Origin of the sequence: Mycobacterium sp. smrl_JER01, from assembly GCF_048513595.2 — a bacterium.
Lineage (GTDB): Bacteria > Actinomycetota > Actinomycetes > Mycobacteriales > Mycobacteriaceae > Mycobacterium.
In genome coordinates this window covers 2,683,534-3,606,279 of record NZ_JBLXXK020000001.1, presented here as the reverse complement: position 1 = coordinate 3,606,279, position 922,746 = coordinate 2,683,534, and the positions used below count along the sequence as shown (strand labels likewise).

The window sequence follows — 922,746 nt, the reverse complement described above, 5'->3', positions numbered from 1 at the left end:
GGAGAAGGCATCCGACCTGATTCGCCGAGGCTGACCGCTGATATACGATACGTTGCATGCCAGTTCCGGTGGAGCGGGGAAAGCACCGCCGATCGTTGTTGCGCGACCAGGCTTACCTGTCCATTCGCGATGCGATCATCAACGGAACCCTGGCTCCGGGCGAGAAGCTGCGTGACCCCGACCTCGAAGAGTGGTTGGGCATCAGCCGAACTCCGATCCGCGAAGCGCTGGCCCGCTTGGAGGCAGCGGGATTGGTGCACACCATCCCCGGCCGTTCGACCGTGGTGTCCGAGATCGAACCGCAGTCGGTGCGCAACGCCCAGGACGTGGCCGCGGCGATGCACGCACTGGCGGTGCGAACGGCGGTGCCGCTGATGGGCCGCAAGGAATTCGACGCGATGACGCGGGCGAACAAAGAGTTCGCCGAGGCCGTCTCGTCCGGGGATGCCGACGCGGCGATCAGCAGCGATGACGATTTCCACCAGGTTGCCGTGCAGGCAAGTGGTAACACGGTGATCGCCCAGGTCCTTGAGCAGGTTACGCCGGTGCTGAGACGGTGCGAGTATCTGCGGTTTTCCTCGTTGTCCGGCCGGGAGTCCATCGGCCAGCACAAACAGATCATCGCCTTGTGCCGCAAGGGACAGGCGGAGGAGGCCGCCGCGGCCGCCGAACGCAATTGGCAGACGTTGTCGCGGCTGACCGGTCAGCCGGAGCCGTGAGCGGTCAGTAGCCGTTGTCGAATGCGATCGGAAGTGATGCGGGCCCGCTGATGCCGGTGATCGGCTTCCACGTCGCCGGACCGTCACGCCGCATCCGTGGCATCCGTCGCGCCATCATGGTCAGCGCCTCGGCGAGCTCGATCCGTGCCAGGTGTGAACCGAGACAGTAGTGGACACCTCCACCGAAGGTCAGCATCGCGGGCGCGCCCTGCCGGGTGATGTCGAAGCGGTCGGGTTCGGCGAAGACGGCCGGATCGCGGTTGGCCGAAGCGGTGTTCGCGATCACCAGGGTGCCGGCCGGCACCAGGTACCCGGCGAGTTCGACGTCCTCGACCGCGACGCGCAAGGTGGTGAAGATGACGGGGGAGTACCGCATGACCTCTTCGACCGCCGCGGGTACCAGCTCAGGGCGCGCTGCGAGTAGCCGCCATTGCTCGGGGTGATCGCAGAAGACCTCGACCGCTGCGGCGAGCTGATTGCGTGTGGTGTCGGTACCCGCCATGAGTAGGGTCGCGGCCAGCGTGAGCAGCTCCTCATGCGTCAACCGGTCTCCCTCGACCTCGGCCCGCATCATGTCGGACAGCAGATCCTTGGTGAGCGACTCTCGTCGACTGGCCACCATGTCCTCGAGGTAGGCCTCCAGTGCCCGCCAGGCGCGAACGATGACGGGGCCATCCTCGACGACGTTCCAGTCGAAAACCTTGAAGATGTCATCAGCCCACGCCGACAACAGATCCCAATCTTCGCGCCGGGTGCCGAGCAACGCGCAGATGACCGGCACCGGGTACGGCCTGGTGAGGGCAGAGACCGCGTCGCATCGGCGGTCGGCGGCGACTCGATAGACGAGCTCGGCGATGACGTCGGCGCAGGTGTTGCGGAGACGACCGGCCGCCCGCGGGGTGAATGCTCTGGCCACCAGCCGTCGTTGGCGATGATGTTCCTCACCGCTGAGGCTCAGTAGCCCCGTGACGACGATGTCCCACAGCTCACCCGAGGTCACTCCCTGCGCGGTGAGAGCAACACCCTTGGGAATCTCGAACCTGTCGTCGCGCAGCACCGTGCGGACAGCGTCGTAGGTCAGTGCCTCGGGACCGTGTGGCCCAAGAGCAATGGGTGCCCGCTCGCGCGCAGCACCGATGAGGCGATGTGCTGCCGCGGGTCCCTCGGCGTGCTCGTAGGCGATGGTCGGCAGATCCGCGCCGAAAACGGTCGTGGCGGTGGCGTCCACGGTCATAGTCGCTCTCCTCACGCTCGGTGTGATACCGGTGGTGACGAGTTTTCGCTGCGAGGCCCTGGGCGGACAGCGTGGTCGACTACCTAACTTCACGCCGTCCGCCCGGCGACTACTGAGGTGCCATGTCTCCGGACAACGAACGCCTGCGCAGCGGACCGAAGCTGTCTTGTCCGCTCAGCGGACGTCGACGTAGTAGACGCTGGCGCCGGTCTTGGTGTTCTGATACGTCCGGTCGTAGCGGAAATCGCGGATGGTGGAGCGGATATCGCCGCCCTTGTTGACCCCGACCACGGACGCCTCGCTCAGCGGGGTGTCGGAGAGCCGGTTGACCACCACGCGGTGGCCCTGGGCCTCCAGCTCGGCGATGGTGGCATCGGCGCCCCCGGCGGTCGGCGCTGCCAACGCCGGAGCGGCCAACCCGAGAGCGACAGCCGACAGTCCGGCAGCAGCAGCGGTGGCAACGGTGAGATTCTTCATGGTGGTGTCCTTGTCAGTGGTATTTCTCCGGGTGGTCTGACTGGTAGAACCAGCCGCCCCGCACAAACCATGTCGTTTGGCAGAAATTCGACCCCGAGCTGGCAGAACAGTCACGCCCGCGGCTCATGAGAACGTCGCCGACCGGGTGGACCCACCCCAACTCATTCAACGATTTGTTGAGACGACTTCAACATTTTGTTGTAGCTTTGCGGACATCACACCGGGAGGACATATGCGATCACGTTCGTCACACCGCCATCGGATCAGTGCGCTGTGCACAGGGGTTCTGCTCATCGGACTCACCGCGTGCGGAGGGGGTACGCCTACGCCCGGCGGCAGCGAACCCGATGCTGCGGGCGGCCGGTCCGCGATCCCGGACAACGCCGCACTCATCGCCGAGATCGAACCGGATCCGGCGTTGTCGGCGGGTCTCCCGTCGGCCATCGCGGAGTCAAAAACGGTGAACCTCGGTTCCAACATCCAGTCCGCACCGAACAACTTCTATGCCGGGGACGGCACCACGCCGATCGGATACGAAGTGGATCTGGCCAAAGCCATCGGGTCCAAACTCGGAGTCGAGATGGCCTATCAGGACATGGCGTTCGGATCGCTGATCACCAGCCTGCAGTCGGGTCGCATCGACATGACGATGGCCGCGATGAACGACACCAAGGAGCGGCAGCAGCAGATCGACTTCGTCGACTACTTCTCTTCCGGCATCACGATCATGGTGCAGAAGGGCAACCCCGAAGGGATCACCGGTCCAGAAGCGCTGTGCGGAAAGAACGTTGCGCTGGTCCAGGGAACCAGCCATCAGAGGTTCGCCACCGCGCAGAGCGAGAAATGTGTGCAGGAGGGCCAGCCGGCGATCAACATCACCGCCACCGACAGCGACACCCAGAACCAGAATCAGCTCCGCACCGGCCGCGTCGCTGCGATCCTCAACGATCTGCCCAGCGCGGTCTACATCTCCCGAACCGCCAATGACGGCAACGCGTTCGAAGTTGTTCCCGGGCCCCCGATCGAGGGCGGACCGTACGGTATCGGGTTCGCCAAAACCAACACCGCGCTTCGTGATTCGGTCAACGAAGCGCTGAGCGCACTGATGGCGGACGGTACCTACACCCAGATCCTGGAAAGCTGGGGCGTCGAACAGGGAGCACTGACGGAGACGGCTGTCAATGGGGGTTAGGCCCATGATGGGGCCGGGCATCGATCCGCTGCCCATCGTCCGTCTCCGACATTGGGGTAGATGGGTCAGTGCAGGCGTCATCGCCGCTGTGCTCGTGGTGGTCGGCATCACTCTCATGCGCGCACAGATTCAGTGGGCGTCGGTGCCGGACTTCGTCGTCTACCGCGTGATGCTCGTCGGTCTGGTGAACACGGTGCTGCTGGCGGTGATCGCGCACGCGATCGCCATCGTGATCGGTGTGGTCATCGCTCTGATGCGGCGCAGTGCGAACCCGGTCTCCCGATGGTTCGCCACCGCCTACATCTGGCTTTTCCGCGGCCTACCGGTGCTGTTGCAGATATTGATCTGGTACAACCTTGCGCTGGTGATCCCGACCGTCTCGATTCCGCTGCCGTTCGGCGGTTACCTGGTCGACGAACCCACCAATGTCCTGGTCAGCGCTTTCACCGCCGCGCTGCTCGGGCTGGCGCTCAACGAGAGCGCGTACATGGCCGAGATCGTGCGCGCCGGGCTGAACAGTGTGGACACCGGGCAGGTCGAGGCTGCCAAGTCGATCGGTATGGGTCCGGCCATCACCCTGCGTCGGGTCGTTCTGCCCCAGGCGATGCGGGTGATCATCCCGCCAACCGGCAACGACTTCGTCGACATGCTCAAGGGCACATCGATCGCGTCGGTGATCGGCGTGACCGAACTGCTGCACGCGGCGAACAACATCTCGTCGCACAACCTGCTGGTGATGGAGACACTGTTCGCCGCCGCGGTCTGGTACATGGTGGTGGTGACGATCGCCAGTGTCGGCCAGCACTATCTGGAGCAGAGATTCGCCGGGAGCGAGCGCAGCGTGGCAGTTCAGGCCGGGAGAGCGTTACGCGCCATCCCCCTGATGAGGAGCTCCCGTGTCTGATCCGCTGTTGAAGGCCGTCGGGGTACGAAAAAGCTACGGTCACCACGAAGTTCTCAAGGGCGTCGATCTCGAGGTACGACGCGGTCAGGTGGTGTGCCTGCTCGGTCCGTCGGGAGCCGGTAAGAGCACTTTTCTGCGTTGCCTCAATCATCTCGAAACGATCGATGCCGGTGAGGTCTGGGTCGACGGCAGACCGATCGGTTTCGAGCTGCGCAACGGCAGACTCTACGAGCTTCGCGAACGTGATGTCGCCAAACAACGCCGCGACATCGGGATGGTGTTCCAGCGGTTCAATCTGTTCGGCCATCGCACCGCGTTGGAGAACGTCACCGAAGGTCCGGTCCGGGTGCTCGGTGTCGCACCGAACGTCGCCCGTGAAGAGGGTCTCGCGCTGCTCGACCGGGTCGGCCTGGGCGATCGCGGCGACGCCTATCCGGCCCAACTGTCGGGAGGCCAGCAACAACGCGTGGCGATCGCGCGCTCGCTGGCGATGAAACCCAAACTGATGCTGTTCGACGAGCCCACTTCCGCGCTGGATCCCGAGCTCGTCGGGGAGGTGCTGGCGGTGATGAACACGCTGGTCGACGACGGGATGACGATGGTGGTCGTGACACACGAGATCGGGTTCGCCGCCGAAGCCGCCGACGAGATCGTCTTCATGGCCGACGGTTCGGTGGTGGAAACCGGTGCACCGGAACGCATTCTGAAGACGCCCGAACATGATCGCACGCGACAGTTCCTGGCTCGGGTACTTGCGTGAAGCCGATCTCGCCGCGTTACCGGCTGCAGTTCTCCGAGTCCGAGGGTTATCTGGACTTCGCCCGCTTCGGCCCACCCTCGCACGCGGTGCTCGACACCACCGCCCGGCTACTGGAAAAAGCCACCCACGCCGGTGCGGCCACCGTCGACGAGTTGATGCGGGAAGAGACCAGGGTCAAAGCTGCCGCAGCTCGACTGTGCCGCAGCGACATCGACCACATCGTGCTGGCGCCGCACACCAGTCTCGGACTGATGCAGGCGGCGTTCAACGCCCCGGGCGGAACCGCGTTGGTCTCCGCCGCCGAGTTTCCGGCGAATACCTATCCATGGGCGCGCGCCGAGCAGGCGGGGCGGTTGACCGCACGCTACCTTCCGGAGGGTCACGTCACCGCCGAGCGGCTGGCCGCAGCATTGACCGACGACGTCACCATCGTGTCGGTGAGCGCGGTCGACTTCCGCACCGGCTACCGCGCGGACCTGGCGGCGCTCCGCGACGTGGTGGGTGACCGCCTCCTCGTCGTCGACGGCATCCAGGGATTCGGGGTGATCGACGAGCCCTGGGAGGTTGCCGACATTCTGGTTGTCGGCGGACAGAAATGGTTGCGGGCCGGCTGGGGCACGGGATTCGCGATGCTGTCGGACCGCGCCTTGGAACGGATGGATCCGGTGCTGTCGGGGTGGACCGGGGCCCGCGACCCCGGGCTGTTCGACAACACCATCCATCCACCCGAACGCACCGCCGCGGCCTGGTCGATCTCCAATCTGAGCCCGGTGACATCCGGGGCATTCGCCGCTGCCCTGGAACTGGTCGAAGAGGCCGGGGTCGGCGAGATCGCCGCGCACATCGCCGAGCGCGTCGGGGCGTTGGAAGAGGTCCTGGTCGCCTGCGGGGCCGACATCGTCTCCGAGCGCCAGCGGCGAGCCGGGATCCTTGCCTTCGCGCTACCGGACTGTCCGGCCGAGCAGGTCGGTGCGGCACTGAACGCCGCCGGCATCGCGGCCACCGTGCGGCCCGACCACATTCGGCTTTCGCCGCACGCCTCGACTACGCTGGACGTGCTCGAACAGCTCAGGGCGGCACTGGGATCGTTGACCCCCCAGCAGCGGTCGGCGCCGGTGCTGACTCCGGCTCCCGTGGGTGCCGCCACACATGACGTGCTGACCTCCTTGATTCCCGCGGTGCACGGTTTGGCCACGATGCTGGGCCCGGGTAACGAGGTGCTTCTGCATGATCTCTCCCGTCTTCCCGACTCGATCGTCGCCATTGCCGGGGATCTGACCCACCGTGCCGTCGGCGGACCGATGACCGATCTTCTGCTGGGCCTGATCCGCCGGGGCACCACCCAGGATCTCATCAACTATCGCACCAACAACCCCGACGGGCGGCCCATCCGGTCCTCGACGTTGTTCCTGCGCGACGCCGCCGGCGCCGCCATCGGCTGTCTGTGCGTCAACAGTGAACTGCCCGAGACGGTTTCGGATACGGTCCGGCCCCGAGACGAGAGTTTCCCTCCCGACGTGGACAGTCTGCAGAGGTTCCTCGTCGACACCGCGATCGCCAAGGTGGGTTGTCAACCGTCGGAGATGAAGAAGCAGCAGAAGGCAGCCGTGGTCCGTGAGCTCGATGAGGCCGGCTTCTTCCTCATCCGAGATTCCGTCGATCACGTGGCCGGACGGTTGGATGTGACCCGCTACACGATCTACAACTATCTCAACGAGATTCGGGGCTGACCCGCCCGGGTTGCGGCATGGGCTGGGTCAGGCGAGGACGAGTCTGCTGATCAGCTGCGGTCAGTGGGCACTGCCGCCGCGGCCGATCTGATCGATGCTGTCGACGACAGTGACTCGCCCGCCGTCGCCCGGGTCGGGGGCGGGCAGGACGGACTCCGGGTCGATCAGGTACACCTCGTGACCGTCGAGGGTGAGGCGGCGGACGATCTCCAACAGGATGCGACGGGCGACGTCGTCGATCGAGTACACCATGGTGATATCCAGCGCCACTTTGGCTTCCGCCGGTGTGGCCGCTGTGACCTCGCGGACAACTCTTTCCGCGCCGGCGAAGCGGATCCCGCCTTGCAGTCGGAGGACCCGGACCGCGTTCGGTCCCGTGCCGACGACCTGATCGGACCGCACGACCGCGCGCGCCGCGGCCGGAACCTCCATCACGTGCAGACCCATGTCGGAAGAGAATCGTTCGAACAGCGCCACTCCGCGCACGCTGTTTCCGTGCGAGTCCAGTCGCGGTGAGAACGTGGCGATCCCGATCTGGCCGGGAAGGGCGCCGATCAGGCCCCCGGCCACACCGCTCTTGGCCGGGATGCCGACCTGAGTCGCCCAGTCGCCGGCTGCGTCATACATTCCGCAGGTGAACATGACACTCAACACCTGACGAACCACCGGCTCGGGCACCACCCGCTCACCGGAGAGCGGATTGACTCCGTGGTTGGCCAACGTCGCGGCCATCACGGCCAGATCGCGGGCGGTGACGAGCAGGGAGCACTGCCGGGTGTAGCCGTCGACGACGGTGGCCGCGTCCTCGGTGAGAATGTGGTGGCTGCGCAGCATGTGGGCGATCGCCAGGTTGCGGTGCGCGTGCTCGATCTCCGATGCGCACACCGATTCGTCGATCGTCAACCGCCGGCCGGCGAACGCCGAAAGGCCGTCGACCACCCGCTCCAACCGCTCCGTCGCCGGCAATGGCCGGGCCCCGACAAGCGAATGCGTGGTGATGGCACCGGCATTGATCATCGGGTTGAGTGGACGCCCGGAACCGCCCTCCAGTGAGATCTCGTTGAACGCTTCGCCGGACGGTTCGACACCGACCTTGGCAAGCACCGCGTCGAAGCCGCGATCGGCGAGGGCCAGCGCGTAGGCGAACGGCTTGGAGATCGACTGGATCGTGAACTCGACATCGATGTCGCCGGCGCCGTAGACCGCGCCGTCGACCATGGCGAAGACCGCACCGAGGCGCTCGGGATCGGCGACGGCCAGTTCGGGAATGTAGTCCGCCGGCGCGCCGGAGGTCTGCGGTGCAACAGCCGAGAGCTTCTCGGTCAGATAGTCAGGAATCGGTGACAGCATGCCACTCCTTGCGCGCAACGCGGGCCGGCAAGAAGACCGTCCCGTTCCGGTCGGTCAACGTTGCAGTTCCGCGTCATCGACCGGACCCCACATGTTGATGGTGGCGATGTCGACCTCCCAGGTCCGCGGGTACTGCGGGCACTGCTCGTGCCAGGGCCGGGGTTCGAAGTATCCCTTGGACTCGTCGTGAATGACGTCGAGCTGGGTGAACAGCTCGACGGTGTTGCCGTCAGGGTCCCTGTGATAGGTGAACAGGTTGTGGCCCGGGCCATGCCGGCCGGGGCCCCAGTGCAGTCGAAAATCGTTCTTCGCCAGATGATCGAGCATGGTGATCAGATGATTCGGATCCCGCATCTCGTAGGCGACGTGATGCATCCCCGTCCTGGCGGTGCTGCGCAGGAAGTTGGCTGCGTGGTGGTCGGCGTTGCAGCGCAGGAACACGAAGAAATCGCCGATGGTGTCCGACCATCGGAAACCCAGGAGATCCTGATAGAAGCCCTGAAGCTGTTCGAGTTCGGTGGTGAACGCGGCGACGTGACCGAGCTTGGTCGGCCGCAGCAACGCCCGTCCGTCGGCGCCGCTGGATGCCTGACCCTCGAACAGATGGAGCTCGGCATCGGTGCAGGGTTCGCTCATCACGAGCACGTCGGGGGTTCCCGGCGCGAAATCGGATCGGCGCTTGGCCTGGTAGCCGGAGTCCTGCAAACGCCGGTGGGCATCGGTGAGCGAGCCCCACACCTCGTAGCCGACCGCGGAGCGCGAGCGGGACTGCTCGGCCCTTCGGATGACGACGCAATGGTGGTCGGAACCGGTCGTCAGATAGGCGTACTCCTCGCCCTGTTCGACGATCGTGAAATCGAGGACCTCGCTGTAGTACCACGCCATTCGCGCGACATCCGGTGTGTCGAAGGTGACGTAGCCGAGCTTGGATACCGCAGCTGCCGGTTCGGCTGTGGGCCTTCCCGGCGGTGGTGTTGCAACGCCCATTCGGGTGCCTTTCGAGGACGGAGGGGTCACGCGAGGGGTCACGACATGGTTCCGGTGAGCAGGGCAACCCGACCGACACCGGCGCCGGACTCGACGTACTCGTGCGCACGGGACGCCTCGGTCAGGGCGAAAGTGCGGTCCACGACGCTGCGGAAACCCGTGGCCGCCTCCTTCCACATGCGCTGGGCGGCGGCCATGTTTCCGGTGCGCACGCCGATGACCCGTTGCCCCAGGGTGTAGAGCCGTTGCACGTCCACGGTGACGGTGCTGCCGACGAACGCGCCCGATGACACCACGGTGCCGCCGACGGCCAGTGCGCGCATACCGTTGGACCACAGGCGCTGATCGCCGAGGTTGTCGACCACGACGTCGGCGCCGTGGCCGTCGAAGACGGCGCGGGCATCGTCGGCGAAAGTCGAGGAGGTTCCGTCGAGCACGGCGTCGAAACCGAATGCTTGTAGCGTGGCCCGCTTGTCCTTTCGGCGTGACGTGACGATCACGCGTGCACCGAGGTGTCGGGCCAGCAAGGCGGTGGTCGATCCCAAAGCCGAGGAGGCTCCTTGCACGATCACCCGCTGGCCCGGTGTGAGCCCGGTCCGGAAGAACTGGTTCATTGCCACCGCTCCGGCGAGCGCAAGCGCGACTGCGTCGGCCGGGGTGATGTCGGCGGGTACGACCGACACGTTGGTGGCGGGTACGGCGATGTAGTCGCAGTAGGCACCGGGTAGGTGCGTGCCGATGATCCGGGCCGTGGGCGACAACTCCGGGTAGCCCGCCGCGACGTACGGGCAGCTGGGTTCGGTCAGCAGCGGGAACGTCGCAACCCGGTCGCCGACGGCGAATCCGGTCACGGTGTCTCCCACCGCGGCAATGACTCCCGCGTGCTCGGCGCCCAGCACGTGCGGGAATGTGTACTTGGCGTACGGGTGGTGACCGGACCGCGCCACGACATCGAGCAGTCGACCGACGCTCACGGCGGCGATGTGGATGAGAACTTCACCGGGACCGGGCCGGGGAGTGGGGATCTCTTCGACGCGCAGCACTTCGGGACCGCCGAACCGGTGCAGGGTGACCGCACGCATCGTCGCGGGTATCGGGGTCGGGGGAGTAGGCCATGCCGGGGTTGCCGTGTCTGCCGGTGGCTTCACCTGGCCGCGACTTTGTTCGAGATGCGTCCGACGCCTTCGATTTCCACTGTGACGATGTCCTCGGGACGCAGGAATTCCCCGCGCGGCGAACCGACACCGGCTGGCGTACCGGTGAGAACGACGTCACCGGGTTCGAGGGTCATGACTCGGCTGGCCGCAGCGACAAGGCCGTTGACCGGCACCGCCATCTGCGCGGTGCTGGAGCGTTGTTTGACGCTGCCGTTGACGGTGAGTCGGATCCGGAGCGACTGGGGATCGGGGACGAGCCAGGCGGGGACCATTCCCGGACCGAGTGGGCAGAATCCGTCCTGGCTCTTGTGCCTGAGCCAGTCCCAATCGAACGGGGCCGCGACCGAGTCGTTCCGGTGGAAGGCGCTGCGGTCGGAGATGTCGTTGGCTACCGTGTAACCGGCGACGACGTCCGACGCTTCGGCGGTGTCGATGTCGCTGCAGCGGGTGCCGATCACCACGGCCAGCTCAGCCTCCCAATCGACCTGCGAGTGCGCGTCGTCGCGGATCGCGATGGTTGCGTTCGGGCCGATGATCGTGGTGGTCGGTGCCGTGAGGAAGAAGAACGGTTCGGCCGCCGGGTCCGGTCGAGCGACCCCCATCTCGTCGGCGTGATCGTAGTAGTTCGCGCCTGCGCAGATCACCTTACCGGGATACGTCAGCGGCGGCATGAGATCGGCATCAACGGGTGCCAGGGTTCCCAGATCGATGTCGCGCAGGGTCTGCGACCAACGGGCCCAGTCCTGGAGCAGTTCCATGACGGTGCGCTCGCCGAGAACGGCCGGCGCGCTCAAAATGCGGTCCTCGTGCAGGATGCCGGTCGCGACGCGGCGTGCGGTGCGGTACTGGGCGAGAGCCCATGGGGCGCCGGACATCCTCGGCTCTACCCGCATCGTCGGCCTCGTCGGCCGATGCCAGCCTTTTCGAGCGTTCGCCGCGACACGTGGCGAACATTACCGACAAAATCGCGAGAGAACAATAAATATCGATAAAAGGTTGACAAATCGACGATCTGCTGTTTGGCTGGCCGCACCGACGTCGGTAGTGGAAGCTCTCTCGACCCGCTCGGTGACCGCAGGGCGGCGCCCCGTCAACACCGGTACTTGCCGGTGGCCCTGACCATGTCGGCCCGATCGCCGGCGCCTCGCTCGTCATCTGACCACAAGGAGAATCGCCATGCCCAAGACCGGACTCGATGCACTGCTGCGGCCACAGGACAGCATCGTGGTGCTGATCGACCACCAGCCGTACCAGTTTGCCAACCTGAACAGCCACGAGCCCTCACAGATCGTCAACAACGTGGTGGGTCTGGCCAAGGGAGCGAAAGCCTTTGAGGTGCCTACGATTCTGACCACGGTCCTCGAGGAGCGGGGCGGGTACCTGATCAAGCAGCTGCAGGATGTCTTTCCCGACCAGAAGCCGATCGACCGGACGCTCATCAACACCTGGGAGGACGAAAAGGTTGTCGACGTCGTCAACGCCTCCGGCCGTAAGCAGCTGATCCTCGCCGCGCTGTGGTCCGAGGTCTGCCTGACGATGCCGGCGATCCAGGCCCTCTCCGAGGGGTATGACGTCTTCGTCGTCACCGACGCCTCCGGCGGCGTATCGGCCGAATCCCACGACATGGCGGTGCGGCGCGTCGTTGCTGCCGGCGCGGTCCCCATCACCTGGCTTGCGGTGTTGTCCGAATGGCAGCGGGACTGGGCGCGTGAGGAGACGGCGGTCGCGTTCACCGACGTGGTGTTGGAGCACGCCGGCGGCAGTGGGATCGCATACGCATGGGAGACACAACTTCTCAAATCCCGTGGCGGTGTCTAGATGTCCGCGGTACCGGGCCCGATCCGCATCGGGTACTGCATGTCGCTGACCGGTCCGGTTGCCGGTAACACCGCGTCGGCACGACTCGCCCACGACATCTGGTGCGAGGACGTCAACAGCCGTGGTGGCCTACTGGGACGGCCGGTGGAGTTGCTCTGCTACGACGACCACGCCGACGCGTCGCAGGTCCCCGGGCTCTACCAGCAGTTGCTCGATGACGACCGTGTCGATCTGGTCGTCGGCGGCTACGGCACCAACTCGCTACTTCCCGCGATGCCGCTGATCGCAGAGCGGCAGCGCTTCTTCGTGGGGTTGATGGGGCTGGGTGTCAACAACGTGCTGGGGTATCCGAACTACTTCGCGATGATCCCTACCGGACCGGACCCCAACGCCGCGCTGACCGAAGGGTTCTTCGCGCTCGCCTCCGCGCAGCAACCGCGTCCGGCATCGGCCGCTCTGCTGTCGGCGGACGCCGAGTTCTCCCGTAATCCCGTCCTCGGGGCCAAGGCCAACGCCGAGAAGTACAACATCGAGATCGGCTACGAGGCGACCTATCCGCTGGACACGAAGGACTTCGTGCCGGTCATCGACGCTGTCGCCGACAGCAACTGCGATGTGCTCTTTCTGTGCTCCTACCTGGACGACTCGGTCAGCCTCGTACGCACGATCAGTGCCCACCGGTATCGTCCGAAGTTGGTCGGTGGCGCCATGATCGGCCCTCAGAACACCGCGGTGAAAACGGTGCTCGGGCCGCTGCTCAACGGATTCGTGAACTACGAATACTGGGCGCCGGTCGCCACGATGGCGTTTCCGGGTGTTCAGGAGCTGCTCGCCACCTACCAGGGGCGGGCCGCCGACGCCGGCGTCGATCTTTTGGGGCACTACATGGCGCCGCTGGCCTACGCTCAGCTGCAGGTCGTTGCCCAAGCCATCGAAGCCACCGGCGGTGTCGATGACGCCGGCCTCTCCGAATACGCCCGAAGCGCAACGTTTCACACCGTGATGGGCGATGTCCGGTTCGGGGTCAACGGCGAGTGGCGGCATCCGCGGGTCCTGCAGGTCCAGTTTCAGGGCATATCCGGTCACGATGTGGCCCAGTTCCGCGACGGGTCCAGACAGATCGTGGTGGCACCGGCGAATGTCGCCTCCGGTCACCTCGAGTTCCCCTACGGTGGGACTGTGCCTGCCGGACGAGCGAGATAGTCGATGGCGGGACAGATGATGCAGATCCGCGGTTGCCTGAGCGTCGTGTTCCGTCCGGCCCACCGATCGAGAGGTTGACATGACCCGTTCTCTGTCCGACGGCGGCTGGCCGTCCCTGCGTGTCGACGATTGGGAACCGACGCGCCGATCCTTACATATGTGGACCCAGATCGTCGGCAAGGTGCGGTTGGCCTACGCCCCGATGCTCAATCACTGGTGGCAGGTGCCGCTGTACGTCACAGCCCGGGGGCTGACGACGTCGGCGATCCCAGTGGGCACACGTGTTTTCGACATGGAGTTCGACTTCGTCGACCACGCACTGGCGGTCCGGGTGAGCGACGGTGGTGCCGACTCAAGGGATTTGCGGGAGATGTCGGTGGCCCAGTTCCACGACGACCTGATGGCAACGCTCGACCGGCTCGGTATCCCGGTGCGGATCTCGGCCGGACCCAACGAGGTGGACCCCGCCATTCCGTTCGCCGAGGACGACCATGTGGGCTACGACCCCGCTGCGGCCGGCGCATTCTGGCGACAGTTGGTGCAGGCCGACCGAGTGATCAATCAGTTCCGTTCCCGATTCATCGGCAAGGTCAGTCCGGTCCATTTCTTCTGGGGCTCATTCGATTTGGCCTGCAGCCGATTCTCCGGTCGCCTGGCGCCCCCGCATCCCGGGGGTGCGCCGAACTGTGGTGACTGGGTGATGGTGGAAGGTTACTCACACGAGCTGAGCAGCTGCGGATTCTGGCCCGGTGGTGCAGACGAAGGCGCGTTCTACTCGTACGCTTACCCTGAGCCCGAGGGCTATGCCGACTTCGCCGGCCGTCCTGAGGGAGTCTTCTACCATCCCGAACTACGCCAGTACCTTCTTCCCTACGAGACGGCGCGCACATCGCAGGATCCGGATCAGTGCGTGTTGGACTTCCTCGAGTTCACCTACCGTGCGGCCGCCGACCTGGCCGGCTGGGACCGCGATGTGCTGGAGATCGATCCGAACCGATGGTCGTCACGGTAAGAGGGTCGTCCAATCGTCTGCGGTAATCGTCAGTCCCCGAAGCTGTCGATGCCGTGTTCGGTTGCGTGCGCGATCAATTCGCGGGGCGCCCGCTCGATGTGTTCGGTGAGCAGCGCGACCGCGGCATCGGCGTCTCGGGCGAGTGCGAGATCTTTGAGCTGGTCGTGTTCGATCGCGAAGTTGTGCGGCCGGCCGTCGGCCAACACCAGATACCAGCGTCGGTAGAGCTCGGCGTTGTCACGCATGGCCTGCGCGATCCTGTCCAGCCAGGGGTTGTTGCACCCGGCCAGTAAGGCGCGGTGGAACTCACGGTGTCGCGCGTTCCACTCTTCGTTGACGGTACGGTCCGCATTGAAGAATGGGGTCTGACCCAGCAGATGATGAGTGGTGAGAACGCCTGCCTCCCAGTGCACGTCGCCGCGCGCGATCGCCAGCCGCAGCGCGGCCGTCTCGGTCTGTACCCGAGCTTCGGTCAGGCACTCGATGTCCTCGACGGACAGTTCCCGTACCCTGAAACCGCGCTGCGGCGTCGCGACAACGAAGCCTTGTTCGGCAAGTCGGGTCAGCGCCTCGCGAATGACGGACTGACTGACTCCGAAGCGCGCGGCGATCGCGACCAACGGGAGCTTTTGCCCCGGGGCGAGCTGTCCGTCGAGCAGTTCGGCGAGGATCACGTCGTACACCTCTGCGGTCCGAGTCACAGCGACCAACTCCTGCCTCAGATCGTGGATGACGCGGGTAGCATATCGAAATTCTCAGTGCTTAACGCTATTGACCAGCCGTGCGTCGCGTCGGCGGCGCCTTCGTGAACACTGCGTCGGTAGCGCGGTTGCACCACAACGCCCGCGACGGCGTGCGCGCGCAGATTACGGCAGCACCACGATCTTGCCGCTGAGGTGGGCCGCCATGCTGGTCTGCAGGGCTGCGGCGGTCTGCTCCAACGGGAAAGCGCGCCAGATCGGGACGGTGAGCGATCCGTTCTCGATCAGCGCGACGATCTCGCGCAGGGCAGGACCGCGATCATCGCCGGTTCCGCCGACGAAGATCTGGATCCCGCTGTCGGCGGCATCGAACGCCACCAGGGTCAGCACTCGCTCGGGCCCCCCGGCGAGTTCGATCGAGAGCGGGATCTCCCCACGGCCGGAGGCATCCAGTACCGCGTCCACTCCCTCCGGTGCAGCGGCGCGGACACGCTCGAGAAGTCCGTCGCCGTAGCGGACCGGTTCGGCGCCGAGGGATCTCAGGTATTCGAAGTTGCTTTCGCTGGCCGTACCGATCACCCGCGCTCCGCGCGCGACGGCGAGTTGAACCGCGAACGTGCCCACCCCGCCGGCCGCGGCGTGGACGAGCAGGGTTTCGCCCGCGCGGATCTGGAGACGCTCGAGTACCGACCATGCGGTGCCCCCCGCACCGGCGACGCTACCGGCCACGTCCCAACCGATGTCGGCAGGTTTGATGATCAGATTGGCCGAATCCGCCAGTGCGTACTCGGATATCGCGGGTGGCAGCGAACTCCCCATCACCTCATCGCCGATATGGAATGCGGTGACGCCCGCGCCGACCTGTTTGACGACTCCGGCCACATCCGATCCGAGCCCGGCGGGCAGGGTCAGTGGCATCACCTCGCGCATGAAACCCTGCATGATCTTCGCATCGATGGGGTTGACGCCGGCCGCCCGCACCGCCACCTGCACCTGGCCGGGCCCGGCGTCCGGGATCGGTGCATCGACCACGCGGAGCACTTCGGGGCCGCCGTATCCGGAGAACTCGATCGTCCGCGCCATCTGTTGCTCCCGTGTCTCACTCGAAGTGTCCGTAGGTGTTCGGCTGTCGTCGTGGTGTTCTGTCGCGCGGGTTCATGCGGCAGGAGCGGTGTCGAACCGGCCGCCCTGACAGTCCTCGCAGACTCAGCCGACCCTCTCGTTGCTCAGCACAAGCGAATTCGGTCTGGCCGCGCTTCGTGGCCACGTATCGCCGCTTCTCGTCAACCTAACACTATGCGGCGATATCCGTCAGCTATATCGATATTTTGCGCAGGTGATCGTCTCCACCGCACCTGCCCGACGGTGTTTCATGCTGCGCGCCGCATGCGACCTAACCGGCGATCCGGTACCGGCGTTCGGGTCTGCCCACGCCGTACTGCAGGCGTAGCTCCAGAACGCCTTCGCTGAGATAGTGCTCAAGGTAGCGACGGGCGCTGACCCGCGATATCCCCACAGCGTCCGCACATTCGGCTGCCGAGACCTCGCCGGCGCCGTGCACGGCGGCCAGCACCAGCTCACCGGTCTCGGCTCCCAGGCCCTTGGGCAGCACCTTGGCGGGGGTCACCGAGGGCCCGCCGAACAAGGTGTCGACCAGACTCTGGTCGACGCCGCCGCCCGCCTGCAGTGCGTCGGCGCGGGCGGCGTAGGCCTGCAGTTTGGCCTCCAGGTGCGCAAACTCGAAGGGTTTGATCAGATAGTCGGCGGCCCCGCCGTCGAGTGCGCCCCGCACCGTGTCGAGTTCGCGCGCGGCGGTGATCATGATGACGTCGACACGGTCACCTTCGGAGCGCAGGCGTTGCAGGACATCCAAACCGGTCATATCCGGCAGATAGACGTCGAGCAGGATCAACTGCGGCCGTAGATCGCGTACTGCGGCCAGCGCCTCCGCTCCGGTGCGCGCGACCCCGACGGCCCGGAACCCGTCCACCCGGTCCACGAATCGACGGTGGATCTCGGCGACCATGAAATCGTCGTCGACGACGAGCACTTCACGCATGATGCGACGCCCCCGTCAGTCGCACCTCGAACCGGGCGCCGCCGCCCGGGGCGTCACTGACCTCGATGGTGCCGCCGTGCTGTGCGGTCACCAGCCGCACCAACGCCAGCCCGATGCCGCGTCCACCCGGCACATCAGGTTTGGACGTCACCCCGCGGGCGAAGATGGCCTCCCGAAGATGTTCGGGCACACCGGGTCCGGAGTCCAGTACCGAGATGGTCAGCCCGTCACGGTCCTCGATGTACACGGTGACGCGTGCATCCGGGGCGCCGACCGACACGTCGACGGCATTGTCGATCAGGTTGCCCAGCAGCGTGATCACATCGGTCGCCATCGCAGGTGGCAGCGCGGCCAGGTTGGACCCCTGGTGCAGCCGCAGCGACACACCGCTCTCGGCCGCCAACGAGGTCTTGGCGATCAACAACGCCGCCACCGCAGGGTCGGCGATCCGCTGGGTCACCGCATCGCTGATCTCGGCGCGCCGACGCGTCAACGTGCCCACCAGGTCACGCACCGCATCGTACTCACCGAGCTGCACCAGCCCGGAGATCGTGTGCAGCTGATTGGCGAATTCGTGCGTCTGGGCCCGCAGAGTGTCGGTCACGCTCTTGTGGGACGACAACTGTCCCTGCAGTGCCGCCAATTCCGTGCTGTCGCGCATGGTGGTGACAGTGCCGAACCGCCGGCCCTGACTCGTCGCGGCGCGGCGGCTGAGCGCCAGCACCCGCGTTCTCGTCGCCACCACGGCGTCATGGGCGGCGTCATGGGCGGCGTCATGGGCGGCGTCGTGGGTACTGTCGCGACCGTCCTCGCCGGAGGTGAGGAACGCCACCACCGCCGGGTCGATCCCGACACTGTCGACTCGGCGCCCGACCGCATCGTCGGGGACCCCGAGCAGATCCTGGGCGCTGTCGTTGAGCAGGGTGATCTCTCCCTCGTTGTTCACCGCGATCACGCCTTCCCGGATGCTGTGCAACAGGGCCTCCCGATGGTCGGCCAGGGTAGCGATCTCGGCGACCTCGAGTCCGCGGGTGTGTCGCTTGATGCGGCGGGAGAGCAGCCAGGAGGCGACCAGACCCAGCGCGGCGCCCAACCCCAGGTACACCAACAGGCTCTCACCGGCTCTGCCGAGTAAGGCCCACATCGACGGGTAGACCTCGCTGACCGATGCCACGGCCAGTACGTCGCCGTCGGTCGACAGGATGGGAACCTGGCCGACCAGGCTGTGTGTGCCGTCGATGTCGATGTCTCCGAACCAGGCACGTCCCTCGTCGGCACGGCTGGCGCCGAGGTCCACCCGCACGCCGACCCGTGACGGGTCCGACGATGCGCGCACCGTGCCGTCCGGGTTCAGAATCTCGGCGAGGCTGGCACCCGACAAGGCGACGGCGCGGTCGACTTCCGGTGCCAAGGTGCGGGCGAGGAACGGGTCGGGCGGGGATTGTTCGGTCCGCTCGCGCACGATCGGGGTGGACGCCATGTTCTCGGCGACGGTGATCATCCGCTGGCCGCGGATCTCACGGAACTCACCTTCGGACTGTGCCACCGACACCGCCGCCACCGCGACGAGCACCACGGCGACCACCACCAGTTGGAAGGCCAGGAACTGGGCGGCCAGGCTGCGCCCCCGCAGCACACTCACCAGGGCAGAGCGCGTGTTCTTAATGACCAATACTTCCTTTGCGTCCACATCGGTGACGTGGGTCACTGTGGGGTCCAGTATTACTCAGCATCACAATCAACCGATCGGGGACGACATGTTCGCATCCAGCCGGCGCGGCACGGTCATCGGCCTGACCCTCACCGTGATCGTCGCGCTGCTGCTGTCCGGCTGCGGGGTCACCCGCGGTGAGCAGACCGGCCTGCACCGTCTGCGGATGATGGTGCCCAACAGTCCCGGCGGTGGCTACGACCTCACCGCGCGCACCGCGGTCAAGATCATGGAGGACGACGACATCACCGGGCGCGTGGAGGTGTTCAACGTCATCGGCGCCGGGGGAACGGTCGCGATGGCCCGGCTGATGAACGAGCACGGCAACGGCGACCTGATGATGATGATGGGTCTGGGCGTGGTGGGGGCCACCTACACCAACGGATCCAAGGATCGCGCCTCCGATGCGACCGCGCTGGCCAAGGTCGTCGAGGAGCAGGAGGGCATCCTGGTCCCGGCCGACTCGCCGTTCCAGACGGTGGGGGATTTCGTCGCGGCATGGAAAGCCGACCCGGCCCAGGTGACCATCGGCGGCGGCTCCAGTCCGGGTGGTCCCGACCACCTGTTCCCGATGGAAACCGCCAAAGCCGTCGGCGTGGACCCGACACAGGTCAACTTCGTGTCCTACGACGGCGGTGGTGACCTGCTCACCGCCCTGCTGGGGAACAAAATCGCCGCCGGGACGTCCGGGCTGGGGGAGTACGTCGACCAGATCGAGTCCGGGCAGGTGCGAGTGCTGGCGGTATCCGGAGACACACGGGTCGAAGGGGTGGACGCGCCGACGCTGACCGAGGCCGGTATCGACCTGACCTTCACCAACTGGCGTGGAGTGCTTGCGCCGCCGGGGATTTCAGATGAGGACCGGAGTCGACTCGTCAAGGTCCTTGAAGAGTTGCATGCCACGGACGCCTGGAAAGAGGCGTTGGTGAAGAACGGATGGAGTGATGCGTTCATGACAGGTCAGCAGTTCGAGGAGTTTCTCACCGAACAGGACCAGCGCGTCGAGACGACGCTGAGCGATCTGGGGTTGCTGTGAGCACCGCAACCGACGCGTCGGATGTCCGGGCGCAGCGCCCCGACTATGCGCAGTATGTCGTCTGCGCGGTGATGGTCGCCGTCGGGGCATTCCTGATCGTCGACGCGGCATCGCTACCGGGCGGTTACGCCAAGGTCGATCCCGTTGGGCCGCAGCTGTTCCCGATTGCCATTGGGGTCGGACTGCTCGTCATGGCGGTGGTCCTGGCGATCGCCATCCCGCGCGGATCGCGCGGTGAGGCCGACGCCGGTGAGGACATCGACCCCGACATGCCCAGCGACTGGCGGACGGTCGGCCTGCTGATCGGACTGTTCGTCATGCTGATCGTGCTGGTCGAACCGCTGGGTTGGGCCATCGCCGGGGCATTGTTCTTCGCCGGCTGCGCCACCGTGCTGGGGAGCAGGCACTACGTCCGCAACATCGTGATCGGCGCCGTGCTGGCGGTCGGCAGCTTTTACGCGTTCTACTCCGGGCTCGGAATCCCGCTGCCCGCAGGCATTCTGGATGGGATTCTGTAGATGGAGAATTTCGACTGGCTGATGCAGGGGTTCGCCGAGGCGGCCACCCCGATGAACCTGCTGTACGCCGTCATCGGAGTGCTGCTGGGCACCGCCGTCGGCGTGCTGCCCGGTATCGGGCCCGCCATGACCGTCGCGCTGCTGTTGCCCATCACCTACAACGTCAGCCCCAGCGCGGCGTTCATCATGTTCGCCGGGATCTTCTACGGCGGCATGTACGGCGGCTCCACCACCTCGATCCTGCTCAACACACCCGGTGAGTCGTCATCGGTGATCACCGCGATCGAAGGCAACAAGATGGCCAAGGCGGGCCGGGCCGCCCAAGCGCTGGCCACCGCGGCGATCGGTTCCTTCGTGGCGGGCTCGATCGGCACCACCCTGCTGGCGGCGTTCGCACCGATGATCTCGCGCTTCGCCGTCACCCTCGGCGCTCCGTCGTATCTGGCGATCATGGTGTTCGCACTGGTCGCGGTCACCGCGGTGCTCGGCTCGTCGAAGATGCGCGGGCTCATCGCTTTGCTGCTCGGCCTCGGTATCGGCATCGTCGGTATCGACTCGCTGACCGGTCAGCCACGGGCCACCTTCGGTATCCCGCTGTTGTCCGACGGCATCGACATCGTCGTCATCGCGGTTGCGGTGTTCGCCGTCGGCGAGGCGCTATGGGTTGCGGCGCACCTGCGACGTCGTCCGGCCGACGTGATCCCGGTCGGCCGGCCGTGGATGAGCAGGCAGGACTGGGGCAGGTCGTGGCGGCCATGGCTGCGCGGCACCGCCTTCGGCTTTCCGTTCGGCGCGTTACCCGCAGGCGGCGCAGAGCTGCCCACGTTCCTGAGCTACATCACCGAGAAGAAGCTGTCCAAGCATCCCGAGGAGTTCGGCAAGGGCGCCATCGAGGGTGTGGCAGGACCGGAGGCGGCCAACAACGCCTCGGCGGCAGGCACTCTGGTGCCCATGTTGTCACTGGGGTTGCCGACCAACGCGACCGCGGCGGTCATCCTGACCGCGTTCGTGTCTTACGGCATCCAGCCCGGGCCCACGCTCTTCGACAAGGAGCCGCTGCTGATCTGGACGCTGATCGCGAGCCTGTTCATCGGCAACTTCCTGCTGCTGGTGCTGAACCTGCCGCTGGCACCGCTGTGGGCCAAACTGCTGCGCACCCCGCGGCCGTACCTGTACGCGGGCATCCTGTTCTTCGCCACTCTCGGTGCGTTCGCGGTCAACCTGCAGCCGCTCGACCTGGCGCTGCTGTTGATCTTCGGCCTGATGGGCCTCATGATGCGACGCTTCGGACTCCCGGTGTTGCCGTTGATCATCGGTGTCATCCTCGGTCCGCGCATCGAACGTCAACTCCGGCAGAGCCTGCAGCTCGGCGGGGGAGACTGGGGCAGCCTGTTCACCGAGCCCGTCGCGATCGTCACCTATGTACTGATGGCGGTGCTGCTCGCGGCGCCGTTGGTGCTGCGGCTGATGAATCGCAGCGAGGAGACGCTGCTGGTGGTCGAGGCCGACAAGGACCAGAAAGAGAAGGCGGGGCAGGCATGATCGTCATCGGATACACCGCAGATCCGTTCGGCCACGCCGCCCTGGAGCACGGCATCGCCGAGGCCAAGCTGCGGGGGACCGATCTGCTGGTGGTCAACGCCACCTCCGGGGAGTCCTACGTCGACACCCGGTTCGCCGGGGCAGACGAAGTCCAGGACGTGCAGGCCCGCCTCGCCGAATGCGGTGTGGCCTATGAGCTCGTCCAGCCGGTGGGTGTCGACGCGGCCGACGAGTTGCTCGCCGCGATGGACCGTCCGGGCGCGCAGCTGCTCGTCGTCGGGATCCGGCATCGCAATCCGGTCGGCAAGCTGCTGCTGGGCAGCGTCGCGCAGAAGGTCATCCTGGAGTGCCCGAAACCGGTGCTGGCGGTCAAACCCGACTGATCGATCCGGACGTGTCAGCCTGGCTCACACCGATGTCGGTTGAGTGGGTCCCGGTGCGGAGGCGGTGGTCAGACCGCGCTCCCGCTGAATCGTGTGGACGGCGTGCTGGGTGGCGCGTCGGTAGTTCAGCGTGTAGATGTCTGCCGGCGCCGAAACTTCAAAAGCCTGTCCCGCCAGCGGTACCTCTTTGGGATCCAGACCCTCCAGAATCGGGTTGTCCTCGAGAAACACGGTCGACTCGATCCCGGCGATCTCGTCGAGGCCGGGGCCGTGGAAGTCGCGGTCCACGGCCACCGCCCAGTAGATCACGCAGCGGTCATAGCTGACCGGCGACGGCAGATCCATCAGATATCGTTTACCGACCTGCGGGCCGTAGTCGTACAGAATGGTCGCTATCCCGGGAGCATAGGTACGGTAGTTCATCCATGCGTCGCCGGTGCCGGAGAACGTGGAATCCCGCACCTGACGGTAGAAGTACGATGCAGTGACTTCGTGTCCGTCACGATTGACCTCGAACTGCGACACCACAGGATCGACGGCGCCCATGGACGGTGCGTGGACGAACGGAAAATGGGACATATCCCGAAAGTTCTCGGTGGCGGCCATGAATCCGCACCTGACCTCCATCGGATCCCCGGCTCGCCACTGCAGGTCCAGACCGGCGATCTCGGGTGGCTGCGGCAGATCGAAGACGGGATCGCCGAGACACGTCCAGACGTGCTCAAAACGCTCTATCACAGGGTAGGAGCGGACGGCAGCACGTGGTGGGATGCGACCGCCTTCGGTGAGCGAGGGTACGTGCATGCACCGTCCGGTCTTTCCGTTGAACTGCCAACCGTGGTATGGGCATTGAATTGCGTCGCCGATCACCACTCCGTTGGACAGGTTGCCGCCGCGGTGGATGCACCGCTGATCAGTCACGCGCGCGGTGCCCTCGGCATCGCGGAACACCGTGAGCTTGTGGTCCAGTAGCTGTGCGCCACGCGGGGTGCTGATGTCGTGCGATCGTGCCACGATGAACCAGACGTGCCGGTATGCCTCGTGAAGTTTGTCAGGGGTCAATGAGTCATGTGCCATGGCAGGTCCTCTCGTGATCGATGGGCGTAAGGTTCCTGGAATGCGTGAACCGGTCGGGTCGCGATGTCAGGCCCGCACTTCGAAGAGATCGCGGGGAGTCGAATGCAGAATCTCACCACCGGTCTCGGTGACGAGGATGTTGTATCCATAGATCATCGACACACCGTTGTAATGGGCGATTGATGGTTCCATCGAGAACACCATGCCCGGCTCCAACACATGCTCGTCACCATCGAGGATGTCGGGGTAGCCAACCCACACCGGTGGATATGCGAGCCCCATACCAAACCCGGTCCTGGCCGGGATGTAGCGCTCGTACTCGGCTCGCGCTCTGCGACTCTCGCGGTCCAGTTCAGCGACGGGTGTACCGGGTTTGACCATCTCGAATGGCCGCCAAAACGCCTCCAGGACGACTTCCCACAGCGTCGTGAGTTGTGGGGAGGCCACCCCTGCCACCAGGGTGCGCACAATGTTGCTGTTGTACCGGGCGGCCACTCCCGTGATCTCGAACATCACCGGCTCACCGTCACCGACGATCCGCGCGCTGGGGGCGGCATGGAAGAGCCCACTGCGTTCACCGCTGCCGATGATCATCGGCAGCGCGGCGTACTCGGATCCGGCTTCGGCCATGGCGGCCAGGACTTTCGCGTTGAGTTCGCGCTCGGACACTCCTGGTCGCAGCGCCGTGATCGCCGTGCTCAGGCCTAGGTCCGCGAACGCCGCAGCCTGACGAATCAGCTCGATCTCCGCCGGTGACTTGATCATTCGCACACGCTGCCCGATGTCAGTACCGTCGACGAACACCGCCGTGGGGAGCGTCATGCGCAACTGTTGATACCACGCCGCATGTAGGTACCAGTTTGCCATCTCCATCGCCACCCTTGCGCCGGCGGCGAGGCCGATCTCGCGCAGGACTTGTGCGGTGAACTCGATCGGATCCTGTCCGTGTGCCCAGATGCGAATGTCGCGAATCCAGCACTGGCTGTAGGCAAGTCCCTTCTCGCACTTGTGGGTGATGAGTACCGGCTCCGCAGCGTCTTGGCTCACAATGACCGCAGAGTAGAGGTATATCCCGAGGGGGTCGAAGCCGGTCAGATAGTTCAGGTGTTCCGGCATGGTGACCACCAGAACATCGATGTCGGCACGCAGCATCGCCTTCTGGAACTCGGCGAGGCGGCGCCGGTACTCCTCAGCGGTGAACGGTCGCGGATCTTCGCTGAATCCGTGCCGATCGATCCTGCCCTCCGTCGACGGGGTCACAGTGCTGGTCATATGGATGCCCTTCTGGTGATTGTGTCGATCGCAGGCGCGAGCGCAAGGCTGCCGTCGAGACCTTCGTCAAGGACGAGAGCCTTGAACGAATGCCCTCGAATCGAGGCCGGTTCGGGGAACAACGCCAAAAGCACGGCGTAGGCGATACCGGCGACGGCGCCGGACAACAGGAATGACAGATCGATGCCTCCGGCCAGTTGCGCGAACGGACCACTGAATGCAGTGGTGGTGGTGAACATCAGTCCGACAACCACTCCGGGCGCCCAGGCGCAGACCGCGCGGTAGTTCACTCCTGCGGTGAACCAGTACCGTCCACCACGCAAGCCCTGGTTGAAGACCTGGAGATCGGCCGGATGGAACAGGCCACGGCGGTAGACGTGGCCCTCGATCATGATCACCATCCACGGTGTCGTGATGACCAGGAGGATCACCACGAACGCGTTGATCATCGCCACCGCATCGAAGGCGAACGTGCCGAGGTATACCAGTGCACTCGCCACGGCCGCGATGGTCAGGGTGGCTGGAACCCGGCCCACCCGAGGTACCAGCGAGGAGAAGTCGAGTCCGGTGCCGTAGAGCCCGATGGCTCCCTGTCCGCAGCCGCCGACGAGACCTATGATCAGTATTGGCACGACATACCACATCGGCGCGATGTCGGTGAGACCGAGAACGTAGTCGGTGGTGGGATCATTGAACATCGACGCGGTGAACGCTCCGAAGAGACACACCGTTGTCATGCCGATGAAAGCGCCGAATCCTGTTGTCAGCAAGAGGGTTCGATTGGACCGCCGCACTGAGATGTATCTGCTCCAGTCGCCGAGGAATGGACCGTACGAGATCGGTACGGAGGCAACCGTGATAGTCGAGAGCACCCAGGTAGGCCAGAAGCCGCCGAGAAGGTAGTCGGAGCTGGTCCCACCGTCGAAGCGGGGCGCCAGGACGATAACACCGAGAAGCATCAGTAGACCGACTGTGGGCACCATGAACTTGTTGGCGGCCACCAGGTTCGCGTGGCCCAGGACGGCGATCAGGATCACCACGGCAGTGATGACGCCGTAGCTCCCCGCCAGCATCCAGGTCTGCACCTCGGCCCCGGCCAACTTCGCCATACCGCCCGCCATTGCCTGACCGCCGGTCCATACGGCTAGTGCGATGAACCCCAGTGCCGAGAACAGCGCCAGGGCAGAGCCGATGATCCGTCCAACCACACCGAACACTGCGCCGCTGCTGACTGAATTGTTGGTGCCGGTTCGGGGGCCGAACAACGCCATTGGCGCCAACATCATCGCGCCGACCGCGTTTCCTACCGCGATGGCGTAGGCCGCCTCCTCGAAGTTCAGCCCGAAACTGATGGGTAGCCATCCGAAGATTATGAGGCTGAACGCGAAGTTGCCGCCGATGAGGATCCAGAACATATTCCAGGGGGAGGCGTGACGCTCAGCCTCCGGGATGTAATCGATTCCGCGCGTTTCGATCCTGCCAACGGCATCTGTGGCTGATTGCATACGAGGTTCCACTTCCTACGGTGTCATTCAGCGTCGTAGCGGATGGTCATCCCGCCGTCGACTACCAGGTTCGCTCCGGTGATGAACTGTGCCCGTGAGGAACACAGATAAACGACTGCCTCGGCGAGGTCGTCGGGCTGTGCGATACGGCCGAGAACCGACAGCTTGGCATGGAAATCCATGACCTCCTGAGGGTTTCGACCTTCGGAAGAATACAGATCGTGCAAGCCCGGCGTCTCGGTCACACCCGGAGTGACGATGTTCGAGCGAATCCCTAGTCCTCCGAAGTCGACGGCGATGGAGCGGGCAATCCCGATCACCGCGTGTTTGGTGGAGAGATAGGCGGGGCAAGCTCGGCTGGTCCGCAAAGCGGTGTCCGATCCGGTGAAGCACAACGATCCGCGGGTGCCGGTAACCACCATGTTGCGCAGCACCGCGCGGGCAGTCATGAACGCGCCGCGACAGTTGATGGCGAAAGTCCGGTCCCAATGCTCTACGGGGATCGCCAGCGCGTCACCGCCGGGAATCATGATCGAGGCGTTGACATGCGCCGCGCTGATCGGACCAAGGCGTTCAGCCACTGCGGCCACCGCACGTTCGACGGAATCGTCATCAGCGACATCGCACTCGAATGCGTGGGCGCGGTAACCCTGTGCAGTGAGCTCTGCGGAAACAGATTGCGCCCCTTGCAAATCGACGTCGAGAATAGCGACCGTCGCACCGGCTGCCGCGAAGCGGCGCGCGCTGGCCGCGCCGATTCCCGATGCCGCGCCTGTCACCAACGTGACGGTGCCGGCGAATTCCTGGGAAGGCGCGGGTGCAGTCATGGTGTGCACTCTATCGCCGGGATTTTCCGATTCGTGCGCTGAATGCGGCCCGGGCGGCTGATGTGTAAATCTCAGCCGCGCAGATCCGTAGGATAGGCTCGCTGGTGACACTGTATGCCGTCGATTCGTGCGGAAAGTTGCATGAAGCAAAAGGTGCAAGCTGAGGGGCCATGGACGAGATCGATCGGGCGATTTTGCGAGAGTTGCACTGTGATGCGCGAATGACCACCGAAGAACTCGCGCGCCGGCTGCACGTGTCCCGCCCGACGGCGTCGCGGCATCTGAACCGCCTGTTGGCCGGCGGTGGGGTCAAGGTGGTGGGAGTCGCACATCCGACCGTGCAAGGGACCACGGCCATGGGCCACACCGCCGTCGTCACCGACGGCCGCGCCGAACAACTCGCGGGCGAGCTGGCCGAGTTCCGTGACGCCGTCTTTGTGAGCGTCACCCTGGGAACTATGTCGCTGATCGCTGAGATCAGAGCGCGGACCGGTGACGATTTCCAGAACGCGCTCGACCGGATCCGAGCCCATCCCGGCACCGTGTCGACCAATACCGTTCTCTACAGCGAGATCCTTCGCGATGTCTTGCAGCCGGCGCCGCTGCTGGCGGCATCCGTCGACCAGATCGACCTCGACTTGATCGAGGCGTTGCGCCGCGACGGCCGTTCCTCGTATGCCGATCTCGCGACGGGTGCTGGAATTTCGGTGACCACGGCGCGAACACGGGTGCGCCGGTTGATCAGCGGCCGACTGATCAACATCGGCATCATCCAGGAGAGACCTAGCGAAGACAACCTGCTCAGGTTCGGTGTCGGTATCCGAATTCGAGGTGTCGCAAGGGCGGTGGACGCATTACTAGACATGCCGGAGTTGCACTTCATCACGACGGCGGTCGGGCGTTTCGACCTCATCGTCACGGTGGACGGCGTGACACGAAGCGAGGCAAAGGATGTCCTCGCCCGAATTGCCGCGCTGCCGCAGGTTTTGTCGACCGAGAGCTGGCTTCACCTGCAAGTCATCAAGGAACAGTACTGAGTCAGCGCGGGTGGATAGCTCGATGACTTCGACGCAGACTCCATGGTGATCCGCCAGGGGGTCGCCGATCAGCCGCGGTGTTGACTCACCGACCGACAGTTCCTGGCGATACCAACGGGTAGTGCACCTCGCCCCGGAGTTCTTCAAAGGCAGCCGCCACGGAGATCACCGTAGAGTCCCTGGCGTAGGGGCCTGCAATTTGCAGTCCGACCGGCAGGGTGCCATCGGCAACCGCGCACGGCACCGAGATCGCCGGCCCGCCGGTGATGTTGAACGGCCACGTGAACGGGGTCCAGGTTGCCCAGTCCTCGCTGTACCACCCGTCCGGCACGTCTCGCTGCACGGCAAAGGGCAGAATCGGTACGGTCGGTGTGATGACCACGTCATAATCTTCGAAGGTTTCGTTCATCGCCCTGATAAAGGACTCACGCGCCAGGATTGCGCGGTGGTACTCGACGGCTGTAGTCCGTTGGCCGATGTCGACGATTCGGCGTAAGCCGGGATCCAACCGCTCGAGCGATGCGCCTGACTCAGTGGCCGCAGCGGCCCCGACGTACCACAAGGTGGTGAAGACCTCGCTCAGGCCAGACAGCGGCAATCTCAACTCGGCGAGTCGGGCGCCGGCGTCTTCGAATGCCGCCAGTGCGCCGGATACTGCCGTCCTGACCTCAGAGGCTGTGGCCAGGTCCGGGTGGTCGATCAAGTAACCGACACGCAGGTCGGCGATCTCGGCCGCTTTGACGATCGGTGCCATGGTTCCGTGCGTCCGATGGTCGAACGACATGTCGCGGTGGTCGGGGCCGCCGACGATGTTCATCGACAGCGCAATATCGGGCACTGTGCGGGCAAGGGGCCCGACATGAGACAGCAACCCGAAGGGACTGGCCGGCCACAGCGGTACCCGGCCGCGTGTCGGTTTGAGTCCGACCACGCCGGTGAACGCCGCCGGAATCCGGATCGAACCGCCGCCGTCGCTGCCGATCGCAATCGGAGCCATACCGGTGGCAACGGCCGCTGATGCGCCTCCGCTGGATCCTCCCGGGGTGAGGTCGCTGTCCCACGGATTCCGGGTGATCCCGTCCAACGGACTATCGGTCACAGCCTTCCAGCCCAGCTCCGGTGTTGTGGTCTTGCCGACTACCACCGCGCCGGATCTTGCCAGAGCCGCCGATACCGGCGCATCAACGCCTGTTGGTTCTGCAGGAGCGAAAGCAGCCGAACCTCGTCGGGTGGGCCAACGGCTCGTGAGCACGACGTCTTTTATGGAGACCGGAATCCCGTCGAGCAGTCCGATCGCAGTGTCGGTGTCGAATCGCGACGTGGCCGCTGCGGCCGCCTCGCGGGCAGCGTCGTGGTCAACCGTCACATAAGCGTTGATGGTGGGATCGACGGCGGCGATCGTTGCCAGGACGGATTCGGTCACCTCGGACGGGGTGAACCGCCGATCGCGGAAACCTCGGGCCATCTCGGTCGCGCTGAGCGATGACAAGGACATGGGACGTAGACCTGCTTCTTGGGTAACGGGCGTGGATGCGGCTGGGTACGCGCTGTGCGTCGGCGTTACATCACCGCGAGTAGGCGGTCGCGTACACCTTCGATATGAACGGTGAGCAATTCCTGGACGCGAATCTTGTCGCCGGTTCTGATCCGATCAAAGATCGCGCGATGTTCAGAAATCAGTTCCTCAGGCTTGAAGCTGTAGCTGAGCTCGTCGACGTGCAGTAGAACTGTCACGGTCTTGGCCTGGGTGGTGAACACCGAATACAGCACCTGATTGCCGCTGGCGGCGCATATCGCATCGTGAAAAGCCAAGTCGCGGTCACCGATCGCGCGCAGATCTCCGGAGCCGATTGCGGTGATCAGAGCATCGAGTGCGCGCTCGATCGCCTGCAACGCAGTCGAATCCCCCCGCTCGATGACCAAGTGAGCGGCGCGCACCTCCAGAGCCAACCGAAGATCCAGCGCGTCGCGGACATCTTTGGGAGCAGGGCGTCGCACAAATGTCCCCCGCCGAGGTTCGTCGAATACGAGACCTTCAGCTTTCAGCTGGTTGAGAGCTTCGCGCACCGGCCCGCGGCTCACTCCCAGCGACCGCGCCAACTCGGCCTGCACCAGCTGATCACCCGATTGGAAATGGCCGCTGAGGATATGCGAGCGCAACACTGACACGACTTCGTCGGTCAACGATTTCGGGGCGCTGAGTGGGGGGAGCGATGTTGCCGGGCTTGCTGCGTCACGCGTGGACATCGATACCGCTCCTGCTCGCTCATCGAGGGCCTTCACGTGCGCACCACTTCGAAGATCGTGGTGGGCGCTTGCTGCAGCACCTCGTGCCCGGTTTCGGTCACAAGGACATTCTTGCCATAGATCACTGAAATACCGCGGTATTGCGCAATGGAGGGTTCGAGTGACACCACCATGCCGGGTACGAAAACATGTTCATCGCCTTCAAGTAGGTCCGGTAAGCCCAGCCATACCGGCGGATAGGCCAACCCCATGCCGAAGCCGCAGCGTGACGGGATGTAGTCTTCGTAGCCCGCCCGCACCCGACGCGTGACTGCGTCGACAGTGCCCACCGGTTCGCCGGGGCGGATAGCTTCGCACCCCCGCTCGAAAGCCTCGGTCACGATGCGGTACAGATCGTGGAGTTCGGCCGAGGCTCTGCCTGCGACGACGGTGCGCACGATATTGCAGTTGTACCGGGCTTTTACGCCCGCGAACTCGAGCATCACCGGATCATCCGCACCGATGACATTGTCGGTCGGCACACCGTGGAACAATCCGCTGCGGGCACCGGCGCCGATGATGAAGGGCAATGCCGGGTACTCGCTGCCTGCGCGCGCCAGCGCGATCTGCACGGCCGCGAGCACCTCATTCTCTGTGGTGCCCGGTGCTATCGCGTCCACAGCGGCCTCGAACGCGATATCGGACATGTGTGCAGCTGCGCGCATGTACTCGATTTCCGCGGGGGACTTGACCATCCGCTGTTCCAGGCCGAGCTTGGTGACATCGACGAATTCGGTGTCTGGTAGACGGTGCCGCAGAGCTGCCACCGTCGCGGCTTTGAGGTACCAGCTGTCCATGTCGAGGCCCACGACGCTGCCCGGTGCGACGCCGGCCTCGGCGAGCAGTGCGAGGGTGCGCTCAATGGGGTCCTCACCGTGCTGCCAGAGCCTGATGTCATTGATCCAGCAACCGGTGCGTGCCAACTCGGCCTCGCACTTGTGGGTCAGTAGTGTCGGTTGCTCGTCGCCGGCCCGCAGTACCACTACCTGAAAGAAGTACAAGCCGAGCGGGTCGAAGCCGGTGAGGTAGTTCATGTGTTCAGGGCTGGAACCAAGGTAGACATCGACCCCGTGCTCGCCGAGCAGTCGGGAGTAGCCGGCAACTCTGGCCTGGTACTCGACGACGTCGAACCGCAGTGTCCCCGCAGTGGCGATGGTCTGCATCTACACCTCTCATGGTGAGTCGAAGGCTGAGTCAAATCGAGCTGCAATCTGTCGACAGTAAGCATGTGGTCTCGACACGGTTTTTGCAACCGCCTGCGCCGCGCGGGCTGTAACGAGCTTTTTACACGGCGACTAAGCCCCTGATCAGGGACAAGATGTGCGGTACGCGGAGCTGTGATGTTTCATCGGAAATCACTTGTTGACGGTACGCAGTGGTGGATGCTGTGGTTTCATGGGCTTCTGCCAGATGCCAACTGCCAACTGTTAACAGGAGACGTGAGTGTCAAACCTGAGCGGTCGATCCGTCCTAGTCACCGGCGCCGGCCACGGCATGGGACGGGCCCACTGTATTGAGCTCGCCCGCCGGGGTGCGATCGTCGGAATCAACGACCTCGATGAGCAGGCCGCCGAGGACACCGCCGAGGCGGTACGTGCCGAAGGCGGTACCGCCATTTCTGTAGTCGGAGACGTGTCGGACCGTGCCGTCGTCGAGGGCTTCGTGCAGTCATTCGCGGACTTCGCTGATGGCATCGACTGCCTGGTCAGCAACGCTGGGACCATCCATTCCAATACCGGTCTGGCCGACACCGATGACGCAGACTGGTGGAGGACCTTTCATGTGCACGTCGGTGGTGCACTGAACACCTCACGCGCCTGCCTGCCCTGGTTGCAGCGCAGCGAGGCCGGACGCATCGTCATCATCTCGTCGATGTGGGGCCAGACCGGCTTCCGTCACTCCCACGCCTACGGCGCGGCCAAAGGCGCCCTGATCGCTTTCAGCAAGGGATTGGCCAAAGAGCTTGGGCAGTACGGGATCTGCGTCAACAACATCGCACCCGGTGGGGTTTACACCCGGATGACCGCACCGCCGGCCGTGAGTCAGGAAGAGATAGACGACGAGTGCGCTCGCGAGATACCACTCGGGCGATATGCACAGCCCGAGGAAATCTCGCACATGTTGGCGTTCCTGGCTTCCACGGAATCCGGCTTCGTGACCGGACAGACCCTGGCGGTCAACGGGGGACAGGCCATCGGCGGCTTCTGATCCCGTCCCACTCTTCGAAAGGACTTTCATGAGCGTCGTCAACTCTGATGGCGGTGTCGATGCCGTCGGACACTTCGAGACCCGCGGTGTTGAAACAATTCCCGAATCGGAGCGCCATTCCAGCCCGTCAAAAATCTTCCGGATGCTGATCGGGGCCCAATTCGCCTTCAGCATAATATTGTTCGGCTGGCTGCCGATCGCATTCGGCCTGGGCTTCTGGCAGGCGGCCAGTGCGATCGCGGTCGGGGCCGCCATCGGCTGCCTGGTGCTCGCCCCCATGGGCCTGTTTGGGCAACGCGCAGGAACGAACAACGCCGTCGTCAGCGGAGCGCATTTCGGCGTGCGAGGCCGACTCCTGGGTTCGCTACTCGGGTTGTTTTCTGCGTTGGGCTTCACCGCGCTCACAGTGTGGACCAGCGGTGACGCGGTCGTCGCAGCTGCCCACGAGCTGTTTGGATTGCCGGTCACCGGAATGACGCGGGGCATCGCATACGCGATCGTCAGCGCGGTGCTGATCACGGTGGCTGCGCTGGGCCACGCAAACATGATGGCGATGCAGCGCTTGATGATTCCGACAATCGGGATCGTCATGGTGATCGGACTCGTCGCCCTGGCCCCCGACATGGACCTGTCCTACGCCGGGGGTGAATACATTCTGGGTTCGTTCTGGCCGACGTGGGCACTGGCCGCGATCACCTGTGCATCGGTACCTGTATCTTACGGTCCGTTCGCCAGTGACTGGGGACGCTATGTACCGTCGACAGGGTGTTCGGCGAGGTCGATGATGGTGGCCTACGCGTCAGGATCGTACATCGGTCTGGTGTTCGCCTACCTCTTCGGCGCCTTGGTCGCCACCGCCTTTGCGGATCCTACCGGGGATCTCGTGCTCGGGTTGGCTGAAGCCTCGCCGACCTGGTTCGTGATCGGGGTGATGCTCATCGGGCTTGGTGGCGGCTTTGCCCAAGGGGCTCTGGGGCTCTACGGCATGGGCCTGGATTTCTCATCGGTGTTCCCCGTGCTGAAGAGAATTCCGGCGACGCTGATACTCGGGGTGATCTCGGTCGTCATCGTCTATCTCGGCACATTTGTGTTCAACGCAGTGGACAGCATCAACGCGTTCGCGACCATCCTGATCGTGATCACCACACCGTGGATCGCGATCATGATCGTAGGCTTTGTGTACCGTCGTGGCTTCTATCTGAGCGACGACCTGCAGGTGTGGAACCGCAGACAGACCGGCGGCGCGTACTGGTTCACCGCCGGCATCAACGTGCGGCCGTTCATCGCTTGGGTCCCGGCGGTGGTGCTGGGAATGATGTTCATCGCTACCAGCATCTATACCGGGCCGCTGGCTGGGGCTGTCGGCGGAATCGACGTGTCCTTCTTGATCGCGGGCGCCAGTGGCGCGCTCATCTATGTCTTGACGCTCGTGATCGCTCCAGAGCCCGACTCCCTCCGTGGGGGTACTTCACAACCGAGGTCAGACCTGGCGAGCACGCCGGTAGGAGGAATGTGATGACCGCGCACGACGGATCGATCTGGCCCGCGGGTTACGTCGCTGCCGCATCACTGACATTCGACGTCGATGCTGAATCAGCGATCCTGAACATCGACCCGAAGTCGGCCGATCGCATGACGGTGATGTCCCATCAAGCGTACGGGCCCACGATCGGAGTGCCCCGACTCCTCGAGTTACTCAAGCGCCGACAGATCAGGGCCACGTTCTTCGTTCCCGGCTATACCGCTGAACGCTATCCCGATGTGGTGAAACAGATCGTTGACGGAGGTCACGACGTTGGTCACCATGGTTACCTGCATGAGAACGTTGCCGGGTTCTCCCGCGACCGCGAAGCCGAGGTGCTCGACCGCGGGCTCGAAGCGCTGGACCGCGTAGCCGGAATCCGGCCGGTGGGCTACCGGGCACCGATGTGCGAGTTGAACTTTCACTCTCCGCAGCTCCTGCATGAGAAGGGGTTCCTCTATGACAGCAGCTTGATGGATGCCGACACGCCGTACGAGCTTGCTGTGACGCCGGGTTCGGAAGACTCCATTGTCGAGATCCCGGTCAGTTGGTCGGCAGACGACTGGGGACAGTTCTGTTATCTCCCGGAGCTCAGCGGTACCGGTGTCGTTGAGAGCCCGATGAAGACACTCGAGATGTGGACGGGTGAAGCGTCGGCGCTACACGAGGTCGGTGGCTGCTTCGTGCTTGTCAATCACCCTTTCCTGTCCGGTCGCCCGGCTCGCGCCGCCGGGATCGGAGAGCTGATCAGCCGGTTGAACGATCTGCCCGGCTTGTGGCTGACCAGTTTGGCCGACATTGCACAGCATGTCCGCTCACTCGGACTGCCGCCGCGAACGGTGACGCGTCCCCAAACGAGTGGATGAGCGGGGCGCTCGATCGGGATCGATAGACAAAGGGAGGGAAGATCTGTTGATACAGATCAACGACGACCATAATTCGTTCGTAGACGAAGGCGGTCTGACCGCGACGTTCGTGAGCATGAGCGACGAGGAGGCCGCCGAACTTCTGGAGCAGCAGTACGGCCGCATCGGACGACTGACGCGGGTCGCTACCGAAAAGGATGACACTTTCCTCATCGATACCGACGATCACGAGCCGTTGGTGCTCAAAGTCGCCAACCCGTCGGAGAGCATTGAGGAGATCGACTTCCAGACCAAGCTCATTCAGCATGTTGGACAGCGGGATTCGAAGATCCCGGTACCGAACGTCCTTCTCGACTGGCACGGAGAGTCGATCCCGCAGGTTGTGGATCGTGCCGGACAACTGCGCACGGTGCGACTGCTTTCACGCATGCCGGGAGTTCCGTTGGATCGTAGTACCAGCTCGCCGAAGCAACGGGAGAAGATTGGCGCCGTGCTGGCCCGCCTACGTCTGGCAACGGCCGATTTTCGCCATCCGAGCGACTCGCGTCTGCTGGCATGGGATGTGCGGCACGCCCCGAGACTGGCCGGACTGATGGAGTACATCGACGACAGCAGGCGCCGTGAACGATTGGCTGCCGGGATGGCTCGCATCGCTGAACTGCAGCCCCGGGTCGATCGGCTTCGCACCCAGGTTCTGCACAACGATTTCTCCAAGTCCAATATCATCGTCGACCACTTGAACCCTGAATTCGTCACGGGGATCATTGATTTCGGCGACGCGGTGCGGACCGCGGTCGCTGTCGATGTCGCCACAGCCCTGTTGAACCAGCTGCCCAGTGACGTCGGCGAACGGAATGTCGAAGATCTGTTCGCCGAAGGTCGCGACATTCTCCGCGGGTACCTGCAAGTCGCCGAACTGACCGACGAAGAACTGGCAATACTGCCGCATCTTGTGATGGCGCGCATTGTGGTCCGAGCACTGATAACGCATCGTCGAGCGGTGTTGTTCCCCGCCAACACTGAGTACATCATGCGTAACACCGAGCAAGGTTGGGGGCAATTGGAGTGGTTCCTCAGCCGATCACCAGAGGAATTGTTTGCGATCCTGCGCCTCGATTCCTGCCGGTCTTTGCAGTCAGGAGCCCGACACACAGGTAAGGAGACCACTATGGACGTCACTCCGCGTGGAAAGATGAACAACGCCTTCGACCCTTCACGCACAGACGGTGTGAATGAAGAGAGTCGGCAGATGATCAAGCGCAGAACCGAGCTACTCGGCCCCGCTTATCGCTTGTTCTACCAGAATCCGGTGCAGGTCAGTCGCGGCCAGGGAACCAAGCTCTACGACCGGAGCGGAAACGAGTATCTGGACGCCTATAACAATGTCGTCTCGGTCGGCCACGCGCATCCACGGGTGGTGGCCGCAGTGCATCAGCAGATGGAAACCCTGTGCACACATACCAGGTATCTGCAGGACGGCATCCTCGATTACGCCGACGACTTGTTGTCGACAATCTCGGGGCCGCTCGCCGCCCGAGGTCACACGATGTTCACCTGCACGGGCTCGGAGTCCAACGACCTTGCGATTCGGATCGCACGGCATCACACCGGCAAGACCGGAGTAATCGTCACCTCGGAGGCCTACCACGGTAATTCACATTTGACGGCCGGCTTCTCACCCGCGCTCGGCCGACATTCGCCGTTGGGTCCCATGGTGCGGACTGTGCTCACACCCGACTCGTATCGAATAGCTCCTACTCAACTGGTGCAGATGTTCACCCAAGCCGTTGAGCGTCAGATCGAAGACCTCGAGAGGCACGGCGACGGGCTGGCCGCGTTCGTGGTCGATTCGTTGTTCAGTTCCGACGGCATCTTCGCCCAGCCGACAGACCTACTGCGACCGGTGATCGACATGGTGCACGCGGCCGGTGGCGTCTTTGTCGCAGACGAAGTCCAGAGCGGGTTCGGTAGATCCGGCGATGAGTTCTGGGGATATCAACGCCACGGCATCGATCCCGACATTGTGACGATGGGCAAACCAATGGGGAACGGTTTCCCAGTAGCCGGAATCGTGGTTCTCGACGAACTGGTGAGTCGATTCGGTTACGATACAAGATATTTCAATACTTTTGGGGGAAACTCCGTTGCCATGGCCGCGGCGCAGGCAACTCTGGACGTGATCCGCGACGAGAAGTTGCTGCAGAATGCGCGGTCGGTGGGCGCAGAGCTTCGCCGGGGACTGGAGCAAATGGCGGCCCGGCGTCCGCAGATCGGCGACGTCCGGGGCGCCGGACTGTACATCGGCGTCGAGATTGTCGCCGATAGCGAGACCCGAAAGCCCGACTCTGACTTCGCGACCATGGTGGTCAACGGTATGCGTGAACGTCGCGTGCTCATATCCAGCACAGGACCCCACGGCAATGTGTTGAAAATTCGTCCTCCGCTGGTTTTTTCGAGTGCCGACGCGGACAGATTCCTCACGGAGTTGGAGATCGTGCTGGATCGTTGCTAGCGGCACCCGGTAGGAAGGCGTGCGCGAAAGCGCCTCCGTCGTCCACACAGGATCATTACGTTGAAGGCGAGTTGTTCAGGCCGGCAGCTGAGCGCTGAATCATCCGGCTTGTCCGATTGCCGAGTAGGTCGGGTCGTCGGCTGATCCCCATGTGGCAGCCTGGAGGCATGGGACGGTACGCCAACGCATTCGGTCCGCACACCCCGGACGCCACTTATGTGCCTCACAGCTATCGCGAGCGACTGTTCGACACCGGTGAAGTGCGGCTCAAGTACGCCGTCGCCGGACACGACACGCATCCGCCGCTGCTGTTGATCCCCGGACAGTCCGAATCGTGGTGGGGCTACCAGGAGGCGATGGGACCGTTGAGCGAGCACTTCCACGTGCACGCGGTGGATCTGCGCGGACAGGGCCGCTCGACCCGGACGCCCCGCCGGTACACCCTCGACAACATCGGCAACGACCTCGTCCGCTTCATCGACGGCGTGATCGGTCGGCCCACCGTGGTCAGCGGGCTGTCGTCCGGTGGTCTGGTCAGCGCGTGGTTGTCGGCCTTCGCCAAACCCGGGCAGGTCATCGCGGCCTGCTGGGAAGATCCGCCGTTCTTCAGTTCGGAGCCCGCGCCGACCGTCGGCCCTGGACTCGGTGACACCGTCGGACCGGTGTTCGCACTGTGGTCCACCTACCTCGGTGACCAGTGGAGCAGGGGCGACTGGGACGGACTGGTCGCCGCAGCGCCGCGCGAGATCGGCGGCTGGCGCGCTCTCGTCGCGGTCGCCGGCGGCGCCGGTGAACCGCCCCAAGGCATGCGCGAGTACGACCCGGAGTGGGGTAAGGCCTTCGTGTCGGGCTCGTTCGCGGCGAGTTGCCCCCACCAGCTCATGCTCAGCCAGGTCAAAGTCCCGGTGTTGTTCACTCATCACGTCCGGATGCCCGACGAGGAGAGCGGCGGGCTCATCGGGGCCTGTGCCGACGAGCAGGCCGGGCAGGTGGTCGACCTGGTCCGAGGCTGCGGTCAGGACATCACCTACCTGTCCTTCCCGGACATGGGTCACTCGATGCACGGGCAGGATCCCGCCTTGTTCGCCGAAACCCTCATCCAATGGTCGGCGGCGGTGTTGCGCTGACGTTCAGAGCCTGACGCGGATCACGCCTTCGACGGCCTCCACCGGGTAGCTGCGCACCGCCATCTCCGCCCCGGAAACCTCACGGCCGGTGCTCATGTCGAAGGTGTGCCCGTGCAGGGGGCACACCACGACACATCCGTCGGCCAGACCGTCGGCCAGCGGCCCACCCCGGTGTGGGCACACCGCGTCGATGGCGCGCAGCGAGCCGTCGCGCAGCCGGAACACCGCGATCTGGGCTCCGTCGATCGCGAACGTCCGCCCCTCACCGACCGGGACCTCGTGCACCTGCCCGATGTCGACGCCACCGAGGTCACCCACCGGTACCTCCCCGTGTGGGCCGCTCATTGAGACTGCGGCCACGGCGGGGTTTTGGCCAAAAGTGCCGCCGTGAGCGCAGTCTCAACGTGATCTGAGCGCTCATCGCTGCCCTCGGCTCTTCGCGCGAGCGCTCATCGCTGCCGCCGGCTCTTCGCGCGAGCGCTCATCGCACGGGCACCTTGGGCAACGGCAGCAGCGGCAGCGACGACCGGAACTGGCCCTCCGACACCGGTTCACGGCCGTCCCGCCACGGATCACGGTAGGCGTCCACCGACTTCTGCATCCGTGCGTCCAAACCGGCAGCGAGCCCTTCGGAGTCGTCGACGATCACCGCCCGCAGCTGCTCGATACCCATCCTGGGCACCCATTTGTAGGTCCGCTCAAGCCAATTGGCGCTTTCCCGGTAGTATTGCAGGAACCGGCCGGTCAGCGTGATCGCGGTCTCTGGATCGTCGACGGTGGCCAACAGATCGCCCTTGCGGATATGCGCCCCAGCGGCTCCTCCGACGTAGATCTCCCACCGGCCCCCGTCTATCGCGACGATCCCCAGGTCCTTACACAACGCCTCGGCGCAGTTGCGTGGGCATCCGGTGACGGCCAGTTTCATCTTGGCCGGGCTGGCCAGACCCTGATAGCGTTCCTCGATCGCGATCCCCAGTGCCGTGGAGTCGCCCACGCCGTAGCGGCAGAAGTCGCTGCCCACACAGGTTTTCACGGTCCGGAAACTCTTGCCGTAGGCGTAACCGGACGGCATGTCGAGATCGGCCCAGACCGCGGGCAGGTCTTCTTTGCGCACCCCCAGCAGATCGATGCGTTGCCCGCCGGTGAGCTTGATCATCGGAACCTCGTACTTCTCTGCCACATCGGCGATCCTGCGCAGCTGCGCGGCGTTGGTCACCCCACCCTTCATCTGCGGAACCACCGAGAAGGTACCGTCGCGCTGAATGTTGGCGTGGACTCGATCGTTGATGAAACGCGCATCGCGCTCGTCGACGAACTCGTCGGCCCACATGGTCTCCAGCAGCGACGCCAGCGCCATCTTCGAGCCGGCATCCTCCCTACCGTCCGGGGCGAGGGCGGCAAACACCGAAGACACCGAATGCAGTTCGAGGTCACGGATGTGCTGCATCAGCGTAGGTTTGTCGTAGGGAATGCCGGGCACATACCACGACGCCGACGGATCCTCGGCGACCGAACCGCCGGCCGCCCACTCCACCACCTGACAGACCAGCTCCTTACACGAGCCGCAGCCCTTGCCGGCCTTCGTCTTCGCCATCACCGCCGCCACGGAAGTTTCGCCACCCTGTACGCAACCGACCAGCGCACCCTTGGACACCCCGTTGCAGTTGCATACCTGCGCGTCGTCGGCGAGCTCGGCAACCCCGATGCTCACCTCCGGAGTGCCGATGTCGAACATCAACGACACCCGGTCCTCGGGCAACGGTAGTCCGCTGTCGAAGGCCTGGGTCAGAAACGACACCTTCGACACATCACCGACGAGAGTTGCTCCCACCAGCTTGCCGTCCCGGATCACCACCGTCTTGTACACACCGTGCTTGGGCTCGCAGTACTGCACGAACTCGTCATCGGGGTGCTCGGGGGCTTTGACCCCCATTGCGGCGACGTCGACGCCTGCCACCTTCAGTTTCGTCGCCACCCGGGAACCGTGGTAGGCCGAAGCCGGGTCGGAACCTGTGAGGTGGTCAGCCAACACCCTGGCCTGCTCCCACAGCGGCGCGACCAGTCCGTAAACCTGTCCGCGGTGCTGGGCGCACTCACCGACGACGTACACATCGTCGTCGTCGATCGAGCGCATGTGGTCGTCGGTGACGATCGCGCGCTCGACGGTCAGCCCGGCCCGTTGCGCCAGACCGACATTGGGACGGATACCGGCCGCGACGACCAGCATGTCGCAATCCGCCCGGGTGCCGTCGCCGAACAGTATCCCGCGCAACCTGCCGCTGTCGTCGGTGATCACCTCGGTGGTGCGCTTGTCGGTGTGCACGCCGATGCCCAGATCTTCGACCGACTTGCGCAGGATGGCGCCGGCCGGATCGTCGAGTTGGGCATTCATCAACGTCGGTCCGGCATGCACCACGTCGACAGCCAGCCCACGGTTCTGCAGTCCGCGCGCGGCCTCCAGGCCCAGCAATCCGCCGCCGATCACGACCGCCTTGGTCCGGTTGGCGGCCTCGGCGATCATCGTCGCGGTGTCATCCAGGGTGCGGAAGCCGAAGACCCCGTCGGCCAACGTCTTGTCATCGGACCACAATCCCGACATCGGTGGAAAGAAGGATCGGCTGCCGGTGGCCAGGATCAGTTTGTCGTATCGCAGGGTGGTGCCGTCGTCGGCATGGACCAGATGCGCGAACGTGTCAAGCCGGACCACCCGAACCCCGGCTCGCAGATCGATCCCGTTGTCGGAGTACCAGTCCAGGGCGTTGAGATAGATCGCAGTTGGATCATCTACTCCGGCAAGCACGTTCGAAAGCAGGATGCGATTGTAGTTGCCGTAGGGCTCGTCGCCGAACACGGTGATCTCGAAGTGGTCACCGCCGCCGCGGGCGAGCACCTCCTCGATGGCACGGATTCCGGCCATCCCGTTGCCGACCACCACCAGGCGCTGCGTCACCCCTAGACCTCCACCAGACCGAGGTCGACGATCACCGTGCCCCGGACCCCGGCCGGGGCGGCGACACGCAGTTCCAGCTCCGTGTCGGCGAGCAAGTCCTCGACCACCCGCAACGCCACGTGGGTGGCACCTTTGGCGGCGATCGGGAAGTACCGCATCGGAGCGCCGTCGCGGTACAGCACGACGGTGATCATCTGCTTGGAAGAGTGGTCAAGTCCACGGACGTGGTGTACGACGTCGTCGTGTGATTCTTCGAGGTGATGGTTCAGGCGGTCAGTGCCGCCGGGTTGGCCTCCTGTTCTTTTGGGGTGTCGTTGACGGTACGTGATTTGCTGAGAACGTCGAGGCCGAGGTAGCGGCGGGATTCGGCCCATTCGTCGTGTTGTTCGGCCAGCACGGCCCCGACGAGGCGAATGAGGGCGTTGCGGTCGGGGAAGATGCCCACGACGTCGGTCCGGCGGCGGATTTCCCGATTGAGCCGTTCCTGGGGGTTGTTCGACCAGATTTGGCGCCAGATCTGCTTGGGGAACGCGGTGAACGCCAACAGATCTGGCCGCGCCTCCTCCAGGTGATCGGCGACCGTGGGTAGCTTATCGGAAAGTGCATCGACGATCCGATCATATTGCGCCGCAACTGATTCCGCATCGGGCTGGTCGAACACCGAGTGCAACAAGGTGCGGACCCACGGCCACGACGATTTCGGGGTGATCGCCATCAGGTTCGTCGTGTAGTGGGTGCGGCAGCGCTGCCAGGCTGCCCCGGGCAGCGTGGCGCCGATCGCGGCCACCAGCCCGGCATGAGCGTCGCTGGTGACCAGTTTGACCCCGGAGAGGCCTCGGGCGGTCAGCGACCGCCAGAACGTCAGCCAGCCGGCCCCGTCCTCGGCGGTGGTGACGTCGATGCCCAGGATCTCGCGGTGGCCCTCGGCGTTGACGCCGGTCGCGATCAGGGCGTGCACGTTGACCACTCGGCCGCCTTCTCGGACCTTGAGGACCAGCGCGTCAGCGGCGACGAACGTGTACGGGCCGGCATCGAGCGGGCGGGTCCGGAAGGCCTCGACGGCGGTGTCGAGTTCCTTGGCCATCACCGACACCTGCGACTTCGACAAGCTGGTGATGCCCAGGGTCTCCACCAGCTTGTCCATCCGCCGCGTCGAGACCCCGAGCAAGTAACACGTCGCCACCACCGTGGTCAGGGCCCGCTCGGCGCGTTTACGGCGTTCCAGCAGCCAATCCGGGAAGTACGAGCCCTGCCGAAGCTTGGGAATCGCCAGATCCAATGTGCCTGCACGGGTGTCGAACTCGCGGTGACGATACCCGTTGCGCGAGTTCGTCCGGTCGGAGCTGCGCTGGCCGTAGCCGGCACCGCACAGTGCGTCGGCTTCGGCACCCATCAGGGTGTGGATGAACGTGGCCAGCAGCTCACGCAGCACGTCGGGATGGGCGGTGGTGAGTCGTTCGGCCAGCACGGCAGGCAGGTCGATATTGTGGGCAGTGGTCATCGCGTTGATTCCTTTGCTCGAGTGACTTTGGACGGTCCCTCGAAGAATCACGCGATGACCCTCAATCATTCGGCTACGACACGCCGGTACCGCTGATCAGGTCCGACTCGTACACCACGCTGCTGGACGCAACCGGAAGAGTTCCCGCCCCGGAAGTAGACCGGTTGCGCGGTGGCCCCCGCCGGTACGACATAGCGCGACAGATCGGACAGCGGCACCGGTGTGCCATATCCGCTTCCGTCGAACTCGAACGCGCCCTGCAGGAAACGGGGACTGCTGCCGTCGCTCATTTCGGCTCCTCGCGCAAGCGCTCGTCGGTCATGTCGGCTCCTCGCGCAAGCGCTCGTCGGTCATACCTCGAAGCTAGGAGCAGCGTGTTTCCGGCCCGTTTCGTCCGCAAGTCACCCGTGCATCCCACCCATCACATCCGGTTGGCCTCACGGTGAGCCGCCCGGCGATGTGAGGGTGAGTTTTCACCCAGGTCATCGATGCGCAACCGATGCGGAATGACCTGAGCCTTCACTGAGCCCATGGCAAAAACCGCGGCCCGCAGCCGGGACATCGACCACTGGGATCCCGAAGACGTCGACGCCTGGGAAGGCGCCGACGGCGCACCGGCCGGCAAAGACGTGGCGAAGCGCAATCTGATCTGGTCCATCGTGGCCGAGCACGTCGGCTTCTCCATCTGGTCGATCTGGTCGGTGATGGTGCTGTTCATGCCCCAGGATGTCTACGGAATCGACGCGGCGGGCAAGTTCTACCTTGTCGCGGTGCCGACCCTGGTCGGTGCGTTCATGCGCATTCCCTACACGATCGCCCCGGCCAAGTTCGGGGGTCGCAACTGGACGATCGTCAGTGCACTGTTACTGCTCATCCCCACGGTGCTCACGCTCTATTACATGAAAAACCCGGCGTCCTACACCACCTACCTGGTGGTCGCGGCGTTCGCGGGCTTCGGTGGCGGCAACTTCGCATCGTCGATGACAAACATCAACGCCTTCTACCCGCAGCGGCTCAAGGGCTGGGCGCTGGGCCTCAACGCCGGGGGCGGCAACATCGGGGTTCCGGTGATCCAGTTGATCGGTCTGCTGGTGATCGCGACCGCCGGCAACACCCGCCCCGAGATCGTCTGTGCCATCTATCTCGTCGCGATCAGCGCGGCCGCGGTGGGTGCCGCGGTGTACATGGACAACCTTCGCAATCAGAAGTCGAACTTCGGCGCGCTCGTCGAGGCGATGCGGTTCAGGCACTCCTGGGTGATGAGTTTCCTCTACATCGGCACGTTCGGATCGTTCATCGGCTTCTCGTTCGCCTTCGGCCAGGTGCTGCAGATCAACTTCCTCGCCGGGGGCGACAGCCCCGCGCAGGCGTCGTTGCACGCCGCCCAGATCGCGTTCCTGGGACCGCTGCTCGGCTCGATCTCGCGGCCTTTCGGCGGCAAGCTCGCCGACCGTGTCGGCGGTGGCAGGGTGACGCTCTACGTCTTCGTCGCGATGATGTTCGCCGCGGGGATCCTGGTGGCGACCGGGGTGCTCGACGACAGCGCCGCGGGCGCGCCGACGAGTGCCCAAATGATAGGATACGTCGCCGGTTTCATCCTGCTGTTCATCCTGTCGGGACTCGGCAACGGATCGACCTACAAGATGATCCCGTCGATCTTCGAGGCCAAGGCGCAAGGCCGTGATGACCTCGATCGGGACGAGAAGGCCGCGTGGTCACGCGCCATGTCGGGCGCCCTGATCGGCTTCGCCGGGGCGGTCGGAGCACTGGGAGGCGTGTTCATCAACGTCGTCCTGCGCGCGTCCTATGTCAGTGATGCCAAATCGGCCACCATGGCCTTCTGGGTGTTCCTGGCCTTCTATGTGGTGTGCGCATTCGTGACGTGGTTCGTGTTCCTGCGCCTTCAGGAACATCGCACCCACAGTGGCGAGCACATCGGGCGGACGTCCGCGCCGCCGGTACCCGTCAGCTAGGCAGCATGATTCGCAGCGCGTGCTCGTATTGCGGTGTCGGGTGCGGGGTGTCGGTCGAAACCCGTACCGACAGCGCGACGGGTGCACCGGTGATCGCCCGGGTGTCCGGAGACAAACTGCACCCCAGCAACTTCGGACGCCTGTGCACCAAGGGCGCCACGCACGCCGAGCTGATGGCGTCCGCCGACGGGCGGCTCGCGACGGCATTGTTGCGACCGTCCCGCGACGCCGAACCGGTCGCGATCGACGTCGACGACGCGCTGGCCCAGGCCGGTGAGCGGCTGCGAGCGATCGTCGACGAGCACGGCCCCGACGCCGTCGCGCTCTACGTGTCGGGTCAGATGTCGATCGAGTCGCAGTACCTGGCAACCAAGCTGGCCAAGGGCTTCCTGCGTACCGTGCACATCGAATCCAACTCGCGGTTGTGCATGGCCAGTGCCGGCACCGGCTTCAAGCAGTCGCTGGGCGCCGACGGTCCACCGGGGTCCTACACCGACTTCGACTGCACCGACTTGTTCTTCGTCATCGGATCGAACATGGCCGACTGCCATCCGATCCTGTATCTACGGATGGCCGACCGCCTCAAGGCCGGCGCCAAGCTGATCGTCGTCGACCCACGCCGAACCGCCACCGCCGAGAAGGCCGACCTGTATCTGCCCATCCGGCCCGGCACGGATCTGGCTCTGCTCAACGGGATTCTGCACCTGCTGGTCGAGAACGAGGCCATCGACGAGGAGTTCATCGCCGAGCACACCGAGGGCTGGGAGGCGATGCCGGAGTTCCTCGCCGACTACCCGCCGGCCCGGGTGGCCGCCCTGACCGGGGTCGACGAGGCCGACATCCGCGCCGCCGCCGATATGATCGCCGCGGCGGGGGAGTGGATGTCGTGCTGGACGATGGGTCTCAACCAGAGCACCCATGGCACCTGGAACACCAATGCGATCTGCAACCTGCATCTGGCCACCGGCGCCATCTGCCGTCCCGGCAGTGGCCCGATGTCACTGACCGGACAGCCCAACGCCATGGGCGGACGCGAAATGGGCTATATGGGGCCCGGTCTGCCAGGTCAGCGGACCGTGCTGTCGGCCGCGGACCGCGCGTTCGTCGAAGACCAGTGGGGACTGGAACCCGGCACCGTCCGCACCGACGTCGGTCCCGGAACCGTCGAGCTGTTCCGGCAGTTGGCCACCGGTGACATCAAGGCAGTGTGGATCATCTGTACGAATCCTGTTGCCAGTGTGGCGAACCGAGATACCGTGATCGCCGGGCTACGGGCCGCTGAGGTGGTGATCACCCAGGACGCCTATGCCGACACCGCAACCAACCGCTACGCCGACATCATGCTGCCTGCCGCGCTGTGGGCTGAAGCCGACGCGGTGATGGTCAACTCCGACCGGAACCTGACCCTGCTCCAGCAGTCGGTCCCGGCCTTCGCCGACGCGCGGCCCGACTGGGAACTGATCTGCGGTGTGGCCCGGTATCTCGGCTTCGGCGATGCCTTCGACTACAAGTCCAGCGAACAGATCTTCGACGAGATCCGACGCTTCCACAATCCCCGCACCGGTTACGACCTGCGCGGCATCAGCTACGAACGACTGCGCGAGACGCCGGTGCAGTGGCCGTGCGCATCGGAGGACGCGTCCGACCGCAATCCGGTCCGGTACCGCAACGACGGCGTCTCCCAGGAGCTCTTCGTCGACGTCGACGGTCACCGCCCACAACTGGCCTTCCCGACCCCGTCCCGGCGCGCGACCTTCCATCCGCGACCACATCTGGATGCCGCCGAACTGCCCGACGACGACTATCCGCTGGTGCTCAACACCGGCCGGCTGCAGCATCAGTGGCACACCATGACCAAGACCGGAAGGGTAGCCAAGCTCAACAAACTCAACCCTGCTCCGTTCGTCGAGGTCCATCCCGATGACGCCGCCGTCTCGGGCATCACCGACGGGGGTGAGGTGGAACTGACGACCCGCCGGGGTCGCGCTGTGCTGCCCGCGCTGATCACCGACCGGGTCCGGCCGGGCACCACGTGGGTGCCGTTCCACTGGAACGACGAGCAGGGCGAGAACCTGGCGGTCAACGCATTGACCAATGACGCGGTCGATCCGGATTCGCTGCAGCCGGAGTTCAAGGTGTGCGCGGTCCGGCTGACCCCGCTGCCGGTCGCCAGCGGCGCTCCCGAGTTCACCGCCGACGAAAAGCTCTACCTGGATGGTTTTCTGGCCGGTGTCGATGCGGGCCTGCCCGGCGTCCCGGTACTACCGGCGAGCGCACCGGTCGGGGCTCGGGCGCGGCTGTGGGTGAACGGGCTGCTGGCCGGACGCTACTCCCGACACGCGGCACCAGCACCGGCCCACACCGTCGACAAGCCGACGACCGGTCCGCTCGTGCTGTGGGCCTCCCAGACCGGAAACGCCGAAGAGTTCGCCGGCCACCTGGGCGAGCGGCTGCCCGGTGCCCGGCTGCGAGCCATGGACGACGTGGAGCTCGACGAACTGCCCGGGGCCGGCGAGGTGCTGATTGTCACCAGCACCTTCGGCGACGGCGGACCGCCCGACAACGGAGCGATCTTCTGGGAACGTCTGCAATCTCCACACGCGCCGAAACTGGACGGGCTGCGGTACACGGTGCTCGGCATCGGGGACCGGTCCTACGACGACTTCTGCGGTCACGCCAGATCCCTCGACATCCGCCTGGCCGACCTGGGCGCCACCAGAATGCTCGACCGTGCCGAATGTGAAGCCTACGAGAATGAACCGCGGGCCCTATGGGCGGACTCGGTGGCGCAGTTGGTCGGCGCACCCGGCGTCCCGCCCGGTCCTGCGACTCGCGCGCCGATCCCGTTCTCCCGCGCCGATCCGATCGCTGTTCCGTTGTGCCGCAACCTGCGGCTGACCCCCGAAGGCACTGCCAAAGAGGTGCGCCAGATCGGTTTCGACATCAGCGCCCACGACGTGAGCTACTCGGTCGGCGACTCGCTCGGGGTTTGTGTCGTCAACTCCGATTTCGTGGTCGACACCTGGCTGGCGGCAGCGGGTTTGCGTGGTGACGAAGCGGTGGTCGTCGACGGTGTGCAGCAGGGGTTGCGGGATGCACTGCGATCGCACTACGACATCTGCAAGGTGACGTCGGATCTGGTGCGTTTCGTCGCCGAGCACCACCCGGACACGGCGACGACCAAACGGCTGCGCAGTGATCGTGGCGAGCTCCGCAGGTGGCTGGTGAATCGCAACGGCCTCGACCTGGTCCGCGAGTTCCCGGTGCGCGCCGAACCGCACCTGTGGCAGGAAGTACTGGTACGGCTGACCCCGCGGCAGTACTCGATTTCGTCCAGTCCGCTGGCGAGCCCGCACGAGGTGCAGTTGACCGTCTCGGTGGTGCGCTACCAGGGCGTCGACGGCGGCCCGCGCGGCGGTGTCGCGTCAACCCACCTGGCCGACCAGCCGGGCGGCACGCCGGTACCGGTGTTTCTGCAGAGCTCTCCGCATTTTCGTCCGCCCCAGGACGCGGGTACTCCGATGATCATGGTCGGACCCGGCACCGGTATCGCCCCGTTCCGCGGCTTTCTGCAGGAACGTCGCGCGCTGGGGCATCGCGGCCGCAACTGGCTGTTCTTCGGCGACCGGCATCGCGCCGAGAACTTCTACTACCGCGAGGAGTTGCAGGGCATGGTCGACGACGGTCTGCTCAACCGGTTGGACCTGGCGTTCTCCCGTGACCAGCGCGAGCGGGTCTATGTGCAGCACAAGATGCTCGACTACGGCGCCGACGTGTGGCGCTGGCTCGAGGAGGGTGCGCACGTCTATGTCTGCGGTGACGCCACCCGGATGGCCGCCGATGTCGACGACGCGCTGAGCGCCATCATCCGCACTCACGGCCGGATGAGCGCGGATACCGCCCGCGACTACAAGCGGGCGATGGTCGCCGACAAACGCTATGTGCGGGACGTGTACTAATCCCGACGGGGCGCCGAGGTGACCGGCAACGTACGGGGCTGTGCCGCGACGAGTAGTGCGCCCCCGGCGAACAGCGCCGCCGCCACCCCCGGCAACCGGCCGTCGGGCGCGAATCCGTTGGCCGACAACAACGCGAGGGCGAGCGCGCACGCCGCCGTCCCGGCGTAGAGGATCGCTTCACCCGCGGGCCGTGGCAGCGGCACCGCGACAATCGGGAGCGGCGCGGCGAAGATCTGGCGCTGCCAGAACAGCAGGCACAACAGGGCCGCGGTGACCACGGCCAACACCAGCTCCCACTGCAGACGCGCCAGCCACCAGGCACCGGAGCCGAGTTCGGGTTGGGGCAGCAGACCGGTGGGATAGCCGATCAGCGTCACGATGACCACCGGCAGCATGTGCCACAGATAGAGGGCCATCACGTTGTCGTTCGCGATGGCGATGATCCGTGGCCACCGGCCGCTGACGAGTGCCCTGTTGAGGACCGGCACCAGCGTGAACAGCACCCCGATCTGCACGGTCGCCAACGCCAACAACACCACCGACGGTGGTGCGGAGTTCTCCACCTGCACCCCCGGCACCCCGATCATCGCGACGGGGTACGGTCCCCAGGTCACCAGCAGTGGCAACGCGACCGCCGCGACCAGGGCCATCGCCGCCAGCACTCGCCTGCGCAGAAGTGCGCCGTGCCAGGCGATTCCGAGCTGATAGATCGCAGCCCAGCAGAAGAAGTAGTTCAGGGTCCGGATCTCGGGATGACCGGTGCCGATGCCGATCACGTCGACGACGACCAGCCCGGCGGCCAGTGCGGCGGGGGCGGCCAGACCGAAGCGGCGGTGCGCGGCGACCGCCACCGGCGTCAGCGCCACCACCATCAGATACACGGCCAGGAACCACAGGTGCATGGCCACCGCCCAGCCACCCAGTGCGAGCACCGTCCCGTCGATGCCCGCGAGCATCAACGCCGCCATCACGGCGAGCACGAAACCGACATAGACAGCCGTGGGCCCGAGAGTGCGCGCGACGCGCCGGCGGATCCACTCCTGGCGGGTGGTGCCGGTGTCGCGCCGGGCCCACGACACCGCGCTGGCGTAGCCGGCGACCGCGAAGAACACCGGGACCACCTGGAAACCCCACGTGATCCACTGCGTCCACGGCATCAGGACCAGCGGATTGTCGCGGCCGAACGCACCGTCGCGGTAGGTCATCACCGACAACAGCCAGTGGCCGATGACCACCAGCATGACCGCGCAGGACCGGTACAGATCGAGCGCGAGCTCGCGTGCGGGTGCTGAGGCTCTGGTGTCGTCCATCCCTGCCCTTCCGCTCCTGGCTCTCAAAGGCACGGTAGCGGAGGCCGGCATCAGATCTGCCGGGGTAGGCCTCGCGGCAGCCAGTGGATCAGGTCGGACACCGGCTGCAACGACCGGCGCAACGCATCCTCGCGTTCGCTGAAGTGCGACCAACCCTCGTAGTGCACCGGGACGGCTACCCGCGGACCGACTGTGGCGATCAGCTCCGCGGCGTCGCGGCCCGACATCGAGTAGCGGATCGGGCCCGTGCGGCCGAACCGCACCGCTCCGCAGTGCACCAGCACCACCTCGATGTCCATCTGCGCAGCAACCGAACGGACGCCGTCGTAGAGCACGGTGTCACCGGTCATCCACAGGGCCACCCGCTGCTGAGCGCCGACGCGCACCGCGAAACCGTTGACCGTGCCGGTCACGGGTCCGCTGAAGCGCGGGCCGTGACGGCACGGCGTCGCGGTCACTCTGAGCGGGGGTCGTGCGTCGCCGGTGACGACGGTAGTCTCCCAGTTCTTCAGTCCCACAGCGTTCGGTGACGAGAGGCGTTGAGCTGCAGGAGTTGTCGTCACCACAGTGGCGGCACGGTTCAGAACGGATCGTCCGCTGTCGTCGAGGTTGTCGGCATGGTGATCGTGGCTGAGCAGAATAAGGTCCACCGGCCCGATGTCATCGGCCCCCAGCGCCGGACCGGTGACCTTCCGTGACGACGTGCCCCACCCGAACCGGTACGTGCGGCCCGCATCGTCGAACGTCGGATCGGTGAGTATGCGCCAGCCGGCTATCTCGATGAGCACGGTGGGCCCACCGATGAGTGTCAACCGCACGGTCTATCGCTGATGCTCACCGCGCGGGGCGAGGTCGGCGTAGCCCACCGCCCAGTTCAGGGCGTGATCGGCCACCTCCTCCCACCCCGGCGCACCGCAGGTCCAGTGATCGCGGCCGGCGAACTCGACGTATTCGGTGACCGCCGGCGAGTGCCGGTAGTGCCGGGCGTTGGACTGGTTCACCGACGGGGGCATGATGTGGTCCTTCTCGCCGGCGATGAACAGCAGTGGGGCGCGGTCGGCTGAGTAGTCGACCCAGGTGTCCTGGTGGCCGGGTGTCCAGTTCGCGAGCAGACCGTAATGCCAGATCCAGCTGCCCGGCGCTGCGATCGCATACCGCTCCCACACCCGGTCGGATTCTTCACGGGTCAGCGTGTTGGTGAATGCGTAATGGAATTCGGCCTGGGTGAAACCCACCGCCTTGTGGATGTTCGCCGGGTTCTTCAGCGCCGGGAACAGCGATCTGGCCTGTGACAACGGGGTCACCCGGACTCCTTCGGTCGGAGCGGAATCCACCACCACGGCCGCTGCGCCGAGCCCACGGGCGAGCAGCAACTGGGTGAGCGTGCCACCGAAAGAATGTCCGATGATGATCGGCGGACTCTCAAGCGATTCGATGACGCCGGCGAGGTGATCCACGGTTCGCGGCACTGTGAGGTCCGCGATCACGTCGGGATTCTCGCGAAGCGCCTCGACCTCGATCTCGAAACCGGGGTATGCCGGGGTCAGCACCCGGTAGCCCAGGGACTCATAGCGGGCTTTCCAATCCTCCCAGCTTCGCGGGGTCACCCACAGTCCGTGGATCAAAACGATGGTGTCACAGCGCGTTTCAGTCATCTCAGTGGTGTCTTTCGGTCGGTTGTCGTAAGGAAGGACAGGATGTCGGAGTGCAGGCGATTCCGGTCGGTGTCCGGGAGACCGTGGCCGCGATTCGGGTAGACGATCAGGTCGGCACCGGCGATGAGCTGCGCGGAGCGTTCCCCACCCACTCGCAGGGGAACGATCTGATCGTCGTCGCCGTGGATGATCAGCGTCGGCACGTCGACCTTGGCGAGGTCGGGCCGGAAGTCGGTCGCTGAGAACGCGGCGACGCACTCGTAAGCGGCGCGGTGGCCGCACGCCATGCTCTGCAGCCAGAATGCGTCGCGAATTCCTTGGGACACATCACCGGAGCGGTTGTGGCCGAAGAACGGTCCGTCGGCGAGGTCCCGGTACGCCTGTGCACGGTCGGTGCGTTCACCGTCACGGATGGCGTCGAACGTCGCCATGGGCAGGCCGGCGGGATTGTCCTCGGTGTGCACCATCAGAGGAGGAACCGCAGAGACCAGGACAAGTTTGGCGACTCGGCCACTGCTGTGTCGTCCAAGGTAGCGGACGACTTCACCGCCGCCGGTGGAGTGGCCGATCAGGACGACATCGTGGAGGTCGAGCACGTCGATCAGGGTGGCCAGGTCGTCGGCATAGGTGTCCATCTCGTTGCCGTGCCAGGTTTGGTTGGACCGGCCGTGGCCACGGCGATCGTGGGCGATCGCGCGGAACCCGTTGCCGGCAAGGAACAGCGCTGCGGCGTCCCAGGCGTCGGCGTTGAGCGGCCAGCCGTGGCTGAGGATCACCGGCGGTCCGCTGCCCCAGTCTTTGTAGAAGATCTGAGCGCCGTCTTCGGTGGTGATGAAGGGCATGGGGCCAGTGTGTCGCCCGGTGTCGGTGGTCCGGACCACGTGCGGCACGTAGTGATGACACTCAGCGCGGGGTGGCGAACCGTTCCGCGAGCTGGCGGCGGGAGGAGACGCCGAGCTTGCCGAACACTTTTCTCAGGTGGTAATCAACGGTGTTGGTGCTGATGAACAACGTGGCGGCGATCTCGGCGTTGGTGGACCCTTCCGCCGCCATCCGGGCGACAGCGGCCTCCTGCGGTGACATCTCCACACCGCCGACCACCGCGTGTTCACCGGGCTTCTCGCCGGTCGCCGACAGTTCCGCCTGGGCCCGGTCACGGAACGCTCGCGCATCGACGCGCTCGAAGATCTCGATGGCCGACCGGAGTTGTTCTCGCGCGTCGCGCCGGCGTTTTTGCCGCCGCAGCCACTCGCCGTAGAGCAGATGTGCCCGGCCGAGCTCGCCCGGGACGTCGACCATGGCGAGATGCTCGATGGCGCGGCGGAAATAGCTTTCGGCGTCGGCATTTCCGGCGAGCAGCGCGCGACAGCGCGCGTCGAGGCCCACAATCCACGGAGCGCCGGTGGCCTCAGCGAGATAGGTGATCCGCTCGCCCGCGGCCCGTGCGTCTTCATGATGGCCGCTGCGCGCCGCAGCCTCAAGATAATCGGCCAGCATGTGGTCGGTCACCTGCAGGAAGGGCTGTGCCACCCAGGGTTTGAGTCGGTGGTGAGCATCGAGATAGTTGCCTTCGGCGATCTCGCGGATCGCGAGCGCCAACTGTGCGGCAGACTCGACACCGCCGAACCCGGTGCGTCCGATCATGTCGCTGATCGCCTCGACCTGCTCGGTGGGAAGCCCCGTCCACACCAGATAGGACATGTTGACCACGTTCTCTGCGTCATACCCGCTCGCCCGACGCAATTCTCGCACCTGGTCTACGAAAACACCTGCTGCCGAGGGATTTCCGCAGTATATCTCGAACAGCGAGCGCACCCAGAGCGCGGAGTCGAGTACGCGCATTGCGCCGCGGTCCCGTGTGGCGACGGTCAGTTGCGCGAGGTACCGCTTCGCCGATTCCACATCGAACAGGGCCGCGGCGAAGACGATCCCGATGACGCCGCACTCGATGAGGTCCTCGTCGTCGAGGGCCGACAGCGTGTCCAGCGCGGTCCGCATGACGGGTGCGGCCTCGTCGAATGGGAGCAGGATCAACGCAGCCAGGCCGCGTAGCAGATCTCCTCGGAACCCGGTGCCCGCACCGTCGCGGAGGCGGTTGCCCATGTCGGTCAGCGTCGTACCCTCGGTGCGACCCTCGGAGACCAACATGATCTCGAAGGCCTGGAGCAACGCCCGCTGCTCGCTGTCGGGGTCGAGACCCCGGAAGTGGCTCGCGGCGCGCAACGTTTCGCTGGCAGCGTGGACCAGCAGGTCCGGGTCGGCGAGAAACAACGCCAACGACGACCGGACCCGCGTCAGCCTGCCCTGCTGGACCGAATCGAGATGACCCGGATCGACACGATCGAGGTACTGGAGGGCCAACTGCGCCGCGCCCGCATCCTCGGCCGCCTCCGCGGCGGACAGCAGGCGGCCGTTACGAAACGAACCCGATGCAGTCAGCTCCGCGGCCCGGGCCAGCAACCGGGCCGCCGATAGTCGGCCACCACGGCGGCTGGCTCGGCTCGCCGATCGGTCCAGACGGTCGGCCACGTCGTCGTCCAGGCCCGTCGTGGCTTCGGCGCTGTGCCAGGCTGCCAGATCGTCGGATCCCAGCGCGGCCGATGCGCGGGCCAGCTCAGTATGGATGCGGCGTCGTTGGTCGCCGGGAGTGGCCGCGTAGACCACCGAACGCACCAGCGGGTGCCGGAACTGCACGGTCTCGCCAACGCTGACAAGGCCGGCCCGTGAGGCTTCGGCCGGGCATCCGGCGGGCAGCCCTTCGGCTTCGGCAGCCAGCGCGATCAGTCGCAGGTCCGGGCTTGCTGCTGCGGCGGCGATGGCGAGCCAGTACTGCACCGACGTGTCGGTGGCGCGGATCTCGCGCAGGTAGTGGGTCTCCAACCGTCGTCCGACCGGAATGAGATCCTGCACCGACGGGTCGGCGTGTCGTCGGATGTCGAGTTCTTTCGCCAGATCGACCAACGCCAGCGGATTTCCGCCGGTGGCTTCGACGATGTGAGTGGCCACCACCGGGTCGACGATGTCGGGTGCCGACCGGCGCAGCAGCGCCACCGCGGCAAGCTTGTCCAGCCCGGACAGGACCATCCGGTCGATCCCGGCGAACTGCATATCGGTCTCCGGCGACTCACGGCTGGCCAGTACCAAGCCGGTGGACTCCGCCTGCAACCGGCGTGCGACGAACGCGAGCACGGCAAGTGACTCGGGGTCGAGCCAGTGCGCATCGTCGACCATGCAAAAGATCGGCCTCTCAGCCCCGGCGGCTGCGAGCAGCGAAAGCGTCGCCATGCCGACCAGAAACCGGTCCGGCGGCGGGCCGTCGTCGACACCCCAGGCGACCCGCAGTGCCTGTTGGTGCCGTGGTGACAACGCCTCCAGATGACTGCTCAGATGCAGGCCCAATCGTTGCAACGCCGCGTAGGGGATGGTGGATTCGGCCTGATATCCGTCGGTGCGCAGCACCTGCACCCCCGCGGCATCCATGGCGACAGAATTCAGCAGCTCGGTTTTTCCGATGCCGGGCTCGCCGAGGATGGCCACAGCGCCACCGGCACCGTTGCGTGCACTCGTGAGCAGCGCGCCAAGTCGTCGCATCTCGGTCCGGCGACCGAGGAGCGCTGAGGTGTTGTCGCAGATGCGAGGAGCTTAAGCCACGTACGGGTCCTGAGCAGCGGAGCAGACCCCGGCGGCGGGGGAAAGAGTGTCCGAGGGGGGACTTGTCCGTCTACGACACGGATCGTGGTCCTGCGATTGGGGCGCTGACCGCTTCGGTCAAGCATCGCTCCACGTTTTCGCTCAATCGCCACGCCGAGGAGCTCGCCCATCGGGCGGCCAGCCGTCGGTTCCGGACTCAAGCGGAATATTCAGGGATCGAAGCAGGATCGAAAAGAGCCGCCAATTGGCGATTGCTCCGACAAGTTCGACCAACACCGCGTGATCGCTATTGAATGCCTTCTGGCACCCAGCCCAGTTTTCCTCGGAGATGACCCCGTCGCGCACCACATCATCGGTCGCTGCGAGGACCGCAGGCACGCCGAGCAGTGTGGCGATTCGCCAATGTTGAGTCCATTCGTATTCGGAGCCAGTGATCCAGCCGAGTCGCATGATGATCAGCTCGCGTAGCCGCGCGTCAAGGGAACCGCGGAAGAGTAACGCGTCCAGCAGCCCATACAGCGCAACCGCCACACGCGGCTGATGAAGTGCCACGCGGAATACCGACAGCTCTGCCAACTCTTCGGGCAACCCACATTCGGCAGCTCGCAGCTGGGCCTGCTCACGGTCTAGCATCGGTACGCGTTCCGCCATGGTCACGGGTGGCCCTCTCTGTGGAACCTCTGCACGCCGTTAGGGCGTGGGCAAAAAGACGTTGTGCAGGGCCCCACTTGATCGGGCACTTTCATCTGCAAGCGAAGTGAGCAGCTGCGCGAGCCCAGCGAATCCGGTTGATTCTCTGGTGATCCGGTCGAACGGCCAGCGGCCCATGGCTAGAATCTCGAGGGCTGCCCGGTAGGCGGGATACTCCACGCCGAGTGCACCTACGACGTGTAATTCTTTATAGACCAACAAGTCTGGTTCAAACCAGGGCGCGCCGCCTCCTCCGCGGGTGCCGGCCACCACAACTGTGCCGCCGGGCCTGGCAAGGCCGACGGCATCGGCGAATGCGGAGGGTGCTTTCGCGGTGACGTCGACGACCACGTCGGCAAGCCGTCCGCCTGTCTCACGCTGGAGCGCGGTCGCTGCATCGTCCTTCGATACATCGATGGGCAGGTCGACACCGAATGATCTGGCTATCGCCAGTCGTTGTTCGTCGCGTGGGCCGACGCCGGTCATCGCGACGAACGCGGCTCCCGCCTCTTTGGCCGCCACGGCCGCACAGATTCCACGGATGCCGGGTCCCAGGATCGCTACGACGTCCCCCGCCTTGGTGTCGGGAAGACTCGCCCCCCATTGGATACCGGCCCCGAGAGGGTTGAACAACGTGGCGAGAACGGGGTCCATGTCTTCGGCAATCGGCAGTAGCATCGCGTCCCAGGGAAGCTCCACATGGGTGGCGTATCCGCCCCATAACCCCGCACCGATCTCCACGTCGACGAAGCCGAACATGGTGGCGATGCCGTTGACCGCACACCGCCGGTATTCGCCGCGGCGGCACTCGGGGCAGTCTCGGCAGGACCGGAACACCTCGACGGCCACGCGCTGGCCCGCCTGCACCCCCCAGCGTTCGCCGGCCGCGGCGCCGACCCGCTCGACGATGCCGACGATTTCATGCCCTGGAACGAATGAAAAGCCGGCAGGCAGGTGTCCGGTGAATTGTTCGTGATCCGTACCGCACAGACCACACGCTTCAACTCGCAGTATCGCACCCCGGTCACCGACGTCGGGAATGGTCATCCGGCGTCGCTCCAGATTCCGCGGTCCGGTCAGCACCATCGCCTCGGCGATCATGGAAGCTCAAACCCGCTGAACGATCCTCTTGTTCGGAGGCTGACCGTTCTGCCGACGTACATCTCACTCGCCATCGCCTCGGCGATCTGCGGATCGTCGCTGCGTGCGACAACTCTTCGCCCGTCAGACAGGTGCGCGATGATCGGAGTCCATCGAGGTTGCCCGTCTCGGTCGTAGACGACGGTGTATCCGTCCACTGTCGCGCAACCGGTCGACTCGTCGACGCCTGCGACACCCAACCTCAATGAATCGATCTGAGCTTGTTCGACCGCCGTGTCGAGCAGTCGCCACCCGGTTGGTGGCGGGGTGGCCGACCACAGACCGACCGAATGCTTCGTGGAATACCACCCGAGGCCGGTGACGAGTCCGACATCGGTTGGGTCGCGTCTACACCGTCGGACCATCTCAACGATCGAGTGGCTGACGTAATTGTTTCCGGGACCGCCGTGATAAGGCAGGCCGCCGGTTACTGTGAGGCCTCTGTCGTCGAGCGGGTCCACGTCGAGAGCCTCGGCGGCCATCTCAACTGCCGACGGGAAGCAGGAGTAGAGGTCGAACCACCGAATGTCGTCGGTGGTCAACCGGCCCGCATCGAGAGCCTTCCGTGCCGCTACCTCGATACCCGATGAGCGACTGAGGTCCGGCCGTTCCACGGGGAAGTACACGTCGTTGCAAGTCGCTGCTGACCAGGGAAAGACCCAACGATCGCGCGCGACGCCCAATTCGTCGGCCACCTCGGCCGCCATGAGAATGAAGGCGGCAGCCATGTCGACGGACATGATGCTGTCGAGCAGCTGGGGATAGGGCAAGCAGACCATGCGGTTTTCCGCGGTGACTTCGCTGAGTTCGGTGGCACTTCGTGCGCGCGGGAACCAGGCCTGCTCGGGATGGCGTGCCGCCTCGGCTGTCAACGGTGCCATCAGCGTTCCCAGCCACTCCCGCTGGGCAGCGAAGTCACGGCCGTGGCGCGCGGCGATCGCGGACTCGAAGATGGGATACACCTCGTGCGGCCAACTCAGACCCACCGACAGCTCGGCTTGACTCAACCCTGGGCGGGCGTCCCCCAGGGATTCGTCGCCGGAGCGGGGCGGGGGCGGCGAGTTGAGAAGTGCCCCGCCCTGGAATTTGCGCGCGGAATGCCCGCTCTCCGCACCGACGACCAGGACGACATCTGCTCGGGCCTTGGCTATTTCGCCACTCAACACCTCGACGAGATACTGCGGGGTGTTTCCGCCGACTGGACAGCTGATGCGGCGGGCGGGACCGATGCGCAACGCTTCGCCGATCCTGCTGGCGGGATTGTCCCGCGGGATGACCAGGATGCCGGGAGTCGCGACGGTGTCGATGCGCCGCTCGACCGCGCGACCTGCGTCTTTAACCGCACGGCGTGCGGCCTCCACCGCCAAGTTGATCGGGTCCACGAAGTCGTCCCCGCGATGGGTGACTTCGCCCACGCCGACGACAACCGGGGTACGCGTTTCTACCGGCATCGGCACCCGCTCAGGGCCACGGGGCTGACTTGAGACATAACTGCGATGGTGTCATGTCCGTGGGCGAGTCACAATGGTGCGCGATCGCGGCATACTGGCTGTGTGTCGACGAAGTTGTTGCGATGGGGCGCCGCCGCGCCGACAGATCCTGGGTCCGCTCGCGACCGGTTGCTCGATGCTGCCGAGCGGTGCCTCGAGGGTGGGGGTGTGGTGGGCACGACCATGGAGGACATCGGCAGGACAGCGGGTGTGTCCAGGGCAACGGTGTATCGCTACTTCCCCAGTCGGGAGGCGGTGATGTCGGGCGTCATCATTCGCGCCGCCGAGCGTTATCTTGACCGCATCAGCCCGCGGATCGCGGCGCACGCCGACCTGGGATCCGCGCTCGTCGATTTCGTGGATTACACAGTTGACGCCGCGCGCCGCGAAGAGATCATCGGATTGTTGTTCGGCAGCGACGAGGAACTCGCCGGCGTGGGTCTCGCAGCGGGGACCTCGACGTCCCTCTTCGAAATCGTCACCGAATTTCTGCGTCCCATCTTCACCAGACACTGGAGTTGCGTGGAACCGGGCGTCTCCGTCGACGACGCCGCCGAGTGGGTTGTACGCACGATACTGAGCCTGCTGACTGTTCGAGGGCCGCGGGATCGCAGTCGTGACGGACTCCGGGCGTTTCTGTCGAGGTTCCTCCTTCCCGCGATCTTGGCGGGTGACCACCGTCGACCGGTGTGACAAGTATAGCGTAATGTCTCAACCGCAGCTGAGGTAGGAGGCCGGAAGTGTCTGTGCAATTCACCATGTTCAACGGACAGGTCGCTGAGCAACTGAAGAGTGCAGCAGAAACCACGGGCGGGTTGGCCGGTTACCTCGGCTTCCGGCACACGGAATTCACTGCGGGACGGCTCGTTGCGGAGATGGACGCACGCGACGACCTGAAGACGCCTTTCGGCAACTTGCATGGGGGCTGCTTATCGGCCATGGTCGACCACTGTCTCGGAGTGGTGTTTTATCCCGTGATTCCGATGGGATCCTGGGTCGCGACGACGGAGTTCAAACTGAATTTACTTCGTCCTGTCTCCAGTGGCACCTGTGTAGCCACGGCGGAGATCATCTCGCTGGGCAGAACTAGCGGTGTGGCGCGGATCGACATCTGCAACGGCGGCAGAGCCGTGTGTGCGGCCCAGGGCACCGTCACCGTCGTCGCACCGAAGACGAACTCCTGATGTCTGCACACAGAGCAGGTGATTCGTCGGCCCCTGTCGTCGGGCGCGTGCCCACGGCGGATGGACTGTCGCTAGCGGTCGACCTCTACCGGTGTGACGCGCCGCGGGCGGTCGTGTTGCTCCTTCACGGCGGTGGTCAGAGCCGACAGGCCTGGGATGTCACCGCCCAACGCCTGCACCAGCGGGGCTACACGGTTGCCGCGTACGACACCAGGGGACATGGGGACAGCGACTGGGATCCGGAGGGATGCTATGACATGGACCGACTCGGGTCCGACCTGCTGGCCGTGCGCTCATACGCCGATTCTGGCCGCCCAGTCGCCGCGATCGGGGCTTCGTTGGGCGGTTTGACCATTCTCGGCACACACTTGCTCGCCTCGCCGGAGCTATGGCGGGCCGTCGTGCTGGTTGACGTCACTCCGCGAATGGAGATGCAGGGCGCCCGACGAGTCGTGGCGTTCATGGCGGCACATCCCGAAGGCTTCGACAGCCTGGAGTCGGCCGCTGACGTGATCGCCGCCTACAACCCGCACCGTCCTCGCCCCGAGAACCTCGACGGCCTCCAAAAAGTTCTCCGGCTACGGACAGACGGTCGCTGGGTCTGGCGATGGGACCCTGCGTTTGTGACGTCGAATTTCCAGTTCCTCCAGGGTGATCCAGACGAAGGCGCTAGAGACTTCGAAATGATGAGCGCGTTCCTTCTCGATGGTGCGCGGCAGGTGTCCGCGCCGACGCTGCTGGTCCGCGGCCTGCTATCCGACATCGTCTCCGAAGAGACAGTGAAGGACTTCCTCACCTTGGTTCCCCACGCGCAAACCGTCGACGTTTCGGGCGCAGGCCACATGGTTGCTGGCGACAACAACGACGCGTTCTCGACGGCGGTCGTCGAATTCCTCGACAGGACCATATGAACCCTGCAGTCGGTTTACTGCCCTTTCAGGGCTGGCGCCTATCCTGCTTCTATGCCAACTGAACCAGTTCGGATGTCTTTCCGCCGGCATGTGCGCGAACAGGTTCTGAGGGCGACACGAGAACTCACCATTGAGAAGGGCTGGGATCAGGTCCGGATGAGCGAGGTTGCCGAATCGGTCGGCGTCTCCCGCCCGACGTTGTACAAAGAGTTCGGCGACAAAAAGGGGCTCGGTGACGCGCTTGTGGTGTCAGAGGGCCAGCGCTTTTTGGAGGGCATTCGTGCCGTGCTTGCCGAACATGTGGGCGATGTGCAGGGCGGCATCACCGCAGCGGTGCAGTTCACCCTCTGTGAAGCAGAAGACAGCCCGCTCCTCAAGGCAGTTCTGACGTCCAACCCCTCGGGGAATGATGACGGTGGCTCGTCGTCTACGGGGGTCCTTCCTCTTCTGCCGACCTCGGCTTCCCTGCTTGCGCTCTGCTCTGGGGCTCTGACCACGTGGTTTAACGACCACTTCGCCGATCTCGACCCCGAAGACGTCGAGGACGTCGCAGATGTTCTGGTGCGACTGACCGTGAGTCATGTTGTACTCCCAGCCGCGGACATCGCCACCACTGGTGAGCGGATCTCCCGCGTAGCACTCCGGTACCTGGAAGTTGTCCACAGTTTGTGACCAGCAAGCTTTCGCGACCTATGCATCTGACCAGACGGCAGAGTCTGCGGAGCTTCGAGCGCATGGTTTTGCCGTCGCAGGATGTCAGATCGAGCGGGCGAGGAGGTCTGAGCGGTCAACCCGAAGTTGCTGGGTGATGGCCCGCTTACTGGACATGAAATCGCGAGGACGATTGACGCAGTCGGCGGCGATGAGTTCGCCCTCGCGGAAGTAGAAGCAGCTGAAGTCACGGTCGCGCGACGGGTCACCACTGAGCAACACTTCGTCGTATCCGGCGTTGAGACCGGCAATTTGGAGTTTGAGATCGTACTGGTCGGACCAGAACCACGGAAGCGCAGCGATCGCGCTGTGTTTTCCGCAGATTGTCGCCGCAGCGATCTTGGCCTGCTCGCCGGCGCTCGGTACGGATTCCAAACGAATGCGCGAGCCGTATCGAGCCATGGCGTGGCTGGTGCAGTCGCCGGCGGCCACGATGTCGGGGTCGCTGGTGCGGGCCTGGTCGTCAATCACGATGCCGTTGTCGACGGATAATGCTGCGGCTGCGGCGAGTTCGGTGTTCGGCACCACGCCGACGCCGACGATGACCAGGTCGGCGGGGATCGATTCGCCGTCAGCCAGCACGACCTCCTGCACCCCACCGTTACCGGAGAAGGCGTCGACGAGAGCGTGTGTCCGGATGTCCACTCCCTCGCCGCGGTGGATTCGCGTGTAAAACGCGGAAACCTCCGGCGCGGTGACCCTTTGGAGTACACGCTCGGTTGCCTCGAGGACAGTGACGTTCATGCCGAGCGAACACAGCGAGGCCGCCGTTTCCAGGCCGATGTAACCGCCGCCCACGATCACAACCCTCCGACCCGGTGTAGCGGCGGCACGGATCAACTCGACGTCTGCAGCGGTACGCAGGTAGCGAATTCCGGGAAGATCCACCCCTGGTGTGGGGAGTTGTCTGGGCCTTGCGCCGGTGCACAACGCGAGCTTGGTGTAGGCCAGCGTGTCGCCGGTGCTCAGAGACACACGCTTGGCACTCCGGTGGACCGCCTCCACGGTCGCATTCAAGAGTCGAATGTTCTGCTTTTCGTAGAAATCAGCGCCGCGAATCAGGAGGTCCTCGAGGCCGTTCTTGCCGGCCAGGTAGGCCTTCGACAACGGAGGCCGGTGGTAGGGCAGTCCCTCCTCGTCGCCGATGAGCACGACCTCCCCAGCCCACCCCTCCCTCCGAAGATTGGCTGCCAACTGCGCGCCGGCGTGGCTCGCGCCGACGATCACCGCTCGTTCGGGAGTCATGCACTCTGCTTGGGAGTGAGGCGAACCATCAGCTTGCTGATACCCCTGACGAAATTCGATTGCACATACTCGGGTTCGCCGACTACCTCGATGTTCTCAAAGCGAGGGAGCAATTCCTCCCACAGGATTCGAAGCTGCAACTCAGCAAGTCGGTTTCCCATACACCTGTGCACGCCGAACCCGAACGAGATGTGATTGCGGGCGTTGCTCCTATCGATGATCAACTCATCGGCCCGCTCGAAGACACGCTCATCGCGGTTACCGGAGGCGTACCACATCACGACCTTGTCGCCCTTGCGGATGAATTGCCCGTTCAACATGATGTCTTTTTTCGCGACTCGGCGCATGTACGCCAACGGGGTCTGCCAGCGAATGATCTCGGATACCATATTGGGAATCAGGTCAGGGTTCGCCTTCAACTTCTCGAACTGATCGGGGAACTGGTTCAAGGCGAGAACCCCTCCGCTCATCGAGTTGCGAGTCGTGTCGTTTCCGCCGACGATCAGCAATACCAAATTGCCAAGGAATTCCATCGGGCGGTTGATGAGATCCTTGGTGTCCTCGTTGGCCTGCAGCATCGTGATCAGATCGAAGCCCGGTCGCTCCCCGTTGGCGGTACGGGCCGCCTTGTCATGCCAGAGAGCGCTGAGCCCCTTCGCCATGTCGACCATGCCACGAAACACTCTGTCGTTGTCGGAGGGGCCACCATTGGCTTGCTCCATGGAGGTGGCGAGGTCCGACCATTCCACGAGCTTGTGCCGCTGCTCGTACGGGAAGTCCAGCAGGGTCGCGAGCATGCGCGCTGTCAGTTCGATGGAGACGTGGTGCACCCAATTGAACGGCTGATCCACCGGTAGATCGTCCAGCACTTCCTGGACACGCGAGCGGATCAGCCCCTCCATCTCGCGCAGGTTCTTCGGCGCGACAACCCCTTGGACGGAAGCGCGCTGCAGGTCGTGTTGTGGCGGGTCCATCGCGATGAACATGGCGATGTCCATAAAGCGGGGCGGTCTCCCGATGATGATGAACGGCTCTGCGGAGAAGGCCTCGTGGTTTTTGTCGACGGCGATGATGTCCGCGTGGCGGGTCACCGACCAGAACGGGCCGAACGGACTGTGAGCCTGGTAATGCACCGGCGCCTCGTTGCGCACGCGTTCGAAGTAGGACTTCCAGCGGCCTTGGCGGTAGAGGAACGGGTTGCTGAGATCGATGTCGGCGATATCGACGTCCTCGACCGGAGGAATGGGCGTCTCGGTGAAGATCTTCTTACCATTGGTTCCGGTTACCCACCGGCGTGTCTTGTCGTACACGTGCGCGCCGCGGATTTGCAGCTCCAGAGGCACGGCAGACTGGGCTTTGGCGGCCACTGCCGCGGGAATACTCATTATTGTTTTCTCCAAATCGACGACGTTGTTTCAGAGCTGGAACTCAGGTAGCTCGACCGTCAAGCCATCCCATGCCTCGGAGGCGGCCATCTGGCAGGACAGCCTCGACGTCCGCTGACGCTCGGGATTCATCGCGAGCATTTCCTCTTCGTTGGCGCCGCAGAGTCCCACCGTGTCCGACCACTCGGGAGCGACGATCACGTGGCACGTTCCGCATGCGGCTTCCCCTCCGCAATCGCCGTCGATGCCGGGCACCGCGTTATTTACCGCGATCTGCATCAAAGACTGCCCTTCGGTCAAGGGGGCTTCGTACTTCTCGCCGTCGTGAGAGACGAAGGTGACGACTGCCATGGTTAACTCTCCTCAATTTGGAACTTCGCTTCACTAGTGTTGTCGCGTGTGACCAGCGTCGCTAGGCTCGCAGGAGTCAAAGAGTTGTGTTATTAGCTCACACGCAGGGAGGCACGTGAAACTCGACGACTCGGGTATGCCAGCGTTGGCTTTCCTGCAAATGCTGGACAGTGAGGCGCTGGGGCATGACGCCAGCACTGCGCTCCGCAGCATCATGGTTCGCGAGCACGTCACCGAGTCGATGCTGGTGGGCCGCGACGCGCAGGTCCCCTTACGGTGGTTCAGGGAGATATATTCCGATTTCGATTATGACCAGGGAACCCGTCTGGGTTTCGCGTTCGCCGAACACGCCAAACTGACGTCCTTTGGGGCACTCAGCGTTCCCTTGGTCAGCGCGGGCTCGGTAGCCGAGGTTGTCGAGTTGCTTGCTTATCTGCCGGTGATCACCACCGCCCTCAGCCCGTCGTTCCATTCGACGGAACGCGGCCTCACGATCGGGCTGACCGGTCGCACCGGTGACGCGGGCCTGAACTGCCTGGCCGTCACCTACGGTGGGCTGGCGCTGCTGCGTCTGCTCGACATGCTCGCGGGTGCCGTACCCAATATTGAACTGCATCTGAGTCATTCAGCGCCGGAGTCGTGGGGTGTTCATGACGAAGTGTTGGCGGGTCGGATCTTCTTCGACGCCCCTAGCTCGTTCGTCTACGTTCCCGCGGCTACGCTCGAGGAGGTTTGTCGATTCTCCGATCCTGTTGCGTATCGGATTGCTGTCACCGATTTGCAGCGAACTCTCGATCAACGACGTGACACGTCGTTCTCCGAAAAAGTGACAGACCTGCTGGAGAAAGATCCCGGAGAAACGAACATTAGCCGGACAGCGGGCGAGCTCTCGATATCCCCGAGCACGTTGAAGCGACGCCTCAGCGAAGAGGGGACCACCTTTCGCGAATTACGTCAGTCGTTCTTGCAGGAGCGAGCGATTCTGCGACTTCTCGACAGCTCGGTGTCTGTAAGCGAGATCGCGGCAGAACTCGGATACACAGACCTCACGAACTTCACACATGCCTTCAAACGGTGGACCGGCCGTTCACCGCGCCACTTCAGAAAAACGCGCGACTGAGCGCGCATCGATCCACTCCGGCGCGCCGGGCGCCCGCCGGAACCAGCGGGCTTCACGATTCGGCCGCATCTGCCACCTGGACAGCGTCGAGAAACGACAATTGCGGCGCGGGAATCGGTCATCCCGGCGCCCTCTTGGGAAGAGGCGCAACGGAATTCCAGATTATTCATCCCGCGCCAGCGGCGAGTGCGGCAGGGGGGTGACCCGGGCCGCTGGGCACGCTATGATAACCGTCGTTCACATCGGGACCGGCGCTGAACGCGCGGTCGAGAGGAGCGTGGATGCCACACGACCAGCCGGCCATCATCGGTGCCGCCGAACTCACTCCCGGAAAAAACGTTCCGTACACCTCCACTGAATTGCATGTGCGCGCCGCGGTCGCGGCTCTCGCCGACGCAGGGGTGGCCCCAGACGAGGTCGACGGTCTCGTGTGTGCCGGGCCGATGACGAACGAGGGCTCGGTCTTCCTGTCCGAGGACCTCATGGACTACCTCGGGCTGCACAACCTGAAACTTCAGATGACCTGTCAGCTTGGCGGCGGGACCCATCTGGCCATGACGCGCATGGCGAGTAACGTCATCGCCCGAGGCGAGGCCGATACGGTGCTGGTCGTGTCGGCGGGCAAGTTTCCACCGATCCGCGATGGCGGGCGCGAACTGATGGCGCTGGTATGTGACCATGCGTTCGAGATGCCCTACGGACCGTCCGTGCCGGCGCTGTACGGCTTGATCGCGCAGGCCTGGATGTACGAGACAGGACAGGGCAAGGCGGACATCGCCGAGGTCACCGCGTCGCAGGACCGGTGGGCCGCGCTGAATCCCGCGGCGATCGCGCACCGCTCACAACGCCTGAGTGTGGAGGACGTGCTGGCGTCCCGCCCGATCGCCGGGCCGTTCCACTTCTACCACTGCTCGATTCCCTGCGAGGGCGGTGGCGCGCTCGTGCTGGGCTCTTCCCGCCGGGCTCGCGCGGGCAAGCACCGACCGGTCCACCTGCTCGGCTTCGGAGAGGGTCACACCCACGGCTTCCTGACCTCGCTGGCCCGGCCGGGTCGTACCGGGGCCGCCCGTTCGGGTCCGATGGCCTTCGAGCGCTCCGGACGGGCGCCGGCCGACATCGACATCGCCTTGCTCTACGACGCCTTCGCCTCCAACCCCGCGATGATCCTTGAGGAGGCGGGTTTCGTGAAGCCCGGCGGGGCAGGCGATTTCTACCGTGACGGCCGCGCCGATCCGGGCGGCGACCTTCCGGTGAACACCGACGGCGGCCTGATCCGGTTCGGGCACACCGGGACCTCCTCTGGCATTTCGCAGATCCTTGAGGGTTACTGGCAGCTGTCCGGTCGCGCCGAGGGCCGTCAGGTCTTAGCGGCGGACACCGCGTTCGTGCACAGCTACGGCTCGATGCTGTGCAGTCACGTCAGCATGGTGATGGAGGGAGCGTCATGACCGCAGCTTCGAGTTCCCTCGACGGTCTGCACGATCCTGAGGCGCTGCCGCCGCTGACCGATGTCAACGGTCCCTACTTCGCAGCAGCGGCCCGCGGCGTACTCGTCTTCCAGCGGTGCGCGAACGGCCACCCGTTCCTCTACCCGCGGCTGGTGTGTCCCGTCTGCCATGACGGTGAGTTGGCCTGGGAGACCGCGGCGGGTACTGGTGAGATTGTCAGTTTCGCGCCGGTGTACCGCGCCCCGTGGGACTCGTTCCCGCGCAGCGCGCCGTACGTCGTCGTGCTCGTTCGTCTGGACGAGGGGCCGCAGTTGTTGGCCAGTCTCGAGGGCGTAGCCCCCGATGACGTCGTCATCGGCGCGCGAGTGCGCGCAGTGTTCGAGCGGGTGAACGAGGACCTTGGGCTGGTCCGATTCGGGCCGGCGGCGTCGTGAGCACGTACGGCGTCTCGGTGCTCGGCGGGGACTTGGCCACCCTTGTCGATACGGCCGAGGCTGCCGACCTCGCCGGCTTCGACGCCGCCTGGGCCTCGGAGTTCTACTCACGCTCCGGCTCGATCTCGATGGCCGCGATGGCCGCGCGCACAAAGCGCTGCCGCATCGGGTCGTCGATCCTGTATGGCGTCGGGCGCAGCCCGCTCGTGCTCGCCACAGAGGCGCGTGACCTCGACGAGCTTTCCGGCGGGCGCGTCGTGCTCGGGCTCGGCAACGGCACACGCCGCATGATGAGCGACTGGCACGGCGTGGAGGACACCTCCGCTCCCGCTCTGCGCATGGAGGAGCTGGTCCCGCTCGTGCGTCGGATCTGGAACCTGCACGAGGGCCCCGTGCACCACGAGGGGCGCTTCTACCGGATGAATCTCGTCCCGACCGGCGACGTCGCGCCGCCGAAGCGAGCGATCCCGATCATCACCGCGGGCGTGCGTCCGCGGATGTGCGAGGTGGCCGGGCGCGTGGCCGACGGGTTGGCTGGTCATCCGCTTTTCACCACGGCTTACGTCGAGGAGGTCGCCCGCCCAGCCGTCGTGCGCGGTGCGGAGCGAGCCGGACGCGATCCCGCCGACGTTGAGATCGTCTCGATGGTCATCTGCGCGGTGCACGACGACCCGCAGATCGCGCGTCGTGAGGCCGCGCAGCAGATCGCGTTCTACTCCTCGGTGAAGACCTACGAGCACGTTCTCGATGTGAGCGGCTTCGCCAGGCAGGGGGCGGCGATTCGCGAGGCGTTCGCACGGCGCGACCTGCCGGCCATGTTCGCAGCCGTCACCGACGACATGATCGACTCGATGGCCGTGGCCGGTACCGCCGCCGAGGTCCGCGACGGGCTGCGCCGCTACGAGGGCGTGCTGGATCACATCATTCTCTACTCGCCCTCGATAGGGGTCGCACCCGAACGCATCGCCGAGAACCTCGGCGACCTCATCCGCGATTGTGCGCCGGCTCTCGCCAGCGGGAAAGGTGACCAGAGTGGCTGACGCCTCGCTTATCGGGACGCAACTCGGGAGCACCACATTTCCCGTCGACCGGTCCAAAGTGCGCGAGTTCGCGATTTCCCTCGACGACCACGACCCGATCTACCAGGACGCCGCAGCCGCCCGGGCCGCCGGCTTCAGCGCGATCCCCGCTCCGCCGACCTTCGTCGTCTCCTCGGCTCACTGGCGCGCAGACGACGACATGTTCGGCGGCCTCGGCCTCGACCTGCGCCGCGTACTGCATGGCGAGTGCGGCTGGGAGTATTTCGCGCCGGTGTTCGTCGGTGACGAGCTCACCGAGACGCGCCGGGTGTCGAACGTGACCAGCCGTGAGGGCAAGCGCGGCGGCACCATGACAATGGTCACGATCGAGACCGACTTCACCAATCAGCGCGACGAGCTCGTCGTGCGCCAGACCGACGTCTTGATCGAAACCGGAGGCTCCACCCAATGACGACATCCTCCGCACCGGTGGCGTTGGCCGCTGGCGACGAGATGCCGACCTCACAGTTCGGCCCGCTGACGCGCTCGCACATCGTCCGCTACGCCGGCGCCGGCGGCGACTTCAACCCGATCCACCACGACGAAGAGTTCGCCCGCGCGGCCGGCATGCCCGGTGTGTTCGGCATGGGACTGCTGCACGGCGGCTTGCTCGCCCAGCGGCTGACCGCCTGGGTAGGCCTGGCCTACATCCGCTCGTTCCGCATCCGTTTCACCGGTCAGGTATGGCCTGGTGACCTGCTCAGCTTCGCCGGCACGGTCACCGGCGTGCGCGAGGCCGGAGGGCAGCAGGTGGCCGACCTCGAACTTGTGGTCACGCGCCAGACCGGCGAACCCGCGATAAAGGGGAGCGCCGTCGTGCAGGTGGCCCGGTGAGCGCGCCAACGAGCGACGTCACCGGCCTGGGCATGACGTTCGGGACCTTCGACGAAGGCCAAGCGTGGGTCGGTCATCGCTCCGAACCGCGGCGTGCGTGGTTCCCGATCGACCGCTCGATGGTGTTGTACTACTGCTCGCTCGTCGAGGACGCGAACCCCCGCTACTGGGAGGGTGAGGACTGCCCGCCCGGACTGCTGATGACCCTCGGCTTCGCGCCGCAGTGGGTGCCCGAGTACCTAGCGCGTGCCGACATGATGTTCGCGCTCAGCGTCCCGTTGCCCGGCCACCACATCATCAACGCCTCAACGACGACCGAGTTCGAACGCCGGCCCCGGGTAGGCGATCACGTGTCGATCGTGGAGGAGATCGCCTCGATCTCCGAGCCGAAGACGACGCGGGTGGGCACCGGCGTGTTCATCACCACGGTGAGCACCTTCTCCGACCAGCACGGTGAGGTCATCGGCCGCAACACCAACGTGCTCTTCCGATACGACACCGCCGATAGTGAAGGCGCATCATGAACGAATCCACCGAGCACAGCATGGTCCGCTTCCCCGTGCGGTTCGAGGACATCGCCGTCGGCGACACCATGACGTCCCTCTCGATCGAGATCAGCTACAAGCGCATCTGCATGAACGCGGCTTCGACATGGGACTGGTTCCCCGGTCACCACGACCCCGACTATGCGCGCAGCCAGGGCCAGCGCACGATCTACCTGTCAACCCTCTTCTTCCATGGCTTCATCGACCGCGGCCTCAACGAATGGGCCGGACCCGACGCGCTCATCCGACGCCGCAAAATCTCAATGATCCGGTCGATCTACCCGGGCCAGACCGCGACCCTGAGCGGCAATGTCGTGGCCAAACGCGACGATGGCGGACGGCGCCTCGTCGACCTTGAACTGCTCGTCTCGAGCGAGGACGGTCCCTGCGTACCGAGTGAAGCCACCGTTGAGCTGGCCGACCCGTTGGTCGAGGTGCCCGGGTGAACTGCCACTCACATGCGAGGCGACGGTGAGGGACGGAGGCTCGGTGGCCGAGCAACCGATTCGCTACGAGGTCGTCGACAGCGTCGCGTGGCTCACGATCAACCGGCCCGAGGCGCGCAACGCGCTCAACAACGCTGTGCGCACGGGGCTTTTCGACGCGGTACGCCGCTTCAACGACGACGACGCGGCGAAGGTGCTCGTCCTCACCGGCGCGGGCGATAAGGCGTTCTGCGCCGGCGGGGACTTGAAGGAGATGGCGCAGAACGCGCTCAAGGTGCCCCCGAAGGACTTCGCTCCGCAGTTCGGCCGCAACATCGACGTCGCGAAGCCGACGATCGCGGCCGTCAACGGTGTCGCGTTCGCCGGGGGCTTCCTGCTCGCGCAGCAGTGCGACCTGGTCGTGGCTGCCGAACACGCGACCTTCGCCGTCAGCGAGGTCAAGGTCGGCCGCGGTTCGCCGTGGGCAACACCGCTGTCGTGGCTGGTGCCCCCACGCGTTGCCATGCAGATCCTGCTTACCGGCGACCCGATCACCGCCGAGCGCGCCCACCAGGTCGGCTTGGTCAACGAGGTGGTGCCGGCCGATCAGTTGCGCGAGCGTACCCAGCGGTTGGCGCTCAGCATCGCCGCGAACGCTCCGCTATCGGTGCTCGCGTCCAAGCGCACCGTGCACCTCTCGGCACAGCACCACCTCGCCGCCGCGTACGACCTGGCCGACGAGATCTGGGAGCCGGTCTATCTGAGCGACGACGCGCAGGAAGGCCCGAGGGCGTTCCGCGAGAAGCGCGCGCCGCAGTGGAAGGGATGTTGACGTGGCGGTGAGCATGCAGCCGGTCATCGCCGACATCGAAGCGGAGACGGCAGCCCTACGCGGATTGGTCGCGCCGCTGACCGAAGGTCCGCGCGGCTGGGACGCGCCGACGCCGGCCGTGGGCTGGACGATCCGCGACCAGATCAGCCATCTGGCGTTCTTCGACGACGTGGCGGTGCGCTCGACCACCGACCCCGACGGGTTCAGCAGCGACTACCTGCCGATGATGGCCGACGGAAGCATCTCACCCGACGTCATCGCCGAGCGCTACCGTCAAATGCCGGCTGCCGACCTGCTCGCGTGGTTCGACACGTCGCGTGCAGCCCTCGTTGCGGCGTTCGCGGACATTGACCCGGCGACCCGCCTGCCGTGGTTCGGGCCGCCGATGAGCGCGGTCTCGTCGCTGACAGCGCGACTCATGGAGACCTGGGCGCACGGCCAGGACGTCGTCGACGCGCTCGGCGGGACCCGCGCGGCCACGGCACGGCTGCGTCACGTAGCCCACATCGGGGTGGGTGCGCGCGCGTTCAGCTACCTGGCCAACGGTCTGGACCTGCCCGCGGACCCGGTACGCGTTGAGCTGACCGCTCCGGACGGCAGCGTCTGGACGTGGGGGCCAGCCGACGCCACCAACCACGTGAGCGGGCCGGCGCTCGACTTTTGCCTGTTGGTCACCCAACGCCGCCACCGCGACGACACCGCTTTGGTCGCCGACGGCCCGCTGGCCGACCAGTGGCTCGCGATCGCCCAGGCCTTCGCGGGGCCCCCTGGCGGCGGACGCGTGGCGGGCCAGTTCGCAGGGGGTCAGCGGTGAGCGTCCCGGTCCGCATCGGCAACTGTTCCGGCTTTTACGGCGACCGCATCGCCGCAGCCCGCGAGATGGTCGAGGGCGGACCGATCGACGTCCTGTGCGGTGACTATCTGGCCGAGCTGACCATGCTCATCCTGGCCAAGGCCCAGGCTAAAGACCCGTCCGGCGGGTACGCGCGGACTTTCCTCACCCAAATGGAACAGGTGCTGGGCACCTGTCTCGATCGTGGCATCAAGGTCGTCGCGAACGCGGGCGGGCTGAGTCCCGCCGGCTTGGCCGCCGCGTTGCGCGAGCTGTCCGCACGTCTCGGCCTCACCGCGCGCGTCGCGCACGTCGAGGGCGACGACCTACGTGGCGACCTCCACGCAATCACGCCGCCCGTCGGCGACATCAAACCGGTATCGGCCAACGCCTACCTCGGCGCCTGGGGCATCACCGAGGCGCTGCGTTCGGGCGCCGACGTCGTCGTGACCGGCCGGGTCACCGACGCATCCCTGGTCGTCGGTCCAGCCGTCTGGTGGCACGCTTGGGCACCCGCCGACTGGGATCGGCTCGCGGGCGCGGTCGTCGCCGGGCACGTGATCGAGTGCGGCCCTCAGGCGACGGGCGGCAACTACGCGTTCCTCGACGAGATCACCGACCGCCGCTACCCGGGGTTTCCGATCGCCGAGGTCGCCGAGGACGGCTCTTCGGTGATCACGAAGCATCCCGGCACCGGGGGACTGGTCTCAGTCGGCACGGTCACCGCCCAGCTGCTCTACGAGATCGCTGAACCTGCCTACCTCGGCCCCGACGTCGTCGCCCACTTCGACACCATCCGGCTGGCTCAACAGGGTGAGCACCGCGTCGCGATCAGCGGTACGAAAGGCAGTCCGCCGCCGGACACGTTGAAGGTGGCGCTGAATGAGGTGGGCGGCTTCCGTAACACGATGACCATGGTGCTCACCGGCCTCGACATCGAGGCCAAGGCGGCTTTCGCCGAACAGCAGCTCTTCGACGTTCTCGGCGGACGCGACGCCTTCGACGAAGTCGACGTGAGGCTGTTGCGTTTCGACTTCTCCGACGCACCGACGAACGAGCAAGCCTGCGCGCACCTGCGTGTGACGGTGAAGGACGCCGACCCGCGCAAGGTGGGCCGAGCCTTCTCCGGGGGGGTCATGGAGATCGCCCTGGCTGGTTTCGCCGGCTTCCACACCACCACGCCACCGTCCTCGGAGACCGCCTTCGGCGTCTACCGGCCGGCCTACGTAGCGCGCTCGGCTCTCACGCACGTACTCGTCGACGCCGACGGCACACGGCACGAGATCCCCGACCCGCCGACCGGTGCCGTCCCGCCGGCTGGGATCGCCCCGCCCGCGAAGCTGCCGGTGCCGTCCGGGCCGACACGTCGCGCGCCGCTCGGGTCGGTACTCGGCGCGCGGTCCGGAGACAAGGGCGGCAACGCTAACCTCGGCCTGTGGGCACGGGATGACCCTGGGTACGCGTGGGCGCGCGACTACCTCAGCGTCGAGCGGCTGCGCACACTGCTCGGGCCGGAGACGGCGCACCTGCGCATCGAACGCTTCGAACTGCCGAACCTGCGCGCCCTCAACGTGGTGGTGCACGGCTTGCTCGGTGACGGGGTGGCCTCCTCGACCCGGCTGGACGCGCAGGCCAAGGGGCTCGGGGAATACGTGCGGTCCCGCATGGTGGATATTCCCCAGTCGCTGCTCGACACACACTGAATCCGGTGCGGGGCGCCGTCTACCTTGCTGTGTAACCCCGAATCGACTACGTCAGCGGATAGGTCGTGCAATGCTGGGGCGGCTTCAACTCCTGAAGGGACTCGACTCAGCCGACCGCCACGCGAATCCGGTCACGGCGCGCCGCTGAACAGTGCCGCAACGGCCGCGGCGACCAGCATCGCCTCAATCGTCGCGTCGTCCAGCGACGCCGGCATGTGCGCGGACGCGTTGAGCAATGACAGCACGGCGGCGACCAGGCCCTGTGCGCGCTCACGGTCCAGATCGCCCCGTGCTCGTACGAGCGCGTCGACCCAGAAAGACTCGTAGCTGTGCTGTCGGCGTCGCAGGGCACGGGTCGCCAGCGGCGACAGCGAGCGGTGCTCGCGGGCGTAGACGGCCAACAGGCCGCGTCGTCGCGCGCCGAAGGCCGCATGTAGGTCGACAAGGGCGTGCAGGACCTCCGTCGGTGTGCCGGCGGTGGTGGCACGCCGGGCGCCGGCCAGCAGCTCAGTCATGGCGGCGTCGCATAACTCGCGCAGGATCGCGTCCTTGTTCTGAAAGTGCCGGTAGACGGCCGGCCCGCTCACCCCTGCTGCGGCACCGATGTCGTCGATGCCCACGGCGTGAAAGCCTTGCCGCGCGAACAGGTCGGCGGCGGCCTCGAGGAGCAGTTTGCGGCGCAAACCGGCCACTTTCTGTCCTCCTGTCAATTTGTGGTTGACGTTGTTCGCCGTCCGACCCGCTGGGCTGGGATCCTGCCGACGCTGACGTTGCCTGTGTCGGCGCCCGCGCACCACATCGAGGGAGGTGAACGAAACCGCTAGCCCCCCCGATGCTGTCGCATCCTCTTCTCAGTTCATGATTTAGGGGCTCTGCTTCGAACCCGCGATTGCAGCGGCACGACTCAGCGCAAAACGACTCCGCCCTCGATGCCCGTGAACTGCGCGCGCAGCTCGGTCTTGAGCAGCTTGCCAGTGGCGTTGCGCGGCAGTTCGGCGACGAAGTGCACGTCACGCGGACACTTGAAGTGCGCCAGCCGCTCCCGGCACCACGCCACGATCTCCTCGGCGCTCGGTGCCTGTGTTGCCGGGTCGGCGACGACGATCGCGACGACGCGTTCGCCCCACTTTGAGTCCTTGCCGCCGATCACGGCGGCGTCGAGTACCGCCGGGTGGCGGAAGAGAACTTGCTCGACCTCGATCGGGTAGACGTTCTCGCCGCCGGAGATGATCATGTCCTTCTTGCGGTCGACGAGGGTGATGAAGCCCTCGGCGTCCATGCGCCCGAGGTCGCCCGTGTGGAACCAGCCCCCGCGTAACGCCTCGGCGCTCGCCTCGGCCTTCATCCAGTAGCCAGTGAACACATTCGGGCCGCGCACGATCAGTTCGCCCACGGTGTCGGTCGCGACGTCGCGGTCGTCGTCGTCGACGATGCGGGCGTCGACATGCATTGCGACGCGGCCGATCGACCCGGCCCGCGTGCTGATGTTGTCGGCGTCGAGGACGGTCACCAGGGGAGCGGTCTCGGTCATGCCGAAGCCCTCGGTGAAGGGCACGCCTCGCTGGCGCATGAAGTCGATGACCGTGAGGGGGACGGGCGACCCGCCGCCCATGGCGAAACGCAGCGCAGACAGGTTGAAGGAGTCGAAGTCGGACACCTGTGTGAGAGCGGTCCACATGGCCGGCACCATGAACTGAACCGTGACGTGGTGGTCGGCCATCGCCTGCAGCGTAGCTCGCGGCTCGAAGGACGGCATGATGACGCTGGTGCCGCCCACGTAGAGCAGCGGCAGGGTGTGTACTCCCAGCCCGCCGATGTGGAACATCGGCGCCACCGCGACGGTGACGTCCTCGCCCCGCAGGCCGATGTCGGTGCCGAGGACGTTGATCGCGTTCCATAGCAGGTTGTCGTGGGTGAGGATCGCGCCCTTGGGTCGTCCCGTCGTCCCCGACGTGTACATGATGAACGCGGGGTCGCGGCCGTCGACGTCACCGTTGAGCGGTTCGGGCGCGGCGCCCGAGACGACGTCTTCGTAGCCGAGCTCGCCCGGCGCCGGCACCCCACCGGCGCGCACGACATGGCGCACGCGGACTCCGGACTCGGTGACGGCGCTCCTGGCCTGCGCGGCCAACGGCTCATAAAAGACCAGAACATCGGCGCCTGAGTCGGCCAGGATGTAGCCGATCTCGGGTCCGGCAAGGCGCACGTTGAGCGGAACTGCAAGTGCGCCGATTTTGGCGCAGCCCAGCAGCACCTCGATGAACTCGGTCGAATTGACCAGCTGCATCGCGACCCGATCGCCCCTGCGCACGCCGAGGGCGATGAGTGCGGCGGCGACCTGGTTGGTGCGCCGATCGAGGTCGGCGTAGGTGATGTGCGCGCCGTTGCTGATCAACGCGGTGCGCCCGCCGTTGAGGAAGGCGCGCCGGGTCACCCACTGACCGATGCCGAGTTGCATGCGATTCCCTTTCATTCCGCGGCGACTCAGTAGGACGCGGGCAGTTTCAGGCTGTGCTGCGCCACGAAGTTGAGGATCATTTCGCGGCTGATCGGCGCGGTGCGCATGAGCCGGGCCGGACCCCACAACGTGGCGAGGCCGTACTCGGTGGCCATGCCGTTGCCGCCGTGGGTCTGAATCGCCTGGTCGAGCGCCAGGATGCCCGCCTCGGCTGCGGCGTATTTCGCCATGTTCGACGCCTCACCCGACCCCGGATCGCCGGCGTCGTGCAGGGAGGCGGCACGCTGAGTCATCAACCGGGCCAGCTCAACCTGGATCTTGGCGTGGGCGAGCGGGTGCGATACGCCCTGGTGCGAGCCGATCGGCGCTCCCCACACGTGGCGCTTGCGGGCGTAATCGGCGGCTTTATCCAGCGCGTAGCGACCGATGCCGTTGCCGAGCGCCGCCCCCATGATTCGCTCCGGGTTCAGGCCCATGAAGACCTGGCGCAGGCCCTCGTTCTCCGTGCCGACAAGGTTGGCGGCCGGCACGCGGACGTCATCGAAGAATAGAGTGAACTGCTTCTCTGGAGTGACCGCCTGCACCGGGATGAGTGACTTGGTCAGCCCGGGGACATCGGTGGGCACGACGAGCAGGCTGAGTAGTCCGCGACCACTGTCGTTGGTAGACGTTCGGGTGACCACCAGGATCGCTTCGGCTTCATCGACGCCAGAAATGTAGTACTTGGTGCCGTTGATGACCCAGTCGTCACCGTCGCGTTTCGCGGTCGTGGAGATGTTGTGCGAGTTCGAGCCCGCGTCCGGCTCGGTGATCGCGAAGGCCATGATCGTCTCGCCGCTGGCGATGCCCGGCAGCCACTGCTGCTTGAGTTCCTCACTGCCGAATGCCTGGATGATCGTGCCGCAGATGGTCGGCGAGACGACGGTCATCAGCAGCGGGCAGCCCGCCGCGGCGAGCTCCTCACCGACGATCTGCATGTCGTAGATGCCGCCGCCGCCGCCGCCGTACTGCTCGGAAAGGTTCACCCCGAGGAAGCCCTGTTTGCCCACGGCCTGCCACAGCTCGGTGCTCTTCCCGCCGGCCAGCGACTTTTCCAGGTAGTACTCGTGTCCGAAGTCCTTGGCGATCTCGGCGACCGCCTTGCGCAGGTCCTGACGTTCCTCTGTCTCGTGCAATTCCATGACACTCCTCACATCGGTATCGACGCGCCACCGATCGGGAGCGCGCCGGCTTCATTAGAGCTCCGTGGCGTCCGACGCCACTTCACCGCCGTCCACCGCCTCGACCACGGCGAGGACGTCACCGCTCGAGACCTGATGGCCGACCTGGACCGGCAGGGCGCTCAGCACCCCGTCAATCGGGCTCGCGACGGTGTGCTCCATCTTCATCGCCTCCAGGACGACTAGGGTTTGGCCCGCCGAGACCGTCTCGCCCTCGGCGACCGGCAGTCGGACCACTGAACCCGGCATCGGCGCGGTGAGCGACCCGGGCGGGTGCAGAGCGCTCGGGTCGACGAAGCGTGGCGCCAGCCGCAGGGCGGAGTAGCCGGCGACCGAGTCGACGTGGGCGATATCGCGGTCGAGGACTATGTCGTAGGCGCGGCGCACGCCGTTCACGCGCAGCACAACACGCTCGCTGCTGCCGGCGACAAGCTCGACGTCGGCCAACGCCTCGTCATCGACGCGCAGGCAGGTGTCCGTCAGACGCAACGTGTACCCGACGCGCACTTCGCGCCCGTCCTGGGTCTGCCATGTCGTGATCTGCGATTGCGATGGGTTGTTGCGCCATCCAGCGGGCAACGTGGCCTGGACCGTCGCCGCGGCACGCCGCGCGGCCACGCTGGCCACGGTCGCCGCGACGGCGTGCAGGCGCTCTGCCTGCGTGTCAAGGAGGGCAGCGCCGAGTTCGGCGACGTCGTGTCGGTCAAGGAAACCAGTGTCGGTGCCCCGCCCGGCGAACTCGTCATGGCGCAGGACGCGCACAAGCAGGTTGCGATTGGTGGTCACGCCGTGAATACGGGCGCCGGCCAGCGCCGCCGAGAGGCTGGCAAGTGCCTCGTCGCGCGTTGGTGCCCACGCGATGACCTTGGCCAGCAGCGAATCGTAGTAATGACTGATGACCGAACCGGCACGAAAACCCGAGTCAACCCGCACGCCGGCGAGCGCCGGGACATCCATGGTGCGCAGGGTGCCGGTGTGGGGCCGGTAGTCGTCGGCCGGATCCTCGGCGCACAGACGGGCCTCGACCGCGTGACCGCGAATTCGCGGGTTGTGCATCTCCTCGGGCAGCGGGCGGCCCATGGCTACGAGCAGCTGGGCACGCACCAGGTCGAGGCCGGTGATCAGCTCGGTAACCGGGTGCTCGACCTGCAGCCGGGTGTTCATCTCGAGGAAGGCAAAGGAGCCGCCCTTGCCGTCCTGGTCGGCGTCGTAGACGAACTCGACCGTCCCGGCGCCCACGTAACCGACGGCGCGTGCGGCGGCGATGGCGGCCTCGCTCATCCGAGCGCGCAACGCGTCGTCGACGACCGGTGACGGCGCCTCCTCGATCACCTTCTGGTGTCGACGCTGCACGGAGCACTCGCGCTCGAACAGAGACACGACGTTTCCGTGCGTGTCGGCCATGACCTGGATCTCGACGTGGCGCGGGCGGTGGACGTAACGCTCGAGGAAGACGGTGCCGTCGGCGAACGCGGCCGCGGCCTCACGCGAAGCGGAGGCGACCGCCTCGTCGAGCTCGTCCGGCGACGCGACAACGCGCATGCCTCGGCCACCGCCGCCGGCGCTGGCCTTGACCAGCACCGGGTAGCCGACGTCGGCGGCCAGCTTCGCCAGCTGCTCGGCCGACAGCCCCGTCGTGTCGCCACCGGGCAGCACAGGCACCCCCGCGTCGGACATCATCTTCTTGGCCTGCAGCTTCGAGCCCATCGCGTCGATCGCCCCGGGCGGCGGACCGATGAAGACGAGGTCGGCGGCGACACAGGCACGCGCGAACCCGGCGTCTTCCGAAAGGAAGCCGTAGCCGGGGTGTACTGCGTCCGCGCCGGTGAGCGAGGCAGCGGCGATGATCCGGTGGATGTCGAGGTACGTCTCGGCGGCAGACGAGCCGGGAAGGTGCACGGCCTCGTCGGCGTCGGCGACGTGCCACGCGTCGGCGTCGGCGTCGGAATAGACCGCCACGGTGGCGATCCCGAGGTCGCGGCAAGTGCGGAACACCCGCCGCGCGATCTCGCCACGGTTGGCGACCAGGACCTTGCGGATCTTGGGCATCGCCATCACATCCGGAACACGCCGTAGCCACGCTGGCCACGGACCTCGCCGTTGTGGATCACAGACAGGCAGAACCCGAGAACGGTCCGCGTGTCGCGGGGATCAATGATCCCGTCGTCGTAAAGGCGGCCGCTGTTGGCCAGTGCGACGGATTCGCGCTCGATCTGTTCCTCGACAGCGGCGCGCATCTGGACGTCGGCCTCCTCGTCGAAGGGCAGCCCGCGGTCGGCGGCGGACTCGCGCGCCACGATGGACAACACTCCGGCCAGTTGCGCCGGACCCATCACGGCCGACTTCGAGTTAGGCCAAGCGAATAGGAAACGCGGTGAGTACGACCGCCCGCACATGCCGTAGTTCCCGGCACCGTAGGACGCACCCATGGTGATGGTCACGTGCGGGACTGTGCTGTTTGATACGGCGTTGATCATCTTGGCGCCGTCCTTGATGATGCCGCCCTGCTCGTACTCGGCACCGACCATGAAACCGGTGGTGTTCTGAAGGAAGATGAGGGGGGTGTCGATCTGATTTGCCAGTTGGATGAACTGCGAACCCTTCTCGGCCTCCTCACTGAACAGGATGCCGCGTGCGTTTGCGAGGATGCCGACCGGGAAGCCGTGGATCGAGGCCCAGCCAGTGACGAGTGAGGTGCCGTAGAGAGGTTTGAACTCGTCGAAGGCCGACCCGTCGACCACTCGGGCGATCACGTCGCGGGGGTCGAAGGGCACCTTCGGATCGACGGAGGCGATGCCGAGTAGCTGATCGGGGTCGTGCACCGGCGGGTGCGGCGGCGTGGTGGGTCCGGGGCCGTTCTTCCGCCAGTTGAGCCGCGCCATGATGCGACGGCCGATTCGGATCGCGTCCTGCTCGTCCTCGGCCATGTAATCGGCCAGCCCCGAGGTGCGGGCGTGCATGTCGGCGCCGCCGAGCGATTCGTCATCGGAGACCTCCCCCGTGGCCATCTTGACCAATGGCGGACCGCCGAGGAACACCTTGGAACGGTTGCGCACCATCACGACGTAGTCGCACATGCCCGGGACGTACGCACCTCCCGCGGTCGAGTTGCCGAAGACCAAGGCCAGTGTCGGCAGCCCCGCTGCGCTGTGCTGTGTCAAGTCGTGGAACAGCTGCCCGCCGGGCACGAAGATCTCTGCCTGTGTGGGCAGGTCGGCGCCGCCAGACTCGACGATGTTGATGATGGGCAGTCGGTTCTCCCGCGCGATGGCCATGCCGCGGAACACCTTGCGGAAGGTATAGGGGTTCGATGCGCCGCCGCGGACGGTGGGGTCGTGGGCGATGATCATCGACTCGATGCCCTCGACCACGCCGATGCCTACCACCACGCTACCGCCGACGGGGAACTTATTGCCCCAGGCGGCGAAGGGGCATAGTTCGAGGAACGCTGTGTCGGAGTCGAGCATCAGCTCGATGCGCTCGCGGACGAGTAGCTTGCCCCGCTTGCGGTGGCGCGCAACGTATTTTGCGCCGCCGCCGCCGTTGACCAGCGCCAGTTGCTCCGCGATGGTGTCGAGTTGCGCGCTCAGTCCTTCGCGGTTCTTGAGATAGCTGGGCGCGGTGTCGTCGACCCGATCGGACAGGACCTGTACCAAAGTTTTCCCTCCGGGCGAGCATCGACGTCGATCTGCTAGGCGCTGATGTTAGCCGCAATTAACATCAGGTGACAACGGCGCGGCGTGCCTCACCTATTTTGAGCGCGTATCGCGGATGGCTTGCCCGGTGTGGAGGGCAAGGTCGAGATGGCTGCAAGACGGCAGGTGACGAACAAACTGCGTGGTCAGTACCGCAAAGCGTCAAAGGCGGGTAAGGGCGAGATTCTGGATCGGGTGGTGACCCTCACGGGGATGGGCCGTTCGACGGCCCGGCGGATGCTGGGCGGCCCGCAGCTGCCCGACCCGGCCACTGGGGTCGATGGGCGCACGCTGCGGGCGCGGGGCTTCAGCGACGATGCCACTGCTCCTTGTCGTTTGGTTTCGCGGGCATATCTTCCTAAGTGGTCTGGCTCGTAAGTTCGTCGGGGGTCAGATCCAGGCGGTTGGGTCGCCGAGGTAGAGGCCGCATGCGGTGTCGAGGGCGTCTTCGGGTGCGCCGGCGAATTGGCCGGTCTGCAGGACTGAGTCTCGGTAGCCGTTCTTGCTGGCCAGCTACATTGCGAAGCCCCAGCGGGCGGCGGATCCGCCGTAGCGCAGCCGCATCAGCGGGATGTTTTCGCCGGCGGGTAGACGTCCGCTGACATAGGCGAACGCGCCGCGGAAGCGCACGTCGATGCCGTCGAGTTGGGGCCATCGTTGGCGGGCGCGGGCGCTGAGCCGTTGCTGCAGGGACGTTTTCGTCGATGCTGGAGGTGCGGCCATGGTCTTTGATCGTGCCTCACGGCGTGTCGTTGAGCAATGAGACATCCGTGATGGGTGAGGCTGAAGTGACCAGTGTGAACTTCGCCTCGTGGAGCAGACGCCGTGGCACCCGCCGACCGGATCATGTTGACCGGGGCGCAGCGCCGCGAACTGCGGCGTCTGGTCCGGTCCGGGCGCACCGAGCAACGCCTGGTTACGCGAGCGAAGATCGTGCTCGCCGCGGCCGAGGGCGAGCCGAACGCGCAGATCGCGGCGTCGCTGCGGGTGTGTGAGGACACCGTGCGCAAGTGGCGGAACCGCTGGTGCGCGGCGCCGGGTATCGCGTCGCTGTCGGATGCGAAACGTTCCGGACGGCCACCGGAATTCAGCCCGGTGCAGGTCGCCCAGGTCAAAGCGGCGGCGTGTACACCACCGGCGGACAGCGGGCTGCCGCTGGCGCGGTGGCCGTGCCCGGAGCTGGCCCGCTACGCCGTCGCGGAAGGGTTTTGCGAGTCGATCTCGCCCGCCACAGTGCGCCGCTGGTTGTGCGAAGACGCGCTCAAACCCTGGCAGTACCGGTCGATCTTCGTCACCGACCCCGACTTCGCGCTCAAAGCGGGCCGGGTGCTCGACCTCTACGACCGGAAATGGGAGGGAGAACCGCTGGGGCCGCGAACGACTTTGTAATCTCCGCCGACGAGAAGACCTCCCCATCCAGGCCCGTTGCCGCTGCCACCCCACGCTGCCGCCCGGCGTCGCCCGGGCGATGCGGGTCAACCACGACTACGACCGCGGCGGCGCGGTGGCCTACCTAGCCGCCTACGACGTGCACCGCGCGCAGGTGTTCGGCCGCTGCGAGGACACCACCGGCATCGAACCGTTTCACCGGCTCGTCGAACAGGTGATGGCCCAGGTACCCTACAAATCCGCCAACCGGGTGTTCTGGATCGTCGACAACGGCTCCTCCCACCGCGGGCAGGCCGCGATCATGGTGCACACCCCGGTGCACGCGTCCTGGTTGAACCAGATCGAGATCTACTTCTCCATAGTGCAGCGGAAAGCGCTGGCGCCCAACGACTTCACCAACATCGACGAGGTCATCGACCGGCTCAACGACTTCGAGACCCGCTACAACCAGACCGCGCGGCCGTTCAAGTGGAAGTTCACCACCACCGACCTGAACGCACTGCTGACCAGGCTCGACGCCCGCGACTCCGAGCACAATCCGATCCAGCCTCGGGCTGCCTGAACGCGACCCCCGACGAACTTACGAGCCAGACCACTAAGCTAGGGCATTACGGATCGCCAAAGATCATCGTTCGGTGGCCTTTAGACCGCGCGTCCTTTACAGTCGGTTTGCTGCCTTTCCGTTTTGGGAGTGCAGCCACAGCAGTACGGCGAAACAGGCAAGGAGTGTGCGTGGCGCAAGAGTTCCTGTTACATCGCGACATAGAGGGTACCGTCAGGGAAATACGCCGGTGAGCACGGCATCCAGCGGTCTCACTGCTTACGTAACGGATCAGGTGAGGCCGGTTCTGGAAGCCGTCGGCGGCTTCGTTCGGATGTGCGTTCTAACCGCGAGGGCTCTATCGCGTCCATTCCAATGGCGCGAGTTCATCCTCCAGAGTTGGTTCCTTATGCGTGTGGCGTTCCTGCCCACCATCGCGGTCGCGATCCCGCTGACCGTGCTCATCATCTTCACGCTCAACATCCTGCTCGCCGAGTTCGGTGCCGCGGACGTCTCCGGGGCCGGCGCGGCGCTCGGCGCCGTTACTCAGCTCGGCCCGTTGGTGACAGTGCTGGTGGTCGCGGGCGCGGGATCGACGGCCATCTGCGCCGACATCGGTGCCCGGACGATTCGCGAGGAGATCGACGCCCTCGAGGTGCTGGGGATCGACCCGATCCACCGGCTGGTGGCGCCGCGAGTCGTCGCCTCCACGTTCGTGGCCTTCCTACTCAATGGCGCGGTCATCACCATCGGCTTGGTCGGCGGGTTCATCTTTGGCGTGTACATCCAGAACATTTCCGCCGGCGCATACGTGTCGACGCTGACGCTGGTGACCGGGTTGCCCGAGGTGCTCATCTCGGTTGTCAAGGCACTCGCGTTCGGTTTGATAGCCGGGTTGATCGGCTGCTATCGAGGTCTCACGGTGTCCGGCGGCGCCAAGGGCGTCGGAACTGGCGTGAACGAGACGCTGGTGCTCTGCGTGATCGCACTGTTCGCCGTCAACGTTGTGATGACCACGATCGGCGTCCGCTTCGGAACGGGGCGCTGATATGGCGACAAAGCCGGGTACCGGCACGGTTCTCCGGCAACGCTTTCCGCGGGGCTATGCCCGCGGGGAGCGCCTCGTCGGCGCCCCCGCGCGCGGTTTGGACAGCGTGGGTCACGTCGCGTGGTTCGTGGTTACCGCGATCGGGTCGATCGGTCACGCGCTGCGTTTCTACCGCAAGGAGGTGCTGCGCCTGATCGCCGAGATCGGTATGGGCACCGGGGCGATGGCGGTCATCGGTGGCACCGTCGCGATCGTCGGCTTCGTCACGCTCTCGGGCGGTTCACTGATCGCGATCCAGGGCTTCTCCTCCCTGGGCAACATCGGTGTGGAGGCGTTCACGGGCTTCTTCGCCGCCCTGGTCAACGTGCGCATCGCGGCACCCGTGGTGGCCGGTGTGGCGCTGGCGGCGACGGTCGGCGCGGGTGCGACGGCCGAGCTGGGCGCCATGCGCATCAGCGAGGAGATTGACGCCCTCGAGGTGATGGGGATCAAGTCGATCTCGTATCTGGTGTCGACGCGCATCGTGGCCGGGTTCATCGTGATCATTCCGCTTTATGCGATGGCGATCATCATGAGCTTCCTGTCCGCGCAGGTCACCACGACGTTGTTCTACGGTCAGTCGATCGGCACCTACGATCACTACTTCCGGACGTTCCTGCGGCCCGACGACGTGGCCTGGTCGTTCGTGCAGGCGATCATTATCTCGCTGATCATCATGCTGAACCACTGCTACTACGGCTTCTTCGCCAGCGGCGGTCCGGTGGGCGTCGGTGAGGCCGTCGGCCGGTCGATGCGGGCATCGCTGATCGCGACCGTGCTGGTTGTCCTATTCGCTTCGTTGGCGCTGTACGGCACCGACCCGAACTTCAACCTGACGGTGTAGTCATGACGTCGCCTCAAGCACCGGTGAACAGCCCGAAGCGGCCGCCGTACAAGCTGGCCGGTCTCGTACTGCTGTTGGTACTGGCCGTCGTCGTCGCCCTAGTGTGGTTCCAGTTCCGCGGCGAATTCTTGCCGCGCGAGGAGCTGACTATGAAGACAGCGCGCGCCGGCCTCGTGATGGACCCAGGGTCTAAAGTTACCTACAACGGCGTCGAGATCGGCAAGGTCTCCCAGATCGAATCGGTCACCGTCGGCGACGAGCCGCAGGCGCTGATCAGGCTCGAAGTGAATCCGAAGTACATCGACCTGATTCCGCGAAACGTCGATGCCGAGATCAAGGCAACCACGGTGTTCGGCAACAAGTACGTGTCGTTCTCGTCGCCGGAGAACCCGACCGAACAGCGCATCACGAGCTCTGACGTGATCGACGTGACCAGCGTGACCACGGAGTTCAACACGCTATTCCAGACCGTGGTGTCGCTGGCGGAGAAGGTGGACCCGGTTAAGTTGAACCAGACCCTGACCGCGACCGCACAGGCCCTCGACGGGTTCGGTGACCGGTTCGGCGAATCGCTGGTCAACGGGAACACGATCCTTGCCGACCTCAACCCGCAGATGCCCCAGCTCCGCCGGGACGTACGGGCACTGGCCGACCTCGGCGAGGTGTACTCCAACGCCGCACCCGACCTGTTCGACGGTCTGGAGAACGCGGTGACCACCGCCCGCACGCTCAACGAACAACGCGGAAACCTCGATCAGGCGCTGATCGCGGCGGTCGGCTTTGGCAACACCGGCGGTGAGGTGTTCGAGCGCGGTGGCCCGTATCTGGTGCGCGGCGCCGAGGACCTCATTCCGACGAGCGAACTGCTTGACGAGTACAGCCCGGCGCTGTTCTGCACCGTCCGCAACTTCCACGACGTCGCCCCCGAGGTCGCGGCCGCAGTCGGCGGCAACGGTTACTCGCTCGACACGAACTCCACCATCAACGGCGCCGAGAACCCGTACGTCTACCCGGACAACTTGCCTCGGCTGAACGCCAAGGGTGGCCCGGAGGGGCGGCCCGGCTGCTGGCAGCCGATCACGCGTGACCTGTGGCCGGCGCCGTACCTGGTGATGGACACCGGTGCGTCGATCGCGCCGTACAACCATTTCGAACTCGGTCAACCGCTCGCCCTCGAGTACATCTGGGGTCGCCAGGTAGGGGAGAACACGATCAACCCATGAGAATCACCGGTACCGCCATCAAGCTGGGCGCCTTCTCGTTGGTGCTGCTGCTGTTCACCGCGGTCATCGTCGTGGTGTTCGGCCAGATGCGGTTCGACCGCACCACCGGCTATTCGGCGATCTTCAGCAACTCCAGTGGCCTGCGGCCCGGACAGTTCGTCCGCGCCTCCGGCGTCGAGGTCGGCAAGGTCAAGGACGTGAAGCTGATCGAGGGCGGCTCCAAGGCGCGCGTCGATTTCGATGTCGAGCGGTCCCTGGAGCTGTTCGAGGAGTCCACCGCTTCGGTGCGCTACCTCAACCTCATCGGCGACCGCTATCTGGAGCTCAAGCGCGGTGACAGTGATCGCCGGATGCCCTCGGGCGGCACCATCCCGGTCGAGCGCACCGAACCCGCGCTGGACCTCGACGCACTGATCGGCGGCTTCCGGCCGCTGTTCCGGGCGCTCGATCCGGAGAAGGTCAACAACATCGCACAGTCGATCATCACGGTGTTCCAGGGGCAGGGCGGCACCATCAACGACATCCTGGACCAGACCGCGTCGCTGACGTCAACGCTGGCCGATCGCGACCAGGCGATCGGCGAGGTGATCCGCAACCTCAACACCGTGCTCGACACCACCGTCAGGCACCAGGAGCAGTTCGACGAGACGCTGGTGAACTTCGAGAGGCTGATCACCGGGTTGAAGAACCGCGCCGACCCGATCGCCTCCTCGGTCGCCGACATCAGCGACGCCGCGGGCACGGTGGCCGATCTGCTCACCGACAATCGGCCGGTTCTGCAAGACACCGTCGGCTACCTCGACGCCGTACAGCAGCCGCTGGTTGACCAGAAGGACCAGCTCAATGACATCCTCGTCCGGTTGCCGGACGCGTTGAAGATCATCGGCCGCGCCGGCGGCGTGTACGGCGATTTTTTCAACTTCTACCTGTGCGACATCTCGCTGAAGCTGAACGGTCTGCAGCCAGGTGGTCCGGTACGCACGGTGAGGGTCACCTCGCAGCCCTCGGGTAGGTGCACGCCGAAATGAGAGTCCTTGAGGGATCAAACCGGGTCCGCGTCGGGCTGATGGGCATCATCCTGCTCGTCATCGTGATCGGGGTGGGTCAGAGCTTCGCCAGCGTGCCGATGCTGTTCGCCAAGCCGAAGTATTACGCACAGTTCGGCGATACCGGCGGCATCACTCCCGGGGACAAGGTGCGCATCGCCGGCGTCGACATCGGCGAGGTGCTCAAGACCGAGATCGAGGGCGATAGGGTCGTCGTCGGCTTCACGCTGGGCGGTACGCAGATCGGCACTGACAGCCGCGCGGCGATCCGCACGGACACGATCCTCGGCCGCAGGAACATCGAGATCGAGCCGCGCGGGTCGGAGGAGCTGCAGGCCAACGGTGTGCTGCCGCTGGGCCAGACGACCACGCCGTACCAGATCTACGACGCCTTCTTCGATGTCACGAAGTCGGCGTCCGGCTGGGACACCACATCGGTGCGCGAATCGCTCAACGTGCTGTCGGAGACGATCGACCAGACGTATCCGCACCTGAGCTCCGCCCTCGACGGGGTGGCCCGATTCTCCGACACCATCGGCAAGCGCGACGAGCAGATCAAACAGCTGCTTGGCAACGCCAACAACATCGCCGGCGTCCTCGGTGAGCGCAGCGGTCAGGTGAATGCGCTGCTGGTCAATGCGCAGACGCTGCTGTCGGCGATCAACGAGCGCAGCTACGCCGTTGGTCAGCTGCTGGAGCGGGTGTCAGTGTTCTCCGAACAGCTCAAGGGCTTCATCGACGACAACCCGAACCTAAACCGGGTACTCGAGCAGCTGCGCACGATCAGCAACATCCTGGTAGAGCGCAAGTTCGACCTGGTCGACGTGCTGAGCACGCTTAGCAAGTTCCTCACCGCGCTGAGCGAGTCCGTCGCCTCGGGCCCCTATTTCAAAGTGCTCCTGTCCAACTTGCTGCCGTACCAGATCCTGCAGCCGTTCGTCGATGCCGCGTTCAAGAAGCGCGGGATCAACCCGGAGGAGTTCTGGCGCAACGCCGGCCTGCCCGCCTTCCGGTTCCCGGACCCCAACGGCACCGGCTTCCCGAATGGCGCCCCGCCGCCGTCGCCGACGCCGCTGGAAGGCACGCCGGAAAATCCCGGTCCGGCCGTCGTCCCTGGCTCTCCGTGCTCGTACACCCCGCCCGCCGACGGACTGCCCCGGCCGGGGAACCCGCTGCCCTGTGCGGGCCTGTCGGTCGGCCCCTACGGCGACAACCCGTACGGCCCGAACTACGAGGGGCAGAGTCCCAAAGTCGCGACGTCGGCGCCGAACCCCAACGGGCCGCAGCCCGCACCGGGCGTGCCCGCTGCTGCGATCCCGGGCCAACTCTCGCCAAACGTGCCGGGCGCGATGCCGCCGTTGCCGCCCGCCCCGCCCGGTGCGCGGACGGTTCCGCTGGAGCCGCAGCCCTCGGCGCCCGACTTCACTCCCGGCATCGCGCCTCTGCCGCCGGCCCTCAACGGTCCGCCGCCGCCGCCCGGACCGGGTCCGCAGCTGCCACCTGCCGATTCGGCTCCGCTGACGGGCAATCCACCGTTCCTCCCGCCGGGTTCACAAGGTTAAGGGGAGAGCTAGATGTCGACGATCTTCAACGTGCGAAACCTCAAGCTGCCGGGCGTGTCCCGGGCGGCCCTGGTGGTCGGCACGAGCGTGCTGATCGGTGCGATAGTGGCCGCGTTCGTGGGCTGGACGGCCTATCAGCGGCTGACCACCAACACCGTCACCGCCTACTTCACCCAGACCCTGGCGCTGTACCCCGGGGACAAGGTGCAGATCATGGGCGTGCAGGTCGGCAAGATCGAGAAGATCGAACCCGACGGCGACAAGATGAAGGTGACCTTCAACTACGACAAGAAGTTCAAGGTCCCGGCCAACGCCACCGCCTCCATCCTGAACCCGAGCCTGGTCGCGTCGCGCACCATCCAGCTGGCCCCGCCCTACACCGGCGGCCCGCTCATGGAGAACGACGCGGTCATCCCGATCGACCGCACCCAGGTGCCGGTCGAGTACGACGACCTGCGTGACTCGCTCAACCGGATCCTCACCGACCTCGGACCGACGCCGCAACAGCCCAAGGGTCCGTTCGGTGACGTGATCGAGTCGTTCGGCGACGGGCTAGCCGGCAAGGGCAAGCAGATCAACACGACGCTGAACAGCCTGTCGGAGGCGCTGACCACCCTCAACGAGGGCCGTGGAGACTTTTTCAGCGTCGTCAAGAGCCTCGCGCTGTTCGTCAACGCGCTCTACCGCAGCGATCAGCAGTTCGTCGCCCTCAATGACGACCTGGCGCAGTTCACCAACTCGTTCACCAACACCGACCGCGAGCTGGCGACCGCGCTGCAGGACCTCAACGAGCTGCTCACCACCACACGCGGGTTCCTCGACGAGAACAGTGAGGTCTTGACCGCCGACGTCAACAACCTGGCCGACGTGACAAACGCGATCCTGCAGCCCGAACCGCTCGACGGTCTGGAAACGGCCCTGCACGTGCTTCCACACTTCGGTGCCAACGTGGTGAACATCTACGAACCGACACGCGGCAATCTTTCAGCCGCACCGGCGATTGCATCGTTCGCCAATCCGATGCAGTTCATCTGCAGCGCGATTCAGGCAGGCAGCCGGCTCGGCTACCAGGACTCGGCGGAGCTATGCGCACAGTATCTAGCACCGATTATGGATGCGATCAAGTTCAACTTCCTGCCGTTCGGCGTGAATCCGATCAACACAGCGAGCACGTTGCCGAAGCACATTGCGTACTCCGAACCGCGGCTGCAGCCGCCGCCGGGCTATAAGGACACCACCGTGCCTGGCATCTTCGCCCGGGACACGTTGTTCTCCCACGGCAACCATGAGCCGGGCTGGGTCACCGCGCCGGGGATGCAGGGCGTTGACGTGCAGCCGTTCACCGCCAACATGCTCACCCCGGAGTCGCTGGCTGCCCTGCTGGGTGGGCCGGATGCACCGATCCCGTCCGCGCCGCCAGCGTTCGGGACTACGCGTGGCGGGAACCTGCCGGGGCCGCCGAACGCCTTCGACGAACGCAATCCGTTGCCGCCGCCGTGGTATCCGCAGCCCGGTCCGCCGCCGGTGCCCGCGCCGGGTGTTGTTCCTGGTGATCCGGGAACGCCACTGACGGCTCCGACACCCGGGCCCGGCGCGGCGCCTGCCCCACCGGCACCGGCCGCACCGCCTCTGCCCGCCGAAGCCGGAGCACCGCGATGAGCCGGATGCGCAAAGAACAGCAGGTAGGGATGAGTCGCAGATTCTCCAAGATCGCACGCCGCGCGTCCGCGCTGGCCGTAAGCGCGGTCGTGCTCACGTCCTGCGGCAGCTGGAAGGGCATCGCGAACGTCCCGCTGCCCGGCGGTCCGGGCACCGGTGGCGACGCGATGACCATCTACGTGCAGATCCCGGACACGTTGGCGCTCAACGTCAACAGCCGGGTCCGGGTAGCCGATGTGTTTGTCGGCACCGTGCGGGCGATCGAGCTGAAGAACTGGGTCGCGACGCTCACGCTGGGGATCCAGCCCGGCATCGATCTGCCGTCGAACGCCCTGGCCCGCATCGGGCAGACGAGCCTGCTGGGCTCCCAGCACGTCGAACTGGAGGCTCCACCGGACCCGTCACCGCAGCAGCTGCGCGACGGCGATACGATCCCACTGAAGAACGCCTCGGCGTTCCCGACCACCGAGCGAGTGCTGGCGAGCATCGCCACCATCCTCACCGGCGGCGGCATCCCGAACCTCGAGGTGATTCAGACTGAGGTCAACAACCTGCTGACGGGACGGGCCGAGCAAATCCGCGACTTCCTCGGTCGGCTCGACGTCTTCACCGACGAGCTCAACCAGCAGCGCCAGGACCTGACGCGCGCCATCGATTCGACTAATCGGCTGCTCAACATCGTGGTGGATCGCAACGACACGCTCGACCGGGTGCTTACCGAATTTCCGCCCCTGATCGAGCATTTCGCCGAGACTCGGGATTTATTCGCCGACGCGGTGGTGGCCCTGGGGCGCATCAGCACCTCGGCGGACGAAACGCTTTCGGCCGCCGATGCGGACCTGCAGGCCAACCTGAACAACCTCCAGCGGCCGCTCAAGCAGCTCGCGAAGGCGTCGCCATACCTGACCGGTGCACTAAAACTTATGTTGACAGTCCCGTTCAATATCGACACCGTCCCCAATCTGATCAGAGGCGACTACATCAACGTGTCGGCAACAATCGATTTGACGTTGAGTATGGTTGACAACGCAATTCTTACCGGTACCGGACTGTCTGGTTCGCTGCGGGCGCTGGAGCAGGCTTGGGGCCGCGATCCCGCGACGATGATCCCAGATGTGCGGTTCACCCCGAACCCACACGATGCACCGAACGGGCCGCTGGTCGAAAGGGGTGAGTGAACGGTGCTGACTCGCTTCATCAAAATCCAGCTGATCATCTTCACGATCCTGACGCTGATCGCGCTCGTCGCGCTTGGCTGGTACTTCCTGCGGCTGCCCAGTCTGGTGGGCATCGGGCAGTACACCCTCAACGCCGAGCTGCCCCGCTCGGCCGGGTTGTACACGACGGCCAACGTCACCTACCGCGGCACCACAATCGGCAAGGTGACCGCCGTCGAACCGACAGAGACCGGCGCCACGGCCACGATCAGCATTGACAGCCGCTACAAGATTCCCGTCGATGCCAGCGCCAACGTTCACTCGGTCTCCGCGATCGGTGAGCAGTATCTCGACCTGGTGTCGACGGGCAATCCAAAGCAATACTTCCGTGACGGCCAGACCATCACAAAGAGCACGGTGCCCACCGAGGTCGGCCCGGCGCTCGACGCCGCAAACAACGGTCTCGCGGTCCTGCCCAAAGAGAAGATCGACACGCTGCTGACCGAGACCTCCGAGGCGGTCGGCGGCCTCGGGCCGGCGTTACAGCGACTTGTCGATTCGACCACCAACATCGCGCAGGACTTCAAGGACAACATCGACCCTGTCAACGACATCATTGCGAACTCCGCGCCGATCCTGGAGAGCCAGGTGACCTCGGGCGACAACGTCGCGCAGTGGTCGCGCAATCTGAATATCCTCGCCGCGCAGTCGGCCGAGCAGGACGGCGCGCTGCGCAGCGGTCTGCAGCAGGCCGCGCCCACCGCCGACCAACTCAACACGGTGTTCAGCGACGTGCGCGACACGCTGCCCCAGACGCTGGCCAACGTGACGGTGGTCGCCGACATGCTCAAGCGCTACCACAAAGGCCTCGAACAGACCCTTGTCATCCTCCCTCAGGGGGCCTCGGTCGCTCAAGCCGTAGTGGCACCGTTCGACAACGCCAGAATCGATTTCAATCTGACGCTCAACCAGCCGCCGCCGTGCCTCACCGGCTTCCTACCCGCGTCGGAATGGCGGGCGTTTGCCGACACCAGCGCGGCGCCGGTGCCGTCGAACCTTTACTGCAAGATCCCTCAGGACTTCCAAGGCAACGTGGTTCGCGGTGCGCGCAACCTCACTTGCGTCGACGCGCCGGGTAAGCGTGCGGCCAGTCCGCGCGAGTGCCGTAGCGATGAGCCGTACGTTCCGCTAGGCACCAACCCGTGGTACGGCGACCCGAACCAGATCCTGTCCTGCCCTGCGCCCGGCGCCCGGTGTGACCAGGGCGTCGATCCCGGCCGGGTCATTCCGGCGCCGTCGGTCAACAATGGTATGAACCCGTTGCCGGCCGACCAGCTGCCACAGCCGCCCTCGCCGATCAGCGATCCGCTGAGCCCGCCCGGGCAGGGCCGCGTCCAGTGCAGTGGACAACAACCCAACCCATGCATCTACACTCCGGCATCGGGGCCACCCGGCACTGCGGTGTACAGCCCAGGCAGCGGCGAGGTGGTCGGACCTGACGGCGTCAAGTACAACGTCAGCAACTCGAGCAACCCAGGAGACGACGAATGGAAGGAGATGCTGGCACCAGCCAGCTGAACCCCACCGATGCTGAGGACACGCCGGACAAACCGGTAGCAGTATCCCCGGACGACACAACCGAATTCCACGACGAGACCACGCCGGGGCCGGACTCTGTCGAGGAGTCCGCCACGACGGCCGTCGGAGCCCGCCCATCACGGCTCGGCCGAGGCTGCTGGCTCACGATTTGCACCGTCCTTTTGCTGCTGACCGCGGGCGCCACGGTGGGCAGCTACCTGGCATTGCGAGCCCATTCCGAGAGCGCCGCGACCGAGGTCGAGGAGGCCAGGGCGCTGCAAGCGGCCAAGGAGTGCGTCACCGCCACCCAGGCGCCGGACACGTCGGCGATGACGACGGGGCAGGCGAAGATCATCGAGTGTTCGACCGGTGACTTCGGTGCCCAGGCGGCGCTCTACAGCGGCATGCTAGTCGACGCCTATCGCTCTGCCAACGTCCAGGTGAAGGTCTCCGAGATGCGGGCCGCCGTCGAGCGCCACAACGACGACGGCTCGATCGACGTCCTGGTCGCGGTGCGGGTGAAGGTCACCAACTCCGAGGCCGTCGACCAGGAGCAGGGCTACCGGTTGCGGGTTAAGATGGCGCCAGCCGACGGTACCTACAAGGTCGCCAAACTCGACCAGGTCACCTCGTGACCGCGATGCTTGACTTGACTCCGGACACCCCCGTCCTCGACAACCCCGCCGAACCCGTCGCGGCGTGGCACACCCGCGCGGTCGCGTTCGCGGTCGACGTGCTCCCCGGGGTGGCGGTGCTTGCCACGACCGCGCCGTGGCTGCTGGCCGGACCCGAACTCGGGTGGGTGTGGTGGACGTTCGTCGTGGTCACCGGACTGGTGGTCGTCGTGCTGGCGGGCAACCGCTGGTTGTTGCCGTCTATGCACGACTGGACTTTGGGGCGGGCACTCGTCGGCATCCGGATCGTGCGCCGCGACGGGCGACCACCCGGATTCGGGCGACTGCTCCTGCGTGACCTCGCGCACCTGCTGGACACCGCCGCCCTGTTCGTCGGGTGGCTTTGGCCTCTGTGGGACCGCCGGCGGCGCACCTTCGCTGATCTGGTGCTGCGCACCGAGGTGCGTCTCGCCACGCGGCCCGACCGGGACATGCGCCGATTCACCGCGAAGGTGTTGGTGGCGGCGGTTGTGGTGAGCGCGCTGTCGGTCGGGCTGAGCTATCTATTGATCTACCGCCACGAGCAGGTGGTCGACGAGGCGCGCGCTCAGGTCACCGAAGAGGGCCCGCGGACTGTCGAGCAGATGCTCAGCTACGGCGTCGACACGCTCAACGACGACTTCACCAGAGCGCAGTCGCTGGCGACCGACAACTACCGGCCCCAGCTAGTGGCCCAACAGGAGGCCGTCCGCAAGTCCGGCGCGTCCACCAACGAGTACTGGGCGGTCAGCAGCGCCGTTCTGTATGTGTCGAAGGACAAGGCGGCAATGCTGCTCGCGATGCAGGGCCAGCGCGGCACCAAGGTCGAGGAACTCAAGTTCATCACCGCGACCGTCCGCGTGGACTTTGACAAGGTCGGCGACAACTGGAGGGTCAACAACCTGACGGTGCTAAAGGCGCCCCTGATGAAGGCGGCCGGCCCGTGAGCCCGCGCCGCAGGACCTACGCCGACGAACGCGACTACTTCACCTTCGAGCCCACACCGCCGCGTCGGTGGGGACTAGCGATCGTCTCGTCCGTGTCCGGTCTCCTGCTCCCTGCCACCATCACGGCCAGCGCTCTGATGCTGGTGTCCCACGAAACCGACCGCCGCGCCGAACTCCGCGCCGCCGCCGCGTTGAACTATGTGCACGGATTCATGACCGCCTACACCACGTTGGATCCGTTCAACGCGAACGCGTACGCCGACCGGGTGCTGGCGCAGGGGACCGGCGACTTCGCGAAGATGTTCCGCGAGAAGATGAACGAGATCGTCATTCAGGTCGCGCGGGCGGAACCCACTCAGGGCACCGTGGTCGAGGCAGGCGTGCAGCGCTGGAACGACAACGGCAGCGCCGACGTCCTAGTCGCGACGAAGACGACCGCCAAGACCCCTGATGGCAAGTCGACGATCGAGAGCGGAAACCGTTGGGTGGCAACGGCGATTCAGGAAGGACAGCAGTGGAAGATCAGCCAGCTGATTCAGGTGATCTGACCACGGAGACCTCTGTCGGCTCGACCGCGCAGCAGGCAGCAGGCCGTCGCGGCCGGCTTGCGTTGACGCGGAAGCGCGTTGAAGATCCGGTCACCGAGCCGGGGGCCAAGGCCGAAGAAGTGCCTGCTAAAGGGGCGACCGGCGAGGTCACAGCCGAACTGGTGGGTCAGGAGAGCGAGGAGCCGGACGCAATCGGTGCACTGGCGTCTCGGCGTCACTGGCGGCGGCCATGGCGCCGGTTGAAGCCCGGTGTGTCTGAAGCGGGCGCTACCGATGACAGCGTCGCGGAGGATCCGGTGGAGGCTCCGCCAGAGCGCCGCGTCCCGACCGGGAAGACGCGCCGAACAACGAAGGATCTGGACGTTGCCGCCGCCCGGCCGCGGGCGGAGGACGAACGACTCACCGGGCTGGCCAAGGCGCCCGGGGTTCCGGAACTTCAACCTGACGGCTCGGCGCAACTGGACGACCGAGCGCATCAGGACGACCGAGCGCATCAGGACGACTCGGCGCAACGTAACGGTGAAGCCGAACCGGATGTCGAACCCGAGCCGGTCGTGCTCGTCTCGGACCGGTACGCGGGCAAGTACCTGCTGATCACTGCGTCGGTCGCATCGACGTTGTTCGTCGCCGCCGGTGCGTTCGCCGGGGCCACGCTGCAGCCATATTTGTCGGACCGTGCCGCGGTGGTCACCAAGCTGGACGTTGCGCGGACTGCCGCGGACGCGATCACAACGCTGTGGACATACACCCCGGACGACATAGCGTCGCTGCCGGACCGCTCGTCGCAGTACCTCGCCGGTGAGTTCGCCAGGGAATACCGCCGCTTCATCGACGCGATCGTTGAACCGAACAGGCAGGCGCAGGTCACCAACACCACGCAGGTGATGGGCACCGCCGTCGAATCAATAGGTCCGTCTGAGGCGACGGCACTGGTGTACACAAACTCGGTGTCTACGAGTCCGGTTAGCAAGAACATTCCTTCGCTTCGTTATCTGTCGTATCGCCTTACGATGGAGCGTCACAACGCCGACTGGTTGATCACGGGCATGAACGCCACGACCAAGCTGGACCTCACACCGCAGCAATGAGAACGCTCGCCAAGTGAACAGGGCTGTAGACCAAGTTCAGATCCGCCGGTTTTCCGAAACTCGCCGCGCGGGTGGTGGGTAAACCGGGATGATCTTATCTGTTCATGGCGCCGCTGCGGATGGGTGGGGCGGCATGCGATCCACCCTCTCACCTTCGCGCCGCGACCGCAGGCCGAAAGTTGTCATAGCACATGTAGCTACGTCGAATACTCGACTGACACACGTTTCAGGACCGAGTGACCTGTGTGAAACAGCCCGTCTTTCAGCGGGAACTTGACACTATTCAACGCTTGAGGGCTTTGACTGGCCGCTCAAATTTGTGCACTATATCGCTATGGGCGAACCCATAGGTCTTGGTCAACTCCGCAGCGACACGTGCGGTTTCATTGAGCGGGTAACGTCCGGGGAGGCGCTTGAGGTAGTTCGTCGTGGTCAGTTGGTGGCTCGGATCGAGCCAGTTTCAGCGGTTCCAGATGGACAGCCCGACGACAGACCGGTCGGGGTAGATTGGGCTTCTGTGCGACCAGTTTCGCTCGATGATCTGCGTACTCGCGCAGGTCGCTGCTTCGATCGCGTTGCGGCAGGTCAGTTGGTCACGATCGTATGGCGCGGCCGGTCGGTGGCCAGGATCGTGTCAGTGACGGCCTCTGCTGAGGCCAGTTGTGGTCCGACGAAATGCGAGTCACGCGACGCTGGCGGCCGGATCGGTCTCACCGAACTGCGAACCCACGGAGGGTATTACTTTAAACGGGTTGCGGCAGGTGAAACGGTTGAGGTTTCCCGTCGCGGCAGGTTGGTAGCTCGAATCATTACCGCAACGGACGACCCCTTCGAGCCGTCGTAGTTGCACGTCCCACCCTGGAGAGCCTATCGTAAGCACCCCTGGCCGGGTGGAGACCTCGGTTAGCGAGGTCGTATCGAGTTCTTCGTCCGGCGCGCGTGGAGTCTAGGGTACGCGACCTCGGGTGAACACCCGCAGTGATTGTCGTGTCGCGCCATGCCCTTCAGTCAACCGAGTAATGTATGACGCCGGGCCGGCCAGGGTCTATCGGGTCTCCTGAGCTTTGGCCAGTCACGGACGGCCCTGATCAGGCGCCTGTCCGAGAGTATATAGGCCGAGACTGCCGAGAAAACCCGCACCGTGCTCGATAAGCATTTCAGTCGAGTGGTTCAGTTGTCCGTCTATCCAGCGACGGAGTATCTCGAACAGGCCCCCGACACCGTAGGTAGCGGCGAGATCTGCGACTTGGAGCACATCGCTGGGTATTTCGAGGTGCAAACGGGCCTCTCTGAGGACCAGCTCCGCAAAATCGGTCATCAGTTCGCTTCGCAGTTGCCGAAGGAGGGGTTCTGCGCCCGATTCGACAAACAGTATGCGGGCCATGCTGGGATCGTTCTCGATCACCTGAACCAGGGCCTTGATCGGAGCATAGGCGAGTTCTTGAGGAGCAACCGTGTCGTCCGGAATGGCGCTGGTTATCACCGCCTGGTGTTGGCCGTCTTTCGGGATGACGACCATGGGGTAGTGGATCGTCGTTGAGGTTGCCGATCTGGAGGCCCGGATTGTTGCGGAGTTGCTGGTGTTGGTGTGCACCGTCAGGGTGAGGACGTACTGATGGGTCGCGCGGCACCCCGCTGAAGTCTTGGCGGGCTCGCAGGGTGCCGCGCTGTAGTGCACGGAGGCACTCATGGTGACGGTAGAGGCTGATCTCGTTCACGTCGAGTCCCGGCTGGCGTCCGGGCAGATGGACTGCCCGTCCTGCCCCGACGGCGTATTGGCCTGCTGGGGTTTCGCCCGTGTCCGCCGTGTCCACGGCGTCACCGGCCCGGTGCGTCCGCGGCGGGCTCGATGCCGGTCATGCCGAGTCACACACGTGTTGCTGCCAGTGATGGCACTGTTGCGCAGGGGGTATGGCGCACAGACTATTTGGAACGCGCTGGTCTTGCGGTCCCGTGGTTGGGGGCATCGCCGAATCGCAGAGAACCTGGGGGTGCCGGCGAGCACGGTGCGGGGATGGCTGCGCCGGGTGACCGGGCGTGTCGAGTCGATGCGGGCGTGGTTCCTCCAGGTCGCGGTGGGCACCGGGATCGACGTGGCAATCCCAGATGGGTCTGGCTGCGGCTGGAGTGACCTGGTGGCCGCGATCGCCACCGCCGCCGCGGCGATCGGTGCGCGGTTCGGCCCGGCTGGGGTGCTGGGCGTGATGACGCCACCGCTGGTGATGGTGGCGGTCAGCGGCGGCAGGTTGTTGGCGCCGTGCTGGCCGCCGGCTGCCCGGCGCATCTGAGCAACACCAGTTGCCCCTGACGTGGGGCTCACGTGATCGGTGATCCTCGCCAAGGCACCTGCCCGACAATCGGTTTCGGGCCGGGCCGTCAACAGTGTGAGGAGAACGTGGCGGTGTCGTTGGAGGACCACAAACGTCGGGAACGGGCCCAGGCGATCGGGCTGTTTCGGTATCAGCTGATCTGCCCCGCCCTCGAGCAAGGGCTGTCGACCAAGCAGCGCGGGAAACTGGTCCGCGAGATCGCTGATCGCCGGCATATCGATCCGTTCGGCGCCCAGGTGCAGGTGGCGCGGGCGACGCTGGACCGTTGGATCCGCCGCTACCGGACGGGCGGGTTCGAAGCGCTGGTGCCTGAGCCGCGGCGGCTGGGCACCCGCACCGACACCCAGGTGTTGGAGCTGGCGGTCTCACTGAAGCGGGAGAACCCGGCCCGCACCGTGGCTCAGGTGGCCCGGATCCTGCGGACCGCGACGGGGTGGGCGCCCTCGGAGTCGACGCTGCTGCGCCACTTCCACCGGTGTGAGTTGATGGGCCCGACCGCCGGTCAGCCAGGCGAGGTGTTCGGCCGATTCGAAGCCGCTGATCCCAACGAACTGTGGGTCGGCGATGCCCTGCACGGCCCGCGGGTCGGAGACCGCAAAACCTACTTGTTCGCCTTCCTCGACGACCACTCTCGGCTGGTGGTCGGGCACCGCTTCGGGTTCGCTGAAGACACTGTGCGCCTGGCCGCCGCCCTGAAGCCGGCGTTGGCGGCCCGCGGCGTTCCCGCCTCGATCTATGTCGACAACGGTTCAGCCTTTGTGGATGCGTGGCTGTTGCGGGCATGCGCGAAACTCGGGATCCGATTGGTGCATTCAGCACCCGGGCGCCCGCAGGGCCGCGGCAAGATCGAGCGGTTCTTCCGCACCGTGCGCGACCAGTTCCTCGTTGAAGTCACCGACACCAGCGCCGAGGACCTTACCGCCGCGGGGGTGGACCACCGTGGGGCTCTGTTGGAGCTCAACCGACTGTTCATGGCCTGGACCGAAACCGAGTATCACCGCCGCACCCACTCCGAAACTGGACAGTCCCCGCTGGATCGGTGGGAGGACGGCTGGGACCGCCTCGGCGGGTCGCCGGCATTGCCGACCGCGGCGGATCTGACCGAGGCGTTCTTGTGGTCGGAGTTTCGGGTGGTCACCAAGACCGCCACGGTCTCGCTGCATTCCAACACCTACCGAGTTGATCCCGCCTTGGCCGGGCGCAGGGTGGAGCTGGTGTTCAGTCCCTTCGATCTGGAGTCCATCGAGGTCCGCTACCGCGACCAGAGTTTCGGTGCCGCGGTCGCTCACACCATCACCCGCCACGCCCACCCGAAAGCCCGACCTGAAACCCGTGACGATCCGACACCGGCGACGGGGATTGACTACCTTGCGCTGACCGCCGCGGCCCATCATGAGCAGCTGCGCCATGACGAACGTATCGGCTACCACGCCCTCTACGGAGCGGACGGTCAGACCACGATCGGCACAGCTGAACAAGACGGTCAGATTCCCGGCCAGCTCTCCATCACCGACCTCGGCTCCGACAGCGCTGCCCATGAAGATGGGATGTCGGCATGAGTATTGAACGGCTGCAGTCACATTGGGGGTTCAGTCGGATGCCGTTCGGGCGCAACCTGGCTCCGTCGATGCTGCACCGCCACCCCGGCCACAGTGAAGCCATCGCCCGGATCAGCTGGTGTGTCAATCAGTGCGCCATCGGGGTCATCACCGGCGAAGTCGGCGCCGGCAAGACGGTGGCCATCCGCGCCGCCGCCACCGCCCTGGACCCGGCTCGCCACGTCATCATCTACCTGGCCAACCCCACCATCGGCGTTCGCGGCATGCTCACCCACATCGTGGCCGCCCTTGGGCACACCCCGGTCTTTCACACCGCCCGCCTCGCTCCTCAGGCCGCCGAGGCCCTGGCCGCTGAACACGCCGAACGGGGCCGCAACCCAGTGCTGGTGGTCGATGAAGCACACCTGCTCGACAACCATCAACTCGAAGCGATCCGACTTCTCACTAACCACGACATGGACTCCGGATCCCCGTTCGCGGTCGTGCTGGTCGGCCAACCGACCCTGCGGCATCGGCTGCGCCTGGGTGTCTTGGCCGCCCTGGATCAGCGCATCGCGGTGCGCTACGCCCTGCCTGGGATGAGCCCGGCCGACACCGCTGACTACATCAGCCACCACACCAAGATCGCCGGCCGCTCCGACACCCTGTTCGCCGACGACGCCGTCACACTGATTCACAACGCCTCGCGCGGGCACCCCCGCGCGGTCAACAACCTCGCCTTGCACGCGTTGACGGCCGCGTTCGCTGCCGGTCATTCCATCGTCGGGGAGAAAGCTGCCCGCATCGCGATCAGCGAAACAGCTTCAGACTGAACGAAACTCCCACCACCACGACCACAACTGCATCACCGCGGCGACGATTCCGTCACCGAGACCACCACGGCCCCGCTCACCACACCGAGCGGGGCCGTTCTCATCACAGCATCATCACCACCATCGGTGACGCCGACATGGTCACCGTCGACGACGCACAACAGCCTGGAAGGTGGCGGAGATCTTGGCGAATACCGCGCGCAAGAGCGCGTCTCGGTCGCGAAACTGCTGGTAGAAGTACCGGCTCGTCACGCCTGACTTCGCACACACGGAGGTCACGGTGCACGCCGCAGCTCCGTGGGTGCCCACAATTGAGATTGCGGCATCAATCAACATCACACGGCGCTGCGCATCGCGTTGAGCTGCGGACAGCCCGCCATAAACACGTGCTGGACTCATGTCCTACAGTCTGGCAGTCTTATCTGACAAGGCATAAAGTCAGATGCAACTTCGAGGAAGGACCTCACATGTCGGAAGATCAAGCCCGGACCAGGACCCGCGTGCTGCCAAAGCCCAGGCGTGTTCGTTTTCCGATGCCGACCTCCACGAAGCGGCAGCACTTCGTGGATGGCGACCTGGTGATGAGCCATTTCATCTCGGTGCTTTCTGCGACGTTCCCGGAAGGCGAGGATTTCTTCATTCGCTCGGTCAGGAACTTCCAGAGCTCCATCGACGATCCCCAATTAGATACAGCGGTTAAGGGTTTCATCGGACAAGAGGCCACACATCGACACCAGCATCGTCTCCTCAACGAGCGACTCCAGGTCATGGGGTATCCGACCGCGCGAATCGACCGTCATATCGCACGCCTGATCAAGCGATTGGAACGGCGCTTTTCGCCGGAAATGCGGCTGTCCATGACTTCGGCGTTGGAGCACTACACCGCTACGCTGGCAGAAATCATTCTTACCAGCGAAGACGCCCAGAAGCTCATCGGACAGTCAGAGGTTCGGCCGATTCTGCTGTGGCATGCCTTCGAGGAGTCGGAGCACAAAGCGGTTGCCTTCGACGTCTATCGGCTCGTGGGAGGAACCGAGCGCGCCCGTGTACGGGGCATGCGGATCGCTTCAGTAATTCTGTTCGGCGAACTCATTCTGCAGACTGCCCTGTCCATGGCCGCTGATAGAGCCTCGTATAACCCGGTCACGTTGGTGCGCAGTCTGTACCGCTTCAGCCGCACCCCGATGTTCACCGCCGATGCGCTGCGGCGATTCCGTTCCTACAACCGCCCGGGTTTCCATCCTGATGATTGGGACAGCGCCGCGGTCCTGGAGCGTTGGAGCAAAGAACTGTTCGACCAAGACGGTTCACAGAACGTTATCGCTCAGCCGGGATAGCGAAGGTACGGAAGTTCGGCGACGCAGGAGCGCCGTTCCTGCGTCGCTCCTTCCGAACAGGGTGTGACGCGCCGGTCAACTCACGGATTCGGTGCTCGGTAGCCGGGCGAGACGGCGGTCGGACCCGCAAAATGCGGTTCGCAGCGATCGCCACGGGGCTGGCTGCCCCTGTTGTGAGCCTCGATCAGTCGCTGACGACATAGCGTTGAGCCAAGGTTTCAGCAAGTCTGCTGGTGTGCGCGACCACTTCCTTCTCGGTCACCTCAAGCAGACCCGAGTGCCAGGCGGTGATGACTTCGACGAACCCCCCGACTGCGATGAGAGTGTCCATGCGAAGGGCCATCTCGTCGGCATCTTGTCGGAGGTGTGGTCGGCTTGCCTCAACGACTAACTGCGTTGCTTCCTGTAGTGCCACGGCGCGGCGGTCTTGCAGCGGTGAGCTACCGACGTGCTGAGCGAGGAGGATGTGTGCTCGGCCGGGATCGCGTGCGATCCCATCGACCACGATGGTGATCGCTGCGGTAATGGTTTCGATCGGCGGCCGATTCGCACGCTCGGTGAAGAGCGCAGCGACCTCGCCGAGCATGTCGTTGCGGACGCCATCCCACGCGGCAACGAGCAGCTCATCGCGCGTCTTGAAGTCCTCGTAGAAGTATCGATCGTTGAGCCCTGTGCGGGCGCACACTCCGCGCATAGTGACTGCGGCCCAACCGCTCTCACTCCAAATCTCGGTTGCGGCCTCGATCAATTGCTGCCGTCGCTCGGCACGACGCTCGGCCCCAGTCCGACCACCCCAGCGCTTATTTCTCGACCGCACCTCTCCATCTTGACAAAGCGCTCGGTCCACGACAAACTGGTGGCATGCGACACCAATGGTGGCTGGCGCCCCCAATTGAGAGTTTCCCCATAGCAGACGTCAATGTCGCGACCCGAAAAGCAGACAGATGAGATTGCTGCCGTTCGGCGGCGCACCGGGCAGAACGCACCGAGCCGATGCAGTCGTTACGGGCGCAGGAAGCGGTATCGGCCGCGCATTCGCCGTGGAGCTTGCGCGCCGAGGCGGACGCGTGGTGTGCGCCGACAGAGATCCCGTCACTGCAAAAGAGTCGGCAGAGTTGGTGAGGCAGGCTGGCGGCGAGGGTTTCGACATCGCATGCGATGTCACCGATCTCGAGCAGATCCGCAACCTGGCTGATGTGAGCGAAGACTGGTTCGGGAAGGCTGCGAGCCTCGTCATCAACAACGCCGGAATCGGCGCGGGCGGCAACCGTATCGGTGCGACGTCGATCGAGGACTGGAAGGCGGCGATTGCTGTCAACCTCTGGGGCGTTATCTACGGCTGCGAGACTTTCGTGCCTCGGCTCCGCAGCAATGGGCATGGCGGAGTCATCAATGTGGCGTCCGCAGCGAGCTTTGGCTCGGCCCCTCGGATGGCGGCTTACAACGTGAGCAAGGCCGGAGTGCTCGCTCTGTCGGAGACATTGGCGGCCGAACTGAGCGGTACTGACGTCAAGGTCACAGTGCTTTGCCCCACCTTCGTGAAGACGAACATCGCCAACAATCCTCAAATCGACGAGGCGGCTGCAAGGCTCGCGACCAACCTGATGAAATGGACCGGCATTTCGCCACAGCACGTTGCTCGCACGACGTTGAACGCGCACGATCGCGGACAAATTTATGTAGTACCCCAACTCGATGCCAAACTCTTGTGGCAACTCAAGAGAGCCCTACCCGGTCCCTTTACACGCACGCTGGGCCTCGTGGAGCGCATGGCCTCGTGGAACGATTCAGCCGAGTAGAGGAGCAAGGGAAATGGCTTTCGCATACAGCGACATGCTCGAGACGATCAAAAATAAGCAATGGGCTCTCGCCGATATCGATTGGAACGCCCCTGGCGCGGAACTGATCACCGATGAACAGCGTCCCACACTCAAGCAATTCATGTCCGACGTGGTGTGGATTGAGCATGTTGGAGCACGTGCCTTCGCCGCAATGGCTCCAAAGGCGCCATTCGAAGCGCTCGGAGACATTTACCGGTACTTTCACGCCGAGGAGCAGCGTCACGCCAATGCCGAACTTGCCCTGATGCGCCGCTGGGGCATGCTCGAGGAAGGCGAGAAACCGGTCCCGAACAAGAATATCCGGCTGGTCATCGAATGGCTGGACCGTTATGCTGAAGCCCTTCCCCTGACCGTCATCGGGGCCGCGATCCCGGCACTGGAGACTGCGCTCGATGGAGCGCTGCTGAAGTTTCTCCTCGATGAGGTTGACGACCCCGTGTGCGGGGAGGTGTTCAATAAGGTCAACAGCGACGAATCAAGGCATCTCGCGGTTGGCTTCCAGGTTTTGAACGACCTGGGCGCCAGCCCGATGCGAATCCACGCCATTCAAACTGCGGGCGCTCTGGTCGACCCGCGTATTCTCACCGGCGCGTTGCTGTATATCCCGCTGTTGACGCGCATGTTGATGAATCTCAACGCTATGGGTCTGTCCGAGGAGAAGTTATACAACGCAGTGACGCGGTACGCCAATGTCGGCGATCGCAGTGAGCACACGCGTAGGGTGCCCGGCTATCACATCTTGAAGGCGCACATGTCGTCTTCCATCAAGCGGTCCCAGCCTCTGCACTTCGTGTCTCAGCGCCTTGGCAGTGCGATCGATGTTTTCCCTGTTCAGATCTTCGGCCGGCCGCCATCGTGGACGGACGAACTGACCTACGAACCGGTTGCCAAATGACAGGCACCACGACGACGTTGATTGTCGGCGCCGGGTTCGCAGGTATCGGTACGGCGATCAGACTGCTTCAGGAGGGCACGGATGACTTCGTCATTCTGGAACGGTCAGACCGCGTCGGAGGCACCTGGCGAGACAACACCTATCCCGGAGCGGCCTGCGATATTCCCTCGCTTCTCTACTCCTACTCGTTCGAGCCGAATCCGGGCTGGACTCAAACCTACTCGGGAAGCGCTGAGATCCTCGGGTACATCGACGATATGGTCGCCAAGTACGACCTTGCCCGGTTCATCCGGTTCGATACCGACGTGACTTGCTTGGAATTCGACGAGGATGCCGGCATCTGGGTGGCCGACACAGCAGAGGGAAAGCGGTATCAAGCCCGGTCAGTTGTAATGGCCGGTGGACCACTTGCCAACGCCAGCTTTCCCGATGTTCGAGGAATTGATTCGTACGAGGGAAAGAAAATTCACAGTGCTCGATGGGATCACGGCTATGACCTCAGCGATAAGAGGGTTGCGGTCATCGGAACCGGCGCGAGCGCGGTGCAGATCATTCCTGAGCTCGTGAAGTCGGCTGCGTCGGTCAAAGTTTTCCAAAGAACGCCCGGCTGGGTGCTACCGCGGGTGAACTTCAAGCATCCGGCCTGGGCGCGTTCGACCTTCAAACGACTGCCGATGAGCGAACAAGCGCTCCGCGACGCCTGGTTCTGGACCCACGAAGTGATGGCCGTGGGTATGGTCTGGAATACCGCCGCGACATCGGCGATACAGCTGGCGGCGAAGGCTCATCTGCGTCGGCAGGTGAAAGACCCCTGGTTGAGACGTCAGTTGACGCCCCATTTCAGACCCGGCTGCAAACGTATGCTCATGACCAGCGATTATTACCCGGCGTTACAGGCGGATAACTGCAAGCTGATCAGCTGGCCGATCGCCACATTGTCACCCAACGGGATCCGAACCGCCGACGGTGTCGAGCACGAGGTGGACTGCATCGTGTTTGCCACCGGCTTCGATGTGTGCAAACGCGGCACCCCGTTCCCGATCAGCGGCCTCGGCGGTCGGAAGCTCGGCGATGAATGGTCTCAGGGGACATTCGCGTTCAAGAGCGTGAGCGTGGCCGGCTATCCGAACTTGTTCTTCACTTTCGGACCGAATTCCGGGCCAGGCCACAACTCGGCGCTCGTATATATGGAGGCCGCAATCGACTACATCGTCAAGGCGATCAAGCTCCTTCAGCAAAATGACATCAGCACTTTGGATGTGAGAGAGGATCGCCAGGACCGCTATCACTCCAGTATTCAGCGACGCCTTCGACGAACGACCTGGAATTCGGGGTGCAGCAGTTGGTATTTGACCGAAGACGGCTACAACGGCACGATGTACCCAGGTTTCGCGACCCAGTTTACGAGAGAACTTTCCCGCTTGAATCCTCATGATTACGTGATAACTCGGCGCGACGATACACACCAGCTGACGCAATCACTCTGAATTCTAATTTGCACGGCTGACCGTCAGAACGGTGACATACAAAGCAATGGATCGCAAGTCCGACCGTAATTACGAGATAATCATCATAGGAGCTGGATTTTCCGGCATCGGGTCTGGCATCAGCTTGATGAAGGCGGGATTTACCGACTTCTCGATGATTGATGACGCCGATGGCGTAGGTGGTACGTGGCACTGGAACACCTACCCGGGTATCGCTGTCGACATACCGTCGTACAGTTATCAATTCTCATACGAAATGCGGCCCTCTTGGTCGCGCACGTACGCCCACGGCAATGAGCTCAAAGCCTATGCCGAGCGGTGTGTTGAAAAGTATGGGCTCCGGGACCATATTCGTTTCAACACAACCATTACCGAGGCTTGTTTCGACGAGAACGCAACACGGTGGCGTTTGACCAGCGCCAATGGTGAGGAGTTCACGGCACGCTTCGTGATAAATTGCTCCGGCGTTCTCAGTCGGCCAAAGTGGCCTGAAATCAAGGGGGTGCGAGATTTCGCCGGCGTTACACTCCACACGGCGAGATGGGACGATACCAAAGATCTCAGCGGGAAGAGGGTCGCAGTAATCGGTACCGGTGCGTCGGCGGTGCAACTGATACCCGAAGTCGCAAAGAAAGCAGAGAGTCTGACGGTCTTTCAGCGAACTCCAATTTATTGTCTGCCGAAGCCAGACTTCCCCATACCGACGTGGGGTGGAAGGCTTCTACGTTTCCTGCCGGGGGCGCAATTGGCGACCCGGGCCGCGAGCCAGGCGTTCGTGGAAATCACTTTCCCAATCGCCGCTCACTTTCATACGGTGATGCCGTTCGCCGATGTCATGGAGAGCGCCGCAAAGCGGTACATGCGGCGTGAGGTCCATGACCCGACGACGAGAGAACAACTCATTCCGCGCTACTCGTTGGGCTGTAAACGACCCAGCTTCCACAATTCCTATCTCACAACGTACAACCGGTCCAACGTATCGCTCGAGACGAGCGGCATAACCCATATCGACCATGCATCCGTCCATACTCGAGACGGCAAAGCTCATCCCATTGACGTCTTGATCCTGGCCACCGGCTTCAAAGTGATGGAGTCGGGCAACATGCCCACTTACGTGCTGAAAGGACGCGGCGGGCTGGAGCAGGCTACATGGTGGGACGAGCACCGACTGCAGGCCTTCGAAGGGGTGAGCGTCCCGGGATTCCCGAATCATTTCAACATCTTCGGCCCGTACGGCTACAACGGTTCCTCGTACTTCACGCTCATCGAGGCGCAGAGTCGGCACATCGTCCGGTGTCTCCGCCGCGCGCGGGCGCTGGGTGCTAACTGCGTGGAGGTCAAGAAGGAGGCGAACGACCGTTATTTCGCCGAAGTGCTACGGCGGCGTCACAGGCAGGTTTTCTGGCAGCCGAGCTGTTCCAATGCCAACAGCTACTACTTCGACAAGCACGGTGACGTTCCACTCCGTCCATCAACGACTCTGGAGACCTATTGGCGGAGCCGCACCTTTCGCCTCTCGGACTACCGATTCGAGAATCGGCCCGGGGAGGTGTGTCCCCAATGACCAGAATGGATGCCCCTGACTGGCAGCCCAGTCTTGCCAGTCATCTCGTCGCGATGTCCTCGCGAACTACGCTGCGGCCACTGGCGCAGCTGATGCCATCAAACGCCTACGGACTTGCGGTGATGGATCGCGCGCTACGAACAGCGCTCGTCGCATCGCGGCCCCGGCGCGGCGTCACAGTGCGCAAGGTTGACACGGTATTCGCCGGAGGCCCGGTTCGTGGGGACTGGATCACCACACCTGTCATTAATCCGCATGCCAACCCATTGCTCTATATACACGGTGGCGCATATTCAATGTGCTCTCCGGATACGCACCGCGGTCTTCTCGGCGAACTCGCCTCTGCAAGCGGACGCCCAATCTTCGCCGTCAAGTACCGACTTGCGCCACGATATCCCTATCCCGCGGCCGCGGACGATGCACTGAACGCGTATCGCTGGCTTACCAGCGGAGGGTCCCCGGGTTCTTGCCAGCGCACCGTCGCGGTTGCCGGAGATTCGGCGGGCGGTCAGCTCACGATGGCCACGGCCTTGGGCGCACGTGCGGCTGGATTGCCGCTCCCTGATGCGATGCTGCTGATGTCTCCCGTCCTGGATCTCAGGTGCGAACTCGCCAGGGCGCGTGAACTTCGCCGCCGGGATCCTTTTGCCTCCGCTCAATCAGCGGCGCGCGCTCTTGACCTCTACGTAGGGGGTGCAGATCGCGACGATCCGCGCCTCAGTGTCCTTGACGCGGACCTGACCGCGATGCCGTCGATCCTCATTCAGGTGGGCGGGAGGGAAATGTTGATCGATGACTCGCGGCGTCTCGCCGAGCGACTTCAATCGGCTGGATGCCACGTCGAGATCCAGATATATCGGGGACAGATCCATGTATTCCAGGCTATGTTCCGGATCCTTCCCGAAGCCCGCGACGCGATTCATCGAGCGGGACGCTTCCTTGAAGCCTCGGGAGTCAGGTGAAAGTGTTCGAACAGGCGATGCCCCTGCAGTCCCGCAGCGTCAAGTCAGCCTTCTCTGTCTCATGAGCAGCGACTTCGCGACAGCCCGTCGCGCGTACGATCCGTCGATCGTGATCATCGGGGCCGGCTTTGCTGGGGTTGCGATGGCTCACCGGCTGATGAAGGACGGTTTCACGAACTTCGTCATACTGGAGAAGGATGCAGACATCGGGGGTGTTTGGCGTGACAACACCTACCCGGGAGCGGCCTGTGACGTGCCGTCTGCGTTGTACTCGCTCTCCTACCAGCCCAATGCCCGCTGGTCACGGCGATATGCCGAGCAACCCGAGATACTCGAGTACCTCCAACGACTCGTGAAGAGTGGCGGACTGGACGCACATCTACGCACAGAGACCGAAGTTGTCGACCTGAGCTTCGATGAGCAGTTCGGGCGTTGGACCCTGGCTACGAACTCGAACGAGACAATAACCTGCGATGTCGTCGTGTCGGCTGTGGGTCAGCTCTCCTTGCCCTACATACCCGATATTGCCGACGCAGACTCCTTCCAGGGGCCGCGCTTTCATTCGGCACGTTGGGACCGATCGGTGTCGCTTCGCGGCAAGCGAGTCGCCGTCATCGGCACAGGAGCAAGTGCCATCCAATTCGTGCCACACATCGCCCGGGAGGCGGAGCATGTCACGCTGTACCAGCGTACGGCTCCGTGGATTCTCCCGAAATGGGACAGCACATATCGAGGCCGTCACCACAGGGTGAGCGAATTATTGCCGATGGCGCTGCGCCTCGAGCGTTTCGCGGTATGGCTCATTTTCGAGTTGCTCGCTGTGACGCTAGTCGACGCGAAGCCCCTCTCACGGGTCCTCGGTGTGATCGCGCGCCACCACCTACATCGGCAGGTCGCCAGCCGCTCTCTGCGCGAGCAATTAACGCCTTCCGACGCGCCAGGGTGCAAGCGAGTGCTGTTCTCGAATGACTACTATCCAGCAGTCGCGAGTGATCGCGTGTCGTTGGTGCCGAACGCGATTGCAAAACTCTGCGACAAGGGTGTCACGACCGAGGACGGCGAATTTCGTCCTACAGATGTCGTGATCTACGGAACCGGGTTTCGCGCCACCGATTTCCTCGCCCCGATGTCCGTGCGCGGCTCCCACGGAGTCTCCTTGGCCGAGGTGTGGAAGGCCCAGGCGTACGCATATCTGGGCATCGCTGTCCCCATGTTCCCGAACCTGTTCCTGCTTTATGGTCCTAACACGAATGTGGGCTCGGGGTCGATCCTCTACATGATCGAGTCACAAGTTCGTCACATCGCAACGCTCATCAAGGTCGTGGCTGCCCATCCAGGTCATGCGATCGATGTGAAGTCAGAGATTGCGCAGCGTTACAACACGCGCTTGAAACGGCGACTAGGGAGGTCGGTGTGGGCGCTCTGTGCGAGCTGGTATCGGACCTCGAGTGGGGAAATCCCGACGAACTGGCCGGGCCCTACCTTCATCTACCGACTCCTCACCCGTAATCCGCGAAGCAGCGATTACGTCTTGAGAAAGGTTGGGCCCCTAGCGGTAAAAGGCAGTTCCGAATGGAAGCTGTTGCGTCGCCGCAGCGCTCAGGGCCCCGAGGCGCAAACTTGACCACTTAGATCGAGATTGTCCAGATCTTGACATTAATCGAACACTTGTAAAGACTAGTGGCAACGCCTGTCAGAGCGGCCAAGTGTCCAGGAGGAGCAACCATGACGAATCATCTTCTCGCGCCTGCGCGCCACACGAAGGAGCGGTTGTCCTCTGTGATCATGGTTCCCGCGCCTGACGCCGTCGACGACAGATGGCGTCGATGGAGCCGTGGTTGGCCGGTTCGTGAACTGTCACCAGTACCCGCGGGAAGTGGGTTGAAAGCTATCCGGGGGGACGCGGGACTGCCCTTGGTGGGTCACACACTCGACTACATCCGATTCGGCTCGGATTTCAGTCGGGAGCGTTACGACCGTCTGGGTTCGGTGTCGTGGATGGGCGCGTTCGGCACCAAGATGGTGGTCATCGCCGGCCCGGACGCTACTCGCGAGGCATTCACGAGCGAATCCAAGGCATTCTCTCAGGACGGCTGGTCCTTCCTGATCGACGCCTTCTTCCATCGCGGTTTGATGCTCATGAGCTTCGACGAGCACCTGATGCACCGGCGCATCATGCAAGAGGCGTTTACGCGTCCCCGCCTGACCGGATATGTCGAACAGGTGACCCCACGCGTTCGCACGGCAGTGCCCGCGTGGCCGGTGGGTCCGTCGGTTCGCATCTACCCACTGCTGAAGGAACTCACCCTCGACATAGCCACTGACGTCTTCATGGGCGGCCGCGGTAAGGACGAGAGCGATGCTGTCAACAAGGCGTTCGTCGCCACGGTCCGGGCGGCGAGTTCCCTTGTGCGTGTTCCCCTTCCGGGAACCAGATTCCGCGCTGGTGTGCGAGGCCGGCGCGTCTTGGAGGACTACTTCTTCCGGCATCTGCCGGCCGCGCGAGCCGGCGAGACGAACGATCTGTTCGCTGCTCTATGTCAAGCCACCACCGAGGACGGGGAGCGGTTTTCCGACGAGGACGTGGTGAATCACATGATCTTCCTGATGATGGCGGCCCACGACACATCGACGATCACCACCACTGCGGTTGCCTATTTCCTTGCCAAGTATCCGGAGTGGCAGGAGGCAGCGGCTGCGGAAGCCGAGGCCGTCGGTGACGGGTTGCCAGACATCGAAGCCCTGGAGAAGATGACGGTTATCGACCTTGTGCTCAAGGAAGCGCTCAGACTGCTTGCACCTGTTCCGCTGGTGATGCGCAAGACGGTTCGAGATGTCGCCATCGACGGATATCACATCCCCGCGAACACGTTGTGCGCCATAACGCCCGCCGTGAATCACTTCGATCGGAAGATCTGGAGTGATCCGGACCGGTTCGATCCCTCACGTTTTGGCGAGCCTCGGCGTGAGGACCAACACCACCGATTCGCCTGGGTACCGTTCGGTGGTGGAGCGCACAAGTGCATTGGCATGCAGTTCGGGACCCTCGAGGTCAAAGCAATCCTGCACAGGATGCTGCGTTCGTTCACCTGGACGGTTCCGCAGAACTACCACATCCGGTGGGACAACACCTCGCTGCCCATTCCGGTGGACGGACTTCCGTTGGAGATGAAGCGCCGATGACCTTTGGCCACAGGCGCTACCTCGATCCCACGGAGTTCCTTGACTGGCAACACGATTCGGTGCGTGACTTCACATCATCGGCCATCCGTGGTGCCTGCGGCGACACCGAGAAGGCGATGGCCATCTTCACCGCGGTCCGTGACTCCATTTGGTACGACCCGTACACGGTGACCGACAACCCGCACGCCTATCGCGCCAGCACCGTCGCAACCGCAGAACGAGCCTACTGCATCCCGAAGGCCGTGCTCCTGACTGCAGCGTGCCGAGCGGCGGGAATCCCGGCGCGGCTGGGGTTCGCCGATGTCCGAAACCACTTCCAGACCAAGACATTGCGCGAGCGTATGGGTGGTACCGACGTTTTCGTCTATCACGGTTACAGTCTCATGCTTCTCAACGGTGCATGGGTCAAGGCGACCCCGGCGTTCAATCGGGAGTTGTGCGCACGGTTCGGTGTCTCGCCCATCGACTTCGACGGGCGTAGCGACGCGCTGCTGCACGGGTTCACCGGGGACGGCACCCAGCACATGGAATATCTCCGTGACCGTGGAGCCTACGACGATCTACCCCTAGCGGACATCGTGCAGGCTTTGAGAACGCACTACGGAACATTCATCGACCAGCCGAACAGCCGTCCCGACCTCTTCGCCTGAAAGGGCCCTTCACCATGCAAAGCACCATGCAAAATGTTCCTCTCACGGTGTCGGCGATTGTGCAGCATGCGGCAGCCATACACGGTGACAGCGAGGTCATCACTCCGACCGGAGATGGGTATCGCAGAACGCCCTACCGTAGTCTGCTGGCGCGAGTGGCTCGCCTTGCCAATGCGCTGCGCAGCCTTGGCATCACGGCAGACCAACGCGTGGCCACCTTCCAGTGGAGCAACCAAGAGCATCTGGAGGCCTACTGTGCGATTCCGTCCATGGGAGCGGTCCTGCACACGCTCAACATTCGTTTGGCCCCGGAGCAACTCGCGTACATCGCCAACCACGCGTGCGATCAGATCGTCCTCGTCGACGCTTCGGTTGCCCCGTTGTTGGCGCGCGCGCTCCCAGCGATGGCGTCGGTGCACACCGTCATCGTTACCGGAGAGGGCGACCTTGCCCCGCTACAGGGATGCGGGAAGACGGTTCTGCGTTACGAGGAAGTGCTTGCCAGTCAGGAAGAGTCATTTGACTGGCCTGAGCTCGACGAGCTGTCGGCCGCGGCCATGTGTTACACGAGCGGCACCACCGGAGATCCCAAGGGCGTCGTCTACAGCCACCGTTCGACGTACCTTCACTCCCTGGCCGCCTGCACAGCTAACGCGTTGTCAGTCAGCGAGGCCGACCGTGTGCTGGCCATCGTCCCGATGTTTCACGCCAATGCCTGGGGGCTTATCTACGCCGCGTTGATGTCCGGCGCGGATTTGGTGCTTCCCGACCGGTTTCTCCAGGCCGAGCCGTTGGTGTCGATCATCGAAGACACCAGGCCGACCGTAGCCGGTGCAGTGCCGACGATCTGGAACGATGTCGACCGATATCTGGATTCGCACCCTGGGCGGGACATTTCTTCGCTACGGCTGGTGGCGTGCGGGGGATCTGCTGTTCCGCTTTCCTTGATGCGGGCGTTCGAAGAGAAGTACAACGTGCCCATTGTGCAGGCATGGGGGATGACCGAAACCTCTCCGCTGGCGACCGTTGCACGTCCGGCTCGCGGAGCCGACACGCGACGATGGGAGATGCGCGCATCCCAGGGCCGGCCGATCTGCGGTGTCGAAATCCGGTTGCGGGACGACGACGGGAAACCCGTGCCGTGGGACGGTCGGTCAGTTGGGGAAATTCAGGCGCGCGGCCCTTGGATCACCGGTTCTTATTTCGGAGACAACGATACGGAGAAGTTCGACGACGGATGGTTGCGTACCGGTGATGTGGGCAGGATCGACGCCGAGGGCTATCTGACCCTGACCGACCGCTCGAAAGACGTCATCAAGTCAGGTGGCGAATGGATCTCCTCGGTCGAGCTGGAGAACGCGCTGATCGGGCACCCTGCCGTGTACGAAGCGGCGGTGGTCGGCGTCGCGGACGATAGGTGGCAGGAACGGCCGTTGGCGCTTGTCGTCATCCACCCAGGAACCGACGTTGACATTGACCAACTCCGATCGTTCCTTTCGGGCAAAGTCGCCAAATGGTGGGTTCCTGAGCGATGGAGCTTCGTGTCCGATATTCCGCGGACGAGCGTCGGAAAGTACGACAAAAAGGCCATCCGTGCGCGCCACGCTGCCGGCGAATACCTCATCAAAATCGAAACGCAATAACGTCGAATCCCTGGAATTTCAACAGTCGGAAGGTAATCATGTCGTCCCCAATCTCTCCCTGGATGAATGCAGAATTACTCGAGCTTCGTGATCTCGCTTCGAAGTTCTTCTCGGCCGAATTGGCGCCGCATGCGCAACGCTTTGCCGACCAGCACCACGTCGACCGAGAACTGTGGAACCGAGCGGGCGAGCTGGGATTGCTCTGCATGTCCGTACCCGAGGAATACGGCGGAGGGGGCGGAACTTTCGCGCACGAAGCGGTCGTGCTCGAAGAGCAGGCCCGCATCGGTGACAGCTCATGGGGTGCGGGACTGCACAGCGGAATCGTCGCCCACTATATCCTGCATTACGCGACTGAAGAGCTGCGCGCGCAGTGGCTTCCCAAGATGGCGTCCGGTGAAATGATCGGGGCGATAGCCATGACGGAACCGGGGACTGGGTCCGATCTGCAGAGCGTCAAGACAAAAGCCATCCTGGACGGTGACGAGTACGTAGTCACCGGCTCCAAGACTTTCATCACCAACGGCCAACAGGCCGACCTCATCATCGTTGTTGCCAAGACAGATCCGAGCCAGGGCGCTGCGGGCATCTCTTTGATCGCCGTCGAGGCTGACCGGCCCGGATTCCGGCGGGGCAAGGTTCTCGACAAGATCGGCCAACGCGGCCAGGACACCTCCGAGTTGTTCTTCGACGACGTGAGAGTTCCGCGCTCGCATCTACTGGGCCAGGCTGAGGGACAGGGCTTCATTCAGCTGATGACGCAGCTGCCACAAGAGCGACTCATCGTCGCGGTGGGAGCTGTCGCATCGATGGAACTCGCCCTGGAGCAGACGCTCAAATACACGCGTGAGCGGGAGGCGTTTGGTCGGCCCGTCTTCGGCTTCCAGAACACCAAATTCACCTTGGCGGAAGCTGCGACTGAAACGCGCATCGCGCGAGTATTCCTCGACTACTGCATCGACCTGCACCTTGCGGGTCAACTCGACGTGCAGACCGTCGCCATGGCGAAGTGGTGGACCACGGAGCGAGCGATGAAGGTGCTCGATGACTGTATGCAGCTTCACGGCGGATATGGCTACATGACCGAGTACCCCATCTCCAGATTGTGGGTGGATCAGCGCGTGCAAAAAATTTATGCCGGCACGAACGAGGTGATGAAGGAAATCATCTCGCGTTCCCTATGACTCAGATAAGTTGCCGTCTGCACGTTAGTCACTTGGAGGAGGATTGATGGCATCGATAGTGGTGCCGTATCGCCACGACATGGGCGGCCATTGCGGATCGGGCGCTCTTCGGGATTTGACCGAATGGGCGGGGGTCCGTTGGGGTGGACACACCCCGGACGAAGGTACCGTGTTTGCGCTCGGCGGGGCCCTCGACTTCTCGTATGTTCGCTCGGCGCACCTAAATCCACCGATCTACCTCGTTGGACGCAGCGCGGACCTCGAAGACGAATACTTGACCCGGTTGGGTGCGCGCTTCGAGTGCCGCTCGACAGACGACCCCGATCTCGGTTGGAAATGGGTGACCGAACAGATCGATGCCGGTACCCCGGTCATGGTGTGGACTGACATCGCCGAATTGCCCTATCTGAGAACGCGTCTGAGTATGAGCCGACACGATGTCGTGATCGTCGGGTACGACGACGACGAGGAACTCGCGTTCGTAGTCGATAACGATCGCGATGTACCTCAAGCCGTGCCTTATGAGAATTTGCGAAAGGCACGCGCATCGACGGGATTTCCCGTCCCCACGCGGCACACCACCTACGTGGTCGAGTGGCCCAGCGCGGCACCAGATCTCGGCAATGCTGCCCGGTCGGCCTTCCGTAGGTCTGCGGACGCGATGCAGGGTTCGTTTGTGAGCGCGCCGATTACCGAGGGCTCCGATTGTGAATCTCAGGCGCGTGGATTATCAGGTGTGTCGACGTTTGTGGAGGACCTCAAGGGGTGGCCGGAGATCTTTGACGACGACACCCTCGACGGTGCCTTGTTTGCGCTGAGCGCCTTCATCGAAAAGGCCGGAACCGGAGGCGGTCTTTTCCGAGATCTGCAGGCACGCGGATGTCGGCGCGTCGCTGAAGAGTTGGGTTTCGAACCTGCGTTCCGAGCAGCGGAGGCTGCGAAGACCGCATCTAAGCTGTGGACCGCTGTCGCGCGAACGGCTTACGAACGCGGTGCACATCCGCGCCGGCGAGCGAGTGGCGCGGCCTGTCTCGCTGCGCAGTTGCCGCAAGCCGAACGTCGACTCGCGCAGGCGCTGAGGGAGGCAGGAAATCTACTCCTATGAATGCAGGTTACCTGCGGTGGAAATCAAACTGGGTGCGACCCAACGGAATTTTTCTTGAGTGCTTGGACTGCGTCAACCAGAATGGAGATTCACGATGGCTGTCTTCGCTGATGCGGAAGAGGTTTACCGCTACCTCGCCGGAATCTTTCGACGAGGGTTGGAGAACGAAGACCTTGCGAACAGACTTGCCGGGTCCGGGGTGGTGTTGCGGATTCATTACACCGATCCAGATGCGGTAGTAACCGTGGATATGCCGAAGAGGGTGATAGAGACCGGCGCGGACAGCGGCGTTACACCGAATGTCGAATTGTTCATGTCCGCGGATACCGGTAACAGGTTCTGGTTGGGGAAGGTGAACTTGACCATGGCGATGGCCAAAGGAACGGTACGAGCGAAAGGTCCTGTCACGAAACTGATCAAGCTAATTCCGCAGGCGAAAAACCTTTTTCCAGAATATCGGGCAATCCTCGAAGCCGACAAGCGTCACGACCTGCTCGATGTGTGATGCCAGTCCGGTACGAGCCCGGGTGCGGGCGAGTGGTCGCCGCGGCCTACGGCGACATGTCGGGAGACATACAGGACGAGTTCTTGTGACCGTGCGCAGTCGGGATAACTACTTCAGAAGCGTCATTAGATAGAAGGGACTTCAGCATGAAGACACGTGCCGCTGTTTTGTGGGGCTTGGAGCAGAAGTGGGAGGTCGAAGAAGTCGAGTTGGATCCGCCAGGTCCCGGGGAGGTCCTCGTGCGGCTGGCGGCCACCGGCTTGTGTCATTCCGACGAACATCTGGTCACCGGCGACCTCCCGATCCCATTGCCGGTAGTAGGGGGCCATGAGGGTGCTGGCACAGTCGCGGAGTGCGGCGAAGGGGTTGAGGATCTGTCCGAAGGTGATCCTGTCATCTTGACCTTCCTCCCCTCGTGTGGGCGCTGCTCCTACTGCGCGCGCGGCATGGGCAATCTCTGTGATCTGGGAGCGGCGCTGATGATGGGACCGCAGGTCGACGGCACCTATCGCTTTCACGCACGAGGCGAGGACGTCGGGCAGATGTGTTTGCTCGGAACGTTTTCCGAGTACACAGTGGTGCCGCAGGCATCCGTGGTCAAGATTGACGGCGGAATCCCTCTCGATCGGGCAGCGTTGATCGGTTGCGGCGTCACGACCGGCTACGGATCTGCGGTGCGGACTGGGGAGGTGCGCGCCGGGGACACCGTCGTGGTAGTGGGAGCAGGCGGAATCGGAATGAATGCGATTCAGGGCGCGCGAATCGCGGGGGCGCTGGCAATTGTGGCGGTCGATCCGGTGGAGTTCAAACGAGAGCAAGCGAGCGGGTTCGGCGCGACGCATACCGCCGCCTCGATGGATGAAGCTTGGTCGCTAGTCAGCGATATGACGCTGGGCAAGCTGGCCGATGTCTGCATCCTCACCACTGATGTGGCTGAGGCCTCTTATACCGCCGAAGCGCTGGCCTTGGTCGGAAAGCGCGGACGCGTCGTGGTTACGGCCATCGGGCATCCCGACGAGTCGTCGATCTCAGGGTCACTGCTGGAGATGACGCTTTACGAAAAGCAGATTCGTGGCGCCTTATATGGCTCATCTAATGCGCCACACGATATTCCGCGGCTGGTCGAGCTTTACTCGGCCGGGCGGTTGAAGCTCGACGAGTTGGTCACCCGCGAATACTCCCTCGACCAAATCAATGAGGGCTACCAGGATATGCGTTCAGGAAAAAACATCCGAGGGCTCGTCCGGTTCTGAAGAGAACCATGCTTCACTTCTCATGTTCACGTCCTTGCGCCGCTGCAGATTACACGCCGCCGGACCGCTTAGGCTGCTGCGCGTCGCGTCCTCCTTGCCCATCCTGAGGACGGCAAGCATCAGCCACCTTGTAATCAATCCATCAAATTCTCGCGGAGGCTGAGATGACGGACGCAGGCACGACCACGGCATGCGAGGATGGGGCAGCTCGTTTCGTTGTCGCCCCGAAGGTGTGGACTACGCCGGAGCGACGAGCGCTGAGTCAAATGGCGCGGTCTTTCGTCGAACGTGAAATCGCGCCGAAGCTAGCGGAATGGGAGCGGGTGGGTGAGATCCCGCGCGACCTGCACCTCAACGCTGCCGAGGTCGGGCTTCTCGGAATCGGGTTCCCGGAAGAAGTCGGCGGCAGCGGCGGCAACGCGATTGACTCTGCACTGGTCACTGAGGCCATCCTGGCCGCAGGTGGGTCCACTGGCGTCTGCGCCGCCTTGTTCACCCATGGCATTGCCCTTCCCCACATTGCCGCCAATGGCTCCGAAGTCCTGATTGAACGATATGTCCGTCCGACGCTCGCAGGAAAGATGATCGGCTCGCTGGGCGTTACCGAGCCTGGGGCAGGCTCAGATGTCGCGAATTTGCGCACACGCGCAGTGCGCGATGGCGACACCTACGTGGTCAACGGAGCAAAGACGTTCATCACCAGCGGAGTTCGGGCGGACTTCGTTACTACGGCGGTACGCACCGGCGGACCGGGTTACGGGGGAGTTTCATTGCTCGTGATCGACAAGAATTCGTCTGGATTTGAAGTGTCCCGCCGGTTGGACAAGATGGGGTGGCGATGTAGCGACACCGCCGAGTTGTCTTTCGTCGACGTTCGCGTACCGGCTGAGAACCTGGTGGGGGCAGAGAACAGCGGGTTTTTGCAGATCATGCAGCAATTTCAGGCTGAACGGCTCGGCATCGCTGTCCAGGCGTACGCGACGGCGGATAGGGCTCTCGATCTCGCCAAGAGTTGGGCGCGGGAGCGTGAAACGTTCGGTAGACCGTTGACGGGGCGCCAGGTCATTCGCCATAAGCTTGCCGAGATGGCTCGACAGGTCGACGTGGCGTGCACCTACACCCGTGCTGTCATGCAGAGGTGGCTAGCAGGGGAGGATGTCGTTGCCGAGGTGTCGATGGCCAAGAACACCGCTGTGTATGCGTGCGACTACGTGGTCAACGAGGCGGTTCAGATCTTCGGTGGGATGGGCTACATGCGTGAGTCTGAGATCGAGAGACACTATCGAGACTGCCGGATTCTCGGAATAGGCGGCGGCACCAACGAAATCATGAACGAGATCATCGCCAAGCGTATCGGACTCTAGTTACTTGATCTCAGTAAAGAAAGTTCTCACATCGCTGGCAGTGAGCGGTCTGCTGTTCCGGCCGGGGAGGCGCGAGCGCCGGCATGGTCGAGGCTAGACCTGACTCGTTTGCCCACGGTGAGGTCATCGATTGTGTACGAGTGGGCCAGCAAGTCAGCGCCGGCCGCGACGGTCGATCGTATGTGTGGCCTGGACTTCTTGGGGGCGGCGGACGGGAGCGCCAGCGGACGGTAGCCGTCCCCGGTTGATGTCGCGGAAACGCATTTGGCGGCTTGACCGTCGATTTGACTCGCGCTCCACCGCTTCGTCAGTCGACTCGTAGGCTGATGGTATGAGCGTCGCAATGGTGGAACGTGCGCGGTCGTTGGCCGAGGAGCAGATTGCCGGCCTTGGGCGGCGCTGGGAGCATGTGCAGGCTGTCGCGGCGACAGCGGAGAGGATACGGCCGCATCTGGACGCGGAGGCCGGTGATTGTCTCGTGGCCGCGGCATGGACACATGACATCGGTTACGGGCCGGATGTGCGGGCAACGGGATTTCACCCGCTGGACGGAGCACGGTTTCTGCGCTCGCAGGGCTTCCCGGAACTGGTGGTGTCGTTGGTGGCGTTCCATTCCGGCGCTGCAGTGGAAGCAGTGATGCGAGGCATTGATGGGCTGGCTGAGTTCACTGAGCCAGCGGCCGAGGTGCTGGATGCGTTGACGTTCTGCGATTTGACGAGCGGACCCGACGGTTCGCCGGTGTCCGCTGCTGTACGTCTAGACGAGGTGGTCAATCGCTACGGACCCGATGATCCGGTGCACCGTGCGGTCAGTTTGTCGCGTGAGGACTTGCTGGCCGCGGTGCGTCGCGTGCAATCGTGGCAGTGAAACCGGCCTGTCTACCCGAGGTAGGGCGTGGGCCGCTGGTCCAGATAATGGGTGATGCGTAGCCGCATCGAGGGGTGCATGTCCAAAGCCGCGATATCGACGGGGTCGGTCCAGGCGATGTCAATGCTTTCGTGGTCGATGGCGAGCTGGCCACCTAGTACGGTCGTAGTGAAGCACAGCGAGAACTGTTGACGTACTTCACCATCGGTGAACGCAACGACGTGCGCAGGGTCGGTGTAGATACCGCTCAAGCCGGCGACGGCCACGTCCAGACCGGTCTCCTCTTTGACTTCACGTACTGCGGTCTGCTCGATCGTTTCACCGATGTCATGGCCACCTCCGGGCAGTGCCCACAACGTGTTGTCACGTCGCTTAACCAGCAGGATGCGGCCCTGTTCGTCGGTGACGATCGCGGACGCTGACGGAACGACGCTGTTGGGGGTCGGTGCGTCGGGATCGTTGTAGTAGTCGGTGCGCGCCATCAGCAGTCCTTTCTTCTTACGACGTGGGTAGTGGCTCTGCCTGGTCCCAGACTCGGGTGAATGCGTCCTCAAATGTTGTCCAGAGTCGTGGTTCGTCGGAGCGGGAGAAGACCATAACCGGGTTGTTGCGCCCCGGTGAGTGAACCGTCCCGGGTTTCATGCACCCTCAGGTTTCTGTGATCCGGCCGGTCTACCGGTCACGAGTTGGGAATAGTAGCGGGCTTCGGCTTCGGCCGGCGGAATGCGTCCGAGGCGGTGCATCAGGCGCTGCTGGTTGTACCAGGCGACGTAGTCGGCGGTGATGTATTCGACGTCGCCCACGGTGTTCAGTGGGCCGCGGCGAAACGGGGAATCCGCCCGGACACATTCGTTCTTGTACAGGCCGATGGTCGTCTCAGCCAGCGCGTTGTCGAAGGCATCCCCAACACTGCCCACAGACGGGCGAATTCCCGAAAGGCTCAGTGTCTCACCGAATCTCACACTCGTGTACTGCGAGCCGGCGTCGCTGTGATGGATTGCGCCGTCGACGGGATGGCCTTGGCGGGCACGCAGTGCAGCGGCCTGACGCAGCGCGGATTCGACGAAGCGGGTGTGCTTGGACGCCGAGGCTTCCCAGCCCACGATCGACCCGGCGTAGACGTCGATGACGAACGCGACGTAGACGAACACGCCGGTGACGAGCTTGACGTAGGTGAAGTCGGCCACGAGCAGCACGTTGGGTGCGGCCACCCCGAACTGGCGGTCCACCAGGTCCGGCGGTCGCACCGCCTCCGGGTCGGGGATCGTGGTGCGGACCCTCTTCTGGCGGCGCACGCCTTGCCAGCCGTTCTTGCGCATCAGGCGTTCCACGGTGGACTTGGCCACCGGGATGCCCTCACGCTGCAGATGGGCCCACATCTTCAGCGACCCGTACAGCGACTCGGGCCTGCGGCGTCCGTGCTCATCAGGCTCGTAGTAGCCGGCTAGGATCTCGGTGATCGTGGCGTCCCACAGGGCCCGTTTCGAGGGCGCCCGCACCGCCCAGGCATGAAATGTCCGCGGGGCGATCGGCACGGCGTGCTCGGTGAGCACGCGGCAGATCGGAGCGACCCCGAAACGGTCCCGGTGGGCGGCGATGAACTCGCAGACCGTAGCGGTCAGCGGCGGTTGCGCGAGTCGCTCTCCCGCACGAAGAAAGACGTTGCCGCCTTGAGGATTTCGATAGTCTGCTCCAGCTCGGCGTTACGCCGTTTCAACGCCCGGATCTCCGCAGCCGCCTCCGAAGAGACCCCGTCTCGATCACCGTCATCGACCTGTTGCTGGCGAATCCAATTACGCAGCGTCTCGGCGTTCATCCCCAACCGTTTGGACACCGCGGTAATCGCCGCCCACTCGCTCGGATAGTCCTCCCGGTGCTCGCGCACCAGACGGACCGCCTTCGCTCGGGTCTCCGGGTCGTACTTGCTCGGCATGACATGCACCTTCCCAAGGAAGGAGGTGCGCATCAAACGCGGGATGGTTCAGAGCCGTAGACGTGGAAGTTGACGATCATGTCGTCATCGACCCGGAAGATCGACGTATAGAGGGTCGTTTGATGCGTTCGCACCTGCAGACCCGACGTCTGCAGGTGCGGTGTGAGCAACTCGACAGAGTTGCGGCTCCGAGCGATCACGGAGTTACCGATTCCTTCCTCTTGACCCCGGAGGACCATGTTTTCCCCTCTCGGGTCACCTACCAGAAAGCGCACCTGTGCGCCGCGCTTCGCGGCGTCGACCAAGGTGGTCGTGAATCCGTCGAGGGTGTCGAACAAGAATGTGGCCGCGAAGACGAGGATATCGATTGACGTCCTGGCGCTGGCAAAGTGATTCTGCCACAGGGTAATTGGTACTTGCGTGCGAGTGGCGTAGAACGTCGGCCTGAAGGTGATCGCAGTCGCCGAGGCAGAGCGACCACCAGTCAGGTCGGCCGGGAATTGCGTTGGCCACAGCTCGTGTGGCGTGCATTCCAACACGTCAGCGGCAGCCTGTGCATTGACGCGTTGAACTTTCCAGTCAGCATCGGCCAGCCAGCGTCCCACCGTCTTCTCGGTGACGTCGATCAGTCCGGCGAGTTTGCGTGCATTGATGCCTTTGACACGTATCGCTCGTTCCAACGCGATATTCCGCACCGTGGTGGCTGCGGCGTCGCCGTCATCTGCGTGCACCACCCGATTCCCCTCCCTGTGCTGGTCAACTGGTCGGTTGAGCCTGCATGGACACGATTTTTGCATAAGGCCATGTCAGAGGTCGGCGCAACCGATGCAGACATGGACCGGTCACGAACGTGCCCGTCGATGTCCGAGGCCGTGTCCGACATGTCTGAGGTGTCCCGCGGTGGCCCTGTCGGTGTCCGTCGTGTCCGCGTGTAGTGGTGCTAGCGCTCACCTGGGCGCGACTCAACCACAGGAAAAGGACTGAGAATCAATGAAACTCAAGATTGACACCGCGGCGGTGTCATGGATGTGCACGAAAACCGCTGAAGCACGTACAGATTTCGAGACCGGTCAACCCAAGGTCGATAAGACTACCGGGTTGGTGCTCTGGCAGGTCCAGTTGATGGCCCTGGATTCGGACGGTGCAGAGGTGTTGACGGTGACCGTCCCGGGTGAACCGAAAGTCACTGTGGGACAGCAGGTCACGGTCGTCAACCTTGTGGCGACACCGTGGAATCAGAACGGTCGGGCGGGTGTCGCGTATCGGGCTGATGCGATCACCGTCTCTGAGGGCAAGTCCGCTGGACCGCGCCAGTAAATCTCCGCCGTGCCCGCCCGGCCATCCGTGCCGATTGGTTGAACCGCTCTCGGAATGAGATGGCCGGTCGGGTTTCCCGCTCCCCGTATTACTTTTCGTGAGAGTCAGGACACGATGTCGAACACTTCAAATAGTAAGAACAGCAACAAAAATGATGGATCAGACGACTGGATCGGCGAACTGCTGGTCGACATCGTCACCGGTATCGCGCATCTGCTGGGCTGGGGACTGCGTTTCCCATTGCTCGGCGTACCGGTCGTGATCACGTGTGGTGTTGGCATCTGGCAGGGCCTGAACATCGCGATGTTCACCTTGGCCGGATTCATCGCCGCCAACATGGTCTGGGCGGTCCTGGATGAGACGACGTTTGAGCAGTACGTGATCAACCCGCCGTATCACTATTTCCAGCGCTGGTCTCGCTACGAACGGTCCTGGTCGCGGGTCTGCGCCATGCACGGACTTACCGCGAAACATGGTGACCGCGAGCATGTCCCGGCGCTGCGGACCATCGGCATCGGCCACGACGTCGACGTTCTCGATGTCACGATCGTGACCGGCCAGTCAATCACCCACTGGCACAAGCAAACCGAAGCCCTCGCTGCAGCCTGGCGCGCACAACGGGTAACAATCACCGCTACCACACCCGGTCAGATTCGGGTCACAGTGATGCGTGCCGATGTGCTGGCCGAGCCGATCGCACTGCCGCTGCCCACACCGACCACACCCGTGGAATTGGCGGCAATCGGTGCAGGTGCCACCGAAAGCGGCGACCTGTGGCAGGTGCCTGTACTCGGTCATCACGTCCTGATCGCGGGAGCCTCCGGAGCCGGCAAAGGGTCGGTGCTGTGGTCGCTGATCGCCGGCCTGGCCCCCGACGTGCGGACCGGCAAAGTGCGGCTGTGCGTGATCGACCCCAAAGGGGGCATGGAACTAAGTGCGGGGGCACCCATGTTCACCGCCTTCACCCACGATGCCACCGGCACCACCGTGGAGCTGCTGCGCACCCTGGTCGACGTGATGAACGAACGAGCGCACCGCCTCCGCGGTCGCACCCGCCTGCACACACCGACTGTGGCGGAGCCGTTGTTCGCGGTGGTGATTGACGAACTGGCCGCTCTCACCGCCTACGTCACTGACCGAAAAATCCGGATCGAGATCGAGCACCTCCTCGGACTGCTGCTGTCACAGGGCCGGGCCGTCGGCATCTCGGTGATCGCGGCGATCCAAGACCCCGCCAAAGACACCCTGCCGGTACGCCAGCTCTTCACTGTCCGGGTCGGCTTGCGGCTGACCGAGGCCACCCAAACAACCATGGTCTTGGGCCAGGGCGCGCGTGACGGCGGGGCGGTATGCGAGGACATCGACGACCGCACACCCGGCGTGGGCTACGTGATGATCGACGGCACCGCACAACCCACACGGGTGCGGGCCTTCTACGTCACTGATCCTGACATCGCCGCTCTGGTCCGCACCTTTCATGCACCCCGGCCGCGTCGACGCAACGCGACGGGCAACGACAGCACCGGCACCGAGGACCAGGGGTAAACGATGGCCACCCCAGATGCTCTATCGAATGGACAGGATTGGTACCCGGCCATCACGCTGCCGGGTATCCCGACAACGCCCGGCATCGCCATCGACGTCGATGCGGTGATCAGTCAGATGGTGCGGCGCGCTTCCACGGCAGGGTTCGATCAGTGGTGGCGGCGCGCCGAATCGGTCGGGTTCTGCGCCCACCCCATCCAACTGGCCGGCGTTGACCGCTTCGGGCGTGCGCAGGTGGTGTGGACCCGCTGCAACAACCGCCGCGCCCACATCTGCCCATCGTGTTCGGACCTCTATGCCCGGGACACCTGGCAGCTGGTGCATGCCGGCGCCGCCGGTGGCCACCACCACGTCCCCGCCAGTGTCAGTGCCCGTCCGCAGGTGTTCCTGACCTTGACCGCGCCGAGCTTCGGGCCGGTGCATGGCGCTACCGGCACCGTCTGCCGCGAGTACCGCAACGCCGGCCAATCCGAACGGTGCGCGCATGGGAACCTGTTGTGGTGCAATCACATTCACGACCGCACTGATTCACTTGTCGGGCAGCCCCTGTGCGGACCCTGCTACGATTACCTGTCCCACGTGCTGTTCAGCTGGCACCTGCCCGAACTGTGGCGACGCTTCACCATCTCCCTGCGCCGCGCGGTTCGGCAGGAACTAAATGCCCGAGGTCTTGATCCGGATTCGGTGCGAGTCAGTTTCGTCAAAGTCGTCGAAATGCAAGCCCGCGCTGTCCCGCACATCCACGCCCTCATTCGCCTCGACCCCTCCGACGACGACACGACGTCATCGGGTGAGCCGAAGAGTTACGGCCGCGCCGCCTCCGGTGGTGCGGAGCCCCGTCATCTGACCGGACCCCGATGGCAGTCACCGATCACGGCCACGGCATTGGCGGGCATCATTCATCGCGCCGCCGGCGGCATCGCGATCACCGTCCCAGACCCGCACCGCGCGGTTGCTGGTCACATCATTCACACTTCCTGCGATGAGGACACCGCCGGGGTCGCCGTGCGGTTCGGCAGTCAGATCGACACTCAATCGCTGGCCGCCGAATCATCCGTCATCCATGATGATTCAGATGCCGGCCCGGCCAGCGGGTTGTCTGCGCGCCGCGTGGCCCGCTACCTCGCCAAATACGTCACCAAAAGCCTGCAGGACTTCGGGATCGCCGCCCGCCGCCTGTCTACCGAAGCCATTGCCGCCCTTGATGTTACCGAGCACATCCGGTCCATACTGTTCGCGATCGCCGCTCTCGATCACCACGCCGCCACCAATACCACGCGCGAGTCGCCGTGGACCGGGATAGGCCGCTGGCTACACACCCTGGGCTACCGCGGCCACATCACCACCAAATCCCGCCACTACTCGACCACCATGACAGCACTACGTATCCACCGTGCCGAATGGACCCGCGCCCAAAACGCCAAACCCGCAGCAGCGCAACATGATCAGACGGACATCGCAGACCAGATTGGATGGGAATTCGATCGTGCTGGTCATGCTACGACGGGCGACCGAGTCCTGGCTGTTTCAGCGAGCCTGCGACATATCGAGAGCAGACGCACCGGATTGGTGGAGGTCCGCGACCAGCAATCGGATCGACGGAGGCGCCGTGATGATTGACAGCTCCACCACCGGGCACCCTCATTCTGAAGGCGGCGACCAAGTCAGTGCTCGGATTTTGTCAGAGGGAGGTGCTGAAATTGTGGTGCCCGAAGACTATGCCCTCCCGTGCGAAGCCAACCGCGCCCTGATCCGCGTAATACTGGCCGTACGGGACCGGACGCTCGGAGGAGACAGGGGAGTCGCGTGACCATCAGGTTCGCCTTTTATGGCCGAGTAAGCACCGAGGACGCTCAAGATCCGGAGGCGAGCCGTAGTTGGCAAAAGCGACGGGCAGTCGATCTGATCGCTCCGCACGGGGGAGTTGTCGTTGCTGATTACTTCGATGTGGGCCAGAGCCGTTCTCTCCCGTGGAAGCGCAGGCCTGAGGCCTCGCGACTCCTCTCTGATGTCACGACCAGAGACCGTGGCTTCGATGCCGTGGTGATCGGGGAACCGGCCCGTGCCTTCTATGGGCCGCAGTTCGCGCTCACTTTCCCGGTGCTCACGCACTACGGCGTGGGCCTATGGGTGCCGGAGGTCGGCGGCGCGGTTGATCCCGGCTCCGAAGCGCACGACTTGGTGATGACGCTTTTCGGCGGGATGAGCAAGGGCGAGCGTGCACGAATCCAGGTGCGCGTCCGTACGGCGATGTCCGCTCTCGCGCAGGACACGTCCCGATATCTCGGTGGTCGACCACCGTATGGTTACCGGCTCGTCGACGCTGGCCCGCACCCGAACCCTGCAAAAGCGAATCTTGGCCAGCGCCTTCACCGCCTCGAACCCGATCCGGTGACCGCTCCGATCGTCGAGCGGATCTACCGCACATATGCCGATGGCGCTGGCCTGCGGTACATCGCGCAGCAGCTCACCGACGATTGCGTACCGTCGCCGAGCCAGTATGACCCGGCCCGGAATAGTCACCGCGATCCGCGCGGATGGTCCCATTCGGCGATCCGCGCGATTCTCGACAACCCTGCCTATCGTGGTGTCCGCGTGTGGGGCAAGCAGGAGAAGTACGAGGTCCTGGTCGACCCCGATGACGTCGCCGCGGGGTATGACACGCGAATGCGATGGCGGAACGAGGGGGACTGGATCACCCCGGACCGGCGGACGCACGAGGCCTTGGTTTCCGATGAACTGGCGGAGGCGGTTCGACTTCGGATGCAGAGCCGGCGGGGTCCGGGACTTGTATGCAGCAGGGAATCGACTGTGCCGTACGCGCTGCGTGGGCTGCTCTACTGCGCCGCGTGCGGAAGGCGTATGCAGGGCGCAGCCCGTCCAGGGAAGCAAACAACGCGCATTCTCTATCGCTGCGAGTTCGGTAAGTCGCGTTCGGTACCTGTCGATCTGAGCGATCACCCGCGCACTGTCTACCTTCGTGAGGACGCGTTGACGCCTCGGCTCGACAGCTGGATTGCCAGTCTTGCAAATCCCGATGACCTGGCGCGGGGGCAGGACATGCATCCGACTGCAGGGGCCGGCTACGCGGCTCTGCAGCGCCAACTAGGCGAGGTGAATCGCAAGATCGCCGCCTTGGTCAGCGCGGTGGAATCTGGTGTGGCGGTTGAGGATTTGAGTGCGGCGTTGCAACGGCGCACCGCTGAACGTGACGAGTTGAGGGCCAGTCTTGAGCGAGCAGAGCGGCCGAGTGTTATGTCGGCAACACAGATCAGCGAGCTGGTCGAACAGCTGGGTGGGTTATCGGCTGTGCTTGGCGAGGCTACCGGGGCCGAACGCGCCGAGGTGTACGCGAGCCTGGGGCTCCGCCTTGATTACGATCCGCATCTGCGACAAGTCAAGGCGACGGCCGATCTGAGTCGTGTCGCCGGATGTGTCCGAGGGGGGACTTGAACCCCCACGCCCGTTAATAGGGCACTAGCACCTCAAGCTAGCGCGTCTGCCATTCCGCCACTCGGACCTGCTGTGGGCAGCTAAGGCTAACGGATGAGCCGCCCCGGGCCCAAACCAGGAAAGCCGGGCAGTGTTAGAAAGGGACTTGTGACTGGACTGGGGAGTGCTGCGACGCCGAGTGACGAAGTGGTCGATCTGGTCAGCACGCTGATCCGGTTCGATACGTCCAACACCGGGGATCCCGCCACCACCAAAGGTGAGGCCGAATGCGCCCGCTGGGTTGCCGACCAACTCGCCGAGGTGGGTTACGTCACCGAGCACATCGAAGCCGGTGCGCCGGGCCGAGCCAATGTCTTCGCCCGGCTCGAGGGCGCCGACCGCTCGCGGGGTGCGCTCATGCTGCACGGACACCTCGACGTGGTGCCCGCCGAAGCCGCCGACTGGAGCGTGCACCCGTTCTCGGGCGCCGTCGAGGACGGCTATGTGTGGGGGCGCGGTGCGGTCGACATGAAAGACATGGTCGGCATGATGATCGCCGTCGCGCGGCATTTCAAACGTGCCGGCATCGTGCCACCCCGCGACCTGGTGTTCGCGTTCGTCTCCGACGAGGAGGCCGGCGGTAACTTCGGCTGCAAGTGGCTCGTCGACAACCGCCCCGACCTGTTCGACGGTGTGACCGAGGCCGTCGGTGAGGTCGGCGGGTTCTCGCTGACCGTGCCGCGCCGCGACGGTGGGGAACGCAGGCTGTACCTGATCGAGACCGCCGAGAAGGCGATGTTGTGGATGCGCCTGACCGCGCGCGGCCGTGCCGGACACGGGTCGATGGTGCACGACGACAACGCCGTCACCGCCGTCGCCGAGGCGGTCGCCAAGCTGGGCAAGCACCGCTTCCCGATCGTGCTGACCGAATCGGTCGAGCAGTTCCTCACCGCCGTCGGGGAGGAGACCGGATACACCTTCGACCCCGCCGCACCCGACATCGAAGGCACGGTGGCCAAACTGGGCGGGATCGCGCGCATCGTGGGGGCCACGTTGCGCGACACCGCCAACCCGACGATGCTCAAGGCCGGGTACAAGGCCAACGTCATCCCGGCCACGGCCGAGGCCGTCGTCGACTGCCGGGTGCTGCCGGGTCGGCTCGCGGACTTCGAGCGCGAGGTCGACGAGATCATCGGCCCGGACGTCAAACGCGAGTGGATCACCAACCTGCCCTCCTACGAGACCCCGTTCGACGGCGAGTTGCTCGCGGCGATGAACGCCGCGATCGTGGCCACCGACCCCGAGGCGCGCACGGTGCCCTACATGTTGTCCGGTGGCACCGATGCAAAGCACTTCGCACGCTTGGGAATTCGCTGCTTCGGTTTCGCCCCGTTGCGGCTGCCGCCGGATCTGGACTTCGCCGCGCTGTTCCACGGCGTCGACGAACGGGTACCCGTGGATGCATTGAAGTTCGGTGCGCAGGTCCTCGAGCACTTCCTGCTGCACAGTTAGAAATCCGACACGAGAAGGAGTGGCGCAGTGCCCTTTCCCTACAACCCGTACGACTTCCTGCCCGAGCTGCCCAGCTTCACGGTGACGTCGCAGTCGTTCAAGGACGGTGAGCCGTGGGGTAACGACCAGGTCAGCGGCATCATGGGCGCCGGAGGATCGGACATCTCACCGCAGTTGAGCTGGTCGGGGTTCCCCGAACAGACCCGCAGCTTCGCAGTGACGGTGTTCGATCCCGACGCCCCCACGGCGTCCGGGTTCTGGCACTGGGCGGTGTTCAATCTGCCCGCCACGGTCACCGACCTGCCCGCCGGAGTCGGTGACGGCAGCGCGAGTGGGTTTCCCGGCGACGCCGTCACACTGGCCAACGACGCCGGGCTCAAGCGGTTCATCGGTGCGGCACCTCCGGCCGGACACGGGGCGCACCGCTACATCGTCGCCGTGCACGCCGTCGACGTGGAGAAGCTCGACATCCCTGCCGAGGGCACCCCGGCATACCTGGGCTTCAACCTGTTCAGCCACGCGATCGCGCGCGCGTTGATCACCGGGACCTACGAGCAGAGCTAACGCGCCGCCGACCCGACCGCCGCCGCGAGGCTGGAGAACCCGTTCGCGCGGAGGTGGGCGGCGACACCGTCGTTGATCGTCTTGGCCCACAACCCGCCGCCGTAGACGAACCCGGTGTAGCCCTGCACCAGCGAGGCGCCCGAGACGATGCGCTCCCATGCGTCCTCGGGTGTCTCGATGCCGCCGACACTGATCAGGACCAGCCGGTCGCCGACCCGGGCGTAGAGGCGGCGCAGCACTTCCAGCGCGCGCCGGGCAACCGGGGGACCGGAGATGCCGCCGGCGCCGAGCTCGGCCACGGCCGCGGTGGTCAGACCGGCACGGGAGATCGTGGTGTTCGTCGCCACGATCCCGGCCAACCCCAACTCGGTTGCGAGATCCGCGATCTGGTCGATGTCCTCGTCGGCGAGGTCGGGGGCGATCTTGACCAACACCGGTGTGGTGGTTTCGGCCAGGACGGCGGTCAGGATCGGACGCAACGATTCGACGGACTGCAGATCACGCAGGCCGGGGGTGTTGGGCGAGCTGACGTTCACGACCAGGTAGGCGGCGAGAGGCCCGAGCAGGCGGGCACTTTCGGCGTAATCCTCGGGCGCCTGCTGCGGCGGTGTCACCTTCGTCTTGCCGATGTTGACGCCGATCGGTATGTCCGGCACCTGACCCGCCAGACGGGCGGCCAGCGCCGCCGCGCCGTGATTGTTGAAACCCATACGGTTGAGCAGGGCTCGGTCGGCGGGCAGCCGGAACATCCGCGGTGTCGGATTGCCCGGCTGCGGCTGCGCGGTCACGGTGCCGATCTCGGCGAATCCGAAACCCAGTGCGCCCCAGGTGTGTACGCCGAGGCCGTCCTTGTCGAAGCCGGCCGCCAGACCCAGTGGGCCGGGGAAGCGCACGCCGAATACGGTGCTGGCCAGGATCGGATCGTGCGGAGCGAGCCGACGCGCCAGGCGGGTGCGCAGCACCTCGGGTTTGGTGACAGCCCGCAACCCGGTGAACACCCAGGTGTGGATCCGCTCGGGCGGCACCAGGAACAGGGCCTTGCGCAATGCGGCGTACATCTACAGTCCCGGCTGTTCGGGATCGGGCACGGCGCCGGGGCGCCTCTTGCGCCGCAACAGCACCCGCCTCGATCCGTCGGTGTAGAGCCGCACCCGGGTCAGCTCCCAGCCGCGGTACTCGGCTTCGATGGACAACCGGATCGAGGCGTTGAGGCGGGTGACCTCGGGGGGCAGCCGAAGTGGAATCCACTCGTACTCACCCGCATCCTCGGCGACGACCGCGTCCCAGGCGGCCGGCATCCGGCCGCGCGCACCCCTCACCTGGCAGCCTCCGGGATCACCTGCACGCCCGCACCGGCCCCGGACACCACGTAGAGGGTGCCCGACGTGTCGTCGTATGCCAGCGAGTTCGGTTGCTGCACGGTTCTGTATCGCACCTTCTCGACGGGGGTCCCGGTCGCCAGATCGTAACCAACCACGGTGTTGGTCGCCGTCTGTGCCACCCAGGCCAGCCCGTCGGGTGCCGCGGAGCCCGCCACGCCGTACGGAGCGTCCGGCACCGGGTAGCGCTGGCGCAGGATGAGCGGGTTGACCCCGTACACCAGCAGCTCGCCGCCACGGGTATCGGTGACGAGCACCCGGCCCGCACCGTCGGTGGCCATCGTGGTGGCGCCCTTGCCGGCGCGCAACGCGTGTTCGGATTTGGTGCCTTCGGCGTTGAGGCTGGTCACCGAGGTCTGACCGCGGTCCAGCACGACCACGGTGTCACCTTGTGCGACAAGGCTGTCCACGCGAGCGAAGATCTTCAGCTGGGCGCCTACCTCGGTCTCGGTGGCCAGCGTGTACACCGTGCCGTCGGCGCTGCCGAGGACCAGCCGGCCGTCCGCGCGCCGGGTGATCGCGGTGAAATCCACCTCGTCCTGGTTCTCGACGAGCACCTTGGTCGGGTTGCCGGACGCGATGTCGAAGCGGTAGTAACCCCCTCGGGTGGACAGGTACGCCACGCCGCCGCCGTCGCCGGCCATCGCCGTCACGGGGTCGGCGAGGGGTACCTGTGTCTGCGCCCCGGCTGCCCCGACCACGGTGAGCGCCGCGCCCGCAGCCGAGGGAGCGAGCACCAGCAGCGACTGCGTCGCCGTGTCGTACACCGCTGCCTGGGCGTCGCCGCCGAGAGGCCACACCATGCCGTCCGGCGGTGTGGCGGCCGGAGGGGAGTCCGCGGCGCGCGCGGCTTCGATGGTCGGTGGCGGCGCGTCCACCGGACTCGACGAACACCCGGCGATCAGCGTCAACACCAGCGCCGCGACTCCGACACGGACCAGCTGAGCCGGCGGGTTTATGTGCTGCGACAACGGGTAGCTCTCGGTTTCCAGTTCGGCGGGAATCGATCGGAGAGCCAGTGTATGCAACGTCGTCACGGTGGCCCGGCCGCGTCTGGGCAGCCCGATGCTCGAGGCGGAGGTATGGTACATACCATGACCCTCACGGCTGACAGCGAAGTCGCAGGTCGAGGCTTCACCATGGAGGACATCACCACCGGGGTGCATGCCAGCGGTTTCGGCGAACTCGGCGACGGCCGGAGCTTCTCCTTCCATGTGGAGCGCCAGGCGTTGCACGTGGAGGTCTACCGGCCGCGGCTGCGCGGTCCGGTGCCGCAGGCCGAAGATGTGGTGGCCACGGCCACCCGCAGCCTCACCGATATCGACATCTCCGATGAGCGCAGCGTGACCGCCGCCGTGCGCGATGCGGTCGCCGACGCCCAGCCGGTTTCCCGCAGCGGGCGCTAACCGCCGCCCGGGCCCTCTCGCGGTACGGTCTTCGTCGTGACCGGGCTGCCTGAGATGTCGTGGTTGCAGGTCGTCGTTCTCTCGGTGCTGCAGGGGTTGACCGAATTCCTGCCGGTGTCCTCGTCGGGCCACCTGGCGATCGCATCCAAAGTGTTCTTCGACGGCGATGCCGGTGCGTCGTTCACCGCCGTGAGTCAGCTCGGCACCGAGGTCGCGGTCCTGGTGTATTTCGCGCGTGACATCGTGCGGATCGTGCAGGCCTGGTTCGCCGGGCTGTTCCGGTCCGGCCGACGCAACGCCGACTACTGGCTGGGGTGGTGGGTGATCATCGGCACCATCCCGATCAGTGTGATGGGACTGCTGTTCAAGGACGAGATCCGCACGGGCGCACGCAATCTCTGGCTGGTGGCCTCGGCATTGATCGTGTTCTCGTTCGTCATCGCCGCGGCGGAGTATTTCGGGCGACAGCGCAGACGGGTTGAACAGCTCACCTGGAAGGACAGCATCATCGTCGGTCTCGCGCAGTGCCTGGCGCTGGTGCCGGGCGTCTCGCGTTCCGGTGCGACGATCAGCGCCGGCTTGTTCCTGGGGATGGAACGCGAGCTCGCTGCGCGGTTCGGCTTCCTGCTCGCGATCCCGGCGGTCTTCGCCTCCGGGCTGTTCTCCTTGCCCGATGCGTTCAATCCGGTCGGCGAGGGCATGAGCGCCAGCGGCGCCCAGCTGTTGGTCTCCACGGTCATCGCCTTCGTGGTCGGTTACGCCGCGGTCGCCTGGTTCCTGCGGTTCCTGGTGCGCCACAGCATGTACTGGTTCGTCGGTTACCGGATAGTGCTGGGCATCGTGGTGCTGATTCTGCTGTCGACCGGAGTGGTGGCAGCATCGTGACCGACCGGGGGGTACCGCACGGCCGAAGGCGAAAGGGAGCGGGTTCATGACCGTTCTGTTGGTGCGGCACGGCCGCTCGACGTCGAACACCGCCCACACGCTGGCGGGCCGATCCGACGGTGTCGATCTCGACGACCGGGGCCGCGAGCAGGCCGCGGCTCTGGTCGACCGCCTCGGCGAGCTGCCGGTCCGGGCAATCGTGCGGTCGCCGCTGCTGCGGTGCGAACGCACCGTGGCACCGCTGGCCGCCGCGCTGGGCGTAGAGCCCGTCGTCGATGACCGGATCACCGAGGTCGACTACGGGGCCTGGACCGGCCGTGCGCTCGGCGAGCTGGTCAAGGAGCCGTTGTGGGCGGTGGTCCAGCAGCAACCCAGCGCAGCGGTGTTCCCCGAGGGGGAGGGCCTGGCCGCGGTGCAGGCACGCGCCGTCGCCGCGGTGCGCGAGCACGACCGACGACTCGCCGACGAGCACGGCGCGGACACGCTGTGGATCGCATGCACCCACGGCGACGTCATCAAATCCGTCCTGGCTGATGCGCTCGGCACGCACCTGGACAGTTTCCAACGCATCAACGCCGACCCGGCCTCGGTGTCGGTCGTCCGCTACACCCCGCTTCGTCCCTTCGTCATCCACGTCAACCACACCGGTGTGGCCCTCAATGCCGCGCTGTCGGCCCCGCCGCCCGCCCCGAATGCCGAGTCGGGCGATGTCCCCGGCGGCGACGCGGTCGTCGGCGGTTCGACCGGCTGACGCCACCGGGTGCGTTGACGGTATTTTGGAAGCTGCCATGTCCCGCGAAATCCACGTCTTCCGTACACCCGACCGCTTCGTGGCCGGGACGGTCGGCCAACCGGGAAATCGGACGTTTTATCTGCAGGCCGTCCACGACAAACGGGTCGTCTCGGTGGTGTTGGAGAAGCAGCAGGTGGCCGTGCTGGCCGAGCGGATCGCCGCACTGCTGTTGGAGATCAACCGGCGCTTCGGCACCCCGATCCCGCCCGAAACCGGAGACGTGGACGATCTCAGTCCGCTGGTCACCCCGGTCGACGCCGAGTTCCGGGTCGGCACCATGGGCCTGGGCTGGGATTCGGAGGCTCAGACCGTGGTGGTGGAGTTGCTGGCGGTGTCGGAGACCGAATTCGATGCCTCGGTGGTGCTCGACGACGCCGAGGAGGGCCCCGATGCGGTGCGGGTGTTCCTGACGCCCGAATCGGCACGTCAGTTCGCGGCCCGGTCCAACCGGGTCATCTCGGCCGGCCGGCCGCCCTGCCCGCTGTGTGACGAGCCGCTCGACCCCGAGGGCCATATCTGCGTCCGGACCAACGGTTACCGGCGCGGCGCGTTCTCCGGGTCCGACGATGACGAGATCTGAGGTCCTCCAGCGCGGCGACCTGACCGTGATCGGGCGGATCCGGTCGGCGAGCAACGCCACCTTTCTGTGTGAGGCGACGCTGGGTGAGACCGTGCAGCACTGCGTCTACAAACCGGTGCGCGGAGAGGCTCCGCTGTGGGACTTCCCGGACGGGACCCTCGCCGGACGTGAGCTCGCCTCGTATCTGGTGTCGGCCGGGTTGGGCTGGGATGTGGTGCCCTACACCATTGTTCGGGACGGTCCGGCCGGTCCGGGCATGGTGCAGCGCTGGGTCGACCAGCCAGGGGACGACGATGCCACCGAGGCCGCTGCCGGCCCCGACCTGATCGATCTGCTGCCCGTCGGCCGCGTTCCGCCCGGCTTCCTGCCGGTGCTGCAGGCCTACGATTACGCGGGCAACGAGGTCACGTTGGTGCACGCCGACGACGACCGCCTGCGCCGCATCGCGGTGCTCGACGTCCTGATCAACAACGCCGACCGTAAAGGCGGGCATGTGCTGCAGGCGGTCGACGGCGGCGTGTACGGGGTTGATCACGGTGTGACCCTGCACGTCGAGGACAAGTTGCGCACGGTGCTGTGGGGTTGGGCGGGTAAACCGGTCGACGACGACACCCTGGCCGACGTCGCGAAGCTCGGCGACGCGCTGGACGCCGACCTGGGGGCCGAACTGTGCGGGCTCATCACGCCCCGCGAGGTGGCCGCGCTGCGGGCCAGAGTGGTTGGCCTGCTGCGCAATCCGGTGATGCCGACGCCGGACCGGCATCGGCCGATCCCGTGGCCGGCATTCTGACGTGATCTACTTGCCGAGTGACCCTCAGCGATGCAGCACTGGCCGCCGCGGTGGCCGAGGAGGCTGGTGAGCTGCTGCTCGCGATGCGCCGGCAGCTCGGGCACGCCGATTTCTACGATCCTTACTCCCTCGGCGACGCCGGTGACAAACGCGCGAACACCCTGATCCTGGATCGGTTGCACCGTGAACGTCCGCACGACGCAGTGCTGTCCGAGGAGGCCGTCGACGACGGTTCGCGGGTGGACGCCGACCGAGTCTGGATCGTCGACCCCGTCGACGGCACCCATGAGTACTCGATGCCGGGCCGGGCGGACTGGGCGGTGCACATCGCGCTGTGGCAACGTGCGCCCGGCGGTGCGGCCCCGACGATCACCGACGCCGCTGTCGCGTTACCCGCCCGCGGCGAGGTCTACCGCACCGACACCGTCACCGCGCCGCCGTCCCGCGCCGACGGGCCGATCCGGGTGACCGCCAGCTCCAACCGGCCCCCGGCGGTGCTGTGGCGGTTGCGCGAGCATCTCGACATCGAGCTGGTCCGGATCGGCTCTGCGGGTGCCAAGGCGATGGCGGTGGTGCGCGGTGACGTCGATGCCTATCTGCACGCCGGCGGCCAGTGGGAGTGGGATTCGGCGGCGCCGGCAGGGGTGCTGTGGGCCGCCGGGATGCATGCGTCCCGCATCGACGGCTCCCCATTGATCTACAACCGCCGGGACCCTTATCTGCCGGATCTGCTGATGTGCCGGCCCGAGTTCGCCGGGGTGCTGTTGGAGGGCATCTGGTCCGCATACCGTTAGCACCGGCCGAACCGGCTGCGAGCGGGAATGAAACGGCCGTCGAAGTTGTCGCACACGTCGATGTCTAGAGTCGAGGCTATGCAGTCGTGGTCCGCGCCGAACGTGCCGGCGGTGCCTGGGCGGGGTCCGCAGTTGCGGCTCTACGACAGTGCAGATCGCCAGGTGCGGCCGGTGTCGGCCGGGGCCACCGCCACCATGTACGTGTGTGGCATCACGCCCTACGACGCCACCCATCTCGGTCATGCGGCCACCTATCTGACGTTCGACCTGGTGCACCGACAGTGGCTGGATGCCGGCCATGACGTGCACTACGTGCAGAACGTCACCGATGTCGACGACCCGCTGTTCGAGCGCGCGCACCGTGACGGCATCGGCTGGCGCGAACTCGGAAACCGTGAGACCGACCTGTTCCGCGAGGACATGGCCGCCCTGCGGGTGCTGCCGCCGCGCGACTACGTGGCCGCCACCGAAGCCATCGCCGAGGTCATCGAGCTGGTGGAGAAGATGCTGGCCTCCGGTGCGGCCTACGTCGTCGACGACGCCCAGTTCCCGGACGTGTACTTCCGTGCCGACGCGACGGTGCAGTGCGGTTACGAGTCGGGCTATGACCGCGACACCATGCTCGCGCTGTTCGGCGAACGCGGCGGCGACCCCGACCGGCCCGGCAAGAGTGATCCGTTGGACGCCCTGTTGTGGCGCGCCGAACGGTCGGGGGAGCCGAGCTGGCCGTCGCCGTTCGGTCCGGGGCGTCCCGGGTGGCATGTCGAATGCGCCGCGATCGCGCTCAGCCGCATCGGGACCGGACTGGACATCCAGGGCGGCGGCAGCGACCTGATCTTCCCGCACCACGAGTTTTCGGCGGCACACGCCGAATGTGTTTCCGGTGAGCGGCGATTCGCCCGCCATTACGTCCACTCGGGCATGATCGGCTGGGACGGCCACAAGATGTCGAAGAGCCGCGGAAACCTGGTCCTGGTGTCTCAGCTGCGCCGCGACGGGGTCGATCCGGCGGTGATCCGGCTCGGGCTGTTCGCCGGGCACTATCGGCAGGACCGTTTCTGGAGCGCGGAGGTGCTCGACGAAGCGCTGGCGCGGTTGCACCGGTGGCGCAGCGCGACTTCGCTTGCCGGGGCACCCCATGCCGGCGATGTCGTGGCCCGGGTGCGGCGCTACCTCGCCGACGACCTCGACACGCCCATGGCGCTTGCCGCGCTGGACGGTTGGGCCACCGACGCGTTGTCCTACGGCGGTCACGACGAGACCGCCGGGGCGACGGTCGCCACGGCCGTCGATGCCCTTCTGGGCATCCGGCTCTAGCCCCTCCACCCGGGCCCCACCCCTCCTCGGCGCAGGCCCCCTCAGCGCAGGCCCCCCCAGCGCGAGCGTGCGTGTCTGCGGGCGACACGCCGACAGAATGCCGAACTTTTCGCACGGTCGTCGCGAGTGTGGCTCCGGGATCGACGCACACTCCCACGTTCCGCGGTAATGCGGTCTTCGTGGAGTAGGTTTCGGCCATGAATTCGGCCATGGAGTCGGCCATAAGGCCGAACAGGCAATCGACGTCCGGACAGAGAGTCGGGGACCACTGATGCGGTCGTTGCGTCGCTTAGTGGCCGCAGCCACGGCGCTGTCGTTGTGCGCAGGCTGCAGCAACGGTGGGCCCGCGCCGGTGGACACGTCGACCTCAGCGGCGCCGGACACCGCCGCCGTGGTCACCCCCGAGGAGGCTCGCGCCGTCGCCAAGGAGGCCTACATCTACGGCTTCCCGTTGGTCGACAACTACCGCGTGCAGTACACGTACTTCGTCGACAAGCAGAATCCTCAGTACAAAGGCGGCTGGAACGAGGTGCACAACTCCGCTCGGGTGTTCACCCCGGCGGACACCACGATCCAGACGCCGAATTCTGACACGCCGTATTCGACGGTCGGTGCCGATCTTCGTACCGAACCGCTGGTGCTCACGGTGCCGCCGATCCAGCAGGACCGCTACTATTCGCTGCAGTTCGTCGACGGCTACACCTACAACTTTGCCTACGTCGGCAGCCGTACGACCGGCAACGGTGGCGGCAGGTATCTGCTGGCGGGACCAGGCTGGCAGGGCGACAAACCCGAGGGTGTCGATGAGGTGATCCGTTCGGACACCGACCTGGCCCTGGTGCTCTACCGCACCCAGTTGTTCGGTCCGTCCGACATCGAGGAGGTCCGCAGGATCCAGGCGGGCTACCAGGTCGCACCGCTGTCGGTGTATCTCAACCAGCCGTCGCCCGCGCCGGCTCCCGCGATCGATTTCGTCCCGCCGCTCACTCCGGAACAGCAGCGCACGTCGCCGCAGTTCTTCGAGATCCTCAACTTCGTCCTGCGGTTTGCCCCGGTGTTACCCGAGGAGACGCAGCTTCGGGAGCGATTCGCCCGGATCGGCGTCGGTCCCGACGGTGATTTCGACGTCGATGCGCTGAGCCCGCAGATGCGTGAGGCGATCGAGGCGGGGATGGCCGACGGCAACGCCGAATTCGAGGCGTTCAAGAAGGACGAGATCGACACCGGGAAGGTGACCTCGGCGCAGCTGTTCGGCAGCAGGCAGGAACTCGGGGACAACTACCTGTTCCGGATGGCGGGCGCGGCGCTGGGGATCTACGGAAACACCGCAGCCGAAGCCATCTATCCGAACTTCACCAACGACGCGGCCGGTCAGCCGCTCACCGGCGCCAACCGCTACGTCTTCCGCTTCCCGCCCGGGCAGCTGCCGCCGGTCAATGCGTTCTGGTCGTTGACCATGTACGAGCTACCCGCCAGCCTGTTGGTGGAGAACCCGATCAATCGCTACCTGATCAATTCGCCGATGCTGCCCAGCTTGGTGCCGGACCCTGACGGCGGATACACGTTCTACGTTCAGAACGAATCTCCCGGCATCGACAAGGAGTCCAACTGGCTGCCGGCGCCCGAGGGTCCCTTCGCGATGGTCCTCCGGTTGTACTGGCCTAAGCCGGACGCGCTCAACGGCACCTGGAAGTCTCCACAGCCCGAGCGCGTCTAGACACCCGCGGAACCCCCTCCACTTCAGTCGCGAGCGAGCGTGTCTGCGGCCGACACGCCGTGCAGAAACCCAACATCATGCACGCTCGCGCGGGGTTGGACGGTCTCGAGCGGGTGGTTGGACAGGCTCGTTCAGGCTGGGCACGGCCGCGGTGCGCACCAACCGTCGTCAACATCGGTGCGGCCGCTGCGCCGCGAGCGTGCGTGGACTTCCTGTTTACGCCGGCGTGTCCGCCGCAGACACGCACGCTCGCGCAGATGGGGAGGCGCACTAGCCGCGGTAGCCGGGTCCTCGCCTGCGCAGATATCGCTCGAACTCCGCGGCCAGCGCGTCACCGTCGATCTTGCCCAGGGCGTCGGTCATGTCGACCTCGGCGTCGCCACGCTCCTCCAGCGACTGCACGTACTCGGCGATCTCGTCGTCCTCAGAGGTCATCTCGGTGACCGCCTGCTCCCACTCCTCGGCTTGAGCGGGCAGATCGGCCAGCGGCACCTCGACGTCGAGTACATCCTCGACGCGGCGTAGCAGGGCCACCGTGGCCTTCGGGTTCGGCGGCTGCGACACATAGTGCGGCACGGCGGCCCAGAACGTCACCGCCGGGATTCCGGCCTGGACACACGCGTCCTGGAACACTCCGGCGATGCCGGTCGGCCCCTCGTAGCGGGTCTCTTCCAGGCCGAACGTCTTGGCCGAGTCGGCGGAGTAGGCCGCGCCCGACACCGGGACGGGCCGGGTGTGCGGGGTGTCGGCCAGCAACGCGCCGAGGATCACCACGGTCTGCACATTGAGCTTCTCGGCGATGGCCAACAATTCCGCGCAAAAGGTACGCCAGCGCATGTTCGGCTCTACACCGTGCATCAACACGATGTCGCGGTCGCTGCCCGGCGGGCGACAGTGCGAGATCCGCATCGAGGGCCACACCAGCTCGCGGGTGACCCCGTCGATCTGGCGGATCACCGGCCGGTTCACCTGGTAGTCGTAATAGGCCTCGTCGTCGATGTCGACGATGGTCTCCGCCTCCCAGATCGCATCCAGGTGCTCGAGCGCATCGCTGGCCGCGTCGCCGGCGTCATTCCAGCCCTCGAACGCCGCGACGACGATCGTGTCGTGCAGATCGGGCAGGTCGGATCGCTTCGGACCGCTGAAATCCGAGGGGGTCACCAGGCCAGCGTAAGCCCTGCCTGGACTCGATGGCGGGCATCGACCCGCCACCGAGTTTGTGCACCCGACTTACCCTGGCTGTGTGAATGGCGCACACCACCGTGATAACGGCAGCGACGTGTCCGACCCACCGTTGACGCGGGCCATGGTCGCGAGCGGCGCGATGGGAACCCAGCTGCCGCCGTTCGCCGCGCGCGGGACGAAATACGCACGGCGGCAATCTGGTTAACCGTGGTGACGACGACATTGCCGGCAAGATGCGGGTCAGGGTCGATCGCAGCGACAAGACGGGCGTCCAGACGTCGATCGGGTGACGACGTAGACTTTTCTGGTCGAGAGGCGTTGCAACGGTCTCCGGGGTGGTCTGAGTCCCCCGGTATCCGCCACGCTCGGCAGAGTCAAGGACGCCTTCCGCTGAGGAAGGAATGCACGTGAACGCCTCTGAACAGAAGGCCCCTGCACCGATCAGTCCTGGTGAGCGCACGTTTGAGCCGAACATCCGCCCTGACTGCACCGACGAGCTGAAAGGTGCGCTGAGCCGGCGCATCATGGTCATCGACGGCGCGATGGGCACGGCGATCCAGCGGGACCGCCCGGACGAGGCCGGCTACCGCGGTGAGCGCTTCAAGGACTGGCCGAGTGATCTGGTGGGCAACAACGATCTGCTCAACCTCACACAGCCGCAGATCATCGAGGGGATCCACCGCGAGTACCTTGAGTCCGGCGCCGACATTCTGGAGACCAACACCTTCAACGCGAACGCGGTCTCACTTTCCGACTACGGTATGGCCGAGTTCGCCTACGAGCTCAACTACGCCGGCGCGGCCCTGGCCAGGGCGGCCTGCGACGAGTTCACCACTCCGGAGAAGCCCCGCTACGTCGCCGGCGCGCTGGGCCCGACGACGCGGACCGCGTCGATCTCTCCCGACGTCAACGACCCGGGTGCGCGCAACGTCTCTTACGACCAGCTGGTCGCCGCGTATCTGGAGGCCGCCAACGGACTGGTCGACGGCGGCTCCGATCTCATCATCGTCGAGACGATCTTCGATTCGCTGAACGCCAAGGCAGCGGTGTTCGCCATCGAGACGTTGTTCGAGGAACGCGGACGCCGGTGGCCGGTGATCATCTCGGGCACCATCACCGATGCGTCCGGGCGGACGCTGTCGGGGCAGGTCACCGAGGCGTTCTGGAACGCGATCCGGCATGCCAAGCCGCTCGCGGTCGGGCTGAACTGCGCTTTGGGCGCGCCGGAGATGAGGCCCTACATCGCCGAGATGGCGCGGATCGCCGACACCTACGTCTCCTGCTATCCCAACGCCGGACTACCCAACGCCTTCGGCGAGTACGACGAGTCGCCTGAGCGCCAGGCGAGCTACATCGCCGAGTTCGCCGAGGCCGGCCTGGTCAACCTGGTCGGGGGCTGCTGCGGAACGGCTCCGCCGCATATCGCCGAGATCGCCAAGGTGGTCGAGGGCAAATCGCCGCGCGAGCTGCCGCAGATCGAGGTGGCCACCCGCTTGTCGGGCCTGGAACCGCTCAACATCACCTCCGACTCCCTGTTCGTCAACATCGGCGAGCGCACCAACATCACCGGCTCCGCCCGGTTCCGCAACCTGATCAAAGCCGAGGACTACGACACCGCGTTGTCGGTGGCGCTGCAGCAGGTGGAGGTCGGTGCGCAGGTCATCGACATCAACATGGACGAGGGCATGATCGACGGCATCGGCGCGATGGACCGCTTCACCAAGCTGATCGCGGCCGAACCCGACATCAGTCGCGTCCCGGTGATGATCGACTCCTCCAAATGGGACGTCATCGAAGCGGGCCTGAAGAACGTGCAGGGCAAGCCGATCGTCAACTCGATCTCGCTCAAGGAGGGCGAGGAGAAGTTCGTCCGTGAGGCTCAGCTGTGCCGCAAGTACGGCGCCGCCGTCGTGGTGATGGCCTTCGACGAGCAAGGACAGGCCGACAACCTGGAACGGCGCAAGGAGATCTGCGGGCGTGCCTACCGGATCCTGACCGAACAGGTCGGTTTCCCGGCCGAGGACATCATCTTCGACCCGAACTGCTTCGCGCTGGCTACCGGGATAGAAGAGCATGCGACGTACGGGATCGATTTCATCGAAGCCTGCGCGTGGATCAAGGAGAACCTGCCCGGGGTGCACATCTCCGGCGGAATCTCCAACGTGTCGTTCTCGTTCCGCGGCAACAACCCGGTCCGCGAGGCGATCCACGCGGTGTTCCTGTTCCACGCCATCAAGGCCGGTCTGGACATGGGCATCGTCAACGCCGGCGCACTGGTGCCCTACGACTCGATCGACCCCGAGCTGCGAGACCGGATCGAGGACGTCGTGCTCAACCGTCGCGAGGACGCGGCGGAACGACTGCTGGAGATCGCGGAGCGGTTCAACAGCAAGGGCGATACCGGAAACGATGATGCCGCGGCGGCCGAATGGCGCAGCCTGCCGGTCCGGGAACGGATCACCCACGCCCTGGTCAAGGGCATCGACGCGCACGTCGATGACGACACCGAGGAGTTGCGTGCCGAGATCGATGCCGCCGGCGGGCGGCCGATCGAGGTGATCGAGGGCCCGCTCATGGACGGGATGAACGTCGTCGGCGATCTGTTCGGCTCCGGGAAGATGTTCCTGCCCCAGGTGGTGAAATCGGCGCGGGTGATGAAGAAGGCGGTGGCGTATCTGCTCCCCTTCATCGAGGCGGAGAAAGAACAGAACGCCGACACCCCTGGCGCGTCCAAAGCCAAGGACACCAACGGCACCATCATCATGGCGACCGTCAAGGGCGACGTTCACGATATCGGCAAGAACATCGTGGGGGTCGTCTTGCAGTGCAACAACTTCGAGGTGATCGACCTCGGAGTGATGGTGCCGGCGGCCAAGATCCTGGACGCGGCAAAAGAACACGACGCCGACATCATCGGGTTGTCCGGTCTGATCACCCCGTCCCTGGACGAGATGGTCAATTTCGCCGTCGAGATGGAACGCGAGGGCTTGCAGATTCCGCTGCTGATCGGCGGCGCGACCACCTCGCGCGCCCATACGGCGGTCAAGGTGGCGCCGCGCCGCTCGGGTCCGGTGGTCTGGGTCAAGGACGCGTCCCGCTCGGTGCCTGTCGCGGCGGCACTACTGGACGACAGGCAGCGGCCTGCGCTGCTGGAGGCTACCGAGGCCGACTATGCGTCGCTGCGGGAACGGCACGCCCAGAAGAACGAACGTCCTATGCTGACGCTGGAGAAGGCCCGCGCGAACCGGACGCCGATCGAGTGGGACGGGTATCGGCCCCCGGTGCCCGCCCAGGGTCTGGGGGTCCGGGATTTTCGTGATTACGACCTGGCAGAACTGCGCGAATACATCGACTGGCAACCGTTTTTCAACGCCTGGGAGATGAAGGGCCGATTCCCCGACATCCTGAACAACCCGGCATCGGGGGAGACCGCCCGCAAGCTCTATGACGACGCCCAGGAAATGCTCGACACACTCATCAAGGAGAAGTGGCTGACGGCCAACGGCGTGATCGGGTTTTTCTGCGCCAACGCCGTCGGTGACGACGTCGAGGTCTACACCGACGAGACCCGCAGCGAGGTGCTCACCACATTGCACAACCTGCGCCAGCAGGGTGAGCACCGGCCCGGCATCCCGAACCGGTCGCTGGGGGACTTCGTCGCGCCCAAGGAGTCCGGGATTCCCGACTTCATCGGGGGGTTCGCCGTCACCGCCGGGTTGGGCAGCGCGGACAAGATCGCCGAGTTCAAGGCGGCCCACGACGACTACAACGCGATCCTGCTGGAGTCGCTTGCCGATCGGCTGGCCGAGGCTTTCGCCGAGCGGATGCACGAGCGGGTCCGAACCGAGTTCTGGGGATACCAGCCCGACGAACAGCTGGACAACGAAGCACTCATCGGCGAGAAGTACGTGGGAATCCGCCCGGCGCCCGGGTATCCGGCCTGCCCCGAGCACACCGAGAAGACCACGCTGTTCGAATTGTTGGACGTGCAGAAACGCACCGGCATCGAGCTGACGGAGTCCATGGCGATGTGGCCCGGTGCTGCCGTCAGCGGTTGGTACTTCTCGCATCCGCAGTCGCAGTACTTCGTGGTCGGTCGGCTGGCACAGGATCAGGTCGCCGACTACGCCAAGCGCAAGGGTTGGACTCTCAAGGAGGCCGAGCGGTGGCTCGCTCCGAACCTCGGCTACAACCCTGAGGACTGAGGGCAACCCTGAGGACTGAGGGCAACCCTGAGGACTGAGGGCAACCCTGAGGACTGACGGCAGACCCGGTCGGCCCAAGGTCCCTCACCAGCGCCGTTCGCACGTGGTCCGATTAGCGTCATGTCGCGAGCTCGTGACAGAATGGGCTGCGTGCGAGCGGTGCTGTGGGACATGGACGGTACGCTCGTCGACTCCGAAAAGCTGTGGGATGTGTCACTTTCCGCGCTGTATGAGAGTTTCGGCGGAGCGATGAGTAGCGAGACCCGGACAGCCCTGGTGGGCGCCTCGGCCGAGGAGACCATGGTGACCGTCTACTCGGAGCTGGGTCTGGAGCTCGATCCGGGAGCGATGGCCGAGTCCATCCGCTGGCTGCACGATCACACCGCCGAGCTCTTCGACGAAGGTCTGCCGTGGTGTGCCGGAGCCCGCGAAATGCTGGAAGCTCTTGCCGCGGAACGTACTCCCACCGCTCTGGTGACGAACACGAAACGCGAACTCGCTGATCGTGCGCTCAATACCATTGGCCGCCACTACTTTTCGTTTACGGTCTGCGGCGATGAGGTGCCCAACGGCAAACCGGCGCCCGATCCCTATCTGCGTGCGGCGGAGCTACTGGGGCTCGACCCTGCGGACTGCCTGGCCGTTGAGGACTCGGTGACCGGAACCGCCGCCGCGGAGCGGGCGGGCTGCGCGGTCCTCGTCGTCCCCAACGATGTGCCGGTGCCGGGTGGGCTGCGCAGGCGCCACGTCGAGTCGCTGGCCGATCTGGACGTCGCCGATCTGCGCCGCATCTACGGCGAGATCGATCGCGAGCTGCGCGACCGCACCGCCTGAGAACCCTGATCGGGTCACCCCGGGCGCCAGGCGTGCGCCGGGGTTTGTCGCCCTTGTCACCGTCGAAGACGAGTAGTGAGCTTCGCGGGTGGGAATAGCTCCGGCCGGAAGTGGTTGGTGCTTGAATGTGATTCTCATCACGCAACGGGGCGGAAAGGTCGTGACATGGCCGGTCAGGGTGGTCCAGTCGGGGAGGGCCCGGAGATCTTTGACGAAGACCAGGACTTCTCGTCCGGTAAGACCGCGGTTCGGATCGCGTCGGTAGCCGCCCTCGGGGGTCTGCTGTTCGGCTACGACAGCGCGGTCATCAACGGTGCCGTGGACTCCATCCAGGAGGACTTCGGGATCGGTAACGCCGAGCTCGGCTTTGCCGTGGCCTCTGCCTTGTTGGGGGCGGCGGTCGGCGCGATGACGGCCGGGCGCATCGCCGACAAGATCGGCCGCATTGCCGTGATGAAGATCGCTGCGGTGCTGTTCCTGATCAGCGCGTTCGGCACCGGGTTCGCTCACGAAGTGTGGACCGTGGTGCTGTTCCGGATCGTCGGCGGCGTCGGGGTGGGGGTCGCATCGGTGATCGCGCCCGCATACATCGCCGAGACCTCACCGCCGGGCATCCGCGGCCGGCTGGGGTCGCTGCAGCAACTGGCCATCGTCAGCGGAATCTTTCTGTCCTTCGCGGTCAACTGGGTACTGCAGTGGTTGGCCGGCGGCGCGAACGAGCCGCTGTGGCTGGGCATGGACGCCTGGCGCTGGATGTTCTTGGCCATGGCGGTGCCCGCGGTGCTGTACGGCATGCTGGCCTTCACCATCCCCGAGTCGCCGCGCTATCTCGTTGCCAGCCATAAGATCCCAGAAGCCCGCCGGGTGCTGAGCATGCTGCTCGGGCAGAAGAACCTGGAAATCACCATCACCCGGATCAAGGAGACGCTGGAACGCGAGGACAAGCCGTCCTGGCGGGACCTGCGCAAGCCCACCGGCGGCATCTACGGCATCGTGTGGGTCGGCCTGGGCCTGTCGATCTTCCAGCAGTTCGTCGGGATCAACGTGATCTTCTACTACAGCAATGTGCTGTGGCAGGCGGTGGGGTTCAGCGCCGATGAATCGGCGATCTACACGGTGATCACCTCGGTCATCAATGTCCTGACCACCCTGATCGCCATTGCCCTGATCGACAAGATCGGGCGCAAACCGTTGCTGCTCATCGGCTCGTCGGGTATGGCCGTCACGTTGATCACGATGGCGGTGATCTTCGCCAACGCCACGGTCAACGCCGACGGCACCCCGAGCCTGCCGGGTGCCTCCGGCGTGATCGCGCTCATCGCTGCCAATCTGTTTGTCGTCGCATTCGGCATGTCGTGGGGTCCGGTGGTGTGGGTGCTGCTGGGCGAAATGTTCCCCAACCGGATCCGCGCGGCCGCGCTCGGCCTGGCCGCCGCCGGTCAGTGGGCGGCCAACTGGCTGATCACGGTCACATTCCCGGGCCTGCGTGACCACCTCGGCCTGGCTTACGGTTTCTACGGGCTGTGTGCCGTGCTGTCGGGTCTGTTCGTGTGGCGATGGGTGATGGAGACCAAGGGAGTCTCGCTGGAGGACATGCACGGTGACATCCTGCGCGAGCACAAGACGGCCTCCCGCTGATACGAGTGGCGCTGTGTCGTCGCGGCCCGGCCGATCAACGCGGTGCAGGCCTGACGTGACAGAATCGCCAAACGTGAAGACCTTCGATGCGCTGTTCGCCGAACTGAGCGAACGAGCCCGCACCCGGCCGGCAGGCAGCGGCACCGTCGCCGCACTCGACGGCGGTGTGCACGGCATCGGCAAGAAGATCCTCGAAGAAGCCGGCGAGGTGTGGTTGGCCGCCGAACACGAGAGCGACGACGCTCTGGCCGAGGAGATCAGTCAGTTGTTGTACTGGACCCAGGTGCTGATGCTCTCGCGCGGGCTCTCGCTCGACGACGTGTACGGAAAGCTGTGATGAAGGCTCCTGCGGTCGACGGTTCGACGCGCGACATGCTGCGCGTTGCCGTGCCCAACAAGGGAACGCTGAGCGAGCCCGCTGCCGAGATCCTGTCGGAGGCTGGATACCGCCGTCGCACCGACTCGAAGGATCTGACCGTCGTCGACCCGGTCAATCAGGTCGAGTTCTTCTTCCTGCGTCCGAAAGACATCGCCATCTACGTCGGCTCCGGGCAACTGGATTTCGGGATCACCGGCCGTGATCTGGCCCGAGAGTCCGATGCGCCCGTGCGGGAGCGGCTGGCGTTGGGCTTCGGCAGTTCGACGTTCCGCTACGCCGCACCTGCCGACCGCAGCTGGCGGGTCGAGGACCTGCACGGCAAACGCATCGCCACCGCGTTTCCCAATCTGGTTCGAAAAGATCTAGCCGCCAGGGGAATCGAGGCGACGGTGATTCGCCTCGACGGAGCGGTGGAGATCTCGGTGCAACTCGGGGTGGCGGATGCGATCGCCGATGTCGTCGGGTCCGGGCGCACCCTGGGCCTGCACCGACTGGCAGCCTTCGGTGAGCCGCTGTGTGATTCTGAGGCGGTGCTGATCGAGCGCGACGACAGCGGCCGGTCCGACGGCGAAAAGGCTGCAGCGCGAGAACAGTTGGCGGCTCGGGTGCAGGGCGTGGTTTTCGGCCAGCAGTACCTGATGCTGGATTACGACTGCCCCCGTTCGGTGCTGGAACAGGCCACCGAGGTCACCCCGGGGCTCGAATCGCCGACGATCGCCCCCCTCGCCGATCCCGCGTGGGTTGCGGTGCGCGCGCTCGTGCCGCGGCGTGACGTCAACGCCATCATGGACGAGATTTCGGCGATCGGCGCCAAAGCGATTCTGGCTTCGGACATCCGCTTCTGCCGCTTCTGATCCACACCTCTCACCGGCCCGCGGGTCGTGTTAGCGTCCGGATGTCCATCCATGGCGGGAGGTCCGGTGACCCAGGTACTCGTTCTCGTTCTGGCCCTGTTCATCGGCGTCATAGCCGGTGCGCGAGCGATGACGGCCCCGGCCGTGGTGGCGTGGGGGGCGATGTTGGGTTGGATCGACGTCGCCGACAAGTGGTCGGAGTGGATATCCCACCCGATCACCGTCACGGTGCTGACCATCTTCCTGGTCGGTGAACTGGTCACCGACCAGCTTCCCAGGACACCGAGTCGCAAGGTGCCCGCACAGTTCATCGCCCGATTGATCACCGGCGGGTTCTCCGGCGCCGTGATCGGCAGCGCTTTCTTCCACACGTTCAGCGCCACCGGCGCCGGCGTGGTCGGCGCCGTCCTGGGTACCCTCGCCGGTGCCGAACTGCGTAGCAGACTGGCCAAGGCCAACAACGGCAATGACAGGCCCGGCGCGTTCATCGAAGACGCCATCGCCGTCGGCGGCGGACTCCTCGTGGCTTTCCTCGTCAGCCTGGTCTCGTAGGCCGGGCCGTCATGACCACGTCAACCCCGCAGCGCTTCGACGCGATCATCGTGGGTGCCGGTCAGGCCGGGCCGCCGTTGGCCGGGCGGCTGACCGGGGCCGGGCAGACCGTCGCGGTGATCGAACGCAAACTGGTCGGCGGGACCTGTGTGAACTACGGCTGCATCCCGACCAAGACCCTGGTCGCCAGCGCGCACGCCGCCCACCTGGCCCGCCGGGCCGGTGACTTCGGCATCGGCACCGGCGCCGTGACCGTCGACATGGCTGCGGTCAAGGCGCGCAAGGACCGCATCAGCATCGGGGACCGCGAAGGTGTCGAGTCCTGGCTGGAAGGTATGCCGGGGTGCACGCTGATCCGCGGGCACGCCCGGTTCGAGAGCCCGCGCACCATTCGGGTAGACGGCCAGCTGCTGGAAGCCGACCGGTTCTTCCTCAATGTCGGCGGCCGTGCCGTGGTGTCCGACATGCCGGGTCTGGCCGACATCGATTACCTGACCAACGTCGGCATCCTCGATCTCGAGGTGGTGCCCGAGCATCTGGTCGTCATCGGGGGCAGCTACATCGCGCTGGAGTTCGCCCAGATGTACCGGCGGTTCGGGGCGGCGGTGACTGTCATCGAGCGGGGGTCGCGCCTGACCGGCCGTGAGGACGAGGACGTCTCGGCAGCGATCAAGGGGATTCTGGAAGCCGAGGGCATCGACGTCGTCCTCGACGCCGACGCGATCAGTTTCGCCAGGCAGGGCGACGGCTTCACTGTCACTCCACGCCGCGGTGCGCAACCCATCGCCGGAAGCCATCTGCTCGTCGCCGTGGGTCGGCTGCCCAATACCGACGACCTCGGACTGGAAACGGCCGGGGTGCAGACCGACAGCCGCGGCTATGTCGTCGTCGATGATCAGCTTCGCACCACCGCCGACAACATCTGGGCGATGGGGGACTGCAACGGGCGCGGCGCATTCACCCACACCTCCTACAACGACTTCGAGATCGTGGCGGCCAATCTGCTCGACGACGATCCGCGCCGGGTCAGCGACCGCGTCACCACCTACGGCCTCTACATCGACCCGCCGCTGGGGCGGGCCGGGATGACCGTTGACGAGGTCCGCCGATCCGGTCGAAAAGCTCTGGTGGGCAAGCGCCCGATGACCCGGGTCGGCCGTGCGGTGGAGAAGGGCGAAACGCAGGGGTTCATGAAGGTGGTCGTGGACGCCGAGACCGAGGAGATCCTCGGCGCGGCGATCCTCGGTGTCGGCGGTGACGAGGTCGTACATCTGATTCTCGACGTGATGACCGCGAAGCTGCCCTACACCGCCATCTCGCGGACCATGCACATCCACCCGACGGTCAGCGAACTCGTCCCGACCTTGCTGCAGGACCTCAAGCCACTGGACTAACCGGCGGAGCGCCACGCCTCTTGACTGTGGCTTGGGTCACAGTAATATGACCACTGGTCACATCAAGCGTTGGAGGCGCGATGCCGACAGTGACGTGGTCTCGACTCGGTGCCGAGCGTCGGGCAGCGGTGGTATCCGCCGCGGAGGCGGAGTTCGCCGCACACGGATTCTCCGGCGGCAGCCTCAATACCATTGCGCGCCGGGCCGGGGTGGCCAAAGGAAGCCTGTTCCAGTACTTCGCCGACAAGCGCGACCTATACGCCCATATCACCGAGGTGGGCAGCCTACGGGTGCGGTCCTACATGGAGCATCAGATTCGGCTGCTCGATTCCCGCCGGCCGTTCTTCGAGTTCCTCACCGACCTGCTCGACGTGTGGGTCGCCTATTTCGCCGAGCATCCCCGGGAACGTGCGCTGCACGCGGCGGCCAGTTTCGAGGTCGACACCGATGCTCGGGTCAGCGTGCGGGCGGTCGTGCATCGGCACTATCTGGAGGTGCTGCGACCTCTGGTGCACGACGCGCGGGACCGCGGCGATCTGCGCTCCGACTCCGACATCGACGCGCTGCTGTCACTACTGCTGATGTTGCTGCCCCATTTGGCGCTGGCGCCCTACGTGCGCGGGATGGACCCGGTTCTCGGACTCGACGAACTCTCACCTGATCAGCCGGCGCTCGTGGTCCGCCGGTACGTCGCCGTGCTGGCCGCGGCCTTCGCGCCCCAGCCTCTTACAACCGCAACCCCCGGAGGAGCACAGTCACATGGCTAGAACACGTTCGGACTCGCTGGCCGCAGGCGGCCTCAACTGGGACAGCTTGCCTCTGCGCCTGTTCGCAGGCGGCAACGCCAAATTTTGGGACCCGGCCGACATCGACTTCTCCCAGGACCGGGCCGACTGGGAGTCGCTGACCGATCTGGAACGCGACTGGGCCGCCCGACTGTGCGCGGAGTTCATCGCCGGCGAGGAAGCGGTCACCCAGGACATCCAGCCGTTCATGGCGGCGATGCGGGCCGAGGGCCGGCTCGGCGACGAAATGTATCTGACGCAGTTCGCCTTCGAAGAGGCCAAGCACACCCAGGTGTTCCGGATGTGGCTCGACGCGGTCGGGATCACCGAGGATCTGCAGGGGTACCTCGACGAGCTTCCCGCCTACTGTCAGATGTTCTACGAAGAGCTGCCCGCCTCGCTCGACGCGCTGGCCACCGACCCGTCGCCGGCAGCTCAGGTCCGCGCCTCGGTCACCTACAACCACGTCATCGAGGGCATGATGGCACTCACCGGATACTATGCGTGGCACCGCATTTGCGTGGACCGCGGAATTCTGCCCGGCATGCAGGAGCTGGTGCGCCGAATCGGCGACGACGAACGGCGCCACATGGCGTGGGGCACCTTCACCTGCAGGCGCCACGTCGCCGCCGACGACGCGAACTGGGCGGTGTTCGAGTCGCGGATGAACGAGCTGATCCCGTTGGCGCTGCGCAACACCGAGGACGGGTTCGCCCTGTACGACGAGGTTCCGTTCAACCTGAAGATGGAGGAGTTCCAGCAGTACGCCGCGGACAAGGGGATGCGTCGCTTCGGAACCATCAGCAGCGCCCGCGGGCGACCGCTGGGCGAGATCGACGTGGACTACTCGCCGCTGCATCTGGAGGACACCTTCGCCGACGAGGACAGGAAGTCCCTGGCCCACTCGGGGTGATGACGCCGGCGGGTCAGGCCCCGGCGGCGCGTAGCAGCCGCAACTGGCCGATCTCCGCGGCGTTTTTGGTCAGTTCGACGGTCACCCACAGCACCGAGTCGCCGACCGTACGGTCCTCGGCCATGCCCCACGGAAAGCCAGCCGGTTCGGCCAGGCGCTCAACAGTGGTGGCCGCCAACACCTCTCGCCATTGGGCTGAAAGCTCGTGCAGGCGTGCCACCGCGGCGGGCCCGTTTCCCGGCCAGAGCACCTCGGTCGGGGCGGGAAGCGGCCGCGCGTGCATCGAGGCGAGCGCAGCGCTCCACCAGTAGTCCATGTGCCATGTCAGCCACGCGATCGTCGGCACCGGAACGGGATCGGGTTCGACCTCGGCGAAATCCGCGCGCCACTGCCCGCCGGGGTCAGGCCGCACCGTCCAACACAATTCGGCAGGCTCCCAGAGGAAGTCGGCCTCGACCAGAGACGCCAGGTGCAGTGCGGTCAGCGCCCAGCCGAGCTCGAACTGGCGGCGGATCTCGTCGATCATCCGCGCCGCTGCACCAGCAGCGTCTGGGCGCTCGTCCCGATGAAGCCGGCGCGGTCGAAGATCTCGGCCGTCGTGACGCCGACCCCGTCCGGGCCGATCGACCCGCGGGCGCGCAGCGCGAAGTCGTTGCCTTCGGGCAGTCGGTGCAGGTGCACCACCGTGTCGGTGTTCATGAACACGAACCGCCCAGGATCGACCGCGGCGCCGATGCCGTTCGCCGAATCGACCACCATCGCCAAACGCTGCAGCGGCGTCGTCGGCTCCGCATCCACCAGCGGCACCAGCGGGGAGAGCCACGAGACGGCGGCGTCACCGTCCGCGCTGAACTGTCTGCGCCAACTGACCGTCTCCAGATAGCCCGGCGCACCCTCCCACGGGTGCGCGACCGTCATCGCCTCGCCTTCCACCAGCGGCGGGTACCGGTCGGTCGCGGCGTCGCTGGTGTCGCTGGGCGCCAACAACCAGGCCGTGACGCGGGCGACGGCGCGGCGGGTGCCGTCCGGACGGTCGGCGAGCATCTCAGCAATCATCATCGAGATGCGCGCGCCGGGACGCTCCACCCAGGCCCGGACCCGGACCGTCGAAACCGGTATCGCGCCCAGGATGTCGAGGGCGAGCCGTCCGACACGCAACCCACTGCCGGCGGCGAGTTCCTCGACGGCCCTGGTCAACAGTGCCAGCGGCGGCGAGCCGTGCTGAATCTGCGGATCCCAGTTGCTGCGGGTGCCGTCGGTCGACCCGAAGACGGTGAAGCCGTCCTCGAGTGCCGCGCCGGACAGCCGGCGGAACAGGCATTCGATCACGCGGCCGGGTCCACTCTGAGCACCGCGTCAGGGTCCCCGTCATCGAAGATCTCGGGCCAGCCGGGGTAGGGCGGGGGAGTGCCGCCAAACGCCGGGCAGTGCGCTCGGTGCGCGCACCAGTCGCACAGCCGGGACGGATTCGGCCGGAAGTCGCCGGTGGCGCCCGCGGATTGAATCGCCTTCCACATTGCCATCAATGTCTTTTCGAAGCGCAGCAGCTCTTCGAGCCCCGGGGAGTAATCCAGCACCTGGCTGTCGGCGAGGTAGAGCAGCCGCAGCCGGGTCGGCAGCACACCGCGCGACCGCAGCAGCGCCACCGCATAGAACTTCATCTGGAACAGGGCCTTGAACTCGGCCAGGGCGCGGGCCGCCGGCGGAGCCACGCCGGTCTTGTAGTCGACGACCCGCACCTCGCCGGTCGGTGCGACGTCGATGCGGTCGACGAACCCGCGCAGCAGGGTGCCGTCGGACAGCTGCACCTCGATGCGCTGTTCGCAGCTTTGCGGGTCGAAGCGGGTCGGATCCTCCAACCGGTAGTAGCCCGACAGCAGCGCCCGCGCCTGCTCCAGCAGCTCGGCCCGTAGGCCGGGCTCGATGTCGTCGGCCAGCCCCGGGCGCTCGGCCAGCACCCGCTCCCACGCCGGAGTGACCAGCGACGCCGCCGTCTCCGGTACCCGGTCGGCGGCGGGCAGCCGGTAGAGATCTTCCAGCGCGGCGTGGACGAGCGTGCCGCGCACCTGAGCGGCCGACGAGGGCTCCGGCAGCCGATCGATGGCGCGGAAGCGGTACAGCAGCGGGCACTGCTTGAAGTCACTGGCGCGCGACGGCGAGAGTGCGGGGCGGCGCACCGGTGTCGACGGCTCGGTCATGCAATCGAGACTAGGGCTGCGGTCGGACAATTGCGGGCAACCCGGACGTCGGCGGCGGCGCGTCTGCTGGCAGGCTGATCAGCTGTGCGCAACACCGGCCCGTTCGACGTAGGCGATCGAGTCCAACTCACCGACGCCAAGGGCAGGCGCTACACCATGCTGCTCACACCCGGTGGCGAGTTCCACACACACCGCGGGATCATTGCGTTCGACGACGTCATCGGGCTGCCCGAGGGCAGCGTCGTGAAGTCCACCAACGGTGACCAGTTCCTGGTCTTGCGGCCGCTGCTGGTCGACTATGTGTTGTCCATGCCGCGCGGCGCCCAGGTGATCTACCCCAAGGACGCTGCACAGATCGTGCACGAGGGCGACATCTTCCCGGGTGCACACGTCCTGGAAGCCGGCGCCGGTTCGGGCGCGCTGACCTGCTCGCTGCTGCGCGCTGTGGGTCCCACCGGGCGGGTGACCTCCTATGAGGTGCGCGACGACCATGCCGTACACGCCGAGCGCAACGTCAGCACGTTCTTCGGGGAGCGCCCCGACAACTGGGACCTGGTGATCGCGGACCTGAACGTATGCACCGAGCTGCAGGTCGACCGGGTGGTGCTCGACATGCTGGCGCCGTGGGAGGTGCTGGGCACGGTCGCCACCGCGCTCATCCCCGGCGGGGTGCTGATGATCTATGTGGCCACAGTCACGCAGCTGTCGAAAACCGTCGAGGCGCTGCGGGAGCAGCAATGCTGGACCGAGCCGCGTTCCTGGGAGACGCTGCAACGCGGCTGGAACGTCGTAGGCCTGGCGGTCCGTCCCGAACACAACATGCGGGGACACACTGCGTTCCTGATCTCGGCGCGACGGCTGGCGCCGGGCACCATCACCCCGACCCCGCTCAAACGCCGCAAACAGCAGGTCTGATCCAGTCGGCAAGCAGCCGCGCTCAGTCGTCGCTGCGCGATAGTCCGCGGCGCACCGACAACAGTTCGATCTCCGGTCGCGCCGCCACAGACCGTTCGGCGGCGTCGAGGATCTCGACCACGTGGGCCCGGTCCCCGGCGACGGCCGCGCACCCGATGCCGGCCCGCCGGTGCAGATCGGTGTTGCCCACTTCGGCAGCCGAAACGCTGAACCGGCGGCGCAGCTCGGAGACGATGGGGCGAACCACCGAACGCTTCTGCTTGAGCGAGTGCACGTCGCCGAGCAGGATGTCGAACTCGAGCCAGCCGACCCACATGGTCAACGCGGTGGTGCCGGCCGGGCGGTGTCGTCGGGTTCCAGCAGCAGACCGGCGGTGTCTCGGGTGAGCTGCCAGCCTCCGGCCGCCGGTGCGAACTCCATCGGGAACGTGAACTGGCCGCGCCCCGGTTGAGCAGGGGTGATGATCACGGTGGCGACGACATTGCCCGGGGCGGACGGTGACCACGCGAGGTCGCGGGCCTCGAAGGCCAGCGGTAGCGAACCGTTGTCCCGCAGCGCCGCCACGAAGCGATCCAGTCCGGCGGCTTCGCCGGGGCCGGCATTTTCGATCAGTGTGATCTTCTGGTCACCCGGGACGGCCGGGTCGGACAACCGGGCCATCACCTCGATCAGCGCGCCCGGCGCGGGCAGCGGAGGTCCGCCGGGGGAATCGGGGATCGGGACCGCCGGCGCAGACGTCGCCTCGGCCACCGTGGGCGGCGGCTGGGTGGCGGTGACAGCCGGATGCTCGGCCTGATTGCACCCACCAAGCCCGAGCGCCGCCACGATCGTGGCGGCGCTGCGGGTCAGGAGAGGTCTGGGAATCAACCCACCGCGGACATCAGCGCCAGCGCGGACTGCTTGGACAGCTGCCATCCGGTCGGGCTCGGGCCGGCGATGAACGTCAACGGCTGGGTTGCCACCGCGCCCGTCGGAGCCGCCGCGGTGACGTTGGCGGTCACCACCGGTCCGTTCTGGTCGATATCGGCGACGGTGAAGCTCAGCGGAAAGTAGCCCTTCGCGGCGGCGTTGTTGTAGCCGCTGTCGGCCACTCGGGCCTCGATCCGGCCCAGACCTCCCTGGACGTAGGTGGCCTTACCGCCGGCGAAGGAACCTGGTCCGGACAACGCGCTCAACGTCGACACCAGCGCACCTTGCAGTTCGGGCGCCGGTGCGGCAGGCAGCGGGGCGCCCAAGCCGGCCGGCGACGCCGCGGCGACTCCGGAACCGACTGCAATCGAGGTCACACCCACGGCGGCAGCGCCGAGTGTGGCGGCCGCTGCTGCCCCAGCGGTGAGGCTGGTGACGAGGGTTTTCAGGGTCACGGCTGTCCTTCCGTTCGGCCGACTGATCTCCAGAGGCTAACAGTGTTGCTGGTGTGTCGAATTCCTACAGCGCACACAATGACTGAATCGCCGGTAGCGTTGAAGTTGTTACCGCACCAACATCCGGTGTGGGAGAGGAGCGCAACATGAGTGAGTCCGAGCGTTCTGAAGCCTCTGAAGTCTTTGGGACATCCCCCGAGAGCAGACTGTCCAGAGAAGATGCGGCAGAGCTCGAACAACTTCGCCGGGAGGCGGCGGTCCTGCGCGAGCAGCTGGCGAATGCGGCCGGCTCGACGGGCGCTGCGCGCAGTGTTCGCGACGTGCACCAGCTGGAGGCGCGGATCGACTCGCTGGCCGCCCGCAACGCGAAACTCATGGACACCCTCAAGGAAGCGCGTCAGCAGCTGCTGGCCCTGCGCGAAGAGGTGGACCGGCTCGGACAGCCGCCCAGCGGCTACGGGGTGCTGCTCTCCGTGCAGGACGACGAGACCGTCGATGTGTTCACCTCCGGCCGCAAGATGCGCCTCACCTGCTCGCCCAACATCGACACCAAGGAACTAAAGCAGGGTCAGACGGTCCGTCTGAACGAGGCCCTCACCGTGGTCGAGGCGGGTCATTTCGAGGCGGTCGGCGAAATCAGCACGCTGCGCGAGATCCTGTCCGACGGGCACCGCGCGCTTGTCGTCGGCCATGCCGACGAGGAGCGCATCGTGTGGCTGGCCGAGCCGCTGGTGGCCGCTGAGCATCTGCCCGAGGGGTCCTACGCCGACGACGACGATGCGAATGACGACCGGCCCCGCAAGCTGCGCCCCGGGGACTCGCTGCTGGTCGACACCAAGGCCGGCTATGCGTTCGAACGCATTCCCAAGGCCGAGGTCGAGGATCTGGTGCTCGAGGAGGTGCCCGACGTCAGCTACAACGACATCGGCGGCCTGGGTCGTCAGATCGAGCAGATCCGGGACGCGGTCGAGCTTCCGTTCCTGCACAAGGAGCTCTACCGGGAGTATTCGTTGCGCCCGCCCAAGGGGGTGCTGCTCTACGGCCCGCCCGGATGCGGCAAGACGTTGATCGCCAAGGCCGTGGCCAACTCGCTGGCCAAGAAGATGGCCGAGGTTCGCGGCGACGACGCCCGCGAGGCGAAGAGCTACTTCTTGAATATCAAGGGTCCGGAGCTGCTGAACAAGTTCGTCGGTGAGACCGAACGGCACATCAGGCTGATCTTCCAGCGGGCCCGAGAGAAGGCCTCCGAAGGTACCCCGGTGATCGTGTTCTTCGACGAAATGGACTCGATCTTCCGCACCCGCGGGACCGGCGTCAGCTCGGACGTCGAAACCACGGTGGTGCCACAGCTTCTCAGTGAGATCGACGGTGTGGAGGGGTTGGAGAACGTCATCGTGATCGGCGCCTCCAACCGTGAGGACATGATCGATCCGGCGATCCTGCGACCCGGCCGGCTGGACGTCAAGATCAAGATCGAGCGGCCGGATGCCGAGTCGGCGCAGGACATCTTCAGCAAGTACCTCACCGAGGATCTGCCGATCCACGACGACGATCTCGCGGAATTCTCCGGTGACCGCAGCCTGACGATCAAGGCGATGATCGAGAAGGTCGTCGACCGGATGTACGCCGAGATCGACGACAACAGATTCCTGGAGGTCACCTACGCCAACGGTGACAAAGAGGTCATGTACTTCAAGGACTTCAACTCCGGCGCGATGATCCAGAACGTGGTGGACCGAGCCAAGAAGAACGCCATCAAGTCGGTGCTGGAAACCGGGCAACCGGGTCTGCGCATCCAGCACCTGCTGGACTCGATCGTCGACGAGTTCGCCGAGAACGAGGATCTGCCCAACACGACCAACCCCGACGACTGGGCCCGGATCTCGGGCAAGAAGGGCGAGCGGATCGTCTACATCCGCACGCTGGTCACCGGCAAGTCCTCGAGTGCCAGCAGGGCCATCGACACCGAGTCGAACCTGGGTCAGTACCTGTAGCGAGGAGCGCTCACACGTCGAGAACATCGACGATATGCACCCGTACGCCGTACTGCGCGATGCGTTCCAGTTCGTCCGGGTCGGCGGTGGAGTCGGTGACAAGATGATCCACTCGATCCAGGGTGGCCATCTTCGCCAGCGTGACCTTGCCGATCTTCGAGCCGTCTACCGCGACGACAACCCGTTGGGCGTTGGCGGCCATGGCGATGGCGGTGCGCGCCTCCGCTTCGTCGAACGTGGTCGCGCCCACACCGGCGGACATGCCATCGGCGCCCAGAATCGCGGTGCCGACCGTGATGACCTGAAAGGCGTGTTCGGACATCGGGCCCACCGCCTCCAGGGAGTTGGCGCGCACCAGACCGCCGGTCATGATGACCTTGATATGGGCGTCGACCGCGCAGTCTGCTGCAATCGTGAGCGAGTTGGTCACGATGGTGATATTCGGTCTGCCTTTCAACGACCGCGCCGCCTCGCCGGTGGTCACCCCTCCGGTCAGCGCAACGGACTGAGGGCCGGGAGGTACCAAAGCCGCGGCATGTTGGGCGATGCGCCGCTTGATGGCAACCGTCCGGTGATCGCGTAAGCGGACCGGGATTTCACTGCTGCCCGGGTGGCGAGCGCGGGCCCCGCCATGGGTCCGCACCAGCAGTCCCTGCTCTTCGAGCTCGGTCAGATCGCGCCGTAACGTCGCCAGCGAGACGTGGAGATCGTCGCGCAGTTCGTTCAGCGCGACTTCGCCGCGATCCCGCAGGATGGACAGCACTTCCCGCATGCGGTCAGTGCGCTTGATCGACGACATCTCACTCCTCTGACTCCGCAAAAACGATCAGTTTTGATGATCGCTTCGGGCGCTTCTGTTGCGCGGTATGAGCGATCTTCCCATGATCGACGAATGCCGGATGTGACCACCGTCGCTCGAGCGACACGATGACCGTCGCCAGCACAGCCGATCTCGTCGCCCAGGCTGCTGCGGACCGAACCGCGACCTTGGCGTTCAACGTCATTACGCTCGAACACGCCGAAGGTGTCGCCGAAGGTGTCGAACAGGCAGCTGCGGCAGCGGTTTTGCAGATCAGCGAGAACACCGTGCGGTTCCACGGAGGCCGGATCGCGCCGCTGGTCACCGCATGCGCCCAGATCGCTGCCGCTTCGTCGGCGCCCCTGGCGATCCACCTGGATCACTTCCAGGACGTTGCTCTGCTTCATGAGGCGATCAACACAGCGGCCGGGCTGGGCGCGAGCTCGATCATGATCGATGCGGCCCACCTGCCTTACCGGGGCAATGTCGAGCGAACCCGCGAGCTCACCGCCGCCGCACACGGCGCCGGGTTGTGGGTGGAGGCCGAACTCGGAGAAATCGGTGGCAAGGCCAACGCCCACGACCTCGGTACCCGAACCGATCCCGACGAGGCCGCCTCGTTCGTCGCGGCCACCGGCGTGGACGCGCTGGCGGTGGCTGTGGGCAGCTCCCACGCGATGACAACCCGAGCCGCCCGCCTGGATCACCAGTTGATCGGCCGACTGGCCTCGAAAGTGCCTGTGCCGCTTGTGCTGCACGGCTCATCCGGGGTGTCCGACGATCAATTGTGCGCAGCCGCCGAAGCGGGTATCCGCAAGCTCAACGTCGGTACCGCACTCAACATCGCATACACCGGGGCGATCCGAGAGGTTCTCTGCGGCGCCGAACCCTCGGTCGATCCGCGACCGTATCTGAGCGCAGCCCGGCACGCGATCGGTGGTGCGGTCGAGGCGCTCTGCCGAACGGTCTCCCGATCGCCGGAACCGACGTCGAGGACGGGCGCATGATGCGGGCGTCGGCGTACCCCGAGGCCCGGTCGGGGCACGAGTTTCCTGCCGCGAATCCGCTGCTGCGGACCATCCAACGACATAAGTCCGGAGAGCCTGTCGGAATCTATTCGGTGTGCTCGGCCCACCCCACCGTGGTCCGAGCTGCCATCGAACAAGCCGACGCGGATGGCACCGCCGTCCTGATCGAGGCGACGTCCAATCAGGTCGACCAGTTCGGTGGATATACCGGGATGCGTCCGGGTGATTTCCGCGATCACGTTCTCGCGATCGCCGACCAATGCGAATTCCCCAGGGACGGCGTGGTACTCGGCGGCGACCATCTCGGACCCAACCGGTGGCAGAGCCGGCCGGCCGAAGAGGCGATGGCACACGCCGAGGTGCTCGTTGCCGCCTACGTCGAGGCCGGTTTTGCCAAGATCCATCTCGACTGCAGTATGCCCTGTGCCGACGACCCACCGAGGCTGTCCGACGAAGTGGTGGCGCACCGGTCGGCGAGACTCCTGCGTGTCGCCGAGGACTCCGCGCGGCGCGCCGGTGCCGGCGGTCCGGTTTATGTGATCGGTACCGAGGTGCCCGTCCCCGGTGGCGCACACGAGACGCTGAGCTCATTGACTCCGACTTCGGCCGATCACGCGCGAAGGACCTTGGGCGCGCACCGATCGGCGTTCGCCGCACTCGGACTCGACCGTGTCTGGCCGCGGATCATCGCCCTCGTCGTACAACCCGGGGTGGAGTTCGACCACCTCTCGGTCTTCGACTATGACCACGGCGCAACCGTCGACCTCAGGCGAGTTCTCGACGACGAGGAAAACCTCGTCTTCGAAGCGCATTCGACCGACTACCAGCGCCCGGCTCAGCTCGCCGAACTCGTCGAAGGTCACTGGGCGATCCTGAAGGTCGGACCGGGACTGACCTTCGCGATGCGGGAGGCGCTGTTCGCCCTGGCCGCGATCGAAGCCGAGATCGTCGCACCATCTGCTCGCTCAGAACTACCCGATGTCATCGAACGCCGGATGCTCGCCGAACCCGCCCACTGGGAGTCTCACTACCGGGTCGACGGGGAACCGCAGGCCACACGCACCGCCCGGCGGTACAGCTATAGCGATCGACTCCGCTACTACTGGCCCGATCCCGAGGTCGAAGCGGCCCGGGTTGCGTTGCTGACCAACCTTCGACGGACCGGTATCCCGATGCCCCTGCTCAGTCAGCACCTTCCCGTTCAGTACCAGCGGGTGCGTGCCGGCCGGCTCGACGCCGACCCGCATGGACTTGTGATCGACCGGGTCCGCGATGCCCTCCGCCCCTACGCCCGAGCTTGTCTGAACAATGAAGAGGCCCGATGACCACCTCCATTCCCGCCCAAGACCGTGGCGGCGCAACGATTCACGAGATCGCGCAGCAACCCGACGCGTGGCGTGAGATCGCCGCCGGGGAAGACAACGAGACCACCCGGTTCTTGCAGGGCATTCTGGAACAGCCGGATCTCAGGGTCATTCTCACCGGGGCCGGCAGCTCGGCCTTCGCAGGCAGCATCGTAGCGCCGGCACTGCGTCGGCACCTCAAGCGTCGAGTGGAGGCCATCCCCACTACCAGCATCGTCGCCGGCCCGCTCGATCATCTGGAGCGCCGAACGCCGACGTTGCTGATTTCATTCGGCCGCTCGGGCAACAGCCCGGAGAGCACCGCGACAACCGAACTCGCCGACGAACTCATCGATAGCGTGTGGCATCTGGTCTTTACGTGTGACCGGGACGGCCGGCTCGCCCGCGCGCACACCGGCCGGGGGCAATCGCGTGTCGTGTGCATGCCGGAGCGCACCAACGACGCCGGGTTTGCGATGACGTCGAGCCTGACATCGATGATGCTGTCCTGCCTTCTGTTGCTCGGTGACACCGAAACCTGCGACGCCGAGGCGCTCGCGCAGGCGGCGCAGAGCGTCATCGACGGCCAGGATGCCATTCGATCTCTGGCGCAGGCGAAGAAGCAGCGCATCGTCTATCTCGGCAGCGGTCCCCTGACCGGTCTGGCGCGCGAATCCGCCCTCAAACTTCTCGAGCTGACCGCGGGGGAGGTGGTCACCTACTTCGACTCCCCACTGGGCTTCCGGCACGGACCCAAATCCGTACTCGACGCTGACACCCTCGCTGTGGTGTTCCTGTCCGCCGATCCCTACACCCGCCGCTACGACCTCGACATCGTCGCCGAGATCCGCGCACAGCTGGGCACCGAAAGCGTCGTGGTGCTGGGTGTCGAGCCGGCGCCCGGAGACCATGGCCCCGCTATTGTGCTGCCAGGCCTGACCGGCCTCGACGACTCGACGGTGGCTCTGGCCTACCTGGTATTCGCCCAGTATCTGGCGTTGTTCACCGCGCTGGAGTATGGCAAAGCGCCGGACAACCCGTTTCCGGCAGGCGAAGTGAGTCGAGTCGTGCGCGGTGTGACGATCTACCCGATGGGCAGGTGAGTTGAGATGGCCGTATATCTGGGAGTAGACGGCGGGGGATCCAAAACCGCGTTCGCGCTGATCGATCATCACGGCGCAGTTCTGGCGCGGGCCACAGGAGCGAGTAGCTACTACTTCGGGCACGGCATCGATGTCGTGGAAGACGTTATACAGCAAGGCATTGCCCAGGTCTGCGGCGAGGGCGGCTTAGCTGCTCGCGACATCGACTTCGCCTTCATCGGGCTTCCCGGGTATGGCGAAGCCAGCGCCGATCTCGAGCAGTTGGATGCGGTGCCCAGCCACGCGCTCGGCCACGAGCGGTACCTCTGCGCCAACGACATGGTATGCGGATGGGCGGGTTCGCTGGCCGGTGAGGACGGCATCAACGTCATCTGCGGTACGGGATCGATGACCTACGGCGAACTGCGCGGCACGGGTCGGCGCGTCGGCGGCTGGGGCGAGCTGTTCGGTGACGAGGGTTCGGCGTACTGGGTTGCCACGCAAGGCCTCAACGCGTTCAGCCGGATGAGTGACGGCAGGCTACCGCGCAGTCCCCTGTATGCGCTGGTCAGAGACCGCCTGTCGGTGACAAGCGATCTGGACGCGGTGGGCTTGGTCATCGAACAGTGGGGCGGCAACCGGGGCTCCATCGCGGCGCTGGCGACAACGGTGTGTGCCGCCGCTGCCCACGGAGATCGCGTTGCGCAGGGCATCGTCGCAGCCGCCTGCGACGAGCTGGCGTTGCTCGTCGACACGACGCGCGTGTCGATCGGCTACGACGAGAACGACCGCGTCCCGGTGTCCTACTCCGGCGGCATGTTCTGCGATCCCGGATTCCTCCAGATGTTCCGGCGAGCTCTGGAGCAACTGCCCGCCACATTCGACCTGCAGTCGCCGCTTCTGGATCCGGCTGTCGGCGCAGCCCTATATGCCGCAAAGCGCAGCGGCAGTCCACTGCCCACCACTGCTGTTGCACGACTCATATCCTGCGAGGCGATGTCATGACGACCGATCCCAGCGTGAAGACCAGCCGTAGCTGGATCTTCTACGCCGCTCTGCTGATCCTGTTCTGGGGCGTGTGGGGAGCGTTCTCCGCACTGCCGGCGACCAAGTACGGCTATCCCGACGAGATGATCTACAGCGTCTGGGCGCTGACCATGATCATTCCGGCGCTGTTCGCGCTACGCGGTCAGCGATTCGACCGCCGACCGCAGGCAACGATCTACGGACTGCTGATCGGTCTGACCGGCGCAGGCGGTCAACTCCTGTTGTTCCAGGCGCTGACCTTGGGTCCGGCCTACCTGATCTTCCCGATCGTGTCGATCTCGCCGGCGATCACCGTCATCATGGCCATGGTGCTGCTGCGCGAACGTGTTTCGAGGCTCGCCGGCGTCGGCCTGGTCGCCGCGCTGGCGGCCATAATCCTGTTCAGTGTCACCGACGCATCCCCCGACGGGTCCACCGGTCCGTGGTTGCCGCTGGCGATCCTGATCTGCTTCGCCTGGGGAGTGCAGGCGTACTTCATGCGAAAGACCGCCACCATAGGGGTCAACGAAGCGACCACGTTCGGATGGATGGCGATCAGCGCGATCGCCCTGATCCCGGTCGCGCTGTGGTCGCTCGGCGGCATCCCGTTGGACTTTCCTTGGCAGGCACCGGTATTGACCGCGGGTACGCAACTGCTCAATGCCGTCGGCGCTCTGTTCCTGGTCATGGCGCTGAGCCGGGGCAAGGCCAGCGTTGTCGCGCCGACCACCAACGCGCTGGCACCCGCGCTGACGATCGTCGTATCCCTGGCGGCCTATCAGACGTTACCGTCGCCCTACGGTGCGGTCGGGATCGTGCTGGCGCTGGCCGGGTCAACGCTCATGGTCTACAGCGACGAGAAGTGTGGAGAGGCCCCTACACCCGCGGTCGGCGCCCCTTCGGCGTCGGTCGGGATGGAGGCGAAGTGAAACCGACCATCGTCATCATCGGCGCCGGAAGCGTCGAGTTCACCCGCGAGCTTCTCGGTGACATCTTGTCGTTCCCCGAGCTCGGGTCGGTGCGCGTGGTGTTGCATGACATCGACGCCGAACGCCTCCGGACCGCGGAGGCGATCGCCCACGCCACGGCGCGCCAGACCGGGACCAACCCCCGGGTGGAAGCCTCGCTGGACCGGCGCCGGGCTCTCGAAGGCGCAACATACGTCATCAACGTGATTCAGGTCGGTATGCATGAGGCCACGGTGCGGGATTTCGCCATCCCCGCGACGTACGGGCTGAACCAGACCATCGGCGACACCATCGGCATCGGCGGGATCTTTCGCGGGCTCAGGACATTTCCGGTGCTCGAGGCGATAGCTCGTGACATGCAGGACGTCTGCCCGGATGCGTGGCTGCTGAACTACACCAATCCGATGGCCATGAATGTCACCTATCTTCACCGAATTGCCCCGGACATCAAGGTGCTCGGACTGTGCCATTCGGTGTACTGGACCATGGTGGGCCTGTGCGAGATCATCGGTGTCCCCTATGACGAGGTGTCCTACTGGTCGGCCGGCGTCAATCATCAGGCGTGGGTGCTGAGGTGGGAGCGTGGTGGACAGGATCTGTACCCGCTGTTGGATGAACGGATCGCTGCCGACCCGGAGTTGCGCCGGCGCGTCCGGGTCGACATGTACCGGCGGCTGGGCTACTACCCGACGGAGACCAGCGAGCACAGCAGCGAGTACCTGCCCTGGTACCTGCATCATCGCGACGAGATCGAACGGCTCCGGATCAATATCGGTGAATACGTCGCGATCAGCGAAGCCAACCTGGCCGAGTACGAACGAGTGCGATCGGCGCTGACACACACCCAGGAGTTGGCAATCGACACCGGATCCACCGAATACGCACCCCAGGTGATCCATTCGTTGGAAACCGGCACCCCCCGCGTGATCGCAGCCAACATCGTCAACAACGGCCACATCACCAACCTGCCTGACGGGCTTGCGGTCGAGGTCCCCACACTGCTCGACGCGTTGGGGGCGCACCCGATGCTGGTCGGGGATCTGCCGCCGCAGTGCGCGGCGCTCAACCGCAACTTCTTGGGGCCGGTGGATCTGACGGTGCGGGCTGCGGTCGACGGAGCGCCGCGACTCGTACGGGCGGCAGCCATGGTCGACCCCAACACCGCGGCGACGCTGACCGTGGACCAGATCTGGCAATTGTGCGACGAGTTGACCGCCGCGCACGGAGGTTTGTTGCCCGAAACCCTGCGTACCCCGTCCACGAAGGAGAATCAGCCATGACGAGACCCCGCCTGATCGTTGTCTTGGGGGCCATCCTTGCCCTCGTTCTCACAGCATGCGGCGGTGGTGATTCCGCATCGTCGGGTCCGACCGAAATCGCGGTCTGGCATGGCTTCCAGGACACCGAGGGGGAGGTCTTCACGTCGCTGATCGCGCAGTACAACACCGACCACCCCGACGTCAGGGTCAAAGAGCTCTATTCCAGTAACGATCTGGTGTTGCAAAAGGTACTGACCGCCGTCCGCGGCGACAGCGCACCCGATGTCGCGTACATGTTCGGGTCGTGGTCACCGAACATCGCCCAGATACCGCAGCTGGTCGACATGTCGCCGTACGTCTCCGATCCGGCATGGCAGTGGGAGGACTTCTATCCCGGCGAGCGTGCGGCGGCCACGGTCGACGGCAAAGTGGTCGGGGTGCCGGCGCTGGTGGACAATCTCGCCATCGTGTACAACAAGCAGCTCTTCGCCGAGGCAGGCGTCGAGCCTCCGACACCTGACTGGACGTGGGACGACTTCCGTTCCGCAGCAGCCAAGCTCACCGATCCCGGCAAAGGCCAGTACGGTTGGCTGATTCCCGCTGACGGCAGCGAGGACACCGTGTGGCACTACGTTCCGATGCTGTGGGAGGCCGGCGGTGACCTGCTCTCGCAGGACAACGAGCAGGCGGTGTTCAATTCCGAAGCCGGCGTGAACGCGCTCACCCTACTGCAGCGGATGGCTGTCGACGACAAGTCGCTGTACCTGGACACCACGAACGAGAACGGCACCAAGCTGATGAACAGCGGCAAGATCGGCATGCTGGTCACCGGTCCCTGGGACCTGAGCTCGCTGCCGGACATCGATTACGGCGTGCAGGTGATGCCCACCTTTGCCGGCTCCCCAGGCGGACACCAGACGATATCCGGTCCTGACAATTGGGTGGTGTTCGACAACGGCGACGAGCGCAAACAGGCAGCCGTCGACTTCGTGCAGTGGCTCACCGCCCCCGAACAGGTCAAAGCGTTCTCCCTCGGCACCGGCGACCTGCCCACGCGAATGTCCGTCGGTGACGATCCGGCCTTCGTGGCCCAACTGGACGAAAAGCTGCCCGGAGTCGGTGTTTTCGTGGAGAATCTCGCCAATGTCGAGAAGGCGCGACCGACGGTGGAGCAATACCCGGTGATCTCCGAAGCATTGGGACACGCCATCGTGTCGGTGATGCTCGGCGGGGAGCAGCCGAAAGCGGCACTCGACACCGCGGCGAGGACAGCGGACGACGCGCTCGCGGGCAAGTAGGGAAGTTCCGATGCCGAACCTCGTCGACCGGCTCGGCCGATCGGAGAGCATCAGCGGCTGGACGTTGGTGAGTCCTGCGGCGGTGCTGATCGGGATTTTCGGACTGCTGCCGGTTCTGATGTCACTGCAGTTGTCCTTTCAGGACTCCGATCTGCTCACCGACAAGACCCCGTGGGTCGGATTCGCGAACTACCAGAAGCTGGCCGAGGATCCGATGTTTCGGGAGTCGGTCAAACACACCATCGTCTACACCGCGCTGTTCGTACCGGGCACCATGGTCGTCGGTATGTTCATCGCCGCCGCGATGAACCGGTCGCTGCGGTTCATCTCCCTGTACCGGACTGCCGCTTACATCACCATGGCGGTGTCGACGATCTCGCAGGGCATCATCTTCCTGTGGTTGACCGACCGTGATTACGGACTCGTCAACGCAGCGCTGAATGCCCTCGGGGTGCCCTCGCAACCCTTTCTCGCCTCGCCGTCGCAGGCCCTTTTCGTCATCGTCGCGATGACGATCTGGGGGTGGACGGGGTTTTCGGTGATCGTCTATCTGGCTGCGCTGCAGGGGGTCCCGGCGGAGTTGCACGAGGCGGCCGCCATCGACGGCGCCTCGGCCGGCACCCGGTTCCGCACCATCACAGTGCCGCTGCTGGGTCCGGCCAACCTCTTCCTGCTGGTGTGGCTGACCATCAACGCCTTACAGCTTTTCGACGAGGTGTACGCCACCACCCGCGGAGGCCCGCTGAGGGCCACCACCGTCATCGTCTACTACCTCTGGGACCGGGCCTTCGTCCAGTTCGACGCCGGCTACGCCGCCGCCATGGCCTATGCGCTGTTCGTGGTGATCCTGGTGATCACCGCAGTCCAATTCCGCCTCGCACGCAGATATGTGCATTACTCATGACAAATCAGAAACTCTCCGAAGTCCCGCCGCTGGTCTCGGTGCCGCCCTCGATGCCCGCGGCCGTGCGGCACCGCCGGCCGCCCCGGATTCGTCTCGGGTTCAGCCCATGGCACTTGGTTCTCATCCCGGTGTCGTTTCTGTTGATCGTTCCGCTGCTGTGGATGGTGGTGACGTCTCTGCAGACCGAGGGGGAGGCCAACCGATTCCCGCCGGTCGTCGTCCCGAACAGTCCGCGCTTCGAGAACTATTCCGAAGCCTGGGCAGCGGCCCCGTTCGGTCACTTCTTCCTCAACAGCCTCACCGTGACCGGTGTGGTGTTGGTCAGCAACCTCGTTGTGTGCAGTCTGGCCGGTTACGCGTTCGCCCGCATCAGGTTCCTGGGCCGCGGCGCGCTGTTCGTGACGCTGATGGCGACCTTGATGGTGCCGTTCCAGGTCACCATGATCCCGGTGTTTCTCATTGTGAAATGGTTCGGCGACAACGTCTGGGAAGGACTGGGCATCGACCATATCGGAGCCTTGATGTTGCCCAATCTTGCCACGGCGTTCGGAATCTTCTTTCTCCGGCAGTTCTTCATGACCGTTCCTGTGGAGCTTGAGGAGGCTGCACGGGTCGACGGCACCTCACGCTTGGGCGTTCTGGTGAAGATGGTTCTGCCGTTGTCGCTGCCCGCACTGTCGACGCTGGCCGCACTGACCGTACTCACCTCCTGGAACGACTTTTTGTGGCCGCTGATCGTGATCACCTCGCAGGACCAGATGACCGTTCCGTTGGGGCTGAGCTATTTCCAAGGTGCGCATCGTGTCAATTGGCCGCTGTTGATGGCGGCCAACGTGATGAGCCTGCTGCCCATGCTGCTGGTGTTCATCGGTGCCCAGAGGTACTTCGTCCAATCGGTGGCCAGTGCCGGAATCAAGGGTTGAGGGGGGTCAAATTGGCTGAGGTCGAATTCCGTGACATCACGCGACGCTATGCCGACGACGTGGTCGCATTGGAGAATCTCAATTTGACCGTGGCTGATGGGGAGTTCCTCATCCTCGTCGGGCCCAGCGGATGCGGGAAGAGCACCGCGCTGCGCTTGTTGGCCGGCCTGGACAAGCCGTCCTCGGGCGAGATCCGGATCGGCGGCGCGGTCGTCAACGCCCTGTCGCCCGGTCAACGTGACATCGCGATGGTGTTCCAGAACTATGCGCTTTACCCGCACATGTCGGTGTACCGGAACCTCGCCTACGGTCTTCGTCAGCGCCGGACCCCACGCAAGGAGGTCGATCGGCGGGTGCACGCCACCGCGGAGTTGCTGCAGATCAGTGCCCTGCTCGACCGCAAGCCGGGCCAGCTCTCCGGCGGACAGCGGCAACGGGTCGCCATGGGTCGAGCCCTGGTGCGTCAACCGCAGGCATTCCTGTTGGACGAACCGCTGTCCAACCTGGACGCGAAGCTGCGAAACCAGGTCCGTGGTGACCTCAAGCGGCTGCACCGCGAGCTGCCGGTCACCTCGATCTACGTCACCCACGACCAGGTCGAGGCGATGACGCTGGGTGACCGGTTGTGTGTCATGTCGGAGGGCAAGGTGCAACAGATCGGAACCACCGACGACATCTACAACCGCCCCGCCAACACCTTCGTTGCCGCGTTCATGGGGAGCCCGCCGATGAATCTGATTCCCGCCGACGTCCGCGACGGTGTGCTCACCGTCGATGGTGGCGCGGTGGCGGCCGTGTCCGAACCCGACGGCCCGGTGATCGTCGGGGCGCGGCCGGAACACCTACAGCTGTGCTCGGTCACTGAAAACGATGCGCTTCGCGCCCGTGTCGATTTCGTGGAACCGCTCGGAAGCCACTGCCTGGTCACTGCCCTCGTGGGTGAGACACGGGTCGTCGCCCATTCCCAGCCCGGGCTCGCGCTGGACAGCGGCACGCGAATAGGCCTTCGGTTGCCACCGGCACATCGCTACTTTTTCGACCCCGTCACCGGGGATGCTCGGCGCAGCTGTCGGCGTGTGACGGTCTGAACACGAGGCGGGCTCAGTTCACCAGCGAATAACTGTTGGCCAGATCGTCTTGCAGCACACTGGCTTTGCGCTGCGACGTGTCGATGGTCAACGGCTCGTCGAGCCTGCGTGTGCGATAGGCCCAACCGGGCGGCAGACGCAGCCGTGCCTCCAGGTCGGGAAGGTCGTCGAGGGCCAAGGTGGGATCGACCATCTGACTGTAGGTCTGCATCACCCATCGGCGCCCCTGGTCGTCGACCAACTCGAAGATCGGGTTCACCGGATCGAAGACGAAGACCGCGCGCCGATCGACCTCGTTGACGGAGTAGGGCGCCGGGTTCATCGACGAGAGCGCGACGGTGGCCTGCCGCAGCATTTCCAGGCCGCCGAACGTCTCCCGCTCGGTCTGGGTCGCGCCCTCCTTCTCGATGGCGCTCATCAGCCAGTACCGGGGACCGTTCAGTACGGCGGCGGCGGCCCGGTGTTCGGCGGCGATCGCCTGCGCATCGAGCCCCGACCACAACTCGGCGGGGCAATCGTTGAGTGGAAACGTGTTGTACACGGTCGCCTGCGGACCGGAATCGGTGACGTGCACAAGAAGCACCTCGCCGTAGCGTTTGCCGAAGATGTTGGCCACGGCACGAACCTAGCCCTTGGGCACGCCGGCGCGCATTGTTTGGGTGAACCCCGGGTCCGGTCAGGCGCGGGTGTGCTCCGCGTGGAGGTAGGCGTCGCGGCCGGCGAGGCTGACCGCGACGTCGGCGATCAACGGTTCGAAGAACCGCTGCCGGTACAGCGGGTCGACGCTGGTGCTGACCGTGAAATAGAGACCGGACAGCACCGCCACGAACAGGGAGGTGTGCACCACGGTCTGCGGCACCGGGACGTTCACGCCGAACCATGTTCCCGCGCAAGGAGGTTGGCCCGCCGTGCAGCCCTTCTCTGCCGACCAGAGCACCGTCACATCGTCGGGTATCGCGATGACGCCCAGCGCCAGGAAAAACGCGAACAGTCCGGCGGTGAACAACACCACCTGGATCGCCTGCGCGACCACCATCACCGCCACCACGTTGACCTGTTCGGCGGTCGACAGGGAGGTGCGTTCGGCGGGACCGGCCAGGTTCTCCAGCGGTGTGCCGGCGAGCATCGTCGACGGATCCTGCTGTGCCGAGCGGTCTCGTCGCAGTGCGCTGACCTCGTCGCGGATTGTCGCAACCATGAACACCAACGCCACCAGGCTGAGGAAACCGATTGTCTGCCAGAGCCTTTCGCGGGACATGCGGGCCGCCAGCTGCCACAGCTCGCCGGTGAAGTACACGACGACGGTCAGCATCAGCAGTGGGAGCGCACGGCTCATCAGGGTGCCCAACGCCCCCAACTGCGTCCAGGCGAACCGGAACGCCCACAAGGCGATGGACCCGAATCCCAGATAGGTCATCCAGATCGCCGTCAGCGAGATCAGAATGAACACCGGTGCCTCCGCGGCCGCTGCGGCGGACCAGCCACTGACCGTCAGAGGCATGACGATGACGAAGATCGCCATCACCAGGACGGCGGCCCACCGGCGCAGCGCTTCTCCGACCCGGGTGCCGAGCCGGTGTAGGAGCTCCAGCGCGATCGGTGCAGCCACCAGCACCGCGGCGATCGCGGCCAGTCGCGCCGCATAGCCGTAATCAGGGGCGTCTCCCGTCACGTCGGCGAGCAGCATGGTGACCGCGGTGAGGGCACCGACCGCGCTCACCATCGGCGCCGAGCGTGCCACCAGCTTGCGCGCACGGACCCGCCGGGTCAGCACCAGCGGCAATCCGCGGTGCAGGAACCAGTCGTGAACCCGCCGCATGTCGGACACGGGCACATTGTGCTCGATCGACGGGCCTCGATCGGGTCAGCGCGCCGTGGGCGCCGGCGGCGCCAACGGAATCAGCGTGAGCGCCGGACTGCGGGCGAGGTCGGTCACCGTATAACGGTCGAGTTCGGCGTAGAAGGCCTCCTTGGCGGTGTGCAGAGCCCGGCGCAGCCGACAGCCGGCCAGCAACGGGCACGGCGAATCGCCCTCGCAGGTGATGACCTCCCGGTCGCCTTCCAGCTGCCGCACCAGCCGGCCGACCGAGGCGGTCCGTCCTGCCTCGGTCAGCGACAGCCCGCCGACCCGGCCGCGGCGAGCCTGCACCAGGCCGAGCTCGACGAGCCGGGACACCGCTTTGGCGATGTGGTTCTCGGATGCTCCCGCGCCGGCCGCAATCTGGCGGGTGGTGACGCGATGATCGTCGAATTCGCCGGCGCTGAGCAACATCATGGTCCGCAGTCCCAGATCGGTGAACCGGGTCAGTTGCATGCCACCACGCTACTGACGCGGCACCATCTCACCCGGGAGCAGGCGTGAATTTTCTCCGTGGGCGATCGGCGGTCACGGTGCGGTACCGGTCGCGGGCCACCAGCGTCAACCGCAGGTCCTCGATCAGCGGGTCGAGGAACTGAGCCCGATACTCTTTGTCGGCCACGGTCCGCGCGGCCAGGTACATGAACGTCAACGCGATCAGGAACATGGTGATCTGAATCAAGGCCTGGGGGACAGGCAGGGTCATGCCGAGCAACTGACCGTCGGGAGACCCGTTCCTGGTCAACGCCGCCAGCAGTTCCGGGCTGATCAGGATCAGCCCCAGGACGAAGAACAGCAAGCCGGTGACGATGGAAACCATCAGCACCTGGACGATCTGCGACATCGCGAGCACGAACACCACGTTGAGCCGTTCTGGCTTCGACAGAGCCACCCGGCGCGGTCGGTCCGGCATGGCTTCGAACGGTGTGCCGGTCAACTGTGCGGCATCCTCGGGCCGTTTGGCGTCCGGTGCCAGGATGGGCCGAACCCGGGCGAGGGTGTTCGACACCATGAAGGTGACCGCGATGAACATCAGGAAGAGCAGGCCGGCCCACAGCCGGGGTCGGCTGATCGTGGATGCCATGGTCCACACCGGACCGTTGAAGAACACCAGCACCGTCAGCAGCATCACCGGGAGCGCACCCAGCAGCAGGTTGCCCACCGACGCCAGATTGGCCAGCATCATCCGGACCGCCCAGCCGAGGATGGCGCCGACTCCCGTTGCGGTGCCGACGAAGATCAGCACGACCAACACGATCTCGGTGACGACGTCGACGAAGACCCGGGCGCTCGGTCCGCCGAAGATCCCCCCGAGCGTGGCGATGGCCAGCGATGCGGCCGACACGACGCCGCGCAACCGCTGATCATCGGTCCGCGACACCAGCCATCCCACCGTTCCCGCCGTCGGCAGCACCAGCACCACGACGCCGAGGATGAACCACTCGGTCCGGGTCGGAACGCCGTCGATGTCGATGGTGTGCTCACCGGTCACCCCGACGATGATGATCGAGTACGTCATCAGCACGGCCAGCCCGGCCAGTGCCGGGGCCGAGCGCGTCCACACCCGCCGCGCCAGCACACCGGGCCGCAGCACCGCGGGCAGGCCGTGCTGGAGGAACCACCGTTCGGCGGCTCGTCGCTGCTCGGTATCAGAAGGCATCGAGGATAAATCTCACCACGGACCCGGATGTGGCGCGGCCGATCGCCACAGGCAGTGGGCTTGCCCCGATCGTCGACCTCTACGCTGGTCGGTATGCAACGGATCATCGGAACGGAGGTCGAGTACGGCATTTCGTCGCCGTCCGATCCGAGCGCGAATCCGATCCTGACGTCAACCCAAGCGGTGCTCGCGTACGCGGCGGCCGCCGGGATCCAGCGCGCCAAGCGCACCCGGTGGGATTACGAGGTGGAGTCCCCGCTGCGGGACGCCCGCGGATTCGACTTGAGCCGGACGTCGGGGCCGCCGCCGGTCGTCGACGCCGATGAGGTCGGCGCGGCCAACATGATCCTGACCAACGGTGCCCGGCTCTATGTCGACCACGCCCACCCGGAATATTCGGCGCCGGAGTGCACCGATCCGATGGACGCGGTGATCTGGGACAAAGCCGGCGAGCGGGTCATGGAGGCGGCCGCCCGCCACGTCGCCAGCGTGCCCGGCGCGGCGAAGCTGCAGCTGTACAAGAACAATGTGGACGGCAAGGGCGCGTCCTACGGGTCGCACGAGAACTACCTGATGAGCCGACAGACCCCGTTCTCGGCGGTGATCGCCGGGTTGACACCGTTCCTGGTGTCCCGGCAGGTGGTCACCGGATCGGGCCGGGTCGGCATCGGCCCGTCCGGCGACGAACCCGGGTTCCAGCTGTCGCAACGCGCCGACTACATCGAGGTCGAGGTCGGCCTGGAAACCACCCTCAAACGGGGCATCATCAACACCCGCGATGAACCCCACGCCGACGCCGACAAGTACCGCAGGCTGCACGTCATCATCGGCGATGCCAACCTCGCGGAGACCTCGACCTACCTGAAGCTGGGAACCACCTCGCTGGTGCTCGACCTGATCGAGGAGGGTCCTCAGATCGGAGCGGACCTGTCCGATCTCGCGCTGGCGCGGCCGGTCCACGCCGTGCACGTGCTCTCCCGGGATCCGTCGCTGCGCGCCACCGTCGCACTGGCCGACGGCCGGGAGCTCACCGGTCTGGCGCTGCAACGGATCTACCTCGACCGGGTCGCCAAGTTGGTCGACAGCCGCGATCCCGATCCGCGTGCCACCCATGTGCTCGAAACCTGGGCGCACGTGCTCGACCTGCTCGAGCGTGACCCGATGGAGTGTGCCGATCTGTTGGACTGGCCGGCCAAGCTGCGTCTGCTTGAGGGTTTCCGCAATCGCGAGAACCTCGGATGGAATGCGCCGCGGCTGCACCTGGTCGACCTTCAGTACTCCGATGTGCGGTTGGACAAAGGTCTGTACAACAGGCTGGTTGCCCGGGGGTCGATGCAGCGCCTGGTCACCGAGCAACAGGTGCTCGATGCCGTCGACAATCCGCCGACCGACACCCGCGCCTACTTCCGTGGCGAATGTCTGCGGCGTTTCGGCGCGGACATCGCCGCCGCGAGCTGGGATTCGGTGATCTTCGATCTCGGTGGCGACTCGCTGGTGCGCATCCCCACCCTCGAACCGTTGCGCGGTAGCAAGGCACATGTCGGCGCCCTGCTGGACTCGGTGGACAGTGCCGTGGAACTGGTCGAACAGCTGACGACCTGAGAGGGCTATGCCCGGCATTCCGGCAGCCGACCGGTACTGTGGAGAGACCGACGGGCAGCAGGTCGGGTGCCCGCACTGGGTGGGAGAACTTACGCAGGAGGCAGCGATGGCTCAGGAGCAGACCAAGCGTGGCGGCGGAGGCGGCGAAGACGACGACCTCACCGGCAGCACTGCCGCCGGGCAGGAGCGCCGCGAGAAACTGACCGACGAGACCGACGACCTGCTGGACGAGATCGACGACGTCCTGGAGGAGAACGCCGAAGACTTCGTGCGTGCGTACGTACAGAAGGGTGGACAGTGACCTGGCCGGACCGCGATAACTCGGCGTTTCCGACCCCTCAACCCGGCGCGTTCCGTGATTTCTCTGCCATGCCGCGCGGACTGTCCCACGGTGGCGTGAACCTGTCGTCGTTCTCGGACTTCCTGCGTCAGCAGGCCCCGCAGCTGCTGCCGGGTGGCGGTCCCATCCCCTCTGATGCGGTACCGCATGGGACGACGATTGTGGCGCTGAAGTACCCGGGTGGGGTGGTGATGGCCGGCGACCGTCGCGCTACCCAGGGTCACATGATCGCCAGCAGGGATGTCCAGAAGGTCTACATCACCGACGACTACACGGTGACCGGCATCGCCGGCACCGCGGCGATCGCGGTGGAGTTCGCCCGGCTCTACGCCGTCGAACTCGAGCACTACGAGAAGCTCGAAGGTGTGGCCCTGACGTTCCCCGGCAAGGTGAACAGGCTGGCGACCATGGTGCGCGGCAATCTCGGTGCCGCGCTGCAGGGCTTTGTGGCGCTGCCGCTGCTGGCCGGCTACGACCTCGACGATCCGAACCCCGAGGGCGCAGGACGCATCGTGTCCTTCGACGCCGCGGGCGGCTGGAACTTCGAGGAGGAGGGCTACCAGTCGGTCGGCTCTGGATCGATTTTCGCGAAATCGTCGATGAAGAAGTTGTACGCACAGGTCGCCGACGCCGAGTCCGCGCTGCGGGTGGCCGTCGAGTCGCTCTATGACGCCGCCGATGACGATTCGGCGACCGGCGGTCCGGACCTGGTGCGCGGCATCTATCCGACCGCGGTGATCATCGGTGCCGACGGCGCTCACGAGGTGCCGGAGGAGAGGATGGCCGCGGTGTGCCGCGAGATCATCGAGAACCGTTCGCGGACAGATACCTTCGGCCCCGACGCCCGGCCGACACGAGGTGACGAGCTGTGAGCTTCCCGTATTTCATCTCGCCCGAACAGGCGATGCGCGAGCGGTCGGAGCTCGCGCGCAAGGGCATCGCCCGCGGGCGTAGCGTGATCGCGTTGGCCTATGCCGACGGAGTGCTGTTCGTCGCCGAAAACCCGTCGCGGTCCTTGCAGAAGGTCAGCGAACTCTACGACCGGGTCGGGTTCGCCGCGGTAGGCCGCTTCAACGAGTTCAACAACCTCCGCAGCGGCGGGATCCGATTCGCCGACACTCAAGGCTATGCCTACTCGCGCCGCGATGTGACCGGCCGCCAGTTGGCCAATGTGTACGCCCAGACCCTCGGCACCATTTTCACCGAGCAGGCCAAGCCCTACGAGGTGGAGCTCTGTGTGGCCGAGGTCGCGCACTACGGCGAGACCAAAGCCCCTGAGCTGTACCGCATCACCTATGACGGCTCCATCGCCGACGAACCGCATTTCGTGGTGATGGGCGGGACCACCGAGCCCATCTCGGCCGCGCTCAACGAGTCCTACACCGAGAACGCGAGCCTGGCCGACGCCGTGTCGGTCGCGGTGAAGGCACTGGGTGCCGCTGGTAACGGAGCTGAACCCCGCACCCTCGGGCCGGCCACGCTGGAGGTGGCGATCCTCGACGTGAACCGCCCGCGGCGCGCATTCCGCCGTATCACCGGTCCCGCACTGGAGGCGATGCTGCCCCAGTCGGAATCGGGCAGCGACGAGAAGACGGCCGAGGCGCCCGAACCCGGCGCCTGATCTGGGTGATGCCCCCTGGGGCCGGTTCGGTGCCGGGCCCGGTTCTGCCGTCTCGTGCCACGGTGTGAGCGTGCGGTGACCTGCGCGTCGACTGCGCCCGCATTCACAGCAATTCCGAAGGTGTGTTCACCTTGCGCGGCCCCGGCACAGGGTGGATGATTTGTTGCGTATAACGCATCACGTTGCGCAATAGGCAACACTTAGTCATCAGCAGCACTGTGTCGGGGGGCGGTCCGGGTATGCCGAAAGTCGTCGTGATCGGAGCCGGCATCGTGGGGACGTCGCTCGCCGACGAGCTGACTTCGCGGGGCTGGACCGACGTCACCGTGGTCGACCGCGGGCCGCTGTTCACCACCGGCGGTTCCACCTCCCACGCACCGGGTCTGGTCTTCCAGACCAACCCGTCGAAGACGATGACTGCTTTCGCCCGATACACGGTGGGCAAGTTCGGCGCGCTGACCCACCCCGGCGGCTGGGCCTTCAATCCGGTCGGCGGGCTTGAAGTGGCCACCACCCCTCAGCGGTGGGCCGACCTGCACCGCAAGGCGGGCTGGGCGCAGTCCTGGGGTGTCGAGGGACGGCTGCTGAGTCCGGCCGAATGCATACGACTGCACCCGTTGGTCGATCGCGGGCGCATCCTGGGCGGTTTCCACACGCCGGACGACGGGCTGGCCAAGGCACTGCGGGCCGCCGAAGCACAGGCCCGCCGGGCCGAAACCCGGGGCGCGGTAATGCGGCCCCACACCGAGGTGCTCGGTGTCGTCGACGACGGACGGCGGGTCACCGGTGTCCGTACCGCCGACGGTGTACTTCCCGCCGACGTGGTGGTCTGTGCCGCAGGGTTCTGGGGTGCGGAGTTCGCTCGACAGGTCGGACTCGTGCTGCCGCTCGTCCCGATGGCGCACCAATACGCGCGTACCGGTCAGATCGCCGAACTGGTCGGGCGCAACACTGAACTCGCCGAAGCGGGACTGCCCATCCTGCGCCACCAGGATCAAGACCTCTACTTCCGTGAGCATGGAGACCGCCTCGGCATCGGCTCCTACAGTCATCGCCCGATGCCGGTCGACATCTCCACGCTGATGGCAGACACCGCTGGGGAACCGATGCCGTCGATGCTGCCGTTCACCGACGAGGACTTCGCCCCGGCATGGGCCGCCGCAGGCGAACTTCTTCCCGCACTGCGAGATTCGAAGGTCGAGGAAGCCTTCAACGGCATCTTCTCGTTCACTCCCGACGGTTTTCCCCTCATCGGCGAGCACCGTGAACTGGCCGGATTCTGGGTGGCCGAAGCGGTGTGGGTCACCCACTCGGCGGGCGTGGCGAAGGCCACCGCCGAGTGGATCATCGACGGCACCTCCTCGACCGATACCCACGAATGCGATCTGTACCGCTTCGAGGCGGTCGCGCGCAGCCCGAAGTTCGTCCAGCAAACCAGCTCGCAGGCGTTCGTCGAGGTCTACGACATCATCCATCCGCATCAGTACCGCACCGCGCTGCGGGGACTGCGAACCAGTCCTTTTCACGCCCGGCACACAGCACTGGATGCATACTTCTACGAGGGCGGCGGTTGGGAGCGCCCCGCCTGGTTCGGATCCAACGCCGCGCTGGCACAACAACTTTTCGCCGCAGGCTTGAAGGTCCCACAGCGCGACGAATGGGCGGCGAAGTTCTGGTCACCCATTTCGATCGCCGAAGCGCACTGGACCCGCGAGCACGTCGCCATGTACGACATGACCCCGTTGACCCGGTACGAGGTGTCCGGGCCCGGTGCCGCGACGTTCTTGCAGCGCATGACCACCAACAACATCGACAAGACGGTGGGTTCGATCACCTACACCCTGCTTCTCGACCAAACCGGCGGAATTCGAAGCGATCTCACCGTCGCCCGACTCAAGCCGGAGGTCTTCCAGGTCGGGGCGAATTCACCACTGGATTTCGACTGGTTGGTTCGACACCGACCCGCCGACGTGACGGTCCGCGACATCACCGGCGGGACATGTTGTCTCGGAGTCTGGGGGCCATCGGCGCGAAAGGTGGTCGCGCCGCTGTGTCCCGACGACCTGTCGCATCGCGGGATGGGATACTTCCGCGCCCTCGACACCTACCTGGGAGCCATTCCGGTCACCCTGATGCGAGTCTCCTACGTCGGCGAACTCGGATGGGAGATTTACACCAGCGCCGAATACGGGGCCGCGCTGTGGGATCTGGTCGCCGATGCCGGTAGCTCGCATCACATCATCGCGGCCGGGCGTATCGCCTTCAACAGTTTGCGCATCGAGAAGGGCTATCGCAGCTGGGGTGCCGACATGACCACCGAACACCTACCCGCCGCAGCCGGACTGGATTTCGCGGTGCGGATGGACAAGCCCGTCGCATTCGTGGGCAGGACGGCCCTGCAGCACGCGGCCGTTCCGAACATTCTGCTGCGCAGCATCGTGTTCGACGATCCCGACGCGGCCGTGCTGGGGAAGGAGCCGGTGTCGGTCCGTGGCGCCCCGGTAGGTCATGTGACCAGCGCCGGATACTCGGCGACCATCGGCCGCACCATCGCCTATGCGTGGCTGCCCGCCGAGATCCAGGTGGGCGACCGAGTCACCGTCGCCTACCGGGGTATCACGCACTGCGCGACGGTGCACGCCGAACCGGTCGTGGACCCCGAGATGGCCCGGATCAAGAGGTAGCCATGGCCTACGACGTCATCGTGATCGGTCTCGGCGGTATGGGCAGCGCCGCGGCCTACCACCTCGCAGCACGCGGACAGCGGGTGCTCGGACTGGAGAAGTTCACCCCGGCGCACGACCGGGGATCGAGTCACGGCGGGTCCCGGATCATCCGCCAGTCCTACTTCGAAGACCCGGCCTATGTCCCGCTGCTGTTGCGGGCTTACCAGCTGTGGGATCAACTGGCCCGAGACAGCGGCCGTGACGTGTACCGCATGACCGGCGGTCTGTTCCTCGGACCACCGGACTGTCTCACCGTCGCGGGCAGCCTGCGGGCCAGCCGACAGTGGGACCTTCCGCACGACGTGCTCGACGAGCATGAGATCCGATCGCGGTTCCCGAACTTCAGTCCGCAGCCGGGTGACATCGCGCTGTTCGAGGCCAAGGCCGGCTTCGCCCGTCCGGAGTTGACCGTGCAGGCTCATCTCGATCTTGCCGAGAAGGCCGGCGCCACCTTGCGGTTCGGGACGGAAGTGCTCGACTGGACGGAAACCGCGGGCGGCGTGACCGTGCGCACCGCCGACGGAGTCCACCGCGCGGGACAGTTGGTGATCTGCCCGGGTGCCTGGGCCCCGCAACTGCTCGCCGAATTCGGTATCCCGATCACTGTCGAACGGCAGGTGCTGTACTGGCTCGATCCGCTCGGTGGCACCGCGCCGTTCGTCGACCAGCCGATCTTCATCGACGAGAACGCCTCGGGCATGCAGATCTACGGTTTTCCCGCCATCGACGGCCCCGGCGGAGGTGTCAAGGTCGCGTTCTTCCGCAAGGGGGTGGAATGCACGCCGGAAACCCTCGACCGCACCGTGCACGACCACGAAATCGGTGAGATGCGGCAACGGGTGAGCGAGCTGCTGCCTGCCCTCGACGGACCTTGCCTGCGCTCGGCTACCTGCATGTACTCCAACACCCCCGACCAGCACTTCGTGATCGCACGCCACCCCGAGAGCATGAATGTGACGGTGGCATGCGGCTTTTCGGGACACGGATTCAAGTTCGTGCCCGTGGTGGGGGAGATCCTCGCCGACCTTGCCACCTCCGGTGCGACGGCGCACCCGATCTCGCTGTTCGACCCCCGCAGATTGGTGCCCGCATGACCGGAAATCTTCCGCCCGCGTTCCCGCCCGCACTCGAACGGCCCTCGGCGCCGGCATTGCTGGCCACTCTGGGCGGCCATTACTACACCAGCGCCGAAGTGTTCGCGGCCGAACAGGAACGGATCTTCGAGGCCACCTGGTTCTGCGCCGCGCGGTCCTCCGACCTCGCGACACCGGGTAGATTCAAGAAGGTCCAGGTGGGCCGGGAGAGCGTGCTGTTGGTCCGGGGACGCGACGGGCTGTTGCGGGCGTTCCTCAACGTCTGTCGACACCGCGGAGCCCAGTTGTGCACCGAACCCGAGGGTGAGATCACACGTACGCTGCGCTGCCCCTACCACTGGTGGACCTATGCGCTGGACGGCAAGCTGGTGGCCGCGCCCAACATCGCCGCGCTCACCGACGACGCCGGCGCACCCATCGACCGCTACCGGTTCGGACTGATTCCGGTGGCGCTGACCGAATGGCTCGGCTACGCCTGGGTGTGTCTGGCAGATACTCCACCCCCATTCGAAGGCGTGGTCGCCGAGGCGACGCGAACGCTGGGTGACCCCGATGCCGTCAATCGTTACGGTATCGGCGGCCTCGACGTGGGCCACCGTGTGGTCTACGACGTCAACGCCAACTGGAAGCTGATCGTCGAGAACTTCATGGAGTGCTACCACTGCAGTTCGATCCACCCCGAACTCGTCGGCGTCATCCCCGAGTTCGCCCGTGGCGTCGCAGCTCAGGCCAACATCGGTGCCGGCGCCCGGTTCGGCGACGAGGTAGCGGGATTCACCATCGGCGGCGGCGCCGGTTTCGACCGCCTCCCCGGCATCACCGACGAACAGGATCGCCGCTATTACGCGATCACGGTCAAACCGACGGTGTTCATCAACCTGGTGCCCGACCACGTCATCTTCCACCGCATGTACCCGCTGGCACCGGATCGCACAGTGGTGGAATGCGATTGGCTCTACGCCGGTGACGTAGTCGGTTCCGCACCGGACCTGGCACGCTCGGCCGAACTGTTCCACCGGGTGAACCTGCAGGATTTCGAGGCCTGCGAACGGACCCAGCCCGCGATGTCCTCGCGTGCCTATCGCGGTGGCGGGGTACTCGTTCCTGCCGAACACCACATCGCGGAGTTCCATTCGTGGGTAGTGTCCCGCCTGGCGGATACGGCGTAGACGACGCGAGGGGGCCGGACGGTCGTGAACGGCGAACCCGATCTCTACATCAACGGCGACTGGCGTCATGCCTCCGACGGCGGCACCCGTGAGATCGTCAACCCGGCCAACGGCGAGACCGCTGCCGTGGTCGACGAAGCCACTCCCGATGACGCGCGCGCTGCCGTCGCCGCTGCCAGGGCGGCCTTCGACGATGGTTCCTGGCGTGCCACCGCGGTGACCGAACGCGCTGCGCTCCTCGAGCGGGTCGCCGAGCTGCTGCAACGCGACAAAGAAGAGTTGGCGAGGCTGGAGACCGTCGACACCGGCAAGACGCTGGCCGAGAGCCGGATCGACATCGACGACGTCACGGCGGTCTTCCGCTACTACGCCCATCTGGCGGCCGCCCAGGCAGACCGGGTGATCGACGTCGGCGATGCTGCGGTGATCAGCCGAGTGGTGCACGAGGCAATCGGAGTGTGCGTACTGATCACCCCATGGAACTACCCGTTGCTGCAGATGTCCTGGAAAGTGGCCCCGGCGCTGGCCGCGGGTTGCACGATGGTCGCCAAACCCAGCGAGGTGACCCCGCTGACCACGATCGCCTTCGTCCGGTTGCTGGTCGAGGCCGGGGTTCCACCGGGTGTGATGAACCTGGTGCAGGGTGGCGGCGCCTCTGTGGGCCCCGCCCTGACCGACAACCCGGCCGTCGACTTCATATCGTTCACCGGTGGGCTGGCCACCGGGCGCGCGATTGCCGGCGCCGCGGCCGCCCACGTGACCAAAGTTGCGCTCGAACTGGGCGGAAAGAACCCGCACATCGTGTTCGCCGATGTGGCCGACTCGGACTGGGAGGCCGCGGTGGACCATGTCCTGACCGGGGTGTTCCTGCACTCCGGTCAGGTCTGTTCAGCCGGGACCCGGCTGATCGTCGAGGAGCCCATCGCCGCCGACTTCGTCGCCGACCTGGCCGCCCGCGCCGCGAAGATCACCCTCGGCGACGGTCTGGATCCGGCCAGCGAAACCGGGCCGCTGGTGTCCGGAGCGCACCGCGCGAAGGTCGAGGCGTATGTGCAGCTGGGCATTTCCGAAGGCGCGCAGCTGATTTGTGGTGGCCGCCGGCCGGAGCGGCCGGCGGCGGGATACTTCTATCTTCCGACGATCTTCGATCGGTGTGAGCGGTCGATGCGAATCGTGCAGGAGGAGACCTTCGGCCCGATCCTGACCGTCGAGCGATTCACCGCCGAAGCCGAGGCGATCGGGCTCGGCAACGACACGGCCTACGGTCTGGCCGCCGGGGTGCGTACCTCCGATGCGGCGCGAGGCGAACGGGTGGTGCGGGCGCTCCGGCACGGCACGGTGTGGCTCAACGATTTCGGTTACTACACCGTGGCCGCGGAGTGGGGTGGATTCGGCAGCTCCGGCAACGGACGCGAACTGGGGCCCACGGGTCTCACGGAATACCAGGAGATCAAACACATCTGGCACAACACCGCCCCCGCCGCCGCGGGCTGGTTCAGAGTTTAGGCCGGCCGGGCGAGGACAGGCGCTGCACACCGTGAGCGAAGATCCCGCGGCATCACCGCGGTGCGGTGCCGGGTCGGCAGCGCCGGGCGTATAGGCTGACTGACCGATGGGCGGGCGCGACGATCACACAGCGAAAGATCCGCGGGCTGCCGTGCAATCTGTCGATCGGGCGTTGCGGGTGCTGGAGATCGTCGCCGACCTCGGGCAGGCCGGGGTCACCGAAATCGCCGTCGCGCTGGGTGTGCACAAATCAACGGTGTCGCGGCTGGTCGCAGTGCTTGAGTCACGCGGATACGTCGAACAGGTCTCCGATCGCGGTAAATACCGACTGGGTTTCGCGATAGCACGCCTGGCGCACGCCGCCGGGGGGCAGATCGATCTGGTGAAGGTCGGTCAGGAAGCCTGCGACGCGCTCAGTGTGGAGGTCGGGGAGACCGCCAATCTCGCGGTGCTCGACCAGGATCGCATCGTCAACATCGTCGAGGCCATCGGCCCCGCCGAGATCACGTTGCGGACCTGGGTGGGGCAGAGCTGCCCCGCGTATGCCACATCCAGCGGAAAGGTTTTGCTCGCGGGTCTGGATCCCGCCGAGCTCCGCTCGCGGTTGCGGCCTCCGCTGACGGCGTTCACCGACGCCACCGTCGGCGACGTGGATGAACTGCGCACCCAGTTGGCCGCAGTGCGGCAACGAGGATGGGCCAGTGTCTGTGAGGAACTCGAGGTCGGGCTGAACGCAATAGCCGCACCGGTTTACGATGCGCATTCGCAAGTCGTTGCGGCGCTCAGCGTTTCGGGTCCGTCGTACCGACTCGCGGCAGATCGCTTCGACGAAGTGGCCAAACAGACCGTCGCAGCGGCCGACCAGATCAGTCACCGACTGGGGTGGACAGTGCGCGACCGAGAACCAGCCGGGCGAACTGCTCAGGACACTCCAGCGGAGTGAAATGTCCCGCTCGGTCGGCGAAATGCAGGCGGAAATCGGTGAAATAGTGCTCAAGCCGGTCTGCCCACCCAGGTGGGAACAGCGGATCCTGGCGCGGCCACAACACCTCGGTGGGTGCGTGGATCTTGATCGCCCGCTCGGGCGGCAGCTCGCTCAACGACTGGGCCACGGTCCCGGCTCCGGCCCGATACCAGGCAATCGAAGCCGAAAACGCGCCGGGAAGGCCGTAATCGGACACCAATGCTTCCAGATCGTCCTCACCGACCTGAAAGTCAGGTCCTGACCAATGATTCCAGAAATGCCGCAGGTACTCGCGGACGGCATCGGGGTCGCCGTCGACCAGATGGGCGGCCAGCGGGAGTTGATGGAATGCCTGGTACCAGAACTCGCCCTGAGCCTGCGCGGTCAGCACCCGGTCACCCGCGCCCGGCAGTGGCGGCGAGAGCACCAACGCACGGACCAGCTCGGCGTGCATCCGCGCCACGCTCTGCGCCACCCGGCTTCCCACGTCGTAACCGGCCACCAGCACCGGACCCAGTTCGAGTTCCTTGACCAGCCCGATGATGCTGGCCGCCTGCGCCGAAGCGCTGTAGAAGTGGCTGACCGACACGTCGTGTTTGTCCGAGCCGCCGAAGCCCCGCAGGTCAGGGACGATGAGGTCGAGATGCTCGGCGAGCAGTGGGACCATCCGGCGGTAGTCGTGGCGCGAACCGGGCCAGCCGTGCAGCAGCACTGCGGGCGCAGCGCCGGGCGTGCCGAATCGGTCGTAGGTCAGCCGAAACCCGTCGACGGGCGCGCTGCGGGAGGCCCGTGAAACCATGGCCTCATTGTGACGCGTCGACGACGGCGCGACGCACCGTTTGACGATCCCCTGTGATGATCGCCAGGATCGTCCGCCACGCATCCGAGGGTCGATTGAGCATTCCGCTGTGGGCCTCCCAGCCGACTACCGGGCGCCCGTCGTCGTAATTACCTGTGCCCAAACGGATTACGCCGGGCATGTGGTCAGGGTCGGCGCCGTGAGGTCCACCGGGTATGCCCTGCACGAGCTCGATGAAGTCGCCCGGCGCAGTCATCGAGTAGCGCTGCACGGCGGTGTTGCGATTGTGCCAGTCGCCGGGGTCGTCGACGCCCACGCCCGCGCCCGCCGCTGCCAGAAACACCGTGCGGTCCGACGTCAGCCCGAGCGTTTCGGCGGTCCCGACGATCGAACCGCCGTAGGAATGGCCCAGCACGGTCACCAGCACCCCGTCGGGCACCTGACGGTCGACGTCTTCGCTGAACGCCACCAGCCGCGGCGCCATATCGAGAGCGAAGCGGGGAGCCGTCGCGTCGAACAGCACATCGGCGGGGTTGTGCACCTGAGGGAACGGTCCGCCCAGATAGGTGATCATCGCGACGTCCCCGCCGGTTGCCGAGACGAACCGCCGCGCGGTCGCGGTGTTGGCGGCCGAGCCCTCCATGGTGGTGTTGACACCCGGCACCAGGACCGCGACGCTGCGGGCGGTCGCGAGGTCACCGTTGAGCTCGACCAGTGCGCCCCGACCGGGGTCGAAGGCCACGATGGTGCGCTGGATCCGACCGCCACCGGCCGGATCGTCGACCTCGGCGAGCAGAGTGCGATAGAACGCGATCCGACGCTGCGAGGTGTCGTCGGAGCCGCTCTCGGCCAGGATCGCCGCCGCGATATTGAGCCGATTGGCCGCGGCGCGCATGTTCCACGGCACCCCGTCGGTATTGCCCACCTGCGCAGGGAAGTCCGCGACGAGTTGGGCCTGCTGGTGCGGAGCCATCGCCGCGATCTGCGCGGCGATGCGGTCCTGGCTCATGTTCGGCCACGCGTCGACCACGTCGGCGGCCCGCACCGGCCAGGCGCCGGCCGGCACCGTCGCGGGCGGCCCGGGTCGCAGCGGGGCGCCGGCGTCCAACGCCGCTGCGATGTCCGCGGCGGCGTCGGCATCGGCATGGCCGAGCCGCCGCAATGCGGCACCGATGCGGTCACTCAACGCGGCGGCCCGCAGCTGCAACATGTCAGCGGCGAGGGTGTCCTGGCCGCCGGCCAGCAGCACCAACAGCGCCGACGGATCGGCGCCGACGCTCACCGCGCCATCGTCGGCGACGACGAAGCCGTCCCGCCCGGCCTGTTCGACCTGCGCCAGCACATCGTCGCGGGCGCCGGCCAATTGGGCGGCGCCGTCCCGGGCCGCGACCGCGGCCGTCACGAGGCGGCGGGCCACCTCGGCGGCGCCGGCGGCAATCACGTGGGCCCGGTCGCGCGCCGCCTCGGCCGCCGCCCCGTCCCAGTACTCCCTGCTGGCGTCGGCCTCGTCGACGGTGCTGTCGGTGTGCGCGGTGAGCCCCCGGGCGGTCTCCTCCCAGCCGGCGGCCGTACCGAGCAGAGCCTCCGGGCGCCACCGCAGGGCCGCGGCGACAGTCGGCAGGATCACCGCAGCGGGAACCTTTCACCGTTGACGGTGTCGGTCTGCCGGAACATCTCCGCGCTCGCGCGGGCGGCTGCAGCCCACCCGGTCAGGCCGCCGACCACGGCCTGAATCTGAGTACCGATCAGTTCGGCCACCGGCGTCGCCGACACTGCCGAACCCGGCAGCGCGCCGGGGTCGACCCCGGCGCGGTCCAGCGCGGCGACGTCGCCGGCGATGCTCTCGAAGCGGCCCGCGAGAGCGTGCAGACGGTCCACGTCGACGTGTGCGATTTCCCCCATGGCTCATGCTGACAGACCGCGGGGGACACCCGACCTGGTTATCCACAGGGGCTCGGCTCGAGTGTCCGGCCGCCACGGAAGCCGCCAGCTTGTAGTCTCGATGAGGTGCAGCGACGAATCATGGGCATCGAGACCGAATTCGGTGTCACCTGCACGTTCCACGGCCATCGCCGGCTGAGTCCGGACGAGGTCGCCCGCTATCTGTTCCGTCGGGTGGTGTCGTGGGGCCGCAGCAGCAACGTCTTCCTCCGAAACGGCGCGCGACTGTATCTCGACGTGGGCAGCCACCCCGAGTACGCGACGGCCGAATGTGACAGCCTCACCCAGCTGGTCACCCACGATCGGGCCGGTGAGCGCGTCCTGGAGGACCTGCTCATCGACGCCGAACAACGCCTGGCCGACGAGGGGATCGGCGGCGACATCTATCTGTTCAAGAACAACACCGACTCTGCGGGGAACTCCTACGGCTGCCACGAGAACTACCTCATCGTGCGCGCCGGCGAGTTCTCTCGTATCTCCGATGTGTTGCTGCCGTTCCTGGTCACCCGCCAGCTCATCTGCGGTGCGGGCAAGGTGCTGCAGACGCCCAAGGCGGCGACGTTCTGCCTGAGCCAGCGCGCCGAACACATCTGGGAAGGCGTGTCGAGCGCGACCACCCGGTCCCGGCCCATCATCAACACCCGCGACGAACCCCACGCCGACGCCGAGAAGTACCGGCGTCTGCACGTCATCGTCGGTGACTCCAACATGTGCGAATCGACCACCATGCTCAAGGTCGGTTCGGCATCGCTGGTGCTGGAGATGATCGAGGCGGGGGTCGCGTTCCGGGATTTCTCGCTGGACAACCCGATCCGCGCCATCCGCGAAGTCAGCCACGACCTGACCGGCCGGCGACCGGTGCGGCTCGCAGGCGGCAGGCAGGCCAGCGCGCTCGACATCCAGCGCGAGTATTACGCCAGAGCCGTCGAATATCTGCAGACCCGGGAGCCCAACACCCAGATCGAGCAGGTCGTCGACCTGTGGGGGCGTCAGCTCGACGCGGTTGAGAGCCAGGACTTCGCCAAGGTCGACACCGAGATCGACTGGGTGATCAAGCGCAAGCTGTTCCAGCGGTATCAGGACCGCTACAGCATGGAGCTCTCGGATCCGAAGATCAGTCAGCTCGACCTCGCCTATCACGACATCAAGCGTGGTCGTGGCGTGTTCGACCTGCTTCAGCGTAAGGGACTCGCGGCGCGCATCACGACCGACGAGGAGATCGACGCCGCGGTCAACACCCCGCCGCAGACCACCCGCGCCAAATTGCGCGGAGAGTTCATCAGCGCCGCCCAGGAGGCGGGACGCGATTTCACCGTCGACTGGGTGCACCTCAAACTCAACGATCAGGCGCAGCGCACGGTGCTGTGCAAGGACCCGTTCCGTTCGGTGGACGAGAGAGTCAAGCGGCTTATCGCGTCGATGTGACGACACCTTCACGCTCGCGCCCGAGGGTGACGACACCTTCACGCTCGCGCCCGAAGTCACACTCGCGCCCGAGGGTGACGACACCTTCACACTCGCGCCCGACGGTGACGACACCTTCACACTCGCGCCCGGAGTCACCCGCTCGCGCCCGATGTGACGACACCTTCACACTCGCGCCCGACGGTGACGATAACTTCACGCCGGCGGGATTTGCGGCGCGCCGCGGACGGCCGTCCGGGGCGATCGGCGACGCGCCTTAAGCTCTAAGCCGTGGGGATCTCGAAAGTCGAACGCTTGATGAACCTTGTCATCGCGTTGCTGTCCACGCGGTCCTTCATCACTGCAGACCGGATACGTGAGACGGTCTACGGCTACTCCGACGGCGCCAGCGACGAAGCGTTCTCGCGAATGTTCGAGCGCGACAAGAACGAACTTCGTGACCTCGGCATCCCGCTGGAGACCGGGCGAGTGTCGCCCAGTGATCCCACCGAGGGATATCGCATCAACCGCGAGTCGTACGCGCTTCCAGCTGTGGAACTGACCCCCGACGAGGCGGCCGCCGTCGCCGTCGCGACCCAACTCTGGGAGTCGCCGGAGCTCATCACCGCGACCCAGAGCGCGCTGCTGAAGCTGCGCGCCGCAGGTGTGGACATCGAGGCCGCCGACGACGATGTCGCGATCACCTCGACGGCTGCCCTGCCCGGCCTGCGGGGATCCGAGGAGGTTCTGGGCGTCTTGCTGTCAGCCGTCGATTCCGGCCGTGCCGTCCAGTTCCGGCACCGGCCGTCGCGCAGCGAACCCTATGTGACCCGCACGGTCGAACCCTGGGGCGTGGTCACCGACCGGGGACGGTGGTACCTGGTCGGACACGACCGCGACCGGGACGCCGTCCGGACCTTCCGGCTGTCCCGCATCGGCGCGGATGTCACACCGATCGGACCAGCGGATGCCGTCAGCAGACCCGCCGGGACCGATCTGCGCGAGATCGTCAGCCGGGTGGTGGGGGACTGGCCGGCAGCCGGGCAGGCCAGGGTCTGGGTGGCGCAGGGGCGAGCGACCGCGCTGCGCCGGCGGGGCACCCTGCAGGGGCCGATGGCCGTCGGTGGCCGTTCCGGCGACGTGATCACCGTCGACATCGGGATGTTCGACCGGCTGGCTCGAGAGGTGGCCAGTTACGGCGCCGACGCGCTCGCGCTGGATCCGCCGTCGCTGCGCGACGACGTCATCCAGCGGCTGCAGGCTCAACTGGTTCCGGTGGACGGTATCCCCGGGCACGTCACAGAGCAGGGTGCACGGTGACAGCGGTCAGTGCACGGCTGGTGCGACTGTTGAACATGGTGCCGTACTTCCAGGCCAACCCGAGGATCACCTATACCGAGGCCGCTTCTGATCTCGGCGTCAGTGTGGAACAACTGCGCGAGGACCTCAACCAGTTGTGGATGTGCGGGCTTCCGGGTTACGGACCGGGTGACCTGATCGATTTCGAGTTCTCCGGGGACACCATCGAGGTCACCTTCTCCGCCGGCATCGATCACCCGCTGCGGCTGACCTCTCCCGAGGCGACCGGGGTGTTGGTGGCGCTGCGGGCGCTGGTGGACGTCCCCGGGATGGTCGATCCAGAGGCCGCCCGCAGCGCCATCGCGAAGATCGAGTCCGCCGCCGGGACGGTCGGCCACGGGGTGGAGGGCGCCGCAGTCGAGGAGCCCGCACCGGTCGAGAGCGACGCCGCGGCGGCGGTGCGTACCGCGGTGCGTGACGACCGCGCGCTGGCGATCGAGTACTACGCGGCCTCCCATGACACCCTGTCGAGCCGCGTCGTCGATCCGATCCGGGTGGTCCTGGTCGCCGACCACAGCTACGTGGAAGCCTGGTGCCGCACCGCGGAGGCGGTACGGCTGTTCCGCTTCGACCGCATCGTCGACGCCCGCGTGCTCGACGAGCCGTCCGCGCCGCCGCCGCCGGCGGTGCAGGCCGGCCCCGACACCTCGCTGTTCGATCCCGACACCGCCGATCCGGCCCTGCCGACCGCGACTCTGCTCATCGATCGGTCGGCGTCCTGGATGTTCGACTACTACCCGCTGCGCGTGCTGCGTGAGTTCGACGACGGCTCCTGCGAGGCGGCGATGACCTACGCGTCCGACCAGTGGATGGCGCGATTCGTGCTGGGGTTCGGATCGGCAGTGCGGGTGCTGACGCCGCCGCAGTTGGCTGACCGGGTCCGCGACTCCGCGGCGGCGGCGCTGGAGGCCTATCGGGTCGGCATCCGCCCGCCCGGCGGGTAAACTCGGCGCAGACGTCTGGAGGTAACCAAATTGGGTGGTCTACAACCCTGGCACTGGGTCATCGTCATCGCCGTGTTCGTTCTGCTCTTCGGTGCCAAGAAGCTCCCGGACGCTGCGCGTTCGCTGGGCAAGTCGATGCGGATCTTCAAGTCCGAGATCAAGGAGATGCAGGCAGAGTCGAAGTCGGACAAGCCAGAGACGCCGACACAGATCACGTCCGAGCGGGTCTCGGAATCCGAGCCGTCGCCTGAACCTGACAAGCGCTCGGCCTGATCGACCAACTCGTGATGCGCGGCGCCCGCCGCGCTCGTGACCTCGCGCCTGCGCGCAGCATCTAGGCAATCACCTCGTGCAGATTCCCGGCTTTTTCCACAAGCTCGATCCCCGTCGGCGGCGGGCCCGGGTCAACCCTGACGGCACGATGTCGTTGGTCGACCACCTCACGGAGTTACGCAGCCGCCTGCTGATTTCGGTGCTGGCTGTGCTTCTGACGACTGTGCTCGGCTTCCTCTGGTACAGCCACGGCGCGTTCGGGCTGCCGAGCCTCGGTGACTGGCTGCGCGGACCGTACTGCTCGCTGCCGGACTCGGCGCGCGCGACGATCGCGCCGGACGGGGAGTGCCGGCTGCTGGCCACCGCGCCCTTCGACCAGTTCATGCTGCGGCTCAAGGTGGCGATGACCGCGGGCATCGTGATGGCCTGCCCGGTCTGGCTGTATCAGGTGTGGGCCTTCATCACGCCCGGGCTGTACGCCAAGGAGCGCCGTTTCGCGGTCGCGTTCGTGACGGTGGGTGCGGCGCTGTTCGTCGCCGGCGCGATCCTGGCCTACGTGGTGCTGTCCAAGGCGTTGGGATTCCTGCTGACCGTGGGCAGCGACGTGCAGGTGACCGCGCTCTCGGGTGACCAGTATTTCGGGTTCTTGATCAACCTGCTGCTGGTGTTCGGCATCAGCTTCGAGTTCCCGCTGCTGATCATCATGCTCAACCTCGTCGGGGTGCTCACCTACGAGCGGCTCAAGGCCTGGCGACGGGGCCTCATCATGGGCGTCTTCGTGTTCTGCGCGTTCGTCACGCCGGGGTCGGATCCGTTCTCGATGTTGGCGCTTGCGCTGGCGATGACGTTGTTGTTGGAGGTGGCCATTCAGGTCGCGCGGCTCAGCGACAAACGTAAGGCCCGTCGCGCTGCGGTCGATGCGGTCGATGACGACGAGGCGGCGCCCATCGGATCCGTCGAGACCATCGAGGCGCCGTCCGCGGTACCTGCACCGTCGCGGCTCGTGGTCGATGACGACGCAACCTGAGCCGGGTCCGGCAGCTGACAGCGTGGCGGCGTTCACCGCGCTGCTGCCGTTCGAACTCGATGATTTTCAGCGCCGCGCCTGTGCCGCGCTGGCCCAGGGGCACGGCGTGCTGGTGTGCGCCCCCACCGGTGCGGGCAAAACCGTCGTGGGTGAATTCGCCGTGCACCTGGCGTTGGCGGCGGGCCGTAAGTGCTTCTACACCACCCCGATCAAGGCGCTGAGCAATCAGAAGCACAACGATCTGGTGCGCCGGTACGGACCCGAGCGGATCGGCCTGCTCACCGGTGATCAGGCCGTCAACGGGGACGCCGACGTGGTGGTGATGACCACCGAAGTGCTGCGCAACATGCTCTACGCGGATTCGCGTGCACTGCAGGGTCTTTCTTATGTCGTGATGGATGAGGTGCACTTCCTGGCCGACCGGATGCGCGGCGCGGTGTGGGAAGAGGTGATCCTGCATCTGCCCGAGGATGTCCGGTTGGTCAGCCTGTCGGCGACGGTCAGCAACGCCGAGGAGTTCGGTGGTTGGATCAAGGCCGTTCGTGGCGACACCACGGTGGTGGTCGACGAGCACCGCCCGGTGCCGCTGTGGCAGCACGTCATGGTCGGCAAACGGCTCATGGACCTGTTCGACTACCACGCCTCCGCTCCGGGGACGCGACGCGATCTTCTCGTCGATCCCGAACTGCTGCGGCACATCGCGCACCGGCGGGAGGCGGAGCGGCTCGTCGACTGGCAACCGCGCGGGCGCGGCCGGGGAGGGCGCCCGCCGGGCCTGTACCGCACCCCGGGACGCGCCGAGGTGATCGGTGTTCTTGAGAACGCCGAGCTGTTGCCCGCCATCACCTTCATCTTCTCCCGCGCCGGCTGCGATGCGGCTGTCAAGCAGTGTCTGCGGTCCTCACTTCGGTTGACCACCAACGAGGAGCGGGCGCGCATCGCGGAGATCGTGGAGCGGCGCACCGCCGAGCTCAACGATTCGGACCTGATCGTGCTCGACTTCCACGAGTGGCGAGAGGGGCTGTTGCGGGGCATCGCGGCCCACCACGCGGGAATGTTGCCGACGTTCCGCCACACGGTCGAGGAGCTGTTCACCGCAGGGCTGGTGAAGGCCGTATTCGCCACCGAGACACTGGCGTTGGGGATCAACATGCCCGCCCGGACCGTGGTGTTGGAGCGGTTGGTCAAGTACAACGGTGAGCAGCACATGCCGCTGACGCCGGGGGAGTACACCCAGCTCACCGGCAGGGCGGGACGTCGGGGAATCGATGTCGAAGGTCACGCAGTGGTGCTGTGGAATCCCGACGTGGACCCGGCCGAAGTGGCGGGTTTGGCGTCCACCCGCACGTTCCCGCTGCGCAGTTCGTTCGCGCCCACCTACAACATGACGATCAACCTCGTTCATCAGATGGGCCCCGCTCAGGCGCATCAGCTGCTGGAACGGTCCTTCGCCCAGTATCAAGCCGACCGCTCGGTGGTCGGCTTGGTGCGCGGGGTGCAGCGGGGCGAGCGGATGCTGGACGAGCTGGCGGCCGAGATGGGCGGCCACAGTGCTGCGATCCTCGATTACGTCCGCTTGCGTGCGCAGGTCTCCGAACGGGAACGGGCGCAATCGCGGGCGTCGCGGTTGGAGCGCCGCCAGGCCTCCAACGATGCGCTGACCGCCTTACGGCGCGGCGACATCATCACGATCACGGCGGGACGGCACGGCGGGTTGGCGGTGGTGCTCGAACCCGCGCGCGATGAGGACGATCCGCGGCCGCTGGTGCTCTCCGAGCATCGTTGGGCCGGCAGGATCTCGTCGGCGGACTACAGCGGGGCCCCCGGCCCGATCGGGAAGATGTCGCTACCGAAACGGGTCGAGCATCGCAATCCGCGGGCCCGCCGGGATCTGGCGTCGGCGCTGCGGTCGGTGGCTGCCGGCCTCGACGTCCCGTCGTCCCGACCCCGCAGAAGCGGACCCCATCAGGTGCGCGACGTGGACCCGGAACTGGTTGCGCTGCAGGACCGGATCCGGTCCCACCGCGCGCACGGCCTGCCCGACCGGGAGGAGCGGGCGCGGGTCGCCGAGCGGTATCTGCGGATCGAACGTGACAATGAGGCGCTGCGCAAAAAGATCGCCGCGGCGACGAACTCGTTGGCGCACACGTTCGACCGGATCGTGCTGCTGCTCACCGAGCGCGGGTACATCACCGTCGACGGGGGTGCAGAAGTCGACGGGGGTGCAGAAGTCGACGGAGTCGACGGGGGTGCAGAGGTCGAGGGAGCAGCGCCCGTGGTCACCGAGGCCGGTCGCCTGCTGGCCCGCATCTACAGCGAGAGCGATCTGCTGGTGGCCGAATGCCTGCGCGCGGGTGTCTGGGAGGACCTCGATTCCGCCGAGTTGGCCGCGGCGTTGTCTGCGGTGCTCTATGAATCGCGCCGCGACGCGGGCAATCGGGGCGGTTCGGGCGACGGGCCGGACATCCCGACCGGGAGACTGCGCCGGGCCCTCAACCAGACCCGTCGGCTGTGGAGTGAGCTGCGGGCCGACGAGCAGCGGCACCGCATCGCGCCGAGCCGCGAACCCGACGAGGGGTTCGCCGGCGCGGTACACCGGTGGGCGAGCACCGGTGACCTTGCCGCGGCGCTCACCGCATCGGACACCGGGGGCACCGGGGTGTCGATGTCGGCCGGCGATTTCGTGCGCTGGTGCAGGCAGGTGCTCGATCTCGCCGACCAGGTGCGCGCAGCTGCCCCGTCACCGGCTTTGCGGGCGACGGCGAAACGCGCCATCCGAGACGTTCGGCGCGGCGTCGTAGCTGTTGATGCCGGGTAGTGTGTTGAGCCAGCAGAGCCCCCACCGACAGGCGCAGGAGCCGGCACATCAGCCGCGGAACGACCGAGGAGAGAAATGAGCGGACCGCAGGGATCCGACCCGACGCAGCCGTGGCCGGGTCAGCAGCCTGAGCAGGGTACGGACCAGCCGGCGGGCGATTCGGCGGCCAATCAGGGCTGGCAGCCGCCGACACCGGGGGCGGGTCAGCAACCCGAGCAGCAGTCGTGGCAGCCGCCGGCCTACACGCCCCAGCAGTATCCGCAGTACCAGCAGCCGACCCAGCCTCCGACGTACACGCCGCAGCAGTACCCGGGTGGTGACCAGTACGGGCAGCAGCCCTCCGAATACAACCCTGCCGGTTACCCACCGCCGGGCCAGTACGGTCAGCCGGCCGGCTACGGCCAGCAGTACGGTCAGCCGCCCGCGTACGGTCAGCCGGGCCAATACGGCCAGCAGCCCGGCCAGTACGGCCAGTATCCGGGTGCCCCCGGTTATCCGGGGCAGGGCCCGGAAGACGGGTCCAAGCGTTCGATGGCGGTGATCGGTGGCGTGGTCGGTGTGCTCGCCGCGGTCATCATCGCCGCGGTGCTCGTGCTGGGCTTCTGGAAGCCGGGGTTCTTCGTCACCACGAAACTCGACGTCAATGCCGCCCAGGCCGGCGTCGAGCAGATTCTGACCGATGAGACCAACGGCTACGGCGCCACCAATGTCAACGACGTGAAGTGCAACGACGGGGTCAGCCCGGTGGTCAGAAGAGGCGACACCTTCAACTGTGAGGTGAGTATCGACGGCACCAAGCGCCAGGTCACCGTGACATTCCAGGACGACAACGGCACCTACGAGGTCGGTCGCCCTAGGTAGTTCGGGGCCAGGTAGTTCGGGGCCAGGTCGTTCGGACCCCGGTAGTTCGGACCCAGGTCAGGGCAGCGCGTCCAGTGCGCTCTGCAGCCGTCCGATCGACGACGACACGCCGTAGCGTTCGGCCAGTTCGGCGACTTTGCGTGGATGCCGGGCGGCCAGCGGCAGTTCGTCACCGTCGGTGGAGAAGTCGACCTCGGCGTCGGTGGCCACCCGGACGACGGGACCGGCTTTGTCGATGTAGTCCGAAGCCGCCAGCAGTTTGGTGCGATGTGCCTTCGCCAGCCTCGACCCGGGGTCGTGAGCCGCGGCGATGATCCGTTCCAGCGACCCGTGCTGTGCCAGCAGCGTGGCCGCTGTCTTCTCCCCGATGCCGGGGACGCCGGGCAGGCCGTCGGACGGATCGCCACGCAGCAAGGCAAGCTCGGCGTAGGCGGGTCCGGCCCGTTCGACGGGCACGTGGTAGGTCTCGGCCACTTCCCGTGGACCGAGTTTGGTCGCCTTGGCCAGTCCGCGGCCCAGGTAGAGCACCCGTACCGGAACCGGTTCGTCGCGGACCAGTTGGAGCAGATCGCGGTCCCCGCTGACGACGACCACCGGGTCCCGGTTCTCGCGTTCGGCGAGTGTCCCCAGGACGTCGTCGGCTTCGCACTGTTGGGCGCCGGCGGTCGCGATACCGAACGCGTCGAGAATCTCCATGATCATCTCGACCTGCGGCGTCAGCTCATCGGGCACTTCCTCGATGTCGGGTTCGGCGCCCGGATTCTCCTCGACGACGCGATGTGACTTGTACGACGGAATCAGGTCCACCCGCCATTGCGGCCGCCAGTCGTCGTCCCGGCACACCACCAGCCGGTGGGGTTGTTCGCGGCTGATCACCGTGGCCACGGCGTCGAGGAACCCCCGCAGCGCGTTGACCTGACGGCCGTCCGGCGCGGTGATCGACGACGGGACACCGAAATACGAACGGAACCACATGCTCGCACCGTCGAGCAGAACCAGCGGAGGCGTGTTCATGCGCGTCATCCTGCCAGGTCGCTGCGTGGTCCCGGCCCGCACTAGCCTGGGTGACATGAGCGATGGTCGTTGCAGTGCCCGATTCGATACCGACGTCTACGCCCGGCGACTGCGCGCGGCAGCTGCCGCCGCCGATGCCGCGGGCCTGGCGGGCCTGGTCGTCACACCGGGCTACGACCTGCGCTACCTCGTCGGTTCCCGCGCCCAGACCTTCGAGCGGTTGACCGCTCTGGTGCTACCGGCGACCGGGGATCCCACCATCGTCGTGCCGCGGCTGGAGCTTGCTGCGCTGAGGGATTCGGCTGTCCCCGAACTCGTTGTGGCCGTGCGTGATTGGGTGGACGGCGATGACCCGTACCGCCTCGTCGCCGATGCCATGCCCGGAGGCGTCCCGCTCGACGTCGCGGTGACCGACTCGATGCCGGCGTTGCATCTGCTGCCGCTGGCCGATGTCCTGGGCGCGGTACCGGTGCTGGCCACCGATGTGCTCCGCACGTTGCGGATGATCAAAGACCCGGCGGAGGTCGACGCGCTTCGAAAGGCCGGCGCGGCGATCGATCGGGTACACGCACGGGTCCCGCAATTCCTGGTACCCGGCCGCACCGAGGCCGACGTCGCGGCCGACATCGCCGAAGCGATTGTCGCCGAAGGGCATTCGGAGGTTGCGTTCATCATCGTCGGATCGGGTCCGCACGGGGCGGATCCGCATCACGAGTGCTCGGACCGCGAACTGCGCGCCGGGGATGTCGTCGTGGTCGACATCGGCGGACCCTACGATCCGGGTTACAACTCCGACTCGACCCGCACGTACAGCATCGGCGAACCCGACGCGGAGGTGGCACGCCGGTACGCGGTGCTGCAGCGCGCGCAGCGCGCAGCGGTCGAGATCGTGCGCCCGGGCGTGACCGCCGAGCAGGTCGACGCCGCGGCCCGTGCGGTGCTTGCCGCCGAAGGCCTGGCCGAGGCGTTCGTGCACCGGACCGGACACGGAATCGGGTTGTCGGTGCATGAGGAGCCCTACATCGTCGCGGGCAATTCGCTGCCGTTGCAGGAGGGGATGGCGTTCTCCGTGGAGCCGGGCATCTATTTTCCCGGCCAGTGGGGGGCGCGCATCGAGGACATCGTCATCGTGACCGCCGATGGCGCCGAGTCGGTCAACAACCGGCCACATGACCTCGTTGTCGTTCCGGTGCGTTGAGCGCGGACTACTGCTGTCCGCGGTCGAGCAGGCTCGACGAGCCCAGCACCCTGGCGATACGGACCTCGATCACCACACGTTTGGGGTTGGGCCGGGGAGTGCGGTACCGCTGGGCGTATCGCAGCTCGGCGTCGCGGACGGCGTCGATGTCGGTGTGCACCGTCGACTTGCCCTCCAACGACAGCCAGCGGGCACCGTCGACCTGGCTCAGCACGGCGACGCCGCGCTGTTCGGCGTTGACGGCCTTCTGCGAACCACCCGAGGTGATGACACGCGCGATGTGGGTGGTGGGATCGAAGGTGAACCCGACCGCCACCACGTGCGGCGAACCGTCCGCCCGCAGTGTGGTCAGCATCGCCAGGTGGCGTTCGGAGAGGAACGTCAGTGCGTCGTCGGTCAGTCGGGTCGTTGCCTTGGCCATCGGGTCCACGCTAGCGCAGGCGATAATCGGCCCCGTGGAGGACACGAATGCAGGCCCGGTGGTGATCTTCGGTGGTCGCAGCGAGATCGGTCTCCAAGTGGCGTGCCGGCTCGCGCCGGGTGCGACGGTGGTGCTGGCGGCGCGCAGGCCGGATGAGCTGCACGACGAGGTGGCTGCGCTGCGCCGGGCGGGTGCGGCCGCGGTGCACACCGTCGACTTCGACGCCGACGACCTGGCCTCGCACCGGGCGCTCGTCGACGGTATCCGCGCCGAGCACGGATCGATCGGCACCGCGGTACTGGCCTTCGGCATCTTGGGCGATCAGGCCCGCGCCGAGCACGACGAGGCACATGCCGCCGCGATAGCCCACACCGACTACGTGGCGCAGGTGAGCCTGCTCACGGTGCTGGCGGCCGCCATGCGCGAGGCCGGGTCGGGGACTCTGGTGGTGTTCTCGTCGGTGGCCGGTGTACGGGTGCGCCGGGCGAACTACGTCTACGGGTCGGCGAAGGCAGGTCTGGACGGCTTCTGCAATGGGTTGTCCGACGCCCTGCACGGCACCGGAGTGCGGCTGCTGCTGGTGCGGCCGGGTTTCGTGATCGGCCGGATGACGCAGGGGATGGCGCCTGCGCCGCTGTCGAGCACCCCGGCGCAGGTTGCCGATGCGACGGTGCGGGCGTTAGGCAGGCGACGGGACACCGTGTGGATCCCGGGGTTGCTGGCGGTGCTGGCCTTTGCCTTCCGGCTGATGCCGCGGAGGGTGTGGCGTAGGTTGCCGCGATGAGCGCTTGCGCGAAGAGCAGAGGGCACCAGTGAGCGCTTGCGCGAAGAGCAGAGGGCACCAGTGAGCGCTTGCGCGAAGAGCAGAGGGCACCAGTGATCGTCGTGGTGGGCATCGGAGCCGACGGGATGGCCGGATTGGCGCCCCCGTCGAGGGCCGAATTGGCGAGGGCAACAGTTATTTACGGCTCCAGGAGGCAACTCGAGCTGTTGGATGGAACCGTGACTGCGACGCGGCGGGTATGGCCGAGCCCGCTGCTGCCCGCCCTGCGAACCCTGCCCGACGACAGTGCCGGCGACGTGCACGTGGTGGCCAGCGGCGACCCCCTGCTGCACGGAATCGGCGGAACGTTGATCCGGCTGCACGGCGCGGACCGGGTTGCGGTGTTGCCGCATGTCTCGTCGGTGACGCTGGCCTGCTCGCGGCTGGGATGGACTGTCCAGGACACCGAGATCATCAGCCTGGTCTGGCACGAGCCGCACACCGCTGTCCGGCGTGGCGGACAGGCCGTCGTCTTGTCGCGTGACGGGTCGACCCCGGCGGAGCTGGCCCGGTTGCTCACCGACACCGGGCGCGGCGATTCGGAGCTCACCGTCCTCGAACAGCTGGGTGGACCGAAGGAACTGCGGCGCACATCGACGGCCAGGGAGTGGGCGGCGCGCCCCCCTGGGGACGTGGACGACCTCAACGTGATGGCGGTGCGGTATCTGCCCGACGACCGCCGGTTCGGCGCGCTGCCCGACGAGGCATTGGCCCATGACGGGCAGATCACCAAGCAGATGATCCGCGCGGCCACGCTGGCTGCGCTGGCGCCTCGGCCTGGGGAACTGCTGTGGGATGTCGGAGCCGGCTCCGGAAGCGTCTCGGTCGAGTGGTGCTTGAGCGGGCCCGGTTGCCGGGCGGTCGCGTTCGAACGCGATGAGGTTCGCCGCGCCCGGATCGCCGAGAACGCGGTCGCCTACGGGGTTGGGGTGGAGGTCACATTCGACGCACCGGCGTCATTCGACTTCTCGCCACCGCCGTCGGCGGTCTTCGTCGGCGGGGGCGTCAGTCAGCCAGGGTTGATCGACGCATGCTGGGAGACGTTGCGACCGGGTGGCCGTCTGGTCGCCAATGCCGTCACTGTGGAGTCAGAAGCGATTCTCGCGCAGTGGTATTCGCGTGTCGGTGGCGAGCTGCGTCGGTTCCAGCACTACCGCGGTGATGCGGTGGGGGCGTTCACCGGGTGGCGTCCGGCGATGCCGGTCACCCAGTGGGCGGTGACGAAGCCTGATACGACCTGACCAGATCGATCGCCGCGAGCTCGCGGACGGCCCGGCAGCCACGGTGCAGCATGGTCAGGATCATCTCGTCGCCACGCTCGGTGGACGCCGCGAACGCATAGCCGAGGGTGGTGATCAGCGGCGCCTGCAGCACCCCCAGCCGGTAGTCGTGCCAGCAGGTCTCGAGGTGATAGCCGGTGACGCCGTGCTTGAGCAGCGCAGCGTGGTAGTGCTCGACGAGTCCGCGTTCAGCGGCTGAGCGGATCTCGGGCAACAGGCTGGTCGCGGCGAAGTAGGCCAGGTCGCGCGTCGGCAGACCGATTCCGATGGTCTGCCAATCGACGACGGTGACCTTGGTGCGCTCGGGGTCGTAGAGCAGATTGTCGAGGCGGTAGTCACCGTGCATCAACGAAAAGCGGTCGGGTACCGCGAGCAGCCAGGGCGTGACGAGGCTCATCGCGGTCAGGAGGGTGTCGCGGTCCTGCTCGGTGACCGACGCTCCCAGCTTGTCCAGCGTGATCTCGGCCGCCATCACCGCAACATCGCCCAGTCCCTTGGCGGCGGCCTCGTCGCCCGGCTTGGGCATCACGATGCAGGCAAGGTCGAAGAACCGCCGGTCGTTCCAACTCGGCCCGTGTAGACCGGCCAGGGCCTCGGCGGCCAGTTCGGCTTCGGCGGGAGTGCAGCCGCGGATCTGGTCACCCTGCACAGCAGGTGCCATGTCCGCCAAGAGGAGGACGAAATCCTTCCCGTCCGAGGAGATCTCGCTGTGGTAGCAGTCGGGAACAGGGATTGCGACTTCCGTGGTGACCGCGGTGTAGAACTCCGCTTCGGACAGATAGGCCAAAGCCACCCGGTCCCGCACCGCGTCGTCCTGAGCGGGCAACTTCAAGGCGAAAGTCGAAGGCGCCGGGGGGTTCTCGGCGTCGACATAGGTAGCCGCCACCCGGTAGGTGGCCCCGGTCTGACCCGTGCCGATCGCGCTGACGGCCACCGTGCTGACGTCGGTGCCCAGCACTGACCCCAGCCAGGCCGGCGTGATGTCCTCGGGGCTGCGGGGGGTGGTCACGCGCGACCCTAACCGTCCATTCCGAGCACTGTCAACGAAATCGGCCGGGCGCCGACAGGCCGTCAGTCCTCGGGATAGCGGCGCGGCGTGAAGACCCGATCGGCACTCTCAGCGCCCGCGGTGCTCCACCGGGTCTGGCTGGAACCGATGATCAGCAGGCAGCGCATGTCGACGTCGGCGGGTTCCAACTCGCCCAACGGCACGACCCGCACCGATTCGTCGGGCCCGGCCACGTCACGGCCGATGACCACCGGTGTGCCGGGATGGCGGTGTTCCAGCAGGAGGTCCCGCATCGCGGCGACCTGCCAGGTTCGTGATTTGGACGCCGGGTTGTACACGGCCAGCACCATGTCCGCGCCGGCCGCCGCGGACAGGCGCCGTGCGATGATCTCCCACGGTTTGAGCCGGTCGGACAGCGAGATCACCGCGTAGTCGTGCCCGAGCGGCGCCCCGACCCGGCTGGCCACCGCCTGAGCGGCGGTCATGGCGGGCACCACCCGGACCTCGACGCCCGGCCACCGCTCGGCCTCTTCGAGCACTGCGGTCGCCATCGCGAACACCCCGGGGTCTCCCGAGGACACCACCGCGACCGCGCGGCCCCGTTCGGCGAGTTCACATGCCAGCTTCGCCCGCGCGGGTTCGTCGGTGTTGTCACTGGGGTGCCGGCATTGCCCGTCGCGCAGCGGTACCCGATCCAGGTAGGGCCCGTAGCCGATGAGATCGGTCGCCGCCTCCAACTCGCGCCGACTCTGCGGTGTGATCCACGCGGCGTCCCCGGGGCCGAGTCCGACTACGGCGACCGATCCCGGTCGCAGGGCCTTGCGTCTGCTGCCGGGAAGTATCGTGAGCGAGAAGTAGGGCACCGATCGGTCATCGACGTCGCCGGCGGGCAGCACGCGCTGCTTCTCGGTACTGGCACGCTCCACGTAAAACGCGTCGTCGATCCGTCCTGCTGCTGAAAGGGCCTGCCGCACCGCCGGATACGATCGCCCCAGTTTCAGGATGACGGCGGCGTCGGTGTCGGTCAGTCGCCGCTGCAGCTCGTCGGCCGGCAAGGTGCCGGGCAGGATCGTGAGTACCTGGTCGCCTTGGACCAGTGGCGTCGACACGGCGGCCGAGGCTGCGCTGACCGAGGTCACCCCGGGCACGATGACCGCGTCGAAACGCTCCGTCAGTCGGGTGTGCATGTGCATATACGAGCTGTAGAACAGCGGATCGCCCTCGGCGAGCAACGCCACGTCACGTCCGGCGTCCAGGTGCGCGGCGATGCGGTCGGCCGATTCGCGATAGAAGTCCTCCATGGCTCCGGCGTATCCGCCGGGGTGATCGGAGGCCTCGGTGGTGACCGGGTAGACCAGATGTTCCTCGAGTTGGCCGGCGCGCAGGTATGGCTCGGCGATCGTACGAGCGATGCTCTGCCCGTGCCGGGCGCTGTGGTAGGCGACGACGTCGGCGGCTCCGATCACCCGGGCCGCCTTCACAGTGACCAGTTCGGGATCACCCGGGCCCAGCCCAACCCCCCACAGGATTCCCTGTTTCGGCCTCATTCTTGCTCTGTCGCAATCGAATTCACTGCAGCGGCGGCCATCGCGCTGCCGCCGCGCCTACCGGTCACCACCAGATACGCCATACCGCGAGGGCGGTCGATGAGCTCCTGCTTGGACTGCGCTGACCCGACGAAGCCGACCGGGCCGCCCAGCACCGCCGCCGGGGGAGCAAGCCCGTCGTCGACGAGTTCGAGGAGCCGGAACAAGGCGGTCGGGGCATTGCCGATGGCGACGACCGCGCCCGGGATCTGCTCCGCCCACAGTTCGACGGCGGCCGCCGAGCGGGTGGTGCCCTGTTTGGCGGCCAGCTCGGGCGCGCGTGGATCGGCCACCAGTGACACCACCTGATTTCCGGCGGGAAGGCGAGCACGGGTGATCCCCGCGGCGACCATCGAGGAATCGCACAGGATCGGTGCGCCCGCGGCCAGCGCGGCATGCGTGCGGGCCGCGACATCGGGGGTGAACGCGACATGTTCGGCGACGTCGACCTGGCCGCAGGTGTGGATCAGCCGCACCACCACTCGGGCGACGTCCTCGGGGAACCCGGACAAGTCGGCCTCGGCGCGGATGGTTGCGAACGACTGGCGGTAGATCTCGGTGGCGTCGCGGATGTAGTCGAGCACCCGATCACCCTACGGGTGGGGTCGGCGGAGCCGGTAGCCGTCTCCGGTCGCGATCAGCACCGCACCCTCGGCCGGGCTGCCGCACGCCCGCTCGCACCCGACGAAATGCCGATGATCAGCGGCGACCTCACCCCCCACGGCGGCGGTGAGAGCGGCCGCGGCATCGGCGCGCACGTCGGCCAGGGAGCGTGCGCACCCCGGGCTGCCGGTGCAGGCCGACACCGACAGCCACGGCGAGTTCTCATCGAAGACCAGCCCGAGCGGCGCGAGGACCCTCAGGGCCACGTCGGCGACCCCTTCGTCCAGATCGAACACCAGCACCGAACGCCAGGGGGTGACCGCCAGCGGCGCATCGACGGCGGCGAGGTATCGCGCGACCTGGGCGTCGAGGACGCCAAGTGGCACGGCGGCGCCGAGCGCGATGCGCCCGTCCTCCTGCTCGATCCAGCCGACCGGCGGGCGGATCTGCGCCGGCCACCTCGCACCGCCTGGTTCGGTCGGAGCCAGATCGCCCAGAAGCAGCGCAGGCTCATCGAGTTCATCGACCCGCCAAGCGGTTTGCCGTGTGTCGACGAAACGTTGTGCCACCGAGAGCAGCTCGTCGACCGCATTCGGGAGTGGTAGGCGAACACCGGTGTCTGTGCCGGCGAGAAGCAGTGCTGCGCAACGACTGTCGATGATGTGTAGGCCCACGTCGGCGCCCAGGCCGGAGATGTCGCCACGACCGTCGTCGATCCCGAACAGAAACCGGCCCGGCAATCGAGCCAGTCCGGGGTCGCTCTGCAGAGCCGAGTCCAGGGATCGGACCAGATCTCGAATGTCGTGGCCACCGCCGCGACGTCCCGACAGCGGTGAGGCGACGATATTGCGGACGCGCTCGTGGCTGGTGGAGGGCAGCAGTCCGGTCCGTCGCAGCAACTCGGCGACGGTACCCGGGTCGCGTAGTCCGCGGATCTGGACGTTGGCTCGCGATGTCAGCTCGAGTGCCGAGTTGCCGAAATCGAGGGCGGCCTGCGCGAGCGCCTCCAGCTGCGCAGCCGTCAGCACGCCACCCGGCAACCGGATCCGGGCCAACTCACCGTCGGCGGCCTGGTGGGTCTGCAGAGCCCCGGGGCACGCGTCGTCATCTCTGACCCTGGCCACCCGACCACGGTACCCGGCCGGCGGCGGGCGCCAACCGGGCTGCGGGTCCGCCGCTCAGCTCGCCAGGCGCACCCGCGGTGTCACCACCTCGGAGTAGGACGAGGCGTCGCCGGCGACGACCCGACTGCGTTCACCGTGGACATCGACCGGGATGTCTCCGGCGAGGGTGACCCGGCTCAACCGGCGGAAGTGGTCGTCATAGTCGGCCACGGCATAGTGCTGGGTGGCCCGGTTGTCCCAGATTGCCAGGTCGCCGAGTTCCCAGTTCCAGCGGATGGTGTTCTCCAACTTGGTGATCCGATTCTGGATCAGGTGAAACAGTGCTGCGGACTCGGTGTGCCCCAGGCCCACGAACTGCTTGACGAAATGGCCGAGCAGCAACGTTCTGCGGCCGGTCTCCGGGTGCACCCGTACGACGGGGTGCTCTGTCTCGTAGTAGTCCGAGACGAACTCGGCTCGGTACTGACGTTCGGTGTCGGCCAACTGCTCGCGCCGTGCGTCGACGTCACCGGCGTAGTCGTAGGCGTTGGTGTGCACTGCCCACAGGTTCTCGACCAGCGCGCGCAGCGCAGCCGGTAGCTGATCGTAGGCGGCCTCGGTCGAGGCCCAGGTGGTGGTTCCGCCATACGGGGGCAAGGTGACCGCTCGCAGCAGCGAGGCCTTGGGGATGCGATCGACGAAGGTAACATCGGTGTGCCAACTATTGGCTTTGTCGTAGCGCGAATCGATGGGCAGTACGGCCGCGCCGCGGGAGGTGACGGTCGGATGCGCGGTGGTCGGCGTACCCAGGGTGCGGGCGAACTGCAGTTGGCCTGCATCGTCGAGATCACGCTGCCCGCGGAAGAACACCACTTTGTGCTCCAGGAGCGCGGCATTGATGCGGTCGGCAGTGTCGGTGTCCACCCCGTCGGAGATCTGCACGCCGTCGATGCGTGCGCCGATCACGGCTCCGAGCTTGACCACCCGTAGTGCTGCTGGCGACATCCGAACCCTTCCGCGACGTGGTGAGGTGAGTCTGTCGCCGTCGGCGGCGGAAGCCGATCCTTAGGTTCACCGCGAATCAAAAGGGTGCCTCGGTGCCTCGGGCGACCGCCGATGTCGCGTTCGCCACCCCGTTGTGTGATCGGCATCACTTCGCTGACTGGACAGTTCGCTCCGGCACAGCAGGGCCTGCCGCGGCGCTACCGGCGGTACCGTCTGGCTTACTGAACCCGTGTCTAACAAGCGGGCAGGAGGAAAGGAACGACGATGTTGACATTCCTCGTTTTTGTGGCGGTCCTCGTCCTGCTCGTCGCGGCCGTCGGGTCGCCGTACGGTCAGACCTGGTTCAAGCGCTGGCACGGCTGAGCCGACATCGTCGGCGCGACAGGGGGCTGCACCGGCGGAGCCGACGATCCGGTACGAATGTGGGGTGAGTGAACCCCTCGCCGCGCCGACCGTGCTCCTGCTGTCGACGTCGGATACCGACCTCATCACGGCGCGCGCCAGCGGAGCGCGGTACCGGTGGGCCAATCCGGCCCGGCTGGCCGACGGTGAGCTCGACGAACTGCTGCGCGACGTCGACATCGCGATAGTCCGGATCCTGGGCGGTTACCGCGCTTGGGAGGAGGGCATCGACACCGTCGTGGCCAGCGGTATCCCGGCGGTGGTGGTCAGCGGGGAGCAGGCCGCCGACGCCGACCTGATGAACTACTCGACGACGCCCGCGGGTGTGGCGCTACAGGCGCACATCTACCTGGCGCATGGCGGCACGGAGAACCTGGCGAATCTGCACGCCTTTCTGTCCGACACCCTGCTGATGACCGGATTCGGCTTCGCAGAACCGGTGGCGACCCCGAACTGGGGAATCCTGGAGCGTCGTCACCGCCGTGTGGCCGGCGGTCCCACCGTGGCGGTGCTGTACTACCGGGCTCAGCACCTGGCCGGCAACACCGCTTATGTCGAGGCACTGTGCGACGCGATCGACGCCGCGGGTGGCGTCGCACTGCCGGTGTTCTGCGCGTCGCTGCGGACCGCCGACGATGCGTTGATCGAACTGCTCGGCACCGCCGACGCTCTGGTCACCACCGTCTTGGCTGCCGGGGGTGCCGTGCCGGCAGCTGTCGGTGCCGGGGGGGAGGACGACACCTGGAACGTGGCCCACCTCGCCGCCCTGGACGTTCCGATCCTGCAGGGTCTGTGCCTGACGAGTTCGCGCTCCCAATGGGACGCCAACGACGACGGCCTGTCACCGCTCGATGTCGCCACCCAGGTGGCTGTTCCGGAATTCGACGGTCGGATCGTCACGGTGCCGTTCTCCTTCAAGGAGATCGACGACGAGGGCCTGATCTCCTATGTCGCCGACCCGGAACGATGCGCTCGGGTGGCCGGGCTCGCAGTCCGGCACGCCCGACTGCGTGCGATTCAGCCGGCCGAGAAGCGCATCGCGCTGGTCTTCTCCGCATATCCGACCAAACATGCCCGAATCGGCAACGCGGTCGGGCTGGACACCCCGGCCAGCGCCATCGCCGTGCTCAGGGCCCTGAGCGAACGCGGTTACGACCTGGGCGATCCGGGGCAGATACCCGGCCTAGCAGCCGGCGACGGGGATGCGCTGATCCACGCGATGATCGAACGCGGCGGTCAAGACCCCGACTGGCTCACCGAGGGGCAGCTGGCCGGTAACCCGGTCCGGGTGCCGGCCAAGGACTACCGGGCGTGGTTCGAGACGCTGCCCGCTGAGCTCACTGACGCCGTCGTCGAGCACTGGGGCCCGCCACCGGGGGAGTTGTTCGTCGATCGCAGTGCCGATCCCGATGGTGAGATCGTGATCGCCGCCATGCAATTGGGCAATATCGTAGTGATGGTGCAACCGCCGCGCGGGTTCGGGGAGAACCCGGTGGCGATCTACCACGACCCGGATCTGCCGCCCAGCCACCACTACCTGGCGGCCTATCGCTGGCTGGACAACGGTTTCGAGGGCTCGTTCCGTGCCGACGCCGTGGTCCATCTCGGCAAGCACGGCAATCTCGAATGGCTACCCGGCAAGACGCTGGGGATGTCGGCGGCCTGCGGAACCGACGCCGCACTCGGCGACGTACCGCTGATCTATCCGTTCCTGGTCAATGATCCCGGAGAGGGTACGCAGGCCAAGCGGCGCGCACACGCCACCCTCGTCGATCACCTCATCCCTCCGATGGCCAGGGCGGAGACCTACGGTGACATCGCACGGTTGGAACAACTGCTCGACGAGCACGCCAACATCTCTGCCCTCGATCCGGGCAAGCTGCCCGCCATCCGCCAACAGATCTGGACGCTGATGCGTGCGGCGAAGATGGATCACGATCTCGGTTTGCAGGACCGTCCCGACGAGGACTCCTTCGACGACATGTTGCTCCACGTCGACGGCTGGCTCTGTGAGATCAAAGACGTCCAGATTCGAGACGGTCTGCACATCCTGGGTGAAACCCCTACCGGCGAGGCGCAACTCGATCTTGTGCTGGCGATCCTGCGGGCCCGCCAGTTGTTCGGCGGCGAGCAGACGGTCCCCGGTCTGCGCCAGGCGCTGGGTCTGGCCGAAGACGGGAAGGACGACCGCATCACCGTGGACGCCGCCGAGGCCCGCGCCCGGGAGCTGGTCACCGGGCTGCGGGACAGCGGCTGGGACGAGGGTGCCGTCGCCGGTCTCACCGACGACGCCGACATCGCCGCGATCCTGCGGTTCGCTGCGACCGAGGTGGTTCCGCGGCTGGCGGGCACCGCCGGCGAGATCGACCAGATCATGCGCGCGCTGGAGGGGAGGTTCATCGCCGCGGGACCGTCCGGATCGCCGCTGCGGGGACTGATCAACGTCCTGCCCACCGGGCGCAACTTCTACTCGGTCGATCCCAAGGCCGTTCCGTCCCGGCTGGCCTGGGAAACCGGTGTGGCACTGGCGGATTCGTTGCTCGAACGGTACCGGAGCGATCACGGACGGTGGCCGGAGTCGGTGGGTCTGTCGGTGTGGGGCACCTCGGCGATGCGCACCTCCGGCGATGACATCGCCGAGGTCCTCGCGCTGCTGGGGACCCGGCCGATCTGGGACGACGCGTCGCGCCGGGTCGTCGACCTGGAAGTGATCCCGCTCGCCGAACTGGGCCGGCCGCGCATCGATGTCACCGTGCGGATCTCCGGCTTCTTCCGGGACGCCTTCCCGCATGTGGTCGCGATGCTCGATGATGCGGTGCAACTCGTCGCCGGTCTCGACGAGCCGGACGAGGACAATTACGTGCGGGCGCACGCACAGGCGGACTTCGACGAACACGGCGACCGACGCCGCGCCACCACCAGGATCTTCGGATCCAAACCGGGCAGCTACGGCGCGGGTCTGCTGCAGCTGATCGACAGCCGCAACTGGCGTGACGACGAAGATCTGGCGGCGGTCTACACCGCCTGGGGCGGCTTCGCCTACGGTCGCGGCCTGGATGGCGCACCGGCGAGCGAGGAGATGACCCGCGCCTACCGTCGGATCGCGGTGGCGGCCAAGAACACCGACACCCGCGAGCACGACATCGCGGACTCCGACGACTACTTCCAGTACCACGGGGGCATGGTTGCCACGGTGCGCGCGCTGACCGGAAAGGACCCGGCCGCCTACATCGGTGACAACACCCGCCCGGAGGCGGTGCGCACCCGCACGTTATCCGAGGAGACGACCAGGGTGTTCCGGGCCCGGGTGGTCAACCCCCGTTGGATGACCGCGATGCGCAGGCACGGCTACAAGGGCGCCTTCGAGATGGCCGCGACCGTGGACTACCTCTTCGGCTATGACGCCACCGCCGGTGTGATGGCCGACTGGATGTACGAGCAGCTCTCGCACAACTACGTTCTCGATGACGAGAACCGCAAGTTCATGGCCGAGTCCAACCCGTGGGCCTTGCACGGAATGGCCGAACGGCTCCTCGAGGCGGCCGGCCGCGGCATGTGGGCGGCGCCGGAACAGGCGACGCTGGACGGGCTGCGCCAGGTGCTGCTGGAGACCGAGGGCGACCTGGAAGGCTGAATCTGATTAACCTGTCACCCATGACCGTGACGTTCGCCGATGTGGCAAAGTCCGAGTACATCCTGCTGACCACATTCACCAAGGACGGCAGACCCAAGCCGACCGCGATCTGGGCCGCTCCCGCCGGCGAAGCGTTGATCGCGATCACCCAGGAGAAGTCCTGGAAGGTCAAGCGCATTCGCAACACCCCGAGGGTGACCATCGCCGAATGCGATCGCCGCGGCAACCCCAAAGGTGACGCCGTCGAGGCGACCGCTGCAATCCTGCCCAAGGCACTCAACGCCAAGACCTACGACGCTCTCGGCAAACGCTACGGTCTGCTGGGCAAGACGTTCAATTTCTTCTCCAAGCTGCGTGGAGGCCTGGAGAAGAACGTTTCGATCGAGATCAAATCGGTCAACTAGACGGTTCATGGCGAACTCCGCGACTGCGCAACCGACGTTCGAGGACGTCTATTGCGAGAAGTATCTGCTGCTGACGACTTTCACCAGGGACGGCCGTCCCAAACCCACCCCGGTGTGGGGTGTGCCCCATGAGGGCAAGCTGCTGATCAGCACCGACGACGGTTCCTGGAAGACGAAGCGGATCACCAACACCCCGCGTGTGACCATCCAGAAGTGCGGAGTACTGGGCAAGGTCAAGGGCGAACCCGTCGAGGCGGTGGCCCGCAATCTGCCCAAATCCGAGACTCGGCGGGTGTTCGACATGGTGACCAGGCGCTACTGGTGGCATGCCTGGTGGTGGATTCCGCAGGCCTTCATCCGGGGTGGAGTGGACAAAGTGCACGCCGCGATCGAGGTCGAGCCCGGGCCGTCACCGTAGACACCGCGGTTCGGGCGGATACGGTGCCCGAGGTCCCCGGCAGTTGTGGAACCGGCGGCGCGTCCCGCGCGTTGACACACCATGGCGATGAGGCTGTTCCTGATCTACGCGGTCGTCGAACTGGCGGTACTGGTCGCGCTGGCATCGACGATCGGGTTCGGCTGGACGGTGCTGCTACTGGCCGGCACGTTCCTGCTCGGACTCGTGTTGGCAGGCTCTCAGCTGCGCCGCCACATCCGTCGGCTGCGGTCCGGACTGACCGTCGCCGACGCCCAGGGGGCGGTCACCGACAGTGTCCTGGTCGCGCTCGGTACGGTGCTCGTCGTGATTCCCGGTCCTGCCAGCTCGGTTCTCGGTGCGTTGCTGCTACTGCCGCCGACGCGCGCGGCGGCGCGTCCCGTCCTCACCGCAATGGCGGCGCGGCGCGCGCCCCTCATCGTCGGTGTGAGCACTGTCGGCTCCACCGCGGCGCGCCGCGCCCGCCACGGTGACTACATCGACGGGGAAGTGATCGACATCGACGCGGACGTGATCGACGCCGACGCGGACGTGGTCGACGGCGACGCGGACGTGATCGACGGCGAGGGGCGCACGGCACGCCGCACCGACGATGTGCCCCCGACGCGCGTTCAGCTGCCCCGCCTGCCGGAGTGACGACCGCCCTCCTGCTCAACGGCCGCGTCCACAGCCCCGCGTTGCCCGACGCGACCGCGCTCGCGGTGCGTGACGGGGTCGTCGCATGGCTGGGCAGCGATGACGTCGGCCGGGCCCAGTTTCCCGATGCGACCGTCACCGACCTCGAGGGTGGCTTCGTCGCGCCGGCGTTCGTCGACAGCCACGTCCACACCACCGCGACCGGGCTGGCGCTGACCGGCCTGGACCTGCGGCCCGCGACCTCGCTGAGGCACTGCCTCGACATGCTCGTCCAGTTCGTTCGAACCCATTGCGACGACGTCGTGTGGGGTCACGGCTGGGACGAATCACGCTGGCCGGAACGCCGCCCGCTGACCTCGGCCGACATCGACGCCGTCGTCGGTGACCGGCTCGCGTATCTGGCGAGAGTCGACGTGCACTCGGCAGCCGTGTCGACGCGTCTGCGCCGGGCAGCGGGGATCGAGGCCCAGGAACCGGTGACGGGAGCTGCGCACCATCGCGTGCGGCGGCTGGCGCGCGAGCAGTTGAGCGCGGCGCAACGTGACGAGGCCCGTCGGGCGGCCCTCGACGCCGCGGCAGCGCACGGGATCGCGGCCGTGCACGAGTGCGCCGGCCCCGACATCGGCGGTCTGGACGACTGGCAGGAGTTGCAGGCCCACCAGCACGGCGTGGAGGTCGTGGGCTACTGGGGCGAACCCGTCGAGACCGTCGAACAGGCTCGTGCGCTCATGGCGTCGACTCGGGCCCGCGGTCTGGCCGGTGATCTGTTCGTCGACGGCGCCCTCGGATCACGCACCGCGTGGCTGCACGAGCCTTACGCCGATGCGCCCGCCGACTGTGCGACGCCCACGGGCAACAGTTACCTCGGCGTGGACGAGGTGTCGGCACATCTGGCCGCCTGCACCGAGGCAGGGGTGACGGCCGGCTTCCACGTCATCGGAGATGCCGCGGTCGCGGCGGTGGTCACCGCGCTGCGCACCGTCGTCGACCGGTTCGGCGTCGCGGCGGTGGCGCGCTGCGGGCACCGGTTGGAGCACCTGGAAATGGTCAGCGAAGAACAGGCGGCGCAGCTGGGTAGCTGGGGTGTGATCGCGAGCATGCAACCGAACTTCGACGCGCTGTGGGGCGGTGCACACGGTATGTACGCCCAACGCCTCGGCGTCGAGCGGGCCGCACAGCTGAACCGGTTCGCGCTGTTAGCATCCCGAGGCGTGCCACTCGCCTTCGGCTCCGATTCACCGGTGACCGGCGTGAATCCGTGGGCCACCATCCGTGCGGCAACGATGCACCACACTCCGGGCAGCGCCATCTCCGCGCGCGCCGCGTTCGCCGCGGCCACTCGCGGGGCCTGGCGGGCCGGCGGGGTCCGAGACGGGGTCACCGGCACACTCGTGCCGGGCGCCCCCGCCACCTACGCAGTGTGGGACGCCGAGGACTTCGACATCGCTGCGCCCGCCGACGCGGTGCAGCGGTGGTCCACCGATCCGCGGGCCCGGGTGCCGGTGCTGCCCCGCCTTGACGGCGAGCTTCCGCGGTGTCGGCAGACGGTGCACCGAGGTCGCGTCCTGTATGGCTGAGACGATCCCGGCGAGGGCGAGCACGCCCCGGATCGCCCGACTCGTGCGCGCTGTCGTCGACCGCTGGCACCTGGTGACAACTGCGATCGCGGCGGGCCTGGCGCTGTGTGTCAGCTTTCCACCCTTCGGATGGTGGTTCGCCGCGATCCTGGCATTCGCGCTGTTCGGATGGGTACTGTCCCGTGGCGCCACCACTGTTGCCGGTGGAGCCGGCTACGGATTGCTGTTCGGCCTGGCGTTCTACGTGCCTCTGTTGCCGTGGATCAGCGGCCTGGTCGGCGCCGTGCCCTGGTTGGCGCTCAGCGTGGCGCAGGCGCTGTTCCCGGCCTTGTTCGGATCGGTCGCGGTGGCCGTCCGAAAGTTGCCGGGCTGGCCGTTGTGGTTCGCCGGGCTGTGGTCGGCCCAGGAATGGCTGAAGTCGACGGTGCCGTTCGGTGGCTTTCCGTGGGGAGTCGTGGGCTTCTCGCAGACCGACAGTCCGCTGTTGCCGCTGGCATCCCTGGGTGGCGCACCGCTGGTGTCCTTCGCCACCGTGCTGCTCGGTTTCGGTGTCGCGGGGTTGCTGCAGGAAATCGCCGGCTGGTGGCGCCGGGACGCCGCGGCCCGCGCCGCCGCCCCGCCGGCCGTGGTGTTTCCCGGTGTGTGCGTCACGCTGGTGTTGCTGGCCGCGACGCTGGCGTGGCCGAACGTCCGGACGGCCGGACTGGAGGCCGGGGACGAACCGGCCGTCACCGTCGCGGCGGTGCAGGGCAATGTGCCGCGACTCGGCCTGGACTTCAACGCCCAGCGCCGCGCCGTGCTGGACAACCATGTGCGGGAAACCCTGCGCCTGGCCGAGGACGTTCGGGCCGGACGAGCGCCCCAGCCCATGTTCGTGGTGTGGCCCGAGAACTCCTCGGACATCGATCCGCTGGCCAACCCCGACGCGGCGCAGCAGATCTCGACGGCTGCGGCAGCCATCGGCGCCCCGATCCTGGTCGGCGGCGTCGTCGCCGCGCCGGGGTTCAGCCGGGACAACCCGGTGTCGAACAACACCGTGCTGGTGTGGAACCCGGACACCGGTCCGGCGGATCGGCACGACAAGCGCATCGTGCAGCCGTTCGGTGAATATCTGCCGTGGCGCGACTTCTTCCGGCGGTTGTCGTCCTACGCCGATCGTGCCGGCTACTTCGTCCCCGGGGACGGCGACGGTGTGGTGCAGGCGGCCGGCGTGCCGGTCGGTGTCGCCACGTGCTGGGAGGTCATCTTCGACCGTGCACCGCGGGAGTCGGTGCGGGCCGGGGCGCAGTTGCTCACCGTGCCCAGCAACAACGCCACCTTCGACCAGGCGATGAGTGAACAACAGTTGGCGTTCGGGCGGTTGCGGGCCGTCGAGCACAACCGGTTCGTCGTGGTCGCGGGCACCACCGGCATCAGCGCCGTGATCGCACCGGACGGTCGCGAGATCGCCCGCACCGGATGGTTCGAACCGGCCTACCTGGACCAGCAGATCAGACTCAAGACCGCCCTGACGCCGGCCACGAGGTTCGGGCCCTACCTGGAGGGGGTGCTGGTGGCTGTCGGCGTTTCGGGAGTTCTCGGGTCCATGCTGCACAATGGATCATTCGTGCCCGCAAGATTGAGGCGTCGGCGATCGACCGCAGACGACGGTAAAGGAACCACATGAGCGTCCCCGGTGGCATGGCTGACGGCCCCGAACCCGGCGTGCGTCCCAGCGACCGCACCCTGGTGATCATCCCCACCTACAACGAGCGGCAGAACCTCGGGTTGATCGTCGGGCGGGTCCACGCGGCGCAGCCCGACGTCGACATCCTGATCGTCGACGACGACAGCCCGGACGGTACCGGTCAGCTGGCCGATGAGCTGGCGGTGGCCGACCCTGACCGCATCCACGTCATGCACCGCACCGCGAAGGAGGGGCTCGGCGCGGCATACCTGGCCGGCTTCGCGTGGGGTCTGGGACGGCAGTACGCCGTACTGGTCGAGATGGACGCCGACGGCAGCCATCCGCCCGAGCAGCTCGACCGGCTCCTCGATGCGGTCGACGCCGGCGCCGACGTGGTCATCGGGTCGCGGTACGTCGACGGGGGAGAAGTGGTGAACTGGCCCCGTCGCCGACTCGTGCTCTCGCGCACGGCAAACGGCTATTCGCGCATCCTGCTCGGGGTGGGCATCCATGACATCACCGCCGGATACCGCGCCTACCGCCGGGAGGTGCTGGAGAAGATCGATCTCGCCGCGGTCGACACCAAGGGCTACGGGTTTCAGGTGGACCTGACGTGGCGGTCGATCAACGCGGGATTCACCGTCGTCGAGGTACCCATCACCTTCACCGAGCGTGAGCACGGTGTCTCCAAGATGGATGGCTCCACGATCCGGGAGGCGATCGTCAAGGTCGCCCAGTGGGGTTTGCGCGCCCGGCTGGACCGGGCCCGGGGAGTCGCCCGCTGACGCGGGCGAACCGTCAGTTGCCGCGGCGGCGGGTCTTGACGATCTCCAGCCGCTCTTTGAGCAGCTCCTCGAGCTCCTCCACCGAGCGCCGCTCCAGCAGCATGTCCCAGTGGGTGCGGGGCGGCTTGACCTTCTTGGGTTCCGGGACGTCGCCCTCGATCAGGGTGCCTTCCAGGCCGTTGCGGCACAGCCAGGTGCCGGGGATCTCGGCGTCGTCGGCGAACGGGACGTCGAATTCCTCGCCGTTGTCGGTGCGGTAACGGGCGACCTGACGTGGCGCCAGGTCGTGATTGCGGTCCGTCTCGTAGCTCACAGCTCCGAGGCGGCTGCCCCTCAAGACACGATCAGCCATCGTCAACTCCTCTTTCCGTACATCTGGTCTCGGGCTTGGCCGGGAGGCGAGCCGAATGTCATCTCACCCAGCGAGCCGAGCCGAGCACCACTGTCAACGCCTGTACAGACCGTAGAGTTCCCGACTCGACCGGAAATGATACCGGGATATCGTCGGGTGCCGGTCTACAGTCGGGCTCGTGACCTCGCTGACCGTCCCCACCAGCACCCGCCGGCGCCCGCAGAGCTGCCGTTGGTGCGGACGTGAGGTCGCCGACGCCGGGCTGGGACGGCGCCGCCAATACTGCCGCCAGTCGTGCCGGCAGCGCGCCTACGAGCAGCGCGCCATGGTCAAAGGCACATCTGTGCCCGCGGATGCGGTGGTGTTGTCCGCCGAAGAGGCCTCCGAGCTGTCCGACCGGGTCTATCAAGTCCGCTGCGCCGCCGAGGACATGGCCACCGCGCTGGCAGAGGGAGCGGGACCCGAGGAGTTGCGCGAGCTGTGCGAGTCGGTGCTCCAAGCCGCCCGGGCCGCCGACGGCTGGCGCTGATCAACCGCCCCGGGCACCACATCTAGGCCAAGCTGTCGGGCGTGGACGGATGGTTCGAGCGCAGCCCATTCATCGGTTTCATCCCCTGGATCATCTACTGGGTGGTGGCCGACGGTCCGAGCACCTGGATGTTCGGAGCGATCTGCGCGGTGATCGCGACACTGATCCTGGGTATGTCGGCTGGGTTCGCCGGCCTGAGGATGCTCGACGTGGTCACCGTCGTGTTCTTCACCGGCGTGACGATTGCCGGGCTGGTCCTGGGCGCCGCCGACCGCGACTGGATGGACATCTACGCGACCACCCTCTCCAGTGGGGTGTTGGCGGTGATGGCGCTGGCTTCCCTGGCATTCGAGCCGTTCACCGCGCAGTACGCCCCCTCGGGCGCGGCTCGCGATCACGCGGAACAGGCCGCCTTCCGGCGCGCCAACCAGGTGTTGACGCTGATGTGGGCGCTGGTCTTCGCCCTGATCGCCGTGCTGGGTTTCCTGGCGGCGACGGCTCCGTCGACCGTCCACCTGACGAAGGCCGTGATCCCGGTCGTCGTCATCGTCGGCGCCGTGGGGATGACGCGGATCTACCCGGACAGAGCCAGGGACCGGGCCCGTCGCCAAGCCGGTTGATGTTCTCAGCAGCGGTATGAAACCGCCGACTGCGGTGGCGCCGGCACCTCGGCCAGACATCCGAATGCCACCACGCCCTCGGCGGCGAGGCGCACCGCCGACCGGTGGGCGTAGTTGACGCAGAACAGCCCCGCCATATCGCTGCGGCAGCGATTGTCGCCGAACATCAGTGACTGCCCGGCGGCCAATTCGGCGCCGGCGCCGGTCGCGAACGGTCCGGGATCGCCGCGCAACGAGCCGACGGACAACTCCGTGCCGGAGAAGTCCACCCAGCCAGGCTTCCACATGCCTTCGGCCTGCGCCGGGCGCGGCGGCGGTGCGGCGAGCTCGAGCAGGCATGTCAATTCGCCGTCGGACGCGGCGTCGGTCATGCACTGCGTGCTCGAGTGCGGCGCCCCCGACGCTGCCGTGAACGCGATGTCGTCACCGAGGCGCGTGGTGACGCCGTCGCGGAAGGCGACGTGAAATCCGGCCGGATCCACTGGGACACCCGCCTCGATCCAGCCGATGACCTCGTCGATCGCGGCGCCGGGTCCGGGCACGTCCGATGTGTTCGGCGGGGACGGTGACGGGCTCTGGACGGCCGAGGTGGTGGAAGGTGGCCCCGCAGGCGGCGAGGTGAGCGGGGGCTGCGCCTCACCGCCCACCGACTGGGAGCAGGCCGCCACCAGGGCGCTCAACGCGATCACGGCGGCTATGCGCATTCGGCCAGGCTAGCGACCCGACACGCTGGTTCCGGCGAGGCAGGCCGTGTGCGAGTTCGCTACCGTCGAAAGAATGCACGAGCATCCGGTCCGGCGCACGGTCGCCGCGGGAACCGTGGAGGGCTTCGCTCGCGACGGTGTGAACCGCTGGCGGTCGATTCCCTACGCGCGTCCCCCGGTCGGTCGACTGCGCTACCGCGCGCCGCAACCGGTGCAACCGTGGCCGGGGGTGCGGTACTGCCACGGGTTCGGGTCGTGTGCGCCCCAACAGCGGATGTACACCATGCTGGCGCCGGGAAGGTACCAACCGACCAGCGAGGACTGCCTGACGCTGAACGTGGTCACGCCCAGGCGCGCCGAACCCGGAGACGCCCTGCCGGTGATGGTGTTCATCCACGGCGGCGGCTACCTGCTGGGCAGCTCGGCAACCCCGATCTACGACGGCGCCTCGCTGGCCCGGAAGGGCTGTGTCTACATCTCGGTCAACTACCGGCTCGGGGCGCTCGGCTGTCTGGAGTTGTCGTCGCTGTCCAGTGACGACGTCATCATCGACGACAACCTGTTCCTGCGCGATCTGGTGATGGCATTGCGGTGGGTGCGTGAGAACGTCGAGGTGTTCGGTGGCGACCCGGACAACGTGACCATCTTTGGTGAGAGCGCAGGAGCCCACGCCGTCGCGACGCTCATGGCCACTCCCGATGCCGAAGGGCTTTTTGCACAAGCGATTTCACAAAGTCCGGGCAGCGGCATGATCAGCGGCGCCGACGTCGCGGCGGACTATGCGGCGCGCTTCGCCCGCCAACTCGGCTCCACCGAAGCCGACGCCGCCCGCGTCCTGATGTCGACGCGTCCAGCCGAACTCGTCGAAGCCCTCGACCGGCTCGTCGTCGAAGGGCAACGAGAGATGCTCGGGGCGTTCGCGATCGGACCGACCTACGGGACGCCCTATCTGCCCGAAGATCCCGTCGAGGCGATGCGCGGCGGAAAAGCCCACCGGGTCCCGCTCATCGTGGGCACCAACGCAGACGAGGGGCGCCTGTTCACCCGCTTCCTGAAGTTGCTGCCCACCGACGAGCGGGCTATCGAACGGATGCTCGCGCATGTGAAACCGCATGCGCGGGAACGTATTCTGGCTGCATATCCGGAGTATCCGCGCGCTGATGCCTGTGTCCGCTTCGGCGGTGACTTCATCTTCGGATCCGCGGTGTGGCAGATCGCTCAGGCGCACTCGGCGCACGCCCCGACCCATGTGTATCGCTACGATTACGCGACGCGGGCTCTGCGCTGGTCGGGTATGGGCGCCACCCACGCGACCGAGCTGCTGGCGGTTTTCGACGTGTACCGGTCCCGATTCGGCCGGCTCCTGGCGGCCGGCATCGACTCGCGGGCGGCTCAGAAGGTGTCCGACGACGTCCAGCGGCGTTGGTTGGGTTTCGCCGCAGAGGGTGTGCCCGGCTCGGACTGGCCCCGCTACAGTCGTGACGAACGGGCGGTCCTGGTACTTGACCATCGCCGCCGCGTGGAACTCGACCCGCACTCCGAACGCCGCATGGCCTGGGAAGATTTTTTCGAGGCTGCCCGCTAGAACGCCCCGTTTTGACTCGATTCGGCTGCCGGCCGGCGGTGAATATGGTTGCGTTGACGGGTGTCGCAGCCCAGTGATCCGCCCTCGGCGGGTGCATTTCCCCTCGACCCGCTCAGCGCTGACGAGTTCACCGCAGTCACCGAGATCCTCCGTCGCGACCGCGGCGTCGAACCACGACCGGGATCCGGGGACGCGACCGCGAGCCGGGGCTGGCGCTTCGCCTCGATCGAGTTGGCCGAACCGGGTAAGCCGGAGATCGTCGCGTTCGAGAACACCGGTTCTCGGCCCGCGCGCCGAGCCGAGGTGATCTGTTTCAACCGGGTCGACAACGCCACCTACAAGAGTGTGGTGTCGCTGACCGAGAACCGCGTGGAATCGTTCGAGCACATTCCCGGCGTGCAGGCGAACTTCACCGTCGATGAGTTCGTCGAGTGCGATGAGCTCCTGCGCACGCATCCCGATGTCGTCGAGGCCCTGCGCGGACGCGGCATCACCGATATGAACCTCGTCTTCTTCGACACCTGGACCTACGGGGACGCCGTCGCGCCCCCGGAGTACCGCGACCGGCGGATCGGCTGGTCCGACAGCTGGGTCAAGGCAGCCCCGGGTGCCAACCCCTACGCGCGACTGGTCAGCGGGCTGCACTGCGTCGTGGATCTCAACGCGATGGAGCTGCTTCGCGTCGAGGATGAAGGGCCCTTCGCGGCGGGAGAGCCCGCCCCCGATGTGATGGGGGAGTACGTTCCCGCGCACATTCCCCAACGCATCCTGGCCTCCGCGCGCCGCGAACCGCTCACGCCGCTGCACATCACCCAGCCGCAGGGGCCGTCCTTCAGCATCGAGGGCACTCTGCTGCGCTGGCAGAACTGGTCGCTGCGGGTGGGTTTCAACCATCGCGAAGGGATGACGCTTCACACCGTGCGTTACCGCGACGCCGGTCGCGATCGCTCTGTCGCGCACCGGATGTCGTTCGCCGAGATGATTGTGCCTTACCGCGATCCGTCTGCCGACCATTACCGGCGTACCGCATTCGACATCGGCGAGTGGGGCCTTGGGTTCATGACGACGTCGCTGGAACTGGGTTGCGACTGCCTGGGCGAGATCCGTTACCTGGACGCCGTTCTGCACAACAGCAGAGGGGAGCCGTACACCATCACCAATGCGATCTGCATCCACGAAGAGGACAACGCGGTGCTCTGGAAGCACGTCGACCACGAGATCGGCGCCGAAGTGCGCCGCATGCGCAGGCTCACGATCTCATTCCACGTCACCGTGGCCAACTACGAGTACCTGGTCTACTGGCGGCTCTATCAGGACGGCAACATCGAATGTGAGGTGCGCGCGACCGGCATCATGGTCACCACCCCGCTGCCCGCCGGGGCGTCGAATCCCAACGGCACGCTCGTCGACGAGCGCACGTATGCCCCTTTCCACCAACACTTCCTGGTCGCCCGCCTCGACATGGACATAGACGGCCCGGACAACACCGTGGTGGTTTCGGAGTCTTTCGCCGAGCCCATCGGCCCGGATAATCCGCACGGTCTGTCCTTGGTGGTGCGCAACACCCCGTTGCGCACCGAGGGTGAGGCCAGGCAGGACGTGAACTTCGCCACCCAGCGGGCGTGGAAGGTGGTCAATCCCAACGTCGTGACCGGCCTGGGCACCCACCCGGCGTACAAACTGGTTCCCACCGGTGCGATCCCGTCGATGTTCGAGCCGGGCTCGCCGGTGCTGGAACGGGCCGGGGTCATCGCCCATACTCTCTGGGTCACGCCCAACCGGCCCGATGAGCGCTGGCCGGCAGGAGAATTCGTCAATCAGTCGGTACGTGACACCGGTCTGGCCCGCTGGACTGCGGCTGACCGTTCGATCGAGAATACCGATGTGGTGTTGTGGTACGTCTTCGGTATCCACCACATCACCCGCCCGGAGGACTGGCCGGTGATGCCGGTCGATATCGTCTCGTTCTGGCTCAAGCCATTCGGATTCTTCGATCGCAACCCGGCCCTCGACGTGGTCGGCACCCCGCCGGACGCCTGTCACACCGAGGCGACAAGCGCGCATCACTGATGGCACGCTGTGACGCGTGGTCGTCAAATCCGTGCTGCTGTTCGTCCTGGCCGCGATCCTGGAGATCGGCGGTGCCTGGCTGGTGTGGCAGGGCGTCCGTGAGCACCGCGGTCTGCTGTGGGTGGGCGCCGGGGTGCTCGCACTCGGAGCCTACGGTTTCGTCGCGGCCTTTCAGCCTGACGCCAACTTCGGCCGGGTGCTCGCCGCCTACGGCGGGGTGTTCGTCGCCGGTTCGCTCATCTGGGGCATGGTCGCCGACGGTTTCCGGCCGGACCGGTGGGATGTCACCGGCGCGGCGGTGTGCCTGGCCGGCGTCGGCCTGATCATGTACGCGCCGCGGTGAGTCCGCTCAGTTCACATACGCGCCGGCATCGTCGAGATCGTCACGGTTCAAGCCCATCGGAGTCGCCGCCGGGACATCCCCGGCCGCGATCACCGTCCGCGCGATAGGGGTGAGAGCCCGGAACAAAGACTCGATCTCGTCGTCGTCGAGGGCGTCGAGGATGGTCAGCGCCGCCGCGTCGGTGCGGTCTTCGATGCGCTGCTTGAGTTCACGTCCGCGGCCGGTCAACTCACCGGCATCGTCGAGCAGTCCACGGCCCCGCAGTGCGTCCTGATGAAGCGCCCACTGTTCGTCGTCGTAGTCACGGGCCCGCCTGATCATGTCCTCGGGAACCCCGCCGGCGGCGGCGTGCAGAATGTTGCATTCCCGCCCGGAAACCCGCTCGGCGACGAGCACGGCGACGTGCCCGTCGCCGCGGTATTCGCGCAGCAGGGTGCTCGCGTGCCACAGCCGCGCCAACGGCTCGTCGGGCCAGGGGAGTGCCTGGTTGGCCGCGAACAACGGACGGCCGCCGACGTCGGCGGCGGCCGCTGCCTTGGCGGTCAGGTCGGCCACGACCGCCGCAGCGTCTTCGCCGACCCCGCAGCGCCGCAGCGCCGCCACCGCCGCCTGCTGCCGGGCCGCCAGCGCGGCGGTCGGTGACGCGACCTCCCACGCGGCCGGCAACGCCCTGGCGACCCGCGCGGGCGCGAAGTTGTAGAACATGGCGCTGACCACCTGGGCGGGGACCGGACCCAGCGGTGCCGAACGCGCCGCGAAATATCCCATCCAGAATCCGCGGTAGCCGAGGTCGTCGAGCGCGGATCTGGCTTCTGGGGCGAAGTAGGTGACCGCGTGCACCGGCTCGGCGCGGTCGTGCAGGCGGCGGGCGAGGGTGTGGTCTCGAGGCATCCCCGCAGTCAACCACTGCCGTGCTGAACGTCTGCTAGGGTCCGCTGCAAACGTGCCACGGGACGGGACGGCACGCCCGGGCACCGTGACGGTACGGCGCCCCTTGGGGCACCGTGACGGCACGCCCGGCGCGCCGTGACAGGACAACAGATATGAAGCAGCCGATCGGTCGACTGGTCGGCCCCTTCGCGGGCGCGGTGGTGGCTTTCGCGGCGGTCGCTTGCAGTGTGGACGCCGGCGATGGCGTTCCGGTCGTCGCGCCCGAGGATCTGCAGGCCGACATCACCACCCAGCTCGAGGCGGCGGGGGCGCAACCGCAATCGGTGTCGTGTCAGGGCCCCCTGGTCGGTGAGATCGGCCAGAGTACCCGTTGTGATGTCGTCCTCAGTCCGACGAACAGCTTCGAGCCGATCGTCACCGTCACGGCCGTCAGCGGCGGGACCATCGATTACGAGTTGATCCCCGCCCTGTCGGCGCAACAGCTGCAGCGCGCTGTCGCTCGACTGGCCGGCGACGACACCGGATCCGACGTGCAGGTGAACTGCCAGGCAGGGTTGCTCGGGCGGCTCGGCGAGGAGACGCGCTGCGACGTCACCGCCGAGGGTGTCACCCTGGCCCGTACCGCGCAGGTAACCAGCGTCGAGGGTCTGATGATGAACTTCGACCTGGTGCCCGTGCTGACCAAGGACGAGGTCGAGGCGTCGCTACTCGATGAGGTCGCGCGTCACCTCGGCCGACGCCCGGATTCCGCCCTGTGCACCGGCGAGCTGGAGGGACGCCTGGGTAACACCGTCGACTGCGCCGTCGCCGACGGTGACGAGCGTGCCGTGTTCATCCTCACCGTGACCTCGGTGGATGGGGACAACATCGACTACAGCTACGCACCGCGGGGCTGATCCGGCCCGCGGTCAGCGCAGCCGGCGCTTCTGCTTCTTGGCCTCGGCGCCGGCGACATCGGCCAGTGCGGCGGCCCGGCTGCGGGCCACCTCGGCGCGGTCGCGGGCGGCATCGGCCAGTTCTGGGGCGCGGTCGCGCGCCGCGTGGGCCAACTCCTCGCCGCGTTCGCGCGTCAGGTGGGCGAGTTCCTCGCCGCGCTCACGGGCCACATGGGCCAGTCCGGACGCCCGCCCGCGGGCGGCTTCGGCGAGCTCCGGCGCTCGGTCGCGCGCCGCTTCTGCCCACACCTCGCCGCGCTCTCGGGCCACTTCGGCCAGCTCCCCGCCCCGCTCACGGGCCACATGAGCCAGTTCGCGTCCGCGCTCTGCCCCGACGTGCAGGCCGTGGCCCAGCTTCTCGGCGAGCGCGCTGTCGGACAGAGATCCGCCCGCGGCCGCTCCCGCCGGCATAGCAGACGCGACGGCGCCGGACACCTTGCGGGCGGCGCGGCGACCGCGCCAGCCCAGCGACGGCCTGCCCTCGGTGTCGACGGCGGCGATGATCAACCCGCCGATCAGGCTGACGTCGGTGACGAACGCGCGCCGCTCGTCGGCTTTGCGCTCGGGATCCGTTTCGTTCCAGAATGCGTGACCGCCAAGGGAACTCGGGACCACGCTGAGTGCCAGCGCAGCCGACGCGACCCGCGGGAGGCGACCGGTCGCCAGCAGCAGCCCGCCGCCGATCTGGACGGCGGCGGTCACCTTGGCCACGGTCTCGGCGTTGGAGGGCACGTTGGTGCCGACCGGGTCGGGCAGCTTGCTCAAACCTTCCAAGGTCTGCCGGGTCGCATCGGTGGCGGGTTTCGGGCTACGCAGTGCTTCGATCCCGCGCGAGATGAACACTGCGGACAGCATGGGGCGCGCTACACGTCGGATCAACATGCGGGCTGTGTTCCCCGGCCGATGGGGCGGCAAACCCGCCCGCAGAGACCCGTTGTGCGGCCCCGCAAGACCCCCGGACATGGTCAGCTGCCGGGCTGCGGGCGGGGCCACCGCGGCTGGGCCAGGACACCGTCGGGCGGGCACATCCGATCCAGGATGGCCCGCAGCGGCGACCAGGCGGCACGGCCCCTGCGTGTCACCGCGTACGCGGTGAGCGTGACGGCAGGATCGTGGAGCGGAAGCACCGCCACGCCGCTCGCGGTCGGTCTGTCCAGGGGCAGCAATCCGACGCCGAACCCTCCCTCGATCAGGTCCTCGACCAGATCGAGGCTGTCGACCTGATGTGCGATCCTGGGTGCGAATCCCGCCAGTGCGGCCAGCGTGCGGACCGCGGTCTCGTCTGCGGTGTTGCGCGAGTTGACGATCCAGGTCGCGTCGGCGAAGGCCGACAGACCGGTTCCGGCGGTTCCGGCAGTCCGCCTCGACGGCACGCCGAGTCCCCACCCGGCCGACCACAGCGGTGTGGCCTGGAGATGGGCGCCGGGCGAGGCCGGGGCGAGGTTGTAGTCATAGGTGAGGGCGAGATCCAGATCATCGCCGGTCAGCAGTGAGAACGCCTCGATCGGCTCGTGCTCGCTGATGACGACGCGCACCTCGGGGTAGCGGCGGGCCAGGCCGGCGATCATGGGCAGCAGCGACACCCGGATACCGGTGGCGAAGCCGCCGACGCGCACGGTGCCCGCCGGTTCGGCGTCGGGGTCCAGGTCGAGCCGTGCGCTGTCGACCGCCGCCAGGATCGTCACCGCATGGTCGGCCAGCCGGCGGCCTGCCGGAGTCAGGCGCACGCGACGACCCTCAGGTTCGATCAGCTGCGCACCGGTGTCGCGAGCCAGGGCGGCGATCTGTTGGGACACCGTCGAGGTGGTCAGATGGTGCTCCTCGGCGACGGCCCGCATCGAACCGAGCCGGGACAGGGCCAGCAGCAGTTCCAATCGCCGTGTGTCCATATCTGGATTGTCTCCGGCGGACCGACGCAAGGTCGGTAGGTTTGCCTCATGACCGACCTGACCGTCAGTGTCGGGGACGGTGTCGCGGTGCTCACCCTGAATCGTCCCGATCGCCGCAACGCCTATACCGAACAGATGGGGGAGTTGCTCAGCGCCGCCTACCGGCGGTGTGACGACGCCGACGACGTCCGCGCCATCGTGCTCACCGGTGCCGGCGACGCTTTCTGTGTCGGCGCGGACCTCGGTTCGCAGACCGGGCCGTTCGGGTCCACCACCGACGGGTTCACCGCTTCGCCGATCGAGCCGGCAGCATTCGAACTCCGCACTCCGGTGATCGCCGCGGTCAACGGTCACGCCATCGGCATCGGGTTGACCCTGGCGTTGCAGGCCGACATCCGGGTGATGGCTTCCGACGCCAAATATGCTGTGGCACAAGCACGCCGCGGCGTCATTGGTGACTGCATGTCGCATTGGACCCTGCCGCATCTGGTCGGCGGCGCGGTTGCGGCGGATCTGCTGCTGACCGGTCGCACATTCGACGGCGTCGAGGCGGCGGCCATGCGTGTCGCCACGCGGTCGCTACCCGGGGCCGAGGTGCTCGACGCAGCGATGGCGATCGCCCGCGACATCGCTGTCAATGTCGCACCGATGTCTGCCGCGCTGAGCAAGAGGCTGCTGTGGGACACCCAGATTCACGGCTACCCGGCCCGGCATGTCGCCGAGTTGGAGACCGCGCTACATCATCGGGTGATGGGCAGTGCAGACGCGCGCGAGGGGGTCAGCGCATTCATGCACCGCCGCCCGCCGCGGTGGAGCGCATCCGTCTCGCGGGAGTGGGAGCCGTTGCCCGACCGCTGAGTGGACCGGTTGAGCAGACAGATCAGGGAGCAGCCGACCCGAGACCTCGTTTACGCAGCCGCCGGGGCCGGCTGCGAGCCGCGTCGGAGTCGCCCATCCGGCGGGTAACCGTCCGTAATTCGTGAACGATGTGTCGTGAAAAATCACGTGGACCGCAATGGTCGGGATCCCGTTGAATGCCCCTCATGGGGACGGATCAGGCGCGCGCCGGAGCTCTCATGGCACTGGGATCGATGGTGTGCATACAGCTCGGCCTGGCAATCGCCGTCACGCTGATCGAGCAGATCGGGGTCGAAGGCGCCGCGTGGTTGCGGTTGGCGTGGGCGGGTGTTCTCTTCCTGCTCATCCTCCGTCCACGCCGGGAGGCGTTCACCCGTACCAGTTTCCTGATGTGCGTGCTGCTGGGCATCGTCACCGCGGCGATCACGCTGCTGTTCATGGCGGCGTTGGCCCACATCCCGCTGGGGACCGCGAGCGCCCTGGAGTTCCTCGGTCCGTTGGGCGTGGCGGTGGCACGTGGTCGCGGCCGCGCGCGCTTTGTCTGGCCGGGGTTGGCCGCAGTCGGCGTCCTGCTATTGACTCAGCCGTGGAGTGGGGAGGTGGACCCCGTCGGAGTGGGATTCGCGCTCGGGGCTGCGGTGTGCTGGGCGGGCTACATCCTGCTCACCCAGAAGGTGGGGGACCAGGTCGCCGGCATCAACGGGTTGGCGGTGTCGATGCCCGTTGCCGGATTGGTGGCCACGCTGACGGTGGGGCCCGCCGTCTTCGACCGGATGACACCACAGATCCTGTTGATCGGGATCGGACTGGCCGTCCTGCTTCCGGTGGTCCCGTTCGCATTGGAGCTGGTGGCCCTGCGACGTCTCACCGCGGCGGCGTTCGGCACTCTGATGGCTCTGGAGCCGGCCTTCGCGATGCTGCTCGGATTGCTGATCCTGCACCAGGTGCCGGGACTGCCGGGGGTGGTCGGTATCGCTTTTGTGGTCGCGGCCGGGGCGGGCGCCGCCCGCACCGGTGCCCGCACCCCGCCGGTGCCACTCGAAGTCGGTTGAATCCGGATAGCGTGAAACGTATGGGCAGAGGCATCTTCGATTCACCCGTGGTGGGAATGGTCAACGCGGGCGCGGCACGGTTGATCAACGCACCCGTCATCGGTCCGCTGATCCGGCGGAACACGGTACTGATCCGTTACACCGGCAGACGTTCCGGACAGCGGTTCCAGACCCCGGTGAGTTACCGCAGAGCCGGTGACACCGTGGCGATCCGGGTGATGGCGCCGGACAAGAAGACGTGGTGGCGCAACTTCACCGGTGCCGGTGGTGCGATCACGCTGATGAACCTCGACGGTGCCGACCGTACCGGCCACGCGGTCGCCGAACGCGACGAGCGCGGCCGGGTCACGGTGACCGTGACACTCGACGGCTGACCCGGCGTCGCGCTCTCAGCCGACGAACTTCTTGCGCCGGTACAGGGTGCTTCCCGCGAGCAGGATGAGGCTCACCAGCAGGATCGCCGTGGCCAGCACGTTGATCTGCGGCGGCACCGCGGCCTTGACCGCCGCGTTGACATAGAGCGGGTAGGTGACCTCGGCGCCGCTGACGAAGTACGTGATGATGAAGTCGTCGAGCGAGAGTGCAAACGACAGCATGGCCGCGGCAACAATGCCGGGGACTATCAGTGGCAGCGTGACTTTGAAGAAGGTACGCACCGGCCCGGCGCCGAGATCCAGTGACGCGTCCTCCAACGTCCAATCGAATCCGCGAACCCGGGCCCGCACCGTCATCGCGATGAAACTCACCTCGAACGCGATGTGCGACAGCACGATCGTCAGGTAGCCCGCGGCGGTGTTGAAGTCCAGGAACAGGGTCAGCAATGCCGCGCCCATCACGACCTCCGGGGCGGTCAGCGGCAGCACCAGAAAGGTGTCCACTGCGCGTTGCCCGCGCCACCGCTGACGGACCAGCGCAATCGCCACCAGCGTGCCGAGCACCAGTGCGATCGCGGTGGACACCGCGGCAACGTTGAGGCTGAGCTTGAGTGCTGCGGTCAGCGGCGGATACTTGAACGGGTCCAACCAGTTCTCCAGCGTGAAACCCTGCCAGGTGTAGTTGAACTTGCCCACGGGTTTGTTGAAGGAGAACAGCACGATCACGAAGATGGGCAGAAACAGGTAGAGCAGAACCAGGCCGGCCGCCAGTCGCAGCAGCGCGTCACCCCAATTGCGGCGGGCGCGAACCTTTTTGGGTCGCGGATCCTGCCCCGCCGCGGTTGCTATCGCCGCCCCGGCCTGGACCGTCATACCAGGTCCTCCGAGCCCAGGGCGCGCGTGTACAACAGCACGCCGATCAGTATCAGCAGCATCAACCCCAGGCTGAGAGCCGCCGCCGCCGGATAGTCCTTGACCACGAGGAATTGTTTCTGGATGACGTTGCCGATCATCGTGGTCTGCGTACTGCCCAGGTAGTCGGCGTTGATGAAGTCGCCGACAGCCGGGATGAACACCAACATGCTCCCGGCCAACACACCCGGAATCGACAGTGGCAGGATCACTTTGCCGAAGCTGCGCGGTGCCGAGGAGTACAGATCTTTGGAGGCCTCCAACAGCCGCGGGTCGATTTTCTCCAGGCTGACGTACAGCGGCAGGATCATGAAGATGATCCAGTTGTAGGTGAGCCCGCCGATCACCGCCCAGCTGGTGGACAGCAGCCGTCCCTCGCTGGGCAGCAGACCGATCGCGCCGAGCGCACTGACCACCCAGCCCTCGTCGGCCAGGATGGTCTTCCACGCAATCGTCCGGATCAGGAACGTGACGAAGAACGGCAGGATCACCAGTCCAAGGATCAGGTTCTTGAACCGTCCCGCTTTGAACGCGATGACGTAGGCGAGCGGAAAGGCCAGGAGCAGGCATAGCACCGTCGCGACGAACGCGTAGCCGAACGACCTGAAGATCTGATCGCGGTACAGGGTGAACGCGTCGACATAGTTGCCGAAGTCCCACGCGAACGTCAGCGTCGGCATGAACACCGACCCCGCGGTCTCCGACAACGACGTGCGTGCCAGCGAGAAGAACGGCACCACGAAGAAGATCGCGAGGTACGCGAGTGCAGGCAAGACCATCAGATACGGGGCGATCTTGCTCCGTTGCCGGCTACTGGTCGCGACACCTGCCATCTACGTTCCCCGCGTCGCAGGTCGGATAGACGCGTCCCGCGTCGCAGATTGGATCGACGCCACCGCGTCAGCCGCCGGTCACAGCGGCGTACGCGGTGTTGTATTCCTGCGTCTGCTCGTCGGTCAATGCGGCCCAGCCCTTGGACTTCTCCAGGACCTCGGCCGGCGGGTTGATCAGCGGATTGGCCGCGGCGGCCGGATCCACCTTCTCCAGTTCCTCGGTCATGTCGGACAACACGGGGACGAACTGGGTGTAGGCCACCAGCTTGGCGTAGTTGGGCCGGTCATAGACGTAGTTGATCCACGCCTCGGCCGCCTTCTGATTCTGAGTGGTGTAAGGGATCACCATCGTGTCGACGAACGTGGTGGCGCCGGACTCCGGGACGACGAACTGCAGATCGGGATTGTCGGCCTGCAACTGGACCACATCGCCCGAATACGCCTGCGCCACGGCGATGTTGCCCGCGGCCAGATCGTCGGCGTAGTCATTGCCGGTGAACCTGCGGATCTGGCCCATGTCGTTCTGCTGCCGTACCAGGTCGATGGCCTGCTGGACCGATTCGGTGCTGGGGTCCTCCGGCGAGTTGCCCTGCGAGAGCATGATCATTCCGAGTCCGTCCTGGGCGTCGGAGAACAAGCTGACCCGGCCCTTGAACGCCGGATCCCAGAGGTCGTCGATCGTCCTGATCTCGCGCCCGGTGGCCGCTCTGTTGTACGCGAGACCGACCAGGCCGGACATGTACGGGGCACTGAACTTGCGTCCCGGGTCGACACTGGCCTCGATGAGGTCGGGCCGGATGTTCGATTTGTTCGGCACCCCTTCGTCGCTGATGTCGTTGAGCCAGCCGAGCTGGTGCAGACGCACCGCGAGGAACGTGGTCGGGATCGCCATGTCGGCGCCGATGTCCTGCTTGCGCGACAGCGGCTCCTTGACCTTGGCGAACCACTGCTCGTTGTCGTTGAGGTCCTCCTTGTAGTCCACCGTGATGCCCGACGCCGTCTGGAACGCGGCGATGAAACCGTCGGCCATGTACAGCGGCCAGTTGGAGATCCGCAACGTGCCGCTGGCAGGGCCACCGTCCTCGGCAGTGGTGCTCGATGTGCCGCTGTCGGACCCGCAGGCCGCCAGGAACGACGAGCCGAGCGTCAGGCCGGCTGCCGCGGCCGCGCCACCACCGATGAAGCGGCGGCGGGACGTCCGGCGTGCGGTCAACCGGGCCAGCAATTGGGGATCGATGTCACGGGACATGGCGTGGCGTGCCTTTCGTCGGCTGCGGGGAAGGGGAGGGGGTCGATTGGGGCAGGATGTCTGCCCGCGACGGACGCGCGTCAGGAATCGTCGAGCATCTCCTCGAGATCTTCGGTGGTCGGTATGTCGTCACCGGGCAGCACCAGCGACGCAGCGGGCGACCAGCTGACGTACACCTGATCGCCGGGGCGCAGCATCGGCAGGTCCTGCTCCGGTCCCACATGCGCGATCACCGTCGACTCGTCGGGAGCCGCGAGGGACAACCGCACCACCGGGCCCTGAAAGGTCAGATCCGAAACCGTGGTCCGCACAGCGGCGACGTCGCCGGTGGGTTCGTCCATCGACACCTGGATGCGTTCGGGGCGCACCATCAGGGTGGCGTGACCGCCGGGTTCGATCGTGGTCTCGCCCGGGCGGGCCTTCAACGTCGACCCCAGAACGTCGACCTCGACGAAGTCGCGATTGGCCCGGCCGGTCTGGCGCCCGGACCACAGGTTGGCCTGCCCGATGAAGCTGGCGACGAAGACCGTCGACGGACGGTCGTAGATCTCGGTGGGGGTGCCGATCTGTTCGACGTTGCCGGCGTTCATGACCGCGATGCGATCACTCATCGTCAGCGCTTCCTCCTGGTCGTGGGTCACGTAGATGAACGTGATGCCGACCTCACGTTGGATGCGTTTGAGCTCGAACTGCATGACGTGCCGGAGTTTGAGGTCCAGCGCACCCAAGGGCTCGTCGAGGAGCAGGGCGCTGGGGTAGTTCACCAGCGCTCGGGCCAGTGCGACGCGTTGCTGTTGTCCACCGGAAAGCTGCGCCGGACGGCGTTCGGCGAAATCGGTGAGCCGCACGATCTCCAGCAATTCATCGACGCGCTTGCGGATCTCACCCTTGTCCAGCTTCTTGCTGCGTGGGCCGTACGCGACGTTGTCCCACACCGTCATGTGCGGGAACAACGCGTAGTGCTGGAACACCGTGTTGACGTTGCGCTTGTTCGGCGGCGTCTTCGAGACATCGGCGCCTTCAAGCCGGATCGCTCCCTCGGTGGGCGTCTCGAAACCCGCGATCATCCGCAAGGTGGTGGTTTTGCCACATCCGGACGGCCCGAGCATGGAGAAGAACTCGCCCTGAGCAATGGAGAAGTCCGCGTCGGCAACAGCGATGTAGTCGCCGAAACGCTTCGTGACATGGTCGATCTCGATGACCGGACCGCCCTTGGCGTGGGCGCCCGGTCCCGCCGTCTGTTCTGCAGCGGTCAAATGTGTGCCGGTCAGGGCAGGTCCTCCTCTGGTCAGCCGTCGTGGCTGTGGGTAAACCATCGCGGATCGCGCCGACCTTCGCAAGCGATTCCGCAACGAATTTACATTTCCACAATGGAATCCCTCGTCTGTCGCGGGCTCGACTGCGTAAACCCGCGGCGAAGGGCGCGCTGCACCGATGCCTGACCAGTGCCGGCCGGCAGCGTCGCGTTGCGGATCGAGTCGAGTTTGGCAGCTCGACATCACGAAATGGCACCGTTTACCGCCATGTCGGGGCGGGGTAGTGAACAGCCATGGCGAGAGTCGATGTGTCCGTAACCTCCGATCTGAGCCCCGAAAACGCTTGGGCGCTGGCGTCGGACCTGAAACGGTTCGACGAGTGGTTGACGATCTTCGGCGGATGGAAGAGCCCCGTGCCGTCGCAGATTGATGTCGACACGCAGGTTGCGTCCCTGATCAAGGTCAAGGGCTTCCGCAACGTCATCAACTGGCGGGTGACGCGGTACGACGAGCCCAAGGAGATCGAACTGGTCGGAACCGGTCGGGGCGGGGTCCGCATTGCGCTCTCGCTGCAGGTGGAACCGGCTCGCCGGGACGGTTCGGCGTTCGGGGTGACCGCAGACCTGTCCGGCGGTCTGCTCTCCACACCGGTCGGAAATGTGGTTGCGAAGGTCATCAAGGGGGATGTGCACCGGTCGGTGTGCAACCTGGCGGAATTGCGCTGACCGCCGAGGCCCGCCCGGGTCGGGTCAGCCCCACTCATGATTCATGGCGCGGGATTGGTAGCGGGCCTCGTCGGAGGCTTCGGCGCCCCACGGTGTGTCGGTCGTGGTCGCTCGGGGGCGTGAGAGCGCGATCAGCAGCATCGCCATCAGGGCCGTCACCGCGCCGCCGAGGAAGATGAGGGTGAAGCTGCTTTCCGCGGGCGTGCCCGCCGCAGTGGTACGTCCGAGAAGCACGGCGACCAGCGCGGCCGCGGTCGAGCTGCCGATCGTGCGGGCGATGGCGTTCATGCTGGTTGCCACCCCGGTTTCGGCGGCATCGCTGTCGGCGACGACCAAAGCCGGCAGGGCGCCGTAGCCGAGGCTGATGTAGGCGTTGGCAAGGATGCTCGCGGTGATCACCTGCCACGGCGAGGAATGCGCGAACGCGATGAACAGGAAGCCGGCGATACCCGCGCACGCGGCGACGATGAGCACCGGCCGCGCGCCGAACCGGTCGATGAAACGCCCGCTGACCAGCGCGACGAGGAACCCGGTGACGGCGCCGGGCAGCAGATACACCACGCTCGCCTCCAGCACGGTGGCCCCGAACCCGTACCCCGCGGCGTCGCGGTCGACCTGGACGAATTGGGTCAGACCCAGGAAAGCGAAGTACAGGCCCATACCGACGAAGACGGTGGCCAGGTTGGTGAACAGCATCGACCGCCGGGCCAGCATCCGTGTCGACACCAGCGGGCGTTTGGCCCGGCGCTCCCAGAACCACCAGGCGATCAGGACAGCGATCCCGCCGCCGGCACACCCCACGGTGCGCGGGGAGTGCCAACCCCAGGCATTGGCCTGGGTGACCGCCAGCAACAGTGATGACAGGCCCACCGCGAGCCCGACCGCGCCCAGCCAGTCGATCGACCCGGTCGCCGTGCGGCGCCGGTCGGGCACCAGGGTGACGACGATGACGATCACGAGGACCGTGAACGCGGTGGTCAGCCAGAACACCCGGTGATAGCCGGCGTCTCCGCTCATCAGCAGGCCGACCACGACCAGCCCGGCGCCGCCGCCGAAACCCAGCGTGCCCGACAGCACCGCCATCGCTCGCACCATTCGATCGGGGCTGAGTTCTTCGCGCAGGATCGCGATGCTGATGGGGTACAGCGCGAAGGACGCAGCCTGCAGGACGCGCGCCAGGATCAGCAGCGCCAGCGACGACGTGACGGCCGCCAGCACCGATCCGGCCAGCACGACCGCGAGCACCCAGAGCAGAACCCGCTTCTTGCGGTGCAGGTCGGCCAGCCGGCCGATCAGCGGCGTCGCGGCGGCCGCGGCGAGGAGATTGGCGGTGACGGCCCAGCTGACGGCCACCAAAGAGGCGTCGAGTTGGTCGGCGATGACGCCGAGCACCGGGACCACGGCGGTCTGGAGCACCGCGACCGTGAGTACCACGACGCTGAGTCCGACGACGAGAAGACGGGGACGCGCCACGGGAGCATCGGCGGCAGCGCCCGGTACTGCGATGCCCGTCCGCCGCACATCCGCTCCGTTCGTTAGCTGATCTTCAGTTCTTTCCGATTATGGTGCCCCACCCAGCAGAACCGGCAAGCGGTCGATGGGCAGCCGGGGTGACCGATGTCCGTCCCGTCCGGTCATCTCGGAGTTGACCACCAGGGCATTGAGCACGGCTTCCTCGACGCACTGAACGACCGCGGTGAACAGCTCGTCCATCCGGCCCCACGGCAGGAAGGTGATCGATCCGAATTCGTCCTCTCCGACCGGGCCGAGCGGAAAGGTGCTGGCCAGGTCCGGAACGTCCGCGGTCGAGAAGGCCAGGAAGATGTCACCGGAGAAGTGGCTGCCCGCGGTACCGGTGCGGGCCAGTCCCAACGGCACCCGGCGGGCCAGTGCCTTGCACTGTCCCGGCAGCAGGGGCGCGTCCGTCGCCACCACGGCGATGACCGATCCGGCGCCGGGCGGCGGCGCACCCGACAGGTCGCGGGCGAACCAGTCACCGTCGAGCGGGTTGTCGGCCAACAGGTGCGGCCCGACGTGACGTCCGGCGATGGTCAGCTCCTGCCGCGAGCCGAAGTTGGCCTGGACGAAGGCAGCCACGGTGTAGGTGTGCGAGCCGTAGGGCACCAGCCGTGATGCGGTGCCGTTTCCGCCCTTGAAGTCATAACAATTCATGCCGGTGCCGCCGCCGACCGACCCCTCGGGGACCGGGCCGCCGGTGGCGTTGTCGAGCGCCGCTTCGACATGCTCAACGCGGACGTGCCCACCGTTGATGTCGTTGAGATAGCCGTCCCAGGTCTCGGTGCACACGGGCAGCAGCCACTGACGGCCCAGTCGCGGTACGACGCGGTTGGCCCACTGCACCACCCCGGTGTGGCATACGCCGATGGCGTGCGTATTCGACAGCACCACAGGAAGATTGAAGGAGCCCACCTCATCGATCCAGGTGGTGCCGGTCATCTCGCCGTTCCCGTTGAGCGAGTACCAACCCGCCGCACACGGCCGCCCGACTCCCGACCGCCCCCGCGGCAGGATCGCGGTTACGCCGGTCCGCACCGGTCCCCGCCCAGGTACCAGCGGGCCGTCCCCCTCGACGAGCGTCGTGACCCCGATCTGTACGCCGGCGACGTCGGTCAGCGCGTTGAAGGGACCCGGTGTGCCCGGGAGTTCGATACCTGCGCCGCGGGCACGGGGCCGGCCGTCGGCGGCATGGGTGGTCGGATTTATCGCAGTCACGTGACGATCATGGCGGAAGAGTCCTCGCCGATCGCCTGGTGCGACCTGGCCGCGGTCGCGGTGATCTACCGTGGTGATCGCGTCCTGCGACGTGCTCGGCCCGCGCCGGGTTCGGTTGGGTGTCTTTGGATCGGGTACTGACCGGGATGCGCGGCGCACGGTGCGCCGCAAACCACCGGAAGGGTACCTATGCGTCCATTGACTCTCGCCAAGACCGCAGGCGCGGCGTTCGCCGCGGCCGCAGTCGGAGCGCTGGCCACCCGCCCCGCCGTCGAGTCCAGCTGGTACCGGCGGCTGAACAAGCCGGCTTTCCAGCCGCCCAGGGCGGCGTTCCCCATCGCGTGGAATCTGTTGTACAGCGACATCGCCGCCGTGTCGGCGTCGACGATCGACACCCTCAACGAGCGGGGTGACACCGAACAGGCCCGCGCGTACTCGCGGGCTCTGGCCGTGAACCTGGTGCTGAATGCGGGGTGGAGCTGGGTCTTCTTCAACCGCCGCATGTTGGGTCCCGCAGCTGTGGGCGCGGCGGTCCTCACCGCCAGCAGCGCCGATCTGGCCCGACGGGCCGGCACGGTGAACGGCGTCGCCGGGGCGGCGCTCGCGGCGTATCCGTTGTGGACCGGGTTCGCGACGGTTCTGAACACGCGGATCTGGCAGCTCAACCGCTGACCGAACGACGTCGCATCGCACTGCGGCCACCCCGGTGCCGCGGACGGGTCGAGGCCGGGGTCTACTGAATGCGTGCAGCACACCACCGACGTCCACCCCGCGGCACACTTCGTCACCGTCGACGGGGCGTTTCTGCCCACCAGGTATGCGCAGAGCCACTGGGGTGACGATCACCTGAACGGTCCGGCGATCGTGGGGTTGGTCGCCCGCGGACTCGAAAATGAATGCGGTGGTACCGAATTCCATCCGACCCGATTGACGGTTGACCTGTTCCGGGCCGCCCGCAATGCTCCTACCACCCTCGATATTCGGGTGGTGCGGGACGGTCGCAGGGTCCGCAGTGCCGAATGTGACGTGGTGCAGGACGGTCGGAACGTGGCCCGCGCGACACTGATCCAGTATCGGCCGTCCGCGCCACCGCCGGGAACGCTGTGGCAACGGGCCGGGAAACCGCCGCAGTGGCCGGAGCCGGACAGCTCGGTGCAGCCGTTTGTCGGAAGCGATGATGGGGGCTGGACGCGTTCTCCCGCCGGGCATCAGGACGCTTCCCGGAAGCGGTTCTTCAACGACGGCATCCGAGTGGTGACCGGTGAGAGCAACTCACCGTTCGTGCGTTCGGCGATGGTCGCCGAAGCGACGAGCCTGGTGACCAACCTCGGTACTGCCGGAGTGGGCTACATCAACGGCGACCTGACCGTAGCGCTGGCACGGTTGCCGGTGGACGACTGGATCGGCCTGGAGGCCGACGCGCACCACGCCGCAGCCGGACTCGCGGTGGGCACCGCGACCCTCTACGACAGCCTCGGGGCGTTCGGCGCCGGACTCACCACGGCCATCGCCAACCCCGCTGCCCAGATCGACTTCTCGACCCGAAGTTTCAACCCCGGTGACATCAGCTACGAGTAGGGGTTCCTCGGCGAAATGGCGCCCAGCGACGGGATTTGCGCGTGAGGCTGCATCACCGGCGGTGGTGTCGAGTCATCGCGATCGCCACAGTGGATCGGCAGACCTACGATCGGCTGTCCCAGATCGCCCCGACTGTCATTCAGTCCGATGACTATGCCGACGAGCAGACCCCGTGGGACGTTCAGCTGCTCACCACCGGTAAGGCGCTCGGCAAACAGGACGAGGCCGAGAAGCTGGTCGCCATCGTGCAGAGGCGCATTGATCAAGCACGACAGGCGAATCCGGAGTTCGAAGGAAAGACGCTCGTCGTCGACTTCGGGCCGCAGGACGGCGGGCACCACCTGCTTGCGGCCAACGATCCGCGCCGCTCGCTGTTCACCGCGCTCGGCTTCCGGGCCCAAGAGGTCGACGGAGACGTCAGCGAGGAGAACCTCGATCTGCTCGATGGAGACCTGTTGTTCGTCAACGGCGCCACCCAGGAGCAGATGTCGGCCTCACCCGCATTCACGCGGTTGGGGGTGGTTCGCCATGAGCGCACGCTGTACACGACGTTCGAGTCGAATCTCAGCGGGGCGCTCACCTACGGCGGCCCCGACGCACTGCTCTACGCGCTGGATGTGCTGACCCCACAGCTGGCCAACGCGCTCAACGGCAGACCCGTGGCCGATCTCGCGACCGCCTGACGTGTCGATCGTCCCGGTCGCTCGCCGGTACCCGGTGTTGTCGCGCCGGGTTTCATCATCGGCTGCGTTCGACGGCTTCACGCTGTATTCGATCGAACTGTGCGCCCATGGCCTCGGCCAGCGCTGTGGCGCCGGAGAGTGGCCGCACCATCACCATGAAGTCGTCGATCAATCCGTCATCGCCGATGTGCATGAAGTCGCATCCGGTCACCTGTTTGCCGGCGACGGTGGCCTCGAAAATCAGGGCGTGGTCGCGGCCGTTGCGGTCGGCGATCTCGCGTACATACCGGAAGTCTTCGAACACCCGCATCACCCCCCGGATGATCGCGGCGGTGATGGGCTTCCCGACATACGGCTTGTGCGCAATGGGGCTGGTGAACACCACGTCGTCGGCCAACAATGCCTCGATGGCGGCCTCGTCACGGGCCTCGACGGCCTGCCGGAATGGATGCATCGAACACCTCGTCGCCTCGGGTCGGCACCGTTGCCCACCGACTGCTCAAGACGTTAGCGCCTGACCCTCGGCCCGGCGCAATCCGGGGCGGCAGTACGACGCGACGCGCGTGCTGTCGGCCGCCCCTGCTCGCCGGAACCGGAACCCGGTCCAACGCCAAACAGGTTGTGCTGTGCTGTTTCTTCGGGCTTCGCCGGTTCCGGTCGGCGACCTGCAGGCGCCGGAGGTAGCGCCCTACGGATCCGCAGTAGCGCTTAACGTGACGGCATGACACGCAAGCTCGATGCGGCCCTGGGGCTGTTCATCTTCCGGATCGTGGTCGGTTTTCTGTTCGCTGTGCACGGCACGGTGAAGCTCTTCGGGTGGCCTGCCGGGGCGGGCAGCGCTGCGGCGGTGGCCGCATGGCCGTCGTGGTGGGCAGGGCTCATCGAGCTGGTCACGGGTCTGCTCGTGATGTCGGGACTGTTCACGCGGGCAGCCGCTTTCTTGGCATCCGGCACGATGGCCGTCGCCTACTTCTGGAAGCATCAGCCAGACGGCCTGATGCCGATTCACAACAACGGCGAATCGGCGGCTCTGTACAGCTTTGCCTTCCTGCTGCTGGTCTTCACCGGAGCGGGTGCGTGGGCAATCGACAACGTCAGGCGGAGAGCGTCCGCGCCGATCGACCGAGCCGACACCCTCTCGCTCGGCCGCCGAACCGCGGTCTGACCCGGCACGGGCCAGATGTCGAATTCCGCAGAGGACGGTCACGGAGGTTCGGAGTAGAGCCCGAAGACAGGTGGTCGGAAAGAGGTGGTCGGAACGAGGTTGTCGGAAGTGGTTTAGGCCGTCGCTCCCGGGTATCTCGGTCAGTGCCGCTGGCTGAGCAGATGCCCCCGGTTCCACAATCCGCGCCTGCCTTTCTGGAGATGTGAATGTTCCGCCATACCGATTACATGCAGTTCGACGTGAAACCCGAGAAGCCAGACCCCGTCTATGCACGCAAACTCCAGGAGTTGCTCGGAGGAGCATTCGGCGAGATGACGGTGACCATGCAGTACCTGATGCAGGGCTGGAACTGTCGCATGAAAGGCAAGTACAAGGACCTCATCATGGACGTGGCCACCGAGGAGATGGGCCACGTCGAGATGATCGCCACCATGTGTGCCCGGCTCTTGGAGGGTGCGCCGGCCACCGACGCCACCCAGAACGCTCTCGGGGACCCGGTCGTCGCGGCCGTGATGGGCGGGATGGACCCGCAGCAGGCCATCATGTCCGGTGGAGCGCCCACACTGTCCGACAGCCAGGGTTCGCCGTGGAACGGCAAGTTCGTGGTGGCATCGGGCAATCTGCTGGCCGACTTCTACGCCAACGTCGCTGCCGAAGCCCAGGGTCGGGTGCAGACCGCGCGACTGTGGCACATGACCGACGACCCCGGCGTCAAAGCGATGCTCAAGTTCAACCTGGCTCGCGACACCTATCACCAGAACATGTGGCTGGCAGCGATCGAGGAACTGCAGGCCGATGGGCTCGAAGGTGTGATCGCGCCCAACGACCTGTTCGACGAGGAGTTCGACGAGCACGCCAGCACGTTGTGGCACCTGTCCGACGGCGTCGACTCCGACAAGGGACGGTGGGCCAACGGGCCGCTTCCGGACGGCCGCCACACCGGCCGGTTTTTGGCCGACCCGCAGCCACTCGGGGATCTGCAGTCCGGACCGCCGCCGGATCCGAAGCTGTACTGCACGTATGACGGCGCCATGGGTGAGCCGCGTACGCCGGCATTCGGCACCGAGAAGGGCCTCGTCGGCAAGCTCAAGGACGCTGTCGACCCCGACAAGACCTGACCGTCCGGCGTCCGCGCGGGGCGGGGCGTCGTCGCAGCGGCGGCGCCGCGCCTCGCGGGTCGGTGGTCACGGTGTGAAAGTCGCCGTGCGAAAGGAAGCTGCCCATGAAGGCGATGACCTATCGGGGTCCGTACCGAATCCGGGTCGAACACAAGGACATCCCGCAGATCGAGCACCCCAACGACGCGATCGTCCAGGTCCGGCGCGCCGCGATATGTGGTTCGGATCTGCACCTGTATCACGGTCTGATGCCTGACACCAGGGTCGGCCACACCTTCGGCCACGAGTTCATCGGTGTGGTGCACGAGGTGGGTCCGTCGGTGCAGGACGTGAGTGTCGGTGATCGGGTGATGGTGCCGTTCAACATCTTTTGCGGATCGTGCTACTTCTGTGCGCGCGGGTTGTACTCCAACTGCCACAACGTCAATCCCAACGCGACCGCGGTCGGCGGGATCTACGGCTACTCCCACACGTGTGGCGGCTACGACGGGGGACAGGCGGAGTTCGTTCGGGTTCCGTTTGCAGACGTCGGACCGGTGCAGATTCCGGACTGGCTCGGTGACGACGACGCGGTCATGCTCACCGACGCACTGCCGACTGGCTACTTCGGTGCCCAACTGGGCGACATCGCCGACGGAGACACCGTCGTGGTCTTCGGGGCGGGTCCTGTCGGTCTGTTCGCCGCGAAGTCAGCGTGGCTGATGGGCGCCGGCCGCGTCATCGTGGTGGACCATCTGGACTTTCGGCTGGACAAGGCCGCCACCTTCGCCCACGCGGAGACGTTCAATTTCGTCGAGTACGACGACATCGTGGTCGAGATGAAGAAGGCGACCGGCTACCTGGGGGCCGATGTCGTGATCGACGCGGTCGGCGCCGAGGCCGACGGCAATCTGCTGATGCACGTGACCTCGGCCAAGCTCAAGCTGCAGGGCGGGTCGCCCGTCGCGCTGAACTGGGCCATCGATTCCGCGCGCAAAGGCGGAACGATCTCGGTGGTGGGCGCTTACGGCCCGATGTTCAGCGCGGTGAAATTCGGGGATGCCATGAACAAGGGGCTCACGATCAACACCAACCAGTGTCCGGTCAAACGGCAATGGCCGCGTCTGCTCTCCCATATTCAGCAGGGCTATCTGAACCCCAGTGACATCGTCACCCATCACATTCCGCTGGAGGACATCGCCGAGGGCTATCACATGTTCTCCGCCAAGCTCGACAACTGCATCAAACCGATAGTCGTCGTCAACCCGACTGAATGACCGGAGTTTTCATGGCCACCCCCTCCGACAACGTGCCTGTCTATACCGCTGCCCATCCGCCCACACCCGACAGCGCTGTGCTGCGCTCCCGAATCCCTGGATGGGGCGCTGATCTGGACCCTAGCGACCGCCCGTCGGGCCGAAAGCTGCGTCACGACCTGGAATCCGGAGCCCACTGGGACTTTCCGGAACGTCAGCGCGAGCTCGCAGCACGCGAGCGATCGCTCGAACATCGCATGCTCACACCGGTTTTCGGGACCGCGCAGCCGTTGCGCGGGCTGTCGGGAGCGCTGCGGCGGGTGGCGTACCACCGGTTCAGTGAAGGGCGGGCCGCGCATTGGCTGATCCTGTTGTACGCCGATCGCATCGATGTTGTCGAGCACCGCGTCGCGGGGCTGCTGTCGCTGAAACCGGACAGGCCGATCGCCGAGACCGGTGTGCGTGCTGAATGGACGCGCAGCGGACCGGCTTCGCGGTTCGGGCGCGGCCGCACCGACACCAAGCACATGTGGATGGACCCGCTCATCGCGATGGGACCGTCGCTGCTGCTCGGTGTCGTGTTGATGCGCGCGGTGATCCGACGTCGCAGGGCAAGCGCGCCCATGTCGCGCTGACCGGTCGGCGCCGCGCCGGGCTCAGACCGCGCCGGGGACGTCTGACCCCAGAATCTCTGCGGTGCGGCGACCGGTCCATGCTCGCGCTTGACTGTGCCGCAGCGTCCGAGTGTGTCCTTGACGGCATGGCAGCACCGACACGCATCCCCGTCGAAGACTTCTTCCGACCGCCCACCCGCGCCTCCGCGACGATCTCACCCGACGGCGCCAGGATCGCCTACCTGGCACCGTGGCGCAACCGCCTGAACGTCTGGGTCGAGGATCTGGACGATCAGCATCGATCCGCCGGCGAACCGCGTTGCGTCACCGCCGACGGCATCCGCAGCGTCATCAACTATGAGTGGACCGACGATCCGCGCTGGTTGCTCTACACCCAGGACCGCGGCGGCGACGAGAACTGGCACATCTATCGCGTCGATCTGGACGACCCGTCGGCGCCGGCCGCCGACCTCACGCCTTTTCCCGGGGTCAGAACCTATTTCGAGCTACTGGGTGACCGACCCGGCAAGGCCATGGTCGCCATGAACAAGCGGACGCCCGAACTGGCGGACGCCTACGAACTCGACATCGCCACCGGGGAACTGACCTTGCTCGCCGAAAACCCCGGAAAGGTCGCCGGCTGGTTCTCCAGCCGTGCCGGGGATCTGTTCGCCTATTCGTTGACGGGCGACGGCGACGTCGAGTTGTCGGTGTGGGAGCCAGGGCAACAGGCGCTGCGTTCGATCGCGGTGTATGACGGTGCCGACTACACCCTGAGCATGTGGCCGATGTCGGTCACGCCCGACGGCAAGGGTTTATGGCTCGGTTCGAACCGTCACCCGGACCGGACGACGCTGGTACGGCTGGACGTCGCCACCGCCGAGGAGACCGACGTCGACGACCACCCGACCCTGAGCATCGACCCGAGGGGCGGCGCCGACCCGACGTTACCCCAGCCGCTGATCCTGAGCCGGCGGACCGGAGAACTGCTCGGCGTGCGTTATCTGGGTGAGCGGCAGGTCATTCAAGCAGTGGATCCGCATTTCGCCGCGGTGCTGGAGAACGTGGAGAAGCTGTCCGACGGCGACCTCGCGAAGATCTCCTCTGACGACACCGGGCTGCGGTGGATCGTCGGCTTCGACCACGATCGGGAGCCCGGGGTGACCTACTTCTACGATCACAGCACCGGGCAGAGCCGGGAACTGTTCCGGCCGCTACCGCATCTGGACCCCGAGCAGCTGGCGCCCATGACGCCGGTCACCGTCCCGTCCCGCGACGGGCTGAAACTGCACTCCTATCTGACTTTGCCGGTGGGCATGACGGACCTGGCACCGCTGGTGCTGCTGGTGCACGGCGGCCCATGGTTTCGTGACAGCTGGGGATTCCAACCCGACGTGCAACTTCTGGCCAACCGCGGCTATGCGGTACTGCAGGTCAACTTCCGCGGGTCCACCGGTTACGGCCAGGCGTTCGTCAAAGCGGCGATCGGCGAGTTCGCCGGCACGATGCACCACGACCTGATCGACGGGGTGAACTGGGCTGTTGAGCAGGGCTACGCCGATCCCGATCGCGTCGCGATCTTCGGCGGCTCCTACGGCGGGTATGCCGCGCTGGTCGGGGTGACCTTCACCCCGGACGTCTTCGCCGCGGCCATCGACTACGTCGGGGTCTCCAGTTTGGCGAACTTCATGCGGACCCTGCCGGTCATTGCGCGGCCGCATCTGGCCAACAACTGGCACCTGTTCGTCGGTGACCCTGCCGACCCGGAGCAGGAAGCCGACATGCTGGCGCGGTCTCCGATCACGCGGGTGGACCAGATCCGCACTCCGCTGCTGGTGGTCCAGGGCGCGAACGACTCTCGGGTCGTGCAAGCCGAATCCGACAATCTGGTGGAGGCGCTGCGGGCCCGCGGCGTCGAGGTCGAGTACATGGTCAAGCCCGACGAGGGGCATGGGTTTCTCAATCCCGACAACGTGATCGACATGTACCACGCCGTCGACCGGTTCCTCGCCGAGCACCTCGGCGAGGCGCGTGACGAGAGTCGGTAGACCGCAACGCCGACGCCACGACCTGCGCGGGTTTAGGCCGCGCCCCGACGGCTATGGGTTGGTCAGGGCGTCATGCCGCGGGTATGGCTTCTGAAGAGATCGCCTGGCGAAGGGAGACGACCGTGAGTACCGATGACGTGGGCGCCACCACGGCCAATGACCTCGGCGGGGCCGACGACATGCTCAGTCCGATGGAGGCCACCGACTCCGATGAACTGCGTAACTCCGACGGCGACGAGGTCGTGGACCCGCCGGAGAGTTGGAGCGCAGCCGACAGGTACGGAGTGTCTTCGGAGGAAGAGCGCCTGGGCGAGACTCTTGACCAGCGTCTTGCCGAGGAGGTTCCCGATGTGGCACCGGCGGACATCGATCCGAAGCCACGAGAAAGGCCGTACCAGTGACGAACCCCGCGGACCTGCCGATACCCGACTTCGACCAGCTGACCCTGGGCGATCTTGCGCACCGCATCCGGTCCCTCGACAAGGCCGAGTTGCAGACAGTGCTCAACCACGAAGCCGGTCACGCCGCACGGGTTCCGGTCCTCGAGATTCTGGAAGCCCGAGCGCGCGAACTCGATGACGGTGCGCTGCCGTCTCCAGGCGATCCGCGCCGTGCGCCGCGGGTGCAGTCGACGCCGGGAGGCTCTCCGGTGCAGGAATCGACAGCCGCCGAGGCCAACAGCCCCCTGCGTCACGGAGTGGCAGACCAGACCCCCAAGAGAGGTCGTCCTTGAGCCACTCCGGGATCGCCGGTCCCGGTTGCCCCAACCAGATCGACCCTGTCGGATCGGTAGCCTGCAGGTCAGTCGCCGAGTTCCGCGACGCGGCGTTCGGCCATCGCGGCCAGCCGCCACGTGGTTTCGCGATTGCGGGGAAAAGCAATGGCCAGCGCAACAGAGTGGGGCAGCCAGCTCAATGGCGGCGACACCGGCACCTCGGCCATCTCGATCAGGCATCCGCCCTGTGGAAGATCATATCCGCCGTGTGGAAGATCATATAGCCGCAAGGTGATCCGGGCTTTTCCGAAAGGCCGGCCGTTGGCGACCAACACGAGCTCATGCTCGGGAACCCAGGATTCGACCAGGGTGCTGTCGTCGATGACGGCAGGCCACACGCCGATCGAATGGTGAATGGTGCTGCCGGGTTGCGGCCACTGCGGATCCACCGCGCGCATGCGGCTGTTACCGACAACCCACTGTGAGTAGGTCCAGCCGTCGGCGAGCACGGCCCACACCCGCTGCCGCGACGCCGAGGTCTCACGCCGCACCAACGGCGAACTGGTGATCTCATCAGGTTCTGACGCCACCCTCAGCGACTACCCCGGACGCACGGGGACAAACGTTCCGGCCGGCCTTTCGATCCAGCCGGGGCGTCCTAATCTGGAAGCAGACTTCCTTCATGAACGTGTGGCTGTCGGAAAGGTGTCATCCATGCCGCAGACCGCCGGCTGGCGTGGAGACCCGCTCTGGCTGCCTGACGTGCTACGAGCCGAGGGCATCGACGTCGCCGAGTTCCCTGGTTGGCGCGAGCGCGGGCACGGCGATTTCAAGGACATCAGGGGGGTGATGGTGCACCACACCGGTTCTGACAGTGCGTCGGCAGCATCGATCGCCTTCGGCCGTCCCGATCTGGCAGGTCCGTTGTCCCAGTTGCACATCGCACGAGGGGGCACGGTGACCGTGGTCGCGGCGGGGGTGGCCTGGCATGCCGGTGTCGGGATGTATCCGTGGCTGCCGGTCAATATGGGCAACTGGCACACCATCGGCATCGAATGCGCCAACTCGGGGACCAGCCCGACTGCCCCGCATCGGCGGAACTGGCCTGACGCACAATATTTCGCGTTGGTCGCCAGCTGCGCGGCGATCAACCGGCGGCTCGGCCAAACCGCCACCCGCACGATCGGTCACAAAGAGTACGCCGGCCGCGCCCAGGGCAAATGGGATCCGGGCGCGATCGACATGGATCGGTTGCGCCACGACATCGCCGCGCGCATCGGCGCTGTGCAGGGTGGCTCGAACCCGAGACCCCCCGTTCCGGTCGGCGAGTACGCCGATGTCCTGCTCTACCCCGGGTCTTCGGGCCCCCAGGTCGCAGAACTGCAACGGCGTCTGAAGCGCGCGTATGCGGCGTATGCCGGGGAGCTGGCCATCGATGGCTTTTTCGGTCCCGAAACGGAGTCCGCAGTAAGGGAATTCCAACGGAGAACGCCGGGACTGAAGGTCGACGGGGTGGTTGGTCCGGCAACCGCGGCTGCGCTGCGACTACGTCGGGTCGACCCCTGATCGATCAGCTGCGCTGACGGTGACCGGTATGCCGTTGAGGGCGCCGTTACCTGACGGTTGGTCGAGGAAATCCGGTGGGGACAGCACATTGATGTTCACGCCGGGAGACTTGTTGGCCACCGAGAGTCGCGTTCCCGCCATGCCATGACCCCAACCGTGCGGCAGCGACACCACCCCAGGCTTGATCGCATCGGTCACCTCGACCGCAACCTCCAGCTGTCCGGACACCGAGCGCACTCGCACCCTCTGCCCGTCCGATAGGCCCCTGCGACGCGCATCATCGGTATGCATCAGCAGGGTGCAGCGGTCTCGCCCCTTCATCAGCGGACCGACGTTGTGCAGCCACGAGTTGTTGGAGCGCAGGTGTCGTCGACTGACCAACACCAGGTCCCGGGGTTCGCGGGTGAGGCGGCGCGCCAGCCTGGGCAGGTCATCGAGCAGATAGTCCGGTGCCATCCGAATCTTGTGATCGGTCGTCCCGAGGACCTCGGGCACCCGGGGCACCATCGGGCCGAAGTTGACCCCGTTGGGCAGCGTTTTGAGCTTGTCCAGCGTCAACCCGTCGGGCTTTTGCCCGTACCGGTCACCGAAGGGGCCGGTTCGCAGTGTGAGATCCAGGATGCGTTCGGGACCGCCGTGGTCGTAAAGTGCGCGGATCTCGGCGCCGTCGAGGCCCTGGGTGAAGCACAGGTAGTCGAAGAAGCCGTCGTCGAGCGCGGTGACGTCGACGTCCTCGGCCGGCGTGCCGGTGCACAGTCCGGTCAGGCGGATGAGGATCTCCCATTCTTCGGGGGCGCCGGGATCGGCCCTGGTGAATACCGGCGGGGAGTAGTTCGCGATGCTGTTGACGGCGAAGTTGAGGATCAGATCGTCGTGATGCGGCTGTTCCAGCGGGGATGGGCCCGGCAGGATGACGTCGGCGTGTCTGGTGGTTTCGTTGAGCCACAGATCGATCGAGATCATGGCCTCCAGCCCCGGCAACACCCGGTCGAGTTCGTGGCCGGCCGGGGTGGACAGCACCGGGTTGCCCGCAACGGTGATCAACGCCTTGATCTGGCCCTCGCCCGGGGTGGCGATCTCCTCGGCCAGACACGACGCCGGGACCTGGCCGAGTACCTCCTTGGCGCCGCGCACCCGCGTGCGGTAGCGGCCGAACACCGGGGCGCCATCTTCCAGGCCCGGGATCGGCTGGGTGGTGATGGTCCACGCGGCGGGGGTGGGGAACATCGATCCGCCCGGGACGTCGAGGTGGCCGGTGAGGATGTTGACAACATCGACGAGCCAGCTGGCCAGACTGCCGAACTCCTGATTGCAGGTTCCGATGCGGCCGTACACGACAGCCCTCGATGTTCCGGCGAGCTCGCGGGCCAGTCGCCGGATCCGCTCGGCGGGGATTGCGGTGACGTCGGCCACCCGCTCGGGTGGCCAGTCGGTGGCCACGGCGCCCACGATGTCCAGGCCGTCCAGGTACGGTCCCACCGCGCCTGGATTCACCAAACCCTCATCGAACAGTGTGTGCGCGACGCCCAGCAACAGGGCGGCGTCGGTTCCCGGGGTGATCGGCAGCCATTCGTCGGAGCGATCAGCAGTGGCCGTCCTGACCGGATCCACCACGATGACCTTGCCGCGCGTGCGGATCGCGCCGATCAAGGACATCACGTCGGGGGCGGCAAGCAGCGATCCCTGCGAGGCGGCCGGATTGGCGCCCATGATCACGAGCAGATCGGTTCGTTCGATGTCGGGGACCGGGAAACTCCACCAGCCGCCGTACATCAGGTGTGACGACAGGTTCTTCGGCCACTGGTCGACGGTGCCGGGGGAGTAGCTCAGCGGTATCCCGGACAACCCCAACAGAACGCCGCTGTAGCGGGCCAGCGAGAACGAGTGGGCCAACGGGTTGCCCGTGTAGGCCGTCACCGCCTCGATCCCGTAGTGCTCGATGACGGGAGTGAGCAGTTCGGTGCAGCGCCGAAATGCCGTCGCCCAGTCCACCTCGCGCCACTGGCCGTCGACTTTGATCATCGGGTGGCGGATGCGATCCGGATCTTCGTGAAGCGCCCCCAGCGAGGCGCCCTTCGGACAGATGTGGCCGCGACTCCACACGTCGTCCTTATTGGGACGAACCGAGCTCACCCGGCCGTCCCGGACCTGAATCGCGAGCCCGCACATCGCCTCACACAGTGGGCAGGTATAGAGGTGCACCCCGTCCGCTCCGGTCGGTGCCGGTGTACTGGTCGTTTGCGTCATCGGGGGTGGGCCACCTTCCGCCGGAGCCATTTGTCGTGCGGCAATGTAACGACAACTCGACGTGACACACTGTAACGACAGATCGCGTCGGAGGGAATGACATCGATGAAGGACGCTGCGCCCCGCCCGCGCCGGCACCACGGGTCCCGTCGCGACCCGGCGATCGATGACGCCGTGCTGGCGGCCACCCGCACGCTTCTGGTGACCCATGGCTATTCGGCCACGTCGATCGACTTGATCGCAGCCACCGCGAAGGTGAGCCGCCCGGCCATCTACCGCCGCTGGCGTTCGAAAGCCCACCTGGTCCACGAGGCGGCGTTTCCCGACCTGGGGCCAGCGCGCCGCGAGGACGACGTCGCCACGGAGATCGTCCGACTGTGTCGTGGCGCCCTGGCGATGTACGCCGACCCGGTTGTGAGCGAGGCGGTTCCGGGCCTTCTGCACGACCTTCGGCTTCAGCCGGCGATGCGCAGGCTGATCAACGACAGGCTGGAAGCGGTGGCTCGGCGTCAGCTTGCCGACCAGCTCACCGAGGGGATCGCCACCGGGACGGTTCGTGCGACCGCGGACGCCGACACCGTCATGGATGTGGTCGCCGGCGCGGCCTGGTACGCCGTGTGCGTGCGCCGGGTCACCGATATCGACTCTGCCGCAGCCAGACTGGCAGACCTGGTGTTACGGGGTGTCCTCGCGTCAGGCCAAGGTGACTAGAGGCGGCCGACCTGCCGGAGTCCCTCGACGGTGTCGGCAATGGTCTCGGCGGGTTCGCGCTGAGTGACACCGAGGTCACGACGCGCCGGCTCGTCGTCGGATTCGGGCATCTGGGTGTAGTACTGCATCGCCGCGGAGTTGATCGGTGTCTCGAACGGCAGGAAGGGCCCGACCACGTCGAGCAGCCTACCGGCGGTACGTAGCGCCACGTCGGGAACCGGATAGACCACCAGCGACTGTCCGGCCGCCGTGCCGATCATCGATGCCAGCTTGTCGACCGGAACACGTTGCCCGCCTGCCATATAACGCCGCGGACCACGGCCGGGCTCGAGCAGCGCCACATGAAGGTCGGCGAGGTCACGGACGTCGATGACGATCCAGCCGGCGCTGCGCCCGGGGACTCCGCGCATCTTCACCGACGCCTCGACGCCTTCGGCGGCCTCCCCGAACTGATTGCCCGCGGGCGGGCCGAGCACCATGCCGGGATAGGTGATGGTCACCGAGGCGCCGCCGTCCTGGAGGCCGCGGGCGTACGCCTCGACCGCCGCCTTGGATCTGCCGTAACCGTCGCTGCCACCGACCACCGGAAGGTCCGCGTGCAGCAGCTTCAGGTCCGGCCGGAACAGCGCGGTGAAACTCGATACGTGGACGATGGGATCGATGCCGGCGTGCGCGGCGCCGCCCAGAACGTTGCGTGCCCCCTCCAGGTTGGTGTGCAGCATCTCGTCGGCGCGGTCCGGGTCGGTGGAGACCATTGCGGCGCAGTGAATAACCGCGTCACAACCGCTCAGCGCGGCCTTGGTGGCTTCGGAATCGGCGATATCGCCGACCACGTGGTCGCTGACGTCGACGCCGATCCTCTCGGCACTGGTGGTGAGCCGCTTCGGGTTGCGGACCAGGAAGCGCACGTCGTGACCGGCTGTTTGGGCGGCTTTTGCAGTCCATGCTCCGACGAATCCGGTGCCACCCGTGACAAGTACTTTCATATGCCCCTCCGCGCGTCGCTTGGGCGGACGCTACCGTCCGGCCCCGCCCACAGTACGGACGGTCCGGTCCGGGCGACGCAGTCGTGTCGGGTGACATCGGTGTCCGCGGTCGGCGCACCGCCGCTGATGACACCTGGTTGACATCCGTCAAGAGATTTCGTCGATCTGCCCGTCGGGCTGTCGACGCTGCTATACGTTGGCGCGGTGCACTCCTCGTTGCATCCACAACTGATCGAAGGTCCCGCCGACCTGACCCCCGAATGGCTCACCGGCGCGATCGGTCGGGGCACCGTCAGCGATTTCACCGCCGAGCGCATCGGCACCGGTCAGATGAGCGAGTGCTACCGCGTGGCACTGCGGTACGCCGACGGTGAGGGCTGCGGCCCGTCGTCGGTGGTGCTCAAGGTAGCCGCGGCGGACCCCGCCAGTCGGCAGACCGGGCTGGCGATGGGTCTCTACGAGCGCGAGGTGCGGTTCTACTCCGATATCGCACCGGGCCTGGACGGCCCGGTGGCGCCGTGCCTTCACGCGGCGTATGACCCCCGGACCGGTGCCTTCGACCTGCTGCTCGCCGACGCTGCTCCCGCGACGGTGGGTGACGAGATCTCGGGTGCCACAATCGATCAGGCGAGGTTGGCGTTGACGCAACTGGGTCTGGTGCACGGGCCGCTGATGGGCAATGAGGCCCTGGCGGGCGCCGATTGGCTCAACCGTCAGTCGCCGGTGAACCAGGGGCTGATCACCACATTGTTCGCCGGCTATCGTGAGCGCTACCGCGACCACATCGCACCCGAGCACCGCGGTGTGTGCGAGCAGTTTGTCGGATCGTTCGACGCGTACCTGGCCGCTGAGAACGACGCCGGTGGACCTCGCGGACTCATCCACGGTGACTACCGGCTCGACAACATGCTCTTTGGTGCGCCGGGCGCGGACCGACCGCTGACCGTGGTCGACTGGCAGACCGTCACGTGGGGTGCCGCTTTCACCGATGTCGCGTACTTCTTGGGCTGCGCGCTGCCCGTCGAGCGCCGTCGCGAGAACTACGACTCGCTGCTCGCGGCGTATCACACCGCGCTCGGCCCGGGGCCAGCGGTGACCATCGGCGAGGTGCGCGAGGGTGTGCGTCACCAAAGCTTTTTCGGCGTGTTGATGGCGATCGTGTCCCCGATGCTGGTCGAGCGGACCGAACGCGGTGACGAGATGTTCATGGCCATGATCGCCCGGCACTGCCAGCATGTGCTCGACACCGAGGCGCTGTCCCTACTGCCTGCGCCGAGCGTGCCGGAACCGTTGCAGCCCAACGTCGACGATGAGGGCAGGCATACGCCGACCGACGAGGCGCTGTGGAGCGAGAGCTGGTATTTTGACTTCGCGGATCCGCACCAGCAGGCCGGGGGGTGGGTACGGCTGGGTCTGATCCCCAATCAACGCCGTGCCTGGATCAACGGTCTGGTGTGCGCGCCGGGCGCGCCGACCATCGCGCTGCTCGACTTCGACGCCGCCCTTCCCGACGACCACACCCGGGTGCGTGCCGACCACGCGGAACTCGACATCGACGTTACGGAGCCGCTGCGCATCTGCCGGGTGGCTGTGCGGGGCCGAGGAGAAGCCCACGACGATCCCTCGGCCTTGCTGCGCGCAGAATCGGGGCGGCCCGTCGAGGTGTCGATGGACCTCACCTGGACCACGGTGGGTCAGCCCTACCGGTACCGAGTATCCCCTCGATACGAGATCCCCTGCACTGTATCGGGTTCCGTGACCGCCGACGGGCGCACCTATGAGATCACCGATGCCCCCGGACAGCGGGACCATTCCTGGGCGGCGCGGGACTGGTGGAGTATGGACTGGGTGTGGAGTGCGCTGCACCTCGACGACGGGACGCATCTCCACGCGGTGGAACTGCGCATTCCCGGTGCGGCCCCGCTGGCCATCGGGTACGTCCAAAAGGACGACCGGCCGCTGGTCGAGCTGAGCGCGGTCACCGCCGGCACGACGTTTGCGGACAACGGTTTACCCCTATCGGCAGAGGTAGATTACGGCCCTGCGGGCGTCACCGCCGCCATCGAGGTCCGCGGGCACGCACCGGTGTTGCTGACATCTCCGGACGGCCGGTTGAGCCGATTCCCGCGAGCGTGGGGATCTGTGCAGACTGCCGACGGCCGTACCGGGGTGGGCTGGATCGAGTGGAACCGTAGTCAGTCCTGACGATTTTCGGGTTCTCGGCTCGTCGAGAAGTTCGCAGCGCGGGGCCCAAAGAGGCCTTCGCCATGTCGCTCTCGATCCCGACGATGGCCAAGCAACGGTGGCCACGCGATCACGTGCATGTCATACCCGGCGGCGGGCGCCGCGGGTGCTCCGGTGTGCGACACCGCGGTCCCGACCCGGTCAGCGCGGGCCGGAAACGTTGACGACAGATTAAATGTGTGATGCCGACGCAAAAGCCCATAGTTAGCTGGAAACGCGGAAGTGCGGATTGGCGAGACCAGCGGTAGCGCTACCGCGTTCCTGCCACCGTCTGATGGCGCCATTCCGATACAGCCAGTATTTCGCCGCCAAAGTAATGTCGAATTCAATAGATGCCATCGCAGAATGGGCGCAAAAGACCACCATGGTTACGCCTATGTATCTAATTACAAGATCATATTCTGCGATCATCGCCATTTCTGGTTAGCGACGGCACAGTGTTTAGCTGAGCTTTATGTTAATTGTTCAAGCGATGCGCCATTCACAATTGCGGGTTAGCCACGGCGCTGGTAGCGTTCGGCGCCGTAAGGCTTCGGAATGGGGGCCGAACAGTTCCATCAGAAACGCAGACTCTTTGCCAAAGTTGCGTCTATCCGCACGATGAACCGATTGCAGCGCTTCGGGGGGAACGCCAATCCACGGCATCCGGCCGGTATCAGGACGGTGTCAAGAACAGCGGAAACGGGGGATCAACAATGAGGAATTCGTCGACCGACGGCACCGGTGGTGCCGACCTCGGCCAAGCTCCGGCCATCATGTTGGCCGATGATGCGGGTCGCGCACACATCACCGCTGCCGGCGCGCGCATCCAGAACACATCCACGGTCAGCCTGGTGATTCCGGTGCGCAACGAGGCGCGCAATGTTGCCTGGGTGCTCGAGCAGATCACCGACGACGTCGACGAGATCATTCTGGTCGACGGGGCGTCCACGGATGCGACGCTGATCACCGCACTGCGATACCGTCCCGACATCACGGTGGTGCCGCAGGAGGGTGTCGGCAAAGGGAGCGCGCTGCGCACCGGTTTCCTCGCAGCCACCGGAGACATCATCGTGATGATGGATGCCGACGGCAGCATGGCGCCGCAGGAGATTCGGCACTATGTCCACTTCCTGCGTAACGGCTATGACTTCGTGAAGGGTTCCCGATTCATCGGCGGCGGTGGATCACTGGACATCACGCCCTTCCGCAAGCTCGGCAACCGCTTCCTGCTCGCGGTCTTCAACTCGCTCTACGACTCCGATCTGACCGACCTGTGCTACGGGTTCTGCGCGTTCCACCGTCGCTATCTGGAGTTACTGCAACTCTCCGCGACAGGTTTCGAGATCGAGGCCGAGATGACCGTCCAGGCGATGCAGGCAGGTCTCCGCATCGCCGAAGTGCCGTCTCTCGAAATGCCCCGCCGCTCAGGCAAGTCCAATCTGCGTGCGGTCCGTGACGGAACCCGGGTGCTGCGGACGGTGCTACGCGGCCATCGCTCCGGGGTCTCCGGTCACCTTCTAGAGGCGATCGCCAATCGGCGCGGGGTCGGCCGACCCAGCCCTGCTGCCGTCAAAGCCGGCTGACGAGCACGTACCCGGCGTCGACCACCGTCGGCGCCCTCAACTCCGGTCGGTGCCGCCCACGGCGCCAACGACGAGCTCTTCCGGCTACATCCGGATAGCGCCCCATTCATCCCATCGCCGGTGCCTTGCGTTCACCGGAAATCGAAACCACCCAGGAGCCATAGTGAAAGCTGTCATCCTCGCCGGCGGGCGAGGCACCCGCATCAGCGAAGAGTCCGAAAGCCGTCCCAAACCGATGGTCGAGATCGGCGGACGTCCGATTCTCTGGCACATCATGAAGATCTACGAGAGCGCGGGCATCACCGACTTCATCGTCCTTCTCGGTTACAAGGGCTACATGATCAAGGAGTATTTCACGAACTACTTCCTGCACACCTCCGATGTCACGATCGACCTTGCCACCGACAGTGTTGCGACGGTCCGCTCATCCACCGAGCCCTGGACCGTGACGCTACTGGACACCGGCAAACAGACGATGACCGGCGGACGGCTGCTGCGCGCCCGGCGGCACATCGGTGATGACACGTTCTCATTCACCTACGGCGACGGTGTCACCGATCTCGACGTGCGCAAGGTGATCGACCATCACCGCGGTTCCGGATCGATCGCAACTGTCACCGCCGTTCAGCCGCCCGCCCGCTACGGCACGCTCGAGTTCGACCGCGACCGGGTCTCGTTCCAGGAGAAGCCCATTGGCGACGGAGGTTGGGTCAACGGCGGCTTCTTCGTCGCACAACCGTCGCTGCTGGACTACATCGAGGGCGACGAGACCGTCTTCGAACAGGCGCCGATGCAACGTCTCGCGAAAGACGGTGAGCTTTCGGCCTACCGGCACAACGGATTCTGGCGTGGAATGGACACGCTCTGGGACAAGATCTATCTCAACGATCTGTGGGAGCGCGGAGTGGCCCCCTGGAAGATCTGGGCCGATCAGTTGGTGTAGCGCAGCGTCTGGCCGTTCACACTCCATCACGACCGAAAGAAGAACACCATGAAGTGTCGCCTGTGCGATTCGGACCGCCTGATCTCCGTGCTGGACCTCGGTGCGAGCCCACCGTCGCAGAGCTTTCTGACCGCCGATCGGCTCGACCTGCCGGAACCCACATACCCGCTGCATCTGCGGTTGTGCCAGACGTGCCTGCTGCTACAGATCCCTGCCATGATCACCTCGCAGGACACCTTCACCGAGTACGCGTACTTCTCGTCGTACTCGGACAGCTGGGTTCAGCATGCCCGCAGGTTCGTCGACCACGTCGTCAATCGGCTTCGGCTGAACCAGGATTCGCTCGTCGTCGAGGTCGCCAGCAACGATGGGTATCTGCTTCAGCATGTTCAGCAGCGCCGGATCCCGTGCCTGGGAATCGAACCGTCGGTGAATGTCGGAGCGGCAGCGCGCAAACGGGGGGTGCCCACCCAGACGGCGTTTCTCGATGAAGGTGTGGCGGCCGCCGTGCGCGCCAAACACGGGCCCGCCGACCTGGTCGTCGCCAACAACGTGTACGCGCACATCCCCGACCTGCGCGGGTTCACCCGGGCCCTGCGCGGGCTGATGAATGACAACGGCTGGCTCAGCATCGAGGTGCATTACGCGCTGAACCTGTTGATGCGCGGCCAGTTCGACACCATCTATCACGAGCACTTCCAGTACTACACGGTGCTCTCTGCGATGCGGGCACTGGCGGCCGGGGGGCTCTCACTGGTTGACGTCGAGATGCTGAGCACGCACGGCGGGTCGCTGCGGCTGTGGGCGCGTCCCGACGGCGTCGCCGCACAGCCCAGCGAACGGGTGACCGAGGCACTGTGTGTCGAGCGGGCAGCAGGCCTGCACAGCGTCGACGGTTACCTGCAGCTGCGGGACCGCACGGAGGCGATCCGCCATGAGCTACTACGGTTTCTGCTGGACTGCCGGCGGGACGGCAGGCGGGTCGCCGGATACGGGGCGCCGGCGAAAGGCAACACGCTGCTCAACTACTGCGGTATCCGCAGCGATCTGCTGGAGTACACCGTGGACCGAAATCCCTACAAACATGGGTGTTTCACCCCAGGCACCCGGATTCCCATCCACGACGTCGGCTACCTCGACGACGACAGGCCCGACGTCGTGCTGGTGCTGCCGTGGAACCTGGAAGACGAGATCACCCGGCAGCTACGCCATATCGCCCGATGGGGTGGCGAGCTGGTCTACCCGTTGCCCACCCTGCACGTCGCCGAACTGCCCGCAACGACACTGTCGACTCGGGTGGGTTAGCGCCATGAAGGTTCTCGTCACGGGCCATCAAGGCTACCTCGGCACGGTGATGGTGCCCGTCTTGCAGGCGGCTGGGCACCAGGTCACCGGCCTGGACGCCGGGCTGTTCTCCCAATGCGTGTTGGGGCCGGCCCCGCAGGATCCGCCTGGGCTGCGCGTAGATCTGCGCGATGTCTGCGTGGACCATCTCACCGGGTTCGACGCGGTCGTGCATCTGGCAGCGTTGTCGAACGACCCCCTGGGTGCGCTGGCGCCAACGATCACCTACGACGTCAATCACCATGCGTCGGTGCGGTTGGCGCAGCTGGCGAAAGAGGCCGGTGTTCGAAGGTTCCTGTATGCCTCGACCTGTTCGGTGTACGGTGCAGCCGGTGATGCGCCGGTCACCGAGGACGCCCCGCTGCGGCCGCTGACCCCGTACGCCGAGAGCAAGGTGAGGGTGGAGGACGACCTCGCGGCGATCGCCGACGAATCGTTCTCACCGGTGTTCCTCAGGAATGCGACGGCTTTCGGTTTCTCGCCGCGACTGCGCGCCGACATCGTGGTCAACAACCTCGTCGGTCACGCGATGCTGCACGGTGTCGTACGGGTTCTCTCCGATGGCACCCCGTGGCGTCCGTTGGTGCATGTCAGAGATATCGCCGGTGCGTTCCAGAGCGCACTGGAGGCGCCGGTCGAGACGATTCACTGCGCCGCCTTCAATGTCGGCACGGAGTCGAACAATTTGACGGTGGCCCAGATCGCCGCCGCTGTCGTGGAGGTGGTGCCGTACTCGCATGTGGAGATCACCGGCGAGAGCGGTGCCGACCCGCGCTCCTACCGGGTCGACTTCTCGAAGTTCCGGCAGGGGCTGGGGTTCGAGGCGGCCTGGCCGGTCCGGGTGGGGGCCGCCGAGCTCTACGCCGCATACCTCTCGCATGGGCTGACCGATGCCGGCTTCGCAACGAAGTTCGTCCGGCTTCGGCATCTGGAGGCACTGCAGTCCGGCGGGCTGCTCGATGAGTCGCTGCGGTGGGTCAGGGCAGCCGCGTGAGCGCCTCGGACCAGCGCGGTGCCGCCGCATCCTGGGCAGACACCATGGTGACCGCAAGCGGCCAACCGATGGCCAGATCCGGGTCGTCGTATGCGACCGAGAGGTTCTCGGAGGGGTCATGCGCACGGTCGATGCGGTAGCACACGTCGGCGGTAGGGGTCAGTGCCTGAAAGCCGTGCAGGAATCCCGGGGGGACGAAGAGATGGCGAAAGTGCTTGTCGTCGAGCAGAAAGGACTGCGTGCGGCCGAACGTGGGGGACCCGCGCCGGGTATCGACCAGCACATCGTGGACGGCGCCGTGCGCGCACCGGACCAGTTTGGCTTCACCGCGGCCCAGCCGTCCGTGCATGCCACGTACCACACCCTTGACCGTACGGGACTGCGAATCCTGGATGAACCCGGCGGCGGCGCCCGGCGATCCGAGATAGTCGTCGAAGATCTCCGCGTCGAAGGTTCGCGTGAAGAATCCGCGCTCGTCACGGAACGGCGTCGGGGTGAGCACCAGAACGTCGGCCAGCTCGGCGGTTTCGATTCGCATGAGGGAATGGTGCCATGAAACTGTGCCGCGGATGTGGCCGAGAAGAGCCGGTGTCAGTACTCGACTTCGGCAATGTCCCTGCACCCGACCAGTTCCCGGCGGCGCACCGCCCGGTAGAAGCCGACGAGGCGTGTCATCGATTGGCCATCGACCTGTGCACCCGGTGTGGCCTGGTGCAGCTCGGTGAGGACGACACCGGTGAGGAAGAGGCGCACGGTGTGGAGCCCCGCGCGCTGCGGGACCAGGCTCGCGCCGCCCTCGAGCGGGTAGCTGCGGCCGGGTGGCTGCGCGGTGAAACCGTCGCGGAGTTCGACAGTCCGCACAGCGGCAGCTGGATTCCCTACGTCGACGCGTACGGTCTGCAACCGACCGACGGAGCGGATGCCGACGTAGTGCTGGACTGCTTCGGCATCATGCACGAACCTGATCAGCGGAGCTCCTTCGCGCTGCGTGCCCAGCGCACCCGGCCCGACGGCGTTCTGCTGCTCCAGTACCAGTCGATCGGCACCATCGTCGAACTGGGTCAGTGGAACGCGCTGCGACACGGTCATTTCGCGTACTACTCGCTGACGTCGCTGACGCATCTGCTCGCCGATGTGGGGATGAGTGTCGCCACGCTGTGGGAGTTCGACCTCTATGGCGGCACGGTCCTGGTCGCGGCCGTGCACGGACAGGTCGCACCCGATGACGCGGTGCGCCGGCTGTTGGCCAAAGAGCAGCGGCTCGGCCTCACGACTCCGGCGGGCCTGTCGGTTCTGCAGCGCTGCGCCGACAGCGATGTGCGCACGCTGCGAATCTGGCTCGAAGAACAGGCGACGGCCGGGCGTGCGGTGTACGCCTACGCCGCCGCGTCCAAGGCGGTGTCCCTCTTCAGCCGGGCCGGGATCACCACCGAACTGGTCAGGGGTGTGGCCGACGCGTCAGCCGCAAAGCAGGGCAGACGCATGCCGGGAACCAACGTACCGATCATCAGTCCGGAGCAACTGCTCGCCGCCGACCCGGACCTGGTGCTGCTCACCCTGGAGGACCTGATGCCCGAGGTATCGGCGCGGTACCCGCAGCTGGCCGGACGCTGGAAGGCGCACAGCTGATGACGATCACACCCGCTCGCGGTGACTGCCGGTCGATCGACGCCGACGCACCGGCACCCAAGGTCTCGGTGTGTATACCGGCGTATCAGGCGCAGGGATATATTGCCCGGCTGCTCGACACCGTCCTCGGCCAGACGTTTCAGGATTTCGAGGTTGTGGTCGTCGACAACAACAGTTCGGATGACACCGCGGGCGTCCTGGAGACAGTCGACGATCACCGGCTGCGGGTCATCAGGAATGCCGTCACCCTCCCGTTCACCGAGAACTTCAACTTCGCGGTGGGCCAGGCTCGGGGTCGATACGTGAAGTTGATCTGCGTCGACGACCTGCTCAAACCGGACTGCCTCGCGGTACAGGCCGCCGTACTGGACAGCCGTCCCGATGTCGCCCTGGTCTCGGTCAAGTGCGACTTCGTCGACGAGCACGGTGCGCTGATTGCCAGTGCCCGTGGGCTGCAGGGGATAGCTGGACACGTCCCCGCCCGTCAGGCCGTGCGCACGATCGTCCGCAGCGGGGGAAACCCTGTCGGCGCACCGGTGGCCGGAATGTTCCGCCGTGATGATTTCGACCGGGTGGGCGGTTTCACCGATTCCTTCCCGTTCGTCAGCGACCTGGATCTGTGGGTGCGCCTGCTCGACTGTGGCGACTTCTACGGGGTGCCGCAGGCGCACGCGGCCTTCCGGGTCCGTCCCGGATCGCTGAGCGGGTTGGCGTCGTCGCGCGCCCAGCTCCGTCAATCCCTGGCATTCGAGCGGACCGTCAGCCGCGACCCCCGATGGCACATCCCACCGGTGGACCGGGCTCGCGGCGCGCTGCGGTGCCACGAGCACACCCTCCGCCGGATGGTGCTGTTCGGGCTGGCCAACCGGCGCGTGGATCACCGAGACCATGCGACCGCGGCCATGGCCTCGGAGCGATCAGACATCGATGTCCACCATCTGCCGCACCCCGAGCCGGGCACCCTCACCACGGTCATCTGCGCCTACACCACGCAACGGTGGGTCGACCTGTGCGGTGCGGTGGAGTCTGCTCTGGACCAGGATTTCGCCGCCCACGACGTCGTCGTCGTCATCGACCACTGCTCGCAGCTCCTCGCGCTGGCCGAGGAACGTTTCGGTTCACACGACCGGGTGCGGGTGGTGGAAAACGACCGAGAGCCGGGCCTGTCCGGGGCCAGAAACGCCGGGGTGGCCGCCGCACGAGGCGACGTCGTGGCCTTCCTGGACGACGATGCAATCGCACAGCCCGGTTGGGCCCGGGCCCTGATGCGCCACTATCGCGATCCGCTGGTGGCCGGGGTGGGCGGTCATGCCGCGCCGGTTTGGCCGGCCGACTGTCGGCCGGCGTGGTTGCCGACCGAGTTCGACTGGGTGGTCGGTTGCAGCTATCGAGGACAGCCGACATCGCTGGCACCGGTGCGAAATCCGTTGGGCTGCAATATGTCGATTCGCAGGGCAGTCCTGGAGCGGGTCGGTGCATTCCGTTCGGAGGTGGGACGCGTGGGCGCGCATCCGGTCGGCGGTGAGGAGACCGAGCTGTGCATCCGCATCAGCGCCGACGATCCGTCGGCGCGCATCCTCTATGACCCGGACGCCCGCGTCCGGCACCGCGTCACACCCGACCGCGCGACGCTGCGCTACTTCCGCCGCCGCTGCTACCACGAAGGGATGTCCAAGGCGGTCGTCACCGAACTCGCGACCGTTGCGCAACCGCTGAGCGCCGAACGCTCGTACACGCTGCGGGTGCTGCCGGGGGGCATTCTGCGCGAGTCCGTGTCGGGGGGAACCGCGGGTCTGGCCCGCGCCGGTGTCATCGTCTTCGGGCTCGGTATGACCACCGCCGGATATCTGCACGCCAAGGCGCGGCGACGGGTGCAGGCCCGGCGCGCGCGGCGCAGCCGGTACGGCCGGACATGAACCCCGGCGGCAGGCTGTTGCACCGACCGGGCCCGCGCCGGGACCTCGCCGCCGAGGCGAATCTCAGTATCAACACCATCTCGCTGATCCTGTCGAACGCGGTGACGTGCGTCCTCGGTCTGTGTTTCTGGGGTGTGGCGGCCCGGATTTTCCCGGCCGGCGACGTCGGTGTGGCTGCCGCACTGATCAACTCGGCCTTGATGCTGTCCACCCTGTCGATCCTCAGTATCGACAGCGTCTACGAGCGTTTCCTGCCGCTCGCCGGACTCCGGGCCGGCGCACTGCTCAAACGCGGCTTCCTCATCGTCGGAGCCGTGGCGATGGCGGGAGGAGTCGGGCTCATCCTTGTCGGACCACGGGATGCGTTGTTCACCTCGGCGTGGGTGATGGCGGCCTACCCGGTCTTCGTCGCCGTGACGGCGGTGTTCATCCTCCAAGACAAGGCGCTGGCGGGGCTGGGGGTGGCGCGCTGGGCAGCGGCGAAGAACTCCGTCCTGGCAGCCTCGAAGTTGCTGGTGCTGCTGGTGATCGCACTGGTGGCCGGTGCGGGTGGCCTGTCAGGCACCGCCGCGGCGTCGACCGCGATCGTGGCGGCCTGGGGCGGTACGGCGGGGCTGATCGCCGTCTGGGTCTTCGTCGTACTGGCCCGCCGGTGCCGTCACCACCCGAGATTCCTGCTTGCACCGGAGCTGCCGGCGTGGCGCGAGATCCGCTCGTACTTCGGTTCGTCCTTCGCGATCACCATGATGCTGTCGACGGGCGCACTGATGGTTCCGCTCATCGTCGTCGCGGAGGTCGGTCCTGCGGCGAACGCACACTTCCAGATCGCCTGGCAGTTCGTGACGGCCCTTTACCTGACGATTCACCTCGTGGTGAGTCCCTACGTCGCGGAAGCGGCCGCACATCCCGACAAGATCCCCGCGCTGTCGTGGCGGATGGTTCGAATGCTCCTCGCCGTCGCGGGTGTCGGAAGCGCAGGCCTTCTCCTGGTGGGCCCGTCGATGCTCAGCTTGGTGGGCACCGAATACCGCACCGGCGGCGAGGAACTGCTCCGCCTGGCGGCTGCCTTCATTCCGCTGTCGGTGATCAGCGCCGCCTATGAGGGCTTCGCCCGGGTGCGGCGTCGGTTGCGGTTGCAGGTGACGATGACGCTCATCTCGACGGCGATCATCATCGTGGGCTCGGTGCTGGCGACCCGGCAAGTCGGGCTCACTGGTGTCGGCTGGGCCTATCTCACAGCCGAATCGGTGTGTGCCGCAGTCCTGATCGGCCCTTCGGCGCTCTGGCTTGGCCGCCGCATGTACACCACGAGGCGACCGGAACCGTTGCCTGCCGACACTGTGGGGACAGTCGATGCGTGAGCCGGTACGGATTCGTGGCGCGGTCCTCGGCGGCGTCCTATGCCTGGCGATGTGTGCCTGTCCGGCACCGACTTCCGCACAGCAATCGCAGTGCCCGACAACCGCTGCCGACACCCTGCGCTGGGGCGCACCCATCCGCGAGGACGATTTCCAGAATCCGTCGTCGCTGTCGGAATGGACGGTGTACGACGGACTCGGCCACGCCGGTAACGGGCGGCGCACGCCCGGCGCGGTGTCGGTTGCAGACGGGATGCTGACGATCGCCGCCGACGGCGCCGGTAACTCCGGTGGGATGGGCTGGCTACCGGGGCGCATGCACGGCCGCTGGGAGGTTTGCGTGAAGTCGTCGACCGCTCCGGCGGCCTACCACTCGCTGGCGCTGCTGTGGCCGGACGCCGAGGACTGGCCGGCCGGCGGGGAAGTCGACTTCATGGAGATCGTCGACCCTACCCGCCAGGTGGTGGAGTTCTGGCTGCACTGGGGCGCCGGCGGAGCCAAGGAGACTACCTCGACACCGGTCGACGCCACCCAGTGGCACAGCTACGCCGTCGAATGGACCGCGTCACATCTCACCTATTTCGTCGACGGTGTCGCGAAATGGACGATCACCGATCCGTCCAGGCTACCGCCGCGGCCGATGCACCTGTGTCTGCAGCTGGACTACTTCGGCGGTGACCCCGGAGCAGGAGCGCACCAATGGGTCGATTGGGTCCGCGAGTACCAACTGGAGGGGGATACCACATGATGGCGGTCGGTCGTCTGCGCCCGGTTGCGCTGCGTGCACGTGCCGTCGCCGTGACGGCAGCGATCTCGGGTGGCTGTGGACTGCTGTCCGTGGTGCCGGTGCTGCCGGCGCTGCAGGCGGTGCTCTTACTGGTCTTCATCCTTTCCGGTGTCGGCAGCGCGGTGATGTGCTGGGTCGAGTTGCCCCCCGCGGCAACCATTGCCGCGGTGGTCGGCCTGAGCATCGCTGCCATGATGGCCGTGGCAGTCACGATGGCGTGGCTGCAGGTCTGGTACCCGGTGCCGTCGTGCCTGGTGATCGGCGCGCTGGTGTCAGCCAGCGGGGCGGCCCGGCTGAGATTGCTGCACAACCTGATCTCCGATGGGGCACGCTGATGGTGGCCGTAGACAGCCTGGCCACCGACACCGAGACGGTCCGGACACCGCGGGTCGGTGACACACGCTCACGCGACAGACGTCTCATGTGTGCGCTGTTGATCGTCGCCGCTGTGGCGCTCTGGGTCGGTGCGCTGGACCTGCTGGGCGACGTGCCAGCCGGCCAGTACGGTTTGCTCGCAAGTCGGGGTGGTGTTCTGCTGCTGGCAAGCGCCGCGGCAGCGAGCCTCGCGGTCATCTGGGCCGTCGCGGACGACCTCACCACCTGGGCGGTGTGCGGTATCGGGGTGATAGTCCTGGTGTCACGGATGACGGCCACGCTGTTGACCGAGATGCCCATCTACGTGTGGACCTACAAGCACATCGGGATCGCCGACTACATGATCGAAGGACATGCGTCACCGAATGTGCAGATCTACGGCGATTGGCCGAGCTTCTTCGCGCTGATGGCCTGGTTCAGCTCGGTGTCCGGACTGGATCCGTTGATCGTGGCGCACTGGTTCGCGCCCGCCGCGTCGGCGCTGATCGCACTACTGACCGCCACCCTGGTCGTCTGCGCCGGGTACGGCCGCCGACCGGCTCTGATCGCCGCGATGCTGGCGGTGATCGTGAATTGGACTGGGCAGGAATACTATTCGCCGCAAGCTGCGGCGCTGATCCTGGCTCTGGCGATTTTGAGCCTGGTCCTGCATTCCAAGCTGGAGCCGCTGTCCGGGTATATCGCGCTGCCGCTGTTGGCGGTGCTGGCCGCGACCCACCAGCTGACCCCGTTCTGGTTGGTCTTCGTGTTGGCCGGGATGGCGCTGTTCAGGCAGCTGCGGCCGAGATGGCTGCCCGTGATGTATGTCGCCATCCTGGCGGTATACGTGGTACCGCGTCTCAACCGCGCGGCGAAGTTCGACTTCTTCAGCGGTTTCAACCCGCTGCAGAACAGCACCACCGTCGCGGAGCCCCGCGGATCGGACGGTCGCGAGTTCACCATCCTGGTGGAGCGGGGCCTGTTCGTCGCGCTCTGGTTATTGGCCGCCGTGTGTTTTGTCGTCATCTGGCGCCGGCACCGCCCTCCATGGGGTCTGGGCGTGATGGCGTTCTCACCGGTGTTGATCCTCGCGGGTCAAGATTATGGGGGCGAAGCGATCATCCGGGTCTTCCTCTACTGCATCGCCGGGTGTGCCGCCCTGGTGGGCGTGGTGACGGTATGGGTGATGGACTTGAGCACGCCGTGGTTGCGCAGAATCAGCTGTCTGGCATCGACTCTGGTGATACTCGCGTTCGGGGCAGTCGGACTGCACGGCTACTACGCAGGCTGGAGTTATGTGACCGTCAGCCGCACCCAGGTCGAACACAGCCGGCAGTTGTTGGCGTCGACGGAAGGCAAGTACGTCATCGGTACGCTCGCGCAGAACGTCGGATGGCCCGAGGGCTCCACAGCCGCCGCCGTTCGCGTTCGACTTCAGGACCCCGCCTACGATTCGGTCTTTGACGGGGTGAAACCGTCACTGTTACATCGGGACTTCGCGACTCCGCAGGATGTCACCGCCATCGAGGCGACACTGCCGCGCAACGGGCGCGCGCGGGCCCTCTACGTCGTCATACCCCGCCAGTTGGAGGCCTACGGCGAGTATCTCGGGTGGTTTCCGCCGACCTACGTGCCGAGCCTGGTCGACCTACTTTCCCACACCCCTCAGTGGACCACGGTCGTCGACGACGACGACACCGTGATCTTCGAGTACAAACCCCCGAAGAGGTGACCATGAGTAGATCAGCAAGACGACACCGCACCCGGGGGCCCCGCCGCTGGCGGCTTGTTCTCGCCATCGCCGTGCCCACCGTCATGTTCGTCGCCATCGGGCTGCAGGGCGGAATCAGTACGGGTAGCAACCGTCCTTTGCCGATCCCGACTCTGGCCGTCAGCGAGAACTCGCGATACTTCGTCGACGCCGCGGACGACCCGCTTTTCTGGATAGCCGACACCGCGTGGAGCCTGCCGCTGAACCTCACCAGGGACGAAGTATCGGCCTATCTCGACAAGCGGAAGGCGCAGCGGTTCAATGTGGTTCAGATCGTTGCCGTCTTCAATCAGGCCGGTGGACCGGGCCCGAACAGATACGGTGACTGGCCGTTCGACCGATCATTGCCCAATCTGTCGCTCACCGATGGCGCAGACCCCGACAACGCCGCGCAGTACGACTACTGGGATCACCTCGATTTCGTCATCGACCAAGCCAACGTCCGTGGTATCCGGGTGGCGTTGGTTCCGATATGGGCGCACGGTCAGGTCGATGGACTGCTCAACCAGGACAATGCGGCCCCGTTCGGACAGTTCATCGCCGAGCGCTACCGGGACAGACAGGTTATCTGGGTTCTCGGTGGAGACTCGGGCGCCGACGGCGACGAGAACATCTGGCGGGCCATGGCGCTCGGCATCGCCAAAGGGGTTGCAGGTCGCGAGAACTATCAGGCGGTGATGATGACCTATCACCCGATTGGGGGTGCGAGCAGCACACACTGGTTCCGCAGTGACCCGTGGCTGACCTTCGACATGATCCAGGGCGGGCATTGCCTGCGCTACAGCGAGCGCCGCGACCTGCTCCGCGCGGCATACGAGTCGGCGCCCACGCGGCCTTTCCTTGATGGTGAACCCATCTACTCGGGGCACCCCTACTGTTGGGACCAGCCTCCGGAGGGTTACTCCGCACCGATCGACATCCGACGGGACGCTTACTGGGCGGTGTTCGCGGGTGCTGCCGGACACACCTACGGCGACCACGCCGTCTGGCAGTTCGCAGGTGCCACGGACCGGCCAAGCGAACTCGGCGCCCTCGGAGACTGGCGTAGCGCGATGGAGGACGAGGCTGCCTGGCAGATGGGTCATCTGGTGGACCTCATGGAGACCTATCCGTGGTGGAAGGGGGAGCCGGACACGGGCAGGATCGTCGGCCCCGCACGCGGGGGACCGGCCAGGCTTCAGGCCCTGAACGCCACCGATGGCTCCTACGCGCTGGTCTACAGCCCCGACGGTGCGGGCTTCTCGGCAGATCTGTCGGCGGCGGTGCGACCCGGCTCCCCGCTGTCCTGGTTCGACCCGCGTACCGGCGAGACGACCACTGCCGGCATCCTGCAGCAGGGGCCCGTCGACTACATTCCGCCTACCTTGCAGGACTGGGTACTGGTGGCCGCAACAACCGCCGTCCGGGCGACACCGCCCTAGCGCAGATGGGCGATGACACGCGCTGCGGCTTCGGTGTTCTGGCCGAGGTGCCAGTAGTCGAACCCAAACCGATGACTGTGATCGCGCAGTCGTTCTGCGCACTCGGCTGCGGTACCCACGAGCACAGCAGGAGAGTCTCCGAGCGTGTCCATGTGTGCCTCGACCGGGTCCGTCCACGTCGACCGGCCCCCGGTCTGGGTGTCCGCATCGGTGACCTTCAAGTATGGGACGCTGAACTGCAGGCGCGGTGTGTCACGACCCGCGCGCTCGGCCGCTTCGCGAACGCGGGTGACCTTCGCGCGCAGGGCGGTAGCCGCCAGGTCTGCGACTGCGCCGCCGTCGATGCGGCCGCGTGCCATCCTCGGCTGGATACCCACGATATCGGCGTGCTGGCCGGCGAGATCGAGCATCCGGGGCCCGGCAGCGCCGACCAGGACCGGTGGGCCGGGCCGCTGGACGCACGTGGGCAAGCCCTCAAGGCCGCTGATCTGATAATGCTCGCCGCGGAAATCGACGCAGCTCTGCGTGAAGAAGGAGCGGATGATCTGCAACGCCTCGGCGAACTGGGCAACCCTGACGGGTCCGGCATCCAGCGTAAGCCCCAGCGCCGCATAGTCTTCGGTCAACCACCCAGCACCGATGCCGAGTTCCACGCGTCCGCCGGACAGACGGTCGATGGTGGCGATGTCCTTGGCCAGCAACGCGGGATGTTGCAACGGGCTCTGCACGACCAGGGAAAGTACCCGCAACCGGGTGGTACAGGCCGCTGCGAATGCCATCGCCGGTATCGGTCCGAGCTGCCAACCGCCGGTGACGTGGTGGGAGATCGCGGCCGAGTCGAAACCCAGATCCTCCAGGCGGCGCAGTTCCCCCATCCACGAGGCACCGTCGCCGCGCAGGATCGGCATCGGAGCGATGAAGCGGAGCTGTCCGTCAGCGGGCACGGGCGTCCTCTCGGCGGGATATGGCGGGAAAACGGGATATGTTGTCGATGGCGCTATGTCGATGCTATTCCACACCGGACGGATCACGAAGGGGCGATGATCAATTATGGCCAATCGTCGAGTTGCCGTGGTGGGCGGCGGAATCATCGGCCTTGCGGTCGCCAGAGAGCTGTCGCGCTCGATCGACGCCGTCGATGTCGTTGTCTTCGAAAAGGAGTCCACCGTCGGGCTGCATCAGACCGGACGCAACAGCGGTGTGGTGCATGCGGGTCTCTATTACGCGCCCGGAAGCCTGAAAGCAAGGCTGTGCCGGCGGGGGGTCCTTCTGCTACGGGATTACGTGGCGCAACACGATATCGGGTTTTCGGAGTGTGGCAAGCTCGTGGTGGCACTGACCGAGGAGGACGTGCAGCGGCTCAACGGAATCCACTCCCGTGCCGTTGCCAATGGAGTGCCGGGTATCCGGCTGCTCGGTGCAGAGGAGATCACCGAGATCGAGCCCAATGCGCGCGGCCTGCGTGCACTGTATTCACCGTCGACGGCTATCGTCGACTATCCGGCCGTGGCGCAGGCATTGGCGGCCGACGTCAGGATCGCGGGAGGCAGTCTGCGGATGGATCACGACGTCGTGAGGGTTTCCCGGCGCAGGAACGAGGTGACGGTGTCGACCGCGCAGGCGACCGAAGCCTTCGACATCGTGATCACTTGTGCGGGACTGCAGTCCGACCGGTTGGCGCGCAGCTCCGGTGACGACCGGTCGCCGCGCATAGTGCCGTTCTTCGGGGACTACTATCTGCTGAACCGGCGCGAGTCGGGGCTGGTGAACGGGTTGATCTATCCGGTGCCCGATCCGCGGTACCCGTTCCTCGGTGTGCACCTGACCAAACAGCTCGACGGCCGAGTGACTTTGGGGCCGAACGCCTTTCTCTCACCGGGTCGCGAGGCGTACCGGCTCGGCCGGATTTCGGTGCCAGATGTGGTCGACGCCGTCGGCTTCCCTGGATTCTGGCGGTTCGCCGCACGCAACGTGGCCGCCGGGGTCCGGGAGGTGCGCACTGTGCTCAGCACCGGCGCCTTCGTCAGGGAGGCCCAGAAGTATGTACCGGCGGTTTGTCGCGAGGAGGTGGAACGCGGCCCACGTGGCATCCGCGCGCAGGCGATGAACACCGACGGCAGCTTGGTGGACGACTTCGTGATCACCGGCGGCGGGGGGATCGTGCACATCCGTAACGCGCCGTCGCCGGGAGCTACCTCCTCCCTGGCGATCGCCGAACACATCGTGCACGAGGTGCTGCCCGAGCGGCTCGGAATCTGAGTTGCCCTGGGCAATCCAGGCGGAGGTCCGTCGGCGGGCCTGCGGATTGTTCCCCCGGTCGCTGCGCTCGCCCCGCGCTCAGTCGACGTGGTTCCAGGGCGAGTCCGCCAGCGCTGGTTCTGGAAGCGTCGGTTTAGGCAGCGGCGCGACGTGTTTGAGTATCGGGTTACGGTCGCGCAGCGTGCCGGCGGTGCGGCCTCGACCCCATCCGATCAGCTCGCGGTAGCCTCCGAACAGACCGTGCTGCTTGAGGGCGTCCTCATCGGCGTGTGGACTACCGGCATCGACGGGGGTGGAGACCGGAGAGACGTACAGCGCGTCTACGGGGCAGTACGCCTCGCACATGAAGCAGGTCTGACAATCGGCTTGGCGGGCGATCACCGGGATGCCGTCGTCGCCGCGCTCGAACACATCGGTGGGGCAGACCTTGATGCAGACATCGCAGGCGATGCACGCCGACGAACTGACGATCTCGATCATCCCACTGCTACCGAGGCGATGAGGCGCGGCGGAACGGGGTCCGAGGCCGTCCAGATCTCGTCGAGCCCGCCGACAAGCATCCGGTTGTTGAGGCGGTCGTCGACGTCGGGCAGATCCTCGCGGCGGTGCAGTCCCCGGCTCTCGGCGCGTGCCAGCGATGCGGCGGTGATCCACCTCGCCGCGGCTACCAGTGCGACCGCTTGCCGTTGTTTGTACGCCTCCCGAGCCGGCACCGGTGCCAGTCCGTCACCGATGTCACGCCACAACACGGCAAGTGCGCGGGCGGAATCGAGGAGCCGATGACGGGACTTGAGGTGACTGCGCCGCGGAGGGAGAACGTGGTCCTGGACGGCGTGAACGACTTCGTCGACGGTCGGAGCGTCCCGCGTTCCCGGTCGCGAGCCCGGAGTGTCGATTCCGGCCGGGCTGCCGGGTGTGCGTCGACGGCTGAATCGCGCCGCCCCGCGCCCGGCGAACACGCCCGAGGCGATCGCCCACGACCCGTTGTGGCTTCCGCCGCCGCTGATCGACCCCGTGATCAGTTCCCGGGTGGCGGCATCCCCGGCGGCGTAGAGCCCGGTGACGGTGGTGGCGCACTCCGGTCCCGTCAGCCGAAGACCGCCGGTACCGCGCACCGACCCCTCGTAGACCATGCGGATCGGATAGGCGGTGACGAACGGGTCGATGCCTGCCTTGTCGAGCGGAAGAAAGTAGTTCGGCTGCGCGTCGCGCATGATCTGGTGCATCGATTCGGGGGCTCGATCGAGGCGGGCGAACACCCGCTGTCCCCGGGCGAGTGCCCGTTGGGCGTCGACGCGTCCGCCCAGGCCGCGTTCGGTCGCGAGCCGTCGGCCGTGCTCGTCGTAGAAGCTGGCCCACTGCAGCATGCGGCCTTTGGTGTGGGTGCCCCACTCCGGTGACAGCGCGTATGCGGAGCAGAACTCCATGCCGGAGAGGTCCGCGCCGACCTCGGCCGCCATCAGCAACCCGTCGCCGGTGTTGACGTTGGTGCCGAACGTCCCGGACAGAAACGCGGTTCCGCCGGTTGCGAGGACCACCGCGGCCGCCGAGATGTGCCAGGGCCGCCCGCCGTCCTGTCGGGCGATTCCGTTCGCCCCGTTGACGATTCCGTCGGAGTCGGCGGTGAGCGCGGTGGCCGGGTGGTGGTCGAGGATCCGCACGCCGCTGCGATGGGCCTTGCGGCGCATCCGGCGCATATACTCCGGACCCTGCAGGCTGCTACGCAGTGGCCGTCCGTCGTCGCCGACCGGGAACGGATAGCCCCAGTCTGCGAGCTGCTCGATCCGGTCCCACGATTCCGAAAGCACGCGCAGCATCCAATCGGCGTCGGTCAGGCCGCCCGCGGCGGACTCGCGTTCCAGAACCGCCTCTTTCCGCCGGTGGCCGGGTGGGATCAACCAGAGGTTGTTGCCGCCGGCCGCGGTGGCTCCGCTGGTGCCGCAGTATCCTTTGTCCACCAGGGTCACTCGGCGGCCCATTTCGGCGGCCGAGATCGCAGCCCAGGTAGCCGCCGGGCCACCGCCGATCACCAGGACGTCGGTGGCGTGCGTGTCGACCTCACCGGTTGCGGTCATGTCCGACCTCTTCGGTGACGCCGAGTTCGGCGAGCAGTTCCCAGCGCAGGTCGTCGAATCCGTCGTCACCGCGGCTCCGCGGGAACGGCAACGCCACCCGCCGGCTCAACGACACCCGGCCCGCCGCGAGCACGACGACCCGGTCGGCGAGCAGGATGGCCTCGTCGACATCGTGGGTGACGTGCAGGACGGCCATGTTTCGGCGCGCCCACAGGTCGTGCAGCAGGCGATACATCTTGAGCCGCGTCAAAGCGTCCAGTGCGCCGAAGGGTTCGTCGAGCAGCAGCAGATCGGGCTCCCGCACCAGCGCTCTTGCCAGCGAAACCCGTTGGGCCTCACCCCCGGACAGGGACAGCGGCCACGACCGGTCCTTGTCCGCAAGGCCCACCTCCTCCAGCGCGGCCCGAGCGCGCGCGCTGGCGCCGGGGGTGTCAGCGCCGCCAGTGGGCAAGGCGAAGGTGACGTTGGCCAGCGCCCGGCGCCAGGGCAGCAGACGAGGATTCTGAAACACCACGGCGCGCGATCGCGGGACGATGACCGAGCCCTCCGCACGGCCGTCGAGTCCGGCGAGGATGCGCAGCAGCGTGCTCTTGCCCGATCCCGAGCGGCCCAGCATCGCCACGAACTCACCGTCGGCGATGTCCAGATCGAGGCCGGCGAGTACCTGCTGGGTGCCGAAGCCGCGACGCAGGTTACGGACGGTGACGACCGGGACGCTCATGCGGCGCCGTTGAATCCGGTGTCGAATCCGGTGAAGCCGTTGCGCCAGGACAGCAGGACACGCTCCAGCACGCGCACCAGCGCGTAGGAGGCCAGGCCCGCCACCGCGTAGATCACGATCACCAGCAACGAGACGTCGAACTGCAGGTTCGTCTGCGCGCGCGACATCAGGAAGCCGATGCCCTCGGTGGTGTTGATCATCTCGGCGAAGATGAGACTCAGCCATGCGCTGGAAAGCCCCAGGCGCAGTCCGACAAGGAAATTCGGCATCGCTCCGGGAAGGATCACGTGGGTAATCAGGGTACGACGGCGCGCTCCCAACGTCTGGGCCATCTCGACCAGTTGCTGGTCGACGCCGCGGATACCGGAGTAGGTGTTGATGTAGATCGCGATCGCCACACCCAGGGTGATCAGGACGATCTTCGGGCCCTCGCCGATACCCATCCAGATGATCAGCAGCGGGGTGAGCGCGAAATTGGGGACCGCTTTGAGGATCTGCATCGTCCAGTCGAGCAGATCCTCGCCGGTGCGGGTCAGCCCGGCCAGCACGGCGAGCAGCACACCGAGAGCGATGCCCAGGATGGTGCCGGTCAGCACTCGGGTGGCCGAAGCCCCGACATGCAGGGCGAGCTGACCGTCGCCGAGCAGTCGCCACGCGGTGGTGGCCACAGCGGATGGCGGGGGAAACAGGTCGGGATTGAGTGAGCCGGTCGCCGATCCCACGGCCCATACGGCCACGATCAGTGCCGGTCCCATCATCCGGCGCACCGGCCGCGGGATACGCGCCCACACGCTGCGCCGGTGGCGGTGTCCGGCGGCGACGTCGACCAGCTCCGGAGCCGGCGGATCGGTGCGCACCGCTGGGACCGCGATGGTCACGACTGCGCTCCAGCCCATTCGGTCACCGAATACTCACCCTGCAGGGATCCGTCGGCCGCGAGGAAGGAGTAGGCGTCCTGGAGCTGTTCGACGCCCTGCCTCGGGAAGGGTTCGGTGTTGAACTCGTCGGGCTTCGTCGAATCTTTGACGAACTCGACGTCGGTGCCGTCGGTGTGCGCGACCCACGTCGCGTACTCGTCGAAGTTGTGCCGGATGTCGCGGTTGACCGCGGTGACGGCCCGGCGCCACGCGTCGGCGAATCCGGGATGCTCATCGGTGAACGTGGTCAGCGCGATATTGGTCCCGGTGCTGCCCAGTCCATGTCTGGACAGGCTGTCGATGATCGGGAATCCGTTGTCCTGCAGTTCGATCGCGCTCGCGCCGGTGACCACGGTGGCGTCGATCCGGCCAGAGCTGAGGCCGGCGATCGATTCCGGTGTCGGGACGTCGCGGACCTCGATGTGACCGTTGAGTCCCGCGGCTGCGATCAGTTGTCGGGCGGCGCGGTCCCGGATGGTGCCCTGGGGGGCGGTGACGGATCTGCCGACCAGTCCCCGGATGTCGGTCGGTCCGCCCTTGGCTCCGACCAGCCAGGCATCGCCGTTGATCGAGTCAAGGCTCAGCAGAACGACTTTCGGGTCACGGCTGCGGGCGCGCAGTGCGGGGTTGTCGCCGATCGCGGCGACGTCGACAGCCCCGGCGAACAGGGCCGAGGCGACGTCAGTGCCGGATTGGAAGTACGCATACTCGATCCTTTCCACACCGGCGTCCCTGAGTTTCTCGGCGAGGATGCCTTGCTTGTCGCCCCAACCCAGCGATCCGGCGGGGGTTCCGGTCGGCGAGGTTGCGCCGATGCGCAGTGTGTAACCGGCGGAGCCGTCGGTGTTGCCGCCGGAGTCGGCACTGCCGCACGCGACAGCCGAACCGAGCACGGTGAGGGTCAGTGCGGTGCGCACGAGATGGCGAAGCAAAAGATGGCCTCCGGGTTTTTCGCGGTGGTGGATCGCAAATCCCACCCAGTAGACGTCAATCGCGCCCAGGGAGGCGATCGTTGCGATCAGGCTGACCCGAAGACCACGCCGGACACCGGTGACCGGTTCGGGACTCCGGTCAGCGCCCCCGCCACTGTGGCTTACGCTTGTCCCGCCACGCCCGTATTCCCTCGGTGACGTCCTCGGTCGCCGCGACGACCTTGCGCATGGTTTCCCCGAACCGGACCGACTCCACCCAGCCCATGTCGGCGCTTCGCCACGCCACCTCTTTGGTCGCTCGTTGGGCCAGCGGAGCGGCGTGTGTGAGCGTGGTGGCCCAGGCGCGTGCCGACGCCTGTAGGTCGGCGGGCTCGACCACCTTCCACACCAGCCCCACCTCCTCGGCGCGCTCGGCGCTCATCGGCTGCCCGGTCAGCAACAGTTCCATGGCGTCGGCCCAGCGCAGCCGTTGCGGGAGCCGGATGGCGCCCACGATGGTCGGGGTTCCCAGCGTCACCTCCGGGAAGGCGAAAGTGGCTTCGGTGCTGGCGATCACGAAGTCGCAGAACAACACCCCGGTGAGGCCGTAGCCGATGCACGGACCCTGCACGGCAGCGATGGTCGGCTTGAAAAGCTCCATCCCGGATTCGAAGGAGTTGATCGTTGGCTTCTCCCAGAACGTGCCCTTGAACGTGCCCACGGCGCCTTCGCCGTCCCGCAGGTCCGCCCCGGCGCAGAATGCGCTGCCGTTGGCGGTCAGGATCGCCACCCACGCGTCCTCTTCGTCGCGGAACCGCTCCCAGGCGTGGTTCAGCTCGTCGCGCACGGCGCCGTTGATGGCGTTGCGCGCCTCGGGCCGGTTCAGGGTGATCGTCGCGATGTGGTCGCGCAGTTCGTAGGTGACGAGGCTCATCGCTGCACTGTAGTGAGCCGTCCGGGGCCGGCTTTGGTGGGCCGGTCAGAGCATTACTTGGGCGGCATCCGGATTCCGCCGTCGACGCGGACGACTTCGGCGTTCATATAAGAGTTGGTGATCAGTTCGACCACCATCGACGCCAGCTCCTCGGGTTTGCCCAGCCGACGCGGGTAGAGCACCGATTCACCGAGCTTTGCTTTGAAGGCCTCCGACTCCGGTCCTTCGCCGTAGATCGGGGTATCGATCAGGCCCGGGGCCACCGTGTTCACCCGGATGCCGACGGCCGCCAGGTCACGGGCGACCGGCAGGGTCAATCCGACGACGCCGCCCTTCGACGACGAGTAGGCGGCCTGGCCGATCTGTCCGTCGAAGGCCGCCACGCTGGTCATGTTGACGATCGCGCCGCGTTCGCCGGAGTCGGTGAGGTCAAGTCGGCTCATCGCGGTCGCGGCGAGCCGGATGCAGTCGAACGTGCCGACCAGGTTGATGGCCAGCACCTTCTTGTAGGCGTCGAGGTTGTGGGCTGACGCGAACTCGCCGTCCTTGCCGATCGTCCGTTGGGCCCACCCGATCCCCGCCGAGTTGACGAGCACGCGCAGCGGGCCGAGGTCGATGGCGGTGTTGACCGCGTCCTCGATCTGCGCGGTGTCGGTGACGTCGACGCTGACGAACACACCACCGATCTCGTGTGCGAGTTCCTGTCCGCGTTCTGCCTGCAGGTCGGCCACGACGACGCGGGCCCCCTTCGCGGCCAGGAGTCGGGAGGTCGCGGCGCCGATGCCCGATGCTCCGCCGGTGACGATTGCGCTGGTTCCTGTGACGTCCACAGCGTGAGTCTAGAGCAGGGGTGGATCACCTGGTCCCGGCCCACTCAACCGGTCGCCGCGCAGGTCGGCGCACCTGTTCAGGATGCGCCGCGGCTGAGTCGTAGGGTTGTGTCGTGGACTTGCTGCTCGGAATCGACATGGGCACGGGAAGCACCAAGGGCGTCCTCGTCGACACGAGAGGCACGGTGATCGCATCCCAGACCATTCCGCACAAGATCGATCTGCCCCGCCCGGGGTGGGCCGAGGTGGATCCCGAAGCGGTCTGGTGGCGGGAGGTGTGCGCCCTCAGCTCCGCGCTGGTGGCGCAGGTGCCCGCGAACGCGAGGCTGGCCGGGATGTGTGTGAGCGGTGTGGGGCCGTGTCTGGTGCTGTGCGACACGGATCTGCGTCCGTTGCGCCCGGCCATCCTGTACGGCATCGATACCCGGGCGCACGCCGAGATCGAATCCCTGACAAGAGAACTGGGCGAGCAGGCGATCCTCGACCGGGCCGGAACACTGCTGTCGAGCCAGGCTGTCGGACCCAAGATCGAGTGGGTGCGCACTCACGAGCCGCAGGTATTCGAGGCGGCGGCCGGGTGGTACGGCTCCAACTCCTATATCGCGGCCAAGTTGACCGGTGAATACGTGATGGACCATCACACCGCCAGCCAGTGCGACCCTCTCTATGCCATCCGGGACTTCGACTGGAACAACGAGTGGGTCGCGCGGATCTGCGGCCACCTGCCGCTTCCGCGGCTGGTGTGGCCCAGCGAGATCGTCGGGCAGGTCTCGGGTGCGGCCGCCCGCCAAACAGGGCTGCCGGCGGGCTTGCCGGTGGCCGCGGGCACGGTCGACGCCTATTCCGAGGCCTTCTCGGTGGGTGTGCGCCGGCCAGGCGATCAGATGTTGATGTACGGCTCCACCATGTTCCTGGTACAGGTGATCGACGAGTACCACAGCGACCCGACGCTGTGGACGACCGCGGGTGTGGAACCCCGCAGCCTGGCCCTGGCTGCCGGCACCTCGACCGCGGGAAGTCTGATCGGCTGGATGCAGAGCTTGACCGGCGACACCTCCTTCGACGACCTCACCGAGGAAGCCCTGCAGGTTCCCGCGGGCAGCGAAGGTCTGCTGATGCTTCCCTACCTGGCCGGCGAGCGCACCCCGGTGTTCGATCCCCAGGCCCGCGGCCTGCTGGCCGGATTGACTCTGCGGCACGGCCGGGGGCACCTGTTCCGAGCGGCGTACGAAGGGATTGCGTTCGGGATCCGGCAGATCCTGGAACGCTTCGACGACGCCCATTCGGGCACCCGCACCGTCGCCGTCGGTGGGGGACTCAAGAGTCCGGTCTGGGCACAGGCGGTCAGCGATGTGACGGGGCGCTCGCAGTTGGTGCCCGAGCAGGCGATCGGGGCGAGCTACGGCAACGCGCTGCTGGCAGCCATCGGTGTCGGTCTGGTGCCTGCCGACACGGACTGGGCCAGGATCGCGCGCGAGATCAGACCCGATCCGCGTAACCAGGAGAGGTACGAGCAGCTGTACGACACGTGGGCGCAGCTATATCCGGCGACCCGTGACCAGATGCACCGCCTGGCCGGCATCGATCCGCGCTGACCGGTCAACCCATGGTGTAGCCACCGTCGACGGCGATCTCGACGCCATTGATCATGCTGGCTGCATCCGAAGCCAGGAATACCACGGCGTCGGAAACCTCGTGCGGAACCGCGAAGCGTCCCAGGGGAATTCGATTGATCATCGGCGCAGCCTTGGCCGGTTCGCCCCAAACCCGCTGTCCCATCTCGGTGAGTACGACCGTCGGGCACACCGAGTTGGCCCGGATACCGTGTGGGCCGAGTTCACGAGCCAGCACCTTGGTCGCCATCACCAGGCCCGCTTTGGAGGCGCAGTACGCGTAGTGGTCGGGCAGCGGCGCGAGTGCGGCCGCCGACGCCACGGTGACGATCGCCCCGCCGGTGCCCTGGTCGACCATCTGCGCCCCCACCCGTGCCGCCAGAAGCGCCGGAGCCCGAAGATTGACCGCGAGAGTGGCGTCGAAGAGCTCCGGATCGGTGTCGACGACCGGTTGAGGGTAGGAGACGCCCGCGTTGTTGACCAGGATGTCCAGGCCCCCGAATGCGTCGGTGGCCCTCCTGGCGAGGGTATCGGGGCCTTGTGCCTCGGCCAGATCGACTGCGGCGGTGTGGGTCTGGATGCCGAACTCGTCGCGCAGCTGCGCACCCGCGCAGTCGAGTTCGATCTCGTCTCGGCCGCCGAGCACCAGGTTCGCGCCCGCCGACGCGAACGCGCGGGCGATGTCGGCACCGATTCCCTTGCTCGCGCCGGTGATCAGCGCCCGCTTGCCGTCCAGTCGTTGCGCGCCGGCATATCTGGCTTGCGCAGCAGTCGTCACGGAGCCTCCTTGGCAGAGTCGATGTCGTTGACCAGCGCCTCAGCGGTGGCGGGATCGGTCACCAGTCGGTTGAAGTAACCACCGCGCGCACCTGCGGTGATGGAATCGAGCTTGTCACGTCCGATGGCCACCGCGATGGTCACCGGAATGTGCCGTAGAACGTCGAGTTCCAGCGCGATGAGGCGTTCGGCACCGTCGAACTCGACCGGATCGCCGTTGCGGTCGTAGAAGCGTGAGCACACGTCGCCTACGGCGGCGCGCAACGACGACGACGCGGTGGGGACGAACTGCGGCACGTCGGAGCGGGTGAGGGGAGGGGCGCCGACCCCCATCAGCGCGCACCTGGCGTGCGGCCACTGGTGGACGACGCGCTGGATGCTCGGATCCTCGAGCAGGGATCGGTACAGCGCGGGGCCGGGGAGCGCCGGCGCGAACAGGTAGTTCGCCCGGCCACCCACACGATTGGCGACCAGCCGGGTGATCTCGTTGGTCTGATACCACTCATACGGTTGGTCGTTGCCGCCGACGGTGGGTGCCACCACGACACCGGGCAGCGGGGTGAGTTCATGTTGGGCCAGTTCGTAAACGGTGCGACCGGAGGACACCAACAACACGTCCCCCGGAAGCAGGCCCGCTTCGCTGAGGGCACGACCCGTGACGGGCGCCAATGCGCGGCCCATCACGTCGATGGTGGTGCGTCCCGGCCCCGGCGCCGGCAAAGGTGCCGACAGATACACGGTATGCAGGTTGAGGGCGCGCGCAAGCCGGTCGGCCAACTCCGTGGGCCGCGCCTGGGTAGGCGGCACGACTTCGATCCGGACGATCCCCAGCCGCTTGGCCTCCGACAGCAGTCGGCTCACCGTGGCCCGGCTCGTCCCCAGCTGTTCGGCGATCTCGGCCTGTGTCGCGTCGTCCTCGTAGTACAGCCGAGAAGCTGTGTACAGCAACGACGGTGGGAAATGGCTGCCTTCCGAGTCGGCCGCGGCAGCACCGTCCGCACTGGCTGTGGTGGGGGTGGGCGGGGCCTGCCGGGGCATGCACAGAGTATGGCACTGAACATCTGTTCTGGAAAGAATTCTGCTGAACATCCGTTCTGGACAGATGTGCACACGCTCCGCTACTGTGACTGCGACCACAGATGGAGGTATGCGCATGACCGCTGGTGTTCCCGAGAAGATGCAGGCTGTCGTCTGTCACGGGCCCCATGACTACCGGCTGGAGGAGGTGGCCGTCCCGCGACGCGGCCCCGGGGAGGCACTCGTCAAGGTCGAGGCGGTCGGCATCTGCGCGAGCGATCTCAAGTGCTATCACGGGGCGGCGAAGTTCTGGGGTGACGAGAGCCGGCCGGCCTGGGCCGAGACCATGGTCATCCCGGGACACGAATTCGTGGGTAGGGTCGTCGAACTCGACGACGAGGCGGCGGCCCGCTGGAAGATCGCCGTCGGTGACCGGGTGGTCTCCGAGCAGATCGTGCCGTGCTGGGAATGCCGGTTCTGTAAGCGCGGCCAGTACCACATGTGCCAGCCGCACGACCTGTACGGTTTCAAGCGCCGCACCCCGGGCGCAATGGCCAGCTACATGGTGTACCCGGCAGAAGCTCTGGTGCACAAAGTTTCCGGCGATGTGGCGCCACAGCACGCGGCCTTCGCCGAACCGTTGTCGTGTTCGTTGCATGCCGTCGAGCGCGCCCAGATCACCTTCGAGGACACCGTGGTGGTCGCCGGATGCGGTCCGATCGGGTTGGGCATGGTGGCCGGCGCCCGCGCCAAGAACCCCATGCACGTCATCGCGCTGGACATGGCGCCGGAGAAGTTGCAGCTGGCCAAGGGATGCGGCGCCGACATCACCATCAACATCGCCGAGCAGGACGCGGTCGCGATCGTCAAGGACCTGACCGGCGGCTACGGTGCCGACGTGTACCTGGAAGGCACTGGGCATCCCTCGGCGGTGCCGCAGGGACTCAATCTGTTACGCAAGCTGGGTCGCTACGTCGAGTACGGGGTGTTCGGCAGCGACGTCACGGTGGACTGGAGCATCATCAGCGATGACAAAGAGCTCGACGTCCTCGGTGCCCATCTCGGGCCGTACTGCTGGCCGGCCGCGATCAAGATGATCGAATCCGGGGTGCTGCCCATGGATCAGATCTGCACCCATCAGCTTCCGCTTGCCGAGTTCCAGAAGGGGCTGGACCTGGTGGCCAGCGGCAAGGAATCGGTCAAGGTCTCACTTATCCCCGCGTGAACGAAGGGCGGCAGATGAATTTCTCGAACGCAACACGCGGGCAACAGCTCTCGCGCAGGAAGATGCTCGCGGCGCTGGGGGTGGCCGGGGCTGCCGCGGCCGGCGTGCCAATGCTGAGCTCATGCGGGGTCGGTGGCGGTAAGAGCGCCCCCAACGGCGCGGACGCGGTCACCGGTGGCTTCGACTGGCGCAAGGCTGCCGGATCGACGATCAACATCCTGCAGACACCACATCCCTATCAGCTCTCGTATCAACCGCTGCTGCAGGAGTTCACCGAACTCACCGGCATCAACGTCAACATCGACCTGGTGCCCGAGGCCGACTACTTCACCAAGCTGAACACCGAGTTGGCCGGCGGATCGGGTAAGCACGACGCATTCATGCTCGGCGCGTACTTCATCTGGCAGTACGGTCCGCCGGGGTGGATCGAAGATCTCGACCCGTGGCTGCGCAACAGCTCGGCGACGAGTGCGGAGTACGACTTCGAGGACATCTTCGAAGGGCTGCGCACATCCACCCGGTGGGATTTCACGTTGGGCAACCCGCTCGGGACGGGCGGACAGTGGGCCATCCCCTGGGGCTTCGAGAACAACGTCGTCGCCTACAACAAGCGGATCTTCGACGAGAAGGGCATCACCCGGCTGCCGGACAATCTCGACGACTTCATCCAGCTGGCCGTTGATCTGACCGACCGCTCGGCCAACCGCTACGGTATCTCCACCCGCGGGTCGAAATCCTGGGCCACCATCCATCCCGGCTTCATGACGCAGTACACCCGCCAGGGCGCGGTCGACTACAGCTGGAACGGCTCGGAACTGGTCGCCGAGATGGACAGTGACGAAGCCATCGATTTCACCAAGAAGTGGATCGAGATGCAGCACCAGGCTGGTCCGACATCGTGGACGACCTACGACTACCCCAATGCCACCGGCGATCTCGGTGACGGCACGGCGATGATGGTCTTCGACGCCGACAGTGCCACCTACCCGAAGAACAAGCCCGGAGCGAGCAAGGAGGCCGGCAATCTGGCGTGGTACGCCGGCCCGGCCGGGCCGGACGGCAACTACAAAACCAACCTGTGGACGTGGAGTTGGGCGATGAGCGCCAACTCGCGCAACAAGCTGCCGGCGTGGTTGTTCATCCAATGGGCCACCGGCAAAGAGTCGATGAACAAGGCCGTCGAGGGCGGCACCTACGCCGATCCGGTGCGGCAGTCGGTGTTCGACACCACGTTCAAGCGGGTCGCCGCCGACCAGTTCGGCTATCTCGAAGCGTTCGAGACCGTCATCGGCGAATCCAAGATCCAGTTCACGCCGCAGAAGAAGTTCTTCGACACCACCCAGAACTGGGCGGTCGCGCTGCAGGACATCTACGGCGGAGACGATGCCGCGACACGCTTGCGCAGCCTCGCCAAGACCAACACGTCCAAGGTCAATCTCTAGGAGCCGCGGAACTCATGACAACTCAGACCTCCAAGGCCCCGTCGACGTCGCCGGACCGGCCGCCTGCAACGCGCCGGGCCGACCTGCCCGAGGTTCCGACCTGGCGGCGCAGACTGCGTCCGTACCTGCTGTCGGTTCCGGCCGTCGTGATCGTCATCGGCATCCTCTACCCGTTCGCGGTCGGTGCCTACTACGCCTTCCTGAACTACGCCGCTGTCAACCCCGATCCACACCTGGTGTGGTTCGACAACTTCGCCTCGGTGCTCGGCGATCAGGTGTTCTGGAAGAGCGTCCAGGTGACGACGACCTTTGCCGTGGCGGCCACCTTCATCGAGACCGTGCTCGGTGTCGGGCTGGCACTGCTGCTCAACCGGTCGTCGATCATCGGCAAGATCTTCGAGAAGGTGCTGATCCTGCCGCTGATGATCGCGCCGGTCATTGCCGGTGTGATCTGGAAGCTGATGTTCAACCCACAATTCGGGGTCCTCAACCACGTTCTGGGACTGGGCAACACATTCGACTGGCTGTCGGCGCGCAACGCGCTATTCTCGGTGATCCTGGTCGACATCTGGATCTTCACACCGTTCGTCGCGATCCTGGTGCTCGCCGGTATCCGTTCGTTGCCACGCGAGCCGTTCGAAGCGTCCGAAGTCGATGGGGCCTCGTGGTTCTACATGTTCCGTAAGCTGATGCTGCCGATGCTGTGGCCCTACATCCTGGTCGCGGTGATCTTCCGATTCATGGACAACCTCAAGGTCTTCGACCACATCTATGTGCTGACCGCGGGCGGACCGGGTGTGGCCACCCGGACATTGCAGATCGGCGCCTTCGAGGACTCCATCATCAACCTGGACTACTCACGCGGCAGCACCTACATGCTGCTGCTGTGGGTCATTGTGTTCATCACCGCGCGCTACCTGGTCAGCGTGCTCGGAAAAGCGCAGCGCCGCGCTGCCGGAGCGGAGTCGTAACATCATGGCACTCAAGCTTTCCCGCCCTGAGCTCCAGCCGGGGCAGAAGCGGTGGTCCATCGGCGCGGTCGCCGCCGACGTCGGGCTGGTCTTCTGGTTCGTGTTCTCCTTGTTCCCGATCTTCTGGATGCTGATGCTGGCCCTGAAGAACGCCGAGCAACAGACCACCACCTACTTCTCGTTCAGCCCCACCTGGTCGAACTTCGCGACGGTGCTCTCCGACCGCGGCACCCAGATGACCAGCGTCGACTTCAAGGCTTCGCTGCTGACCAGCCTGCTCAACTGTGGGGGCGCAGTGCTTGTGTCGCTGCTGATCGGTATCCCGGCCGCCTACGCCGCCGGTCGCTGGCAATACAAGGGCTCCAACGACCTGATGTTCACCATGCTCTCGTTCCGGTTCGCCCCGGAGCTCATGGTCATCGTGCCGTTGTTCGTGATCTACAACCAGATCGGGCTGTTCGACACCAAGGTCGGGATGATCTGGGTTCTGCAGCTGGTGACCATGCCACTGGTGGTGTGGATCCTACGGTCCTACTTCCAGGATCTGCCGGAGGATCTCGAACAGGCGGCCTTGCTCGACGGGTACACCCGCCGACGGGCGTTCCTGATGGTTGCCTTGCCGATCGTGCGGCCCGGAATCGCCGCCGCGGCGCTGCTGGCGTTCATCTTCGCCTGGAACAACTACGTGTTCCCGCTCATCCTGGCCGACAGCAACGCCGGCACGGTCACCGTCGCCATCACCAAGTTCCTCGGCGGCGGCGGGCAGGCGTACTACAACCTCACGGCCGCCGCCGCGCTGATCGCGGCGCTGCCACCACTCGTCCTCGCGCTGACCATCCAACGGTATCTGGTGCGGGGCCTGTCATTCGGGGCGGTGAAGGCCTGATGGCCACGGTAACGATTGAAAACGTCACCAAGACCTACGGTACGGCGTCGAAGAAGGTCACCGCGGTCGACGATCTCTCGCTGGAGATCGCCGACGGCGAGTTCTTCGTCATCCTCGGTCCCAGCGGCGCCGGCAAGACCACCACGCTGAAGTCCATCGCCGGACTGGTCGACGTCGACTCGGGGACGGTGTCGATCGGTGGCACCGACATGACGGCGGTCGAGCCCTACCACCGTAACGTCGCGATGGCGTTCGAGAGTTATGCGCTCTACCCGCAGAAGACCGTGGCCGAGAACCTCGCCTCACCCCTCAAATCCGGTCGCACCGGCAGGTACTCGGCCGCCGAGCAGGCCGAGAGGATCGATCAGGTCACCACCACCCTCGGCATCAACCCGCTCAAGAACCGACTGCCGCGGGAGCTGTCCAACGGGCAGCGCCAGCGGGTGGCGCTGGGTCGGGTGCTGGTCCGGCCTGCCGATGTGTACCTGCTCGACGAACCGCTGAGCCATCTCGACGCCAAGCTGCGTGCATCGATGCGTGCCGAGCTCAAGCAACTCGGCGCCATGTCGAACACCACCACCGTCTACGTGACCCACGACTACCAGGAGGCACTGGCCCTCGGCGACCGCATCGCAGTGCTGCGGGAGGGTCGGCTGATGCAGATCGGCACACCAGAGGAGATCTGGCGCCGGCCGGCCGACACCTTCGTCGCACGCTCGCTCGGCCAGCCCGAGATCAACCTGCTCGACGGGGTGGTCGACGACGGCCGGATCCGGCTCGGTGACGGCTCGCTGGACGTTCCGGTGCCGGCCGGGGTGCAGTGCACCCGGGGGGATCGGGTTCGAGTGGGTTTGCGTCCCAGCGACATCCACGTCACCAGCGGACAGGGATCATTGCGCGGGCGGGTCGTGCTCGCCGAACGTCTGGGCCGCAACATCGAGTTGACCGTCGACGTCGGTGGTGCGCAGCTGATCGCGCTGACCTCGGGGCGCCACGGCGTCGGCGAGGGCGACAACGTGACGATGCGCATCGCCGAATCCGATGTGCACGTGTTCACGCCGGGTGACGGGGACACCGCCAGGCTCGGCGAACCGACTTTGGAGGCAGTGCAGTGAGCGTCGTGACCGAGAAGAAAACCCAGCAGACCGCGCAGAGTCTGACGCTGAGCGACCTGGTCAAGACCTACGCGTCACGCAGCCGGGACAGCGTGACGGCGGTCAAAGGCATCAACCTGGCGATCGAGCCGGGCGAGCTGGTGGCCCTGCTTGGGCCTTCGGGGTGCGGTAAGACCACCACGCTGCGGATGATCGCCGGCCTGGAGACCGTGACCAGCGGTTCGATCAAGATCGGTGATCGGGAGGTCTCCCAGCTCCCCGCGGCCAAACGCGGGATCGGTGTGGGTTTCGAGAGCTACGCGCTGTACCCGCCGATGTCCGTCCGGGACAATTTGCTCTACGGGCTGAAAGCCCGCAAGGTCAAAGGCGCCGAGAAGATGGTCGATTCGATCTGCGAGCGTTTGGAGATGAACGACCTGCTCGGTCTGCGTCCGGCGGGACTGTCGAGCGGTCAGAAGCAGCGGGTCGCGCTGGCGCGGGCGTTGGTCCGCAATCCACCGGTGCTGTTGCTGGACGAGCCGCTCAGCCATTTGGACGCTTCGGCGCGTAACCGGGTGCGCCGCGAGCTCAAGGTGCTGCAGCGAGAGTTCGGCTACACCACCATCGTGGTCACCCACGACCAGGTCGAAGCGCTGTCGCTGGCCGATCGGCTCGCCGTGATGGACGGCGGTGTGGTGCAGCAGTTCGGCACTCCTGACGAGGTTTTCGACGATCCGGCGAACCTGTTCGTCGCCGAGTTCGTCGGTGAACCCGCGATCAACGTGCTGCCCGGCACGGTGCGCGTCCACGGTGGCCGGGCACGGGTCGAGATCGGTTCCGGGGCCGGGGCGCTGGAGACCACCGTCACCGGTGTGCCCGATGCCACGCGGGTCACCGTCGGGATCCGACCGCAGGATTGCGCACTGTCGGCGCACGGCGGCGACGGCATCGCCGCGACGGTGGCCTATTTCGAGCATCTGCTGGAGTTCGGTCTGGCGACCAGCACCGTGCCCGGGATCGAGGCGGGTGTCGTGGTTCAGACTCCCGCAGAACAGGACTATCAGCCCGAGCAGCAGGTGGTGGTGACTGCGCCGGCCGAGCGGGTGTATCTGTTCGACGCCGACACCGGAGAGCGTCTGCGATGACCAAGCTCTACAACGATCCCGCCCGATTCACCGAGGACATGCTGACCGGGTTCCTGGATGCCAACGCCCGCTATGTGGTCGGGGTGCCCGGAGGTGTCGTCCGTGCCCACCGCACCCGACCCGGCAAGGTGGCCGTCGTCATCGGCGGCGGGTCGGGACACTACCCCGCCTTCTGCGGCACGGTCGGCTTCGGATTCGCCGACGGAGCGGTGGTCGGCAACATCTTCACCTCACCCTCGGCAGAGGAGGCGGCCTCGGTGGCCAGGGCCGCGCACGGCGACGCCGGGGTGTTGCTCACCACCGGCAACTACGCCGGCGACGTGATGAACTTCGGCCTGGCGGTGACCCAACTGCGCGGTGAGGGTATCGAGGCGCACTATTTCGCGGTCACCGACGACATCGCCAGCGCGCCCCGCGGCGAGGAGACGAAGAGGCGCGGTATCGCCGGTGATTTCACGGTGTTCAAGTGCGCGAGCGCCGCGGCCGAGGACGGTCTCGACCTCGCCGGGGTGGTCCGGGTCGCCGAATCGGCGAATGCCGCGACCCGCACGCTGGGCGTTGCGTTCGACGGCTGCACGATGCCCGGGGCGGACCACCCGTTGTTCACCGTTGCCGAAGGCATGATGGGGGTCGGTCTCGGCATCCATGGCGAGCCCGGGGTTGCCGACGAGCCGATGCCGTCGGCGGCCTCGCTGGCGCACAAGCTGGTCGACGGGGTGCTCGCGGACCGTCCGGCAACGGAGTCGACGCGGATCGCGGTCATCCTGAACGGATTGGGCCGCACCAAGTACGAGGAATTGTTCGTGGTGTGGGGGACGGTCGCGGCACTGCTGCGGGAGCACGGCTACGAGCTCGTCGAGCCAGAGGTGGGTGAGCTGGTCACCAGCTTGGACATGGCTGGTTGCTCGCTGACGGTGATGTGGCTCGACGACGAGTTGGAACGGTACTGGACCGCTCCCGCCGACACACCGGCCTATCGCAAGGGGGCTGCGGCGCCGGCACGTGACGACAGTGTGGTCGAACTGCGAACGGCCGACGAGTTACGCACCGGCACAACATCTCCGGCGCTGGCCGAGCTCTCCGACGAGGACGGGCGGCGCGGCGGCCGACTGGTGGCGCGGATGCTGGCTGCGATGGCCGCGATGCTCGCCGACGCCGAGGCCGAACTCGGCCGCATCGATGCCGTCGCCGGGGACGGCGACCACGGCAGAGGCATGGTCAAGGGATCCGCCGCGGCATCCGAGGCCGCCGCAAAGGCGGTCGAGGCGGGCGGGGGACAGGGTTCGGTGCTCGCCGAGTCGGGTAAGGCGTGGGCGGCCAAGGCCGGCGGCACCTCCGGGGTGCTCTGGGGTGCGTTGCTGTCGGCGATCGGTGCACGGCTCGGCGATACCGGACAACCCGACTCGGGCGCCGTTGCCGCCGGAATGCGGGACGGCTATGACGCGTTGATCACTCTCGGCGGGGCGAGTCCGGGCGACAAAACCATGCTCGACGCGTGTCTGCCGTTCGTCGAGGACCTGCAGCGGCGGGTCGCCGACGGGCAGCAGTGGCAAGACGCGTGGCAGGCCGCGGCCGACGTCGCGGCCGAGGCGGCACGGGCCACCGCCGAACTGCGACCCAAGGTGGGTCGGGCGCGACCGCTCGCCGAGCGCAGCGTCGGGACCCCGGATGCCGGTGCGACCTCGCTGGCGATGTGCCTACGAACGGTCGCCGAGACCTTCGCGGCGACCCCGAACACAGCGAAAGGGAAGTGACACATGCCTTCTGGGCTGCGGATCGTCGTCGGATCCGACGACGCCGGTTACGAGTACAAGGAAGCACTCAAAGGCGACCTGCGCGCCGACGATCGGGTCGCCGATGTGATCGATGTCGGGGTCGGGGCCGATGACGACACCGCCTACCCGCACGTCGCGGTCGCCGCGGCGCGCATGGTCGCCGAGGGTAAGGCCGACCGCGCATTGCTGGTGTGCGGTACCGGGCTCGGGGTTGCGATCAGCGCCAACAAGGTGCCCGGAATCCGCGCGGTGACCGCGCACGACGGCTTCTCCGTCGAACGTTCGGTGCTGTCCAACAACGCGCAGGTGCTGTGCTTCGGGCAACGCGTGATCGGGCTGGAGTTGGCACGCCGTCTTGCGCGCGAGTGGCTGCGCTACGAGTTCGATCCGCAGAGCGCCTCGGCGAGCAAGGTCGATGCCATCGACGAATACGAGTCTGCCTCGGCCGCTGGGTAACTGGCGCCGACGATTTGCGGCCCTGGTCGCGGGCAGCGCGGATCAGGGTTCGAGCGCCCGGACTGCACGGTACCTCGACCCGGATTGCTGGTGCAGTGTTCGACAGCGTCTCATCAGGCGCGGCGGGCGGTTCCGCGGCAGCAGCCAGGGGCGGCACACCAGGACCAGAAGCGCTATCTCTATCGGTGCCCCGACGTAGTACATGAACTGCGCACCTGCTTGGGCCTGCTCCACAGGTACACCCTCGGGCGGGTCGGCGTAAATCGTCTTCGCCAAGACGTTGTGTGCGGCGATGGCCAGCACCAGGGCTGTGACGCGCCACGGTGGTGAGGGGCGGTGGGGTGCCGGGTCCGGTCCGCCGAGAACCGCGAACGTGAAAAGGTAGCCGGCGGCAACGACGTGCACGTGGACCAGTGCGTGCAACAGGGGCTCGGTGTGCATGGCGGCGTAAAGCCCGGACCGGTACAGAATCCATAGGCTTCCGATGTTCAGCACGCCCGCGACGAACGGGTTGGTCAGCACCGCCACCGGCGCCGATGCGAGCACCCGTGCCACATGCCGTGCCGCGGCGACCGGGAGCACCCGCAGAGCCAGTCGCCCGGGGGCTGCCAGCACCAGCAGCAGCGGGCCGAGCATGCCCAACAGGACGTGGCCGGCCATGTGCGCGACGAAGTCGTCGTGGGCGCGGATGGCCAACGGGCCGACGAGCGCCAGACCCACGGACAGGCATCCGAGCGTCCATGCCGTCATGCGAAGCTTCGGCCATCCGACATCGCGACGGTGCAGGCGGAATACGGCGTAGGTGTAGGTGGCCACTGCGCCGAGGAGCAGCAGCGCTGTCGTCCAATCACCCGGCCCGAGGAGCACCACACCCGTCTCGTGGTGCTCGCCGTGGTCGTGGTGGGTCATCGTCAGGTGTGGACTTGGTGACGCTCACGGTGGTGTCGCGCAGTGCGTGCGGTCACCGCCGACAACACCAGGCCCGCGATGAGCAGACCGGCGGCGACAATGTTCCACGTCAGGTCATAGGGGAGCAGGTCGACTCCGTAGCGGATCTGGTGAATGCCCAAGACCTTGTGCTGGAAGAGTCCGTCATAGAGCTGGAAGAAGCCCGCCCCGGTGAGCCACCCGGCAGCGAATGCCAAGCCCCAGAAGGCTTTGTCGCGAACCAGTCTGACCACCATCAGCAAGGCGGCGACGGTGGCGAACCAGCTGAACGCGTGGAAGAGTCCGTCCGAGATCAAACCCACCTCGGTGGTGGACAGATCGTAGAAGTGGTGCCAGTGCAACAGCTGATGAAACACCACCTCGTCGACGAAGGCCACGGTGCCCAGTCCGAGCAGGATTCCGGCGACCAGGTTGCCGCCGTGCCGTGACCGGCGCGCTGGCCGAGTATCCATCAAACCCCCGCACCTCCTGTCCGGCCGCGGCCGGTGCCGCGTCGATGCGGCGGCGATACCCCGAAGCGTTTCGCCTAAACGGCGGGTCTGGTCCGACGCCGTCGGCGGGTAAGGAGTCCGTGGCTGGGGCTCACGAGGTAGGCCAAAGCGAATGCCGTGCCGTTGGCGAGGACGACCATGGGACCGGATGAGGTGTCGAGATAGTAGCTGGCATACAGACCTGCCAACGCGCACGCGGTGGCGATGGTGGGTGCGATGAGCAGCATGCGGCCGAATCGATCGGTGAGCAGGTAGGCCGTCGCGCCCGGGGTGATGAGCAGTGCGACGACCAGGACGACCCCGACAGCCTGCAGCGCCACGACGGCGGTCATGGCGAGCAGACCGAGCAGTGCGGCGCCGAGTATGCGCGGGTTGAGCCCGATCGCCTGGGCATGATCGGGATCGAATGCGTAGAGGGTGAAGTCGCGGCGCTTGTAGATCAGGACCGCCGAGACGATGGCGCCGAGTATCACGACCTGAACCATGTCGGATCGAGAGACACCGAGCAGATTGCCGAACAGAATGTGGTTGAGGTCCACCTGGCTGGGCGTGACGGAGATCAGCACCAGGCCGAGGGCGAACAGGGTGGTGAACACGACGCCGATCGCGGCGTCCTCCTTGGTTCGGCTGGTGTCGCGGACGATGCCGATCAGCGCCACCGCGGCGAACCCGAACAGGATGGCGCCCAACGCGAATGGTGCACCCACGATGTAGGCCAGGACGACTCCGGGCAGCACGGCATGCGAGACGGCGTCCCCCATCAGCGACCAGCCGATCAGCACGAGCCAGCAGGACAGTATCGCGCACACCACGGACGCGATCAATGTCGTGATGGTGGCGCGGACCATGAACTCCAGCCGCAGCGGTTCGAGGAGAAACTCGAGGATGCTCACCGCTGTCCCGGGGTGTCATCGAGGACGTCGAGACCGAAGGCGCGGGCCAGGTTCTGCGGTTGCAGGACGGTGGCGGGCTCATCGTGGAGGAGCACGGTCCGCATGATCAGAATCGCTTCGTCGGCGAGGGTGGGCAGGGCGGTCAGGTCGTGGGTGGATACCAGGATCGTCGAGCCGCCGTCGGCGAGGTCGCGCAGCAGTCCGGCAATGGTGGCTTCGCTGCGCTTGTCGACCCCGGCGAAAGGTTCGTCGAGCAGCAACAGGTCGGCCCCTTGGGCGATGCACCGGGCCATGAACGCGCGCTTGCGTTGACCACCCGACAGCGCTCCGATCTGACGGTGCTGGTAGTCGACGAGATCGACACGCCTCAGCGCGTCGTCGACGGCGCTGTGGTCGGCAGCGCGGGCCCGCCGGGCGGGTCCCATCTGTCCGTAGCGACCGGTGAGCACGACATCGCGCACCGACAGCGGGAACGCCCAGTCGATGGCTTCGCTCTGAGGCATATACGCGACACGTCCCGCCTTGCGGGCTGCCGCCGGGTCCGAGCCGTGGATGCGCACGGTTCCGGTGTCGGGACGCACCAACCCCATGACGGCCTTGAACAGGGTGGATTTGCCGGAGCCGTTCATGCCGACCATCCCGCAGACTCGTCCCGGTTGCAGGGTCAGTGTCGCGTCGTGCAGGGCAAGTACGCGGCCGTAGTGCACGGTGACCGAGTCGACCTGCAGCGCAGGATCGGTCATCGGGAGCGGCCTGCCGTCAACGCCGTTGCGATGGTGGTGGCGTCGTGGCGGATGAGGTCGAGGTACGTCGGCACCGGACCGTCGGCTTCAGAGAGCGAATCGACGAACAGCACCCCGCCGAAACGGGCGCCGGTGGCTTCCACGACGCGCTGCATCGGCGCATCGGAGACGGTGGATTCACAGAAGACCGCGGGCACGTCGTTGGTGTTGACGAACTCGATGACCGACGCGATCTGCTGGGGGGTGGCTTGCTGTTCGGCGTTGACCGCCCAGATGTACTTCTCGGTCAGCCCGGCGTCGCGCGCCAGATAGGAGAAGGCGCCTTCGCAGGTCACCAACGCGCGGTGGTTCGAAGGTAGGGCTTGGAGTTCGGCAACCAGGTCGTCGTGAACCTGCTGGAGCCGACCACGGTAGGCCGCGGCGTTGTCGCGGTAAGCCTGCGCGTGGGCGGGGTCGAGTTCGGCGAATGCGCCGGCCATGTTGTCGGCGTAGACCTGCACGTTCAGCGGTGACATCCATGCGTGCGGATTCGGCGCGCCGCCGGAGCTGTCCCCGGTGATGTTCAGGGGCGCCACGCCCTCACTGACCACGACGTGGGGAACGTCAAGGCCGTCGACGAACTGGGCGAACCACGCTTCCAGGCCCAGGCCGTTGTCGAGGATGAGATCAGCCGTGGCGGCCTTTCTGATATCACCGGGGGTGGGTTCGTAGCCGTGGATCTCGGCTCCCGGTTTGGTGATCGATTCGACCAACAGGTGTTCACCGGCGACGTTGGCGGCGATGTCGGCGAGCACCGTGAAAGTGGTCAACACGGTGGGTTGTTCGGCCCCTCGGTCACCGCCCTCGGAGGTGCAGGCCACCACGATCGCCGCGACACCGACGATCGCGACGGATTTGGCCACCGGCCAACGCCCGCCTCGTCTCATTCGTGTCTCCCGCCGATTGTCGACAAGCGCCCCCGATTTTCGGGTTGCCGAAACCATAGTATCGACGGTCCGAATCAGCAACGGTGCATATCGTTGCCGCTGGTCGGTGTCATCCGAGCCGGCGTTCGATCCGGTACACCGAGGCGGGCGGGAGGTTGCGTGGCGTCCAGCCGATCCGCGTGGCGCTCAAGCGCAGTGTCCCAAGCAGAGTGGCGCGAACAGGGCAGGTGGGGCCGTAGGTGAACTGGTAAAAGCCTCCTTGCGGATGAAGTACTGAGAGCGCCGTGGAAAGCACTCCTGCGACCGAGTCGATGGGCATGGACAACAGTGGCAACCCACTGACCACGGCATCGATCTCGGTGTGCTCGGACAGCTGCCAGGAGTCGGTGGCGGCGTCGGCGCACACCACGTGGACGTCCGGGAATCGTGTGCTGAGCAAGTCGGCGAACTCTGGGTTGGCTTCGACGACCGTCAAGCGGGAAGACGGCACGCCGCGGTCAACCAGTGCTTGAGTGAACACGCCGGTGCCGGGCCCGAGCTCCACCACGCGATCAGAGGCGGCGATGTCTTTGGTCATCAGTCGAGCCAGGGCCAGGCTGGACGGCGCAATCGCCGCTGTGCGCAGTGGGTGTCGCAACCACGCCCGAAACAGGGTGATCGCGTCACCGCGGCGGGTCCTGCCAACCGAATCCGCCGGGCGGGGCGATCCGCCATCCGGCCCTGGGTCGAGAATGGTTGCACCACAATCAATCGCGCGATTCTCCCTGAGGTGAGCAGACGTGGTTTCATACAGTGTCATGTCGCTCATGGAACCTGCCTCGTGCGGGGGCTACCAGGACCGGTGAGTCCGGGGATATCGTCTCCCCGTCCGATCCGGCCGCCGTGTGATAGTGACCACGTCGCAGGCGGGGACTGAAGCGAGGGCGTTACATCGCCTGCTCTTCGACGGCTTGGTAAATGGTGCGTATACCCGGGCGAAAGCCGATCCGCCGCGCCAACGCTCCGTCCATCTGCAGGTGCCAAGGGTGCTCCAGCGCTTTCGATGTCGGCTCGACGGTGCCGCCGGCGAATTTGACAAGCTCATACAGTGAGGTGGGGGCTTCATCGGTGATGTTCACGATGCGTCCGTCCATCACACCGGAGAGTGCCAGTCGCGTGGCAACCGCGATGTCGCGGTGATGAATGAGGCTCATTCGCTGCGCGGGATGGAATCCGGCACTTGTGACGAGCTCGGGCAGTGATTCGACATGACCGTCGCCGTCGCCGTAGACAAAGCCGTAACGTTGGATGGTCCAGGTGAGAGTGCTTTGCCGCAACGCATTTTCGGCTGCGAGCTTACTCGCTGGATACGCGTGCCCCGGCTCGGCCGGGTCATCCTCGCAACTCGGGCGGGTGGCGTCGGGGTTGTAAATGTGCGCGGTGCTCGCCATGATGAACCGCGCATCCGGTGCATGACGCTGTGCCGCCGAGATGAGGTTGCGGGTTCCGTCGAGGTTCGCCTTCCAGATCGTGTCGGTGTCGGTTGTACGGAACACCGCGGCGAGATGAACGATCGCTTCGACGCCGGTGACGGCTGATGCAAGCGAATCGCCGTCGGCGAGGTCGCCTATCACCTCCGTCACCCCGGAAGGCGCCGCTCCCGCTCGGCGCACCACGGCGCGGCAATCGTGGCCGTCGTCGACGAGGCGCGGCAACAGTCGTGCTCCTACCAGTCCGGTCGCCCCCGTCATGAGGATCTTCATCGGTCTTCCTTTCTCAGGTGACTTTCGAGTCGCTCCGTCGCGGCTTGTAGCACCCGTAGGGTTATCTCGAGGTCGTTGGCGTCGATGTCGCCGAACGCAACGGCGTGTATTCGAGTCAGGTCTGGCAGGTCGTGCCACAGCGCATCCCCGAAGGCGGTGAGCCTCAGCAGTTTCTGTCGCTGGTCGGTGGTGTCGGGTATCTGTTCGATCAGCTGTTTGCGGACCAAGGCCCCGACGACCGAACTCAGGGTCGCGCGTTCGACGTGCAGGGTGCGTTGCAGTTCGCGCTGCCGCGTCGGCCCCGTGTGCGCGAGTTGATAGAGCACGTACCACTGCGTGGCACCGAGGTCGTAAGGTCGCAGCGCGTCGTCCATGACCGCGCGGGCGGCCAGGTAGCACCTTTTGGTCCACGCGCCGACCGTGTCGTGTCCGGGCGGCTTTTTGTCAGGCACCAGACAATAATGTCTGCTAGCAGACTAAAAGTCAATCGCGGGGATGCCGAGTGTGCGAAATCCGCGGCATGCGAGGCGGGGGTCCGGCTGTGAACGAGATCGCATCGCGGTCTCAACCATCGCAGAGGGCAACGAGATTCGCCAGGAAACCCAGGATGGACACGTTCGATGATCCGGGGTCTGCGAGTCCCTGGATGTTCGTCCCTATCGCGGTGAGGATGGGCGAATGGATCAACCTCAGCTCGCCGAATTCCTCCGTAACCGGCGCATGGCGCTGACTCCTGAAGACGTCGGGATTCCCGGAGGACCACGGCGCCGAACCAGTGGCCTGCGCCGCGAGGAAGTCGCGTCGCTGGCAATGATCTCCACTGACTACTACTGCCGGATGGAGCAGCAACGCGCCTCGCAACCTTCGGTCGACGTCGTGGCTTCGTTGGCGAAGGCACTGCGCATGTCGCCGGACGAGCGTGATCACCTGTTCCGACTGGCCGGACACAATGCCCCTGCGCGTACCCCGGTCGGCATCGAGGTCAGCTCCGCGATGATGCGCATACTGGATCGCCTAAAAGACACACCCGCGCAGGTGATGTCGGCGCTGGGGGAGACTTTGGTTCAAACGCCGCCTGCGCGCGCACTCCTGGGCGACGAGACCAGCTTCGAAGGACTCTCCCGCAGCGTCCTGTACCGGTGGTTCACCGACGAGCAGGCGCAGCGCACGTATCCGGTCGAGGATCATCCCAAGGTCGGACGTTCGTTTGTTGCCGGCGCTCGTGTCGCATACGTGCGCGATGGGGCGACTTCGCGTGCAGCCCAGGTGATCGACTCGCTATTGGAACTCAGCCCGGAATTCGCGCAGCAGTGGGCGCAACACCATGTCGACCAGCCTCACGAACTGGATAAGCGAATTGTGCACCCCCGGTTGGGCGTTCTCGATGTTCAGTGTCAAGTTCTGCACGACGTGACGCGACTTCACACATTGCTCGTGTTCACCGCGGACCCCGCGACCGAAAGTCACGCCAAGTTGGCAGCACTGTGCACCGCGCCCCACGAATACCAGCGCGACGCTCCTGTCGACATCAGTCCCGCCCAGGCGCCGGTCATACGGCCGGATCTGCACAGGTGCTAGGCATTTTGGGCGTCAGCTGTTGAATCGATGCTGGCCGATGACCGACAACAGCTGCATGGTTGTGTCGTCGGTTGTACCTGGAATCGCGTGGTAGACCACGACCCGCTGGCTGCGGTCGGCCGCCGTGAGAACCTCGCGCTGCAACTGCAGTGGACCCAGAGACGGATGGATGAAGGTGCGCGGCTCAATGGTGAACGGCTCTTCTCTCAGGTCCTGGCTTTCCCACAGTGCAGCGAACTCCTCACTTCGACTCAGCAGTATCCCGACGAGATCTCTCACTGTGCGACCGGCTCGCGTGCGCGATAGCGTGTGCCGCAGGTCCGCGGTGATCTCCGCGCTGATAGCGCGGTGATCGGTAGGCGCGTAGCGTTGCCGCTCGCAGGAGTCGATGAACCACCGGTAGTAACCGCTGCGCGCCCGCCCGGTGTGTCGGCTCAGGTCGCCGATCAGCGACTTGGAAGCTCTTGTCTGCCAAAGCGCCTCGCCCAGCAGACCGACTGAATGAGCAGGGGTGTCGGCGAGCCTGTCGAGCAGCAGCATCACTCCCGGATCAACGTGCGTGTACCCCTCATCGTCCCCCGCGGCATAGCCGGCAGCCGCGAACAGCGTGTCGCGCCCCGCGCGGGTGAGTCGAAGCCCCCGTGCGATGCCGGCCAGAGTGGCGGGCGACGGACGAGGTCCGGTCGCTTCGGCGCCTCGGGTCCGCTCCAAGCGGCTGTAATAGGCGGTCGATATCGAACAGAGCGCCGCGACTTCTTCGCGACGAAGCCCGGGCGTTCGCCGACGCCTGCCACGGGCGAACCCGACGTCCTCGGGCTGCAGTGCTCGGCGCCGAGTTCGTAGCAGCTCCGCTACGCGGCCGAGATCGAGTTCTGGGGAGACCACGTCTCGATGATGCGTGTCCACTGCGGCCGGTGGAAGGACGTGGGCATCCGCGGACCCGTGATCCGCGGACGCGAACCGGGGACTGCCGGTCAAGCGCCACGTCGTATCCGTTCACCACTGCGAGTACACACCGATCACGACGACAGTTGCGGCGACGAAAGGCGCGAGCAGCGAAGCCAGGCGCAGTACCGCGGAACTACCGTGCCGAAGTGCCCGCAGATACATCTCCGCGATGACGAGGTTCGACAGGTTCGGCACCGAGCAACGGTCCCAGATATCTCAGGGCGATGTAGAGACAGAACTGAAGGCCGCTCAGGCACAGCAACACCGTGATCCCGAGGGCGAGCCACCAGTTCATCGAGCCGAGCAACCCGGATGTGCTTCTCGGGTTCCTATCTCCATCGTCTCGATGCGGGTTCTGGTCATGCCCGCCGTCGAGGTGGGGTACCAATGTCTTTGTGCGCGTGTCATCATCCGCGCAGCCGACCTGCGGCGAAGTCGGCCGCCTGGGATGCCATACCGTTACCGACATAGGCACTATGAGCCAGCCGGTCCAGTCCGCCGGCCGCGCATATTGGGTCCCGCTCAGCACAGAGGTCCAGCGTTCTGCCCCGGTAGGTGGGGCCGATGACCATGGGCGGAGCGTCTTTGACGGCGAGGTTCGTCACGAAGTCGGATGGACGTCCGAACAGGACGACCGCGGACACGCGGTCGGCGACCGCGCCGGTGAGCGGACTGGGCATGGGCAATGGGGGCGTGTAGCCGGCGGGCATTGTCTCGCTGGTGGCGTAGGCGGTCACGGCTGCACCTTGTGAGTAGCCACCCAGGATGATGTCGGTGGTGGCGCAGCGTTCGGATATCGCGCGGACCCGGTTGACGACGTCGACGACGCCGTCTGCGGCACGGGGGAAATCGAGTGATGCCGGGTAGTCGACGGCGTGCACGGTGAGGCTTTGATCGGGGAGGCGGGCGCGAAGAGCGTCGATGAATCCCTGGCCTGTCGCACCGATTCCCGGTGGCTCGAAAGTACCGCGGGCGAAGATCACCTCGACGTCGGCGCACTCGTCGACCGCGGCGGCAGCACCGGGAACGGTCAGAACGACCACTACCGAGCACAGTATTGCGACCAGAGTTGCAGCGCCCAGCGCTCGTACGATCCAGCGCAGGGCCGTACGCGTGCGTTTGTTGCCGGCCGGTGTCGGCGACTCGCGGTCCGCAGCGGTGAACAGCAGGGTGACGTCGGGGGTGGTCCGTGCCGTCACGGCGCCTCCTCGGTTTCGGATCGTTGGGATGCATCTGTCATGCGGCGCGGGTTCTGTGGAACACCGGCGCCCTCACTGGTCGAAAGGTTCAGCGCAGCAGGGTTTCTGGATGAATCGGTAGATCACGGATCCGGATGCCGGTGGCGTTGAACACAGCATTGCCGATCGCCGCGGCTGATCCGACCGTTCCCAGTTCGCCGACACCGCGGGCCCCGACCTCGCTGAAGTCGGGGTCGTCGCCGTCGAGACAGACGGCGTCGATGAACGGCACATCGGCGTTGACCGGAACGACGTAGTCGGCCAGATTGGCAGCCGCCAGCCGGCCGGAGGGTTCGATCGGATCGGCTTCCAGCAACGCGTGTCCGATGCCGAAAATGACGCCGCCGACGACCTGGCTTCTGGCGGCCTTGGCGTTGATCACCCGACCGATGTCGACGACGGTCGTGAACCTGGAAACGCGAGTTTCACCCGTGAACGAGTTGACCCGCACCTCGCAGAAGTGTGCCCCGAACCCGTGTGCCGCGAACTGCGGAGAAATGGTGTCCTCGCTGCTGTGGACGGCGACGATCTCCGGGACTCGCATCACACGCAACAGGTCGGCGAATCCGATGCGCTCGTTGCCCGTTCGCAACGTACCGGCAGCGTAGGACACCGGTGCCTCCGAACCGGCCAGCGGCGAGGCCGGGTTCGTCGAAGCGGCCCTGGTGAGGTTGTCGATCGCGGCCCGTGCGGCGGTCCGGGCGGTCGGCGCCATGCTGCCAGTGGCGCGGGAGCCGACGGCGCCAGGCCCGGGCGGCAGGATGGTGTCACCTACTTCGGTGACGATTCGGTCCATCGGCAGGCCCACTGCGTCGGCGACCACGATCGCCAGCGCGGTGGCAGCACCTGTGCCGATGTCCATGACGCCGGTCGATGCCAGCACGGTGCCGTCGTCGCGGAAGCGCACCTCGACCGCATTGCCGGACCGGCCGGCGGCCGGGTAGATCGCGGTAGCCATCCCCACGCCGATCATCCAATGGCCGTCGCGGTTCGTCGCCGGGGTTGCCGTGCGGCGTTCCCAGCCGAATCGGTCGGCACCAACTCGGTAACATTCGTCGAGTCTCTTGCTGGTCCACCGGCGATTGGTGCCGGGCAACGTCGTCGCGTAGTTGCGCAGCCGCACCTCCACCGGGTCGACGCCGGAGGCCACCGCCAGTTCATCCATCGCCGTTTCGATGGCGAACGCTCCGGGCGCCTCATTGGGCGCACGCATCGCCCAGGTGGGCGGGGTGTCCAGAATGACTTGGCGCTGGTCTACATGCAGATTCGGGGTGCGGTACAGCGCTGCGGTGGTCTCGGCGGCGGTGCGCATCGGCCATCCACCCACGGCAGGAGCTTCGGCGTCGGACTCGTGGCTGACAGCGGTGAGTGTTCCGTCGGCGCGGGCGCCCAGCCGCACTCGTTGCCGCACCGCAGAGCGGTGCCCGACGATGCTGAAAACCTGGCTGCGGTTCAAGATCAGTTTGACCGGACGGTTTAGTTCACGGGCCGCTGCTGCGCCCAGAATGACGTCCGACCAGGGCAGTACGCGACTACCGAATCCGCCTCCGACATATGTCGAGACGATTCGCACCTCTTCGGGTGCCAACCCGAGCGCGCCGGTGATACCGACGATCGCCCGGCCGGGAAACTGTGTCCCGCTGTACAGAGTCAGCTGGTTGCCGTGCCACACCGCCACGGACGCATGCGGTTCCATCGCCGCGGCATGCTGTGCCAGTTGAGTGACCGTGGTCTCGATGGTGATCTCGCTGTCGCGCAGCGCGTCGTCGATCGAGGAAACCCCGGGCGCCAGTAGGGTCCTGTTGCCCGATTCCGGCATCGCAATGCTGGTGCCCTCCCCGGCATCAGCAAGAGCGGTCCTCGGAGTGCGGCTCTGGTAGTCCGTGGTGATCATGGCTGCCGCATCGCGGGCGTGTTCGAAGGTGTCGGCGACCACCACTGCGATGGCTTGGCCGAAGAATCGCACCTCGCGGTCCTGCAGCGGACGGTAGTTCTCTCCGAGGGCATCCTCGGCGACGGGCTGGAGCCGCAGCGGTGCGAACGGCGTGTAGACCGCTTGAACACCAGGTGCACGCTCCGCGGCGTCGGTGTCCATCGCGTTGATTCGGCCCAACCCGATCGTGGCCGACACCAGGACGGCGTGGACGAGAGCCGGTTCCCGGTAGTCCGCAGAGTAGCGGGCGGCACCCGTCGTCTTGGCGCGACCGTCGACGCGGGAGATGTCGCCGCCCAGCGGTGACGGATTCATGCGATGTCCGTAACGTCGGTCAGGGCGCGCACGATCGCTCTGCGTAGCAGATGAGGCTTGAAACTGTTGTGCCGCAGCGGCCGGGCATCGGTGGCCGCCGCGGCGGCAGCTGCGTCAAAGGTGGCAGCGGTGGCAGGTCGGCCGGCCAGTAGGGATTCCACTTCAGCTAACCGCCAGGGCACGGTGCCCACTCCACCGGCGGCCAGTCGTGCCCGGGCGATGACCCCGCCGCGCAGTGTGACCGCGACAGCGACAGAGGTGAGCGCGAACTCGTAGGATTGACGGTCGCGGACTTTGAGATAACCCGTTCGGGTTCCTGCAGGGAACCGGGGTGCGGTGATAGCGGTGATCAGTTCGCCGGGCCTCAACTCGTTCTCCACATCCGGTGTCGATCCGGGCCTCCGGTAGAACTGCTCGAGGGCGACACTGCGGTCGCCTGCCGAACTGCTCAGTTCCACCGCTGCCTCGGCGGCCACGAGTGCGACGGCGACATCACTTGCGTGGGTGGCCACACAATCGTCGCTGGTGCCAAGCACTGCGTGGGCTCGGTTGTAGCCGTCGATGGCCGAGCAGCCGGTACCGGCGCTGCGCTTGTTGCACGGCATCGCCGAATCACGGAAATAGCTGCATCGGGTGCGCTGCAACAGGTTTCCTCCCATGCTCGCCATGTTGCGCAGTTGAGGGGAGGCGCTCAGTTCCAACGCTTGGCTGACCAGAGCGAAGTCGCTACGGACCGTGGGGTTGTCTGCGACATCGCTCATGCGTTCCAGCGCGCCGACGCGCAAGCCTGCGGCTCCGACGCTGATGCCGGTCAGTGGCAAACCGTTGATGTCGATGACGTGCTCGGGGGTCAGCACGTCCAATTTCATGAGGTCGACCAGAGTCGTGCCACCGGCGAGGTACGCGTCGGCGGAACCGGTGTGGGCGGTGGCCGCGGACACCGAGTCGGCCACAGTGTAGGTATAGGGTCGCATATCAGGACATCCGATCACGGGCCGCCTTGACGGCCTCGACAATGAACGGGTAAGCGCTGCAACGGCAGATGTTGCCTGACATGTTCTCGCGAATTTGCTCGTCGGTGCGGGTGCGACCGCCTTCGATGACCGCCACGGCGGACATGATCTGGCCGGGTGTGCAGAAACCGCATTGCAGCGCGTCGTTGTCGATGAATGCCTGTTGTACAGGATGTAACTCATCGCCGTCCGCGAGGCCCTCGATGGTCATGACGGCGCGGCTGTGTACGGTCGGGGCCAATGTCAGGCACGAGAGCACCCGTCGGCCGTCGACGTGCACGGTGCAGGCGCCGCATTGACCGTGGTCGCATCCCTTCTTGGTGCCGGTCAGGCCGATCTGATCGCGCAGTGCGTCCAGTAGGGTGGTTCGCGGGTCGAGGTCGAGTGTGTGCTCAGTGCCGTTCACGAGCAACACGACCGGAATCGCGCTCGCAGAGGTATCGGAGTCCGCGTCGCGGTCGGCCAACCGTGAGATCACGATGGTGCCGCCGACCGATACCGCGACAGCGGTGCCGGTCCATCCGATGAAGCTGCGGCGCGACACCCCGGATTGGCCAGCCGTGGCCGATGATTCGGGTCCAGCTTCAGTCGGCATGTCAAAGGGGTTGTCTGGCATACTTTCTCCGTCGTCGGCTGCGGCTGGTCAGTGCATGATTCACGATTCCAGTCTCATGTGCTGTCGTACAGGGACCGGTTGTCCCTGGATGGCCGGTCCTGCGATGGGGCTCGGACGGTGCGAGTGTTTCTCCGATCGTGCGGGCCAGTGCCCCCTCGCTGTCTGAACGTTAAACGGAGCTGAGTTGGGTCGGGCGGGATGCATAGGAACCTCATATCTAATCCCGCGCGATAACGCCAAGACGCAGCGTCGTGCCACCACGTGCGGAGCCGAGCGACGTTCGCACGAAGCGCGTTAATCCGTGGCCCACCACATGCGGTCGTCGCCTGAGGGGCGGGCCCGACAGGGAAGGTCGGGTGCGCGTCGGATGATGCCGGACTGGTCCACCCAGCTGCGCGTCTGGCCGACTAGTTGTTCGTGACGCGTTCGAAGACGATCTGGATCGCCGTTCCATCGGGGCGGGTGAAGTTCTCGGTCATACGATCGCCGTCGACCGTGATGCGGAGATCCTCTGTTGTCCGTACGTCTCCCACCCAATTGGGAAACGTCGCCCCTTCCACCCGGTTCCCGCTGAATTCCCCGTTTTCGTCGACGGTGTATGTGCCGAACATGCCGATGCCGCCCGCCATAGCGGCCCGGTTTTCGGCATCGGTGCCCTCGCCTCGCACGTCAGAAGTGAAAGGGGCCACCGTGGAGTCGGTGAGGACTTCGACGTAGCGCATCTCCGGGGTGAATGTGAGTAGCCCGCTGGGCCTTTCACCGTATGCGGGAACGGAGGTCCCGTCTCGCTCGATCGTCGCGGAGACCATCCGCCAAGTACCGACCACCTGATTGGGCGGTGCCGCGGGAGCCGAACAACTCGACAACAGCACTGCCGAGGACACAGCGAGGATGGCTGCACGCCCGATCATTGGTGGTTCTCCTTCGGTATCGATGTTGGGGGAGAGCATGTTTGACGGTCAGGCAAGGAAGAGTTCCGTCGGCATGAGGTTGTCATCGATCGTACGCGGGCGTTCTTGACGCATTGCCGGTCCAAGCGCGCTCGACGCGTTCGGTAGCCGGGCGATGCGGATCTTCCCCTGTCGGATGACTCAACGCAGTCCGCAGGGTCTGCGTTCGCTCCCGGTGTGCACTGCGCTCAGGCGGGGCGGACCGCGAGGCGCTGCAGAGCGTGCCATCGACCGTGGTCGACGTCGCGCTACGCCACTGGCCGGCTCGCTGAGGTTTCTCACAAGGCCGGTGTCGTCGGTTGCAGCACCGCGGTGGTAACCGCCCCGGCGCGTAGATGTTCGAATTCCTGGTAGTCCGGGTCATTGATCATGGCGACGAAGTGTTGACGGCTCGGGTAGCGAAACAGCCCCACCATGTCCCAGTCACCGCCCTCGGCCGCAACGAGTGAAGGGTGACCGGCACCGACGTAGAGAACCGTCACGCCGTAGCGCTGGTCAACCCCGGAGGAGCGGAAACGCTCGAGGTATTGGCGGTAGATTTCCGCTCCACCGGGGGCGAACCGGATGAGGTTCAACATCACCACCGGACCCTGGGGGTCGTCGGCGACGAACTGGTCGAGCTCAGAGGTGCTGAAGACTGGCATCAGTGCTCCTGTAACTTAGTTGTTGGACAACACGCAAGTTACATCGGCCCACCGACAAGTCCATCCGAGACGACAATGAGCGCATGACTTCGGCCCGCGCGACCCGGCGTACGCAGGCCGAGCGCCGCGCCCAGACCAGGCGCCGGGTGCTGGAGGCGGCCACCTCCCTGGTGGCGGCGCACGGATCGCGCGCGGTGTCGCTGGCAGCCGTCGGCGAGGCAGCCGGCTACAGCCGCGGCATCGTCACCCACCACTTCGGCAGCCGGGCTGCACTGCTGGAGGAGCTGATCAAACACACCCAACAGTTCGACGTGCCGTCCACCGCGTCGACGGGTCTTGGCCGCCTCGCTGAGTTCGTCGAGACGTACCTGGGTGGGATGCGTGACCGTTCACCACGTTCAGAGGCGTTCTTGAGGCTGTGGGCAGAGTCGGCGGGATCGGAGCCGTCACTGGCACCGCTGTTCGCCGAGCGCGACGCCCGGTTCCGGGACCACATCAGTGAGCAGGTGCATGACGGTATTCGCGACGGCTCGATCGACGCCGCAGTCGACGCACAGGTGGCCGCCGTGGCCATCATCGGTCTTCTGCGAGGAACGGCGATGATGGCGTTCTCCACGGCCCGCGAGGTCACCGTCGGTGAGCTCGCCGCCGAGGTGACGCGCGGCCTCACACGAAGCCTTGCGGCACCGTGACGCGCGCCGTCGGGCACCGGTGCACCGACGGTCCGCCGGCGTGCCCAGCGGTGCAGTCAAGTCTCCGAGATGCCGAAGTCCTTCGCAGCAGTCTCCTCCTACGGTTCACGCGCCATGTTGCGATACTGGCTAGGTGAGCAGCCGATTTCACGCCGAAAGGCTGTGCTGAAGGCGCTTTCGGACTCATAACCTATTGCAGCTGCCACCTCGGAGTTAGACAAATTGCTGCCGCGCACAGCCTCGCGAGCCAAGGTCATCCGCCAATTGATCAAGTAGGTCAACGGAGCTGTGCCCACGATGGCCTTGAACGCTGCCGCGAACGCCGAACGTGACATTTGGGCGATCTCAGAGAGGTCGGCGAGGGTCCATCGGCGGCTTACGTCGGCGTGCATCGCCCGCAACGCCGCCCCCACGCCATTGTCGGCCAGCGCTGCGAGCCAGCCGCTGGGTCGTCCGGTATTGCCGGAATGCGCTCGCAGCATGTAAACGAGGATGATCTGCGCGAGGTGCTCCAGCACGAGAGATGTCCCTGCACTGGGTGATTCGATCTCGCAGACCAGTAGGCTGGCGAGGTGCATAAAGACCCGTCCGCACGGGTCGTGAGCACGGATGACGAGCACTGGGGGGAGCACCTCGAGCAACGTCAAGGCCTCGCTGGAGTCGAATGTGAAGTCGATGCTGCACGTGTAGGAGTCCTCGTCTGCCTCGGTTCCGATGCGAAACCCTCGGCCGATCGCGTTGTGGGGCAACGTGTTGGCCGGACGCGCAAGAATACCGTCGAGCGAGCTGCCCAGTACGTAGGGTGGAGGGTTACCGAGCAGGTAAAAGTCGCCTTCGTGTAGCAGCACCGGCTCAAGACCGTCGAGGCTCAACCAGCATTGGCCCTCGACAACAACGCCGAGCTTTACGTGGGGGAAGGGATCGAACCGCACCGCCCACGGACTGGCGGCGTGCAGCGGTGCTGGAACAGCCGTACGTGGACGCAGAAGTGCGATGACGTCTGCGATCGGGTCTTGCGACCCGACGACGGTGGGTGTCGTAGACGATATGTAAAGAACTTCGGACTCCACATTATGGACCGTATCGGATGAGTCCCGCATCGTGAATATCGATGCAGTGCTCGTACGTCTGCTTGTGATGGGGCGCTCGGCGCTGACAGGACATCCCCGATTCAAGGAGCGAACTGTGCGTTATCGATATCTGGGCCGATCAGGATTGCGTGTCGCAACGATCTCTCTGGGAACTGGGAACTTCGGAGGCGGTTGGGGACACGGCGCGAGTGTTACTGAGGCGCAGGCCATTTATGATCAATATCGTTCAGCCGGCGGGAATCTCGTCGATTCTTCCAGCAACTATCAGTTCGGCGATGCCGAAGTCTATCTCGCAGACATGATCGCTTCCGACCGCGACGAAATCGTACTGGCCACCAAGTACTCGACGGGCACGACGATGGATAGCGGCCTCCAGATGACCGGTAACGGCAGAAAACCGATGATCCAATCGCTGGAGGCAAGTCTTCGGCGACTGAAAACAGAACGGGTGGACCTGCTCTGGGCGCACGCCCCAGACAACGCGACGCCGATCGACGAAATCATGCGCGCATTCGATGACGTTGTTCGCTCCGGCAAGGCGCTCTACGTCGGCCTTTCCAGCTTCCCTGCCTGGCGGGTAGCGACAGGCGCGACGCTCGCCGCGGCGCGGGGCTGGGCACCCTTGGCCGCCATCCAAGTGGAGTACAGCTTGGTCGAACGGGCAGCCGAACGTGATCTTCTGCCGATGGCGAAAGCCTTCGGGCTGGGTGTGCTGGGCTATTCGCCCCTCGGCGGAGGCCTGCTTACGGGAAAGTACCGTCGAGGAGAAAGTGGCCGCGCGCAGAGCTCGATCAGCCAGTTCCTGCACCGTGAAGAAGACGGGAACAAGTCCTCCACACTGGATATTGTCGAAGCGGTGGCCCAGGAAGCCAATGCCACTGCCGAGGCAGTTGCGCTCCGCTGGTCGATGACCAAGGGCGTCATCCCGATCGTCGGCCCGCGAACCACAGAGCAGTTGAGCACCAATCTTGCGGCGGAACAGCTTCATCTGACCCGTGCACAGATCGACAGACTCGACGCCGTCGGCGCAATAGAACTGGGATATCCGCACAACATGAGGACCGATCTGGGCGCTTTGAACGCCGCTACAGGCGGCCGGGCGGACTTACTCGACGCACCAACCTCCCCGATCTTCTAGGTAGGCGTTCCACACGCTTCCGTTCGCGGGCGAAGCAGCTCCGGGGGTGGTCATCGACAAGTGAGTGGACATCGTCGAACCCGTTGTGCCGGTTGGCGTCCAGCCGGTGCCGCCACGTCCGCTCGCGCGCTACCCGCCCATCGGCGATGTGACCGAGCTCTTGTGACCTCCAGGTAGACTCAATCGCCTGACCCGAATCGGTTTCATAACGAGCGGCGGTGGCCGTGGGGCGCGGATGACATGCCTGGTTCTCGGGTCGCAGTCCCTCCAATAAGGGACGTCGGGCCGAGGCAAGCCACCCCCTACCTGGGGCCTCCTCGCATCACACCAACACACCTGCTACCAGCGATCTGTCCCCGTACATCTACGACCACGCCGCGAAAGACATGACGCGGACGCCACTGCACTGTGCGTTTCGCAACCCGACCTACACATCAGTTATGGGGCCGGGTCGAGAACAACTACCGGAATGAGCCGACTGGAGTTTGCGGCGATGTCGTCTATCTCCGGCATCACTGCCCTTTGGGCATCCCAAATACTTTGTCGTTCAACCATGTCCGCCACCCGGGCGAGAGCTCTGTGGGTCGCGCTACCGACTTCGATCTCGACATGGGGATTGGCGATGATGTTGTGGTACCACGCCGGGTGGGTCGAGGCTCCGCCGTTGGAGGCGAAAACCGCCCAGCTCCCGCCCAGGTCTTGATAGATCAACAGCGAGACCCGCTTGCGTCCACTCTTGGCTCCGGTGGTGTGCAGCACCAGCAGGGGCATCTCGCCGTTGCCGAAACTGGCGACTTTGCCGTCGTTAGCGCGGAATTCCTGGATCAGTTGCGTGTTCATGTCTTCCGGATCAGTCATGTCCTGCCTCTTCTCTCGGAGGGGCGGCGGTTTGCCGCAGGGTCATGTTTCGATGACGATCTTGCCGATGGTGCTGTGGCTTTCGAGCAACGTGTGCGCGATCTTCATGTTGTGCACGGTCAGACCGTCGAGTTGTGTCGTAACGATCGGACGCACCTGGCCGCTGAGAACATAGTCAGCGACGGTTCGCAGAATTTCTCCTTGGCTGCTCGGGTCCGTGCCGACCGTTGTCTGGCTGAACACCGTTTCGGTGTGTAGCGAAGCGGACTTCTGAACCAGTGGAGCGAGGTCGAGCGGGGCTCCGGGATCGGTGGTCGATACGTGACCGAAGGGTCGTATGAGCGCGCCGACCCAGGCGAGGTTGCTCGCGGTCCCCGCGGTCGACAGCACCATGTCGACCTGATGGATACCAGCCTGTTCCAGTTGCCCGCAGACATCTGCAGTGTGGTCGACCACGAGATCGGCGCCCATCTCGCGACACCACTCCTGCGACTGCGGACGGGAGGCGGTGGCGATGACAAACGCTGAGGTTCTCGCCTTGAGCAGCTGCGTCGCCATTGATCCGACTCCGCCGGCGCCGCCGACGACGAGCACCCGTTCCACTCCTGGCGGGAGGTTCGGCTGATCGCGGAACATCGCCTCCCAACTGGTCAACGTACCGATTGGCAGCGATGCAGCAGAGGCGAAGGAGAGCTGGTCCGGGATCTTCGTGACCACTCGGTGGTCGACTGCAAGCCGTTGCGCCCAGCAACCGTCGCGTGTGACGTCGCCGGTACCCATCACCCGATCACCGGTTGTGAATCCGTTGGCCGCGGTGCCGGTCTCGATGACGACACCTGCGAACTCCCAGCCCAGGATCACCCGCCCGCCCGGCTTAGCGCTGCGTATGGAACGGATGAATGCCTCTCCAGGGTTGACCGCGATGGCGCGGATCTCAACCAACAAATCGCCGGCACGAAGCCGAGGCTCGCCGACGTCGACCAAATCCAAGGCGAATGCGTCCAGCGAATGAGCCCGCTCGTAAGCGAGTGCTTTCATTGCGCCCCCACTAGTTTCTGTCCTGATTGGCTCGTGGGGTTGGTCAGCCAGGTAGTGCACCGGACTGCACGATGGTCAGTCCTGTCTGAGCACATGTAGGGCCGAGAGTGGGCCGCCGCCGACCTGCATCAGTCGGCCGCCGTCTCGCAAGCCTCCGATGTCGACCGGGGCAAAGCCGAAACCGTCGACCACGTTGCGAAAGGTTGCCTTTGCGGCGGCGTCGTCGCCGGCGTAGAACAACACTTGGCGCCCGGCAGGGTGGCGCGGGTTGGGTGCAATGTAGCGGGCGTGAAGCGTGTTGAATGCCTTGATCACACGAGCATCCGGCGCGAGGGCAGCAACCCATTCGCTTCCCGTCTGATCACCGAGGTCGGCGACCTCGACCGGGTCCAGTCGCGCGAACTGGTTGGTGGTGTCGACCAGGATGCGGCCGTTCCACGGCGGCAGGTCAGCCAAGGCGGCCGAGATATCCGGCCACATCACTGCGAGAAACACCATGTCCGCCTGTGCGGCTTGCGCGACCGTACCCGCCGAGGCCGACGGCCCCAAGTTGGCTACCACCTCGCGAAGAGTGGACGGACCGCGACTGTTGCTCAACGTCACGGGGTGCCCAGCGGTCACCAGATGATTCGTGAGGGCGCGGGCGATGGTGCCGGCGCCAATGATTCCGAAGTTCATGGGCTCCCGGTCCTTTCGGGTGGTTTGATGACGATCCACATCATTAAATTAATGCTGTCATGCGTCATCGATAGTCGTCAAGCGGACCCAGGTTGCACGAGATGGTTGCAAGTTGTCGGCGCCGGTCAGCCAGCCGAGCTATCATGATTTTTGATGACGGACGACATCGATGGTCGGGCCAGAGACGGCTCACATGCACGTCGGGGAGGAGTGTCTGATGCCCCGTGTTTCACGGCAGCAGAAAGAACGTAATCGCGAGCGCATCGTGGCCGCTGCGGGCCAGGGCTTCAGGGCACGCGGAATCGACGGGGTGGGCATCGACGAGCTGATGAAGGCGGCCGGGATGACCCACGGCGGGTTCTACAACCACTTCTCGTCCAAGGAAGACCTCGCCCTGGAAGTCCTCAACCAGGGCTTCACCACCTCTCTGGGTCACGTCGATTCCCTGATCAGGGCCCATCCCCGCTCCAGTCGGGCGGCTCTGAATGCCCTCATCGACAGCTACCTGAGTACCGACCACCGCGATCACCCTGAAGATGGATGTGCCTCCGCAGCGTTAGCGGCCGACGCCGGACGGCACGGTCTGCCGGCTCAGAAGGAGTACTGCCGGGGCCTGCACGGTTACCTCGCTGCGATCACCGAGCTACTCCAGGGCGGCGCGAAGCAGACCGACACCCGACTCGATGCACGCAGGGCGCGGGAGCAGGCCATCGCTCTGTTCAGCCAGTTGGTCGGCGCACAGCTCATCGCCCGCGCCATCGCCCAGGCCGACCCCGAAATGTCCGATGAAGTGCTGGCCGCCAACAACAAAGACCTCAAACGGCGTTGACCCCGCTCCTGATACCAGCCGCCCATCAAGTCGTTGTGCCAGCGGGGAGGCCTGGGGCCATGCTCGCGGCCTATCAGGGGGGTTGCTCCTGGCCGCTGTGAACAAAGACGTGCGTCCGCTACGGCGCGCGCCGCGCGTCGTGACTGCTGGAGTACTGAGCGTTCGCACGACGGAAGCGTCGGCCGGAGAGCGGGACAGTTGCCGGTCAGGTCATTGTGGGGCCGCCGCACCGGTCTCGGCGCGGAAATGGCGGATAATCGAGTGGAAATCCGGATCCGCTGTCAAACCCAGTCTTTCGGCGCGTCGACTGCCGATCTTGGCGGGCCAGCTCTCCACAATCGCTGCGATGGCCGGATCGTGATCCCAGTCGATCAGATTGCTGGTACCCGCGCCCGCAACCGCATCGAGCGCGGCTGCCATGTCGCGGGGAGTGGTGGTCAAGGCGGGCAGGTTCACGGCCGTGGTGCTGCCCCAGTCTTCGTCGGATGCGCGGGCTGCCGTCATGATGCCCGCGACGGTGCGAATGGGGGAGGACAACGCGATGGGTGTGTCGGGATCCACGGGGCACCGAGCACGCGATCCGGCCAGCGGTTCACGGATGATGCTCGACAGGAAGCTGGAGGCGGCGGCGTTCGGCTTTCCGGGTCGCACGGAGACCGTCATGAGTCGAACTGACCGGCCGCGCAGAAATCCTCTTCGGGTGTAGTCGGCAATGAGCTGTTCGCCGATGAATTTCTGTATGCCGTAACTGGATTGAGGACGAGGTAACGTGTCATCGTCGACCCCGTCGAGCGGAGGGAAGGCAGGGTCGTTCCCGAAGACGGCGAGCGAGCTCGTGAACACCACCACCGGCGGCCGGTCCATTCGTCTCGCGTACTCGAGCAGCGCGCGGGTGCCGTCGACGTTGGTGCGCATGCCGAGGTCGAAGTCCTGCTCAGCTGCCGAGCTGACAACTCCGGCAAGGTGAAAGATTACGTCGGGATCGTCGAGCTGATCGACGCTCGCCTCGAGCTCGCCGACCAACAGCCGCACTCGAGGATGCTCTGCCAGATCCTCGGCGGGAGCGACCAGGTCGAGCAGGGTCAATCGGGTGACATCGGTAGGCGGACGGCCGGCAAGGGAGACCGGCTCGGACAACAGCCGATGCGCAAGGCGGGTGCCGAGGAAGCCGGCGCCGCCGGTGACGGCCACGTGCAGTGTCATTGACTTTCCAATCTCAGAACGACTTCGGCGAGGACGGTGTCGTCACCGACATTGCCCGGGAAGACGGTGTAGACGGGTTGGTTGGGTTGGTCTGCCGGTTCCCAGAGCGACACGATGCCGTCGAGTACGGTCCCACGGACCCAGGCCCGGGTGATCCCCAAGCCCTCGGTCGCGACATCGGACGAGGTGATCTCACCTTTGGCGACGACGATCGTGTTGAGGCTGAGGCTGAGGCTGAGGCTGAGGCTGAGGCTGAGGCTGAGGCTGAGGCTGTTATCGCTCGGACCATGGCGGTCAAGGTAGCGCTGTTCGCGCGTGCAATCGCCAGGCTCGACGCCTCGTCGGCACCTTTTCGCAGGGTCCGTGTCGTGCTCAGCACTACGGTGCTGCGCTCCAGCGCGGCCGCCGCGGCGGCGGCGACGTCTCGGATGTGCTCACCAGAGGACTTTTCGGCGAGGATGGTGTCGACATCGAGCTCCACCGACGCGCACTCACGAGAGTGGGTCAGCACAGCGAGCTGCCGCGTGGTCAGACCGACATGGGACCCCACGACGACGAGGCCGTTGGTCTGGGTAAAGAAGCCGGGAGTGTCTTGGCCGAGCGCCCACGACACGTCTCCGTGCGTCCAGCGCGTGAGGACCGGCGGGTCGCGAGCGGTTTGAGTGCCGGTCGGACCGTCATCGAGGAACACGACCTTCGGCGCGCCGGTCAACGCGTCGCGCACGGCTTGGGCCGGGATTGTCACCGCCTCCGAAAACGAACCCAGAGAGGCGTTCACAGCGCACCGTCATCGAACATGAGAAGGGGGTAGCCGAGATGTTCGGCGGTGTAAACAGCTGGACCGACACTCCGCCGATCGATTCCGGTGGTGGCTGCACAGGGGTGCCGGTTTTATCTGCAGGCGGAGCACGTCGACCTCGTCGGCGGCGCGCAGCGCGAGCCCGGTACAGCGGCCCTGCCGCCCACGCCGAACGATGACGCAGTGTGCACCGGTCTTGGTCCCTCGTAGGTGCAATTCCTGCGGGTCGCGCAGCGCGATCCCGAACCCGAATGCCCAGGCGAACGCTTCCGCGCGCACGAGGTCGGGCTTGTCGAACTTCAGCCACGCGATGTCGTCCACCCGAATAATCGGATCTTTCGACCGACCGGGGTGGTCACCACGCAGGGCGCCGAAGGCCAACGTCAGCCTAAGAGGTCCGGCGGTTCATCCGGTCGATCACGTCACCCGCCCACAACCCCACCAGCAATGCCGGCACCGCAGTGGCCGTCGATAACGACATCACGGCCGAGTCAAGCCTTGACTGTGCCGCGGCGGCACAGTGTTGCATACAGACATGACGTCCGACGACACGATCTTGCCTCTGACGGACGCCGACTACCCCCGCGCTGAGCAGATGCTCCTGCTGAACAGGGCGCGCCTGGTGCCGGGCGCAGCCGTGCGCCAGCACTGGCTCTCGGCCGGCAAGCGGTTCTGGTACCAGACGGGCACGCGGTTCACCGTGGTGGATCCCGCCAACAAGAGCCGCGAAGACGCCTTCGACCACTATCGGCTGGCCTCGGCGCTCTCACTGGCCTCGGGCCACGCGGTCACGGGCGACGATTTGCCGCTCGCCGCTGTCGACATCAGCGACGACGGAACCGTCCGGTTCAGCGCCGTCGATGCGCGCTGGGAGTGGTCGGACAGCGCGGGCACGTGCGTCAGCAGCGACAGCACGCCGTCGCTGCCGTGGGAGGTCGAGTCGCCGGACAGGGCCTGGGTCGCCTTTCGCCGTGACGGCAACGTCTGGGTCCGCTCCCGTAACGGCGAACAGGAGTCCGCGCTGACCGATGACGCCGAACCGCAGTTGGAGTACGGCGGCTTGGCAGACGCGACCGGTGCGCGTGCCCTGATGCGGGCGGTAGGGCTGCCGCCGCCGTTCGTCGTGCAGTGGTCACCGGACTCGACGCGCCTGCTGGTGCAGAAGATCGATCAGCGGAACCTGCCCGAACTTGTCCTTGTCGAATCGTCGCCCGCAGACGGCGGCCGCCCGGTCGAGTACCGGACCCGCTACACCATGCCCGGTGAAGAGGCTCAGGCCATGATGACGTGGAACGTCCTGCATGTCGCCGACCGCACAGTGGTGCGTCAGCAGGGCGAACCCGCCCCGATCATGCACGCGACCGCCGTCGTCTACGCCTGGTGGACAGGCGAATCCGGCCACAGCGTGCATTTCCTGCACCATGAGCGCTACGCTCGGACGCTGGAGTTGCGCCACCTCGACCCGGGCACCGGCGCGGTCACCACCCTGATCAGCGAGACCGGCGAGACGCGGGTGGACCCAACCGCGCAGCTGGGTGACCCGCCGATGGCGCGGGTACTGGAGACCGGCGAGATGCTGTGGTGGTCACAGCGCGACGGGTGGGGGCACCTGTATCTGTATCCGGCTGATGGTAAGCAGGCCACTCAACTGACCCGCGGGCAGTGGCAGGTGCGCAAGGTGCTTTGGCTGGACGAGGACTCGCGGCAAGTGTGGTTCGTGGCCGCCGGACTGGTCTCCGACGATCCCTACGTTCGGCAGATCTGCCGCGCCAATCTGGACGGCTCTGGCTTCACGCGGCTCACCGACGACGATCTGGACCACGACGGCATCAGCCCCCCACAGGGCGGCTACTTCATCGACCGGGCGTCGTCGCCGTCGCTGCCGCCGCAATCTGTGGTCCGCGATGGTGCCGGACAGGTGCTCACCGAGCTGGAGGCACCGGACACCGCCGCGCTGATGGCGGCCGGCTGGAGCCCTCCCGAACGGTTCTGCACCCTGGCCGCAGACGGCAGGACACCGATCTACGGATTACTCTGGCGTCCGTACGGTTTCGACCCGCAGCGGCGGTACCCGGCGATCGAGCACATCTACCCCGGACCGCAGAACTACAACGCCGGGGCCGCGTTCGACTCGCCGCACGTCGGGCATCCGGAGCCGCTCGCCGCGCTGGGATTCGCGGTGGTGGTCATCGACGGACGCGGAACGGCGGTTCGCAGCAAGGCCTTTCACGACCATTCGTATCGAGCCATGGGTAACGCCGGCGCCTTGGACGACCACGTCGCCGCGATCCGCGAACTGGGCCGCCGCCATCCCTGGCTGGACACCGCGCGGGTGGGCATCACCGGGCTGTCCGCGGGCGCTTTCGCCGCCGCCCGCGCCATCTTGACCTATCCCGATTTTTATCGGGTGGCCGTCGCGGTCTCTGGAAACCACGACAACAACGTCAATCTGGCGATGTGGGCCGAAAACTACCACGGCGACCTCAGCGACGAAGGCCGTGCGTCCATCTCGAATATTCCACTGGCCGCCAACCTCACGGGCAAACTCCTGCTCATCCACGGCGAGCTCGACGACAACGCCCATCCGTACATGACTATGCGACTGGCCCATGCGCTCATCCAGGCCGACAAAGATTTCGACATGATCCTCATTCCCGGGGCCGAGCACGCTCTGCTTGGCTACACCCACTATTCCTACCGTCGAACGTGGGACTATTTCGTCAGGCACCTGCACGGCACCGAGCCGCCTACCTATCGTCTGGCGCCGATGCCGCTTCCTGCTCTCGGGCTCTGAGGACGAGCTCCCGATTGAGGCGCAACGTGTCCGGATGCGCCTCGTTGTGGGTTCGGTGAATGCCAGACGGTCGAGGAGCCGCGAACCAACGCGAGTCCGACCTGACGTCAACGAGAGGTGGGGCTACTCGGCGCCTATCGGCCGAGGTAAAGATGCTGCTGCACGGTGGGACGACCATGCACGCCGTCAATCGAGGTTCTGATCGACGTCCATGCTCTGGTGGAGCACGCGGACCACCACGATGAGATCCGAGGCCCCGACTCGGTAGTACAGGGTCTGTGAGCCCACTCGGTGTCTGCGATACCCAGGGCGGACTTCCTCGCAGGAGCGTCCGATGAGCGGATTGTCGGCCACGAGCTCGATCCCACGTTGGATCTCGCGGATGTAACTCTCGGCCTGATCGTCATTCCACAGGTCGCAGGTGTAATCCCAGATCTGCTCGAGGTCGGCCTGAGCAGCCGGCGACAGTACGAACCGGTTCACTGAAAGCGTGGTTCCGCCCGTTTGCGTCCGATAAAAGCATCGAAGTCGAATGACGTTGCCTGACCGCTATTTTCGCCGTGAAGTAACGATTGACGCAGGGCATTCAGTCGCGTTTCCCGGTCCTCGAGGAGTCGCAGTGCAGCACGCACCACCTCGCTGGCGGAACCGTACCGCCCAGAGGCGACCTCGCCTTCGATGAAGGCGTTGAAATGCTCGTCCAGGCTGAACGATGTGTTCCTACCCATGCAACCAAAAGTACCAATTATTGGTACTATGCGGTAGGGGTCATCCTGAGGTGCAGCGGCACATGATGCTGAGGTCCGCCCGGCGTGGCGGAGGGCGCCCCGCACAGTAAGTGGAGGACCCCAAGTTCCGCTAAGAGGCTTCGCGAGCCCGGTGCCGAAGCGCCCGACTCGACATTAGGCAACAAATATTGCGGGCTCCTTGGCGGCCTACGAGCGCGCCGCTTGCGGCCACGCACACAGCATCGCCGACGGCATAAAGGCGGGTCTAGCGGCGCGCGAATGCGGATGGGTCGTTCGTTCATGCGCGAAGGCTTCGCCGGCACACTCCGAGCCGTGGAAGGTGCCCATACCAGCAACCAACGGCCAAAGAAAGCCCACCGGATATTCGTCACAGTGACATAATGTGTTGAAAGGCAACTAATCTCACGTCCGCGCCGAGAGTCGCAAGGGCACATGATCGCTTCGTTCTCAGCTGGTCCCATCGTCTTCCCGCTGTTCGGTCAGTAGGGAGTAAAGCTGATTTTGCGCTGCTGCACTTCGTGTTTCAATCCCCGCCGCCGTAACGTACCGCTGCGATGTCGTCATCGACTCATGTCCGAGGAGTTTCATCAGTGTGTAGACGCTGACATTCGAGGTCGCGAGCTCAGTTGCATAGGTATGGCGAAGTCCGTGCACCAGGGCGCCGGGTACGGGGCGCGCGTCCGGTCCTGCGCGTTTGAACGCGCGCTTGATACGTGACTGTAGGGTGCCCCGCGTCATCCGTTCACCGTCCCGACCGACGAATAGCGGGGCGGAATGCGGCCAGCCCGACAATGGTCTACTCGTCGGCGACGATGTGCGCTTCTTGCTCTGAGGAAACCGTCCGGCACGACTATCCAAATAGGTTCCGATCATCTCCAGCAGGGGTGCCTCGATGGGGACGTTGCGTTCCTTGCCGCCTTTGCCTTTCACGTTGATCACTGCGGAGCCGTCGTCGAGCGTTCGTATGTCGCCAACATCGACCAGGCGCAGTTCTTCGGCCCGCAGTCCCGCGAGGAGTGCAGTGAGGATGAGCGCGAGATCTCTTTCTTTCCAATCTGTTCGGCGAGTATCGGACTCCTGCGTGACAGCAGAGAGCAGTGCTTCCACAGCGGTTCGGGGGAGCGCTTTCGGCAGCGGCTTCTTCAGCTTCGGTCGTCCAACGAGCTGCATGGGGTTGGCCGCCAAAAGTTCGTTGGTATAGAGGAAGGTGCACAACACATTCCAGGTTGACCAACAGCGTCGGATCGATGCCGCCTCGTGGTCGGCTGCAAACGCCGCGAACGCAGCCCGCATCGAATCGCGAGTTATGTCAGCTGGACTGAGACGGGCCGGCTCACCACCGGTAAGCAGATTGGCAATGGCGACGAAGTCGCGGCGATAGGCCTTCATGGTGTGCGCCGAGGGTTTACTTGCCTGCCGGTGATCCAAGAACTGCTGGAACCACTCGGGGATCTCATCGACGGCCGGCGCGACGGCACCAGCTTCAACAACGCCTTCGATGACGGAGTAGCCGGGATCGGTTTCATGCGACACACGGTCAGCCTCGCAGATACAAGATGGATAATCAACGTTATCCATTTTATTGGGTGTTGCCCGGCTCTAGCCTGCGCAAACAGGGGACGCCGCATCGCGGACATAACGTCACAGTGACGAATTAAACGGTTCACGCTGGACTTCGAGGGCGCGGAGTGTCCGCCACTGTCAGGTAGATCTGGACTGCCAGTCGTCCCGTCCTGCGCTGTCAGATAGTCGTGGATTCAGACTCAGCGCCATGATTGCGCTGGCCGAAGATTCGCAGGTGCATGGGCAGGACCCGGGCGGGAGTCACTCTCAGATAGTTCTGGAACGGAGGGCGGGAAATCGGACAGCTGCCAGGTCTTCCCGGATTACTCCCAACTAGTTCCGGATCGGATGTCAGTTTGCAAAGGACTAAGGCCATGGGAGGGCGCTGAACTGAACCATCCCGCGTTTGATGCGCACCTCCTTCCTTGGGAAGGTGCATGTCATGCCGAGCAAGTACGACCCGGAGACCCGAGCGAAGGCGGTCCGTCTGGTGCGCGAGCACCGGGAGGACTATCCGAGCGAGTGGGCGGCGATTACCGCGGTGTCCAAACGGTTGGGGATGAACGCCGAGACGCTGCGTAATTGGATTCGCCAGCAACAGGTCGATGACGGTGATCGAGACGGGGTCTCTTCGGAGGCGGCTGCGGAGATCCGGGCGTTGAAACGGCGTAACGCCGAGCTGGAGCAGACTATCGAAATCCTCAAGGCGGCAACGTCTTTCTTCGTGCGGGAGAGCGACTCGCGCAACCGCCGCTGACCGCTACGGTCTGCGAGTTCATCGCCGCCCACCGGGACCGTTTCGGGGTCGCTCCGATCTGCCGCGTGCTCACCGAGCACGCCGTGCCGATCGCCCCGCGGACATTTCATGCCTGGGCGGTGCGGGCGCCCTCGAAACGGGCCCTGTGGGACGCCACGATCACCGAGATCCTAGCCGGCTACTACGAGCCTGATGAGCACGGACGCCGCAGGCCCGAGTCGCTGTACGGGTCGCTGAAGATGTGGGCCCATCTGCAGCGTGAGGGCATCCCGGTGGCCAAGTCCACCGTGGAACGCCTGATGCGCAAGAACGGCTGGCAAGGCGTGCGCCGCCAGAAGAGGGTCCGCACCACGATCCCCGACCCGGAGGCGGTGCGACCGCCGGACCTGGTGGACCGCCAGTTCGGGGTGGCCGCACCCAACGTGCTGCTCGTGGCCGACTTCACCTACGTCAAGCTCGTCACCGGCGTGTTCGTCTACGTCGCGTTCGTCATCGACGTCTACGCCGGGTCGATCGTGGGCTGGGAAGCCTCGGCGTCCAAGCACACCCGCTTCGTCGAATCCGCGCTGCGTCAGGCCGCTGCACTGCGTGCCCGCCAAGGCCATCCCGTCGACGGCGCAATCCATCACAGCGACGCCGGCTCGCAGTACACGAGTGTGAGATTCGGTGAGACACTGAGCCTTTCGGGAATTCGCCCGTCTGTGGGCAGTGTTGGGGATGCCTTCGACAACGCGCTGGCTGAGACGACCATCGGCCTGTACAAGAACGAATGTGTCCGGGCGGATTCCCCGTTTCGCCGCGGCCCACTGAACACCGTGGGCGACGTCGAATACATCACCGCCGACTACGTCGCCTGGTACAACCAGCAGCGCCTGATGCACCGCCTCGGACGCATTCCGCCGGCCGAAGCCGAAGCCCGCTACTATTCCCAACTCGTGACCGGTAGACCGGCCGGATCACAGAAACCTGAGGGTGCATGAAACCCGGGACGGTTCAAACTGCCGCGCAGCGATCAACTGAAAAGGTGCATCGCCGCCAATTTCGGTTTACCTCCGTCGACGAGCCGTCTTGATCTCAGGACTATGTCTCGACGGTTACAGAATCAGATAGATCACGCAGCACCCTACGAATCCCTCGCGGTGGGTCGCCACGACGGTAGAGTTGCCAACGAACTGGTCCGAAAAAATGCTCGGGGAGCGGGGTGCCTACGTTCGAGTTTGACGTTCCGGCCGAGCCGAACGAAGTGACCTACGCCGAGGGGCGATTGACAACGCGTACGTATGCGACTCGGAGCTTCCTCGCACAGTTTGGGCGGGATGCTGGCCATCCATCCCGCTACATATACCGCGTGTTTGACGAGGTGCAGCAAGCTGACGACGAACATTGTGAATGGACAAGGGAAGTGGTGTACGAAACGCCCGGTGGGCGAAAGCAACTACAACTTCAAATTGCTCGTGAACAGGGCGCGGTTCGAAAGCTGCGCGTCCAAAAGGTTCCGACAAGCGGCGATGCCACGCGGTTGGAAACCGTGCTCGAACTCGATCGGGATCAAGCCACTCGTCTCATCGACATGCTGCGTGCGATCGAGATGGTCCCCGTTGAGGGTGACAGTTCGGTATACGTCGACGACCAACTTCTTCGTGACCTCTTCGACGACCCGACTGCCTTCCACAACCTATATTCACGAGACCCAGAGCGGTTCCGCGCGCTCATCGAAACCGATGCCGAAGCCGACGATGTTATTGCTCTTCAGCGTCGAAAGCACGTGGCCGAAACAATGCGGCGCTGGTTAAGCGACGATGCCGCTTTCGATTCGGCGGCAGAGGCAGCCGGCGGCCCCGAACGCGCGTGGCAGAGCCTTCTCGAGGAAAATCCTTGGGTTCTCGGGATCGGGTTGGGCGGCCAACTTCTGACTTCATGGGACAACGACCGACTGGAACAAACCGTAGTCGGCCGGAGCGTCAGTGGCGTCGGTAAGAGGGTTGACGCATTGCTCCGCACGGCCGGCGTCATCCGGTCGCTGGCGTTTGCTGAGATTAAACACCATCGCACTCCGTTACTTGAAGGCGAGTACCGATCCGGATGTTGGTCTCCCGCAAAAGAACTTGCAGGTGCTGTCGTGCAAGTTCAACAGTCTGTACACCTGGCGTGCCGCGATATAGGTGAATACCTTCGGGACACATCAGCCGACGGTGAGCTACTGCCCACGGGCACCTTCCTTCTCCGCCCGCGATCATTCGTGATCGCAGGAACGCTCGAGCAACTCACTGGTGCTGCGGGAGGGCCGGTTCCCGACCAATTTCGGAGTTTCGAGCTATTCCGGCGAAACCTTCATGACCCTGAAATCATCACGTTCGACGAACTCGTCGCTCGCGCGGAATGGCACGTCGAGGTTGCAGTTCGCTCAGCGGGAGACGTCACTTAATCGTCTAGACCGAATTTGCTCGAATAGCTGCGCGGCTGCTGACAAGCCCGGCACCCCCAGCCGTCGTGAGCGCGAGAGGATAGTCCACATGGCAAAGCGATTTGGGCGATGGGAGACAGTCGAGACCTTGGGAGAGGGTGGCCAGGCGCATACATTCCTGGTCCGTAATACCGACGACGGGTCTACAGGGTGGGTACTCAAGCGACTCAAAAACCCCAAGCGGATCGACCGGTTCAAACGCGAGATCGAAATGTTGACCCGGTTGCAATCGCCTCATATCCCCGCCGTCGTGGACGCCGACATCGGTGAGAAGGACTCTTACCTCGTGACGGCCTACGTAGGTGAGAATCTCACCGCGCTTCCGGATCTTGTTGAACCCCGGGCCATCTTCGAACGCTTCCGAGGAGTGGTAACCGCCGTCCATGATGCGCATGCGCAGGGGGTGGTACACCGCGATATAAAGCCCGACAACATCGTTGTCGATCAGAACGGCAAGCCGTACTTGATCGACTTCGGGATCTGCGCGGATATGGGGTCTGGCGTGATGCTCACGACAGTGGAAGGGTTCGGCAATGCGGCGTTCGCAGCGCCAGAGTGCGGTGCGGGAAGTCTCGATGCGGCTCAGGAAGCGAGTGACGTTTACAGCCTCGGAAAAGTTCTCCACTGGATGACAAGCAGGAGAACGGTTTTCGTGAGAGAACGGTTCGAACACGGTTCGTTAGCCGTCGCAGATCCTCACGTCGCACAATACATTTCAGCTATCATTGACCGCACCGTTCGAGAGGATCCAGGCTCACGCTGGACGTCAACGGATCTATTGCAGGGCGTCGAATGGGTGCTGGCGAAGATTGGTGAGCATTCCGCCTTTAAATCGAGTGGCATAGAAGTAATCACTGACGGCTTCGGACCCCGCGACGAGTGCGATCCGGGTGGATCACGCTCTGCGACGGGAGCCAAGCGTGGCAACCCGCCCGCGGAACACCACGTCGCCCAATCCTTCTTTGTCCGCGACCCAGTCGACCTTGATGAGATCGGCGTCGGCTTGAGACTGCGGAATGGCAGCACCGGTATGGCCGAGGTGCGTCTGACGAAGGGTGACCTTGCGACTCCTTCCGACCATGACAGTGATGTGCTCGAACGCTGGCCCGTCAGTGTTTGCGACTCGGACACCGTGGAGGTGCTTCGGCTGCAATCAGCTGGCACGCCGACGCTGGGACCGCACGAGATCTACTGGGTCATCCTCTCGGCGACAGATGAAAATAGCGACGTCGAGTGGATCTCCGCAGCGCCGCAACTCCGTCCCCGCGCCGTTTGGATCGCAGAACGACACGGCGCCGAGGACTGGGAGGGTGTTGAGTCCGTCGGCGGACCCGGCATGGCATTTCGCGTTTTGGCCAGACCCACCAAGTTGGGCCATTAGGTCGAGGTTCGTCCACGCAGTCGCTCCTCGAACTCGCCGGTCAGCAGTGTTTAGGGTTTCCCACCCGATCGGATCCGAGCCCATGGCCCGCTGGAGGCGAAGGCCGCATCGACGTCAGTACCCAGATGCATACTGGATGCGTGCTGAAAATCACCGCGGTATGTGGCGACATCACCCAGCAAGAGGTCGATGCCGTTGTCAATCCAGCGAACACTGGTATGCGCGGGGGTGGCGGCGCAGATGGCGCGATTCATCGCGCGGGAGGCCCCGCCATCCTGCGCGACTGCATTGAGCGCTTCCCCAACGGGCTGCCCACAGGTGATGCCGGCTGGACGACAGCAGGCGACCTACCTGCCCAGTGGGTCATCCACACGGTGGGACCGAACTACAACGCCGGCCAGCGAGACCGTTCGCTCTTGGAGTCCTGCTATCGGCGAGCCATGGAAGTTGCTGACGAACTCGGTGCTCGAGTCGTTGCCTCTCCGCTTATCAGCACCGGCGCCTTCGGCTGGCCGCGCAAAGATGCAATAGCCGCCGCGATCGAGAGCATTGCCGCGGCCAATTCTCGTGTCGAGGAGGTGCGCCTGGTGGCTTTCGACTCCGAGATGCACGAGCAAGTGAGCGCAGAGTTGGCGTCGTCGACACCGATCCGGATCTTGCAAGGCGTCCGCGTGCTGCATCAACGCGGCTACCATCGGCTGCGCATCCTGCCGGGAGTAAGCCCTTCAGGGATGTATTGGCGAGTTGCAATCACACTCAGCGACAATCTGATTGACGATGCGGCTTACCCGGACGTCACCGACTGGGACATCGCACTTCGGTACTCGACAGGCGGGCTCACCGAGTTCGCCGGCGGAGAGGTGACGGTGACGACGACACCCGAGAGGGTCGCTGATCTGATTTTGAGCGCGTTGCCCGAAGTCACTCCTACCCACGACGACCCCGCATACATGGCCTGGTTCGCCGAGCTCCTTCGTGTTGTTGAGCGAACCAAGGCGCTACCTGTCGCGTACGCCGACTATTTCGACGCCGGCGAGGGGTGGGAGGTCGGTTGGGGCAGTGGCGTAAAGCATCCGCGACCACCGCGGCCGCCGGCTTTTGCCCAAAAGGGATCCAGTTCGATGCCATCGACGTTAGATACCGGTGACACTCTAATCGTCCTCGACCGACTCGGTACGGTCCTGCAGTGGGCGACAGGGCTTTCACCGAAAGCCAGCGCGGTGGAAGGAACCCTTGCTCCGCGCGGGGACACGCTGTCGCCTGGCGTCACAATCAAATTCGCTGCCAAGGATGTTCGTGGTGCCGACCGCGCTGCACTCTTTGCCGATGGCCAGTTCGTTCATTTGGGTGTCTGGCCGGCGGAGCTCCAACCCCAGTACACGTATCTCTACTCAGATCGGGGCAGAGTCGATACGCTGCTTGAACTCGACGCTCACGCCGGTTTCACGGTCGAGCCCAACTTCCAGCTTGCCCATCGGTTCGCCCAACCGCTTCAACGCTGGATTCCGACCAGACTGCTGTCGGCGGAAGAATACCTAGGCCAGTGGATCGACGACTTCCAGAGCGGTCGCGCCGGCGGTCGAACCCGCGATGAGATAGCTGATCCGGATTTCTTCGGCTGGCTGGTAGACCGCCGCTACGCTCGTGCCGCGGAGCAGGAAAGCCTTCACCACTGGTTAGACGGCAAGAAGGCTGGCATACAGATTCATATACGCCCCGGCGTCCAGATCCGCAGAACCTGGTCGTACGCAGAAGCATTCGCGGTTGACAACCAGCATGAGTTCGCCGCGCAGGTGCGGAAAGCAGCGGATCAGGTATTGATCGCACTCGGCCAGACGAACCCGAGCTCCGCACGTTGAACTGCGCCTTCCCCCGCGGGTGTTTCAGCTGAATGTTCGCACGCTCCGGGGCCGGCATTCAATCGAGACTTCGTGGTCACCACGCAGGACCACGACTGCTACTCTGCGATTGGCGACGTCGCGGCGCAACGCGCGCAATAGGTCGTTCTGGGAGTGGATGTCGCGATCCCCGACAGCAACGATCGCATCGCCGGGCTCAAAGGGGCCTGCTGAGTTATCGCGAACAGCCGTCACCACAAGGGCATGCCCTCCCGGTGCTCTATCGACGGATCGGCGTGCGACGCTGACGCCCAGTGACGCGCGTTCAACAGCTCCGTAGGTGATGAGTTCCTGGACTACCTCCGCGACGGTGTCGGCCGGGACCGCGAAGCCAATACCGTCGGCCTCAGGGATAGCTGCCGTATTCACTCCTATGACAAGGCCATCGACGTTCACCAATGGTCCGCCGGAGTTTCCGGGGTTGATCGCCGCATCCGTTTGGATCACGTCGAAGATCGCTTGCTTGTCCCCAGCAGGAAGGCTTCGCTTCAATCCGCTTACGATGCCAATGCTGATGCTCTCCGGAAACTCACCCAGGGGGCTGCCGAATGCAAAGCAGATTTCTCCGAGCCGTGCCCCGCGAGCCGAAATCAAAAGCGGTTCAGCGGGTTGTGGATCAACTCGCAGGACGGCGAGGTCGGTCAAGGGATCCCGCCCCACGACCCGTGCCTCGGTCTGCCGAGCGGCGGGCAGCTGGACGTGGATAGGGTCGACCATTCCTTCGACCACATGATTGTTCGTGACAAGGTGTTCGACATCGTAAAGAAACGCTGACCCGCTACCTTCGTCGAAGTCACGCGTCTGCCCTTTGACAATGGCAGTAGAGAGCACAACGCGCTCGGCCAGCTCGATAATCTCGTCGCTGAACTGCCGAAGCAACCGTCCCGATGTGTTAGACATCGAATTCGTCGCCTTCATCATCATCGAGCATGGTCTGTCCGCCGAATCGCTTCTGCAGCCGAGTGTCATAGTGGTCCGCGCGGTCTGCAATGAGATCAATGGTGGCCATGAGCTGCTCGGGCGAAAGACCATCGAAAATGTGGAGCTCCGCCGATAGCACAATTTGTGGACCATCCGGATCGACGGTCGCTTTCGCGAACGGCGTGTTCCGATTGATCGCATTCACCGCCTCGGGGCCCTGACCCCAGGTGTTGGACACGCTGAATCCCGCAAGATTGGCGGGGGAAGCGAGATGATCGACACCGATGGCAAGGAAAAATTATCCCGAAGAGTTCAAACGAGACGCGGTAGCGCTGTACCGGGATACCGAGGGCGCGACGGTCACCGAGATTGCCGCCGAGCTCGGTATCAGTGGGGTGACGTTATCGGCGTGGTGCAAAGCGGCCGGGGTGCCGATCCGGCACCGCAACCTGACTCCGGCAGGACAGCCGGCGCCGGGTGCGGAAACCCCTGATCAGGAGCTGGCCCGGCTCCGAGCCGAGGTGCAGCAGCTGCGTGCCACACAGACTCGGTTGTCGACCGAGCGTGACATTCTGCGGTCGGCGGCCAAATATTTCGCCGGGGAGACGAACTGGTGAGCCGCTTTCAGTTCGTCGCCGACCACCTCGACGCCTATCCGGTGAAGTGGCTGTGCGCGGTCGTCGAGGTCGCGCGTTCCTCGTTTTATGCCTGGTTGGCCGGCGCTGGCGGCCGTGCTGCGCGTCAGGCCGCGGACGAGGCACTCGAGGCGCGTATCCGCACTGTGCACGATGCGGATAGCACCTATGGTGCGCCGCGGATCACCGCTGAGCTCAACGACGGTGTCCCCGACCAGGAGCGGGTCAACCACAAGCGGGTGGCACGGGTGATGCGCACCGCCGGGATTGCCGGCTACCGCCGCCGACGACGGGTGAAGACCACGACGCCGGATCCGGCGAACCAGAAGGTTCCGGACCTGCTCGGCCGGGATTTCACCGCAGCGACACCGAATGAAAAGTATGTCGGAGACATCACCTACCTACCGTTGGCGACCGGGTCGAATCTGTATCTGGCGACGGTGATCGACTGCTTCTCCGGCCGAGTCGCCGGGTGGGCGATCGCTGAGCATATGCGCACCGAACTGGTCGAAGATGCACTCAAAGCCGCCGAGGCGCTGCGCGGCTCGCTGGCCGGTGCAGTGTTCCATTCCGATCACGGAAGTCAGTACACCTCAACCGATTTCGCCGAACTCTGCGCAGATCTGGGCGTCGTCCAGTCTATGGGCGGGGTGGGGTCAAGTGCCGACAACGCACTCGCTGAGTCGTTCAACGCCTCCCTCAAACGCGAGATCCTGCAGGACCGCAGCAACTGGCCCGACGCGCCCACCTGCCGCCGCGAAGTGTTCTGCTGGCTGGTCCGCTACAACCTGAAACGGAGGCACTCCCGCTGCGCCTATTCCAGCCCGGCCAGCTACGAAAACACCCACACATCCACTACGCTGCCACAAGCCGCGTAACCACAAATCCCGTGTCCACTACACGGGGGCAAGGCCCTCGTACACCTCAGGCCGCATGGCGAAGTCCTCAAGCAGCGGAGAGAAAACTCCGATCCATGGCGTTCCGTCGTCCCTCGTGCTGACGTACACGACGGCGCTGCCTGATACGAGCACGATGTCGCCGTCATCGTCACGTTCGATCGAGTCGAGCTTAAGCTCACGCTTCAGCGTGCTCTCCAACCACTCATCAAGGTCGCGGCCACCATTATCCACAGTGGAGCCGAAACCTTTTTTGAAGAACGAGGTCGACTGCGGTCGTGGAACGAATCGCGACACTTCTACAGCTTCTCTTCTAGGGCTTGGCTGCAGTCGATCATTCCGACTCAAACCCCGACTGATCGAACTTCAACGTTTTTGCGTTCTCCGAGACGGTACGAATTTTGTTCTCGTCAAAGCCATCTGAGTCCACCGCTTCGATCTCGATCTTCACGACGAGGTTGATGCCTTGTTCACGGAGATTCGCGATTACCTCATCTGCGATGTTCTTGAAGTCCATCGCAATCTTGTCCGAGCTGAGCGTTTTCACGCCGTAGAAGCGCGTGAACGCGATATCGATCGGACCAGGTCTCGGCCCGGGCGCAGGACCAGGGACGGGTCCGGGCTCCGGACCGGGACCAGGAGAAGGTTCAGGGGGTGCTTCGTGGCTCCGTTGTTCTACCGCGACGTCAGGGCGCACCAAGAGCAGCGAGTCCGCTGGCGTGGGAGCTGAATTGGTGTCCCCGGGGATCCAGAGTCCGACGTATCGCCCAACGTCATCCAGCCCGGATGCAAGAGCAAACGCGTCGGTTTCCCAGATGAGCGGTAGGTCGAGGACGCCCTCGTCCAGCACTCGCCGTTCTTGCAGCCGCGGCATGTACGGGTACTGGCAGTACAGACCCCATAGGGTCCCCAACGAGACGTGGCCGTCCTTCCAGATCTGCGGCACTTTATTGATGGCGAGCCGAACTGTGACGGCCGCCTGCCGATTCGACAGCTCACCGTCGCTACCCAGCCTTCGAGAGGCCCGTTCGGCAAGCGATTCCGACTGGCCCTCAACCTTCGTCTCGCGGACAATGAATGGTGCGCTCGCATTCGGCTGCGACGGCACAAGCGCCCACGTAAATGTTTGCAACAGACGAGACTTCACGGTCTGGTCGGCCTGCGCCTGCCGTTGGGCCGCTTGTTTCTTCTGATTGTCGGTGAGGTCGAGCGCAGCTTCGCTGGCAAGTACTAAAGTCCACCCCAGATAGTCACGCGTGGCAATGTCTAGTTCTTCCAGTCGTGCCTCGTCAGCAGCCAGATACACCAGCATGTTCCTGTTTGTACGGTTCGCGGTGCCGCGCTGCTCGGTGGCCTTATGCGCGAATGCTTTGGCCGGCGAGTCGGTTCCACGTTTGTGCGCGACTTTGGGGTGCAGGATCACCAACCGCGCTTCGTCAGTATCAGGAATATCGGCATTCGACTCGGGGCAGACGTGGACGCCAGCGAAATCCCCGCGCGTACGGGCTTGGACCTGAAGTCGGCGAACGATCTCGGCCCAGACATCCTCCTTATGGAGACGCTCCGCCTGGTCCTTCGCCGTGCGCGTGATGTTGGCCTGCAGGTCGTACCAGTACTTGCCAGAGCCGGAGTAGAAGTACGTCGCACGATCGCCGAGCTGGGTCAGCGCGGAGTGGAAGTTCCCCGGGACATCACCCGGGACGGCGGTCCCGATAAATACCCGTTGGGTTTCGAGGCCCTTGTGGGCGGACCCTATGGTGGGTGCGGCACCGAAGAAAACCGTGCGGGCAAGGCGTTTGGTGAGCGAGCGCTGTCCGAAAAGCGGCTTCTCCTTATCGATCCGCGCTGGCTCGGAGTTGGGTCCGTCGACATCAGCGTCGATGATCGCCTTCCACGAGTCCTGAAGGTACTGAGTGAGTTCAGCATTCACGTTCGCGGTAGCCAACGGGATCGACCCTGGCATGATCAACGGTGAAGCGTCCTCACCGGTCCAGAGTGCGTGGATCACCGTGCTCATCAACCGCAGCACACCGCGGGTGCGCTGGAATCGCTCTAATGACGACCACTCTTCGTAAAGTCGGTCAAACAGCTCTGGGTGGATGGGGTAGGTACGTTTGATGCGGTCTTCGTATGCGGTGTCGCGGGATTCGCGGGGGAAGTCGTCGGTGTACTTGCGGTACATGTCGACGTAGGCCCGCGCAGTAGCGCCGATCGAGGCTAGTGCGGCCCCGCGAGCCGGATGCCGACATCGAACGGCGTGGTGTCGATCTGCATCCACTCACCGGGACGGCTCGCGACGACCTTACCGAACACACCCTCCGGCTGATGGCTCTTCGTCTGCCGGGTTCGAGCGGATCCGGTGGCGTGACGCGCCTGGGGGAGCTGCTTCATCAGCCGATGAAACGTGGTGTGAGAAGGCAGTTTCACGCCGTCGCCGAACTTGTCAACCACTCGCCGGTCCACGTGCCATTTCAAGGCGATCTCTGTGCGCGTCGACTGCAGTTCGTTTTCGTTCAGCACCTCCACCAGCACGCCCACGTAGCGACTATCGACCCTCCGGTTTGGCGAGCGCCGACGGTGAAGACGGCCGTCAACCAGCCCGGCAACGCCGGATCGTTCGTAACGGCGACGGAGTTCTTGAAGGTACTTCAGGCCCAATGGGGTTCCAGCGGCATCAAGTTCGGAGCATTTGTTGCGTTCTCGCTGTCCGAGTGATGTCGATCGAATGTCGTATCCGTTGCGCGGAGTGGTCTGAGGCGGAGACCCGACAGGCATCCCGTCGACCACTTCGGAGATGTGGTGCTCTAGCCAGAGAACACGCTCCTGGACCGGGCTCGGCAGCGCGGAGAAGTAGTCGGGTGGGATTGGGCGGCGACGAACGCTGGGGGACAGGACGTCGAATGAACTGTCCGCGAACAAGTCCGCAATCTTGACTGCTGCGAGCTGACCGTCCTCGCGACGTAGCTTCGCTATCATTCCGTCGATCGCCACCAGCTCGCAGAACTTGCCGTCGTAGCGACAAAAGTCGCCGATGGCGATTTTGGCGGGCTCAGCAGTCATCGTGTGGCCAATCGGATCAGCGTATGTTCACCGATCGGCGCCGAGTCGACATCGACGTCGATCACGTGGGTCCAGAGCAGGTGATAGAGAGTGGGTAGTACCAATATCGGTTCGCCCGCCGCGAGGGCGGTTGCGCCGATTGTCGTCGGGTTGTGGGCCAGTAGCGAGGTCAAGTTGGTAACGACGTCCTGCCGTCGATTTCGCGGGTTCCGGTAGCCGGCGAGCCAACGCAAGTTCGCGGCTCGGATCGGCGGCTGATCTCCAACACAGCGGTAGGTCCACCCGGCACGGTCGCATAGCGCAACGGTCGATTCGAATGCCTCGCGAGCGTCACCGTCCACGAGTCGGTCTGGTCGAACATCCACGACGATGCCGTCGCCGGATCTGGTTCGGAGGAACACATCAGGTGTGTGCTGCCGCTGTTTGCCTGCGGTCGAAACGAAGCGAAAAGCGAAGGGCTGTACTGATATTCCAATTATGTCTGGATCGAAGTCGGCTGCGATCAGAAAATCACGTTCAACCCACGATTCGAATGAGATGTGCGACTCTGTGGTCGAGCACCACTACTCGCCGGTGAAGTTTTTCTGACCCTTGTACGTCGAGGCTTTGCGGACCGGCGCACATCTCTCGAACGGCACCGACCACAGCTCGTCGACCGGAATTTGAGCGACAGATTCACCCTCAGCGGGCCGGTAATCAATCAGCTCGCTGTTTCGAATCTGCGCCGCCGCGCGCCCATGGGTGGGCACGTCTCTGATGGTATGGCCGCCGACCGGGATGACCCTGCCGGACACGCCCGGTGTGGTCCCGTGCAATGACGGTGGCGTAGCGAGGAACCTGGAGACTGGATACGCGCTGATGCCGACACGGACCGCCGAGCTGAGGCGTGAGCGCAGCATCTTGACCAGCACGGCCTATCCCATGTCGGTGGCGATGTACGTGCCGCGTCAGTGTCGGCGTGCATTCCGGGTCCCGTCGATCGGGCAGCAAAGGCTTCGTGGCGGCGTGCCGGCGGGCACTCGCGGGCGAACGCGCCCTCGTCCTGAGCGCCCGATGTTGTCGGACCGCACAGTTACCCTGATCCGTCACTGGCAAGCAGGGGAGGGACCGCCATGAACAAGGCCGAGCGGCTGTGGAATCTACGGGACGGCGTGCTGGCGTGGCTATACGAGCTGCGGCTCGAAGGAGCCACCATTGCAGAGGCGAAACCGGCTGACTTCATGGAGGCAACTTCTTGGTCTGGCTCTGAAGTCACTCGCGAGGAGGTGAACGCCGCGCTGGAGTGGCTAATGGAGGAGGGCTACGTCGGCGGCACCGGCACAATGCAGAGGATCGTCCTTAGGCCGAAGCTGACCCCCTATGGAGAGAGGTACGCGGCGTCGGGCAAGTCGGTGCGGGACCTTCCCGGCGTCGCCGAGGTGCAGAGCCCGTACCTGCACATCGAGGGCAGCAGCGGTGTCGCCGTCGCGTTCAACAGTCCCGGCGCCACGCAGACTGTCAACGTCCGACAGAAGGTGGAACAAGCGCGAACCCTCGCCGATGCGATCGAACAGGTCCTTCCCGCGGTCACAGATGAACAGGCCCGCGCCGCCGCCGAAGAGCTAGTGTCGGACATCCGCGGTGAATCGAACTCTGATTCCCCGTCCCCGGGTCGGCTCAAGACGTTGGCTACCGCTGCGATGACTTCGATCGCGACCGCGGCCGGCACCGAAGTCGGGAAGGTGATCATCGAGGCAGCGCTTCCCCTGATTTCCTGACACCAGATGCATGCGGCTGCCGCTGCGGGAGCGCCGCGAGCAGCCGTGGATCCTTCCTTCGGCTTGATGCCGCACAGACTTATTCGGCCAGGTATCGGCTTTGCACCCAGCGTCAGACCGTACGATCTACGCTACGCAGCACATTCCGCCAGAAGGGAGGCGTCATGGCTGGCCTCGGCGAGCACATCACGGCGATGGTTCGCAACCACGCTGCCGGCGACGACGCCGCCTTCTATTCCGTCGCACTGCAGATCGCGGCACGCGAAGCCCGGCAAGGGCACCACGTCCTGGCCGACAACATAAAGAAAGCAGTCGACGCGTCGCGTGAACGCGCCCCCCTTGCAAACGTCACCGCACTTCCACGAGTTCGTGGCGAGTTGGCCGAGCTTGTCGAAGCATCGCATCCCCAGGTTCACCTGCGTGAACTGGTGGCGCCGTCGGAACGGACTGCTCAGATCAAGCAGTTGCTCGCCGAGCAGCGTCAGCGGAAGAATCTCCTTGAGCATGGGTTCGCGCCATCGCACCGCCTACTCTTGGTCGGGCCGCCGGGAACCGGAAAGACGATGACCGCATCGGTCCTCGCCACCGAGCTGTCCCTGCCGATGTACACCGTCCGTTTGGATGCCCTGCTCAGCAAGTTCATGGGTGAGACTGCGGCGAAACTGCGCATCGTATTTGATGCCGTTGCTGCGGAACGTGCCGTCTACCTCTTCGATGAGTTCGATGCGCTCGGCGCGGACCGCTCAGGAAACGACGTCGGCGAGGCCCGACGAATACTGAACTCGTTCCTTGTGTTCCTCGAGAACTCCAGCCCCGAATCGATCGTAATCGCAGCGACGAACCACCGATCGATCCTTGACAAGGCGCTGTTCCGGCGCTTCGACGCGGTGCTGGATTACACACTCCCTGACGCTCGGCAAGCCACTGCGGTGATGCGTGCCCGGCTGGGCTCGCTGGTTGAGCGCGCAAGCCTAGCCAAGCTTGGCGAGTACACGGATGGACTAAGCCATGCAGACCTGGTGAAGGCTGCGGAATCGGCGGCCAAGGCGGTGCTAATGCGAGGTGATGCGATGGTGGAGCGTGACGATCTCGTCGCAGCGTTGAACGCGCGGCGATCGGCCACTATTGCCTGACCAGGACCAGGCACTCGACCACCTCTATGTCCAGGGGTACGCCACTGCCGAGAGTTTCGACCGCTACTCCGGAGACAGCGGCGGTGGCGGATTCAAACGCCGAACAGTTAACCGCGGTACTCATGGAGCTGCGCGTAACCAGGAGCTATCCGATGCGTTCGGTGAACTTGATGGCGAACGTGGGGACTTTCAGCTCGCTGACGATGAGCTCGCAGCGCAGGGGACGATTATCGTCCTCGAAGGCGAGGGCGCGTCGTATCCCCTGAAACTCGAGTCGCTGAACCGAATGACTGCCCACCGGAAACAGCCGAAGCAGCCCCGCTGGCTCCTGCTGTCGGTCCGGCCAGCGACAGAGACCGATCCAGAACGGGCGACGGTGTGGGTTGCAGACGCGCACCGCGCCGCGTTCATGAAGCTGTTCGAGGACTACCTCAGTGGCCTCACCACGACAGGGCAGCCGCCGAACCAAGACCTCGTCGCCAACATCTCCCGGATCCGCAAAGCCGTTCTCGCTGATCTCTGGACGTCTGACGGTCACCCACCGCAGCGGGGACAGCACTGGTGGGAACTCTGGCTGGACACCTCGGGTGGCGATCTTGGCGCCCTCAATGGGTTCGTGGACGCTTACCAGCTTCGGATGCTGCCTCGGTCGATCCAGTTCCGCGATCGCTTCGTGGTGTGGGTCGAGGCTACCTGGAGCGAACTCGAACCGCTGCCGTTCACTCTCGTGCCGTTGGCGGAGATCCGCAGGCCAGAGTTCATCGAGACGATCGAGGACCTTCCTCCCGCTGAACAGGACGAATACGTCCAAGACTTGGCCGAACGCTTGATTTTCGCCGACGGTAGCGCACCAGCAGTGTGCCACTTGGACACAGGCGTGCTGCGTAGCCACGTCCTGATCGAGGCATCCCTCGCGCCAGAGGACCTACACACCATCGTCGGTGCTTCGGGAGCGGACATGGATCCGCGCGGGCACGGTACCTCGATGGCCGGCCTCGCGCTATTCGGTGATCGGTTAGACGCGGACCTGCAGAGCAATGACCCCGTTCAGCTCCGGCATCGCCTGGAGTCCGTGCGCATGAAGCCGGGTCCCGACGAGGCGCCGATCGATCCTTTGGACTACGGAAGCGCCACGATCCAGGCGGTGGCACTCCCGGAAATCACTGCTGCACGTCGGCGCGTATTCGCCCTCACGTTGAGCACCAAGCCTGACAACCCTGGGGACCCCACGCTGTGGTCCGCTGCCATCGATGCCCTTGCTGTCGGCACGGAAATTACTCGCGACGGTGACCAATTCCGACTGATCTCGGAGCCGGATCCCGATGTCGCACGCCTCATCGTCGTCGCTGCGGGCAACGTCGACTCCTACATGTTGGAACACGCCGACAACTCCGACCTTGCTGCGATCGAGGATCCCGCTCAATCATGGAACGCGTTGACGGTTGGCGCGTTCACCAACTTGACTGAAGCGCCGCAGCATCCTCAGTACACAGGCTGGACACCACTCGCAGAGCCTGGTGATCTGTCGCCCCACAGCCGAACTTCGATGTTGTTTCGACACCGTAGCGCGCCCATCAAGCCTGACATCTGCATGGAGGGCGGCAACGTCCTCACCGACGGCGCCCAAATGTTCGAACCCAAGCTCCCCAGCCTGTCTCTGCGGTCGACTGGGAACAGCAACAACGTCGCACTGGCCTCCGCCAACGCCACGAGCGCCGCGACGGCTCAAGCGGCACGTCTGGCGGCACTGGCCATGGAGCGATATCCCGATTACTGGCCGGAGTCGATCCGTGGCCTACTGACCCATGAGGCGGAATGGACTCCGGCGATGGCTCATAAAGTCCAATCTGACCAGAAGAAAGCCATTCGCCTCGAACAGCTCCGGCGCTACGGGTGGGGCGTCCCGGCAGAGGACTCCGTTCTTAATTCATCGCGGCGCGCAGTCACCCTGGTCACTCAGGATCAGTTCGTGCCGTTCGATGGCAGCAACTACTCGATGCGGCGCTTCCGACTGCACACGCTTCCGTGGCCTACAGAAGCACTTGAAGAACTTGGGTCTGCGCCGGTTCGGCTACGAATCACGTTGTCGTACTTCATCGAGCCGTCTGCGTCGCGACGCGGGTGGCGGCAGCGGTATGCCTACGCGTCTCACATGCTCCGGTTCGACTTGCAAGGGGAGTTGGAGACGCGTCAGCAGTTCGTCGCTCGAATCAACCGAAATGCTCAACTTCAGGAGGACGGCAGGTCGGGTGCGGCAACAACCTCCGCGAGATGGCTCCTCGGGGAACGTCAGCGCCATCTCGGATCGCTGCACCAAGATGAGTGGCACGGCACCGGAAGTGAACTCGCGCACTGTAATTTAGTGGCCGTCTACCCCGCGGGCGGGTGGTGGAAGAACAATAGGCGGCAGGATCGGATTGATGTGCCTGTGCGCTACTCGCTGATCTTGTCGCTCAGAACCCCCGAGCAGGGTGTCGACCTATACACGCCGATCGCGACCCAACTGCGGATTCCCATCGAGACCGAGATCACCACCGAGTGAGAATGGCGCACGCGTTGAGAAACAGGAGCACGAACCACGAGAGCACGTCACAGAGCCTAAAGTGTCACAGTGACAAAAGGATTACGCTGGGCCCCGTCGAACGTAACACGGAAGAATTTCGGATTTCTCAGGATGTGTAACCAACCGCCGGCAACGAACCACGATTTCTCGGATCCTTCCGAACAGAAGGGGGTGGCAGCGGGGCAGGCCAGCGATGAACCGGCTACAGCCTCAAAGCCGCCGGTGCGAACATTTGGACAGCTCCCAGGTATCTGCTTCTCAGACGAGTTCGATGAACCGCTACCAGATGCAGAAGTCGCTCTCTGGGAAGCTGATTCAACAGACTGACTCGACTCGAACGCGCGCGAACTATTGAGGGCCAAGCAGGGTCATGCAATCGCCAATATGTCACAGTGACGAAATAGGTCGGCAGCGGGGAGGGTTGGGCAAGTGCGCCGAAAATGAGCGTGCTGTCGGACTCGGCACGAAAGCCGGTTACGCCACGAGCGCGGAAGCGTCACGAGACGCGCAAGTTGGTAGGCGAAAGACTGGAAAGCTCCATGAGATGGTTGGCGGACTGGTGAAAAAGTCGGCGATCAACTGCAAAACGACATCGGACAATCGGACAGGCATCGCGCACTTGTTAATCAGCAGGGGTAAACAGTACTGGCATGTATACCGATAAGCCACATTATGTCAAGTAAACGACTGCATATTGCACAGGCGATAAACACGCCGTATTGTCCTGCTGCCCAACCATTCTCGTTACCGCGCGAGGCCGAGAAATGCCATCATCGCTCGCTCGACTTCGACGACTTGTTCCGCAGTCAGTCGACCGACTCGAGCGTGGACGTTCGATCTCCTGACAGTTGTGAGCTTGTCGATCATCACGTCACTGTCGTCGTCGAGTCCGGATAATCGACCGTCTCCGCCGGCTATCCGAATGCGCATTAGCGGAGCGTCCAGTAACGCGCTGGTGATCGGCGCAACCGTCACCGACATGGTGGCATCGAACAGGTCATCCTGGACAATCACCGCGGGACGCGGTTTCGTCGCGTACACACCCCCCGCTACGGTCCAGATCTCTCCTCGGTTCACTCCTCGTCCCATGGCGTCGAAACGGCCTCGATGAAGTCCTGGTCATCGCTGCCTTCATCCGCCCGCGCCACCAGCGAGGACTGGCGGTGAGCCTCGGCGGCAAAGCTCTCGGTGCGGACGTCAGGCACCCAGACCTGCAGCGGGCGCAGGCCCCGCTCCCGCATGCGCCGTCGGTACTCGCTGACTCTTTCTCTCACCGCCATGGCCACATGTTACATGTAACACTGGATCGAGGTAGCCGGATGGGCAGATTGGCCGGGATGGCAACCAGAATACTGACTGGCTGTTAATACATTGCATTGCAGGGCACTTCAATCTTGGCAACCAGTCCCCTGTGGTCGCAGGCGTCCGACTCTCGCGACAATCAAGCACACCGATGGCCTGCTCCCCCGCCTGGTGGCTTGGGATTACGACGCAATAGATATGGCTGGTCACCAGGAACCTATTGCATATCGCAATTCCGCTCAGCGGAAATAAGGTTCCACCGTGCCGCTGAGCTTGACGACCATGGGATTTCCGCGACGATCCTTCGCGGTAGGGACTTCAACACGCACCCAACCCTCGGCCACGTCATATTCGTGAACATTGGTTTTCTCAACGCCGTTGAAGCGAACACCCACGTCGCGGCGAAGCACCTCTTCGTCATAGAAAGCGCTGCGCGGATCGATGGAGAGGTGATCCGGTGGAACGTCTGTGCTCTGATCGTCGGACATGCTGGCCTTCGTTAAATGCTGCGTCAAGTGCTCGGACTGTTCTCAAGGAATCTACGTCACCCAGGAGTAGCCCGGCGCGCAGGCCTTTGCAGGCTGGCCGTACGGCGAGTTCGTCAAGCGCGCCCGGACCGCGTGGCGGTGACCTGTCGAAACTGTCAGACGGCGCGATGGTTCCGGTCGCGCCGTAGGCTTACTGCGTGACCTTCGCCAGCGCCGGCGCAGCGGCGGCCCTAACGGTGGGGCTGGCAGGCTATGCAGCGTTGATCTTGGCCGGCATTGCGGTGGCGATCTACGACGTGCGCCGGCGTCGCCGGGGCCGGGCGATCGCCGCCTCGGTAGTGGTCGGGGTGCTGACCCTGATCGGGCTAATCACTGCGATCGTCAGCAGTGTCGCGTGAACAGACACAACGCGGTGGGCATGACCACCGGATGGTTGGGCGGCGTCCGGCAAAGTTGCTCCCTGCCGTCGTTTCGGCTGCGGTGCACGACGTTCCCCCACGACCCGGTGGCCGCTGCGATGTCCGCGCCAAGCTCGTGTCGGCTGGTGCGCCAGCTACGCGCGTCGCTCACGCGGGAGCTAACGTGAACCGCGTCTCGCCCACCGGGCCGCTGGTTCCGCAGGGATTGGGACCGTTGAGCGTGTAGAGCCCGTTCGTACCGTCGAGGTTGAAGGTGGAGCGCGTGACCACATCGACCGGACGGCCGTCGGGGCAGAACGCGCCACTGGGAACGAACTGGTCGAGCACGTACTGGTTGCCCTGAATGTGCGCCTGGCCCTGGTCGGTGTTGGACGTGAGGTTGAAGATCGTGATGCAGCCGGGGCCACAGCTCGTCACCCGCACCAGGTTGTCCGTGACGGTCCCGTCGGCCATGATGCTGCGGTAGTGGTAGTCGCCCGGAGCGAGATCCGCATTCGCCGGTCCCGCCAGGCCGAGGCCGGCCGCGGCGAAGCCTGTCGCGATCGCGCCGACGATGATGAGGTTCTTCATGGCTTCAAGTGAACACCGTCACGGCGCCAACCGGTCCCACTTCGCAGTACCGATCCGCGTTGATCAGCGGGCGCGCTGACGGCCTCGGCTGCCTTGCGGTCGGGAAGTTGGTGCATCCCGGACGAGTAGACAAGTTGTTCTTCCTCCGATGCCCTCGGCGTAGCTATCGGCATGATCCGTCCCGCCAGCGTTGAGGAACATGCAGGGATAGACCACGCAGAGGTGCCGGTAAACTACGCCGTGACCATCAGCTGAATCACTCTGCGCCCGAAGTGTCCGCGCCTACTGCCTCAGCTGGATAGGACCAAAGCGCCTTAACGCCAACGGCTTACGGCAGGTTTATGCCCCGGCGGCTGACCTGCCTACTGGCCGTCGGTGCTGAACAGGTACCACCCGCCGTCGCCGGGGCCGCAGAACCAATACGGGAAGGCCCGGTCAAAGCTCGGATCGTTCCAGACAAGCGGGGCATCCGATTGACATTCGGCCTCGGAGGCCCAGAACCACGGGACCCCGTTGGAATCGGTCTCCAGGTAATCAGTGGCATTGGCTGTGCCCGCTGCGCCCATCAGGCCCGCGAATGCCAGTGCAGCGGCCGCAATTGCCCTCTTCATGTTCCCCACCCCGTCCAGCCGATTGAATTGTTGAGCGGATGCTAACACCGCACGGCCCACTGATCCATGCGGATGCAAAGAAAGATGGTCACGAACGTTGTGTGGGTCGGCATTCCCTCAACTGCCCGGTTCGCGCGCCGCCCACCAGGAACAGGGGAACGGCCTCCACCTGGCTTAGATCCTAAAAGCATTGGGCTGCTGGTGATGTGGCTGCCGTCCGCGACGCTTCGAATGGTCATCAGCGGTGGACGCCATTTCGATGGTGGCCGAGAGCTTTGAGGGTCCGTCCCCCATCCTCGTAGCTGGCCTCCGTCAGAATCGACGGAATGGATCCCGGCCATTCCAGGCGACCAGTTGCTCGATGGCGGGCGCATCGTCGGGTATGGGGACAACCTCGGCGAACGGCACGGCGACCTCGCCGAAACCCCTCGCCGCCGAGATCTCCTCGTAAAGTGCTCGGCGGTTCTCGGCCGGTAGCATCTGGCGGGCTGCGTGGAATGCCGCGGCCACGACGGTGTCGTCCCAGTGCGGCTGCTGACCGGTCGCCGTCGCAAGGTCCCAGGTGTGGACGGTCAGCTCGGAGAAGTAGGACGCCAGCACCTCGGCTCCGCTGCCTTCGATCCACGGCAGTGCCATAGGTCGTTCGAGCACGCCGTCATCGCTCCAGGCATCGGTGGCACGTCTCCCCGATTCCCACCACGCATCGATCCAGCGATCGTCGGCGACAGGGGTTTCGTTGACCGCGAAGGGGTTATCGCCGTTGCCGAGCGCGGCAACTCGGTCAAGCACGCCGATGAGGTGGGCCAGCAGTGCCCGCACGTCCATGTCGGTGCATGGCGTCGGGTCGCTGAGTTGCTCGGACCGAATCCCGGCAATGACGACCCCGGCGATGGTGATGGCGCGGTCGAGGATTGGCCGGGGATCCTTGCGGTGGTCCGGGGTCGCGTTGGTCGATGTGATCATGGCGCCATAGTGCCCACCTAAACCGGTCACCTTGTGACCGGTTTAGGTGGCAGTGTGGGTGCATGCGAGCCGACCGGCTGATCGCCATCCTGCTGCTGCTGCAACATCGTCAGCAGGTGACAGCATCGGAGGTAGCCCTGGAGTTGGAGGTGTCTGAGCGCACCGCCCGCCGCGACCTCGAAGCGCTCAGCAACGCAGGGGTGCCCGTGTACGCCGTGCCCGGCCGAGGAGGCGGGTGGCGCCTCTTGGGCGGCGCGCGCACCGACCTGTCCGGGCTGACTGCGAGCGAGGCTCGCGCGCTGTTTCTGGTAGCCGGGCCAGCCTCGACGGCCACGCCGAGCGTGAAGGCCGCTCTGCGCAAGCTCCTACGCGCGCTGCCCGCGCCCTTCCGGGAGCAGGCCGAGGCTGCCGCGTCATCGGTCGTCGTCGATCCACGACACTGGGGATCCAACCTGCCCGAACCCCGACCACCCCGGTTTCTCGACGAACTTCACGACGCGGTGATCCGCGGTGTCCAGGTACGGCTCGACTACGTCGACCGTTGGGGGCGCCGAGACCGAGCGGATCGTGCACCCACTGGGCATCGTCGCCAAGAGGCCCACGTGGTACCTGCTCTCCCACACCGACGCTGGACGACGGACCTTCCGGATCGACCGCGTGTCCTCAGTCGAGTTGACCGGCGACGCCGTCGAACGACCCCAGGGATTCGACCTTGCCGCGAGTTGGCGCGAGATCGCCGACGAGGTCGATCGACAGCGCACTCCTCTGGAGGCCGAGGCCACCTGCGCTCCCGACGGACTCGGCCTGCTCCGGAGGGTATTCGGGGGTCGTCTCGACGTTGGCGGTTCCCGGCCGGACGGGCGAATCGAGATCGTGATCCGCGGCCGCGACGAGTTCGCCCTCGCAGGCGAACTGGCGTGGCTCATCGATTGGGTCGAAGTCACCGGCCCGCAGGGCGTGCGCGACCATCTCGCGTCGATCGGCGGGGCGCTTGTGGCGCGGTACAGCTGATTGTGCAGTGGGCGCCCGGCCGTCCTCGTCCCCCGGCATCGAGATCGCCGTGCCGAATCGCGCGTATGCTATTAATGAATTCACATTAACTACGATGTCTTCGTGGAATCGAGGGGTTGGGAATGGGCACATCCGACGTAGCCGCGCGTCTGGGAGGCCCGAACGTGGTCATGATCGTGCTGGACGATCTCGGCTACGCTCAGTTCGGCTGCTACGGATCGGATATCCAGACCCCAGCCATCGATCGTCTCGCTCGAAACGGGCTCAGATACAGCCGCTTTCACGTCACCGGACTGTGTTCACCGACGCGAGCCGCATTGCTCACCGGTCGAAACCACCACGCGGTGGGAATGGGCTTCCTCGCCGACATCCCGACGGCCCATCCGGGCTACACCGGGAAGATCCCCGCCTCGATGCCGCGCGTACTGCGGGATTCCGGCTGGAGCAACCCGAGTGGAAGCGGTCATCGACGACATCGTCGGCTGCTCTGCGGTTGCCCCGGTGACGCTGCCCCACGTCTGGCAGCACGGCGGGACATCGCTGCTCCTGGGTCGAGACCGAGGGCTGCCGGTGTGCGACGATTATCGACCACCGTTCTCGTGGAACGGTCACTTGCATTCGGTGACAGTAGAATCCGATCTGGACTCGCTACCAGATCAGGAACTACTCAGGGCCGCGCTCAAGTCTGACTGATCGGACTCCGTCACGCGCGCAACGCGTCAAGGGTTTCGGCTGACGCCGGCGCGCGAATGACCGCAATCAGCGAATCGATGAGGTCCGACACGAACACCGCCGTGGGCGGCGCGTCGGAGGCGGTTGCCCGTTGCCGCTGGTGGTCGGCCATCGCATTCAGGCAACTACCGTAGACGAAGCGAAGCCGCGCCGTGGCGACGGCATCAGGGAGATGCGAAAGATGCTCCCAGATCAGCTGATTGAGCCTTTGCCCGTGCCCGGTCAACGGGGGATCGGCCAAGACCCACGCGTGCCCGCCTGGTTCGCCGTATCCCTGAAACAGCAGCTGAGCGACCAGCTCGACGTGTCGCTCCCCCCGTTCGATGCTGCTCACCTGAGGAAGGATCAAGGCCGCAAGAAGGCGTCTGAGCTCCACCGGGTCACCGCCCGACAGCGCCTGGTCGAGAATCCGTTCTCGATCTTCATCGATGCGTTCGAGACGATCTTCCAGTATGGCCTTGATCAGGTCCTCTTTGGATCCGAAGTGGTAGTTCACCACCGCGGCGTTGCTTTGTCCGGCGGCAAGTCTGATTTCGTTGAGGCTGACGGCGGCGATCCCCCGGTCGGCGAACATCGTCTCCGCGACGGAGATGAGCTTGATACGTGTCGCTTCTCCGCTGCTGTTGCGGCCGCGTGTGCGCGCCTGTTCCCGAATGCGATCCGACTCCGAGGGCATCGCCTGATCGTACGCATTTCCGCCAATCAGTATATAATGAAGCCTCATTATTTATATCGACGGTGACGAGAAAGCTGGGTGCGCGATGTGGGTGGAGCTGGCGTCCCTGGCGCTGGTGATCGCCGTATCCGGCCAGTTGCCTGACGCCGGCGGTCCCCCGCCGCAATGGATTCGACCCGCGACGATGGCACTGGCAGTGCTCCTGATCTTCGCCGCCCTCCTCACCTGGCTGCGCCGGGGACGCAGCCAACGTGCGCCGGTATGGCTGCAGGCGCTGGACTCCGTCACTCCACGGCGGGCGCCGGCAGTCGCGCCGGTTCTGGCGGCCGTGAACCCCAAGGTGCTCTCGGCCTGTGCTGCAGCAGGTTTCAGTGTCGGCGCCACCGTGCCGACCAGCCTGGCCCAGTGGGTTGATGTCACCGGTTTTGCCCTGCTCGCCAGCGCGACAGTGATGCTGCCGGTGCTGAGCTATGCCATCTGGCGCGAGCGCATGAACGAACCCCTGCGACGGCTCAAGGTCGCGCTGGATCGCCAAATTCGGCGATCCTCACGGTCGTTCTCCTTGCCGTGGGGCTGATGTTGTTGTTGCACACAGCGTGAGGGCGCTGCCCGCGATGTGAAGGAGAAGGTCGTGTCTGTACCTGATTCTCACCGTCCGAGTCGGCGGCTGCTCGCTCTCCAGAAGCTCATGCTGTTGGCGGCATCGCGATCAGCGGGCGTTCAGGATGTGGGCGCGACGCGCACAATCACCCGAGCAATGGAGTCGTGCCAGCGGCGGGTACGGGGAGTCGAGGTATCCACGGCCATGGTGGCCGGGGTGCCGGTTCGGTGGTTCCGCCCGGCCCGGACGGACGCAGGGTTGATCTTTCACGTACATGGCGGGGCGTTCGTAGCCGGTAGTTCGCTGGCCGCCCGTGCCCCACAGCGGGCTGGCCCGGCGCCATGGCGCCGAACTGGTGAGTGTCGATTACCGACTTGCGCCCGAGCATCCGTTCCCCGCGGCGCTGGATGATGTGTGGGCGGTCTACCTCGTGACAATGCTCCCCTGGGCAGACCTCACCAACAGTTCCGACAGCTTCAGGCGGAATGAACATCGAGATCTGCTCTCCCGCGCGGGTCTGTCGCGCAGTGCGGCGGCCTATGCCGGTGACTGCGATCTGAGGACGCCGCTGCTGTCGCCGCTCCACGGCTCGTTCGCCGGCTTTCCGCCCACATTGATCACCGTGGGTACTCACGACTGTCTGCTCGATGACTCCCGCAACGTCTCGGCCCGCTTGCGCGCCGCCGGCGTAGACACGACACTTGTCGAAATAGCCGGCGGATTCCACGGTTTCAGCCTGTTACCGGCTCCGGAATCGAAAGAGGTCAGGCGGCAGATGTCGTGCTTCGTCGGTGCCGTCCTCAACGATCGGTGAGGTCTCCCGGTCTCCACCGCCGGTGTTGTCCACCGGGATACCCCTTCTGTCCTGTCCTCCGGCGCGGGACGCTGTCACCAGGCTGAATCTGAAGGGTAAGTGCGAAGGGGCTTCACGACACGCCGCGCCGGAATAAACCTCGCACTCGGTGAACTTGGCTCAAGAGTCGCCCGTTCCCCCGACTCAGGAGATTCCATGACCCGTCCCATCCGCGTCGCCGTGCAGATCCAGCCCGGCGGCGCGCCCGACTACCGATCATGGCGCGACGCCGTCCTGGCTGCCGACGACCTCGGAGTCGACGTGATCTTCGGCTACGACCACTTCCACCGCCCGGCGGTGGAGGCCCTGGTCGACGGCAAGCCCATCATGGCAGCCGAGCAGCTCGACGTTTCCAACTTCGAGGGCTGGACTGCGCTCGCGTCGTGGGGTGAGATCACGTCACACGCCGAGATCGGGCTGCTCGTCACCGGCGTCGGTTACCGCAACGCAGACCTTCTCGCCGACATGGCGCGTACCGTCGATCACATCAGCGGCGGCCGTCTCATTCTCGGCCTCGGCGCGGGCTGGTACGAAAAGGATTACACCACTTACGGGTATGACTTCGGCACCTTCGGCTCCCGCTTCGACCTGTTCGACGAGAGCCTGATCCGTATCGAGAACCGGCTCGCGGCACTCATTCCGCCGCCCGTGCGCAAGCTGCCGATCCTCATCGGCGGCACGGGGCCCAAGCGCTCATTGCCCGCGGTGGCCCGGCACGCCGACATCTGGCACGCGTTCCAGGAACTCGACGCGTTCCGCAGGTCCAGTGACCGCGTCGACGAGCTCGCAGCGACGTTCGGCCGCAACGGCGCCGATATCGAGCGCTCGACGTTGTGGCAGAACGCCGACAGCGCCGACGACTTCCGCGAGGCCGGGGTCACCCTGTTCCAGACCGAACTCACCGCCGACAACGATTACGATCTCGCATCTCTCAAACAGGTGCTCACCTGGCGGGACAACGGATGACCACGCTCGGCCCCGCGGTGTCCGCGCTGGCCGACGGAACGGACCCATCCACTCCCCCTCGGGTGGAGACAGTCTGGGACCGGTAACCGATGTCGTGTTGATCTGATGGGTGATCTGCCCGCCCGTGGGCCTTCGTCAGGATCTGCTCTTGATCAATACTAGAACGTGTTCTAATTCGTTGTATGTTCAGTTCAGCGGCGGGGCACGCTGACCCCGCGTTCGCCGGAGTGAAGGCGGTCTTTGAAGCAGGTTTAGCCGACGGTGACGACCTCGGCGCGGCGGTGGCGGTGTTCGTCGACGGTCGTGCGGTGGTGGACCTATGGGGAGGTATTGCGGACCGGCGGACCGGACGCCCGTGGACGCGCGACACCGTGTGTCCGACCTTTTCTTGCACCAAGGGTGTGACGGCGACCGCGGCCCTCATGGCCGGTGAGCAACGCGGCCGCGGCGTCGACGAACGGGTGAGCGCGTGGTGGCCGGAGTTCGCGCACCACGACAAACACGAGATCACATTGAGCGACCTGATGACCCACCAGGCCGGCTTGCCCATCTTGGAGTGCCCGGTGTCGGTGGCACAAGCCGCCGATCCCGCGGCGATGGCCGACCTGTTGGCGCGCCAACGCCCGCTGTGGCGGCCGGGAACCGAACACGGCTATCACGCTTTGACTTTCGGATGGCTGGTCGGTGAATTCGTGCGCCGCCAGACCGGTATGACAGTCGGCGAGTTCACCCGGCGTCGCGTGGGCGATGGGCTGCTCATCGGCGTTTCTGGTGCGGCGGTGGGTGAGGCTGCCCGGATCAGTTCGCCCGCGCCCGAGCAGCGGGTCTGGAGTGCTGAGAACGCACCGCCGATACCGGACGACACCGTCGCGGAGATGGTGGCCGCGCTCGCCGATCCAGAATCGCTGTTCATCAGGGCATCATCGAATCCCATTGCAAACTACAATGATCCAGAAGTACTGGCGGCCGGCTGGCCCGCGGCCGGCCTGGTCACCACCGCTCGCGATCTGGCCAGTTTCTACGATGACCTGATCGGCGGGACCCTAGTGTCACCGGGGCATCTGCGGGAAGCGATCACAGAACGCGTACGCGGCCGCGACCGGGTGCTGCGGCTGGAAAGCGCATTCGGCCTCGGCTACATGCTGCCGTCGCAGAACTTTGTGGTGCCCGAGCCTGCGCACCAGACAGTATTCGGTCATCCGGGGGCCGGAGGCTCGGTGGGATTGGCAGACCTCGAGCACAAGGTCGCGTTCGCCTTCGTGCCCAATCTGCGCCGTGACTGGCTGGCCGGCGACCGCCGTGCCTACCGGCTCATCGCTGCGGTGTACGACGCGCTGTGACGTCGCGGCGCATCTGGTGCGCGCGGGCGCTTTATCCCGTGCGCCGGGTCCGTACATGGTTGGTCGCGATCAACCGATGGGTCCGCTCGCTCCCCCACTGCGACGCTCCCATTCCTGGCACGCTGGTGTCCGCCCGGTAGCACCGGCATTCTTTTTGATGCGGTTGTTGCGGGCTAAAGGAAGACGTCACGGTTGTTGATTGCCCAATCGCGGTAGCTGGTTGGCTCACGGCCAGTGATCTCACGAACCGCCGGTGTGACGACGGCTTGCTCGGTCGTCTCGAACTCCCATTGGCCCATGAGGAGGTCGAGATACTCCGGTGGCAGCACCTGCCCGTACAGTTCGCGCGCTTGCGAGGCCGAAAGCAGGGTGATGCCGATGGGATCAGCGATGGCTTTGCTGATGAGGCTAATCTGCTCCCGCATCGTCAAGGAGTCCGGCCCGGTGAGGACGATCCTGTCGCCGTCGAGTTGAGGGCTGGTGATCGCACGTACGGCGACAGCAGCGATGTCCTCGTCGGCTATCGGGGCCTGCTGGGATTCCGGGAAGGGTAGGCCAACATTGCGATGTTCGCGGATCTGTTTGCCCCAGAATCGGACGGCATTACGGGCGAATGCGCCTGGACGCAAGGACACACTGGTGAATCCGGCGGTGGTGACCGCGTTTTCGACGGCGAGGTGACGCTGCTTGTTGTAATCGACGAATGGTTCCTGGCGCGTGGTGTCGATCGTGGACAACGTGACCACCTTTTCAACATGGGCAGCTTTCATCTCGTCCACCAGCTCCGGCAAGGTGTCTGGTTGGGCAAAGCTGTAAAGGAAGACGGTGTCGACGCCTTCAAGGGCCGACCGCATTGTGTGTGGCTGGCTGAGATCGCTTTCAAACGTCTGCAACCATGGCCACCGCTGTGGATCGGGCCGGCGGCATGTCGCGCATACCTCGATCCCGGTGTCGGTCAGCTGGCTGATGATGTTCGAGCCGATCCCCCCCGTGGCCCCAGTGATCAGTACCCGCATCGTCGTGTCCTTTCTCGGGCATCGGACTCGACTGTAGGAACCCACCTAGTATCAGCGCCAATCATGATCCACTATGTGCAACATTCATGACGTGAATCTTGTCGGGGTCGACCTCAACCTCCTCGTTGTCTTGCACGCAGTTCTGCAGGAACGCAGCGCTACGCAGGCAGCAGCACGGCTGCACCTGACTCAGCCTGCGGTCTCGAATGCGCTGGCCCGTCTGCGCGTGCTGTTGGGCGATCCGCTTGTCGTGCGCGCCGGGAGGGGCCTGAGTCCCACGCCTGCCGCGCTGACCATCGAGCCTCGCCTCGACGCGGCACTGCGCCTCCTCGAGGGCATCGTGCGGGATCTCGACGACTTCGATCTGGCGACGACGACCCGCGAGTGGGTCATCGCCTTCGCCGATCTGTACGGCCCACTCGTTCTGCCCGGTCTTGACCTCCGGCTACAGCAGAGAGCCCCTCGGTGCAGCTTTCGCGTGCAAGCGCTGGACCGCATCAGTGTTGTCGATGCTCTGGCCACCGGCGAGATCGATCTGTACCTGGGCATCCCCACCACAGTCCCGTCAGCGTGGCACTCGGAACCCGCATTCAGCGACGACCTCGTCGGTGTCATCGCTGTCCACCATCCTGACGCCAACGGCGTCATGACACTCGACCGTTTCGTCGAACTGCCCCACGCCCACGTCCAGATCAGCCCGGGGCGGGGCCGCGAGGTCGACGATGCTTTAGCCCGCCTCGGGCACACCCGACGCATCTATCTCACCGTGTCGCACCACAGCTCGTTGTTCCCGGTCGTCGAGAACGGACACTGCATCGCCGTTGCACCCCGCCGCCTTGCCGAATACCACGCACGCAACTCGGGGATCACCCTCTTTGAGCTACCGCTTGATCTACCGGCATACGACGTCCGACTGTTCTGGCACGAGCGGGTCGACAACGACCCAGGGAATGCAGCCTTGCGTGAGCTTGTGCGGGACGTCCTTGTCGCCGGGCCTTCCGAGCCGAGACCCCGCACCGGCTCGATTGATTGGAAGTGATGTCAGCACCTCATCTCGGGGCCACGACCGTGTCGTTGTTGGCGTGGTGAGATACCGCCACTCTCAGATCACGCCTCCAAAAGAGTAGGGACGGAGGTCTGTTCACCATCGAGCGGTCCACGATCTGAGGCTCAGAATGTGAAGGGCTGCGGCGGCCCGGTGAGTGTGGCCTTGGCCCGTAGCCCGATCGCATCGACGATCTCGGTATCGCCCGCCTCGAGCCCGTCGAGGGCCAGTTCGACGAGTGCGGCCGGTTCGGTCACCGCGCCCTCGGGAAACTCGATCCCAGCCCTGTCGGCGAAATCGAAGAGCGTCTGGGTGCCGACGAGCCCGGGCATGAGACCGACGACATGTGTTCCCTGGCCGGCCAATTCAATTCGCACCCCGTTGGTGAGCCCCCACTCGGCCGACTTCGCGGCAGCGTAGGCGGTGTTGCCGTCCACCGTGAGCCACGCGGCTGCCGACAACACGTTGACGATGGCGCCGCCACCGTTGCGTGCGAGGACCGGCGCGAAGGCCCGGATGACATTCAGCGTGCCGAAGTAATTGGACTCCATCACCCGCCGGATGGCGTCCAGCTCGCCGGTCACCAGGCTGCCACCGGCGGTGTCGGCGGCGTTGTTGATCACGATGTCGACGTCATCGGCGATCTCGGCAGCGACCCGTGCCGAGTCCGGATCGAGGATGTCCAGGCGCAGCACCTCGGCCCCTGGGATGTCGACGAGCTCGGGTCGTCGCGCCGTCGCGTACACCTTGGCCCCGCGACGCAGCAGTTCGGACGCAAAGTGGGTGCCGATACCGCGGTTGGAGCCGGTGACCAAAGCCGTCGCGCCTGCCAATTTCATCTGTCCTCCACAGTGTTCCGGACGAGCCATAAAAGATGACCGTGTGGTCATCTTGACTCCGCCACTGTAAGTGGAAGATGACCGTGCGGTCAACTTGGTAGTGTGCGCAGGTGACGTCCTCTCCTCGTGCCCTGCGTGCCGACGCCGCACGCAACCGCGAGTCATTGCTGGCTGCGGCCGAGGAGGTGTTCGCCGAGCGCGGTGTCGAGGCCTCGGTCGCGGATATCGCGCGACGCGCAGGAGTGGCCAAAGGCACGGTGTTTCGGCACTTCGCCTCCAAAGACGATCTGATCGCGTCCCTTGTCTGTGAGCACCTCGTCACCCTCACCGACGCCCTACGGCGGCTGGCGGATGCTCGTGACCCCGGTGCGGCCCTGCTGGAATTCCTGACCATCGCCGCCGACCAGCGACGTCAGCACGACATGACCTATCTGCAGACGTACAGCGCCAGTGACGCCAGGGTGGTGGCGATCCGCGATGAGGTGCACGCCGGCGTCGAGACGCTGGTGGCCAACGCCCGCGCCGCCGGTGCGATCCGCCCCGATGTCACCGGGACCGACGTCTTCTTGCTGATGTGCGCACCGGTGCACGTGATGGACGGTCTCTCTGATCCGCCACCGGACTTGTGGCGGCGCTACCTGGCGATCATCTTCGACGGGTTACGCCCCCAGGGTGCGAACCCGTTACCCCGGCCCGCACCCGAATTGTCCTGAGCCGCGCCGGCCCGACTGTTCTTCTGCCGGGCCGTCGTCGCGCACACTAGGACGCGCATCCGATGGCAAGGGAGGAACGGTGCCGGAAACGAGCCCTGTGGCCGAGTTCGATTTCATCATCGTGGGCGCAGGCAGCGCGGGCTGCCTGCTCGCCAATCGGCTCAGCGCCAACCCGGATCACCGGGTGCTCCTGATCGAAGCCGGCGGCAAAGACGACTGGTTCTGGATCAAGGTGCCGGTGGGCTACCTGTACACCATCGCCAACCCTCGCACCGACTGGTGCTTCACGACCGAGGCTGATCCGGGGCTGGCCGGACGCAGCATCATCTACGCGCGGGGTCGTGTGATCGGCGGCTGCTCGTCGATCAATGCCATGATCCACATGCGCGGGCAGGCCAGCGATTACGAGCTCTGGGCGCAGGCCACCGGCGACCAGCGGTGGCTGTGGGGTGGCCCGGACCGTCCGGGCGAGACGCTGGCGATCTACAAGGAGCTGGAAGACTACTTCGGCGGAGCCGACCACTGGCACGGCGCCGGCGGTGAGATCCGAGTCGAGCGGCCGCGGGTGCGCTGGAAGATACTGGACGCCTGGCAGGCCGCCGCCGCCGAGTTGGGCATTGCGCCGATCGATGAGTTCAACCGCGGCGACAACTCCGGCAGTGCCTATTTCCATGTCAATCAACGACGTGGTCGGCGCTGGTCGATGGCCGACGCCTTCCTGCACCCGGTCACCCGCCGCAACAATCTCACCGTCTACACACAGACTCAAGCGTTGCGGCTGCTGATGGACCATCAGGTCGGTGAGGACCAGCGCCGCGGCGCCTGGACCACCGCGCAGCACCGCGTCGCCGGCCTTCAGGTACTCAAGGACGGTCAGATCCTCGACATCCGGGCCCGCCGGGAGGTGATCCTCAGCGCCGGAGCCATCGGGTCACCGCATCTGATGCAGGTCTCGGGTCTGGGCCCGGCCGCGCTCCTCACCCGACATCAGGTGCCGGTGGCTGTCGATATACCCGGCGTCGGCGAAAACCTTCAGGACCATCTCCAGCTTCGGACGGTCTACCGCGTCCGGGGCGCGCGAACCGTCAACACGCTGTACCGGAACTGGATCACCCGTGTGGGCATGGGAATTCAGTATCTGGCGCTGCGCTCGGGGCCCCTGACGATGCCGCCGTCCACGCTGGGTGCTTTCGCCAGAAGCGATCCGGCGCTGGCCAGCCCCGATCTGGAATGGCATGTGCAGCCCTTGTCGTTGCCGAAATTCGGCGAACCGCTGCACCCCTACGCCGCCATCACTCCCTCGGTCTGCAATCTGCGCCCCACCTCACGCGGGCATGTGCGGATGGCCGATGCGGATCCGCTGACCCACCCGAAGATCCTGTGCAACTACCTGTCCACTGACTCCGATCGTGAAGTCGCCGTGCGGGGCCTGCGGATGACCCGGCAGATCATGGCCGCGCCGGTCCTGGCCCGCCACCGCCCGGAAGAGTTGCTTCCCGGCCCGCAACTGGTGAGCGATGAAGACCTGCAGGCGGCGGCTCGTGAACTGGGGACCACCATCTTCCATCCGGTGGGCACTTGCGCGATGGGTGCCTTCGACGACCGTGGGCTACCGCGGTCGAGCGGCACGGTACTCGACACCGACTGTCGGGTGTTCCGCGTTGCCGGACTGCGGGTCGCCGATGCTTCGGCGATGCCCACCATCACGTCCGGGAACACCAACGCACCGGTCATGCTGATCGCGGAGCGCGCGGCGCGGGCCATCCTGGAATGAGTCGGTGCGCCGAATCGCCGATGCCTGGTTTCCGCAGAGCCGTCAGCCGCTGTCCTACCGCCTGGTCCTGGTCCGTGGACGTCTGGTGGGAGTGCGTCCGCGGTTGATCAAGCGCAGAATCATGGTGACGGCCTCGTCCGTCTGAACCTGTGGGGTAAGAACCTTCTGCAGCAGCAGGCCCCGAATCGCGGCAACGGCGACGGTCGCCATGCTCAGCGCCTCCTCGGTGCCGTGCCCTTCGCGTTCGGCCAGTGCGGCCAGCGTCGTGGTGAGGTCGCCGAGCGAGTCGATGAACTCACCGAAGTCGTCCGGGCTGTACGCGGCGAGTCCCACGACGTGGAAGAAGCCGCGGATGCGCGACAGCTGCTCGGGCCGGGTGTAGGCCCGCCAGATCGCCACGACGAAGTCGTCGAAGGTGCCGTTGCGGGCGAACTGTGAAAGTGCCTCGTTGTCGCGGGCCCGCTGCACCGTCAACATGGCTGCCAGCACCCCCGTGAGTGACCCGAAGTGATACCGCAGCAGCGCGTGGCTGGTTCCGGCTCGGGCGGCGACCTCACGCAGCGACACTTCCGGCGAGGGTAGCTCCTCCGCGAAGGCGTCGAAAAGCCGAGCCAGCAGACGCTCGCGTGCGTTGCTGCTACCCGCCGCGCGTGACACGACCATTCACCTATCCTATCCATTGGATAATAGTTTTCCAATGGACAATACCGTCAAGGGCGTCGTGCTGCGGCGTCCGTCGAGTTGTGAAGGACCGTTCCGATGAACTCCATGTGGCAAGGCTGTCTCGCCGACACCGATTATTTCGAGATGCGTTCGCGCGGCGGGTACGACTACGGCGTCTGGGTCACCACACCGCCGGGGTTCGACCGGATCGCGACACCGGCGCCTGTCGTGTATGTGCTCGACGCGAACTTCGCCGTGGGCCTGACGGCTCCGCTGATCGTCACCCAGATGGACCCCATGCAGAAGATCCAGCCCTACATCCAAGTCAGCGTTGGTTACGCGGGCGAGGAAGCGCTGGACTGGGATCGGCTGCGCAACAGAGATTTCGTGCCGCCGGGCGAACCCATCGCCGAGGAGCTCATCGATGCCGTGGAGATGGGGTTGGAAGCGGGTGCGAGAACACGCGAAGAAGCAGACGCCTACCTCGCCGAACTATGCGACACCCACGCCGACGTGTTCCTGAGCTTTCTCACTGCAGAACTCCATCCGCGGATCGAACACGAATATCGAACGGCCACAAGCGGTCACGGTCTATTCGGCTACTCCTACGGCGGACTCTTCAGTCTCTACGCCTGGCTCTCGGGCAGCGCGTTGTTCGAAAGTATCGGTGCGGGCAGCCCCGGCGTCATCGCCCAGGACAGTCAGATCTTCACCGAGCTCCAGCAGATGGGTGGCAGCCGGCGCGCCGCCAGACTTCATGTGACCATCAACGACCGAGAGCTTTTCGGGGACCTGGCCGTCTACCGAAACCTCGCGAAGAACGCGGCTACGGTCGTTCATCACCTCTCGTCGCGCGGCGAAGCGGTCACCAGTGAGATCCTGCGCGAAACACACGTGACCGGCCTGCAGGCCTCGTTCCTCAGTTACCTGCGAACCTGCCGCCCACGGTGAACGCGGATGTCGTGCGCGCCCTGCGCCCCGCTGCGCTCGACCGCCTCAACCCCGCTGCGACCACCCATCCCGGCAGGTCCTTTCTGAAACTGGGAGCCGCACTTATCCGGCTTTCGCCCCCGAAGGCTGACCGGAGGCGGAGGATCGATCCATGTCCACCGTGCTCTGGATCGTCATCGCAGTGCTCGCCGTCGGCACAACGGCCGGTGGGCTGTTACGGATGCGAGCGTGGTTGCGGAAGCCGGCTCCGCCGGAGGTGATCGAGGCGGCGCGCCGCCGGAACGACGAAGAGGCACGCCAGGACGGCGAGAACGACTGACCGACGTCCAGATGGGCCGTGCAGATGGGCCGTCCAGATGGGTCGTCGCACGGCCGGTGCACGGACGCTCAGCGTGCGGTGCAGGTGTGGGTCACGGGGTCGGTCACTGTTGCCGGCGATGGGCCGTGCAATTGCGGCCCATCGCCTTGGCATCATAGAGCGCACGGTCGGCGGCATCCATCAGCTCGGGCAACGAGACAGGCTCTGTCGCGGTCGCGACGCCGAAGCTCGCGGTCAGTGACACGTAGACGCCACCATATGAGATCGTCGTCGCGGCGAGCCGGGCACGTAGGGACTCCGCGAAGGTGAACGCCTCACGTGAGCCGGCATTCGGTGCCAGGACGGCGAACTCCTCTCCCCCGACTCGACCGGTCACCTGCCCGATATCGGGTGCGCTGCGAAGCACCTCGGCGAAGGTTGCCAGCGCGAAATCGCCGCCGGCGTGGCCGAGTTCGTCGTTGACGTCCTTGAAGAAGTCGAGATCTGCCAGGATCAACGCCCCCGAGGCCGCACTGCGCAAGGTGAGGTCGGCTTGTTCGGTGAAACCGCGTCTGTTCAGCAGGCCGGTGAGCTCGTCGCAGTCGCGCTCGCGACGGAGGTCGGCCACCATGTCGACAGCGATCGCAGCGAGCAGGGCCGCCATGGTGATCGGAATGATCGCCACGCTCACCATGGTGATCCCGAGCCCGACCGGGGAGGCGGCGAACTGGTCCATCGCGGTATCGGTGGTGAGCTCACTGGGCAGGCCGGAGACCAGAGCAAGGACGACGTTGACGACCAGGCCGGTCGCCAACAACAGAATGGTGCTCACCATGAGTCGGTCGAAGGGTCGCCGCCGACAGGCCTTCCACACCCGGGCCGCCGTGACAAGCAGCAACAAGCCGAGGCAGAGGTTCTGGATGACCACACGCCCGACCAGCGCCGGCGCCACATACGCGAAGTACCACGTCCCGACCGACAGTGCGCCGACGACCGTGATCGCGGCCAAGCACCCGAGCCGCTCACCGGCTTGACGCAGCATTCCGTCGGCGAGCAACACGAACCCGGTCGAGACCAGGATCGCGTGTATCGACGATGCGAGGGCGATGTCGGCGCCCAGCGTCAGAACCCAGTTCGAGGCGAAAAGGAGCACGATCGTCGCCGCGTAAAGCAAGGCGTGGATGCGACCGCGATCGATCACCCAGAGCACGACGAATCCGAGTGCGAGTCCGATCAGGGTGAATGATGCGAGGTCGATCAAGCCGAACAACCCCCTGCTCATCGCCGGCGCCCCGAGAACGGATTCGAGCGCATCACGTTCGGCGACCTCTGCCGATCGGGCGACGGGTGCCACGCGACGCAACGGTCCAGGTCGGGACGAATTTCGCGGGCACGACCATAAGCCTTGCACAGACCTCGAGGTCGGTGCCGAGCAAACTGAACGACTCGGGCATTGCAGGGTGGACCGAACAGTTCTCCGGCCGAGCGGCGGGGTCCGCGGCGTGCCCAACACCACAGCGGTTAATGTCAGGCTCATCGCACCGCCATGCGCGTGAATGCCACGACGGTGTGAACCTCACCGCCACCTCGATGGCACCTCGATGGCGTCTCGATGCGATGACGGCTCCGGATGTCAATCGCACAACTGAAAGTCACGAGAAGACCGACCCATGGCCGACACGAACATCGACCTACCGCTGGCCGCACCGGGACAGACCCCGCGCCGAGTGATGACGATCGCCGGCTCGGACTCCGGTGGCAGCGCCGGTCTGCAGGCCGACATGCGTGCCTTCGCGATGCTCGGCGTGCACGGGTCTGCCGCGATCACCGCCGTCACCGTGCAGAACTCGTTGGGTGTCAGAGCATTTCATGAGGTGTCGGTCGACGTTGTCGCCGGTCAGATCAGCGCGGTGGCCGCTGACATCGGGATCGAGGCGGCCAAGACCGGGATGTTGGCGTCCACCGAGATCATCAGAGCCGTGGTGATGAGCTGGCGCGACGAAGGGCTCGCGGGCAGTGTCCCGCTGGTCGTCGACCCGGTATGCGCGTCGAACGCCGGCGAGCCGCTGCTGCGTGCCAGCGCACTCGACGCCATGCGTGAGGATTTGATCCCGCTGGCGACACTCGTGACGCCCAACCTCGACGAAGTACGACTGCTGGTCGGCATCGACGTCGTCGACGATGAGACCCAGCGCGACGCCGCTCGGGCACTGCACGCCCTCGGGCCCCGATGGGCACTGGTCAAGGGTGGTCATCTGCGCACCTCACGGACCAGTGCCGACCTGCTCTTCGACGGCTCCGAGTTTCACCAGTTCGCCGCGACTCGGGTGGATACCCGGCACGATCACGGCGCCGGTGACACCCTGGCCGCGGCGATCACCGCCGCGCTGGCACACGGGCGCCCGGTCCCCGATGCGGTGGCATTCGGCAAGCGCTGGGTGACCGAATGCATCCGGGCCGCCTATCCGTTGGGGCGCGGACTCGGGACCGTCAACGGGATTGCCGGCCTACACGGCTGAGCTCAGTGTCGAAGGCTCGCGCGGTCGATTTCCGTCGGCAAAGGAACCATCTTCGCGGAGTCAACACGACGCCGCCGGGTGACGATCTGCGCCTTCTGCGCCGAGATCCCATGCCCGGCCCCAGATCCGGGGCGCCGCGAGCCGCCGCGTCTACTTCAGGTGCGTGTTTGTCGGCGTCGAACCGGCGGTCGCTGTTATCTTGCATAGGTCCCGCCCCGGGCCGGAGTGAGCGCAACGCGTGCTGCAGGACCACTCATGGTGGCCACTCCGCAGTAGGTGCCGTCGCCGACGACCCTCATCCGGGGTGACGCTGGTGTGGGGGTGACGCGCGATGCTTGGCGGTGGCCGATCTCGATCCAGGTCGTGCCGCGGCATGTCTGGCAGCTGAGTTCTGCGGCGCATCGTGCAGAACCTCATCACCGCCGTCAACGCCTCGATCGATCCTGCGGCGATGATGCACAGGATCGCCGAGCAGATGTGCCTGCTGACTCCGAAGGCCGACGGGGCAGCCGTCAGCATCCTCACCCCGGAGGACACCTTCGTCGTCGTCTCGGCCCACGGCCTGGTCGAATCCCTGCTCGGTCTCACGCTGCCCAGGGAAGGCACATTTCAAGGGCGCGCGATCGCCACCGGTCGGCCCCAGGTCAGCGGGAACGCCCTGTCCGACCCGACGCTGACCGACACCGTTCGCGCCGTCGGCGCGCAACTGGGGATCCAGTCGCTGGTGGTGATCCCCTTGCTGCACCGGGGCGTCGCGATCGGAGCGCTGTCCCTGACGGCCGTCGACCGTGACAAATTCGCCGACCGGGACATCGCCGCGATGGAGGCCACCAGCCGGTTTCTGTCCGCGTTGATCAGCTCTCACACCGAACTCTCGATGCTGCTCGACGATTTTCTGCACGACCCACGTCATGAGGGCCGCGACGCCGCCGCACAGTTTCTCGCCTCGGTGCTGCTGCCGGACATGGCGCGCCAACGCGAACTCCATCTGCGCTTGACCGAATTGCTGGCCGCGCCTTCGACGCTGACGGCGGTGTTTCAACCCGTGGTCGATCTGGAGACGGAGGCCGTTGTCGGCTTCGAAGGGTTATGCCGTTTTCCGGTCGATCTGCAACGTTCGCCCGCCTACTGGTTCGACGTCGCGCGTCGTCTCGGTCGTGGCGTTCCGCTCGAGCTGGCGGCGCTGCGCCGGGTGCTGTCCCACGTCGATGACATTCCGGAAGACTGCTTCACGGCGGTCAATCTCAGTCCGTCCTCCGCCGTGGACCCTGGTGTCCGCGATGAATTGTTGGCAGCACCGCAACCGCTGGTGCTCGAGATCACCGAACACGAACCCTTTCCGGACGACCTCGCGGAATGCCTGCAACCACTGCGTGAGGGCGGTGTCCGACTGGCCATCGACGACGCCGGTGCTGGATACGCCAGCTTCGACCAGATCCTCAGGCTCCGGCCCGACCTCATCAAGATCGACGGCAACCTCATCTCCGGCATCGACACCGATCCAGCCAAACGCGCACTGGTCGCCGGCATCGTCCGACTTGCCGCCGAGATCGGAGCCGTCACCGTCGCCGAGGCGGTGGAAACCGCCGCTCAGCGGCGAACGCTGCGACAACTGGAAATCGTTCTGGGTCAGGGCTACCTCTTCGGACGGCCGGGCCCACTTCCTCAGGCGAAGTAATGCCCCGCGTGCAGGTCGTCGAGCAGGGTCGGCTGCCCGGGGGTCCAGCCCAACAGCTGCCGGGTGCGGACACTCGACGTCGGATTGTCCAACGAGGCAACCCAACCGATGAACCCCAGCTGTGCCGAGGCCTCCTGCGGTGACACGCTGACCGCGGGAACGTCGAGACGCTCGCCGATGGTTTCGGCGATGTTGCGGAACGGGATCCCCTCCTCGGCGACACCGTGCAGCCGGGAGCCGGCCGGTGCGGACTCCAGCGCCAAGCGGTACAACCGTGCCGCGTCGAGGTTGTGGACCGCGGGCCAGCGGTTGGTTCCGTCGCCGACATAGATGGCCTGCCCAGTCTTTCGGGCGTTCTCGATGAGCGCCGGGATGAATCCGCGTCGATCCGTGGGGCCGTGCACTGTAGGCGCCAGGCGGATGACGGCGGAGCGCACTCCCTCGTGAGCCAGGGCGAGGGTAACGTCCTCCGACGGCACGCGAGCGCCGCGAGGGTCCGGTGCGGTCTCCTCGGTGCCCAGCTCGCTGCGCGAGCCGGTGGCCAGCATCGCGGTGCCGGAGGTGTTCAGAAACGGCTTGCCGGAACCCGCGAGCGCCGACCCGATGGCTTTGACCGCGGTGAGATCGGTTTCGGCGGCGCCGGCGTAGTCGCCGAAGTCGTGCTTGAACGCCAGATGGACGACGCCGTCGGCCGCTGCGGCGGCACCGGCCAAGACGTCGGAATCGTCCAACGTGCCCAGGATCGGCCGACCCCCGGCCTGTGTGATCGCTTCCGCGGAGGCATCGGAACGAGCCAGGCCGGAGACATGATGACCGTGGTCGAGAAGCTCACGGACCACCAAAGTTCCGATGTGTCCAGAGGCGCCGGTGACGAAGATGTGCATTGCGGGTTCCTTCCGTGTGCATGTCAGCGAGTGACATCGCTCTTTCCGTGTGATGTCAGCACCTGACATCCCCGTAGTATTCCCCCATGGGCCGATGGGAGCCGGATGCGCGGGGCCGCCTGGAGCGTGCCGCGCTGGAGCTCTACGCCGAACGCGGCTTCGACCGCACCACCGTCGCCGAGATCGCCCAACGGGCCGGCGTCACGGAACGGACGTTTTTCCGCCACTTCACCGACAAACGGGAAGTCCTCTTCCGCGGCGACGAACTCGCCCGAAGCATCGTCGATGCACTCAAGGCCGTGCCGGAGTCTGTGGCACCGTTGGAGGCCGTCGTTGCCGCATTCGAATCGACCGCAGAGTTCTTCGACGAGCGCAGGCCGTACTCGATCAAACGTCAATCAGTCATCGACGCCAATCCTGCCCTGCAGGAACGAGAATCGATCAAGCTGGCCTCGATGGCGGCCCTGGTCGGCGATGCGCTTCGTCGTCGTGGCGTCCCCGAACCCGCGGCCAGCCTGACCGCGGAAGCCGGAACCGCGATATTCAAAGTCGCGTTCGAGCGATGGCTGACCGACCCCGCCGATCGCAGCATCGCGCTGCACATTCGCGAATCGCTGGCTCTGCTCAGATCAGTGGCGACCCGCTAGCGACGGGACGTCGACGTGCCCGCTGCCACGGCCACGTCATCAACGCCCACACGACGAGGACCAGCGCGGCGGCGGCGAAGATGTACACCGGCCAGGGGCCGAGCACATCCAGCAGCGTCGCGGTGGACGGCTTCTCGTTGAGGAAACCGTAATTCGCGCCGGTCATCGTGTTGGCCAGAAAAGTCAGCAGAGCCCACGCCATGGTGACGCCGACCACCAGCCGGTAGCTGCGCCACGTCGGGCGCATCCCACGCCCCCAGGTGAGGTAGACGGCAGCCCACACCACCAGCAGGTGAATAGCCCAGAACGCCAGATATTCGACACTGGGAAAATCGGGCCCGTGCAGCACCGGTGAGACCAGCGCCTGTGCGCTGAGCACCAGGCCCCAGTAGTAGGTGATCGCAAACGCCCAGTGCCGCTGTGACCACCAGGCGACGGCGGCGACAACCGTGGCGATATCGGTCAGGCGCAGCGGAATCGCGTCGGTGACTTCGGGGTCGAGCACCATGTAGACCAGCACCGCGGCGTAGATCAAACCTGTCAGCGCCCCGACGACCCGGCCGAACGTCCGGGCCTGGTGTTCGTTCTGACGGCGGCCGAGCCAAATCAGCCCGGCTGAACCGGCAACAAACAGGGCGATCATCGCCCAGTGCGACGGCCCGTACAACGTGAACTCCTGGTGCGCGGGCATCATGCCGTGTTCCCCGCCGGGTCCACTCGAAACCGGTGCGCAGGGGCTTGCCGTCGGAAAATCGACGAAAAGCTCCGCGATCAGGATGCGGTGGGGTCAGGACGCGGTCTCGGCGGCGAGTCGCGCAAGCGTGTCCGCCAGCTGATCCTCCGTCACGAGCGGGAACTTCACCTTCTCCAACAACTTCTTGTCGGTCACCTTCGACCAGTCGTAGGTGTGGCGGACCAGCGTCTCGTTGGGGCTCTGAGGTTCCAGCTCCCACAACCACTCCCAACCCGGCGGCTCGGTTCCCGCGGGCGCGGTCTTCCACGCCAACAGCTTGTCTTTCACATACCCGGAGACGTGGTTGTCGGTTTTGTATTCACCGCCCATGTGCTCGCCCTGCATATTCATCGTGAATACCTCGCCGACCTTCTGAATCCGGTCGGCGTGGTCCACACTGCGGACAAACCCGGAACCGTCGAGCGCCGGATGTCGCGCGGGATTGGACAGGACATTGAACACTGCGTCAGCGGACGCGTCGATGGTCCGCTCGACGGTGACCTTGTTGTCGTGGACCTTGTTGTCGTGGCTCATACCGTGTCATTGCCCGCACCGACCCGCGGCCCAAACCTGTGTGATCGGCACAACCGAACGCGCCGACTCCCCCACCGCCGCTCGGTTCACGGGCAGCACCGACTCGACCGCAGGGCGCCAAGCAGGGATGTTTGCACTGACAGCGACTCTTCAGGAACATCGCAGTAATGACCCGGATGGCACTGGCTGCGGCGCTCGCCACGGCGATCGCGCTGACCGGGTGCGCGACACCTCAGCGACAGGACGCCCCCGCAGACTCGGGGGCGGCGGCGGCCGAAGGTCTGCCGGAGTACACCCGGGCGCCCGGTGTCATCACGCAGGAGGATCTGGAGGAGAGCGCGGACCCGTTGGCCGCCTGGTTCGACCAGACCGACGTCGAGCAGATCAGCGTCGTGTCCACACTCGACGGTGCCGAGCAACCTGCGCTGTTCGCCCCACCTGCGGAGCCCGGCGGAGCGCTGCTGGTCGAAGTGCATTCGTGGAGCGACGACTACACCCAGGAGTACGGCATCCCGCCGGCGCAATGGGCTGCGCAGGTCGGCTGGGGCTTCTTGCATCCGGACTTCCGCGGCCGCAACGACAACCCGGACGCGACCGGCTCTGAGCTCGCCGTCCGCGACGTCGTCGACGCGGTCGACTACGCGATCGAGACCGCCGGGGTCGACCCCGACCGGGTCTATGTGATGGGTTTCTCCGGCGGTGGGATGATGTCGCTGCTGCTGGCCGGGCATTACGGGGACCGGTTCGCCGGCGCGGTGTCCTGGGTGCCGATCCATGACCTGGCGCAGTGGTACGCCTACAACCGCGACGAGCAACCCGACCGGGCCTATGCGGGCGAGATCGAGGCATCCTGCGGGGGCGACCCGACCGTCGCCGGCCCCGCGGCAGAGTCCTGCGCCGCCCGTAGTCCGTCGTCGGTCCTCGGAGAAGCCGCCGATGCCGGAATCCCGGTGTATATCGGCGCCGGGATCGATGACGACATCGTCCCGGCCTCCCACGCCCTGCAGTCGTTCAACGCGCTGGCCGCCGAGGCTGATCGGCTGCCTCCGGAAGCAGTCGAGGCGGCACGGTCCGCGCGCCTTCCCGAGGAAGCCGCGCACTCCGAGGTCGACACCTTCTTCACCGACGCCGAGCCGGAAGTGCTGTGGGCACGCACATCCGGCCCGGTCACCCTCGCGCTGTTCGACGGGGGCCATGACTACGTCTTCTATCCCGGTCTGGACTGGTTGGCCCGACTCGACGCCAACCGCTGACCACACTTGCAGGACCGACCGCCCACTGGATGACCCATGACTTCTGCGCGCTTTCTGAATCGGCGAACAGCCCTGATCGCCGGGGCCGGCTGTCTCCTGGCCGCCTGCGGTGCCCGACCGTCACCGGCGGTCAGCGGAACCGCCGTGCCGCCGCCGGCGCCGGAGTCGGTGCGTCCGCCCGAGCCGGCCCCTCTGCTCGCCGATCCGCCGCCCTACGTGCTGCGGACGGGGGAAGTCGAACCGGCCTGTAAGGCTGCGGCGGTGGCCTACGTCAGCACTGCGCTGACCGTCGGCACCGCGTCCGCCCGGACCAGCCCCGGACAGCGCCTACAACAGGCCGGCCACGACCCGTCCGCGGCCAGTGCCCTCGCGCCGTTGCTGCCGCCTTCCGGCGCCTCCACTGTCGAGGTGGTGTATCCGCAGTACGGCGGCCTGGTCACCGGCCGCAATGCGTGCGTGATGCTGGTGGCCGAGCAGAGCACGGTGACCGCGCCGGGTGCACCCGTCGCCCGGCGCACGCTGACCCTCGATGTACGACTGGTCGCCGACCGTGGTGCCTGGCGCGTCATCGAGGTCATCCCCGCGGTCGACCCGGTTCCGGCGTCGGCCCTGTCGGCGTCGGTGCTGGCAGTCCTCGCCGACGACCGCATCGTGTTGCCCGATGCGGCACGAGCGGATCTGCGCGGCGGCACCATCAGCGATGCGGTCGCCGAGTCGCTGCTCGCGGCGGCCGACCGCTGGCAGGTGCACGTCCTGGTACTCACCGGTGGTCATCCGCCGAATGTATGGAACACCAATCGGGTGTCCAATCACACCGGAGGCCGCGCGGTGGACATCTGGGCGCTCGACGACATCCCGGTGATCGACGGGGATCGGTGCCCGTGGCAGGAACTGGCGCGGGTCGGCGCGGCCTCGGGTGCCCGAGAGATCGGCACCCCGTATTCGGTCGGCGTCCGCGGCGGGTTCAGCGATCGCGTGCATCAGGATCACATTCATCTCGGTTTCTGACCTCCGACCTGCGATGGTCCGGGGCGGCTGCCTTGACTGTGCGCGAAATGGCAGGCGCGCAGCGACATTCGGCTCCGGACCGATCTCCGATGACAGATCCTCAGTCGTAGATGACATCGAGTCCGCGCTGCGCCAAGCGGGCTATCGCGTTCCGCATGGCGCTCAGTTGCTCGGGCGTGTGCCCCACCCAGTCGACGACTTCCCCGATGATCCGTACCGGTTCGCGGGTGCGGTAGGAGCGGGTCGGATTCCCGGGGTACTTCGTGTCGGTCACGTTGGGGTCGTCCTCGAGCGGACCCAACGCCTCGACCAGGTAGACGCGACCCGGCGCGTCGCCTGAGGCCAACTCGGCCCCCCATACCGCGGCGTCGAGGGTACGGGTCACGTACACGTGGTTGGCGATGCGCTTCTCGTCGTAGTTCATCGGTCGACCTGGTAGCAGCAGATCGCCCACCGCGAGATCAGCCTTGGTGCCGTGCAGCAGCGCACCGGAGACGTGCACTTCACAAGGCTTCGGAACACTCATATTTCTCCCCCTTCGGTATCCCCGACCGCGTCTCCGGTCGGGGCGGCCGAAAGATTGTGCGGCACCCTCGGGGGCTTGCCGCAAGGCCCCCCGCTGCACGTATGGTGAGGACGGGATGCGGTGACGGTAGCGTGGCGACGGTGAACTCCCTGCGCCTGCGATCCTCCGTCGTTCTCGCCGCGGCCGCCGTCATGGCATTGACGGCCTGCAGCTCATCTGTGCTTCCGTCGTCTGTCGCCCAGACGCCGGGGTGCCCGACGGCCCTTCCCGACAGCGGCGGCACGCCTGAGTGGACACTGCCCGGCGCCACCGGCAGTGTCGCGGTGACGGGATCCACCGACACCACAGCACCGCTGGTCAGCGTCGCGCCGCCGTTCAGCGTGACCGAGACGCAGGTGCAGACCCTGCAGCCGGGCGCCGGTCCGGTCGTCACGGACACGGCCACGGTGTCCGTCTGCTACATGGGGGTCAACGGGCGGGATGGCACCGTGTTCGACAGCAGCTACCAGCGGGGTGCGCCGGTGGAGTTCCCGCTCGACGGCGTGGTGCCGGGATTCCAGAAGGCCATCGCCGGCCAGAATGTCGGATCCACCGTCGCGGTGGCGATGACGTCGGCCGACGGGTACCCCAACGGGCAGCCCGCCGCGGGCATCCTTCCGGGTGATTCGCTCGTCTTCGCCATCAAGGTCCTCGACGTCACCGGCTGACACCCCGGCGGGGCTGCCCCGGGGAGGGCCGCGCCTGCGGTGTGACTCGGCCGGCCGGGCCGTGGCGCTTCGCCACAGGAGCAGACAGCGCGGGTACCGATCCCGTCAAATGCTGAGGTGAGTGCAGCTCTCGCCCGCCCGGGCGTCATGATGGCCATCACCGCGCAGGTTTCCATCCAGTTGGGCATGGTCGTCGCCGTCGGGCTGATCGACCGGATCGGGTCCGATGGCACGGCCTGGCTGCGGCTCTCGCTGGCAGGTGTGCTGCTGCTGGTGGCGGTCCGGCCCCGCCCCTCGGCGTTCACCTGGCACACCTTCGGGATGTGCGTTGTCTTGGGCTGCGTGACGGCAGCGATCACGCTGTTCTTCATGGCGTCGCTGGATCGGCTGGCGCTGGGCACTGCCACGGCACTGGAGTTTCTGGGTCCGTTGGCCTTGGCGGTGACGCATGGCCGCGGCCGTAACCGGCTGCTCTGGCCGGGACTTGCCGGCGTCGGCGTGGTCTTGCTGAGCGAGCCGTTCACCGGCGGCATCGATCCGAAAGGCGCGCTGCTCGCGGTTGCCGCGGGCGTGTGTTGGGCGGCCTACATTCTGCTCACCCAGCGTGTCGGAGATCAGGTCGCCGGGGTGAACGGGCTTGCGGTGTCGATGCCGATCGCCGGCGTGGTCTCGACGTTCTTCGTCGACAGTGCCGCGTTCTCGAAGATCACCCCGCAGCTGCTGTTGATCGGATTGGGCATGGCGTTGCTGCTGCCTGTGGTGCCCTACGTGCTGGAACTGTTGGCTCTGCGCCGGTTGACCACCGCCGCATTCGGCATCCTGATGAGCCTGGAACCGGCTTTTGCGTTGTTGATCGGATTTCTGTTCCTCGGCCAGGATCCCGGACCGGTCGGCATCCTGGGCATCATCGCGGTGGTCGCCGCCGGCGCCGGCGCCGCGCGTGCCGGCGGCCGGGAGATGGCCGTCCCGGTCGAAGTGGGCTGAAAAGGCCGGCCCGGTCGGGGCCGAGCAGGGTCGGGAAACCGGGTGTGACGAGCGACCGGGGATCGCCGATGATGGTGGCATGGAATCGACCCGGGTCGACCGCTGGCTGTGGGCGGTGCGCCTGACAAAGACCCGACCGGACGCCGCGTCGGCGTGCCGTGGTGGTCAGGTCCGGGTCAACGGCCGTGCTGCCAAACCGTCGACGTTGGTGTCTCCCGGCGACGAGGTGCGGGCCCGCATCGGTGAGACCACCCGCGTCGTCCAGGTGGCCCGGATCATCGCCAAACGTGTCGGGGCCGCCGACGCGGTCACCTGCTACCTGGACCGCACACCACCGACGCCGGCCGTGTCCATCCCGGTCGCGGTCCGCGATCGCGGCGCCGGCCGTCCGACCAAACGGGACCGTCGGATGCTGGACAAGTGGCGCGCCCGCCAGCAGGGTTGAGCAGAATCCTCGGCGGCGCGAAAACCGGCCGTCGCGAACACGAGGAACGGCATGACCGACGTCGGTTTGGTCGACACACGTGCTAGATGGGCGGCTGGTCGCAACTCGACCAGGTGTAGCGCTGTTCGGGAGCGCTGACACTTCCGAGCATGAACGTCCGGTGGTAGCGGCTGGCACGGGCGATGGTGGCCAGCCACGTCGTCACGGTGCTGACGCGGTTGCGCACACCGGTCAGGAACGCGATGTGGAGCAGTCCCCACGCCAGCCACCCCGAGAACCCGGCGAGCCGGACCGGTCCGACCTGCAGCAGCGCGTTGCCGCGGCTTATGTAGGCCGCAGCGCCCAGATCCCGGTACCGGTAGTCGCGGCGGCGACGTCCGGCAAGGTCGCGGCGGATACAACGTGCAGCATGCAGACCGCCCTGCATGGCGTTCTCGGCGACGCCGGGCAGATCGGCACGGCCGACGAGGTCACCGATGACGAAAACCTCCGGATGGCCCGGCACGGACAGATCGGGTTCGACCACCAGCCGTCCCGCGTGGTCGGTTCGGGTTCCGAGGACCTCGGCCAGATGCCTGGCGAACGGCACCGCCTCGACGCCGGCGGTCCACAACGCGGTGCGTGCCGGGTACTGCTGCGGTGCACCGCCGGCCTTCGGTGTGACGGTCACCCCCTCCCGGTCCACCTCGGTGACATGAACTCCGAGGTGGATCTCGACGCCGAGTTTCTGCAGCGTTTGCGTCGCCTTCTCGGACAGGCCCGGCGCGAAGCTCTTGAGAACGCGGTCCCCCCCGTCGAAGAGCAGCACCCGGGCGTCCTGCGGTTCGATGCTGTGGAACTCGTTGGCCAGCGTGCGGGTCGCCATCTCGCGGATCTGACCGGCCAGCTCCACCCCCGTCGGGCCGCCTCCGGCCACCGCGAATGTGAGCCAACCGTCCCGCTCGGGTCCGGCAGGCACGGTCTCGGCGATCTCGAACGCCGTGAACACCCGCTGTCGAATGCTCAGCGCATCGTCGAGGGTCTTCATCCCCGGGGCCCACTGCGCGAAGTGCGGCTTCCCGAAGTACGACTGCTGCATCCCAGCGGCGACGACCAGGACGTCGTAGTCCAGGGTGAACGTCGTCGCGTCGGGCCGCAGCGCCGTCAGCGTCCGGGCTTCCGGATCGAGTTCGACCGCCTCGCCGAGCAGTGTGGTGATGTTGCGGTGGCGGGCGAACTCCTCGCGCAACGGGCGACTGATGTGGGCGATGCTCAACGTTCCCGTCGCGCACTGATACAGCAACGGCTGGAACAGGTGGCCGGCCGACCGGTCCAGCAGCGTTACGTCCACGTCTGCTGCGGCGAGTCTGCGGGCGCAGAACATTCCGCCGAATCCGCCTCCGATGATCAGCACCCGGGGACGATGACGGCTCACCCCGTCGAGGCTAGTGCCTGCGCCGGGTAGGCCGGAGACCGCCACAGGTAACGACGAATCGTCACATGACGAAGTAACGGGTGCGGCACGGCGGCGGATGCGAAGCAACGGCTTCCGTTCCCGTGCGTATCCAGGCACGCGCGTCCGGTGGGCGCGCCGAGAGGACGGCGGTAAAGAATGCAATCGATACGGAGCGCGACCCGACGGCTGTCGGTCAGCGCTGTGGTCACACTTGTCTTGTCAGGCCTCATCGCGGTGGCCGGCGGGTCGGCGACGGCAGCGGCGTACTCGCGGCCAGGACTTCCGGTGGAGACCTTGATGGTGCCGTCGGCGGCGATGGGCCGTGACATCCCCGTCAAGTTCCAGGGCGGCGGTCCGCGGGCGGTGTACCTCCTCGACGGCCTACGCGCCCGCGATGACAACAGTGGTTGGGACATCGAAACGGCAGCCTTCGAAACGTTCTTCGAGTCGGGTCTGTCGGTGGTGATGCCGGTCGGCGGAATGTCGAGCTTCTACACCAACTGGCAGGGTCCGGCGGTCGGTAACGGCAGCACCTACAACTACCAGTGGGAGACCTTCCTGACCTCCGAGCTGCCCGCCTACCTCGCCGCCAACAAAGGCATCTCCCCCAGCGGCAACGCCGTCGTCGGGCTGTCGATGTCAGGCAGTGCGGCGCTGATCCTGGCGGCCTACCACCCCGGTCAATTCAGCTACGCGGGCTCCTTGTCGGGCTACCTGAACCTCTCGCAGGGTGTCTGGCCGTTGCTGGTCAGCATCGCGATGCGCGACGCCGGTGGTTTCAGCTCCACGGCGATGTGGGGACTCGGCGGCGGCCCGACATGGCAGCGCAACGATCCGACGGTCAACGTGGGCCGTCTGGTCGCCAACGGCACACGCATCTGGGTGTACTGCGGAACCGGTCGGCCAGGTGAACTCGGCGGTGGAGGCGACGTCCCCGGACAGGTTCTCGAGGCCATCACCTTGGACAGCAACAAGAACTTCCAGCGCCAATACCAGGCGGCCGGCGGAAGCAACGGGGTGTTCAACTTCCCGGCCAACGGCACCCACGGTTGGGGCTACTGGGGTTCCCAGCTCAACGCGATGAAGCCCGACATCCAGCGGGTGCTGGGCGCCTGAGCTCGAGCGGGCGGTGACGCCGACGGCCGCCGCGGACTTCGATGTCCGCGGCGGCCGTTGGCGTCTGCTGCCTCTGTTGTCAAGTGCCTCTGTTGTCAGGTGCCTCTGTTGTCAGGGCGACCGCTCGGCAATCAGGGGGTCAGTAGGTGGGGACGAACACGCCGTTCAGCCAGACGCCCCAGTGCTGCCAACCTTCGTCCCAGACCTGCGGCTGACCGGCTGCCCACAACGGATCGACCGGCTTCGGCGGGGCCCAGGCCGGCGGCGTGCCCTCATTGGGCCCGGCCGGCGGCGCGGGCGGCGGGGTCCAGCCAGGCTGGGCTCCAGCGGTCGCGGCGACTCCCATCGCGCCGGCCGTGAGCCCGCCCAAAACGGCTGCACTTGCGAGAACGTGGTTCAACTTCATCGTGAGAACTCCAATCCCGGGTGGCGACCCGCATTCGTTTGGGAACAGCTGTCAACTATCCGCATACCGTGCGTGGTAAACGCATCGGCCGTTCGAAATTTCGCGGGCTTACCGATCCGTCCTGTTCAGCCGCTACGGCTGTGGTCTAGGGCACACTGAGCGGATGTCCGAGCAACGGCGCGCAGAGCTCGACCGGATCGCCGAGGGCGGTGGTGCGGGGGCCGCCCAGGCGCGCACCGCCCTCGGCGAGGGGCCGACCAGACAGCGGCTCGGTGCAGCCATACGGGCGTTCGCCACGCACCGGGGCCCCGCCAGCAGCACCTGCCCGTCGGACGCCGCCCGGGTGGTCGGCGGCACCGAGTGGCGACACCTCATGGACGATGCGCGTGAGATTGCGCGCGAGCTGGCGCGCTCCGGTGAAGTCGAGATCACCCAGCGCGGGACGGTAGTCGATCCGGACGTGGATTGGCGCGGCCCGATCCGCATCCGGGCACGCCCGTGACCCGCGACGACCGGGACCGCTGGGACCGGCGCTACGCCGAACGCGGGCCGCTGCCAGTCGAGGCCGCAGCATTGCCGCCACGCCTGCAGCACTGTGCCGACGTCTTCCCGACCGCCGGCCACGCGCTCGACCTCGCGTGCGGCGCCGGCGCGGGGAGCGTCTGGCTGGCCCAGCGCGGACTGAACGTGCGGGGCTGCGACGCGTCGCCGGTGGCGATCCAGCAGGCGAGGGACCTCGCGCGGCGCTGCGGGCAGATCCGGCGCTGCCGGTTCGACGTCCACGATCTCGACGCCGGACTGCCTTCCGGCCGACCGGTGGACGTGGTGCTGTGCCACAAGTTCCGCGACGCCCGACTCGATTACGCGGTCGTCGACCGGCTCACCGCCGGTGGCGTGCTGGCGATCTGCGTGCTCAGCGAAGTCGGAGCCGCACCCGGACCATTCCGTGCCGCACGCGGTGAGCTGGCCGCAGCCTTCGCAGCGCTGCAGATCGTCGACCACGGCGAGCGCGACGGGGAAGCCTGGTTGGTGGCTCGGCGCCGCTGAGGCGCCGAGACCGTGTTACCCGGTGGGTCCGGAGGACGAGCGGGGCGACCGGACCGCACCCCACAGCCCGACGCCGATCCCGACGACGGCACCGCCGAGTCCGATCAGCTTCTGCGACCGTCTCATCTGATCGTGCACACTCATTCCGCCCAGCAGATCCGAGGCGTCCGCGCCGCCGGAGGCCAGAAACCACCATCGGGTGTCCTGCCCGCGCAGTGCGGTGGCCAGCAGCATCCCCCCGATCAGCGCGTCGCGGTACCCCATGGACCGCAGCAGCAGACGGGCGGAGGGTGGCGGCTCGTCGGGATCGCCCCACCACTTGTTGGCACGGAGGGGGTCGACGAGAAATGAAACCCCCGACGCCAGGCGGATGCCGCCGGCTACCAGGGCTGCGCGGTCTGCGGCCATGACGTCAGTGTGGCATCAAACACCCGTCACGCCGTCGATTCGCTCGCGGATCAGGTCGGCATGTCCGTTGTGGCGGGCGTACTCCCCGATCATGTGAATGTAGATCCACCGCACCGACACCTCGGATCCCACGAACGGTCTGGTCTCGTGCAGATCGCAGGTGCGGCAGACCGTGCGGGCGGCGTCGACCTCGGCCTGCCAGATGGATACCGCCTTGTCGAACGGAATGTCATCGGTGACCTCGAAACCGCCATCGTGGCCGTCGGTGTCGGTGTCGGTGTCGGTGGCCGGGTCGAAGATGGGCGCAGCGACCTGGCGGCCCACGATGCGGCGGAACCAGTTCCGTTCGACTTCGGCAAGATGCTGAACAAGACCCTGCAGCGTCAACGCAGACGGCGGTACCGCCGCGAAACGCACTGCGGCCTCGTCCAATCCGTCGCATTTGAGCAGCAAGGTCTGGCGCTGGAAGTCCAGCCAGGATTCCAACATCGTGCGTTCGTCACTGGCCATCGGTGGTGTCGCGCGCTGCATACCCGTCATGGCCGCAATCCTGCCATCGCCGACACCTACTTGCCTCATCGTCAATTCTGGCGCGGCAGAAGCTCTTTGACAAAAGTATCGATGAAGGCGGTCATGTCGGCCTCACCCGCCGGTCTGATCACAAACTTCGTCAGGCCGGCGCCGGTGTACTCGTCTATCTGACGGTGCAGCCGCGACCAGTCCGAGGCCACCACATCGGCGGGATCGAGGTCGGGACGTCGCCTGCGGATCGCGGCAATAACCGGTTGGGGGAGTGTGCCCTCGCCAACCGCCAGATTGATCCCGAAGTGATCCTCGGGAACCACCCTGCCGGCGCGGTCGGCAGCTTCGGCGATCGCCGACCGGGCCGCCCCGGCCTCTGCCGGGGTCACGAAGCTGCCGAGCCAGCCGTCGGCGAGTTCGCCGATGCGCCGATAGCCGGACTGAGATGACCCACCGAGCCAGATATCCACGCGCGACGTCGGTTTGGGCTGCACATTCACCTGTCGAACCGCAAAATGTTCGCCGCTGAAACTGCCTCCCTCCTGTTCGAGCGCGACCCGTAACAGGCGCAACGACTCATCGAATACGGCAGCGCGCCGGCCCTCGGGTACTACGAAGGCGTCCCGTTCGGCCGGCAGCGCCGAACGCAGGCCGAACACCGGAAGGACTCGTTTCGGTGCCAGCGCGGCCAACGAGGCCAGTTGCTTGGCCACCAGCACCGGATGTCTGCCGGGCAGCACCGCCACCGACGTGCCCACCTTCAACTGCGTGGTCCTGGCCAATGCGTATGCCATACCGACGAACGGCTCCACCGCGGGCGAGTACACCAGTTCGGAAAACCACAGCGAATCGACGGAGTCTGCCTCCAGCCGGTCGACGATATCGCCCAATTGCCCAGGCGCCACGCCGGCGCCCAGACTCACTCCGAATCGAATTTTCATCCTCGCCCTTCGCTCGATCGACACCCTCGCTGGATCACCCGGATCACCCGGATCACCGGAACGCCGCCGGGGCCCTCTTTGTGCCCGCCGGTTCAGGGTCCCGGGTGACAGGATGGGCCGGTGGCAGAACGCGTCAGGTTCCCCAGCAGTAGCGGACCCGAACTCGCCGGACTCATCGACATACCCGAAGAGCCCGTTCGCGGGTGGGGGGTCTTCGCCCACGGATTCACCCTCGGCAAGGACAGCCCGGCGGCGAGCAGGATCTGCAAACACCTTGCCGGCGAGGGGATCGGCATGCTCAGATTCGACAATCTCGGACTCGGCGACTCCGACGGCGACTGGGGCGACGGGTCGTTCTCCCACAAGGTCGCCGACACCGTCCGCGCCGTGGAGTTCATGAACGGCACCGACCGCCAGGTTCGACTTCTGGTCGGCCATTCCTTCGGTGGGGCCGCGGTGATCGCGGCGGCACACGACTGTCCCTCGGTGGCCGCACTGGCCAGCATCGGGGCCCCGTTCCAGCCCGCTCACGTCGAACACAACTACGACGCGCTGGTGACCTGCATCGAAGCCGACGGTGAGGCGCCGTTCCTGATCGGCGGAAAGGCCCTCACCCTGAGGCGGCACTTCATCGAAGATGTCCGGGCCGCCGACCTTCGGGAACGGATCACGACGCTGCGTCGCGCACTGCTGGTGATGCACTCGCCCACCGACAACACGGTCGGCATCGAGAACGCGAGTGACATCTTCCGCACCGCGCGCCATCCGCGCAGCTTCGTCTCCCTCGAAGGTGCCGACCATCTGCTGACGGGAAAGAACCAGGCGGCGCGCGCGGCGCGCATCATCAGCGCCTGGGCCGACCCGTACCTGTGAGCCGGGCGGCAGAGCATCCGGCACGTCATCGGCGAGGTCGAGCGAGGATCAGCCCCCCTCGCTCGCCTCACCTCCCACCTCGGCGGGCAGCGGCGGCGGCAACGGGGTGGGACTGGTGGTCGGTGTCGGGCTCGGCGTGGACGGAGTCGGAGAGGCCGGCGCCGGGCTTGAGGTGCTCGACGAGGCCCCGCGGTGGAAGTCCAGCATCGGTTCCTCGCGCAGCACGCGCTGCCCTGCGCTGATCACCAGCGCGGCCGATGTCACCCGGTACTCGATTCCGTCGTTGTCGGCGGTGAACGAGCCGTCGGACGAGCGTGTCGCGGACACGATGAGCCTGGCCCCGTCACGGACCCGCACGCCGCGATACTCGTAGTCGCCGTCCGAGTCCCGGCAGATCGCGACCCGCGAGCCGGCAGTGCTGCCGAACACCACCATGGTCGCGGGAGCGGCGCAGCGGGCCGTCGAGTCGATGTAGCCACGATCGTCGGATGGAGGCGCGCCGGAGGCGGCCGGGGCCGCCGCGATCGTCAGCGGTACCCAGGTGAGCGCGACCGCGGCGAACAGGGCCACGCGACGAGACGGAAAGCGTTGGGATGCCATCACCTTCCACCAGACCACGAGACAGCAGAACATGCGAACACCGACCGCGGGTGAGCATGCATCGTTGGCGATTCGAGACCGCACCGTAATGACTTCGCCCGCCCCGGCGATGAACCCGATGATGACTCAACGACCTATGCAGGCGCTCGGAGTTCCGGCGGCCCGATTGAGCGCCGTGATCGGCGCCCTGGTGCTGGCGGTCGCCCTGCTCGGCGGCACCCCCGCCGCGGGCACCGCCGCCGCGGCTCCGCCTTTCGTGGTCAAGGACTTCTCCAAGCCGGCCATCGTCATCCTGGGTTACGGACTCAAACCCAACGGCACGATGCGCACGATCCTGCACACGCGCGTCCTGGCGGGCATGGCTGTGGGGCACATGTTCCCGCAGTCGCCCATCATCGTGACCGGCGGTAATCCCCGCAACGGCAACACCGAAGCCGGGCAGATGCGCAAGATGCTGCGGCTCTACGGCATTCCCGAAGAACGGATCATCGTCGAGGACAGGGCCAACAGCACGGTGCAGAACGCGGCGTTCTCCGTGCCGCTGGCGAAAAAGGCAGGCACCTCGGGCATCATCCTGGTGACATCGTCCTCGCACCAGGACCGCGCCGACGGAAACTTCGCCGACGCGGGCGGCAATGTGCTGGCAACGGTCAGCTTCCCCGACGCGAATCCATCGATCAACGTCACCCAGTTCGTGCGCGACGTGCTCAGCCCGTTCATGACCATCACCTGAGCGGTCAACTAGCGTTTGGCTGTGGTTGTCGCACAGCAGACCTCCCCCCGCCATCGCTGGGGCCTGGGCGCCTTCGTCCTCGTTCAGGCGGTCTACCTGGCAATCTCTGTGCTGCTGGCCTTCGCTCTCGGCGGTTCGGGGACGACGCATGTGTCGACGATCCTGGTGGCCGTCGGTGTGCCGAGCGCATGCGCAGCCGTGCTGGCGATCGTGATCACCCGCATCCGCGGCAACGGGCCGCGCGTCGACCTGTGCCTGCAGTGGTCCTGGCGGGCGGCGGCCACCGGACTGCTCTTCGGTGTCGTCGGTCTGTTCGTCACCATCCCCGCGGCACTGCTGTGGCTTCAGATCGTCGGCGCGGACGCCAACTCGGCGGCCGGTGAGGTGTTCGGCGGGGTCCGCGCGGGCTGGGCCTGGGCGATCGCGGTATTTGTGCTGATCGCCATTCTGGCACCGATCTTCGAGGAGGTCGTCTACCGCGGCCTGCTGTGGGGCGCCCTGGAGCAGCGCTGGGGACGGTGGGCGGCGTTCGCGGTCAGCACCGTGGTGTTCTCCGTGGCCCACCTGGAGTGGAGTCGGACGCCGCTGCTACTGGTCGTGGCGATCCCCATCGGGCTCGCCCGGCTCTACACCGCCAACCTCACCGCCAGCATCGTTGCGCATCAGGTCACCAACCTGCTCCCCGGCTTGGTACTGATGTTCACCGTTGCCGGGGCGCTCCCCCAGGTCTGAAGCAGGTCAGTCGAAGGCGCCGCCGAGGTACTCCTCGCGGCATGCGCGTCGCGCGAGTTTACCGCTGGTCGTCCGCGGAATCGCACCGGCGGGAACGACACGGACGTCGGCGACGGTTATCCCGTGCCGCTCACGCACCGCCGCCGTGATCGCCGCAGCGGCGGGCGCCGGATCGACTCGGGCGGTTCCTGCCGCGCGTTCGGCAACGACCACGGTCTGGCCGTCGGTGGTGAAGGCGGCGACATATCCGCGCCGTACGATCGTCGAGGCGTCGGCCACGGTGGCTTCGACATCCTGCGGATAGAGACTGCGCCCGTCGATCGACAACTGGTCGGCGATACGGCCGGTGACATACAGCTCGCCATCCAGATAGAACCCGAGATCGCCGGTGCGCAGCCAGCTTCGGTCCGTTGCGGCGCCCAGCGCGTGGCTTCCTGCCGCGAGCGTGCGGCCCATCCTGGCTCCGAAGGCGTGCCTGGACAGCGCGGGCTGGTTCCAATACCCGCGGCCGATGTTGTCGCCTTGCAGCCAGATCTCTCCGACGCAACCGTCGGGCGACTCGTCGCCGTTGTCGTCGACGATCACGCACCACTGGCTGCGGGCGACCTGACCGCACGAGACGTGCGGGACCGCCTGCGGATGATCCGCCGTCACCGGCACCGCGCGGCCCTCGGAAAGCTCCCGTCGGTCGAGGTGGAGCACGTGCGCCTCGGCAGCGGGCCGGATGGTCGATACGAACAGCGTGGCCTCGGCCAGACCGTAGGACGGCTTGAAGGCGGTGCCGGGCAGGCCGAACGGCGCGAACGCGGCATCGAACGCGCGCATCGCACCGATGCTCACGGGTTCGGAGCCGATGATCATCACCACATTGCGCAGGTCGATGTCGGAGTCCGCAGGCGGGACTCCCCGCTGTGCGGCCCACTCGTAGGCGAAATTGGGTGCGGCGGTGACCACCCGGCCGGTTCGTGAACCGGCCGACAGTGCCTCGATCCACCGCAGCGGTCTGCGGACGAACGCCGTCGGCGACATCAGCGTGGAATGACCGCCGTACACCGCGGGAAAGCCGATCATCGACAACCCCATGTCGTGATACAGCGGTAACCAGCTGACACCGTGGGTGTTCCGGTCGAGAAGATCGATGGACAGGATCATCTGCAGCAGATTGGTGCCGACGGCGCGGTGGGTGATCTCGACGCCGACCGGCGGGCGGGTCGCGCCGCCGGTGTACTGCAGGTGGGAGACGTCATCGACATCGATGTCGACCGCGGCGAAGTCGGTGGCCGCGGCATCGGCGATCTCGTCGACGCTGATGACCGCCGGCCGCTCGATCGTCGTCATCGCGGACAGGAACTCCTCGACCGGACCGCGTGCCGCCGAGGTGGTCAGTACCGCGGTCGGCCGGGCATCGCGCAGCGCGACGTCCAGGCGTTCAGCGTGACCGGGCAGCTCCGGCGCGAACAGCGGTACCGCGACGGTGCCCGCTTTGACCGCGCCGAAGAATCCCGTGACGTACTCCAGGCCCTGGGGCGCCAGGATGGCCACCCGGTCACCGCGGCTGGTCACCCGCTGCAGGTGCGTCCCGATCGCCTGCATCCGGACACCGAGGCGGTTCCAGGTCATCTCGACGGGGTGGCCGTCGGCGCCGCCGGAGAAGTCCAGATATCGGTAGGCGATGGCCTCACCGACGTTGGCGATGTTGCGTTCGATCAAAGAGATCAACGTCACGCCCGGAGGCAGGACGATCCCGCCGTCCGCGTCGAGGCAGTCCTCGATCTGCAGCAGACCCTCGTGGATCTCGACCTCCCGGCCCCGGTCGCGGTGCATGCCGTAAGTGTAGGCAGCGCCGCGACAAGATGGTCAATCACCCTGCGCGGCAACGCATGTCGATGGCTGGAAACTACTCGGACGAACTCTTGGAGTCGCTGTTGGTTTCCGGATCGCCATCGGAGTCGGTCCCGTGATCGGATCCGGCGCGGTCGGTGGCGGTGGCGGGTTCACGCTGCTTGTCCTCATCGGGGTCCGACTGGGTCGCCTCGCCTCGGTCGTCCGCCTCGTCCGCGTCGTCTGCGTGGTCCGCGTCGTCTGCGTGGTCCGCGTCGTCCGCCTCGTCCGCGCCGTCTGGGTGGTCCGCGCCGTCTGCGTCGGTGCGTGTGTCATCCGGCGCCTCCGCGGCGTCGGCGTTCGGCTTGTCGTCGCTCTGCCCCAGGTCGATTCCGGCGTCGGTCGCACCGGGATCGACTGTCACCGCCTCGTCCTCGGCGGCCGCTGTGGTCTCCGGTGCGCCGAGCCCCTCCGCGGCCGTCGTGGTGGACGTGTCGCGCAGCCCCGCGGGCTCCCGTTGGCTGTCGTCTGCGGTATCACCGGTCCGGCCCCAAGTGTCATCCGGAGTCGCCCGGGCAGTGGTATCGATCAGGCCGGGATAGTCGCGGTCGTAGGCGCTGTCGATGATCTCCTTGAGCGGTCCGTTGAGTTGGTCGGCCAGCTCGTCGAATCCGAGGCGGCGCAACGGTTCGAGCAGCGGGATGTTCTCCCGCCGGATCAACACGTAGGTGGTGTTGCCGTCACGCCAGACGAGTTTCTCGTCGTGCTCGAGGTCCACGTCGGCGTAGCCGAAGATGTGCACATACTGAAACCCGGCGACGGCGTTGGCGACCGCGAGGAGATTGAAAGGGTTGTCGGGAAAATCGGCCACCCCGTCGTACTCGATCGCGATGTCGGTGACGGGATAGTCGGTGTCCGGCGTCGCGGAGTCCATGCCCGAGGCGGCACGCACGCCACCGTACCTGCGCAACGGATTGGCCGCGAGAACAAACGAGAGGTTCTGGGGTGCAACAGCATCGACGGTGTCGACCTGCTCCCGGAGCCAGTACGTCGCTATCGTCGCGCCCTGCGAGAAGGCGACCACCGTGGTCGGTGCGGCACTGGCCGCGATGGCGGACCGCAGCGCCCGTAGACCGTTGGGTTCGGCGATCTCCCCCGGCCACCCGGACAGGTATTCGACCGGGGAGCACGTGTTGCCCGACGCGGAGTCGCAGTAACTTCCTAAGAAGATCTGGCTCATGTCCCATTCGAGCAGTCCGCCCGCGGTGTAACCGGTGACTGTCAACACGTTTGCTGACAAGGTGTACGACGGAACCGGTGTGATGCTCATTACAGCAACTGATACGGCGCCGGCTGCGGCGAGGATTCCGCGCACGTGGGGTCCTTCGTGTGGGGTGTTCCGAGGATTCCGGACGGTGACCGATCCGACCAGACGAGGTTAAACGACACCCGTCAACCCCACAATTTGAAAACAGAACTCGGCGTTGGTCGCCGCAACGGCCAGGCGTCCGCGATGGCGAGGCGGTGCACCCGCGCGCTGGGATGGGCGGGGTGGCCACGCTGTCGTCCAGCGGCCCGGTGTTCCCGTCGCCAGCGAAAGGTCCACCCCCCGGATCCGGTGCCGTTAACCCGTCGGCAATCTGTTTGCTACACAGGGGTGGCCCCGGTGTCGTCCGGCCATTGAACGCTTCAGGCGATGATGCGTACCAGATACGGGGTCATGCCATTGGTACGCACCGGAGACACCGCGACACCGGTATCGGTGGTCTCGACCATCTGTCCGTTGCCGGTGAACAGCGCGACACTCTGCGTTCCCTCGGGGCCGTAGAAGATCAAGTCGCCGGGCAACGCCTGTGCCGGCGCCACCTTCTGTCCCACTTTGTACATCTCGCCCGACGAACGCGGAAGTTTCACCCCGACACCGGCGTAGGCGTACACCATCAGGCCTGAGGCGTCGAAGCCCACCACCTCGATGCGCGGCGCCGGGGCCGGGGCGGGTACGGCGACGTTCGGGGTGACGCCGGGCAGATTCAGGCCCGGCGCCAAGTCCAGGGACTGGGCATCGATCTCGGCCTCGTCCGGGCCCGCAGCCGCGGGTTCGGGGAGAGCGACGGTGCCCTTGCTCGGGCCGGAGGCGCCGCCACCGCCGTAGGCGAACGGCACCCCGCGCTGCGACAGCGCCCGCGCGATCACGACGTCGACTGCTTTCTGGTTGGTCGCCGAACGCGCGGGCTGCGCCGACGCGAGGCCCGGTGTCGCCAGCACCAGGGCGAGACCGATCACGAAGACGAAGACGCGTCGCATTGCACTTTCACCGCTTTCCCGTGCAGCACCACATCGGCGCTGATTTCAATTCACAACAGTCACTATGACCACTTCTACACCACGTGACGTGGCGATTTGACGTCGTCGCAGGACAGTGAACCAACCAGATGCGGTACCGGAACCGAACAGTGACCTATGCCGACGCAGCGCCCTCTATGGTGTGGCGCGCGTCACGGCGGCTAGGACGAGAGTGCGGCCAAAGCGGTGTCGTAATCCGGTTCCTGCCCGATCTCGGGCACCAGCTCGGTGTAGGCGACGTTGCCGTCGGCGCCGACCACCACGACGGCGCGGGCCAACAGACCGGCCATCGGTCCATCGGCGATGGTGACGCCGAAGTCGTCGCCGAAGCCGTCGCGGAACGCCGACGCCGTGGTCACGTTCTCGATGCCCTCGGCGCCGCAGAACCGCTTCTGTGCGAACGGCAGGTCCTTGGAGACACACAGCACCGAGACGCCGCCGGCGGCGGCACTCTCGTTGAACTTGCGGACGCTGGCCGCACACACCGGGGTGTCCACCGACGGGAAGATGTTGAGCAGCAGGGGCTTGCCGCGGAACTGATCGGCGCCGACCGTGCCGAGATCGGTTCCCGTGAGGGTGAAGCCCGGCGCCGGGGACCCGACTGCGGGCAGCTCACCAACGGTGTTGATCGGATTTCCACGCAACGTTATCTGTGCCATGGCCACAGTCTGCCAAGCGGCACCCCGTCCGGCGCGCTCGGGTTACTCGCCGTAGAGGCGCGCGATGTCCGGGGAATCCAGCCAACCCGAGTAGGTCGGTCGCTTGGGCCACCCCGCCGGCGAGTCCTGCCACTGCTCCTGGCGGCCCCACGGCAGCACATCGAGCAGCGGGAAGACGTGGCTGAGCTGCTCGGTTCCCCGACCGTTGGTGTGCCAGGTGCGGTACACCGTGTCACCGTGTCGCAGGAAGACGTTCACCGCGAAGCCGGTGTTGGGGGCGGCGTCGACGTCTGCGGCGAACGGGCTCCCCGAGGACGAATACCAGTCCATCGCGTTGCCGACCTTTCTGCGGTAGGCGAGTGCCTCTTCGATCGGCCCTGAGGTGACGATGACGAACCGCGCGTCGTAGTTGTCGAGGAACTCCAGCCGGGTGAACTGCGAAGTGAACCCGGTGCAACCACCGCACTGCCACTCGGCGCCGTCGGACCACATGTGGTTGTAGACGATTAACTGCGAGCGTCCCTCGAAGATGTCGGCGAGTCGGACCGGGCCCTCGGCGCCGGTCAAGGTGTACTCAGGCAGCTCCACCATCGGCAGGCGGCGGCGCTGCGCGGCTATCGCATCGAGCTCACGCGTGGCCGCCTTCTCTCGTGCGCGCAGCTCGTCGAGAGCGTGCCGCCAGGTGTCGTTGTCGACCACAGGCGGCATGGCGGTGGTTTCGGTCATTACAGTCAGCCTCCGGACGGTCAGTCGATGTCGGATCGAGGTCGGATCGGGTTCGGTATCGGATCGGATTCGGTCGTCTGACGGTGTTGACCGGCCGGCCGCAAAGAACTCATCGCTGAAAGGACTTCCGGTTTTGATGATGTCCCCCACGTCACCCCCGAGCATCGGACCCAACGAACCCGGGTCGTGGACCACGAGCCTGTGGACCGACATCGCGCCGACCTTCGAGGCCATCCTCGCCCACCCGTTCATCACCGGCCTGACCGACGGCAGCCTGGACCCCGATGCGTTCGCGGGGTATGTCGCGCAGGATGTGCACTACCTGCGGACCTATGCCAGGGCGTTGGCAGTGGTGGGCGCCAAGGCACCGGGGCTGGCCGACACCGCGATGTTCGCCCGGCATGCCGCTGAGGTCTTCGACGTCGAACTCTCGCTGCACGGCGAGCTGTTGCCCGCGCTCGGCCTGTCGGTCGACGCCGTCGACTCTGCCCCGGTGTCGCCGACAACGCAGGCCTACAACAGCTATCTGCTCGCGACTGTCTACGACGGAACCTTTGCCGACGGTCTGGCAGCGGTCCTGCCTTGCTACTGGATCTACGCCGAGGTCGGCGCGCAACTGCTGCGCCGCGGTTCCACCGATCCCCGCTACCAGCGGTGGATCGACAGCTACGGCGGTGACGAGTTCGCCGCCACCGTCACCGAGGTGCTGACGCTGGCCGACCGGACCGGCCCGGCGCTGACCGCGGCTGACGAGGCGAGCGCCCGCGCGCACTTCGTCACCACCGCACGCTACGAATGGATGTTCTTCGACGCGGCCTACCGGCGCGAGCGGTGGCCGGTCTGATCGTGGCGGACGGCGCCGCGGGCGTCCACTGACTATGCTGGCGGCTTCCTGTTGAGCGAGCAGTTCGCCGAGGAGGACGATGTCCGCCGATGCCGCGCCACCACCCGCCAAGTCCACCGGCGGTCACATCCGGCTGACCTCGCACAGCGGCGGAGGTGAGGCACCGGAACTGCACTGGGGCGCTCCCGGTGCCGCGCAGCGCGGACCGGTCGTCGGCACCACCACCAGCCGGGCGCACCGAAACGTCATCGGAACCCACAGCGGCGCCTACGGTGTGTACCGGGCATTGGCCGTCGCGGCAGGCCAGCTCTCCCGTGCGCACCGCGCCGATCTGACCGACACCGCGCCGACCGATGTCATCGGGCCGCATCCACAGTGGGCTGACCCGGCGGCGATCGTCAGCCTCGACCCGTGGGGGGCGACGGTCGCCGATGTCTTCGCCCGCGAGCTCGCCGACGGTATCGACATCCGTCCGACCATCGCTGTGACCAAGGCGCAGGTGGTCCTGCCCGAGGTGCACGACGCCATCCTCAGGGGCCGGCTCAGTCCCGACGGGCGGGTGCTGCTGGCAACCGGTGCGGCGCAGGTGACCAAGGCTGCGATCGAGCCCGTCTGGCATCTGCCCGGGGTGGCCCAACGGTTCGGTTGCAGCGAAACAGATTTGCGCCGAGCGCTTTTCGAAGAGACCGGAGGCATGTACCCGGAACTGGTCACGCGCTCGGACCTTGAGGTGTTCCTGCCGCCGATCGGCGGGCAGACGATCTACATTTTCGGTGACCCCGGCGCACTGGCCGATCCCACGGTCGAGCTGACGGCCAGGGTCCACGACGAATGCAACGGGTCCGACGTGTTCGGGTCCGACATCTGCACCTGCCGGCCGTACCTGACCCACGCGATCGAGGAGTGCATCCGGGGGGCCCAGCGTGGCGGCGTGGGGCTGGTCGCGTATTCGCGCAAGGAGGGCCGCGCACTGGGCGAGGTGACCAAGTTCCTGGTCTACAACGCCCGGAAACGGCAGGCGGGTGGGGACACTGCCGATCAGTACTTCGCGCGCACCGAATGTGTGGCCGGTGTGCAGGACATGCGTTTCCAGGAACTGATGCCCGACGTCCTGCACTGGCTGGGGATACGCCGGATTCACCGACTGGTGTCGATGAGCAACATGAAGTACGACGCCATCACCGGCTCGGGAATCGAAGTGGGAGAACGGGTATCGATCCCCGACGAGCTGGTCCCCGCTGACGCCCGGGTCGAGATCGACGCGAAGACAGCCGCCGGCTACTACACACCCGGAGCGGTTCCCGACGCCGCAGAACTGAAGAAGGCCAAGGGCAGAGAGCTGCATCGATGACCGGCCAGACGCACGCCGCTGTGGACGCTCGACGTCCTGCCGACGCCGCGGCGCTGCTGCGGACCACTCAGGCGGTGCGGGCCCGTGCCGCCCAGCTGTTGGACCGGGCCCGCTGCGGGCAGTCGCGATGGTTCAGCGTCGACGACGACGCGCTCGACAGCGCGGCCCACGAGGTCGCGTCCGTCACCCGGCAGCGGTTCCCGGATCTACAGATCCCGTTCCACAGCAGGTGGCGTCACTTCGAGGCCGGGGGTGTCGACCGGCGCGCCGAGCTGGACGCGCTGCTGGACGCCGCGGACGGAAGCGAACGCGCGCGGGCCATGATCGACCTGACCGTGGTGAGCGTGCTCCTCGACGCGGGGGCCGGTGCGGACTGGGGCTACGTGGAGGTTCGCGACGGCATCCCGACGCGGTTCACCCGCTCCGAGGGGTTGGGTGTGGCGAGCTGGCACGGCTTCGTCTCCGGCGCCTTCTCCGGTGACCCGACGCGCCCGTTGCAGGTGGACGCCATCGGCCTGCGTGCCCTCACCGCGGCGAACCTGCGCGAGATGTTCCAGGTCGCGCCCGGCAACCAGCTGGTGGGGTTGACGGGCCGCGTCGCGTTGATGCACCGCCTCGGAGCGGCGCTGGCCGCCCACCCCGAGGTATTCGGTGAGCAGGGCCGGCCCGGCGTCGTGTTCGACCACCTGGCCGCCTCCGGACAGGTGCACGCACACGACATCCTGACCCGGCTGCTCGCCGTTTTCGCCCCGATCTGGCCGTCGGGCAACGTGATCGGTGACGAACCGCTCGGTGATTGTTGGCACCACCGCGCGGTGACCGGGCCGGGGCTCACCGACGGCTGGTTGCCGCTGCACAAACTGTCGCAGTGGCTGACCTATTCGCTGCTCGAACCGTTCAGCTGGGCCGGTGTCGAGGTGGTGGGTGTCGACTCCTTGACCGGATTGCCGGAATACCGCAACGGCGGTCTGCTGCTCGACACCGGAGTGCTGCGCCTCCGTGATCCCGGCTTCGCCGCGCGTACCTGGGAGCCGGCCGACGAGCTGGTGGTGGAGTGGCGCGCACTCACGGTGGCCCTGCTCGACGAACTCGCTCCGCTGGTGCGCGCCCGCCTCGATATGGACGCGGCCGCGATGCCGCTGGCCTGCGTGCTGGAGGGTGGGACGTGGGCGGCGGGCCGCGCATCGGCCCGCCGCCTGCGCGGCGGTCTGCCACCGCTGTCGGTGGCCAGTGACGGGACGGTGTTCTGATGACCGCCAGACCGGACCGGCTGCACCTCGTCGACCATCCGCTGGTGCAGCACAAGATCACGTTGATGCGCCGAAAGGAGAACTCCACAAACAGCTTTCGTCGTCTGGTGCACGAGGTTTCGGCGCTGATGGCCTACGAGGTGTTGCGTGACATCGCATTGCACGAGGTGCAGGTGGAAACACCGATGGAGACCACCACCGGAAACGTGATCGACGGCAAGAAACTGGTGTTCGTGTCGATTCTACGGGCCGGCACCGGCATCCTCGACGGGTTGCTCGAGGTGGTGCCATCGGCGCGGGTCGGGCATATCGGTCTGTACCGAGACCCGAAAACGCTTGTCGCGGTGGAGTATTACTTCAAGATGCCGGGTGACTTGCAGGAGCGGGATGTCATCGTGCTCGACCCGCTGCTCGCGACGGGAAACTCGGCGATCGCCGCGGTCGACAGGTTGCGCGAACACCATCCCAAGTCGATCAAGTTCATGTGCCTGCTCACCTGCCCGGAGGGCGTCGCGGCGATGACCGCGGCCCACCCCGAGGTACCGATCTACGCGGCAGCGCTCGACCGCGAACTCGACGCCCACGGCTACATCCTGCCGGGCCTCGGCGACGTCGCAGACCGCATCTTCGGCACCAAGTAGCCCGACCATTCCACCGCCGGCGGTAGTGCCCACCGCCGGTGATGGAATCGACCCACCGTCGGGCGTCGACGCCTTAGGGTGGGTCATGGCCATCATCGAAGCTGACGCCCTCCAGCCCCACACAACCGGCGAGCCCTTCGAGCGCGATGTCGCCGAGACGCAGCGCTATTTCGACAGCCCCCGCTTCGACGGGATCATCCGCCTGTACACCGCGCGGCAGGTCGCCGAGCAGCGGGGCACCATCCCCGCCGACTATCCGGTGGCGCGGGAGGCCGCGACCGCGTTCTACCCCCACCTGCGGGAGCTGTTCGCCAACGGCCGCAGCATCACCACCTTCGGCCCGTACTCCCCCGGTCAGGCCGTGGTGATGAAACGAATGGGCATCGAGGGCATCTACCTCGGCGGCTGGGCGACTTCGGCGAAGGGCTCCATCTCCGAGGATCCGGGACCCGACCTGGCGAGCTATCCCCTCAGCCAGGTGCCGGAGGAAGCCGCCGGTATCGTGCGCGCTCTGCTGACCGCCGACCGCAACCAGCAGTACTTGCGTCTGCAAATGTCAGAAGAGCAGCGTGCCGTGCAGCCTCCGGTCGACTACCGCCCGTTCATCATCGCCGACGCGGACACCGGCCACGGCGGGGATCCACACGTGCGCAACCTGATCCGGCGTTTCGTCGAGAACGGGGTGCCGGGCTACCACATCGAGGATCAGCGTCCCGGCACCAAGAAATGCGGCCATCAGGGCGGCAAGGTGCTGGTGCCGTCCGACGAGCAGATCAAACGTCTCAACACCGCCCGGTTCCAGCTCGACATCATGCGGGTGCCGGGCATCATCGTCGCGCGCACCGACGCCGAGGCCGCCAACCTCATCGACAGCCGTGCCGACGAACGGGACCAACCGTTCCTGCTCGGGGCCACGAACCTGAAGATCCCGTCGTACAAATCGTGTTACCTCGCGATGATGCGGCGCTTTTACGACAAAGGGGTCACCGAGCTCAACGGACACCTGCTGTATGCGCTGCCCGACGGGGAGTACGCGACCGCCGAGGCGTGGCTGCAACGGCAGGGGCTGCTCACGGTGATCGACGAGACGGCCACGGCGTGGCAGGACGGGACCGAGACCTCGATCGACGCGGCGTTCGACAGGGTCGAGTCGACGTTCGTCGACGCCTGGCAGGACGACGCGGGTCTGAACACCTACGGGGAAGCGGTCGCCGAACTGCTGGAGTTCCGGGAGCGCGAGGGTGAGCCGTCGTCGATGAGCGTCGCCGAATGGCGAGCATTCGCCGAACGTGCGCCGCTGTACACCGCCCGAGAGAAGGCCAAGCAGCTCGGCGCGGACGTGGCGTGGGATTGCGAGCGGGTCAAGACCCCGGAGGGTTACTACCAGGTGCGTGGCGGTATCCCGTACGCGATCGCCAAGTCGCTGGCCGCCGCACCGTTCGCCGACATCCTGTGGATGGAGACCAAGACGGCAGACCTGGCTGACGCCAAGCAGTTCGCCGACGCGATCCACGCCGTCTACCCGGACAAGATGTTGGCCTACAACCTGTCTCCCTCGTTCAACTGGGACACCACCGGAATGTCCGACGAGGAGATGCGGGCCTTCCCCGAGGAGATCGGCAAGATGGGGTTCGTCTTCAACTTCATCACCTACGGCGGCCATCAGGTCGACGGCGTCGCATCCGAGGAGTTCGCGACCTCGCTGCGCCAGGAAGGCATGCTGGCGCTGGCCCGGTTGCAGCGCAAGATGCGGCTGGTCGAATCTCCCTACCGCACCCCGCAGACCCTGGTCGGCGGGCCGCGCAGCGACGCCGCGCTGGCGGCGTCGTCCGGCCGGACCGCGACGACGAAGTCGATGGGCAAGGGCTCGACCCAGCATCAGCACCTGGTCCAGACCGAAGTGCCCAAGAAGCTGCTGGAGGAATGGCTGGCGTTGTGGAGTGAGCACTACCAGCTGCCGGAGAAACTGCACGTGCAGCTGCGCCCCCGCCGCGCCGGATCCGATGTGTTGGATCTGCAGATCCTCGGAGACAGCGAGGATCCGCTGGCCAACGTGGTGGTCGACCCGATCAAGGACCGCCACGGTCGCAGCATCCTGACCGTCCGCGACCAGAACACCTTCGCCGAACAACTGCGGCAGAAGCGGCTGATGGATCTGATCCACCTGTGGCTGATCCACCGGTTCAAGGCCGAGATCGTCTACTACGTGACGCCGACCGAGGACAACATCTATCAGACCGAGAAGATGAAATCGCACGGCATCTTCAGCGATGTCTACCAGGAGGTCGGTGAGATCATCGTCGCCGACGTCAACCAGGCGCGCATCGACGAGCTGCTCGCGCCCGACCGGGAGGCCTTGATCCGCCTGATCAACAAGCAGGACTGAGTCCGCGCGGCGCAGGCGGTTCGGTTGTTCCCGCGCGCCACCACGACAGGCCGGCCGTCACAGTAATGCCGCCGCCCGGCGCAGCAGAGCGCGCCAATGACCCACCGTCACGGCGTCGGCGACCGCGAACCGGGCCAGCTGGGATGAGTCCGGTGCCGCAGGCATGGGTGCCGCGGGCAGGTGGCCGTCCGCGGGTACCAGGGATCGGGACTCCGAGACCACATCGGACCGACACAACCACTCAGGCACCGGGCCACACGCGAACGGCAGCGCGGGCAGCGCGGCGGCAAGAGCGACATCGGCAGCCAGTCCGATGCTGGTTGCCCCGGTGAAGGCCACCACTGCGGGCAGATCCAACCGCTCCGCGCGGCGCAGCGCGCGACGCACTCCCCCGAGCGGGCCGCAGCGCAACACCGCGACGTCGGCGCACGCGGGATCGACCGACGCCAGTTCCGCATCCACGGCGACCGGGACGTCGACCCGGCGCCGCACGCCGGCCGCGTCAGCGGCGTTGCGGCAGACCAGCTCCACCAGCTCGATACCGACCGGCAGACGCGCGATTTCGGCGACGGCCGCGTCGACATCGACGACCTCGACCACAGCACGTGATGCACCGGTGGCGACCGGCACCCGACCCCGGACGGGGTCGGGCCAGCCGACGGTGCTCGGTTCCATGGCCGCGGTCAGCCAGCGGGCGGCGAGTACGTCGTCGGCGTCGGCGGGCGGGCTGAACTCCCCCCAGCCCTGCGGTCCGTCGAGCAGCACCCCGGCGCGAACGCCGACGGCGGTCGGCAGGGCGAACACCGCAGTGTCGTCGAGGTCGATGAGTGTCTTCACTGTCCGACAAGCTAGCCCGTCGCTAATCTGACGCGGTGGCCGACGCTCCTTTTCTGTTGTTGTCGATACGCGGCGAGGACGAGGCCGCCGACGACGAATACGCGGCGATGATGCGGTTCGGCGGGCTCGACGAGACCGGGTTGCACCGAATCCGGCTGACCGAGCGCCCGCTCGGGCGCGTCGACCTGTCGGACTGGTCCGGCATCGTCCTGGGCGGCGGACCGTACAACGTCAGTGACGATCCGGCGGCCAAGTCGCCGGTTCAGATCCGGGTCGAGAGTGAACTTTCCGGACTGCTCGACGACGTCATCGCCCGTGACTTCCCGTTTCTGGGTTGCTGTTACGGCGTGGGTACGGTCGGCACCGCCGTCGGTGCGGTGATCGACCGTTCCTACAGCGAGCCTGTCGGTGGGGTCACCGTGCAGCTGACCGACGACGGGCGCAGGGATCCGTTGTTCGCCGGACTGCCGGCGACGTTCGACGCCTTCGGCGGACACAAGGAGGCGGCGTCACAGCTGCCCCGGCACGTGGTCAGGCTCGCCGGCTCCGCCGATTGCCCGGTGCAGGCTTTCCGGGTGGGTGCCAACGTATACGCCACGCAGTTCCACCCGGAGCTCGATGTCGAGGGCATCTGCACCCGGATCGACGTCTACAAGCACCACGGCTACTTCGCCCCCGAGACCGCCGAGGCCTTGAAAGACGATGCCCGCCAACGCAATGTGCGGCATCCGACCGCGCTACTGCGCGGCTTCGTCGAGCGTTACCGCGCCTGATCCGGGGCGCCTCAGGCCGAGGCGATCTCGAACTGCGCGCGCGCGATCTGCTCGATGAACGGTGCCAGCCGGGCCCTCAGCTCGTTGTGCCCGGGGTCGGCGTCGTAGCCGCGGTAGGAATCGACGTCTGCGAAGTCCGCCACGATCACGAAGTCCCAATTGCCGTCCCGCAATCCGGCGTCGCTGCCGACCGTGTACCGCACAGTGCCCGGACAGTTCAACCCGCGAAGCCCGTCCTGGATGCGCTCCACCTCGGCGACGTCGAAGCCCGTCTTCAACTTGGCCAGAACCACGTTTCGGATCACGCCGGAACCCTAACAGGGCTTGACCGGCGCCGGGACGCTCAGAACGGGTGCAGTGTGGCGCTGATCAGCGGTGCGATCTTGGCGGCCATGTAGGTGTGTCCGGCGTCGGTGGGGTGCACACCGTCCTTCCCGATCAACTCGGGCCGTCCGACGAACCACCGTGCCGCTATCGGGTCGACGAAGGTGGCGCCGGCGAGGTCGGCCTGGTACTTCAGCACGTCACGGATGCGCAGGATCTCCGCCGGCGGATCCGCCGTCGGCCAGGGCGGTCCGATCACCAGCAGATCGGCCGACCGGGCGATCCGGCGCGCCAGGCTGAACGTGCCGTACATCGCGATGGACAGCCGCGTCGGGTCGACGTTCATGTCGTTGCGGGATCCGAAGAACACCACCAGTACGTCGCTGGGCTTGACTGCCCGCACCGTCAGGTCCTCGAACACACTGCCCCGGTTGCCGCGGGTGCAGTAGCCCGCGCCGCCCTCGGCGGCAACCGTGGGGGTCACCGCGATCCCGTGGTCGGTCAGCGCCGCCCATACCTGTGGCGTCCAGGAGTTCGGCCCGTTACCGCCCTGATCGCTTCCGGTGGTGTAGGAGTCGCCGATCACCGTGATGCGGTTCACGGCGAAATCCAGGTGACGCACTTCCCGATGCTGCCGCTGTGGAACGGGGGCGTACGCGGAGGCGAACAGCACGGTGAGGGAAAGCACCACTGTCAGAAGGCGACTCACTGCATCAGCCTAGATTCGCCGGCGTGCGGGTGCCGGTCGACGCGCCGTGTCCGCCGCCGAACCGGCCGTCACCCCGCTCGTACCGCTACCGGCCGCGGCCGGCTCGCCGGTGGGTCCGCAGGCCGGGCGCTGCGCGGATGCCCTGGTTCCACCATGCGCCGCATCCAACGCCGCGCGGGCTCCTCGACCAGGTGATACAGCAGGGCCGCCGCGATCCCGGCGACCACGATCAGGCCCAGCACCGCCGATTTGGACCACCAGCTGACCGTCAGCTGGATGTCGAACTGCAGGATGGCCCAGTTCCAGACGGTGTGGACGATCTCGTGGACCATGTAGAGGCCGAACGAGATGTGGCCGAGGTACACCATGACCGGCGTCGACAACAGAGCCGGGAGGGTGCCGGTGCCGATGGACAGCGCGATCACCAACGGCACGAACAGGACGTCGACCAGACCTCCGGCATCGAGCATGTCACCGGGTGGGTAGGTGTCGAGCGCGTACAGCGCGCCCACGATCACGGCACCCAGGACAAGCGACGCCACGCCGGCGGCAGCCCTGGTGCGGTCGGTGAGCACCAGTTTTCGGACCGCGGCACAGGCCAGAGCGCCCGCGGTGAACTGCATGATGATGCGGGGCAACCAGCTCCACGGGGTGTAGAAAACGCCGTGGGCCAGCAGCAGCAGTGTCGGCGCCAGCGCGGCGGCCACCGCCAGCCATATGAGGCCGCGCGCCCGAGTGGCCGACGCGATCCGGAAGATGATCAACACCAGCCCGCCGAACAGGAGGTAGGCCAGCCATTCGGCGCTGATGGACCAGGCCGGCCCGTTCCAGCTCGATCCGTCGAAATACGGCTGGAACCACAGCTGGGTCAGGGTGACCTGCTTGAGCCAACTCAGCGCGTTGAGCGACTCGATCACCGGTGGCGGCAGCGGAAAGCCGCCGACGTACAGGGTGAACACGGCGAACGCCGCAGCGAGATGCATCGTCACCAGGTACACCGGCCAGACCCGGGCCAGCCGGAGCCACAGGAAACGCAGTGTCGATCGGGTCGACCAACTCTCGCCCATCCGGTCGAGATAGTTCCAGGCCAGGACGAAACCGCTGAGGATGAAGAAGAGGTCCACCCCCTGTGCACCGGCGTTGAGAAGCGGAGCCAGTGCGGTGCTGAATGCGGGCGAGGCTTCGGCGATCAGCGGACGAAAGTGGAACAGCACCACCCACAGTGCGGCGACGATACGCAGGCCCGACAAGGCTCTGATCTCACCGGTGCGCACGCGACTCATTTCGTCAAGATTCCCAGCGGTTTCATGCGGTTTGCGGGCAGTGTCGGCACTGACGGTCGGCGCCGATCCCCCGGATCCGGATCGTCTCGGTGCGACCTGTTCGGATCCGATGCCGCACAGGACGGCGACACCGCCGGGATCGCCCCCGGGTGCGGACAACCGACGACCGGTCGCAGATTACCAGCGGCCGCGGCAGCGGGCGGCGCGCAACGCCGCGGCCCTGGACGGCGCAGGGCCCTGGCCCGGGTATCCTCCAGGAATTGTCAATCGAACAGATCGGCGTGCGCGTTCCGCGCCTGCCAACGGGGGTGCCGGGTCACATGCTTGCCCCGAGTGACGGCGACGCGTTGTCGTTGCTCCTGGTGGAGGACGATCGCGCCGACGCGATCCTGGTGGAAGAGATGATCGCGGACGCGGGTCTCGACATCCAGGTGCTCTGGGCCGAATCGATGGCCAAGGCCGAACATGAGATCGCGATTGCGCGTCCGGACTGCATCCTGCTGGACCTGCACCTGCACGACACTGACGGCATCAACGGTGTCAACCGGATCGCCAGCCACGACGGGACCGTCCCTATCGTGGTGCTGACGGGTCTCAACGACGAACACGTCGGGGTGGCGGCGGTGTCGGCCGGTGCTCAGGACTATCTCGTCAAGGACCGGGTGGATCCCGAGGTGTTGCGCCGGGCGGTGCTCTATGCGATCGAGCGTAAACGTGCCGAACTGACCGCGGTCGATCTGCAGGCGAGTCAGCTTCGGGCGCGGGAGAACGCGCGACTGGAGCGGGGTCTGCTCCCGTCGCCGCTGTTGCTCGACGATCCGGGCGTCGAGATCGTCACCCAGTACCGCCCCAGCCGCGAGAACGCCTTGCTCGGCGGCGACTTCTACGACTTCGTGCAGACGCCGGACCGAACCGTACACGTGATGATCGGCGATGTGGCGGGACACGGTCCTGACGAGGCGGCGCTCGGTGTGGCGCTGCGCATCGCGTGGCGCGCTCTGACCTTCGCCGGGTTGCGGGGATCGGAACGGATGAACCAACTCGAACGGGTGCTGCGTGCCGAACGGGCGGGCCGGGGCATCTTCGCGACGGTGCTCAGCCTCGCGATCCCCCCGGAAGGGCCGCTGATCACCGCGGTCCGGGCCGGGCATCCCGGGATGCTGTTGCACGGTGGTGGGACGGTGGACTGGGTGGAACCCCCCGGGGGGCCCGCGCTGGGATTGCACGGGCGGGACTGGGAGCCACAGCCGGTCGAGCTGCCGGAGGGCAAAGGGCTGGTGTTGCTGACCGACGGCCTGTTCGAGGGCCATGTCGGGCGCGGCAACGAGCGCCTGGGCGAGCAGGGTCTGCTCGAGCTGGCACGGTCGCTGGCCGCGCTGCCGGGCCCGGCATTCGTCGATGCCCTCATCGACGCCGTCGAGGAGCGGGCCGCATCGCAGGGCGGGATCAGCGATGACATCGCCGTGGTGCGGGTCGAGCGGACGGGAAATCGATGACCGAAGGGCAGCGGCGCCGCGACGTGGCGGCCGGGCTGACGGTGCAGGGTTGGCAGTATGTCGTGCTGACCGTCATGGGTGTCGCCGTCCTCGTCGGTGGGGTCACGGTGGCGGTGCTGCTGCACCGAACCGACCAGGTGTCCGGCCAGCTCATCGAGAACATCCAGCCGGCGCGGGTCGCGGCGTATCAACTGCAGGCCGCGCTGCGGGACCAGGAGACCGCGGTCCGCGGCTATCTGATCGCCGCGGACCGCCAGTTTCTCCTGCCCTATGACCAGGGACGTGAGGTCGAGCAGGAGGCTGCCGCGGCGATTCGTCAGCTTGAGCAGGACCGACCCGATCTGCTGCAGGATCTCGACGCGATAGAAGAGGCTTCCGGAGCGTGGCGGACCGGCTACGCCGAACCCATCATCGCCGATGTGCTTCCGGGCAACCCGGCCGCGGTCGATCCGGCGTTGACCGAGCAGGGCAAAGCCGCCTTCGACCGGCTGCGTGGACTGTTCGACACCCAGAACGAGCACCTGTCCCAAGCTCGCAACGACGGTCTGGCCGAACTGGATCGCTTCCGCGCCCTGCGTAACGTCGTGCTGGTCACGATGGCGGGCATCTTCGTGGTGACGATCGTGCTGCTGGCGCTCATGCTGCGCGCTGCGCTGGTCCGCCCGCTGGGGGCGCTCGCGCAGGCGTGCCGACGCGTCGCGGAGGGCAGCTTCGGTGAGCGCATCGTCGCGCGGGGGCCCAGGGACATCCGGGGGATCGCCGTCGACGTGGAGAACATGCGGCAGCGCATCGTCGAGGAACTCGACGCGTCCCGCGCGGCCACCGAAGCGCTCGACGTCCATGCCGAGGAACTCCGCCGATCCAACGCCGAGCTGGAGCAGTTCGCCTACGTGGCCTCTCACGACCTGCAGGAGCCGTTGCGCAAGGTGGCCTCGTTCTGTCAGCTGCTGGAAAAGCGCTACGGCGACAAGCTCGACGAACGCGGCGTGGAGTACATCGGGTTCGCCGTCGACGGCGCCAAGCGGATGCAGATCCTGATCAACGATCTGCTGACCTTCTCGCGGGTCGGACGCTTGAATACCACCGAAAGCGACGTCGACCTGGACTCGGTACTCGACATCGCGTTGTCCAATCTGGCGACTGCGGTCGAGGAGTCCGCCGCGGTGATCGACCGCCCCGCCGATGGTCTGCCGACGGTCAAGGGGGACCCGACCCTGCTGACCATGCTGTGGCAGAACCTGATCGGCAACGCGGTGAAGTTCCGGGGTGAGGGCGAGGCGCCCAGGGTGGTGATCGACGTGGTACGGGGATCAGGGGACGACGCCCACAGTTGGTCGTTCTCGTTGACCGACAACGGGATCGGGATCGCGCCGGAGTTCGCGGAGAAGGTCTTCGTCATCTTCCAGCGCCTGCACGGTCGCGACGCGTACACCGGCACCGGCATCGGGCTCGCGCTGTGCAAGAAGATCGTCGAGCATCACGGCGGCATGATCTGGATCGACACCTCCTACACCGGTGGTACCCGCTTCCGGTTCACGCTGCCGGTGTCGGTGGATGACACGGCCGGCACTCTCCTGGAAGGATCGGCCTCATGACACCGGCTGAACGCGCCATCGACGTACTGCTCATCGAGGATGATCCCGGGGATGAGTTGATCACGCGGGAAGCATTCGAGCACAACAAGATCAAGAACACCCTGCACGTGGCCCATGACGGTGAGGAGGGCCTGGACTTCCTCTATCGGCGCGGCCCGTACACCGATGCGCCGCGGCCCGACCTGGTGTTACTGGACCTGAACCTGCCCAAATACGATGGACGGCAGCTCCTCGAGCAGATCAAGTCCGACCCCGAGCTCAGCCACATCCCGGTGGTCGTGCTGACCACGTCGTCGGCCGAAGAGGACATTCTGCGCAGCTACAAGCTGCACGCCAACGCCTACGTGACCAAGCCGGTCGATCTCGACCAGTTCATGAACGCCGTCCGGCAGATCGACGAGTTCTTCGTCCAGGTGGTCCGGCTCCCGCAGTTCTGAGGTGGAACTCCCCCGCCCCGATCCCGCACTGCCCCACCTGGCCGATGTGGCCCCCTCGGTGCTGGCGGCGATGGGCGTCCCCGGTTTCACACCGACGATCGAGCTGCCCCACGACGTGGCCGGTGCGTGTGTCCTGCTCATCGACGGTCTGGGCGCCGAACTGCTGGACGCACACGCTGCCGACGCTCCGGTGCTCGCCGGGTTACGCGGCCGGACCCTGCAGGTCGGCTTTCCCGCAACCACCGCCGCCGGCCTCGCCGCGGTGGGTACCGGGTGCCGCTCCGGGGAGCACGGGATGGTGGGGATGTCCTTTCGCCTTCCCGACGTCGGGGTGATCAACGCGCTGCGGTGGAGCCCGCACCCGTTCGGCGCGGACCTGCGCGACATCGCGATTCCGGAGTCGGTACAGCCGCGGCCGACGGTGTTCGAACGGGCTGCCTCGGTCGGCGTCGCGGTCAGCGTGATCTCCGCGGCCCAGTTCGCGGGTTCGGGCTTGACGCGCGCGGTGCTGCGCGGCGGATCCTATGTCGGGGTGCACGCCATGGGAGACCTGGCGGCCACCATCGGGTCCGCGGTGGGGCGAGGCTTCTGTTACGGCTACCACGCCGATCTGGACCTGGTGGGCCATCTGCACGGGCCCGGGTCGCGGGCATGGCGGCTGCAGCTGCGCCAGGTCGACACCATGGTGGGATCGATCATCGAGGGACTACCGTCCGGCACTCTGTTGGCTGTGGTCGCCGACCACGGCATGGTGGCCCTCGACGACAGCGCCATCGACATCGACACGGTCGGTGCGCTCGCCGACGGCGCTGAGGCGGTCGGCGGGGAGGTGCGGGCCCGGCACATCTACACCCGCGCCGGCGCCACCCCCGATGTGCTTGCGGCGTGGCGCGGCGTCCTCGGTGAGCGGGCGTGGGTGGTCACCGGTGAGGAGGCGATTTCGGCCGGCTGGTTCGGCGAACACGTCACCGACGATGTCCGGGCGCGAATCGGCGACGTGGTGGCCGCCGCGCGGGGCGCCTCGGGCATGCTCCGGCGGGCAGCCGAACCGATCGAATCTTCGCTGGTAGGCCAGCACGGGTCGGTGACCGACGCCGAGCAGCGCATCCCGCTGCTGCTGGCCTACGGCTGAGCGATCGGCAGGCCGCCACCGACACCCGAGCGGCAAACCTGTCGTGGCACCATCCCGCCGGTCGTCCGGAGCCGTCGGTGTCGCCGTATAACTCTGGAAAGTCTTTAAAAACAAGGGATTTCGCCACCTCGCAGAGGTGATGAGTGTCAGTTCTCAAACGGTAGTGCGCACAACGTTTTTGGTGATCTCAGTCAGTTCCGGTCGCGTATTGTGCCTGCCGTCACAGATTTTGGTCGTTTTAGAGACCCTCTGTTAACGTCCGGCCGCATGTTTGCTATCGCTACTCTCTTGACGCTTGTCAACCAAGTGTCGGGGACTCCGTACGTGGTGGGCGGTGACTCGCCCGCCGGCACGGACTGCTCCGGCCTGGTGTCCTGGGTGACCAACGCCGCGACCGGCAGGCCGATCTACGGCGACAGGTTCCACACCGGGAACATCGAGAGCGCGCTGCTCGCCCGCGGGTTCAAGCACGGCACCCAGCCCGGCGCATTGGTGGTGGGCTGGAACAGCGGCCATACCGCGGTCACCCTGCCCGACGGCACTGCGGTGTCCTCCGGTGAGGGCGGTGGCGTCAAAGTCGGTGGCGGTGGCGCCTACCAGGACCAATTCACCAAGCACATGTTCCTGCCCGCACCCGCCGACGTTCCGCCCGCCCCCGACCCGATGCTCGCGCCGCCGATGGAGGCCTTCCCGCCCCCGCCTCCGCCGCCCGGTGCGCTGCCTCCGCCGGGAGACCTGCCGCCTCCGCCGGGTGACCTGCCTCCTCCGCCCGGTGTGCTGCCTCCTCCACCGGGTGACCTGCCGCCTCCGGGTGCCGAGCCGATGGCGCCGGCCGGCCCGGTCGCGTTGATGGGCCAGGACGCGCCCCTCGCACCGTGAATCGGTCCCGGCTACGCGGGCGGCTAGCCTCTACGCGGTGATCGTGCTGCTGCCGCCCTCGGAGACCAAGCGAACCGGCGGCGATGGTCCTGCCCTGATGCTGGATGCCCTGAGCTCGCCGGAACTGCGCGGCCTGCGCGTCGAGCTCGTCGGCGAACTGATCGAGCTGGCTGCCGACCGGCCCGCCAGCCGCAAGGCGCTGGGCCTCTCCGCGGGCCAGGACACCGAGATCGACCTCAACGCGGTGCTGGGCACCTCCCCCACCCTGCCTGCAATCCGCCGATACACCGGCGTGCTCTACGACGCGCTGGACGTGGCGTCGCTCACCGGTGCGGCCGCACACCGCGCGGCGGCGCGATTGTCGGTGGTTTCGGCCTTGTTCGGGCTGCTACGGGCCGAAGACCGCATCCCGGCATACCGTCTCTCGGCAGGTTCCAAACTGCCGGGGCGTCCCACGCTGGCGGCGCGGTGGAAACCGGTTCTGGAGCCCGTGCTGGCCGACCTCGCCCGACATCAGCTGGTGGTCGACCTGCGATCGGGTTCCTATGCGGCGCTGGGCAAGGTGCCGGGCGCGGTGACGGTCGAGGTGGTCGCCGAACGACCCGACGGTCGGCGCCACACCGTCAGTCACTTCAACAAGGCCCACAAGGGCCGGCTGGCCCGGGCTCTGGCGGTGACCCGGTCCGATCCCGCCGACGCGACAGCCGTCGCAGCCGTGGCCCGGCGGGCCGGTATGCAGGTTGAACGCCGCGCCGACCGGCTGACCGTGGTGGTGCCCGCGTGATCCGGGCCGGCGACGGGCCCAGCGGTCAGAACGCGACGACCAGGTCGGTGGTGTAGAACTCCGCGGGTGTCTGTGAGTACGCGCTGGGCCGCGTCACCGCTGCCCACACGCCCGTGGCTCCGGAAACGATCGGACCCCGTACCGTAGTGGCCCCCGCACCTGCGGCGTCGGTGAACAAGACCGTCCCGGACACGCCGGGATCGCCGATAGTGCAGCTCGCGGCCGAGGATCGGGGTACCTGGATCAGTCGCACGTCGTAGCGCGTGTTGGGCACGGCCGTGGCTATCTGGATGTCGGCCACCATTTCCCGGCCGTCGATGCGCACCGTGCCGGTCGGTCGGGCGTACCCGCTGCCGCCCACATAATTGAACTCGGTGAAGTCGCATCGGCGCAGGGTCTGGGCGAAGGGCAGCGTCACGGTCCGCGCAGACGCCGCCGGTTCGGCGGTAGCCGCGCCCCCGCCGAGGACGCCGGTACCGGACGCGGCGAGGACGGCAAGTGCCGTCAGGGCGATTCGGGCCATTCGATGCATCAGCGTCGGTTCCTGTCCGTTGAGCGGTGCGGGCTGCAGTGATTGTGACGTCCCCGGCAAGGTTAGGAGGGCTCACCAAACGGGACGCCACGGCCCCCGGCGCCCGGGTCGTTGACGACCTGACCGGGACCGGGAAGACTTCGGCCCGATGTCAACACCGAGCCCGATGTCAACACTGTGGCTGTACGCGCGCATCCAGCTCATGACATTCGTCTTCGGCATCATCGGACCCATCTTCCTCATCATCTACTTCGGCTCCCAGCCCGATCCGGAGCTGCGCTGGATGTACTGGTGGGGGCTTTTCATCACAGCCGCCGACATTCTCATCGCACTGTCGCTGACCGATTCGATAGCGAGCAGGGGCCGGGGGCATGGCGCCGCGAGCGCTGCTGTGCGCCTGCGCCGGGACGGCTGACCACGATGACTTATCCGGTCCGACCGGTGCCATCCCCACCGCGATGTTCCGGTGCCGACGTGGGGGTCTCACTGGCGCTGCTGGCTCTCACTGTGCTGTTCGGCGCTGTCGCCGCGACCTTCGGCGTGTTGTCGCTGGCCTTCCTCGACCACTGTCCGCCCGCGACCTGCAGCGTGGACGGTGCCGTCAACGCCGTGTTCACCGCACTGCTCGCCGCGGCCGGTATCGGCCTGACCGGACTGGTGCTGACCATCGTCCAGCTGGCCCGCCGCAAGACCGCTTGGCCGTTCGCGCTCGGCACCTTCGTGCTCTGTGTTTTCGCGGTGCTGCTCGGCCTCGTCGCCTATTCCGCCGCAGTGAGCTGATCGCCGCTGATCGGGCACCTGTCGGCCGGAGCCGGCCAACGCCGCGGAGTCCGCGTGCGACACTTTCGGCCATGGCTGTCGACATCGCACGTCCCAAGCTCGAAGGCAAGGTCCTGGTCGGTGCGCACCGCCGGCTCGGATTCGCCGAATTCGGCGATCCCCAGGGCCGCGCGATGTTCTGGCTGCACGGCACGCCCGGCGCCCGTCGGCAGATTCCGGTCGAGGCGCGGGTCTATGCAGAACAGCACAGTATCCGGTTGATCGGTGTCGACCGGCCCGGCATCGGATCGTCGACCCCGCACGAGTATTCGAAGGTCATCGACTTCGCCGAGGACCTGCGCACTGTCGCCGACACGCTCGGTATCGACCGGATGCAGGTCATCGGCCTCTCGGGCGGCGGCCCTTACACGTTGGGCTGCGCTGCGGCGATGCCGGAGCGGGTGGTCGCGGTCGGAGTCCTCGGCGGAGTCGCCCCGACGCGCGGATCCGACGCCATCGCCGGTGGAGTCATGGGCAATGTCGGTCTACCGGTCGCCCCGGTCCTCGAACGCGTGGGGACACCGCTGAGTGCGGTCGCCGCCGGGTTGATCCGGCTGGTCAGGCCGGTCGCCGAACCGGCCCTTCATCTGTACGCGAGCATCTCCCCCGAAGGTGACCGGCGGCTGCTGGTGCGTCCGGAGTTCAAGGCCATGTTTCTCGACGATCTGCTCAACGGCAGTCGCCGGCAGCTGGCAGCGCCGTTCGCCGATGTGGTGGTTTTCGCCCGCGACTGGGGTTTCCGGCTCGACGAGGTCAAGGTGCCGGTCCGCTGGTGGCATGGCGACTGCGACCACATCGTGCCGTTCGCGCACGGCAAGCACGTGGTGGCGCTGCTACCGGATGCGGAGTTCCATGCGTTGCCCGGGGAGAGTCACCTCGGCGGTCTGGGCGAGGCGGAGGCGATCCTGCGCGCGATGAGCGACCTGTGGGACGCGCACGACAAGCGTTGAGCGGGGCTCAGCGCTTCAGCCAGCCCCGCACCGTGCCCAGGTCCTTGCTGTAGGTCTGCATCAGGTCGTCGTGGTAGAGGGTGCCGCCGGTGATCACGGCATCGCCCTGCCACACCACGTGGATACGGACCACACCTTTGTCGAAATAGTCGCTGCGATCGGCGACGCGGTGATGCCAGCCGGCCTCCTCGGCCAGCTCCGAGACCGCCTGCCGCTCGTCGGTGTCAACCATCGGTGAGTTCTCCAAAGTCTTTGCGGGTGAGTGCCGGGGGCGCCGGTGTCCTGGATGCTGTCGCGACCCACCCTAGCTGGCTGCAGACAGCACCCGGCGGAGCAGATGCAACGCCACCGTCGTGGATCTCTCCCGGATGTCGGAGCGCTCGCCCGGCAGCAGGATCGTCCTCGTGACGGTGGCACCGTCGGCAGTCGCCACGGCGAAGCACACCGTACCCACGGGTTTGGCCGGTGTTGCGCCCCCGGGACCGGCGATACCGGTGATCGCGACCGCGACGTCGGCGCGGAACCGCCGCAGCGCTCCGCCGGCCATCGCGTCGGCGACCGGCTCGGACACCGCGCCGTGTTCGTCGATCAGCGCGGCGTCGACATCGAGCAGGTCGGTCTTCGCCGCGTTCGAGTAGGCCACCACGCCGCCGGCCACATACTCCGAGGATCCGGGCCGCTCGGTGAGCCGGGCCGTCAGCAGACCCGCGGTGCAGGACTCCGCGGTCGCGACGGTACGCCCGGCCAACAGTCCGACGATCTGCTCGTCGACGAAAGCGCCGTCCTCGGAGAACATCTCGCGAGCGTGACGCTGACGCAGCACCCCCACCAGATCGGAGTACGCCGGGGCATCCTGCGGCTCGAAACGTGTCACGATCTCCAGTTCGCCGCGCCGCAGGCAGGTGGTGATCTCGAGCCGATCGAACCCGGCGACCAGTCGTTCGGCCTCGCGCAGCGTGTCGGCCAGCCCGGATTCGGGCAGTCCGAACATGCGGATCGTCTCCTGCCGGTACTCGGTGCGCCCGGCGATCGCGGCCTGCACCGCATCGGTGGCAACCGCCGCGCGCCACATCGGTTGCAGCTCGCGGGGCGGACCAGGCAGCACGACCACGGTCGGGGTCCCGGCGATCACGACACCCGGTGCGGTGCCGACGGGGTCGAGGATCACCGCGCCGGCGGGGACGAGGGCCTGCTTGCGGTTGGCCGCCAGCACCGCCTCGGCGTCGACTCCGGGGAACCTGGCCGTCATCCTGTTGACGATCGCCCCGATGGTGGCTTCCAGCCCGGCGTCGAGGACCAGTTCCCGGCCGCAGAAGCGCGCCACGATCTCGACCGTCATATCGTCGGCCGTCGGACCGAGTCCGCCACTGGTGATGATCAGATCGACCCGTTGATCGGCCAGGAACTGCAGCTGCGCCTCGATATCGGCGGCGCGGTCACCGCACAGGGTGATGTGCCCGAGCTCCACACCGAGTTCCAGCAGACGGTCGGCGAGCCAGGGACCGTTGCGATCCTGGACGCGTCCGGTGAGGACTTCGGTTCCCGTCACCACGATCCCGGCTCGCGCGCTCACGAGATCTGACCTTACGCACCGGCCGTCGAGCCGGGCGGGGCGGCTACTTGTGCGGGACGTCGTTGACCAGGCCACCGTCCATGACGAATTCGGCGCCGGTGGAATACCGTGACTCGTCACTGGCCAGGAACACCACGAACGTGGCGACCTCTTCGGGCTGGCCCGGCCGACCCAGCGGGATACGCAGCATGTTGTCCGGGAAGTGCTTGGTCATCGGCGTGCGGATGAAGCCCGGATGCACCGAGTTGACCCGGATGTTGTGCGCCCCGAGCTCCAGGGCGGCGGACTTGGTCAGGCCGCGAACCGCCCACTTGGACGCCACGTACGGGTGCACCATGACGGCGCCGCGCAGACCCTCGATGGACGAGATGTTGATGATCGAGCCGCCCCCGGCGGCCTTCATCGCCTCCACGCTGGCCTGCATGCCCAGAAACGTGCCGGTCAGATTGACGTCGATGACCTTCTGCCACTTCGCCATATCGAATTGGCCGATCTGGCCCAACGCGACCGTGCCGGCGTTGTTGACCAGTACGTTGAGCTTGCCGAATGCGTCGACCGCGGTGGCCACGGCGGCCTCCCACTGGTCGGCCTGGGTCACGTCGAGATGCACATAGCGGATCGAGTCCGGGGTCTCGGCGTTGATCTGGTCGGCCAGCGCCTGGCCCTTCTCATCGAGGATGTCTCCGATGACGACCTTGGCGCCCTCGGCGATCAACGCCCGGGCATCCTCGGCGCCCATCCCCTGCGCGCCGCCGCTGATGAGTGCCACTTTTCCGTCCACGCGTCCCATGGGGCGTCAGGTTACCGCACCCGGCGAACACGAATTAGAACCTGTTCCAATTTTTGCCGCTTGCCCGCATACTGCTGGCCATGGGTATTCGGGTGGCGCTCATCGGAACCGGGAACTGTGGCAGCCTGGCGTTACGTCAGCTCGTCGAGGACAACAGATTCGAGCTCACCGGCGTCTGGGTCTCCACGGCGGCCAAGGTCGGCAAGGATGCCGGCGAACTGGCCCACCTCGATGTGCACACCGGCGTCACCGCAACCGACGACATGGCGGAGATCATCGCCGCGGCGCCCGACTGTGCGGTCTACTGCGCGATGGGCGACATCCGCCCCAAGGAGGCGCTGGCCGATGTCCGCGGTCTGCTCGAGGCCGGGATCAACGTCGTCGGGTCCTCCCCGGGGTTTCTGGCCTACCCGTGGGGCGTCATTCCTGATCGCGCTGTCGAGCGGGTGGAAGTTGCTGCGCGCCAGGGGAATGCGAGCGTCTTCATCACCGGCGTGGATCCCGGCTTCGTCACCGATCTGTTGCCGCTGGCCCTGGCCGCAACGTGTCAGAGCATCAGCCAGATCCGGACCATGGAGATCGCCGACTACGCCACCTACGACGGTGCGACCGTCATGTTCGACGTGATGGGATTCGGCAACGCAGTCGGTGACCTGCCGTTTCTGTACCAGCCGGGCATGCTCAGTGCCGCCTGGGGCGTCGGGATCCGCCAGCTCGCCGCCGGGCTGGGCGTCCAGGTCGACGAGATCCGGGATTCGGTCGAGCAGGAGCCCGCGCCCGAGGACTTCGACGTCGCGGTGGGAACCATCAAGAAGGGCACCGTGGCGGCGGTGCGGTTCCTCATCGAGGGCATGGTCGACGGCGTACCCGTCGTCGTGGTCGAGCACATCACCCGCCTGCGCGGCGACCTTCGTCCCGACTGGGCCCAGCCGGCCCAGGAGGGCGGCTCCTACCGGGTCGAGATCGCCGGAGAACCGTCCTATGTGATGGACATCTGCCCCACCAGCGACAACGGTGACCACAACTACGCCGCGATCCTGGCCGCTGCCGGACGTATCGTCAACGCGATCCCCGACGTCATCGCCGCGCCGGCCGGCATTCGCAGCACTCTGGACCTGCCGCTGGTCACCGGTGGCGGCACCTACCGGCCCGCCTAGTTGCGGACGACGCCACGCCACTGCAGCCGGACAGTGGTCCCGCCCGCCGACGGCTCGATCATCGCCTCGTCCGACAGCGTCTCCATCAACGGGATGCCGCGACCGCGGGTGCGCGGCGCGGGTTCGGTCTGCCGCTGGCGCCACCTTCCACGATCCTCGACGCACACCGTCAACGTCTGCGCGTTCACCTCGTAGATCGCCTGGATGTCGATGGTGCCGGGTCGGTCGGCCAGTAGATAGGCGAATTCGGCGGCGTTGGCCAGGGCCTCGTTAATGGCGAGCACCATATCGCTACGGCGCACGTCGTCGATGGCGAAAAACCGCGTCAACCAAGCGGTGAAGTCCTGTCGCACCCGGGCGACCGCGCCGGCGTCGGCATCGAGGCCGAAGCGTCCGAAGCACTCGGCGTTGTCTACCTCGGCCGGAGGCATGGAATCGATCATGGCAGTCGCTGGCTACCCCTCAAAGCAGGTTCCTAAGCGGTCTTCCTAGGTGTCGCGGGCGGCGAGCGCTTCGTCCAGGCTCGGGTACAGCGTCACTATGTCGGCGATCCCGACGAGCTTGAGGGGACGGCTGGTCGCAGGGCCGTCCGCCACCACGCTGATGGTGACGCCTTCACCGGCCTTGTCGTGCGCGGCGACCAGTACGCCCATACCGGCCGAGGCGAGGAACTCCACGTCGGTGAAATCGATCACCACCGCCGCGGGCTGTTCCTTGAGGGCGGCGTCGATCGCGGTCTCCAGTTGCGGTGAGGTGAGCATGTCGACGACCCCGGACACCCCGACGACGGCCGTCCGATCAACCCATCGCTGTGTGACCACACACGTTGAGGAGGATGCCGCCCCGCCGGCTCCCGTGCCTTCGGCTGCTTGCTCGTCCAAGGTTCACCTTCCATGTCAGGCCGCTCATCGCATCTGCGAGGGCACGCAACAGTGCTACTCACGCAGGCTGCATCCTGAACCCGGCAAGACCAAACTACCCAAACCGCCCGGCCGTCTGCTGCGACCAGGCCACAGATTAAACCAGGAGTCGTGGCCGCACCCGTAGCATGGCTAGTCAGTGCCGTCTCAGTGCCGTCCTGGCCCTTGATGAGGAGCGGAATAAGTGACCGCCGACGCCCAGGCTCCGGTGGACCCGGTGTCCGATATCGACGCCAGCCCGCCGGGACCCACGGTGGGCGCGTTCTTCGACCTGGACGGAACACTCGTCGACGGTTTTACCGCGACCGCGCACGCCGGTGACCGGATCCGCCGCCGGCAAGCCCGCATCGGTGAGGTCACCGGGGTGATCGAAGCCGCCATGCGCTACCGGTTCGGCCGGGTGCAGTTCGCGAAGCTGCTGGAGCGCGCCGCGGGTTACCTGCGCGGAGAATCCCTGGCCGAACTCGACGTGGTCGGTGAGCGGTTGTTCGCCGAACGCGTGCGGTCGCGGCTGTTCCCGGTCATGCACGATGTCGTGCTGGCGCATCAGAGGCGCGGACACACCGTCGTGATGAGCTCGTCGGCGCTGACCATCCATGCCGAGCCGGTGGCCCGGTACCTCGGGATCGACCACGTGCTGTGCAACCACTTTGACGTCGACGAGGTGGGCCGTCTCACCGGACGGATCGCCCGGCCGGTGATCTGGGGTGAGCGCAAGGCAGCGGCGGTGCAGGCGTTCTGCGGCGACCGGGGTGTCATCCTGCAGAAGAGTTACTTCTACGCCGACGGCAACGAGGACATCGCGCTGATGAGGCTGGTGGGCCACCCTCGCCCGGTGAATCCGCGCCGGGAGCTGGCGGCGGTGGCCGTCGCACAGGGGTGGCCGGTACTTCGGGTCAGCACGCCGGGAAAGGGCAACGCGGGCGGCCTGCGCGGTGTACTAAAGTAGAACACGTTTCAGTTTTGACCCCTTGCGCCCCCGTGGCCATATCAGGAGCGGACTATGCATACTCCCCTGTGCGACCAGCTCGGCATCGAGTTTCCGATCTTCGCGTTCACCCACTGTCGTGACGTCGTCGTGGCGGTGAGCAAGGCCGGCGGCTTCGGCGTGCTCGGCGCCGTGGGCTTCACCCCCGAGCAGCTCGAGATCGAGCTGAACTGGATCGACGAGAACATCGGCGACCATCCGTACGGCGTCGACATCGTGATCCCCAACAAGTACGAGGGCATGGACGCCACCGATATGGATCCCGAGGTCCTCAAGAAGACCCTCAACGAACTGGTTCCCGACGAGCACATCGAGTTCGCCAAGAAGATCCTGGCCGATCATGGGGTTCCGGTCGACCACAGCGACGACGACGCGCTACAGCTGCTCGGTTGGACCGAGGCGACCGCCACCCCACAGGTCGAGGTGGCGTTGCAGCACCCGAAGGTCACGATGATCGCCAACGCGCTGGGCACGCCGCCCGCCGACATGATCACACACATCCATGAGCAGGGCCGGGTGGTGGCGGCTCTGTGCGGTTCGCCGTATCAGGCGCGCAAGCACGCCGACGCCGGCGTGGACATCATCATCGCCCAGGGTGGGGAGGCCGGCGGGCACTGCGGCGATGTCGGCTCCATCGTGCTGTGGCCTCAGGTGGTCAAGGAGGTCGCTCCGGTGCCGGTGCTGGCCGCCGGAGGCATCGGTAGCGGCCAGCAGATCGCCGCGGCCCTCGCGCTCGGCGCCCAGGGGGCATGGACGGGTTCGCAATGGGTGATGGTCGAGGAGTCCGAGCACACCCCGGTGCAGCACGCCGCCTACGCGAAGGCCACCAGCCGCGACACCGTGCGCAGCCGATCGTTCACCGGCAAGCCGGCCCGGATGCTCAAGAACGACTGGACCGAGGCTTGGGAGAACCCCGAGAACCCGAAGCCGCTCGGCATGCCGCTGCAGTACATGGTTTCCGGAATGGCGGTGGCGGCGACGCACAAGTACCCGAACGAATCCGTCGACGTTGCGTTCAACCCCGTCGGCCAGGTGGTCGGGCAGTTCACCAAGGTCGAGAAGACGGCGACGGTCATCGAGCGGTGGGTGCGCGAGTACCTGGAAGCGACCGGTCGGCTCAACGAACTCAACGAGGCTGCCAGCGTGTGATCACGACGTCGCCGGTCGCGCGCAGCATGGCCGGCGACACGTCGAGGTCGCCAGGCCGGACTCAGGTGAGCTGCTGGATCCGCACCGTGTTTCCTGCGGGGTCGCGGAACGCGCAGTCGCGCGCACCCCACGGCTGGTCGGTGGGCTCCTGCATGACCTCGGCGCCACTGGCCTGCACGCGCTCGAAGACGGCGTCCAGTTGGCGGGTGGCCAACATGATGCTGGCGTAGGTGCCCTTGGCCATCATTTCGGCGATGACCCGACGTTCCTCGTCGGTGACGCCGGGGTCGGCGGCCGGCGGGGCCAGCACGATGTTCGTATCGGGCCGGTCCGCCGGACCGACGGTGATCCACCGCATGTCGCCGTGGCCTACGTCGTTGCGGACTTCGAGTCCCAGGGCGTTGCGATAGAAAGCCAGCGAGGCCTCCGGGTCGGTGTGGGGCAGGAAGCTGGAGTGGATCGTGATGTCCATGGCTGTCACGGTAGCGACGGATTAATGGCCGGCGCTTCTCGATTCCTGACCGGTCTGGTGACCTGTTTGACCATGCAGGACGGGATCCCGGGTGCCGGTTCCGGGGCTTGATCGCGGTAAACGCTGGGTGGAACGCCGACCAGTTCGGTGAACCGGGTGCTGAAGGTTCCCAGCGAGGAGCATCCGACGGCGAAACACACCTGCGTGACGTTCGCATCGCCGCGGCGCAACAGCGCCATCGCACGCTCGATGCGCCGCGTCATCAGGTAGGAGTACGGCGACTCGCCGTAGGCCTGCCGGAACCGCCGGGACAGGTGCCCGGCCGACATGTTCACGCCGCGGGCCAGGAGTTCGACGTTGAGCGGCTGCGCGTATTCGCGGTCGATCCGGTCTTTCACGCGTCGAAGCAACGCCAGGTCGCGCAGACGTTGCTCGGAGGGCAATTCGGCCGGCACCGCGCGAATTCTACGGTCTCCGTCTGGGTCGGGGTCGGAATTATGTAGAGTCACATACATAGTCCGGATGCCGTCGAGAGGAGTTGCCGTGCCCACTCCGCGTGAGCGGATGGTCATCTCCGCCGCCTTGCTGATCCGGGAGCGTGGGGCGCATCCGACCGCGATCGCCGACGTTCTCGAGCACAGCGGGGCGCCACGCGGGTCGGCCTACCACTACTTCCCCGGCGGTCGCGCGCAACTGCTCCGCGAGGCGGTCGACTACGCAGGCAGTTACATGGCCGACCGGCTCGCCGAGGCTCGCAGCGGCCTCGGTGCGCTGGACGATCTTTTCGAGGGATATCGGGACCAGTTGCGCGACAGTGACTTTCGTGCCGGATGTCCGGTGGTGGCGGTGGCGATCGAGTCCGGTGATCCCGATAAGCGAGAGCAGTCGACCGGTGTGCGTGAGCGTGCCGCGGTGGCCTTCGCCCGCTGGCTCGAGGTGATCACACAGCGGTTGACCGACGACGGCGTCGCAGAGGCCGATGCCGCCGCACTGGCGATGCTCATCCTCACCTCTTTCGAGGGCGCCGTCGTCGTGGCGCGCGCGTCGCGCAGCGTGGAGGCCCTCGACCTGGTCCACACCCAACTACGGGAGCTGATCCGATCCCGAGTCGGCCCCGCCCGATGAAAGCGAGGCCCCGATGATCGAGCACGGCGACGATGGCTGGCAGCCCACCGCCTGCATCCTGTGTGAGTGCAACTGCGGCATCGTGGTTCAGGTCCGGGACCGCACACTGGCGCGGATCCGCGGCGACCGGAACCACCCGGCGTCGCGCGGATACACCTGTAACAAGGCGCTGCGTCTGGACCACTACCAGAACGACCGGAACCGCCTGAGCGCGCCGATGAGACGGCGTTCCGATGGCAGCTACGAGCAAATCGACTGGGACACTGCGATATCGGAGATTGCCGCCGGGTTCGTCGAACTGGCCGGCACCTACGGTGGTGACAAGATCCTGTACTACGGTGGCGGTGGACAGGGTAATCATCTCGGCGGCGCATACAGCGGCGCGTTCCTCAAGGCGCTCGGTTCGCACCACCGGTCCAACGCACTGGCCCAGGAGAAGACCGGGGAGCACTGGGTCGACGCGCAGCTCTACGGCAACCACACCCGGGGTGAGTTCGAGCATGCCGAGGTTGCGGTGTTCGTCGGCAAGAACCCGTGGATGTCGCAGAGCTTCCCGCGCGCCCGGGTGGTGCTCAACGAGATGGCCAAGGACCCGACCCGTTCGATGATCGTCATCGACCCTGTCGTGACCGAGACGGCCAAGCTGGCCGATTTCCATCTGCGGGTGCGGCCGGGGACGGACGCCTGGTGCCTGGCCGCGTTGGCAGGTGTGCTCGTCGGGGAAAACCTCTGCGACGAGGCGTTTCTGGCCGATCACGTTGTCGGGGCCGACGCGGTGCGCGACGTACTGGCCGGGGTTCCGGTGACCGAGTACGCGCTGCGCTGCGGCGTCGACCCCGAACTGGTGCGGGCGGCCGCGCGCCGGATCGGAACCGCGGGCAGCGTGGCAGTCTTCGAGGATCTCGGCGTCCAGCAGGCCCCCAACAGCACCCTGTGCTCGTACCTGAACAAGATGTTGTGGATCCTGACCGGCAACTTCGCCAAACGCGGTGGACAGCATCTGCATTCCTCGTTCGCGCCGCTGTTCCGGCCCGGCGGGGTCGGACGCACCCCGGTGACGGGGGCACCGATCATCGGTGGGCTGATGCCGAGCAACGTCATCCCGGAGGAGATCCTGACCGATCATCCCGACCGCTTCCGCGCCATGATCGTCGAGAGCAGCAACCCGGCACACTCGGTGGCGGACTCGGATGCGGTGCGGCGAGCGCTCGCTGAACTCGACCTGCTGGTCGTCATCGACGTGGCCATGACCGAGACCGCGCGACTGGCGCACTACGTGCTGCCTGCGGCCACCCAGTTCGAGAAGGTCGAGGCGACATTCTTCAATCTCGAATTCCCCCACAACACGTTTCATCTCCGTCACCGGCTGATGGAACCACTGCCGGGCACGTTGCCCGAACCCGAGATTTGGGCACGGTTGACGCGCGCGCTCGGCGTCGTGGACGACGCCGAACTCGCACCGCTGAGGCGGGCGGCGCGGCAAGGCTATGTGTCCTTCACCGAAGCGTTCCTCACGGCGGTCGGCGCCCACCCCAGCTGGGGGAAGGTGCTGCCGTTCGTGCTTTACGAGACCCTCGGACCGGCACTGCCCGACGGCCTCGCCGGAGCCGCTGCGCTGTGGGGGCTGGCCCACAAGGCCGCATCGACATACCCGGACGCAGTACGGCGTGCCGGTCATGCCGACGGCAACGCGCTGTTCGAGGCCATTCTGGAGGGTCGGTCGGGGGTGAAGTTCACCGTTCACGAGTACGAAGAGGACTTCTCCCTGATCACCAACCAGGACCGAAAGATCGCGGTGGAGATCCCAGAGTTGCTCGCCGAGATCCGCGCGCTGCGCACGGCGCAGCCCGATTTCACCTCGGTGGACTATCCGATCGTGTTGTCCGCCGGCGAACGTCGCGCCTACACCGCCAACGACATCATGCGCGACCCGGCGTGGCGCAAACGGGACGCCGAGGGCGCGCTGCGGGTCAGTGTCGAGGACGCTGCCGCACTCGGTCTGCGCGACGGCGGCCGGGCCCGCATCGTCACCGCGGCGGGCAGCGCGGTGGCCGTCGTGCAGATCAGCGCCGCGATGCAGGCCGGCCACGCATCGCTACCCAATGGTTACGGCCTGGATTTCGCCGTCGAGTCCGGGGGTACGGGGGTGGCCGGCGTCGCGCCCAACACGCTGACGTCCAGCAGATGGCGCGACGCGTACGCCGGGACCCCCTGGCACAAGCACGTACCCGCGCGGATCGAGAACCTCGTGGTCGCCGACGGCCCGGTGCTACCTGCCGTCTAAGGCGTGACCGGGGCGGGCGCGGGCTGTGCAGGCGGCGCCGGCTGTGGCCCCGCAGGCATTCCGGCCGACGGCGTGGCGCTCAGCGGTCGCTGCGTCAGCAGCAGCAGGGCATTGCTTCCGCTGACCTCCTGGGTCTGCATCGCGTGCCAGAGGTCACGCAGATAGCCCAGCCGCGTCTGCTGCGCGGGTGTGGCGGATGTGCCCGGTGGCAGATTCTCCGGGCTGGCCAGGTGCGGCACCTCGGCGGCGGCCGCCCCGGCGGCGAGCGGCTGCAGGGCAGCCTCTCCCGGCGCGGGTGCAGGCGGTGCCGCATCGGGAGCGGGCGCGGAGAGTGGCACGCCAGGCGCGGAGAGCGGAAGCGGCGCGGGGGCCGGCACGGGAGCGGGGGTCGGCACCGGGAGCGGGTCGGCGGCTGCCGAAGGGGCGGCCGCGAACAGCGTCGCGAACGCCGCCGCGCCGGCGATGGTGGCGGCGGTCCTGGCACGAAAACCGAACTTCACGATGCAGCCTCCCGGATTCTTGATGGTCCCGGTTTATTGATGGTCACAGGATCCATCACTGTTCGCGGCGATTTCGTTACAGCAGATCTCAAGGGCTCGGCTTTTCGGCCCACTTCGCCGAACTCGGCTCGCCGAGGGCGTGCGTGGTGTAGCAATGCAGGAGGGCCGTTTGACGTTTAGGAGCCACCGTCGTTTAGGAGCCACCGTATGGCCATCCCGACCCTCCCTCCCGGATTCGACTTCACCGATCCCGACCTCAACTGCGAGCGATTACCGGTCGAGGAGCTGGCCGCGCTGCGCCGCAGTGCACCGGTCTGGTGGAACGAGCAGCCCGTCGGCAACGGCGGGTTCGACGATGGTGGCTTCTGGGTGGTGACCAAACACCGTGATGTCAAGGAGATCTCCAAGCGCAGCGACGTGTTCTCCAGCCTGGAGAACACCGCACTGCCCCGCTACCCGGCGGGCTCCACCCAGGAGCAGCGCGAGACCGGCAAGTTCGTCCTGCTCAACATGGACGCCCCGCACCACACCCATCTTCGCAAGATCGTCTCGCGCGGGTTCACCCCGCGTGCCGTGGAGCGGTTACGCGAGGACCTTGCCGAGAGGGCCCAGAACATCGCCAAGAGCGCGGCCTCGCAGGGGTCCGGCGACTTCGTCGAACAGGTGTCCTGTGAACTGCCCCTGCAGGCCATCGCCGGGCTGCTCGGCGTCCCGATCGAGGACCGCAAGAAGTTGTTCGACTGGTCCAACCAGATGGTCAGCGACGATGATCCCGAGTTCGCGCACTACGACAACCGCAATGCGGCAACCGAACTGATCATGTACGCGATGCAGCTGGCGGCGATCCGGGCCGAGCACCCCGGCGAGGACATCGTCACCAAGCTGGTCGAGGCCGATGTGGAGGGGCACAAGCTCTCCGACGACGAGTTCGGCTTCTTCATGGTGTTGCTGGCCGTGGCAGGCAACGAAACGACCCGCAACTCGATCACCCACGGGATGATCGCCTTCACCGAGCACTCCGATCAGTGGGAGCTCTACAAGCGGGAACGTCCGCTGACCGCGGTCGACGAGATCGTGCGCTGGGCGACACCGGTCACGTCGTTCCAGCGCACCGCCCTTCAGGACTACGAGCTCTCGGGTGTGCCCATCAAGAAGGGGCAGCGGGTCGTGATGTCCTACCGATCAGCCAATTTCGATGAAGACGTCTTCGACGACCCGTTCACCTTCAACATCCTGCGCGATCCCAACCCGCACGTCGGCTTCGGCGGCACCGGAGCGCACTATTGCATCGGCGCCAATCTGGCCCGGATGACCATCGAGCTGATGTTCAACGCCATCGCCGACCACATGCCAGACCTCACCTCCGTCGGCACCCCGGACCGGCTCAGATCAGGTTGGCTCAATGGCATCAAGCACTGGCAGGTCGACTACACGGGCACCTCGGGTTGCCCGGTGGCGCACGAAGGGGCTCCGCTCAACGGTTGACGCCCGGATAGTCGAGCAAAGACCGCCAGTAGTGCTCCGGTATCTCGGTGTTCGCGCGCAATGCGAGTGCCAGGCCGGTTGCCATCGCGACCCCGAGCAGGCCCAGCCACAGGCCGGCGAGGGCGATGAGCATCCACAGCGCCGCGGTCAGCGTCGGCCACGGCGACACCAAGGCGAGCACCGGCGCGAAGAAGAACCCGGTCCCGATGTACCACGATGACCCGGCCCGATCGCAGATCAGGACGGTGCGCAACCATCGCGGGATCGGCGCACCGGGGTTCGACGTCTGATTTGTCATGTCGCTGCCTTTCTCGTCCAGCTGTCTTCACGGTGCGCCGTCGAGGTAATCCTGGCAATTACCCGTGAGGTAATGGCTCGACGCCGAGTCGACGGTCAGACTGGGGTCGTGACGAACACCGCGCCGCCGACCATCGCCTTCGGCGAGATGATGCGGGGCTGGCGCCGGCGTCGCGGACTCAGCCAGCTCGATCTGGCGCTGGCCGCCCGGGTGTCGGCGCGTCACGTCAGTTTCATCGAGACCGGCCGGTCGGCGCCCAGTCGGGCGATGGTGCTCCGGCTGGCGACGGCTCTCGGTGTGCCACAACGGGATCGGAACCGGTTGCTGGTCGCCGCGGGGCTCGCCCCGGCCTATGCCGAACGAGCGCTGGACGCGCCGGACATGGCCGCCGTGCGTGACGGCATGCAGATGGTGTTGACGGCCTACCACCCCTACCCCTGTGTGGTGCTCGATCGCACCTGGCGGATCGTGCAGGCCAACCCGGGGGTGGCGGTCCTGCTCGACGGCGTGGCTGCGCATCTGCTCGACGAGCCCAACGCGCTGCGCCTCACCCTGCACCCCGACGGGCTGGCTCCGCGGATCCGCAACCTCGCGCAGTGGCGAACCCATCTTGTGGAGCGGGTCCGCCGCGAAGTGGCCTGGTCAGGTTCGGCTGAGCTGGATCGATTGTTGTCCGAAATTGAGTCCTATCCAGGCGGATTCGAGGAAGCCCCCGATCTCGGCGGGGTCGCGGTGCCGCTGGAGCTGGAGATGTGCGACGGTCGGCTGCTGCGATTCCTGAGCATGGTCACCACCTTCGGTACCGCGCTGGACCTCACCGCGGCCGAGCTCAGCATCGAAGCATTCCTGCCCGCCGACGAGTCGACCGCCAAAGCACTGCGCTGACACCCCGGAGAACGTGTCGGGACGTGCGGTCGGCGATAACCCCGGCATTTCGGCCGGGAGGAGGGGTCGACCGCATAGAGTCGGGGCCCATGGGGACACGACACTTCGCGGCCGTCGTCGGCGCGATCGCCGTTTTCGGCCTGGCCGGCTGCTCGACGCCCGAACCTGCGCTCGGTGGCACCACCGCCACCGTGTCGATCGACGGCGACGACGCCGGCGGGACGCATGCGGTGCAGTGCCGGCAGTCGGGTTGGTCGTGGTACATCCAGACCCCGGACCAGGAACCAGGATTCACCGCCGTGCTGTCGACCGGCGACGGGGTCAGCGCGGAATCCGTCGATTTCCGGGGGTTGGGGGGATTCACCGGATCGTACTGGGCCGACAACATCGGCGAGGCCGAGGTGACCGGGGCCAACGGCAGCTACACGATCACCGGAAGTGCCGATGGCGCCTTCGACGACAATCCCAGCGACGCGGTCACCGCCGAGTTCCGTATCCAGGCCAACTGCTGAGCCCTCCTGGAAACGTCAGGCCTGCACGATGATCGGATCGCCGACGCGTACGGTATCGAAGTACCATGCCGCGTTGTCGGGGCTGAGGTTGATGCAGCCGTGGCTGACATTGGCGTAGCCCTGCGATCCGACCGACCACGGGGCGGAGTGCACGTAAACGCCACCCCAGGTCACCCGCACCCCGTACTCCCCCTTGATCAGGTAACCCTCGGGATCATCGAGCGGGATGCCGATGGTGCGGGAGTCGAACGTGACGTTGCGTTGTTTCTCCAGTGCGGTGAACCGGCCGATCGGCGTGGGGAACTTCGCCTTGCCCATCGACGCCGGCATCTGGCGGGCGACTTCACCGTCGATGCTGACGGTGAAGGTGTAGGCGCTCAGATCGGCGACGCTCACCACTGCCGAGCCGGTCTGGAATCCGGTGGCAAACCCACCCACCTCCACGCTGACCGGTGTGTGCGCGGGGAAGAACTGTGCCGGCGTCCACTCCACGACCCGGTTGTCCAGCCAGGTGAAGGAACCGGCCGCCGGCGCGGGCGCGCCCGCAGGAACGACCGAGATGGATCGCTCGGCGGCCGGTCGATTCGGCACGTCGGCGACGAAGGTCACGGTCACCGGGTGCGCGACACCGACGGTCTGGCCGGTCCCGGGCGACACGCCCGCGACGGCGGGTCCGACGGTCGATCCGGCGGCTCCCACCGGCAGCGGCGCACTCAGGACATGGCCGGTGAACAGAGCGGCGCAGCCGATCACGGCCACCAGTAGTCGGGCCCTCGCAGGTGCGGAACGTCTTTGCTGCCGACTCCGTCTCAGCACGTTGCCATCCTAGTTCGTGGTGGACAGTCCGTAATGGCTATCGACCTTCGGTGCGGGATCGTTTCGGGGCCGCATTCATCCGGTGCCGCATTCTTCCGGTGCCGTCCTCTTGAGGTGCCGCATTCTTGAGGTGCCGCGTTCCTCAGGCGCCGGAATGTTCCACGCGGCTGGGATGCGTCACCGGCGGGGCACCGACGACGGCCTGCGCCCCCCGATGGGCCGCCAGCAGGATGTAGCCCAGTGCCAGCACACAGGCCGCCAGCGCCCCCACATTCATCGCGACGGTGGCAGCGCCGACGATGTCAGGATCGAGGAAGTAGTACGGCGCCCGCCTGCCGGCATTGTTGAGGACGAGAAGGGCCAGCACCAGGTATGCCGCCGGGTAGCCCAGCCATGCCACCGGTTGCCACCACGGCACCCGCACCGCGCCGCGGCCGACCAGCAGCCAGTCGCCGAGCGCAAGCAGCGGAACGGCGACGTGCAGAAGGAGATTCGCCGGTGTGTAGCCCATGCTGTGGTCGGTGAGGAACACGTTCCACACCACGCCGGCCATCACCACGTAGAGAACCATCGCACCCCGCACGCCGGCCCGACTGTCCGCGCGCGGCGACACCAGAGTCCACACGTAGTACCCGGCGGCGAGCAGGTTGGCCTGATAGGTGAACGTGATCAGGCGCCATGCCGCGCCCCGGCTGGAGGTGAGTTCGACCAGCAGCACCGCGGCCACCACACAGGCGACGATCGCGATCCGCAATCCGAAACGCAGGTAGGTCCGTGACGACGGGCTGGTGGGCGGGCTCACCCCAGCGAGGGTATGCGTTACGGCTGCGGTCCGACGGCAGGCGGCGGAGCAACCGGCTGCACATCGTCGCCGTCGGCATTCGACAGGCGGTCGCGGATCCGCTGCAGGATGCCCGGGCGCTCCTGCGGTACGGGCGGCGCCTGGTCCGGGCCCGCCACCGGTTCGACCGGTAGGGCAAGGTCGGGCGGTACGTCGGTGTGCGGCGGGAGTGCGAGCTCGGGCGCCACGCCGGGCACGCCGGGGTCGGGCATGCCGGGGTCGGGCATGCCGGCTTCGGTTAGGGAAGGCTCGATCGCGGAGACCGGCTCGGGCGCCATGACGTCGGCGACCGCGGGCGGCGGCGCCGACGGCGGGGTCGGCTCGGCAACGACGACCTCGGCGGCCGGCTGCGGATCGGCGCTCGGTGCGGCGGGCGGTGGGGCCGGGCGCGGTGCGGCCGGCGCCACTGCTGCGGTGTCGGCCGAGGGCCGCGGTGGCGCCGGCTGTTCGGGAGTCAGCGCCACCGCCACCGCAGCCGATACCGAGGCCACGAAGGTGAGCACACCGGCAGCCAGCAGTGCGGCGGGTCCGACTCGCGCCACCTGCTTTGTCGCCGTGGAAGTTTCCCGCGCGTCGGCGGGTTCCGGTCCGAGGTCCAGGTCGCCGGTACGTGCACAGGCAAGTGCGGCTCCACGGGCCAACGCCAACTGCGCGGCGGCGGGCGAGACCACCGGGACCGCGAGGGCGTCCTCGAGAATCGGTGCCAGCCCATCAAGGTCCTCGGCGGAGCCGACGAGCACCAGTGCCTCGGGCTCCCAGTCGGCGCGAGCGAAGACAGCGGACAGCCAGCCCACCAGATCCTGTTCGGTCACCACCGAATGGTTCACCGCGGTCTGTACGGCTCCGGCTTCGGTGGCCACGAGTGCGATGAGCTGTCCGGGTTCCACGACGCACACCGCGGTGGTGCGCAAGCCCATCACCTGCGCGATCCGCCGCGCCAGCGCGTCGGTGGCTTCGGAGAGCCGGACCGCGACGATGTTGTCGAAGCCGGCCGCGCTGAGCGACTTCAGCAGCAGCGTGGCCTCGGCGTCGGCCTCGTCGCTCCATGTCACGCCGATGGAATGCACCCGGCGGCCCAGATCGGCGGCCACCGCCTCACTGCGGCGGACGGCGGCGGTGGCCTGCTCGGAGGTCCGTGCGGCATCTGCCGCGCCGTTCCCGCCGACGGCGAAGCCGGCGCCGTCGAGCGTGGCGCCGTCGACGTCGTGGCCTTCCACCAGCACCACACCGACGGCTGACGGTGTCACCGACAAGCCCAGAACCGCGTCCACTCACACTCCTTCGCAAATCCCCGGTGGACCCTACTCCTGCCCACCCGGTCATTGCACAACTGTCTAATGAGCGCACACGGTGACCGTGGCCTCAGCCGGTGAGAATCTGCTGGAGCAGGCCCGGTTCCACATTGCCGCCGGACAGAATCAGCACCGTGTCTCCCGGCGGCGTGGCGCCCAGCCGGTAGGCGGCCAGGGTCACCGCCCCACTCGGTTCACTGACCAGGTGGGCCCGGTGCGCGAGCTCGCGCACGGCCGAGCGGATTTGGTCCTCGGACACGGTGATGACGCCGTCGAGTACATGTTGCAGGTGGGTGAAGGTCAGTTCCGAGGGCTGCGAGCGCAGACCGTCGGCGATGGTGCGGTTACGGTCCGCGATCGGCCAGTCGACGCGGTGGCCCCGGCGTAGCGCCTCGGCGGTGTCGGCGGCCAGTTCGGGTTCCACGCCGAAGACCCGCACGTCCGGGCGCAGCGCTCGGATCGCGGTGCCGATACCCGAGGCCAGGCCGCCGCCGCTGACCGGGACCAGCACGTTGCGCACCGATGGCAGGTCCTCTGCGATCTCGAGGCCTATCGTGCCCTGCCCGGCGATCACAGCGGGATGGTCGAACGGCGGGATCAGCACCGCGCCGGTTTCGGTTCGCACCTGCTCGGCGACCGCTTCGCGCTGCCCGGCCGCACACAGCACCACGCGTGCGCCGAGGTCCCGCGTTGCCTGCACCTTGACCGTCGGCGTCTCCTGCGGCATCACGATGTGGGCGCGCAGGCCGAACACCGCCGCGGCATAGGCCACCGCTTGTGCATGGTTACCGCTCGAATACGTGACGACATCGCTCACCGTCGCTCCCCCGGCTTCGGTGAGCGTCGCCATCGCGTTGAACGCTCCACGCACCTTGAACGCGCCGATGGGTTGCAGGCTTTCCGGCTTGATCCACAGCGGACGCGCCCGGTCGCCCCAGCGTGCGGACAGCAAGGGGGTGCGCACCACGTGGGGGCGGATCCGTTCAGCCGCCGCCCGAACGTCGTCGATCGTCACCATCTTCATGCGGCCAAGTCTGGCCCAGGGACCCCGGACCGACACGACCGCACCGTGTCTAGGGTGATGCGGGTGACCGAGTTCTCGATGGCCGTCGTGCCGCGGTATGCCGAGATCGATCAGCAGGGCGTGGTGTTCAACGGCCACTACCTGACGTGGTTCGACGAAGCGTGCACCGGTCTGCTCGACTCGCTGGGCACCGAGTATCCGACGCTGATCGGCCGCGGGTACGACTTTCAGGTGGTGCATTCGGAGATCGATTTCGCGGCCCCGGTGCGCTGGCGCGACGAGGTCCGCGTGACCGCGCGCTGCAGCCGGGTCGGGACAACGAGTTTCACCGTGGCTTTCGGCGTGCAGGCCCGAAGCGGCGCGGGCCAGAAGCGGCTCGCGGTGCGCGCACACAACGTCTACGTGGTGGTGTCGACCGCCGACTGGGCCAAGCGGCCGATTCCCGACGGGCTGCGCTCAGCGTTGGGCCGTTCAGCGGCCGGCTGAGCGGTACCGTCAAGCCCATGGGCGAGGACCAGGACGATCTCCGCGGGGGTCGGCACCACGGGGGCGATCACCGGCACCTTCCACCGGGCATGGCCGAACAGCTGGACCTGGCCTACGCCGGGGTGGCCTCGTTCGGTCACCGACCCTTCCTCACCGAGGTCGAGCAGCTCGACACCTGGAAACCCGATGCGGCCGTCGTCGGGGCGCCGTTCGACATCGCCACCACCAACCGGCCGGGCGCACGGTTCGGGCCACGCGCGATCCGTGCCACCGCCTACGAGCCCGGCACCTACCACATGGACCTCGGCCTGGAGATCTTCGACTGGCTCGAGGTGGTGGACTTCGGCGACGCCTACTGTCCGCACGGGCAGACCGAGGTGTCGCACCGCAACATCCGGGAACGCGTGCACGCCGTCGCCAGCCGCGGCATCGTGCCGATCGTGTTGGGAGGCGACCACTCGATCACCTGGCCGGCGGCGACCGCGGTGGCCGACGTGCACGGCTACGGCAAAGTCGGAATCGTCCACTTCGACGCGCACGCCGACACCGCCGACGAGATCGAGGGCAATCTCGCCAGTCACGGCACCCCGATGCGCCGGCTGATCGAATCCGGCGCCGTGCCCGGATCGCACTTCGTCCAGGTCGGCCTGCGCGGGTACTGGCCGCCGCGGGACACCTTCGAGTGGATGCTCGAACAGCGCATGACGTGGCACACCATGCAGGAAATCTGGGAACGCGGCTTCAAAGCGGTGATGGCCGACGCCGTCGGCGAGGCGCTGGCCAAGGCCGACAAACTGTACGTGTCGGTGGACATCGACGTGCTCGACCCGGCGCACGCCCCCGGAACCGGAACACCGGAGCCCGGCGGCATCACCAGCGCCGACCTGCTGCGCATGGTGCGGCAGCTCTGTAGAGAGCACGACGTCGTGGGGGTGGACGTGGTGGAAGTGGCGCCCGCCTACGACCACGCCGAACTGACCGTCAACGCCGCCCACCGGGTGGTGTTCGAATCGCTCGCCGGGATGGCGGCGCGCCGTCGCGACGCCGCCGACGGCGCGGTGGGACAGCCGGCCCGGTCCTACCGGGACCGGGACGTCACTTCTGCAGAGTGAACTGGCAGATGTCGGTGTAGCCGCCGCGGAACAGGTCCGCGCAGCCGGTGAGGTACTTCATGTATCGGTCGTATACCTCGCGGGACTGGATCTGCACAGCGTCGGCCTCACGCTTCTGCAGCGCTTCGGCCCAGATGTCGAGGGTCTTGGCGTAGTGCTCGCGCAGCCGTTGCTCGCGGGTGAGCCGGAAACCCGCCTTGGCCGCATGGTCGGCGACCGTGGTGGGCTTGGGCAAGTCCCCGCCCGGGAAGATCTCGTCCATGATGAACTTCGAGAACCGCACCAGGCTCATGGTCAGCTTCAGGCCTCGGTCGGCGAACTCCTCGTCGGTGGGCTTGATGATGGTGTGCAGCAGCATCACGCCGTCGGCGGGCAGGATCTCGTAGGCCTTCTTGAAGAATTCGTCGTAGCGGTCGCGGCCGAAGTGCTCGAAGGCGCCGATCGACACGATGCGATCGACGGGCTCGTCGAACTGCTCCCACCCGGCGAGCAGTACCCGCTTGGTCCGCGGACTGTCGTCGGCGTCCATCCGCTGCTGCACATGAGCCTGCTGGTTGCGGCTGAGCGTCAGCCCGATGACGTTGACGTCGTACTTCTCCAGTGCGCGCAGCAAAGTCGCGCCCCAGCCGCAGCCGATGTCGAGCAGGGTCATCCCGGGTTCGAGACCGAGTTTGCCCAGTGACAGGTCGATCTTGGCGATCTGCGCTTCTTCGAGGGACATGTCGTCACGCTCGAAGTAGGCGCAGCTGTAGGTCTGCGTCGGATCGAGGAACAGTCGATAGAAGTCGTCTGACAGGTCGTAATGCGACTGAACGTCCTCGAAGTGAGGCTGCAGATCCGCAGAGCCGCTCGTGGTTTCTGGCAAAGTACAAGCCTTTGAGAATCGAAGAAACAGTTCGGTTGGCGAGGCCCCACCGGGCTTGAGGGCCTATCCCGTTTTCGCGGAGTGCACGCAGCCTACCCGAGGGTCCCCGGAACCAGTGAATCACCAGCGCGTACTCGACAGCAACGACACACCCCGGCCATGACCGCGGCGCCCACCGATGCGTGCCGTACCGGGGAATGGGTACCCGGACGCGTCAACCGGACCGCGCCTATCGTAGAAACTGCTGTCCGCACGCCACCGACCTTCGGAGGAAACGCCGATGACGACCCCCGACCGCGACCCGCTCGGAGACGCCGCCGAAGCCGACGTGGCTGAACAGCTTCAGCCGGTCGCCGACGCCGACGAGGACACCTGGCGTGACGCCGAGCGCGTCAGTGGAGACCGCGACTGGCAGGCCAGCGAGGCCGATCTGATCGAACAGGCGATCGAGGTTCCCGACGACGAATCCGAGTTCGATCGCTGACCCGATCGGCGATCTGCACCTCCGGGTGTCGGACGTGACCCGGAGGTGCCGGTGCCGCGAATACGCTGGCGCGATGACCGCCCGGCTGGTACTCGTGCTGCTCGTCGTGGTTCTCGCCGCATCGGCGTGTGCCCAACCGAGCGTGGACAGCACCCGCACCGCAGAGCCGACCGGCCCTACCGCACCCGCGGCGACGATGGCCGCCGAGGTGACCGGCCGACTTGACGGGGCCATCGAACGGGTGATGGCCCAGGGCGGCATCCCGGGCGCCGTCATCGGGATCTGGGGCCCCGACGGGGACTATGTCCGCGCCGTGGGCGTGGCCGACACCAAGACCCGCGCCCCGATGAAGACGGATTTCTACAGCCGCATCGGGAGCCAGACGAAGACGTTCACCGTCACCGCGGTTCTCCGACTCGCCGAACAGGGCAGGCTCGGCCTGGATGACCCGGTCTCGTCCTACGTCGACGGTGTACCCGGCGGTGACGGCATCACCCTGCGTCAGCTTGCGCGGATGCAGAGCGGGCTGCCCAACTACTCGGCCAACCCCGAGTTCGTGAAAGCTCTCTACGCCGATCCCCGCCGAGACTTCACGCCCCGGGAGTTGCTCGACTTCGCGTTCGCCGAGCCGGCGACGTTCGCCCCCGGTGCCGGATTCGAGTACTGCAACACCAACACGGTGCTGTTGGGGCTGGTGGTGGAGAAGGTCAGCGGCGCTCCGCTGCCGGACTACATCCGCGATCACATCAGTGTGCCGCTGGGCATGGCCGACACCAGCTTTCCGACCGGTGCCGCCTTCCCCAGGCCGCACGCCACCGGATACACCGAGCAGACCGCCGACGGCCGCAACGCCACCGCCACGGACTGGAACCCGTCCTGGGCGTGGGCCGCAGGCAGCATGATCTCCACCCTGCACGACATGCGCATCTGGACGCACGCGCTGGCCACCGGCTCCCTGCTGACCCGACCGATGCAGGATCAACGGCTGCAGACCGTCGACCGGTCCGGACGGCCCGCCCCACACGGCTACGGTTTGGGGCTTTTCAACCTGGCCGGCTGGATCGGCCACAACGGCAGCCTGCCCGGCTATCAGACCGTCGCCGTGTATCTGCCGCAGCGGCAGATCGCGATGGTCATCTTCGTCAACACCGACATCCCGGTGCGTGGCGCCGATCCGGGCACACTGCTCGCCACCGCCCTGACCACCGAGCTGACACCCGACCACGTGTACCAGCTCGCCTGACCTCGACCGTCGGAGCCCGAACCGGGTGCGATTGCCGGTGCCGTCCGGCGGGTATCTGAGCAGGGTGACTGACGCGAGTGACGCCACCGTGGAGGCGGTCGGCAAGGTGAGCGAGGCCCTGGAGTTCGTCGAGCGGGCCAGAGGGCAGCTGTATTCGTTTCACCAACTGATGGGTCATGCCGATCTGCTGCTCGGCGAAGCGTGCGAAGCGCTACGGGAAGCGGGTCACGACGCCGTGGCCGAACGGCTGGAGACCGACATGGTGGGCCGCAATGTGCTGCACGGGCGGTGGACATTCCAAGTGGTCGAGGAGTTCGACGACGGCTACTGGTCGGTGTTCCGTGACCACGAGCGCCGCGTCCGGGATGAGCTGGTCGGCGGCGAGCGTCACCTCCACGAAGCGCGGATGAAGGAAGATCGCCGGACCCACGGCAGAACGGGGCACGAGCACCGCCCCTAGGGCTACGCTTGGACTGCATGAGCCTGGGCGTCGACAAGTCACCCGTCACGCGCACCAACGGCGTCGCTCCCCCCGACGTGCCGCTGGCAGATGTCGATCTCGGATCGTGGGACTTCTGGGGTCGCGACGACGACTTCCGGGACGCGGCGTTCGCGACTCTGCGCCGGGAGGCGCCGATTTCGTTTCACGCCGCCTACGTCGCCGACCCGGATACCGAGATCGCCGGCCATTGGGCGCTCACCCGCTACGACGACGTGTTTTTCGCGAGCAGACATCCCGAGATCTTCAGCTCGGCGCTCGGCATCACCGTGGGCGACCAAACCCCCGAGCTCGCAGAGTACTTCGGCTCGATGATCGCGATGGACGACCCGCGGCACACCCGGCTGCGCAACATCGTCCGTAGCGCCTTCACCCCGAGAGTGCTGGCGCTGATCGAGGATTCGGTGCGTGCGCGAGCCCGCGGCTTGGTCCGAGACATGGTCGCCGCGCACCCCGACGGTCATGGCGAGCTGGTCTCCGAGCTCGCCGGACCGTTGCCGCTGCAGATCATCTGCGACATGATGGGCATCCCCGAGCGGGACCACCAGAAGATCTTCCATTGGACCAACGTGATCCTCGGCTTCGGGGATCCCGATATCGCCACCGACTTCGACGAGTTCCTTTCCGTTGCAATGGGTATCGGTGCCTATGCGACCGAGCTCGCCGACAGTCGCCGCGACCACCCGGGCGAGGATCTGACGACCAGCCTGGTACAGGCCCAGTTGGACGGAGAACGCCTGACCTCCGCCGAGGTCGCGTCCTTTTTCATCCTGCTGGTGGTCGCAGGCAACGAGACCACCCGCAATGCGATCAGCCACGGGGTGCTGGCGTTGAGTCGTTACCCCGACCAGCGCCTACGGTGGTGGTCGGACTATGCCGAGCTGGCCCCCACCGCCGTGGAGGAGATCGTGCGATGGGCTTCCCCTGTAGCGTACATGCGCCGCACCGCGACGCGCGACATCGAGCTCAGCGGTGTCGAAATCGCTGCCGGAGACAAGGTTTCGCTGTGGTACGGATCCGCCAACCGGGACGAGTCGAAATTCGCCGACCCCTGGATGTTCGACATCGGCCGGCATCCGAATCCCCATGTCGGTTTCGGCGGCGGTGGCGCGCACTTCTGCCTGGGTGCCAACCTTGCCCGCCGCGAAATCACGGTGGCCTTCGAGGAGCTGCACCGGCTGGTGCCCGACATCCAGGCCGTCGAGGAACCTGATCGACTGCACTCCGCCTTCATCCACGGGATCAAGCGGTTGCCGGTGTCCTGGAAGCCATCCCGCTGACGGGTCCGCGTTCAGCGGGACCGGACGTCCGGACGCATCCCTTCGGCGGGTCCGTCGCGCCGGTCGCGATCGGTCACCGGACCGGGGTCCGCGGCACGCGTGGGAGTCCCCGTGGCACGCGTGGGAGTCACTGTGGCGGGGCTGTTTCCGGAGACGTTCTCGGGGGCGTAGGCGACGTTGTCGGCGGGGTGGCGCTCAGCCTCCCGCCCGCCGCGCGGATCCAGCTTGTCGGCGTGCTCGCGACGCGCCTCGATGTGCTCCTGCGAGCTGGTCAGCGCATCCCGCCGGCTGGCCGCGGTGTCGGCCAGCCGGGCAGCTTCGGCGGCCTTGGCGTCTGCTTCGGCCTGGGCGGCCCGGGCTTTGGCCTCGGTCTCCTCGACGATCGAGGCCTGCCGCTGCACGCGCTGTCGGTCGTGCTGCACTTCCTCGCGGATGCGGTCGGCCTCCTCGGCGCGCCGACGGGCCCGGTTCCTACGCGCCAGGAACACGACCGCGCCGATGGCGACGATCGCGACGACGGCGATCACGATCCAGACCATGTTGTTGCTGTCCATGCCGGCTCCTTCGTTCGCGGGGGCGGTCACGGCTGACGACCCCGTTGATTCGGCGGATGCCCGGCCGGAAGTTACGCTAAACCGCGGGGGTTCGGTGCGGCCGACGGCCTGTCACAGGACCGAGCTGTACGGCCCGCTCTCCTGGCAGTACTTCTGCGGCGGGTTGCCCTTGGCTGCGCAGCCGCGACCGGTCGAGGTGTAGGTGGCGCCGGCACGGTAGGGCTGGAAGAACACCTGGGCGGGCAGGATGCCGCGGCCCTGCGAGCACTGACCCGGTCCGCCGGCACCGTCCATCTGGATGCATGCGGTCGTCGAGTAGGTGACCGCCCCGTCGCAGGCCCGGGTGGTCACGGTGGCGGTGACCATGTCGGTACCCGACACATTCACGACCCGCGGCGCGGTGAGTTCATAGCTGCATGCGGTCGCGGGAGCGGGTTGCGCCCCGGCAGTCGCCACGGTGGACACGACAGTGGATCCCAGCAGCGAGGCAGTGGCGGTGAGCACGGCGAACGTCCGGAACATCACTGGATGGTAAGCCACCGCTGAGGTTGCCGACCGGCGATGGGCAGCATTGGCCGCTCGCCGTTCAGTCAACGCCGAGCGCGGAGAGCATTCCGGTCGCCGAACGGTGCCAGGTGAACTGCTCGGCGCGCCGGCGCGCGTCGTGCCGGCGCTGCTGCTCGGGACGGGTCAGCACCGTGCTGACAGCGCTTGCGATGGCGCGTGGGTCGTTGTCGGCGGCAGCGCCGCTGTCGTGCGTGAGGATCTCGGCGAGCGCCGACGTGCGTGACACCACCGCCGGGGTGCCGCAGGCGAGGGCTTCCAGCGCAGCCAGCCCGAAGGTCTCGTGCGGACCCGGAGCCAGCGCGACGTCGGCGCTGGCCAAAATCGCCGCGACGGTGTCACGGCAGCCGATGTATCCGGTGAAGTCGACCGGTAACCGGACCGCCTGGCGCTGCAGCCGGGCTCGCAGCGGCCCCTCCCCGACCACCACCAGCCGGGCGTCGATGCCCGAACTCCGAAGGGCGGCAACGGTGTCGATGCTGCGATGCGGTTGTTTCTCCACCGAGAGCCGTCCGCAATGGACCAGCAGCAGCTGGTCGGGACCTGCCCAGCGGCGACGCACTTCGGCCGACCGATGGCGTGGGTGGAACTGGTCGAGGTCCACGCCCAGCGGCACGGTCGCCACATTGCGGGCGCCGATCCGGTCGAACTCCGCACGGGCGAACGCCGTGGTGCACACCACCGCGTCGTAGTTCGCCGCGGTTCGGCGGTTGGCGAAGTCGGCCACCGCTCGCGCGATGGGCACCGGAAGAATCTGCCCGACCAGGCGGTCCAGGCGCTCGTGGGAGATCATCACCGTCGACACACCGTTGCGGCGCCCCCAGGGGCCCAGTGAGCGCAGGGTCAGCCGGTCCGACACCTCCAGTGCGTCGGGCTGTAGTTCTTCCAGTTGGGCGATCACCGGACGAGGATGCACGGCGCGATACCCGCCGGTGCACGGTATCAGCCTGGCGGGCAGGCAGATACGGATGACCCCGGAGGCGAGTGTGGTCCACTCGGGTCGCGGCCCCGGCACGATGAGGAACACGGTGTGCCCGGCAGCGCAGTATTCGGCGCCGAGCCGGTCCACGGCGGTGCGCAGACCGCCGGAGCGCGGGCCGTAGAAGTTCGCCACCTGCACCACCCGCATGGCTGCATCAGAACCTGCGGGCGTGTGCGAAGCGCAACGACTGGTCGGCCGGATGTCGAACAGCAGGTGTCGTGTCGGTGCCCGTTACCCGACGTGGACGGCCAGCCAGTCGAGCATGCGGGTCCACGCGTCCGCCGCCGCGGCCGGGTCGTAGCGATCGCCGGTGTCGTTGAAGAAGGCATGGTTGGCACCGGGTTCGGTGACGAGTTCGTGCACCAGACCGGCGTCCTGCAGGGCGGCAGCGGCGACCGGTTCGGTGGCGTTGACCCGCTGGTCGAGTTCGCCGTAGAAGCCGAGTACCGCAACGTCGCGCGACCCGGTGAAGTCCGGGTCGTCCGGCGCGGGTCCGTAGAAGGGGAATGCGGCCGCCAGTTCGGGCGCGCCCGCGGCGAGCAACTGCCACACCAGACCGCCGCCCATGCAGAAGCCCACCGCGGCGACGGTGCGCCCCGGGGTGCGCCGCTGCACTTCGGCGATACCGGATCTGAGGTCGGCGACCATGTCTTCGGGTGTGCGCGTGCCCAGCGCCGCTGTCGCCTGCGCGGGATCGTCGAACGTCGCGGTGCCGCCTTGCGCGGAGAGCAGATCGATGGCCAGGCTGGAGTACCCTGCTCCGGCGAGTCTGGCGGCCACCGAACGCACCCAGTCGTTGAGTCCCTTGTTCTCGTGGATCACCAGGATGCCGCCGCGGGCCTCGGTGGACGGCGCATCCGCGTTCCCGGGTCCCGCGCCGTCGGCCCATGCGCCCTGCAGCTCACCGGCAGGACCCGGCCACGTGATGGGCACGGTGGGCCGCGCTGAATCCATGCCGGGCGGCGGTGACGCGGACTCGGGGCCGGACGGCGACGGGTCCCCGGCGTTCTCGGCAGAACTCCCGGGCTGCTGGGTGTTCTGGCCGCAGGCGGCGATCAGGGCGGTGGCGGCTGCGGTTCCGACCCCCAGCAGCGCCAGTCGGCGCAGCGCTTCCCGCCGGGACAGCAGACCGTCCACGTGGTCGGTGGCGATCTCCTCGGCGATGTATCGCTGCAGCGGCGTCACAGCCACCGATTATGCGCGTCGGACCGGTACGCCGGTCCGAGTAGACACTCAACAGAATCTGTTCACCATTTTCGTTGACACTCGCGTCGGCGCGCTGTTCGATGAGCACTGTGACCGATGCTGTGACCTACGACACGATCATCCGCAACGGCCGCTGGTTCGACGGCACCGGCGCGCCCTCTGCGGTGCGCACTATCGGCATCCGGGACGGGCACATTGCAGCCATCATCGACGGCGACCTCGACGACGCCGGATGTTCGCAGGTGATCGACGCCTCCGGGCAGTGGGTGCTGCCCGGCATGCTCGACATCCACACCCACTACGACATCGAGGTGCTCGACGGGCCCGCGCTCGCGGAATCGTTGCGGCACGGCGTCACGACGGTGCTGCTCGGATCGTGCTCGTTGTCGACCGTGTACGTCGACGGTAGCGATGCCGGCGACATCTTCGGCAGGGTCGAGGCCATCCCCCGGGAGCACGTCATCGCCGCGGTGGACCGTCACAAGAGCTGGTCGGACGCAGAGCAGTACATCGCTGCGCTGGAGGCGCGACCGCTGGGCCCCAACGTCGCGGCGTTCCTCGGCCACTCCGACATGCGGGCGGCGGTGCTCGGTCTCGACCGCGCCACCCGCAAAGATGTGCGACCGACGAAGCACGAGCAGGCCCAGATGGAGCAGATGCTGGCCGCGGCGCTACGCGCCGGATTCGTCGGAATGTCGTCCCAGCAGTTGCTCTTCGACAAGCTCGACGGGGAGGTCTGCCGCTCCCGTACGCTGCCGTCGACCTATGCCAGGCCCCGGGAGCTGCGCAGGCTGAAATCCCTGCTCCGCCGTAGTGGGCGGGTCCTGCAGTCGGGCCCGGACATCACCAACCCCGTCAACGTCGGCTCCCAGCTTGCGCAGTCGCTGGGTGTCATACGTAACCCGCTCAAGACCAGCCTGCTCTCGGCCGCCGACGTCAAGTCCAACCCGGCAGCCGTCACACTGCTGGGCCCGCTGGCGCGGCTGGTCAACCGGCTCGGCGGCAACTTCCGATGGCAGCACCTGCCGGTGCCCTTCGAGGTTTATGCCGACGGGATCGACCTGGTCATCTTCGAGGAGTTCGGTTCGGGCGCCGCGGCGCTGCACCTGGCCGACGAAGTCAAGCGCAATGTGTTGTTGCGCGACGAGACCTACCGGCGCCGGTTCCGCAAGGACTACGACGCCAGCTTCGGGATGCGGGTGTGGCACCGCGATTTCTTCGACGCCGAGATCGTGGCCTGCCCCGACGCCTCCACCGTCGGCAAGTCGTTCGGCGAGGTGGGCCGGGATCGCGGCGGTCTGCATCCGGTGGACGCATTCCTCGACCTGGTCGTCGAGTACGGCGCCCAGTTGCGCTGGCGCACCACGATCTCCAACCACCGTCCTGAGGTGCTCAAGAAGCTCGCCGCCGACTCCGGGATCCAGATGGGGTTCTCGGACGCGGGGGCGCACCTGCGCAACATGGCGTTCTACAACATGGGGTTGCGCTTGCTGCGCCACGTTCGGGACGAGGCACGAGCCGGGCGGCCTTTCATGACCGTCGAACATGCCGTGCACCGGCTCACCGGTGAACTCGCCGACTGGTACCGCATCGACGCCGGACACCTGCGGCTCGGGGACCGCGCCGACGTGGTGGTCATCGATCCCGAGCGTCTCGACGACTCGTTGGACCGCTACGCCGAGGACCCGGTGACGCACTACGGCGGGCTTTCGCGCATGGTCAACCGCAACGACGAGACCGTCACCGCCGTGTTCGTCGGTGGCCGTGCGGTGTTCCTTCAGGGCCGGCCCACCGCGCTCGTCGGCGCCGAACGCACCGGTCGTTTCCTGCGCGCCGCGCACCGGTCCCCCGCCGTCGCGACAGCAAAAAGCGAGTTGGCACATGCCGGTTGATCAGCGAGCCGACCCAGGTCAGGCCGAGGCCACCGTGGAGGCCATGTGGGCGGCGCTGTCGGCCCGCGACTGGGACGCGGTGGCGGGTTTGCTGTCCGCAGGCTGCATCTATCTGGACATGCCGGTCGGTCCCACGGCCGCCGCCCGGGGGCCGGCGGACATCGTCAAGCGTTTGAAGATCGGTCTTGAACCGCTGGCCGGTTACCGGAACTTCCCTGGCCTGATGGTCAGCAACGGCACCGATGTGATGTACGAACACAGCGAGGAATGGCTCTGGGGCAGCGGCGAATCCGCACTGCTGAAGTTCGTCACCGTGCACCGGGTCGAGGGCGGCTTGATCACCTTGTGGAAGGACTACTGGGACATGGGCGCGCTGACCGCTCATGCCCCGCCGACCTGGATGGATGACTTCGCCAACGCCGACATGTCGTGGGTGTTCGACGCGACCGGCCTGGTCTGAGGAGCGACTCATGCTGGATCTGAAGATCACCGGCGGCACGGTCGTCGACGGGACGGGCGCCGAGCGGTTCCGGGCCGACGTCGGCATCCGGGACGGCCGCATCGTCGAGGTGCGGCGCCGCGACGGCGACGATGCGGGATTGCAGACCGAGGCCGCCGAGGAGATCGACGCCACCGGCCGGATCGTCGCGCCGGGGTTCGTCGACGTGCACACCCACTACGACGGTCAGGTCAGCTGGGACGAGACCTTGGAACCGTCGAGTCTGCACGGCGTCACGACCGTGGTGAGCGGCAATTGTGGTGTCGGTTTCGCCCCGGTGCGGCCGGGCCGCGAGCAGTGGCTGATCGAGCTGATGGAAGGTGTGGAGGACATCCCCGGCTCCGCACTCGCCGAGGGCATCACCTGGCAGTGGGAGAGCTTCCCGGAGTACCTGGACGCGATCGAGAAGCGCAGCTTGGCAGTCGATTACGGGACCCAGATCGCCCACGGCGCGGTCCGTGGCTATGCCATGGGCGAGCGCGGGGCCGACAACGAGGAAGCCACCGCCGATGACATCGCGGCGATGGCGCGCATCGTCCGGGAAGCGATCGAGGCGGGCGCGTTGGGCTTCTCGACCTCGCGCACCGAGGCGCACCGCGCAATCGACGGGCAGGCGGTGCCGGGTACCTATGCCGCCGAAGCCGAGCTGTTCGGGCTGGGTCGTGCGATGGCGGCCGGAGGCCGGGCGGTTTTCGAGGTGGCTCCCCAGGGCACGGCCGGCGAGAGCCCGGCCGAGGCGTGCATGCGTGAGATGGAGTGGATGGCGAAACTCTCCGACGACATCGCCCGGCCGGTCTCGTTCACGTTGATCCAGGCCTCGCATGCCCCCGACCTGTGGCGCCGCCAGCTCGACCGCGCCGAGAAGGCGCACGAGAACGGTATCGAGCTCTATGCGCAGTTTGCGGCTCGCCCGTTCGGCATGTTGCTGGGCTTCCCGGGATATCACGCGTTCACCCATCGACCGACGTTTCGTTCGGTGTCGGCCGCTGCCGCCGGTGACGGGCTCGCAGCTCAACTGGCCGACCCGGCGGTCAGGGCGGCGATCCTCGCCGAAGAGGATCTGGCGCCGAGGCCGGGTGCCCTCCTCGATGGTCTGTTCGCCTTGGCGCAGTACAGCACCGACCGCATCTACGCCATCGGTGACCCTCCGGACTATGAGCCCACCCCAGACAAGACGGTGGCCGCCATCGCCGCGGACCGCGGCCAGAACCCGCTGGAGACGATGTACGACCTGATGCTGGAGGACGACGCCGGCGCCATGCTGATGTTGCCGTTCTTCAATTACGCCGAGGGCGATCACAGCGCGATCTACGAGATGATGCAGAGCCCTGCGGCGGTGTCCGGGCTCTCCGACGGCGGGGCTCACTGCGGCCTGATCTGCGACGCCTCCTACCCCACGTTCCTGCTGACGCACTGGGCCCGCGACCGCCACCGCGGCCCGAAGTTCTCGCTGGAGTACGTGGTGCGCAAGCAGACACTGGACACGGCAACGCTTTTCGGGTTGTCTGACCGCGGCGTCATCGAGGCCGGTAAGAAGGCCGACATCAACGTGATCGACATGGCCACGCTGCGGTTGGGTGTGCCGCGGATGGTCCATGACCTACCCGCCGGCGGGCGTCGGCTACTGCAAGGGGCTTCGGGGTACGACGCCACGGTGGTCAGCGGCGTGGTGACCCGGCGTCACGGCGCCGACACCGGCGCCAGACCGGGCCGGCTGCTGCGTGGTGCGCGCTGACCTGCTGTACCGAGATTGTGTGCCGCGCGGCCATTTCGGCCAACGGCCGCGCGGCCCGTTGTCGGCGTCAGTCGGCGAGCAGGCCGTCGATCTGGTTGATCGCCGAAGACGCACCCTCGACCACACCCATGTCGAGCACCTGCTGCAGGGCCTCGGCGGACTGGTAGGTACTGACGAACGTCGACCGGGTGCGACCGTCCTGCTCGGTGAACGTGAAGACGTTCTTGGAGACGGGCAGGTTCGGGTCCGGGTTGAAGTCCAGGTCGGCGAAGCCGTCGTCGAAGGAGAAGCTGCTCGGTTCATCGACGGCGGTCACCCGCCAGTACCCGGCGTACTTCTCGCCGTCCGGACCGGTCATGAAGTAGGTCACGCGCCCGCCGGGCCGTAGGTCGTGGTCGACCACTGTCGCAGGGCATCCCGGTGGGCCCCAGATCTTTTCCAGCTGACGAGGATCGGCGTAGACCTGCCAGACTCGTTCGACCGGGGCGGCGAACTCGGCGACGATCGTCAACGTCCGATTCTCCAGGTCCTGCTGGACATCGGTCACGGGCATGGTCACTCCTTGAGGTCGTGGTTCTGATTGTTCGGATCTGTACTGATGAGCTCGTCGATACGCGACACCCGGCCACGCCAGATCTGCTCGAGTTCGGTGAGCATGGATGCCACCGACCGCACTGCTGCCACGTCGCCGCTGGCCAGCTGCTCACGGCCGTTGCGCCGCTTGGTGATCAGACCGGCCTTGTCGAGTACCGCGACGTGTTTCTGGACCGCGGCGAAGCTCATGTCGTACTTGGCCGCGAGCGTGGAGACCGAGTGCTCCCCGGCGAGCACCCGGCGCATGATGTCGCGCCGGGTCCGGTCGGCGAGGGCGTGGAACAGCGCGTCAGCCCTGTCCTCGTCCTGTTCGATCACCACCTAAACATACAACCAAACGGTTGTATGTTGTCAAGGGTTTTTGGTCCACGGGTCGGTGGGTCAGTCCAATTCGTAGACGCGCCTGGCATTTTTGTGGGCGATCAGATCGACCACGCGGACCGCGTCGGCTTCGCTCCACTGGCCGTCGTCGACGAATCGTTGCAACGTGGTCGCCATGCCGCGGCGCCACAGGCGGGCGCCGAGGTGGTGCAACTCGGACGGGCCGAATCCGTCGGACGAGTACAGGATCTTGCGGAACGGGGCAAGCTCGAGCAGGCGTGCGATGAACGCGCTGGAGCGTGCGCCCAGATGGTTGATCGCCAGCCCGCCGTCGAGGTAGACGTTGTTGAACGCCTGCGCCAGGTAGCCGGCTTCACGTTCGTAGGGATAGCAGTGCAGCAGCATCACCGGTGTCTGGCCGCTCATTCGCAGAAAGTCCAGCAGATGAACGGGATTGGTGGTGTGCAGGTCGCAGTCGCGATCGCCGAAGCCGGTGTGCAACTGCAGCGGTTTGCCGATCCGCAGGGCCCGGTGCAGACCGAAGCGCAGCAGCACACGATCGGTCAGCCGGGTTGCGCCCGCGTCACGCCAGCGGGCGGCTGCCTCGGCGACCTCGGCCGCAGACGGTAGGCTCAGATCTCCGATGAACCCGCCCCGGTAGGCCAGAACAGACTTGGTGCCCACCGCGGTGCGGGTCTGCTCCTCGAGCAGTTCGTCGAACGCCGCGGCGTAGTCCCCCGGCACCGCGGCGGCCTGCTCGGCGACCGACTCCAGCCGCACGATCTCGTGAACCCGCCCTGCGCCGAGGTCGGCCAGCTCGTCGAGATCGGCGACCCCGGCGGCGAAGCCGGTGTCCACCAGCCAGTCCGACACGCCGGCGGCACTCAAGAACTGCTGCGCCACCACGGATTCGGCGATGCTCGAACGGGCGGACCAGTAATGGTCCGGATCGGCGTGTGGCTGAAGGCCGAGCAGCTCGGCGCAATGTGCGCGCACGGCGAATCCCAGTTGGGAGTCGAAGCCGGAGTCGAACTCGGCGAGCGGTTCGGTGTTGGCCTCGTTGAGCGCGTTCTCGAACCGCACCCGATCACCGCTGGTGAGCCAGCAACCGTGGACGTGGTGGTCGACGAGCCGGACGGCCTCGGCGTGCTCGCGCAGCGCCGTCATTCACACGCTCCAGGCGAGCCGGAACTTCTCAGTGAGTTCCTCGGCGCCCAGTTGTCCGTAATGCTGTTGTTCGTAGCGCCGCACCGCGACGACGGCGTCCACCACCGCGTCACCGAGGATCTCGCGCATCCGTACCGAACCGTCGAGCGCGTCGAGAATTGCCGACTGATCGGTGTCGAGCACCGTCACCCCGGCCTGGGCGCGGACCTCGTCGGAGAGGGTGGACGGATCCACGGTGACCTCGCCGGGCAGGGTGAGATCCCGTTCGATGCCGTCGAGGGCCAGTCCCAGGATCGCCGCCGACGCGAGATAGGTGTTCGCGGCGGGATCGATCACCTTGACCTCGACGTTGGCGCCGTGCGGATTCGCTTCCCCGCCGGGCAGATAACGTATTGCGGCTTCCCGGTTCTCGGTGCCCCAGCAGGCGAAGGCGCCCGACCAGTGTCCCGGCTGCATCCGCAGTCCGGACAGGATCGATCCACTGAGCAGGCCCTGGGACTCCGGTAGTCCGGCGAGCAGACCTGCGATCGCCGATGCCCCCTGGGTGGTCATGCCGGCCGGCCCGTCGCCACCGGAGAACAGCGGGGCGCCCTCGCGGCGCAGCGAGAAATGTTGGTGGGCACCCGATCCCACACTACCCGCGAAGGGCACCGGGGACAGGCTGGCCCGCATCCCGTACTTGCGCGCGACGCGGCCGACGATGATACGCATCAGCGTGGCGTGGTCGGCGGCCGCGACGGGTGGTTGCGGCGCCAGCGAGATCTCGAATTGGTTGGCCCCGTACTCGGGATGGAACTGTTCGATCGCGACGCTGGAGGCGTTTGCCGCCGAGGTCACGTCCCGCACGAAACCCTCGTATTCCAGTACCCCCGCCAACCCGTACTGGGCCCACAGGTGGGTGGGCAGTGCCGAACCGTCGGCGCCGACCAGGACGAACTCGAGCTCGTGGCCGACCAGCGCGTCGATACCGGCTTCGGTCAGCCGGTCCTGCACCCGGCGCAGGGCGCCGCGCGTGCAGTAGGGGTCGGGGGCGCCGTCCTGGCCGAAGAACGACCCCGGCGCCCACGCGAATCCGTCACCCAGGATGCGCAGCGCGCCGAGGTCGATACGGATTCGCTGATCGCCGACCACACCGGTGGCATCGCCGAACACGATGCCCGTCTGGTCGACGGCGAAGACGTGCCAGACGGGGCTGGCGCCCAGGCCGGGATCGGCGAACGAACCCATCCGGCGCAGCGGAACAGTCTTGGCGTGGATCAGTCCGGCCGGGTTGACGACGGTGCCGATGAGGGTCGCGACGCCGTCGGCCTCCAGTTGTGCGATGGCCGCGGCGGCGAGCGGTTTGGCTGCCATGTCAGCCATTCTGCCGTCACCGTCGGCCGCTCACAGCGTGATCTTGCAGGCCTGACCGATGTCGAGGGTGCGCAGTACCCGTCCCATGCCCACCCACATCGCGCAGGAGATCGCCAGATCGGTGAGCAGTTCGTCGTCGAAGTGCGCTGCGGCGCGTTCCCAGAAGTCCTCGTCGTCGCGCAGTCCGGTGTGATCGGTGGCGAACCGGTGCGCGAACTCCATCGCGATGCGCTCGGCGTCGCTGTAGCCGGGCCAGGTCCGCCACTGTGCGGCGTAGTCGTAGAACTCCTCGTCGATGCCGTTCGCCGGACCCTCGGAGTCCCGGGTGTTCTGGCAGGTGACACATTCGTTGGCCGCGGCGATCACGATGCGCGCCGCCTCCCGGACCCGCATCGGCAGCCGGTTCTTGGTGTAGACGGCATTGCTGAACTTCGCCATCGCCGCTCCCAGTTCGGGTGACGTGACCGCGAAGCCGGTCACGTCGTCGTCGGCGAAATCTCCGATTCGGCTCATGGCCGGATTGTAACGTGTTTCAGTTTTGGGTCGTGGCGAGTTGGGACGGCTCGTCGTCCCAATCCCGCTGCACCAACAGCCGTTGTGCGATGCGCTCCAACGCCGCCTCGACCTCCGCGCGGTCGGGGCTGCCCTCGAACGTCGGTGAGTTGGCCAGCTTGTCCACGATCCGGCTCACCAGAGCCGCGGATGCGGCGTCGACCTGGCGGGCGCCGGACTGGGTCAGCCAGAGCTGATCGCCGGTGCGCAGCGCGTGGCCGCGCTCCACCAGGCGCAGGAACGTCGGTTCCAGTACCTCGGTGGGCACCCGCAGCCGCTCGGCCATCTCGGTCAGCCGCGCCGAGCCGAACACCTGACTGTGGCGGTAGATCTGGATCACGGCCCACAGCAGCGCGACGTCGGATTCGCAGCCCCGGGTTCCGGCGATGCTGCGCAGCCGGATCTCCGGGGACTGGCGGATCAGCCGGCCCACCGCCGTCTCCAGCATCTGCTCCGGTGTGTCGGTGGAGGGCATGCCGAATCCCTCCCCCAGGTCCAGCACGCCGGTCGCCTCGAGCTCCTGCAGCGGTACCTGTTTGAGCGTCAGCGCGACCAGGAAACCGATCGCCGCGACCGGGGCCGCGCACAGGAACACCAGGCCAAGGGAACTCGAGTACGCCTCGACGATCGGAGCGGCGACGGCATCGGGGAGCCGGTGCAGCGCCTGCGGGGACGCTGCCGCCTCCGGCGGCGCGCCACCGGAGGCCAGCGCGGAGACGATGCGGGCGTTGAGAAAATTGGCGAACAGCGAACCGAAAATCGCTGCGCCGAAGGAACTTCCGATGGTGCGGAAGAAGGTCACCCCCGATGTCGCCACGCCGAGGTCGGAGAACTTCGCGGTGCTCTGCACAATCAGGATCAGCACCTGCATGCACATGCCGATGCCGGTGCCGAGGATGAACAGGTAAAGGCTCTGCTGCAGCATCGGCGTGGTCTGGTCCATCCGCGACAGCAGCAGGAATCCCACGGTCATCACCGCGGTGCCGGCCACCGGGAAGACCTTGTAGCGTCCCGTGCGGCTGACCAGCACGCCGCTGCCCATCGAGGTCAACAGCAGGCCGCCGACCATCGGCAGCGTGCGCAACCCGGACTCGGTCGCCGATACGCCGTCCACGAACTGCATGAACGTGGGTAGGAAGGTCAGCGCCCCGAGCATCGCGAAACCCACGATGAACGACAGGACGCAGCACACCGTGAACACCGGGCTGGCGAACAGCCGGATGGGTAGCACCGGTTCTGCGGCCCGCATCTCCACGCGCACGAACAGGATCAGCGCCACCACCGACCCGCCGAACAGGCCGATGATCACCGGCGAGGACCAGGGGTAGGTGCTCCCGCCCCAGCTGGTGGCCAGGGTGAGCCCGGAGGCCCCGAGGCCGATCAGTGCGATGCCCGCATAGTCGATGACCGGTCGGGCTCGGCGGCCCAGTGCGGGGATCGTCATCAGCGCGACAAGGAGCACGATGATGCCGATGGGCACGTTGATCCAGAACGCCCAGCGCCAGGTCAGGTGATCGGTGAAGTAGCCGCCCAGCAGCGGGCCGACCACGGTCGTGACTCCGAAGACCGCGCCGAGGGCGCCCTGGTAGCGCCCCCGGTCACGCAACGGGATCACCTCGCCGATCAGCGCGGTCGCGGTGACCATCAACGCACCGCCGCCGACGCCCTGCAACGCGCGGGATGCGACCAGCATCTCCATCGACCACGAGATGCCGCACAGCACCGACCCGGCGAGGAAGAACAGGATGGCCACCGCGAAGACCGCCTTGCGGCCGAACAGGTCGCCGAGCTTGCCCACGACAGCTGTCGCGATCGTCGACGCGAGCAGGTAGCTGGTGACGACCCACGCCTGGTGACCGGCCCCGCCGAGGTCGGCCACCACGGTCGGCAGGGCTGTCGCGACGATGGTCTGGTCCAGCGCCGCCAGCAGCATGCCCAGCACCACCGCGACGAAGATCAGGTTGCGGCGGCTGACGCTGACCGGCGCCGGTTGTGCCGGTGCGGTCGTCTCGGCGTGCGCTGAGGCCGGCGACGTCATATCTGCCTCCCTGGTCGATCGTGCACTCACCACAGCACATCGTTAGATAAGCTATGAAAGTTACACGCTCCGGGAGGCTTCATTCCCGCGGGTGCGGGTCCGGAACCCTCAGTGCGGCGGCCTGGCCACGCATTGGGCCAGGTACAGCTCCTCGCCGAGGCGGTTCATCAACTCCAGCTGCGTCTCCAGGTAGTCGATGTGCTGCTCCTCGTCGGCCAGGATCTTCTCGAACAGGTTCGCCGACGTCGCGTCGCCCTTCTCCCGGCACAGCACGATCCCCGGTTTGAGCCGGGCCACCACCTCGTACTCGATCGCCAGGTCGGCCTCGAACTGCTCGCGCACCGTCTGGCCGACCCGCAGCGAGAACAGCCGCTGGTAGTTCGGCAGGCCGTCGAGAAGCAGGATGCGATCGGTGATCTCCTCGGCGTGAACCATTTCTTCGAATGATTCTTTCCGGGTGTGCTCGGCCAATTCGGTGAAGCCCCAATTGTCCTGCATCTTGGAATGCAGGAAATACTGATTGATCGCCGTCAATTCGCTCGTCAACTGCTCGTTGAGCAATTTCAGAACTTCGGGATCGCCTTGCATGACTGGCTCCTCAACGACTAGGGGGCTGATGGCGTGCGATATGTGCACGGGTCGTGCGCATACACGTCCGTTGTGGGTGCGAGCACTTTCCAATCTAGTCGACTCGGGGTGCGGAGTGGGTTGTGCGCCGCACCCTTTTCGTGCCGATTGATCGAGTCCCGCCCCAGATCAACGCCATAGTCTGGACTGCCTAGGCTAAGTAAGGTTAGACTGCGCTAACCAAAATGGCGGTTCGATAGGTAAGGGTAACCATATGGGTGGGTACGATCTGCACTCATTCATCCTCGCCTGTGATTTCCGCGTCGACGACGTCGATCGGATGTGGAAATGGCTGACCGGCCATCGGGATGAGCTCTCCGCGATCGGTGCCCATCATGTAGTTCTGTACGAATCGATCTGGGAATCGCGTCGGATATTGGTCACCATCGGCATACGGAATCCGCATTCCATTCGTGAGGTATTGCGGTCACCGGCGCTCTTCGAATGGTTCGACATTTCCGGTGCCGACGATATCCCCCCGATTTTCGGCGGCGAGGTCGTCGAAAAGATCGATCTGGACGGAACGGCGCCCGGCGCTCACGTCGGACGGGTGGTCGTCGGCGTCATGTCCGCGGTCGCCGATGTCCCGGAATTGATGGTCAAGCTCCACGACGGCCTGGACCGATTCCGGCGCGGCGGAGTGAACAAGATCTGGGTCTACCGTGCCCTCGACGACGGTCAGGAGGTCCTCATCCTGCAGGAGATCGCCGACGAGGCCAGCGCCCGGCAGTGGATCGAGCACCCCGACGCCGCGGCTGAATGGATGAGCCATGCGGGCATGGGCGCCTACCCCACCCGGTTCGTCGGTCGCTTCGCCCATCTGATGACCGTCGGCGAACCGGTGTAGGGGGCCGTCATGTTCGTCTGCCTGTGCACCGGCGCCACCAGCCACGCCGTCACCGAGATCGTGGCCAACGGCGCCCGCACATCCAAGGAGATCGCCGAAGCCTGTGGTGCCGGCGGGGACTGTGGACGGTGCCGACGCACGCTGCGCGCGATCATCGAAGACCACTACGCCTGCAGGCCCGAGCGGGTGTCGAGCTGAGCCGTACCGCCGATTCGCCTCAGCTACCGCGCTGACCGGTGAACTCCGCCAGGGCCGCGGCGTTCGCCACCCCGCCGAGCAGTTCCTGGAAGTGCGCGTTCTCGAATCGGGTGGCGGCGGCGATGCCGGCGCGATAGGGCTCGACGATCGTCTTCTTGACCGCCACCAGACTGGGGATCGACCGCGAGGCCAGGATGGCGGCGTGCCGGCGCGCCTCCGGCAGCAACTCGTCGGGATCGCACACCTTCCACGCGATGCCCATCCGTTGCGCCTCGGCAGCATCGATCCACTCCGAGGACAGCAGCAGCCAGGCCGCGTTCTGACGGCCGATCAACTGTGGCAGCAGATACGACGAGGCGGCTTCGGGTGCGACGCCGAGGCTGGTGAACGGGCACTTCAGGCGCGCGGCCGTCGACATGAAGACCAAGTCGGCGTAGCCGAGGATGGTCGTACCGATGCCGAGGCCGACGCCGTTGACAGCACAGATGAGCGGCTTGGGCAATTCGGTGAGGGCGTCGATCATCGTGGTGAAGTGGCTGCCCTGCGTGGTCAGTGAACCGTCGGCGATACCCGCCTGCATCTCCTTGAGGTCGTTGCCTGCGCTGAACGCCCGGCCGGCGCCGGTGATCATGACGACCGCGATGTCAGGGTCGTCGGCGGCCTCCCGTAACGCGGTGGCGGTGGCCAGGTAGAGCTCCTGATTGAACGCGTTGAGCGCTTCGGGCCGGTTCAGAACCAGGGTGCGCACCCGGTTCTCGTCGCTGATCTGCAGAGTCACCCGGGCAGCGTATCGGTCGCGGGGAACGGGTTTCGCAGCACGTAGCGGCTGGTCGGGACCGTGTCGACATTCTGGTTCGCGCCGAACGCGGTGGTACTGGCCAGCATCCGGTCCATCCGAGAAGCGAGCTCGTCATCGTCGGCGGCGCCGAAGAACGCGTGCAGATCCGATGTCGCCTCGATCGGGAACAGCTCTTCGACGATCGCCGAGATCGCCGGGGCGCCCGCGGTGAGGGGGCGCACCACGGTGTTCTGGGTGTACCCGAACGTCGACTGGGTCGCGATTGCGACCGGGGTGTGATCGTGATGCCAGCGATGCAGCCAGGTGGCCTCGTCCATGTCCGCCGGCCTGCGCAGCAGCGCGATGTTGGCGAAACCCGGTGTGCGTTCCCCGGGCGCGGTGTCCGGCGCGGCAAGTGGCACCGATTCGGTCACCAGATATGCGGCCAGCTGCTCGCAGTGCTCGCTCAACGTCGCTGTGGCGGTTCGGATCTGATCACCGTAGTACTGCGGGGTCCAGATGCTGACCAGGCCGATCACCGGTGGCGCCAGCGTGGTCAGGGTCATCAACGAGTCCCGCACCGGCGCATCGCGCACGTGCACTGTCAATCCCGCTACTCCGGTAGCCAGCAACGCCGCGGCCGCGTCGGTCCGCAACCTCGTGCACCAGGCCTCGTCCCCGGGCTCGCCACGCAGGGCGACGATGACTTTCTCCACCGGCCGAACATAGCGGGTCAGAATGGATGCGTGATCAAGAGTCTGGCGCAGCGGTGGGCGGTGCCGGATGTCGCCGCCGTGTTGCGCAGTCTCGTCGGGGTGGCGGTGGTGGCCGTGCCGGCCGTGCAGTTCGGGCCGGCGGGTTCGGTGACCGGTGTGGTCGGTGCGTCTGCCGTCGCAGCGGCCGCGGCACTGCAGGATCGGCCACGGGGCCGGGTGACGGCGGTGGTCCTGGTCACCGCGGTGACCGCATCGGCGGTACTGCTCGGTGCGTTGACGTGCGGATTCTCCCCCGTGTTCGTGGCCGTCTCGGTGCTGTGGTGCTTCGGCGCGGCGATGTTGTGGGCCCTGGGCGCCAACGCCGGACTGGTCGGCGCGGCCTCGGCGGCGCTGCTGGTCGCGGCGCCACCGGTCGCCTGCTCGCCCCTTGCGGCGGTCGGGGCGGCGGCGCTGGCTGCCCTCGGAGGGCTGCTGCAGGTCTGGATGATCGCGTTGTGGCCGCCGGTGCGTTGGCGCAACCAGCGCGACGCGCTCGTCGGCGCCTACCGGTCGTTGGCTGCCGATGTCCGCAAGCTCAAGGACGGCCCGACCGCGGACGGGTGGGCGGTCGATCTCGAACCGCTGGCCGCGCTGCGCGAGGCGTTCACGGCCACCGACGCCAGAAGTCGCCACCGGCCCACGTCCTATCGCGGCTGGTATGCGTTGCCGGAACGGATCGCCGCCACGCTCACCGACCTGGCCGGTGCGCCCACCCGGTCCGGCGAGCTGACGCTGGCCCTTGAGGAAGCAGCCGACACGCTGGCCGCCGTCGCCGACACCAGCAGGTCCGGGCGAGTGCGATCCGATGTGGCGATCAGCCGATTCGACAGCGTGGCCGCCACCGTGAGCGGCGAGGAATCCGCTGCGGTGCAACAGCTGTCGGCGCTGCTGCACGAGGCGGTCGCGCTGCGGCTCGGCGATTTCGCTCCGTCGGCCCCCGATGTGGTGCGGTTGCGACGTCCCGAGTTACGTACCTCGGTGGGTTCGGCCGTCGCCGTCATCCGCAGACATCTCGATCGGCGCTCGCCGGTGCTGCGGCACGCCGTGCGACTGGCCGTCGCTGTCGCCATCGGCTGCGTCGTCGACCGCTACACAGACGCCGAGTACGGCTTCTGGATTCCCTTGGCCGTGTTGATGGTGCTGCGCCCGGAAACCGCGCATACCTACACCCGCTGTGCCGGGCGGCTGGCCGGCGCGTTGGCCGGTATGGTCGCGGCCTCGACCGTCCTGGTGGTGCTCGACCCCGGTGCGGCGGTGTCGGTCGTGTTCGCGCTCGTCGCGATCGGGGTCGCGTGTGTGGTGTCCGGCCTCGGATACGTCGCGATGGCCGCCGCGGTCACGGCGGTGGCGGTGTTCGTCGTCGACCTCGGGCGACCCGAGGTGCCTTCGGCGATCGCAGACCCGTTGCTCGCGGTGCTGGCCGGCGGCGCGTTGGCGATGATCGCGCACGTGGTGCTGCCCGATGACGCCCTGACCCGGCTGTCTCAACGCGCGGGCGAACTGCTCAAGACCGAGGTCGACTACGCAGCGACCGTGATCAGGGCCTACGTGCATCAGGTGGACAACCCCCGGGAGGCGCTGACGTCCGCCTGGCAACGGGCTTTTCGCGCGCGGGCGGCATTCGAGGCCACCACCGGGGCGATGCGGATGGACGCCCGGGAACTGCGTCACTGGTTGCGGTCCTACCGGACGGCGCTGAACTCGGTGACCGGTGCGTGCGCCACGCTCGAGGACCACCTTCGGATGCAGTCCGAGGTCGCCGTGGACCGGGAGTTCGTGATCGCCGTGGACGAGTACGTCGAGGCGTTGTGCGGCGACCCGCCGACAGCCGCCTCGCCGTGGTCGGTCGACGGACCGGAGCTGGCCGCAGCCGAGCAGCGGTTGCGCGACGCCGTTCCGCGGCACGGCGACGACGAACGCCGCGCACGCGTCCTCGCCGCCGAGATCAGCGCGATCACCCGAAGCGTATCGGCGATCAGCGTGAGGCCCGGGCCCACCGCGGTTCGATGAAGACCGCCTCGGCTTCCACGGTCACCCCGGTGCTGTCGGCGATGTGCCCCACCGCGTAGGTCTTGAACCCGTCGGTGTGGGTGACCCGCGCTTCGGAGTGCAATCGCCCCAACGGGGTGAGCCGCCGGTAGCGCACCGTGATGGTGCCGGTGAGCCGGTGCGCGTCGGGCTTGCTGGCGGCATCGCCCAGGATGTGGTCGAGGATCTTGGCCGACACCCCGCCGTGCACGTGTCCGGGCGGGCCCTCGAATGCCGCTCCCAGGTAGAACTCGCTACGCGCCGTGCCATCGGCGTCCTTGTGGATGACCAGGGGCGGGGCGGTCGGGTTGCGAACCCCGATCACCGCGTTGCCCCACGGCATCGAGTCGCCTTCGGCGCCGAACTGCACGCCGAAGGATCCGTCGCGTTGCGCCACCTGCAACCGGGCCGTCGCGGAGTCGATCTCGGCCTTGGCGGCGGCGACGGCCGCTGCGTCGGCCTCGGTGCGGATCGTCGCGTCGATCAGCGCGCGCACCGATTCGGTCAACGGTTCGTAGACGGCTCGCAGGCGGGCGACGTCGGCGGCGCTCAGACCGTCGACATGGGTGTAGTCAAGCACCCCTCGACTAGAACATGTGTCAGGCGCCTCGTCACGTCGGGGGTGGCCCGACGAGCAGTTCACGGATCAGCGGTCGCGTCCACCGGATGAGTTCGTCATGACTCAGGGCGGCGGCGGCCGGGGCCTGCAGGACGTAGCGCGTGGTGGCCATGCCGAGGACCAGCGAACCGATCAGCACGGCCCGCGGCGCCGGATGGTCGGGGGCGACGGCAGCCAACGTGGGCGCCACCTGGGTGGCGAACACGTCGCGCATGGCCTCGGCTGCCGCCGCACTCGTCATCGCCGCGCGCAGCAGTGCGACGAACGTGGTGTCGCGTTCCCACACGGCGAAGAAGCGTTCGATCAACGCCTGGGCCATCGCATCGGGTGCCAGTCCGCGCAGGTCGGGAAGGTCGAGCCGGAACTCGGCGGCGGCGGTGAAGAGTTGCTGCTTGTTGCCGAAGTAGCGGATGACCAGCGCGGCGTCCACGCCCACGTCGGCGGCGACCGCGCGCAGGGTGGTCCGCTCGTATCCGTCGGCGCCGAAGCGCCGGCGCGCGGCGGCAAGGATCTCCGCGCGGGTGCCCTCGGCGTTGCGTGTGCGCTTGTCGGCCATGATCCGAGCATAAGTCACCAACCGTTGACAAAGCGGCCATGGGGGCTATCGTCTAAGTCAACGGATGTTGACTTGATCGGAGATCGCCATGGATGTACTGATCGTCGGTGCGGGCCCCACCGGTCTGAGCGCGGCGCTCGAGCTCTCCCGACTCGGCGTGGCGGTGCGGATCGTCGACCGCGCGGCAGCGCCGTCGACCGAGTCGCGGGCGCTGGCGGTGCAGTCGCGCACCTTGGAGCTGCTTCGCGTGCGTGCAGTGGGCGATCAGCTGTGCGCCCTCGGCAACCGGGTGGGTCGCGCGGCGCTCCATGCCGGTGGCACGCGCCTGGCCGAAGTCGAATTACACCGGATGTCAAGTCAATTCAACTACATACTGATGCTGGCCCAGGCCGAGACCGAGCGGCTGCTGACCGAGCAGTTGCACCGGCAGGGGGTGAAGATCGAACGCGGCGTGGAAGTCACCTCCGTGCGCAACACCGCTTCAGCCGTGCAGGTCAGGTTGCGGTGCGGCGACACCGAAGAGGTGGTGCGCGCCCCGTATCTGATCGCGGCGGACGGTGCGCGCAGTACGGTGCGCACGCAGCTGGGGTTGACCTTCCCCGGGCGCACGCTCCCCCATCACTACGTGCTCGCCGACCTGCACATCGACGGGGACCTCCCCGAGGATCAGGTGTCGATCTTCCTGGCCGCCGAGGGGTTCGTCGCAGTGTTCCCGATGGGAGGCCGCCGCTTTCGGATGATGGCGACCGATCCGGACACGATCAGCGGTGCGACCGGTGAACCCTCCGTGCGCCATATCCAGCGGCTCTTCGACCGCGTGGTGCACGTCCCGGTACGGTTGCACTCCCAGAACTGGAGTTCACGTTTCCGCATCAACAGTCGGCATATGCACGAGCTACGTTGCGGGAGAGTATTTTTCGGTGGGGACGCCGCCCACGTGCACAGCCCGGCGGGTGGTCAGGGAATGAACGTCGGAATCCAGGACATGATCAACCTGTCGTGGAAGCTTGCGATGGTACTCGACGGCCGCGCGCGGCCGGAACTGCTCGAGACCTATTCGTCGGAGCGTCTGCCGGTGATCCGGACGGTCATTCGGGTCACCGAGATCGGCACCCGGGTCTTCAACTCGACGAATGCACTCGTGCACGCGCTACGTATCCGGGTAGCCCCGAAAGCTCTGGCACGCAGGCGTGTCCAGGATGCGGCGGCGGCGATGTTCGGCCAGCTGTCGGCAGGCTACCGAGGCTGCGGCATGAATCCGCTCGCCGGTGAGCGGGTGCCGGACGTGGACGGTCTGTACGACGAGCTGGATCTGGCGCGGTTGACGGTGTTCGCCGGTGATGCTGCGGTGGTGGCCGCCGCGGCCGGGTGGGCCGATGTCGTCACGGTGCGTGACGCCCGATCCGACGGGTGGATGCTGGTCCGTCCGGATGGCTACCTGGCGGCGGCGGGTGCCGATGTCGACGAGTTGGAACAGTTCTTGAAGCGTTGGTTCCTCACACCGTAGGACACACCGTAGGACACACCGTAGGGCTCGGCGGGCTCGGTGCGCGTCGACCGTGCACCCATGTCGGTAGCCGGCGGTATCCCTCACGAAGTGGAGCTCGGTGCGGGATCGCTCGGCGAGTGTCGGGGGTGGCGTCGCTGCGCTGCCCCGGGTTAGTTCCTACCATGGTGTGCCATGGCAGCCCCCAGCGGAGAGTCCACTCGGCTGGTGCTGCCCGCAACGCTTGTCGAAGTCACCGGGGCGCGGCTGCGTGAGGCGATCCTGTCCGGCGAACTGGCCCCCGGCACGAAGATCGTCGAGGAGCAGCTGTGCGCGGACTTCGGCATCAGTCGGGCGCCGCTGCGTGAAGCACTTCGACTGCTCGCCCAACAGGGCCTCGTCGAACATCTGCCGCGACGGGGCTCACGGGTGGCCGAGTGGTCCCCCACCGACATCCTCCAGCTTTTCGCACTGCGAAATGTGCTCGAGCGCCATGCCGTCGAAACCGCGCTGCCGCTGCGGGATCCCGCCGTCGACCTGGAGCCGGTGCGCGTCGCGCTCCAGCGGATGGACGCGGCCAAGGATGCGCTCGAGCGCGACGACGCCCACCGCGCCTTCCATGCCGCGGTCGTCGGCCTTGCAGGCAACCGCCAGCTCGACATCGCGCTGGCGCCGATCCTGCTCAAACTGCAGGTACCGATGGCCAGGAACCTGCGCGAAGAAGCGCGGCAGCGGGCCTGTCCGAAAGCCGCCCGCGCGGGCGCGACCGGCGACGACGGCGCCGCGCGACACCGAGCTGTCCTGAAGGCTCTGGAAACCAACGACGCCGCCGTCGTCGTCGCCGCCATCCGGGACCACGGGCACCTGGACTACCTGGGCCTGGAACCGGATCACCTGGACGCTGAACCGCGGTTCTGACACAGCGGTTCTGACACAGCGGTTCTGACACAGCGGCGCCCGGCACGGCCGCGCTAACACAATCGACACACGGTTGACCCGTGGTTGCCATCATTCTGTCGACAATCGACAGACATGGCCGATTTACCCGGACCGTCCATCGGACCCTCGGTGGCTGAGATCCTCGCCTCGCATGCGAGCGGGACCGGCTCGCCGACCAAGACCGCGGCGCGCGTCGCCGACGCGATCGCCGCCCGCGGTGACGACGGGACGTGGTTGTCCACCGTCGCGCGGGATGAGCTGATCTCCGCCGCCGAGGCCATCGAGCGGCGACCCGACGCCCGCACGCTGCCGCTCTACGGAGTGCCGTTCGGCGTAAAGGACAGCATCGACGTCGCCGGTCACCCGACCACACTGGCATGCCCGGACTACGCCTATGTCGCGTCGTCGACCGCGCCCGCGGTGCAGCGACTTCTCGATGCAGGTGCGCTCTATGTCGGCAAGACCAGCCTCGATCAGTTCGCCACCGGACTCAACGGCACCCGTACCCCCCACCCGATCCCCCGCAGTGTCTACGCAGACCAGATGATCTCCGGCGGATCGAGTTCGGGCTCCGCGCGCGCGGTGGCACTCGGACAGGTACCGTTCGCCGTCGCCACCGACACCGCCGGGTCCGGGCGGGTACCCGCCGCGCTGAACGGAATCGTCGGCTTCAAACCCTCCCGCGGGCTCATCAGCACCGTCGGTCTGGTCCCGGCCTGCAGGTCCCTGGATTGCCTCAGCGTCATGGCCGGCTGCGTGCAGGACGTCGACCGGGTGCTCGACATCATGGTCGGCCGCGACGATGCCGACCCCTGGTCCCGCGACCGCGGGCCGCGATACTCCGGTGCTCCGATCCGCATCGGACTGCCGCCCGACTCCGAGCTGGAGTTCTTCGGCGACGACGAGATGCGGCTGGCGCACAGCGCTCTTCGTGGGCAATTGGTGCGCACCCACACCGTCGTCGAGGTCTCGCTGCAGCCGTTTCTGGCTGCCGGCGAGCTGCTCTACCAGGGCCCGTGGGTGGCCGAGCGACTCGTCGAATTCGACGACTTCCTGACGGCCCAACCTGATTCGATCCACCCTGTCGTGCGCGAGATCCTCGAAGGCGGCCGCCGCTACACCGCCGTCGACGCGTTCTCCGCGCTGCAACGGCTGCAGGAACTCAGGTCGCTGGTCGCCCGCTTGTGGCGCCAGATGGACGTCCTGGTGGTGCCCACCATCGCAACGACGTTCACCGTCGACGAGGTGCTGGCCGCGCCGATCGGCTGCAACACCCAACTGGGCCATTACACCCATTTCGGCAACCTGCTCGATCTGGTGGGTGCGGCGATTCCACTCGGCGTCACCACGGACGGGCGCCCCCACAGCGCCATGCTGCTCGGCAGAGCCCTCAGCGACGAGACCGTGTTGCAGCTGGCCGCACAGATTCTCGACGAGCCTCGTGCTTGTTCTCCCCGACCCACTGTCCTGATCACCGCCGAGGAGCACCTGTGAACCCCACCATCGCCATACCCGCAGAGCCGACCGACTTTCCGCTCGTCGCCGACCGGACCGCGCTGATCGTCATCGACATGCAGCGCGACTTCCTGTTGCCCGGTGGCTTCGGGGAGAGCCTGGGCAACGACGTCAGCCGGCTGCAGGACGTTGTCACTCCCCTGGCCGCCCTGATCGACGCCGCACGTTCGGCCGGTGTGATGGTGATCCACACCCGTGAGGGTCACCAGCCCGATCTGTCGGATTGCCCGCCCGCCAAGCTGCGCCGCGGGGCGCCGTCACAACGCATCGGCGACCCGGGCAGGTACGGGCGGATCCTCATCCGCGGCGAGTACGGCCACGACATCGTCGACGAACTCGCCCCGATCGCCGGCGAGGTGGTCATCGACAAACCGGGCAAGGGCGCGTTCTACGCCACCGAACTGTCCGAGGTGCTCACCGCGGCCGGTATCACCACGCTGGTGGTCACCGGCGTGACCACCGAGGTGTGTGTGCACACCACAACCCGCGAAGCCAACGACCGCGGATACGAGTGCCTGGTCGTATCCGACTGTGTCGGATCGTATTTCCCGGAGTTCCACCGCGTCGGTCTCGACATGATCACCGCGCAGGGCGGGATCTTCGGTTGGGTCGCCGACAGCGCCGCGGTGATCTCGGCGCTCCGTCAACTCGCCGCCACGGCAGCCTGAAACGAGGACCGATGAGCACCGACCTCACCAATCCGTCCGCCGACCCGATGCAACCGCCGGCCGAGGCGCCGACCTCGCCGCCCTGGTGGACGCGCGGAGACACCAACGCCTTCTTCGGGCTGGGCTTCAACATTCTCGTCAACGTGCTCACCCTGACCGGGCTGATGATCGGCGTCGTCGCCGTCCCTGCCGGCGACGTCCTCGGCACCGTGCTGCCCGCACTCGGGGTGGCCCTGATCCTGGGAAATCTGTACTACACCTTCCTCGCCCGGCGGCTGGCGCGCCGTGAACAGCGGACCGATGTCACGGCGCTGCCCTACGGACCGAGCGTGCCGCACATGTTCATCGTCGTCTTCGTGGTGATGCTGCCTGTCTATCTGGCCACCGACGACCCGATGCAGGCGTGGCAGGCCGGGCTGGCGTGGGCCTTCCTGATCGGTGTCATCGTGATGATCGGCGCCTTCGTCGGTCCCTACATCCGCAAGCTGACACCGCGCGCCGCGATGCTCGGCACCCTCGCCGGTATCTCGATCACGTTCATCTCCATGCGTCCGGCCGCGCAGATGTGGGAGGTGGCCTGGATCGGCCTGCCGGTACTGGCGATCATCCTGATCGGATTCTTCACCGATGTCCGGCTTCCCGGCGGAATCCCGGTGGGGCTGGTGGCGCTGCTGGTCGGCACGGCGATCGGGTGGGCCGGTGGTTACATGTCGGCGCCCGACGTCGGACAGGCCTTCCACGACATCGCCGTCGGCGTCCCCGATCTACGGATCGGCATGCTGCTCAACGGGCTTGCCGACCTCGCGCCACTGTTGGGGACCGCGATTCCGCTCGGTGTCTACAACTTCACCGAGGCGATGAGCAATGTCGAGAGCGCGGCAGCCGCCGGCGACAACTACAACCTGCGCAGTGTGCTGCTCGCCGACGGTGCGGGTGCGGTGGTCGGATCGGCGTTCGGCTCGCCGTTTCCGCCTGCGGTCTACATCGGTCACCCCGGATGGAAGGACGCCGGCGGGCGGGCGGGTTACTCGCTGGCCAGCGGTGCGGTGATCGGGGTCTTCTGCTTCGTCGGGCTTTTCGGTGTCCTGGCCGCGCTGCTGCCGGTTCCCGCGATCGTGCCGATCCTGCTCTACATCGGTCTGCTGATCGGCGCGCAGGCGTTTCAGGCCGTCCCGCGGCTGCACGCGGTCGCGGTGGTCGCGGCACTGCTGCCGAACCTGGCCGAGTGGGGACGCGGCATGATCGACAACGCGCTCAGTGCGGCCGGGACGTCGGCGGCCGAGGTGACCGCGGAGGCGCTCAACGGCGCGGGAGTGGTCTACGACGGCCTCAAGACACTGGGCGAAGGGGCGGTGCTCGTCGGCCTGATTCTGGGCACGATGGTCACCTACATCCTGGAGAAGAAGTTCCTCTACGCCGCGATCGCGTCGGCGGTGGGTGCGCTGCTGTCCTTCATCGGGCTGATCCACGCCCCCGAGGTTGCCTGGGCGGCCGCCCCCCAGGTGGCGTTGGGCTACCTGCTCTTCGGCGGGGTGTGCGTGGTGTTCTGGTTCCTGCCGGGCGGCAGGCAACCCGCGCCGCTCGAGGAACCGGACGTGGTCGCCGGCCACTGATTTGCTGGGCAGTGCGCGACCGCGGTCACAGCCGCCCCGACGCGGTGTCTTAGATTACCTAATATTTTGTGGACAAGTGTCTACAAAGTTTCCTACTGTTGTGTCGTGAATGCCCGTGGCCGCAGCGCCGACCCCCGCGCCGAGCGGGTTCGAACCCTCTTGGTGGAGGCGGCGTTCGCGATGGCCGGCGAGCGCCGGGTCGACGAGATCACCGTCGGTGACCTGGTGGCCCGGGCCGGGGTCAGCCGCCAGGTGTTCTACCGGCATTTCCGGGACCGCGACGACGCCGTCGCGCTGGCCGTCACCGGTGCTTTCGCCGCAGCGGTCGGACCGGGCCCGGAAAAGCCGCGACCGGCGGCCTCTGCGGCCACGGGCCACGGCAATGACCCGGCCACCGTCGAGGACATCGACGCCCGCTCCCGCGTCCTGGAGCTGTTCGAGTTCGCCGCCCGGCACGGTTCGATGTGCCACAACATCGTTCCCAGCACGGTGAACCAGCAGCTGTTGACCGCCTACCGCGAGGCGCTGCTGGTCCCCTGCCGGCGGATCGCCACGCAGGGTATGGCCGTACTCGACACCGTGGCACCCCTGCCCGCCGAAGCGGTGACCCGATTCCTGGTCGGCGGCTTCTTGGAGGTGTTGCGGTCCTGGATGGAGGATCCGGACGCCACCGACCTTGCCGCCCGGGTCGGCGCCGCCCTCGACACCGTCGACGCGCTGCTGGGCATCTCCTGCGCATCGAAAGGACCCCACCATGGGTAGACACCACATCCCGGACACGCTCGGGCTCGGTAACCGCTCCGCGGTCCGCACCACGCTGCTGGCACTCGGGGCGCTGACGGCCTTCGTGCTGGCGATGGTCGCCAGCTACTCCGGGGCGTTCGCCAAACCGACATTGCACCACCTCACGGTTGCGGTGTCGGCCCCGGCACCCATCGTCGACGGTCTGCGCGAACAGGAAGCGTTGTCCGTCAACGAAGTCGGCGACTCCGCGTCGGCCGGCGCCCAGGTTTTCGAACGCGCCGCCGACGCCGCCCTGGCGGTCACCGCCGACCGCCAGATGACGATCTACGTGGCCGGGGGCGGGGGTCGCAGCGTCGCGGCCGCCGCCGAGGCCGTGGGACGCGCCGCGGCCGAACGTGCCGGTCTGACTCCGGTGGTCGAGGACGTCGCGCCGACATCGGCCGGCGACCCCTCGGGCACTGTCGAGTTCTACGCGGTCATCTTCCTGTCCATCGGCGCCTCACTGGGCGCGGCGCTGCTGAGTCGGCTGATGGGAACTGTGCGCAGTCCCGCCACCCTGGCGCTGCGCACCGCGTCGCTGAGTGCGTTCTCCGCCGTGCTCGCCGGTGCGGTCACCGGGTACGTCGGTCCGGTCCTCGGGGCGCTGACAGGGCACACCTGGCAGGTGTTCGGTGTGCTGTGGCTCTACGCCATGGCGGTCGGCGGCGCGATCACCGGTGTCGCCGCCGCTTTCGGCACCGCGACGTCGGTGGCGCTGGGACTCTTCCTCGTCGTCGTCGGCAACGCGGCCGCCGCCGGCCCGGTCGGTCGACCGTTGCTCTCCGGTTTCTACTCGACGCTCACCGGCGTCGTCCCACAGGGCTCAGGGGTTTCGCTGTTGCGCAGCGTCTCCTACTTCGACGGCCATGGAGCCACGACTCCATTGGTGACACTGGGGATCTGGGCGGCCGCCGGGTGTTTCCTCGCCGTCGCCGCCACCGCCGCCCGGGTGGATTATCGTGCCGTATATGAACGCGGCCTCGAGCGTGCCCGGCGTCACCGAACCGTATTACGATCTCGGCTCGTTCCATCGACCGACTGACACACCGTCGCCGGCCGCGCAGATCTGGTTCGACCGGGGCATGGTCTGGGCCTACGCGTTCAACCACGAAGAAGCGATCAGGTGTTTCGAACGCGCGCTGACCCATGACCCCGACTTCGCGATGGCGCGGTGGGGGATCGCGTATGCGGTCGGCCCGAACTACAACAAGGGCTGGGAGGCGTTCGACCCGCGCGATCTCGCGTCCTCGCTGGCGCGGGCGCGCGGAGAGCTCGCGCTGGCCGCGGCGGGCCCCGCATCGCCGTTGGAACTGGGCCTCATCCAGGCTCTGACCGCGCGGTTCGGCGCCGAGCACCCCGCAGATGCCGAAGCGCTGCAGGCCGGCCACTGCGCATACGCCGATGCCATGTGGTCGCTGAGTCAGGCCTATCCGGACGATGTGGACGTGGCGGCGCTGGCCGCCGACGCCCTCGTCAACGTCACGGCGTGGGCGTTGTGGGACAGCCGCTCCGGCGAGCCGGCACCCGGTTCGAGGGTGCTGCAGGCCAAGGGGATTCTCGAAGCCGCACTGGCCACCCCGGCCGGGCGGGCCCACCCCGGCATCCTGCACCTCTACCTGCACACCATGGAGATGTCGGCAACCCCGCAGGCGGCGCTGCCCGCTGCCGATCTGTTGCGCGGCCTGGTGCCCGACGCGGGTCACCTGCAGCACATGCCCAGCCACATCGATGTGCTGTGCGGCAACTATCACGACTCGATCCAAGCGAATCTCGTTGCTGCCCAAGTGGATCGACGGTTCGCAGCAGACCAGGGGGCGTTGAATTTCTACTCCCTGTATCGGGCGCACAACCTGCACTTCGTGGTCTACTCGGCGCTGTTCGAGGGGAACTCCGCGACTGCGCTGCAGGCCGCCGATGAACTCACCGCACAGCTGACCCCGGAGCTGCTGACCATCGAATCCCCGCCGATGGCGGACTGGCTGGAGGCATTCGTGCCGTTACGGGTGCACGTTCTGGTGCGATTCGGGCGCTGGGCCGAGCTGATCGAGACACCGCTGCCCGACGATCGGGAGCTCTACTGCACCACCACCGCCACCATCCACTACGGCCGCGGGGTGGCCCACGCGGCCTGTGGGAACCTGCAACAGGCTGCCGCGGAACGGGAACTGTTCGCTGCCGCCTATCAGCGCATCCCCGACAGTCGGTACCTGTTCAACAACACCAGTCGTGACATCCTGGCAGTGGCCGCTGCCCTGCTCGACGGTGAGATCGATTACCGCGCAGAGCGTTTCGACAGTGCATTTGCTCACCTTCGGCGTGCGGTCGAGTTGGACGACGGCCTGCCCTACGACGAGCCCTGGGGGTGGATGCAGCCCACCCGGCATGCACTCGGCGCGCTGCTGCTCGAGCGGGGGCAGGTCGAGGAGGCTGCGCGGGTGTACGCCGCCGACCTCGGACTCGATCCGACGCTGAGTCGTGCGTGTCAGCATCCGGGCAACGTATGGAGTTTGCACGGGTATCGCGAATGCCTTCAGCGGCTGGGCCGTGACGCCGAAGCCGTCATCATCGGCAAACAGTTCGAGTTGGCCGCCGCGCGGGCCGATGTGCCGATCGAGTCGTCCTGCGCGTGCAGACTGCAACCGCACTGCTGTGGTTGAGCGTTCCGCGCCGGCCGATCGGCGGCATCGACGACGCCCCGTAGACTCCGGCTGTGGCTGTCACCGACGACGACCTGAAGCACCTGCGCCGATGCGTGAGCCTGGCCCGCGAGGCGGTGGCCGGCGGCGATGAGCCGTTCGGCTCGCTGCTGGTCGACGACCGTGGATCGGTCCGATTCGCCGATCACAATCGAGTCAAAGACGGCGACGCCACCCGGCATCCGGAGTTCGCGATCGCCCGCTGGGCGGTCGAGCACCTGACCCCCGACGAACGCAAGCGAGCGACCGTCTATACCTCCGGTGAGCACTGTCCGATGTGTGCCGCCGCCCATGCCTGGGTAGGCCTGGGACGCGTCGTCTACGCCGCGTCGTCAGCGCAGCTGACCCAATGGTTGCTCGAATGGGCCGCGCCTGCGCCTCCGGTCGCGGCGTTGCCCATCACGGCGGTGGCGCCCGGTGTGGATGTGGACGGACCGGCCGACGAGCTGACCGAGGAGATGAAGGCGTTGTATGCGAAAGCGTTTCAGCCGAGATGACCGAGCGCGAGGAGCCGAGATGACCGACGAGCGCTTGCGCGAGGAGCCGAGATGACAGCGCCCGACTGGGTCCAGCACGTCATCTGGTGGCAGGTCTACCCGCTGGGCTTCGTGGGCGCCTACCCTGCCGACCCGGTGCCGGGCGCCGACCAGCACAGGTTGCGTCGGATCGTCGACTGGCTGGACTACGCGGTGGAGCTCGGTGCCTCGGGTCTGGCGCTCGGGCCGGTGTTCGCCTCCCGTTCCCACGGTTACGACACCACCGACCATTACCGGATCGACCCGAGGCTCGGCGAGGACGCCGACTTCGACCTGTTGGTCGCCGCGGCCCGCGACCGCGGGCTGCGTATCCTGCTCGACGGCGTGTTCAACCACGTGGGCACCGATTTCCCGCGCTACCGGGAGGCCGACGCCGGGGGCGACGCGTCGTGGTTCCGCCGCCGCGGCGGCGATTTCGTCACGTTCGAGGGCCACGGTGGACTGATCGCGCTCAACCACGCCAACGCCGAGGTCGTCGACTACACCGTCGAGGTGATGAGCCACTGGCTCGATCGTGGAGCCGACGGGTGGCGACTCGACGCCGCCTATGCCGTCCCCGACCGGTTCTGGGCTCAAGTGCTGCCCCGAGTGCGGGAACGTCATCCACAGGCCTGGTTCGTCGGCGAGGTCATTCACGGCGACTACCCGACGCGGGTGCGTGACTCCGGTTTCGACTCGGTGACCCAGTACGAACTGTGGAAGGCGATCTGGAGCAGCCTCAACGACGCGAACTTCCATGAATTGGACTGGGCGCTGACACGGCACAACGAGTTCCTCGACACCTTCGTGCCGCTGACGTTCATCGGCAACCACGACGTCACCCGCATCGCCAGCCAGTTGACCGACCCTAAGCACGTCGAACACGCGTTGGTGCTGCTACTGACCACGGGTGGAACCCCGAGCATCTACGCCGGCGACGAGGTCGCCTACCGCGGGGTCAAAGAGGAACGATTCGGCGGAGACGACGCGGTGCGGCCCGAGTTCGGCGCACCCTTCGACGGTGTCGGCGAGCACGGGCATCAGCTGTTCCGCTCCCACCAGCACCTGATCGGCCTGCGGCGCCGGCATCCGTGGTTGCACACCGCCAGGACCACCCCGTTGGGTGTCACCAACACCGGATACGTCTACTCGAGCCGCAGTGGTGACGATGCACTGGTGGTCGCGCTCAACGTCGACGACGCGACACTGCCGGTGACGCTCACCGAGTTCGGGCTCACCCGCGCCGAGGTGGTCGCCGGTTCGGGTGCCCCACCCGCTGAGGTCGTCACCGAAACCGCGGTCCCGCCGAACGGTTGGCTGGTGCTGGCGCCGCGCTGACGCTCACTGGAGCAGGGCTACGGTGGCCGGGTCCTCCTGCCCGCCGTAGAAGGCGTCCAGTACCGCACGGAACACCTCGTCGTCTCCGGCGCGGCCGAACAGCGTCATCGAGGACCGCACTTTCATGTCGTCGGGATGGCCCAGAATTGCTGTGGCGGAACGCTCTTGGTGTGTCATCAGCAGATCGGCGCATTCCTGCAGCCTGGGTCCGAGCACCGGGTGGCGCAGGTAGGCCCTCGCCTCGTCGAGGGAAGCCACGCCGTACCGGTGAGCGGTCGAGCTTCGGCCCAGTCCGCGCAGCTGCGGGAAGATGAACCAGATCCAGTGGGTCCGCTTGGCTCCGGCGCGCAGTTCGTCACACACCGTGGCGTAGACGCGCTGCTGTGCGGCCACGAACCGGTGGAGGTCATGGGGGTCGTCATCGACGGTCATCGTGTCGTCGAGCGTGACAGGCCGGGGCGGCAGGCTCAACCCGTCCGGGGATTCGGCTTCACGCTGGTCACTATTTTTCACACTGGTCACACTGGTCACACCCCGTCCACGGTCGGCGGTGAGTCCGGCCCGAGTCGCAATCGTTAGCCAACCGCGATATGGATCCACCGTGTCGGGTCGGTAAGTCTGCAGCCCCAACGTGATCCACTACGACTGCAAAGCGACGGCAATTTTGCGAGCAGTACAAGACTTTGACGAGAAAGGTGGGTTGGTTGCCGTTATGAAGTTCACAGAGAAGTGGCGTGGTACCGCGAGGGCAGCGATGCGTCGGGCGGCGGTCGCCGCCTTGGCTGCCGTTGCGCTGCCCGGGCTGATCGGCTTCGCCGGGGGTTCGGCAACGGCTGGGGCATTTTCCCGACCCGGTCTTCCCGTCGAGTACCTGGACGTGTTCTCCCCGTCGATGAACCGCGACATACGCATCCAGTTCCAGGGCGGTGGACCGCACGCGGTCTACCTGCTCGACGGTCTGCGCGCCCAGGACGACTACAACGGCTGGGACATCAACACGCCGGCGTTCGAGTGGTTCTACCAGTCCGGCCTGTCGACGATCATGCCGGTCGGCGGGCAGTCCAGTTTCTACAGCGACTGGTACCAGCCGTCGCGGGGCAACGGACAGAACTACACCTACAAGTGGGAGACGTTCCTGACCCAGGAACTGCCCGCGTGGCTGGAGGCCAACCGGGGTGTCTCGCGCACGGGCAACGCCGTGGTCGGCCTGTCGATGGCCGGCAGCGCGGCGCTGACCTACGCGATCTACCACCCGCAGCAGTTCATCTACGCCGCATCGCTTTCGGGCTTCCTGAACCCGTCGGAGGGTTGGTGGCCGATGCTGATCGGGCTGGCGATGAACGACGCGGGCGGCTTCAACGCCGAAAGCATGTGGGGCCCGTCCTCGGACCCGGCGTGGAAGCGCAACGACCCGATGGTCAACATCAACCAGCTGGTGGCCAACAACACCCGGGTCTGGATCTACTGCGGCACCGGCACCCCGTCGGACCTGGACTCCGGAACCCCGGGCCAGAACCTGATGGCCGCGCAGTTCCTGGAAGGATTCACGTTGCGCACCAACATCGCCTTCCGCGACAACTACATCGCGGCCGGCGGCACCAACGGCGTCTTCAACTTCCCGCCGTCGGGAACGCACAGCTGGGGCTACTGGGGTCAGCAGCTGCAGCAGATGAAGCCGGACATCCAACGGGTTCTGGGGGCTCAGGCAACCGTCTAGCCACCCACCCACGCTCAGAGAGCCTGCCGTTTCCCCCGAGCGGCAGGCTCTCTGCCGTGCGGGTCACAACCGGGTCCGCACCTCGATGTCCTCGCTGAACTCGTCGAGCATCGCGTCGGTCAGGGTCGGTCTGGTCTCGGCGATGGCGGACAGGTAGTCGTCGGTGCACGCCGGCTCGCCGCGTCGGTGTTCGATCTCGCGCTCGAAGGCGCACTGGGCGCCCTTGCGGGCCGCGAACTCGATGTCGGCGGGGGTGAACATATGGGTTGCCTCGACCAGCTTGTCGACCTCGACGGTGTCGGCGCTGCCACCCAGGTAGCGATTCCAGATCGCTTTGCGCGCAACGTCATCGGGCGGTCCCACGGGAATGATGTAGTCGAAGCGGCCGGGGCGCAGGAACGCCGAATCCAGCGAGCGCACCGAGTTCGTCGCGCAGATCAGCAACCGTTCGTCGTGCTGGCGGAACGGCGGGATCAGTTTGAGCAGCTCGTTGGTGACCCCGTGGGCGGGGTCGGACGGGATGCCCGAACGCGATCCCGCGATCTCCTCGACCTCGTCGATGAAGACCACAGCGGCGTCGAGCTCGTTGAGGTTGGTGAACACCTCGCGCAGCGCGGTGGGCATCGCGACATCCGGGGTAGCCAGCCGCGACGGAAAGATCTCGACGAAGGGCCAGCCCAGACGGCCGGCGACGGCCTTGGCGAAGCTGGTCTTCCCGGTGCCGGGAGGGCCGAACAGGATGACGGCCTTGGGGGGCGAGACGCCGTAGCGTGCCGCCAGATCCGGTTTGGCCAGCGGTAACACGATGCGGCGTTCGATCATCCGTTTCTCGGTTTCCATACCGGCCATGCCCTCCCACAGACCGGGACTCATCAGCTGGCCGCCCAGCGCGGTCAACAGGCTGGTATCGGAAGCTCCGACGTGATCGACCTTCTCGAAGTAGTGCAGGTCGCAGCGCTCGGCGTAACCCGAATTGCGCAGCGCCGCCGTGCCGGTGGCCTCGGCGGGCAGCAGGCCGCTGATGCGCCGCGCCCCCAGGGTGCGCAGCCGCAGTTCCAGCTCGGCGAGCAGGGCGCTGCCGATGCCGCGACCCCGCCAACGATCGCTGAGCGCCATCATCGAGATCCAGGCCCGGTCGCCGGTGATCTGCGCGACCGCCATTCCGACCAGCTGATCACCGACCACCGCGACGACGGCGGGCTGACCGGAGCGGGCGGCCGAAACCACCTCGGAGACCGGGAACGCCGGTGGCGGTTCGCCGGGTTCACGGCTCTGATCCCAGACCGAGATCGCCTGATCGAGGTCATCGTCGTGGAAATCGCGTAAGCGCCAGGGGGGCATGCGCCACACATCTACCGGCGTGCGGGTGCGCCGGGCATCACCCGTGCGGGTGGTGCGGCAGGGGGCCGCCCTCTCCCCCGTGCGGCGTCAGCCCTGCATGGTCGGGCGGATCGTCAGGTCGCCGATCTCCACCTCGGGTGGCTGCTCGATCGCGAACGCGATCGCACGGGCCACCGCATCCGGTGCCAGGCCGAACGCGTCCATGTCGGCCCGGATCGCGTTCCGCAGGGCGATGTCGGTGATCGACCCGTCGAGTTCGGTGTTGACGAATCCGGGCGAGATGGAGGTGGTGCGGATGACCCCGTCGGTCGATTCCTGCCGCATTGCCTCCATCAGGGTGCGGACGGCGTTCTTGGTCGCCGCGTACACGCCCATCGTGGGCGAGATCTTCAGGCCGGCAGTCGACACCGTGGTGACGAAATGCCCGCGCTGCTGCTGCCGGAACACCGGCATCGCGGCCGCGACACCGTGCAGTACCCCGCGCAGGTTCACGTCGATCATCGCGTCCCAGCCCGCGACGTCGGCGTCGGCCAGCGGTCCGATCGCACTGATCCCGGCGTTCGACACCAGGACGTCGAGCCTGCCGAAGTCGGCGACGGCGGCACCCACCAGTCGTACGAGGTCTTCGGCCGAGGTGACGTCCGTGGTGATGAGGGATACCTCGGCGCCGGCGGCACTCAACTCGTCGCCCAGACTTTGCAGGCGTGCGGTGCGCCGGGCGCCCAGGACGAGTCGCGCTCCGCGCGTCGCGAGCAGACGTGCCGTCGCTTCCCCGATGCCGCTGCTGGCGCCGGTGATCGCGACCACCATGCCGCTGATCGGATCGATGGCCTCTTGCGGTTGAGCATCGTTGTCGAGCGTGTTGCGCATTCTCGGAACGACGATCTGCAGGCCGGAGCTATTCCGCTGTGAGCCGAATCGGCGCAGGGAACAAACACCCCCTCATCAAGGTTGAGCGCAGCAGGTTCAACTTTGGGTTGGATTGAACACTGGAGGTTTGATGCCTGAAGCACTGCAAGTGCCGATGCTGTTTGTCAGCGAGCCGATCGTGCTGCCCGGAATGGTGGTGCCGATCGAACTCGACGACGCCGCCCGCGCCGCGGTCGACGCCGCGCAGGCCAGCGAGTCCGGCAAGCTGCTGATCGCCCCGCGACTGGACGATCGCTACCCCACCTACGGGGTGATCGCCTCGATCGTGCAGGTCGGGCGCGTCCCCGGCGGCGGTGCGGCCGCCGTTGTGCGCGGTGAGCGGCGCGCCCACATCGGTGCGGGGACCACCGGTCCCGGTACCGCCCTGTGGGTCGAGGTCACCGAGGTGCCCGACGCCGAAGTCGGCGACGACGCCAGGACACTGGCGGCCGAGTACAAGAAGTTGCTGCTGGCGATGCTGCAGCGTCGGGAGGCCTGGCAGATCGTCGATGTGGTCAACAAGATCACCGATCCGTCCGCGCTGGCCGACACCGCAGGTTACGCGTCCTACCTCAGCGATGTGCAGAAGCGTGAGCTGCTGGAGACCGAAGACGTCTCCCAGCGGCTGCGCCTGCTGATCGGGTGGACCGGTGAGCATCTGGCCGAGACCGAGGTGAACGACAAGATCGCCGAGGACGTCCGGGCCGGAATGGACAAGCAGCACAAGGAGTTCCTGCTGCGCCAGCAGCTGGCCGCCATCCGCAGGGAACTCGGCGAGTTGGGTCCTGATGGCCAGGAGGGGGACGCTGACTACCGGTCCCGGATCGAGGCCGCGGATCTTCCCGAGAAGGTGCGCGAGGCCGCGCTTCGTGAGGTCGGGAAGCTGGAACGCTCCAGTGACCAGAGTCCCGAGGGTGGCTGGATCCGCACCTGGTTGGACACCGTGCTGGATCTTCCGTGGAACGTCGCCACCGAGGATTCGACCGATCTGAAGGCCGCCAGGGAGATTCTGGACACCGACCATCACGGCCTCGACGACGTCAAGGACCGCATCGTGGAGTATCTGGCGGTGCGGGCCCGCCGCGCCCAGCGCGGCCTGGCTGTCGTCGGCGGCCGGGGCTCCGGCGCGGTGATGGTGCTCGCCGGTCCCCCGGGTGTCGGCAAGACCTCCCTCGGCGAGTCGGTGGCCCGCGCCTTGGGTCGCAAGTTCGTGCGCGTCGCTCTCGGCGGTGTCCGCGACGAGGCAGAGATCCGTGGGCATCGGCGCACCTACGTCGGCGCGCTGCCGGGTCGTATCGTGCGGGCCATCGGCGAGGCGGGATCGATGAATCCCGTGGTGCTGCTCGACGAGATCGACAAGGTGGGTTCCGATTACCGCGGCGATCCGTCGGCCGCACTGCTGGAGGTGCTCGATCCGGCACAGAACCACACCTTCCGTGACCACTATCTGGATCTGGATCTGGACCTGTCCGACGTGGTGTTCCTGGCGACCGCCAACGTCGTCGAGAACATCCCGTCAGCCCTGTTGGACCGCATGGAATTGGTGACGATCGATGGCTACACCGCCGACGACAAGGTGGCGATCGCCCGCGACTACCTGTTGCCCCGGCAGTCCGAGCGGGCCGCGTTGACCGCCGACGACGTCACGGTCACCGACGCGGCGCTGCGGAAGATCGCCGCCGACTACACCCGCGAGCCGGGTGTGCGGCAGTTCGAGCGGCTGCTGGCCAAGGCGCTGCGTAAGGTCACCACCAAGCTGGACCAGGATCCCGCGCCGGTGACCATCGACGAGCCCGATCTGGTTGCCTACCTGGGCCGTCCGCGGTTCACCCCGGACTCCGACGAACGGACCGCGGTGCCCGGGGTGGCGACCGGTTTGGCAGTCACGGGCCTGGGCGGTGACGTGCTCTACATCGAGGCCGGGTCGGTGGATGCCGAAGCAGGGCTGAAGTTGACCGGGCAGCTGGGCGATGTCATGAAGGAGTCGGCACAGATCGCGCTGTCCTACGTCAGGGCGCACGCCGAGCAGTTGGGTGTCGACCCGAGGGCGCTGGATCGCCAGATCCACGTGCACGTGCCGGCGGGTGCAGTGCCCAAGGACGGCCCGTCGGCCGGTGTCACCATGGTGACCGCGCTGGTCTCGATGGCGACTGGGCGTCAGGTGCGTGCCGATGTCGGAATGACCGGTGAGGTCACGCTCAACGGGCGGGTGTTGCCGATCGGTGGGGTCAAGCAGAAGCTGCTGGCCGCGCAACGGGCCGGGCTGTCGACGGTGTTCATTCCGCAGCGCAACGAAGCCGATCTCGACGATGTGCCGGCAGAGGTGCTGGAGGCGCTCGACGTCAGGCCGATGACCGATGTCGCCGAGATCGTCGCGCAGGCCCTGGAGCCGGCGACCGGGGCGGCGACCGGGGCGGCGTCGGCGGCGTAGACGTTCCCGGCGAAGGGTTTCCGGCCCCCGAGTTGCCGGCGAGCGTGCGTGTTGTGGGGTTTCGACACGGTGTGTCGGCCGCAGACACGCACGCTCGCCACCGGGTTCACGGGTTCACTCGTCTCTGCCGACGTTTGCACCCCGCATTGCACCGACCTGCCCTGACTAGGGTTGGCGCTCATGCCCACCTCACCAGTCACCGTCGTCGTCACCGGAGCGGCAGGTCAGATCGGATACGCCGCGCTGTTTCGCATCGCCGCCGGCGCGATGCTCGGCCATCAGACGCCTGTCCTGCTTCGCCTGCTGGAGCTACCCGATGCCGTGCGCGCCGCCGAGGGCGTGGTGATGGAGCTCGAGGACGGTGCGTTCCCGCTGCTGGCCGCCACCGAGATCCACGACGACCCGGTCCGCGCCTTCGACGGTGCCGACGTCGCGCTGCTCATCGGCGCCAGACCGCGTACCCAGGGTATGGAGCGTGCCGACCTGCTCGGCGCCAACGCCCAGATCTTCGCGACCGCAGGTAGAGCCCTCAACGCCGGCGCCGGGGCGGACGTCCGGGTGCTCGTCGTGGGCAACCCGGCCAACACCAATGCGCTGGTCGCCTCCGCACACGCCCCCGACATCCCGCGCGATCGGTTCACCGCGCTGACCCGGCTCGACCACAACCGCGCGGTCGCGGCGATGGCCCGCCACTCAGGCGTGCCGGTCACCGACATCACCCGAATGATCATCTGGGGCAACCACTCTCCGACACAGTACCCGGACATCTTCCACTCGGTGGTCGGCGGCCGCGCCGGTGCCGACTACGCCGCAGACACCCGTTGGCTCACCGACGATTTCATCCCCACGGTGGCGCGTCGTGGCACAGCCATCATCGAGGCCCGTGGCGCCAGCTCGGCGGCGTCGGCCGCCAACGGCGCGATCGACCACATCGACGACTGGGTGCACGGGACCCCCGAGGGGGACTGGACGTCGGTGGCACTGCCCTCCCCCGGTGTCTACGGGGTCGACGAGGGGCTGGTGTGCTCCTTCCCGTGCCGCTCCGTGGGTGGACGCTGGGAGATCGTCGAAGGACTCGACATCAACCCGTTCTCGCGGGCCCGCATCGACGCCTCCGTCGACGAACTGCGGGCCGAACGCGATGCGGTCACCGCGCTCGGGTTGCTCTGATCAGAGCAGGGCAGCCGTGCCGTCGTGGTGTACGCGCACCCGGGCGCCTGCGATGTCCTCGGTCACCGTGGCCTGTGCTTGGGACGGGTCGGAAATCACGGCGAGCACCCGGGCATCCTCCGGGGTGCGCACCGCGAGGAAAGCCTTCTCCGGATTACCGTCCCGGTCGACCGGGGTCGTCCATGTCTCGATTGTGCCGACACCGCTCCAGTCCACCACTGCGGCGCGGGTCGGTAGCGCGTCGACCTCGGACTGCACGTCCTCCCAGCGGAATTCGTGCGTGGGTGGTTCGGTGCCGTATACACCGAAGCTGTGCTTGGTCAGGTAACCACCGTTGGCGGTGATCAGGCCGCGCTGACCCGGGGCGGCCGCCAGCCGTTCGGCCATGGTGGCGATGGAGTGGGTGACGTAGTTGTTCCACGGCCCGCCGGCGAACGTCAAACCGCCGGTGACGGTCAGCGGGCGCGACGCGTCGCCGATCGGTAGCCCCAGCTCGCGGGCCGCGACCTGGACCGCCGACGGAAAGCACGAATACACGTCGATCAGATCCATATCGTCGATGCCGGCCCCGGCGAGCTCCAATGCCCGCTTGCCCGCGACGCGGATGGCCGGGGAGGTGTGAAACTGGGCGCGTTCCCCGATCGCGTAGGTGTCATGGGAATCCGCGCCGGCGTAGGGAAAGACCCAGCGCTCCTGCGGGATCTGCAGGTACCGGGCCTTCTCGACCGAAGCCAGGATCAGCACCGCGCCCTGATCGACCATGTTGTTCGAGTTCATCAGCTTGGTGTACGGCCAGCTGATCATCCGGTTCGTCGGCGACGGCTGCCAGATCTGCTCGGCACGCAGCGCTTCGCGGCTCCACGCGTGCGGATTGCCGGCCGCCACGGCGGAGAACTGCGCCCACAGCTCGCCGATGCGGCGGCGGTGATCCAGCGGTGCCTCACCGGCAGCGATTCGGATGGCCTGTTCGAACATCGGATACACGTACGCCGGGCGGTCGAGGGAGATCTTGAGATCCCCGGGACCCGCCATTGGCATCACATCGTCGGACCCGGTGGCCATCGGCACCGACTCATCCTGGCGGGTCCAGTTCTGCTTCCTGCCCTCGACGCGCATCCGCGTCCGCGTACGCCACGTCTCGGCGCCGGCGATCAGCACCACGTCGTTGCGGCCGCGCTGGATGTCCAGGCAGGCCAGATTCACCAGGGTCTGCGGGACGTTGCCGCCGATCCCGGTGTAGCGGGTCGCCGCCTTGTCGGCGTGAATGCGTTGTGCCAGAAGGAGTCCGGGATCGCGGTAGCGCCAGGACAGCAGGTTCACCACGCGCACGGCGTCCACCGCTTCCAGCACCCGGGGGTCGGCGGCCGCCCTGGCCGCCGCCGCCATGAGGTCCACCGGTTCCACCGACGGCTCCTCGGTGCGCTGGTTGACCTGGCCGTAGCCGACAAGGACCGGAGTCCGGGGATCGATGGGCATGGCGGAAGGGCCTCCTTAGTTCTTCTTCTGGTAGGCGAACAGCGCACCGTCGGTGATCAGAGCATCGACCTGCTCGGGACTCAAGCCCAGCAGTCTGTGACAGATCTCATGGGTGTGCTCACCCGGCATCGGGGCCGGCCGCAAATCGGCGCCCGGAATCCGGGTGAACGGGGCCGGCGAGGTCTCGGCAGGAATGGCGTGATCGAGCAGCGGATGAGTCATCTCGGTGAAGAGCCCGCGGTGCACGATCTGCGGATCCGTGAGGACGTCGGCTGCCCGGTTCATCGGTGCTGCGGCCACCCCGAGCCGCTGCAGCGACTCGGCGACGGCTCTCCCTTCCTGCGTTGACGTCCACCGGGACACCGCGGCGATCAGTTCCGAGCGGTCGGCGGGCAGGCTGTCGTGGCCGATCAGGGCGGCCACCGTCGCGCGATCCGACGGTGTGCGCAACGAGATCACGCACCACTGGTCGGCACCGGCGCACGGAAACACCGCCTCCACCACCGACTCCGGCAGTTCGACCGAAAGCCCTGCGCCGCAGGCGGATTCGATGACGTATGCGGGGGCGAGCTGGTTGATCGCCGCCTCGGCCTGGGAGATGTGCACGTGTGCGCCCGCGCCGTATCCGGTGCGGCGCCGGATCAGCGCGGCCAGCGCCCCGATGGCGGTGAGGCGACCCACGATGTGATCAGGGAAGACCGTGGTGGCGTCATAGCAGGCGTCCGGATCGGCGTCGCATGACGTCCACAGTCGGGTCACGCCACTGGATGCCCGCACCAGCGGTCCATAGCCCATCTGCGCACTCCACGGTCCGCCCTCCCCGAACGCGCTGCTCTCGGCCAGCACGATACCGGGATTGAGTTCGCGCAGTACCTCGTAAGAGAATCCAAGGTCGGCAAGTGTTCCCGGTTTGAAGTTGGCGAACACCGCATCGCAGCGACGCACCAGGCCACGGAAAACCTCGGCGCCGTCGGCATGACGCAGATCCAGACCCAGGCTCTCCTCGTTGCGATGGGCCAGCGCCCACGACCGGCTGACCGCCGCTCCCGGCGGTGTCTGTCGTAGTCCGTCCGGGTAGGCGGGGCTCTCCACCTTGACGACCTCGGCTCCGAGGTCGGCGAACAGCCGACCGAGCTCTCCCCCGGCGACGATGACGCCGAGGTCGAGTATGCGCAGACCCTCGAACGGTCGCGACCCCGGCTGCGCGGCCGGGAGTTGCGTCCGCGGATCGGACATCCCGCGCCCCGAGATCCACCCGGGGGGATCCGAACCCAGGGGCGGTGGCGGCTTTCGGTAGCCGTGCCGCACGCCATCGACTGCGAACGGACCGACCGGCACCGTGACGTTGACCCCGGGTGCCAGCGTTTCCTCGGCGAACGCGCCGATCTCGTTGAAATGTCTGGTGGACAACACGTCTGCCGGCTCCAGCACGGCGGCCACCGGGACGCCGCGCGCCCGCCCCTGGGTCACCAGATCGGTGGTGTCGACCGAACTGAACAGTGCGCCGATGGCGGTGTTCAACTCCTGGGATGCGGCGTACCGGCCGGCGATGGTCTCCAACCGCGGATCCGCAAACTGCTCAGGCTCCCCCAGCCAGGTCCACATCGCCCGCCACTGCCGGGGCGAGAGCAGGCACAGTCGGACGTATCCGTCGCGGCACCTGAAGGTCGGGTAGATCTGTTGATTGCGGGGTCTGCCCCGCCACAGCTGCTCGGGTGGTTTCACACCCACTGCGGCCTGACCCTCCACACCGAACGGTGGATCCAACGCCTGCACGACGGCCTCGAAGCGGGAGAAGTCGATGTACTCGCCTCTGCCACTACGTAATCGGTCGTAGTAAGCCGCCAATGCCGCCCAGGAGGCCTGGACCGCGGCGGTGCCCGAGGCGGGACCGTCCGGTGGCAGCACCGGCGTGCCCGAGGTCGGGCCGGTACGCGACAGCGTCGAGGACAGCGCATAAAGCACCGCGTCGGTCGCCAGCCACGGCGCGTAGGGTCCGGTTGCACCGAAGTCGGTGACCGAGAGCACCACCAGGTGATCGAGAGTCTCGGCGAGCTGACGGCCGGGGATACCGAACCGGCCGGCGCCGCCGCCGGGTGGCGATTCGATGACGATGTCGGCGGTCTGGGCGAGCCGCAGAAATCGTTCCCGGTGGTCGTCGCTCGCCGGATCCAGTTGTGCGCAGCGCTTGTTGGCGTTGGCGAGGGTGAACGCGATGCCGATCCCGGCGACGGTAGGCGCCGCGGTCCGGCGCGATGCCGCACCGGGCGGTTCGATCTTGAGGACGTCGGCGCCGAGGTCGGCCAGCAGGCGGCCGACCGCGTCGGCGGCCCCGACCGCCAGGTCGAGCACGCGCAGCGACGCCAGCGGCGCATCCTCGGGCACCCGAACACGATATCGATGGACCAAAGATTAACGCGCGCGCCACCGGGTACGAGTTGACCCGATCCCGAAGCTGTGTTGGATGGAGAGATGACTACCGCGACCACAACCCAGGGCAGCCATCAAGCCGCGGCGACCGCCGCCTCGAAGACCGCTGCCTGGAAGACGGTGGAACGCCGACCACTCGGCGATGAGGCGATCGGCCGGCTCGACCGGTGGTGGCGTGCCGCGAACTATCTGTCGGTGGGGCAGATCTATCTGCTGGACAATCCGCTGCTGCGCACGTCCCTGACCCCCGAGGACGTCAAACCGCGGTTGCTGGGCCATTGGGGCACCACTCCGGGTCTGAACTTCCTCTACGCGCACCTCAACCGGGTCATCAATGAGCGCGCTCAGTCGACGATCTATCTGACCGGTCCGGGACACGGCGGGCCCGGGCTGGTGGCCAACGCCTACCTCGACGGCACCTACAGCGAGATCTACCCCGACATCACCCAGGATGTCGAAGGGATGCGCCGGCTGTTCCGGCAGTTCTCGTTCCCCGGCGGCATCCCGTCGCATGTGGCGCCCGAGACGCCCGGTTCGATCCACGAGGGCGGTGAGCTCGGCTACGTGTTGTCGCACGCCTACGGCGCGGCGTTCGACAACCCGGACCTGCTGGTGGCCGCGGTGGTCGGCGACGGGGAGGCCGAGACGGGACCGCTGGCGACCAGCTGGCACTCCAACAAGCTGACCAATCCGGCCCGGGACGGCGTGGTGCTGCCGATCCTGCACCTCAACGGGTACAAGATCGCCAACCCGACGGTGCTGGCCCGCATCCCCGAAGACGAGCTGCGCAGCCTGATGGTCGGGTACGGCCACCGGCCGTACTTCTTCGAGGTCCCCGACGACACCCCGGCGCAGGCCGATCACGCCGACGCGCACCGGCGGTTCGCGACGCTGCTCGACGACGTACTCGACGAGATCGCCGACATCAAGGCCCGGGCCGCGGCCGGCGACGACTCGCGTCCGATATGGCCGATGATCGTCTTCCGCACCCCGAAGGGATGGACCGGACCGGCCACCATCGACGGCAAGAAGACGACCGGCTCGTGGCGGGCACACCAGGTTCCGCTGGCCAACGCCCGCGACACCGCCGAACACCTCAAGGTACTCGCCGACTGGTTGGGCTCCTACGGTGCCGAGGAGCTGTTCGACGAGCACGGCACACTGCTGTCCGACATCGCCGCACTGGCCCCGGCCGGCCCGCTGCGGATGAGCGACAACCCGCACGCCAACGGCGGGCTGCTGCTCAAGGATCTGCGGCTGCCCGATTTCCGGGACTTCGCTGTCGACGTGCCCGCACCCGGGGCCACCATCGCCGAGGCCACCCGCGTCCTCGGGCAGTGGTTGACCGAGGTGATCCGGCGCAACCCGGACAACTTCCGCATCTTCGGGCCCGACGAGACCGCCTCCAATCGCCTACAGGCCGTCTACGACGCCACCGACAAACAGTGGAACGCCGAGTTCCTCTCCCCCGAGGTCGACGAGCACCTCAACCGGGTCGGACGGGTCGTGGAGATGCTGTCCGAGCACCAGTGCCAGGGCTGGTTGGAGGGCTACCTGCTCACCGGCAGACACGGCCTGTTCAACTGCTACGAAGCGTTCATCCACATCGTCGACTCGATGCTCAACCAGCACGCCAAATGGCTCAAGGTCACCGACCACATCCCGTGGCGGCGTCCCATCGCGAGCCTGAACTATCTGCTGTCCAGCCACGTCTGGCGCCAGGACCACAACGGGTTCTCCCACCAGGACCCCGGCTTCATCGACCATGTCGTCAACAAGAGCGCGAAGGTGGTGCGCGTGTACCTGCCGCCGGACGCCAACACGCTGCTGTCCACCTACGATCACTGCCTGCGGTCGCGCCAGTACGTCAACGTCGTGGTGTCGGGCAAACAGCCCTCCCCCAACTTCTTGACCATGGAACAGGCGGTCGCGCACTGCACCAGGGGCCTCGGCATCTGGGAATGGGCCGGCTCCGAGCAGTTGGGCACCGATCCCGACGTCGTCCTGGCGTCCGCCGGGGACATCCCGACGCTGGAGGCGCTGGCCGCCGCCGACATCCTGCGCCAACACCTGCCCGACCTGAAGGTCCGGTTCGTCAACGTCGTGGACCTGATGCGCCTGCAGGACTCCACCGAGCATCCGCATGGGCTGACCGACCGGGACTTCGACATGATCTTCACCACCGACCGACCGATCATCTTCGCCTACCACGGGTATCCGTGGCTGATCCACCGCCTCACCTACCGACGCGCCGGTCATGCCAACCTGCACGTCCGCGGCTACAAGGAGGAAGGGACCACCACCACCCCGTTCGACATGGTGATGCTCAACGATCTCGACCGGTACCACCTGGTGATGGACGTGATCGACCGGGTGCCGTCGCTGGGCTCGCGGTGCGCGCCGTTACGCCAGCAGATGGCCGACAAGCGCATCGCCGCGCGGGAGTACACCCGCGCCTTCGGCGACGACATCCCCGAGGTCAAGGACTGGGTGTGGCCGGCGGCGCGAGAATCCGGTTTCGGCACCGCGGCTGCCGACGCGACGGCAGCCACCGGGGGTGACAACGAATAGCCGGTAGCCTGGTGCGGTTATGACCGACGTCGCAGCCGCAGCAGCGCCACCCCACCCCGTGGTGGCACAGTTGTCGGCGCTGCACCACTTCCGCGTCTATGTCGACATCGCGGTCGTGGTGGTGGTGCTGGCCCTGACGAACCTGCTCGCGCACTTCACCACCCCGTGGGCCAACGTCGCGGTGGTGCCTGCGGCAGCGGTCGCGCTGCTGGTCCTGGTGAGGTCCCGCGGACTGGGCTGGTCGGAGTTGGGCCTCGGCCGGGAACACTGGAAAGCCGGCGCCGGCTATGCGATCGGTGCGGTCGCCCTCGTCGGCACCGTCATCGCCGTCGGCGCGCTGCTTCCTTGGACGCGTCCGCTGTTCCTCAACAACAACTACGCGACGCTGTCCGGTGCGCTGATCGCCTCGATGATCATCATCCCGCTGCAGACCGTGATTCCCGAGGAGCTCGCCTTCCGCGGGGTGCTACACGGCGCGCTGGACCGCGCCTGGGGCTGGCGGGGAGTCGCCGCCGCCGGATCGCTGCTGTTCGGCCTGTGGCACATCGCCACCTCGCTGGGACTGACGGCCAGCAACGTCGGGTTCACCCGGATCTTCGGCGGCGGTGTGTTCGGCATGGTCGCCGGGGTGCTCGGCGCGGTGATCGCCACCACGGCCGCCGGATTCGTGTTCACCTGGTTGCGGCGCCGCAGTGGCAGCCTGATCGCTCCCATCGCTCTGCACTGGGCACTCAACGGGATGGGCGCCCTGGCTGCCGCGCTGGTCTGGCACTTGTCCTGACCGCGTCTCAGCGCGGCGCCGACCGTCCGGCGCCGCGCTGCTACCCGGTCAGGCGCGGGTCTTGCTGAACTTGCCGACGACCCACAGCAGGATCACCGAGCCGAGAACCGCGGTGAACAGCGTGAACCACCAGCCGCCTCCGGCGGTGTCCAGGAAGAAGCTCAACAGGAATCCGCCGATCAACGCACCGACGATGCCGATGACGATGTTCATCAGGATGCCCGAGCCGGAGCCCTTGACGATCTTGCCTGCGATCCACCCGGCGATCGCGCCGATGATGATGTAGCCGATCCAGCCCACGCTGGTCAGCGTGGTCGAACGGGCCAGAACCTCGGATGCGAGAACCATGTCCATCGAGACCTCCTGCGTGTCGCGAGCCGTACCCGGGGCGGATGCCACCGGGCCTGGCCCCAGGTATACCCGCGCCCGGTAACGAATTGGGCATGTAAACAGGCGCCGAAACGGAAACGATCAGCATCGCCGGGCACGGGCACAGGTCAGGCCGGCGGCATCATCCCGGGAGCGGTGTTCGGATCGACGGGCACCGGGACCCCGACGGCTGGACGCGGCGCCGGTGCGTTCGGGTCCGGCGGGGGCGCGTTCGGGTCCGCCGGGGGTAGCGGCGCGTTCGGATCGGCCGGCGCGGGCGGCGGAGGTGGCGGCGGAGCCCAGGGCCGGATCGAGTTGGCCAAAGTGACCGCCTCGGCCTGCGGAATCGGGTTTGTCGCTGTTCCGAGCCAGACCACGAACCACCGCTCCGGGGCACGCTGGCCGCGGGGTGTGCCGGGGGCTACCGGCTCACCGACGACGCCGGCCCAGATCTGTCCGTTGGGTTTGTTGGTGTCGGTGAACTTCACCTCGTAATACGACGCCACACCCGTCATGCCGGCTGCGTCGAGCGGGACGGTCTGCTGGTTGACCCGGGTGCCGGGGAACGGCATGAAGAATTCACCCATGTCGGAGGCGAGTCGCTGGGCGGCCTTGGTGTTGTCGTTCTCCGCGCCCGCGAACAGCTTCAGGTCGAGCCGGCCGAGCAGCACACTGGTGTCGTTGGGCGGCGGTGCGTCCGGCGGCGCTCCCTCGGCCGGAAGCTTGGTGAGCAGGGCCTGACCGTAGGACAGCTGGGTGGAGTCGGAAACCTCCCAGCCGGCGGGGACGACGTAGCTGAAGCCGCCGGCGGCGTTGTCCACCCGCCCCGGCTCGGGGGCCGGCGGCGCGGGAGCATCGCCGGGGGCCGGCGGCGCGGCGTTGGGGTCGGCCGGCGGCGCGGGCGCATTGGGGTCGGCCGGCGGTGGCGGCGGCGGGACCGGGGCATTCGGGTCAGCCGGCGCCGGTGCGTTGGGGTCGGCCGGCGCCGGTGCGTTGGGGTCGGCCGGTGGCGGTGCGGCCGGCGGGGGTGCGGCCGGCGGCGCTTCGGCTGTGGGTGGCGGCGGCGGCGGCGGAGCCGGCTGGGCGTACGCCACCGCAGGCACGGTCAACGCCGCGGCCAGTGCCGCGGCAGCCCCGGTCAGTGCCGTCCGTCGAAACGTCGGCGGTCCGTTGCGGCGCTGAAGATGCACGTCGGGCTGGTCCATGGAGAAGAAACTACCGTGTTGCTGGCGTGACGCAAGTGTGAGGTGCTCAGAATGTGCCGAATTGTTACCTTGCTGCTGCGCTCATAAGCCCTGTTGGAGCAGTCGCTGAAGTTTGCTGGCAGGAGAGACCGCCCGCGTGCGCTGCGCGGGTGGCGGGGCGGGTCGAAGCGCCGGGCGGGCACCGGCCGCCGCAACATCTACCCCTGATCTACCCCTGATCATCGTGCCGACCGGCGTCGACGTTACCGGTGGCGGAGGTCGGCGCCGCCCGGCCCGGCGCGCCGCGATTTCGTATCTAGCTACTGTCCAGTAACATTGGCGGTACTCGCTGGGGTTCAGCGTCGAACACAACAGGAGGGCCGACGATGGATGCTCTGATCACCGGATGTGACACCGATCTGGGACGCGCGATCGCGGAGAGCTTCTGCGACGCCGGACACGGCGTCATCCTCGGCGGGCGTCGCCGCGAAGAGTTGGAAGTCCTGGCCAAGGAACTCGACGTCGATGCGCTGGTGTTCGACGGCACCGATCCGGCTTCGGTCGGCGCATTGCATGCGCAGGTGCCCGCACACCTGGACACCATCGTCAACGTTCCGGCTCCGACCTGGAATGCCGGCGATCCGCGCACCTACACGCTGAACGACCACGCCGCCGAATGGCGCGCCCTGTTCGACGCCGGGGTGGTGGCGCCGATGCTGACCGTGCAGGTGCTCGGTGACCACATGCGCTCCGGCGGGTCCATCATCAATGTCATCCCCGACGTGATCCCCGATGTCATCCGCGACGGCGGCGCCGCCGCGGCGGTCAAGGCCGCCGTCTCGGACTGGACCGCCGGTCAGGCCGACCATTTCGGCATCCGCGGTATCACGGTCAACGCCGTCGCCGTCGGCCGCGGCGCGGATCCCGGTTACGCCGGGCTCGCCGGCACCGCGCCGTCGGTCGCTGCCGAGATCTCCCGGCTGTCGCTGTTCCTGACCACCCCGGCCGCGCGCCACATCACCGGTCAGACGCTGCACGTCAGCCACGGGGCCCTCGCCCACTTCGGCTGAGCGCGCTCACAACAGCGGCCGGACGACGTTTATTCCGGCCTTCGCGGCGAGTGAAACACTCGACGCCGTCCGCCGTCGACTGCGTAGGGTCGGCCGTGTGACGATTCGACTCGGCCTCCAGATCAACAACTTCTCCTACGGCACCGGGGTGCCCGACCTGTTCCCCACCGTCGTCGCACAGGCCCAAGAGGCCGACGCCTCCGGTTTCGATTCGGTGTTCCTGATGGACCACTTCTATCAACTGCCCGGGATCGGATCGCCCGACGAGCCGATGTTGGAGGCGTATACCGCCCTGGGTGCGCTTTCCACCGCGACGCAGAACGTGCAGCTGGGCACGCTGGTCACCGGGAACACCTACCGCAACCCCACGCTGCTGGCCAAGAACATCACCACCCTGGACGTGATCAGCCAGGGCCGCGCCATCCTGGGGATCGGGACCGGCTGGTTCGAACTCGAACACGATCAGCTGGGTTACGAGTTCGGCACCTTCACCGACCGCTTCGACAAGCTCGGTGAGGCGCTGGAGATCATCCTGCCGATGCTCAAAGGTGAGCGGCCCACGTTTACCGGCCGCTACTACCGCACACAGGAGGCCATGGCCAATCCGCGCTTCCGCGACCACATTCCGCTGATGATCGGCGGAAGCGGCGAGAAGAAGACGATCCCACTGGCTGCGCGCCACTTCGACCATCTCAACCTGATCGCCGGTTTCGACGAGCTGTCCAGGAAGGTCGACGTCGTCAAGCAGAAATGCGAAGCGATCGACCGTGATCCGGCGACGCTGGAGACCAGCATGCTGGTCGGAGCGGTGGTCGGTGAGGGGCTGAGCACGGACATCATCCCCGAGGACTTCAAGCAGAACATGGTGGTGGGTACCCCCGAGCAGATCGCCGAGCAGATCAAGGAGAAGGTGCTCGACGCCGGTGTCGACGGGGTGATCGTGTTCCTGCCCACCAAGACCGTCGGCTACCACCAGGGCCAGATCACCGCTCTGGGAGAGGCCCTCGCACCGCTGGTCACCGGCTGACTCTCGGCATCGGGTGAACATTCGGGCGCGGTGTGGCATCTCACCGCGCCACCCGGAAGGGCAGCGACTAGGATTTCCGTTGTTCTGAATGGGTAAAGAACGTTTCCGAGGCAGGTCCGGACGGGACCTCGACAAGGAGTAGTCATGAGTCATCCCGGAGCCACGCCATCCGATCGCCACAAGGTGGTGATCATCGGATCGGGTTTCGGTGGCTTGACCGCAGCCAAGGCGCTCAAGAAAGCCGACGTCGACATCAAGTTGATCGCACGGACCACTCACCACCTGTTCCAGCCGCTGCTCTACCAAGTGGCGACGGGCATCATCTCCGAGGGTGAGATCGCGCCCGCGACCCGGGTCATCCTGCGCAACCAGAAGAACGCGCAGGTGTTGCTCGGCGATGTGAGCCGCATCGATCTCGCGACCAAGACGGTCCGGTCCGAATTGCTCGGCCACACCTACATCACCCCGTTCGACAGTCTCATCGTCGCAGCCGGTGCCGGTCAGTCCTACTTCGGCAACGATCACTTCGCCGAATGGGCGCCCGGCATGAAGTCCATCGACGACGCTCTGGAGTTGCGCGGTCGCATCCTCGGCGCTTTCGAACAGGCCGAGCGCTCCAGCGATCCGGCTCGACGTGAGAAGCTGCTGACGTTCGTGGTCGTCGGTGCGGGACCGACAGGTGTCGAAATGGCCGGGCAGATCGCCGAATTGGCCGACCACACGCTCAAAGGCGCCTTCCGTCACATCGATTCGACGAAAGCCCGGGTGATTCTGCTCGACGCCGCGCCCGCGGTCCTGCCGCCGATGGGCGAGAAGCTCGGCAAGAAGGCCCAGGCTCGCCTGGAGAAGATGGGCGTCGAGATTCAGCTCAACGCGATGGTCACCGACGTCGACCGAAACGGCATCACCGTCAAGGATCCCGACGGGACCATGCGCCGCATCGAGGCCGCGTGCAAGGTCTGGTCGGCCGGGGTGGCGGCCAGCCCGCTGGGCCGTGACCTCGCCGAGCAGTCCGGTGTCGAACTCGACCGTGCCGGGCGTGTGAAAGTTCTTCCCGACCTGTCGATCCCGGGCCATCCGAACGTTTTCGTCGTCGGCGACATGGCGGCCGTCGAAGGGGTGCCCGGTATGGCCCAGGGGGCGATTCAGGGCGGGCGCTACGCCGCCAAGGCGATCGCCGCCGGGATCAAGGGCGCCGACCCGGACCATCGCGAACCGTTCAGCTACTTCGACAAGGGCTCGATGGCCACGGTGTCGCGGTTCAGCGCGGTCGCCAAGGTGGGTCCGCTGGAGTTCGGTGGATTCATCGCGTGGTTGTCGTGGCTGGTGCTGCACCTGGTCTACCTGGTCGGATTCAAGACCAAGATCGCCACGCTGCTGTCCTGGACGGTGACGTTCCTGTCGACCAAACGCGGTCAGCTCACCATCACCGAGCAGCAGGCCTATGCCCGAATACGGCTCGAAGAGCTGGAAGAGATCGCCTCTACCGTGCAGGAGACCGAGAGGGCGGCCAGCTAGAGCCGTTCGCCCTGCCAGGTGGCCAGGCAACCTCCCCCGGCCAACGCCAGCGACACTCCGATGGTGTCGAATTCGCCGTGCGGATAACGGAATTCGCTGACGGTGGCGCGGGGGGCGGCGATTTCGTCATCGGCCGGTGACCCCGCGCCCAGCTCGACCCGGTGCCGCAGCAGTGGGCTGCCGTCGACGTCTGCCCGCAACGACCCCGACCAGAATCCCTGCCGCTCACCGGTTCTGCCGATCTGCACCCGCTCGCGCAGCCGCAGCCTTGCGGTGCCGGCCAGTGTCAGGGCGGTGCTGCAGAAATGCCGTGAGGTGGCCGCCACGATGGTCGGCTCCGGGTCGAAGTCGAGCTCACCGGCGACGTCGAGGGCCCAGCTCGCATGGGATTCGTCAGTTCTCGCACCGGGAAGCGTGATCGTCGCCGCGACCGTCCGCACGCTGAGACGGGCGCCCTCCTCGACCACGACGCGCATCGCGATCGAGTCGCCGCCCAGCGGCGTCGCCGCCGACGACACCAGGTGCACCGTGTCCGGTCCGGTGCGGCGCGCGGCGATCCCGCCGGTGCATTCGATGTGCGGCGCCCGGCCCGGCCGCGCGATCAGCAGGACATCGGAACGCATCACCGGGCCCCGACCATCGGCCCGCTCACACCGCCTGCGCCACGCTGAGTTGCTCCCGCACCCAGGTGAGCACCGGCGTGGCGGCCGGGTCGACGGTCAGCGAGATCAGTTCGAACGGGCGGTCCCCGCGCACCGCGGCCGCATCGCGGCGCATCACCTCCAGGTCGGCACCGACCATCGGCGCGAGATCGGTCTTGTTGATCACCAACAGATCCGAGAACGTGACACCGGGGCCGCCCTTGCGCGGCACCTTGTCCCCGCCTGCGACGTCGATGACGAAGATCTGCACGTCCACCAGTCCCGACGAGAACGTCGCGGTCAGATTGTCGCCGCCGGATTCGACCAGAATCAGGTCCAGCCCCGGCCCGGGACCCGAATGGGCCGCGATCAGATCGTCGATCGCATCGAGATTGGCGGTGATGTCGTCACGGATCGCGGTGTGCGGGCACCCCCCGGTCTGCACGGCGGCGATGCGGTCGTCCGGCAGTACCGCGTGACGGCGCAGGAAGTCGGCGTCTTCGGTGGTGTAGATGTCGTTGGTCAGTACCGCCAACGACAGCTCGTCGCGAAGCCGCCGGCACAATGCGGCCACCAGCGCGGTTTTGCCGGAGCCGACCGGACCGCCCACGCCGATCCGCAACGGCTCCCCCGGCTGCCGCATCCGGCGGGGACGGTCGGTGTGTGCATGCGGCTGACCGTCGAGGAAATGCGGTGGCATCGGAAAGTCCTGTCTAGGAGGCGAAAAGGGGGCGTTCGCGGTCGAGGTGGCGCTGGGCGAGGACATCGAGCAGCGGGTCGGACAGGTCGGCGAGGTCTTTGGCGGCTTCGGCAGACGTCTGTTCGCACAGCGGCGACAGCGCGAAGGTGAGCGCCGCGACGTCGCCGGGATCGAGGGCCAGCAGTCGCTGGGCGGCGGTGGCCGATCCGGTCATCGTGGTGTACACCAGCGACAACGCGGTGTGCTCCGGCGCCAGCTCTGCCGCCCGCCCCACCGCACCGGCGGCCACGGCCAGATGCGGGGTGGATCCGAGCGATTCCCAGTCCAGGCTCGGCCAGACCCGGCGGGCCAGCCGGATCACACCGCGGCCCTGGGCGCGGGAAGCCTGCCGGGCAGCCGGTGAGGGCGTGCGCGCGTCGGTTTCGGCGTCGCCGGAGGACCCCGCGGTCGCCGACAACACGCCCCGGTGCACGGCGGCGGCCAGCGACGCGGAGACCAGGCCGGTGGTGCGGATACGCCGGCACAGGTACGCCCGCAGCGTGTCCAGGTCGACGACCAGCCCGCTGGTCACCGCCTCTTCGGCACCACCGGAATGCACATGTCCCCCGGTCGGGAGACGGGAGTCGGACAGGGCCAGCAGGGTGGCGAGGCTGGTCATCAGAACAGGAAGTAGCGCTGGGCCATCGGCAGTTCGGCGGCGGGCTGTTCCTGCCAGACCTCGCCGTCGATGCGCACGGTGAAGGTATCGGGATCCACCTCGATCTGCGGGGTGGCGTCGTTGAGCGGCATCTGTGCCTTACCCACACCGCGGACGTTGCCCACCGGGACCAACCTGCGGTGCACCGCGATACGGTCGGCCAGACCGTCCTCGATCGCCTGGGGCGCGACGAAATGCACCGATGTCGCCGCGGCGGCGGCCGGGGCCGCGCCGAACATCGGGCGCGGCAGCACCGGCTGCGGTGTCGGTATCGAGGCGTTGGCGTCGCCCATGGCCGCCCACGCGATCATCCCGCCCTTGACCACCGCGTGCGGGCGCACCCCGAAGAACGCCGGCTCCCACAACACCAGATCGGCGAGCTTACCCACTTCCACCGAGCCGATCTCGTGGTCGAGTCCGTGCGCCACGGCGGGGCAGATGGTGTACTTCGCGACGTACCGCTGCGCCCTGGCGTTGTCGGCCCGGCTGTCGCCGGGCAGGAATCCGCGGCGACGTTTCATCACGTGCGCGGTCTGCCAGGTTCGCATCACCACCTCGCCGATGCGGCCCATCGCCTGCGCGTCGCTGCCGATCATCGAGATCGCCCCGATGTCGTGCAACAGGTCCTCGGCGGCGATGGTGGACGGCCGGATGCGGCTTTCTGCGAACGCGAGGTCCTCGGGAACACCGGGGTTGAGATGGTGGCACACCATCAGCATGTCGAGATGCTCGTCGAGGGTGTTGACGGTGTGCGGCCGGGTCGGATTGGTGGAACTGGGCAGCACGTTGGGATGTGCTGCGACCGTGATGATGTCGGGTGCGTGCCCGCCGCCGGCTCCCTCGGTGTGATAGGCGTGGATGGAGCGGCCCTTGACCGCGGCCAGCGTGTCCTCGACGAACCCCGCCTCGTTGAGGGTGTCGGTGTGGATGTTGGCCTGCACCCCGGCGGCCTCGCAGACGCTCAGGCAGGCGTCGATCGCCGCGGGCGTGGTCCCCCAGTCCTCGTGCAGTTTGAAACCCGCAGCGCCGCCGCGCAATTGCTCCCACAGCGATTCGGCGCTCACGGTGTTCCCCTTGCCGAGCAGCGCGATGTTCAGCGGCCAGCTGTCGAGGGCTTCCAGCATCCGCGCCAGATGCCAGGCGCCCGGGGTGACGGTGGTGGCCTTGCTGCCCTCGGCGGGTCCGGTGCCGCCGGCGACGATCGTCGTGATGCCACCGCCGAGCGCTTCGTCCATGATCTGCGGGCAGATCAGGTGGACGTGGCAGTCGATCGCACCCGCGGTGACGATGCGCCCGTTGCCGGCGATGATCTCGGTAGAGGGGCCGACCACCAGGTCGGGATGTATCCCCGACATGATGTCGGGGTTGCCTGCCTTGCCGATCGCGGCGATGCGACCGTCGCGGATCCCGATGTCGGCCTTGATGATTCCCCAGTAGTCCAGAATCACCGCCCCGGTGATCACGGTGTCGGGTGCACCGTCGGCGCGGGTGGCGCGGGCCTGGCCCATCGATTCGCGGAGCACCTTACCGCCGCCGAACACCGCCTCGTCGCCGGCCCGGCCGGGCCCCCCGCTGCGGTCTTCGGTGATCTCGACGAACAGGTCGGTGTCGGCCAGCCGGATGCGGTCACCCGCGGTCGGGCCGAACAGTGCCGCATAGCGCGAGCGGGACAGCGCGGTCATGCGTGATGGTCCAATCTTCCCGGCGGATCGAGGCTGAGGCCGTGCACTTCCCGGCTGCCGGCCAGTGGGACGAGTCGGACCTGTTGGGTCACACCGGGTTCGAAGCGGATCGCGGTGCCTGCGGGGATGTCGAACCGGTGTCCGTGCGCGGCGGCGCGGTCGAAGTCCAGCGCGCTGTTCGCCTGGGGCACGTGTACGTGGCTGCCGACCTGGACCGGCCGGTCGCCGGTGTTGACGATCGTCAGTTCCAGCCGCGCGGCGCCCGGGTTGAGCTCGATGTCGCCGTCGCCGAAGTGGATCTCGCCAGGAATCACTGCTGCACTCCTCTGCTCATGCGATCGGCTCTGCTCATGAGATCGGCTGATGCACGGTGACGAGCTTGGTGCCGTCGGGGAAGGTCGCTTCCACCTGAACGTCGGCCAGCATCTCGGGGATGCCGTCCATCACGTCGTCGCGGCTGAGCACGGCTCGCCCACTCACCATCAATTCGGCCACCGTGCGCCCGTCGCGAGCACCCTCCAGGATGTGGTCGCTGATCACCGCGACGGCTTCGGGATGGTTCAGCTTCAATCCCCGGGCCCGCCGGCGGCGGGCGAGCTCGGCGGCATAGGACAACAACAGCCGTTCCTGTTCATGCGGCGTCAAACGCATAGTGGGCGATCCTGCCACGGCCCGTGGATGCTCGCCCGAGGAGCGGACTTCGCTACTGGTCGGTGATGTTCTGCAACCGCACCTGGCCGCGTGCGACGACCCGGTCGGTGTCGTCGGTGAGGATGATCAGCCACAGCTGCTGGCGTCGGCCGCGGTGGATCGGCGTCGAGGTCGCGGTCACCGTGCCGGACGTGATCGCCCGCAGGAAGTCGGTGTTGTTGTTGACGCCCACGACGGTGCCGCCGCCGTGTTCGGCGAGCCAGACGTGGCCGGACACACTGGCCAGGCTCTCGATGACCGCGCAGTACACCCCGCCGTGCACGATGCCCCAGGGCTGCAACAGCTTGTCGGTGATCTCCAGCCGGGCGCGCCCGCCGTCGGGTGTCATCTCCAGATACGTCAGGCCGAGTTCCCCGTCGAATCCGTTGCCGAGGCCCTCTGGGACTTGAGTCGTCACGGATCGTGTCTACACCTGGCCGTCGCCGCCGCGGATCCGGGGTCGGCCGGGAGAGCGGAAGGGCCCCACACCGTGGTGTGGGGCCCTTCCTTCGGTCGGACCGGGGGTCTCTGCAGCCCTCAGGACTCCGGCGCGGTCCGTTGGTCTCCGAATCCGGAAATCAACTCCGATGACGATCAGGATAGGCAAGGCTGCCCTAATTAAGCAAGGCCTTCGTCGTACCCGCCCTGGAGGTGCCGCGCACCGGGAGGCCGAAACCGACCAGCGCGTCCAGGACCGCCTGTCCGCGGCGCATGCTGACGACCTCGCTGCTGCCCGCGAGCAGCGGGACCTGGGTCGCGGCGCTCACCACTGTCGCGCCGACGATGTGCCACATCGCCGAGACCGGCAACGCTCCACCGCTGACCGTGGTGAGTTGATCGAAGATCGGCCCCAGTGCGCGGTGGCTGCGGTGAGCCACCCAGGTGGTCAGGGCGGCCTCGCTGGGCAGCGCGACGATGCCGTCGTGCGCCGACCGGGGCGACCGCCGACGCCGGGTGAAGAACGGGTCGTCCGGCAGCGCGCGCACCGTGGGGTCGACCACCCCGACCCAGTCGATGGCGCCCTCGGAGTCGACATGCACCCACAGGTTCTCCAGGCCGGTGTCCCAGGCGCGACCCTCGACGGCCAGCAGCGGAATCACCCGGCCGACGACGACGTGGGCGAAGGTGGCGGCCATCTGCTGGGCGACCGCGGTCCGGCTCTCCGTCTCGCAGATGCCGGCCTCGTACATGGCGTGCAGCCGATCGGTGGTCAGGACATCTGCCAGCGGCCACCACCGTCGTCGGGACAGATCGCCCATCACGGCAACTCCGTAGACCCGCGGGCACTCCCGGTACAACTCGCGCAGCCGGCGACTCGATTCGTGTATCGGCAGTGCGCGACTGGGCGCCATGCTCGCGATCAACGGATCCTCGATGAGAACCGTCATCACACCTCCGTCCGTGGGTCAGGTCAACCGTGAGTTAGGTTAGCCTTACTATAGTCCTGACCCCCGGAGGTGCGAATTCCTGTGACTGGACTCACAAGGCATGGCGGATGCGTCGGTAGCGGTGGCGACGTTGCCCTCCGCGAGGCCGTCGACCGCGACGGCCGCTCGGCGTGCGGACGTGATACGACACGCGGTAGTAATGACGTAGTAGGCTTTGGATACTGCCGGTAGGAGATGAACGGAAGATGGCCAAGCTGACTCGCCTCGGGGAACTCGAACGTTCCGTGATGGACCATCTGTGGTCCGCAGGTGAGCCGCAGACCGTGCGCCAGGTGCACGAGGCCCTGGCGGCCCGGCGCGACCTCGCCTATACGACGATCATGACCGTGCTGCAGCGGCTGGCGAAGAAGAACCTGGTGGTGCAGCACCGCGACGACCGGGCGCACCGCTACGCGCCGACCCACGGCCGCGACGAACTGGTTGCCGGGCTGATGGTGGACGCGCTCGATCAGGCCGCCGATTCGGGCAGCCGCGAGGCCGCCCTCGTGCATTTCGTCGAACGTGTCGGCGCCGACGAGGCTGCTGCGCTGCGCCGCGCGCTGGCCGAGCTGGAGGACAAACATCGCACCGGTAGGCCGGGTGGCGATCCGGGTACCGGCTGAGAGACACTTACAGCGTGTCCGCGCTGGCCTTCACCATCGTCGCCCTGCTGCTGTCGGGGCCGGTGCCTGCCATGCTGGCGCGGGCGTCCTGGCCGCTGCGGGCACCGCGGGCCGCCATCGTGCTCTGGCAGTCCATCGCCCTGGCGGCGGTGCTGTCGGCGTTCTCGGCGGGCATCGCCATCGCCAGCCGGCTTTTCGTGCCAGGTCCAGACGGTCGCCCCACCGCCACCATCGTCAGTGAGATCGACGTCCTGGGCTGGCCGCTGTGGACCGCCTACGTGGTGGTGTTCATCCTCACCTTGATGATCGGCGCCCGGCTGATGGTGTCCGTGCTGCAGGTCGCCATCGCCACCCGCCGGCGCCGGGCGCACCACCGCATGGTCGTGGACCTCGTCGGCGCACACGAGTCCCGGCCCCGTGCCGGTAACGGCTTACGCATCCTCGACGTCGCCGAACCGCTGGCGTACTGCCTGCCCGGGGTCCGCAGCCGCGTCGTGGTCAGCGAGGGCGCCGTGCAGGCGCTGTCGGACAACGAGATGGCGGCCATCCTCGAGCATGAGCGCGCCCATCTGCGGGCCCGCCACGACTTGGTGCTGGAGATGTTCACCGCGGTGCATGCGGCGTTTCCACGCTTGGTGCGCAGCGCGCATGCACTCAACGCCGTGCGGCTGTTGATCGAACTTCTCGCCGACGATGCCGCCGTGCGCGCCGAAGGTCCGACACCGCTGGCGCGGGCGCTGGTCGCCTGTGCCTCCGGACGGACGCCCCGCGGGGCGCTGGCCGCGGGCGGACCGACGACCGTGGTGCGGGTGCGCCGCCTCGCCGGCGAGCCCAACAGCTGGGTGCTGGCCGCCGGGGCGTACGCGGCCGCGGTCGCCGTGCTGGTCGTACCCACCATCGCGCTGGCCGTACCGTGGCTGACAGAGCTCCAACGGCTGTTCTTCGCGTGACCCGCCGGGCCGCAGGTGTGCTGTCCCGATCCACCCAACGCTGCCGGTCTCCACAGGGGCTGCCCACCGTCACAGGGCTGCCCATCGTCCCAGTGCTGCCCATCCACAGAACGAAAGGTCTCCGTCTATGAGTTCGTCGCAGTCCGTCACGGGCACAGCCCAGATCGGCGTCACCGGGCTTGCCGTCATGGGGTCGAACATCGCGCGCAACTTCGCGCGGCACGGCTACACCGTGGCACTGCACAATCGGTCGGTCGCCAAGACCGATGCGCTGTTGGCCGAGCACGGCTCCGACGGGAAATTCGTCCGTAGCGAGACCATCGCCGAGTTCCTCGACGCGCTGGAGAAGCCGCGCCGGGTGCTGATCATGGTGAAAGCGGGCGAGTCGACCGACGCCGTCATCAACGAGCTCGCCGACGCCATGGAGGAAGGCGACATCATCATCGACGGCGGCAACGCGCTCTACACCGACACCATCCGGCGGGAGAAGGCGATCCGCGCACGCGGCCTGCACTTCGTCGGCGCAGGCATCTCCGGCGGTGAGGAAGGTGCGCTGAACGGGCCGTCGATCATGCCGGGCGGGCCCGCAGAGTCCTACGCCTCGCTCGGACCGCTGCTCGAGGAGATCTCCGCGCATGTCGACGGGGTGCCGTGCTGCACCCACATCGGTCCCGACGGCGCAGGGCATTTCGTGAAGATGGTGCACAACGGCATCGAGTACTCCGATATGCAGCTCATCGGTGAGGCCTATCAGCTGCTGCGCGACGGACTGGGAAAAACCGCCCCGGAGATCGCCGACGTCTTCGACGAGTGGAACGCCGGCGATCTGGACAGCTTCCTGGTCGAGATCACCGCTCAGGTGCTGCGCCAGACCGACGCCAAGACGGGCAAGCCGCTCGTCGACCTCATCCTCGATGAGGCCGAGCAGAAGGGCACCGGCCGCTGGACGGTCAAGGCCGCGCTCGACCTGGGGGTCCCGGTCACCGGTATCGCCGAGGCGGTGTTCGCGCGCGCGCTGTCCGGATCGGTCGCCCAGCGCAAGGCGACCACCGGTCTGGCCTCCGGAGAGCTCGGCGAGCGCGTGCCCGCCGACGGTGCAGCCGCAGCACAGTTCGTCGAGGATATCCGTCAGGCGCTGTACGCCTCCAAGATCATCGCCTATGCGCAGGGCTTCAACCAGATCCAGGCCGGTTCCGACGAGTACGACTGGGACATCAAACCCGGTGACATGGCCAGGATCTGGCGCGGCGGCTGCATCATCCGGGCCAAGTTCCTCAACCGGATCACCGAAGCCTTCGACAACGATCCCCACCTGCCGACGCTGATCGTCGACCCGTACTTCCGCGACGCCATCGAGGCCGCGATCGACAGCTGGCGCCGGGTGGTGGTCAAGGCCACCGAACTGGGGATCCCGATTCCGGGCTTCTCGTCGGCACTGTCCTACTACGACGGTCTGCGCACCGAGCGGTTGCCCGCAGCGCTCACCCAGGGGCTGCGCGACTTCTTCGGCGCGCACACCTACGGGCGCATCGACACCGATCCGCAGAAGCGGTTCCACACGTTGTGGAGCGGCGACCGCAGCGAGGTCGAGGTCTGATCTCGCCCCTCTAGACTCGGGCCCGTGGAGTTTCTCGATGGCCACCGGCCGCCGTTCGACCTGACCTACAACGATGTGTTCATCGTCCCAGGCCGTTCCGAGGTGCTGTCGCGTTTCGACGTGAACCTCGCGACGGTCGACGGCTCAGGCACCACGATCCCGGTGGTGGTCGCCAATATGACCGCGGTGGCCGGTCGCCGGATGGCCGAGACGGTCGCCCGCCGCGGCGGCATGGTGGTGTTGCCGCAGGATCTTCCCGCCACAGCGGTGACGCACACCGTGGACTTCGTGAAGAGCCGCGACACCGTGGTCGACACGCCGGTGACGCTGTCACCTGATGACTCGGTGTCCGATGCCAGCGCGCTGATCCACAAGCGTGCGCACGGCGCCGCGGTGATCGTCGAGGACAGCGACAGTGGTTCCGGCGCGGTGCACCGGCCGATCGGTCTGCTCACCGAGGCGTTGTGCCTGGGGGTGGACCGCTTCACCCGGGTGCGTGACGTCGCCATCACCGATTTCGTCAGCGCTCCGGTGGGCACCGATCCGCGCAAGGTGTTCGACCTGCTCGAGCATGCGCTCGTCGATGTCGCGGTGATGACCCAGGCCGACGGCTCGTTGGCCGGCGTGCTGACACGCACCGGCGCCGTCCGGGCCGGCATCTACACCCCGGCCGTCGATACCCGAGGCCGCTTGCGAATCGCCGCTGCGGTCGGGATCAACGGCGACGTCGCAGCGAAGGCCCGCGAACTCGCCGAGGCCGGCGTGGATCTGCTGGTCATCGACACCGCGCACGGCCACCAGCACAAGATGCTCGATGCGGTGGAGACGGTCGCGGCGCTCGACCTGGGGCTGCCGTTGGCGGCGGGCAACGTGGTCTCGGCCGCAGGCACCCGCGACCTGATCAACGCGGGCGCCTCGATCGTCAAGGTCGGTGTCGGACCCGGGGCAATGTGCACCACCAGGATGATGACCGGCGTCGGGCGTCCCCAGTTCTCGGCGGTGGTCGAATGCGCCTCGGCGGCAAGAGAACTCGGAGGTCATGTGTGGGCCGACGGCGGGGTGCGACACCCGCGTGACGTCGCGCTGGCGATCGCCGCGGGGGCGTCCAACGTGATGATCGGGTCGTGGTTCGCCGGTACCTACGAATCGCCGGGTGATCTGATGGTCGATCGGGACGGCCAGCCGTACAAGGAGAGCTACGGTATGGCCTCCAAGCGTGCCGTAGCGGCCCGCACCGCCGGTGACGGCGCCTTCGATCGGGCGCGCAAGGCGCTGTTCGAGGAGGGCATCTCGTCCTCGCGGATGAACCTGGATCCGGTACGCGGCGGTGTCGAGGACCTCATCGACCACATCACCTCGGGCGTGCGCAGCACCTGCACCTATGTCGGTGCGGGCACGCTGACCGAACTGCACGAGAAGGTCGTACTCGGGGTGCAGTCAGCCGCCGGATTCGCCGAGGGCCACCCGCTGCCCACCGGTTGGTGACCGCGGTCTGCTTGCCGCGGGCTCGGACTCAGGTGCCGGGGTTTGCGCTGCCGGGTATGCCAGGACCTCACCGGCGACCTCCACGGCCACCGCGGACCCCGCGTCGAGCCCGGTGGGCAGGGGCGTGCGCAGCTGCAACTTGGTGCCGTCGGTGAGCTCGACGTGGACGACGGTGTCGGCCCCGTAGAACCGGCGAGACGTCACCTGCGCTGCGGCACCGGAAGGACTGGCGCCGAACCGCAGCTGTTCGGGACGCAGCACCACGACGACCGCACCGTCACGGACGGGTCCGCGGGGCCGCAGCGGTCCGAGCACGGTGTGCACGATCCCGGTGTCCACCGTTCCGGCGATCTCGACGGTGCTGCCGATGAACCGCGCGATATCCAGCGTTCGAGGTCGCTCGTAGAGTTCGGCGGGCGCGCCGTGCTGGGCGACGACGCCGTCGATCAGCAGCGCGACCGAATCGGCCAGCGAAAGCGCTTCGGCCTGGTCATGGGTGACCAGCAGCGCCGTGGTGCCGGTGTCGCGCAGGATGGTCGCGATGTCCTCGCGCACCCGGACCCGCAGCCCGGCGTCCAGCGCCGCGAACGGTTCGTCGAGCAGCAGCACCCGGGGCCGGGCGGCCAGCGCCCGGGCCAGCGCGACCCGCTGTTGCTGGCCGCCGGAGATCTCGTGCGGGCGGGCGTCGGCCAGCCCGTCGAGGCCGACGACGCCGAGCCAGTGGGCGACCTCGTCCGAGATGCGGCCGCGGGCGGCCCGACCCAGCCCGAAGGCGATGTTCTCCCCCACGCTCAGGTACGGGAACAGCGCTCCCTCCTGCGGCATCAGACCGACGCGGCGACGGTGCACCGGCACGGCCCGGCCCTGGCCCGCGACCGTCTCCCCCGCGATGCTCACCGTGCCGGCATCGGGATCCTCGAATCCGGCCAGGATGCGCAGCAATGTGGTCTTGCCGCATCCGGACGGACCCAGGACGGCGGTGATGGTGCCCGCGGCCATCTCCAGATCGACCCCGGACAACACGCTGCGGGCGCCGAACGCCTTGTGGATGCCGCGCGCACTGACGGCTGCCGCGACGGTCTCAGTCACTGCGCACCCCCAGGTCCTCGGCGCCCCACAGCCCGAGCACCGCGGTGGGAACCGCGGCGAACAGCAGCAGCGCCGCGGCGTAGGGAGCCGCGGCCGCGTAATCGCTGACCGAGGTGTGACTCCACAGCCGGGTGGCCAGCGTGTCGGTGCCGGTGGGGTGCAGCAACAGCGTCACGGGCAACTCCTTCATGCAGGTCAGCAGAACCAGCGCGGCGCCGGCGGCGATTCCCGGGAACGCGACGCGCGCCGTCACCACGCCGAATGCCCGCACCGGGCCGCGCCCCAGTGAGCGGGCCACCTCCTCCAATCGGATGGGGGCCGACTCCACCGCGGCGCGGATCGACCCGATGGCCATGGGCACGAACAGCACCGTATAGGCGAGGATCAACAGTGGCTCGCGCTGGTAGATCGGGCGCAGCAGCAACACCCCGAGGGAGACCATCGAGATGGCGATGACGATGGCCGGAAGCCCGTGGGCCACATAACTGGCACCTTCCAGCGTGCGCGTCGCCGGGTCGCGGTGGCGGGCGGCGAGCACTCCCAGCGGCAGCGCTGCCGCGGTGGCCACCACGGCGGCCACCGCCGACAGCCAGATCGTCGACCCCAGTGCGTCGAGCCACCGGCCCACGTCCCATCGGGGTCCCGCGGAGAGTAACCAGTCCGACAGTTCGACCGCGGGGACCGCCAATGCGGCGCCGAGCACCGCGGCAGGGACCAGCAGCGCCACCGGGCCCCAGGCCCCCAGCCTGCTGAGCGGCGCCGGGCGCGGTGCGCCGCCGCCGAGGCGGGAGGCGGCCGCCAGCCCGCGGGCCCGGTGCTCGGCCAGAACCAGCGCAACCGCGAAGGCCATCAACACCAACGAGAGCACCGCGGCCCGGGACGGGTTGAATCCGGACCGGTAGGCGCCGTAGATCACCCAGGTGAACGCCTCGAACCGCATCGCCGCGACCGCGCCGAAGTCGCCGAGCACGTAGAGCGCGACCAGCAGCGCGCCCGCGGCGATTGCGGCGCGGGCCTGGCGCAAGGTCACCCGGAACAGGACCGCGACCCCGCCGAGTCCCAGCGAACGGGCCACCTCTTCCTGGGCGGGATCGACCCGGGCCAGCGCCGCCATGGTGGTCAACAGCACCAGCGGGTAGCTGACCAGGGTGAGCACCAGCGCGGCGCCCCAGAACCCGCTGATCGCCGGAAAGGCCGACACCCACAGGAAGGCGAGCAGGTAGCTGGGCATCGCCAGCGGCAGTGTCAGCGCCACCGCGACCGCCCGCCTGCCCCTCAGGTCGGTGCGGGTGACCAGGACCGCGAGGCCGACGCCGAGGACGACGCAGGCGGCGGTCACCACGCCCACCAGCGACAACGACCGTGCGATCAGGGCCGCGGTGCGGGGCTGGAAGAGCTCGTCGACGACGAACGGCCAGCCGCGCTCCATCGCCCGCTCGACCAGATAGACCAGCGGCACCAGGGTGCCTGCGGCAACCAGCGCGGCGGGTAGCACCAGCAGCGCCGGCGGCCGCCTGCGGGTCAACCGGGCCGGGCCCGTCAACGCCACCTGTCAGTTCGTCAGGAGGCCGGTCTTGACCAGCAACTCCTGGGTGGCCTCGATGTCGTCGAGCTGCGAGAGGTCGACTGCCGGTGGCTGCAGATCGGTCAGTGGCGGCATCTCGGCCGACGGCGCCACCGAGGCCACCAACGGGTACTCCGCCGTCTCGGACGCGAAGTACTGCTGCGCGGACTCGCCCACCAGGTAGGCCGCGAAAGCTTGGGCGCCTTCGGGATTGGGCGCGGCCTTCAGCACACCCACGCCGGCGACGTTGACCAGACCACCCGGATCCCCGGGGGCCATGAACTGGTTCTCGGCGACCACTTCACCGGCGCCCTTGGAGTTGATCAGCTCGTAGAGGTAGTAGTGGTTGACCAGACCCAACTCCACCTGGCCGGAGTCGACGGCGTCGCGGACCGCGACGTTGTTCTCGAACGCCTGCGGATCCTGTGCTTTGAAGGCGCGCAGCCACTGTTCGGCGCCGTCCTCGCCACGCACCACCCGAAGGCCGGTGACGAAGGCCTGCCAGGACGCGTTGCTGGGCGCGAACCCGATTTTGCCGCGCCACTCCGGCGCCAGCAGACCGTCGATGGTGTCCGGCGGGTTGGGGGCCAGCGTCGGGTTGTAGACGATCACCCGGGCCCGTCCGGACACGCCCACCCAGGTGCCGTCCGCGGCAGAGTACTGGGACGGCACCGCGTCGAGGGTCTCCGGGTTGATCGGTGCGAACAGGCCGGCCTTGGAGACCGCGCCCAGCGCTCCGGCGTCCTGGGACAGGAACACGTCGGCCGGGGATCTGTCGCCCTCGGTCAGCAACTGGGCGGCCAGCTCGCCGGAGCCGGCGTACCGGGTCTCCACCGCGATGCCGGTGTCGGTGGTGAACTGCTCGATCAGCGGCGCGACGAGTTCTTCGCTTCGGCCCGAGTAGACGACGATCTTGTCCTCGTCGTCGGTCGGCGTGCCGGATCCGCACGCGGTGAAGGCCAGCATGGCGGCCACCGTCGCGAGGGCGCCCGCGACCCGGGTGATCGAGATCGACATTAGGTTCGCCTTTCCTTGGATTTGCGTCGAAAGTACCATTCCTGTGAACTTAGTGTGACTAACTAAACCGGGGGTGGGGGTCCGCCGCGATTCCGCTAGCATGTGTTGACGATCAGCCGATTTCGCGCAGCCGTTGTCGACCGGAGCACTACGACCCGACCGGAGAACTGTTGCGCCGCCCCCCGAGACGAAAGGGACCAGGTGCCGCAGGCACTGGATGGAGGTCCATCCGAGCCGGCCATATCCGCCGAGGCGTCCGACCTCGACCCCGGCGAGGCGGAACCCTCCTCTAGGTGGCCGGGCGTTCGACCCGGCTATCTGAGTCGCGGAGCGCGCCGATGAGCGTCCCGATGACACTCCTGGCTCTTCTGGCGTTCGCGCTGCTCACCGTCGGTACCGCGGTGTTCGTCGCGGCGGAGTTCTCGTTGACCGCACTGGAGCGCAGCACCGTCGACGCCAACGTGCGTTCCGGGGATCGCCGCGACCAGCTGGTGCAGCGCGCCCACCGGACCCTCTCCACGCAGCTGTCCGGAGCCCAGGTCGGTATCTCCATCACCACGTTGGCCACCGGCTTCCTGGCCGAACCGGTGGTGGCCCGGCTCATCCAGCCCGGACTGGCCACGATCGGGATCCCGGATCGCCTGGTCAGTGGTCTGGCCCTGGCGCTGGCCATCCTGATCGCCACGTCCATCTCGATGGTGTTCGGCGAACTGGTGCCCAAGAACCTCGCGGTGGCCCGTCCGGTTCCGACCGCGCGCTGGTCGGCGCCGCTGCAGCTGATGTTCTCGTTCCTGTTCAGACCACTGATCCGGCTGACCAACAACACCGCCAACTGGATCCTGCGCCGGCTCGGTATCGAGCCGGCCGAGGAACTGCGCTCGGCGCGTTCGCCCCAGGAGCTGGTGTCGCTGGTGCGTTCGTCGGCCGAGAGCGGATCGCTGGACCCGGTCACCGCGGTGCTGGTGGACCGCTCCCTGCAGTTCGGCGACCGCTCGGCAGAGGAGCTGATGACGCCGCGGTCCAAGATCGACACCCTCGAGGCCGAGGACACCGTCCTCGACCTCAGCGAGGCGGCCGTCCGCACCGGGCACTCCCGATTCCCGGTGATCCGCGGCGATCTGGACGAGACCATCGGAATGGTGCACGTCAAACAGGTGTTCGCGGTGCCGGCCGAGGAACGCGCCGGCACCAGGCTCGCAGTGCTGGCGCTGCCGGTCACCAAGGTCCCGTCCACGCTCGACGGTGATTCGGTGATGACCGAGGTGCGGGCCAACGGACTGCAGACCGCGCTGGTGGTCGACGAGTACGGCGGCACCGCGGGCATGGTGACGGTCGAGGATCTGATCGAGGAGATCGTCGGCGACGTGCGCGACGAGCACGACGTCGAACCGCCCGACGTGGTTCAGGCGGGGCGGGGTTGGCTGGTCTCGGGTCTGCTGCGCATCGACGAGGTCGCCGAGGGCACCGAGTTCCGGGCTCCCGAAGGTGACTACGAGACCATCGGCGGGTTGGTGCTCGAGAAGCTGGGCCACATTCCCGAGGAGGGCGAGTCGGTGGAACTGACCGCCTTCGATCCCGACGGTCCGGTCGAGGATCCGGTGCGCTGGCTGGCCACGGTGGTGAAGATGGACGGACGCCGGATCGACCAGGTGCGCATCACCGAGCTGGGTCGCATGGGGGACGCGGATGGGTGACATTTTCGGTGTCCTGCTGACCTTCTTCCTGCTGGCGGCCAACGCGTTCTTCGTCGCGTCGGAGTTCGCCCTGATCTCGGCGCGCCGCGACCGGCTGGAAGCACTGGCCGAACAGGGCAAGTCCAGCGCGGTCACCGTGATCAGGGCCAGCGAGCGCCTGTCGCTGATGCTGGCCGGATCCCAACTCGGCATCACGGTGTGCTCGATCCTGCTGGGCCGGGCCGCCGAACCCGCGGTGGCGCATCTGCTGGAGACGCCGTTCGCGCTCGTCGGCATTCCCGACCCGCTGCTGCACACCGTGTCGTTCCTGGTGGCGCTGACCATCGTGGTCACGCTGCACGTGCTGCTCGGCGAGATGGTGCCCAAGAACATCGCGATCGCCGGGCCGGAATCGACCGCGATGCTGCTCATCCCGGTCTATCTGGTGTACATCAGGGGGGCCCGCCCGTTCATCGCGTTCTACAACTGGTGCGCCAACGCGACCCTCCGTCTTTTCGGCGTCGAGCCCAAGGACGAACTGGAAGTGACGGTATCGACCGTCGAACTGTCGGAGATGATCGCCGAGTCGTTGTCGGAGGGGCTGCTCGATCCCGAGGAGCACACCCGGCTCACCCGCGCCCTGCAGATCCGTAACCGGGTGGTCGACGACGTCGCGATGCCGCTGCATCAGATCCGCGCTGTGCCGGTGGCCCGGGAGGGTGCCGGGCCGGCCGTCGCCGCGCTCGAGGACGCGCTGAAGGAGACCGGGTACTCACGCTTCCCGGTGGCCGACCGCGCCGGCGCCTACATCGGCTACCTGCACATCAAGGATGTGCTGCCGCTGATCATGGCCGACGGTGACACGGACGGCGCCGCACTGGTGGAGCCGTCGATGGTGCGACCGCTGCCGCGGGTTCCCGCATCGCTGCCCCTGCCCGACGCGCTGACCCGGCTGCGCCGCACCAACAGCCACCTGGCGCTGGTCACCGCCGCCGATGGGACGGCCACCGCGATGGTGGCGCTGGAAGACCTGGTCGAGGATCTGGTGGGAACCGTCCGTGACAGCACGCACCGGATCTGAGACCCGACTGCGCGCAGCCGACTGGCGCGAGCGGGCGGCCTGCCACCGCCGTCGCGCCGACGAGTTGTTGGCTCCGCACCTGCGGCGACGCCGGAGCGGCGCCAAGCATCCGGTCTATGACTTCCTGTTCACCTACTACAGCGTGCGGCCCGGCCTGATTCGCCGGTGGCACCCCGGTTACGGGGTGGTGCTGGAGGGCGCGGCGGCCGACAGCTATCTCGGGCGGGCAGGATACGTCCGAGACCACCGCGGGGTGACCGTCGACCCCGGCTATCTGCGCGCCCGCCGCGACACTGTGACGTTCATCGCCGACCTGCTGCGGGTCACCGGGTCGCGGCCGGCCCGGTACAACTGCTTCGGGCTGCACGAGTGGGCGATGGTGTACCGGACGCCACGGGTGCGCCACAGCGATGTCCCGTTGCGCCTGGGCCCTGAGGGCACCGATGCGGTGGTCGAGTCGATGCCGTTGCGGTGCACCCATTTCGACGCGTTCCGGTTCTTCACCGAGCCGGCCGCCGATCGCAACGCCGAACGCCTCACCCGTGCTTCGCAGATCGCCACCGAGCAACCGGGGTGCGTGCACGCCGGCATGGACCTCTACAAGTGGGCGCTCAAATTGGGGCCGCTGATCGAGTCTGGGCTGGTCCTGGACTGCCTGGAGCTCGCCGTGGCCGCCCGGGTGCTGGACATGAAGGCCAGTCCCTACGACCTGCGCCCCTTCGGATTCGAGCCCATCGCGATCGAAACACCCAGTGGCAGAGGTGAATACGCGCGCGCACAGGAGCAGATCAGCACCCGTGCGACACCACTACGGTCGCGGCTGCTCGATCGCTGCCGCGCACTGCAGGACACCGCCACCGGAGAATAGCCCTGTTACCGGTGGGTAAGCTGGTCCGACGGAAGTGCAAGGCGGTACAAACGGCGTGACGCAGGTCCGCGTCGAGCGAGGGAGAAATCATGACCGATCGCGTGACGGTGGGCAGCCTGCGCGTCGCCCCCGTGCTGTATGACTTCGTCAACAACGAGGCGCTGCCGGGAACCGGCATCGACCCCGACACCTTCTGGTCCGGAGTCGACAAGGTCGTCGCCGACCTGACCCCGCAGAACCAGGAGCTGCTCGCCCGCCGCGACGACCTGCAGGCGCAGATCGACCGGTGGCACCGGGCGCGGGTGATCGGCGGGTTCGAGCCCGACGAATACCGGCAGTTCCTCGCCGACATCGGCTACCTGGCCCCCGAACCGGCCGATTTCACGATCACCACCGCCGGCGTCGACGATGAGATCACCACCACCGCGGGCCCCCAGCTTGTGGTGCCCGTCCTCAACGCGCGCTTCGCGCTCAACGCGGCCAACGCCCGCTGGGGGTCGCTCTACGACGCGCTCTACGGCACCGACGTCATCTCCGAAGACGGCGGCGCGCACGCGGGAACGTCGTACAACAAGGTGCGCGGCGACAAGGTGATCGCCTACGCCCGCCACTTCCTCGACGGAGCGGTCCCGCTGGCGTCGGGGTCGTGGTCCGACATCACCGGCCTGACCGTTCAGGACGACGGTGCGCTGGCCGCCCGCCTCGACGACGGCGGATCGGTCGGGCTCGGCACCCCGGAGCAATTCGCCGGCTATCTGGGCGAGGCCGGCACGCCGACAGCCGTGCTGCTGGTCAACAACGGCCTGCACATCGAGATCCTGATCGACGCCGACTCCCCGATCGGATCAACCGACAAGGCCGGCATCACCGACGTCGTGCTGGAGTCCGCGATCACCACGATCATGGACTTCGAGGACTCCGTGGCCGCCGTGGATGCCGAAGACAAGGTGCTCGGCTACCGCAACTGGCTCGGTCTCAACCGCGGCGATCTCGCCGAAGAGGTCAGCAAGGGCGGCAAGACGTTCACCCGCGTGCTCAACCCCGATCGCACCTACACCCGGCCCGACGGGTCCGAGCTCACCCTGCCCGGCCGCAGCCTGCTGTTCGTCCGCAACGTCGGCCACCTGATGACCAACGACGCGATGGTGTTCGACGACAACGGGGCCGACGGCGCCGAGGTTCCCGAGGGCATCCAGGACGCGCTGTTCACCAGCCTCATCGGCATGCACGGTTTGCGCACCGGTGCCGACAACGACGGGGCGAACGGTCCGTTCGCCAACAGCCGTACCGGCTCGATCTACATCGTCAAGCCCAAGATGCACGGCCCGGACGAGGTCGCGTTCACCTGCGAGCTGTTCAGCCGGGTGGAGGATGTGCTCGGCCTGCCGCAGAACACCATCAAGGTCGGCATCATGGATGAGGAGCGGCGCACCACGCTCAACCTGAAGGCCTGCATCAAGGCGGCAGCCGACCGCGTCGTGTTCATCAACACCGGGTTCCTGGACCGCACCGGCGACGAGATCCACACCTCGATGGAAGCGGGCCCGATGATCCGCAAGGGCGCGATGAAGTCGACCGAGTGGATCACCGCCTACGAGAACCAGAACGTCGACATCGGCCTGCAGACCGGGTTCTCCGGCAAGGCCCAGATCGGCAAGGGCATGTGGGCGATGACCGATCTGATGGCCGACATGGTCGAACAGAAGATCGGTCAGCCCAAGGCGGGAGCGACCACCGCCTGGGTGCCCTCGCCGACTGCGGCCACCCTGCACGCCATGCACTACCACCAGGTCGACGTGTTCGCGGTGCAGAATGAGCTGGGCGGCCGACGCCGCGCGACCATCGACCAACTGCTCACCATTCCGCTGGCCCAAGAGTTGGCCTGGGCGCCGGAGGAGATCCGCGAGGAGGTCGACAACAACTGCCAGTCGATCCTGGGCTATGTGGTGCGCTGGATCGACGCCGGGGTGGGATGCTCGAAGGTGCCCGACATCCATGACGTCGCGCTGATGGAGGACCGCGCCACCCTGCGGATCTCCAGCCAGCTGCTGGCCAACTGGCTGCGCCACGGTGTCATCACCGAAGAGGACGTCAGATCGAGCCTGCGCCGGATGGCGGCCGTCGTCGACGAGCAGAATGCCGCCGACCCCGATTTCCGGCCGATGGCACCTGACCCCGACGGCAGCATCGCGTTCCAGGCCGCCCAGGAACTCATTCTGTCCGGCACCGAACAGCCCAACGGCTACACCGAGCCGATCCTGCACCGTAGGCGCAGGGAGTTCAAGGCGGCCAATGGTTTTGGCTGACGCGCACGACGCGGCACCGGCCGGACGATCGAGCGTGGTGGGCAGCGAGAGCAGCAAGGACGTGACCAGCGTGAGCGGGACACAGCGCCATGGGTAGGCACAGCCTGCCCGATCCGGACGAGCCCAGTGGCCGGCGACCCGACGATTCCGAATTCGGTGACCGGTTCGACTCGGGTGCAAGGGATTACGGCTCGCCTGAAAGGGATTACGAGGGGGGCCCGGGGGAACCGGCTGCCGCGTCGTCGCCCCGTTCGGGGCCCCAGCACAGCGGTGACTGGGAAGGCGGCGAGTGGACCGGCAGCCATCGCGCGGTGACGCCCGGCCGACGCGGAGTGAGCGTCGGGGTCGTCGTCGCGCTCGTCGCCGTGGTGGTCATCGTCGCTGTCGTGATCCTGTGGCGTTTCGTCGGCGATGCACTGTCCACCCGCTCCGACGTCGCGGCCGCCCGCTGTGTGGAGGGTGAACTCGCCGTCGCCGTGGTCGCCGACCCGGCGATCGCCGGACCCGTCACCGAGCTCGCCGACCGGTACAACGAGTCGGCCGCCCCGGTCGCGGACCGGTGTGTGAAAGTGGGTGTGACCTCGGCCGATTCCGACCAGGTGGTCGCCGGGTTCAGCGACCGGTGGCCCACCGAACTGGGTGAGCGACCCGCGTTGTGGATCCCGGCCAGCTCGGTCGCAGGCGCCCGGCTGGAAGCTGCCACCGGGGCCGAGACCGTCAGCGACAGCCGCTCGCTGGTCACCTCCCCCGTGGTGCTGGCCGTCCCGCCCCAACTGAAAGAGTTCCTCGCCGAACAGAATTGGGGCACTTTGCCGAGACTGCAGACCGACGGCGCCGCGCTGGACGAGCTGGGGCTGCAGGGGTGGGGCGGCCTTCGGATGGCCATGCCGCTGGGCGATGACAGCGACGCCTCCTACCTCGGCGCCGAGGCGATCGCCGCCGCCGCCGCTCCGGCGGGCGCACCTGCCAGCGCGGGGCTGGGTGCGGTGAGCACCGTGATGTCGGCGGCGCCCGAACTGGCCGACCGTGAGGCCGGCACGGCCCTCGACGCTCTGGTCGACGCGGCGGACCCCGCGGCGGCGCCCGTGCACGCGGTGGTCACCACCGAGCAGCGGGTGTTCGCGCGTGCTGCCACGATCACCGACGCCGGGGACAAGCTGGCCGCCTGGATACCGCCGGGCCCGACCGCGACGGCAGACTTCCCGACCGTGCTGCTGGCCGGAGACTGGTTGTCGCAGGAGCAGGTCGCCGCGGCCAGTGAGTTCGCGCGTTTCATGCGTAAACCCGAGCAGCTCGCCGAGCTGGCCACCGCCGGCTTCCGGGTCGAGGGAACCGAACCCCCGGCCAGTGACGTCATCGACTTCGCGCCGGTCTCGGCGCCCCTGCAGGTCGGCGACGATGCGCTGCGCACGACGATCGCCCAGACGCTGACGGCTCCGGCGGAGAGCCCGACCGTCACGGTGATGCTGGACCAGTCGATGCCCACCGACGACGGCGGGGCGCCCAGGCTGCAGAACGTGGTCGACGCCCTGAAGGCGCGGATCGAGGTGTTGCCCGCCGATTCCGGGGTGGGGCTGTGGACGTTCGACGGTGTGCAGGGACGTTCCGAGGTCGGCGTCGGGCCACTGTCCGAGCCGGTCGGCGGCACGCCGCGGGCGGCCGCTCTCACCGAGGCGCTGAATTCCCAGACGCCCTCAGGCGGCGGCTCGGTGTCGTTCACCACACTGCGGTTGGTCTACACCGATGCCTCGACGAGGTTCCGCGAGGGCCAGAAGAACTCGGTGCTGGTCATCACGACCGGACCGCACACCGACCAGTCGCTCGGAGCGGCCGGACTGCAGGACTACATCAGGGGCGCGTTCGACCCGCAGCGTCCGGTGGCGGTCAACGTCATCGACTTCGGCGACGACTCCGACCGTGCCACGTGGGAGTCGGTCGCCGAGATCACCGGCGGCAGGTACCAGAATCTGGAGACTTCGACCTCACCGGAGCTCGCGGCGGCCATCAGCTCGGCACTGTCCTGACCGCACCGTCGGCGTGGGTCCGTCGCATTTGCTGGTGGGTGGGCGCGCGCGGCGCCGACTGAGGTGGAACGTGGCAGGCAGGCGGCGCTGGGCGCTCGCCCAGCAACGGGAGTTTTGCCCGGTACCATCCGGCGCGGGCAAAGTCGCTTCGCTGCCGCGATTGCTCGTGGCGAGCTCCAATGGTATGACCACGTTACCTAATCGTCGCCTGCTGCTGCGAGGATTTGTGAACGGTTCGGCTAAGAGGGGGACACTTCGAACGATGCCGACTCAGCGACCTGCGAGAGATCGCGAGGGTGACCGGCCGGTGGTTGCTCAGCACTGGCGTGACCCCAAACGCCACGTGTGGCTACTGGGGCTGGTGATCCCCACGCTGGTGCCGTTCTCGTGGGCCGGGGCGGCGCTGACCGGCTGGGGCGTGTTCTGGTGGTCCGGGCCGGTGCTGATGTTCTTCGTCATTCCGGCGCTGGACTATCTCGTCGGCCCCGATGCCGACAACCCCCCCGACAGTGCGCTGGCGCGACTGGAGAACGACCGCTTCTATCGGTGGGCCACCTACCTGTATCTGCCCGCTCAATACGTGTCGCTGGTGCTGGCCTGCTGGTTCTGGACCGGCGGTGGCGGCGTGGTGTTGAGCGAGGTCGACAAGGCCGGGCTGATGCTCACCGTCGGGGGCATCGCAGGCGTCGCGATCAACATCGCCCATGAGCTCGGTCACCAGCGGGCGCAGTCGGAGCGCCGGCTCAGCAAGATCGCGCTGGCGCAGACCGGCTACGGACACTTCTTCGTCGAGCACAACCGCGGCCATCACGCCCGCGTCGCGACGCCGCTGGACCCGGCCAGCTCGCGTCTCGGCGAGAGCCTCTATGCGTTCCAGTTGCGGTCCATTCTGGGCAGCCTGCGCTCGGCGTGGCGGCTGGAGCGCCGGCGGCTGGCCCGCCGCGGCATGTCGCCGTGGACCCTGCGCAACGACGTCCTGAATGCCTGGGCGGTGACCGTGGCGCTGTTCGCGGCTCTGGTCGCGGTGTTCGGCATCGCGGTGCTGCCGTGGCTTATCGGCCAGGCCATCGTCGGAATCTGCCTGTTGGAGTCGATCAACTACCTCGAGCACTACGGTCTGCGGCGCCGGCGCCGGGCCGACGGCAGTTACGAACAGGTCCGACCGACCCACAGCTGGAACAGCAATTCGGTGATCTCCAACGTTTTTCTGTTCCACCTCCAGCGTCACTCGGATCACCATGCGAACCCGCATCGGCGCTACCAGGCGCTCTGTCACGCTGACGAGGCCCCGCAGCTCCCGTCCGGCTACGCGACGATGGTGCTGCTCGCTCTCTTTCCGCCGCTGTGGCGATGGGTGATGGACCCGCGGGTGCTGGACCACTACGACGGGGACATCCGGCTGGTGGCCCTGAGTCCGCGCCGGGAGCGCGCGCTGCTGCAGCGACGGCTCTGACCCGGCGTCGGCGCCGCGCCGAGATCCTGCCGTCCACAGGTGCCTCGTCGCGGCCTTGACTGCGTGGCGGACCGTGCGAGCCCTCGCGCGAGCGGGCCGGAATTTGCCATCGGCAGGTATCCGGCGAGCTTTCAGAGGCTGAGGCGGCGATCCCGTCGCCGCCACGGTATTGCCGGCGTCGAACTCGGCCGTCCGGTGCGACTCCAGCTGACTGATCGGTAAGTATTGCTGTTTGCGGGTGCAGAGAGCGAAGTTACCGCGGAGTCAGTTATGGGCGGCTACTTCTGCTGATCACGATCCGGTCATGTGCGCTTGGCCATGATGTCACCGAGCGAAGATTAACCACGCACTTCAAGGTGTGCTGGAGGCGATGGTACAGACCAGAATCTTTTTTTAGCTACACACTGGCAGGCAACATCATGGTGAACTATTTTACGCTCGGCGCTATTTATGAATTACATGATTGACATTTTTACTGTGTCTCCGCGTCTGGTGACGGTGAGTGGGGAGTAACCGCACGCAAAACCCTTTCGGGGACCCACCGCTCCACGCTCGGTGCATATTGCCGCTGCCGCCGCGTACGAACCTCTACCTTTGTAGAGTTTCCAGTAAGTGCGCCCTTCGGCAATGGATGTCTAATTTGCCAAATTGGCGTCAATGGGAAATGTCTGAATTTTGCTGCGCAGTGGTTGCAGGCTCGCCATATGCTCATGTCGCGCCTATCTCGGCGAGTGGTTTCATCGCTTCTAAATCGGGGAGAACTCATGCGAAAGACGCTTCAAAAAGCAGGTGTCGCTTGTGGCGCCGTGTTTGCGTCGGTTGCTCTGGCGTTTTCGGGCCCGGCACCGGCCATCGCCAGTAATTCGGCTCTCGTCGTCGGGGGCATCGATGCGCCGTCCCTACACGATCTGATCCTCCGGCAGCTGCTGGGCGGCTCGCTGCAGGATCAGGACCGCGTCAGCGTGAATTGGCCGGCTCAGGCCGGGCCGTACACGGGGAAGAACGACATGACGTTGGGTGCGTCGATCAATATCGGCATCACCAATCTCAATGCGCAGATCGATGCCGCGATGGATCGGCTTGCCACCGACGGCAACGGTAACTACATCAACGGCGAGAAGGTCACCGTGGTCGGTCTGTCGGCCGGGTCGCTGGTGGTCAACGAGGTGCTTCGGCAGCTCGCCGCCGATGCCAACGCGCCGGACAAGAACCAGATCACCTTCGTGTTGGTCGCCGACTCCAGCCGGCAGAAGTTGATCGACAAGGCCCGTTACAACTCGCGGTATGACTACACCTATCAGCCGGCCCCCGAGACCGAGTACGACATCATCGTCGTCACCGGCGAGTACGACGGCATGGCCGATTTCCCGGATCGCTGGTGGAACGGGCTGGCGGTGATGAACGCGATCGCCGGCGGGATCTTCGTGCACGTGCCGATGATGTTCGCCGACCTGTCCAAGGTCCCCGAGGAGAACATCTCCGTCGACGTCAACTCCAAGGGCGGGACGACCACCAACTACCTGGTTCCCACCGCGAAACTGCCATTGGTGCAGATGTTCCCGTTCCTGGCCGCCAAGGAAGCCGAACTCAAGGCCAAGATCGACAAGGCCTACAAGCGCAACGACGTGCCCACCGCGGCGTCCTTGCGCACCCTGGCCACCGCGGCGGTGGCCGCCGAGCCCGAGCCTGAGGCTGAGGCGGCGGTCGGTGGCGAGGTGGAATCCGGTGCTTCCGGTCTCGACGAGGCAGCTGAGAGCCCCGCAGACACCGGCGGCGCGGTCCCGGTCGATTCCCATGACGGTGCCGCGGACGGCACCGAGGATGTCGTCGAGGACGAGGTCGGTATCGGCGAGGTCGTCGAGGACGAGGACGGTATCGACGAGGTCGTCGAGGACGAGGACGGTATCGACGAGGTCGTCGAGGACGAGGACGGCACCGACGAAGCTGCCGAGGAGGCCACAGAAGACGACGCCACCACGTCGGAAGGTGACACTGACGACAGCGGCGACTCGGATTCGGATTCCGATTCCGGTGGCGCATCCAGCGACGGCGGGACGTCCGGCTCAGCGTCCTCCGAGTAGCCTCCCCGAACTCGAGGCCGTTACAACCTGGACAGCCCTCCGCACCCGAAGCCCCGGCTCATGCCGGGGCTTCGTGGTGTGGTGAACTCGGCTCGAATGCCGGGAACAACCGCTGATGATCGGTTTGCTGTGAGGTAGCGTTCATACCCATGGATTTGCCGCAGTACGACGCGATCGTCGTGGGCGCCGGTTTCGGTGGAATGGGCGCCACGATCCAATTGAAGAAGTTGGGTTACGAGAACATCCTGGTCCTGGACCGCGAGGACGATCTGGGCGGGACGTGGCACGTCAACCACTACCCCGGGTTGGCTGTCGACATCCCCTCACCCACCTATTCGTACTGGTTCGAACCGAACCCGAACTGGTCCCGGCTGTATGCGCCGGGTTCCGAGCTGAAGACCTACGCCGACCACGTGGCCGACAAGTACGACGTCCGCCGGCACATGCGTTTCAACACTCCGGTCGACGGCGCACGCTGGGATGAAGAAGCTCAGATGTGGCAGGTCGCGCTGTCCAGTGGAGAGACCTTGACCTCCAGGTTCCTGATCACGGCCACCGGTTATCTGTCGCAGCCACGCAAACCCGACATTCCCGGCATCGAGGACTTCCAGGGGCGGATCATCCACAGCATGGACTGGGATGACAGTTACTCCCCCGCCGGCGAGCGGATCGGTCTCATCGGAACGGGTGCCACCGCCGTCCAACTGATCCCCGAACTGAGCAAGACAGCTGCTGAGCTCACGGTCTATCAACGGACACCGATCCATGTCGTGCCGAAATTCGACTTCCCGATTCCCGTGGTGCTGCGCAAGCTCTTCGGTCGAGTTCCCCTGCTGCAACGTGCCTTCCGGTACACGACCGACGTGAATCTGGAAGCGATGATGATCCTGTCGGTGCTGAACTTCAAGTACTTCCGGCAGCTCAACGTCGCTGCCGCCAAGTTGTCGCAGCTGTGGCGGTTCGTCTCCATCCGCGACAAGAATCTGCGTGACCAGCTCTCACCGGATTACGACTTCGGTTGCAAACGCCCCACCTATTCCAATTCGTACTACCGCACGTTCACCAAACCCCACGTGCACCTGCAGTCCGCCGGGATAGAACGGGTCGAGGCCGACGGCATCGTGGCCTGTGACGGGTCGCGGACACGGATCGACACGTTGGTTCTCTGCACGGGCTTCGATCTGTGGGAGGCCAATATCCCGGCCATCGAGGTGATCGGCCGCGACGCCCGAAACCTCGGGAAATGGTGGCGTGACAACGGCTTTCTGGCCTACCAGGGTGTGTCCATCCCCGGCTTTCCGAACTTCTTGAGTCTGGCTGGTCCCTACGCCTCGAGCGGGTTGTCGTACTTCAACACCATGGAGTACCAGATGCGGCATATGGACCGGCTGTTCGGCGAGCTGCGCCGACGCAATGGGACGACCTTCGAGGTGACCGATGCCGCCAACACCGCGTTCGGCGAGCGGATGTCGGCGCTGCTGGGCAAAACGGTGTTCGGCAGCGGCGACTGCGCGCGGTCGCGCTCCTACTATTTCAGCCCGAGCGGTGAGACGCTGGTCCGTCCCGCCTCGACCAAGCAGACCAACCAGGAAAACGACAGTTTCCCGCTCAGCGATTACTCGATCGCCTGAAAGGCCAGCTCAGACGCGGTACGCGCCGAGCACTCACAGCGATGTGTCAGCATGGAGTCATGCTGATGCGCAGGATGGTGGGCTCGATCGGTGCGGTGGTACTGGGGTACGCCGCCGTCTTGCAGACCGGCTTGGGCCTGCACACCGCCGCGGCGCAACCCTGCCCGGACATCGAGGTCATCTTCGCCCGCGGCACCGGCGCTCCCCCCGGATTGGGCTGGCTGGGGCAGAACTTCGTTGATTCATTGCGCGGCAAGGTCGATGGGCGTTCGGTCGGCGCCTACGGGGTGAACTATCCGGCCGGGTTCAACTTCAGTTCCTCGGTGCAGGTCGGCGCCGCCGATGCGCTTGGCCGGGTGCGCTGGATGGCCGACAACTGCCCCGACACCAAACTTGTGTTGGGTGGCAATTCTCAGGGCGCGGGTGTGATCGACATGATCACCGTGGATCCGCGCCCGTTGGGCCGCTATGTCCCCACCCCGATACCGCCCGAGCTCGCCGACCACGTCGCGGCTGTCGCCGTGTTCGGTAATCCGTTGCGGGATATGGCCGGCGGCGGCCCGTTGCCCGAACTGAGCGGCACCTTCGGGCACAAGACGATCGACCTGTGCGCCCTCGACGACCCGTTCTGCTCGTCGGGGCTCAACTTCCCGGCCCACATGTCGTATGTCGACAACGGAATGGTCGAGCAGGCAACGGATTACGTGGCCGGCCAGCTTAGGACGAACTGACCGTCCGCGAGGTGACCCCGGGGCGGTCCAACCCGTAGCCTCATCCCATGGATGTCAACGGCGCACATGTTCTGGTGACGGGAGCTTCCGGCGGTATCGGCCACGCCCTTGCGGCGGAGTTCGCCGCCCGCGGAGCGCGACTGACCCTCACGGGTCGACGGGCCGAGGTGCTCGACGAGATGGCGGCGCGTCTGGGCGCCGCAGTGTATGTCGGGGATCTCTCCGACCGCGATGAGGTGTCGCGGATGCTGGCCCGGGTCGAGGCGGTCGATGTGCTCATCGCCAATGCCGGAGTTCCGGCCTCGGGGCTGCTCGACGGGTATTCGGTAGCGCAGATCGACCGCGCGCTCGATGTCAACCTGCGCGCCCCGATCGTCATGGCCAAGGTGCTCGGGGAACAGATGGCCGCCCGCGGTTCGGGGCACCTGGTGTTCATGTCATCGCTGTCGGGCAAGTCGGCATCCGGGCATATGGCGTTGTACAACGCGACGAAGTTCGGATTGCGCGGCTTCGCGCTCGCGCTGCGCGAGGATCTACGCGCCCACGGCGTCGGGGTATCGACGATCTTCCCGGGCCCGGTGCGCGACGCAGGGATGATCGCCGACACCGACGTGAAAGTTCCCCGGGTGGGAACCCGCACGTCGCATCAGGTGGCGCGGGCGACGGTGAAGGCGGTTGAGGACAACCTCGCGGAGGTGACGGTGGCGCCGTGGCCGCTGCGTGTCAACACAATGCTGGGTGGCCTGCTCCCCGAGTTCACCGCCGCCGTGGCGCGGAGGACCGGAGGCAACAGGATTCTGGAGGCGCTGGGCGACGCGCAGGCAGCCAAGCGCTGACGCACCGGATCTGCGCAGAAACGCCGCGCGGAAACGCCGCCGGCCGGCGCAGATCGGGGCACCGCTGGCGGTGCGTCGATCCGGCCGGCCGGGAGCGCGATCTGAGTCAGATCAGGCGGCGTCCTTCTTGGAGTCCGAACCGCTGTCCTTGGAACCGCTGTCGGTCTTGGAACCGCCGTCGGTCTTGGAACCGCTGTCGGTCTTGGAACCGCCGTCCTTCTTGGAGCCCCAGCCGCTGTTCTTCTTCGACCCTGTCTCGGAATCCTTCGCACCGTCGGTCTCGGCGGTGGCCTGGTCCGACGATCCGCCGCGCTGCTTCGACGAGCCCCACGGCTTGAAGGGGTTGAAGCGCTTCTGTTCGCCCTTGTCCTTGACCGCGTCCTTCGAGGGATCCTGCTGCTCGGTCTCGGTCTCCGTCTCGGTCTCGTTGCCGGTCTCGGTCTCGTTGCCGGTCTCGGTCTCGGTTCCGGTGCCGGTCTCGGTCTCGGTGCCCGTGTCGGTGTCGGTTCCGGTCTCGGTTTCCGGCGTCTTCGCGTCGTCCCGGTCTGCCGAGAACAACGAGCGCGAGATGCTCTGCAGGCTCTCGGTCAGTGACGTGTTGTCTTGAGCCTCGTCGCCGTCCTCGGACTCGCTGCTGCTCGCGGCCAGCGCGTCCGTGGTCTCCTCCTCGGTGGACTCCAGCGGCGGCAGACCGGCCTTGGCGCGGTCGACTGCTTCCTGCGCGGCGGCGGGATCCTCGATCACGTTGGGGTAATCCCGGTTGTACGCGGAGTCGATGATCGGCTTCCACTTCGCCTGCAGTTCGTCTGCCAACCGGTTGAGGCCCATCTGACGCAGCCCGTAGAGGATCGGCAGATCCTGCGTGCGCATCAGCACGTAGGTGGTGTTGTTCTCCTGGAAGACCAGCTTGGGATCGTTCTCCAGGTCGACGTCGTCGTAGTACGGGTGCACCACGAAGTAACCCGCGGCAGCGTTGGCATACGCCAACAGGTTGAACTGGTCGGGCCAGTCGGCGGCGCCGTCATACTCGCGGGCGACGTCAAGCGTCGTGTACTTGGTGTCGTTGGGGGTGGCCCGCTCGATGTACCAGGCCGGCCGGGTGCCGCCGTACTTGCGGTTGGGGTTGCCGGTCAGGATGAAGTGCAGATTCTCGGCGTCAGGCGCACCCTCGACATCCGTCTTGCCCTCGGCCTGCGCCTTGGCGAGCGCCTTCGAGTAGTTGCTCAGCCAACGCGACGCGATGACCGAGCCCTCCGAGTACCCCAGGACCGTCGCGGGTCCGGCATCGGGGTCGGCCAGCAGCGCCGAGAGGTTCTTCAGGCCGTCCCGGATGCTGGCTTCCTGCAGCCAGCGGATGTAGTCGACGTTGTCGCAATCGCCCAGGCTGCCGTCACACACCGAGCCGTTGAGGATGCCGTCGATCGGATAGAGCTCGGTGCCCTTGACGGTGAGCACCCGGGCCGGCAGATCTCCGCCCAGCCCCGGCTGCAGCGGCGGAGTGGTGTCCGGCACCTCGGGGTAGACGCTGGGCTCCTCCAGCTCGATCTGCGGCATCGGGCCGCCCTTGAAGACCCAGTTGTAGTACGTCTGGATGTCGCGGCCGATGCGCTCCCAGGCCTCCGGGGTGTAGATCGACAGTGCCTTGACCGTGGGCGGCTTGGGAACCTCGGGGTGCGGGGCGACCCAGTCGTCGGTGAACTCCTGCCCGAAGTCGAGGTAGGTGTAGAAGTTGCCGAAGATGCTGATGACCGGCAGCGAGCTCTTCGGCCCCTTGACGCCCAGCAGCTGGCAGGGCAGGCAGTAGGTGCCCTCGACGAAGGGATTGAACGAGTTGTAAACCGACTTCCAGAACCGGTCGCTGGCCTCCATGCGGTCCAGCAGGTAGGTGCGCTCGGGTGCCCAACCCTCTTCGGGCTCCTTGGTCAACGCCTGCCAGAGGGCTTTGCCGGGTCCCCACGGATCGTAGGTGAGGGTCTGGTTCGACCACGGCATCTCGATCGACGGATCGAGGGTGTTGAACACCGGGCCGAACGCGTACTGGTAGCCGAACAGTGCCTCCCACGGCGGTGTGGTGAAGTACGCGGTGAAGTAGAACGGGTCGGCGCACGGTTGTGGTGTGCCGGTGCAGTTGGCCGTCATCGGGAAGTTGCGCGCCATGATGGCGTTGAGCTGGTCGGCCTGGGCCTGCGCCACCTCCGGTATCGGGGTGAACAGCTTGGTGAACCCGACGGCTTTCGCGTAGTCCATCTGATCCCAACCGAGGATGTTGGTCGGGGTGTAGAGCCACCAGTTGCCGGAGCCCTCGAGCGAGTCGGTCGCGGCGTTCAGGCCGGCGAGCTGATTCTTCTCCAGGTCCATCAGGATGCGGTACAGGTTGACCGGGATGTTCGCGATCGAGTTCGCCGCCAGCTGGACCGCCACATTGTCGAACTGGGCCTTGGCCTGTTCGGTCAGCGGCGTGACCGGTGTCGCGGCGATCAGGCCGGCGCCGACTAAAGCGGCACTGCCCATTGCCAGCGGTCGCAATCCTGGACGCATATTTCTGGCCTCTCCCAACTGATCAGCAGGTTTACTGATGAGAAAATTAATTCGGACTGAGGTTGCTGGGGGCCAGCAAAGTCCGGACTACGTGTTAACTCCCGACACTGTATATCACAGTATTGCAACACTGTGAGCTGAGTAATCGACGAATTTCGGATTGACGCAGGTGAACAATCATGAAGATCGGGAAGGTTTGCGGCGCGGGTAATGGCGACCGGGCGTCAACGGCTGCCGCCGCGCCCGGCCGCAAGGTTCGCTCGGCAACGTAAGAACTTCGCCACAGCGCGTCGATCGGCCGCTGACCACCGACGGCCGGACACCCGGGCCGGTGGTGCGCCTGGAATATCGTTCACGGCCGGACCTGCGTTACCGCACGGGTGCGCTTGAGCGACTCCCTGGCGATCCGCATCGACAGCGCGGGGGAAAGCCGCTCCAGGTACCAGAGCGCCTTCCACCACCGGGGAACCACGATCAACGCGTCTCCGCGCAGCACTGCACGCAGGGACTTGTCGGCGAATGCCTCCGGTGAGATCGGCCGAAGCTTCTCCCCGAGGGCCGCCATGTCCTGCGGGCTGGCGGTGGTGTTGTACCCGTACTTGCCGCCGGCGAGGATGGGGGTGCGCACCACGCCCGGACACAGCACCGACACCTGCACACCGTGTCGCTGCGCTTCAAGACGCAGAGTGTTGGACAACGCGACGACGGCGTGTTTGGTTGCCGAGTAACCCGCCTGGGCGGTCATGGTGATCAGTCCCGCCAGGGACGCGGTGTTGACGATGTGTCCGCGGCCCTGCCGGATCATCACCGGATAGGCGGCCTGGATGCCGTTGACGACGCCGCGCAGATTGACGTCGATGATGGTGTTCCAGTCGTCGATGGTGAAGCTGTCGATCTCACCGCCGATGCCGATGCCGGCGTTGTTGAACAGGTAGTCGAGCGCGCCTGATGTCTGCACGACCCGGTCGACCGCTGCTTCGAAGGCGGCGAAGTCGCGGACGTCCAATTCGATCGCGTGGGCGCTCGCACCACCGGCGCGCAATGTGGCGGCCAGTTCCTCTGCGACGTCGGCCTGGCGATCGGCGATCCACACGTCGCTGCCGAGGTCGGCCATCTTGGTCGCCAGGGCGGCTCCGATACCGGACGCGCCGCCGGTGATCAGCGCGACCTTGCCGCGAACGCTTGCAGACATCGTCGCAGCCTATCAACGGCCGAGGCTGCGCACCGACGTCAGCCAGCGGCGATGCCGGCAGCTGCGCGGGTCGCGGAACGCGGGTCGGCTACCGGGCGCTGCATCGTCGTCCCAAAGGGAAATCGTTGTCCTGGAACAACTTTGGGATCAAGCGGATCCAGTCTCGGTGCCGGAGTTCGAGCCGGATCCGGTGTCGGAGCCGCCGGCGTCGGAATCCCCGGCACCCGACGTGCCGCCGGATCCGGTGCCGCCGATCTGCAGCCGGTGTTGGGGGCCGCGCTCCTGATCCGGTGTATCGACCCCCGATGACGTCGGGTCGGCGTCCTCGTCGGAGCCGGCGTCGATCCCCTCGGCATCGGTGGTGGCGTCGGCCGCGTCGTCGGCCGGCACGAGCTCGCCGCCCTCCTCGGGTGAGGCGTCCTCGGGTGAGGCGTCCTCGGCGTCTCCTTCGGCATCCGGGTCGGTGGCCTCTACCAGATCGGTGCTTCCCGGTGCACCGGTGGTTTCTGCGAGTTCTCCCACGTGACTGTCCGGGATGGCAATGCCGTCCGGATCGGCCGTCCCGGAGGGCGCCTCAGTGCCGGCGGCGTCCTCCGGCGGGCCGGACTGCGGCGCGGATGCCGCGGTCGTTTCCAGCACAGCCTGCTGTGCCACCAAGGTCAGTCGGGAGGTCAATGCGTAATCCGGATCGGGGATCTCCACCGGCCTGGCGTAGGCCGCTTCGATCAGCGGTCGCAGCGTGGCGTCCCATTCCGCCAGTTGCTCGGGGGTGGCGAACCAGTCCATCCAGGAGAGCATCGGCAACAGGTCGGTGCGGAAATACAGCGTCGTGGCCCCGGTTTTCGGGTCCACGTAGACCGCATCGGGATTGTCCAGATCGAGCCCGTCGTAACCTTCCAGGTGGGTACTGAACGATGCGTTGATCATCGCGAGGAAGTTGAACCTGTTCACCGGTGAATCGGCGACGCTGTCGTACTGGCGGACCACGAACGTGACGTTCTGGAAGTCGTTGGTGGGTGGCAGGCCGCTCTGCAGGTTGTGACCCACCCGCCAACCGCCGTTGCCGGGCGTCTCCGGGGACCCCAGGAGCACGAACTCGATCCGGTGCGCCGGCAGCTCGTCGGCGTTCTCGCGCAACCACCCCAGTGCCGCATGCGTGCCCTTGGAGTAGGCGACGACGGTCTTACTGCCCGGTGTCGTCGCGATCCATCGCTCGAGCGCGCGCACACCGTCCGCGATGCCGATCAGGCCGGGCGAGGTGTCGTAACTGATCGCGCGGCACGGGCACAGCGACTGACCGTCCGAGGTGATGGTGGTGTACTTCGGCGCGGAATTGAACATCCCGGCCATCGTCGCGGTGGCCGCGACCGCCTGTGGGCTGGGCCCCACCAGGGCCGGAACCGCCATCATCGGCAATGCCGCGAGTGCCAGGGCGACTTTCTTGACCCGCTTCACCGCAGTTTTCCCCTTCGCTGAGTGACCGACAGCACGACTTCCGCCCGCACGGAGCTAATCGATGGAGAGCCTGTCCCGAGGTTGGGAGTGGCGACCGCGTCGTCTTCGCCCCCGCTCCGCCGCCGAAAGACAAGACCGCGGACCCCGGATCGTCGTTGAGATTACAACGATTGATCGCTGATGCTGACCTGAATGAGGATTCCGCCCGGACGAATTGTCTCTGCTGGCTAGGGACATTGCGACATGCGGGTTCAGAGCGACTCCGCGTTACGTTGCCAGAATAGCCGAGATCCGGTGATGTCCCGAGATTGAGCCGCGTGTCGCAGGTGTACGAACAGCGTTGAGCTCCATCGATAGGTCAATCATTTACGCAGCTGAAGCGTTGTTCGTTGCGATGCCCAGACCGGGGTAATTCGTCGGGGCACTGAAATTCGGCGTCTGTAAACACATTTTCAGCAACCCGCACAGTGATTGCTAAAATGTCATTCTGTGAACTTGCTGTTGATTTGCTGATATCGCTGGCGTGGTCGATTGTGACCGCTATCTCGTTTCATGGAGTGGGTAGGCCGGAAGAAAGCACGGTGGAACACCCGGAGATTCTCGGATTGCCGAAAGGTAAACGCGCCATTTCCAGTACCCGAGGACGGCGACGGGAGCAGACTGCATCGGCAAATCCGAGCCCCTCGTGCGGCAAAGCAACGTCTGTTCGCGTCCCGGGGCGGTTGGCGAGTCGACCCGGCCGGGCCCAACAGGCGGCATGGACGGCTCGTGGGACAACCAGGATCGGTGCCCTGCGTCGCCGCGGCGACCTCCGGGCGACGACGCCGGCGCGCTAATGGTTCCCTCAGCTGTCAGCAACTGACAAAGACGCCGGCGCCCGGCAGTTGGCGGCGAGCATACCTGGTCGATCTTGAATTGGGTATCACCGAAAAATTACGCGCTCTACCTGGGAACACGATGACCGTATCGCCAAAATCCGCGGGCCGCCCGGGTAGGCTACGGTCGGTGTCAGCACGTCCGCTACGGGCGCAACAGAGGGGTGGAGCAAATGGAATCGGGAACTGTCAGCAAGCCTCGCGCCGTCATCGCGCAAGCCGGCGTCGCGGCGGTGGCGGCGTCGCTGTCCTTGTTCGGCACCCCTGCCGCCCAGGCTCAGGCGGCGAACGCCGAGGTGGCGGACGCGCAGGTGGTGCTGCCGGGCCCGGCCACGGTGCTGTCCCTCGGTCTGGTGAGCGGGTCTGTGCACGACGACCTGCAGGGTGTCGTGTGCGCCTCCCCCAACACCTGCCAGGCGGTCAAGTACCCGCGATTCTTCTATCCCTCGGGCGCTGATCCGCTCGACGCGGCGATTCGCCAGACCGATGGCCTCAAGATCGTCTACGGGTACAGCCAGGGCGGTCAGGTGATCTCGGCGTGGATGCGCAAGTATGCCGCAGAGGCTGACGCTCCCCCGGCCGATGAGCTGGTGTTCGTGATCATCGGCAACGGTGACCGGCCACGGGGCGGCTCGAACGCGGCCTCGGGGTTCGCCACCCCGGAAACGCAGTACAAGGTGATCGACGTGGCGCGGCAGTACGACTTCGCCGCCGATTTCCCCGACAACCCGTTCAACCTGCTGGCGCTGGCCAACGCCATGGCCGGATTCTCCTCGGTGCACACCGATTACGAGGACGTGGACCTCTACGACCCCAACAACATCGTGTGGGTGGAGGGCAATACGACCTACGTGTTCGTGCCGACCGAGAAACTCCCCTTGCTCAATCCGCTGCGTTTCCTCGGCATGCACAGGCTCGCCGACCAGCTCAACGGCCCCCTCAAAGAGATCATCGAGCGCGCGTACAACCGCGACTATCTCCCGCGCCCGATCACCCCGCCCGCACCGCCGGTCGAGACCGCCGCATTGGTCGAGCAGGCCGACGGTGACGCCGAGGACGCGGTCGACCCGGAACCGGTCTCGGATCAGGCTGCAGGCTCGGCACCGGCCTCAGCCGATGCTGCCGGTGCGGAACCGGCCGGGGTGGCCCCGCTGGAAGATTCGGACCATCCCGGCTCCGGCACGGACGACGGTGTGGTTGACGACGGCACGGACGACGACGGTGATGAGCTCACGGACGGCGGCAGTGATGAGCTGACCGACGACGGTGATGAGCTCACGGACGGCGGCAGTGATGAGCTGACCGACGACGGTGATGAGCTGACCGACGACGGTGATGAGCTGACCGACAGTGGAGACACCGAAGACGGTGCGGGCGAGAGCGATTCGGATGACGGCCGGGTCACTTCAGGCGACTCCGACAACACCGACTCCGACAACACCGACTCCGGCGACACCAACTCCGGAGGCGCCGGCTCCGGCGACGATTAACCGGCGGTACGTCGACCCGGAGCAGCAGCGTCAGGCGGTGGTGTGATCGTGCGCCGGCGCGACTTCGGTGGTCCCGCGGTCGGTCCGTCGACGCACCAGCAGTCGGCCCCCGTGCCCCGGTGCGACCGTCACACCCCGGGTGTGGATTCGCTCATCGGGGGCGGTGGTGGGTTCGATCCGGAACTCCTTCAGAATCGTTCGCAGAGTGACTTCCATCTCCATGGTCGCGAAGGACGCCCCGATACAGCGCATCATGCCGCCGCCGAACGGGATCCACGCGAACGGGTTGGGCGCCTGACCGACGAACCGGTCGGGCTTGAACATTGCCGCGTCGGGGAAACTGTCCTCCGCCGCCATCGCCAACTGGGTGCTCGCCATCACAATGGTGTCCTCGGGAATCACCCACTCCCCCAAGCGAATCCGGGTCTTCGTCCGACGCAGCGCGGCGGTGAGCACCGGGCGGGTGCGCTGCACCTCGGCGAGCACGGCGAGCAGGTATTCGTTGCCGCCCGCGTCGACCTCCTCGGCCAGACGGGTCAACACCTCCGGATGCCGGCGGATGCGCTCGACGGCCCAGGACAACTGCGTCGACGTCGTCTCGTGTCCGGCGACGAGCTGGGTGAGCAGCTCATCGGCGATGTGCCGATCCGACAGCGGCTCGCCGTTTTCGTAGCGCGCCTGCAGCAGCAGCGACAGCACATCCGCGCGCTGGTCGAAGTTCGGGTCCGAGCGCGCCTCGCTCATCAGCGTGAAGATGATGTCGTCGACCTCGTGTTTGAACTGCGCGAAACGACCACCGGGACTCCATTTGCCGAAGTCCTTCTTCACGATGGTGGGCGCGAGCGCGAGCCGCGATCCGAAGTTCACCGCAGCGGGGATTAGGACGCGCAGTTTGTCCAGCGCCGGACCCTCGGCGCCGAAGATCGCCCGCAGGATGGTGTTGAGCGTGATGCGGGTCATCGGCTCCAGCGTCTCGAACTCGACACCCTCGGGCCAGTTCGAGATCTCGCGGCGCACCTCCTCCTCGGTGATCCGCTCGTAGGTGCGCATGCTCTTGCCGTGGAACGGGGGCAGCAGGATCTTCCGGCGCGCCTGCAGCGCTTCGCCTTCCAGGTTAAAGATCGAACCTTCGCCGAGCACCTCTTTGCCCAGGTTCTGCTTGGGGCGTCCGATCAGTTCCCGGCTGGTGCTGAACAGGTCCTTGACCAGTGTCGGGTCGCTGACCACGACGGCATTGCCGAGAGCGGGCAGGCGCAGGGTGAAGGACGGGCCGAACTTGCGGCCGAGCGCGGCGATCGACTGGTACCGCAACGTCAGCACCACGGCACCCTGCACGAGCTTCGGCCAGCGCGGTCCGGGCGGCAGCCGAACGTCGTCGGAGGTCTCCGTTGCCATGGTCCTACCCTTCGTGTCCTGGGGAGCTGAGATCGTCGATTAAGGGCGTCACGCCAAGGCGTAATCGCTGAGTGGAAAGGTGTCCTGTTCCTTGACTGCCTGACGGATCGACGTCGGGCGGAACAGCGGCGCCTCCCCATTGCTGTTGAACCAGTACGACCGGGAGTTCGCGCAGTCGCCGAGCCGGAAAACCGAGTCGTCCAGCAGGGTGAGCATCCGCTCCAGAAATCTGTCGTTGGCCTCTTCGGTGACCTCGAAGGTCTGGCTGCCGGTGCGCTGCAATTCGCCGAAAAGCCGGTTCATGTGGCGCATCTGGTACTCCACGGTGTCGAACCAGGACATACCGACCCACGCATAGGGGCTGGCCTGGGTGATCATGTTCGGGAACATCGGCACCGTCATGCCCTCGTAGGCCTGGAAGCGGTTCTCGCGCCACCACTTGCCGAGGTCGCGGCCGTCCCGGCCGATCACCTCGATCGCGGGCAGGTTTGACTCCCACACGTCGAACCCGGTCGCCAACACGAGGGTGTCGATGACACGTTTGGTGCCGTCCCTGCCGACGATGCCGTCGGGTTCGATCCGCTCGATCCCGCCGGTCTCCAGATGGACGTGCGGCTTGGTGAAGGTGCGGTAGTAGACATTGGACAGGGTCGGCCGCTTGCACCCGAAGTCGTAGTCCGGTGTCAGTTTGCGGCGCAGGTCCTTGTCTCGGATGGCCAGGAAGCGGTGCAGTGCGCCGATACGCGCGGCCGCCGTGTTGATGGGCCGCAGCTGCCGGAACTTCCACATCGCCAGCGTGGTCATGATGTCCATGAACACGTCGCTGGACAGGCGGACGAAGCGCTGAGTGGCCGGGAACCTGGCGAACAGGCGCTGGGTGCGCGGCCCGAACGACAGGTCGAACTTCGGCATCACCCAGATCGGTGTGCGCTGATAGACGGTCAGGTCGGCGACGTCCTCGGCCAGCTTGGGGATCAGTTGCACACCGGTCGACCCGGTCCCGATGATGGCCGCGCGCTTACCCCGCAGCGAATAGTCGTCGTCCCATTCCTGGGCGTGCAGCACCGTGCCGGCAAACGTGTCGATACCGGGGATGTCCGGTTTCTTGGGCTGGCACAGATAGCCGGTCGCCAGGACGAGGAACCGCGACCGCAGGGTCTGGCCGCCGGCCAGCGTGACCAGCCACCGCTGAGCCTCGTCGTCCCACCGCGCACCCTCGACGGTGGTGTTGAAGCGCATGTAGCGGCGCAGGTCGTACTTGTCGGCGACGTGCTCGGCATAGGTCTTGAGCTCGGCTCCCGGCGCGTACAGGCGGGACCAGTACGGGTTCGGCTCGAACCAATACGAATAGGTGGTGGACGGCACGTCAACCGTCAGGCCTGGGTAACGGTTGACGTGCCAGGTCCCGCCGAGGTCGTCCTCGCGGTCGAGAATGGCGATATCGCGGTAACCCAGCCGATTCAGCTGAATGGCCGCACCCATCCCACCGAAACCTGCGCCCACGATGACGGCGTCGTACTGCTGCGTGCTCACGCCGAGATCCTACTGATTGTTGCCTCGGTCTGTGTCATGCTGCCGACCGCCTCCTGAGCTCTCGTCGTTGTCGCCTGCGGGATCCCGCTGACCTCCCGCGATTTTGCTCGCAGGGGCAGGGACCGGCCGATACCCGCCCTGGTGGCGTTGCTGAATTCTGACACATGTGTCTCGCGACCGGTCAGTCGCCGGCCCGGCGCGGGCCGAACCAGGCGCGATTGCCGTAATGGTCCAGATGCACCACTTCATCCACCGGCCGGCGGGTGGTGGGGCCGTAACGGCCCCGTGGCCAGCCCAGCGGGACCACGCAGCACGGCGTCACCTCGGTGGGCAGCCGCAGAATCCGCCGGGCCGACGTCAAACTCCACAGTGGCAACGTGATCAGCGAGGCCCCCAGACCCATCGACCGCGCCGCCAGCAACAGGTTCTGCACGCTCGGATAGATCGAGCCGTAGAACGCCGAGGCCGCCGCGTGCGGCATCGGCACGTACGGCACCTTGCCCTCCCTGGCGGACAGTCGCAGGCAGGCGATGATCAGCACCGGGATCTCGTGGAAGTGCTCGAGCTGCCATTCGATGGCGCGCACGCTCTTGGCCATCTCCTCGTCATAGGACGCGATGTCGCGGATCGAGGTGCGATGGAACACCCGCCACGCCAGCCGGTAGCGGCGCTGCAGCCTGCGTTTGATCTTGGGATCCTTGACGACGATGAACTCCCAGTTCTGCCCGTTGGCCCCGGTCGGCGCGCGCAGCGCCAACTCCAGGCACTTGAGCACGATCTCGTCGTCGACCGGGTCGGGCAGCACCCGGCGGATGGCGCGCTGGGTCATCATCGCCTCCAGAAGCGGCATGTCCAACCGGGCCAGCGCCTCCGCCGTGGTCGGGATGGGTTCGGGCACGGTTCAGGGCCTCCCGGCGATCCACTCGGCGGTGAACTGCTGCATCTGCGGAACCTCCCGGCCGATGAGATCGGCCACATAGCGTTCGATCCGGCCGCCCACCACCGGGATCCGGACTTCGAGGGTCCCGCTGACCCGCAGGCTGGACCCCGCTGCGACCGGCGCCAGCGCCATGGTGCCCGCACCCGAACTGGGCACCCCGCGTGCGGTGATGGTGAACTCGCCGTGCGCAACACCCGGCGTCGGGCCGGTGGGCGGCCGCCACGACTCGGTCCGCAGGATGCTGGTGTCACCCGGCAGCATCCGGGCGATCCCGCCGGGCAGCATGTCCGCCCGCAGATCCTGGGTGGTGCGCACCTCGATCGTGCCGCCGGCATCGACCAGCAACGAGTCCAGGTGCATCGAGTCACCGCCGTAGGCGGCCAGCCGGGCCACCCAGTAGTCCCGATCGCCGAACGCTGCCAGCACCTCGGCGACCCCGGCCGCGGTCTCGGTGATCACGTCGAATGAGCGCGGCACTAGTTCCCCTGGGCCTGCTTGCCGAAGACCTTGTCGGCGACGCGCGCCGCGAACCGCCGTGCCTCCTCCAGGTGCTCGTCGTTGATGTTGGTGGGCGGCAGCTTGACTCCGAGATAACGCTCCTTGTACTCCCCCGACCCCAGATAGCTGGTCAGCGACAGCATCGACGGCAGCTCCCCGCCCGGGTAGGTGAAGTGGATGCCGTCGACGTAGCGGCCGCCCTTCTTCTCGACCAGCTTGCGTACCCCGGCGAGGTTCTTGCGCCATTTGCGCCGGCACACCACGAACACCGCGAAACGCTTGCCTTCCAGCAGGTTCCGCGCCTCGTGTGACACCAGAAAGGTGCGCAGCGGCATCGACACGGAGTCCCACCAGGTGGGCGATCCGATGCAGATCAGGTCATAGTCGCCGGTCCGCACGGAATCGGGGGTGCGGATGTCGCCGGTGCGCTGCATGGTCTGGGCAGGCAGCATGCCGAGGAACTCCGGCCAGACCCGCCGCATCGGGAAACGGGAGAACCGCTCCGAATACCGCGGGTCGGTGAACTCGATCGGCGCTTCGGTCACCTCGTAGCCGCGTGACCGGAACACCTCTCCCGCGGCGTCGAGAACCTTCTTGGACTGTCCGGTGAAGCTGTAGTACAGCAGCAGCACCCGTGGCGGGTTCGACGGAGTCACAGTAGGTGCATCCTCTCCTCATCGGCGACCCGGCGTGCCATGCCGGGCCCTTTGCGAATAGCCTCACACACGTGAGCAACAAAGTTCCGGTCAACCTGAGCGGCCCGGCGAAGACCATGCTGTCGACGCTGTACCTGAAGGCCCTCGACGCCGACTTCGACCGCCCGATCCTCGGCGACACCTTCGCCAAGGCCGCGATCGACAAGCTCGATTTCGACTGGAGCGAGCTCGAGATCACACCGAAGTGGGCTCCGCTGTTCACCGTTCGCACCGCGCTCTACGACGGTTGGGTCCGTGATTTCATCGCCGCCCACCCGGAGTGCACCGTCGTGCATCTGGGGTGCGGTCTGGACTGCCGGGTGTTCCGCGTCGACCCGGGGGCCGACGTGCGTTGGTATGACGTCGATTTCCCGCAGGTGATCGCACTGCGCGAGCAGATCTACCCGGACCGCCCGAACTATTCGCTGATCGCCACGCCGGCCACCGAGCCCGACTGGCTCGACGAGATCCCGGCCGACCGCCCCACCCTGTTGATCGCCGAGGGCATCAGCATGTATTTGACCGAGGACGAGGGTGTCGCGCTGCTGCAGCGGTTCATCGACCGCTTCGGCACCGGGGAGCTGCAGATCGACTTCTTCAACTGGCTGGCGATCAAATCGCAGAAGTCGCAGTCGCTGGTCCGCACCTCGGGTTCGGTGCTGTACTGGGCCGTCAACAGCCCGCAGCAGATCCTCGACAAGCTGCCTGACATTCGGTTGCTTGCCGCCACAACGTTTTTCGACGCCAGCACGTACTCGCGGACCGGCACCGCGATGCAGGCGGTCAAGCGTGCGGCGCGGTTGCTGCCGCCGCTGCGCGCGGCGCTGCAATACCACCGCTACGCCTACGGGGTGCCCGGGCAACGCCCCTGAGCGGTCAACTCGCACCGGACTGCTTGGCGGCAACGTCGCGCAACTGGGCCTCGATCGCCGCGACCGACTTCTCCCGGTCCGGTCCGTGTGAGTGGTACTCGATCATCAGCTGACCGTTGAAAATCTTGGACGTATAGATCTCGATGCCCGCGCCCACGGCGAAGTAGAACTCGCCGTGGCTGGAGGCCACCTGGGTGTCCGGCGGGGTGCGCAACGGCGGCACGATGCCGTTGTCGGTGAACATCACCACATCCGGCAGGCCCGGCGGGTTGCCCACATACTGCGGGCTGAAGTGCAGGAAGCTCTGCTGGATCACCCCTTCGGCGATGTCCTTCTTGTAGGTGTCGTTGATGTCGCGGGCCAGTTCCACGATGTCGGTGCCCGGCTCGATCTCGGCCAGGTAGGTGGCGATCCCGACGGGGTTGGTGCTCTCGGTGGCCGACACCGGGGGTGAGAGCAGGTAGCGCAGGTCCACCGGATAGACATAGGGCACCGGGATGTTCGGGGTGTTGCGGACGTTCCACTCGGCCATCAGCACGGCCGCCGACAGCAAGCTGTTCAGACCGAGCCTGTTGGCCCGGCAGAAGCCGATGATCTGCTCGGTCAGCTGCTCGGAGAGCGTGCAGGACGCCATCGGAACCAGTTGCGGCAGAACGGGATTCACCTCCGACGGGGCGCGCCGCGACGGGGGCAGATCGTAGACGAACATCGCGGCCAGCAGCCGCTCCAGCCCTGAGCGCTGGCGCTTCTGCACTCCCCTGTTCGCCAGGATCACCTCCAGGGGCTCTGGAGCCGAATGCACCTCGACCGGGCGGGTGGTGCCGGTGGTCACCAGGTCGGTGTAGGTCGAGAACAACTCTTCGACCAGGCTGAACTGATGGTGGCCGTCGGCCAGGCTGTGATGGATGTAGAGCGTCGGATGGGACCGGCCGTCGCGATTGGTCAACCGCAGGTGCACCAGCGCCACGGTCTGGTCGAAGATCAGCGGAGGTGCCGGCTCGTCGCCGCTGAGCTCGACCACCTCGATACCGGGAGGCATCAGGTCGTCGAGGACGATCTCCCATTTACCGTCCGGTAGTTGCTCGAGGTGCCCGGCGAGCACCGGATGCGCGGTCAGCAACGCATCGAAGGCGTCGGAGAGCGCATCGGCGTCCATCAGCCCGTTCACATGCGCCGCGAGGCCGATGAAGTTGTGGGTCTCGGCGAACATCTCCTCGCTGCGCGCGAGTTTCCGGATGCCGGAGGACGGAAACATGGTCAGGACTCCTTGACGGTCGATGCAGTGTCAGCCACGTCTGCTGGCTCTGCGGTATCCCAGCGTCAGGGGTACCGCGCACACTGCGGCGATCCCCACCGCCCACAGGAAGGTGAACATCACCGGCTCGGCGATCGGCCCGTCGATGGACAGGCCCTGCATGGCCTTGATGGTATAGCTGGCCGGCTGATGCTCGACGAACGGCTGCATCCACTCCGGGTACTGATCGAGCGGCACGAAGCCGATCGAGAAGAACATCAGGATCGCGATGACGATGTCGGTGGCCTGCGGCACCAGCGTGCTCGACGACCACAACGCCAGCGTGAGCACCGCCGCCGACAACGCCACACCGAACACCGCGGGCATGAACACCCACAGCAGTGCCGCCAGCGGACCCTGTTCGAAGCGGAAACCCAGGGCCATTCCCACGGCCAACGCCGTCAGTGTGATCACCACGATGCGCACCGCATCGGCTGCCAGCCGCGCCATCAGCCCGGCCCCCCGGTGCACCGGGACCACCCAGAACCGGGACAGCAGGCCCACTTCGCGTTCCCGCATCACGCCGACCGCGCCGATGATCGCGCCGGTCATCCCCCCGACCAGCGCCACCAGCGGAACCTGTGCGTAGAGGCCGCTGCGGCCGGTCACCTGCTCGATCCCGTCCCCGAGCACGATGTCGAGCGCCACCAGGAAACCCGCCGGCATGACCAGCGACTGCACCAGCGTCGCCGGGTCGCGGCTCCAGCGGCGCAGGATGCGCAGCGTGAGCACCCACACCTGGGGAACCAGACGCTTCGGCGAGTTCTCCCAGACCTTCTCGACCCGATGCCTGCCGCCGGGACGGTAGGGCGCCTTCGCTCCCAGGGCCGGGCCGGCGCTCATGTGCGCCTCCTGCGGCTCACCCAGGCGTGCAGGACCAGCGCGACCGCCGCGGCGCCCGCGGCCCAGGCCACGCCCGGGGCCAGCACCGCGACGCTCACCTCCGGCGCGTTGCCGCTGCTGTCACCGGCGAGCGCCTGCAAGCCGTACACCCACTGCGAGAGCGGCTGGTTGCGGACGAACCCCTCGATCCAGTCCGGAAACCGCTCCACCGGCTGCAATCCGACCGAGGCCAGCCCCAGCGTCAGCTGCGGGACGAGCATCATCGGTGCCGTCGCCTCCGGATTCTGGGTCGCGATGCCGATCAGGTCGCCGATGATGGCCAGCGCCGCACCGATCAGCAACACCAACGCGACGAAGCCCAGGATGTGCAGCACGCCCTGGTGGAAACGGAACCCGATGACATAGCCGCACGCCACCGACACCGCCAGCGCGATGCAGCAGCGGTACATGCTGGCCGTCAGCCGGGACATGAACGGGGTTACGTTCGCAATCGGCATGGCGCGGAACCGCCGGTTGATGCCCTGCACCGAGTCGGTCGCCGAGCGGAACGCCGCCGACACCGCGGCGAACCAGATCGCTTGCAGCAGAATCAACGGGGTCAGGTACTGGGCGTAGCTGCTCAGCGGCTGGACGGCACCCATCATCTGCTTGAGCGGCAGATAGTAGCCGATGGTGAAGACGATGGAGCCGATGATCTGGGTGGCCAGTTCCCCGTTGCGCAGGGTCGGGATGATCATCCGGACCGTGAGCACCCACCACTGCTGGATGCCCGACACCGCGGGCCGGGCGGCGGTCGGGATCGCAGAGGTGGCCGTCATGCGTACGCGTCCGCGGCGACCAGCGGGTCGGACTGATCGTCGCGGCCCCGGGTGTGGTCGCCGGTCAACGCCAGGAACACCTCGTCGAGCGAAGGTCGGCGCAGCGCGATGTCCATCAGCTCGATGTTGTGCTCACTGAGCAGCTGCAGCGCCGCCATCAACGTGTTCGGCCCGTCGGGTGCGGGCATCGAGATCCGATCCGAGGTGTCGCTGAGCGCGGCCCGGTTCGCATCCGGCAGCAACGGGCCGAGGATGCGCGCCACGGCGGGGATGTCGCTGAGCTGGCGGGGCACGATCTCGCAGTAGGTGCCGCCGGTGCGCTCCTTGAGTTCGTCGGCGGTGCCCTCGGCGATCACGGTGCCCTTGTCGATCACGATGATCCGGTCACTGAGCAGATCGGCCTCCTCCAGATACTGCGTCGTCAGCAGCGTGGCGATGCCGGCGTCCTTGAAGTCGGTGACCAGCTCCCAGATCGCCTGGCGGCTACGCGGATCCAGCCCGGTGGTCGGCTCGTCGAGAAACACCACCTCGGGGCGCACCACCAGACCGCAGGCGATGTCGATGCGGCGCTTCATGCCGCCCGAGTAGTTGCCGACCGCCCGGTCACCCGCGCCGATCAGATCGAACTGCTCGAGCAACTCCTGGGCCCGCTGTTTGGCGGCCTTCTTCTTCAGTCCCTGCAACCGCCCGAACATCAGCAGGTTCTCCCGGCCGGTGAGCAGGTCGTCGACGGCGGCATACTGACCGGTCAGCATCAACGCCCGCCGCACCCCGGCGGGATCGCTGACGACGTCGTGGCCGGCGATCAACGCGCGTCCGCTGTCGGGTTTGATCAACGTCGACAGGATGTTCACCGTGGTGGTCTTACCGGCACCGTTGGGCCCGAGCAGACCGAGCACCTCGCCCCGTTCGACCTCGAAGCTCACATCGCGCAGCGCCTGGACGGAGCCGAAGGACTTCTTGATGCCGGCGACGACCACCGCCTTGTCGGACCTGGTCATGCGCCCTCCTCTAACCGCTCACGACAGATCGACCAGCGCCAGCTCGTCGCCGGCCGCGTCGACGTCCTCGTCGGCCAGTGCTTCCCGGGTGACATCCAGGAGCGCCGTCGAGTACTGCCGGGCAAAGGATTCCACATCGGTGGGACCGAGCCGGCGCTGGTCGTACCACCAGTCCAGGTGCAGCACCCCCGCGGCCCGGTAGACCCGCAGCTCGAGGGCATGCCCGAGGCCGGGAAGGGCGTCACGGATCGGCATGGCCGTGTCGGCGTCGAATCGCACCGGGGCGTCCTCGGGCTGATCGGCCGGGGCGTCGGGAATCGTCCCGATGTGCGAGAACAGGATGTCGGCCGGACGGTTCGCGCCGAGCACGCGCGCGGTCGGCGCGTACAGGTAGCGCAGCAGCCCGTAGCCGATGCCATAGTGCGGGACGGCCTTGACCGTGGCGCGCACATCGTCGAGGAGCTCCCGGGCCGTGCTCTGTGCGGACGCGTTGAGCACCACCGGATGGATGGTGGTGAACCAGCCGACGGTGCGCTGCAGATCGACGTCGGGCTTGAGCACCGAGCGGCCCCGGCCGCCCAGATCGACGGTGACCGCACCGTCTCCGGTCGTCGCGGCCACCGCACGGCCGAGCGCGGCGAGCAGGATTTCCTCCACCGGGAGACGCAGCCGCCGGCGGGCGTCGTCGATCTCGCCGGTCTCGGTCCCCGACAGCGCAGTGGACAGCCGCGCCACGTCCTCGGCCCCCGGTCGCTCACCGGGTTCGGGGCCGGCGATGCTCAGCGTCGCCCGGTTCGCCGTCTCCAACCAATAGTCGCGGCTGTCGAGCACCGCCGGGTGGCTGGCCAGTGCGGCACAGCGCTGCGACCACTCCCGCCACGACGCCGGTACCGGCGCCAGCACGATCTCCTCACCGGCCATCCGCTGGTTGAACGCGGTGAACAGGTCGGTCAGCAACACGTCGCGGGAGACGTCGTCGCCGGCGATGCCGTGAAGGCTCAGCGCCAGATACGACGGGCCCCCGGTCACCCCGCGGATGAAGGTCGCGGTGAGCGGAACGATCATCTGGTGTTCCCGGACCTGCTCGTCGAGGAACTCCAGCACCGCCGTGCGCTCCTGCGGGCTGCCCGCGGCCAGACCGTCGGGCAGCTCCCGGACGGCCAGCTCGGTGAACTCACCGGGTTCGGCGATGCGTTGATCCCAGGTTCCGGCCCGCTCCACCAGATGCACGCGCAGCGCGTCGTGGGTTTCGGTCACTGCGGTCAGCACCGCCCGCACATCGGCCTCGGCGACGTCGGCCCGCAGACCCAGGATCACCGGGATGCGCCAGCGGCCGATGTCGCGCAGGCCGTGTTCGAGGAAGTACGCCACGTTCGGCGGGACCGGCGGGTTGACCGCGTCGTCCATGGTCTGGCGGGCCAGGCCACCCTCGGCATAGCGGGCCGTGAGCACCTTTGCCAGCGCGGCCACGGTCTGGTTCTCGTAGAGATCCTGGGGGGTGAGGTCGAGGCCTTCGTGACCCGCGGTCATCGCCACGCTGATCGCGATCAGCGAGTCGCCGCCGATCTCGAAGAAGTTGGCATTGCGGTCGATCTCGGAGACCCCGAGGCACCGTGCCCAGATGGACTGCAGTGCGGTCTCCACGGTCGAGGTTCCGCCCGCCGCGGCTGCCGCGGTGGCCGAGCCGCCGGCGGCGACGGGCCCGCCGGCACCGCCGGCTCCCGCGGCCAGCCACGCGGCGTTGGCGTTGTGCTCGACCCAATGCCGTTGTCGGGCGAACGGGTAGCCGGGCAGCGTGACCAGTGTGTGGTCTTGCTCGGCGCCCTGATCCCAGTCCACCTCCACGTCGGCGGCCCACAGCTGGCCGAGCGCCAACAGGAAGGTGTCGTGGTCGCTGCGGTTCTGCGCCTGGTGGCGCATCAGCCGCACCGCGCGGTGCCGATCCGACCACCGCGGGTGCCGGCCGGCCGACGACGTCAGCGTCCCGCCCGGTCCGACCTCGACCAGCACTCGGTCCTGCATGGCCAGCAGCATGTCGAGTTCGTCGGCGAACCGGACGGTGGCGCGGATCTGGCGGGCCCAGGTCGCCGGATTGGTCGCCTCGGCAGCCGACATGGTGGTGCCGGTGATGTTGGACAGCAACGGGATCTGCGGTTCGCGCAACGTCATACCCGACAGGAAGGTGGTGAACTCCGCGACCACCTGATCCATCAGCCGGGAGTGGAACGCGTGCGAGGTGCGCACCCGCCGCGCCGCGATCCCCTTCTCGGCCAGACCGGCCTGGAACGCGCGGATGGCAGCATCGCTGCCGGCGATCACGCAGCTACCGGGATCGTTGACGGTCGCGATGTCGACGTCGGGGGTCAGATGCTGCGCGACCGCCTCCGGGCTCAGCGGCACCGCGACCATCACCCCGCGCGGGGCGGCATGCATGAGCTTGGCCCGCATCGAGACCACCTTGACGGCGGTGTCGAGATCGAAGACCCCGGCCAGGGTCGCGGCCGGGTATTCACCGATGCTGTGCCCGGCCATGACCGCCGGCTGCACACCGTAGGACTGGACGAGCTTGGCCAGCGCGTACTCGACGGCGAACAGCGCGGGCTGGGCCCGGTCGGTGTGCTCGAGGTTGCGGCCCACACCGTCGAAGATCTCGGCTTTGAGGTCGTAGCCCATCTCGTCGCCGAAAGCCGTTGCGGCCTGGTCGAAGTGGCGGGCGAACACCGGCTCGCTGTCATAGAGGCCGCGGGCCATCCCGACATGCTGGGCGCCCTGCCCCGGGAACAGGAACGCCACCCGATCCGTGGAAACCGCTGAGTCGTCCCAGTCCGGGTGCCCGCGACCGACGAACACGTTGTCGGTCTCGGTCGTCGAGAGCACTGTGGCGGCGTTCGGCTGGTCGCGCACGACGGCAGCCAGGCGGAACGGCTCCTTGCGCCGGCGGGTCAGCGTGTACGCCGCGTCGGGCAGGTTGATCTCGTCACCGGCTTCGTCGGACGCGGAAAGGTGGGCGGCCAGGGCGGCCCGTGACTGGGCCAGGGCCTCCTCGGTTCGCGCCGAGAGCACCAGCACCGCCGGACCGGACCGGACCGGCGTGGCCGCCGAGATCGGCCGCACGGCGGGGGCCTCCTCCAGCACGATGTGGGCATTGGTGCCGCCGACACCGAACGAGCTGACGCCGGCGCGACGAACGCCGTCGGACTCCCACGGGCCGTCGGCACTGCGGATGCGGAACGGGCCGCGGTCGATGTGCAGTTCGGGGTTGGGGCTGGTGTAGTGCAGGGTGGCCGGGATCGCCTTGTGCTCCAGGCACAGGATGGCTTTGATCAGCCCGGCGATGCCGGCCGCCGTCTCCAGATGTCCGATGTTCGACTTCACCGAGCCCAGATAGCAAGGCGCGCTGCGGGTTTCCTCGGCCAGCTCGAAAGCCTGACGCAGGCCTTCGATCTCGATCGGGTCGCCGAGCGGGGTGCCGGTGCCGTGGGTCTCCACGTAGGTGATCGTCGACGCGTCGACCCCGGCGATGGCATGCGCCTCGGCGATCACCTCGGCCTGGCCCAGCGCGTTCGGCGCGGCGTAGGTCATCTTGGTCGCGCCGTCGTTGTTGAGTGCCGAGCCGCGGATCACCGCGTGGATGTGGTCCCCGTCGTCAACCGCGTCGGCCAGCGCCTTGAGCACGACGACGCCGACACCGCTGGCGAAGATGGTGCCATCGGAGCGCACGTCGAAGGGCCGGCACTGACCGGTCGGCGACACCATCGCGCCCTGTTCGTACCAGTAGCCGACGTGATGTGGGATCCGCAGCGACGAACCGCCGGCCAACGCGATGTCGCATTCGCCGTTGAGGATCGACTGGCACGCCAGGTGCACCGCCACCAGCGACGACGAACACGCGGTGGCCACCGACAGCGCCGGACCGCGGAAGTCGAACTGGTGGGCCACCCGGGTGGCCAGATGGTCCTTGTCGTTCTGCAGCGACAGGTTGACCATCTCGAAGCTCGCGCCCTGCCCGATCACCATCATCGGGTCGAAGTTCGACATCAGGTTGTGCAGCAGATAGCCGCTGGAGCTGCTGGTGCCGAACACGCCGACGGTGGACTCCAGACCCTTGGGGTCGTAGCCGGCGTCCTCCAGCGCGTGGAACACCGTCTGCAGGAACAACCGGTGCTGGGGGTCGAGCATCCGTGCCGCGTACGGGGTGAAACCGAAGAAGTCGGCGTCAAACTCCTCGATTCCCGGCATCAGCCCGGCGCGTCGCACGTATCCCCGGTTGGACAGTGCCTTCTCGGTCACGCCGTGGGCGAGCAGCTCGTCCTCGGACAGGTCGACGATCGACTCCACCCCGGCCCGCAGATTGCGCCAGAACTCCGACACCGAGCCCGCGCCCGGGAACTTGCCGGCCATCCCGATCACCGCGATCGCGTTGTCGGGAAGTTCGTCGGTGTTGTTCTCGTCGGTGTTGTTCAACGCACCGCTGGTCACGATCGTGGTCCCACTTTCCGCCGCGATGCGGCTCGTTGACGCGCCGCGGCACGTTGTTGTGCGCGTTCCCGCAGCGCGTTGGGGCGTTCGGCGGACTCCTGCTCCTCAAGCCCGAGCTGACGGATCAGGTCGAGCGCGAGATCGGACAGCGTAGCCCCCTGCAGCAACAGCGCCACCGGTGGTTCCACCCCGAAGTCCCCGCGGATGGTGTTGCGCATCCGGACCGCCATCAGCGAATCCAAACCCAGCTCGGTGAGCGGTTGGGCGATGTCGACCGCGCTGTCGTCGGAGTAGCCCATGATCGCCGAGATCCGGCGGCGCAGCCGCGCCACCACCACCCGGTTGACCTCGGCGGCGTCCAGCGATTTGAGCGCCTCGGCGCCACCCCAGTCCTCGTCGACGTCGTCGGTCTGCAGTTCGCCGACCAGGTCGGCGAAGAAGCCGATCTGGTGGATCTCCGGGAATGCCGCCGCAGCGCGGTCCAACCGCAGCCGGGCGATCCCGACCCGGGAGAACCCGGCAGCCATCACCCCGCCGAGAGCGTCCACACCTTCGGCCGGTGTGATCGGGTCCAGCACCGAGAACCGCAGCGAGCTGGCCAGCCCGACATCGGCCCACTGACCCCAGTTGACGGCCAGTGCCGGCAGTCCGGCGGCGCGGCGCCAGGCCACCAGGCCGTCCAGCCACGCGTTGGCGCAGGCGTATGCAGCCTGACCGGGTGAACCGAGCAGGGACACGATCGACGAGAACCCCACCCACCAGTCCAGGTCCTTGTCGACGGTCACTTCATGCAGCCGCAGCGCGCCGGTGGCCTTGGGAGCCCAGATGGTGTCCAGGCTCTCTCTGGTCAGGCCGACGAAGATCTCGTCTTCGAGCACCGCGGCCGAGTGGATCAGGCCCCGCAACGGCTTGCCGGTCTCCTCGGCGGCGGCGACCAGTCGCTCGGCCACACCGGGTACGGCGATGTCGCCGGTGACGACGGCGATCTCGGCACGAGCGGTCAGTTCGTCGAGCTCGGCCTGCACTTCGGCGGACGGTCCGCTGCGGCCGTTGAGCACCAGGCGGCCTGCGCCGTGCCCGATCAGCCACCGGACCACCGACATCCCGACGCCGCCGAGGGCACCGGTGACGATGTAGGCGCCGTCGGGGCGCACGACCAGCTGCCCCGGCGTGGCCGGCAGCGCGGCTCGCGACAGCCGCTCGACGAAGCGGGTGCCGCCCCGCCACGCGATCACGTCGTCTGTCACGGCAGACGCCGCTGCCGCCTCGATCTCGGTGGCCAGCGCCGCAGCGTCGCCGCCGGTGTCGAGCAGCGTCGTCTTCAGGTCCGGATGCTCGTAGGCCAGCACCCTGGCCAGGCCCTTGAGGCTGTTGGCACCGGGATTGCCCTGAGTGCTTCCGTCGTCGGAGACGACCAGACCAGCCCCGTCGTCGGAGACGACCAGACCACCCTGGGTGACCAGCCAGAGCCGGGGCGCCTTGCCGTGCCAGCTGCCGACGATCGCGCGCACCGTGCCCGCCACGCCCCAGATCACGTCCCGGGCGTGCCGCAGACCGTCGCCGGCGTCGGTGCCGTCGAACCTCGGGTTCGCCACGAACACCACCACTCCGGCGGGCGGCAGATCAGGGTCGGCGGTAGCGGTCGCGAACGCCTCGCGCACACCGGACTCGTCGCCCAAGTCGGCGGTGATCACCCGGCGGGTGTCGGCCCCGAACCGGCTGGCGAACTCCTGGGCGTGCGTCATCGCGGCCGGACCGTCGGCCAGCGCGAGCCAGCTTCCGGTGACCCGGCCGCCGGCCGGCGCCGCGGATTCGACCCACCGCGAGTCGAAAATCTTCTGCGACAACGGAAGCGGCACGGTGCGGCGCTGGATGCGCTTGAGATGCACATCGTCGACCTGCGCGAGCACGGTGCCGGTGTCGTCGGTCAGGGTGACCCGGCCCATCGCGTCTCCGCTGTCTTCGACAACGCTGACGAGTTCGGCGCGGCACCTGGCGCGCCGACCGAGTTCGCCGAACACCCGGATCGAGCCGAAACCGACCGGCAGATAGGTGACATCGGTGGAATCGGAGAGGGTCTCGTCGCTCATCGCGGCCGCCAGGCCCTGCAGCGCGGCGTCGAGCAGCACCGGGTGCAGCGCGAGCCCGCGGTGCGGCGTCGCCTCGTCGGGCAACACGATCTCGGTGTCTGCCCGACCGTCGGAACGCACGATCCGGGTCAGCGCCGCGAACGCATGCGCGTGATGGGCACCGGTGCGGCGCAGCGCGGTGTAGAAGTCCGCCGGTGACACCGGGGTGCCCTCCGAGCTGAAGCTCACCTTCGTCGGGGTCGCCGCATCCGCGGCGGGGCGTACGGTGCCGACCGCATGCCGGGTCCAGCTGCCCGCATCCGAGCGGGAGTGGATCTCGACGCGCAGCAGACCGTCCTCGCCGCGGGTCAGTTGTGTGGTGAGCGTGGTGTGCTCATCGAGCGGAAGCATCTGCTCGACCTCGACAGCCACCTGCACGCCGGTGGCCGGCAGCTCGAGGGCCTCCCGCCCGGCAGCCAGCGCGATCTCGGCGAAACCGGCCCCCGGCATCACCGGCAGGCCGTGCACGATGTGGTCGGCCAGCCACGGATGGGCCGACAGACCGACGTCGGACTGCCAGACGTGACCGACGCCCGACGGCAGCTCGACGTGCAGGCCCAGCAGTGGATGCGCACCCGAAAATGCTTGTCCGCCGGTGCGATCCGACATCCAGTACGGCGTGTGCTGCCAGGCCATCGGGGGCAGGTCGACGAGGTTGCCGGTGCTGCCCTCGGGCTCGGCGAGCGCCGGAGGTGCGACCGCGGCGAGTTGGGCGTGGAATGCCAGCGTCTCGGGGTGGTCTCGGTTGACGGTCGCGCCGACGTGGTATCTGCGGGTGGTCCCCTGCGCCGCCAGCGTGTCGGTGATGGCATGGGTGAGCAGCGGATGCGGGCTGATCTCGATGAAATTGCTGTTCTCGGCGCTGGCCTCGTGCACAGCCTGGCTGAACCGCACCGGGTTGCGCAGGTTCGCCGCCCAGTAGTCGGCCGAGTACATCGGCGCGTTGCCGGTGTAGGCGACCGTGGAAACCAGCGGGATCTTCGGGGCGGCCGGGCTCAGATACGCCAGCGCTTCCCGCAGTTCGGGTAGCACCGGGTCGATGGTCGGGTGGTGCGAGGCCACATCCACCTCGATGCGACGGGCCAGCCTGCCCTGCGCGTCGACCGCGGCGACGAGCTCGTCGACCTGGTCGGGCGGGCCGGCGATCACCGACTGGGTCGGCGAAGCGTACACCGCGATGGTGACGTCCGGCTTGTCGGCGATCAACTTCTCGGTCGCCTGGGCGTCGAGTTCGAGCAGCGCCATCGCGCCCTGGCCGGACAACCGCTTCATCAATCGGGTGCGGGTGGCGATGATGTCGAAACCCTCGGCGGGAGTGAGCACCCCGGCCACCACGGCCGCGGTGGCCTCCCCCATGGAGTGGCCGATCACCGCGGTCGGTTCCACGCCGTAGGAACGCCACAGCTCGGTGAGCGCAAGCTGCATTCCGACCAGCACCGGCTGGATGCGGTCGATGCCGACCACCGGCTCGCCGGCTTCCAGCGTCTGGCGCAGCGAGAAACCGACCTTGTCGAGGAACGCCGGTTCGAGCGCGTCGACGGCGGCGGCGAATGCGGATTCCTCGGCGAGCAGCGAGCTGCCCATTCCGGCCCACTGTGCGCCCTGACCCGAGTACAGGAACACCGTCCCGGTGCCCGACCGGGCGTCACGGGCGCCCGCGACGCCGGGAGCGGACTGACCCGCTGCCAGCGCGCGCAGCCCGGTGACCGCTTCTGCGGTGGTGCGGGCCGACACCGTGGCGATCGTCGGGAAGCGGCTGCGATGGTGATTGACGGTGTAGGCGACGTCGGAGAGGGCGGCGGTCGCACCGTCGGCCTCCAGCCAGTCGGCCAGCGCACCGGCCGACGCGGCGAGCCGGGCCGGTGTCTTACCCGAGACCACGATCGTGGACACCGCCGGCGCGCCCGCCGGCGTGGTCACCGGTTCGGGGCCCTGCTCCAGCACGATGTGGGCGTTGGTGCCGCTGAAACCGAACGAGGACACCGCACCGCGGCGCGGGTGCTCGCTTGCCGGCCACTCAGTGGCCGCGGTCGGCACGAACAGCCGAGTCGGCTTCGGGTCGATCTGCGGGTTCCACTTCTCGAAGTTCAGGTTCGGCGCGATGGTGCCGTGCTGCAGGGTCAGCACGGTCTTGATGAAGCCGGCCACCCCGGCAGCGCCCTCCAGGTGACCCATGTTCGTCTTGACGGTGCCCAGCGCGCACGGCACCTCGCCCTTGCCGTAGATGGCGGCCAACGCGTCGAACTCGATCGGATCGCCGAGAGCGGTTCCGGTCCCGTGGGTCTCGATGTAGTTGACGGTGTTGGCGGCGACATCGGCCGAGCGCAGCGCGCGGGTCAGCACGTCACGCTGCGAGGGCGCGTTGGGGGCGGTGAGCCCGTTGGAGCGGCCGTCCTGGTTGACCGCCGAACCGCGCACCACGCTGAGCACCCGGTCGCCGTCGCGCACCGCATCGGTGAGCCGCTTGAGCACGACCACGCCGGCGCCTTCACCGCGCACGAAACCGTCGGCGCGCGAGTCGAACGCAAAGCAGTGCCCGTGCGGTGAGAGCATGCCCCACTTGGCCAGTGCCAGTTGAGTTTCCGGTCGCAGGTTGAGGCTGATGCCACCGGCGAGCGCGAGATCGCTCTCGCGCATGCGCAGGCTCTGGCAGGCCAGATGGATCGACACCAGCGATGACGAGCACGCGGTGTCGACCGCCACCGCGGGACCCTTGAGGCCCAGCAGGTAGGAGATCCGGCCGACGGTGACACTGTGCGCATTACCGGTCGCGGAATAGGCGTCGATCGAATCGGCGTTGTCCGCCGAGGCGTTCTGGTACTCGGAGTAATACACCCCCAGCATCACCGCGGTGCGCGATTCGCCGAGTTGATCGGGAGCGTATCCGGCGTTTTCCAATGCCTCCCAGGCGACTTCGAGCGCCACCCGCTGCTGCGGGTCCATCGAGACGGCCTCGCGCGGGCTGATGCCGAAGAAGTCGGCGTCGAAACCGGTCACGTCGTCGAGGTAGGCGCCCCACTTGGTGGGCATCCGGCCCGGGACGGTCAGGTCGGTGTCGTAGAACGCCTCGGCGTCCCAGCGGTCGGCGGGCACCTCGGTGACCGCGTCGGTGCCGCTCTCCAACAACTTCCAGAAGCTGTCCGGCCCGGTCACCCCGCCGGGAAACCGGCAGCCGATGCCGACCACCGCGATCGGTTCCGCGCCGGCCACCCGGGACGCCTTCTCGAACTGCTCGGCCAGCTTGCCGCGCTGCTCGGCCGACATGGCGGCGATCCGGTCGAAGGTGGTCTTCATCAGATTGATCCCTCACTGCCGGCGCTGGCCGACTCGACGGACGAGAACAACTCGTCGAGAACGCTGAACGAGTCGTCGTCGGTGTCCTCGGTGGTTTCGGGTTCGGTCTCGTCGTGGGCCGACTGTTGCGGCGCCAGCAGGTCGGCGACGAACTCCGACAGCTGCGATATCGACGGGTTGTTCCACAGCATCGTGGCCGACAGCTCGACGCGCACCAACGCCTTGGCATCGCGCAGCAGGTTCATCGCCATCATCGAATCCAGGCCGAGTTCGGGGAACGGCATGTCGAAATCCACGGCAGTGTCCGGCATTCCGAGCTCACGGGCCAGCACGGCACGCAGCCGGGTACGCAACTCGGCGACGGTCTGCTGCCGGGTCATGGCCGACCAGTCGACGAATTCGGCCGGCTCCGAACCGGTTTCGTCGCCGGCCGGGGCGGGCGCGGACTCGACCGGTGCGTAGTTCAGGCCGCGGATATCGACCCAGACCGCGCCGTCGGGGCCTTTGACCCGCACGTCGACCAGCAGACCGGCACCGTCGGTGCCGCGCCGGTAGGCCTCGATGACACCACCGGCACCCGGGTGGGGAGCCACCGTCAGGCTTTCCACCCCGGCGGGCAGCAGCAACTTGGCGTTGTCGGCGTCGGCGAGGCGGGCCACGTGCACCGCGGCGTCGACCAGTGCGGCGCCGGCCGAGTCCGCGGTCGCCGGCAGTTCCACGTCGGCACGGGCCCCCGCGGGGGTCGCCGCACAGTTGGCGACCGTCCACTCGAAGGGCTGACCCTCCACACCCCAGGCCCGCTGCATGTCGGCGATCGCGGCACCGTCGAAGCAGCGCCCACCGGGACTCTGGTCGCCCTCGGGTTCCGCGTCGGTGACCGACGACGCCGGGGCTTCGCCGAGTTCAGCGCTGGCATGCCGGGTCCAACGCTGTTCCGGGCTGTCCGGTGACGGGCTCGACCACACCGTCAGCGTCGTGCCGTCGCCCACCACGTGGACCACCTTCGGCGCGTCGGCGACGATCGGGTATTCGAACCGCACCGCACCGACCGTCGTGTCGAGTTGGGCCGCGGCTGCCGAAAGGGTCTGCAGGACCACCGACACCGGCACCACCTCGACACCGCGCACCCGGTGCGCGACCGGGTAGGGGCGCTCGCCGGGCAACAACCGGGCCCGCCACAGCCGGTCGTGGGCGGTACCGTCCACCGGCTCGCCGAGCACGGTGCCCCACACCGGGGCCGCCACGGTGTGCAGATCGGCGGCCTCGTCCGGTCCCGACACCAGACGGTCGAGCACCTTGACCGCGGCGCGCATCCGGTAGGCCTCGGCCAGGCGCACCCAGTCGGCGCCGGCCAGCACGGACCGTACCGCGGAGTCCGGACCGAGCACCGCGGGCAGCATCTTGATCGCCACGTCGTTGGGCATGGGCTCCAGCCCGGCGGCCTTCATCTGCGGCTGCGCGTCCGACCAGGTCTTCCACAGACCCCAGTCCACGACGGTCGCGGGCAGACCCAGCGCGCGGCGGGCGTAGGCGAACGCGTCGGCGAACGCGTTGGCCGCGGTGTAGTGCGCCACCGCGCGCGAACCCAGCAGACCGGTGATCGACGAGAACAGCACGAAGCGGCGCACCGGGGTGCGCAGCGAGAGCTTGTGCAGCACCGCGGCAGTGTCGACCTTGGACCGGAACATCGGGTTCAGGTCGTCGTCGGTCATCTCGGTCAGCAGCGCCTCGCCACCGGACAGCGACGCCAGGTAGATGCCGTCCAGCGGCGGTAGGTCGGCGCCGAACCGCTCGAAGACCGCAGCCATGGCGGTCTCGTCGGCGGCGTCGGCGGCCACCTCGACCAGTGTGGTTCCGGTTGCGGCCAGTTCGCCGGCCAGCTCGGCCAGCTGTGCCCCGCCGCGACGCGACACCGCCACCACCGTGTCGGCGCCCATGTCGGCGAGCTGCCGGATCAGGTAGGGGCCCACGTTTCCGGTGGCCCCGATGACCAGATGGCTGGTCCCGCCCTCCAGGCGGGTCAACGGCACCGCGGGCAACGGGCACGGTTCCAGGCGTGGAACCCGGCGTTCGGCCCCGCGGTAGACCGCCTGGTCGTCGCGGTCGGTGCCGGATCCGGCCGCCACGGCCGCCTCGGCGCGCAGATACCGAGCCAACAGTTCCGGCGGCAGCGTCTCGTCGACGTCGATGATGCCGCCCCAGAACTCCGGATGCTCCAGGGCCAAAGTGCGCCCCTGACCCCACAGCACGGCGTGTGCCGGATCGGCGCGGTCCCCGTCGAACACCGGCTGCGCATTGCGGGTCACCACGAACAGCGTCGGCGGACCATCGGCGCGGTCACCGGACCCGGCCAGCGCGACCACGAGCCGGCGCAGCTGATTGAACAACGCGTAGCTGGGTGCGGCGTCGAAGCGCCGCGCCGGCACCGGCGGCGCGTACACCACGTGGGTGAACCCGGGCAGCGTCGAGCGCAACGCGTCGACGTCGTCGAGTACCGACAGCGGCACCGCGCGTGACCCCGGTCCGAGCAGCTCGGTCAGCTCGGCACCGGCGTCGTCGGTGAGGACCAGCCAGGGCAGGTCGGTGCCGCCGGCGGGCAACTCGCGCACCGGCCAGCTCAGCCTCAGCGACCAGTCGTGCTGCTCGCCCTCGGACAGGGGTGTTTCGACGCCGTTGCGCGGCAGCGACTCCGCAGCCGGGGCCGTGGCCGACGGGCTGCGGAACCAGTGCTTGGTGTGGTGCCACGGGGTCGCGGGCAGCGGCACCCGGCGTCGACCCTGCTGCGCCACTTTCGGCGGACGCGCGGTGTGGGTGGCGTTGAGATTGGTGTGGAAGGTGACGGTGTCGTTGGCGTCGCGCTGCAGCGTCCCGATGTTGCGGTGCGGGGCGGCCGCCTGCCCGTCCCCGGCGGAGCCGGCCAGGGTGTCCTTGACCGCGTAGCCGAGCAGCGGATGCGGGCTCACCTCGACGAACACCGCGTTACGGGTCGCGGCGGTGGCGACCGCGCGTGCGAACCGCACCGGGTTGCGCAGGTTGGCCACCCAGTGCTCGGCGTCGAACACGCAGCTGCCGTCGGTCGGCCGCTGGTCGGTGGTGACGATCACCGGGATGGCCGGTGTCCTGGGCTGCAGTGAGACCAGCTCGGTCCGCAGATCGTCGAGAATCGGATCGATGATCGGATGGTGCGACGCGACGTCGACGTCGACGCGCCGGGCCAGCCGGTCCTGTTTGTCCACCACGGCGATGGCGGCGTCCACCTGATCGGGCGGACCCGCGATCACGGTCTGCCGAGGCGAGGCGTACACCGCCACGGTGAGGCCGGAGTAGTCGGCGATCAACTTCTCCGCGGACTCCGCGTCGAGCTCGAGCAGCGCCATCGCGCCCTGGCCGGACAGCCGCTTCATCAGCCGTGAGCGGGTCGCGATGACCTTGAGACCGTCGGCCGGGCTGAGCGCACCGGCGACCACCGCGGCGGTGACCTCACCCATCGAGTGGCCGATGACGGCGTCGGGTTTGACCCCGTAGGACTGCCACAGCGCGGTCAGCGCGAGCTGGACCCCGACCAACACCGGTTGGATCCGGTCGATACCGACCACGGTCTCACCGGAGGTGAGCACGTCACGCAGCGAGAAGCCCACCTGCGCAACGAAATCGGATTCCAGCGCATCGACCGCGGCGGCGAAGGCCGGCTCGTCGGCCAGGAGCCGGCGACCCATCCCCGCCCACTGCGAGCCCTGCCCGGAGTACAGGAACACGGTGCCCGAACCGATGGCCGGGTCGTTGGGTGCCACCACGCCGGGCGCGGGATACCCCTCGGCCAGTGCACGCAGCCCCGCCACCGCCTGACCGCGGTCGGCGGCGACCACGGTGGCGAACCTGCTGTGTGCGGCGCGCCGGTGCGCGAGGGTCTCGGCGACCTCGGCCAGGCCGGCGTCGGCTCCGGCCGGGCTGGACAGCCAGTCCGCCAGCGCCCCGGCCAGCGTCGCGATACGCGCCGGCGACTTGCCGCTGACGACGAGCGTGCTCACCGGCGGCTCGGCGGGGGCCGCGACGGGTTCGAGCGCCGGAGCCTGCTCGATGACGATGTGGGCGTTGGTGCCGCTGACCCCGAACGACGACACCGCGGCGCGCCGCGGCCGGTCCGCGGCGGTTTCCGGCCACGGCATCGGCTCGGAGGCGATGTGGAACTTGCGGGCGGCCTCGCCCGCCTGCGGGGTCAGCGTGGTGAAGTGCAGCAGTTTCGGGATGAACCCGTGGCGCACGCTGAGCACCGCTTTGATGAAGCCGGTGACCCCGGCTGCCGATTCCAGATGGCCCAGATTCGTCTTGACCGATCCGAGCACCAGCGCCGCGGAATCCTTGCGGTCGCCGTAGACGGCCGACAGCGCGTCGAGCTCGATCGGGTCGCCGAGCGAGGTGCCGGTGCCGTGTGCCTCGATGTAGTCGATGTCCGACGGGTCCAGCCGGGCGTCGGCCAGCGCGGTCCGCATCAACTCCTGCTGGGCCGGGCCGTTGGGCACGGTCTGACCGCTGCTGGCGCCGTCCTGGTTGACCGCGGATCCGCGGACCACCGCGAGCACATCGTCGCCGTCGCGCAGTGCATCGCTGAGGCGCTTGAGCACGACGACCCCGCAGCCCTCGCTGCGCACGTAGCCGTTCGCGCCGGCATCGAAGGTCTTGCACAGACCGTCCGGAGCGAGCATGCCCCACCGCGAGCACGCGATGTTGTTCTCCGGACTGAGAATCAGATTCACCCCGGCGGCGAGGGCGTGATCGGTTTCGCCGCGGCGCAGACTCTGGCAGGCCAGATGGATGGAGACCAGCGACGACGAGCAGGCGGTGTCGCTGACCACCGCGGGCCCCCGCAGACCGAGGAAGTACGACAGCCGTCCGGCGGCGAAGTTCGGCGCATTGCCGAACGGGACGTAAGGGTCGATGTCCTCGGGGCGCAGCGTGCCCACCACCGAGCGGTAGTAGTCGTTGGCGGTCAGACCGACGAACACCCCGGTCGAGGAGCCCCGCAGACTTCGCGGATTGATGCGGGCGTCTTCGAGCGCCTCCCAGGCGACCTCGAGCAGCAGACGCTGCTGCGGATCCATGGCGGCGGCTTCACGCGGTGCGATCGAGAAGAACTCGGCGTCGAACTCGTCGGGGCGCCAGGACGTCAGGAAACCGCCCTCGCGGTTGCAGATGGTGCCGGGGACGGTGTGATCGGGCGAGTAGAACTCATCGGCGTCCCAGCGGTCGGCGGGAACCCGGATGACGCCGTTGCCGCCGTCGTCGAGGAACTTCCAGAACTGATCGCTGTTGTCCACCCCGCCGGGCAGCCGGCAGCCGATACCGACCACTGCGATGGGTTCGGTCTGGAGTTTCTCCGCCGAGGCCAGCTTCGCGGTCAGATCGTCGATCTTGCGCAGCGCCTCGGTGATGATCGCTCGACGGTCGGGTGCAGCAGGCGCCGCCGAGGATGTGTGGGTCATCTCAGTCAACTCAGTCTTTCCGAAAGTCTCGCCAGTAGCTCGTCCTCGGCCAGGTCGTCGTAGACGTCAGCGTCGACTTCCACGTCACCGGGGCTGTCTTCGCCCCGGCCCGCAACCTCGGTACCGGCGGTCTCGATTGTCTCAGGAAGAATCGATGCCAGGAAATCGGTCAGCGCTTCGACGGTCGGATAGTCGAAGACCACCGAAGCCGGCAGCACCTCCCCCAGCTTTTCGCTCAGGGCGCGCTGCAACGTTACGCTCATCAGCGAATCCATCCCGAACTGGAAGAACCCGACGGTGGGCTCCAGGGTATGCGCGGAGGCCAGGCCCATCGCCGCAGCGACCTGCGTGGTCACCAGATCGGTCAGCAAATCCATCCGCCGGTCGGCTGCACAGTCGCGCAGCTCCGCGCGGAACGGGGTGTCCCCGGTCGGTGCGGCCGGCGCGTCCCCGAGTCCGTCGGCCAGCAGGTCGTCGACGATGTGCAGCGCGGCCCGGCTGCGGTAGGCCGCCGCCAGCCGCGGCCAGTCCGCCGAGACCACGGTCGTGCGGGCCGGCGCTTCGGGGCCGAGGAAGTACCGCAGCGCGCCGAGGGCGACGGTGTCCTCCATCGGCAGCAGACCCGATTCCAGCGTGGCCGCCAGCTCCACCCCGGTCTGCGCATCGGCCAGCGACTTCCACAGACCCCAGTTGATCGCGCACGCCGGCAACCCGGCGGCCCGGCGGGCGAACGCGAACGTGTCCAGGAACGTCGTGGTGGCCGCGTAGTGCGCCAGCCAGCGCGAGCCCAGCACCCCGGAGATGGACGTGAACAGCACGAACTGGTCCACCGGCTGCGTCAGCGACAGCTCGTGCAGGTGTGCGACGGCATCCATCTTGGAGCGGAACATCGCGCTGACGTCGTCGGAGGTCATCTCGTCGAGCGTGATCGGCCCGCCGCTCATCGCCGCCAGGTACACCCCGCCCAGTGGCGGCAGGTCGGCCCCGAACCGGTCGAAGACCGCCGCCAGCGATGCTCTGTCGGCGGCGTCGGCGGCCGCGGTGACCACGGTCGTGCCCTGGGCAGCCAGCCGCGCGGTCAGTTCGTCGAGACGGCCACCGGGGTTGCGCGACACCGCGACCACGGTTTTCGCGCCCGACGCGGCCAGCTGCTCGATCAGCCCGGGTCCGATGTTGCCCGTCGCGCCGATGACCAGATGCGACTTGTCCGCCGCGACCCCGTCCGGCGGCGGAGCGGCCGGCAGTGCGTGCACGAGCCGGGCGACGTGGCGGTTGCCGGCCCGGTAGACCAGCTGGTCCTCCCCGTCACCGCCATGGGCTTCGGCGAGCACCCACCTGGCCGCGACCACGGCCGGCACCGATGCGTCGGTGTCGATGACCGCGCCCCAGATCTCGGGATGTTCCAGGGCCAAGGTGCGACCGAGCCCCCACAGCACCGCCTGTGCCGGTTCGGCGCGGTCCCCCTCGGTGACCGGTTGGGCGTTGCGCGTCAGCAGGTAGAGCCTGGGCGCCGGGATCACTCCGGCCGCCACCGCCGCCGAAGCCAGGGTGCGACCGGTCTCGAACAACTGGTAGCCCAGGTCGTCGCCGGCGCCGGAAGTCGGCGCATAGAGCACGTGGGTGACCCCGGTCAGCGCCGCGGCGACGGTGGCCCGGTCCGCCGCGGCGGGCAGGGTGGTCACGGCGTCGGGGCGTCCCAGCGCCCCGCCCAATTGGGCGGCCAGCTGGGCGTCCCCGACGACCAGCCAGCGGGCAGTCGACTGCCCGGAATCGGTAACCGGTTGCCCGGCAAGGGGTTTGGTCGGCCAGGTGAGCTCGCAGAACCACTGCGCGGGCACCTGGTTGTCGGCGGGCAGCGCGGCCCGGCGGTCGGCGGCGAGCCGGCGCGGCGCGACGTCCACCCAGTGCCTGCCGCGATGCCACGGTGTCGACGGCAGTACGGTGTGCGGTTCGCCGTGGTGGCGGGTCTGCGGCGGACGGGTGGTATGCGTGGCGTTGAGGTTCGCGTGGAACGTCACCGTGTCGTCGGTGTCGCGGGCCAGGGTGCCGACGCAGTGGACGCCCTGCTCCCCCGCCAGGGTGTCGGCGATCGACTGACCGAGGGTGGCGTGCGGACTGATCTCGACGAACGTGCCGTGGTCCTCGGCGGCGGCGGTCACCGCGTCGCTGAACCGGACCGGGCGGCGCACGTTGGCGACCCAGTAGTCGGCGTCCAGCGTCGGGGTGCCGGCGGGGCCGGTGACCGTGGACAGGAATCGCAGGGTCGGCACGTTGGGGGTGATGCCGGCCAGCGCGGCACCGATGTCGGTGAGTACCGGTTCCATCAGCGCGGTGTGCGAGGCGACCACCATGTTCACCCGGCGGGCGAACGTGTTCTGTGCGGTGACCTCGGCGATCACCGCGTCGATCTGTTCGGGCAGGCCGGCCACCACGGTCTGGCGCGGTGACAGGTAGCCCGCGATCTCGACACTGGGATGCCCGGCGATGCGCTCGGTGGCCGCGTCGGCGGGCAGATTGAGCAGCGCGACCGCACCCTGTCCGGCGAGCCGCGACATGATCGACGAGCGCTGCGCGATCACCGTCAGGCCGTCGGCGAGGCTGAGCGCCCCGGCCACCACCGCCGCGGTGACCTCGCCCATCGAGTGCCCGATGACGGCGTCGGGATGCACACCGTAGGAACGCCACAGTTCGGTCAACGCCAACTGCAGCCCCATCAGCACGGGCTGAACCTGTGCATCACCGCTGACCGCCTTGCCGCCGGCGATGATGTCGTGCAGCGAGAACCCGACCTGCTCGACGAAGACCGGCTCGATCTCGGCCAGTGCCGCGGCGAAGACCGGCTCGTCGGCCAACAATCGCTGCGCCATCCCGGGCCACTGCGACCCCTGACCCGAGTACACGAAGACGGTACCCGGCTTGGGGACGCCGGCGGCCGGACCGACCACACCGACCGCGGACTGCCCCTCGGCCAGCGCCTGCAGGCCGGTGACGGCCGCAGCGTGGTCGCGGGCCACGACGGTGGCGAACCGGGCGTGCTCGGTGCGGTGATGGTTGAGCGTGTGGGCCACCTCGGCCAGCGGGACGTCGGCGCCCGCGCCGCGCATCCATCCGGCCACCATGGCGGCCTGCGATGCGATCCGCTCGGGCGTCTTGCCCGACACCACGAGCGTGGTCACCGCCTCCGGCGGATCCTGGGGCCGCACGGCGGCGACCGGCGCCTGTTCGATGACCACGTGGGCGTTGGTGCCGCCGAACCCGAACGACGAGATGCCGGCCCGCCGCGGCCGGCCGGCCGGAGCCCAGTCGGTGTGCTCGGCGATGACCTTGAGCCGCAGCTTGTCGAACGGGATGTGCGGGTTGGGTTCTTGGAAGCCAAGATTGGCCGGGATTCGATTGTGCTGAAGCGCCAGAACGGCTTTCGCGAAACCGGCGATGCCCGCGGCGGCCTCGAGGTGTCCGAGGTTCGACTTGACCGCACCGATCAGCAACGGAGCGTCCGCCGGCCGGCCCTTACCCAGGACGGTGCCCAGCGCGCGGGCTTCGATCGGATCACCCAGCAGGGTGCCGGTGCCGTGCGCCTCGACGTAGTCCACCTCGCGCGGATCCACACCGGCGGCTGCATAGGCCGACCTGAGCACCGCCATCTGAGCGCTCGGGTTGGGCGCCATCAGACCGTTGGACCGTCCGTCCTGGTTGACCGCCGAGCCGCGGATCACCGCGAGCACCCGGTCGCCGTCGCGCTGCGCGTCGGACAACCGTTTGAGCACCGCGACGCCGCAGCCCTCGCCGCGCACGAAACCGTCGGCGGCCGCGTCGAACGCGTGGCAGCGCCCGGTCTTCGACATCGCGTCGGCCTGATCGAGACTGCGGGTTCCGGCCGGGGACAGCAACAGGTTGACCCCCGCCGCCAGCGCCACATCCGAATCGCCCGACCGCAGGCTCTGGCTGGCCAGATGAACCGCCACCAGCGATGACGAGCAGGCGGTGTCGATGGTCACCGACGGGCCGCGGAAATCGAAGTAGTAGGACACCCGGTTGGCGATGATGCTGATCGACGAGCCGGTGCCGAACCACGCGTCGACCTCGCCGAGGTCCGCCGAACCCAGCTGTGCGTAGTCCGGCGCGCTCACCCCGGCGAAGATCCCGGTCCGGGTTTCGGCCAGCGCATCGGCCGGGATGCCGGCGTTCTCCAACGCCTCGTGGGTGACCTCCAGCAGGAGCCGCTGCTGCGGGTCCATCCGGGTCGCCTCGCGCGGCATGATCTCGAAGAACTCCGCATCGAATGCGTCCACATTGCGCAGGTAGGAGCCCGACCTGGTGGTCGATGCCAGCGCCGCCGAACCCGCAGGCGATCCGTCGTCGAACCAGGACCAGCGGTCGGCGGGCACCTGGGAGACCGCCGAGCGGCCCTCGGTGAGGAAATCCCAGAACGCGTCCGGGCCCTCGATGTTGTGGTCGGCGTCGACGCCACCCGGCACCCGGATCCCGAGCCCGATCACCGCGATCGGTTCGTCGGCCGCGCCGGACCGAACGGATCCGGGCGGGCTGTCGACCGGCTCCACCTCACCGCCGGTCAGATACCTGGCCAACGCATCCACCGTCGGGTACTGCCAGAAGTCCACCGGTGACACCGCGCGGCCGAGGAACTCCGACAGCACGCCGGTCAGCACGACGGCGTCGCGCGACCCCACGCCGAGGTCGTGCATCGACGCGCCGCGATCGATCTGCTCGGGGTTACAGCCGTTGTTCGTGACCAGGTAGTCGACCAACCACCTACGAACAGCAGCCTCGTCGAAAGCTGAGGTCATCTAGCGGCGTCCAACCTGCTGAATTCGTCGTTGCGGTACATGTCGCCGCTTCTGGCCCGGCGCACCTTGCCGCTGGTGGTCAAGGGAAGAGAGCTGGGCGCCACCAGGACGAAATCCGACAGCCGCACACTGTGCGTCATCGAGATCGCCGAGGTGACCTGCTCCTTGACCGAGGCGAGTTCGGACGGGTCGATCTGCTTCTTCAACTCGGCGATCACCACCAGCCGCTCGCTGGCTCCGTCGGGTACCGAGATCGCCGCGACGCGCCCGCCGGTGAACTCCGCGACGGTGCCCTCGATGTCGTCGGGATAGTGGTTGCGCCCGTCGACGATCAGCAGGTCCTTGATCCGTCCGATGATGAAGAGCTCGTCGTCGAACATCACACCCAGATCGCCGGTACGCAGCCAGGGGCCCTGCGGAGTGCCCGCGCTGGGCTCGTGCAGTTGCCCCGCGAACAGTTTCTCGGTGAGCTCCGGGTTCTTGAAGTAGCCGCCCGCGACGTGTTCGCCGTGCAGCCAAACCTCGCCGATCTTGCCCGCGGGGTTCTCCACGTGGGTTTCCGGATCGACCACCCGGAACATCGTCGCGCGCGGACCGCCCAGGCCCACCTGCTCGGCGCCACTGCTGGCATCGTCGCTGCGTGCACCGCCACCGTCCACGTCCACGTCACTGTTCGCGCCGATGCTCGCATCGTCACAGCGTTCCGCGTGTCCGGCCGCCAGCTTCTCGTAATCGAAGCGCACCACCGTCGGCGGCCGTCCGCCGGGCGAGGACACCACGTACACGGTGGCCTCGGCCAGGCCGTAGGACGGACGCATCGCCGACTCGGACAGCCCGTACGGACCGAATCGCTCGGCGAAGCGCCGGACCGTGGCACCGTGCACCCGCTCGGCGCCGTTGATCATCACCGCGACCCCGCCCAGGTCCAGGCCGGCCAGGTCCTCATCGCTGGTGCGTCGCACCGCGAGCTCGTAGGCGAAGTTCGGCGCCGCGGTGAAGGTGGTGCCGTTGGACGCGAGATGCCGGATCCAGCGGGCGGGTTTCTGCATGAACGCGGTCGGACTCATCGTCACGCCGGAGCAGCCGAACATCACCGGCAGGAACACCCCGACCACCAGGCCCATATCGTGGTAGAAGGGCAGCCAGGACACCACCGTGGTGTCCCTGGTGGGACCGCCCGGGATGCTCTCGAAGTAGTCATCGATCATCTGATCGACGTTGACGATGACGTTCTTGTGGGTGACGACCACACCGGCAGGAAGCCGCGTGGACCCCGACGTGTACTGCAGGTACGCCGTCTTCGGCAGTGCGACCGCCGGGCCGGGCTGCAGGGGCGAGTCGAAGTCCAGGGTGTCGACCTCCAGGAACTTCGGTGCCCGCTGGCGGGGGTCGGCCTGTCCGTACTTGCGGATGTCGTCGACCACGGCCGACGTGGTGAGCACGACCACCGGGGTGGAGTCCTTCATCGCGCCGGTGACCCGTTCGTCGTGCTGGCGCAACTGCGGCATCGACAGCGGCACCGCGATGAACCCGGCTTCGATGGCGCCGAAGAAGGCCAGGATGTATTCGAGTCCCTGCGGGGCCAGCACCACGGCGCGGTCGCCGGGCGAACCGATCTTCGCCAGCTGCCGGGCGATCACCTTGACCCGGTGGTGCATCTCAGACCAGGTGAGGCTCTCCGCGACGCCGGCCGGGTCGATTTCGTAGTCGAAGAAGGTGAACGCGGTGTCGTCGGGCTGCTGCTGCGCGCGCTCGGCGAGAACCGCGGGAATCGTGGCTACAGACGGCGCCATCGGTACATCCTTTCAATCCACTCCCGACATGGTCTCGCGCATCGGGGCACTCAGGGAAATCAGTTCTCAACGCTGTCGAACAGGGAGTCGAGCAGGCTGTCACCTGCGTCGTCGGCCCCGTCGTCGGCGCCGTCGTCGGCGTCGGGGACCAGTTGTCGCGCGAGATAATCGGCGAACGAGACGATCGTCGGATGGTTGAACAGCATGGTCGCCGACAACTCCAGCCCGACCAGACGTTCGACCTCGCGCCGGATCGACATCGCCATCACCGAGTTCAGCCCCATCTCGGCGAACGGCCGGTCGATGTGGACATCGCTCTCGGGCAGTCGCAGTTCGGTCGCCAGGATGCCGCGCAGACCGTCCCGCAACTCGGCCTGCAGCTCGTCGGGTGCCAGGGCCGCCCAGTCGCGGGTAGGGGCGCTGCGATGCGGCTCGGCGGTGACGGCGGCCGCGTCCTCGGCGGACTGCATCGGGGCCATCACGACCTGCGCGATGTCGAAACCGGTGACGAAGTCCCAGGCGGCGAACGCCTCGGCCGGCAACACCGGTCGTGACCCGACCCGTTCCAGCTCGGAGACCACCACCTGTGCTTCGCTGCCGAAGCCGAGGCCCTGCCAGGCCACCCAATCCAGGCTGACGGTGTTGTCCCCCCGGCTGTGCCGGGATCGCGCCAACGCGTCGAGGTAGGCGTTACCCGCTGCATAGGCGCCCTGTCCGGGGACACCGAACACCGCGCCGGCCGAGGCGGCCAGGTACAGGAAGTCCAGCTCGCCGACCGGGAACACCGCGTCGAGGGCGGCTGCTCCGGCCACCTTCGGCCACACCGTGCGATGGACGCGATCGGTCTCGATCTCGGTGAGCAGCTGGGCCTCGGTCATTCCCGCGGCGTGGATGACGCCACGGATCGGCGGGGCCCCGTCGGCGTCGCGCGTGTCGAGCACGGCGGTGACCGCGTCGCGGTCGGCGATGTCGAGGGCGACGGTGTCCACCGCAACCCCGCGCAGCTCCAGCGCCCGGATGGCCTCGATCTTGTGCCGGGTGTCCGGGTCGAGCGAGGCGCCGTCCCACTGTCTGCGCGGCGGCAGCGCGGTGCGACCGGCCAGCACGACGCGGCGCGCGCCGCGATCGGCCAGCCAGTCGGCCATCAGCAGGCCGAGCACGCCCATACCGCCGGTGATCAGGTAGGCGGCGTCGGGGCGGCACCGCAAGGTGTCGCGCGCCGGGGCTTCGTCGATCGCAGTCAGCACCGAGGTCTGCAGCCGGCCGTCGCGCAGCACTGCGACGGACTTGACCGGGGTGGGCAGGGCTGCGGCGAGCGCGGCGGCCGATCCGGCCGAATCTTCGGCGGGCAGGTCGACCAGGCCGCCCCAGAGTTGGGGCTGTTCGGCGCCGATCACCCCGGCCAGTCCCCACAGGCTGCTCTGCCGCAGCGCATCGGCGGTGGCGGACTCGTGCACCCCGCGGGTGACGATCCACAACGTGGCCGGATTGCGCGGCTCGCGACCGGCCAGCGTGCCGACCAGCGCCGCCACCTCGGTGGTCAGCCGCACCGACACGTCCTGATCGGTGCCACCGTCGGGGTCGGCCACGTAGATCACGAACCGGGCGTCGACGACCTCGGCGGCCGGGTGTCCCTGAGCGGTCAGGGCCGCACGCACCGCGTCGGCGGTGTCGCCGGTGCCGATGACCGCGACCGCACCGGTGGCGTCGGCGTCGGCGTCGGTCCCGGGCGTCCAGTCCTGCCAGTCGAGACGATGCGCGATCCGGCGCGGATCCGAGGCACCGGCCGCCGCCACGGTTTCGATCTCGACCGGCGCGTAGCGCAGCCCACGGATCTGTGTGAGCGGTGCCCCGTCGATCGTGATGTCGCCGTCGACCGTGATGTCGCCGTCGATCGTGATGTCAACGAGCAGATCGTCACCGGCACGTCCGCGACTGTGCGCCGTCACGACTGCTCGGTCGCCGCCCGGCGCACCGGCGCCGCGACCACGGATGCTGACCCTGTCCGCCCAGGACGGCACCATCAGGCCCGGGGTCGTCGAGTCGACCAGGCGCCCGAGGTTGACTGCCGCGTCGAGCAGGCCCGTCGGCGAACCGCCCGGCAGGTCGACCACGGCGCGCAGCTCACCGGGTGTCACCTCGTGCGAGGCCACAGTCCACGGATAGGCCAGCCCGTCGATACCCCAGGCGTTGTGCAGTTCGGCCAGGGCCGTCGGCTCATACGGCGCGGAGGTCACCGGGCCCGGTGCAGCCGGATCCTCGGCGATCTGCGTTGTGAAATCCGCGTCGTGTGCCACCCGGGCCGTGACGTGGCGGATCCAGCGCTGCGGCGCGGCGTCGTCGTCGGTCGCGGCGGTCGAGGAGATCGTGACGGTGTCACCGTCGGTGAAGACCTGGACCAGCCGCGGTGACTCCACGGTGATCGGGAAGTCGAACCGCACGTCGGCCACTGTCGACGCGCCGGATCGGGCCGCCGCCGACAGCAGTGTCTGCAACAGCACCGACAGCGGCACGATCTCGACCCCGGCGAATGTGTGCGAGTTCGGATAGGGGCGGGCCTTCGGGGCCAGTCTGGCCTGCCATAGATGGCCCGGCCGGGTCCCCGCCACGGCCGTGTGGGCGCCAAGCACGGTACCCGGTGTCGGTGCCGCCGCGCCCGAGGGCTTGTGCTTGCGGATGGCCCAGTGGTGGGTGTGGTGCCACGGTGTGGTCGGCAGCGGGGTGTGTGGTTCACCGCGGTGCGTGGTCTCCGGCGGGTGGCTGGTGAACGTCGCGTTCAGGGCGGTGTGGAACGTCAACGTGTCGTCGGTGTCACGCGCCAGCGTGCCCAGACTGACGTGGCCGGCGGACTCCAGCGTGTCGTTGATCGCGTAGGTCAGGATGGGGTTCGCGCTGACCTCGATGAACGTCCCGATCTCGGCCGCCGCCGCGGTGACGGCCTGGCTGAACCGGACCGGCTGGCGGACGTTGGCGACCCAGTAGTCGGCGTCCAGTGTGGGTTCGGCCTCGGGTTCGGCGACCGTCGACAGGAACGGGATGTTCGGTGTGCGCGGCGTGATCCCGGCCAGCGCCTCGCGCAGGTCGGGCAGCACCGGGTCCATCAATGCGGTGTGGGAGGCGACCTCCATGTTCACCCGCCTGGCGAACCTGTCCTGGGCGCCGACGGCCGCGATGACCGCGTCGACCTGGTCGGGCAGCCCGGCCACCACGGTCTGGCGCGGGGAGACGAATCCGGCGATCTCGACGCTGGGATAGTCGCCGACGAACGCCGCCGCGGCCTCGGGATCGAGCTCGATCAACGCGACGGCGCCCTGCCCGGCCAGCCGGGACATGATCGACGACCGTGCGGCGATGACTTTCAGCCCGTCGGCCAGGCTCAGCGCTCCGGCGACGACGGCGGCGGTGACCTCGCCCATCGAGTGCCCGATGACGGCGTCGGGATGCACACCGTAGGAACGCCACAGTTCGGTCAACGCCAGCTGCAGGCCCATCAGCACCGGCTGCACCTGGGCGTCACCGCTGATCGGTGCCGCGCCGGCGATGATGTCGTGCAGCGAGAAGCCGACCTGTTCGACGAAGACCGGTTCGATCTCGGTGAGTGCCTGTGCGAACGCCGGTTCATCGGCCAGCAATCGCTGCGCCATGCCGGGCCACTGCGAGCCCTGTCCGGAGTACACGAACACCGTGCCGCGCCGGCGTCCCCCGGCTTGTGCGGCCACCACGCCCGGGGCGGTCTGGCCGTCGGCCAGGGCGCGCAGCCCGGCGATGGCCTGGTCTCGGTCCCGGGCCGCGACCGTGGCGAACTTGCTGTGCTGCGAGCGATGGTGGTTGAGCGTGTGCGCGATGTCGGCGAGCGCCGCGTCGGCGCCCGGCCCGGACATCCAGTCGGCGAGCATGGCGGCCTGCGCGGCAATCCGCTCCGGGCTGCGCCCCGAGACCACCAGTGTGGTCACGGCGGGCTGGGCCTGACCGTTGGTCGCCGGCGCGGTCTGCGGTGCCTGCTCGATGACCACGTGCGCATTGGTGCCCCCGAAGCCGAACGAGGAGATGCCCGCGCGCCGCGGACGACCGGCCGGTGCCGCCCAATCGGTGTGGTCGGCGATGACCTTCAGCCGCAGGTTGTCGAACGGGATGTGCGGGTTGGGCGTCTGGTAACCGAGGTTCGCCGGGATCTGTCGGTGTTGCAGCGCCAGCACGGCCTTGGCGAAGCCGGCGATGCCGGCCGCGGCCTCCAGGTGCCCCAGGTTGGATTTGACCGCGCCGAGCAGCAGCGGTTTGTCGGCCGACCGGCCGCGACCCAACACGGTACCGAGCGCCCGGGCCTCGATCGGATCACCGAGCAGCGTGCCCGTACCGTGGGTCTCCACGTAGTCGACCTCGCGGGGTTCGATGCCCGCCGCCGCGTACGCCGACCGCAACACCGCCATCTGAGCGGCGGGGTTGGGGGCCATCAAACCGTTGGAGCGTCCATCCTGGTTGACCGCGGAGCCGCGGATCACCGCGAGGATGCGGTCGCCGTCGCGTTGCGCGTCGGAAAGGCGTTTGAGCACCGCAACGCCGCAGCCCTCCCCGCGCACGAAGCCGTCGGCGGCGGCGTCGAAGGCGTGACACTGCCCGGTCTTCGACATCGCCTCGAGCTGATCGAAGCTGCGCGTCACCGCGGGCGACAACAGCAGGTTGACCCCGGCGGCCAACGCCATGTTGGAGTCACCGGAGCGCAGGCTCTGACAAGCCAGATGGATCGTGACCAGCGACGACGAGCACGCCGTGTCGATGGTGACCGACGGGCCGCGTAGGTCGAAGTAATACGACACCCGGTTGGCGATGATGCTCAGCGCGCCGCCGGTGCCCGACCAGGAGTCGACGTCGCCCAGGTCCACCGTGGACAGGTAGCCGTACTCGCCGAGGCAGGCTGCGGCGAAAACCCCGGTCTGGGTGTGCCGCAGTGTGTGTGCCGGAATGCCGGCGTGCTCGAGCGCCTCCTGGGTGACCTCCAGCAGCAACCGCTGCTGGGGATCCATCTTGTCGGCCTCGCTGGGCGAGATCTCGAAGAACTCGGCGTCGAAGGCGTCCAGGTCGCGCAGGAACGACCCCCAGCGGGTGGTGCCGGCCAGGGCCGCGGCCGCTTCCGGGGAGTTGATCTGGAAGGAGTCCCAGCGGTCCTCGGGGACCTGCCGGACCGCCGACCGGCCCTCCATCAGGAACCGCCAGTACGCGTCCGGCCCGGTGATGTTGCCGTCGACCTCGTCGCCGCCGGGGAAGCGGCAACCCAGGCCGATCACCGCGATCGGTTCGTCGTCGGTGCCGTGATCCCGGCTCGGGACGGCTTCTGCCACCGGATCGACCTCGCCGCCGGTGAGGAACTTGGCCAGTGCGTTGATCGTCGGGTACTGCCAGAACTCCACCGGTGACACGGTGCGGCCCAGCAGCTCGGAGAGCTCACCGGTCAGCACGACGGCGTCGCTGGAACCGACGGCCAGGTCGCTCAGTGGTGCATCGAAATCGATCTCGTCGGGACTGCAACCGATGTTGGTGACCAGATAGTCGACCAACCAGTTACGGATTGCGTCCTCGTCGAAAGCAAAGGTCATGTAGTGACGTCCAACCGGCTGAACTCGTCATGTTGATAACGATCAACACAGGCCGAGCGCCGGATCTTTCCGCTAGTGGTGATGGGGATGGAACCGGGTGCCACCAGCACCAGGTCGGCGACGCGCACACTGTGCGAGCGCTTGATGGCCGAGGCCACCTCGCGCTTGACCGCCCGCAGCTTGTCGAGGGCCTCGGCTTCGGAGCTGCCCTTCTTCTTCAGCTCCGCGATGGCCACGAGCTGCTCGCTGGTGTCGTCGAGTACCGAGATGGCCGCGACCCGGCCGCCGGTGATCTCCTGGATGGTGGCTTCGATGTCGTCAGGGTAGTGGTTGCGCCCGTCGACGATGAGCAAGTCCTTGATACGGCCGATGATGAACATCTCGCCTTCGGACATCACGCCGAGGTCGCCGGTCTTCAGCCACGGACCGACCGGGGTGCCTTCGGAGGGATCGGCGATCTCGCCGCCGAAGGTGCGCTCGGTCTGCTGCGGGTTGCGCCAGTAGCCCATCGCCACCTGATCGCCGTGCACCCAGATCTCACCGATCTTGCCGTCCGGGTTCTCGGTGCGACTCTCGGGATCGACGATGCGCACGGTGGACGAGCGGGGGGACCCGTAGCTGACCAGCTCGGTGCCCGAATCGGTGCCGCACCGCTCGGCGTGGCCGGCCGAGAGCTTCTCGTAGTCGAACCGCACCGTCGCCGGGGTGTGGCCGGTGGGCGCGGAGATGACGTACAGGGTGGCCTCGGCCAGCCCGTAGGACGGACGCACCGTGGTGTCGGGCATGTTGAACTGTGCGAAGCGCTCGTTGAACCGGCGGATGGTCGCCGAGTGGATGCGCTCACTGCCGCTGATGATGCCCAGCACGTCGCCCAGGTCCATGCCCGCGAGGTCGGCATCGGAGGTGCGGCGCACCGACAATTCGAAGGCGAAGTTCGGCGCGGCCGACCAGGAATGGGTGTTGATGGCGAGCTGCTGAATCCAGCGGGCCGGCTTCTGCAGGAAGGCCACCGGGCTCATCAGCACGGCAGGCCGCCCCCACGAGCCGTCCGGCCCGTCGGGCGGGCACAGCAGCGTCGCGAAGACACCCTGGATGAGCCCCATGTCGTGATAGAAGGGCAACCACGACACCATCGTGGTGTCCTGCGGCGGCACACCACCACGGTGCGACATGTAGTCGGTGAAGATCTGCTCGAGATTGGCGATCACGTTCCGGTGGGTCATGATGACCCCGGCCGGGGACCTGGTCGAACCCGAGGTGTACTGCAGATAGGCGGTCTTGGGCAGCGGACCGACGTTCACCTCGACCGTACGTGGCGAATCGAAGTCGAGCGCGTCGACCTCCACCACCGCGGGCGGATTGCCCCCGGGTAGATTGCCGACGTAGGTCATGATGTCGCCGACGACGGCCGACGTGGTCAGCACCGCGACCGGCTGGCAGTCCCGCAGTGCGCCGTTGACCCGCTCGTCGAGCTGTCCCAGGGCGGGCACCGGAAGCGGCACGGCGATGAATCCGGCGGTCATCGCGCCGTAGAAGGCGATGATGTACTCCAGGCCCTGCGGCGCCAGAATCGCCGCGCGGTCGCCCTTGGTGCCGTGGCGCAGCAGTTCTTCTGCGACGATCTGAACCCTCTGGTAGACCTGTGCCCAGGTGAGCGTCTCGGCGAAGCCCTCGGGGTCGACGTCGTAGTCGATGAAGGTGTAGGCCACTTCGTCGGGCTGCAGGCGCGCACGCTCGGCGAGCAAGCCAGGAATGGTCGACTCAAGCAACGGCATGGCGACGTCCTTTCAACTTATCTTCTGCGCCCCGGCTTCATTGCCGTGGTTGGCAAACCAGTTCGCAGCTCGTGGCCGCGCATTCCCCCGCTCGCCCGAAGGCTAACACTGACACGTAAATAATGTCGTCTATTCCGACCACGGATTAGACCACGAATTGCTTGCCAGAGGGAAGTCGACAGTTTCTGCCAGTTTTCGCCGGAACGGCAGGGATCCGCGGGTACCGGTCCACCCTCGTGGTCGTCACCTGGTTTTGCCAGTCATCGGAACACCCCACCTAGTCCTCGGTATTCGTGTTGCTCGCCTGTGCGACTGCCTGGTACGCGGTGTCGAGGGCGCCGTCACTGATTGCAATGCTCGTATCCGCTTGACGCGTGCGTAAGGCATTTGCCCAGATCGCACCTCCGCGTCAAGTTCTGATCTGACTCCTCAGTAAGAAGCAGGTCCGGCGAGGTCTTGGTGCCCCCTGCGGGCGCGTTGCTCCACCCGGCAGACGTGTGCTCTGCAGGAATTTCAGCGACGAACAGCAGGGAAAGCACGCTGTGGTCAACACCACAGGTGGGCGGTCTATTCGCGGAGCCGCGACCAGATCTTCTGCTCGATGTCGGGCACGATCTCGGCCAGGTGGTCATTGAGGTAGAAGTGGTGGCCGGGGAACTCGCGGCAGGTGAAGTCCCCCCGCGTCCGGTCAGCCCACGGCTTGACCTTGTCGGCCGTCGCGATCTCGTCGTCGTCACCGTAGAACGCGTGGATCGGACCCGACAGCGTCACCTCCGGCGGACAGGTGTAGGTGGCAATCGCCTTGAGCCCGCGCAGCGTCGGCAGGATCGCCGCGGCGAACTCCGGATTCTCCATGAACTCCGGTTTGGCGCCGGTCATGGAGCTCACCGCTGCCAACAGACCGTCATCGTCGTCGGGAATGTCCTCGTAACCCACCCGGCCGGGTGCGGCGACGGCGGAGACGAACAGCGCCGTGATCGGCCGGCCGGCTTCTTCGAAGCGCCGGGCCACCTCGAAAGCCAGCAAACCCCCCATACTGTGCCCGAAAAAAGCGATGGGAGGTCCGTCAACGCCACCTTCCTTGTCCGGGGAGACCATCGTGCAGACCTCGTCGGCCAGCGCGGGCAAGCTGGTGAACGAGGCGAAGTCCTGCTTGCCGCGCTGCCCGGGATACTGCACCGCCACCCGCTTGATGTCGGTGCTGAAGGTTTTGGCGAACGGTACGTAGTACTGCGCCGACCCGCCCGCGTGCGGAAAGATGAACAGCTTCGGTTGACCCGCCGAACCATCCCCAGGGGCTCCTGTCATGCCGGTCACCCTATCGCCCGTCAGGCGAACGCCTCCACCGGCGGGCACGAGCACACCAGGTTCCGGTCGCCGTAGGCGCCGTCGATGCGGCGCACAGGCGGCCACACCTTCGGCCGGAACGTCTTGCCCAGTGGATAGGCGGCCTGTTCACGGCTGTACGGATGGTCCCAGTTGTCGACGAGCAGGCACTCCGCGGTGTGCGGTGCGCCGCGCAACGGGTTGTCGTCCACCGGCCAGGTCCCGGCACCCACCGTGTCGATCTCGCCGCGGATCGCGATCATCGCCTCGCAGAAGGCGTCGATCTCGGCCAGCGACTCGCTCTCGGTCGGCTCGACCATCAGCGTGCCCGCGACGGGGAAACTCATGGTCGGGGCGTGGAAACCGTAATCGGCGAGGCGTTTGGCGACGTCGTCGACCGTGACGCCGGTCGCCTTGGTGAGGGCACGCAGATCGAGGATGCACTCGTGGGCGACCATGCCGTTCTCACCGGTGTAGAGCACCGGGTAGTACTCGTCGAGCCGGCGGGCGATGTAGTTGGCCGACGCGATGGCCACCAGCGACGCCGACCGCAGTCCCTCGGCGCCCATCATGCGGATATATGCCCAGGTGATGGGCAGGATCGAGGCGGATCCGTATGGGGCCGCCGACACGGTGTGCCCGTCGGAGAGTTCGTCGGCCAGGGGATGTCCCGGCAGGAAAGGGGCGAGGTGGGCGCGCACCGCGACCGGCCCGACTCCCGGCCCGCCGCCGCCGTGCGGGATGCAGAACGTCTTGTGCAGGTTCAGGTGGCTGACGTCACCGCCGAACCGGCCCGGCCGTGCCAGCCCGACCAGGGCGTTCAGATTGGCGCCGTCCACGTAGACCTGGCCGCCGGCGTCGTGCACCGCGGCGCAGATCTCGGCGATGTCGTGTTCGTAGACCCCGTGGGTGGACGGGTAGGTGATCATCAGCGCGGACAGCCGGTCGGCATGGTCGGCGACCTTGGCCCGCAGATCGTCGAGATCGACGTCGCCGTTCGCCCGGCAGGCGACCACCACGACCTTCATCCCGACCATCGCGGCCGACGCGGCATTCGTGCCGTGCGCGCTCGACGGGATCAGACAGACCGTGCGGGCGGTGTCCCCGCGAGCCGCATGGTAGGCCTGGATGGCCAGCAGGCCCGCGTACTCCCCCTGCGACCCGGCGTTGGGCTGCAGCGAGGCCTCGTCGTAGCCGGTGATACCGGTGAGCCACGACTGCAGGTCGGCGATCAACCGGCGCAGGCCCGGTGTGTCCGCAGCCGGGGCGAACGGATGCTGGCGGCCGAACTCCGGCCAGGTGATCGACTCCATCTCGGCGGCCGCGTTCAGTTTCATGGTGCAGGAACCGAGGGGGATCATGCTGCGATCCAGCGCGATGTCCTTGTCGGCCAGCGAGCGCAGGTAACGCATCATCTCGGTCTCGGTGCGGTACCTGTGGAACGCCGGATGCGTGAGGAACTGCGAGGTCCTCGTCGCGATGGACGGCCCGTCGTAGTTCCCGGTCGCCGGGGCGGCCGAGAACGCGGCGAGGACGTCGCGCACGTGCGCATCGGTGGTCGCCTCGTCGCAGGCCACCGAGACGTGGTCGTCGTCGACGACCCACACGTTGATGCCGCGCTGCTTGGCGGCCGAGCGGACCTCGGCCGCGCGTCCGGGCACCCGGGCCAGCACGGTGTCGAAGAACGCTGTGTGCACCACCTCGACGCCGGCGGCCGACAGCCCGGCGGCCACACCGCGGGCGTGCCGGTGTACCCGCTGCGCGATCGCGGTCAGCCCGTGCGCGCCGTGGTAGCTCGCATACATCGCCGCCATCACCGCGAGCAGAACCTGGGCGGTGCAGATGTTGCTGGTGGCCTTGTCGCGGCGAATGTGCTGCTCACGGGTCTGCAGTGCGAGCCGATAGGCCGGCGAACCATCCGCGTCGACCGAAACCCCGACCAGCCGCCCGGGCAGCTGGCGCGCATGCGTGGCGTGCACCGCCAGATAGCCGGCGTGCGGCCCCCCGAATCCCATCGGCACACCGAACCGCTGTGTGCTTCCGAACGCGATGTCGGCACCGATCTCCCCGGGCGGGGTGATCAAGGTCAACGCCAGCAGATCCGCCCCGACAGCGACCAGCGCGCCACGTCGGTGTGCCTCGGCGATCAGGTCCGACCAATCCACGACGGCTCCACCAGCGCCGGGCAGCTGCGCGATCACCCCGAAGAACTCACCCTCGGGTAGCCCCTGGCGGAGGTCGGCGGTGACGATCTCGATGCCGAGCGGCTCGGCACGGGTGGCCAGCACCGCGGCGGTCTGGGCGTACACGTCGACGTCGACGGCCAGCCTGGTGGAGGAGCCACGCACCGCGCGCAGCATCAGCGTCATCGCCTCCGCGGCGGCGGTGCCCTCGTCGAGCATCGAGGCATTCGCGACCTCGAGGCCGGTCAGGTCGGTGACCATGGTCTGGAAGTTCAGCAGTGCTTCCAGCCTGCCCTGGCTGATCTCGGGCTGGTACGGCGTGTAAGCGGTGTACCAGGCCGGATTCTCCATGATGTTACGCAGCAGCACCGGCGGGGTGAGCGTGTCGTAGTAGCCCTGCCCGATCATCGACACCGCGACGGTGTTCGAATCGGCCAACGCCCGCAACTCCGCGAGTGCCTGGGCCTCGCTGGCCGCGGGGGGTAGGTGTTCCAGTCCGGGCGCGACACCGGCCGCGGTCAGCGGATCGAGGATCCCGGCGGGCAGCGCCTTGGCCGCCAGCTCGTCGAGCGACTCGACGCCGATGGTGCTCAGCAGCGTGTCGACGGCCGGAGCGTCGGGGCCGATGTGGCGGTCGACGAAGGACGGGATGCGGGACTGATCGGACACGTGCGGACTCTCCCGGGGCGCGTACAGAAGCGGCTCCTCCCCCTCTGTCGTCGACCCGAACCGGGCTGCCTGAGAGATTCGGCGCCCGCCATCTCAGCGAGAGACCTTTCCCCATGGGCGGGGTCGCCGGCCGTCACGGGCGGCGAACCACTTTCCAGAGACATCGGGGCTTCGCGCGGTCCTGGATGCCTGAGAGGTTGACGGAGAGGTGTTGCTCCTTCGGCGTCCGTGGCTGGCAACCACGGAACTCTCCCGCGCGAGGGCGATGCGAGGGTGAGTCTACTCGCTCAGCCGATCTTCCGGTCCCGGTGCTTGCGCCGCGACGCCAGCTCGTCCTCCGGAGCCGAGATGGATTCGCCACCGTCGGCGCGCTCGCCCGGGAAATCCGCGATCGCGCCGGTGAGTTCACGCATCGCTCCGGACACCGCGATGCCGAAGACACCCTGACCGCCCTGCAGCAGATCGACGACCTCTTCGGCGGATGTGCACTCGTACACGGTGGTGCCGTCGGAGAACAGCGTGATGTTGGCCAGATCCTGCACACCGCGCTGACGCAGGTGGTCGACCGCGACGCGGATGTTGTGCAGCGAGATCCCGGTGTCGAGGAGGCGTTTGACGATCTTGAGTACCAGGATGTCCTTGAAGGAGTACAGCCGCTGGCTGCCCGACCCGGCCGCACCGCGGATCGACGGCACGACCAGCGATGTGCGGGCCCAGTAGTCGAGCTGACGGTAGGTGATGCCGGCGATCTGACAGGCGCTCGGCCCGCGGTATCCGACCAGTTCGTCGGGCACCGAATCGTCGGGAAACAGACCGGCCTGCACGGGTTCGGTGCTCACCCGGGAGGGGGCGTCCGCCTGCGGGGAGCCGGTGCCCAGGTCCAGCTGTTCCTGGCGTGGCGTGTCTCCCACTTGTCGAATCCTCTCGCCGATCGAACTCTGACCTGCGTGGGCGCAGCCAACCCCTGATTACACCCTGCCCGAACCTCGTTCGAGCATACGCTTGAGGGCGTGCCGTGACTGCCCGTCGGCACCAAGTATGGCTGCCCGATTCCGGCTTGCAGAAAACCCGGCCCGCGTGTCGAACTCGACGAGACGCATCCGTGACCAAGTCGCACAGTGCGCGGATCCGGCGATCGGGCGGCGCTCAGCTGGCCTTGAAGTCGTCCGGAGAGACGCTGTCGAGGAACTCCTTGAACTTCTCGACCTCGTCCTCGCGCACCGTGCCGGAGGCCTCTTCGTCGCCTTCGTCGGGGATCAGCAGCCCCGCTTCGGCGAGCACCGCCTCCTCGACATAGATCGGCACGCCCACCCGCAGGGCGATCGCCACCGAGTCCGACGGCCGCGCCGATACCTTGATATCGCGGTCGAAGATCAGGTCCGCGTAGAAGGTACCTTCCTGAAGGTCGACGATCCGCACCTCTTTGAGCGAATGCCCAAGTGCGGCAATGACATCCCGGAACAGGTCATGGGTCATGGGCCGCAACGGCTCGACGCCCTGCTGCTCGTAGGCGATCGCGGCGGCCTCGGACTGGCCGATCCAGATCGGTAGATAGCGGTCACCGTCGGACTCCCGCAGCAACAGGACAGGCTGGTTCTGCGGCGGTTCCACGCGAATGCCGATCACACGAACCTCACCCATGTGTGCCTACCCTCCGCACGCCGACGAACCCGTCCTGCCGAGTCTAGTCCTCAGCGATCCAGAACGTCGCGTACCGCGGACTTGATCAGTGACGTGTGCAAGGTGATCGCCAGCGCGGCCACCTCGCGGGCCAGATCGTCGGCACGGTCGCGCGCTCCGGCCTTGCCGCCCTTGACCACCGGGCCGGCGATCTGGGCGATCAGGTCGGACTGCCGGTCGGCGGCCGAGCGGAATGCCCGCAGGTGCCGCGGCTCCACTCCGTAGTCGGCCAGCGCGCGGGCACACTGGGCGATCACGACGGAATGCTCGTCGAAGAATCCACCCGGCCCGGTCGTGATGATCCCGGCCTTGACCAGGGCCGCCAGCAACTCCTCGCCCACTCCGGAACGGTCCAGCAGGTCCTCCCGGCGCAATCGCACCTGGGCGGAGCCGGGCGAGCCCTGCGCCGGACCCGCCTGCCCCGGCTCGCCGGCGACCGGACCGCCCACCGACACCAGACGCGGTGTCGCGTACGAAGATCCGGACTCCGGCAGCTCCCCGTCGGGCATCGCGTCGAGTTGAGCCTTGATCACCTTCAGGGGCAGATAGTGGTCGCGCTGCGCGGTCAGGATGAAGCGCAGGCGGGCACAGTCGTAGGCGGTGAAACGCCGGTAGCCGGACGCGGTCCGCTCCGGGGTGACCAACCCCTCGGCCTCCAGGAACCGGATCTTGGAGATCGTGACGTCGGGGAAGTCAGCCCGTAGCAGATCCAGGACAACCCCGATCGACATCCCGCGCAGTGCTGAGGTGTCGGGTTGGGTCATCGGTGGTTACCGGTCGGCGTCACTCAATCGGAAGCGCTGTCGTCGGCACCCTTCGGGCCGGTGAGAAACACCAGCCGGAACTTGCCGATCTGCACCTCGTCGCCGTTGGCCAGCACCGCGGAATCGACCGGTTCGCGGTTGACGTAGGTGCCGTTGAGGCTGCCGACGTCGACGACCTGGAACTCGCCGTTCTCCAGACGGAACTCCGCGTGGCGGCGGCTGACGGTGACGTCGTCGAGGAAGATGTCGCTGTCAGGGTGACGGCCCGCCGAGGTGGTGGGCTGGTCGAGCAGGAACCGGGACCCGGCGTTCGGGCCGCGCTTGACGACCAGCAACGCCGACCCCACCGGCAGGCCTTCCACCCCCGACACCGCGCTGTCGCCGCCTGCGGCGGGCGGTGCGTCGAGCTCGTTGAGGAAATCGGCGCGAAACACCGATGTCGTCTCCACGGTGACTTCGTCAGAGTCGGCCCCGGAATTGAAGTCCTTGTCCGTCACCCGCTGCTCCTCACTGGCTGCTGTGGCGATAACCGGCCGGACCTCCAGCCGACGCGCCGCTGGTGTCGACCGTACCGCGCATACGACCGCGTTGTGTAAACCGTTGTGTAAACCACTGCCGGAAACGCCCGTCGCGTCCCGGTCTGTCCCGATGACCCTAACAACACCTCAGTCCGCCGCGTGGGCGCGGTAGCCGTCAGCGTCGAGCAGATCGGCGAGGCTGCCCTGCAGCGCACCGGATTCGGCCTGCAATTCCACCAGCCAGCCGGCACCGTACGGGTCGGAGTTGACCAGCTGCGGATCGCTGTCCAGATCGCCGTTGACCGCAATCACTTTCGCGGTCAACGGGGCGTAGAGGTCCGACACCGATTTGGTCGACTCGACCTCGCCGAAGGACTCCCCCGCCGTCACCTCGGCGCCGACGTCGGGGAGCTGGACGAACACCACGTCCCCCAGTGCGGACTGCGCGTAGTCGGTGATGCCGACGCGCACCGTGTCGTCCCCGGTCCGCTGCACCCACTCGTGTTCGGCGGTGTAGGACAGGTCGGCGGGAATCTCGCTCACGGCGCTCCTTGAGGTGAAGGTCATTTGACGGGCTGAGCGTATTGGCGGGGTTTCGGTTGCCGCAAGGCGGTCACGTCCACCCGGTCGGACTGTTGTACCACCATGGCGCCGCCAACGCGCTCGATGCTGTCCATCGCCCCGCCCGGGATGTTCATGGCGGCGGCCAGCGTGGGCGGATCCCCAATCGCGAGAACCGAATACACCGGACCGACGCTGGTGGAATCCACGACCAGGGTTCCGGGACTGCCGACGATCCAGGTGTCCACGCCGACGCGCACCGCGACCTGAACGCCGTCGTGCACGCCCCGGATCTCCATCGCCTCGGCACCCGCGGCGCGTAGCTCGTTGATGACGTCGAGCATGGTCTCGGCGGCCACTCCGCGGGCCGGGTCGGTGATGGTGAGCGTCACGCCGGGGCCCGTCGCGGCCACGGTCCCGATCAGGATGGACAGCGCCGCCAGCCGGGCCTGGGCGTTCTCGATGGCCGCCTGGTCGCTGCTGCCCGAGGCCTGTAGCTGGTTGAGCGTCCGCTGCAGATCGGCCACCTCGGTGTTCAGCGCGGCCTCCCGCTGTTGCAGCGAGTCCAGCAGCACCAGCAGATCCGCCGGTCGCGCCGTCTCCAGCGAATCGCCGGACTCGGTCTGGCGTACCTGGGTGGCGATCGCCACGCCGAGCAGCAGGCACAGCACGACGGCAAGGACTCCGAACACCTTCTGTGACCGGCCGGCCCCATCGCCCCCGGCGGCGTCATCGGGCGGAAGTTCGTGGCGGCCGTGCTCGCTCATGTCAGGCTCCGAGCAGCTGGCGTCGCAGCGCCGCGGCGTTGCCGAAGATCCGGATGCCGAGCACGACGATGATCGCCGTCGACAGCTGGGTGCCGACCCCGAGTTGGTCGCCGACGTAGACGATCAGCGCCGCCACCAGCACGTTGAACACGAACGACACCACGAAGACCTTGGAGTCGAAGATGCCCTCCAGGTAGGCACGCAGGCCACCGAACACCGCGTCGAGCGCGGCCACCACCGCGATCGGCAGGTAGGGCGCGATGACGTCGGGGACATCGGGGTGGAACACCACGCCGAGCACGATGCCGATGACGAGCGCGATGATCCCGATCACTTAAGCCCCCATCCCCTCGGCGAAGTTGATGTCGCGGACCGATCCGGCGGGCAGCACCAGTGCGTCTCCGCCCTCGACGGTCACGACCACACCGTAGGACGCCTCCAGCAGCCGTAACCGCTGCAGACCCGTGCTGCGGTCGAAGCTGTCCTGCATTGCGCGCGGCGGTCCCACCGCGAGGATGACATACGGACTGGACACCGGCTGGTTGTCGACCAGGATGCCGCCGCCGGCCTGCCGGATCGTGACGTTGGGGCCGATCCGCACGCCGCCCACCGAGATCGCCTCGGCGCCGCTGACCCACAGCGAGTTCACGACCAGCTGCAGGTCACGGTCCAGGATCACCTGCCTGCTGCCCTGCACCCGCTCCTTGGAGACGTCGGTGAGATTGCGCGACATGCCCGGGTCGGTGACCGTCACGGACAGACCCGGGCCGATCACCGGGGTGGCGGCGGCGGCGAAATCGGCCACGTCGAGTTCGGACAGCAGCCGCCGGCCGATGGCATCACCCTCGAGTCGGGCGCGTCGGGCGGCGTCGACTGCGGTGGCGAGCCCATCGCGGCGGCCGGCGGCGTCGTCGGTGGCCGCTTCGGCCGAGCGCACGCTGCCGACCAGCACCTGCTGGGATTCCCGCACCCCGGGAGCGGTGTCGCGGGCCTGGGCCCAGGCCGCAGCGAAGACGCCGGCGACCAGTACCGCGGCCAGGATCTGCCAGAGGGTATCGGCCCGGCGGCCGCGTGGCTTCCCGGTCTGGGCGGCGGCCCGGTAGCCGGGGTCGAGGTGTTCGGTGAGCAGCGATCTGAGCAGGGACGGCACCGGGATGCGGGTCGGGGCCCCGGCCCGGTCGGCATCGCGTCCCGCCGAGTCATATCCCCCCAGCGCGCTCATGTCCGTCTCGGCATCACCCGCAGCACCATCACCACCTGGATCAGGTACAGCACCGCCGACCACAGATACATCGCCAGCCCCCAGATCAGGAAGCCCCACCCGACCGCCAGCACGACCCGGCTCCACTGCGCGTCGAACTGGCCGAGCAGCACCAGCGGCAGCCCGGACATCAGTGCGAACGTGGCAGCCTTGCCGATATAGGTGACCGGCAGCGCCGACAACCCTCGGCTGCGCAACAACGGCAGGGTGCCTGCGAGCACCACGTCGCGACCCAGCAGCAGCGCCACCACCCACCACGGCACCACGCCGGCGGCAGCCATCGAGATCGGGACGACGATCATGTAGATCCGGTCGACCAAGGGATCCAGCAGTTCCCCGAGCCGCGAGGACTGGTTGTCGAACAGTCGGGCGATCTTGCCGTCCGCCCAGTCCGACAGCCCGCTGAACATCAGCACCCCGACGGCCCAGGCGGACGCGTCGGCGACCAACAGCAGCCACAGGAAGACGGGGACCAATACCAGCCGGATCACCGACAGCGCATTGGGCACCGTGAACACCCGGTCACGCATGGCAGCGTGGTCCATGGGCCTAAACCTAGCGGAACACCCCGGGCAGGCTCAGTGCCGAGAGGCTGTCGTCGGCCAACGGATTGTCGTGCACCATGTACGTCCAGGTCGAGGTGGGCCGGGCCAGCTTCGACAGGTCAACGCCCGGCTCGTCCTCGATCGACGGTGCGGTGTCGAAGGTCTGCTGCGCGGCCTCGATGGCGTCGGCGGCCAGCGAGGCGAAGGCGTCGACGGCCATTCGGTGGAACTCGTCGAGGGGGTTCTGCCTGCCCAGGGCCCGCAGGTGGATGCTCTCCCGAATGTCGGCCAGGAAGGCGAGGTGATCGGCCCACCCCCGGTCGAGGTGGTACAGCATGATGAGCCGACAGATCTTCTCCAGCTTCGGCTCGGCGTCCTCCCCCAACCGCTCGCTGACCTCGGCATACCGCTGCGGCGACAGCTCGGCCAGCTCCTCGCGCGCGGTAGCGGTGCGCAGCAGGGTATCCCGGCGCTCCACCAGGATCGCGCGCTGCTGGGCGATCAGCTGGTTGTAGCGCCAGGTGTTGGCGTGCACGTCGAGCAGTCTGCCCTCGGCGACGCGCTGGGCGTGTTCGAGCAGGGTCGCGGCCTTCGGGCTGAGCACCCGGCCGTTCTCGTCGCAGTCCAGCGGCAGCTTGTTGTCCTCCAGGTGCGATACCACCAGGTCGTCTTCCCAGCTGGAGAAGAACACCGAGGTGCCCGGGTCACCCTGGCGCCCGGCACGTCCGCGCAGCTGGTTGTCCAGCCGTTCGGTGTGGTGGCGCCCGGTGCCGATGACGTGCAACCCGCCCAGCTCGGCCACCTGGTCGTGGGTGGACTCGTCGGAGCCGCCCAGCCGGATGTCGGTACCACGGCCGGCCATCTGGGTGGACACCGTGACCGCGCCGAGCTTGCCGGCCTCGGCGATCACGGCGGCCTCCTCGGCGTCGTTCTTGGCGTTGAGTACCGCCGCCGGCACCCCGGCCTTGATCAGCCGCTCGTGGATCTCCTCCGACTCGGCGACGTCGCGGGTGCCCACCAACACCGGTTGCCCGGTCGCGTGGATCTCGGCGATGTGCTCGACGACGGCGGCGTTCTTGGCGGCGACGGTGACGTACACCCGGTCGGTCTCGTCCTCCCGGATGTTGGGTTTGTTCGGCGGGATCGGCGAGACCCCGAGCTTGTAGAACTGCCGCAGCTGCTCACCGGCCGCCAGCGCGGTCCCGGTCATTCCGCACACCCGCGGATACCGGTTGATCAGCGCCTGCACCGTGATCGTGTCGAGCACCTCGCCGGTCTCGGTGGTCGCGATGCCCTCCTTGGCCTCCACCGCCGCCTGCAGCCCGTCGGGCCAGCGCTGCAGCGTCGCGATCCGGCCGCGTGAGGAGTTGATCAGGTGCACCGCGTCATCGCGCACGATGTAGTGCACGTCGCGCTGCAGCAGAACGTGGGCGTGCAGGGCGACGTTGACCTCGGTCAGCGTGGTGGCGACATGCTCCTCGGAGTACAGGTCGATGCCGCCGAGCGCCGCTTCGAGTTTGCGGGCGCCGGCCTCGGTCAGGTGCACGTTGCGGCTGTCGTTGTCCGTCGCGTAGTCGGCGTTCTCGTCGAGTTCGCCGACCATCCGGATGAGCTCCACGCGCGGGGTCTCGCGGTGGCTGGTGCCCGCGAGCACCAGCGGGACCAGCGCCTCGTCGACGAGCACCGAGTCGGCCTCGTCGATCAGCGCCACATCCGGGTTCGGCGAGACCAGGTCCTCGACATCGGTGACGAGCTGATCGCGCAGCACGTCGAAGCCGACCTCGTTGACCGACGCGTAGGTGATGTCGCACCGATAGGCCGCCCGCCGCTGCTCCGCGGTGGAATCGGCGGTGATCCAGCCGATGCTCAGACCCATCGCCTCGATCAGGGGACCCATCCACTCGGCGTCGCGGCGGGCCAGATAGTCGTTGATCGTGATGACGTGCACGCTGCGCCCGGCCAGCGCGTATCCCGCCGCGGCGATGGCGCCGGACAGTGTCTTGCCCTCGCCGGTGGCCATCTCGACGACGTCGCCGGCCAGCATCCGCAGCGCGCCCAGCAGCTGAACGTCGAACGGGCGCAGCCCGGTGGTCCGTTCGGCCGCCTCGCGCGCGATCGCCAGGAACTGCGCGATGTCGGCCGAGTCGGCGAGATCGTCGAGCTCGAGCAGTCTGGCCGCTTTGCGCAGCTGGTCATCGTCGAGCTCGGCGGCCTTGGCGTCGAACTCGGCGGCGTTGCGTACCTGGCCCATGGAGCGGGCCTGATCCTTGTCGGTGCTCGCGCCGAGCAGTTTCCAGAATCGGCCGGAAAACCGGCCCGTCTTCGCCGAGTCCGTCTTGGAGGAGGTGCGTGCCACACGATCACGGTACGCGCCCGGGTTCGCGGCCCGGCAACCATAATCGGACCCGCCCCCGACCGGGTTCGCCCCGCGCCGCCACAACCTGCGGTAGCTTCGCCGCAGCCCGGAACGGGTGCGCAGGGTACGGATGGGCAGGGTACGGAGGGGAGGTCGCCCGGCGGTGGACACCGTGGACAGCCAGACGTTCCAGCCGACCCTCGACTGGGGCCGCGAGTTCTTCCATTCGCTGGCGTGGATCGCCACCACGTTCGTGCTGACCGCGCTGTGCCTGCTGATCGTCCTGGCCGTCCTGGGCCGCTTCACCGAGTGGGGACGCCAGTTCTGGCGTGTCACCGGCGGTTACTTCGTCGGTCGGCGCAGCGCGGTGGTGTGGCTGCTGGTGGCGCTGCTGCTGCTGTCGGTGATCGTGTCGGTCCGCATCAACGTGCTGCTGACCTACTACGTCAACGACCTGTTCACCTCGTTGCAGGTGGCCTTCCAGGGCGGGATGTCCAGCGGGGTGGCCGGTTTCTGGGCGTCCATGCGCGTCTTCGCGGTGCTGGCCGTCTGTTTCGTGGTTCGACTGCTCGCCGACATGTACCTGACCCAGCGGTTCGTCATGCGGTGGCGGGTGTGGCTGAGCCGCCGCTTCATCGACGACTGGCTCGGTGACCTCGCCTACTATCGCGCCCAGTTCGCGGGTCGGCCCATCGACAACCCGGACCAGCGCATCCAGCAGGACGTCGACGTGTTCACCGCCGGCGTCGGGGGCAACACCAACAATCCGATCTACAACTCCAGCAACACCTTGCTGTTCGGCGCCGTGGAGGCGGTGTTGTCGGTGCTGTCGTTCGGCCCCATCCTGTGGCGGCTCTCCGAGCCTGTCAGCGTCGGCGGTCTGACACTGCCGCGCGCGCTGTTCTGGATCGTCGTGGTCTATGTTCTGGTCGCCACCGTCGTGGCGTTCGTCATCGGCCGACCACTGATCCGGCTCAGCTACCTCAACGAGCTACGAAACGCCGGTTTCCGGTACGCCCTGGTGCGGGTGCGCGACGCCGGTGCCGCCATCGGCCTGTACCGGGGTGAACCGGCGGAACGCTCGGTGCTTAAGGGCCGGCTCGACGCGGTGATGGACAACTACCGCGGCTGGCTGCACCGGATGATGCTGTACTTCGGCTGGAACGTCTCGGTGAGCCAGACCATCAACCCGTTGCCGTGGCTGGTGCAGGCGCAGGGCCTGTTCGCCCAGCGGATCACCTTCGGCGACGTGTGGCAGTCCTCCAATGCCTTCGGCGCCATCCACGATTCGCTGTCCTTCTTCCGCAACGCCTACGACCAGTTCGCCAGCTACCGAGCGGTCATCATCCGCCTCGACGGGCTGGCCGATCAGAACACCCGCGCCGGCACATTCACGTCCGTCAGCACCGCACACTCCGACAACGGAGTGTTCACGGTCGAAGGTGTCGAGGTGCGCAAACCGGACGGCACACCGCTGGTGCGCACCCTGGATCTGCAGATGGAAACCGGTGAGGCGCTGGTGATCACGGGCCCGTCGGGCATCGGCAAGACGGTCCTGGTGCAGAGTCTGGCCGGGATGTGGCCGTACGCGTCGGGACGGGTGCGGCTGCCGGACGGTCGCGACGAGGCCATGTTCGTCCCGCAACTGCCGTACCTGCCGGTCGGCGACCTGCGCACCGTGGTGTCCTATCCGCAGCCGTCGGGCAGCTACGACGACGCCGCGATCCAGCGGGTGCTGCTCGACGTCGCGCTGTCGAATCTGATCATCCGGCTCAACGACGTCCGGGACTGGGCGAAGGAGCTCTCGGTCGGTGAGCAGCAGCGCATCGCGTTCGCGCGCATCCTGTTGGCTCGGCCGGCGACGGTGTTCCTCGACGAGTCGACCTCGGCGATGGATGAGGGCCTGGAGCAGATGCTGTATCGCTTGTTGCGTACCGAACTGCCGGACACCATCGTCGTCAGCGTCAGCCACCGCAGCTCGGTGGCACCCTTCCACGACAGCCACCTCGAGCTCGTCGGGGACGGCCGGTGGCGGCTGGAACGACTCGCACAGCCCGGATAGGCCTCCAACACCGCGCGGACAGGTTGTCACGGTACTTTGCTCCGCATGGAATTGTTCACCCCGACGCTGGACTGGGGAAATGAGCTGTGGACCTCGCTGTGGTGGATCGCCCAGGGGTGGGCGTACGCCGCGGTGGCCACCATGGTGGTCCTCACGCTGATTGTCCGGTTCACGACGTGGGGCCGACAGTTCTGGCGGGTCACCCGAGGCTATTTCACCGGCCCGGAGAGCGTCGTGGTGTGGCTGTGGCTGGCCGTCATCCTGCTGCTGGTCATCGCCAGTGTGCGTCTGTCGGTGCTGTTCAGCTTCCAGGGCAACGACATGATGACCAGCTTCCAGGTGATCGCGTCGGGTGTCGGTGCCGGCGACGACACCGTCCGGGCCTCGGGGCGGGACGGCTTCTGGCTGTCCATGTTCGTCTTCTCGGTGCTGGCGGTCATCAACGTGGTGTCGATCATGATCGACCTGATGCTCACCCAGCGGTTCATGCTGCGGTGGCGTGCCTGGCTCACCGACCAACTGACCGGCGACTGGCTCGACGGTAAGGCCTACTACCGGTCGCGGTTCATCGACGACACCATCGACAACCCCGACCAGCGCATCCAGATGGACATCGACATCTTCACCGCCGGTGTCGGTCCGCTGCCCAACCGGCCGAACAACACCTCGGGGACCACGCTGCTGTTCGGCGCGATCTCATCGATCGCAGCGATGATCTCGTTCACCGCGATCCTGTGGAACCTGTCCGGGCCGGTGATGCTGCCGTTCATCGGCGTCGAACTGCCCAAGGCGATGTTCTGGATCGGCATCGTGTACATCCTGTTCGCCACCGTCGTCGCGTTCTGGATCGGCCGCCCCATCATCACGTTGGCCTTCCGCAACGAGAAGTTCAACGCGGCGTTCCGATATGCGTTGGTGCGCTTGCGTGACGCGGCCGAGGCGGTGGCGTTCTACTGCGGCGAGGCGGCCGAACGCGCCGGACTGCGCAAGCTGTTCGCACCGGTCGTGGCCAACTACAAGAGATACGTCAACCGGATGGCCGGATTCCTGGGCTGGAACCTGTCGATCACCCAGGCCCAGGAGCTCATCCCCTACGTCGTGCAGTTCTCCCGCTTCTACAACGGTGAGATCACCCTCGGTCAGCTCTCCCAGACGGCCAGCGCGTTTCGTTCCATCCTGTCGGGACTGTCGTTCTTCCGAAACGCCTACGACGATTTCGCCGGATACCGGGCGGCCATCATCCGTCTGCACGGACTCGTGGTGGCCAACGAAGAGGGGCGCGCGCTGCCCTCGGTGGACACGCAGGACTGCCCCGACGGCCGGGTGGAACTCGACGACATCGAGGTCCACACCCCCGACGGCCGGCTACTGCTGGAGCCGTTGAATGTGCACCTCGAGCGTGGTGACGCGTTGATGATCACCGGAGCCTCGGGCAGCGGAAAGACCACCCTGCTGCGCAGCCTCGGACAGCTATGGCCGTACGCCACGGGGACGGTCCGGTACCCGACCACCGGCAACCACACCATGTTCCTGTCCCAGATGCCCTACGTGCCTTTGGGAAACCTGCGGACGGTGGTGTCCTATCCCAACGAGACCGGCTCCCTCGCCGACGAGACGCTGCGGGACGCGTTGAACAAGGTGGCGCTACCGCATCTGGCCGACCGTCTCGACGAGGAGCAGGACTGGGCCAAGGTGCTCTCCCCCGGCGAGCAGCAGCGGGTCGCGTTCGCCCGGATCCTGTTGACCAAACCTGACGCGGTGTTCCTCGACGAGTCGACCTCGGCGTTGGACGAGGGCCTGGAGCTGATGCTCTACCGGCTGATCCGCAGCGAACTGCCGGACACCATCGTGGTCAGCGTCAGCCACCGGAGCACCGTCGCCCAGCACCACACCCGAGAACTCAAGCTGCTCGGGGACGGCCGCTGGGAGGTCGGCCCAATCGAGGCGCGCAGCGGCTAACGCCGCGCTGTGTTTTCTCCCGCCTACCGCGCTGTGCTTTCTCCCGCTCGCCGCGCTGTGCTTTCTCCCGCCCGCCGCGCTGTGCTTTCTCCCGCCCGCCGCCCGGCGTGTTCTCCGGCTCTTCTCCCGAAGAACGAGCCTTCGCCCAGCTGCGTGCCGCTGGCGTAGCCCTTGCCGTCCTGGGCGATGTTGCACGCGCACGCGCCCGCGGCATATAACCCGGGAACCGCGCTTCCGTCCTCGCGCAGCACCTCCCCGTCGATGGACACCTCCAGCCCGCCCATGGTGAAACCGGAGTACATCGCCCGGCCCAAGGACAGGTCGAACACCGCCCAGGGCCCCTTGTCCTGCGCGGCAAGGTATTCGGGCTGTTTGTGGAAGTCCGGGTCGACACCGGCGGCGGCGTTGCGGTTGTAGCGCTCCAGCGTCGCGGCAAGGTTGCCTTCCGGGATCCCCAGTGCGGACTCCATTTCCGCGATCGTCTCGTAGCCGTCGACGAACTTGATCAACGGCATCTCCGGCATCTGCATGTGGTCCTCGTCGACCACCAGATACGCGGTCTGATCGGGTTGTTCGAGCACGAAGGCCGAGGTGCGAGCGTGGTAGGAGTCCTCGGCGACGAACCGGTTGCCCTCGGAGTTGACGATGACACCGGTCAGCAGTATCTCGGGCGGATAGGCGGCCGCGGTGATGAACAGCTGGTCCAGATTGGCGGCGACGCCGCCGGCGGAGACCCCGAGGCCGATACCCAGCCCGTCGTCGTTGGGATTGCCCAGGATGTAGGGCGCGACGGTGCCGTGGTGCTTGGTTTTGCGTTCCTGACCGAGTGCGGGGGTGTACTCGGCGACCATGTCGGCGTTCATCGCGAAACCGCCGGCGGCGATGATCACCGACGTCGCCTTCACCTCACCGGTGTGGGTGAAGTGTTTCCACCGCACCCCGGCGACGGCGCCGTCGTCGTCGACCACGAGCGCGGTCGCCCCGGTTTCGTAGCGAATCTGGACCCCCAGCTCGGCGGCGCGTTTGAGCAGCAGGTCGATCACCATCGCGGCGCCGCCCAGTTCGCCGGGGACCGGCACCGAATGTCCACGGGGGGCGGGCGTGGCCTGCTCGCAGAACGGCCACACTTTCTCGTTGCCCGTGTAGGACAGCCCCTCGGTGCCCGGGGGGACGACCACCTTGCCCGGGTAGTAGCTGCGTTCGAACTGAAAGCCCAGCGCCTCAAGCCAGTTGAAGTGCTCGACGCTTCCCTCGCAGTAGGCGCGGATCTTGTCGTGGTGCGGGTCGCGGGACTGCGACACCAGGTACTTGTACATCTCCTCGGCGGAGTCCTCGTGGCCGGTGGCCTGCTGTACCGCGGTGCCGCCGCCGAGGTAGAAGTGCCCGCCGGCCATCGACGTGGTGCCGCCGGCGGCTGCGGCCTTCTCCAGAACCAGCACCCGGGCACCCGACGCTGCGGCGCTGACTGCGGCGCAGCCTCCTGCGATGCCGAACCCGATCACCACCACGTCGGCCTCGTCGGACCAGGACGTGACGTCGCCGAGATTCACCGTCTCCGGGATGTGCTGCATGCTCACTTCTGCTCCTGTTTGATGTGATCGAAGAACGCCTGGATTTCCGTTGGAATGTCGGCGAATTCGATGAACGGCACGCCGGCGTCCGCGGCAGAGGCGTAGGCGAACCGCATGCCGCCGGGCATGGTGCCGGCCATGACGATGTCGGCCTGCCGCACCGCGGCGTCGAACGCATCGGACGGCAAGGCGCGGCACACGTGGTGCAGCCCCGGCCCGCAGCGGTCGAGGAATTCGGTGTAGATGCTGGTCCCCCTGACCGGCGCGATCAGCTCAAGCTGGGTGTCGCCGGCATAGCTGAGCGAGATGTCCGCGACGTGGTCGGCCGGCCGGCCCCGGTAGGTGCAGGTTTGCGGGCCGAAGTGCACGCCGGGCATCCGCACCCACGTCTTGGCTCCTAGCAGCGCCGTGACCGCCGCCTCGGTGGCGGTCAGGTCATCGGTGACCCAGGCAATCTGGACAGGTGTCTGGTCAAGCATCGCCTTGAGAATATCGCCCGCCGCCCACCGAGGCTAGAACGTGTTCTAATTCTGCTGCTGACGCGGTGGCTGCGGGCCGTGCACCAGGCATTCGGTCAACATTTCGAGCTGCGCGTCGAAAACGGCCGCGGGCTCGGCGAAGGTGTCGGGCCCGTACTGACCGAAGACCTCCAGACTGATCGCCCCGATCAGCGCAGCCCACAGCGTCAGGCACCGGGCCACCAGGTCGTCATCGGCGGCGAAGTCGAACTCGGCGCGCACACCGTCGAAGTCCTGGCTGAGTTGTTGTGGGACAGTGATTTTCGATGTCGGTGCGATGTCTCCGGAGGCTATGCCCTCGGCGACGACGGCCAGCAGCGCCCCGACGACCCGGGTGCCCGGCCCCACGGTGCGGTCCCGGGGCGCCTGATAGCCGGGGACCGGGCTGCCGTAGAGCAGCGCCCATCCGGTGGGCTGCTGGACCGCCCAGGCTCGCGCGGCGCGGGCGATGGCAGCCAGCCGGTCCCGCCATCGAGCCGGGGCCGCGTCGCGGGCCTTCTCCACCGCGTCCGCGAGCTCGGTGTAGCCGTCGACGAGCAGCAGGGTGAGCAGTTCATCACGGTTGGCGACATAGCGGTACACCGCCGACGAGACCATTCCGAGGTCGCGGGCGATGGCGCGCAACGACAGGCCGGCGGCCCCGTCGGTGGCCAGGTGTGCGCGTCCCAGCTCGATGATCTGCCGCTCGATGCGCTCCCTGGTCTGCTGCCGCTTTCCCACGGGCCCAGTGTGGCACAACCGAGATCACTGCTCTTGAATTTCCCGGCTCGCGGCGTCATCATGGCGAATGAGAGCGCTGCTCTCTTTCTTGCTCGAAGAACCTGTGGAGGAGGGCGAATGTCCGCGCGCTATGACGTCCCCGGCGTCGGGGCACGAATTTTCAACGATCTGATCCGGCGACTCGCCGAGCTGGGATTCAGCATCGCGGGCAGCACCGCGGTGCGGGTGCGCGGCAGGACCACCGGCCTGCCGCGCGCGGTGGTGGTGAACGTGCTCACCGTGGACGGACGCCGGTATCTGATCTCGCCGCGCGGTGACACCCAGTGGGCGCGTAACGCCCGCGCGGCCGGCGAGGTCGAGATCGGGGCACGGGGGCGAGCACGCACCCACGCCGTCGTCGAGGTTGCCGATGACGCCAAGCCCGAGCTGCTCAAGCGCTATCTGGATCGGTGGTACTGGCAGGTCAAGGGCCACATCGGCGGATTGACGCCACGATCGAGCGTGCACCGGATGCAGGAGGTGGCCCCGACCATCCCGGTCTTCGAGGTCCGCTGAGTCGGGTCAGGGCAGGGTGGGCTGCGGTGCCACCGCAGACGCGGCCGAGATGGTGTCCGCCTCGGCCTGCTGGCTGGCGACCGCCCAGGAGACCGCGGCGGGCAACGACCCCCACGTGCTGTTGAACAGACCGATGAGCACCGTGCGGCCGTCCGGGGTCGGGGTGTACACCGGCCCGCCGGAGTCGCCCTTGCGGCTCACCACGCCGTTGGCCATCGTGAACCACCCGTTGTTCACCGACTCGATGGTTCCGCAGCTCTCGCCGGTGACGACGCCGAAGTGGCACACGGGCATCCCGCGCACCGGCAGCACGGCGGGGTCGGTCACCAGAACCTTCCCCCCGGGCAGCACGTTGTTGACCGCCACACTCGGAGACAGGTGGATGACCTGCCAGTCGGTGATCTGATGGTTGGTGTCGATGGTCATCCCGTTGGGAGTGTTGTCGCGAAAGCTGCCCTGGGTGCCGATCACGGTGCCGAACTTGTCGGCGACGGTGCCCGAGGCCCGGCAGTGGCCGGCGGTGTACCCGATGCGCGTCTGGGGGTCGACGTAGCCGAGCGTGCACAGCACGGTGTCCTGGTGGATCTCCATGCCGGGGAAGACCAGAACACCCGGCTGGGCCTGCGCAGGCGCCGCGACGGCGAGGATGAACGCCGGCACGAGGGCGGCGAGCAGCAGCTGAAACACTCGTGATGACGACCGAACAGTCACAGCCCCTCCGACCTACCGCTGATGATGGTGTAACCAGGTCATCGCAGTCCCATAACGGGGCGTTACACAACGCTCAGGAATCGAATCCGAGTCCGGCGGCGTCGAGCGCGCGTAGCAGCAGGTTGCGTCTGCCCGCGGAATGGTCGGCGCGATCCAGCGACCATCGGGTGGCCTGGATCCCGGCGCTGGCCAGCGGCTCAGGCGGAAACGGCAACGGTTTGCGGCGCACCATCTCCAGCCGGGTGCGGGGCGTCGGCGTCCCGTCGAGCAGATCCAGGCAGACGTCGGCGGCGAACCGGGCGGCCCCGACCCCGAGCCCGGTAAAGCCGTTGACGTAGGCGACCCGCCCTTCGCGGGCCAGCCCCCAGTGCGCACAGAACCGGGTGTTGGTGTCGATGGCCCCGGCCCACCGGTGGCTGAACCGGACGTCGTCGAGCTGCGGGAAGGTGAGGAAGAAGTGCGCGGCCAGCCGCCGGTAGCTCTGCGTGCGGTCCTCGTAGGCCGCGTCCACCCGCCTGCCGAAGTGGTAGACGGCGTCGTACCCGCCCCACACGATCCGGTTGTCCTTGGACAGCCGGTAGTAGTGGAACTGGTTGGCACTGTCGCCGATTCCCTGCCTGCCCCGCCAGCCGATCCGCTGCAGCTGAGCGTCGGTGAGCGGTTCGGTGGCAAGCACGTAGTCATAGACCGGCACCGTGTAGAGCCGGTTGCGTCGCAGCAGACTCGGGAACACGTTGGTGGCCAGCACCACCTGCCGGCAGGTGATCGCGGGACCATCGGTGTGCACCCGCAGCGCGGCGCCGCCCGAGTCGATCCGGGTCGCGGTGACGTGCTCGAACACTTCGACCCCGGCGTCCCGGCACGCCCGGGCCAATTCCAGGGCCAACTTGGCGGGGTTGACGATCGCACACGTGTCGGGACTGAACAGACCGGCCCGGTAGGTGGGTGAGTGCACCTCGTCTCGGACCGCGGACTGATCCAGGAACTGGCCCTGACCGTCGGCGGCGGCCTCGGCGAGCCAATCGACCTGATGCGGCTCGGTGGCCACCGCGAGCATGCCGGTACGTTCCCACTCGACGTCGAGTTGCAGCTCGGCGATCTCGTCCTGCATGCCGTCGAGGTTCTCCACCCCCATCGCCTCGAGCGTGCCGATCTCGTTGGGCCAGCGCGACTTTCCGTTCTCGAAGCCATGGGTCAGGCTGGCGTCGACGAACCCGCCGTTACGTCCGGACGCGGCCCAGCCGATGCGGTCGGCCTCGATGATCACGATGCGGCGGTCGGGATGGCGGCGGGCGGCGTGCAGCGCACTCCACAAGCCCGTGTAGCCACCGCCGATGATCAGCAGGTCGCACGTGACCGGTCCGGACGGAGTCGGGAACTGCGGACGCGCGAAGTCGAGCCACATCGAACCGGGCGAGCTTGCGGCCAGCGCGCGATCCACCAGCGCCGGGTCGACGGGGGCGTCGAAGACAGTCTGCACACGGCGCACATTACGGCCCGGCATGCGCCGCCGTCCCGGTCCCGGGCATCGCCGCGGTGGCGGGCTCCCATCCCGGCGGGCCGAAGATGTAGCCGAGTTTCGCCCGCAGCCCTGCCGCGGTCCGCACGTCCCGACCGATCGCGGCGTACTCGCGGGTCTGCAACCGCCAGATGTTGAAGGTGTCCACCGGTTTGGTCAGCCCGTAGTGGGGACGGAACACCTCGGGTTGAAAGGTGCCGAACAGCCGATCCCAGATGATGAGGATTCCGCCGTAGTTCTTGTCCAGGTACAACCGGTCCATACCGTGGTGCACTCGGTGGTGCGAAGGCGTATTGAAGATGAATTCAATTGGCCGCCAGAGCTTTCCGATCCGCTCGGTGTGGATCCAGAACTGATAGATCAGGCTGATGGAGAAGCTGGCGAACACCATCCACGGAGGAACGCCCAACAGCGGCAACGGAATCCACATCAGGATCTCACCGCTGTTGTTCCACTTCTGCCGCAGTGCGGTCGCGAAGTTGAAGTACTCACTGGAGTGATGCGCCTGATGCGTGGCCCAGATCAGCCGAACCCGATGCGCCATGCGGTGATAGGCGTAGAACAGCACGTCTACGCCGAGGATCGCGATCACCCAGGTGTACCACTGGGTGGCCGACAGCTGCCACGGTGCGAGGTAGGCGTAGATCGCGGCATATCCCAGCAGGGCCACGAATTTCCAGGCGCCCATGGTTGCGATGGAGACCAGCCCCATCGAGATGCTGGTCCACGAATCCCGGGTGTGGTAGCTGGCCGGGCCGGGCCGGTCTCCGTCCCCGGTGGCGTGCTCGAGTTTGCGGGCGGCGGTCCACTCGACGGCGAGCAGCAGCAGAAAGAACGGGATGGCGAACAGCACAGGGTCGCGCATCTGCGGCGGAAGGAAGTCCAGGAACTCCACGGCGAGCACCTCCGGGGTGAGTGTAAAGCTCTGCGGGAGCCGGTTCTACAAGAAGCTCAGGACGTCGTCACCCCAGGCGCGGCGGACGTCGGCGTCGAGGTCGTCGACGACGGTGTCCTGCGTGTCGATGACCAGCGTCGCGCGGTCCTGGGCGGTGTAGGGCCGCCACGATTGTTCGTCGCCGGGGGCGTCGGGGGTGCCGTTCGCGGCGAAGTTGACCCAGCGGGCGCGCATCCGCTCGGAGACCGCGGTGCCCTCCTTGCGGCCACCGAGTGCGAACGTCGGATCCTTGCGGCCGGCGCCCAGATTGCCCCACACGTAAGGCAGTTCGGTGGCGTGGGCGGCGTGTAGGCGGACCAGCCGCAGCAGCGGCGTGGAGAAGTCGAAGCGGTACAGGTAGACCGGCGCGACCGCGCGGTGCCCGTCGGCGAACCAGAGTGACGGCATCCGGAAGCCGAGGTCGCTGGTCAACCCGAGCCCCCGGGTCTTGCCGCGGCCGCGGTAGGTGCCCTTGAGGATGTCCTCGCTGGGCAGTTCGAGGCCGGGTTGTTCGGCCGCGATCTCGGCGAACATCGCCTTGATGGCCGCCGGAGCGATCGGCATCAGCGGCGATTTCATGTACCGGAACAGTGCGGCCTCGTTCTTGTTGGTGCCGATGATCAGCGGCACCGGGTGGGTCAGGCCCTTCCTGGCGAGGTTCACCGGATAATCCGGGACGAGGTCGCCGTCGACGGTCGGCGCGAATGCCAAGGTGCCGGGCGTGCGCGCGGGCACTTCGTCGAACACCGTGCGGGACGCCTCGACCAGGGCGTCGACCGGCGCGTCGGCCAGCCGGTGCAGGTCGTCGCGGGTGGCCCCGAGTACGTCCATGAACCGTTCGGCGACGCGCTGGGCGCGACCCAGGTCGTAGGTCGAGGTGACCGGCGAACTCTGGGCGATGGCCGCGCTGAACAGTCCCGCGGCGGCGGGGCTGGCGAGCAGCGAGGTGACGATGCCGCCGCCGGCGGATTCGCCGAACACCGTCACCCGCTGTGGGTCACCGCCGAACGCGGCGATGTTGTCGCGCACCCACTCCAGCGCGGCGAGCACGTCGCGCAGGCCGAGGTTGGTGGCGAAGCGCTGCGGGTCGGCACCCAGGGTCGACAGCTCGAGGAAGCCCAGCGCGCCGAGCCGGTAGTTCACCGTCACCACGATCGCGTCGCCGCCGGTGGCCAGTGCACGTCCGTGGTAGAGCGGCTGGCTCGCCGAACCCAGGATGTAGGCACCGCCGTGGACCCATACCAGCACCGGCTTGGCGTCGCCGGGCTCGGTGCCCGAGGGTGCCCAGATGTTGAGGGTGAGGAAGTCCTCCCCCTGCGGTGCGCCCAGGTCGATGGGAATCTTCGGGTCGGTGGGCTGAGGGCACACCGGACCCACCCGTCCCGCGTCGACGGGTTCGGTCCACGGTCGGGGCGGCTGCGGGGCGCGCCAGCGCAGCTCGCCCACCGGGGCGGCCGCATAGCGCACAGCTCGCCAGGTTCTGACGTTCCCGTCGTCGACGCCGCGCACCGGCCCGTTGGTGGTCTCCACGACGGGTCTGCCGGCTGCTGGGCTGCGGGTGGTTGCCTCCGCCGTCATGCCGATCTCCTTCGATCGCTTCCGGTGGCCAGTTCACTTTCGGTACGCCACTGTACCAGCGTGCGTGCCGCCGAGTCGGACCCAGCCGATTCAGTTCGTGCGTCGCCGCGCGGTGAGCGCTCCGGCAAGCAGGATCAGGGCCACACCGGCGACCGGCACGGTCAGCAGACCGGCCCGCAGGCTGGTCGCGTCGGCGACCAGGCCCACGATCAACGGCGCGCCGAGGAATCCGACCCGCATCAGCCAGGTCAGGATCGTCAGGCCGGTACCTGCGCGCAGGCCGGGGAGTTCGTCGGCGGCGCGCATCGCCGCCGGCACCACCGTGGCCACACCGAGGCCCGCCGCGGCGAAACCGGCGATGGTGCCCGGCACCGACGGGAACGCCAGCGCGGCCCCCATCCCGACCACGGTGATCAGGCCGCCGCTGCGGGCGATCGCGCGCTCCCCGAACCGGTCGACCAACCGGTCGCCGAGAATCCGGCCGACGAACATGGACCCCACCAGCGCGACGTAGCCGAGGACCGCCACCGCACCGGGCGCGCCGAGGCTGTCGCGCAGGTACAGGGTGGCCCACGAACTCCCGGCGTCCTCGACCGTCGCGCCGGCGACGGCGATGCCTACGAAGGCCAGCAACGCCAACAGCACGGTTGCCCGCAGTCCGGTGCCGTCCGGGTTGCGGGTCGACGGATGGTCGTCATGGTCGGGCCCGTGCAGCAGGTAGGGGTAGGCGGCCACCACCACGCCGGAGAACAGGACCGCGGCGGTGCCGAGGTGTACCGACCGTGGGACGTGCAGTGCGATGGCCCCGGCTCCCATCAGGCCGCCGACTATCGCGCCCACGGCCCAGATCGCGTGCAGCGAGTTGATGATCGAACGCCCGTAGTTTCGTTGCAGCCGAAGGCCGTTGACGTTCTGTGCGACGTCGGTGACCGCATCGCACGCCCCGGCGGCGAACAGTGCCGCAGCGAAGACGATCGGGGTCGCCGCGACGCCGGCGGACAGGATGAGCACGGCGAGGGCCACCGTGGTCACGAGCGCGACCCAGGCGGACTGGAAGCGCCTGATGAGGGCGCCGGCGGCCGGGCCTGCCAACAGCGCGCCGGCCGAGAACGACGCGACCGCGGCCCCGTAGGCCGCATTGGACATCGCCAGATCCGTCTTGATCTCCGGGTACCGCGGCAGCAGGTTGGCGAACAGCGCGCCGTTGGTGAGGAACAGTGCGGCGACGGCGATCCTGGCCCGCCGGTTGCGCGCCTCGCCGCCGTCCAGCGGTTCTGGCGCCATGCCGAGCGACCCTACCGAACGGGTCTTCGATGCATGCAATGCCGTCTCACAGGGCAAGATTGGCGCCATGTCGGATGACACGGGAGTGCCCGCGCTGTTGGTCGACCTCGCGCACCGGTACGGGGTGGCGAGCGAGTACACCGACTGGACCGGCCGGACGGTGACGGTACCGGCGTCGACGTTGATCGCCGTGCTTGATGCGCTCGGCGTCGCGGCCGCGACCGAGGACGATCGCGCCGAGGCCTTGACCCGGCACGATCGCGACCACTGGGCCCGTGCGCTGCCGCCCTCGATCGTCGCGCGCGCCGGCGTCACCGCGTCGTTCTGGGTGCACGTCACCCACGGTGATCCAGCAAGACTGTGGTTGCGGCTCGAAGACGGCAGCGTGCGAACCGGGTTGCGCCAGCTCGAGAACAACAGCCCGCCTTTCGATCTCGATGGCCGTCTGGTCGGCGAGGCGACGTTCGAGTTGCCCGCCGATCTGCCCGTCGGCTATCACCGGCTGCACCTGCAGGTGGGTTCGGGCGATGTCAGCACCACCGTGATCGTGGCCCCGGCCAGATTGGAGTGCGGCGGTGCCCTCAGCTCGGGCCGACGTGCCTGGGGATTGGCCACCCAGCTCTACAGTGTGCGCTCGCGCTCATCCTGGGGTGTCGGTGATCTGACCGATCTCACCGATCTCGCGGTGTGGTCGGCGGCGCGGCACGGAGCGGGTTTCGTGCTGGTCAACCCGTTACACGCGGCTGCGCCGGTGGCGCCGATGGAGCCCTCGCCGTACCTGCCGACGTCCCGGCGTTTCGTCAACCCCCTGTACCTGCGGGTGCAGGCGGTGCCCGAGTTCGCGTACGTCCGCCACCGCAGCCGGATCCGTAAGGCGCAAGCCCAGGTTCAGGCCCGCGCGAACCGGTCGCGGCGCATCGACCGGGACCGCGCCTGGGAGACCAAACGGGCGGCCCTCGAATCGCTGTATCACGTCGAACGGTCGGCCGGCCGGGCGATCGCCTACCAGGCATTCCAACAGCGGGAGGGCCGCAGTCTCGACGATTTCGCCACCTGGTGTGCGTTGGCCGAACACCATGGGGGTGACTGGCGGACGTGGCCCGAGGAACTGCGACATCCGCGAAGCGCCGCGGTGGCCGCGTTCGTCGCCGACCATCCCGCCGAGGTGGACTTCCACCGGTGGCTGCAGTGGTTGGTCGACGAGCAGTTGGCCGGCGCGCAGGATCGTGCGGTTCAGGCCGGGATGGAATTGGGCATCATGCACGACCTGGCCGTGGGGGTCGACCCGGATGGTGCCGACGCGTGGGCGCTTCAGGACGTGCTGGCGCTGGGCGTGGCGGCGGGTGCGCCGCCCGACGAATTCAACCAGCTCGGCCAGGACTGGTCCCAGCCGCCATGGCGTCCGGATCGCCTCGCCGAGGCCGCCTACGAACCGTTCCGGGCGATGGTCGGCGCGGTGTTGCGGCATGCCGGAGGGGTGCGGATCGATCACATCATCGGGCTGTTCCGGTTGTGGTGGATCCCGCAGGGCGCTCCACCGACCGAGGGCACCTATGTGCGTTACGACCACGAGGCGATGATCGGGATCGTGGCGTTGGAGGCGCAGCGCGCGGGCGCGGTCGTGGTCGGCGAGGATCTCGGGACGGTGGAGCCGTGGGTGCGCGACTATCTGCGCGACCGGGGGCTGTTCGGTACCTCGATCCTGTGGTTCGAGACCGACCGAGACGGCGGTGGACCGCTGCCGGCCGAGCGGTGGCGGGAATACTGCCTGTCCGCGGTGACCACCCATGATCTGCCGCCGACGGCGGGGTATCTGGCCGGCGAGCATGTGCGGCTGCGTGATGAGCTGGGCTTGCTGACGCGTCCGGCCGCCGACGAGCTGGCCGGCGACCGTGCGCATCAACAGCAGTGGATGGCCGAACTGCGTCGCGTCGGGCTGCTCGGTCCGGATGTCGGCGCCGAGCAGGTGAGCGCGGGCGGTGTCGACAAGGACGGTGTCGACGAGATCGTCCTGGCGCTGCACCGCTATCTCGGGCGCACACCGTCGCGGCTGCTGGCGCTGTCACTTGCGGATGCGGTCGCCGAGGTGAGAACACAGAATCAGCCGGGGACGATCGACGAATATCCCAACTGGCGGGTCCCGCTCGCGGGCCCCGATGGCACGCAGATCCTGCTGGAGGACATCTTCGACGATCCACGTGCCGGTGCATTGTGCGAGGTGATGCGCACCGCGGTGGCGCGGCCCCTCTGAAACCGGGGTCGGGTGCGGCCCGGACTCCTGACCATCGAGGTTGCACCCACGGTCGCGATCCCACCGAAACCACCACCACTGAAGCGATCTCGGCACAGCCTGGACAGGCAAGACCGGGCCCTCGACGCCCGCCCGACGGGGACCGGCGCGAGAGTGCACCGCGCTCTGGCCGCCGCGCCTGTAACGCCGAGGGGTGCTGCAGCGGTTTCACAATCGTCACCGCTGCGATATGTTCGCACCGCGTACCGACCCGAGGGAGTTGTTGTGAACAAGCTCGTTGTGCTCAGCGGCGGAGTCGTCGCCGCCGGAACAGCTGCGCTGATCGGCGCCGGTGTCGCGGTTGCACAGCCGTCCACCCAGACGAGTCCGTACAACGTCGTCGGCGAGCAGTACGGCCGGGCGCTGGCCATTCTGAAGAGCCAGGGCGTCAAGGCGTACTTCGGCGGTGCGACCGGCAGCGCGTTGCCGCAGTCGGCGTGCCTGGTCGGCCAGCAGAAGGTGACCAGCGGCGGGCGCATGCTGCTGACGCTCGACTGCACCCAGGCCGCGGCAGACCAGATCAAGGCCATGGGCCCCACGGGTGGGCCCACCATCGGCGCCAATGGCGTCACCACCGTCACACCGACCCCGATGGTGCCGATCGCCGGCGCTCCGGGTGCCGGCATGGCCCCGCCGGCACCGGGCGTGGTGTCGAACATGCCCGCCGGTCAGGGTGCGCCGATCATCGCGAACACCTCGCCGCAGCCCTGACGGGTACCCCTTTCGTCCCACTGTCGACCGCTAGCCGGTACCCGCGTTCCCACCAATCGTCGTAAACTCTCAGGAATTCAACGACGAACAGGAGCCGCGATGCTGCGACCGCGCCGATTCGACCGCGAGATCGATCCCGGACCGGTACAGATCCAAGCCAGGAAGGTGCACTTCGACGTCGCCGACGCCCCGCTGCACTGGATCCCCGGACACCCGGTCGCGTCGCATGTGGTCAGCGTGCTCAACATCGTGCTGCCCGCCGGGGAACGTTGGTTCGTCCAGACGTTCAACGAGGCCCTGCCACTGGTCAAGGATCCGAAGCTGGCCGACGACATCCGCGGGTTCATCGGACAGGAGGCCACCCACGCCGATGTGCACGACCAGGTACTGCACGAGTTCATGATCGGGCACGGCGTGGATCCCACCCCCATCCTGGAGCAGGTCGAACACCTCTTCGCCGGCGCATTGTCCTCGCCAGGGGAATCGGTTGAGGAGTCCCGGCGCATGAACAATCTGTGCGACCGGCTGTGGCTGGTCGCCGCCATCGAGCATTACACCGCGGTCATGGGCGACTTCGCACTCAACTGCGCCTGGGACGACCATGGGGCCGATCCCACCCTGGTGGACCTGTTCCGCTGGCACGGCAGCGAGGAGGTCGAACACCGAAGCGTCGCACACGATGTCGCGGTCTACTTCCACGACAGCTACCTTGCGCGGATCCGAGCGATGGCGGTCGCGGCGACCATGCTGTTCGTGTTCTTCCAGCGCGCGGCCTGGTATCTGGTCAAGCACGACCCGAGCGTCGATGCCAACTGGTGGACGTTCAACCGGATGCGGATGCGCGATTCGAAGCTCGGTCTGCTGCCGCGATACCGAAATCTGTTCGGGTCCAGTACGTTCAGCTACTTCCGGCCCGGGTACTCACCGGAAGAACTCGGTTCGACCGCACAGGCCGTCGCCTACCTGGCCGCCTCCCCCGCCGCGCGCGCGGCGCACACCTGATGCGGCTGCGCGAGCAGATTCGCCGGCTCCCTCCGAGCGCCTCCGGTCGTGGCCGTCGCGATGTGATGCTGGGCCTCGCCGACGCCGCGATCACGGGCCTGTTCGCGGCCTCGGCCGCGGTGCGGCGCGTCCCGCCGCCCGCCGCATCCCCGGCGACGTTCGCGTTGACGGTGACCGGACGCCGTGCGGTGGCCCGCGACCAGGACGTGGTCGAGCTGACCCTGACGGGCCGGGATCTGCCGCGGTGGTTTCCGGGCGCCCACATCGACGTGCATCTCCCCAGCGGCCTGGTGCGGCAGTATTCGCTGTGTGGGGATCCCGACTCCCGGGAGCACTACCGCATCGCGGTCCGCCGCATCCCGGACGGGGGTGGCGGATCGGCTGAGGTCCACGATGCGCTGCCGGTCGGGGCGACGGTGCACACCCACGGGCCGCGTAACGCATTCCCGATGACGGTGCCCGGTTACGGGTCGCCGGCCCGCCGGTTCCGGTTCATCGCGGGCGGAATCGGCATCACGCCCATCCTGCCGATGCTCGGGCTGGCCCGGCGCCTCAATGTCGACTGGTCGATGGTCTACGCCGGCCGCAGCCGCGACAGCCTGCCGTTCGTCGAGGAGGTGGCGGCCTACGGCGGCGCCGTCGAGATCCGCACCGACGACCGGCGCGGCCTGCCGACCGCGGCCGACCTGCTCGGGGACTGTCCCGACGGCACCGCGGTGTACGCCTGCGGACCCGCCCCGATGCTCACCGCGGTCCGGGCGGCGCTGGTCGGGCGCGACGACGTGGAACTGCACTTCGAGCGGTTCGCCGCACCGCCGGTCACCGACGGGCGACCGTTCTCGGTGACGCTGGCGTCCACCGGGGCGACCGTCGAGGTCGGCGCCACCGAGACCCTGCTGGATGCGCTGCGCAGAGCCGGGGTGCCGGCGCCCTATTCGTGCCGGCAGGGATTCTGCGGCACCTGTCGGACCAGGGTCCTTGCCGGAGCGGCCGAGCATCGCGACACGCTGCTCACCGATCCCGAGCGTGCGGCCGCGATGATGCTGACTTGTGTGTCCCGTGCCGCCGACGGTTCCGGCCTCACCCTGGATCTCTAGCGCTGGATCTCTGGAGCCCCCGGTACTATCCGGCTGTGCTTGCCGCAGCCGAGACGGTCCCGGACCCGTGACCCTCGCGGTGGCAGACCGGTTGGCGGTCAGCGATCTGGTGCACCTGTACGCGTCGGCGGTCGATGACCGACGCTTCGACGACGTGCTCGAGTTGTTCACCGAGACAGCCGAGCTGCGGGTGCCCGATCCACCCCGCGAACTGGAACCCACCAAGCGCCATCACGGCCGTGAGGGGGCGCGGGCGGCGCTGTCCGGCCTCACGGCGGTCACACGCACCGAACACGCGATCGTCGGCGAGGTGTATGCGCGCGGGGACACCGCCGGGTACGCGCTGGGGCGGGTCACCTGCGTGGCGCACCACTGGACGGTGGCCGGCGATTCGGCGACCGACGTCGTGTGGCATCTGCGCTACGACGACGAGTACCTGCAGACGCCACGGGGGTGGCGGTTTCACGGCCGCGCGTTGACGGTCAACGCGATCGAGACCCGCCCGGTTCGTCGCGTCCGAGTGCCTCTTCGAGGCGGTCGAGCAGCGGACGTTGCCCCGTCAGCAGCTTCGCGCGCGCGGTGGTCAGGTCGAACCACGCCACTCGGTCGATCTCCGGGAACTCCTTGAATATGCCTGAGCCCCTGGGCCATTCGAGAATGAACGTGTTGCTGGTGGCGTCCGCGGGGTCGAGATCGCCCGGCACCGCGAACGCCGTCACGACCTTGCCTCCGGCCTGGCGCACCGCCGCGAGCTCGATCCTGACGCCGGCGGGAGGCGGTGCGCCGGTCTCCTCGACGAACTCCCGCTGCGCGACGGTCCAGGGGTCCTCCCCCTCGGTGTACTCACCCTTGGGTATCGACCAGGCGCCGTCGTCCTTGCGGGCCCAGAACGGTCCGCCGGGATGGCCGAGGAGGACCTCCAGGAGTCCGTCGGTCTCCCGGTACAGCAGCAGGCCGGCACTGAGTTTGGGCACCCTGCGACGGTATCGCGCGCCAGGACACGTTCAGCGTGACCCGAGCTCGCCGGTTGGATCCGGTCCGTCTCGAGTTGCCGCCGAAGAGTTGGAGGACACCATCAGAGCGGGTGTGTTGTGAGATGACGGGATACAGGCGGTATGTCGCGTTGGGCGACAGCCAGACAGAAGGACTCTGGGACGGTGACGATGCGACCGGCCTGGCCGGTTTCGCCGACCGTCTGGCGGTGACGCTGGACCAGCTGCGGCCTGGCCTGCAGTACGCGAACCTCGCCATCCGGGGCAAACAGATCCGCGATGTGCTCGACGATCAGCTGCCACGCGCGATCGAGATGAGCCCGGACCTGATCACCGTGTGCATCGGGATGAACGACATGACGCGGCCCGGCCCGGGTTTCGACCGGGCGCTGGCGCAGCTCGACGAGATGCACGTGCGCCTCGCGGCGTCGGGAGCGACGGTGGTGACCACCACGTTCCCCGATCTGGCCAAGATCCTGCCGATCGGCCGGGTGCTCGCGCGACGGCTGCTGGCGATCAACGACCGGATCCGTTCGGCTGCCGCGCAGCACGGGTTCGGTCTGGTGGATCTCTTCGATGCCGCGTCGATGACCCAACCCGACACCTGGAGTCCCGACCGGGTCCACGGTTCGCCGAAGGGACACATGCTGTTCGCGGCGGCGGCCGCCGAGGCGCTGGGGCTGCCGGGCAGCAGTCACGACTGGGCCCACGCGGATCCCGCGGCAGCCCAGCCCTCGGTGCGGGCCCGGATGTACTCACAGGTGCTCTGGACCCAGAACATGCTGATGCCGTGGCTCTGGGCGCACCTGCGCGGGCAGGCGGTGGGCGACGGCCGTTCTCCGCGCCGTCCGGTGCTCACCGCGATCAGCGCCTGAGACTCGACTCAGACTCCGGTCCAGGCCGCGTCGAGGCGGTCGGCCACGTCGATGATCTTGGCCTTCTGGGAGGCGGGGCTGTCGATCTCACCGGCCACGTGCATCGCGATGAACCGCTTGATCTCGGCGTCCACACCGCCGATGATGCGCACCACTTCGGCGCGCAACGTCGTGGACGTCACATGGATCGCGATGTCGGCCGGGCGTGGCTTCTCGACGTCGAGGATCAGCAGCAGTGGCTCGGCCGCCTTGGCGGTGGCGCGCAACGAGATCTCGCCGAACACCATGAATTTGGGCTTGTCGATGCGCAGGTCGACGACCATGTCGATCTCCAGCGGTATCCGGATGGCGAAAGTGATCAGCTCGCCGAGCTCCCTGCTGACCCTCGGCTGTTGGATCCGGACCTTCGCGGTCACCTTGGCCAGCCGGCCCGGACCCTGCGCGATCGGGCCCATCTCGAAGGCGTCGCCGGCGATCTCACCGATCGCGCCGCCGACCCGCTCCTCGGTCACCGCGATCTGGAAGAACCGTCGACCGAACTGCTCGTAGGTGAGGAGCTCGGCCGGGGCGGGTTCGGAGGCGGACGCGGACATGGTTTGCCTACGTTCTCACGTCAGGCGGTCCGGGCGCGACAACGCGGCCGAAACCCGCCGGACGGACCCTGACGTCAGCCGTCGTCGCCGAATATCCGGATCCGCGTGATGGCGGCCGCGTCACGCCCGCTGCCACCGATCTCACCGAGGACCACGCTGCGGCAGCCGTCGCGCTCGACGCGGGCGGCGACCGCGCGACCCGAGCTGACCAGTTTGTCCCAGGTACCCCCGGCGAGGTGCTTGACCAGCTCAGATGACGTCATGGGGGCGTTGTCTCCGAGCGTGACCGGGGTGTCGGTGGCCAGTCGCCGCATACCGACTTCGTCGCCGCCGCAGGCGTCGTCGAGAAAGCGCGTGAACAGTGCCCGACCGCCCAGTCCCACTCCGCGGAAGCCGCCGAGGAAACCGAGCATCCCGGCCGGGCCCTGATTGGAGAGCATGCTCCTGCCGAGCGACAGGCCGGCAGGTACGGCAGCGAGTCCGCCGCGCGCGAACTGGCCGACCATCGCAGGCAGCTCCCAGTACGCGGCCAACGAGGCGATCCGCAGGTGGTCGCCGTCGGCGCGAAGGTCGTATCGGATGTAGGTGGGCACGCGCATGGTCAGGGCGGACGCCATCTCGATCACGAGTTCGACGTCGCGGATCACCGTGGAGCCGGTGACGATGTCGGTCTCGGCATGGTGGGTGATGACGCGCGGCCCGATGAAGGTGTCGTAGAAGCGGCCGAGTGCCGGGCGTCCGCGGTGCGGTCTGGACCCGACCGGGTCCTCGACGCGACCGTCGGCGGTGAAAAGGCCGATCCAGCCCTCGCGGTCCCGCGTTCCGGCAGCGGTCAGGGACCGCTGGGCCGTCGACAGCACGTCCGCTCGTGTGAAGGGCATATGGTTGCCTACCACCTCGGCCGCCGACAGTCGACTAGTCCTCTCGGCGAGGGCACACTGGTTGGCATGAGCAGGAGCAACGGCCCGTTCGGGTTCGATCCCGAAGATTTCGACCGCGTCGTCCGCGAGGCCGGCGAAGGACTACGCGAGGCGCTCGACGGCCTCGGCAGATTCATCGGCACGCCCGGGGAGCGGGCCGGGTGGTCGACGCTGTTCGACGACTTCACCCGTGGTGCCCGACCCCGGCCACAGCCGGAGACCACCGGAGAGACCGGTGACGGTGTGTGGGCGATCTACACCCTCGACGGTGCGGGCGGTGCGCACATCGAGCAGGTGTACCCGACCGAACTGGACGCGCTGCGGGCGAACAAGGACAACACGGACCCGAACCGACGGGTGCGGTTCCTGCCGTACGGCATCGCCGTCAGCGTCCTCGATGCGGCCGACGACACCGACGCCGGGCCGGATCCCGCTCCGTAGCGGCTCAGTCCCCTGGGAGGCGTTCGTCGCCGAATGAATCTCCAGGTCGCTGTGCGTCCGCTCAGCAGCCTGAGGCATGATGTGTGAGCGGGTGAGCTGGCCCGCACCGCTGCCACATGAGTTAGCAGCACCACAATTGCTTGAGCTAATCTGTCGCCGGGTGAGAACTTATACGGGCTAAGTTACGATCTGCTCAATCATTGATACGAAGTTCAGGGGTCTAATGCGCGCCACGAGTCGGGGCCGACTGTCGTGATCGGCATCGCCAGAAAGGTGTGGCTGCCGCTGCTCATCGTCGTCGTCGTGGTGATCGCCGGGCTCACCGTCGCCCGGATCCGAACCTTCTTCGGTTCCGAAGGCATCATTGAGACGCCGCGCAACTTCGCCGACCTGCCCGAGCCCTTCGACCCCAAGGTGGTCCGGTACGAGATCACCGGGTCGGGTTCGTACGCCGATGTGAACTATCTCGATCTCGATGCCAAGCCGCAGCGCATCGACGGGGCCGCGCTGCCGTGGTCGCTCACGTTGGAGACCACCGAACCCTCCGCCGCGCCGAACATCGTCGCCCAGGGAGACGGCTCGACCATCACCTGCCGGATATTTGTCGATGACGAATTGAAGGACGAGAGGACCAACGACGGCTTGAACGCCCAGACCTTCTGCTTTGTGAAATCCGCATGAGTGCACCAGCCCCGGACGCCCGCACCGACGAATTTCCCGCCGCCCGCCCGCCGCATCGCCCGTTCATCCCGCGTGTCATCCGGTTGTTCGCGCTGCCGATCATCCTGGGCTGGGTCGCGCTCATCGTCATCCTGAACCTGACGGTCCCCCAGCTCGAGGCGGTCGGCGAGATGCGGGCGGTGTCGATGAGCCCCAACGACGCCCCCTCGATGATCTCGATGAAGAAGGTCGGCGAGCTGTTCGAGGAAGGCGACTCCGACAGCTCGGTGATGGTCGTCTTCGAGGGCGACGCCCCCCTGGGCGACGAGGCCCACGCCTGGTACGACGAGCTGGTCGAGCGACTCCGTGCCGACACGGTGCACGTGCAGTCCGTCCAGGACTTCTGGAGCGACCCGCTCACGGCGTCGGGCTCCCAGAGTAACGACGGCCTGGCGGCCTACGTCCAGGTCAAGCTCGCCGGTAACCAGGGTGAGGCGCTGGCCAACGAGTCCGTCAAGGCAGTGCAGGGCATCGTGTCGAGCCTGGAACCCCCGCCGGGGGTGAAGGCCTACGTCACCGGGCCTGCTGCGCTGGCCGCCGACCAGCACATCGCCGGCGACCGCAGTGTCCGCACCATCGAGACGGTCACCTTCGCCGTGATCATCGTGATGCTGCTGCTGGTGTACCGCTCGATCGTGACCGTGCTCATCACGCTGGTGATGGTGGTGCTGTCGCTGACCACCGCTCGCGGCGTCGTCGCGTTCCTCGGCTATCACGAGATCATCGGACTCTCGACATTCGCCACCAACCTGCTGGTGACATTGGCGATTGCCGCCGCGACGGACTACGCGATCTTCCTGATAGGCCGGTATCAGGAAGCACGCACGATGGGTGAGGACAAAGAGTCCGCGTTCTACACGATGTTCCACGGCACCGCCCACGTGGTGCTGGGGTCGGGTCTGACGATTGCCGGTGCGACGTTCTGTCTGAGCTTCACCCGGCTGCCGTACTTCCAGACGCTGGGCGTGCCGTTGGCGATCGGCATGTTCGTCGTCATGATGGCCGGTGTCGTGGGCATGGTCGCGGTGATCAGCGTGGTGACCCGATTCGGCAAGCTGCTGGAACCCAAACGGGCGATGCGCATCCGCGGGTGGCGCAAGGTCGGTGCCGCGGTGGTGCGCTGGCCGGGACCGATCCTGGTGGCGACGGTGGCGCTGGCGCTGGTCGGTCTGCTGGCGCTGCCCGGCTACCGGACCAACTACAACGACCGCGCCTATCTGCCGGCGGACCTGCCGGCCAACGAGGGCTACGCCGTGGCGGACGAACACTTCGACCCGGCCCGGATGAATCCGGAGCTGTTGATGGTCGAAAGCGACCACGACCTACGGAACTCGGCAGATTTCCTCGTCATCGACAAGATCGCCAAGGCCCTCTTCCGGGTCGAGGGGATCGCCCGCGTGCAGGCCATCACCCGGCCCGACGGCAAACCGATCAAGCACACCTCGATCCCGTTCCAGATGAGCATGCAGGGCACGACGCAGCGGCTCAACGAGAAGTACATGCAGGACCGCATGGCCGACATGCTGGTTCAGGCCGACGAGATGGCCGACACCATCGCCACGATGGAAAAGATGTCGAACCTGACCGCGCAGATGGCGTCGATCACCAACGACATGGTCTCCAAGATGGAGAACATGCTGACCGACATCGAGGACCTGCGGGACAGCATCGCCAACTTCGACGATTTCTTCCGGCCCATCCGCAACTACTTCTACTGGGAACCGCACTGCTACAACATTCCGGTCTGCTGGGCCCTGCGGTCGGTGTTCGACACCCTCGACGGCATCAATGTGATGACCGATGATTTCCGCGAGATCCTGCCCGACATGCGTCGCCTGAACACGTTGATGCCGCAGATGGTCGCGTTGATGCCCGAGATGATCGAGACCATGAAGACCATGCGGACGATGATGCTGACGATGTATCAGTCCCAGAAGGGGCAGCAGGACCAGATGGCGGCGATGTCGGAGGACGCCGATGCCATGGGCGAGGCCTTCGACAACTCGATGAACGACGACTCGTTCTATCTGCCACCGGAGATCTTCGAGAACAAGGATTTCCAGCGGGGGCTCGAGCAGTTCCTGTCCCCTGACGGACACGCGGTGCGGTTCATCATCTCCCATGAGGGCGATCCGCTGAGCCCCGAGGGTGTGGCCAAGATCGAGAAGATCAAGACCGCGGCCAAGGAGGCGATCAAGGGAACCCCGCTGGAGGGCTCCAAGATCTACCTCGGCGGCACCGCGGCCACGTTCAAGGACATGCGGGACGGCAACAACTACGACCTGCTGATCGCCGGGATCTCGGCGCTGTGCCTGATCTTCATCATCATGCTGATCCTGACCCGCGCCGTCGTCGCGGCGGCGGTGATCGTCGGGACCGTGGCGATGTCACTCGGTGCGTCGTTCGGACTTTCGATCCTGCTGTGGCAGCACATCCTGGGCATCGAACTGCACTGGATGGTGTTCGCGATGGCGGTCATCGTGCTGCTGGGTGTCGGCGCGGACTACAACCTGCTGTTGGTGTCGCGCCTCAAGGAGGAGATCCACGCCGGGGTCGGCACCGGCATAATCCGCGCCATGGGCGGCAGCGGATCGGTGGTCACGGCCGCCGGCCTGGTGTTCGCGCTTACCATGATGTCGATGGCGATCAGCGAGCTGACCGTCATCGCGCAGGTGGGAACCACCATCGGTCTCGGCCTGCTGTTCGACACGCTGGTGGTCAGATCGTTCATGACCCCGTCGATCGCCGCTTTGTTGGGTCCGTGGTTCTGGTGGCCGCAGCGGGTGCGGACCCGACCTGTACCCTCGCCCTGGCCCAGACCCGGTGGCCTGCAATCCGATCCGTCAGAAGGAGTGAAGGCATGAAAAGGGCACTGCTCGGTGTCGCCACGGTGGCGATGAGTCTCGCGTTCACCGCGCCCGCGTCGTTGATGTTGGCCGCACCGGCGGTGGCCGATCCCGACACGGCGTTCGCCAACGAGCTGAACACCTACGGCATCTACGGCCAGAAGGACTACAACGCCTGGATCGGCAAGATCACCTGCAAACGCATCGCGACCGGGGTCGACGCGACCGCATTCGAGGCGGCGGACTTCGTGCACAATCAGCTGGCGAAGGACTCCACCACCGAACAGGCGTGGAAGTTCCTGGCTGCGGGGCTGCGCACGTACTGCCCCGACCAGCTGCCCGTCCTCGACCAGGCGCGATAGCTACCTGTCGATTCTGGGGCCTCCCCCGGGATCTGAGCAGACCGGTATCAGGGCACCCCGGGATCTGAGTGGGCCGGTATCAGACCGGCCAGTGCCACACGGACATATCGCCGCGCGGGTAGTTCATGCAGACATCGGTGGCGTGGGCGACCACACCCTTGTTGTTGAAGAACAGCTTCGCCCAGTTGCCCCACCGCGTCGCCACCTGCTCGTAATAGACGTTGGTGGCGGTGTTTTCGGAGTACTGGCGACGTCCCACCGGGTCGAGCGAGAAGAACCAGTGGATGCGGTCGAACGCGGCCTGCTGCACATCGGCCGGCCGGTTGCTCCGGTCGATCATGTAGCGCTCGAAGTACACCGGGCTGGTGTCGCGTGCTGCGGCCATGTACTGCTCGACGTCGCAGGTGGTGTGGATGATCCGGCGCGGAATCGGATAGTCCTCGGTGGAATCGGCCGATGCCGGGCCGGCTGTGCCCAGGCAGACTGCGACGGCGCCGAGAAACCCCAGACCCGCCCGCGCGACGCGACTTTTCAGTCCGGTCATCGTTACTCCTGTTTTCCTCGTTCGATTGGGGCTTGGGTTCCCACACGACTGCGGCTCCGACACGACTATATAGCGCAGCTACGCAGCCGTCTGGCCTCGCCTATCTGATGGCCATGCTGGTTCAGCCGCCACCGGTGACGGGGTTGGACGTCAACGAGATCCATCCGCCGTTGATCCAGACACCCCAACGTCCACCCCAGCCGGAGTTCCACACGACGGGCTGCCCGATCCAGGTTTCGGCCGGCTTCGGCGGCGCCCAGGCCGGCGGGGGTTCGCCGACCGACGGTGCCGGAGGCGGGGCCGGTTGCGCGATCGCCGGGCCGGTGCCCGCCAGGCTCCCGCCCAGCAGCGCCGCGGTCAGCCCGCCGGCGACCACGGCGGCCGACAGCGTGGTCTTGCTCAAGGTCATCACTTCACTTCCGCGATCGGAACGGGCGGGTACTTAGCATATATAACGAGCCCGTGGGACGGGCCACCAGGGGCAGCGATCTCGGTCACGTGAACAGGCGTGCGGACGCCGCGGCAGCCGGCTCGACGACGGTCGGCCGACATGCGCCCGTCGCGTGGTCAGAGCCCGAACTGGTCCTCGACGATACCCAGCCACACCTGCGCCGCGTCGATGGCGACCTTCTCGCTGATGAACGCGTGCTGGGTTCCGGTGTAGACGTCGCGGAACGCCCGCTCCAGACGGCTGCCCTCCCGGATGGAACTCGTACCCGCGACCAGGTGGGCCCACTCGGCGCAGGTCCGCGCGGTATCGGTGGCGAACACCGCCGCCACTCTCATGTCGGCGCGCAGCGTCGGTGTCAGTTCCTCGCCGGCGGCGACAGCGGCTTCGGCGGTACCGAACGCATCGTGAACCAGCAGCCGCGCGGCCCGCCAGGCCGCGACGTGCTGGGCGAGTCCCTTCTGGAACGTGGGCCGGCCGGCCAGTGCGGCCATATCGCTCATCCGGAACTTCGTCGCAGCCAACTCCGTCACGTCGTCGAGCATGCTCTTGGCGACTCCGAGCGCCCAGGCGGCATGGCCCGCCGCGGTCACCGGCATCATGCCCATCCGGGTGGCCGGCGAACTCCCTCGCTGCGGCTCCCGGGTGAACAACGCGAACGTCCGTTCGTGCGGGACGTTGACGTCGTCGATGGCGTAATCATAGGAGCCGGTGCCGCGCAGTCCCTGCACATGCCAGCCGTCCTTGAAGTGGACGTCTGCACGGGGCACGACGGCGACGCGCATGTCGGGCACACCTTCGGCAACCCACTGCATTTCGCCGTCGATCATCGGCAGAAAGCCGGCAGCGACGTATTCGGCGTGGCCGGTCCCCGACCCGAAGCTCCACGCCCCGGTCAGCCGGAAGCCGCCGTCGACGCCGATGCCCTGACCGTTGGGAAAGAACTGGCCGCCCATCGTGACGCGGTTGTCGTTGGCCGTGAACACCTCGGCGAATCCGTTGTCCGGGAGGTAGGTCGCCGCGGCGAACGCCGACGGCAGGTTGGCGATTCCGACCCAGCCGAACGAGCCGTCCTGCCAAGCCATTTCGATCCAGGTCTCGATCATCTCGGCGAACGAGGGCTCGACCCCGCCCGCGGCGACCGGGTTGAACGCCGACATCAGGCCGCTCGACCACATCGCCTCGACGATCGCGGGGGTCATCGTCCGGTCCCGTTCGGATTCGGCGGCCTGATCGCGCACCAGATCCCGCATACCGCGGGCCCGTTCCAGCACCGGCGCTCCGGCATGGGCACCTTGTGTCACCGCGGTCACGGCGTCGACGTTAGCTGCTCAGGGCAGCGCACTGAACAGATTCGCCGGATCTGTCATCTCCGGGCCGGCGGGGCCGATGACGGGCGCCGCAGTAGCAGGGCCGGCGACCGGCACCGCAGCGGCAGGGCCGGCGACCGGCGCCGCAGCGGCAGGGCCGGCGACCGGCACCGCAGTGGCAGGGCCGGCGACCGGCACCGCAGTGGGGGTGCCGGTGGTGACAGGCGCCGGGGCGACGAGCACGGGGGTCACCGGGACCGCCGGCCCGGGCCACTCTCCCGTCAGGTGCGGCACCTCGGCCGCAACGGGGAGCGCCGGCGCGATCTGCTGGGTTTGGGCGGGCACGGGCTGCCACGTTCCGGGCCGGTCGGCGACAGTCGGCTCGACGACCTTGCGAACCACCCCGGCGGTGCCCTCCGAGGGTGCACGGACTGCCACCCATTCCGGTCCGGACCGGACCGGCTGGTCGATCGCGGTGGCGGTCTGCTCGACGTGGGGCATCGCACCGGAGGTGAGTAACAGACCCGCCAGGAACGCGGCGGCGGCAGCACCGAGAACGGCCCACGCGAGGCGTCGCCGGCCGCGTCCGCGCGAAACGGGGAGCACGGCGGGCCGATCCGGTTCGTCGCCGGCGATGGCCGCGCCGTATGCCAGCGCGAGTCCGGGTGCGGTGTCGGGATCGACCATGACAGTCATCGCGCGGGCCATCGGCACCACCTCGACCCGGGCGATGTTCAGTTCTTCCAGACGGTTGGCCAGTCGGCATCCGTCGTGGCCTGCGCAGTCACTCCATGTGAGCCGGATGCGTTGGACGTCGTGGCCGCCGGCGGTGGCGATGGAGCGGGCGCCGCGCGCAGCGGCTCCGGCGATCTCGGCGTCGGCTCGGAACTCGAGCACATCGTGGTCGGTGATGGTTCCGTCGGTGTCGTCGACCAACACCCAGACGACGGACTGTGCGGTCAGTGACAGCCCCAGAACCATGCCCACGGGCGTTCCCTTCCTCGTTCACCGGTGTGTGCGGTCTATCGGGTGCGGTCGAATCGCTGTTACAACTCGGCGCGCACCCGTTTTCGGACTGGACACCGCCAACCCCACCCCATAAGCTCCCCAAAGGTCGGCTGCCAGACCTTTAGGGCATGCGCCGGGGCATCGGGCGGACCGGCAGGAGCGTAACGCCGCGACGCCCGGTTCGCGCGGCAAGCGGGAAGCGACGCCGTCGTCGCCCCGCCCATTCCGCGTACCCGCAGTTTCCTCGAAATCATCTGTAGGCCAACAGGTTTCAACACGTAAATGCAACGTCGTCGCAACCAAGTGGGAGGTAGTGTGCTAGGTCACACGAGCGATTGGAGTCCCATGCCATGAGTAGCGACAGTCAGCCCATCCACACCGGGCGCGGTGTCGAGGAGCACCGCGAGTCGGAGGCCTACCTGCAAAAGCGTCAGCTCAAGCGCGGCACCGCCGGCTGGATCCTGCTCGCCAGCCTCGGCGTCGGCTACGTCATCTCGGGTGACTACTCGGGCTGGAACTTCGGATTGGGCCAGGGCGGCTTCGGCGGTCTGGCCATCGCCGCGGTCATCATCGCCGCCATGTATCTGGCGATGGTGCTGGGCATGGCCGAGATGTCGTCGGCGCTGCCGGCCGCCGGTGGCGGGTACACCTTCGCCCGCCGCGCGCTCGGGCCGTGGGGCGGGTTCGCCACCGGCACCGCGATCCTGATCGAGTACTCGATCGCACCCGCCGCGGTCGCGACGTTCATCGGCGCCTACGTGGAGTCGCTCAACCTGTTCGGTATCACCGACGGCTGGTGGATCTACCTGGCCGCCTACTCGGTGTTCATCGGCATCCATCTGGCCGGCGTCGGAGAGGCGCTCAAGGTGATGTTCGTGATCACCGGGATCGCGCTGGTGGGCCTGGTGGTGTTCGCCATCGCGGCGATCCCCCGGTTCGACAGCGCCAATCTGACCGACATCCCGGTCACCGACGCCGCCGGGGCGTCGCCGCTGCTGCCTTTCGGTCTGCTGGGCATCTGGGCGGCCATCCCGTTCGCGATCTGGTTCTTCCTTGCCATCGAGGGTGTCCCGCTGGCCGCCGAGGAGGCCGCCGCACCGGAGCGCAACGTGCCGCGGGGCATCATCGCCGCGATGTCGGTCCTGCTGGTCACCTGCGTGACGGTGCTGGTGCTGACCACCGGCGCCGGTGGCGCGGACGCCATCTCCGAATCGGGCAACCCACTGGTCCAGGCGCTCGGTGACGGCACGATGGCCAAGGTCGTCAACTACATCGGGCTGGCCGGTCTGATCGCGAGCTTCTTCTCGATCATCTACGCCTACTCGCGGCAGCTGTTCGCGCTGTCGCGGGCCGGCTACCTGCCGACCATCCTGTCGGTCACCAACTCCCGCAAGACGCCGACGCTGGCGCTGGTGGTGCCCGGCATCATCGGGTTTGCGTTGTCGCTGACCGGCCAGGGCGACCTGCTGCTGAACATGGCCGTGTTCGGCGCCGCGGTGAGCTATGTGCTGATGATGACCAGCCACATCGTGCTGCGCGTGCGTGCCCCTCAGATGCACCGCCCCTACCGCACCCCGGGCGGTGTGGTGACCACCGGCTTCGCCCTGGTCATCGCGGTGGTTGCGGTCATCGCGACGTTCCTGGTCGACCATGTCGCAGCGTTCGGGTGCCTGGTGGTGTTCGCGGCGTTCATGGCCTACTTCGGGCTCTACAGCCGGCACAAGCTGGTGGCCAATTCTCCCGACGAGGAGTTCGCCGCCCTGGCCGCCGCCGAGGACGGGTTGAAGTGACCTACTGCCAGCAGATCTCCGGCCGCACCTATCAGTTCGACGGACTCGTCGACCTGATGGCCAAGGCCACCCCGGCGCGGTCCGGTGACGAGCTGGCCGGTTGCGCTGCCCAGTCGGACGCCGAAAGGGCCGCGGCGGCATGGCTTCTCGCTGATCTACCGTTGTCGACGTTCCTCGACGAGCAGGTGGTGCCGTACGAGACCGACGATGTGACGCGGTTGATCATCGACAGCCATGACCGCGGCGCGTTCACCGCGATCTCCCATCTGACGGTCGGTGGTTTCCGGGACTGGTTGCTCGACACCGCATCCAGCCCCCGCAGCGCCGAGCGGATCGCCGCCGTCTCCCCCGGTCTGACGCCGGAGATGGTCGCGGCGGTGTCGAAGATCATGCGGAATCAGGACCTCATCGCGGTGGCGGCGGCCACCGTGGTGCGGGCGGGGTTCCGGACGTCGATCGGGGTGCCGGGGACGCTGGCGACGCGGTTGCAGCCCAACCATCCCACCGATGATCCACGGGGTATCGCCGCGGCCACCCTGGACGGCCTGCTGATGGGTTGCGGCGACGCCGTCATCGGCATCAACCCGGCGACCGACTCGCCGGGCCACACCGGTGATCTGCTCCATCTGCTCGACGACATCCGCCGGCGCTTCGACATCCCGATGCAGTCGTGTGTGCTCACCCACGTCACCACCACGATGGAACTGATCGGCCGCGGGGCGCCTGTCGACCTCGTCTTCCAGTCGATCGCGGGTACCCAGGGCGCCAACGCGAGCTTCGGTATCACGCTGCCGATGCTGCGCGAGGCCAACGAGGCGGGCCGGGCCCTCGGTCGCGGCACCGTCGGCGACAACGTGATGTATCTGGAGACCGGCCAGGGTTCGGCGTTGTCGGCCGGGGCGCACCTGGGCACCGGCGGCCGACCGGTGGACCAGCAGACCCTCGAGACCAGGGCCTACGCGGTAGCCCGCGCGCTGGACCCGTTGCTGGTGAACACCGTGGTGGGCTTCATCGGACCGGAGTACCTCTATGACGGCAAGCAGATCGTGCGGGCCGGGCTGGAGGACCACTTCTGCGGCAAGCTCCTCGGCCTGCCGATGGGGGTCGATGTCTGCTACACCAATCACGCCGAAGCCGATCAGGACGACATGGACACCCTGTTGACGCTGCTGGGAGTCGCCGGCGCCGCGTTCGTGATCACGGTGCCCGGGGCCGACGACGTGATGCTCGGCTATCAGAGCCTGGCGTTTCACGACGCGCTGTATGTGCGTCAGGCGCTGAACCTGCGGCCGGCCCCCGAGTTCGAGGCGTGGCTGGCGGGTCTGGGCATGGCTGACGGTGACGGTCGTGTGCTCCCGGTTGATCCTGCCCGCTCTCCCCTGCTTGGGCTGGCGGCCGGGGAGTGAGCACTCCGAAAGATGTCGCGGCCGACGACGTGTGGGCGCCGCTGCGCCGCATCACCCGGGCCCGTATCGGGTTGGGCCGCGCCGGCAATGCCCTTCCGTCCCAACGTGTGCTTGAGTTCAAGGCGGCGCATTCGGCGGCCCGCGACGCCGTCCACGTGCCCTTGGACGGCGACGAACTGGCCGCCCGTCTGGAGTCGCTGGGACTCGGAGTTCCCCTGCGGGTGCGCAGCCGAGCCGCGGACCGGGCCGAGTATCTGCGCCGCCCCGACCTGGGTCGGCAGCCCGCGGATCTGTCCGCGCTGCCGGAGTCGGGGGCCGACATCGGGATCGTGTTGGCCGACGGCCTGTCTCCGCGAGCGCTGGCCGAGCACGGCGCCGGTCTGCTCGCCGCGCTCGTCGATGAGTTCGGCGGGCGCTATCGGCTGGCGCCGCCGGTGATCGCGACCCAGGCGCGCGTCGCACTCGGCGACCACATCGGGGCGGCCCTGGGTGTCAGCACCGTGCTGATGATCATCGGCGAACGGCCCGGTCTGTCGGTCGCCGACAGTCTCGGCATCTACCTGACCCACCTGCCCCGGCCGGGCCGCACCGACGCCGACCGCAACTGCATCTCCAACATCCATCCTCCGCACGGATTGCCCTATCAGCGTGCCGCCCGCATCGCCGATGCACTGGTCACCGGGGCCCGCCGACTGGGCCGCTCCGGGGTGGACCTCAAGGACACCTCGCTGCCTCAGCTGCCCGGCTGAGTCACGCCGTGGTGTTGGCCAGCAGCTCGATCCGCTGCAACGCGTCCTCGGCCAACGCCGACACGTCATAGCCGGGCATCTCGCCGCACGTGGTGATCTCGACCGCTGCGTTGTGGGCGGCCACGAACAGGTTGTCGCAGTTCCAGTCGACGGCGCGCAGCGACCACAGCACGGCGCCGTCGGGGGCGGTCGCTGCGGCGGGAAGCACCTGGAATGCGTAGGTGCGGTCCCGCATGGTGGTGACTGTCACGGTGTCACCGCGACAGTCCTCGATGGCCCGACGGACCGTGTCCAGTGCGGCGGCGGGCTCGAACTCGGCCCGGTAGACCGCCACCATCTCCTCGACGTAGAACCGTCCGTCCTCGGTCGTCCAGTGACCACCGTCGGTGGCGAGCGGGTGTCGGTCGGTGAGGAACGGTGGGTCCACCTCCCGCGCCAGGCCGGCACAGCGGTCCGGCTCGGCCGTGACGAACAGATTCCCGTCCTCCCCGACCACCTGCGGGCTCAGCAGGTCGACGACCTGCAGGGTGGTGATGGGGGCGGCCAGCGCCTCCGGCCGGACAGCTGGGTTGTCGACGGTGCGGGTGCAACCGGACACCGGCATCGCGACCACCGCGGCGGCCACGACTGTCGATGCGCACCGCCGCGTCACGCTCACTTCCCGAAGCCCGCGTCCCGCAGCGCCTGGGCCATCGAGCCGGCCGGACGGTTCTGCTCGCGTCCACCGGAGCCGTTGCGGCGCTGGGGTTTGTGCTTCGCAGCCTCCGACCGGTCGGTCCGGCGGGGCCCGCGTGCGGGTTTGGGGTCGTCGGTGAGTCGCAGGCTCAGCCCGATGCGCTGCCGGTCGACGTCGACGTCGACGACCTTGACCCGCACCACCTGGCCGGACCGGACCACCTCGTGCGGGTCGGAGACGAACCGGTCGGCCATCGCCGAGACATGCACCAGCCCGTCCTGGTGGACGCCGACGTCGACGAACGCGCCGAAGGCCGCCACATTGGTCACCACGCCCTCCAGGATCATCCCGACCTTCAGATCGGCGACCTTCTCCACACCCGCGGCGAACGTCGCGGTGGTGAAGGCCGGGCGCGGGTCGCGGCCGGGTTTCTCCAGCTCGCCGAGGATGTCGGTCACCGTCGGCACGCCGAAGCGCTCGTCGGCGAAGTCGGCCGGGCGCAGCGTGCGCAGGGTGCGCTCGTTGCCGATGATCTCGGCCAGGCTCACCCCGGCCCGGTCCAGGATGCGTCGCACCACCGGATAGGACTCCGGATGCACGCCGGAGGCATCCAGCGGATCCTCGCCGTCGCGGATCCGCAGGAAGCCCGCGCACTGTTCGAAAGCCTTCGGGCCCAGCCGGGAAACCTCCAGCAGCGCGCGGCGGTTTTGGAATCGGCCGGTCTTGTCGCGGTGCGCGACGATCGCCTCGGCCAGGGATTCGGAGATGCCCGAGACCCGCGCCAGCAGCGGAACCGATGCGGTGTTGAGGTCGACGCCGACGGCGTTCACCGCGTCCTCGACGACCGCGCCCAGACTCTTGGCCAGGATGCCGGGGGTGACGTCATGCTGGTACTGCCCCACCCCGATCGACTTCGGTTCGATCTTGACGAGCTCGGCGAGCGGGTCCTGCAGCCGCCGGGCGATGGAGACGGCGCCGCGCAGCGTGACATCGAGATCGGGCAGCTCGTGCGCGGCGTAGGCCGAGGCCGAATACACCGATGCGCCCGCTTCGCTGACCATGGCGCGCGCCGGCGCCGCGGCTCCGGCGGCACGCATGTCGGCGATCAGTTCTGTTGCCAGAGCATCGGTTTCGCGAGACGCCGTGCCGTTGCCGATCGCGATCAACTCCACCCGGTGACGGGCCACCAGCGCGGCCAGGGTGGCTTTGGCGCCGTCCCACTGCTTCTGCGGCGGGTGCGGGTAGATCGCGCAGGTGTCGACAACCTTGCCGGTGCCGTCGACGACGGCGACCTTGACCCCGGTCCGGAAACCGGGATCCAATCCCATCGTGGTCCGGTTGCCCGCCGGGGCGGCCAACAGCAGGTCCTTGAGGTTCTTGGCGAACACCGTGACGGCGTCCTGCTCGGCACGTAGTCGCAACCGCACCCGGGCGTCCACCGAGGCCGACACCGACAACCTGGTCCGCCAGGCGAAACCGACGGTGGCCGCCAGCCACGGGGTGGCCGCCGCGGCTGCGGTGAGGTCGATACGCAACGCGGCGGCGATCATCGCCAGATACGCGTCGTCCTCGCCGCCGTCCACAGTCAGCGCCAGGGCCTGCTCCTTCTCCCCGCGCAGCACCGCCAGCACCCGGTGCGACGGCATCGTCGAGAGTTGATCGGAGTAGTCGAAATAGTCCCGGAACTTCTGCGCTTTCTCCCCGGCGGCCGCCGCGTCCGAGGCGGGCCGGGTGCGCAGTGTCCCGTGTTCCCAGAAACGCTCCCGCAGGGCACCCACCAATTCGGCGTCCTCAGCGGCCTGCTCGACGAGGATGTGCCGGGCGCCGTCGAGGGCGGCGGCGGTATCGGTCACATCCTCGTTACGGAACTCCGCTGCGACCTCGTCGGGCACCTGGGTGGGGTCGGTGAGCAGCCGTTGGGCCAGCGGCTCGAGCCCAGCCTCCCGGGCGATCTGCGCCTTGGTGCGACGCTTGGGTTTGTAGGGCAGGTAGATGTCCTCGACCCGGGCCTTGGTGTCGGCCGCCATCAGAGCCGCGGTCAGATCGTCGGTGAGTTTGCCCTGCTCCTTGATCGACTCCAGCACGGCGTCGCGCCGGGCGTCGAGTTCACGCAGGTAAGCCAGCCGTTCTTCGAGGACTCGTAATTGGCCGTCGTCGAGGCTGCCGGTGACCTCTTTACGGTAGCGGGCGATGAACGGCACCGTGGCGCCCTCGTCGAGCAGGCGCACGGCCGCGGCTACCTGGGCCTCCGCGACAGCCAGTTCCGCAGCGAGACGGGAGGTTACAGACTTGATCACGCGCGGAACCCTACTCGGTTTCCATGACAGCCCGACGGAGAGCCGCCGGTATGCGTCACGGCGACGGAGTTTGGCCCGGAGTGGACCGGGTACAGCGCTAGGGCTCTGCCATACCGACACACCACGGAGGCTCCAATGCCCGCTGCGCGCAAGCGAGATCAGTCCGCACCCGCTCAGGTCAGTCCGACCGGTGCACCGAAAAATGCTGACGATCAAGCGGATCCGAGGGCGCAGTCCGGCCGCTTCCTGACCACCGCGCAGGGGGTCCGGATCCCGGACACCGATCACTCCCTGAAGGCGGGCAGTCGAGGGCCGACGCTGATGGAGGACTTCCATCTGCGGGAGAAGATCACCCATTTCGACCACGAGCGCATCCCGGAGCGGGTGGTGCACGCCAGAGGCGCTGCGGCGCATGGCGTTTTCGAGGCGTACGGCAACGCCGCCTCCATCACCAGAGCCGCGTTCCTGTCGTCCAAAGGCACGCAGACCGACGTGTTCTGCCGGTTCTCCACCGTGCTCGGGTCGCGGGGCTCGGCTGACACGGTGCGCGATACCCGGGGTTTCGCCGTCAAGTTCTACACCGAAGAAGGCACCTTCGACCTGGTCGGCAACAATATCCCGGTTTTCTTCATCCAGGACGGCATCAAGTTTCCCGATGTCATCCATGCCGGCAAGCCGCATCCGGACCGCGAGATCCCGCAGGCCCAGTCGGCCCACGACACGTTCTGGGATTTCGTGTCGTTGCACACCGAGGCGACCCACCACGTGTTCTGGAACATGAGCGACCGCGGCATTCCGCGCTCCTATCGGACCATGGAGGGCTTCGGTGTCCACACCTTCCGGCTGGTCAACGCCAAGGGTGAGACCAGTCTGGTGAAGTTCCACTGGAAGCCGGTGGCCGGGGTGCACTCATTGGTCTGGGAGGAAGCCCAGTTGGCGGCCGGCTTCGATCCCGACTTCCACCGCCGCGACATGGCCGACGGCATCGAGGCCGGCGCTCCGCTGGAGTACGAGTTGGGTGTGCAGGTGATGCCCGACGACGGCACCGAGAGCTACGAAGGCATCGATCTGCTCGACCCCACCAAGATCGTGCCCGAGGAACTCGTCCCGGTGCAGCTGATCGGCAAGCTGACCCTCAACCGCAATCCCACCAACTATTTCGCCGAGACCGAGCAGGTTGCGTTCCACACCGGCAATCTCGTACCCGGTATCGAGGTCACCAACGACCCGCTGATGCAGGCCAGGCTGTTCTCCTATCTCGACACGCAGTTGACCCGACTCGGCGGCCCGAACTTCACCCAGTTGCCCATCAACCGGCCGCGCTGCCCGGTCAACGACATGCTGCGCGACGGCATGCACCAGACGGCCGTGCACACCGGGCAGGCGCCGTACCGACCGAACAGCATCGACGGCGGCGAACCGGTGCCTGCCGGTGTGGACGAGGGCGGATACGTGCAGACCGCACGGCCGGTGGAGGGCCGGGTCGGGCGGGTCGCACCGGCGTCGTTCGACGACCATTTCACCCAGGCGGCGATGTTCTACCGGTCGCTGACCCCGGTCGAGCAGGCGCACATCGTGGAGGCGTTCACGTTCGAACTCGGCAAGTGCTTCGAGCAGACCATCAAGGAACGTCAACTCGGCGTGCTGGCCAACGTCGACGCCGATCTGTGCGAGCAGGTGGCGCGGGGACTCGGACTGCCGACTCCCAAAGGCAACCCGCCGGGCGAGGTCACGCTGTCGCCGGCGTTGTCGCAGGTGGTGACCGAGCCGGGGCCGGTGAAGGGGCGCAAGGTGGCGATCATCGCCGACAGCGAGTCCGATCTGGCCGGGGTGGCCAAGCTGACCAAGGCGCTGGACAAGGCCGGTGTCATCCCGGCGATCGTTGCGCCGGCCGGCGGAAGGCTGAAGTCGGGCCGTCGTACCCTGACCGTCGACCGCACCTTCGACACCGCCCGCTCGATCGAGTTCGACGCCGTCGTGGTCGCCGGCGGTGCGCTGGCCCGTACCGACATCAAAGCCGTGATCCTGGTGCACGAGATGCTGCGGCACTGCAAACCGATTGCGGCGTGGGGCGATGCCCGCACCGCGCTGCAGCGTCTCGACATCGGGCTGGAGGATCCCGGTGTGGTGACCGCCGACGACGTCTCCACCGGGTTCGGGGCGCAACTGGTGGCAGCGCTCGGGTTGCACCGGGTTTGGGAGCGCGCCGACTCGGTGATGTCCTCGGCCGTCGCGCCGGTGCCGGCGAAGTCCCCGGTGCCGCGGCGGGCGCGACGCACATGAATCCGTAGTTCGTAAATCGGATGTTGCCGGTTCTGGGCGTTTCGTTTATCGCACTGCGCACCATGCTTCCGGTGTGCCATCATCCCGAGGCACTGGGTGATCGCTTCGGACGGAAGGCGCTGGTGGGTTGACGACTGTCCTCGCAACGGCCGGCCGGACTTCCTTCCACCCACCAGCCGATTCGTCGACCGCCTCCGACGAGTCGCTGCCGCTGGCACGCTCTGAGTTCTCTGCCGACCGTGCCGACCGCACCCGTGACGGGCTGTGTGTGCTGTTCGGTCGAGACGTGCGTATCGAGTGCGCCGAGACCGACCGTCCTTTCCGGTACCACCACGTCCGGCATGCCTCGGCAGGCTTCCAGATCGACCAGATCGTGTATTCCGGGGTGGCGGCGCTGGCGGTGCAGGAGCTCCGTCATGACGTGTTGTTCTGGGTACACGCGGGCACCGTGGCGTACCGGTCGCAGGAGGAGTGCGGTGACGCAGGGCGCGGTGAGGTGCGACTACTCAGGGCGGGGCGGTGTGCCCGCTCGGTAGAACTGATGGAGACCCGGGTAACCGTGGTCCATCTCATCAACGCAGGGCTGCGCGCGCACGCGCCGTCGAGCTGGCTGGCGCCGCGCACCCGGGCCGCCGCCGATCTGCTCAAGCACACGCTCTCCTACGTCACCGACGTCGTGAACTCCGACGACCGTGCGGCAGCCGAAACCATGGCGGACGCGCTGTCGGACGTGCTGCGCACCGCCGCGCGCGCCGGCTTCAACGCCGACTTGGCCGGGGACGACGGGCGACTGTATTCGGACGAGTTCCCGGGGGCGTTGCGTGCGGCGCTGACCTATATCGACGCCAATGCCGCCCGCCGGATCTCGGTTGTCGAGCTGGCGGCGGAGGCGTTCGCGACGCCGCGGACCGTCCAGTATCTGTTCCGCCGCTATCTGGACACCACACCCACCGCTCACCTGCGTCGGGTCCGGTTGAGTAAGGCGCGTCAGGAACTGCTGGTGGCGGACCGGTCGACGACCACAGTGTCGGCGACCGCGAACCGGTGGGGTTTCGCCCACACCGGACGCTTCGCTGTGATGTACCGCGACGCCTACGGGGAGAGTCCGCACGAGACACTGAAACGGTGAACGCCGCACTCAGGCGATCGCGGATTCGTCCGCGTCGGTCATCGCGTCGCGGAGCCTGCTCAGCGACTGGGCCAGCAATCGGGACACATGCATCTGCGAGATACCCATCCGCTCGGCGATCTCGCTCTGGGTCAGGCATTCGAAGAACCGCATGACCACGATCCGGTACTCGCGCCGCGGCAGCCGTTCCAGTTGGGCGCGCAGCGCGTCCCGATCGTCGATCGACCCGATGCCGGGGTCCGGGCACCCCATCCGGTCGACGAGAGCGGGGCTGTCCTCCTCCCGGGTGGCTGCGGCGTCGATCGATCGTGCTTTGAGACCGGCGGCGGCGGTGAGCGCCTCCACCACATCCATTCGTTCCACCCCGAGGGTGTCGGCCAGTTCCGCCGGGGTCGGTGATCGGCCCAGCCGCTGGGTCAGCTCCCCGGTCGCGGGCCCCAGCGCCGGATAGAGATCCTTGAGGCGGCGCGGCACATTGACCGACCAACTGCAGTCCCGGAAGTACCGCTTGACCTCGCCCAGCATGGTGGGTACGGCGAACGACAGGAAACCGGTTCCGGCGGTCGGATCGAACCGGTTCACCGCGTTCATCAGTCCCACCCGCGCCACCTGGACCAGGTCGTCGTGGTTCTCGCCCCTGCGGTCGTAGCGGCGTGCGATGCGATCCGCCAAGGGCAGGCACTCCCCGACGATGTCGGCGCGCAACCGGGCGCGTTCCTCCGAATCCTGGGGCAGGGCGTGCAATCTGACGAATGCCGCGTGTACCCACGCGTGGTCGGGTTCGCGGGACGATCGCATGCCGACCGGGTACCCGCGCGCCCGCGGGTGCCACGGCGCGAAGGCAAAAGGTGCAGACCCTTCGTTTCGTGGATGATGTGCCGGTGGGCGCCGCCGTCCCCGGCGGTGTCAGGCCCGTGCGGTCAGGGCAGAACTTCCATCAACAGCAGCGCACCGTTGACCGTTTCGTCGGAGGAGCGGAACGCCGTGCACAGCACCCGCACCCGCGCTGCCCGACCTCGCCGGTTCACCGCGTCGACCACAGCCTGATCGCTGAGGTCTGCGTCGACGAACACCCGTCCGATGAGCGGCTTGACCTCATCGGTCGGGAAGCCGATGTCCAAGGCGGACAACGGCTTACCAACGGCTTCTTCCGAGCGCAGTCCCCACAGCTCTTCGCAACCGCGGTTCCACACCAGCACCCGGGTCTGCCGGTCCACCACCACCAGGCCCAGCCCGATGGAAGCTACCAGCGATTCGATGAAGGTCCTGGCTTCATCGAGCTCGATGCTGCGCTCGCGCAGCGTGTCGTTGATGGTGTGCAGTTCGTCGTTGGTCGACTGCAACTCCTCGTTCATCGTCTCGAGTTCTTCGTTGGTCGACTGCAGTTCCTGGTTGGTCGGCTCTTCGACCGTGGACTGGAGTTCCTCGTTGGTGGTCTCGAGTTCTTCGTTGGTCGACTGCAGTTCCTCGTAGGCGGTTTCGAGCTGACGGTTGGTCTGCACGACCTTGTCCAGCAGCGCCCGGGTGGAGGTCACGTCGAAGAACACCACCGAGATGCCGAGCAGGCCGTTGTCGTTGTCCACCAACGGGTTCACGTGGATCTCGAACCACACCGTGTCGAGGCCGGGGCGGGACCACTGGACGTCCTGGATGCGTGCCGGACGGCGCTCCACCTTCGCCTGCTCGAGGTAGGCGCGCAGCTCCACCGGCCGGTAGGACACGTCGAGATCGCGCAGCAGACGACCGATGTCGCGGGCCGAGAGGCCGAACGTCGCTTCGGCCTGCTGGTTGATCATCGCGACGGTGTCCTCACCGGTGACGACGATCTGGGCGACCGGGCTGGCCCGGAACGCGAGATCGCGGATCGTGGCCAGGCCGGAGGTGTCGCCGTCGCGCTCGAGCAGCATCGCGGCCGGATGACGTTCGCTGGGGTCGCCCTGGGTGGCGACCTTGCGGAAGAACCGGTGCTTGAGGTTCAGCGGGGTGAAGCGGTCGGTGTGGCTCAGCAGCATTTCGGCATGACCGAGGAACAGCACACCCCGCGGCGCCAGCGCGAAGTGCAGCCGGCCCAGCACGTTGCGCTGCGTTTCGGCGTTCAGGTACATCAGGGTGTTGCGACATACCAGCAGATCGACACGGGAGATCGGCGCGTCCTTGACCAGGTCGTTACGCCCGAAGATCACCGTCCGCCGCAGATCCTTGCGGAAGACGTAGCGACCGTTGACCGACTCGAAATACCGATCGAGCAGAATCTCCGGGACCGCCTCGACGGATTTGGCGTCATAGGACGCGGTGCGGGCCTCGCCGAGGGCCTCTTCGTCGACGTCGGTGGCGTAGATCTTGACCCGCTGCCGATAGTCGTCCGCGCCCATGGCCTCGGCGAGGATCATCGCCAGCGTGTAGGACTCCTGGCCGGACGCGCAACCGGCGCTCCACACCCGGATCGGGTGGGTGGGGCCGCGCTCGGCCAGCATTGCCGGCACCACCTCGTCGCGCAGGTAGTCCCAGGCGGCCGGATCGCGGAAGAAGCTGGTGACGTTGATCAGGATGGTGTTGAACAGCGCGGCGAACTCGTCGGCGCTGGCCTGCAGCGCGTCGAGATACTCCTCGAAAGTCGGGTAACCGGCCTGGTCCATCCGGTGGCGGACCCGGCGCATCAACGAGGTGCGCTTGTATCCGGTGAAATCGAACCCTCGCGCGTCGCGGATGTACCGCAACAGCGCCTCGAAGGTCTCCGTCGCCTCGTCGTCGGGCTGTGTGTTCAAACCGCGATCCGTTCGCCGTGCTGCTCGGACGCTCCTGAACTTACTCGGGCCGAGCCGGGAGTCGTCCGACGCGGCACCGGGGGTCGGTCAGCCGACGGAGGTGAGTTCCCGGCCGGCAGCCAGGGCGTACACCACCTCGGTGTCGGTGGCGATGCGGTCCCAGCTGTACCGCGACCGGGCCCTGGACCGGCCGGCCAGCCCCATCCCCTGACGCAGCACCATCTGACTGAGGATCGAGCGCAGCGCTCGCGCGAGGGCGTCGGCCCTGCCGGGCGGCACCAGCATCCCGGTCACGTCGTCGATCACGGCGTCGCGGAAGCCGCCCGCCGCGGTGGCGACGATCGGGGCTCCGCAGGCCATCGCCTGCAGCACCGTCGCACTGGACGGTTCGTATCTGGCGGGGGCGACCACCACGTCGGCGGAGCGGAACAGCGCGCACAGGTCGTCATCGGCGGGGCCGGCCACCAGGCGCACCCGGCTGCCGAGCCGCTGGGTGCGGATCGTGGCCTGCAGTCGATCGCCATGCTGTCCGTGGTCACCGTCGGTGGCGATCAACACGAGTTGAGCCGCGCCCAGCGACGGTAGGGCGCCCAGCACCTGTTCGAGACCCTGCTCGGGCGAGAAGTCACGGGCGACGGCGACGATGCGCCGGTACGGTCCGTCGTCGCGGGAGACGATCTCCTCGGCACTGACCTCATCCACCTCGACGCCGGGCGCCAACACCGACACCCTGGCCCGCGGGCATCCCAGCCGGATGACGTCGGGCATGTCGTCGGTGCAGGTCACCGTGACCGCCGACGCGTTGCGGGCCAGCAGCGATTCGAGCTTGGTTCTGGTGTCGGGTTCCTGGTCGTCGCCGCGGTGGCGGCGGGCGGTCGTATGCAGACCGGGGAAGGTCTGCACCGTGGGGACCGGGCAGTGCTTGGCGGCCAGCTGGGCGGCCATCCCGTGCACCCATCCGTGACAGTGCACGATCTGCGGCGGGTCGGATCGCCAGGAGTCGAGCAGGTGGGCGCCGATCTCTCCGATCAGCGGCACCAGATCCTCGGTGCGTTTCAGCCCCGTGGTGTCGATCGGTAGCCGGTCCACGGCGACGGAGTCGGATCCGGCGCCCGACCCACGGGAGGATTCGGGGTCGGACGATTCGGGGTCGCACACGGTGAACACCCGAACCTCGTGGTCACGGCGCGCCAGCGCCTCGGCCAGCCGGTCGACTTCGTACCCCCCGCCGGACAGATCACCCACCATCGCAACCTTCATAAGGTCCTCTCGTCGCCGCTTCCTGACGCCTTCGTGACATAGAAGGGCCCGCCCACGACGAAACAAACCGGCAGGCGGTAGAGTCTTCGCCTCGTGTCCCGAGGCGTTCGTCTGTCGGACATCACTGTCGAACCGGTTATCGCGGTGCGGGCCGGGTAACACTGGGCACGTGAGTAGTGCTGCGGTGGACGAGCCGCTGCGTGGGGTCGTCGCGATGGGTGGGTCCGCCGGCGGTGTCGAAGCGTTGTCGAAGGCGGCCTCCGGACTGCCCGCCGACCTGCCGTTCGCAGTGCTGATGACCCTGCACCTACCCGCGCACGGGCCCAGCGTGCTGGCCCAGATCATCGACCGTGCCGGGCCGTTGCCCGCGGTGGCCGCCGAGGACGGTATGCCGTTGCAGGCCGGTCGCATCTATGTCGCCGTTCCGGGACGTCACCTGCTCACGCGGGATCACCGGATCGTGCTCTCGAAGGGGCCGAGTGAGAACGGGCACCGGCCGGCGCTCAACGCGCTGTTCCGGTCGGTGGCCGTGACCTTCGGGTCCCGGGCGGTCGGCGTGCTGATGTCGGGAGTGCTCGACGACGGAGTGCTGGGCCTGGCCGCCGTCCGCGCCCGGGGCGGCACGACACTGTGCCAGTCGCCGGAGGAAGCGCTGTTCCCGGATATGCCGACGAATGCGCTGAATGCCGGCGTGGTCGATCGGACGGCCCGCGCAGCCGAGATCGGGGCCGTTCTGACCGAGCTCAGCCGTCGCAGCGTGACCGAGCCGGACGGTCGGCTACCCGATGCCTACCTGGAGTTGGAGAACCATATCGCGATGACCGAGCCGGCCGCTGCCGGTGTCGACGTCGCGGAGATGGGCTCGCCGTCGGGTTTCACCTGCCCGGACTGCAACGGGTCGCTGCAAACTGTCGACGACGGTTACTACCGGTGCCACATCGGGCACGCGTGGAGCGCCGACGCGCTGCTCGCGGCCCGTGACCGCGAACTGCAGAGCGCGCTGATGGTCGCGGTCCGCAGCCTTGCAGAGAAAGCCCGCCTGGCACATCAGCTCGCCGACAAGGCGGTTTCCGCCGCGGTGCGCGACCGCTACACCACATTGGCGGTCGAGACCGGTAATGCACTGGAGGTGCTGCGACACCGGATGGATGCGGCCATCGACCCGGTGCAGGACAAGGCCCTCGACGCGGATGACTCAGCGCAGCGCCGTTGACGTCTCGGCGACCACGGAGCCGGGCGGGGCTACGACGCTGACCATCTCGGGAACGTTGGACAGCTCGACCTACCGTGAGGTGCGCGACAGCGTCATCAAAGCCGCCCTGGCGGAACCGCCGATCGTCATCGTCGACGTCAGCGGCCTGCGCGCCCCGTCGGACAGCGCCTGGACCGCGTTCACCAGCGCCCGCTGGCACGTCAGCACCTGGCCGGACGTGCCCGTCGTGCTGGTGTGCGACCACCGGGCCGGCCGGGAGGCGATCCGGCGCTCCGGTGCCACCCGGTGGGTGCCGGTTCATCCCGACACTGCCGCCGCCGCGACGGCGGTGTCCGCGCCGCACCGCCTGCGCAGGCGCGCAACCGCTCAGCTGGCGGCCGACCGGACCAGCTTGGGGCGGACCCGCGAACTGTTGGCGCAGTGGCTGATCCGGTGGGAGCACCCGGATCTGATCAATACCGCGGCCACCGTAGCCACGGTGTTCGTCGAGAACGTCCTGCAGCACACCCGCAGCCGTCCGACGCTGGTACTGGAAGCCTACGACGGCCGCATCACGGTAGCGGTCAGCGACGGACGCGCCGAACCCGCTGCCCGACACGAGGATCCCAGGTCCGGCGCCCACACCGTCTCCGGGCTGGCCATCGTGGCGGCGTTGAGCCGGTCGTGGGGCTCGACGCCGACGGCGAACGGGAAGACGGTGTGGGCGGTGCTCGGATCCGAGAACCGGCTCTGACCGGGCGGTCTACTTCAGATCGAACCGGTCGTTGTTCATCACCTTGACCCAGGCGGCGACGAAGTCCTCGACGAACTTGGCCTTGTTGTCCTCCTGGGCGTACACCTCGGCCACCGCGCGCAGCACCGAGTTCGAACCGAAGACCAGGTCGGCGGCCGTGGCGGTCCACTTCGGCGCGCCGGTGGCCCGGTCCTTGCCCTCGTAGACGTTCTCGGTCAGCTCCGAGGGCTTCCACTCGGTGCGCATGTCGAGCAGGTTGACGAAGAAGTCATTGCTCAGCACACCGGGCTGGTCGGTGAACACACCGTGCTTGCTGCCGCCGTGGTTGGCGTTCAGCGTGCGCAGACCGCCGATCAGCGCGGTCAGCTCCGGTGCCGTCAGGTCGAGGAAGTACGCCTTGTCGATCAGCAGCTGCTCCAGCGGCGTCTTCTCCCCCGGCCTGGCGTAGTTGCGGAAACCGTCGGCGCGCGTCTCAAGCACGGCGAACGACTCCACGTCGGTCTGCTCCTGGGAGGCGTCGGTGCGGCCGGGCGCGAAATGCACCGAGATCTCGTATCCGCCGTCTTTGGCCGCCTTTTCGATCGCCGCCGAACCGGCCAGCACGATGACATCGGCCAGGGACACCTTCTTGCCCCCGGTCGCCGAGGCGTTGAAGTCCTGCTGGATCTTCTCCAGCGCCGGAAGCACCTTGGCCAGTTCGGTCGGCTCGTTGGCCTCCCAGCTGCGTTGCGGTTCCAGGCGCAGCCGCGCGCCGTTGGCGCCACCGCGCTTGTCGGTCCCGCGGAAGCTCGATGCCGAGGCCCACGCCGTCTTGACCAGCTGCGGCACCGACAGGCCCGACTGCAGCACAGCGGTTTTCAGTGCCGCGACATCGGATTCGTCGATGAGTGCGTGGTCGACCGCAGGCACCGGATCCTGCCACAGCTGCGCCTCGGCCACCCACGGTCCCAAATACCGGCTGACCGGTCCCATGTCGCGGTGCATGAGCTTGTACCAGGCCTTGGCGAAGGCCTCGTTCATCTCCTCGGGGTGGTCGAGCCAGCGACGGGTGATCGGGCCGTAGATGGGGTCCACGCGCATCGACACGTCGGTGACCAGCATGGTGGGTTTGCGCGGCGGGCCACCGAACGGATCCGGGATGATCGCCTCGGCGTCCTTGGCCTCGAATTGCCAGGCGCCGGCCGGGCTCTTGGTCAGCTCCCATTCGTAGCCGTAGAGCAGCTCCAGGTAGGCGTTGCTCCACTTGGTCGGTGTGGTGGTCCACACCACCTCGAGACCGCTGGTGACGGTGTCATTGGCGTTGCCGGTGCCGAACGGGCACTTCCAGCCCAGACCCTGCTGCTCGATCGGGGCGCCCTCGGGTTCGGGGCCGACGTTCACATCGGCGGCGCCGTGGGTCTTGCCCAGGGTGTGGCCGCCGACGATCAGCGCGGCGGTCTCCTCGTCGTTCATCGCCATCCGTCCGAACGTCTCGCGGATGTCGTGTGCGGCCGCCAGCGGATCCGGCTTCCCCTCCGGGCCTTCGGGATTGACATAGATCAGGCCCATGGTGGTGGCGCCGAAAGGTTCGGCCAACTCGCGCTTGTCGCTGTCGTTGGTTCCGCCGTAACGCTTGTCGGTGCCCAGCCAGGTGTCCTCCTGGCCCCACAGCATCTCCTCGGGCTCCCAGATGTCCTCACGGCCGAACGCGAAACCGAAGGTCTGGAAGCCCGCCGACTCCAGCGCGGCGTTTCCGGCGTAGGCGATCAGATCGGCCCAGGAGATCTTGTTTCCGTACTTCTGCTTGATCGGCCACAGCAGCCGGCGGGCCTTGTCGAGGTTGGCGTTGTCGGGCCAGCTGTTCAGCGGCGCGAAGCGCTGGCTGCCCTGACCGGCGCCCCCGCGTCCGTCGAAGATGCGGTAGGTGCCCGCGGCGTGCCAGCTCATCCGGATGAACAGACCGGCGTAGCTGCCGTAGTCGGCGGGCCACCAGTCCTGCGACGTGTTGATCAGATCGATGACATCGCGCTTGAACGCCTCGACGTCGAGCTTGGCGAACTCGGTCGCATAGTCGAAGTCGACACCGAGCGGGTTGGACTTCTCGTTCTGCTTGTGCAGCACCGAGACGTCGACCTGCTCGGGCCACCAGTCCTTGTTGGTCAGCGGCGCATGGGTTTTCGGTTCCGGGGAGTCGATGACCGGGTTTTCGGACTCGCTGCGGCTGCTGGTTTTGTCGTCGGAGTGCGGGGGGCGGGCGTCGGAGGTGTCGGTCACAGGGTTCCCTTTCGTAATCCGTACATCATTGCGGTGGTGGGGCTGTCGAACAGGCGGGGCAGATGCCCCAGTAGATGACTTCGGCCTCGTCGACTTCGAAGCCGAGATCGTCTGATGCGGTGAGACACGGCGCTTCGCCGACGGCGCAATCCACGTCGGCGATCACCCCGCAGGATCGGCACACCACGTGGTGGTGGTTGTCGCCGACGCGGGTCTCATAGCGCGCCAGTGAGCCGGCCGGCTGGATGCGGCGTACCAGACCCGTCGCGGCCAGCGCGTTGAGTGCGTCGTAGACCGTCTGGCGGGAGATGTCGGGCAGCTGTTCGCGCGCGGCGCGGATGATCAGCTCGGTATCGGCGTGCGGGTGTTGTCCGACGGCGTGCAGCACCGCCATCCTGGGCCGCGTGACACGTAATGCCGCCGACCTCAGCACGTCCGAGTAGTCGGGTTCGTCGGTCATCGGTACCGATCTTTGTCCCTTTTCTGGATGGGATCAAGTTTTCTGCGCAAGTCGGCGGGTCGCTTGCTCAGATGTTCGTTCGCTGGACCACCATCCGACGAGCGAACGACACTTTTGTCTCCCCGGCCCGCGGGTACGCGCCGGGGATGAGTGAAGCCAAGCTTGCATTGATCACCGGAGCCTCCAGCGGTATCGGGCGGGAGCTTGCCGGCGAGTTCGCCAGGAGCGGATACGACCTGGTGGTGGCCGCGGACGGCGACGCCATCCACGATGTCCCCGGCGAACTGTCCGGATATGGGGTCGCGGTCCAGGCGATCCAGGTGGACCTGCGCACACCCGAAGGGGTCGAGCACCTGTTCGCCAGCACCGTCGACGGCGGGCGGGTGCTGTCGGCCGCGGCGCTCAACGCCGGGGTCGGCCGTGGCGAGATGTTTCTGGAGAGCGAACTCGACGACGATCTGAGCGTCGTCGACCTCAACGTGCGCTCGACGGTGCACCTCGCCAAGCTGGTGCTGCGCGAGATGGCCAACCGTGGCGCGGGCAGGGTGCTGTTCACGTCCTCGGTGGCATCGATGATGCCGGGCTCCTACCAGACGGTGTACAACGCGTCGAAGTCGTTCGTGCAGTCGTTCGTCAAGGCGCTGCAGGACGAATTGCGGGATTCGCCGATCACCGTCACCGCGCTGCTGCCCGGCCCCACCAACACGCACTTCTTCGCGCGGGCAAAGATGCTCGACACCCCGGTCGGTTCCGGACCCAAGGACGATCCCGCGCAGGTCGCCCGCCAGGGTTTCGAGGCACTGATGCGGGGCGACCGGCAGGTGGTGGCTTCCTCGACGATGTCGAAGGCAATGGGTGTCGCGCTGCGGGTGCTGCCCGATCCGGTCAAGGCCGCGGCGAGTCGACTGCTTTCGGTGCCGGCGCGGCGGTGACCGGTGCCACGCGGCCATCCGCGGGCGCGGCTGCGCAGATCCGCGCGCCGACAACGAGGGCGACGAACGCGGCCAACGCCGACCATCCGGCGGCGTCACCGAGCCCGAATTTGGCCATCACCACCAGGATCGCGCCGGACCCGCAGGTCAGCGCGCCGGCCACCGCGACCCGTCCACCGGTGGTGGCGACCGGTGCGTCCCACCACGGCAACGGCCGCCGTTCCAGCGGGGTGAGCACCCGGAACAGCACCAGCATCACGACGGCGAACACCGCTGCGCGCACCGCGAGCAGACCCCAGAACCCGGGCGCGGTCACGTCGTAGGCGTCCAACCCGAGACCGTGCAGTGCGAACGCCGCGATCGCGATGGCCACGATGTGCCACAGGTACAGCGTCATCGCACCCGCATTGCCGGCCGCGACGACAGCCCAGACCCGCGGGCGCCGCGCCCAGCGGCCGACCGCGGCCGCCGCGGCGGCGAACGCGCACGACATCCAGACGCAGTGCATCGCCAGCACCACGGTCGGCGGCGCGACGTTGGACACGTTTTCAGCCCCGGTGACCACGAGCGAGACGTCGTAGGGTCCGGCCACGACGAGGGCCAGCTGCGCCAAGAACGCTGCCACCGCGGCGCCCAGCGCGACCCGGCGGTCCAGCAGTCCGCGGGCGTAGGCGACCCCGAGCACCACCGGGATCAGCCAGACGATCAGGAAGTTCAGCACCGCGGCGCCGGCCAGCCCGGTGCTCAGCCGTAGCGCGTCCAGCGCTGCGGCGGCACCGATCAGTGCGGCCACCACGACCCCCACTCCGCGGCCGGTGCGCACCCGGACCAGGACCGGGACGAAGGCCAATGCGAGGACGTAGACGCCGAGGAACCACAGCAGCGCCACACTCTCGCCACCGAGTCCGATCGCGGAATCCGCGCCCAGCGTCAGGCTCGCGATCAGCAGGCCCACCGACCACGCCGCCAGGTACCAGAACACCGGTCGGTACAGGCGCTGCGCACGGGTGACCAGCCAGGCACCCCACGCGGTGCCGGCGCGGTAGCCGTAGGCACCGGCGGCACCACCGGCGAAGAAGAACAGCGGCATCACCTGGGCGATCCACGTCAGCGGCGCCACCGAGGGTTGTGCGCCGATCAGGTTGCCGATCCGCACCCCCGACCCGTCGATGGTGGCAAGCAGCAGCGCGCAGTGTCCGAACATGACCACCAGCAGCGCGCCCAGGCGGGCGACGTCGACGGCACGGTCGCGCGGAATCTGTGTCATGACGCCAGCATGCCGGGCCGAACCGCCCGCGGCATGAGTAGAACTACACGAGTCAGGGCAGAGCGCGGAACAGCGCGCCGAGCGGACCCGGGGGCGCCGCGGGGGCGGCGGGGGCGGTGGCAACCGGTGCCGCCGGCGTCACGGGTGCGGCCACCGGCTGGACGGGCCCGGCCTCTGGCCCGGTGCCGGACAGGTGGGGCTGCCCGGTGACCTGTCCGGTGACCGACGCAACCTGCTGCGGTGTGGGTGCGTCCGCTCCGTGCAGCGTTGCGCCGGGCTGTTCGGCAAGGCCGGCGGCGGGTGGCTCGGCCACCGACACCGTGATCGGCTCGGCCGGTGCGAGGTCGGGTACCGCCGCATATCCGGGCAGCTGTTCGGCGTCTGGGACCGGCGCCGTCTCGGGCAGCGCCGATGTGGCGGGCAGCAGCGACGCGACCGGTTCGGGTTCGGTGAGTGCTTCCGGTACGGCAGCCGGCAGCGGGGCGGCCTGCGCGGCAGGCGGTTCGGCGACGGGTGCGACCGGGACGGCTGCCGGGGCGGGCAGGGTGGCCTCGGCCACGGTGTTATCGGGCACGGTGTCACCGGGCAATTCGGCTGTGGGCGTCCCGCCGATGGCGACGTAGAGCACCACTCCGGTGAGCGCGATGACCGCCACACTCGCCGCCGCGGCCAGCCGCATCGGCGCTGCGACGGGCATCCGCCGGGGCACCCGGGCCGCGATGCGGCGCAGCACACCGCGGCTTTCGGTGTCGTCCAGGTCAGCCCGGGCGGCCCCGTAGGCAAGGACCATGTGCGGCGCGATATGTCGCGCCGTACGGTTGCGGCCCTCCCGGGCGGCTTCCTCGCTGACGGTCTCGACCGTCTCGAAGCCGAACAGTCGCAGCTTGGTCCGCAACCGGATGCCGTGCCTGCGGGCCGTCGCGTCGCTGTCATCCCACACCAGACGGACCCCGTCGATATCCCGGTCGGTTTGCAGGGCGAACGACTGGACGCTGCGGGCCGCGGCCCTGGCTATCTCTTCCACCGAGTCGAGGGCGACCAGTTCGTCGGCGACGATGCTGCCGTCATAGGTGTCGACCAGCGCCCAGACGGCGCTCGTCGCGGTCAGTGACAAACCCAGTACCACGCGCATGACTACCCCCAGACGGTTGCCGGTGTTGGTTCTTTATCGGCATGCCTGGTGCAGATGTTACGCACGCTACAACGTGGATGACGCTGTCGTGGGCGAATCCTTAATTAACCCTGCCGGCGAATCGGACCTGGTAGCTGATCGTCCGGTCAGCTACGGGCGGCCTCCAACGCCTCGTTGAACGTGGCGCTCGGGCGCATCACCGAGGTGGTCTTCTCGGGGTCCGGATAGTAGTAGCCACCGATGTCGGCGACCTGTCCCTGCACCGCGTTGAGTTCCTCGACGATGGTTGCTTCCTTCTCGGTCAGGGTCTTGGCCAGTGGCCCGAAATGGTCGGCGAGCTCTTTGTCCTCGGTCTGCTCGGCGAGCTCCTGCGCCCAGTACATCGCGAGGTAGAACTGGCTGCCGCGGTTGTCGAGCTCCCCCGCCTTGCGCGACGGGCTCTTGTCGTTGTCGAGCAGCTTGCCGATCGCCGAATCCAACGTCTTGCCGAGCAGCTCGGCCTTCTTGTTGCCGGCCTTGGCGCCCATGTCCTCGAAGGAGGCGCCCAGTGCCAGGTACTCACCGAGCGAGTCCCAGCGCAGGTGGTTCTCTTCCAGCAGCTGGCTCACGTGCTTGGGTGCCGAGCCGCCCGCGCCGGTCTCGTACATGCCCCCGCCGGCCATCAACGGCACGATGGAGAGCATCTTGGCACTGGTGCCGAGCTCGAGGATCGGGAACAGGTCGGTGAGGTAGTCACGCAGGATGTTGCCGGTCACCGCGATGGTGTCCTGCCCGCGGATGACCCGCTCGATGGTGTACCGCATCGCCCAGACCTGCGGCATGATCTGGATCTCCAGGCCGTCGGTGTCGTGATCCTTCAGGTAGGCCTTGACCTTCTTGCGCAACTCGACCTCGTGCGGGCGCTCGGTGTCGAGCCAGAACACCGCGGGCATCCCGGACAGCCGGGCGCGGGTGACGGCGAGCTTGACCCAGTCACGGATCGCCTCGTCCTTGACGATCGGCATGCGCCAGATGTCGCCGGCTTCGACGTTCTGGGTGAGCAGTACTTCACCGCTGTCGACGTCGACGATGTCGGCCACCCCGTCCTCGGGGACCTCGAAGGTCTTGTCATGGGAGCCGTACTCCTCGGCCTTCATCGCCATCAGCCCGACATTGGGAACGGTGCCCATGGTGCGCGGGTCGAACTGTCCGTGCGTCTTACAGAAGTTGATGATCTCCTGGTAGATGCGCGAGAAGGTGGATTCCGGGTTGACCGCCTTGGTGTCCTTGGTGCGACCGTCGGCGCCGTACATCTTGCCGCCGAGCCGGATCATCGCCGGCATCGAGGCGTCGACGATCACATCGCTGGGCGAGTGGAAGTTGGTGATGCCGCGCGCGGAGTCGACCATCGCCAGCTCGGGACGGTGCTCATGGCAGCGGTGGATGTCTTCGATGATCTCCTCGCGCTGCGAGGCGGGCAGTGTGGCGATCTTGTCGTAGAGATCGGACATGCCGTTGTTGACGTTGACGCCGAGCTCGTCGAACAGCTTCTGGTGTTTGGCGAACGCGTCCTTGTAGAAGACCTTGACCGCGTGGCCGAACACGATCGGATGGCTGACCTTCATCATGGTCGCCTTGACGTGCAGCGAGAACATCACGCCGGTCTTGTAGGCGTCCTCGATCTGCTCCTCGTAGAACTCGATCAGCGCCTTCTTGCTCATGAACATGCTGTCGATGACGTCACCGGCTTCGAGAGCGACCTCCGGCTTGAGCACCAGGGTCTCACCACCGGTGGTGGTCAACACCATCTTGACCTTGCGGTCCTTGTCGACGGTCATCGACTTCTCACCGTGGTAGAAGTCGCCGGTCTTCATCGTCGCGACGTGGGTGCGCGACGCCTGGGACCACTCGCCCATGCTGTGGGGATGCCGACGCGCGTACTCCTTGACCGCCTTGGGTGCACGACGATCCGAGTTACCTTGGCGCAGAACGGGATTGACCGCGCTGCCGAGAACCTTGGCGTAACGCTCCTTGATCTCGCGTTCCTCGTCGTTCTTCGGCTCGCCCACCCAGTCCGGCAGGTCGTAGCCCTTGGCCTTGAGCTCCTTGATCGCGGCCAGCAGCTGGGGCACCGACGCGCTGATGTTGGGCAGTTTGATGATGTTGGTCTCCGGCAGCTGGGTCAGCTCACCGAGTTCGGCCAGGTTGTCGGGCACCTTCTGCTCATCGGTCAGCCGGTCGCTGAACTCGGCCAGGATGCGCGCGGCCACCGAGATGTCGGTGGACTTCACGTCGATACCCGCGGCGGCGGCGAAGGTGCGGACCACCGGCAGGAATGCATAGGTCGCAAGCAGCGGCGCCTCGTCGGTCAGCGTATAGATGATGGACGGCTGGTCCGCGCTCATTGTGGTCTCCCGCGTCAGTTTCGGTCAGTTCGTAGGCAGCCTTCCGGCGAAGCCTATCGAACCGCGCCACCCCGGGGCGGGTCAGGACGGCGCGCGCTCCGGCCCCGCGTGCGGGTGCGGAAAGTCGCCGTGGGGGCAGGAGTCTGATCCCACAGTCCGTGCCGAACGCGAACCGCTATGCCGGTCGGGACACGGTGGCGTCACGGTTGGCCACCGATCCGGTGCGCCGCGGCCGCGCCGCCGTCGCGCGCCGCTACATTCACGCCGATCAGGCAAACACATCGGGCGAAAGAGGCGTACATGTCATCGACGACACTGGCGGGCTGGGGTGCTGCGGCGCTGGGGGCAGCGCTGGTGGTGGCCGGATGCTCCTCGCCGCCCTCCCCGGACGGCGCGGCAAACGCCGCTGCGGCGGCGCCCACCCCCGCGGTGACGGGGTCGCTCGGACAGTGGCAGGCGGCGGTCTGCGGCGGCGACGCGGGCTCCGACTCGGGGACCCGGCACACCGTCGCCGGCAGCACATGCGTACCCAAGGACGGCGACGGCGTGGTCAACTTCGACCACTTCGAATCGGAACCGTCGATGGATTCCGTACTGTCCTGGCAGCCGTCCACGCACATCGCCGAGACCGTCGTCGACGGGCGACCGCTGGCGATCTGGACGCCGTCCGGTGAGGCCTCCGACCTGGAACCGTTGCAGGAGTTCGGCTTCACCGTGGCGTCCTACCAGTCGGCGGGTTTCGTGCGCGCCGCCGCCGACCCGCCGACCGCGCTGCCGTCCGGTGACGTCGAGACCATCCCGCCCAACCCCTACGGCTACGTCGTGGTGCAGACCCCCGGCGGCGATACCCAGTGCATCGTCGAAACCACGTTCATCGGCTGTGAAACCGACGGGATGAACTGGCAGCAGCATGCCGACGGCAGCGGGCCGTATCACGGGGTGCGCATCAACACCGACGGCACCGGATCCTGGGTCGACGGCAATCTCGGCGCCGCCGCGCCGACGACCCTGATGGACAAGACCTATCGGGCGCTGGGCTGGACCATCACCTCGTCCCCGGCCGGTATGCGCTTTGCCAACGACGCCACCGGCCATGGTGCCGTCGTCAGCGTCCGTAGCGTGCAGGTTTTCTGACCAAGCAGAGCCTGCCCTAACCTCGTCTGCATGGGTGTGCGAGGAAAGCTGTCGTCGATCCTGGCTGTCATCGTCCTGTTGATCACCGCGTGCGGATCCGGAAACGACACGTCCGCCGGTGCGGGGGCCTGGTCCTACCTGTCCGGCGACGGCAAGACATACACCGCCGCCCAGGTGCCCACCCGCATCATCGCCCAGGGCGAGGCCGCGGCGGCGCTGATGAGCTTCGGGATCACGCCGGTCGGGGTCTTCCTCAACGAACCGCTGGCCGATTCGAAGGCGCTGCGCGGGATGGACCTGTCCGGTGTCGAGATCCTCGGCGAGACCTGGGGTGAGATCGACACCGAGCGTGCGGCGGCGCTGCGGCCCGACCTGATCGTCAGCGCGTACTGGCCGGTCGAGCAGGCCTACGGAGGTCTGGAGGCGGGCGTCGAAGAGAGCGCCAGGAAGGTCGGACAGCTCGCACAGGTGGTCGGGCCGACGATCGGGGATTCCGTCCAGACCATGCTCGACGGATTCGAACGGCTCGCCGTCTCGCTCGGCGCCGATGTCACCAGCGCCGACACCGCGGCCGACAAACAGGAGTTCGCCGCGGCCCGGGACCGCTTCGTGCGATCCGTGGCGGCCAAACCGGGTCTGGTCGCGATGGCGGCGTCCCCCAGCGACGAACTGCTCTACGTCGCTGTGCCCGAACACTCCGCGGAACTGACCGATTTCACCGACTGGGGTCTGGACGTGCTGGTCCCCCGCGACCCCGACCCCGCCTACCCGTACTGGGAGAACCTCAGCTGGGAGAACGCCGACAAGTACCAACCCGACCTCGTGCTGGTCGACGATCGCACGTTCGACACCGCGATGGCGGCCGCGGCCCGGCAACCGACGTGGCAGCGCATCAAGGCGGTGCAGGCCGGTGCGATCACCCCCTGGCCGGCGTTCTGGATCAGCACCTGGGCGGCGTATGCCGAACAGCTCAATCTGCTCAGCGACGCGGTCGACGAGGCGAATCCGAACCTGACGTGACCCGCACCGCGCGTTTGTCGGCACTTCTGCTCGCATTGTTCATCGGCCTGGCGGTGGTCACGTTCCTCAGCGTGGCGGTCGGCGCCCGCGACGTCACGCTCGCGACGGTGTGGCGGGCGGTCGCCGATTTCGATCCGCAATCTACGTCCCAGACCGTCGTCCGGGAGATGCGGTTGCCGCGCACCCTGGTGGGTCTGCTCGCCGGTGTCGCGCTCGGTCTGGGCGGGGCCGTCCTGCAGGGCTCCACCCGTAACCCGCTCGCCGACCCCGGAATCATGGGTATCAACGCCGGCGCCGCCGCCGCGATCGTGACCACGGTCCTGCTGATCGGGCCGATGCCGCTGGGGGTATCGGTGGTGCTGGCGTTCCTCGGGGCCGCTGCGACCATCGCGCTGGTCTATCTGGTCGCCTCGTTCGGACGCGAAGGCGCGACTCCGGTCAAGCTGGCGCTGGCCGGCGCGGCAGCCAGCGCCGGGTTGTATTCGGTCACCTCGGGGGTGGTGCTGATCAACGTCAACGCGTTCAACGAACTCCGGTTCTGGCAGGTCGGTTCGCTGGCGGGCCGGTACTGGCCGGTGCTGCTGCAGACCGCGCCGTTCCTGGTGGCCGGCATTGTGGCCGCGTTGCTGTGCGGACGGCTCCTCAACGGGCTGGCGCTGGGCGACGACCTCGCCGTCGCGCTGGGACAGAACGTGCGGCGCACGCGGATCGGTCTGTTCGTCGTCGTCGCGGTGCTCTGCGGAGCCGCGACCGCGGCCTGCGGCCCGATCGTGTTCGTCGGACTGGTGATCCCGCACGTGGCACGCGCGCTGTGCGGGCCCGATTACCGGTGGGTGCTGGCGTTCACCGCGGTGCTGAGCCCGATGGTGTTGCTGCTGGCGGATATCGTCGGTCGCACCGTCGCCGGACCGGGCGAGGTCCAGGTCGGGGTGGTGCTGGGCGTGCTGGGTGCACCGGTGTTCATCGCCTTGGTGCGGCGCAGAACGCCGGCGCAGCTGTGACCGCCACCGAGATGGGCACACACGGGACCGCCCGAACCGCGGTGCGATCGGCGCGCGCGGCCCGGCGGCGCCGGGTTGCGGCGGTCACGTCGGGGCTCGCGGCGATCGCGGGTGGGCTGTTCCTGGTCACGATGATGGTCGGCGGCGCGGGCCTGACGCCGTGGGAGGTGTTCGCCTCGGTCTCCCGCCTGGCGACCGATCCCGCCGACGATTTCATCGTGTTGGAGTTGCGGCTGCCCGGCGCGCTGACCGCGGTGACGGCCGGGCTGGCACTCGGGGTGGCCGGTGTGGTGTTCCAGACGCTGCTGGCCAACCCGTTGGCATCGCCGGATCTGGTCGGTATCTCGTCGGGCGCCAGCCTGTTCGCGGTGACGTCGATCGTCTTCCTGCAGGCGTCGGCGATCGCGATCGCGGGCTCGGCTCTGGCGGGTGCCTTCCTGGCGGCCGCGCTGATCTATCTGCTGGCCTTCCGGGACGGCGTGACCGGCTACCGGTTCATCCTCATCGGGATCGCCGTCACCCAGTTCATGACGGCCCTGATCGGCTGGGTTCTTGCCCGGGCGGAGATCAGCGACGCCCGCGAGGCGATGACCTGGCTGGTCGGATCGGTCGGGCGCGCCGGTCCGCTGCAGCTGCAGCTGCTCACCGCCGGTGTCGTGGTGCTGGTGCCGCTGGCCATGGCGGCGGGCCGGGCGCTGGGGCTGCTCGAGCTCGGCGATGCGAGCGCCCAGGCTCTCGGGGTGCCGGTGGAGCGGACCCGGCTGGCGCTGATCGCGGTGGCGGTAACCCTGGTGGCACTGGCGACGGCGGCGGTCGGGCCGTTGGCGTTCATCGCGCTGACCGCGGGTCCGATCGCCACCCGGCTGCTGCGGGGCGCCGGAACCGCGATCCTCGCCTCCGGGCTGGTCGGCGCGATCCTGGTCCTGGCCGCCGATCTGGTGGCCACCCATGCGCTGCCGATCGCCTTGCCCACCGGGGTGGTCAGCGGCGCGGTCGGTGCCCCGTACCTGATCTGGCTGCTGGCCACCGTGAACCGCGAAGGGCGGGGAGGATGACGATCGAGCACCAGCTCCGGGCCGTCGGGCTCACCTTGGGCTATTCCGACATTGACGTGGTGCGCGACCTGTCGGTCGACATCCCGGCAGGGCGCGTTACTGTCATCGTCGGCGCCAACGCCTGCGGCAAATCGACGCTGCTCCGCGGGCTGGCCCGGCTGCTCACCCCGCGCAGCGGCCGCGTCGAACTCGACGGCGTGTCGGTGCACCGGATGCCCGGGGTGGCGGTGGCCAAGGTGGTGGGGTTACTACCTCAGTCGCCGGTGGCGCCGGACGGCATCACCGTCGCCGACCTGGTGGCCCGGGGCCGCTATCCGCACCAGGGCTGGTTCCGGCGTTGGACCTCCGAGGACGACGACGCGGTCGGCGCTGCGCTGGAGGTCACCGCGACCACCGAGCTGGCCGAGCGGCCGCTGTCGTCGCTGTCGGGTGGTCAGCGCCAACGGGTCTGGGTGGCGATGGCGCTCGCGCAGCAGACCGACATCCTGCTGCTCGACGAGCCCACCACCTTTCTCGACATCAACCACCAGATCGAGTTGCTCGACCTGTTGACCGACCTGAACCGGTCCCGCGGGACGACGGTGGTGATCGTGTTGCACGACCTGAACCTGGCGTTCCGCTACGCCGACCACGTCGTCGCGATGAAAGACGGGGCGATCGTGCGGCAGGGGCCCCCGGGTCAGGTCGTCGACGCCGACCTGATCGGCGCGGTATTCGGTCTGGACTGCGTCGTGATCGCCGATCCGCTCGGCGGCTCGCCGATGGTGGTGCCGCGCGGTCGCCACCACACGTGAACGCGTGATCGCGGACTTGACGAGCGCCGACCGATCGGCATGCAATGGCAGTCATGCAGAAGGTGTCTCTGGAAGCGCTCGCGCGTCAGCAGCTGGCCAATGCCGCCGCCAACGGCCGCAACGCCGCCGACACCGTGGTCGGCGGCCATGAACGGGTGTTGCGGCAGACCGTCATCGGGATGACCGCCGGCTCCGAGCTGGGTGAGCACGAAAACCCGGGAGAGGCAACGCTTTACGTCCTCAAAGGCGCGGTCCGGCTGGTGGCCGGGGACCAGCAGTGGGACGCCCGGGCCGGGGACCTGCTGATGATCCCCGACAGCCGGCACTCCCTGCTTGCGGTCAGCGATGCGGCGCTGCTGCTCACCGTCGCCAAACTTCCCTAGCTGGGGTGGTCCAGGTTGACCAGTTTGGCGGCGACGTCGACGAGCTTGCTGTTGGACTCCTGGGAGATCCTGCGCAGCAGATCGAACGCCACGACGGCGTTGATGTCGAACCGTTCCATCAGGATGCCCTTGGCCTGACCGATCAGGTCCCGGCTGGCCAGCGCGCTGCGGAACTGCTCCTGGCGGCGCATCATGTTCCATGCCACCGTGGTGTGCGCGGCACAGATCAGACCGAGCTCGATCGACTCGTCGTCGAAGGCGTGCGGGGCGTCGGCGAACAGGTTGAGCGCGGCCACTTTGGCGCCCTCGTTGTACAGCCGCAACGACAGGATCGAGCGCACCGGGGTGAGCGCGACAGCGGCGTCGCGGTAACGGGGCCAGCGGTCGTCGGTGCTCAGGTTGTCGATGCTGATGGTGTGTTGACTCCAGGCCGCCGACAGGCACGGCCCCTCCCCGACCTCACGCTGGACTTTGTCGAGCATGCTGGGATAGGGGTGGGTGGCGGCCAGCGATTCGACGGCGGCATCAGCGGCGGCGTTGACGACGGTGACGCAGGCGTACTGCGCTCCGGGTACGGAATCGATGGTGGCGGTGTTGAGTTCGCGCAGCACCGATTCGAAGTCGGCGGTCGCGCGGCGCTGCATGCTGTCGACCATTTCCACGACGTCGTAGAGGCGACGCCGTTCGTCGGACAGTTCCGGGCGGGGGCCGTCGGCGAGATTGGGCTGGGTCGCCGGCACCGTGCGCCCGGCCGTGCTGTGGTCCTGCGTGGACATGCGGTCTCCTTCCCCCTGCGGGCACGTGTCGCGCCGAGATGTGGGTGGGGCCTTTACCACCATAGATCGGGCGGCTTGGACCGAAATGAACAGTGTTGCTGTGAATTGCCGGTTGCCGCCGGACGTGGCTATTAAGGTGGCTCTTCGTGGGCAGCAACCTGTTAGCCGGGCATGGGAAGTGGATGGCGATCGCGTCGTCGCTGGCCATCTCCGGTGCCATGCTGTACGCCCAGCAGACTCAGCCGGCAGCCGTGCAGGAGCAGGCGTCGCCAGGTGCAGAACTGCCGGCGTTCAACGCCAGCCCGCCGTCCACCCCGGTGCCCACCGAGGCGGAGCTGCTGGCCGCCAGCGCGCCCGCCGATGCCCGGGTGTTCGAGTTCGCGCTGCCCAAGGGGGTCGCCCCCGAGGGCGGGTTGCAGGTCAAGACGATCTGGGCTGCGCGGGCGATCTCGGCGATGTTCCCGGAGATCACCACGATCGGCGGCTACCGTCAGGACCCGCTGAAATGGCACCCCAACGGGCTTGCGATCGACGTGATGATCCCGGATCACAACAGCGAGGAAGGCATCGCCCTGGGCAACCAGATCGCCGGCTACGCGCTGGCCAACGCCGAGCGCTGGGGGGTACTGCACGTCATCTGGCGCCAGGGTTTCTACCCCGGGATCGGCGCGCCGAGCTGGACCGCCGACTACGGGTCGGAGACGCTGAACCACTTCGACCATATTCACATCGCCACCGACGGCGGCGGGTATCCCACCGGGCGCGAGTCCTATTTCATCGCCTCGATGCGGCGCTGACTCACGCCGCCACCGCATCTCCGCAGGCGAAGATCGCTCCCGACACCCGGCCCTCGCTGCATACCAGCGCGACCAGTTCGGGGGTGGACGCCTGCTCCGGAGACTCGGGGAAGCTCGGCGGTGCCGGCGGCCACAGCGGGAAGATACGGGCACCGGTCACACCGGTGAGCCGGGCGACGATCTGCGCCACGACGTTGGTGCCGACATAGGCCAGGCCGCCGATGAACTTGACGGGGATGATCGCCAGCGCGGCCAGCGGGCTGATCAGAAAGATGTCCCGTTCGGCGATCGACTGCAGCCCGGCGGTGATCCCGGTGGTGATCATGTCCACGTAGTAGGGCACCGACGCGAAGATGGTCCGTGCGCTCAGCGCCAGGTTGGTGCCGATGTCCGGATAGCCGTACTTGCCGATGATGTCCAGCAGGGTCGCCCGCAGCGCGTCGTCGTCGTCGATCGGCGTGACGTCGGCACCGCCGAGGTCGGTCAGCGGCACCCCGTCGAAGTAGGGGGCGGGCGTGTATCCGAACAGGGACAGCGCCGTCGGCGTGACGTCGACGATCGAGTACCTGAGGTTGACGAGGCCCTGGCCGAACAGGTCGGAGTTGCGGGCGACGACGAAGGTCGATGTCTCGTCCGGTGACTGGAAGCCGTGGCCGAGACCTTTCTGCGGTTGGTGACCGTGGTCGGTGACCATGATGATGGTCCATTTCTCACCGGTGAGTGCTTCCCACTCGGTGACGGCGTGCATGATCTCGCCGAGGTTGCGGTCGAAATTCGCCAGTGCGGCAAGGTATTCCGGTGAGTCACCGCCGTAGAGGTGGCCGTTCTCGTCGACGCCGACGAAGTAGCTGAACATGAAGTTGGCGATGTCCGGGCGCGCGGCGGCGATGGCGGCTTCGGTGTGGTCGCCCACTTGGTCGTCGGTGAGCAGCCAGTTGGTGTCACCGGCGACTTGGGCGACGTTGATGACGGTGTCGGCGCCGATTCCGGATGCCGCGATCGCGGAAATCACGTTCCAGTTCGCGATCGACGTCGTCGCGATGGCGCGGTTGCTGAGGCTTTCGAGCTGGGTGAACACCGTCGGCCACTTCTCGTATGTCCACGGGGTGAAGACGTTGTTGATCACGCCGGTCTTCTCACCCCACGCACCGGTCAGGATCGACGACCACGACGGGTTGGAGATGGTGGTGTGGCCGACGATCGTCGACGCGGCGGTGGTGCCGCCCTGCATGAGGCTGAAGAAATTGGTGGTGAGTTCCGGATTGGCCAGCACGCGGCTGAGGTTGGTGCCGTCGACGCCGATCACCAGCACGTTGGGTGTGTCGTCGACGAGGGCCGCGACTTGCGAGGTCACGGCGCTGCGCAGCAGCGCGTTGCGCTCCAACTCGTCCCGGACCGCACCCAGCGACGCGAGCACCGTGGATCCCTGCAGCGGAGTCACCGGTGCCGGCTGCTGCGGCTTGAGCAGGGACCTGACCAGATCGGAGATCAGCGTGACCAGAGTCGGCTTGGCCGCAGCGGGGGTCACCGCTGTCTTCTGCGGCGTTCTCAGGGTCGCGGTCTGGAGCGCGGTCACCGGCGTTGTCCCGGTCTGCGTTCTCGTTGATGGTGCGCCTGAGGCCGCCGCCAGGGCTTCGGCGCCGGGCGATTCCGGTTGGCCGCGGCCGGCCTGCTCCGTCGCACGGTCGGCCTCCGCGGCCGGCTGCGTCGCACGGTCGGCTTCCGCGGCCGCACGGTCGGCCCGGCCGTCCTTCCGCTGAACAAGTGGTCCTACCGAATCGTCGACGTCGTTCGACTCATCTTCGTTGCGGTTTTCGTCTTCGCCGGCGTTTTCGTCGTCGTTCTTGTCGTCGTCTTTTTCGTTGGCGCCGGCGTCTGCGCCCTCGTCGGCGACCTGACCACCGGCGGCGCCGTCGCCGCCGGTGTCCGCACCATCGTCAGCACCGTCGTCCCCGTCACGGTCGGCGTCGCTATCGGCGGAACTGCCGGCCGGTGCGGACGATCCGTCGCCCTGCGTCGAGGATGACGCAGCGCTCGTCGCCGAGGAGCCGCCCGTCGAGGAGGCCGACGAGGGTTCGGCAGCGGCGACGCCCGCCGCACCCGCCATCGCCCAGCCCACCCCGAGGGTCACCGCGAGAGCTCCGACTCGTCCGATCTGGCTGGCGTAACCCATGGCAATCCTCCCGACGGAGCACCGGACAACGGCGACGGCGAACCCGGCTGGCTGGACGTTGATTGTGCCGCCCGTAAATTACGCTCCGGGAAGGGCGCGCAGGCCGGGATTCAACGATCTGGTGAGCGCGGGTGTCGGCGGATCAGGCGGAGGGCTCGGATCGGGAGACCGTCACTGCGATGGTCTGCAGGATCTCCTGCGGAGTCTTTCCCAGGGTTGCCTCCATGCCCATCAGCAGCAGAGCCGTCAGATTGATGAAGCCCGTCGTCAGGCCCGCCGCGCCGTCGGGTTCGGACAGATAGTCGTCGATGCGGGCGTGCAGGAATGCGCCGTCCTGGCGGTGGTCGATCCAGGCCGTCATCACGTCGATCGCCCACCGCGTCTTGTCGTCGTCTGCCATCGAGGGCCGCCTTGAACGCCGTTGATTACCTGGCACCGCTGGTATTCCGAGCAGGTCGGCGTCGCGTGGCGGTGTCGCCGTTGTGCGGGGACCGACGCCCTCACCTTAACGCATGAACATGTGTTGTGATGGACAGGTACGTATCGAGAATCATGAGCCGACCAGAGAGGACTTTCATGGCCGAGTACACGTTGCCGGACCTGGACTACGACTACGGCGCGCTGGAGCCGCACATCTCGGGCCAGATCAACGAGATACACCACAGCAAGCACCACGCCACCTACGTCAAGGGCGTCAACGATGCCATCGCCAAGCTTGAGGAGGCGCGGGCCGGTGGAGACCACGGCGCGATCTTCCTCAACGAGAAGAACCTGGCTTTCCATCTCGGCGGACACGTCAACCACACGATCTGGTGGAAGAACCTGTCCCCCAACGGCGGCGACAAGCCCACCGGTGACCTCGCGGCCGCGATCGACGACCAATTCGGATCGTTCGACAACTTCCGCGCGCAGTTCACCGCGGCGGCCAACGGACTGCAGGGCTCGGGGTGGGCGGTACTGGGTTACGACACCCTCGGCGACCGCCTGCTGACCTTCCAGCTCTACGACCAGCAGGCCAACGTCCCGCTCGGCATCATCCCGCTGCTGCAGGTCGACATGTGGGAGCACGCCTACTACCTGCAGTACAAGAACGTGAAAGCCGACTACGTCAAGGCGTTCTGGAACGTCGTGAACTGGGAGGATGTGCAGAGCCGCTTTGCGGCCGCGACCAGCAAGGCACAGGGTCTCATCTTCTGAGAGCTGCGCTCCCTGGTGAGACCAGTGGCGCCCGGGCCGGCCCTCGGGTCGATCCGGGCGCCACGGTCACCCCGCGCCGAGGCGTGACACACCGTCTCCTGTAGCCGACTGCTGCGCCGCGGCGGTGCCCACGGTCGTGTCCGCGCGACTGCCTGCCGGCGACACCGAATTCTGTTGCTTTCCTGTGGTTTTGGCCGCCCATCCGGCATAAGCGAGCGCCACGCTGGCGGCCGAGTACACCACGGCTTCGGCCCACGCGTAGTTCGCACTCCATCGTCGTCCCAGAAATACCGGCTCGGTCATCACGCCCGTGGAGATTGCCACCGCGTAGGCGGCGTGCGCATATGCCAGTGCGGCAAATGATCCCGATAAGAATTTGTACGTTTCCCGTCTCATCAGGCCCCCTTCGTCCTCACGCCGTCGCTTCGTCGGCGAATGTGCTCACCGCAACGGTGATCTCAGTGTCGGGGTCACACATGGCGTGCAATTAGAGGCCAACGACCCTATCTGGGCCGGCCGCGGTCACCAGACGACCCGTAGCCGCAGTCCCGGCGCGCTATCCTTGCTCACGGCCCCGGGGGGAGACGTCGTGTCCTGGCAGCAGATTGAGCCCTTTCTGGTGGCCTTGGCGATCGGTCTGTTGCTTGGCCTGGAGCGCGAACGCAGCCACGCGCGCACGCTTCCCGCTGGTTCGCGTTCGTTCGCGTTGCTGGCGTTGGCCGGTGTGACCGCGGCGAGCATCGACGGATACGCGGTGGCGATCGGCCTTGCCGGCGTGGCCGCGCTGATGGTGGTCGCCTACTACCGCGCCAGCGACGATGACCCGGGGACAACCACGGTGCTCGCCGGCGTGGTCGCATATCTGCTTGGGGTGCTGACTCTAGACCGCGCGGCACTGGCGGTGGCCCTTGCCGTGATTGTCGCTGTCCTGTTGGTATCGAAGGAGCGCATTCACCGCTTCGCCCGTGAGATTGTCAGCGAGGTCGAGGTCGAGGATGCGATCAAGTTCTTGGTGGTGGCCTTCGTCATCCTGCCGCTACTCCCCAACCGCGCGCTGGGTCCTTACGGCGTCCTCAACCCGTCGAAGGTGTGGCTGCTGGTCGTTCTGCTCACCGGCATCGGATGGCTGGGTTATCTCGGTGTCCGGGCTCTCGGCCCCGCACGCGGCCTGCTGATCACCGGGCTGGCCGGCGGTTTCGTCTCTGCGACGGCAACCACGGCGTCGATGGGCCGGCTCAGCCGCACCATGTCCAGCATGCGGGCACCGCTGGCCAGTGCGCTACTGGCAAGTCTCGCCACCTTCGGACAGCTGCTCATCGTGATCGCTGTCGTCGACGTCGACGTGTTGCGGCAGTTGTGGCTTCCGGTGATCACCGGAGCAGCTACGTTGATCCTTGTCGCCGTTGTCGTCTATCGGGGCGCCGGAGCCGGGCCGCCCTCCGATGGCGCCGGTAACCCCGCGGGAAGCGATCACCGAAGCGCCGGGCCGGCACCGGCAGCCCGGCCGTTCGCGTTGCGGCCCGCGCTGATTCTGGCAGCGGTGCTCACCCTCGCTCTACTGGTAGGCCGTTGGGGCGGCGCAGTTCTCGGCCCGCAAGGAACCATTCTGGCCTCCTTGGCCGCCGGTCTCGCCGATGCGCACGCCGGTGCGGTCGCAGCTGCCAGCCTGGCCGCCCAGGGCGACGTCACGGTCGACACAGCCCTGATCGCGATCGGTGCGGCGCTGGGTTCCAATGTGATCGTCAAGGGCGTCCTTGCGTTCACCGCCGGGGGGCGCGACTTCGGGCTGAGGTACCTCGCCGCCATGGCCGCGCCGAGTCTGGTGTTCGGCGTGGCGTTGACCATGGTCATCATCGGCTGAGCCGTCGGTTCTTGCCCCTGGCGCCAACTCACCGCTTTTCGACGAGGCCGCCGACGTGGTTCAGATCTGACCGTGAGCCCCATTCGCGCACCCGCCGGCGATCCGGGAGTCCTCGGTTCTGCCGAGGCTTGTCACGGCCGGGTTGGCGAGACGGCCGTCGCGATGCGGTCCAGTGCGGTGACGTTGACGCGGTAGTACGCCCATTTTCCGCGCTGATCGCGGCTGACCAGGCCGGCATCGACCAGCATCTTCATGTGGTGTGACACCGTGGGCTGACTCAGCCCGAGCGGTCCGGTGAGATCGCAAATGCAGGATTCGCCGCCCTCGGAGGCCGCGATCAGGGAGACCAGTTTGACCCGTGCGGGGTCGGCGAGCGCCTTGAATACGGCGGCGAGACGCTCGGCGGCTGCGGTGTCGAGCACGCCACCGGTCAACGGCGAGCAGCAGGCGGTCACGTCACCGGAGGTCAACGGGGCGGTCGTGGTGGCCATGGCTCCCATGATGACACACGCATTGACAAACATCGATGGGTCAAGCACGATCGGATTCATCGAAAGATGTCGATGGAAGGAGTACAGATGTCGGAGCTTCCCGTCGTGGTGATCGGCGCCGGACCGTTGGGTCTGGCGGCGGCAGCGCACCTGCTCGAGCGCGGACTGACCCCGTTGGTGTTGGAGGCCGGCGCGGGTCCCGGGTCCGCGGTCCAGCACTGGGAGCATGTCCGCACCTTCTCGCCATGGCCCGAACTGGTCGACCCGGCCGCTGCTCGGCTGCTGGAACCCACGGGCTGGACCGCTCCCGAGTCCGGGTTCCCGACCGGCCGGAACTGGATCGACGACTACCTGGCGCCGCTGGCCGACGCCCTGGGCGCACGTGTGCAGTTCGGCGCGCGTGTGGAGGCGGTGTCCCGGCTGGGCCGGGACCGGCTGGTCAGCCCGGGCCGCGCCGAGTCCCCGTTCATCGTGCACGTCAGCGGGGTCGGCGGAACTGAGTGTCGGGTGCAGGCGCGCGCGGTCATCGATGCGTCGGGCACCTGGGGCCAACCGAATCCGGCGGGTGCCGACGGTGTTCCGGCGATCGGGGAACGCGCGGCCGCGGCCGCCGGTGTGCTGACCTACGTGCCGCCGACCCCGGCGCAGGCCTCGGAGTGGGCGGGCAAGCATGTGGTGATCGTCGGCAGTGGCCACTCCGCGATGACGGCGGTGATCCAGCTCGGTGAGGTGGTGCGCCGGGATCCGTCGACGACGGTGACCTGGCTGCTGCGTCGCGGGATGGTCGGCGACACCTTCGGCGGCGGCGCCGCCGATGAACTGCCGCAGCGCGGCGCCCTGGGCGTGCGATCCAAAGAAGCCGTCGAGGATGGCAGGGTGTCGCTGCTGACCGGGTTCCGCACGGAGCGCGTCGACCTGTCAGACGGTCGAGCGCTGGTGGGGGCCGAGGACGGGCGCGTACTATCGCCCGCCGACCACGTGGTGGTGCTCACCGGGTTCCGGCCGGACCTGTCGTTCCTGTCCGAGATGCGCCTCGAGTTGGATCCGATCCTGCAGGCGCCGGTCCGATTGGCCGGCTCCATCGATCCGAACATGCACTCCTGCGGCAGTGTGCTGCCCCACGGCGCGGCCGAACTCGCCCACCCCGAGCCCGACCTGTACATCGTGGGGATGAAGTCCTACGGCAGGGCCCCCACCTTTCTGGCCATGACCGGTTACGAGCAGGTCCGCAGTATCGCTGCCAAACTGGCCGGCGATGACGAGGCCGCCCGACGCGTCGAGTTGACGCTCCCCGACACCGGGGTGTGCAACGGGGCCGGGCTCTTCGACAGTCCCGAAGCTGAGAACACCGGCGGCGGATGCTGCGGGCCGGTCCCGTCGGCACCGCAACCGTTGTCGCTCAACCCGATTGGCGGATGATCACGGGGATTTCTCCCGGGCCGGCCGGCAATGCTGATGGGCTGCGCTGGGTGCTGGTGACGCTGTGTATCACCGAGATCACCAGCTGGGGTGTGTTGTACTACGCCTTCACGGTGCTGTCCGGTCAGATCAGCGCCGACACCGGCTGGTCGGCCCCTGCGGTCACCGCGGCGTTTTCGGCCGGACTGGTGACGTCGGCGCTGGTGGGTGTGCCGGTCGGGCGGTGGCTCGACCGCATCGGCCCCCGTCGGATCATGACCGCCGGGTCCATTCTCGGCGTCCTGTCGGTGCTCGCGGTAGCGGCAGCGCCGAGCTACGGCTGGTTCGCCGCGGCGTGGCTGCTGGCCGGGGTGGCGATGAGTGCGGTGTTCTACGCCCCGGCGTTCGCCGCGCTGACCCGGTTCTACGGCGCCGGTGCCGTGCGGGCACTGACGGTGCTGACGCTCGTCGCGGGATTCGCCAGCACCGTCTTCGCGCCCGTCACCGCCGCGCTGAGCGCCCAGATGAGTTGGCGCCAGAGTTATCTCGTTCTGGCGGCCGTCCTGGCAACGATCACCATCCCGGCACATTTCTTCGGTCTGCGACGCCCGTGGCCCTCGCTCACTGTCGAACATCACGTGGAGCCACCCACGCGTACGGCGCGGAGTTGGCCCTTTCTGGCACTGATCGCGGCCTTCGCCCTCGCCGGGCTCGCCTCGTACGCGGTCATCGCCAATATGGTGCCGTTGATGGATCAGCGCGGCATCAGCACCGGCGCGGCGGCGGTCGCGCTCGGCTTGGGCGGTGCAGGCCAGGTTCTGGGCCGCCTCGGCTACGCCGCATTGGTGCGGCGCGTCGGCGTCGTGCCCCGCACGGTGCTGATCATCACCGGCGTCGCCGCCACCACCGCGATGTTGGGGATGTTCACCGCCTACGGCGCGCTGCTGGCGGTGGCCATCGGCGCCGGGATCATGCGCGGCATCATGACTCTGCTGCAGGCGACCGCCGTCACCGAGCGTTGGGGCGCCTCGCACTACGGTCACCTGAGCGGCATTCTGAATGCCCCGGTGATGATCGCCACCGCGGTCGGACCGTTCGTCGGCGCCGGCCTGGCCAGCCTGCTCGGCGGGTACGACGCCATGTTCGTCGCGCTCGGTGCGATCGCCGCCGCCGGCGCGCTGCTGGCAGCGGCTTCCCGACCGCGAGCCGACGCGCGGGCACCCCGCGCGAGTACCCGGTCTCGCCGGTAAACTTGCGGAGCCGATATCGGATTCAACAACCCGGGATTGACTGCGATGCGCGAGTTTCAGCGGGGAGCCGTGCGGGTGCACATCTTGCACCACGCGGCCGAACACGGCGTTCATGGCGCCTGGCTGACCGCCGAGTTGGCGCGCCACGGCTATGACATCAGTCCGGGCACGCTGTACCCGACGTTGCATCGTCTGGAGGCCGAGGGCCTGCTGTCCTCAACGCAGCGTGTCGTCGACGGCCGAACTCGGCGTATCTATCGCGCCACCCGTGCGGGTAGGAAAGCCTTGGAGCAGGACCGCGTTGCGCTGCGCGAACTCGCCCGTGAGGTGCTGGGCGACCCCGGGGTCTAGACGAGGCGCGGCGCCGTCGTCCCCGCGGATGCAGCGGGCGGGCGCCCCGGTCAGGACTGAGATGCGCGTCGTGAGGCGACTTTTCTGATGGCATACACCGCCGCACCCAGGCCCAGCACCGCCAGACCGGCGAGCGCTGAAGTCAGGGGCACTGCGAACGCCAGCACCACACAACCGGTGAACCCGATGAGCGGAACGGCCGCCCGCGGGCGCCCCTCCTCGGCGGTCAGGGTCCAGGCAGACGCGTTGGCGATCGCGTAGTAGACGAGCACGGCGAACGACGAGAACCCGATCGCTTCCCGCAGATCGACGGTGGCGGCCAGCACCGCAACGATCACCCCGACAGCGATCTCAGCGCGGTGCGGCACCGCGAAGCGCGGATGCACGACGGCCAGTGGCGCAGGCAGGTGGCGGTCACGGGCCATCGCCAGGGTCGTGCGTGAGACACCGAGGATCAACGCCAGCAGGGATCCCAATGCGGCCAGCACCGCGGCGACCCCGACCACAGGGACGAGCCACGGGTGGCCGGTGGCGCGAACCGCCTCGACAAGCGGTGCCGCCGACTGCGCCAGACCGTCGGGCCCCAAGGCCGCCAGAACAGCAGCGGCGACCAGCCCGTAGACGATCAGGGTGATGACCAAAGCCGTGACGATGGCCCGCGGAATGGCGGTCGTCGGGTTACGCACTTCCTCACCGAGGGTGGCGATCCGCGCGTATCCGGCGAAAGCGAAGAACAGCAGCGCCGCCGCCTGCAGCACACCACCCGCTGACACACTCTGTGTCACAGACAGATTCGCGAAATCGCTGGTGTCCGAAGCGAACACCGACACCACGACAGCGGCCAGTACGGTCAACACCACCGCCACGATAGCCCGGGTCACCCACGCGGATTTCTGGACACCGAAGTAGTTGACTGCGGTCAGGGCCAGAACCGCGGCTACCGCCACCGCGTGCGCGTGCGCCGGCCACGCATAGAGCCCGACGGTCAACGCAATTGCCGCGCAGGACGCGGTCTTGCCGACCACGAATCCCCACCCCGCCAGATATCCCCAGAAGTCGCCCAACCGCTCGCGGCCGTATACGTAGGTACCCCCGGATGCCGGATACCGCGCCGCCAGCCGTGCCGATGACACCGCATTGCAGTAGGCGACCACACCGGCGATCACCAGCCCGATCAGTAGGCCCGCACCAGCGGCCTGCGCCGCCGGGCCCAACGCGGCGAACACCCCCGCCCCGACCATCGCCCCCAAACCGACCACGACCGCATCGCCGACGCCCAGGCTCCGCCGCAACTCGCCACCGGACACACCGGCCGTCTTATCCCCCGCCATGTTGCTCCGTAGCCGTCACCGCTCCCATTTTATGCTCCCCGATATCGGAGTTCGATACCGGTTCCGGTGAGCAGTGCGTGAACTCCCCGCACCGCCGCCGGCGACCGCGGCCGGCTCGTGGCAACGGCCGCGGTCCGGCTACGGACGCCGTCCTGTCAGGTGAACGCTTTCGACCGCAGCTCGCGGGTCCATGACTGAGCGGCCATCTGTGTGGCATCCCAGGGGGATCCCAGTGGCGGAGTGTAGGACAGGTCGAGGTCCGAGAGGGCCTCGACGGTCATCTCATGGAACAGTGCGGTGGCATAGGTGTCGACCCGCTTGGCAACCTCGGCGCTCCGGCGCCCGATCAGCTGTGCGCCGAGCAGTCGACCGCTGCGTTCATCACCGGTGATGCGGATGTGGATGGGGGTCGCACCCGGGTAGTACGCCTTGTGGTCGTCCGGTGCCGCAGAGGTCGTGACGGGTGTCCAGTCGCGACCCGCCGCGAGTACTTCGTGATCGCGCAGGCCGGTGCGGGCAGCCACCAGATCGAACACCTTGACGACCTGGGTGCCGAGGCTCCCGGCGAAACGCGCCGAGCCTCCGAGTGCGTTCTCCCCGGCGACGCGGCCCTGCTTGTGCGCGGTGGTACCGAGAGGCAGCCAGGTGACCCCCAGCAGGCGGTGGTGGGTGTGGACGCAGTCACCGGCGGCGAACACATCGGGCAGATTGGTGCGCATCGCCTCATCCACGGCGATGGCGCCTTTGACACCCAGCTCGGCGCCGGCGTCGACGGCCAGCTCCACATCGGGTCGCACACCGACCACGACGAGCACGAAATCCACTGTCTTCTCGATGGTTTGGCCGTGCTGGGTGGCGGTGACGGCGATCGCACCGGTGTCGGTACGGGCGATGCGGGTGACCGTGGTGTTGGTCAGGACCTGCACACCGTGGCGGTGCAGTTCGTCGTGGACAAGCGTGCCCAACTCGCGGTCGACGGTGGGTAACACCTCGGGAAGCGCCTCGATCTGGGTTACGGCGATACCGCGCGTGGTGAGCGCCTCGGCCATCTCAAGGCCGATGTAGCCGGCACCGATGATGGCCGCGGTGGCCGGTTGACGTTCCTCCAGCGACTGCATGACGGCGAAGGTGTCGCCCATCGAATGCAGCAGATGCACACCGTCGGCGGGGCCGAGCGCCTCAGGTCCGGTCAACCCGTCGATCGGTGGGCGTGCGCTGACCGCGCCGGTTCCCACAACCAACGCGTCGTACGACAACTCGGCGGGCGCGCCGGTCGCGTCGAGAACGTCGAGAGTGTGCTCGGCGACGTTGATTCGGGTGGCCCGGGTGTCGGTGAGCACCCGCATGCCGGTGGCGGCCAGATCGTCGGCGGTGCGGTGGGCCAGATCGGTCCAGTGGGTGACTTCACCGGAGACGTAGTACGGGATGCCGCAGATCGAGAAGTTCGGGAACGCGTCGGCGACGACGACGGTCACGTCGGTGCCGGGGTCGAGTTCTCGGATGCGCAGCGCGGCGCTGATTCCGGCGTCACTGCCACCGATGGCGACGATATGGCGTGCGGGCATGACGAAGTCTCCTCGGTAGGTCCAGAGCGGAAAAGGTTGTGCTGCCGCGCTGCAGCGTCGGTGCGTGTGTCAGGCGGTGACGCCGGTCAGCCTGGTGTGCAGGTGTTGAACACGCACGGCGATGTCGTCGCGGACCAGGCGCATGCGTTCCAGCCCGTCGATGCCACGGTCGGAGGGCTCGTCGGTGTCCCAGTTCTCGACCCGGGTGCCCGGCAGCGGATCGAGTCGCGCTTCCCGGCCGAGGGTGACCACCAGATCGACGTCACGAGCCAGCTCGTAGTCGACCGGCTTGGGCTGTTCACCGGTGATGTCGACGCCCACCTCGAGCAGCGCGTCCGCTGACAGATTGTTCACCGCGGTGCCGGGTTTGGTGCCCGCCGAGTACACGCTCACCCCGTCGCCGGCGAGCTGTCGCATCAACCCCGCGGCCATCTGGGACTTGCCACCGTTCTTCACACAGACGAAAAGCACCGACGGTCTGGACGCACCGGACATTGCGACCCGTTTCAGGGCTGACGAGCGGCGACGTCGAGCTCGGCGAGCAGGCGACGAACTCGTTCTTCCAGGTCGTCGCGGATCGAGCGGACTGCGTCGACGTCCAGACCGGCGGGGTCGGGCAGTTCCCAGTTCTCGTAGCGCTTGCCGGGGAAGATCGGGCAGGCGTCCCCGCAGCCCATGGTGATCACCACATCGGCGGCCTGGACGATCTCGTCGGTCCACGGCTTGGGGAATTCACCGGTGATGTCGATGCCGACCTCGGCCATCGCCTCCACGGCGGCGGGGTTGATGGCGTCGCCGGGCTCGGAGCCCCCCGACCACGCCACCGCCTGGTCGCCGGCAAAGTGGGAGAAGTATCCCAACGCCATCTGAGACCGGCCGGCGTTGTGGGTGCACAGGAACAGCACGGTGGGTTTGCCGTCGCTGATCTTGCCTTCTACCCGCGCCAGCGCGTGCAGGCGTTGCCTGGCGAATCGCTCGGCCAACAGCGGCAGGAAGTTCGGAATGGTTGCGCGGCCGGCGAATTGGTCGTATGACGAGTGCAGGAACCGTTCGATCGTCTCCACACCGAACGTGCCGGCGAAGTCGCGCTCCAACCGGGTGGCCGCCGTCTTGAGGGCATGCTGCTGGTCGATGGACAGGTTGCGGCGCGGGCGCAGGGCGGCAGGGCTGTCATTCATGGTGTTTCGACTCCTTTGTCGTTGATGCGGGGACTTCGGCGGCCACGGTTGCGTGGTCGCCGAAGCGGCGACGCAACGCCAGTGACACGTACACGAGGGCGACCAGGACCGGAACTTCGATCAGCGGGCCGACCACACCGGCCAGCGCTTGCCCGGAGGTCGCGCCGTAGGTGGCGATGGCGACCGCGATGGCCAGCTCGAAGTTGTTGCCTGCGGCGGTGAATGCGAGCGTGGTGGTGCGCGCGTAGCCCAACCCGATCATCGCACCGAGCAGATATCCGCCGCCCCACATGATGGCGAAGTACGCCAGCAGGGGAAGCGCGATCCGAACCACGTCGAGTGGGTGGCTGGTGATCTGTTCACCTTGCAGCGCGAACAGGAGGACGATGGTGAACAACAGGCCGTAGAGGGCCCACGGACCCACGCGTGGCAGGAACGTGGACTCGTACCAGTCACGGCCCTTGGTCTTTTCACCGATCCGTCGGGACAGGTAGCCGGCCAGCAGCGGGATGCCGAGGAAGATCAGCACCGACTTGGCGATCTGCCACGGCGAGGTGTCGATGGTGGTCTGCTCCAGACCGAGCCAGCCCGGCAGCACCGACAGGTAGAACCAGCCCAGGAACGCGAACATCACGACCTGGAACAGCGAGTTGAGCGCGACGAGCACCGCCGCAGCTTCCCGGTCGCCGCAGGCCAGGTCGTTCCAGATGATCACCATGGCGATGCAGCGGGCCAGTCCGACGATGATCAAGCCGGTGCGATACTCCGGTAGATCCGGCAGCATCAGCCAGGCCAGGGCGAACATCAACGCCGGTCCGAAAACCCAGTTCAAGAACAACGAGCTGAACAGCAGCTTGCGGTCGCCGGTCACGGTGTCGAGGCGGTCGTATCGCACCTTGGCCAACACCGGGTACATCATGATCAGTAGACCGAGCGCGATCGGTAGCGAAATCCCGTCGAGCTGAACACTTTCCAGCGCGGCGTCCAAGCCCGGGATCCACCGCCCCAGCAGCAGCCCGGCAACCATCGCGAGGCCGATCCACACCGGCAGGAACCGGTCCAATGTGGACAGCTTGCCCACCACCGGCGACGAGGAGGCGGAGGCGACCGTATCGGTCATGCCGTCACTCCCGCCAGGGCCGCGGCGTTGAGATCGAGCAGCGCCGCGATCTCGCGCAGCGCCTCGGGAACCACGGCGTAGTACACCCATGAGGCCCGACGCTCGGACGTCAGCAGCCCGGCGTCGCGCAGCACCTTGAGGTGATGCGACACCGTGGGTTGCGAGACATCGATGCCGCCGGAGATGTCGCACACACAGGCCTCGCCGCCGGAGTGGCTGGCAATCGCGCTGAACAGTCTCAACCGCACGGGGTCAGCGAGCGCCTTCAACTTCTTGGCCATCTCGAGGGCCGCGGGTTCGGTCAGCGGCTCACGCAACAGCGGCGGGGTCACGCAGCATTCGTCGACAGCAGCGCTCTCTGGATTCGACATGTATCGATATTGACCGATATCAAACCAATGGTCAAGCGAACACTCGGTGACGTTCCCTCCACCGGGTACGTCCGGTTATGCCGACCTGGTGGTGGGGTGCACCGCTGCGTGTTCCTTGTCGAACGCGTCGTAGGCCGCTGCGACGGTCTCCGCCTCGGCGTCGGGGTGGTCGTAGGCGATGGTGTTGATCGCAGCGACGGTGCCGGGTCCCAGACCGCAGTCATGGGGTGCGATCCGGCCGTGTGCGAGGGCGCGATTCAGAAGAACCTGGAAATTGACGCGCAGCTCGTCGTCGGACGGCGGTGATGCGGGCATCTTCGCCAGCCTAGAGGCAGATGCGTCCCGAGACGACGCAGACCGAAAGTGTTAGCGCAGAGTTCATCCAGCGCGGACAACCTGGCACAACACACCGAAGTGATCCGACGGGAAGACTCGTGGCAGCGCGCACGAGATCGGCGCGGTGCCCAGAAGTTGGATCTGTGCCGGGATCCATTGGTCACCCTTGATCAGCACTCGGTCGAACCGCACCTGTCTACGTTTGGCTTTGGTGTCGCTCAGCATGAGGTTGACCGAGGTGTCTTCGGTGAATCCGTCCTCGAACGGGCGCAGCGCCGGCCATGCATCTGTGTACGGTTCGGCTGTCTGGATGCTCTCGGCGTTGCGCAGGTTGAAGTCTCCGAGAAGCATCACGTTTTCGGTGGCCTTGACCGTGCGGAACACCGTGTCGAGCTGGCGGGCGCGTAGCTCTGCGGCAGTTTTTCCGCTTTCCAGATGTAGGGAACAGATGGCCAGTGTGCGACCGTTGATCGTCAGGTTCGCCTGGAGCAGGCCGCGCCCGACACTGCGCGGCAGGTGCGTGTAGACAACCTCAGACACCGGCAACCGCGAGAGCACCAGCAGACCGGTCCTGCCGAAATCGTCGCCGGTGGCCGCTGCACGGTAGTAGTGCTGCCGTATCCAGGGTTGTGCGAGGAACACTGCGAGCGCCTCCGAGGTGACCTCCTGAAAAGCGATGACGTCCGGCGCGTGTGGCTCAAGCACATTCGCGATGGCGCGATACCGCTCGAGCGCGTGGTGATCGCCGAACCAGATGTTGAAGGTCACCACCGTCAATGCGTCACGCTCCACTGCGACGGCGGCTTCGACGTCCACCCACCGATCCGTCTCGGCGTCGAACCGGGCGACGGTCACCGTGCGGCGTGGACGCAGCGCCCATTTCAGCCGCCGTGTCTGCTCGGAGAAAAAAGTGCGCACGGCGTCATGGTGTCAGAGGCCTCCCCCGGCCTGGCTCGGCGCCGCGTTCGGCGGCGGTGGCGCGCACTCCAGCCAGCACAATCGCCGTAATCCGGCGGGCGTCGGCTCGAGTGAACGCGCGGGCACCGCGGCTGACGAACAGCTGCACGCTGCCGCCGAGCATCGCGCCGATGATGGCGAAGTCGGTCGCGGGTAACTCGCCGCGTTCCACCGCTGTCTGCAGTCGGTCTTTGAGTACCGTGAGCCGACGGTCGTACACCTCGTCGACGACGGCCCGCAGCTCGGGGTTCTCCCGAGCTGCGCTCACCACGTTCAGCATCGCCCGGCCCTGCGGGCTCGCCGTGGCAACGGCAAGGGCTTCCAGGAAGTCGACCAGGTCGGCGTCGAGGTCACCCGAGTCGCCAAGGGGCGCTACCTCGGCGCCGAAGCTGGCCAGCGCATCGGCGACCAGTGCCGAGCGGACGGGCCAATGGCGGTACACGCTGGCCTTGTTGACCCTCGCAAGCTCGGCGAGCTGCTCGTAGCGCAAGCCCCCGATCCCGTCGCGTGCCAGCAGCTCAATGGCGGCATCGAGAATCCGTCGGCGAACCTCGGCGTTGCGCCCGCCCGGGCGGCGGCCCGGCGCTCGTGGGGTTTCTTCGGCGGCCACCGCTGATCACCTAGAGCGGCTGGGCCGCGCGCAGCCGGCTGTTGCGCGCCTCGATGGCCTCCCACGTTGCGGGCAGGACGATCTCGGCCCCGACGGACGCGAACTGCTGGGCGGCCGCCGCCTCCGGTCGCAGGCGTTCCTCGTACGCGCTGAAGGCGGCATCGACGTCGTCACCGTGGCGGGTGAGTTCGTCGGTGAGTATCCAGGCGCCGAGCAGAGCGAGCGAGGTCCCGCGCCCGGCCATCGGAGTCGCACAATGCGCTGCGTCACCAATCAGTACGACCCGACCATGATGCCAGCGGGGCATCTTGATCTGGGCGATCGCGTCGAAGTAGAGCTCGGGGTCGTCCTGTGCGGTCCTGATCAACTCCGGGATCTTCCAGTCGTCGACGCCGGCGAAGGCATCGGCCAGAATGCGCTTCTGCGCATCCAGATCGTGATAGTCGTAGTCAATCGGCTCGGACCGGAATTCGAACAGCGCCAAAGCCTTATCGCGGTAGCGGGCCACTCCGGCCATGAGTCCGGGCACGTTGAGCACTTCGGTGGTGCGGTTGCCCGGCGTCGATTGCTCGGGGGCGTCCGCGATCGCGACGTACATCCCGAGGTGCTCGGTGAATTCACTCTCCGGGCCGAACACCAACCGACGCACCGCCGAGTGCACCCCGTCGGCACCGACGACGACGTCATAAACGGCGTCGCGACCGGAGGCAAAACTGACCGCGACACTGTCCCCGTGATCGACCAAACTCGCAATGGACTCCTTGAACCGCAGATCGACCTGGCTGGGCAGGGCGTCGCGCAGGATGTTCATCAGATCCTCACGGGGGATCTCGACATCCTCAGCGGACTCGTCGATCTCCTCCCGCACCAAGCCGGCGACGGCCGCGCCGGAGCGGTCGACGAACGTCGTTTGTTCGGTCATCGTGATCCGGTGTTCATGCACGGCGTCGAGAATGCCCATGCTGCTTGCGGTCTGGATTGCCGCGCCACGCACGTCGATCGGCGAGCCATTGACCCGTAGGTGATTCGCACGCTCCACGACCTCAACCTGGTGCCCCGCGCGCGCCAGATCGATACCTGCGCTCAATCCGGCCACCCCCGCCCCACTGACCAGGATCCGCATTTCTAGCTCCTCGTGTACTCGAATTGTCGACGCGTGACTCCCCTCGACTATAGCAACGTTTCGTCGCTTTAATCGATCGGTTGCGGCATGGGTGTCGCCGACGCGCAACTCGGCCACACCCTGGTCGCGGGCGGAACCGGGTAGCCGACTGGGGTGGTCAGCGACGCTTCGAGGTGCTGTTCTTTCAGTGCCCCCAACGCAATTCGGTCGCAGTGTCAGGCGAGCTGATCCGGTGATCCCGGCACGGCAAAATCCGATTCGAGGACTCGATGCATTCCCGCCACGAGTCTTCGGAAGGCGTCTGCCCCGCGCTGCGGATCGCCTCCGGTCGGCGGTTCGAGACCGGGCACCACGAGATCAGCGAGCAGCCCGAATGTGACGTCGATCGGTGGGGTGGAACTGTCCCGGAGAACCGGCTCGGTCAGCAGGGGGCCGAGTGACAGCGTCCCTAACAGATGGCTGACCAAGGCGGGATCGAGGTCGGCGCGAAGCAGTTTGGCCTCGGCGAGTTCGGTCAGGAAGTCGACCCCCAACAGCATTCGGGGGCGGTAGCGCTCGGCTCCCTTGAGCAGCCCGGCGAGTATCTGCCCGTCGTCGGTGTAGAGAGCCACCATGAACGGGCGATTCACCAGTGCCGCTATGGAATGACGATAGATGTTCGACAGCCGCCCGCCGTCTGGGTCGGCTGTCACCAGAGCAAGGGCGTCGTCGAGATAGTCGCGGTACTCCCGACGCACCACGGCTTCGAGAAGAGCCTCCTTGGTGGGGAACTCCAAGTAGACCGCGCCCTTGGAGATCCGGGCGACGTGCGCGATCTGCTCGATGGATGTCCGTCGAATCCCTGCCTGCAGGATGACGGACACGGTCGCATCCATCACCGCGGTGCGCCGCGCAGTGCTCTGGCGCGTCATTCGGAGGCCCCCACGGGGTAGTGCTCCTTGAGGAAGGGCAGAAGTAGACCGTTGAAGTGGTCAGGGTTGTCCTGGTTGGCATTGTGGCCGGCGTTGGGAGTGACGTCGTAGCGGGCGGACGGGTCGCGACGGGCCCAGGCCGCCATGGACTTTGCCACAGTTCCGGTGCGGTCCTGGTTCCCGTGGGTCAGCAGCAACGGGTGCTGCGATTGATGCTCCGGCTCCGGCCGGACCGCTCCCGCGACAGCCTTCCACACCTCCACGAAGTCGGTCTTGGTGAGCGTGCTCATCGCCTCATATGCGTAGAGCCGGGTTTCCGGTGTGATTGCGGTCGCTCGCGCGGACCGTCGACGCAGGTCACCCCACGGCCAGAGGCGAATCCAACTCACCGAACTGCGCAATCCGCAGCGCTCCCATCGAGAAAGGGTTTCCGTGGTGCAGTTCGCTCCGATGATGATCACGGCGGCCACCCGATGCGGGTGCCGTGCCGCGAGCCGTTGAGCGACGAGTCCGCCCATCGACTGGCCGACCATCGCGAAGCGCGGGGCCGCGGCGTGGTCAGCGAGCCTGAGAACGTCCTCGGCGAGGTCGTCGATCGTCAGGGGCAGCCTCCCCAGGGGCTGGGAGCTGCCGTGCCCCCGAAAGTCCAGTGTGAGCACGCGGTAGCCGGCCCCGAGCAGTGGCGCGAGTTGAGGATCGAACATCCGGTGATCCATACCGGCCCCGTGTGCCATGACCACCAGCGGTGCGGATGCGGACTGATCGCCGTAGAGCCAGCCATGGACGGCGCATCCGCCGTGGTGGACAACGAGCGGAGTAGGTGTTGCCATGCTGCCATTTTGACCAAATGACCGATTTCGGTCAAACAGTCAGCAGCCCCACCGACTCGATCCCCGCCGACCAGCGAAACAAAATGAAATTCGCTCCGACACTGGTCAGAGCGAGTTTCCAGTCGGGCTGACAGGATTTGAACCTGCGACCACTTGACCCCAGGAAGCAGCGGTAGCGCGTTTTCCCAGGTCGCTGATGATCCTGGTGTCGGCAGGGCGGTGCGTCGCCTTCACGGATGCGCAGGTTGTTCAACATCGCGGATAACGCGTGGTCCCAGACTGCCCCAGCACTCACTAGCCATGTACGTACATCCGCCGTACAATAGCGTAATCGTCAGCTGCTTGCCGAGATGGCTGAGAGAAGAAGAAGGAAGTGCCCCTGTGGCAGCTAAAACGAAGCGCGTCGAGCTTCGCGCGGAGCAGGCGACCTTCGACCGCATCCAGCGCGCCGCCAACCTTGTCCATGAGCAAACGTCGGAGTTCGTGCGGAAGGCTGCGATGCAACGGGCCGAAGACATCCTGCGGAAGGAGTTGGTAACGGCAATGGAGCCTGAACAGTTCGACAAACTGATGTCCTCGCTCGATGCCGCCGACGACGCGCCGCGGCTGGCGGCGGCCGCACGCAAACCGGCGGTCTTCACAAGGCGTTGAACAATGTTCGAGTCCGCGCGACTCACCGATGCCCACACGCTGGAAGGATTTGACTGCGGTAAGGAGTTGCTGAATACCTGGCTCATCGTCCACGCCCGTCGCGCGGACACCAGCGGCGTCGCCCACGTCTACGTGTGGACCCCGCTCGGCGAACAGAAAGTCAGCGCCTACTTCGCCATCTGCCCCGCCGAGGTTATACGCAACGACGACGGCGTCTCGGCATCCATGGCCGGCGGCTACTCCCGCATACCCGGATACTTGATTGCCCGCCTGGCGATCGACACATCGCTGCGGGGTCAGGGATATGGCGAGCAGCTGCTGCTCGACGCACTAGGCAAAGCCGTCGCCGCATCGGAAATAGGCGGCGGCCGACTCATCGTCGTTGATGCCATAGACGACGAGGCGCAATCCTTCTACGAGCACTACCATTTCGTTCCCGTCAGAAACCGCGAGCGTCGCTTGGTCATGAAGGTGTCCACAGCGGCGAAGGCACTCGGTGAGCTCTGGCACGAGTAAAGTGCGCCAGAAGTACGGCAACGAGAATGGCGATCTCCGGGTCCCTACGGCGTAGGTCGACGGAGTTCGTCGTGGCACGCTGGCCCAGCATGTGAGGTCACTCAGAGTCCCCTCGCCTTGAGCGCCTCCATCAGCGAGGGGCGCCTACCAATGTCGTGCCGGATCTTGGCGATGTACGACGCGAAATCCTCACTGCAACTGCCTCTTTCATACAGGCTAGCTATCGTGGCCAGCGTGTCGGCAATGCCGGGGTAGAGCCTGGTGTTGGGTCGCTGCAAATCGTTCTCGAGTTGTGGCCGGTGCGGATCTGCAGCGGCTACCGGCCGAGCCTCCGCTCCTTGCGTCGCAGGTTCCTGCCACGGCCGCCCCGCACCGTAACGATCGGCGGAAGATGGGGCCTCTTGACGTAATCGCCGCGTTGCTGGCCGAACTCGGTTGGCGCTACTCCGACGGTCGCTCCATTGCTGAACACTCGCTGCACCACCTACCCGTCTACGACATCCTGATCAACGTGACCGACAAGCCCTTCACCCGCGCGGAGCGAAATACTGTGAGTCCTGCCGCCGCGGCATTGGCGCGCCTAGCGCTGGGCGGGAACTGACAGTCATTCCTACCCTGTGATCAGACAGTGGATCCACCGACCGATGCCCGATGCTGTGCTCGCTGCCGCAAACACGACCCCAAGATGAACTCCTTGATCCACGCAAGGGCGGCTGGAACAGTGTCTGTTGCCGCACTTGACCAGCGGTCAACCCCGGCGTGAAAACGGCGGCTCCGTCGCGCAGCATGACGTCTACAGGCGCGCACAAACTGCGCGATGATCCGTCAAACTGGGTCGAACCCCTGGCGAAAAAGCCCGTCGAGCGCGCTGCGAGCGCCCGCGCGGTCCCACGACGGGTAACCGTCGTGGGACACATGTGGATATACATCTGCGTTATCGCAGGCTAAGGCCTACTTCTGTGTCGGGCTGACAGGATTTGAACCTGCGACCACTTGACCCCCAGTCAAGTGCGCTACCAAGCTGCGCCACAGCCCGCGGTGCCTCCCGGGATCGCCGGTAGGCGGTCGAAACTCTACCTCAGCCTCACGCTCGGATCCCAACCGCGTCGTCGTCCGCGTCGGGGACCGGCGTTTCGGGTATCAACGTGCGATGAGGACGACGCGCGACGACACTCCGCTGTGGCTGTTCGCCGACCAGCTCGGCCCGGCGGTCCACGGCGGTGAGCACAGCCACCGCGACGTCGTGCTCATCGAGGCGGCCTCCGCTCTGCGCAGACGCCGCTACCACCGCCAGAAGCTGCACCTGGTCCTTTCCGCCCTGCGGCACGCCGAACGCGACCTCGGTGAGCGCGCCACCCTGGTCCGGGCCGACAGCTACACCGAGGCTCTGAAACGCCTCAAACGGCCCGTCCTGGTGCACCAGCCGACCTCGCACGCCGCCGAGAAGTTCGTCCACCGGCTCACAAGGCAGGGTCTGGTGGCCGACGTACTCCCCACTCCGACGTTCGCGCTGTCCCGCACGGACTTCCAGGAGTGGGCCGGGCAGCGCACCCGATTCCGGTTGGAGGACTTCTACCGCGACCAGCGGCGCCGCTTCCACGTCCTGATGAACGGGTCCGACCCGGTCGGGAACCGGTGGAACTACGACGAAGACAATCGGGAGCCCCCGCCGAAGAAACGGCGCACCCTCGACGTGCCGGCGCCCTACAAACCCCGCGAAGACGACATCGACGAGCAGGTGCGTCACGATCTGGACCGGATGGACCTCGACACTGTTGGGCGCGACGGTCCCCGGCTATTCGCCATCACCCCGACCGAAGCCAAGCGCGCGCTGGCCCGCTTCATCGAGCACCGACTCCCCGCGTTCGGAACCTACGAGGACGCCATCATGCGCGACGACTGGGCGATGGCGCACTCACTGCTGTCGGTCCCCCTCAACCTCGGGGTGCTGCACCCCCTCGACGCCGTGGAAGCCGCCGAACAGGCCTACCGGGACGACCGCGCGCCACTGCCCGCGGTCGAGGGTTTCATCCGCCAGATCCTGGGGTGGCGCGAGTACATGTGGCACCTGTACTGGCATTTCGGGCCGGGCTACATGCGCGAGAACGAACTTCAGGCCCGCACCCACCTGCCCGACTGGTTCGCCGACCTCGACGCCGACCAGGTCACCGCCCAGTGCCTGCACCATGCGCTGGCCGGCGTGCGGGACCGCGGGTGGACCCACCACATCCAGCGACTGATGGTGCTCGGCAGCCACGCGCTGCAGCGCGGATACCGGCCCGACGAACTCACCGAGTGGTTCGCCACGGCCTACGTGGACGGCTACCGGTGGGTGATGCCCACCAACGTCATCGGGATGAGCCAGCACGCCGACGGCGGACTGCTCGCCACCAAGCCGTACACCTCGGGTGGCGCGTACATCAACAAAATGAGCGACCACTGCGCAGACTGCGTGTACGACCCGAAGAAACGACTCGGGGAGGACGCGTGCCCCTTCACCGCCGGCTACTGGACCTTCACCCACCGCCACCGGGACCGGCTGGCCAAGAACATGCGCACCCGCCGGGCGGTGTCGTCGATGGACCGGCTCGGCGATGTGGAGGCCGTGCTGGAGCAGGAGTCAGCGCGGAAGAATTTCTGATGACGGGTCGGTCGCCTGTTCCGGGGCGAACTTCGGTGCACGCGTGACCCGCCAGGCGTAGATGACCAGCGATGCCCAGGCGATGATGATCACCGAGTAGATCGCGGTGGACCACGGCCAGTGGATGTCGAAGAAGTGCACCAGCTTCTGGCTGTTGGTCAGCACGATGACCCCACCCACGGCAGTCCCCAACAGTGCCGGGCTCACCTTGGTGACCAGCCATGCCGCGAACGGGGCGGCGATCACGCCGCCGACCATCAAACCCACGACCACGGGCCAGTTCTCCAAGAATTCCTGGCGAAGGCCGATCAGGAAGCCCACCGACGCCGAGCTGGCCACCAGGAACTCCGAAGCGCTGACCGAACCGATGACGGTCCGCGGGGCCGTCTTGCCCTGCGACAGCAGGGTGCTGGTGGTCACCGGACCCCAGCCGCCGCCGCCGGAGGCGTCGATGAACCCACCGAACAGACCCAGCGGGGCCAGGAACTTCGTGCTGTGGCTGGCTCCCCGCGTCCCGAAGGTCAACGGGGTACGCAGCGAGAAGCGCAGCAGCACATAGATGCCGATGCCCACCAGGATCGCCGCCATCAGCGGAGCGGCGTGCTCGGTGGACAACGAGGACAACAGCGTCGCGCCCAGGAAGGCGCCGACCGCACCCGGGCCACCCAGCTTCAGCACCAGTTTCCAGTCGATGTTCTTGAACTTCCAGTGCGACAGACCGGAAGCGAACGTGGTTCCGACCTCCGCGAGATGCACCGCGGCACTGGCCTGAGCGGCCCCGACACCGGAAAGCACCAGCAACGTCGTCGCCGTGACACCGAACGCCATGCCGAGCGCACCGTCGACGAGCTGTGCGCCGACACCGACGAACGTGAAGATGAGAAGCGAACGCATGGCTGCTTTCAGGAACAGCGGTCACCACAGGCGACCGGACAGACGGGTGGGCGCGTCAGGGACGCGGACAACACCACTCGTCGAAAGCCATCAGCCGACGCGACGGCCAGAACGGCTCCAGCGCGGATGCCTCTGAGGGAGCCGGCGCGATGTGCACGCGATCAGCCATCGTGGATCCCATCATCAGAGTCGTCGTCCAGAACCTTGCACAGATTACACGGTCAGCAGGCGGTAGAGCCCGATGAGGCCGACCACCACGATCACGGCCCGCAGCGCGCCCGGCGACAACCGTCGGCCGTAGTGCGCGCCCAGGAACCCGCCGAGCAGCGAACCCACCGCGATCAGACCTGCGGCCACCCAGCTGATCCGGTCGAACGCCACCAGGGTGTAGGCCGCCGCCGCGACGACGTTGACCAGCAGCGACAGCAGATTCTTGGCGGCGTTCATCCGCTGCATGTCCTCCGGGAGCAGCGCACCCATCGCGGCGATCAGCAGGATGCCCTGTGCCGCGGTGAAGTAGCCGCCGTACACGCCGACCGCAAAGGTGGCCGCCACCAACGCCGTCATCCGCGCCGCCGACACGTGATCGACCGATCGTCCCGCAGCCTCTGCGCGTTGCCGGGCCCAGTTCTGGATGCGCGGACCGATCACGACCAGGGCCAGGGCCAGCACCAGCAGGACAGGAACGACGGTGACGAACACCTTCTCCGGCAGGTGCAACAGCAGCCACGCCCCGCCACCGGCCCCCAGCAGCGACGCGGGGATCTGCCAGCGCAGCCGGTGCCACTGCCCACGCAGCTCCCGCCGATACCCCCAGGTACCAGAGACTCCGCCCGCGACCAGACCGACCGCATTCGACATGGTGGCCGTCACCGGCGGGAATCCGAGCGCCACCAGAGTGGGGAAGGTGATCAGGGTGCCGGAGCCGACGATGGCGTTGATGGCACCGGCCCCCACCCCCGCCAGCCCGATCAGGATCATATCGACGACAGGCACTCGGCCAACCCTAGCGAAGCGGTCCCGCCGAACCGGATCGGGCGTACGAGCTAGCGCTTCGCTCGGTGTCCATGGTCGCTCCGCTAGCGCTTCGCTCGGTGTCCATGGTCGCTCCGCTAGCGCTTCGCTCCGCGCTTCTCCCGGACCCGGACGTTGATCCGGATCGGCGAGCCCTCGAAACCGAACGCCTCGCGCAGCCGTCGCTCCAAGAAACGGCGGTAGCCGGCCTCCAGGAAGCCGGTGGTGAACAACACGAAGGTCGGCGGTCGCGCCGTGGCCTGGGTGGCGAACAGGATGCGCGGCTGTTTCCCGCCGCGCACCGGCGGCGGCGTCGCGGCGACCACCTCCTTGAAGAAGGTGTTCAACCGGCCGGTGGAGACTCGGGTGTCCCACGAGCGCAACGCCGTCTCGAGCGCGGGCACCAGCTTCTGCACCGCGCGGCCGGTCTTGGCCGAGATGTTCACCCGCGGCGCCCACTGCAGCTGCGCCAGCTGCAGATCGATCTCGCGGTCCAGTAGGTAGCGACGGTCCTCGTCGACCAGGTCCCATTTGTTGAACGCCAGCACCAGCGCCCGGCCCGCCTCGACCACCATGGACAGCACACGCTGATCCTGCTCGGTCAGCGGCTGCGATGCGTCCACCAGGACGATGGCGACCTCGGCGGAATCGATGGCGCCGTGGGTACGCACCGAGGCGTAGAACTCGTGCCCGCTGGCCTGCCCGACCTTACGCCGCAATCCCGCGGTGTCGACGAAACGCCAGAGCTTGCCGTCCATTTCGATGAGCGAATCCACCGGGTCGACCGTCGTTCCTGCGACGTCGTGAACCACCGAGCGCTGATCCCCGGCAAGGCGGTTCAGCAATGACGACTTCCCGACGTTCGGTTTACCCACCAGCGCCACCCGGCGGGGACCGCCACCACCGGCGCCGGAAACCTCCGATGTGGTCGGCAGCGATTCGATGACGGTGTCGAGCAGATCAGCCACACCGCGCCCGTGCATGGCGCTGATGGGGTGCGGCTCCCCCAACCCCAGCGACCACAGCGCGGCGGCGTCGGCCTCGCCGCGTTCGTTGTCCACCTTGTTGGCAGCCAGGAACACCGGTTTTCCCGAGCGCTGCAACAATTTTGCCGCGGCTTCGTCGGCGGCGGTGGCCCCCACAACGGAATCGACGACGAAGATGATGGCGTCGGCGGTGCGCATCGCCACCGAAGCCTGTTCGGCGACCAGCTGCTGCAGCCCCTTGGCGTCGGGTTCCCATCCGCCGGTGTCCTGCACCACGAACTTCTGCCCCGACCAGGTCGCGTCATAGGAAACCCGGTCCCTGGTCACGCCGGGAACGTCCTGCACCACCGCTTCCCGCCGCCCCAGAATGCGGTTGACCAGAGTCGACTTACCGACGTTCGGGCGGCCGACAACGGCCACCACCGGCGGCGGTGCCGCGACCTCCTCGACCGCCTCGGCGATATCGGCACCGGCCTCGTCGGCCCAATGCTCCCAGTCGCTTTCGTCTGACCAGGTCCCGTCGACACCATCCTCTGTCATCGCCGCGCACCCGCTTTCTGTTCGACGAGCTCGGTCAGATGCGCGACGACCTCGGACTGGTTCATGCTGCTGGTGTCCACCACGAGTGCGTCGTCGGCGGCACGCAACGGCGACACCGCCCTGGTGGAGTCGAGATGGTCGCGACGTTTCACATCGGCGAGCACCGCGTCGTAGTCGCCGGGCAGTCCGGCGGCGATGTTCTGTTCGTTGCGGCGCCGAGCCCGTTCCTCTGCCGAGGCGGTGAGAAAGATCTTCACATCTGCGTCGGGCAGTACCACCGTGCCGATGTCCCGGCCTTCCACAACGACATTGCCTGGTGCAGAGGCTAACTCGCGCTGCAGGGCGACCAGCCGAGTTCGTACGGCGGGCACCGCCGAGACCGCCGACACCGCCTTGGTGACGGCCGCACCGCGGATCTCTGTTGAGACGTCCTCCCCGGCCAGATACGAACGGTCCTCCCCCGGGTCGTAACCGACCGCCAGCTCGACCTGTCCGGCGACCTGCGCCACCGCCGCGGGATCAGCCGGATCTATCCCCGCACGCAGCACCCCGAGGGTGACGATCCGGTACATCGCGCCGGTGTCCAGATATCTGGCATCCAGAAGCGAGGCCAAACCCCTTGCCACCGAGGATTTTCCGGTTCCGGCAGGTCCATCGATCGCGATCACCAGGGAACGGGTCACAGCCCCACCGCCTTGTACAACTCGCCGATCTCCTTCTGGGTCAACACCCGGATGCTGCCCGGCCGCTGATCCCCCAACGTCACCGGGCCGATGTCGGTGCGGACCAACTCCTGAACCGGGAATCCCACTTTGGCCAACAGGCGACGCACGATGTGCTTGCGCCCCTCGTGCAGGGTGACCCGCACCAAGGTTCTGCCGGGAAGCGTGTCGACCACCGCGAAATCGTCGACGTGGACCGGGCCGTCGTCGAGCTCTATCCCCTCGCGAAGCTTGCGGCCCAACCCGCGAGGCACCGCGCCGAGCACGGTGGCGACATAGGCCTTCGGAACCTCGAACGACGGATGCATCAGCCGGTGCGCAAGTTCGCCGTCGTTGGTCAGCAGCAACAGACCCTCGGTGTCGGCGTCGAGGCGACCGACGTGAAACAGTTTCTTGTTGCCGCGAACTCTGTGTTCGACCAGATCACCGACACACGGTCGGCCGCGATCATCCGACATCGTCGAGTGCATTCCGCGCGGTTTGTTGATCGCCAGGTGCACCAGCGTGTCGTCAACGGTGATCCTGGCACCGTCGACCCGAATCACCGAAACCTCCGGATCCACTCGCGTTCCCAGCTCGGTGACAATCCGGTCGTCAACCTCGACCCGGCCGTCCCGGATCATCTTCTCGGCGACCCGCCGCGAGGCGATTCCCGCCTGCGACAACACTTTCTGCAGCCGCACACCGTCGTTGTCGGCCATGTCAGTCTCGATCCACGTCGTAGGATTCCGGTGCCGCCGGGGCGGGTGCACCGTTGAGTTTCATGAAACGCGGCTCGTCGTCGAGTGTCTCACTGAGGTCGTCGATAACGTCGACGTCCGGAAGCAGCGGAGCGATATCGGGGAGATCGGTCAGCGCGGTCAGACCGAGCCGCTCCAGAAACAGTTCGGTGGTGGCGAACGTCACCGCACCGGAGTCAGCGTCGGTGCCCGCCTCGGTGATCAGTCCACGGGCGAGCAGCGTGCGCATCACAGCGTCGACGTTCACGCCACGGACCGCGCTGACTCGCGCCCGAGTCACCGGCTGCCGATAAGCCACCACGGCGAGGGTTTCCAACGCGGCACGGGTCAGCTTCGATCGCGCACCGTCGAGGAGCAGCCGTTCCACGAAGGGGGCGAACTTCGACCTGGTGTACAGCCGCCACCCTCCCCCGGCTTCGCGCAGCTCGATGCCACTGTCGCGGGCGGACAGTGCCGCTGCCAGGGACTGCAACCGCGCGCCCACCCGGGCCGGAAGCTGATCGGTGGCCGATGCCAACGCCTCGACGGGAACGGGGGTGTCGACGACCAGCAGTAACGCCTCGAGCACGGAGTCCAGCTCCGCGTCGTCGAGCTCGCTCCCGGTCAGCTCGGCATCGTCTGATTCACGAGCGTCGAGCGCATCGGTCTGCTCCTCGCGCAAGCGCTCGTCGGTGCCGGTCTGCTCCTCGCGCAAGCGCTCGTCGGTGCCGGTCTGCTCCTCGCGCAAGCGCTCGTCGGTGCCGGTCTGGATCTCTTCAGTCATAGTCTTTCTATTCCGCGTCCGCGGTTGCCAGCTGTTGGCTGTCGGGCCGCTCTCCGGTCCACGAAATTTGGAGCACACCAAGCGGTTCTGGCTGCTCGAATGCTACCGCCCGCGCGCGGTACAACTCGAGCAGCGCCAGGAAGCGGCCGACGATCTCCATGGGTGCCTGACAGTCGGCGACCAGTTCGGAGAACGACGCCCAATGGCCGATCCCGCGCTGTTCGAGCTGCGTCATCAGATTCGCCGCTTGTTCGGGCACCGAGACCGCGACCTGGTGCAGGTGGTCGGTGCCCACGGTCGGCACCGGCCGCGGAGTGAACGCGGCCGCGGCGATCTCGGCGAACCGGCCGGCGTCGACACCCAGCATCACTTCGGGAAGCAGGTCGGCGTAGCGGTCCTCCAAAGACACCGCCCGCGGGTAGCTGCGCAACGCCGCCGCCTCGAGCTCGGCGAACATCTCCGCAACATGCTTGAAGGCCCGATACTGCAGCAGCCGCGCGAACAACAGGTCACGTACCTCAAGCAGCGCCAGGTCGTCCTCGTCGTGAATCTCGCCGGCGGGCAGCAGGCGGGCGGCCTTAAGATCGAGCAGCGTCGCGGCGACCACCAGAAACGACGTCGTCTCGTCGAGGCCGAGCTGCGAACCGATCTCCTTGGTGTAGGCGATGAACTCGTCGGTCACCTGATGCAATGCCACCTCGGTGACATCGAGGCGGTGGGCGAAGATCAGCTGCAGCAGCAGGTCGAACGGACCCTGGAAATTACTCAGGCGAACCTGGAAACCGGCCTGCGGCGACGCGTCGGTGGGCTCCTGTGGGTTCGTCGTCGCGCTCACGCGCCGAACCGGTGGATGACCTCACGCGCGAGCGCCCGATACGCCTCGGCGCCAGCAGATTTGGGCGCCCAGGTGGTGATGGGCTCGCCGGCGACACTGGTCTCGGGGAACCGGACGGTGCGTGTGACGACGGTGTCGAACACCAGGTCGCCGAAGCGCTCCACCACACGCGCCATCACCTCGCGGGAGTTGACCGTGCGGGGGTCATACCGGGTGATCAGGATCCCGCTGATGGACAACTTCGGGTTCAGCCGGTCGTGCACCTTGTCGACGGTGTCGGTCAACAACGCCAGGCCACGCAGCGAGAAGAACTCGCATTCGGTGGGAATGATGACACCGTCGCTGCATGCCAATCCGTTGACGGTGAGCAGACCCAGCGACGGCTGACAGTCGATGAGCACGTAGTCGTAGCGGTCCAGCACCGGGTACAGCGCGCGGGCCAGGGACTGCTCGCGGCCCACCTCATTGACGAGCTGGATCTCCGCAGCGGACAGGTCGATGTTGCTCGGCACCAGGTCCAGTCCGGGCACCCGGGTCTTGATCAACACCTGGTCGATCGAGACGCGCGGCTCGACCAGCAGGTTGTGCACGGTGTGCTCGAGCTCGTAGTGCGGAACCCCCAGGCCCGCCGACAGCGCACCCTGCGGGTCGAGGTCGACCAGCAGCACCCGCCGGCCATACTCGGCCAGGCTCGCACCGAGATTGATGGTCGACGTCGTCTTGCCCACGCCACCCTTCTGATTGCACATCGCGATGACCTTGGCCGGCCCGTGCGAGGTGCGCGGCGCGGGTTCGGGGATGTCGCGCGGGATCCGGCCGGTCAGGCCGAGCGCCGGTTCGGGGTCCGCGCCCGAGAGCGAGACGTCCGCGGAACTGCCCGATTGGTCGGTCATACCGGACCGTCGCTGGTCAGGCAACCTGCAGGCATGGCGGACATCCGGGCAAGTTTAACGGGGAGCGTCGTCCTGGTGAGGAAGACCCGCAGGCAAGGACCAGACCGGTTCCGCCGTGGTCCGGCGCAGGCGGCCGGCACGACGCCCTACCGCAATCCCCTGGGCGCCGCCAGCAAGGAGTTGTCACGCTGCGCCTATTGACGCGTCCGCAAACGTCGTTCTGGGAGATGTGCGGTTTCCTCGCCGGCGGACGCTGGTCCGGCCGGTTTTGGTCGGCCATCTATACATCCTTAGCGAAGTTCGGTGCAATCTGCGGCTCATCGACGGGCCTGCGCCCCAATCCCGGTGATCTCAGCGAAAAAACATCCACAGAACGCAACTCAGGATCTTGCCAGAAACCGGATCGTTGTTTGCTAACATTCGCACTCGAGCCGGGTTCCCGGCAGTCGACTTTCAGGGGGGTACTTGATGTCTGCGCCTGCGCACGTTTCCGGAATGCCGATCAACGGGGGGCGCCACCGCCGAAACCGTGCGGAACGGCGTGTTCTGGCAAAGCGCTTGGCCGGTGGTGCTGCGATCAATGCGGGGCTGGCCGCGGGCGCCTTGTTCACCATGGGCGTGGCGACCGCCGAGGCTGACACCGCTGCGCCGCCGGTGACGTGCACTGTCAGCGATCAGACAGAGTGCGCGACGGACTTCGGCCCGGTCGGGTACGCCGGCCCGCACACACTGGACGTCGATGACGCGGGTACCGCGATTCGTCTGTTCGGGCCGGGCGGCCTGCTGATCGGCAATGGACTGGACGCGCTGGCCCTCGACCCGACATGCACGGCGGGCTGCGCCGGCGGCAACGGCGGCCTGCTTTGGGGGAGCGGCGGCGCAGGCGCGTTCGGTGGCGACGGCGGCAAGGCCGGCTTCATCGGCAACGGCGGTGTCGGCGGCGAGGGTGTGGCCGGCTACAACGACGGCAAGGGTGGAAACGGCGGCGACGCGGGACGGTTCGGAAACGGCGGTACCGGCGGCGCGGGGGCCGCGGTGAGCACCACCGGATCGGCCGCCGCCCTCGGGTCGGTCGGCGGTGACGGTGGCGCAGGCGGCAAGCTCTTCGGCCGCGGAGGCTCCGGCGGCGCCGGCGGCAGTGCGACGTCGGAGTCCGGTGACGCGACCGGTGGAGCCGGTGGCAGCGGCGGCGCCGCGGGTCTGTTCGGCGCCGGCGGATCCGGTGGCGCCGGCGGCGCGGCCTCCTCGCTCGGCGGCGATCCGGTGGCGGGCTCTCGGGTGCTGACCAGCCGTACCTACAACAATTCCGGCATTCTGCCGACCCGCCGATACGACACCTATCAGACCGAGTACACGGTCGTGGCCGGCACCGCGACCGGTGGCGCCGGCGGCGCCGGCGGGGTCGGCGGGTCGTTGGTGGGACCCGGCGGTGACGGCGGTGCCGGCGGCGACGCCACGACGGTCTCCGGGGTGAACGCGGCCAACGGCGGCACCGGCGGAGCAGGCGGCGCGGGCGCACTCTTCGGGGGCGGCGGCGACGGCGGCGTGGGCGGCGCAGGCACCAACCTCGGCAGCGAGACCCAGACCGTGTCCGAGACCGAGACGTTCCGCAAGCCCGCCATCGGCGGGTCCTGGACCTTCGATTCCCGCTCCACACCGACAACCACCACCGGCTTCGCGGCCGGGGCCGGCAATGGCGGCGGTGGTGGCGTAGGCGGTGATGCCGGACAGATCGGCAACGGCGGCGCGGGCGGTGCCGGGGGCAGCGGCAGTACCGAGTCGACGACCGCAGGTGTCGCCGGAACCGGTGGACTCGGCGGTGACGGTGGCGCCGGCGGCCCGGTGGCCGGCAATGGCGGAACCGGAGGTTCCGGCGGGACCGGATCGGGACGTCTGCTCGGCGTCGGGGGTGGCGGCGGCGCCGGCGGCGAGGCCAACTATCTGGGCACCGGTGGCGACGGCGGCGCGGGCGGGCTCGGCACCTCCGACGGTGTCGGCTCGACCAGCACCACGATTGAGTTCCCGCAGGTGATCCGCGATTTCGTCGCCGACGACTTCGGCGTCGACATCCTGCCCGCGACCGTCAACGCCACGGGCGTGGGCGGAAACGGCACCGGCATCGGCGGCGCAGGCGGTGCGGGCGGTAACGGCAAATGGTTCGGCGGCGCAGGCGGGGCCGGTGGTGATGCCGATGCCACGCTCAATGCTGTCGGCGGTGCGGGTGCGGCCGGCGGCTCCGGCGCGGTCAGCGGTGGCCGCGGCGGCGACGGCGGCACGGCCACCGCCGACGGAGTCGCCGACGTCGAGGGCGCTCTGCTCAGGATTCTCGGCATCACCGTCGGAACGGTTGCCGCCGACGGCATCTCGGTGGGTACGGCCACCGGCGGTGCCGGCGGCGCCGGTGGCACCGGCACGTTCGGTGGCCGCGGCGGCGACGGTGGCGCAGGCAACGGGAACCTGACCGGGGTCGGCGGCGCGGGTGGAACGGGCGGCTCGGGCAGCGATGAGGAATCCGGCGTCGCCTTCGGTGGCCGCGGCGGCAACGGCGGGTCGGCGATCGGAGGCACCACGCTGGCCGACGCCACGCTGGCCGGCGGCATTCCGCTGCTGGGGCTGGAGTTCAACGAGCAGGTTCCGCTACCGGTCGGACACGCGACCGCGGGCCAGGGCGGCAACGGCGGCGACGGCAGCCTGATCGGCGGGGCCGGCGGGACCGGCGGCACCCGGCAGCACTCGAACCCGTTCGACCTGCTCGACGACGCGGCGCTGGGCCAGTTGCTCGCGGCGCTGCTGGGCGGTGGTGACCTCGATCTCGACTTCACCCAGCTCGCCGGCATGATCAACACCGAAGAGGCCGCAGGCGGCAACGGCGGCAACGGCGGGATCGTCGGCGGGGCCGGTGGAACCGGCGGCCGCGGGGTGTTCGGGATCGGTGGTCTGCTCGAGCTGGCCGGCGACAGCGTCGACATCAACGACCTGCTCGGCGGACTGGAGCTCGGTGGCATCGACGTCGGCGCCCTGATCGACCAGCTCGGCATCGACGTCAGCACCCTCACGATCGGCACCGGCGGCAACGGTGGCAACGGCGGCGAAGGTGGGGTGATCGGCGGGGTCGGCGGCACCGGCGGCGGCTCCGCAGACTTCACCTCCGAACTGCCGTTCCTGACCACCGTCGTCGGGGTCGCCGGAAATGGCGGCACCGGTGGCGACGGCGGAAAGGCCGGAGGCGCCGGAGGTAAGGGTGGCGATGGGATTGCCCTGGCCATCTCCGAGGGTGGCGACGGCGGCACCGGCGGCAACGGCGAGACCACCGGCGGGGCTGGCGGGGCGGGCGGCAACGCCATCGGCGCCGCCGACGCCGCCGCCGGAAACGGCGGAAACGGCGGTAGCGCAACGACTCCCGGAGGTTCCGGCGGTAGCGGCGGCAGCGGCGGCACCGCGGTCTCGGTGGTCTCGGGTCAGGGCGGCAACGGCGGCGACGGCGGCACCGGCACGCGACCCGGACGTGGCGGTCACGGGGGCGGCAGCGTCACCGTGACCGACGACAGCACCGGCGGCGACGGCGGCAGTGGAGCCACCAGCACCGACGGCACCACCGGTGGTCGCGGCGGCAACGGCGGTTCGGCGATCAGCATCGACGGTGACAGCACCGGCGGCGACGGCGGCGACGGTGCAGACGGCACCACCACTGGCGGCAAGGGCGGTAAGGGCGGGTCCGGTACCAGCTTCGGTGGCACCGGTACCGGCGGCGACGGCGGCGACGGCGGCGCCCCCAACGGCAGCGCCGGCAGGGGTGGATTGGGCAGTGACAACCGTGGCAATGCCGGAAGTTCGGGCTCCTCGGACTCCGACTCGGGTTCGTCGGACTCGGGCTCCAGCTCAGACTGACGGGCCGGACTCGGCTAACGCGTGAGCGTGGGCGGGTGCGTCATCGAGCTCGTGGATGCGCGCCCGCCCACACTTCGCGCAGTGCACTGACCGTCACCATGGTGTAGATCTGCGTCGTGGTCACCGATGCGTGACCCAACAGCTCCTGCACGACTCGCACATCGGCACCGCCGTCGAGAAGATGGGTGGCGAACGAGTGCCGAAGCACGTGCGGGGACACTGTCGCGGTGATGCCTGCGCGCTCGGCGGCATCTTGGAGCACCTGCCACGCGCTCTGCCGGGACAACCGCCCACCGCGGGCGTTGAGGAAGATCGCGGGTGTTCCCCGACCGCGCCGGGCCAGCTCCGGTCTTCCGCGCACCAGGTAGGCGTCCAGGGCGCCGACCGCGGGACGGCCGATGGGGATCAACCGCTGCTTGCCGCCCTTCCCGCGCAACAACACCGACCGCGCCTGGGTGTCGATGTCGTCGACGTCGAGCCCGACCGCCTCGGAGATCCGCGCACCGGTCGAATACAGCAGCTCCAACAGCGCCCGATTGCGCAGCGTCAGCGGCCCGTCGGACTCACCGTCCCCGCCGGCGGCCTCCAGCAGCGCGAGCACCTCCTCGATGCTCAAACTCTTGGGTAGCCGACGGCCGGGGGTGGGCGGCTTCACCTCGCGTGCGACATCGACCGCGGCGATCCCCTCGGCCGCGGCGAACCGGTGCAGACCGCGCACGGCGATCACCGCCCGCGCCGCCGATACCGCCGACAACGGTGCCACGCCGTTGTCCGGGTCGCCGCGGCGCAGGGCCACCAGAAACTCGCTGACATCGGCCTCGGCCACCGCGGCCAGGTCGGTGATGCCCCGGGACGCCAGGTGCTCGGCGTAGCGCCGAAGGTCGCGGCGGTAGGAACTCAACGTGTTGGCCGCCACCCCCCGTTCGATCGCGAGATGGTCCAGATAGCCCTGGAACTGGTCGTCCAGGGCGGCGGAGTCGACCTCCGTCGTCACGGATGCCCCATCCGGCGGGCGAATGCCCGGGGCCGGTCCACCCAGGGCGCGTCGACCGGCCGTAGCGCCGACACATCGGGCATCGCGTGCACGGCCAGGATCCCGGCCACCGAGATCGAATTGACGATCTCACCGGAGTACACCCGGGTGACAGCCTCGCCGAGGTCGACGCGTTCGAGCCTCAGGTCGGCTTCTTCGTCGTGCGCCTGCGGCCGGTCGACCTCGCTGATCCCGGTCGCCAGGAACACCCGAACGCTCTCGTCGCAGAAGCCCGGCGCCGAGTCCAGATCGACCAGCGTGCGCCAGTCGCGCGCCGCCAGGCCGGCCTCCTCGGCGAGCTCGCGGCGGGCCGTCTCGTGCGGCGGCTCGCCACCGAAGTCGAGCAGGCCCGCGGGAAGTTCCCACAGTCGTCGGCCGTAGGCATGCCGGTACTGGTGGACCAGGGCGATGCGGCCGTCGTCGTCGAGCGCGACGACGGCAACGGCTCCGAAGTGCTCGACGACCTCTCGGCGGGCGGTGCCGCCGCCGGGCATGCGCACCTCGTCGGCACGCAGCGCCAGGATCTTGCCGACATAAACCGTCTCCGAGGAGACCGTGGTGAACTGGTGACGCCCGGTCTCGCCGTCAGCCACGAGCCGGGGCGTCCTCGAGCGCGTGCTCGGCGCCGTTGGACCGCAGATCGTTCTCGGCCGACATCGCGGGGATGTCGACGGGCAGACGCTCGGCGTTCTTGTAGTCCAGCGATGCGCCGACGAACGCCACGAACAGCGGATGCGGGCGGGTGGGTCGGCTCTTGAGCTCCGGGTGGGCCTGGGTGCCGACGATGAACGGGTGCACCTCGGCGGGGTACTCGACGAACTCGACGAGATGTCCGTCCGGTGAGGTTCCGGAGAACCGCAGCCCGCTCTCGGCGATGCGGTCCCGGTAGGCGTTGTTCACCTCGTAGCGGTGCCGGTGCCGCTCGGACACCTCGGTCGCCTCGTAGGCCTGCGCCACCAGCGAATCCGGCTCAAGCACAGCCGGATACGCGCCGAGCCGCATGGTGCCGCCCAGATCGGCGTCGCCGGCCACGGCGTCGCGCTGATCTGCCATCGTGGAGATCACCGGATCGGTGGTGTCCGGATCGAACTCGGCGGAGTTGGCACCGGTCAACCCGACCGAACGAGCCGCCTCGATGACGATGCACTGCAGACCCAGGCACAGGCCCAGCACGGGAAGCCCGCGCTTGCGGGCATAACGGATGGCGCCGATCTTGCCTTCGATGCCGCGGATGCCGAAGCCACCCGGGATCAGCACACCGTCGACGTCCGCCAGTGCGACAGCGGCCGCCGCATCGGTTTCGCAGTCGTCGGACGCGACCCAGCGCATCTCCACCTTGGCGTGGTGGGCGAAGCCGCCCGCGCGCAGCGCCTCGGCGACCGACAGATAGGCGTCGGACAGGTCGATGTACTTGCCCACCAACGCGATTCGCACCGTCTCGCGGGGTTCGTGGACGCGGCGCAACAGGTCGTTCCACTGCGTCCAGTCGACGTCGCGGAACGGCAGGTTCAACCGCCGGACCACGTAGGCGTCGAGCTCCTCGCGGTGCAGGACCCTGGGGATGTCGTAGATGGACGGCGCGTCCGGGGTGGAGATGACCCCGTCGATGTCGACGTCGCACATCAGCGCGATCTTGTTCTTCAGCGGCTCCGGAACGTCGCGGTCGCACCGCAGGATCAGCGCGTCGGGCGTGATGCCGATGCTGCGCAGCGCGGCCACCGAGTGTTGCGTCGGCTTGGTCTTGAGCTCCCCGGACGGGGCCATGAACGGCACCAGGGAACAGTGCAGGAAGAAGCAGTTCTCCCGGCCGACCTCGTGGCGCACCTGCCGGGCGGCCTCCAGGAACGGCAGCGACTCGATGTCGCCGACGGTGCCGCCGATCTCGGTGATGATCACATCCGGGCGGTTGCCGTCACTGTCGCTGGCGTCCATCGCCAGGATCCGCCGCTTGATCTCATCGGTGATGTGCGGGATCACCTGGACGGTGTCGCCCAGATACTCGCCGCGCCGTTCCTTGGCGATGACCGACGAATACACCTGCCCGGTGGTGACGTTGGCCGATCCGGACAGGTTGCGGTCCAGGAAACGCTCGTAGTGGCCGACGTCGAGGTCGGTCTCGGCGCCATCCTCGGTGACGAACACCTCGCCGTGCTGGAACGGATTCATGGTGCCCGGATCGACGTTCAGGTACGGGTCGAGCTTCTGCATCGTCACCTGCAGACCCCGCGCAGTCAGCAACTGGCCCAGGCTGGACGCCGTGAGACCTTTGCCGAGTGACGACACCACACCGCCGGTGACGAAGAGGTGTTTGGTGGCCGTTTGCGGGTGCTTGCGTAACGCTGGCAAGTACAACCTCCGTGATGACCGGGCAGGGCTTGTTTCGCTGGGCTCGCACCCGGTTTGGGGCCTGCCGACCCACGGAACCCCACCCTAACACCGTCTGCGGGTCGGTGTCGTTGACGCGCCGGTGTGGGCCGATCAGTCTGCGAGATTGCGGTGAGGGCGGTGACGGCGCAGCTCGAACGGCCGTGAGCGCAATCTCGGCGTTCAACCCGCGCGCGATCCCGCCCACGCCGCAACCGCCGGGTCGGTGACGGCGTCTACTGCGGCACGGTCACCGACGTCGCTGCGGGCCCGACACCGAACTGGTCGGGACGGCCGTCGTTGATCAGGGCGGCCAACGCGAGCACCGAGGTGATCCGTCCGGACACGCTGCCGACGTCGTCGACCGTGCTGACGGCGTCCTTGAGCGCGGCGTCGGACCTGGTCACCGCCACCGCGGAGGTGCCCGTCGCCGAGCCGTCGCGTCCTACCAGAACGGTCCCGGCGCCGTGCGGAGCCAGGCCCGCGGCAAACCGTGCCACGGTGGCGCCCTGATTGCCGGCATCGTCGCCGAGCTGACCGCCGGTGACCACCAGCGCGGCGTTGGCCGGCCCGATGCGCTCGGAGCCGTACGTCACGAAGCCGGTGTCGCGCAGTGCCGCCAGCACGGTCTCCCGCTGCGCGTCGTCGACCGGTGCCACCGTGGGATCCCTGTTGACGAGCATCGCGATGCCCAGCAGATCACCCGCCTGTGACCCCTGGTCGACGGTGGTGGTGCTCAACTGGGCGCCGGCGGGAACGATCGGCGAGTTGACCACCGAAAGCAGTTTCTCGGCCGAGTTCGCGTCGACGAACTGCTGGGTCAGCCCGACGGTGCCGGTCACCGCTCCCCCGGCCTGGGTCACCAGCCGGGTCAGGCCCTCGATGTCATCGTCGGCGGCGTCGGGTGTGCGGAAGATGACCACCGTCTTGTCCGCCAGGCTGCCGGCCAGGATTCGCGGCGCCACCTGGGCATCGAAATCATTTGCCGCGCTGAGCTTCTCGTTGAGCGCGTTACGCTCGCCGGTCAGCGTGTCGATCTGCTGCTGCATCTCCTGCTTGTCGTCGCGGAGGCCGGACAGCACCGTATTGGACAGCAGCCCCGAACCCAGGGCGATACCGATGGCCAGCGCCAGGAACACCGCGGCCAGCGAGATGGCGTGCGAACGCAGCGAGATCATTGTCGCGCCCTACGAGACCAGGCCCTGGACCCAGAGCAGGAACTGGTTCCAGTACTGAGACACCCATTCGAGCAGCGCGGCGTCGGCCCGCGACACCCACAGCGCGGCGATCACCGCGATCAGCATCGCCAGCACCAACAGCGCGATGGCACCGCCGGAGACGCGGCTGCGGTACAGGGTGGCGACCGCCTTCGCGTCGACGAGCTTCTCGCCCACCTTCATGCGGGTCAGGAACGTCGACGGGTTGCTCTGCTGCCTGGTGCGGTCGAAGAACTCCTCGATGCTCGCGGTGTGGCCCACGGTGACGATCAGCGAGGCGCCGTGGTGGTCGCAGAGCAGCAACGCCAGGTCGGCGGCCGAACCGGCAGCCGGGAAGGTCATCGCCCCGACACCGAGGTCCTGGATGCGCTCCAGTCCGGCGGCGTGGCCGTCGGCGTCGGCGGGCAGCACCACCTGGGCACCGCAGCGCAACACCTCGGTGCTGATCTTGTCCGGGTCACCGACGATCAGGGCCGGCCGGTACCCGGCCTTACGCAGGACGTCGGCGCCGCTGCCCACCCCGACCAGTACCGGCTGGTACTCCTTGATGAAGGGTTTGAGGGCCTTGAGATCGGCCGTGGCGTTGTCCTCCTCGGCCACGATCACCACATGTCTGCGGTTGAGGTCGACGTCGATGTCCGGAATGCCGATGCCGTCGATGAGCAGCGGGCTCTCGCTGCGGATGAACTCGATGGTGTTGCCCGCGAACGCTTCGAGGTGGGCCACCAGGCCGCCCTTGGCCTCCTGCATGAGCTCGTGGATGTCGGCGTCGGTGCGCTCCGTGCCGAGGACCAGCCGCCGGTCTCCGGAGTAGACGCCGCCCTCGTTGATCCGGATGCGGGCACCGTCTTTGACCTTCTTGAAGACCTCCGGGCCGGTGTTGTCGACGAGCGCGATGCCGTTGGCGACCAGGACCTCGGGGCCGAGGTTCGGGTAGCGGCCCGAGATCGAGGCGGAGGCGTTGACCACCGCGGCGACCTCTGCCTCGACCAGCGCATCGGCCGTGACCCGATCCAGGTCGAGGGCGTCGAGAACGACGATGTCGCCCGGGGTGATGCGCCTGAGAAGCCGATCGATGTCGCGGTCCACTCGGGCGGTGCCGGTGATACCTGGCCGTGAGCTGGCATTACGGGACAGCAGCGCTGACATCTTCATGGGGCCGATTCTGGCCAGCGGCGACTCGGATCTGTCGGAGGCGCGCCGTAACACCAGCCTCAGAAGTTATCTACTTTCACACCAGTCACAGGGCCGAGGTGGTGACCTCCTGAGCTTCGCGATCGCTTCGGGCGGCGTCCAGCAGGTCGCGCGCATGCGCCCGGCCACTGTCGGACTCGCCCAGGCCGGCCAGCATCCGGGCCAGCTCGGCGATCCGGTCGTCGTCCCCGAGCCGGCGCACCCCGCTGGACTTCGCCCTGGCCTTCCCGTCGGCCCCGGCGACTCCGTCGACGATGCCTTCGACGATGAGGTGGACGTCGGCGTACGCCGCGACCTGGGGCAGGTGGGTCACCACGATGACCTGGTGGGTGCGCGCCAACCGGGCCAGCCGGCGCCCGATCTGTACCGCGGCCCGTCCCCCGACGCCGGCGTCGACCTCGTCGAAGACCATTGTGGTGCCCTCGGTCGAGGCGGACAGCGCCACTTCCAACGCCAGCATCACCCGGGACAACTCACCCCCGGACGCGCTCTTGTTCAGCGGCAGCAGATCCGAGCCTCCGTGTGCGGCGAAGCCGAATTCGACGACGTCGACGCCGTCGCGACCGGCGTGGACGGTGCCCGAGGGCAGCACCAACGGCGCACTGTCATCGGCCCGGGCGAGCAACGGGGTGACCGTGATCGCGAATCGCGCGCCGGCCATCGCCAGTCCGGAGAGCTCGGCGGTCACCGCCTTGGACAGGCCCTTGGCAGCCTTGGTCCGCGCCTTCGTCAGGTCCTGGGCCGACGCCGCCACGACGGCCTGCAGCTCGTCGACGTGTCGCTCCAGCGCGGCGAGGGTCTCCTCGGAAACGTCGAGTTGCGCCAACCGGTCCCGCGCGTCAGCGGCCCAGTCCAGGACGCCGTCCACGTCGGCGGCGTACTTGCGTGTCAGCGTCCGCAACTCGGCCTGGCGCGCCAACTTGGCTTCCAATGTGCTGGTGTCGGTGGGCAGTTCGGCGAGGTAATGACTCAGCTCGCCGGACACGTCGACGAGCACCGTCAGCGCCGACCTGAGTTGTTCGGCCAACGCCGTGAGCGCGGCATCGTCGGTGTTTTCCAGCGCCGATCGGGCCTGCCCGACCGCGTGGGCCGCGGAGAAGCCGTCCTCGCCGTCGCCGGACACCGCTTCGCGGGCGGTCTGCACCGCCGCGCGCAGCGCGTCGAGTTCGGACAGCCGTCGGATGTCGGCAACCAGGGCCTCGTCCTCGCCGGGCTGTGGATCGATAACGTCGATCTCGTTCAGCGCGAACTGCAGACGATCGGCTTCCTGCGCCATTTCGCGGGCGCGGCGACGTCGGTCGTCGAGGTCGCGTTTGGCCTCCAGCCAGGCCTCCCGGGCACCGCGGTAGCGCGTGAGTTGGGTGGTCACGTCGGCGTAGCGGTCCAGCGCGGCGCGTTGCTCGTCGGGGCGCATCAGCCGGAGCTGGTCGTTCTGTCCGTGCAGCGTCAGGAGTTCGTTGGTGAACCCACTCAGCGATTTCGCCGGAACGCTGCGTCCACCCAGGTATGCCCGCGACGGACCGTCCCGGCTCACGGACCGGGCTGCGATGACGCTGCCGTCGTCGTCGCGTTCGGCGCCCGAGGAATCCAGGATGTCGTCCACGCGCGTGGTGACCGCGTCACCGACCTCGGCGGTGGTGAAACGGCCCTCCACGACGGCGCGGGCGGCGCCCGAGCGCACCTTCGTCGCATCGGCGCGCGCGCCGCCGAGCAGGTGCAGACCGGTGACGACCATCGTCTTGCCGGCGCCGGTCTCGCCGGTCAACACAGTCAGGCCACCGTCGAACTCGGCGGTCGCTGCGCTGATCGCACCCAGCGCCTCGATTCGGATTTCGGCTAGCACTACTGCCCGCGCCACCCCGTGACCGGCAACCGGAACTTGCGCACCAGCCGGTCGGTGAACGGCGCGCTGTCGAGCCGCACCCACTGCAACGGGGTGCCGCAGCGCGTCACCTCGAGCCGTGCCCCGGCGGGCACGACCATCTCCCGTCTGCCGTCGCAGAACACCAGCGCGTCGTGGCCGGTGGCCTCGACCTCGATCGCGATGAGCGCTTCGGGACTGGTCACCATGGGGCGAGCGAACAGCGCATGCGCGTTGTTGGGCACCACGATGATGGCCTCGAGGTCCGGCCACAGCACCGGCCCACCCGCGGAGAACGCATAGGCGGTCGAGCCGGTGGGCGTGGACACCAGCACACCGTCGCACCCGAACGCCGACACCGGACGCCCGTCGACCTCGACGACCACCCCGAGAACCCCCAGCCGAGGGCCCTTCTCCAGACTGGCCTCGTTGAGGGCCCAGCCACGGTCGAGCAGTCGCCCACCGGCCCGCACCGCGACGTCGAGCGTCATCCGCCGCTCAACCCGGTAGTCGCGGCGGACGATGTGGTCGAGCACGGTGTCGATGGCCTCGGCTTCGGCCTCGGCCAGGAAGCCGATCTTGCCCAGGTTCACCCCGAGCACCGGGATCTCCACGTTGCGGGCCAGCTCGGCAGCGCGCAGGAAGGTCCCGTCGCCGCCGAGCACCAGCACCAGCTCGCATCCTTCGGCGGCGCGTTCGTCGGCGTCGACGACCTCGATCTCGACGCCGAGGGCGCGCATATCGTCGGGCGCCAGATGGATGGGACCCCGGTCGACCGCTTCTGCCGACAGCACCCGCAACCCGATTCCGTTGTCGGAAAGCACTTTCTCGACCCGGCGGGCCACTTCGGTGGCTTCCTCGCGACCGATGTGCACGACCAGCAGGATGGTGCGTTCGGTCATTTCGGCCCCTCGTCCACGGCCCGACGCACAGCGGCCTCGAGGGCGTCGCCCTGCAGTGCGAGCGCGGCACCCGTGCGCAGGTCCAGGAAATATTCGACGTTGCCGGCGGGTCCGGGCAGCGGGCTGGCCGTGACCGCGACGGCATGCCAGTTCAACTCTGCTGCACGACGGGCGACCGAGAGCACCGCGTCGGCGCGCAGCAGGGGGTCGGACACCACACCGCCGGCGCCGACCCGGTCCTTGCCGACCTCGAACTGAGGTTTCACCATGGGAACGATATCGGCGTCGGGCGACGCACAGGACGTCAGTGCGGGCAGCACGGTCGCCAACGAGATGAACGACAGGTCGGCGACGACCAGATCGACCGGACCGCCGATGACCTCCGGGGTGAGGTCGCGGACGTTGGTGCGCTCCAGAACTGTCACCCTGGCGTCGGTGCGCAGCGGCCAGGCCAGCTGGCCGTACCCGACGTCCACGGCGACGACTTCCCGGGCGCCGCGGTCGAGCAGCACCTGGGTGAACCCACCGGTCGACGCGCCGGCGTCCAGGCACCGGAGACCGTGCACCGACAGGCCGAACGCCTCCAACGCACCGATCAGCTTGTGCGCTCCCCGCGATACCCAGGACTCGGTTTCGCCGCCCTCGACGGTCAGGTTGGCCGCCGTCGAGATCGCGGTCGCGGGCTTGGCGGCCGGCATTCCGTCCACCCGGACCCGCCCGGCGCCGATCAGCTCGGCGGCCTGCTGGCGCGACCTGGCCAGGCCGCGCCGTACCAGTTCGGCGTCCACACGTGCGCGACGCGTCACGCGGATCAGCCCTTCTCGACGGATTCCAGCGCGCGCACCAGCAGATCGTGTGCCTCTTCGAGGCGAGCCGCGACGGAGTCCAGGTCAGCCACCGACACATCGGCCGGATCGCCGAGGAGTTCGGCGACCTGGGCACTGATCTGGTCGGGATCGTTTGTCATAGCGGTCTTCACGCTAGTCGATGCGGACGTACTCCATCGACCACCGCTGCACGGCCTGTCGAGCCGCGTCGTCTCCGGCCCGTACCGGCCTGCGGTCGATTCCCGCTGCCCACACCGCGGCCGCGAGAGCGCGCACCGCCGACAGGGGATCACCCGGGTCGGCGTTGGTCGAGTTCAGCGTTACCACGTCCCGGTCGATCTCCACGCGCCAACCGTCCTGCGGGGCGATCCGCAGCGCGCCGGCGTCCGCGGTGGTCAACGCCCGCAGATCGGGCGCCAGGAAGGTCGGTCGCTCGTCGGCCGCCGCCCATACCGCGTCCTCGGCAGAGTTCACCCCGCACAGCACCATCAGGCTGGGCAGTTCGGCGGCGTTGGCGCCGGCGATGTCGGTGTCGAGACGGTCTCCGACCACGAGCGGACGGTGAAACTCGCCGCGCGCCAACGCATCTCTCATCAATGCGGGCGCCGGCTTGCCGGCGACCAGCGGGTCGGTGTCGGTCGCGGTCCGCAGTGCGGCAACCATCGATCCGTTGCCCGGCAACAGACCACGCTCCGAGGGCAGGGTCTTGTCGACGTTGGCGGCGACCCACAACGCGCCGGACCGGATCGCCAACGCGGCTTCGGCGAGGTGCTGCCAACCGGTGTCCGGGGAATGGCCCTGTACCACCGCGACCGGGTCATCCGCGCATTGGCGCACCGGCTGCAGGCCGACCCCGGCGATCTCGTCGGCCAGCGACTCGGTCCCCACGACCAACACCTTGGCGTCGGCGGGCAGTTGAGCGGCCAGCAGCCGCGCGGCGCTCTGTGCGCTGGTCACGACATCGCCCGGTGCCGCCGAGAAGCCGAGATCGCACAGGTGGGTTGCGACCTGCTCGGCGCCGCGGGAGGCATTGTTGGTCACGAACAGCACCCGGGCGCCGATCGATGCGAGGGTCTCAACCGCCCCCGGCGTGGGTTCGTGGCCCCGGAACACTGTCCCGTCGAGGTCGAGCAGCAGACAATCATGTTGCTGCGCAAGGTTGTTCACGTCAGGACAGCTCCGTGATGCGCTCTTCGGCATCGGTGACGCCCTCGACGTCGGCGGCCGCGGCGTGCAGGAACCACTGCAGTGCCTCGTCCCGGCGGTCGAGCACCAGCAGGGTTTCGGCGTAGGCGTAGAACAACCGGGTGGCCGTCGGTCCGGTGCGTGCCGGATCCAGGGTCGGCGTGGACAGCACGGCGAGGGCCTGTTCGTGCTGTCCCAGGTCCGAGCGAGCCCCTGCCACGACGATGCGCAACTCGTCGGCGTCGTCGCCGCTGAGCTCTGCGGCCTCGGGGCTACGGGCGAGCTCGAGCGCGCGTTCGGGTCGCCCGACACCACGCTCGCAATCGGCTATCAACGCCAACAACGGTGAGCGACTGCCCATTCGGCGTGCAGCCCGGAGCTCGGCGAGCGCCTGGGCCCAGTCGCCACACTGGTAGGCCGCAATGCCGACGGCTTCCCGCACCGCGGCGATGCGTCCCGAACGGGCACGCGCGGCGCGAGCGTGGGCCAGCGCCGCCTCCGGGTCCTCGTCGAGCAGTTCACCGGCAGCGACCAGGTGGCGCGCGACCGTATCGGCGGTGGCGCGATCCAAGGTGGTCAGCTCACCGCGGATCTCCGGGGAGAGCTGCCTGGCCTCGATCTCCGCGGGTATCGGGGGGCCGCTGGGACGGGATTCGTCGGTCTCGGGCCGCGGCTGGACCGGACGAGCGCGATGCGGCCCGGACGATCGGGGCGCTGACCTCTGGTCGCGGCGCTGTCGGTTGCCGTTCGAGGTACGGTCGGGCCGGCGTTCGCCGTCAGACCGGCGCCCACCGTTCGCGGAGCGGTCAGGCCGACGTTCACCGCGGCCGCCCTGATTGTCTTGGGGCACGAGCAAAGGATACGGCCAAGATCTGGGTTGCGTCCAGCAGAGTGGTGTACGAGTCGGGCCTGATCAGGGTTACCGGCGTGTCGTAGCCGAATGATTGAAGGTCATCGCGTGATTCTTCGAGAGACCGACCAAAGTCACTCGAGCAAAGGAATCGACGCGATGACCACCGCCCACAATATCGACCTGCCCGCCGTGCTGGCCGAACGACTCACCACCGCCCATCCCGACGTGCTGCGCGAGCTGCTGGCCACGTTCATCCACACCCTGATGGGCGCCGAGGCCGATGCCCTGTGCGGCGCCGGGTACGGCGAACGAACGTCTGAGCGCACCAACTCGCGCAACGGGTATCGGCATCGCCAGTTCGACACCCGCGCCGGTTCGTTGGATCTGGCGATCCCCAAGCTGCGCCACGGCTCGTACTTCCCGGACTGGCTGCTGGAACGCCGTAAACGCGCCGAGCGGGCGCTGACCACGGTGGTCGCGACGTGCTATCTGCTCGGGGTGTCCACGCGGCGGATGGACAAACTCGTCGAGACCCTCGGCATCACCAGCCTGTCGAAGTCGCAGGTCAGCGTGATGGCCAAAGAACTCGACGCCGCGGTCGAGGCGTTTCGCACCCGGCCGCTGGACGCCGGCCCATACACATTCATGGCCGCTGACGCCCTGGTCCTCAAGGCCCGTGAAGGTGGCCGCGTGGTCAACGTGCACGCCCTGATCGCGGTCGGGGTCAACGCCGACGGGTATCGGGAGATCCTGGGCGTCGAGGTCAGTACCGCCGAAGACGGGGCCGGCTGGTTGACGTTTATGCGGTCGCTGACCGCGCGTGGGCTGTCCGGGGTCAAGCTGGTCACCAGCGACGCGCACGCCGGGCTGGTCGCCGCGATCGGCGCCACTCTGCCTGGCGCGGCCTGGCAGCGCTGCCGAACCCACTACACGACCAACTTGATGGCCGTCACCCCGAAGGCGTCCTGGCCGTGGGTCAAGACGCTACTGCACTCGGTGTTCGACCAACCTGACTCTGAATCCGTTGCAGCCCAATATGACCGGATCATCGACGCCCTCGCCGACAAACTGCCCAAGACCACTGAACACCTCGAAGCGGCGCGGCCGGACCTGCTGGCCTTCACCGCGTTCCCCAAACAGATCTGGCGCCAAATCTGGTCCAACAATCCCCAGGAGCGTCTCAACAAGGAGATCCGCCGGCGCACCGACGTCGTCGGGATCTTCCCCGACCGCGACGCGCTGATCCGCCTCGTGGGCGCCGTCCTGGCCGAACAACACGACGAATGGGCCGAGTCGCGGCGCTACCTGGGACTTGACGTCCTGAGCAAATCACGCACCGTCAACGGCACCCCAACCGAACAGGAGGACACCCCCGCGGCACTAACCGCCTGAACCATCACGACGAAGAATCACACGACGACGTCGTACACCACGTCCCTGGACTTGACCAAGATCTGTCGTCACATAATTCAACGAAATACCGAATCCGACAATGCAATTGCCCGCCGGATTTGTGTGGGGAATGGAAATCGCCCCCACGGGTGTGTGGGGGCGATTTCTTGGGTTGTGTTCGGCGGTGTCCTACTTTTCCACCCGGGTGGGTAGTATCATCGGCGCTGGCAGGCTTAGCTTCCGGGTTCGGGATGGGTCCGGGCGTTTCCCTGCCGCTATGTACCGCCGTAACTTTATGTCACTCGTTGTTGAGTGTCCCCCGTTGGTGTGGGGGAAGTTTTGTGGGCCCCTTGTTATTTGGTGGTGGGGTGTGGTTGTTGTGTTTGTGGTTGTGGTTGCGAGGTTTGTTGTTGTTGTAAGTTTTCGGCCGGTTAGTGCCAGTTCCCTGCGCCTATTGCTAGGTGTCTAGGTCTGGTCTATCGATCCCGTGGTCTGCGGGGGGCCTTATCCCACTTAATGGGTGAGAAGCCTGGTCTTGGAGGGGGTTTCCCGCTTAGATGCTTTCAGCGGTTATCCTGTCCGAACGTGGCTATCCAGCGGTGCCCCTGGTGGGACAACTGGTAGACCAGAGGTTCGTCCGTCCCGGTCCTCTCGTACTAGGGACAGGTTTCCTCAAGCTTCTGACGCGCGCGGCGGATAGAGACCGAACTGTCTCACGACGTTCTAAACCCAGCTCGCGTGCCGCTTTAATGGGCGAACAGCCCAACCCTTGGGACCTGCTCCAGCCCCAGGATGCGACGAGCCGACATCGAGGTGCCAAACCATCCCGTCGATATGGACTCTTGGGGAAGATCAGCCTGTTATCCCCGGGGTACCTTTTATCCGTTGAGCGACACCCCTTCCACTCAGAGGTGCCGGATCACTAGTCCCGACTTTCGTCCCTGCTTGACATGTCCGTCTCGCAGTCAAGCTCCCTTGTGCACTTACACTCAACACCTGATTGCCGTCCAGGTTGAGGGAACCTTTGGGCGCCTCCGTTACATTTTAGGAGGCAACCGCCCCAGTTAAACTACCCACCAGGCACTGTCCCTGAACCGGATATACGGTTCGAGGTTAGAGGCCCAATACGATCAGAGTGGTATTTCAACAACGACTCCACCCACACTGGCGTGTGAGTTTCACAGTCTCCCACCTATCCTACACAAACCGTATCGAGCACCAATACCAAGTTGTAGTGAAGGTCCCGGGGTCTTTTCGTCCTGCCGCGCGTAACGAGCATCTTTACTCGTAATGCAATTTCGCCGAGTCTATGGTTGAGACAGCTGAGAAGTCGTTACGCCATTCGTGCAGGTCGGAACTTACCCGACAAGGAATTTCGCTACCTTAGGATGGTTATAGTTACCACCGCCGTTTACTGGGGCTTAAATTCTCCGCTTCACCCCGAAGGGTTAACGGGTCCTCTTAACCTTCCAGCACCGGGCAGGCGTCAGTCCGTATACATCGTCTTGCGACTTCGCACGGACCTGTGTTTTTAGTAAACAGTCGCTTCTCACTGGTTTGTGCCACCGGATCCCGCTGCCCACCGCAAAGGGTGTTGACGGTATTCCGGTCCCCCTTCTCCCGAAGTTACGGGGGCATTTTGCCGAGTTCCTTAACCATAGTTCACTCGTACGCCTCGGTATTCTCTACCTGACCACCTGTGTTGGTTTGGGGTACGGGCCGTGTGTGCGCTCGCTAGAGGCTTTTCTCGACAGCATAGGATCACCGAATTCGCCTCAATCGGCTATGCATCACCTCTCAGGATATGTGCTGGACGGATTTACCTATCCAACTCCCTACAGGTTTACCCCAGTATTACCACTGACTGGTACGGCTACCTTCCTGCGTCACCCCATCGCTTGACTACTACCCGTCCGGGTCCCGCGCAGCCGGTGAACCCCGCACCCCGAAGGGATTGGTGGCCCACCATTTGGGCGGTTAGCAGAACGGATTCATCAGGGACGCTCACACACGGGTACGGGAATATCAACCCGTTGTCCATCGACTACGCCTGTCGGCCTCGCCTTAGGTCCCGACTCACCCTGGGCGGACTGGCCTGGCCCAGGAACCCTTGGTCTTCCGGCGGGCAAGGTTCTCACTTGCCTTATCGCTACTCATGCCTGCATTCTCACTCCCACACCCTCCACAGCTCCATTACCAGGCTGCTTCACCGGAGTGCAGGACGCTCCCCTACCCAGCACACACAAGGTGTGCTGCCGCGGCTTCGGCGGTGTGCTTGAGCCCCGCTACATTATCGGCGCACAATCACTTGACCAGTGAGCTATTACGCACTCTTTCAAGGGTGGCTGCTTCTAAGCCAACCTCCTGGTTGTCTTCGCGACTGCACATCCTTTTCCACTTAGCACACGCTTAGGGGCCTTAGCCGGCGATCTGGGCTGTTTCCCTCTCGACGCACGGAGCTTATCCCCCGCCGTCTCACTGCCGCATTACACCGTGTCGGCATTCGGAGTTTGGCTGACGTCAGTAACCTAGTAGGGCCCATCGGCCATCCAGTAGCTCTACCTCCGACACGAACACTGCGACGCTGCACCTAAATGCATTTCGGGGAGAACCAGCTATCACGGAGTTTGATTGGCCTTTCACCCCTACCCACAACTCATCCCCTCAGTCTTCAACCTAAGTGGGTTCGGGCCTCCACGCGGTCTTACCCGCGCTTCACCCTGGCCATGGGTAGATCACTCCGCTTCGGGTCCAGAACACACCACTACACCACACACTCCTGTGTGGATACGCCCTATTCAGACTCGCTTTCGCTACGGCTACCCCACCCGGGTTAACCTCGCGACATGTCCCTGACTCGCAGGCTCATTCTTCAAAAGGCACGCCATCACCCCACCACAAAGGAGGGCTCTGACGGATTGTAAGCGCACGGTTTCAGGTACTATTTCACTCCCCTCCCGGGGTACTTTTCACCATTCCCTCACGGTACTCATCCGCTATCGGTCACTGGGAAGTATTCAGGCTTACCGGGTGGTCCCGGCAGATTCACAGCAGATTCCACGGGCCCGCTGCTACTCGGGGACAGCTCCACAGGAGTCACAGAGTTTTCGTCTACCGGGCTCTCACCGTCTACGGCAGGCCATCCCAGGCCACTTCAACTAACACCATGATTTCTCACTCCTGCCCTCATCGGCGGATGAGAGAAGAAACGCCCCACAACACCGCACACACAACCCCCGCCGGGTATCACATGCACACGGTTTAGCCATCCTCCGCTTTCGCTCGCCACTACTCACGGAATCACTTTTGTTTTCTCTTCCTACGGGTACTGAGATGTTTCACTTCCCCGCGTTCCCCCCCAACGCCTATATATTCAGCGTTGGGTGACACGACATCACTCGTGCCGGGTTTCCCCATTCGGACATCCTCGGATCCACGCTCGGTTGACAGCTCCCCGAGGCATATCGCAGCCTCCCACGTCCTTCATCGGCTCCCAGTGCCAAGGCATCCACCATGCGCCCTTAAACACTTACAACACAAAACCAAAAAATGAGTCACCCACACACCAACCCCAAAAAAAGAGCAAGCATGCGGGCATCAGAAAAATTTGCATTACACAAAGACCCACAACCTAAACTGTGCGTCTTTGATGCTCGCAACCACTATCCACAAATCAAACACCACACCCCACCACCAAAGCAGGGCAACAACAAGAACCCCCACCCCCTCACACACGCTCCTCAGAGGTAAAGGCCGGCACACGACCCTCCAACGAGGACCGGACCGCGGGCTTGTTGTCTCAAAGCCCAATAGTGTGTCTGATGATCCCTCAAAGCAGCGTTCCCACACCACTTCTCACGTTTGTTGTTGCACCAGACCCCCACCCACTACAGATGCGAGGCCATCCAACGAATCGCCCGGCTCACCGAACCCCCACACGATGTGGGCGGGACCGAGTCTCGTGGTGCTCCTTAGAAAGGAGGTGATCCAGCCGCACCTTCCGGTACGGCTACCTTGTTACGACTTCGTCCCAATCGCCGATCCCACCTTCGACGGCTCCCTCCCACAAGGGGTTAGGCCACCGGCTTCGGGTGTTACCGACTTTCATGACGTGACGGGCGGTGTGTACAAGGCCCGGGAACGTATTCACCGCAGCGTTGCTGATCTGCGATTACTAGCGACTCCGACTTCACGGGGTCGAGTTGCAGACCCCGATCCGAACTGAGACCGGCTTTGAAAGGATTCGCTCCACCTCACGGCATCGCAGCCCTTTGTACCGGCCATTGTAGCATGTGTGAAGCCCTGGACATAAGGGGCATGATGACTTGACGTCATCCCCACCTTCCTCCGAGTTGACCCCGGCAGTCTCTCACGAGTCCCCACCATAACGTGCTGGCAACATGAGACAAGGGTTGCGCTCGTTGCGGGACTTAACCCAACATCTCACGACACGAGCTGACGACAGCCATGCACCACCTGCACACAGACCACAAGGGAACCGACATCTCTGCCGGCGTCCTGTGCATGTCAAACCCAGGTAAGGTTCTTCGCGTTGCATCGAATTAATCCACATGCTCCGCCGCTTGTGCGGGCCCCCGTCAATTTCTTTGAGTTTTAGCCTTGCGGCCGTACTCCCCAGGCGGGGTACTTAATGCGTTAGCTACGGCACGGATCCCAAGGAAGGAAACCCACACCTAGTACCCACCGTTTACGGCGTGGACTACCAGGGTATCTAATCCTGTTCGCTCCCCACGCTTTCGCTCCTCAGCGTCAGTTACTGCCCAGAGACCCGCCTTCGCCACCGGTGTTCCTCCTGATATCTGCGCATTCCACCGCTACACCAGGAATTCCAGTCTCCCCTGCAGTACTCCAGTCTGCCCGTATCGCCCGCACGCCCACAGTTGAGCTGTGAGTTTTCACGGACAACGCGACAAACCACCTACGAGCTCTTTACGCCCAGTAATTCCGGACAACGCTCGGACCCTACGTATTACCGCGGCTGCTGGCACGTAGTTGGCCGGTCCTTCTTCTCTCACTACCGTCACTTGCGCTTCGTCGTGAGCGAAAGAGGTTTACAACCCGAAGGCCGTCATCCCTCACGCGGCGTCGCTGCATCAGGCTTGCGCCCATTGTGCAATATTCCCCACTGCTGCCTCCCGTAGGAGTCTGGGCCGTATCTCAGTCCCAGTGTGGCCGGTCACCCTCTCAGGCCGGCTACCCGTCGTCGCCTTGGTGAGCCGTAACCTCACCAACAAGCTGATAGGCCGCGGGCCCATCCCACACCGCAAAAGCTTTCCCCTCCCAGGCCATGCAACCAGAAGGGTATATTCGGTATTAGACCCAGTTTCCCAGGCTTATCCCAAAGTGCAGGGCAGATCACCCACGTGTTACTCACCCGTTCGCCACTCGAGCACCCCGAAGGGCCTTTCCGTTCGACTTGCATGTGTTAAGCACGCCGCCAGCGTTCGTCCTGAGCCAGAATCAAACTCTCCAAACAAAAACAACCCAACAACCGTCAGGTGAATCCGCAATCAGAGAAATCCGATCAACAAACCAAGACACCAAAAACTGGCATCCAAAAACAGCCCACCCCAAAACGGGAAAAAGAGGTGAACCAAAAAAACAACAAACAAAAACCACCAAACACACTATTGAGTTCTCAAACAACACACCCAGCCTGACCGCGCAGGAATCCCGCGGCTAAAAGCCGTGGACTCTAGTTCGGACAGATGAGGACATCCGCGTTACCGGACTTCCCTCTGGAGGCCGCCGCGCTCCCCGGGTTTTGGCCCGTGTCGCGGCGACTCCGATAAGTTACGTCAGGGATAACGCTGAGTCAAATGGCCTGCTAGATCGGGTGTTTCGCCTCGGTTCCAGCGCGCGCACCACAGCGGTGCGTTGACTCAGAGTCTTCAACGGTTCATCGGTGACGTTTGTTCCCGAGGCGCCGCGATGCGCTCTGACCTGTGGATTCCCGCGTCGATCAGCCGATGCGCTCGATGCCGGCGACGTTGCGCTTACCTCGGCGCAGCACCAACCACTTGCCGTGCAGGAAGTCCGATCCCTGCGGGAACCAGTCATCTGTGGTGATCTTCACGTTGTTGACCGACACCCCCCCTTCGGCGATGGTGCGACGTGCCGCCCCCTTGCTCGCGCAGAGTCCGCTCGCCACAAGCAGATCGGTGATCGAATCGGCACCGCCGGGCGCGAGGGTTGCGACCGAGGCCTCCCGCAGCGCCGCCGCCAGCGTCGGCTCATCCAATTCGGTCAACTCGGCCCGGCCGAACAACGCCTGGCTGGCGTGTTCGACGGCCGCGGTCGCCGCCTCCCCGTGCACGAGGGTGGTCAGCTCCCGCGCCAGCCGTCGTTGCGCGGACCGCTCGTGCGGGCGCTCTTGTGTTGCCTGCTCGAGTGCTGCCAGTTCGTCGGCGGTCAGGAAGGTGAACCAGAGCAGGTAGGGCAGCACATCGGCGTCAGCGGTGTTGACGAAATACTGGTACCAGGCGTACGGGCTGGTCAGGTCTGGGTCCAGCCAGAGACTCCCCCCGCCGGTGGACTTGCCGAACTTCTTACCCTCGGAGTCGGTCACCAGCGGCGTGGTGAGCGCGTGCACGGCTGCGCCGCTCTTCTGCCGCACGAGTCGAACACCGGCGATGATGTTGCCCCATTGATCGGATCCGCCGATCTGCAATGCGCACCCGTACCGTCGATGCAGCTCGACGTAGTCGTTGGCCTGCAGAAGCATGTAGCTGAACTCGGTGTAGGAGATGCCCTCCCCTTCGAGGCGGCGCCGCACCGTGTCGCGGTCCAGCATCACATTGACCGAGAAGTGCTTGCCGATGTCCCGGAGGAACTCGATCGCCGACAGCTCACCGGTCCAGGAGAGGTTGTCGGCCACCACCGCCCCGGTCGGCGAATCGTCGAAATCCACGAAGCGCTCCAGCTGTCCCCGGATCCGGTCCGCCCACTCGGCGACCGTGTCGGCGGTGTTGAGTGTGCGCTCACCGACGTCGCGAGGATCACCGATCAAGCCGGTGGCGCCGCCGGCAAGCACGATCGGGCGATGGCCGGCGCGCTGAAACCGGCGCAGCGTGAGCAGCGGTATGAGGTGGCCGGCGTGCAGGCTCGGTGCCGTCGGGTCGAATCCTGAGTAGACCGTGACCGGACCTTCGGCCAGTGCCGCGGCCAGCGCATCGCGGTCGGTGGACTGCGCAATCAACCCGCGCCAGTCCAATTCGTCGAGGATGTTCGGCACGCCCATGACAGTCACCTCGCCGATCTTTCCGTACTAGTCGCTCTGGCCGGGAACCGGTGCCCGTGGGCTGCGCCGGTAGGCCGATACTTCGGGCAGCCCGCCCAGCCAGATCCGCCACGGGCGGTCGGCAGCCTTGCTGACCCCGACACGCGGACCGGCGACCCCGTCGCGCGTTTCCCCCGATGCGACCTCCGTCGGCAGTTCGACCTGCACCGGCGACGACGGGTCGAACACGTCGACGCCGTTGTCGGCCATGGTGATCCCCAGCGCAGAACACAGATTGCCCGGTCCGCGGGCCAGCGCCACCTCGGTGACGGCCGGCCCACGGCGCGACCACGCCACATCGTGGCCGGTGTCGATGACCGCCGCACGCAACAGCACCGCGGCCGCCACCCCATCGGTTGCGCACACCACGTTCGCGCAGACGTGGATACCGTGGCTGCGGTAGGTGTAGAGCCTGCCCGCCGGGCCGAACATCACCGCGTTCCGCGGGCCGGGCCCGCGGAACGAGTGCGCCGCGGCATCCGGCCACGGGCCGTCGGTCGGTCCACCGTAAGCCTCCACCTCGACGATCGTCGCAGTGACTCCGCGCCCGATCAGCCGGGCGCCCAGCAGCATCCGCGCGGCGGTGAGCGGGTCTACCGCGAGAAGGTCGGCCGACACGTCACGGATTCAGCACGCCGGTGAGTGCATCTGCCACGACGCGATACGCCACGGCTTCCTCGACGTGCACCCCCGGGAAGAAATAGAAGCCGTGCGGCATCCCGGCGGGAAAGTACTCGTGGACCCGGCCGCCGGCGCGGCGGATCCGATCGGCGAAGGCACGGGCCGAGTCGACGATCGGATCGTGGGTGCCGGCCACGACGACAGCCGGCGGATAGTCCGTCAGATCTCCCTCGATGGGGCTGATCCAAGGATGGCTCCAGGGTGTCGCACCCACATACGCACCGCGGATGAAGCCGGCGAACGCCATGTCGTAGACGATGCCGCGGGGTGCCAGCGCAAGGAAGGACGGCCACCGCTCGAACTGGAAATCGGCGAAAGCGCCCAGCATCACCACGGCGTCGGGCACCCGCACGCCTTCGTCACGGGCACGCAGCGGCAGCGCGGCGGCGAAGTTCGACCCCGCGGAATCGCCTGCCACCACCACCCGGCTGATGTCGGCGCCCAAGTCCGCTCCGTGTTCGCTCACCCATGTGTAGACGTCGAAGGCGTCGTCGAACGGAACCGGGAACATGTACTCGGGCGCCGATCGGTAGTTGGCCGACACCACCAGTGCCGAGTTGGTGACGGCGAGCTTGCGGGCCAGGAAGTCGCAGTCCTCGGAGGATCCGACGGTGAACCCGCCACCGTGGTAGTACACGATCACCGGCAACAGTCCCGGCCGGCAGGCGGTCGGCCGGTACACCTGGCAGCGCGCGACGCCGTCGCGCACCGGCAGATAGACCTGTACGACGTCGACGTCGGGTACCGCATCGGCTCCCGCCGGTGGGACCAGGCTCGGATCCGGTTGGTGCCCGTCGCCTATGTAGCCGGTACGGACCGGTGCGATCATCAGATCGCGAAGTGCCACCGGTCGCCGGTTGTTCGCGATCACGCGATACATCGGCATCGCGGGATCGTCGGCGTCGATGTAGTCGAGTCCGTCGATGATCACCGGTGCGGTGACGTCGATCTTCCCTGCCGGAATTCTGCGCAGTGAATCTCGCACCACCGTCGACCTAGGACTGCCCCGCGGACGACATCAGCCGTCGGTGCTCATCGTCGTCGACGGCGACGGCCTCGTCGACGAGCAGCACCGGAATCCCGTCGTCGACGCGATACTTGCGTCGCAGGCGGGGGTTGTACAGGGAATCCTCGATCAGCAGCAGCGGCCCGCGGTCCTGCGGGCAGACCAGGATCGCCCGCAACCTTTCGTCCAATGCCATCAGCGACCGGGCATCGGGAAGATCGTGTCCCCATCCTGCTGCATCGGATTGCCGGGCGACCAGCCCGGCTGACCGGCGATTCCGGGGGTGGCGACCGGCGGTGCGCCGCCGCCCTGCGGCATCTGATTGGAGGACTGCGCGAGAACCTTGCGCTGGTAGGTCAGCGTCGACTGCAGCGCGTCGATCAGCGGTTTCTGATTGGGGCGCGCATCCAGCCCGGCCGCCAGCGCCTGGGTGTTGGCGATCGACGGTCTGATTCCGCGGGCGCGCAGGTTCATCACCTGCTCGATCAGCTTCGACACCTGGCCACCGCCCCGGCCGGTCTGGTACTGCTGCGAGATCATCATCAGAACCTGGTCCGGCGAGATCCGCGGAGCCGGTGGTTCCTCGGCCTGCGTGGTGGGCTGCGCCGATGCCATCGGGGCGACCGCGGTCACCGAGCCGAATGCGAGCGCGGCACCCAAGAGGGCGCCGGTGGCCGCGCGGTACAGCGACGAACGGGTCAAGCTGTCCTGCCTCGTCATCCCAACCTCCGTAATCGACCCGGCGAGCCTAACAGCGCAGCCCGAGCCGGGCATCACTGCTGACTGCCCACGATCTCGCTGCGCACGGCAGCGGTCAACCGCTTGTACCGATTGCTATCGGGGTCGAGGTACCAAGCGTTACGGGACGCCTTGGGAATGCCCTGCTTCTGCAGTGGTCCCGCCAGCGGACGGAACGTCGCGGTCAGGGTCATGTCGGGGACCACGTGGACGATGTCGGGCGCATTTCCTACCGGCAGCCCGGCCAACGCCTCGGAGAGGTCAGCCGACGGGACGCTGCCGCCCGGGGACAGCGCCAACGCCGTCACCGCCAGGGTTTCGCCGCCGGCGTCCACCGCATAGGTGACCGCCATGTCGACCGCCCCGAGCTTGCCGACGGCGTCGTTGACCGTAGCGGCGAACACCGGGCCCCGCCGGGTGTGGATCACCGACGCCCGGTTGTCGACCAGCCAGTAGTCGCCGTCCTCGTCACGGCGGAACAGGTACTCGGTGGACACCCAGGTGTCGGCGGGGGCGAACACACCGCGCTTCACCGAGGCCAACGGGTCCACCGGCCCGCGCGGGTGCGCGAGCAGCACGCCCACCTCCCCCGTCTCGGCACGCCGGACGAAACCGCGGTCGTCTTCGAGGATGAGATTGTCCTCCGGATCGAAGGCGGCCAGCGCGATCTCACCGCCACCCGGCAACGGCCGGCCCTTGCTGCCGATCTTGGCGCCCTTGACGTTGGCGAGCACCGCCTGGCCGTCGGTGGTGGCGAAGAACTCGACGACGTTGGCCGGCTCGAATATGTCCACGACCCGTTTCCACAACCCGGCGGGCATTCCGGAGCCGATGAAGAGCCGGACCGGGTGACTTCCGTTGAGGGAGAACGCCGGGTCGTCGATGACCTCGCGCAGCATCGCCCAGGTGTAGGACACCACGGTCACGCCGTACTGCCGGATCTCCTGGAGGAATCGGTCCGGGCGCAGCTCCCGCGACAGGGCGATGCGGGCACCTCCGACGACCGCACCGCCGAGGCTGACCAGCAGGCCCGACTGATGGTGCAGCGGCGTCAGGCAGTAGACGGTGTCGTTGCGGCTGAGGTTGGCCGCCGATGCGGTGCCGAACGCCGACAGCGCCCAGCGGTAGTTGGTGATCTGGCGCGCGATGAGCTCGCCGCTGATGGAGCTGAACCCGATGAAGGCGAGGTCACGGGCAAGTCCGGGATTGGGCCGGTACCAGCCGGGCAGCTCGACGACGTCGGGGTCGATCTTCTCCATGTCGATGACGTCGCCGTCGCCGTTCTGGTCCAGGTGCAGATCCCGGGCCTCGCCACCGCCGAGCACCAGCACACGCATGTCGAGGGCGCGCGCGGATTCGAGGTTGCTCGGGTCGGTGATGATCTCGGTGACCGCGCCGAGCCGGGCCGCCTCGGCCAGGTCGGCGTCGGCCGGCATGAGGACCGCCACCGCGCCGAGCCGGGACAGCGCCGCGATGGCGACCAGGGCACTCGGCCGCGTCCCCATCAGAACCCCGACGCGCGCCCCCTGCCGTACGCCGACCGCGATCAGCCCACGCACCACGTTGTTGATGCGGCGGTCGACGGCTTCATAGGTGTGTACCCGGCCGTCGAACAGCAGCGCCTCACCGTGCGGTAGATCGCGGGCCTGCTCACTCATGATGCGGCCCAATGAGATTCGAGTGTGATCGTTGACCTGTCCGAGCCGGGCCAACCGGGGCAGGGTGCGCGCAGTCTCGACCGCGAGGGTGCGTGCCGACTTGTTGGCGGTCACCAGCGCGCCGGCGGCCGACCGGGCCAGGCTGAAAGCCATCTCGGTGGCCGCGGTCGCGCTGTGCGCCAGACGTGAGGCCAACGAGACGCCGCTCTCGCTCGGCTCGGCGGGTTGCAGCGGCATCGGCGTCACACCCTCGGGCATGATGCCGCCTCCGTCGAGCCATCGCACCCACTCGGCCACCGTCGGCCACGTCGCGCCGGCGGCCTTGGAGCCCACCACCAAGCCGAAATGGCCCGACCTGATCAGGAACTCATACACGTCGGCCTGGGGTGCGGCCCGCTTGATGCCACGCACCGATGCCGGCTGGCCGATATCGTCGACCTCCCCGATCACCGCCAGCACCGGGCAGTCGATGTCGGAGAGCGTGACCAGGTTCCCGTGGATCGAGAACCCGCCCGTCATCATCCGGTTGTGGGCGATGAACTGCTTGAGCAGCTCGGAGATCGCCGGACCCGACCATGCGATCCAGCCCTCGGAGGCCAGGAAACGGCGCTGCTGCTCGCGCGGGAGCAGCGCCTCACGGTCGTGCAGCTGGCGCAGGAAATCGAGCCGCGACTGCGCCGTCTTGACCGGGTCGAGCATCTGAAACCCGGTGCGCGCCAGCCAGCCCGGGATGTCGATCCGACTGAACACGTGGTCGGCCATGAAATCGGCGGCGACCGGGGCCAGGCTGGCGGGCAGATTCATGGGCAGCGCGGCCAGCGTGTCCACCGGCGATCCGAATGCCACGATGCTGGCGAGGTCCTTCGACCGTCGGTAGGCGGCGGTCTGGTAGGCGAACATGCCGCCCTGCGAGTACCCGGCCAGGTGCACATCACGTCCCGTGACGGTTTTGACGGTGTCGATCGCCTCGCTGAGCGCCACCACATGGTCGGCGAGATTGCGCTGCATCCCGCCCTCGATCTTGTCGGGCGAACCGAAGTCGATGACCCAGGGATCGACTCCGGCCTTGTGCAGAATGCCGACGGCGCCTTCATCGCGGGTGACGTCCCACATGTCGGCCGACATCATCATCGGGTGCACCATCAGCACCGGGGGGCCGGGAGGCGTGGCGCCGGGCCGGCTGTCGGGTGGGAAGTAGCGCCGGAGCCGGTACATCGGCACGCTCTCGACAATCTGGAACGGTGACGGTACGGCGCCGGTCTCCAGTCCGCCGTAGCGCAGCACCTCCAGCCCGTTCTGGGCGGTCGCGACCAGCCGTCCCACCGGTCTGGTGATCGCCGAGAGATCCACCACCCGCGTCACTCCCCACTGTCCATGTGCGCTCCCCCGACTGCCGTCGTCATCATGGCACAGCGCCCGCATAGGATCGGCGGCTGATGGCAAACCTGATCAACCTGGAGCGGGCCACCGTCGGGTACGGCACCAGGACATTGCTCGACGGTGTCAGCCTCGGCGTCGAAGAAGGCGACGCGATCGGCGTCGTGGGCCGAAACGGCGACGGCAAGACCACCCTGCTGAAGGTGCTGACCGCCGCCCAGGAACCCGACTCGGGCCGGGTCACCCACACATCGGGCCTGTCGGTCGGCTATCTGCGCCAGGCCGACGACTTCGACGCCGGTTCCTCGGTGCGGGATGTGATCGTCGGCGGCCGCCCCGACCACATCTGGGCGGCCGAAGCCGACACCCGCGCGGTTGTCGAGCATCTGCTGGCCGAGGTCAGCCTGGACGCCGACGTCACCGCCCTGTCCGGCGGTGAACGGCGCCGGGTCGCCCTGGCCGAGGTGCTGCTGGCCGGCCACGACGTCCTGGTCCTCGACGAACCCACCAACCATCTCGACGTCGAGGTGATCGGGTGGCTGGCCGGCTTGCTCACCACCCGGCCGGCGAAGGCACTGGTGGTGGTCAGTCACGACCGGTGGTTCCTCGACTCGGTGTGCAGCAAGACCTGGGAGGTGCACGACGGAGTCGTCGACGCCTACGACGGTGGTTACGCCGCCTACGTGCTGGCCCGCGCCGAACGGATGCGGGTGGCTGCCGGTACCGAGGCGCGTCGCCGCAACCTGATGCGCAAGGAGCTGGCGTGGCTGCGGCGCGGCCCACCGGCGCGGACCTCGAAGCCACGCTTCCGCATCCAGGCGGCCAACGAGTTGATCGCCGACGAACCGCCGCCGCGGGACTCGCTGGTGCTGCAGCGCTTCGCCACCAGCCGGCTGGGCAAGGACGTATTCGACCTGCACCGGGTGCGGCTCGAAGTCGGCGAACCGCCCCGGGTGCTGCTCGACGGCATCGACTGGTCGATCGGCCCGGGTGCCCGGATCGGCCTGGTCGGGGTCAACGGCACCGGTAAGACGTCGGTGCTGCGGCTGCTTGCCGGCGACCTGACGCCCTCCTCGGGCACCGTCAAGCGCGGCGCGACGCTGCGCATCGGCCATCTCAGTCAGGCGCTCAAGGAGCTCGACCCGTCCGCCCGTGTCCTCGACGCGGTCGAGGACCGCCGCCGGGTCAGCGAGCTGGCCGGCGGCCGGGAGATCACCGCCGACACTCTGCTGAAGGATTTCGGCTTCGTCGGAGACAAGCTGACCACCCGCATCGGTGAACTCTCCGGCGGCGAGCGCAGGCGGCTGCAGTTCCTGCGACTGTTGCTCGACGAACCCAACGTGTTGCTGCTCGACGAGCCGACCAACGATCTGGACATCGACACGTTGACCGTCATCGAGGACTATCTGGACGGGTGGCCCGGAACGCTGATCGTGGTGACGCACGACCGTTATTTCCTCGAGCGGGTCAGCGACGTGACCTACGCGCTGACCGGCGGGGGACGCTGCGACCTGCTGCCGGGCGGGATCGAGCAGTACCTGGCCGATCGTGCGGCCGCCGACAGCGCCGCACCGGCGAGAGCCGAACCCACCCGTCCCGAGTCCGCCGCGGCCCGTGAGCGCCGCACCGGCAAGGAGCTGGCCCGGATCGAGAACCAGCTCGCCAAACTCGAGGACCGCATCACCGCGGTGCATGAGTCGATGGCGCAGGCCGCCGCCGACCATGTGCGCGCCGGTGAGTTGAACATGGAGCTCGGTGAATTGTTGGCGCGCAAGGATTCACTTGAGGAGGCGTGGCTGGCGGCCGCCGAGGACGGCGGATGAACGCACTGCTGCGGCCGTTGGTGCTGTGCCTTCGTTTCTGGCCGCAGCTGGCCGCCTGCTACCTGCTGGGGCTGTTGGCCCGGCGCGGGGCGATCGAGCTGGCGGCGTGGGCCGGTCACGACAACGACGTCTGGGCGTCGTTGATCATGCCGCTGGCGGGGCTGGCCCGTCTGGCCTCCTACGTCGCGATGTTCTTCGTGCTGCGCAGCGCGATTCCCGTGCTGGCGGCGCTGCCGCGCCGGTCTGCGCGCCGCGTCGATGTGTTTTCCACCGTGATCGTGCCGTTCTTCGCGATCTATCTGGCCTGGAAGTTGTTCGCCGAGGACTGGATCGCGTTCGAGGGGCGCAGCCTCGATTACCGGATCGCCGACGCGATCGCGACGCCCGGCATCACCGAACTGCACCCCGAGACATTGCCGGTCGGCACCCTCACGTGGGCCTTGATCTTCGCCGCCCTCGTGCTGCGCTATGTGCTCAGCCGTCTGCGCGACCGCCTCCCCGGCTGGATGCTGGGCGTCCGGGTGTACGTGGACGCGCTGTGGGTGTTCCTCGGTGTCAGTTTCGCCGCCAGCAAGGACCTGACCTTCTTCCTCAATCCCACCGGTTGGCTGTCGCAGCGACGGATCGTGGTGTGGTTCAACGAGACGCGCGCCGAACTGTTCTCCCATCTGCGGCCGCTGGAGATGCTCTGGGACACCGTGACCTGGGCGGTGACCACGGTGCTCGGCGGCGCCACGATACCGCTGCTGTGGCTGGCGGTGGCAGCGATCGTCTACGGCGTGACGATGCCCGAGGACTGGCGGGGTGCCGCACGGCGTCTTGCCGGCCGCCCGGCCGACCTGCTGTTCGAGCGGGCGGCCGCCCGCAAGGAACTGGTGCGGGCCCGCTGGTCCCGGCTACCTGACGTCCGCCGGCACGAGGTACGCGACTGGCTGCTGTCCAGGCTGGGCAATTACCGGACGATCACCGACGCGGCCCGGCTGATCATGCACGGCGGTGTGCTGGCGTTGTCGTTGTACGTGCTGGGTTATCTGGGTCTGGCGTGGCTGGACATGGCGGGCAGCTTTTATCGGCCGGAGGTGCGGGCCGGCTACCTGTTCCGGGGTGTGGCGTGGTGGCTGGGGCCTCATCCGATGGCGTTCTGGGACTGGGCGCAGCCGGCACTGGTGTTTGTGTCCCACCTGATCATCGAGCCCTTGCGGGTGTGCCTGATCGCCGCCACGGTGGCCTATTGCGCCGAACACGTCGGCTCGAACCAGACTAGAGCAGCATCCGCACCGTGATCTGACGATCGTGGGTGACGTCCAGCGCGGTCGGAACGGCGTCGGAGGGCAGCACGAAGCCGAACTGGAGACGCCCCGGCTTGTCGCACAGCGCGTTCACCCCGTCCGGTGGGATCGGCGCGAATCCGCCGACACCTTCTGCGTCCCAGCGCCGTTCACCGTCGGTGAGGACCGCGCCGCAGTATCCGGGTAGCGGTGTCCCGGTCCAGTCGACGACGATCACGGTCAACACCGTGCCGGCGGGAAGTGGCGGCCCGAAGCTCAGACCGCTGCGGTTCTGGTGGCGGATGGACACCAGCTCCCAGGTCTGGCCGTCCGCCGAGCCGCGCTCGCCGGCGGGCACCACCAACCGCGGGGTGACCGTGTTGCGGTATGCCGACCACTGCGGTCCGAAGTCGATGGCGATGAAGGCACCCACCGTGCACGCGACGACGGCCAGGCCGAGCACGTTGCGCTGCCAGAGCGCGGCCGGCCACCTCATTCGGCGCTCAGTTCTGGACGGGTGAGCTCCACCGCTGCTGCTCTGCTGAGCCGTCGGTCGTCGGTGGGAATCGCGATGGCGAGCCGGGAGTCCAGGATGTCGCTGCCCGTCCACACCCGCAGCGTGAGCGGTTCGGCGGCACCGGCGGCGACCAGTGGCGCAGCGACATCGAAGACCCAGCTGCCGCGCTGGGTGATGCCCGGAGCGATCTCCGCCCTGAGGGTGTCCATGAAGAACCGGTCGGTCGGGGCATAGGTGTTGGGTCCGACGATCAACTCGGCTCGGGGCAGCTCGGTGGATCGGGTCGCCTGCAACACGGTGTCGACGACGACCCAGTTACCGGCTGCAGGAACCGAATTCACCTGCGGTGCAATGCGTACCGCGGTGACGGTGGCGACGACCGTCCGGCCTGGTACGGGTTCTCCTGCCACGCCGCGGACCTCGAACGGACCGTACAGATCGGTCGGCGCCGGAAGGTGGTGCCACACCACCGCGGCCGCTGCCACGACGGCCAGGACGCCGCACACCGACATGACCGCCCCGAGACCCGACTTCGGTTGCCGCTCAGCCTGGTTCACGACGGTCCTCCGACGGTCAGCTCGGTGACCCCGTAATCGGTGAGGCTGTCGAGCCATTCCTTGCCGCCGTAGGTGACCATCAACTGACGGTAGTTCTTCTTCCACACCCGGACCGTGATCGTGTCACCCACGGCGACAGCGTCGTCGGGGACGAGCCAGGCGAACACCAGCTGCTCGGTCAGGCCCGGCCCGAGGGCCGGGATCGGCGAGCCGTCGCGGTACCGGAAGACGCCGTAGAACTCCTTGGCCGACAGGTTGCGCACGTCCAGCTCGTTGCGCAGTCGTCCCGGCGACGTCCCGTCGTTGCGAACGGTGGCGACCACGCCGAGATACCGGTGACCGGGTTTGGGCGGGCCGATGACGCGTCCACCGCCCTGCACGCTGGGGACCAGACTCGCCCGCGCCACGCTGAGGGTGAACTGTCCGTCGCTGAAGTCCTCTCCCGGCGCGAACGGGGTGGCCTTGTCGTCGACGGTGTCCAGCCCGCCGAACAACGCCGCGACGGCCAGGATCGCCGCGACGCCGGCCTTCCACAACTGGCTGATCCTGCGCTCGGCCAGCCACTGTCGCAGAGGGGATCGTCGGCTGACGGCGGGCGCGTCATCGGCCGGCCCGGTGTCCATACCGTGGATGCTAGCCGCGCAGCCGGGCCCGCAATTCATCGGTGGCGACCCGCACCGCGCCGAGCTGTCTGGCGACCTGGACCGGCGCGGTGCCACCCCGGGCGTCCCGTGAGTTCACCGAACCCTCGGTGGTGAGAACGTCGCGCACGTCCGGGGTGAGGTCAGGGTGGATTCCGGCGAGCTCGGCGTCGACGAGGTCTTCGAGCCCGACACCGCGTGCCTCGGCCGCCCGCACCGCAGCCCCTGCGGCTTCATGGGCGACCCGGAACGGCACGCCGCGGCGTACCAGCCACTCGGCGACATCGGTGGCCAGCGTGTAGCCGAGCGGTGCCAGCTCGGCCATCCGGTCCACGTCGAAGCGCAGGGTGCCGACCAGACCGGCCATCGCGGGCAGCAGCAGCTCCAGCTGCGCCACCGAATCGAAGACCGGTTCCTTGTCCTCCTGCAGATCGCGGTTGTACGCCAGCGGTTGGGCTTTGAGGGTGGCCAGCAGACCGGTCAGGTTGCCGATCAGTCTGCCGGCCTTGCCGCGGGCCAGCTCGGCGATGTCGGGATTCTTCTTCTGCGGCATGATCGAACTGCCGGTCGACCAGGCGTCGTGCAGGGTGACGTACCCGAATTCTGTGGTGCTCCAGAGGATGACATCCTCGGCCAGCCGCGACAGATCGACCCCGATCATCGACAGGACGAACGCCGCCTCGGCGGCGAAATCGCGGGCAGCGGTGGCATCGATGGAATTGTCTGCCGCGGCATGGAAGCCCAGTTCCTCGGCGATGGCGTCCGGGTCGAGGCCGAGTGAGGATCCTGCCAGCGCCCCGGATCCGTAGGGCGATACCGCCGCCCGGGTGTCGAAGTCGGCCAGACGGTCCACATCGCGCAGCAGCGGGTGCGCGTGGGCGAGCAGGTGGTGCGCCAGCAGCACCGGCTGCGCCGACTGCAGATGGGTCTTGCCCGGCATGATCGCGGTCGGGTGCGCTGCCGCCTGGGTGGCCAGTGCGGACACCACCTCCAGCACGCCGTCGGCGACCCGTCGGACCGCGTCCCGCAGCCACAGCCGGAACAGAGTGGCCACCTGGTCGTTGCGGGACCGTCCCGCGCGCAGCCGACCGCCCAGATCAGGTCCGACCCGCTCGATCAGTCCGCGTTCCAGCGCGCCGTGCACGTCCTCGTCGGTGACGATCGGCCCGAAGGTGCCGTCGGCGACGTCGGAGCCCAGGCTGTCCAGCCCGGCGAGCAGTCCGTCGCGCTGCTCCTCGGTCAGCAGCCCCGCCCGGAACAGCACGCGGGCGTGGGCCTTGGATGCCAGGACGTCATAGGGGGCCAGGACCCAGTCGAAGTGGGTGGACTTGCTCAGCGCGGCAAGGGGTTCGGCGGGACCGTCGGCGAACCGTCCGCCCCACAACGAACCCTCGTTGGTGCTCATCGGTGTCCCGTCGACGCGGTGCGAGCGTGCGTGTTGGCCCGGTTTCCGCCGCGCGCCGGCCTGCAGACACGCACACTCGCGGTACTGGGACCGGGGCTGGGGATCGCGGTCACTTGCCCGCCAGGTCCCGGCGCGCCGACAGGCTCGACGACAACCCGTGCACGTGCACGAACCCCTTGGCCGCCGACTGGTCGAAGGTGTCACCCTCGTCGTAGGTAGCGAGGTTGAAGTCGTACAGCGATTCGGCGCTGCGACGGCCGTTCACCGCGATGTGGCCGCCGTGCAGCACCAGCCGGATCTCACCGCTGACGTGTTCCTGGGTCTTGGCGACGAACGACTCCAGCGCCGTCTTCAGCGGGGAATACCACAGCCCGTCGTACACCAGCTCACCCCACTTCTGATCGGTGGTCCGCTTGAACCGGCCCAGCTCACGCTCCAGGGTGACGTGTTCGAGCTCGGTGTGTGCGGTGATCAGCACCATGGCACCGGGCGCCTCGTAGATCTCCCGGCTCTTGATGCCCACCAACCGGTCCTCGACGACATCCAGCCGGCCCACCCCCTGCGCACCGGCGCGCCGGTTGAGCTCTTCGATGGCCTGCAAGACGGTGACCGGGCTGCCGTCCAGGGACACCGGCACTCCCTTGTCGAACCCGACGACGACCTCGTCGGGGCTGCTCCAGTTGATCGTCGGATCCTCGGTGTAGTCGTAGACGTCCTTGGTGGGCGCGTTCCACAGATGCTCCAGGAAGCCGGTTTCCACGGCACGGCCCCAGACGTTCTGGTCGATGGAGAACGGCGAGCGCTTGGTCACATTGATCGGGATGGCGTTCTCCTCGGCGAACGCGATGGCCTTCTCCCGGGTCCACGCATAGTCGCGGACCGGGGCGAGGACCTCCAGATCGGGTGCCAGCGAGGCGAATCCCACCTCGAAGCGCACCTGGTCGTTGCCCTTGCCGGTGCAACCGTGCGCGACGATGCCGCCGCCGTGCTCGCGGGCCGCGTCGACCAGGTGCTTGACGATCAGCGGGCGACTTAACGCCGAGACCAGGGGGTAGCGGTCCATGTAGAGCGCGTTGGACTGGATGGCGGGCAGGCAGTACTGCTCGGCGAATTCGTCGCGGGCGTCCACGACGACGGCCTCGACGGCGCCGCAGTCCAGCGCGCGCTGGCGCACCACCTCCATGTCCTCGCCGCCCTGTCCGAGATCGATGGCGACCGCGACGACCTCACGTCCGGTCTCCTTGCCGATCCAGCTGATCGCCACCGAGGTGTCGAGACCGCCGGAATACGCCAGGATGACGCGCTCGGACATACGGAACTCCTTTTTGTTGACGTACTTCAGGCTTTCGAGAGGTTCTCGATGGTGGCGGCCAGTTCGGCGCCGGTCATCGGTTCGCGGGCGATGACGAGGATGGTGTCATCGCCGGCGACGGTGCCGACCACATAGGGTAGCGAGGCACGGTCGAGCGCACTGGCCAGGTAGTGGGCCGCCCCGGGCGGGGTGCGCAGCACGGCGAGGTTGGCGCTGAAGTCCGTCGACACCAGCAGATCCCCGAGCAGCCGGGTCACCCGTTCGGTGCCACCGGCGACCCCGCGCACCGGGCTGCCGTCCTCGGGGACGATGTACACCCCGACACCGCCGTCGGCGCCGCGCAGCTTCACCGCGCCGAGTTCCTCGAGATCGCGTGACAGCGTCGCCTGGGTGACATCGATGCCCTCATCGGCCAGTAGCGCGGCCAACTCGCTCTGGCTGCGCACCGATTGCGCAGACAACAGGGCCACGATGCGGGCCTGCCGGCCGGCGCGGGTACTGGCGGCCGTCATCGCGGGTTCGTCTTGTCGAGCAACCACACCAGCAGCGCCTTCTGCGCGTGCAACCTGTTCTCGGCCTCGTCCCACACCGCGCTGCGCGGACCGTCGATCACCTCGTCGGTGATCTCGTGTCCGCGGTGGGCCGGAAGGCAGTGCAGCACGACCGCTTGCGAGTCGGCACGGTCGAGCATCTCGGAGTTGACCTGGAAGGGCCGGAACGGCCGAACCCGGTCCAGGCCGTCGTTCTCCTGACCCATCGAGGTCCACGTGTCGGTGACCAACACGTCGGCGCCTTCGGCGGCCCGCACCGGATCGTCGGTGAGTGCGACCGTGGCACCGGTCTGGTGAGCCCGGGTCTCGGCCGCCGCGACGAACATCGGATGCGGCTCGAAACCGCGCGGTGCGGCGATGGTCACGTCGATGCCTGCGGTCACCCCGCCCAGCATCAGCGAGTGCGCCATGTTGTTGGCTCCGTCGCCGAAGTAGCTCAGCCGCAGCCCTTTCAGAGCACCTTTACGCTCGGCCAGCGTCTGCAGGTCAGCAAGCACCTGGCACGGATGGAACTCGTCGGACAGCGCATTGATTATGGGGACGGAGGCACCACTCGCCATCGCGGTCAGCCGCTCCTGGGCAAACGTCCGCCACACGATCGCGTCGACGTAACGCGACAACACCCGCCCGGTGTCCTCCAACGTCTCCTCGCGTCCCAGCTGGGTGCTGCGGCCGTCGACCACCACGGCGTGACCGCCCAGTTCGGCGATACCCATTTCGAAGGAGAATCGGGTCCGGGTCGAGTTCTTCTCGAAGATCACCGCGACGCCGCGCGGGCCCTCGAGCGGACGACGACGGAAGCGGTCCTTCTTGAGCTCGGCCGCCAGCTCCAGCACCTCGGCCTGCTCCTCGGGCGAGAAATCGTCGTCGCGCAGAAAATGCCGGGTCATGACCGAACCGCCTCATCGAGAACCGTGGGGAGCGCTGACAGAAACGACTCGACCTGCGCCTCGGTGATCACCAGCGGTGGGGCCAGCCGGACGACGTCGGGCGCGGCCGCGTTGACCAGGAAACCCGCTTCCCGGGCGGCGGTCTCGACACGTTTGGCCGACTCGGCGGTCAGCACGATGCCGCGCAACAATCCGCGACCCCGGACCCGGTCGACCAGCGGATGGTTGAGCGCCTCGACGCCGTGCGCGATGGTCTTGCCCAGTACATCGGCCCGCTCCACCAGACCGTCATCGGCGAGCACCGTCAACACCGCCAGGCCGGCCGCTGTGCACACCGGGTTGCCGCCGAACGTGCTGCCGTGCAGTCCCGGCGTCAGCAGGTCGGCGGTGTCGCCGACGGCCAGGCAGGCACCGATGGGCAGGCCGCCACCGAGACCCTTGGCCAGGGTCACGACGTCGGGGGTGATGCCGTCGTGCTGGTGCGCGTAGAACGCCCCGGTCCGGCCGACACCGGTCTGCACCTCGTCGAGAACCAGCAGTGCGCCGTGCGCGGCGGTGATCTCCCGGGCCGCGACCAGGTATCCGGCCGGCGGGACGACGACGCCGCCCTCCCCCATGATCGGTTCCAGGAACACCGCGGCGGTGTCCCCGTCGACGGCGGCGCGCAGGGCCTCCGCGTCGCCGTAGGGCACATGGGTGACCTCGCCGGGCAGCGGCTCGAACGGCGCCTGCTTGCTCGGCTGGCCGGTCAGCGCCAGTGACCCCATCGTACGGCCATGAAAAGCGCCTTGCGCGGCAACGACTTTCGTCCGGCCGGTGAGCCGGGAAATCTTGAAGGCCACCTCGTTGGCCTCGGTGCCGGAGTTGCAGAAGAACGCCTTGGCGGGCGCACCCAGCAGTCCGACGAGAGCTTCGGCGAGCGCGACACCGGGCTCGGTGGCGTACAGATTGGAGGTGTGCCCGAGCGTGTTCAGCTGCCGGGTGACCGCCTCGATCACCGCAGGATGGCGGTGGCCGAGCACGTTGACGGCGATGCCGCCCAGCAGATCGAGGTAGGAGTTGCCGTCGACGTCGGTGACCACTGCCCCGTCACCGCCGGCGAGCGCCAGTGGCGGCGTCCCGTAGTTGTTCATCATGACCGCCGACCAGCGGTTGAGTAGATCACTCACGCGGAATGCACCACCTTCGTACCAGCGCCCTCGTCGGTGAACAGTTCGACCAGCACGCAGTGCTCGACCCGACCGTCGATGACGTGCGCACTGGGCACGCCGCCGGTGATCGCCCGCAGGCACGCCTCGATCTTGGGCACCATGCCCTCCTCCAGGGTGGGAAGCAGTTCGCTGAGTTCCTCGGAGTTGATCTGGCTGACCAGCGAATCGCGATCGGGCCAGCGGGTGTACAGACCCTCGACATCGGTGAGCATGAGCAGTTTCTCGGCGCCCAGGGCTTCGGCCAGCGCGGCCGCCGCGGTGTCGGCGTTGATGTTGTAGACCAGTCCGGCGGTGTCCGGGGCGATCGTCGACACCACCGGAATGCGCCCCGCCCCGATCAGGTCCACCACCGCGTCGGTGTTGACCCGCTCGACATCGCCGACCAGACCGATGTCGGTGGCGACACCGTCCACCATGACGGTACGTCGCACCGCGGTGAACAGGTGGGCGTCCTCACCGGTGATGCCGACCGCGTAGGGTCCGTGCGCATTGATCAGGTTGACCAGTTCACGCCCGACCTGCCCGAACAACACCATCCGGGCGACGTCGAGCACCTCTGGTGTGGTGACCCGGAATCCGCCCTTGAAATCGCCTGGGATACCGAGCTTTTTGAGCATGGCAGAGATCTGCGGGCCGCCGCCGTGCACCACGACAGGGTGGACGCCGCAGTTGCGCAGGAACACCATGTCGGCGGCGAAGGCGGCCTTGAGCCGTTCGTCGGTCATCGCGTTGCCGCCATACTTGACCACCACGATCTTGTCGTGCAGTGCGGTGAGCCACGGCAGCGCGTCGGCCAGTACGCGCGCCTTCTCCGGTGTCGTCGGGCTCACGAGCTGTACGCCGAATTCTCTTCGACGTAGGCATGCGACAGGTCGGTGGTGCGGATCGAAGCCGACTCCGATCCGACGCCGAGATCGACCACGACCGCGATCTCCTCCCCCGACAAATCCACATCGCGAGCTCCCGGTGCCCCGACGCCGTCGATGCACACCGGAGAACCGTTGAAGGACACGACGATACGATCCGGATCCAGCTTGACCGGCGCCATCCCGACGGCGGCCAGCACCCGGCCCCAGTTCGGGTCGGAGCCGAACAGCGCGGTCTTGACCAGGCTGTCCCGCGCGATCACCCGGGCCGCGGTGACCGCGTCGTCCTCACTGCCTGCGCCGGTGACGGTGATCAGGATCCGCTTGGTGACACCCTCGGCGTCGGCCTGCAGTTGCGCGCACAGGTCGTCGCAGACCCGTAGCACCGCGTCATCGAGTTCGGCCTGGCTGGGCGCGACCTCGCTGGCACCCGAGGACAACAGCAGAACGGTGTCGTTGGTCGAGCAGCTGCCGTCGACATCGAGGCGGTCGAAGGTGCGGGCGGCCGCTTTCGTCAGCGCCGCGTGCAGAGCCTGCGCACTGGCCACGGCATCGGTGGTGATCACGCACAGCATTGTCGCCAGCGACGGTGCCAGCATGCCGGCGCCCTTGGCCATCCCGCCCACGGTCCATTTGTCGTCATGGTGCAGCGCAACCTGTTTGGGCACGGTGTCGGTGGTCATGATCGCGCGGGCGGCTTCCTCGCCGCCGGTCAGGCCGCCGGCCATCTCGTGCACGATCTCCTGGACACCGGCCAGCATCTTGTCCATCGGCAGCCGGTCACCGATCAGCCCGGTCGAGCACACCGCGACCTCGACGGCACCGGTCTCGGTGCCCCAGTCCGACAGCGCGGCCGCGACCGCCTCGGCGGTGGCGTGGGTGTCCTGGAATCCGCCGGGGCCGGTGCAGGCGTTGGCGCCGCCGGAGTTCAGGATGACCGCACGCAGCCGTCCGGTGGTCAGCACCTGTTGCGACCACAGCACCGGCGCGGCCTTGACCTTGTTGCGGGTGAATACGCCCGCGGCGGCATGATCAGGCCCTTCGTTGAACACCAGGGCCAGATCCAGGTTCCCGGAAGCCTTGATGCCCGCCGAGATCCCGGTGGCCCGGAAGCCGGCTGGGGCGGTGACACCCTGGGTGCGCAGCAGCCGGGTCACGGTGCCACCCCAACCGTCGAGAGCCCCTCGGCCTCGGGCCATCCCAGCGCGAGATTCATCGACTGCACGGCCGCACCCCCGGTTCCCTTCACGAGGTTGTCGATGGCGGCGATCGCGACGAACGTCGAAGCATCCTCGTCGACCGCGATCGCGATCTGAGCGGCGTTGCTGCCGATGACCGCACCGGTCTTGGGCAACCGCCCCTCGGGCAGCAGGTGGACGAAAAGCTCGTCGGTATAGGCTTTTTCGTAGGCCGCGCGCAGCTGTGACAGCGACGCGTCGGTGCGCGCCGTACAGGTGGCCAGGATTCCCCGCGAGGTCGGGATCAGCACCGGGGTGAACGACACCGTGACATCGGTGCCGGTGACACCGCGCAGGCCCTGGGCGATCTCGGGGGTGTGCCGGTGTGTACCGCCGACGCTGTACGCGCGTGCGGACCCGATGATCTCGGCGCCGAGCAGGTCCACCTTGGCCGAGCGGCCCGCACCCGAGGCCCCGCTGACCGCGACGACGGTGACGGCAGGCTCGACGAGACCTTCGGCGAGCGCCGGCCACAACGCCAGCAGCGCGGCGGTGGGATAGCAACCGGGCACCGCGACCCGCGTGGCGCCCCGGAGCCGGTCCCTGCCGCCGGGCAGCTCCGGAAGGCCGTAGGGCCAGCTCCCCGCATGCTCGGAACCGTAGAACCGCTGCCAGGCGCCCGGGTCGGTGAGCCGGAAGTCCGCGCCGCAGTCGACGATGACGACATCCGGGCCGAGCTGTTCGGCCAGGGCGGCCGAATGCCCGTGCGGCAGACCGAGGAACACCACGTCATGGCCGGCCAGCGCGTCCAGTTCGGTCGGCTCCAGGATGCGGTCGGCCAACGGCAGCAGATGCGGATGGTGTTCGGCCAGCGCGGTCCCGGCGCTGGCCGCAGCGGTGAGTGCCCCGATGGTCAGCCGGCCGTCCGCGAAGGCGGGGTGCCCGAGAAGCAGACGAAGCACCTCCCCTCCGGCATAACCGCTGGCCCCGGCCACTGCGACGGATGTCATACCGGTGATGATGCATGGTTATGCACGAGGATGCAAATCAATTTCAACCGGCCGGGGCCGGTGGCGGTGGCGTGCTGTGCTCAGCGGCGCTGCACCGCACCGACACGCTCGGCGGCTGCGCGCACGGCGGCGTCGCGGGCGGCGCTGGCCTCGTCCTCGGTCAACGTGCGGTCCGCGGCCCGGAACCGCAGCGCCAGCGCCAGCGACTTGCGGCCGTCCCCGATCTGGGGACCGGTGTAGACATCGAAGATCCGGACGTCCTCGAGCAGAGCACCGGCACCGGCGCGGACCGCGTCCACCACACTTTGGGCCGCGATGTCGGCGTCGACGATCAGCGCGATGTCCTGGAACACCGCCGGGAACGGCGACACCCCGGGCGCGGGAAGCCGTTCGGTGATGGGCACGGCATCAAGATCGATCTCGACAGCGCAGGACCCCTTGGGCAAGCCGGATCGCTCCACGACCGCGGGGTGCAGCTGCCCGGCGTGCCCGACCACGACGTCACCGATCAAGACCTCGGCGCACCGCCCCGGGTGCCACGGAAGATGCTGGGCGGCCCGCAGCGTGAACTCCACGCCGGCGGCCCGGCCGATGACGCGGACAGCCTCGAAGGTGTCCGCGGCCTCGACCGGCCGTCCGGGGCCCCACGGCCCCGCCGGCTCCCGCAGACCCGCCAGCACGGCTGCGACGTGCTGGGGTTGGCGGGGCAGCGACGTGTCCAGCGCCGCGATCTCCTCGTCGGTGGGTCGCCGGTCGTTCGGGATGCGCTGGACCGAGGTGGTCTCGGCGGTGGGCTCGACCACCTGGGCGATCGCGAACAGGGCGACGTCGACGGCGCCGCGGGCGACGTTGCGGGTCAATGCTTCGAGCAATCCGGGTAAGAGCGTGGTGGCCAACGCAGGCCTGTCGGACTCCAGCGGGTTGAGCACCTCGGTGGTGTTCCGGCGTGGATCACCGGCGTCGAGGCCCCATTGGTCGAAGATCCCCGCAGGGAGGAACGGGGTGGGCAGGATCTCGACGAAACCGCTGAGCGCCAATGCCTTTCCGATCGCACGCCGACGCCGCTGACCGGGTGTCAGACCGCGGCCGGCCGGCGCGGCGGGCAGCACCGAAGGGATCACGTCGAGCCCTTCGAGGCGCATCACCTCTTCGACCAGGTCGGCGGGCTGCCGCAGGTCGGGCCGCCAGCTCGGCGGGGTCGCGGTGAGTGTGCCGCCGTCCACGACGACCGAGGCGCCGATCTGGGTCAGCCTGGTGCGGGCAGCGCCGTCGGGATACCGCACTCCGGCGGTCCGGTCCGGCAGATCGACCGGCATGCTCACCGCCGGATGCGCCCAGTCCTGGCGAGGCGGATCGCCGCGCCAGTCGGTCAGCGCGGGTTCCACTGTGCCATTGGCGATATCGGCCAACAGCGCCGCGCACCGGTCGAGTGCGGCCACCGATATTGCCGGATCCACCGTGCGCTCATAACGCCGGCCGGCCTCACTGTGCAGATGCAGCCGCCGCTGTGTACGCGACACCGCGGCGGGGTCCCAGACCGCCGCCTCCAACAGGACGTCGGTGGTGCTGTCCCGGACCTCGGTGGTCCCGGCACCCATCACACCGCCGATCGCAGCGGTCGCGACGTCGTCGACGATGAGCACGTCGACCGAATCGAGCGTGCGCTCGACGTCGTCGAGTGTGACGACCGTCTCGCCGGGTTCGGCGAATCGGACCCGGAAGCCGCCGGTGATCAGGCTGCTGTCGTGGGCGTGCATCGGGTGTCCCAGCTCGAGCATCACGTAGTTGGTGACATCGACGGCCGGTGAGATCGCGCGGATGCCGCTGAGCAACAGACGCCGCTGAATCCACCACGGTGACCGGGCTTTCGGATCGATACCGGAGACCGGCCGCAATCCGAAGCGCTGGACACCGGTGCCGGGATCGATCGTCACCGGCAGCGCCTCGCGCTCAGCGGGCAGCGGCGTGACATCGGCGGGGTCGGCGAAGTCCAGGTCGTAGGCGTTGGCGATCTCGCGCGCCATCCCCCGCACCGACAGGCAGTAACCGCGGTCCGGTGTGATCGCGAGGTGGAACACCACGTCATCGAGTCCGAGAATTCCGGCCGCGGGCGTACCCGGCTCGGCCGTCCCCGGTGGCAATACCAGGATGCCGGAATGGTCGGTGCCGAGGTTGAGCTCCGAGGCCGAGCAGATCATCCCGTCCGATGTGCGGCCGTAGGTCTTCCGGGTGGCGATGGTGAAGTCGCCGGGAAGCACGGTCCCCGGAAGCGCGACTGCCACCAGATCACCGACCGCGAAATTCGTCGCGCCGCAGACGATGTCGCGTAGCTCGGGCTCCCCGACGTCGACCTTCACAGCCCGGATCGGCTTCTTGAAATCGGTGAGTTCCTCGATCTCGGCGACTCGTCCGATCGTCAACGGGCCGGTTACCGGACCGACCGGGATGATCTCCTCGACCTCGTGGCCGATACGGATGAAGGTCTGCTCCAACTCCTCGGCGGACACATCCCAGCCTGGTGCGCCGGCCCGGACGACATCGCGGAGCCAGCTGTACGGAAGTCGCATCAGGCGCCCACCCCGAACGGCAGCGAGAAACGCACATCGCCCTCGACCATGTCGCGCATGTCGGGGATTCCGTTGCGGAACTGCAGTGTGCGCTCCAGACCCATGCCGAAAGCGAAGCCCGAGTAGACCTCAGGGTCGATTCCGCAGGCGCGCAACACGTTCGGGTTGACGATGCCGCAGCCGCCCCACTCGACCCACCCCGGTCCGCCCTTCTTGTTCGGGAACCAGATGTCGACTTCGGCCGACGGTTCGGTGAACGGGAAGAAGTGCGGCCGGAACCGGGTCCGCCCCTGCGGGCCGAACTGTGCGCGCGCGAATGCGTCCAGGGTGCCGCGCAGGTTGGCCATCGTCAGCCCCTTGTCCACTGCGAGGCCTTCTACCTGGTGGAACACCGGCGTATGGGTGGCGTCGAGTTCGTCGGTACGGAAGGTGCGCCCGATGGAGATGATGTACACCGGCAGTTCACGTTCCAGCAGCGCACGGATCTGCACCGGCGAGGTATGGGTGCGCAGCACCTGCCGGGAGCCTTCCGGGGCGACGTGGAAGGTGTCCTGCTCGCTGCGCGCCGGGTGGTCCGGGGGGAAGTTGAGCGCGTCGAAGTTGAACTGCTCGGTCTCGACCTCAGGTCCTTCGGCGAGCTCCCACCCCATCGCCACGAACGTGTCGGCGACGTTCTCGGCGAGGATCGTGATCGGGTGACGGGCGCCGACCGGCTGGCGGGTCGAGGGCAGAGTGACGTCGATGCGCTCGGCGACCAGGACCTCGGCATCACGCTCGGCCCGCAGCGCGGCCAGGCGGTCCTCGTAGCTGCGCTGGGCCTCGCCGCGGGCGACGTTGACGCGCTTGCCGGCATCGGCGCGCTCGGTTTTGGGCAGTACTCCCAGCGCTTGGCGCGCCAGCGCTATCGGGGACCGGTCGCCGAGGTGTTCGGTCTTGACCTTCGCGAGCTCGTCCAGCGTCGCGGCCTGGTCGAAGGCATGCCGGGCCGCGCCGACCGCCCGGGTCAGCGCTTCCTCTGAAAGATCCACTGGCTGCTCAGCCACCCGGCGATCATAGGCGATACGCGCCGAGGCACTTTCGTCGGCGCGTGGCGGGTGGCGGCGATACCGGCGTGCGCTGCCGATCGGCGGACCTCACCCCGCGCCGGGTAGCGGTCCCCGGCCCGAGGGTGTCGTCGCCGTCGCAGCGGCTTCTTTCGCCGCGAGGTCCGAGCGGGATCCTGGTGTGTCCGGGGCGGGGGTGCGGGGGTGGATTCCGGCCATCGGCCGTGCAATTCCTGCCACCGGAATTATCTGCCTGACCTGCTGGTTTAAGCCGTCAGATCGGAAAGATCGAACACCACCAATCACCACCACCGAGTCGAAACCGCGCGACACGCTCCACGGCTGCGACCCCGACACAGGGAAGAGCACACCATGAAAAACCTCACCATTGCCGCCACCACCGCCATCGCCGCCGGCCTGTCGGCCGCAGTAGTCGGCCTGGCTGCCCCCGCCGCGGCGGCACCCACCGCCGGCAACGCCGATGCCACCATCGCCCAGCTGGAGGCCCAGGGCCACCGGGTCGTGGTCAACCGCCTCTCGGGTGCCCCGCTGTCGGAGGCCTCGGTGGTCGGCGTCCACAAGGGCGGCGACATCCGCTCCACGGTCCGCGACAACCGCTACGACCGCCGCATCTACCAGAACAGCAAAACCGGCGCCAGCGTCTACTACGTCGACGTCAAATAACACCCGGCACCGAGATGCCAAACACGCCGAACCCGCCGAGATTGCCCTCAGGGCGGTGAATCCAAGCCGAGATTCACCGCCCGCAAGGCAATCTCGGCCACACTTTGTCGGCCCCCGTCGCCGCGCCCTTGGCCCCGGGATGGGTCAGTCCGCGGTGCCGGCTTCGTCGTCGTGGTCATCCGGTCCCGGCTTTCGTGTCCGGAGTCGATACATGACGAAGTCGTTGGGCACCCCGTCTTGCTTGGGGGCGAATACCTGCCGGCGCAGTCTCTTCGCCGTCACGCCCAGTGTCGGCAGTTCGTCGTCCGGGATGCGCTGCAGGGTGGCCTCGGAGACGACGAGTTCGCCGCGCGTCGCCCGTTCCATCACCCGCGCGGCGAGGTTGACGTCGATTCCGAGCCAGTCCGAACCGATCCGCTGCGGTCGGCCGGTGTGGATGCCGACCCGCATGCGGGGCGTATACCCTTCCACGTCAAGAGCTTTGACGGCGTCGCGCGCCTGGACTGCGGCACGGACCGCGGTGGCCGGGTCGGTGAAGACCGCCATCAGCCCGTCGCCCATGCGTTTGACGATGTGCCCGCCGGCCTCGAGCAGAGGCGGTTCGACGACCTGGGAAACACGCCGCAGCAGGCGCAGGGTGGCTTCGTCACCGGCGCGCAGCGACCACGCGGAGAAGCCCACCAGATCGGTGAACACCAGTGTCACTTCGGCATTGGCGGGCCGACCGGATACACGTTCGGTCAGCGCCTGCCAGACCTGTAGCGCGCCCAGGCTGACCTCACGCGTCACCGCGTTGCGTTCGAGGAGCCGGTCGGCGGCGCGGGCGGCCGCTTGGGGTCCGCCTACCCCGCTGACCGACAGCGGGTCGCCGAAGTCAGGATCTCCTGGGAGGGCGCGGCGCGTCCGGCGTAGGAAGGCGATGACCGCGTCGTGGTGGTTGACTTCCCTCAGCCAGCCCAGCGGCCCTGTCGACCGGTGGCCTGCTGGGTCACCGGGTGGGTCATCGTCCACGGCGCAAGCCTAATCGAGCTCACGCGCGCGGATAAACAAGCAGGTCTCGGCGGTGTTTTCGGTCGGTTGAGGGTGCGTAACATCGTGACAGACCGACTGCCCATCCATAGACAACGCGCGTTGTCAGCACCTATCGTGGACAAGGTGCGATCAACGGCGATGGCAGGTTCTTCTCCCGGTTCGGCTTCGACGGGTCCCGCTTCGGCGCCGTCGGCCGATCCGCTCGGCCCCGACTCACTGACCTGGAAGTACTTCGGCGACGTCCGGACCGGCATGCTCGGAGTCTGGATCGGCGCGATCCAGAACATGTACCCGCAGCTCGGCGCCGGCGTCGAGGACCACTCGATTCTGTTGCGCGAGCCGCTGCAGCGGGTGGCACGCTCGGTGTACCCGATCATGGGTGTCGTCTACGACGGCGATCGCGCCGCGCAGACCGGCGCGCAGATCCGCGGTTTTCACAACACGATCAAGGGTGTCGACGCTGAAGGACGGCGCTATCACGCGCTCAACCCCGAGACGTTCTACTGGGCACACGCCACGTTCTTCATGCTGATCATCAAGACTGCCGAATACTTCTGCGGTGGCTTGACCGAAGCCGAGAAGAAGCAGTTGTTCGACGAGCATGTTCAGTGGTACCGGATGTACGGGATGAGCATGCAGCCGGTTCCGCCGTCCTGGGAGGCGTTCTGCGAGTACTGGGACCGCAAGTGTCAGGAGGAGCTCGAGGTCAACCAGGCGACGCTGGACATCTTCTCGATCCGCATACCCAAACCGTGGTTCGTGATGATGCCCACCGCACTGTGGGACCAGATGTTCAAGCCGATGGTCGGTGCGCAGCGTTGGATCGCGGCAGGAGTTTTCGACCCGGTCGTGCGAGAACGGGCGGGTATGCGATGGACGCCGGGCGACGAGATCGTGCTGAGGCTGTTCGGCAAAGTGGTCGAAATTGCGTTCCTGGCCGTCCCTGACGAGGTCCGTCTCCATCCGCGGGCAGTGGCGGCGTACCGCCGCGCCGCGGGCAAGGTGGCCGCGGATGCCCCGCTGGTGGAGGCCCCTGCCTTCGTGGCGCCCCCACCTGACCGCCGCCACCTGCCCATGCACTATCGACCGCCCCACAGGTCATTGCTCGACCGGGTCGGGTCCCTGGTGCACACCACGTTCTCACTGGCAGGAGTTCGCCGACCGGCTGCCGGACGCGGGTCCGGTAAGGCAGCCTGAACACATGCTCGAATGGTCTGAAGTCGACCTTGCAGTGCGCGATGCCGTGCGCGAGTTCGTCGACAAAGAGATCCGCCCGCATCTCGATGCGCTGGAAAGCGGCGAGATGGAGCCCTATCCCATCATCCGCAAGCTCTTCACCACCTTCGGCATCGCCGAGATGGCCCGCGAGTCGCTCAACAAGCGGCTGACCCGACTGCGTGCCGGCACCGATGCCGGGCACTCCTCAGGCGGCGGGATGTTCGGCGGCTCCCCCGGTATGGGGTTCGTGGTGATCAGCGAGCTGTGCCGGGTGTCGATGGGTGTGGTCACCGGCATGGGTGTCAGCCTCGGGCTGACGGTGCCCACGATCATGGGTCGGGGCACGCTTGCCCAGCAGGAACGCTGGCTGCCCGATCTGGTCACCTACGACAAGGTGGGCGCCTGGGCCATCACCGAGCCCGATTCGGGTTCAGATGCCTTCGGCGGCATGAAATCCTACGTCGTACGTGACGGTGACGACTACATCCTCAACGGCCAGAAAACGTTCATCACCAACGGTCCGGACGCCGATGTGGTGGTCGTTTACGCCAAGCTCAGTGATTCCGCTCCGAATCCGCGCGACCGCAAGGTCCTGACGTTCGTGCTGGACCGCGGCATGGACGGGTTCGTCCAGTCCAAGCCCTTCCGCAAGATGGGAATCCACTCGTCGCGCACCGGAGAGTTGTTCTTCCACGATGTCCGACTGGGCCGGGACCGACTGCTCGGCGAAACCGAAGACAACGCCGCGGGTGACGGTCGCGACAGTGCCCGCTCCAACTTCTCCGCCGAACGTATCGGCGTGGCCGCGATGGCGCTCGGGGTGATCGAGGAGTGCCTGCGCTTATGCGTCGACTATGCGAGATCCCGCACGCTGTGGGGAGCGGAGATCGGTCGGTTCCAGTTGATCCAGCTGAAACTGGCGACCATGGAAGTTGCGCGAATGAATGTGCGCAACATGCTGTTTCGCGTGATCGAAGCCGCCCAGACCGGAACCGAGATCTCGTTGGCGGAGGCGTCGGCGATCAAATGGTACTGCTCGCAGGCGGCCACCGATGTGGCGATGGAGGCGGTGCAGGTTTTCGGCGGTAACGGGTATATGACCGAGTACCGGGTGGAACAGCTTGCCCGCGACGCCAAGTCGTTGATGATCTACGCCGGAAGCAACGAGGTGCAGATCACGCACGTGGCAAGAGGTCTGCTCAACGGTTAGAGCGGGTACGGGCGCGAGATGGCGGCCAGGGTCGTGCGGGTGCGAAATTCACGACCGTGTGCGCAATCTCGTGGGCACGCCCCTGCCGGGTCTCCGGCGAGCGCCAAGCGGATGTCGGGAATCAGCGGGCGCGGCGGTGGGCCGCGGCGCTCTGGTACAGACAGATCGCAGCGGCCGACGCGACGTTGAGACTCTCGGCGCCGCCGGCCATCGGGATCTCGACACCCGCCGTCGCGAGATCGACCACGTCCGCGGGTAGTCCGTGGGCTTCGGGCCCGAACAGCCAGGCGGTCGGACCGGACAGATCGACGTCGTCGAGGCTGACCGATCCGCCGAGTGCAGTCGCAAGCACCTGCAGGCCCGCGTCTTTGAGCTGGGTGACCAAACCTGTGGTGTCCTGATCGCTGATCACCGGGACCGAGAAGATGCTCCCCGCCGACGCCCGCAGACACTTCCCGTTGTACGGGTCGACGCTGTCCCCGGCGAGCACCACCGCATCGGCGCCCATCGCATCGGCGACGCGGATCAGGGTGCCGGCATTCCCGGGCTCGGAGATCCCCACCGGCACCGCCAGCAGGGTCGGCCCACCGGCGAGCACGTCCGCGAGGTGGGCTTCGGGTATCGAGCACACGGCGACCAGACCGACCGGAGTCACGGTGTCGGACAAGACTTTCGCGGCTTTGTCGGTGACCAGTTGCACCGGGGCCGCAGCCAGCAGCGCACCGAACTTCTCTGCCGCGGTCTCGGTGGCGAAGACTTCGCAGACAAGTCCGCGCCGCAACGCTGCCTCGACGAGGTTGGGACCCTCGGCGAGGAAACGTGCGGCGCGGCGACGCCCGGTGTGGCGGTGCAGTTTGACCGCTGCCGCCACCCGGGCAGAACGCTCGGTGAGCGTCAGGCAGCCTCGCCCGACGGAGCGTTGACATCCTCCGGCAGCGCAGCCTTGGCAACCTCGACCAACGCGGCGAAGGCGGCCGGGTCGCTGACCGCGATCTCGGCCAGGTTCTTGCGGTCGACCTCGACGCCGGCGGCCTTGAGGCCCTGGATCAGGCGGTTGTAGGTGATGTCATTGGCGCGGGCGGCGGCGTTGATCCGCGAGATCCACAACTTGCGGAACTCACCCTTGCGGGCGCGCCGGTCACGGTAGGCGTAGGTCAGCGAATGCAGCTGCTGTTCTTTGGCCTTGCGGTACAGGCGGGACCGCTGGCCGCGGTAGCCCTTGGAGGCCTTCAGTACTGTGCGCCGCTTCTTCTGCGCATTGAGAGCGCGCTTCACGCGTGCCATGGGGTTTTCCTATCTCGATCGGGTCAGGTTCAAGCGGCGGCCGAGCCGCCAGAGGTGGTCAGCGGCCGAGCCGCCAGAGGTGGTCAGCGGCCGAGCCGCCAGAGGTGGTCAGCGGCCGAGCCGCCAGAGGTGGTCAGCGGCCGAGCCGGCTCAGCCGTTGAGCAGCTTCTTGATGCGCTTGACGTCGCTGGCGGCCACCACGGTGCGGCCGTCGAGGCGCCGGGTGCGCTTGGACGGCTTGTGCTCGAGCAGGTGCCTGCGGTTGGCCTTCTGACGCACGATCTTGCCGGTGCCGGTGCTACGGAACCGCTTCGAAGCGCCGCTGTGGGTCTTCGACTTGGGCATGTTTCCTCAGTTCTGTGGTGTGTCGGTGGGTGCTCCGGCGGCCTTCGCGTCAGCGCGCTGCGCTGCCGGAGCGTCTGCATCGTGCGCCGCCTTGGCGCGAGTCTTCGCGCCGCGGTGCGGTGCCAGCACCATCGTCATATTGCGTCCGTCCTGCTTCGCGGACGTCTCGATGAAGCCGTAATCGGCGACATCGGCGCCCAGGCGTTGCAGGAGCCGGAAACCCAGTTCGGGCCGCGACTGCTCGCGTCCGCGGAACATGATCGTCACCTTGACCTTCGACCCCGCCTCGAGGAAGCGGATGACGTGACCCTTCTTGGTCTCGTAATCGTGGGGGTCGATCTTGGGACGCAGCTTCTGTTCCTTGACGACGGTCTGCTGCTGGTTTTTGCGAGACTCGCGTGCCTTCTGGGCCGTCTCGTACTTGAACTTGCCGTAGTCCATGATCTTGCACACCGGCGGCTTGGCGTCCGGGGCAACTTCGACAAGGTCGAGATCGGCGTCCGCGGCGACGCGGAGTGCATCTTCGATGCGCACGATGCCTACCTGCTCACCGCCCGGTCCGATAAGGCGGACTTCAGGTACGCGAATGCGCTCGTTGACGCGGGTCTCAGTGCTGATGGGGCCTCCCTGGATAGTTCCTACTGTGCTCCAGGAGTCCCCCACGCCGTCGGCCCACTGTCCGTATAGAACAGATAAGCCCTGCTCAGAGCAGGGCCCAATGCCGACCAGGACAGACATCTACGATGCCTGTGACCGGACCGCAGAGCCTTCGAACAACGTCGGCCCGCGGTGGGAGTGGGACTCCACTTTGCTGTCCCTGGCGTCAGCCGGGACGGTCGCGCATGCCAGTCTAGCAGGCATGACCGATAGATCTGACATCCCTGCCTCGGACGACGAGATCGACGGCTCCGCCGTGCGTGAACTCGCCACCATACCCGCGGTCGAGGTCATCACCCGGTCAGCCGTGATGTTGATGAGCGCCGCCGCCGAGAAACTCGGACTGTCCGACGCCGACCCCGAGTCGAGCCCACACCTCGACCTGGACGAGGCCCGCCGCCTGATCACCGCACTGGCCGGGCTCGTCACCGCCTCCGCCGAGTACCTGGGGCCGCACGCGGGACCGGTCCGCGACGGCCTCAAGACTCTGCAGTTGGCGTTCCGTGAGGCCAGCGCGGCTCCCGACGAGCCGGGACAGGGCCCGGGAGAGAAATACACCGGCCCGGTCTGGTAGCGCCATAATCCCGGGTTGAGCGAATATCCTCGCGGCCTATGACCCCAACGAGTCTCGTCCGGGCGCACCCCACGTCCCGCTACCGGTGGGTGCCCGCGACCGCCGGCTGGATCGTGGGCGTCATCGCGACGCTGTCGCTGCTGGCCAGCGTCTCGCCGCTGATCCGGTCACTCATCCGGGTGCCGCGCGAGTGGGTCGACGACTATATCTTCAACTTCCCCGACACCAGCTTCGCGTGGGCTTTCGTGCTGGCCCTGCTGGCCGCCGCGCTCGCCGCACGCAAACGCATCGCGTGGTGGATCCTCGTCGGCTACATGATCGCGGCCGCCGGATGGAACATCGCCGACCTGGCCGAGGGTGGGGAACGCTGGTTCCAGGAGATGGGCGAGCTCATCGGGTTGGTCTTTCATCTCGCCGCGATCGCGTTCCTGTTGCTGGCCCGCAAGGAGTTCTGGGCGCGGGTCCGGCGTGGCGCACTGTTCAAGGCCGCCGCCACTCTCGTCACCAGCATGGCGGTCGGCACCCTCGTCGGCTGGGGACTGCTCGAGCTGTTCCCCGGGTCTCTGGCCCGGCCGGACCGGTTCTGGTACGCGCTCAACCGGGTCAGCGCGTTCGCCGGCGTGGGCGCCGAATCGTTCAGCGGACACCCCCATGTTTTCGTCAACGCGATGCTCGGACTCTTCGGCGCGGTGGCGCTGATGGTCACGGCTGTCGTGCTGTTCCAGTCCCAACGTGCGGACAATGCGCTCACCGGCGAGGACGAATCGGCGATCCGCGGCCTGCTCGAGCTCTACGGCAAGAACGACTCACTGGGCTACTTCGCCACCCGGCGCGACAAAGCCGTCGTGTTCGCCGCCAGCGGCCGCGCCGCGATCACCTACCGCGTCGAGGTCGGGGTATGCCTGGCCAGCGGTGACCCCCTGGGTGATCCGAAAGCCTGGCCGCACGCCATCGAGGCCTGGCTGGGGCTGTGCCAGACCTACGGCTGGGCTCCCGGTGTGATGGGTGCGAGCACCACTGGCGCACAAGCGTTCCGGAATTCCGGGCTCAGCGCGCTGCAACTCGGAGATGAGGCCATCCTGCACCCGGAGGACTTCCGATTGTCCGGGCCCGACATGCGCGCGGTTCGGCAGGCCGTGACCCGCGCCAAACGCGCCGGCACCGCCGTCCGGATCCGTAGGCACCGGGAACTGTCCGCCGAGGACATGGCCGCGGTGATCGAGCGCGCCGACGCCTGGCGCGACACCGACGACGAACGCGGGTTCTCGATGGCCCTGGGTCGGCTCGGTGATCCCGCCGACGGAGACTGCCTGCTCGTCGAAGCGGTCCAGGGTGGGGCCGACGCGGGCGCCTCCGGCGACGACGGTCACGTGGTGGCGATGCTGTCGCTGGTGCCGTGGGGAAGCAACGGGGTGTCGCTGGACCTGATGCGTCGCTCCCCGCAATCACCCAACGGAACCATCGAGTTGATGGTCAGCGAGCTGTGCATGCAGTCCGAGGACATCGGAGTCACCCGAATCTCGTTGAACTTCGCCATGTTCCGTTCGGCGTTCGAGCAGGGTGCACAACTGGGTGCCGGGCCGGTGGCACGGCTGTGGCGGTGGCTGCTGGTGTTCTTCTCGCGCTGGTGGCAGCTGGAAACGCTGTACCGGTCCAACATGAAGTACCAGCCGCAGTGGGTTCCCCGGTACGCGTGTTACGAAGACGCCCGCTTGGTGCCCCGGGTCGGCGTGGCCTCCGTGATCGCCGAGGGTTTTCTCGTTCTGCCCTTCTCACGCCGGCACGAACAACCGCACACCGGACACCACATCGCCGCACCCGATCCCCTGGTCGCCACGGGCTTGTTGCACAGCGACGGCAGCGCGCCCGACGGGATGGGGCTCCCTGCTGACCCCACCGAGGAGGATCAGCCCCGGCTGCCCGAACAGGTTCGGGTCCGGATGGCCAAGCTCAAGTCGCTTCAGGAGAACGGCGTCGACGCCTATCCCGTGGGCAACCCGCCCAGCCATACGGTCGCCCAGGCCCTGAACTGCGACGAGGGCACCGACGTCACGGTCGCGGGGCGGGTACTCAGGGTGCGGGACCACGGCGGTGTGTTGTTCGTCCAGCTGCGCGACTGGTCCGGGGAGACCCAACTGGTACTCGACGATGCACTGCTCAGCGACGGCGGCACCGCCGACTTCACCCGGACCATCGATCTGGGAGACCTGATCGAGGTGTCCGGAGCGATGGGCCACAGCCGCTCCGGGAAGTGGTCGCTGCTGGTCACCGGTTGGCGTGTGATCGGCAAATGCCTTCGGCCGCTACCGGACAAGTGGAAGGGTCTGACCGATCAGGAGGCCCGGGTACGAACCCGCTACGTCGACCTCGCGGTCAACACCGACGCTCGCGAATTGATCCGGGCGCGCAGCGGGGTGCTGCGGGCCATCCGGGAAACTCTGGTGGCCAAGGACTTCCTTGAGGTCGAGACGCCGATTCTGCAGCAGATTCACGGCGGTGCGAACGCCCGCCCGTTCCTGACCCACATCAACGCCTACGATCTCGACCTCTACCTGCGGATCGCACCCGAGCTGTACCTGAAACGGTTGTGCGTCGGCGGTGTCGAGCGAGTCTTCGAGCTCGGACGGGCATTTCGCAACGAGGGTGTCGACTTCAGTCACAATCCCGAGTTCACGCTGCTGGAGGCTTATCAGGCGCATGCCGACTACAACGTCTGGATCGACGGCTGCCGGGAACTGATCCAGAATGCTGCGCAGGCCGCCAACGGCACGCAGGTGTTCATGCGTCCCCGCGCGGACGGCACGCTGGAACCGGTCGACATCTCCGGACAGTGGACGGTCAAAACCGTGCACGGGGCCGTCTCGGAAGCCCTCGGTGAGGAGATCGGCCCCGACACCGACCTGGCCGTGCTGCGGCGGCTGTGCGAGGGTGCGGGCATCCCCTACCTGACCCATTGGGACGCCGGCGCGGTCGTTCTGGAACTGTACGAGCATCTCGTCGAGGACCAGACCCGGGAACCGACGTTCTACAAGGATTTCCCGACGTCGGTTTCGCCGCTGACACGCCCCCATCGCAGCATCCCGGGGGTCGCCGAGCGCTGGGATCTGGTGGCATGGGGCGTCGAGCTCGGGACCGCCTACAGCGAACTCACCGATCCGGTCGAACAACGCCGTCGTCTGCAGGCGCAGTCGCTGCTGGCTTCGGGCGGGGATCCCGAGGCGATGGAGCTTGACGAGGACTTCCTGCAGGCGATGGAGTACGCGATGCCGCCGACCGGCGGTCTCGGAATGGGAGTGGACCGCGTCGTCATGCTCATCACCGGGCGCAGTATCCGCGAGACCCTGCCCTTCCCGCTGGCAAAACCCCGATAGATCCGGCTGTCGGACCTCACCGCGTTGACAGCGGGAGCACAGCGGGCTTCAAGCTTCGACGATCACTCTGGGCACCGTGAAGCTGATGCACGGGTGGTTGCCCGTCGCCGTTCAGATACTGTCCGTCGCCGCGTTGATCACCGCGGTCGGCTGGCGGACCCGGCGGTGGCGGCTGATCTGGGTGCCCTGGTCGGCACTGATCGGTGTGGCGCTTTCGGCGTGCGCCTATTTCGCCATCCGGTCGGCCGGTGTCGCCGACGACACCAACCCGGCACCGCCCACGTTCTGGGTGTGGATCGCGTTGTCGGGGCTGGCTTTCGGGGTGCTGGTGGCGGGCTGGCGCGGGGCGCGGTGGTGGCGTCGCGGCGTCGCGGTGCTCGCGGTCCCGCTGTGCGTGCTCTCAACGGCGTTGGTGCTCAACCTGTGGGTCGGCTACTTCCCCACCGTGCAGACGGCGTGGAACCAGCTCACCGCCGGACCGCTGCCCGATCAGACCGATCAGGTCGCCGTCGCGGCGCTGCAACGGCAGCACCGGATGCCCGCCAAAGGCAGTGTGGTGGCCGTCGACATCCCCGACACCGCGTCGGGGTTCCGGCACCGGCAGGAGTTCGTCTACGTGCCACCGGCCTGGTACGCCAGCGACCCGCCGCCGGCCTTGCCCGCCGTCATGATGATCGGCGGCGAGTTCAACACCCCCGCCGACTGGGTGCGTGCCGGCGGCGCGGTCAAGACCCTCGACGACTTCGCCGCGGCACATTCCGGCTACGCACCGGTCGTCGTGTTCGTCGATCCCGGCGGCACGTTCAACAACGACACCGAATGCGTCAACGGCCCCCGCGGCAACTCCGCCGACCACCTCGTCAAAGACGTGGTGCCCTATCTGAAGGCCAGGTTCGGGGTGAGCTCGGCGGCCGCCGACTGGGGAGTGGTGGGCTGGTCCATGGGCGGAACCTGCGCGGTGGATCTGACCGTCATGCACCCGGAGGTCTTCACCGCGTTCGTCGACATCGCCGGTGACGCCGCACCCAACTCGGGAAATCAATCCGAGACGGTGCAGCGACTCTTCGGCGGTGACAACGACGCCTATGCCTCCTTCGACCCGGTCAGTGTGATGAACCGGCACGGTCCCTACCGGGGTGTGACGGGCTGGTTCGACGTGAACGGACCGGTGACCGCAACCGCGCAGGCGAAACCCAACGATCAGGCGGTCGCGGCCGGTGCCTTGTGCACCGCGGGCGACAGGGTCGGTATCGCCTGCGCGGTGCTGGGTCAACCGGGCAACCACGACTGGCCCTTCGCGTCGACCGCGTTCACCATGGCGCTGCCGTGGTTGGCCGGCAAGATCGGCACCCCGGCAGTGCCGGTCACGGACCTGCCGGGGACGGACCTGCCCGCAGCGGCCCCCGGGTAGCCTGGGGCCATGCCGGACGTGCCCAGCCCCGAACCTGACCCCGGTGACGCCCCCGACGGCAGTTACTCGGGTGACGGCGCGTACTCCAGCGGTGGTGTGCCGACCTTCGACGCGGTGCGCGAGAAGATCGAGACCCGCTACGCCACCTCGCTCGGTTCGGCCGAACTGGCCTCGGAGACGCCGCAGGGGCGCGCCGTCGAAGAGCAGTACGACGCTCGCCAACGGGCAGCGGCCGAGCGGCTCGCACAGATCCGTGAGGCGATGACAGCGGACCGACCCGACGATCAGTAATCCGATTCGGCGGCGAGGATCTCGGCCAGGAAGGTATCGGGTCCCCGCAGTTCCAGACGCCTGCGCGCGTAGCTGCGCACCCGCTCCCGAAGCTGGGCCGGCTCGGCGACCTCGACGCCGACGGTAACCGCTGTCTGGCCCCAATCGCGGCCCCAGGCAACAGATTCGGTCAGCGGCGCGCGTTCGGCATCCACCAGTGGCACCGATGCCGTTCCCGAACCGTCCAGCGTTCCCGCTCCACCGACCCCGCCTGAGCTCACCGACACCGGGATGCCGGCGGCCGACCCACCACCGGACAGCTCGACCTGCACCACCGCTTCGACCACAGAGCCCGTCGATTCGATGCGCCACGCGATGGTGTTGTCGGCGGCGTCGAAGATGCCGGCCGGAACGGCAGCCCAGCGCACCGACGACACGCCGGTCGCGATGGCTGCGGCGCCGATGGTTCCCGCACCGGCGATCAGGGCGTACTCGTCCTGGCGGGCGCCTCGGGCGTCGATGGTCCCGACAGCGATCGGTGGCATCCCGAGGTCGGAGATCAGCTCGGCGCAGGCGTGCGCCAGATCCCGGAGCCGCTGGTCTGGGTGCCGGGTCAGACCGTCAAGCGCCGCGATGTGCGGGCCGAGCAACTCTTCGACGTCAGAGTCGAAGGTGTCGTCGGTGAAGTAGTCCGGCGCGGCTGCCGTCAGCAGTGCCAGTTCGCCGTCGAGGACCGCAGCGTCGAGCGCCGCGATCCCGTCCCGCCGACTTGCCGGCCACCACCGTCGCATCCAGTGTCCGAGCGCGAGGCGGCGCAGCGGCTGTAGGGGGCCGGGCTGCGCGTCGGCCCCGTCGACGTCGCGCTCCCCCAGGGCAGGGGCCGACCCGAGCGCGGAAGTCACCGCGCTGTGTGCCCCTTCGCCGATGATGCGCCACAGCCAGTCTGCCCGGCCGGGATCGGTGAACGTGAGGTGGACATCGTCGGGCGGTCCGTCGACCGTCCAGGACAGCACCGCACCGGAGACCTCCAGCACCGCGGTCACCGGTGGCGCATCCGGCGCCGAACCGGCGGTCCACAGACCCGCCTCCGCGACGAACCTCATCGTCGCTCTCCCGCGGCGAGCATCGACTTGATCCGCTGACGGTGGTCCAGACTGACCGACCGTGCGACCCCCGCGAGGAGCTCGCGGACCTCGTCGACGTCCGAACACGGTTCCTGCCATACGTCGCGACCGTGCAACCGGGCCCACAGCCGGCTCAGATACGGTCGGCGGAACGCCGCGAGTTCGTCGATGACCCCCTGCTGGCGCGGATGCACCGGGCCCCCTTCGACGAGATAGCGCCGCGCGTGCAGCACGTAGGCCTCCTTGCGCAGGCGGGCCTGGATATGCCGAGACAGGTCATGGCGGGCCTGCGCGGCCTCGTCAAGGGGCGCAAGGTCGACCCCGACCTCGATTCCGGCGACCACCGTCGCCTGCTTGTCCTCACCCAGCAGACCCCATGGCGCACAGGCCCGGTCGACCTCTTCGGCGCATAACAGCGGGACGTCGGGGAGCTCGTCACGGGCCGGCGTGCGGCGCAGCGTTGCCCGTACCCGGTCGGCGATACTGCGGTCCAGCGGCCGTTCGCCACTGCCGCCGTCGATCGCCGGCGGTCGTTGCGGCAGTTCTGAACTCAGCCCGAGGTCCACGATCGACCACGGCAACACCGCACCTGCCCGGTGCACGGCAGCACCCAGGTTGTATGGGGTGACATCGGCGATCAGCGCCGACCAGACCCGCTGACGCGCCATCACCGCCGTGTGACCATCGGCGCGGCCGAGCACCGTCGACAGTCCGGCCAGGAACGGTCCGGTGATCTCGTCCCCGGCGCGCACATCGCGCCAGCTACCCACCAGCTGCGCTGAGAGCGCCGCGACGGCGTCGTCGTCTCCGAGATACCTGTCGAGTACCTCGGTCGCCGTCCGGTCTCGTTCGGAATGAAGCTCACGAAGCAGCGATTCCGCTGCACCACAGTCGTTCTCGTCGGGCTCTCCGCGGGTGACGGCGAGTTCGAAGCAGAACGGAAAGTACAGTTCCTGGGCGTTTCCGGTGGTGATCCGCAGGCGGCGCCGCTCCCGCTTGAGTCGGTCGAACCATGATGCGGCGGCACGCAGCGTGTCCGCTTGTCCGAGAATCAGCGCATGCATCTCGGCACCGACGTCGGGTGTCACGAAGGGCGCGGAGTACTTGGTGTTGACGCGTAGCCGCAGCACCAGCGGGTCGATGATCCTCTTCACCGTCCGACTCAGTGGCCCCCCGTCGACGGTGCTGAGCACCTCGACGCCCGGCCCGATCGCGCGCCAGCCGCGATCGATGACCGCGCGGCGGGGCTGCCGCACGGTCGCCGGGGTTTCGGAGGCGGCGCGCATCGGATCAGGATAGAAGTTGAGTCCGGTAGCCGACCGGGTGCTCCAGCCTGGCCGCATGCCCAGCTTGCTGACCCTGGCGTTCTTCGCGTTCCTGTTCGCCGGCTCCGCGGTGGTGCTGCTCGCCCCGACGGGTGCGATGGTCCGGGCCCGCGGAGTCGTGGTCGCGCTGCGCCCCGTCGGCGATTTCGATGCCGAGTGCCCCGAGGTCGAGATCGATGTGATGGTCCGCCGCCCGGATGGCGGGCAGTTCGCAACCCGCCATACCGTTCGGGTTCCCGGTTCGTCATTGGATCGTTTCGTTCCCGGCAGCGTGGTCGACATCTTCTACCACCCCGGTGACGACGCGTCGGCCGCGGTGTGGGTGCCGACGGCCCGGTGACCGCCGCTCATCGCGCCCCGTCCACCGCGAAAGTGACAAGCGCCGCCCAGTACACCGGGCTGGCCGCGACGTCCCCGGTGTGCCACCGGTGCAGTTGGCTGCGTTGCCACGCGTTGACGGCATGCCCGGCGTCCTCGGCCTCGTGGGCGATGTCGACGGCGATCACCACCTCAGACATCGGGTCGTGGGACGCGTCGGCTGCGGTGGCGAACCGGCGGTAGCCCGCGGCGGTCGGCAGCGACCACAGCGTGGCGGTCACCACCACGGCGCCGCCGAGAATGAGGGCGGCCACCAGTCCGGTCGCCTCGTCGAAGCGATAATCGCCGCCGGACGAACACGCCAGCAGCGCGGCCCGGGGCGGGATCTCCAGCTTCGCGGTCATCAGATCGGCTGCGGTCAAGGGCTGCTCGTCGGCCAGGTGCAGCGAGGCGCGCGCGGCGTGGCCGAGGTCCCCGTCGGCGGCCGTGGCGTGACCGACGAACAGCAGTCGGCTGGGTGCGCGGATGAGCTGAGTGGCCAACCAGTTGCGATCAGCGTGTGGGTTGCGGAACAACTCGACGGTGGCGGCCACCTCGGGTAGCACTCGGCGCCGTGCCCGCAGATCGTCGAAGTGCCGCGTCAGAGCGCTGCCGGGATCCGGACGCCCCAGCACCGAGCCGAGCGCTGAGTCGGGACGCTGGCCAGGCACTCGGGGGTCGAGGACGAGCAACCGCGGTCCGTGGTCGCGGCGCTGTTCCCATCGCGCAGGTGTGCGAACGGCGTTGGCGATGTTCGGTGGTGCTGCCATCAGGATGTCGGCGAGGTCGAGAAGCCGTCGGTTGCCGTCGCCCGGATCCGCCAACAGCGCCCACGGAACCTGCGCGAGTCTTCCGGTCGGCCCGACGAACAGAGTGCAGTGTCGCGCCGCGGACTGCCCGACGATCAGTTCCCAGGCCTCGGCCGGGATCAGCTGCGCCCCGAGGGCTTCGGCGAGATGTTGCTCGGCCGCCGGGGACGCGAAAGCCCCTGAGGTGAAGGCACGTTCGAGGGCCTCCTGGATGCTCTCGGAGGCTCTGGGGTCAGGCAACGCAGCGCTGAGCAAGCTGTCCACGACGCCGAGCGCGGACTCCTCGATCACCCAGGTGACGGCGCTTTCCGGCCGTCCGACGACCCGCAGTGCGGCGTAGGTCGCGACGCCGACATCGGCGTAGCGCAGCACCAGGGTCTCGGACGTATCGCTCACGGCCACGTGCACCATTCGGTCTCGGCGGCGGTGATCTGCCGACCGTAGCGCTGATCAGCCAGTTCGCGGTATCGCGCGAGCACCGGACCGGCCCGCGGATCCATCCGTAGCGGCGGCAGCGGTCCGAGCCGGGTGAGCGCTGCCCCGCCGGTGACCGCGTCGCCGGACGCGACGAGCGCATAGTCGTCCCCGGGCTCGACCGGTGCCGCGGCGGTGGCGGTATCCGCCCAGTCAGCGCCGTGTGGAGTTGCCGGAACGCTGAACGACCCTCTGGCGCAGTGATATTCGATGAGCTCGCTGACCAGGGCGGTGTTTCCCCACTCCCAGGCCACCGCGAAAGCGCCGGCAAGCAGCCGGGCCGACACGTGTACGGCCCAGCGCATCCTGGCATCCGCGTCGCCGATCAGGTAGCGCACCGAGTCGACGGCCAGCGCAGCGGGCACTTTGAGGTCGGCGGCCTGCGCGAATTTATCCGGCGCGGTGTCGGGATCGGCCAGTGCCTGTGCCCGCAGAATGGACCCCTGATGGTCGTCGAGACGGGCGTACTGCAACCAGCTGTGCCTGGGCCAGCTGTCCAGAAGTGCGCGGGCCTGCGCCACCCGGTCGGCGGCCGCGACGAAATCTCCGCGCAGGATGTCGACCCAGCTACGCTGCAGCAGGATCCGGTGGATGTGCAGTGGCTTGCCCAGTTCCCGCCAGTGACGTTCGGCGTGGCCCAGACGCTCGTCAGCGTCGTCGAGCGCTCCGACCGAGATGCTGATCAGGCCGAAATAGAGCCAGCTGCGCGAGACGTCATGCGCACGAGCATGTTCGGCGATGTCCGGGTAGGCCTGGTGAACGAGGTCCTGCGCCTGCGCACGGTCCCCCGCCGCCCACGCCGCGGTGGCACGCTCCAGTTGTGCCCGCGCAGCCGCCAACCGCCACCCGCGGGCGCGGGCGCGGGATTCGGCGCGACGCAGCCAGGGCCCCGCCTCGGTCAGGCGCCCCGTCTCGACGCAGAACCGACCGTAACCGGTGCCGGCGAGCACCCTGAGCACATCGGCAGACTCGTCGGTGTCGTCCTGTCCGTCGAGCGCATCGAACACTGTGCGCCACAGTGGGATGGACTGCACATGGAGGTCGTCGTCGCACAGCGCGACGGCGCACAGGATGTGGGCGTGGATCACCAGGTGGACGTGCTCGTGCGACAGCGCGGAGAAGCCGCCGGGAGCCTCTATGAGGGCGGCCAAACTGGTTGCCGCGGATTCATGTTCACCGTGTGCGGCCGACAGACCGGTCCGCAGGAACAGGGCCCGCCGATGGTATCGGGACGTCATCTGCTCGATCCGGTCAACCGACAGGGACACCTCGGCGGCAGCGTCCGGACGAAGCCCGGCCTGGATCTCCCGGTAGGTCTGCAGACACTCCTCGATGCGCCTCAGACATTCGGCCACCCCGTCGTAAGCGGTTCGGACCAGGTAGATCTCGCCGAGCTGGGCGTAGACCTCCAGCATGAGATCGTCGCGGTCGGCCTGCTCGATCCGAGGCATCAACGACAACAGCAGCTCCTTCGCCGCACCCTCGTCGGCGGCGACGGCCAGGCGCCGCGCCCGGTCGAGTTCCGCCTCGAGGTCGGGATGCCCAGAACTGCTGGTCACCGCGCAATCATAGGAAGCGGCGGGCGCGCGGGCACGCCCGCCGCTTCGGCGCGGCACACGGATCAGCTGCAGGACACCGTCACCGTGAACGATTTGGTGATCATGCCCGCCATCGGATTGCTCATGTCGGCGCCGACGGCTTCACCGGTGATGGTGTAGCTGTCTCCGTCGACCGTGACCTCCGCGGAGCCGGACTGTGCACCCATCGCATTGGCGACGGCGAGCGCATTGCCGTCGACGACCATGCCCAGTGACTCCACCACCGGCGTCGGTTCGTCGGTCATGACGATGCCCAGACCCTGTTGACCGCCGATCGCGCCGCTGGCGACGTTGATCTTTCCGCCCTGTTTGACGCAGGTGACCGAGTCGAGATCGAGTCCGGCCAGATCGGCGCCGTCGACTTTGACCTCGGTCTTGCCACCCGTGCTTGCCTGGGGTTGGGCCGGAGCCTCGGTGCGCTGCGCCGGCGAGGGCGCGGGGTCGCTCTTGTCATCGGAGCAGCCCACCAGCAGAGCGGTACCCACGGTCACCCCGATTACGGCCGCAACCACCCGATTGACAGCGGTCTTCCCGTCCACGTGTTTTCCCTTCGTTCGTGCTTCGCCTCATGGCGTCGTCGGGAGTGAGTCAAACCGGGATGAGCAGCTACCGATCCCAACTTCTGCCGCCGCCCCGTCGGAGGGTGGCGGTACGTTCGTCCTCGCGTGCTCCGTCACCGCTGATCACGACAGCGTCAGGCGCTGACCTTTCTTCGGGTGCGCGTCTTCGACTTCACCGTCGGCTTCGGTTTGGCGCGGGCGACCCCCAGGGTCTCGGCCAGGAAGTGGCCGGTGTAGCTGTCCGGGTTCATCGCAACATCTTCGGGGGCGCCCGTCGCGACGACGGTGCCTCCACCGGATCCGCCTTCAGGCCCCATGTCGATGATCCAGTCCGAGGTCTTGATCACGTCGAGGTTGTGCTCGATGACGATGACCGTATTGCCTTTGTCGACAAGACCGTTGATCACCGTGAGCAATTTGCGGATGTCCTCGAAGTGCAGACCGGTGGTGGGCTCGTCGAGAATGTAGATGGTTCGGCCGGTGGAACGCTTCTGCAGTTCGGAGGCCAACTTGACACGCTGGGCCTCGCCGCCGGACAGCGTCGGCGCGGGTTGTCCCAGCCGGACGTATCCCAACCCGACGTCGACCAGGGTCTTGAGGTACCGGTGGATCGAGCTGATCGGCGCGAAGAACTCGGCGGCCTCCTCGATCGACATGTCCAGCACCTCGGCAATGGTCTTGCCCTTGTAGTGAACTTCCAGAGTCTCCCGGTTGTACCGGGCGCCCTGGCACACCTCGCACGGCACGTACACATCGGGCAGGAAGTTCATCTCGATCTTGATGGTGCCGTCGCCGGAGCACGCCTCGCAGCGGCCGCCCTTGACGTTGAACGAGAACCGGCCGGGCTGATAGCCGCGCACCTTGGCTTCGGTGGTCGCGGCGAACAACGTGCGGATCTTGTCGAACACGCCGGTGTAGGTGGCCGGGTTGGACCGGGGTGTGCGCCCGATCGGTGACTGGTCCACCCGCACCAGCTTGTCGAGTTGGTCGAGGCCGTTGATGCGGGTGTGCCTGCCCGGCACCAGCCGCGCGCCGTTGAGCTTGTTCGCCAACACCGACGCGAGGATGTCGTTGACCAGCGTGGACTTGCCCGACCCCGAGACGCCGGTCACCGCCGTCAGCACGCCGAGCGGAAACGCCACGTCGATCTCACGCAGGTTGTGCTCGCGCGCGCCGACCACGGTGAGCTGGCGCTTCTTGTCGGGTACGCGCCGCATCACCGGGACCTCGATCTCCTCTTTGCCGGAGAGATAGGCGCCGGTGATCGAATTCGGGTTCTTGAGCAGATCGTCGTAGGTGCCGCTGTGCACGATCTGGCCGCCGTGCTCACCGGCAGCGGGTCCGATGTCCACCACCCAGTCGGCGTGGGCGATGGTGTCGAGGTCATGCTCGACCACGATCAACGTGTTGCCCAGGTCGCGCAGCCGTACGAGCGTATCGATCAGTCGACGGTTGTCCCGTTGGTGCAGACCGATCGACGGCTCGTCGAGCACGTAGAGCACCCCGACCAGACCCGACCCGATCTGAGTGGCCAGCCGGATACGTTGAGCCTCCCCGCCGGACAGTGTGCCGGCCGCGCGCGACAGCGACAGATAATCGAGCCCGACGTCGAGCAGGAAGCCCAGCCGGGACTGAATCTCCTTGAGGACCTGGCCGGCGATGGCGGCCTCCCTGGTCCCGAGGGTCAACGCGTTGAGGAACTGTGCGCAGTCGGCGATGGACAGTTCGGCGACTTCGGCGATGGACTTCGCGCCGTAATTCCCCGCCGTCATCGTGACCGCGAGGATCTCGGGCTTGAGCCGGGTGCCCTCGCATTCGGGGCAGGGCACGTCGCGCATGAAACCTTCGAGCCGTTCCTTGGTCTGCTCGGAGTCGGTCTGTTCCATGCGTCGCTGCAGGAACGCCATGACGCCTTCGAAGTCGGCGTAGTAGGACCGGGTGCGTCCATACCGGTTCTTGTACCGCACGTGCACCTGCTCGTCGCAGCCCTCCAGGATCGCCTTACGCGCCTTGGCGGGCAGCTTCTTCCACGGGGTGTTCACGTCGAATCCCAGCTGATCGCCCAGGCCCGACAGCATGCGGGTGAAGTAGTCGGCGGTGTTGCCCATCGACCACGGCGCAATGGCGCCTTCGGCGAGTGTCAGGTCCGGGTCGGGCACCACCAGGTCGGGGTCGACCTCTTTCCTGATCCCGAGGCCGAGGCACTCGGGGCAGGCGCCATAGGGCGAGTTGAACGAGAACGATCGCGGTTCCAGGTCGTCGACGGCCAGGGGGTGGCCGTTGGGGCAGGCGAGCTTCTCGGAGAACCGCTGCTCACGGTGGGGATGGTCGTCCTCGCGGTCCACGAACTCGAGCACGACGATGCCGTCGGCGAGGTTGAGGGCCGTCTCGATGGAGTCGGTGAGCCTCTGCTTCGACGACGCCTTGACCGTCAGCCGGTCCACGACGACCTCGATGTCGTGTTTTTCCTGCTTCTTCAACTTCGGTGGATCGGTGAGCGGATACACCACGCCGTCGACGCGCACCCGGCTGTAGCCCTGGGTGTTGAGCTTGTCGAAGAGGTCGACGAACTCACCCTTGCGGGTGCGGACCACCGGGGCGAGGACCTGGAATCTCAGCCCCTCGTCCATGGCAAGGACCTGGTCGACGATCTGCTGCGGCGTCTGCTTGGCGATACGCTCACCGCACACCGGACAGTGCGGCGTCCCGGCCCGGGCGTAGAGCAGCCGCAGGTAGTCGTAGACCTCGGTGATGGTGCCGACCGTGGACCGCGGGTTGCGGTTGGTGGATTTCTGGTCGATCGATACCGCGGGCGAGAGCCCCTCGATGAAATCGACGTCGGGTTTGTCCATCTGTCCGAGGAACTGGCGAGCGTACGCCGACAGGGATTCGACGTAGCGGCGCTGACCTTCGGCGAAGATCGTGTCGAAGGCCAGCGACGATTTGCCGGAGCCCGACAACCCGGTGAACACGATCATCGCGTCACGCGGCAGCTCGAGATCGACGCCACGCAGATTGTGCTCCCGGGCACCTTTGACAACTAGGCGGTCAGCCACCGATGCCCCTTCTGATGTTGAACTCTCGGCCCTATTTCGTTCGTCGGGCGCAGTACAGACCCATGCTAGGTCTGACCACCGACAAGTTTGTCCGACGGTGTGGGCGGCGCCCGACGTGCAGGAAGTAACGTGAGTGCCCATGACAGTCGTCGACGACAACTACACGGGCCACGTCGAGCCCCACACTGCGGCGCGGCGCACCCTTCCGGGTGCGTCGATCGTCAAGGTGTCGGTGGGTCCCATGGACAACAACGCCTACCTGGTCACCTGTTCCCAGACCGGCGAGACGTTACTCATCGACGCCGCCAACGATGCAGCCCTTCTGCTCGAGCTGATCGAACGGTACGCCCCCACGCTGTCCCTGATCGTCACCAGCCATCAACACCAGGACCACTGGATGGCCCTCAAGGAGGTGGTCGCCGGCACCGGAGCGCCGACGGCGGCGCACTCCCTCGACGCCGATCCGCTGCCGGTGAGCCCAGACCGACTGCTGTCCGACGGTGACACCCTGACCGTCGGCGCGCTGCACTTCGACGTCATCCATCTGCGCGGACACACCCCCGGCTCGGTGGCGCTGGCGCTGAGCGGACCGGCCACCGACGGCAGGGTGCACCTGTTCACCGGTGACTGTCTGTTCCCGGGCGGCGTCGGCAAGACCTGGAAAGAAGGGGATTTCGAACAGCTGCTCGGTGACGTCACCAGCCGCGTGTTCGATGTTTTCCCCGATGAGACCGTCGTGTATCCAGGACACGGCGACGACACCACGCTCGGGACCGAACGTCCGCATCTGGGCGAATGGCGCGAGCGCGGTTGGTGACCGCGTAATCGAGAAGGTTCAGGAAGGGATCATGAACAGCGATCAGTTGACCAAGGCCCAACGGGGGGCCGGGTTCATTGCGGCGCTCGACCAGAGCGGTGGCAGCACACCCAAGGCGTTGAAGCTCTACGGCATCGCCGAGGACGCGTACTCCGGCGACGCCGAGATGTTCGACCTGGTGCACCAGATGCGCACCCGCATCATCACCAGCCCGAGCTTCGACGGTGACCGCATCATGGGCGCCATCCTGTTCGAAGACACCATGGACCGTCAGATCGAGGGCCGCGACACCGCCGACTACCTGTGGAACGTCAAGCATGTGGTGCCGTTCCTCAAGGTCGACAAGGGTCTGGCCGAGGAAAAGGACGGCGCCCAGGTCATGAAGCCCATCCCGGGACTGGACGAGCTGCTCGTGCGTGCCCGTGACAAAGGGGTCTTCGGAACGAAGATGCGCTCGGTCATCAAGTTGCCCGGCGCCGGCCTGGAACAGGTCGTCGAGCAGCAGTTCGAGATCGGACGCCAGATCCTCGCAGCCGGCCTGGTGCCGATCATCGAGCCTGAGGTGGACATCCACAGCCCGGAGAAGGGTAAGGCCGAGGAACAACTCAAGGCGGCGATCCTCAAGGGGCTCGACACCCTCGGCGACGACCAGCACGTGATGCTCAAGCTCACATTGCCCGACCAGGACAACCTCTACCGCGAACTCGTGGAGCATCCCAAGGTGCTCAGGGTCGTCGCGCTGTCCGGCGGTTACCACCGCGATCAGGCCTGCGACAAGCTCGCCGCGAACCGGGGCGTCATCGCCAGCTTCTCGCGTGCCCTGACCGAGGGGCTCACCGCTCAGCAGAGTGACGACGAGTTCAACGCTGCACTTGATGCCGCCATCACCGCGATCGCGAAGGCATCCAACACCTGACATGCGCGAAGGCCCTGGGCCGGCGGGCGCCGGTCCAGGGCCTTCGACAATCGCTGCGGGTCAGGAAGTGTGCACGATCAGCACGTCGGTCTTGGATCGGCGCGCCACATTGGCCGGAACCGAGCCCAGCAGGCGACCGGCGATCGTGCTGAGGCCGACGTTTCCGACGACGAGCAGGTCCGCCTTCACCTCTTCGGCGAGATCGACGAGCGCGTCCACCGGAGCTCCGACGACCGCCTTCTCCTCGATGTTCTGTGCCCCGGCCGCCTTGGCACGGTCCCGCGCCTCACGCAGGATTGCGTAGATCGGGGCGTTGCCGGACATCTTGTAGCCCTCGTCCTTGAGCACGTCCGCAGCCCGCGAATCCTCGCTCTGCGGGAAGTACGCGGTCGCGATGACGAGTTTCGCGTTCGACCCGGCAGCGATCTGACCGGCGCGGTCCACGGCACGAAGCGACGAATCAGATCCGTCCGTACCAACCACCACCGTTTGATAGGCGCTCATCCATATCCTCCCAGTGTCAGTTGCATCGCCACCCGAGACAGTAGCCTGCCCGCGGGCGGGCATGGGTGCGAATCACCACACAACGATGGCATTTGCCCACTATCGGTTCCAGCAAACGCCGGCAACGTCACTCGGCCGTGCCGACGTGACGAGCGGTACACGGCGGCCCCGGGCCGACTACGCGTGGGCAAACTCACTGGCGGTCACCACTGTTCGCGCCGATGTTCGGATGACCGGTCTGTGGCGTGGGTGGCTCCCCCCGTGGCGTCACCGCCGGCCGACCACGCGGTGCCCTCGCACACCAGATCCTTTGGCACCGGCAGGGTCGCGGGCAGCATCGGAATTCCGGGCAGGGCGTCACCCAACGGAACGGCCGGGAGCCCAAGCGGCGCCGTGGCGGGCACCGGTGCGGCCGGCACCGGAACACCCGCCGGTACCACCGGGACCGGGACCGGGGGCGCCGGAACGGGCGCGGGTACCACCGGAACCACCGGGCCGGGCGCGACGGCAGGGACCGCGGCGGCGTGCAGGATCGGGGCCGAGGCGACTGCATCCGGCGCGGGCGAGACGGGAGCGGGGGCAGGCGGGGAGAGCGCCTGAGCCGCCGGGATCGACTCCACAGCAACAGGTTCCGCCGCCGGAGGCGGTGCAGGCGACTCCGCCGCCGGAGGCGGTGCAGGCAGCTCCGCCGCCGGAGGCGGTGCAGGCAACTCCGCCGCCGGAGGCGGTGCAGGCAACTCCGCCGCCGGAGGCGGCAGCACCTCTACCAGCGGTGGTGCAGGCAACTCTGCCGGCGGTGTGTCGACGGGTGCGTCGGGCGCGTGTACGGGCGCTTCGGCGACTGCGGCGGGCACTTCGGCGACTGCAGCGGGCACAGGTGCGGAGATCTCGGCAGGCGGCGCGGCCACCTCCCCCGGACTGCCGGCACCCGGGGGTGCGGCGGCCAGTTCCACCGGTGCGGCACCGGCACCGGCCACCGGAACAGCCACGGATGGTACGACAGTTGAAACCGGGGGCACCACAACGGGAACCACAGGCGGAGGCGGCACCGGCGCGCCGGCCGCCTGCACCATCGGCGCCGCCTCGGTCGGCGCGGATTCGAGAAGTGTCCCTTCGATCGGTGCGGGCACCGGGCCGGGAGCGGCCGGCGCTGCCGCGCCGTGGGCAACGTCCGCGATCACAGCGGCGGGCGGCTCCGTGGCCCCCGGCGACACCATACTGTTGAGGACACTGGCCGCGGTGTCGAGGGTTTCGGGGACACTCGGCGGTTGGGCCGCCAGCTGCTGCATCATGGCCAGGCAGGGCACCCCAGGGCTGGGCTCGGCGGCAGCCGGTGCACCGAAGGTGAACGGCCAGACGATACCCACCGTCATCGCCGCGGCGCCGATGCGGCATGTGCTGAGTGACATCGCTTTTCCTCGAACTCTCGCCGGCGCCCCCCGCCCCGAGAAACCTATCGGCCGGCCCCTCTGCGCGGCAGTCCGGTTACCGAAACGACACCAGCCAGTGGTCGGGCGGAGACCACGCTGGCCGCCTACATCAGAAGTGTTGCCCAACCGACCGATTCGCTACGAATCTCGGCCGAGCACCTTGGCGGCCACGAACGTGGCGGCCTCGTTGATCATTCCGTTCCACGGATACGACAGGTGCGCGAAATAGTTCTTCCCGTCCGAACAGTACGGGTCCCCGGTCGCGCACAGGTCGATGGCCTTGTGCCCGTACAGGGGACTGATCTCGGTCAGCGGGCCCAGACTGGAGACGTCCCGGGAGGGATTGCCGAACACTGCGATCGCCGCGACGTGATTGACCATGGAATCGGGCAGGGGGGACGGTGTGAAGAACCAGATCCTGCGGTTGCCGATGGTGATCAAATCGATCACGCCGGCCCCCTGCGACATCCCCCCGAGCACGATCTTAGTCTCGGGACACATACCCGCGACGTATTGGACCTGCTTGTTGGCGTCCAGTGCCCCCTGCGACGTCGACTTGGAGAAGTTCCAGCTGGCCGGATAGTTGACCGCGTACGCCCCGACCTTCTTGCCCGGCAGGCGCCTCTTGACCGCGTCGACGAACATCCGCCCGACGATCCCGAAGCCCTGTTTGTCACTGGTGCCGCGGGCGAAGATGACCTCGACATCCGGGCACGACGCCGCTACAGCAACGGGGGCGGTCACGGTGGACAGCGGCAGGGCCATAGCTGTCACCACCGCAAGAACTAGCCATCGGGCCACCTGGCGTGCGAGCACTTGACAACGCTGACACAGTTCTAGCAAATCTGAACCTCGCAGCGACGCAACGGTGATCGAACAGTTGCCATTCCGTGTTGCAAGCAGCGGCCATACGGCCTGTCCGTCTGGATAATCCGCTACGGCACAATCAGTGGACCCCGCCGATCTCAACGAGCAGGACTCCCGCTGCGATGAGAGCGATGCCGGCGACCATCTTTCGCGTCAGGGGCTCATCGAAGAGCACTCGGGAGGCCGCTGCGGTCAGCGCCACGCCCGCCGCGGCCCAGATTCCGTACGCGACGCCGAGCGGCATACCGTGCCTCAGCGAGGCCCACAATGAGGTGAACGCCAGCACGTAACCGACCACGACGAACGCGTAGAACGACGTCCGACCCCGGGCGGCGACCCGCAGCGCGAGCGTTCCGCTGACTTCACACCCGATCGCGGCGATCAGGAACACGTACTGCATCTACCCGGTCTCCGGTCGCGAACCGGTCTCGACGAGCGCCACACCGGCGATGATCAACATCAGGCCCATTCCCATCACGGCGGTGAACGCTTCGCCGAACAACAGCGAGGACAGCACCGCGGTGAGTGCGACGCCGGTGGCGCCCCAGATCCCGTAGGCCACACCGAGGGCCATCCCCCGCTTGAGGACCAGGGCGAGGCAGACGAACGAGGCCAGGTAGCCGAGTACCACCACGGCATACAGCGCGGGCACCGTCGCCGAACCCTTCAGCGACAGTGTCGCGGCGACCTCGCTGCCGATCGCCAACAACAGCAGTATCCACGTCATCGCGAGGACTCCCCCAAGAGTTCCAGAGCCACCGAAAGCACTTGGGGCCGTTCGTTGTCGGCCAGCGGGAAAGTGTCCGATGAGTCCGCGAGCCACGCACCGTCGGCCAGTAGGCGCGCCGCGTGCAACCGGGCCTGTTCAGCCGGCGGCACGTCTGCGGGCACCTGCACCCACTGCTGGAAGCGCTGGGTCCATCGGTCCAGCATGCGGTCGGCCAACCTGGGATCACTGAGCATGACCAGAGCCGAACGGCGATGCCGGCTCCGCAGCGCCCAGCGCACATACGCTCCCAGACGCTGCCTCGGCGACGCCGACTCCAATGGGACGTCGAGCCAGCGGGACAGTTCCCGCTCCTGGGAGTCGACGACGTGGTCGACCAGAGCCTCCATCAGGGCGGACTTCGTCGGGAAGTGATACATCAGGCCGGGCTTGGTCAGACCGGATGCCTGCGCCACCGAATCGAACGACACCGGGGTCCCGGCGTCGAGCAGGTCCCGGGCGGTGTCGAGAATGACTGCGGCAGAGGACGGTCGACCCCGTGGGGCAGCGAGAGACACCGGATTACTTTACCATCCGGTTGGTAAAGTAATCCGGTGTCACCATGCGAGCGAGTGACGGGATTCGAACCCGTGTAGACGGCTTTGCAGGCCGGTGCCTAGCCACTCAGCCACACCCGCACTGACGGCCAGGTTGCCATTGCAGCGGCCGCCACAGAAGAGTTCGGATCAGCGTGATCGCTGCCGGCCGGTCCGCATCGACGCCAAGGTCGCGAGTGCGGCCAGAGCGGCGAACGACACGAACAGCCACCGCGCCGCCGTCGCGTCCGGGACGTTCCTGGCGTTGACGATGACACCGGCCAGCGCCGCGCCGAACGCCGCCGAGATGACCTGCACGGTGTTGATCGCCGCCGCGGCTGCCGGCCCCTCGGCAGGGTCGTCGACGGTGCTCATCGCCCACGCCGACAGATGTGGCCACGCGATCCCCACTCCGGCCCCGCTGATGACCAGACCCACAGCCCACAGCGCCATCGATCCGAGACCGGCGCCGTCGCGCTGGGTCAGCGCACCGATCGTCAGACCGGTCGCCATCACCAGCGGTGCCACCGCAACCGTCCGCACGATGACCCGCCGACGGGTCAGCGATGCGCTGGTGATCTCGCCCACCGTCCACCCGATCGCCAGGCCGGCACCGAGGAACCCGGCCGCCACCGGAGTCAGGTTGCCCAGCCGTTGGCCGAACAGGGGCACGTACATGTCCACCATCGTCGCAGCCATCAACGCGCCCAGGGTCAGGTAGATCCACTTCAGCGGACCGGGACCGAATACGCTGGGCGGCAACACCGCAGCGCTCACCCGACGGTCGACGACGATAAACACCGCCACCAGAGCGAAGCCCGCCACCACCAGGGAGATGGTGGCCCGGGCGTCCCGCGGCACACCGGCGACACTGACCAGCAGGGCAGCGACGCCCAGGAGCAGTAGCGACCGGATCGGGATGCCTACGCGGGCCGACTGCGATCCGACGACCCGATTGTGGGCCGGCAGGGCCAACGGCACCAGTGCCGACATGGCGGTGGTCAGCACCACCAGGGCGCCGAAAGCCCAACGCCACGAACTGTATTGAGCAAACAACCCGCCGGCAGCAGGCCCCAAGAGCGTACCGACGCCCCACATCGCCGAGACCAACGCGGACGCTTTGGTCCACAATCTGGCTGGTAACGCGGTGTTGATCACCGCATACCCGAGACCGGCGACCAGACCACCCGCTGCACCCTGCACGGTACGCCCGACGAGCAGGAGCTCCATCGTCGGCGCCAGTGCGCAGCCCAGACTGCCGAGTCCGAATACGCTCAGTCCCAACAGATATGACCAGCGCGGACCGAGCCGCATCAGCACCGAGTGCACCGTGGTCGCCGCCATCACCGACCCGACCAGGTACACCGTGGTCACCCATGCGTAAAGCCGTTGACCGCCGATGTCGGCGACCGCGCTGGGCATCAAGCTGATGGTCAGGAACTCGTTGGTGGCATACAACGCCACACCGCCGGCGAGCACGGTCGACGCCCCGAGGTTCTTCGGGCCCAGCAGTTCTCGCCAGCCGCCTGCGGCGACGGTTGCAGTGTCGGTCACGCGGTCGACCGTAGAACCTCAACCGCAGTTGAGATCAAGTTACTTGATCCCGGCGGCGTCCATGCCGCGTAGTTCCTTCTTGAGGTCGGCGATCTCGTCACGGATGCGGGCTGCCAATTCGAACTGCAGGTCGCGAGCCGCCGTCATCATCTGAGCGGTGAGATCCTTGATCAGATCGGCGAGCTCTGCCCTGGGCATGTTCTTGGTGTCGCGTCCCTCCACGACACCGGCGCTGACCGCACGGCCGGGCTCTCCCTGGGCACGCCGACCCCTCGACGCGTTGCGGCCCGACCCCCCGATCTCCACCGATTCGGTGTCGTCGGCCTCGCGGTACACCTGGTCGAGGATGTCGGCGATCTTCTTGCGCAACGGTTTCGGGTCGATGCCGTGTTCGGTGTTGTAGGCGATCTGCTTCGCCCGGCGTCGCTCGGTCTCGTCGATCGCCTGCTTCATCGAGTCGGTCATGGTGTCGGCGTACATGTGCACCTCACCGGAGACGTTGCGCGCCGCACGGCCGATGGTCTGGATCAGGCTGCGGGGCGACCGCAGGAAGCCCTCCTTGTCGGCGTCGAGGATCGCCACCAACGACACCTCGGGCAGGTCCAGACCCTCTCGCAGCAGGTTGATGCCGACCAGCACGTCGTACTCGCCGAGCCTGAGTTGCCGAAGCAGTTCGACGCGGCGCAAGGTGTCGACCTCGGAATGCAGATAGCGGACCCTGATTCCCATCTCCAGCAGATAGTCGGTGAGGTCCTCGGCCATCTTCTTGGTCAGCGTCGTCACCAACACCCGCTCGTCGCGCTCGGTGCGCTTGCGGATCTCCCCGATCAGATCGTCGATCTGGCCTTTGGTCGGTTTGACGATCACCTGCGGATCGACCAGGCCGGTCGGTCGGATGACCTGCTCGACGAACTCGCCACCGGACTGGCTGAGCTCGTAGGAACCGGGGGTGGCCGACAGATACACCGTCTGTCCGATCCGGTCGGCGAACTCCTCCCAGGTCAGCGGCCTGTTGTCCACCGCCGAGGGCAGGCGGAAACCGAAGTCGACGAGGTTGCGCTTGCGGGACATGTCGCCCTCGTACATGCCGCCGATCTGCGGCACCGTGACGTGGGACTCGTCGATGACCAGCAGGAAATCCTCGGGAAAGTAGTCCAGCAACGTGGCCGGGGCCGAGCCGGCAGGCCGACCGTCGATGTGCCGCGAGTAGTTCTCGATACCCGAGCAGAAGCCGACCTGGCGCATCATCTCGATGTCGTAGTTGGTGCGCATGCGCAACCGCTGGGCTTCCAGCAGCTTGCCCTGCCCCTCCAGCTCCGCGAGGCGCTCTTCGAGCTCGGCCTCGATGGTCGAAATGGCCTGGGCCATCCGCTCGGGGCCCGCGACGTAGTGCGTCGCCGGAAAGATCCGCAGCGAGTCGACCTTGCGGATGATGTCGCCGGTCAACGGGTGCAGGTAGTACAGCTCCTCGATCTCGTCACCGAAGAACTCGATGCGCACCGCGAGTTCCTCGTAGGACGGGATGATCTCCACGGTGTCGCCCCGCACCCGGAAGGTGCCACGGGTGAAGGCCATGTCGTTGCGGGTGTATTGCACGTCGACCAGCAGGCGCAGCAGGGCGTCCCGGGGCACCTCGTCGCCCACCTGCAGTTCCACCGAGCGGTCCATGTACGACTGCGGTGTGCCCAGGCCGTAGATGCACGACACCGACGCAACCACCACCACATCGCGACGCGACAGCAGGTTCGACGTCGCCGAATGGCGCAGTCGTTCCACATCGTCGTTGATCGAGCTGTCCTTCTCGATGTAGGTGTCGGTCTGCGCGATGTAGGCCTCGGGCTGGTAGTAGTCGTAGTAGGACACGAAGTACTCGACCGCGTTGTGCGGCAACATCTCCCGTAACTCGTTGGCGAGCTGCGCGGCCAGGGTCTTGTTCGGTGCCATCACCAGCGTCGGTCGCTGGAGCCGCTCGATCAACCACGCCGTGGTCGCGGATTTGCCGGTGCCGGTGGCGCCGAGCAGCACCACATCCTTCTCCCCCGCCCGAATGCGGCGTTCCAACTCCTCGATCGCCGCGGGCTGGTCTCCGGCGGGCTCATACTCGCTGACCACCTCGAAACGTGCGCCGGTGCGCACCACCTGGTCCACCGGGCGATACTCCGAGTGCGCCAGCACCGGGTGTTCGGTCGCGAATGCCATCTCATCAGGGTAGAACCTGACTCCGACATCGTCTGTTCCCGCGATGTCTGTTCCCGCGATGTCTGTTCCTGCGATGTCTGTTCCCGCGATGTCTGTTCCCGCGATCGACCACCCGCGTCGTGGTGCGCTTATCCTGATCGGCATCCATCCGCCCAAGCACGAGATCTTCGACCTCACCGCCCGCACGAACACCGACCCGAAGGGCATCGTGCGGGCGGTGGACGTGTACACCGTCCTGCCGTGGGGGCTCTATATGGCGCGACCGACACCCGGTCGGGCCCAGTTCCACTACCTCGAGTCCTGGTTGGTCCCCGGTCTCGGTCTACGGATCACCGTGTTCCACTTCAACCCGGGCCACGAACGCGACCAGGACTTCTACCTCGACGTCGGTGAGTACACGCCCGGCCCGACCCGCTGGGAGGGCGTCGACCACTACCTGGACCTGGTGCTGCGCACCGGCCGCGACGTTCGCGTGACCGACGTCGACGAGCTGACCGCCGCCATCGCCGAGGGGCTGGTCAGCGCCGAGGCGGGCGGACGGGCGATCGAAACCGCAGTCGCAGCCGTCGACGGGCTGGCCGGCCACGACTACGACCTGGACCACTGGCTGGCCGGTCACGGGATTTCCCTGACCTGGCGCGGGGCACCGGGACGGAGGCCGGCCCCGCCCGTGCCGTAACGGCGTGGCCGGGTCGATCGATCTTGATTCTGATGGCAACGACGGTGTTTTTGACCGGACAAATCCGGACGGTAATCTCTCGTCACATGGTTCCCGCCATGCGCACGCGGAACGCGGCCACGGCCGCCGTCGTCGCGATAGCGGCCGCCGTGCTGTCGCTTCCTGTCGCCTCGGCCCAACCCGAGGACCCCGCGGCCGAGCCCACCACAGCCGCGCCCGCCCCCGGTCAAGACCAGTTGCTGCACAACGTCGTCTACCGGGCCCGGGCCGACGGTACCTCGCGCGGAGCGGTGGTCGCGTACAAGATGGACGATCAGAACGTCAACAGCGCTCAGCCGTCGCTGCTGCCCGGTCAGACCTTCGAGATCAATGCCGTCCTCGACGACCCGGCCAAGGCCGGCATGGAGCTCTCGATCGAGTGGCCGTACGGATCGAATCTGCACTGCGAGATCCTGGTCGACGACAAGATCGTCGCCAAGGCCGATCAGTTCATCGCACCGCGCCTGTTCAGACCCAAGGACGACCCGCTGTACGGGGTTCTGCAGTGCGGAGCACCGCTGAACCTTCCGCTCGACGGGGCCACCCCGTCCGACACGCCTGTGCCACCCCCTGGCGAGCCCGCCGACCAACCCGCGGGCGAGCCCGCCGGCCAGCAGACGCCGCAGGCCTAGGGACTCCAGTCGGTGGCCTCGGCCCACTGCCAAGCCCGGCGGTACGCGTCGAGGAACCAGGGCTCCTTGGCCTCTGCGTAAGCGCCGGTACCCGGGTGGCCTTGCGCACACACCCGCCGTTTGAGGTCGAGATACTCGGCGCGCACCGCCGGGTTCGCCGTCAGCCAGTCGACAAACAGCAGCGCGAACTGTTGGCCGGGCCATCCGTCAACCCGCACGTGCACGTGCGTCGGCCGCCCCGGATCCGCCGAGCAGAACAGTCGCTTGCCCCACAATGCAGCGTCGGAGGTGTGGTCGAAGCCGGCGACACTACTGCGCGCGTCCGGCTTGCCGATGTCCTCGGTGGTCGCGGTCCGGACGTAGCCGGCAGCCCGCAGTCCGTCGGCCAGGTCGTCGGCGACAGCAAGCGAGGAGACGGTGACCTGGATGTCGATGACGTCCTTGGAGTCGAGCCCGGGCACTGCGGTGGAGCCGATGTGGTCGACCCGGGATGCGTGGTGACCGCAGGTCGTGCGCAGGCGGGCCAGGATGCGCTGCGCCTCGGCCGGCCACCGCGGATCGGCGGAAACCAGGCGCGGCTCGGCCCGCGCCGGGGTGCCGGTCTGCAGATTGTGCGCGAACGGCCGGATCCGGTCCTGCCACAAAGCCCGAGCCGATTGCACCAGCGCGGCGGAGCTGCCGGAATTGTCCAGCCAGACATCGGCGACCGCGCGCCGCTGCTCCTCGGTGGCCTGCGCCGCGATACGGGCCCGGGCGTCCTCCTCGCTGAAACCGCGGTACTCGATCAGCCGCTCGACCCTGAGTTCAGCATCGGCATGCACGATGATCACCAGCGGGAACAGCGGGGCCATCTGCGACTCGACGAGCAGCGGGATGTCCTCGACGATCACCGCATCCTCGTGGGCAGCCGCGATCAGCTCCGAACGACGGTGCGCGACGAGCGGATGCACGATGCCGTTCAGAGTGGCCCGTTTGGTGTCGTCACCGAAGGCGATGGAGGCCAAGGCGGGCCGGTTCAGCGCGCCGTCGGGCAGCAGGATGTCCTCGCCGAAAGCCTCGACGAGCCGGGCCAACCCGGGTGTCCCCGGTTCGACGACCTCACGGGCGATGACGTCACCGTCGACGACGATCGCGCCGAGCTCGCTGAAGGTCGCCGACACCGTCGACTTGCCCGCCCCGATCCCGCCGGTCAATCCGATTCGCAGCACCGCACCAGTGTGTCAGCCCGCGCCGACGACGAAGGCCCCGGCTCACGGGGAGCCGGGGCCTTCGATCGGTACTAGCTAGGCGTTGCCCGCGAGCTTCTCGCGCAGCGCGGCGAGCTGCGCGTCGCTGGCGAGAGATCCGCCGGCGGATTCGTCGGACCGCGACGTGCCGTTCGACGAAGACGCCGGACGCGCCGCCTCTTCGGCCTCGGCAGCGGCGAACTTCTCCATCTGCGCGGTGTGCATCTTGTGCCGGCGCTCGGCCTCGGCGTAGCGGGCCTCCCACTCGTCACGCTGCTTCTCGAAGCCTTCGAGCCATTCGTTGGTCTCGGCGTCGAAGCCCTCGGGGAAGATGTAGTTGCCCTGGTCGTCGTAGCTGTCGGCCATGCCGTACTTCCAGGCCTCGAACTCGTCGGAGTAGTCCTCGTTGGCCTGCTTGAGGCTCAGCGAGATCCGGCGGCGCTCCAGGTCGATGTCGATGACCTTGACCATCGCGTCGTCGCCGACCTGGACCACCTGGTCCGGGACCTCCACGTGGCGCTCGGAGAGCTCCGAGATGTGCACCAGACCCTCGATACCCTCTTCGACGCGCACGAACGCGCCGAACGGCACCAGCTTGGTGACCTTGCCCGGCACGATCTGCCCGATCGCGTGGGTGCGGGCGAAGTGGCGCCACGGATCTTCCTGAGTGGCCTTGAGCGACAACGAAACCCGCTCGCGATCCATGTCGACGTCGAGCACCTCGACGGTAACCTCGTCGCCCACCTGAACCACCTCGGACGGATGGTCGATGTGCTTCCAGGACAGTTCGGAGACGTGCACCAGACCGTCGACGCCGCCGAGATCGACGAACGCACCGAAGTTGACGATCGAGGACACCACACCCTTGCGGATTGCGCCCTTGGTGAGCTGGTTGAGGAACTCGCTGCGCACCTCGGACTGGGTCTGCTCCAGCCAGGCGCGGCGGCTGAGCACCACGTTGTTGCGGTTCTTGTCGAGCTCGATGATCTTGGCCTCGATCTCCTTGCCGATGTACGGCTGCAGATCGCGGACGCGACGCATCTCGACCAGGGAGGCGGGCAGGAAGCCGCGCAGACCGATGTCGAGGATCAGGCCGCCCTTGACGACCTCGATGACAGTGCCCTTGACGGCCTCGTCCTTTTCCTTGAGCTCTTCGATGGTGCCCCAGGCGCGTTCGTACTGAGCGCGCTTCTTGGACAGGATCAGGCGGCCTTCCTTGTCCTCCTTGGTGAGGACCAGGGCTTCGACCTCATCGCCCACGGAAACGACCTCATTGGGGTCGACGTCGTGTTTGATGGACAATTCGCGGGAAGGGATGACCCCTTCGGTCTTGTAGCCGATATCGAGCAGAACCTCGTCGCGGTCCACCTTGACGATGGTCCCTTCGACGATGTCGCCATCGTTGAAGTACTTGATGGTCTTGTCGATGGCGGCGAGGAAATCCTCCGCGGAGCCGATGTCATTGACGGCAACTTGCGGGGACGTGACGGAGGGACTTGGCATGTGGTGGGTTGCTCCGGACAGGTGTGATCGTAGGGACATGTTGTGTTGACTGAGATGTTTTCTTGATTGGAACTCGGTGCACCTGCGATCGAGCGCACACACAGGTACGTACCGAGGTTACTCGACATGGTCCATGCAGGACAAACCCGCCTCCACCCGACGGGCTAACCTGCTGACGTGTCGTATTCCGGCGTGCCTGGACCGCAGCACCCGCCCCCTCACCATTTCCCCCATCAAGGCCGCCATGGTCCCGCGTTCGGCCTCCCGTTCGTGCGCCGCGTCCGCACGGTCGGCGCGCCGTTGGGCCTGCTCATCGCGTTGGGCACGCTGGCGGGGCTGATCGTCATCCTGCTCACGCTCGCCAATCCCGTCGGCACCGCGGTCGGCTTCGTGTTGTCCAGCGTCGCGATGGCTGTGGTGGTGTTGGCCTATCTCTGGCTCGACCGGTGGCAGCCGGAGCCGCCGCGATTGCTGATCTTCGCCTTCATCTGGGGTACCTCGGTGGCCGTCGTGATCTCGGCGGTGCTGCAGATCTTCCTCGACGCGTGGCTCAACCCGTCCGTCGATCCCGCTGCCACCGGAGTGAGTGCGTTCACGCTGGTGATCGCCGCACCGGTGACCGAGGAGGCCGCCAAGGGCCTGTTCCTGCTGTTGATGATGACCGGCGCCCGGCGTAACGAGATGAACTCGCTGACCGACTGCCTGGTCTATGCGGGGCTGGTCGGTGCCGGGTTCGCCTGGCTGGAGGACATCCTGTACATCGCCAACGGCGAATCGTTGGCGGATTCGCTGTTCACCGCGGCGTTGCGCCTGATCATGGGTCCGTTCGCGCATTCGCTGTTCACCACGATGTTCGCGCTGGGGGTGTGGTTCGCGCTGCACAGGCGCGGCGTGATTGCCAAGGCCGGTTGTCTGTTGCTCGGCTACCTGGCTGCGGTGCTGTTGCACGCGATGTGGAACGGGTCGTCGCTGCTGGGTGCAGGCGCCTACTTCGGCACCTATGTGTTCTGGATGATGCCGATCTTCGGCTTGGCCATCACGCTGGCGGTCAACAGCCGGCGCCGCGAACAACACATCGTCGCGCAGAAGCTGCCGGGCATGGTCGCCGCGGGCCTCATCACCCCGAACGAAGCGACGTGGCTTGGTTCGCTGCGGACCAGGAAGGCGGCGATCGCCGAGGCCACCCGCATCGGCGGCCGGCAGGCGGGCGATTCGGTGCGACAGTTCGCGCTGCGGGTCACCGAACTCGCCTTCGTCCGCGACCGTATCGACCGCGGCTTCGGCGACCAGCGGGTGCTGGCTCTGCTCCACGAGGACACCTATGCCGTGCACGCCGCGCGTGCGCAATCACCGGCACTGCATCACATGTCCGGCTACCACGCGGCGGTGTCCCGACCGTACGGTCAGCGCCCGGCGTGACCGGGCGGATCCGTTCGCCGGCGCGGTCGCGCCAGCTGCCAGATCACCACGCCCGCCTGCACCCCGAGGGCGATCGAGATCAACGAGATCAACGTGGCCCCCAACGCGGAGTCGCCGTCCGCCCCGAAGAGCTCGGCGACGCCGATCAGCCCGAGCGAGCCGGGCACCAACAGCCAGAAGCCCGGCAGCACCATCGCGATCGCCGGAGGCGCCTGGGGTAGACGGCCGACCAGCAACGCCGACAGCGTCAGCGCCAATGCGCCGAAGAAGCCGCTGGTGTAACTGCCCAGGAGCAGGTCGCCCAGGTACTGAGCGGCGTAGGCGATATAGGACATCAGCGCCAGCCAAGGCAGGAAGGTCAGCGGCGGAGCGAGGAAGAGCATGACCCCGACGACGTAGACGCCGACACCCAGCCACGGGGCCCAGGGACCGAGCTTGTTGACGGCGTCCGCGGTGAGTTGGCCTTCTTCCAGCCCGAGCAGGTGGCCGGCGATGAGGATGCCGAAGGCCAGCTGAGCGAGCTGGATGAACCCGGCGATGAGTCTGCTGGCGCCCGAGACCAGGTCGTTGGCGGTCAGCTCGATCACCGAGATGGTGATCGCCACCCCGGGCAGGAATACCGCCAACGGCGGGATGAGCGCGCGCAGACCGACGTGGTCGAGCTCCAGATACTGCGCACCGACGATGCACAGCGCGGCCACCAGGACCGCGCTGAGGACCGGCGCGAGCTGTCCGAACAGCGGTATCCGCTCGCTGACGGTCAACAGCGAACCGACCAACAGTCCGAGTACCGCGGCCGCGGCCAGGTTGACCGCCGTGGGCTCCATGACCAGCGCCAGGCCCGTGCTGAACACGCCATAGCCCAGCACCGTGACCCAGGCAGGGTACGGACGGCGAGCCAACAGGATGCCGTCGAGCAGTGCTTCGCCGCGCGCCGGTGAGACTCGACCGTTCATCGCGTCGGAGACCAGCCTGGCCAGCGGGAACGTCTGATCGAACCGCAGGCTCGCGGTCAGGCTTGCCGACGTCACCGGCGTTCCGGTGGCGCCGGACGGTCCCAGGATCTGCACGTTGTTGGGGAGCGCGATGACCTCGGCCCGCATACCGTACGCCGAGCTGGCGCGCGCCAGCATCGCTCGGATGAACGTCACCGGATAGTTGGCGCCGGCCATGGCGACGCCCAGCCGCGCCAGGAACTGAAACGGTGCCGTGTCCGCCATCTCGTGCGCGCGCACGTCAGTGCGCAGCACCGTCCCAACTGCGGCCGTATCCCACCGAGACCTCCAGCGGCACGTCGAGCCGGTAGGCGCTGCCCATGTGCTCGCGAACCAGGGCGTCCAGCGCGTCACGCTCTCCGTCGGCGACCTCGAACAGAAGTTCGTCGTGCACTTGCAGCAGCATCCGCGATGACAGTCCGGCGTCCTTGATGGCCTGGTCGACGTTGATCATCGCGACCTTGATGATGTCGGCGGCACTGCCCTGGATCGGCGCGTTGAGCGCGGCCCGTTCAGCCGCCTCACGGACCTGGCGGTTGCTGCTGTCCAGTTCCGGAAGGTAACGCCGCCGGCCGAACACCGTCGACGTGTAACCGTCTTTGCGGGCTTGGTCGACCACATCACGCAGGTAGTCCCGGACGCCGCCGAACCGCGCGAAGTACTGCTCCATCTGCTCTTTGGCCTCCTCGGTGGAGATCTTGAGCTGCTGGGACAGTCCGTAGGCGCTCAGCCCGTACGCAAGCCCGTACGACATGGCTTTCACCCGGCGCCGCAGGTCGGCGGTGACCTCCTCGATCGGTACCGAGAATGCGCGGGAGGCGACGAACGAGTGCAGATCCTCACCGGTGTTGAACGCCTCGATGAGGCCCTCGTCCTGAGACAGGTGCGCCATGATCCGCATCTCGATCTGGCTGTAGTCGGCCGTCATCAACTCCGCATAGCCCCCACCCACCACGAACGCGTCGCGGATGCGGCGCCCGGCCTCGGTGCGGATCGGGATGTTCTGCAGGTTGGGTTCCGTCGATGACAGCCGGCCGGTCGCCGCGATCGTCTGGTTGAAGGTGGTGTGGATCCTGCCGTCGGATCCGACCGCGTTGAGCAGGCCATCGACCGTGACCTTCAACCGAGTCGCGTCCCGGTGCGCCAGCAGGTGCTGCAGAAAGGGGTGCCCGGTCTTGTCGAACAGCGACTGCAGCGCGTCCGCGTCGGTGGTGTAACCGGTCTTGGTGCGCTTGGTCTTCGGCATCTCCAGCTCGTCGAACAGCACCACCTGCAGCTGCTTGGGTGAACCGAGATTGATCTGCTTGCCGATGACCGCGTAGGCCGCCTCGGCGGCGTCCCGGATATGTCCGGCGAACTCGCTCTGCAGTTCCGAGAGCATCTGCAGATCGACCGCGATCCCGACCGTCTCCAGATCGGCCAGCACCCGCTGCACCGGCAGCTCCATGGTGCCCAGCAGCGCCGAGGAGTCGATCCGGGCCAGTTCCTCGTCGAGCGCGTCGGCGAGATCGGTGACCGCGCTGGCCCGCAACAGCAGGGTCTGCACCGCCTGATTGTCGACGCCGTCACTGTCATCGAGCAGCGAAAGCTGTTGCTGCTCAGGGTTATCCGCACGCAACTCGCGTTTCAGGTACCGCAGCGAGAGGTCGTCGAGAGCGAAGCTGCGTTGCCCGGGCCGGACCAGGTAGGCCGCCAGCGCGGTGTCGGAGGTGACGCCTGCCAGCGTCCATCCTCTGCCCTGCAGATCGTGCATCGCGAGCTTGGCCTCGTGCAGCGCCTTCGGAACCCCCGGATCGGCCAGCCACGCGGCCAGCGCCGCTTCGTCGGCCGGATCCAGACTCGTGGTATCGATGTACCGGCCGTCGCCGTCGGGCGCGACCAGCGCCAGTGCGGTGGCATCGCTGTCGAATGCGAGATGGTTGCCGACCACGGCGAGGCCGAACCGCTGCCCGTGGCTGTGTTCGGCCAGCCACCCGGCCAGTGTTCCCGCCTCCAGCGCCTCGCCGCGAACCTCGAACCCGTCCTCCACCTCCGGGTCGGCGGAGGCCAGGGTGTCGAACAGCCGGTCGCGCAACACCCGGAATTCGAGGTCGTCGAAGAGACGATGGATGTGGTCGCGGTCCCACGGCTGCATGCGCAGCGTGTCCGGGGTCTGCGCCAACGGAACATCCTTGACCAGGTCGGTGAGCTCGCGATTGAGCGCCACGCTAGACAGGTGGGCGCGCAGCGCATCGCCCACCTTGCCCTTGACCTTGTCGACGTTGTCGACCAGCGACTGCAGTGAACCGTATTCGGCGATCCACTTGGTCGCGGTCTTCTCCCCCACCCCCGGTATGCCCGGCAGGTTGTCGCTCGGGTCGCCACGAAGCGCCGCGAAGTCCGGGTACTGGGCGGGGGTCAGACCGTACTTCTCCAGCACCGCATCGGGAGTGAATCGGGTCAGCTCACTGACGCCCTTGCGCGGGTAGAGCACCGTGACGTCGTCGCTGACCAGCTGCAGCGAGTCGCGGTCCCCGGTCACCACCAGCACCCGGTAGCCCTCGTCCCTGGCCTGTGTGGCGAGCGTCGCGATGACATCGTCGGCCTCGTATCCGGGCTCGGCGAGCACGGTGATACCGAGGGCCCCGAGCACTTCTTTGGTGATGTCGATCTGGCCGCGGAACTCGTCGGGAGTGGCCGACCGGCCCGCCTTGTATTCGGGGTACTTCTCCAGCCGGAACGTCTGCCGCGAGACGTCGAAGGCGGCCGCGATGTGGCTGGGCTGTTCATCGCGCAGCAGGTTGATCAGCATCGCGGTGAAGCCGTAGACGGCGTTGGTGGTCAGCCCACCCTGGGTCTTGAAATTCTCGGCCGGCAGTGCGTAAAAGGCGCGGAAGGCCAGCGAGTTGCCGTCCAGGAGCATCAGGGTGGGTTTGTCGCCGGCAGCCGCGCCGGCGGCCTTGGTCTCCGATGCAGTCTTGGCGGGGCTCACCCAGATCACTCTAGGCACCCGGTGTGACAGCCGGCGCGGCCGTCGCCGCAATCACGGCGCGGGCCCGCAGGTTCAGCAGGCGAGCTGCCGGATTGGCGGCGTCGGCGCGCCAGGCCCACACCAACCGGCCCCGCAGCCGCGGTGTGATCCGCACCTCGTGCAGCCCGCCGCCGGCCACCATCGACTGCGGGACCAGCGCGACCCCCAGACCATGCCGGGCCAGCTGCACCAGCTCCTGCGGGCTGGTGGCCTCGAACGCGATCCGCGGCCGCAGCCCCGCGTCGGCGCACGCCTGGTCGAGTCGTGACCTCAGGCCGGTGCCGCGCGGCAGCGAGATCAACCTGAAGTCGCAAAGCTGTTGCAGCGTCAGAGTTTTCCGGTGCCTCAGCGGGTGCTCGGGGGCCACCGCCGCAGCCAGCGGTTCGTCGGTGATCACCTGGTAATCGAGCCCCGGCGGTTCCTCCTCGACACCGATCGACACGATGGCGGCATCGAGCCTGCCATCGGCCAACCCGGCCAGCAGCGCATCGGAGTTGTCGGTGCTCAGGGTGATCTCGACGCCGGGATGCTCGGTGTGAAAGTCGGCGATCAGCCGTGCCACGTCGACCGGGTGCAGCGTCACCGTGCCGACGGCGAGGGTGCCGCGCACCAGGTCGGCGACGTCGTCGACCGCCGCCTGTGCGGCCCGGACCGCGGCCAGCGCCGTCCGCGCGTGGGGCAGCAACGCCGCCCCGGCCTGGGTCAGCCGCACCTCCCGGCTGGTGCGGAGCAGCAGGGGCTGGCCGACCAGGTGTTCCAACCGGCGGATCTGTGCGCTGACGGCCGGCTGCGCCACGTGTTCGCGCTGGGCCCCCCCGGTGAAGCTGCCCTCTTCGACCACCGCGACCAAGTACTCCAGCTGGCGAAGCTCCATAACCGCTAATTATAGATTCAGCAACAAAGATCTATTGGACTTATACGTCGGACGCGGGCAGCGTGAACGGCATGAGCACATATGTGTTGGTCCCGGGGATGTGCCACGGCGCATGGTGTTTCGACGGTCTCGCGGCCTCGCTGCGCGCGCAGGGCCACCACGTGCTGGCGCTCACCCTGACCGGCGTGGCCGAGCGGTCCCACCTGCTGCCCGGCGCAGTCAACCTGGACACCCACCTCACCGACGTGCTCGCCGCGATCAGCGCCGACACCGCCGCCGGCGCGGATCTCGTCCTCGTCGGGCACAGCTACGGCGGCATGGTGATCACCGGTGTCGCCGACCGGATCCCCGATCAGGTGAACTCACTGGTGTTCATCGACGCGGTGGTGCCGCGCGCCGGCGAACGCTGCTGGGATCTGGTCGACGACGACGAGCGCGCCTGGTACGTCCGGGTCGACGACAGCGGGTTCGGAGTGCCGCCGTTGCCGTTCTTCGACCCGCGGGCGACGTCGCATCCGCTGGCGACCCTGCTGCAGCCGCTGCGACTGGCCGGTGACCTCAGCCGATTCCGCCGCCGAGTGTTCGTCTACGCGCGGGACTGGCCCGGACAGTCGCCGTTGCAGCCGTCCTACGACCGGGTGCGCGACGACCCCACCTGGATCTGCCGTGAACTCGACGGCAAGCACAACCTGATGCGCGACTGTCCCGAGGAGCTTCTCGCAATCCTGCTCGAGACCGTCCGGCACTGACCGCTCACCCCGCTCACCGGAACAAAACTGGAACACGTTTCAACTTTGCGCCCTGAACTCGGTACGCTGACCGCGTGTCAGCTTCCACGCAGCCTGCGATCGACGGGTGGTTCGCCATGGACGGGTCGGGCGATCCGTATTTGATCGGCGGTAAGTGTCACCGGTGCGGGACCTTCGTGTTCCCGCCCCGGGCCGACAACTGTCCCAACCCGGGCTGTGACGGCGACGAGCTGGCCCAGGTGCCGCTGTCTCGGCGCGGCCGGCTGTGGAGCTACACCGAAAACCGGTACGCCCCGCCACCTCCCTACCCGTCACCGGATCCGTTCGAGCCGTTCGCCGTGGCCGCGGTCGAACTCGCCGCCGAAGGCCTGATCGTGCTCGGCAAGGTCGTCGAGGGCACCCTGGCCGCCGATCTGGAGGTCGGCATGGAGATGGAACTGACCACCATGCCGCTGTATGTCGACGACGACGGCGTCGAGCGCATCGTCCACGCCTGGAGGATCCCCTCATGAGCCCTGCCACATCCCCCGAGTCGCTGCGCTCCAGCCCGCCGGAACCGGTCTACATCCTCGGTGCCGGTATGCACCCCTGGGGCAAATGGGGACGCGACTTCACCGAATACGGCGTCGTGGCCGCCCGCGCCGCCCTGGCCGAAGCCGGCCTGGACTGGCGCCGGATCCAACTCGTCGCCGGCGCAGACACCATCCGCAACGGCTACCCCGGCTTCGTCGCCGGCGCGACGTTCGCCCAGAAACTGGGCTGGAACGGCATCCCGATCACCTCCAGCTACGCCGCCTGCGCCTCCGGCTCCCAGGCCCTGCAGAGCGCCCGCGCCCACATCCTGGCCGGCCTGTGCGACGTCGCCCTGGTCATCGGCGCCGACACCACCCCCAAAGGCTTCTTCGCCCCCGTCGGCGGCGAACGCAAGAGCGATCCCGACTGGCAGCGCTTCCACCTCATCGGCGCAACCAACACCGTCTACTTCGCGATGCTGGCCCGCCGGCGCATGGACCTCTACGGCGCCACCGTCGAAGACTTCGCCACCGTGAAGGTCAAAAACGCCCGCCACGGCCTGGACAACCCCAACGCCCGCTACCGCAAAGAAGCCACCGTCGCCGACGTGCTGGCCTCCCCGGTCGTATCGGACCCGTTGCGGCTGCTCGACATCTGCGCCACCTCCGACGGCGCCGCCGCAGTGATCGTGGCGAGCAAAGCGTTCGCCGAGAAACACCTGGGTTCGGTCCAGGGAGTGCCCTCGGTGCGCGCGATCAGCCTGCAAACCCCGCAATACCCGCAGCATCTGCCCGAACTGCCCGACATCGCCACCGACTCCACCGCCGTGGTCCCCGCCCCCACCCGGGTGTTCAAAGACCAGATCCTCGACGCCGCTTATGCCGAAGCCGGCATCGGCCCCGAAGACCTGTCGCTGGCCGAGGTCTACGACCTGTCCACCGCCCTGGAACTCGACTGGTACGAACACCTCGGCCTATGCGCCAAGGGTGAAGCCGAACATCTGCTCCGCAGCGGAGCCACCACCATCGGCGGCCGCATCCCGGTCAACCCCTCCGGCGGGTTGGCCAGCTTCGGCGAAGCGATCCCCGCCCAAGCCATCGCCCAGGTCTGCGAACTCACCTGGCAACTCAAAGGCCAAGCCACCGGCCGCCAGGTCGACGGCGCCACCGTCGGCATCACCGCCAACCAAGGCCTCTTCGGCCACGGCTCCTCAGTCATCATCACCCGCTAAAGCAACCCCACCCCCCACCCCCCACCGCGAGCCTCCGCGAGCGTGCGTGTCTGCAGCCAACACGCCGCGGAAACCCCCGACAACACGCACGCTCACGGCTCAATGGAGCCATGGCTGAGGTGATCTCGGTGCGGGTCAAACCGGGCAGCAGCAAGGGTCCGCTGGTGGAAACCGGACCCGACGGCGTGCTGACCGTGTACGTCCGAGAGCGCGCAATCGAGGGAAAGGCCAACGCCGCGGTGATCCGGGTGCTCGCCGACCACTTCGGGGTGCCGCGCAGCGACGTCACGTTGACCGGCGGCGCGACCGCTCGACTCAAACGGTTCCGCATCGGCTGACACCGCCGTGAGCGTGCGGAAAATAGGGATTTTCACCGGCATGTCGCCCGCAGACACGCACGCTCGCGCCGGGGAAAGCCGGGGAGCGCCGGGGTCAGGCGACGCCGAGGTAAGCCGCGCGGATGCTGTCGTCCGCCAGCAGCTCTCGGGCATCGCCGGTCCGGGTGACCTCGCCGGTCTCCAGGATGTAGGCCCGGTCCGACCGGCTCAACGCCTGCTGCGCGTTCTGCTCGACCAACAGCACCGTGGTGCCGGTCGCGTTGATCTCCGCGATGATCTTGAAGATCTGCGAGATGACCATCGGTGCCAGCCCCATCGAGGGTTCATCGAGCAACAGCACCTTGGGCCGCGCCATCAGTGCACGCCCGATGGCCAACATCTGCTGCTCCCCACCGGAAAGCGTTCCGCCGAGCTGATTTCGACGTTCGGCCAGTCGCGGAAAAGTCTCCAGGACCCAGTCCAGGCGTTCCTGATGTTCCGCCTTGGACGCGAATTTGCGCCCATAGCAGCCCATTTCGAGGTTCTCGACGATCGTCATACCGGGAAACACGCCGCGACCCTCCGGCGCCTGGATCAGCCCGTCGGTCACCCGGCGGTGCGCCTTGACCCGGCTGATGTCCTGTCCGTCGAACCACACCGAGCCCGACGTCAGCGGCAGCAGACCCGAAATCGCGCGCATCATCGTGGTCTTACCCGCGCCGTTGGAGCCCAGCAGAGTGACCAGCTCACCGGCGTGCACCGTCAACGACACCGAGTGCAGGGCCCTGATCCGGCCGTAATGCACGACGATGTCGCGCACCTCCAGCAGCACCGGACGGGGATCAGGTGAGCTCATCGTCGGGCACTCCCAGGTAGGCGGCGATGACCTTCGGGTCCTCGCGGATCTCGGCGGGCAGGCCGTCTGCGATCTTACGGCCGAATTCCAGCACCACGATGCGGTCGGTCACACCCATCACCAGGCGCATGTCGTGTTCGATCAGCAGCACCGTGTAGCCGTCGTCGCGGATCTTGCGGATGAGGTCGATCAACGCCGACTTCTCGCTCGGGTTGAAGCCGGCGGCGGGCTCGTCGAGGCACAGCAGCTTGGGTTCGGTGGCCAGCGCCCGGGCGATCTCCAGTCGGCGCTGGTCACCATAGGACAGGTTCTTCGCCTTCTCCTCACCGCGATGCGCGATCCCGACGAAGTGCAGCAACGCAGCGGCCCGCTCGATCGCGGAACGCTCTTCGCGACGGTGCCGGGGCGACCGGATCAACGCACCGGGCACCGACGTCCGGTGCCGGGCGTCGGTACCCACCATCACGTTCTCCAGCGCTGTCATCTCGCCGAAAAGCCGGATGTTCTGGAATGTGCGAGCGATCCCGAGCCGGGTGATCTGGTGACGCTTGATCCGTCCGATGGTGGATCCGTCGAAGGTGACCGACCCGGAGGTGGGCCGGTAGACGCCGGTGATCGCGTTGAAGCAGGTGGTCTTGCCGGCACCGTTGGGGCCGATCAGGCCGAGGATCTCGCCTCGGCGGATGTTGAAGGTGACCGCGTCCAATGCCGTCAGACCGCCGAACTTGACGGTCAGATCCGTGGTCTGCAGCAGAACTTCGCCTTCGGCGGCCTCGATCTCACGATGCACCCCGGCGAGCTCGGCGACATTCTCCTCGAAGACACTCTCCTCGAAGACACTGTCCGCCTCGGGGCCGGCGCCGTGGTCAGGCGCGGTCATTTGGCCGGCTCCGTGTCGGTGGGCTGTGCGCGTAGCAGCTTGCGTGCGGCCCTGGCGTAGGTGAGCAGATGTTGACGCGCCGGGAACAAGCCCTGCGGCCGGAAGATCATCAATACCACCAGCGCCAACCCGAAGAAAAGGTACTTCAGATTGCCCATGTCGATACCCAGGAAGTGGACTCCGAGCAGGCGATTGGGCAGGTAGACGATGATGAACGCGCCGAGGATGACTCCGAGTTTGTTGCCCTGTCCGCCCAACACCACCGCACACAGGAACAGCATCGAGTTGATGATGTTGAACGTCGGCGGCGCAACGTACTGCACCTGCCCGGCGTACAGCGCGCCCGACAATCCGCCGATCGCCGCGCCGATGGTGAACGCCCACAGCTTGAACTTGAAAGCGTTGACGCCCATGACTTCCGCGGCGTCCTCGTCCTCGCGGACCGCGATCCAGGCGCGTCCGACCCGGCTGCGTTCCAAATTGCCGACAAGTAGCAGGATGCCCACGATCAGAACCAGCCCGAGCCAGAACCACCAGGTGCCGTAATTCGCGTCACCACTCGAATTCGCTACGGAGAACACCCCTTCGGGGTGTCGTTCGTCCTCGCGGAAGTGCGGGAACGCGACTTCGTTGAGTCCGCGCGGCCCGTTGGTGACATCAGCGAGATTGTCGGCCATCAGCCGGATGATCTCGCCGAACCCGAGCGTGACGATCGCGAGGTAGTCGCCGCGCAGCCGCAGCGTCGGGGTGCCCAGGATCAGTCCGCTCAGCGCGGTGACGGCCATCGCCAGCGGCACACATGCCAGCCACGCCCACGGCGTGGTCAGGATTCCCTTCGGGCTCATCTGGTTCCAGGGACTCTCGGGGCTGGTGAGCAGAGCAACGGTGTAGGCGCCCACCGCGTAGAACCCGACGTAACCCAGATCGAGCAAGCCGGCCTGCCCGACGACGACGTTGAGCCCGATCGCGATGATCGCCACCATCGCGAATTGCGCCATGGTGCCGCCGAAGCTGATGCCCGGGGTGTCAAGGAACGCCGGCGTGAACAGCGGGGACAAGGCGATGCCCGTGAACAGGACGACGCCGAAAACCCACTTCTGGGGCCGGGTGAGACCGTCCCACCAGTCCATCACTCGCGTCATACCCGTGCCTTCCCGAGGCTCTCGCCGAGTATCCCGGTCGGACGGACCAGCAGCACCAGCACCAGCAGGGCGAAGGCGACGACGTCGCGCCACTGGGTGCCGAACACCGCCTGCCCGTAGTTCTCCATGACACCCAGCAGCAGACCCCCGAGCAGGGCACCGCGCAGATTGCCGATGCCGCCGAGCACCGCCGCCGAGAATGCCTTGATACCCAACAGGAATCCCCCCGAATAGATGATCCCCTGCGGCACCTTCAGGGTGTACAGCAGCGCGGCCGCGCCGGCGAGCAGACCCCCGATGAGGAACGTCGTCATGATGATGCGCTCGCGGGAGACACCCATCAGCGTCGCGGTCGTCGGATCCTGTGCGACGGCACGTATGCCGCGGCCGAACTTGGTGCGGTTGATCGCGGTGTCGGTGAGCACGGCGAGCACCAGGGCGGCGGTGATGATGACGATGGTGACATTCGAGACGGCCACCCCGAGGAACTCGAACTGGGTCCTGGGCTGCACCAGCACAATGGGTTGTTGCGCGTTGGGCCCTCCGTAGCCGGGTATCAACTTCGGCAGGATGAACAGCACGAACTGCTGCAGCACGAAAGACATGCCGATCGCGGTGATCAGGAAGGTCAAGGCCCGCGCATTGCGTTTACGCAACGGCCGGTATGCGATGAACTCCAGGCCGACCGCCGCGCTCCCGGAAACCAGCATCGCGAACAGCATCGCGATGCCCAGGTACAGGATGGTCAGCGCGACGCCTTTGTTGTAGGCGTTGCCGCTGGGGGTGAAACCCAGGATGACGTCCAGCGCGAAATAGGCACCGAACATCCCCAGCATGAAGATCTCGGAGTGCGCGAAGTTGATCAACCGAAGTACACCGAACACCAGGGTGTAACCGACCGCGACCAGCGCGTAGATCGCGCCCCACGACAGACCGTCGATCGTCAACTGCCAGAAGCTGTCGACCAACGCTCCGACGTTGAAATTGATGTTTGCAGCCAGGTTCATCCGGCGGCGGGCTCCTCCCCGGTGACCGAAAGGTTTGTGCGACAACGACGAGGCGCGCCCGAACCGATGGTCGGACGCGCCTCGCGTCAGCGTCTACTGGACGTCGTAGATCCAGATGAGCGTCGTGGTCAACTCGCCCTCGGGTGTCCACTGGTACTCGCGCGCCACACCTTGACCCTGGTAGTTGCGCACGAAGTCGAGCAGCGCAGGCCGGGTGATCGCACCTGAGTCGATGCCCTTGAGCAGGATGGTGCCCAGGTCATAGCCCTCCGTGCTGTACGTGCCGGGCTCCTGGTTGAACTTCGCCCGGTACTCCTCGGCGAATTCACCGGTGGCCGGTCCGCACGGGCACGACAGCACCGCGCCCTTGGCCGACTCACCGGCCTGCTTGACGAATTCGGGGTCCTTGGTGCCGTCGGCGCTGACGAAGGTGCCCTCGAAGCCGCCGTCCTTGAGCTGCTGGACGAACGGCGCCGCTTCGGCGTAGTAGCCGCTGAAGAACACCGAATCGGGTGCAGCACCCTTGATCTGGGTGACGGCTGCCGAGAAGTCCTTGTCCCCCTTCTTGACCGAGATGTTGCACCCGGAGTCGGCGACCGGACCGAGTGTCTCGCGGACCACCTGGCCGAGCCCCAGTCCGTAGTCGGTGCTGTCGTCGACGACGCACACCTTTTGGTGACCGAGCGTGTTCTTCAGGTAGTTGGCAACCGACGGACCCTGCACCCCGTCGTTGGCCAGACCCCGGAAGAAGGTCCGCCAGCCGTTCTTCGACAGATCGACGTTGGTCGCCGACGCGGTCACCGCGACCAGACCTGCCTGATCGAAGACGCCGCCGGTGGCCTTGGTTTCACCGGAGAAGGCGGGCCCGACAAGGCCGATGGTGTATTGATCGTTGACGATCTGCGGGGCGATACCGGTGGCCTTCTGCGGGTCTCCCTCGGTGTCGAACGGGATGAGCTGCACCTGGCACCCGGGGTTCGCCTCGTTGTGCTTGTCGACGGCCAACTGCACACCGTTTTTGATGTTGATGCCGAGCGCCGCGTCGGGACCGTTGAGGGCGCCGGCCATGGCGATGGACACCGGTGGACAGGTGGCGTTGCCGTCGCCCGCCGGATCGGCGGGTGTGGCACCTTGGGCGGCGGCGACCTCAGCGCCGCTCTCGTCGATCTGGACCTTCTCCACGATGCTGAGGTTCGTCTGCGACGCCTCTTCTTCGGGCGTGCTCTGATTGCAACCGGCCAAAGCCAGCACAATCAGACCCGCGCTACCGACAGCAAATGCCTTGCGTGCCACGCGACCGCGCACGTCTCACCTCCGGTTCAGTGTTCTGCTCGACACCCCCGACCGGCCGGCGACCAACATGCGTCGACGCTGCGGCGGTGCTTCGCCGACGACCATAACTAACGGGCAGCCCCGGTGCGTGCTGTTGGAAAACGCGTCGCGCCGATAAACCGAGTGAACCGGCTGAACGGCCGCCACGGAAACGCAGTCTTAACCGGAGACGGCGCCTGCAGCCGCTATTTGTCGGCCTCGGGCGGGGTGTCGGCGGGTGGGTCGAGGGTTTCCAGGACCACCTCGGCCACCCGCTTCATCGTGGTGCGTCGGTCCATCGCCGCACGTTGGATCCACTTGAACGCTTCGGGTTCGGTCATCCCCTGCTTGGCCTGCAGCAAACCTTTCGCGCGTTCGACCAGTTTTCGGGTCTCCAAGCGGTCGGAGAGGTTGGCGACTTCCTTCTCCAACTCGGCGATCTCGCCGAACCGGCTCACCGCCACCTCGATGGCGGGAATGAGATCGGTGATGCTGAACGGCTTGACCAGATACGCCATCGCGCCGGCATCGCGTGCCCGCTCCACCAGTTCACGCTGGCTGAACGCGGTCAGGATCACAATCGGGGCGATCCGTTTGCTCGCGATCTCAGAGGCCGCGTCGATCCCGTCGCGCCGGGGCATCTTGACGTCCATGATCACCAGGTCCGGACGCAGCGACTCGGCCAGTTCGACGGCTTCCTGCCCGTCGCCGGCCTCACCGACGATCTCGTAACCCTCCTCGCGCAGCATCTCCGCCAGGTCGAGCCGGATGAGGGCTTCGTCCTCGGCGACGAGGACTCGGCGCGGTGTGGCGGCGGCGTCAGGCGATGACGCGGGAGCGGATGACATGGACAACATTGTGAACGGAACGGGTCGGATGAGCGAGTGCGGGGCCATCCTCTATGGTGGGAGGCCGCACACACGTGCGACGCCCTCGTATCCCAACTGGCAGAGGAAACGGATTCAAAACCCGTACAGTGTGAGTTCGAATCTCACCGAGGGCACCACTCCGGACCGTTGCGGCGCGCGACTCGTCCGACCGCCTTGCTCAGCCTTCTGAGCCAGCCGAGGCGCCCGAGCCACCCGAGGAGCCCGGGCCGCCCGACGAGTCGGAACCACCCGAGGAGCCCGATCCGGGTACGGAAGCCGAGCCGCCTGCCGATCCCGTGTCGGCGCCGTTGCTCGTGGGGGCCCCGACGGCGGCTGAACCCCGCTTGGTGCTCACACCATCGGTGTGTCCGGTGAAACGCTCGCTCCACCGCTTGACAGTGCGGGCGATCGGTCCGGTGCCGCGACCTTCGGATTGCCGGCCTTCGGCGATCTCCGCCGTGGCACGCTGGGATTCCACGTCGTCGGTGGGCTCCCCCTCGTCGGGTTCGACCGCGAGCGTGGACACCGACTGGTCGGTACGAAGCGTTGGCTGCCCGCCCGTGTCGAGCGGTACGGTGCCGGCGTCCTTCCCGGCGCTCTCGGTCTGAGGCGGCGGCACCTCCAGCGACTCGCCCGTTGCCTGGGTGGTGGCCGCACTCGGGACGCCGTCGGCCGACGCCGCGGCCGCCGGCAGCGGAAGGTCGACGATACCGTCGGTCCACTTCTTCTTTTCGAAGAAGCCGTTCCGCTTGTAGCCGGAGTCGATGATCGGCTTGAGGATCGCGCTCAGCTTGGCCAGCTGCGCCGGATCGGCGCCGGCCGCCAGCATCGGATGCAGCAGCGGCACTATCGGATCGGTGTAGGGGATGACGATCGTGGTGACCGTGCCGCCGGCGGTGTTCGTCTCCACCTTGTAGTGCATCGGACTGTTCGCGAAGTCGGTGTTGAACGCCGCGTTCACATGCAGCATCTTGGCGCCCTGGACGGCGTTGAGCACCGCGAGGATGTTGAACAGGTTGTCCGGCATATCGGCGATGCCGTCGTACTCCGCCGACACGAGCACCACGTCATACGGGGTGACCGGGAGATTGGGACGGTACCGAACCCCGGAGTAGAGGATGCGGCTCGGCGCACCGTAGATCATCACGTTCAGCTGATCCGGCGACGGCGGCGACGTCGCGTCGCTGGAGTTTTCCAGATCTGCACCCAGCCGACGCAGTGCCTCGATCACCGACGGTGCACCCTTGGAGACTCCACCGATGGTCAGCGGCGTACCCGATGTCGCCTGGTGCTCATAGACCGCGTTGTAGAGGTTGGTCGCCCCCGCGGGGATGGACACGGAGAAATCCGCGTCCCCGGGGAACGGAACACTGATCCGCTGATCGTAAGACGAGAAATAGCCTCCGAAGGCGGTCGCCATCTGCTCCTCGGTGAGCACGGCGTAGGAACCTTCCCCCCCGACGAGCAGAGCGGTGACGCCGTTCGTGCAGACCTGAGCGGGGGCGCATGATCCCCCGCCGCTCGGCGAAACGGCGGTATGAGCTGTGGGAGCAAATATCAGCGCACCGGCGAAGGAGACCCCCACCAGCCGAAGCGATCTCCCGCGAGCGAACTTCTTTCCGGAATGACGACCCACAGCCTTCCCCCCTTTTCGAGCCGAGAAACTTCACAACTCCCCCACAGAGTCCATTCTCAGCTATCCGATGCCGCCGATCGTAGCACCATAACTCTCCTGAACGGACAGATTTAGCAAAGCTCTGTCAGCGACTGCCGGGCGGATGGTGGGTCGGTTCACGGGGGTTACCGAGTCAGCGGTGCGGGCGCGGCTCCGGCGGCTGGAACGGGCAGCTGCGGTGAGGCCTTCGTTTCGGCAGGCTGACGCCGGGCACGGCGATAGTCTTTTTCCGTGCTGAACATGCGGCCGGTCTGCGTGCCTGAGGTAACCCTCGGCCGCGCCGCCTGGTCGCCCAGCAGGCACCGCTACGAGCGGGTGGCGCGTCGAGTTCGGGTGCTCGTGATCGCCAGCTGGATCGCGGCGGTGGTCTCGGCGGCGTTCGGTGTTTTCCAGCTCGCACTGGGCGGCTCGCTGTGGTGGCTTGGGGCGGTGAACCTCGGCTGCGCCGCGGTGTTCCTCGCGATCCCACGGTTGTGTCCACTCGGCGAACTCATCGCCCCGCTGACGTTCGTCACGTTCGCCTACGTCTCGGTGGGATTCATCTGTTTCACCATCGGCACCGGGTCGGGACTGCAGTTCTACTTCCTGGTGGCGGCCTCGCTGGTGGTCCTGGTCCTGGGAATCGAACGCATCGCCCTCGCTTCGGTCATCGCAGCCGTCGGCGTGGGCATCACCATCGCACTGGAGCTGACGGTCCCCAACGATCGCGGCCTCGGCCCGTCCTGGACGCTGACCGTCGGTTTCGTCAGCTCGATCGTGTCGTCGGCCGTGATGATCGTGGCGACGATCTGGTACACCCTGCGTGAGATCGAACGGGCCGAGACGGCCATGGAGACCGAGTACGAGCGCTCGGAACGGTTGCTGGGCAACATTCTTCCCGCGACGATCGCCGATCGACTCAAAGAACCCACCCGCACCGTGATCGCCGACAAGTACGACGATGCGTCAATCCTGTTCGCTGACATCGCCGGCTACACCAAACGCGCGAGCGACACCGCGCCCGCCGAACTCGTGCGGTTCCTGGACCTGCTCTACACCGACCTGGACGCACTCGTCGACCAGCACGGCCTGGAGAAGGTGAAGACCAGCGGTGACTCCTACATGGTCGTGAGCGGCGTGCCGACCCCACGCCCGGACCACGTCGAGGCCCTGGCCCGCCTGGCCCTCGACATGGCCGACGCGGTGGCCGATCTCAAAGATCCGCAGGGGCGCGACGTTCCGCTGCGCATCGGCATGGCCAGCGGACCCGTGGTCGCCGGCGTGGTCGGCGCCAAGAAGTTCTTCTACGACGTCTGGGGAGACGCGGTCAACGTCGCGTCCCGGATGGAGACCACCGACGTCGAAGGGCGAATCCAGGTGCCCGACAACGTATATCGCCGACTCCGGGATCAGTTCGTGCTCGAAGAGCGCGGTCTGGTCGAAGTCAGGGGCAAGGGCCCGATGCGCACCTGGTACCTGATCGGCCACCGGACCGGTGCGGTCACACCTTCCGGTTCTCCGACTTGAGCAGCCAGGCCGACTTCTCCAGACCCTCGATCAATTGGTGCAGGATGTCGGCGGTGCTGGGATCCGCGGCGTCGACGGTGTCGTGAACCGTCCTCAGCGTGTCCACGGCGGCGTAGATGCGTCCGGTGATTAGGTCGACGACATCCTCGGTGCTGCGCTCGAAGGCCGGGAACTCCGGCAGCGATGTGGTCGCCGCAACAGTGTCGGACCGTCCATCGGGAACAGCGTCGAGCGCGCGCATCCGCTCGGCGATGGTGTCACTGGCCTCACGGGCGAAATCGACCACCTCGTCGAGCTGCAGGTGCAGATCGCGGAAGTTGGTTCCGACGACGTTCCAGTGCGCCTGCTTGCCCTGCAGATGCAGTTCGATCAGGTCGACCAGTACCCGTTGGAGAGCGGTGCCGAGTTCGTCCGATGCCTGGTAGTGGGCCACTTCGGCCTCGGTCCTGCGTGCGTTTCCTTCGTTACCCATACTGACTACAATCCTTCCTTTTCTGGATTGAGTCCAGATTATCAGGTGGTGTTGGTCACCCCTCCTTGTCCTCCGGCACCCCGGCCACGGGCGCCCTGTCCTGTTTCTCCAGCAGCCGTGCATAGCCGGCCCCCATGCCGAGCAGGGTCAGGCCGACGACGATGAACACCGCGACGCGGAAGATGCCCCCGAGCGTGCCCAGGTCGAACAGGAACAACTTCGCCACCGCGGCAGCCACCAGGCCCAGCCCCGCGCCGATGAGCACCGAGCGCTGCTCGCGCGACAGCCGCGCGGCATAGCCGAACACCGCGGCCGCCATCGCGATCCAGCAGATGGTCGCGACCATATGCCCGGCGAAGAAGCCACCCTGCCGATCCGGAGCGCCGCCGTCGATCAGCATCCCGGCGGTCACCGTGAACGACGTGACGGCATAGACGATCACCGCGACCGCGCCGACCCACAGCAGGCTCTCGCGAGAATCCCACGCCCACACGATGGCCACCGCGGCCAGTGCCAGCAAGATGCTCGACACCATCGTCGAAACGCCCGCAGCGGTGCTCAACGGGGTCGGCTCCAGCAGAGTCTCCAGCGGCGCCGTGCTGAGGTGGACGCCGGTACCGATCGTCGCGAATCCGACAGCGGCCCAGCGTGCAACGCTGTCTCGTCGTCCGGCCAACGCCACCACCGCAGCCATCGCCAGCAGCACCGGCCCGGCGATCTGTCCGTGGAAAGCGACGGTGACCGCGATCAGCGCGGCGACCGCAGAGGTCACCGAGAACACCTGTCGCACCACCCCGGGCACTCCCGGTAGCCGGTGACCGAGCAGCACGATCGCCAGCAGTGCAGCGGAGAGGGCCGCAGCCATCAGCGCCGCGACGACGCGGTCCACCGCCAGAGCCGCGCACAGGGCCGGCAGCACGCCGGTCGCCGTCAGCAATGCCATCGCCGCGCGGTTCTTGGTACTGGGCAACAGAATCAATGCCCCGATCAGAGCCACCGCGGCGGCGATGCCGCAGGCACCCGCCAGCCACAGGTCCTGCCGGGAGTCGAAGTACCGGGCGAGCAGCGCCGCCAGCAGTGGCAGAACCGCAGCCGCGGTCCGCGCCGCGTGCAGCCAGATCCAGTCCCTGCCGAGCTGAACCGGAAGCGACACCGCCGCCAGTGCCAGCATGAAAGCGACGAGCAGCAGCGAGAATCCGTCGGCGACGACCGGCGCCAGCACGACGAGCGGTACCAGGACCAACAAGCCGAGATGCTGGGAATCCCACCGGCGAGCCAACGTCAGCCCGCCGCCGGCGACGAGCGAGGCGACCAGCAGCCCACCCGGAGCCGCCAGCCAATCGTAGATCGTGGTGACCGCGATGACATCGATGTAGGCCGCTGCCACACCGGTGGCCACCAGAGCGATGGCACCCACCCGACCGCCGGGCCGGCGGTCGAGCCACCAGCCGGCGCCGACCAGAGTCGCAGCCAGCACGGCACCGGCGGCCACCCGGAACTCGGGCCGCAGTATCCCCGCCTGGGCGGCCAGTACCACCAGCAACACCACGCCGATCAACGTCACACCGACACCGGCGACGGCGAGCAGCTTGCCGATCCAGCCCTCCGAGCGTGTCTTGCCTACGTTCGCCGCCGGCGGGACGACCGGCCAAGGCTGCACCGGAATCGGCGCCGGTGGCCGTGGCTGTGGCGGTGGCGGCGGTGGTGGCGCGTACTGCGGCCAGTAGGGCATCACCGGGGGGTGCATCGGCTGCGGTGTGAAGGCAGGGGTGGTCACCGGGCGGGCGGCCAGAATCTGGTCCAGCGCGGACAGATCGGCGGAGACCCGGGCCAGCTGGCGCGAGATCGCGGCGAAATCCGCGGAGAGCCGGGTGATGACGGCGGTGTGCGGTTCGGTCATACCGCCATCGTGGCAGCGCGCAGCGGTCCGGCGGATGAGTACAACTACTCGTCGAGACCGTACCTACTCGTCGAGACCGTGTTCGATCGCATATCGCGCCAACTCGACCCGATTGCCGATCTGCAGTTTGCGGAACGTGGCCTGCACATGGTTCTCGACCGTTCGGTGACTCAGTGACAGCCGCGCCGCGATCTGCTTGGCCGTCAGGCCCTTGGCGACGAAGCGTAGGATCTCGGTCTCCCGCTCGGTCAGCGTCGGACCGGCCGGGGTGTCGCGCTCGAGGCGCCGGAACTCCCCGAGCACCAGACCAGCCAGTCCCGGGGTGAACACCGCCCGACCCTGCGCCGTCGCCCGCACCGCGTCGCCGAGTTCCTGCTTGGATGCACTCTTGACCAGATAGCCGGTTGCTCCGGCCTTCACCGCTTCCAGGACATCCTCGCGCTCATCGGATGCCGAGAGCACCAGCACCCGCGACGACGGCGACACCGACAGCACCTCGGCCGTCGCCCGGGCACCGTCCCCGTCGGCAAGGCGCATGTCCATCAGAACCACGGCGGGCCGAACCACGGCGGCCCGACGTTTGGCCGACCCTACCCCGTCGGCTGTGGCCACCACATCGAAGCCGGAATCGGCCAGATCCCGCGCCACCGCGTCACGCCAGATCGGATGGTCGTCGACGACCATCACGGTGGTCGACTCGTCGGTGTCGGCGCCGACGTTCTCGGCACTGTCAGTCATCGCCGGTTCTCCTGTCTGCGCGGCACCGTCAACTCCCACTCGGTGCCCGAGTCGAGTCCGGTGCTCAACTCGGCTCGGCCACCCAGCCAATTCATCCGTCCCACAATGGATTTCGCTACTCCCATACGGCCTTCGGTCACCGCCTGCTGCAACCGGCCTTCGGGTATCCCGACACCGTCGTCACGGACAGTGACGGTGACGGTCTCGCCGAGATCCTCCAACAGGACATAGGCACGCGCGTCGGGTCCGGCATGCGCGTCGACGTTGTCGAGCGCGTTGCTCGCCGCCGCCAGCACCTCCTCGGCGATCGTCGCGTCGAGCAGCACCGGCTCCGCGGGCACGCTGACCGATACCCGGTCGGAGGCGTGCCGCCGCAGCATGGCACCGAGATCGGAAACCGCGCCGTCACGGGGCTCGGCCTCCCGGGTGCTGACCAGCCGGCGCAGCGCCCGCTCCTGTTCGCCTGCGAGCTCGGCGAGTCGAGCGGTGTCGCCTCCGATCTCCTTTCCCCGGCGCGCCACCAGGGCCAGCACCTGGATCGCACCGTCGTGGACCTGGCGGGACAGCCGCTCACGCTCCTCCAGAGACGCTGACAACCGGGCTGCCCGCTGCAGTTCGGCGTGGGCACGACGGGCGGTCTGGGCGGCCATCCCGACGGCGAGCCCGACGGCCAACTCGATCACCACGGTGGCGTTTCGCCCCAGATCGATGCTGACGTGACCCTTGACCGCCGCGCTGGCCGCGACCACTGCCAGGCCGGCGAGCATCCCGGGGACCGGACCGGACAGGATCGCTGCCGAAATGGTGGCGTTGGTCGCCCATAGGGTGGTGGGCCACGTCTGGTTGTCCAGGGCCCACTGATCCGAGGCCACCAGCTCCGTCGAGAGCATCAGCGCCACCACGACGAGGATCTCGGACAGCACCCACAGCGGACGTCGCCCGAACCCTTGCAGGTAGGCCACCGCACAGCACCCGCTCCAACCGATCAGCACGGCGAACAACACCCAGCCGCCCATCGAGTGGTCCAGGCCGGGGTTGACCGCCAGCTGAAAACCGAATGCGTAGATACAGCTGAGCAGGCGGAACACCTGGGCGGCCCGCCACAACGGGGTGGCCGGGTCAGGGTTCACATCACCTTGGAGAGAAACGCTTTCGTCCGTTCGTGTTGGGGGTTGGCCATGATCTCGCGCGGGTCGCCGCGCTCGACGACCACCCCGCCGTCCATGAACACCAACTCGTCGGCGACTTCCCGGGCGAAGCCCATCTCGTGTGTCACCACCATCATGGTCATGCCCTCGGAAGCGAGTTTCTTCATCACGCCCAGCACCTCGCCCACCAGTTCCGGGTCCAGCGCGGAGGTGGGTTCGTCGAACAGCATCAGCTTCGGATCCATCGCCAGGGCCCGGGCGATCGCCACCCGCTGCTGTTGCCCACCTGAAAGCTGCGCCGGGTAGGCCTCGGCCTTGTCGGCCAGACCGACCTGCGCCAGCAGTTCCTGCCCCCGTGCGACGGCCTGCCTCTTGTCGAGGCCCTTGACGCGCACCGGCGCTTCGACCACATTGCCCAGCGCAGTGCGGTGCGGGAAGAGATTGAAGTGCTGGAACACCATGCCCACATCGCGACGTTGTTTGGCCACGTCCCGCGGCTTCATCTCGTGCAGTTTGCCGGCCCGCTCGTGGTACCCGACCAGCGCTCCATCGACGTAGAGCCTTCCGGCGCTGACCGTTTCGAGATGGTTGATACACCGCAGGAAGGTGGATTTGCCGGAACCTGACGGCCCTACCAACACGAGGACCTGGCCTTTGTGGACTTCCAGCGTGATGCCCTTGAGCACCTTGAGCGCACCGAAGTCCTTGCAGACCAGCTCGGCCTTCACCATGGGCTGCGCGGTCTCGTCGGGCTGCGCGGTCTCGTCGGGCATGGTCACACCCCCGTCCCCATCTGCGCCTTGGCCAGCGCCTCGAGCTGTTTGGCGGTGAGCTTGCGCGACGCGCCGCGGGAGAAGTAGCGCTCCAGATAGAACTGGCCGACCATCAGGATGCTGGTGATCACCAGATACCAGGTGGCGGCCACCAACAACAACGGCACCGGCTGGAAGATGCGGGCCGCGATCTCGCGCGTGGCGATGCTGTAGAGGTCGAAGGCGTAGGGCACCGCGGTGACCAGCGACGTGGTCTTCAACAGACTGATGACCTCGTTGCCGGTGGGCGGGATGATGACGCGCATCGCCTGGGGCAGCACGGTGCGTCGCATCGCCATTCCCCAGGACATGCCCAGCGCCGTGGACGCTTCCAGCTGGCCCTCGGGCACCGAGGTGATACCGGCACGGACGATCTCGGCCATATAGGCGGCCTCGTTGAGCGCCAAGCCGATCACCGCCAGGGCGAACGGGATCGACAGGCTCTGCAGGTCGATGTGGAAGAACGACGGACCGAACGGCACTCCCAGCTGCACGTTGCGGTAGATGGTGGGAAACAGCCCCCAGAACGCCAGCTGCACATAGACCGGGGTGCCGCGAAAAACCCACAGGAACACCCAGGCGACCGCACCGAGAACCGGATTCTCCGACAACCGCATGATCGTCAACACGACCCCGAGCACGATGCCGATGGCCATCGAGTACACGGTCAGCTGCAGCGTGTTGAAAACCCCGAGCAGGACCCGCTCATGAAACAGGTACTCGAGATACGTCGACCACCCGTAGGCCGGGTTGGTCGCCGCACCGTAGAGGAACAGCGCGACGATGACGAGGATGACGGCCGCCGCCACCCACCGCCAGGGGTGGCGCAGTGGGACGGCGTCTATTGCTTGTGGCGGCGTGCCGGCATCACTCATTGGTGTCAACGTCTCCTAGGAGACCGCGCCGTTGATCACCGGTTTGTCGATCATGCCTTCCTCAAGGCCCCAGTTGGCCGCGATCTCTTGGTATTTGCCCGTCTCGATCAGGTGCTCGAGGGCCTGCAACAGCGATTGCGCGAGGGGTGAACCCTTTTGGACGGGCCAACCGTAGGGCGCGGAATCGAAGACCTCACCGGCCTGCTCGAGCTTTCCGTTGGTCTGCTTGATGGCGTACAGCGTGACCGGAGAATCCGCGGACATGGCGTCGGCCTGACCCAGCACGACGGCGTTGGTGGCGGCGTCCTGGCTGTCGAACGCAATGATCTCGATCGCCGGCTGACCCTCGTCGGTGCACTTCTTGCTCCGTGCCGGCAATTCGTCGGTCTCCTGGACGGTGGTCGCCTGCACCGCGACCCGCTTGCCACAGGCGTTCTCCGGGTCGATGTCACCGCCGGCGGGCTGAGCCCACAGGGTGCCTGCGGAGAAGTAGGTGACGAAGTCGACCTGCTCCTCGCGCTCCTTGCTGTCGGTGAACGAGGACATTCCGACGTTGAACGTGCCGCCTTGGATCGACGGGATGATCTTGGCGAAGTCTGCCTCGCGGTACTCGGGCGTCAGACCGAGCGTGCCTGCGATGGCGTTCATCAGATCCACGTCGAAGCCGACGATCTTGCCGGTCTCGTCCTTGAACTCGTTCGGGGCGTAAGGGATGTTGACGCCGATGACCAGGGTGCCCGTCGACTTGATCGCCTCGGGCACGGTGTTCGCAATCGCGTCGACCTTCTCCGCCGGCGCCGCGGCGGTTGGGGACCCTTCCTCGCTCGGCTGATCAGAGCTGCTCGAACAACCCGACAGCGCCAGAGCGCCCGCCGCGATGAACGCCGCTGCGATGCGCCAGGTCTTGGTCCGGCGGTCTTGGATTCCACCCAACACAGGTTTGCCTCAACTTTCTTTCTCGGGTCGTCCGCGTCTCCGCCTGAGTCCACCACACCAGGCATCCCCAGCCAGGAACGTTAACGACCGACGATCCGACGCGCAGCGCCGGTAACAGGACATTAACGACACCACCCGGACATCACAGCCGTACTGCGAAATCGAGCACGCCGTGTCGCCGGTGTGTCAAACTTCGCGCATGGAAACCGCTGCTCCCCCAAGCATGTTGCAGCACCTGTGGAAATCGGCGCTGCTGTCCGGCATTCTCGCCGCCGCGCTGGGTGTCCTGGTGCTGGTCTGGCCCGGCATCACCATAGTGGTCGCGGCCATATTTTTCGGCGCGTATCTGTTGGTCGCGGGCATCTCGCAGGTGGTTTTCGCGTTCAGCCTGCATGTTTCGGCGGGCGGTCGGGTGCTGCTGTTCGTCAGCGGGGCGGCCGCCCTGATTTTGGCCGTGCTGTGCTTCCGCAGCCTGCAGGAGTCGATTCTGCTGCTGGCGATCTGGATCGGCATCGGCTTCATCTTCCGTGGCGTGGCAACCGCGGTCTCGGCGATCAGCGACCCCGCGCTGCCCGGACGCGGGTGGGAGATCTTCATCGGGGTGATCAGCCTGATCGCCGGGGTGATCATGCTGGCCGCGCCGTTCGAGTCGATTGCCACCCTGACGATGGTGGTGGGCATCTGGCTCATCGTGCTCGGCGTTTTCGAGGTCATCTCGGCGTTCGGCATCAGAGCGGCGAGCAAAAAGGTCGATGCATTCAAAACGGATGTCGCGGCAGCCAGTGCGGAATGAGACCCAAATCTCCACCGCAAACCCACAACACAGCTACTACACTGTGTCGTAGTTAGGATCGCAGAACCTGGGAGTGGCGCATGGACGCACTTGATGTGTCGCGGTGGCAGTTCGGCATCACAACCGTCTACCACTTCATCTTCGTCCCGCTGACCATCGGCCTGGCCCCGCTCATCGCCGTCATGCAGACGGTCTGGCACGTCACCGGAAACGACGCCTGGTATCGATTGACGCGTTTCTTCGGGAAATTGTTCCTGATCAACTTCGCCATCGGCGTGGCGACGGGCATCGTGCAGGAATTCCAGTTCGGGATGAACTGGAGTGAGTACTCCCGGTTCGTCGGTGACATCTTCGGCGCCCCGCTCGCCTTCGAGGGCCTGATCGCATTCTTCTTCGAATCCACCTTCATCGGTTTGTGGATCTTCGGCTGGAGCCGGCTGCCGCGCCTCGTCCACCTGATCTGCATCTGGATCGTCGCCTTCGGTGTGAACGCGTCGGCGTACTTCATCATCGCCGCCAACTCCTTCATGCAACACCCGGTGGGCGCCGAGTTCAATCCGGAAACCGGCCGCGCCGAACTCGTCGACTTCGGCGCATTGCTGACCAACAACACCGCCATCTGGGCCTTCCTGCATGCGGTGACCGCATCGATGCTCACCGCCGGCGCGTTCGTGGCAGGCATCTGTGCATGGTTGATGGTCCGTGCGCACCGCAGGGGCGGCGAGGAGGTCGAGGCGCGCACCATGTACCGGCCGGCGACGATTCTCGGCAGCGCGGTCGCCCTGGTGGCCGCCGCCGGACTCTTCTTCACCGGCGACATCCAGGGCAAGCTGATGTTCGTCCAGCAGCCGATGAAGATGGCCTCGGCGGAATCGTTGTGCTACACCGAAACCGATCCGGACTTCTCCATCCTGACCGTCGGCACCCACAACAACTGCGACAGCGTCACCCACCTCATCGAAGTGCCGTACGTGCTGCCGTTCCTCGCCGAGAGCAGATTGTCCGGAGTGACGTTGCAGGGCGTCGAAGATCTGCAGGCCCAGGCCGAACAGAAGTTCGGACCCGGCAACTACCGGCCGAATCTGTTCGTGACCTACTGGTCGTTCCGCGCGATGATCGGGCTGCTGCTGGTCCCGGTGGCGTTCGCATTGCTCAGCCTGTGGTTGACCCGCCGGGGCCGGATCCCCGACCAGCGCTGGTACGGCACCTTCGGTCTGCTCACCATCCCGACCCCGTTCCTGGCCAGCTCGGCGGGCTGGATCTTCACCGAGATGGGACGCCAACCCTGGGTCGTGGTGCCCAATCCCACCGGCGATCCGATGGTGCGAATGACGGTGCAGGAAGGCGTGTCCAACCACGCGGCCGGCACCGTGCTGTTCTCACTGGCGGTCTTCACGCTGCTGTACGGAGCGCTCGCGGTCGTGTGGTTCTACCTGATGCGTCGCTACGTGACACAAGGTCCGCAGGAACACGACTCCGAACCCGCGCCGCCGAAGCCACCGAGCAGCGACGACGTCGCCCCACTGTCGTTCGCGTACTAGGAGATTTGTCGTGGGACTCCAGGAACTGTGGTTTCTTCTGATCGCCGTGTTGTTCCTCGGCTTTCTGGTACTTGAGGGCTTCGACTTCGGCGTCGGCATGTTGATGGCACCGATGGGCACCATAGGCCCCGGCGATCCGGACAACCGGCGCCGAGCGGTGCTCAACACCATCGGCCCGGTCTGGGACGCCAACGAGGTGTGGCTGATCACCGCGGGCGCCGCCATGTTCGCCGCCTTCCCCAACTGGTATGCCACGTTGTTCTCGGCGCTGTACCTACCCTTGCTCGCAATCCTTTTCGGCATGATTCTGCGCATCGTCGGCATCGAATGGCGCGGCAAGATCAACGACCCGCAGTGGCGCCGATGGGCCGATATCGGTATCGCCCTCGGCTCGTGGCTGCCCGCCTTCCTGTGGGGCGTGGCATTTGCGATCCTACTGCGCGGCCTGCCCATCGATGCCGACGGTCGCGCACACGCCGGCCTCGGGGACGTCCTGAGCCCCTACACCCTGCTCGGCGGGCTGGCGACCACCTCGCTGTTCCTGTTCTACGGCTCGGTGTATCTGGCGCTGCGTACGTCGGGCGCCCTGCACGATGATGCGTTCCGCGTCGGCAGGGCGTTGTCGTTACCGGTGATCGTGCTGGCCGGCGGGTTCGGGCTGTGGACGCAGCTGGCCTACGGCCGCACGTGGACCTGGTTGGCTCTGACGGCGGCGGTGGCAGCGCTGCTGGTGTCGGTGGCTCTCATGCAACGGCGAATCCGGGAGGGCGTCGCCTTCCTGGCGATGGTGATCGTCATCGCGGCCGTGTCGGTGCTGATCTTCGGGTCCATGTACCCGAACCTGTTGCCCTCGACGCTCAACCCGGAGTGGAACGTGACGATCTACAACGGCTCCTCGACCCCGTACACACTGCGCATCATGACGTGGGCCTCGCTGACCCTGCTACCGCTGGTCATCGGCTATCAGGCGTGGTCCTACTGGGTCTTCCGGCAACGCGTCACCGCCGACTCCATCCCCGCGTCGATCGGGCTGTCGAGGCGAGCCCGCTGACCGATCCCACGCGCGCCCCGATCGATCCGCGGCTGTGGCGGGTCTCGGCGGCGATGCGCCGGTTCCTCGTCGCCACCACCGCCTGCGGCGTGCTCATCGCGGCGTGCACCATCGCTTCCGCGGTGGTCCTCGCCGCAGTGGTGGCGCGGGTGATCACCGATCCTGCCTCGCGCAGCCTGGGCGACCTCGGCACGCCGATCGCGATGTTGTTGGCTCTGTGGACTGTTCGGACGTTCACGCAGTGGCAGCAGGGCCGGCTCGCGCAACGCGGAGCCAGCGCGGTGATCGCCGACCTGAGCGAACAGGTGCTCACCGCGGCCGCGTCCCTGCCCCCGCGCAAGCTGTACGCCCACCGCGACGAGGCGGCGGTGGTGGTCACCCGCGGCCTGGACGGGCTGCGAATGTACTTCACCGGGTATCTCCCGTCGCTGTTTCTGTCCGCACTGCTGACCCCGGCCACCGCGGTCGTGATCGCGCTCTACGACTGGAAATCGGCGTTGATCGTGATGATCGCGCTGCCGCTCATCCCGATCTTCATGATTCTGATCGGGCTGGCGACCGCCGACCGGTCCGCGGCCGCGCTGACCGCGATGGCGACGTTGCAGTCGCGACTTCTCGACCTGGTGGCCGGTCTGCCCACGTTACGCGCGCTGGGCCGAACCGATGGTGCGGCGGCGCGGATCGCCGAACTGGGTGCCGCGCATCGCCGATCGGCGATGGCCACCATGCGCATCGCATTCTTGTCGGCACTGGTCCTCGAGCTCCTCGCCACCCTGGGCGTGGCTTTGGTCGCCGTCGGCGTCGGTATGCGCCTCGTCTTCGGCGAGATGACCCTGACCGCGGGACTGACCGCGCTGCTGCTGGCACCCGAGGTGTTCTGGCCGCTGCGGCGAGTGGGTGCGGCGTTCCATTCTGCACAGGACGGAAAGACCGCCGTGCAGGCGGCGTTCCGCTTCATCGACACGGTGGCCCCGGCGAGCGCAGGGACACGCCCGCCCTCCGGCAACACCGTGACCGTCGCGGTCGACGCGCCCGCGTTCACCGCGACACCCGGCCGGGTGACCGTGCTGACCGGACCCAACGGCTGCGGTAAATCCACCCTGCTGCAGGCGATCCTGGGGCTGGATCAGCCGGCGGCTGGGCGCATCCGGATCAACGATGTCGACGTCGGCGACCTCGATCCGCAGCTGTGGTGGGCCAAGGTGGCGTGGTTGGCGCACCGACCGGTGCTCATCCCTGGCACGGTGCAGCAGAACCTGGAGCTGTTCGGTCCGTTGCCCGATCTGGAATCCGCTTGCCGGGCAGCCTGTTTCGATGACGTTCTGGCAGCACTGCCGCATGGTCTGCAGACCGCGATCGGTCGCGACGGCGTCGGCCTGTCCCTGGGGCAGCGTCAGCGGCTCGGCCTGGCCCGGGTGCTCGGATCGCCGGCACCGCTGCTGCTGTTCGATGAACCCACCGCCCATCTCGACGAACCGACCGAGGCCCGGGTGCTGGACTCGATCAGGCGGCGCGCTGCCGACGGTGCGACGGTGATCACGGTCGGACACCGTGAACCCGTCCTGAACATCGGCGACGAGGTGGTGCACCTGGGAGGTGACCGTGTCTCCTCGTGACCCGCTCGTGCAGGCCTGGCCGTTGCTGGGCCTGCGGGTACGGCGCATCGCACTGGCGGTGGCGTTCGGCGCGTTGTCGCTGGGCAGCGCGTTGGGCCTGACCGCGGTGTCGGCGTGGTTGATCACCCGGGCCTGGGAGATGCCTCCGGTGCTGCATCTGACCGTCGCGGCGGTGACGGTCCGGGCGCTGGGTATCTCGCGCGGCGTGCTGGCGTACTGCGAACGGCTCGCCTCCCACGACACGGCGTTGAGGGCGGCCGGTACCGCCCGCGAGCGGCTGTTCAGCCGGCTGGCGGCCGGCCCCGAGGATACGGTGATGCGCCGCAGCAGTGGCGACCTGGTGGCCAGGGTCGGCGCCGGGGTGGACGAGCTTTCCGACGTCGTGGTGCGTGCCGTGGTACCGATCTGCGTGGCTGCACTGCTCGGAGTGTCCGCCGTGGTGGCGATCGCCCTCATCTCGCCCGCGGCGGCGACAGTACTGGCGGTGTGCCTGTTGGTCGCGGGTGTGTTGGCACCCGCACTGGCCGCCCACGCTGCGAGATCCGCTGAAACTATTGCGGTCGAACACCATTCGTCACGGGACGATGCCGTGCTACTGGCGCTGGAGCACGCGCCGGAACTGCGGGTCAGCGGCCGTCTGGCCGAGGTCATCACCACGGCCACCGACGAACAACGCCGGTGGGGAGACGCGATCGACCGGGCCGCGGCACCGGCCGCCGTGGCGGCGGCGGCACCGACCGCAGCAGTCGGGGTCAGTGTCCTCGGCGCGCTGCTCGCCGGAATCGCGCTGGCCGACACCACTGCTGCGACCACCGTCGCGATCCTGATGCTGCTACCGCTGGCGGCGTTCGAAGCCACCGCTGCGCTGCCCGGGGCTGCCGTGGCGCTGACCCGGGGCCGGATCGCCGCGCGACGCCTGCTGGCGGTCACCGAACCCGCCACCGACGACCGCCGCCCCGCGGTGACACCGCTGGTGTTACGGCCCGGCGCACGCGTTGCGGTGGTCGGCCCGAGCGGATGCGGTAAGACGACACTGCTGATGCGCTCACCGGGGGTCTTCTTCGCCGAGGACGCCCACCTGTTCTCGACCACCGTCCGGGACAACCTGTTGGTCGCGCGCGGTGACGCCGGTGACGACGAACTGCGCGACGCGCTGGGCAAGGTGGGACTCGGAGCGTGGCTCGACGATCTGCCGCAGGGATTGTCCACCGTGCTCGTCGGCGGCGCCGCCGCGGTGTCGGCAGGCCAGCGCAGACGACTTCTGCTGGCACGAGCACTGGTATCAGCCGCGCCGACAGTGCTTCTCGACGAGCCGACGGAGAATCTCGACGCCTCCGACGCCGACCGCTTACTGACCGACATCCTCACCCCCGGAGCACTGTTCGGCACGCACCAAACCGTCGTCGTCGCCACCCATCATCTGCCGGAAACCGTCTCGGTGCCGGTAATCTCACCGACATGAGCGAACCGCCACCCCCGCCACCCGGCAGCTATCCCGGCGGCTATCCGCCCCCGCCACCAGGCAGCTATCCCGGTGGCTATCCGCCCCCACCTCCAGGCAGCTATCCCGGTGGCTATCCGCCCCCACCTCCCGGCGGTTACGGATACCCGGCGCCCGCGCCGTCGGCGCCGAAGAACGGGCTCGGCACCGGCGCGCTGGTGCTGGCGATCGTCGGTCTGTTGCTGTGTTGGACCGTCGTCGGCGGGGTGCTGCTCGGCATCGCGGCCATCGTCATGGGCTTCCTGGCGCGTGGCCGGGTTGCCCGCGGTGAGGCCGACAACGGCGGCGTCGCCCTGGCCGGCATTGTGCTCGGCGCGGTGGCCATCGTCGCCAGCCTGGTCCTGGTGGCGATCTACGCAACCCTGGGGGTGGCATTGTTCAACGACCTGGGCGGCGGCGACTACATCGACTGCCTGCAGCGGGCCGGGTCCGACCAGGCGGCGGTGCAACGCTGTGCCGACGAATTCAGTCAGCGGGTCGAAGAGTCTCTGTCGGCGACCGTCACTCCGACGCCGTAGCCCTGCCCGGAAAGTACTTCACGATCCCCTCCTGCACCACGGTGGCCACCGGCCGTCCGGCGCGGTCGAAGAAGTGGCCACTGCCCAGTCCCCGGGATTCCGCCGCGACCGGTGAGGTCGTCGAGTAGAGCACCCAGTCGTCGAATTGCACCGGCCGGTGGAACCACACCGAATGGTTCGTGGTCACGGCGAAGATGCGGTCGTGGCCCCACGACAATCCATGGGTCGTGATGATCGAATCCAGCACCGTGGTGTCCGAGGAATACACCAATGCCGCCGTGTGCAGCACCGGGTCGTCGGGCATCACGCCCTGGGCTTTCATCCAGACCCGGTTGTGGGTCAGGGTCCCGCCCTTGTCGCGCATGATCCACGCCGGATCGTTGGTGTAGCGCCATTCGATGGGCCGCAGCGCGTTGACGAAATGCGGAACGACCTGTTCGTAGCCTCGCAGCAGCTCATCGATCGGCGGCACGGTCAGCGGATTGTCCAGCGGCGGTGGCTCCACGCCGTGTTCGAGCCCCTTTCCGCCGGCCAGGTAGGACACCATCGCGGTGGTCAGCAACTGACCGTTCTGCAGCACATCGACCCGGCGGTTGGCGAAGCGGCGTTCGTCGCGCAGCCGCGTCACCTGGAACTCCAGGTCCGACGCCGGGTCGCCACCGGCGATGAAGTGCACCGACATCGCGCTGGGCGGGATGGGGTGATCCAGGCTCCAGCTCGCCGCGACGAACGCCTGCGCCATCATCTGGCCGCCGAAGGTGCGCACCGGGTTCCTGCTCGGATGAACCCCGATGAAGGTGTCCTCGTCACGCCGTTGGAGGTGCAGGATCGCCAATAGCTCGTCGAAGTCGGCCGATGACGACACACACACTCCCTTGTCGTGACTAGACGTCGTCCTCCCCGATGCGGTGGACGTGAATCAGATTCGTGGAGCCTACTGTGCCGGGTGGAGCGCCTGCGACGATGACCACGAGGTCGCCGCGCTTGTAGCGCCCGAGGGCCAGCATCGACTGATCCACCTGGCGGATCATGCCGTCCGTGGTCTCGATGTGGGGAACGATGAACGTCTCGGTGCCCCAGGTCAGCGCCAGCTGGCTGCGAATCTCGGGCAGCGCGGTGAACGCCAGCACCGGCAACGGCGTGTGCAGGCGGGCCAACCGCCGCACGGTGTCGCCGGACTGGGTGAACGCCACCAGCGCCTTGGCGTCGAGTCGCTCGCCGATGTCGCGGGCCGCGTAGGAGATCACGCCGCGCTTGGTGCGCGGCACGTGGGTCAGCGGCGGTGCGGCGACCGAATTCTCCTCGACCGCGGAGATGATCCGCGCCATCGTGCGCACCGTTTCGAACGGAAACTTGCCCACCGATGTCTCCCCCGAGAGCATGACGGCGTCGGCGCCGTCGAGGACCGCGTTGGCCACGTCGGAGGCCTCGGCACGGGTAGGTCGGGAGTTCTCGATCATCGACTCCAGCATCTGGGTGGCGACGATGACGGGCTTGGCGTTTTCCCGCGCCATCTGGATGGCCCGCTTCTGGACCAGCGGAACCTCCTCCAACGGGAGCTCGACACCGAGGTCGCCGCGGGCCACCATGATGGCGTCGAACGCCAGCACGATGGCTTCCAGGTTGTCGATCGCCTCAGGCTTCTCCAGCTTGGCGATGACGGGCACCCGCCTGCCGACACGGTCCATCACCTCGTGGACGAGTTCGACGTCGGCGGGTGACCGCACGAACGACAGCGCCACCAGATCGACACCGAGTCGCACCGCGAACTCGAGGTCCTCGATGTCCTTTTCCGACAGCGCAGGCGCCGAGACGTTCATGCCCGGCAGCGACATCCCCTTGTTGTTGCTGACCTTGCCGCCCTCGGTCACCGTGCAGACCACGTCGTTGCCGTCGATATGCTCCACGACCAGACCCACGTTGCCGTCGTCGACGAGGACGCGGTCCCCGGGCTTGGCGTCCTGAGCGAGCCGCTTGTAGGTGGTCGAGACCCGGTCGTGGTTGCCGAGGAAGTCCTCGACAGTGATCCGCACCGTCTCCCCGTTGGCCCACACCGTCGGCCCGTCCGCGAACCGGCCCAGCCGGATCTTGGGTCCCTGCAGGTCGGCGAGGATCCCGACCGCCCTCCCGGTGGCGTCGGATGCGGCACGAACCCGCTTGTAGTTCGCCTCGTGGTCGGGGTAGTCACCGTGGCTGAAGTTCAGCCGGGCCACGTCCATCCCGGATTCCACCAGCTGCCTGACCGCCTCTTCCGAAGCGGTGGCCGGGCCTAGCGTACAGACGATCTTCCCGCGTCTAGTCACGACAGCTGAGCATAGTCGTTAATCGATTCAGACGACGGACAGCGGCACCGTGCCCGGCCGGACCGGGGCGGGCAGATCGGAGTCTCCCATCAAGAACGTGTCCACCGCGTGTGCGGCACTGCGTCCCTCCGCGATGGCCCACACGATCAGCGACGCGCCCCGATGCGCGTCACCGCAGACGAACACGCCAGGGGCGTCGGTCTGCCAATCCGACCCGCACGCCACGGTGCCCAGCCTGTTCAGACTCAGGCCGAGTTCGTCGAGCAGCGCCATCTGCTCGACCCCCTCGAACCCGATCGCCAGCAGCGCGAGCTCGCACGGAATCTCCAGCGAGTCTCCGACCGGAACGACGTGCCGGCGTCCGTCGGCGTCACGTTCGACTTTGACCTCGGCGATCTCCATCGCACGCAGGTTGCCCCGACCGTCGCCGAGGAAGCGCTGCACGGCGACCTCGTATCGCCGGTGCCCCCCTTCGGCATGCGCCGGCGACAGCCGGGTGCGCAGCACGACCGGCCACGTCGGCCACGGAGAGCGTGATTCGTCGCGGTACTCCGGCGGCTCGGGGTTGTAGTCCAACTGGGTGACCGATGCGGCGCCCTGACGATGTGCGGTGCCCAGGCAATCCGCGCCGGTGTCACCGCCACCGATGATCACGACGTGCTTGCCTGCGGCGCTGATATCGCTCGGCCCGTCGCCTTCGCATTCCTTGTTGGCCGGCACCAGGTGCTCCATCGCCAGGTGCACGCCGTTGAGGTCGCGGCCCTCGACGACGTTGTCACGGGCGCGCAGCGCACCGACGGCGAGCACCACCGCGTCATGCTGGGCGCGTAGCTGCTCGACCGGCAGATCCACCCCGACCTCGCATTCGGTGACGAAACGCGTTCCCTCGGCGCGCATCTGGGCCAGCCGTTGGTTGAGAACCGACTTCTCCAGTTTGTACTCCGGGATTCCGTACCGCATCAACCCGCCGATACGGTCATCGCGCTCGTAGACCGTGACGTCGTGACCGGCGCGGGTGAGCTGTTGCGCAGCGGCCAGTCCCGCCGGCCCGGAACCCACCACGGCGACCTTCTTGCCGGTCGCGATCGCTGCGGGCTGGGGTTCGACGATGCCGTCCATCCAGGCCTGGTCGGCGATGGTCTGCTCGATCCGTTTGATCGTGACACTGCCGCCGGTCTGCTCCTCGGCGATCGAGAGCACACAGGCCGCCTCGCACGGTGCCGGGCACAGCCGACCAGTGAACTCGGGGAAGTTGTTGGTGGCATGCAGTCGGTCGCTGGCCGCATCCCAGCGCCCCCGACGCACGAGATCGTTCCATTCCGGGATCAGGTTGCCCAGCGGGCACCCCGCGGTCCCGGAATGGCAGAACGGGATCCCGCAGTCCATGCAACGGCGGGCCTGCTGGGCGACCTCACCGGCCCGCTGGTGCGGGTCCTGCCGCTCATACACCTCACGCCAGTCCCCGACCCGTTCGTCGACGGGTCGTTTGGCGGCCTCGACTTTGGCGACCTCAAGAAATCCGCGTGGATCAGCCACGGCTCGCCTCCATGATCGCCGAGTCGACGTCGCGGCCCTCGGCTTTGGCCATCCGGGTCGCCTCGAGTACGCGCTGGTAGTCGCGCGGCATGATCTTGGTGAACTGTGCGCTGCGCCTCGGCCAGTCCGACAGCACCGAGGTGGCGACCGTGCTGCCGGTGTAGCGGACGTGCTGAGCGACGACGTCACGCAGCCAGATCAGGTCCTCCGGTTCCAGCCCCTGCAACTGCACCATGTCGGTGTTGACCCGCCTCTCATCCAGCCCCAGTACGAACGCAATACCGCCGGACATACCCGCCGCCATATTGCGGCCGACCTTGCCGAGGACGACGACGCGGCCGCCTGTCATGTACTCGCAGGCATGATCGCCGACACCCTCGACCACTGTCAGCGCGCCCGAGTTCCTCGCCGCGAACCGCTCCCCCACTCGGCCACGCAGATACAACTCGCCAGAGGTGGCGCCGAAAAGTAACGTATTGCCGGCGATCACGTTGTCCTCGGGCAGGAACAGCACGTCGTCCTGCGGCTTGACGACGATTTTCCCACCGGAAAGCCCTTTGCCCACATAGTCGTTGGCGTCACCGATGAGTTCCACCGTGACACCGGGCGGCAGGAACGCGCCCAGCGACTGTCCGGCGGAACCGGTCAGGGTGATGTGGATGGTGTCCTCGGGCAGACCCTGCGCCCCGTAGCGGCGGGTCACCTCGCTGCCGAGCAGTGTGCCCACCGTGCGGTTTACATTGCGGATCGGTAGCTCCAGGCGCACCGGATGCGCGTCCTCAAGGGCGCCTTCGGCGAGTTGGATGAGTGTCTGGTCCAGCGCCTGATCGAGGGCGTGGTACTGGTCGCGAACCCGGCGCCGCGCTGCCGGCTGCCCGGTATGGCCGTCGGAGGGCACCGCGAAGATCGGGCTCAGGTCCATGCCCTTGCTCTTCCAGTGCGCGACACCCCGGTCCGTGTCGAGCATCTCGGCGTGTCCGACCGCCTCGTCGACGCTGCGGAATCCGAGCTCGGCCAGGTGGCGGCGGATGTCCTCGGCGATGAAGCGGAAGAAGTTCTCCACGAACTCGGGTTTACCGTTGAAACGTGCTCGCAGCTCCGGGTTCTGGGTGGCCACACCTACCGGGCAGGTGTCGAGGTGACACACCCGCATCATGATGCACCCGGCCACCACCAGCGGCGCGGTCGCAAAACCGTACTCCTCGGCACCGAGCAGCATCGCGACCATGACATCGCGGGCCGTCCGCATACCCCCGTCGCACTGGACCGTGATGCGGTCGCGCAAACCGTTGAGCATCAGCGTCTGCTGGGTGTCGGCCAGACCGATCTCCCACGGCGCCCCGGCATGTTTGAGGCTGGTCAACGGAGCCGCACCGGTGCCGCCGTCGTAGCCTGAGATCAACACGACGTCGGCGTGCGCCTTGGACACACCGGCGGCCACCGTTCCGACCCCGACCGAGCTGACCAGCTTGACGTGGATACGGGCGTCGGCGTTGGCGTTCTTCAGGTCGTGGATGAGCTGGGCGAGATCCTCGATCGAGTAGATATCGTGATGGGGCGGCGGCGAGATCAGCCCCACACCGGGCGTGGAATGCCGGGTCTTGGCGATGCTCGGATAGACCTTGTAACCCGGAAGCTGTCCTCCCTCACCGGGTTTGGCGCCTTGGGCCATCTTGATCTGGATATCGGTGGCGTTGACCAGGTAGTCGCTGGTGACCCCGAAGCGCCCGGAGGCGACCTGCTTGACGGCGCTGCGCCGCTTCGGATCGTAGAGCCGTTCGACGTCCTCGCCGCCCTCACCGGAGTTCGACCGGCCGCCGAGGTTGTTCATCGCGACGGCCATCGTCTCGTGCGCCTCGGCCGAGATCGACCCGTAGCTCATCGCGCCCGTGTTGAAGCGGGTGACGATCGATTCGACCGACTCCACCTCGTCAAGGGGCACCGGTGCCCGCAGCCCGGTCTTGAACTCGAACAGTCCGCGCAGCGCGCCACCTTCCCGGGCCAGACGGTTGACCTCCTCGGAATACTGCTCGAAGACCTGGCGGCGGCCGGTGCGGGTCGAATGCTGCAGCAGGAAGACCACTTCCGGTGTGAACAGGTGCAGTTCGCCTTCGCGGCGGAATGCGTATTCGCCACCTACCTCAAGACGACGGTGCACCCGTTCGGTCGGATTCTCCGGGTACGCGCGGCGATGCCGCAGCTTGACCTCTTCGGCGATGACGTCCAGACCGACACCCCCGAGCTGGGTGGGGGTCCCGGTGAAGTACTCGTCGATGACGCCCCGGTCGATGCCGATGGCCTCGAAGGCCTGGGCGGCGGTGTAGGACGCCACGGTCGAGATGCCCATCTTGCTCATCACCTTCATGACGCCTTTGCCCAGCGCCTTGAGGTAGTTACGGACCGCCGCGGCCGGTTCGATTCCGGTGAGTTCGCCTTCGCGGATCAGATCCTCGATCGACTCGAACGCCAGGTACGGATTGACCGCGGCCGCGCCGAAACCGATCAGCATGGCGATGTGGTGCACCTCGCGAGCGTCGCCCGTCTCGACGACCAGTGCGACCGTGGTCCGCTCCTTGGTGCGCACCAGGTGGTGATGCACCGCCGAGACCGCCAGCAGCGACGGTATCGGGGCCTTGGTGTGGTCGGAATCGCGATCCGAGATGACAAGCGTACGTGCGCCTTTGGCGATCGCATCGCAGGCCCGCAGCCTAAGCTCCTCCAACGCCTCGGCCAGACCGTCGCCGCCGCGCTCGACGTCGTAGAGGGCGCGCAGCACCGCGGTACGCAGTCCGGGGTGCTCACCGTCGTCGTTGATATGGACGATCTTGTTGAGGTCGTCATTGTCGAGCACGGGCCAGGTGAGCTTGATCTGACGGCACGACGCCGCCGTCGGCTCGAGCAGGTTCTGCTCGGGCCCCATGATGCGGGCCATCGATGTGACGACTTCCTCGCGGATCGCGTCCAGGGGCGGATTGGTGACCTGGGCGAACAACTCCACGAAGTAGTCGTAAAGCAGCTTGGACCGCTGTGAAAGCACGGCCGCCGGAGTGTCGGTACCCATCGAACCCAGCGGTTCCGCTCCGGAGGCAGCCATCGGGGTGAGCAGAATGCGCAGATCTTCTTCGGTGTAGCCGAAACTGATCTGACGACGGACCACCGATTCGTGGTTCGGCTGAGCCCGGGCCCGATCGGGAAGCGTGGTGAGCTCCAGCAGACCGGAATGCAGCCACTCGCCGTACGGTTCCGCTTGGGCCAGTTGCTCTTTGATCTCGTCATCGGACACGATACGGCCCGCGGCGGTGTCGATGAGGAACATCTTGCCGGGCTGCAACCTGCCTTTGGCGACGACCTCGGCGGACGGCACGTCCAGGACGCCACTCTCGCTGGCCAGGATGATTCGGTCGTCGATGGTGCGCCACCAGCGGCCGGGCCGCAGTCCGTTGCGATCCAGCACAGCACCGACCAGGGTGCCGTCGGTGAAGGTGACGCAGGCAGGACCGTCCCATGGCTCCATCAGTGATGCGTGGAACTGCCAGAAGGCGCGTTCGGCGTCGTCCATCGTGGTGGCGTTCTCCCAGGCTTCCGGGATCATCATCAACACGGCGTGCGGCAGGCTTCGGCCCCCCAGATGCAACAGCTCGAGGACTTCGTCAAACGAAGCCGAATCGGAGGCGTCCGGGGTACAGATCGGAGACAGTCGACTGAGATCTCCGGGGATCCTGGCGCTGGCGAGCATCGCCTCCCGGGCGTGCATACGATTCCGGTTGCCCCGCACGGTGTTGATCTCGCCGTTGTGGGCGACGAACCGGAAAGGGTGCGCCAGCGGCCAAGACGGGAATGTGTTGGTCGAGAATCGGCTGTGCACGATGGCGATGGCGCTGACACAGCGTTCGTCGCGCAGATCCGGAAAGAACTGCGGCAGCTGCATTGTCGTGAGCATGCCCTTGTAGACCATCGTCCGACTCGACAATGACGGGAAGTAGACGTCGGCCCGCTCGGCCCGTTTGCGCATCGGGAACACGCGACGGTCGAGGTCGACCCCTGCCGGCCTGGTGCCGTTGTTTTCAGGCGCGGCGACGAAAAGCTGTGCCATGTAGGGCATACAGCTGACGGCAGTGGCGCCCACCTCGGCCCCGGCGGGGTCGACGGGCACCTCGCGCCATCCCAAGACCTCCAGGCCCTCTTCGGCGGCAATTGATTCAACTGTTGCACAAGCGCTTTCGCGGGCCGATGACTCCTGGGGCAGATAACAGATTCCGGCCGCGAAGGTGTGCTGGCCGTCCGTGGTAGAGGCCGGCAGCGCGAAGTCGACGACGTCACGCAGAAGGTCGACGGGCAGCTGGATCAAGATGCCCGCGCCGTCACCGCTGCTGGCTTCTGCTCCGGCGGCTCCGCGATGCTCCAGGTGTTCCAGAGCGACGAGTCCGTCAGCGACAATCGAATGCGAGCGGCGCCCCTGGATGTCGGCCACCATGGCTACGCCGCAGGAATCCGCTTCGTTGCGGGGATCGTACAAGCCTTGAGATTCGGGCAATGCCGAGAAAAGCATGGACACGGGCCTCCACAGTCCTGAGTTTCGCCATCAGGGACTGCACCGGCCCGTTGGCCGAGTGTAGCAGCGGCGGCGATCCGCTACCCGTCGAGAACGGTCGGGACCAGCGGGAATCCCGGCAGATTGCGGACCACGGTCCACGCCACCACCGCGGTGATGATGACGGCATACACGGGCGCATTGAAGGCCGGCTTGGCCTGCTGCCGGCGCAGCAGCACCCAGACCAGCAACAGCGGCAGCCCGATGAGCGCGAAGGCGTTGTCCACGAAGGCGGCAGCGATGTCACCGTGCAGCACGTCGTGGGTCATGCGCAGGCCGCCGCACGCCGGACAGTACCAACCGGTGATCGCGTGGAACGGACAGGGCGGAAAGATGAAGCTCGCGCTATGCGGATCCCCGATACGGATGTAGGCCAGGGCGCCCACGACCGCCGCGCCGGTGCCGAACCCAACCAGCAATCGGCTCCGGTTCCCCGCTGGGGAGCTAGGTTCCATCGCGCAACGGACGTCCCGCCGGATCGCGCACCCGGTCGGTGAGGATCAGAACCGCGTCGATGATGCCCCAGATGACGGCGCCGATCCCGCACGTGAGAAGCCCGACGATCAGCTGGATCACGCCCAGTGTGGTGTAGCCCAGGTAGAAGCGCCCGATGCCCACGAGCCCCACCAGTCCGAGCAACTGCAGCAACCCGCCCACGACCTTGGATTTTTCCGAAAAGGGCTCCCCTGTGACCGGGTGGCGGCCCCAGGGCGCGCTCGGGTCCACAAAGCCGGTCGGATACCCACCGGCCGGCGGCGGGAAGGCACCTGGGGGCGGCCCGGAGTACTGCGGTCCCGGCGGGAAGTAACCCGGCTGATGCGGCGGCGGTGGATAGGACGATCCGCCTTCATTGCCGCTGAACGGGGGCTCGGTCATGACAACAGCATGCCAGAGCGCTACCCCGCTGGAAACGACCTCAGAATGGGGGCGGTTCGTAGGTGGCGGTGAGCCAGGCCTGGTGTTGGCGTTCGCGTTCGGCGATGATCTCGATGCGTTGGCGGCGTTCGGCGGCGATTCGAGCCTGACGTTGCTGCTCACGGCTCCGGCGCCGCCGCGGCCTCAGGGCCATCTTGTGAGGGACGTCCTCGGGTACCGAGATATCGGGTAGCGGCGCGGTCGGGGTTGCCAACACCGGAAACAACAGCCCACCAAGCGGTTCGGTGGCATACACGTGTCCGGTCGGCGCGGTGAGCACCACGGTGCCGTCGCAACGCTGCTCATCACGCCAACCATCGGCCCCGGTGAGGAAGGTCTTGATCATGTGATGGGCACGGCAGTAATGCTTGAGTCCCGACGGATGGGTCACACCGAACGGCCACCGGGTCGTGTGGTCCACATCGCAGCGCTCCGCCGGAGCGTCACAGCCCGGGAACCGGCACCTCAGATCGCGCCACCGCAGAAAATCCCGCAGCGCCCCCGATGGCCGGTAACCCTTTTCTTGCCCGACCGGCCACCGCACCGGCAGCAACGTGGCCCCCTTGGCTGCCTCCCGAACCGCTTCGGCGGGCAACACCCCGAACCCCGCCAGGTAGCCCGCCCGGTCACCGGTACCCTCCACCGTGGCCTGCTCGGCCAGAATGTGGATCACCACCTGAGCCGCGGATTCCTGGAGCGCCACCGCCGGACACTGCTGGGCGCCGCATTGGCACACCAGACTCGTCTCGAGCCGACCCAACGCCCCTGCGGCGTCGGCGCGTAGCTGATTACGGGTCCGCGGATCATCACCGCACACCGTCGCAACGATGGCGTCCAGACGCTGATCCAGCGCCGCGGCGTCGCCGGCATTGAGCACTCCCGAAGCGAACGCCATCCCCGGCATATCGGGTATCACATCGAAATAGCGGTTGTCCTTGGCTGCTGGAGGCACCCGCACCCCGGCCGGATCGAAATCCGCCACAAACTGATCCACCCGATCCCGAAGCGCGTTCTTCGACAGCCGCATCCACCGCGACACCTTCGCCGCGACAGCCGCGTCCAGGGCACCGATCACGTCGTCGTCGACATTCCTGGTGCGGTTCAACACCATCTGCACCATCCGAAAGTCGATATCGCCGCGCGCAAACACCTCGGCAACCTTGGGCAACCGAGTGTGCAACGACACCGCCATCGACACCTGGCCACTGGCCCGCGACCGACTGATGTTCTGCGCCGCCGACACCTCTGCCGCCACCGCCTCCTGCACATCCATCTGCAGCCAGTCCGAATCGGCGTAATACACCTCACGGCACCGGAACAACTCCGCCACCGCCGCGAGCCGACGCGCAACCGCCACCGACTCGGCACGCGCCGCACAACCCATCACATCGATGAGCTCCCCCGGCGCCACCCCGTCGAACATACGTTCTATTCTGCCAGCGGGGTCGGACAATCGGGGCGGAGTATCGGTGCCTCGTGACTAGCCGTCCGGATACTGCTTGTCAGCGACCGCGACGCCGCCGAATCCACCCGCGGACGCGGTTGACAACCTCGGATCGTGCGCTGGCCGAGGATGATTCAGCGACCGGCTGATGGGCAGCGCCGGACTCATTGTTGGTGTCATCCGGGGTTGACTTCTCGGTCGCTTCAGCGGCGTCAGCCTGCTGCTCGACTTCTTCGGTCAGCTCTGCGGCATCAGCCTCAGACTCGACCGCGGCCTCGTGAACCACAGCAGCGTCGGCGACAGCCTCAGCCACCTCATCGCCCTCGACCGCGCCGAGACCCTCAACAGCCTCGGTGTCGCCGGCATCGACGTCGCCGACACCACCGACCGCGGCGTCACCCTCAACCTCGGCGGCCAGCTCCGCAGCATCACCCTCGACCTCGGCGGCCGCGTCACCCTCAACCTCGGCCGCCAGCTCCGCAGCATCACCCTCAGACTCGACCGCGGCCTCGTGAACCACAGCAGCGTCGGCAACAGCCTCAGCCAGTTCGCCGCCCTCGACCGCGCCGAGACCCTCAACCGCCTCGACGTCGCCGGCATCGACGTCGCCGACACCCGACACACCCTCGGGCCCGGCCTCAGTCACCGCATCGACATCAACCTCACCGACACCACCGACCGCGGCGTCACCCTCAACCTCGGCGGCCAGCTCCGCAGCATCACCCTCGACCTCGGCGGCCGCGTCACCCTCAACCTCGACCGCCAGCTCCGCAGCATCACCCTCAGACTCAACCGCCGCCTCGTGAACCACAGCAGCGTCGACAACAGCCTCAGCCAGTTCGCCGCCCTCGACCGCGCCAAGGCCCTCAACAGCCTCGGTGTCGCCGGCATCGACGTCGCCGACACCCGACACACCCTCAGGCCCGGCCTCAGTCACCGCATCGACATCAACCTCACCGACACCACCGACAGCCTCGTCACCCTCAACCTCGACAGCCGCGTCACCCTCAGCCTCGACCGCCGCGTCACCCTCCATCTCGGCCGCCAGCTCCGCAGCATCACCCTCGACCTCGGCGGCCGCGTCGTGAACCACAGCAGCGTCGGCAACAGCCCCAGTCACCGCATCGACATCGACCTCAGCGGTCTTGTCGCTCTCGTCCGCACCCACACGTTCCGTGTCGGGCTCTGCTCCCTCAAGCTCGGCGACCAGCGCATCGACATCGGTCTTGTCCTCTGATGTCTCCCTGGCCTCGTCTTCGTCGGCGACCTTGGCGGCCGCAGCGATGCCGACCGCAGAAGCGACCACAGCATCCTTCGCCATATCCGCGGCGTCCTCGGTCGGGTGATCACCGCGGAGACTCGCCGGATCCTCGCGGCCTTTGGGCGCAACCATGATGTAGACGACGGCACCGATGAAAACGAAGGTCGCGGTGAAGGTATTGACCCGGATCCCGGCAATCAGTGTCGCGGTGTCGCTACGCATCAACTCGATCCAGAACCGCCCGAGGCAGTAGCCCGCCACGTAGAGCGCGAACAGGCGGCCGTGCCCGATCCTGAACCGGCGATCGACCAGGATCAGAACCACGAAAACCAGTAGGTTCCAGAGCAACTCGTACAGGAAGGTCGGGTGGACGACCTGAATCAGCTCGCCGGTGGAAACGCCGTTGAGCGAGTCCGGCACGCCGGCCGAGTTCACCCGCTCGTAGATCTCCAGACCCCAGGGCACGGTGGTCTCCCGGCCGTAGAGCTCCTGGTTGAAGTAGTTGCCGAGACGGCCGATGCCCTGGGCGAGGACGATCCCCGGGGCGATCGCATCGCCGAATGCAGGCAACGGAATTCCCCGCCGCCGGCACGCGATCCACGCCCCCACCGCGCCGAACGCCACCGCACCCCAGATGCCGAGGCCGCCGTCCCAGATCCGCACCGCCGCGGCCGCACCGACGCCGTTGTCCCCGAAGTAGGTCGGCCAGTCCGTCATCACGTGATAGAGGCGTCCACCGATCAGGCCGAACGGCACCGCCCACAACGCCACGTCGTAGATGACGCCGGGCTCGCCGCCGCGCGCCGCCCACCGGCGGTCACCGATCACCAGCGCGGCAATGATCCCGACGATGATGAACAGCGCGTAGGCGCGCAGCGGGAACGGACCGAGATGCCAAACCCCCTGGGACGGACTGGGGATGTAGGCCAGCACCGATGTCGTCACGCAGTGATCCTCTGCCGCACACCGTCAGCGAGCTCCTCGGTCAACGACCGGATCGCCGGGAGACCCTCTTTCAGAGCGGACACCAGAGCAGATCCGACGATGACTCCGTCGGCGTACGCGCCGATCTCGGCCGCCTGCTCCCGGGAGCGCACACCGAGGCCCACGCCGACGGGAATATCAGAGACCGCCTTGACCCGGCTCACCAGCTCCGGGGCGGCATTCGACACCGCGTCGCGAGCGCCGGTCACCCCCATCGTGGAAGCCGCGTAGACGAAACCGCGCGACGCCTCCACGGTCTTCGCCAGGCGCTCCGGCGTCGACGACGGCGCCACCAGGAAGATGCGGTCGAGATCGTGGACGTCAGAGGCGGCCAGCCACTCGTCGGCTTCGTCCGGGATCAGATCCGGGGTGATCAGTCCCAGCCCGCCCGCCGACGCGAGATCGCGTGCGAACGTGTCCACACCTTTGCGCACCACCGGGTTCCAGTAGGTCATCACCACCGCGCGGCCGCCCGCGGCACTGATCGCCTCGACCGCCCGCAGCGCGTCGTACACCTTGACGCCGCCACGCAAGGCCACCTCCGTGGCTGCGGCGATCGTCGGTCCGTCCATCCCGGGGTCCGAATATGCGACCCCGACCTCCACGATGTCGCAACCGGCTTCGACCAGGGCGACCATGGCCTCGATCGAACCCTCGACATCAGGGAAACCGGTCGGCAGGTATCCGATCAGAGCTGAGCGACCCTCCGCGCGACAGGAATCGAAGAGGCTTGCCAGCCGGCTCATTTCGCCCCGTCCTCCAACAGCCCGAACCATTTGGCGGCCGTCTCGACATCCTTGTCGCCGCGACCCGAGACATTCACCAGGATGATCGCACCCGGCCCGAGCTCGCGGCCCAACTGCAGCGCTCCCGCGATGGCATGCGCGGATTCGATCGCCGGGATGATTCCCTCGGTGCGGCTCAGCAGCGAAAGCGCGTCCATCGCCTCGGTATCGGTGATGGGCCGGTACTGCGCCCGACCCACATCTTTGAGCAATGCGTGCTCGGGACCGACTCCGGGATAATCCAGACCCGCTGATATCGAATGCGATTCGACGGTCTGACCGTCCTCGTCCTGCAGCAGGTAGGAGTAGGAGCCCTGGAAAGCCCCCGGCGAGCCGCCGGTGAACGTAGCGGCGTGGCGACCGGTCTCGACACCGTCGCCGGCCGCCTCGTAGCCGACCAGCCGAACCTCAGGATCGTCGATGAAAGCATGGAAGATGCCGATGGCGTTGGAGCCGCCGCCCACGCACGCGACGACCGAGTCCGGCAGCCGTCCGGCCTGGTCCAGCATCTGCGCACGAGCCTCCAGACCGATCACCCGTTGGAAGTCGCGCACCATCATCGGGAACGGGTGAGGTCCGGCGGCCGTACCGAAGCAGTAATAGGTGCTGTCGGCATTGGCGACCCAGTCGCGGAATGTCTCGTTGATCGCGTCCTTCAACGTCTTGGAACCCGACTCGACGGCCACCACCGACGCTCCGAGCAGTCGCATCCGCGCGACGTTGAGCGCCTGCCGGGCGGTGTCGACCGCACCCATATAGATGACGCATTCCAAACCCATCAACGCGCAGGCCGTGGCCGTCGCAACGCCGTGCTGGCCGGCACCGGTCTCCGCGATGACGCGGGTCTTGCCCATCTGCTTGGCCAGCAGCGCCTGCCCCAACACGTTGTTGATCTTGTGAGATCCGGTGTGGTTGAGGTCTTCCCGCTTCAGGAAGATGCGGGCCCCGCCGGCATGCTCGCTGAGTCGTTCGGCTTCGTAGACCGGAGACGGACGGCCGGTGTAGTGCCGCTGCAGCCTGTCGAGCTCGTCGAGGAACGCCTGGTCACCGCGGGCCTTCTCGTAGGCGGCGGTCACCTCTTCGATGACAGCCATCAGCGCCTCGGGCACATACCTGCCGCCGTACACACCGAAGTGGCCCCGGGCGTCGGGATCGTGGGACGTCGGCTCAGCGACCGCCGCGCTGGCGCGCGGCAGTTCGGGGCCGGCGAACTCGGCCACTAACGAGCTGGTTTCGGGCACGACGGATGGGTACCCGCGGTGACCAGATCGGCCACCGCGCTGCGCGGATCACCACTGGTGACGAGGCCCTCGCCGACCAGCACCGCATCGGCGCCGGCCCCGGCGTAGGCCAGCAGATCGGCGGTGCCGCGCACGCCGGACTCCGCGACCCGGATCACCTTGCTCGGCAATCCGGGCGCGATCCGCGCGAAGCAGTCCCGGTCGACCTTCAGAGTCTTGAGATCGCGGGCGTTCACACCGATCACCGACGCCCCGGCCTCTAGTGCACGGTCGGCCTCTTCCTCGGTGTGCACCTCGACCAGCGCGGTCATACCCAACGATTCGGTGCGCTCCAGCAGCGACTCCAGCGCGGGCTGTTCGAGAGCCGCCACGATGAGCAACAGCATGTCCGCACCATGGGCTCGGGCCTCGTGGATCTGATAGGGCCGGATGATGAAGTCCTTGCGCAGCACCGGAATCGACACCGCGTGACGCACCGCGTCGAGATCGTCGAGCGACCCGTTGAAGCGCCGCTGTTCGGTCAAAACGCTGATGACCCGCGCGCCACCGTCCTGGTAGGCCCGAGCCAGATCGGCCGGGTCGGCGATGTCTGCCAACTCTCCTCGGGACGGGCTTGCGCGTTTGACCTCGGCGATCACCGCGATCCCCGGGGCGCGCAGCGCCGCCATCACGTCGAGCGGGGCCGAAGCACGCTGGGCCTGCTGCTTGACCTCGTCCAAGCTGACGACGGCTTCGCGAGCGGCAACGTCAGCGCGGACTCCCTCAATGATGGAGTCGAGCACGGTCGCCGAACCCATAGGCGTCGTATCCCTTCCCCAGACGGCCATTCGATTCCTAACGAAGGGTAGTCGCCACCAAGCCATACCTTGTCACCGCCCCTGGTTGTCCGGGTTGGTCGGATCGCGCCCGTCGTCGAGCGCATCCCAGATCATCCGCTCCGACATCGCCGAGGCGTGCGGCTCCTCCTCGGCTGCCCGACGCCGCGCGTACCGGGCCGCCTCGGCGCGACCGCGGGTCGCCGAGCGCATGAACAGGACGGCACCCAGCAGCGACAGCACCGCCGCGATCAACGCGACCACGGCACCGGCGTAGTGCCGCTGCGTGTCGAGTAGATCGGCCACCGGCACATCGGCGAGGCGGGCGGCACGTACCGCATCGTCGGCGATCACCCAGAGACTGATCGCCAGATAGCCCATGCCCGCGCTCGCGCCCGCGACCAGCACCGCCACAATCCGCAGCGACCAGCCACGCACCGCAAGCGCAGCCACCGCGGCGGCGAGCACCAGCAGTGCCAGCGGGATCAACGCCGTCGACCAGGCCGCGCCGGAGAGCGCCGTGGTCTTGGGCTGACCGAGTCCGTCGAAGGAGGTGATCTCCACCCAGGTGAGGCGTGATGCCCCCCACAGGCCCGCCGCGGCGAGCACCAGCAGCAGTTGCGCGACCCGGATCACGGCTCCCTCAATGTCTCTGCCGCCGCGATGGCGGCCAGAACCGCGCGGGCCTTGTTGGACGCCTCGTTGTACTCGTAGGGACCGTTGGAGTCGGCGACGACGCCGCCGCCGGCCTGCACGTAGGCGGTGCCGTCGCGCATCAGCGCGGTGCGGATCGCGATCGCGAAATCGGCGTTACCCGCGAAATCGAGATATCCGAGCACCCCGCCGTAGAGGCCGCGACGGGTCTTCTCCACCTCTTCGATCAGCTCCATCGCCCGGACCTTGGGCGCACCGGAGAGCGTCCCGGCCGGGAAGCAGGCGGTGACCGCGTCCAGCGCCGTCCTGTCCTCGGCAAGCAGCCCGGTCACCGTCGACACCAGGTGCATGACGTGGCTGTAGCGCTCGATGTGGCTGTAGTCCTCGACCTTCACCGTGCCCGGGCGGCAGACCCGTCCCAGATCGTTGCGACCCAGGTCGACGAGCATCAGGTGCTCGGCGCGTTCCTTCTCGTCGGACAACAGCTCCTTCTCCAGCAGCAGGTCGTCCTCCTCGGTGTCGCCGCGCCACCGGGTGCCTGCGATCGGGTGCGTCGTGGCGCGTCCGTCCTTGACGGTGACCAGCGCCTCGGGGCTGGAGCCGACGATCGAGAAGTCCAGTCCGCCGTGCTGATCGGGCACGTTGAGCAGATACATGTACGGGCTCGGGTTGGTCACCCGCAGCATCCGGTACACATCCAGCGGATCGGCGTCGGTGTCCATCTCGAAACGCTGCGACGGCACCACCTGGAACGCCTCACCCGCCTCGATGTCGCCGACCAGCTTGTCGACGATCGAGGTGTACTCCTCGACCGTGCGCTGCGAACGATGCACCGGCGCCGGCCGATCGAACGTCGCGATCGTCGAGGCCAGCGGTTCGGCCAGTGCGGAGGTCATCACGTCCAGGCGGGCGACGGCGTCGTCGTAGGCCCAGTCGACCCGCTCGTCGGTGCCGTTCCAGTTGACCGCGTTGGCCACCAGAGTGATCGTGCCTTCGTGATGGTCGACCGCGGCGATGTCGGTGGCCAGCAGCATCATCATGTCGGGCAGGCCGAGGTCATCGACGGTCAGTTCGGGCAACCGCTCCAGACGGCGGACCATGTCGTAGGTGAAGAAGCCGACCAGGCCCGACGACAGCGGCGGAAGGCCGGGCAGCGCGGCGGTCTCCAGCAGCGTCAGGGTCTGACGCAGTGCCTGCAGCGGGTCGCCACCAGCGGGCGCGTCCTGCGGGATGACACCGAGCCACACCGCCGCACCGTCACGCACCGTCAGCGCCGACGGTGCACCGGCCCCGATGAACGACCAGCGCGACCACGACCGCCCGTTTTCGGCGGACTCCAGCAGGAAGGTGCCGGGACGGTTGGCCGCAAGTTTGCGATAGGCCGACAGCGGCGTCTCGCTGTCGGCGAGCACCTTGCGGGTGACCGGGACGACGCGGTGCTCGGCGGCCAGCGCCCGGAAGTCTTCCCGCGACGTCGTCGCAGTATGCGATGAGCGCTCGCGCGAAGAGCCGGAGGGCAGGTTGGCGGTCGTCTGCACCCCGACATCCTCCCAGAAGTACCGTTGAGACCATGAATCGTGGTGATCGGGTGGCGGAGTTCGAACTGCCGGACCAGACCGGGACGACCAGGACGCTGACCCAGCTGCTCGCCGACGGACCGATCGTGCTGTTCTTCTACCCGGCAGCGATGACGCCGGGGTGCACCAAGGAGGCCTGCCATTTCCGCGACCTGGCGGCCGAGTTCGCGGCGGTCGGTGCGAGCCGGGTGGGCATCAGCGCCGACCCCGTCGACAAGCAGGCGAGATTCGCCGAGCAGCAGAACTTCGACTACCCGCTGCTATCGGACGTCGACGGTGTGGTCGCCACCCAGTTCGGGGTCAAGCGCGGGCTGCTCGGCAAACTCATGCCGGTGAAACGCACCACGTTCGTCATCGACACCGACCGCACCGTGCTGGAGATCATCGCCAGCGAATTCAGCATGGACACCCATGCCGACAAAGCCCTTGAGGCGTTACGCCGGCGCTCGTGACGCCGATGCTCGAACCCGTCCCCGTGCTGGAGCTCACCGATGTGACGTTCCGCCGCAACGGTAAACAGATCATCGACGGCATCTCGCTGACCGTCCACGAAGGTGAGCACTGGGCGTTGCTGGGCCCCAACGGCGCCGGGAAGAGCACGCTGCTGGGCTTCTGCGCGGCGATGACGTTTCCGTCGACAGGCACCGTGCGGATCCTCGGCGGCCACATGGGCCGGGTCGATCTGGCAAACCTGCGGCACCGCATCGGCCATGTGAACCCGCGCCATCGACTGCAGTACTCGCTGACGGTCCGGCAGGTGGTGTTGACCGGGATCACAGCCACCATCGACACCCCGATGCGCTGGACGGCGTCCGCAGCGGACGATGCGCGTGCCGACGCGATGATCGCCGCGGTCGGGCTGTCCCACAAAACCCATGACGTCTGGCCGACGCTGTCGCAGGGAGAACGCGGCCGCACCCTCATCGCGAGGGCTCTGATCGCCGAACCTCGATTGCTCCTGCTCGACGAACCGTCGACCGGACTCGACGTGGCGGCCCGGGAACAACTGCTGGAGACCCTCGACGGGCTCGACCAGACCCATCCCGAGGTGGCCTCGGTCCTGGTCACGCACCATCTCGAAGAGCTGCCGACGACCACGACGCACGCACTGCTCATCGCCGAGGGCCGCACGGTGGCCAGCGGACCGGCCCGCGAGACCATCACCACCGACACGGTCTCCGAGGCGTTCGCCCATCCGGTGGTGGTCGGCTACGACGACGGTCGCTGGACCGCGCGCGCCAAGGCCGTCCGAATCATCTAGGACTGGGGACCCAGCAGCAGGTCGGCGTCGAAGCAGGTGTGATCCCCGGTATGGCATGCGCCGCCGACCTGATCCACCTCGAGCAGGACGGTGTCACCGTCGCAATCCAAGCGCACCGAGTGCACCTGCTGGGTGTGACCCGACGTCAGACCCTTGATCCACTGTTCGCCGCGGGAACGCGAGAAGTACGTCGCCTCCCGGGTTTCCAGTGTGCGGGCCAGCGCGTCGTCGTCCATCCACGCCACCATGAGCACCTGACCGGTCGCGCGCTCCTGGACCACCGCGGTGAACAAGCCCTCGGCGTTGTGTTTGAGTCGCGCCGCGATCGCCGGGTCGAGGCCGCTCATCGCACGGTGATCCCTTCAGCCCGCATCGCCGCCTTCACCTCGCCGATGGTCAGATCGCGGAAGTGGAACACGCTTGCGGCGAGTACCGCGTCGGCTCCCGCAGCCACTGCCGGGGCGAAATGCTCGACCGCGCCGGCGCCGCCGCTGGCGATCACCGGCACCGTGACCGCACCGCGAACCGCGCGCAGCATGGCGAGGTCGAACCCGGCCTTGGTGCCGTCGGCATCCATCGAGTTCAGCAGAATCTCGCCCACCCCGAGCTCGGCGCCCCGCGCGGCCCATTCCACCGCATCGATCCCGGTGCCGCGCCGGCCGCCGTGGGTGGTGACCTCCCAGCCCGATGGCGTGGGCGTCGCGTCCCCGGGCACCGTCCGAGCGTCGACCGACAACACGATGCACTGCGAGCCGAACTGTCGGGACAGTTCGGAGAGCAGTTCGGGCGCGGCGATTGCCGCGGTGTTCACCGACACCTTGTCGGCACCGGCGCGCAGCAGTACGTCGACATCGGCGACCGAGCGCACACCGCCACCGACGGTCAGCGGTATGAACACCTGCTCGGCGGTCCGCCGTACCACCTCGAGCATCGTGGACCGGCCGGACGATGACGCGGTCACGTCCAGGAAGGTCAGCTCGTCGGCACCTTCGGCGTCGTAGGCGGCGGCGAGCTCGACCGGATCACCCGCGTCGCGCATGTTCGCGAAGTTGACCCCCTTGACCACCCGGCCGTCGTCGACGTCCAGGCACGGGATCACCCGGGTGGCGACATCGCTGGCCGGCTTCACAGGTAGTCCTTCGGATCACCGGCGGCCTGGATGAGCTGCAGGATCTCGCCGTGCACACCAGGTGCGGCCGCCAGCGCAGACGGCGAGGACGCTGTCCACTGTTGTCCGTCGAGGTCGGTGACGATGCCGCCCGCGGCCCGCACCAGGGCGACGCCGGCGGCGTGATCCCACACATGGTGGCCGAAACTGATTGCCCCACCTAAGATCCCGGCTGCAACATAGGCGAAGTCCACCCCGGTCGCGCCGTGCATCCGCATCCTTGAACACTCCCGGCTGAGATTCTCCAGCACTTTGATGCGGTACCGCCCCGGGTAGCGCCCCCGGGAGTCGATGTTGAAAGTCCCTGTGCCGACTATCGATTCGGCTAGAGTCACCGACTCGAGCGGGTCGAGGGCGTCGCCGTTGCACAGCACCGGCCGCCCGGCCATCGACGTGTAGCGCTGGCCCATGAACGGCAGCCAGGTCAGCCCGAGCACGGGCTCGCCCTCCCACAGCAGGCTGAGCAGGATCGCAGCCATCGGGGAACCGGCCGCGTAGTTGAACGTGCCGTCGATCGGGTCGAGCACCCACACCGACTCCGCCTCGACCGATTCGCCGCCGAACTCCTCTCCGTGTACACCGATTCCGGTCAATCGGGTCAGTTCGGCGACCACTCGTCGCTCGATGGCCAGGTCGATCTCGGTGGCGAAGTCGTTACCCTTCTTGGCGACGGCGGAGTCGGCGCGATGACCGGCGACGAACTGTGCCGATGCAGCGTCGAGGACACCGGCCGCGGTTTCCAGCAGGTCGGCCAGCTGTTGCGGCTCGGGCCTCACGCGCTGACCGCGCCCAGCGCCTGGGGCAACGTGAATCGCCCCGCGTAGAGCGCTTTCCCGACGATCGCACCCTCCACTCCACGGTCGGTCAGAGTCGCGATCGCACGCAGATCATCGAGGCTGGACACCCCACCGGACGCGATGACCGGAGCGTCGGTGCGCTCGCAGACCTGGTTCAACAGTTCGAGATTGGGCCCGTTGAGGGTGCCGTCCTTGGTCACGTCGGTGACCACGAACCGCGAACACCCCTCGCGGTCAAGGCGTTCGAGCACCTGCCACAGGTCACCGCCATCGGTCTCCCAGCCGCGACCGCGCAGCCGGTACCGGCCGTCCTCGATCTTGACGTCCAGCCCCACGGCGATCTTGTCCCCGTGTTCGGCGACCACCTTGGCGCACCACGCCGGATTCTCCAGGGCCGCGGTGCCGAGGTTGACCCGCGCGCAGCCGGTGGCCAGCGCTGCCGCCAGCGAAACGTCGTCGCGGATGCCGCCGGACAACTCGACCGCGACGTCGAGCTTGCCGACCACCTCGGCGAGCAGCTCGCGATTGGAGCCACGCCCGAACGCCGCGTCCAGGTCGACGAGGTGGATCCACTCTGCGCCGTCACGCTGCCAGGTCATCGCGGCGTCGAGCGCCGAACCGTACTCGGTCTCACTGCCGGCCTGCCCCTGCACCAGCCGCACCGCGCGGCCCTCGACGACGTCGACGGCGGGCAGCAGGATCAGCTTCGGTGTGGCACCTTCGGAATTCACGCTGGTCAACTTAGCGCCCTGACCCAGTTCGACAGTAATTCGGCGCCGGCGTCCCCGCTCTTCTCGGGATGGAACTGGGTCGCCGACAGCGGCCCGTCCTCGACTGCGGCCAGAAAGGGAACGTGATGGGTGGCCCACGTCAACAGGGCACTGTCGCGCCCCTCCCACTGCTGAGCGGCATAGGAGTGCACGAAGTAGAACCGGGTGTCACGGTCCATCCCCCTGAACAGCACGCTGTCGGCGGGCGCATCGACGACGTTCCAGCCCATATGCGGGATCACCGGAGCGTCCAATCGGATCACCGCACCGGGCCATTGGCCGCACCCGGCCGACTCCACCCCGAACTCCACGCCGCGGGTGAACAGGATCTGCATACCGACGCACACCCCGAGGACCGGCCGCCCAGCCGCCACCCGATCGGCGATGATCGTGTCGCCGTTGATCGCGCGCAACCCCGTCATGCACGCTTCGAACGCACCCACGCCGGGCACCACCAGCCCGTCGGCATTGGCAGCGGCTGCCGCATCGGCGGTGACCTCGACGTGCGCGCCGACGCGCTCCAGCGCGCGTTGGGCGGAACGCAGATTGCCCGATCCGTAGTCCAGAACGACGAGTTTCGTTGTCACAGAGTGCCTTTGGTCGACGGTACGCCGCTGACCCGCGGGTCGTATTCGACGGCTTGGCGCAGCGCGCGGGCGACCGCCTTGTATTCGGCTTCGGTGATGTGGTGCGGGTCGCGCCCGTAGAGCGTCCGCACATGGAGTGCGATGCGCGCGTTGAACGCCAGCGACTCGAACACATGCCGGTTGACGACGGTGTGGTAGGGCGCGGCCGAGCCGGCGATGGTGAATTCGACCATGTAATCCGGCTCACCGGTGTGGACGAAGTATGGGCGACCGGAGACGTCGACAGCCGCGTGAGCCAGCGTCTCGTCCATCGGGATGAACGCATCACCGAAGCGGCGGATGCCCTTCTTCTCGCCGAGCGCCTGCCCCAACGCCTGTCCCAGCACGATCGCCGTGTCCTCGATGGTGTGGTGTCCCTCGATCTCGATGTCGCCGACGGCCTTGATCGTGAGGTCGAAGCTGGCATGGCTGCCCAGCGAGGTCAGCATGTGATCGAAGAACGGCACACCGGTGTCGACGCTGACCTGACCGGTTCCGTCGAGGTCGAGCTCGACGGCGATATCGGACTCCCTGGTCTTGCGCTCGACCTTGGCGCGTCGGACGGGACGAACGGATTCGCTCACGGTGCTCCTATTCGGGCGCTGGCGGCCAGCAGCGCGTCGTTTTCTTCGGCCAGGCCGATGGTGGTGCGCAGATACCCGGGAATGCCGACGTCGCGGATCAGCACGCCCCGATCCAGGTAGCGCTGCCAGGTGGCGGGCGCATCGGCGAACTCACCGAAGAGCAGAAAGTTCGCGTCGCTCGGGATCACTCGGAAACCCATGTCGGTCAGCGCCGCAGACACCCGCTCGCGTTCCGCGATGAGCGTGGCGACGCTGCCCAGGGTGTCGTCGGCGTGCCGCAGCGCGGCACGCGCGGCGGCCTGGGTGACCGACGACAGGTGATAAGGGAGGCGGACCAACAGCATTGCGTCGATCACGGCGGGCGCGGCGACGAGGTAGCCGAGGCGGCCCCCGGCGAAGGCGAACGCCTTGCTCATGGTTCGGCTCACCACCAGCCTGGTCGGGTAGGCCTCGATCAGACCGATCGCGCTCGGCCGCGACGAGAACTCGCCATAGGCCTCGTCGACGATCACCATGCCGCTGGCGTGCTCGGACAGCGCGTCGAGCAGCAACCGCAGATCGTCGGGCGAGACACTCTGCCCGGACGGATTGTTGGGGCTGGTGACGAACACCACGTCGGGGCGGTGTTCCTTGATCGCGGTGGCGGCCACCGCGGCGTCCAGACCGAAGCCATCGGCCCGATTCGCTGCCAGCCAGCGGGTCTGGGTGCCGTCGGAGATGATCGGGTGCATCGAATAGGACGGCACGAAGCCGAGCGCGCTGCGGCCCGGCCCGCCGAACGCCTGCAGCAACTGCTGCAGGATCTCGTTGGAGCCGTTGGCGGCCCAGACGTTGTCCACGCCGATCCGGGTTCCGGTCTGCGTGCTCAGATACGCGGCCAAATCGGTACGAAGGGCCACGGCGTCGCGGTCGGGATAGCGGTGCAGCTCCGCTGCGGCATCCCGCACCGACTCGGCCACGTCGTCGATCAGCGCCCGGGTCGGAGGGTGCGGGTTCTCGTTGGTGTTCAGCCGGACCGGGACCGCCAGCTGCGGAGCGCCGTACGGGGATTTCCCGCGCAGGTCGTCGCGCAGCGGCAGATCGTCGAGCGTGACGTCGGCACCGGGAACGGCGTTGGTCACCTTTCGAACCTCCTGCGCACGGCCTCACCGTGGCTGGGCAGGTTCTCGGCATTGGCCAACGTGATCACATGGCCCGACACATCCTTGAGCGCCGCCTCGCTGTAGTCGACGACGTGGATCCCGCGCAGAAACGTCTGCACCGACAGCCCGCTGGAGTGCCGCGCGCAGCCCGCGGTGGGCAGCACATGGTTCGACCCTGCGCAGTAGTCCCCCAGGCTGACCGGTGCATACGGGCCGACGAAAATCGCACCCGCGGAACGGATCCGACCTGCCACCGCGGGCGCGTCGGCGGTCTGGATCTCCAGGTGCTCGGCGGCGTAGGCGTTGATGGTGCGCACACCGGCGTCCACGTCGTCGACCAGGACGATCGCCGACTGCGCACCGCGCAGCGCAGCGGTCACCCGATCGCGGTGCACAGTGGTCTGCAGCTGCACCGCCAACTCACGATCGGTGGCCTCGGCCAGCTCGACGCTGTCGGTGACCAGCACACTGGCCGCCATCTCATCGTGTTCGGCCTGGCTGATCAGGTCCGCGGCCACATGCACCGGGTCGGCGGTGTGGTCGGCCAGGATCGCGATTTCGGTAGGGCCGGCTTCGGCGTCGATGCCGACCTGCGAACGGCAGATGCGTTTGGCGGCGGTGACGTAGATGTTTCCGGGCCCGGTGATCATGTCCACCGGCGCCAGTTCGGTGCCTTCTCCCCTCGCTGCGTCTGGCCCGGCACCGTCGGTGTCCGTGCCGCCGTAGGCCATCAGCGCGACGGCTTGGGCGCCGCCGACCGCCCACACCTCCTCGACGCCGAGCAGCGCGGCCGCGGCCAGGATTGTCGGGTGCGGCAGCCCGGCGAAGGGTTCGGCGTTCCCCGCCTGGGGCGGGCTCGCGATCACCAGGGAGTCCACCCCGGCGGTCTGAGCCGGGACGACGTTCATCACGACACTGGACGGATAGACGGCATTGCCGCCGGGCACGTAGAGACCGACCCGTTCGACCGGCACCCAGCGCTCGGTCACGGTAGCGCCCGGGGCGAGTGTCGTGGTGGTGTCGGTGCGGCGCTGGTCGGCGTGCACGGCGCGGGCCCGGTCGATGGCCACCTCCAGCGCGGCGCGGACATCGACGTCGAGGCTGTGCAGAGCGTCGGCGAGTTTGTCGCCGGGCACCCGGACCCGATCGGGCCGGACGCCGTCGAAGGTCGCGCCGTACTCGAGCGCTGCCGCGACGCCGCGCGCGGCCACCGCATCCACGATCGGGCGGACCGTGGGCACGACGGCGTCGACATCGACGCCGCCGCGCGGCAGCGCAGCGCGCAAGCCGGCCGCCGACAGCGGCGTGGCACGCAGATCGATGCGCCGCAGAAGCCCTGGCGATACATTCACGCTGACCATTGTCCCAGAGCTGCACAAATCGGTATCGGAGGCGTCGTGTCCCATCAACCCGGCAGAAGCCAACACCCCAACAACGCACCTGGCGTGCCGATGATCTTCCCGCCGTGGTTCGAGAAATTGCAGATCAAGTACATCAACCCCATGCTGCGGCCGCTGTCGAGACGGATGCCGGGGCTGGGGGTGATCAAGCACCGGGGACGCACTTCGGGCAAGGACTACGAGACGATCGTCACGCCGTACCGCAAGGGGTCGGTGCTGGCGATCGGGCTGGCCCACGGGAAGACGAACTGGGTCAAGAACGTACTCGCCGCCGGAGAAGCCGACATCCAGATCGGACGCAAGTCACTGCACCTGGTCCGCCCGCGGGTGCTGCCTGCGGGCACCGAGGACCCGTCGCTGCCGCGGGTGGCACAGATGCTGGTGAAACGGTCCGGGGTTTTCGTCGCCGATATCGCTTGACCGGGCTGCCACACTCATCGTCATGGCATGGCAGATGTGGCTGGCGTTCCTCGGCGCGGCGATCGTGATCGCCGTGTCGCCGGGAGCGGGCGCCATCCAGTCGATGGCCACCGGCCTCACCCACGGTGTGCGCCGCGGCTACTGGAGCATCCTGGGTCTCGAAATCGGCCTGATGCTGCAGCTGACGCTGGTTGCCGTCGGGTTGGGTGCCGCGGTCGCCAACTCCATCCTGGCCTTCACCGTGATCAAGTGGGTCGGGGTGGCATACCTGGTGTACCTGGCGATCCGCCAGTGGCGCAGCGCGACGGTGGATCTGAACGCCCAACTGGACCGGGCGACCGGCGACGGGCGACGCGCACTGCTGGTGCGGGGTTTCCTGGTCAACGCCACCAATCCGAAGGGGCTGCTGTTCTTTCTGGCCGTGATGCCACAGTTCGTCGTGCCGACGTCGCCGCTCCTTCCGCAATACCTCGCGATCGGGGCCACGATGGTCGCCGTCGATGTGGTGGTGATGGGTCTCTACAGCGGACTGGCGGTACGCCTGCTGGCGTGGCTGCACACCCCGCGCCAGCAGACGCTGCTCAACCGGGTGTTCTCCGGCCTGTTCGCCGCTGCGGCCGTGGTGCTCTCGCTGCTGCGCCGGGGGCCGGCGCCGGCCTGACCGTCAGCGGCAGCGGCCGCTGATCGCGGTGCTCGCCGCTTCGGCATCCCGGAGTCTGGCCTCCTGGGCCGGATCGGTGTTCGGCGCACCGGCGGTGGCCGCCGCGGCGATGTCCATCAACTGAGCGGCGAAGGTGCGGATGTCCTCGGCGAGGTCGGCCGGTGTCGCCGGGTCCAGCCGGGCCAGCAGGTACTGTCCGCCGTCGAAAAGGGCCACCCGCGCGTTCGCGGCCGCCGCGAGCGCTCCGGCGATGTCACCGGATCCGCCCGGCGGTTCGACGTTGGTGTTGGTGGCGACGCCGGTGCGCACGGTGGCGAATGCCGCGCAGATGGCAGTCTCGGCCTCGGCGCGTTGCGCGTCGGTGTAGTCGGGCTCGCCGTCGAACGTGCGCACGGCCGCGAACACCGCGACACCGAGTGCGACCAGTGCCACCGCGAGGGCTGTTTTCATCGGCTACAGATCCAACCCGAGATCGAGCACCCGCACCGAATGCGTCAGTGCCCCGACTGCGAGGTAGTCCACCCCGGTTCCTGCGTAATCGGCGGCATTCTCCAGTGCCAGGCCACCCGAGGACTCCAATTTGGTCTTCGGCGAGCGCGCGTCGCGGCGCTGCACGGCGATCTGTGTCTGCCAGACCGGGAAATTGTCCAGCAGTACCAGCTCGACATCCTCGGCGAGCACCTCGTCGAGTTGCTCCAGTGAGTCCACCTCGACCTCGCAGGGCAGACCGGGCGCGGCGGCCCGCACCTCACGCAGCGCCGCAACCACCGACCCCGCGGCGGCCACGTGGTTGTCCTTGATCAGCGCGGCGTCGCCCAGACCCATCCGGTGGTTGGTGCCGCCGCCGACCCGCACCGCGTACTTCTGCAGTGCCCGCAGACCGGGAAGGGTTTTGCGGGTGTCCCGGATCTGCGCGGCCGTGCCGGACACGGCGTCCACCCAGGCGGCGGTCGCGGTCGCGACGCCCGACAGATGGCACAGCAGGTTCAGCGCCGTGCGTTCGGCGGTGAGCAGGCCGCGGGTCGGCGCCTCCACGGTCAGCGCCACTTCGCCGGCCGACAACCGGGCGCCGTCTTCGACCCGGGCGGCGACGCGGTAGCCGTCGGCGCCGAGCACTTCGTCGAAGACCAGCAGCACCAGCTCCAGACCGGCGACCACACCGGCCTCGCGGGACACCACCGATGCGGTGGTGCGCGCACCTGCGGCGACCGTGGCGATCGTGGTCACATCCGGTCCGTAGCGCAGGTCCTCGTCGAGGGCGCGGGCGATGACCGCGCGCGCCTCCACGCGCTCGTAGTCGGTCAGTGTCATCGGCATCCCACCGCCACCGCAGTCGGGCTCGCACCGCGGACCGCGCTGAACGCCTGCGCGGGGTCGGTGTCGGGGAAATCGGAACGGTGGTGGCATCCGCGGGACTCGGTGCGCGCCAGCGCCGCCGCCGCAACCGCCGACGCCACCGAGGTCAGTGCCGCATCTTCGAAGTCCTTTCGCGTCCGCAGCCGTCGCGGTGGCGCGTCAGCGAGTGCACCGGAAAGCTCACGCAGGCCCTCGGCGTTGCGCACCACGGACCCGTGCCGGGTCATCGCGCGTTGGATCTCGGCCCGTGGCAACGCCGGCCGAACCGGCGGCGCCGCGGCCAGAACCGCGCCGGGTCCGACACACTCCGCGTGCCGCGCGGCGGCCGCGCCCGCGCGTCCGCCGACCACCAGACCTTCCAGCAGGCTGTTGGAGGCGAGCCGGTTGGCTCCGTGCATGCCGGTGCGCGCCGCTTCGCCCGCGACGAACAGGCCGGCGACCTCGGTGCGCCCGTGCACATCGGTGACGACGCCGCCACAGCTGTAGTGCGCGCCCGGCACCACCGGGATCGGCTGCCGCGTCGCATCGATCCCGGCCGCCAGGCAGGCCGCGTTCACGGTGGGGAACCGCGTCGGGAAGTCGGCGACGCCACGCGCGTCGAGGTAGACGCACGGGTCTCCGGTGGCCGACAACCGCGCCTCGATCGCGGCTGCCACGACGTCCCGCGGCGCCAGGTCACCCAGCGGGTGCACTGCTGCGGTCACCGAGTGGCCTTGTCGATCGATCAGGATGGCGCCCTCGCCGCGCAGCGCTTCGGTGATCAGTGGGCGCCGGCCGCCCCCCTGACCGGTGTAGAGCATGGTCGGGTGGAACTGGACGAACTCCAGATCGCTGACCCCGACACCGGCCCACATCGCCAGCGCCACACCGTCGCCGGTCGACCCGTCGGGATTGGTGGTGGCCGAGTAGAGATGCCCGAGGCCGCCGGTCGCCAGGATCACCGAGGGTGCGTGCACCACACCGAGTCCGTCGGCGCTGAGCACGGCGACACCGGTCACCGTCGCGTCGTCGACGAGAAGTTCGAGCGCGACGTGATTGCGCCGAATGTCGAGATGGGCCGCGGCCAGGTCGAGTGCGCGCTGCACCTCCGCTCCCGTGGCGTCACCGCCGGCGTGGATGATGCGCCGACGGGAGTGCCCGCCCTCCCGGGTCAGTGCCCACCGTCCCGATGCGGCCGTGTCGAATCGCGCACCGGCCGAAACCAATTCGCTGACCGCTCGGTGGCCGTCGGCGACGATCGAATGGACCGCATCGACGTCGCACAGCCCCGCGCCCGCAACCAGGGTGTCTGCGACGTGGGCCTGCACCGAGTCGTCGTCCTCGCGCAGCCCATCGGGCAGCACCACCGCGATTCCGCCCTGCGCGTAGAACGTCGCGGTCTCGCCCGCCTTGCTCAGCAGCGTCACCTTCCGGCCGCTGCGATGCGCCGCGAGCGCGGCGGCCAAGCCGGCCACTCCGGTGCCGATGACGACCACGTCGGCACGCTGATGCCATCCCCCGGCACCCCCGCAGCCCGAGAACATGCTCATTCGCCGCCGCCGGGCTGCCCGATCTCGATCATGCGCTGCACGCTCTGTCGGGCGGCCGCTGCCACGTCACGATCCACGTGCACCTCATCGGCACCCTCGACCAGGCAACGCAGCATCGCAGCCGGGGTGATCATCTTCATGTAGCGGCACGATGCCCGGTCGTTGACCGCCCGGAAGTCGATGTCGGGTGCAGCCCGCCGCAACTGGTGCAGCATGCCGACCTCGGTGGCGACCAGAACCTGGCGCGCGCCGGTTTCCCGGGCCGCGTCGAGCATGCCGCCGGTGGACAGGATCTTCACCCGCTGCTCCGGAAACGCGCCCTCGCCGGCCAGATACAGAGCCGATGTGGCACAACCACATTCGGGGTGCACGAACAGCTCGGCGTCGGGATGGGCGCGGGCCTGATCGGCCAGCTCGTCACCGTTGATACCGGCGTGCACATGGCATTCACCCGCCCACACGTGCAGATTCTTGCGACCTGTCATCCGCCGGACGTGCGCGCCCAGGAACTGGTCGGGGCAGAACAGCACCTCCCGGTCCTCGGGGATCGAGGCCACCACGTCCACAGCGTTCGACGACGTGCAGCAGATGTCGGTCTCGGCCTTCACCGCGGCGGTGGTGTTCACGTAGGAGACCACGACCGCGCCGGGATGCTCGGCCTTCCATTCCCGCAGTTCGTCGGCAGTGATGGAGTCGGCCAGCGAGCAGCCTGCGCGCTCGTCCGGAATGAGCACCGTCTTGTCCGGTGACAGGATCTTGGCGGTCTCCGCCATGAAGTGGACGCCGGCGAACACGATGGTGTCTTCGGGAGCCTCGGCGGCGATGCGCGACAGCGCCAGCGAGTCACCGACGTGATCAGCGACATCCTGGATGGCGGGCAGCTGGTAGTTGTGCGCGAGCAGCGTCGCACCGCGCAGCCTGAGCAGACGACGCACCTCGTCCGCCCACTGCGCGTCCCCCTCGACGCCGGAGAACCCGCCCGGTCCGTCCACCACCCGGGCCGACAGTTGCGCGTCGAACATCCCAGCGAGCACCGTCATCGCTGACTCCTTCACCTGATCGAGGTTTTCGACTTACAATCGAAAACATGGCTCATACTAGCACCGAACACGAGGTGCTCGCCGTCGTCTTCCAGGTACGCCTGGGACAGACCCCCGACACCCGCGGTAAACCCGCACTTCACGTGCTGTTGTGGCAACGCGCAATGGAGCCCGAGCGTGGCAGGTGGTCCCTACCCGGGGGCAGTTTGGGTGTCGACGAAGACCTGACGAGCTCGGTGAGGCGCCAACTCGCCGAGAAGGTCGATCTGCGCGAACTCGCCCATCTGGAGCAGCTGGCGATCTTCTCCGACCCCGCTCGGGTCCCGGGTCCACGCACCATCGCCTCGACGTTTCTCGGTCTGGTGCCCTCCCCCGCCACCCCCGAGCTTCCGCCCGACACGCACTGGCACCCGGTCAGCGGCCTGCCTCCGATGGCGTTCGACCACGGCCCGATGGTCGAACACGCACGCAACCGGCTGGTCGCCAAGCTGTCCTACACGAATATCGGATTCGCCTTGGCCCCAGCCGAATTCGCGCTGTCAACATTGCGCGACATCTACAGCGCCGCATTGGGGCACCCAGTCGACGCCACCAACCTCCAACGCGTGCTGGAGCGCCGCCACGTCATCACCCGCACCGGCACCACCGCCCGATCCGGCCGCAGCGGTGGCCGTCCCGCGGCGCTGTACCGGTTCACCGAGTCCCGCTATCGGGTGACCGATGAGTTCGCCGCGCTGCGGCCACCCGGGTGAGTCGACTGGATTCTTAAGGGCTCCTTAAGTAAGAATGCCTAAATGGACGTGGGCAATGTGGCACGGTCGACCGGCGCCGAGTGGATCGGTCAGCCGCTCCACGAGCCGCTCGCGCCGAATTCGAAGCCGATCATCCCGGCCAAGGACCCCTTCTACGAGCCACCGGCGGGTTACGAGCATGCCCGGCCGGGCACCGTGCTGCGCTCCCGCGACGTGGCGCTGGCCTTCCTGGGGGTCGTTCCGCAGAAGTTCCACGCCACCCAACTGCTCTACCGCAGCACCGACCTCAACGGGGAACCGCAGGCCGCCGTCACCACGGTGGTGGCACCCACCGAGCGCACGTCCGACGGACCCACCCCGATCGTGTCGTATCAGTGCGCCATCGATGCCGTGGCGGGGCGTTGCTTCCCGTCCTACGCGTTGCGCCGCGGCGCCAGGGCCGTCGGCGCGGTGGCACAGTTCGAGTTTCTGTTGGTCGCGGCCGCATTGGCCGAGGGATGGGCGGTTTCGGTCCCGGACCACGAAGGGACCACCGGCATGTGGGGGGCACCCTACGAACCCGGCTACCACGTACTCGACGGCATCCGCGCCGCGCTCAACCATCCCCCGCTGGGCCTTGCCGCCGACGCTCCGGTGGGGCTCTGGGGGTACTCCGGCGGCGGCCTGGCCTCGGCGTGGGCCGCCGAAGTCCAGGACAGCTACGCCCCGGACCTCAACGTGGTCGGCGCCGTCCTCGGATCACCGGTCGGGGACCTCGGTCACGCGTTCCGCCGACTCAACGGCAGCATCTACGCCGGGCTTCCCGCGATGGTCGTCGCCGCGCTGACCCATATCTACCCCGACCTCGACCGCGTCATCTCCGAACACGCCACCGAGGACGGCAAGGCGATGCTCAAGCGCATCGAGAAGATGACGACCGCCCATGCGATGCTCCGACTGGCCGGCAAGGACATGGCGCACCTGATCGACCGCCCGCTGGAAGAGATCCTGTTGTCCCCCGAGGTCCAACACGTCTTCGACAGCATCAAGCTCGGTACCGCGGCGCCGAAGGTGCCGGTACTCATCGTGCAGGCCGTCCACGACCGGATCATCTCGGTCGACGACATCGACGAGCTCACCGAGGTGTACACCCGTGGCGGCGCCAGCGTCACCTACCACCGCGACATGCTGAGCGAACATCTGCTGTTGCACCCGATGTCGGCACCGATGACATTGCGTTGGCTGCGCGACCGGTTCGCCGGTCGCCCGCTGCGCACGCACATCACCCGCACCAAGTGGCCGACCTTGCTGAACCCGTCCACCTACCGGGGGATGCTGACCCTGGGTGCGATCACGGCGAAGGTGATGTTGGGACGACGGGTGGAACGTCGACCGCTGTCACGCTTCGACCAGTAGGTGTGATCGGGTAGTCGATCGGCGGCCACGCACCGAGGTCGTCACGCGGCGTGCCCACCGCAGCCAGCAGGTACACCACTGCGGCGACCGCGGCGGGATAGAGCAGGGTGACCGCGATCTGCAGCGGCGAATGGCCGAAGAACACCGAGGGCGCCTCGGTGATGTAGTACACCCGCTGCTGTTCGGATACCGGAGCAGCCGCGATGTCGACGGCGCCGTAGCGCAGCCGGGCCAGCAGCGCGCCGACCCCCGTGGTGGTGGCGGCGGCGGCAACCGTGCCGACGGCCAAAGCGGTGACCATGAGCGGTCCGCGGTGCGCCTTCCACTGCCACACCCACACCGCCCCGACGACCGCGACCACCGAGAGCATGCCGAGCAGCAGGGCCGCCGAGGTGAACCAGTGGTCGGCTTCGGCGCCCAGATGGGCCTTGACGCGGTCACCGCCGCGGGTCAGGGCGATCACGCCGCCGATCGGCGGTGCGAGCCACGCCCACAGCGCTCCGAGGAACACCCCGGCCGCGGCGAGAGCGACGACGACGCGTAACGCCGCTCCGTTCCGCGACACCGCGGAAGGCCGGCCGGGCGTGCTCATCGGTACATATCCAGGTCCGTGGAATCCACCAATCCGTGCCGGGAGCATTTCGCCCACCACCCGTCCGGGCGGACCTGCACGATCATCCGGCGGCCGCAGGCGGCGCAGAACCGAGGCGGTTCCAGCCCGAGTTGGGCTGCGGTGGGCACGGCGGCGCCGGCCGCGTGGTCCAGCGCGGCGCCGGTGTACACGTTGAAGCTGCCCGCACCGACCGGCGCCGGCAGCTCGGTGCTGTCGGTGACCATCACCCCTCGGTTCTACCTGGCGCCGGACTACAGGGTGGCGTTGAGGGCCTTGATCGGCATCTGCAGATCGTCGAGCAGCTGCAGGTCGGCCTCGGCGGGGCGGCCCAGCGTAGTGAGATAGTTCCCGACGATGACGGCGTTGATGCCGCCCAGGATTCCCTGCTTGGCGCCGAGATCGCCGAGGGTGATCTCACGACCGCCGGCGAAGCGCAGCATCGTGCGGGGCAACGCCAGCCGGAACGCAGCGACGGCCTTGAGCGCCTCGGTCGCGGGCAGCACCTCCAGATCACCGAACGGCGTGCCCGGCCGCGGGTTGAGGAAGTTCAGCGGGACCTCGTGTGGGTCGAGTTCGGCGAGGTTGGCGGCGAATTCCGCGCGCTGCTCCAGCGTCTCGCCCATGCCCAGGATGCCGCCGCAACACACCTCCATACCGGCCTCGCGCACCATCTGCAGGGTGTCCCAGCGCTCCTCCCAGGAGTGGGTGGTCACCACGTTGGTGAAGAACGACCGGGCCGTCTCCAGGTTGTGGTTGTAGCGGTGCACGCCCATCGCCGAGAGCCGCTCGACCTGGTCCTGGGTCAGCATGCCCAGCGAGCACGCGATCTGGATGTCCACTTCGTTGCGGATCGCCTCGATGCCCGCGGCGACCTGCGCGAGCAGCCGCTCGTCGGGTCCACGAACCGCCGCGACGATGCAGAACTCGGTGGCCCCGGTTTTGGCGGTCTGCTTGGCCGCCTCGACCAGGCTCGGGATGTCGAGCCACGCGCTGCGCACCGGCGAGGCGAAAAGACCCGACTGCGAACAGAAATGGCAGTCCTCGGGGCAGCCGCCGGTCTTGAGGCTGATGATGCCCTCGACCTCGACGTCGGGACCACAGTGCGCCATCCGGACCTCATGCGCGAGTGCAAGCAGTTCGTCGAGGCGATCGTCGGGCAGTTGCAGCACCTGCAGGGTCTGGTCCTGGTCGAGACCGACTCCGCGGTCCAGTACCTGCTCGCGTGCCACTGCCAGAATGTCGGTCACCAGTCGTCGTCTCCTCTATCACCGGCCGGGCAACACGTCGGCGTGCCGACCGATCAGGCCGGCGGGCGTGCCGACCGATCAGGCCGGCGGGCGTGCCGACCGATCAGGCCGGCGGGCGTGCCGACCGATCAGGCCGGCGGGCGTGCCGACAGTTGAACACCGTTCAGGTTAGGGTACGGCTGTGCAGCTTCACAAACGGGACGTGGTCGAGGTGGCCACCCGGCTGCTGGACGACTACGGCATCGCCGATCTGTCCATGCGGCGGCTGGCCCGCGAACTCAATGTCTCCGCCGGCGCCTTGTACTGGCATTTCGCCAACAAACAGCAGCTGCTCGGCGCCGTGGCGGACCGGATCCTGCAGCCGCTCGGGCCCGTCGACGGGGACTGGCGGGCCCGCCTCACCGCGACGTGCGCGCAACTTCGTGATGCGCTGCTGTCCCACACCGACGGTGCCGAGTTGGTGTCCGCCAGTTTCGCGGCCGGACAATCGCAGGCGATGGCCGCGGTGGTGGACCGGCTCGCGTCGGCGGCCGCCGAAGCCGGGGTCGGGTCCGGCCACGCCGATCTGACCGCCCGGACCGTCATCTATTACGTCCTCGGGTTCACCGCCGACGAGCAGTCCCGGCTGCAGTGGGACGCCGCGGGTGCCGACGTCGCAGCGACCGAATGGTCCGAGGATCCCGGCACCCGGTTCGCCTTCGGACTGCATCTGCTGGTCGACGGCATCGCCGTGCACAGCCGCGCGGACGCCTGAGGGCGGTGGTCCGTCAGATCCGGTGCTCGACACGGGCGTCGCCGTCCCAGTGTCGCAAGCCGACAGCGGTCGCGGTGATGTCGCGAACCACACCGGGCACAGCCCAGACCGATTCGAGCCGGGCAGACGGCACCCGGCGAGCCAGCGTCACGTGCGGGGTCCACTGACCCGGCTCCGCGTGCGGCAGCATGACGGCGGTGTGCGGCAGGCAGATCCGGTGAGTGTCGTTGTGCAACGCCAACAGTTCGAGACTCGGCACCATCAGCCGCACCAGCGTCACCGATCGTCCACCGCCGAAGAGCATCGGCGCCCCGATGACACCGCGCAGCGGCAACCGGTCGAGCACCGGACGCAGCGCTGCGTGCACACCGGCACCCATCGTCTCGGCAACCGCCAGGGTCACGTGTGGCCGGTTGGTCGGCGACCGGTGCGCCGCCAGACTTCGAATCCCTGCCGCAGTCAGCTCGTCCCACACCTGGCGAACCGCGGCGTCGGTGTCGGCGTCGAACAGCAGCTCGACGGAGTGGACCATCAGCGGGCCAGGCCCGCGACCCAGCTCCGATCGAACGCACCGGCGCTGAGACGCTCGAAATCGGCGACGCCGAGCGATCCCGCGCCCGCGGGCAGGGCGGCGCGCACCGGGGCGAGCCGCGCCAACGCGTCCCGATTGTCGATCTCGGCCAGACCGGGCTGCGCCGGCCACGCCCCGATTACCAGACCGGCACTGTCAACGTTCCTGTGCGCCAACGCTTCCAGCGTCAGCACGGTGTGATTGAGGGTACCCAGGCCGGGCGCCACCACGGTCAGCACCGGCGCACCGAGCTCGACGGCGACGTCACGCAGAGTGGCCCCGGCGGCACCGATCTCGACCAGCAGTCCCCCTGCCCCCTCAACCAGCGTGAGCCTGCCCGGACGATCCGTGGTGACGACCAACTCGACGATGTCGGCCAGAGTCGGCAGTTGGGCGCCGGCGTGGCGGGCGGCAGCCAGTGGCGCCAACGGCTCGGGGAACTTCGCCAGCGAATGCAGGTCGGCGACACCGGCCAGCCGGGCCACTTCGGCCAGATCGTCATCGCCGTTCCGGGTACCGGTCTGCACCGGTTTGCACACCGCGACGTCGATTCCGCCCAGCCGGGCGTGGCAGGCCAACGCCGCTGTGGCGACGGTCTTGCCGATGCCGGTGCCGGTGCCGGTGACGACCAGGACGCTCATCGTGGGGCCAGCACCTCGGTCAGCACCTGGCGGGCCAGCGCCATCTCGTCGTCGGACAACGACGCGCGGGCGGTCAACCGCAGCCGGGAGGTGCCCGCGGGGACCGTCGGCGGACGGAAGCAGCCGACCCGTACCCCGCGTTCCAGGCAGGCCGCCGCTGCGGCCGACGCCACCTCGGGCTCACCCAGGACGACGGACACCACCGCCGACGTCGGCGACTCGGTGACGTCACAGATGGCGGCCAAGGTCGCGGCGTGCCGCAGCACTTGCTGCGCGCGCCAGGGTTCGTCGATCAACACCTGCAGCGCGGCAGCGGCCGCGCCGACCGCCGCAGGCGCCAGGCCGGTGTCGAAGATGAACGGCCGGGCCGCATCGATCAGATGGTCACGCACCGCCGCCGCTGCCAGGACCACCCCACCCTGACTGCCGAGGGCCTTGGACAGCGTGGTCGTCATCACGATGTCCGGCGACCCGGCCAGACCGACCTCCTCGACCAGGCCGCGCCCACCGTCGCCCCGCACGCCGAGCCCGTGGGCCTCGTCGACGATCAGAATCGCGCCATGCCGCCGGCACACACCGTGCAGCTCACGCAGCGGTGCCAGGTCACCGTCGGCAGAGAACACCGAGTCGGTGACGACGACGGCGCGCTCCTCGTCGCGCTCGGCCAACGCCGCTTCCACCGCGGCGGTGTCGTTGTGCGGGGTCACCATCACCCGCGCCCGGGACAACCGGCAGGCGTCCACCAACGACGCATGGGTCAGGGCATCGGACACCAACAGCGATCCAGGCCCTGACAGCGCGACGACAGCGCCCAGGTTGGCGGTGTACCCGGAGGAGAAGACCAGTGCCGATTCGGCACCCACGAAGTCGGCCAGCCGATCCTCGAACGCCTCGTGGGCCTCGGTGTTGCCGGTCACCAACCGCGAGCCGGTGGAGCCGGCACCCCAGGTCCGCAGCGCCGCCACACCGCCGTCGATCACCCGAGGGTGCTGGGAGAGCCCGAGATAGTCATTGGACGCCAGATCCAGCTCGGCCCCGACGGGCGGCCGAGACCGCAGTGAGCGGCGCAACCCGGCGGCCCGCCGTTCGGCCTCGACGTCGTCGAGCCAGGCCAGCGGGGACAGTCCGGTGCGCGTCAACGGTCTTCCTCCCGAGAGATCTCGCTGTCGGCGATCCGACAGTTGAACACCGTTCAGGTTAGTGCACGCGCGACCTCGATCATCGCCGAGGTGATCTGCGCGACCTCGGCTGCCGTGCAGATGTAGGGCGGCATCACGTAGATCAGGTTGCGGAACGGCCGAAGCCAGACACCATGCTCGATCGCAACCGGCGTTGCGACGGCCAGATCGACGGGCCGGTCGAGTTCGATCACGCCGATCGCGCCCAACACCCGGACGTCGGCCACGTGCGGCAGCTCTGCGGCCGGCGCCAGCCCGGTGCGCAGGCCCTCCTCGAGGGCACCCACCCGGGCCCGCCAGTCGGTGGACAACAGCAACTCCACCGACGCCACGCTCACCGCGCAGGCCAGTGCGTTGGCCATGAAGGTCGGACCGTGCATCAGCGCGCCGGGGGGGTTGGCACTGATGGTGTCGGCGATCCGGCGCGTGCACAGCGTCGCCGCCAGGGTCAGATACCCGCCGGTGAGAGCTTTGCCGACGCACATGATGTCGGGGCACACACCGGCGTGGTCGGCGGCGAACATGGCACCGGTACGGCCGAAGCCTGTCGCGATCTCGTCGAAGATCAGCAGCACGCCGTACCGGTCGCACAGGTGCCGGAGATCGGTCAGATACCGAGGATCGTGGAAGCGCATACCGCCGGCGCCCTGCACGACGGGTTCGACGATCACCGCCGCCAGCTCGTGGGCGTGTTCTGCCAGTTGAGCTTCGAAGAGGGCGCTGTAACCGGATTCGTAGCCGGCCGGCACCGGAGGGGCGAACACCTGATCGGCGAGCAGCGAATTCTCTCCGGTCCACAGCTCGTGCATGCCGCCCTGCGGATCGCACACGCTCATCGGCGTGAACGTGTCACCGTGATACCCGCCGCGCCACGTCATCAGCCGGCTCTTGGCGGGATGACCGGAGCTGCGCCAGTACTGCAATGCCATTTTGACCGCGACCTCGACCGAGACCGATCCCGAATCGCTGTAGAAGACGGTCTCCAGTCCGTCGGGGGTCAGGGCCACCAACAGCTGCGCCAAGCGCGCGGCGGGCTCGTGGGTCAGTCCGCCGAACATCACATGGTTCATCGTCTCGAGCTGCCGGGTGACCGCGGCGTCCAGTGCCGGATGGCCGTGCCCGTGTACGGCGGTCCACCAGGACGCCATCGCATCGAGAACCTCGACTTCACGGCCCTGATGAACGAGGGTCAGCCAGGCCCCGCGCGCCCCCACCGCAACGACCGGAGCCAGCGCGTCGTCGCCGATGGGACTGTACGGGTGCCAGATGTGAGCAGCGTCGATGGCGCTGATCTCGGCAGGCGTCAACGCGGACACCTTCGGTAGATTAGCCGTCGACCATGATGACCCTCGCCCCCGCCCGGCCGGCGCCCCCCACCGCCGCGGGCCCGATCCCGGCTGCGCCCGACCCGCCGGGTGCAGGCATGGGAACCCGCACTTCAGGTTTCTACCGGCACGATCTCGACGGGCTGCGCGGCGTCGCCATCGCGCTCGTCGCGGTCTTCCACGTCTGGTTCGGCCGGGTGTCGGGCGGTGTGGATGTCTTTCTGGTACTGGCCGGGTTCTTCTTCGGCGGGCGGTTGCTGCGCGGGGCACTGGCGCCGGACCCGGCACTACGGCCGGTCACGGAGGTCACGCGCCTGATCCGGCGGTTGCTGCCGGCGCTGATCGTTGTCCTGGCCGCCTCGGCGGTGCTGACGATCTGGATCCAGCCCACCACGCGGTGGGAGACCTTCGCCGACCAGAGCCTGGCCAGCCTCGGGTACTACCAGAACTGGGAACTGGCGCGCACCGCGTCGGACTATCTACGCGCCGGAGAGGCCGTGAGCCCGCTGCAGCACATCTGGTCGATGTCGGTACAGGGCCAGTTCTACCTGGCGTTCCTGGCGTTGATCGTGCTGTCGGCGTGGCTGTTTCGCCGAACATTCGGCAGGCACGCGCGGGCTGCTTTCGTGATGCTGATCAGCGCACTGACCGTCGCCTCCTTCGTCTACGCGATCATCGCCCACAACACCGACCAGGCCACCGCGTACTACAACAGCTTCGCGCGCGCCTGGGAATTGCTGGCCGGCGCCCTGGTCGGCGCCCTGGTCCCCTACGTGCGCTGCCCGATGTGGTTGCGCACGGTGCTGGCTGTGGTCGGCCTGGCGGCCATCCTGTCCTGCGGTGCCCTGATCGACGGTGTGCATGAGTTCCCCGGCCCGTGGGCGCTGGTGCCGGTAGGGGCGACACTGCTGTTCATCCTGTCGGCGGCCAACCGGTACGCCGACCCCCACACCGGGGGTCGGATCCCGGCGCCGAACCGGCTGTTGGGGTCGAAACCCTTCGTGATGCTGGGGGCGATGGCGTACTCGCTGTACCTGTGGCACTGGCCCCTGTTGATCTTCTACCTCGTCTACACCGGCACGTCGCGGGTCAACTTCGTCGAGGGCGCGGCGATCTTGCTGATCTCGCTGGCCCTGGCGTGGCTGACCACCCGCTACATCGAAGAACCGCTGCGCTACCGGCGCCCGGCGACCAAGACCGCCCCGGCCGGCAAGATCAGACTGCGCAGACGCCTGCGCAGGCCCACCATCGTGCTGGGAGCCACCGTCGCGTTGTTGGGGGTGGCACTGACAGCGACGTCGTTCACCTGGCGGGAACACGTCACCGTCATCCGCAACAACGGGCAGGAGCTGTCGGTGCTGGCGGCGCGCGACTACCCCGGTGCCCGGGCCCTGCTCAACAACGCCAGGGTGCCCGATCTGCCCATGCGCCCCACGGTGCTGGAAGCCAAGAACGACATCCCGCAATCCACCATCGACGGCTGCATCAGCGACTTCGAGAATGTCGGGATCATCAACTGCACCTACGGAGACAAGGCCGCCACCCGGACCATCGCGCTGGCCGGGGGCTCACATGCCGAACACTGGATCACTGCGCTGGACCTGCTGGGCAGGATGCACAACTTCAAGGTGGTCACCTACCTGAAGATGGGCTGCCCGCTGACCACCGACGAACTCCCCCTCGTCATGGGCGACAACCGGCCCTACCCGGAGTGCCGGGAGTGGAACGAGCGCGTGCTACCCAAGATCATCGCCGACAGGCCGGATTTCGTGTTCACCACCTCAACCCGGCCGTGGAACATCAGACCCGGCGATGTGATGCCGTCGACATACCTCGGAATATGGGAAGAGCTGTCGGACAACGATATTCCCGTGCTGGCCATGCGGGACACCCCCTGGATGGTGCGTGACGGCGAACCTTTCTTCCCCGCCGACTGCCTCGCCGGCGGCGGCGACGCCGTTTCCTGCGGGATCGAGCGATCCGAAGTACTGTCGGAGCACAACCCGACACTGGATTACGTGACGCGGTTCCCGCTGCTCAAACCGCTGGACATGAGCGATGCGGTGTGTCGCCCCGATTACTGTCGAGCCGTGGAGGGAAACGTGTTGCTGTATCACGATGCGCACCACATCTCCTCGACCTACATGCGCACGATGACCAATGAGCTGGGCCGCCAGGTCGGCGCCGCCACCGGCTGGTGGACCGACTGATGTCCTCGACCGAGCCGCCGCCGATTCCGACGGTCTGGCCGGGGTCGCCCTACCCGCTGGGGGCGACCTATGACGGCGCCGGCACCAACTTCTCGGTGTTCTCAGAGGTCGCCGAGCGCGTCGAACTGTGCCTGATCGGAAAGGACGGCCGGGAGCAACGGATCGATCTCGACGAGGTCGACGGTTTCGTCTGGCACTGTTATCTGCCCACGATCACACCCGGGCAGCGGTACGGGTTCCGGGTGTACGGCCCCTGGAATCCAGGTGCCGGACATCGGTGCGATCCCAGCAAGTTGCTGCTCGACCCGTACGGGAAGTCCTTCCACGGCGATTTCGATTTCTCGCAGGCGCTGTATTCCTACGACCTGCAGGCCGACGATCTGGCCGACGGTGGGGTGCCGCCGCAGATCGACTCGCTCGGCCACACGATGACCAGCGTGGTGATCAACCCGTTCTTCCAGTGGGGTTCGGACCGGCCCCCACGCACGCCCTACCACGACACGGTGATCTACGAGGCGCACGTCAAGGGCATGACACGGACCCACCCGGGCGTGCCGGAGGAACTGCGTGGCACCTACGCCGGCCTGGCACACCCGGCCATCATCGCCCACCTGAAATCGTTGAACGTCACCGCGATCGAACTGATGCCGGTGCACCAGTTCCTGCACGACCATCGTCTGCTCGACATGGGACTGCGAAACTACTGGGGCTACAACACCTTCGGCTTCTTCGCCCCACACCATCAGTACGCGGCCAACCGCAGCGCCGGCGGCGCCGTCGCCGAGTTCAAGACGATGGTCCGCGCGTTCCACGAGGCGGGCATCGAGGTGATCCTCGACGTGGTCTACAACCACACCGCCGAGGGCAACCATCTCGGGCCGACGCTCAACTTCCGCGGCATCGACAACGCCGCCTACTACCGCCTGCTCGACGGCGACCTGCGGTACTACAAGGACTTCACCGGAACCGGCAACAGCCTCAATGCCCGCCATCCGCACACCCTGCAATTGATCATGGACTCGCTGCGGTACTGGGTGCTCGACATGCACGTCGACGGGTTCCGGTTCGACCTGGCCTCGACACTGGCCCGCGAGTTCTACGACGTGGACCGACTGTCGGCGTTCTTCGACATCATCCAGCAGGACCCGGTGATCAGTCAGGTCAAGCTCATCGCCGAACCGTGGGATGTCGGGGAAGGCGGATATCAGGTCGGGAACTTCCCAGGTTTGTGGACCGAGTGGAACGGGAAGTATCGCGACACTGTGCGTGACTACTGGCGGGGAGAGCCCGCAACCCTAGGCGAGTTCGCGTCCCGGCTGACCGGGTCGTCAGACCTCTACGAGGCGACCGGCCGCCGGCCGAGCGCCAGCATCAATTTCGTGACCTGCCACGACGGATTCACCCTGGCCGACCTGGTGTCCTACAACGAGAAGCACAACGAGGCCAACGGCGAAGACAATCGCGACGGCGAGAGCCACAACCGGTCGTGGAACTGCGGCGTCGAGGGAGCCACCGACGACCCCGAGATTCTGGCGCTGCGGGGCAAGCAGATGCGCAACATCATGGCCACCCTGCTGCTTTCGCAAGGCACACCGATGATCGCCCACGGCGACGAGATGGGTCGCACCCAGCACGGCAACAACAATGTCTACTGCCAGGACTCCGAACTGTCCTGGATGGACTGGTCGCTGTGTGAGACCAATGCGGACCTGGTCGAATTCACCCGGGCGATGGTGCAGTTCCGCAAGGACCACCCGGTATTCCGACGTCGGCGGTTCTTCGAGGGCAAGCCGCTGCGCACCGGCGATCAGGCTCGCGACATCGCATGGCTCAACCCGTCGGGCACCGAGATGTCGCAGGAGGACTGGGACGCCGGATTCAAGTGCGTGTCGGTATTCCTCAACGGCGACGCCATCCCGGCCCCCAACGAACGCGGAGAACGCGTCACCGACGACTCGTTCCTGTTGTGCTTCAACGCCCACGACAAGCAGTTGGAGTTCGTCGTTCCCGACGGCGAATATGCCAAGGAGTGGGCGGGCGCGGTCGACACCGCGGACCCCCAGGGCGTCTGCACCCTGGAAGTGCTTGCCGGATCCACGATCTCGGTGCAGCCGCGGTCACTTGTCGTGCTGCGTAAGACGGCCTGACATGACCGTGCTCTCGACATACCGGCTGCAGATGCGGGGACCCGACAGCGGTGCGGCGTTCACTTTCGCCGACGCCGAGGCATTGGTCGACTACTTCGCCGATCTCGGCGTCTCGCACCTCTACCTCTCCCCCATTCTGACTGCCGGCACAGGCTCCAGCCACGGGTACGACGTCACCGACCCGACCGCGATCTCGGCCGAACTCGGCGGGCCGGAAGGCTTCGAACGACTGGTGCGCGCGGCTCGTGACGCCGGTCTGGGCATCATCGTCGACATCGTGCCCAACCATGTCGGGGTCGAAGATCCCGAACAGAACCGGTGGTGGTGGGATCTACTGACCCACGGCCGTGAATCGGCATATGCCGGCTATTTCGACATCGACTGGGACCTGGACCCGCAGGGCCGGATCGTGCTTCCCGTCCTGGGTTCCGACGACGACGTCGCCGATCTGACCGTCGACGGCGACGTCCTGCGACTCGGTGACCGGGCGTGGCCGCTCGCACCCGGCACCGGCGCCGGAACCGGGCCGCAGGTGCACGACCGCCAGCACTACAGATTGATCGGCTGGCGCCACAACGTGTGCGGCTACCGGCGATTCTTCTCCATCACCTCGCTTGCCGGGCTGCGCCAGGAGGACCGCGCGGTTTTCGACGCCACCCATGCCGAGGTGAATCGGTGGTTCGCCGAAGGACTGGTGGACGGTATCCGTATCGACCACCCGGACGGATTGTCGGACCCGACAGGCTATCTCGGGTGGCTGCGCGAGCTCACCGGGCCGCAGGCATGGATCGTGATCGAGAAGATTCTCGCGGTGGACGAAGCGCTGGAGACCAGCCTGCCCGTCGCAGGTACCACCGGCTACGACGCGCTGCGCGAGAACGGCGGGGTGTTCGTCGATCCGACCGGAGCGCCGGCGCTGACCGGGCTCGCCGAATCGGCACCGGCGGACCCGGGCGCGCACGAAGCGCGGCTGTTGAAGGTCCACGCTGTCACCGTGACGCTGGCCAGCGAACTGGCCCGGCTGCGCCGCAGCGTGGTCGCGGCCACCGGTAGAGACCACGACGACCTGCCGGCGGCGATCGCCGCCCTGCTCAGTCACGTCGGCGTCTACCGGTCCGACTACCGTGCGCTCTCTGGCGTGTTACCGATGGCCATCGCCGACACAGCCGCGACAGAACCGCACCTGGCCGCCCCGCTGGCACTGCTGGCCGCGGCGCTGCCTCAGCGTGAGGTGGCGGTGCGGCTGCAGCAGCTGTGCGGGGCGGCCACCGCGAAGTCGATGGAGGACTGCCTGTTCTACCGCGACGCCCGACTGGTATCGCTGAACGAGGTCGGCGGGGAACCGGACCGATTCGGGGTCAGCGCCGCGGAATTCCACGAGCGCGCTTCGGTTCGGGCCGCGTTGTGGCCGGCGGCGATGACGACGCTGACCACCCACGACACCAAACGCGGTGAAGATGTGCGCGCCCGGATCGGGGTGCTCTCGCAGGTCCCGTCGTTGTGGTCGGAGCTGGTGCAGGGCTGGCAACGCAGCACCCCGCCCCCGGATGTGAACACCGCATTGTTCCTGTTGCAGAACGTATTCGGGGTGTGGCCGGCCGACGGCTCGGTGACCGATGAACTGCGCCTGCGCCTGCACGCATACGCCGAGAAGGCCATCCGGGAAGCGGCGCTGCACACCTCGTGGAACGACCCCGACGACACCTTCGAAGCAGCGGTGCACAACTGGCTGGATGCCGTCGTCGACGGCCCGGTGGGGGTGGAGATGAGCGCGTTGGTCGGTCGGCTCGATCAGCACGCCCGCAGCGACTCCCTGGGTCAGAAGCTGCTGGCGTTGACCGCACCCGGAATCCCGGACATCTACCAGGGCACCGAACTCTGGGAGGACAGCCTCGTCGATCCGGACAACCGACGCGCGGTGGACTACCCGGCCAGACGACAGGCCCTGGCCGACGGTGCACACCCCAAGATGGCCGTGGTGCGCACGGCCCTGCGAGTCCGAGGCGAAAGACCCGAGACCTTCCTCTCCGGCGGGTACCGGGCGCTGATCGCCGACGGAGACGCCGCCGAGCACCTGGTGTCGTTCCTACGGGGGGACGACGTGATAGCGGCCGTGAGCCGCTGGACTGTCCGGCTCAGTGAGACTGGTTGGGGAGAAACATCATTGACACTTCCCGAGGGTTCTTGGACCGACCGCCTGTCCGGCGCGGCGCATGCCGGTGCGGTGCGTGCCACCGACCTGTTCGCGACCCTTCCCGTCGCCCTACTGGTGCGTGACGATGCCTGATCACGAATTCGGCGTATGGGCTCCGCTGCCGCAGCGGGTGCAACTCGATGTCGACGGTGCGTTGCACCCGATGACGCGCGGCGACGACGGGTGGTGGCGTGCGGTCGTCGACACCGGACCCGCAGCGCGGTACGGGTTCGTACTCGACGACGACCCCAAGGTGCTGCCCGACCCGCGCTCGCCGCGCCAGCCCGACGGCGTGCACGAACGGTCCCAGTTGTGGCAACCGGCGTCCGAGGTCTGGACCGACAGTGCGTGGCAAGGCCGTTCGATCGAAGGGTCGGTGATCTACGAACTGCATGTGGGCACCTTCACCCCGGACGGCACCTTCGACGCGGCGGTCGAGAAGCTGGACCACCTGGTCGATCTGGGTGTCGACTTCGTCGAGGTGATGCCCGTCAACGCTTTCGGCGGTACGCACGGCTGGGGTTACGACGGCGTGCTGTGGTACGCCGTCCACGAACCCTACGGCGGCCCGGACGGGCTGATCAGGTTCGTCGACGCGTGCCACCGCCGCGGGCTCGGTGTGCTCATCGACGCCGTCTTCAACCATCTCGGACCGTCCGGCAACTATCTGCCGAAGTTCGGCCCCTACCTGTCGACCGGCAGCAATCCGTGGGGCGAATCGATCAACATCGCCGACGCCGGCGCCGATGAGGTGCGGCGCTACATCCTGGACTGCGCGCTGCGCTGGATGCGTGACTTCCACGCCGACGGTCTGCGGCTGGATGCGGTGCACGCCCTGGTCGACACCACTGCGATCCACATCCTCGAAGAACTCTCGGCCGAAACCGACGCACTGGCAGCCGACCTGGGCCGCCCACTGTCGCTGATCGCCGAGAGCGACATGAACGATCCGCGCCTGATCACCCCGCGGGACCGGGGCGGCCTGGGGATGACTGCGCAGTGGGACGACGACATCCACCACGCGATCCACACCGCGGTCTCCGGTGAGCGGCAAGGCTACTACGGTGACTTCGGCTCGCTGGAGGCGTTGTCGGAGACGTTGCGGCACGGCTATTTCCATGCCGGCACGTATTCGTCTTTCCGGCGCCGCAGGCACGGACGGCCACTGGACATCGGCACGATCCCGGCCACCCGACTGCTGGCCTACACCCTGACCCATGACCAGGTGGGCAATCGCGCGATCGGCGACCGCCCGTCGCAGAACCTGAGCACCGGGCAGTTGGCCGTCAAGGCCGCACTGGCCATCGGGTCGCCCTATACGGCAATGCTGTTCATGGGTGAGGAGTGGGCGTCGTCCTCACCGTTCCAGTTCTTCAGTTCACACCCCGAACCCGATCTGGCGCGGGCGACCGCCGAGGGCCGCAAACGTGAGTTCGCCGACCACGGATGGGATGCCGACGAGATTCCCGATCCCCAAGACCCCCAGACGTTCGAACGCTCGAAGTTGAATTGGGACGAGGTCCACACCGGTGAGCATGAACGGCTGCTGCAGTTCTACCGGGGGCTCATCGCGTTGCGCGGCGATCCGGACATGGCCGACCCCTGGCTCGCTCACCTGCTCATCGACTACGACGAAGAGTCGCGCTGGTTCGTGATGCACCGTGGCGCACTGTCGCTGGCGTGCAGCCTGGGCGCCGAGCCGACCGATGTCCCGATCAGCGGTGAGGTCGTGCTGGCATGGGGTGATCCGGTCCCCGGCGACGGCAGCACCCGCGTCGACGGGCATTCGGTCACCATCGTGCGGACCGGCGTCTGACACGCCGCCCGGCAGTGGGTTCGCGCCAGACCTGAAGGCCTCAGCGGTCCGGGTGGTAGGCGATCGCCCCGGAGAATTCCGCAATCGACCCTCCCGCAGCAATTTTCTCTCGCGCCGGTATCTCGGCCTGCTCCTTGCCGCGCAGCAGCGCCCCCAGCCCCCTGGCCTCTGCCGGTGTCAGGAACGCAACGCCGTCGGAGTCGCCGAACACCACATCACCCGGGCGGACCACAGCCCCGCCGATACTGACCGGTACGTTGATCGCACCCTCGATTCCGCCGATCCGGGTGGTCAACGGACTGTAGCCGCGCGAGAACACCGGAAAGTCGTACGCCTGGGTTTCGTCGTGATCGTTGACGGCACCATCGATGACCGCACCCGCGGCCCCGCGGGACTTGGCGGTGAAGGACACCAGTCCGCCGAAACAGGACCGAGTGAGATCACCGGACTGGTCGACCACCAGCACGTCACCTGGCCGCAGATGGTCGACAGCCAGGTGCACCGCAGTCGAATCCAGGTGCGGGATACGCACTGTCACCGCGGTTCCGAGCACCTTGACCGGCCGACGGTTGGGAACCAACCCCAGCGCGAACCCGTGATCACGCAGATGCCCCAGCGTCGAGACGCATACGTCACGGAGCTCGTCGAGGAGACCGGCATCGACCTGCCCAGGCATGTCATTCATCGTGAACAAAGAGATCAACCTTTCCGTTGGTGTTGCCGAGTTACTGCGCCGCCGACATCGACGGCAGGTAGGTGACGACGGCCGGGAACGCGATGAGCAGGGCGACCACGACGAGATCGGCCACGATGAACGGAACGATGCCGCGGAAGACGTTCCCCAGCCCCGCCTCCCGCACCGCACCGGAGTAGACGAACGCGTTCATGCCCACCGGCGGGGTGATCAGCGCCATCTCGGCGACCTTGACGATCAGCACACCCAGCCAGATTCCGTCGAAACCGTAGCCGGTCAGGATCGGGTGCAGCAGCGGCGCGGCGATCAGGATCATCGAGATGCCGTCCAGGAACATGCCCATCGGCAGCAGAATCGCCAGGCACAGCACCAGGACCACATACGGTGGCAGGTCCGCCTCGGTGACCAGGTCGACCAATGACGTGCTTGCTCCGCTGAGCGCCAGAACGTAGGTGAACACGCCGGCTCCGACCATCAGCAGGAAGGTCATCGCCGTCAGGCCGATGGCATCCTTGAGCGAGGCCCCGATCTCACTGAGCCACATCGGCGGCCGGTTGCGCAGCAGCAGGGTGATGAGTGCGGCGAGCGCACCGAAAGATGCCGCCTCGGTAGGTGTTGCGATGCCGAGGTAGATCGTTCCGATCGAGACGGCGAAAATCACCCCGAGGTAGCAGAATCCGAGGATATCGAGACGCCCCGATTCGTTCTGCGGGCTGTCCTGCACCGTGTCGTGTGCGGCTGCAGCATCGACCGTGTCATCGGCGACCGGGTGCGCGCCGGGTGCGGTCACGGTGGCGGAGCCGACAGTCTCCCGGACTCGGCTCCCGGCGCGGCGCCGCTGCCACGCGACCAGCGCCACGATCGTGACCGCGTACACCGCGATGGTGAGCAGGCCGGGACCGATACCGGCGATCAGCAACTGTCCGATGCTCTCTTCGGTGACCACCCCGTACAGGACGAGGACGATCGACGGCGGGATTAGCACGCCCAGGGTGCCGCCCGCGCACACGACGCCGGCCGCCAACCGGATGGTGTACCCGGCCCGTACGATCGCATCCGTCGAGACCCGCGCCATGGTGGCCACCGTGGCGACGCTGGACCCGGTGACGGCCGCGAACAGCCCGGAGCCGGCCAGCGAGGCCAGCGCAGATCCACCGGGTAGTCGCCGCAGGACTGTGGAGGCGAGGTCGAATCCGGCCTGCGCCAACCCTGCTCGCACCGCGAAGACGCCCATCACGATGAACAGCGGGATGATTGTCAGCGAGTACGCGGCTGCGGTCGAGAACGGCTGATTCGCGACGGTACTGACACCGGCTCCCGATCCACGCAGCAGCAGCACCCCGACGAACGCCGAGGCCATCAGGGACAGCCCGACGTGGATGCGGATCGCCAGCAGCGCGAAGAACAGTACGAGAACGACGACGAGGACAAGACCGGCAGTCGTTGTCATTCCGGAACTCCCCTACCCTCGGATCGCAGCGCGACGAATGTGACCCACTCTTTCCACAACGCGACGACGAAGAAGGCGACGAACGAAGCGAGCAGCACCAGCTTCGCGGGCCAGGTGGGCAGCCGCAGAACGTCGTTGGTCGTCTCGCCACGAGCGGTCGCGCTGGTCAGCACCTCGGTCAGACCCCACGTCAGCAGCGCGCCGAGGCCGACGAGCAGTGCCGCACGCAGCACCGAGAGGACCAGCCGCGTGCGTACCCCGAGGCGGCTCTCGATGAGTTCGACGGCGACATGGCGTCCGTCCGCCTCCGCGTTGGCCAGGCCGAGGAACGCAATGGCCACCAACAGCATGGTCGAGATGTCGATGGTCCCGACGATCGAGCGGTCTCGGGCGTTGCGGCTGATCACATCGGCGATGGTCAGCAGGATCAAGGCCAGAAGCAGCACTCCGGCGATCACGCTCAGACCACGAACGATCACCGACAGCGGCCGGGGAAGGGTGCGATCCGGGATCATCGGTCCTGGCCTTCCAGGCACGCGATGAACGGGTCGGCATAGGTTGATCTGGTGGTCTCTTCGGCGATGATCCGGCGGTACTCACTCAGCACCGCTGCGGCGTCATAACCGCGTTCGGTGTACCGCTGGACCCAACGCTCGGCGATACCCGCACGTTCTTTCCATGCCTGGACTTCTGCAGGTGGCAGGGAGGACAGCCGCGCACCGCTGCTCCGAAGATCGGCGCAGGCATCGTTGCCGAGTGCGTCCATCTCTTGCAGACCGTTGGCGATTCCGTTTCGGGAGGCCGCTGAGATCGCCTCCTGGTACTCGGCGGGCATCGATTCGAACAGTTCGGAGTTGATCACCACGATCGACGAGGAGTAGGCGCCGATTCCGGGATCGACCAGATAGGGCGTGGTCGTGGACAGACCGAAGGTCGGCAGGTTGGCAAGCGCGAGCGCGGTGTAGCCGCTGATGACGCCGCGCTCCATCGATTCGTAGATGTCGGTGGCGGTCATGGCGACCGGATTCGCATCGACCGCGAGCAGGGCCTGCGAGGTGAGCCCACCGGACCTGATACTTCGTCCGGCCAGATCCGCGGGCCGGGCGGCGGGCTGCTTGAGCCCGATCAGGTTGATTCCCAGCGGTAATGGGAACAGCAGGCGCACACCTTGCCGGTCGAAGTCGTCGCGGTACGTCTCGTTCTCCGCATAGAGGCGCTCGATGGCCTTCATCTGGACTTCGGGATTGCCGGTCTCGAACGGCAGCTCGATGACAGTGAACATCGACAGATCAGATGCGGCGTAGATCGAGCCGACCTGGGCCAGATCGGCACGACCGTCGAGCGTGGCCTGCACGGATTCGTCTGCGCCGATGAGGCTTTCGGAGTAATGGAACTGCACGCGCACACCGCCGTCGGTGAGCTCCTCGACCTCTTCCGCCCACCGCTGCGCGGTGCGGGACTGGTCCGACGTCGGCGACGAGTACGTCGTGTAGTGCAGGACGTAGTCCCCACTGTGGGCAGCACACCCCGCCAGTGCAGTGGCGCTCAGCACCACCGCAGCCACCGTGGCGCCCACGCGCCGGAACCCGCAGGCCCCCGGGATCACGCCACGTCCCCCGGCCGGACCCGGTAACGACGCAGACTGAGCGCCGGGTTCACGGTGCGGACCGCATCGAGACGACTGCGTTCCAACAGCGCCACACCGACACCTGCGGCCTCACCGAGACCGGCCAGGGGGATTCCCATCGGGTCGAGGATGACGCTGTTGCCCGAACCGGCAGGTGCGATCTGGTCTGCGGCGAGCACGTAGACGGTGTTCTCGATGGCTCGCGCCCGCAGCAGGGTGTTCCAGTGGTACTCCTTGAGCGGGCCGGGCACCCATTCGGCGGGCAGCGCGATCACATCGGCGCCGGCATCGACGAGCGTGCGTGACGTCTCGGGGAAGCGTAGGTCGTAGCAGGTCTGCATTCCGACTCGAAACCCGTTGACTTCCAGCAGTTGTGGAGTGCCCGGATCAGCGGCGATGACACGATCGGACTCTTTGTAGCCGAATGCGTCGTAGAGGTGGACCTTGCGGTAGACCGCGGCGATCTCCCCGTTCTGGATGCCCACCAAGGTGTTGTGGATCCGTCCCGGTTCGGCGGCTTCGTTGACCCCCACGACGACGGTCAAGTCGAGCCCGGCCGACGCCTCGACCAACCTCGAGACCGACGGCCCGTCCAGCGCTTCGGCGGTATCGACGAACCGGTCGTCCATGGTGGGAACGGTGAACACGGCATACTCGGGCAGAACCACCAGCTGGGCGTTTCTCGCAGCGGCCTGTTCGAGCAGGCCGACGATCGCCTCGACGTTTGCGGCCTTGTCGTCGGACGGGGCGAACTGCGCTATCGCAGCGGTCAAACTCATCGGGCACTCCTGACATCGTCGTGGATCTTCTGAAGGTTCTGCAGGGTCGCCAGGGTCGCAGTGAAACCGGACAGCATTGCCGCGTACTGCATGGAGGCGACGATCGTGTGCGCATCCTCTTCCAGCGCCAGCCGCTGCTCGGCCTGACTCCACGCCGGCAGCAGCCAGGGCTTGCCTGCGGCCCGCGCCGCGCGGGCCAGTTGGCGGATATCGGCGAGATCGGCCTCGGTCACCGTGTAGGCGCCCCGGCCACGGCGCAGCGACAGGTCCGAGGGTCCGACGAAGATGCCGTCGACTACGGGTAGGTCCAGGATCTGCTTGACGGTCTCGAACGCCGAGGCATCCTCGATCATGGCGTAGCACTTGGTGTTTCGATCCTGTGCCGTCACCCAGTCATCGCTGAAGCCCCGGTAGTCCGAGGTTCGGCCGCCGGCGAAAGAACGATCGCCCAGCGGCGGGAACTTCGCGAACCCGCAGATCTCGGCCGCGTGGGCAGCAGAGGTGATGTGCGGCACGGCCACCGCATCGGAACCGAAGTCGAGCGCCTGCTGGATGGGTCCCCGCTCCGGTCCGAGCACCTTCGCGATGACCTGCATCCCCTTGGCCCGAATGAACGGGATGATGCTGTCGAGCGCTCGCAGGTCGAACAGCCCGTGCTCGATGTCGAGCACCACGGTGTCGTAGCCGGCAAGCACCCCCATCTCCACAGCCGCCGTCGAGGGCTCGCTCAGCCAGATCGCCACGCGCGGCCGGAGGCGCTCGGGCCGCTCGGAAAGTGATGTCAACAGGACGCCTCTCGTCACGTTACGGAGAACACAACATGTCGACACTTTGTATACATGAAGAATGCACACCGTGTAAATGGTTGAATACTTGGCATGTCCGTCATCGGGCCCCGCGACGTCGCGGGAGCCGTCAAAACGTCAGCCGGCCAGCGCGCCTACGAGTGGATCCGGGACGCGATCCTCAACGGCGAGTTCGCCGAGGGAGAGTTCATCGACGAGGTCGCACTGGCCAACCGGGTGAACACCTCCAGGACGCCGGTGCGGGAAGCACTGCAGCGGCTACAGGTGGAGCGCTACGTCGACCTGGTCCCTCGGCGGGGAGCACAGGTCCGTGTGGTCACGGCCGCCGAGATGCGCGAGATATACCAGGCGCGCCTTCTGCTGGAATCCGACGCGCTGCGCACGATCTGCCAGCGGGAGGCCGGCGTACCAGAGGTCGCCCACCAGCTGGTCGCCGAGATGGAACACGCCGGACAGGCGCGCGACTGGAACAGGTTCGCCCAACTCGACCAGCTGTTCCATTCGGCGATCGTGCGCCATCAACGCAATGCGGTCATCGCCGAACTCTACGACGCACTGCAGCCGCGCCAGGTGCGCCTGGGTACCCGAACCCTCGTGGAGGCGCCTGCCCGACTCACCACGATCGAGCACGAACACCGCGAGCTCATCGATGCCCTGACCCGCAACGACGGCGAGGCCAGCGTGGACGTGCTACGACGGCATCTGCGGGAGATACCGGAGTTGGTCAACGCCTTCGACGGCACGACCCGACGCGTCACCCACCGATAGCAGACCCGCCGGGCGCCCGGCGGCTCAGGTCAGGTACCGGTAGGTCGGCGAACCCGGTTCGAGCAACTCGACGTGGCACTCCGAGGACTCCATCCGCGCCAGCAGCCCCTCCAGGTCCGACGCCGACGCCATCTCGATCCCGACCAGTGCCTCACCGGTCTCCCGGTTGTTGCGCTTGACGTATTCGAACAGCGTGATGTCGTCGTTCGGTCCGAGCACCTCGTCGAGGAACTTGCGCAGCGCCCCCGGCTCCTGCGGAAAGTCGACCAGGAAGTAGTGCTTGAGCCCGAGGTGTACCAACGAACGCTCCAGGACCTCGCCGTAGCGGGACACGTCGTTGTTTCCACCCGAGATCAGGCACACCACCGTCGAGCCGGGCGCGATGTCGGCGTCCAGCAGGGCGGCCACCGACAGCGCACCGGCGGGCTCGGCGATGATGCCCTCGTTCTGGTAGAGGTCGAGCATCGCAGTACAGACCGCACCCTCATCGACGGTCGTGATCGACACCATGTCGCCGGCCGCAGAGAGCGCCTCGAACGGTCTCGCACCGACCCGCGCCACGGCGGCACCGTCGACAAACTGGTCGACCTGCTCCAGCGTCACGGGCTCACCCTTGGCCAACGCGGCCACCAGCGCCGCCGCGCCGGAGGGTTCGACACCGAGCACCGATGTCGTCGCGGTCCGTTCGGCCAGATAGGTGGTGATGCCGCTGATACATCCGCCGCCGCCGACCGGGACCACGACCAGATCCGGTTCGGCGCCGAGCTGATCCAGGATCTCCACGGCGATCGTGCCCTGTCCAGCCATCGTGCGCAGGTCGTCGTAGGGCGGCACCAACGTGGCCCCGCTGCGCGCCACGTCCTGGGCCGCGGCTTGTGCCGCCAGGTCGTAGGTCTTACCCCCGACGATCAACTCGATGAACTCGCCGCCGTGATAGAGGATTCGGTTGCGCTTTTGCTTGGGAGTCTTGGCCGGCACGTACACGCGGCCGCGGATTCCCATCGATCGGCAGGCCAGCGCGAAACCCTGCGCATGGTTGCCCGCAGAGGAGCAGACCACCCCGGCCGACTTCTCCTCATTGCTGAGCTGCATGAGCAGGTTGTAGGCACCGCGTAGCTTGTACGACCGCACCGGCTGCAGGTCCTCGCGTTTGAGGTAGACCTGCGCGCCGGTCAACGCCGACAGCCGGTCGCTGAATTGCAGTGGCGTCGTCGACACCACGCCCGAAATTCGCCGGGCCGCCTCGTCGATGTCCGCGGCACGCAACGGCGCGGCGGGATCGATACGAGGGCTATGGCTCAGCTCTGTGGACACCGGACAATGGTGCCACCGCACCCCGTCACAGGCGAAATGCCGGAATCGGCGCCCCATCGGACGGCTCGGCCAGGGAGGGAAAACGTACCCGCCGCAACCAAGTTTTCGGGTAGCCGAAATCTAAGATGAGAGCTATCGTGGTCGGATGACGACCGCCGAACAGTTCCGGGCCGCCGTGGCTTCGCCGGCCGGCTCGATTTCGGTAGCCGGTGTGCCGTGGCCCACCTACAAGGTGGTCTCCCTGCTGGCCGGATTGTTCGTGTTCCTCGTGGTCGGTGCCGCCACGCTGTCCGCCGGGTCAGCAGTGCTCAGCGGTGCCGGCGTGGCCATCCTGGCGTGGTGGGGCCTCAGGATCCTGCACGCTGTGCGTCGCTGACCACCCGCGGCCATCCAGTCAGCGCACCGATCGGATCACCTCAGTCTGATTGAACGTCCAGCGCTGGACCGTTCGGAAGCCCGCGGGAACTCCCCGATCTCGATCGGTCACCGTCCACAGCACCCCGCATGTTCGCAGCTCGTCGGCCCACGCCCGGGCCGGAACCCGCTCGCCGAACAGCTCCCCGCGCTGCGCCGCACCCGGCGCGCGACCCCCGTCCCGCAATCCGTCCCGATGCCGGGCACGTGCTCCCTCGAGCGCATCGGACAGCGACGGCGGTGCGGCGTCGTCGATGATCAGACAGTCACCGGGCGCCCCCTCGGACGAGAGCACGTCAGCCACCTGGCTGTAGTCCGATCCGAATTTGGCGTAGACGCCGCGCTGAGCCACGTAGTTCGGCAGCGCGCAGACCGCGATCAGCACCAGCAGGGCCACCGTCGGTCGGGTGTCTCGGGCCACGATCACCACGGCGACGCCCACCAGCAGCGCCACACCGGGGGCGGTGAACGACAGGTAATGGGGTTGATACACGGGTCGTGCGGCCACGGAGTACCCGATCAGCACCACGGTCGGCGCCACTGTCCACACCGCCGCGGTGCACACCAGCGGTCGCGGGCTGGTACCGAGAACTGTCGCGGCCCGCGCGCGCATCCGCACAGCGAGCCCGGCCACCACCATGACCACGACCATCAGCGGGGCCACCCGGGCCCACGCCCAGACCGCCACCGCGAGTTGCTCGCCGGTGAACTGCTCTTGGTCCGGACCGACGGCGCGTAGCCCGTCTGAATAGACCGACGGGAAATACTGTTCGCCGAAGAACTGGCCGAGCGTCACCGCACTGACGGGCCAGATCCAGCCGATCTGCCCCTGCTGGGCGACAATCAGCACCAGCAACGGCGAGAGGGCAACCACCGCGGCACCGGTGGCGATCGCCCACCTCACCACCACCGGCCGCGGGGCGGCGAGCACCACAAGCACGACCGCGTGTGCGGCGAGGACGAGCAGCACCACGATGTTGAGCGCGGCCGTGACAGCCAGCGCCGCGGTGTACCCGACCCAGAAACGGGTTCGGTCCCGGCGCACGGCGACGATGAGCAGCACCGTCGACCACACCGCGCACGCCATGGTCAGGGCATACGGGCGGGCCTCGATCCCCGCCAGCGTGGTGCGGGGTAGCACAGCGAACACGACACCGGCGGCGACGCCCACCGACCGCGCACACAGCAGGCGGCCGAGCACCACCACGCCCGAGCCTGCGACACCGACCGCCAGCGCGCTGGGCAGCCGGGCCCAGAACTCGGTGACCGGGACGACCGAAAACCACCCGTGCATGAACAGGTAGTACAGCCCGTGCACCGCGTCGAGGTTCTGCACGAGTGCCCACAACTCACCCAGCGATCGCGTGGACGCCGACAGGGTCGCGGCTTCGTCCACCCACAGCGAGGGCCGGCCCGCGGCGGCGCCGCTGATGACCGCGGCCGTCAGACCGAGCAGTGCGGCGTCGGCTCGATCGCTGCGCCCGAGCCACCGCCCCACACCGGTCAGCCGCCGAGGCAGCCGGGCCCCAACAGCTCCTTGAGGTCGCCCATCAACGCCGACGACGGAGTGACCCGCAATGACTGGTCCAGCTCCAGCGTGGTGATACGTTCACCGCTGATCAGTCGGAGATGAACCTGGGCCGTGCCGGGGTGGCGGGCCAACACCTGTTTGAGCGCGGACACCTTGTCGATGGTGCACTGCCGCGTCGGCAGACTCACCGCAACCGGCCTGTTGACCTGCGCGCTGGAGAAGTCCGGAACGATCAGCTCATTGGCGATCAGCGAGATGCGGTCGTCCCTGATCGCCACCTTCGCACCGACCAGCACGACGACGTCGTCGGCGATCTCGGCGCCGAACATCGAATACGTCTGCGGGAAGAACAGCACCTCGATACCGCCGGTGAGGTCCTCGATCTGAGCCGACGCCCAGGGCAGACCGTTCTTGTTCACCCGGCGGTTGACCGACGCAAGAATGCCTCCGACGCGAACCTGGGTGTCGTTGGAGACGTCACCGTCGAGGATGGCCGGGATCTGGGTGTCGACCTGCGCGGCGAGCAGATGCGCAATCCCGTTGAGCGGGTGACCCGATACGTAGAGCCCGAGCATCTCCCGCTCCAGCGCGAGCTTGTGTTTGTCCTCCCACTCCTCGTCGGGCACCTTGATGGTGAACACCGACTCCCCCGAGTCCGCGTCCGACCCGTCGCCCCCGCCGAACAGATCGAACTGTCCCATCGCCTCGGCCTTCTTGGTGCCCAGCACCGAGTCCACGGCATCGGTATGCACCAGGAACAGGCCCTTTCGGGGATGCCCCAGCGAGTCGAAAGCACCCGCCTTGATCAACGATTCCGTCACCTTCTTGGTGCAGGCCGCGATGTCGATCTTGTTGAGGTAGTCCGAAAAGTCGGTGTACTTGCCCTTCTCGGTGCGCGTGCGCACCACCGAGGAGACGACGTTGGCGCCGACGTTGCGCACTGCGCCCAACCCGAAACGGATGTCGTTGCCCACCGAGGCGAAGTTCTGCACCGACTCGTTGACATCGGGTGGCAGCACCGTGATGCCGAGCCTGCGGCAGTCGGCGAGATAGACCGCGGCCTTGTCCTTGTCGTCTCCGACGGAGGTGAGCAACCCGGCCATGTACTCGGCCGGGTAGTTGGCCTTCAGATAGGCCGTCCAATAGGAGACCAGACCATAGCCGGCAGCATGGGACTTGTTGAACGCATATCCGGCGAACGGAAGGATGGTGTCCCACAGGGCTTTCACCGCGCCTTCGGAGAACCCGTTGGCGGTCATGCCCTCGCGGAAGCCCTTGTACTCGGCCTCCAGCACCTCGAGCTTCTTCTTACCCATCGCCTTGCGCAGCGCGTCGGCCTTGCCCATCGTGTAGGAGGCGACCTTCTGGGCGATGAACATGATCTGCTCTTGGTAGACGATCAGACCGTAGGTCTCGGAGAGGATCTCCTTGAGCGGTTCCTCAAGCTCGGGATGAATCGGTGTGATCGGCTGGCGCCCGTTCTTGCGGTCGGCATAGTCGTTGTGGGCGTTCATGCCCATGGGACCCGGCCGGTACAGCGCGAGCACCGCCACGATGTCGTTGAATTCGGTGGGCTGCATACGGCGCAGCAGATCGCGCATCGGCCCGCCATCGAGTTGGAAGACCCCGAGCGTGTCGCCGCGGCCGAGCAGTTCGTAGGCCTTGGGGTCGTCGAGTGCCAGCGACTCCAGATCCAGGTCGACGCCGCGGTTGGCCTTGATGTTCTCGATGCAGTCGCCGATGATCGTCAGGTTCCGCAGACCCAGAAAGTCCATCTTCAGCAGGCCGATGGCCTCGCATGAGGGATAGTCCCAGCCGGTGATGACCGCGCCGTCCTGCGGGCGCCGCCACAACGGGATCGCATCGATGAGCGGCTCGGAGCTCATGATCACCGCGCACGCGTGCACACCGGCATTGCGGACCAGACCCTCGAGACCGCGCGCGGTCTCGTAGATGGTGCGAACATCCGGATCGGTGTCGATCAGGCTGCGGACCTCGGCGGCCTCCTTGTAGCGCTCATGGTTCGGGTCGGTGATGCCCGAGAGCGGGATGTCCTTGGCCATGATCGGCGGCGGCAGCGCCTTGGTGATCCGGTCGGCGATCGCGAACCCGGGCTGTCCGTAGTTCACGCGTGCCGAATCCTTCAGCGCCGCCTTGGTTTTGATGGTGCCGAAGGTGATGACCTGGGCGACGCGATCGCTACCCCACTTGTTGGCCGCGTAGCGCAGCATCTCGCCGCGACGACGGTCGTCGAAGTCGATGTCGATGTCGGGTGCCGACGGGCGTTCCGGGTTGAGGAAGCGCTCGAAGAGCAGACCGTGCGGGATCGGGTCGATGTTGGTGATGCCGAGTGCATACGCGACCAGCGAACCTGCCGCCGAACCACGGCCGGGTCCGACCCGGATGTCCACCGACTTCGCATAGTTGATCAGGTCGGCCACGATCAGGAAGTACGACGGGAAGCCCTTGTCGCAGATGACCTTGATCTCGTATTCGGCGCGGTCGACGTACTGCGTGGGCACCGCGCCCCCGGGCATGTTCGAGCAACGTCGTTGCAGCCCGGCCATCACCTCGTGATGGAGCCAGGATGCCTGGTCGTGACCCGCGGGCACGGGGAAGATCGGCATCCGGTCGCGCGGGGCCCACACCTCGGCATAGGACTGCACCCGCTCGGCGATCAGCAGTGTCGAGTCACACGCGCCCGGCACCTGGTCGTCCCACAGGGCGCGCATCTCGGCGGCGGACTTGAGGAAGTAGCCGTCACCGTCGAACTTGAACCTGGTCGGGTCCGACAACGTCTTGCCGGTCTGCACGCACAGCAGCGCCTCATGGTTGCGCGACGCCTCGCGGGTGACGTAGTGGCAGTCGTTGGTCGCCAGCGGCGGGACCCCGAGCTTCTGGCCGATCTCCAGCAGGCCGTCGCGTACCCGTCGCTCGATTTCCAGACCGTGGTCCATCAGCTCGAGGAAGAAGTTCTGCGGACCGAAGATCTCCCGCCATTTGGCGGCGGCCTCGAGGGCTTCCTGGCGGTGCCCCAGCCGCAGCCGGGTCTGCACCTCCCCCGACGGGCACCCGGTGGTCGCGATGATTCCCTCGGCGTGTTCGGCGATGATCTCGGCGTCCATGCGCGACCACTTGCCGAGCTGACCTTCGAACGATGCCAGCGAGGACAGCTTGAACAGGTTGCGCAGTCCGGTGGCGTTCTCGGCCACCATCGTCATGTGGGTGTACGAGCCGCTGCCCGAGACGTCGTCGCTCTTCTGGCTGGGATCCCCCCACAGCACGCGCTTGGTGTCGAACCTCGACGCCGGGGCGATATAGGCCTCGACACCGATGATCGGCTTGATGCCTGCGTCGGTGGCGGCGTTGTAGAACTCGCTGGCGCCGAACATGTTCCCGTGATCGGTCATGCCGATGGCCGGCATCTCCAGGCGCTGGGCCTCGGCCAGCATCGGCTGGACCTTCGCGGCGCCGTCGAGCATCGAGTACTCGGTGTGATTGTGAAGATGCACGAATGACTCGCTCATAGGCAAGCCAGTCTAAGTCCGCCCGCCGACAGCTCCCGGCGTGTCGGGCTGCGTGTCTCGCGTTCGGCGGCTCACACGTCGGCAGGTGCCCGCACCGGCGATCCCAGCAACCCACGGTCGAGCAGCCGCATCAATTGCCTGGCAATCTCGGCCGCGTCCCCGACGCGCTCCTCGTGCCCGGCATCCCGGCCGGCGCCGACGAAACCCACGTGAAAACCGAATCCCCAGAACAGTGCAGCGAGCATGTCGGCCACCACGTGCGCCTCGGTGTCAGCGGCCAGTTCCCCGCGCCGGATCGCGTCCACCACCACAGCGTCGTAGAACGCGTGCACCGTGGCCACCACGGCGACGGCCGCCTCGTGCCGGTGCGCGCCGCGGTGATGGTCGATGCGCGCGGTGACGATCACCTTCATCAGATTCGGCTCGGCCGTCCCCAGCCGGTGCATCTCGGCCATGAAGGCCGCCAACTGTCGACGCAGGGAGCAGTGGCGCATCGCCTCGGCGATGCAGCGCTCGACCTGGAACCGGATGTCGTCGAGCAGCTTCGCGTACAACTCCTCGCGGCTGGCGTAGTAGTAGTGCAGGGTCGGCCTGCTCACCCCCGCCCGGACGGCGATCTGCTGGTAGGTCGCCGCGTGGTAGCCACGTTCGGCGATCAGATCGCGGGCCGCACCCATGATGGTGCGGCGGGTCGCCGCGGAGTCGGCCCCTACCGGACGCCCGCGCCGGCGCAGCGCCGAGGTATCGGGGGCCAGCGAAGTGTCGTTCTCCACGAGCAAACGCTAGGGCATAGCTGCGGGCCGGTCAACGACAACGAGCGCAAAGATCAGGTGGAGGCGGGCTGCACGGTCCGGCGTTCTGCCCGCGCTCGCCGCAGCGCATCAGTGGTGAATACCAGCAGTGCCAGCCAGATCAGCGCGAAACCAACCCATCGCAGCGGCGGCATCGGCTCGTTGCCGACGAGCACGCCCCAGGACATCTGCATGACGGGAGTCATGTAGAACAGCAACCCGAGCGTGATCAGTGCCAACCGCTGCGCGGCGGCGGCGAAGAGCAGCAGGGGCAGCGCGGTCAGCACACCCGACAGGACCAGCAGGGCGACGTGCCCGCCACCGTGTCCGGTGAGCGTGCCGCCGCCGGTCGCCTGCAGTACCGCAAGGAAACCGATCGCGAACGGCGCCGCGATCGCCGCCTCGATGCCGACGCTGACACGGGGATCGGTGTGCACCGACTTCTTGACCGCGCCATAGAGGCCGAACGAGAAGGCCAGGCCGAGTCCGACCACCGGCGGCTGTCCCAATTGCACCGTCAGGATCAGCACCGCGGCGACCGCGATCCCCAGGGCAGCGGCCTGCCAGCGGTTGAGCTTCTCGCGGAAGATGAGCACACCCAGTGCGATCGACACCAGGGGGTTGATGAAATAGCCCAGCGCGGCGTCCACGACGTGCCCGTTGTTCACGGCGTAGACATAGATCAGCCAGTTCACCGAGATCAACCCGGCCGCGGCGACCAGCAACAACCAGGTGCGCCGGTCGATCCTGCGGATATCGCCGAGTCGCCGTACCGCCGCGACCACCAGGACCATCAGCGCGAAGCTCCAGATGATGCGGTGGGCAAGAACTTCGACCGCGCCCGCCGGCTTCAGTAACGGGAAGAACGCCGGGAACAGGCCCCACATCAGATAGGCGCCGGCGCCGTAGAGCAGCCCCGATCTCACTGAGGGCGACGCAGCACGTCGAGCGCGTGCTGCAGATCGGCCGGGTACGGGCTGGTGATCTCGACCCGCCTGCCGTCGGCTGGGTGCGCGAAGGCCAGCGACCGGGCGTGCAACCACTGCCGTTCCAGCCCGAGTCGTTTCGCCAGCTTGGGGTCCGCGCCGTAGGTCAGGTCACCGCAGCAGGGATGGTGCAGCGCCGCGAAGTGCACCCGAATCTGATGGGTGCGTCCGGTCTCGAGCTCGATGTCGAGCAGACTCGCCGCCTGGTGCGCCTCCAGCGTGTCGTAGTGCGTGACACTGTGCCGGCCGCCCTCGACGACCGCGAACTTCCAGTCATGTCCGCGGTGCCGACCGATGGGGGCGTCGATGGTGCCGCTGGACGGGTCCGGATGACCCTGGACGAGGGCGTGGTAGCGCTTCTCGACCGTGCGCTGTTTGAACGCCCGCTTGAGCACGGTGTATGCCCGCTCGGACAGCGCCACCACCATCACTCCGGAGGTACCGACGTCGAGCCGGTGCACGATGCCCTGGCGTTCGTGGATACCCGACGTGCTGATCCGAAAGCCGGCGGCCGCCAGACCCCCGAGCACCGTCGGTCCGTGCCAACCGACAGTGGCGTGCGCCGCGACACCGGGAGGTTTGTCGACCGCGACGATGTCGTCATCGGAGTACAGGATCGCCATACCCTCGATGTCGACCGGGGTGTTCTCCACCGGCGCCGGCGCTTCGGGCAGCCGCACCTCAAGCCACGCGCCGGCGTTCAACTTGTCCGACTTGGCCGCCCGCGCGCCGTCCAGCTCGACCCCGCCCTGCTCGGCGATCGCAGCGGCGGCCGTCCGCGACAGGCCCAGCAGTCGGGCCAGCCCGGCGTCCACCCGCATTCCCGCCAGCCCCTCGGGCACGGGCATCGACCGCGTCGTCATCCGTTCCCGGAATCCTCGCCGCCGTCCGGCCGCCGCCTCCCGACGGAATCAAAATCGAACCCGAACAGCGACAGCGCGACCAGCAGGATGGCACCGCCGACCACCGCGGGATCGGCCACATTGAACACCGGCCACCAGCCGATGGACAGGAAGTCGACGACGTGGCCGCGCAGTGGGCCCGGTGAACGGAAGAAGCGGTCGACCAGGTTGCCCATCGCCCCACCCAGGATCAGACCCAACCCCAGCGCCCACCAGGGCGACACCAGTCGCCGGCCCATCCAGATGATGCCGAACACCACACCGGTAGCCACCAGCGTCAAGACCCAGGTGTAGCCGGTGGCCATCGAGAATGCGGCCCCGGAGTTGCGCACCAAAGTCCACGTCACGGTGTCGCCGATGATGGACACCGGCTGACCCGGCGTCAGCAGCCGGACCGCGATCACCTTGGTGACGATGTCCAGAACGAGCACCACCCCCGCGACGGTGAGCAGCAGGCGGAGCCGACGCGGCACCGACGGCGAGGTCGGCTCGATACCGGCCGCACGGTCCGGCCCGGCCGCAGACTCGGCCGGGCTCGACGATTCATCTGTCACGCCCCCATCATCGCAAAGAGCCGGTGCGCAAGAATTCCACCCATGGGTCGCCTGGTTGTCATCGCCACCGGAGGCACGATCTCGACACACACCGGCGCCGACGGGGTGAAGCGCCCGGCGAGCTCGGGCGCGGACCTGACCGACGGCCTCGACGTCGACCTCGGCGTCGACCTCGACCTCGACGTCGTCGACGTCCTCGCTACGGACAGCTCGCTGCTCACCCCGCCCGACTGGGACCGGATCGGGGACGCGCTGCGCGATGCGGCCGCTTCGGGGACCGACGGCATCGTCGTCACCCATGGCACCGACACGATGGAGGAGACCGCCCTCTGGTTGGAGCTCACCTACGACGGAACGGTCCCCGTGGTGATGACCGGCGCCCAGCGCAGCGCCGACGCTCCCGACCCCGACGGTCCTGCCAACCTGCGCGCGGCACTGACGTTCGCCGCCCGTCCGGGCTCGCGCGGACTCGGCGTGGTGGTGAGCTTCGCCGGTACCGTGTTCGCGGCGCTCGGGCTGCACAAGGTGGCCACCACGGATCTGCAAAGCTTCGCCGGACGCGTCGTCGACCACGCAAAGCCCCGGCCCTTCCTCGGGCCGCTGCGCGCCGCCGACGCGCCGCGGGTGGACATCGTCGTCGCCTACCCCGGCGCCGACACCGTGGCGCTCGACGCCTGCGTGGCGGCCGGAGCGCAGGGCATCGTGCTGGAGGGGCTCGGTTCGGGCAACGCCGGTGCCGCACTGATCGACGGCGTTCGCCGGCACTGCCGCGCTGGTGTCGCGGTCGCCGTGTCCACGCGTGTACCCGGCGGAGAGGTCAGCCCCGGTTACGGTCCCGGGCGCGAGCTCCTCGACGCCGGGGCGTTGGTGGCTCCCCGAGTACGGCCGCCCCAGGCCCGGGTGCTGCTGATGGCGGCGCTCACTGCCGGGGTCGCTCCGCAGCAGGTGTTCGCACGCTGGGGCTGACCGGGTTGGCTACGAGGCGTTCTGGTTAGCGACATGTTCGACGAATTCCGGCCAGTCCAGGCTGTCGACCGGGTTCGCCTTGCTCAGGGCAGAGTCCTCGGCGCGGAACGTCTGCGCGGGACCGGGCCCGCTGCTTCGAGTCTCGAAGCGCACGGTGAGCACACCGTGCCCGGCGCCCTGCACCCAACCGTGACCGAGATCGGTGTGCACGACATCGTCACCGACGCGCCACGCCGGTGACGGCGAGACCGGGTCCGCGGACGGCGCCGATGGGCCGCCGCCGGACCCCTCCTCGGTGGCGATCAGCCCGAGGTCGGGAAACAACGAATCCTGCTGGACCTCCGACAACCCGGAGAATCCCACCCCGACAAGGCGAATGGGTCCGATGTCCACCGGATCGAGCATCAGCCGGCGCGCGGTGGCGATCAGGGTTCCCGCGTCTGTGGTGGCGTAGGGCAAGGTGGCCGACCGCGTCAGGATGCTCATATCGGACTTCCTCAGCTTCACCGTGACGGTGCGTGCGCCGCGGCCGTCCTTGAGCAGTCGCCGGTGGGCGTGCTCACCGATCGGCCCGGCCGCGTCGACGAGCTGCGCCATCGTGGTCAGGTCCGTGGCGAACGTCGACTCCGCGCTGATCTGCTTGGCGGGCGCGTTCTCGGCGACCGGCCGGTCGTCGATGCCGCGGGCGAGTCGGTGCAGGGCGGGTCCGACTGTCGGCCCCAGGATGTTGGCCACCTCGACGTCGGTGAGCGCGGCGAACTCGCCGATGGTCTCGATGCCGAGCCGGTGCAACTTCTCCTCGGCCACCGGGCCGATACCCCACAACCGGCGCACCGGCAGGCCGTCGAGCAGCGCCCGCTCCTGATCGCGGGCCACCACCGTGACACCGTCCGGCTTGGCCAGACCCGACGCGATCTTGGCCAGCTGCTTACCGGACCCGGCTCCGACCGAGGCGGTCAACCCGGTCGTCGCGGCAACCTCGGCGCGCAGCTGTTCACAGAACCCGGCCACCTCGGCCGGCGCGGCGCCGACCAACTCGGCGGGCTCACCGAACGCCTCATCGAACGACAGCTGTTCGAGCACAGGAACTTTCGCACGGACCGTCTCGAAGACCCGGCGGCTGGCCAGCCCGTAGACGACGCCGCGGGGCGGCAGGACGACCGCCGCGGCACCGACGAGCCGGCGCGCCTGATGCATCGGCATCGCCGAGCGGGCACCGAACACCCGGGCTTCATAGCTGGCACCGGCCACCACGCCGCGCCCGCCCAGGCCGCCGACCAACACCGGACGCCCACGCAGCGTCGGCCGGGTCAGCTGCTCCACAGATGCGAAGAACGCATCCATGTCCAGGTGCAGGACCCATCGGGCGGCCACATCCCGAGATGCTAGGCGCTAGCGTTGCCTGCGTGTCTGATGTCCCGATCCGCGACGAGTCGATCCGCCTGGGCCAGTTCCTCAAGCTCGCCGATCTGATCGATACCGGTGCCGACGCCAAATCGCTCATCGCCGACGGGCTGGTCACCGTGAACGGCGATGTCGAACTGCGACGGGGCAGGCAGCTGCGCCCCGGCGATGTCGTCGTGGCCGCCGGGCGCTCCGCCCGTGTGGTCGCCGAGGCCGAGTCCCCCATTGATCCCGAGGGTTAGCTCGGGAGCGCCCGGGACGCGCGAAGGTGCACCCACGGTTGCACCCAACCATGCAAGACGACCGTCAATGCACCCTCGGCGCAACTAGCCGCTCTAGACGCACCGGGTAGCCACGTCCCACTCTGCCGAGGAAGACGTTCGGATCGTCGGTCGCCTGGAAACCCTCGGCGTCGGACGCATCGCCGGGCTCGGAGGTGAGCTGGAGGTCCGGGTCGGGCTCGATCGTCAGTTCACGCGCCAGCACCTCGTTGGCGATCAAACCCCTCAGGCCTTCGTGCCAACCGTCGGGAAGCTCAGGTACGCCCAGTTGCAGGACGATCCGGTCGCTGATGTCCAGCTCACAGCGGCGACGGAACTCCTGGATCTCGCGAACCATGTCACGCGCCCACCCCTCGGCTTCCAGCTCCGCAGTGACGGTCCCGTCGAGCACCACCAGGCCGACGCCGTCGGGCAGTGCGGCGGTGAACTCGGGGTCGGCGGCCACCAACCGGGAGCTGTACTCCTCGGGCTGCAGCACGGCCGGACCCGCGGTCAGCGTTCCGTCGGCGTTGAGAACCCCCTCGCCCGCCTTGACCGCCTTGATCGCTGCCTGCACGTCCTTGCCGATGCGCGGCCCGGCGACGCGGGCGTTGACGGCGAGCTCGAACCGGCCGTGCGCAGCGATGTCGTCGGTGAGCTCGACGGCCTTGACGTTCAGCTCGTCGGCGATCAGGTCACGGTAGGGCTCGAGGCGATGCGGATCCTCCACGGCGACAGTCAATTTGGGCAGCGGTAGGCGCACCCGCAACCTCTTGGCCTTGCGCAGCGACGAACCCGCCGACGCGACCTCGCGAACCAGGTCCATATCGGCGACCAGCTGCGGATCGACCGGCAGCACACCGGCCTCCGGCCAATCGGTCAGGTGCACCGACCGCTCGCCGGTGACACCGCGCCAGATCACCTCGGTGATCAGCGGCAGCAACGGGGCCGCGAGCCGGCTCGTCACCTCCAGCACGGTGTGCAGCGTGTCGATGGCATCGCGATCCTCTTCCCAGAACCGCGAACGTGACCGTCGCACATACCAGTTCGTCAGCGCTTCGGTGAACTGCCGGAGCTGGTCGCAGGCCTGCGAGATGTCGCAGACGTCCATCGACGCGGTGAGATCGTCACGCAGCACCGCGAGTTTGGCCAGGATGTAGCGGTCCAGCACATGGGTGGAGTCGGTGCGCCAGGTGCCCTTCTGCGGAGCGTAGAGCGCCAGGAACGTGTAGGCATTCCACAGCGGGAGCAGCACCTGGCGCACACCGTCGCGGATGCCCTGTTCGGTCACGATCAGGTTGCCGCCCCGCAGGATCGGTGAGGCCATCAGGAACCACCGCATCGCGTCGGAGCCGTCGCGGTCGAACACCTCCGAGACGTCGGGATAGTTGCGCAGCGACTTGCTCATCTTCTGGCCGTCGTTGCCGAGCACGATGCCGTGCGACACACACGTGCGAAACGCCGGCCGGTCGAACAGCGCGGTCGCCAGGATGTGCAACGTGTAGAACCAGCCGCGGGTCTGCCCGATGTACTCGACGATGAAGTCACCGGGAAAGTGGGCCTCCTCGCCCGCCCCGCCGGCGAACCACTCGGCGTTCTCGAACGGGTAGTGCACCTGCCCGTACGGCATCGACCCGGAGTCGAACCAGACGTCGAGCACATCCTCGATGCGCCGCATCGTGGACTTGCCGGTCGGGTCATCGGGGTTGGGCCGGGTCAGCTCGTCGATGAAGGGCCGGTGCAGATTGTCCGGCCGAACCCCGAAGTCCCGCTCGAGTTCGTCGAGGCTGCCGTAGACGTCAATCCGCGGGTAGGCCGGGTCATCGGACTTCCACACCGGGATCGGCGTGCCCCAGTACCGATTCCGCGAGATGGACCAGTCCCGCGCACCGGCCAGCCACTTGCCGAACTGCCCGTCCTTGACGTGGTCGGGATACCAGGTGATCTCCTGGTTCAGCTCGACCATGCGGTCGCGGAACTGGATCACCTTGATGAACCACGACGACACCGCCCGATAGATCAGCGGATTGCGGCAGCGCCAGCAGTGCGGATAGGAGTGCTCGTAGGTGTCGTGACGCAGCAACACCGCGCCGTTGGCGGCGGCCGCCCCGGTGCCGTTCTTGAGGTCACGGATGATCTGCGGGTTGGCGTCGAAGACGTGCTGGCCCGCGTAATCCGGGACGCTGGCGTCGAAGCGGCCCTTGGCGTCCACCGGGGTCACCGCGTCGATGCCACCGGCCTGCGCGGTGGCCATATCGTCCTCGCCGTAGGCCGGGGACATATGCACCAGGCCGGTGCCGTCCTCGGTGCTGACGAAGTCGGCGGGCAGCACCCGGAACGCGTTGGGTGAGTCCATGAAATACGGGAACGGCGGCGCGTACCGCGCACCGACCAGGTCCCGGCCCGCGAAGGTCGCCACGACGGTGGGTTCGTCACCGAGTTCGCGTGCGTACGCCCCGAGACGGGCCTCGGCGAGCACGAAACGCCGGCCATCGGCCTCGACCATCACATAGGCGACGTCGGGGTTGACCGCCACCGCCTGGTTGGACGGCAGCGTCCACGGTGTGGTGGTCCAGATCAACAGATGTGCGCCCGCCAGGTCACCGGTCTGATCCTCGCGCAAGCGCTCGATTCGGAATCCGACGGTCAAGGCCGGGTCCTGCCTGCTCTGGTAGACGTCGTCGTCCATCCGCAGCTCATGGCTGGACAGCGGGGTCTCGTCGTTCCAGCAGTACGGCAGCACCCGGTTGCCCTCGTAGGCCAGCCCCTTGTCCCAGAGTTGCTTGAACACCCACAGCACCGACTCCATGAAGCCGATGTCGAGAGTCTTGTAATCGTTGTCGAAGTCCACCCAGCGCGCCTGCCGGGTGACGTAGTCGCGCCACTCGGAGGTGTACTTGAGCACCGACTCGCGGCACGCATCGTTGAACTTCTCGATGCCCATGGCTTCGATCTGGGCCTTGTCGGTGATGCCGAGCTGGCGCTGGACCTCCAGTTCGGCCGGAAGACCGTGGGTGTCCCACCCGAACCGGCGTTCCACCTTGTAACCGCGCATGGTGCGGTACCTGGGCACGATGTCCTTGACGTACCCGGTGAGCAGATGTCCGTAGTGCGGTAGCCCGTTGGCGAACGGCGGCCCGTCATAGAAGACGTATTCGGGCGCACCTTCTCGCCGCGCCACACTGGCCCGGAAGGTGTCGTCGGAGTCCCAGAAGCTGAGCACATCGGTTTCCAGCGCCGGGAACTTCGGTGCGCCGGCGGCGGGCTTCGGATATGCGGTCACGGACGTCGTACTCCTCGTGCCAGGTCTCGTACAGGCACGGGGACGAACGTCGCGCCGGTGCGCGAGCGCCGCGGTACCACCCCGCTTGCGCACACGGGGTGCGCCGCTCAAGTCAGGGCGATGACGGGCCCACCCGTTCGGTTCTAGTAGGCGTGGACGCGAACGTCCCGCCGTTCTTCCGAAGGCTCCCCGGTGATGGCCGGATCGACGCCGATCGGCCCAGTTTAGCGGGCCGGGTTACAGCGGCGCTGCCGCGTCCGAGGTGATCTCGATGACGGCCAGCGGGAACTGCTCGGCCATCTCCTGCACCGAGTACGCATCCAGTCGGGACTCGTCATACCACCAGTCGATGTGCAGCAGGCCGTCGACGCGCTGCACGCGCAACTCCAGCGCGCGGGCGCTCGGGCCGTCATCGCGGCCGTCGGCGATGCTGAGCAACAGCTCCGACTGCGCGACCGGATGACCGACCGCGGCGGTCAGCCCACCGTGCGCCCCCTGCAGCATCTCGGTCGGTCCCATCGGCTGGGCCGCCGCGCAGATCATCGACACGCGGTGGTTGAGCCAGCGGTTCCCCCCCGTGACGTCGACGGCGACGATGCCGTCGCCGCGGGTGCGGCCGAGGGTGCGACCCAGGGCCGCGAGGAGGATCTCCCCGACCGGGACGCCGAGCCACTGCGCCGCGCCGTCGAGTTCTTCGGTCAGTTCGCTCGACGGCGTGGTGGGGAGCTTGTGCGATTGAACGGGCAACACGTCGACCGCGGCGCGATCGAATACTTCCAGAGTTGCCGGCGCGGAACCGAGAGGCGTTTGTTTGACCTCGTCGGAAATGTATGGGGCGACCATGCGGCTAACCGTACAGCGAATGTCCCAGATATGGGAGACCGCTCCCAAAACTGTGACGGCTATGTCAATTAAGAGCGTGCTATCTATTTGCCGGGTGGGGCTGCCCATTTACGGGATGGCGGTTTATGGTGATCGGATGCCCCGTACGGATGAGAACGGCAGACAGCTCAAGGCACTGCTCGACTACCTCCTCGACGGAGAGATCGACGCCAAGGACATCATCGACGCGCTCGGCATATCAAGCAGCACCTATTACCGGCGGATCAAGGAAGCCGACTACCCCTCCGCCGAGGAACTCCGACTGGTAGCCGACCGTTTTGCCCTCAGCTATCCCGACCTGCAGATCCAGTTCGGCCTGATGAGCAGGCAGGAAGTGTGGCAGTACATCGAGGCCACCGGCACCGCGCCGCCGGCAGTGGCGACACTGCCCGGCACCACGACCACCGTCGACGCCCGGCCACGCACCCGACTGGCCGATCTGAAACCGCGACTGGACGCACCGCCCCTTTAGCCACGTCAGCGCATACAATTTGCTGACCTCGTCCGGCTCGAAAGCGACACCTCATGGCTCTGGCATCACTGATCGTGATCACACTGACGTGTATCGCGTGGAGTCTGTGGATTCGCCGCGTCACCTGGTCGTGCCGATGGGAAGTGGCCGCGACCCTCAACATTGCGTTGCAGGGGGCCGCGGTGCTGCTGATGTCGCCGCTGGCCTCGGAGACCGTCGGCCCCTTCCTCTATTCGCTCACCGGCAAGTGGAACCTCGAGGACTACATCGGCCACGATTGCTACATCGTGGCCGCGACGGCGGTCGTCTACAACAGCCTGGGCCGACTTGAACAAGATCACGCTTTGCAGCAACGGTTCCGGCAGCACATCGAGCGGCCCGCGACACTGTGCATCCCGCTGCTGCTCGTCCTGTTCTGGGTCGGCAACGGGGCGTCGATCTACCGCCGCGACTTCTTCGACGTACCGACCGACCTCTGGCTCAACCTGTACTGGCTGGTGCTCTGCGGTCTACTGATCTACCTGCTCAGCTACGGGGTGCGGGCCCTGATGGTGTTGCGCACCGATCCTCGGTCCCGTCAGATCGCCAACGTCTACCTGTTCGCCTCGGCCATGGGGATCGTCGCCTGTCTGGTGCGGATCACCACGGCGCTCGTCCCCCCACTGCAGACTGTCCAGGGCACGACGCTGGTGTGGGTCTTCGCCTGCGCCTGCGGCGCCGGCTTTGCGCTGACCTCCGCCTACTCGTGGCGGATCAAGACGCGGTGGTTCACCCGGGCGAAGATCTAGCTGCTTGGCGGCTCAGACCGCGGTCGCGGTGACGTCGCTGAACGGCGCGCCGTATTCGCGCACTGCGCGGTAGCCGTTGCGGCGAGCCAGCGTCACGCCGCGACGGATCAGCGCCGCGGTCGTCACGAACCCGGCCTGGTCGCTGACCACCAGCGGGGTGAGCAACCTGTTGTGCACAAAGCCGAAGGACAACCCGCTCTGCGGATCGGCCCAGCCGAGCGAACCCCCGAGGCCCACATGGCCGAAGCCGGGCATCACCCCCGGGAAGGGCAGGCCGTGATATCCGAGGTGGAACGACAGCGGCATGATCATCCCGTGGTCGGGCCGCAGGCTCGGCTTACCGACCAGCTTCGCCGTGGTCGCAGCGGACAGGTACTGCGTGCCGGCCACCCGCCCGCCGTTGGCGATGGCCCCGTACATCCGGGCCAGGGCGCGTGCGGTCGCCACCCCGTTGGCGGCGGGTATCTCGCTGTCCAGCATCGGCGTCTCCCCCTGGACCAGCGCTTTCACACCGGGCAGGTAGATCGCCCCGAAGGCTGCCGAGAACGGTAGCGCCGCGATCCGGGGTGCCATGAGGTTGAACAGCGGATTCTGCAGGCGGCTCTGCGGACCGATGATCTGTGCGGGCTGGGTCGGCGCCGGTCCCGGCGGACGTCCCAGATGCAGCCCGTCGGTGTCCAGTGGTGCTGCCACCTCGATGCGAATCAGCTCACGCATCCCCTTGCCGGTGACTGATCGAGCCAGCCCGGACAACAACCAACCGAAGGTGAACGCATGGTAGGCCGGCTTTCCGTGCAGCCAGCTACGGGGAGCCGCGGCGAGCCGCTCTTCCATCAGCACATGGTTGAGCAGATCCGCCTTGGCGACGCCGTTGAGCTGAGACAGCCCGGCGCGGTGGCCCATCACGTCGCGCACCGTGATCGCCGACTTACCGTTCACGCCGAACTCTCGCCAGTACTCGGCGACCGGGGCGTCGTAGTCGATCAGGCCACGGTCGTGCAACCGATGGATGACGGTCGCGGCGACTCCTTTCGTCGCCGAGAACACCATCGGACCGGTGTCGGCGGTCCACCGCCGGGTGCCTCTGCGGTCAGCCCAACCGGTCCAGACGTCGACGACAGGCTCACCGTGGAGATACACCGAGAGCGCTCCGCCGCCGAGTCGTCGCCACGGGAACATCTGCGCGAACGCGCGCACCGCGCAGGAGAAGTTCGGATCGGCGGCACCCTGGACGCCGCGGGGCAACACGGCCCCGTGGCCGTGTGAGAGCGCCGCGCCGCGCTCCGGGTTCTTGACGCCCGTCACAAATCTGAATTTACCCCGGCGTGCGGCAAACCACCCTCGAGTTACCGATTCGTTAACCGCGGCTCTCCGACGGCGCCTCCACGGCGTCGAGGATCTGCTGGGCAGCAAGCGCGGGAGTCAACTGCCCATCCCGGACCTGACGTTCCACCTCACCCCGGATGGCGCGCACGCCGGGGCTGGACAGCACCCGGTCCAGCACGGTGTCGCGGACCATCGACCAGGTCCATTCGACCTGCTGGGTACGTCGTCTGGCCTCGAACTGTCCGGCCTCGGTCAGCACGTCGCGATGTTTGAGCACCGTTTCCCACAACTCGGCGAGGCCGTCTCCGGTGAGCGCACTCATCGTCAGCACCGGTGGCCGCCAAAGGGTTTCGCGCGGATAGATGAGCCTGATGGCACCGGCGAGTTCGCGGGCGGCGGACCTGGCCTCGACGGCGTGCTCCCCGTCGGCCTTGTTCACCACGACGATGTCGGCCAGCTCCAGAACCCCCTTCTTGATGCCCTGCAGCTGGTCGCCGGTGCGCGCCAGCGTCAGGAAGACGAAGGTGTCCACCATGTTGGCAACCGTCACCTCGGACTGCCCGACACCGACCGTCTCGACCAGGATGACGTCGTACCCGGCGGCCTCCAGCAACACGATCGTCTCGCGTGTCGCCTTGGCGACCCCGCCCAGGGTGCCTGAGGTCGGCGACGGCCGGATGTAGGCGTCGGGGTGCACCGCCAACTTCGCCATCCGGGTCTTGTCGCCCAGGATGGAGCCACCGGTGCGCGTCGAGGACGGGTCGACGGCCAGCACCGCCACCCGGTGGCCGCGTTCGAGCAGATGCATGCCGAGGGCTTCGATGGTCGTCGACTTGCCCACGCCCGGGACTCCGGTGATACCGACGTGCAGAGCGGAGCCGGCCTGGGGCATCAGGTCGAGCAGCAACTCCTGCGCCTTGCTCCGATGGTCGGCGCGGGTCGATTCGACCAGGGTGATCGCCCGGGCCAGCGCCGAGCGGTCACCGCCGCGTACTGCGTCTGCGAGCTCGTCGACAGGCTGACTCATCTAGTTCAAGGTGTAGCCGAGTCGTTCGGCCAGCTTGTCGAGCAGCCCGATCGCGGCGTCGGCGATGACGGTCCCGGGCGGGAAGATCGCGGTCGCACCCGCGGCGTACAACTCGTCGAAGTCGCCCGGTGGGATGACACCGCCCACCACGATCATGATGTCGGGCCTGCCGACCTCGGCCAGCGCGTCGCGCAGCGCGGGCACCAGTGTCAGATGACCCGCAGCCAGTGACGACACCCCGACCACGTGCACGTCGTTGTCGGCGGCCTGGCGCGCAACCTCTTCGGGGGTGGAGAACAACGAGCCCACGTCGACGTCGAAGCCGATGTCGGCGAACGCGGTCGCGATCACTTTCTGCCCGCGGTCGTGCCCGTCCTGCCCCATCTTGGCGACCAGGATGCGCGGACGCCGCCCGTCGGCCTCGGCGAACTTCTCGACGAGCGCGGTCGCGTTGCTGACGTTGCTTGCCATACCCACCTCGTCCCGATAAACCCCTGCGATGGTTCGGATCTCGGCCTGATGGCGTCCGTACACCTTCTCCAGCGCGTCCGAGATCTCCCCGACGGTGGCCTTGGCGCGGGCGGCGTCGATGGCCAGCGCCAGCAGGTTGTTTCCCAGCCCATCGTCGCCGGCGGCACCCGAAGCCGCTGCGGCGCGGGTCAGTTCGGCGAGTGCGGATCGCGTCGCGCGCTCATCCCGTTCTGCGCGGAGCCGCTCCAGTTTCGCGATCTGCTCGGCCCGCACCCGGCTGTTCTCGACCTTGAGCACCTCGATCTCGTGGTCCTCGTCGACCTGATAGCGGTTCACCCCGATGACCGTCTGCTGCCCCGAGTCGATCCGCGCCTGGGTGCGTGCGGCGGCCTCCTCGATACGCAGCTTGGGGATACCCGCGTCGATGGCCTGGGCCATGCCGCCGTGCTCGGCGACCTCGGCGATGTGCGCCCGCGCCTTCTCGGCCAGCTGATGGGTCAGCCATTCCACGTAGTACGAGCCGGCCCACGGGTCGATCGGGCGCGTCGTGCCCGACTCCTGCTGCAACAGCAGCTGGGTGTTGCGCGCGATACGGGCCGAGAAGTCGGTCGGTAGAGCCAGCGCCTCGTCGAGGGCGTTGGTGTGCAGCGACTGGGTGTGCCCCTGAGTTGCCGCCATCGCCTCCACACACGTTCGCGCGACATTGTTGAAGGCATCCTGCGCGGTCAGCGACCAACCCGAGGTCTGCGAATGTGTGCGCAGCGACAGCGATTTCGCGCTCTTGGGGCCGAACTGCGAGACCAGCTCGCTCCACAGCAGCCGGCCCGCCCGCAACTTGGCGACCTCCATGAAGAAGTTCATGCCGATGCCCCAGAAGAACGAGAGCCGCGGCGCGAACTTGTCGATGTCCAGACCGGCGTCCAGCCCGGCCTTGATGTACTCGACGCCGTCGGCCAGGGTGTAGCCCAACTCCAGATCGGCCGTCGCCCCGGCCTCCTGGATGTGATACCCCGAGATCGAGATGCTGTTGAACTTGGGCATCTTCGCGCTGGTGTAGCCGAAGATGTCGGAGATGATCCGCATCGAAGGCTTGGGCGGATAGATGTAGGTGTTGCGGACCATGAACTCTTTGAGGATGTCGTTCTGGATGGTCCCGGCGAGTTTCTCCGGCGGCACACCCTGCTCCTCGGCCGCCACCACGTACAGCGCGAGGATCGGCAGCACGGCACCGTTCATGGTCATCGACACCGAGACCGTCGACAGGTCGATACCGTCGAACAGTTGGCGCATGTCGAGGATGGAGTCGATCGCCACGCCGGCCATGCCGACGTCACCGGCCACCCGGGGATGGTCGGAGTCATAGCCGCGGTGGGTGGCCAGATCGAACGCCACCGACAGACCCTTCTGCCCGGCGGCCAGGTTGCGCCGGTAGAACGCGTTGGACTCCGCGGCAGTGGAGAAACCGGCGTACTGGCGAATGGTCCAGGGCTGGTTGACATACATCGTCGGATAGGGCCCGCGCACGAACGGTGGCTCGCCGGGCAGGCTGTTCAGGGGGTAGCCGGCCTCGACGGTCAAATCGCGGTCCGCGCCGATGTAGACCGGCTTGACGTCGATTCCCTCGGGTGTGGTCCAGTTCAGCTGATCGGCTGTGTAGCCGTGCGCCGCCGCCGCTGCGGCGACCTGCGCGGCGACATCCGAGGGCGCCGGTGCCGGCGGTGCGGCAGCACCGCGTAGCGGTACGTCGGCAAAGCTGCCGATCTGCCCCGGTTGGCCGGCCGAAGCCGACCGGCCGGCCACATCGTGCACGGTCACTTTCATGCCCCCAATCGGGTCAGCAGGTCCGACAGCGCGCTCACCGCGTCGATCTTCGCGGTCAGATATCCGTCGGGTTTCGAATCGGCGTCTACGACTGCCTTCTCGGGCCCGGCGAGCAGAACTCGGCGCACACCGGCGGCGCGCGCGGCCGCCACCACCGCCGAAACCTCTGCGCCGTAGCGGGCATCGGTACCGCAGATCACGGCGATCTCGGCGTGGCCGGCCTGTGACACCGCGGCTCCCACACCGGCAGCGTCCAGCGGTCCCGGGTTGACGGCTGCGATCCCGCCGGACGCCAACAGGTTCGCGGTAAAGGCGGTGCGGATGTTGTGCTCGGCGAGTGGCCCGAGCGGCAGCAGCAGGACTTTCGGGCGGGCACCGGTTTTCTCCAGGTGGGTGTCCGAGCGGTCCCGCAGCGCCTCGAATGCGGCCGCGTAGCGACGCACGTGCGGCAGCGGATCACCTTGCGGCAGCGGAATTTCGCCGAGATCGGGAAACTCGTTGACTCCCGTCAGCGCGGTGCGCCGGTGGGCGATGTCGTCCGTGCGTCGGTCGGCGACCTCGGCGATGCCGGCGATGATGTGTTCGCCGGCGGCGGTGAACCCGCCGTTGCCCTCGATCTCCTGAAACTTCTGCCACGCCTGGGTGGCGAGTCGGCAGGTGAGATCCTCGATGAACCACGATCCGCCCGACGGGTCGAGCACCTGCCCGAGATGCGCCTCCTCGAGGAGTAGCAGCTGTGTGTTGCGGGCGATGCGGCGTGCGAAACTACGTGCAGTGCCGGGAAATCCACCGGAGATCGCCACATCGAACGGGTGCACGACAAGCGTGTCCGCTCCTCCGACACCGGCTGCGAACGCCGCCACGGTGGTGCGCAGCATGTTCACCCAGGGGTCGCGTGCGGCCATCATCGGCAACGACGTCGTGGCGTGCAGCGTGGCGGCCCCGGCTTCAGGTTCACCGACGACCTCGGCGACGCGGGCCCAGAGTTGGCGCGCGGCACGGAGTTTGGCGATGGTCATGAATTGGTCGTCGTCGGCGGCGACGCGGAAACTGATCTGCCTGAGCGCATCGGCGGTCGAGATCCCCGCCTCGGTCAGCAACCTCAGGTAACCGACACCGGCGGCGACCGCGGCACCGAGTTCCCAGGAGGCGCTGGCGCCCAGATTGTGAAAAGCCGTGCCGTCGACCGTGACGGCACGTACATGGCCGCCGTACCCGGCGACCTGTTCGGCGATCGCCACGATGTCGGCCGCCTCGGGCGCACTGCGGCCGGTCAACGGCGCCGTGAGCGGGTCGGCACCCAGATCGACCGACAGCCGCGAGCGCTGGTCGCTGTCGAGATCGGTCAACAGACCCATCAGGGCATCAGCGGCAGCGCGGTAGCAGGAACCGTCGCCGTCGATCTCGAACAGCACCGGCACCAGATCGAGATAGACCCCGTCGAACAGACGGTCGAGATCGGCGGGGGCGATCGCCGCGCCGCCGTCACCGATGCGCACCACGATCGCACTGACGCCTTCGGTGAGGGCCAGCAGGATCGCTCCGTTGGCTGCTGCCACACCGGCCGCCTCCGAGCCGGCAGCACGTCCGGCCTCCGCGGGGAACACCTCGGCGACCTTCCACCCGGACTTCACATCCCGCAGCGCGTCCCCGCCGCGCACGAAAGGCCAATGGCCCGGCAGCGCCGACTCGGCGAGTTCGTCGGCACTGGTGTAGAGCGGCCGGATCGGGAAGCCGTCGTAGGTCGCCGAATCGAGCAGACGCTCGGGCTCGGGCGGCAGATCGGCGGGATCCCGTTTCGTGGACTTCGCCAGAACGCCTGCCACGGCGGAGCGCCAGCGGTCCAGATCGGAGTCGAGTACGCCACCGGCAGAGCCGGCGCTGGGTGTCTGCACAGCCATCAGGCTAAATGATGGCCATCACACCGATGTGCGCTGGTCGGCCGACTCCACAGCGCGGCCACCGGGCGGGTTTGCCGCCGCCCCGTACCCTTGGTAGTCGTGAAATCCGTAGTCAGCACGCTTCGTACCGTTCGGACGACGGTCGTCGCCACGCTGAAGACGGCTCCCCGAGGCAGACTTGCCGCGGCGCTGTCGGCGATTGTGATTCTCGTCGCAGTTGCGTTGGTCGTCCCGCTTCCGACGGCGTTGGAGCTGCGCGACTGGGCCACCTCGGCGGGTTCGTGGTTTCCGCTGGCATTCTTCGCCGCGCACATCGTGATGACGGTGTTCCCGTTCCCGCGCACCGCATTCACGTTGGCTGCCGGACTGTTGTTCGGCCCCGCACTGGGCATTCCGATCGCCGTGGTGGCCAGCACGCTCAGCGCGGTCATCGCGCTGCTGCTGGTCCGCACCGCGGGATGGCAGGTCAGCCGTCTGGTCAGCCACCCGCGCGTCGACGCCGTCGACAGCCGCCTGCGCGAGCGGGGCTGGCCCGTGGTGCTCGCCACCCGGATGATCCCGGCCGTCCCGTTCTCGGTGCTCAACTACGCGGCCGGCGCATCATCGGTCCGGCTGCTGCCGTACACGCTGGCGACTCTGGTCGGGGTGTTGCCAGGCACCTCGGCCATCGTCATTCTCGGCGACGCCCTGACCGGCCGGGTGAGCCCGCTGCTGGTCGTGGTGTCGGTGTGCACCGCGACCCTCGGGGTGGCGGGCCTGATCTATGAGATCAGGACACACCGCAGGCAGCAGGCTCCCGTCACCGCGCTGTGACGTCGGGCCCCTTCACCGTCATCGCGCCGAACAGCGCGAGCAGCGAGGACGCCGCGACCAACCCCGGACTCCAGTCCCTGGCCCGGATATGGGAGCCGACGGCGAGCGTGAAGTAGACGGTGAGCATGAACGTGGTCAATCGCGCCAGGGCGGGAAAGCGGAACACCGACAGCAGCCCCAGCGCACTGGCCGCCTTCACCACCGGGATCAGCGGCCGCAGTTCCTCGGCGAGCCCCACGTCGTCGAACGCCTTCTTGATCGGCGGGATCGGGCCGACGCAGGCCGCTGCGTCCGCCGCCTGTACCGCCGCCAGCACGGCGTAGGTGCGCGGCGAGGTCAGCGCGGTCATTGATCCGGCGCGCCGTGCCGGCTCGCCGACGAGGACCCGAGCTCGGCGTTGGACGGCGGTGGCGACAACAATCCCGGACCCTGCACCGGAGTCCGCGCCTCGGCCTCGGCCTTGGCGACCGCCTGCGCGATGGCGGGGTCGGTCTCGGTGGAGAACCAGTCGGCGACCTCTTCGGAGTCGTCCTCGGGTCGCGGCTGATCCTGCTCCATCGGTGAGGGCGTGTAGCGGAACACGCCGTCCTCGCCGGGCGCGCCGAGCATCTTGGTGAATCCCTGCAACGCCGAACCGAAATCGCTCGGCACCAGCCACACCTTGTTCGCTTCACCCTTGGCCATCTCCGGCAGCGTCTGCAGATACTGATACGCGAGCATCTCCGGGGTGGGCCGGCCGGCCTTGATCGCCGCGAACGTCTTCTCGATCGCCTTGGCCTGGCCCTGGGCCTGCAGGTAGGCCGCCGCCCGCTCACCCTGGGCGCGCAGCATCCGCGACTGCCGATCCGCCTCGGCGGACAGGATCGCCGCCTGCTTGGCGCCCTCGGCCGACAGGATCGCCGCCTGCTTCTCACCCTCGGCCTGCTTGATGGCCGATTCGCGGTGCCCCTCGGCCGTCAGGATCATCGCGCGCTTCTCACGGTCGGCACGCATCTGCTTTTCCATCGAGTCCTGAATCGAGGGCGGCGGATCGATGCTGCGCAACTCGACACGCGCGACCCGCAGTCCCCAGCGATTGGTGGCCTCGTCGAGCACACCGCGCAGCGCGGTGTTGATCGAATCGCGGGAGGTCAGGGTCTGCTCCAGCGTCATCCCGCCGACCAGGTTGCGCAACGTCGTGGTGGTCAGCTGCTCGACACCGACGATGTAGTTGCTGATCTGGTATACCGCGGCCTGCGGGTTGGTGACCTGGAAGTACACCACCGTGTCGATCTGCACGGTCAGGTTGTCCTCGGTGATCACCGGCTGCGGCGGGAACGACACCACCCGCTCACGCAGGTCCACCCGCGCGCGGATCTTGTCGACGAAGGGCAACAGCAAGGTCAGCTGACCGGAGACGGTCTTGCTGTAGCGCCCGAGGCGCTCGATCACCGCGGCCTCGGCCTGCGGTATCAGTGCCACCGATTTCGCGACGATGATCACGGCGAACACCACGAGCACTGCCAGCAGGATCAGTCCTGCGACGGCTCCATCCATGGTCGACTCCTTTCAGGAGTGTTCAGTCAGGGGTCAGGTGATCTTGGCTACCACCGCGGTGGCTCCGTCGATATGGACGACGGTCACCTGATCGCCGACCTCGAAGACATCCACTTCGTTGTAGGGCCTCGCCGTCCAGACCTCGCCGTCCAGCCGTATCTGGCCTTCATGGCGGGCCACCCGGTCGAGGACCAACGCGCTTCGGCCTTCCAGAGCCTTGGCCGGCTCCGGCAGGCCTTTGCCCGAATGCATCCTGCGCCGCAGCGCCGGGCGTACTCCGACCAGCAGCAGCACTGACACCAGCAGAAACACGACTCCGTCGGCCCAGATGGGCCAGTTGAGCAGGAAGCTCGACCCCGCAGCGGCCAACGCACCGCCGCTGAGCATCAGCAGGAAAAGATCGCCGGTCAGCGCTTCGGCGCCGGCGAGCGCCAGTGCTGCGATCAGCCAGATCAGGGATACAGGCATGACACCAGCCTACTGGCCGACCGACCGGACCGGCCCTCAACAACTACACTTGCGCCATCATGTGGTGCCCCAGTGTCTCGCTTTCGGTGTGGGCCAATGCCTGGCTGGCCGGCGCCGCCGCGCCCGACGATGTTCTTGACGCGTTATCCCTATGGACGCCAAGGCATTCAGTGACGGCCTACGATTCGGTCGCCGCGCTTCGCACCGGGCTGTCGTGGCCGGATCTCGATGACGCGGCTTCGGTGTCGCTGTTGCAGACGGTGCGGACGGCGGCCGGGAAGCAGCCGGTACAACCGAGCGTCGCGCTGGCGCTGCCGGTGCCCGGTGACGTCCGCGGGCTTCCGCCGGGGACGCAGTTCGGCCGCGACGCCGTCGCGGCCGGTGAGGCGGTGGTGGTCGCCGGTGCCGACGGAGCGATCGGGTTGGTGCCCGATTTCGAGTACCAGGACGACTTTGCCGAATCCGGCGACCCGGACGACGACTTCGAGTACGAGTCCGAACTGATCGGGTTGTCGTGGACGGTCTACTCGTTCACCTCCGCACCTGCGGCGGGACACTTCGATCTCGGCGAGGCCGAGTATCAGCTGCGCGACGCCGTCCGCTCGGCGGCCGACGCCATGGGGTCGCTGCGCGCCGGTGCCGCCGGCGGCGAGGTCGCCGATCCACGCGGACTCGTCGAGCAGATCCTCGATTCCACCCGCGTTCACCGCATTCCCGACCATGCACCGGCGCGCGCGGTGCGGGTACTGGAGAACGCCGCGCACGTGGACGCCATCATCACCGCGAGTTCAGGACTCATCCCGATCGGTCTGCAGAGTTCTTCGGAGGTCCAGCTGGCCAGCGACGCGCTGCGGCCGCTGACCTCGGTCGTGCGCTCGGCGCGGCTCGCCGCGGTGACTGCGATTCTGCACTCGGCCTGGCGACCTTAGCGCGCGGACGCGGTCAGCCTGCGCACGCGGGCGTGCACAGCGCCCCGTTGACGCTGCTCCCGAATCCGGGCACCGCACCGGATCCGACCCTGCGGGCCGGCAGGCCGAGGCGCAGTTCGTCGAGCAGATCGACGACCAGCTGCGCGAAGCGCGGCGCAGCGTTGGGGGTTTTCGCCCGCGCGAACGCGATACCGGCGTCGGCGGCCTGCTCGGCCAGTTCGTTGTCCAGATCCCAGACCACCTCGATGTGATCGGCGACGAAACCGACCGGACACACCACTACCGCCCTGGTTCCCCGGTCGGCCAGCACCTGGAGGTGGTCACCGACGTCGGGCTCCAGCCAGGGGACCTGAGGCGGCCCCGAACGCGACTGCCACACCTGGTCGTATTCGGGGTATCCGGCGGCTGCGGCCACCAGCGCGGCGGCGTGCCCGACCTGTCTCTGGTACAGGTCCGGGCCGCAGCGCGACGCGGCGCGCAGCGGGATCGAATGCGCGGTGAAGACCAGACGGGCCGCAGCGCGCACCCCTTCGGGAAGGGTCTCTGCCGCGTCCCGGATGGAATCGGCGAACATCTCGATCAGCAGCGGATGGTCGAAGTACTGCCGCAGCTTGACCAGCTCCGGCGCTTCTGGGCCCGCCGCCGACCGGCCGCGTGCGATGTCCTCCTGGTATTGCGTGCACCCCGAGTAGCCACCCCACGCCGATGTGGAGAACACCGCCGCCCGGCGAATACCGTTGTCCCGCATGGCCGAGATCGCATCTTCGACGTATGGATCCCAGTTGCGGTTACCGAAGTAGACCGGCAGCTCGAGACCGCGGCCGGCCAACTCGGCCTCGATCGAGACGATCAGATCGCGATTGATGCCGTTGATCGGGGACACCCCGCCGAAATGCAGATAGTGCTCGGCGACAGACTCGAGGCGCTCCCGCGGTATCCCGCGCCCGCGGGTGACGTTCTCCAGGAACGGCATCACCTGTTCGGGCCCTTCGGGTCCGCCGAAGGACAGCAGCAGCAGAGCGTCGAAAGACGATGCGGGAGAGGACACGGTCAGCTCGTCACAACAACTGGGTGCTGGCGCCGCCGTCGGCGAAGATCACCGTGCCCGTCGTCGCCGGAAGCCAGTCCGACAGCAAGGCGCACACGGTCTTGGCCACCGGCGTCGGATCCTTCATGTTCCAACCCAATGGCGCCCGCTGGTCCCAGCCCTCCTCGAGCAGTTGCATCTGGGCGCCGGCCTCCTCACCGAGCGCCCCACCCACGATCGCGCTCATCGCCAGTGTCCGGATAGGACCCGCTGCAACGAGATTGGACCGCACGCCGACTTTACCGGCTTCCCGGGCGACGAACCGGTTCACCGATTCCAGGGCGCTCTTGGCGACCGTCATCCAGTTGTAGGCCGGCATGGCCCGGGTCGGGTCGAAGTCCATACCGACGATGCCCCCGCCGGGATTCATCACCGGTAGCACCGCCTTGGCCAGCGACGCATACGAATAGGCGGAGATGTGGATGCCCTTGGCGACGTCCTCGTAGGGCGCGTCGAAGAAAGGGTTGATACCCATGCCGGTCTGCGGCATGAAGCCGATCGAGTGCACGACGCCGTCGAGCTTGTTGCCTTCGCCTATCACCTCGGTGACGCGGTCGGCCAGCGTGTCGAGGTGCTTGTCGTCCTGCACGTCGAGCTCGAGCAGCGGCGGCTTGGACGGCAACCGTTCGAGAATCCGCTCGATGAGCCGTAACCGGTTGAATCCGGTACAGATCACCTCGGCGCCGGCCTCCTGGGCGACCTTGGCGATATAGAACGCGATCGACGAATCGGTGATGATCCCCGTGACGAGGATGCGCTTGCCTTGAAGAAGTGTCACAGTTGAAAGTCCTTGTCTTATCGCTCTAGTGGCCCATACCCATGCCGCCGTCGACCGGTATCACGGCCCCGGCGATGTAGCTCGCGTCCTCCGACGCCAGGAAGCTCACCGCTCCGGCGACCTCCTCGGCGGTGCCCACCCGCTTGGCGGGGATGAACTCCAGTGCCCCGGCCTGAATCCGCTCGTCGAGCGCGCGGGTCATCTCGGTGTCGATGTAGCCGGGGGCCACCACGTTGGCGGTGACGTTCGCCTTGGACAGCTCCCGGGAGATCGAGCGGGCCATGCCGATCAGACCAGCCTTGGCCGCCGCGTAGTTGGCTTGGTTGCCGATCCCCCACATGCCCGACACCGAGCCGATGAAGATGATCCGGCCGAAGCGTTTGCGCTGCATGCTGCGCGAAGCCCGCTGGGCAACCCGGAAAGCGCCGGTGAGGTTGGCGTTGATGACCTCTTCGAACCGTTCCTCGGTCATCCGCATCAGGAACGCGTCCTTGGAGATGCCCGCGTTGGACACCAGCACCTCGACCGGGCCCTGGTGCTCCTCGACCTCTGCGAACGCCCGGTCGACGGCGTCGTTGTCGGTGACGTCGCACACGACGCCGAACAGTCCCTCCGGGACACCTGATCCGCGGTGGGTGACCGCGACTCGGTGACCGTCGGCGGCGAGGCGCTGGGCGATCGCCAGACCGATGCCGCGGTTTCCGCCGGTCACGAGCACCGAGCGGGACACGAACGCAGGACGGCCGACCGCGGTCTCACCTGCGGTGTCAGCGGAATTGTCGGTCACAGTCATGGAGGCCAACTTAGTGGGTGCGGCCGGTTTCTAAGAAATCGCCTTAGCTAATTCGGCAACCGGCGATTGATCAACAATGCCCCCAGCGCCGCCACGGCCAGCACCAGTGAACCCAGCCGCAGCCAGCCGACGCTGGCATCGCCCTTGATGGTCTCGTAGCCGATCTGTTCCTGCAGGTTGGTGAACACCTGCTTGAGCTGCTCCAGGCTGGACGCGGTGAACGCTTCGCCGCCGGAGAGGTCGGCGATCTTCTTGAGCATCTCGTCGTCGACCGGCACGGGCTGACGCTGATCGTTGATCTCGACGTAGCCATACGGCGTCCCGAAAGACACTGTCGAAATCGGGACTCCCTGATCCTTGGCGGTGCGGGCCGCGGTGTAGGCGCCCTTCGGATTGTCCGGGTTCGACGGCACGGTCTCTTTGCCGTCCGACATCAGCACGATGCGCGCGGGCGGCGGTTCGTCGCCACCGCCGATCACCGCGCCGACGGTGGCGACAGCCTGTAGCGCGGTGAAGATGCCCTCACCGGTGGCGGTGCGGTCGGCCAGCTGCAGCTTGTCGATGGCGTTCTTGGTGGCTTCCCGGTTGGTGGTCGGCGACACCAGCACCGTGGCGGTGCCGGCGTAGGCGATCAGTCCGAGGTTGATGCCGGGGGTCAACTGATCGGCGAACTGCTTGGCGGCCTCCTGTGCGGCGACCAGACGGTTGGGCGCGACATCGGTGGCCCGCATCGACTGCGAGACGTCGACGACCAGCATCACCACAGCGCGGTTGCGCGGTATCCGCACGTCGTGTGTCGGACCGGCCATCGCGACGGTGAACGACATCAGCGACAGGATCAGCAGCACGGCGGGCACGTGCCGCCAGCGGTTGGGCCGCTTGGGGGCCACGCTCTCCAGCAGCTCCATATTCGCGAAGCGCAACATGCGCCGTTCCCGGGACAGCGCCACGATGACGTAGAGCGCGATCAGCCCGAGGATGGCCACGAAGAAGAGGAAGAACCAGGGATGTTCGAAACCCGACAGGGACATCGGGCCGAGCAACGGTAAAGTCATGCGCTACTTGTCATTTCGTTGTTATCGGTCATCTCGCCAGCGCGCCCCGGCGTCGGCTCGCGACGAATCGGACCACGTCGGCGATCCAGTCCCGGTCGGTACGCAACGTCAACAGCGGCGCATCGCAGCGGCGCAGGGTGCGAGCCACGTCGGCACGGTGCGCGGCGGCCGCCTTGGCGAAGTCGGTGCGCAACTGCTCGTCGATGGTGAACTCACGGGTGCGACCGGTCTCGGTGTCCTGCAGGACCACATCGCCGACAGCGGGCAGTTCCACGTCCCGCGGGTCGAGGATCTCGATACCGAGGACCTCATGCCGACCGGCCACCGCGCGCAGCGGACGCATCCAGTTGATGGGCCCGAGGAAATCGCTGATGATCACCGCCATACCGCGGCGCCGTTCCGGCCTGCGCAGCGCGTCGATCGCGGCGGCGAGGTCGCCGCGCACTCCCACCGGCGCCCGGGGCGTGGTGGCAATCGCGCGCAGCAGTTCCTGTTCGTGCACCCGACCCGACAGTGCCGGCACTCGCCGCATGGTGTCTCCGTTGGAGATGATCGCGCCGATCCGGTTACCGCCCCCGCTGTTGAGGAACGCGATGGACGCCGCCGCGGCCACCGCCAGGTCGCGCTTCTCGCAGGTCGCGGTGCCGAAGTCCAGGCTGGCCGACACGTCGACGACCAACCAGGTCTCCAACTCGCGGTCGGCGATCATCTGCCGCACGTGCGGATGGGTGGTCCGCGCGGTCACCGACCAGTCCATCCGGCGCACATCGTCCCCGGGCTGGTAGGCCCGCGACTCCCCCGGTTCGGATCCCGGGCCCGGCAGCAACCCGAGGTGATCGCCGTGCAGCACGCCGTCGAGCTTGCGCCGCACCGTCAGCTCAAGCTTGCGCAGCGCCGCGGTCAGAGCGGGGTCACGAATCTCCCCACGCTGCATCGACGGTAGGTCGACGGAGCGGTTTGACCTGGTCAAGTGTCAGCGACCGGTTGCCGCGCCCGCGGCGGCCGGAACCGCCGGCGGGGCCGAATGTCCTTGCTGCGGAATGGCGTTTACCTGGGGCAGCGCCACCGTCTGCAGGATCCGGTTGACCACGGTCTCCGAGGAGATCTCATCGGCCAGCGCGTCGTAGGTCAGCACCAGTCGGTGCCGCAGCACGTCGGGGATGATCTCGACGACGTCCTGCGGGATCACATAGTCGCGACCGCGCACCAGGGCCAGTGCCCGCGACGCGGCGATGATGCCCAGCGACGCACGCGGGGACGCTCCGTAGGCGATCCACGCCTTCGCATCGGGCATCCCGAACTTCTCCGGTTCGCGGGTGGCGGTGACGATGCGCACGACGTAGTCGACCAGCGCGTGGTGGACGAAGTTGTTCGCGGCGACCTCCTGCAGGCGCAGCAGGTCACCGGTGTTGAGGATGCCCTTGGGCTCCGGCGGCTTGACGCCCATCCGGTAGATGATCTCGCGCTCTTCCTCGGGCGACGGATAGTCGACGTTGAGTTTGAACAGGAAGCGGTCGCGCTGCGCTTCGGGAAGCTGATAGACGCCTTCCTGCTCGATCGGGTTCTGCGTCGCCATCACCAGGAACGGGCTGGGCAACGGGAACGTCTTGCCGCCGATGGAGATCTTGCGTTCCGCCATCACCTCGAGCAGTGCGGATTGCACCTTGGCCGGCGCGCGGTTGATCTCGTCGGCCAACAGGAAGTTGACCACGACGGGGCCGAGCTCGATGTCGAACTCCTCCTTGCCCTGCCGGTAGATCCGGGTACCGATGATGTCGGTGGGCACCAGGTCGGGCGTGAACTGGATGCGCGCGAACGTTCCGCCGACCACCTTGGCGAATGTCTCGACGGCCAGGGTCTTGGCCACTCCGGGCACACCTTCGAGCAGCACGTGGCCCTTGGCCAACAAGCCGACCAGCATCCGCTCGACGAGCTGGTCCTGGCCCACGATGATGCGCTTGACCTCGAAGATCGCCCGCTCCAGCGTGTGTACCTCGTTCTGCAGACCACCGTTGGACTGCGCGGAACCTGCGGGCGAGGAGGTCGGCGCGGCGTGCGCACCCGCGGAGTAGCCCTGGGTGGGGGCCGGTGCGGGATATCCTCCAGCGCCCTGCGGCGGTCCACTCGGTGAGGTCATCAACATTCCTTCCACATGCGCCGTACATGCTGGTCTTCGCGGCGCAGGCCGGTTGTGGCCGTGCGCTCGCAATCAACTATTCCAGGCGCTTCGAGATCCGTCGACGTCGCCCGGTCTCCTCAGCTTTAACTCAGGCCACACTCAGGATTCGATGATGCGGGCCACATGGGGCTGCAGGCCGGCCATCCGGACCGGACTGACGGTCACCTTGCCCGCGCTGCCCGAGGACTCCAGCATCTGGCCGCCGCCGAGATAGATCGCCACGTGCTGGCTGCCGCCGGGACCCCAGAACAGCAGATCGCCGCGCTTGGCCTGCTGCACCGGGACCTTACGGCCGGTGTTGTACTGATCACCGGAGTACTTCGGGATCAGCACGCCGACGCCGGCATAGGAGAACTGGGTGAATCCGGAGCAGTCGTAGCCGACGGTGTTGGCGCCGGAGTCGATGCCCCTACTGGGCCCGGTGGGTTTGCCACCGCCCCAGGAGTACGGGGTCCCGATCTGGCTGCCACCGCGCCGGATGACGTACTCGATCGCGGCCGGTCCACGCACGATGCCCGGAGCGACTCCGGCGGGCGCATCGGCGGGCGCCAACCCGATGGTCTGCAGGAACTTGCGACCCAGGTCCATGGTGACCTGGGTGGCCTGGGCGGTCGCGGCCAGCGACGCGTTGGCGATCGCCAGCGGGTCGCCCGGCGCGCCGGCACTGATCAGCTTGGGCAGGGTCGGATCCCACTGGCCGCCGTCGGGTTGCGCCGACGACGGTGTCACGGCCCCTGCCAGCAGGGCCGCAGCGGCCAGCACCGCGATCATGAAGCGACGCAGGGCGATCACCACTCGATCATTCGGGTGACGTAGGGCGTCATCCCGCTGGTGCGCACCGGCGAGATCTTGACCACCGACCCGGTGTACGGGGCTTCGAGCATCTGCCCGTCCCCGAGGTACATCGCGACGTGCTGGCTGGCGTTGGGACCGTAGAAGATCATGTCACCGCGACGCATCTGAGAGGACGGCACCTTGCGGCCCGCGTTGTACTGCGAGCCTGAGTAGTGGTCCAATTTGATACCGACGCCGGCGAACATGTAAAGCATCAGTCCCGAGCAGTCGAAGCCGACAGTGCCTGCGCCCGAGTCGATTCCGCGGCTGGGTCCCGCAGCGTTGCCGCCACCCCAGGAGTACGGGACGCCCATCTGGGACATACCGCGTTTGATGACGTACTCGGTGGCCTGCCTGCCGTACAGCGTCGGGATCGCGCCGTTGGTGATGCCGGTCGGCGTCGGCAGCAGCCCGATGCTCTGCAGGAACTTGCGGCCCAGGTTCTGGGTGATCTCGACCGAGGTGGTGATGATCTTCAGGACCGCGTTGATGATCTGGACCGGGTCGCCACTGACGAAGGCGCTCGGAATCTGGGGCAGGGTCATGTCCCAGGCGGTCTCGCGGTTCCCGGTGGCCGGGTCGACGTCCCAGTCGGGGTTGGACCCGGCCGGGGCGGGCGCGGCGCCGCCGGAGGCCGCGGGCGCGCCACCGGACGGCGTCGGTGCGGCCAGCGTCCGGGCTTCGGCGAGTTTGGCCTGCGCTGTGGCCCTTTCGGCGGTCAGCCGGTCAAGCTCGACCTGCTGCGCCTTGAAGGTTTCCTGAGCGTTGGTCAGCGCGGTCACCGCGTCCTGCTGGCTGGTCTCGGCCGCCTTGACCGCGTCATCGGCCTGCTGCTTGGCCAGCCGCGCCGCCGATTCCCGGTTCACCTGCTCGGTACGCGCGCGCTGCAGATCAGCCATCACCTTCTGCGAGCTGATCGACAGCGCCTGGCCGGTGGCGGCGGTGTTCAGGATGTCCGACGGGTCGGATGCGGTCAGATAGGAACTGGACGGTCCGCTGACGTACATCGCTGATGCAAACGTGTCGAACCGGTCCTGCGCCGCGGCGATGGCCGCGTTGGCGTCCTCGACCCGCTGTGCACTGGCGTCGACCTCGAGTTGAGCGGCCTCGGCGTCATCCCGTGCGGTTTGCACGTCCAGGATCGCCTTATTGACGCTCTCCTGCTGCATCTGGATCTGCGCTCCGAGGTCCTGCAGCTGCTGGTTGACGTTGGCGACATCGGTCACCAGCTGGGCCAGGCCGCCCTGCTGTGCGGGCTGCGCCAGTGCCGGTTGGGGGGCGAGGTTGGGCAGCGTGATGACCATGCCCATGGCAAGCGTCGCCGCGCACAACCGCGAAGCGGAGGCGCCGCCGGGGGAACGTCTCATTCGACTCAAGTCTCCTCAGGCTCCACGCGAACGTGTCGGCACAGGGTCCGGCACCCGACCACAGAAGTCACATGAAGAACAACCGCAACATCAAGCACCGATTGCACCGTACGTCACATCTGACGCTAAAGAAACTTTAGTCACAAATTACAACAATGTAATTGCGATGTGCGTTATCAAACAGTGATCCGGCAATTTGCGGACCGCCAGGGAGTCGTCAGTCGCCGCTGGTGGCAACAGATTCCGGCGCGGCGTGTCGTTTGCTCCATTTCTGCAGCGCGCGGGTGCCGACCACGGCCAAAGCCACCGCCAGAACAAGCACAATGGTGAATGGCGTCCAGGGGAAATGCGACTCGGTCAACTCGCCCACGAAATTCTTCGACGACTGGACCGCATCGCCGGTCTTCGCCAGATCCTCGCCGGCCTCCAGCACCACCCGGGTGAACTGAGGACTGGAGGTCCCGGCGAACGACGGGCTCAGCGCCAGCACGGTCGCCCCGGGATTGTCCTCCCCCACCGCGGTCGCAATGTCTCGCAACGGGGTGTCGATCGGCGGGTTCGCGTCGATCACGACGATCTTGAGGTCGATGCCCTGACCCTGGGCGTCCGCGACGACCTGCTCGAGTTCCGAGACCGCCGCGGGTTCCAGGCCGCGGGCACTGACGCCGGATGCGGCGACGTCATCGCGCACGACGTCCATGCACACGTCCGGCGCGCCCGCAGCCTGCGGGTCGATCCCCACGGTGAAACACAGCTCCGGCGGGATGTAGGTCGGCAGGAACGGCACGAAGAGCGGTCCGGTCACAGCCAGCAACGGTAGCCGACGGACGTCGCCGCGCAGCGACGACACGGGCCGCCACGACACAGGCGCGTGACCCGGGCGCCTGGCCCGAGGCCGAGGTCGCCGTGATGCGCGGCATTCTGGGTACCCGAACCGGGTGGCAGCACGCAGGCCCAGGGTCGAGACTGGATACCGGCCTGGGGTTTCTTACAGGACAAGCGTACTGTTAAGGTTACAAACGCCGCCGACACAGCCCGTCGCGGCGATGGTCACAATCCGGGAGTTGATGTGAGCAGCAAGAATTCATCCCTGAACTCGTTCGGGGCGAAGGACACGCTGAAGGTCGGAGACGAAAGCTACGAGATCTACCGCCTCGACGCGGTCCCCGGTACCGAAAAGCTTCCCTACAGTCTCAAGGTTCTCGCCGAGAACCTTCTGCGCACCGAAGACGGCGCCAACATCACCAAGGACCACATCGAGGCGATCGCGAACTGGGACCACGACGCCGAACCCAGTATCGAAATCCAGTTCACTCCGGCCCGGGTGATCATGCAGGACTTCACCGGCGTCCCCTGCATCGTCGACCTGGCCACCATGCGCGAGGCCGTCTCCGCGCTGGGCGGTGACCCCGCGAAGGTCAACCCGCTGGCTCCGGCCGAACTGGTCATCGATCACTCGGTCATCCTCGATGTGTTCGGCCGAGCCGACGCCTTCGAGCGCAACGTCGAACTCGAATACGAACGCAACGGCGAGCGCTATCAGTTCCTGCGCTGGGGGCAGGGCGCCTTCGACGACTTCAAGGTTGTGCCTCCCGGCACCGGAATCGTCCACCAGGTCAACATCGAGTACCTGGCCCGCACCGTGATGGTCCGTGACGGGGTGGCCTACCCTGACACCTGCGTGGGCACCGACAGCCACACCACCATGGTCAACGGTCTCGGCGTGCTGGGCTGGGGCGTCGGCGGCATCGAGGCGGAGGCCGCGATGCTCGGCCAGCCGGTCTCGATGCTGATCCCGCGCGTCGTCGGCTTCAAGCTGACCGGAGAGATCAAGCCGGGCGTCACCGCCACCGATGTGGTGCTGACCGTCACCGACATGCTGCGCAAGCACGGTGTGGTCGGCAAGTTCGTCGAGTTCTACGGCGAGGGCGTCGCCGAGGTCCCGCTGGCCAACCGCGCGACGCTGGGCAACATGAGCCCTGAATTCGGTTCCACCGCAGCGATGTTCCCCATCGACGAGGAGACCATCAACTACCTGCGGCTGACCGGGCGCACCGACGAACAACTCGCGCTGGTCGAGGCGTACGCCAAGGAGCAGGGCATGTGGCACGATCCGGCCAAGGAACCGGTCTTCTCCGAGTACCTGGAACTCGACCTGTCCACGGTGGTGCCCTCGATCTCCGGGCCGAAGCGTCCGCAGGACCGCATCGAGCTCTCCGACGCCAAGAACGCCTTCCGCAAGGACATCCACAACTACGTGGAACAGAACCACCCCACCCCGGAGACCAAGCTCGACGAGGCCGTCGAAGAGTCCTTCCCGGCCAGCGACTCGGTCTCGCTGTCGTTCGCCGACGACGGGGCGGTCGACGTGCGGCCGTCGGCGGCCAACGGATCCGAGGGCCGGCCCAGCAACCCCGTCACCGTCAAGTCGGCGGACCGGGGTGAGTTCGTCCTCGATCACGGCGCCGTTGTGGTCGCCGGCATCACCTCGTGCACCAACACGTCGAATCCGTCGGTGATGCTGGGCGCGGCGCTGTTGGCCAAGAACGCCGTCGAGAAGGGCCTGACCACCAAGCCGTGGGTCAAGACCAACATGGCACCGGGGTCACAGGTGGTCACCGACTACTACAACAAGGCCGGCCTGTGGCCCTATCTGGAGAAGTTGGGCTACTACCTGGGCGGTTACGGCTGCACCACCTGCATCGGCAACACCGGCCCGCTGCCCGACGAGATTTCGGCCGCGATCAACGACAACGACCTGTCGGTGACGGCAGTGCTGTCCGGTAACCGCAACTTCGAGGGCCGCATCTCCCCCGACGTCAAGATGAACTACCTGGCGTCCCCGCCGTTGGTGATCGCCTACGGACTGGCGGGAACGATGGACTTCGACTTCGAGTCCGATCCGCTGGGTCAAGACAGCGACGGCAATGACGTTTTCCTCAAAGATATTTGGCCATCTGCCCAAGAAATCCAGGAGACCATCGCGTCGTCGATCAATCGGGAGATGTTCACCGACTCCTATGCCGATGTCTTCAAGGGTGACGAGCGGTGGCGTTCATTGCCCACCCCGGAGGGCAACACCTTCGAATGGGACGAGAACTCCACCTACGTCCGCAAAGCCCCGTACTTCGAAGGGATGCCCGCCGAGCCGGAGCCAGTCTCCGACATCAAGGGTGCCAGAGTGCTTGCCCTACTGGGCGATTCAGTCACCACCGACCACATCTCCCCGGCCGGCAGCATCAAGAAGGGCACCCCCGCGGCGCAGTACCTCGAAGCGCACGGCGTCGAGCCCAAGGACTTCAACTCGTTGGGGTCGCGACGCGGGAACCATGAGGTGATGATTCGCGGCACGTTCGCCAACATCAGGCTGCGCAATCAGTTGCTCGACGACGTCTCGGGCGGCTACACCCGCGACTTCACCCAGGATGGCGGCCCGCAGGCGTTCATCTATGACGCGTCACAGAACTACCAGAAGGCGGGTATCCCGCTGGTTGTGCTGGGCGGCAAGGAGTACGGCTCCGGCTCGTCGCGGGACTGGGCGGCCAAGGGCACGACCCTGCTCGGGGTGCGTGCGGTCATCACCGAGTCGTTCGAGCGCATCCACCGGTCCAACCTGATCGGCATGGGAGTGATCCCACTGCAGTTCCCTCAGGGTGAATCGGCGGCATCGTTGAAGCTCGACGGCACCGAGACCTTCGACATCGAGGGCATCGAGGAGCTGAACAACGGCAAGACGCCGAAGACAGTGCATGTCACCGCCACCAAGGACGACGGCTCAAAGGTCGAGTTCGACGCGGTGGTGCGGATCGACACGCCCGGAGAGGCGGACTACTACCGCAACGGCGGAATCCTGCAGTACGTGCTGCGCAACATGCTGAAGGCTTGATGACCGGCGGGAGGCTCGGCCTGTGCCTCGGGTGACCGACGATCATCTGGCGGCTCGTCGCCGCCAGATTCTCGACGGCGCCCGGCGGTGTTTCGCCGAGTACGGCTACGACCGGGCCACGGTGCGCCGGCTGGAGCAGACGATCGGGCTCTCGCGCGGCGCGATCTTCCACCACTTCCGCGACAAGGACACGCTGTTCTTCGAACTGGCGCGTGAGGATGCGGAACGGATGGCAGAGGTTGCGGCGCGTGAGGGTCTGATCCAGGTGATGCGCGACATGCTCGCCGCACCCGAGCAGTTCGACTGGCTGGCCACCCGATTGGAGATCGCGCGCAAGCTGCGTAACGACCCTGCGTTCAGCCGAGGTTGGGCGGAACGCTCTGCCGAGCTGTCCGCCGCCACCACCGAACGGCTACGGCGCCAGAAACAGGCCGGACGACTGCGCGACGACGTTCCGGGCGAGGTTCTGCGCACGTATCTGGAGTTGGTGCTCGACGGTCTGGTGGCGCGCCTGGCTTCCGGGGATGACCCCGAGAGACTCGGCGCGGTACTCGATGTCGTGGAGGACTCGGTGCGTCAGCGCTGAGCTAACCGGCTCTGCGGCCGCGGTGGTTGGGCCCGCCCCGGCTGCGCATCGTCGCGCCCGATTCACGCAGCATGGTGTGAATCGACCCGTACGAGTGTCCGGTGCTGGCCACCAGCGTCCGAATGCTGGCCCCACGTTCATATGCGCTGCGCAGCTCGGTCATCAGCTGGTCGCGTGATTTGCCGTTGTTCTTCACCTTCGATGCCTCCCCGCTCTTGCACGGATGTAGCGCTTCACATACCCCGCGGTGAGCCGGTTGACACGGCGACCCGGTGAATTCGGGTCGCCGCCTCGACATCGGTCGTGCCTATTCGGAATCCGGATCGCGGTCCGGGGAGGAACTCACTGCGCCGGCACCGTCCGCCGCGCCGCCGGATCCAACACTGCCGAATCCAACGCCGACGGGACTTTTGTCGGTGGATTCGTCGTCCCCGCCGTCGTTGACAAAGCCGCCCACGAGGGCACCGTCGTCGAGGGCACCGTCGTCGAGGGCGCCGTCATCGAGGGCACCTCCCTGCGAATTCTCCGGATACTCACCGAGATCGCCATCTCCCGCCACGGCCTGCTCGTCCGCCTCGGGACCGGCGTCCGCATCCAGGGCAGGGCCCGGCTCGTCGCCGGCCGGCGCTTCATAACCCGCTGCGGTGGAACCGAGTTCGTGCGACCATCCACGCTGACCCGCAGATTCCAGCGCCCGGGCCGTCTCGGCCGCCGTGGAGTCCAGCGGAACCGTCACCGTGGTCACCGCCCGACTCACCAGGTCGGTCGACGCCGCCTGAGGAAGGGCGGCTGCGGACAGGATGTCCGGCAGCGCCATACCGTCGCGCCAAGCCTCGGCAAGGGTGACGTACCCCGAACGGTCGTAGGCGGAATCGACGATGGGCCGCCAACGCGTCTCCAACGAGTCCGCCAGGGTGACCAGACCGAGGCGCCGCAGCGGCTCCAGCATCGGCAGATGTGCGGTCGGTATCAGCACGTAGGTGGTGCCGCCGATCTGCTTGACCAGGTTGTCGGGGTCCAGCAGATCGACACTGGCGTAATCGGTGTGGACGCGGAAGAACCCGGAGAAGGCGTTGGACAACGCCAGCCAGTTGCCCTTACGCAGCGGGAAGTCGGATTCCATGTCGTATTCCCGGGTCACTTCGATGACGGTGTAGCCGGTGTCGGTCGGCGTCGCCGGCCGCTTCTTGGAACCGTTCATCGGCCCGTAGCCGCCGAGACCGTGCTGGGGACTGCCGAGCAGGACCAGGATGATCTCGTCGCGCCGGTCAACCTGGTTGCCGTAGCGGTTGAGCCAGGTGGTGGCGATCATGCCGCCCTGCGAGTAGGCCAGCACCACGACCGGCCCCGGCTGGTTGGCCAGCGCCGCCTGTAACAGCTCGGTGCCCTCCTCGAGGGGAATGGACCCCAGTCCACTGGAGCGGTACTTGACCGGCTGGCAGCTGTAGCTCGGGGGCCGGCAGAGGGCGCCCTGAAGCTTCTGGTCCATCGGTGTCCGCACCACGTTGGTGTTGCCCGCCACTGTCAGAACCGGGGTGCTCGCGGCGACGGCCACCGTGGCCGTGGCCAGACACCCGGTGACGGCTGCGACGAATGATGCAGAACTAGCGAATACGCGCTTCAACTCAGAATCCCCCCCGGGACGGCGAGGGACCGTCAAATCAAGAAGATCCCCCGATGTGCTTCTCGACAGCTACGAATCTAGCAAACATTACGTAGACGTCAAGAACTTTCACGTCAGGGACTTTCCGGCGATCCGCGCGTGTCGCCGGAAAACGCCGGTGTCAGGCCAGTTCGATCAGATCGCGGTACTCGTCGGACCAGAAATCCTCGGTGCCGTCTGGCAGCAACACCACCCGCTGCGGATCGAGCGCCTCGGCGGCACCCGGGTCGTGGGTCACCAGCACCACCGCACCCGCATAGCTGCGCAGCGCGTCGAGCACCTGTTCGCGCGACGCCGGGTCGAGGTTGTTGGTGGGCTCGTCGAGTAGCAGCACGTTCGCCGTCGAGGCGACCAGACCCGCCAGCGCCAGCCGCGTCTTCTCACCACCGGACAGCGTGCCTGCCGGCTGGTCGAGTTGTGGGCCGGTGAACATGAATGCCCCGAGCAGACCCCGCAGATCCTGCTCACCGGTGTCGGGAGCGGCCGAGCGGATGTTCTCCCACACCGTGGACATGTTGTCGAGGGTGTCGTGCTCCTGGGCGAAGTACCCGATCTTCAGACCGTGCCCAGGTTCCAGACCACCCGCGTCCGGGGTCTCGACTCCGGCGAGCAGACGCAGCAACGTGGTCTTGCCGGCGCCGTTGAGGCCGAGCACCACGACCCGCGATCCGCGGTCGATCGCCAGGTCGAGGCCGGTGAAGATCTCCAGCGACCCGTAGGTCTTGGTCAGGCCTTTGGCGATCAGTGGGGTCTTGCCGCATGGCGCAGGAGTCGGGAACTTGATGCGCGCCACCTTGTCGGCCACCCGCTCTTCGTCGAGGGCGGCCATCATCCGCTCGGCACGCTTCAACATGTTCTGCGCGGCAACGGCTTTGGTGGCCTTGGCACCCATCTTGGCGGCCTGGGCGCGGAGCGCGGACGCCTTCTTCTCGGCGTTCGCGCGTTCCCGGCGGCGGCGCTGCTCATCGGTGGCGCGGGCGTCGAGATACTTCTGCCAGCCCATGTTGTAGACGTCGGCCTCGCCACGGACCGCGTCGAGGAACCACACGCGGTTCACCACATCGGCGAGCAGTTCCACGTCGTGGCTGATGACGACCAGTCCGCCGCTGTGGTTCTGCAGGAAGCCGCGAAGCCAACCGATCGAATCGGCGTCGAGGTGGTTGGTGGGTTCGTCGAGCAACAGCGTGGTCGCAGAGCCCGAACCCGTATCCGAGGCGGCGAACAGGATGCGCGCCAGTTCCACCCGTCGCCGCTGACCACCCGACAGTGTGCGCAACGGCTGGGTCAGGACGCGATCGGGCAGGCCCAGACTGGCACAGATTCGGCCGGCCTCGCTCTCGGCGGCATAGCCGCCCAGCGCCGCGAACCGCTCCTCCAGCTGCCCGTAGCGACGCACCGCCTTGTCCCGCGCGGCATCGTCGGCGACCTCGGCCATCAACGCCTGCTGTTTCTCAAGGTCGGAGAGCAGGGTGTCGAGACCACGAGCCGACAGCACCCGGTCGCGGGCCAGCATGTCAAGGTCGCCTTCTTTGGGATCCTGTGGCAGATAACCGATTTCGCCGGTGCGGGTGACCGACCCGGCATAGGGCTCGCCCTCCCCGGCCAGGATGCGCAAGGTGGTCGTCTTACCCGCACCGTTACGACCGACCAGCCCGATGCGGTCACCGGGCTGCACTCGCAGGGCCGCCCCCTCGATCGAGAGCAGCGTGCGCGCTCCTGCGCGGACCTCGAGGTCCGTGGCGGTGATCACGCTGCTACTCCTGGTGAGAAAAAGGCATGACGGTACCCATGCCGTGGGGTCTGGCTGATCAAAGGCTAATGGCTGATGACGGCAAGAGGCCAATCGGTGACGCGGCAGGGCTCACTTGTCGTCGGTGAACCGAGGCTGCCGTTGCTCCTTTCGGGCCGCCACCGCCTCTTCGAAGTTGCCGGTCAGCAGCCGGATGTAAAGCTGGCCGAGCCCCTCGGTCTGCATGTGCGTCTCCAGCGACCCCGCGTCCAGCCCGCTCCACAGGGTGCGCTTGGTCAGCTCCACACCCGGTCTGGAGAACGCGGCGATGCGCTCGGCCATGTCGTAACAGGTGCCCAGCAGATCCTCGGCGGCGACCCGGCGCGACACCAGCCCGATCCGTTCGGCTTCCTCGGCGTCGACGTCACGTCCGGTGAGCATGATCTCGAAAGCCCGCGACGATCCGATGGCCCGCGGCAACAGGTAGCTCAAGCCGAGTTCGCTGGCTGTCAGGCCGTTGTTGATGCCCGCGGCGCGGAAGTAGGCCGCGGTGGATGCGACGCGGATGTCGGCGGCCAGGGCCAGACAGAGACCCCCGCCGATGGCCGCCCCGTTGACGGCCGCGATGACGGGCTGATGCAACTTGCGAAGAGCCAGGATGACCTCGTCGAGCACCTTCATCGACCGAAGACCGAAGGATGGCCGGGTGAGTCCGGCTACGTGCGGCACCGACCCCGCGGACTTGTGATCGGCACCGGAGGAGAATCCGCTACCCGCGCCCGTGAGCACGACCGCGCGCACCTCGTTGTCATGGGTGATCTCGTCGAGAACGGCCTTCAGCGGCACCATGACGTCGAACGCCATCGAGTTCATCCGGTCCGGACGGTTCAGCGTCACCAGGGCGACGTGAGGCCGCGGATGTTCCACCAGGACGTAGCCGTGGGCGTCGGTCACGGCTTGCACACTAGCGTGCGCGGATCAGCCCTGACCGTCCTGCGCAGCGATGGCGGCATCGATGTCGAAGTCCTTGACCTGCTGGATCAGGTCCTCGAGAGCGGCGGGTGGCAACGCACCGGCCTGGTTGAACACCAGCTTGCCCTTCTTGAACGCCATCAAGGTGGGGATGGAGCGGATGTCGGCCGCCGCGGCGAGCTGCTGTTCGGCTTCGGTGTCCACCTTCGCGTAGACGACGTCGGGGTGCTTCTCCGACGACGCCGCGAACGTGGGGGCGAAGGCCTTACACGGCCCGCACCAGGACGCCCAGAAATCGACGAGGACGATGTCGTTGTCGTTGATGGTGTCGTTGAACTCTTGTGCGGTGATGTCTCGGGTAGCCACGTGTACCTCAACGTTCCTGTCGACTGCGATGTTCCTGGACAACTGTGCTGTGACAACTGTGCTGTTCCCGACCTGCGCTGCTCCTACCGCACCGATGGGGTTGTCACAGAGAGTAGGCCTTCACCCAGTCGACCTTCATCTGGGCGTTGAACGGCTCGGCAGGATTGGGGTCACCGGTCCACGGGTTGCCGACGGCGACATTGAGGATCAGGTAGTGATCCCAGGCGCCCGAAAACGGCGTCCAGTCCCCGCCGAGCGCCTCATATTCGGCCTGGGTGACGCGTCCCACCTCGACACCGTCGACATGCCAGATGATGCGATCGGAGTACCAGTCCATGCCGTAGTCGTGGAAACCCTGTGACAGGTCGACCCCGAGATCGGCGTCGACGCCGTGCAGCTTCACATCGACCGAGTTGTCGTCCTCCGACGGGCCGTGGATGTTTCCGGTCCAGATTCGGCGTGACGCCGGCGTACCCATTCCCGGTACCTCGACGATGTCGATCTCCCCTTGGCGCGGCCAGTCGTATTCGTGCCCGGGCTCCAGTCCCACCGACCAGAACGCCGGCAATACTCCCTTGGTGACCGGCATCTGGATACGGGCCACCACGCGCGTACCCACCCCGATCGACTGCTTGCCGATGGTCACCACCCGCGCCGAGGTGTAGTTGTAGGGCGCGCCGAGACCGTCCGGTGCCCGTTCCCGGCGTGCCTCGATGACGAGGTTGCCGTCTGCGTCGATGTAGACGTTGTCTCCGTCGGTGTAGTACTGGTTCTCGCCGGCGGACTGACCCCATCGCCCCGTGTGCAGCCCCCAATACCGCAGCGCCTCTTCCATACTGGAGAAGTTGCTCTCCCACAGCAGTGTGGGACTGGACGGGTTCCCGGGTTGCGGATCACCGGGTTGCGGATCGCCGGGTTGCGGGATCACCACATTGCGGTAGATGAAACTCCGCTTGACCAGCCAGCGGGCTTCGGCGGCCTTCGAGACCGGTACGTCGAGCCAGTCGGTGCCCATCTTCTTGCTCCGGATGCCGATCGAGTAGAGCCAGTCGACGATCATCGACCCCCAGGTCACCTTGGTGCTCAACGCGGCCGCGAGCAGTACCGGGTCGGTCTCGGCGGCTGTGGTCGTCCGCAGCGTGACCGCGGTGGTCACCGGTTCGGCCGCCTGCGGCGGCGCCGCGGTCACCGGCGCAGCGTCACCGCCGTCCCGGGTGTCTGCGACCGGGGTGTCGATCCCCGATCCGGCGGCGCCCGATCCGTCCGGTCCTGCGCCGTCGCTCTCGGCGGTGTTCTGGTCAGTGACCTCCTCGATCACCTGCTCACCCGCGTCGTTGAGGAAGTCACCGTCGATGGTGACTTCCTCAACGATTCCTGCGTCAAGGGTGACTTCCTCACCGGCGTACTCCTCGAAGGGCGCTCCCTCGGTGGTGTCTTCGTCGGCGTCCTCGGTGGCGTCCTCGGTGGTGTCCCCTTCGTCGGCCGCGGCATCGGTCTCGTCGTCGTGGCCGTCGGCCGCGACATCGGTCCCGTCGTCGTGGCCGTCGGCCGCGACATCGGTCCCGTCGTCCTGGCCGTCGGCCGCGACATCGGTCTCGTCGTCCTGGTCGAGGTCTCGCGGACCCCCATCGGTGCCCCCACCGTCGTCTCGGCCTTTGCTGCCGCCCGCATCCGCGCGCTCGACGTCGGTTTCATTGCGTTGTGAAGCCGTCGCGCCGCGCCCCAGCGCGGAGGTCTTGTCTTCGGACGAGCCTGATGACGTGGTGTCCGCCGACACGGAGCTGTTGGACGCTGCGTCGGGACTCCCCGACGCCGGTGCCGCTCCGGTCACCATCGCCGCACCGAGCCCCGCGGCAATTACCCCACCGGCCAACCAGTGTTTGCGAGTGCGTTTCCGTGGGTGTTTACGCCGACCCTTGTTCATCGCGAAATCCATTCCCGTTCAGATAACAAGAAACGAAATCGAAAGTAGAACTCCGCGCAGCCGGTCACGCCATCACGAGCTAAGGAGCGGCATCAGAATGCACGACGGAAACGCGGTTCACGTGGAGCTTTGAGCTAGAAAGACACTGCCTCCTGCGACTCCCCTTCCAGTGAAAGCGGTGTGCGGAGCAAATGTTAGCGAAAGCTCATCGGGTGCGCTTGATATCGAATGAATTGATTTCTCAGCGAATCGAACAGCACGGTCAGCGAAGCCCAAGAATGGGCAATTATTGGCAGCAATGGGCCATGACAGCACAGCGACAACAATTTGCCAGACCCTCTGGTTGCGGAGCGCATCAGCGCAAAACCGAAACACCAGAGGCGTTTTCGCTCATGAACGGCCATCCGCACAGTGGGTCAGATGATTGCTCGTCCGCGCAGGGGCAAGAATGCGATCGCATTGGCGTACAACGCATCAGGAGACCGCAAACCGGCAACGACCATGTCAGCCCGGTCGGCCCCGCCGACCATGTCAGCCCGGTCGGCCCCGCCGACCATGTCAGCCCGGTCGGCCCCGCCGACCATGTCAGCCCGGTCGGCCCCGCCGACCATGTCAGGTCAGACGGTGAAGCCCAGCGCCCTCAACTGTTCGCGGCCGTCGTCGGTGATCTTGTCCGGACCCCACGGTGGATTCCACACCCAGTTGATCCTGATCTCGTCGACCAGGCCGGCACCCACCAGCGCCGACCGCGACTGGTCTTCGATGACGTCGGTGAGCGGACACGCGGCCGAGGTCAGCGTCATGTCGATGAGCGCAACCGAGCCCGCATCGCCCCCCTCCAGGCTGATCCCGTAGACAAGGCCCAGGTCGACGACATTGATGCCGAGCTCGGGATCGACCACGTCGCGCATCGCTTCCTCGACCTCGGCGAGCAGTTCGTCGTTCGGTTGCGCCGCTTCGCTGTTCGATTCGGTGATATCCGTAGCTGACGTGTCACTCATGAAATCTCCTCAGAACTCTGGGCGCCGTGAGCCTGCGCCAACGCTGCCTTGAACGCCGTCCACCCGAGCAGCGCGCACTTCACCCGGGCCGGGTACTTCGCTACCCCGGCGAAAGCGATACCGTCGCCGAGCACTTCCTCGTCACCATCGATCTTGCCGCGCGACGACACCATCTCCGAGAATGCCGCCACCGTCTTGAGCGCATCTCCGACCGAGTGTCCGATCACCTGATCGGTGAGCACCGACGTGGACGCCTGACTGATCGAGCAACCCTGACCGTCGTAGGAGATGTCGGTGACGGTCTCACCGTCCTCGGACAGGGTCACCCGCAGCGTCACCTCGTCCCCGCAGGTCGGATTGACATGATGCACTTCGGCAGCGAACGGTTCCCGCAACCCACGGTGATGCGGGTGCTTGTAATGGTCCAGGATCACTTCCTGGTAGATCTGCTCCAGTCGCAACCGTCATCCCCGCCCGAAGAATTCGATGGCACGCCGAACACCGGCAACCAGGCGGTCCACTTCCTCGCTCGTGTTGTAGACGGCGAACGACGCCCTGGCGGTCGCGGCGATGCCGAAGCGGCGATGCAAGGGCCACGCGCAGTGGTGACCCACCCGGACGGCCACCCCGTCGTCGTCGAGAACCTGCCCGACGTCGTGTGCGTGGACGCCGTCCACCACAAACGACACCGGCGAGCCCCGGCCCTCCAGCGTTGCGGGACCGATCACCCGGACGCCGGGTATCTCCGAAAGGCCCGCCAACGCTGCGGCCACCAGCTCGCGTTCGTGCTCCTCCACGGCAGGCATGCCCAGCGCATCCAGGTACCGCGCGGCAGCGGCCAGCCCGACCACCTGGGAGGTCATCGGCGTACCGGCCTCGAATCGCTGCGGCGCCGGTGCGTAGGTGGTCGCCTCCATGGTGACGGTTTCGATCATCGATCCGCCTGTCAGAAACGGCGGCATCGTGTCGAGTAGTTCCCGCCGCCCGTACAGCACACCGATGCCGGTGGGACCGAGCATCTTGTGCCCGGAGAACGCCGCGAAATCGACGTCCACCGAATGGAAGTCGACGGGCTGATGCGGAACCGACTGGCAGGCATCCAACACCACCAGCGCGCCGACGGCATGCGCGCGCGCCACCAACTCGGCGACGGGAGCGACCGCTCCCGTCACGTTCGAATGATGGCTGAAAGCGACGACTTTCACCGTCTCGTCGAGCTCGACAGAGTCCAGGTCGATGCGACCCTCGTCGGTGACACCGAACCACTTCAGCGTCGCACCGGTGCGCAACGCCAACTCCTGCCACGGCACCAGGTTGGCGTGATGCTCCAGTTCGGTGGTGACGATGACGTCACCGGGGCCGACCGCGTTCTCGAACCGCTTGTCACCCAGCGCATAAGCCACCAGGTTGATGGCCTCGGTGGCATTCTTGGTGAACACCAGCTCGTCGGTGTCGGCACCGACGAACGACGCGATGTCCTCACGCCCTTGTTCGTAGGCGTCAGTGGACTCCTCCATGAGCTGATGCGCACCACGGTGCACCGCGCCGTTGGAATGCAGCAAAAAGTTGCGCTCTGCGTCGAGCACCGCCAGCGGCTTCTGCGACGTGGCTCCGGAGTCCAGATAGGCCAATCGGTTTCCGCCGCGCATGACCCGACTCAGGATCGGAAAATCCGCCCGAATCGCGGTCAGGTCGAGCGTCTTCGCGGCCGTCACCGTCACGCCCCCGCGGCAGCAGCCTGGGTGAAGCGCTCGTAACCGTTCTCTTCGAGTTCGTCGGCCAGCTCAGGCCCACCCGACTCGATGATGCGGCCGGCGACGAAGACGTGCACGAACTGCGGCTTGATGTACCGCAGGATCCTGGTGTAGTGCGTGATGAGCAGCACCCCACCGTTCTCGGCGTCCTTGTAACGGTTCACACCTTCGCTGACGACCCGCAACGCGTCGACGTCCAGGCCGGAGTCGGTCTCGTCGAGGATCGCGATCTTCGGCTTGAGCAGACCCAGCTGCAGGATCTCGTGCCGCTTCTTCTCGCCCCCGGAGAAGCCCTCGTTGACGCTGCGCTCACCGAATGCCGCATCGATGTCGAGATCGCCCATCGCGGCTTTGACTTCCTTGACCCAGTGCCGCAATTTGGGCGCCTCACCGCGCACCGCGGTCGCGGCGGTGCGAAGGAAGTTCGACATCGAGACCCCGGGCACCTCGACGGGGTACTGCATGGCCAGGAACAGGCCGGCCCGAGCGCGTTCGTCGATGCTCATCTCCAGCACGTCCTCGCCGTCGAGGGTGATCGACCCTGAGGTGACGGTGTACTTGGGATGGCCGGCGATCGCGTAGGACAGTGTCGACTTGCCCGAGCCGTTGGGGCCCATGACAGCGTGCGTCTCCCCCGACCTCACGGTCAGGTTGACACCCTTGAGGATCGGGATCTCTTCGCCGTCGGGGGTATTGACCGAGACGTGCAGGTCTTTGATTTCCAGTGTGGTCATGTCAGGTGTTTCTCCGGTAGTCAGTTCAGCCCAGCGGTGATCGCTAGTTCTCGTTCGATGGCTTCGGTCAGGCGCTCGCGTACGGCGGGCACGGCGATCTTGGCGATGATCTCGTTGAAGAAGCCGCGCACCACCAGTCGGCGAGCCTGATCCTCAGGGATCCCGCGCGCCCGCAGGTAGAACAACTGCTCGTCGTCGAAACGTCCTGTGGCGCTGGCGTGTCCGGCCCCGATGATCTCACCGGTCTCGATCTCCAGGTTCGGTACCGAATCGGCGCGAGCACCGTCGGCGAGCACCAGGTTACGGTTGACCTCGAAGGTGTCGGTCCCGGTGGCCTCGGCACGGATCAACACATCGCCGATCCAGACCGTGTGGGCGTCGGGTTTCCTGGACTCGGGGTCGCCTTGCAACGCGCCCTTGTACAACACGTCGGACTTGCAGTTGGGCTGTGAGTGGTCGACGAGTAGACGCGCCTCCAGGTGCTGACCGGCGTCGGCGAAGTACGTGCCGAGCAGCTGGGCGTTGCCGCCGGGACCGTCATAGCGCACCGCAGCGGTGGTGCGGACCACGTCACCGCCGAGGGTGACGTTGACGTGGGTGAGCACCGCGTCCTTACCCAAGCGCGCGTGATGGGCACTCAGATGCACCATGTCATCAGCCCAGTCGGCAATCCAGATGACCCCGACAGCCGCGGAGTCACCGACGATGATCTCGACGTTGTCGGCGTAGGTACCGCTACCGCGCAGGTCGACGACGAACGTCGCACGGGACAGCTCCTCCACCCGAATCTGTAGGTGGCCGTATGCGACCGCGCCGGCACCGGGACCGCTGATCGCGATCTCGATCGGGTCGTCGACTTCGGTGTCGCGTGCAACGGTGACGATCGTCGCCGAGTCGAACGACGAGAACGCCTGGGCGGCAACCCGATCAGAGGGCACTCCACCCCGGCCGAGGCGGTCGTCACCACGCCCGGCCGTCTCGACCGACACGCCCGGACGCCCCGTCACGGAAATCTCAGCGGTACCGGTCGCCTTGCCGTCGGTCCCGGCCGAGCCGTCGTGCAGACCACGTAGCCGCTTGAGCGGCGTGAAGCGCCACATCTCGTCGCGGCCCCCGGGCACCTCGAACGCGTTCACGTCGAACGAGGCGAACAGTTCACCCTTGTTCAGGTTGAGTACCGAACCCGCCTTGGCCGTACCCTCGGCCGCAGTCGTCAGATTCTGTGTCACTTGCCGATTTCCCGTCGCTGCGCTCGCCCGGTGCCGATTTCCCGTCGCTGCGCTCGCCCGGGGCGCATCAACCGACCGCCCCTTCCATCTGCAGCTCGATCAGCCGGTTGAGCTCCAGCGCGTACTCCATCGGGAGCTCCTTGGCGATCGGCTCGACGAAGCCGCGCACGACCATCGCCATCGCCTCGTCTTCGGTCAGCCCGCGGCTCATCAGATAGAACATCTGGTCCTCGCTGACCTTCGACACCGTCGCCTCGTGGCCCATCGTGACGTCGTCCTCACGGATGTCGACGTACGGGTACGTGTCGGAGCGGCTGATCGTATCGACCAGCAGCGCATCGCATTTCACACTCGACTTCGAACCGTGCGCGCCCTTGTTGACCTGGACCAGGCCGCGGTAGGACGCGCGGCCGCCGCCGCGCGCCACCGATTTCGAGACGATGTTGCTCGACGTGTTGGGTGCCAGGTGCAGCATCTTGGCACCGGTGTCCTGGTGCTGGCCCTCACCGGCGAACGCCACCGAGAGCACCTCGCCCTTGGCGTGCTCACCGGTCATCCACACCGCGGGGTACTTCATCGTCACCTTGGAGCCGATGTTGCCGTCGACCCACTCCATGGTCGCACCGGCCTCGGCACGGGCCCGCTTGGTGACCAGGTTGAACACGTTGTTCGACCAGTTCTGGATGGTGGTGTAACGGCACCGTCCACCCGGCTTGACGATGATCTCGACCACGGCGCTGTGCAGCGAGTCGGACTTGTAGATCGGGGCGGTGCAGCCCTCGACGTAGTGCACGTAGGCGTCCTCGTCGACGATGATCAGCGTCCGCTCGAACTGCCCCATGTTCTCGGTGTTGATCCGGAAGTAGGCCTGCAGCGGGATGTCGACATGCACACCCTTCGGCACGTAAATGAACGAACCGCCGGACCAGACCGCAGTGTTGAGCGCGGAGAACTTGTTGTCCCCGGCCGGGATCACGGTGCCGAAGTACTGCTTGAAGATCTCCGGGTGCTCTTTGAGAGCGGTGTCGGTGTCGAGGAAGATGACGCCCTGAGCCTCGAGATCCTCGCGGATCGAGTGGTAGACCACCTCGGATTCATACTGCGCCGCTACCCCTGAGACCAGCCGTTGCTTCTCGGCTTCCGGGATGCCGAGCTTGTCGTAGGTGTTCTTGATGTCGGCGGGCAGGTCGTCCCATGTGGCCGCCTGCTTCTCACTGGAGCGCACGAAGTACTTGATGTTGTCGAAGTCGATGCCGTCGAGGTCGGAGCCCCAGTTGGGCATCGGCTTCTTGTCGAAGGTGCGCAATGCCTTGAGTCGGATGTCGAGCATCCACTCGGGTTCGCTCTTCTTGGCCGAAATGTCGCGCACCACGGCCTCGGACAACCCTCGCTGCGCGCTGGCTCCGGCGATATCGGAGTCAGCCCAGCCGTAGCCGTACTTGCCCAGGGAGGCGATGGTCTCCTCCTGGGTCAGCGTCTCCGGCTTGGCCTCCGGTGTGAGTGTCATGGACACACTCCTTTTGCTCGTGTGGTGGCTTCGGCGCGGGCTGCGAGCCGAAGGGTCTCGCGTCGGTCAGCGTTCGGCCGGCATGAGCGGAACGTGGGTGGTACAGGCGCAGTCTCCGTTGACGATGGTCGCCAGCCGTTGCACGTGGGTCCCCAGCACCTCGGCCATCGCCTGCTGCTCGGCCTGGCACAGTTCGGGGAATTGCTCGGCCACGTGGGAGACCGGGCAGTGGTGCTGGCAGATCTGCACACCGTGCAGTGGACCGCCCACCCGCGTGGTGGTGGTGGCATAACCGGCGTCACTCAGCGCTGCGGCGATCCGGTCTGCCGCAGCTTCCACCTGGTCGTCGGTGGCGGCGTCGGGGACCGGGTCGACATCAGCCAGGATCGCGTCGATGCGGCGGCGGGCAAACGTCCGTACCGCGTCGTCACCACCGATCTCCCGCAGCTGACGCATTGCCGCCGAGGCGAGGTCGTCATACGTGTGCTCGAGCTTGGCGCGACCGGCCGCGGTCAGCTGATAGCGCTTGGCCGGCCGGCCCCTGCCCGCCTGTTGCCACGCTGCGGCGGCATTGGCCTGAGCCTCACCGGCTTCGATCAGCGCGTCCAGATGTCGACGCACGCCCGCGGCCGACAGGCCGAGACGTTCACCGATTCGACTCGCGGTGATGGGGCCGCATTCGAGCAGCAGTTTGATGATCGCGCCCCTGGTGTGACCGTCGGCAGCATTCGGCGACGTCGTTGCCGACGTCGCCGAGCTGTGCGGACGGATTTTCACAACACCAGTGTGACGCAATTGCCGGACCGGGTCTAGCAAGGGCACCCTTATCGAGGACGTCGGCATTGTCACAGCGATCGTCGCCGAGGACCGGGAATAGACGCCCGCTACGCTGCCTTGGTGGCAGCCCGCCAGCACTCCCTCAGCTCGTCGATCGCCGGCTGGCACGGCGATGAGCGCACCGTGGGCAGCCCCCTGACCGCCGCCGAGGTCGTCGCGATGCAGCGGACCCGGTTGTTCGGAGCCACCGGCACGGTGCTGATGGCCATCGGCGCGTTGGGTGCCGGAGCGCGGCCGGTCGTGCAGGACCCGACCTTCGGAGTCCGTCTGCTCAACCTCCCGTCCCGTATCCAGACAGTCTCGCTGACGATGACCACCACGGGCGCGGTGATGATGGCGCTGGCGTGGCTGATGCTCGGCCGCTTCACTCTGGGACCGCGGAAGATGACCCGCAGCCAACTCGACCGGACGCTGCTGCTGTGGGCCTTGCCCCTGCTGATCGCGCCGCCGATGTACAGCAAGGACGTGTACTCCTATCTCGCGCAGAGCGAGATCTCTTTGCAGGGCAACGACCCTTACGAGGTCGGTCCCGCCCCCGGCCTCGGACTCGATCACGTGTTCACGCTCTCGGTGCCGAGCATGTGGCGGGAGACCCCCGCCCCCTACGGCCCGCTGTTCCTGTGGATCGGGCGGGGGATCTCGCGGTTGACCGGCGAGAACATTGTCGAGGCGGTGCTCTTCCACCGCCTTGTCGTGCTGCTGGGTGTCGGGATGATCGTCTGGGCCACCCCGCGGCTGGCCCGTCGGTGCGGCGTCGCCGAAGTCAGCGCGCTCTGGCTCGGTCCGGCGAACCCGTTGTTGTTCATGCATCTGGTGGCCGGAATCCACAACGAGGCCTTGATGCTGGGGCTGATGCTGGCAGGCACCGAGTTCGCACTGCGTGGTGTCGACGCGGCGGCACCGCTGATACCGCGTCCGTTGGCGTGGCCGCGCGGGCGAGAGCAGTGGACACGCTGGTATCCGCTGGTCATGCTCGTCGCCGGTGCCGTGTTGATCACTTTGTCCTCGCAGGTGAAGCTCCCGTCGCTGTTGGCGTTGGGGTTCGTGGCGATGGCCCTGGCCTGCCGGTGGGGGGGCACCGTCAAGGCGTTCCTGATCGCCACCGCGTCCCTGGGAGCGGTGTCGGTGGCGGTGATGGCGCTGATCGGCTGGGCCAGCGGTCTCGGTTTCGGCTGGCTCTTCACCCTGGGTACCGCCAACGTGGTGCGCAGCTGGATGTCCCCGCCGACGCTGCTCGCGCTCGGCACCGGTCAGGTCGGCATCCTGCTCGGGCTGGGTGATCACACCACCGCGGTGCTCGCCCTGACCCGCGCGATCGGTGTGACATTGATCGGAGTGATCGTGTTGTGGCTGCTCTACGCCGTTCTGCGGGGGCGTCTACATCCGGTGGGCGGACTCGGCGTCGCGCTGGGCGCCACTTTGTTGCTGTTCCCGGTCGTACAGCCCTGGTACGTGTTGTGGGCGATCATCCCGCTGGCCGCCTGGGCCACCCGCCCGCGATTCCGCGCCGCGGCGATCGGCGTCACCCTGGTGGTGGGCATCTTCGGACCGACCGCCAACGGCGACCGGTTCGCGCTGTTCCAGATCGCGTTGGCAACGGTGGCGAGCACGCTGATCCTGCTGATTCTGATGGCGCTGACCTACCGCAGATTGCCGTGGCGTCTGCGGCCGGAAAAGGGGACGCAGGAACCTTCGCCGCCACCACCGCCACCGCACTCCAGACCCGACGCCTACGCTGAGTCTCCGTGACGTCCGCGCCTCCCCCTCCGGTGCAGCTGCGTGATGTCAGCAAGCGGTACGGACCGACGACGGCGGTGTCCTCGCTCGACCTCGACGTCCAGGCCGCCGAAGTGTTCGCACTGCTGGGCCCCAACGGTGCCGGCAAGACCACGACCGTCGAGATGTGCGAGGGCTTCATCAAGCCCGACTCCGGGTCCATCAGGATCCTCGGTCTGGACCCGGTCGCCGACAACGCCGAGGTGCGCGCGCGGACCGGGGTCATGCTCCAAGGCGGCGGAGCGTATCCGGCAGCGCGGGCCGGGGAGATGCTCGCCCTGGTGGCCTCCTACGCGGCCGACCCGTTGGATCCGCAGTGGCTGCTGGACACGCTCGGGCTGACCGACTCGGCGCGAACCACCTACCGACGGCTTTCCGGCGGTCAGCAACAACGCCTCGCCCTCGCCTGCGCCGTCGTGGGACGTCCCGAACTGGTCTTCCTCGACGAGCCCACCGCGGGAATGGACGCGCATGCGCGGATCGTGGTGTGGGAACTGATCGACGCACTGCGCCGCGACGGCGTCACCGTCGTCCTGACCACCCACCAACTCGCCGAGGCCGAAGAGCTCGCCGACCGGATCCTGATCATCGACCACGGTTCGGCGGTGGCCACCGGCACCCCGGCCGAGCTGATGCGCAGCGGCGCCGAGAATCAATTGCGGTTCCGCGCGCCGCGGATGCTGGATCTGTCGTTACTGATCGCCGCGTTGCCCGAGGGCTACGGCGCAGTGGAGAACGCACCGGGCGAGTACCTGGTCGAGGGACACATCGATCCTCAGGTGCTGGCCACTGTCACTGCGTGGTGCGCCCGGCTGGACGTGCTTGCCACCGATATGCGGGTCGAGCAACGCAGTCTCGAAGACGTGTTCCTCGAACTGACCGGCCGGGAGCTGCGGAAATGACCTCCGTCAATCGTTTCACCCCTGGCACCTTCACGCCGGATCCCCGTCCGGCCGCCATCCCGAAGATGCTGACCGCGCAATTCGGCCTCGAGCTACGCCTGCTGCTGCGCAACGGTGAGCAGTTGCTTCTCACGATGTTCATTCCGATCACCCTGCTGGTGGGATTGACCTTGCTGCCCCTGGGCACGTTCGGACCCAACCGCGCCGCGACGTTCGTCCCGGCCATCATGGCGCTGGCGGTGATATCCACCGCGTTCACCGGGCAGGCGATCGCGGTCGCATTCGATCGCCGCTACGGCGCGCTGAAACGACTCGGGGCCACCGCGCTACCGGTCTGGGGCATCATCGCCGGGAAGTCCCTGGCTGTGGTCACAGTGGTGTTCGTGCAGTCGGTGCTGTTCGGCGCGATCGGATTCGCACTGGGATGGCGGCCCGCCCCAGCCGGACTCCTGCTCGGCGCGGTGATCATCGCGCTCGGCACCGCGGTGTTCGCCGCGCTGGGGTTGCTCCTCGGCGGCACACTGCGCGCCGAGATCGTGCTTGCCGTCGCCAATCTGCTCTGGTTTGTCTTCGCCGGCCTCGGCGCGCTCACCCTGGAGGGTGGCCTGGTCCCGTCCGCTCTGCGGTGGGTCGCCCGCCTGACGCCATCGGGTGCGCTGACCGAGTCGCTGTCCCAGGCGATGACGCTGTCAGTGGACTGGCTGGGACTCGCGGTGCTTGCCGCGTGGGGCGTGGTCGGGGCGCTGTGCGCACTGCGCTGGTTCAGATTCACCTGACCCCTGCTCGCCCAGGCCCGGCAGCAGATACTGCAGCTGCCCGACCTCCTCGATGTTGTGCTTGACCCACGCCCGCGCCTTGTGGTCGGGAAACCGACGCTGCAGCACCCTGTTGATCGGGGCCAGCAGCGGGGCCCGCACGCCGAGATCCATCACGGTCACATAGTGAGCACCGTCGGAACCCGCTGACCAGGTGTGTTCGAGCTGAAAGATCGGCACGCCGGCCAACCGCAACACCAGGCGGATGCCGGTGTCGTCCAGCTTCTCCACCCGGGCCACCTCGTCGACCGTGTACTCGGGCTTGGCACCGAACGCCTCGACCATGTGGAACCGCGCTCCCTCGGCGGCCCCACCCGACGGTGCGGGGCGGGCCAGTTCCCAACGGATGTGATCGATGGGGTGCCAGGCGTGATAGCGATCGACCACCCGACCGCCGTACTCGATCGTCCCGCCGAGATGGCGGAACCAGTCCAGCAGCATCGCCGGTGTGACGCCGGCCAGCGGCTGGTGGTCGATCGTGATGCGCCGACGGCCGCGTGGACACGTCTGGAAACCCACGCTCGCGGTATCGACGGCGCGCAGTGGATACAGCACGGGAAGCGTCATCCCCAACCTCCAAGATACGGTATCGTTTCTTATCGTCACGCTACCGGGGCCGGTTAAGATACGCAACCGTGTCTTTTGCGGGCATCGCATCGAGTGAGCGATGCGGTGACGATCAGGCGGTGAAATCCGCCAACTACCGCACGTTCGGCGGTGAACAGACAGGAGTGCGCAGCGGTGAGCAGACGACGAGGGGCAGAGCTGGAAGCTGCCATCAGGGCAGCCGTACTGAGGCTCCTCGGCGACCAGGGACCGGACGGGGTGACCATGGAGGCCGTCGCGGCGGCGGCCCAGACCAGTAAGCCTGTCCTCTACCGGCGCTGGCCGGACCGGCGCGCACTACTGCGGGACACCTTGCTGGGTACCGCGACCTCGGCCATCCCCAGCCCGGACACCGGCAGCTTCCGCGACGACATGCTGGCGGTGCTGCGTGGGTGGGTTCGGCTGTTCACCGGCGAGAACGCCACCCTGATGCAGTCGGTGATCGTGGCGGTGACCACCGATCCGGAGCTGGCGACGACATTCCGCACAGAGGTGCTCGGCCTGCGCAAGCGGGAGATGAACGCGATCCTCGCTCGCGGGGTTCGGCGCGGTGAGGTCAGACCCGACGTCCCGGTCGAGCTGGTTCGCGAGCTCGGCCCGAGTGTGTTGTGGCATCGACTACTGGTCAGCGGTGACGCGATCACCGACGAGCTGGTGATCCAACTCGTCGACGAGGTGATCACGCCGGTGACACGCCCCTACTACGAAACGTAGTTACCGAGGCTCTACCATCGGAGCGTGCCCGTCGGTCGACTTTTTCTGCGGCTCGTCGATGTGCTGCCCGAGCCCAGCCTGCGGGTCCAGCGCATCATCGCCGCAGCCGTCATCCTCACCCAGGGCGGCATCGCCGTGACCGGGGCCATCGTGCGGGTTACCGCGTCCGGTCTCGGGTGCCCCACCTGGCCGCAGTGCTTCCCCGGCAGCTTCACCCCGGTCCCCCACCCCGAGGTCGCCGGGATCCACCAGGCGGTCGAGTTCGGCAACCGCCTCTTGACGTTCCTCGTCGTCCTGACCGCGGCCGCCGCGGTCATCGCCGTCACCCGCGCTCGACGGCGGCGCGAAGTGCTGGTCTACGCGTGGCTGATGCCCGCGTCCACGGTGGCCCAGGCCGTCATCGGCGGCATCACCGTGCTGACCGGCCTGCTGTGGTGGACGGTGGCGATCCATCTGTTGGTCTCGATGGCCATGGTCTGGCTGGCGGTGCTGCTCTTCGTCAAGATCGGTCAGCCCGACGGCGGGGTGGTCACCCAGCGGGCGCCCACACCGTTGCGCCAACTGACGGTCTTGTCCGCTGTGACGCTCGCCGCGGTGTTGGTCACCGGGACCATGGTGACCGGCGCAGGCCCGCACGCCGGGGACAAGAGCCCGGACCGGCCGGTGCCCCGGCTGCAGATCGAGATCACCACGCTGGTGCACATGCACTCGTCGCTGCTGGTTGCCTACCTGGCCCTGTTGGTGGGTCTCGGGTTCGGGTTGCTGGCGGTCCGGACGGCCAACGACGTACTGAAGCGACTCGCGGTGCTGGTGGTTCTCGTCATCGCGCAGGGGACGCTGGGCGCGGTGCAGTATTTCACCGGCGTACCCGAGGTTTTGGTGGCGATACACGTCGCGGGAGCCGCGGCATGTACCGCCGCCACATCGGCGCTATGGGCGTCGATGCGCGAACGGGCCGAGCCCGAACCGCTCCAGCGCTGACTCGACGCCCAGAGCGAAGCGGCGCTCACCCCGCCTGCGGTCGTCCACACCCAGCTGTCGCCAGCCCAACGAGGGCTCGACCAGTTCGAGCTCGATCAGCCGAGGGTCCTGGGAATCTCCGATGATGTCGACCCGCGCGTAGAGCAACTCGGCGGTGCGCAGTCCGAGGCTGCCGGCCGCGGCGGCCAACGCCGCGTGGCCGAGGTCCCACAACTCGAAGTCCGGCTCCGCAGGGCGCAGTGACTCCTCGGCGTAGGTACCGGACTCATCGAAGACCGGCACCTGCCCCGGCGCCGGCAGCATCGGCCCTTTGGTGAACGCGTGGGACTGCTCGCCGGCCAGGAACACCAACGCGGTCTCCCCGGCGCTGACCCGTCCGTCGTAGGGCTGCACCAGCGCGGTGCGCCCAGCCGCGTGCAAAGCCGCGACATGCGCCTGCGCTTGTCTCGCATCGCAGAAGCGCAGGGCGCCAACCGATCCCGCACCTACGGACGGCTTGACCACGATCTCGCCGGATGGGATCAGCGCGCGCTCCCCCGGCGGGTAGAAGGCGCTGGGCACCGTGGGAACCCCGGCCGCGGCGAGGTCGCTCAGGTAGCGCTTGTCGACATTCCAGGCCACCACCTGAGGCGGATTGAGCAGATGGGCGACCCGCCGCGTCCAGTCCAGGAATTCGTCGAGCCGGTCGATGTAATCCCAGGTCGCTCGCAGGATCACCAGGTCGGCGTCCAGCGTGGCCGGATCGTCCCATGGCAACCACCGGGCATGCAGACCGCGTCCCCGCAACGCCGCGACCAGCCCGGAATCGTCGCCGTCGCCTTCGGGCAACGCGGCGCAGCCGGCCAGCACGATACGCGGATGGAAGATGTCGGGACGGGCCTGTTTCATGGCAGGCCGAAGTTTACCCAGGGGGCATGATGGTCGATATGTACGCCATCGAAGTCGCCGAGACCGGCGGACCAGAAGTCCTGTCCTTCGTCGAGAAACCGCAGCCCGCTCCGGGCCCCGGCCAGGTGCTGATCAAGGCCGAGGCGATCGGGGTGAACTTCATCGACACCTACTTTCGGTCCGGTCTGTACCCGCGGGAGGTGCCGTTCACCGTCGGCAGCGAGGTGTGCGGCACCATCGAGGCGCTCGGCGAGGACGTCGCGGCACTCAAGGTCGGCGATCGCGTGGTCACCGACAAAGCGCTGGGCGCATACGCCGAATACACGCTCGCGCCAGCAGATTTCGTCGCCTATGTGCCCGACGGCGTGGCGCCGGAGGTGGCCGCCTCGGCGCTGTTGAAAGGCATGACCGCGCACTATCTGATCAAGTCGACCTATCCGGTGCAGCAGGGCGATGCCGTGCTGGTGCATGCGGGTGCGGGCGGCGTCGGGCTGATCCTGACCCAATGGGCCACCAGCCTGGCGGCCTCGGTCATCACGACGGTGTCGACACCGGACAAGGCCGAACTGTCGCGGCGCGCCGGCGCGGTCGAGGTCCTCGACTACCCGGAAGACCCGAAAGATTTCGGTGACCGCATCCGCGGGCTCACCGACGGCGACGGGGTGGCAGCGGTCTACGACGGAGTCGGCGCATCGACATTCGAGGCCAGCCTGGCCAGCCTCGCGGTCCGCGGCACGCTGGCGCTTTTCGGTGCCGCCAGCGGGCCTGTTCCCCCGGTCGACCCGCAACGCCTCAACGCGGCGGGCTCGGTCTTTCTGACCCGCCCGAACCTGGCGCACTACACCCGGACGCCGGACGAATTCTCTTGGCGCGCAGGGGAACTGCTTACCGCGATCGCCGAGGGAACGATCGACGTCACAGTGAGCCACCAGTACGGGCTGCGTGAGGCCGAGCAGGCGCACCGCGACCTGCAGGGCCGAAAGACGGTCGGTTCGGTGGTGCTGATGCCCTAGAGGGGCGTTGCAGCCGGAAAGGTCCACGAACCGTCGAGGACCTCCGCCCGCGGGCGGTACAGCCGCACCAGATAGTTCCAGCCGGGGGTGACGGGAAGGTGGTTGGGTGCGCCGGCCGCGGCACCCCCGAACTGGATCGTCACCGCACCGTCGGGGTCTTTGACCGCGGTGATGTTGTTCACCGAGTATGCGTGCATCGCGTTCGGGGTGAAGTAGCCTTCGGCGTTGTAGACGGTCACCGACCAGAAGCCGTCGACCGGAACGTCCGTGATGGTGAGCCGGTGCACGGTCTGGCCGTCGTTGGCGTCCGGGTCCACCGTGAGATACAGCGCGTCTCGCTCCGGGTTGCCACCCCAGGCTGCGGCAGAGCCGATCAGCCGCCGGATCGGGTCGACCTCATCGGCCCGCCCGAACATGCGCTTGGTGTCGGGTAGCGTCGCGAACAGCGTGACCAGCGCGTCGCGCACGGTCTTCTGAGCGACCGGATCCCAGTCGGGTACCTCGAACGTCCCCGGTGAGGCCTGCTCGACGGCGACGTTGTCCTGCAGCGCGTGCACGGCGGCCAGGTCACCGGAATTGTTGGGATCGACGAGGATCCGCAGCACCAGCATCACATAACGGGTCCCGATGCCGGCCCTGTTGAACGTGTGAGCGCCCGACGTGTAGATCACGGTGGGCACGTAGTGGTCCTGGGTGATGACCTGCAGGGAGCGGAACCGGTCGCCGGCGTCGGGGAGCGTGACGACCACCGGGCCGGCGTCGAGATCGAAGACCCCCGCCGAGTAGAGGGTGTCGCGATTCTGGCGGACCACGAGTTGATCGTCGAGCGATCCGAAGTCACGGAAGTGCTTGAAGGCGCCGAGTCCCGCGCCGGCGATCACGTTGCCGAAGTACATGTCTGTCTCGGCGCGGATGAAGTTGTCCGGTGAGACGCGCTGCGTCATCAGAGGTGCAGCAGTGTCGGCAGGGCCAGCGCCGAGTCCACAGCCAGCGCACAGAACACGACGGCCAGATAGTTGTTGGACTGCAGGAAAAGCCGCAGCGGTTTGACCGGTTCACCACGGCGTACGCCTGCGTAGAGCTGGTGCGCCATGGCCAAGAACCAGGTGCCCGCGACGATGGCCACCGCAGCGTAGAGCCAGCCGGTCGCCAGCGCCAAGCCCAGGGTGGCGGCTACGGTGAGCCACGTGTAGATCAGGATCTGTTTGGTGACCTGCTGCTCGGTGGCCACTGCGGGCAGCATCGGAACCCCGGCCGCCTGATAGTCCTCTTTGTACTTCATGGCCAACGCCCAGGTGTGCGGCGGAGTCCAGAAGAAGATGATCGCGAACATCACCAACGCCGGCCACTGGATGGTGCCGGTGACCGCCGACCATCCGATCATCACCGGCATGCAGCCGGCCGCCCCGCCCCACACCACGTTCTGCGAGGTGCGGCGCTTCAGCAGCAGCGTGTAGACCAGCACGTAGAACGCGATGGTGGCACCGGCCAGATGGGCCGACAGCATGTTCGTGGTCGACCACAGCCAGAAGAACGAGGCCACCGACAGCGTCAATCCGAAGATCAGCGCATGGCTGCGGGGCACGGTGGCTCGGGCCAGTGCCCGGCGCTCGGTGCGCTTCATCTTCTTGTCGATGTCGGCGTCGGCCACACAATTGAGGGTGTTGGCACCCGCCGCGGCCAGCAGACCGCCGACGAGGGTGTTGAGGATCAGCAGCGGGTCGACGGTGCCGCGGTCGGCCAGCAGCATCGCCGGGATCGTGGTGACCAGCAGCAGCTCGATCACGCGGGGCTTGGTCAGCCCGATGTAGCCCAGCAGACGGTCACGGAATCGGATCGGCCCCTTGGCGGAATCGTCGACGAGGTGGCCTTCGCGAATCCTCACGCAACCAACTCCTCAACGACAGCGCGGCAGCCCCGGAGGGCATCTACTACAGAGGATGGTAGACCGCGGCGGCCGGTGCCCGAAATTGCAGGGTCGTTTCCCGGCTGCACCGGGATGAGCTCTGCGTCGGCAGCGCGTTCCCCACTAGGGTGGTTGTTGCGGACACGATAACCCCGCCAAGCCTAGGAGTACGCCTCGTGACCACGCTCGAAGAGATCTCTTCGCTCACCCGACCCAACCATCCGGCCGACTGGACGGACCTGGATTCACGGGCGGTCGACACCGTCCGGGTGCTGGCCGCCGACGCCGTGCAGAAGGTCGGCAACGGCCATCCGGGCACCGCCATGAGCCTCGCCCCGCTGGCCTACACCCTGTTCCAACGTCAGATGCGCCACGACCCCAACGACGTGCACTGGCTGGGCCGGGACCGCTTCGTGCTGTCCTGCGGCCATTCCAGCCTGACCCTGTACATCCAGCTCTACCTGGGTGGCTTCGGGCTCGAGCTCTCCGACATCGAGTCGCTGCGCACGTTCAAGTCCAAGACCCCGGGCCACCCCGAGTTCCGTCACACCCTGGGTGTCGAGATCACCACCGGTCCACTGGGCCAGGGACTGGCGTCGGCGGTCGGCATGGCGATGGCCGCCCGCTACGAGCGCGGCCTGTTCGACCCGGACGCCGCGCCCGGCACCAGCCCGTTCGACCACCACATCTACGTCATCGCCTCCGACGGCGACATCGAGGAAGGCGTGACCAGCGAGGCGTCCTCGCTGGCGGGCACCCAGCAGCTCGGCAACCTGATCGTCTTCTACGACAAGAACCAGATCTCGATCGAGCACGACACCAACATCGCGTTGTCGGAGGATGTCGCCGCTCGTTACCGCGCGTACGGCTGGCATGTGCAGGAAGTCGAGGGTGGTGAGAACGTCGTCGGTATCGAGCAGGCCATCGCGGAGGCCAAGAAGGTCACCGACAAACCGTCGTTCATCGCGCTGCGCACCATCATCGGCTATCCGGCCCCGAACAAGATGAACACCGGCGGCGTGCACGGTTCGGCGCTCGGCGACGACGAGGTGGCGGCGACCAAGAAGATCCTGGGTTTCGACCCGGACAAGACCTTCGAGGTCAGCGAGGACGTCATCACCCACACCCGTGCGCTGGTCGGCCGCGGCAAAGAGGCGCACGACGCATGGCAGCAGGACTTCGACGCATGGGCGCAACGGGAGCCCGAGCGCAAGAAGCTGCTGGACCGGCTGCTGGCCCAGGAACTCCCCGAAGGCTGGGACGCCGACATCACGCACTGGGAGCCGGGCTCCAAGGCCGTCGCCACCCGCGCCGCGTTCGGTCAGGTGCTCAACGACGTCGCACCGAAGCTCCCCGAACTCTGGGGCGGTTCGGCGGATCTCGCCGGCAGCAACAACACCACCATCAAGGGCGTCAAGTCCTTCGGGCCGCCGTCGATCTCGACCGACGACTTCACCGCGGACTGGTACGGCCGGGTGCTGCACTTCGGTGTCCGCGAGCATGCGATGGGTTCGATCCTGTCCGGCATCGTGCTGCACGGTCCGACCCGGGCGTTCGGCGGCACATTCCTGCAGTTCTCGGATTACATGCGCCCGGCGGTGCGGCTGGCGTCACTGATGGACATCGACACGATCTACATCTGGACCCACGACTCGATCGGACTGGGCGAGGACGGCCCCACCCACCAGCCGATCGAGCACCTGGCCGCGTTGCGCGCGATCCCGAACCTGTCGGTGGTGCGGCCGGGCGACCCCAATGAGACGGCCTACGCGTGGCGCAGCATCATCGCGCGCGGCAACGGCAGCGGTCCGGTGGGTTTCATCCTCACCCGTCAGGGCATCCCGGTGTTGGAAGGCACCGACGCCGACGGTGTGGCGCGCGGCGGATATGTGCTCGGCGGCGGTGACGCGACGGGCGCCGATGTGGTGCTGATCGCCACCGGTTCCGAGCTGCAGCTCGCGGTCGAGGCCAAAAAGCAACTGGCCGACAAGGGGGTCACGGCCGCCGTGGTGTCCATGCCGTGTGTCGAGTGGTTCGAATCCCAGCCCAAGGAGTACCGCGACAGCGTGCTGCCGCCGAACGTGTCGGCGCGGGTGGCCGTCGAGGCGGCGGTGGCGCAGAGTTGGTACAAGCTCGTCGGCGACACCGGCGAGATCGTCTCCATCGAGCACTACGGCGAATCCGCCGACGACAAGACGTTGTTCCGCGAGTTCGGTTTCACCCCTGAAGCAGTGGTGGCCGCCGCGGAACGCAGCATTGCGAACTAGCCAGCGACAAGCGAGGAATTGACATGACCCAGAACGCGAATCTGGCGGCACTGTCGGCCGCCGGTGTATCGGTGTGGCTCGACGATCTGTCCCGCGACCGGTTGCAGACCGGGAACCTGCAGGAGCTCATCGACTCCAAATCGGTGGTCGGCGTGACGACCAACCCGTCGATCTTCCAGGCCGCCCTGTCCAAGGGCAACGCCTACGACGCCCAGGTCGCCGAGCTCGCGAGCCGGGGCGCCGACGTGGACGCCACCATCCGGACCGTCACCACCGACGACGTCCGCAACGCCTGCGATGTGCTCGCCAAGACCTACGAACAGTCCGACGGGGTGGACGGCCGGGTGTCCATCGAGGTGGATCCGCGACTGGCACACGACACCGACAAGACGATCCTGCAGGCCATCGAGCTGTGGAAGATCGTCGACCGGCCCAACCTGCTGATCAAGATCCCCGCCACCGAGGCAGGCCTGCCCGCGATCACGGCGGTTCTCGCCGAGGGAATCTCGGTCAACGTCACGCTGATCTTCTCGGTCGAGCGACACCGCGCGGTGATGGACGCCTATCTCGCCGGGCTGGAGAAGGCCAAGGAGGCGGGTCACGATCTGTCCCGGATCCACTCGGTAGCGTCGTTCTTCGTCTCGCGGGTGGACACCGAGATCGACAAGCGGCTCGAGGACATCGGCAGCGAGGAAGCGCTCGCTCTGCGCGGCAAGGCCGGCGTCGCCAACGCGCGGCTGGCTTACGCCGCCTACGAGGAGGTCTTCCTCGGCGGTGAGCGGTTCTCGGCCTTGTCGTCGTCCGGCGCCCGGGTGCAGCGCCCGCTGTGGGCGTCGACCGGGGTCAAGAACCCCGACTACTCCGACACCCTCTACGTCACCGAGCTCGTCGCGCCGAACACGGTGAACACGATGCCGGAGAAGACGATCGACGCCGTCGCCGACCACGGCGTGGTCACCGGTGACACCATCACCGGACGCGCGTCCGAGTCGCAGGAGCTCTTCGATCAGCTCGCCGCGGTCGGCATCGATCTGACCGACGTGTTCCTGGTCCTGGAGAACGAGGGCGTGGACAAGTTCGAGAAGTCGTGGCAGGAGTTGTTGGACGCCACCCAGGGCCAGCTCGACGAGAAGAAATGATCCGGGCCGCCGCGATGATGGTTTGCGCCGCGACGAGCGCTTACGCGAGGAGCCGTGGATGAAGAGCAATCGACGATGAGCCGGGCGTGGCGTAACCCGCTGCGGGACAAGCGCGACAAGCGCATGCCCCGCATCGCGGGACCGTGCGGCGTCGTGATCTTCGGGGTCACCGGAGACCTGGCCCGCAAGAAGCTGATGCCCGCGATCTATGACCTCGCCAACCGCGGTCTGCTGCCCCCGTCGTTCGCACTGGTCGGCTTCGCGCGCCGGGACTGGGCCGACGAGGATTTCGGGCAGGTGGTCTACGAGGCGGTCAAGCAGCACGCCCGCACCCCGTTTCGCCAAGAGGTGTGGGACCGCCTCGCGGAGGGATTCCGTTTCGTTCAGGGCACGTTCGACGACGACGCGTCCTTCGAACGGCTCAGCGAGACGCTGGCCAAACTGGATGCCGAACGCGGCACCGGCGGCAATCATGCGTTCTACCTGTCGATTCCGCCCAAGGCCTTTCCGGTGGTGTGCGAGCAGCTACAGAAGTCGGGGCTGGCGCGCCAGCAGGACCACAGCTGGAGCAGGGTGGTGATCGAGAAGCCGTTCGGTCATGACCTGGACAGCGCCCGCGAACTCAACGCGGTGGTCAACAGCGTCTTTCCCGAGGAGTCGGTGTTCCGTATCGACCACTACCTCGGCAAGGAGACGGTGCAGAACATCCTGGCGCTGCGTTTCGCCAACGCGCTCTACGAGCCGATCTGGAACTCGCACTACGTCGACCACGTCCAGATCACCATGGCCGAGGACATCGGATTGGGCGGCAGGGCCGGCTATTACGACGGCATCGGCGCGGCCCGCGACGTCATCCAGAATCACCTGATCCAGTTGCTGGCCCTGACCGCGATGGAGGAGCCGGTCAACTTCAGCCCGCATGAGCTGCAGGCCGAGAAGATCAAGGTGCTCTCGGCGACGCGGCCGCTCCAACCGCTGGACCAGACGACCGCCCGCGGACAGTACGCCGCGGGCTGGCAGGGCAGCGAGAAGGTTCCGGGGCTCCTGGAGGAAGACGGTTTCGCGCACGACTCGACGACGGAGACTTTCGCCGCGATCACGCTGGAGGTCGACACCCGGCGCTGGGCGGGGGTGCCGTTCTTCCTGCGCACCGGAAAGCGGCTGGCCCGTCGGGTCACCGAAGTCGCGCTGGTGTTCAAACGGGCACCGCATCTGCCGTTCGACAGCACCATGACCGAGGAACTGGGTAAGAACGCTCTGGTGTTGCGGATCCAGCCGGACGAAGGCATCACCATGCGGTTCGGGTCCAAGGTGCCCGGCAGCGCGATGGAGGTGCGCGATGTCAACATGGACTTCTCCTACGGGTCGGCTTTCGCCGAAGACTCGCCCGAGGCCTATGAACGGTTGATCCTCGACGTGCTGCTGGGTGAGCCGTCGCTGTTCCCCGTCAACGCCGAGGTCGAATTGTCGTGGGAGATCCTGGACCCGGTGTTGGAGAACTGGGCCCGCAACGACCGGACGTCGGCGGCCCTCGATCCCTACGAGTCCGGCACCTGGGGCCCGCCGTCGGCCAACGACATGGTGCGCCGCCTGGACCGGGAATGGAGGCGGCCCTAGTGATCGTCGAACTGTCGGACACCACCACCAACGAGATCAACAAGAAGATCACCGGATTGCGTGAAGAGGGCGGCGCACTGACGCTGGGCCGGGTCCTCACCCTGGTGATCTCCGTGGACGACGAGGACACTCTCGAGGGTGCGGTCGAGGCGGCGACGTTCGCCAGCCGCGAGCATCCCTGTCGGGTGATCGTCGCCCTGCCCGGTGACCGGGACAGCTCGGCGTCGCGGCTGGACGCCGAGCTGCGGGTGGGTCGCGACGCCGGCGCCGGCGAGGTCGTGGTGCTGCGACTGCACGGCGACCTGGCCGACCACGCCGACAGCGTGGTGCTGCCGTTCCTGCTCCCCGACACCCCGGTGGTGGCGTGGTGGCCGACGGTGGCGCCCCGCATCCCGTCCGAGGATGCGTTGGGCAGGTTGGCGGTTCGTCGCATCACCGACGCCACCCGTTCGGCCGAGCCCCTGACGGCGATCAGAAGCCGCCTGCCCGGCTACTCCCCCGGCGACACCGACATCTCGTGGAGCCGCATCACCTACTGGCGGGCCCTGCTGGCGTCGGCGATCGACGAACCACCGCACGAGCCGATCGAGTCGGCGGTGGTGTCGGGTCTGCAGTCCGAGCCCGCCCTCGACATCCTCGCCGGCTGGCTGGCCAGCCGCATCGACGGCACGGTGACGCGGGCGGTGGGCACGTTGAAGGTCGAGTTGCACCGGGCCAGCGAGACGGTGACGCTCAGCCGGCCGCAGGAGGGCGTGACGGCGACGTTGAGTCGCACGTCGCGACCGGTGGCCCTGCTGCCGCTGGGCCGCAGGGATGTGCCCGAATGCCTGGCCGAAGAGCTCCGCCGCCTCGACGCCGACGACATCTACCGGGAAGCGCTTGCCGGACTAGACAAGGTGGTCTACCAGTGACCCCGACAATCGAAACCTATTCGGATACTTCGGAGTTGGTCACCGCAGCCGGCGACCGACTGGTACAGACGATCACCGATGCGATCGGCAACCGCGGGGTGGCGCACGTGGTGCTCACCGGGGGCGGGACGGGCGTCGGCCTGCTCCGGCGGGTAGGTGAGCGCAGCGACGAGATCGACTGGTCCAAGGTTCACCTCTACTGGGGCGACGAGCGGTTCGTGCCCCGCGAGGACGACGAGCGCAACGAGAAGCAGGCCCGGGAAGCTCTGCTCGACCACGTCGACATCCCGGCGGCGAACGTGCACGCGATGGCCCCCAGCGACGGCGAGTTCGGGGACGCGCTGGACGCGGCGGCCGAAGCGTACGCCCAGGTACTCATCGAGGCAGGCGGCGCAGAACCGACCCCGCAGTTCGACGTCCACCTGTTGGGTATGGGCGGGGAAGGCCACGTCAACTCGCTGTTCCCCGACACCGCGGCGGTGCGCGAGACCGAGCGGCTGGTGGTCGGAGTCACCGACTCACCGAAGCCGCCGCCTCGGCGGATCACATTGACGCTGCCCGCGATCACCCGGTCCCGCCAGGTGTGGCTGGTGGTTTCGGGCGCGGCGAAGGCAGACGCGGTCGCGGCCGCGGTCGGCGGCGCGCAGCCCGTCGACATCCCCGCCGCCGGCGCCGTGGGCACCGAGGCCACGGTGTGGCTTCTCGACGAGGACGCCGCCTCGAAGCTCTGACCTACGCGCCACTCGTGGTCAGTCGGTGACGATGACGTGCAGCGTGCGGGGACCGTGCACGCCCTCGACACGGTCGAGTTCGATGTCGCTGGTCGCGCTCGGACCGCTGATCCAGGTCAGCGGGCGGACGTGCAGCCCCGCCTCGATCAGTCGCGCCACCGCAGCGGGGACATCGTCGACGATCTGGTCCACCCGCACCACGCAGATATGCACGTCGGGAACCAGGCTCAGCGCCCGCCGACCCTGTCCGGCGCCATGGGACAGCACGATGGTGCCGGTGTTGGCGATCGCCACCGTCGCCGTCGTGACCACCGCGTCCACCGTGTCCAGGGTGGAGGGTGTCAGGTCGTTGTCGACAACCCAGCATGCGCACCCGGGCCACGCCTCGATCACCGCGGCGTCGGCCAGCACCCGACCCAAGCCGGCCGACGCCCTGGCGATCGCAGGCCCGGCGTCGTCGACCCGCTCGACCCGGGCTCGGTAGTCGGCGACGCGCTCCAGGAACCGCTCGACCGGCGCGAGATCGCCGGTGCCGACAACGGCACCGTAAGTCCATGGCACCTCGACGGCGGCGGGCCGGTCGCGTAGAGCCGCCCGGATCCGGCCGAGGATCTGATCGCGTGCCTCACTCATCGACGCCACCCTGCGTGCGCTGCCACCACGACCGGAACGACTCCGTCGGCGGCACCGGCGCGTCTCGCGCGTCCGACCATGCTCCGGCCGGCCACGGTAGCGACCGCATCGTCTCCTTGCCACCCATCACCCTGCGCAACACGTGTGCGCCGACGCCGACAGCCTTCTCGGCGGCGTGCAGTCTGCGGTGGTCGGCCAGTATCCAGCCGGCAACCTTCATCGTCAGCTGTTCGGCGGACGGCAGCCCGCCGCGGTCTTCGTCGACCACCCTGGTGCGCAGGTGTACCAACATCGACGGGATGTCGATGCGGACCGGGCACACGTCGAAACACGCACCGCACAGACTGGAGGCATACGGCAGAGATCGGTCGACATCGCTGGAAGTCCCGCGCAGCTGTGGTGTCAGCACCGCGCCGATCGGACCGGGATACACCGATCCGTAGGCATGACCGCCGGTGCGTTCGTACACCGGGCACACGTTCAGGCATGCCGAACACCGAATGCAGCGCAGCGCATCCCGGCCCTCGACGTCGGCGAGCACCCGTGTACGGCCGTTGTCCAGCAAGACGATGTGCACATGTCGGGGACCGTCACCGTCGGACACGCCGGTCCAGATGGAGGTGTAGGGGTTCTCCCGCTCGCCGGTACTGCTGCGCGGCAGCACCTGCAGCATCACCTCCAGATCGCGCCACGACGGCAGCACCTTCTCGATGCCGACCACCGAGATCAGCGTCTCGGGCAAGGTCAGGCACATCCGCCCGTTGCCCTCCGACTCGACCACGACCAGGCTCCCGGTGTCGGCGATGGCGAAGTTCGCACCCGAGACTGCCACCTTGGCGCGCAGGAACTTCTCCCGCAGATGCAGTCGCGCCGCCTCGGCCAGCCGGCGGGGATCGTCGGTGAGGTCACCCGGCGCCGGCCGCCCCGCTTTCCCCATCTCGCGCAAGAAGATCTCCCGCACCTCGGCACGGTTACGGTGGATCGCCGGCACCAGGATGTGGCTGGGCCAATCGCCGCCGAGCTGCACGATGAGCTCGGCGAGGTCGGTCTCCCACGCGTCGATGCCGGCGGCGGCCAGCGCCTCGTTGAGTTCGATCTCCTGGGTGGCCATCGACTTGACCTTGACCACCTCGCGGGCCCCGGCGGCCCGGACCAGATCCACCACGATGCGGTTGGCTTCCTGCGCGTCGCGGGCCCAGTGCACCACGGCACCGGCAGCGGTGGCGTTGGCCTCGAACGCCGCCAGGTGTTCGTCGAGCCGATGCAACGCCGCATCTTTGATGGCCGCGGCCGCCACCCGCATCTGCTGCCAGTTGTCCAGCTCGTCGACGACGCGGGCGCGTTTTCCGCGGATGATTCCGGTGGCGTGGGTGAGGTTGCGTCGCTGGACCGAGTTGGCGAGGGCGGCTCGGGCCGCCTCGGGGAACTTCGGCAGGCCGAGGAACTCGCCGGTGACGCCGACATGGGGATGGCCGCTCATGCGGTGCGGGCCCCGGTCGCGGCCAGGACCTCCGCCAGGTGCATCACCCGCATCCCGCTGCGCTGCCGCGACAGCAGGCCACCGATGTGCGCCAAGCAGGAATTGTCCCCGGCCACCAGAACTTCCGCACCCGTGTCTTGAGCCGCCCTGGCCTTGTCCGAACCCATGGCCACCGAGGTGTCGGCGTTCTTCACCGCGAAGGTCCCGCCGAATCCGCAGCACTGGTCGGCGCGCGGCAGCTCGACGAGGTCGATTCCGCGCACCGCTCTCAGCAGGGTCAGCGGACGGTCGGCGACATGCAGCATCCGCAGCGAGTGGCACGTCGGGTGGTAGGTGACGCGGTGCGGGAAGTACGCCCCCACGTCGGTGACGCCGAGGACGTCGATCAGATACTCCGAGAGCTCGTAGACCCTCGGCGACACCTCGGCCACGGCATCGTGCAGCGCCGCATCGCCGGACCGGGCGGCCACACCGCGGTGCTGGTGGCGCACCGAGCCGACGCAGGAGCCCGACGGCGCGATCACAGCGTCGTAGCCGGCGAAGGTCGCGACGAAGTTGCGGACTGCCGGGATGGCCTCAGCGGCATATCCGGTGTTGGTGAACATCTGTCCGCAGCACGTCTGCTCGACCGGGAACTCGATGTCGCAACCGAGCCGGCGCAGAAGGCGCACAACGGCTTTCGGGGTCTGCGGCCACATGACGTCGTTGTAGCAGGTCGCGAACAACGCTACCCGGGGCCGCGTCACGGCAGCGTCCGCGACCGTGGCGTCGACTGGAGACCCACACGTGGGCACAGTACGACCAGCAGGCCCAGGATCCACGGGATCACCCCGAGGCTGTCGGCGACGGGCGCGAGTTCCGGCATGTGCATTGCCACCCCTCTGTGGCGACCTGTTGCGGTCAGACCACTACTACCGTCGACACATTATGACCGACTCAGACACCGTCGCCGAACGTCCGACCCGCCCGGTGTGGGAGCCACACACCCGGGTGCGGTCCCACCAGCTGGTGGTCGACGCGCGCGATCAGTGACCTGCGCGGTGGCCGCCACCGGTCATACTGGCGTCATGGCAGACAAAGGCGGCAGGCCGGTACGCACCGGACCCGAGCGGATCCGCAAACTTGCCCAGGCGGCGCTCAACGCCGACGTCACCGTCGAGCAGGTGGACACCATCCTGGAAGGACTCAGCGAGACGCTGGAGGACCTGAACAGCTCGACCGCCAACCTGGACCTGACGCTGGAACGGTTCAACGACACCATCAACAAGATCAACGAACTCGCACCCCGGCTGCACGGGGTCGTCGACCGGATGGAGGGGGTCGTCGGCCGGGTGGAGCGCATCGTCGGTATCGGCGAGTCGGTGATCTCCCCGCTGACGGCGACCGAGCAGGTGATCCGCGGTGCGGTGGACAAGGTCCGCCGCAGCACGGGGCTGTGACCTCCGGTGATCTCAGCGGCGACTAGCCACTGTTGCGCAGTGCGGTGGCCAGCCCGCTCATGGTGAGCAGGATGCCGCGTTGGACGAGTTCGTCCTCATCTCCGCTGCGGTATCGGCGCAGCAGCTCCACCTGAAGATGATTGAGCGGTTCCAGGTACGGGAACCGGTTGAACACCGACCGGGCCAGCGCCGGGTTGTCGGCGAGTAGATCGTCCTGGCCGGTGATCAGTTCGTGCATGCGGATGGTGCGGGCATGTTCGTCGACGATCTTGTCGAACACCCGTCTCCGTAGCGCCTCGTCCTCGACGAGTTCGGCGTAGTGCGCGGCCAGGCCCAGATCCGATTTCGCCAGCACCTGCGCCATATTGGACAGCACGGTGGCGAAGAACGGCCATCGGCGGTACAGGTCCTGCAGCACGCCCAGACGTTCTTCGCTGCCCGGCCCCTCCCCCACGTACTCGGCGAACGCGGTTCCGGTGCCGTACCAGCCCGGCAGCATCACCCGCGACTGGCTCCAGGCCAGCACCCACGGGATCGCCCTCAGGTCGGAGATCGAGGTGGTCGGTTTGCGTGAGGTGGGCCGGCTGCCGATGTTGAGCGCGCCGATCTCGCTGACCGGCGTGGAGGCTTTGAAGTACTCGACGAAACCTGGTGTGTCGTGCACGAGGTCGGCATAGGCGCGCTGTGCGCGTGCCGCCAGGTCGTCGAGCACCTGGTAGGCCGGATTCGCCGCATCACCGAGCCCTTCGACGTCGAGCAGGGTGGCCTCCAGCGTGGCCGCGAGCAGTGTCTCCAGATTGCGGTGGGCGATCCTGGGCTCTGCGTACTTGGCGGCGATCACCTCGCCTTGTTCGGTGATCCGCAGAGAGCCCTGGACCGCGCCGGGCGGCTGGGCCAGGATCGCGTCGTAGCTGGGGCCGCCGCCACGACCGACCGTGCCGCCACGACCATGGAACAGCCGCAACCGAATTCCGGTCTTGCGTGCCGACTCCACCAGGTCCAGCTCCGAACGGTACAACGCCCAGTTGGCTGCCAGGTACCCGCCGTCCTTGTTGGAGTCCGAGTATCCGAGCATCACCTCCTGGCTGTCGCCGCGAGCGGCGACAACCGCCCGGTAGAGCGGAAGATCAAGGGCCGCTTCCAAAATGGACGATCCGCGTTGCAGGTCGTCGATCGTCTCGAACAGCGGCACGATTCCGACGGGCGCGTAGGGGTGCTCCGGCGAGGCGTCCAGCAGCCCGGCCTCCTTGAGCAGGATCGCCGCTTCGAGCATGTCCGAGACGGACTGGCACATCGAGATGATGTAGTTGGGAACGGCCTGAGGTCCGAACACGTGCACCGCGCGGGCGGCCGCCGCCACGATGTCGAGTTCCTTGCGCGCCAGCTCGGACAGGTCGGCGTCCGGGCCGGTCAGCGGCCGGCGGGTGGCCAGTTCGGCGACGAGGATCTCCACCCGCTCCGATTCGCCCAGCGACGCATAGTCCGGATGCACCCCCGCCCACGCCAGCAACTCCGCAACGACCTCCTCGTGCACATCGGAGTTCTGCCGCATGTCCAGCCCAGACAGGTGAAACCCGAACACCCGCACCGCTTCCCGCAGCCGGGCCAGCCGGTCGTCGGCCAGCAGCGCACTGCCGTTGGCCCGCAACGACGTATCAACGGTGTCGAGGTCGCCCAGCAGCTCGGCAGGTGTCGCATAGGGCTCCATACCCAGATCGAGTTCGTACTCGGGTTGCCGGTCCAGAATCTGGCGCGCGGTCGCGGTCAGCCGTGCGTGGACCACGCGCAGCGCGCGCCGGTACGGTTCGTCGGCCCGGGCCGGTTCGTGGCAGGCGTCGGCCAGCGTGGCGAGCCCGTCGCTGACGTGGACCAGCCGCACCGACATCGACAGTTCCTGCTCGAGTGCGGTGAGCTCGGCGAAGTAGTGCGCGAACGCGGTGTACGCCGCGCTGCCGGTCGCCAGCCGGACCACCTCGGCGGTGACATTCGGATTGCCGTCGCGGTCGCCACCGATCCAGGAGCCGGGTCGCAGGATCGGATCGTCGAGGATGCCGGCATCCGGCCACCGCGCCTGCAGCGCCGAGCGCACCTCGGCGTTGACCTGCGGGATGACCTCCAGGAACGCCGCCGCGTAGTAGCGCAGACCGGTCTCGATCTCGTCCTGGATCTTCAACCGAGACAACCGGATCAGCGCGGTCTGCCACAACGTGAGGATGTGACGGCGCAACTCGCGGTCGATGTCGCCGCCGTCTGCGGTGGTGTTGTGACCGTGCAGCCGCAGCCTCATCAGCTCGGTGATGCGGTGCTGGGTGTCGAATACGGTGCGGCGCCTGGTCTCGGTGGGGTGCGCGGTGATGACCGGGGACACCACCGCCCCCACCAGCGCTTCGGCGACGTCGGCGGCATCCAGTGCGGCGCCGTCGAGCTTGAGATAGGTGGCCGCAAGGCTGCTGTCCTGCGGGGGTTCACCGGCGGCCTCGTGCACGGCGCGGCGGCGTTCCCGGTGGATGTCCTCGGCGACGTTGGCGAGCAGGGCGAAGTGGGTGAACGCCCGGATCACCGGAATCGCGAGTTCGACGTCCACACCGTCGAACAGCTTGGCCATGTCGGCACGGTCGATCTCGGAGCGCCGCACCCGGAACGCCTCCACCCGGGCGCGCTCGACGAGATCGAAGACGTCGTCGCCGTTCTGTTCGCGGACCGTGTCGCCGAGAATCGCTCCCAGCAGCCGGATGTCCTCGCGCATCGGCTCGCTGGCTTCCCGGCCCACCTGGGTGCGATGCACCGAGCCGATGGGTTCGAGCATGCTGTCGGGCGCATCGGAAGTCTGGGGCATCGATAGATTATCTCCGCTGCCCGAGGTGGCCGCAGACCGAGGCGGGTCATGCGGTCGGGCGGATCGTCAGGTGGTCGGGCGGATCCTCAGGTCAGCCGTACTTGATCTGCAACGCCATGCCGACGATGCAGACGACCCAGATCCCGGTGACGAACAGGGTCAACCGGTCGAGGTTCTTCTCCACCACGGTGGAGCCGGACAGGCTGGACTGCACCCCGCCACCGAACAGGCTGGACAGACCGCCGCCCTTGGCACGATGCAGCAGAACCAGGAGGACGACCAACACGCTGGTCACGACCAGGATGATCTGCAGGGCGGTTTGCATGGGGGTGAGTTTACCGAAGGAAGCCGGTGGCTACGGCAGCGGTCCGCCCGCGGCGATCGCCGACAGCGTCGCGAACTGCTCGGCATCCAGCGACGCACCACCCACCAGGGCGCCGTCGACATCGGGTTGGCCGACGATCTCGCCGACGTTCTTGGCGTTCACCGAACCACCGTAGAGCACCCGCACCCCGGCGGCGAGCTCCGGTGAGGCCAGGTTGCCGAGTTCCTCCCGGATGGCCTTGCATACTTCCTGCGCATCCGCGGCACTGGCCACCCGGCCGGTGCCGATCGCCCACACCGGCTCGTAGGCGATGACCGCCCGGCCGATCTGCTCGGCCGACAACCCCGCCAGGGAGCCGCGCAGCTGGTTGACGTTGTACTCGACGTGGTTGCCGGCCTCACGGACGTCGAGGTGCTCCCCGATGCAGATGATCGGCGTGAGCCCGTGCTTGAACGCTGCCGCGGCCTTGGCCGCGACCAGAGCGTCGTCCTCATGGTGGTAGGTACGCCGCTCGGAGTGGCCGACGACGGCGAACGTGCAGCCCAGTTTGGCCAGGAACGCACCGCTGATCTCGCCGGTATAGGCGCCGGAGTCGTGGCGGGACACGTCCTGGGCACCGTAGGTCAGCCGCAGCTTGTCACCGTCGACCAGGGTCTGCACACTGCGCAGATCGGTGAACGGCGGGATGACGGTCACATCGACCTTGTCGAAGTACTTGTCCGGCAACGAGAATGCGATCTTCTGTACCAGCGCAATCGCCTCGAAGTGGTTCAGGTTCATCTTCCAGTTGCCGGCGATCAACGGCGTACGCGACACGTAGGTCTCCTCGTTCAGGACGACAGGATCTTGATACCGGGCAGCTCTTTGCCCTCAAGGTATTCCAGCGACGCACCGCCGCCGGTGGAAATATGGGAGAAACCGTCCTCGGGCAGTCCGAGCTGCCGCACCGCGGCGGCCGAGTCCCCGCCGCCGACGACGCTGAACGCGCCCTTGCCGGTGGCGCCGATGATGGCCTCGGCCACTCCCTTGGTGCCGGCGGCGAACGCCGGGAACTCGAACACCCCCATCGGGCCGTTCCAGAAGATGGTCTTGGCGTTGGACAGCAATGCGGTGAACCGCTTGACCGATTCCGGTCCGATGTCGAGGCCCATCTTGGCGTCCGGGATCTTGTCTGCGGCGACGGTCTCGGCCGGCGAGTCGGCCGAGAACTTCTCGGCGACCACGATGTCGACCGGCAGGTGCAGCACGTCGCCGTAGTCGTTGAGCAGCTTGCGGCAGGTGTCGATCATACTTTCCTCGAGCAACGAGCTGCCCACGGAAAGCCCTTGCGCGGCAAGGAAAGTGAAGCACATGCCACCGCCGATGACCAGGCTGTCGGCCTTGGTGGCCAAGTTCTCGATCACGGCCAGCTTGTCGGACACCTTCGACCCGCCCAGCACCACGGCGTAGGGACGCTCGGTGGATTCGGTCAGCTGTGCGAGCACCTTGACCTCGGTGTCGACCAGCCGGCCCGCGTAGTGCGGCAGCAGGGTCGCGACGTCGTAGACCGACGCCTGTTTGCGATGCACCACCCCGAATCCGTCGGACACGAACGCCCCGTCATCGCCGACGAGCTCGACCAGCGCGCGAGCCAGACCGAGTCGCTCGGCGTCGTCCTTGCTGGTCTCGCGCGGGTCGAAGCGGATGTTCTCCAACAGCAGGATGTCGCCGTCGGTCAAGCCCTCCGAGCGGGCCAGCGCGTCGCTGCCGACCACATCGCCGGCCAGCTGCACGTGCCGGCCGAGCTTCTCGCCCAGCGCCGCGGCGACCGGAGCCAGGGAGAACTTGGGGTCCGGCTCGCCCTTGGGCCTGCCGAGGTGGGCGGTGACGACAACCTTGGCGCCGGCGTCGCTCAACGCCTTCAGGGTCGGCACCGAGGCGATGATGCGCCCGGGATCGGTGATGGTCTCACCGTCGAGGGGGACGTTCAGGTCCGAGCGCACCAACACGCCCCGCCCCGTCACCCCTTCGGCGAGAAGATCGTCGAGTGACTTGATGCCCATCGCGCTGTTGTTCTCCCGTCGCTTCGCGCCGGCCGCGGTCTACAGCGACTTGCCGACCAGGCCGACCAGGTCGACCAGACGGTTGGAGTAGCCCCACTCGTTGTCATACCAGGAGACCACCTTGGCCTGGTTGTCGATGACCTTGGTCAGGCCCGCATCGTAGAGCGAGCTATGCGGATCGGTGACGATGTCGCTGGACACGATCGGTGCGTCGTAGTACTTGAGGATGCCCTTCAGCGGCCCGTCGGCGGCAGCCTTCATGGCGGCGTTGATCTCATCGACGGTCGCCGACTTGCCCAGCTCGGCGGTCAGATCGGTGACCGACCCGGTGGGGATCGGTACCCGCAGCGCGTAGCCGTCGAGCTTGCCCTTGAGTTCGGGCAGCACCAGCCCGATGGCTTTGGCGGCGCCGGTGGAGGTCGGCACGATGTTGATGGCGGCGGCACGGGCGCGGCGCAGATCCTTGTGCGGGCCGTCCTGCAGGTTCTGGTCCTGGGTGTACGCGTGGATCGTCGTCATCAGACCCTTGACGATGCCGAACTCGTCGTTGATCACCTTGGCCAGCGGGCCGAGGCAGTTCGTGGTGCACGACGCGTTGGAGATGATGTTCTGGCTGCCGTCGTACTTGTCGTCGTTGACGCCGAGCACGATCGTGATGTCCTCGTCGGTGGCCGGCGCGGAGATGATGACCTTCTTGGCGCCGGCGTCGAGGTGACCCTGGGCCTTGTCGCGCTTGGTGAAGATGCCGGTGGACTCGACCACGACGTCGACGCCGAGGTCGCCCCAAGGCAGGGCGGCTGGGCCTTCCTTGACTTCGAGGGCCTTGATCTTGGTGTCGCCGACGACGATGGTGTCCTCGCCTTCGAGGCTGACGTCGTAGGGCAGCCGGCCCAGGATCGAGTCGAACTTCAGCAGGTGCGCCAGAGCGGCGTTGTCGGTGAGGTCATTGACCGCGATGATCTCGATGTCGGTGTTCTTGCCTTCGGCCTTCTGCGCATCCAGTGCGCGGAAGAAGTTGCGCCCGATACGACCGAAGCCGTTCACGCCTACCCGGATCGTCACGTGTCTCTCCTCTGCATTCCTTGAACTGCTCGATCGTTGAACTGCGCCGTCGACTGCTCGGCAATCAGCCTAGTGGTTCACCGCACCGCTGCGCGCGGTCGCCCCTGGGGCGATGTCAGAGCATTCCCAGACTCTGGTCGACATACGGGCTGCCCAGCCATCCTCGGCGGATCCGCTGCAGTGTGCCGTCCTCCTCCAGTTCGGCTTGGGCGACCTGAAGTCGCGCCAGCAGCTGCTGGTCGGCGGGGTTCACCGCGATGGCGATGTCCTCCACCGACAGGCCCCGCTGCACCACCTCGACTCCGGGCACCTGCCGGACGAGTTCGGTGAGCACCGGCGCCAGTGTCAGGACTGCGTCGCAGCCACCGGTGAGCAGATCGGCGATCGCCGTCGTCACCGCCCCGTAGTCGTAGACCCGGACACGCGCAGCCTTGCCGGCACCGACCAACTCCTCGGCGACCGGCTCACCGGTGGTGCCGCGCTGCACCCCTATCGTGCGACCCGCCAGATCGTCGACCGACCGGACCTCAGGCAGGCGGGCGGTGTCGACCGCCAGCGCCTGCCCGGAGATCAGGTAGGGCGGCAGGAAGGCCGCCTTGCGTTCCCGTTCCGGGGTCACCGTTATTCCGGCGATCACGCAGTCGTAGTCGCCGGCGGCGAGTCGGTCGAAGATCCCCTCGAAGTCCGCCCCGTCGTAGGGAACGAACTCGACGTCCTCGGAGAGGGCGTCCGCGAGTGCCGTCATCACGTCGATGTCCAGCCCCGTCTGCCCGGGCATCGCAGTGAAGGGCGGGTCCGGATAGGCCACCCCGACCCGTAGAACACTCATGCCGACCACGGTATAGAAGGCGTCCTCGGTCCATGACCGTCCGGGTGACAACCGCACGGCGCTCGATACGCTGCCGGCTGAAACCCGCGGCCCCCGATCAGGCGTCTTCGAGCAGGTCCGGGGTGACGGCCGACTCGGTGTCCGGGATGCCGTCCAGTTTGGCCTTGCGATCGGCCATCGAGAGCAGGCGCCGGATGCGGCCGGCCACAGCGTCTTTGGTCATGGGCGGGTCGGCGAGCCGACCGAGCTCCTCCAGGGAAGCCTGCCGGTGCGCGACGCGCAGACTGCCTGCGGCGGCGAGGTGGTCGGGCACGGTGTCGCCCAGGATCTCCAGTGCGCGTTCCACCCGGGCGGCCGCGGCGACGGCGGCACGCGCCGAACGCCGCAGATTGGCGTCGTCGAAGTTGGCGAGCCGGTTGGCGGTGGCGCGCACTTCACGTCGCATCCGACGCTCTTCCCATGTCAACCGGGTGTCCTGGGCGCCCATCCGGGTGAGCAAGGCACCGATGGCCTCACCGTCGCGGACCACGACGCGGTCACTGCCGCGCACTTCCCGGGCTTTGGCGCTCACGCCGAGCCGACGGGCCGCCCCGACCAGCGCCAGCGCCGCCTCCGGCCCCGGGCAGCTCACCTCAAGCGCCGAGGAACGACCCGGCTCGGTGAGCGATCCGTGGGCCAAAAACGCTCCGCGCCAGGCGGCTTCGGCATCCGCGACGCTTCCACCGACCACCTGTGCAGGCAGTCCTCGCACCGGCCGTCCACGCAGGTCGAGTAGCCCGGTCTGCCGCGCCAAGGCTTCACCGTCCTTGGCCACCCGGACCACGTAGCGCGTGCTCTTGCGGATGCCGCTGGCCGACAGAACATGGACCACCGCGTTGTAGCCGTACAGGTCGTAGATGTCCTTACGCAGCCGGCGCGCGATGATGCCCAGATCGACCTCCGCTTCCACCACGACCCGGCCGGACACGATGTGCAGCCCGCCGGCGAAACGCAAAAGCGAGGCCACCTCGGCGCGACGCGCGCTCACCGAGTTGACCACCAACCGGCTGAGCTCATCCTTGACCTCGGCTGTCATCGCCACGGGTCGTCACCTCTCGGTCCGTTCACTGTCGGGGTGGGCACGGTCGGCTGCGAAAAGCCCTGCTTCGTGCCGTCGGGCGCCATACCGCGCTTGCGAACCCCCTCCAACGCCGCGGCCAGCCTCGCCGGGTCATGTAAAGGTGTACCAGGTCTGGATACGTCAGCAAACTCCACGTCGGCGTCGAGGATGGTGGCGGTGCGGCGCAGCTGTTCGCGCTCACGCTCACTGGGCACCCGGGCCGAGTCGACGATGATGTCATGCACGGTGAATCCCGGCGCATGCTGTGCCAGCACGTGGATATGACGCTCGACCGAGAAGCCGGCCGTCTCCCCCGGCTCGGCCACCAGATTCAGCACCAGCGCACGCCGTGCGGTGGTGGCCTGCAGCGCCGCGACCAGTTGGGGCACCAGAACGTGGGGGATCACGCTGGTGAACCACGACCCAGGGCCGAGGACCACCAGATCGGCGTTCATGATCGCGTCGACGGCCTGATGGGTGGCCGGCGGATCGGCCGGCAACAGCCGCACCCGGCGAACCTTCCCCACGGTCGTGGCGATCGCGACCTGCCCTCGGATCGCCCGGCTGACCCGCGGGTCGGACTCCAATCCGACCACGTCGGCCTCGATGCCGAGACCGACCGGGCACATCGGCAGCACCCGGCCCTTGACGCCGAGAATGCGTCCGAGCTCGTCGAGAGCAGCCACCGGATCGGCGAGCACCTCGTTGAGGCCGGCGAGGATCAGATTGCCGATCGGGTGGCCGGCCAACGCCCCGCTGCCGCCGAAGCGATGTTGGATGATGGTCGCCCACAGCCGGCCATGCGGACTGTCGGAAGCCAACGCGGCCAATGCCATTCGCAGATCACCGGGCGGCACCACGTCGAGTTCGCCGCGCAGCCGACCCGACGATCCGCCGTCGTCGGCGACGGTGACCACCGCGGTCACGTGCGGGGTGAGCCGGCGCGCCGCCGACAGGGTCGCGTACAGACCGTGCCCGCCGCCGAGCGCGACGATGCGTGGGCTCATCTGTCCTCCTCGCGCGCGCACTCATTCATTCGCGCCCCAGGTCACGATGCAACACGCGCACCGTCAGGTCGGCATCCTGAAGACGTTCGGCGAGCGCTTCGGCCATTGCGACGCTGCGGTGCTTGCCACCTGTGCAGCCGATGGCAACGGTCATGTAGCGCTTCCCCTCCCGTCGGTACCCGTCGATCACCACGTCCAACAACTGATGGTAGGAGTCGAGGAACTCGACCGCGCCGGGTTGGCCGAGCACGTAGTCGCGCACCTCGTGGTGCTGACCCGTGTGCGGCCGCAGGTTGTCCACCCAGTGCGGATTGGGCAGGAACCGCACGTCCATCACCGTGTCGGCGTCCATCGGCAACCCGTACTTGTACCCGAACGACTCGACGGTCACGTTGATGTGTGCCACGGTCTCGGCGGCGAACGCCCGTTCGATGCTGTCGCGCAGCGCATGCACCGACAGCGAGGAGGTGTCGATCACCAGGTCCGCCGAAGCCCGCACCGGTGCCAGCATCGCGCGTTCGGCGGCGATGCCCTCGGCCAGAGTCTGATCGCCCTGCAGCGGATGGCTGCGGCGGTTCTGCTCGTACCGGCGCACCAGGATGTCGTCGGAAGCTTCCAGGAACACCACCCGCGGCACGATGTCGCGGGTACCCAACTCGGTGCGCACCCAGTCCAGATCACCGGTGAAGCCGCGCGAGCGGACGTCCATGACCACGGCGAGCTGGGTGATCCGCGAGCCCGCAGCCAGCCCGAGGTCCACCATCCGCGCGATCAGCTCAGGGGGCAGGTTGTCGGCCACATACCAGCCGAGATCTTCGAGCACCTTGGCTGCCGTCCCGCGCCCGGCGCCCGAAAGACCGGTCACCAGGACGACGTCTATTCCACTCTCGTTGGCCGCGCCGGCATCGCCAGCGCTGGTGTCGGCCGCACTGGTGTCGTCCGCTGTGGTGTCGGCCGCGGTGGTGTCGTCCGCGGTGGTGTCGGCCGCCCTGGTGTCGTCCGCTGAAGCCTCAAGACCCACGTCATCGCCGGCGTCGCCGGCTCCCCCGCGCAGCTTCTCGTGCATGCCCTGTTCTGTCATCCCGATACCCTGCTCTGATCATTGCCGATATCCGTGGTCACCGCGTCGGAATCGGCCGCGGCGTCGGCCATGGAATCTGGTGGTCTGCGCGCTGCCACGGCCTCGGCGACAGCCTCGTCTCCGGAATCGTCTCCGGGATCGGCTGCCGTGTCGACTCCGAGTGCTTCCAGCACGGCGCGCGCGGTCGCCGCGCCGATCCCCGGCACCGCGGTGATCTCGTCGATGTCAGCCTGTCGGAGCCGGGCCAGTGACCCGAAATGCGTCACCAAGGCCTTGCGGCGATGCTCCCCGAGACCGCGCACCGAATCAAGCGCCGATGCGGTCATGCGCTTGGACCGCTTGCTGCGGTGGTACGAGATCGCGAAGCGGTGCGCTTCGTCACGGACCCGCTGCAACAGGTACAACCCGTCGCTGTTGCGCGGGAAGATGACCGGATCGGGCTCCGACGGAACCCACACCTCTTCGAGTCGCTTCGCCAGTCCGATGACCGCGACGTCGGAAATGCCCAACTCGTCGAGGACGGCCTGGGCGGCGTTGACCTGCGGAGCGCCGCCGTCGACGACGAACAGATTGGGCGGGTAGGCGAATCTGCGCGGTCTGCCTTCCGGAGCCGCCCCGGAGGTGACATCGGTGTGAGCCGCCATCTCGCCGGGTTCGTGGGCGTCGCGCAGGTGACGGTAGAACCTGCGCCGCGTCACCTCGGCGATCGACGCCACGTCGTCGGACCTGCCGTCCCCGGCTGCCTCCCGGATCGCGAAGTGCCGGTAGTCGGATTTGCGGGGCAGCCCGTCTTCGAAAACCACCAGCGACGCGACCACATCGGTGCCCTGCACGTGACTGATGTCGATGCACTCGATTCGCAGCGGAGCGTCGGCGAGCCCGAGGGTATCCTGAATACTCTGCAGCGCAGCACTTCTCGCGGTGAAGTCGCCGGCCCGCTTCAGCTTGTGCTGGTTGAGCGCACCTTCGGCGTTGCGTTTCACGGTCTCGGCCAGCGCGCGCTTGTCCCCGCGCTGGGGCACGCGCAGCAGAACCCGGGACCCGCGCAGCTGCGACAACCAGGTCTCCAGCTCGTGCGCAGTCTCGGGAAGCACCGGGACGAGGACCTGCTTGGGGACGGGATTGGTCGCCTCGTCGCCGCCTCCGTCACTGGCACCGCCGAGTTCGGCCTGATCTCCGTAAAACTGGGTGAGGAACTGCTCGACGAGGTACTCGAGCGTGGATTCGCCGGGCTCACCGGACTTCTCGATGATCCAGCCACGCTGTCCGCGGACCCGGCCGCCGCGGACGTGGAACACCTGGACCGCAGCTTCGAGCTCGTCGTCGGCGAAGGCCACGACGTCGGCATCGGTGCCGTCGCCGAACACCACGGTCTGCTTCTCCATCGCCCGGCGCATGGCGCCGATGTTGTCGCGCAGCCGTGCGGCCCGCTCGAAGTCCAGCTGTTCGGCCGCGGCTGTCATCTGCTGTTCCATCTCACGGATCAGCCGGTCGGTCTTGCCGGCCAAAAAGTCGCAGAAGTCCGACACGATGCGCCGGTGCTCGTCGGCACTGACCCGTCCGACGCACGGTGCCGCACACTTGTCGATGTAGCCCAGCAGACAAGGACGGTCAATCTGATTGTGTCGCTTGAACACTCCGTTGGAGCAGGTACGGGCCGGGAACACCCGGGTCAGCAGGTCGAGGGTCTCGCGGATGGCCCAGGCGTGCGAGTAGGGACCGAAGTAGCGCACCCCTTTGCGACGTGGACCGCGGTACACCTTCAACCGCGGGTACTCCTCGTTGAGGGTGACCGCAAGCACAGGATAGGACTTGTCGTCGCGGTAGCGGATGTTGAACCGCGGATCGAACTCCTTGATCCAGTTGTACTCAAGTTGCAGCGCCTCGACTTCGGTGCTGACCACGGTCCACTCGACGCTGGCGGCGGTGGTGACCATCTGCCGCGTCCTGGGCGCCAGACCCGCGACGTCGGCGAAGTACGAGTTGAGCCGAGAGCGCAGGCTCTTGGCTTTCCCGACATAGATGACCCGCCGGTGCGGGTCACGGAATCGATAGACACCCGGTTCGACGGGGATCGACCCGGGCGCGGGTCGGTACGTCGCTGGATCGGGCACGGGTCCCAGGTTACTGCCGAGCTCCGACGCGCCTGCGCACTCCCGGGGCGGCGGCACCTGCCGCCGGCCTGGTATCGGCCGCCGGCGGACCGGGTGTCCGTCAGCCGCGCACGGCTCGGTTCACCGCCGGGATGCGCCGACGTCGCGCTGATAGCGCCGCAGCAGGGCCCGCACCTGATCCATCGACTCGACCGCGCGCCCCTTGTCCACCGCCTGGATCGCCATCACCGGGACGTATTCGTCATCGGGCAGGTCCAGTCGGGCCCACCTCGCGCCGCGATGGAACGAGACGTCGACCACCTGATCCCACGGAAAAAGCCGGTAGCCGAACAGGTTTCGCACCGCCACGCCCGAGGCGCCGATGCGTAGCCGGGGCCGGGCGAACAGCGACACGAAGCCCCCGATCACGACGCCGACCATCGCGATGGCGACCTGGTCCCAGGTGCGGAAGACCACACCCGTGGACCCCACCTTGAGCAAGGCGCCGACGATCACGTGCGCAGCCACGATCAGCGCCGCCGCGCCGTAGGCGAAGTACGGCGTCAGGTGCGGCTTGACCACGAGGTCCCAGCGGCCCTTCTGCCCATCGTTCATGAACCGGATCTCAACTGACGCAAGGTCAGCGCCGTCGACAGCGCCGCGGCAGCGGCCTGGGCGCCCTTGTCCTCGGCAGAGTCGGGCAAACCTGCCCGGTCCAGTGCCTGATGCTCGGTGTTGGTGGTGAGCACACCGTTGGCGATCGGCCTGGACGCGTCCAGCGACACCCGGGTCAGGCCCTGCGTCACGGCGTCGCAGACATAATCGAAATGGGGTGTCTCACCGCGGATCACGACCCCCAGCGCCACCACGGCATCGTGGTCGCGGGCCAGCTCCTGCGCGACGACCGGGATCTCGATGGCGCCGAGCACCCGCACCACGGTGGGGTCCGGGATGCCCGCGGCTGCGGCCACCCGGCGGGCGCCCTCGAGCAAGGCGTCGCAGATGGTCTCGTGCCAGGTGCTGGCGACGATGCCGAGCTTCAGCCCTTCGGCGTCGAGGGCGGGGAGGTCGGGCACCCCGGCAGCCGGACTCACACCGCACCGCCGAACTCGCCGGGCACGGCCTCGTCGAAGTCCTCCAGCCCGACCAGGTCATGCCCCATCCGGTCGCGCTTGGTCATCAGGTAGCGGATGTTCTCCGCGTTCGCCCGAACCGGCAGCGGCACGCGCTCGATGATGTTCAGCCCGTAGCCGTCCAGTCCGACCCGCTTGGCCGGGTTGTTGGTCAACAAGCGCATCGACCGCACACCCAGATCGACGAGGATCTGCGCCCCGGTGCCATAGTCGCGCGCGTCGGCCGGCAGACCGAGCTTGAGATTGGCATCGACGGTGTCGTCGCCGGCATCCTGCAGCTGATAGGCCTGCAGCTTGTGCATCAGGCCGATGCCGCGGCCCTCATGTCCGCGCATGTAGAGCACCACACCGCGGCCTTCCCGGGCCACCATCGCCAGCGCCGCGTCCAGCTGCGGACCGCAGTCACATCGCCGGGATCCGAACACATCGCCGGTGAGGCACTCCGAGTGCACCCGAACCAGCACGTCGTGCCCGTCGCTGTTGGGCCCCGCGATCTCGCCCTTGACCAGGGCCACGTGCTCGACGTCCTCGTAGATACTGGTGTAACCGACCGCGCGGAACTCGCCGTGGCGAGTCGGGATGCGGGCCTCGGCCACCCGCGCAATGTGCTTCTCGTGCTTGCGCCGCCACTCGATCAGGTCGGCGATCGAGATCAGGGCGAGGTCGTGTTCGTCGGCGAAGATCCGCAGTTCATCGGTCTGCGCCATCGCCCCCTCGTCCTTCTGGCTGACGATCTCGCAGATCGCGCCGGCCGGTTGCAGTCCGGCCAGCCGGGCCAGGTCGACGGCGGCTTCGGTATGGCCGGGACGGCGCAGCACGCCGCCGTCCTTGGCGCGCAGCGGTACCACGTGACCGGGTTTGGCGAAGTCGTCGGCGACGGCTTCCGGGTCGGCCAGCAGCCGCATCGTCGTGGCCCGGTCCATTGCCGAGATGCCGGTTCCGACACCTTTTTTGGCGTCGACCGTGACGGTGTATGCGGTGCCGTGCTTGTCCTGGTTGACCGCGTACATCGGTAGCAGGCCGAGCCGGTCGCAGATCTCTCCGGCCAGCGGTACGCACAGATAGCCCGAGGTGTAGCGGACCATGAACGCGACCAACTCAGGGGTCGCCTTCTCGGCGGCGAAGATCAGGTCGCCCTCGTTCTCACGGTCCTCGTCATCGATGACGACCACGGCCTTGCCCGCGGCGATGTCGGCCACCGCCCGCTCGACCGAATCCAGCCTGGTCATCCTCACCACCTTGCCGGTTCCCCGCCGGAACCTCGTGTCAATGCTCTTCAGTATGAACCACGGGGTGGCGCCGGTTATTGCCCGCCGGTCCGGTCGGTCCCCGGTCCGGCGGCGGCCGCGGCGCGCAGACCGCCCGCTGCCGTCATTCGCCGGCGGGAACGTCTTTGCGTTCGAGCTTGTGTTCGAGCAACCGCTCGACGTATTTGGCGATGACGTCGACCTCCAGGTTGACATGCGCGCCGATGTCGGCGTGGCCCAGCGTGGTCATCCCCAGGGTGGTGGGAATCAACGACACCTCGAACCAGTCGGGGCCCAGCGCCGACACCGTCAGCGAAACCCCGTCAACGGTGATCGAGCCCTTCTGGACCACGTAGCGCGCAAGCGCTGCGGGCAACGCGATGCGGACCACCGTCCAGTGCTCGGAGGGAGCACGGGAGATGATGTGCCCGGTACCGTCGACGTGGCCCTGCACGATGTGACCACCGAGCCTGCTGCTGACCGCGGCGGCGCGCTCCAGGTTCACCTTCGTGCCGATATCGACGCCGCGCAGACTCGACCGATTCAACGTCTCGTCCATGACGTCGGCGGTGAACGATCCGTCGGCGAGCACATCGACCACGGTCAGGCAGACACCGTTGACCGCGATCGAATCGCCGTGCCCGGCATCCGAAGTCACCACCGGACCGCGGATCACCAGCCGGGCGGAGTCACCGAGGTTCTCCTTGCCGACGACCTCACCCAGCTCTTCGACGATTCCGGTGAACACGGTGACCACCTTAAAGCGTCCCGGCAGCAAACGACGTCGCCGCCGGATCGGGGATGCGCCGGATCGATGCCGGACCGACACCTCCCGACGCGCCGAAAGTGCAGTTCAGAGTGCCTGTTTGCGGTTCTTCCCGGGCACCGGGGCGCGCGTCGACACCGGCGGACCCTCTACGATGCAGGCATGCAGACCCGCCTATTGGCGATCTTCGCCGCCCTTTTCGCCGTCGTCGCCCTCGCCGCAGGGTGCTCCGGATCGTCATCCGACGGTTCAGGCTCCGAACTTCCCGACGCCACCACCCTGCTGAGCGAATCCAGCGAGACCACCAAGGGGCAGACCAGTGCGCACCTGATGCTGAGCGTGCAGGGACAGATCGCCGAACTGCCCGTGGAATCGCTGGAGGGCGATCTCACGCAGTCTCCCGCGGTGGCCGCCAAGGGCACCGCGAACATCATCTTCCTGGGCCAGCGGCTCAACGACGTGGATTTCGTGGTGTCCGACGGCGATCTCTACGCCGCGATCACCGCCGGTGGCACGCTGTCCAATTTCGGGCCCGCCTCCGACATCTACGACGTCGCTGCGATCCTCAATCCCGATGTCGGTCTGGCCAACGTGCTCGCCAACTTCTCCAACCCCAGCTCCGACGGCCGTGAAACGATCGAAGGTACGCAGACCGTCCGGGTCACCGGTGAGGTCAGCGCCGACGCCGTCAACAAGATCGCACCGCAGATCGGCGCCACCGGTCCGGTTCCGGGCACCGCGTGGATCGCCGAGGACGGTGAGCGCGAGTTGATGCAGGTGCGACTGGAACCCAGCCCCGGCAACAGCGTGACGATGACCCTGTCGCAGTGGGGCGAGCCGGTGACCGTCGACAAACCCGCGGTGTGATGCACCGCACACCCGCCACAGCGCCGGTCGCACCGGCGACGGGTCGGGCGGCGACCAACCGCCGGATCGCGATCAGCGCGGGCAGCCTTGCCGTGGTGCTCGGGGCGCTCGACACCTACGTCGTGGTCACGATCATGGTTGACATCATGCGCGACGTCGGTATCGGCGTGAACGAAATCCAGCGCGTGACGCCGATCATCACCGGCTATCTGCTCGGTTACATCGCGGCCATGCCGCTCCTGGGCCGCGCCTCCGACCGGTTCGGCCGCAAACTGCTGATCCAGATCAGCCTGACCGGTTTCGCGCTGGGTTCGGTGGTCACCGCGCTGTCGACGGACCTGGTGATCCTGGTCGTCGGGCGAGTGATCCAGGGCATCGCCAGTGGGGCGCTGCTGCCGGTGACCCTGGCCCTGGCGGCGGACCTGTGGGCCGCACGCAACCGTGCGGCGGTGCTCGGCGGGGTCGGCGCGGCCCAGGAGCTCGGCAGCGTGCTGGGTCCCATCTACGGCATATCGCTGGTCTGGCTGTTCAACCACTGGCAGGCGGTGTTCTGGGTCAACGTGCCGCTGGCGGCGATCGCGATGGTGATGATCCACTTCAGCCTGCCCGGCCGGTCACCGACCGAGGACACACAGAAGGTGGATGTGGTGGGCGGCCTGCTGTTGGCCGTCGCGCTCGGACTGGCCGTGATCGGGCTCTACAACCCCAGACCCGACGGCAGGGAGGTCCTGCCCAGCTGGGGTCCGCCCGTCCTGATCGCGGCCGCCGTCGCCGCGGTGGCGTTCTTCGTCTGGGAGAAGTTCGCCCGCACCCGGCTGCTGGACCCCCACGGCGTGCGCTTCCGGCCGTTCCTGGCCGCATTGGGCGCATCGCTGGCCGCCGGTGCGGCCCTGATGGTGACGTTGGTCAACGTGGAACTGTTCGGTCAGGGGGTACTGGGGCAGGACCAGAACCAGGCCGCATTCCTGCTGCTGCGCTTCCTGATCGCGCTGCCCATCGGAGCGGTGCTCGGCGGTTGGCTGGCCACCAGGATCGGTGACCGGCTGGTGGCCGGCGCCGGCCTGCTCATCGCCGCGGGAGGCTACCTGTTGATCTCTCGGTGGCCCGCCGATCTGTTGGCGGCCCGGCACGATCTCGGCGTGATCAGCCTGCCTGTACTCGACACCGACCTCGCGGTCGCCGGTCTGGGCCTGGGCCTGGTGATCGGGCCGTTGACCTCGGCGACACTGCGGGTGGTGCCGGCCGCCCAGCACGGCATCGCGTCGGCTGCGGTCGTGGTGGCCCGCATGATCGGCATGCTGATCGGCCTCGCCGCCCTGTCGGCGTGGGGTCTGTACCGCTTCAACCAGCACCTCGCCTCGCTGCCCGCCTCGGCCGGCGGTAACTCGCTGGCCGAACGGCTGACCGCGGAGGCGAACCGGGTGCGTGAGGCCTATGTACTGCAGTACGGGGAGATCTTCACCATCACCGCGATCGTCTGCGTGGTGGGCGCGGTGCTCGGCCTACTGATCGCGGCCAAGGACGAACACGCCGAAACGCCGGCCGAGGAGAACGCCGACGAGGCTCAGCAGCGCTCGAGTCCGGGGCCCATCAGCTGAGGTTCGTCGTCGTCCCGGGCGTCCCCGCCGGTCAGTTCCCGCCAGGCGCCGCGGATCGCGCCGGGAAGGTGGCGGGGGTCGACCGGGCTGCTACTGAGCCAGTCCTGCAGTGCAGTCATGCTCGTATCCTTTGCTCGTGCTCACCCTGCGCAACTCGTCGGTGAAAGCGCGAATTCCCGCTCCAGTTTACCGACATCAGTGCGGCGACATGGCTGTGGCGCGCCTCGGTGGTTGTGAGACCGAGCACCCAAACCGCAGGTGAACGGCGGACAACGATTGGATGACGGCGCAGCTTGTCGCTATACCGGCGTGAGGCTCAGCAGCACGTCCGGACCTACCGGCGTCACGCCGTCGAACCGCCAGCGCTGCGCCTGGGCGATGCTGAGCACGCCGACGTCGTCCACGGCGGTGATCGGGCCGCCGAGCAGAATCGGTGCCACGTAGGCCAGGATCCGGTCGATCACCCCGGCCCGTAGGAACGCACCCGCCAGCGTCGGTCCGCCCTCCACGAGCACATCGGTACGGTCCGACAACGCCTTGATGACCTCATGCGGATCGCGGGTACGGATCACCATCGTTCGCGAATCGTCATTGAGAACGGTTGCGTCCGGCGAGATCTCACGCTCTCCCACAACCACACGCAACGGCTGGTGATCAGCCAGACTGCCGTCGGGCAGCCGCGCGGTCAGCGCCGGGTCGTCGACGAAGACGGTGCCGGTGCCCACGATGATGGCATCGGCGGCGGCCCGCCGGCGATGCACATCGGCACGCGCGGCCTCACTGGTGATCCATTGGCTGCTGCCGTCGGCGGCGGCGCTGCGCCCGTCCACGCTCGTCGCGAACTTCCATGTGACATGCGGCAATCCGGTGCGTTGCTTGTGCAGCCACTCGCGCAACGGGCCGCCGGCGACAGCGGCCGAGAGCACCCCGGCACTGACCCGCACACCGGATTCGGCCAGCCGCGCCGCACCTCCGGCGGCGACCGGATTCGGGTCGGCGACCCCGAACGCGACTTCGGCCACCCCGGACTCCAGGAGCGCGTCGACACACGGTGGGGTGCGGCCGAAGTGGTTGCACGGCTCCAGGGTGACCACCGCGACCCCCCCGATCGCACGTTCCCCCGCTCGGCGCAGTGCCACCACCTCGGCGTGCGGCCCGCCCGGCGGAGCCGTCGCGCCGACCCCGGCGATCGCGCCGTCACGGTCCAGGATCACCGCTCCGACAGGAGGATTCGGATACGTCCTGCCCTTGACCCGGTCGGACTGCTCGATGGCCGCAGCCATCGCGGCGTCGAGGTTCACAGCCTCAGGTGTCGGGATGCCGCGGCGGCCTGGGCGCGCAGGGACTCGATGGCCGCCGCCGGATCGTCGGCGCTGTAGACGGCCGACCCGGCGACGAAGCAATCCACCCCGGCCTCGGCCGCGGCCTCGATGGTGTCGGCGTTGATGCCGCCGTCGATCTCGATCAGAATGGTCAACTCACCGGCATCGACCAACCGCCGCGCGGTGCCGACCTTGGGTAGCACCTCGGCGATGAACTTCTGCCCCCCGAAGCCGGGCTCGACCGACATCACCAGCAACGTGTCGAACTCGCGCAGGATCTCCAGATAGGGCTCCAACGGCGTTCCCGGTTTGACCGCGAGGCCCGCCTTGGCGCCCGCGGCACGGATATCCCGCGCCACGGCGACCGGGTTGCCGGTGGCTTCGGCGTGAATCGTCACGTTGTACGCCCCCGCCTCGGCGTAGGGCGGCGCCCACCGCTCCGGGTGCTCGATCATCAGATGACAGTCCATCGGGATGCTGGTGGCCCCGAGCAGGGATTCGACCACCGGGAGACCGAGCGTCAGGTTCGGCACGAAGTGGTTGTCCATCACGTCGACGTGCAACCAGTCGGCGCCCTCCACGGCTTCGGCCTCCTCGGCCAGCCGGGCGAAATCCGCGGCCAGGATCGACGGCGCGATGAGCGGCGAGGTCACGGCATCTCGGGCGAGCGGTCCAGACATGACCTCAGCCTATCGGTGCTCACCTCGGCCCTGGATCCACCCGTAGCGCGGCGGCGAACATCGCATCGGTGCCGTGCCGATGCGGCCACAACTGCGCCGACATACCGTCCCCGGTATCGGCTGCGGGGGCGAACAGCTCGCCGGTGTCCAGCGCGGTCACCGGATGCCGGCGCAGCGCGTCGGCGACCACACCTGCGGTCTCGGCCAGGTGCGGTGAGCACGTCGCGTAGAGCACGACACCGCCCGGCCTGGTCAGCCCGATCGCCGAGGCCAACAGCTCGCGCTGCAGCTTCGCCAGCTGCGCAACGTCGCCGGTCTGCCGGCGCCAGCGCGCCTCGGGCCGGCGACGCAGCGCACCCAATCCGGTGCACGGGGCGTCGACCAGAACCCGGTCGAAGCCCGGTTCCAGTCCCGGTTTGCGACCGTCGACCCGCACCACCTGCACCGGCAGACCGACGGTGTTCTGCTCGACCAGGTCCGCACGCCGGGGGGCCGGCTCCACAGCGGTGACCGTCGCGCCGCCGGGTGCGCCGAGCGCGGCCAGCAGCGCGGTCTTGCCTCCCGGCCCGGCGCACAGGTCCAGCCACCTCCCGCCGTCGGGACCCACCAGCGGTGCCAGCGTGAGAGCCCGGGCCACCAGCTGGCTGCCCTCGTCCTGCACGAGTGCGGTGCCCTGTCGGACGGCCTCGACCTGTCCCGGGTCACCGTCACCCAGATAGACCGCGAAGGGTGAGTACCGTCCCACCGTGCCGCCCACCTGGGCGGCGAGGTCGGCCGCGGTCAGCGCGCCCGGCCGCGCCACGAGATGAACCTCCGGGCGGGTGTTGTCGGCGGTGAGCGCATCCTTGAGTTCACCGGCGCGGGCGCCCAGTGCGTCGGCGAAGGCCTGCGCGATCCACCTCGGATGTGCGGTTTGGAAGGCCAGATGCCCGATCGGGTCACTCGCCGCGGGCGGGGCGAGTTCGGCGATCCAGGACGCCTCATCCCGGCGCGCGATGGTGCGCAGCACACCGTTGACGAATCCCGCACGGGCGGAATCAAATTCGATGCCGGCCTGATCGACGGTGGTGGACACCGCAGCGTGGTCGTCGACCCGGGTCCGCAGCAGCTGATAGCTGCCGAGCCGTAACAGATCGAGCAGCGCCGGGTCGATCCGGTCCACCGGCCGCCCGGCGGCAGCGGCGATCACCGCGTCGAGTAGCCCGCGGGTGCGACACGTGCCGTAGGTCAGCTCGGTGGCGAAGGCCGCGTCGCGGCCGGTGATACCGCGGTCGCGCAGCATCGCCGGCAACGCCAGGTTGGCGTAGGCGTCCCGTTCGGAGACCGCGCGCAACACGTCGAAGGCGGCCCGCCGGGCGGGGTCCAGTGGAGTGCGTTTCATCGGGCCCAGCCGTTCTCGTCGAGTCGGGCGCCCCTGGCCCAGTCCGCGGCGTTCATCGGTTTCTTGCCGGGCGGCTGCACGGTGCCGAGCCGCACCGGCGCCGAACCGGTCCCGATGTGCACGTGCTTTTTGTCCGCCCGGATCTCTCCCGGCGCAAGACCTTCGGGTCCGTCGCCGGCCACCGTCAACGGACCGACCTTGATCCGCTGCATACCGATCGTGGTCCACGCGCCCGGGTTCGGGGTGACGGCGCGGATCCGCCGCTCCACGACGTGCGCGGGCAGTTCCCAGCGGATCCGGGCATCCTCGGCGGAAACCTTGGGAGCCACGCTGACACCGTCGGCCGGCTGCGGCACCGCAGTCAAGGTACCGTCGGCGATGCCGTCCATGGTGGCTTCCAGCAGACCCGCACCCGACACCGAGAGCCGCTCCAGCAGGTCCCCCGCGGTGTCGGTGGGTCGGATCGTCTCGGTGACCACCCCGAACACCGGCCCCGAATCGAGGCTGCGCTCGATCTGGAACGTCGTCGCCCCGGTCACCTCGTCCCCGGCGGCGAGGGCGGCCTGCACCGGCGCCGCACCCCGCCACGCCGGCAGCACCGAGAAGTGCAGGTTCACCCAGCCGTGTGCCGGAACCCTCAGCAGCGCGTCGCCGAGCAATGCGCCGAAGGCGACGACCGCGCAGCAGTCCGGGGACAGTGCGGCCAGCTCGGCGACGAATTCGTCGGAGTTCGGCCGGTCCGGTTTGAGCACCGGGATACCGTGCTCGGCCGCCCGAACCGCCACCGGCGATGGCGCCGGGCGACCGCGGCGCCCGGCCGCCGCGTCCGGGCGCGTCAGCACGGCGATCACCTCGTGCCGGGGCGATTCGATGAGTCGTTGCAGTGCGGGCAGGGCGGGTTCCGGTGTGCCGGCGAAGACGAGACGCACCGCGCCAGTCTAGGGAGGCGCAGCGCCCCCCTCAGCGGGGCGCCTGGTAGTACTCCTTCTCGGCCACCCCGGCCAGGGGCGCGACGAACATCCACGGGATCGTGGTGAGCTGCCGGTTCAGTGTGGCGACGGCGTCGTTGTAGTACTGCCGCGCGAACGCCAGCTTGTCCTCGGTGTCGGCGAGGTTGCGTTGCAGGTCCAGGAAGTTGTTCGACGAGTTCAGCTGCGGATAGCTCTGCCCCAGCGCCAGCAGCGGGGCCAGCGCGGAGTCCAGTTCGCGCTCCGCGGCGCTGCGTTCGGCGACCGATGCGCCGCCGGTCGCCGATGTCAGCGCCGCCCTGGCGTCGGTGACGTGGTCGAGGATCCCCCGCTCGTGCGAGGCAAAGGTCTGCACGGTGTGCACCAGGCTGGGAATCAGCGACGCCCGCCGGGTCAGTTCGACGTCGATGCCCGACAGCGCTTCGGCGACCCGCACCTCTGCCGACCGTATTCTGTTGTAGCCCAATACGAATACGATGAGCACCGCTACCGCGAGCACCAGAACGACGATCAGCAGGAACCTCACCACGATCCTCCCCCTCCTCCTCCGCCGCCGCCACCACCGCCGCCGCCGCTACTGCTACTGCTGCCGCCCGACGACGAGGACGACTGGGATGCGGTGTAGGCGCCGATCGAGGACGACAGCGCCGTTTGGAAACTGTCGAAGTCCGCACCACCTCCGCCACCCCCGCCGATGCCCCACCCGGACGACGAGGTGGACGAACTTCCATACCAATCCGGTTGCGGTGCAACCGAACCCGTGTCTGCCTCGTACTTCTTGGCCCATTGCGACGCGACCCCGGCCGCGACGGCGAACGGAACATAGGCGATGTAGCGGTCTTTGCGTGCCGAGAAGTCGAACCGGGTCTCGGCCGAGTCGGTGGCCAGCATGCGGTGGAATCCGCCGACGCGGGACCACAACTCGCGTCCCGCCGCGGTGCGCCGGGTGCCGACACCATCCCGCCACGACCCGGCCGAGAACAGGAAGAACGCCGCGAACGGCAGCGCCCAGACGGTGGTCGGGAACCCCCAGCGGAAGAAGCCGCACACCATCAGGATGAACGCCGCCGCGTTGGCCGCGCGCAGCCACAGTTCCTTCTTGCGTGCGACCAGCAGACCCGAATCGACGGCCCACTTCTCGACCGCCTTGGTCATGTCGGTTTTGGCCTTGTCGAGTCGCTCGCCGGATTTGACGGTCTTCTTGGCCTCGAATTGCGACCCACGATGACGCACCTTCAGTCGGGACGCCACCGCGATGCTCACCGGGTCGACGTCGGCCCACTGCCGCGGTTCGGCGATGCCCCTGATGTTCCACTGCTTGTCGTTGACCTGCTGCAGCGTGACGAGGTCGCGCTCGGCGAGATAGAACAGGGTGGCCGTCAGCCCGTTCTTGGGGACCGATTCGGTGCGGATGTACTCGGCCTGCACCGGGCCCAGCCCCGGTGGCGGCGCGTACTGCAGCGGAAATCCTGGTGATCGTTCCAGCACGGTGCGGAACCACAACAGCGCGGCGACACCGGCGAACACGGTCAGGCCGGCGACCCAGATCAACTGTGCGATCGACACGCCCAGCACCCGATCCCAGCGCTGTGACCATGGCAGGGACGCTCTGGGTGGCGTCGGTGCGTCGACCCCGGCACGCACCGTCACCGGTGTGCGCGGCGGCAGTGACTCGGCGTTCACACGCACCCGGTTGCCCTCGACGGTCAATGCGTCACACGCGCGGCCCACGCCGGCGCCGACCGAGCACTGGGCGGCACTGACGTCGCCGGGGAGGGTGACGGTGATGTCGGCGCGATCGATGCGGTTGTTCCAGGCGGGCGCGATCACGTTCCAGAAGAAGACCGACGGTGTCGGGGCTGCGGGGTCTCCGACCGAACCGGCGAACCGGCGGTCGGCACCGGTCCCGCCCGGATCCAGCACGCCCGGGATGGTGTAGCGGATCTCGAACACGTGGGTGCCGTCGCTCAGATACCGGTCCGGATCCCCGATCTTGGCCACCCGGAACCTGCCCGCGTCTTCCCACAACATCTGGTACGGCACCGGGCGGCCGTCCAACAGCACCGAAGTGATCTCGGGGCGCTGGCGTAGATGCGGATCGTTGGGGTTGACGACGTCCCAGTACCGGAATATCCCGTGCCGGTCGGTGCTGTAAAACAGCGTGGTGAGGGTCTCGACCGCGGTCATCTGACCGGCGTCGTCGACGACGATGTCCACGTCATAGTTCGCGATCACGACGGGGTCGTCGATCTCGGTGGCCTCCGAGCCGCCGTAGAACGCCACCGGCCAGAGCACCCCGACGGCGATCAAGATCAACGGGATCAGCGCTTTGACGACCCGACCGGCGGACATGCGCATCACCCTATGTGCAACGGGTCGATCTGGACGCGAACCGGCTGCTGATCGTGACGGGCGCTCTGCACTGCCGTGGCCCGGCGCAGTGCGGCGGCGAGCGCCAGCCCGCTGTCGCGGGGAACACGGACCAGCATCCTGCTCACCGCGACGTCGGTCGGCAGCCCGGCGGGCCGCCGGGCGCCCAGCGGTAGCTCGACCGGCCCCAGCACGTCGGCGCCGGCCGGCAATGTGGCGGCCGCCAGCAGCGCATCGACCGCGGGTGGCGGACCGTCGACGGCGGCCATGTGTACCGCCGGCGGTAGTCCGACCTCGGTACGGCCTGCCAGCTCGGATTGCGCGTGTCCCACCGGATCCCACCGGATCAGCGCCTGCACGGTAGGGATCGAGGACTCCGCCACGACCGCGACCACGCCTCCGTCGGCGCGGCTGCGGACCAGGGCGGCCGCTGCCATCCACCGACGCAGCGTGTCCTCGGCGGCGCGCAGATCCTGGCGACCCAGCAGCGCCCAGCTGTCGAGCAGCAGTGCGGCTCCGTAGCCATCGGCGGGCGTCGGCTCGACACCAGGGGTTGCCACCACAAGTGCGGCCCGCGCGGGAACGGCAGCCACCACGTCGTCACCGCCGGAGGTCACCACCGGAACGCCGGGAAATGCCCGGCCGAGTTCCTCGGCGGTTCGGCGTGCGCCCACGACGACGGCCCGCACCGTGTCAGATCCACACCGGGCGCAGCGCAGGCCCAACTCCTCCCGTCCACACCATCGGCAGACGGCACCGGGGACCTCCCGACCGGGCAGCGACAGCGGCCCGGTGCAGTGCCGGCATCGGGCGATGGTGCGGCACCGCGCGCAGGCCAGGGCCGGCACGTAGCCGCGGCGCGGCACCTGCACCAGGACCGGTGTGTCCCCGGCCAGCGCCTTGCGTGCCGCGTCGAGTGCCACCGTCGGCAGCCGCGCGGTACGCGCCGCGGCGTCGCGTTCGTGGGCATAGGCGCTGTCCTCGAGCGCGATCACCCGCGGTGCCCGCGCCCGCACGGTCTGCCGGGTCGCGGTCAGGTCGTGGGCCCACCCGCTGTCGACCAGCGCCTGCGCCTCGGCGGTACGGGTGAATCCCCCGATCATCGCCGCGCAGCGCAACTGGTGTGCGCGCAGCATGGCGACCTCGCGGGCGTGTGGGTATGGGGCCCGCGGTTCAGCCAGCGAATCGTCCCCGTCATCCCAGAGCACGACCAGGCCCAGATCCGACACCGGCGCGAAGACCGCACTGCGCGTTCCGATCACCACGCGCGCATCGCCCCGCAGTACCGACAGCCAGCGCCGGTACCGTTCGGCCGGGCCCAGTCCGGCCGACAACGCCACCACGCTGGCCGCGTCCACATGTTCGGCCGCCGCGGCGGAGAGTCGGTCGACGTCGCGCTGATCGGGGACCACGGCGAGCACCCCGCGCCCGGAACCGACCGTGACGGCCGCCGCCTCGGCCAGCCGGCGGGGCCAGGACTCACCCGGCAGCGCCTGCCACACCGCCCGGGCAGCACGGGCGTCACGCAACGCCGCGACGAACTGCGCACCCCCGCTGTAGGCCTGCCACCCGGTGGCCTGCACGGCATTGACCGGCTGCGGTACGCACGGATCACGGGTTCGCTTCTCGGCGTTGGCATGTCGGGGCGGCACCGCCAGCCGTAGCACATCCGCGCGGGTACCGGCGTACCGGGCCGCCACCGCGTCGACCAGCCGGCGCACGTCGTGGGTGAGCACTCGCTCGGCCGACACCACCTTCTCCAACCAGCCCAGCTTGCCGACGTGATCGGTGTCCGAACGGCGTTCGAGCACAAAGGCGTCCACGAGCCGGCCGTGGAAGCGCACCCGCACCCGAACCCCGGGCTGGGCGTCGTCGGACTGTTCGGCCGACACCAGGTAATCGAACTCGCGGTCCAGGTGTGGCACCGTGAGCATCGGCAGCACCCGCGCGACAGGCTCGTGTTCGGCGGCGTGCCGGGTGGTAGTCACGCCGCAGGTGTAGCAGACGGCACAGACGTCCGGCCGAACAGCAGGCCCGCGGTGAGCAACAGCAACGACGTGGCGTAGAACCACCAGATCGGCACCGCGAGCGCCTCCGAGCCCAGCACGAACCTGTCCACCCCGATCATCGCGTCCGACACCGCGAAGCTCACCGCACCCAGCG

General features: G+C 67.0%; 837 protein-coding genes, 4 tRNA genes, 3 rRNA genes, 12 pseudogenes and 1 riboswitch (2 of these 857 cut by a window edge). Of the genes and pseudogenes, 387 read left to right on the top strand and 469 right to left on the bottom strand.

Annotated elements, in window-relative coordinates:
* Both ACNUDN_RS17000 and ACNUDN_RS16995 read left to right on the top strand, forming a co-directional pair.
* Positions 1-34, top strand: the 3' end of a protein-coding gene (locus ACNUDN_RS17000) for a GMC family oxidoreductase (RefSeq protein ID WP_419122985.1). The gene continues 1,505 nt to the left of window position 1, outside the view; the window shows 34 of its 1,539 coding nt (coding positions 1,506-1,539); its start codon lies off the left edge, out of view; the stop codon is at positions 32-34.
* A 22-nt stretch (positions 35-56) separates the two neighbouring features.
* Entirely contained in the window at positions 57-719 is a 663-nt protein-coding gene (locus ACNUDN_RS16995; protein ID WP_419122984.1) for a GntR family transcriptional regulator, read from the top strand.
* A gap of 4 nt (positions 720-723) precedes the next feature.
* On the opposite strand, the gene ACNUDN_RS16990 is transcribed toward ACNUDN_RS16995, so the two are convergent.
* Together ACNUDN_RS16990 and ACNUDN_RS16985 are read right to left on the bottom strand one after the other, a co-directional pair.
* Complete coding sequence (locus tag ACNUDN_RS16990) at positions 724-1,953, bottom strand: cytochrome P450 (RefSeq protein WP_419122983.1); 1,230 nt, start codon at positions 1,951-1,953, stop codon at positions 724-726.
* 174 nt (positions 1,954-2,127) lie between these two features.
* On the bottom strand, positions 2,128-2,430 hold the full coding sequence (locus ACNUDN_RS16985; protein WP_419122982.1) for a hypothetical protein: 303 nt from the start codon (positions 2,428-2,430) through the stop codon (positions 2,128-2,130).
* 232 nt (positions 2,431-2,662) lie between these two features.
* Between ACNUDN_RS16985 and ACNUDN_RS16980 the strand changes: the two genes are divergently transcribed.
* From ACNUDN_RS16980 to ACNUDN_RS16965, 4 genes are read left to right on the top strand one after another with little or no spacing between them, the layout of a single operon-like run.
* Positions 2,663-3,622, top strand: a complete 960-nt coding sequence (locus ACNUDN_RS16980) for an ABC transporter substrate-binding protein (RefSeq protein WP_419122981.1) — start codon at positions 2,663-2,665, stop codon at positions 3,620-3,622.
* Positions 3,612-4,526, top strand: coding sequence for an amino acid ABC transporter permease (locus ACNUDN_RS16975; RefSeq protein WP_419122980.1), 915 nt, complete (start codon positions 3,612-3,614; stop codon positions 4,524-4,526). The genes ACNUDN_RS16980 and ACNUDN_RS16975 overlap by 11 nt, the downstream gene beginning before the upstream one ends.
* Positions 4,519-5,286 carry an amino acid ABC transporter ATP-binding protein gene (locus tag ACNUDN_RS16970; protein WP_419122979.1) on the top strand — a complete coding sequence of 256 codons (768 nt, stop codon included), beginning with the start codon at positions 4,519-4,521 and terminating at the stop codon, positions 5,284-5,286. Before ACNUDN_RS16975 ends, ACNUDN_RS16970 begins: the two co-directional genes overlap by 8 nt.
* Entirely contained in the window at positions 5,283-7,016 is a 1,734-nt protein-coding gene (locus ACNUDN_RS16965) for an aminotransferase class V-fold PLP-dependent enzyme (RefSeq protein WP_419122978.1), read from the top strand. The genes ACNUDN_RS16970 and ACNUDN_RS16965 overlap by 4 nt, the downstream gene beginning before the upstream one ends.
* 60 nt (positions 7,017-7,076) lie before the next feature.
* Here the strand turns inward: ACNUDN_RS16965 and ACNUDN_RS16960 are convergent, their stop codons facing one another.
* From ACNUDN_RS16960 to ACNUDN_RS16945, 4 genes are all read right to left on the bottom strand, one after another.
* Positions 7,077-8,366 (bottom strand): glutaminase, encoded by a 1,290-nt coding sequence (locus ACNUDN_RS16960; protein ID WP_419122977.1) that lies wholly within the window; start codon positions 8,364-8,366, stop codon positions 7,077-7,079.
* A 54-nt stretch (positions 8,367-8,420) separates the two neighbouring features.
* Positions 8,421-9,353, bottom strand: a complete 933-nt coding sequence (locus ACNUDN_RS16955) for a VOC family protein (RefSeq protein ID WP_419122976.1) — start codon at positions 9,351-9,353, stop codon at positions 8,421-8,423.
* Positions 9,354-9,391: 38 nt separating this feature from the next.
* Positions 9,392-10,435, bottom strand: a complete 1,044-nt coding sequence (locus ACNUDN_RS16950; protein ID WP_419122975.1) for a zinc-binding dehydrogenase — start codon at positions 10,433-10,435, stop codon at positions 9,392-9,394.
* A 62-nt stretch (positions 10,436-10,497) separates the two neighbouring features.
* The gene (locus ACNUDN_RS16945) at positions 10,498-11,385 is read right to left on the bottom strand and encodes a fumarylacetoacetate hydrolase family protein (protein ID WP_419122974.1); all 888 of its coding nucleotides are present in this window, start codon (positions 11,383-11,385) and stop codon (positions 10,498-10,500) included.
* 301 nt (positions 11,386-11,686) lie between these two features.
* On the opposite strand from ACNUDN_RS16945, the gene ACNUDN_RS16940 reads away from it, so the two are divergent.
* The 3 genes from ACNUDN_RS16940 to ACNUDN_RS16930 all read left to right on the top strand — a co-directional run bounded on the left by ACNUDN_RS16940 (position 11,687) and on the right by ACNUDN_RS16930 (position 14,543).
* A complete protein-coding gene (locus tag ACNUDN_RS16940; RefSeq protein ID WP_419122973.1) occupies positions 11,687-12,328 on the top strand; it encodes a hydrolase in 642 nt (213 codons plus the stop codon).
* Positions 12,329-13,531, top strand: coding sequence for an amino acid ABC transporter substrate-binding protein (locus ACNUDN_RS16935; protein WP_419122972.1), 1,203 nt, complete (start codon positions 12,329-12,331; stop codon positions 13,529-13,531).
* Between the two features lie 79 nt (positions 13,532-13,610).
* Complete coding sequence (locus tag ACNUDN_RS16930; protein ID WP_419122971.1) at positions 13,611-14,543, top strand: DUF5996 family protein; 933 nt, start codon at positions 13,611-13,613, stop codon at positions 14,541-14,543.
* A gap of 29 nt (positions 14,544-14,572) precedes the next feature.
* Here ACNUDN_RS16930 and ACNUDN_RS16925 read toward each other — a convergent pair whose 3' ends face one another.
* The 4 genes from ACNUDN_RS16925 to ACNUDN_RS16910 all read right to left on the bottom strand — a co-directional run bounded on the left by ACNUDN_RS16925 (position 14,573) and on the right by ACNUDN_RS16910 (position 18,945).
* Positions 14,573-15,244, bottom strand: a complete 672-nt coding sequence (locus ACNUDN_RS16925) for a GntR family transcriptional regulator (protein WP_419122970.1) — start codon at positions 15,242-15,244, stop codon at positions 14,573-14,575.
* Between the two features lie 165 nt (positions 15,245-15,409).
* On the bottom strand, positions 15,410-16,327 hold the full coding sequence (locus ACNUDN_RS16920) for an NADP-dependent oxidoreductase (RefSeq protein WP_419122969.1): 918 nt from the start codon (positions 16,325-16,327) through the stop codon (positions 15,410-15,412).
* Positions 16,328-16,637: 310 nt separating this feature from the next.
* A complete protein-coding gene (locus tag ACNUDN_RS16915) occupies positions 16,638-17,303 on the bottom strand; it encodes a response regulator (RefSeq protein WP_419122968.1) in 666 nt (221 codons plus the stop codon).
* Entirely contained in the window at positions 17,296-18,945 is a 1,650-nt protein-coding gene (locus ACNUDN_RS16910) for a sensor histidine kinase (protein WP_419122967.1), read from the bottom strand. The genes ACNUDN_RS16915 and ACNUDN_RS16910 overlap by 8 nt, the downstream gene beginning before the upstream one ends.
* A 115-nt stretch (positions 18,946-19,060) precedes the next feature.
* Here ACNUDN_RS16910 and ACNUDN_RS16905 point away from each other — a divergent pair, with 115 nt between their 5' ends.
* The 4 genes from ACNUDN_RS16905 to ACNUDN_RS16890 are packed head-to-tail and all read left to right on the top strand — an operon-like array spanning position 19,061 to position 22,493.
* Positions 19,061-20,050 (top strand): Bug family tripartite tricarboxylate transporter substrate binding protein, encoded by a 990-nt coding sequence (locus ACNUDN_RS16905; protein ID WP_419122966.1) that lies wholly within the window; start codon positions 19,061-19,063, stop codon positions 20,048-20,050.
* Complete coding sequence (locus tag ACNUDN_RS16900) at positions 20,047-20,568, top strand: tripartite tricarboxylate transporter TctB family protein (protein WP_419122965.1); 522 nt, start codon at positions 20,047-20,049, stop codon at positions 20,566-20,568. The genes ACNUDN_RS16905 and ACNUDN_RS16900 overlap by 4 nt, the downstream gene beginning before the upstream one ends.
* The gene (locus tag ACNUDN_RS16895) at positions 20,569-22,110 is read left to right on the top strand and encodes a tripartite tricarboxylate transporter permease (protein ID WP_431960262.1); all 1,542 of its coding nucleotides are present in this window, start codon (positions 20,569-20,571) and stop codon (positions 22,108-22,110) included.
* Positions 22,107-22,493 carry a universal stress protein gene (locus ACNUDN_RS16890; RefSeq protein WP_419122963.1) on the top strand — a complete coding sequence of 129 codons (387 nt, stop codon included), beginning with the start codon at positions 22,107-22,109 and terminating at the stop codon, positions 22,491-22,493. Before ACNUDN_RS16895 ends, ACNUDN_RS16890 begins: the two co-directional genes overlap by 4 nt.
* 24 nt (positions 22,494-22,517) lie before the next feature.
* Here ACNUDN_RS16890 and ACNUDN_RS16885 read toward each other — a convergent pair whose 3' ends face one another.
* The 4 genes from ACNUDN_RS16885 to ACNUDN_RS16870 all read right to left on the bottom strand — a co-directional run bounded on the left by ACNUDN_RS16885 (position 22,518) and on the right by ACNUDN_RS16870 (position 27,285).
* On the bottom strand, positions 22,518-23,570 hold the full coding sequence (locus ACNUDN_RS16885; protein ID WP_419122962.1) for a Rieske 2Fe-2S domain-containing protein: 1,053 nt from the start codon (positions 23,568-23,570) through the stop codon (positions 22,518-22,520).
* A gap of 66 nt (positions 23,571-23,636) precedes the next feature.
* Positions 23,637-24,842, bottom strand: a complete 1,206-nt coding sequence (locus tag ACNUDN_RS16880; protein ID WP_419122961.1) for a M24 family metallopeptidase — start codon at positions 24,840-24,842, stop codon at positions 23,637-23,639.
* The gene (locus tag ACNUDN_RS16875) at positions 24,839-26,347 is read right to left on the bottom strand and encodes a purine-cytosine permease family protein (protein ID WP_419122960.1); all 1,509 of its coding nucleotides are present in this window, start codon (positions 26,345-26,347) and stop codon (positions 24,839-24,841) included. The genes ACNUDN_RS16880 and ACNUDN_RS16875 overlap by 4 nt, the downstream gene beginning before the upstream one ends.
* Positions 26,348-26,370: 23 nt before the next feature.
* Positions 26,371-27,285: an SDR family NAD(P)-dependent oxidoreductase gene (locus ACNUDN_RS16870; protein WP_419122959.1), complete on the bottom strand. Its 915-nt coding sequence runs from the start codon at positions 27,283-27,285 to the stop codon at positions 26,371-26,373.
* A gap of 59 nt (positions 27,286-27,344) precedes the next feature.
* Between ACNUDN_RS16870 and ACNUDN_RS16865 the strand changes: the two genes are divergently transcribed.
* A complete protein-coding gene (locus ACNUDN_RS16865; RefSeq protein ID WP_419122958.1) occupies positions 27,345-28,211 on the top strand; it encodes an Lrp/AsnC family transcriptional regulator in 867 nt (288 codons plus the stop codon).
* An 85-nt stretch (positions 28,212-28,296) separates the two neighbouring features.
* On the opposite strand, the gene ACNUDN_RS16860 is transcribed toward ACNUDN_RS16865, so the two are convergent.
* The 3 genes from ACNUDN_RS16860 to ACNUDN_RS16850 all read right to left on the bottom strand — a co-directional run bounded on the left by ACNUDN_RS16860 (position 28,297) and on the right by ACNUDN_RS16850 (position 31,660).
* Positions 28,297-29,706, bottom strand: coding sequence for an amidase (locus ACNUDN_RS16860; protein WP_419122957.1), 1,410 nt, complete (start codon positions 29,704-29,706; stop codon positions 28,297-28,299).
* Between the two features lie 65 nt (positions 29,707-29,771).
* Positions 29,772-30,494, bottom strand: a complete 723-nt coding sequence (locus tag ACNUDN_RS16855; protein ID WP_431960258.1) for a GntR family transcriptional regulator — start codon at positions 30,492-30,494, stop codon at positions 29,772-29,774.
* Positions 30,491-31,660, bottom strand: a complete 1,170-nt coding sequence (locus ACNUDN_RS16850) for a M24 family metallopeptidase (protein ID WP_419122956.1) — start codon at positions 31,658-31,660, stop codon at positions 30,491-30,493. Before ACNUDN_RS16850 ends, ACNUDN_RS16855 begins: the two co-directional genes overlap by 4 nt.
* A gap of 280 nt (positions 31,661-31,940) precedes the next feature.
* On the opposite strand from ACNUDN_RS16850, the gene ACNUDN_RS16845 reads away from it, so the two are divergent.
* The 6 genes and pseudogenes from ACNUDN_RS16845 (at position 31,941) to ACNUDN_RS16820 (ending at position 38,732) form a co-directional block, all read left to right on the top strand.
* Entirely contained in the window at positions 31,941-32,705 is a 765-nt protein-coding gene (locus ACNUDN_RS16845; RefSeq protein WP_419122955.1) for an SDR family NAD(P)-dependent oxidoreductase, read from the top strand.
* A gap of 28 nt (positions 32,706-32,733) precedes the next feature.
* Complete coding sequence (locus ACNUDN_RS16840; RefSeq protein WP_419122954.1) at positions 32,734-34,221, top strand: purine-cytosine permease family protein; 1,488 nt, start codon at positions 32,734-32,736, stop codon at positions 34,219-34,221.
* Positions 34,221-35,093 carry a polysaccharide deacetylase family protein gene (locus ACNUDN_RS16835; RefSeq protein ID WP_419122953.1) on the top strand — a complete coding sequence of 291 codons (873 nt, stop codon included), beginning with the start codon at positions 34,221-34,223 and terminating at the stop codon, positions 35,091-35,093. The genes ACNUDN_RS16840 and ACNUDN_RS16835 overlap by 1 nt, the downstream gene beginning before the upstream one ends.
* A 115-nt stretch (positions 35,094-35,208) precedes the next feature.
* Positions 35,209-35,997 (top strand): annotated as a pseudogene (locus ACNUDN_RS16830) (phosphotransferase); the annotation flags it as partial.
* 288 nt (positions 35,998-36,285) lie between these two features.
* Complete coding sequence (locus tag ACNUDN_RS16825; protein ID WP_419125190.1) at positions 36,286-37,605, top strand: aspartate aminotransferase family protein; 1,320 nt, start codon at positions 36,286-36,288, stop codon at positions 37,603-37,605.
* A 167-nt stretch (positions 37,606-37,772) separates the two neighbouring features.
* Complete coding sequence (locus ACNUDN_RS16820) at positions 37,773-38,732, top strand: alpha/beta hydrolase (RefSeq protein ID WP_419122952.1); 960 nt, start codon at positions 37,773-37,775, stop codon at positions 38,730-38,732.
* A gap of 3 nt (positions 38,733-38,735) precedes the next feature.
* On the opposite strand, the gene ACNUDN_RS16815 is transcribed toward ACNUDN_RS16820, so the two are convergent.
* The 5 genes and pseudogenes from ACNUDN_RS16815 to ACNUDN_RS16795 all read right to left on the bottom strand — a co-directional run.
* Positions 38,736-39,050 carry a Rieske (2Fe-2S) protein gene (locus ACNUDN_RS16815; protein WP_419122951.1) on the bottom strand — a complete coding sequence of 105 codons (315 nt, stop codon included), beginning with the start codon at positions 39,048-39,050 and terminating at the stop codon, positions 38,736-38,738.
* Between the two features lie 163 nt (positions 39,051-39,213).
* Complete coding sequence (nirB, locus tag ACNUDN_RS16810; protein ID WP_419122950.1) at positions 39,214-41,682, bottom strand: nitrite reductase large subunit NirB; 2,469 nt, start codon at positions 41,680-41,682, stop codon at positions 39,214-39,216.
* Positions 41,683-41,684: 2 nt separating this feature from the next.
* A pseudogene (locus ACNUDN_RS16805) lies at positions 41,685-41,891 on the bottom strand (molybdopterin oxidoreductase); the annotation flags it as partial.
* A 56-nt stretch (positions 41,892-41,947) separates the two neighbouring features.
* Positions 41,948-43,183, bottom strand: a complete 1,236-nt coding sequence (locus ACNUDN_RS16800) for an IS256 family transposase (RefSeq protein ID WP_419122949.1) — start codon at positions 43,181-43,183, stop codon at positions 41,948-41,950.
* A gap of 134 nt (positions 43,184-43,317) precedes the next feature.
* Positions 43,318-43,473, bottom strand: a pseudogene (locus tag ACNUDN_RS16795) (molybdopterin oxidoreductase); the annotation flags it as partial.
* Between the two features lie 240 nt (positions 43,474-43,713).
* Between ACNUDN_RS16795 and ACNUDN_RS16790 the strand changes: the two are divergent.
* Together ACNUDN_RS16790 and ACNUDN_RS16785 are read left to right on the top strand one after the other, a co-directional pair.
* Positions 43,714-45,156 carry a nitrate/nitrite transporter gene (locus ACNUDN_RS16790; RefSeq protein WP_419122948.1) on the top strand — a complete coding sequence of 481 codons (1,443 nt, stop codon included), beginning with the start codon at positions 43,714-43,716 and terminating at the stop codon, positions 45,154-45,156.
* 5 nt (positions 45,157-45,161) lie between these two features.
* Positions 45,162-49,115: a bifunctional nitrate reductase/sulfite reductase flavoprotein subunit alpha gene (locus ACNUDN_RS16785; protein ID WP_419122947.1), complete on the top strand. Its 3,954-nt coding sequence runs from the start codon at positions 45,162-45,164 to the stop codon at positions 49,113-49,115.
* Here the strand turns inward: ACNUDN_RS16785 and ACNUDN_RS16780 are convergent.
* From ACNUDN_RS16780 to ACNUDN_RS16745, 8 genes are all read right to left on the bottom strand, one after another.
* Positions 49,112-50,425, bottom strand: a complete 1,314-nt coding sequence (locus tag ACNUDN_RS16780; protein WP_419122946.1) for an acyltransferase family protein — start codon at positions 50,423-50,425, stop codon at positions 49,112-49,114. The genes ACNUDN_RS16785 and ACNUDN_RS16780 overlap by 4 nt on opposite strands.
* Before the next feature lie 50 nt (positions 50,426-50,475).
* Positions 50,476-51,243 (bottom strand): MBL fold metallo-hydrolase, encoded by a 768-nt coding sequence (locus tag ACNUDN_RS16775; RefSeq protein WP_419122945.1) that lies wholly within the window; start codon positions 51,241-51,243, stop codon positions 50,476-50,478.
* Between the two features lie 3 nt (positions 51,244-51,246).
* Positions 51,247-52,080: an alpha/beta hydrolase gene (locus tag ACNUDN_RS16770; RefSeq protein ID WP_419122944.1), complete on the bottom strand. Its 834-nt coding sequence runs from the start codon at positions 52,078-52,080 to the stop codon at positions 51,247-51,249.
* Positions 52,077-52,922, bottom strand: coding sequence for an alpha/beta fold hydrolase (locus ACNUDN_RS16765; protein WP_419122943.1), 846 nt, complete (start codon positions 52,920-52,922; stop codon positions 52,077-52,079). Before ACNUDN_RS16765 ends, ACNUDN_RS16770 begins: the two co-directional genes overlap by 4 nt.
* Before the next feature lie 61 nt (positions 52,923-52,983).
* Positions 52,984-55,713 carry a helix-turn-helix transcriptional regulator gene (locus ACNUDN_RS16760; protein WP_419125189.1) on the bottom strand — a complete coding sequence of 910 codons (2,730 nt, stop codon included), beginning with the start codon at positions 55,711-55,713 and terminating at the stop codon, positions 52,984-52,986.
* A 159-nt stretch (positions 55,714-55,872) separates the two neighbouring features.
* Entirely contained in the window at positions 55,873-56,388 is a 516-nt protein-coding gene (locus tag ACNUDN_RS16755) for a carboxymuconolactone decarboxylase family protein (protein ID WP_419122942.1), read from the bottom strand.
* Between the two features lie 33 nt (positions 56,389-56,421).
* Entirely contained in the window at positions 56,422-57,522 is a 1,101-nt protein-coding gene (locus tag ACNUDN_RS16750; protein WP_085149374.1) for a zinc-dependent alcohol dehydrogenase, read from the bottom strand.
* Positions 57,519-59,012, bottom strand: a complete 1,494-nt coding sequence (locus tag ACNUDN_RS16745) for an acetyl-CoA acetyltransferase (protein ID WP_085149379.1) — start codon at positions 59,010-59,012, stop codon at positions 57,519-57,521. The genes ACNUDN_RS16750 and ACNUDN_RS16745 overlap by 4 nt, the downstream gene beginning before the upstream one ends.
* Before the next feature lie 45 nt (positions 59,013-59,057).
* Here ACNUDN_RS16745 and ACNUDN_RS16740 point away from each other — a divergent pair, with 45 nt between their 5' ends.
* The 4 genes from ACNUDN_RS16740 (at position 59,058) to ACNUDN_RS16725 (ending at position 61,818) form a co-directional block, all read left to right on the top strand.
* Entirely contained in the window at positions 59,058-59,744 is a 687-nt protein-coding gene (locus ACNUDN_RS16740; protein ID WP_110775365.1) for a TetR/AcrR family transcriptional regulator, read from the top strand.
* Between the two features lie 53 nt (positions 59,745-59,797).
* Positions 59,798-60,235 carry a PaaI family thioesterase gene (locus ACNUDN_RS16735; RefSeq protein ID WP_085149944.1) on the top strand — a complete coding sequence of 146 codons (438 nt, stop codon included), beginning with the start codon at positions 59,798-59,800 and terminating at the stop codon, positions 60,233-60,235.
* Entirely contained in the window at positions 60,235-61,146 is a 912-nt protein-coding gene (locus ACNUDN_RS16730) for an alpha/beta fold hydrolase (protein WP_085149382.1), read from the top strand. The genes ACNUDN_RS16735 and ACNUDN_RS16730 overlap by 1 nt, the downstream gene beginning before the upstream one ends.
* A gap of 90 nt (positions 61,147-61,236) precedes the next feature.
* Positions 61,237-61,818 carry a TetR/AcrR family transcriptional regulator gene (locus ACNUDN_RS16725; protein WP_207626485.1) on the top strand — a complete coding sequence of 194 codons (582 nt, stop codon included), beginning with the start codon at positions 61,237-61,239 and terminating at the stop codon, positions 61,816-61,818.
* Between the two features lie 84 nt (positions 61,819-61,902).
* Here the strand turns inward: ACNUDN_RS16725 and ACNUDN_RS16720 are convergent, their stop codons facing one another.
* From ACNUDN_RS16720 to ACNUDN_RS16710, 3 genes are read right to left on the bottom strand one after another with little or no spacing between them, the layout of a single operon-like run.
* Positions 61,903-63,102 carry an NAD(P)/FAD-dependent oxidoreductase gene (locus ACNUDN_RS16720; protein WP_085149388.1) on the bottom strand — a complete coding sequence of 400 codons (1,200 nt, stop codon included), beginning with the start codon at positions 63,100-63,102 and terminating at the stop codon, positions 61,903-61,905.
* Positions 63,099-64,487, bottom strand: coding sequence for a cytochrome P450 (locus ACNUDN_RS16715; protein WP_085149391.1), 1,389 nt, complete (start codon positions 64,485-64,487; stop codon positions 63,099-63,101). Before ACNUDN_RS16715 ends, ACNUDN_RS16720 begins: the two co-directional genes overlap by 4 nt.
* Before the next feature lie 30 nt (positions 64,488-64,517).
* Positions 64,518-64,838 (bottom strand): 2Fe-2S iron-sulfur cluster-binding protein, encoded by a 321-nt coding sequence (locus tag ACNUDN_RS16710; RefSeq protein ID WP_085149393.1) that lies wholly within the window; start codon positions 64,836-64,838, stop codon positions 64,518-64,520.
* 115 nt (positions 64,839-64,953) lie between these two features.
* Between ACNUDN_RS16710 and ACNUDN_RS16705 the strand changes: the two genes are divergently transcribed.
* The 11 genes from ACNUDN_RS16705 to ACNUDN_RS16655 all read left to right on the top strand — a co-directional run bounded on the left by ACNUDN_RS16705 (position 64,954) and on the right by ACNUDN_RS16655 (position 74,090).
* On the top strand, positions 64,954-65,958 hold the full coding sequence (locus tag ACNUDN_RS16705) for a helix-turn-helix domain-containing protein (RefSeq protein ID WP_085149396.1): 1,005 nt from the start codon (positions 64,954-64,956) through the stop codon (positions 65,956-65,958).
* Between the two features lie 281 nt (positions 65,959-66,239).
* Positions 66,240-67,406: a thiolase family protein gene (locus tag ACNUDN_RS16700; protein ID WP_085149399.1), complete on the top strand. Its 1,167-nt coding sequence runs from the start codon at positions 66,240-66,242 to the stop codon at positions 67,404-67,406.
* Entirely contained in the window at positions 67,403-67,840 is a 438-nt protein-coding gene (locus ACNUDN_RS16695; protein WP_085149402.1) for a Zn-ribbon domain-containing OB-fold protein, read from the top strand. Before ACNUDN_RS16700 ends, ACNUDN_RS16695 begins: the two co-directional genes overlap by 4 nt.
* Entirely contained in the window at positions 67,837-68,880 is a 1,044-nt protein-coding gene (locus tag ACNUDN_RS16690; protein ID WP_234817071.1) for an LLM class flavin-dependent oxidoreductase, read from the top strand. Before ACNUDN_RS16695 ends, ACNUDN_RS16690 begins: the two co-directional genes overlap by 4 nt.
* Positions 68,873-69,331, top strand: a complete 459-nt coding sequence (locus ACNUDN_RS16685; RefSeq protein WP_085149408.1) for an FAS1-like dehydratase domain-containing protein — start codon at positions 68,873-68,875, stop codon at positions 69,329-69,331. The genes ACNUDN_RS16690 and ACNUDN_RS16685 overlap by 8 nt, the downstream gene beginning before the upstream one ends.
* Positions 69,328-69,753, top strand: a complete 426-nt coding sequence (locus ACNUDN_RS16680) for a MaoC/PaaZ C-terminal domain-containing protein (protein ID WP_085149410.1) — start codon at positions 69,328-69,330, stop codon at positions 69,751-69,753. Before ACNUDN_RS16685 ends, ACNUDN_RS16680 begins: the two co-directional genes overlap by 4 nt.
* A 32-nt stretch (positions 69,754-69,785) precedes the next feature.
* Positions 69,786-70,277 carry an FAS1-like dehydratase domain-containing protein gene (locus ACNUDN_RS16675; RefSeq protein WP_206430379.1) on the top strand — a complete coding sequence of 164 codons (492 nt, stop codon included), beginning with the start codon at positions 69,786-69,788 and terminating at the stop codon, positions 70,275-70,277.
* A complete protein-coding gene (locus ACNUDN_RS16670) occupies positions 70,274-70,744 on the top strand; it encodes a hotdog family protein (RefSeq protein ID WP_085149414.1) in 471 nt (156 codons plus the stop codon). Before ACNUDN_RS16675 ends, ACNUDN_RS16670 begins: the two co-directional genes overlap by 4 nt.
* A gap of 43 nt (positions 70,745-70,787) precedes the next feature.
* The gene (locus ACNUDN_RS16665) at positions 70,788-71,555 is read left to right on the top strand and encodes an enoyl-CoA hydratase/isomerase family protein (RefSeq protein WP_085149416.1); all 768 of its coding nucleotides are present in this window, start codon (positions 70,788-70,790) and stop codon (positions 71,553-71,555) included.
* 1 nt (position 71,556) lies between these two features.
* Positions 71,557-72,369, top strand: coding sequence for a TIGR03084 family metal-binding protein (locus tag ACNUDN_RS16660; RefSeq protein ID WP_085149418.1), 813 nt, complete (start codon positions 71,557-71,559; stop codon positions 72,367-72,369).
* The gene (locus tag ACNUDN_RS16655) at positions 72,366-74,090 is read left to right on the top strand and encodes an acyclic terpene utilization AtuA family protein (RefSeq protein WP_085149420.1); all 1,725 of its coding nucleotides are present in this window, start codon (positions 72,366-72,368) and stop codon (positions 74,088-74,090) included. Before ACNUDN_RS16660 ends, ACNUDN_RS16655 begins: the two co-directional genes overlap by 4 nt.
* Positions 74,091-74,221: 131 nt before the next feature.
* Here ACNUDN_RS16655 and ACNUDN_RS16650 read toward each other — a convergent pair whose 3' ends face one another.
* The 5 genes from ACNUDN_RS16650 to ACNUDN_RS16630 form a co-directional block, all read right to left on the bottom strand.
* Positions 74,222-74,782, bottom strand: a complete 561-nt coding sequence (locus ACNUDN_RS16650) for a TetR/AcrR family transcriptional regulator (RefSeq protein WP_085149422.1) — start codon at positions 74,780-74,782, stop codon at positions 74,222-74,224.
* 212 nt (positions 74,783-74,994) lie between these two features.
* Entirely contained in the window at positions 74,995-76,548 is a 1,554-nt protein-coding gene (locus tag ACNUDN_RS16645) for an acyl-CoA synthetase (RefSeq protein WP_085149424.1), read from the bottom strand.
* 26 nt (positions 76,549-76,574) lie between these two features.
* The gene (locus tag ACNUDN_RS16640; protein ID WP_085149427.1) at positions 76,575-77,729 is read right to left on the bottom strand and encodes an acyl-CoA dehydrogenase family protein; all 1,155 of its coding nucleotides are present in this window, start codon (positions 77,727-77,729) and stop codon (positions 76,575-76,577) included.
* 54 nt (positions 77,730-77,783) lie between these two features.
* Positions 77,784-79,817, bottom strand: a complete 2,034-nt coding sequence (locus ACNUDN_RS16635) for an ATP-binding protein (RefSeq protein WP_207626465.1) — start codon at positions 79,815-79,817, stop codon at positions 77,784-77,786.
* Positions 79,818-79,822: 5 nt separating this feature from the next.
* Entirely contained in the window at positions 79,823-81,424 is a 1,602-nt protein-coding gene (locus ACNUDN_RS16630; protein WP_419122941.1) for an acyl-CoA carboxylase subunit beta, read from the bottom strand.
* A 252-nt stretch (positions 81,425-81,676) separates the two neighbouring features.
* On the opposite strand from ACNUDN_RS16630, the pseudogene ACNUDN_RS16625 reads away from it, so the two are divergent.
* Positions 81,677-81,790: pseudogene (locus ACNUDN_RS16625) on the top strand (hypothetical protein); the annotation flags it as partial.
* Positions 81,791-81,976: 186 nt separating this feature from the next.
* Here the strand turns inward: ACNUDN_RS16625 and ACNUDN_RS16620 are convergent.
* Positions 81,977-82,186, bottom strand: coding sequence for a hypothetical protein (locus ACNUDN_RS16620; protein WP_234817072.1), 210 nt, complete (start codon positions 82,184-82,186; stop codon positions 81,977-81,979).
* Positions 82,187-82,288: 102 nt separating this feature from the next.
* Here ACNUDN_RS16620 and ACNUDN_RS16615 point away from each other — a divergent pair, with 102 nt between their 5' ends.
* From ACNUDN_RS16615 to ACNUDN_RS16545, 15 genes are all read left to right on the top strand, one after another.
* Positions 82,289-82,852, top strand: coding sequence for a helix-turn-helix domain-containing protein (locus ACNUDN_RS16615; protein ID WP_234817073.1), 564 nt, complete (start codon positions 82,289-82,291; stop codon positions 82,850-82,852).
* A 79-nt stretch (positions 82,853-82,931) separates the two neighbouring features.
* Positions 82,932-83,414 (top strand): transposase, encoded by a 483-nt coding sequence (locus tag ACNUDN_RS16610; RefSeq protein ID WP_234817074.1) that lies wholly within the window; start codon positions 82,932-82,934, stop codon positions 83,412-83,414.
* Between the two features lie 313 nt (positions 83,415-83,727).
* Entirely contained in the window at positions 83,728-84,441 is a 714-nt protein-coding gene (locus ACNUDN_RS16605) for an MlaE family ABC transporter permease (protein ID WP_419125188.1), read from the top strand.
* A 1-nt stretch (position 84,442) separates the two neighbouring features.
* Complete coding sequence (locus ACNUDN_RS16600; protein WP_085149441.1) at positions 84,443-85,324, top strand: MlaE family ABC transporter permease; 882 nt, start codon at positions 84,443-84,445, stop codon at positions 85,322-85,324.
* Positions 85,325-85,326: 2 nt separating this feature from the next.
* Positions 85,327-86,547, top strand: coding sequence for an MCE family protein (locus tag ACNUDN_RS16595; protein WP_085149443.1), 1,221 nt, complete (start codon positions 85,327-85,329; stop codon positions 86,545-86,547).
* Positions 86,544-87,575 carry a virulence factor Mce family protein gene (locus ACNUDN_RS16590; RefSeq protein WP_085149445.1) on the top strand — a complete coding sequence of 344 codons (1,032 nt, stop codon included), beginning with the start codon at positions 86,544-86,546 and terminating at the stop codon, positions 87,573-87,575. The genes ACNUDN_RS16595 and ACNUDN_RS16590 overlap by 4 nt, the downstream gene beginning before the upstream one ends.
* Positions 87,572-89,155 carry a virulence factor Mce family protein gene (locus ACNUDN_RS16585; RefSeq protein ID WP_085149448.1) on the top strand — a complete coding sequence of 528 codons (1,584 nt, stop codon included), beginning with the start codon at positions 87,572-87,574 and terminating at the stop codon, positions 89,153-89,155. The genes ACNUDN_RS16590 and ACNUDN_RS16585 overlap by 4 nt, the downstream gene beginning before the upstream one ends.
* Positions 89,156-89,167: 12 nt before the next feature.
* Positions 89,168-90,814 carry a virulence factor Mce family protein gene (locus ACNUDN_RS16580; RefSeq protein WP_085149451.1) on the top strand — a complete coding sequence of 549 codons (1,647 nt, stop codon included), beginning with the start codon at positions 89,168-89,170 and terminating at the stop codon, positions 90,812-90,814.
* A 29-nt stretch (positions 90,815-90,843) separates the two neighbouring features.
* Positions 90,844-91,992 carry a virulence factor Mce family protein gene (locus tag ACNUDN_RS16575; protein WP_085149946.1) on the top strand — a complete coding sequence of 383 codons (1,149 nt, stop codon included), beginning with the start codon at positions 90,844-90,846 and terminating at the stop codon, positions 91,990-91,992.
* A gap of 3 nt (positions 91,993-91,995) precedes the next feature.
* Positions 91,996-93,549 (top strand): MCE family protein, encoded by a 1,554-nt coding sequence (locus ACNUDN_RS16570; protein WP_085149454.1) that lies wholly within the window; start codon positions 91,996-91,998, stop codon positions 93,547-93,549.
* Positions 93,519-94,184, top strand: coding sequence for an Rv1363c family protein (locus ACNUDN_RS16565; protein ID WP_085149456.1), 666 nt, complete (start codon positions 93,519-93,521; stop codon positions 94,182-94,184). Before ACNUDN_RS16570 ends, ACNUDN_RS16565 begins: the two co-directional genes overlap by 31 nt.
* Positions 94,181-95,149 (top strand): RDD family protein, encoded by a 969-nt coding sequence (locus tag ACNUDN_RS16560; RefSeq protein ID WP_085149459.1) that lies wholly within the window; start codon positions 94,181-94,183, stop codon positions 95,147-95,149. Before ACNUDN_RS16565 ends, ACNUDN_RS16560 begins: the two co-directional genes overlap by 4 nt.
* Positions 95,146-95,697 (top strand): Rv1363c family protein, encoded by a 552-nt coding sequence (locus ACNUDN_RS16555; protein ID WP_085149462.1) that lies wholly within the window; start codon positions 95,146-95,148, stop codon positions 95,695-95,697. The genes ACNUDN_RS16560 and ACNUDN_RS16555 overlap by 4 nt, the downstream gene beginning before the upstream one ends.
* Before the next feature lie 251 nt (positions 95,698-95,948).
* Positions 95,949-96,785 carry a mammalian cell entry protein gene (locus ACNUDN_RS16550; RefSeq protein WP_419122940.1) on the top strand — a complete coding sequence of 279 codons (837 nt, stop codon included), beginning with the start codon at positions 95,949-95,951 and terminating at the stop codon, positions 96,783-96,785.
* Between the two features lie 334 nt (positions 96,786-97,119).
* Positions 97,120-97,629, top strand: a complete 510-nt coding sequence (locus ACNUDN_RS16545) for a type II toxin-antitoxin system Phd/YefM family antitoxin (RefSeq protein ID WP_234817075.1) — start codon at positions 97,120-97,122, stop codon at positions 97,627-97,629.
* A gap of 228 nt (positions 97,630-97,857) precedes the next feature.
* Here ACNUDN_RS16545 and ACNUDN_RS16540 read toward each other — a convergent pair whose 3' ends face one another.
* Positions 97,858-98,463: a hypothetical protein gene (locus ACNUDN_RS16540; protein ID WP_498450162.1), complete on the bottom strand. Its 606-nt coding sequence runs from the start codon at positions 98,461-98,463 to the stop codon at positions 97,858-97,860.
* Between the two features lie 10 nt (positions 98,464-98,473).
* Here ACNUDN_RS16540 and ACNUDN_RS16535 point away from each other — a divergent pair, with 10 nt between their 5' ends.
* The 3 genes from ACNUDN_RS16535 to ACNUDN_RS16525 all read left to right on the top strand — a co-directional run bounded on the left by ACNUDN_RS16535 (position 98,474) and on the right by ACNUDN_RS16525 (position 101,486).
* Positions 98,474-99,073, top strand: coding sequence for a helix-turn-helix domain-containing protein (locus ACNUDN_RS16535; protein ID WP_099248877.1), 600 nt, complete (start codon positions 98,474-98,476; stop codon positions 99,071-99,073).
* A gap of 113 nt (positions 99,074-99,186) precedes the next feature.
* A complete protein-coding gene (locus tag ACNUDN_RS16530; RefSeq protein WP_041801157.1) occupies positions 99,187-100,674 on the top strand; it encodes a DDE-type integrase/transposase/recombinase in 1,488 nt (495 codons plus the stop codon).
* Positions 100,671-101,486: an ExeA family protein gene (locus ACNUDN_RS16525; protein WP_011896180.1), complete on the top strand. Its 816-nt coding sequence runs from the start codon at positions 100,671-100,673 to the stop codon at positions 101,484-101,486. The genes ACNUDN_RS16530 and ACNUDN_RS16525 overlap by 4 nt, the downstream gene beginning before the upstream one ends.
* A gap of 156 nt (positions 101,487-101,642) precedes the next feature.
* On the opposite strand, the pseudogene ACNUDN_RS16520 reads toward ACNUDN_RS16525, so the two are convergent.
* A pseudogene (locus ACNUDN_RS16520) lies at positions 101,643-101,885 on the bottom strand (TetR family transcriptional regulator); the annotation flags it as partial.
* A gap of 68 nt (positions 101,886-101,953) precedes the next feature.
* Between ACNUDN_RS16520 and ACNUDN_RS16515 the strand changes: the two are divergent.
* On the top strand, positions 101,954-102,823 hold the full coding sequence (locus ACNUDN_RS16515) for a metal-dependent hydrolase (RefSeq protein ID WP_085149469.1): 870 nt from the start codon (positions 101,954-101,956) through the stop codon (positions 102,821-102,823).
* Between the two features lie 184 nt (positions 102,824-103,007).
* On the opposite strand, the gene ACNUDN_RS16510 is transcribed toward ACNUDN_RS16515, so the two are convergent.
* Positions 103,008-103,640, bottom strand: a complete 633-nt coding sequence (locus tag ACNUDN_RS16510) for a TetR/AcrR family transcriptional regulator (RefSeq protein ID WP_110775368.1) — start codon at positions 103,638-103,640, stop codon at positions 103,008-103,010.
* Positions 103,641-103,767: 127 nt separating this feature from the next.
* Here ACNUDN_RS16510 and ACNUDN_RS16505 point away from each other — a divergent pair, with 127 nt between their 5' ends.
* The 15 genes from ACNUDN_RS16505 to ACNUDN_RS16435 all read left to right on the top strand — a co-directional run bounded on the left by ACNUDN_RS16505 (position 103,768) and on the right by ACNUDN_RS16435 (position 121,327).
* Positions 103,768-104,622: an SDR family NAD(P)-dependent oxidoreductase gene (locus ACNUDN_RS16505; protein ID WP_085149475.1), complete on the top strand. Its 855-nt coding sequence runs from the start codon at positions 103,768-103,770 to the stop codon at positions 104,620-104,622.
* Positions 104,623-104,635: 13 nt separating this feature from the next.
* Complete coding sequence (locus tag ACNUDN_RS16500) at positions 104,636-105,559, top strand: reductase (RefSeq protein ID WP_085149478.1); 924 nt, start codon at positions 104,636-104,638, stop codon at positions 105,557-105,559.
* Complete coding sequence (locus ACNUDN_RS16495; RefSeq protein WP_085149481.1) at positions 105,556-107,046, top strand: flavin-containing monooxygenase; 1,491 nt, start codon at positions 105,556-105,558, stop codon at positions 107,044-107,046. Before ACNUDN_RS16500 ends, ACNUDN_RS16495 begins: the two co-directional genes overlap by 4 nt.
* Before the next feature lie 46 nt (positions 107,047-107,092).
* Positions 107,093-108,610 (top strand): flavin-containing monooxygenase, encoded by a 1,518-nt coding sequence (locus ACNUDN_RS16490; RefSeq protein ID WP_085149484.1) that lies wholly within the window; start codon positions 107,093-107,095, stop codon positions 108,608-108,610.
* Positions 108,607-109,572, top strand: coding sequence for an alpha/beta hydrolase (locus ACNUDN_RS16485; RefSeq protein WP_085149488.1), 966 nt, complete (start codon positions 108,607-108,609; stop codon positions 109,570-109,572). The genes ACNUDN_RS16490 and ACNUDN_RS16485 overlap by 4 nt, the downstream gene beginning before the upstream one ends.
* A 61-nt stretch (positions 109,573-109,633) precedes the next feature.
* Positions 109,634-111,196 carry a flavin-containing monooxygenase gene (locus ACNUDN_RS16480; RefSeq protein WP_419122938.1) on the top strand — a complete coding sequence of 521 codons (1,563 nt, stop codon included), beginning with the start codon at positions 109,634-109,636 and terminating at the stop codon, positions 111,194-111,196.
* A gap of 101 nt (positions 111,197-111,297) precedes the next feature.
* Positions 111,298-112,755, top strand: a complete 1,458-nt coding sequence (locus ACNUDN_RS16475) for a cytochrome P450 (RefSeq protein ID WP_085149494.1) — start codon at positions 111,298-111,300, stop codon at positions 112,753-112,755.
* Positions 112,752-113,405: a transglutaminase-like domain-containing protein gene (locus ACNUDN_RS16470; RefSeq protein ID WP_085149497.1), complete on the top strand. Its 654-nt coding sequence runs from the start codon at positions 112,752-112,754 to the stop codon at positions 113,403-113,405. Before ACNUDN_RS16475 ends, ACNUDN_RS16470 begins: the two co-directional genes overlap by 4 nt.
* 26 nt (positions 113,406-113,431) lie before the next feature.
* Positions 113,432-115,048, top strand: coding sequence for a fatty acid--CoA ligase (locus tag ACNUDN_RS16465; protein WP_110775401.1), 1,617 nt, complete (start codon positions 113,432-113,434; stop codon positions 115,046-115,048).
* Between the two features lie 38 nt (positions 115,049-115,086).
* Positions 115,087-116,232 carry an acyl-CoA dehydrogenase family protein gene (locus ACNUDN_RS16460; protein ID WP_085149503.1) on the top strand — a complete coding sequence of 382 codons (1,146 nt, stop codon included), beginning with the start codon at positions 115,087-115,089 and terminating at the stop codon, positions 116,230-116,232.
* Positions 116,233-116,278: 46 nt separating this feature from the next.
* Entirely contained in the window at positions 116,279-117,337 is a 1,059-nt protein-coding gene (locus ACNUDN_RS16455) for a BtrH N-terminal domain-containing protein (protein ID WP_085149506.1), read from the top strand.
* A 94-nt stretch (positions 117,338-117,431) separates the two neighbouring features.
* Positions 117,432-117,842, top strand: coding sequence for an SCP2 sterol-binding domain-containing protein (locus tag ACNUDN_RS16450; RefSeq protein ID WP_083080110.1), 411 nt, complete (start codon positions 117,432-117,434; stop codon positions 117,840-117,842).
* Between the two features lie 146 nt (positions 117,843-117,988).
* A complete protein-coding gene (locus ACNUDN_RS16445; protein ID WP_083080112.1) occupies positions 117,989-119,095 on the top strand; it encodes an NDMA-dependent alcohol dehydrogenase in 1,107 nt (368 codons plus the stop codon).
* Positions 119,096-119,259: 164 nt separating this feature from the next.
* Positions 119,260-120,459: an acyl-CoA dehydrogenase family protein gene (locus ACNUDN_RS16440; protein ID WP_083080113.1), complete on the top strand. Its 1,200-nt coding sequence runs from the start codon at positions 119,260-119,262 to the stop codon at positions 120,457-120,459.
* A 331-nt stretch (positions 120,460-120,790) separates the two neighbouring features.
* The gene (locus tag ACNUDN_RS16435) at positions 120,791-121,327 is read left to right on the top strand and encodes an HD domain-containing protein (protein ID WP_085149509.1); all 537 of its coding nucleotides are present in this window, start codon (positions 120,791-120,793) and stop codon (positions 121,325-121,327) included.
* An 11-nt stretch (positions 121,328-121,338) separates the two neighbouring features.
* Here ACNUDN_RS16435 and ACNUDN_RS16430 read toward each other — a convergent pair whose 3' ends face one another.
* The 3 genes from ACNUDN_RS16430 to ACNUDN_RS16420 all read right to left on the bottom strand — a co-directional run bounded on the left by ACNUDN_RS16430 (position 121,339) and on the right by ACNUDN_RS16420 (position 123,991).
* A complete protein-coding gene (locus ACNUDN_RS16430) occupies positions 121,339-121,809 on the bottom strand; it encodes an NUDIX hydrolase (RefSeq protein ID WP_085149512.1) in 471 nt (156 codons plus the stop codon).
* A 156-nt stretch (positions 121,810-121,965) separates the two neighbouring features.
* Positions 121,966-123,260 (bottom strand): IS3-like element ISMysp3 family transposase gene (locus ACNUDN_RS16425; protein WP_419122764.1). Its coding sequence is split into 2 segments (ribosomal slippage): positions 121,966-122,987 and positions 122,987-123,260, totalling 1,296 coding nucleotides; the frame shifts between segments, so codons are not numbered across the junction.
* 32 nt (positions 123,261-123,292) lie between these two features.
* Positions 123,293-123,991, bottom strand: coding sequence for a hypothetical protein (locus ACNUDN_RS16420; RefSeq protein WP_498450161.1), 699 nt, complete (start codon positions 123,989-123,991; stop codon positions 123,293-123,295).
* Positions 123,992-124,250: 259 nt separating this feature from the next.
* On the opposite strand from ACNUDN_RS16420, the gene ACNUDN_RS16415 reads away from it, so the two are divergent.
* From ACNUDN_RS16415 to ACNUDN_RS16400, 4 genes are all read left to right on the top strand, one after another.
* The gene (locus tag ACNUDN_RS16415; protein WP_085149514.1) at positions 124,251-124,577 is read left to right on the top strand and encodes an SCO3933 family regulatory protein; all 327 of its coding nucleotides are present in this window, start codon (positions 124,251-124,253) and stop codon (positions 124,575-124,577) included.
* A gap of 114 nt (positions 124,578-124,691) precedes the next feature.
* Entirely contained in the window at positions 124,692-126,122 is a 1,431-nt protein-coding gene (locus ACNUDN_RS16410) for an FtsK/SpoIIIE domain-containing protein (RefSeq protein ID WP_085149517.1), read from the top strand.
* A 3-nt stretch (positions 126,123-126,125) separates the two neighbouring features.
* Positions 126,126-127,742, top strand: coding sequence for a replication initiator (locus ACNUDN_RS16405; RefSeq protein ID WP_085149520.1), 1,617 nt, complete (start codon positions 126,126-126,128; stop codon positions 127,740-127,742).
* Between the two features lie 186 nt (positions 127,743-127,928).
* Positions 127,929-129,575 (top strand): recombinase family protein, encoded by a 1,647-nt coding sequence (locus tag ACNUDN_RS16400; RefSeq protein WP_419122936.1) that lies wholly within the window; start codon positions 127,929-127,931, stop codon positions 129,573-129,575.
* Here the strand turns inward: ACNUDN_RS16400 and ACNUDN_RS16395 are convergent.
* Positions 129,557-129,642: transfer RNA gene (locus tag ACNUDN_RS16395), tRNA-Leu, on the bottom strand. The genes ACNUDN_RS16400 and ACNUDN_RS16395 overlap by 19 nt on opposite strands.
* An 80-nt stretch (positions 129,643-129,722) precedes the next feature.
* On the opposite strand from ACNUDN_RS16395, the gene ACNUDN_RS16390 reads away from it, so the two are divergent.
* Positions 129,723-131,066 carry a M20/M25/M40 family metallo-hydrolase gene (locus ACNUDN_RS16390; RefSeq protein ID WP_419122935.1) on the top strand — a complete coding sequence of 448 codons (1,344 nt, stop codon included), beginning with the start codon at positions 129,723-129,725 and terminating at the stop codon, positions 131,064-131,066.
* Positions 131,067-131,093: 27 nt separating this feature from the next.
* Positions 131,094-131,630: a YbhB/YbcL family Raf kinase inhibitor-like protein gene (locus tag ACNUDN_RS16385; protein WP_419122934.1), complete on the top strand. Its 537-nt coding sequence runs from the start codon at positions 131,094-131,096 to the stop codon at positions 131,628-131,630.
* Here the strand turns inward: ACNUDN_RS16385 and ACNUDN_RS16380 are convergent.
* The 3 genes from ACNUDN_RS16380 to ACNUDN_RS16370 are packed head-to-tail and all read right to left on the bottom strand — an operon-like array spanning position 131,627 to position 133,980.
* Positions 131,627-132,688: a quinone-dependent dihydroorotate dehydrogenase gene (locus ACNUDN_RS16380; RefSeq protein ID WP_419122933.1), complete on the bottom strand. Its 1,062-nt coding sequence runs from the start codon at positions 132,686-132,688 to the stop codon at positions 131,627-131,629. The genes ACNUDN_RS16385 and ACNUDN_RS16380 overlap by 4 nt on opposite strands.
* The gene (locus tag ACNUDN_RS16375; RefSeq protein WP_419122932.1) at positions 132,689-132,928 is read right to left on the bottom strand and encodes a DUF5703 family protein; all 240 of its coding nucleotides are present in this window, start codon (positions 132,926-132,928) and stop codon (positions 132,689-132,691) included.
* Positions 132,929-132,945: 17 nt separating this feature from the next.
* Positions 132,946-133,980, bottom strand: a complete 1,035-nt coding sequence (locus tag ACNUDN_RS16370) for a YncE family protein (protein WP_419125187.1) — start codon at positions 133,978-133,980, stop codon at positions 132,946-132,948.
* A 123-nt stretch (positions 133,981-134,103) separates the two neighbouring features.
* Here ACNUDN_RS16370 and ACNUDN_RS16365 point away from each other — a divergent pair, with 123 nt between their 5' ends.
* The 8 genes from ACNUDN_RS16365 (at position 134,104) to ACNUDN_RS16330 (ending at position 141,291) form a co-directional block, all read left to right on the top strand.
* A complete protein-coding gene (locus tag ACNUDN_RS16365; RefSeq protein WP_419122931.1) occupies positions 134,104-134,415 on the top strand; it encodes a hypothetical protein in 312 nt (103 codons plus the stop codon).
* Between the two features lie 54 nt (positions 134,416-134,469).
* Positions 134,470-135,300, top strand: a complete 831-nt coding sequence (locus ACNUDN_RS16360; protein WP_419125186.1) for an undecaprenyl-diphosphate phosphatase — start codon at positions 134,470-134,472, stop codon at positions 135,298-135,300.
* A 46-nt stretch (positions 135,301-135,346) separates the two neighbouring features.
* Positions 135,347-136,051 (top strand): histidine phosphatase family protein, encoded by a 705-nt coding sequence (locus tag ACNUDN_RS16355; RefSeq protein WP_419122930.1) that lies wholly within the window; start codon positions 135,347-135,349, stop codon positions 136,049-136,051.
* 37 nt (positions 136,052-136,088) lie between these two features.
* Positions 136,089-136,673, top strand: coding sequence for a DUF3090 domain-containing protein (locus ACNUDN_RS16350; protein ID WP_419122929.1), 585 nt, complete (start codon positions 136,089-136,091; stop codon positions 136,671-136,673).
* Positions 136,660-137,463 carry an SCO1664 family protein gene (locus ACNUDN_RS16345; RefSeq protein ID WP_419122928.1) on the top strand — a complete coding sequence of 268 codons (804 nt, stop codon included), beginning with the start codon at positions 136,660-136,662 and terminating at the stop codon, positions 137,461-137,463. The genes ACNUDN_RS16350 and ACNUDN_RS16345 overlap by 14 nt, the downstream gene beginning before the upstream one ends.
* A gap of 17 nt (positions 137,464-137,480) precedes the next feature.
* A complete protein-coding gene (locus tag ACNUDN_RS16340) occupies positions 137,481-138,257 on the top strand; it encodes a 3'(2'),5'-bisphosphate nucleotidase CysQ (protein ID WP_419122927.1) in 777 nt (258 codons plus the stop codon).
* 78 nt (positions 138,258-138,335) lie between these two features.
* The gene (mshC, locus tag ACNUDN_RS16335; protein ID WP_419122926.1) at positions 138,336-139,574 is read left to right on the top strand and encodes a cysteine--1-D-myo-inosityl 2-amino-2-deoxy-alpha-D-glucopyranoside ligase; all 1,239 of its coding nucleotides are present in this window, start codon (positions 138,336-138,338) and stop codon (positions 139,572-139,574) included.
* 271 nt (positions 139,575-139,845) lie between these two features.
* A complete protein-coding gene (locus tag ACNUDN_RS16330) occupies positions 139,846-141,291 on the top strand; it encodes a DUF1254 domain-containing protein (protein WP_419122925.1) in 1,446 nt (481 codons plus the stop codon).
* Between the two features lie 270 nt (positions 141,292-141,561).
* On the opposite strand, the gene ACNUDN_RS16325 is transcribed toward ACNUDN_RS16330, so the two are convergent.
* The gene (locus tag ACNUDN_RS16325) at positions 141,562-142,452 is read right to left on the bottom strand and encodes a PAC2 family protein (RefSeq protein WP_419122924.1); all 891 of its coding nucleotides are present in this window, start codon (positions 142,450-142,452) and stop codon (positions 141,562-141,564) included.
* A gap of 425 nt (positions 142,453-142,877) precedes the next feature.
* Here ACNUDN_RS16325 and metH point away from each other — a divergent pair, with 425 nt between their 5' ends.
* From metH to ACNUDN_RS16280, 9 genes are all read left to right on the top strand, one after another.
* Complete coding sequence (gene metH, locus ACNUDN_RS16320) at positions 142,878-146,681, top strand: methionine synthase (protein ID WP_419122923.1); 3,804 nt, start codon at positions 142,878-142,880, stop codon at positions 146,679-146,681.
* Between the two features lie 150 nt (positions 146,682-146,831).
* Positions 146,832-147,515 (top strand): HAD family hydrolase, encoded by a 684-nt coding sequence (locus ACNUDN_RS16315; RefSeq protein ID WP_419122922.1) that lies wholly within the window; start codon positions 146,832-146,834, stop codon positions 147,513-147,515.
* Between the two features lie 165 nt (positions 147,516-147,680).
* Positions 147,681-149,153: a sugar porter family MFS transporter gene (locus tag ACNUDN_RS16310; protein WP_419122921.1), complete on the top strand. Its 1,473-nt coding sequence runs from the start codon at positions 147,681-147,683 to the stop codon at positions 149,151-149,153.
* A gap of 55 nt (positions 149,154-149,208) precedes the next feature.
* Positions 149,209-149,490: a phosphoribosyl-ATP diphosphatase gene (locus tag ACNUDN_RS16305; protein ID WP_024445781.1), complete on the top strand. Its 282-nt coding sequence runs from the start codon at positions 149,209-149,211 to the stop codon at positions 149,488-149,490.
* Positions 149,491-149,525: 35 nt separating this feature from the next.
* Positions 149,526-150,386 (top strand): ATP phosphoribosyltransferase, encoded by an 861-nt coding sequence (gene hisG, locus ACNUDN_RS16300; protein ID WP_419125185.1) that lies wholly within the window; start codon positions 149,526-149,528, stop codon positions 150,384-150,386.
* Positions 150,387-150,452: 66 nt separating this feature from the next.
* Positions 150,453-150,938 carry a DUF4126 family protein gene (locus tag ACNUDN_RS16295; RefSeq protein ID WP_419122920.1) on the top strand — a complete coding sequence of 162 codons (486 nt, stop codon included), beginning with the start codon at positions 150,453-150,455 and terminating at the stop codon, positions 150,936-150,938.
* An 11-nt stretch (positions 150,939-150,949) separates the two neighbouring features.
* Positions 150,950-152,332 (top strand): FAD-containing oxidoreductase, encoded by a 1,383-nt coding sequence (locus tag ACNUDN_RS16290; protein WP_419122919.1) that lies wholly within the window; start codon positions 150,950-150,952, stop codon positions 152,330-152,332.
* A gap of 80 nt (positions 152,333-152,412) precedes the next feature.
* Positions 152,413-153,099, top strand: coding sequence for a TetR/AcrR family transcriptional regulator (locus ACNUDN_RS16285; RefSeq protein ID WP_431960220.1), 687 nt, complete (start codon positions 152,413-152,415; stop codon positions 153,097-153,099).
* The gene (locus tag ACNUDN_RS16280; protein WP_419122918.1) at positions 153,092-154,030 is read left to right on the top strand and encodes a R2-like ligand-binding oxidase; all 939 of its coding nucleotides are present in this window, start codon (positions 153,092-153,094) and stop codon (positions 154,028-154,030) included. Before ACNUDN_RS16285 ends, ACNUDN_RS16280 begins: the two co-directional genes overlap by 8 nt.
* A gap of 13 nt (positions 154,031-154,043) precedes the next feature.
* On the opposite strand, the gene ACNUDN_RS16275 is transcribed toward ACNUDN_RS16280, so the two are convergent.
* The 3 genes from ACNUDN_RS16275 to ACNUDN_RS16265 are packed head-to-tail and all read right to left on the bottom strand — an operon-like array spanning position 154,044 to position 156,228.
* On the bottom strand, positions 154,044-154,556 hold the full coding sequence (locus ACNUDN_RS16275; RefSeq protein ID WP_419122917.1) for a DinB family protein: 513 nt from the start codon (positions 154,554-154,556) through the stop codon (positions 154,044-154,046).
* Positions 154,553-155,359, bottom strand: a complete 807-nt coding sequence (locus ACNUDN_RS16270) for a thioesterase family protein (protein ID WP_419122916.1) — start codon at positions 155,357-155,359, stop codon at positions 154,553-154,555. The genes ACNUDN_RS16275 and ACNUDN_RS16270 overlap by 4 nt, the downstream gene beginning before the upstream one ends.
* Positions 155,356-156,228, bottom strand: a complete 873-nt coding sequence (locus tag ACNUDN_RS16265) for a RecB family exonuclease (protein ID WP_419122915.1) — start codon at positions 156,226-156,228, stop codon at positions 155,356-155,358. Before ACNUDN_RS16265 ends, ACNUDN_RS16270 begins: the two co-directional genes overlap by 4 nt.
* Positions 156,229-156,312: 84 nt before the next feature.
* Here ACNUDN_RS16265 and ACNUDN_RS16260 point away from each other — a divergent pair, with 84 nt between their 5' ends.
* Positions 156,313-157,143 carry a tRNA (adenine-N1)-methyltransferase gene (locus ACNUDN_RS16260; protein WP_419122914.1) on the top strand — a complete coding sequence of 277 codons (831 nt, stop codon included), beginning with the start codon at positions 156,313-156,315 and terminating at the stop codon, positions 157,141-157,143.
* A 22-nt stretch (positions 157,144-157,165) separates the two neighbouring features.
* Here the strand turns inward: ACNUDN_RS16260 and ACNUDN_RS16255 are convergent, their stop codons facing one another.
* From ACNUDN_RS16255 to ACNUDN_RS16245, 3 genes are read right to left on the bottom strand one after another with little or no spacing between them, the layout of a single operon-like run.
* The gene (locus tag ACNUDN_RS16255) at positions 157,166-157,459 is read right to left on the bottom strand and encodes a DUF503 domain-containing protein (RefSeq protein WP_419122913.1); all 294 of its coding nucleotides are present in this window, start codon (positions 157,457-157,459) and stop codon (positions 157,166-157,168) included.
* Positions 157,460-157,461: 2 nt separating this feature from the next.
* The gene (gene lppK, locus ACNUDN_RS16250) at positions 157,462-158,058 is read right to left on the bottom strand and encodes a lipoprotein LppK (protein ID WP_498450160.1); all 597 of its coding nucleotides are present in this window, start codon (positions 158,056-158,058) and stop codon (positions 157,462-157,464) included.
* On the bottom strand, positions 158,007-158,507 hold the full coding sequence (locus tag ACNUDN_RS16245; RefSeq protein WP_419122911.1) for an MTB12 family secreted protein: 501 nt from the start codon (positions 158,505-158,507) through the stop codon (positions 158,007-158,009). The genes lppK and ACNUDN_RS16245 overlap by 52 nt, the downstream gene beginning before the upstream one ends.
* Before the next feature lie 146 nt (positions 158,508-158,653).
* Here ACNUDN_RS16245 and arc point away from each other — a divergent pair, with 146 nt between their 5' ends.
* Entirely contained in the window at positions 158,654-160,501 is a 1,848-nt protein-coding gene (gene arc / locus ACNUDN_RS16240) for a proteasome ATPase (protein ID WP_419122910.1), read from the top strand.
* Between the two features lie 10 nt (positions 160,502-160,511).
* Here arc and ACNUDN_RS16235 read toward each other — a convergent pair whose 3' ends face one another.
* Entirely contained in the window at positions 160,512-161,300 is a 789-nt protein-coding gene (locus tag ACNUDN_RS16235; RefSeq protein ID WP_419122909.1) for a DeoR/GlpR family DNA-binding transcription regulator, read from the bottom strand.
* 128 nt (positions 161,301-161,428) lie between these two features.
* Here ACNUDN_RS16235 and ACNUDN_RS16230 point away from each other — a divergent pair, with 128 nt between their 5' ends.
* Genes ACNUDN_RS16230 through ACNUDN_RS16185 form a run of 10 tightly spaced genes read left to right on the top strand, consistent with a single transcriptional unit; the run spans position 161,429 to position 172,219 of the window.
* Positions 161,429-162,307 (top strand): class II fructose-bisphosphate aldolase, encoded by an 879-nt coding sequence (locus tag ACNUDN_RS16230; protein ID WP_419122908.1) that lies wholly within the window; start codon positions 161,429-161,431, stop codon positions 162,305-162,307.
* Complete coding sequence (locus ACNUDN_RS16225) at positions 162,304-163,653, top strand: D-tagatose-bisphosphate aldolase, class II, non-catalytic subunit (RefSeq protein ID WP_419122907.1); 1,350 nt, start codon at positions 162,304-162,306, stop codon at positions 163,651-163,653. Before ACNUDN_RS16230 ends, ACNUDN_RS16225 begins: the two co-directional genes overlap by 4 nt.
* Positions 163,650-164,774, top strand: a complete 1,125-nt coding sequence (locus ACNUDN_RS16220; RefSeq protein WP_419122906.1) for an SIS domain-containing protein — start codon at positions 163,650-163,652, stop codon at positions 164,772-164,774. The genes ACNUDN_RS16225 and ACNUDN_RS16220 overlap by 4 nt, the downstream gene beginning before the upstream one ends.
* Positions 164,775-164,780: 6 nt before the next feature.
* Complete coding sequence (locus tag ACNUDN_RS16215; RefSeq protein ID WP_419122905.1) at positions 164,781-165,758, top strand: N-acetylglucosamine kinase; 978 nt, start codon at positions 164,781-164,783, stop codon at positions 165,756-165,758.
* Complete coding sequence (locus tag ACNUDN_RS16210; RefSeq protein WP_419122904.1) at positions 165,755-166,708, top strand: DMT family transporter; 954 nt, start codon at positions 165,755-165,757, stop codon at positions 166,706-166,708. The genes ACNUDN_RS16215 and ACNUDN_RS16210 overlap by 4 nt, the downstream gene beginning before the upstream one ends.
* On the top strand, positions 166,705-168,027 hold the full coding sequence (locus ACNUDN_RS16205) for an alpha-glucosidase/alpha-galactosidase (RefSeq protein WP_419122903.1): 1,323 nt from the start codon (positions 166,705-166,707) through the stop codon (positions 168,025-168,027). Before ACNUDN_RS16210 ends, ACNUDN_RS16205 begins: the two co-directional genes overlap by 4 nt.
* Entirely contained in the window at positions 168,024-169,304 is a 1,281-nt protein-coding gene (locus tag ACNUDN_RS16200; RefSeq protein ID WP_419122902.1) for an ABC transporter substrate-binding protein, read from the top strand. Before ACNUDN_RS16205 ends, ACNUDN_RS16200 begins: the two co-directional genes overlap by 4 nt.
* Before the next feature lie 10 nt (positions 169,305-169,314).
* On the top strand, positions 169,315-170,208 hold the full coding sequence (locus ACNUDN_RS16195; RefSeq protein ID WP_419122901.1) for a carbohydrate ABC transporter permease: 894 nt from the start codon (positions 169,315-169,317) through the stop codon (positions 170,206-170,208).
* Complete coding sequence (locus ACNUDN_RS16190; RefSeq protein WP_419122900.1) at positions 170,205-171,131, top strand: carbohydrate ABC transporter permease; 927 nt, start codon at positions 170,205-170,207, stop codon at positions 171,129-171,131. Before ACNUDN_RS16195 ends, ACNUDN_RS16190 begins: the two co-directional genes overlap by 4 nt.
* 11 nt (positions 171,132-171,142) lie before the next feature.
* Positions 171,143-172,219 carry an ABC transporter ATP-binding protein gene (locus tag ACNUDN_RS16185; protein WP_419122899.1) on the top strand — a complete coding sequence of 359 codons (1,077 nt, stop codon included), beginning with the start codon at positions 171,143-171,145 and terminating at the stop codon, positions 172,217-172,219.
* A gap of 13 nt (positions 172,220-172,232) precedes the next feature.
* On the opposite strand, the gene ACNUDN_RS16180 is transcribed toward ACNUDN_RS16185, so the two are convergent.
* The 4 genes from ACNUDN_RS16180 to ACNUDN_RS16165 are packed head-to-tail and all read right to left on the bottom strand — an operon-like array spanning position 172,233 to position 175,737.
* Positions 172,233-172,835, bottom strand: coding sequence for a hypothetical protein (locus tag ACNUDN_RS16180; RefSeq protein ID WP_419122898.1), 603 nt, complete (start codon positions 172,833-172,835; stop codon positions 172,233-172,235).
* A gap of 60 nt (positions 172,836-172,895) precedes the next feature.
* Entirely contained in the window at positions 172,896-174,038 is a 1,143-nt protein-coding gene (locus ACNUDN_RS16175; RefSeq protein WP_419125184.1) for a hypothetical protein, read from the bottom strand.
* A gap of 45 nt (positions 174,039-174,083) precedes the next feature.
* A complete protein-coding gene (locus tag ACNUDN_RS16170) occupies positions 174,084-174,533 on the bottom strand; it encodes an RrF2 family transcriptional regulator (RefSeq protein WP_419122897.1) in 450 nt (149 codons plus the stop codon).
* Positions 174,534-174,561: 28 nt separating this feature from the next.
* Positions 174,562-175,737 carry a hypothetical protein gene (locus tag ACNUDN_RS16165; protein ID WP_419122896.1) on the bottom strand — a complete coding sequence of 392 codons (1,176 nt, stop codon included), beginning with the start codon at positions 175,735-175,737 and terminating at the stop codon, positions 174,562-174,564.
* A 93-nt stretch (positions 175,738-175,830) separates the two neighbouring features.
* Between ACNUDN_RS16165 and dop the strand changes: the two genes are divergently transcribed.
* The 9 genes from dop to ACNUDN_RS16120 all read left to right on the top strand — a co-directional run bounded on the left by dop (position 175,831) and on the right by ACNUDN_RS16120 (position 186,738).
* Positions 175,831-177,339, top strand: a complete 1,509-nt coding sequence (gene dop / locus ACNUDN_RS16160) for a depupylase/deamidase Dop (protein WP_419122895.1) — start codon at positions 175,831-175,833, stop codon at positions 177,337-177,339.
* A 106-nt stretch (positions 177,340-177,445) separates the two neighbouring features.
* On the top strand, positions 177,446-177,640 hold the full coding sequence (locus ACNUDN_RS16155) for a ubiquitin-like protein Pup (RefSeq protein WP_011780649.1): 195 nt from the start codon (positions 177,446-177,448) through the stop codon (positions 177,638-177,640).
* Between the two features lie 68 nt (positions 177,641-177,708).
* Complete coding sequence (gene prcB, locus ACNUDN_RS16150) at positions 177,709-178,551, top strand: proteasome subunit beta (protein WP_419125183.1); 843 nt, start codon at positions 177,709-177,711, stop codon at positions 178,549-178,551.
* Positions 178,548-179,300, top strand: coding sequence for a proteasome subunit alpha (prcA, locus tag ACNUDN_RS16145; RefSeq protein ID WP_419122894.1), 753 nt, complete (start codon positions 178,548-178,550; stop codon positions 179,298-179,300). Before prcB ends, prcA begins: the two co-directional genes overlap by 4 nt.
* Before the next feature lie 239 nt (positions 179,301-179,539).
* Positions 179,540-181,984 (top strand): GcvT family protein, encoded by a 2,445-nt coding sequence (locus ACNUDN_RS16140; protein WP_419122893.1) that lies wholly within the window; start codon positions 179,540-179,542, stop codon positions 181,982-181,984.
* Between the two features lie 2 nt (positions 181,985-181,986).
* Positions 181,987-183,120, top strand: a complete 1,134-nt coding sequence (gene solA / locus ACNUDN_RS16135; protein WP_419122892.1) for an N-methyl-L-tryptophan oxidase — start codon at positions 181,987-181,989, stop codon at positions 183,118-183,120.
* A complete protein-coding gene (locus tag ACNUDN_RS16130) occupies positions 183,117-184,289 on the top strand; it encodes an aromatic ring-hydroxylating oxygenase subunit alpha (protein ID WP_419122891.1) in 1,173 nt (390 codons plus the stop codon). Before solA ends, ACNUDN_RS16130 begins: the two co-directional genes overlap by 4 nt.
* Before the next feature lie 24 nt (positions 184,290-184,313).
* On the top strand, positions 184,314-185,795 hold the full coding sequence (locus ACNUDN_RS16125; protein ID WP_419122890.1) for an aldehyde dehydrogenase family protein: 1,482 nt from the start codon (positions 184,314-184,316) through the stop codon (positions 185,793-185,795).
* Positions 185,796-185,901: 106 nt separating this feature from the next.
* Complete coding sequence (locus tag ACNUDN_RS16120) at positions 185,902-186,738, top strand: IclR family transcriptional regulator (RefSeq protein WP_419122889.1); 837 nt, start codon at positions 185,902-185,904, stop codon at positions 186,736-186,738.
* Here the strand turns inward: ACNUDN_RS16120 and ACNUDN_RS16115 are convergent.
* From ACNUDN_RS16115 to ACNUDN_RS16105, 3 genes are read right to left on the bottom strand one after another with little or no spacing between them, the layout of a single operon-like run.
* On the bottom strand, positions 186,662-187,558 hold the full coding sequence (locus tag ACNUDN_RS16115) for an alpha/beta fold hydrolase (protein ID WP_419122888.1): 897 nt from the start codon (positions 187,556-187,558) through the stop codon (positions 186,662-186,664). The two genes, ACNUDN_RS16120 and ACNUDN_RS16115, sit on opposite strands and share 77 nt — an antisense overlap.
* A 4-nt stretch (positions 187,559-187,562) precedes the next feature.
* Entirely contained in the window at positions 187,563-189,185 is a 1,623-nt protein-coding gene (locus tag ACNUDN_RS16110; protein WP_419122887.1) for an alpha/beta hydrolase, read from the bottom strand.
* The gene (locus ACNUDN_RS16105; RefSeq protein WP_419122886.1) at positions 189,182-189,460 is read right to left on the bottom strand and encodes a DUF7162 family protein; all 279 of its coding nucleotides are present in this window, start codon (positions 189,458-189,460) and stop codon (positions 189,182-189,184) included. The genes ACNUDN_RS16110 and ACNUDN_RS16105 overlap by 4 nt, the downstream gene beginning before the upstream one ends.
* A gap of 105 nt (positions 189,461-189,565) precedes the next feature.
* Between ACNUDN_RS16105 and pafA the strand changes: the two genes are divergently transcribed.
* The 7 genes from pafA (at position 189,566) to ACNUDN_RS16070 (ending at position 198,185) form a co-directional block, all read left to right on the top strand.
* Entirely contained in the window at positions 189,566-190,924 is a 1,359-nt protein-coding gene (gene pafA / locus ACNUDN_RS16100) for a Pup--protein ligase (RefSeq protein ID WP_419122885.1), read from the top strand.
* 270 nt (positions 190,925-191,194) lie between these two features.
* Entirely contained in the window at positions 191,195-192,223 is a 1,029-nt protein-coding gene (locus ACNUDN_RS16095) for a helix-turn-helix transcriptional regulator (RefSeq protein WP_419122884.1), read from the top strand.
* On the top strand, positions 192,220-193,206 hold the full coding sequence (locus tag ACNUDN_RS16090; RefSeq protein ID WP_419122883.1) for a helix-turn-helix transcriptional regulator: 987 nt from the start codon (positions 192,220-192,222) through the stop codon (positions 193,204-193,206). Before ACNUDN_RS16095 ends, ACNUDN_RS16090 begins: the two co-directional genes overlap by 4 nt.
* Positions 193,207-193,236: 30 nt before the next feature.
* On the top strand, positions 193,237-193,479 hold the full coding sequence (gene tatA, locus ACNUDN_RS16085) for a Sec-independent protein translocase subunit TatA (protein ID WP_419122882.1): 243 nt from the start codon (positions 193,237-193,239) through the stop codon (positions 193,477-193,479).
* A 76-nt stretch (positions 193,480-193,555) separates the two neighbouring features.
* Positions 193,556-194,506, top strand: a complete 951-nt coding sequence (gene tatC / locus ACNUDN_RS16080; RefSeq protein WP_419122881.1) for a twin-arginine translocase subunit TatC — start codon at positions 193,556-193,558, stop codon at positions 194,504-194,506.
* Positions 194,490-197,324: a DEAD/DEAH box helicase gene (locus ACNUDN_RS16075; RefSeq protein ID WP_419122880.1), complete on the top strand. Its 2,835-nt coding sequence runs from the start codon at positions 194,490-194,492 to the stop codon at positions 197,322-197,324. The genes tatC and ACNUDN_RS16075 overlap by 17 nt, the downstream gene beginning before the upstream one ends.
* A 75-nt stretch (positions 197,325-197,399) precedes the next feature.
* A complete protein-coding gene (locus tag ACNUDN_RS16070) occupies positions 197,400-198,185 on the top strand; it encodes a DUF4333 domain-containing protein (RefSeq protein WP_419122879.1) in 786 nt (261 codons plus the stop codon).
* Positions 198,186-198,242: 57 nt separating this feature from the next.
* Here ACNUDN_RS16070 and ACNUDN_RS16065 read toward each other — a convergent pair whose 3' ends face one another.
* Positions 198,243-199,199 (bottom strand): 5'-3' exonuclease, encoded by a 957-nt coding sequence (locus ACNUDN_RS16065; protein ID WP_419122878.1) that lies wholly within the window; start codon positions 199,197-199,199, stop codon positions 198,243-198,245.
* A gap of 55 nt (positions 199,200-199,254) precedes the next feature.
* On the opposite strand from ACNUDN_RS16065, the gene ACNUDN_RS16060 reads away from it, so the two are divergent.
* Positions 199,255-200,397 carry a M24 family metallopeptidase gene (locus ACNUDN_RS16060; RefSeq protein WP_419122877.1) on the top strand — a complete coding sequence of 381 codons (1,143 nt, stop codon included), beginning with the start codon at positions 199,255-199,257 and terminating at the stop codon, positions 200,395-200,397.
* Between the two features lie 7 nt (positions 200,398-200,404).
* Here the strand turns inward: ACNUDN_RS16060 and ACNUDN_RS16055 are convergent, their stop codons facing one another.
* Entirely contained in the window at positions 200,405-200,818 is a 414-nt protein-coding gene (locus ACNUDN_RS16055) for a F420-dependent biliverdin reductase (protein WP_419122876.1), read from the bottom strand.
* 34 nt (positions 200,819-200,852) lie between these two features.
* On the opposite strand from ACNUDN_RS16055, the gene dprE2 reads away from it, so the two are divergent.
* Both dprE2 and cbiE read left to right on the top strand, forming a co-directional pair.
* Positions 200,853-201,602 (top strand): decaprenylphospho-beta-D-erythro-pentofuranosid-2-ulose 2-reductase, encoded by a 750-nt coding sequence (gene dprE2, locus ACNUDN_RS16050; RefSeq protein ID WP_419122875.1) that lies wholly within the window; start codon positions 200,853-200,855, stop codon positions 201,600-201,602.
* A gap of 92 nt (positions 201,603-201,694) precedes the next feature.
* The gene (cbiE, locus tag ACNUDN_RS16045; protein WP_419122874.1) at positions 201,695-202,882 is read left to right on the top strand and encodes a precorrin-6y C5,15-methyltransferase (decarboxylating) subunit CbiE; all 1,188 of its coding nucleotides are present in this window, start codon (positions 201,695-201,697) and stop codon (positions 202,880-202,882) included.
* Here cbiE and ACNUDN_RS16040 read toward each other — a convergent pair.
* The 5 genes from ACNUDN_RS16040 to ACNUDN_RS16020 form a co-directional block, all read right to left on the bottom strand.
* On the bottom strand, positions 202,845-203,930 hold the full coding sequence (locus ACNUDN_RS16040) for a phosphotransferase family protein (protein WP_419122873.1): 1,086 nt from the start codon (positions 203,928-203,930) through the stop codon (positions 202,845-202,847). The genes cbiE and ACNUDN_RS16040 overlap by 38 nt on opposite strands.
* 62 nt (positions 203,931-203,992) lie before the next feature.
* Positions 203,993-205,477, bottom strand: a complete 1,485-nt coding sequence (locus ACNUDN_RS16035) for a precorrin-2 C(20)-methyltransferase (RefSeq protein WP_419122872.1) — start codon at positions 205,475-205,477, stop codon at positions 203,993-203,995.
* Entirely contained in the window at positions 205,474-206,100 is a 627-nt protein-coding gene (locus ACNUDN_RS16030) for a precorrin-8X methylmutase (protein WP_419122871.1), read from the bottom strand. Before ACNUDN_RS16030 ends, ACNUDN_RS16035 begins: the two co-directional genes overlap by 4 nt.
* Before the next feature lie 9 nt (positions 206,101-206,109).
* Positions 206,110-207,243 (bottom strand): precorrin-3B synthase, encoded by a 1,134-nt coding sequence (gene cobG / locus ACNUDN_RS16025; protein ID WP_419122870.1) that lies wholly within the window; start codon positions 207,241-207,243, stop codon positions 206,110-206,112.
* Between the two features lie 54 nt (positions 207,244-207,297).
* A complete protein-coding gene (locus ACNUDN_RS16020) occupies positions 207,298-208,227 on the bottom strand; it encodes a TauD/TfdA dioxygenase family protein (RefSeq protein ID WP_419122869.1) in 930 nt (309 codons plus the stop codon).
* Positions 208,228-208,654: 427 nt separating this feature from the next.
* Here ACNUDN_RS16020 and cobN point away from each other — a divergent pair, with 427 nt between their 5' ends.
* The 7 genes from cobN to ACNUDN_RS15985 all read left to right on the top strand — a co-directional run bounded on the left by cobN (position 208,655) and on the right by ACNUDN_RS15985 (position 217,767).
* Positions 208,655-212,263: a cobaltochelatase subunit CobN gene (gene cobN, locus ACNUDN_RS16015; protein WP_419122868.1), complete on the top strand. Its 3,609-nt coding sequence runs from the start codon at positions 208,655-208,657 to the stop codon at positions 212,261-212,263.
* Between the two features lie 20 nt (positions 212,264-212,283).
* Entirely contained in the window at positions 212,284-212,667 is a 384-nt protein-coding gene (locus ACNUDN_RS16010; protein ID WP_419122867.1) for a PPOX class F420-dependent oxidoreductase, read from the top strand.
* Positions 212,668-212,674: 7 nt separating this feature from the next.
* Positions 212,675-213,085, top strand: coding sequence for a PPOX class F420-dependent oxidoreductase (locus ACNUDN_RS16005; protein ID WP_419122866.1), 411 nt, complete (start codon positions 212,675-212,677; stop codon positions 213,083-213,085).
* 81 nt (positions 213,086-213,166) lie between these two features.
* Positions 213,167-213,739, top strand: coding sequence for an FxsA family protein (locus ACNUDN_RS16000; RefSeq protein WP_419122865.1), 573 nt, complete (start codon positions 213,167-213,169; stop codon positions 213,737-213,739).
* On the top strand, positions 213,736-215,316 hold the full coding sequence (locus tag ACNUDN_RS15995; protein ID WP_419122864.1) for an amidohydrolase: 1,581 nt from the start codon (positions 213,736-213,738) through the stop codon (positions 215,314-215,316). The genes ACNUDN_RS16000 and ACNUDN_RS15995 overlap by 4 nt, the downstream gene beginning before the upstream one ends.
* The gene (lnt, locus tag ACNUDN_RS15990) at positions 215,309-216,982 is read left to right on the top strand and encodes an apolipoprotein N-acyltransferase (protein WP_419122863.1); all 1,674 of its coding nucleotides are present in this window, start codon (positions 215,309-215,311) and stop codon (positions 216,980-216,982) included. The genes ACNUDN_RS15995 and lnt overlap by 8 nt, the downstream gene beginning before the upstream one ends.
* The gene (locus tag ACNUDN_RS15985) at positions 216,979-217,767 is read left to right on the top strand and encodes a polyprenol monophosphomannose synthase (RefSeq protein WP_419122862.1); all 789 of its coding nucleotides are present in this window, start codon (positions 216,979-216,981) and stop codon (positions 217,765-217,767) included. Before lnt ends, ACNUDN_RS15985 begins: the two co-directional genes overlap by 4 nt.
* A gap of 13 nt (positions 217,768-217,780) precedes the next feature.
* On the opposite strand, the gene rbpA is transcribed toward ACNUDN_RS15985, so the two are convergent.
* Entirely contained in the window at positions 217,781-218,119 is a 339-nt protein-coding gene (gene rbpA, locus ACNUDN_RS15980) for an RNA polymerase-binding protein RbpA (protein WP_419122861.1), read from the bottom strand.
* Between the two features lie 178 nt (positions 218,120-218,297).
* On the opposite strand from rbpA, the gene ACNUDN_RS15975 reads away from it, so the two are divergent.
* Entirely contained in the window at positions 218,298-218,648 is a 351-nt protein-coding gene (locus ACNUDN_RS15975) for a hypothetical protein (RefSeq protein WP_419122860.1), read from the top strand.
* A gap of 41 nt (positions 218,649-218,689) precedes the next feature.
* On the top strand, positions 218,690-219,268 hold the full coding sequence (locus ACNUDN_RS15970; RefSeq protein ID WP_419122859.1) for a hypothetical protein: 579 nt from the start codon (positions 218,690-218,692) through the stop codon (positions 219,266-219,268).
* 5 nt (positions 219,269-219,273) lie between these two features.
* Here ACNUDN_RS15970 and ACNUDN_RS15965 read toward each other — a convergent pair whose 3' ends face one another.
* Entirely contained in the window at positions 219,274-219,972 is a 699-nt protein-coding gene (locus tag ACNUDN_RS15965; protein WP_419122858.1) for a hypothetical protein, read from the bottom strand.
* Positions 219,973-220,045: 73 nt separating this feature from the next.
* Between ACNUDN_RS15965 and ACNUDN_RS15960 the strand changes: the two genes are divergently transcribed.
* Genes ACNUDN_RS15960 through ACNUDN_RS15950 form a run of 3 tightly spaced genes read left to right on the top strand, consistent with a single transcriptional unit; the run spans position 220,046 to position 223,970 of the window.
* Positions 220,046-221,557: a carboxylesterase/lipase family protein gene (locus ACNUDN_RS15960; protein ID WP_419122857.1), complete on the top strand. Its 1,512-nt coding sequence runs from the start codon at positions 220,046-220,048 to the stop codon at positions 221,555-221,557.
* A gap of 60 nt (positions 221,558-221,617) precedes the next feature.
* Complete coding sequence (locus ACNUDN_RS15955; RefSeq protein WP_419122856.1) at positions 221,618-223,627, top strand: primary-amine oxidase; 2,010 nt, start codon at positions 221,618-221,620, stop codon at positions 223,625-223,627.
* Between the two features lie 16 nt (positions 223,628-223,643).
* A complete protein-coding gene (locus ACNUDN_RS15950; RefSeq protein ID WP_419122855.1) occupies positions 223,644-223,970 on the top strand; it encodes a YnfA family protein in 327 nt (108 codons plus the stop codon).
* Positions 223,971-223,976: 6 nt separating this feature from the next.
* Here the strand turns inward: ACNUDN_RS15950 and ACNUDN_RS15945 are convergent, their stop codons facing one another.
* The gene (locus tag ACNUDN_RS15945; protein ID WP_419122854.1) at positions 223,977-224,861 is read right to left on the bottom strand and encodes an SCO6745 family protein; all 885 of its coding nucleotides are present in this window, start codon (positions 224,859-224,861) and stop codon (positions 223,977-223,979) included.
* 152 nt (positions 224,862-225,013) lie between these two features.
* Between ACNUDN_RS15945 and ACNUDN_RS15940 the strand changes: the two genes are divergently transcribed.
* Positions 225,014-225,757: a DUF4333 domain-containing protein gene (locus tag ACNUDN_RS15940; protein ID WP_419122853.1), complete on the top strand. Its 744-nt coding sequence runs from the start codon at positions 225,014-225,016 to the stop codon at positions 225,755-225,757.
* 12 nt (positions 225,758-225,769) lie between these two features.
* On the opposite strand, the gene ACNUDN_RS15935 is transcribed toward ACNUDN_RS15940, so the two are convergent.
* Both ACNUDN_RS15935 and ACNUDN_RS15930 read right to left on the bottom strand, forming a co-directional pair.
* Positions 225,770-226,678, bottom strand: coding sequence for a DoxX family membrane protein (locus ACNUDN_RS15935; protein WP_419122852.1), 909 nt, complete (start codon positions 226,676-226,678; stop codon positions 225,770-225,772).
* Between the two features lie 83 nt (positions 226,679-226,761).
* Positions 226,762-227,685, bottom strand: a complete 924-nt coding sequence (locus ACNUDN_RS15930; protein WP_419122851.1) for a LysR family transcriptional regulator — start codon at positions 227,683-227,685, stop codon at positions 226,762-226,764.
* Between the two features lie 48 nt (positions 227,686-227,733).
* On the opposite strand from ACNUDN_RS15930, the gene ACNUDN_RS15925 reads away from it, so the two are divergent.
* From ACNUDN_RS15925 to ACNUDN_RS15915, 3 genes are all read left to right on the top strand, one after another.
* Positions 227,734-228,543, top strand: a complete 810-nt coding sequence (locus tag ACNUDN_RS15925; protein ID WP_419122850.1) for an enoyl-CoA hydratase-related protein — start codon at positions 227,734-227,736, stop codon at positions 228,541-228,543.
* Positions 228,544-228,728: 185 nt separating this feature from the next.
* The gene (locus ACNUDN_RS15920; protein ID WP_419122849.1) at positions 228,729-229,595 is read left to right on the top strand and encodes an EamA family transporter; all 867 of its coding nucleotides are present in this window, start codon (positions 228,729-228,731) and stop codon (positions 229,593-229,595) included.
* Positions 229,596-229,615: 20 nt separating this feature from the next.
* Positions 229,616-229,969 (top strand): nitroreductase/quinone reductase family protein, encoded by a 354-nt coding sequence (locus ACNUDN_RS15915; RefSeq protein ID WP_419122848.1) that lies wholly within the window; start codon positions 229,616-229,618, stop codon positions 229,967-229,969.
* A 15-nt stretch (positions 229,970-229,984) separates the two neighbouring features.
* Here the strand turns inward: ACNUDN_RS15915 and ACNUDN_RS15910 are convergent, their stop codons facing one another.
* The 4 genes from ACNUDN_RS15910 to ACNUDN_RS15895 all read right to left on the bottom strand — a co-directional run bounded on the left by ACNUDN_RS15910 (position 229,985) and on the right by ACNUDN_RS15895 (position 234,279).
* On the bottom strand, positions 229,985-230,842 hold the full coding sequence (locus ACNUDN_RS15910; protein ID WP_419122847.1) for an ABC transporter permease: 858 nt from the start codon (positions 230,840-230,842) through the stop codon (positions 229,985-229,987).
* Positions 230,839-231,714, bottom strand: a complete 876-nt coding sequence (locus ACNUDN_RS15905) for an ABC transporter permease (RefSeq protein ID WP_419122846.1) — start codon at positions 231,712-231,714, stop codon at positions 230,839-230,841. The genes ACNUDN_RS15910 and ACNUDN_RS15905 overlap by 4 nt, the downstream gene beginning before the upstream one ends.
* Before the next feature lie 67 nt (positions 231,715-231,781).
* Positions 231,782-232,963 carry a polyamine ABC transporter substrate-binding protein gene (locus ACNUDN_RS15900; protein WP_419122845.1) on the bottom strand — a complete coding sequence of 394 codons (1,182 nt, stop codon included), beginning with the start codon at positions 232,961-232,963 and terminating at the stop codon, positions 231,782-231,784.
* A gap of 80 nt (positions 232,964-233,043) precedes the next feature.
* Positions 233,044-234,279 carry an ABC transporter ATP-binding protein gene (locus ACNUDN_RS15895; RefSeq protein ID WP_419122844.1) on the bottom strand — a complete coding sequence of 412 codons (1,236 nt, stop codon included), beginning with the start codon at positions 234,277-234,279 and terminating at the stop codon, positions 233,044-233,046.
* Between the two features lie 233 nt (positions 234,280-234,512).
* Here ACNUDN_RS15895 and ACNUDN_RS15890 point away from each other — a divergent pair, with 233 nt between their 5' ends.
* Positions 234,513-234,944, top strand: a complete 432-nt coding sequence (locus tag ACNUDN_RS15890; protein WP_419122843.1) for a type II toxin-antitoxin system Rv0910 family toxin — start codon at positions 234,513-234,515, stop codon at positions 234,942-234,944.
* A 24-nt stretch (positions 234,945-234,968) separates the two neighbouring features.
* On the opposite strand, the gene ACNUDN_RS15885 is transcribed toward ACNUDN_RS15890, so the two are convergent.
* A complete protein-coding gene (locus tag ACNUDN_RS15885) occupies positions 234,969-236,465 on the bottom strand; it encodes an MFS transporter (protein WP_419122842.1) in 1,497 nt (498 codons plus the stop codon).
* A gap of 39 nt (positions 236,466-236,504) precedes the next feature.
* On the bottom strand, positions 236,505-237,677 hold the full coding sequence (locus ACNUDN_RS15880) for a DmpA family aminopeptidase (RefSeq protein WP_419122841.1): 1,173 nt from the start codon (positions 237,675-237,677) through the stop codon (positions 236,505-236,507).
* A 189-nt stretch (positions 237,678-237,866) separates the two neighbouring features.
* Between ACNUDN_RS15880 and ACNUDN_RS15875 the strand changes: the two genes are divergently transcribed.
* From ACNUDN_RS15875 to ACNUDN_RS15865, 3 genes are all read left to right on the top strand, one after another.
* On the top strand, positions 237,867-238,349 hold the full coding sequence (locus ACNUDN_RS15875) for a TspO/MBR family protein (RefSeq protein WP_419122840.1): 483 nt from the start codon (positions 237,867-237,869) through the stop codon (positions 238,347-238,349).
* Positions 238,350-238,421: 72 nt separating this feature from the next.
* Positions 238,422-239,255 (top strand): acyl-CoA thioesterase domain-containing protein, encoded by an 834-nt coding sequence (locus ACNUDN_RS15870; RefSeq protein ID WP_419122839.1) that lies wholly within the window; start codon positions 238,422-238,424, stop codon positions 239,253-239,255.
* Between the two features lie 41 nt (positions 239,256-239,296).
* Entirely contained in the window at positions 239,297-239,938 is a 642-nt protein-coding gene (locus ACNUDN_RS15865; RefSeq protein WP_419122838.1) for an ABC transporter substrate-binding protein, read from the top strand.
* Positions 239,939-239,993: 55 nt separating this feature from the next.
* On the opposite strand, the gene ACNUDN_RS15860 is transcribed toward ACNUDN_RS15865, so the two are convergent.
* The gene (locus ACNUDN_RS15860; RefSeq protein WP_419122837.1) at positions 239,994-240,392 is read right to left on the bottom strand and encodes a nuclear transport factor 2 family protein; all 399 of its coding nucleotides are present in this window, start codon (positions 240,390-240,392) and stop codon (positions 239,994-239,996) included.
* 267 nt (positions 240,393-240,659) lie between these two features.
* Here ACNUDN_RS15860 and ACNUDN_RS15855 point away from each other — a divergent pair, with 267 nt between their 5' ends.
* The 7 genes from ACNUDN_RS15855 to ACNUDN_RS15825 all read left to right on the top strand — a co-directional run bounded on the left by ACNUDN_RS15855 (position 240,660) and on the right by ACNUDN_RS15825 (position 246,851).
* Entirely contained in the window at positions 240,660-241,103 is a 444-nt protein-coding gene (locus ACNUDN_RS15855) for a DoxX family protein (protein ID WP_419122836.1), read from the top strand.
* Positions 241,104-241,309: 206 nt separating this feature from the next.
* Positions 241,310-242,221 carry a manganese catalase gene (locus ACNUDN_RS15850; RefSeq protein WP_419122835.1) on the top strand — a complete coding sequence of 304 codons (912 nt, stop codon included), beginning with the start codon at positions 241,310-241,312 and terminating at the stop codon, positions 242,219-242,221.
* 104 nt (positions 242,222-242,325) lie between these two features.
* On the top strand, positions 242,326-243,477 hold the full coding sequence (locus ACNUDN_RS15845) for a zinc-dependent alcohol dehydrogenase (RefSeq protein WP_431960186.1): 1,152 nt from the start codon (positions 242,326-242,328) through the stop codon (positions 243,475-243,477).
* An 11-nt stretch (positions 243,478-243,488) separates the two neighbouring features.
* Positions 243,489-244,091: a hypothetical protein gene (locus ACNUDN_RS15840; protein WP_419122833.1), complete on the top strand. Its 603-nt coding sequence runs from the start codon at positions 243,489-243,491 to the stop codon at positions 244,089-244,091.
* 125 nt (positions 244,092-244,216) lie between these two features.
* Positions 244,217-246,118, top strand: coding sequence for a S9 family peptidase (locus tag ACNUDN_RS15835; protein WP_419122832.1), 1,902 nt, complete (start codon positions 244,217-244,219; stop codon positions 246,116-246,118).
* Between the two features lie 122 nt (positions 246,119-246,240).
* Positions 246,241-246,519, top strand: coding sequence for a hypothetical protein (locus ACNUDN_RS15830; protein WP_419122831.1), 279 nt, complete (start codon positions 246,241-246,243; stop codon positions 246,517-246,519).
* Positions 246,516-246,851, top strand: coding sequence for a DUF8129 domain-containing protein (locus tag ACNUDN_RS15825; RefSeq protein ID WP_419122830.1), 336 nt, complete (start codon positions 246,516-246,518; stop codon positions 246,849-246,851). Before ACNUDN_RS15830 ends, ACNUDN_RS15825 begins: the two co-directional genes overlap by 4 nt.
* Positions 246,852-246,919: 68 nt before the next feature.
* On the opposite strand, the gene ACNUDN_RS15820 is transcribed toward ACNUDN_RS15825, so the two are convergent.
* Positions 246,920-247,423, bottom strand: a complete 504-nt coding sequence (locus ACNUDN_RS15820) for an SRPBCC family protein (RefSeq protein WP_419122829.1) — start codon at positions 247,421-247,423, stop codon at positions 246,920-246,922.
* A 124-nt stretch (positions 247,424-247,547) separates the two neighbouring features.
* Between ACNUDN_RS15820 and ACNUDN_RS15815 the strand changes: the two genes are divergently transcribed.
* Positions 247,548-248,399: a peptidoglycan recognition protein family protein gene (locus ACNUDN_RS15815; RefSeq protein ID WP_419122828.1), complete on the top strand. Its 852-nt coding sequence runs from the start codon at positions 247,548-247,550 to the stop codon at positions 248,397-248,399.
* Here ACNUDN_RS15815 and ACNUDN_RS15810 read toward each other — a convergent pair.
* Positions 248,379-250,646: a molybdopterin-dependent oxidoreductase gene (locus ACNUDN_RS15810; RefSeq protein WP_419122827.1), complete on the bottom strand. Its 2,268-nt coding sequence runs from the start codon at positions 250,644-250,646 to the stop codon at positions 248,379-248,381. The two genes, ACNUDN_RS15815 and ACNUDN_RS15810, sit on opposite strands and share 21 nt — an antisense overlap.
* A 105-nt stretch (positions 250,647-250,751) precedes the next feature.
* Between ACNUDN_RS15810 and ACNUDN_RS15805 the strand changes: the two genes are divergently transcribed.
* Entirely contained in the window at positions 250,752-251,357 is a 606-nt protein-coding gene (locus tag ACNUDN_RS15805) for a TetR/AcrR family transcriptional regulator (protein ID WP_419122826.1), read from the top strand.
* Here the strand turns inward: ACNUDN_RS15805 and ACNUDN_RS15800 are convergent.
* Complete coding sequence (locus tag ACNUDN_RS15800) at positions 251,354-252,343, bottom strand: SDR family NAD(P)-dependent oxidoreductase (protein ID WP_419122825.1); 990 nt, start codon at positions 252,341-252,343, stop codon at positions 251,354-251,356. The genes ACNUDN_RS15805 and ACNUDN_RS15800 overlap by 4 nt on opposite strands.
* Positions 252,344-252,547: 204 nt before the next feature.
* Here ACNUDN_RS15800 and ACNUDN_RS15795 point away from each other — a divergent pair, with 204 nt between their 5' ends.
* From ACNUDN_RS15795 to ACNUDN_RS15775, 5 genes are all read left to right on the top strand, one after another.
* Positions 252,548-254,548, top strand: a complete 2,001-nt coding sequence (locus ACNUDN_RS15795) for a DUF7064 domain-containing protein (RefSeq protein WP_419122824.1) — start codon at positions 252,548-252,550, stop codon at positions 254,546-254,548.
* Between the two features lie 794 nt (positions 254,549-255,342).
* Positions 255,343-256,152, top strand: a complete 810-nt coding sequence (locus ACNUDN_RS15790; RefSeq protein WP_419125182.1) for a glycosyltransferase family 2 protein — start codon at positions 255,343-255,345, stop codon at positions 256,150-256,152.
* A 163-nt stretch (positions 256,153-256,315) separates the two neighbouring features.
* Positions 256,316-257,095: a glucose-1-phosphate cytidylyltransferase gene (gene rfbF, locus ACNUDN_RS15785; protein WP_419122823.1), complete on the top strand. Its 780-nt coding sequence runs from the start codon at positions 256,316-256,318 to the stop codon at positions 257,093-257,095.
* Positions 257,096-257,143: 48 nt separating this feature from the next.
* Entirely contained in the window at positions 257,144-258,400 is a 1,257-nt protein-coding gene (locus ACNUDN_RS15780) for a methyltransferase domain-containing protein (RefSeq protein WP_419122822.1), read from the top strand.
* Between the two features lie 4 nt (positions 258,401-258,404).
* The gene (locus tag ACNUDN_RS15775) at positions 258,405-259,433 is read left to right on the top strand and encodes an NAD-dependent epimerase/dehydratase family protein (RefSeq protein ID WP_419122821.1); all 1,029 of its coding nucleotides are present in this window, start codon (positions 258,405-258,407) and stop codon (positions 259,431-259,433) included.
* On the opposite strand, the gene rfbC is transcribed toward ACNUDN_RS15775, so the two are convergent.
* On the bottom strand, positions 259,417-259,971 hold the full coding sequence (rfbC, locus tag ACNUDN_RS15770) for a dTDP-4-dehydrorhamnose 3,5-epimerase (RefSeq protein WP_419122820.1): 555 nt from the start codon (positions 259,969-259,971) through the stop codon (positions 259,417-259,419). The two genes, ACNUDN_RS15775 and rfbC, sit on opposite strands and share 17 nt — an antisense overlap.
* Before the next feature lie 14 nt (positions 259,972-259,985).
* Here rfbC and ACNUDN_RS15765 point away from each other — a divergent pair, with 14 nt between their 5' ends.
* Genes ACNUDN_RS15765 through ACNUDN_RS15735 form a run of 7 tightly spaced genes read left to right on the top strand, consistent with a single transcriptional unit; the run spans position 259,986 to position 268,669 of the window.
* Complete coding sequence (locus tag ACNUDN_RS15765) at positions 259,986-261,062, top strand: transferase (protein WP_419122819.1); 1,077 nt, start codon at positions 259,986-259,988, stop codon at positions 261,060-261,062.
* Entirely contained in the window at positions 261,062-262,978 is a 1,917-nt protein-coding gene (locus tag ACNUDN_RS15760; RefSeq protein ID WP_419122818.1) for a glycosyltransferase, read from the top strand. Before ACNUDN_RS15765 ends, ACNUDN_RS15760 begins: the two co-directional genes overlap by 1 nt.
* Positions 262,975-264,339, top strand: coding sequence for a lipopolysaccharide biosynthesis protein (locus ACNUDN_RS15755; protein WP_419122817.1), 1,365 nt, complete (start codon positions 262,975-262,977; stop codon positions 264,337-264,339). Before ACNUDN_RS15760 ends, ACNUDN_RS15755 begins: the two co-directional genes overlap by 4 nt.
* Positions 264,332-265,084, top strand: coding sequence for a glycoside hydrolase family 16 protein (locus tag ACNUDN_RS15750; protein ID WP_419122816.1), 753 nt, complete (start codon positions 264,332-264,334; stop codon positions 265,082-265,084). Before ACNUDN_RS15755 ends, ACNUDN_RS15750 begins: the two co-directional genes overlap by 8 nt.
* Complete coding sequence (locus ACNUDN_RS15745; protein WP_419122815.1) at positions 265,081-265,458, top strand: hypothetical protein; 378 nt, start codon at positions 265,081-265,083, stop codon at positions 265,456-265,458. Before ACNUDN_RS15750 ends, ACNUDN_RS15745 begins: the two co-directional genes overlap by 4 nt.
* Entirely contained in the window at positions 265,458-267,209 is a 1,752-nt protein-coding gene (locus ACNUDN_RS15740) for a hypothetical protein (RefSeq protein ID WP_419122814.1), read from the top strand. The genes ACNUDN_RS15745 and ACNUDN_RS15740 overlap by 1 nt, the downstream gene beginning before the upstream one ends.
* 2 nt (positions 267,210-267,211) lie before the next feature.
* Positions 267,212-268,669, top strand: a complete 1,458-nt coding sequence (locus ACNUDN_RS15735) for a glycoside hydrolase family 140 protein (RefSeq protein ID WP_419122813.1) — start codon at positions 267,212-267,214, stop codon at positions 268,667-268,669.
* On the opposite strand, the gene ACNUDN_RS15730 is transcribed toward ACNUDN_RS15735, so the two are convergent.
* Entirely contained in the window at positions 268,666-269,613 is a 948-nt protein-coding gene (locus ACNUDN_RS15730) for a TIGR03621 family F420-dependent LLM class oxidoreductase (protein WP_419122812.1), read from the bottom strand. The genes ACNUDN_RS15735 and ACNUDN_RS15730 overlap by 4 nt on opposite strands.
* 106 nt (positions 269,614-269,719) lie before the next feature.
* Here ACNUDN_RS15730 and lhgD point away from each other — a divergent pair, with 106 nt between their 5' ends.
* Entirely contained in the window at positions 269,720-270,928 is a 1,209-nt protein-coding gene (gene lhgD / locus ACNUDN_RS15725; protein ID WP_419122811.1) for an L-2-hydroxyglutarate dehydrogenase, read from the top strand.
* Positions 270,929-271,006: 78 nt separating this feature from the next.
* On the opposite strand, the gene ACNUDN_RS15720 is transcribed toward lhgD, so the two are convergent.
* The 7 genes from ACNUDN_RS15720 to ACNUDN_RS15690 all read right to left on the bottom strand — a co-directional run bounded on the left by ACNUDN_RS15720 (position 271,007) and on the right by ACNUDN_RS15690 (position 277,316).
* On the bottom strand, positions 271,007-271,408 hold the full coding sequence (locus ACNUDN_RS15720) for a 4Fe-4S binding protein (protein WP_419122810.1): 402 nt from the start codon (positions 271,406-271,408) through the stop codon (positions 271,007-271,009).
* Positions 271,405-273,003 carry an FAD-dependent oxidoreductase gene (locus ACNUDN_RS15715; RefSeq protein WP_419122809.1) on the bottom strand — a complete coding sequence of 533 codons (1,599 nt, stop codon included), beginning with the start codon at positions 273,001-273,003 and terminating at the stop codon, positions 271,405-271,407. Before ACNUDN_RS15715 ends, ACNUDN_RS15720 begins: the two co-directional genes overlap by 4 nt.
* Positions 272,987-273,724, bottom strand: a complete 738-nt coding sequence (locus ACNUDN_RS15710) for an ABC transporter ATP-binding protein (RefSeq protein ID WP_419122808.1) — start codon at positions 273,722-273,724, stop codon at positions 272,987-272,989. The genes ACNUDN_RS15715 and ACNUDN_RS15710 overlap by 17 nt, the downstream gene beginning before the upstream one ends.
* A complete protein-coding gene (locus ACNUDN_RS15705; protein ID WP_419122807.1) occupies positions 273,721-274,620 on the bottom strand; it encodes an ABC transporter permease in 900 nt (299 codons plus the stop codon). Before ACNUDN_RS15705 ends, ACNUDN_RS15710 begins: the two co-directional genes overlap by 4 nt.
* Positions 274,599-275,573: an ABC transporter substrate-binding protein gene (locus ACNUDN_RS15700; protein WP_419122806.1), complete on the bottom strand. Its 975-nt coding sequence runs from the start codon at positions 275,571-275,573 to the stop codon at positions 274,599-274,601. The genes ACNUDN_RS15705 and ACNUDN_RS15700 overlap by 22 nt, the downstream gene beginning before the upstream one ends.
* Positions 275,574-275,712: 139 nt before the next feature.
* On the bottom strand, positions 275,713-276,486 hold the full coding sequence (locus ACNUDN_RS15695) for an enoyl-CoA hydratase/isomerase family protein (protein WP_419122805.1): 774 nt from the start codon (positions 276,484-276,486) through the stop codon (positions 275,713-275,715).
* A gap of 53 nt (positions 276,487-276,539) precedes the next feature.
* Positions 276,540-277,316, bottom strand: coding sequence for an SDR family NAD(P)-dependent oxidoreductase (locus tag ACNUDN_RS15690; protein WP_419122804.1), 777 nt, complete (start codon positions 277,314-277,316; stop codon positions 276,540-276,542).
* Between the two features lie 113 nt (positions 277,317-277,429).
* On the opposite strand from ACNUDN_RS15690, the gene ACNUDN_RS15685 reads away from it, so the two are divergent.
* Positions 277,430-278,911, top strand: coding sequence for an FGGY-family carbohydrate kinase (locus tag ACNUDN_RS15685; RefSeq protein WP_419122803.1), 1,482 nt, complete (start codon positions 277,430-277,432; stop codon positions 278,909-278,911).
* Positions 278,912-278,915: 4 nt separating this feature from the next.
* Here the strand turns inward: ACNUDN_RS15685 and ACNUDN_RS15680 are convergent, their stop codons facing one another.
* Positions 278,916-279,707 (bottom strand): SDR family NAD(P)-dependent oxidoreductase, encoded by a 792-nt coding sequence (locus tag ACNUDN_RS15680; protein WP_419122802.1) that lies wholly within the window; start codon positions 279,705-279,707, stop codon positions 278,916-278,918.
* Positions 279,704-280,744, bottom strand: coding sequence for a sugar-binding transcriptional regulator (locus ACNUDN_RS15675; RefSeq protein ID WP_419122801.1), 1,041 nt, complete (start codon positions 280,742-280,744; stop codon positions 279,704-279,706). Before ACNUDN_RS15675 ends, ACNUDN_RS15680 begins: the two co-directional genes overlap by 4 nt.
* Before the next feature lie 115 nt (positions 280,745-280,859).
* Between ACNUDN_RS15675 and eltD the strand changes: the two genes are divergently transcribed.
* From eltD to ACNUDN_RS15635, 8 genes are read left to right on the top strand one after another with little or no spacing between them, the layout of a single operon-like run.
* Complete coding sequence (eltD, locus tag ACNUDN_RS15670) at positions 280,860-281,948, top strand: erythritol/L-threitol dehyrogenase (RefSeq protein WP_419122800.1); 1,089 nt, start codon at positions 280,860-280,862, stop codon at positions 281,946-281,948.
* A gap of 14 nt (positions 281,949-281,962) precedes the next feature.
* On the top strand, positions 281,963-283,390 hold the full coding sequence (locus tag ACNUDN_RS15665; RefSeq protein WP_419122799.1) for an extracellular solute-binding protein: 1,428 nt from the start codon (positions 281,963-281,965) through the stop codon (positions 283,388-283,390).
* 14 nt (positions 283,391-283,404) lie between these two features.
* Positions 283,405-284,361, top strand: a complete 957-nt coding sequence (locus ACNUDN_RS15660; protein ID WP_419122798.1) for a carbohydrate ABC transporter permease — start codon at positions 283,405-283,407, stop codon at positions 284,359-284,361.
* Between the two features lie 4 nt (positions 284,362-284,365).
* Complete coding sequence (locus ACNUDN_RS15655) at positions 284,366-285,247, top strand: carbohydrate ABC transporter permease (protein ID WP_419122797.1); 882 nt, start codon at positions 284,366-284,368, stop codon at positions 285,245-285,247.
* Positions 285,247-286,362: an ABC transporter ATP-binding protein gene (locus ACNUDN_RS15650; protein ID WP_419122796.1), complete on the top strand. Its 1,116-nt coding sequence runs from the start codon at positions 285,247-285,249 to the stop codon at positions 286,360-286,362. Before ACNUDN_RS15655 ends, ACNUDN_RS15650 begins: the two co-directional genes overlap by 1 nt.
* Positions 286,359-287,486, top strand: a complete 1,128-nt coding sequence (locus ACNUDN_RS15645; protein ID WP_419122795.1) for an ABC transporter ATP-binding protein — start codon at positions 286,359-286,361, stop codon at positions 287,484-287,486. The genes ACNUDN_RS15650 and ACNUDN_RS15645 overlap by 4 nt, the downstream gene beginning before the upstream one ends.
* Positions 287,483-289,240: a D-erythrulose 4-kinase gene (derK, locus tag ACNUDN_RS15640; protein WP_419122794.1), complete on the top strand. Its 1,758-nt coding sequence runs from the start codon at positions 287,483-287,485 to the stop codon at positions 289,238-289,240. The genes ACNUDN_RS15645 and derK overlap by 4 nt, the downstream gene beginning before the upstream one ends.
* 3 nt (positions 289,241-289,243) lie before the next feature.
* Positions 289,244-289,717: a ribose-5-phosphate isomerase gene (locus ACNUDN_RS15635; protein ID WP_419122793.1), complete on the top strand. Its 474-nt coding sequence runs from the start codon at positions 289,244-289,246 to the stop codon at positions 289,715-289,717.
* A 42-nt stretch (positions 289,718-289,759) separates the two neighbouring features.
* Here ACNUDN_RS15635 and ACNUDN_RS15630 read toward each other — a convergent pair whose 3' ends face one another.
* From ACNUDN_RS15630 to ACNUDN_RS15595, 8 genes are all read right to left on the bottom strand, one after another.
* Complete coding sequence (locus ACNUDN_RS15630) at positions 289,760-290,626, bottom strand: cytochrome c oxidase assembly protein (protein WP_419122792.1); 867 nt, start codon at positions 290,624-290,626, stop codon at positions 289,760-289,762.
* A gap of 2 nt (positions 290,627-290,628) precedes the next feature.
* On the bottom strand, positions 290,629-291,117 hold the full coding sequence (locus tag ACNUDN_RS15625; protein WP_419122791.1) for a DUF2243 domain-containing protein: 489 nt from the start codon (positions 291,115-291,117) through the stop codon (positions 290,629-290,631).
* A 74-nt stretch (positions 291,118-291,191) separates the two neighbouring features.
* Positions 291,192-292,049, bottom strand: coding sequence for a metal ABC transporter permease (locus ACNUDN_RS15620; protein WP_419122790.1), 858 nt, complete (start codon positions 292,047-292,049; stop codon positions 291,192-291,194).
* Positions 292,046-292,792, bottom strand: coding sequence for a metal ABC transporter ATP-binding protein (locus tag ACNUDN_RS15615; RefSeq protein WP_419122789.1), 747 nt, complete (start codon positions 292,790-292,792; stop codon positions 292,046-292,048). Before ACNUDN_RS15615 ends, ACNUDN_RS15620 begins: the two co-directional genes overlap by 4 nt.
* Complete coding sequence (locus ACNUDN_RS15610; protein WP_419122788.1) at positions 292,789-293,718, bottom strand: metal ABC transporter substrate-binding protein; 930 nt, start codon at positions 293,716-293,718, stop codon at positions 292,789-292,791. Before ACNUDN_RS15610 ends, ACNUDN_RS15615 begins: the two co-directional genes overlap by 4 nt.
* Positions 293,719-293,827: 109 nt before the next feature.
* Positions 293,828-294,295: a class I SAM-dependent methyltransferase gene (locus tag ACNUDN_RS15605; RefSeq protein WP_419122787.1), complete on the bottom strand. Its 468-nt coding sequence runs from the start codon at positions 294,293-294,295 to the stop codon at positions 293,828-293,830.
* Positions 294,296-294,644: 349 nt separating this feature from the next.
* On the bottom strand, positions 294,645-295,460 hold the full coding sequence (locus ACNUDN_RS15600; RefSeq protein WP_419122786.1) for an NAD-dependent epimerase/dehydratase family protein: 816 nt from the start codon (positions 295,458-295,460) through the stop codon (positions 294,645-294,647).
* The gene (locus tag ACNUDN_RS15595; protein ID WP_419122785.1) at positions 295,457-295,912 is read right to left on the bottom strand and encodes a MarR family winged helix-turn-helix transcriptional regulator; all 456 of its coding nucleotides are present in this window, start codon (positions 295,910-295,912) and stop codon (positions 295,457-295,459) included. The genes ACNUDN_RS15600 and ACNUDN_RS15595 overlap by 4 nt, the downstream gene beginning before the upstream one ends.
* A gap of 226 nt (positions 295,913-296,138) precedes the next feature.
* Here ACNUDN_RS15595 and ACNUDN_RS15590 point away from each other — a divergent pair, with 226 nt between their 5' ends.
* Positions 296,139-297,038, top strand: coding sequence for a helix-turn-helix transcriptional regulator (locus tag ACNUDN_RS15590; RefSeq protein WP_419122784.1), 900 nt, complete (start codon positions 296,139-296,141; stop codon positions 297,036-297,038).
* 12 nt (positions 297,039-297,050) lie between these two features.
* On the opposite strand, the gene ACNUDN_RS15585 is transcribed toward ACNUDN_RS15590, so the two are convergent.
* The 8 genes from ACNUDN_RS15585 to ACNUDN_RS15550 form a co-directional block, all read right to left on the bottom strand.
* A complete protein-coding gene (locus ACNUDN_RS15585; protein ID WP_419122783.1) occupies positions 297,051-297,581 on the bottom strand; it encodes an MmyB family transcriptional regulator in 531 nt (176 codons plus the stop codon).
* A gap of 453 nt (positions 297,582-298,034) precedes the next feature.
* Positions 298,035-298,181, bottom strand: coding sequence for a hypothetical protein (locus ACNUDN_RS15580; RefSeq protein WP_419122782.1), 147 nt, complete (start codon positions 298,179-298,181; stop codon positions 298,035-298,037).
* 212 nt (positions 298,182-298,393) lie between these two features.
* The gene (locus ACNUDN_RS15575) at positions 298,394-299,053 is read right to left on the bottom strand and encodes a cutinase family protein (RefSeq protein WP_419125181.1); all 660 of its coding nucleotides are present in this window, start codon (positions 299,051-299,053) and stop codon (positions 298,394-298,396) included.
* A 220-nt stretch (positions 299,054-299,273) separates the two neighbouring features.
* Positions 299,274-301,472, bottom strand: coding sequence for a xanthine dehydrogenase family protein molybdopterin-binding subunit (locus ACNUDN_RS15570; protein WP_419122781.1), 2,199 nt, complete (start codon positions 301,470-301,472; stop codon positions 299,274-299,276).
* Positions 301,469-302,446: an FAD binding domain-containing protein gene (locus ACNUDN_RS15565; protein WP_419122780.1), complete on the bottom strand. Its 978-nt coding sequence runs from the start codon at positions 302,444-302,446 to the stop codon at positions 301,469-301,471. Before ACNUDN_RS15565 ends, ACNUDN_RS15570 begins: the two co-directional genes overlap by 4 nt.
* A 1-nt stretch (position 302,447) precedes the next feature.
* Positions 302,448-302,951, bottom strand: coding sequence for a (2Fe-2S)-binding protein (locus ACNUDN_RS15560; RefSeq protein ID WP_419122779.1), 504 nt, complete (start codon positions 302,949-302,951; stop codon positions 302,448-302,450).
* 557 nt (positions 302,952-303,508) lie between these two features.
* Positions 303,509-304,012 (bottom strand): lipocalin-like domain-containing protein, encoded by a 504-nt coding sequence (locus tag ACNUDN_RS15555; RefSeq protein ID WP_419122778.1) that lies wholly within the window; start codon positions 304,010-304,012, stop codon positions 303,509-303,511.
* Between the two features lie 317 nt (positions 304,013-304,329).
* The gene (locus ACNUDN_RS15550) at positions 304,330-304,695 is read right to left on the bottom strand and encodes a DUF1330 domain-containing protein (RefSeq protein WP_419122777.1); all 366 of its coding nucleotides are present in this window, start codon (positions 304,693-304,695) and stop codon (positions 304,330-304,332) included.
* Positions 304,696-304,778: 83 nt separating this feature from the next.
* Here ACNUDN_RS15550 and ACNUDN_RS15545 point away from each other — a divergent pair, with 83 nt between their 5' ends.
* Positions 304,779-305,387 (top strand): TetR/AcrR family transcriptional regulator, encoded by a 609-nt coding sequence (locus tag ACNUDN_RS15545; RefSeq protein ID WP_419122776.1) that lies wholly within the window; start codon positions 304,779-304,781, stop codon positions 305,385-305,387.
* Between the two features lie 98 nt (positions 305,388-305,485).
* On the opposite strand, the gene ACNUDN_RS15540 is transcribed toward ACNUDN_RS15545, so the two are convergent.
* Entirely contained in the window at positions 305,486-306,457 is a 972-nt protein-coding gene (locus ACNUDN_RS15540; protein WP_419122775.1) for an AraC family transcriptional regulator, read from the bottom strand.
* Between the two features lie 31 nt (positions 306,458-306,488).
* Here ACNUDN_RS15540 and ACNUDN_RS15535 point away from each other — a divergent pair, with 31 nt between their 5' ends.
* Entirely contained in the window at positions 306,489-307,616 is a 1,128-nt protein-coding gene (locus tag ACNUDN_RS15535; protein WP_419122774.1) for an aldo/keto reductase, read from the top strand.
* Positions 307,617-308,054: 438 nt separating this feature from the next.
* On the opposite strand, the gene ACNUDN_RS15530 is transcribed toward ACNUDN_RS15535, so the two are convergent.
* From ACNUDN_RS15530 to ACNUDN_RS15520, 3 genes are all read right to left on the bottom strand, one after another.
* Positions 308,055-308,474: a nitroreductase/quinone reductase family protein gene (locus tag ACNUDN_RS15530; protein WP_419122773.1), complete on the bottom strand. Its 420-nt coding sequence runs from the start codon at positions 308,472-308,474 to the stop codon at positions 308,055-308,057.
* Positions 308,475-308,516: 42 nt separating this feature from the next.
* A complete protein-coding gene (locus ACNUDN_RS15525; protein WP_419122772.1) occupies positions 308,517-309,512 on the bottom strand; it encodes a zinc-binding dehydrogenase in 996 nt (331 codons plus the stop codon).
* 75 nt (positions 309,513-309,587) lie between these two features.
* Positions 309,588-310,190, bottom strand: a complete 603-nt coding sequence (locus ACNUDN_RS15520; protein ID WP_419122771.1) for an NADPH-dependent F420 reductase — start codon at positions 310,188-310,190, stop codon at positions 309,588-309,590.
* Between the two features lie 217 nt (positions 310,191-310,407).
* On the opposite strand from ACNUDN_RS15520, the gene ACNUDN_RS15515 reads away from it, so the two are divergent.
* Complete coding sequence (locus ACNUDN_RS15515; RefSeq protein ID WP_419122770.1) at positions 310,408-311,019, top strand: TetR/AcrR family transcriptional regulator; 612 nt, start codon at positions 310,408-310,410, stop codon at positions 311,017-311,019.
* Between the two features lie 210 nt (positions 311,020-311,229).
* Here ACNUDN_RS15515 and denD read toward each other — a convergent pair whose 3' ends face one another.
* The 3 genes and pseudogenes from denD to ACNUDN_RS15500 form a co-directional block, all read right to left on the bottom strand.
* Positions 311,230-312,222: a D-erythronate dehydrogenase gene (gene denD, locus ACNUDN_RS15510; RefSeq protein ID WP_419122769.1), complete on the bottom strand. Its 993-nt coding sequence runs from the start codon at positions 312,220-312,222 to the stop codon at positions 311,230-311,232.
* The gene (locus ACNUDN_RS15505) at positions 312,219-312,413 is read right to left on the bottom strand and encodes a nucleotide-binding domain containing protein (protein ID WP_419125180.1); all 195 of its coding nucleotides are present in this window, start codon (positions 312,411-312,413) and stop codon (positions 312,219-312,221) included. Before ACNUDN_RS15505 ends, denD begins: the two co-directional genes overlap by 4 nt.
* A 137-nt stretch (positions 312,414-312,550) precedes the next feature.
* Positions 312,551-312,733, bottom strand: a pseudogene (locus ACNUDN_RS15500) (hypothetical protein); the annotation flags it as partial.
* An 823-nt stretch (positions 312,734-313,556) separates the two neighbouring features.
* On the opposite strand from ACNUDN_RS15500, the gene ACNUDN_RS15495 reads away from it, so the two are divergent.
* The gene (locus ACNUDN_RS15495; protein ID WP_419122768.1) at positions 313,557-315,815 is read left to right on the top strand and encodes a S9 family peptidase; all 2,259 of its coding nucleotides are present in this window, start codon (positions 313,557-313,559) and stop codon (positions 315,813-315,815) included.
* A gap of 186 nt (positions 315,816-316,001) precedes the next feature.
* On the opposite strand, the gene ACNUDN_RS15490 is transcribed toward ACNUDN_RS15495, so the two are convergent.
* The 3 genes from ACNUDN_RS15490 to ACNUDN_RS15480 form a co-directional block, all read right to left on the bottom strand.
* The gene (locus tag ACNUDN_RS15490; RefSeq protein WP_419122767.1) at positions 316,002-316,298 is read right to left on the bottom strand and encodes a type II toxin-antitoxin system RelE/ParE family toxin; all 297 of its coding nucleotides are present in this window, start codon (positions 316,296-316,298) and stop codon (positions 316,002-316,004) included.
* The gene (locus ACNUDN_RS15485; RefSeq protein ID WP_419122766.1) at positions 316,295-316,543 is read right to left on the bottom strand and encodes a type II toxin-antitoxin system ParD family antitoxin; all 249 of its coding nucleotides are present in this window, start codon (positions 316,541-316,543) and stop codon (positions 316,295-316,297) included. The genes ACNUDN_RS15490 and ACNUDN_RS15485 overlap by 4 nt, the downstream gene beginning before the upstream one ends.
* Positions 316,544-317,011: 468 nt before the next feature.
* Positions 317,012-318,097: a tyrosine-type recombinase/integrase gene (locus ACNUDN_RS15480; RefSeq protein WP_419122765.1), complete on the bottom strand. Its 1,086-nt coding sequence runs from the start codon at positions 318,095-318,097 to the stop codon at positions 317,012-317,014.
* Positions 318,098-318,569: 472 nt separating this feature from the next.
* Here ACNUDN_RS15480 and ACNUDN_RS15475 point away from each other — a divergent pair.
* From ACNUDN_RS15475 to ACNUDN_RS15460, 4 genes are all read left to right on the top strand, one after another.
* A protein-coding gene (locus tag ACNUDN_RS15475) for an IS3-like element ISMysp3 family transposase (protein ID WP_419122764.1) occupies positions 318,570-319,864 on the top strand; the annotation gives its coding sequence in 2 pieces (ribosomal slippage) (positions 318,570-318,843 and positions 318,843-319,864; 1,296 coding nt in all).
* A 368-nt stretch (positions 319,865-320,232) separates the two neighbouring features.
* The gene (locus ACNUDN_RS15470; protein ID WP_419122763.1) at positions 320,233-321,309 is read left to right on the top strand and encodes a Shedu immune nuclease family protein; all 1,077 of its coding nucleotides are present in this window, start codon (positions 320,233-320,235) and stop codon (positions 321,307-321,309) included.
* Between the two features lie 88 nt (positions 321,310-321,397).
* Positions 321,398-322,729 carry a serine/threonine protein kinase gene (locus ACNUDN_RS15465; RefSeq protein WP_419122762.1) on the top strand — a complete coding sequence of 444 codons (1,332 nt, stop codon included), beginning with the start codon at positions 321,398-321,400 and terminating at the stop codon, positions 322,727-322,729.
* A 140-nt stretch (positions 322,730-322,869) separates the two neighbouring features.
* Positions 322,870-324,588, top strand: coding sequence for a macro domain-containing protein (locus ACNUDN_RS15460; protein WP_419122761.1), 1,719 nt, complete (start codon positions 322,870-322,872; stop codon positions 324,586-324,588).
* Between the two features lie 24 nt (positions 324,589-324,612).
* Here the strand turns inward: ACNUDN_RS15460 and ACNUDN_RS15455 are convergent, their stop codons facing one another.
* Both ACNUDN_RS15455 and ACNUDN_RS15450 read right to left on the bottom strand, forming a co-directional pair.
* Positions 324,613-325,551 (bottom strand): S1C family serine protease, encoded by a 939-nt coding sequence (locus ACNUDN_RS15455; protein ID WP_498450159.1) that lies wholly within the window; start codon positions 325,549-325,551, stop codon positions 324,613-324,615.
* Positions 325,520-325,786, bottom strand: a complete 267-nt coding sequence (locus tag ACNUDN_RS15450; protein WP_419122759.1) for a T3SS (YopN, CesT) and YbjN peptide-binding chaperone 1 — start codon at positions 325,784-325,786, stop codon at positions 325,520-325,522. The genes ACNUDN_RS15455 and ACNUDN_RS15450 overlap by 32 nt, the downstream gene beginning before the upstream one ends.
* Before the next feature lie 46 nt (positions 325,787-325,832).
* Between ACNUDN_RS15450 and ACNUDN_RS15445 the strand changes: the two genes are divergently transcribed.
* Positions 325,833-327,061, top strand: a protein-coding gene (locus ACNUDN_RS15445) for an IS3 family transposase (protein ID WP_419120833.1) whose coding sequence is annotated in 2 segments (ribosomal slippage) — positions 325,833-326,145 and positions 326,145-327,061 — 1,230 coding nt in all. Because the reading frame shifts where the segments join, the coding sequence is not laid out codon by codon here.
* 18 nt (positions 327,062-327,079) lie between these two features.
* Here the strand turns inward: ACNUDN_RS15445 and ACNUDN_RS15440 are convergent.
* The 5 genes and pseudogenes from ACNUDN_RS15440 to ACNUDN_RS15420 all read right to left on the bottom strand — a co-directional run bounded on the left by ACNUDN_RS15440 (position 327,080) and on the right by ACNUDN_RS15420 (position 331,050).
* Positions 327,080-327,376 carry a T3SS (YopN, CesT) and YbjN peptide-binding chaperone 1 gene (locus ACNUDN_RS15440; RefSeq protein WP_419122758.1) on the bottom strand — a complete coding sequence of 99 codons (297 nt, stop codon included), beginning with the start codon at positions 327,374-327,376 and terminating at the stop codon, positions 327,080-327,082.
* Between the two features lie 37 nt (positions 327,377-327,413).
* A pseudogene (locus ACNUDN_RS15435) lies at positions 327,414-329,306 on the bottom strand (DUF499 family protein); the annotation flags it as partial.
* Positions 329,297-330,139 carry a hypothetical protein gene (locus tag ACNUDN_RS15430; RefSeq protein ID WP_419122757.1) on the bottom strand — a complete coding sequence of 281 codons (843 nt, stop codon included), beginning with the start codon at positions 330,137-330,139 and terminating at the stop codon, positions 329,297-329,299. The gene ACNUDN_RS15430 and the pseudogene ACNUDN_RS15435, both read right to left, overlap by 10 nt.
* Positions 330,136-330,690 (bottom strand): annotated as a pseudogene (locus tag ACNUDN_RS15425) (TnsA-like heteromeric transposase endonuclease subunit); the annotation flags it as partial. The gene ACNUDN_RS15430 and the pseudogene ACNUDN_RS15425, both read right to left, overlap by 4 nt.
* Before the next feature lie 12 nt (positions 330,691-330,702).
* On the bottom strand, positions 330,703-331,050 hold the full coding sequence (locus tag ACNUDN_RS15420; protein WP_498450158.1) for a hypothetical protein: 348 nt from the start codon (positions 331,048-331,050) through the stop codon (positions 330,703-330,705).
* 201 nt (positions 331,051-331,251) lie between these two features.
* Between ACNUDN_RS15420 and ACNUDN_RS15415 the strand changes: the two genes are divergently transcribed.
* The 3 genes from ACNUDN_RS15415 to ACNUDN_RS15405 all read left to right on the top strand — a co-directional run bounded on the left by ACNUDN_RS15415 (position 331,252) and on the right by ACNUDN_RS15405 (position 335,571).
* Entirely contained in the window at positions 331,252-331,896 is a 645-nt protein-coding gene (locus tag ACNUDN_RS15415) for a hypothetical protein (RefSeq protein WP_419122755.1), read from the top strand.
* Between the two features lie 164 nt (positions 331,897-332,060).
* Positions 332,061-333,029 (top strand): AAA family ATPase, encoded by a 969-nt coding sequence (locus tag ACNUDN_RS15410; protein WP_419122754.1) that lies wholly within the window; start codon positions 332,061-332,063, stop codon positions 333,027-333,029.
* Positions 333,022-335,571 (top strand): S8 family peptidase, encoded by a 2,550-nt coding sequence (locus ACNUDN_RS15405; protein WP_431960156.1) that lies wholly within the window; start codon positions 333,022-333,024, stop codon positions 335,569-335,571. The genes ACNUDN_RS15410 and ACNUDN_RS15405 overlap by 8 nt, the downstream gene beginning before the upstream one ends.
* Before the next feature lie 765 nt (positions 335,572-336,336).
* On the opposite strand, the gene ACNUDN_RS15400 is transcribed toward ACNUDN_RS15405, so the two are convergent.
* The 3 genes from ACNUDN_RS15400 to ACNUDN_RS15390 all read right to left on the bottom strand — a co-directional run bounded on the left by ACNUDN_RS15400 (position 336,337) and on the right by ACNUDN_RS15390 (position 337,382).
* The gene (locus ACNUDN_RS15400; RefSeq protein WP_419122752.1) at positions 336,337-336,669 is read right to left on the bottom strand and encodes a type II toxin-antitoxin system PemK/MazF family toxin; all 333 of its coding nucleotides are present in this window, start codon (positions 336,667-336,669) and stop codon (positions 336,337-336,339) included.
* Complete coding sequence (locus ACNUDN_RS15395) at positions 336,666-336,872, bottom strand: antitoxin MazE-like protein (RefSeq protein ID WP_419122751.1); 207 nt, start codon at positions 336,870-336,872, stop codon at positions 336,666-336,668. Before ACNUDN_RS15395 ends, ACNUDN_RS15400 begins: the two co-directional genes overlap by 4 nt.
* 261 nt (positions 336,873-337,133) lie before the next feature.
* On the bottom strand, positions 337,134-337,382 hold the full coding sequence (locus tag ACNUDN_RS15390) for a DUF3297 family protein (protein WP_419122750.1): 249 nt from the start codon (positions 337,380-337,382) through the stop codon (positions 337,134-337,136).
* A gap of 197 nt (positions 337,383-337,579) precedes the next feature.
* Between ACNUDN_RS15390 and ACNUDN_RS15385 the strand changes: the two genes are divergently transcribed.
* Complete coding sequence (locus ACNUDN_RS15385) at positions 337,580-337,780, top strand: hypothetical protein (protein WP_419122749.1); 201 nt, start codon at positions 337,580-337,582, stop codon at positions 337,778-337,780.
* A gap of 168 nt (positions 337,781-337,948) precedes the next feature.
* Here the strand turns inward: ACNUDN_RS15385 and ACNUDN_RS15380 are convergent, their stop codons facing one another.
* The 3 genes from ACNUDN_RS15380 to ACNUDN_RS15370 all read right to left on the bottom strand — a co-directional run bounded on the left by ACNUDN_RS15380 (position 337,949) and on the right by ACNUDN_RS15370 (position 339,945).
* The gene (locus ACNUDN_RS15380) at positions 337,949-338,371 is read right to left on the bottom strand and encodes a hypothetical protein (protein WP_419122748.1); all 423 of its coding nucleotides are present in this window, start codon (positions 338,369-338,371) and stop codon (positions 337,949-337,951) included.
* A 362-nt stretch (positions 338,372-338,733) separates the two neighbouring features.
* A complete protein-coding gene (locus ACNUDN_RS15375; protein WP_419122747.1) occupies positions 338,734-338,982 on the bottom strand; it encodes a hypothetical protein in 249 nt (82 codons plus the stop codon).
* A gap of 312 nt (positions 338,983-339,294) precedes the next feature.
* Positions 339,295-339,945 carry a TIGR03086 family metal-binding protein gene (locus tag ACNUDN_RS15370; RefSeq protein WP_419122746.1) on the bottom strand — a complete coding sequence of 217 codons (651 nt, stop codon included), beginning with the start codon at positions 339,943-339,945 and terminating at the stop codon, positions 339,295-339,297.
* Between the two features lie 62 nt (positions 339,946-340,007).
* Between ACNUDN_RS15370 and ACNUDN_RS15365 the strand changes: the two are divergent.
* From ACNUDN_RS15365 to ACNUDN_RS15355, 3 genes and pseudogenes are all read left to right on the top strand, one after another.
* A pseudogene (locus ACNUDN_RS15365) lies at positions 340,008-340,121 on the top strand (HTH domain-containing protein); the annotation flags it as partial.
* A 334-nt stretch (positions 340,122-340,455) separates the two neighbouring features.
* Positions 340,456-340,956: a helix-turn-helix transcriptional regulator gene (locus ACNUDN_RS15360; protein ID WP_419122745.1), complete on the top strand. Its 501-nt coding sequence runs from the start codon at positions 340,456-340,458 to the stop codon at positions 340,954-340,956.
* A 122-nt stretch (positions 340,957-341,078) separates the two neighbouring features.
* Positions 341,079-341,645 carry a sulfatase-like hydrolase/transferase gene (locus ACNUDN_RS15355; RefSeq protein ID WP_498450157.1) on the top strand — a complete coding sequence of 189 codons (567 nt, stop codon included), beginning with the start codon at positions 341,079-341,081 and terminating at the stop codon, positions 341,643-341,645.
* A gap of 14 nt (positions 341,646-341,659) precedes the next feature.
* Here ACNUDN_RS15355 and ACNUDN_RS15350 read toward each other — a convergent pair whose 3' ends face one another.
* Positions 341,660-342,364, bottom strand: coding sequence for a TetR/AcrR family transcriptional regulator (locus ACNUDN_RS15350; RefSeq protein WP_431960151.1), 705 nt, complete (start codon positions 342,362-342,364; stop codon positions 341,660-341,662).
* Between the two features lie 85 nt (positions 342,365-342,449).
* Between ACNUDN_RS15350 and ACNUDN_RS15345 the strand changes: the two genes are divergently transcribed.
* From ACNUDN_RS15345 to ACNUDN_RS15330, 4 genes are all read left to right on the top strand, one after another.
* Positions 342,450-342,941, top strand: a complete 492-nt coding sequence (locus ACNUDN_RS15345; protein WP_419122743.1) for a GAP family protein — start codon at positions 342,450-342,452, stop codon at positions 342,939-342,941.
* Between the two features lie 337 nt (positions 342,942-343,278).
* Complete coding sequence (locus tag ACNUDN_RS15340) at positions 343,279-343,779, top strand: alpha/beta hydrolase fold domain-containing protein (RefSeq protein WP_419122742.1); 501 nt, start codon at positions 343,279-343,281, stop codon at positions 343,777-343,779.
* Between the two features lie 195 nt (positions 343,780-343,974).
* Positions 343,975-344,784 (top strand): LLM class F420-dependent oxidoreductase, encoded by an 810-nt coding sequence (locus ACNUDN_RS15335; RefSeq protein ID WP_419122741.1) that lies wholly within the window; start codon positions 343,975-343,977, stop codon positions 344,782-344,784.
* 182 nt (positions 344,785-344,966) lie between these two features.
* Positions 344,967-346,124 (top strand): serine hydrolase domain-containing protein, encoded by a 1,158-nt coding sequence (locus tag ACNUDN_RS15330; protein ID WP_419122740.1) that lies wholly within the window; start codon positions 344,967-344,969, stop codon positions 346,122-346,124.
* 173 nt (positions 346,125-346,297) lie between these two features.
* On the opposite strand, the gene ACNUDN_RS15325 is transcribed toward ACNUDN_RS15330, so the two are convergent.
* Positions 346,298-347,140 carry an NAD(P)H-binding protein gene (locus tag ACNUDN_RS15325; RefSeq protein WP_419122739.1) on the bottom strand — a complete coding sequence of 281 codons (843 nt, stop codon included), beginning with the start codon at positions 347,138-347,140 and terminating at the stop codon, positions 346,298-346,300.
* Between the two features lie 91 nt (positions 347,141-347,231).
* Between ACNUDN_RS15325 and ACNUDN_RS15320 the strand changes: the two genes are divergently transcribed.
* Positions 347,232-348,179 (top strand): LysR family transcriptional regulator, encoded by a 948-nt coding sequence (locus ACNUDN_RS15320; RefSeq protein WP_419122738.1) that lies wholly within the window; start codon positions 347,232-347,234, stop codon positions 348,177-348,179.
* 131 nt (positions 348,180-348,310) lie between these two features.
* Here ACNUDN_RS15320 and ACNUDN_RS15315 read toward each other — a convergent pair whose 3' ends face one another.
* Positions 348,311-349,024: an SDR family NAD(P)-dependent oxidoreductase gene (locus ACNUDN_RS15315; RefSeq protein ID WP_419122737.1), complete on the bottom strand. Its 714-nt coding sequence runs from the start codon at positions 349,022-349,024 to the stop codon at positions 348,311-348,313.
* Between the two features lie 110 nt (positions 349,025-349,134).
* Here ACNUDN_RS15315 and ACNUDN_RS15310 point away from each other — a divergent pair, with 110 nt between their 5' ends.
* Positions 349,135-349,737, top strand: coding sequence for a TetR/AcrR family transcriptional regulator (locus ACNUDN_RS15310; protein ID WP_419122736.1), 603 nt, complete (start codon positions 349,135-349,137; stop codon positions 349,735-349,737).
* Between the two features lie 97 nt (positions 349,738-349,834).
* Positions 349,835-351,511: a GMC family oxidoreductase gene (locus tag ACNUDN_RS15305; protein WP_431961142.1), complete on the top strand. Its 1,677-nt coding sequence runs from the start codon at positions 349,835-349,837 to the stop codon at positions 351,509-351,511.
* 54 nt (positions 351,512-351,565) lie between these two features.
* Here the strand turns inward: ACNUDN_RS15305 and ACNUDN_RS15300 are convergent, their stop codons facing one another.
* Complete coding sequence (locus ACNUDN_RS15300) at positions 351,566-352,174, bottom strand: TetR/AcrR family transcriptional regulator (protein ID WP_419122734.1); 609 nt, start codon at positions 352,172-352,174, stop codon at positions 351,566-351,568.
* A gap of 96 nt (positions 352,175-352,270) precedes the next feature.
* Here ACNUDN_RS15300 and ACNUDN_RS15295 point away from each other — a divergent pair, with 96 nt between their 5' ends.
* Positions 352,271-353,125 (top strand): alpha/beta hydrolase, encoded by an 855-nt coding sequence (locus ACNUDN_RS15295; RefSeq protein ID WP_419122733.1) that lies wholly within the window; start codon positions 352,271-352,273, stop codon positions 353,123-353,125.
* Positions 353,126-353,276: 151 nt separating this feature from the next.
* Positions 353,277-353,444: a hypothetical protein gene (locus ACNUDN_RS15290; RefSeq protein WP_419122732.1), complete on the top strand. Its 168-nt coding sequence runs from the start codon at positions 353,277-353,279 to the stop codon at positions 353,442-353,444.
* Positions 353,445-353,547: 103 nt separating this feature from the next.
* On the opposite strand, the gene ACNUDN_RS15285 is transcribed toward ACNUDN_RS15290, so the two are convergent.
* Positions 353,548-354,777, bottom strand: a complete 1,230-nt coding sequence (locus ACNUDN_RS15285) for a GGDEF domain-containing protein (protein ID WP_419122731.1) — start codon at positions 354,775-354,777, stop codon at positions 353,548-353,550.
* Positions 354,778-355,093: 316 nt separating this feature from the next.
* Here ACNUDN_RS15285 and thiD point away from each other — a divergent pair, with 316 nt between their 5' ends.
* Positions 355,094-355,942 (top strand): bifunctional hydroxymethylpyrimidine kinase/phosphomethylpyrimidine kinase, encoded by an 849-nt coding sequence (gene thiD, locus ACNUDN_RS15280; RefSeq protein ID WP_419122730.1) that lies wholly within the window; start codon positions 355,094-355,096, stop codon positions 355,940-355,942.
* A gap of 403 nt (positions 355,943-356,345) precedes the next feature.
* Positions 356,346-357,620, top strand: coding sequence for a sensor domain-containing phosphodiesterase (locus ACNUDN_RS15275; RefSeq protein WP_419122729.1), 1,275 nt, complete (start codon positions 356,346-356,348; stop codon positions 357,618-357,620).
* Here ACNUDN_RS15275 and ACNUDN_RS15270 read toward each other — a convergent pair.
* The gene (locus ACNUDN_RS15270) at positions 357,608-358,504 is read right to left on the bottom strand and encodes an SDR family oxidoreductase (protein WP_419122728.1); all 897 of its coding nucleotides are present in this window, start codon (positions 358,502-358,504) and stop codon (positions 357,608-357,610) included. The genes ACNUDN_RS15275 and ACNUDN_RS15270 overlap by 13 nt on opposite strands.
* 86 nt (positions 358,505-358,590) lie before the next feature.
* Between ACNUDN_RS15270 and ACNUDN_RS15265 the strand changes: the two genes are divergently transcribed.
* The gene (locus ACNUDN_RS15265; RefSeq protein WP_419122727.1) at positions 358,591-359,151 is read left to right on the top strand and encodes a TetR family transcriptional regulator; all 561 of its coding nucleotides are present in this window, start codon (positions 358,591-358,593) and stop codon (positions 359,149-359,151) included.
* Here the strand turns inward: ACNUDN_RS15265 and ACNUDN_RS15260 are convergent.
* Together ACNUDN_RS15260 and ACNUDN_RS15255 are read right to left on the bottom strand one after the other, a co-directional pair.
* A complete protein-coding gene (locus ACNUDN_RS15260) occupies positions 359,129-359,845 on the bottom strand; it encodes a YwaF family protein (protein ID WP_419122726.1) in 717 nt (238 codons plus the stop codon). The two genes, ACNUDN_RS15265 and ACNUDN_RS15260, sit on opposite strands and share 23 nt — an antisense overlap.
* Before the next feature lie 93 nt (positions 359,846-359,938).
* Positions 359,939-360,418 (bottom strand): SRPBCC family protein, encoded by a 480-nt coding sequence (locus tag ACNUDN_RS15255; RefSeq protein WP_419122725.1) that lies wholly within the window; start codon positions 360,416-360,418, stop codon positions 359,939-359,941.
* 167 nt (positions 360,419-360,585) lie between these two features.
* Here ACNUDN_RS15255 and ACNUDN_RS15250 point away from each other — a divergent pair, with 167 nt between their 5' ends.
* Both ACNUDN_RS15250 and ACNUDN_RS15245 read left to right on the top strand, forming a co-directional pair.
* A complete protein-coding gene (locus ACNUDN_RS15250) occupies positions 360,586-361,671 on the top strand; it encodes an alpha/beta hydrolase family protein (protein WP_431960144.1) in 1,086 nt (361 codons plus the stop codon).
* Positions 361,672-361,707: 36 nt separating this feature from the next.
* Positions 361,708-362,679, top strand: a complete 972-nt coding sequence (locus ACNUDN_RS15245) for a hypothetical protein (RefSeq protein WP_419122723.1) — start codon at positions 361,708-361,710, stop codon at positions 362,677-362,679.
* Positions 362,680-362,779: 100 nt separating this feature from the next.
* Here the strand turns inward: ACNUDN_RS15245 and arr are convergent, their stop codons facing one another.
* Positions 362,780-363,205, bottom strand: a complete 426-nt coding sequence (arr, locus tag ACNUDN_RS15240; RefSeq protein WP_419122722.1) for an NAD(+)--rifampin ADP-ribosyltransferase — start codon at positions 363,203-363,205, stop codon at positions 362,780-362,782.
* A gap of 101 nt (positions 363,206-363,306) precedes the next feature.
* On the opposite strand from arr, the gene ACNUDN_RS15235 reads away from it, so the two are divergent.
* The 3 genes from ACNUDN_RS15235 to ACNUDN_RS15225 all read left to right on the top strand — a co-directional run bounded on the left by ACNUDN_RS15235 (position 363,307) and on the right by ACNUDN_RS15225 (position 365,341).
* Entirely contained in the window at positions 363,307-363,912 is a 606-nt protein-coding gene (locus ACNUDN_RS15235) for an FKBP-type peptidyl-prolyl cis-trans isomerase (RefSeq protein WP_419122721.1), read from the top strand.
* A gap of 147 nt (positions 363,913-364,059) precedes the next feature.
* Positions 364,060-364,896 (top strand): EamA family transporter, encoded by an 837-nt coding sequence (locus ACNUDN_RS15230; protein WP_419125178.1) that lies wholly within the window; start codon positions 364,060-364,062, stop codon positions 364,894-364,896.
* A gap of 79 nt (positions 364,897-364,975) precedes the next feature.
* Positions 364,976-365,341: an RNA-binding S4 domain-containing protein gene (locus tag ACNUDN_RS15225; RefSeq protein ID WP_431960141.1), complete on the top strand. Its 366-nt coding sequence runs from the start codon at positions 364,976-364,978 to the stop codon at positions 365,339-365,341.
* A gap of 82 nt (positions 365,342-365,423) precedes the next feature.
* On the opposite strand, the gene ACNUDN_RS15220 is transcribed toward ACNUDN_RS15225, so the two are convergent.
* Entirely contained in the window at positions 365,424-366,755 is a 1,332-nt protein-coding gene (locus ACNUDN_RS15220) for an NAD(P)/FAD-dependent oxidoreductase (RefSeq protein ID WP_419122720.1), read from the bottom strand.
* A gap of 177 nt (positions 366,756-366,932) precedes the next feature.
* Between ACNUDN_RS15220 and ACNUDN_RS15215 the strand changes: the two genes are divergently transcribed.
* Positions 366,933-367,892, top strand: a complete 960-nt coding sequence (locus ACNUDN_RS15215) for an alpha/beta hydrolase (RefSeq protein WP_419122719.1) — start codon at positions 366,933-366,935, stop codon at positions 367,890-367,892.
* A 139-nt stretch (positions 367,893-368,031) separates the two neighbouring features.
* Here the strand turns inward: ACNUDN_RS15215 and ACNUDN_RS15210 are convergent, their stop codons facing one another.
* Positions 368,032-368,298 (bottom strand): hypothetical protein, encoded by a 267-nt coding sequence (locus tag ACNUDN_RS15210; protein WP_419122718.1) that lies wholly within the window; start codon positions 368,296-368,298, stop codon positions 368,032-368,034.
* A 163-nt stretch (positions 368,299-368,461) separates the two neighbouring features.
* Between ACNUDN_RS15210 and ACNUDN_RS15205 the strand changes: the two genes are divergently transcribed.
* Both ACNUDN_RS15205 and ACNUDN_RS15200 read left to right on the top strand, forming a co-directional pair.
* The gene (locus ACNUDN_RS15205; RefSeq protein WP_419122717.1) at positions 368,462-368,800 is read left to right on the top strand and encodes a DUF3253 domain-containing protein; all 339 of its coding nucleotides are present in this window, start codon (positions 368,462-368,464) and stop codon (positions 368,798-368,800) included.
* Positions 368,797-369,345 carry a class I SAM-dependent methyltransferase gene (locus tag ACNUDN_RS15200; RefSeq protein ID WP_419122716.1) on the top strand — a complete coding sequence of 183 codons (549 nt, stop codon included), beginning with the start codon at positions 368,797-368,799 and terminating at the stop codon, positions 369,343-369,345. The genes ACNUDN_RS15205 and ACNUDN_RS15200 overlap by 4 nt, the downstream gene beginning before the upstream one ends.
* 15 nt (positions 369,346-369,360) lie before the next feature.
* Here ACNUDN_RS15200 and ACNUDN_RS15195 read toward each other — a convergent pair whose 3' ends face one another.
* Genes ACNUDN_RS15195 through ACNUDN_RS15185 form a run of 3 tightly spaced genes read right to left on the bottom strand, consistent with a single transcriptional unit; the run spans position 369,361 to position 371,216 of the window.
* Entirely contained in the window at positions 369,361-369,753 is a 393-nt protein-coding gene (locus ACNUDN_RS15195) for a DUF4267 domain-containing protein (RefSeq protein ID WP_419122715.1), read from the bottom strand.
* A gap of 15 nt (positions 369,754-369,768) precedes the next feature.
* Positions 369,769-370,293, bottom strand: coding sequence for a DinB family protein (locus ACNUDN_RS15190; protein WP_419122714.1), 525 nt, complete (start codon positions 370,291-370,293; stop codon positions 369,769-369,771).
* 41 nt (positions 370,294-370,334) lie between these two features.
* Entirely contained in the window at positions 370,335-371,216 is an 882-nt protein-coding gene (locus ACNUDN_RS15185) for a TIGR03854 family LLM class F420-dependent oxidoreductase (RefSeq protein ID WP_419122713.1), read from the bottom strand.
* Positions 371,217-371,336: 120 nt separating this feature from the next.
* Here ACNUDN_RS15185 and ACNUDN_RS15180 point away from each other — a divergent pair, with 120 nt between their 5' ends.
* Entirely contained in the window at positions 371,337-372,089 is a 753-nt protein-coding gene (locus tag ACNUDN_RS15180) for an alpha/beta hydrolase family protein (protein ID WP_419122712.1), read from the top strand.
* 48 nt (positions 372,090-372,137) lie between these two features.
* Here the strand turns inward: ACNUDN_RS15180 and ACNUDN_RS15175 are convergent, their stop codons facing one another.
* On the bottom strand, positions 372,138-372,689 hold the full coding sequence (locus ACNUDN_RS15175; protein ID WP_419122711.1) for a hypothetical protein: 552 nt from the start codon (positions 372,687-372,689) through the stop codon (positions 372,138-372,140).
* A gap of 121 nt (positions 372,690-372,810) precedes the next feature.
* Here ACNUDN_RS15175 and ACNUDN_RS15170 point away from each other — a divergent pair, with 121 nt between their 5' ends.
* Together ACNUDN_RS15170 and ACNUDN_RS15165 are read left to right on the top strand one after the other, a co-directional pair.
* Complete coding sequence (locus ACNUDN_RS15170) at positions 372,811-373,422, top strand: YdcF family protein (RefSeq protein WP_419122710.1); 612 nt, start codon at positions 372,811-372,813, stop codon at positions 373,420-373,422.
* Positions 373,423-373,443: 21 nt separating this feature from the next.
* Positions 373,444-374,154 carry a CPBP family intramembrane glutamic endopeptidase gene (locus tag ACNUDN_RS15165; protein WP_419122709.1) on the top strand — a complete coding sequence of 237 codons (711 nt, stop codon included), beginning with the start codon at positions 373,444-373,446 and terminating at the stop codon, positions 374,152-374,154.
* Between the two features lie 6 nt (positions 374,155-374,160).
* Here ACNUDN_RS15165 and ACNUDN_RS15160 read toward each other — a convergent pair whose 3' ends face one another.
* The 5 genes from ACNUDN_RS15160 to ACNUDN_RS15140 form a co-directional block, all read right to left on the bottom strand.
* Positions 374,161-375,978 (bottom strand): fatty acyl-AMP ligase, encoded by a 1,818-nt coding sequence (locus ACNUDN_RS15160; RefSeq protein ID WP_419122708.1) that lies wholly within the window; start codon positions 375,976-375,978, stop codon positions 374,161-374,163.
* 73 nt (positions 375,979-376,051) lie between these two features.
* On the bottom strand, positions 376,052-377,305 hold the full coding sequence (locus ACNUDN_RS15155) for a PE-PPE domain-containing protein (RefSeq protein WP_419122707.1): 1,254 nt from the start codon (positions 377,303-377,305) through the stop codon (positions 376,052-376,054).
* Between the two features lie 359 nt (positions 377,306-377,664).
* Positions 377,665-378,279, bottom strand: coding sequence for an NlpC/P60 family peptidoglycan-binding protein RipD (gene ripD, locus ACNUDN_RS15150; RefSeq protein WP_419122706.1), 615 nt, complete (start codon positions 378,277-378,279; stop codon positions 377,665-377,667).
* A 200-nt stretch (positions 378,280-378,479) separates the two neighbouring features.
* Positions 378,480-378,977, bottom strand: a complete 498-nt coding sequence (gene tpx, locus ACNUDN_RS15145; protein ID WP_419122705.1) for a thiol peroxidase — start codon at positions 378,975-378,977, stop codon at positions 378,480-378,482.
* A 42-nt stretch (positions 378,978-379,019) separates the two neighbouring features.
* Positions 379,020-379,703, bottom strand: a complete 684-nt coding sequence (locus tag ACNUDN_RS15140; RefSeq protein WP_419122704.1) for a DUF899 domain-containing protein — start codon at positions 379,701-379,703, stop codon at positions 379,020-379,022.
* Between the two features lie 139 nt (positions 379,704-379,842).
* On the opposite strand from ACNUDN_RS15140, the gene tenA reads away from it, so the two are divergent.
* The 5 genes from tenA to aceA all read left to right on the top strand — a co-directional run bounded on the left by tenA (position 379,843) and on the right by aceA (position 386,175).
* Positions 379,843-380,547 (top strand): thiaminase II, encoded by a 705-nt coding sequence (gene tenA / locus ACNUDN_RS15135; RefSeq protein ID WP_498450174.1) that lies wholly within the window; start codon positions 379,843-379,845, stop codon positions 380,545-380,547.
* Positions 380,548-380,626: 79 nt separating this feature from the next.
* Positions 380,627-381,898, top strand: coding sequence for a GTP cyclohydrolase II (locus tag ACNUDN_RS15130; protein WP_419122702.1), 1,272 nt, complete (start codon positions 380,627-380,629; stop codon positions 381,896-381,898).
* A complete protein-coding gene (locus ACNUDN_RS15125) occupies positions 381,895-383,148 on the top strand; it encodes a URC4/urg3 family protein (protein ID WP_419122701.1) in 1,254 nt (417 codons plus the stop codon). Before ACNUDN_RS15130 ends, ACNUDN_RS15125 begins: the two co-directional genes overlap by 4 nt.
* A complete protein-coding gene (upp, locus tag ACNUDN_RS15120; RefSeq protein ID WP_419122700.1) occupies positions 383,148-383,789 on the top strand; it encodes a uracil phosphoribosyltransferase in 642 nt (213 codons plus the stop codon). The genes ACNUDN_RS15125 and upp overlap by 1 nt, the downstream gene beginning before the upstream one ends.
* Before the next feature lie 85 nt (positions 383,790-383,874).
* Positions 383,875-386,175: an isocitrate lyase ICL2 gene (aceA, locus tag ACNUDN_RS15115; protein ID WP_419122699.1), complete on the top strand. Its 2,301-nt coding sequence runs from the start codon at positions 383,875-383,877 to the stop codon at positions 386,173-386,175.
* A 57-nt stretch (positions 386,176-386,232) separates the two neighbouring features.
* Here the strand turns inward: aceA and ACNUDN_RS15110 are convergent, their stop codons facing one another.
* Positions 386,233-387,012, bottom strand: coding sequence for an O-succinylbenzoate-CoA synthase (locus tag ACNUDN_RS15110; protein WP_419122698.1), 780 nt, complete (start codon positions 387,010-387,012; stop codon positions 386,233-386,235).
* Between the two features lie 35 nt (positions 387,013-387,047).
* On the opposite strand from ACNUDN_RS15110, the gene ACNUDN_RS15105 reads away from it, so the two are divergent.
* Positions 387,048-387,785, top strand: coding sequence for a glutamine amidotransferase (locus tag ACNUDN_RS15105; protein WP_419122697.1), 738 nt, complete (start codon positions 387,048-387,050; stop codon positions 387,783-387,785).
* A gap of 11 nt (positions 387,786-387,796) precedes the next feature.
* On the opposite strand, the gene ACNUDN_RS15100 is transcribed toward ACNUDN_RS15105, so the two are convergent.
* From ACNUDN_RS15100 to ACNUDN_RS15090, 3 genes are all read right to left on the bottom strand, one after another.
* On the bottom strand, positions 387,797-388,090 hold the full coding sequence (locus ACNUDN_RS15100) for a Dabb family protein (protein ID WP_419122696.1): 294 nt from the start codon (positions 388,088-388,090) through the stop codon (positions 387,797-387,799).
* A gap of 38 nt (positions 388,091-388,128) precedes the next feature.
* The gene (locus tag ACNUDN_RS15095) at positions 388,129-388,818 is read right to left on the bottom strand and encodes an Rv0518 family GDSL lipase (RefSeq protein ID WP_419122695.1); all 690 of its coding nucleotides are present in this window, start codon (positions 388,816-388,818) and stop codon (positions 388,129-388,131) included.
* 68 nt (positions 388,819-388,886) lie between these two features.
* Positions 388,887-390,101 (bottom strand): acyltransferase family protein, encoded by a 1,215-nt coding sequence (locus ACNUDN_RS15090; RefSeq protein ID WP_419122694.1) that lies wholly within the window; start codon positions 390,099-390,101, stop codon positions 388,887-388,889.
* Positions 390,102-390,421: 320 nt separating this feature from the next.
* On the opposite strand from ACNUDN_RS15090, the gene ACNUDN_RS15085 reads away from it, so the two are divergent.
* The 6 genes from ACNUDN_RS15085 (at position 390,422) to yaaA (ending at position 396,424) form a co-directional block, all read left to right on the top strand.
* Entirely contained in the window at positions 390,422-391,597 is a 1,176-nt protein-coding gene (locus ACNUDN_RS15085; RefSeq protein WP_419122693.1) for a PP2C family protein-serine/threonine phosphatase, read from the top strand.
* Positions 391,594-393,192 (top strand): sensor histidine kinase, encoded by a 1,599-nt coding sequence (locus ACNUDN_RS15080; RefSeq protein ID WP_419122692.1) that lies wholly within the window; start codon positions 391,594-391,596, stop codon positions 393,190-393,192. Before ACNUDN_RS15085 ends, ACNUDN_RS15080 begins: the two co-directional genes overlap by 4 nt.
* Positions 393,189-393,629, top strand: coding sequence for a response regulator (locus tag ACNUDN_RS15075; RefSeq protein ID WP_419122691.1), 441 nt, complete (start codon positions 393,189-393,191; stop codon positions 393,627-393,629). The genes ACNUDN_RS15080 and ACNUDN_RS15075 overlap by 4 nt, the downstream gene beginning before the upstream one ends.
* Before the next feature lies 1 nt (position 393,630).
* Complete coding sequence (locus ACNUDN_RS15070; protein WP_419122690.1) at positions 393,631-394,761, top strand: alkaline phosphatase family protein; 1,131 nt, start codon at positions 393,631-393,633, stop codon at positions 394,759-394,761.
* 267 nt (positions 394,762-395,028) lie between these two features.
* The gene (locus ACNUDN_RS15065; protein WP_419122689.1) at positions 395,029-395,640 is read left to right on the top strand and encodes an NlpC/P60 family protein; all 612 of its coding nucleotides are present in this window, start codon (positions 395,029-395,031) and stop codon (positions 395,638-395,640) included.
* A 37-nt stretch (positions 395,641-395,677) separates the two neighbouring features.
* On the top strand, positions 395,678-396,424 hold the full coding sequence (gene yaaA, locus ACNUDN_RS15060; RefSeq protein ID WP_419122688.1) for a peroxide stress protein YaaA: 747 nt from the start codon (positions 395,678-395,680) through the stop codon (positions 396,422-396,424).
* 25 nt (positions 396,425-396,449) lie between these two features.
* Here yaaA and ACNUDN_RS15055 read toward each other — a convergent pair whose 3' ends face one another.
* Positions 396,450-396,947 (bottom strand): hypothetical protein, encoded by a 498-nt coding sequence (locus ACNUDN_RS15055; protein ID WP_419122687.1) that lies wholly within the window; start codon positions 396,945-396,947, stop codon positions 396,450-396,452.
* A gap of 175 nt (positions 396,948-397,122) precedes the next feature.
* On the opposite strand from ACNUDN_RS15055, the gene ACNUDN_RS15050 reads away from it, so the two are divergent.
* The 3 genes from ACNUDN_RS15050 (at position 397,123) to ACNUDN_RS15040 (ending at position 398,725) form a co-directional block, all read left to right on the top strand.
* On the top strand, positions 397,123-397,371 hold the full coding sequence (locus tag ACNUDN_RS15050; RefSeq protein WP_419122686.1) for a hypothetical protein: 249 nt from the start codon (positions 397,123-397,125) through the stop codon (positions 397,369-397,371).
* A gap of 59 nt (positions 397,372-397,430) precedes the next feature.
* Entirely contained in the window at positions 397,431-397,736 is a 306-nt protein-coding gene (locus ACNUDN_RS15045) for a hypothetical protein (RefSeq protein WP_419122685.1), read from the top strand.
* Positions 397,737-397,807: 71 nt separating this feature from the next.
* The gene (locus tag ACNUDN_RS15040) at positions 397,808-398,725 is read left to right on the top strand and encodes an alpha/beta fold hydrolase (RefSeq protein WP_419122684.1); all 918 of its coding nucleotides are present in this window, start codon (positions 397,808-397,810) and stop codon (positions 398,723-398,725) included.
* A gap of 7 nt (positions 398,726-398,732) precedes the next feature.
* On the opposite strand, the gene ACNUDN_RS15035 is transcribed toward ACNUDN_RS15040, so the two are convergent.
* From ACNUDN_RS15035 to ACNUDN_RS15025, 3 genes are all read right to left on the bottom strand, one after another.
* On the bottom strand, positions 398,733-398,957 hold the full coding sequence (locus ACNUDN_RS15035; RefSeq protein ID WP_419122683.1) for a hypothetical protein: 225 nt from the start codon (positions 398,955-398,957) through the stop codon (positions 398,733-398,735).
* A gap of 72 nt (positions 398,958-399,029) precedes the next feature.
* Positions 399,030-400,298, bottom strand: coding sequence for a competence/damage-inducible protein A (locus ACNUDN_RS15030; protein ID WP_419122682.1), 1,269 nt, complete (start codon positions 400,296-400,298; stop codon positions 399,030-399,032).
* A gap of 43 nt (positions 400,299-400,341) precedes the next feature.
* Positions 400,342-401,088: a glucose 1-dehydrogenase gene (locus ACNUDN_RS15025; protein ID WP_419122681.1), complete on the bottom strand. Its 747-nt coding sequence runs from the start codon at positions 401,086-401,088 to the stop codon at positions 400,342-400,344.
* Between the two features lie 80 nt (positions 401,089-401,168).
* On the opposite strand from ACNUDN_RS15025, the gene ACNUDN_RS15020 reads away from it, so the two are divergent.
* On the top strand, positions 401,169-402,245 hold the full coding sequence (locus ACNUDN_RS15020) for an NAD(P)H-dependent amine dehydrogenase family protein (RefSeq protein ID WP_419122680.1): 1,077 nt from the start codon (positions 401,169-401,171) through the stop codon (positions 402,243-402,245).
* Here the strand turns inward: ACNUDN_RS15020 and ACNUDN_RS15015 are convergent.
* Together ACNUDN_RS15015 and ACNUDN_RS15010 are read right to left on the bottom strand one after the other, a co-directional pair.
* Positions 402,242-402,688 carry an ATP-binding protein gene (locus tag ACNUDN_RS15015; RefSeq protein ID WP_419122679.1) on the bottom strand — a complete coding sequence of 149 codons (447 nt, stop codon included), beginning with the start codon at positions 402,686-402,688 and terminating at the stop codon, positions 402,242-402,244. The two genes, ACNUDN_RS15020 and ACNUDN_RS15015, sit on opposite strands and share 4 nt — an antisense overlap.
* Before the next feature lie 45 nt (positions 402,689-402,733).
* Positions 402,734-403,126, bottom strand: coding sequence for an STAS domain-containing protein (locus tag ACNUDN_RS15010; protein ID WP_419122678.1), 393 nt, complete (start codon positions 403,124-403,126; stop codon positions 402,734-402,736).
* 223 nt (positions 403,127-403,349) lie between these two features.
* On the opposite strand from ACNUDN_RS15010, the gene ACNUDN_RS15005 reads away from it, so the two are divergent.
* Together ACNUDN_RS15005 and ACNUDN_RS15000 are read left to right on the top strand one after the other, a co-directional pair.
* A complete protein-coding gene (locus ACNUDN_RS15005; protein ID WP_419122677.1) occupies positions 403,350-404,114 on the top strand; it encodes an HAD family hydrolase in 765 nt (254 codons plus the stop codon).
* Between the two features lie 54 nt (positions 404,115-404,168).
* The gene (locus ACNUDN_RS15000) at positions 404,169-405,302 is read left to right on the top strand and encodes a nitronate monooxygenase (RefSeq protein WP_419122676.1); all 1,134 of its coding nucleotides are present in this window, start codon (positions 404,169-404,171) and stop codon (positions 405,300-405,302) included.
* A 61-nt stretch (positions 405,303-405,363) separates the two neighbouring features.
* Here the strand turns inward: ACNUDN_RS15000 and ACNUDN_RS14995 are convergent, their stop codons facing one another.
* Positions 405,364-405,774 (bottom strand): VOC family protein, encoded by a 411-nt coding sequence (locus ACNUDN_RS14995; protein WP_419122675.1) that lies wholly within the window; start codon positions 405,772-405,774, stop codon positions 405,364-405,366.
* A gap of 5 nt (positions 405,775-405,779) precedes the next feature.
* A complete protein-coding gene (locus ACNUDN_RS14990) occupies positions 405,780-406,229 on the bottom strand; it encodes a helix-turn-helix transcriptional regulator (protein ID WP_419122674.1) in 450 nt (149 codons plus the stop codon).
* Positions 406,230-406,317: 88 nt separating this feature from the next.
* Here ACNUDN_RS14990 and ACNUDN_RS14985 point away from each other — a divergent pair, with 88 nt between their 5' ends.
* Both ACNUDN_RS14985 and ACNUDN_RS14980 read left to right on the top strand, forming a co-directional pair.
* The gene (locus ACNUDN_RS14985; RefSeq protein ID WP_419122673.1) at positions 406,318-406,899 is read left to right on the top strand and encodes a TetR/AcrR family transcriptional regulator; all 582 of its coding nucleotides are present in this window, start codon (positions 406,318-406,320) and stop codon (positions 406,897-406,899) included.
* A gap of 13 nt (positions 406,900-406,912) precedes the next feature.
* Positions 406,913-409,183 (top strand): molybdopterin-dependent oxidoreductase, encoded by a 2,271-nt coding sequence (locus ACNUDN_RS14980; protein WP_419122672.1) that lies wholly within the window; start codon positions 406,913-406,915, stop codon positions 409,181-409,183.
* Here ACNUDN_RS14980 and ACNUDN_RS14975 read toward each other — a convergent pair.
* The gene (locus tag ACNUDN_RS14975) at positions 409,180-409,683 is read right to left on the bottom strand and encodes a hypothetical protein (RefSeq protein ID WP_419122671.1); all 504 of its coding nucleotides are present in this window, start codon (positions 409,681-409,683) and stop codon (positions 409,180-409,182) included. The genes ACNUDN_RS14980 and ACNUDN_RS14975 overlap by 4 nt on opposite strands.
* A 207-nt stretch (positions 409,684-409,890) precedes the next feature.
* Between ACNUDN_RS14975 and ACNUDN_RS14970 the strand changes: the two genes are divergently transcribed.
* Complete coding sequence (locus tag ACNUDN_RS14970; protein WP_419122670.1) at positions 409,891-411,168, top strand: cytochrome P450; 1,278 nt, start codon at positions 409,891-409,893, stop codon at positions 411,166-411,168.
* Here ACNUDN_RS14970 and ACNUDN_RS14965 read toward each other — a convergent pair.
* Positions 411,158-411,466, bottom strand: coding sequence for a hypothetical protein (locus ACNUDN_RS14965; RefSeq protein ID WP_419122669.1), 309 nt, complete (start codon positions 411,464-411,466; stop codon positions 411,158-411,160). The two genes, ACNUDN_RS14970 and ACNUDN_RS14965, sit on opposite strands and share 11 nt — an antisense overlap.
* 108 nt (positions 411,467-411,574) lie before the next feature.
* On the opposite strand from ACNUDN_RS14965, the gene ACNUDN_RS14960 reads away from it, so the two are divergent.
* Together ACNUDN_RS14960 and ACNUDN_RS14955 are read left to right on the top strand one after the other, a co-directional pair.
* Complete coding sequence (locus tag ACNUDN_RS14960; RefSeq protein ID WP_498450156.1) at positions 411,575-412,351, top strand: MmyB family transcriptional regulator; 777 nt, start codon at positions 411,575-411,577, stop codon at positions 412,349-412,351.
* An 89-nt stretch (positions 412,352-412,440) separates the two neighbouring features.
* Complete coding sequence (locus ACNUDN_RS14955; RefSeq protein ID WP_419122667.1) at positions 412,441-412,863, top strand: lipoprotein LpqH; 423 nt, start codon at positions 412,441-412,443, stop codon at positions 412,861-412,863.
* Positions 412,864-412,878: 15 nt separating this feature from the next.
* Here ACNUDN_RS14955 and ACNUDN_RS14950 read toward each other — a convergent pair whose 3' ends face one another.
* The 4 genes from ACNUDN_RS14950 to ACNUDN_RS14935 form a co-directional block, all read right to left on the bottom strand.
* Positions 412,879-413,679 (bottom strand): L,D-transpeptidase, encoded by an 801-nt coding sequence (locus ACNUDN_RS14950; protein WP_431960121.1) that lies wholly within the window; start codon positions 413,677-413,679, stop codon positions 412,879-412,881.
* Between the two features lie 142 nt (positions 413,680-413,821).
* Positions 413,822-414,481 carry a Pr6Pr family membrane protein gene (locus tag ACNUDN_RS14945; protein ID WP_419122665.1) on the bottom strand — a complete coding sequence of 220 codons (660 nt, stop codon included), beginning with the start codon at positions 414,479-414,481 and terminating at the stop codon, positions 413,822-413,824.
* A 17-nt stretch (positions 414,482-414,498) separates the two neighbouring features.
* A complete protein-coding gene (locus ACNUDN_RS14940; protein WP_419122664.1) occupies positions 414,499-415,791 on the bottom strand; it encodes a DUF7159 family protein in 1,293 nt (430 codons plus the stop codon).
* Positions 415,792-415,882: 91 nt separating this feature from the next.
* Complete coding sequence (locus tag ACNUDN_RS14935; RefSeq protein WP_419122663.1) at positions 415,883-416,836, bottom strand: threonine ammonia-lyase; 954 nt, start codon at positions 416,834-416,836, stop codon at positions 415,883-415,885.
* 57 nt (positions 416,837-416,893) lie between these two features.
* On the opposite strand from ACNUDN_RS14935, the gene ACNUDN_RS14930 reads away from it, so the two are divergent.
* A complete protein-coding gene (locus tag ACNUDN_RS14930; protein WP_419125177.1) occupies positions 416,894-417,322 on the top strand; it encodes an acyl-CoA thioesterase in 429 nt (142 codons plus the stop codon).
* Between the two features lie 89 nt (positions 417,323-417,411).
* The gene (gene speB / locus ACNUDN_RS14925; RefSeq protein ID WP_419125176.1) at positions 417,412-418,434 is read left to right on the top strand and encodes an agmatinase; all 1,023 of its coding nucleotides are present in this window, start codon (positions 417,412-417,414) and stop codon (positions 418,432-418,434) included.
* On the opposite strand, the gene ACNUDN_RS14920 is transcribed toward speB, so the two are convergent.
* On the bottom strand, positions 418,418-419,299 hold the full coding sequence (locus tag ACNUDN_RS14920) for a cyclopropane mycolic acid synthase family methyltransferase (RefSeq protein WP_419122662.1): 882 nt from the start codon (positions 419,297-419,299) through the stop codon (positions 418,418-418,420). The genes speB and ACNUDN_RS14920 overlap by 17 nt on opposite strands.
* Before the next feature lie 280 nt (positions 419,300-419,579).
* Between ACNUDN_RS14920 and ACNUDN_RS14915 the strand changes: the two genes are divergently transcribed.
* The 4 genes from ACNUDN_RS14915 to ACNUDN_RS14900 all read left to right on the top strand — a co-directional run bounded on the left by ACNUDN_RS14915 (position 419,580) and on the right by ACNUDN_RS14900 (position 422,805).
* Positions 419,580-419,783, top strand: coding sequence for an Rv3202a family protein (locus tag ACNUDN_RS14915; RefSeq protein ID WP_419122661.1), 204 nt, complete (start codon positions 419,580-419,582; stop codon positions 419,781-419,783).
* Between the two features lie 73 nt (positions 419,784-419,856).
* The gene (locus tag ACNUDN_RS14910; protein WP_419122660.1) at positions 419,857-421,026 is read left to right on the top strand and encodes a serine hydrolase domain-containing protein; all 1,170 of its coding nucleotides are present in this window, start codon (positions 419,857-419,859) and stop codon (positions 421,024-421,026) included.
* 64 nt (positions 421,027-421,090) lie between these two features.
* Positions 421,091-421,486, top strand: a complete 396-nt coding sequence (locus ACNUDN_RS14905) for a hypothetical protein (protein ID WP_419122659.1) — start codon at positions 421,091-421,093, stop codon at positions 421,484-421,486.
* A 17-nt stretch (positions 421,487-421,503) separates the two neighbouring features.
* Positions 421,504-422,805: a cytochrome P450 gene (locus ACNUDN_RS14900; protein WP_419122658.1), complete on the top strand. Its 1,302-nt coding sequence runs from the start codon at positions 421,504-421,506 to the stop codon at positions 422,803-422,805.
* Positions 422,806-422,816: 11 nt separating this feature from the next.
* On the opposite strand, the gene ACNUDN_RS14895 is transcribed toward ACNUDN_RS14900, so the two are convergent.
* From ACNUDN_RS14895 to ACNUDN_RS14880, 4 genes are all read right to left on the bottom strand, one after another.
* Positions 422,817-423,359 carry a hypothetical protein gene (locus tag ACNUDN_RS14895; protein ID WP_419122657.1) on the bottom strand — a complete coding sequence of 181 codons (543 nt, stop codon included), beginning with the start codon at positions 423,357-423,359 and terminating at the stop codon, positions 422,817-422,819.
* Between the two features lie 111 nt (positions 423,360-423,470).
* Complete coding sequence (locus tag ACNUDN_RS14890; RefSeq protein ID WP_419122656.1) at positions 423,471-423,881, bottom strand: hypothetical protein; 411 nt, start codon at positions 423,879-423,881, stop codon at positions 423,471-423,473.
* Between the two features lie 64 nt (positions 423,882-423,945).
* Positions 423,946-425,052: a glycosyltransferase gene (locus ACNUDN_RS14885; RefSeq protein WP_419122655.1), complete on the bottom strand. Its 1,107-nt coding sequence runs from the start codon at positions 425,050-425,052 to the stop codon at positions 423,946-423,948.
* A gap of 84 nt (positions 425,053-425,136) precedes the next feature.
* On the bottom strand, positions 425,137-426,090 hold the full coding sequence (locus tag ACNUDN_RS14880; RefSeq protein WP_419122654.1) for a dienelactone hydrolase family protein: 954 nt from the start codon (positions 426,088-426,090) through the stop codon (positions 425,137-425,139).
* 101 nt (positions 426,091-426,191) lie between these two features.
* Between ACNUDN_RS14880 and ACNUDN_RS14875 the strand changes: the two genes are divergently transcribed.
* From ACNUDN_RS14875 to ACNUDN_RS14865, 3 genes are read left to right on the top strand one after another with little or no spacing between them, the layout of a single operon-like run.
* A complete protein-coding gene (locus ACNUDN_RS14875) occupies positions 426,192-428,003 on the top strand; it encodes an N-acyl-D-amino-acid deacylase family protein (RefSeq protein ID WP_419122653.1) in 1,812 nt (603 codons plus the stop codon).
* Complete coding sequence (locus ACNUDN_RS14870) at positions 427,993-428,463, top strand: nuclear transport factor 2 family protein (protein ID WP_419122652.1); 471 nt, start codon at positions 427,993-427,995, stop codon at positions 428,461-428,463. Before ACNUDN_RS14875 ends, ACNUDN_RS14870 begins: the two co-directional genes overlap by 11 nt.
* Positions 428,464-428,473: 10 nt before the next feature.
* Complete coding sequence (locus ACNUDN_RS14865; protein ID WP_419122651.1) at positions 428,474-430,237, top strand: N-acyl-D-amino-acid deacylase family protein; 1,764 nt, start codon at positions 428,474-428,476, stop codon at positions 430,235-430,237.
* Between the two features lie 67 nt (positions 430,238-430,304).
* Here the strand turns inward: ACNUDN_RS14865 and ACNUDN_RS14860 are convergent, their stop codons facing one another.
* From ACNUDN_RS14860 to bfr, 7 genes are all read right to left on the bottom strand, one after another.
* Positions 430,305-430,790 carry an SRPBCC family protein gene (locus ACNUDN_RS14860; RefSeq protein ID WP_419122650.1) on the bottom strand — a complete coding sequence of 162 codons (486 nt, stop codon included), beginning with the start codon at positions 430,788-430,790 and terminating at the stop codon, positions 430,305-430,307.
* A 2-nt stretch (positions 430,791-430,792) separates the two neighbouring features.
* A complete protein-coding gene (locus ACNUDN_RS14855) occupies positions 430,793-431,149 on the bottom strand; it encodes an ArsR/SmtB family transcription factor (RefSeq protein ID WP_419122649.1) in 357 nt (118 codons plus the stop codon).
* 63 nt (positions 431,150-431,212) lie between these two features.
* Positions 431,213-432,319: an amidohydrolase family protein gene (locus ACNUDN_RS14850; protein ID WP_419122648.1), complete on the bottom strand. Its 1,107-nt coding sequence runs from the start codon at positions 432,317-432,319 to the stop codon at positions 431,213-431,215.
* A complete protein-coding gene (locus ACNUDN_RS14845; RefSeq protein ID WP_419122647.1) occupies positions 432,320-433,681 on the bottom strand; it encodes a type I glutamate--ammonia ligase in 1,362 nt (453 codons plus the stop codon).
* A gap of 21 nt (positions 433,682-433,702) precedes the next feature.
* Positions 433,703-434,185: a carboxymuconolactone decarboxylase family protein gene (locus tag ACNUDN_RS14840; RefSeq protein WP_419122646.1), complete on the bottom strand. Its 483-nt coding sequence runs from the start codon at positions 434,183-434,185 to the stop codon at positions 433,703-433,705.
* Between the two features lie 19 nt (positions 434,186-434,204).
* The gene (locus tag ACNUDN_RS14835; RefSeq protein WP_419122645.1) at positions 434,205-436,262 is read right to left on the bottom strand and encodes an MDR family MFS transporter; all 2,058 of its coding nucleotides are present in this window, start codon (positions 436,260-436,262) and stop codon (positions 434,205-434,207) included.
* A 108-nt stretch (positions 436,263-436,370) separates the two neighbouring features.
* On the bottom strand, positions 436,371-436,850 hold the full coding sequence (gene bfr / locus ACNUDN_RS14830; RefSeq protein WP_419122644.1) for a bacterioferritin: 480 nt from the start codon (positions 436,848-436,850) through the stop codon (positions 436,371-436,373).
* 253 nt (positions 436,851-437,103) lie between these two features.
* Between bfr and ACNUDN_RS14825 the strand changes: the two genes are divergently transcribed.
* Both ACNUDN_RS14825 and ACNUDN_RS14820 read left to right on the top strand, forming a co-directional pair.
* Positions 437,104-437,736, top strand: a complete 633-nt coding sequence (locus ACNUDN_RS14825; protein WP_419122643.1) for a fatty-acid--CoA ligase — start codon at positions 437,104-437,106, stop codon at positions 437,734-437,736.
* A 9-nt stretch (positions 437,737-437,745) separates the two neighbouring features.
* On the top strand, positions 437,746-437,934 hold the full coding sequence (locus ACNUDN_RS14820; protein WP_419122642.1) for a (2Fe-2S)-binding protein: 189 nt from the start codon (positions 437,746-437,748) through the stop codon (positions 437,932-437,934).
* Positions 437,935-437,953: 19 nt separating this feature from the next.
* On the opposite strand, the gene ACNUDN_RS14815 is transcribed toward ACNUDN_RS14820, so the two are convergent.
* Together ACNUDN_RS14815 and ACNUDN_RS14810 are read right to left on the bottom strand one after the other, a co-directional pair.
* Positions 437,954-438,712 (bottom strand): enoyl-CoA hydratase/isomerase family protein, encoded by a 759-nt coding sequence (locus tag ACNUDN_RS14815; protein ID WP_419122641.1) that lies wholly within the window; start codon positions 438,710-438,712, stop codon positions 437,954-437,956.
* Positions 438,709-439,428, bottom strand: a complete 720-nt coding sequence (locus ACNUDN_RS14810) for a hypothetical protein (protein WP_419122640.1) — start codon at positions 439,426-439,428, stop codon at positions 438,709-438,711. Before ACNUDN_RS14810 ends, ACNUDN_RS14815 begins: the two co-directional genes overlap by 4 nt.
* Before the next feature lie 30 nt (positions 439,429-439,458).
* Between ACNUDN_RS14810 and ACNUDN_RS14805 the strand changes: the two genes are divergently transcribed.
* Complete coding sequence (locus ACNUDN_RS14805; RefSeq protein ID WP_419122639.1) at positions 439,459-441,477, top strand: FUSC family protein; 2,019 nt, start codon at positions 439,459-439,461, stop codon at positions 441,475-441,477.
* On the opposite strand, the gene ACNUDN_RS14800 is transcribed toward ACNUDN_RS14805, so the two are convergent.
* Complete coding sequence (locus ACNUDN_RS14800; RefSeq protein WP_419122638.1) at positions 441,443-442,075, bottom strand: PaaI family thioesterase; 633 nt, start codon at positions 442,073-442,075, stop codon at positions 441,443-441,445. The genes ACNUDN_RS14805 and ACNUDN_RS14800 overlap by 35 nt on opposite strands.
* 31 nt (positions 442,076-442,106) lie before the next feature.
* Entirely contained in the window at positions 442,107-442,670 is a 564-nt protein-coding gene (locus ACNUDN_RS14795) for a TetR/AcrR family transcriptional regulator (RefSeq protein ID WP_419122637.1), read from the bottom strand.
* Between the two features lie 88 nt (positions 442,671-442,758).
* Here ACNUDN_RS14795 and ACNUDN_RS14790 point away from each other — a divergent pair, with 88 nt between their 5' ends.
* From ACNUDN_RS14790 to ACNUDN_RS14745, 10 genes are all read left to right on the top strand, one after another.
* Complete coding sequence (locus ACNUDN_RS14790) at positions 442,759-444,177, top strand: FAD-dependent oxidoreductase (RefSeq protein WP_419122636.1); 1,419 nt, start codon at positions 442,759-442,761, stop codon at positions 444,175-444,177.
* Positions 444,178-444,351: 174 nt separating this feature from the next.
* Positions 444,352-445,074, top strand: a complete 723-nt coding sequence (locus ACNUDN_RS14785; protein WP_419122635.1) for a GntR family transcriptional regulator — start codon at positions 444,352-444,354, stop codon at positions 445,072-445,074.
* 114 nt (positions 445,075-445,188) lie between these two features.
* Positions 445,189-446,589: an allophanate hydrolase gene (locus ACNUDN_RS14780; RefSeq protein ID WP_419122634.1), complete on the top strand. Its 1,401-nt coding sequence runs from the start codon at positions 445,189-445,191 to the stop codon at positions 446,587-446,589.
* Entirely contained in the window at positions 446,586-447,278 is a 693-nt protein-coding gene (locus ACNUDN_RS14775) for a cysteine hydrolase family protein (RefSeq protein WP_419122633.1), read from the top strand. Before ACNUDN_RS14780 ends, ACNUDN_RS14775 begins: the two co-directional genes overlap by 4 nt.
* A gap of 11 nt (positions 447,279-447,289) precedes the next feature.
* Positions 447,290-448,891, top strand: coding sequence for a SulP family inorganic anion transporter (locus ACNUDN_RS14770; protein WP_419122632.1), 1,602 nt, complete (start codon positions 447,290-447,292; stop codon positions 448,889-448,891).
* 105 nt (positions 448,892-448,996) lie between these two features.
* Positions 448,997-449,653, top strand: coding sequence for a TetR/AcrR family transcriptional regulator (locus ACNUDN_RS14765; protein ID WP_419122631.1), 657 nt, complete (start codon positions 448,997-448,999; stop codon positions 449,651-449,653).
* Complete coding sequence (locus ACNUDN_RS14760; RefSeq protein WP_419122630.1) at positions 449,646-450,716, top strand: hypothetical protein; 1,071 nt, start codon at positions 449,646-449,648, stop codon at positions 450,714-450,716. The genes ACNUDN_RS14765 and ACNUDN_RS14760 overlap by 8 nt, the downstream gene beginning before the upstream one ends.
* The gene (locus tag ACNUDN_RS14755; protein WP_419122629.1) at positions 450,643-452,331 is read left to right on the top strand and encodes a tetratricopeptide repeat protein; all 1,689 of its coding nucleotides are present in this window, start codon (positions 450,643-450,645) and stop codon (positions 452,329-452,331) included. The genes ACNUDN_RS14760 and ACNUDN_RS14755 overlap by 74 nt, the downstream gene beginning before the upstream one ends.
* A 53-nt stretch (positions 452,332-452,384) precedes the next feature.
* Positions 452,385-452,867 (top strand): nucleoside deaminase, encoded by a 483-nt coding sequence (locus ACNUDN_RS14750; protein ID WP_419122628.1) that lies wholly within the window; start codon positions 452,385-452,387, stop codon positions 452,865-452,867.
* A 51-nt stretch (positions 452,868-452,918) separates the two neighbouring features.
* Complete coding sequence (locus ACNUDN_RS14745) at positions 452,919-454,223, top strand: alpha-amylase family protein (protein WP_419122627.1); 1,305 nt, start codon at positions 452,919-452,921, stop codon at positions 454,221-454,223.
* Between the two features lie 3 nt (positions 454,224-454,226).
* On the opposite strand, the gene ACNUDN_RS14740 is transcribed toward ACNUDN_RS14745, so the two are convergent.
* Entirely contained in the window at positions 454,227-454,655 is a 429-nt protein-coding gene (locus tag ACNUDN_RS14740; protein WP_419125175.1) for a DUF1810 domain-containing protein, read from the bottom strand.
* A gap of 280 nt (positions 454,656-454,935) precedes the next feature.
* Here ACNUDN_RS14740 and ACNUDN_RS14735 point away from each other — a divergent pair, with 280 nt between their 5' ends.
* Complete coding sequence (locus tag ACNUDN_RS14735; protein ID WP_419122626.1) at positions 454,936-455,940, top strand: esterase family protein; 1,005 nt, start codon at positions 454,936-454,938, stop codon at positions 455,938-455,940.
* 63 nt (positions 455,941-456,003) lie between these two features.
* Here ACNUDN_RS14735 and ACNUDN_RS14730 read toward each other — a convergent pair whose 3' ends face one another.
* Positions 456,004-457,281 (bottom strand): ATP-binding protein, encoded by a 1,278-nt coding sequence (locus tag ACNUDN_RS14730; RefSeq protein WP_419122625.1) that lies wholly within the window; start codon positions 457,279-457,281, stop codon positions 456,004-456,006.
* A gap of 87 nt (positions 457,282-457,368) precedes the next feature.
* The gene (locus tag ACNUDN_RS14725) at positions 457,369-458,151 is read right to left on the bottom strand and encodes an SDR family oxidoreductase (protein WP_419122624.1); all 783 of its coding nucleotides are present in this window, start codon (positions 458,149-458,151) and stop codon (positions 457,369-457,371) included.
* A 130-nt stretch (positions 458,152-458,281) separates the two neighbouring features.
* Here ACNUDN_RS14725 and lon point away from each other — a divergent pair, with 130 nt between their 5' ends.
* Positions 458,282-460,621 carry an endopeptidase La gene (lon, locus tag ACNUDN_RS14720; RefSeq protein ID WP_419122623.1) on the top strand — a complete coding sequence of 780 codons (2,340 nt, stop codon included), beginning with the start codon at positions 458,282-458,284 and terminating at the stop codon, positions 460,619-460,621.
* A gap of 180 nt (positions 460,622-460,801) precedes the next feature.
* A complete protein-coding gene (locus ACNUDN_RS14715; RefSeq protein ID WP_419122622.1) occupies positions 460,802-461,791 on the top strand; it encodes a malate dehydrogenase in 990 nt (329 codons plus the stop codon).
* Here ACNUDN_RS14715 and ACNUDN_RS14710 read toward each other — a convergent pair whose 3' ends face one another.
* Entirely contained in the window at positions 461,792-463,267 is a 1,476-nt protein-coding gene (locus tag ACNUDN_RS14710; protein WP_419122621.1) for an acetyl-CoA acetyltransferase, read from the bottom strand.
* A 15-nt stretch (positions 463,268-463,282) separates the two neighbouring features.
* The gene (locus tag ACNUDN_RS14705) at positions 463,283-465,652 is read right to left on the bottom strand and encodes a CaiB/BaiF CoA transferase family protein (RefSeq protein ID WP_419122620.1); all 2,370 of its coding nucleotides are present in this window, start codon (positions 465,650-465,652) and stop codon (positions 463,283-463,285) included.
* A gap of 87 nt (positions 465,653-465,739) precedes the next feature.
* Between ACNUDN_RS14705 and ACNUDN_RS14700 the strand changes: the two genes are divergently transcribed.
* Both ACNUDN_RS14700 and ACNUDN_RS14695 read left to right on the top strand, forming a co-directional pair.
* On the top strand, positions 465,740-468,268 hold the full coding sequence (locus tag ACNUDN_RS14700; RefSeq protein WP_419122619.1) for a phosphoketolase family protein: 2,529 nt from the start codon (positions 465,740-465,742) through the stop codon (positions 468,266-468,268).
* 19 nt (positions 468,269-468,287) lie between these two features.
* Positions 468,288-469,049 (top strand): CPBP family intramembrane glutamic endopeptidase, encoded by a 762-nt coding sequence (locus tag ACNUDN_RS14695; protein ID WP_419122618.1) that lies wholly within the window; start codon positions 468,288-468,290, stop codon positions 469,047-469,049.
* Between the two features lie 48 nt (positions 469,050-469,097).
* On the opposite strand, the gene ACNUDN_RS14690 is transcribed toward ACNUDN_RS14695, so the two are convergent.
* Positions 469,098-469,403 (bottom strand): GlsB/YeaQ/YmgE family stress response membrane protein, encoded by a 306-nt coding sequence (locus ACNUDN_RS14690; RefSeq protein ID WP_419122617.1) that lies wholly within the window; start codon positions 469,401-469,403, stop codon positions 469,098-469,100.
* Positions 469,404-469,546: 143 nt separating this feature from the next.
* Complete coding sequence (locus tag ACNUDN_RS14685; RefSeq protein WP_419122616.1) at positions 469,547-470,623, bottom strand: APA family fibronectin-binding glycoprotein; 1,077 nt, start codon at positions 470,621-470,623, stop codon at positions 469,547-469,549.
* Positions 470,624-470,988: 365 nt separating this feature from the next.
* Between ACNUDN_RS14685 and ACNUDN_RS14680 the strand changes: the two genes are divergently transcribed.
* From ACNUDN_RS14680 to ACNUDN_RS14670, 3 genes are all read left to right on the top strand, one after another.
* The gene (locus ACNUDN_RS14680; RefSeq protein WP_419122615.1) at positions 470,989-471,672 is read left to right on the top strand and encodes an SDR family oxidoreductase; all 684 of its coding nucleotides are present in this window, start codon (positions 470,989-470,991) and stop codon (positions 471,670-471,672) included.
* A gap of 97 nt (positions 471,673-471,769) precedes the next feature.
* Positions 471,770-472,699 (top strand): LLM class F420-dependent oxidoreductase, encoded by a 930-nt coding sequence (locus tag ACNUDN_RS14675; RefSeq protein ID WP_419122614.1) that lies wholly within the window; start codon positions 471,770-471,772, stop codon positions 472,697-472,699.
* Positions 472,700-472,843: 144 nt separating this feature from the next.
* Positions 472,844-474,217 carry an NAD(P)/FAD-dependent oxidoreductase gene (locus tag ACNUDN_RS14670; protein WP_419122613.1) on the top strand — a complete coding sequence of 458 codons (1,374 nt, stop codon included), beginning with the start codon at positions 472,844-472,846 and terminating at the stop codon, positions 474,215-474,217.
* On the opposite strand, the gene ACNUDN_RS14665 is transcribed toward ACNUDN_RS14670, so the two are convergent.
* From ACNUDN_RS14665 to ACNUDN_RS14630, 8 genes are all read right to left on the bottom strand, one after another.
* Positions 474,214-474,840: an urease accessory protein UreD gene (locus ACNUDN_RS14665; protein ID WP_419122612.1), complete on the bottom strand. Its 627-nt coding sequence runs from the start codon at positions 474,838-474,840 to the stop codon at positions 474,214-474,216. The genes ACNUDN_RS14670 and ACNUDN_RS14665 overlap by 4 nt on opposite strands.
* Positions 474,841-474,865: 25 nt before the next feature.
* Positions 474,866-475,558, bottom strand: a complete 693-nt coding sequence (gene ureG, locus ACNUDN_RS14660; RefSeq protein WP_419122611.1) for an urease accessory protein UreG — start codon at positions 475,556-475,558, stop codon at positions 474,866-474,868.
* A gap of 13 nt (positions 475,559-475,571) precedes the next feature.
* Positions 475,572-476,216 (bottom strand): urease accessory protein UreF, encoded by a 645-nt coding sequence (locus ACNUDN_RS14655; protein ID WP_419122610.1) that lies wholly within the window; start codon positions 476,214-476,216, stop codon positions 475,572-475,574.
* A complete protein-coding gene (locus ACNUDN_RS14650; RefSeq protein ID WP_431960100.1) occupies positions 476,216-477,937 on the bottom strand; it encodes an urease subunit alpha in 1,722 nt (573 codons plus the stop codon). Before ACNUDN_RS14650 ends, ACNUDN_RS14655 begins: the two co-directional genes overlap by 1 nt.
* Positions 477,934-478,251, bottom strand: a complete 318-nt coding sequence (locus ACNUDN_RS14645; protein WP_419122609.1) for an urease subunit beta — start codon at positions 478,249-478,251, stop codon at positions 477,934-477,936. Before ACNUDN_RS14645 ends, ACNUDN_RS14650 begins: the two co-directional genes overlap by 4 nt.
* A gap of 34 nt (positions 478,252-478,285) precedes the next feature.
* Positions 478,286-478,588, bottom strand: a complete 303-nt coding sequence (locus tag ACNUDN_RS14640) for an urease subunit gamma (RefSeq protein ID WP_419122608.1) — start codon at positions 478,586-478,588, stop codon at positions 478,286-478,288.
* 52 nt (positions 478,589-478,640) lie between these two features.
* A complete protein-coding gene (locus ACNUDN_RS14635) occupies positions 478,641-479,045 on the bottom strand; it encodes a PaaI family thioesterase (protein ID WP_419122607.1) in 405 nt (134 codons plus the stop codon).
* Between the two features lie 196 nt (positions 479,046-479,241).
* On the bottom strand, positions 479,242-480,015 hold the full coding sequence (locus ACNUDN_RS14630) for an iron reductase (protein ID WP_419122606.1): 774 nt from the start codon (positions 480,013-480,015) through the stop codon (positions 479,242-479,244).
* A gap of 245 nt (positions 480,016-480,260) precedes the next feature.
* On the opposite strand from ACNUDN_RS14630, the gene ACNUDN_RS14625 reads away from it, so the two are divergent.
* The 4 genes from ACNUDN_RS14625 (at position 480,261) to ACNUDN_RS14610 (ending at position 484,709) form a co-directional block, all read left to right on the top strand.
* Positions 480,261-480,677, top strand: a complete 417-nt coding sequence (locus ACNUDN_RS14625) for a BlaI/MecI/CopY family transcriptional regulator (RefSeq protein WP_419122605.1) — start codon at positions 480,261-480,263, stop codon at positions 480,675-480,677.
* A 14-nt stretch (positions 480,678-480,691) separates the two neighbouring features.
* Positions 480,692-481,627 carry a M56 family metallopeptidase gene (locus ACNUDN_RS14620; protein ID WP_419122604.1) on the top strand — a complete coding sequence of 312 codons (936 nt, stop codon included), beginning with the start codon at positions 480,692-480,694 and terminating at the stop codon, positions 481,625-481,627.
* 127 nt (positions 481,628-481,754) lie between these two features.
* Positions 481,755-483,224, top strand: coding sequence for an NADP-dependent phosphogluconate dehydrogenase (gene gnd, locus ACNUDN_RS14615; protein WP_419122603.1), 1,470 nt, complete (start codon positions 481,755-481,757; stop codon positions 483,222-483,224).
* A 24-nt stretch (positions 483,225-483,248) separates the two neighbouring features.
* Positions 483,249-484,709: a GuaB1 family IMP dehydrogenase-related protein gene (locus ACNUDN_RS14610; RefSeq protein WP_419122602.1), complete on the top strand. Its 1,461-nt coding sequence runs from the start codon at positions 483,249-483,251 to the stop codon at positions 484,707-484,709.
* Here the strand turns inward: ACNUDN_RS14610 and ACNUDN_RS14605 are convergent.
* Genes ACNUDN_RS14605 through ACNUDN_RS14595 form a run of 3 tightly spaced genes read right to left on the bottom strand, consistent with a single transcriptional unit; the run spans position 484,662 to position 488,379 of the window.
* Positions 484,662-485,798, bottom strand: a complete 1,137-nt coding sequence (locus ACNUDN_RS14605; protein ID WP_419122601.1) for an ABC transporter ATP-binding protein — start codon at positions 485,796-485,798, stop codon at positions 484,662-484,664. The genes ACNUDN_RS14610 and ACNUDN_RS14605 overlap by 48 nt on opposite strands.
* Positions 485,791-487,347 carry an ABC transporter permease gene (locus ACNUDN_RS14600; protein WP_419122600.1) on the bottom strand — a complete coding sequence of 519 codons (1,557 nt, stop codon included), beginning with the start codon at positions 487,345-487,347 and terminating at the stop codon, positions 485,791-485,793. Before ACNUDN_RS14600 ends, ACNUDN_RS14605 begins: the two co-directional genes overlap by 8 nt.
* 3 nt (positions 487,348-487,350) lie before the next feature.
* Complete coding sequence (locus ACNUDN_RS14595; RefSeq protein ID WP_419122599.1) at positions 487,351-488,379, bottom strand: iron ABC transporter substrate-binding protein; 1,029 nt, start codon at positions 488,377-488,379, stop codon at positions 487,351-487,353.
* Positions 488,380-488,717: 338 nt separating this feature from the next.
* Between ACNUDN_RS14595 and ACNUDN_RS14590 the strand changes: the two genes are divergently transcribed.
* The 10 genes from ACNUDN_RS14590 to ACNUDN_RS14545 all read left to right on the top strand — a co-directional run bounded on the left by ACNUDN_RS14590 (position 488,718) and on the right by ACNUDN_RS14545 (position 503,063).
* Positions 488,718-490,073 (top strand): hemolysin family protein, encoded by a 1,356-nt coding sequence (locus ACNUDN_RS14590; protein WP_419122598.1) that lies wholly within the window; start codon positions 488,718-488,720, stop codon positions 490,071-490,073.
* Positions 490,066-491,133 carry a hemolysin family protein gene (locus ACNUDN_RS14585; RefSeq protein ID WP_419122597.1) on the top strand — a complete coding sequence of 356 codons (1,068 nt, stop codon included), beginning with the start codon at positions 490,066-490,068 and terminating at the stop codon, positions 491,131-491,133. The genes ACNUDN_RS14590 and ACNUDN_RS14585 overlap by 8 nt, the downstream gene beginning before the upstream one ends.
* Complete coding sequence (locus ACNUDN_RS14580; protein ID WP_419122596.1) at positions 491,111-492,001, top strand: 3-methyladenine DNA glycosylase; 891 nt, start codon at positions 491,111-491,113, stop codon at positions 491,999-492,001. The genes ACNUDN_RS14585 and ACNUDN_RS14580 overlap by 23 nt, the downstream gene beginning before the upstream one ends.
* 89 nt (positions 492,002-492,090) lie before the next feature.
* Positions 492,091-494,307 carry a malate synthase G gene (locus tag ACNUDN_RS14575; protein WP_419122595.1) on the top strand — a complete coding sequence of 739 codons (2,217 nt, stop codon included), beginning with the start codon at positions 492,091-492,093 and terminating at the stop codon, positions 494,305-494,307.
* An 89-nt stretch (positions 494,308-494,396) separates the two neighbouring features.
* On the top strand, positions 494,397-496,331 hold the full coding sequence (locus tag ACNUDN_RS14570) for a hypothetical protein (protein WP_419122594.1): 1,935 nt from the start codon (positions 494,397-494,399) through the stop codon (positions 496,329-496,331).
* A gap of 262 nt (positions 496,332-496,593) precedes the next feature.
* Positions 496,594-497,784, top strand: coding sequence for an alkane 1-monooxygenase (locus tag ACNUDN_RS14565; protein ID WP_419122593.1), 1,191 nt, complete (start codon positions 496,594-496,596; stop codon positions 497,782-497,784).
* A gap of 806 nt (positions 497,785-498,590) precedes the next feature.
* Positions 498,591-499,865 (top strand): PE-PPE domain-containing protein, encoded by a 1,275-nt coding sequence (locus ACNUDN_RS14560; RefSeq protein ID WP_419122592.1) that lies wholly within the window; start codon positions 498,591-498,593, stop codon positions 499,863-499,865.
* 149 nt (positions 499,866-500,014) lie between these two features.
* Positions 500,015-501,496, top strand: coding sequence for a flavin-containing monooxygenase (locus tag ACNUDN_RS14555; RefSeq protein ID WP_419122591.1), 1,482 nt, complete (start codon positions 500,015-500,017; stop codon positions 501,494-501,496).
* A gap of 59 nt (positions 501,497-501,555) precedes the next feature.
* The gene (locus ACNUDN_RS14550; RefSeq protein WP_419122590.1) at positions 501,556-502,227 is read left to right on the top strand and encodes a cutinase family protein; all 672 of its coding nucleotides are present in this window, start codon (positions 501,556-501,558) and stop codon (positions 502,225-502,227) included.
* A gap of 47 nt (positions 502,228-502,274) precedes the next feature.
* Positions 502,275-503,063, top strand: coding sequence for an SDR family NAD(P)-dependent oxidoreductase (locus tag ACNUDN_RS14545; RefSeq protein WP_419122589.1), 789 nt, complete (start codon positions 502,275-502,277; stop codon positions 503,061-503,063).
* 111 nt (positions 503,064-503,174) lie between these two features.
* Here ACNUDN_RS14545 and ACNUDN_RS14540 read toward each other — a convergent pair whose 3' ends face one another.
* The 3 genes from ACNUDN_RS14540 to ACNUDN_RS14530 all read right to left on the bottom strand — a co-directional run bounded on the left by ACNUDN_RS14540 (position 503,175) and on the right by ACNUDN_RS14530 (position 508,248).
* On the bottom strand, positions 503,175-505,601 hold the full coding sequence (locus ACNUDN_RS14540; RefSeq protein WP_419122588.1) for a PE-PPE domain-containing protein: 2,427 nt from the start codon (positions 505,599-505,601) through the stop codon (positions 503,175-503,177).
* Positions 505,602-505,953: 352 nt separating this feature from the next.
* Positions 505,954-506,793, bottom strand: a complete 840-nt coding sequence (locus ACNUDN_RS14535) for an SDR family NAD(P)-dependent oxidoreductase (RefSeq protein ID WP_419122587.1) — start codon at positions 506,791-506,793, stop codon at positions 505,954-505,956.
* A 147-nt stretch (positions 506,794-506,940) separates the two neighbouring features.
* Entirely contained in the window at positions 506,941-508,248 is a 1,308-nt protein-coding gene (locus ACNUDN_RS14530) for a PE-PPE domain-containing protein (protein ID WP_419122586.1), read from the bottom strand.
* A 1,048-nt stretch (positions 508,249-509,296) separates the two neighbouring features.
* Between ACNUDN_RS14530 and ACNUDN_RS14525 the strand changes: the two genes are divergently transcribed.
* Entirely contained in the window at positions 509,297-510,613 is a 1,317-nt protein-coding gene (locus ACNUDN_RS14525) for a PE-PPE domain-containing protein (RefSeq protein WP_419122585.1), read from the top strand.
* Between the two features lie 30 nt (positions 510,614-510,643).
* Here ACNUDN_RS14525 and ACNUDN_RS14520 read toward each other — a convergent pair whose 3' ends face one another.
* From ACNUDN_RS14520 to ACNUDN_RS14500, 5 genes are all read right to left on the bottom strand, one after another.
* A complete protein-coding gene (locus ACNUDN_RS14520) occupies positions 510,644-512,008 on the bottom strand; it encodes a cytochrome P450 (RefSeq protein WP_419122584.1) in 1,365 nt (454 codons plus the stop codon).
* Positions 512,009-512,056: 48 nt separating this feature from the next.
* Positions 512,057-513,541 (bottom strand): flavin-containing monooxygenase, encoded by a 1,485-nt coding sequence (locus ACNUDN_RS14515; protein WP_419122583.1) that lies wholly within the window; start codon positions 513,539-513,541, stop codon positions 512,057-512,059.
* Positions 513,542-513,722: 181 nt separating this feature from the next.
* Complete coding sequence (locus ACNUDN_RS14510; RefSeq protein ID WP_419122582.1) at positions 513,723-514,439, bottom strand: nitroreductase family protein; 717 nt, start codon at positions 514,437-514,439, stop codon at positions 513,723-513,725.
* A gap of 3 nt (positions 514,440-514,442) precedes the next feature.
* Complete coding sequence (locus ACNUDN_RS14505) at positions 514,443-514,958, bottom strand: DUF2505 domain-containing protein (protein WP_419122581.1); 516 nt, start codon at positions 514,956-514,958, stop codon at positions 514,443-514,445.
* Entirely contained in the window at positions 514,958-515,635 is a 678-nt protein-coding gene (locus ACNUDN_RS14500) for a flavodoxin family protein (protein ID WP_419122580.1), read from the bottom strand. Before ACNUDN_RS14500 ends, ACNUDN_RS14505 begins: the two co-directional genes overlap by 1 nt.
* A 71-nt stretch (positions 515,636-515,706) precedes the next feature.
* On the opposite strand from ACNUDN_RS14500, the gene ACNUDN_RS14495 reads away from it, so the two are divergent.
* Positions 515,707-516,546: a class I SAM-dependent methyltransferase gene (locus tag ACNUDN_RS14495; RefSeq protein ID WP_419122579.1), complete on the top strand. Its 840-nt coding sequence runs from the start codon at positions 515,707-515,709 to the stop codon at positions 516,544-516,546.
* A 4-nt stretch (positions 516,547-516,550) separates the two neighbouring features.
* Here the strand turns inward: ACNUDN_RS14495 and ACNUDN_RS14490 are convergent, their stop codons facing one another.
* The 23 genes from ACNUDN_RS14490 to secA2 all read right to left on the bottom strand — a co-directional run bounded on the left by ACNUDN_RS14490 (position 516,551) and on the right by secA2 (position 562,481).
* The gene (locus tag ACNUDN_RS14490) at positions 516,551-517,801 is read right to left on the bottom strand and encodes a phthiocerol/phthiodiolone dimycocerosyl transferase (RefSeq protein ID WP_419122578.1); all 1,251 of its coding nucleotides are present in this window, start codon (positions 517,799-517,801) and stop codon (positions 516,551-516,553) included.
* A gap of 30 nt (positions 517,802-517,831) precedes the next feature.
* Complete coding sequence (locus ACNUDN_RS14485; protein WP_419122577.1) at positions 517,832-518,683, bottom strand: ABC transporter permease; 852 nt, start codon at positions 518,681-518,683, stop codon at positions 517,832-517,834.
* Complete coding sequence (locus ACNUDN_RS14480; protein ID WP_419122576.1) at positions 518,680-519,501, bottom strand: ABC transporter permease; 822 nt, start codon at positions 519,499-519,501, stop codon at positions 518,680-518,682. The genes ACNUDN_RS14485 and ACNUDN_RS14480 overlap by 4 nt, the downstream gene beginning before the upstream one ends.
* A complete protein-coding gene (locus ACNUDN_RS14475; protein WP_419122575.1) occupies positions 519,498-520,502 on the bottom strand; it encodes an ATP-binding cassette domain-containing protein in 1,005 nt (334 codons plus the stop codon). The genes ACNUDN_RS14480 and ACNUDN_RS14475 overlap by 4 nt, the downstream gene beginning before the upstream one ends.
* Positions 520,503-520,520: 18 nt before the next feature.
* On the bottom strand, positions 520,521-524,981 hold the full coding sequence (locus ACNUDN_RS14470; protein WP_431960086.1) for a type I polyketide synthase: 4,461 nt from the start codon (positions 524,979-524,981) through the stop codon (positions 520,521-520,523).
* Positions 524,978-530,404: a type I polyketide synthase gene (locus ACNUDN_RS14465; RefSeq protein WP_419122573.1), complete on the bottom strand. Its 5,427-nt coding sequence runs from the start codon at positions 530,402-530,404 to the stop codon at positions 524,978-524,980. The genes ACNUDN_RS14470 and ACNUDN_RS14465 overlap by 4 nt, the downstream gene beginning before the upstream one ends.
* Complete coding sequence (locus ACNUDN_RS14460) at positions 530,404-535,884, bottom strand: SDR family NAD(P)-dependent oxidoreductase (protein ID WP_419122572.1); 5,481 nt, start codon at positions 535,882-535,884, stop codon at positions 530,404-530,406. The genes ACNUDN_RS14465 and ACNUDN_RS14460 overlap by 1 nt, the downstream gene beginning before the upstream one ends.
* Before the next feature lie 5 nt (positions 535,885-535,889).
* Positions 535,890-540,692 carry an SDR family NAD(P)-dependent oxidoreductase gene (locus ACNUDN_RS14455; RefSeq protein WP_419122571.1) on the bottom strand — a complete coding sequence of 1,601 codons (4,803 nt, stop codon included), beginning with the start codon at positions 540,690-540,692 and terminating at the stop codon, positions 535,890-535,892.
* Positions 540,689-542,485, bottom strand: a complete 1,797-nt coding sequence (locus ACNUDN_RS14450) for an AMP-binding protein (RefSeq protein ID WP_419122570.1) — start codon at positions 542,483-542,485, stop codon at positions 540,689-540,691. Before ACNUDN_RS14450 ends, ACNUDN_RS14455 begins: the two co-directional genes overlap by 4 nt.
* Positions 542,486-542,544: 59 nt before the next feature.
* The gene (locus tag ACNUDN_RS14445; protein WP_431960083.1) at positions 542,545-548,076 is read right to left on the bottom strand and encodes a type I polyketide synthase; all 5,532 of its coding nucleotides are present in this window, start codon (positions 548,074-548,076) and stop codon (positions 542,545-542,547) included.
* Positions 548,073-549,851, bottom strand: coding sequence for an AMP-binding protein (locus ACNUDN_RS14440; protein ID WP_419122567.1), 1,779 nt, complete (start codon positions 549,849-549,851; stop codon positions 548,073-548,075). Before ACNUDN_RS14440 ends, ACNUDN_RS14445 begins: the two co-directional genes overlap by 4 nt.
* 567 nt (positions 549,852-550,418) lie before the next feature.
* Complete coding sequence (locus ACNUDN_RS14435; protein WP_419122566.1) at positions 550,419-551,159, bottom strand: thioesterase II family protein; 741 nt, start codon at positions 551,157-551,159, stop codon at positions 550,419-550,421.
* Between the two features lie 20 nt (positions 551,160-551,179).
* Positions 551,180-554,011: an aminomethyl-transferring glycine dehydrogenase gene (gcvP, locus tag ACNUDN_RS14430; RefSeq protein WP_419125174.1), complete on the bottom strand. Its 2,832-nt coding sequence runs from the start codon at positions 554,009-554,011 to the stop codon at positions 551,180-551,182.
* Positions 554,012-554,195: 184 nt separating this feature from the next.
* Positions 554,196-554,294: riboswitch (glycine riboswitch) on the bottom strand.
* Positions 554,295-554,316: 22 nt separating this feature from the next.
* Entirely contained in the window at positions 554,317-554,940 is a 624-nt protein-coding gene (locus ACNUDN_RS14425) for a MerR family transcriptional regulator (RefSeq protein ID WP_419122565.1), read from the bottom strand.
* A gap of 235 nt (positions 554,941-555,175) precedes the next feature.
* Positions 555,176-555,670, bottom strand: a complete 495-nt coding sequence (locus ACNUDN_RS14420) for a bifunctional nuclease family protein (protein WP_419122564.1) — start codon at positions 555,668-555,670, stop codon at positions 555,176-555,178.
* 50 nt (positions 555,671-555,720) lie between these two features.
* On the bottom strand, positions 555,721-556,473 hold the full coding sequence (gene ftsR, locus ACNUDN_RS14415) for a transcriptional regulator FtsR (RefSeq protein WP_419122563.1): 753 nt from the start codon (positions 556,471-556,473) through the stop codon (positions 555,721-555,723).
* A gap of 23 nt (positions 556,474-556,496) precedes the next feature.
* Positions 556,497-556,970, bottom strand: coding sequence for a glycogen accumulation regulator GarA (garA, locus tag ACNUDN_RS14410; protein WP_419122562.1), 474 nt, complete (start codon positions 556,968-556,970; stop codon positions 556,497-556,499).
* A 168-nt stretch (positions 556,971-557,138) separates the two neighbouring features.
* Positions 557,139-557,534, bottom strand: coding sequence for a glycine cleavage system protein GcvH (gene gcvH, locus ACNUDN_RS14405; protein ID WP_419122561.1), 396 nt, complete (start codon positions 557,532-557,534; stop codon positions 557,139-557,141).
* Positions 557,535-557,554: 20 nt separating this feature from the next.
* Entirely contained in the window at positions 557,555-558,319 is a 765-nt protein-coding gene (locus ACNUDN_RS14400) for a DUF881 domain-containing protein (protein ID WP_419122560.1), read from the bottom strand.
* A gap of 1 nt (position 558,320) precedes the next feature.
* Positions 558,321-558,653: a small basic family protein gene (locus ACNUDN_RS14395; RefSeq protein ID WP_419122559.1), complete on the bottom strand. Its 333-nt coding sequence runs from the start codon at positions 558,651-558,653 to the stop codon at positions 558,321-558,323.
* Entirely contained in the window at positions 558,654-559,541 is an 888-nt protein-coding gene (locus tag ACNUDN_RS14390) for a DUF881 domain-containing protein (protein ID WP_419122558.1), read from the bottom strand.
* A complete protein-coding gene (locus ACNUDN_RS14385; RefSeq protein WP_419122557.1) occupies positions 559,538-560,125 on the bottom strand; it encodes a CDP-alcohol phosphatidyltransferase family protein in 588 nt (195 codons plus the stop codon). Before ACNUDN_RS14385 ends, ACNUDN_RS14390 begins: the two co-directional genes overlap by 4 nt.
* Before the next feature lie 10 nt (positions 560,126-560,135).
* A complete protein-coding gene (gene secA2, locus ACNUDN_RS14380; RefSeq protein ID WP_419122556.1) occupies positions 560,136-562,481 on the bottom strand; it encodes an accessory Sec system translocase SecA2 in 2,346 nt (781 codons plus the stop codon).
* Between the two features lie 172 nt (positions 562,482-562,653).
* Between secA2 and ACNUDN_RS14375 the strand changes: the two genes are divergently transcribed.
* Together ACNUDN_RS14375 and ACNUDN_RS14370 are read left to right on the top strand one after the other, a co-directional pair.
* Complete coding sequence (locus ACNUDN_RS14375; RefSeq protein ID WP_419125173.1) at positions 562,654-564,543, top strand: ABC transporter ATP-binding protein/permease; 1,890 nt, start codon at positions 562,654-562,656, stop codon at positions 564,541-564,543.
* A gap of 45 nt (positions 564,544-564,588) precedes the next feature.
* Positions 564,589-566,502 (top strand): ABC transporter ATP-binding protein/permease, encoded by a 1,914-nt coding sequence (locus ACNUDN_RS14370; protein ID WP_419122555.1) that lies wholly within the window; start codon positions 564,589-564,591, stop codon positions 566,500-566,502.
* A gap of 23 nt (positions 566,503-566,525) precedes the next feature.
* Here the strand turns inward: ACNUDN_RS14370 and ACNUDN_RS14365 are convergent, their stop codons facing one another.
* The 3 genes from ACNUDN_RS14365 to ACNUDN_RS14355 are packed head-to-tail and all read right to left on the bottom strand — an operon-like array spanning position 566,526 to position 569,311.
* Entirely contained in the window at positions 566,526-568,073 is a 1,548-nt protein-coding gene (locus ACNUDN_RS14365; protein ID WP_419125172.1) for an FAD-binding protein, read from the bottom strand.
* A gap of 2 nt (positions 568,074-568,075) precedes the next feature.
* Complete coding sequence (locus ACNUDN_RS14360) at positions 568,076-568,552, bottom strand: VOC family protein (protein ID WP_419122554.1); 477 nt, start codon at positions 568,550-568,552, stop codon at positions 568,076-568,078.
* Positions 568,553-568,597: 45 nt separating this feature from the next.
* On the bottom strand, positions 568,598-569,311 hold the full coding sequence (locus tag ACNUDN_RS14355) for a TetR/AcrR family transcriptional regulator (RefSeq protein ID WP_419122553.1): 714 nt from the start codon (positions 569,309-569,311) through the stop codon (positions 568,598-568,600).
* Between the two features lie 117 nt (positions 569,312-569,428).
* Here ACNUDN_RS14355 and ACNUDN_RS14350 point away from each other — a divergent pair, with 117 nt between their 5' ends.
* On the top strand, positions 569,429-569,866 hold the full coding sequence (locus ACNUDN_RS14350) for a nitroreductase/quinone reductase family protein (RefSeq protein ID WP_419122552.1): 438 nt from the start codon (positions 569,429-569,431) through the stop codon (positions 569,864-569,866).
* 6 nt (positions 569,867-569,872) lie between these two features.
* Here the strand turns inward: ACNUDN_RS14350 and ACNUDN_RS14345 are convergent, their stop codons facing one another.
* The 5 genes from ACNUDN_RS14345 to ACNUDN_RS14325 all read right to left on the bottom strand — a co-directional run bounded on the left by ACNUDN_RS14345 (position 569,873) and on the right by ACNUDN_RS14325 (position 575,892).
* Complete coding sequence (locus ACNUDN_RS14345) at positions 569,873-570,577, bottom strand: Rv1815 family serine proteinase (protein ID WP_419122551.1); 705 nt, start codon at positions 570,575-570,577, stop codon at positions 569,873-569,875.
* A gap of 73 nt (positions 570,578-570,650) precedes the next feature.
* On the bottom strand, positions 570,651-572,057 hold the full coding sequence (locus ACNUDN_RS14340) for an NAD(P)/FAD-dependent oxidoreductase (RefSeq protein WP_419122550.1): 1,407 nt from the start codon (positions 572,055-572,057) through the stop codon (positions 570,651-570,653).
* Positions 572,058-572,067: 10 nt separating this feature from the next.
* Positions 572,068-572,961, bottom strand: a complete 894-nt coding sequence (locus ACNUDN_RS14335; protein ID WP_419125171.1) for a sterol desaturase family protein — start codon at positions 572,959-572,961, stop codon at positions 572,068-572,070.
* Positions 572,962-573,036: 75 nt separating this feature from the next.
* Positions 573,037-574,608: a carboxylesterase/lipase family protein gene (locus tag ACNUDN_RS14330; protein ID WP_419122549.1), complete on the bottom strand. Its 1,572-nt coding sequence runs from the start codon at positions 574,606-574,608 to the stop codon at positions 573,037-573,039.
* A gap of 90 nt (positions 574,609-574,698) precedes the next feature.
* Positions 574,699-575,892: an MFS transporter gene (locus tag ACNUDN_RS14325; protein WP_419122548.1), complete on the bottom strand. Its 1,194-nt coding sequence runs from the start codon at positions 575,890-575,892 to the stop codon at positions 574,699-574,701.
* Between the two features lie 67 nt (positions 575,893-575,959).
* Between ACNUDN_RS14325 and malQ the strand changes: the two genes are divergently transcribed.
* The 5 genes and pseudogenes from malQ to ACNUDN_RS14300 form a co-directional block, all read left to right on the top strand.
* Positions 575,960-578,143, top strand: coding sequence for a 4-alpha-glucanotransferase (malQ, locus tag ACNUDN_RS14320; RefSeq protein WP_419122547.1), 2,184 nt, complete (start codon positions 575,960-575,962; stop codon positions 578,141-578,143).
* Positions 578,144-578,407: 264 nt separating this feature from the next.
* Positions 578,408-578,893, top strand: coding sequence for a hypothetical protein (locus ACNUDN_RS14315; protein ID WP_419122546.1), 486 nt, complete (start codon positions 578,408-578,410; stop codon positions 578,891-578,893).
* Between the two features lie 99 nt (positions 578,894-578,992).
* Positions 578,993-579,895, top strand: coding sequence for a metal-dependent hydrolase (locus tag ACNUDN_RS14310; RefSeq protein ID WP_419122545.1), 903 nt, complete (start codon positions 578,993-578,995; stop codon positions 579,893-579,895).
* Positions 579,895-580,992 carry a PDR/VanB family oxidoreductase gene (locus ACNUDN_RS14305; RefSeq protein WP_419122544.1) on the top strand — a complete coding sequence of 366 codons (1,098 nt, stop codon included), beginning with the start codon at positions 579,895-579,897 and terminating at the stop codon, positions 580,990-580,992. The genes ACNUDN_RS14310 and ACNUDN_RS14305 overlap by 1 nt, the downstream gene beginning before the upstream one ends.
* Positions 580,946-581,404, top strand: a pseudogene (locus tag ACNUDN_RS14300) (nuclear transport factor 2 family protein); the annotation flags it as partial. The gene ACNUDN_RS14305 and the pseudogene ACNUDN_RS14300, both read left to right, overlap by 47 nt.
* A gap of 70 nt (positions 581,405-581,474) precedes the next feature.
* On the opposite strand, the gene ACNUDN_RS14295 reads toward ACNUDN_RS14300, so the two are convergent.
* Complete coding sequence (locus tag ACNUDN_RS14295; RefSeq protein ID WP_419122543.1) at positions 581,475-581,966, bottom strand: NUDIX hydrolase; 492 nt, start codon at positions 581,964-581,966, stop codon at positions 581,475-581,477.
* A 122-nt stretch (positions 581,967-582,088) separates the two neighbouring features.
* Between ACNUDN_RS14295 and ACNUDN_RS14290 the strand changes: the two genes are divergently transcribed.
* Positions 582,089-582,859: an SGNH/GDSL hydrolase family protein gene (locus ACNUDN_RS14290; RefSeq protein WP_419122542.1), complete on the top strand. Its 771-nt coding sequence runs from the start codon at positions 582,089-582,091 to the stop codon at positions 582,857-582,859.
* Between the two features lie 8 nt (positions 582,860-582,867).
* Here the strand turns inward: ACNUDN_RS14290 and ACNUDN_RS14285 are convergent, their stop codons facing one another.
* Entirely contained in the window at positions 582,868-583,452 is a 585-nt protein-coding gene (locus ACNUDN_RS14285; RefSeq protein WP_419122541.1) for a hypothetical protein, read from the bottom strand.
* 74 nt (positions 583,453-583,526) lie between these two features.
* Positions 583,527-584,333, bottom strand: a complete 807-nt coding sequence (locus tag ACNUDN_RS14280) for a nuclear transport factor 2 family protein (RefSeq protein ID WP_419122540.1) — start codon at positions 584,331-584,333, stop codon at positions 583,527-583,529.
* A gap of 66 nt (positions 584,334-584,399) precedes the next feature.
* Between ACNUDN_RS14280 and ACNUDN_RS14275 the strand changes: the two genes are divergently transcribed.
* From ACNUDN_RS14275 to ACNUDN_RS14260, 4 genes and pseudogenes are all read left to right on the top strand, one after another.
* Entirely contained in the window at positions 584,400-584,813 is a 414-nt protein-coding gene (locus ACNUDN_RS14275; RefSeq protein ID WP_419122539.1) for an Rv0313 family protein, read from the top strand.
* 252 nt (positions 584,814-585,065) lie between these two features.
* The gene (locus tag ACNUDN_RS14270) at positions 585,066-585,494 is read left to right on the top strand and encodes an MmpS family transport accessory protein (RefSeq protein WP_419122538.1); all 429 of its coding nucleotides are present in this window, start codon (positions 585,066-585,068) and stop codon (positions 585,492-585,494) included.
* Positions 585,495-588,397, top strand: a pseudogene (locus ACNUDN_RS14265) (MMPL/RND family transporter).
* Positions 588,394-588,741 carry a DUF732 domain-containing protein gene (locus ACNUDN_RS14260; protein ID WP_419122537.1) on the top strand — a complete coding sequence of 116 codons (348 nt, stop codon included), beginning with the start codon at positions 588,394-588,396 and terminating at the stop codon, positions 588,739-588,741. Before ACNUDN_RS14265 ends, ACNUDN_RS14260 begins: the two are co-directional and overlap by 4 nt.
* A gap of 79 nt (positions 588,742-588,820) precedes the next feature.
* Here the strand turns inward: ACNUDN_RS14260 and ACNUDN_RS14255 are convergent, their stop codons facing one another.
* From ACNUDN_RS14255 to ACNUDN_RS14240, 4 genes are all read right to left on the bottom strand, one after another.
* The gene (locus ACNUDN_RS14255; protein WP_419122536.1) at positions 588,821-589,285 is read right to left on the bottom strand and encodes a DUF5078 domain-containing protein; all 465 of its coding nucleotides are present in this window, start codon (positions 589,283-589,285) and stop codon (positions 588,821-588,823) included.
* A 121-nt stretch (positions 589,286-589,406) separates the two neighbouring features.
* Entirely contained in the window at positions 589,407-589,694 is a 288-nt protein-coding gene (locus ACNUDN_RS14250; RefSeq protein ID WP_419122535.1) for a hypothetical protein, read from the bottom strand.
* A 158-nt stretch (positions 589,695-589,852) separates the two neighbouring features.
* Positions 589,853-590,986, bottom strand: a complete 1,134-nt coding sequence (locus tag ACNUDN_RS14245; protein WP_419125170.1) for an acyl-CoA dehydrogenase family protein — start codon at positions 590,984-590,986, stop codon at positions 589,853-589,855.
* A 78-nt stretch (positions 590,987-591,064) separates the two neighbouring features.
* Positions 591,065-592,024: a DUF7159 family protein gene (locus tag ACNUDN_RS14240; protein ID WP_498450173.1), complete on the bottom strand. Its 960-nt coding sequence runs from the start codon at positions 592,022-592,024 to the stop codon at positions 591,065-591,067.
* Positions 592,025-592,401: 377 nt separating this feature from the next.
* On the opposite strand from ACNUDN_RS14240, the gene eat reads away from it, so the two are divergent.
* The 3 genes from eat to eutC are packed head-to-tail and all read left to right on the top strand — an operon-like array spanning position 592,402 to position 595,996.
* Complete coding sequence (gene eat / locus ACNUDN_RS14235) at positions 592,402-593,841, top strand: ethanolamine permease (protein ID WP_419122533.1); 1,440 nt, start codon at positions 592,402-592,404, stop codon at positions 593,839-593,841.
* Positions 593,838-595,247: an ethanolamine ammonia-lyase subunit EutB gene (locus ACNUDN_RS14230; RefSeq protein WP_419122532.1), complete on the top strand. Its 1,410-nt coding sequence runs from the start codon at positions 593,838-593,840 to the stop codon at positions 595,245-595,247. Before eat ends, ACNUDN_RS14230 begins: the two co-directional genes overlap by 4 nt.
* Entirely contained in the window at positions 595,244-595,996 is a 753-nt protein-coding gene (eutC, locus tag ACNUDN_RS14225; RefSeq protein WP_419122531.1) for an ethanolamine ammonia-lyase subunit EutC, read from the top strand. The genes ACNUDN_RS14230 and eutC overlap by 4 nt, the downstream gene beginning before the upstream one ends.
* Position 595,997: 1 nt before the next feature.
* Here eutC and ACNUDN_RS14220 read toward each other — a convergent pair whose 3' ends face one another.
* Together ACNUDN_RS14220 and ACNUDN_RS14215 are read right to left on the bottom strand one after the other, a co-directional pair.
* Complete coding sequence (locus tag ACNUDN_RS14220; RefSeq protein WP_498450155.1) at positions 595,998-596,654, bottom strand: sensor domain-containing protein; 657 nt, start codon at positions 596,652-596,654, stop codon at positions 595,998-596,000.
* The gene (locus ACNUDN_RS14215; protein WP_419122529.1) at positions 596,651-598,969 is read right to left on the bottom strand and encodes a Tex-like N-terminal domain-containing protein; all 2,319 of its coding nucleotides are present in this window, start codon (positions 598,967-598,969) and stop codon (positions 596,651-596,653) included. The genes ACNUDN_RS14220 and ACNUDN_RS14215 overlap by 4 nt, the downstream gene beginning before the upstream one ends.
* Positions 598,970-599,104: 135 nt before the next feature.
* Here ACNUDN_RS14215 and ACNUDN_RS14210 point away from each other — a divergent pair, with 135 nt between their 5' ends.
* The gene (locus ACNUDN_RS14210; RefSeq protein ID WP_419122528.1) at positions 599,105-601,252 is read left to right on the top strand and encodes a catalase; all 2,148 of its coding nucleotides are present in this window, start codon (positions 599,105-599,107) and stop codon (positions 601,250-601,252) included.
* 127 nt (positions 601,253-601,379) lie between these two features.
* Complete coding sequence (locus tag ACNUDN_RS14205; RefSeq protein WP_419122527.1) at positions 601,380-602,381, top strand: AraC family transcriptional regulator; 1,002 nt, start codon at positions 601,380-601,382, stop codon at positions 602,379-602,381.
* Positions 602,382-602,390: 9 nt separating this feature from the next.
* Here ACNUDN_RS14205 and ACNUDN_RS14200 read toward each other — a convergent pair whose 3' ends face one another.
* From ACNUDN_RS14200 to ACNUDN_RS14190, 3 genes are all read right to left on the bottom strand, one after another.
* The gene (locus ACNUDN_RS14200; protein ID WP_419122526.1) at positions 602,391-603,179 is read right to left on the bottom strand and encodes a SigB/SigF/SigG family RNA polymerase sigma factor; all 789 of its coding nucleotides are present in this window, start codon (positions 603,177-603,179) and stop codon (positions 602,391-602,393) included.
* A gap of 122 nt (positions 603,180-603,301) precedes the next feature.
* Positions 603,302-605,146 carry a CheR family methyltransferase gene (locus ACNUDN_RS14195; RefSeq protein WP_419122525.1) on the bottom strand — a complete coding sequence of 615 codons (1,845 nt, stop codon included), beginning with the start codon at positions 605,144-605,146 and terminating at the stop codon, positions 603,302-603,304.
* Between the two features lie 87 nt (positions 605,147-605,233).
* Complete coding sequence (locus ACNUDN_RS14190) at positions 605,234-606,394, bottom strand: glycosyltransferase (RefSeq protein ID WP_419125169.1); 1,161 nt, start codon at positions 606,392-606,394, stop codon at positions 605,234-605,236.
* A gap of 226 nt (positions 606,395-606,620) precedes the next feature.
* Between ACNUDN_RS14190 and ACNUDN_RS14185 the strand changes: the two genes are divergently transcribed.
* Both ACNUDN_RS14185 and ACNUDN_RS14180 read left to right on the top strand, forming a co-directional pair.
* On the top strand, positions 606,621-607,619 hold the full coding sequence (locus tag ACNUDN_RS14185; protein ID WP_431961136.1) for a chemotaxis protein CheB: 999 nt from the start codon (positions 606,621-606,623) through the stop codon (positions 607,617-607,619).
* Complete coding sequence (locus tag ACNUDN_RS14180) at positions 607,597-608,352, top strand: STAS domain-containing protein (protein WP_419122524.1); 756 nt, start codon at positions 607,597-607,599, stop codon at positions 608,350-608,352. The genes ACNUDN_RS14185 and ACNUDN_RS14180 overlap by 23 nt, the downstream gene beginning before the upstream one ends.
* A 9-nt stretch (positions 608,353-608,361) precedes the next feature.
* Here ACNUDN_RS14180 and katG read toward each other — a convergent pair whose 3' ends face one another.
* The gene (katG, locus tag ACNUDN_RS14175) at positions 608,362-610,605 is read right to left on the bottom strand and encodes a catalase/peroxidase HPI (RefSeq protein ID WP_419122523.1); all 2,244 of its coding nucleotides are present in this window, start codon (positions 610,603-610,605) and stop codon (positions 608,362-608,364) included.
* 25 nt (positions 610,606-610,630) lie between these two features.
* Complete coding sequence (locus ACNUDN_RS14170) at positions 610,631-611,065, bottom strand: Fur family transcriptional regulator (RefSeq protein WP_419122522.1); 435 nt, start codon at positions 611,063-611,065, stop codon at positions 610,631-610,633.
* Between the two features lie 146 nt (positions 611,066-611,211).
* Here ACNUDN_RS14170 and ACNUDN_RS14165 point away from each other — a divergent pair, with 146 nt between their 5' ends.
* The gene (locus ACNUDN_RS14165; RefSeq protein WP_419122521.1) at positions 611,212-611,997 is read left to right on the top strand and encodes an SDR family NAD(P)-dependent oxidoreductase; all 786 of its coding nucleotides are present in this window, start codon (positions 611,212-611,214) and stop codon (positions 611,995-611,997) included.
* Here ACNUDN_RS14165 and ACNUDN_RS14160 read toward each other — a convergent pair.
* The 3 genes from ACNUDN_RS14160 to ACNUDN_RS14150 form a co-directional block, all read right to left on the bottom strand.
* Positions 611,951-613,264: an acyltransferase family protein gene (locus ACNUDN_RS14160; RefSeq protein WP_419122520.1), complete on the bottom strand. Its 1,314-nt coding sequence runs from the start codon at positions 613,262-613,264 to the stop codon at positions 611,951-611,953. The genes ACNUDN_RS14165 and ACNUDN_RS14160 overlap by 47 nt on opposite strands.
* Positions 613,265-613,316: 52 nt before the next feature.
* The gene (locus ACNUDN_RS14155; RefSeq protein ID WP_419122519.1) at positions 613,317-614,396 is read right to left on the bottom strand and encodes a hypothetical protein; all 1,080 of its coding nucleotides are present in this window, start codon (positions 614,394-614,396) and stop codon (positions 613,317-613,319) included.
* A gap of 146 nt (positions 614,397-614,542) precedes the next feature.
* Positions 614,543-616,780: an NADP-dependent isocitrate dehydrogenase gene (locus tag ACNUDN_RS14150; protein WP_431960064.1), complete on the bottom strand. Its 2,238-nt coding sequence runs from the start codon at positions 616,778-616,780 to the stop codon at positions 614,543-614,545.
* A 300-nt stretch (positions 616,781-617,080) separates the two neighbouring features.
* Here ACNUDN_RS14150 and ACNUDN_RS14145 point away from each other — a divergent pair, with 300 nt between their 5' ends.
* From ACNUDN_RS14145 to ACNUDN_RS14120, 6 genes are read left to right on the top strand one after another with little or no spacing between them, the layout of a single operon-like run.
* Positions 617,081-617,914, top strand: a complete 834-nt coding sequence (locus ACNUDN_RS14145) for a hypothetical protein (protein WP_419122518.1) — start codon at positions 617,081-617,083, stop codon at positions 617,912-617,914.
* Between the two features lie 30 nt (positions 617,915-617,944).
* Positions 617,945-618,934, top strand: coding sequence for an ABC transporter substrate-binding protein (locus ACNUDN_RS14140; RefSeq protein WP_419122517.1), 990 nt, complete (start codon positions 617,945-617,947; stop codon positions 618,932-618,934).
* The gene (locus ACNUDN_RS14135) at positions 618,931-619,935 is read left to right on the top strand and encodes a FecCD family ABC transporter permease (protein ID WP_419122516.1); all 1,005 of its coding nucleotides are present in this window, start codon (positions 618,931-618,933) and stop codon (positions 619,933-619,935) included. Before ACNUDN_RS14140 ends, ACNUDN_RS14135 begins: the two co-directional genes overlap by 4 nt.
* Positions 619,932-620,990 carry a FecCD family ABC transporter permease gene (locus tag ACNUDN_RS14130; RefSeq protein ID WP_419122515.1) on the top strand — a complete coding sequence of 353 codons (1,059 nt, stop codon included), beginning with the start codon at positions 619,932-619,934 and terminating at the stop codon, positions 620,988-620,990. Before ACNUDN_RS14135 ends, ACNUDN_RS14130 begins: the two co-directional genes overlap by 4 nt.
* Positions 620,987-621,784: an ABC transporter ATP-binding protein gene (locus tag ACNUDN_RS14125; protein ID WP_419122514.1), complete on the top strand. Its 798-nt coding sequence runs from the start codon at positions 620,987-620,989 to the stop codon at positions 621,782-621,784. The genes ACNUDN_RS14130 and ACNUDN_RS14125 overlap by 4 nt, the downstream gene beginning before the upstream one ends.
* A 53-nt stretch (positions 621,785-621,837) precedes the next feature.
* Positions 621,838-622,167, top strand: coding sequence for a cupin domain-containing protein (locus ACNUDN_RS14120; protein WP_419122513.1), 330 nt, complete (start codon positions 621,838-621,840; stop codon positions 622,165-622,167).
* Here ACNUDN_RS14120 and ACNUDN_RS14115 read toward each other — a convergent pair.
* Entirely contained in the window at positions 622,164-622,823 is a 660-nt protein-coding gene (locus ACNUDN_RS14115; protein WP_419125168.1) for a GAF and ANTAR domain-containing protein, read from the bottom strand. The genes ACNUDN_RS14120 and ACNUDN_RS14115 overlap by 4 nt on opposite strands.
* Positions 622,824-623,125: 302 nt before the next feature.
* Here ACNUDN_RS14115 and ACNUDN_RS14110 point away from each other — a divergent pair, with 302 nt between their 5' ends.
* Positions 623,126-623,740 carry a VldE C-terminal domain-containing protein gene (locus ACNUDN_RS14110; protein WP_419125167.1) on the top strand — a complete coding sequence of 205 codons (615 nt, stop codon included), beginning with the start codon at positions 623,126-623,128 and terminating at the stop codon, positions 623,738-623,740.
* A gap of 1 nt (position 623,741) precedes the next feature.
* Here ACNUDN_RS14110 and ACNUDN_RS14105 read toward each other — a convergent pair whose 3' ends face one another.
* Both ACNUDN_RS14105 and ACNUDN_RS14100 read right to left on the bottom strand, forming a co-directional pair.
* The gene (locus ACNUDN_RS14105) at positions 623,742-625,913 is read right to left on the bottom strand and encodes an alkaline phosphatase family protein (protein WP_419122512.1); all 2,172 of its coding nucleotides are present in this window, start codon (positions 625,911-625,913) and stop codon (positions 623,742-623,744) included.
* A gap of 142 nt (positions 625,914-626,055) precedes the next feature.
* Positions 626,056-626,313 carry a hypothetical protein gene (locus ACNUDN_RS14100; RefSeq protein WP_419122511.1) on the bottom strand — a complete coding sequence of 86 codons (258 nt, stop codon included), beginning with the start codon at positions 626,311-626,313 and terminating at the stop codon, positions 626,056-626,058.
* A 176-nt stretch (positions 626,314-626,489) separates the two neighbouring features.
* On the opposite strand from ACNUDN_RS14100, the gene ACNUDN_RS14095 reads away from it, so the two are divergent.
* On the top strand, positions 626,490-627,110 hold the full coding sequence (locus tag ACNUDN_RS14095) for a superoxide dismutase (protein ID WP_419125166.1): 621 nt from the start codon (positions 626,490-626,492) through the stop codon (positions 627,108-627,110).
* A 66-nt stretch (positions 627,111-627,176) separates the two neighbouring features.
* Here the strand turns inward: ACNUDN_RS14095 and ACNUDN_RS14090 are convergent, their stop codons facing one another.
* Positions 627,177-627,506 (bottom strand): hypothetical protein, encoded by a 330-nt coding sequence (locus ACNUDN_RS14090; protein ID WP_419122510.1) that lies wholly within the window; start codon positions 627,504-627,506, stop codon positions 627,177-627,179.
* Positions 627,507-627,699: 193 nt separating this feature from the next.
* Here ACNUDN_RS14090 and ACNUDN_RS14085 point away from each other — a divergent pair, with 193 nt between their 5' ends.
* A complete protein-coding gene (locus ACNUDN_RS14085; RefSeq protein ID WP_419122509.1) occupies positions 627,700-628,971 on the top strand; it encodes an MgtC/SapB family protein in 1,272 nt (423 codons plus the stop codon).
* 131 nt (positions 628,972-629,102) lie between these two features.
* On the opposite strand, the gene ACNUDN_RS14080 is transcribed toward ACNUDN_RS14085, so the two are convergent.
* A complete protein-coding gene (locus ACNUDN_RS14080) occupies positions 629,103-629,462 on the bottom strand; it encodes a metalloregulator ArsR/SmtB family transcription factor (protein ID WP_419122508.1) in 360 nt (119 codons plus the stop codon).
* Between the two features lie 87 nt (positions 629,463-629,549).
* Here ACNUDN_RS14080 and ACNUDN_RS14075 point away from each other — a divergent pair, with 87 nt between their 5' ends.
* The 3 genes from ACNUDN_RS14075 to ACNUDN_RS14065 are packed head-to-tail and all read left to right on the top strand — an operon-like array spanning position 629,550 to position 632,461.
* On the top strand, positions 629,550-630,881 hold the full coding sequence (locus tag ACNUDN_RS14075; protein ID WP_431960058.1) for an NAD(P)-binding domain-containing protein: 1,332 nt from the start codon (positions 629,550-629,552) through the stop codon (positions 630,879-630,881).
* Positions 630,878-632,110: an MFS transporter gene (locus ACNUDN_RS14070; RefSeq protein WP_419122507.1), complete on the top strand. Its 1,233-nt coding sequence runs from the start codon at positions 630,878-630,880 to the stop codon at positions 632,108-632,110. Before ACNUDN_RS14075 ends, ACNUDN_RS14070 begins: the two co-directional genes overlap by 4 nt.
* Positions 632,111-632,155: 45 nt before the next feature.
* Positions 632,156-632,461 (top strand): Rv3488 family transcriptional regulator, encoded by a 306-nt coding sequence (locus ACNUDN_RS14065; RefSeq protein WP_419122506.1) that lies wholly within the window; start codon positions 632,156-632,158, stop codon positions 632,459-632,461.
* 50 nt (positions 632,462-632,511) lie between these two features.
* Here ACNUDN_RS14065 and ACNUDN_RS14060 read toward each other — a convergent pair whose 3' ends face one another.
* From ACNUDN_RS14060 to ACNUDN_RS14005, 12 genes and pseudogenes are all read right to left on the bottom strand, one after another.
* Positions 632,512-633,792: an APC family permease gene (locus ACNUDN_RS14060; RefSeq protein ID WP_419122505.1), complete on the bottom strand. Its 1,281-nt coding sequence runs from the start codon at positions 633,790-633,792 to the stop codon at positions 632,512-632,514.
* Positions 633,793-633,947: 155 nt separating this feature from the next.
* Positions 633,948-635,357, bottom strand: coding sequence for an FAD-dependent oxidoreductase (locus ACNUDN_RS14055; RefSeq protein ID WP_419122504.1), 1,410 nt, complete (start codon positions 635,355-635,357; stop codon positions 633,948-633,950).
* A 69-nt stretch (positions 635,358-635,426) separates the two neighbouring features.
* Complete coding sequence (locus tag ACNUDN_RS14050; protein ID WP_419122503.1) at positions 635,427-635,852, bottom strand: arsenate-mycothiol transferase ArsC; 426 nt, start codon at positions 635,850-635,852, stop codon at positions 635,427-635,429.
* Between the two features lie 11 nt (positions 635,853-635,863).
* Positions 635,864-636,535 (bottom strand): arsenate reductase ArsC, encoded by a 672-nt coding sequence (locus tag ACNUDN_RS14045; protein ID WP_419125165.1) that lies wholly within the window; start codon positions 636,533-636,535, stop codon positions 635,864-635,866.
* 15 nt (positions 636,536-636,550) lie between these two features.
* Positions 636,551-637,655 (bottom strand): annotated as a pseudogene (gene arsB, locus ACNUDN_RS14040) (ACR3 family arsenite efflux transporter); the annotation flags it as partial.
* Positions 637,652-638,026 (bottom strand): ArsR/SmtB family transcription factor, encoded by a 375-nt coding sequence (locus ACNUDN_RS14035; RefSeq protein WP_419122502.1) that lies wholly within the window; start codon positions 638,024-638,026, stop codon positions 637,652-637,654. The gene ACNUDN_RS14035 and the pseudogene arsB, both read right to left, overlap by 4 nt.
* A gap of 75 nt (positions 638,027-638,101) precedes the next feature.
* Positions 638,102-638,341 carry a hypothetical protein gene (locus ACNUDN_RS14030; RefSeq protein WP_419122501.1) on the bottom strand — a complete coding sequence of 80 codons (240 nt, stop codon included), beginning with the start codon at positions 638,339-638,341 and terminating at the stop codon, positions 638,102-638,104.
* A gap of 63 nt (positions 638,342-638,404) precedes the next feature.
* Positions 638,405-639,280, bottom strand: coding sequence for an endonuclease/exonuclease/phosphatase family protein (locus tag ACNUDN_RS14025; RefSeq protein ID WP_419122500.1), 876 nt, complete (start codon positions 639,278-639,280; stop codon positions 638,405-638,407).
* A 4-nt stretch (positions 639,281-639,284) separates the two neighbouring features.
* Positions 639,285-639,929 carry a TetR/AcrR family transcriptional regulator gene (locus tag ACNUDN_RS14020; RefSeq protein ID WP_419122499.1) on the bottom strand — a complete coding sequence of 215 codons (645 nt, stop codon included), beginning with the start codon at positions 639,927-639,929 and terminating at the stop codon, positions 639,285-639,287.
* Positions 639,930-639,939: 10 nt separating this feature from the next.
* Positions 639,940-641,169 (bottom strand): FAD-dependent monooxygenase, encoded by a 1,230-nt coding sequence (locus ACNUDN_RS14015; RefSeq protein ID WP_419122498.1) that lies wholly within the window; start codon positions 641,167-641,169, stop codon positions 639,940-639,942.
* Between the two features lie 98 nt (positions 641,170-641,267).
* Complete coding sequence (locus ACNUDN_RS14010) at positions 641,268-641,963, bottom strand: TetR/AcrR family transcriptional regulator (protein ID WP_419122497.1); 696 nt, start codon at positions 641,961-641,963, stop codon at positions 641,268-641,270.
* Entirely contained in the window at positions 641,960-642,793 is an 834-nt protein-coding gene (locus ACNUDN_RS14005) for an alpha/beta fold hydrolase (protein WP_419122496.1), read from the bottom strand. Before ACNUDN_RS14005 ends, ACNUDN_RS14010 begins: the two co-directional genes overlap by 4 nt.
* A 381-nt stretch (positions 642,794-643,174) precedes the next feature.
* On the opposite strand from ACNUDN_RS14005, the gene ACNUDN_RS14000 reads away from it, so the two are divergent.
* From ACNUDN_RS14000 to ACNUDN_RS13990, 3 genes are all read left to right on the top strand, one after another.
* Complete coding sequence (locus ACNUDN_RS14000) at positions 643,175-643,444, top strand: type II toxin-antitoxin system TacA family antitoxin (protein WP_419122495.1); 270 nt, start codon at positions 643,175-643,177, stop codon at positions 643,442-643,444.
* Positions 643,445-643,447: 3 nt separating this feature from the next.
* The gene (locus ACNUDN_RS13995) at positions 643,448-643,960 is read left to right on the top strand and encodes a GNAT family N-acetyltransferase (RefSeq protein ID WP_419122494.1); all 513 of its coding nucleotides are present in this window, start codon (positions 643,448-643,450) and stop codon (positions 643,958-643,960) included.
* Between the two features lie 391 nt (positions 643,961-644,351).
* On the top strand, positions 644,352-644,561 hold the full coding sequence (locus ACNUDN_RS13990; RefSeq protein WP_419122493.1) for a hypothetical protein: 210 nt from the start codon (positions 644,352-644,354) through the stop codon (positions 644,559-644,561).
* 361 nt (positions 644,562-644,922) lie between these two features.
* Here the strand turns inward: ACNUDN_RS13990 and ACNUDN_RS13985 are convergent.
* Positions 644,923-644,996, bottom strand: a tRNA-Pro gene (locus tag ACNUDN_RS13985).
* Between the two features lie 114 nt (positions 644,997-645,110).
* Here ACNUDN_RS13985 and ACNUDN_RS13980 point away from each other — a divergent pair.
* Positions 645,111-646,601, top strand: coding sequence for a cryptochrome/photolyase family protein (locus ACNUDN_RS13980; RefSeq protein ID WP_419122492.1), 1,491 nt, complete (start codon positions 645,111-645,113; stop codon positions 646,599-646,601).
* Here ACNUDN_RS13980 and ACNUDN_RS13975 read toward each other — a convergent pair.
* From ACNUDN_RS13975 to ACNUDN_RS13940, 8 genes are all read right to left on the bottom strand, one after another.
* Positions 646,581-647,495, bottom strand: a complete 915-nt coding sequence (locus ACNUDN_RS13975; RefSeq protein ID WP_419122491.1) for a sulfite exporter TauE/SafE family protein — start codon at positions 647,493-647,495, stop codon at positions 646,581-646,583. The genes ACNUDN_RS13980 and ACNUDN_RS13975 overlap by 21 nt on opposite strands.
* 213 nt (positions 647,496-647,708) lie before the next feature.
* Positions 647,709-648,476, bottom strand: a complete 768-nt coding sequence (locus tag ACNUDN_RS13970; RefSeq protein ID WP_419125164.1) for a sulfite exporter TauE/SafE family protein — start codon at positions 648,474-648,476, stop codon at positions 647,709-647,711.
* Between the two features lie 131 nt (positions 648,477-648,607).
* On the bottom strand, positions 648,608-650,035 hold the full coding sequence (der, locus tag ACNUDN_RS13965) for a ribosome biogenesis GTPase Der (protein WP_419122490.1): 1,428 nt from the start codon (positions 650,033-650,035) through the stop codon (positions 648,608-648,610).
* Positions 650,032-650,718 carry a (d)CMP kinase gene (gene cmk / locus ACNUDN_RS13960; RefSeq protein ID WP_419122489.1) on the bottom strand — a complete coding sequence of 229 codons (687 nt, stop codon included), beginning with the start codon at positions 650,716-650,718 and terminating at the stop codon, positions 650,032-650,034. The genes der and cmk overlap by 4 nt, the downstream gene beginning before the upstream one ends.
* On the bottom strand, positions 650,715-651,458 hold the full coding sequence (locus tag ACNUDN_RS13955; RefSeq protein ID WP_419122488.1) for a pseudouridine synthase: 744 nt from the start codon (positions 651,456-651,458) through the stop codon (positions 650,715-650,717). Before ACNUDN_RS13955 ends, cmk begins: the two co-directional genes overlap by 4 nt.
* A 1-nt stretch (position 651,459) precedes the next feature.
* Positions 651,460-652,260: an SMC-Scp complex subunit ScpB gene (scpB, locus tag ACNUDN_RS13950; protein ID WP_419122487.1), complete on the bottom strand. Its 801-nt coding sequence runs from the start codon at positions 652,258-652,260 to the stop codon at positions 651,460-651,462.
* A gap of 7 nt (positions 652,261-652,267) precedes the next feature.
* A complete protein-coding gene (locus ACNUDN_RS13945) occupies positions 652,268-653,095 on the bottom strand; it encodes a segregation/condensation protein A (protein WP_419122486.1) in 828 nt (275 codons plus the stop codon).
* Positions 653,092-653,988 (bottom strand): ParA family protein, encoded by an 897-nt coding sequence (locus tag ACNUDN_RS13940; RefSeq protein ID WP_419122485.1) that lies wholly within the window; start codon positions 653,986-653,988, stop codon positions 653,092-653,094. Before ACNUDN_RS13940 ends, ACNUDN_RS13945 begins: the two co-directional genes overlap by 4 nt.
* 495 nt (positions 653,989-654,483) lie before the next feature.
* On the opposite strand from ACNUDN_RS13940, the gene ACNUDN_RS13935 reads away from it, so the two are divergent.
* A complete protein-coding gene (locus ACNUDN_RS13935; RefSeq protein ID WP_419122484.1) occupies positions 654,484-657,876 on the top strand; it encodes a hypothetical protein in 3,393 nt (1,130 codons plus the stop codon).
* Between the two features lie 40 nt (positions 657,877-657,916).
* Here the strand turns inward: ACNUDN_RS13935 and xerD are convergent, their stop codons facing one another.
* The 11 genes from xerD to ACNUDN_RS13880 form a co-directional block, all read right to left on the bottom strand.
* Positions 657,917-658,843 carry a site-specific tyrosine recombinase XerD gene (gene xerD, locus ACNUDN_RS13930; protein ID WP_419125163.1) on the bottom strand — a complete coding sequence of 309 codons (927 nt, stop codon included), beginning with the start codon at positions 658,841-658,843 and terminating at the stop codon, positions 657,917-657,919.
* Positions 658,844-658,866: 23 nt separating this feature from the next.
* Entirely contained in the window at positions 658,867-659,502 is a 636-nt protein-coding gene (locus ACNUDN_RS13925; protein ID WP_419122483.1) for an NUDIX domain-containing protein, read from the bottom strand.
* Positions 659,495-661,255 (bottom strand): CTP synthase, encoded by a 1,761-nt coding sequence (gene pyrG / locus ACNUDN_RS13920; protein WP_419122482.1) that lies wholly within the window; start codon positions 661,253-661,255, stop codon positions 659,495-659,497. The genes ACNUDN_RS13925 and pyrG overlap by 8 nt, the downstream gene beginning before the upstream one ends.
* Before the next feature lie 254 nt (positions 661,256-661,509).
* Positions 661,510-662,451, bottom strand: a complete 942-nt coding sequence (locus tag ACNUDN_RS13915) for a copper transporter (RefSeq protein WP_419122481.1) — start codon at positions 662,449-662,451, stop codon at positions 661,510-661,512.
* Between the two features lie 9 nt (positions 662,452-662,460).
* Entirely contained in the window at positions 662,461-663,645 is a 1,185-nt protein-coding gene (gene steA, locus ACNUDN_RS13910) for a putative cytokinetic ring protein SteA (RefSeq protein WP_419122480.1), read from the bottom strand.
* A gap of 85 nt (positions 663,646-663,730) precedes the next feature.
* Entirely contained in the window at positions 663,731-665,527 is a 1,797-nt protein-coding gene (recN, locus tag ACNUDN_RS13905; protein WP_419122479.1) for a DNA repair protein RecN, read from the bottom strand.
* Positions 665,527-666,447 (bottom strand): NAD kinase, encoded by a 921-nt coding sequence (locus ACNUDN_RS13900; protein WP_419122478.1) that lies wholly within the window; start codon positions 666,445-666,447, stop codon positions 665,527-665,529. Before ACNUDN_RS13900 ends, recN begins: the two co-directional genes overlap by 1 nt.
* Positions 666,444-667,253 (bottom strand): TlyA family RNA methyltransferase, encoded by an 810-nt coding sequence (locus tag ACNUDN_RS13895; protein WP_419122477.1) that lies wholly within the window; start codon positions 667,251-667,253, stop codon positions 666,444-666,446. Before ACNUDN_RS13895 ends, ACNUDN_RS13900 begins: the two co-directional genes overlap by 4 nt.
* A 5-nt stretch (positions 667,254-667,258) precedes the next feature.
* Positions 667,259-667,414, bottom strand: a complete 156-nt coding sequence (locus tag ACNUDN_RS13890; protein WP_419122476.1) for a hypothetical protein — start codon at positions 667,412-667,414, stop codon at positions 667,259-667,261.
* A gap of 13 nt (positions 667,415-667,427) precedes the next feature.
* Positions 667,428-668,441: an HAD-IIA family hydrolase gene (locus ACNUDN_RS13885; RefSeq protein ID WP_419122475.1), complete on the bottom strand. Its 1,014-nt coding sequence runs from the start codon at positions 668,439-668,441 to the stop codon at positions 667,428-667,430.
* A 1-nt stretch (position 668,442) separates the two neighbouring features.
* Entirely contained in the window at positions 668,443-669,309 is an 867-nt protein-coding gene (locus ACNUDN_RS13880) for a tetratricopeptide repeat protein (RefSeq protein WP_419122474.1), read from the bottom strand.
* Between the two features lie 159 nt (positions 669,310-669,468).
* Here ACNUDN_RS13880 and ACNUDN_RS13875 point away from each other — a divergent pair, with 159 nt between their 5' ends.
* Positions 669,469-670,704 carry an IS256 family transposase gene (locus ACNUDN_RS13875; RefSeq protein ID WP_419120839.1) on the top strand — a complete coding sequence of 412 codons (1,236 nt, stop codon included), beginning with the start codon at positions 669,469-669,471 and terminating at the stop codon, positions 670,702-670,704.
* Between the two features lie 176 nt (positions 670,705-670,880).
* Here ACNUDN_RS13875 and rrf read toward each other — a convergent pair.
* The 9 genes from rrf to ACNUDN_RS13830 all read right to left on the bottom strand — a co-directional run bounded on the left by rrf (position 670,881) and on the right by ACNUDN_RS13830 (position 683,440).
* Positions 670,881-670,994: ribosomal RNA gene (gene rrf, locus ACNUDN_RS13870) — 5S ribosomal RNA — on the bottom strand.
* Between the two features lie 121 nt (positions 670,995-671,115).
* Positions 671,116-674,239 (bottom strand): 23S ribosomal RNA (locus ACNUDN_RS13865).
* A 440-nt stretch (positions 674,240-674,679) separates the two neighbouring features.
* Positions 674,680-676,201: ribosomal RNA gene (locus tag ACNUDN_RS13860) — 16S ribosomal RNA — on the bottom strand.
* Together the 16S, 23S and 5S rRNA genes form the textbook arrangement of a ribosomal RNA operon.
* Before the next feature lie 486 nt (positions 676,202-676,687).
* A complete protein-coding gene (gene tyrS / locus ACNUDN_RS13855) occupies positions 676,688-677,965 on the bottom strand; it encodes a tyrosine--tRNA ligase (protein ID WP_431960043.1) in 1,278 nt (425 codons plus the stop codon).
* A 27-nt stretch (positions 677,966-677,992) separates the two neighbouring features.
* Positions 677,993-678,622, bottom strand: a complete 630-nt coding sequence (locus ACNUDN_RS13850) for a DNA-3-methyladenine glycosylase (protein ID WP_419122473.1) — start codon at positions 678,620-678,622, stop codon at positions 677,993-677,995.
* 1 nt (position 678,623) lies between these two features.
* The gene (locus ACNUDN_RS13845) at positions 678,624-679,670 is read right to left on the bottom strand and encodes an alpha/beta hydrolase (protein WP_419122472.1); all 1,047 of its coding nucleotides are present in this window, start codon (positions 679,668-679,670) and stop codon (positions 678,624-678,626) included.
* A 10-nt stretch (positions 679,671-679,680) separates the two neighbouring features.
* On the bottom strand, positions 679,681-679,887 hold the full coding sequence (locus tag ACNUDN_RS13840) for a Trm112 family protein (protein ID WP_419122471.1): 207 nt from the start codon (positions 679,885-679,887) through the stop codon (positions 679,681-679,683).
* On the bottom strand, positions 679,887-680,411 hold the full coding sequence (locus tag ACNUDN_RS13835; RefSeq protein ID WP_419122470.1) for a hypothetical protein: 525 nt from the start codon (positions 680,409-680,411) through the stop codon (positions 679,887-679,889). The genes ACNUDN_RS13840 and ACNUDN_RS13835 overlap by 1 nt, the downstream gene beginning before the upstream one ends.
* A gap of 53 nt (positions 680,412-680,464) precedes the next feature.
* The gene (locus tag ACNUDN_RS13830) at positions 680,465-683,440 is read right to left on the bottom strand and encodes an acyl-CoA synthetase (protein WP_419125162.1); all 2,976 of its coding nucleotides are present in this window, start codon (positions 683,438-683,440) and stop codon (positions 680,465-680,467) included.
* Between the two features lie 83 nt (positions 683,441-683,523).
* Here ACNUDN_RS13830 and ACNUDN_RS13825 point away from each other — a divergent pair, with 83 nt between their 5' ends.
* Entirely contained in the window at positions 683,524-685,287 is a 1,764-nt protein-coding gene (locus ACNUDN_RS13825; protein WP_419122469.1) for an ABC-F family ATP-binding cassette domain-containing protein, read from the top strand.
* The gene (locus tag ACNUDN_RS13820) at positions 685,284-686,570 is read left to right on the top strand and encodes a hypothetical protein (protein WP_419122468.1); all 1,287 of its coding nucleotides are present in this window, start codon (positions 685,284-685,286) and stop codon (positions 686,568-686,570) included. Before ACNUDN_RS13825 ends, ACNUDN_RS13820 begins: the two co-directional genes overlap by 4 nt.
* Here ACNUDN_RS13820 and ACNUDN_RS13815 read toward each other — a convergent pair.
* The 13 genes from ACNUDN_RS13815 to pheS all read right to left on the bottom strand — a co-directional run bounded on the left by ACNUDN_RS13815 (position 686,548) and on the right by pheS (position 700,303).
* The gene (locus ACNUDN_RS13815) at positions 686,548-687,051 is read right to left on the bottom strand and encodes a hypothetical protein (protein ID WP_419122467.1); all 504 of its coding nucleotides are present in this window, start codon (positions 687,049-687,051) and stop codon (positions 686,548-686,550) included. The two genes, ACNUDN_RS13820 and ACNUDN_RS13815, sit on opposite strands and share 23 nt — an antisense overlap.
* The gene (locus ACNUDN_RS13810) at positions 687,048-687,629 is read right to left on the bottom strand and encodes a hypothetical protein (protein WP_419122466.1); all 582 of its coding nucleotides are present in this window, start codon (positions 687,627-687,629) and stop codon (positions 687,048-687,050) included. Before ACNUDN_RS13810 ends, ACNUDN_RS13815 begins: the two co-directional genes overlap by 4 nt.
* A complete protein-coding gene (locus ACNUDN_RS13805; RefSeq protein WP_419122465.1) occupies positions 687,626-688,252 on the bottom strand; it encodes a hypothetical protein in 627 nt (208 codons plus the stop codon). The genes ACNUDN_RS13810 and ACNUDN_RS13805 overlap by 4 nt, the downstream gene beginning before the upstream one ends.
* A gap of 10 nt (positions 688,253-688,262) precedes the next feature.
* The gene (gene argH / locus ACNUDN_RS13800; protein ID WP_419122464.1) at positions 688,263-689,675 is read right to left on the bottom strand and encodes an argininosuccinate lyase; all 1,413 of its coding nucleotides are present in this window, start codon (positions 689,673-689,675) and stop codon (positions 688,263-688,265) included.
* 109 nt (positions 689,676-689,784) lie between these two features.
* Positions 689,785-690,987 (bottom strand): argininosuccinate synthase, encoded by a 1,203-nt coding sequence (locus ACNUDN_RS13795; RefSeq protein ID WP_419122463.1) that lies wholly within the window; start codon positions 690,985-690,987, stop codon positions 689,785-689,787.
* Between the two features lie 26 nt (positions 690,988-691,013).
* Complete coding sequence (locus tag ACNUDN_RS13790) at positions 691,014-691,499, bottom strand: arginine repressor (protein WP_419122462.1); 486 nt, start codon at positions 691,497-691,499, stop codon at positions 691,014-691,016.
* Positions 691,496-692,428 (bottom strand): ornithine carbamoyltransferase, encoded by a 933-nt coding sequence (gene argF / locus ACNUDN_RS13785; protein ID WP_419122461.1) that lies wholly within the window; start codon positions 692,426-692,428, stop codon positions 691,496-691,498. Before argF ends, ACNUDN_RS13790 begins: the two co-directional genes overlap by 4 nt.
* Positions 692,425-693,597: an acetylornithine transaminase gene (locus tag ACNUDN_RS13780; protein WP_419122460.1), complete on the bottom strand. Its 1,173-nt coding sequence runs from the start codon at positions 693,595-693,597 to the stop codon at positions 692,425-692,427. The genes argF and ACNUDN_RS13780 overlap by 4 nt, the downstream gene beginning before the upstream one ends.
* Positions 693,594-694,469, bottom strand: coding sequence for an acetylglutamate kinase (gene argB, locus ACNUDN_RS13775; protein ID WP_419122459.1), 876 nt, complete (start codon positions 694,467-694,469; stop codon positions 693,594-693,596). Before argB ends, ACNUDN_RS13780 begins: the two co-directional genes overlap by 4 nt.
* Entirely contained in the window at positions 694,466-695,704 is a 1,239-nt protein-coding gene (gene argJ / locus ACNUDN_RS13770) for a bifunctional glutamate N-acetyltransferase/amino-acid acetyltransferase ArgJ (protein WP_419122458.1), read from the bottom strand. The genes argB and argJ overlap by 4 nt, the downstream gene beginning before the upstream one ends.
* Positions 695,659-696,693 carry an N-acetyl-gamma-glutamyl-phosphate reductase gene (argC, locus tag ACNUDN_RS13765; RefSeq protein ID WP_419122457.1) on the bottom strand — a complete coding sequence of 345 codons (1,035 nt, stop codon included), beginning with the start codon at positions 696,691-696,693 and terminating at the stop codon, positions 695,659-695,661. The genes argJ and argC overlap by 46 nt, the downstream gene beginning before the upstream one ends.
* An 80-nt stretch (positions 696,694-696,773) precedes the next feature.
* A complete protein-coding gene (pheT, locus tag ACNUDN_RS13760) occupies positions 696,774-699,260 on the bottom strand; it encodes a phenylalanine--tRNA ligase subunit beta (RefSeq protein WP_419122456.1) in 2,487 nt (828 codons plus the stop codon).
* A complete protein-coding gene (pheS, locus tag ACNUDN_RS13755; protein WP_419122455.1) occupies positions 699,260-700,303 on the bottom strand; it encodes a phenylalanine--tRNA ligase subunit alpha in 1,044 nt (347 codons plus the stop codon). Before pheS ends, pheT begins: the two co-directional genes overlap by 1 nt.
* Before the next feature lie 372 nt (positions 700,304-700,675).
* Here pheS and ACNUDN_RS13750 point away from each other — a divergent pair, with 372 nt between their 5' ends.
* Entirely contained in the window at positions 700,676-700,987 is a 312-nt protein-coding gene (locus tag ACNUDN_RS13750; RefSeq protein WP_419121673.1) for a hypothetical protein, read from the top strand.
* A gap of 144 nt (positions 700,988-701,131) precedes the next feature.
* On the opposite strand, the gene ACNUDN_RS13745 is transcribed toward ACNUDN_RS13750, so the two are convergent.
* Positions 701,132-701,998: an adenylate/guanylate cyclase domain-containing protein gene (locus tag ACNUDN_RS13745; RefSeq protein ID WP_419122454.1), complete on the bottom strand. Its 867-nt coding sequence runs from the start codon at positions 701,996-701,998 to the stop codon at positions 701,132-701,134.
* A 159-nt stretch (positions 701,999-702,157) separates the two neighbouring features.
* Here ACNUDN_RS13745 and ACNUDN_RS13740 point away from each other — a divergent pair, with 159 nt between their 5' ends.
* Both ACNUDN_RS13740 and ACNUDN_RS13735 read left to right on the top strand, forming a co-directional pair.
* Positions 702,158-703,216: an oxygenase MpaB family protein gene (locus ACNUDN_RS13740; protein ID WP_419122453.1), complete on the top strand. Its 1,059-nt coding sequence runs from the start codon at positions 702,158-702,160 to the stop codon at positions 703,214-703,216.
* A gap of 4 nt (positions 703,217-703,220) precedes the next feature.
* A complete protein-coding gene (locus tag ACNUDN_RS13735) occupies positions 703,221-704,447 on the top strand; it encodes an acyl-CoA dehydrogenase family protein (protein WP_419122452.1) in 1,227 nt (408 codons plus the stop codon).
* Positions 704,448-704,568: 121 nt separating this feature from the next.
* On the opposite strand, the gene ACNUDN_RS13730 is transcribed toward ACNUDN_RS13735, so the two are convergent.
* The 4 genes from ACNUDN_RS13730 to infC all read right to left on the bottom strand — a co-directional run bounded on the left by ACNUDN_RS13730 (position 704,569) and on the right by infC (position 706,694).
* The gene (locus tag ACNUDN_RS13730; protein WP_419122451.1) at positions 704,569-705,318 is read right to left on the bottom strand and encodes a TrmH family RNA methyltransferase; all 750 of its coding nucleotides are present in this window, start codon (positions 705,316-705,318) and stop codon (positions 704,569-704,571) included.
* Between the two features lie 23 nt (positions 705,319-705,341).
* Positions 705,342-705,731, bottom strand: coding sequence for a 50S ribosomal protein L20 (gene rplT, locus ACNUDN_RS13725; RefSeq protein WP_064947216.1), 390 nt, complete (start codon positions 705,729-705,731; stop codon positions 705,342-705,344).
* 150 nt (positions 705,732-705,881) lie between these two features.
* Positions 705,882-706,076 carry a 50S ribosomal protein L35 gene (gene rpmI, locus ACNUDN_RS13720; protein WP_419122450.1) on the bottom strand — a complete coding sequence of 65 codons (195 nt, stop codon included), beginning with the start codon at positions 706,074-706,076 and terminating at the stop codon, positions 705,882-705,884.
* A 6-nt stretch (positions 706,077-706,082) separates the two neighbouring features.
* Complete coding sequence (gene infC / locus ACNUDN_RS13715; RefSeq protein WP_419125161.1) at positions 706,083-706,694, bottom strand: translation initiation factor IF-3; 612 nt, start codon at positions 706,692-706,694, stop codon at positions 706,083-706,085.
* A 241-nt stretch (positions 706,695-706,935) separates the two neighbouring features.
* Between infC and ACNUDN_RS13710 the strand changes: the two genes are divergently transcribed.
* The 4 genes from ACNUDN_RS13710 to ACNUDN_RS13695 all read left to right on the top strand — a co-directional run bounded on the left by ACNUDN_RS13710 (position 706,936) and on the right by ACNUDN_RS13695 (position 712,380).
* Positions 706,936-707,307, top strand: a complete 372-nt coding sequence (locus ACNUDN_RS13710; RefSeq protein ID WP_419122449.1) for a DUF1844 domain-containing protein — start codon at positions 706,936-706,938, stop codon at positions 707,305-707,307.
* A 38-nt stretch (positions 707,308-707,345) separates the two neighbouring features.
* A complete protein-coding gene (gene lysX / locus ACNUDN_RS13705; protein ID WP_419122448.1) occupies positions 707,346-710,678 on the top strand; it encodes a bifunctional lysylphosphatidylglycerol synthetase/lysine--tRNA ligase LysX in 3,333 nt (1,110 codons plus the stop codon).
* 85 nt (positions 710,679-710,763) lie between these two features.
* On the top strand, positions 710,764-712,089 hold the full coding sequence (locus ACNUDN_RS13700) for an alpha/beta hydrolase-fold protein (RefSeq protein WP_419125160.1): 1,326 nt from the start codon (positions 710,764-710,766) through the stop codon (positions 712,087-712,089).
* 9 nt (positions 712,090-712,098) lie between these two features.
* A complete protein-coding gene (locus ACNUDN_RS13695) occupies positions 712,099-712,380 on the top strand; it encodes a PspA/IM30 family protein (protein ID WP_419122447.1) in 282 nt (93 codons plus the stop codon).
* On the opposite strand, the gene ACNUDN_RS13690 is transcribed toward ACNUDN_RS13695, so the two are convergent.
* Positions 712,374-713,462: a hypothetical protein gene (locus tag ACNUDN_RS13690; protein WP_419122446.1), complete on the bottom strand. Its 1,089-nt coding sequence runs from the start codon at positions 713,460-713,462 to the stop codon at positions 712,374-712,376. The genes ACNUDN_RS13695 and ACNUDN_RS13690 overlap by 7 nt on opposite strands.
* Complete coding sequence (locus ACNUDN_RS13685; protein WP_419122445.1) at positions 713,459-714,769, bottom strand: hypothetical protein; 1,311 nt, start codon at positions 714,767-714,769, stop codon at positions 713,459-713,461. Before ACNUDN_RS13685 ends, ACNUDN_RS13690 begins: the two co-directional genes overlap by 4 nt.
* Before the next feature lie 55 nt (positions 714,770-714,824).
* On the opposite strand from ACNUDN_RS13685, the gene ACNUDN_RS13680 reads away from it, so the two are divergent.
* The gene (locus tag ACNUDN_RS13680) at positions 714,825-715,148 is read left to right on the top strand and encodes a hypothetical protein (RefSeq protein WP_419122444.1); all 324 of its coding nucleotides are present in this window, start codon (positions 714,825-714,827) and stop codon (positions 715,146-715,148) included.
* 7 nt (positions 715,149-715,155) lie between these two features.
* On the opposite strand, the gene ACNUDN_RS13675 is transcribed toward ACNUDN_RS13680, so the two are convergent.
* The 4 genes from ACNUDN_RS13675 to uvrA form a co-directional block, all read right to left on the bottom strand.
* A complete protein-coding gene (locus tag ACNUDN_RS13675) occupies positions 715,156-716,385 on the bottom strand; it encodes a CHAT domain-containing protein (protein WP_419122443.1) in 1,230 nt (409 codons plus the stop codon).
* Positions 716,367-718,007, bottom strand: coding sequence for a hypothetical protein (locus ACNUDN_RS13670; protein WP_419122442.1), 1,641 nt, complete (start codon positions 718,005-718,007; stop codon positions 716,367-716,369). Before ACNUDN_RS13670 ends, ACNUDN_RS13675 begins: the two co-directional genes overlap by 19 nt.
* Before the next feature lie 62 nt (positions 718,008-718,069).
* The gene (locus tag ACNUDN_RS13665) at positions 718,070-718,585 is read right to left on the bottom strand and encodes a lipoprotein LpqH (protein WP_419122441.1); all 516 of its coding nucleotides are present in this window, start codon (positions 718,583-718,585) and stop codon (positions 718,070-718,072) included.
* A 155-nt stretch (positions 718,586-718,740) separates the two neighbouring features.
* A complete protein-coding gene (gene uvrA / locus ACNUDN_RS13660; protein ID WP_419122440.1) occupies positions 718,741-721,662 on the bottom strand; it encodes an excinuclease ABC subunit UvrA in 2,922 nt (973 codons plus the stop codon).
* 139 nt (positions 721,663-721,801) lie between these two features.
* On the opposite strand from uvrA, the gene ACNUDN_RS13655 reads away from it, so the two are divergent.
* Together ACNUDN_RS13655 and ACNUDN_RS13650 are read left to right on the top strand one after the other, a co-directional pair.
* Positions 721,802-722,479 carry an MBL fold metallo-hydrolase gene (locus ACNUDN_RS13655; protein ID WP_419122439.1) on the top strand — a complete coding sequence of 226 codons (678 nt, stop codon included), beginning with the start codon at positions 721,802-721,804 and terminating at the stop codon, positions 722,477-722,479.
* 31 nt (positions 722,480-722,510) lie between these two features.
* Complete coding sequence (locus ACNUDN_RS13650; RefSeq protein ID WP_419122438.1) at positions 722,511-723,395, top strand: fructose bisphosphate aldolase; 885 nt, start codon at positions 722,511-722,513, stop codon at positions 723,393-723,395.
* Between the two features lie 60 nt (positions 723,396-723,455).
* Here the strand turns inward: ACNUDN_RS13650 and ACNUDN_RS13645 are convergent, their stop codons facing one another.
* From ACNUDN_RS13645 to uvrB, 9 genes are all read right to left on the bottom strand, one after another.
* Entirely contained in the window at positions 723,456-723,899 is a 444-nt protein-coding gene (locus ACNUDN_RS13645) for a universal stress protein (RefSeq protein WP_419122437.1), read from the bottom strand.
* 203 nt (positions 723,900-724,102) lie between these two features.
* Complete coding sequence (locus tag ACNUDN_RS13640; RefSeq protein ID WP_431960029.1) at positions 724,103-725,308, bottom strand: hypothetical protein; 1,206 nt, start codon at positions 725,306-725,308, stop codon at positions 724,103-724,105.
* Positions 725,309-725,467: 159 nt separating this feature from the next.
* Complete coding sequence (locus ACNUDN_RS13635; protein ID WP_419122435.1) at positions 725,468-726,145, bottom strand: cutinase family protein; 678 nt, start codon at positions 726,143-726,145, stop codon at positions 725,468-725,470.
* A gap of 130 nt (positions 726,146-726,275) precedes the next feature.
* Complete coding sequence (locus ACNUDN_RS13630) at positions 726,276-726,596, bottom strand: DMT family transporter (RefSeq protein ID WP_419122434.1); 321 nt, start codon at positions 726,594-726,596, stop codon at positions 726,276-726,278.
* Positions 726,597-726,923 (bottom strand): DMT family transporter, encoded by a 327-nt coding sequence (locus ACNUDN_RS13625; protein ID WP_419122433.1) that lies wholly within the window; start codon positions 726,921-726,923, stop codon positions 726,597-726,599.
* The gene (locus tag ACNUDN_RS13620) at positions 726,920-727,480 is read right to left on the bottom strand and encodes a TetR/AcrR family transcriptional regulator (RefSeq protein WP_419122432.1); all 561 of its coding nucleotides are present in this window, start codon (positions 727,478-727,480) and stop codon (positions 726,920-726,922) included. The genes ACNUDN_RS13625 and ACNUDN_RS13620 overlap by 4 nt, the downstream gene beginning before the upstream one ends.
* 49 nt (positions 727,481-727,529) lie before the next feature.
* Positions 727,530-727,600, bottom strand: a tRNA-Cys gene (locus ACNUDN_RS13615).
* Positions 727,601-727,648: 48 nt separating this feature from the next.
* On the bottom strand, positions 727,649-729,052 hold the full coding sequence (locus ACNUDN_RS13610; RefSeq protein ID WP_419122431.1) for an MFS transporter: 1,404 nt from the start codon (positions 729,050-729,052) through the stop codon (positions 727,649-727,651).
* Between the two features lie 39 nt (positions 729,053-729,091).
* On the bottom strand, positions 729,092-731,251 hold the full coding sequence (uvrB, locus tag ACNUDN_RS13605) for an excinuclease ABC subunit UvrB (RefSeq protein ID WP_419122430.1): 2,160 nt from the start codon (positions 731,249-731,251) through the stop codon (positions 729,092-729,094).
* Between the two features lie 142 nt (positions 731,252-731,393).
* On the opposite strand from uvrB, the gene ACNUDN_RS13600 reads away from it, so the two are divergent.
* Together ACNUDN_RS13600 and ACNUDN_RS13595 are read left to right on the top strand one after the other, a co-directional pair.
* On the top strand, positions 731,394-731,930 hold the full coding sequence (locus ACNUDN_RS13600; RefSeq protein ID WP_419125159.1) for a ribonuclease FAU-1 family protein: 537 nt from the start codon (positions 731,394-731,396) through the stop codon (positions 731,928-731,930).
* Between the two features lie 86 nt (positions 731,931-732,016).
* Positions 732,017-732,601 carry a hypothetical protein gene (locus ACNUDN_RS13595; protein WP_419122429.1) on the top strand — a complete coding sequence of 195 codons (585 nt, stop codon included), beginning with the start codon at positions 732,017-732,019 and terminating at the stop codon, positions 732,599-732,601.
* Here ACNUDN_RS13595 and coaE read toward each other — a convergent pair.
* The gene (gene coaE, locus ACNUDN_RS13590; RefSeq protein ID WP_419122428.1) at positions 732,598-733,809 is read right to left on the bottom strand and encodes a dephospho-CoA kinase; all 1,212 of its coding nucleotides are present in this window, start codon (positions 733,807-733,809) and stop codon (positions 732,598-732,600) included. The two genes, ACNUDN_RS13595 and coaE, sit on opposite strands and share 4 nt — an antisense overlap.
* 75 nt (positions 733,810-733,884) lie before the next feature.
* Positions 733,885-735,330, bottom strand: coding sequence for a 30S ribosomal protein S1 (gene rpsA, locus ACNUDN_RS13585; protein WP_419122427.1), 1,446 nt, complete (start codon positions 735,328-735,330; stop codon positions 733,885-733,887).
* Between the two features lie 177 nt (positions 735,331-735,507).
* Here rpsA and ACNUDN_RS13580 point away from each other — a divergent pair, with 177 nt between their 5' ends.
* Positions 735,508-736,749 (top strand): PrsW family intramembrane metalloprotease, encoded by a 1,242-nt coding sequence (locus ACNUDN_RS13580; RefSeq protein WP_419122426.1) that lies wholly within the window; start codon positions 735,508-735,510, stop codon positions 736,747-736,749.
* On the opposite strand, the gene ACNUDN_RS13575 is transcribed toward ACNUDN_RS13580, so the two are convergent.
* From ACNUDN_RS13575 to ACNUDN_RS13565, 3 genes are all read right to left on the bottom strand, one after another.
* Entirely contained in the window at positions 736,734-737,969 is a 1,236-nt protein-coding gene (locus ACNUDN_RS13575) for a threonine/serine exporter family protein (RefSeq protein WP_419125158.1), read from the bottom strand. The two genes, ACNUDN_RS13580 and ACNUDN_RS13575, sit on opposite strands and share 16 nt — an antisense overlap.
* A gap of 16 nt (positions 737,970-737,985) precedes the next feature.
* Complete coding sequence (gene polA, locus ACNUDN_RS13570) at positions 737,986-740,646, bottom strand: DNA polymerase I (protein ID WP_419125157.1); 2,661 nt, start codon at positions 740,644-740,646, stop codon at positions 737,986-737,988.
* A gap of 79 nt (positions 740,647-740,725) precedes the next feature.
* Positions 740,726-741,628 carry a LysR family transcriptional regulator gene (locus ACNUDN_RS13565; protein ID WP_419122425.1) on the bottom strand — a complete coding sequence of 301 codons (903 nt, stop codon included), beginning with the start codon at positions 741,626-741,628 and terminating at the stop codon, positions 740,726-740,728.
* Between the two features lie 71 nt (positions 741,629-741,699).
* Between ACNUDN_RS13565 and ACNUDN_RS13560 the strand changes: the two genes are divergently transcribed.
* The 4 genes from ACNUDN_RS13560 (at position 741,700) to ACNUDN_RS13545 (ending at position 744,459) form a co-directional block, all read left to right on the top strand.
* Positions 741,700-742,377, top strand: coding sequence for an alpha/beta fold hydrolase (locus ACNUDN_RS13560; RefSeq protein ID WP_419122424.1), 678 nt, complete (start codon positions 741,700-741,702; stop codon positions 742,375-742,377).
* Positions 742,378-742,493: 116 nt separating this feature from the next.
* The gene (locus ACNUDN_RS13555) at positions 742,494-742,889 is read left to right on the top strand and encodes a Zn-ribbon domain-containing OB-fold protein (protein ID WP_419125156.1); all 396 of its coding nucleotides are present in this window, start codon (positions 742,494-742,496) and stop codon (positions 742,887-742,889) included.
* A gap of 23 nt (positions 742,890-742,912) precedes the next feature.
* The gene (locus ACNUDN_RS13550) at positions 742,913-744,121 is read left to right on the top strand and encodes a lipid-transfer protein (protein ID WP_419125155.1); all 1,209 of its coding nucleotides are present in this window, start codon (positions 742,913-742,915) and stop codon (positions 744,119-744,121) included.
* A gap of 110 nt (positions 744,122-744,231) precedes the next feature.
* Positions 744,232-744,459, top strand: a complete 228-nt coding sequence (locus tag ACNUDN_RS13545; protein ID WP_419122423.1) for a DUF167 domain-containing protein — start codon at positions 744,232-744,234, stop codon at positions 744,457-744,459.
* A gap of 94 nt (positions 744,460-744,553) precedes the next feature.
* Here ACNUDN_RS13545 and ACNUDN_RS13540 read toward each other — a convergent pair whose 3' ends face one another.
* The 6 genes from ACNUDN_RS13540 to ACNUDN_RS13515 form a co-directional block, all read right to left on the bottom strand.
* Complete coding sequence (locus ACNUDN_RS13540; RefSeq protein ID WP_419122422.1) at positions 744,554-745,294, bottom strand: ABC transporter ATP-binding protein; 741 nt, start codon at positions 745,292-745,294, stop codon at positions 744,554-744,556.
* A complete protein-coding gene (locus ACNUDN_RS13535; protein WP_419122421.1) occupies positions 745,281-746,174 on the bottom strand; it encodes an ABC transporter ATP-binding protein in 894 nt (297 codons plus the stop codon). Before ACNUDN_RS13535 ends, ACNUDN_RS13540 begins: the two co-directional genes overlap by 14 nt.
* Positions 746,171-747,316, bottom strand: a complete 1,146-nt coding sequence (locus ACNUDN_RS13530) for a branched-chain amino acid ABC transporter permease (protein WP_419122420.1) — start codon at positions 747,314-747,316, stop codon at positions 746,171-746,173. The genes ACNUDN_RS13535 and ACNUDN_RS13530 overlap by 4 nt, the downstream gene beginning before the upstream one ends.
* Positions 747,313-748,323: a branched-chain amino acid ABC transporter permease gene (locus ACNUDN_RS13525; RefSeq protein ID WP_419122419.1), complete on the bottom strand. Its 1,011-nt coding sequence runs from the start codon at positions 748,321-748,323 to the stop codon at positions 747,313-747,315. Before ACNUDN_RS13525 ends, ACNUDN_RS13530 begins: the two co-directional genes overlap by 4 nt.
* A gap of 93 nt (positions 748,324-748,416) precedes the next feature.
* Positions 748,417-749,628 carry a branched-chain amino acid ABC transporter substrate-binding protein gene (locus ACNUDN_RS13520; protein ID WP_419122418.1) on the bottom strand — a complete coding sequence of 404 codons (1,212 nt, stop codon included), beginning with the start codon at positions 749,626-749,628 and terminating at the stop codon, positions 748,417-748,419.
* Between the two features lie 212 nt (positions 749,629-749,840).
* Positions 749,841-750,482, bottom strand: a complete 642-nt coding sequence (locus ACNUDN_RS13515; protein ID WP_419122417.1) for an ANTAR domain-containing response regulator — start codon at positions 750,480-750,482, stop codon at positions 749,841-749,843.
* 81 nt (positions 750,483-750,563) lie between these two features.
* Here ACNUDN_RS13515 and ACNUDN_RS13510 point away from each other — a divergent pair.
* Positions 750,564-750,640, top strand: a tRNA-Leu gene (locus ACNUDN_RS13510).
* Positions 750,641-750,681: 41 nt separating this feature from the next.
* Here the strand turns inward: ACNUDN_RS13510 and ACNUDN_RS13505 are convergent.
* Positions 750,682-751,941 (bottom strand): PE-PPE domain-containing protein, encoded by a 1,260-nt coding sequence (locus tag ACNUDN_RS13505; RefSeq protein ID WP_419122416.1) that lies wholly within the window; start codon positions 751,939-751,941, stop codon positions 750,682-750,684.
* A 477-nt stretch (positions 751,942-752,418) separates the two neighbouring features.
* On the opposite strand from ACNUDN_RS13505, the gene ACNUDN_RS13500 reads away from it, so the two are divergent.
* Positions 752,419-753,684, top strand: coding sequence for an adenylate/guanylate cyclase domain-containing protein (locus ACNUDN_RS13500; RefSeq protein ID WP_419125154.1), 1,266 nt, complete (start codon positions 752,419-752,421; stop codon positions 753,682-753,684).
* Here ACNUDN_RS13500 and ACNUDN_RS13495 read toward each other — a convergent pair.
* From ACNUDN_RS13495 to ACNUDN_RS13465, 7 genes are all read right to left on the bottom strand, one after another.
* Complete coding sequence (locus ACNUDN_RS13495) at positions 753,659-754,156, bottom strand: Dps family protein (protein WP_419122415.1); 498 nt, start codon at positions 754,154-754,156, stop codon at positions 753,659-753,661. The genes ACNUDN_RS13500 and ACNUDN_RS13495 overlap by 26 nt on opposite strands.
* 55 nt (positions 754,157-754,211) lie before the next feature.
* A complete protein-coding gene (locus ACNUDN_RS13490) occupies positions 754,212-756,056 on the bottom strand; it encodes a DUF2339 domain-containing protein (RefSeq protein ID WP_419122414.1) in 1,845 nt (614 codons plus the stop codon).
* 63 nt (positions 756,057-756,119) lie between these two features.
* Complete coding sequence (locus ACNUDN_RS13485; protein ID WP_419122413.1) at positions 756,120-756,794, bottom strand: response regulator; 675 nt, start codon at positions 756,792-756,794, stop codon at positions 756,120-756,122.
* Positions 756,791-757,924 (bottom strand): MacS family sensor histidine kinase, encoded by a 1,134-nt coding sequence (gene macS / locus ACNUDN_RS13480; RefSeq protein ID WP_419122412.1) that lies wholly within the window; start codon positions 757,922-757,924, stop codon positions 756,791-756,793. The genes ACNUDN_RS13485 and macS overlap by 4 nt, the downstream gene beginning before the upstream one ends.
* A complete protein-coding gene (locus ACNUDN_RS13475; protein ID WP_419125153.1) occupies positions 757,921-758,673 on the bottom strand; it encodes an amino acid ABC transporter ATP-binding protein in 753 nt (250 codons plus the stop codon). Before ACNUDN_RS13475 ends, macS begins: the two co-directional genes overlap by 4 nt.
* Positions 758,674-758,717: 44 nt before the next feature.
* Positions 758,718-759,629: an amino acid ABC transporter permease gene (locus ACNUDN_RS13470; RefSeq protein ID WP_419122411.1), complete on the bottom strand. Its 912-nt coding sequence runs from the start codon at positions 759,627-759,629 to the stop codon at positions 758,718-758,720.
* A 15-nt stretch (positions 759,630-759,644) separates the two neighbouring features.
* Positions 759,645-760,565, bottom strand: coding sequence for an ABC transporter substrate-binding protein (locus ACNUDN_RS13465; protein WP_419122410.1), 921 nt, complete (start codon positions 760,563-760,565; stop codon positions 759,645-759,647).
* A 199-nt stretch (positions 760,566-760,764) separates the two neighbouring features.
* Here ACNUDN_RS13465 and ACNUDN_RS13460 point away from each other — a divergent pair, with 199 nt between their 5' ends.
* The 6 genes from ACNUDN_RS13460 to ACNUDN_RS13435 all read left to right on the top strand — a co-directional run bounded on the left by ACNUDN_RS13460 (position 760,765) and on the right by ACNUDN_RS13435 (position 767,585).
* Positions 760,765-761,358, top strand: coding sequence for an HdeD family acid-resistance protein (locus tag ACNUDN_RS13460; RefSeq protein WP_419122409.1), 594 nt, complete (start codon positions 760,765-760,767; stop codon positions 761,356-761,358).
* A gap of 80 nt (positions 761,359-761,438) precedes the next feature.
* Positions 761,439-762,899, top strand: a complete 1,461-nt coding sequence (locus tag ACNUDN_RS13455) for a cytochrome ubiquinol oxidase subunit I (RefSeq protein WP_419122408.1) — start codon at positions 761,439-761,441, stop codon at positions 762,897-762,899.
* A 10-nt stretch (positions 762,900-762,909) separates the two neighbouring features.
* Complete coding sequence (cydB, locus tag ACNUDN_RS13450; protein ID WP_419122407.1) at positions 762,910-763,950, top strand: cytochrome d ubiquinol oxidase subunit II; 1,041 nt, start codon at positions 762,910-762,912, stop codon at positions 763,948-763,950.
* A 53-nt stretch (positions 763,951-764,003) separates the two neighbouring features.
* Positions 764,004-765,566, top strand: a complete 1,563-nt coding sequence (cydD, locus tag ACNUDN_RS13445; protein WP_419125152.1) for a thiol reductant ABC exporter subunit CydD — start codon at positions 764,004-764,006, stop codon at positions 765,564-765,566.
* Entirely contained in the window at positions 765,553-767,028 is a 1,476-nt protein-coding gene (locus ACNUDN_RS13440; protein ID WP_419122406.1) for an ATP-binding cassette domain-containing protein, read from the top strand. The genes cydD and ACNUDN_RS13440 overlap by 14 nt, the downstream gene beginning before the upstream one ends.
* The gene (locus ACNUDN_RS13435) at positions 767,025-767,585 is read left to right on the top strand and encodes a DUF4190 domain-containing protein (protein WP_419122405.1); all 561 of its coding nucleotides are present in this window, start codon (positions 767,025-767,027) and stop codon (positions 767,583-767,585) included. The genes ACNUDN_RS13440 and ACNUDN_RS13435 overlap by 4 nt, the downstream gene beginning before the upstream one ends.
* Here the strand turns inward: ACNUDN_RS13435 and ACNUDN_RS13430 are convergent.
* The 13 genes from ACNUDN_RS13430 to ACNUDN_RS13370 all read right to left on the bottom strand — a co-directional run bounded on the left by ACNUDN_RS13430 (position 767,569) and on the right by ACNUDN_RS13370 (position 785,652).
* The gene (locus tag ACNUDN_RS13430; RefSeq protein WP_419122404.1) at positions 767,569-768,450 is read right to left on the bottom strand and encodes an acyl-CoA thioesterase II; all 882 of its coding nucleotides are present in this window, start codon (positions 768,448-768,450) and stop codon (positions 767,569-767,571) included. The two genes, ACNUDN_RS13435 and ACNUDN_RS13430, sit on opposite strands and share 17 nt — an antisense overlap.
* Positions 768,451-768,469: 19 nt before the next feature.
* Positions 768,470-769,888 (bottom strand): pyruvate kinase, encoded by a 1,419-nt coding sequence (gene pyk, locus ACNUDN_RS13425; protein WP_419122403.1) that lies wholly within the window; start codon positions 769,886-769,888, stop codon positions 768,470-768,472.
* A 27-nt stretch (positions 769,889-769,915) separates the two neighbouring features.
* Positions 769,916-771,424 carry a glutamate synthase subunit beta gene (locus ACNUDN_RS13420; protein ID WP_419122402.1) on the bottom strand — a complete coding sequence of 503 codons (1,509 nt, stop codon included), beginning with the start codon at positions 771,422-771,424 and terminating at the stop codon, positions 769,916-769,918.
* A complete protein-coding gene (gene gltB, locus ACNUDN_RS13415) occupies positions 771,417-775,973 on the bottom strand; it encodes a glutamate synthase large subunit (protein ID WP_419125151.1) in 4,557 nt (1,518 codons plus the stop codon). Before gltB ends, ACNUDN_RS13420 begins: the two co-directional genes overlap by 8 nt.
* Before the next feature lie 83 nt (positions 775,974-776,056).
* Positions 776,057-776,470 carry a DUF2752 domain-containing protein gene (locus ACNUDN_RS13410; RefSeq protein WP_419122401.1) on the bottom strand — a complete coding sequence of 138 codons (414 nt, stop codon included), beginning with the start codon at positions 776,468-776,470 and terminating at the stop codon, positions 776,057-776,059.
* Positions 776,460-776,891, bottom strand: coding sequence for an NINE protein (locus ACNUDN_RS13405; RefSeq protein WP_419122400.1), 432 nt, complete (start codon positions 776,889-776,891; stop codon positions 776,460-776,462). Before ACNUDN_RS13405 ends, ACNUDN_RS13410 begins: the two co-directional genes overlap by 11 nt.
* Before the next feature lie 40 nt (positions 776,892-776,931).
* Positions 776,932-778,353, bottom strand: a complete 1,422-nt coding sequence (locus tag ACNUDN_RS13400; protein WP_419122399.1) for an HNH endonuclease signature motif containing protein — start codon at positions 778,351-778,353, stop codon at positions 776,932-776,934.
* 79 nt (positions 778,354-778,432) lie between these two features.
* Complete coding sequence (gene lgt, locus ACNUDN_RS13395; protein ID WP_431960012.1) at positions 778,433-780,580, bottom strand: prolipoprotein diacylglyceryl transferase; 2,148 nt, start codon at positions 780,578-780,580, stop codon at positions 778,433-778,435.
* A complete protein-coding gene (trpA, locus tag ACNUDN_RS13390; RefSeq protein ID WP_419122397.1) occupies positions 780,577-781,395 on the bottom strand; it encodes a tryptophan synthase subunit alpha in 819 nt (272 codons plus the stop codon). The genes lgt and trpA overlap by 4 nt, the downstream gene beginning before the upstream one ends.
* Positions 781,362-782,624: a tryptophan synthase subunit beta gene (gene trpB / locus ACNUDN_RS13385; protein ID WP_419125150.1), complete on the bottom strand. Its 1,263-nt coding sequence runs from the start codon at positions 782,622-782,624 to the stop codon at positions 781,362-781,364. Before trpB ends, trpA begins: the two co-directional genes overlap by 34 nt.
* On the bottom strand, positions 782,624-783,442 hold the full coding sequence (gene trpC, locus ACNUDN_RS13380; RefSeq protein ID WP_419122396.1) for an indole-3-glycerol phosphate synthase TrpC: 819 nt from the start codon (positions 783,440-783,442) through the stop codon (positions 782,624-782,626). Before trpC ends, trpB begins: the two co-directional genes overlap by 1 nt.
* Before the next feature lie 72 nt (positions 783,443-783,514).
* Positions 783,515-784,096, bottom strand: coding sequence for a TIGR02234 family membrane protein (locus ACNUDN_RS13375; RefSeq protein ID WP_419122395.1), 582 nt, complete (start codon positions 784,094-784,096; stop codon positions 783,515-783,517).
* Positions 784,093-785,652, bottom strand: coding sequence for an anthranilate synthase component I (locus tag ACNUDN_RS13370; protein WP_419122394.1), 1,560 nt, complete (start codon positions 785,650-785,652; stop codon positions 784,093-784,095). The genes ACNUDN_RS13375 and ACNUDN_RS13370 overlap by 4 nt, the downstream gene beginning before the upstream one ends.
* Positions 785,653-785,684: 32 nt before the next feature.
* Between ACNUDN_RS13370 and ACNUDN_RS13365 the strand changes: the two genes are divergently transcribed.
* On the top strand, positions 785,685-786,143 hold the full coding sequence (locus ACNUDN_RS13365) for a peroxiredoxin (RefSeq protein WP_419122393.1): 459 nt from the start codon (positions 785,685-785,687) through the stop codon (positions 786,141-786,143).
* A 5-nt stretch (positions 786,144-786,148) separates the two neighbouring features.
* Positions 786,149-786,952, top strand: coding sequence for an ABC transporter ATP-binding protein (locus ACNUDN_RS13360; protein ID WP_419125149.1), 804 nt, complete (start codon positions 786,149-786,151; stop codon positions 786,950-786,952).
* Here the strand turns inward: ACNUDN_RS13360 and hisI are convergent.
* From hisI to hisD, 8 genes are read right to left on the bottom strand one after another with little or no spacing between them, the layout of a single operon-like run.
* Positions 786,949-787,299: a phosphoribosyl-AMP cyclohydrolase gene (hisI, locus tag ACNUDN_RS13355; RefSeq protein WP_419122392.1), complete on the bottom strand. Its 351-nt coding sequence runs from the start codon at positions 787,297-787,299 to the stop codon at positions 786,949-786,951. The two genes, ACNUDN_RS13360 and hisI, sit on opposite strands and share 4 nt — an antisense overlap.
* Positions 787,296-788,081 carry an imidazole glycerol phosphate synthase subunit HisF gene (gene hisF, locus ACNUDN_RS13350; RefSeq protein WP_419122391.1) on the bottom strand — a complete coding sequence of 262 codons (786 nt, stop codon included), beginning with the start codon at positions 788,079-788,081 and terminating at the stop codon, positions 787,296-787,298. Before hisF ends, hisI begins: the two co-directional genes overlap by 4 nt.
* On the bottom strand, positions 788,078-788,896 hold the full coding sequence (locus ACNUDN_RS13345) for an inositol monophosphatase family protein (RefSeq protein ID WP_419122390.1): 819 nt from the start codon (positions 788,894-788,896) through the stop codon (positions 788,078-788,080). The genes hisF and ACNUDN_RS13345 overlap by 4 nt, the downstream gene beginning before the upstream one ends.
* Complete coding sequence (gene priA, locus ACNUDN_RS13340) at positions 788,893-789,621, bottom strand: bifunctional 1-(5-phosphoribosyl)-5-((5-phosphoribosylamino)methylideneamino)imidazole-4-carboxamide isomerase/phosphoribosylanthranilate isomerase PriA (protein WP_419125148.1); 729 nt, start codon at positions 789,619-789,621, stop codon at positions 788,893-788,895. The genes ACNUDN_RS13345 and priA overlap by 4 nt, the downstream gene beginning before the upstream one ends.
* A gap of 32 nt (positions 789,622-789,653) precedes the next feature.
* A complete protein-coding gene (gene hisH / locus ACNUDN_RS13335; protein ID WP_419122389.1) occupies positions 789,654-790,274 on the bottom strand; it encodes an imidazole glycerol phosphate synthase subunit HisH in 621 nt (206 codons plus the stop codon).
* The gene (hisB, locus tag ACNUDN_RS13330) at positions 790,271-790,897 is read right to left on the bottom strand and encodes an imidazoleglycerol-phosphate dehydratase HisB (RefSeq protein ID WP_419122388.1); all 627 of its coding nucleotides are present in this window, start codon (positions 790,895-790,897) and stop codon (positions 790,271-790,273) included. Before hisB ends, hisH begins: the two co-directional genes overlap by 4 nt.
* Positions 790,894-792,018 (bottom strand): histidinol-phosphate transaminase, encoded by a 1,125-nt coding sequence (locus ACNUDN_RS13325; RefSeq protein ID WP_419122387.1) that lies wholly within the window; start codon positions 792,016-792,018, stop codon positions 790,894-790,896. The genes hisB and ACNUDN_RS13325 overlap by 4 nt, the downstream gene beginning before the upstream one ends.
* Positions 792,015-793,400 (bottom strand): histidinol dehydrogenase, encoded by a 1,386-nt coding sequence (gene hisD / locus ACNUDN_RS13320; protein ID WP_419122386.1) that lies wholly within the window; start codon positions 793,398-793,400, stop codon positions 792,015-792,017. Before hisD ends, ACNUDN_RS13325 begins: the two co-directional genes overlap by 4 nt.
* A gap of 90 nt (positions 793,401-793,490) precedes the next feature.
* On the opposite strand from hisD, the gene ACNUDN_RS13315 reads away from it, so the two are divergent.
* Both ACNUDN_RS13315 and ACNUDN_RS13310 read left to right on the top strand, forming a co-directional pair.
* Positions 793,491-793,859, top strand: a complete 369-nt coding sequence (locus ACNUDN_RS13315; RefSeq protein ID WP_419125147.1) for a nitroreductase family deazaflavin-dependent oxidoreductase — start codon at positions 793,491-793,493, stop codon at positions 793,857-793,859.
* A gap of 22 nt (positions 793,860-793,881) precedes the next feature.
* Entirely contained in the window at positions 793,882-794,520 is a 639-nt protein-coding gene (locus ACNUDN_RS13310) for a LysE family transporter (RefSeq protein WP_419122385.1), read from the top strand.
* A 3-nt stretch (positions 794,521-794,523) separates the two neighbouring features.
* Here the strand turns inward: ACNUDN_RS13310 and ACNUDN_RS13305 are convergent, their stop codons facing one another.
* From ACNUDN_RS13305 to nadA, 4 genes are read right to left on the bottom strand one after another with little or no spacing between them, the layout of a single operon-like run.
* A complete protein-coding gene (locus tag ACNUDN_RS13305; protein ID WP_419122384.1) occupies positions 794,524-794,970 on the bottom strand; it encodes a hypothetical protein in 447 nt (148 codons plus the stop codon).
* A gap of 3 nt (positions 794,971-794,973) precedes the next feature.
* Complete coding sequence (nadC, locus tag ACNUDN_RS13300; RefSeq protein WP_419122383.1) at positions 794,974-795,831, bottom strand: carboxylating nicotinate-nucleotide diphosphorylase; 858 nt, start codon at positions 795,829-795,831, stop codon at positions 794,974-794,976.
* The gene (locus tag ACNUDN_RS13295) at positions 795,828-797,405 is read right to left on the bottom strand and encodes an L-aspartate oxidase (RefSeq protein WP_419122382.1); all 1,578 of its coding nucleotides are present in this window, start codon (positions 797,403-797,405) and stop codon (positions 795,828-795,830) included. Before ACNUDN_RS13295 ends, nadC begins: the two co-directional genes overlap by 4 nt.
* On the bottom strand, positions 797,402-798,445 hold the full coding sequence (gene nadA / locus ACNUDN_RS13290; RefSeq protein WP_419122381.1) for a quinolinate synthase NadA: 1,044 nt from the start codon (positions 798,443-798,445) through the stop codon (positions 797,402-797,404). The genes ACNUDN_RS13295 and nadA overlap by 4 nt, the downstream gene beginning before the upstream one ends.
* 47 nt (positions 798,446-798,492) lie before the next feature.
* Between nadA and ACNUDN_RS13285 the strand changes: the two genes are divergently transcribed.
* Positions 798,493-799,197 (top strand): NUDIX hydrolase, encoded by a 705-nt coding sequence (locus ACNUDN_RS13285; RefSeq protein ID WP_419122380.1) that lies wholly within the window; start codon positions 798,493-798,495, stop codon positions 799,195-799,197.
* A 42-nt stretch (positions 799,198-799,239) separates the two neighbouring features.
* Positions 799,240-800,592, top strand: a complete 1,353-nt coding sequence (locus ACNUDN_RS13280; RefSeq protein WP_419122379.1) for a lipase family protein — start codon at positions 799,240-799,242, stop codon at positions 800,590-800,592.
* Here ACNUDN_RS13280 and ACNUDN_RS13275 read toward each other — a convergent pair.
* Genes ACNUDN_RS13275 through bioB form a run of 3 tightly spaced genes read right to left on the bottom strand, consistent with a single transcriptional unit; the run spans position 800,528 to position 802,452 of the window.
* Positions 800,528-801,184 (bottom strand): DUF2567 domain-containing protein, encoded by a 657-nt coding sequence (locus tag ACNUDN_RS13275; protein WP_419122378.1) that lies wholly within the window; start codon positions 801,182-801,184, stop codon positions 800,528-800,530. The genes ACNUDN_RS13280 and ACNUDN_RS13275 overlap by 65 nt on opposite strands.
* Positions 801,181-801,429, bottom strand: a complete 249-nt coding sequence (gene bsaP, locus ACNUDN_RS13270; protein WP_419125146.1) for a biotin synthase auxiliary protein BsaP — start codon at positions 801,427-801,429, stop codon at positions 801,181-801,183. The genes ACNUDN_RS13275 and bsaP overlap by 4 nt, the downstream gene beginning before the upstream one ends.
* A gap of 27 nt (positions 801,430-801,456) precedes the next feature.
* Positions 801,457-802,452 (bottom strand): biotin synthase BioB, encoded by a 996-nt coding sequence (gene bioB, locus ACNUDN_RS13265; RefSeq protein WP_419122377.1) that lies wholly within the window; start codon positions 802,450-802,452, stop codon positions 801,457-801,459.
* Positions 802,453-802,633: 181 nt separating this feature from the next.
* Between bioB and ACNUDN_RS13260 the strand changes: the two genes are divergently transcribed.
* The gene (locus ACNUDN_RS13260; RefSeq protein ID WP_419122376.1) at positions 802,634-803,206 is read left to right on the top strand and encodes a TetR/AcrR family transcriptional regulator C-terminal domain-containing protein; all 573 of its coding nucleotides are present in this window, start codon (positions 802,634-802,636) and stop codon (positions 803,204-803,206) included.
* Positions 803,207-803,219: 13 nt separating this feature from the next.
* Here ACNUDN_RS13260 and ACNUDN_RS13255 read toward each other — a convergent pair whose 3' ends face one another.
* Genes ACNUDN_RS13255 through ACNUDN_RS13240 form a run of 4 tightly spaced genes read right to left on the bottom strand, consistent with a single transcriptional unit; the run spans position 803,220 to position 806,912 of the window.
* Positions 803,220-803,738: a 2'-5' RNA ligase family protein gene (locus ACNUDN_RS13255; protein WP_419122375.1), complete on the bottom strand. Its 519-nt coding sequence runs from the start codon at positions 803,736-803,738 to the stop codon at positions 803,220-803,222.
* Entirely contained in the window at positions 803,738-804,418 is a 681-nt protein-coding gene (gene bioD, locus ACNUDN_RS13250) for a dethiobiotin synthase (RefSeq protein WP_419122374.1), read from the bottom strand. The genes ACNUDN_RS13255 and bioD overlap by 1 nt, the downstream gene beginning before the upstream one ends.
* Positions 804,415-805,557, bottom strand: a complete 1,143-nt coding sequence (locus ACNUDN_RS13245) for an 8-amino-7-oxononanoate synthase (RefSeq protein ID WP_419122373.1) — start codon at positions 805,555-805,557, stop codon at positions 804,415-804,417. The genes bioD and ACNUDN_RS13245 overlap by 4 nt, the downstream gene beginning before the upstream one ends.
* Positions 805,558-805,610: 53 nt before the next feature.
* Positions 805,611-806,912: an adenosylmethionine--8-amino-7-oxononanoate transaminase gene (locus tag ACNUDN_RS13240; RefSeq protein WP_419122372.1), complete on the bottom strand. Its 1,302-nt coding sequence runs from the start codon at positions 806,910-806,912 to the stop codon at positions 805,611-805,613.
* 23 nt (positions 806,913-806,935) lie between these two features.
* Here ACNUDN_RS13240 and sucT point away from each other — a divergent pair, with 23 nt between their 5' ends.
* Genes sucT through treZ form a run of 4 tightly spaced genes read left to right on the top strand, consistent with a single transcriptional unit; the run spans position 806,936 to position 815,288 of the window.
* Complete coding sequence (gene sucT, locus ACNUDN_RS13235; protein WP_419122371.1) at positions 806,936-809,131, top strand: acetyltransferase SucT; 2,196 nt, start codon at positions 806,936-806,938, stop codon at positions 809,129-809,131.
* Complete coding sequence (gene glgX / locus ACNUDN_RS13230) at positions 809,131-811,278, top strand: glycogen debranching protein GlgX (RefSeq protein WP_419122370.1); 2,148 nt, start codon at positions 809,131-809,133, stop codon at positions 811,276-811,278. Before sucT ends, glgX begins: the two co-directional genes overlap by 1 nt.
* 1 nt (position 811,279) lies before the next feature.
* Positions 811,280-813,565 carry a malto-oligosyltrehalose synthase gene (treY, locus tag ACNUDN_RS13225; RefSeq protein ID WP_419122369.1) on the top strand — a complete coding sequence of 762 codons (2,286 nt, stop codon included), beginning with the start codon at positions 811,280-811,282 and terminating at the stop codon, positions 813,563-813,565.
* Positions 813,558-815,288: a malto-oligosyltrehalose trehalohydrolase gene (treZ, locus tag ACNUDN_RS13220; RefSeq protein ID WP_419122368.1), complete on the top strand. Its 1,731-nt coding sequence runs from the start codon at positions 813,558-813,560 to the stop codon at positions 815,286-815,288. The genes treY and treZ overlap by 8 nt, the downstream gene beginning before the upstream one ends.
* A gap of 40 nt (positions 815,289-815,328) precedes the next feature.
* Here treZ and ACNUDN_RS13215 read toward each other — a convergent pair whose 3' ends face one another.
* Genes ACNUDN_RS13215 through ACNUDN_RS13190 form a run of 6 tightly spaced genes read right to left on the bottom strand, consistent with a single transcriptional unit; the run spans position 815,329 to position 820,641 of the window.
* Positions 815,329-815,964, bottom strand: coding sequence for an RraA family protein (locus tag ACNUDN_RS13215; RefSeq protein ID WP_419122367.1), 636 nt, complete (start codon positions 815,962-815,964; stop codon positions 815,329-815,331).
* Positions 815,965-816,013: 49 nt separating this feature from the next.
* Positions 816,014-817,432, bottom strand: coding sequence for a TRAP transporter large permease (locus ACNUDN_RS13210; RefSeq protein ID WP_419122366.1), 1,419 nt, complete (start codon positions 817,430-817,432; stop codon positions 816,014-816,016).
* Positions 817,429-817,947 carry a TRAP transporter small permease subunit gene (locus ACNUDN_RS13205; protein ID WP_419122365.1) on the bottom strand — a complete coding sequence of 173 codons (519 nt, stop codon included), beginning with the start codon at positions 817,945-817,947 and terminating at the stop codon, positions 817,429-817,431. The genes ACNUDN_RS13210 and ACNUDN_RS13205 overlap by 4 nt, the downstream gene beginning before the upstream one ends.
* Positions 817,944-819,008 carry a C4-dicarboxylate TRAP transporter substrate-binding protein gene (locus ACNUDN_RS13200; protein WP_419122364.1) on the bottom strand — a complete coding sequence of 355 codons (1,065 nt, stop codon included), beginning with the start codon at positions 819,006-819,008 and terminating at the stop codon, positions 817,944-817,946. Before ACNUDN_RS13200 ends, ACNUDN_RS13205 begins: the two co-directional genes overlap by 4 nt.
* 26 nt (positions 819,009-819,034) lie before the next feature.
* On the bottom strand, positions 819,035-819,838 hold the full coding sequence (locus ACNUDN_RS13195; RefSeq protein ID WP_419122363.1) for a carbon-nitrogen hydrolase family protein: 804 nt from the start codon (positions 819,836-819,838) through the stop codon (positions 819,035-819,037).
* Entirely contained in the window at positions 819,835-820,641 is an 807-nt protein-coding gene (locus ACNUDN_RS13190; RefSeq protein WP_419122362.1) for an HpcH/HpaI aldolase family protein, read from the bottom strand. Before ACNUDN_RS13190 ends, ACNUDN_RS13195 begins: the two co-directional genes overlap by 4 nt.
* Before the next feature lie 75 nt (positions 820,642-820,716).
* On the opposite strand from ACNUDN_RS13190, the gene ACNUDN_RS13185 reads away from it, so the two are divergent.
* The gene (locus ACNUDN_RS13185; RefSeq protein ID WP_419122361.1) at positions 820,717-821,412 is read left to right on the top strand and encodes a GntR family transcriptional regulator; all 696 of its coding nucleotides are present in this window, start codon (positions 820,717-820,719) and stop codon (positions 821,410-821,412) included.
* Between the two features lie 24 nt (positions 821,413-821,436).
* On the opposite strand, the gene ilvA is transcribed toward ACNUDN_RS13185, so the two are convergent.
* On the bottom strand, positions 821,437-822,726 hold the full coding sequence (ilvA, locus tag ACNUDN_RS13180) for a threonine ammonia-lyase IlvA (RefSeq protein WP_419122360.1): 1,290 nt from the start codon (positions 822,724-822,726) through the stop codon (positions 821,437-821,439).
* Positions 822,727-822,871: 145 nt separating this feature from the next.
* Here ilvA and ACNUDN_RS13175 point away from each other — a divergent pair, with 145 nt between their 5' ends.
* Positions 822,872-823,102 (top strand): hypothetical protein, encoded by a 231-nt coding sequence (locus tag ACNUDN_RS13175; RefSeq protein WP_419122359.1) that lies wholly within the window; start codon positions 822,872-822,874, stop codon positions 823,100-823,102.
* An 18-nt stretch (positions 823,103-823,120) separates the two neighbouring features.
* On the opposite strand, the gene ACNUDN_RS13170 is transcribed toward ACNUDN_RS13175, so the two are convergent.
* The 6 genes from ACNUDN_RS13170 to lspA all read right to left on the bottom strand — a co-directional run bounded on the left by ACNUDN_RS13170 (position 823,121) and on the right by lspA (position 831,431).
* Positions 823,121-824,638 carry a glycosyltransferase family 39 protein gene (locus tag ACNUDN_RS13170; RefSeq protein ID WP_419122358.1) on the bottom strand — a complete coding sequence of 506 codons (1,518 nt, stop codon included), beginning with the start codon at positions 824,636-824,638 and terminating at the stop codon, positions 823,121-823,123.
* A gap of 5 nt (positions 824,639-824,643) precedes the next feature.
* A complete protein-coding gene (dnaE, locus tag ACNUDN_RS13165; RefSeq protein WP_419122357.1) occupies positions 824,644-828,198 on the bottom strand; it encodes a DNA polymerase III subunit alpha in 3,555 nt (1,184 codons plus the stop codon).
* Positions 828,199-828,269: 71 nt separating this feature from the next.
* Complete coding sequence (locus ACNUDN_RS13160) at positions 828,270-828,971, bottom strand: TetR/AcrR family transcriptional regulator (RefSeq protein ID WP_419122356.1); 702 nt, start codon at positions 828,969-828,971, stop codon at positions 828,270-828,272.
* 53 nt (positions 828,972-829,024) lie between these two features.
* Positions 829,025-829,915, bottom strand: coding sequence for an EamA family transporter RarD (rarD, locus tag ACNUDN_RS13155; protein WP_419122355.1), 891 nt, complete (start codon positions 829,913-829,915; stop codon positions 829,025-829,027).
* On the bottom strand, positions 829,912-830,838 hold the full coding sequence (locus ACNUDN_RS13150) for an RluA family pseudouridine synthase (RefSeq protein ID WP_419122354.1): 927 nt from the start codon (positions 830,836-830,838) through the stop codon (positions 829,912-829,914). Before ACNUDN_RS13150 ends, rarD begins: the two co-directional genes overlap by 4 nt.
* Entirely contained in the window at positions 830,835-831,431 is a 597-nt protein-coding gene (gene lspA / locus ACNUDN_RS13145; RefSeq protein WP_419122353.1) for a signal peptidase II, read from the bottom strand. Before lspA ends, ACNUDN_RS13150 begins: the two co-directional genes overlap by 4 nt.
* Positions 831,432-831,473: 42 nt before the next feature.
* Here lspA and ACNUDN_RS13140 point away from each other — a divergent pair, with 42 nt between their 5' ends.
* Positions 831,474-832,397, top strand: coding sequence for an asparaginase (locus ACNUDN_RS13140; protein WP_419122352.1), 924 nt, complete (start codon positions 831,474-831,476; stop codon positions 832,395-832,397).
* 9 nt (positions 832,398-832,406) lie between these two features.
* On the opposite strand, the gene ACNUDN_RS13135 is transcribed toward ACNUDN_RS13140, so the two are convergent.
* Positions 832,407-833,771, bottom strand: a complete 1,365-nt coding sequence (locus ACNUDN_RS13135) for a DNA polymerase IV (RefSeq protein WP_419122351.1) — start codon at positions 833,769-833,771, stop codon at positions 832,407-832,409.
* An 8-nt stretch (positions 833,772-833,779) separates the two neighbouring features.
* On the opposite strand from ACNUDN_RS13135, the gene ACNUDN_RS13130 reads away from it, so the two are divergent.
* A complete protein-coding gene (locus ACNUDN_RS13130) occupies positions 833,780-834,043 on the top strand; it encodes an RNA-binding S4 domain-containing protein (protein ID WP_419122350.1) in 264 nt (87 codons plus the stop codon).
* Positions 834,044-834,107: 64 nt separating this feature from the next.
* Here the strand turns inward: ACNUDN_RS13130 and ileS are convergent, their stop codons facing one another.
* Positions 834,108-837,344: an isoleucine--tRNA ligase gene (ileS, locus tag ACNUDN_RS13125; protein ID WP_419122349.1), complete on the bottom strand. Its 3,237-nt coding sequence runs from the start codon at positions 837,342-837,344 to the stop codon at positions 834,108-834,110.
* 237 nt (positions 837,345-837,581) lie between these two features.
* Positions 837,582-838,187, bottom strand: coding sequence for a hypothetical protein (locus ACNUDN_RS13120; protein ID WP_419122348.1), 606 nt, complete (start codon positions 838,185-838,187; stop codon positions 837,582-837,584).
* A 136-nt stretch (positions 838,188-838,323) separates the two neighbouring features.
* Here ACNUDN_RS13120 and ACNUDN_RS13115 point away from each other — a divergent pair, with 136 nt between their 5' ends.
* Positions 838,324-838,698, top strand: a complete 375-nt coding sequence (locus ACNUDN_RS13115) for an XRE family transcriptional regulator (RefSeq protein WP_419122347.1) — start codon at positions 838,324-838,326, stop codon at positions 838,696-838,698.
* A gap of 53 nt (positions 838,699-838,751) precedes the next feature.
* A complete protein-coding gene (locus tag ACNUDN_RS13110; protein WP_431959994.1) occupies positions 838,752-839,486 on the top strand; it encodes a hypothetical protein in 735 nt (244 codons plus the stop codon).
* A gap of 12 nt (positions 839,487-839,498) precedes the next feature.
* On the opposite strand, the gene lipL is transcribed toward ACNUDN_RS13110, so the two are convergent.
* From lipL to mutA, 4 genes are read right to left on the bottom strand one after another with little or no spacing between them, the layout of a single operon-like run.
* A complete protein-coding gene (lipL, locus tag ACNUDN_RS13105; protein WP_419122345.1) occupies positions 839,499-840,791 on the bottom strand; it encodes an esterase/beta-lactamase LipL in 1,293 nt (430 codons plus the stop codon).
* Positions 840,792-840,843: 52 nt separating this feature from the next.
* Positions 840,844-841,839: a methylmalonyl Co-A mutase-associated GTPase MeaB gene (meaB, locus tag ACNUDN_RS13100; protein ID WP_419122344.1), complete on the bottom strand. Its 996-nt coding sequence runs from the start codon at positions 841,837-841,839 to the stop codon at positions 840,844-840,846.
* Entirely contained in the window at positions 841,840-844,131 is a 2,292-nt protein-coding gene (scpA, locus tag ACNUDN_RS13095) for a methylmalonyl-CoA mutase (RefSeq protein WP_419122343.1), read from the bottom strand.
* Entirely contained in the window at positions 844,128-846,032 is a 1,905-nt protein-coding gene (gene mutA, locus ACNUDN_RS13090; protein ID WP_419122342.1) for a methylmalonyl-CoA mutase small subunit, read from the bottom strand. The genes scpA and mutA overlap by 4 nt, the downstream gene beginning before the upstream one ends.
* Before the next feature lie 99 nt (positions 846,033-846,131).
* On the opposite strand from mutA, the gene ACNUDN_RS13085 reads away from it, so the two are divergent.
* Complete coding sequence (locus ACNUDN_RS13085; RefSeq protein ID WP_419122341.1) at positions 846,132-846,845, top strand: TVP38/TMEM64 family protein; 714 nt, start codon at positions 846,132-846,134, stop codon at positions 846,843-846,845.
* Here ACNUDN_RS13085 and ACNUDN_RS13080 read toward each other — a convergent pair.
* The 3 genes from ACNUDN_RS13080 to ACNUDN_RS13070 are packed head-to-tail and all read right to left on the bottom strand — an operon-like array spanning position 846,832 to position 848,849.
* Positions 846,832-847,194 (bottom strand): DoxX family protein, encoded by a 363-nt coding sequence (locus ACNUDN_RS13080; protein ID WP_419122340.1) that lies wholly within the window; start codon positions 847,192-847,194, stop codon positions 846,832-846,834. The two genes, ACNUDN_RS13085 and ACNUDN_RS13080, sit on opposite strands and share 14 nt — an antisense overlap.
* Positions 847,191-848,381, bottom strand: a complete 1,191-nt coding sequence (locus ACNUDN_RS13075; RefSeq protein ID WP_419122339.1) for an SPFH domain-containing protein — start codon at positions 848,379-848,381, stop codon at positions 847,191-847,193. Before ACNUDN_RS13075 ends, ACNUDN_RS13080 begins: the two co-directional genes overlap by 4 nt.
* Positions 848,382-848,414: 33 nt before the next feature.
* A complete protein-coding gene (locus tag ACNUDN_RS13070) occupies positions 848,415-848,849 on the bottom strand; it encodes an NfeD family protein (protein WP_419122338.1) in 435 nt (144 codons plus the stop codon).
* 59 nt (positions 848,850-848,908) lie between these two features.
* Here ACNUDN_RS13070 and ACNUDN_RS13065 point away from each other — a divergent pair, with 59 nt between their 5' ends.
* Positions 848,909-849,778 (top strand): Rv1486c family protein, encoded by an 870-nt coding sequence (locus tag ACNUDN_RS13065; protein ID WP_419122337.1) that lies wholly within the window; start codon positions 848,909-848,911, stop codon positions 849,776-849,778.
* Between the two features lie 13 nt (positions 849,779-849,791).
* On the opposite strand, the gene ACNUDN_RS13060 is transcribed toward ACNUDN_RS13065, so the two are convergent.
* From ACNUDN_RS13060 to ACNUDN_RS13020, 9 genes are all read right to left on the bottom strand, one after another.
* On the bottom strand, positions 849,792-850,826 hold the full coding sequence (locus ACNUDN_RS13060; RefSeq protein WP_419122336.1) for a ferrochelatase: 1,035 nt from the start codon (positions 850,824-850,826) through the stop codon (positions 849,792-849,794).
* A 10-nt stretch (positions 850,827-850,836) separates the two neighbouring features.
* Entirely contained in the window at positions 850,837-851,643 is an 807-nt protein-coding gene (gene inhA / locus ACNUDN_RS13055) for an NADH-dependent enoyl-ACP reductase InhA (RefSeq protein WP_419122335.1), read from the bottom strand.
* Positions 851,644-851,668: 25 nt separating this feature from the next.
* Positions 851,669-852,436: a 3-oxoacyl-ACP reductase FabG1 gene (fabG1, locus tag ACNUDN_RS13050; protein ID WP_419122334.1), complete on the bottom strand. Its 768-nt coding sequence runs from the start codon at positions 852,434-852,436 to the stop codon at positions 851,669-851,671.
* Between the two features lie 47 nt (positions 852,437-852,483).
* On the bottom strand, positions 852,484-853,491 hold the full coding sequence (locus ACNUDN_RS13045) for a VWA domain-containing protein (protein WP_419122333.1): 1,008 nt from the start codon (positions 853,489-853,491) through the stop codon (positions 852,484-852,486).
* A 28-nt stretch (positions 853,492-853,519) separates the two neighbouring features.
* On the bottom strand, positions 853,520-854,425 hold the full coding sequence (locus tag ACNUDN_RS13040; protein ID WP_419125145.1) for a DUF58 domain-containing protein: 906 nt from the start codon (positions 854,423-854,425) through the stop codon (positions 853,520-853,522).
* Between the two features lie 39 nt (positions 854,426-854,464).
* Entirely contained in the window at positions 854,465-855,628 is a 1,164-nt protein-coding gene (gene moxR1, locus ACNUDN_RS13035; RefSeq protein WP_419122332.1) for a chaperone MoxR1, read from the bottom strand.
* Positions 855,629-855,769: 141 nt separating this feature from the next.
* Positions 855,770-856,441 (bottom strand): NlpC/P60 family peptidoglycan endopeptidase RipB, encoded by a 672-nt coding sequence (gene ripB, locus ACNUDN_RS13030; protein WP_419125144.1) that lies wholly within the window; start codon positions 856,439-856,441, stop codon positions 855,770-855,772.
* Positions 856,442-856,458: 17 nt separating this feature from the next.
* A complete protein-coding gene (ripA, locus tag ACNUDN_RS13025) occupies positions 856,459-857,871 on the bottom strand; it encodes an NlpC/P60 family peptidoglycan endopeptidase RipA (protein ID WP_419122331.1) in 1,413 nt (470 codons plus the stop codon).
* A gap of 217 nt (positions 857,872-858,088) precedes the next feature.
* A complete protein-coding gene (locus ACNUDN_RS13020) occupies positions 858,089-858,676 on the bottom strand; it encodes an Rv1476 family membrane protein (RefSeq protein ID WP_419122330.1) in 588 nt (195 codons plus the stop codon).
* A 264-nt stretch (positions 858,677-858,940) separates the two neighbouring features.
* Here ACNUDN_RS13020 and acnA point away from each other — a divergent pair, with 264 nt between their 5' ends.
* Positions 858,941-861,757, top strand: a complete 2,817-nt coding sequence (acnA, locus tag ACNUDN_RS13015) for an aconitate hydratase AcnA (RefSeq protein ID WP_419122329.1) — start codon at positions 858,941-858,943, stop codon at positions 861,755-861,757.
* 22 nt (positions 861,758-861,779) lie between these two features.
* Positions 861,780-862,343, top strand: coding sequence for a TetR/AcrR family transcriptional regulator (locus tag ACNUDN_RS13010; RefSeq protein WP_419122328.1), 564 nt, complete (start codon positions 861,780-861,782; stop codon positions 862,341-862,343).
* A 1-nt stretch (position 862,344) separates the two neighbouring features.
* Here ACNUDN_RS13010 and ACNUDN_RS13005 read toward each other — a convergent pair whose 3' ends face one another.
* The 13 genes from ACNUDN_RS13005 to ACNUDN_RS12945 all read right to left on the bottom strand — a co-directional run bounded on the left by ACNUDN_RS13005 (position 862,345) and on the right by ACNUDN_RS12945 (position 876,065).
* Positions 862,345-862,539 (bottom strand): helix-turn-helix domain-containing protein, encoded by a 195-nt coding sequence (locus ACNUDN_RS13005; protein WP_419122327.1) that lies wholly within the window; start codon positions 862,537-862,539, stop codon positions 862,345-862,347.
* 111 nt (positions 862,540-862,650) lie between these two features.
* Positions 862,651-863,967, bottom strand: coding sequence for a PE-PPE domain-containing protein (locus ACNUDN_RS13000; protein ID WP_419122326.1), 1,317 nt, complete (start codon positions 863,965-863,967; stop codon positions 862,651-862,653).
* Between the two features lie 160 nt (positions 863,968-864,127).
* A complete protein-coding gene (locus ACNUDN_RS12995) occupies positions 864,128-865,756 on the bottom strand; it encodes an ABC-F family ATP-binding cassette domain-containing protein (protein WP_419122325.1) in 1,629 nt (542 codons plus the stop codon).
* Positions 865,757-865,867: 111 nt separating this feature from the next.
* Positions 865,868-866,698 (bottom strand): enoyl-CoA hydratase, encoded by an 831-nt coding sequence (locus ACNUDN_RS12990; RefSeq protein ID WP_419122324.1) that lies wholly within the window; start codon positions 866,696-866,698, stop codon positions 865,868-865,870.
* A 15-nt stretch (positions 866,699-866,713) separates the two neighbouring features.
* On the bottom strand, positions 866,714-867,073 hold the full coding sequence (gene trxA / locus ACNUDN_RS12985; RefSeq protein ID WP_419122323.1) for a thioredoxin: 360 nt from the start codon (positions 867,071-867,073) through the stop codon (positions 866,714-866,716).
* A gap of 103 nt (positions 867,074-867,176) precedes the next feature.
* Complete coding sequence (locus ACNUDN_RS12980) at positions 867,177-868,907, bottom strand: family 16 glycosylhydrolase (RefSeq protein WP_498450154.1); 1,731 nt, start codon at positions 868,905-868,907, stop codon at positions 867,177-867,179.
* Between the two features lie 707 nt (positions 868,908-869,614).
* The gene (locus tag ACNUDN_RS12975; protein WP_419122321.1) at positions 869,615-869,998 is read right to left on the bottom strand and encodes a metal-sulfur cluster assembly factor; all 384 of its coding nucleotides are present in this window, start codon (positions 869,996-869,998) and stop codon (positions 869,615-869,617) included.
* Positions 869,995-870,459 (bottom strand): Fe-S cluster assembly sulfur transfer protein SufU, encoded by a 465-nt coding sequence (gene sufU, locus ACNUDN_RS12970; RefSeq protein WP_419122320.1) that lies wholly within the window; start codon positions 870,457-870,459, stop codon positions 869,995-869,997. Before sufU ends, ACNUDN_RS12975 begins: the two co-directional genes overlap by 4 nt.
* A gap of 3 nt (positions 870,460-870,462) precedes the next feature.
* Entirely contained in the window at positions 870,463-871,713 is a 1,251-nt protein-coding gene (locus ACNUDN_RS12965; protein WP_419122319.1) for a cysteine desulfurase, read from the bottom strand.
* Positions 871,714-871,715: 2 nt separating this feature from the next.
* Positions 871,716-872,486, bottom strand: a complete 771-nt coding sequence (gene sufC / locus ACNUDN_RS12960; RefSeq protein WP_419122318.1) for a Fe-S cluster assembly ATPase SufC — start codon at positions 872,484-872,486, stop codon at positions 871,716-871,718.
* A gap of 20 nt (positions 872,487-872,506) precedes the next feature.
* Positions 872,507-873,715, bottom strand: a complete 1,209-nt coding sequence (gene sufD / locus ACNUDN_RS12955; protein WP_419122317.1) for a Fe-S cluster assembly protein SufD — start codon at positions 873,713-873,715, stop codon at positions 872,507-872,509.
* Positions 873,716-873,782: 67 nt separating this feature from the next.
* On the bottom strand, positions 873,783-875,222 hold the full coding sequence (sufB, locus tag ACNUDN_RS12950; protein ID WP_419122316.1) for a Fe-S cluster assembly protein SufB: 1,440 nt from the start codon (positions 875,220-875,222) through the stop codon (positions 873,783-873,785).
* A 66-nt stretch (positions 875,223-875,288) separates the two neighbouring features.
* Positions 875,289-876,065: a helix-turn-helix transcriptional regulator gene (locus ACNUDN_RS12945; protein WP_419122315.1), complete on the bottom strand. Its 777-nt coding sequence runs from the start codon at positions 876,063-876,065 to the stop codon at positions 875,289-875,291.
* A gap of 54 nt (positions 876,066-876,119) precedes the next feature.
* On the opposite strand from ACNUDN_RS12945, the gene mptB reads away from it, so the two are divergent.
* Genes mptB through ACNUDN_RS12930 form a run of 3 tightly spaced genes read left to right on the top strand, consistent with a single transcriptional unit; the run spans position 876,120 to position 879,513 of the window.
* Positions 876,120-877,808, top strand: a complete 1,689-nt coding sequence (gene mptB / locus ACNUDN_RS12940) for a polyprenol phosphomannose-dependent alpha 1,6 mannosyltransferase MptB (protein WP_419122314.1) — start codon at positions 876,120-876,122, stop codon at positions 877,806-877,808.
* Positions 877,805-878,737: an ABC transporter ATP-binding protein gene (locus ACNUDN_RS12935; RefSeq protein WP_419122313.1), complete on the top strand. Its 933-nt coding sequence runs from the start codon at positions 877,805-877,807 to the stop codon at positions 878,735-878,737. Before mptB ends, ACNUDN_RS12935 begins: the two co-directional genes overlap by 4 nt.
* Complete coding sequence (locus tag ACNUDN_RS12930) at positions 878,734-879,513, top strand: ABC transporter permease (RefSeq protein WP_419122312.1); 780 nt, start codon at positions 878,734-878,736, stop codon at positions 879,511-879,513. Before ACNUDN_RS12935 ends, ACNUDN_RS12930 begins: the two co-directional genes overlap by 4 nt.
* Here ACNUDN_RS12930 and ACNUDN_RS12925 read toward each other — a convergent pair.
* Positions 879,427-880,119: a hypothetical protein gene (locus ACNUDN_RS12925; RefSeq protein WP_419122311.1), complete on the bottom strand. Its 693-nt coding sequence runs from the start codon at positions 880,117-880,119 to the stop codon at positions 879,427-879,429. The genes ACNUDN_RS12930 and ACNUDN_RS12925 overlap by 87 nt on opposite strands.
* Positions 880,120-880,293: 174 nt before the next feature.
* Here ACNUDN_RS12925 and ACNUDN_RS12920 point away from each other — a divergent pair, with 174 nt between their 5' ends.
* Positions 880,294-880,872 (top strand): TetR/AcrR family transcriptional regulator, encoded by a 579-nt coding sequence (locus ACNUDN_RS12920; protein ID WP_419122310.1) that lies wholly within the window; start codon positions 880,294-880,296, stop codon positions 880,870-880,872.
* A 60-nt stretch (positions 880,873-880,932) separates the two neighbouring features.
* A complete protein-coding gene (locus tag ACNUDN_RS12915) occupies positions 880,933-881,853 on the top strand; it encodes a COX15/CtaA family protein (protein WP_419125143.1) in 921 nt (306 codons plus the stop codon).
* On the opposite strand, the gene ACNUDN_RS12910 is transcribed toward ACNUDN_RS12915, so the two are convergent.
* A complete protein-coding gene (locus ACNUDN_RS12910) occupies positions 881,803-882,741 on the bottom strand; it encodes an ATP-grasp domain-containing protein (RefSeq protein WP_419122309.1) in 939 nt (312 codons plus the stop codon). The genes ACNUDN_RS12915 and ACNUDN_RS12910 overlap by 51 nt on opposite strands.
* Positions 882,742-882,779: 38 nt before the next feature.
* Here ACNUDN_RS12910 and ACNUDN_RS12905 point away from each other — a divergent pair, with 38 nt between their 5' ends.
* The gene (locus ACNUDN_RS12905; protein WP_419125142.1) at positions 882,780-883,754 is read left to right on the top strand and encodes a quinone oxidoreductase family protein; all 975 of its coding nucleotides are present in this window, start codon (positions 882,780-882,782) and stop codon (positions 883,752-883,754) included.
* Here ACNUDN_RS12905 and ACNUDN_RS12900 read toward each other — a convergent pair.
* Positions 883,751-884,698: a DUF1254 domain-containing protein gene (locus tag ACNUDN_RS12900; RefSeq protein ID WP_419122308.1), complete on the bottom strand. Its 948-nt coding sequence runs from the start codon at positions 884,696-884,698 to the stop codon at positions 883,751-883,753. The two genes, ACNUDN_RS12905 and ACNUDN_RS12900, sit on opposite strands and share 4 nt — an antisense overlap.
* Positions 884,698-885,591, bottom strand: coding sequence for a heme o synthase (locus ACNUDN_RS12895; protein ID WP_419125141.1), 894 nt, complete (start codon positions 885,589-885,591; stop codon positions 884,698-884,700). The genes ACNUDN_RS12900 and ACNUDN_RS12895 overlap by 1 nt, the downstream gene beginning before the upstream one ends.
* Before the next feature lie 245 nt (positions 885,592-885,836).
* On the opposite strand from ACNUDN_RS12895, the gene tkt reads away from it, so the two are divergent.
* The 5 genes from tkt to pgl all read left to right on the top strand — a co-directional run bounded on the left by tkt (position 885,837) and on the right by pgl (position 892,325).
* The gene (gene tkt, locus ACNUDN_RS12890; protein ID WP_419122307.1) at positions 885,837-887,927 is read left to right on the top strand and encodes a transketolase; all 2,091 of its coding nucleotides are present in this window, start codon (positions 885,837-885,839) and stop codon (positions 887,925-887,927) included.
* Between the two features lie 23 nt (positions 887,928-887,950).
* Positions 887,951-889,066, top strand: a complete 1,116-nt coding sequence (gene tal, locus ACNUDN_RS12885) for a transaldolase (protein ID WP_419122306.1) — start codon at positions 887,951-887,953, stop codon at positions 889,064-889,066.
* 75 nt (positions 889,067-889,141) lie between these two features.
* Complete coding sequence (gene zwf, locus ACNUDN_RS12880) at positions 889,142-890,683, top strand: glucose-6-phosphate dehydrogenase (RefSeq protein WP_419125140.1); 1,542 nt, start codon at positions 889,142-889,144, stop codon at positions 890,681-890,683.
* The gene (opcA, locus tag ACNUDN_RS12875) at positions 890,683-891,594 is read left to right on the top strand and encodes a glucose-6-phosphate dehydrogenase assembly protein OpcA (protein WP_419125139.1); all 912 of its coding nucleotides are present in this window, start codon (positions 890,683-890,685) and stop codon (positions 891,592-891,594) included. Before zwf ends, opcA begins: the two co-directional genes overlap by 1 nt.
* Positions 891,591-892,325, top strand: coding sequence for a 6-phosphogluconolactonase (pgl, locus tag ACNUDN_RS12870; protein WP_419122305.1), 735 nt, complete (start codon positions 891,591-891,593; stop codon positions 892,323-892,325). The genes opcA and pgl overlap by 4 nt, the downstream gene beginning before the upstream one ends.
* Positions 892,326-892,343: 18 nt before the next feature.
* Here the strand turns inward: pgl and ACNUDN_RS12865 are convergent, their stop codons facing one another.
* The 3 genes from ACNUDN_RS12865 to ACNUDN_RS12855 are packed head-to-tail and all read right to left on the bottom strand — an operon-like array spanning position 892,344 to position 895,184.
* Positions 892,344-892,958, bottom strand: a complete 615-nt coding sequence (locus ACNUDN_RS12865) for a LutC/YkgG family protein (protein WP_419122304.1) — start codon at positions 892,956-892,958, stop codon at positions 892,344-892,346.
* A complete protein-coding gene (locus ACNUDN_RS12860; protein WP_419122303.1) occupies positions 892,951-894,438 on the bottom strand; it encodes a lactate utilization protein B in 1,488 nt (495 codons plus the stop codon). The genes ACNUDN_RS12865 and ACNUDN_RS12860 overlap by 8 nt, the downstream gene beginning before the upstream one ends.
* The gene (locus tag ACNUDN_RS12855; RefSeq protein ID WP_419122302.1) at positions 894,435-895,184 is read right to left on the bottom strand and encodes a (Fe-S)-binding protein; all 750 of its coding nucleotides are present in this window, start codon (positions 895,182-895,184) and stop codon (positions 894,435-894,437) included. Before ACNUDN_RS12855 ends, ACNUDN_RS12860 begins: the two co-directional genes overlap by 4 nt.
* 321 nt (positions 895,185-895,505) lie before the next feature.
* Here ACNUDN_RS12855 and ACNUDN_RS12850 point away from each other — a divergent pair, with 321 nt between their 5' ends.
* Positions 895,506-895,877: an ATPase gene (locus tag ACNUDN_RS12850; RefSeq protein ID WP_419122300.1), complete on the top strand. Its 372-nt coding sequence runs from the start codon at positions 895,506-895,508 to the stop codon at positions 895,875-895,877.
* Positions 895,878-895,899: 22 nt separating this feature from the next.
* Here the strand turns inward: ACNUDN_RS12850 and ppc are convergent, their stop codons facing one another.
* From ppc to ACNUDN_RS12780, 14 genes are all read right to left on the bottom strand, one after another.
* Entirely contained in the window at positions 895,900-898,713 is a 2,814-nt protein-coding gene (gene ppc, locus ACNUDN_RS12845; protein WP_419122299.1) for a phosphoenolpyruvate carboxylase, read from the bottom strand.
* Positions 898,714-898,804: 91 nt separating this feature from the next.
* Positions 898,805-899,038 carry a preprotein translocase subunit SecG gene (gene secG, locus ACNUDN_RS12840; protein WP_419122298.1) on the bottom strand — a complete coding sequence of 78 codons (234 nt, stop codon included), beginning with the start codon at positions 899,036-899,038 and terminating at the stop codon, positions 898,805-898,807.
* A 30-nt stretch (positions 899,039-899,068) separates the two neighbouring features.
* Positions 899,069-899,854 carry a triose-phosphate isomerase gene (gene tpiA / locus ACNUDN_RS12835; protein ID WP_419122297.1) on the bottom strand — a complete coding sequence of 262 codons (786 nt, stop codon included), beginning with the start codon at positions 899,852-899,854 and terminating at the stop codon, positions 899,069-899,071.
* Positions 899,855-899,868: 14 nt separating this feature from the next.
* A complete protein-coding gene (locus ACNUDN_RS12830; protein ID WP_419122296.1) occupies positions 899,869-901,080 on the bottom strand; it encodes a phosphoglycerate kinase in 1,212 nt (403 codons plus the stop codon).
* Between the two features lie 39 nt (positions 901,081-901,119).
* A complete protein-coding gene (gene gap, locus ACNUDN_RS12825) occupies positions 901,120-902,142 on the bottom strand; it encodes a type I glyceraldehyde-3-phosphate dehydrogenase (RefSeq protein WP_419122295.1) in 1,023 nt (340 codons plus the stop codon).
* A gap of 115 nt (positions 902,143-902,257) precedes the next feature.
* Positions 902,258-902,971 carry an ABC transporter substrate-binding protein gene (locus ACNUDN_RS12820; RefSeq protein WP_419122294.1) on the bottom strand — a complete coding sequence of 238 codons (714 nt, stop codon included), beginning with the start codon at positions 902,969-902,971 and terminating at the stop codon, positions 902,258-902,260.
* Between the two features lie 97 nt (positions 902,972-903,068).
* Positions 903,069-904,046 (bottom strand): DNA-binding protein WhiA, encoded by a 978-nt coding sequence (gene whiA / locus ACNUDN_RS12815; protein ID WP_419125138.1) that lies wholly within the window; start codon positions 904,044-904,046, stop codon positions 903,069-903,071.
* Complete coding sequence (locus tag ACNUDN_RS12810; protein WP_419122293.1) at positions 904,043-905,077, bottom strand: gluconeogenesis factor YvcK family protein; 1,035 nt, start codon at positions 905,075-905,077, stop codon at positions 904,043-904,045. Before ACNUDN_RS12810 ends, whiA begins: the two co-directional genes overlap by 4 nt.
* A gap of 25 nt (positions 905,078-905,102) precedes the next feature.
* Entirely contained in the window at positions 905,103-906,158 is a 1,056-nt protein-coding gene (gene rapZ, locus ACNUDN_RS12805) for an RNase adapter RapZ (protein ID WP_419122292.1), read from the bottom strand.
* Positions 906,155-908,272 carry an excinuclease ABC subunit UvrC gene (gene uvrC / locus ACNUDN_RS12800; RefSeq protein ID WP_419122291.1) on the bottom strand — a complete coding sequence of 706 codons (2,118 nt, stop codon included), beginning with the start codon at positions 908,270-908,272 and terminating at the stop codon, positions 906,155-906,157. Before uvrC ends, rapZ begins: the two co-directional genes overlap by 4 nt.
* Before the next feature lie 120 nt (positions 908,273-908,392).
* A complete protein-coding gene (locus ACNUDN_RS12795; RefSeq protein WP_419122290.1) occupies positions 908,393-908,866 on the bottom strand; it encodes a PH domain-containing protein in 474 nt (157 codons plus the stop codon).
* Complete coding sequence (gene ribH / locus ACNUDN_RS12790) at positions 908,863-909,345, bottom strand: 6,7-dimethyl-8-ribityllumazine synthase (RefSeq protein ID WP_419122289.1); 483 nt, start codon at positions 909,343-909,345, stop codon at positions 908,863-908,865. The genes ACNUDN_RS12795 and ribH overlap by 4 nt, the downstream gene beginning before the upstream one ends.
* The gene (locus ACNUDN_RS12785; RefSeq protein ID WP_419122288.1) at positions 909,342-910,613 is read right to left on the bottom strand and encodes a bifunctional 3,4-dihydroxy-2-butanone-4-phosphate synthase/GTP cyclohydrolase II; all 1,272 of its coding nucleotides are present in this window, start codon (positions 910,611-910,613) and stop codon (positions 909,342-909,344) included. The genes ribH and ACNUDN_RS12785 overlap by 4 nt, the downstream gene beginning before the upstream one ends.
* 142 nt (positions 910,614-910,755) lie before the next feature.
* Positions 910,756-911,379, bottom strand: a complete 624-nt coding sequence (locus tag ACNUDN_RS12780; RefSeq protein ID WP_419122287.1) for a riboflavin synthase — start codon at positions 911,377-911,379, stop codon at positions 910,756-910,758.
* A 180-nt stretch (positions 911,380-911,559) separates the two neighbouring features.
* Between ACNUDN_RS12780 and ACNUDN_RS12775 the strand changes: the two genes are divergently transcribed.
* Both ACNUDN_RS12775 and ACNUDN_RS12770 read left to right on the top strand, forming a co-directional pair.
* Positions 911,560-912,264: an LppX_LprAFG lipoprotein gene (locus ACNUDN_RS12775; protein ID WP_419122286.1), complete on the top strand. Its 705-nt coding sequence runs from the start codon at positions 911,560-911,562 to the stop codon at positions 912,262-912,264.
* Positions 912,264-913,862 (top strand): MFS transporter, encoded by a 1,599-nt coding sequence (locus ACNUDN_RS12770; RefSeq protein ID WP_419122285.1) that lies wholly within the window; start codon positions 912,264-912,266, stop codon positions 913,860-913,862. The genes ACNUDN_RS12775 and ACNUDN_RS12770 overlap by 1 nt, the downstream gene beginning before the upstream one ends.
* Here the strand turns inward: ACNUDN_RS12770 and ACNUDN_RS12765 are convergent.
* From ACNUDN_RS12765 to ACNUDN_RS12725, 9 genes are all read right to left on the bottom strand, one after another.
* Positions 913,829-913,981 carry a hypothetical protein gene (locus tag ACNUDN_RS12765; protein ID WP_419122284.1) on the bottom strand — a complete coding sequence of 51 codons (153 nt, stop codon included), beginning with the start codon at positions 913,979-913,981 and terminating at the stop codon, positions 913,829-913,831. The genes ACNUDN_RS12770 and ACNUDN_RS12765 overlap by 34 nt on opposite strands.
* Positions 913,982-914,161: 180 nt before the next feature.
* Positions 914,162-915,163: a bifunctional diaminohydroxyphosphoribosylaminopyrimidine deaminase/5-amino-6-(5-phosphoribosylamino)uracil reductase RibD gene (ribD, locus tag ACNUDN_RS12760; protein WP_419122283.1), complete on the bottom strand. Its 1,002-nt coding sequence runs from the start codon at positions 915,161-915,163 to the stop codon at positions 914,162-914,164.
* Positions 915,160-915,864, bottom strand: coding sequence for a ribulose-phosphate 3-epimerase (gene rpe, locus ACNUDN_RS12755; protein WP_431959971.1), 705 nt, complete (start codon positions 915,862-915,864; stop codon positions 915,160-915,162). The genes ribD and rpe overlap by 4 nt, the downstream gene beginning before the upstream one ends.
* 19 nt (positions 915,865-915,883) lie before the next feature.
* Positions 915,884-917,245 (bottom strand): RsmB/NOP family class I SAM-dependent RNA methyltransferase, encoded by a 1,362-nt coding sequence (locus tag ACNUDN_RS12750; RefSeq protein WP_419122282.1) that lies wholly within the window; start codon positions 917,243-917,245, stop codon positions 915,884-915,886.
* Positions 917,242-918,174 carry a methionyl-tRNA formyltransferase gene (gene fmt, locus ACNUDN_RS12745; protein ID WP_419122281.1) on the bottom strand — a complete coding sequence of 311 codons (933 nt, stop codon included), beginning with the start codon at positions 918,172-918,174 and terminating at the stop codon, positions 917,242-917,244. Before fmt ends, ACNUDN_RS12750 begins: the two co-directional genes overlap by 4 nt.
* 31 nt (positions 918,175-918,205) lie before the next feature.
* Positions 918,206-918,742, bottom strand: a complete 537-nt coding sequence (locus ACNUDN_RS12740) for a LemA family protein (protein WP_419122280.1) — start codon at positions 918,740-918,742, stop codon at positions 918,206-918,208.
* Complete coding sequence (locus ACNUDN_RS12735; protein ID WP_431959968.1) at positions 918,736-920,565, bottom strand: DUF2207 domain-containing protein; 1,830 nt, start codon at positions 920,563-920,565, stop codon at positions 918,736-918,738. Before ACNUDN_RS12735 ends, ACNUDN_RS12740 begins: the two co-directional genes overlap by 7 nt.
* Positions 920,566-920,570: 5 nt before the next feature.
* Positions 920,571-922,517 carry a primosomal protein N' gene (locus tag ACNUDN_RS12730; protein WP_431961128.1) on the bottom strand — a complete coding sequence of 649 codons (1,947 nt, stop codon included), beginning with the start codon at positions 922,515-922,517 and terminating at the stop codon, positions 920,571-920,573.
* Between the two features lie 50 nt (positions 922,518-922,567).
* Positions 922,568-922,746, bottom strand: the 3' portion of a protein-coding gene (locus ACNUDN_RS12725; RefSeq protein WP_419122279.1) for a lysoplasmalogenase. The gene runs 550 nt beyond the window's last position; 179 of the gene's 729 nt are visible here — the last part of the coding sequence; its start codon lies beyond the right edge, outside the window — the gene reads right to left on this strand; its stop codon occupies positions 922,568-922,570.

Coding starts and splice junctions, on each gene's coding strand:
- ACNUDN_RS15875 (WP_419122840.1), top strand. CDS start 237,867: ATGCGTCCATTGACTCTCGCCAAGACCGCAGGCGCGGCGTTCGCCGCG.
- ACNUDN_RS13535 (WP_419122421.1), bottom strand. CDS start 746,174: ATGACCGCGCCTGACCACGGCGCCGGCCCCGAGGCGGACAGTGTCTTC.
- ACNUDN_RS16710 (WP_085149393.1), bottom strand. CDS start 64,838: ATGGCAGTCGTCACCTTCGTCTCTCACGACGGCGAGAAGTACGAAGCC.
- upp (WP_419122700.1), top strand. CDS start 383,148: ATGACCGCCAGACCGGACCGGCTGCACCTCGTCGACCATCCGCTGGTG.
- ACNUDN_RS15085 (WP_419122693.1), top strand. CDS start 390,422: ATGCTTGCCCCGAGTGACGGCGACGCGTTGTCGTTGCTCCTGGTGGAG.
- ACNUDN_RS16215 (WP_419122905.1), top strand. CDS start 164,781: ATGGCCGTATATCTGGGAGTAGACGGCGGGGGATCCAAAACCGCGTTC.
- ACNUDN_RS15855 (WP_419122836.1), top strand. CDS start 240,660: ATGACACGCAAGCTCGATGCGGCCCTGGGGCTGTTCATCTTCCGGATC.
- ACNUDN_RS13575 (WP_419125158.1), bottom strand. CDS start 737,969: ATGGCGGACACGGCACCGTTTCAGTTCCTGGCGCGGCTGGGCGTCGCC.
- bioD (WP_419122374.1), bottom strand. CDS start 804,418: ATGAGCGTCCTGGTCGTCACCGGCACCGGCACCGGCATCGGCAAGACC.
- ACNUDN_RS15780 (WP_419122822.1), top strand. CDS start 257,144: ATGAAGTGTCGCCTGTGCGATTCGGACCGCCTGATCTCCGTGCTGGAC.
- ACNUDN_RS16460 (WP_085149503.1), top strand. CDS start 115,087: ATGTCGTCCCCAATCTCTCCCTGGATGAATGCAGAATTACTCGAGCTT.
- ACNUDN_RS15660 (WP_419122798.1), top strand. CDS start 283,405: ATGACAACTCAGACCTCCAAGGCCCCGTCGACGTCGCCGGACCGGCCG.
- der (WP_419122490.1), bottom strand. CDS start 650,035: ATGACAGAGGATGGTGTCGACGGGACCTGGTCAGACGAAAGCGACTGG.
- ACNUDN_RS13400 (WP_419122399.1), bottom strand. CDS start 778,353: ATGTTCGACGGGGTGGCGCCGGGGGAGCTCATCGATGTGATGGGTTGT.
- ACNUDN_RS15960 (WP_419122857.1), top strand. CDS start 220,046: ATGCACGAGCATCCGGTCCGGCGCACGGTCGCCGCGGGAACCGTGGAG.
- ACNUDN_RS15455 (WP_498450159.1), bottom strand. CDS start 325,551: ATGATGATGAAGGCGACGAATTCGATGTCTAACACATCGGGACGGTTG.
- ACNUDN_RS13315 (WP_419125147.1), top strand. CDS start 793,491: ATGATCTTCCCGCCGTGGTTCGAGAAATTGCAGATCAAGTACATCAAC.
- ACNUDN_RS16105 (WP_419122886.1), bottom strand. CDS start 189,460: ATGGGGGAAATCGCACACGTCGACGTGGACCGTCTGCACGCTCTCGCG.
- solA (WP_419122892.1), top strand. CDS start 181,987: ATGGCCTACGACGTCATCGTGATCGGTCTCGGCGGTATGGGCAGCGCC.
- ACNUDN_RS14785 (WP_419122635.1), top strand. CDS start 444,352: ATGGCAGCCCCCAGCGGAGAGTCCACTCGGCTGGTGCTGCCCGCAACG.
- ACNUDN_RS14275 (WP_419122539.1), top strand. CDS start 584,400: ATGAGCAGGAGCAACGGCCCGTTCGGGTTCGATCCCGAAGATTTCGAC.
- ACNUDN_RS16945 (WP_419122974.1), bottom strand. CDS start 11,385: ATGTCCGGCGCCCCATGGGCTCTCGCCCAGTACCGCACCGCACGCCGC.
- ACNUDN_RS16905 (WP_419122966.1), top strand. CDS start 19,061: ATGTTCGCATCCAGCCGGCGCGGCACGGTCATCGGCCTGACCCTCACC.
- ACNUDN_RS16490 (WP_085149484.1), top strand. CDS start 107,093: ATGGATCGCAAGTCCGACCGTAATTACGAGATAATCATCATAGGAGCT.
- ACNUDN_RS13695 (WP_419122447.1), top strand. CDS start 712,099: ATGCCGGACGTGCCCAGCCCCGAACCTGACCCCGGTGACGCCCCCGAC.
- ACNUDN_RS13995 (WP_419122494.1), top strand. CDS start 643,448: ATGTTCGAGTCCGCGCGACTCACCGATGCCCACACGCTGGAAGGATTT.
- ACNUDN_RS15265 (WP_419122727.1), top strand. CDS start 358,591: ATGGGCCGATGGGAGCCGGATGCGCGGGGCCGCCTGGAGCGTGCCGCG.
- ACNUDN_RS16820 (WP_419122952.1), top strand. CDS start 37,773: ATGGGACGGTACGCCAACGCATTCGGTCCGCACACCCCGGACGCCACT.
- ACNUDN_RS13280 (WP_419122379.1), top strand. CDS start 799,240: ATGGACGTGGGCAATGTGGCACGGTCGACCGGCGCCGAGTGGATCGGT.
- ACNUDN_RS16450 (WP_083080110.1), top strand. CDS start 117,432: ATGGCTGTCTTCGCTGATGCGGAAGAGGTTTACCGCTACCTCGCCGGA.
- ACNUDN_RS15255 (WP_419122725.1), bottom strand. CDS start 360,418: ATGAGCCACGACAACAAGGTCCACGACAACAAGGTCACCGTCGAGCGG.
- ACNUDN_RS13255 (WP_419122375.1), bottom strand. CDS start 803,738: ATGGTCCACTCCGTCGAGCTGCTGTTCGACGCCGACACCGACGCCGCG.
- ACNUDN_RS16670 (WP_085149414.1), top strand. CDS start 70,274: ATGAACGAATCCACCGAGCACAGCATGGTCCGCTTCCCCGTGCGGTTC.
- ACNUDN_RS14485 (WP_419122577.1), bottom strand. CDS start 518,683: ATGAGCGCCGGCCCGGCCCTGGGAGCGAAGGCGCCCTACCGTCCCGGC.
- ACNUDN_RS14745 (WP_419122627.1), top strand. CDS start 452,919: ATGACAGCGCCCGACTGGGTCCAGCACGTCATCTGGTGGCAGGTCTAC.
- ACNUDN_RS14955 (WP_419122667.1), top strand. CDS start 412,441: ATGGGGACACGACACTTCGCGGCCGTCGTCGGCGCGATCGCCGTTTTC.
- ACNUDN_RS13555 (WP_419125156.1), top strand. CDS start 742,494: ATGGACGGGTCGGGCGATCCGTATTTGATCGGCGGTAAGTGTCACCGG.
- moxR1 (WP_419122332.1), bottom strand. CDS start 855,628: ATGACCTCACCGAGTGGACCGCCGCAGGGCGCTGGAGGATATCCCGCA.
- sufC (WP_419122318.1), bottom strand. CDS start 872,486: ATGACCACACTGGAAATCAAAGACCTGCACGTCTCGGTCAATACCCCC.
- ACNUDN_RS14110 (WP_419125167.1), top strand. CDS start 623,126: ATGGCGATCGCGTCGTCGCTGGCCATCTCCGGTGCCATGCTGTACGCC.
- ACNUDN_RS16605 (WP_419125188.1), top strand. CDS start 83,728: ATGTGCGTTCTAACCGCGAGGGCTCTATCGCGTCCATTCCAATGGCGC.
- ACNUDN_RS16700 (WP_085149399.1), top strand. CDS start 66,240: ATGCCACACGACCAGCCGGCCATCATCGGTGCCGCCGAACTCACTCCC.
- ACNUDN_RS15755 (WP_419122817.1), top strand. CDS start 262,975: ATGAACCCCGGCGGCAGGCTGTTGCACCGACCGGGCCCGCGCCGGGAC.
- ACNUDN_RS14030 (WP_419122501.1), bottom strand. CDS start 638,341: ATGCCCGCATCACCGCCGTCCGACGACGAGCTGCGCGTCAATTTCCAG.
- sucT (WP_419122371.1), top strand. CDS start 806,936: ATGATGACCCTCGCCCCCGCCCGGCCGGCGCCCCCCACCGCCGCGGGC.
- ACNUDN_RS13835 (WP_419122470.1), bottom strand. CDS start 680,411: ATGACGAGGCAGGACAGCTTGACCCGTTCGTCGCTGTACCGCGCGGCC.
- ACNUDN_RS14490 (WP_419122578.1), bottom strand. CDS start 517,801: ATGTTTCCGTCCTCCGGCATCCGGAAACTCGCGCGCAGCGAGGAGATG.
- ACNUDN_RS15300 (WP_419122734.1), bottom strand. CDS start 352,174: ATGGTCGTGTCACGCGCGGCGGGTAGCAGCAACGCACGCGAGCGTCTG.
- ureG (WP_419122611.1), bottom strand. CDS start 475,558: ATGCCACCGCATTTCCTCGACGGTCAGCCGCATGCACACACCGACCGT.
- ACNUDN_RS14070 (WP_419122507.1), top strand. CDS start 630,878: ATGATCACGGGGATTTCTCCCGGGCCGGCCGGCAATGCTGATGGGCTG.
- ACNUDN_RS15635 (WP_419122793.1), top strand. CDS start 289,244: ATGCCTTCTGGGCTGCGGATCGTCGTCGGATCCGACGACGCCGGTTAC.
- ACNUDN_RS14690 (WP_419122617.1), bottom strand. CDS start 469,403: ATGGACATGGTTCTCGCATCCGAGGTTCTGGCCCGTTCGACCACGCTG.
- ACNUDN_RS15000 (WP_419122676.1), top strand. CDS start 404,169: ATGCATACTCCCCTGTGCGACCAGCTCGGCATCGAGTTTCCGATCTTC.
- ACNUDN_RS15650 (WP_419122796.1), top strand. CDS start 285,247: ATGGCCACGGTAACGATTGAAAACGTCACCAAGACCTACGGTACGGCG.
- ACNUDN_RS13675 (WP_419122443.1), bottom strand. CDS start 716,385: ATGGTGCACGTGGCCGTGAGCGATACGTCCGAGACCCTGGTGCTGCGC.
- ACNUDN_RS16750 (WP_085149374.1), bottom strand. CDS start 57,522: ATGATCGCCGAGGCGATGGTGCTGACCGGACCGCGGAATCTGGAGCGA.
- ACNUDN_RS16210 (WP_419122904.1), top strand. CDS start 165,755: ATGACGACCGATCCCAGCGTGAAGACCAGCCGTAGCTGGATCTTCTAC.
- ACNUDN_RS16565 (WP_085149456.1), top strand. CDS start 93,519: ATGGAAGGAGATGCTGGCACCAGCCAGCTGAACCCCACCGATGCTGAG.
- ACNUDN_RS15250 (WP_431960144.1), top strand. CDS start 360,586: ATGACCCGGATGGCACTGGCTGCGGCGCTCGCCACGGCGATCGCGCTG.
- ACNUDN_RS16720 (WP_085149388.1), bottom strand. CDS start 63,102: ATGACTCCCGAACGAGCGGTGATCGTCGGCGCGAGCCACGCCGGCGCG.
- bsaP (WP_419125146.1), bottom strand. CDS start 801,429: ATGGTCACCGACAGCACCGAGCTGCCGGCGCCGGTCGGTGCGGGCAGC.
- ACNUDN_RS14060 (WP_419122505.1), bottom strand. CDS start 633,792: ATGGCGGGGGATAAGACGGCCGGTGTGTCCGGTGGCGAGTTGCGGCGG.
- ACNUDN_RS16330 (WP_419122925.1), top strand. CDS start 139,846: ATGCGGTCGTTGCGTCGCTTAGTGGCCGCAGCCACGGCGCTGTCGTTG.
- ACNUDN_RS15555 (WP_419122778.1), bottom strand. CDS start 304,012: ATGATCGGGCGTGCAGCCATCCTCGCTGTGTCCTCGGCAGTGCTGTTG.
- ACNUDN_RS16915 (WP_419122968.1), bottom strand. CDS start 17,303: ATGCGTGAAGTGCTCGTCGTCGACGACGATTTCATGGTCGCCGAGATC.
- ACNUDN_RS14255 (WP_419122536.1), bottom strand. CDS start 589,285: ATGACCGGACTGAAAAGTCGCGTCGCGCGGGCGGGTCTGGGGTTTCTC.
- ACNUDN_RS14140 (WP_419122517.1), top strand. CDS start 617,945: ATGGGTGTGCGAGGAAAGCTGTCGTCGATCCTGGCTGTCATCGTCCTG.
- ACNUDN_RS13140 (WP_419122352.1), top strand. CDS start 831,474: ATGGGTCGCCTGGTTGTCATCGCCACCGGAGGCACGATCTCGACACAC.
- ACNUDN_RS15080 (WP_419122692.1), top strand. CDS start 391,594: ATGACCGAAGGGCAGCGGCGCCGCGACGTGGCGGCCGGGCTGACGGTG.
- ACNUDN_RS12795 (WP_419122290.1), bottom strand. CDS start 908,866: ATGAACGATGGGCAGAAGGGCCGCTGGGACCTCGTGGTCAAGCCGCAC.
- ACNUDN_RS14735 (WP_419122626.1), top strand. CDS start 454,936: ATGAAGTTCACAGAGAAGTGGCGTGGTACCGCGAGGGCAGCGATGCGT.
- ACNUDN_RS15910 (WP_419122847.1), bottom strand. CDS start 230,842: ATGACGGTCCAGGCCGGGGCGGCGATAGCAACCGCGGCGGGGCAGGAT.
- ACNUDN_RS14450 (WP_419122570.1), bottom strand. CDS start 542,485: ATGGCGCCGTCTGTAGCCACGATTCCCGCGGTTCTCGCCGAGCGCGCG.
- ACNUDN_RS16070 (WP_419122879.1), top strand. CDS start 197,400: ATGAGCGGACCGCAGGGATCCGACCCGACGCAGCCGTGGCCGGGTCAG.
- ACNUDN_RS16175 (WP_419125184.1), bottom strand. CDS start 174,038: ATGCGGCGGGTTCACGACTGGTTCCTGCACCGCGGATTGCCGCTGGTG.
- ACNUDN_RS15210 (WP_419122718.1), bottom strand. CDS start 368,298: ATGAAGTTGAACCACGTTCTCGCAAGTGCAGCCGTTTTGGGCGGGCTC.
- ACNUDN_RS13900 (WP_419122478.1), bottom strand. CDS start 666,447: ATGACCGAACGCACCATCCTGCTGGTCGTGCACATCGGTCGCGAGGAA.
- ACNUDN_RS15900 (WP_419122845.1), bottom strand. CDS start 232,963: ATGTCCCGTGACATCGATCCCCAATTGCTGGCCCGGTTGACCGCACGC.
- ACNUDN_RS16200 (WP_419122902.1), top strand. CDS start 168,024: ATGACGAGACCCCGCCTGATCGTTGTCTTGGGGGCCATCCTTGCCCTC.
- ACNUDN_RS14250 (WP_419122535.1), bottom strand. CDS start 589,694: ATGACCTTGAGCAAGACCACGCTGTCGGCCGCCGTGGTCGCCGGCGGG.
- ACNUDN_RS15930 (WP_419122851.1), bottom strand. CDS start 227,685: ATGGACACACGGCGATTGGAACTGCTGCTGGCCCTGTCCCGGCTCGGT.
- ACNUDN_RS13935 (WP_419122484.1), top strand. CDS start 654,484: ATGCCGATCAACGGGGGGCGCCACCGCCGAAACCGTGCGGAACGGCGT.
- ACNUDN_RS14335 (WP_419125171.1), bottom strand. CDS start 572,961: ATGCGCGACCCTGTGCTGTTCGCCATCCCGTTCTTTCTGCTGCTGCTC.
- ACNUDN_RS15835 (WP_419122832.1), top strand. CDS start 244,217: ATGGCAGCACCGACACGCATCCCCGTCGAAGACTTCTTCCGACCGCCC.
- ACNUDN_RS13940 (WP_419122485.1), bottom strand. CDS start 653,988: ATGACCGACCAATCGGGCAGTTCCGCGGACGTCTCGCTCTCGGGCGCG.
- ACNUDN_RS14585 (WP_419122597.1), top strand. CDS start 490,066: ATGGGTGACATTTTCGGTGTCCTGCTGACCTTCTTCCTGCTGGCGGCC.
- mutA (WP_419122342.1), bottom strand. CDS start 846,032: ATGGCTGTGCAGACACCCAGCGCCGGCTCTGCCGGTGGCGTACTCGAC.
- ACNUDN_RS16675 (WP_206430379.1), top strand. CDS start 69,786: ATGACGTTCGGGACCTTCGACGAAGGCCAAGCGTGGGTCGGTCATCGC.
- ACNUDN_RS14725 (WP_419122624.1), bottom strand. CDS start 458,151: ATGCGCAACACGCTCGACAACGATGCTCAACCGCAAGAGGCCATCGAT.
- ACNUDN_RS16745 (WP_085149379.1), bottom strand. CDS start 59,012: ATGCCGGTAGAAACGCGTACCCCGGTTGTCGTCGGCGTGGGCGAAGTC.
- ACNUDN_RS16470 (WP_085149497.1), top strand. CDS start 112,752: ATGACCTTTGGCCACAGGCGCTACCTCGATCCCACGGAGTTCCTTGAC.
- ACNUDN_RS15465 (WP_419122762.1), top strand. CDS start 321,398: ATGGCAAAGCGATTTGGGCGATGGGAGACAGTCGAGACCTTGGGAGAG.
- ACNUDN_RS16475 (WP_085149494.1), top strand. CDS start 111,298: ATGACGAATCATCTTCTCGCGCCTGCGCGCCACACGAAGGAGCGGTTG.
- ACNUDN_RS14995 (WP_419122675.1), bottom strand. CDS start 405,774: ATGGACATCACGATCCACTCCAGCTTCCTGCCCCACACCGACCCGGAG.
- ACNUDN_RS16695 (WP_085149402.1), top strand. CDS start 67,403: ATGACCGCAGCTTCGAGTTCCCTCGACGGTCTGCACGATCCTGAGGCG.
- ACNUDN_RS15395 (WP_419122751.1), bottom strand. CDS start 336,872: ATGGCGGTGAGAGAAAGAGTCAGCGAGTACCGACGGCGCATGCGGGAG.
- ACNUDN_RS16065 (WP_419122878.1), bottom strand. CDS start 199,199: ATGAACACGCCTCCGCTGGTTCTGCTCGACGGTGCGAGCATGTGGTTC.
- ACNUDN_RS16075 (WP_419122880.1), top strand. CDS start 194,490: ATGACGACGCAACCTGAGCCGGGTCCGGCAGCTGACAGCGTGGCGGCG.
- ACNUDN_RS15935 (WP_419122852.1), bottom strand. CDS start 226,678: ATGTTGATCCGACGTGTAGCGCGCCCCATGCTGTCCGCAGTGTTCATC.
- ACNUDN_RS15370 (WP_419122746.1), bottom strand. CDS start 339,945: ATGATCACATCGACCAACGCGACCCCGGACCACCGCAAGGATCCCCGG.
- ACNUDN_RS13630 (WP_419122434.1), bottom strand. CDS start 726,596: ATGCAGTACGTGTTCCTGATCGCCGCGATCGGGTGTGAAGTCAGCGGA.
- ACNUDN_RS13875 (WP_419120839.1), top strand. CDS start 669,469: ATGACCACCGCCCACAATATCGACCTGCCCGCCGTGCTGGCCGAACGA.
- ACNUDN_RS15675 (WP_419122801.1), bottom strand. CDS start 280,744: ATGCCCCGGCAGGCCCCGCCCACCCCCACCACAGCCAGTGCGGACGGT.
- ACNUDN_RS14005 (WP_419122496.1), bottom strand. CDS start 642,793: ATGGCAACACCTACTCCGCTCGTTGTCCACCACGGCGGATGCGCCGTC.
- ACNUDN_RS14120 (WP_419122513.1), top strand. CDS start 621,838: ATGCAGAAGGTGTCTCTGGAAGCGCTCGCGCGTCAGCAGCTGGCCAAT.
- eat (WP_419122533.1), top strand. CDS start 592,402: ATGAGTAGCGACAGTCAGCCCATCCACACCGGGCGCGGTGTCGAGGAG.
- lon (WP_419122623.1), top strand. CDS start 458,282: ATGCCTGAAGCACTGCAAGTGCCGATGCTGTTTGTCAGCGAGCCGATC.
- ACNUDN_RS15530 (WP_419122773.1), bottom strand. CDS start 308,474: ATGACTGATCCGGAAGACATGAACACGCAACTGATCCAGGAATTCCGC.
- ACNUDN_RS14870 (WP_419122652.1), top strand. CDS start 427,993: ATGCCGGTTGATCAGCGAGCCGACCCAGGTCAGGCCGAGGCCACCGTG.
- ACNUDN_RS16195 (WP_419122901.1), top strand. CDS start 169,315: ATGCCGAACCTCGTCGACCGGCTCGGCCGATCGGAGAGCATCAGCGGC.
- ACNUDN_RS15590 (WP_419122784.1), top strand. CDS start 296,139: ATGGATCAACCTCAGCTCGCCGAATTCCTCCGTAACCGGCGCATGGCG.
- ACNUDN_RS16765 (WP_419122943.1), bottom strand. CDS start 52,922: ATGCCCTTCATCACCACCGAAGACGGCGCTCAGATCTTCTACAAAGAC.
- ACNUDN_RS16280 (WP_419122918.1), top strand. CDS start 153,092: ATGGCTAGAACACGTTCGGACTCGCTGGCCGCAGGCGGCCTCAACTGG.
- ACNUDN_RS14245 (WP_419125170.1), bottom strand. CDS start 590,986: ATGCGGGATCTGGTGCGCGATCAGGCCGCCGAATCCGAACGGGACCGG.
- treY (WP_419122369.1), top strand. CDS start 811,280: ATGACCGTGCTCTCGACATACCGGCTGCAGATGCGGGGACCCGACAGC.
- polA (WP_419125157.1), bottom strand. CDS start 740,646: ATGCTCCTGGACGGCAACTCGCTGGCCTTCCGCGCCTTTTACGCACTG.
- ACNUDN_RS15335 (WP_419122741.1), top strand. CDS start 343,975: ATGACCCGTCCCATCCGCGTCGCCGTGCAGATCCAGCCCGGCGGCGCG.
- lppK (WP_498450160.1), bottom strand. CDS start 158,058: ATGGCAGCTGTCCAAGCAGTCCGCGCTGGCGCTGATGTCCGCGGTGGG.
- ACNUDN_RS13205 (WP_419122365.1), bottom strand. CDS start 817,947: ATGATCCCGGATCGCACCCTTCCCCGGCCGCTGTCGGTGATCGTTCGT.
- nadA (WP_419122381.1), bottom strand. CDS start 798,445: ATGACGGTGCTCGCTGGGATGTTCGACGCGCAACTGTCGGCCCGGGTG.
- ACNUDN_RS13645 (WP_419122437.1), bottom strand. CDS start 723,899: ATGAGCGCCTATCAAACGGTGGTGGTTGGTACGGACGGATCTGATTCG.
- ACNUDN_RS14185 (WP_431961136.1), top strand. CDS start 606,621: ATGGGTGGGTCCGCCGGCGGTGTCGAAGCGTTGTCGAAGGCGGCCTCC.
- ACNUDN_RS13970 (WP_419125164.1), bottom strand. CDS start 648,476: ATGATCCTGATCGGGCTGGCGGGGGTGGGGGCCGGTGCCATCAACGCC.
- ACNUDN_RS13405 (WP_419122400.1), bottom strand. CDS start 776,891: ATGACCGAGCCCCCGTTCAGCGGCAATGAAGGCGGATCGTCCTATCCA.
- argC (WP_419122457.1), bottom strand. CDS start 696,693: ATGACATCCGTCGCAGTGGCCGGGGCCAGCGGTTATGCCGGAGGGGAG.
- ACNUDN_RS16715 (WP_085149391.1), bottom strand. CDS start 64,487: ATGAGTATTCCCGCGGCAGTGGCCGCCAAAGCCCAGTCTGCCGTGCCT.
- ACNUDN_RS15605 (WP_419122787.1), bottom strand. CDS start 294,295: ATGACCAAAGACATCGCCGCCTCTGATCGCGTGGTGGAGCTCGGGCCC.
- ACNUDN_RS16455 (WP_085149506.1), top strand. CDS start 116,279: ATGGCATCGATAGTGGTGCCGTATCGCCACGACATGGGCGGCCATTGC.
- ACNUDN_RS15140 (WP_419122704.1), bottom strand. CDS start 379,703: ATGACCGAAACCACCGCCATGCCGCCTGTGGTCGACAACGACACCTGG.
- ACNUDN_RS16165 (WP_419122896.1), bottom strand. CDS start 175,737: ATGCCTTCTGATACCGAGCAGCGACGAGCCGCCGAACGGTGGTTCCTC.
- tal (WP_419122306.1), top strand. CDS start 887,951: ATGACCCAGAACGCGAATCTGGCGGCACTGTCGGCCGCCGGTGTATCG.
- dop (WP_419122895.1), top strand. CDS start 175,831: ATGCAACGGATCATCGGAACGGAGGTCGAGTACGGCATTTCGTCGCCG.
- ACNUDN_RS15375 (WP_419122747.1), bottom strand. CDS start 338,982: ATGAAGAGGGCAATTGCGGCCGCTGCACTGGCATTCGCGGGCCTGATG.
- ACNUDN_RS15665 (WP_419122799.1), top strand. CDS start 281,963: ATGAATTTCTCGAACGCAACACGCGGGCAACAGCTCTCGCGCAGGAAG.
- ACNUDN_RS14565 (WP_419122593.1), top strand. CDS start 496,594: ATGCCGACTCAGCGACCTGCGAGAGATCGCGAGGGTGACCGGCCGGTG.
- ACNUDN_RS13735 (WP_419122452.1), top strand. CDS start 703,221: ATGCTCGAATGGTCTGAAGTCGACCTTGCAGTGCGCGATGCCGTGCGC.
- ACNUDN_RS14630 (WP_419122606.1), bottom strand. CDS start 480,015: ATGACGGTTCTCATCGAGGATCCGTTGATCGCGAGCATGGCGCCCAGT.
- ACNUDN_RS14625 (WP_419122605.1), top strand. CDS start 480,261: ATGGCCAAGCTGACTCGCCTCGGGGAACTCGAACGTTCCGTGATGGAC.
- ACNUDN_RS16980 (WP_419122981.1), top strand. CDS start 2,663: ATGCGATCACGTTCGTCACACCGCCATCGGATCAGTGCGCTGTGCACA.
- ACNUDN_RS16225 (WP_419122907.1), top strand. CDS start 162,304: ATGATGCGGGCGTCGGCGTACCCCGAGGCCCGGTCGGGGCACGAGTTT.
- ACNUDN_RS13975 (WP_419122491.1), bottom strand. CDS start 647,495: ATGCGTTCGCTTCTCATCTTCACGTTCGTCGGTGTCGGCGCACAGCTC.
- ACNUDN_RS15625 (WP_419122791.1), bottom strand. CDS start 291,117: ATGGATACTCGGCCAGCGCGCCGGTCACGGCACGGCGGCAACCTGGTC.
- ACNUDN_RS15550 (WP_419122777.1), bottom strand. CDS start 304,695: ATGCCAGTCTTCAGCACCTCTGAGCTCGACCAGTTCGTCGCCGACGAC.
- ACNUDN_RS14790 (WP_419122636.1), top strand. CDS start 442,759: ATGGATGTACTGATCGTCGGTGCGGGCCCCACCGGTCTGAGCGCGGCG.
- ACNUDN_RS13980 (WP_419122492.1), top strand. CDS start 645,111: ATGAGGACGACGCGCGACGACACTCCGCTGTGGCTGTTCGCCGACCAG.
- ACNUDN_RS15840 (WP_419122833.1), top strand. CDS start 243,489: ATGGCCACCCCCTCCGACAACGTGCCTGTCTATACCGCTGCCCATCCG.
- ACNUDN_RS12850 (WP_419122300.1), top strand. CDS start 895,506: ATGGCAGACAAAGGCGGCAGGCCGGTACGCACCGGACCCGAGCGGATC.
- ACNUDN_RS16575 (WP_085149946.1), top strand. CDS start 90,844: ATGAGTCGCAGATTCTCCAAGATCGCACGCCGCGCGTCCGCGCTGGCC.
- ACNUDN_RS14930 (WP_419125177.1), top strand. CDS start 416,894: ATGCGGGTGACCGAGTTCTCGATGGCCGTCGTGCCGCGGTATGCCGAG.
- ACNUDN_RS16595 (WP_085149443.1), top strand. CDS start 85,327: ATGACGTCGCCTCAAGCACCGGTGAACAGCCCGAAGCGGCCGCCGTAC.
- ACNUDN_RS14365 (WP_419125172.1), bottom strand. CDS start 568,073: ATGCAGCACATCCCGGAGACGGTGAATCTCGGCGACGTCACGTCCTGG.
- ACNUDN_RS16255 (WP_419122913.1), bottom strand. CDS start 157,459: ATGTGGGTCGGCTGGCTCGAGTTCGACATCCTGCTCGGCGACGTGCAC.
- ACNUDN_RS16620 (WP_234817072.1), bottom strand. CDS start 82,186: ATGGCCGCACCTCCAGCATCGACGAAAACGTCCCTGCAGCAACGGCTC.
- derK (WP_419122794.1), top strand. CDS start 287,483: ATGACCAAGCTCTACAACGATCCCGCCCGATTCACCGAGGACATGCTG.
- ACNUDN_RS14590 (WP_419122598.1), top strand. CDS start 488,718: ATGAGCGTCCCGATGACACTCCTGGCTCTTCTGGCGTTCGCGCTGCTC.
- ACNUDN_RS14390 (WP_419122558.1), bottom strand. CDS start 559,541: ATGAGCGCGCTGGGGGGATATGACTCGGCGGGACGCGATGCCGACCGG.
- ACNUDN_RS14965 (WP_419122669.1), bottom strand. CDS start 411,466: ATGACAAATCAGACGTCGAACCCCGGTGCGCCGATCCCGCGATGGTTG.
- ACNUDN_RS16505 (WP_085149475.1), top strand. CDS start 103,768: ATGAGATTGCTGCCGTTCGGCGGCGCACCGGGCAGAACGCACCGAGCC.
- speB (WP_419125176.1), top strand. CDS start 417,412: ATGGCCGAACAGCTGGACCTGGCCTACGCCGGGGTGGCCTCGTTCGGT.
- ACNUDN_RS15710 (WP_419122808.1), bottom strand. CDS start 273,724: ATGAGCGTCCCGGTCGTCACCGTCCGTAACCTGCGTCGCGGCTTCGGC.
- rplT (WP_064947216.1), bottom strand. CDS start 705,731: ATGGCACGCGTGAAGCGCGCTCTCAATGCGCAGAAGAAGCGGCGCACA.
- ACNUDN_RS14420 (WP_419122564.1), bottom strand. CDS start 555,670: ATGGGTGAGGTTCGTGTGATCGGCATTCGCGTGGAACCGCCGCAGAAC.
- denD (WP_419122769.1), bottom strand. CDS start 312,222: ATGACACTGCACGTGGCCGTCACCGGCGGCGCCGGCTTCCTCGGCACC.
- ACNUDN_RS16730 (WP_085149382.1), top strand. CDS start 60,235: ATGTCTGCACACAGAGCAGGTGATTCGTCGGCCCCTGTCGTCGGGCGC.
- ACNUDN_RS15915 (WP_419122848.1), top strand. CDS start 229,616: ATGGGCAGAGGCATCTTCGATTCACCCGTGGTGGGAATGGTCAACGCG.
- ACNUDN_RS16035 (WP_419122872.1), bottom strand. CDS start 205,477: ATGAGGCCGAAACAGGGAATCCTGTGGGGGGTTGGGCTGGGCCCGGGT.
- ACNUDN_RS15260 (WP_419122726.1), bottom strand. CDS start 359,845: ATGATGCCCGCGCACCAGGAGTTCACGTTGTACGGGCCGTCGCACTGG.
- ACNUDN_RS15775 (WP_419122821.1), top strand. CDS start 258,405: ATGAAGGTTCTCGTCACGGGCCATCAAGGCTACCTCGGCACGGTGATG.
- ACNUDN_RS12775 (WP_419122286.1), top strand. CDS start 911,560: ATGCAGACCCGCCTATTGGCGATCTTCGCCGCCCTTTTCGCCGTCGTC.
- ACNUDN_RS15940 (WP_419122853.1), top strand. CDS start 225,014: ATGAAGCAGCCGATCGGTCGACTGGTCGGCCCCTTCGCGGGCGCGGTG.
- trpC (WP_419122396.1), bottom strand. CDS start 783,442: ATGGGTTCGGCGACCGTGCTCGACTCCATCATTGAGGGAGTCCGCGCT.
- ACNUDN_RS14935 (WP_419122663.1), bottom strand. CDS start 416,836: ATGAAGATGGTGACGATCGACGACGTTCGGGCGGCGGCTGAACGGATC.
- ACNUDN_RS14285 (WP_419122541.1), bottom strand. CDS start 583,452: ATGTCCGCGTCCGCCTCCGAACCCGCCCCGGCCGAGCTCCTCACCTAC.
- ACNUDN_RS13685 (WP_419122445.1), bottom strand. CDS start 714,769: ATGCGCGCCGCCTCCGAAACCCCGGCGACCGTGCGGCAGCCCCGCCGC.
- ACNUDN_RS16005 (WP_419122866.1), top strand. CDS start 212,675: ATGGCGAACTCCGCGACTGCGCAACCGACGTTCGAGGACGTCTATTGC.
- ACNUDN_RS13955 (WP_419122488.1), bottom strand. CDS start 651,458: ATGGCCGACAACGACGGTGTGCGGCTGCAGAAAGTGTTGTCGCAGGCG.
- ACNUDN_RS14895 (WP_419122657.1), bottom strand. CDS start 423,359: ATGGACAGCAACAACATGGTCTGGATCGTGATCGCCGTCGTCGCGATC.
- ACNUDN_RS12820 (WP_419122294.1), bottom strand. CDS start 902,971: ATGAGTGTTCTACGGGTCGGGGTGGCCTATCCGGACCCGCCCTTCACT.
- ACNUDN_RS16235 (WP_419122909.1), bottom strand. CDS start 161,300: ATGTCGTCGATCAAGCGCACTGACCGCATGCGGGAAGTGCTGTCCATC.
- ACNUDN_RS16120 (WP_419122889.1), top strand. CDS start 185,902: ATGGGCGGGCGCGACGATCACACAGCGAAAGATCCGCGGGCTGCCGTG.
- ACNUDN_RS16355 (WP_419122930.1), top strand. CDS start 135,347: ATGACCGTTCTGTTGGTGCGGCACGGCCGCTCGACGTCGAACACCGCC.
- mshC (WP_419122926.1), top strand. CDS start 138,336: ATGCAGTCGTGGTCCGCGCCGAACGTGCCGGCGGTGCCTGGGCGGGGT.
- ACNUDN_RS13115 (WP_419122347.1), top strand. CDS start 838,324: ATGCCCCGTACGGATGAGAACGGCAGACAGCTCAAGGCACTGCTCGAC.
- ACNUDN_RS15035 (WP_419122683.1), bottom strand. CDS start 398,957: ATGGTTGACACCGACGAGCGGCAGGCGGTCTCGGAGCTGGCCGAGGAG.
- ACNUDN_RS13295 (WP_419122382.1), bottom strand. CDS start 797,405: ATGAGCATGTTCTCGGGCTGCGGGGGTGCCGGGGGATGGCATCAGCGT.
- ACNUDN_RS15600 (WP_419122786.1), bottom strand. CDS start 295,460: ATGAAGATCCTCATGACGGGGGCGACCGGACTGGTAGGAGCACGACTG.
- ACNUDN_RS13410 (WP_419122401.1), bottom strand. CDS start 776,470: ATGGAACCTAGCTCCCCAGCGGGGAACCGGAGCCGATTGCTGGTTGGG.
- arr (WP_419122722.1), bottom strand. CDS start 363,205: ATGAGTGTTCCGAAGCCTTGTGAAGTGCACGTCTCCGGTGCGCTGCTG.
- ACNUDN_RS15055 (WP_419122687.1), bottom strand. CDS start 396,947: ATGGCCCGAATCGCCCTGACGGCACTTGCCGTCCTCGCCGCGTCCGGT.
- ACNUDN_RS14710 (WP_419122621.1), bottom strand. CDS start 463,267: ATGCCCATCGATCCCCGGACTCCGGTCCTTGTCGGCTACGGCCAGGTC.
- ACNUDN_RS13915 (WP_419122481.1), bottom strand. CDS start 662,451: ATGATCTCGCTGCGTTCGCACGCCATCTCGCTGGCCGCGGTGTTCCTG.
- ACNUDN_RS14350 (WP_419122552.1), top strand. CDS start 569,429: ATGTCCGCGCGCTATGACGTCCCCGGCGTCGGGGCACGAATTTTCAAC.
- ACNUDN_RS14445 (WP_431960083.1), bottom strand. CDS start 548,076: ATGACCTTTGCTTTCGACGAGGACGCAATCCGTAACTGGTTGGTCGAC.
- ripD (WP_419122706.1), bottom strand. CDS start 378,279: ATGCGACGCGTCTTCGTCTTCGTGATCGGTCTCGCCCTGGTGCTGGCG.
- ACNUDN_RS15025 (WP_419122681.1), bottom strand. CDS start 401,088: ATGGGACGCGTGGACGGAAAAGTGGCACTCATCAGCGGCGGCGCGCAG.
- ACNUDN_RS14695 (WP_419122618.1), top strand. CDS start 468,288: ATGACCGACGTCGCAGCCGCAGCAGCGCCACCCCACCCCGTGGTGGCA.
- lysX (WP_419122448.1), top strand. CDS start 707,346: ATGACCCCAACGAGTCTCGTCCGGGCGCACCCCACGTCCCGCTACCGG.
- ACNUDN_RS13545 (WP_419122423.1), top strand. CDS start 744,232: ATGGCTGAGGTGATCTCGGTGCGGGTCAAACCGGGCAGCAGCAAGGGT.
- ACNUDN_RS14190 (WP_419125169.1), bottom strand. CDS start 606,394: ATGGTGGGTGATCTGTCCGGCGGGGGGTACGAAGTCGACCGGCTGGCC.
- ACNUDN_RS14665 (WP_419122612.1), bottom strand. CDS start 474,840: ATGCGTTCCGATGTCCTGCTGATCGCGCGGCCGGGCCGGGCGCCGCAC.
- ACNUDN_RS14915 (WP_419122661.1), top strand. CDS start 419,580: ATGACGACCCCCGACCGCGACCCGCTCGGAGACGCCGCCGAAGCCGAC.
- ACNUDN_RS14035 (WP_419122502.1), bottom strand. CDS start 638,026: ATGTCGAATCCAGAGAGCGCTGCTGTCGACGAATGCTGCGTGACCCCG.
- ACNUDN_RS14325 (WP_419122548.1), bottom strand. CDS start 575,892: ATGGCGCCAGAACCGCTGGACGGCGGCGAGGCGCGCAACCGGCGGGCC.
- ACNUDN_RS16985 (WP_419122982.1), bottom strand. CDS start 2,430: ATGAAGAATCTCACCGTTGCCACCGCTGCTGCTGCCGGACTGTCGGCT.
- ACNUDN_RS12730 (WP_431961128.1), bottom strand. CDS start 922,517: ATGCTCACGGTGCCACACCTGGACCGCGAGTTCGATTACCTGGTGTCG.
- ACNUDN_RS14970 (WP_419122670.1), top strand. CDS start 409,891: ATGGCCATCCCGACCCTCCCTCCCGGATTCGACTTCACCGATCCCGAC.
- uvrB (WP_419122430.1), bottom strand. CDS start 731,251: ATGGCATTCGCGACCGAACACCCGGTGCTGGCGCACTCGGAGTATCGC.
- ACNUDN_RS13040 (WP_419125145.1), bottom strand. CDS start 854,425: ATGCAGCGTGGGGAGATTCGTGACCCCGCTCTGACCGCGGCGCTGCGC.
- ACNUDN_RS13195 (WP_419122363.1), bottom strand. CDS start 819,838: ATGAGTTTGACCGCTGCGATAGCGCAGTTCGCCCCGTCCGACGACAAG.
- trpA (WP_419122397.1), bottom strand. CDS start 781,395: ATGGTTCGGGCTGTTGGAGGACGGGGCGAAATGAGCCGGCTGGCAAGC.
- lhgD (WP_419122811.1), top strand. CDS start 269,720: ATGGCCAATCGTCGAGTTGCCGTGGTGGGCGGCGGAATCATCGGCCTT.
- ACNUDN_RS16190 (WP_419122900.1), top strand. CDS start 170,205: ATGACAAATCAGAAACTCTCCGAAGTCCCGCCGCTGGTCTCGGTGCCG.
- gnd (WP_419122603.1), top strand. CDS start 481,755: ATGAGTTCGTCGCAGTCCGTCACGGGCACAGCCCAGATCGGCGTCACC.
- ACNUDN_RS14010 (WP_419122497.1), bottom strand. CDS start 641,963: ATGACGCGCCAGAGCACTGCGCGGCGCACCGCGGTGATGGATGCGACC.
- ACNUDN_RS15380 (WP_419122748.1), bottom strand. CDS start 338,371: ATGAAGAACCTCATCATCGTCGGCGCGATCGCGACAGGCTTCGCCGCG.
- ACNUDN_RS16580 (WP_085149451.1), top strand. CDS start 89,168: ATGTCGACGATCTTCAACGTGCGAAACCTCAAGCTGCCGGGCGTGTCC.
- ACNUDN_RS15215 (WP_419122719.1), top strand. CDS start 366,933: ATGCAATCGATACGGAGCGCGACCCGACGGCTGTCGGTCAGCGCTGTG.
- ACNUDN_RS14670 (WP_419122613.1), top strand. CDS start 472,844: ATGAGTCATCCCGGAGCCACGCCATCCGATCGCCACAAGGTGGTGATC.
- ACNUDN_RS14760 (WP_419122630.1), top strand. CDS start 449,646: ATGGGTAGACACCACATCCCGGACACGCTCGGGCTCGGTAACCGCTCC.
- ACNUDN_RS16860 (WP_419122957.1), bottom strand. CDS start 29,706: ATGTCCTTGTCATCGCTCAGCGCGACCGAGATGGCCCGAGGTTTCCGC.
- ACNUDN_RS14770 (WP_419122632.1), top strand. CDS start 447,290: ATGAGCACCGACCTCACCAATCCGTCCGCCGACCCGATGCAACCGCCG.
- ACNUDN_RS15235 (WP_419122721.1), top strand. CDS start 363,307: ATGGTGAGGACGGGATGCGGTGACGGTAGCGTGGCGACGGTGAACTCC.
- ACNUDN_RS15350 (WP_431960151.1), bottom strand. CDS start 342,364: ATGCCCTCGGAGTCGGATCGCATTCGGGAACAGGCGCGCACACGCGGC.
- ACNUDN_RS16290 (WP_419122919.1), top strand. CDS start 150,950: ATGACCACGTCAACCCCGCAGCGCTTCGACGCGATCATCGTGGGTGCC.
- ACNUDN_RS14465 (WP_419122573.1), bottom strand. CDS start 530,404: ATGAAGACCACCTTCGACCGGATCGCCGCCATGTCGGCCGAGCAGCGC.
- ACNUDN_RS16350 (WP_419122929.1), top strand. CDS start 136,089: ATGTCCCGCGAAATCCACGTCTTCCGTACACCCGACCGCTTCGTGGCC.
- ACNUDN_RS14730 (WP_419122625.1), bottom strand. CDS start 457,281: ATGCCCCCCTGGCGCTTACGCGATTTCCACGACGATGACCTCGATCAG.
- ACNUDN_RS12860 (WP_419122303.1), bottom strand. CDS start 894,438: ATGAGCGGCCATCCCCATGTCGGCGTCACCGGCGAGTTCCTCGGCCTG.
- ACNUDN_RS15800 (WP_419122825.1), bottom strand. CDS start 252,343: ATGAAAGTACTTGTCACGGGTGGCACCGGATTCGTCGGAGCATGGACT.
- ACNUDN_RS16220 (WP_419122906.1), top strand. CDS start 163,650: ATGACCACCTCCATTCCCGCCCAAGACCGTGGCGGCGCAACGATTCAC.
- ACNUDN_RS15720 (WP_419122810.1), bottom strand. CDS start 271,408: ATGATCGAGATCGTCAGTTCGTCGGCGTGCATCGCCTGCGATGTCTGC.
- ACNUDN_RS15195 (WP_419122715.1), bottom strand. CDS start 369,753: ATGGCCGCAGACCGCGCAGCCCTGGTAGCCGGCGGCATCCGCCTGGCG.
- ACNUDN_RS15155 (WP_419122707.1), bottom strand. CDS start 377,305: ATGAGCATCACACCGGTTCCGTCGTACACCTTGTCAGCAAACGTGTTG.
- ACNUDN_RS16590 (WP_085149445.1), top strand. CDS start 86,544: ATGAGAATCACCGGTACCGCCATCAAGCTGGGCGCCTTCTCGTTGGTG.
- ACNUDN_RS16525 (WP_011896180.1), top strand. CDS start 100,671: ATGAGTATTGAACGGCTGCAGTCACATTGGGGGTTCAGTCGGATGCCG.
- ACNUDN_RS14890 (WP_419122656.1), bottom strand. CDS start 423,881: ATGTTCCGGACGTTCGCCGTGCTCACCGCCACTGCCTCGCTGCTGGGA.
- ACNUDN_RS16410 (WP_085149517.1), top strand. CDS start 124,692: ATGTCGAACACTTCAAATAGTAAGAACAGCAACAAAAATGATGGATCA.
- ACNUDN_RS14145 (WP_419122518.1), top strand. CDS start 617,081: ATGTCATCGACGACACTGGCGGGCTGGGGTGCTGCGGCGCTGGGGGCA.
- ACNUDN_RS16485 (WP_085149488.1), top strand. CDS start 108,607: ATGACCAGAATGGATGCCCCTGACTGGCAGCCCAGTCTTGCCAGTCAT.
- ACNUDN_RS15570 (WP_419122781.1), bottom strand. CDS start 301,472: ATGAATCCGTCACCGCTGGGCGGCGACATCTCCCGCGTCGACGGTCGC.
- ACNUDN_RS14200 (WP_419122526.1), bottom strand. CDS start 603,179: ATGCGATCGTCCCGCGAACCCGACCACGCGTGGGTACACGCGGCATTC.
- ACNUDN_RS13080 (WP_419122340.1), bottom strand. CDS start 847,194: ATGACCGCGCTGACCTCGCCGCGCACCTACGCCGTGCTGGCGGCGGTA.
- ACNUDN_RS14370 (WP_419122555.1), top strand. CDS start 564,589: ATGGAATTGTTCACCCCGACGCTGGACTGGGGAAATGAGCTGTGGACC.
- ACNUDN_RS16310 (WP_419122921.1), top strand. CDS start 147,681: ATGGCCGGTCAGGGTGGTCCAGTCGGGGAGGGCCCGGAGATCTTTGAC.
- ACNUDN_RS14280 (WP_419122540.1), bottom strand. CDS start 584,333: ATGCCCTTCACACGAGCGGACGTGCTGTCGACGGCCCAGCGGTCCCTG.
- ACNUDN_RS13485 (WP_419122413.1), bottom strand. CDS start 756,794: ATGACTGACAGTGCCGAGAACGTCGGCGCCGACACCGACGAGTCGACC.
- zwf (WP_419125140.1), top strand. CDS start 889,142: ATGAGCCGGGCGTGGCGTAACCCGCTGCGGGACAAGCGCGACAAGCGC.
- ACNUDN_RS14105 (WP_419122512.1), bottom strand. CDS start 625,913: ATGGGTTACGCCAGCCAGATCGGACGAGTCGGAGCTCTCGCGGTGACC.
- ACNUDN_RS14260 (WP_419122537.1), top strand. CDS start 588,394: ATGAAAAGGGCACTGCTCGGTGTCGCCACGGTGGCGATGAGTCTCGCG.
- ACNUDN_RS16740 (WP_110775365.1), top strand. CDS start 59,058: ATGGTGTCATGTCCGTGGGCGAGTCACAATGGTGCGCGATCGCGGCAT.
- ACNUDN_RS16895 (WP_431960262.1), top strand. CDS start 20,569: ATGGAGAATTTCGACTGGCTGATGCAGGGGTTCGCCGAGGCGGCCACC.
- ACNUDN_RS15355 (WP_498450157.1), top strand. CDS start 341,079: ATGGGCACATCCGACGTAGCCGCGCGTCTGGGAGGCCCGAACGTGGTC.
- hisD (WP_419122386.1), bottom strand. CDS start 793,400: ATGGTCAGCGTGAATGTATCGCCAGGGCTTCTGCGGCGCATCGATCTG.
- ACNUDN_RS13560 (WP_419122424.1), top strand. CDS start 741,700: ATGAGCACATATGTGTTGGTCCCGGGGATGTGCCACGGCGCATGGTGT.
- ACNUDN_RS13215 (WP_419122367.1), bottom strand. CDS start 815,964: ATGCCTGGGCAGGTCGATGCCGGTCTCCTCGACGAGCTCCGTGACGTA.
- ACNUDN_RS16950 (WP_419122975.1), bottom strand. CDS start 10,435: ATGCGTGCGGTCACCCTGCACCGGTTCGGCGGTCCCGAAGTGCTGCGC.
- whiA (WP_419125138.1), bottom strand. CDS start 904,046: ATGACAGCCGAGGTCAAGGATGAGCTCAGCCGGTTGGTGGTCAACTCG.
- hisG (WP_419125185.1), top strand. CDS start 149,526: ATGCTGCGCGTTGCCGTGCCCAACAAGGGAACGCTGAGCGAGCCCGCT.
- ACNUDN_RS15705 (WP_419122807.1), bottom strand. CDS start 274,620: ATGGGCTGGAGCGCAGTCGTGACCATCGCGGTCCCAGCGGTGCGCACC.
- ACNUDN_RS15735 (WP_419122813.1), top strand. CDS start 267,212: ATGAGTAGATCAGCAAGACGACACCGCACCCGGGGGCCCCGCCGCTGG.
- ACNUDN_RS16935 (WP_419122972.1), top strand. CDS start 12,329: ATGTCCGCGGTACCGGGCCCGATCCGCATCGGGTACTGCATGTCGCTG.
- ACNUDN_RS13565 (WP_419122425.1), bottom strand. CDS start 741,628: ATGGAGCTTCGCCAGCTGGAGTACTTGGTCGCGGTGGTCGAAGAGGGC.
- ACNUDN_RS16020 (WP_419122869.1), bottom strand. CDS start 208,227: ATGTCGCCAGCAGCACTACGGGTGGTCAAGCTCGGAGCCGTGATCGGC.
- ACNUDN_RS16430 (WP_085149512.1), bottom strand. CDS start 121,809: ATGGCGCGCACCGACTACTACAACGATCCCGACGCACCGACCCCCAAC.
- ACNUDN_RS13075 (WP_419122339.1), bottom strand. CDS start 848,381: ATGGATGGAGCCGTCGCAGGACTGATCCTGCTGGCAGTGCTCGTGGTG.
- ACNUDN_RS16515 (WP_085149469.1), top strand. CDS start 101,954: ATGTCGGAAGATCAAGCCCGGACCAGGACCCGCGTGCTGCCAAAGCCC.
- ACNUDN_RS16445 (WP_083080112.1), top strand. CDS start 117,989: ATGAAGACACGTGCCGCTGTTTTGTGGGGCTTGGAGCAGAAGTGGGAG.
- ACNUDN_RS15745 (WP_419122815.1), top strand. CDS start 265,081: ATGATGGCGGTCGGTCGTCTGCGCCCGGTTGCGCTGCGTGCACGTGCC.
- ACNUDN_RS12910 (WP_419122309.1), bottom strand. CDS start 882,741: ATGAAACAGGCCCGTCCCGACATCTTCCATCCGCGTATCGTGCTGGCC.
- ACNUDN_RS14400 (WP_419122560.1), bottom strand. CDS start 558,319: ATGAGCGAGCACGGCCGCCACGAACTTCCGCCCGATGACGCCGCCGGG.
- nadC (WP_419122383.1), bottom strand. CDS start 795,831: ATGACACTGACCGACTACGAGCGCGTGGAGGCGCGCGCGGTCATCGCC.
- rapZ (WP_419122292.1), bottom strand. CDS start 906,158: ATGACAGAACAGGGCATGCACGAGAAGCTGCGCGGGGGAGCCGGCGAC.
- ACNUDN_RS16955 (WP_419122976.1), bottom strand. CDS start 9,353: ATGGGCGTTGCAACACCACCGCCGGGAAGGCCCACAGCCGAACCGGCA.
- ACNUDN_RS16930 (WP_419122971.1), top strand. CDS start 13,611: ATGACCCGTTCTCTGTCCGACGGCGGCTGGCCGTCCCTGCGTGTCGAC.
- ACNUDN_RS15205 (WP_419122717.1), top strand. CDS start 368,462: ATGTCCGAGCAACGGCGCGCAGAGCTCGACCGGATCGCCGAGGGCGGT.
- thiD (WP_419122730.1), top strand. CDS start 355,094: ATGGCCGACACGAACATCGACCTACCGCTGGCCGCACCGGGACAGACC.
- ACNUDN_RS15610 (WP_419122788.1), bottom strand. CDS start 293,718: ATGAGACGAGGCGGGCGTTGGCCGGTGGCCAAATCCGTCGCGATCGTC.
- ACNUDN_RS13210 (WP_419122366.1), bottom strand. CDS start 817,432: ATGACAACGACTGCCGGTCTTGTCCTCGTCGTCGTTCTCGTACTGTTC.
- ACNUDN_RS15270 (WP_419122728.1), bottom strand. CDS start 358,504: ATGCACATCTTCGTCACCGGCGCCTCTGGACACATCGGAACTTTGGTG.
- gltB (WP_419125151.1), bottom strand. CDS start 775,973: ATGCTTTTCTCGGCATTGCCCGAATCTCAAGGCTTGTACGATCCCCGC.
- ACNUDN_RS15805 (WP_419122826.1), top strand. CDS start 250,752: ATGAAGGACGCTGCGCCCCGCCCGCGCCGGCACCACGGGTCCCGTCGC.
- ACNUDN_RS13120 (WP_419122348.1), bottom strand. CDS start 838,187: ATGGTCGCCCCATACATTTCCGACGAGGTCAAACAAACGCCTCTCGGT.
- ACNUDN_RS12830 (WP_419122296.1), bottom strand. CDS start 901,080: ATGGGCATCAAGTCACTCGACGATCTTCTCGCCGAAGGGGTGACGGGG.
- ACNUDN_RS14435 (WP_419122566.1), bottom strand. CDS start 551,159: ATGACAGGAGCCCCTGGGGATGGTTCGGCGGGTCAACCGAAGCTGTTC.
- ACNUDN_RS16495 (WP_085149481.1), top strand. CDS start 105,556: ATGACAGGCACCACGACGACGTTGATTGTCGGCGCCGGGTTCGCAGGT.
- ACNUDN_RS16545 (WP_234817075.1), top strand. CDS start 97,120: ATGGGCGAACCCATAGGTCTTGGTCAACTCCGCAGCGACACGTGCGGT.
- ACNUDN_RS13740 (WP_419122453.1), top strand. CDS start 702,158: ATGGCAGGTTCTTCTCCCGGTTCGGCTTCGACGGGTCCCGCTTCGGCG.
- ACNUDN_RS15430 (WP_419122757.1), bottom strand. CDS start 330,139: ATGACTGCTGAGCCCGCCAAAATCGCCATCGGCGACTTTTGTCGCTAC.
- ACNUDN_RS14170 (WP_419122522.1), bottom strand. CDS start 611,065: ATGACCGACGAACCCGACTACTCGGACGTGCTGAGGTCGGCGGCATTA.
- ACNUDN_RS15985 (WP_419122862.1), top strand. CDS start 216,979: ATGAGCGTCCCCGGTGGCATGGCTGACGGCCCCGAACCCGGCGTGCGT.
- ACNUDN_RS14655 (WP_419122610.1), bottom strand. CDS start 476,216: ATGACCAGCCTCGCCACCCTGCTGGCCCTGTCCGACTCCCGTCTCCCG.
- ACNUDN_RS14715 (WP_419122622.1), top strand. CDS start 460,802: ATGCCCACCTCACCAGTCACCGTCGTCGTCACCGGAGCGGCAGGTCAG.
- ACNUDN_RS13625 (WP_419122433.1), bottom strand. CDS start 726,923: ATGACGTGGATACTGCTGTTGTTGGCGATCGGCAGCGAGGTCGCCGCG.
- ACNUDN_RS14685 (WP_419122616.1), bottom strand. CDS start 470,623: ATGGACCAGCCCGACGTGCATCTTCAGCGCCGCAACGGACCGCCGACG.
- scpA (WP_419122343.1), bottom strand. CDS start 844,131: ATGAAAGTGACCGTGCACGATGTGGCCGGCCGGTCGGCTTCGGCCGGC.
- ACNUDN_RS13990 (WP_419122493.1), top strand. CDS start 644,352: ATGGGGCCTCTTGACGTAATCGCCGCGTTGCTGGCCGAACTCGGTTGG.
- ACNUDN_RS13595 (WP_419122429.1), top strand. CDS start 732,017: ATGGTTCCCGCCATGCGCACGCGGAACGCGGCCACGGCCGCCGTCGTC.
- ACNUDN_RS13310 (WP_419122385.1), top strand. CDS start 793,882: ATGGCATGGCAGATGTGGCTGGCGTTCCTCGGCGCGGCGATCGTGATC.
- ACNUDN_RS16885 (WP_419122962.1), bottom strand. CDS start 23,570: ATGGCACATGACTCATTGACCCCTGACAAACTTCACGAGGCATACCGG.
- ACNUDN_RS14385 (WP_419122557.1), bottom strand. CDS start 560,125: ATGGACCACGCTGCCATGCGTGACCGGGTGTTCACGGTGCCCAATGCG.
- ACNUDN_RS16800 (WP_419122949.1), bottom strand. CDS start 43,183: ATGACCACTGCCCACAATATCGACCTGCCTGCCGTGCTGGCCGAACGA.
- ACNUDN_RS13130 (WP_419122350.1), top strand. CDS start 833,780: ATGCTAGGCGCTAGCGTTGCCTGCGTGTCTGATGTCCCGATCCGCGAC.
- ACNUDN_RS14885 (WP_419122655.1), bottom strand. CDS start 425,052: ATGCGGGTGGTGCAGGTGGCGAACTTCTACGGCCCGCGCTCCGGCGGT.
- ACNUDN_RS14080 (WP_419122508.1), bottom strand. CDS start 629,462: ATGGCCACCACGACCGCCCCGTTGACCTCCGGTGACGTGACCGCCTGC.
- ACNUDN_RS16975 (WP_419122980.1), top strand. CDS start 3,612: ATGGGGGTTAGGCCCATGATGGGGCCGGGCATCGATCCGCTGCCCATC.
- ACNUDN_RS14290 (WP_419122542.1), top strand. CDS start 582,089: ATGACGGGATACAGGCGGTATGTCGCGTTGGGCGACAGCCAGACAGAA.
- ACNUDN_RS13840 (WP_419122471.1), bottom strand. CDS start 679,887: ATGGCATTGGACGAAAGGTTGCGGGCGATCCTGGTCTGCCCGCAGGAC.
- ACNUDN_RS16380 (WP_419122933.1), bottom strand. CDS start 132,688: ATGTACGCCGCATTGCGCAAGGCCCTGTTCCTGGTGCCGCCCGAGCGG.
- fabG1 (WP_419122334.1), bottom strand. CDS start 852,436: ATGACTGTGACCGACAATTCCGCTGACACCGCAGGTGAGACCGCGGTC.
- cydD (WP_419125152.1), top strand. CDS start 764,004: ATGCGCCGGTTCCTCGTCGCCACCACCGCCTGCGGCGTGCTCATCGCG.
- bfr (WP_419122644.1), bottom strand. CDS start 436,850: ATGCAAGGCGATCCCGAAGTTCTGAAATTGCTCAACGAGCAGTTGACG.
- ACNUDN_RS16130 (WP_419122891.1), top strand. CDS start 183,117: ATGACCGGAAATCTTCCGCCCGCGTTCCCGCCCGCACTCGAACGGCCC.
- ACNUDN_RS12785 (WP_419122288.1), bottom strand. CDS start 910,613: ATGACCAGGCTGGATTCGGTCGAGCGGGCGGTGGCCGACATCGCCGCG.
- dnaE (WP_419122357.1), bottom strand. CDS start 828,198: ATGAGCGAGTCATTCGTGCATCTTCACAATCACACCGAGTACTCGATG.
- steA (WP_419122480.1), bottom strand. CDS start 663,645: ATGAAGATGTCAGCGCTGCTGTCCCGTAATGCCAGCTCACGGCCAGGT.
- ACNUDN_RS13790 (WP_419122462.1), bottom strand. CDS start 691,499: ATGACGGCCGCCAGTACCCGCGCCGGCCGGCAGGCCCGCATCGTGGCC.
- ACNUDN_RS14210 (WP_419122528.1), top strand. CDS start 599,105: ATGCCCGCTGCGCGCAAGCGAGATCAGTCCGCACCCGCTCAGGTCAGT.
- ACNUDN_RS14475 (WP_419122575.1), bottom strand. CDS start 520,502: ATGACCAGGTCCGACAAGGCGGTGGTCGTCGCCGGCATCAAGAAGTCC.
- ACNUDN_RS16000 (WP_419122865.1), top strand. CDS start 213,167: ATGGCGATGAGGCTGTTCCTGATCTACGCGGTCGTCGAACTGGCGGTA.
- ACNUDN_RS14865 (WP_419122651.1), top strand. CDS start 428,474: ATGCTGGATCTGAAGATCACCGGCGGCACGGTCGTCGACGGGACGGGC.
- ACNUDN_RS14360 (WP_419122554.1), bottom strand. CDS start 568,552: ATGCTTGACCAGACACCTGTCCAGATTGCCTGGGTCACCGATGACCTG.
- ACNUDN_RS13070 (WP_419122338.1), bottom strand. CDS start 848,849: ATGCCTGTATCCCTGATCTGGCTGATCGCAGCACTGGCGCTCGCCGGC.
- ACNUDN_RS14310 (WP_419122545.1), top strand. CDS start 578,993: ATGCTGCGACCGCGCCGATTCGACCGCGAGATCGATCCCGGACCGGTA.
- ACNUDN_RS16500 (WP_085149478.1), top strand. CDS start 104,636: ATGGCTTTCGCATACAGCGACATGCTCGAGACGATCAAAAATAAGCAA.
- ACNUDN_RS15790 (WP_419125182.1), top strand. CDS start 255,343: ATGTTGGCCGATGATGCGGGTCGCGCACACATCACCGCTGCCGGCGCG.
- ripB (WP_419125144.1), bottom strand. CDS start 856,441: ATGATCGCGGTGCTGGCCGCTGCGGCCCTGCTGGCAGGGGCCGTGACA.
- ACNUDN_RS15190 (WP_419122714.1), bottom strand. CDS start 370,293: ATGACGGGTATGCAGCGCGCGACACCACCGATGGCCAGTGACGAACGC.
- ACNUDN_RS14650 (WP_431960100.1), bottom strand. CDS start 477,937: ATGACCGCGCTGTCCCGCTCGCGCTATGCGGCACTGTTCGGCCCGACC.
- ACNUDN_RS15750 (WP_419122816.1), top strand. CDS start 264,332: ATGCGTGAGCCGGTACGGATTCGTGGCGCGGTCCTCGGCGGCGTCCTA.
- ACNUDN_RS16230 (WP_419122908.1), top strand. CDS start 161,429: ATGACCGTCGCCAGCACAGCCGATCTCGTCGCCCAGGCTGCTGCGGAC.
- argJ (WP_419122458.1), bottom strand. CDS start 695,704: ATGGCCCGAGGCCGAGGGGCTCTCGACGGTTGGGGTGGCACCGTGACC.
- ACNUDN_RS16840 (WP_419122954.1), top strand. CDS start 32,734: ATGAGCGTCGTCAACTCTGATGGCGGTGTCGATGCCGTCGGACACTTC.
- ACNUDN_RS13805 (WP_419122465.1), bottom strand. CDS start 688,252: ATGGACACCGGGCCGGCCGATGACGCGCCCGCCGTCAGCCGACGATCC.
- ACNUDN_RS14820 (WP_419122642.1), top strand. CDS start 437,746: ATGTTCGTCTGCCTGTGCACCGGCGCCACCAGCCACGCCGTCACCGAG.
- ACNUDN_RS15515 (WP_419122770.1), top strand. CDS start 310,408: ATGCCCCGTGTTTCACGGCAGCAGAAAGAACGTAATCGCGAGCGCATC.
- ACNUDN_RS14980 (WP_419122672.1), top strand. CDS start 406,913: ATGATCGAGCACGGCGACGATGGCTGGCAGCCCACCGCCTGCATCCTG.
- ACNUDN_RS15860 (WP_419122837.1), bottom strand. CDS start 240,392: ATGCATCCATTCCGGCAGGCCGTCGAGGCCCGTGACGAGGCCGCCATC.
- ACNUDN_RS13815 (WP_419122467.1), bottom strand. CDS start 687,051: ATGAGGTGGCCGGCCGCGCTCTGGCAGCGCAACGTGCTCGGCCTGGCC.
- ftsR (WP_419122563.1), bottom strand. CDS start 556,473: ATGACCCAACCCGACACCTCAGCACTGCGCGGGATGTCGATCGGGGTT.
- ACNUDN_RS13890 (WP_419122476.1), bottom strand. CDS start 667,414: ATGACAAACGATCCCGACCAGATCAGTGCCCAGGTCGCCGAACTCCTC.
- ACNUDN_RS16880 (WP_419122961.1), bottom strand. CDS start 24,842: ATGACCAGCACTGTGACCCCGTCGACGGAGGGCAGGATCGATCGGCAC.
- ACNUDN_RS15050 (WP_419122686.1), top strand. CDS start 397,123: ATGTCAACACTGTGGCTGTACGCGCGCATCCAGCTCATGACATTCGTC.
- ACNUDN_RS14680 (WP_419122615.1), top strand. CDS start 470,989: ATGGATGCTCTGATCACCGGATGTGACACCGATCTGGGACGCGCGATC.
- ACNUDN_RS15015 (WP_419122679.1), bottom strand. CDS start 402,688: ATGATCGATTCCATGCCTCCGGCCGAGGTAGACAACGCCGAGTGCTTC.
- ACNUDN_RS14535 (WP_419122587.1), bottom strand. CDS start 506,793: ATGTCTGCAAGCGTTCGCGGCAAGGTCGCGCTGATCACCGGCGGCGCG.
- ACNUDN_RS15075 (WP_419122691.1), top strand. CDS start 393,189: ATGACACCGGCTGAACGCGCCATCGACGTACTGCTCATCGAGGATGAT.
- ACNUDN_RS15410 (WP_419122754.1), top strand. CDS start 332,061: ATGGCTGGCCTCGGCGAGCACATCACGGCGATGGTTCGCAACCACGCT.
- ACNUDN_RS13525 (WP_419122419.1), bottom strand. CDS start 748,323: ATGAACCTGGCTGCAAACATCAATTTCAACGTCGGAGCGTTGGTCGAC.
- ACNUDN_RS13360 (WP_419125149.1), top strand. CDS start 786,149: ATGCTCGAACCCGTCCCCGTGCTGGAGCTCACCGATGTGACGTTCCGC.
- ACNUDN_RS15965 (WP_419122858.1), bottom strand. CDS start 219,972: ATGCGCATAGCCGCCGTGATCGCGTTGAGCGCCCTGGTGGCGGCCTGC.
- ACNUDN_RS15525 (WP_419122772.1), bottom strand. CDS start 309,512: ATGAAAGCACTCGCTTACGAGCGGGCTCATTCGCTGGACGCATTCGCC.
- ACNUDN_RS13150 (WP_419122354.1), bottom strand. CDS start 830,838: ATGACGACGCGGTCGATGCCCGTGCCCGAGGGGCTGGCGGGAATGCGG.
- ACNUDN_RS14090 (WP_419122510.1), bottom strand. CDS start 627,506: ATGAGACGGGAAACGTACAAATTCTTATCGGGATCATTTGCCGCACTG.
- ACNUDN_RS15760 (WP_419122818.1), top strand. CDS start 261,062: ATGACGATCACACCCGCTCGCGGTGACTGCCGGTCGATCGACGCCGAC.
- ppc (WP_419122299.1), bottom strand. CDS start 898,713: ATGCCCCAGACTTCCGATGCGCCCGACAGCATGCTCGAACCCATCGGC.
- ACNUDN_RS14570 (WP_419122594.1), top strand. CDS start 494,397: ATGGGTAGGCACAGCCTGCCCGATCCGGACGAGCCCAGTGGCCGGCGA.
- ACNUDN_RS15160 (WP_419122708.1), bottom strand. CDS start 375,978: ATGCACCGCGACCGGGGCCGGGAGGTCGAGATCCACGAGGGTCTGCTG.
- ACNUDN_RS13825 (WP_419122469.1), top strand. CDS start 683,524: ATGGCAAACCTGATCAACCTGGAGCGGGCCACCGTCGGGTACGGCACC.
- ACNUDN_RS16465 (WP_110775401.1), top strand. CDS start 113,432: ATGCAAAATGTTCCTCTCACGGTGTCGGCGATTGTGCAGCATGCGGCA.
- ACNUDN_RS12765 (WP_419122284.1), bottom strand. CDS start 913,981: ATGACTGCACTGCAGGACTGGCTCAGTAGCAGCCCGGTCGACCCCCGC.
- ACNUDN_RS12925 (WP_419122311.1), bottom strand. CDS start 880,119: ATGACGCTTCCCGTGCTGTATCCACTGCGCGCCGTCGATACCGCGAGC.
- ACNUDN_RS15815 (WP_419122828.1), top strand. CDS start 247,548: ATGCCGCAGACCGCCGGCTGGCGTGGAGACCCGCTCTGGCTGCCTGAC.
- ACNUDN_RS14845 (WP_419122647.1), bottom strand. CDS start 433,681: ATGGCTGACATGGCAGCCAAACCGCTCGCCGCCGCGGCCATCGCACAA.
- ACNUDN_RS16140 (WP_419122893.1), top strand. CDS start 179,540: ATGCCGAAAGTCGTCGTGATCGGAGCCGGCATCGTGGGGACGTCGCTC.
- ACNUDN_RS13490 (WP_419122414.1), bottom strand. CDS start 756,056: ATGACCGAACCGCACACCGCCGTCATCACCCGGCTCTCCGCGGATTTC.
- ACNUDN_RS15495 (WP_419122768.1), top strand. CDS start 313,557: ATGACGTCCGACGACACGATCTTGCCTCTGACGGACGCCGACTACCCC.
- ACNUDN_RS13540 (WP_419122422.1), bottom strand. CDS start 745,294: ATGAGCTCACCTGATCCCCGTCCGGTGCTGCTGGAGGTGCGCGACATC.
- ACNUDN_RS15065 (WP_419122689.1), top strand. CDS start 395,029: ATGTTTGCTATCGCTACTCTCTTGACGCTTGTCAACCAAGTGTCGGGG.
- metH (WP_419122923.1), top strand. CDS start 142,878: ATGCACGTGAACGCCTCTGAACAGAAGGCCCCTGCACCGATCAGTCCT.
- ACNUDN_RS14305 (WP_419122544.1), top strand. CDS start 579,895: ATGCGGCTGCGCGAGCAGATTCGCCGGCTCCCTCCGAGCGCCTCCGGT.
- ACNUDN_RS14550 (WP_419122590.1), top strand. CDS start 501,556: ATGCTGATGCGCAGGATGGTGGGCTCGATCGGTGCGGTGGTACTGGGG.
- ACNUDN_RS14115 (WP_419125168.1), bottom strand. CDS start 622,823: ATGGTCGACAGCATGCAGCGCCGCGCGACCGCCGACTTCGAATCGGTG.
- ACNUDN_RS15090 (WP_419122694.1), bottom strand. CDS start 390,101: ATGAGTCGCGTGCGCACCGGTGAGATCAGAGCCTTGTCGGGCCTGCGT.
- ACNUDN_RS14640 (WP_419122608.1), bottom strand. CDS start 478,588: ATGCGTTTGACGCCGCATGAACAGGAACGGCTGTTGTTGTCCTATGCC.
- ACNUDN_RS14160 (WP_419122520.1), bottom strand. CDS start 613,264: ATGACACAGATTCCGCGCGACCGTGCCGTCGACGTCGCCCGCCTGGGC.
- ACNUDN_RS16780 (WP_419122946.1), bottom strand. CDS start 50,425: ATGGACGACACCAGAGCCTCAGCACCCGCACGCGAGCTCGCGCTCGAT.
- ACNUDN_RS16865 (WP_419122958.1), top strand. CDS start 27,345: ATGGACGAGATCGATCGGGCGATTTTGCGAGAGTTGCACTGTGATGCG.
- ACNUDN_RS16785 (WP_419122947.1), top strand. CDS start 45,162: ATGATTCGCAGCGCGTGCTCGTATTGCGGTGTCGGGTGCGGGGTGTCG.
- ACNUDN_RS14795 (WP_419122637.1), bottom strand. CDS start 442,670: ATGGCCGACAAGCGCACACGCAACGCCGAGGGCACCCGCGCGGAGATC.
- eltD (WP_419122800.1), top strand. CDS start 280,860: ATGACCGCTGGTGTTCCCGAGAAGATGCAGGCTGTCGTCTGTCACGGG.
- ACNUDN_RS14900 (WP_419122658.1), top strand. CDS start 421,504: ATGAGCCTGGGCGTCGACAAGTCACCCGTCACGCGCACCAACGGCGTC.
- ACNUDN_RS15230 (WP_419125178.1), top strand. CDS start 364,060: ATGATGGCCATCACCGCGCAGGTTTCCATCCAGTTGGGCATGGTCGTC.
- ACNUDN_RS13750 (WP_419121673.1), top strand. CDS start 700,676: ATGAAAAACCTCACCATTGCCGCCACCACCGCCATCGCCGCCGGCCTG.
- ACNUDN_RS13500 (WP_419125154.1), top strand. CDS start 752,419: ATGCGGCCGGTCTGCGTGCCTGAGGTAACCCTCGGCCGCGCCGCCTGG.
- ACNUDN_RS14850 (WP_419122648.1), bottom strand. CDS start 432,319: ATGACGGCGCTGCGCGAGCACGCCGAGGCCGTCCGGCTCGTCGACCAC.
- ACNUDN_RS14835 (WP_419122645.1), bottom strand. CDS start 436,262: ATGACGTCGCCGGCCTCAGCGCACGCCGAGACGACCGCACCGGCACAA.
- ACNUDN_RS14780 (WP_419122634.1), top strand. CDS start 445,189: ATGGCCGATTTACCCGGACCGTCCATCGGACCCTCGGTGGCTGAGATC.
- rbpA (WP_419122861.1), bottom strand. CDS start 218,119: ATGGCTGATCGTGTCTTGAGGGGCAGCCGCCTCGGAGCTGTGAGCTAC.
- ACNUDN_RS15020 (WP_419122680.1), top strand. CDS start 401,169: ATGGGTATTCGGGTGGCGCTCATCGGAACCGGGAACTGTGGCAGCCTG.
- ACNUDN_RS14910 (WP_419122660.1), top strand. CDS start 419,857: ATGACCGCCCGGCTGGTACTCGTGCTGCTCGTCGTGGTTCTCGCCGCA.
- ACNUDN_RS14595 (WP_419122599.1), bottom strand. CDS start 488,379: ATGTCGATCTCGATCACCCGGGTCGCGGGCGCCCTCGCGACGGTGGCC.
- ACNUDN_RS12735 (WP_431959968.1), bottom strand. CDS start 920,565: ATGTCCGCCGGTCGGGTCGTCAAAGCGCTGATCCCGTTGATCTTGATC.
- ACNUDN_RS13655 (WP_419122439.1), top strand. CDS start 721,802: ATGACAGTCGTCGACGACAACTACACGGGCCACGTCGAGCCCCACACT.
- ACNUDN_RS14700 (WP_419122619.1), top strand. CDS start 465,740: ATGACTACCGCGACCACAACCCAGGGCAGCCATCAAGCCGCGGCGACC.
- ACNUDN_RS16960 (WP_419122977.1), bottom strand. CDS start 8,366: ATGCTGTCACCGATTCCTGACTATCTGACCGAGAAGCTCTCGGCTGTT.
- ACNUDN_RS15695 (WP_419122805.1), bottom strand. CDS start 276,486: ATGAGCCTCGTCACCTACGAACTGCGCGACCACATCGCGACGATCACC.
- tpx (WP_419122705.1), bottom strand. CDS start 378,977: ATGGCACAGATAACGTTGCGTGGAAATCCGATCAACACCGTTGGTGAG.
- lnt (WP_419122863.1), top strand. CDS start 215,309: ATGGCTGAGACGATCCCGGCGAGGGCGAGCACGCCCCGGATCGCCCGA.
- ACNUDN_RS14460 (WP_419122572.1), bottom strand. CDS start 535,884: ATGACCCACACATCCTCGGCGGCGCCTGCTGCACCCGACCGTCGAGCG.
- ACNUDN_RS14755 (WP_419122629.1), top strand. CDS start 450,643: ATGAACGCGGCCTCGAGCGTGCCCGGCGTCACCGAACCGTATTACGAT.
- ACNUDN_RS16285 (WP_431960220.1), top strand. CDS start 152,413: ATGCCGACAGTGACGTGGTCTCGACTCGGTGCCGAGCGTCGGGCAGCG.
- ACNUDN_RS15850 (WP_419122835.1), top strand. CDS start 241,310: ATGTTCCGCCATACCGATTACATGCAGTTCGACGTGAAACCCGAGAAG.
- ACNUDN_RS16825 (WP_419125190.1), top strand. CDS start 36,286: ATGAACAACGCCTTCGACCCTTCACGCACAGACGGTGTGAATGAAGAG.
- tenA (WP_498450174.1), top strand. CDS start 379,843: ATGTCCCCCACGTCACCCCCGAGCATCGGACCCAACGAACCCGGGTCG.
- ACNUDN_RS15765 (WP_419122819.1), top strand. CDS start 259,986: ATGAAACTGTGCCGCGGATGTGGCCGAGAAGAGCCGGTGTCAGTACTC.
- ACNUDN_RS12905 (WP_419125142.1), top strand. CDS start 882,780: ATGTACGCCATCGAAGTCGCCGAGACCGGCGGACCAGAAGTCCTGTCC.
- malQ (WP_419122547.1), top strand. CDS start 575,960: ATGTCGGATGACACGGGAGTGCCCGCGCTGTTGGTCGACCTCGCGCAC.
- ACNUDN_RS13515 (WP_419122417.1), bottom strand. CDS start 750,482: ATGTCATCCGCTCCCGCGTCATCGCCTGACGCCGCCGCCACACCGCGC.
- ACNUDN_RS12810 (WP_419122293.1), bottom strand. CDS start 905,077: ATGAGCCCACGCATCGTCGCGCTCGGCGGCGGGCACGGTCTGTACGCG.
- ACNUDN_RS13470 (WP_419122411.1), bottom strand. CDS start 759,629: ATGAGTGATGCCGGCACGCCGCCACAAGCAATAGACGCCGTCCCACTG.
- ACNUDN_RS14480 (WP_419122576.1), bottom strand. CDS start 519,501: ATGACGGCCACCTCTGCGATCCCGACCGCCGCCCGGCCCGCGGTGTCG.
- ACNUDN_RS13175 (WP_419122359.1), top strand. CDS start 822,872: ATGACGACCGCCGAACAGTTCCGGGCCGCCGTGGCTTCGCCGGCCGGC.
- ACNUDN_RS15170 (WP_419122710.1), top strand. CDS start 372,811: ATGACTCAACGACCTATGCAGGCGCTCGGAGTTCCGGCGGCCCGATTG.
- ACNUDN_RS15125 (WP_419122701.1), top strand. CDS start 381,895: ATGACCGGCCAGACGCACGCCGCTGTGGACGCTCGACGTCCTGCCGAC.
- ACNUDN_RS15245 (WP_419122723.1), top strand. CDS start 361,708: ATGACTTCTGCGCGCTTTCTGAATCGGCGAACAGCCCTGATCGCCGGG.
- ACNUDN_RS15485 (WP_419122766.1), bottom strand. CDS start 316,543: ATGGGTAGGAACACATCGTTCAGCCTGGACGAGCATTTCAACGCCTTC.
- arc (WP_419122910.1), top strand. CDS start 158,654: ATGAGTGAGTCCGAGCGTTCTGAAGCCTCTGAAGTCTTTGGGACATCC.
- ACNUDN_RS12945 (WP_419122315.1), bottom strand. CDS start 876,065: ATGCCGACGTCCTCGATAAGGGTGCCCTTGCTAGACCCGGTCCGGCAA.
- ACNUDN_RS15040 (WP_419122684.1), top strand. CDS start 397,808: ATGGCTGTCGACATCGCACGTCCCAAGCTCGAAGGCAAGGTCCTGGTC.
- ACNUDN_RS16055 (WP_419122876.1), bottom strand. CDS start 200,818: ATGGCCAAGGCAACGACCCGACTGACCGACGACGCACTGACGTTCCTC.
- ACNUDN_RS14875 (WP_419122653.1), top strand. CDS start 426,192: ATGAGCACTGTGACCGATGCTGTGACCTACGACACGATCATCCGCAAC.
- glgX (WP_419122370.1), top strand. CDS start 809,131: ATGTCCTCGACCGAGCCGCCGCCGATTCCGACGGTCTGGCCGGGGTCG.
- ACNUDN_RS14525 (WP_419122585.1), top strand. CDS start 509,297: ATGGAATCGGGAACTGTCAGCAAGCCTCGCGCCGTCATCGCGCAAGCC.
- pheT (WP_419122456.1), bottom strand. CDS start 699,260: ATGCGACTTCCGTACAGCTGGCTCCGCGATGTCGTCCGGGCCGGCGCA.
- ACNUDN_RS14240 (WP_498450173.1), bottom strand. CDS start 592,024: ATGGTTCTGGGGCTGTCACTGACCGCACAGTCCGTCGTCTGGGTGTTG.
- ACNUDN_RS16610 (WP_234817074.1), top strand. CDS start 82,932: ATGCGGGTCAACCACGACTACGACCGCGGCGGCGCGGTGGCCTACCTA.
- ACNUDN_RS16480 (WP_419122938.1), top strand. CDS start 109,634: ATGAGCAGCGACTTCGCGACAGCCCGTCGCGCGTACGATCCGTCGATC.
- ACNUDN_RS13460 (WP_419122409.1), top strand. CDS start 760,765: ATGGAAACCGCTGCTCCCCCAAGCATGTTGCAGCACCTGTGGAAATCG.
- ACNUDN_RS16155 (WP_011780649.1), top strand. CDS start 177,446: ATGGCTCAGGAGCAGACCAAGCGTGGCGGCGGAGGCGGCGAAGACGAC.
- ACNUDN_RS15845 (WP_431960186.1), top strand. CDS start 242,326: ATGAAGGCGATGACCTATCGGGGTCCGTACCGAATCCGGGTCGAACAC.
- ACNUDN_RS13650 (WP_419122438.1), top strand. CDS start 722,511: ATGAACAGCGATCAGTTGACCAAGGCCCAACGGGGGGCCGGGTTCATT.
- ACNUDN_RS16010 (WP_419122867.1), top strand. CDS start 212,284: ATGACCGTGACGTTCGCCGATGTGGCAAAGTCCGAGTACATCCTGCTG.
- aceA (WP_419122699.1), top strand. CDS start 383,875: ATGGCCATCATCGAAGCTGACGCCCTCCAGCCCCACACAACCGGCGAG.
- ACNUDN_RS12750 (WP_419122282.1), bottom strand. CDS start 917,245: ATGAAACGCACTCCACTGGACCCCGCCCGGCGGGCCGCCTTCGACGTG.
- ACNUDN_RS16920 (WP_419122969.1), bottom strand. CDS start 16,327: ATGGCGCGGACGATCGAGTTCTCCGGATACGGCGGCCCCGAAGTGCTC.
- ACNUDN_RS16770 (WP_419122944.1), bottom strand. CDS start 52,080: ATGACTGAAACGCGCTGTGACACCATCGTTTTGATCCACGGACTGTGG.
- ACNUDN_RS15325 (WP_419122739.1), bottom strand. CDS start 347,140: ATGCGGGTACTGATCACTGGGGCCACGGGGGGGATCGGCTCGAACATC.
- ACNUDN_RS13365 (WP_419122393.1), top strand. CDS start 785,685: ATGAATCGTGGTGATCGGGTGGCGGAGTTCGAACTGCCGGACCAGACC.
- ACNUDN_RS16375 (WP_419122932.1), bottom strand. CDS start 132,928: ATGCCGGCCGCCTGGGACGCGGTCGTCGCCGAGGATGCGGGTGAGTAC.
- scpB (WP_419122487.1), bottom strand. CDS start 652,260: ATGACTGAAGAGATCCAGACCGGCACCGACGAGCGCTTGCGCGAGGAG.
- ACNUDN_RS16890 (WP_419122963.1), top strand. CDS start 22,107: ATGATCGTCATCGGATACACCGCAGATCCGTTCGGCCACGCCGCCCTG.
- ACNUDN_RS16635 (WP_207626465.1), bottom strand. CDS start 79,817: ATGCCCAAGATCCGCAAGGTCCTGGTCGCCAACCGTGGCGAGATCGCG.
- ACNUDN_RS14540 (WP_419122588.1), bottom strand. CDS start 505,601: ATGCGTCCAGGATTGCGACCGCTGGCAATGGGCAGTGCCGCTTTAGTC.
- ACNUDN_RS12865 (WP_419122304.1), bottom strand. CDS start 892,958: ATGAGTGAGGCACGCGATCAGATCCTCGGCCGGATCCGGGCGGCTCTA.
- ACNUDN_RS15890 (WP_419122843.1), top strand. CDS start 234,513: ATGGCGAGAGTCGATGTGTCCGTAACCTCCGATCTGAGCCCCGAAAAC.
- ACNUDN_RS13495 (WP_419122415.1), bottom strand. CDS start 754,156: ATGGGTAACGAAGGAAACGCACGCAGGACCGAGGCCGAAGTGGCCCAC.
- ACNUDN_RS15415 (WP_419122755.1), top strand. CDS start 331,252: ATGAACAAGGCCGAGCGGCTGTGGAATCTACGGGACGGCGTGCTGGCG.
- rpsA (WP_419122427.1), bottom strand. CDS start 735,330: ATGCCAAGTCCCTCCGTCACGTCCCCGCAAGTTGCCGTCAATGACATC.
- ACNUDN_RS13285 (WP_419122380.1), top strand. CDS start 798,493: ATGGCTCATACTAGCACCGAACACGAGGTGCTCGCCGTCGTCTTCCAG.
- ACNUDN_RS16600 (WP_085149441.1), top strand. CDS start 84,443: ATGGCGACAAAGCCGGGTACCGGCACGGTTCTCCGGCAACGCTTTCCG.
- hisI (WP_419122392.1), bottom strand. CDS start 787,299: ATGAGCGGCCTCGACCCGGCGATCGCGGCGCGACTCAAACACAACGCC.
- ACNUDN_RS15130 (WP_419122702.1), top strand. CDS start 380,627: ATGTCCGCCGATGCCGCGCCACCACCCGCCAAGTCCACCGGCGGTCAC.
- prcB (WP_419125183.1), top strand. CDS start 177,709: ATGCCGCGCGGACTGTCCCACGGTGGCGTGAACCTGTCGTCGTTCTCG.
- ACNUDN_RS14330 (WP_419122549.1), bottom strand. CDS start 574,608: ATGACGGCGGAGGCAACCACCCGCAGCCCAGCAGCCGGCAGACCCGTC.
- ACNUDN_RS13710 (WP_419122449.1), top strand. CDS start 706,936: ATGACCGATAGATCTGACATCCCTGCCTCGGACGACGAGATCGACGGC.
- ACNUDN_RS14125 (WP_419122514.1), top strand. CDS start 620,987: ATGACGATCGAGCACCAGCTCCGGGCCGTCGGGCTCACCTTGGGCTAT.
- ACNUDN_RS12930 (WP_419122312.1), top strand. CDS start 878,734: ATGACCTCCGTCAATCGTTTCACCCCTGGCACCTTCACGCCGGATCCC.
- ACNUDN_RS15345 (WP_419122743.1), top strand. CDS start 342,450: ATGTGGGTGGAGCTGGCGTCCCTGGCGCTGGTGATCGCCGTATCCGGC.
- ACNUDN_RS14575 (WP_419122595.1), top strand. CDS start 492,091: ATGACCGATCGCGTGACGGTGGGCAGCCTGCGCGTCGCCCCCGTGCTG.
- ACNUDN_RS14825 (WP_419122643.1), top strand. CDS start 437,104: ATGGGTGGGTACGATCTGCACTCATTCATCCTCGCCTGTGATTTCCGC.
- ACNUDN_RS13680 (WP_419122444.1), top strand. CDS start 714,825: ATGCCCAGCTTGCTGACCCTGGCGTTCTTCGCGTTCCTGTTCGCCGGC.
- ACNUDN_RS13475 (WP_419125153.1), bottom strand. CDS start 758,673: ATGGTGAAGGCCGAGCTGGTCTGCAAGGACTTCGGTGCGCTCAAGGTG.
- ACNUDN_RS14165 (WP_419122521.1), top strand. CDS start 611,212: ATGAGTGAAGCCAAGCTTGCATTGATCACCGGAGCCTCCAGCGGTATC.
- meaB (WP_419122344.1), bottom strand. CDS start 841,839: ATGAGTCAGCCTGTCGACGAGCTCGCAGACGCAGTACGCGGCGGTGAC.
- ACNUDN_RS14740 (WP_419125175.1), bottom strand. CDS start 454,655: ATGACCGTCGATGACGACCCCCATGACCTCCACCGGTTCGTGGCCGCA.
- ACNUDN_RS13045 (WP_419122333.1), bottom strand. CDS start 853,491: ATGACTTTACCGTTGCTCGGCCCGATGTCCCTGTCGGGTTTCGAACAT.
- ACNUDN_RS13700 (WP_419125160.1), top strand. CDS start 710,764: ATGCACGGGTGGTTGCCCGTCGCCGTTCAGATACTGTCCGTCGCCGCG.
- ACNUDN_RS16440 (WP_083080113.1), top strand. CDS start 119,260: ATGACGGACGCAGGCACGACCACGGCATGCGAGGATGGGGCAGCTCGT.
- ACNUDN_RS13065 (WP_419122337.1), top strand. CDS start 848,909: ATGTGGTGCCCCAGTGTCTCGCTTTCGGTGTGGGCCAATGCCTGGCTG.
- treZ (WP_419122368.1), top strand. CDS start 813,558: ATGCCTGATCACGAATTCGGCGTATGGGCTCCGCTGCCGCAGCGGGTG.
- ACNUDN_RS15290 (WP_419122732.1), top strand. CDS start 353,277: ATGTCCACCGTGCTCTGGATCGTCATCGCAGTGCTCGCCGTCGGCACA.
- ACNUDN_RS15315 (WP_419122737.1), bottom strand. CDS start 349,024: ATGAAATTGGCAGGCGCGACGGCTTTGGTCACCGGCTCCAACCGCGGT.
- ACNUDN_RS14045 (WP_419125165.1), bottom strand. CDS start 636,535: ATGAATGACAGCCCTGCCGCCCTGCGCCCGCGCCGCAACCTGTCCATC.
- ACNUDN_RS13275 (WP_419122378.1), bottom strand. CDS start 801,184: ATGAGCACGCCCGGCCGGCCTTCCGCGGTGTCGCGGAACGGAGCGGCG.
- ACNUDN_RS15655 (WP_419122797.1), top strand. CDS start 284,366: ATGGCACTCAAGCTTTCCCGCCCTGAGCTCCAGCCGGGGCAGAAGCGG.
- ACNUDN_RS14055 (WP_419122504.1), bottom strand. CDS start 635,357: ATGCCCGCACGCCATATCGTCGCCATCGGTGGCAGTGACGCCGGAATC.
- ACNUDN_RS16405 (WP_085149520.1), top strand. CDS start 126,126: ATGGCCACCCCAGATGCTCTATCGAATGGACAGGATTGGTACCCGGCC.
- ACNUDN_RS13185 (WP_419122361.1), top strand. CDS start 820,717: ATGTCCGTCATCGGGCCCCGCGACGTCGCGGGAGCCGTCAAAACGTCA.
- ACNUDN_RS16850 (WP_419122956.1), bottom strand. CDS start 31,660: ATGCAGACCATCGCCACTGCGGGGACACTGCGGTTCGACGTCGTCGAG.
- ACNUDN_RS14050 (WP_419122503.1), bottom strand. CDS start 635,852: ATGTCCGGTGCGTCCAGACCGTCGGTGCTTTTCGTCTGTGTGAAGAAC.
- ACNUDN_RS15920 (WP_419122849.1), top strand. CDS start 228,729: ATGGGGACGGATCAGGCGCGCGCCGGAGCTCTCATGGCACTGGGATCG.
- ACNUDN_RS15945 (WP_419122854.1), bottom strand. CDS start 224,861: ATGCCTCGAGACCACACCCTCGCCCGCCGCCTGCACGACCGCGCCGAG.
- ACNUDN_RS12975 (WP_419122321.1), bottom strand. CDS start 869,998: ATGAGTGACACGTCAGCTACGGATATCACCGAATCGAACAGCGAAGCG.
- ACNUDN_RS16585 (WP_085149448.1), top strand. CDS start 87,572: ATGAGAGTCCTTGAGGGATCAAACCGGGTCCGCGTCGGGCTGATGGGC.
- ACNUDN_RS16415 (WP_085149514.1), top strand. CDS start 124,251: ATGAAACTCAAGATTGACACCGCGGCGGTGTCATGGATGTGCACGAAA.
- ACNUDN_RS13820 (WP_419122468.1), top strand. CDS start 685,284: ATGAACGCACTGCTGCGGCCGTTGGTGCTGTGCCTTCGTTTCTGGCCG.
- ACNUDN_RS14520 (WP_419122584.1), bottom strand. CDS start 512,008: ATGGCAACGGAGACCTCCGACGACGTTCGGCTGCCGCCCGGACCGCGC.
- ACNUDN_RS14455 (WP_419122571.1), bottom strand. CDS start 540,692: ATGACCTCAGCTTTCGACGAGGCTGCTGTTCGTAGGTGGTTGGTCGAC.
- ACNUDN_RS14065 (WP_419122506.1), top strand. CDS start 632,156: ATGCGCGAGTTTCAGCGGGGAGCCGTGCGGGTGCACATCTTGCACCAC.
- ACNUDN_RS13795 (WP_419122463.1), bottom strand. CDS start 690,987: ATGTCCGAGCGCGTCATCCTGGCGTATTCCGGCGGTCTCGACACCTCG.
- ACNUDN_RS16640 (WP_085149427.1), bottom strand. CDS start 77,729: ATGGAATTGCACGAGACAGAGGAACGTCAGGACCTGCGCAAGGCGGTC.
- ACNUDN_RS14180 (WP_419122524.1), top strand. CDS start 607,597: ATGACTCAGCGCAGCGCCGTTGACGTCTCGGCGACCACGGAGCCGGGC.
- rfbC (WP_419122820.1), bottom strand. CDS start 259,971: ATGCGAATCGAAACCGCCGAGCTGGCCGACGTTCTGGTGCTCACCCCG.
- ACNUDN_RS15390 (WP_419122750.1), bottom strand. CDS start 337,382: ATGTCCGACGATCAGAGCACAGACGTTCCACCGGATCACCTCTCCATC.
- ACNUDN_RS16360 (WP_419125186.1), top strand. CDS start 134,470: ATGTCGTGGTTGCAGGTCGTCGTTCTCTCGGTGCTGCAGGGGTTGACC.
- ACNUDN_RS16940 (WP_419122973.1), top strand. CDS start 11,687: ATGCCCAAGACCGGACTCGATGCACTGCTGCGGCCACAGGACAGCATC.
- ACNUDN_RS14095 (WP_419125166.1), top strand. CDS start 626,490: ATGGCCGAGTACACGTTGCCGGACCTGGACTACGACTACGGCGCGCTG.
- ACNUDN_RS15895 (WP_419122844.1), bottom strand. CDS start 234,279: ATGGTTTACCCACAGCCACGACGGCTGACCAGAGGAGGACCTGCCCTG.
- ACNUDN_RS13435 (WP_419122405.1), top strand. CDS start 767,025: ATGAGCGAACCGCCACCCCCGCCACCCGGCAGCTATCCCGGCGGCTAT.
- ACNUDN_RS13640 (WP_431960029.1), bottom strand. CDS start 725,308: ATGTCACTCAGCACATGCCGCATCGGCGCCGCGGCGATGACGGTGGGT.
- ACNUDN_RS15715 (WP_419122809.1), bottom strand. CDS start 273,003: ATGACCGCAACCGGTGAGGTCGACACGCACGCCACCGACGTCCTGGTG.
- ACNUDN_RS15185 (WP_419122713.1), bottom strand. CDS start 371,216: ATGAAAATTCGATTCGGAGTGAGTCTGGGCGCCGGCGTGGCGCCTGGG.
- ACNUDN_RS15905 (WP_419122846.1), bottom strand. CDS start 231,714: ATGGCAGGTGTCGCGACCAGTAGCCGGCAACGGAGCAAGATCGCCCCG.
- ACNUDN_RS14555 (WP_419122591.1), top strand. CDS start 500,015: ATGGATTTGCCGCAGTACGACGCGATCGTCGTGGGCGCCGGTTTCGGT.
- ACNUDN_RS15295 (WP_419122733.1), top strand. CDS start 352,271: ATGAACTCCATGTGGCAAGGCTGTCTCGCCGACACCGATTATTTCGAG.
- ACNUDN_RS15630 (WP_419122792.1), bottom strand. CDS start 290,626: ATGACCCACCACGACCACGGCGAGCACCACGAGACGGGTGTGGTGCTC.
- ACNUDN_RS13455 (WP_419122408.1), top strand. CDS start 761,439: ATGGACGCACTTGATGTGTCGCGGTGGCAGTTCGGCATCACAACCGTC.
- ACNUDN_RS16275 (WP_419122917.1), bottom strand. CDS start 154,556: ATGATCGACGAGATCCGCCGCCAGTTCGAGCTCGGCTGGGCGCTGACC.
- ACNUDN_RS16995 (WP_419122984.1), top strand. CDS start 57: ATGCCAGTTCCGGTGGAGCGGGGAAAGCACCGCCGATCGTTGTTGCGC.
- ACNUDN_RS14155 (WP_419122519.1), bottom strand. CDS start 614,396: ATGCGCGTGGTACTGGGTTTGTCACTGACCGCGACGAGCGCCGTCTGG.
- rpmI (WP_419122450.1), bottom strand. CDS start 706,076: ATGCCCAAGTCGAAGACCCACAGCGGCGCTTCGAAGCGGTTCCGTAGC.
- ACNUDN_RS12900 (WP_419122308.1), bottom strand. CDS start 884,698: ATGACGCAGCGCGTCTCACCGGACAACTTCATCCGCGCCGAGACAGAC.
- ACNUDN_RS16265 (WP_419122915.1), bottom strand. CDS start 156,228: ATGACCGAGCCGTCGACACCGGTGCGCCGCCCCGCACTCTCGCCGTCG.
- ACNUDN_RS15740 (WP_419122814.1), top strand. CDS start 265,458: ATGGTGGCCGTAGACAGCCTGGCCACCGACACCGAGACGGTCCGGACA.
- ACNUDN_RS16115 (WP_419122888.1), bottom strand. CDS start 187,558: ATGGTTTCACGGGCCTCCCGCAGCGCGCCCGTCGACGGGTTTCGGCTG.
- rpe (WP_431959971.1), bottom strand. CDS start 915,864: ATGTCTGGACCGCTCGCCCGAGATGCCGTGACCTCGCCGCTCATCGCG.
- ACNUDN_RS15225 (WP_431960141.1), top strand. CDS start 364,976: ATGGAATCGACCCGGGTCGACCGCTGGCTGTGGGCGGTGCGCCTGACA.
- ACNUDN_RS14100 (WP_419122511.1), bottom strand. CDS start 626,313: ATGGCAGACGACGACAAGACGCGGTGGGCGATCGACGTGATGACGGCC.
- ACNUDN_RS16790 (WP_419122948.1), top strand. CDS start 43,714: ATGGCAAAAACCGCGGCCCGCAGCCGGGACATCGACCACTGGGATCCC.
- ACNUDN_RS15545 (WP_419122776.1), top strand. CDS start 304,779: ATGACTTCGGCCCGCGCGACCCGGCGTACGCAGGCCGAGCGCCGCGCC.
- ACNUDN_RS13110 (WP_431959994.1), top strand. CDS start 838,752: ATGGCTCTGGCATCACTGATCGTGATCACACTGACGTGTATCGCGTGG.
- ACNUDN_RS16835 (WP_419122953.1), top strand. CDS start 34,221: ATGACCGCGCACGACGGATCGATCTGGCCCGCGGGTTACGTCGCTGCC.
- ACNUDN_RS15175 (WP_419122711.1), bottom strand. CDS start 372,689: ATGGCATCCCAACGCTTTCCGTCTCGTCGCGTGGCCCTGTTCGCCGCG.
- ACNUDN_RS14840 (WP_419122646.1), bottom strand. CDS start 434,185: ATGAGCCGAATCGGAGATTTCGCCGACGACGACGTGACCGGCTTCGCG.
- ACNUDN_RS15925 (WP_419122850.1), top strand. CDS start 227,734: ATGACCGACCTGACCGTCAGTGTCGGGGACGGTGTCGCGGTGCTCACC.
- ACNUDN_RS15330 (WP_419122740.1), top strand. CDS start 344,967: ATGTTCAGTTCAGCGGCGGGGCACGCTGACCCCGCGTTCGCCGGAGTG.
- argH (WP_419122464.1), bottom strand. CDS start 689,675: ATGAGCACCAACGAGGGTTCGTTGTGGGGCGGACGGTTCGCCGACGGT.
- ACNUDN_RS16345 (WP_419122928.1), top strand. CDS start 136,660: ATGACGAGATCTGAGGTCCTCCAGCGCGGCGACCTGACCGTGATCGGG.
- ACNUDN_RS16365 (WP_419122931.1), top strand. CDS start 134,104: ATGACCCTCACGGCTGACAGCGAAGTCGCAGGTCGAGGCTTCACCATG.
- ACNUDN_RS15810 (WP_419122827.1), bottom strand. CDS start 250,646: ATGACGCAAACGACCAGTACACCGGCACCGACCGGAGCGGACGGGGTG.
- ACNUDN_RS14440 (WP_419122567.1), bottom strand. CDS start 549,851: ATGCCGTTGCTTGAGTCGACCATTCCTGGCTTGCTCGCCGAGCGTGCG.
- ACNUDN_RS12980 (WP_498450154.1), bottom strand. CDS start 868,907: ATGGTGACCGGAGCGGCACCGGCGTCGGGGAGTCCCGACGCAGCGTCC.
- sufB (WP_419122316.1), bottom strand. CDS start 875,222: ATGACACTCACACCGGAGGCCAAGCCGGAGACGCTGACCCAGGAGGAG.
- ACNUDN_RS15520 (WP_419122771.1), bottom strand. CDS start 310,190: ATGAACTTCGGAATCATTGGCGCCGGCACCATCGCCCGCGCCCTCACG.
- ripA (WP_419122331.1), bottom strand. CDS start 857,871: ATGAGACGTTCCCCCGGCGGCGCCTCCGCTTCGCGGTTGTGCGCGGCG.
- ACNUDN_RS15565 (WP_419122780.1), bottom strand. CDS start 302,446: ATGCGACCCTATACCTACACTGTGGCCGACTCGGTGTCCGCGGCCACC.
- ACNUDN_RS13530 (WP_419122420.1), bottom strand. CDS start 747,316: ATGACGCGAGTGATGGACTGGTGGGACGGTCTCACCCGGCCCCAGAAG.
- secG (WP_419122298.1), bottom strand. CDS start 899,038: ATGCAAACCGCCCTGCAGATCATCCTGGTCGTGACCAGCGTGTTGGTC.
- tyrS (WP_431960043.1), bottom strand. CDS start 677,965: ATGGGCGTGCCGAACATCCTCGACGAATTGGACTGGCGCGGGTTGATT.
- ACNUDN_RS15615 (WP_419122789.1), bottom strand. CDS start 292,792: ATGACCGATCCTGCGCTGCAGGTCGACTCGGTCACCGTGCACTACGGC.
- ACNUDN_RS16170 (WP_419122897.1), bottom strand. CDS start 174,533: ATGCAACTGACCCGGTTCACCGATCTGGGACTGCGGACCATGATGTTG.
- ACNUDN_RS13305 (WP_419122384.1), bottom strand. CDS start 794,970: ATGAAAACAGCCCTCGCGGTGGCACTGGTCGCACTCGGTGTCGCGGTG.
- ACNUDN_RS16435 (WP_085149509.1), top strand. CDS start 120,791: ATGAGCGTCGCAATGGTGGAACGTGCGCGGTCGTTGGCCGAGGAGCAG.
- ACNUDN_RS16990 (WP_419122983.1), bottom strand. CDS start 1,953: ATGACCGTGGACGCCACCGCCACGACCGTTTTCGGCGCGGATCTGCCG.
- ACNUDN_RS14150 (WP_431960064.1), bottom strand. CDS start 616,780: ATGAGCGCGGACCAGCCGTCCATCATCTATACGCTGACCGACGAGGCG.
- ACNUDN_RS14545 (WP_419122589.1), top strand. CDS start 502,275: ATGGATGTCAACGGCGCACATGTTCTGGTGACGGGAGCTTCCGGCGGT.
- ACNUDN_RS14860 (WP_419122650.1), bottom strand. CDS start 430,790: ATGCCCGTGACCGATGTCCAGCAGGACCTGGAGAATCGGACGTTGACG.
- ACNUDN_RS12770 (WP_419122285.1), top strand. CDS start 912,264: ATGCACCGCACACCCGCCACAGCGCCGGTCGCACCGGCGACGGGTCGG.
- ACNUDN_RS14075 (WP_431960058.1), top strand. CDS start 629,550: ATGTCGGAGCTTCCCGTCGTGGTGATCGGCGCCGGACCGTTGGGTCTG.
- ACNUDN_RS16535 (WP_099248877.1), top strand. CDS start 98,474: ATGGTGACGGTAGAGGCTGATCTCGTTCACGTCGAGTCCCGGCTGGCG.
- ACNUDN_RS16875 (WP_419122960.1), bottom strand. CDS start 26,347: ATGCAATCAGCCACAGATGCCGTTGGCAGGATCGAAACGCGCGGAATC.
- argF (WP_419122461.1), bottom strand. CDS start 692,428: ATGACCCGGCATTTTCTGCGCGACGACGATTTCTCGCCCGAGGAGCAG.
- ACNUDN_RS16645 (WP_085149424.1), bottom strand. CDS start 76,548: ATGCAACTCGGCATCGGTCAGTGGGTGACCCGGCGCGCCTTCCTCAAC.
- ACNUDN_RS13690 (WP_419122446.1), bottom strand. CDS start 713,462: ATGAGGTTCGTCGCGGAGGCGGGTCTGTGGACCGCCGGTTCGGCGCCG.
- ACNUDN_RS16060 (WP_419122877.1), top strand. CDS start 199,255: ATGAGCGATGGTCGTTGCAGTGCCCGATTCGATACCGACGTCTACGCC.
- ACNUDN_RS16680 (WP_085149410.1), top strand. CDS start 69,328: ATGACGACATCCTCCGCACCGGTGGCGTTGGCCGCTGGCGACGAGATG.